This is a genomic window from Microbacterium sp. SS28, from assembly GCF_022761035.1.
Lineage (GTDB): Bacteria > Actinomycetota > Actinomycetes > Actinomycetales > Microbacteriaceae > Microbacterium.
Map to the genome: position 1 here is coordinate 115,344 of NZ_JAKWJP010000001.1, position 903,735 is coordinate 1,019,078.

The window sequence follows — 903,735 nt, forward strand, 5'->3', positions numbered from 1 at the left end:
GACGAACCTGCAGTCCGCGGGCGTCAACCTGGACCGGGCCCCCGGTCGCGAGAAGACGCCCGCCGACCGGACGCTCTTCCCCTCGCAGGGCGTCGAAGAGGGCACGGAGCCGCTCCTGTTCGCGACGGCGGATCCCGCCGCGGTGCAGGGCGGCTACTACGGCCCGCGCAACGGCCTGACGGGCCCGACTCGCCCTGCGTCGATCTACCGGAGCGCGCGCCGTGGCCCCGACACGGCGGCGTCGCTGTGGGCCGTCGCGCGCGACCTGACGGGCGCACCCGACGTGCGCCCGCTGTTCGGATCCGGCGGCGTCAGTACCAGAAGCTGAGGCGGGCCGTCTCGGGCCAGAGGAACAGTCGCGCCGCGGCGAGAGCGTCCGACGCCTCGACTCGTCCGGCGGCGACGAGCGTCGTGAGCGAGACCGAGCCCAGGTACGCCGCCGAGAGCTCCGCCACCCCGAGTCGCACCAGGGGCACACCGTCGCTCGCCGCGCCCTCCCACGGCTCGACCCGAGCAGTCCCGCTCTCGTCGACGCGCAGGATCCACCGCCCCTCGGCGAAGCCGAGCGGATCGACGACCTCGAGCGCGACGGTCCCGGCTGCCGCATAGCGACGCGCCGTCAGCGCAGCCGGCACGTCGAGGATGCGCACCCACTGGTGGTCGCCGACCGACAGCTTCGCTGCGCGACGGTCGGCGATCATCCACAGCACAGGCTCGTCGATCGAGAGCTCGCCCGCCTCGAGTTCGCCGACCAGGTCGAGCTCGAGCAGGAAGCGCCACAGCGCCGCGTAGGCGTCGGGGGTCTCGGCGACGAGCCGCTCGACGCGCACCTTCGAGCGCGCGAAGTCGGCGTGGTTCTCGCGGTACGAGTACAGCGCCACGCCGCGATCGAGGCCCGACGCATCGGCGTACCGCACGGCGCGCAGCCGCTCGGGGTGCTCGGCATCGGGCCGTGTCCCCGCGAAGCGGTCCCAGTGCCCCTCGGGCATCTCGATCTCGCCCGGCATGCCGATCCGCGCGCGGTCGTGGATGCCGGGTGCGAGCTCGCGGAACCGCTCGCGCGAGATGAAGTCGACGCGCCCGTCGGGGCGCGGTCCGATCCAGTGCGCGCGAGGCACGTCGACCTGCAGGTACCCGCTCATCGCGGCCGCCGCGAATCCGAAGCGGCCGTAGATCGTCGACTCGCTCACCGTGAGGATCGCGACGGGCACTCCGACGTCGGCGGCCCGCCTCAGCTCGCCCTCCATCATCGAGCGCAGGATGCCGCGCCGCCGGTGCGTCGGCGCGACGGTGACGGTGCTGATGGCGACCGACGGGATGCCGCGCCCACCCGGCACCGAGAGCTCGGCGACCCACGACGCGAAGGTCGCGACCGGCCGTTCCGGCTCTGGTGCCGCGTGGTCGTACACGCCGATCCGGCGGCGCTGCCCGCCGCGCTCGAACCACGCGCCGAGCTGCACCTCGGTCAGCTCGCCGTCGAGGAAGCCGCGCGCGACGGCCTGACTCCAGGGCGCGGCATCGGCGGGGTCCTCACTCGCGACGAGCCTCAGCTCGAGACCCGTCGCGTCGAGCGCGGCGCGCGCCGTCTCGTCGGTCGCGGCCGTGCGGTGGAGGGATGCGAGGTCGGTCATCTTCGGTCACTCCTCGGGTCGAACTGTCGTGCAGGTCAGAGGGTGCGCGCTCCGGGGACGGGACCGTGCACGTGCAGCGCGGTGAGGCCGGACGCGGCCAGCGTCACCTGCAGCTCGAGCGCCGGCTCGGGGCCGGCGGCGAGGAACGCGAGCGTCGGCCCCGAGCCCGACACGAGGCCCGCGAGGGCGCCGGACTGCTCGCCGAGCTCAAGCGCCGCGCGCAGGTCGCCCCGCAGCGAGAGCGCGGCGGCCTGGAGGTCGTTGCGGACGTGCTCGGCGAGCACCGACGGATCGCCCGCGCGCAGCGCCTGCAGCACGCCAGGGTCGACGGCGGGCACGCGCCGCGGCGGTGCGATGTCGGGCGCACGGTCCGCCCGGAGCCGATCCAGGTGGCGGTACACGTCGGGCGTCGAGAGGCCGTCGCCGTCGCTCGTGACGATGATCCAGTCGAACCGGCCCTTCGCGAGGGCGGGGCTCAGCTGATCGCCGCGACCCGTCCCGATCGCTGTCCCGCCGAGGAGCGAGAACGGCACGTCGGCGCCGAGCCTCGTCGCGATCCGGTGCAGCTCGGCTGTCCCGAGCTCGGTGCCCCACAGCGCGTCGCACGCGACCAGTGCGGCAGCGGCATCCGCAGATCCTCCGCCCATCCCGCCCGCGACGGGCACGTGCTTGACGATCTCGAGGTGCACGCCGCCCTTGTAGCCCGCGCGCTGCGCGACGAGGCGGGCTGCGCGCAGGGCGAGGTTGCGGTCGTCGGCGGGGACGCCCGAGACGTCGACCGTGCCCGAGATCGAGATCGAGAAGTCGTCCGCGGACTCGGCCCACACGTCCTCGTAGAGCGACACCGCCTGATACGCGGAGGCGACGTCGTGGTAGCCGTCCTCCTGCACGTCGCCGACCTCGAAGAAGAGGTTGATCTTCCCCGGGGCCCGGACGTGGACGCGATCGGCGACGGCGGCCCGCGTCACGACTCGGCCGACTCCGCCCAGGGGTTCGGGTCCATCGCGTCCGCGAGCGCGTCGATCTGCTCGAGCTCCTCCGTCGAGAAGGCGGGGCCCTGCGTCGCGGTGATGTTCTCGTCGATCTGAGCGGTCGACGAGGCGCCGATGAGCGCCGATGCGACGACGGGGTCGCGGAGCGTCCACTGGATCGCGAACTGCGCGAGCGACTGTCCGCGCTCCTTCGCGATGACGTCGAGTCCGCGGAGGGTCGTGAGCGCCTTGTCGGTCAGGCGACGGCCGCCGAGCGACCAGCGGTCCTGCGAGCGCTGGGCGCTGCCGTCGCCGAGGTACTTGCTCGTGAGCAGGCCCTGCGCGAGGGGCACGAACGCGATCGCGCCGAGGCCCTCCTTCTTCAGCACGCCCGTCAGGCCGTCCTCGATCCAGCGGTCGAGGATCGAGTACGACGGCTGGTGGATGACGAGGGGCGTGCCGAGGCTGCGGGCGACGGCCGCCGCGACGACGGTCTGCTCGGCGCTGTACGACGAGATCCCGACGTAGAGCGCCTTGCCCTGGCGGACGAGCGTGTCGAGCGCCGCGACGGTCTCCTCGACGGGCACGTCGGGGTCGTATCGGTGCGAGTAGAAGATGTCGACGTAGTCGACGCTCATGCGGGTGAGGGACTGCTCGGCGCTCGCGATGAGGTACTTCTTCGAGCCGCCGTTGGCGTACGGGCCGTCCCACATGTCGTAGCCGGCCTTCGACGAGATGATGAGCTCGTCGCGGTAGCGGCCGAAGTCCTCGCGCATCATCCGGCCGAAGTTGGTCTCGGCTGAGCCGTACGGCGGACCGTAGTTGTTCGCGAGGTCGAAGTGCGTGATGCCCTTGTCGAAGGCGTGACGCAGCACCTCGCGCTGACGGTCGAACGGGATGTTGTCGCCGAAGTTCCACCACAATCCGAGCGAGATCGGCGGGAGCGTCAGGCCGGACGCGCCGACCTTGCGGTATTCGAGAGCGTCGTAGCGGGTGTGGGCGGCGGAGTACGGGCGGTGCAGGTCGCCGCCGCGGGAGCGATAGCGCGATTCATCGGTCACCGTTCGAGGCTAGCGTGCCGGGCCCGGCGAGGTCAGCGCCGGCGTCGCGGGCCTCGCCGTGCCTGTTGTCAAGGGGCCCCGGGGGAAACGACCGCGAAACACGGTCTGCGTAGGGTGACGAGTCCCCCGTCCCTTCCTGCGTTCCGAGGAGGCTCCATGCCGGCACTTTCCGCGCTGCCCGTTGCGAGCGACACCTGGTCGTCGCTCCTGCGCCGACCCGACGTCGTCATCGACCGCGGGACCCTCCACCTCCGACACGAGTCGACGACCCCCGCCGACGCCGCGCGCGACGACCTCCTCCTCGTCGCCGACGCGCTCGAGGCCGCCGGTGTCGCGACCCTCCTCGTCCGCCACGACCGCCGGACCCTCGCGCTCGTCGTCGACGTCGCGGATCGGGATGCCGCCTTCCGCGCGCTGAGCGAGGTCGGCGCCGTCGAGCCGCTGTACCTCAAGCCGCGCCGCGGCGAGCCCGTGCTCGCGGCCGAGGCCGCCTCTCCCCGCGACAAGCCGTCGTCGTGGCGCGTCTACCGACCGCGCATCAGCCGGCGCGGCGACCTGCGCTACGGCGCGTCGAGCGGTGCGCGGCTCGAGTTCTGGAGGTTCGGCGAGATCGTCGAGGCTCCGACGGCGAATGCGCTCCTGCGCGCCAACACACCCGCCGCCGACATCGCCTTCTCGACCGTCGAGCGCCACGACCGCACGTGGCGGACGGTGGACGGCATGTTCGATCCCCAGCCGGATGAGTTCACCGAGCCGGTCGACATCGTCTTCTCGTGGGTGGACGGCTCGGCGACGGAGTTCCAGCGGCAGCGCGCCGCCCAGATGGCGGGCTACGTCGTCGGCGAGGGCGATGACGGCCCCGCCCGGTACCGTCAGGTCGACGAGCTGCGCTATGCCCTGCGGAGCGTCCACATGTACGCACCGTGGGTCCGCCGCATCTTCATCGCGACGGACTCCCCCGCGCCGTCGTGGCTCGTCGAGCACCCGAAGGTCACGATCGTGCGCAGCGACGAGTTCTTCGGCGACACCTCGGTGCTCCCGACCCACAACTCCCACGCCGTCGAGGCGCAGCTGCACCGGATCGACGGACTCGCGGAGCACTTCCTCTACTCCAACGACGACATGTTCTTCGCGCGCCCCGTGGAGCCCGAGCTGTTCTTCACCCCGGCGGGCGTCACGAAGTTCGTCGAGTGCGAAGTGCGCATCGGCGCAGGCTCGACGGCTGCGGGCCGCAGCGGACACGACAACGCCCTGCGCGTCAACCGCGAGCTCCTGCGCGAGCGCTTCGACCGGCGGATCGTGCGCGACCTCGAGCACTGCGCGACGCCGCTGCGCCGCAGCATCCTGGCCGAGCTCGAGGAGGCCTTCCCCGAGGAGATCGCGCGGACCGCGGCATCCCGATTCCGCTCGGCCACCGACGTCTCTGTCACGAACTGCCTCTACCACTACTACGCGCTCATGACGGGTCGCGCGGTCGTGACGCGTCGACCGCGCGTGCGCTACGTCCAGACGACGCTCGCGAAGTCGCTGCGCGGCATGGACGAGCTCGCGGCCCGACGCGACGTCGACATGTTCTGCCTCAACGACGGCGGCGAGCACGAGATCCCGGAAGACCTCCGCGTCTCGGTTCTGCGCGCGACGCTCGAGCGGATGTTCCCCGTGCGGGCGCCGTGGGAGCGACCCGCGGTCAGCGCAGGACGGGAAGAGGCTCGGTCGGCGCATCCCTCCGCGGCGCGCTGAGCGCTGCGGCGTTCCGCGGCGGCACGATTCCGGCGGAGGCGAGCCGGCGCTGCGCCTCCGCGGCGTCGATGTGCTCGAGCGTGCGGGGCGCGTCGACGGGGACCACGGAGTGCACGACGGTCTCGTCGTAGACATGAACGAGGTTGAACGACTGCGCGCCGTCCTGCGGCCGCGTGCCGCCCGTCGGCACCGTCAGGTCCTGCGTGTAGCAGGTCGCCGAGGCGACCGAGACGGGGATGCCGGCGAACGTCGCGAACGTCGAGTAGTGCAGGTGGCCCGCGATGATGGCGCGCACGTCGGACCCCCGAAGCACCCCGGCGAGGCGGGACTGGTCGCGCAGCTCGACGCTCGCCGCGAGCGGCAGGACGCTCGGGACGGGCGGGTGGTGCATCGCGAGGATCGTGCCGAGCGGCGCAGGGGTCGCGAGCACGTCGCGCAGCCACGCGAGCTGCCTGTCGCGCAACTCGCCGTGGTGCTCGCCCGGCACCGTCGAATCGAGCGTCACGATCCGCAGTCCGTCGAGCTCGTCGACGCGATCGACCGGCGCCACCCCCTCCTCGCCCAGGAGGTGCGTGCGGAATGCCGCACGGTCGTCGTGGTTGCCCATGACCCACAGGACCGGCGCCCCGAGGCGCGCCGCGAACGGCTCGACGAGATCGCGGATCGCGATGTACGCGTCGTGCTCGCCCCAGTCGGCGAGGTCGCCGGTGAAGACCAGGGCATGGGGACGGATGCCGGACCCCTCGATCGACCGCAGCGCGCGGGCCAGCCGCTCCTCCGCGTCGATGCGGTGGAACAGATGCGAGCCGGCGGCACGCAGATGCGTGTCGCTGAGGTGAAGCAGGATCCGCTCGGGCTCCGGGTATTCCGCAGTCCGCATCGTCATCGTCCCCCTGGGTGCGGGGCACGGGCCCCGCGGGCGCGCTCGAACGCCGCCGCAATGTTACAGGCATGTTTCGGGGTGCACCCTGAGACACAGCGTGAACATCCGGCCAACTCTCGCCGGCCGGAGCGGATCAGACCTGCGCGATGCGCTGGAAGTCGTCGATCGACAGCTCCTCGCCGCGCGCCGTCGGCGGGACGCCGGCGCTCTCCAGGACGGCGGATGCCGTCCCCGACGAGCCGCCGAACACCGCGGACAGCGCCTGCCTGAGCATCTTGCGACGCTGCTGGAAGGCGGCATCCACGATCCGGAACGTCTGCCGGCGCTCGTCCTCGGTGCCGCGCGGCGCGGCGTCGCGTTCGAACGCGACCAGGACGCTGTCGACGTTGGGGACGGGCCAGAACACCTGCCGCGACACGGTGCCCGCGAGCCGCCACGCGCCGTACCACGCGGCCTTCGCACTCGGCGCGCCGTACACCTTCGATCCGGGGGGAGCCGCGAGCCGCTCCCCGACCTCGGCCTGCACCATCACGACGCCGCGCTGCAGGTGCGGGAAGGTCTCGAGGAAGTGCAGCAGCACGGGCACGCTCACGTTGTACGGCAGGTTCGCGACCAGGACCGTGGGGTCGCCCGGCAGCTCGGTCACGCGCAGGGCGTCCGCGTCCACGACAGTCAGCGCGTCGCCTGGGACACCGTGCGCCGCCGCCGTCGCGGGGAGGCGCTCGGCGAGGCGGTGGTCGATCTCGACGGCCGTGACGGATGCCCCGGTCTCGAGGATCGCGAGCGTGAGCGAGCCGAGTCCCGGACCCACCTCGACGACGCGGTCGCCGGGCTGGACGCGCGCGACCTGCACGATCTTGCGGACGGTGTTCGCGTCGACGACGAAGTTCTGCCCGAGCTTCTTGGTCGGCGTGACATCGAGCTCGGCCGCGAGGGCGCGGATCTCGGAGGCACCGAGGAGGCTGACGGGCATGCGATCCACAGTAGCCGTGCCGCGCCTCCCCGCCGTGTTCGACGGGACCCGCGCCCTTCCGGGGACGCCCGGGCCCGGTCCGGGTGGCGCCGCGTGCGTGTCGCACCCCGCTCGTAGGATGGCGGGATGGCCACGCTCGGCGAGCTCGTCTCACCCCGCCGCCTCGGACGCGACTTCCCGTGGCTCATGGCCGCGTCATGGTCGAGCAATCTGGGCGACGGGATCGCGCTCTCGGCGGCGCCGCTGCTCATCGCATCGCTGACGTCGTCGCCCGTGCTCGTCGCGGCGGGCGCGATGATGCAGTTCCTGCCGTGGCTGCTGTTCGGGCTGCTCGCGGGCTCCGTCGCCGATCATCAGGACCGCCGACGTCTCGTGATGATCGCGAACGGCGTGCGGGCCGTCATCGTGCTCGGCCTCGTGGTCTTCCTCGTGACGGGCAACGCGACGGTGTGGGTCGTGCTCGCAACGGCGTTCCTCTACGGAACTGCCGAGGTCTTCGCGGATTCGGCGGGCAGCACGCTCCTCCCGATGCTCGTGCGGCCCGCCGACCTCGGGATCGGCAATGCCCGGCTGCAGGCGGGCTACCTCGTCGCGAATCAGCTCCTCGGCCCGCCGCTCGGCGCGTTCCTCTTCGCCGTAGGGTCCTTCCTGCCGTTCCTGCTGCAGGTCCTGTGCGTCTCGCTCGCGATCGTCCTCATCTCGCGCATCGCCCGCACGCCCGTGCCGCCGCGCGACGCGCCGCCGGACGGCGCGAAGCCGCATCCCATCCGCGACGGCCTGCTGTGGCTGCGGCACAACGCACCCGTGCGGACGCTCGTGCTCATCATCCTCGTGTTCAACATCACGTGGGCGGCACCGTGGGGCGTCCTCGTCCTGTATGCGACCGAGCACCTCGGGATCGGCGTCGTCGGCTACGGCGCGCTCACGACGGCGTCGGCACTCGGCGGCCTGATCGCCGTCGGATGCTTCGGATGGCTCGAGCGCCACGTGTCGTTCGCGACACTCATGCGCGTATGCCTCACGCTGGAGGTGTTCATGCACCTCACGTTCGCCCTCACGACGTCGGCCGTGATCGCCTTCGTGGTCATGTTCGTCTTCGGCCTCTATGCGTTCGTGTGGGGCACGATTTCGACGACGGTGCGCCAGCGCCTCGTGCCCCTCGAGCTGCAGGGCCGGATCGCATCGGTCAACATGGTCGGGGTGTTCGGCGGGATCGTCATCGGGCAGCTCATCGGCGGCCTGCTCGCGCAGACGTGGGGACTCACGGCGCCCTGGTGGTTCGCGTTCGCCGGCTCGGCGATCACGCTCCTGCTCGTCTGGCGGCCCATCTCGCACATCGCGGCGGCTCCCCCCGTCCTCGGCGGGGAGGAGGCGGAGCGCCTCGCCGATGAGGGGGAACCGGGCGCCGGTGGGATGCCTCTCGCCGACTGAGCGGCATCCGCCCCGGAATCCCCCCGCTCACCGGAGCGCGAGCGTCAGTCACCCGCCTCCCACGGCAGGCTCACTGTGGGGAGTATCAGGATGCGCCCCAGCACGGCCGTCGGGTGCTTCGCCATGTACGCCGCGGCATCGTCGATCGACTCGGCCTCGAGCAGGTCGTAGCCCGCGAACCACTCCTTGAACTCGGGAAAGGGACCGTCGGTCACGATGGCCCGGCCGTCGCGGACGACGACCGACTTCGCCCGATCGCGGCCCGCGACGGGGGCTCCGAGGCTCAGCGTGCCGGCGTCGGAGCCTTCCTGAGCCCAGGACTCCAGCATCCGCCGGTCTTCGTCCTGCGGAAGCGTCGCTCCCGTCGCATCGGTCAGATGGATGACGAGATACTGCTGCGTTGTCATGACTGTTCTCCATTCGTGGATGCCGCGAGCTGAGTGCGGCGGCGGGTGAGGTGGGCCACCTCTGCGGTGTTCGCCGCGAGTGCGATCGCCTGGTCGAACGCGGCGCGGGCGTCGTCGGATCGGCCGACGCGGTGCAGGAGCTCGCCCCGGGTCGCGTGGAACGCGTGGTGGCGATCGAGCGCGCAGGCGAGCTGATCCACCATGACCAGCGCCGTCTCCGGCGAGCCGGACTCCGAGACGGCGATCGATTTGTTGAGGGTCACGATCGGACTGGGGTCGACGCGCTCGAGTGCGCCGTACAGCGCCACGATGCGCGACCAGTCCGTGTCGCGCGCATCTGCAGTCGACACGTGCACGGCGTTGACCGCTGACAGCAGCTCATACCGGCCTGCACCGGCGCCGCCGCGTGCGACGGCGGCGAGGCGCTCACTTACCAGGGCGAGTCCCTCCTCGATGAGGGCACGGTCCCACGCGGTGCGATCCTGCTCCTCGAGGCGCACGAGCTCCCCGTCGGGTGAGAAGCGTGCGGGCGCGCGGGCCTCGGTCATGAGCATGAGGGCCAGCAGACCCGTCGCCTCGGCGCGCTCAGGCGAACCCGCCGACAGCAGGTCCCGCACGAGCCGCGTGAGCCGGATCGCCTCACCCGTGAGGTCGGGGCGGAGCGGATCCGATTCACTGCCCGAGGAGAGGTACCCCTCGTTGAAGATCAGGTACAGCACCGCGAGCACACCCGCGGCACGGTCCGCGAGATCATCTTCCTCGGGAACCCGGAACGGCACGCGCTCGGACTTGATCCTGCCTTTCGCGCGAGTCAGCCGCTGCGCCATCGTCGTCTCCGGCACCAGGAACGCCTTGGCGATCTCGGCGACAGTCAGGCCGCCGACGATGCGCAGGGTGAGCGCCACCCGCGCCTCCATGCTCAGCACCGGATGGCAGCACACGAACACGAGGCGCAGGCGGTCGTCCTCGACGACGCCGACGTCTGCGGGGACCGAATCATCCGCGAGCATGAGCGCCTCCTGATGCAGCTCGCTCCCGCGCGCTTCGCGCCGGAGCCGGTCGATCGCCTTCCGGTGCGCCGTCGTCGTGATCCACGCACCCGGATTCGGGGGCACACCCTCGGCAGGCCACCGCTCGACGGCGATCGCGAACGCCTCGGCGGCGACGTCCTCGGCGAGGCCCAGATCGTGGAACCGACGCGCCAGGCCCGCGACGACTCGCGCCCACTCCTCACGATGTGCACGCGCGATCGCGGCGGCGACATCAGAGGTCATGTCGGGCTCCTTCGCTTTCGGTTCGCCGATGACGGCTCTCATCAGGTCGACGAACGGGATCCCCTCGATTCGACATCTCAGCGGAGAAACAGATCAAGAGCCTGTCTTCCGATGCGTCGTGTCGAAGTCTGCGCGGACCGTTCGTAGCTCCTGTGAGGGGCGGATGCCCTTCGAGAGAGGACACCATGAACAATCGCATGAGTGACGACGACAGGCTCGAGTACGCGGGCCGGATCCACGAGGCTCGGGCACTCCTGCGTCGCGAGCGCAGGGCGCGACGCGGCCGCTTCTGGAACCACGTGAGCGAGGCGCTGCTGTCGATCCCCGCAGGCATCGCGGTGCGCCTCGGGGGCTGAGCCCGGGGCTCGCTCAGTCGGCGAACGAGCCGTAGACCGCGAGCGTGTTCGCGGCCAGCTGCACGCACAGCTCGTCGACCTCGACGCCGAGCTCGTCCGCCATGAAGCGGACGGTCACGGGGATGAGGTACGGCGCGTTGGGGCGCCCGCGATGCGGGGTCGGCGTGAGGAACGGGGCATCCGTCTCCACCAGGATCCGGTCGCGGGGAATCACCGCGAGGGCGTCGCGCAGGTTCTGCGCGTTCTTGAACGTGATGTTGCCCGCGAAGCTCAGGTAGTACCCGCGCTCCCCCGCGATGCGCGCCATGTCGGCGTCGCCCGAGAAGCAGTGGAAGACCGTGCGCTCGGGGGCGCCGACGCGCTCGAGGGTCTCGAGCACAGCGTCGTGCGCGTCGCGGTCGTGGATCTGCATCGCGATGCCGTGCCTCTTCGCGAGTGCGATGTGCGCCTCGAAGCTCTCGAACTGAGCAGGCAGGCCGTCCTCGTCGGTGCGGAAGAAGTCGAGCCCCGTCTCGCCGATCGCGCGCACGCGCGGCTGCGCCGCGAGCTCGTCGATGACCGCGATCGCCTCGGCGAGCCGGCCCGCGGCGGCGTAGGCGGGCGCTTCGTTGGGGTGGATCGCGACGGCGGCGAGGACGCGGGGATGGGATGCCGCCGCCCACGCCGACCAGCGGCTCGACTCGATGTCTCCGCCGGCCTGCACGACGCCGATGACGCCGACCGCGCCCGCGCGCTCGAGCTGCTCGTCGAGCGACAGCCCGACGCCGTCCTCGATCTCGAGGTGGGCGTGGTTGTCGTAGACGGGCACCGCGAGCGGCTCGGGCGCGACGGGGTACGAGACGTCGCGCGAGCCCTTCTCGCGCGTGCGGACGTAGTTGCTCGGGTCGGTCGTCATCATGCCGAACTTCGGATCGTTCCACGACAATCGGAGCATTCCGCGCGGAGTGTCCGAATGTCGCGCGCTCGTCCGAACTTCGTGACCGGGGAAAGGCTCATACGGTCTGCTCGACGCGCGGGAAGAGCGGGGCGAGGGCGCTCACCGACGAACCGGCCGGAAGGATGCCCCAGCCGCCCGCGTCGCGGATCGGCTGGTCCTGCAGGCGTCCGAGCGTCTCGGGCGCGCCGAGCGCGACCCACAGCTTCTCGGTAGAGACAGGCATGACGGGCGACAGCAGCACCGCGAGGGCGCGCAGGCCCTCGGCGCACGTGTAGAGCACCGTGCCGAGGCGCTCGCGCTGCGTCTCGTCCTTCGCGAGCGCCCACGGCTCGTTCTCGGTGATGTAGCCGTTGAGCGCCTCGACGATGGCCCAGATGTGGTCGATCGCCTCGTCGATGCGGAACCGCTCGATCGCGGAATCGGCCATCGTCGCGGCATCCCGGACGACCTTCTGGATGCCCAGATCGGCCTCGGAGTAGGCGCCGGCGGGCGGGACGACGCCCTCGAAGTAGCGGTCGACCATGGCGGTCGTCCGCGATGCGAGGTTGCCGAAGCCGTTGGCGAGCTCGGACTGGTAGCGGGCCGAGAGGTCCTCCCAGGAGAACGAGCCGTCCTGTCCGAACGCGATGGCCGAGAGGAAGTAGAACCGGTACGCGTCCGAGCCGAAGACTTCGGTGATCTCGGTCGGCGCGATGCCCGTGAGCTTCGACTTCGACATCTTCTCGCCGCCCACGAGCAGCCAGCCGTGAGCGAAGACTCCGCGTGGCACCTCGACGCCCGCCGCCATGAGCATGGCGGGCCAGATGACGGCGTGGAAGCGCAGGATGTCCTTGCCGACGACGTGGTAGGCGGGCCAGCGGCGCGCGAACTCCGCGGGGTCGCTGCTGTACCCGACGGCCGTGGCGTAGTTGAGCAGCGCGTCGACCCACACGTAGATGACGTGCGACTCGTCCCACGGCACCGTGATGCCCCAGTCGAACGTCGACCGCGAGATCGAGAGGTCCTTGAGGCCGTTCTTGACGAACGAGACGACCTCGTTGCGCGCCGACTCGGGGCGGATGAAGTCCGGCACCGTCGAGTAGAGCTCGAGCAGCTTGTCCTGGAACTCGCTGAGCTTGAAGAAGTAGTTCTTCTCCTGCAGCAGCTCGAGGGGCTTCGAGTGGATGGCGCAGACCTTGAGACCCTCGAACGGGCCCTCGCCGTCGACGATCTCGGACTCGGTCTTGAACTCCTCGCAGCCGACGCAGTACAGCGCCTCGAACTCGCCCGCGTAGATGTAGCCGCGGTCGTAGATCGCCTGCACGAACTGCTTGACGCGCTCCTCATGGCGCGGCTGCGTCGTGCGGATGAAGTCGTCGTTGGCGACGTCGAGCGTGTTCAGCAGCGGGAACCACTCCTGCGACACGAGCTTGTCGACCCACTCCTGCGGGGTCGAGCCGTTGGCCGAGGCGGCACGCATCATCTTCTGACCGTGCTCGTCGGTGCCGGTCAGCATCCAGGTGTCGTCCCCGGCCTGGCGGTGCCACCGCGCGAGGGTGTCGACCGCCACGGTCGTGTAGCCGTGGCCGATGTGGGGCACGTCGCTCGGATAGTAGATCGGCGTCGTGATGTAGAAGGATCGGCCGGAAGTCACCGGAAGAGTCTATTTGGCCCGGATGCCGCCTTCCGCCGCTGTGACGTGAGCCCCCCGTGCGCGCCCGTCTGCGGGCTGCTCCGTAACACGCGGCGCTTCGCGCCTGATCAGGAACCGCTGCGGCTCGCTCGCTCCGCGAGCGTTGCCTGATAGAGCTCACGCGAGGAGTGGCCGGTCTGGCCAGCGACTTCGGCCGCGGCATCCTTCAATCTCGTGCCCTGCGCGACGAGCGCACCGACCTGAGCGACGGCGTCGGGGAAGGCGACCTCGGCGCGCTCGGCGCCCGCGACCACGACGACGAGCTCGCCGCGGACGCCGTCGCCCGCCCACTCGACGAGCTCGGCGAGGCTCCCCCGCGCGACCTCTTCGTGCAGCTTCGTCAGCTCGCGGCAGACCGCCGCACGGCGGTCGGCGCCGAAGACGGCCGCCATGTCGGCGAGGGATGCCGCGACCCGCGCCGGCGAGTCGAAGAACACCATCGTCCGCGGCTCGCGGGCGAGCGCCGTGAAGACCGCGCGGCGCTCCCCCGATTTGCGCGGGAGGAATCCCTCGAACGAGAAGCGGTCGGTCGGGAGCCCCGACACCGCGAGAGCCGTGACGACGGCGCTCGGACCGGGGATCGCGGTCACGACGACCCCCGCTTCGGCCGCCGCGGCGACGACACCGTAGCCGGGGTCGCTCACGGTGGGCATGCCGGCATCGCTCAGGAGCAGGACATCACCGTCGCGCGCGAGCTCGACGAGCTCGCCCGCGCGCTGCTTCTCGTTGTGGTCGTGGAGGGCGATCAGGCGCGGCCGATTGGCGATGCCGAGCGCGGCGAGCAGCCGCTGCGTCGTGCGGGTGTCCTCTGCGGCGATGACCTTGGCCGTCTCGAGCGCTTCGACGAGACGGCGGGAGGCGTCGCCGAGGTTTCCGATCGGGGTCGCCGCGAGGATGATCACGGCGCCCAGCATAGGCTGGACGCCGTGACCGCCACCTCCGAGCCGCTCCTGCCGCAGCCGCTCGTCGCCGAGGTCCGGCCGACGTTCTACGAGCGCTGGCGGTCCCGTCTCGACACGGATCCGCGGGTCTATCGCGTGTGGAGCGTGCTGGCTCCCGTGCTCGTGACGCTGCTCGCCGGCATCCTCCGCTTCTGGAATCTCGCGCATCCGCACGCGATCGTCTTCGACGAGACGTACTACGTCAAGGATGCGTGGAGCCAGTGGCATCTCGGCTTCCCGTCGGAGTGGCCTGACGGCGCCGACGCGCGCTTCCTCGCTGGCGAGACCGACATCTTCACGGGCGACCCGAGCTACGTCGTGCATCCGCCGCTCGGCAAGTGGATCATCGGGGCGGGCATGGCCCTCTTCGGCGCCGACTCGACGTTCGGCTGGCGGTTCGCCGTCGCGCTCTTCGGTACAGCGACGGTGCTGGTGCTGTACTACGTGGCCCGCGCGCTCGGCGGCTCGATCGTCTTCGCCGCGATCACGGCGCTCTTCCTCGCCGTGGACGGCCTCGGCATCGTGCTGAGCCGCGTCGCGATCCTCGACGGCATCCTGACGTTCTTCGTCGTGCTGGGCTTCCTCTTCGTGCTGCTCGACCGGCGCAGACATCGCGAGCGGCTCGAGGCGGCGATCGAGTCGCGGAGGATCGACGGCATCGCGCCGCCGTGGGCTCCCGTGTTCTGGAACCGCCCGTGGATCCTCGCGGCGGGAGCGGCCCTGGGCGCCGCGACGGCCGTCAAGTGGTCGGGGCTGTACGTCATCGCGGCGGTCGGCGTGTACCTCGTGGTCGACGACGCCCTCCTGCGGCGCACGGCGGGCATCGGATACTGGCCGACGGATGCCGCCTTCCGCCAGGGCCTCGCGACGTTCGTGCTGTTCGTGCCCGTCTCGTTCGTCGTGTACCTCGCGTCGTGGACGGGCTGGCTCGTGACGGACGGAGGCTACGACCGGCACAAGGCCGACGCGTCTCCCGCGAGCGGGCTGTTCGCGTGGGTGCCGCTCACCCTGCAGAGCCTGTGGCTGTACCACCAGGCGATCTACGCCTCCAACCTCAACCTCGCGTCACCGCACAGCTACGCGAGCCCCGCGTGGCAGTGGCCGCTGCTCCTGCGGCCGACGTCGATGTACTACCTCGGTTCGGCGACGGGCGAGAACGGATGCCTCGCGGGCGGCAACGGCTGCGCCGAGGGCATCACGAGCATCCCGAACCCGCTGCTGTGGTGGGCGGCGATCATCGCGGTCGTCTACCTGGTGTGGCGGTGCATCGCCAAGCGCGTTGCGACCGACTGGCTCATCCTGACGGGCATCGTGGCGACCTACGCCCCATGGCTGCTGTACCCGAACCGGACGATCTTCCAGTTCTATACGATCGTCATCCTGCCGTTCATGCTGATCGCCCTCACGATCCTGCTGAGAGATCTCGCGCAGCTGCGGACGCAGCGCGGCTTCCCCCTCGGCCGCTGGGCCACGGGGATCTTCATCGTCGCTGTGCTCGCCGTCTCAGCGTGGTACTTCCCGGTGTGGACGGGCATCCCTGTGTCGTACGAGTTCTGGTTCTGGCACTTCAACCGGGACGGCTGGATCTAGCCGCGCGACGCGAGCTGCCAGAGAATCTCGCGACTCGAGGCCGAGCTGCGCGAGTTCTGCCGAGTCGGCGGTGACGCGAAGCCGGCCCGGGTCAGGCGGGCGGTGTGGCAGCCGCCGCCGCGCGCGCCGCGACCGGCAGCGCCGCGAGGATGCGGTCGAGCGCGGCGTCGTCGTGCGCGGCAGTGAGGAACCACGCCTCGAAGACGCTCGGAGGCAGCGAGACGCCCGCGTCGAGCATCGCGTGGAAGAACGCGGGGTAGCGCCAGGCTTCCTGGTCGCGCGCATCCGCGTAGTCGCGCACGGCGCCCTCGCGGAAGGCGACCGAGAACAGGCTCCCCGCGTGCGAGACGACGTGCGCGACGCCCGCGCCGGTCAGGGCGGCGTCGAGCGCGTTCGAGACGACGGATGCCGCGGCATCCACTCGCTCGTACACACCGGCGTCGGCGAGCCGCAGCGTCGCGAGGCCTGCTGCGACGGCGAGCGGATTGCCGCTGAGCGTGCCGGCCTGGTACACGGGGCCGAGCGGGGCGAGCAGGTCGAGCAGGTCGGCGCGACCGCCGATCGCGGCGAGCGGCATGCCTCCGCCGATGACCTTGCCGAACGTCACGAGGTCGGGCACCCAGGTCTCGCCCTCGGCCCGCTCGAGCCCCCACCAGCCGGCGGAGCCGACGCGGAAGCCCGTGAGCACCTCGTCGAGGATGAGCAGCGCGCCGTGCGCGTGCGCCGTCTCGCTCAGGAAGCGGTTGAAGCCCGCCTCGGGCGCCAGGATGCCGGCGTTGGCGCCGGCGGCCTCGGTGATGATCGCCGCGATGCGGCCGGGGTGCGCCTCGAACGCCGCGAGGACCGCCTCGCGATCGTTGTACGGCAGCACGAGGGTCAGCCCCGCGATGTCGGCGGGGACGCCCGCCGAGCCCGGCAGGCCGAGCGTCGCGACGCCCGACCCCGACTCGGCGAGGAGGCCGTCGGAGTGCCCGTGGTAGTGGCCGGCGAACTTCACGATGACGTCGCGGGATGTCGCGCCGCGCGCGATGCGGATCGCGGTCATCGTCGACTCGGTGCCCGTCGAGACGAGGCGGAGCTTCTCGATTCCGGGCGTCCCATCGACGCGGAGCCGGTCGATGACGAGTTCCGCGAGGTCGGTCTCGCCGGGGGTCGACGCTCCGAACGACAGACCTCGGGATGCCGCCTCCTGCACCGCCGCGACGACCTCCGGATGCGCGTGGCCGAGCAGCGCCGGTCCCCACGACGCGACGAGGTCGACGTACTCGCGGCCCGTGACGTCGGTGACGAGCCCGCCCTTGGCGGACACGATCGAGAGGGGCGTCCCACCGACCGACCCGAAGGCTCGGACCGGCGAATTGACGCCGCCGGGGATGACGGTGCGGGCGCGGGCTGCGGCATCCGCGTTCGTGATCGTGCTCATGCGTGGGTCCATCTCTCGGCGGCCTCGATGGCCCAGTACGTCAGGACGGCGTCGGCGCCCGCGCGCACGATGCTCGTGAGGGTCTCGTCGATCGCGCGCTCGCGGTCGATCCAGCCCTGAGCCGCGGCGGCCTCGACCATCGAGTACTCGCCGCTCACCTGATACGCCCACACGGGCACGGGCGAGACGGCAGCCGCGTCGGCGAGTACGTCGAGGTACGACATCGCGGGCTTGACCATGACGACGTCGGCGCTCTCCGCGACATCCAGTGCGATCTCGCGCGCGCCCTCGCGCCGATTGGCGGGGTCGAGCTGATACGTGCGGCGGTCGCCCTCGAGCGAGGACTGCACGGCCTCCCGGAAGGGGCCGTAGAACGCCGAGGCGTACTTCGCGGCGTAGCCGAGCAGCGCCACGTCCGACCGGCCTGCGCCGTCGAGGGCCGCACGCACGGCGGCGACCTGGCCGTCCATCATGCCGGAGAGGCCGAGCAGCGCCGATCCGGACTGCGCCTGCGCGAGGGCCATCTCGCGGTAGCGCTCGAGGGTCGCATCGTTGTCGACGCGCCCGCGGGCGTCGAGCACCCCGCAGTGGCCGTGGTCGGTGAACTCGTCGAGGCACAGGTCGGTCTGCACGACGAGCGCGTCGCCGACCTCGGCGGCGGCGATGCGGGTCGCGACGTTGAGGATGCCGGCGGGGTCGGTCGCCCCCGAGCCGATCGCGTCCTTGTGCTCGGGCACGCCGAACAGCATGACGCCGCCGATCCCGGCGGCCGCGGCGAGGGCGAGCTCGACGCGCAGCGAGTCGGCCGTGTGCTGCACGACGCCCGGCATCGACGAGATGGGCCGGGGCTCGGAAGCGCCCTCGGCGATGAACAGCGGGAGCACGAGCTGCGCGGGGTTCACGCGCGTCTCGGCGGCGAGGCGTCGCCAGGCGGGCGTCGAGCGCAGGCGCCGGGGCCGGGCTGCCGGGAAGGCTGCGTCGGAGAGGGACATGGATGCTCCGGTCAGTCGTGGAGGGGCGCGAGGCGGGCAGCGCCGAGGGCGAGCAGCTCGTCCGCGACGCGCGCGGCGAGCTCGGCGGGCGCGTCGTCGTCGGGGAACGCGGCGTGCGCGCTCGTGACGTACTCGCCGCCGTCGGGACGGTACACGCGGGCCGTGAGGAAGAGCAGGCCGTCCTCGAGGAACGCGTGCGCGCCGATGGGCGCTGCGCACCCCGCCTCGAGGCGCGCGAGCACGCCGCGCTCGGCCTCGGCGGCCTGGCGCGTCGGACGGTGGTCGAGTCGTGCCGCGTGACGCTCGTCGCCCGCACGGGTCTCCACCGCGAGGGCGCCCTGCGCGGGCGCGGTCGGCCACGACTCGAGTGGGAGCAGCTGCGACACGGCGTCGAGGCGGCCGATGCGCCCGAGCCCCGCCGCGGCGAGCAGGACGGCGTCGAGCGCGCGCTCGGGGTCGTCCGTCGTGAGGCGCTCGAGGCGCGAGTCGATGTTGCCGCGGATGTCGATGAGCTCGAGGTCGGGCCGGCGCGCAGCGAGCTGCGCGCGACGGCGCGGGGAGCCCGTGCCGACGCGCGCGCCGGCGGCCAGCGCATCGAGCTCGACCCCGTCGCGCGTGCACAGGGCGTCGCGCGCGTCGGCGCGCTTCGGGACGGCGGCGATCGACAGTCCCTCGGCGGGAGTCGTCGGAAGATCCTTGAACGAGTGCACGACGGCGTCGACCTCGCCCGCGAGGAGCGCTTCGCGCAGAGCTGTCGCGAAGACGCCGGTTCCGCCGAGCGAGGCGAGGGACTCCGCCGAGCGGTCGCCCTCCGAGACGATCAGGACGAGCTCGCCGCCGAGCGCCTCGGCGACTGTGCCGGCCTGGGCGCGGGCGAGGGTGCTCGCACGAGTGCCGATGCGGAGAGTCATGAGCGCGGCATCCCGATCGTCATGAGAGCACCTCGCCGAGTTCGGATGCCTCGATGAGCCGGCCCGTGAAGAACGGCACCTCTTCGCGTACGTGACGGCGCGCCTCGGTCGCACGCAGGTGGCGCATGAGGTCGACGAGCTCGATCGGGTCGTCCGCCTCGAGCGCGAGGATCCACTCGTAGTCGCCCAGCGCGAAGCTCGCGACGGTGTTGCTCTGCACCTGCGGGTACTCGCGCCCCTTGAGGCCGTGGTCGGAGAGCATCGCCCCGCGCTCGGCCGCCGGCAGGATGTACCACTCGTACGACCGGACGAACGGGTAGACCGTGACCCACTGCTTCGGCGAGAGGCCCCGCGCGAAGGCGGGCGCGTGGTCGCGGCTGAACTCCGCGTCACGGTGGACGCCCAGCGCGTTCCACGTCGGCAGCAGCGTGCTGAGCTCGCGCGTACGGCGCAGCGCGCGCAGAGCGGACTGCAGGCCTTCGGCCGAGTCGCCCGTGAGCCACACGAGCACGTCGGCGTCGGCACGGAGGCCAGAGACGTCGTAGAACCCGCGCACGGTCCCGCCGAGCTGGGCGACGACGTCGTTCGCCGCGGGCGCGCCGTCGGCGGCGCCTGCGGGATGCGGGTCGCGACGGAACACCGCCCAGAGCGTGTAGTGCGTCGGCGCATCGGCGCTTCGGATCGTGTCGGTCGTGTGCGCGTCGTTCCGGTCGGTCACTCTTCCATCCTCGCCCCTCAGGACGGGCCCCGGCCAATCCGTGACGACGCCGAGACATCCCGCGCGACGCGATCCGCGTGCGGCACGACCGACGCGAGCCCCGTTCCGGCGACTGTCTCCCCGACCGCGAGGATGTCGTCGAGGCCCGCCGCGATCCCGCGCGTCCAGGTGTGCACGGTCGCGTCGGCGAGGGAGCCGAGCAGAGTGCCCAGCAGGATGCCTGCATCCCGCGTCGCCGTCTCGACCACGTCGTGCGGAGTGCCGTCGTACGAGAGCCGCAGCGCGTGGCGGCCGGGGAGGGCCTCGGCGATCCAGTCCCATTTCGCCGTCAGGTGCGTGAGGGCCCGCGCCGTGACGCCCGGCGCCTCCGCCGACACGAGGACGCCCGTGCCGCGCGGCGCCGCGTCGAGCGCGGGCGCGTCGACGACGAGCGTCACGAGCGTCACGGTGCGCGGGGCCGCCGCATCGGGCGCCCCGGACGCGCGCACGACGAGCCCCGAGCGGTGCCGGCCCGCGACGACGACGCCGTCCGGCCGCACGTCCTCGACGCGGGCGCCGAGCTCGATCGTGACCCCGAGGCGCGCGCAATCCGCCGCGAGGGCGTCGACGAGGCGGAACATGCCGCCCCGGATCCCCGCGACCTGCGAGCCGGCCGGAGCCGCCGCGTGCAGGGCGCGCACGGCCGCCGCGAGCGAACCGCGCTCGCGCAGCTCTTCGCGCAGCCGCGGATGAGCCCGCTCGACGGGCAGGTCGTCGGGCGTGCTCGAGTGCACGCCGCGGACGATCGGCGCGACGAGGCCGTCGACCACCGCGGCGCCCATGCGCGCGCGGACGAGGGCGCCGAGGGATGCGGCATCCGCCCCCTCCTCGGCAGGGAGCACGGCGTCGAGGCTCGCGCGCTCCGCCGCCTCGCGACCGATCGCGCGCACGACGTCGGGGGCGAGCGGATCTCCCGGGATGCCGAGCAGCCCCGTCGCGGGCAGCGGCACGGCGCTGCCGTCGGCGCGGTGCAGCCAGGCGGGAGTCTGCCGCGGGGTCACGATGTCTTCCGCGAGCCCCAGTTCGGCGAGGAGGGCCGCGACGGCTCCGCCCCTGGTCGCGAACGACTCCGCCGCGGCGTCGAGGTCGACGCCGGCGACGCGCTGGCGGGCGACCTGGCCGCCCAGCGAGCCGGACTGCTCGAGAACCGTGACAGTCAGGCCCTCGAGGGCGAGGCGCCGCGCGGCCACGAGGCCGCCGACGCCGCCCCCGATGACGATCGCGTCAGAGGGCATGCACGAGGTCGACGATGCGCGTGAGGACCGCCGGGTCCGTCTCGGGCGGCACGCCGTGCCCGAGATTCACGATGTGCGCCGGGAGCGACCGACCCCGCTCGACGACGTCGCGCACGTGCGCGTCGAGGATCGGCCACGGCGCGGCCAGAAGGGCGGGATCGATGTTGCCCTGCAGCGGGAACCGCCCGCCGAGGCGTGCGTCGGCCTCGTCGAGGGGAAGGCGCCAGTCGATCCCGATGACGTCGGCGCCCAGCCCCGGGAGCAGGTCGAGCATGTCGCCCATGCCGAGGCCGAAGTGGATCTTGGGCACGTCGAAGCCGCGCAGGCCGTCGAACGCGCGGTGCGAATGCGGGGCGGCGCGCCGCTGATAGTCGTTGCGCGACAGCGACCCCGCCCACGAGTCGAACAGCTGCACGACGCTCGCGCCGGCCTCGACCTGCGCGCGCAGGAAGGCGCCCGTGACATCGGCGCACCAGTTGAGCAGAGCCGCCCACGTGTGCGGGTCGGTCCGCATGAGCGCGCGGGCGCGCAGCTGATCCTTCGACGGACCGCCCTCGATGAGGTAGCTCGCGAGCGTGTACGGCGCACCTCCGAAGCCGACGAGCGGCGTCGTGCCGAGCTCCGCCACGACCAGGCGCACCGCCTCGGAGATCGGCTCGAGCGCGTCGGCCTCGAGGGGACGCAGATTCAGCACGTCGGATGCCGTGCGGATCGGCGAATCCAGCACGGGGCCGCGCCCCGGGACGATGCGCACGTCCACCCCGGCGAGCAGCACGGGCACGACGATGTCGCTGAAGAACACCGCGGCGTCGACGCCGTGTCGGCGCACGGGCTGCAGCGTGATCTCGGCCGCGAGAGCGGGATCGAGGCACGCGTCGAGCATCTCGGTGCCGGCGCGACTCGCCCGGTATTCCGGGAGCGAGCGGCCCGCTTGCCGCATGAACCAGACGGGCAGTGACTCGGGCCGATCCCCGCGCGCAGCACGCACGAGAGGGGCGTCCGACGTGCGGCCGTCGAGAAGAGGATGGGTGGAGGGCAGGGCGCTCAGAGGCGATGGCACCCTTCCAGGCTAAACTCGACGCGTGCTGTTCTGCCTGACGGCGAACCACCGGAACACCGGGTTCGACGTCCTCGACCGGATCTCGAGGGCTGCTGACTCGACCGGCGCCGACGTCCTCGCTGCCCACGGATTCGTGCGCGGCGCCGTTGTGCTGGCCACGTGCAACCGCTTCGAGACGTACCTCGAGCTCGACGAACCCGTCACCGGCGGCGTCGTCCTGGCGCGCGAAGCCGTGCTCGAGGCGGTCGCCGCGACGACGGGGACGGATGCCGAGGCCCTGCGTGAGTCGGCGGTCGTGCTGAGCGGCGACGACGTCGTGCGCCATCTGTTCGCCGTGAGCTCGGGCCTCGAGTCGATGGTCGTCGGCGAAGAGGAGATCAGCGGCCAGGTGCAGCGCGCATTGCGCGCCGCCCGCGAGGCCGGGACGAGCAGCACGGAGCTCGAGCAGGCGTTCCAGCGCGCGGCGCGCGCGACGCGCGACGTGCGTGCGAAGGCCGACCTCGCCGCCGCGGGACGCTCACTCGCACGCCTGGCCCTCGACCTCGCCGACTCGCGTGTCACCGACTGGGCGACGGTGCCCGTGCTGCTCGTCGGCACGGGGCACTACGCCGCGACGACGATCGCCGCTCTTCAGGCGCGCGGTGCCGACGACGTCCGCGTGTACTCCGCCACGGGGCGCGCCGACAACTTCGCCGCCCGCTACGGCGTGCGCGCCGAGCACGACCTGCGCGAGGCGATCCGCGCAGCGCAGATCGTCCTGACGTGCACGGCGCGCTACACGGTGGGCCCGCAGGACATCCCCGACGAGCGTCCGCGGCTCATCTTCGACCTCGGGCTCCCCCGCAACGTCGAACCCGCCGTCGGAGCGATTCCCGGGGTCGAGCTGCTCGACCTCGAGCTGATCGGCCGGCACGCGGCCCTCGCCGAGCTCGGCGCCGGCGCGCACGAGGTCGTCGGCTCGGCCGTCGCGACCTTCCACGCCGAGCGCGCCGCCGCGCCCGCGATCGTCGCGTGGCGCACGCACGTCGCGTCGGTGCTCGACAGCGAGCTCGGGCGACTTCGCGAGGACGACGACCGCACGGCGGCCGCGCTGCGGCACCTCGCGGGCGTGCTCTCCCACGGCCCGACCGTCCGCGCGCGCGAGTTCGCCGCCGAAGGACGCCTCGACGAGTTCGAGCGCGCGCTCGAGACGGTGTTCGGCGTCGAGATCGCCGCGCGGCTCTCGGCCGTCGACGACGAGCGCGCCGCCGGCTGACCGCCGCCGGTGCCTCCCGCCCGGCGCGTCTCGCATGCGCGTCGGTGACAGCATCCGATTCTGGCGAGTCGCCGAAACGTGCGAGCCGCACCCGCCGATTCTGGCGAGTCGCCAGAATGTGCGAGCCGCACCCGCCGATTCTGGCGAGTCGCCAGAATGCGCGAGCCGCGCCCGCGTCAGGGCACGAGATCCGCGGGGTCGGTCACGGGCAGGCGGCACACGAAGTCGCGGCAGTCGTACGCCGTCGCGCGGCCGTTGCGGAGGCTCTTGCCGGCGAACAGTCCGAATCCCGCGTCAGCCCACGCCGCGGCCTGCTCCGGCGTGACGACGGCGACGACGTCGGCGGGCAGCGCGCGAGCGGCGGTCGCGAACGCGTCGACCCGGTCCTCCGCGATCACCACCACCTGACGGGGCGCGCTCGCGAGGAGCGCCGCGACGCGGAGGAGCGCCGAGTGCGCGAGCGGCTGCGCCAGCGCCGCCTCGGCGTGCTCCGCGACGAGCCGCTCCGCGAGCTCACGATCGCCGCCCTCGCCACCGAGCATCCAGATGGTCGCGGCGGCTCCCGCGATCGCCGCGACACCTGAGGGCTCGTCGCCGTCGGTCGCGGCATCCGGAGCCATGACACCGCTCGCCGCCAGCACAGGGTCGGTGCCGGCCGGCGCTCGCAGCGAGCCGTCGGGCGACACGGCTGCCTGTACGAGGTGCCGCGCCCGCTGGGCGTACGAGACCTCACCGGTCGCGACGGCGAGGGCGAGCAGTCCCTCGGCGAGCTGGCCGTGGTCGGCGACCGTCGCGGGCGCGGCGGAGGCAGCGCCGTCGAGCGAGGCGCGGCGCAGCACTCCGTCGGCCGAGACGTTCGTGGTGAGCACCGCGTCGGCGGCCCGCCGCGCCGCGTCGATCCAGGACGGCTCCTTGAGGCGAGCCCCACCGCGGGCGAGTGCGCCGATGGCGAGCCCGTTCCACCCCGTCACGACCTTGCCGTCGACGGCGGGCGGGGCGAGGTCGGACCGCGCCGCGGCATCCCGCAGGTAATACCCGCCCTCGCTCCGTGCGCCGTCGATCCACGACTCGGAGTCCTGCGCGGCGCCGAAGCCGCCGTCGGCCCGCTGCAGCACCTCCCGCAGGAACCGCACGACCCCGCGCGCCGTCGCCTCGTCGCCCGCCTCGAGGGCGACGTCGAGCAGCTGCGCGTTGTCGGTCAGCATGCGCTCGTAGTGCGGCACGCTCCAGTCGCGCCGGGTCGCGTAGCGGAAGAACCCGCCCTCCACCGCGTCCCTCAACTCGGACCCGGCCATCGCCGCGAGCGCGCGCTCAGCGACGGTGGATGTCTGGGGAGCGGCTTCGCGCACGAGCCGCGTCTGCAGCAGCCGCAGCGACGTCGCGACGGGGAACTTGGGCGCGCCCGGGTCGCCGCCCCAGAAACCGCCGTATTCGGGGTCCTCGCGCGCGGCCAGGGCGCGCGCGGCATCGACGAGGGCTGCGGCATCCGGAAGCGCACCCGCATCCGTGGCGGAGGTCCGCACATCCGCGAGCGCCTGCGCGATCGCTTCGGCCGTCCCCTCGGCGGCCTCGCGGCGCTCGGTCCACGCCTCGTGGACGGCGTCGAGGACCTGCCCGAACGACGGCATGCCGACGCGCGGGGCGGGCGGGAAGTAGGTTCCGGCGTAGAAGGGCCCGCCGTCGGGTGTCGTGAAGATGCTCAGCGGCCAGCCGAGGTTCTGCGTGAACGCGGCGGCCGCGGCCATGTACGCCGCGTCGACCTCGGGATGCTCCTCGCGGTCGACCTTGATCGCGACGAACCGGTCATTGAGGGTCGCGGCCAGCGCGGGATCCTCGAACGACTCCCGCGCCATCACGTGGCACCAGTGGCACGTCGAATAGCCGATCGAGACGAACACCGGCACGTCGCGCCGCCGCGCCTCAGCGAAGGCCTCTTCGCCCCACACGCGCCACTCCACGGGGTTGCCGGCGTGCGCGCGCAGATAGGGACTCGCGGATGCCGCAAGCCCCGCATTCTCGACGGGACCCGTCATCCGGCCAGCCTAGAACGTGGGGCATGCGCCGAGCGCGGAGTCCGCCGCCTGCGATCACCCGCTCGCGCCATACGATGGAGGGCTATGCCCGCGCCCGAACCCGTCATCGTCTACCCGCCCGAGCTGCCCGTCAGCGCCGCGCGGGACGAGATCGCGCGCGCCATCCGTGACAACCAGGTCGTCATCGTCGCGGGTGCGACAGGCTCGGGCAAGACGACGCAGCTCCCCAAGATCTGCCTCGAACTCGGCCGCACGAGCATCGCGCACACGCAGCCTCGCCGCATCGCGGCCCGGTCGATCGCCGAGCGCATCGCCGAGGAGCTCGAGGTCCCCCTCGGCTCGACCGTCGGCTACAGGGTCCGCTTCACCGACAAGGTCTCGGCCGACACACGCATCGCGCTCATGACCGACGGCATCCTGCTCAACGAGATCCATCGCGACCGCCTCCTCCGGCGGTACGACACGATCATCGTCGACGAGGCGCACGAGCGGTCGCTCAACGTCGACTTCCTGCTCGGCTACCTGACCCGCATCCTGCCGAAGCGTCCCGATCTCAAGGTCATCATCACTTCCGCGACGATCGATCCGCAGAGCTTCGCGAAGCACTTCGGCGCCTCGACGGGCTCGGCGACCGAGAAGACCCCCGCCCCGATCATCGAGGTCTCCGGCCGCACCTACCCCGTCGAGATCCGCTATCGGGGCGTGGAGGCGGCGGCCGGCGCCGAATCGGACGACGTCGACGGCATCACGGCCGCCCTGCGCGAACTCGATCGCGAGCCGGCGGGCGACGTGCTCGTGTTCCTTCCGGGCGAGGCCGAGATCCGGGATGCCATGGATGCCGTCCGCGGCATGTACGCGAAGGATGCCGCACCCACGGAGGTCCTCCCCCTCTACGGGCGGCTGAGCTCGGCCGAGCAGCACCGCGTCTTCGAGCGCTCGACGGTCGCGGGCGTGCGGCGGCGCGTCATCCTCGCGACGAACGTCGCCGAGACGAGCCTCACGGTTCCCGGCATCCGGTACGTCGTCGACACGGGGACGGCGCGCATCTCGCGCTACAGCAACCGCACGAAGATCCAGCAGCTGCCGATCGAGGCGATCTCGCAGGCATCGGCGCAGCAGCGCTCGGGACGCGCGGGTCGCACGGCGCCGGGCATCGCGATCCGGCTGTACTCCGAGGACGACTTCGAGCGGCGCGAGGAGTTCACCGAGCCCGAGATCCTCCGCACGAGCCTCGCCTCCGTCATCCTCCAGATGCTGTCGCTCGGGTTCGGCGACATCTCGGAGTTCCCCTTCCTCACGCCGCCCGACTCCCGCGGCGTCAGAGCCGCCTTCGACCTGCTCGTCGAGCTCGGCGCCGTCACAGAAACCCGACCGGGCGCCGATCGCGGCGAGCCGAGGCGCGGCCCGCGCCTCACCGACCTGGGGCGCGAGATCTCGCGCCTGCCGATCGACCCGCGCTTCGCGCGCATGCTCATCCAGGCTCGGGAGGCCGGCGTCGTTCGCGACATGCTTGCGATCGTCGCCGGCATGTCGATCCAGGACGTCCGCGAGCGTCCGGAGGAGCGCCGCGAGGAGGCCGACCGGTTCCACGCGCGGTTCGCCGACCCGACGAGCGACTTCCTGACGCTCCTGAATCTGTGGAATCACCTGCAGGAGAAGCAGGGTGAGCTCGGCTCGAGCGCCTTCCGCCGCCTGTGCCGCACCGAGCACCTCAACTACGTCCGCGTGCGCGAGTGGTTCGACGTGCATCGCCAGCTCGCCGCGATCATGGGGAGGCCCAAGACGGCCCGGTCCTCAGAATCTCGGTCATCGAGTAGCGGCGAAGCCGCGTATCGAGATGCTGAGGCGATCCACAAGGCGATCCTGTCCGGGCTGCTGTCGCACCTCGGGATCCTCGACGAGCGACGGTCCGGTCAGGCGCCTGCGAAGGGCGGACGGCCCGGCGCTGCCGCGAAGACCCGCCCGTCCGCGGAGTACCTCGGGGCCCGCGGCACGCGGTTCGCGATCTTCCCCGGCTCGGGGCTCCGCAAGAAGTCCCCGCCCGCCGTCATGGCGGCCGAACTCGTCGAGACCTCGCGCCTGTTCGCCCGCACCGTCGCCGCCGTCGACACGGCCTGGGCGGAAGAGCTCGCGGGCGACCTCGCCAAGCGCTCGCTGAGCGAGCCGCACTGGTCGAAGTCGGCAGGGGCGGCATCCGCTTACGAGAAGGTGACGCTCTTCGGAGTCGAGATCATTCCGCGGCGACGCGTCCAGCTCGCCCGCTTCGACCGGCCGTTCGCCCGTGAGCTGTTCGTTCGTCACGCGCTCGTCGAGGGCGATTGGGATGTCGCGACCCTCGACACCCGCCTCACGGCCTTCGAGCGCCGCAACCTCGAGCTGCGCCGCCGCCTCGAGAAGATCGAGGAGCGCGAGCGACGCCGCGACATCCTCGCGGGCGACGAGGCCGTCTACGCCTTCTACGATGCGCGCATCCCCCGGGATGTCTTCGACGCCCGCTCGTTCGAGTCGTGGTGGCGGGATGCTTCCTCCCGCACGCCGCGACTGCTCGACATGACCGAGGCCGACCTCGCGGGCGACGTGCGCCGCAGCGACGAGCGGGACTTCCCTGCGCGCTGGCGGCAGGGCGATCAGGTGCTCTCGCTCGCCTACCGGTTCGAGCCCGGCGCACCCGACGACGGCGTCACGGCGGTCGTGCCGCTCGCGCTGCTCGCGCAGCTGCGCCCCGACGGCTTCGACTGGCAGGTGCCGGGCATGCGCGACGAGCTCATCGCGGCGCTCATCCGCTCGCTGCCCAAGGCGATCCGCCGGCACGTCGTGCCCGCCGCGGATTGGGCCGCCAAGCTCGCGGAGGAGATCGGCGATCAGGGACCCGAGTCCCACGACGGCCTGCCGTCGATGGGTCTGCGGGAGGCCCTCGCTGCGCGCATCCAGCGCGTCGCGAACCAGCCGGTCACGGCGGCGGACTTCGAGCTCGAGCGCGTGCCGGGTCATCTTCAGGTGTCGTTCCGCGCCCTCGACGAACGCGGGCGCGCCGCCGGTGCGAGTCGCGATCTCGCGGAGCTGCAGGAGCGCCTGTCGGGCCGGGCCCGGAACGCCGTCTCGCGGTCGCTGTCCGCGGCAGAGCGCGCGCCTCGCGCGTCGAGTGAGCGTGGCGAGACGAAACGCCTCGGACCTGCGTCGAATCCCGGCTCGGGCCCCCGCCCGCCGGGCGCGCCCGGCGGTCCGACCCGCACGAGCGCCTTCGCCGAGCAGACCGGCCTGACGGAGTGGACTTTCGGCGACCTGCCGGACGTCGTCGACACGAAGGTCGCGGGCGGCGTCGTGCGCGGCTATCCCGCGATCATCGACGAGGGGGCGAGCGTCGCGCTCCGCATCGAGACGACTCCCGAGGCCGCCGCCGCGGCGACGCGGGCAGGAGTCCGCCGTCTCGTCCTGCTCGCCGTCGCCTCCCCTGCGACGTATGTGCTCGACCACCTGACATCGCCCGAGAAGCTCGCGCTCGCGGCATCCCCCTACCCCTCCGCGAAGGCGCTCATCGAGGACGCGCGCATCGCCGTGGCGGACGCCGTCATCGCGCGCACCGCCCCCGGCGGAGTCCGCACGCGCGCCGCCTTCGAGGCTGTGCGCGACGGGCTCTCGGCCGTCGTCGTCGACGAGGTCTTCGAGACCGTGTCGCTCGCGGCGCGGATCCTGACGGCCGCCCGCGACGTCGAGCGCGCGCTGCGAGACCAGAACTCGCTCACGCTGCTCGGCGCGCTCGGCGACGTCAAGACGCACGTCGCGGGCCTCGTGTTCCCCGGATTCGTCTCGCGCACGGGCACCGCCCGGCTCGCGCACCTTCCCCGCTATCTGCGCGGCGACCTCGACCGCGTGCGGGCCCTCGCCGACAATCCGGGCAGGGACAGGCAGCGGATGACGGAGTTCGAGCGGGCCGCGGCGGTGTACGCCGAAGCGGGAGGCGTCATCCCGTCGCCCGCCGACGCACCCGCTTCGCTGGCGCACGTGCGCTGGCTGCTCGAGGAGTACCGCGTGAGCCTTTTCGCGCAGTCGCTCGGAACCGCCGAGCCCGTGTCGATGCAGCGCATCCAGAAGACGCTGCGCGGCTCCTGACCCGGCGCGTAACAGCTCGTCACCCTCCGTAACGACGAAACGTCGCGGTCCTGCGCACCCCTAGCGTGAAGCACACGGATGAAGGGGGACGACGGATGACGAACATCACGGCGACAGCCGAACCGGGCACGGCGGCACGATACGGCGCAGGCGCGGAGGCGCCCGCGATCCTCGATGACGAGCGGGGCGTCATCCCGCTCCTGCTCGCGCACCGCTCGGTGCGCGCCTTCGCTGCGACGCCCCTCGATGAGGACGTCGTGCCGACGCTCGTCGCCGCCGCACAGTCGGCCTCGACGTCGTCGAACCTGCAGACCTGGAGCGTCGTCACGGTCTCCGACGCGGGGCACAAGGACCGCATCGCGACGCTCGCGGGCGACCAGGACTTCATCCGCGAGGCTCCGCTCTTCCTCGTCTTCGTCGCCGACTGGGCGCGCGGCCGATCGATCGCGGCCGATGCGGGAGCCGGCAGTGAAGGCATCGACTTCCTCGACAGCACGCTCGTCGCCGTCATCGACGCCGCGATCGCGGCGCAGAACGCCGTCGTGGCGGCCGAGGCGCTGGGCCTCGGCGCCGTGTACGTCGGCGCCGTCCGCAACAGCCCCGGAGAACTCTCCGACGTGCTCGGACTTCCGCGCGGGTCGTTCCCCGCCGTCGGTGTCGCGATCGGGCACCCGCGCGCCGACGTCCGAACCGCCGTCAAGCCGCGCCTGCCGCAGTCCGTCGTCCGTCACAGCGAGACGTATCGCGCCGCGGAGTCCGCCGAGATCGCCGCGTACGACGACACGCTCCGCGAGTACAACACGTCGCAGGGCCGCCCGCGCGCGTGGACGGATGCCGTCGTGGAGCGCGTGCGCAGCGCCGACGCGCTGCACGGCCGCGACCTCCTTCGCGGCATCCTGTACTCGCGCGGTCTCGCCTCGCGCTGACCAGCGACCCGGATCCCGCCGGAATAGTCCGCAGACCACAGGAGGTTGGGCCCGACATGACCCACGCGATCGTCTACTCGCAGTTCGGAGGGCCCGAGGTCCTCACCCTGGCCGAGGTTCCCGCGGCCGAGCCCGCCGCCGGCGAGCTCGGCGTCCGCGTCGAGGCGGCGGGCGTCAATCCGATCGACTGGAAGGTGCGCTCGGGACTGCGTCCGAGCGGCGCACTCACCGAGCCTCGACGCGTGGGCGGCGATCTGGGCGGCGTCGTGACAGCCGTCGGCCCCGGCGTGGACGGCTTCCGCGTGGGCGATCCGGTCGCCGTCTTCGGCGTGCAGGGCGGGTACGCGACGGACGTCGTCGTGCCGGCCGGGAAGGCGCACGTGCGGCCCGGAGGCGTCTCCGCGGCCGAGGCGGCAGGGCTCGGCATCCCGGGGGGCACGGCGTATCAGGCGGTCCGCTCGCTGAGCGTCGGCCCGGGCGACACGCTCCTCGTGCACGGCGGCTCGGGCGCCGTCGGCCAGGCCATCATCCAGTTCGCGATCCTGTGGGGCGCGACCGTCGTCGCGACGTCGTCCGAGCGGCGCTTCGACCGCCTGCGCGAGCTCGGGGCCATTCCCGTCGCCTACGGCGAAGGACTCGCGGACCGCGTGCGCGCCGCGGCCCCCGACGGCGTCACGGTCATCATCGACGCCGCCGGCACCGATGAGGCGCTCGAGACCTCGATCGAGCTGCTCGCCGACAAGAGCCGTATCGCGACGATCGTGCGGGGTCGGGATGCCGCGGCGCTCGGCATCCGCGCGTTCGGGGGCGGCAGTCCCGAGGCGCTCACGCCGCAGCAGCTCGCGTGGCGTGCCGAAGCGGTGCCCGTCGCTCTCAACCTCATCGCAGCCGGGGCGTTCTCGATCGAGCTCGGTCCGTCGTTCCCGCTCGCCGAGGCGGGTCAGGCCCACCAGGTCGTGCAGGACGGCGTCGACGGCAAGGTCGTGCTGCTCCCCTAGCGCGCAGGCCCCGTCGCCACGGGGCGGCCGGGCGTGTTCGACCACTGGCTCCACGAACCGGGATACACGGTGACGGCGATGCCGGCGACCGCCCCCGCGAGGGCCGTGTGCGCCGCCGTGAGGCCCGACCCGCAGTAGGCGGCGACAGGCGTGTCGTCGGTCGCGCCGACGGCGGCGAAGGCCTCGCGCAGGGCGCCCTGCTCGGCGAACCCGTCTCCGACGAGCAGCGCTCCCGCCGGCAGGTTGACTGCACCGGGGATGTGGCCGGCGACGGGGTCGTACGGCTCGGTCTCGCCGCGGTAGCGCTCGGGCGCCCGCGCGTCCAGCAGCACGCCGTGCTCGGGCCAGGCCGCAGCCTCGTCGATCGTCGCCACGTCGGCGCGCAGCTCGGTCAGCGTGATCGAGCCGCGCCGCGGCACCGTGTGGCCCGCCTCGAGCGGCAGGCCCGCGGCCGTCCACGCCGACAGCCCGCCGTCCAGCACGCGCACGTCGGCGACGCCCGAGCCGCGCAAGAGCCACCATGCCCGTGCTGCAGCGACGGAACGGTAGTCGTCGTACACGACGACGGCATCGCCGTCGTCGAGGCCCCAACCCCGCGCGGCATCCTGCAGCACGTCTCGGGACGGAAGCGGATGCCGTCCCTCGGACGGGGCGCCGTGCGTCGAGAGCTCGCTTTCCATGTCGACGAACACGGCGCCGGGCAGGTGTCCCGCGAGGTACTCGGCCCGCCCGTCCGGGCGCTCGAGGCGATACCGCACATCGAGGATCCGGATGCGGTCGCCCGCCTCGAGGCGGGCTCGCAGGTCGTCGACGGAAATGAGTGGGGTTGCGTGCATATCGGAATCCTCACACGCGCGGCTGCAACAGTTCGCAACACCGGAATACGCAATCGGGGCGCACCCGCGACAATTGACGAATGTCTTCCTCCCCCCGCCGCCAGGGCTTCGCCACGGCCCAGGTGCAGGCCGGGTACGACCCGGGTCTTGCGCAGAACACCGCCGTCGCGCCGATCTACCAGTCGTCCGCCTACCAGTTCGCCTCGCTCGCCGACGCCCGCGACCTCTTCGCGCTGCGCAAGCCCGGCAACATCTACAGCCGCAACGCCAACCCGACGCAGCTCGTCTTCGAAGAGCGCGTCGCCGCGCTCGAGGGCGGACGCGCGGCCGCCGCCGTCGCCTCGGGGCAGGCGGCCGTCGCCGTGACGCTCCTGGCCCTCGCGAAGTCCGGCGAGCACATCGTCGCGGGGCGGCAGATCTACGGCGGCACGGTCGACCTGCTGCAGGACACCTTCGCCGACTGGGGCATCGACGTCACGTTCGTCGATCAGGACGACATCGAGGCGTGGCGCGCCGCCGTCCGCCCCGAGACCCGCGCGCTGTTCGGCGAATCGATCACCAATCCGCTCGCGCAGGTGCTCGACATCCGCGCCGTCGCCGACGTCGCGCACGAGGCCGGCGTGCCGCTCGTGATCGACAACACCGTGGCGACGCCCGCGCTCATCCGGCCGGGCGAGTACGGCGCCGACTTCGTCGTCCACTCGGCCACGAAGTACCTCGGCGGCCACGGCACGTCGCTCGGCGGGGTCGTCGTCGACCTCGGCACGTTCGACTTCGGCGCCGAGCCCGAGCGCTGGCCCCAGCTGACGCAGCCCTACGCCCGCGTGCGCGATCTCGTGCTGTGGGACCACTTCGGCGCCGAGGGCTTCGCGTTCGTCGCGCTCGTCAAGTCGAAGTACGTGCACGACCTCGGCCCCTCGATCTCGCCCTTCAACGCCTTCCAGCTGCTGCAGGGCATCGAGACCCTCGAGCTGCGCATGGCGCGGCACAGCGCCTCCGCGCTCACGGTCGCGCAGTTCCTCGCCAGCCACCCCGCCGTCGCGAAGGTGCACCACCCGCTGCTGTCCACCTCGCCGTGGCACGACCTGGCCCTGCGCTACGCGCCCGACGGCGCGGCATCCGTCTTCGCCTTCGACCTCGTCTCGACGGGTGACCCCGAGGACGACTGGGAGAAGGTGCAGTCCTTCGTCGACTCGCTCGAGGTCGTGCGGCTCGTCGCCAACATCGGCGACGCGCGCAGCCTCGTCGCGCACCCCGCGTCGATGACCCACAGCCACCTCACCGAGGAGCAGTTCGCCGAGGCGGGCATCACGGGGACGACGATCCGGCTCTCGATCGGCCTCGAGGACCCGGCCGACATCGTGGCCGATCTCGCGCGCTCGCTCGACCTCGTGACGGACGTCGTCGCCGAAGCGGAGCAGGCACTCACCCAGGCGCACTGAGCGCGGCGCGAGCGCGCTCGCTACGCTCGGGGCATGACCTCTCCCGACCCCTCCGGCCTGCGCTGGGGCATTCTGGCAACCGGCGGCATCGCGCACGCCTTCACGAAAGACCTGCGCACCGCGGGGCTCGACATCGCCGCCGTCGGCTCGCGCCGTGCGGAGGCCGCGCGCGCCTTCGCCGACGAGTACGGGATCCCGCACGCGCACGGCTCGTACGAGGAGCTGGTCTCGGACCCCGACGTCGACATCGTCTACATCGCGACGCCGCACCCTTCCCACGCCGAGAACGCGATCCTCGCGCTCGAGCACGGCAAGCACGTGCTCGTCGAGAAGCCGTTCACGCTGACGGGCGCCGAAGCAGCCCGCGTGCGCGACGTCGCGGCCGAGCGCGGTCTGCTCGCGATGGAAGCCATGTGGACGCGGTACCTCCCCCACATGATCCGCATCCGCGAGCTCGTCGCCTCGGGCGCGCTCGGCGAGGTGCGCGGGCTCTTCGCCGACCACACGCAGAGGCTCCCCACCGACCCCGCGCATCGACTCAATGCGATCGAGCTCGGCGGCGGCGCACTCCTCGACCTGGGCATCTACCCGGTGTCGTTCGCGTGGGACATCCTCGGCGCCCCCGTCTCGATCACGGCATCCGCCCGACTCATCGAGACCGGCGTCGACAGCGAGGTCGCGACGATCTTCACCCACGCGAGCGGCGCCGTCTCGACGACGCTGTCGGCCGCGCGCTCCGCGGGACCGAACACGGCGCACATCATCGGCACGGAGGCCCGCATCGACATCGACCGCGTCTGGTACTCGCCGACGTCGTTCCGGCTCATCGCTCCGGACGGCACGGTGCTCGAGGACTACGTCTCGCATAACGAGGGCCGGGGCATGCAGTTCCAGGCGCTCGCGGCCGAGGGGTACATCGCGGCTGGACAGTCCGACAGCGACATCCTGCCGATCGAGGAGACTGTCGCGATCATGGAGTCCCTCGACGAGGTGCGCCGCCTCATCGGCGTGCGCTACCCGCAGGAGTCCTGACATGCCCGAATCGACACCGCGGGTCGCGGTCTACCTCGACTTCGACAACATCGTGATGTCCTGGTACGACCGCGTGCACGGACGCAACTCGTACTCGCGCGACCGCCAGCGCATCGCCGAGCAGACGACAGACCCCGAGATCGCGCAGCGGCTCACGGCCGCGACCGTCGACGTCGGCGCGATCATCGACTACGCAGCATCCTTCGGCACCCTCGTTCTGACGCGGGCGTACGCCGACTGGTCCTCGCCCGTCAACGCCGTGTACCGCAGCCAGCTCGTCGCGCGCGCTGTCGACCTCGTGCAGCTGTTCCCGGCCGCCGCGTACGCCAAGAACGGCGCCGACATCCGGCTCGCCGTCGACGCCGTCGAGGACATGTTCCGGCTGCCCGATCTCACGCACGTCGTGATCGTCGCGGGCGACAGCGACTACGTGCCGCTCGCGCAGCGCTGCAAGCGCCTGGGTCGTTTCGTCGTAGGCGTCGGCGTCGCGGGATCGACCGCGAAGTCGCTCGCCGCCGCGTGCGACCAGTTCGACTCGTACGACTCGCTTCCAGGCGTCACGGTCCCCACGAGACCCAAGGCAGCCGCGGCGGCGGTTTCGACCGTGACGGCGCCCGCGCCGCCGACCGGCACTCCGACGACGGAGGCCGCGCCGACGGGGCGACGCCGGAAGAAGCCGCCGGAGGAGCCGATCGCCGAACCTGCCGACGATCAGCCCGAAGAGCCGACCGAAGAGCAGCTCGAAGGCACCTCCGCCGTGCTGCTGGACCGGGCCCTGCGCCTCGAGAACGTCCGTACCGATGAGGAGTGGCTACACCTGTCGGCAGTCAAGAACCTGCTCAAGCGCATGGACCCGTCGTTCAGCGAGAAGGCGCTCGGCCACCGGTCGTTCTCGGACTTCGTGAAGGCGCATCCGGATGTCGCCGAGATCGACGAGTCGACGAACATCGTGCGTGTGCGGCTCGTCGGCCGCTGACGCCGACCGCCTACGTACGACCGCCTACGTACGACCGCTGACGATGCGACGCAGCCCCGAGGCGAGTGCCTCGGGGCTGCGTCGTGCCGGGTGAGCGGTCAGGCCGCGAACGGAATAGCCCCCACGAGCACGCCGACCGCGAGCATCACGAGCGACACGACCGTCGCGCGCCACAGGACCTTCTTGTGGTGGTCGCCGAGGTTGACGCTCGCGAGCGAGACGAGCAGCAGGATCGCCGGGACGAGCGGGCTCTGCAGGTGCACGGGCTGGCCCGTGATCGAGGCGCGCGCCATCTCGACGGGCTCGATGCCGTACGCCGATGCGCTCTCGGCGAGGATCGGGAGGATCCCGTAGTAGAACGCGTCGTTGGACATGAAGAACGTGAACGGGATCGACAGGATGCCCGTGATGACCGCGAGCGAGGGGCCGAGGGATGCCGGGATCACCGTCGTGATCCACGACGCCATGGCGTCGACCATGCCCGTGCCGTTCAGGACGCCGACGAGCACGCCGGCGGCGAGGACCATCGAGACGACGCCGACGATGCTCGGCGCGTGTGCGACGATCTCGTCCGCCTGGCCCTTGATCTTCGGGAAGTTGACGACGAGCGCGACGGCGGCACCGACCATGAAGACGTAGGGCAGCGGGAAGATGTCGAGGATGAGCAGCACCATGAGCCCGACGGTCAGCGCGAGGTTGAACCAGATGAGCTTGGGCCGCAGCGTGGGGCGACGGGGGTCGAGGACCGTGTCGGCCATCGCGGTGTCGGCGGCGTCGACGAGGTCGGCCGCGAGGACCGCGGTGCGCGCACCCGCGACCGTCACGAGGTTGCCCGTCCGCAGCGACGCGCGGGCGCCCGGCTTGGGGTCGGCGCCGCGGAAGATGCGGGGCGCCGAGAACCCGCGCCATCCGCCGGCCTCGGCGTCGATGCGCGTCGTGTCGACGAGCCCGAGCCGACGGCGCTCGGCAAGTCCCAGCATCCATGCGAACGTCAGCGACACGATGAGACCGGCTGCGAGCGAGGGCAGCATCGGCACGAAGATGTCGGTCGGCTCGAGGCCGAGCGCCGTCGCGGCGCGGACCGTGGGACCGCCCCACGGCACGATGTTGAGCGTGCCGTTCATGAGTCCCGCGACGCACGTCAGGACGACGGGGCTCATGCCGAGACGCAGGTAGATGGGCAGCATCGCGGACGTCGTGATGATGAACGTCGTCGACCCGTCGCCGTCGAGCGAGACGGCGCCGGCCAGCAGCGCCGTGCCGAGCACGACCTTGGCGGGGTCATTGCCGAGCAGCCGTGTGATGAAGCGGATGAGCGGATCGAAGAGCCCGACGTCGATCATGATGCCGAAGTACATGATCGCGAACATGAGCAGCGCTGCCGTCGGCGCCATGTTGCCGATCGCGTCGATGATCATGTCGCCGAGGCCGAGTCCGGCGCCCGCGAAGAGGCCGAAGATCGTCGGCACGAGGATGAGCGCGACCATGGGTGTGAGCCGCCGCGTCATGATGAGGGCCATGAACGTGAGGATCATCGTGAAGCCGAGGGCGACGAGGATCCCCTCGGAGGGCACGAAGGCGACGGAGTATGCCTCCTCCGCGGAGGCCGCCGCCTGAAGAGCTGTCACTTGCATCTCGACTCCTTCGTCTTCCACACCCACGTGGTGTGCGATTCGAGATGGTAGGCAGGGCCTGCCGCGCCGCGCGCGCTATCTCGCATTGCCGTGCGTTCTGCGCGTAGCGTTGGTTCAGCGCATTCTGCTCATGGACGGAGGTGGTGCCGTGCGATTCGCGACGCGGGTGCTCATACTCCAGCTCGCGACGGTGGCCGCCGTCGTCGCGGTGTGCACGGCGGTCTTCGTGGTCCTCGGCATCCAGCAGCTGCGCGAGGAATCCGAGGCGTCCGCGCTCAACATCGCGCGCACCGTGGCCGAGGACCCCGACGTGCGCCGCCTGGTCGCCGAATTCTCCGCGGACCCCGGGACACCGGATGCCGCCGACCTCCGCGGCGGCGACCTGCAGGTCATCGCGGCCGCCGTGAGCGCCCGTACCGACGCCCTGTTCGTCGTGATCGCCGATGACCACGGCATCCGGCTCGCGCATCCCAACCAGGACCTGCTCGGAGAGCAGGTGAGCACGCCGTTCGAGGACGTGCTGCGGGGCGAGGAGGTCGTCGACTGGGAGCGCGGCACGCTGGGCGAGTCCGCCCGCGCCAAGGTGCCGGTCTACGCCCCCGATGCCGCCGACGAGGCCCCCGTGGGCGAGGTCAGCGTCGGCTTCGAGCGGGCGAGCGTCTTCGACGACCTCCCCGCGCTCCTCGGAGGAATCGCGATCGCCGCCGCGGCGGCCCTCGGGATCGGCGCGCTCGCCGCGCTGCTCATCCGTCGCCGCTGGGAGCGCCTCACGCTCGGCCTGCAGCCCGAGGAGCTCGTGGGCCTCGTGCAGAACCAGGCCGCCGTCCTCGACGGCGTGGGCGACGGCGTCGTCGCGCTCGATGCGGCGGGCGTCGTCCGCGTCTGCAACGCGTCGGCGGCACGGATGCTGGGCCTCGACGATCCCGTCGGCCGACGCCTCGACGAGCTCGACGTGCCGCAGGACGTGCTCGCCGTCGTCTCGGAGCGGACGCCCCGCGACGGCATCCTGGTCGGAGACCGCGTGCTGTATCTCGATGCGCACCCCGTCCTCCGAGACGGGCAGTCGCTCGGCGACGTGCTCATCGTGCGAGACCGCACCGACCTCGTCGCGCTCGCGGAGCGGCTCGAGACCGTCCGCGCCATGACGAGCGCGCTGCGGGTGCAGCGCCACGAGTTCGCCAACCGGCTCCATGTCGCGACGGGCCTCATCGACGCGCAGCGGCCCGGCGAGGCGCGCGCGTTCCTCGCCGAGCAGCTCGGCCGCGGCCCGGTCGACTTCCCCGTCGAGGGACTCGAGCGCATCGCCGACCCGCTCCTGCAGTCCTTCGTGGGCGCCAAGGCGATCGAGGCGAGCGAGCGCGGCGTCGAGCTGCACATCGCCGACGACACGTTGCTGCACGGCACGCTCGCAGCGGCGGAGGACGTCGCGGCCGTCGTCGGGAACCTGCTCGACAACGCGATCACCGCCGCCGTGCGCGGAGAGCCGCCCCGCGTCGTCGAGCTCGCACTGCTCGACGACGGCGCCGAGCTCGTCGCGACGGTCGCCGACTCGGGTCCCGGCATCGCCGAGGGGGTCGAGGTCTTCGCGGCGCCCGGCGCCGTCGCGGACAGCGCGCCCGACCGCGTGCACGGGCACGGCATCGGGCTGCGGCTCGCGCGCGAGCTCGCGCGCCGGCGCGGCGGCGACGTGTGGATCATCGAGCGCACGCGTACCGAGGGCGGCGCGGTCTTCGGCGCGCGACTGCCCGGCGTCATGCGCGCGACGAAGGAGGACGTGACACCATGACCACCGGCATCCGTGTGCTCGTCGTCGACGACGACTTCCGCGTCGCGGGACTGCACCGCGACATCGTCGACGCGCGTCCGGGATTCACGGCGCTGGAGCCGGTCGGGACCGTCTCGCGGGCGCGGGTGGCCGTGCGCGACGAGCGCCCCGACCTCGTCCTCGTCGACGCGTACCTGCCCGACGGCGACGGGATCGAGCTCGTGCGCGCGCTCGACGTCGACGCTGTCGTCCTGTCGGCCGCGAGCGACGCCGCGACGCTGCGCCGCGCGTTGCGGGCGGGTGCGCTCGCCTACCTCATCAAGCCCTTCGAGTCGCGGGCACTCGCCGACCTGCTCGACCGCTACGCGCGCTACCGCAATCTCATGCAGGGCGGAGAGGTGCTCGTGCAGGAGGACCTCGATCGGGCGCTGTCGATCCTGCACGGCAGCGAAGCGCCGTCCCTCTCGCGGACGGCGACGGAGCAGCTCATCCTCGAGTCGCTCGACGGCGAGGGCGCGTCCGCATCCGAGGTGGCCGACCGCTCCGGCGTGTCGCGCGCGACGGCGCAGCGCCACCTCGCGGCGCTCGCGGCGCGGGGCGTCATCGAGGTGCGCCTGCGCTACGGGACGACGGGCCGTCCCGAGCACCGCTACCTCCGCCGCTGACGCGTCCCGCCGTCAGCCGCGCGGCGGGGCGACCTCGGCGAGGAAGCCGAGCAGCGCGGTGTTGAACGCCTTGGGCTGCTCGATGTTGGCGGCGTGCCCGTCGTTCGGGATGACGACGAACCGCCCGTGCGGTGCGAGCGCAGCGGATGTCGCGGCATGGGCGCTCGGCCAGAACTCGCTCTCGGCGCCTGCCACGAAGAGCACCGGCACGTCGGTGCCGGCGATCACGGGTCGCCAGTCTGCCTTCGCGTGGTCGGCGAGCAGCGTGAGCTCGCCGGGCGTGAGTTCGCGCTCGGCGCCCTTCATCGCGCGCAGGAGCCGCACGAGGCGCATGCCGCGCTTCGCGATGGGCGTGCCCTTGCCTGTGTCGGGGATGCTCTCGGCGAAGTAAGTGTCGACGTTGGACGCGTCGTAGCCGTAGAACCCGAGCGGCCACTCGGACGTGTTGAGCATCTTCGGCGTCTGGTCGACGATCGCGACGGCGCTGACCCGCGCCGCGCCGGTCTGCCCGAGGTACGACCAGATCGTGTTGCCGCCCATCGAGCCGCCCACGAGCACGACATCGTGCAGATCGAGGCCGTCGAGCACCTCGCGCACATCCGCCCCGCGCCGCGCCATGTCGACACCCGACGCGGGTCGCTCGGCGGCACCATGGCCGCGCAGGTCCACGACGAGCACGCGGTATCCCGCCTTCGCGAGGGGTTCGACCTGGTACAGCCAGCTCGTCCCCGCGGCCTTGAAGCCCGCGAGCAGCACGACGGGTCGCCCTGACGGATCGCCGTGCTCCGTGTACTCGAGGCGGACGCCGTCGTCCGTCGTCAGGGATGCCATCGTGCTCATGCTCCGTTCGGGAAGGCTTTGCCGGGGTTCAGGATGCCGCGCGGATCGAACGCGCGCTTGATCGCCGCGTGCAGGTCCAGCACGACGGGGCTCAGCTCCTCCGCCGCGCCGGGGAGCTTGAGGAGGCCGACGCCGTGCTCCCCCGTCACCGTGCCACCGAGGGCGCGGCAGTCCTCGACGATGCGGTCGAACGCGCGCTTGGCCCGCCGCTTCGCGTCGTCGTCGCCCTCCGGCGCGATGATGAGCGGATGCAGGTTGCCGTCGCCGGCGTGGGCGATGTTCGCGATCACGACGCCCTCGTCGGCCGCCGCGCGCTCGATGCGGGCGAGCATCTCCGGCACCGCCGCACGAGGGACGCACACGTCCTCCGTGAGCACGGGACCGAGTCTCTCGAGCGCCGGATACGCGAGCCGCCGGGCTGCGAACAGCCGCGCGATCTCGTCGGGATCCGTCGCACGCTCGACCTGCGCTCCCCCGGCCTCGAGGAAAATGTCCTCGATCCGCTGAGCGAGCTCCTCGCCCCGCGCCCCCGGCTCGTCGACCTTCGAGAGCAGGAGCGCCTGGGCCCCCTCCGGCAGCTGCCAGCCCTGCCACTGCGCGACGGCATCGAGGCACGTGCGGTCGATGAGCTCGAGCGCCGACGGGATGATGCCGGCCGCCGACACGGCGGCGACGGCCCGTCCGGCAGCCGGCAGCGAACCGAAGTAGCCGACGATCGCGCGCTCCTCGCGGCCGCCGAGAGGCAGCAGCCGGAGGGTCGCCTCGACGACGACGCCGAGGGTGCCTTCGGAACCGACGAGCAGGCCAGTGAGGTCGTAGCCGGTCACTCCCTTGGCGGTCGTGCGGCCGACCGTCGCGACGCGGCCGTCGGCGAGGACAGCCGTGAGCCCGAGCACGTAGTCGCGCGTCACGCCGTACTTGACGCAGCAGATGCCGCCCGCGTTGGTCGCGACGTTGCCGCCGATCGTCGAGATCGACTGGCTCGCGGGGTCGGGTGGGTACCACAGCCCGACCTCGGCGACGTGTCGCCGCAGGTCGTCGTTGAGCACGCCGGCCTGCACGACGGCGTAGCGCTCGTCCACGTCGACGCGGACGATGGCGTCCATGCGCTCGAGCGAGAGGACGAGGCATCCGCTCATCGCGTTCGCCCCGCCCGACAGACCCGTTCCCGCACCGCGCGGCACGACGGGCGCGCCGTGGGCCGCCGCGATGCGCATCGTCTGCACGACGTCCTGCGTCGAGGTGGCGAACACGACGGCCGCGGGCAGCGCGTAGTCGGCCCACTCGGCATCGTCGTGGCTGCAGCGTTCGAGGGTTTCGGGATCGGTGTCGACGCATCCTTCGGGAAGGGCGGCGATCAGTTCTTCGACAACGTCGTCCATGGCGCTGTCGATGCTAGCCGTCCCGGCGCGCCGCGATGACCTCGTCGACCCAGGCGGGCACGACCTCGCTCGCGCGCCCCGCGCGCACGTCGTCGAACGGCACGAGCGCGTCGGTCGGAGCCAGGTTGAGCTCGACCGTGCGCGCCGCGAACGCCGCCGCCAGCGCGACGTACCCGGCCGCGGGATACACGGCGCCCGACGTCCCGATCGAGACGAACACGTCGCATGCGACGATCGCCTGCTCGATGCGGTCCAGCTCGTACGGCAGCTCACCGAACCAGACGACGTCGGGGCGCAGCATCCGCTCTCCGCAGACCGGGCAGGGCGGGCGATCGATGAGGTCGCGCGTCCAGTCCGGCCGGGCGCCGCACGCAGTGCACAGGGCGCGGCGCAGCTCGCCGTGCATGTGCACGAGGTTGCGGCTGCCGGCGCGCTCGTGCAGATCGTCGACGTTCTGCGTCACGACGAGCAGGTCGTGGCCGATCGCCCCCTCGAGGCGAGCCAGCGCGCGATGCGCCGGATTGGGGCGGACGGATGCCACTCCCCTGCGCCGCTCGTCGTAGAAACGCAGGACGAGGTCGGGGTCGGCGTCGAAGCCCTCCGGCGTTGCGACGTCCTCGACGCGGTGACCCTCCCAGAGCCCGTCGGCATCGCGGAAGGTCGGCACGCCGCTCTCCGCCGAGATGCCCGCTCCCGTCAGCACGACGATCCGCATGGCACCATTGTGACGTGAGCGACGCCGCATCCGGGAAGACACCTCTGACCCGCCTCCCGGACGGGACGGTCAAGCAGGTGGGCCCCCTCACGGGCACCCGGGTGTGGACCGTGCCGGGACGCGCGAACCGGCCGCTCGCGGCGCCGCGCGACGCACCGCGAGACCTCGTGCCCGGCGACGAGACGCGCCTGTGCGCGTTCTGCGAGGATCGCTACCTCGAGACGACGCCCGAGAAGGCACGGCTCGTCGGCGACGACTTCACCGAGCTGCGCCGAGTGCCGGCGTCGGCGCTGCACGACACGAGGGCCGAGTTCCGTCGCTTCGGCAATCTCTTCGAGATCGTCTCGGCGGAGTACTGGCGCGAGAACCACGGGTTCCGCCAGCCCGGAACTGTCGTGGCGTGGGCGAACGACTACCTCGACGATCCCGCGGGACGCGCGCACATCGAGCGCCTCGCGGCGATACGGAACGCGGCCTCCGAAGTCCCGCAGTCGGTCGAGGAGGCCGCTCTCGACCTCGTCGGCGGTTCGCACGACGTCGTCGTCGCGCGGCGGCACGTCGTCGACGGCGCCGTGACCGACGACCAGCTCGTGTCGTCCGGTGTCCTCACGCCGCGCGAACACGCCGAGTACTTCGCGTTCACGGTGCGCTCGCTCGACGAGATCGCCAAGGCGCAGCCGCACGCCGCCTACGTCGCGGTCTTCCAGAACTGGCTGCGCCCCGCCGGTGCATCGTTCGAGCACCTGCACAAGCAGCTCGTCGCGATCGACGAGCACGGGCCCCAGGTCGACCACGAGCTGCGTCTGCTCGCCGGCGACCACCGGCTCTACCAGCACGCGATCGCCGATCTCGCCGTGGAGCAGGGGCTTGTCGTCGCGGCGAACGACCACGCCGTGGTCTTCGCGGGCGTCGGGCACCGCTATCCCGCCTTCGAGGTCTATTCCCGCGCGAGCGCCAATCTGCCTCAGGAGCACTCGCCCGAGGAGGTGCGCGCGATGTCCGACCTCGTGCACGCGCTGCACGCCGCGACGGGCGTGCACGTGCCCACGAACGAGGAGTGGCATTATCGCCCGCCCGGAGCACCGTGGGCGATGCCATGGCGCATCGTGCTGAAGTGGCGCATCTCGAACCCCGCGGGCTTCGAGGGCGGCACGAAGATCTACGTCAACACGATCGACCCGTGGGAGCTGCGGCGCCGCACCGTCGAAGAGCTCGAGAAGCTGCGCGCCGAGGGATCGCTCGCCGACGGCATCCGCATCGGCGACGAGTGCAGCGCCGAAGACGCGCGGCTCGGCTACGCGGATTGACCGTTCCGCCGCGAGGCGGCCCCTCGCGCACCGCGCTTCGCGAGCGCATGCTGGAGGCAGAGGCGCCGTGCACGGAATCGAGGTGCGGCATGAACGCGAAGCGCACGTTGTCGCTGGCTGTGGGAGTCGCAGCCGCAGTGCTCCTGACCGGCTGCACCGCGGCATCCGCTCCGGCGCTGCCGACCGGTGACGAAGCCGTCGAGCTCGACCCGGCGGACTTCACGACCGACATCGACAATCCGTACTGGCCCATGACGGTCGGCACGCGGTGGACGTATCGCGAGACCGATCCCGACGGCGATCTGACGGTGGACGTCACCGTCACCTCGGAGACGAAGCGCATCGCGAACGGCATCGAGGCGCGCGTCGTCCGCGACACCGTGTGGCGCGGCGGCGAGATCGTCGAGGACACCTACGACTGGTACGCGCAGGACTCCGACGGCAACATCTGGTACCTCGGCGAGGACACCGCCGAGTTCGAGGACGGCGCGGTCGCCTCCCGCGAGGGCAGCTTCGAGGCGGGCGTGGACGGCGCGCTCCCCGGCATCGCCCTGCCTGCCGAGCCGGAGCCTGGCATGAGCTACCGGCAGGAGTACAAGGCGGGCGAGGCCGAGGACGAAGGCGCCGTGCTCGGCATCGACGAACTCGTCGAGGTGCCGTTCGGGGCGTACCGCGACGCCCTGCTGACGCGCGACACGACTCCGCTCGAGCCCGATGTCGAAGAGCTCAAGTTCTACGTGCTGGATGTCGGACCCGTGCTGACGCTGACGTCGTCGGGCGGGAGTGCGCGCGAGGAGCTCGTCGCCATGACCACCGTGTCCGACGGCACCTCGACGGGGCCGCTCGGGTCACCGGATTGAACCGTACCGGGACCTGCTGCCGTCGCGTCAGCGCCTCGTCGACCAGAGCGCCCACGCGACCAGGAGCGGCTGGAAGAAGAGCCGCCCGAGGCGCTTCGCGTCGGTGTCGAGCCTGAACCCGTCGCGATGCTGGAGCCACTGGTCGACGTTCCCGGGGAAGACGGCGACGAAGAATCCGGCGAGGATCGCGCCGACCCGCCGGCGCTCCTTCGGCAGCGCGACGAGGGCCGCACCGAGCATGACCTCGACGACGCCCGAGGCGACGACGACTCCGTCCTTGTCGATCGGGACGATCTCGGTCGTCCAGTCGGGCACCTGGTTCTGGAACTCGCTGCGCGCCCAGAAGAGGTGACTCACGCCCGCGAAGACCATGGCCCCCGCGAGCATCCATCGAAGTGCCGTCCGCATGCGTCGATTCAACCGGATGCTGCCGTCCGGATCGACCCCTTGCGTCCGGCTCGCGACCCGAGTATCTCCCTGCGGTCGGGTGCCACGCGGGGCGCGCGCCAGACCCAGGTGCGCCTCACGGGAGGAGATGGCGCCACGGGAGGCGCCCTGACGCCGCGATGACCCTCCGCTCGCGTCATCTCCTCCCGTGACGCTCGCGCGAGACGATCAGTGGTACCGGCCGCTGTACGCGTTGATCGCGGGCTGGCCGCCGAGGTGCGCGTAGAGCACATTCGAGTCCTTGGGGATCTCGCCCGACGACACGAGTTCGATGAGCCCCGCCATCGACTTGCCCTCGTAGACCGGATCGAGGATGACGCCCTCGAGCCGCCCCGTGAGGTAGATCGCCTCGTCGGTCGAGGCCACCGGGATGCCGTACACATCGCCCGCCCAGCCCTCGAGCACCGTGATCTCGTCCTCGCGCAGGTCACGGCCGACGCCGATCGCCTCGGCCGTGCGCCGCGCGATGCGGGCGACCTGGTCGCGGGTCTTCTCGATCGTCGCCGAGGCGTCGATCCCGAGCACGCGCCGCGGGCGGTCGCCGAAGTTCTCGGCGAGATCGGCGAAGCCCGCGATCATGCCGGCGTGCGTCGAGCCGGTCACGGTGCAGACCACGATCGTGTCGAAGAAGATGCCGAGCTGCTCCTCCTGCGCCTTGACCTCGTGCGCCCAGTTGGCGAAGCCGAGGCCGCCCAGCGGGTGGTCCGAAGCGCCCGCGGGGATCGCATAGGGCGTGCCGCCGGCTGCCTCGACGTCGGCGATCGCCTCCTTCCACGAGTCGCGGAACCCGATGTCGAACCCGGCCGACGAGAGGCGCACGTCGGCCCCCATGACCCGCGAGAGCAGGATGTTGCCGACGCGGTCGTTGACGGAATCCGGCCAGTCGACCCAGTGCTCCTGCACCAGGACGGCCTTCATGCCGAGGTGCGCCGCGACGGCAGCGACCTGCCGCGTGTGGTTGGACTGCACGCCGCCGATCGAGACAAGCGTGTCGGCACCCTGCGCGAGCGCCTCGGGCACGAGGTACTCGAGCTTGCGCACCTTGTTGCCGCCGAAGGCGAGGCCGCTCGACACGTCCTCGCGCTTGGCCCAGATGCGCGCGCCGCCGAGGTGATCAGACAGGCGGTTGAGCGGGTGGACGGGGCTCGGACCGAACGTCAGCGAGTGACGCGGGAAATCGGCGAGAGTCATGAGGGCTCCTTCGGGAGGGTTTCGATGGTTCCGGATGCTGTCAGGAGGCGTTCGAGCGTGAGCCAGTTCTCGCGCACGGCCTGGGCTGCCGCGTCGGCCTCGCCCGCCGCGCACAGCGCGAGGATGCGGTCGTGGTCGGCGACACTCCCGCGGCCCGCGAGCGTCGCGAAGCGCGCCCGCTCGAGCCGGCGCAGGAGGGGCGTGACCTGCTCGAGCAGACCGGGCAGAAGCGGATTCGCGCTCGCGCGCACCGCGACGGCGTGGAAGTCGTCGTCGGCGGCGATCGCGGCATCCACATCGCCGCTCTTGAGCGCCGCGGCGAAGCGCCGGTTCGCGGCGCGCATGTCTGCGAGGTCGTCGTCCGTGAGAAGCGGCACGGCGTCGCGCACCGCGAGTTCGTGCAGGCTCGCGGCGATCCGCTGCGCCGCGAAGGCATCGCGCGCGTCGAGCGGCGCGACGACGGTCTCCTTCGCCCTGCGCGTGTGCACGAGGCCCGCCGCGTCGAGGCGCGCGATCGCTTCGCGGATCGGCGTGCGACTCACCCCGAGCCAGGCCTCGAGCTCGCTGTCGCGCAGCCGCTCACCGGGCGCGAGCTGCCCGCTCACGATCGCGTCGCGCAGCTGCGCGTACGCGTAGTCACGCAGCGAGCTCGGTCTTTCCGTTCGTGGAAGCGGCATGCAATATATTGCACACTGCCGAGGGATGCCGCGTCAAATCTCGCCTCGTCGCATCCTCTCGCCCAGCGAGCCGACCCGTTCGCATCATCCGGAACGTCGCGAGAGTTCACCTCTGTCCTCGCCAGGTCGCCGCAGACGTACATGATTGACGTCTCGCGGGGTGTGAAGACCGCGCCGGCACGGCTCAGCCCTTCAGCATCTCCCGCAGCGTCTGCACCGTGTCGGCGTCCCCGGGGAGCTTGTCGTCGCGGTAGCGCTTGACGCGCGCGAAGCGCAGCGCGATGCCACCCGGATACCTCGTCGAGCGCTGCACACCGTCGATCGCTATCTCGACCACGATCTCGTGCGGAAGCCATACGGTGCCGGGCGTCTCGCGCACCGCGAGCTCCTGGAAGCGCTCCGTCTGCCACTTCAGAAGCGCGTCGGTGAGGCCCTTGAACGTCTTGCCGACCATGACGAACCCGCCGCCGAACTCGCCCGTCTCGTCGAGCGCCCCGAGGTGCAGGTTCGAGAGCCAGCCCTGACGCCGGCCGTAGCCCCACTCGGCGGCGAGCACGACGAGGTCGAAGGTGTGGACAGGCTTGACCTTGATCCAGCTCGCCCCGCGACGCCCTGCCGCATACGGCGAGTCGATCGCCTTGACCACGACACCCTCGTGGCCCGCGGCGAGGGCCTCGGCCGCGATCCGCTCGGCGACTGCCGCATCGGCGGTGACCTCTCCCGGGATCCGGTGCGCAGGCGCGATCCGGCCCAGCTCGTCACGGCGCACGCGCAGCGGCTCGTCGAGCAGATCGCGCCCGTCGACGTGGAGCACGTCGAAGAACCACGGATGCAGCACCGTCTCGCGCGCGAGCTCGGCACCGAACCGCGACATCGTGTCCTGGAAGGGCCGCGGAGCGTCGTTCTCGTCGAGCGCGAGCGTCTCGCCGTCGAGGATCACGTCGGTCACCGGCATCCCCTTGACGACCTCGACGACTTCGGGCAGCCGATGCGTGATGTCGGCGAGCGTCCGCGTGAAGATGCGCACGTCGTCGGCGTGGCGATGAACCTGGATGCGTGCGCCGTCGAGCTTGTATTCGACGGATGCCTCGCCCACCGCCGCGAGCGCATCGCTCGGAGTCGCAGCCGTCGAAGCGAGCATCGGCAGCACGCCGCGCCCCACGACGAGGCCGACCGCCTCGAGCTCTGCCGGCGTGCCGGTGAGGGCGAGGAGGGCCGTCGCGCCGAGGTCGCCCGAGAGCATCGCGGCACGTCGCACGGCGTCGGGCTCCCGCTCCCCCGCACGGGCGATCGCGTCGAGCAGCACGCCCTCGAGCGCACCCGTGCGCAGCTCGCCCAGGATGACACGGGTCACGAAGTCCCACTCGGCCGTTGTCGCGCGAGAAGCGACGCCGCGCAGAGTGTCGGCGCGCACAGCGGCCGACCCCGCCCCCGAGGCGCCGGCGAGCGCGTCGAGAGCCGAGTCGACGTCCGTGATCGTGAGGGTCGACTCGCCGGCGTGCGGCACGTCGAGCGACGACAGGCTCCGCCATCCGACGCCGACGCGGCCCTGGCGGGGACTCGCGGTGAGGAACCCGACAGCGATCGGAATCTCGTCCGGGGCGAGCTGCCGCAGCAGCGTCGCGAGCGCGTCGATCTTGGCGAGGCGCGAGCGCGTGGCTGCAACCGCCTCTGCGGTGTCGACGACGGCCCTCAGCAGCATCCCCGCATCATCTCACCACCCGCCGACAGCGGGTGGGGGCTAATGATCGACGACGCCGACGTAGACGAGCGTCGGGGTCGCCGGATCGTCGTCCGACACCGAGCACACGGCAGGGAAGGTGACGTCGGTGTTCTGCGTCCAGGTCACGCCTTCGGGCACGTAGACCCACCACTCCAGCGTGGCCTCCGTGTCGCCGATCCACGGAGCCGAGTCCGACGGGCCGGTGACCGTCGCACCCGGGTACTCGCTCTCGAGCGCGGGGATGCACACCGCAGCGATCTGATCGTCGCGGTAGCCGAGGATGAGCCCGTCGTCCGCCGCGGCCGTCACGACCGGGGTCGGGGTCGGCGTCTGCTCGACGGGGGTCGGCTCGGCCGGCACGATCGGCGCGCGCGACGTCGTGGGTGTCGGCACGGACGGCTCGGGAGACGCGCAGCCCGCGACGGAGACCGTCGCGGCGAGCAGGGCGAGGACGGCGAGGCGGCGGAGCACCCTCCGACCCTACGCAGTCCCCGAGGGCGTTCCGCGCACGTGTGGAGGGTGTCGCCTCGAGCGCACGGGTGGCTCGTACGTGCCGACGTCACAGCGCGCGTTCGCCCCCGCGGCGATCGTCGTCAGCTGCGACCGCCGGGCGGTCCGACCAGCAGCAGCACGGCGTAGAGCGCAACGAGCGCGACGGCGATGAGGACCGCGAGCACCCAGGGGCGCCCGAGGAACCAGCGCAGGAGCCGGTCGTGCCAGAGGGCGTCGCGCGGATCCTCCGTGGCCTCGAGTCGCCACGCCCCCGCGAGGCGGCCCGTGCGGTGCAGCCAGATCTCGGTGGGGATCGTCGCGTACGGGATCACGGCGCTCACGAGCGCGACGAGCGTCGGCCAGGGGCGCCAGCGGTTGTTCTTCGCGACCAGGATCACTGTCGCGCCGTACGAGAGGAACACGAATCCGTGGATGCCGCCGCCCACCGTCACGCCGATCGCGATGTCCGTGAGGGCGCGGAGGACGAGGCCGAGGATGAGCAGGGTCCACGAGATCGCCTCGAGGATCGCGAGGGCGCGGAAGAGTTCGAGAGGAGTGCGGAACACACCTTCAGTTTACCTGAAGGTTTCAGCCGACCTTGACGTCGCTGCCGAACGGCTCCTCGTGGAGACCCTCGAGCGCCTGCGTGAGCAGGCTCGCTCCGTCGGCGAACGTCGCGTCGAGGCGGGCGAGTCGCGCGTCGGCCTCGGCGAGGGATGCTTCGCCCTTCGCGGTCGCGCGCAGGTCGGACGCGGCGCCCGCCTGGGCCGTGGCATCCTGCACCAGACCCTCTTCCTGCAGCGTGCGCACGGCGGTGTGCGCCGTCTGCACCGTGATCTGCGAGCGGCGCGCGAGCTCGGAGAACGAGATGCCCGGCGTCGCGTGGATGTGGGCGAGCAGCCCGTACTTGCGGGTCGTGAGGCCCAGATCCTTGAGCGCTGCGGAGAGCCGGGCATCCCACACGCTCGAAACGGTGAGCAGCGCGATGACCGGGCTGAAAGGCGGACGCTCAGGCATGACATTCCATCGTAGCGAGCGGGATCAGTGCGGGCCTCCTGTGGCGGGCTCGTAATGATCCGCGGCGATGGTCAGCTCGGCGCGACCCGCCGTGAGGGCGCGCAGATCGAGCACGTAGCGCTCGAGCTCGGCGTCCGGAACGCTCGCGACGACCTTGGCGCGGCCGTCGTCGGCGGATTCGCTCGCGTGCACGCGTCCGCGTCGGCCGCTGAGGTCGGTCAGGACGGGTCCCTGGAGGTCGACGGGCACCGTCACCGTGACGGTCGAGACGGGTTCGAGCAGCACCGTGCGGGCCTCCGCGAGCGCGGCCTTGACCCCGAGCGAGGCCGCCGTGCGGAACGCCATCTCGGACGAGTCGACCGAATGCGCCTTGCCGTCCAGCAGCTCGACCTGCACGTCGACGACGGGGTGCCCGAGCGGGCCGCCGGCAGCGAGTGCCTCGCGCGCGCCCCGCTCGACGGCCGGGATGTACGAGCGCGGCACGGCACCGCCCACGACCGAGTCGACGAACGCGAAGCCCGCACCGGGAGGGAGCGGCGAGACCGCGAGCTGCACGACGGCGAACTGACCGTGTCCGCCGGACTGCTTCTTGAGCTTGCCTTCGGCGCGCGCCGCGCGCGAGATCGTCTCGCGGTAGGCGACGGGCGCGATGCCCGTCGTCACGTGGACGCCCAGAACGCGGGCGAGGCGTTCGACGGCCACCGCGACGTGCGTATCACCGAGCCCGCGCAGGATCGTGACGCTCCCGGACCTGTCGACGACGAGCGTCGGGTCGTCCGCCGTCAGCCGCGCGAGCGCCGTCGTGAGCTTCGCGTCGTCCGTCTGCGAGACCGGCTCGAGCGTCGTCGCGTAGACGGGCGATCGCACCGGCAGCGGCGTGGGGCGGGCCCGTCCCTGCCCGCGGGTCCACAGGAGCGAGCCTGCGGGCGTCCCGGCGAGCTTCGCGACAGCGCCCACCTGGCCCGCGCGGAACGCCTCGGCCGGCACGTGCTCGGCGCCGCGCAGGCGGAACAGCGCCGGGATGCGCTCCTCGACCCCCGTCGTCGCGTTCCTCAGGCGATCCCCCGGCCGGAGTACGCCCGAGAGCACCTTGAGCATCGCGACCTGGCCCACGAAGGGGTCGGCGACCGTACGGAACACGTGCACGAGGGTCTCGCCGTCCGGATCCGTCGCAACGCGGTGTTCGGAGCCGCCGCGTCCCTCCTCGTCCGTCCCCAGCATGATGCGACCGTCGTGGGCTGCGGCGGCGGGCCCGAGTTCGCAGATGAGATCGATGACGTGGTCGACGCCCGTGCCGGCCAGACCCGAGCACACGACGATCGGCACGGCGTCGCCCGCCGCGACGGCACCCGCGAGCGTGCACTCGAGTTCGTCTGCCGACGGCTCGTCGCCCTCGAGGTAGGCCTCGAGCTGCGCGTCGTCGCGCGACACGATCTCCTCGGTCACCTGCTCGTGGAGGCGGTGCTCCTCGGCCTCGATCTCGGCGGGGAGCGCCTCCTCGTGATGATGCCCGTCCTCGTCGTACACGAGGGCGCGCTCCGTGAGGATGTCGGCGACCCCGTGGAAGGCGTGCTCCTCGCCGAGCGGCAATTCGAGCGGCCAGAGCCCCGCGCCGAACGCGTCGCGCAGCTGCTGCACCGTCGCGCGGAAGTCGGCACGCGCGCGGTCCTCGTGCGTCACGGCGACGATGCGCGCGACCCCCGCCGCACCGGCGCTCGCCCAGGCCGCGCGTGTCCCGCCCGTGACGCCGTCGACGGCGCTCACGACGATGACGGCGACCTCCGCGACCTGCAGCGCGGCATCCACTGCCCCGATGAAATCCGGATGCCCCGGGGTGTCGATGATCGTCACTCCGAGTTCGGCGCCGCGCCTCTTCCACGTGAACCACGCGAGGGCCGGGCCGAGGGAGCTTCCGCGCGCGATCTCCTCGGGCTCGTGGTCGCAGACGGTGGTCCCCTGCTCGACGCTGCCCATGCGCCCGATCACGCCGGCCTCGTGCAGCATCGCCTCGGCGAGCGTCGTCTTGCCGCTCCCCATGGCGCCCAGCAGCACGACGGTGCGATGGGTCGGGATGTCGGATGTCGCGGCCAAGGCGTCCTCCCGCGTCGTCGCGGACCAGTAGCGACCATCGTGCTCCTCCCGAGGAGCACGCGCCAGTGGGAGGCGCCGGTGGGGCGCGTCCGTGTCATGCCCCGTTGGGAGGACAGGGAGCGGCGCCGCGGGCCGGGTGTGCCGGCGCGCGGCGCCGCTCAGCGGGTCTCCGTGCGGATCAGGGGCTGGGGAGCTGCTCGGCGGACGCGCCGGACTGCGTCCACGTCCCCGCGGAGCACTCGTAGAAGGCGCTCACCGAGGTGTCGATGTAGACGTCGCCGTCGGCCACGCACGTCGCGTTGTCGGGCGCGCCCGTGCCGAGGAGCACCTGGGTGCCGGCAGCGCCCGCGGCGCCCTGCTCCCCCTGCTCACCCTGCTCGCCCGCCGGCCCCTGCGCGCCCGCCGCGCCGGCCGCGCCCGGCTCGCCGGAGAGGTTCTCGGCCGCCGACTCGCGGATGTTGCCCGCCCACACCCACTGGCCGTCCCGGAACACGTAGACGTCGGAGGTCTTGACGTTGATGTAGACGTCGCCCTCATAGCCCTTCCCCGCCGTCGGGACGCCCTGACCGGCACGCACTGCCGAGCCCGCCGGCAGGATCTCTTCGATGATCGCCTCGTACTCCTCCGTCGGGATCGGCGTCGGCTCGGGAGCGACGACGCTGCTCGTCGGCTCGGGCGCCGCGTCGGTCGATCCTGCGAGCCGGGCTCCGAGGAACGCCGCGACGAACGACAGCAGCACGACGCCGACGCCGACGCCGATGAGGGCGCCGAGGCCGATGCCGCCCTTCTGCGGAGCGGCGCCGCCCGGCGCACTGCGGGTCGTGGGGGTCTGCGAGGGATCGCTCATTCCGTGGCTCTCTTCTCGTCGGCGAGGGATGCCGGCTCTCCGCCGACACGTGACGCTCAGTGTAGGGAGGCGGGGTGCGGCCGGGAAGGGGACGGATGCCCGTTCGCGCCGCCCGTAGGCTCGTGCCGATGCGAGAGTTCTTCCGAGGTGCCGGCCTGCTGCTCGCCGGTTTCGCGTGGTGGCGACGCCGCCCGCGCGCGATGGCCCTCGGCCTCCTGCCCGCCGCGATCGTCGCCGTGCTGCTGGTCGCCGCCCTCACGGCGCTCGGCGCGTCGCTCACTCCTCTCACGACAGCAGTGACGCCGTTCGCGGAGGGCTGGGTGCCCTTCTGGCGCGATCTCCTGCGGTTCGGCGTCGGCGCCGCAGCGTTCGGCGGCGCGCTGGTCCTGGCCGTCGTGTCCTTCACGGCCCTGACGCTCGTCGTCGGCGAGCCGTTCTACGAGCGGATCTGGCGCACCGTCGAGCGCGATCTCGGCGGTGACGTCCCCGACGGCGACAATCCGTTCTGGCGCTCCGTCGTCGACGGCGCGTCGCTCGTGGGACGCGGCATCCTGGTCGCGATACTGGCGGCCCTCATGGGCCTCATCCCCGTCGTCGGAACCGTGCTCGGGTTCCTGACCGGCGTCCTGCTCACCGGCTGGCTGCTCGCCGACGAGCTGTCGTCGCGGTCGCTCGCGGCGCGTGGCCTGACACGCGACGAGCGGCGGGCGCTGCTCCGGGCGCATCGCGCCCGGGCGCTGGGCTTCGGCGTTGCGACGCAGCTCTTCTTCCTCGTCCCGCTCGGCGCCGTCGCGGTCATGCCCGTCGCGGTCGCGGGTTCGACGGCACTCGCGCGGTCGCTGCTCGGGGAAGACGCGGACGCCGCGCGCTGAGCACTGGGGCTCACAGCCTCATCGGCCCTGAGGCCTGGCGGGCCGAAGGGAAGCCACGGTCCCCTGCGGCGGGGTCGGCGCCCGCCGAACCTCGGTGCACCCGGAGGGTCACGTGCAGGTGGCCCTCTTGACAGCTCCGTGAGCGAGGGCTTGACTCCTGAATCGGAGCTCGTTCCATCATCACGGCGTGGTGTTCTCCCGCCACGCCGACGACTCCCACGGGTGTCGTCTCCTGAATTACGCACGGTCCTCGCACTGCGTCAGGACCGCTGATCGGTGCACCCTCTGGAGGCAGTCATGCCATCGCAACTCACCTATCCCGGCGTGTACATCGAGGAGGTGCCGAGTGGAGTCCGCACGATCGTCGGGGTCTCGACCTCCGTCACCGCCTTCGTCGGCAGAGCCCCGCGCGGACCCGTCGGCGAACCGACGGTCGTCACGAGCTATGGCGACTACGAACGCGCGTTCGGCGGCCTGTGGAAGGGCTCCGCGCTCGGGTTCGCCGTACGGGACTTCTTCTCGAACGGCGGGAGCATCGCGGTCGTCGTGCGGCTCTACCGCGCCAACGGCGTCGCCGGCAAGGCGACGGGCGCGCAGGGCGGCCTGACGCTCGAGACCGCCGACGAGGGCGAGTTCGGTGCGAAGATCCGGTTCCGCGTCGACCACGACACGCGACCACCCGACGCGTCCCTCGGCGAGGTCGCGACGACGCTCTTCAACCTCACGGTGTACGACGGGGGCACGGGTCTCATCGAGACGCACCGCAACGTGTCGGTAGGCGTCACGGGACATCCCCGGTTCGTGACCGACGTGCTGAAGAACGCGTCGACCCTCGTGCGCGTCTCGGGCGCGGCGCCGGGGACCCGTCCCGCGAAGCACGCGGCCCCGACAGCCGGTCAGGACATCTGGGCGCTCGCGAGCCTCAGCGAGCCGCTCGTAGGCGGGTCGGACGGCGACCCGCTCACAGACGCATCCTTCAACGGCGCGGGCCTCGAGGCCCAGGCCAAGGGGCTGTTCGCGCTCGAGCGCGCCGACATCTTCAACCTGCTCGTCATCCCGCCGTACGACAGCGCGAGCCTGACCGACGCGAAGGTGAGCGACCCCGTCCACAAGGATGCCGCCCGCTACGCCGCGAAGCGCCGCGCGCTCTACATCGTCGACGGCAAGCCCGACTGGACGAAGGTGAGCGACGCGATCACGGGCGTCGCTTCGACGTTCACGATCGCGAGCGAGTTCACGAAGAACGTCGCGCTGTACTTCCCGCGGCTGATGCAGCCGAATCCGCTCAAGGACGGCCAGCTCGAGCCGTTCGCGGCGGCGGGCGCCGTCGCGGGCGTCTTCGCGCGGACGGATGCCGGGCGAGGCGTGTGGAAAGCACCCGCGGGTCTCGACGCGGGGCTCAACGGAGTCCCCGCCCTCGAAGTGCCCCTCACGGACGGCGACATCGGGCAGCTCAATCCCCTCGGGGTCAACGCGCTTCGTGCGATCTCCGGCGCCGGGCGGGTCATCTGGGGCGCGCGGACGCTGCAGGGGTCCGACCGCCTCGCGAGCGAGTGGAAGTACGTCCCGGTGCGGCGCACGGCCCTCTACATCGAGGAGTCGCTCTTCCGCGGCACCCAGTGGGTCGTGTTCGAGCCCAACGACGAGCCGCTGTGGGCGCAGATCCGCCTGAGCGTCGGGACGTTCCTGGGCGACCTGTTCCGGCAGGGCGCGTTCCAGGGTCGGACGCCGCGGGAGGCCTACTTCGTCAAGTGCGACAGGGAGACGACGACCCAGTCCGACATCGACAAGGGCATCGTCAACATCCACGTCGGGTTCGCGCCGCTCAAACCGGCCGAGTTCGTCGTCATCAGGCTGCAGCAGATCGCCGGCGCGAGCGCCGTCTGAGCCGAGGGAATGGACACATGGCACAGTTCAGCGTCAACGCGACCCGCTTCGACCCGTACAAGAACTTCAAGTTCCGCGTGAAGTGGGACGGCAAGTACGTCGCGGGGGTCAGCAAGGTGAGCGGCCTCAAACGGACGACCGAAGTCGTCGAGCACCGGGAGGGCGGCGACCCGTCGTCGTCGCGCAAGTCGCCCGGCCGCGTCAAGTTCGAGGCGATCACGCTCGAGCGGGGCGTCACGCACGACGTCGAGTTCGAGCAGTGGGCGAACAAGGTCTGGAATTTCGGGTCGGGTCTCGGGGCGGAGGTCTCGCTCAAGGACTTCCGCAAGGACCTCATCGTCGAGCTCTACAACGAGGCCGGTCAGATCGTGCTCGCGTACCGCGTGTTCCGGGCGTGGGTCTCGGAGTACCAGGCGCTTCCCGACCTCGACGCCAACGCGAACGCCGTCGCGATCCAGACCCTCAAGCTCGAGAACGAGGGCTGGGAACGCGACTACGCCGTCGTCGAGCCCGCCGAACCGTCCTTCACCGAACCGTAGGAGCCGACCGTGGCCGCGATGGCCGCCGCGGCGGTGCGCGCACAGACGATCCTCGAACTCGCCGACGCGGCGCGGGACGAGGAGCCGATCGCGCGCGCCCTGCGGGTCGCGGGCGCGGCCGGAGCGGATGCCGCGAGCCTGCGCGACGCGCCGCTCGGCCGGCTGCACGCGGCCGCGCTCAGCTTCCACACGGCGCTCGCGGGTGCGCGCCTCGACGCCGTCGCGACGTGCGCCGCGTGCGGGTCGGTCGTCGAGTTCTCGCTCGACGCCGACGCCCTCGTGTCGCTCGCGACCCTCGATGGCCCGGAGGCCTCAGGAGAGCTGACTGTCGCGACGGAAGAGGGCGAGTGGCATGCCGCATGGCGGGCGCCGACGGCGGGCGACCTGGCCGCCGTCGCAGGACGCGGGGACGCGGCATCCGCGCTCCTCGCGCTCTGCTGCCGGCTGACGGATCCGCACGGACAGCGCACGACGGATGCCCCGTCCGACGTCGTCGACCGGGTCGAGGCGCAGCTCGCCGCCGCCGATCCCCTCGCCGAGGTCTCGGTCGCGATCGAGTGTCCGGAGTGCGGCACGGCATTCGTCGTCGACGTCGACCCGATCGCGTTCGTGTGGCGAGAGGTCGAGACGCGCGCACGGCGCGCGCTGTACGACATCGACGCCCTCGCCCGCGCCTACGGCTGGACGGAGTCCGAGGTGCTCGGCCTCTCGGAGGAGCGCCGCGCCGCCTACCTCGAGATCGTGCGGGAGGGCTCATGAGCGGCTACCTCGCCCGCCTCGCGGCCCGGGCCGCGGGTGCTCCCGCCCAGGCCGGTCCGCGGCTCCCGTCGCGTTTCGAGGCGGCCGACTCGGCCGCGTCGACGGATGCCGCATCCCCCGTGCCCACCGCGGAGACTCCCCTGCGCACCGAGCAGCGCCCCGCCCCTCGACAGGCGCGTGCGGCTCCGCGGGGCGAGCCGGCGGCCGCCGTTCCGCCTGCCGCGCACGAGCTCCCCACCCAGCGGCGGACGGACGCCGCGCCGCCCATCGCGGCGACCGAGACCGCCGCACCCGGCCGGCCCGCGGCGGCCCCGGAGCCGACTGCGGCGCCCCTGACTTCACGCAGCGAGGGGGTCCCGCGCGTCCAGGCCGCCCCTGCCCCGCGCGCAGCCGTCCACGCATCGACGCCCACGCGCGCCGAAGCATCCGTCGCCCCATCAGAAGCCGACGTCGTGCACGTCACGATCGACCGTGTCGAAGTGCGCGCGATGCTCGCCGCGCCCACCGCCGCGCGGCCGACGCGACCCGCGCGGGACGCCGAGCGGTCGCTGCACGACTACCTCGCAGGGAGAGGCCGATGAGCGGCCCGCTCGCGATCGGCGGCGTCAGCGGGGTCCTCCGCAACCTCCTCGACAACGGGATCGTCGAGGCGGGGCCTGCGGTCGGCACCGTCAAGGTCACGGCGATCGCACCGGACGCCATCAAACTCAACGAACCCGACTCCGAACCGGGCCTCAACCTGTTCCTGTACCGCGTGAGCCCCAATCCCGGCTGGCGCAACGTCGGGCTCCCCGAGTTCGATCCCGCCGGCGGGCGCACGTCGAACCCACCCCTCGCCCTCGACCTGCACTATCTCCTCACTGCCTACGGCACGGCGGACTTCGAGGCCGAGATCCTGCTCGGCTACGCGATGTCGATCCTGCACGCGCACCCCGTGCTCGACCGCGCCTCCATCACGACGGCGCTGCAAGCGGGGGTCGTGAGCGGGAGCATCCTTCCTCCTGCGTACGCGGCGCTCGCCGCAGCCGACCTCGCCGACCAGGCCGCCGCGATCACGGTCACGACCGAGCCGATCGACTCGGAGGAGATGTCGCGCCTCTGGTCGGCGATCCAGGCGAACTACCGCCCGAGTGTCGGCTATCTCGTGACGGTCGTCCTCATCGAGGCGACGAAGCCCGTGCGCAGCGGGCCGCCCGTCCTCACGCGGGGCGACCCCGCCCCGAACGGGGGTCGCGAGCCCGGCGTGTTCGTCCACGCCGATCTGCTGCCACCCGTGCCGACCGTGTTCCGCGTCGTGCCGGCGACGCCGCAGCCCGCGGCTGCCCTGGGCGAGACGGTGCGCATCGCCGGCGCGCACCTGAACGGCACGAGCGTCGAGGTGCGGTTCGCGCATCCGACGCTCGCCGCACCCGTCGTCGTGCCGATCGGCGCGAACGCCGAGCGCGACTTCATCGACGTGGCGCTCCCCGCGAGTCCCGGCGCCGACGCCGCGTGGCCGGCCGGCACGTGGACCGTCCGCGTCTCGCTCGTCGCGCCGACCGAGACCGTCGCGCGCGAGACGAACGCCGCCGCGATGCAGCTCGCCCCCGTCATCCGCTTCGGGGGCGCGACGGGCGCCGTGCGCGACGCCGTCTCAGGCTTCGTCACGGCGACTGTCGAGGTCTCTCCCGAGGTGCGACCCGGCCAGCGGGCGACCCTCGCACTCGGCGGCGACACGGCGCTCGCCGAACCGCACCCGGCCGTCACGGACACGCTGTCGTTCGAATACGGCGACATCCCGGGTGGACCGCAGTGGGTGCGCGTCACGATCGACGGTGCGGAGAGCCGGCTCATCCTGTTGAGCCCCAAGACGCCGCCCGACCCGCCGGCGTTCGACCCCGTCCAGACGATCACGGTGCCATGAGCACGCCGGCCGCGTTCGAGGGGGATCAGACCCCGCCCGAGGAGTCCAGCGCTCCTCTCGTCGCCGAGCTCGCGCGCATCGCGGCCCTCCTGCGCGGCGAGGCCGCGCCCCGGCAGGAGACCGGCGACACTCCCCTCGACGATCTCGCGGGACGACTCGGACTCTCGCCGTTCGAGCGCGACGTCCTCGTCCTCGCCGCCGCGGTCGAGCTCGACGCGCAGATCGCGGCGACCGTCGCGGCAGCTCAGGGCGGCACGGCTTCGCCGACCTTCGGGCTCGCGCTGGCGGCGCTCCCCCACGCGCACTGGGACGCCCTGTCGCCCGATCGCCCCCTGCGCCGTCGACGGCTCGTACGGCTCGGGCCGGGCGACATCCTCGCCCTGCGCCCGCTCCGCATCGATGAGGCCGTGCTGCACCGCCTGACGGGACTCGGAGCGGGGCGCCTCGACGGCCTCCTCGCGGATCAGCGCGCCGGCGGCCTCACCGCCGCGCAGGTCGAACTCGCCGCCGAGCTCGCGAGCGCGGTGCGCGCCGTCGACGGCCCCGTCCTCGTGCACCTCGCCGGAGCGGATGCCGACACGCGCGCGGGAGTCGTCGCGCGCCTCGCCGCGAGTCTCGGCGGAGGCGTGCTCGCGGTGAGCGACGCCGTCGCCGCCGAGCGCGACGCCGCCGACACGGCCGCGGTGCTCGACCGCGAGGCCCTGCTCGACGGGCGCCTCGTTGCGACCGACGACGTGCGGCTGCTCGCACTGCTCGAGACGGAGGTCGTCGTGACGGACGCCGCAGGAGAGGCCGCGGGGCGCGTGACGCTCGCCCGCACGGTGCCGCTTCCGACCGCATCGGAGGAGGCGGAGCTGTGGCGCGCGGCGCTCGAGCGCTCCGACGCCGAGATCATCCGCGTCGCCGAGCGCGAGCTCTCGCAGCACTTCCGTCTGCCCGCGGGTGTCGTGGCCGCTGTCGCCGCCGAGTGGCGGGCGCTCGCCGACCCCGACCTGGCGGCGCTTCGGCGCCTCGTGCGCGAGCGTTCGCGCACGGGCTTCGGCGCGCTCGCGCAGCGGATCGAGCCCCGTGCGACCTGGGACGACCTCGTGCTCCCCCCGGGTCAGCAAGAGCTGCTGCAGGAGATCGAGCGGCACGTCCGGCATCGTGCGATCGTCCTCGACGAGTGGGGGTTCGCGAGCCGCTCCGACCGCGGACTCGGAGTGACCGCTCTCTTCGCGGGCGAGAGCGGCACGGGCAAGACGATGGCCGCCGAGGTCCTCGCGGGATCGCTCGGCCTCGACCTCTACCGCATCGACCTCTCGGCACTCGTGAGCAAGTACATCGGCGAGACCGAGAAGCACCTGTCGATCGTCTTCGACGCGGCCGAGGCATCCGGTGCCGTCCTCCTCTTCGATGAGGCGGACGCGCTCTTCGGCAAGCGCAGCGACGTCAAGGACAGCCACGATCGCTACGCGAACCTCGAGGTCGCCTATCTGCTGCAGCGCATGGAGTCCTACCGCGGGCTCGCGATCCTGACGACGAATCTGCGGGGCAACGTCGACCGAGCGTTCCTGCGCCGCATCCGGTTCGTCGTGCAGTTCCCCTTCCCGGATCAGGCCTCGCGCACCGAGATCTGGCGCACCGTGTTCCCCGCGGCGACGCCGCTCGCCGACGTCGACTTCGCCGCCCTCGCACGCATGCAGCTGAGCGGAGGCGCGATCCGCCAGATCGCCCTCTCGGCGGCTTTCGCCGCGGCCGGCGAAGGGGTGGCCGTGGGGCCGGAGCATCTGCTGCGCGCCGCGACGCGCGAAGTCGCGAAGTCGGAGCGCACCCTCACCGCGGCCGAGACGGGCGCCCTGCGCGGGGGGTCGGCATGACGCGCATCGACGTGCACATCGACCGACTCGTCCTGCGCGGCGTGCCCCCCGAGCTCGCCGAGGGCCTCGGTCCCCTCGTCGAGGTGCGGCTGAGCGAACTCGCGACGGCCGACCGCCGCGGCGACGAGGCCCCCGCGTGGGCGGCGCCGCCACCCCGGCGCGCGGCCATCACCGACCGCGACGGACTCGCGGCCCACATCGCGCGCGACGTCTGGGCGTCGGCGGGCGGTCGCCTGTCCGGGGAGATGTCGCCATGACGCGCGCCCCCGCGACCACTGCGCACACGGATGCCGCGCCCCCGCGCCGCGTGTCGCACCGCCACGACGCGACCGAGCGTCAGGCCGACCGCGCCGCCGACATCGTCGCGCGCGGCGGGAGCGTCACAGGCTGGTCGTTCGCGAGCGTGCCGGCCGAGGCATCCGTCCACCGTGACGAGGAGGAGAAGAAGAAGCCGGTGCAGGATCCGACGATGGCGCCGCCGACGCCGAAATCGACGAGCGACTCTCTCGTCGAAGGCCTCGGCAAGGCCGGGGAGGCTGCGCTGAAGTCGAAGCCCGGCCGCGAGGTGCAGGACAAGGTCACCGAGATCAAGCCGCTCGCGGGCGCCGTCGCGGCAGGCATGCTCGTGGCCGGCAAGGAGGTGCCCATCCCCCTCGGCAAGGGCGTCACGCTGGGGGTCAAGGTCGACGGACTCACCGAAGGAAAGGTGAACTCGGTCGGCGCCACGCTCAGCTGGGGCGGCGGCTCGCCGAAGTCGGCGACCGGCAAGAAGGCGCCCGTCCTGGATCCGATGAGCGAGAAGCTCATGGCCTCGATCCGAGCCCAGACCGAGGCCCACGCCGAGCCGCCGGTCGCGAAGCCGGCGGGTGTCGGCATCCCGGGGCTGCCGACCCCGAAGACCCCCACGCCATCCGGACCGGGGTGGTCGTTCAGCCCCTTCGCGCCGGGAGCCGTGCCCATCGGCATCCGGCCGCTGCCCGGCTCGGCCAAGAAGGGCGACGCGAACGCCGACCAGGCCGCCCCGACCGAAGAGCCGAAGAAGGAGGACGAGATCAAGCGCGCCCCCGCAACGGCGACCGAGACTGCGTCGGACATCGACACGAGCGGTGTGGATGCCGCGACCCGCGGCGGCGGGCGCGCGCTCGACCCGGGTCTCCGTCACTCGATGGAGGCGCGCTTCGGCTACGACTTCTCGTCCGTGCGGCTGCACGACGACCCGCAGGCGGCGAGCGCCGCGGCAGGAGTGGATGCCGCGGCCTTCACCGTCGGCGAGCACATCGTGTTCGCATCCGGCCGCTTCGACCCGTCGAGTCCACAGGGCCGGCACCTCATCGCGCACGAACTCGCCCACGTCGTGCAGGAGCGCGGCAATGCGGCGCCGCGGACGACCGGTGCGCCCACGCGCATCCACCGGCTCGACGTGGGCAACTGGTTCGCGCTGCTGTTCGGCGGCGAGGGCACGTGGACCGAGAACGAGCTGCGGTCGTACCTCCGCAAGATCACGGCGGCGCGCGCGCACGAGGGCTGGTGGGAGTCCGACAACAAGGCGCGTGCGATCGTCCGCAAGTGGAAGGCGGGGACGCCGGGGTGGGAGCTGACCGGCACGCAGATGGCGCTGCTCACCGACGAGATGCTCGACGGGGCCGTGCTCGACGAAGACGAGAACGCGATCCTCGACCTGCTCGAGTCGGCGAGCGCCGATGAGCTGATCGTGCTCTTCCGGGATCCGCCCAAGCGCTACGCGGCGCTCAACGACGCGTTCGACGGCGCGGAGCAGACCCGCCTCGACCAGCTCGTGACGCAGCGGTTCGCGGGCGGCGGCAAGGCCCTCGAACAGGGGACCGTGAACGTCGTCGGCCCCGCGCTCCCGGTCGGCTCGCCGATCTTCCCCTTCGATCCGGCGCAGTTCGACGCGCGGTTCGAAGCCGAGTACTACGGGCTCGACCCGGCATCCGTCGTCGAGCACTTCTCCCCCGCGGATCGCGTCAAGGCGCGAGAACACGTCTTGCGCACGACACTTCCGCGGTGGAAGGGCGAGCTCGACGCGGCCACGCGCGCACGCGTCAAGGAGAAGGATCCGGCCCGGCTGCGGGAGCTCGAGAAGAAGGAGGGCAAGCTCGACCAGCGCGTGCGCGCCCTCGACATCTTCATCGCCGCCACACTGCAGGTCGTTCCGGCCTCGCCCGGCGAGGCGATCGCGAGCACCTCCGCGGTGACCGGCCCCCGGGCCAAGGCGGCGCGCGAAGCATTGACGCCTCCGCGCCCTCCCAAGCCGACGCCGGCCGCGCCTGCACCCCCGCCCGCGGCCCCCGCGAGCCCTCCGGTGTCGACGACGGCCCCGGGCGTCACGCAGACCAAGGCCGAGCGCCTCGCCGAGGCCGCGCGCAAGCAGGCCGAGGCCGCCCGTCGAGCGAAGGACGAAGCCGCCCGCAAGAAGGCCGAAGCAGAGCGGAAGGCCAAGGAAGCAGCTGAACGCAAGGCCATGTTCGCTCCGGGCGGCAAGTACCGCACGCTCGTCGCGGCGACGCTCGCGAAGATCATCACGGATGCATACGACGCCGCTCTGAAATCGGGCAAGGCGGCCGGCACAACCGAGATCGAGCGCATGGCGGAGCCCGCGAAGAATGCCACCGACGAGGTCTTCGCGTCGTTCTACGGCGCCGGGACGCGCCCTGAGCTGACGTTCGGCGGCGCGACGCCGACGCTGTTCTCGTGGCACGATCGGCAGACTCGCGCGGTGCGCTCGGCGAAGCCCGACGAGCGCGTCAACTGGGCGCTCGACCAGATCCGGTACTACTTCCGCTCCGACGAGGCGTTCGACGCGATCAACGCCGAGTGCGACGCGCACCCCCAGACCGTGAACAACCGGCCGAACGAAGAGGCTCAGGCGCTCGAAGCCGTCGCGCAGGCGACGGTCTCGGCGGGAGTGAGCGACAAGTGGGAGAACGACCCGCAGACCACGGCCGACAAGCTCATCTTCATCGACCGCAACTGGGGCGGCGCGCAGACGGGCGGGAAGATCTACGTCGACATGCTGCAGAGCGGGAAGGTCGACGAGGACCGCCGCGCCCGGTGGGACATGTTCCAGACCCTCATCCACGAGTACGGGCACACGCTCGCGCACGCCGACTACCGCACGTACGCCGGCAAGCTCAAGCGCACCTCGGACCGGGAGTGGAACACCCTCATGGAGGGTGTCGACAGCCTGCTCACCGACGTGGTGTGGGCGCGCAGCGGTCGCAAGCGGCTCGCCGACAAGCCGACCCGCGTGCTCGTCGAAGGTGCCGCATGGGCGGCGCTGCCCCCGATCGCTATGCGACCGCCGAGCGCGTACGCGTCGATCACGGAAGCGCAGCGGCTCGTCGACCTCGTCGGCGCGGACAACGTGTGGACCGCGTACTTCCTCGGGAAGGTCGACCGCATCGGTGCGAAGGCAGACGGGAGCCCGCCGTGACCGATACTCTCGCGCGCTTCGTCGATGACGCAGACGTCTCGGAGTGGACCGGCCTGCCCGCCCACTCCACGATGAAGCTGGGCATCGACCACGATGACGCCTTCCTGTTCGACGGGGCGCTGGGCGACCCCCCGACCTCGACTCCGTGGACGTCGCTGCCGACCCGCCGGTTCACCGACGGGCTTCGCGTGTGGCTCGACGACGATCGCGCGATCCTTCTCGAGGGCGCGATGCCCACCGCTGACGACGGGAGCTTCCTCGGCATTCCCGACCTCGGCCCGCCTGACGCCGCACTGGACTTCGAGTTCGGGCCGCTCCTGATCTCGCACGGCGAACTGGTCTACGGGTCGCGCGGCCTGGCGGTGTGCGTCAACCCGCGCAGCGGCGTGCTGCTCGCGCTCCGGGGGTTCGGGCCGACGACGGCCGACGACTACCTCCGCCGACTGCGTCCGGTCTCCGAACCCGAAATGCGACGTCCTGCGGGGAGGACGCCGTGAGCCTGGCGCACGCCCACCCCGCGACCCCCGCGCCCGAGCGCCCGAGCGGCATCCACGCCGTCGGGCGGGCCGATGCGCCCGCCGAGCGCGCGGCGGACCGGTTCGCCGAGGCAGCCGTCGCCCCCGCGGCAGCGGCCGGCTGGTCGTTCGCGGCGGTCCCCCCGCGTGCGCCGTCGGAAGCCGCGACGGTGGACGTGCGGCTGGACGGCGAGGGTCGCGCGCTCGACGCGCGGGAGCGCGCAGAGGCGCCGCAGGGCCTCGACCCCGACGCCGTGCGGGTGCACACCGACCCCGCCGCGCAGGACACCGCCGAGCGCGCGGGCGCCGCGGCGCTCACGGTCGGAACACGGATCGCGTTCGCCCGCGGACGGGAGCAGCGCGGCACCGAGCCGGGGCGGCGGCTGCTCGCACACGAGCTCGCCCACGCCGCGCAGCAGCGCGGCGGCGCGCACACCATCGTGCGGAGGCAGCCGGTGGCGCCCGTCACCCCCGTCACGACGCTCATGGGGCTCCCCGAGGCGGACCGCAAGCGCATCAAGGTCGTGACGGAATCGCAGGTCACGGTCCCCGGTATCGCGACGTCGTTCGACCCCAACGCCGTCCCGTACACGCCGCCGGCCGCGACGACGATCGCGATCGACCCCTCGGCGAGCGGCGTGCAGCCCAAGGGCCTGCAGAACATCGTCGGGCAGCTGCTGGACGCGACAGTCCTGCCCGGGAACACGACGATCACGCTGAGACTCGCGCTCGCCAAGTACGGCGGGATCGACGGACTGTACCGCTTCACACACCACGCGCCGCCGCCCGCCGCCAAGGCCACCGCGACGACGCGCGTGCTCGTCGAGCAGCTCGGGGCGGCGGTCGCGCCGCCCGACCAGGCGGTGCCGGGCCCGCCCGAGCCGGGGAAGGATCCGCCGGCCGATCCGGTCGCCGACAAGATCAAGGACGCGGGCCTCGTCCACTCCCTCACGGGCGATCAGCTCGACGCCCTGCGCGGAGCCGTCTCGCGGCTGCCCGGCTCGCACCTCGCACTCGTCAAAGGGCTCACGATCGTGGTCGGCAGCCCGCCCGCGGGCGAGGACGGGGAGTACGACGCCAAGACGCACACGGTGACGATTCGCAAGAGCGCGTTCGACAAGTCCGACGTGCGGTTCCTCGGGCGCGGCAACGTCCTGTCCTACGCGTCCGAGGTGATCCTCCACGAGATCGGGCATGCCGTCGACGATGCCGACCTCCGCAAGGCGATGGCGGCCTACTCCGCGGCGGGAAAGGCGCAGACCGACACCCTCGCGGCGAATGCCGACGCGAAGGGCAGCTACCCCAAGGGCGGGCCCGAGGAGAAGGCGATCAAGGCCGCCGAGCAGGCGACCAAGACCGCGCGCGACGCGCTCGCCGCCACGAAGAGCCGGTCCGGCTCGACCGTCACGTTCCAGGGAGGCACGGCCGACGTCGATGAGAAGGGCGGGGCGGCCGGCAAGGCGTTCCGCGAGGCGTCCAAGAAGGACGGCATCGCGGTGTCCGAGTACGGCACGACCGCGTGGAAGGAGAACTACGCCGAGGCGTACGCGCTCTACATCTCCTCTCCCGAGCTCCTGCAGGCACTGCGCCCTGCGACCTTCGCCCACCTTGCAGCCACCCTCCCGAAGTGAGGAGACGCACATGACTTCGCCCCGGCTCATCAAAGGCGGCCTCGTGCAGGTCGACGTCAAGAGCGGGCGGACGCTGCGGACGATCGCGCTGCAGTACAACCCCGACACGCTTAGCCGCACCGTCCAGGTGCAGGCCGCCGGCGAGACGGGGGGTGACAAGTCGCAGGCTCTGCGCCTCAAGGGCGCCGCGGCCGAGACCATCAAGGTCGAAGCCGAGATCGACGCGACCGACAGGCTCGAGCACCCCGACCATAACCGGAACGCGACCGAACTCGGCATCCATCCCGAGCTCGCAGCCCTCGAGCTGCTCGTGCAGCCCTCGAGCGAGGCCCTGCAGGGCAACGAATCGCTCGCGCGCGGCGGCACCCTCGAAGTGCTCGCCATCGAGGCGCCCCTCCTCCTGTTCGTGTGGGGCGCGAACCGCGTCGTCCCGGTCCGCATCACGGACCTGTCGATCACCGAAGACGCGTTCGACGCGAACCTCAACCCGATCAGGGCGACGGTGTCGCTCGGGATGCGGGTGCTCACGGTCGACGATGTCGGCTTCGACCACCGCGGCGGCCAGCTCTTCATGGCTCATCTGCGCTCGCGCGAGGCGCTCGCCAAGAAGGCCGCCTCGGCATCCCTGTCGACTCTCGGAGTGACGGAGCTGTGACATGACCGATCCCCTGCAGCAGCTGCTCTCGGCGGGCGTCGTCCCGCAGCTCTCGCTCCCGCCCACGAGCCGGTACGCGGGCGTCGGCATCGCGCACCACGTGCCCGACACCGAGCCGGGCGTCGAGCCCGTCCCCGTCGCGTTCCTGCGGCGCAGGCTCGTCCCGCGGCCGGAGCGGTTCAGCGCGCTCTACGAAGTGCGCTGCGTCGAGGGTGACCGTCGCGACCTCCTCGCCGCGCGGCACCTCGGCGACGCCGAGCTCTGGTGGCGCCTCGCCGACGCGAACGGCGTCATCGATCCCGTCGACATGGCGGAGCCGCCGGGGCGTCCGCTGCGCGTGACCCTTCCCGCCGATATGAGGGGCGCTGATGTCTGAGCTGCCTCCGCAGCCCGTCCGGCTGCATCTCTACGCGGGCCCTGCCGTCGCCCTCCCGGTGCCGCAGGCGCTCGTCGACGCGCTCCGCGAGGTCACGATCGAGACGGGCTCGGGCGACACGCAGAGCGGGTTCGAGCTCGTCTTCGACGTGCCGAAGAAATCGCCCCTGTCCACGCTCTTCCTCCTGACGGGCGGTGTGTCGATACCCCTCTTCCGCATCGTGCTCGCCGTCACCATCGGCGGCACGACCCAAGTGCTCGCCGACGGCGTCATGACCGAGCACGAGTTCGCGACGGACGGTGCGAGCTCGACGCTGCACGTCAAGGGCAAGGACCTCACGGCGGTCATGGACATCTTCGAGCTCGACGGCATCCCGTACCCGGCGATGCCCGCCGCCGTGCGCGTGCTGGCGATCCTCGCGAAGTACGCGGCCCTCGGGGTCGCCCCCCTCGTCATCCCGGCCCTCATCGAGGAGCCGCCCATCCCGACCGAGAAGATCCCGCGCCACCAGGGCAGCGACTACGCCTACGTCAAGAAGCTCGCCCACGAGGCCGGTTACGTCTTCTACATCGACCCGGGCCCGCTCCCCGGGATGAGCAAGGCCTACTGGGGCCCGGAGGTGCGGCTCGGCATCCCGCAGCCTGCTCTCAACGCCGGACTGGACGGACCGCACGACAACGTCACGTCGCTCACGTTCTCGCTCAACAAGGAGGCGAAGGAGCTGCCCGTCGTGACCGTGCACGAGCCGTGGAGCAAGGCCGCGATCCCCCTCCCGATCCCCGACATCAATCCGCTGCGCCCCATGCTCGGGGTCGTCCCGCCGCTTCCGCCCAAGATCACGATGCTCCCCGAGACGGCGAAGCTGAGCGCGCCCGCCGCGATCATGAAGGGCATCGCCTACGCGGGGCAGCACGACGACATGGTGACGGGCACGGGGACCCTCGACGTGACCCGCTACGGCCGCGTGCTCACGTCGCGCGGACTCGTCGGCGTCCGCGGCGCCGGCGAAGCCTTCAACGGCCTGTACTACGTCAGTCGCGTGACGCACAAGATCGCGCGCGGCAGCTACACGCAGTCCTTCACCCTCGCCCGCAACGCCCTGCTGTCCACCGTTCCGGAGGTGCCCGTATGAGCGACACCGAGACGCTCCTCACGACCAAGAAGCTCTTCGGCCTGTACCGGGGAACGTGCGTCAACAACGTCGACCCGATGCAGATGGGCCGCATCCAGCTGCTCGTGCCGTCCATCGGGCTGCCGCCGAGCTCGTGGGCGATGCCGTGCCTGCCTGTCACGGGCACGCAGACGGGCGTCTTCACGGTGCCCGCGGTAGGCGCGGGCGTGTGGGTCGAGTTCGAGGGCGGCGATCCCGACCACCCGGTGTGGGTCGGCGGCTTCTACTCCCCCGCCGACGTCCCTGCGGCGTCCCGCATCGTGCCGCCCGGCGTCTCGGGCTTCACATTCCAGACGCAGCTCGGCAACTCGATCACGATCAGCGACACCCCCGGGCCCACCGGCGGCATCCTCATCAAGACCACGACCGGCGCCATGATCTCGGTCAGCGACGTCGGCATCACGATCAGCAACGGCAAGGGCGCCGTGATCTCGATGGTCGGGCCGACCGTCAGCATCAACGCCGGCGCCCTCACGGTGACCTGAGGAGGGACGGATGCCTGGACCCATCGTGCACGCGGGGGCCGTCGTCCTGTGCGCCCATGGCGGGCAGGCGACGGCGACCTCGCCCTTCCCGCGCGTGCTCGTGTCGGGACAGCCGGTCGTGACGCTCGCGACGCAGTACGTCGTCGCGGGATGCCCCCTCTCCAGCTCGTCCGGGCCCTTCGACGTGAGCGGCCAGTGGATCGTCGGGGCCGTCCGCGTCCAGGCCGGCGGCGTGCCCGTCGCCATCTCGAGCGGATCGTCGATCACCGTCGCGACGGGCGGGCCCCTCGTGCCCGTCGTCGTGCAGCCGAGGGCGGTGGCGTCATGAGCGGCACGCTCGACTACCCGTGGTCCGTGGACGGCACGGGCCGCACCTCCACGACGGGGCGGGACGAACACGTGCGAGACCTCATCGAGCAGGTGCTGCTGACGTCGCCGGGCGAACGCGTCATGCGCCCCGACTTCGGTGCGGGACTCCTCGCGCAGGTCTTCGCGCCGGGCGGACCCGAGGTCGCCGCCGCGTCGCAGTTCCTCGTGCAGGCCGCGCTCGAGCGCGAACTCGCCGACGTCATCGCGCTCGAGTCGGTCGACGTCGAAGCGCGCGACGCCGCCGTCGTCGCGACCGTCGCCTACGTCGTGCGCGCGACGGGGGCGCACGAGGTGCAGACGTTCCGCACGCCGCCGGGGGTGTCATCATGACGTGCTACACGTGCGGCGACCGGCGCCGGCTGACGGCCGTCAAGCTCGCGGGACTGCTCAACGGCATCGAGTTCCTCGAGGTGCGCGACCACGACGAAGGGGTGCAGGCCCTCCGGCAGCGCACGCTCGTCGTGCGGCTCCTCCTCGCGGTGCCGGCGGGCCTTGACCGCACCTGGATCGAGATCGAGGGCGGCGAGCGCATCCGGCCCGTCGAGATCGAGTGGGCCAAGGCCGCGACCGCGCTGACTGCGGCCGAACTCCCCCTCGTCGAGGGCTACGACGACCCGTCGACGCTCATCGTCGTCCGCACGAAGCGGTGGGGCGACTTCTCGCTCTACCGGTTGCGCATTCGCACGCCCGGGACCGACGACCCGCCCACGGGGTTCGACCCCCTCCTCGCTTCGGTCCCGTTCTCATTCAAGGTGGAGTGCCCGAGCGACCTCGACTGCGAGCAGCCGTGCACCTGCCCGCCCGGGGTGCATCATCCGCCGCCCATCGACTACCTCGCGAAGGACTATCAGGGCTTCCGCCGCGTCATGCTCGAGCGCATGGCGCTCCTCGCGCCGGGATGGACCGAGCGGTCGTCCGCGGATGTCGGAGTCATGCTCGTCGAGCTGCTCGCGTACGCGGCGGACGAGCTGTCGTATCGACAGGATGCCGTCGCGACCGAGGCGTACCTCGGAACGGCCCGCAGCCGCGTCTCGCTGCGCAGGCATGCCCGTCTGGTCGACTACCGCGTGCACGACGGCGCGGCCGCGCGCGTGTGGGCGCGCATCAAGGTCGCGGATGGTGCCACCGACGTGCCCCTCGCGGCGCACACCCGTCTCCTCACGCGTGTGTCCGGCATCGCCGATGGGCGGCTGAAGGACGGCACACGCGATCATGAGCGGGTGCTCGACGCGCGTCCCGTCGAGTTCCAGACCGTCCACGCCGCACTCCTCGACCACGATCACGCCGAGATGCGGTTCTGGACGTGGGGGCGCCTCGACGCGACACTGCGCCCGGGCTCGACGTCGGCGACGCTCCGCGGCGACCACCCGGCCCTCCGCGCGGGCGAGGTGCTCATCCTCGCCGAGACGGTCTCGCCGTCGACGAGGATCGCGGCCGACGCCGATCCCGCACGCCGGTTCGCCGTGCGGCTCACGGAGGTCCGCTCGTCGAAGGACCCCTCAGGCATGCTCTTCGACGGCGGCGTCGAAGACGTCACCGAGATCCGCTGGCATGACGAGGACGCCCTGCCGGCCGCTCTGTGCCTCGCCGTCGACGGCACCGAGACGGCCGGCGCGTGGGGAAACGTCGTGCTCGCCGACCACGGCGCGACGGTCACGAGCGATGACGGCCTCGGCGAGCTGCTCGGCACGGTCCCGGCGTCGCGCCTCGTGCGGGCCGCGGCCGACTGCGACGACGAGGGCGAACGGGTTCCTCCGCGCTTCCGCCCGGGACTGCGGTACGCCCCGCTCACGCGCGTCCTCGCGCGCGAGCGGGCCGTCCTCGCGACGGCCCCGCTCACCCCGACGCTGCGCACCGAGCTCTCGGGGAGTGCGTCGAAGAACGAGCTGCAGGCGCTCTTCGCGGCGGCGGGCATCGCCCGCATAGGGGACGAGGCGATCGTCCGCGGTGCAGGACGGCTGCACTCCCTGAGCTTCGGGGGCGGCGCGTGGCTGCTCCGCGAAGAGCCGCTCGGCACTCTGCAGGTGCTCGAGGAGTGGGAATCGGCATCCCGCGCCCGAGAAGGCGACCCGCGCGACGCCGTCGCGTCGGTCGTGCTCACGGGCGTCGACCCCGCATCCGGACCGAACGACTGGGAGCCGAGCGCCGATCTCATCGCGAGCGACGGGGCGCACCGCGCGTTCGTGGTCGAGCAGGAGCATGACGGGACCGTCTTCCTGCGCTTCGGCGACGACGAGCACGGCGCCCGGCCGCCCGAGGGCACCGAGTTCCGCGCCCGGTACCGCGTCGGCAACGGCACCGCGGGCAACATCGGCCGCGAGAGCCTCGCCTATGTCGTGGACGACGAGACCGACATCGTCGGGGTCGTCAATCCGCTCGCGGCGTTCGGCGGGATCGAGCCCGAGACGGGGGACGAGATCCGCCGCGATGCGCCCGCGACGCTCTCGATCCAGGAGCGCGCCGTGACGGCATCCGACTACGCCGCGAAAGCGGGCCTCTATCCGGGCGTCGCGAAGGCCGAGGCGACGTTCCGGTGGACGGGATCGTGGCGCACGGTGTTCGTCACCGCTGACCGCCGCGCGGGGCGGCCCGTCGACGCCTCGTTCGAGACGGGCCTGCGCGTCCACCTCGAGCGGTTCCGCATGGCGGGTTACGACCTCGAGGTGACCAGCCCGGTCTTCGTGCCGCTCGAGGTCGCCCTCCGCATCTGCGTCTCGCGGCGCCATCACCGCTCGCCTGTCGCGCGAGACGTGCGCGACGTGCTCTCGGACGGGATGCTGTCGGACGGCCGCCTCGGACTCTTCCACCCCGACCGCTTCACGTTCGGCCAGAGCGTCTACCTCTCGTCGATCCTCGCGGCGGTCCACTCGGTGCCGGGTGTCGAGTCCGTCGACGTCGTGACCTTCCAACGGCAGCACGAGCCGTGGTCGAGCGGCATCGCGTCGGGCGTCATCCCGATGGGACGACTCGAGATCGCGCGCCTCGACGACGACCCGAGCTTCCCCGAGCGCGGTGTCCTCGAGCTCACCTATGGAGGCGGATCATGAGCACTCGACATTCCGCGTGCGGCTGCCCCGCGTGCCGCGCGGCCGCCGCGCCGCCGCTGCCCGTCGCGAACAGGCCGGGGCTGCGGTCGATCTCCTACCGGTCGGGCACGCACGGAGACTTCCTCGCAGCGATGATCGCCGGCTTGTCGCGAGACACGAGCCCGCGGCTCCATCCGATCCCGCCCGCGACGACGGCGCCGAAGCCGCACGAGGGGCGTCCAGCGCTGCGCGGGCTGCGCACGCGGGACTCCGACGATGCGACGATCGCGCTGCTCGACGCGTTCGCGGTGACGGCCGACATCCTGACGTTCTACACGGAGCGACTCGCCAACGAGGCATATCTCGGGACCGCGATCGAGCGCGCGTCGCTGCAGGAGCTCGGCGCGCTCGTCGCATACAGGCTCGCCCGCGGCGCGGCCGCCGAGACCGTGCTCGCCTTCTCGCTCGAGAAGCCGCCCGCTCCGCTCCCCCCGTCGATGAAGGATCCGGGGATCGCGCCGCCCGTCCTGCCGACGGCGCTCACCCTCCCGGTCGGGCTTCGCGTGCAGAGCATCCCCGGGCCCGGCGAGCAGCCGCAGACGTTCGAGACGGTCGAGCAGATCGAGGCCCGTCCGGCATGGAACGCGCTGCCGGTCGCGCAGACCGTGGGGTGGCCCGTCACCGCCGCGACGAAAGAGGCGTGGCTCAGCGGGATCGGCCTCGGCCTCGCGGCGGGCGACGTCGTGCTGCTGACATCGCATGACGCGACGGGCGAGTGGGACGCCCTGCAGCTCACGGACGTCGACCCCGAGCCCGCCGCGGGCCGCACGCGCATCGCATGGTCGCAGGCTCTCAAGGCCTCCGCCCTGCCGATGCTGCAGAGCGGCGCGTTCGAGGTCTTCGCGATGCGGCGACGGCTGTCGCTCTTCGGCCACAACGCGCCGAAGTTCGCACTCAAGGACCCGAATGCGAGCCCGCCGACCTACGACACCGTCGACGGGCTGTCCGACTTCCGCTCGGCCTACAGCGTCGCCGGCGTCACGTTCACGACGCTCGACGGCTCGCACCCCGAGGTCGCGGTCGATTCGTGGCTCCTGCTCGAGTGGGGAGGCCGGACGCGGTACCGCGTCGAGAAGAACACCGAGCTGAGCCAGCAGTCGTGGGGCCTCGCGGGCCCCGTCACGGCCCTCGAGCTGGCGGGTCCCGCGTGGACCAACACGATCGCCCCGCGCTACGTCACCGCCCTCGCGGTGTCGGAGCGCCTCATGCTCGCCGAGGCCCCCGACACGGCCGCACTCGCGGGCACGGCCCTCGTCGTCGACGGCGACGCGACGGGGATGTCGAAGGGCCGCGAGGTGATCCTTGCGGGGACGGATGCCGCGGGCGCGCCCGTGTCCGAGACGCTCCACGTCGAGAAGGTCGAGGCGATCGGCGGCGCAGCGGGCGTGCGCACGCGGATCACGGTCGCGACCGCGCCCGCGAACCCGCCGACGCACGCGAGCGCCGTCGTCTTCGGCAATGCCGCCCGCGCGACGCACGGCGAGACGGTGACGCAGCTGCTCGGCTCGGGCGATGCGCGTCAGGCGTTCGCCGCCTACCGGCTGCAGCAGTCGCCCCTCACCTTCGTGCGCGCCGAGACGCCGCGCGGCACGGCGTCGAGCCTCGAGGTGCGGGTCGACGACGTGCGCTGGACCGAGGTGCCGACGACGGCGACCGCGGGCCCGCGCGATCGCGTGTACGAGACGCGGGACGAGCCCGACGGCGGCATCAGCGTCGTCTTCGGCGACGGCAGCAACGGCGCACGGCCTTCGACGGGTGCCACGAACATCCGCGCTCGTCATCGCAAGGGCATCGGCGCAGCGGGCAACGTCCGCAAGGACCAGCTCGGAATCGCCCTCGACCGCCCCCTCGGGCTCAAGGGCGTGACCAACCCGGCGCCCGCTGTCGGCGGCGTCGACCCGGAGTCCGAGGCTGACGCGCGACGCGGCATCCCGATCCCCGTCCGCACGCTCGGACGCACCGTCTCGCTCCTCGACTACGCCGACTTCTCGCTCGCCTTCGCGGGCATCGGGAAGGCGCAGGTGACCGTGCTGCCCGCGACGGGTGGCAGAGCGCTCATCGTCGTGACGGTGGCGGATGCCGCGGGCGCGGCGCCACCCGTCGAGGTCGTCTCGCGGCTCGAGCGCGAGCTCATCCGCTGGGGCGACCCGCTCGTCGAGCTCGTCGCGGTGCCCGTCCGCCGGGTCGAGTTCCGCATCTCGATGAAGGTCGACACCGATTCCGACCGCGAGCGCGGGGTCGTCCTCGCGGCGCTCGAGAAGGCACTCCGCGATGGGTACGGTGCACGGGCACGCGAGCTCGGCGACCATGTCTCGGCATCGAAGCTCGTCGCGACCGCCGCGTCGGTGGTGGGCATCGTGGGGGTCGACCTCGACCTCCTCCACCGGGCGGCGACGCCGACGCTCGAGAAGCGCCTCATCGCGGCCCCTGCCACCTCCGCCGTACCCGTCCCGCTCGGGGCCGAGCTGCTCGTGCTCTCGCCCGATCCCTTCCCGCCGCTCCTGGAGATGCCATGACCGAGCCCGAGGCCGGAACCACCGCCGCCCGGCTGTGGCAGCTGCTCCCCGCCGTCTACCGCCTGCGGGACGGCGAGGCGGGCGGCGTGCTCGCCGAGCTGCTCGACGTCTTCGGCGACCAGCTCGACGTGCTCGGCGAAGAGCTCGCGCAGCTCTACGACGACCAGTTCGTCGAGACGGCGGCCCCGTGGGCGACGCCGTACATCGGCGGGGTCGTCGGGTACCGCCCCATCCACGGCGTCGTGCCCGAGGTCGTCTCGCCGCGCGCCGAGGTCGCGAATACCGTCGCGTACCGCCGACGCAAGGGCACCGCGGCCGTCATCGAGCAGCTCGCCGCCGACGTCACGGGGTGGCCCGCGCGCGTGTACGAGTCGTTCGAGCGCCTCGCGACGACGCAGTACATGAACCACACGCGTCCGCACGCGGTCGCGAGCGCGAGCATGCGCGATCACGAGGCCCTGCACCACGTCGCCCCGGAGGGCGCGGCGTTCGACGACCTCGCGCACACGGCGCACGCGCGGCCCCTCGCCTCGACCTGGCGCGAGCACCGCGGCCGCTACGGGATCGTGAAGATCCCGATCTTCCTGTGGCGGACACAGCCCGTGCGGCTCGAGCGCTCGCCCCTGACTCCCGACCCGTCGGTCGATGGTCGCCGATTCCGCTTCGACCCGCTCGGCGCCGATACGAGGCTCTTCGCGCAGCCCCGCATCGAGACCGAGATCTCGCACCTCGCCGAACCGCCCGACGTGCCGCAGCCGCTCACTGTGCGGTGGGCCGCCGACCACGCGCCCGCGGTCTACGGGCCCACGCTCTCGCGCGCGCGACGCTCGATCCTGCTCGAGAGGCAGACGGGCGCCGGCGAGCCTGTCGCGATCCCTCTCGCCGACGTCCGCTTCGCCGACCTCTCCGACGCGCCGGGCGGTGCGACATGGGCGCATGAGCCTCCCGCGGGCCAGGTGTACATCGACCCCGCGCGCGGGCGGGTGTGGCTCGGCGACGCGCCGCCCGCCGGCGAGCAGGTGCTCGCGACCTTCTCGATCGGCATGGCAGTGCCGGTCGGGGCGGGAAACCGGCGGCGCGGAGACGAGCCGCTCCCCGCGCCGGAGCAGACGGTCTCGGACGGCGACCTCCTGCAGCCGGCCCTCGACCTCGTGCAGGACGGCGGCACGGTCCTCGTCGCCGACTCACGGCGCTACGCGCAGAACCTCACGATCACGGCCCACACACCCGACCCGACCGCCGATCCGGGGTCGGCGGTGTGCCTCGCCGCAGCGCAGGGCGCCCGCCCCTCGCTCGAGCTCACGAAGCCTCTTCTGCTCGACATGGAGCCCAGGAGCACCGTCGTGCTCGACGGCGTGCTCCTCTCGGGCGCGCCCGTGGTCCTGGACGAGGTCGATCCACCGGATCGGGACCGCCGCACGATCGTCATCCGCGACGCGACCCTCGTGCCGGGCCTCACCCGCACGCCGGACGGTGCAGCTGGTTCGCCGACCCGCGCGAGTCTCATCGTGCTCGACCCGTTCGCATGCGTCCGCATCGAGCGCAGCGTCGTCGGCGCGATCGTCGCCGTCGAGGGCGTCACGGTCGAGGTGACCGACTCGATCATCGACGGCTCGGCCCGCACCGGCGTCGCGCTCACGGGACGCGACGGCGCCTCGCCCCGGACCGTGGCGTCCGACGCCGATTGGCAAACCGGCGACGGTACCGCGGCGGCAGGCGATCTCGACATCCGCGAATCCACGGTCGTCGGGTCGGCCCGCTGCGTGCGGCTCGATGCCTCGAACTCGCTCTTCCTCGCAACCCTCGAGCCCGGCGATCCGCGCCCGCGCCCCGTGCACGTCGAGCGCAAGCAGCAGGGATGCGTGCGCTATTCGTTCCTGCCCGAGGGATCCCAGACGGGCCGGCGGTTCCACTGCGCGCCGCGACCCGACGACCCCGTCGCCGTGCAGCGCGCCTCCCGGCCGCGCTTCGACTCGATGCGCTTCGGCGACCACGACTATCTCCGGCTGCACGAAGGCACGCCGGATCGCATCCGGCGCGGCGCCGACGATGAGAGCGAGATGGGTGTGACGCACCGTCTCTACGCTCCGCAGCGCGAGGCGAATCTGCGCATCCGCCTCGACGAGTACCTGCGGTTCGGCCTCGCCGCCGACCGCATCTTCGCGACATGAATCCGGGAAAGGGACGAACTGATGGGTGCTGACCTCAGCGGTGTGCGATTCGACGCACGCAAGGATCACTCGGGTGTCGTGCTTCAGCAGGGGCGTCTCCTGCTCGACGGCGACTGGAACGAGCTCGTCGCGATACTCGAGCGCCGTCTGCGCGCCAATGTCGCCGATCTCGACGGCCCCGGACCTCAGCCGGGGATCCAGGGCACGGCGGCGGTGTCGAAGGTCACGCCGGACGCCTTCGCACTGACCCTCGCGGCGGGCGACCTCGCGATCGGGCGTGGGCGCCTGTACGCCGACGGGCTGCTCGCCGAGAACCACGGCGGCGCGCCCGACGACACGTTCGACCCGATCCTGGCCGAGTCCTTCGGCTCGGGGGCCGTGACCTACTCGACGCAGCCGTATCTGCCTGCCCCGCCCGCACTCCCGAAGACCGGCACGCACCTCGTCTACCTCGACGTGTGGCAGCGCGAGGTCACGCACCTCGAGGATCCAGGGCTCATCGAGCGCGCCGTGGGCGTCGACACGACGGCGCGCTCGCAGACCGTCTGGCAGGTCAAGCACTTCGCCGTGCCTGCCGGCACGACCTGCGGAACGCCCGACGACGCCCTCAAGGGATGGGGCGAGTCCATCGCACCCTCGGGCGCGCGCCTCACCGTCGAGACGATCGCCGTCGTCGACGACGAACCGTGCGAACTCCCACCCACGGGCGGCTACCGGGGCCTCGAGCACCAGACCTACCGCGTCGAGATCCACGACCCCGGAACCCTCGGCACAGCGACCTTCAAGTGGTCGCGCGACAACGCGTCCGTCGCGAGTCCGATCCTCGAGGTGCTCGACGCGGGAGCCACGGTGCGTCCCGCCTCGCTCGGCAAGGACGACGTGCTCGGCTTCCACGACGGCGACTGGGTCGAGATCCTCGACGACGAGCGCGAACTCTGGGGCAAGCCGGGCGAGATCCGCCGCATCGAGATCGACGACGCCGAGGGCACGATCACCCTCGTGGGTTCCGCGCTGCCGGTCGACCTGCAGCTGACGATTCCGGATGCCGCGTCCCGCCATCTGCGGATCCGGCGCTGGGACCAGGTGGGCGTCGTCCAGAACACGGCGGGCGGCACGGTGGTCGACCTCGACCAGGCCGGTGCGACAGGGGTGATCCCCGTGCCCGCTGTCGCGACCGACAGGGTCGTGCTCGAGCACGGGCTCGTCGTGGGGTTCTCGTCGGCCGGCGGATCGTTCCGCACGGGCGACCACTGGATCGTCCCCGCGCGCGCCGCCGACGCGTCGGGCGGCGCGGTGGGGGCCGATCCGCTCCTCGAGGAAGCCCCGCCGCTCGGCATCCACCACCACTATGTGCGGCTCGGCATCCTCACCGCCGCAGGCGTCACGGACTGCCGTCCCCAGTGGCCGACTCCCGGCGAAGGGGGTGGGAAGGGCTGCGACGAGTGCGGCTGCGAGTGCACGGAGTGCGTGACCCCCGTCTCGCACGCGAGCGGCGAGCTCACGATCCAGGACGCGGTCGACCGCGTCATCGCGAGCGGAGGAGGGACCGTGTGCCTCGCGATCGGCCTGTATGCGATCCGCGAGCCCGTCCGCGTGGCCGACGCCGTCTCGGTGCGCATCCATGGTCAGGGCGCGGGCTCGATCGTCGTGGCGTCGGCGTCCGAGGGCTTCGTCGTGTCACGGAGTCGTTTCACGACGATCGACGACCTCGCGATCGTGGCCGCGAACGACTCCGCCATCGTTCTCGACACGACGGTCGCCGCGACGGTCGAGCGCGTGACGGCGCTCATCCTCGCGCAGGAGGGCCCTTCGCGGGCGGCGATCGCCCTCGCTGGCGCGGCGGTCCTCACGCGTCTCCGCGACAACATCGTCCTCGCGCCGACGGGCATCGGCGAGGCCTCGACGGGTGCGGAGGCGCGCCGCCGCACGCTCCTCGTCGCGGCGCTCGACGTGAGTGACAACTTCGTCGTCGCGCGCGACTTCGGGCTCCGGCTCGACGGCACGACGGCCTTCATGCTCGCGAACCGCGTCGCCGCCAACACGGTCCTCCGCGCCGCGCAGGGCGGGCTCGTCACGACAGGCATCGTGGCTCCGGCATCCCTCCTCCCCGGCAGCTCGGTGGCGCTCGACGACAACACGGTCATCGTCGGCGGCACGGGCATCGCCGTGTCGGAGGGCGGCTTCGCGATCACCGGCAACCACGTCGCCGCCCCTCGCTCCGATCAGCCGGCTCGCACCGACGGGATCGCGATCATGCCCACGCCGCGTGGCGAGCTCGTGCGCGACACGGTCCGCATCGACGGCAATCACATCAGAGGCGTCGGCGGGCACGGGATCGTCGACTACTCCCCCGTCCAGACGCTCGAGATCACGCGCAATCGCATCGAGGTCACCCAGCACGGCATCGTCGTCGACGAGAAGTCATCGGTCGACGTAGCGACGATCGCACACAACACGGTGCTGGATGTCGGCTCCCGGATCACCGACGAGGCGCCCGGGGTCTTCGGCATCCGGGTTGTCAACGCGACGCGTGCGGGCATCGAATCGAACACCGTGCGCGGCGTAGGGACCGCGCCCACGATGGGCGGGCGGTCCATCGGCATCGACGTCGTCGCGGCCGCGGAGTCCCGCATCGCGGGCAACACCGTCGACCGCGTGGGCGACGTCGACAACGGGCGCGCAGAGATCGGCATCGCGGTGCGCGGCTTCGCGCGCTCGCAGATCGAGGGCAACTCGTCGCGCCGCTATCCGCCCGATCCGGAGTTCGACCCGAACGGCGGCGGCTTCATCGGCCTGCTCGTCGGCAGCGCCGACGAGCGCGAGCACGAGGTGGGCTTCACGACAGCCGGGGGCATCACGACGGGGCTCTCGTCCTCCGTCTTCGGCATCGGCCCGGCGTCCGCAGTCGGCTTCGGGCGCATCAGCGCCCCCGTCGTGACGGTCGACGCGAACATCGTCGCGGGCGGCGCAGGCGACGCACCGCCCGCCATGATCGTCGGGCTCCGCGGCGACGTCATCATCACGTCGAATCACGTGCACGGGAATGTCGAGTTCGGCACGCTCGCCCTGTGGGTGCGCGCCGAGACGGGGGCGATCGCGCAGAACCGCCTGCGCGGCCGGCGGGAGCCCACCGCCGAGCTCTCGCTCACGGGTGCCACCGTGCTCGGCAACCTGTCGAGCGGCATCCTCCACCTCAACGGCTCGCCGCTGGGCGCGCCGTGGGACGCCCTCAACGTCGCCATCTGAGTGTCATCGCCATCTGAGAGAGGTCACATCGTGCACAAGCGCGTCACCCCGGAAGCCCGGGACCCCGAACACAACCGCGTCGCCGACGGCGCCGCCGTCAGCGCGATGCTCGAGCTGCTCACCGACGGCGTCGGCGGACTTCCCGCGGCCTTCGAACGGGCCGACGAGGAGCGCCGCCTCCGAGACGACGCGACACGCGAGGTCCTCGCGTCGCCCGAGCTCCGCAAGGCCGCTCGCCAGTCCCCCGAGCTCGCCGCGAACATCGCGTCGGTTCGCGACGTTCTCAAGAGGAAGGATGCCGCGGCCGAGCAATCCCTCACCGAGCTGCGCGACGCCACCGAGGAGTGGCTCGTCGCGCTCAAGCGCCTGCGCGAGCTCGGGTGAACCCGAACGGCCGACCGACTCTCGGAAGGCACGAAGGGGGTCCTCTGGAAGCCCAGTACTTCCCTGCTGAGCTGTATGGCCCGGAATCCCGCGGATTCTGCGGCACCTCGCCTGGCTCATGCCGCCTGCGTGCCGCTCGACGCAAGAGCGGCTTGTGTATGCCGTCCGCGGGTCGATCGACGCTGCAACCCGTCTGTTTGCCACGGTCACCGCGCCCAGGGCGGATCGAACGGCGTCCCCTAGGAGGAGCTCAGCGACGCGCGATAAGCGCGCGCTCATCGTGCACTTCACCGTGCGGGACAACCGGGCGCCGCCGCAAGGTGGCATCCTCCATGTCAGCGCCTCCCGATGCCAACGCTCACTTGTCTCCTCACCTTGCTCGCGCCCGGGTCGAACGCGCTGCCCTTCCCTGCGAGCGCGAGCGCGATCAGTATGGAGTTGTCGGCATCGAGCGAAGAGGGTCAAGATGAGCGTTTACCGAGTGATCGACGTCATCGGCACGAGTGCCTCGTCCTGGGAGGAGGCGGCCCGAGAAGCGATCAGCACCGCCGCGGGTTCGCTGCACGACCTCCGTGTCGGAGAGGTGACGAAGCTGGACGTCGTTGTCGGCGATGACGGGACGCTGTTGTTCCGGGCGCGGATCCAGCTCTCGTTCAAGTACGCGCCCGAGTAAGCCGACCGCCGGTTATACAGGAGGCGTGTCGACACCGCAGGCTCGCACCCGGGTCTGACGGCAGTGTGCAGAGTTGGCCGTGCCCATCGCCGGCTGCCTGGTTAGCGGTTCAGGCCCGTCGTCGGGAGATGAGCGTGTGGTCGAAGGTCCTCAAGGCATCTTGATGCACGCAAGGGGACCGGCGTGCGCACGCGGGCCGACCCCGTGCGGCATGCTGTGAGGGTGCCGCTGCTTCCTACCTCCCAGCGCTCCTTACTCGTGAGAACCACGGCCGTCGATGACGCCGCCTGGCACCGCCTGGTCGCGGTACTGGGCGAAGAGAACGAAGACGGCTTTCGCGCCTACGTCGACTTCGTTGACGACCCGATGTGGGTCGGGGCGCCGCGCGATCTACTGCGCAACTCGATCCCTCAGCATCCGCGAGAGACCGCGGTGCTTTTCATCGCAGACGACGAGACGCTCTCTGCGCCAGACTTCCCGATTGTTGTCGTGGATCTTCTCGAGCAGCGCCCCGCGTTCCGCTGCGTCGCATCAGAGCTCTGGGCCGTGGAGAACAACCTGAACATCGCAAACATGGACTGGGAGGAGTTCGCGGATTCGACAGACCAGAACGGCGTCTACCGCGGACCCAACGAACGCTGAGCAACCGGCTTCTCAGCGATCGAGCCGAAGCCCCTCCTTCCGCTCTGCGGAAATGGAGATTCACGCGACGAGCCACGCGGAAAAGGCCGACGAGGTCAGCACCCGATCTACCGGGTTCAGTTCTGGGAACAGTCCGCTTTGGCTATGGGTTCAATCTGGACGCGTTCATCATCGTCGGCGCCTCCAGCGTCGAGCAGGCACCGCACGGGTTACAGCTCGCCGAGCTGGCGGGGCCGGGGCGCCAGGTCCGGCAGCGCGGCCGCCAGCAGCCGCCCGCACAGGGTCCCCCGCACCGCCCACTGGATCCGCAACGCCACGATCACCGGCTCCCCATACAGAGGGCCTCGGGGCGGTCGGGACTTGACCGCCTTCAGCACCAGCGCCTGCTCAACGCCTTCCGCGCATGGCTGCGATGCCACCCGTTCAGCTCGCACACCTGATCCGGATCTAACCCGGGCGGGACTTGCTGCCGCGCCGATCCTCCAGCGCGAGCTTCTTCGTGACCGCCTTTGGTTCGCTTATGGTCAGCCCCATAGCAGGACCCACCGCCGCCGTCCCGCGGACACCGGCAGGCACACCGCTACGCGCAATCCCAAAGGATTCCTCGATACCCACGACGCGCGCACTCCTCATGAGTCAACGCGATGGCTTGACCACGTCTTGGGGTCCGAGGATAGTGAGCGCTGCAGGGGTACGAGCGCGGTGGCCATTCTCTTCCGTCGGCAGACGCCCTGCGGTGTCGATTCGTTCGGCACCCTTCGGAGGAGAATCAAATGGCCCGCAAGACTGCGTCAATTTCGCTGCTCGCGATCGCTCTCAGTCTGGCCGGCGGCGTGGCAGCTGAAGCCGCCAATGAGTCTTCCGATCGGGCCGACAAGCCGAGCAACGGACCGATCGCGTTCGGTGGCTGGGATCCCGCCATCGACAATTTCAGTCTGTGGGCGGCTGCGGCCGATGGCTCAGGTCAGGTGCGTCTCACGGACGGGCCAGCCAATTTCTCGGATTGGTCGCCTGATGGCACCCGCATTGCGTTCGACTATGCCGACGAGACCGGCGTGCACATCGCCACCATCGCTGCCGACGGCAGTGATCGCCGTGCTCTCACGGTCGCCCCGGGGATCCAAGAAGCACCAAAATGGGCGCCCGATGGGAACCTCATCGTGTACAACGGGTTCCCGTTTGGCGAGGACCCGTTCACTATCTCCATCTGGGTCATGAACGCTGATGGCTCGCAGCCTCGGCAACTCACCGAAGGCGCACTCGACGTCGAACCAGTGTTCTCGCCAGACGGGACCCAGATAGCGTTCGGTCGGATCGTCGGCGACAGCCCGGCCGGTCAACTCGAAGCGATCTACGTCATGAATGCCGATGGCACGGGGTTGCGCGAAGTCGTCGCGGCCCGCCCAGCCCTCGAACATCCCGACTGGTCCCCGGACGGCCACTCCATCACCTTCAACATCGGCCCGGAGCACCCAGATGCGCCGAACTCCGGAGCGATCCTCTCGGTGCGGACGAACGGCCACGGCCTGCGCGTGCTCCACGAGCCCACCGACCAACTTCGATTCTTCAAGGCAGTGTGGTCGCCCGATGGCCGCCAGATGCTCGCAGGGTGCCACGACACTGAAGCGGGAATCGACAGAATCTGCACCATCCCCACCAACGGCAAGGCGCGCGTGATCATCGCGGGAGACGAGTGGGTCAACTTCCCCTCGTGGGGACCGCGGACGAGTTCCGCGCTCGACTGACCTACGCCGTCGCGATCCGTGCGCGCACGCTCAAGGACCGACCTACGCACGGTGGACGTTCGGTGGAAACCTGAATGCATGGAGATCAACGCGTGGTGGCCCGCACTCGAGTCGACCACCAAGAAATGGCTCATTGCTCACAACGGCGAACCGCTCCCCGCGGACGTCGTGGCCGAGATTGTGGCTGTCAGCGGTTCAGAGCCCGCAGGTTCTCACCTTTCGGATCACGAGATCGATTGGATCGAGGCCGAGGCTAACGACGAATAGCCGTCTCACCCGCTCGTCCAGGGACCTCCAGCGCACTACGACTCGCCAGTGGGCAGGCGGGACATGCGCACAGCGGCTGCTTGCTCTGCTGAACTCGCGGTGTCTGATTGAGTGCGTCACCATGCCAGTTCCGCTCTGCACGCCTCGCACGGATGCGCACCGGCGTTCGGGCAGCGTCAAGGTTGCGGTCTGGGTGCGCCCCCACGACTGCTACTGGCCCAGCAGTCGCTTCATTCCCTGTCGGAGCCAGCCGATGACCGGGTGTTGGTGGTGGTAGTCGTTCCAGCCCTTGACGTAGTTGTGGCCGAGCTTCCCGGCCTGGAGCGGTAGTCCTCTCCTTGCATCGTCCTGACCCTCGCAATAGTGGTCGTAGCCTGCGAGATAGATCGGGTCCCAGTTGGCATTACGCGTGACACCGACGGAAGCGGCCATGCCCCCGAGACGACGTTGTGACATCTCGAATGTCCGCCCTTGCAGTGGTGTGAGCCTGGCCGCGCCCGGGGGTTGGTTCCCGCCTGTCGGCATCACGCTGCGGACGGCTTCATGCTTCCCCTTGAACAACGGCAGATGGGCCCATGGTCGCGTCTTGCCCTGCGGATACTCGCCGGCGCGACGATCGCTTCGAACGAACTCGGTGGGACTTGGAATCTTGAGATCAAGACTCCCCGCCTGGCCGTTCGTCAGAGCCGGCGGATTGTTGCGCAGCAGAAGCCGTTGACCGTGCCCCGGCGGGCGCAATTCTTCCCAGCGGGCCGTAAGGCGAGCGGCGTAACTGAAACCCGTCGCAAGGTTGTTCCAGGCCGCAAGGGCCGCAGCCCCCTGCCTTAGCCTGACGCGTCGGCCGAGTTTCGCGGCGTCGCCCGCCACGTAGTCGATCGCGACCTCATAGCGGAACCAGTGGTTCCTCGTCGCCGCCTTGATGAACTCCTCGATTCCATTGTTGTGGTCGGAGTTCGTGGGCTTCTGCGGAAAAGCCGTGAGGTTCTGAGCACCGACAGGTCCCGCACCGGGGCCGCCGAGCCTTTCGTTCAACAGGTGACCCTGACAATAGACCGCACCATCCGTGGCCATGTTGAACAGGTCGACGTGCTCGGACGGCGCGAAGCCAGGAGTGCGACGCGGACTCGAGCCCCCACCCACAGCACCGGGCCCGACGACCGCTGTCACGTGCGTTCCCTGAAGGGTTGCCGGATCGAGCGGACCCCATCGTGCATCAACCCGATGGCGTTGCACGAAGGCCGCGACCGCGCGGTTGCCGGCACTCCGCTGAAGCGCGAGGGCTTCGGCGACTATGCGAGATTGTTCAGACTGGCCATGAGCAGCATGAACCGCTCGCTGCGCGCACCCACGTTGTCGTGAGGAGTCGTCGCGCCCCGCCATCGACCGCATAGCTCGATCGTGCCAGCGGCCCCACTCATCTGCCCGCACGGCCGCGAACTCCGAAGTGCCCAATCCGTGGCCCCCGCCGCGGCCCGATCGGGCACGGCCCCATGCGCGATGAACGACCGGCCCGCGGTCGGCTGTGGACCGGCTCGGTTTTTCGTAATGCGATGTCGCCATGGGTGGTGAAGCGGCGAGGACGCGGACGACCCGGACGCGGAGCAGAGCCGGCCCAAGTCGTCGCGCTCCGACTCACCACGGACGAGCTCGCCGCGCTCGACGCCCGCGCCGCGCGCGAGCACAAGACCCGCTCGCAGCTCATTCGCGAAGCGATCGGTGCGTACGCGTCGTGAAGGTCCACGACTCTGTGTCAAGCACGGCATCGCACCGAAGACATCATCCAGGCTGCGTCGTGGCCGCTATGGATCGACGATCTCGACGACGACACGGGTGTACATCTCGACGGCGCAGCGACCTGGGCGCCCGGTCGGGCGGCTCGTGGCCGGATGCGTATCCTCCCCGGACGGCCGGATCTCGCCGGATCCCTACGGCCGCGTTCCGAATCAACTCTGCGCAATCCACGGGGATGTCGTTGACGGAAAGAGCAAGCCTCTGATCAGGGACTCTTGCTCTTCAATCCCGGGAGAGCCCTTGCGGGCGCATCAGAGCAGGGTGTAATCCAGAGTCTCGTCGGGGGTGTCCTGGGGGCACGCTCGAGACGTGCGGCCCGCGCACGTCGAACTGAAGCTGGGGAACGGACACGCATGATGCGCGATGACGCGCACCGACTGCGCATGAGCGCGGTTGGCATGCCTGGCATCTCCCCGAGTCGGACGCTGTATTCCTTCGCCGGTGGTCGCGCCTCGTGAGTCGGACGCGCTGGCATTCGAGAGGACGCCAGGAATGAATCGCAGATCATCGACCGCGATCGTCGCTTCCGTCGCGCTGACGGCACTGGTGTGGGGCGGCTTCGCTCCCCCTGCTGCAGGCGCCGAACCGGCGGCGATCGCGCCTGCCGCGACGGTGGAGACAGCGGTGACTCCCGCCGCCGTCGGCTCGAGCACCACCGAAGTCGTTCGCACCGATCAGTGGATGAAGCAGCTGTGGACCGAGGCCCCTACTGCGCTCGACGTCCCGCTGTGGAAGTTCATCTTCCCGGGCTCCCACGACGCCGGCACGTACGGGATCAAGCCGGTCCTGGCCTGCGAAGGGTGCGATACGCACCTGGCGCCGATGGACGCGAGCTGCAGGGACACGGTGCCCGACGCACTTCACTTCCTGTGTGATGAGTGGAGCGGAACGATCGCGTCTGTGTCTCTGCCGTGGGCGCGCACGCAATCGCGTGATCTGCAAGGGCAGCTCAACGCCGGGTCCCGGTTCTTCGACCTGCGATTCTTCCGAGCGACAGCAGATGATCAAGAGAGAACGAAGAACGATCCCGAGCTGCGCCTCACGGAGGGCAACTTCTACATCCATCACACGTTGGCGGGACCTCAAGTCGAAGAGATCATGAACAGCATCGTGGCGTTCTTGAGTGCGCCCGGCCACGAGCGCGAGCTCATCATCCTGAGGCTCGATCACCTCAAGGAGGGTGACGGGGCGATGGGGGTTGACTCGATCAACGCGCTGCTCACCTACATCGAGTCCCGCATCGGCGAGTATCTCGCACCACGCAGCCTGGGTGCGGATGCGACCCCGACCGAACTCCTCGACAAGGGGCACCAGGTCATCCTCGCGTACGACTACTCGCCGCCCGTGGATGCCGATGGCAATCCTGCGAAGGATGACGCCGGCAACCTGATCCCCACGGTTGATCAGGCGCACCTCGATAACCTCTGGACGATCAACAACAACTACATCGAACGCCTGGACGATCCCGCCACCACCGATGACGTGGAGGGAGGCTACCCGCTGCCTGACGACCCCGAGCGGCCGTGGCGCAATGTCTCGGAGATCGTGACGACGGCGTCGACGACCTTCGCCAAGCGTGCCGATCTGAACGGCCTCAGCAGCGCGGGGCTCGCAATCGGACTGGATGACGGCGTCTTCGCACTCATCCGACAGGCCATCTGCCCCGACTACGATCCGCTCAGCAAATACCCCGGCCCGGACGGCAGGCTCCTGTGCCCCGCGCTCGACGACGATTACGACGAGTTCGGTGGTCTGATGGACGTCTCGGCCTACACCAACCCGATGATCCTGCCCTCGCTGACGCAGATCCCGCGCAGGTACGTCAACATGGTGCACGTCGACTTCTACCCCGGGGCTTTCACCCAGGAGGCCTACACGCTCAACCGGGGAGCGATGCGCACCGCAGTGCGCATCTTCGACGTCTCCGAGCTCACGTCCCACGACAGCGGCCTCGAGGTCGACATCAACACTCACGATCCGGACTTCTACCCGGTGTTCACCTTCCCGGACGTACCGCCGACCGCGTGGGCGTCGCGTGACGAGCGCAACCAGCGGCGTACCGACGCCGCCGTCATCCACCCCTGGTGGCCCGGGTGGCGAGCGTATCCGAACGACTGGGGCACGGCGAACGTGAAGTTCGGCATTCGGGATGCCGACGTATTCAGCGATGACGACGACAGTCGAATCAACGGCTCATCGATCACCCAGACCGTCTCGATCGATGTTTCCGGGTGCTTCGCCGATGTGGACAAGTGCCCGCAGAACGCCGACCCCGGCTTGCATCAGATCAGCGGGACGGGCGACTCCGATACGTCTCGAGTGACCTACTCCGTGGACGCGTGCGTCTGGTCTTTCATCGCCGGACACGTGCCCGCCGAGCGATCCGTGTGCGACCTCTCGTCGGACAACCGTCCGAATGTCAGCATCGTCAACGCGCAAGGCGACGACATCCCGGACGTCGAGAAGCTCGAAGGCACCGGCGCCGGGTTCACCCCGTTCGAGTTCCGTGTGAAGCTCGACAAGATCGTCCCGCGCGACACATCGATCCGCTACGTCGTGGAAGGCGGCACGGCAGCCAGGGCGAGGATCATGCCCTGCACCGCTCCGGCCTGCGACTTCCCCGGCAGCGGATCTTCTTATGTGACCATTCCCGCTGGTCTCACCTCGGCCCTGATCACCGTCGACGTGCTCGCCGACTCCTGGGTCGAAGACACCGAGGACTTCACCGTCCAGATCTTCGACGGCTGGCCGGCCATGCAGCTGCTGAAAATCGTGGACGGCACGGCTACCGGTCGGATCGCGAACGACGACGCCTACAGCGTGAGCATCGATGACGCCGGCGAGATCGAAGGCAGCTTCGTGCTCGGCCAACTGTGCGAGGCCGGTCCATTTCCGATGGTCTTCACGGCCACGCTGAATCAGCCGCGCTCGCAGACGGTGACGGTGGACTGGGCGGCCGTCCAAGGGACCGCACAGCCGGACACCGACTTGATCGGCCCCGTGAGCGGCACCCTGACCTTCGCGCCGGGCGTCGTGACGCAGAAGATCAGCATCACCTCGCGATGCGACCTCACCTTCGAGCCCGACGAGACGTTCATCGTGCAGCTGTCCCACGCCACGGGCGACACCCTGATCACACCCGGCGGTGGAGAGGGCACGATCAAGAACGACGACGAGGGCACCTCCATCACCATCGCCCCGCGGGAGGTCGGATTCAGCGAGGGAGATAGCGGAACGCGGGGCTTCGAGTTCAAGATCGGGACGAGCACATTCGACCACAAGCCCGTGACGGTGTACTACGAGACCGTCAGCGGCACCGCAGGGGCTCCTGACGACTACACCGCGGTCACCTCGAGCGTGACTTTCCAGCATGGTGACACGGTCAAACCGGTCACGATCTACGCGAACGGAGATACCGCGGTCGAGCCCGATGAGACGTTCTTCATCCGTCTCCTCCGATTCGAGACCGAAGACGAAGCGGACGCGGGTGGGTTCGTCATCGATCCGAATCAGGACGAGAGTGTGGCGACCATCCGCAACGACGACGGCGGAAAGCTGAGCATCAGCGACGTGACAGCCGCCGAGGGCACCCAGTGCACGACGACCCCGTTCGTGTTCACCGTGTCGGCCAGCAAACCCAGCGCGAGCCCGGTGACGGTGCGCTACGACACGAAGAGTGGCGCCGCGATCGCCGGAAGCGATTACACCCCGGCCTCCGGTGAGGTGACGTTCGCACCGGGCGAGGTCTCCAAGACGATCACCGTGCCGGTCACCTGTGACAGCGACATCGAACCGGACGAGGTTTTCATCGTCGTGCTGTCGTCGCCGACCGAGGCGAGCCTCGGAGACAAGAGCACGGGCGTCGGCTGGATCACGAATGACGACGAGCCCCCGGCGCCGACAGTGACGCCCGTCGTCACAGGAACGAAGGGCCTGGCCGACTGGTACGTGACGGATGTCGGCATCCACTTCGATGTCCAGACGTTCGGTGCCGCCACCACCGCGTCCTCCGGGTGCAGCGATGCCTCGGTCGTGGCTGACACCGCCGGCGCAACGTTCACGTGCACCGTTACGACGGACGGCGGCACGGCCTCGGCGAGCGTCACCGTCAAGCGCGATGCGACGGCGCCCACCGGGGTGGGCGTGCTGTCGGGCCCGGTCGGCGACAACGACTGGTACACCGGCCCGGTCAAGGTCGATTGGACCCTCGACGACAACATGTCGGGCGTCGCCTCCGACTGTGCATCCGCGACGTCGGCCGTCGAGGGCACGAACCTGTCGTTCACCTGCACCGTGACGGATGCCGCCGGGAACGAGGCATCCCTCACCTCGCCCACGTACAAGCTCGATTCGACCCCGCCCACCGCCGTTGCAGCGCTTTCGGGACAACTGGGAGACAATGACTGGTACACCGGTCCGGTCACTGCGACCTGGACGCTCGACGACACCCTCTCGGGAGTTGCGACCGAGTGCCCCGCCGAGACCTCGGGGGCCGAAGGCGTGGATCTGGAGTTCGGCTGCACCGTGATGGACATGGCCGGGAACGAGACATCCGAGACCTCCGCGCTGTACAAGCTCGACTCCACACCGCCCACCGCGGTCGGCGTTCTCTCGGGACAAATGGGAGACAATGACTGGTACACCGGTCCGGTCACGGTGACCTGGACGCTCGGCGACACGCTCTCGGGCCTCGCGTCGGACTGCCCCGCCGGGACTTCGGGGGTCGAAGGCGTGGACCTGTCCTTCGACTGCACGGTGACGGATCTCGCCGGGAACGCGGCATCCGCGACGTCCCCGGTCTACAAGCTCGACTCGACCGTGCCGACGGTAACCTTCACCGGCAGCACCGGCCCGTTCAGTCTGCTCGACACCGTGGCGATCACGTGCACCACTGCGGACAGCCTGTCGGGCATCGCGAGCGACACGTGTAAAGGCTTCGCCGGCCCCGCGTACGCTTTCCTGGGCGGACGCAGCTACACCGCGACGGCGACCGATAACGCAGGCAACGTGGGAGCCGGGTCCGTGCGGTTCACCGTCAACGCCACTGCCGACGACCTGTGCGAACTCGTCAAGCGCTGGGTGGCAAGCGCGGGCATCGCCAACTCGCTGTGCGTGAAGTTGGCGGCCTCCGATCGCGCCTTCAACCGCGGCAGTCCCACCGCCGGCAACAACAACCTCGACGCGTTCATCCAGGAAGTGAAGGCACAGATGGCGAAGGAAATCGCCCCGGGCCACGCCCAGACGCTGGCGGAGATCGCCGCAGCGATGAAGCAGACCCCGCCGGCGAGGGGACTGTCTGAATAACGGTGGATCTGGTCTGGCCTAACCGAAAGGAAAGGCGATGACCGATGTCATCGAGATGATCGGTCCTGTGACGGGAGAGATCATCGATCAGCAGCAGATCGCAGCGCAGTTGCTCGCGCAGGCGAAGGAGCAGGGCGACCGAGCCCCGTCAAGCCTCCACCGGGCGCCGGAGCCGCGGCGGAAAGCCGCGGACTTCCGGGAATGTTTGGTGGACCTGAGGGGACTCGAACCCCTGACCCCCTGAGAGGAGTGCATGAGATCCGAATCCTTTCTGTTGTTGCGACTTGTTAGTCGTTAGAAGGGATTCTACGTCGCGAGCGCCTCAGGCTGGACGTCCGCCTTCACGGTTGATCCGGGTTCGTTGGGGTTGAAAAGAGCGAGTAAAAGGCGACCCGTCAGGCGACCAACAGCGACGTGGTCCACCGCGACTGCCGCATCTCGGCTCGCCCGAGCCGGCTCACGTCTCGAACGACGGTCTCCTGACTCGTAGACATCAGCTTTTCCCGCTGACTCCTCGCCAGAGCCTCGCCCACCAAATGGCGCGCGGGGGCTGTGGAGTCGGGGTCTGGGGGCTCGCCACCCGTTGAGATTCCACAGCGCGGCGATCGGATGCTTGCACGCGGGCAGCACGATCGGCATCTAGCTTTCCGTGCCAGTCGACCTCACCCCGAGTGATGAAGTAGTGGGAGTTGCACGGCAAGCCTGTCGCGGCGACCGATGGCTTCAGCGACACCTCGCCGTCGAAGATGACTCGATATCGTGCCGGCGACAGCTTGGTGACGACCTCTCGCCCGCAGCCGCAGGGGCAGATGTGTCCAGCGGTCGAGTAGGGCGCCGAGATGTAGAGAACGCCTGGCTCCATCGGTGTGGGGAACGATTCGACGAACTGCGCCACGTAGCGGTCTGTCGACCTCATGCAACGTCCCCGTTCCGGAGTTCGTTGAGGAAGAGCTTGAAAATCGTTTGGCTGGTCTCGGTGTGGGTCGCGTAGAAGCCGAGGTGGCGCTTCCAGCGAATCACGGCGAGGTTGGCGTTCAGCGCGTTCAGCTCCGCGATCTGGATGTTCGCGCTGTAGTCGTCCTCCCCGGGCGGGGTGGCGGCCTCGGTTGGTAGCGCGATTTCGTCGCCAGGAAGGTAGGTCGTCACCTTCGCCATCCCGGTCAGTCCACCGTCGCCCTCGCGGAAGCTCATGCCGACGTCGATGAATGGCACTCCCCGCTCCTTGAGCCACCGCATGATCTCCGGCCTCGCGTCAGCGTCGGCGGCGGCGAGGAATACGAAGGTTGCCCCTTCAAGGAGGTCCAGATTGTCGGTCGTCAGCGCAACCGGATGGGCTGTGATGCCCGTGTGCATCCGTGAGTACTCAGCTGCGAAGTACTCCGCCTTGTTGGGCTTCGCCCTGACCACGTCGTGCAGCGCAGCGCCAGGAGCGCGGAAGGCGTTGTGATGCTCGAAGTAGTCTCCGTCGATGAGGATGATGCGATCGACCCAGGTCTTCGCCACCTGGTCGAGGATGAAGCTGCCAGTGCCGCCGACGCCCACGATCGCGATGGTGTGGCCCCGAAAAAGGTTGCTGAACGTGGCCAGTCCGGCCCGGGTCGTGTTGGTGTCGGAGTAGACGAGGGGCAGGTCGTCGGGCACGACCTGGAACGAACCGCCAGGCGTATCCGTGACGGAATCATCGATCTGACGGGCCGCGCTCCGCAGGATGTGGGCGTACCGCTGAATCTTCTGGTGCAGGTCAGCGTAAGCTCCGCCTGGCGGCTTGAACGACAGCATGTAGTCGGCCACATCCTCGTTGCCGAAGCCGTGATTCTGGCCGGCACTCCCGAGGGGCTGTTCGCGTTCGTCACGAGGCTCCTCGCCCGCGAACCAGATTCGGTGATCGCCGCTCGCATCCGCGACTACGCCCTCGGAGTAGCTCACGGGGAGCACGAGCCGGCCGTCCTTGCGGAGCCCGGACGGCCCGACGTATGGCAAGCGGCGTACGAGAAGGTGCCCCGCTTCGAGCACCATGTCGTAGCCGTCCGCCAACAGCCGAGTGATCTGCTCGTCAGGAACGGTTGGCGGGTTCGACATCGAACACCATTCCGTCCTTTACGACGACGTCCTTACCCGGACGCAGCGCGTGATCCGGCCCATGTCCGCGGCTGACTTCGACGAGTGTCCCTGCAGGGTCATACGGCTGCCCAGGAAATGCGACCTCCACCACCTGCTCGAAGCTGATCTTCTTCTCGCCCCACTCGACGGGTCGCGTGTTGACCGTGATCGTCACAGTCTTGCTCGGCCCCTTCTCTACCTCAGATGCAGTCATTGCCTGCTCTCCTATCTCCGGCTCCGCGGGTCTGTAGTGAGTGTGTTTCAGATCTGAAACACTGTCTTGAGTATAGAACATAGCGCGTCGACTTCCAAGCAGTGCATCGAGAGTGCAACACTGGCATCTACCACCGACACCCGCAGAGATGAGAGGACCGTGCGCATGACCAAAACGAAGATCGACACCGCAGGGCTCTACGCCGCGCTCGACGCCGAGCGCACTGCTCGAGCATGGTCGTGGCGTCAGTTGGCAAAGGAGATCGGCACGAGCCCCTCACTGCTTTCGCGCCTCGGAAACGAGCAACGACCAGACGCTGACGGCTTCGCCACGCTCGTGCGCTGGCTCAATATGCCCGCCGAGACATTCATGATCGACACGGAAGCCACCGGCACGCAGCCGGAGCCCGACCTCGTCACCCAACTCGCGCCACTCCTACGCGCGCGTCAAGATCTGGACGACAGGGACGTCGCCTACCTTGAAGAGGTCATTCGAGCGACAGTGAAGCACATGCATGCCACTCGGGGGGAATCGGAGTGACGGTGAAGCGCATCAACAAGGCAGCCTGCAAACGGCTGGCCGGTGAGGTGCGCGCTGAACTGAGCCTCGGTCTCATGGACCCGCTCGATCCGTGGCAACTGGCGGAGGAGTACGGCGTCACGGTCATGGCTCTCGGCGACCTGCCGCTCGACCACCACATTCGCGAACACTTCCACAGCGTTCGCGCCGAGGTCTTTTCGGGTGCCTTGCTCCCCCATCGCACAGGCGCGGTCATCATCGAGAACGACGCCCATCCACTCGCACGTCGGCGCTCGACGATGGGCCATGAGATGGCTCACGTCGTCGGCGAGCACAAGTTCGGCACCAGCCTCGTCAACGAGCGCGGCTGCCGCACGGCCGACAAGTTCCAAGAGGACGAGGCGGCCGAGATATCCGGCGAACTCCTGATCCCCTCCGATGCCGCCAAGCGGCTCGCCCGTCAGAGGGCCACCGACGACGACGTCGCCCAGCTCTTCGGCGTGAGCACAGAATTTGCTCGCTGGCGCATGAACGCTACTGGTGCCCGCATCATTGCCCAGCGCGCAGCCGCCTATCGCTGACGACACGATCATGCAACCGGGGTTAGGCCTCGTCGATCCGAGAGCAGACGGACGTCCTTCTGATTTGTTCGGCGCTCAAGGTTCGCAATGATCGCATTCTGCGTTTCCGGGGTCCAGAAGATCTTGAGGTTCTCGCGCGCCCGAGTGATCGCGGTGTAGAAGATGCTGTGGGTGGTGTCCTCTTCGTTAGCGTCGGTGATGACGATCTTCACCGATTCGTACTCGAGGCCCTGCGCACGGTGGATCGACACAGCGTAGGCAACCTGGAAAGGCACCGTGGTGTTGGCGTCCTGGTTGTCATTGTCGCTACTGGCCATCTCGACGACGTCGAACGCCACAACCGAGTCGCGCACCCATTCGAGTTCACTGCCCAAGACCGAGAGCTCGGTGACATCACTATGCAGGTCGACCTCAAACCGGATCTTGCCCGGGACCTGATCGATCCCGGTAATCGTTCCCTTGAGGTTGTTGTAGATCAGCTTCCCGAAGCGATTCGTGTCGCCAAAGACAACCGGGTCGCCGACCTTGTAGGTCGAGACACCCCACTCGACCGTGGCACTCGGGTTCGAACTCTGTAGGAAGCGGTTGACGTTGTTGATCCCGTACAGGCCGTCGTAGTTGAGGCAGAGGATGATCTCGTCATCGCGGCGAGCTTGAAAGAGCTCCGAGCTGAGCCGCGCCGAGTAGCTTCCGCGCGTCATGGCCTCCGTGATGTCCTCGTCGATCTCGCGAACCTTCTTCCACAGTCCGAGCAGCCCTTCGTTCTTTGTGCGAAACGGCGTGTTGAGCTCGGTGACCGCTGAGGGAGGTACGAACGACCGCGCCAGACCAAACCAGTTCCCAAACTGGATCGAGTCGATCTGGTACACGTCACCAACGAGGACGAGCACCTTGAAGCGCGTTGCCTGCAGCACTTTGAGGAGATCGCTGTTGCTCACCGTGCTGCACTCGTCGATCACGACGAGGTCATACTCCGACCCACCCGCGCCGGACCAGATTTGGCTCGCGACCGTGCGGAACGTCGGATGCTGCGCCTGCACCCGGCGTTTGAGGTTATCGACGGCCGAGTGCGTGTTGGCGAGGAACAGCGTCCGGCCGTCGTTGAAGTAGTTGGCGATGTAATTCACCATCGTTGACTTGCCCGTCCCAGCCGCCCCATAGATCAGGGCCACGTGGGAGTCCGCAAAGAGCGAGACCAGCGCGTCCGACTTCGTCGTGTCATCGATTAGGCCGGGCCGCTCGTCGAGCCAGCGCCTGACGGCCTCTTCCCATCCGCCAACGCCGGACGAAGCTCGCTCCTGGATTTTGTTGATGATCTCGACGGTGTCGTCTTCGTACCCGCGGATGAAGACGTGGCCACGGTCGACCTCGAGTCGGCGAGCCTGATGTGTCCGGTAGAGGGCGCAATTGAACTGCTCGATGTGTGCGGCGACGTCGCCGAACTGCGCGAGATCGGCGAGCGGCGTGTACAGCAGGCCACGGTCGTCGACGTTGCTGCGCACCCGATGAGCCAGCAGTTCGTGCGTGCGCGCTGAGGGATCGAGTAGTTCGAGCAGATCTCGAAACCGGGGGTTGTGACCCGGCAGCGAGGTGCAGAAGGGCATCTCGTCAAACGGGATACAGCCCCATTGCAGCTTTAGCCCAGACAATCTCGCGCAGCCATCGGGATTGAACTGCTCGACGAGGACGGAGTTCTTTAGCCGGAGCAGAAGATAGCGAAGAACGATGTGGCCCGGCGCACTGCTCCGGAGCGTTTGCCGAGCTGCATCGAACGTTGGAAAGAGCCGGGGTGTGCGCGCCCTCGCCGTTGCCCACGCCTTGACACCGTCGTACTGACCGTCGGGCAGCTCCAGCATGTCGACAAGGCTCGAGTTCGTCCGCGTCAGGTACTCCATGAGCTGGCGGTACTCGGTGCTCGTGGAACTGACGTCGTACGAAGAGCCGTAGATTCGGCCGAGCTTCTCCAGCTCACACGGCCTGATCGAGACCTCCCATGAGCGAATAACCATGATCGGCATCGTCTGCTCGATGACCTCGATCGAGTCCGACAGCAGCATCAGCCGGGCCGCGTACTTGTCGTCGATGTCGATGTCGGTAAACGCGATCACCCGATCGAACTTGCTCACCCGATCAACCGGAGCCGTGAACGTTACCTCGTAGTAGATCCGACCATCGACAAAGAAGGGCCGACTCTTCAGGACGTAGTAACGGTCGCTGCGCCCTTGATCCGCCGGCAGCTCCGACACCGCTTGGATCCGCGCCGCGATCTTCTCGTGATACTCGCGAAGCGACGGGTCCTGGTCGATGGGAAACTTCTCAAGATTCGCGAGGACATCGATGCCGCATTGATCGCGCAGGAGCGCGCGTACGCGGAGCAAGTACTCGTAGTACTTGAGCATCAAACGCTCGGAGCCATCGCCATCGAACGTGTAGTGGGAGACGCTGGGCTCAAGCATCCGGTAGAAGCGGCTCAGGAAGGCCAGCTGGCCCTTGCCCTTCAGCCACGCGAGTCCCGCTGTGATCGCCGCATAGTCGTAATTGGTCGTCCCGTTGCCGCTCTGGAGCCGCACGGCGACGCCCTCGACCAGATGGCGCAACTGCTGCAGGACGTTTTGGGCCAGCAACGCGCGGTTGCCGCTCAGCCCGTCGATGTTTTCGCAGATTGCCGTATCGATGTCGCGGATGTGCGTGTCGACGTTGCTCAAGCCGACTCCTCGGTAGGAACTCCGAGCGCCGACAGCAGCCGCTGGTGGAGTGCCGAAAGGAGCTCGCGGCCAGCTTCGCTTGGGACCGCCGTGCCATGTGTCACCAGCCAGCTGGCCACGGCGACCTTCGAGGGGGCTTTCCAGCCCTTCTTCTCGATCCAGTTTGTGGCGGCCTTGGCGATCGATGCTCCGTCCTCCACGGTGATCTCCGCGAACGACACAAGGTCCTCATCGGTAAGCCCAGGGTTGGATTCAAGGACGAGCGCGGTGAGCGCCTTGCCGTAACACCCGGCGTCGATGACGTTCTCGATCCCAGGGGTTGAGAGTTCCGCAATGAGCCGCTCCGGAACCCCGACGTCGCTGAGCGCCTTGGCCAGCTTCTTGCCGCCATCGTCGCCGTCGACCAGGTACGCGACGCGGGCGGCTTCCAGGTCGAGTTTCGAGAGTAGGTCGTTGGGTGCCTCGGCGAGGCCGGCGGCAACTTGGTACGGCAATTCGCCGACTCCAAGCGCGGTGCGCATCAGTGTCGGCAACAAGATCATCTCGGTCGCGCCTTCGGCGAGGACAACGCGGCGGGCTGGCGTAAACGCGGCGGCGGCCGCACCCATTGCCATCATGAGAGGCGAATACCCCGCGGTACCTTGCCAGAAGCTGTTCTTGACATCGCTGATCTGGAGGTTGTCGGGCCGCGGCGCCACGACACGGATGCCCGTTCCGAGGTCTGGTGGCAGGCAGGCGGGGCTGTGGGTCGTGTAGATCACCTTTACGGCCTGCTGCTGTGTGACGAACATGTTCACGAGATCGGCCTGCGCGTCGATGTGAAGGTGATTCTCCGCCTCGTCGATGAGGAGGACGGGAAGCTCGTCGGTGCCGTGGACTTTGAGGAAGGCGATGAGCGCGATGAACATTCGGAGACCGGCGCTTCGCTCGGCGAACACCGTGACGTTGTCGCCGTCCTCCATCAGCTCGACTCGGAGTTCACCGCCATCCACCTCGAAGTGGACCGACAGACGAGACTGCTTCCAGGCTTCTTCAAAGAGCGCATCCATGCGCCTATTCGCCTTGACGATCGCGCTCCGGCGGCGCGCGGTGTCACCGGACTGAATGAACTGATGGAGTTCGGCGAGGTCGAGCGATGCCATCCTGGCTAGATTCGCGAGCGCGCGCGGCGGGCTGGCTACCTGGTCGAGGTTGTACGTCGACTGGATCGAACGATCCTCCTCGCCGAACAGCACGAATCTCGGCGTGCGCTTCCAGATTCGGTCGCGGGCTTCTGGCGCCGGGGCGTCGCGCTCCGCCCAGGTCAAGACGCCCGAGTAGGCGCCGATAAGGTCGGCGGCATCGAGGGCGTCCGTAGCGGTGACTCCAAGAAGCGATCGGGTGGTTGCAACGACTTCCTCGGGCAGCGCCGTTCCGGGTTCGTCAACGGCCGCACCGACCGCGTCGGCGACGAGCTGTAACTCGGCTCGGTAGTCGCGCGGGGCGTCCCCATTCGGATCCGCGTAAACGGTCTCGCGATCAATGAGATCGTCAAGATCCGCCCGCGACAACACGGCCGCAAGCACATCCCGCGCAACAGCGAGCGGCTTGACAGACTTACGTGCGATCGGCGTCAACGTGACTTGGACATGCTCGCCAGATGCCGTACGGGCAATACGCGCGCGAGTTGGCAACTCCTGAAGGTCAAGGTCTGCGAGCGCCTCCTGATCCTCACCATCAAGCACATAGTCAAGCGTGGTGACCAGCGTGTCATCTGTGGTCTCCGCAGCCCTCGACCGCTCCGGAAGCGGAATCGAGCCCCCGCGGTCGACGAAAGCCAAAGCGTTGAGGAGCGTCGTCTTGCCGGCTTCGTTAGGCCCGACGATGGCGATCACCTTCGCATCGAGATTGACTTTGGAATCAACTATGCGGCCGTACCCTCTGATGTGCGCGGAGATCAGCCTCATGACTCTCCTCCCGCGCCGAGGCCGAAGAACCGCTCGAAGAACGCGCCGAGCTTCTCCAGGACGCGCTGCTTCTTCTCACCGTGCCCGCCGTCGCCGGCGAATCGCGACACTGGTGGGAGCACGCGCGTGATGGCGGTGCCACCAGTCTGGAGGCTGCCGTCGCGAAACGCCCGCTGGACGAATTCGTGCGTCTCTTCGGGGCGGAGCTTCTCCTCGGCGATGATGCGATCCAGCTCAGCGGCGCGCTGAGCGGCGACAAAGGCCGCCCACTCCTCGTCGATCGATCCGGCCACCGATACCCGGTCAACGAAGGCCTCGATGAGGTCCTTCTTGTTGCGGAGGCTCGGGCTGGCGTCGATGGCGCGGGTGATCTCGGCACGGATCCCCTTGTCGTCGCCGTCGCCCCGCTCGTTCCGGTACTTGTCAACGAGCATCAGGATGTAGTCGACGTTGATCTCAACTTGTTTGATGAGCTCGATCTCGAAGACGATGTCGTCGTTGATCCGCTCCTTCTCTGCTGTCGTGACCTTGCGGAACTCGGCATACAGGTCCAGGTAGATCGAGCGGTAATCCTGCGTCTGGCGCTCGGTGAGGATCTCGTTGCCTTCGAAGTCATCGAACGAGGTCAGGATGTTTTCCAGCCGCAGGATCGCGCCGAGAAGCTGGATGAAGTCCTTCTGCGCCTGCTCCCCCACGATCTGAGTGCCCAGCGGGAAGCGGTCGAGGAGCTCGGTGACCTTCTCGGCATAGTCGGTGTAGTAGTCGCCGTATGGCTTGAGAAGCACCACCCCGCGGGCGTTCTTGTTGCCGAACAGAGCGATGGCGTCGTTAGTTTGCTGTTCGAGGTCACGGAAGCTGACGACGTTGCCGTACGTCTTGATGGAGTTGAGGATCCGATTGGTGCGCGAGTACGCCTGAATCAGGCCATGCGAGCGCAGGTTCTTGTCAACCCAGAGCGTGTTCAGCGTCGTAGCGTCGAAGCCCGTGAGGAACATGTTGACGACGATGACCAGATCAATCTCCCGCTGCTTCAGTCGCTTCGAGAGATCGGTGTAGTAGCCGGCGAAACCGTCCGAGCCAGTATCCCAACGCGTGCCGAACGTGCCGTTGTAGTTCTGGATGGCTTCGTCAAGGAAGTCCCGGGAAGACGCGTCGAGTGCCGCCGTGTCGAAGCCCTCTTCGTCGAGGTAGTCGTCGCCCTGCGCTTCGTTGGCCGCAAACGAGTAGATGATGCCGACTTTGAGGCGCTGCGCGATCGGAAGCGCCTCCTGCGCCTCGGCGAACGCGCTGTAGTAGCGTTTCGCCGCATCGATCGATGCGGTCGCAAACAAGGCGTTGAAGCCGTTCACGCGGCGCTCACCGAGCGCGTAATGCTCGCTGCGACGAGTCTTCTGGTCGAAGTGCTCGAGGATGTACGCGACAACTTGGCGGATGCGCTCGGGGTCGAGCAGCGCCTTCTCGGTGTCAATCGCCGGCACTTGCTTATCGGTGATGCCCTCGGGCAGCTTCACCGTGTTCACATAGTCGATACGGAACGGCAGGACGTTCTTGTCGCTGATGGCATCGACGATTGTGTAGGTGTGCGCGGCCGTCTGATGCGTCTCTGTCGGGCAGTTCCTCGGGTCGCCGTGGAGGAAGCACCCGAACGCCTGTGCGGTGGTCTTGAGCTGCGGGTTACCGCCTGATCCAGCGTTCTCGGCGAAGATCGGCGTCCCAGTGAACCCGAAGAGGTTGTAGCGCTTGAATGCCTTCGTGATGCGGCTATGCATGTCACCGAACTGCGAGCGGTGGCACTCATCGAAGATGATCACGACGTGCCCGTCGTAGATTGCATGGCCCTTGTCGGCCTGCACGAGCCGCGCGAGCTTCTGGATGGTCGTGATGACGATGCGGCGTTCAGGATCCGCCAGGTGCTTTGACAGCTGGTTCGTCGAGGTAGAGGCGTTCGCCGCCCCCTTCTCAAAGCGGTCGTACTCGCGCTGCGTCTGCCAGTCGAGATCCTTACGGTCGACGACGAACAGCACCTTGTCGACACTCGGCAACCGAGACGCGAGCTGCGCCGTCTTAAAAGACGTGAGCGTCTTACCGGAGCCCGTCGTGTGCCAGATATAGCCGCCCGCCGCGACGCTCCCGAGCCGCTTGTAGTTGGTTGAGATGTCGATCTTCTGCAGGATTCGCTCGGTGGCCACGATCTGATACGGCCGCATGACCAGCAGCAAGCGGTCCATGGTGAGGACGCAGTACCGGGTGAGGATTGCGAGCAGGGTGTGCTTGGCGAAGAAGGTCTTCGTGAAGCCCGTCAGGTCTTGGATCGGGCGGTTGGTGGAGTCCGCCCACCAGGAGGTGAACTCGAACGAGTTGCTCGTGCGGCGGACGCGCTTACGGCCCGCGGCGTCCTCGATGTGTTGGCGGCGAGTGGTGTTCGAGTAGTACTTGGTCAGTGTGCCGTTACTGATGACGAAGAGCTGGACGTAGTCGAAGAGCCCCGACCCAGCCCAAAAGCTGTCCCGCTGGTAGCGGTCGATCTGGTTGAACGCCTCGCGGATATCAACACCGCGGCGCTTGAGCTCGACGTGAACGAGAGGCAGACCGTTGACCAGCACGGTCACGTCGTAGCGGTTCGAGCGCGCCGCTCCCCCGTCTGGGCCGATCTCATACTGGTTGACGACCTGCAGCCGGTTGTTGTGGACGTTCTTCTTGTCGAGCAGCGCGATGTTCTTCGTTGAGCCGTCATCGCGCCGGAAGGCATGAATGTGGTTCTCCTGGATGCGTAGGGTCTTCTCGGCGGCGCCGTCGTTCGCACCGACGATGTACTCGGCCAGCAGCCGGCCCCACTCGTCATCCGAGAAGGTGACGCCGTTAAGCGCCTGGAGCTTGGCGCGAAGGTTAGTTAGCAGATCTGTCTCAGAACGGAGGGGCAGATACTCGTAGGCCTGGCCCTCCAGCAACTCGATGAAGTCGCGCTCGAGTTCGGCCTCGGATTGGTACGCGGCCGACGTGGCGGCGTCCGGGATGAACTCGGCAACGACCGTCGACTCCGACGAGACAGCGATCGGGTCGTACTTCCGAGGGAGGACGTCGCTCATCGCCCTGCCTCCGACGCGTCAAACATCCGGTTGCGATAGTGCTCGAACTGCTTCTGCCGCGCTTGCAACTCTGCGTTGAGCGCGGTAGACAAGTCGGCCAAAAGCGCGTCGTACTGGTCGAGCGTCGCGACGATGCTCCGCTGCTCGACGAGATCGGGGACTGGAATGAGTAGGCGACCGAGATTCTCGCCGGAGATCCGCTTCACCTTGGCGCGAGCGACATACTTGTCCTTCTCGCGGATCAAGCCCTCCGTGCGTAGGTAATATGCAACGAACTTCGGATCGAGCACACTCGAGCGGAACAGGAAGCAGTCGTCGTGGATCGCGACGTCAGTCGAGCCGAGCCAGGCGACGCCCCTACCGACGTCCTCGACCGTTTCACCGACTGCCGCGATCACGACGTCTCCCGGCCTCGCGAAGCGCAGCTGAGACTTTAGGTCTTCACGTACGTGCGAGACGGCCTCAGTGGCCGAGATCCCATAGGTCGTGTAGATCTCGCCGTAGTGGATGCTCGGGACACCTTCCTTCACCTGGTCGTTCTTGGTGAAGCGACGCCCGCGAATGAACTCGCCGACCGTCCCCATTGGAACGCGTGGAGCGTCAGACACGTCTGTTAGGTCTGTCATGCCGCCAGCTCCTCAAAAGTCAGCAGGCGGTCACGGTAGTACTCGTACTGTTTGCGCCGAGCTGCAATCTCAGCAGGAATGCCGCCACCGATGTCGTTGACCATTGCATCAAATCGATCGAGAACCTCGGTTATCCGTTCCTGTTCTCCGAGGCTCGGGAACGGGAAACGTATGTCCTCGAATGTCGCGAGGTTGATGTTCGCTTGCGCACTGCCTTTGCCCATCGCAACCAACGTCGATTTAAGTGATTGCAGTAGGTATTCCACATAGCCGGCCGAGGCCCGCTCGGGGTCCACCACCAGTCCAATCACGCTGTCCGGGAAGCACGCATCGAAGTCCAGAACCCCGGTCTCGGCGATGTTTGCAGCGATGGTTATGCAGATCGTGCCCCTGGGCCATAGCTTGCTCTGAGCCAGCCCCGCTTCACTGTAGGTCTGCGTAAATCCGACAATTCGATGCCCGCTGCTCCTGACATCCCCCGTCTGAATGAAGGGGTAGGGCCCGTCGTAGAGTCGAGGATCATTGCGCGGACGGTGTTTGGACTTGCCTCGACCGAAGTCCCCGGCTACCTCCCGAAGGGTCAACCACTGGCAGTCCGACTCTGGCCGCAGCAGCAAATCTCGGTAGTACTGGAACTGAGAGCGTCGGGCCTCCTGCTCTGCCTCGAGCTCCTCAATGAGCCCGGACCCCGCACCGGCGAAGTGGTCCAACACCGAGACGATCTCTCGCTGAACCACGATAGGTGGCACGGGAAGTCGAACCTTCGCCAGCTGCCGAGCGGAGACGTCGAAAACCTTTGTACCGGTTGCTAGACCGCGCTTCTGGACGGAAAACGACTCCGATTGAAACCAATACGAGAGATACTTGGGATCGAAGTCATGCTTGATAATCGTGGCGTGACCTCCGGTGACGATCGGCTCTGAACCGAGCCAGGCGACTGCCTTTCCGACGTCCTCCACGTTCTCGCTAGTGTTTGTGATGATGATGTCGCCAGGCTGTGCCTTCGCGAGCTTGAGCGCGGCCTCCGGAGTGACGAACGAGATCGTTTCGGCTGCAGAAACGCCGTACCTCGTATAAATCTGGCCGTAATGGATCGCTCCAACGCCCTCGTCGACGAGATCAGTTTTGGGCATGCCATTGCCACGAACTAGTCGGGCGATATCACCGAGCATCCTGAACTCCACACCACCGGGCGCATGTTCGGCGATCAGATCGTCTACACGACTCACCGCGCGCTCTCCAGGTTCGCGACGATCTCGTCGATGGCAGTCCTGAGCTCCGCCTGCCGAGCCACGATTCTCGCGATCTCAGCATTCAGCTCGGTGATGTCGACAACTTCGCGGGTATCCTCCTGCTCGACGTACGAGGAGACAGCGATGTTGTAGCCGTTCGCGGCTATGTCCTCGTTCCGCACCAGCTTGGCCAAGTGGGCGACGTTCTTGCGGGCAACGAAGGTGTCAAGGATGTGCTGCTGGCTATCCGGGGTGAGCTTGTTCTTGTTGCCTACGCGCTTGAACTCGCGCGAGGCGTCGATGAACAAGACATCGTTCTCAGTCTTGGACTTCTTGAGCACGATGATGCAAGTCGCGATCGTGGTACCGAAGAAGAGATCTGGCGGCAGCTGAATGACCGACTCGACGAAGTTGTTGTCGATGAGGTACTGGCGGATCTTCTGCTCCGCTCCCCCGCGATATAGCACGCCAGGAAACTCGACGATGGCGGCCGTGCCGTTCACCGCAAGTGCGCTCAGAATGTGCATCGTGAAGGCGAGATCAGCCTTTGACTGAGGCGCCAACACACCGGCCGGCGCGAACCGCGAGTCGTTGACCAGAAGCTGATTGCTGTTGCCCTCCCACTTGATCGAGTAGGGCGGGTTGGAGACGATCGCCTCGAACGGCTCATCGTCGAGATGCGCGGGATGCATGAGGGTGTCGCCATGAGCGAGGTTGAACTGCTCGTAGGGCACGTCGTGCAGGAACATGTTGATGCGCGCCAGGTTGTACGTCGTCAGGTTGATCTCCTGACCGTAGAAGCCCTGGCGCACCTTACCCGGGCCGAGGATCTTCTGGAACTTGAGCAGGAGCGAGCCACTCCCGACAGCCGGGTCGTAGACCTTGTTCACCTCGGTCTTGCCAACCACGGTGATCCGCGCCAGCATCTCGGAGACTTCCTGGGGCGTGTAGTACTCACCACCAGACTTGCCCGCGTCGGCCGCGTACATCTGCATCAGGTACTCGTAGGCATCACCGAACAGGTCGATCGTGTTGTCCTCGAAGCTGCCCAGGTTGAGGTCTCCGATGGCATCAAGAAGCTTGCGGAGCTTCTGGTTCCGGAGCGGCACCGAGTTGCCGAGTTTGGCACTGTTTACATCGACATCCGCGAAGAGACCCTTGATGTCGTCCTCGCTGTCCGCGCCGACTGCTGAACCCTCGATCGCCTTGAACACCGCGTCGAGCGTTTCATTCAGGTTCTCGTTGTCCTTCGACGCCTTTCGGACGTTGGCGAAGAGCTGGCTCGGGAGGATATAGAAGCCCTTCTCCTCCACTGTGTCCTTACGGCCAAACTCCGCCTCCTGGTCTGAGATCGCCGCGTAGTCGAAGGAGTGATTGCCCGCGCTCCGCTCGTGGCTGTTGAGGTAGGCGGTGAGGTTCTCGGAGATGAAGCGGTAGAACAGCATCCCGAGCACGTAGCTCTTGAAATCCCAGCCGTCGACGGACCCTCGCAGATCGTTCGCAATTCGCCAGATCGTCTTGTGCAGCTCGGCGCGCTGTCCTTCTTTGGTTGTCGGGGCCATCTCTTCGTCTCCTGCGCCGGGGCGCGCTTAGTTCTTGCCAGGGGCTCACTGGTACCGTATCGGGGCGAACCGACACGAATGATGTGCCTCGCGGCGCATGAGTTCCCGGGATGATGCAGTCGGGAGCATGATCTGCTGCGACCGAGACCTGCAGTTTCCCGTAATTGTGACATGACCAGGGGTTCTTTGAAAGCAATTCCCGAGTCGGTGCCAGCCGCGAGCAGCAGCGTGGCCCTCAATCTCGGTGCCCAGGAAGACGCTGCATCTAGTCGGTTCTGATCAACGGTCAGCCTTGTGTCGAGGATGACGCCCCAGTCCCCCCGTGTTACTGACACGATCAATGTCGACCCGGTGCCCTAGGTTGCTCATATGCAACTCAAGAAGGCAGCGCTCGAGCAGCACATCGCGGTGTTTGGGGAGAGCGGTAGCGGCAAGACGGTGTTGGTGTCGTCGTTCTACGGCGCGACGCAAGAGGCTCAGTTCCTCAGCCAAAGCCTGTTCCACGTCGTCGCCGACGACATTGGTCAGGGCGCGAAGCTGCACCGGAACTATCTCGGCATGCGGGATTCAGCCCGGGTGCCCGACCCGACACAGTTCGCGGCGACGTCGTACGCCTTCTCGGTCAAGCTGAAGGATACTGGCGAAGCGAAGGCGAAGTCTGCGCCCTTCGACGCCCTTCGTCTCGTCTGGCACGACTACCCCGGTGAGTGGTTCGAGCAGGACGTCACGGGCGAAGAATCAAAGCGCCGCGTTGACACCTTCCGGTCGCTCCTCGGATCCGACGTGGCAGTGCTACTTGTCGACGGCCAGAAGCTGCTGGACAACGCCGGAGAGGAGGATCGGTACCTCAAGTCGCTCTTCGGCAACTTCCGAAACGGGCTGCTGAATCTGAAGGATGAACTCCTGGAGGACGGCAGGCCACTCGTCGAGTTCCCGCGCATCTGGATCCTGGCGCTCTCGAAGGCAGACCTGCTGCCGGAGACGACAGTCTTCAACTTCCGCGACCTACTGATCGAGAAGGCCGCCGACGACCTCGACGAGCTGCGCAAGGTGCTCGCTGGGATCGTCGAAGACAGCGATGCTCTCTCCGTCGGCGAGGACTTCCTCCTGCTGTCGTCGGCCAAGTTCGAGCCCGGAAAGATTGAGGTCAAGAAACGAGTCGGACTAGATCTCGTCCTTCCCCTCGCCGCAATCCTGCCTTTCGAACGGCACGTCAAGTGGGCGCAGAGGAAGCAACTGCCTGCGAAGGTCGCCGAGAACCTGCTCAGTGGCGCCGGCCTCCTGGCCGCGGCGCTGATCGGGAAGAAGGCGAAGAAGCCGGGCGTCGCGGGGATGATCCTGGGTCTCATCAACGCTGACGTCGTCAACGAAGCTGCGAAGCTCGCTGGCGACAAGCTCAAGGCCGTCAACGCCGAGGCGTTCGCGAAGCAGAACTACGTCACCGCCACCTTGACAGGCTTCCAGATGGATCTCGACCAGGCAGGGAAGGAGCAGTTCCTCCTTCGGAGCCTGAAATGACGTCGAGATCCGACCCGTTTCTGTGGGCCACCCGCGGGAAGCGCTGGGGGTTCCGGTTTCTGCGGGACGGAGGGCTGCCTGATCCGCTTCCGATCTATGAGAACGCGTTCGCAGGCGTCGGGGGCAAGCGGGAAGTCTGCCTGCGCGTCGGCGGCGACGTCGTATTGCGCTTCCCCGATCCAGAGGGCCGCACGGACGCAGCAGGCCGAGTAATCCCGCACAGCTTTGTCATCTTCCCCCCGCTCGCGGACGAGGTGCACTCGCTCGACGACGGATTGCGCCTCGTCTGGGCGCAGGTCTCGGCTGAGTTCGCGCGCGACTGGGACGCCCCTTCGGCACAGACGGAACGCGGATGACGGCCGATCCGCTGAGCGACGTCCAGACGCCCCGGTGTCCGGAGTGTGGCACCGTGCTGAGAGACGCCGGAAGCGGCTACGCCTGCCACTCGTGCCGCATCGTTGTGATCGGCACTATCCAGTCGTAGCTCAATGAGCCGCGTCGTACGCCTCGACAACCTCAACCGGCACGCGCCGCGGTCGTCTACCGTGTGACCGCTGCTGGAAGCCCACCAACGGATCGCGGCCAGGCCAACGCTCGGCTCTACCCGCGTTCGCCTGGTCCTCGCGGTGGCTGGGACGGGGACTGCGACTCCGATAAACGGCGCGAGAACAACGTTGCACCCGTTGCTGGGTGTCAAAGCGACCTTTCCTTTGAAGGGTAAGCGCCTCCGTTAGGTTGTTGGGGAAGAAACGCCTGTGCGATGCCAGCGAGCCCCGGCTGAACCTTCCCAACGATCTGTCTGATCTGCCTGCGCTCCAGGGCAAGCTCGGGCTGCGCTTCGAGGACTTCGTCTAGAGCAGTGAGCGCGACGATGCGCTCCACCGGGACCGTTGCCTTCCCCGAACGAACTCGCATCGCGTTCTCAAGTCCTGCTTCCTCGAGTAGGCGCAGACGGTTCCTGTGCACGTGCGCTTCAATGTCCGCCCACAGTTGCTGCGCGCGACGCTCGCGCGCAGCAACCGCGACGTTCGACCTCGCGCTTCGAACAGCTGCTGCGACATCCCGGCTCGTCAGCAAGTCCACGCGCTTCATCCGCTCGGTCACGATCTCCACCGCACGAGCCCACACGACCTGCTCGACGTCGACTGGCGGCAAACCCATGCGCGAGCGGGTGGCCACGAAGGAGTGCGCGAAGGCGCGGAATCGACCGCCATGCGCCACCATGTGCTCAGTCAGGCTCTGCGTGAGCCGAGCGAACTGCCGCAGGCGCTCCGACAGCACCGGGTCGTTGAAGTAGGCAGCGGCCGCTCGATCGTTTGCGCGGCGCTCAGCTGCTGTGGTGCGATGCAGCTCCTTGGGCGGCAGGCCCGCTCGCTCGAGCCGGTGTGCGAGTCGCTTGGCAGCGTTGTTCTTGTCGAGGTCGGCACGGTACTTCTCGGGGTCGTTTCGTCGCTTGCGCTGAATCTCAGCGGTGCGCTCCTTGTTCCGATCGGCCCAGGCCTTTCGCGCCGCTTTCATCTTGTCGGGTTCCAAGTCGCGCCAGGCGGTCGCCCGCCTATTCAGTTCCTCCCGATGTGTCCGGCGGTAGCGCTCGAGGTACCCCGTCACTTTGTCGGGGTTGGCGGCCTGCCAGCGGCGGTGGTACTCCCGGACGTGATCAGGGTGGGCTTCCTTCCAGCGCTTCGATGCCTCGTTTGATCGGCGGCGTTTGTCGAGCAGCTGACGTTTGCGCGCGGCCGTTCGGCGCATCGACTCGCGGTTGAGCTCCCTCGACCGCTCGAGGTTCTCGGCCCTCCACAGGCGGTTCAGTTCGCGGACACGCTCGGGATGCGCCTCTTTCCATCGTCGCGCGGAAGCAGCGTGTCGATCTGGATGAGCCTGCCGGTATCGGCGGTTGCTCTCGCGAGCGCGTTCGTTCGCGGCATCCTGATCGTCGGGCTGCTCTTTCCGAGCGGCGGGACGCGAGGCGTCGTCCGACGCGTCGGCCATCTGTCTCGCCTACTCCCCCGTCGGCTCTGGCGCGAGCTCGATGACGAGTTCGATGAGTTCGGCGCGATGGGCCGAAGGATTGGTGATCACGCGACCGACGGCGGCTCGCAGCTCGTCGAGATCCTCGGAGTGCAGTGCTGTCACTGGCGCCAGGCAGTACTCGATGTCGTTCTGCAGGTTGTAGTCGCCGTCGTCCACGGCGATCTCGGGATAGTAAAACAAGGCCGCGAGCGCCGTCCTTTGCAGAAGTTCGTCGAACTGCTCCTGGGGCAACGCCATACGACACCTCCGAGAATCGGACACCAGTCTGCGTACAAGACTGGCCCGAGCAAGAGGTGCGCACGTCGCCCCACGCGGCGTGCTCGAGAATCAATGCAGAACGCGCGCCGGCGCCCGCGTCACGCGCTCAAGCTGAACTCCGTCGCTCATCACGGCGACGCGAGTGACGCGACGGACCTGAGCCTCGCGCATCTTCACGCGCAGCAGGCAGACGAGGCTCGCCGGCCCGACGGCGACAAACTTGAGCGCGTTCCACAGGAACAGAAGCACCAGCAGGTTGAGCCATCCTGCTGCGCCTTGCTCGACGAGTCCCGCGCAGAGCGCGGCTGCGAGGAAGTAGATCACCGCGATGAGCATCGCGGGCACTCCCCACTTCAGGCCGCGGCGCGTGAAGATCGCAGCGAGAAGAATGTTGCTCGGCATGAACCGACGAAGAAAGGTGCGGAGACGGATGCTCAGCATCCAGGTCGCTCCGAACATGCGGCTGCCCTCCATGCGTTCGGCAACAAGAACCTGGAAGGACTGGCCGACGGCCCGTCATACCGCCGCAACGAGCGGCGGCGCATTAGAGGTTGCCTGGTGAAAGCGTAGAACGGGCGGCCGACAATGGAAAGACCACGGACGACTACCGGCTGGGCGCCGCCATCCTGTGAGTACTCCCCCTCGCGCCGGAGGCCTGGTCAGATGCGGCACTGGCCAAACGTCGTGCAGCTTCCATCGCAGTACGGGCGCGCACAGCATCCCGCTCCTGAGCGCTGCTCGTCGGAACGCCGCCGATCGGACGGTGGCCGGTAATCGCGTACCTGTCGCGATACGCGGCAACGACGCGGGCTTGACGAATCCACGCTGCACGGGCGGATCCGTGTGGCTCGACGCCGAGTGCGGCGACCCACGAGTCGCGTCCCGCAAGTGCGCTCTCAGTGAGACGCTGGGCTCGATGCTCCATGAGCGACTTCCGTTCGTCCAGTGCGACACGCATCTCTGTGGTCATCGGCCCGAGAGCCTCGGGGATGAGACCCGCGATCAGTCGCGGCGCCCTGCGCCCGATGTCACGCTGGGCGGCCCCGCGCGCGATGGTCTTCTCGAGGCGAGACAGAATGACTGCCGCGACGTCGCCGGCTCCGTCGAAACCGCGTGACCGCACAACCGCGGGGAAGAGCAGGTCCACATCGTGGTGATCGGCCTCGGCGCGCCGGAGCGCAGCTGTGAGCGGACCGAAGGCTTCCGAGTCGAATACACCCGAGGCTTCGGCGCTCGTCAGCCCCGCCCTCTCGATCAGTGCGACCCAGCGGTCACGCTGTGCCGCAGCTGCGATGGTCTCGTACTCCGCACCCAGCTGCGCGATGGACTCCCAGCGGTCCTGCTCGGCCGCTATCGTCTCGTGGGCAGAGAGCTCTGCGCCGACGAGCTGAACCACACCGTAGAGGACCGTCCGAGCGGTCACATCGATCGGATCGCCGGGGTGCGGTCCCCCGTGCGCAGTTTCCGGCCGGTCGACGGCGACGTAGGCGGTATTCGCCTCGCGCCCACGCGTCATGGCGACGTAGAGGCTTTCGCGCGTCATTCCGGACCGCACGAGGACGTGAGCCGTGTCGGTTGTGATCCCCTGCGCTCGGTGGGCGGTGATCGCGTACCCCAGGTCGACGTGCTCGGCGGCATAGGCAGCGGGCAGTGCCACCGTTGCTCCCCAGGCCCGGCCGGTGCGGCGCACCAGTATCCCCCCGTCGCGGCGCAGCGCGACGACACTCCACCTGTCCCCATTGCGCACCCACGTCCGTCCCGCGCGCAGGGTGCGGTCGTTGCGCCGCGTGAGCACGATGTCACCGACCGCCGCCGCGGTGCCCGCGTGCAGTGTGACCTCGTCCGGTCCGGTGACCTCACCATCGAGGATCCGCTCGGCGCGAGCGCGTACGTTGAGCGCTGCAACGGCGTCGTTGGAATCCGCAACGAGGACGCTCGACTTGCCGCGGCGCACATCGTCGCGCCATTGCGCGTATGCCGCGTCGATCATCGCGTCCGAATCGCCCTCGACAAGTCGGCCGTGCTCCGCGTAGGCATCGATCACGTCGACATCGCCATCGCGCAACTGGACGGATGCCTCCTTCTCCCAGCTGTGGACGAACCGATGGACGTCGACCAGCTCAGGCACGTCATCCCGATCGTGGACCAGTAGAGCGAATGCGCCGCCTGCGTCGACTGCCTGGAGTTGCGCGTGGTCACCAACAAGCAGGACCTTTGCGCCTGCATCCGCCGCCAAGCGCGAAACGCGGTCCAGCGAGAGCGTGCCGGCAAGCGACGCCTCATCGACGATCACCAACTGCCCGGCAGAGAAGGAGTCACCATGGATCAGGTGGTTGGTCCACCACTTGGCGGTGTTCTCGGTCGGGATGCCGAGCTCCTCAGCGAGCACGTGCGCGGCGCCTGCCGAAGGTGCGAGTCCGACGACGGAGCCCCGACCGTAAAACGCTTCCCAGGCGTCGCGCAGTGCGCGCATCGCCGTGGTCTTGCCGGTGCCTGCGGCCCCGACGAGCAGATCGACGGTGCGGCCCGAGCTGACGATGCGGTCGAGCGCCTCCCTCTGGTCGGAGCCGAGCGCAATGCGGTCGCGTCCTGCCGATCGGGTCTGCACGGTCGGCATACGCGGTGCGAGAGTGTCGCGGGAGCGGTCGAGCAGCCGCGCCTCGGCCTCGAGAAGAAGCTCGGCCGTGAAAACGGCGCTGCGGCGCGCGCGGAAAACCGAAGACCCGTCGGCGCGCTGGAACTCGAGCGGAGTTGCCGCGATCTCAGGCGGCGACAGTCGCAGAGACGCACTCTCCGCCGCATCGGCGACGAGCTCGACCACCGCTTCGCGATCGGATGCTGTCGCGAATCGCATCGGCATGGTCTGACGTGCGGCCTCAGCGACGAGGTTCCAGCGGCGCCACGTCGTCCGCTTGTCGGCGACGGTGACCATCACGCTGTTGCCGAGGGTCGCTAGTTGCTGGGGCGAGAGGTCCGTTGCACGCATCAGCGTCGGTCCCGCGCTGTCCGCGACCAGCGCGTGCGCCCACGATGTTGCCTCACGCCCAAGCGCGTTCGACGCACGGTTGCGCCATCCGCCCGTCAACTCGGCCAGCGAGTGCAATTGCTTCTCGGGACGTGTCGAAAGCGTCGCCTGCGCGCGCAACTTCATGATCGTTGCAGCCGTTGGTCGGTGTCCGTGCGACGCGACATAGGCGGCGATGAGGCGATCGGTTTCGCCATCGATCGCGTGCGCTCGCGTGGAGAACTCGTGAACGAGCTCTTCCGGCACGCCGACGATCGCCCACGTCGTGTTGCGGTCACGGCCGAGGTCTCGCGCCTCCCAGTCGATCCCGAGCGAGCGCGTGAGCTCATCGCTGAAGATCGCCTCGTGCAACTCCGACAGTGCAACGACGGCCGCGTGCACGGGCCTGCCATCGAGTGAGCGCCACTTGCCGTCGAGTGCGGTCTGCACTTTGTTGCTCACGACGACGTGGGTGTGCAGGTGAGGATCGCCTGCGCGGCTGTCGAAGTGATCGAAAGCCGTCGCGATCAGTCCGTGCACTCGGACCTGTGCGACTGCCCCGTCGCCTGCCCTTGCACCTGTGCGAGTCATCGCAACCTCGCGGCCGATGTACGCAACGACGTGTGCAACGGCGCGATGGTGCGCACCAGCGATGAGCGCCTGCGTGTCTGCGTTGGCAACTGCCCACAGCACGCTCGCTGACTTCGGGATCGAGAACGTAAAGTCGTAACCGGCTACCGCGCGCTGACGGGGCCCGCCTGCCTGCCCTTCCCTGCCGTACTGCGGGTACGCGCGACCCAGGGGCTCGCCGGTGACCGGGTGCCGTCCCATCCCGATCAGCAGTTGCAGCTGTGCTTCGCTGACTGTGTCTCCCTCGCGGATGCTGGAAGCCAGCGACCCCAGACCGGCACCCATCCATCGGCCCGGCGGGGTGCCCTCCGCGCTGTAGTAGCGCGTGAGCGGAGTGGAAAGCGAGCGGTCTCCGTCGCCGGCGGCGACGGTGCGGAGCAGGTACTTGTAGCCGTCGCCGGCACTCATCACCCGCATCGAGACCGTCACCGCGCCACCTCCGCTCTTCACGGAGGAGGTGCGCTATCGGGGCCGACGCGATATTGATCGCGGGCTTTATCGCGTGCGTGCGGCGATGTAGTCCGACCAATCGCGGGCCGCGAGCATCGCCCATTTGGTGGCGGTCTTGTCGGCGATTCCGATGAGGTCGGCGAGCACAGGGGCGGGGAGCAGGCCGGCGAGGGAGAAAAGAGCGGCGTGGCGAGATCGGGCCGGGTGGATGCCGTGAGCGACGAGCTCTTTGCGGAAGTTCTCTCGTTCCAGGTGCCTGCCAGGATTGCGGCCAGGGAAGAGCCAGCCGTGGCTCGTGCTGGCGATGCTGGGAACCCGGCGGGTGGCGTGCTCCCGGATGAGGGTGTCGAGGATCGGGGGCATCCCCATGGGCGTGGTGTCGAAAGCCACCAACACTTTGCCGTCGTCTGTGACGGTGATCTGGTCGGTGGTCATGGCGCAGACGTCCATCAGGTTCTGCGCGAACAGCAGTGTGAACAGGCCTCCGATTCGGGCGTAGGGGCGGATCGTGTCGTCGTGGAGCAGGATGTCGACCTGTTGCCAGCGTTCCTCGTCAGACACGTCGACGATGGGGAGGCTGCTTGGTGGGGCTGTCAGCCTGAGGGCCCGGTTGGCGCCGGTGCGGCGGAGCCAGCTGATGAATCCGTATTGCCCGGCGCGTCCCCCGGGATGGTCGCTGAAGTAGAGGTCCAGCTGCGGTTGCGTGAGGGTGGCGATCGTGGTGCCGTGCTCGATGGCCCAGTTCGCGAGCCGGATCCCGAGGGTGACCTTGTAACGGGCGGCGTCGGCTTGCCCTTTGCTGATGTGAGCTCCGCCCCCTGATTGTTGTCTCAGCAGGTGCAGGACGTGCCAGCGCGCGTATCTGCTGATGAGTGCGGCGTGTTCGGCGTCTAGCGGTGCGAGCTTGTCGTCCAGCCAGCGCTCGATCCTTTCCAGGGAGGCGTCGTAGGCGGGCAGGATGCCGGTGCCGGCGAGCAGGTCTCGGAGATAGGTGTGGGACCGGTCTGACGGGAACCCGCGGAATGCGTCGTGGCTGATTGGCATCTCCCCGCGCGCCATCAGCCCGAGCAGGCGATTGCCGGTTGCCGGCGGTTTCAGAAGCCAGCTGATCACGCTCTGCGGCCGCTTCGCGCCCGCGAGCTCGTCGTAGAGCGGCTGTAGTCGATCGTGGATGCGACTGGTGGTCGGGTCGGTGAGCAGGGTGGTGAGGCGCTTGGCCAGGACGCAGCCGGCGCATCGCCTGTTGCTGTAGGGCTGGTCTTCGCGGCCGCAACTCGTGCAGGCGAACACGGATTCCTCGCCGGCGCAGGACGCGCAGACCGCCAAGCCGCTGCTCACGGTCGAGTGATATCCGAGCGGGCGGCGCTGCGCGCATTCCGGGCAGATGCCCGGGTGGTAGGCCATCGCGAAGCGGCACTTCGCGCAGATCGGCCCGATCGGCAGCGTCACGGTCACGCGCATCGCGCCGCAGCGAGCACACGCCCGCCGGGGCGCTGGACTCACTCGGTGACGCCGTCGGGCCGGCGAATCCGGGCGCGGACCGGGCGCAGGTCACCGATCTTCGGGCCGCCCTCCCCCGCCGTCCCGGTGCGGGCAGTCGCGGTGGCGACCACCACCGGGGTGATCAGGTCCGTCGGGGTGCATCCCAGTGCGTCGCAGAGCGCGACGAGCACCTCGGTGTTCAACCGCTGCGGGGTCTTCGTGACCAGCCGGTAGACGTGCTCACGGGTGAGGTGGATGCCGCGGTCCTCCAGCAGCGGGACCAGTTCGCTGGTCTGGAACATCCCCCGGTCGGCCATCACCTGTCGCAGGTTCCACTGCACCTGGATCGTCCTCATCGTCACTCCGTCTCGCTCGTCCCATAGACCCTTGCCAGGGCCGCTTGCAGCGCCTTGTTCTTGAAGTCGTTCGATACCGATGTGTAGATCGCGGTGGTCGAGGCGTGCGTGTGCCCGACCTGCTCCGTGACGAACCGCTCCGGATAGCCATGCTCGATCAGGTGCGTCACGTATGAGTGGCGCAGGCAATGCAAGGAGAGATGCTCATCCAGCCCGACCTCAGCGCGCGCTGTCGCGAAGAACTCGTCGACGTGGCGCACGCTCACCCGGGTGCGCCGCTCGGTGAGCCAGAGCGCCGGGTGCCCGCCGGCCTCGTAGAGCGGCAGCGCCTGCGCGACCCACTGCTGCAACCCGGCCACCGCCCAGTCGAACTCGGGCACCGCGAGAACCGTGCGCCGGCGCGGCAGCGATCCGCGCATCGCTTTCCCGAACCGGACGTGCACCGAGCCGTAGCTGCCCCAGATCCGCACGTGCGGATTGGGCCGCAAGTCCGCAACGTCCAGCCGCACCAGCTCGTTGCGGCGCAACCCGAACGCGTACGTGGTCTTGATCATGGTTGCATCGCGCAACGCCGCCAATGCACCCTTCCGACCGGAACGGGCGATCGTCTCCACGCGGTCGTCGAGCCAGTCGAACAGCGCCTCGAGTTCCCGATAGGTCAACGGGCGCCGCTGCGGCCGGCCCTCGTACTCGTTCAGATGCGCGACGGTGTTCCACTCGTTGCAGATCTGCGCAGGGACCGTCCCGAACCGGTCATGACATTGCGTCGGCCACTCATAGCGGGAGTCCGTGAGGTAGTCGAAAAACATCCGCAACGTCAAGTGATAGCCGCGCACCGTCGACACCGCGAACCGCGTCGGACCCGAAGTCAACGACACCGTGAAATCCTCCAGATCCGCAGGCGTCCACTCCCACGGATACGACTCCGTGAACTCCTGGAACCGGCGGATCAATCGCTCCCGATCCGCGATCGTGCCGCTCCCTAATTGACGCGACCTCTGCTGTCGCCCCCAGCCGCCGACCATCGCCTCGAACACCGCGGCGGGCTCGTTCAGGTGCACCACGCCGGGCACCAGCATCAACGGCGCCGCCCCTGGAAACTCCCCCGCCATGCGCCCTCATCCGTTGCATAGAACATCACGATGTAACTTCTAACGCAACAATAGGATCGGCAGCCAGGTAACTCAAGGCATCGACGGGATCCGTTCCCACAACGTCGTGCCCTTCACCCCCATCAGATGTGACATCTGCTGCGATAAAGCCGGTTTGCCCTCGATCTGCAAGAGGCGTGACAGCTGTTGAGCAGGGACTTCATGGTCAGGAATGGCGCCTGGAGGTCGACGAGCTCTCTCGGATGGGCCAGACAAGGAGCGGGCCTTTACCTGCGTCAGGCGGCGCGTTCGACTGGATAAACTCGCGCGCATGGGGAACGACGCGTGATCCCGGCCTTCGAAGACGGGGACTGGTGCCTCCCGGACGGCATTCACATCACTACGCTCGACGAGATCGAAGAACGCTTCGTCACCGGCGCGCCATTCAGCGATCAGCGACGCATCGTCTTCGACGCGTTCAAGGTCTGGTACTCGATCGTCTCGCCCCATCTTGGGGGCGCGCGGTTCTGGATCGACGGCGGCTTCGTCACGCACAAGCCATGGGCGGCACCGTCCGACGTCGACGTTACAGTCATGGCGAAGACGAGCGACGTGAACGCGCTGCCCGCCGACGTGCAGGACCGCATCATGAATCTGCTGACCGAGAGGACAGCGACCGGCAAGGTGCAACCGATGTCGGGCATGGTCGACGCGTTCCTGTTTGCGCGGGGCGACGTAGACAGCACTGTGGGATGGATCAACGATTGGAAGACGGTACTCGACGAGAACCGGGTGCCGGTTCCGAACAAGGTCAAGGGGTTCTTGGAGGTGCGACCGTGACCCTGAACGCAGCGGAGATCGCCTCCTTCCGTGACGCTTGGTACGAGGCCGAAGGCGACGACTTCGCGAGCCGCGCGACCCGCCGCTCCCTGCAAGCGTTCGCATTTGAGCACGACGAGTTGACGCCTCTGCTCTTCGAACTCACGAACCGTGCGCAGTCCGAACTCGATCTGCATCTCGACGGCGAGACGGTGCATCACCACGAAGCGAATGCAGAGTCGTTCGCCCAGTTGGTTCGCGGTATCGCTGATGCGACGAAGGAAGTTGCGAAGCACATGCTCGGGCGTCAGCGACGCTCCTCAACGCTGCGTATCCTCGCCCCCAGCCCCGGTTCGGTTCGCGTCGTCTTGAAGGCTGCGACGCCGGAAGAGGCGACCGGGCGCACCGCGCAGAACACGCGCACACCGTCAGTCGACTCGACGTCGCTCGACGCGATTGCCGTGCTGCTATCGCGGGCGCAGCAGGAGGGCGCGAAGGTGACCGATGACGTTCTGTCGGGCCTCGCTGCCGATCTGCCGCAGAAAGCACACGCTGGGCTGAAGCGTGCAGCCAAGGCGATCGACGCGCAGGACTGGGACATCGTGGGCGAGTTGAGATCGGTGCACGGCTTCCAGCCCGTGCATGTCGGCGCGCTGGGGGCCAAGGCACTTTTGCGCGTGCTCGACGAGCATCAGGAGAGCAGCACGTCGACGACGCTCTCGGGAGCGATCGACGGCACGCGGCGCTCGATCGGTGCACTGTGGTTCACCCCTGACGGCAGGGCTGCGATCGAAGCAGCGGTGCCCAGCCCGGAACTCATGGAGCAGGCGGTGCAGCACGATGCAGCGAATCAGCGAGTGCGAGCCGAGTTCGACGTGGTGACGATCGTCGGCAAGGGAGCGAACGCGCGTCGTCGCCAGGTGTACACGCTACGTTCAATCGAGCCACTGCCCGACGCCCCGACGCTGATCTAGCGCGACCACTCGCAACCTCGGCAGCGAGTGCGCGCGCCGCGGTCAAGGGTCGAGGGTCAACGCGTGGCGGGCGGGAGGTGGACAGCGCCGCACGGCTGGGAACAGTCGTACGTCGCGGTGTCGCGCCACGTCGCATCCTCCACGCGAGGCGTTCAGCTCATCTCGCTCTCAGCCAACTGGTGACCAGACTCTCCCACCGCGCGGGATCGGAATTCCACGTCATCGTGTGGCCAGCATCGAATTCCTCGAGCTCAACGATGTCTCCGCGGAGCCCTGCGAGTACCCGCGAAGGGCCGATCGGTGCCGAGTCGTCCCGTGTACCGTGAAGGATCAATGTCGGTGTCTCGAGTTCGTGCGCGCGAGTGTTCCAGTTGAGCGAACGCAACGAGATGGGTCTGGGGAGCCCGACCTGCCGGGCGAGCGGACCGAACGCGAGCCACGGCACTGCAAGCAATCCGAAAGCGGCGGGGATGCCGGCCCGAGCACAGTTCGCCTTGATTGTTTCGATCCAGTCGAGGACCGGAGACTCAAGGACGAGTGCGCTGATACGCGGCGAGTAGCGGGGGTCAGCGGCGAGCTGCAGCGCAATCGCCGCGCCCATCGACCATCCGAAGAGCACAATGCGTTGCGCGCCATTAGCGATGGCGAATTGCACGGCTGCGGCGACGTCGTCGACCTCGGTGGCTCCGAGGGTGGAGCGTCCCGTACCTGCCCAGGGTCCGTCGCCGTCATTCCGAAAGGTCACCACGAGTGAGGTGTAGCCGAGCGCAGCGGCGACTTGTGCTCCGCGCAACGGCCCGGAACGTGGACTGCCGAGTCCGTGGATGTGAATTGCCCAGGTCTCCGGATCGTCGCCCTTGATCAGCCAGGCAGGGGCGGTGCCTGCGGGAGTCGGAAACTGCACGTCTGCGGCGTCGAGACCAGCCTCAGCTGGCGTCGTGAAGTAGATGCCGCTCCACGAGACTCGATCACCGATCGCCGGTAGGAGACCGGCGGAGAGCTTCGTCGCTCGACGCGCAACCAGGCTGGGCCCTCGCTGCTCGACATCCTCAGAGAGTTGCGCCCATCCGCCTCCTTCGAACAGGAGGGTGTACGAGCCGCGGGCGATCGTCTGCCGCGTCTGGTCGAGCACGACCACGACTGCGCCTTCATCCCTCTCGACATCCCGGATCGAAAGATTGAAGGTTCGGGGCGCGGGTGGAGCCGTCAGCCGACGGGCTATGACCGCGCCGACGCCGAGCGCCGAGGCTGCGGCAGCACTGAGCATCCATCCCAGCGTTCTCGGTGTGCGCACTCCCATGCCCGTTCTGTTGTCGGCGACGAACCAGGCTCATCGCATATCTGAGCCAAGCAGATGGGCCTCAGCTCGTTCCAGCAGGTGACGGTCTTCGTTGGTCGGATCGAACTCGACGCGTGGGTCGATCATCGCGTCTCGAATCTCCACCACCTCGCGATGGAGCACTGTCTCGGGATCCTCAAGTCGAATGGCAGTGGCGTCGCGCTGGCTGAGTCCGGGTCGGACTCGAGTCGCGGCATCCCACAGCGGCGTGAGCTGCTCGACAAAGCTCTGCGTTCGCGTCAGCCTCCTTCGCTCGCCGATGTAGCGAAGGGCGGGCTGACCCGCGAGGCCGATACAGAGGAAGACGAAGGTGAGGAGGAAGAGCGGACCGTACAGGCTGCCTGCTGCAACCATCAGCTGCAGATTTCCGGTGAGATGCGCGATGTCCATGACGATCACAACCACGCTGAGCGAGACGCCGAGCACGGCGCCAATGATGAGCGATCCGGCCGGAATTCGCTGCACACCAGTGCGGAGCCGGAATTGACGGATCGCGACCGTCGCCATGGCCGCGACCACGACGCCGTAGTAGGTGAATTGAATGATGGAGTAGGCCGCCGCTGCCGGTTGTTCCCCGAGGTCCAGCATGAAGTTCGTCGTCGTAGAGCCCGTGTCGATCAGGAGGAAGGCGGTCACCAGGCCGGCGAGTGCAACGACAAGCGTGGCCGGTCCGAGGGCGATACGAACAGGTAGCGGACGGTACTCGGCCGCCTTCGTGATGCCACGACCGAGGAAGAAGACGCCGATCATCAGTGCGGCGTCAGCGATCAACGTCCCGAGGTTCGAGCCGCCCAGAAGCGCATCCACAGGCGCATACACTGCATCGACGCTGAGCGTCATGGCGATCGCGATCGTGATCGCAGCGTACGTGATGCTGCGCTCCGCCCTTCGGCGGCGCAGGATCAGCAGACTGATGACGAGTACCCACATCAGCGACGCGATGACGGCCTGAATCATCCGAAGATCTCCAGGTAGCGAGACTCTGCAAACGCCGAACCTCTGATCGCGGCGGCCAGATGGTCGGCGAGCGACTCCGCTGCGACTTCACTGTCGCAGTCCAGGTCCTGCCGGGCGAGGAGGCGGCGACGCGTGTGCGGCGGGATGTCGGGAAGCAGGAAGTCGTCGACCGAGCAATCGTCGTCGTCGCCGTGGCCGAGGATCATGTGCGCGAACTCGTGCAGCACGAACTGCTGCCGGTGAAGGATCGAGTCGCTATGTGCGTGGAGGACGAGATCCTCCGAATCCGTGATCAGCCACAGGGCGCAGATCCCGTCGTGTTCACCGAGGTCGGCGAGCTCGACGATTCGAAGTGTTCGCTGCCGGCGCTTCTGGAGGACGCTGACCAGTTCGTCGAAAGTGAAAGCGCTCCCGAGCGCGAGGTCTTCGACGGCCGTCGACACGGTCTGTTCGATGTTCACGTGTCTCACTCCCTTCCGGGAGCGTGCGCACGGGTGGTCGGCGAGGACCGGCGTGGGCACTGCTCAGGTTTGTGTCATTTCCTCATCCAGGAACTTGCTGATCGCTTGAAGTGCCTTCGGCGAGACGTCCCCCAGCGTTCGCGCGGCGTACGACTTGACCCGTGCCGCGCGCATCGAGCGGATCAGGTCCAATTGGGCATTCACCTTCTCGGGTGTTGGCGCGCCCTCCTCGCCGAGGAGGAATGGCGCGTCCACGTCGAAGAATGCGGCCAGCCCGTCGACGATGACGGGATCTCTGACGTACCGGTGGCCGTTGACCATATACGTCCATCGCGACCGCGACAGGCTTGCCCCTCGAGCTTCGAGGAATGCAGCGATCTGCGCGTAGGTCGGCTCCGCACCTGACTCGGCGATGGACACATCGAGCAAGAGCCTGAGGCGCTTCGCCAGATCCTCGGCGGCCGCCTTGTTGTCGTCTTCCGTCATTCCACTGGACCACCCTTCGCCCTCGGGTAAGGCAAGGCATCGTCGCTGATATCCGCATGGCATCCATCGATTTGGGCATGCTCAAGCTATCCGTTGCGCATGCTCAAAGCAAGGGTTGCGCATGCTCAAACTTGGTGCTAGACCAGAGTCAGTTCATGTTGAGCATGCTCAATGGAGGTGACGACAAGACAGAATCAAGGCACGACTCGACGGCAGGTTGACGCCCGTCGAGCTTCGCCCACCGCTCGGAGCGAAGACCTCCGAGCGCCTCGAGCTTGCACTCTCGCATTCAGATGACCCCGCGCACGCGGTGCGGTCTCGCGAAGTGCCTCATCTGCTCCCGATGGAGCACCTCAGTGTCATGGACGCGCACAGAAGCAGCGCGCCGCCACTCAGGAGAGGTGATCGTCGTGTCCGACCAGATGACAAGGCCCGACTCGGAATCGAAGTTGAACGAGCTGCACGATCGACTCGTCCGTTCTGTGGAGGCGTTGATCGAGAGCGACGATTGGAAGCGAGCGCTTGAGTTCGCAGCCCACTTCCGCTCGCGCTCCTTCAACAACACACTCCTCATCTGGGCTCAGCACACCGCGGCGTTCGAGGCCGGCACAGTCGCCGAACCGATGCCGACCTACGTCGCCGGCTTCAGGCAATGGGAGAAGTTGGGCCGTAGCGTTGTGGCCGGTCAGCACGGCTACATGATCTTCGCGCCCCGCACGGCGCGGTTCGCGACCACCACTCCCCTGGATGCCTCGTCGTGGCGCCGCCTCGCACCGCGGGAGCGTCCGCGGGCAGGCGAAGCCGTGCGCGCGGGCATCACTGGCGCCCGGACGGCGTATGTATGGGACATCGCGCAGACGACCGGCGCGGCCATCGCCGTGCTCCCGCATCCCCAACTTCTACGCGGCGACGCGCCACCCGGGCTTTGGGATGGGCTTGCCACGCTGATCGATGCAGAGGACTTCAGCCTGTCGTTGGTGGCCGATGCGACATCCATCGATGGTGCGAACGGGCGGACCGACTTCTCGAGGCGGAACGTGACGATTCGCGAGGACATGGATGCCGCTGCGCGCACGAAGACGCTGGCTCACGAACTCGCCCACATCCGGCTGCACGGGCCGGACCACGAAGCGCTCGCGCACCGCGGCATCGGGGAGGTCGAGGCCGAGTCCATAGCACTGATGGTCGCCTCGGCTCATGGCATGGACACGAGGGACTACACAATCCCCTATGTCGCCGGATGGGCAACTGCCGTTCCGGATTCGGATGCCGTTGCGGTGGTGCAGCAAACGGGTGAGCGTGTTCGGCGCACTGCCGTCGCGATCCTCGACGCGCTCCCCACAGACCAGGTCGGCGCAGGAGACCCGCCCGGCCTGGATCGTCCCGCGGCTGCGCGAGAACCGCTGCGAAAGCCGACTTCGTCCACGCCGCCGCGGATCGCCGAGCCCATCCCGGCGCGGAGCATTTCATGAGCATCGCCGATGTCCTGCTGCGAGTCGGCCGCCTGGACACGAGCGAAGCCGCACTCCAGTTCGCGGCGGCGGGGGTTCCGGTCTTCCCGTGCGAACCTCAAGGGAAACGGCCGTTGACGGGCGCTGGGTTCCTCGACGCCACACGCGACCTCGAACAGGTCAGCGCATGGTGGCGTCGCTCGCCGCACGCCAACATCGGGATGCCAACGGGTCGCACGTCCGGCATCGACGTCGTCGATGTGGATGTCAAAGCCGATGGAACGGGGTTCCCCATGCTCCACCTCGCCGTGGATCAGGGCCTCCTCGACGGCGAACTCGCACGTGTTCGAACGCCGTCGGGCGGTCTTCATATCTACTTTCCGGCGGCGGGTCCTCAGCGATGCTGGCAGGCAGCCCGCTCGCACATCGATTTTCGCGGCGAGGGCGGATACGTCGTCGTCCCTCCCTCCTCGGCCCTCACGTCTGGCGGCACGAAGTCATACAGTCCCTTCTCGTTGTCTTCTTCGGAGGCGAGGTCCATCGATGCTGCCGCTCTCCGCGACTTCCTGGACCCGCGACCCATCCGAGACGCGCGCGCGCAGACAGATTCGATGAACGGCGAAGTGCTTTCGCGTTGGGTGTCCCGTCTGCGTGAGGGCGAGCGCAACCACGGTCTGTTCTGGGCGGCCTGCCGGCTGAGCGAGGCCGGCGTAATCGCGGACGCGATCGTGGAGGTTCTCGGGCCGGCCGCCGCCCGCATCGGGCTGGAAGCGAATGAGATAGAGCGCACGATCTACTCCGCTTGCCGGCATACGCACGCAGGCCGGGCGACCACGGGTGGGACCACGGTCAACGGCGCCCCACCCGGGCGACAGCTGTCGAGTGCGACACGGAGCCTCCCGTGAACTCGGCGAGAGGCGGCATCCGGTTGGCAATGCTGACCGCTGTCGTCGGCACCGTCTTCATCGCGGCGGGAGCCTTCTGGCTGTCATTCACGTCGCTCGCAGACCTCGCACGCCGCTCGGGTCTGGGCGCCGACCAGGCGTGGGCGTGGCCTCTCATCGTTGACGGAATCATCGTCGTCGCGACGGTCGCGGTCGTCGTCCTCGCGGGGACACGAGCGGCGTGGTACCCCTGGATGCTGCTCTTCGCAGGCGCGCTCATCTCGGTCACCGGCAATGCGCTCCACGCTGTCGTGACGGCAACGTCCGATGGGCCGCTCGTCCTGGCTGCGGCCGTCGCGGCCGTCCCACCCCTTGTGCTTCTCGCCATCACCCATCTCACCTCGGTCCTGACTCGTCACGCCTCCAGATCGCCTTCGGCCGAGCAGATGCTCGAACCCGAGCTGCGATTGACGGTCGTCACCGACGCAGACCGCCCCCTACCCCTCATCGACGGACCGCCGAGCGCTGTCGGCAAGGCAGGGCCAGACGACGCGGCAGAACTCCGCGCCTCCGGATGGTCGAACCGTGCGATCGCTCAGCGCCTCGGGGTTCATCCGTCGACCGTCGGCAGATGGCTGCAGGACCGCGTGGCCGGACATCAGCACGAACTGACAGAGAGGAGTTGAGCGATGTACGAGACACCACAGAGCCGGGAGGAGGGGGCTCTCAGGCCCATGACGGAGGGCGAGGCCCCCGAGTTGGTAGATGAGGGCCACGCCGCGCACCGCGCGCACGTCCAGCGCGCCGCCTCCGAGCGCGTGCTCCGAGCGAACCTCGCTCCCGAGCATGGCGTGACGTGGGTCCGCGTCTCAGACCTCATCAGCTCGGGAACCGGGCGTATTGCGGGACGCGGGATCGACTTCGAGGCCGAGCTCGCTCGCCGCCTGCGGCATCCCGTCGACGCGACCCGCCAAGCCATCAGGGATCGCCGCTCCGCGTTGCCTCCGCTCGATGTATTCGGGCGGAGCCGAGCGCGGGCCAGTCACGACGCGCTCGGACGGAGTTGATCGGAGGTGCCTGCGAACCCGAGAATCGCGTCCGCCGCCACGGCCGAGGACGACCCGCGCACCTACCAACCAGGAGGTGTCACGATGTCCGAAGCGAGCCGCGCCAGAGGGATCACGTTCAAAGACTCGGAAGGTCTTCGCGATCTGCTCGACCGCATGAGCACTACCGAGTCCGCGGCATGGCAATCGGATCGGGAGGTCGCCGACCTGATGAGCTACGCGGCAAAGCGGTTCGCGGCACTCGCACGCAAGCACGGAATGGATCCGTGGGAGGCCGCGACGGCAACGTTCGAAGCGATGCGGGCAGCCTCGGTCCGCCGCGCCGACGACCCATGGGCGATCGTGACCCGCGCCGTGCAGGTCACATGCATCGCTGAGGAGCGAGCGCGCGGTCTCCTCTGTTCGGTCCATCAAGCGCGGAGGCCTCGCTACTCCGTCTTCCACGACGCCGAGCGATTCAGCGACCGCGAGAACGCACTGGTCGACTATCACCCCGCGTTCCGCGTCCAACCCCCGGACCCCGAAGCATCGGAACAATCCGCAGCCGTCGAATCCGCGGTGGAGGACTCGATCGCCCTGTTCGCACTAGTCGGTTGGCCGGCCGACACCGCTCGGTCAGGAGTCGAGTACGTGTGCTCCCGGCTTGCCGACGCGCCCTCCCGACCAGCCGCCTTCGAACAGCTTCGCCGCGATCACGCCGCTCGAGCCCTCCTCGACCTCCCCCAGACAGCGTGGCGGGCGATGCTCAGTGTCCTGCTGGGATGCCCCGACCCCGCCCAGGAGCACACGGCCGCGGGACGCGGCATCCTCCTCCGACTCCTCGTCGGCGAGTCGCTCGAGTCGTTGCTCCACGACGATCGTCTCCTAAGAGCCCTCCTTGAGAACGTGCCCTTCCAACGACCATGAAGCAGCAAGGCCACATCGAGCTCGAGCGGTCCGTCGACTCCATCCGCGTCGGATCCAGGCACCGCGCTGACCTTGGCGACATCGACGCGCTGGCTGCATCGATTGAGCACCAAGGCTTGCTGCAGCCCATCACGGTCACGCCCGAAGGCGTCCTCGTCTGCGGTGCGCGTCGACTCGCCGCGCTGCGGCAACTCGGGGTCCGGAAGGTCAGCGTGTGGGTGCGTGCCGGCATCTCAGACCGTCTCACGCAAGTGCTCGCCGAGCAGGACGAGAACGCGCTGCACAAGCCGCTCTCACCTACCGAGGCCGCCACGCTGTATCGCGAGTGCAAGACGCTTCTCGCGGAGGATGCTGCGCGCCGACAGCTCGCATCGCGCTTCGGTGCCGTAGCCACCGGGGGCGGCTCGGACGGCGCCGTTACAGTAACGGCACCGTCGAAGCGGAACGACGGAGACACCCGAACCCAGGCCGCGCTTCTCGTCACTGGGCGGCGGTCGTTTACGACACTCGAGCGCATCGGCCGACTGCAGGACATCGCCGCGGATGAGTCACTTTCGGCTGAAGTCCGCCACCATGCACGGGCCGAACTCGACGCGGTGGAAAAGGGTGCCCCGGTTCTCCCCGCCTTCCGCAGGGTGAGCGGCGACCAAGTGCTGACGGAACTCGACGCAGTTGCCGAGTCGGTCAACAAGTCTGCGGAGGATCGGAGCGCCGCCGTCGAGGCCGCGGCGAGGATCCGAGCAGGCGAGGAGCCGTCCTGGGGTGAGGACCCGAAGCAGGTCGCCGTCAGGGCTCTGGCCCGATCCAAGGCGGCGAATCCTTCGACGACTCCGCCTCAGAGGATGTCATCCGCTGAGCTCAAGCGCTTCGTTTACACATGGGACGACCTCGCGAACTGGTGGGAGCGGTTCGATCCGTCGGTCATCGCGAGCGGGCTCACGCAAGACGAGTGGAGCCGCTTCGAGGCAACACTCGAGGGCAGTCTGAGTTTCGCCGATCGAGTCCGCGAGCTGCGCGGCGACAGCTCGGCGACCTCGCAACGCGCCAGCTGAATCCGGCGCTGAGGCAGCCAGCGCGCACCTCTCCGTCGACTCCTCCGAACTCGACTCGACGGGATACCCCAATGCACGCTCAGCGCCGCCGTCGGATCCTCATCGCGACAGTGCTCGCGGGTGCCGGCATCCTCGTCCTGCTGATCGTCGTCGGCGTGTACGGGCTTCTTCGCGGCCCAGCATCCACTCAATCGCGACCGGCGCCCACGGTCAGCGCGACAGTCGCGCCTCCTACTTCACCCGTCGCCCACCCACGGCCACTGACAGCGTCGGCGGACTCAGAGGTGTTCGGGCGCGCAGCAGCGATCGCGTTGTTCCGATGGGACACGCGCGGTTCCGCCGGACCCTCGGAGTGGGCACAGCCGCTCATCGATGTCGGAGACCCGGAGGAGGCCGCGGGACTCGCATCGGACATCCGCGGCTACTCGCCGACGATCGAGCAATGGGAGCAGCTCAAGGCCTACGGGACGCGTCAATGGCTCGCGATCGACTCCGCAAACGTTCCCGCGACATGGGCGACGGCCGTGGCGCAGGCAGCACCCGGTCAGCTCCCACCCGGTGCGACTGCATACACGATCACCGGCGTGCGGCATCGCGACGGCATCTGGGACGGCGAGCCGATCGCCACCTCCAGCGACGTCGCTCTCACAGTCTTCATCGCCTGCCCGAGGGAACAGGATTGTCGGCTGCTCCGCCTTTCGCGACTGAACGAGCCACTCGAGTGACGCGATGGCGAAGCTGCTCGGCATTCTGCTTGTCCTCGTCCTGACAATCCCCTCGGTCGGGCTGATCACTGTCGCGACCCTGCTCAGCCCGGCCGTCGCATCGTGCTCCGTCAGCAGCCTTCTCGTCGGCCCGATCCCCGAATCATTGACCGCTCGAACGCGCGACGGCCACGCGATCACTCTCCACAGGCCGCAGCTCGCACACGCAGCCACTCTCATCACGGTGGGCGCCCAAACGGTCGGCGTCGGCCGACCGGGAGTGCTCATTGCCCTGATGGCGGCTCTGACTGAGTCGACACTTCGGATGCTGTCGAACACGACCGCCTACCCGGAGTCGGCAAGTTACCCCAATGACGGCGACGGTTCGGATCACGACTCCCTCGGCCTGTTTCAGATGCGACCGGAGGCGGGCTGGGGCTCCGTTGGGGAACTGATGGGCGCGTCCTACCAAGCACAAGCGTTCTACGGCGGTCCGACCGGGCCGAATGCCGGCTCACCCCGAGGACTCTTGGATGTCGCCGGCTGGCAGTCGCTCGACCCGGGTGTCGCCGCGCAATCGGTCGAAGTCAGCGCGTACCCCGACCGGTACCAGAGCTACCAGCCCGTCGCCGAGGCCATCCTCAACGCCCTCACCTCGTCGCCGCCGAGATCGAGCGGCAACGGTGACGTCCGAGTCCCCGAGACGACGCGAATCGTGTTCCCACTCCCGGCCGGCACCTACACGGACACCTCGAGCTTCGGCTGGCGCACCGATCCCTTCACGGGCAAGCAGAAGTTTCACGAGGGCAGCGACCTCGCAGCTGCGGGTGGGACCCCAATCCTTGCGGTCGCCGACGGCGTCGTCACCTTCGCGGGCCCTCGGGGCGGCTACGGCAACCTGATCATCATCGAGCACACGGTCGACGGCGAGCGTGTCGCTTCCTACTACGCGCATATGTGGGATGCCGGCATCCACGTCGCGGCGGGTAGCACCGTGACAGCCGGACAGCACATCGGCGACGTCGGATCCTCCGGTCGATCGTCCGGCACCCACCTGCACCTCGAGATCCATCCGGGCGGGCCCTCGCACCCACCTGTGAACGCCATCGAATGGCTGGCGGAGCACGAGGCAGCGGGACTCGAGGGCGGGGCACTCGTACCGGCCGACTGCATCGCGACCGCATCATGAGCACCAACGTTTTCCCTGACTTCGGCGCCGTCGGGGGCGCCGACCAGCTTCGTGACATCGTGGGCGCGCTGATGATGTTCGCGCTCATCACTTCCGTCCTCATGCTCATCGTCTGCGCCACCACCTGGGCCCTGGCCGCAGGCAACGGGCACTACCAGACCGCAGCGCGGGCGCGACTCGGCGTCTGGCTGGCCTGCGGTACAGCCGCACTCGCGGGTGCCGGCGTCGCTTTCGTGAACTTCCTCCTCGGCATCGGCGCAGACCTCTAGTCCGGTGGGCAGGGGGCCAGGGAGCCCTGGCGCTCCTTCCCTTCGAACCATTCCGGCGAACGAGGAGCATCCCGTGATCGACATCGACCCGAACGCCACAGGTCTTCCTGGCATCGAGCAGCTCCGCGTCATCGTCGGCGCGGTCATGACGATCGGACTAATTCTCAGCGTTCTTGCCTTGATCGTCTCCGCGATCGTCTGGGGCTTCGGCGCGAACTCTTCGAACCCGCACCTCGCGTCACGGGGCAAGCTCGGAGTTCTCGTCTCCTGCGGGGCTGCGATCATCTGCGGCGCCGCGGTCACGCTGATCAACTTCTTCTGGGGCGTCGGCCAGACCGTCTGACCGGCGACACGAAATCCCAGGCCACCCCATGAGCGTGTGCGAGGTGCCGGTCATCGCCACCGTGTGCGATGCCGTCGGGGAGGGCACGGCAACGCTCATCGCCGCACCGTTCGACTGGCTCGCCTACGCGATGGGCTCGGCCGCCGCCTGGCTGTTCGAGGCGGTGTGGAGCGCCTTCGACAGCACGACGCTGGTCGACGTCAGGGCGCCGGGGTACGTCGACGTGTTCAACGTGCTGTTCGGTGTCGCCGTCTTCGTCACGCTCGTCTTCTTCTGCTTCCAGCTCATCACGGGGCTCGTGCGACGCGACCCCGGCGCTCTCTCGCGAGCGGCACTGGGACTGGGCAAGTCGATCCTCGGATCCTTCGTCGTGATCTCACTCACCGCCCTGCTGCTCGAGATTACAGACCAGCTCGCGATCGGCATCGTTCAGGCGACCGGAAACACGATGGCCGGCATCGGGGACCGGATCGCGCTGCTCGTCGCGGGCCTTGCCACGATCAACATCACTACGCCCGGCGTGGGTGCGATCGTCACGATCTTTCTGGCCGGACTGGCGATCAGCGCCGCCGCGATCGTCTGGTTCTCACTCCTCATTCGCAAAGCGCTCCTGCTCGTCGCGATCGTGTTCGGCCCGATCGCGCTGGCCGGCTCGGCGTGGGATGCGACAAAGGGATGGCTCGGCAAGTGGACAGCATTCGTCGTCGCGCTGATCCTGTCCAAGCTTGTGCTCGTCGTCATCTTCCTGGTCGCGGTGGCCCAAGTCGCGGCGCCCATCGACGCCGACCTCGCCTCGATCAGCGACCCCATCGCCGGAATCGTGCTGATGTTCATCGCTGCTTTCGCGCCATACATCACCTACAAGTTCCTCAGCTTCGTCGGCTTCGACATGTACCACGCGATGTCGAGCGAGCAGGAGGCCAAGTCCTCGCTCAACCGACCAGTCCCGGTGCCCACAGGACCGATGGCCGGTAATGCGGCGAAGATCCTCGGTGCGACCGGACAGCGCGGGGCGGGCACCTCAACCGGTGCAGCGACTGGTGGTGGCGGTACTGCTGCGACAGGAGCTTCATCAGCAGGTGCAGTGGGAGCCGGGATTGCGGCCGGCGCCGCTGTGGTTCACGGCGCCGCGACAGCGGGACCGAAGGCCGGTGGCGCCATCGCCGGGGCAGCGGATGCTCAGACCCAGTCCACCGGCGGCTCTGCGTCGTCCAGCCCGCGCGCGGTCGGCCGCGTGCGTGAGGCATCTGTGGGCGTAGCGACTCCCGGACATCACAGCTCCGCACCGCGGCCGCCGTTGCGGGTCCCGCCACGACAGGGAGAGACACGACCATGACTCGACCGGAATCGAGCTCGGCCTTCCAGCCGGTGCCCGTGCAGTTCTCGCGACTCACGCGTCGCGGCATTCTGCTCGGCCTCTCTCTTCCGCAGCTCATCGCCGTTTCGATCGGGCTCCTGACGATCGTCGTCGCGCTCTATTCGTCCGGGGCTGAAGCCGTCGCGTGGACAGCGCCGATCTGGCTCTCGACGATCCTTGTCGCGAGCGTCGGCGTCGGTGGCCGGAAGATCGTCGAGTGGACGCCCGTGCTCCTCCAGTGGTCACGGCGCGTGTTGTCCGGACAGCTCACCTACCGCAAGCGGATCGAGCGTCCACGCCCCGCCGGTACTCTGGCACTCCCCGGAGATGCGGCACGCCTCCGCGAGTGGGTCGACGTCGAGTCGGGTGCCGTGATGATCCATGACCCTCATGCGCAGACACTGACGGCGGTTCTCGGGATCTCCCATCCCGCGTTCGTGCTGCTCGATCCCGCGGAGCAGCACCGCCGCGTCGCGGGATGGGGCCGCGTGCTCGCGGGAGCCTGTCGATCTGGCCGCATCTCACGAGTGCAGGTTTGCGAACGAACCCTCCTCGACTCAGGCACAGGACTCGACGAGTGGTGGGATCACCACGGCGTCGACGACGGCAGTTGGGCCGCCGCGACCTATCGGGAGCTGATCGCGCGCGCAGGTCCCGCCGGTGAGCGACACGCCACCACGGTCAGCATCGCCCTGGATCTGCATGCCGCCGGACGACAGATCCGAGCGGGCGGTGGAGGAATGCGCGGATCGGCGAGCGTGCTCCGACAGGAGATGGCCGCCATCGTGTCCGCGCTTCGAGCGGCTGACCTCGCCGTAGGCGACTGGCACGGTCCGGCCGAGCTCGCCACAGTTCTGAGGTCGGCGTATGACCCCGCGGCGAGTCTTGGTCTCGAGCGGCATCCTTCCATCGGAACGGCGCTTGCCGACGCCGGACCGGTCGCCGTTACGGAGACCTGGGATGGGTTGCGCAGCGACAGCGCGCATCATGTCGTGCTGTGGATCAGCGAATGGCCGCGATCGCAGGTCTTCCCCGGATTCCTTTCCCCACTCGTGCTCTCCAACGGTGTGCTGCGCACAATGTCACTGCACTACATTCCGGTGAGATCCGATCACGCCGCGCGAGACATACGCCGCAAGAAGACGGAGCTGATCAGCGACGCCCACCAGCGTCGTCGCATCGGGCAGATCGAGGATGCTGCTGCCACCGCCGAGTACGAAGACGCGCTACAGCAGGAGGCCGACCTCACGGCCGGCCACGGCGTCCTTCGCACGATCGGGCTGATCAGCATCTCCGCCCCCACACAAGCGGAACTCGACGTAGCTGTCGCGACCGTCGAACAGGCCGCGATCCAAGCCTCCTGCGAGACACGTCGGCTCGTCGGCCAGCAGGCGCAAGCATTCGGGGCTGCCGCACTCCCCCTCTGTCGGCCCACGTGAGTCGACATCCCTACGAGTGATTGGAGCAAGCCATGAGCGCTGACGAATCGCCTCGTCATGTTGCCGCCACGGCGTCGAATGAGATGAGGCATCTTGCCCAGGCGACCATCGCCCTCGACGACCCTGCCGACCTCTACCCTCTGATCGGGGAACTCCTCGGCTCCCTCCGATCGCTCGTGCAGGTCACCGATCAGCTCGCCCACGCGCATATGCAGCACCGAGGCCGCGCTCGCACGGACGACGGCGACGCCTCGATCGGCGCACAGGACGCGGACGGCGCGGCATGGGCGCTTGTGCGCGCTCGTGAGCTCCTCGACGCCGCCGAGAGCGCGACCGACCTCGCATCACAAAACTCGGGACACATCGCGTGGATGCCGACGGAAAGGACCGAGCGATGGCTGAACGTCGTCTTCTTGCAGGGCGCCGATGCAGTCCACACGCTCGACCTCCTCGAGCGGTCCGAAACGCAGGCAGCGATTCGCCACCTTGCACGCTGGGACTATGGCGACGAAACCACCGAGTCCGCTCTCGTCAACGGATACGTCTACGAAGGGATCCCCGCCAGCTCAACCGACCGCACGGCGCAGGACCCGACCTCAGGGTACGCACTCATCTACAACCAGACGCTCGGATACGTCTCTCTCCTGCGTCGCTTCGCTCGCGGCCCGGACGACGTCGACTCCCCGGCGATCGACATCTCGGCGACGCCTACACATTTGTCGGCGGTTCCCACGTGGATCTCCCCGAGACGGGACAGCAATCGCTCCGTTGTGAGGAGCGTCGCACTGTGAGAGACGAGGAGCAGCTTCACGCCAGCACGCTGATCAACCCCCATGGCGAACGTCGCCACCACCGCCGCGGCCGCGAACGCGCCGCGGCCCGGATCGAAGCCGACGCGCGCAAGACGCACGCCCGTGAGGCGAAGGAGCAATGGGTCGCGGAGCGCGCCGAAGCCCGCGCAGCGGCGTACCTGCCCGCCGCAGGTGAGGCGGGTCCGGCTGCTCTGCGCACACCGGGCCGACTCCGGCTTCCCAAGCATCAGGACACGTCCGCCACGCTGGCCGGCCACTACCCCTTCCTCGCCGAGGCAGGATTGGGTTCCGCCGGCGTCTTCGTCGGACAGGACCTCTACTCCGGCGGCTCGTTTGTCTACGACCCGTGGGTGCTCTATCAGCGCGGCCTCATCACGGCTCCCAACGTCGTACTGGCGGGCATCGTGGGATCCGGCAAGTCCTCCCTCGCCAAGTCCCTCTACACCCGCTCGCTCCCCTTCGGCCGCCGCGTCTACGTCCCCGGCGATCCAAAAGGCGAACACACCGCCGTCGCGGAGGCCGTCGGGGGCCGCGCCATCATCCTCGGCCACGGACTCCGCAACCGGCTGAACCCGCTCGACGAGGGCCATCGCGCGTCAGCCGTGTCGGACGCCGAATGGGCGGCTCAGGTCGCCGCCCGCCGTCGCGACCTGATCGGCGCGCTCGCCGAGACCGTGCTCGAGCGGTCACTCACCCCGCTGGAGCACACCGCGATCGACCTCGCCCTCACGGACGTCGTCCGAAGCGCAGAGGTACCGATACTGCCCATGGTCGTCGAAAGGATCCTGTCCCCCAGCGGACACGACGACCGCGAGCGACGACTCGCAGAAGACGGCCGCCTCGTCGGACACGCGCTCCGCCGGCTCGTCGCCGGCGACCTGGCGGGCCTGTTCGACGGCCCCTCCACCGTTCGTTTCGACCCCGCTCTGCCGATGGTGTCCCTCGACCTCTCACGCGTCGCTGAGAACTCGACGCTCGTCTCCGTCCTGATGACCTGTTCGTCGGCATGGATGGAATCGGCGCTGGCCGACCCCGCCGGTGGGCAGCGCTGGGTCATCTACGACGAAGCCTGGCGTCTGATGGCCTACCCCGCTCTGCTCCGCCGGATGGATGCCCAATGGCGCCTGGCACGCCACTTCGGAATCGCGAACATGCTCGTCTTCCACAAACTGTCAGACCTCGACAACGTCGGAGACTCCGGCTCCGCGATGCGTGCGCTCGCCTCATCACTCCTCGCCAACGCCGAGACCCGCATCGTCTACCGGCAGGAACCAGACCAGCTCGGCTCCACTGCAGCCGCGCTCGGCCTGACCCGCACCGAGATGAACCTCCTCCCGGCACTCGGCACCGGGCAAGGCCTGTGGCGGGTGAAGGACCGCAGCTTCGTCGTCCAGCACCAACTGCACCCCGACGAGCTCGCCATCTTCGACACCACCGCCCGAATGACGGCGGCATAACCGCAGGCGCACCCGACGCACCTGCCCGACACAAGGAGCCCCCCATGTCCCACTCGTTCTCCGAAGACCGCCTCGCCCGCATCAGCCTGGCCGCCGCATCCGAACCCGGCGACAACGTCACCGGAACCCTCATCGCCCGCGTCGGCGCCATCGAGACTCTCGCGCTCGTCACATCAGACTCCCCGCTGCCGGCGCCGATCGACCCCGCGGAAGGAAGCCTCTGGCGACGAAGGCTGGCGCCGCGCCTTGACCCTGGCCAGGTGGACCGCATCCGAGACGAGATGGAGCGCCGCGCGCTCACGATGTTGACCACCGAGGACCTCGCGTGGCCGGCCGAGCTGCAGCAGCTTGGTTCGGGGGCCCCGCTCGCTCTCTGGCTCAGCGGACAGCCGAGCCGACTCGAAGGTGCGACGGCGAGTCGGATCACGCTGGTCGGCGCCCGCGCCGCAACCAGCTACGGCGAGCACATCACGATGGAGCTCGCCGCCGACCTCGCCTCCCAAGGACGGATCATCTACTCGGGCGGCGCTTACGGCATCGACGGCGCGGCGCATCGAGCCGCGACGATGGCGCGCCCCGGCTCGACAGTGGCGGTCCTCGCAACCGGCCTGGACCGCGCCTACCCCGTCGGCAACCAGCAGCTGTTCGAACGGATCCAGGACTCCGGCGGCCTGCTCGTCAGCGAGCTGCCGCCCGGCTCGTCGCCAACACGCTGGCGCTTCCTACAACGCAATCGGATCCTCGCCGCGCTCACCGGCGCCACCGTCGTGGTTGAAGCAGGCTACCGCTCCGGATCGCTCAACGTCGCCGGCCAGGCCCACGCTTTGGGGAGACCGATCGGCGCAGTACCCGGTCCCATCACCAGCCCAGCCAGCGCCGGCTGCCACCGGCTACTCCAGGAGGGCATAGCCACGATCGTGACCGACACGAGAGACGCGATCGACCTGCTCGACTCGACCAACACCACCGGCCCAGACCGGCCGTTCAACGTCGCGACATCCGCGCGTCGCCCGCTGCGGCTCGAGCCAGACATCAGCCTCTGATGAACGCGCACACGACAATCGCTGGCGGCCCGTCATGAGCACACCCAAGCCGTCGAGCGCCTTCGGTGACGAACTGACGAACCTCGGCCTCGGAATCCTCATCGCCGGAGCTTCGCTCGCCGTGATTCTCCGCGCAGCCGGGTCAGCGGCGGCGTGGCTCACCGGCGTAACCCAACCCCCTGCGGGGATCGGCGCCGGGCTCGGAGTGCTGCTCAACCCCGCCGACCCCGCCTCCGCACTGCAAGCCCCAGGCCTGAACCCGGTCGCCTATTGGTTCTGTGCCGCCCTGGCGATGGGCGTCGTCGCCGGTCTCGCCCTCCTCGTGTGGCGGCTGGTTCGCGGCAACCATCGCCCGACCGCGACCAACCCGCATCGCATCGAGGGAATCGCCGGCCGCCACGACGTCGCTCACGCCGCGTCACGGAGCGCGCTCATGAAGCGGGCCGCACACCTGCGGCCGTCGCTCACCAATGCCAAGCCCACCGATGTGGGCTATCTGATCGGGCACGCGCGGGCATCTGCCGTCTGGGCAAGCGTCGAGGACTCGATCCTGGTCATCGGCCCACCCCGATCCGGGAAGGGCGCGCACATCGTCATCAACGCGATCCTTGATGCGCCCGGGGCCGTAGTCACCACCTCCACGCGCCCCGACAACCTCACCGCGACACTCCGGGCACGCGAGCGGCTCGGTCCGGTGGCCGTCTTCGACCCGCAACAACTGGCCGAAGGCGTACCGGCCGGCCTCCGATGGTCGCCGATCCGCGGCTGCGAGAACCCCCTCACCGCGATGATCCGCGCCGCAGGCCTCGCCGTCGGCACTGGTCTCGCCGCCGGCGGGGTCGAATCCGGCGGCTTCTGGGAGGCCAAGACCCGCACCGCGCTGCAGTCGCTGCTGCACGCGGCCGCACTCGCAGACCGGCCACCCGGCGAGCTCTTCCGCTGGACACTCGACCCGGCCGCAGCATCCGACGCCGTCGCGATCCTCATCAATGACCCCCGCGCAGCGAGCGGGTGGGCTGACTCACTGCAAGCGATGCTCGAATCCGACCCCAGAACCCGCGACTCCATCTGGCAAGGCGTCTCGCTCGCGCTCGCCGCACTCGCCGACCCGCGTGTCCTCGCCGCGGTCTCCCCCGCACCCGGCGAGTCGTTCGACCCCGAGTCGTTCCTCAGAAGCAACGGGACCCTGTACCTCCTCGCCACCGGCGCCGGCGCCAACAACTCCGCCGCGCTCGTCGCGGCATTCGTGGAAGACGTCGTCGAGTCAGCACGCCGAATCGCCGCACGCAATCCCGGCGCCCGACTCGACCCGCCCCTGCTGCTCGCCCTCGACGAAATCGGCAACCTCGCGCCCCTCCCCTCCCTGCCAACCCTGATGGCTGAGGGCGGAGGTACGGGGATCACCACAATGCCGGTGCTCCAGTCCCTCACCCAGGCGCGCTCCAAGTGGAGCGACAACGCCGCCGGCGCGATCTGGGATGCGTCGATCGTCAAAGTCATCCTCGGCGGCGCATCGAACTCCCGCGACCTCCAAGACCTGGCGACCCTCATTGGCGACCGTGACGAAGCCACCGATTCCGTGACCGTTGGCGACCGCGGGACACGATCGTCACAACGGTCGGTCCGTCGGGTGGCGATCATGCCGCCCGACGTCATCCGCACCCTCCCGTTCGGTACGGGCTTGGTGATGCTTCGCGCGGCCCCACCAATCGTCACCCAACTGCGTACCTGGACATCGCGACGCGACGCGAGAGCGCTGCTCGCCGATAGATCTGCGCTCGAGACGCTGCTGCGACAGCATCCGGAGCTCAATGAGAATCCAGAGCCCGCGGAGGACGATCCAGAGGAGTGACCGCGTTCGCCCACACCCAGCAGCGGTGCTCCTTGTTGCCGACCTGGAAGGATACGCCGCACGCCACGTCATTCCAGACGACGACCGTCCCCTCGACCCGCATCGAGTGCGGCCCGAATCTCACCCAGGCGTTGCACGGCTTCGGTTGAGGGTCGCGAGTGACGGGCAACGTGTCCGCCTGCCGTTCCTGGGGCGTCAACGACTGAAGCGGATGCTCAGCTGCGATGCGGGCGAGGATGCGGTCGTCCATCAGCCGATCGAAATGCTGTTCGTATCGTTTGGACGTACCGATGGTCGGACCCCTTCCCCGGCCGAGGACGAGGATATGGCCGACTACCGACGTCCTGCGGTCGTCGTGCAACGTCGTGAGCACCTCTTCGGTAGAGCGGATCACCCGGTCCGCCCCGATCGCAAGGAACAGTCCAATGGCTCTCCACACCCAGCAGTCCATCTCCGGCTTCATTGCCTCGGAGCCCCAGCTGTCGACCTTGGAGAATGGCGAACCCCGCCTCTACCTCCGCATCGGGCAGCCCCACTTCCGCCGCAACGAAGACGGCACGTTCACCGAGCTCGAGCCGACCTTCCACGACATGGTCTCCTACCGAGCTACCGCCGAACGCGCACTCACTCGCTTCGCCAAAGGCGACAGCTTCATCGCCGAGGGTTACACCCGCACCTTCCCGATCGAACGCGACGGCCAGGTGGTCGAAGCGGAGGAGTTCGTCGCCAAGAAGCTCGGACACGACCTCGCCCGCACGAACTACGTGGTCGACCGATCCCGACGGTCAGCCGTCGCGGCTGAGCGGGAGACCCCGACTCGCGGGGTATCTGCGTCCGAGCACAGGACCGCCGTCGCAAGCGCGCTCGGCATCTGACACGTAGCGATGACGTCCCCTTTCGCAAGTCACGGGCACGACGAACCCGAAGCGGGTTTTCGCGCCGCGTCGATGGACGACTCCGACGACGGACCCACGAAGTCGGAGCCTCCGCGGCCTGTGAACTGGAACCTCCTCACCGCGGAGGATGCCGAGACAGAGTGGATCGAGCTGAACAAGTGGGTGAACTGGCTGCGCCGCACCTACGGACTGCCGGCATCCGTGATCCCGCCGTTCTGGCACCGGCACCCCGAACTCGTCTGGGAACTGTCCGCGCTCCACCTGCACTGGCTCTGCGCCTACGACCCCGACCAACACGGATCCGCTCCGATCGGCTGGCACCACGATTTCGCTGACGCCCGCCAGCGCCTCCACGATTGGGTAGCGACGTGCGGGACACGACTCGACAAGGATCGTGCCACCCGCCAGACATCCTGGCCCGGAGAGCCCGCCGCGTCGAGTGTCGACGACAAGGTCATCTCGAATCGCGACGAGGACTTTGTGATGTTCGTTCTCGGTGACTTGGACCGCCGGCGTCAAGCAGAGCAAGATTTCTATGCGTCGGTCGCGGACGGTAACTGACCCCGGACTGCAGTTGAGTGAACGTTTGGCGAACACCTTCGTGCGGATCTGCTCGTGGCAGAACGATGGCGCTACGGTCAGCTCAACCAGCTGGAGCGTGAACGATGACGCAACACGCAGTGATCAATCGACTCGGTGTACTTTGGACGGTCAAGTCCGAGGTACGCCAAGTTGTGTCGGCGTATGAGACCCGGGATGCCGCGGTCGCCGCGGCTCGCAGCCTGCTCCGTGGAGCCGGCGGTGGGGAGATCGTCATCCCGGACGCAGACGGTCAAATCACCACCGAAACGGTCGCCGGCTCAGGGTAGCCGGTGGCCTAGGGTTTCACAACCGATCGAATGCTACGCCCCGCCTCCGCTGACGGGAGCGGTGTTCAAGCGCGTGGGAGTCCGCGACGGGCACGTCGGTGAACGGCCCACCAGATGATGGGTGCCCCGACGATGGTGGGCAGCACCCAGAATGCCCAGCCGGGCAGCAGGCTCCAGATCGGCAACTGTGGTCCATTGTCGCCGTAGAACGCGGTGAGCATCGCGATGTAGGACGTACCGATGGCGATGATGTGCCACGAGTCGGCCCATTTCCGGCGACGGTTCAGCACGCCAAGCGACGCGGCCGTCACCGACAGGGTCCCGAGCGCCAGCAGGTGAAGGTTGAGTGGCCAGCGGATGGCCACCATGACGACCATGGTGACGAAGATCACCGCGAGGGCGAGCAGATACGTCCATCCGACACGGCGATGCCGTCGGGTGCCTTTGCGCGTGAGCATCACGGTCGCGCCCGCGACGACCGCCGTCACTCCGGCGGCGATGTGCACCGCGACCATGCCGAGGAAGATGGCACCTGCATCGGGGATCTCAATCCCGAAGAAGTCACTCACAATACGTCAGCGACGTTCTTTGTGTCCTTGTTGGAACTGGCGAATCATCTCTGCGATCCGGATCGGGCGCTGCTCCGGTCGGCGCTTCGTTGAGTCGATCCATCGGAGCCAGGCCGTGCGGTAGAACTGCGCGAGCGAATCGAAGAAGTCGGCCGCATCCGGAGCAGCATCGAGCGCCGCCGCGACATCCGCGGCGAGGTCGGCGCGCTGCGGTCCCTCCGGCTCGAGCACGACGTCCACCTGCGCACCGTCACCCAGTGGGACACGGCACCAGGCTGGTCCGAGGGCGATGACCGGCCCCTCCTCCCGCTTCTCGATGACGCCGCGCATGGGTCTGCCCGCCACTGACCCGGCCACGGGATGGCGCGACTTGCGGCCCCATGCCTCGTCCGGATCGAACGGAATCGGCACGCGTGTTCGACCCTGCCGATCCACCGCAATCGTGGTGTGGAACCTCCGCTGCTCAGGCACGAGAATAAGCCTGCCACCATCCACTCGCCTCCGCGCTGGGCACAACGGCGGGCGCCGTAGAGATCCGACTCCCCTTGCAAGTGATCAGGGGAGAATTGATGTGTGAAAGTCGAAGTCCTCCACATCGGCGACTGCCCGAACTGGGTCGAGGCAGGCAACCGCATCCGTGAAGCCTTGGACGCGACCGGACTCGATGACGTTGAGGTCACTTTCCGACTGCTGACAGCCGTTGAGGATGCCGCGCGGGTTCCGTTTGCCGGATCGCCCACGATCCTGCTCGACGGCAAGGATCTCTTTCCCAGCGGTGACCAGAGTTCGGCCCTGGCATGCCGGGTTTATCCGACCCCAGTGGGACTGGCCGGGCTGCCCACAACGAGCCAAATCATCGAGGCACTCGCCCCTCATGTGCCTTGACACCGCGGTTGAACGGTCCCCCTGCGGCCGGTCGCTTTAGCAGCAAGGGCATGATGAGTCAGTGCTGAGGGGGGTGCGACGCCTGCTGCGGAGAACTCTGCTCGGCAGACCGCTCCGACGCACCGCCAGAGGCGGCGCCACCCGCGCGCCGGCGGATTGCAAACCAGATGAGCGGTGCCCCGACGGCGGTGGGCAGCACCCAGAACGCCCAGGCCGGCAGCAGCTCCCAGATGGGCAGCTGGGGTCCGTTGTCGACGTAGAACGCGGTGAGCATAGCGATGTACGACGAGCCCATCGCGACGATGTGCCACGCGTCCGACCATCGGCGACGGCGGTTCAGCACGCCAAGTGACGCAGCGGTCAGCGAGACCGTTCCCAGCGCCAGGAGGTGGAGGTTGAGCGGCCATCGGATGACAACCATGACGACCATCGTGACAAAGATCACGGAGAGGGCGGTGAGGTAGGTCCAGCCGACGCGTCGATGCCGTCGCGTGCCTTTCCGCATGAGCATCACCGCCGCGCCGGCGACGACGGCGGTCAAGCCTGCGGCGATGTGCAGCGCCAATGCCACGAAGAACAGAGCTCCGGCATCGGGAACCTCGATCCCGAGGATGTCGATCATCGCGCACGCCTCCGTGACCTCACTATGCGTAGCAATACTACGTATCGCCAAGACTAAGAACAAGCCTCAGGCGTAGTATTACTACCTATGAGTGCGGAAGCGCTGAAGGGCCATCTCGACGGACTATTGCTGGCGACGCTCGAGGACGGCCCGCTTCACGGCTACGCCGTCATCGAGGCCCTTCGCGAGGGCAGTTCGGGACATTTCGATCTGCCGACTGGGACGGTGTATCCGGCGCTGCGACGGCTCGAAGCGGCTGGGCTCGTGCGCTCCGGTTGGTCGGTCGTGTCCGGTCGCCGACGCCGGACATACGAGATCACCCCAGCCGGGCGGCGCGCATTGACGGACCAGCGGACGGTCTGGGATCGGTTCTCGGACGCCGTCAACACGCTCATGCGGCCGAGAGCGCAGGGTGCGACATGACCAGCCGCGCAGACCGGCGCCCGGAACCGGCGAAGGAATACCTCGCTGCGATCGAGGCCGGAATTCCGCGGTGGCTGCGCGGTCGCCGAGCCGCGGTGGCCGAACTGGGCGATGGCCTCGACGACGCGATCAGCGACTACCGCCTGCAGGGCCTCCCTCCCGATGAAGCCGCAATCCGAGCGGTCCGCGACAGCGGACCCGCTTCCGTGATCGCCGGCGCATTCACCACGACTCTCTCCGCGGTGCATGCCCGTCACACCGCTCTCGCGCTGCTCGCCTCGGGACCGTTCATCGGATTGGTCTGGCTCACCGCCCTCGCCCCCGGCAGACCGCCGACCGAGCTCCTCGTGAAGATCCCACCCCTTGGACTGTTCATCCTCGCGTCCATCACCATCTGCGTTGCGACGCTTCTGGCGACCGGACCCGGTCGACTGAGACCGCCGTGGGCCCAGCGGCATCCGTCACGTCTCGCGGCAGCTGCGTGCGCTTGCGCGGTGGCCGGCGATGCTCTTCTGCTCGGCTCCGCGCTCACCACCGTCGTTGCGGTTTCGGGCTGGTCTCCCAGCCTTGCATTGATCTGCGCGGTCCTACTCAGTCTGACGCGGCTGGCGATCACACAGCGAGTCGCTCGCAGAGACCTTGTATCCGCAGGGGCCTAAGGGGCGTACGTGTGACGGCTCCCCTCCAGGGTTCCCATCAGGTCGCGGAACTCGTCAGGGGTGATCTCGCCGCGGGCGAGGCGCTGTTCCAGCACCTGCCGGGCCGGGTCCACGGGGCCGTTGGGTTCGCCCACGCCTCGTTGCGGTCTTCCAGTCGGTCGCAGCAACAGCACTCACGACGACAAGCCCACCGACGATCAGCAGCGGAATCAGAAGCCCTGGGATCAGCATCCACCATCCGCCGAACCCGTAGTTCCCCATCATGACGCGCCTCCTCACTAGTCTTCGTTCTGCTTCTTAGTCAACGTCGCGCGCGGGTAGGAGCGTTGGGACCTTCGACCCCCCGCGTGGCGGACGTCTCGACCAGGCCAACTCATCCTGCGACGGGACCTTGGGCCTTTGTGACATTCGCGGCGCGTGCAACTGTGTGGATGAGGCCAGTCCGCGACGTTTCAGAGATGTCGCTTGCAACGACGCCTGACTACCGAGGAGGGACCATGAGCAGCGATACGAAGCGCCAGTACCGGTACTCCGAGGAGGCATCGGCACGCCTGACCGCGACCGCGGAAGAGGTGTTCACATTTCTCGACGATCACCGATCCATCGCCGTGCACATGGGGGCCGGCCGCTCCCCCATGATGGGCGGTGGTGAGATGGCCCTGGAGCTGGACGCGGGAGGTGGCCGTGAAGTCGGCTCGCACATTCGGATGACGGGCACGGCCTTCGGCCTGAAGCTCGCGCTCGACCAGGTTGTGGTGGAGCGGACCCCGCCGACATCCAAGGCCTGGCAGACCGTCAGCCAGCGGCTCATCGTGATCGGCGCCTATGCGATGGGGTTCCGGATCGAACCCGCCGCGAGCGGGACGCAGTTGACGGTATGGATCCGCTATGACGCGGCGCCGAACCGCGTGCTCGGCCTGCTCGGCGGGAGGATGTATGCGCGCTGGTGCGTCAGGCAGATGAGAGACGCTGCCGCGGCGCACTTCCGGCCCGAACTCGACGCCGCGGGTCGAGCCCGCTGATCCGTGTGGCGCCCGGAAGGTCCACTATTCGAGGTCGCTGTCGCGAAGTTCTGCGGGAAGGTCATCACCGTCGTCCACCATTCGCGCGTAGTGGTCGTCGGCGGAGAAGTAGATGCCGGCGACCATCCCGGTGATGAAGAACTCGTCGGCGGCGGCGCCATTCAGACCGGTCGGCGTGAGGAAGAGGAGGTAGCGGTCGCCGACCTGCAGTGTCGCTGACGGGACCGAGGATGTCATCCCGCCGAACGTGCGCACGTGGACGACAGTCCCCTCAGCCACCGGAACAGCGGGCTCGGGTGACGTCGATCCGAGGACTTCGGGTGTGAATGATCGCTCCACGTCGAGGGTGAAGACGGTGGCACCGTCTTCACCCATCTGCTCTGCGGTCACCACTCCCGACACGACGGCGCCGCTGTCGGCGATCAACTCCTGCAGCGACGTGTATAGCTTCACTCGTGATCCCATGCCGGTGGATGGACCGGTTACCGAATCTCCGGCGGGCTCGGTCGGTGTGGGAACGGCGTCCTGAGTGCCTCCGGGTGCGCTTTGGAGTGCGACGACGAGCACGACGGCGCCGACGCTGAGGGCGGCGACGGCGAGGGCAGCGCGCTTGCCGACGACAGAGTCATCGCGCCGTTGGGCCGGTGCTCTGGTGGCGGTCTCGACGAGCAGCGTGCGGAGTGCTGCGGTGCGCTCTGGGTCAGGCTGGTCGGTCATGGCGTTACTCCTCCTGCTGATGACTGCGACGCGAGTTCCTGATACTTGACGCGCAGTGCTCGGTTTGCTCTGGAGAGGCGGGACTTCACGGTTCCCGGAGGAACTCCGAGCGCTTGCGCGGCCTGTGCTTCGCTGAGCCCGTTGAGGACGCAGAGCGCGACCACCTCGCGGTGGGGGCGGGACAGCTGCGCGAGCGCCGCTTGTGCCGGGCCGGCGTCGAGGGCGTCGGCATGGTCGGGCTGAGGCGCTGGCGGGGGCAGTCGTCGCAGAAGCGCGCGGTGACGTCGCGCGCTGCGCGTGAGGTTCAGCGACGCGTTGGTTGCGACGACCAGCAGCCACGGCAGCATCGACCCGTCTACGAAGCGGATCCGGTCGCGGTGTCGCCACGCTTCCAGCCACACGACAGCGGCCACGTCCTCTGCGTCGACCGGGTTCGGGACCAGCCGGAGGCTGTGGCGGTACACGCGGGAGTGATGGAGGTCGAACAACTCGCCCAAAGCGTCGCCGTTCCCCTGCAGGGCGCTGCGCCAGCGCTCCGCATCGGTGACCTCCACAGTGGTCATACTCTGTAGTGTCCAGCAGAGGCCGTTCGGTTCCCTGTATTCCGTCAGCTGCTCGGCACGAGCGCCGGCGAGGGCTGAGCCGGCAGGCGGAGGCGCTTGAGCAGCAGCGCGTTGACGGCGACGATCACGCTGGATCCCGACATGCTGATCGCGGCGATCTCCGGCGAGAGCATGATTCCGAACGCCGGGTAGAACAGGCCGGCGGCGATGGGAAGCGCGATCGCGTTGTAGCCGATCGCCCAGCCGAGGTTCTGCCGCATCTTCCGCAACGTGCCCCGTCCGATCCGGATCGCGACGGCGACGTCCATCGGGTCCGATCGCATCAGCACCACGTCCGCCGTCTCGATGGCGACGTCGGTACCAGCGCCGATCGCGACTCCCAGGTCGGCCTGGGCGAGGGCGGGCGCGTCGTTGACGCCGTCTCCCACCATCGCGACCACCTTGCCGTCCTTTTGAAGTTCAGCGATCTTGGCGCTCTTGTCCTCCGGGAGCACCTCCGCGATGACAGTGTCGATACCCAGGAGCGCGGCGATGCGACGGGCGGTGGGTTCGTTGTCACCTGTGAGCATCGCGACCTCGACGTCCTGCTCGTGCAGGGCGTCGATGGCGGCTTTGGCGGTTTCCCGTGGCGCGTCGGCGAGGGCGATGGTGCCGGCGATGTTCCCGTCGACGGCGAACAGGATCGCCGTGCGGCCGCTCCCGGCGAGCTCTTGCTGCGCTGCCCGGACCGGGGTGATATCGATGCCTTCGGCGGCCATCAGTCGGGCGTTGCCGAGCACGATCTGGTGGCCGCCGACGGTGGCGGTGGCACCCTGCCCGGTGACGTTGCGGAACGCGGTTGCGGTCAGGCGGGGTATGTTGCGTTCGTCGGCGTAGGACACGATCGCGCGAGCGAGGGGATGCTCGGACTCGCGTTCGGCGGCAGTGATCAGTGACAGGAGCTGGATGTCGTCGCTGCCGAGCGGAAGGTAGTCGGTGACCTCCGGTTCGCCCTTGGTCAAGGTGCCGGTCTTGTCGAACACGACGGTGTTGACCTTCGCGGCGGCTTCAATGCTGCCGGCGTTCTTGAACAGCACGCCTCGCTTTGCGCCCAGACCCGTGCCGACCATGATGGCCGTGGGGGTCGCCAGGCCGAGGGCGTCGGGGCAGGTGATGACGACCACGGTGATCGCGAAAAGCATCGCGGTGGGAACGTCGGCGCCTGCGAGCAGCCAGCCGACGAACGTCAGCGTGCCGCCGACGAGCGCGACGAGCACGAGCCAGAACGCGGCCCGATCGGCCAGTCGCTGTCCGGGCGCCTTCGAGTTCTGGGCCTCTTGCACGAGCTGCACGATCTGCGCGAGGGCGGTGTCGGCGCCGACCCTCGTCGCGCGAACACGGAGGGTGCCCACGGTGTTCACGGTTGCTCCGATGACGTCGGATCCCGTGCTCTTGGTGACCGGCATCGATTCCCCGGTGACCATGGACTCGTCGACTTCGGATTCGCCGGACTCGACCACACCGTCGGTGGGGATCTTGGCACCGGGGCGGACGAGCATCACATCGCCCGGCACGATGTCGGCGGTGGGGACCTCGACCTCCTCGCCGTTCCGGATGACCACCGCCCGCGCCGGCGCCAGCTCGAGCAGCGTGCGGATCGCGTCGTTGGCGCCGCCGCGGGCGCGCATCTCGACCCAGTGGCCGAGCAGCACGAAGGTGGCGAGCACGCTGGCGGCCTCGTAGAAGACCTCGCCGCCACCGGTCAGGGTGACGTAGACGCTGTACAGCCAGCCCGTGCCGACACCAACGGCGACGAGCACCATCATGTCCAGCGTCCGGGCGCGCAGGGCCCGCCAGGCGCCGTCGAAGAAAATCCACGCCGAGTAGAAGATCACCGGCAGCGAGAGGATCAGCGAGAACATCGCGTCGCTCAGCCCGAACGGCGCCGGGACCGTGAAACCGAACACCTCGCGGCCGATCGGAGACCACAGGGTGATCGGCACCGACAGCACCGCGGCGACCAGGAAGCGGTTCCGCATGTCGCGGGTCATGTCGCGCATCGACATTCCGGCGTGGTGGCCACCGTGCCCCATCACGTCCTGGGCGGTGCGTGGCGCAGTCTCGTGAACGTGACTTCCAGCGGCAGGCGCGTGGGCCTCGTGCGTCCGGGCCCGGTGATCCAGGGAGGCATCCGCCGCCTGGTGGAGCGCATGTGGATCCGTGGCGGGCTGCTCGTCAACCGTGTGCGAGTGCGCGGCCGCGGCCGCGGCCGCGGCGTGCCCCATGTGCTCCGACTCCGATGTGTGACTGGTGGGCTGGTGGGAGGTGGGCGCCTGCGCGGGGCCATCGTGGACACCTGCCCCGTGTGACGCGTGAGCCTCAGGCTGAGACGCGGGGGTGGAAGGCGTGGTCGTTCCTGGCGTGTGGTGTGCAGGGTGACCGCCGACGCTGTCTTGAGCAGCCTGGTGACTCATGTGGTGATGACTGTGATCACTGGCGGCGACGGGGCGCGGTTCGGCGTCCGGGTCGCAGATGTGATCGGGAACGGATTGGCCGGCGCAGTGGTAGCCGCAGTCGATGATCCAGCGCCGCAGCTGGTCGACGGATGTGGTGGTCGGGTCGTAGGTGACGTTCGCCGTCTGCGATACGGGGTTCGCGTCGACGGCGAGCACGCCGGGCTGCCGGGACAGGCGCGTCTCGACGACGCTCTTCGAGGAGGCGCGGAGGATGCCTGATACCTCGAGGACGACGGTACTGGTGGGCGCTGTCATGGTGTTCCTTCCATCTCGATTTCGCGTTCTCGCCATCGATCTCAGGAGTGTCCGTCTTGTTCGCCGTCCTGTGTGATGATCGTCTCGCCCGTGTCGTCGATGCGTACGATGCCGCGGTCGTCCGCGAGGAGGACGGCTCCCGATTCACCTGCGGTGAGCGCGCTCAAGGGGCCGTGGGTCTCTGCGAGCTTCTCCCAGCCGCCGTCGGGCGACGAGCGCCACAGCACTCCTTCTGTGTCTGCGCCGACGAGGGTGCCGTCGGCGAAAGCGTCTAGCGTATAGAGCAGGGGTGCGTCGGGGAGGATGGAGAAGGTCACGCCTTCATCCCTGCTGACCTGAACTCCCCTCTCCGTCGCCGCGTACAGCACTCCGTCTGCCGCGGAGGCAAGGTCGACCATGGGGAGGTCGGCGCCGGTGGACCAACTGAGTCCCCCGTCCGTACTGACCCGCACTGCGGGGGATGCCGATCCGACGCCGAACAATCGGCCATTGGAGGTGCTGTCAAGGATGTGGAAGTCCTCCACGCCCGTGAACGCGACGGGCGCCCACGACTGTCCCGCATCGTCGCTTCGGATGATTCCGAGGTTCGGTGTACCGAGTTCGACCGGTGTATCCGTTCCGGGATGACCGGAGGCGAACAGCGTGCCGTCAGAGCTCGTGAGACCCATGAGGTCGGCTTGGTTACCGCTGATGGGGCCGGTTACGGTGCCGGCGCTGTCGATCTGATAGAGCCCCACATGGGTAGCGACAAGGAGCGCGTCGCCTGCCCCTTCTTCCAGTCCGTGGATATGCACGAAGGCGTCGGACTCCGCGCCGAGCGTGTTCGCCGGGCCGGGTCCAGCGATCTCTGAGCAGCCAGCCAGGCTGAGTCCGAGCACCGTGAGTGCGGAGACAAATGTTGGTTTGCGAGACATTTCTCGCGCCTCCTAGATGTTGAGGGTCGGGCTGCACGGTGCGGCGGCGAGGATGCAGCGCGCGTGTGCTGCAGGACCGCCTTCGCTGCCGTAGAGCAGAGTGCTCGACGGGGAGTCGGCGGCGGTGGGTGGGGTCGGGGGTCATCCGACCCCACCCACGAACTCAGAGTTGATCGAGCAGGTCCTGCATGGTGGCGATCTCGGCCGTCTGGTCCTCGACGATTTTGTTCGCGAGCGCCACCGCGTCCGGGTTCTGTCCGGCATCGATCTCGGCCTGTGCCATCTCGATGGCGCCCTCATGGTGCATGATCATCTGCTCTAGAAACACGCGGCTCGCTTCCGGTCCGGTGGTGGCATCCAGCGCCGCCATGTCGTCTTCCGACATCATCCCGTCGCCGTGGCCCATGCCATCCGAGGAGTCGCTGTCGTCGGCGACACCCCAGTCCTGGAGCCAGCCCTGCATCGTCTCGATCTCGGGGCCTTGCGCCTCCTTGATCTTGGTGGCGAGGTCTGTGACGCGAGCGTCGACGTCCTCTTTCGTGAGGACGGCGTCGGCCATCTCGATGGCCTGTTCATGGTGCGGGATCATCATGGTCGCGAACATCGCGTCGGCGTCGTTGAAGTCGGCCGACTCGGAGCTGCTCATCATGCCGGACTCGTGGTTGGTGCCGGGCATGGTGGACTGCTGCGGGGCGCACCCAGCGAGGACGAGGGCGGCGGCCAGAGCGGTGGAGGCCAGTGTGATAGTGCGGATTCTGTTCATCGGTATGTCCTTTTCATGTCAGTGCGAAACAAGGTGATTTGTGCGCGTGGCACGTCGCAGCAACTCCGGACGCCCGGAGTGCGCGCGAAAGATCACGTTCGACTGATGGAGAGGACGTACAACGAGGGCGGTCGTGCGCGCGCCAGTGCGCGCCGAGCGACTTCGGTCGTTAGTCCGAGAAGTGGTGCGCGCAGATCGACTCTGCCCAGATCTTTCGGAATTGCCAGAATCAGAACAGTGATGAGCAGCCCGAGAACACACGCCATCGCCAGCATCGAGTGGCCATCCACCGGTCCACTGGTCCCGCAATCGCACAACTCAGGGTCGGCCACCCCAGAGGGATCGTGCATCGACGGCGCATGCGAATCGGCTACCGCGGCGACGCCAGCTGGGGAGTGTCCGTGGCTGGCGTCGCCCCCGCTCAGCGTGTGCATCGCGAGCAGGCCGACGATGACCCCGAGGGTGAGGGCCACACCGATCAGTACGCGCGTGAGGGAGGAGCGTGACTGCAGGATGGCGCGGATCGTCCGCATCGGCTGTCCTCCTTCTCTGTCAGGATTGGCGCGAGCGCCAATGGCGCCCCAGTCGCCGATCAACTCGCGGTTGCGTACCGGGCCGGGTCTGCGTCCCAGAGCGGGGGGCAGTCGGCGCAGCAGAACCAGTACCTCGTCCCTCGGTAGTCGCGGTAGAGGCCCTTCGCCTCGGCGCGCTCCGGGTTCACCATGTTGTCCGGCATCACGGGGCATTCCACCAGCTGCGCCGCACCGGGCTCCGGGTCGTGGTGGTGGTGGTGCGCGACCGTGGCGGCGAAGCGGTCGTGTGGGTGCTCATGCCCGTGACCCTCGTCGTGCGCGGGCACATGGTCGTGCGCGGGCCCGTGGTCGTGCTCGCGGGGATGGTGATCGTGCTCGTGCTCGTGCTCGTGCTCGTGGGGATGGTGATCGTGCTCGTGGTGGTGGGTCATGTCTGTTCCTGTCTCAGGATTCGACGGTCTGCCGGATCATCGGTGCAACGGCGGGGATGCCGGGGAGCGGACGGAATCTCCTTAGGCGGAGACTGTTCGTCACGACGAACACTGAGGAGAACGCCATCGCCGCGGCCGCGACGATCGGGTTGAGGAGGGCGGCCATCGCGATCGGGACGGCGGCGACGTTGTAGGCGAAGGCCCAGAACAGGTTGCCCTTGATCGTGCCGAGGGTGCGGCGTGCGAGCCGGATCGCGTCGGGCACGACAAGAAGATCGCCCGAGACGATCGTCAGATCGCTGGCCGTGATCGCGGCGTCAGTGCCGGTGCCCATGGCGATGCCGAGGTCCGCGGCTGCGAGCGCGGCGGCGTCGTTGACGCCGTCCCCGACCATCGCGACGACTCGACCGCGCTGCTGGAGGTCACGGATCGCGTCGAGCTTGCCGGCCGGGGTCATGCCCGATCGGACATCGTCGATTCCGACAGCGGCCGCGACAGCGTGCGCGGCACCCGCGTTGTCGCCGGTCAGGAGAATGGGGGTCAGGCCGAGCCTGCGGAGGCGGGTGATCGCCTCAGCACTGTGCGGCTTCACGGTGTCCGCGACGCTGATCGCGCCCCGCGCCACACCGTCCCACGCCACCACGATGACACTCCCACCGGCAGCCTCGTCGGCGGCGATGCGTGCGGTGAGGGCGACGGGGACCTGGATCGCCCATTGCTCGTCAAGCCATGCGGCGCGTCCGGCGACGACCAGGCGTCCCTCGACGACGGCCTGAACACCCTGCCCGGCATGCGCGAGGAACTCTTCCGCCGTGGGCGGGGCGGGAATGGCGTCGACGATGGCACGGGCGATCGGATGCTCCGACCCGTGCTCAGCTGCGGCTGCGATACGGAGCAGTTCGTGCTCACTGACCGCTTCTGTGGGATGGACGGCGCTGATGCTCATGGCGCCTTCGGTCACGGTGCCGGTCTTGTCGAGCACGATGGTGTCGACGCGGCGGGTCTGCTCGAGCACCTGCGGGCCGCGAATGAGAATTCCCAGCTGAGAGCCCCGGCCGGTGCCGACCAGAAGAGCCGTAGGAGTGGCGAGCCCCAACGCGCACGGGCACGCGATGATCAGCGTTGTGACCGCCGCGGTGAACGCGATCTCCAGCGGAGCCCCGGTCAGCGCCCACCCCGTGAACGCGATGATTGCCAGACCGATCACGATTGGAACGAAGATGGCCGAGACCCGGTCCGCGAGCCGCTGCACCTCCGCTTTGCCGGTTTGCGCGTCTTCCACAAGCTTCGCGATGCGAGCGAGCTCGGTGTCAGCACCAGTTCGGGTGATCCGGACCAGCAGTCGGCCTCCGGCATTGACGGTGGCGCCGACGACCGGTGCGCCGGGTCCCACTTCCACCGGGACGGACTCGCCCGTCAGCATGCTCTCGTCGACGGCGGATGCGCCCTCGACCACGACGCCGTCGGAAGGGATCTTCTCCCCCGGCCGCACGACCACCGTGTCACCCACCGCGAGCTGGTCGACTGGGATTCGCCGTTCCAGACCGTCGCGGACCACCGCGGCATCCTTTGCTCCCAGTTCGAGGAGCGCGCGCAAGGCCTCGCCGGACTGTCGCTTGGCCCGTGTCTCCATGTATCGGCCGGCGAGGATGAACACCGTCACCAGCGCGGCAACCTCGAGATAGAGCTCGTGACCACCAGCCTGCGGAGGGCCGAAGAGTTGGAAGCTCATCGTCATCCCGGGCATGCCAGCACCACCGAAAAACAGCGCGTACAGCGACCACCCGAACGAGGCGAGCACGCCCACACTGATCAGCGTGTCCATCGTGGCGGCACCGTGCCGGGCGTTGATCGCCGCTGCGCGGTGGAACGGCCAGGCACCCCACACCACGATCGGGGCGGTCAGGGTCAGTGCCAGCCACTGCCAGTTCGTGAACTGGAGCGCGGGGATCATCGACATCAGCGCGACGGGCGCCGCAAGCACAGCCGAGATGATCAGCCGCTGTCGCCAGGAGGTCAGCTCCGGGTCCGCCGCAGCTCGCCGGTTCTCGTCCGCGGCGGCCGGCGGAGCGGGGACTGCGGCGGCATACCCGGCGGCCTCGACGGCGGCCACCAGCTGTTCGACTGGCACGCCGTCGGCGCGGACGTGTGCACGCTCGGTCGCGAAGTTGACCGTCGCCTCAACACCCGGGAGCTTGTTCAGCTTCCGTTCGATCCGGGTGGCGCACGAGGCGCATGTCATCCCGGTGATGTCGAGGTCGACGTCGGCGGTGCTCATGAGGTGGGCGCGAGCGCGTACCCGGCCTCTTCGACCGCGGCACGCACCTGGTCTTCGTCGAGAACGGCGTCGCTTGCGACGCGAACACGGGAGAGGCCGCCCGAGTTCAGGTCGACGTCCACCTCGGCGACCCCCGGAAGCTCGGAGAGCTCCTCGGTCACGCTGCGCACGCAGTGTCCGCACGTCATGCCCTCGACGAGGTAGTCGGTGACGATGGGGCGCGACCCCATCGGCTCGGGCGCGGTCTGCGCCGACGCCGTGGCAGTCGCGTGGCTGGTCGGGGAACAGCAGGCGCAGCCGGCGTTCTTGTCGGTCAGGCCGAGGTCGCGAGTCTCAAAAGCAGTCATAGTTCTTCCTTCTTGTGGCGTCTTGTCGTGGCTCAGGAGCGGACGAGGCGTGCGATCGCGTCGCTGGCTTCGCGCAGCTTTTCGTCTGCGACCGGTCCCCCGGCGGCTGTGGCTTCAGCGACGCAGTGCGTCAGGTGGTCTTCGAGCAAGGCGAGGGCGACAGATTCCAGCGCACTCTTCGCAGCGGAAACCTGGGTAAGCACATCGATGCAGTACTTGTCTTCTTCGATCATGCGGGCGATGCCGCGCACCTGCCCCTCCGCGCGGCGGAGACGCTTAAGCAGAGCTTCCTTGTCGTCGACATAACCGTGAACATGCATCGCCGTACCTCCTACTCCATTGTACCCCATGGGGGTATGGGGTAGTGCGGGACTTTGGGTATTCGGGGATGGTTCGTGCGACCGACCTGCTGGCAATGTCGCCGTCCTGTGTCGCGGCGTTCCTCCGAGGAATGGCCGAGATCGTCAAGACCGTGTCCTAGGTGACGTGGCGAGGCGCTCATAGCGTGAAGTCGTAGGGAAGACGCCGCGGCAATCGTCCGGCGCGAGGTGAGGACGGAGTCCATTGTGTCTAGTAAGTCGGCTCTCATTGAAGCCCCAACCCCAGAGGCGAAGGGATATCGCGAAGCGACTGTTTCGGGGCCGGCGCGGCGGGGACGCATCGGAGTCATCGTCTTCGGTTCCTTGACCCTCGGATTGGTGACTGCGGTTCTCCTCGTGCTGGTCCCGTTCGGACCAGCGACCCAGAGCGCAGTCATCGGATCCGTGCTGTGCGGATTCGCGGCGGGTTGGGCGATGCTGGCCCTGCTCGCAGCGCGGTTCACCGATCAGCCGCAGCGATGGGCGTTCGCCCCCGCCGCGCTGATGGGGCCGAGCGGACTTCTCCTAGTGGTGTTCGGACCGGCAGTGCAACCGGCGGTCAACTGGATTCTTCCTGCAGCAATGCTCGCCGTGTCGATTTACATGATCGTGCGCGTCCGGCAGAACCTCAGCGGGTCGCGCGCTCGGTGGGTGCTTTATCCCGTGATCGCGGCGCTGGGGCTGGCGTCGGTCGGAGCCGGCTATCAGGCGATCGGCGAGGCGGTGGATGCCCAGGCGACCCCGATGCCCGGACGGCTGATCGATGTCGGCGGTCACCGTCTGCACCTGTACTGCGCCGGCTCCGGCGGCCCCACCGTGGTGCTGGAAGCCGGCGGCGGTGCAGCGGCCGCCGAGCTCGAGCTGCTCCGCTCGGCGGTGGCACGCGACACCCGCGTGTGCGTCTACGACCGCGCCGGGCGCGGCTGGAGCGACTCCACCCCCACGCTCGCCCACGGCATCCAGATCGCGACCGACCTGCACACCCTGCTCGAGCGGGCACAGGTTCCTGGACCGTACGTCCTCGCGGGCCATTCCTTCGGCGGGCTGTACGTGCAGATGTTCGCCACGCAGTATCCGAGCGATGTCGCGGGGATGGTGCTGATCGACTCAACTGCGCCCGACGCGACCTCCTCCGGCTACCAGCCCCACCCGTTCGTCATGGACCGTGTCATCGCGTTGCTCTCCTCACCCGCACAGCTCGGGTTGGGCCACATGTTCGGAGGTACCGCACGCGACCTGCTCAGCAGCATCAACGAGTACGCCGACGCGGGAGACGCCGTGCAGCACGCGGCGTCCCTCACCGGCTTCGGCGACAAGCCCCTGTTCGTTCTGACCGCCGGCGTCGACAGCGATGCTGAGTGGTTCGAGGCGCAGGACCGGATGGCCGCATTGTCGACCGACAGCGTGCACCGCGTCGTCGAGAATGCCAGCCACCAGATGCTGGTCTCGGATGAAGAACCCGCCGCCGTCACGGCTCACGCGATTCTCGACGTGGTCGCCGCCGTCCGGAGTGGTCAGCCCCTCGCAAAGTGAGACGAGTGCCGGCGCGCGCAGGTCGCGCGCCGGCACTCCCGCGGTCCGGCTGTCAGGTCGGCCCGAAATGGTGCCGGTGGTCGCCGGGCGTCGTGTTGAGCCGCCGGCGGAAGGCGCGGTTCATGGTCTCGGGGGTTCCGAAGCCGCACTTTCGGGCGATCTCCTCCATCCCGAGGAGAGTGGTCTCGAGGAGGCGGCACGCCGCCTCCATCCGCACCGCCTCGACATGTTCCGCGGGTGTGATGCCGACCTCGCCTTTGAACACGCGACTGAACTGCCGTTCCGAAAGGTGGGTGCGCTGCGCCATCGCCGGGATAGAGAGGTCGGCGGTGAGGTTGTCGGGAATCCAGGCCAGCAGGTCGCGGATAGGTTCGTCGTTCGCGGACTGGGCCGCGAGTACTGCGGAGAACTGGGCCTGCCCGCCCGAGCGGCGAAGGTAGACAACCAGCCGGCGGGCGACGGTCGCTGCCGCTTTACGGCCGTGATCGTCGGCGACTAGGGCGAGCGCGAGGTCGATGCCCGCGGTGACGCCGGCAGAGGTCCAGACGTTGCCGTCCTGCACATAGATCGCATCTGGCTCGACCGCGACCTCCGGGTAGTCGCGCTCGAGGTCTGCGCATTCCGCCCAGTGCGTCGTCGCGCGGCGTCCGTCAAGCACCCCCGCTGCGGCGAGGAGGAACGCACCCGAGCAGACCGATGTCACCCGACGTGACCGAGCCGCGAGCCGCCGGACGTTGTCGACCAGCTTCGTGTCGGCGGCCGCGACATCCATGTCTCGGCCCCCGGAGACCACGAGCGTGTCGATGTCTCCGGTGACCTGCTCGATCGGGTCGGTCGCAAACGCGAGGCCGCTCGTCGAGACGACGGAACCGCCGTCGACGCTGACGAGCTGGGTCGCGTATCGGGGAATCGGCAGGAACCGCGACGCGGTGGAGAACACCTCCAGCGGTCCCGTGACGTCGAGGATCTGCGCGGAGGGGAACCCCACGATCACGATCCGCGGCTCGGTCTGGGCCGGTCCTCGGTGGCCGAGATCGTCAAGAGCGTGTCCTAGGTGGGTCGCGGGCTCAGTCATACCGTGAAATCACCCCCATAACAGGAATCGAGGCCTCGTGTATTCGCCATACTGCACCGGTTTCCGGTGGATGTCGCTTGTCACCGCGGTCGCGGTCACTGCCGCGCTCATCGCATTTCGCCGTTGCGCGAGCAATGAGCGAATCGCCTACGCCGTCGCGGCCGGAGCCGTGCGCCGACGGAGCGAGTCTGCAGCATCCACCCCGTCCCTCTTCGAATCGAGTCCGAAATGATCACCGTACGACTCTCGACCTACGCCCGCTACGGGTTCGCCTTGCTGCTCTCGATGGCGGCCATTGCGCTTCCCACCGTGCCCGCCTCGGCAGCACAGGATGAGGCGATCGACGTCGAGGCGGTCGACCAGTTCGTGATCGACAGCCTCGCCCAGGCGGGGATCCCGGGGGCGGCCATCGCGATCACCCGCGGGCGGGAAATCGTGCATGTGCGGGGCTATGGGCACGACTCCGAGGGCAGCGCGGTCACCGACGGGACTTCGTTCCGGATCGCGTCGTTGAGCAAGGCGTTCACGTCCCTTGCCGTGATGCAGCTCGTCGACGCCGGAAAGATCGCGCTTGACGACAGCGTTTACTCCCGCCTGCCGGAGTTCCATATCGCCGATCCGCGCGGGAAGGACATCACGATCCGCGAGCTCCTCGATCAGACGTCCGGGCTCGCGGACCGGGAGGTCCCCGATCTCAGCCGGCCGCAGCCGGCCACTCTCGCCGAAGCAGCCGCGAGCCTTCACGCCGCGCGCCTGGTCGCCGATCCGGGAGACGAGTTCAACTACCACAACCCCAACTATCAAGTCGCCGCGCGGCTGGTCGAGGTCGTCAGCGGGGAGAGCTTCGACGAGTATCTCCGCCACCATGTCTTCCGGCCCGCCGGCATGGATGCGAGCACCGACACCAAGAAGGACAACGATCCTGTAGCCGATCTCGCGGGCGGGCACCTGCTCGCCTACGGGCGGCCGGTCCCGGTGCCCGCCCCGGGCGACTTCGCGGACGGCGCGGGCGGCGTCGTGTCGACCGCCGCCGACATGGCGCAATGGCTCATCGTGCAAGCCGGCGGTGGCGTCACCGCCGACGGCGTCCGAATCGTGTCCGAGTCGGCCATGACGCAGATGCACACGAGCCGTGGAAGCTCCCGCTACGCGCTCGGCTGGAGCACCAGCGGACCTGAGGATGCCCCGACCCGGCTCACGCACACCGGCAACCTCCTCACCTTCAGCGCCGCGACCGCGATCCTGCCTGAGTCCCGGATCGGCCTCTCGCTGATGTTCAACGCCAGCTCCGGGGTGCTCATCGAGCAGATCGGGATCTTCCACGGAGTACTCGACATCATCGAGGGTGGAGACCCGCGCCCCACCGCGCCCTATCTATCCCGGCAGGTTCCTCGACACCGTGCTCGCGGTCCTCACTGTCGCCATGCTTCTCGCGGCGTGTCGTGGAGTGGTCTCCGCGGGTCGGTGGGCAGTCCGCCTCGGCCGGACACCTGTCCTCGCAATCGCGCGCCTCGCACCGCTCGTTGGACTGCTCGTGCTGGTCGCGTCTGTGCCCAAGCTCGCTGGATGGTTCCTCGATGGCCGCGACTTCACCTGGGTCACGATCCTGTACAGCTGGCCCGCGCTCGCGATCTTCGCTGCCACGACTGCGCTCGCAGGGACTGTGACGCTGGCCGCCAGGAGCTGGCAGCTTGGAGCGATCGCACCGCGGGATCGTCCGAGGTCCGCGGCTGCTCGCAGAGAGCGGGAGGCAGCGGCGCCGAATCTGTTGCGACTCGCGCCGGTGATGCGGACACCCGCGCGACCGTAGGGCTGTCCTAGCTCCAACGCGTCGCGTCTCCGGATGAATTTGGCGATGGGATGCCGGCGGGCTCGCCCCGCCGGCATCCGTAACCGAGTCGCATTCACCGCGGACTCGAGCGCGCGCCTTGACGCTGCAGCGCCACGCCCGCTGCCACGCCCGCCAGCAGGGTCACGGCGAGGCGGACCCAGTCATAGGACGGATCGATCAGCGACGGCGTGGCGTTGAACGACGCGTGCAGCAGACCGACGGTGAGAAGGCTCCCGCCCGTCCACCGGTCCACACCGGCAATCATCAGGCGCAGCCCGAAGCCGGCCACGACGAGGGAGACGATGTTGATCAGGACGTTTCCGCCTGCGAATGCCAACGGCAGGTGGATAGCCGCGAACATGAGTGCGGTGAGCGAGCTGCCCGCGATCGTCCCCCAGCGCAGCATGGCCCGCCGCTGGAAGTAGCCGGTCCAAGCCGTCTCCTCCCAGATGTTGATGATCAGCCAGCTGCTCAGGAGTTGAACCGCGAAACCGCCCAGCACAGTCAGAGTGAGAGGCTGCGCTGCGCCTAATGCGGCGGACAGAGCCCACACCACCGCGGGCAAGCCCAAGCCGGCCACGGGCAGCCACCACCAGTGCGCGGGGAGTCGAACAGCGTCGCGCAGCAGATGTCGCACCGCGGCTCCCCCACCCTCACGCCAGGTGAAGAGAAGTGCAGGCAGCAGCAGGCCGAGGAAGTTCACGGCCAGCAGGAACACCTCCATCGGAAGCTGCAGCGCGACCGCCATGCCGAGCAGGACCCACCCGGAGAGGACCGCGATGCCGGCGAAGAGGAAGAGGTTCCTTGTGCGGGGCGCGGCGACCGGCTTCCGCCGCGTGTGTGACCGCTGCCGCGGCGTGGACGTAGACATGATCTGCTCCTTCGAGTGCTCGGAACGGGCCACCTGCCCGTCCTACGAGGCACGTTAGAACCTCAACCGAAGTTGAGGTCAAGAGCGAATTCAGCCCGATTTGGTAGACCTCGCGTCGATCCAGCGGCGCGGGCCCGGCCCCGACCGGGATAGCTGGTCGCCGGGATTCTGCAACGCGCACGTGGTCAGGCTCAAACAGCCGCAACCGATGCAGTCGTTGAGATCATCGCGCAGGTGCTGGAGGTCGGCGATGCGCGCATCCAGCTGCTCTTTCCAGTGCGCCGAGAGCCGAGCCCAGTCGCGTCGCCGCGGCGTCCGCCCCTCCGGGAGCGAGTCAAGCGCCTCCTTGATCTCCGCGAGCGAAATCCCCACCCGCTGTGACACCCGAACAAAGGCAACCCTGCGCAAGGTGTCCCGCGCATACCGACGCTGATTGCCCGCACTGCGCTCGCTGCGGATCAGACCCGCCCGCTCATAGAAGTGCAGAGCCGAAACACTCACCCCACTCCGCGCCGAAACCTCCCCCACCGTCAACGGCTTGGTCTTATCGATCCACGGCTCGGCCATCTTCGCCCTCCGGGACCACGGTACTAAGAAGAGCGGTCACGACATGCCCTACGGGAAGTTGTGGTGTACGGACGGCCCACACCAGAGCACCTGCGGGTGGCGATGCGTCGAACCGTGTCCATCACCAGCCCGGTCACGCCCCAGGGTAACGAGGCATCATGCGAGGCCGACTCTGCAGTAGCGGGGCTTCCGTGACGCTGCGAGCTAGACGCCCTAGGCGTCCGATCCGGACCGAATGCTCTCCAGGACCAGAGCGGCGAGCCGCCGCGCAGCAGATGGAGTGGCTATTGATCCGGCGGCGCCAAGCGATCCTACAGCGTATGCGGCGAGCTCCTCCGGAGAGAGGTCGGCGCGCGCCCGGCCGTCCCTGACCTCGTCAGCGATGATGTCTCGCAACAATTCGCGTACTTCGTTCTCCGCCATAGCTAACTGCCCCGCCCCATGAAGCGACCCGTCATCGCCGTGACGGTGGCTCCGAATGCGCGCGTACGCGACGAGGACATTCTCCAAGCGAACTTCATCAGAGCTCTGGCTCGAGATGGCGTGCAGACGTTGCAGGTGCCGCGAGATCTCCCGCTGCTGCCAGGCAACCAACGCGGCCGCGACGTCTGGAACGTATCGATAGAGCGTTGCTCGCCCCACTCCGCTCTTTTCCGCCAGAGCCGTCATCGTCAGGCCCGTCACGCCGTCGCGGTGAACAAGCTCGGCGGTCGCGTCGAGGATCGCATCGAGAACGGCCGACCGATGATCGGCGATGGTGTCACTCCACAGCTTGGGCACGGGAGGATTCTAACATTCGAGACAGTTTGACTCAATACGAACACTGTGTATTAATAGCAGCATGTCCCGAAAGTCGGCGATCCCTCCCTGGGTCATCGTTCTTGGCGCCATCATCGTCGCCGTCGTCGTCACTGTTCTGATCGTGCATCTGACGGGGAACGGCATGGCGGGCATGCACGGATGAGTTCGACAAGGGGGCGCACCCGGTCGGTGATCCGTGCACTGCACGTGGTCACATCGATCAGCTGGGCGGCCGCAGTGGCGGTGTTCCTGGTGATTGCCATCCTCGGTTGGTCCGCCCCCGATACTCGGGTCCATGCCGGCGCGTACGCGGCCCTTGCAACCACACTTTGGGTCGTGATCGTTCCGCTTACCATCCTGTCGTTCCTCACCGGCGTACTGACCTCGGTCCTTTCGCGCTGGGGGTTGACGCGTCACTGGTGGGTTCTCTTCAAGCTCGTGCTCACCACTGGGGCGACAGCGTTGCTTTTGGTTCATACGAGAGTTGTGGATGCCGCGGCCGACGCCGCGCTGGGGATGGGCCATGACATGGAAGCACTTCAGCTTCAACTCGTTATCGACTCCGCTGCTGCGTTCGGCGTTCTCGCACTCATCGCTGGGCTGGGCTACATCAAGCCGCGCGGAATCACGCCCTGGTCGGATAGCTCGAGAGCGAACTGACTTCACCCACTCCCGGGTGCGAACTCGAACTGCCGAGTCAGTCGCGGCACGCCCTTTCGGCGCAGTCGCGGAGCGCGTCGAGGTCGAACCCCTGCTCGCGCCACCGCTCCCGGAGCTTGTCCGAGACTGCACCGTTCTCGAGCAGGCAACGCAACAGGTGGCACCAGTCGCCACCTTCATGCGAGTCGCCGCGACCGCCGGGCTCGGGGTCGGGCCGGTCGCCGCCGGGCCACACAGCGGCCGTCAGCAGCGCTTCTCGGGTGAACGGCACCCCGCGGACCGAGCCTCCTTCCGCGGTCACGGTGAACCGGTAGATACCGGACTGGTTCGCGGGCATCGAGAGGCTGAAGGTGCCACCGGGCTCCTCAGCCAGGGCGTGCGTTGTCGCCGAGCCGTCGGGGTAGGTGACGTGAGCGGCGACCCGCGCCCGACCCTCGACCGGGACGCCGTACTCACTCAGCACAGCGCGCACCATAAGGTCGGATCCAGGGGTGAATCCGCTCTGCGTCAGACCGGCGCGCATCCGGAGGTTGGTCAGCGAGTGCACGCTCAGGCAGTACGCCGCCCCCTGTGTCCGAAGGTCCCGGAGCTTGGGATCATTGTCGTCCCGAGCCAGCAGCTTCTTGTAGGCGCGCTTGTCGATTCTCAGCACGGCATGCCAGGTGCCGGCGTGCGCGGGACCCTGCGGCGCAGGCAAGGGGAGGGAGAGAGCGACAGTTGTGACCTCAGCGTTCCGCTCCACGTCGAGGCCCGGCACGCCACTTGATGCATCCAGCAGTTCCCCCATCGGCGTCTCGACTGCGACGTGCAGGACGGGCAGAGTCGTCAGCAGGATGACCCGCGCGTTGATGTCAGCTTCGGTGAGGGCAAAGGGGATCCGGACCTCTGCTCCGGGCAGCACATGTCCAACCGGGTCGACCACGATCTCGGTCTTGCTCACGCCCGCGAGGATCTGCAGGAAGAACTTCCTGACGCGGAACTGGTCATCAAGACTTGACGACAACGTTCCGGAGAGCAGGAGAGCCCCTCCCGTAGACCCGGCGATCTGGGTGAGGGCGAGCGTATTCACCTGGGTCTCGTTGCCCAGTCCGACCGCGTACGTTCGGTCGTCGATCGCCGACGCGACGTCCGCAATGGATTGGGGCCGGTTCTGGAGGCCGTCGGTGAAGACGACGATCGCCTTGTCGGTGTAGTCGCCTGCCGGCAAGGCGTTCAGCTCCGAACGCGCCATCGCGAGTCCGTCCCCGACGGAGGTGGCCCCGTGCGCGCCGTGCGCCGCGATCGCGTTGAGGGCCAGACCTCGCACCGGGTCACCGAAGCCGTCGCTGGTGATCTTGGAGATCGGCAGACCTCCGAATGTGGCGTGGTTGGACGGATACGCGTCATCGTCGAACCGGGTCAGGCCGATGCCGTTGTTCTTCTGGATGAGGTTGGCGAACAGCGCCGCCGCATCCTTGAGCACGTCGAGGCGTTGCGCGCCGCTGGTACCAGCAGGGTCCGCCATGCTGCCGGATTGATCGAGTGAGAGTGCGACAGCTACCGTCGGCCGGGGGATCGTGTTTCCGAGCAGCTCGAGGTCGAAGTCCTGTGTTCCGACAGTCACCGTCGTGTTCACTGGCCCGAGGGACTGCGGCGCAGTGCCGACCGCGCCGGCGGTGAACTCGAACCAGACGCGGATGTCGCGATATTGCGTCGGTCCCGCCTTGGAAAGGACGGAGGGTGTGGCGACGGAGAACGGCGCGGCGGGCGTCGTGCCCGGCTTGATCTGGGCCGTTACATCGCCGCAGGTGCGGACACGGAAGGTGGCCGAACGCCAGGTCGTCTCGAGCTCGGGTACGTCGTTGAAGACGACCTGGTACCTCGAGGTCGCACTGTTCAAGGGGTTTTCCGCCTCGACGATCCGGAAGTCGCTCCCGTTCGAGTCGTAGCACGGCGGCGAGACCACGGAGACGTCGAGATAGTTGATGACCGCCCGCTTTGTGGGATCCGAGGCCCACGGGTCCAGGCCCGTGCCGCCTGCCCAGGGTTCGACGTGCTCGCTGATGAGCGAGGTCAGTTGGCCGGGAGTGAGCCCGGCGTACGCGGTCGCCGATTGGATGCGCTCGGGGTGCGCGGGGTCGGTCTGCCACTTGGCCCAGAGCCGATCCAGGTTGGAGTGCAGCAGGAACACGAACGGGTCGTGGAACGAGTAGTGTGCGTCGCTGATCGTCCCGCCGATGTAACTGTGCGCGACGAAGTCATGAGCGGACTTCAGCGCCGCGGCGAACGATGAAAAGTCCGTGTTCAGCAGGATCGACGAGTCCGTCGCGATGTTCGGAGTGCCGTCCGGGTTCGCGTCGCTCACGCCGACCGCCCGCCAGATCTTCGCATGTCCGTTGCCGAGCTCGGCATCCTCCGACGACTCAAAATTCGCCAGGAGGTGGCTCACCTCGCCGGACGCGTTGTCCATGAATTGATCTGTGAAGAGCGCCGCACGTGGTCCCGATGCCACTCGAGGATCGGTCGTCCAGTCCCAATAATGCAACGACAGTGCGGGATCGACCTCGCGAAGGAGCGCTTCCAGCCGCTTGACGATGACGCGATGCCAAGGAATGAAGGCGGGGCCGCCATGAACATCGACACCGTTGAAGTGGGCGTTCTTGTGGATCTCCTCCTGCTTGTCCCAGTACGACACGCCATCAGGGAAGAACTTCGTGGTGTCCAGTTTGCGGATCGCTTCGATGAAGCGGTCGCGCTCGATGGGACTGACTTCAGCAATGTTGCGTCGGATCCCGTCTCCGATGGCCATGGCTCTCTCCTCACACGAACGGCACACGAATGGCGCCACGAAGTGAGGAGGGCCGGCCGGATCCGCGTGATACATCCGTGCCACGAGGAGGGAATTGCTTCGTGTGGTGGTGGTCCAGCCGGTGCGATCAGGCTCGGGGATGCGAGTTCGGCGTACTCAAGGAGGGTGTCGACGAGTTGGGGCATGGAGATATCGGGGGACATGAAGTTACTTTGCCTGGGTCGCACGGGGCAGGGATCGGCAGAAGTACTGCCTGGCAGACGGCCGCCCAACGAGTCTCGCGCAACCAAAATGGGAACGTTCCTACGCGGAGCCCTGATGGAGAGCGCCGCTTCCCGAAACCGGCTGGATGGGATCTCGGTGCTCTTCGATCCAACTCTGCAGGTCCGACACAGCGAAGGCGAGATGCTTCCCGAAACGATGCGCGGGCGGGCCGAGGCCCCTGGTGCGCCAGTCGTAGACGGTCGAGACAGGCACCCGCAGGTGCGCGGCGACTTCCCTGACGTTCATCAGATGCTCTAAGCCCCATTCGTTCTGGGCGGCTTCTTTCAGATCCATGAACAGTAGGTGCGCCAGTCGCTACGAATCCTAGAGAACCGCAATCAATGGGCAGATACCTCCGTTGACTCCTGTTCGGTTCGACCGCGAGATGCGCTCCCGATGCGAGCCATGCCAGTGCGCCACCTCGACCCTCGCAGGGGGTACGTCCCTTGTGGGTGCCGACCCTATCTACGCGCCTTCTCTTTCGCGGCGCCTCACCGCACCGATGGTGTCGTGGACGGCCTGCACGATATCGCGCACGTCCGGAGTCTCACGCGTTCGCTTTGCGTAGTACTGCTCTGTGACCCGTGAACGCTCGTGCCCGAGCAGCAGCGCCGTCTGCTCGAGTCCTATCCTGTTCGCGACGACCGTGCCCACAGACCTACGAAGGGCGTGTGGCACATAGTCCTTGGGGAGCCCCGCGTGCCGTCGGACGTTCCGCAGGGAGCGGTGCACATCCTGCTGGCCGTTGGGTCGGAGCGTCCGGGTGTGAAACACGAACTCGCTGCCGCCGTCGTTGTCGACCAGACGGCGCAACAGGATAGCGACGGCGTACTCAGGAAGGGCGATCTCGCGTCGTCCAGCTTCCGACTTCGGAAATGGCTCCCAGCGCTTGGCTCCTCCCTTCTCCTTGACGGCACCGTTAACGACCAAATACGGGGACCCCGTGTCGAGGTTCACGTCCTTCTCCCAGCGCAGCCCCAGCACCTCGCCGATACGGAGACCCGTGGCGAGGATCATGTCGACCGTGTCCAGCAGGAGCGGGCTGGGCATCGGGCCTGGGCGGTCCGGATCCTCGTTGTAAGCGACGACCGCCGCACGGAACATGCGCAATTCCTCGATCCCCGGCGCGAAGATTTCCTTCTTCTTCCGGCGCATCGCGGGCACCTCGCGTACGAGATTGCGTTCGACGACGCCCATCTGGGCCGCGTAGGTCATGATCAGGGAGAGCACCCCCTTCGCGTTGCGTGCCTGCGCCGGCCATTCCCGGACCATCTGGTGGTAGGCAATTGAGATCTCGCGAGTCGTAATCTGGTCGACGAGCTCGTCTCCGAGTCGCGGAATGAGGATGTTCCGGGCGATGCGCTCGTGTTCGTGACGTGTCGAGGGCGCGATTTCCCCCTGTTCCATCCGGAGTCGGTCGTGCTCGATCCACTCCAGCGCGAGATCGCGGAATGTGCGCGGCACTGCGGGGTCCGGCGCGCCCTTCCCGGGGCGGGCCTCCGCGACAAGCGCGGGGAGCTTGCCGAGCAGCTTGCGCGCGGCTTCCGACCTGCTCCTGCCCTGCGCCGTGGTCTTCGACTCGCTGCCGTCGAGACGGCGATAGCGGGCAGTGAGGACGACCTTGCCGTTTTCGAGCGTCGTCTGGGTGAACTCGCCCCAGGTGCCATCTTGAAGCTTCGGTCGCGGCATCTCAGCGCCCCACTTCGCACATCGAATCGGCGTCGACGGTCCTGCGATGAGATTCCGCACCGCGCAGGGAAGTACGTCGACTTGCCGGATAGGTGCGTTCGCGAGGCCGCCGCGGGTGCGCATCGCGTCCGAGAGCCGAGCCCCCACGTAGAGACCGCGGTGTCGGTCTTCCCGATCGGCACCGGTTGCTTCCGAATGCGAACGATTGAAAAAGGCGAGTAAAGGGCGACCGAGCCCCGTCAAGCCCCCACCGGGCGCCGGAGCCGCGGCGACGAGCCGCGGACTTCCGGGAGTATTTGGTGGACCTGAGGGGACTCGAACCCCTGACCCCCTGCATGCCATGCAGGTGCGGCGTCGATTACGTCCCGTCCCACTCATCCGTCACTAGGGACAGCTTCGCTTTTCTTTCCCTCAGCGCGCATGGGGTTGGCGGGCGCGATCCCATTCCTAACTGCGAAGTCCATAACCATGTCGAGGATCCCGCGCGAGAATCTGCCTCGATCCGCAGATACCTCGAGGGCGCGGACTAAGAACGGCTCGAGAATCTCCGCAGTGATCTCATCGATCGGAATCTGCTCGAAGGTCGTCAAAACCCAATGACGAAGCATGTACTCGAGGTTGGCCACGGCGTCCTCGGGCGTCCCCCCTGTTCGCAACTCAACGAGCCAAGCTTCCGCGACGTCGCCGAACGGTGAGTCAGCACTCACCAGTTCGAGGGCGCGCTCGACCTGAAGCAATTGCGAGATGCGCTCCGCCAGAAGTCGGCTCGCCGCTGCTTCGCTCCGGCCGGTCGCGGTTACCACACGCCGGCCCCCGTCCCAACGGCGATATCGCGCGACAGCTCGAAACTTGTCTGATTCCAGTCTGGTAGTCGAGATCGTGCCATAGGTTCCCGGCGCGATCGCTGGCCGGCTCACAGGATCCACCTCCAGTGCACGGTTGGGGGCGACGAGAATCTCATCGGTCCAGTCGCTTCCTCGTCGGAATCTCCACGACCATCCGCTCGCGGAGCTCATCGAGGTCGACTCGGATGAGTCGGCCGACGTGATAGCCGTGCACCGTCCCGTCCGAGATCCGGCGTCGGACCGTCTTGATCGAGACTCCGAACTCCCCCGCCGCAACGGCGAGCGAGACGAGCGACCGCAGGGGCGTTTCCGCACGAGGGCGAGTGGTCATGGCAGTACCTCCTGGTTTCCGATGCCTTCCTTACCTGATAGGTGTCCATCGCCGTCCAGCGGTGACTCATCACCCGCCCCCGCGGGCTCGATCCCGGCCTCGGCCCGACGCATCCTCGCTTCGATGCGATCGCTCATGCGATCGGCGAGCTCACGGTCTCGCGCCATCGTCGCGTGCTGGTATCGGAGGACAACGCGGATGTCCGAGTGTCCGCCGCGGCGCATGAGCTCGGCGAGCGTCGCACCCTCCTGGGCGAAGATCGTCAAACCCGCGTGGCGGAGGTCGTGGAATCGGAACCTCGGAGGCAAGCCTGCGACGGCATCCCGACTGTCCATCCAGACGTATCCCCATCGCGTGTTCGACAACGGCACGCTGCCACGGGCATTGGTGGGAACCAGCGGAGCCTTCGCGTCCGGCCCGACATGGTCACACAGATGAGACTTGAGCCGCTCCAGCATGACTTTCGGGACGGCGAGAGACCTCTTGCCGGCCTCGCTCTTGAGCTCGTTCGAGTAGTCCCCCGTGTTCGCGCTCAGCTGGCGCCGCACGTGCAGGATTGCACCACCATCGTCGAGCCACTGGATGTCACGCCGCTGCAGTCCGAGGCACTCGGCACGACGCAACTGACACCACGCGGCGAGCAGCACCATGATCGCCAGCTGCTTCGGCGTTGCGTCGTAGAGGGCCTCCACCTGCTGCGGCGTCGCGACGTCGTCATCGAGCCCGGCATTGTCATTCTTGATCACCGCCTCCTGCCGGGGCAGCGAGACAGCCGGCGCGGCCGGGATGAGCCCGTCGCGTGCCGCCTGTCGAAGGATCATCATGAGCACAGTCAGCACCGGGCGCGTCACCCCATTGAACTTGGACTTCGGATTCAACGGCGAAGGGATGCTGTCTAGGCGTGCAGTCAGGGTGCGGATGCGCTCGATGTCCACCTCCCGGACCGGCAGATCGCCGAACTCGGGAACCAGATAGCCGTCGATCTTGCCCTTATAGGAGCGGACCGTGCCGAGCGCGCGACGCTTGCCGTTCTTCTTCGGCTCGGTGCGAATCGTCGCGATCCACTGATTCGCGTACTCGGTGAATCTGATGGACCGAGCCTTCTCCGCGGCAGCTTCCGCTCGGCGCCGCGCCGCGCCCGCGGACGGCGGCTCCCACTCCCCTCGTGCGATCGTCGAATGCATGCTGGCGAGCCACGTGCGCGCATCGGTCTTGGTCAGGAACGTCAGCGGCTTGTCGTCCTCCGTACGAGCCGGATAGGTCTCGCCGTTGGGTGCGGGGTAGCGGGCCTGCCAGCGGCCGGAGGGCAGCTTACGAAGACTCCCCCAGCCCTCCCGCTTCACGCCCGCGCTTCCGGTCGTCCTGGTGGTGCTCATCGTGCCCTCCTGTGACCCTGAGTGGACTCAAGCGGGCGGTCGTGCCACTCCGTGCCATTCGGAGCACTTGATGGGTAAAATGTGCCTCTCGTCAGGCCCTTTACAACCCTGAGGACGCCTCCTATGGCACGCAGTGGCACGACTTCAGTGGCACGCCGATACCGAATTCCGGCCGGCGGACCACCCCGCTTCACCAAGAGAGGTGCGCGCGTGCCACCCGCGTGCCACACCGAATTGCCGTTCACGTCCATCTGAGTCCTCCTCTGTCTGTTGAGAGAAGGCACGAAAGAGGCCCGGAACCGCAGAATCCTGCGGGTCCGGGCCTCTCAGCCGCCCTTTACGGGCGGGGCACGTCCGGGGACTTCTAGAAGTCCCAGTCCTCGTCCTCGGTCGCCTCGGCCTTGCCGATGACGTACGACGAACCCGATCCGCTGAAGAAGTCGTGGTTCTCGTCCGCGTTGGGCGACAGCGCCGACAGGATCGCCGGGTTCACGTTCGTGACGGTCGAGGGGAACATGGCCTCGTAGCCCAGGTTCATGAGGGCCTTGTTGGCGTTGTAGTGCAGGAACTTCTTGACGTCCTCGGTGAGGCCGATGCCGTCGTAGAGGTCCTGCGTGTACTGCACCTCGTTGTCGTAGAGCTCGTAGAGCAGCGAGAACGTGTAGTCCTTGAGCTCGTCGCGCTTGGCCTGGTCGAGCTGCTCGAGTCCCTTCTGGAACTTGTAGCCGATGTAGTAGCCGTGCACGGCCTCGTCGCGGATGATGAGGCGGATGATGTCGGCCGTGTTCGTCAGCTTGGCCTTGCTCGACCAGTACAGCGGCAGGTAGAAGCCCGAGTAGAACAGGAACGACTCGAGCAGCGTCGAGGCGACCTTGCGCTTGAGGGGCTCGTCGCCGCGGTAGTACTCCATGACGATGTGCGCCTTGCGCTGCAGGTTCTCGTTCTCGACCGACCAGCGGAACGCGTCGTCGATCTCGGACGTCGAGCACAGCGTCGAGAAGATCGACGAGTAGCTCTTGGCGTGCACCGACTCCATGAACGCGATGTTCGTGTAAACGGCCTCTTCGTGCGGCGTGATCGCATCGGGTATGAGCGACACGGCGCCGACGGTGCCCTGGATCGTGTCGAGGAGCGTGAGCCCCGTGAACACGCGCATCGTCGTCTGCTGCTCTTCGGGGGTCAGCGTCGCCCACGACTGCACGTCGTTGGAGAGCGGCACCTTCTCGGGGAGCCAGAAGTTGTTGACGAGGCGGTTCCAGACCTCGAGGTCCTTGTCGTCCTGAATGCGGTTCCAGTTGATCGCCTGGACGGAATCCAGGAGCTGGAGCTTGGGTGCGGTCATATCGAGTCCTTGTTGCCGGTCGTCGGGCGAGCGAAAGAAGAAGCGCAGCGCATCAGAGCATGCAGCTGACGCATCCCTCCTGCTCGGTTCCCTCGAGCGCCATCTGGCGCAGGCGGATGTAGTAGATCGTCTTGATGCCCTTGCGCCACGCGTAGATCTGCGCGCGGTTGATGTCGCGCGTCGTCGCGGTGTCCTTGAAGAACAGCGTGAGCGACAGGCCCTGGTCGACGTGTTGCGTCGCGGCGGCGTAGGTGTCGATGACCTTCTCGTAGCCGACCTCGTACGCGTCCTGGTAGTACTCCAGGTTCTCGTTCGTCATGAACGGCGCCGGGTAGTAGACGCGGCCGATCTTGCCTTCCTTGCGGATCTCGATCTTCGACGCGATCGGGTGGATCGACGACGTCGAGTTGTTGATGTACGAGATCGAGCCCGTCGGCGGCACGGCCTGCAGGTTCTGGTTGTAGATGCCGTGCTGCTGGATCTGCGCCTTGAGCTCGCGCCAGTCATCCTGCGTCGGGATCGCGACGCCGGCGAAGAGCTCCTTGGCCTTCTCGGTCTGCGGCTCCCACACCTGGTCGATGTACTTGTCGAAGAACTGCCCCGACGCATAGGTCGAGTCGGCGAACCCGTCGAAGGCCTGACCGCGCTCCTTCGCGATGGCGTTCGACGCGCGCAGCGCGTGGAACAGCACCGTGTAGAAGTAGATGTTCGTGAAGTCGATGCCCTCTTCCGAGCCGTAGTACACGTGCTCACGGGCGAGGTAGCCGTGCAGGTTCATCTGGCCGAGGCCGATCGCGTGCGAGCGGTCGTTGCCGTCCTCGATCGAGCGCACAGAGGTGATGTGGCTCTGATCGCTCACCGCCGACAGCGCGCGGATCGATGTCTCGACCGTGCGACCGAGGTCGCCGCCGTCCATCGCGAGGGCGATGTTCATCGAGCCGAGGTTGCACGAGATGTCCTTGCCGATGTCGGCGTAGGAGAGGTCCTCGTTGTAGGTCGTCGGCGTGTTCACCTGCAGGATCTCGCTGCACAGGTTCGACATGTTGATCCGGCCCTTGATGGGGTTGGCCCGGTTCACCGTGTCTTCGAACATGATGTACGGGTAGCCCGACTCGAACTGGATCTCGGCGAGCGTCTGGAAGAACTCGCGCGCGTTGATCTTCGTCTTCTTGATCCGCGCGTCGTCGACCATCTCGCGGTACTTCTCGGTCACCGAGATGTCGCCGAACGGCACGCCGTACACGCGCTCGACGTCGTACGGCGAGAAGAGGTACATGTCCTCGTCGTTCTTGGCGAGCTCGAACGTGATGTCGGGGATGACGACGCCGAGCGACAGCGTCTTGATGCGGATCTTCTCGTCCGCGTTCTCGCGCTTCGTGTCGAGGAAGCGCAGGATGTCGGGGTGGTGCGCCGAGAGGTACACGGCGCCCGCGCCCTGGCGCGCGCCGAGCTGGTTGGCGTAGCTGAAGCTGTCTTCGAGCAGCTTCATGACAGGGATGATGCCGCTGGACTGGTTCTCGATCTGCTTGATCGGCGCACCCGCCTCGCGGATGTTCGAGAGCAGGAGCGCGACGCCGCCGCCGCGCTTGGAGAGCTGCAGCGCCGAGTTGATGCCGCGCGCGATCGACTCCATGTTGTCTTCGATGCGAAGGAGGAAGCACGACACGAGCTCGCCGCGCTGCGCCTTGCCCGTGTTGAGGAACGTCGGCGTCGCGGGCTGGAAGCGTCCCGCGATGATCTCGTCGACGAGCGCGTTCGCGAGAGCCTGGTCGCCGTCAGCGAGCCCGAGGGCCGTCATGACGACGCGATCCTCGAAGCGCTCGAGGTAGCGCTTGCCGTCGAAGGTCTTGAGCGTGTAGCTCGTGTAGTACTTGAAGGCGCCGAGGAACGTCTCGAAGCGGAACTTCTTGCCGTAGGCGCGGTCGTTGAGCTGCTGGATGAACTCGAACGGGTACTTCGCCAGCACCTCGGGCTCGTAGTACTCCTTCTCGACGAGGTAGTCGAGACGCTCCTTGAGCGAGTGGAAGAACACCGTGTTCTGGTTCACGTGCTGCAGGAAGTACTCCCGCGCAGCGCGCTTGTCGGCGTCGAACTGGATCTTCCCGTCCGGGCCGTACAGGTTGAGCATCGCGTTGAGGGCGTGGTAGTCCAGTCCCTCGAAGCGCGCGTCGGACGCGAAACCCGTCTCCGTCAGTGCAGCTTCCACCATCGTTCCAATCCGTCGCTCACGCGATCCACATCTTCTGGCGTGCCGAATAGCTCTAGCCGATACAAGTGCGGCACGTGGCACTTGCGGCTGATGATGTCGCCGGCGGCGCAGAACGCGTCGCCGAAATTCGTGTTCCCCGCGGAGATGACCCCGCGGAGGTGTTTCCGGTTCTCCTCGACGTTGAGGAATCGGATGACCTGCTTGGGCACCGCGCCCTTCTCTTCGCCTCGACCCTGGCCACCCCCATAGGTGGGAGTGACCAGGACGAACGGCTCGTCGATGACGAGCGGCGGTTCAGAGGAATGCAGCGGGATGCGCAGGGCCGGCAGGTGCAGCTTCTCGACGAAGCGCGCCGTGTTGCCGGAAGTGCTTGAGAAGTACACGAGCAGCGGGGCGCTCGTGGCCACCGCGCTCATGACTCAGGCCAGGCGCGCGGCGAGCTCGTCGATCTTGTCGGGACGGAAGCCCGACCAGTGGTCCTCGTCGGTGATGACGACGGGCGCCTGCAGGTAGCCGAGGGCCTTGACCTGCTCGAGCGCGGCGGCGTCCTGAGAGACATCGAGCACCTCGTACTCGATTCCCTTGGAGTCGAGTGCGCGGTACGTCGCGTTGCACTGAACGCACGAAGGCTTCGTGTAGACCGTGATCGCCATGTGGTTTCTCCCCTCACATCCGGTGTAGTGACCGGCGGTCCCCCCACCGGGAGTCCAATACTACATATGGGTACGGACATTGGATAGCACCACAAGGGCTAGTAGTTACATCCGTGTAGTTTTCCACCGTTCTCCCCATATACAACACAGCTTCTCCACCGTTTCATCCACAGGCGGCGGCATTCACAGCAACCGCGGGAAAACGCCTGGAACGAGCCGAATCCGGATGCCGCGACCGCGGTTGTCCACAGGTTCAGACGCTACGCGGGGGTCCCGACATCCGTTCCCTGTGGATGACCGCGGGCGGCGTGTCGATCCACCCCTCCCAGGGCGTCCGGGCGTGTCGAGCGGTGCCCGACAGGACGGATCCACCCGCGCGAGAGCCTCCGCGATACCCTGATCTGATGGCCGGGTACCGTGAACTGCTGCGCACCCCCGGCGTGGGCCGCATCATCGCGGCGCAGCTGACGGCCCGCTTCCCCAACGGGATGACGAGCCTCGCGATCCTCCTCCACATCGAGCAGGTCACCGGGTCGTACGGCCAGGCCGGACTCGTGCTGGCCGCGACCTCGGTCGGCCAGGCGATCGCCGGGCCCGTCACGAGCCGCTGGATGGGCGTGTGGGGCATGCGGCGCGTGCTGACCACGACGCTCGCGGTCTGTGCGGTCGCGATCACGGCGCTCGCCCTCGTGCAGGCGCCGCTGCCCGTCTACATGGCGCTCGGCCTCGTCGCGGGCCTGTCCACGCCGCCCGTGCAGTCGGCGGTGCGCACGATCTATCCCAAGATGGTCAACTCGCGGCAGCTCACGCCGCTCTTCTCGCTCGACGCGTCGCTGCAGGAGATCATCTGGATCATTGCGCCCGTGCTCATCACGTTCGTCGCGACGCAGGTCGGCACGGTGCAGGGGCTCCTGCTCGTCGTCGTGATCCTCATCGGCGGCGGCGCATGGTTCATCCTTTCGCCAGAGGTCGGACGCGTCCGCATCCCGCGGAGCCGGCGGAGCATCGGCAAGGTGCTCGCCAAGCCGCCCGTCCTGCTCGCGACAGTCACGGGCTTCCTCCTGATCGGCGCGTGCGCCGCCGTCGAGGCGGGCGTCGTCTCGACGTTCGGCCACGGCGGCCTCGAGGCGGGTATCGTCCTGGCGGTCTTCTCGATCGGCAGCCTCGCGGGCGGACTCACGTTCGGCCACATCCCGATCGGCCCGTGGGCCATGGCGCGACGGTTCGCCGTCGTCGCCGCGGGACTCGCACTGACGACGATCTCACTCGACGTCTGGTGGCTCGGCGGGTCGCTCGTCATCGCCGGAATCGGCATCGCACCGGCGCTCGCTGTCATGTTCGCGATGACCTCGGCGAGCGTCAAGTTCAGCGAGACCGCCGAGTCGTTCGGCTGGGTCGGCACGGGGCAGCTGATCGGCGCGGCGGCGGGCTCGGCGATCGCCGGCTTCCTCATCGATGGCGTCGGCCCGCAAGGCGCCTACTGGGCCGCGACCATCTTCGCGACGCTCGGGGTACTCGTGTCGGTGCTCTTCGTGCGATCCTTCCCCGATCTGCGCGGCCGCGATGCGAGTCCCATCCCCGACACGGAGCCCGTGCAGACGATCACGTGACGGCGGCATGCTCAGCCCATAGCGCTCGCATAGGTGAACGCGCTTGCCTGGTGTCATGAGCAACGACGACCGCTGGCTCGACGACGACGGCAACCCCATCGACGAGGACCACCGCGGCCTCGTGTACGACATCCGCACCCTGGTCGATCGTCGCCGCGCCCTCGGCATCTTCGGCGGCCTCACGCTCACGACGCTCCTCGCGGCGTGCGGCGTGAAGACCGACGATGCGGCCGCCACGTCACCGGCGGCGACGCCCACCGCAGCGGAGACGGCGGAGCCGTCCGCCTCGGCGACGGCCGAGGCATCCACTCCGCTCACTGAAGTGCCCGACGAGACGGGGGGTCCCTACCCGGGCGACGGATCCAACGGCGTCAACGTCCTCGACGACTCCGGGATCGTGCGCAGCGACATCCGCTCGAGCTTCGGGTCTTCCACGACGGTCGCCGAGGGCGTGCCGCTCACCGTGGCGCTGACGGTCCGGGATGCCGCGACGGGCACCGCCCTCGCGGGCCGCGGCGTCTACATCTGGCACTGCGATCGCGACGGCAACTACTCGCTCTACAGCAGCGGTGTCGAGAACGAGAACTACCTGCGCGGTGTGCAGGAGACCGACGCGACCGGCACAGTGACGTTCACCTCGATCTTTCCCGCGTGCTATCCGGGCCGCTGGCCGCACATCCACTTCGAGGTGTACGAAGACATCGCCACGGCCGTCGCCTCAGGACCCATCGTCAAGACGAGCCAGATCGCCCTGCCCGCCGAGGTGGATTCGGCCGTCTACGCGACCGCCGGCTACGAGCGCAGCGTGCAGACCCTCAGCCAGATCTCGCTGCAGTCCGACATGGTGTTCGGCGAGGACGGCGGCATCCATCAGCTCGCGACGATGTCAGGGTCGGTCTCGGAGGGCTACCGCGCGGCGCTGACGATCGGGGTCTGACTCACGCGAGGCGCTCGAGCAGTGCGAGCACGGCGAGCGCATACGCGTCGGCGGGTGCGGGATGCTCGAACACGAGCACGGCGTCCGGCCCCGCGGGCTGGTGCAGCGAGATCTCGACCTCGTACGTGTCGGGGAGGCGGCGGAGGGCCCGGAAGGCGCCCCGCAGCAGCTCGCGCAGCTGATCCTCGCTCGGAAGCCAGAGGGCGTCCTCGAGTGCGACGGAGTCCAGCGCCCATTCCGTCGTGCCGTTGAACGAGAGGATCCTGCCCGTCGGGTATTCGCGCGGCTCGATCGTCATCTCGCTCACGGTGAAGATGTCGGCCTCGAACTCCGGCTCGTCCAGCTGGAACCGGTCGCCCGAGCGCGGATGCCACACGAGGCCCGCGGCACGCAGCGCGACTGCCATCTCCGTCGAGATCATGCCGACCATCCTCTCGCGGAACCGGCACCCCGCGGGCCGACCGTATCCTGGGCGCATGCCTGCTCCCGTCACTCTCCCCCGTCTCGCGTGGGGCGATCCCTCGTCGTCGCGCCGCGCCCTGCTCGCCCACGGGCTCGGATCGAACGGCGCGCTCATGTGGCGGTACGGCCTCGCGCTCGCGGAGGCCGGGTGGTACGCCGTCGCGGTCGATCTGCGCGGCCATGGCACGGCGCCGCGGGCGCTCGACTACACGCTCGAGGCCTACGCCGCCGACCTCGCGCACACGCGCCCCGCCGACCAGGACCACTGGGAGCTCGTCGTCGCGCACTCGCTCGGCGGCGCCGCGGCGACCCTCGCGGCCGCCGATCACTTCGGGTGGACGCGGCGTCTCATCCTCATCGATCCCGCGATCCACCTGAACCCGCACGACCGCGACGTCGTCCGCGACTCGCAGGAACGCGCGTTCGAGAACCCGACGGTGGCGGCCGTCCGCGCCGAGCACCCGACGTGGCACGAGCACGATATCGAGCTCAAGGCGCTGTCGGCACAGCAGGCGAGCCGCTGGGCGGTCGAACAGACGAGTGCGCAGAACCCGGCCTGGGACGTGCGGGACGCGGCATCCCATCTGCTGATCCCCACGCACGTCATCGCGTCCGACCCGAAGGTCTACTCGATCTTCAAGGGCGAGCTCGTGGACGAGGTCCGCCGCAATGCGCGCATCACGGTCTCGGTCGTCACGGGTGCGGGCCACTCGCCGCACCGCGACCTGCCCGAGGACACGATGCGCCACCTCCACGACGCGCTCGCCGGCTGAGACCCCGCCCGCTCAGCGCTGCACGGGTATCTCGGCACCGAGCGTGAGATCGACCACGACGTCCACGAAGTCGGGGATCCGGCCAGCGAGGTCGTCCACGAAGGCGGAGGAGGGCGGCAGGTCGCCCGACCGGGACACGACTGCGACGGTGGCCGTGAGCCCGCTCCAGGTCACATCGTCGACGTAGGCGTCCGGCGTGTCCGCGAGCCAGTCCTGCGCCTCGGCCTCGACCGCGAGCCCCCAGCGCGCCAGTGCGAACGCGACGAGCGTGTTGGCCGCGAGCGGGACGGCGACGAGCACCGCGAGCACGGCGACGATCGCGTACGAGCGGCGGCGCTTCGCCGTGGGCGATGAGGAGGGCTCGCGCGCGTAGCCCGCGGCGGTGTACACGAACGCGCCCGCGATGACGAGGGCGAAGACGTTCGAGAGGAAGAGCATGAGGGCGCCGAAGGCCTGATCCCACTCCCCCACGCCGGCGCAGACGCCGACGACCGCGAGCGGCGGCACGAGCGAGATCGCGATCGCGACGCCGGGCAGCACGGCGCTGAGGTCGCGACGGCACATCGCGAACGCGCCCGCGAGGCCCGTCGCGAGCGCTGCGACGAGGTCCATGAGGTTGGGTGAGGTGCGGCCGGCGATCTGCGAGTTGCCCGACAGCCGGCCCGGGTCGGCGATCGCGGCGGCGAAGCCCATACCGAGCAGCACGACGATGACGGTGCCGAGAAGCACCCACAGGATCGACCGTCCGACGAGGCTGCGACTGCCGATCACGAGACCGAGCCCGATCCCCTGGATGGGTGTCGCGAGGGGCGCGATGATCATGGCGCCGATGACGGTCGCAGTCGAATCGGTCAGGACGCCCGCGATCGCGACGAGTCCCGCGAGCACGAGCATGATGAGAAAGCCCGTGCGCTTGCTGACCACCTCGCCATGGTCGAGGTCGACCGCGTCGGTGAGCTCCGCGACGGACTGGCGCTGCGAGCGAGGGATGAGCGTCTGCGTGATGCGGCCCATGGCGCCATGATCCAGCGGAAGGCGCACTCGGGCTGGTGCCACGCCGCAGGAGCCCGGGCCTGTGCACCCGCGCGGAGACGAGAATGAGGGGGTGACCTCGACGCCGTTCGACCCGACCACGCTGCTTCCCGACGACCTGCTCGAGCGCTTCCGCGAGCGCGCCGTCGTCCACGACCGCGAGAACACGTTCCCCGAGGCCGACCTCGCCGAGCTGAAGGCCGCGGGCTACCTCGCGATCCTCGTGCCGGCGGAGCTCGGCGGCGCGGGGCTCGGTCTCGCCGAAGCATCCGTCCTGCAGCAGCGCCTCGCGGGAGCGGCGCCGGCGACGGCCCTCGCGGTCAACATGCACCTCGTGTGGACGGGTGTCGCGAAGGTCATGGCGGATCGGGGCGTCGACGCGCTGCGGTTCGTGCAGGAGGGCGCCGTCCAGGGCGAGGTCTTCGCGTTCGGCATCAGCGAGGCGGGCAACGACCTCGTGCTGTTCGGTAGCGATACGGATGCCGCTCCTCAGCCCGACGGCGGGTACGCGTTCACCGGGACGAAGATCTTCACGTCCCTCGCGCCGGTCTGGACGCGGCTGGGCCTGCACGGGCTGGACACGACCTCGCCCGACGGGCCGAAACTCGTCTACGCGTTCGTGGAGCGCTCGGACGCCGTCGTGACGCGCGACGACTGGGACACGCTCGGCATGCGCGGCACGCAGAGCCGCACGACCGAGCTGCACGGCGCGACCGCCCCCGCTGACCGCGTCGTCCGGAGGATCGACCCGGGCCCGAATCCCGACCCCATCGTTTTCGGCATCTTCAGCGTCTTCGAGCTGCTGCTCGCGTCGGTCTACACGGGTATCGCGCGGCGCGCGCTCGACCTCGCTGTCGCGGCGGCCCAGACGCGGGTCTCGAAGAAGACCGGCGCGGCGTACAGCCAGGATCCCGACATCCGTTGGCGGATCGCCGGGATGGCCCTTGCGTACGACGCGCTCCCGCCGCAGATCGCCGCGCTGAGCCGCGACGTCGACGAGCGCGCCGACCACGGCGCGCGCTGGTTCTCTCTGCTCGCCGGCGTCAAGCACCGTGCCGTCACAGCGGCGAAGGCGATCGTCGACGACGCCGTGCTCGTCGCGGGCGGCTCGTCGTACTTCACACGCTCCGAGCTGTCGCGGCTCTACCGCGATGTGCTCGCTGGCATGTTCCACCCGTCCGACCCTGAGTCGGCGCACTCGACCGTCGCCTCGGCCTGGCTCGGTCCGCTCGAGATCTGAGCAGGATTCGAGAAGCGGAGCGGCGTCCGTCATCCGTATCGTTGCCGTCATGACCACCGAGAAGAGCACCAAGTCCGGATTCACCGCCGACGAGCGCGCCGCCATGCGCAACCGCGCGGCCGAGCTCAAGAAGCAGGAGCGCAAGGGCAAGACCGCCGAGGAGAAGGCCGCCATCGACCGGCAGGACCTGCTCGACGCCATCGAGGGCATGGGCCCCAGCGACCGCGCCATCGCCGAGGGCATCGATGCCATCGTGACCGCCGAGGCGCCGCAGCTCGCCTCGAAGACCTGGTACGGTTTCCCCGCCTACACGCGGGACGGCAAGGTCGTGCTGTTCTTCAAGCCCGCCGAGAAGTTCAAGGACCGCTACGCGACCCTCGGCTTCGACACCGCGGCGGCCCTCGACGACGGCCAGATGTGGCCGACGTCGTACGCGATCCTCTCGCTCACGAAGGCCGACGAGAAGCTCATCGCCGAGCTCGTGAAGCGCGCCGCGGGCTGACACCGCCGAGGCGCGGGGGTCGACCGGATCGACGCGAGCGACCGGAGCGACCCGCCGCGGCCGACACCGCAAGCCCTGCTACCGGCAGCCCGCACCCGTGCGAGGATGCCGTCATGGCGCCCACGCCCACGCATCTGCTCAGTCCCGCCGATCAGGAGCGACGGCGCGCGCTGCGCGTCATGAAGGGCGTCGCGCTCGGAGCCCTCCTCGGCATGGCCGCCGTGTTCCTCGTGTCGTTCGCGTTCGAGGAGCAGGTCCCGGCGCTCGCCTACGTGCGCGCCGCCGCGGAGGGCGGCATGGTGGGCGCGCTCGCGGACTGGTTCGCCGTGACGGCGCTTTTCCGGCATCCATTGGGCATCCCCATCCCGCACACCGCGATCATCCCCAACCGCAAGGACGAGATCGGCCGCACGCTGGGCGAGTTCGTCGAGACGGAGTTCCTGCGCGGCGACGTCGTCCGCGCGAAACTCGAGGCAACGGCGGTCGCGGTGCGCGCCGGGGAGTGGCTGCGCGTGCCCGCGCACGCCGAGCGGGTCACGGCCGAGGGCTCGGCGATGGCCTCCGGCATCCTGCGAGCCCTGAGCGACGACGACGTGCAGGACGTCATCGAAGAGCTCGCTCGTGAGCACCTCATCGCGCCCGAGTGGGGTCCGCCGCTCGGCGCCTGGCTCGGACGCATCGTCGATTCGGGCGCGCATCACGGCGCCGTCGACCTCGGCGTCGACAACATCGAGGCATGGCTCGCGGGCAACCAGACGGCGTTCACGGGGCTCGTCTCGCGGCGCCTGCCCGCGTGGGTTCCCTCGATCGCGCAGCGGCTCGTCGACGACACCGTCTACAACGAGGCTGTCAAGTTCGTCGCGGCGATCAAGGCCGACCCGCAGCATCCCGCCCGCAAAGCGATCGACGGCTACCTGCACCGCCTGTCCGACAGCCTGCAGCACGACCCCGCGACGATCGGCCGCCTCGAGGACGCGAAGATCGCGGTCTTCGACAGCCCGCGCGTGCGCGAGCTCGCCGCCGAGGTGTGGAACACGGCGAAGACGGGCCTGCTCGCCTCGCTCGCCGACCCCCAGAGCGGACTCCGCCGCCGCGCCGCGACCGCTGTCGCGGAGATCGGCGATCGATTGACGACGGATGCCGCACTCCAGCGTCGCGTCGACACGTGGGTCACCGACGCCGCCGTCTTCCTCGTCGACCGCTACCGCCACGACATCGCCTCGATCATCACCGACACCGTCGAGCGATGGGACCCCGCCGAGACCACCGAGAAGATCGAGCTCATGGTCGGGCGGGACCTGCAGTACATCCGTCTGAACGGCACGATCGTCGGCGCGCTCGCGGGGCTCATCATCTTCACTGTCGCGCAGGCCCTCCTGGGCTAGCCTGGGCGCATGACCGAGGCCGCCGACCAGCTCCTCTTCAGTTACGGGACCCTCCAGCAGCCCGAAGTCCAGCTCGACACCTTCGGGCGCCTGCTCGCGAGTGACGACGACGTGCTGCCCGGCTACACCGTCGACTACGCCGAGATCGAGGACCATCGCGTCGTCGAGGTCTCGGGACACGCCGTGCACCCCATCGTGCGAGCGACCGGCAATCCGCGCGACAAGGTCGTCGGCAAAGTGCTCCACGTGACCGAGGACGAGGTGGAGGCGGCCGACGAGTACGAGGTCACCCTCTATCGCCGCGTGTCGGCGACCCTCGCGAGCGGCCGTGCCGCGTGGGTGTACGTGTCGGTCTGATGGCGCTCGCGCACGATCCGCTCTGGCCCCGCGCGGGCGGCTGGCCGTCCTTCGACGACGTCGAGGGGCGGACGGATGCCGTCGTCCTCGGTGTTCCCGCATGGAAGACGTCGCTCTCGCCGACGGGCGCGCACGCGACCCCCGCCGCGGTGCGCGACGCGCTGCAGCGGTACAGCGCGACGCTCATGGGCCCGCCCGCCGTGGATCTCGGGGCCGCCCTGCGGATCGCGGATGCGGGCGATGTCGTCGACCCGGACGGGCCAGAGGGTGAAGTCGCCGTCCGTGCGCGCGTCGCAGAGCTGTCTGCCCGCGCGGGGCTCGTGATCGCGCTCGGCGGCGACAACTCCGCGACCTACGCCCTCGCGCAGGGCGCCGGTGCCACGGGGCTCATCACGCTCGACGCCCACCTCGACCTGCGAGACGGCGTCTCCAACGGCTCCCCCGTGCGCCGGCTCGTCGAGGACGGCCTGGACCCGCGCCGCGTCGTCCAGATCGGGATCGCCGACTTCGCGAACTCCGCCGTCTACGCGCGGCGCGCCGCCGACCTGGGCATCACGGTCGTGACGCTCGACGCCCTGCGCAGCCGAGGCATCCCCGACGTCGTGCGCGAAGCGCTCGAGGTCGCGGGTGCGGGAGACCGCGGCATCCATCTCGACATCGACGTCGACGTGTGCGACCGCTCGGTCGCGCCGGGATGCCCGGCCTCGGTCCCGGGCGGCCTGGCCGCGTGGGAGCTGCGCGCGCTCGTGCGGGCAGCCGCATCCGATTCTCGCGTCGCGAGCGCCGACATAGTCGAAGTCGACGCGACAGCCGATGCTCCAGACGGTCGTACGGTGCGGCTCGCGGCGCTGTGCGTGCTCGAGCTGCTCGCAGGAAGGATCACGCCATGACCTCTCACCTCTCCGGCATCCGGCTCGCTCTCGTCCGGCACGCGAAGTCGGACTGGGGCGACCCCTCTCTCGACGACCACGACCGGCCGCTCAACGAGCGCGGCCGGCGCGACGCGCCCGTCATGGCGCAGCGTCTCGCCGACGCCGGATTCCGCGCGGACGCGATCCTCTCGAGCACGGCGCTCCGGGCCGCGACGACGGCCGCGCACTTCGGCGACGCCCTCGGGGTGAGCGTCGAGCACCAGGAGCGTCTCTACGGCGCACCCGCGTCGCTCCTGCTCGAGGCTGCCGCCGAGCGCGGCGCCGCCTCGGTCGTCGTCGTGGCGCACGATCCCGGAATGAGCGTGCTCGCAGGCCGCCTCTCGGGCGAGATCGGCCACATGCCCACGTGCGCCGTCGCGACGTTCACGTGGGATGTCGACGACTGGGACGTCGCGACGGCGCTCGACCCGGCATCCTGGACCTTCGACACGCCCCGCTGAGGTCGGCGCCGTCACCACCTCGTCGGTTCCGGCGTTCTTGCGGAGTTCGGGCGGCTACAGTCGCACGCCGTCCTTCCAGACGCCCGCGACGAGCGGCACGCCCGGCCGATACGCGAGGTGCACGCGCGTCGGGGCGTCGAGCAGCACGAGATCGGCGCGCTTGCCTGGTGCGATGACGCCGACGTCCTCGCGGCGGAGCGCCTTCGCGCCGCCGGCTGTCGCGGAGTAGACGGCCTCCGCGGGCGTCATGCCCATCTCGCGCACTGCGAGGGCGATCATGAGCGGCATCGAGCTGGTGAAGCTCGAGCCCGGGTTGCAGTCGCTCGCGATCGCGACGGTCGCGCCCGCGTCGAGAAGGCGCCGCGCGTCGGGGTACGGCTGCCGCGTCGAGAACTCGACCCCCGGCAGCAGCGTCGCGACGGTGTCGCTCTCCGCGAGCGCCGCGACGTCGTCGTCGTCGAGATACGTGCAGTGGTCGACGGATGCCGCTCCCGCCGCGACCGCGAGCCGCACGCCCTCCCCGGGGCCGAGCTGGTTGCCGTGCACGCGAGGCAGGAGGCCGCGCGCGGCTCCCGCCGCGAGGACGCGCCGCGCCTCGTCGGGCGTGAAGGCGCCCCGCTCGCAGAAGACGTCGATCCACCGGGAGTGCGGCGCGCACGCGTCGAGCATCTCGCCGCACACGAGGTCGACGTACGCGTCGCGGTCGTCCGCGAACTCGGCGGGCACGACGTGCGCCCCGAGGAAAGTGACCTCGCGCGTGACCTCGGCAGCGAGCCGCGCGAGGCGCTCCTCGTCGGCGACCGTGAGTCCGTAGCCGGTCTTGACCTCGAACGTGGTCGTTCCCTGGCCGTGCAGCTCGTCGACGAATCGCGCGAGGCGAGCGCGCAGCTCGTCGTCGCTCGCGGCGCGCGTCGCCGCGACGGTCCGGCGTATGCCGCCCGCCGCATACGGCGTGCCGCTCATCCGCGCCTCGAACTCGTCGGCGCGATCACCGCCGAACACCAGGTGCGTGTGCGAGTCGACGAACCCCGGGATGACGGCCCGCGCGCCGGCGTCGACGACACGCGAAGCTCCCTCCGCCGGGATGGCGGCGGCGTCGGCAGCAGCGCCGACCCACGCGATGCGTCCGGACTCGATCAGCACCGCGGCATCCGTCATCGTCCCGCACGGATCGCTCGGCGTGCCGACGTTCGTCGTCAGCTCGCCGATGTTCGTGATGAGCGTCGCTGTCATCGAATCCCCCTCGCGAGACTTCACCTCTGTCACGTTTCGAGCCGCGCCCGATGACACAGGTGAAGTCTCGCGCGCTTCTCACCACCCGGCGCGACGGTCGCGGGGCGGGTCACAGCATCGGCACCTTCAGACCGCGCTCGGCGGCGACCTCGCGGGCGCGGTCGTAGCCGGCATCGACATGGCGCATGACGCCCGTCCCGGGATCGTTGACGAGCACGCGCGCGAGCTTCTCGGCCGCGAGCGGCGTCCCGTCCGCGACGGTGACCTGTCCCGCGTGGATCGAACGCCCGATCCCGACGCCGCCGCCGTGGTGTATCGACACCCACGAAGCACCCGACGCGGTATTGAGCAGCGCGTTGAGCAGCGGCCAGTCGGCGATCGCGTCAGAGCCGTCGGCCATCGCCTCGGTCTCGCGGTAGGGCGAGGCCACCGACCCCGCATCGAGATGGTCACGGCCGATCACGATGGGTCCCGACAGCTCGCCCGAGGCGACCATCTCGTTGAACGTGAGCCCCGCGAGGTGACGCTCCTGGTACCCGAGCCAGCAGATCCGGGCGGGCAGTCCCTCGAAGTGGACGGTGTCGCCCGCCTTCTGCAGCCACCGCACGAGTCCCGCGTTGTCGGGGAACAGCTCCATGACGGCGCGGTCGGTCTTGCGGATGTCCTCCGGATCGCCCGAGAGCGCGACCCAGCGGAAGGGCCCGCGCCCCTCCGCGAACTGCGGTCGGATGTACGCCGGCACGAAGCCCGGGAACTGGAAGGCGCGCTCGAATCCCCCGAGCTGCGCCTCGGCGCGGATCGAGTTGCCGTAGTCGAAGACCTCGGCTCCGGCATCCTGGAATCCGACCATCGCGGCGACCTGCTTGGCCATGCTGCCGCGAGCCCGCGCCGTGAAGCCTTCGGGATCGCGGGATGCCGCCTCCCGCCATTCCCCGAACGGAATGCCCACCGGAAGATACGCGAGGGGGTCGTGCGCACTCGTCTGGTCCGTCACGATGTCGATCGCGACCCCGCCCGTCTGATGGCGCAGGAGCAGATCGGGGAACACCTCGGCGGCGTTGCCGACGACCCCGACCGACAGCGCCTCCCCGGCCGCCTTCGCCGCGGACACCCGCGCGAGCGCGGCGGCGAGGTCGGTCGTGTACTCGTCGAGGTAGCCGTGCTCGACGCGGCGCGCGAGGCGCGACTCGTCGACGTCGACGATGAGGGCGACTCCCCCGTTGAGCGTCACGGCGAGCGGCTGCGCGCCGCCCATGCCGCCGCATCCGCCGGTGAGTGTCAGCGTGCCCGCGAGGCTGTCGCGGCCGAGCGACCGCGCCACGGCGGCGAAGGTCTCGTACGTGCCCTGCAGGATGCCCTGCGTGCCGATGTAGATCCACGAACCCGCGGTCATCTGCCCGTACATCGTGAGGCCCAACGCCTCCAGGCGGCGGAACTCGGGCCACGTCGCCCAGTCCCCCACGAGGTTGGAATTGGCGATGAGCACGCGCGGCGCCCACTCGTGCGTGCGGAACACCCCGACGGGCTTGCCGGACTGCACGAGCAGCGTCTCGTCGGGCTCGAGTTCGTCGAGCGTGCGCACGATCGCGTCGAAGGCCTCCCATGACCGGGCGGCCTTGCCCGTCCCGCCGTAGACGACGAGGTCTTCGGGGTGCTCGGCGACCTCGGGATCGAGGTTGTTCATGAGCATCCGCTTGGCGGCCTCGGCGCCCCAACTCTTCGCCGTGCGCTCGGGGCCGCGCGGGGCGCGGACGATGCGGGAACCGACCGGCTGCGGCTGCGCCACAGCGTCGGGGATCTGCAGTTCTTCGGACGTCTTCATCGTGATTCCTCCGACATCGTGGTGTTCTCCGACGGTGCGCCGGCGGCTCCGAGGGCGGCCGCGGCCACGGCACCCGAAAGAACGAGGTCCGTCACAGCCTCGATCTCGGGCGAGACGAATCGGTCGCGCCCCGGTCCGCCCGCGACGGTGCGCACGAGGTCGCGCGCAGCGCCGGTCGCCGGGCCGGGCTGCAGCGGCGCCCGCAGGTCGAGGGCCCGCGCCGCCGTGAGCACCTCGATCGCGAGCACGCGCGCGAGCCCGTCGACACCGCGGCGCAGCTTGCGAGCGGCGGCCCACCCCATCGAGACGTGGTCCTCCTGCATCGCGGACGACGGGATCGAGTCGACGGATGCCGGCACCGCGAGCCGCTTGAGTTCCGACACGATCCCGGCCGCGGCGTACTGCGCGATCATGAGGCCCGAGTCGACGCCGACCTCGTCGGCGAGGAAAGACGGCAGATCGCGGCTGCGCGCGGGGTCGAGGGCGCGGTCGGTGCGGCGCTCCGAGATCGAGGCGACGTCGGCGACCGCGATGGCGAGGAAGTCGAGCACGTACGCGACGGGCGCGCCGTGGAAGTTGCCGTTGGACTCGACGCGTCCGTCGTCGGTGACGACGGGATTGTCGACGGATGCCGCGAGCTCGCGTTCGGCGACCAGGCCGGCGTGGGCGAGCGTATCGCGCGCGGCGCCGTGCACCTGCGGGGAGCAGCGCAGCGAGTACGCGTCCTGCACCCTCGTGCACACCGCCGGGTCGCGGTGCGACGCCATGATCGCCGAACCCGCGAGCAGCGCCCGCAGATTCGCCGCGGACGCGCCCTGACCCACCTGAGGACGCATCGCCATGAGGTCCGCCGCGAAGACGGCGTCGGTGCCGAGCTGGCTCTCGACCGACATCGCGGCGGCGACGTCAGCGGTGTCGAACAGCACCTGCAGGTCGTGGAGCGCGAGGAGCAGCATCCCGAGCATGCCGTCTGTGCCGTTGATGAGGGCCAGGCCCTCCTTCTCGCGCAGTTCGAGCGGGACGATGGATGCCGCGGCCAGTGCCTCGGCGGCGGGCATCAGCATGCCGTCGACCCGTACGTCCCCCTCGCCCATCGCGGCGAGCGCGACGTGCGACAGCGGGGCGAGATCGCCCGAGCAGCCGAGCGAGCCGTACTCGCGGACGATCGGGGTGATCCCGGCGTTGACCATCGCGGCGTACGTCTCGACCACGATCGGCCGGACTCCCGTGCGTCCCGTCGCGAGCGTCCGCAGACGGAGGAGCTGCAGTGCACGCACGACCTCGGCCTCGACCTCGGCACCCGTGCCGGCCGCGTGCGAGCGGATGAGCGAGGCCTGCAGCTGCATCCGCCGTTCGAGCGGGATGAACGTCGTCGCGAGGGCTCCGAAGCCCGTCGAGATGCCGTAGTGCGGGTCGGGGTCGTCGGCGAGACGCTCGATCAGCGTGCGGGTCTCGGCGATCCGCGCGAGCGCGTCGGCATCGACCTCGACGCGGGCGCCGTGCCGCGCAACTGCGACGACGTCCTCGGGGCGCAGGGGCGCCGCGCCGATCGTGACGACCTCGAGGGCGGGAGTGACGGTGACCATGGCTCGATTCCACACCCGCGCCCTCGCGTGCGACAGACGGTCGTGGCATCCTGTGTCTGTCATGCCAGACAATCGCGCGAGCTCGTCCGCCATCGCCGCCGACCGACCCCAGGTGCCCGCCGCCGACCAGACGCTGCGCATCCTCACCTTCCTCGGCCGGCAGCGCGGCCCGGTCGCTGCGCGCACGATCGTGACGCACCTCGGCATCCCCCGCTCGAGCGTGTATCACCTGCTCGGCGCCCTCGAGGAGCACGGATACGTCGTGCACGTTCCCGCCGAGCGGCGGTGGGGCCTCGGCGTCGCCGCCTTCGAGCTCGCGGGCGGCTTCGCCCGCCAGGCTCCGCTCGCACGGCTCGGCCGGCCGCTGCTCGCCGATCTCGTGGACCGCGTCGGCGAGAGCGCGCACCTCGCGGTCATGAGCGGGCGCGACGTCGTCTACATCGTCGAGGAGCGCGCGCCCCGCCGCCCCGCCTTGGTGACCGACGTCGGCGTGCGGCTCCCCGCGCACCTCACCGCGACGGGGCGGGCGATGCTCGCGGCGCTTCCCCGCGAGCAGGTGCGGGCGCTGTTCCCGGATGCCGCCTCCTTCGCCGACCGCACGGGTCGCGGTCCCCACAGCCCCCGTGAGCTGCGTGACCTGCTGCGCGAGGCGCGCCAGAGCGGCCATGCGACGGAGGATGGCGAGGTCACGCTCGGGCTGCGCTCCGTCGGCATCGCGGTGCTCGACCACGTCGGCTGGCCGACCGCCGCCATCGCCGTGACCTGGCCGGACGAGGCGGCGCGCGATGCGGACGGGCCCACACACGCAGAGCCTCGGGGCGGCGCACCAGCCGAAGCGCGCGTGGCAGCTCTCGCTCCACTCGTCGCCCGCGCCGCCGCCGAGCTGTCGCACCGCCTCTACGGGCGCTGAGGCGAGAAGTACTCCCGCTCCCGCACCACCAGTACGGGCTCGATGAGCCGATGCCAAGGCCCGGCGCCGACGTCGCCGGCCGACGCATCGGCGACGAGCAGATCGAGCACAGCTTCTGCGACGCGCTCAGGCCGCTGCTCGACGCTCGCGATGCCCAGCGCCTCGGCGACGGGCGTGTTGTCGAAGCCGACGACGAGCAGCTCGGGGCGCCCCGCGTGCGACGCCGCGAGGTGCGCGCCGAGCGCGAGGGCGTCGCTCGCGCATACGACGGCGTCGACGCGCTCGCGCGCGAGCTCGCGCTCTACCGTCGCCCTCGCCTCGGCGACGCTGTCGAGCGTGCTCCAGCGCAGTCCTTCGCCGCCGAGCGCCTCGCGCCATCCCCGCTCGCGATCGTCACCCGTCCCGGAGCCGGCGGGCCATCCCAGGAAGGCGACGCGGTCCCCCTCGCCAAGCGCGTGGAATGTCGCGGCGCGCGTGCCGGCGGCCCCGTCGACGTCGACCCAAGGGCGCGCGGGATCGCCCATCTGCGCACCCGTGCCCGGCTCGCCCCACGGGCGGCCGAACGCGACGAACGGCACACCATGCTCGGCGAGCCACGCCTCGCGCGGGTCGCCCTCGAACGTGCCCGTCAGCACGACGCGGTCGATCTCGCCGCCCTCGCGCAGTCGCCGGATGCGTGCGATCTCGTCGTCGGCGTCGTCGGCGGCGTATACGAGCAGGCGCAGACCGCGCGGCGTCGCCTGGTCAGTCAGCGCATGCACGAAGCGGTCGAGGACGATCCCCGAGATGCCACCCGCATACGGATCGAGACGGATGCCGATCGTTTCGCTGCGCCGCGTGCGCAACCGGCGCGCAGCCATCGAGGGGGCGTAGCCCAGTTCCGCGATCGCCTCCTCGACGCGCGCGCGCGTCGGAGCGCGCACGATCTCAGGCGTGTTCAGGACGTTCGACACGGTCTGACGCGACACGCCTGCGCGGCGCGCGACATCTTCGACCGTGGGCTGGCGAGCAGTCATCACTATCACCTTCCGCGGCGAGCGCAACCCCCTCGACGCTTCGACGACGCCGTCGTTACGGTGCACACGCAGGCGAGATTTGAACGATCAAATCCCGTCGCACCAGAGTATCGAAGGAGATCTCATGAAGCGACACACAGCAGCGCGCGGTCTCATCGCCGGAGTGTTCACGGTCGGCGCTGCCCTCGTCCTCGCCGGCTGCGGGCAGGGATTCAGCGACGGCGGAGACGGCGGCGGGGGCGAGGCATCCGACGGCGCGCTCACGAGCTCCGACGACGGCCTCACGATCCAATTCGGGTCGAGCGGAGATGCAGAGACGGATGCCGTGAAGGAAGCGGCAGCGGCATGGTCGGCGAAGTCAGGCATCGATGTGGAGGTGAAGGTCGCCACCGACCAAGCGCAGGAGCTCGCGCAGGGATTCGCGGCGGGCGACCCGCCCGACCTCTTCTATCTGGCTCCCGAGTTCTTGGCGGGCTACGCCGACAACGGCTCACTGAAGGCGTACGGCGACCTTCTGGAGAACAAAGACGACTTCTACCCGTCGCTCGTCGAGAACTTCACCTATGACGGCGACTTCTATTGCGCGCCGAAAGACTTCTCGACGCTCGCCCTCATCATCAACAAGGGCCTGTGGGATGCCGCGGGCCTCACCGAGGCCGACATCCCGACGACGTGGGACGAGTTGTCGAGCGTCGCCCAGACGCTCACGAAAGACGGTGTCGTGGGCCTCGGGTTCGGGTGGGAGTGGCAGCGCATCGGAACGTTCATGGCGCAGGCAGGCGGCGGCCTGGTCCGTGACGGCGAGGTCATCGCGAACAGCCAGGAGAACGTCGACGCCCTCACTTACGTCAAAGACCAGATGGCGGCGGGCACGTTCGCGTACGCGCAGGATCTGGGCGCGGGCTGGGGTGGTGAGGCGTTCGGCAAGCAGCTGAGTGCCATGACGATCGAAGGCAACTGGATCACCGGTGCCATGACCAACGACTTCCCCGACGTGGAGTACATCGTGGCGGAGCTGCCCGAGGGGCCCGGGGGCAAGGGCACCCTGCAGTTCACGAACTGCTGGGGCATGGCCGCCGACAGTCCGAACCAGGCGGCCGCTCTCGACCTCGTCGAGTACATGACGAGCGCCGATCAGCTGCTCGCCTTCTCGAAGGCCTTCGGGCCCATGCCCTCGGCGAAGTCGGCCGCGGATCAGTGGACGAGCGACAACCCAACCCTCGCAGCCTTCCTCGCGGGCGCCGACTACGCGCAGGGATTCCCGACCTACGACGGAAGCTCGGACGCCATCACGGACTTCAACTCCCAGCTCCAGGGACTGAAGGACGGCGACCCGCAGCAGATCCTCGACACCGTCCAGTCCAACTTCGAGGCGATCGTCGGCTGAGGTGAGCGCGCGATGACTGCCACCGCCTCAGCGCCTCGCCGCGCACGGTCTACCCGATCGGGGATCCGTCGCGGCGAGACGCTGGCGGGCTGGGTTTTCATACTGCCCGTGATCGTCATCCTCGGTGTCTTCCTCCTCGTTCCGGTGATCATGGCGCTCTGGGTGAGCGTCTCGGACTGGAACGGGCGGGGAAGCCCGTTCTCGAGCAACGTGAACTTCGTCGGCCTGCAGAACTATGCCAGCGTCACGACTGGCGACGGACTGACAGCGCGTGACTTCGGAACGGCGATGCGCAACAACGCGTGGTACGTGCTCCTCGTCGTGCCGCTGCAGACGGCGCTTTCGCTCTTCCTCGCGCTCCTCGTCAACGGCGCGATGCTCCGCGGCCGCGGATTCTTCCGGACCGCCTTCTACTTCCCGTCGGTGACGGCGACCGTGGCGATCACGGTGCTGTGGCTGTTCCTGTTCAACCCGCGGGGAGTCGTGAACGCGTTCCTCGGCGTGGTCGGGATCGACGGGCCGAATTGGTTCGCCGACCCGCGGGGCATCTTCCACGTGGTCCTCTCGAGTGTCGGCGTCCGGGAAGGACCCGGATTCCTGACTGAGAATCGCTTCATCGCCGTCTCCTGGTGGAACTGGATGTCAGGCCCGTCGGTGGCGATGTCGGCGTTCATCCTCATGGCGATCTTCACGACGAGCGGCACGTTCATGCTGCTGTTCCTCGCTGCTCTGCAGAACATCGGCCCCGAGATCCAGGAAGCGGCAATGGTCGACGGGGCCGATGCATGGCAGCGGTTCTGGCGCGTGACGCTTCCGCAGCTGCGCCCGGCGCTGTTCACGGTGCTGACTCTGGGGCTCATCGGCTGCTGGCAGGTGTTCGATCAGATCTACACCGGCACCCGAGGATCGCCTGCCAAGACGACCTTGACTCCTGCCTACCTCTCATACGACGCGGGCTTCCTCGACCAGGACTGGGGTCAGGGCGCGGCCATCGCCTTCATCCTGTTCGCGATCATCGTGCTGTTCACGCTGTTCCAGCGCTGGGCGCTCCGCGAACGTCCGGTGTCCCGGCGTCGCGCCCGCGAGTACGAGGTGCCGGCCCGGCCGGCGACCGCGACGCCGGCGACCGTCGCAGCCAACCAGGTGCCGAGTCCTCCCGACCCCGCCCAGGCGCCTGGCGGCATTGACCGCGACCCGCAGAACGGAGCCCCGCGATGATCGACACGACCGTCGACAAGGCACGGATGAGCGCACCGCCGAGACGCGCGCCCGGGGCTGGATCCACGACGCGACGCCTCAGGTCGGGCACCGGATGGCAGATCGCGCTCTACGCCGTGCTCATCCTCATCTCGCTCGTCTACATCTATCCCTTCCTCGTCCAGCTCTCGACGTCCTTCAAGACGGACGCCGAAGCCGCCATCAACCCGGTGGCGCTCATTCCGCAGATATGGTCGACCGCGGCCTACGAGCGCCTGTTCCTGCGCAGCGACTTCCCGGTGTGGTTCCAGAACTCGGCGATCGTGACCGTCAGTGTCACGCTCCTCCGGGTGTTCTTCGTATCGCTCGCGGGCTACGCCCTGGCGCGGCTCAGCTTCCGCGGGCGCGGAATCGTGTTTGCGGCGGTCATCGGCGTCATGGCCGTACCGAGCGTCGTGCTCCTCATTCCGCGGTTCCTCGTCATCAACCAGCTGGGCATCTACGACTCGTACGCGGGCATGATCCTGCCACTCCTCGTCGACGCCGCAGGTGTGTTCATCATGAAGAACTTCTTCGAGTCGATCCCGGTGTCGGTCGAGGAGCAGGCCAGGATCGACGGCGCGGGCGCCTTCCGCATCTTCTGGTCCGTCGTGCTCCCGATGGCGCGGCCCGCGCTCATCACGATCATCATCCTGTCCTTCCAGGGATCGTGGAACGAGCTGTCGCACTTCATCGTCGCCACCCAGTCGCCCGAGCTGACGACCCTCACGAAGGGCGTCGCCGGGCTCGCATCCGGTCAGCTGAGCCAGGGAACGCAGTATCCGCTCAAGCTCGCGGCGGCGCTCATCATGACCATCCCGGTCGCTCTGCTGTTCTTCGTCTTCCAGAAGCGCATCATGAACGCCAGCCAAGGAGCCGTGAAGGAATGAACCCGGGGCTTCAGCCCTTCCTGTCCGACGCCGTCGTCGTGCTGCGGGCGCCGACTCAGGTCTGGTCGGGCCGCAGCGGCGACCTCGGCGCCGAGCCCATCGACGGGATCTATCACGGCGACACGCGCTTCGTCCGCGAAGAGGCGCTGACCTACACGGATGCCGCGGAAGACGTCCTGATCCCCGAGGCCGTATCGCTGGCCGAGGTTTCGGCGTCTCTCGTGGAGTTCGGCGCACTCCTGCGGGGCATCGACGACGACACCCCCGATCCGAAAGTGCGGCTGCTGCGGCGCAGGACTGTCGAGGCGGGCATCGTCCGCGAGCGGATCACCGTTCGCTCCCACCTGGAGTCTCCCGTCCGGACGATGCTGCGCGTGCGCATCGTGCCCGACTTCGCGACGATGCAGCAGGTCAAGGCGGGCATCCCCGGCACACGTCCGTGGACGGCGCACGACGCGCACGGCGGTGCCCGCGTCGAGGCCGGCGACGCCGCTCTCGTCATCTGGGCATCCGGCTCGCACACGACGATCGGCGAGTCCATCGAACTCGAATGGAACGTCGACTGCCCACCCCGCGGCGAGTGGACGAGCGAGTGGTCGATGCGTCTCTTCGACCCGACCCTCGTCGTGCACGCGGGCTCCGCGACGCTCTGGGGCACGGGGACGGTCCCCACTCCCCCACCCGGCGCCGCTGACGCGTCCTCCGGAGCCTCCAGGCGCGTGGGCCCGGCCTCTCCCGTCGTCGACCCGAGGCTCGACCGGTGGCTCACTCGGGCTGTCTCCGATCTCGACGCCCTGCGCCTCTCGCTGCCCGACCACCCCGAGGACGAGTTCTTCGCGGCGGGCGCACCGTGGTTCTTCACGCTCTTCGGTCGAGACTCGCTGTGGGCTGCGCGGCTCGCGCTGTCGGTCGACCCCGGCATCGCGGCATCCACTCTTCGCGTCCTCGCGCGGCTGCAGGGCGGCGCCACCGACCCTGCGACGGCGCAGCAGCCCGGCAAGATCCCGCACGAGCTGCGATCCGCGACACTCGAGATGCCCGGCGAGGGCATCTCGCTGGCGCCCTTGTACTACGGCACCGTCGACGCGACCCCGCTCTGGGTCGCGCTGCTCGGCGAGGCGTCCGAGGCCGGCATGCCCGCCGCCGATGTCGAGGCGCTCCTGCCGACCCTCGAGCGGGCGCTGGAGTGGACCATCGGCACGGCGGGCGACGACGGCTTCCTCGACTACATCGACGAGACGGGCCATGGCCTGTCGAATCAGGGCTGGAAGGACTCCGGCGACTCGATCCAGTGGCGCGACGGGACGATCGCCGAAGGGCCGATCGCGCTGAGCGAAGTCCAGGGCTACGCGTACGAGGCTGCCCTCGCGGGCGCGCGCCTGCTCGACACGTTCGGGCGCCCGGGGGCGGACCGCCTGCGCGAGTGGGCGGCGGGCCTGAAGGCGAGGTTCGCCAAGCGGTTCTGGGTCACGACGCCGGAGGGTCGATACCCTGCGATCGCGCTCGACCGCGACGGCCGCCCGGTCGACACCCTGACCTCCAACATCGGTCATCTGCTGAGCACCGGCATCCTCGACGCGGCAGACGAGGCCGCCGTCGCCGATCTGCTGACGGGCGCATCGATGTCGTCCGGCTTCGGCGTGAGGACGATGTCGACGGATGCCGCTGGCTACTGGCCCCTCAGCTACCACGGCGGCAGCGTGTGGGCGCACGACACCGCGATCATCGCGCGCGGCATGGCCCGCGCGGGGCTGCCTGATCACGCACGCACTGTCATGGAGGGCCTGCTCGCCGCCGCGGAGGCGTTCGACTTCCGGATGCCCGAGCTGCACGCGGGCGACGCACGCGCGGACTCGCCAGTCCCGGCGCCCTACCCCGCCGCGTGCCGGCCGCAGGCGTGGTCGGCGGCCGCCGCTGTCGCGTGCCTCGAGATCGTCGCGCGAGACCCCGAGCGCTGAGCGTCAGACGACGGTCGCGACGGTTCCGCCCGTGAGTCTCACGAGCTCGTCGTAAGTCAGAGGGAAGACGGTGTGCGGCGTGCCGCCCGCGGCCCAGATCTCGGGGAACGCCGCAAGGTCCTCGTCGACGATCGTCGTGAGGGGAGACGGGTGCCCCGTGGGGGCCACTCCCCCGATCGCCTGACCCGTCGCGTCCCGCACCTGCTCCGGCGTGGCGCGCGTGATCGTCGCGCGACCCAGCCGCGCAGCGAGCGCCCGCGTGTCGACGCGGTGCGCTCCGCTCGTCATGACGAGCAGCGGCTCGCCATCCGACCAGAAGACGAGGCTGTTGGCGATCGCGCCGACCTCGACACCGAGCGCCTCGGCGGCGAGGACGGCTGTGGACGCGGCATCCGGAAGCACGACGATCTCGCCCTGGATGCCGGTCGCGCGGAGCGAATCGTGGACGAGGCGGCTGCGGGCGGGGAGGTGCGCGGTCACCGGCCCAGCCTATGGTGAGCCGGCGACAGCGCGGGTCGTGTCAGCGCACGAAGCTCAGCCCGCTCGTCGAGGTGGAGTCCGACGGGAAGGACGTGTCCGTGTACGGCGCATAGACGGAGGACGTGGCAGTGCCCGCGGCGGTGTCGATCTCCACGATGCGGACGGGGTTGGTCAGGCTGTGGTATGCCGTCAGCAGGCTCACGATCTTGTTTCCGTTGACCCCGACGTCCGTGCGGACCGCGGACGTGCCGACGTGGCCGGAGAGGACGACCTTGACGTTCGGGTACACCTTGATGAGGTTGTCGTGAAGGTACTGCGGCGAGGTGGCGCCGTAGCCGCCGTTGCTCCCGCTGATCGTGCCGTCGGCGTTGAGGTAGGAGTGCGTCACGACGATGACGTTGGCGTCGGGATGCGACGCGACGACCGTCTTCGCCCAGGCCACCGCCTCGACGCGCGGCCACAGCTCGAGATTGAGGACGAGCCAGTCCACGCCGCCCGCGCGGAACAGCTGATAGGCGTTGTCGATCTTGCCCGCCTCGAAGGTCCCCTCGATGTCCGGGAACCTCGAGACTGGGAAGTACCGGTTGTACGCCGTCGTGTCGCGCACCGTTGCGTTCGTGTTGGCCCCGGGGCATGCCGACCCGCCCGCGCAGACGGCGGCGGTGTCGTGATTGCCGATCGCGCCCGACCACGGCATCGCCCGCTCGAGCGGCTGCAGCTCGGTGCTCGCCCGCTGGAACTGAGCCGGGTCGACGGCACCCCAGTTGGTCAAGTCTCCGATCTGCGTCGCGAAACGCAGGTCGAGACGCTGCTGGTTCGCCACGAGCCACGCCACACGATCGGCGAACCGCGCGTTGCTCGAGGTGATCTCGTTCTGGGTGTCGGGGATGACGGCGAAGCTGAACCGGGTGTCGCCGTCATCGCCCGGCGCGCCGCCCTCGGGCACCGCGTAGAACGCCACGCGCTCGACCACCCAGCCCGCGCCGACGAGGATGTCGCGGTCGGCTGCAGTCGCCAGCCGGTGCATGCCGTTCAGGGTGAGCTGATAGATGGGCTCGAGGCAGCCGGTCTCCGTCGTCGAGGCGTAGAAGGCGACGAACTGCTTCGCGTAGCCCGCCGCCAGCGCGGCATCGACGTCGGGGCCTTCCGCAGCCCAGACGAAGTCGCCCCAGCGGTACAGGCGCCAGATCGGCGTGAGGCCCGCGCCGTCGGAGTCCGCGACCTCGGTCAGCACCTTCCGGTCGCCCGTGAAGCCGTACAGCGCTGCCGCCGAATCCACCTCGACGGCCGAGAGCGTCGCAAGACTCGCCTCGGTGCTCGGCTTGACGACCTGGATCAGGTCCGCGTCGAAGGACGCGCACTCCGGGGCGACCGCCGCGGAGGCGGGCGGCACCGACCAGAAGGTCGCTCCGAAGAGGAGAAGCAGTGTGCTCACCAGGACGAGGAAGGCTCGCGTTCCCGGCTTCGTCAGTGTTCTGGACATCGTTGCTCATCCCTCGATCCGTGCGCCCAAGCCGCCTAGAGTCGATCCGGTCTCACGCAGCGCTGCGGACCGATATCGAGCCCAGGAACCATACCCCGGAGAGGGACGCCTGCATACCCCCGTTGCGGATTCCGGGGGAAACGTGCAAGGAAGCGACTCGGCGCGTCAGCCGCGCGCGAGGATCTCGCCGTGCGGCATGAAGAACCAGCCGTCCGGCGAGGCGGCCCACTCGCGCCATCCGGCCGAGATGCGCTCGAGACCCGCGCGATCGGTGATGCCATGGGCCACCGCGTGCTCGGCGAACGACGAGTGCAGCGCCCGGTCGGCCCACGAGCCGCCCCACCACTCGCGCGATTCGAGCGTTTCGAACAGCCACAGCGACGCGGACGACTCGACCTCGGTGAAACCGGCTTCCCGCGCCCATGCCTTGAGGCGGCGCCCTGCCGCGGGCTCCCCCGAGACGAGGCGGTGCACCTGGAGGTAGACCTGGTGCCACTCGTCCAACCCAGGCACGAGCGGATACCAGATGACCCCCGCATAGTCGACGTCGCGCACGGCGACGACGCCGTCCGGCGCCAGCACGCGCCGGAACTCACGCAGCGCGTCGACGGGACGACCCAGGTGCTGCAGCACCTGATGCGCATGCACGATGTCGTAGGTCCCGTCGGCGGCATCGAGCGCGTAGGCATCGCCCACGCCGAACGCGACGTTCGCGACTCCGCGCTCCGCTGCGAGGGCCGTGGCCTTCTCGACGACGTCGGCCGCGGCATCCAGCCCCGTCACCTCGCCGGGTGCGACGCGCTGCGCGAGGTCGATCGTGATGGTGCCGGGACCCGATCCCACGTCGAGCACGCGCAGGCCCGCGCGCAGGTGCGGCACGAGGTATGCAGCCGAGTTCTCGACCGTCCGCCGCTCGTGCGACCGCAGGACGCTCTCGTGATGACCGTGGGTGTAGTGCTCCGCCATCCCACGACAGTATCGCCGCGGGAGTGCTTTATACCCGCTCACTCCTGAACGAAGAATCGAAGCAGATTGCCCGAGAGCGACGCGTCCGGTTGAACAGTACGCCCGGTGATGGTGCAATGGAGAGTGGATGCCGCAACGCCGCGGTGTCCGCAGCGCACAGCCCACAAGGCCGGCCCGAAGGAAGATCGCGATGTCGCACACCCTGCCCCTCCCCGAGTTCACGCATGAACGCGTGGAGGTGATCACCGGCCGCCGCAGCGGCCTCTTCATCGCCGTCGCACTTCACTCCTCCGTGCTCGGCTCCGCCCTCGGCGGCGCGCGTCTGTGGACGTACGATCACTGGAACGACGCGCTGGGCGACGCGCTGCGCCTGTCGGCCGCCATGACCCTGAAGAACGCTGCGGCGGGCCTCGACGCGGGCGGCGGCAAGGCCGTCATCGGTCTCGCCCCCGGAGAGACGCTCGACGCGGAGCGCCGTCGCGCCGCGTTCCTCGATCTCGGCGACGCCGTCGAGTCCCTGCACGGCCTCTACCGCACGGCCGAGGACGTCGGCTCGACGACCGACGACATGCTCGTCGTGAGCGAGCGCACCGAGCACGTCGTGGGTCTGCCCGACGCCGTCGGCGGCTCGGGCGAGCCGGCGGGACCCACGAGCCTCGGCGTCTACGAGGCGCTCCGCGCGACGCTCGAACGCGTCACCGGCTCAGCCGACGTCGAGGGTCGACGCATCACGGTGTCGGGCCTCGGCCAGGTCGGCGGCCGGCTCGCCGTGCGGCTCGCCGCGGAGGGCGCCGTGCTGACCGTCACCGACGTGAATCCCGCCAAGCGCGACCTCGCCGGCGACCTCGGGGCAGCATGGAGCCAGCCGGGCATGGAGCACCTCGTGCCCGCCGATGTCTTCGTTCCCGCCGGGATCGGCGGTCTCCTGACCGCTGAGGTCATCGACGAACTCGACGCGAAGGCCGTGTGCGGACCCGCGAACAACCCGCTCGCGTCGCACGAGGGCGCCGCGCAGCTCGCGGGGCGCGGCATCCTGTACGCCCCCGACTTCGTCGTCAACGCGGGCGGCGTCATCTACCTTGATCTCGTCGCCAAGCAGCTCGGCACGCGCGTCGAGATCATGGACCGGGTAGCCGCGATCGGCGATACGGTCCGCCGTGTCTTCGACGACGCGGAGTCCCGCAGCGTGACGCCGCTCGAGGCGGCCGAGGGCATCGCCGCGGCGCGGCTCGCGGCCGGCGCGGGGCACGGCGCCCACGCGCTCGCCTAGCGGAGGGATGCGACGCAGTGCCAGGCACCACGGCACTGCGTCGCACTTTCAAGGGGGCTCGTGCGAGGATGGTCCCGCTCCGGCACCGCCGCCGGGACGCAGCACGATGAGTCAAGGGAGAAGCTCGTGTTCCCCAGTCCGTACCCCGACGTCGACATCCCCGATCTGAGCGTCTACGACTACCTCTTCGCATCCCTGACCGCCGACGAGGCCGCGCGCATCGCGCTCATCGACCCTGCGACGGGCGCCGAGACGACCTACGGCGCTCTGCGCGCCCAGGTCGACGCCTTCGCGGGGGCGCTCGCGGCGCGCGGCGTAGGCGTCGGCACCGTCGTGGCCCTCCTGTGCCCCAACGTGCCGGCCTTCGCGACGGTGTTCCACGGCATCCTCCGCGCGGGGGCGACGGTCACGACGATCAACTCGCTGTACACGGCGGGAGAGATCGAGAAGCAGTTGAAGGATGCCGGTGCCACGTGGTTCGTCACGGTGTCGCCGCTGCTGGCTCAGGCCTCCACGGCGGCCGAGGCTGTCGGCCTCCCGCACGATCGTGTCATCGTCATGGACGGCGCGCACGGACACGAGAACCTCCGCGGCCTGCTCATGGAGGGTCGAACCGCCCCCGAGGTCTCGTTCGACCCCGCGACGCACGTCGCGGTGCTGCCGTACTCGTCTGGCACGACGGGCATCCCGAAGGGTGTCATGCTGAGCCACCGCAACCTCGTCGCCAACGTCCAGCAGTCTCGCGTCAACATCGACCTCAAGGCCGACGACCGAGTGCTCGCGGTGCTGCCCTTCTTCCACATCTACGGCATGACGGTGCTGCTCAATCTCGCGCTGCGCCAGCGCGCGAGCCTCGTGACGATGCCGAAGTTCGACCTCGTCGAGTTCCTCACGAACATCCAGAAGCACACGTGCACGTACCTCTACATCGCGCCGCCCATCGCGGTCGCGCTGGCGAAGCATCCCATCGTCGATCAGTTCGACATCTCGAGCGTGCACACCGTCTTCTCGGGTGCGGCTCCCCTCGACGGCGAGACGGCCGAGCTCGCGGGCGCCCGCATCCACGCGCGCATGATGCAGGGCTACGGCATGAGCGAACTGAGCCCCGTGTCGCACGCGATGCCGTGGGACCGCGACGACATCCCCGTCAGCTCGGTCGGCACGCTGCTGCCCAACCAGGTCTGCAAGCTCATCGACCCCGCGACGGGCGACGAGATCACCGAGCTCGGCGAAGACGGCGTGACCGCGGCGGGCGAGCTGTGGATCAAGGGGCCGAACGTCATGCTCGGCTACCTTGACAATCCCGCGGCGACCGCCGAGACGCTCGACGCCGACGGGTTCCTGCACACGGGCGATGTCGCGATCTATCACGATGGCGGCTACTTCTCGATCGTCGATCGCGTCAAGGAGCTCATCAAGTACAAGGGCTACCAGATCGCGCCCGCCGAGCTCGAGGCACTCCTGCTCGGACACCCTCAGGTCATGGATGTCGCCGTCATCGGCGTGCTCGACGACGACAAGCAGGAGATCCCCAAGGCGTTCGTCGTGCGCGCCGGCGACTCGCCGCTCACGGAGCAGGAGGTCATGGACTTCGTCGCCGAGCACGTCGCTCCGCACAAGAAGGTCCGCCGCGTCGAGTTCATCGACGTCATCCCGAAGTCGACGTCCGGCAAGATCCTGCGGAAGGATCTGCGGGCCCGCGAGGCTGCGAACGCCTGAGTTCCGAATCAGAAGACGGATGCCCCGGCCGCTGCTGCGGCCGGGGCATCCGTCATTCCACCGGGCGCGCGTCCGCCCGGCGGGGTCCTCAGGTCGTGGCTTCGGCGGTTTCCTGCTCGGGCTTCGCAGCGATCGTCGCCGGCAGGTGACGCGATAGGAGGAGCGAGAGCACCATGAGCGCGAAGACGATGAAGATCGCCTGCTGCAGCGCCTCGACCTGCGAGTTGGCGTAGTCCTGCGCGATCGCCGTCGCGGACTCCTGCGAACCGCCGGCGTCGAGCACGAGGGTCTCGGCCTGATCCTGCGAGATGATCGGCACGCCCTGCTCGCTCAGCGCCGCGACGACGGAGTCGCGCTCGTCCGGTGTGATCGTCGCGTTCTGCGCGACCGCCGTCGTGAAGCCCGACGTGAGCAGCAGGATGAACACCGAGCCGACGATCGCCGTGCCGAACGACGAGCCGAGGTTCTGGAACGTTCCCTGCAGGCCGCCCACCTCGGACGTGTCGTCCTTTTCGACCGCCGACATGTTGACGTTGCCGAGCTGCGAGGCGAGGAGGCCGAAGCCGGCGCCGACGATGAACATGCCGATCGCGAACGGCGCGCCCGCGAGCTCGGGCTGGATCGAGAAGAGCACGAAGAGCAGGCCGACCGCCATCGTGATCTGGCCGAGCTGCGCGATGCGCCGCGCGGACCGGCGGGACGTGAGCCACGACCCGAGGATCGAGAAGAGGATGAGCCCCGCCGACAGCGGGAGGATCTTCAGGCCCGTCTCGAGCGCGTCGTAGCCCTGCATGGTCTGCAGGTAGACCGGGATGACGAAGAAGAGCGCCGCGATCGCGAAGTACTGCACGAGGAAGCCGGACAGGCCGCTGCGGAGCGCCGCGATGTTGAACAGGCTCACCTTGAGGAGCGGGACCTTGCCCGCCTCGACGAGTTTGCGCTGCCGCTGGACGAACCACCACAGCACGACGATGCCGAGCAGGATGAAGTACGTCACGAGCGAGACGCCCAGCGGCTCGACCGGCTGCCCGTTGAACTCGGGCGAGTACAGCGGCACGAACCAGCCCCACGTCTTGGACTGCAGCACGCCGAAGACGAGGAGCGCCATGCCGCCCGCCGACAGCACGACGCTCAGCAGGTCGATCTTGAGCTTCGGGTTGGCCTCGACGTCCTTGATCCTGCCCGAGACGATGAGCACGCCGATCATGACGACGGTCTCGGCGAAGAACACGTAGCGCCACGAGCCGTACGTCGTGACGAGGCCACCGATGAGCGGACCGGCAGCGGCCGCGAGTCCCGTCACCGCACCCAGGATCGAGAAGGCCGCGACGCGCGCCTTGCCCTGATAGTTGATGGCCGCGAGGGCCGCGATCGCCGGGATCACGAGCACGGCGCCGAGGCCCTCGATGAGCGACCAGCCGAACAGCAGCTGCGTGAGGTTCTGGCTCAGGCCCGTGATGAGCGAGCCGATGCCGTAGATGACCGAGCCGATCTTGAACGCGCGGCCGCGTCCCCACTTGTCGCCGAGCTTTCCACCCGTGAGCATGAACGCCGCCATCGTCAGCGTGTAGAACGTGATGGCCGCCTGCATGCCCGTGATCGACGTGTCGAGATCGGAGGCGACCTGGGAGATCGAAACGTTCATGACGGTGCTGTCGAGCACCATCACGAACTGCGCCACAGCGAGGATGACGATCACGAGCCAGTTCTTCATGGCCCGACCATAGCGCCGCCCGGCCCCGCGGCGTCGCAGCCGCTACCCGAAACGGGTGAACCCGGCCGACGCGCCTCGCACGGCAGAAGACGAAACCCCCGGTCAGAACGACGTCTGACCAGGGGTTTCGGATTCGGTGGACCTGAGGGGAATCGAACCCCTGACCTCCTCGATGCGAACGAGGCGCGCTACCAACTGCGCTACAGGCCCGTGAACCTCAGTTAGGTTAGCACGCTCCGGGAGAGGCTCCGAATCGAGCGGACGGGCCCTCTCACGCGCCCGACGCGCGGCGCTCGAGAAGGCGACGCACGTGCGCTTCGATCTCGGAATCGTCGACGTGTCCCGTGCGTGCGAACTCGCTCTCGGCCGCGCGCGCCCGTCGTACGACGGCGATCGAGGGGGGCTCCTGCTCCTGTGCGCGAGCGCGCAGCGCCTCCTCGAGAGCGGCTTCTCGCAGTGCCTCGCGGGCCTCCGCGGCATCCAGCAGGGCGGCGGCGCGCGACCCGGCCGATGCCGTGAGTGGCCGTGGCAGCTCACGCGGAGCCCACGCGCGCTCGTCGGGCGCGAGCGCGACATCCTGAACGGTCGCCGTCTCGCGGACCGCTTCAGCCTCTTCCGCCGCCCGGACCGCGACAGGGCGGCCGACGCGCGCACTCCGACGCAGGAGGGCGGCGCACACGCCGGTCAGAGCGAGTCCGACGGCGAGCAGCATCCATCCGCCGGTGCTGGCGACTTCCCACGCGCCCCATGCCACGAGCCCGAGCGCGATCAGCGCGGTCGTCGACGTGAGCAGCCGGGCGCGGCGGCGCGCGCGGGCACGGCGCGCGGCGGGCAGGTCGCGCGCGATCGCGAGCGCCTGACGCGCCTCTTCGAGGCCCGCCTGGTCGAGTTCGACCTGCGTGCGCTTGGCGAGGTCCTCACGCTCGGCGAGGGCGCGGCGAGCGGCCTTCTGCTGAGCCAGAGCCGTGCGGGCATTGAGCTCGAGGTGCACTTCGTCCGGTGTCTCGCTCGTCTCGGCGAGGACGCGCAACGCCTGGTTGAGTCGCACGGCGTTGCGCTCGGCCGCGTCGTACTGGCGGCGGCTCGCGAGAGTCGGCAGAAGGTAGACGAGCCACAGCAGGGCCGCGACGAGAACGATGACCCCGCCCCCCAGCACCTGCCCACCCATGACTCCAAGGTAAGCGAGATGGTGTCAGTCGATGGTGATATATCGGCGTGTCGTCCGGAGCCGCACGCGGCGGACTCCGGAGTCAGGCGTGCAGGCGATCCGCGGGCGGGATCGTCGCGGCGTCCTGCGGGGCGCGCCCCTGCACCCAGCGCTCGAGCACGCCCTCGGGCACCTCTTCGCGCACGAGGGCGAACGCGTAGTGGTCGCGCCAGTCGCCGTCGATGTGGATGAAGCGGCGCCGAAGCCCCTCGTACCGGAAGCCGAGCTTCTCGACGACGCGCAGACTCGCCTGGTTCTCGGGACGGATGCAGATCTCCATGCGGTGCAGCCGCAGCTCGCTGAAGCAGATGTCGGTCGCCATCGCGACGCAGGCGGGCGTGATGCCGCGCCCCGCGAAGCGCTCGCTCACCCAGTAGCCGATCGTCGCCGACGCGAGCGAGCCGCGCGCGACGCCCCAGACGTTGAGCTGGCCGGCGATCTCGCCGTCGTACTCCATGACGAAGGGAACGCCGGCGCCGTCGCGGTACTGCTGTAGAAGCCTGCGGATGCCGAGCCGCATGTCGAACGAGACGGGCCCGTCGGGACTCGTCGCCTCCCACGGTCGCAGCCACGAGCGATTGCTCAGCAACTCCTGCTGCAGCATCCGCGCGTCGCGCTGACGGACGAGGCGCAGCGACACGGGCCCGTGCCGACGGGGAGCGGTCAGTTCCATCGACCTCTCCCCTCAGCCGGGCGGCGTCACCCTGCGGTCACAGCGTTGCCGCGAAGTCCTTCAACCAGGGACGCAGCTCGGGACCGAGATCGTCTCGATCGGCGGCCAGCTGCACGATGGCCTTGATGTAGTCAACTCTATCTCCGGTGTCGTATCGACGACCCCGGAACACCACTCCGTACACGCCGGGACCTTCGGGATCCGCTGCGAGCTCCTGCAGGGCATCGGTCAGCTGGATCTCGCCGCCCTTGCCCGGCTCGGTGCGCTCGAGGACGTCGAAGACGGCGGGGCTCAGGACGTACCGGCCGATGACCGCGTAGTTCGACGGGGCATCTTCTGCCGAGGGCTTCTCCACGAGGCCCGTCACCTTGACGACGTCGACCGACTCGGTCGCCTCGACGGCGGCGGCGCCGTACAGGTGGATGTGGTCGGGGTCCACCTCCATGAGCGCGATGATCGCCGCGCCGGTGCGATCGTGCTCGGCGAGCATCGTCGTCAAGAGCGGGTCGCGCTCGTCGATGAGGTCGTCACCGAGCAGCACCGCGAACGGGTGGTCGCCGACATGCGAGCGCGCCCGCAGGACCGCGTGGCCGAGGCCCTTCGGCTCGCCCTGACGGACGAAGTGGATGTCGGCGAGGTCGCTCGACTGCTGCACCTTCGCGAGCTTGGCGTGATCGCCCTTGCGCTCGAGGTTCGTCTCGAGCTCGGGCACCGAGTCGAAGTGGTTCGAGAGCGCGTTCTTGTTGCGCCCGATGATGATGAGGATGTCGCCGATGCCCGCCTGCGTCGCCTCTTCGACGACGTACTGGATCGCCGGCTTGTCGACGACCGGCAGCATCTCCTTGGGCATGGCCTTGGTGGCGGGAAGGAATCGCGTGCCGAGTCCGGCGGCGGGAATGACGGCCTTGAAGGGCTTGTGAGGCATCCCACGATCCTATCCGGGACCCTCCGACAGCCTCGGGAAGGCCGGTCCCCCTTGCCACGCCTAGAATCGTGTGCATGTCCGATGCGATCGCCGACGCGAAGCGCGCCCTGCGCGCTGAGCTCCGTGAGCGTCGGCAGTGCCTCTCCGAGTCGGCGCGGGATGCCGCATCCCACGGTCTGACTCAGCAGCTGAACGCGCTCGTCGACCGTGTCGGCGCCCGATCGATCTCGTGCTTCCTCTCGACCACGACCGAGCCCGGCACGCGCGAATTCGTCGACGGCGCCGTGGCCCGCGGCATCCGGGTCCTGCTTCCCGTGACCCGCACGGACGGCCTGCTCGACTGGGCGGTGGCGACGAGCGACCTCGACATCGCGGAGGGCATGTACGGGCTTCCGGAACCTGTCGGCGAGCTGCTCGGCCCCATCGCGGTCAACGACGTCGACCTGCTCGTGATCCCCGCCGCCGCCGTCGACACGAGCGGCATGCGCCTGGGCTGGGGTCGCGGCTTCTTCGACAAGACGCTCGGCTCGATGGAGCGCTGCCCACCCGTGTACGCCGTCGTCTACGACTCCGAGATCCTCGACGAGGTCCCCCGCGACCTGCACGACCAGCCCGTCACGGGCGTCGTGACGCCCACCCAGACCCGCGTGCTCGCGCCCCCGCGCCGCTGACCGAAAGGGCCTCCATGCCCACCTACGCCTACGCCTGCAAGAAGTGCGGCCACCGTTTCGATGCCGTGCAGTCCTTCGCCGACCCGACCCTCACCGAGTGCCCCGAATGCGGCGGCGCGCTGCGCAAGGAGTACGGCTCGATCGGCGTGACGTTCAACGGATCCGGCTTCTACCGCACCGATTCGCGCGCCGCCGCGCCCGGGTCGACCTCCACCTCGAGCGGCACGTCGGGTGGTGACTCGTCGTCTTCTTCGACAGGATCGAAGTCCGAGGCGAAGGCCGCGCCCGCAGCGACGGGTTCCTGACCGGCGGAAGCCGGCGACAGTGAGAGGCAGTCACATGATCAAAGGCTTCAAGGAGTTCATCCTCCGCGGCAACGTCATCGATCTGGCCGTCGCGGTCGTCATCGGCGCCGCATTCACGGGCATCGTCAACGCGATCGTCGCAGGACTCATCAATCCGCTCATCGCGCTGATCTTCCAGGCCGACAGCCTCAGCAGCCTGACGTGGAAGGTGCAGACCCTCACGGGCTCGGTCACCGAGTTCAGCTGGGGACTCATCATCGGCGCGCTCATAAACTTCGTCGCGGTCGCAGTCGTCGTCTACTTCGTGTTCGTGTACCCCATGAACCGCCTCAAGGAGCGCCAAGAGGCCCGCAAGGGCATCGCGCAGCCCGAAGAGGAGCCGCTGCCCACCGAGACGGAGCTGCTCGTGCAGATCCGCGACCTGCTCGAGAAGCAGTCCCCCGCGCCCAAGGCCTGACCGCCTCGGCGCGCGGCTCGGCCGCGTCGCCGCGCCTCGCGAGCCCGCGAGCCCGCGAGCCCGCGGGGCCGCTGGCCGTACCGGCGAGCGCGCGAGCGAAGGAGCGAGGCGCGTCAGTAGTGCGGCGGGACGTCGCGCCGCAGGCGCTCGTCGTTCGGACCGTCGGCGGGGACGGATGCCGCATCCTGCACCTCGTCGTCCGCGGGGACGGGCTCCTCCGACGTGCCCGGTGCCGGCGTCAGCTTTGCGCGGCGCGAGCCGGGCACGCGCTCGACGCGCTGGCGATCACTCGAGGACATCGAACGGCTGCGTGTCGGTCTGCGCCGTCACGGCCTCGGGCGCGACCCCGAGCAGCGCGGCGATCCGCGCCGCGACGCCCGCGGGGTCGCTGTAGAGGTCGAACGCGTGCACGCGCACGTAGTGCCAGCCGAGGCGCCGCAGGATCTGCGGGCGCAGGCGCAGCGACTCGCGCAGCGATTCCCCCACCGTCTCGGGGTCGATCTCGGCGACGACGGCTTTGCCGTCGTGCTGCGCGACGAGCGGGAGCAGTCCCCGGTAGTGCACGTCGACCGAGACGCCCAGAGCGCGCAGCTCGTGCGCGAGCGCACGGGTCAGCGGATCGGCGAGGTCCTCGAGTCGGGCTTCGCGCGCGCGGGCAGCGATGCCCCCGAGGATCGACATGAGCGTCGCCGCGCCGTAGTCGAGACGACCGTCGTCGAAGGCCGAGGGCCGGATCGACGACACGATGACCATCGAGCGGCGTGCGCGCGTCATCCCGACCGTCAGCAGACGGTCTCCATCGGGCGTCGAGAGGTCTCCGAAGTCGCTCAGCACACGGCCATGGCGGGTCAGCCCGAAGCCGAGCGAGAAGATGACGCGATCGCGGCTCTCGGCGACGGACTCCTCGAGCGTCAGCACCGCGAAGGGCTCTGCGGTGTCGCGCGAGACGAAGTCCGCGACATCCGATCGTCCTGAGAAGGCGCTCTCGACAGCGGCTCGCACGCGCTCGGCGTGCTTGGCGCTCGCCGTCACGACCATGAGCGACTCGGACGAGCGGTTGATCGCGTGCTCGAGCACGAGCGTCACGACGCGGCTCACTTCGGCGTCGGGGCTCTCGACCGCTCCCGTCACGGGGTCGGGAGCGCCCATGCCGCCCTCGACGTAGTCGACGCCGAGGCTCCCGCGGCCGAGGTACGAGCCCGCCCACGGCAGCGACACGAGCTCGCCGCCGTAGAACGCGTCGTTCACGAGGCGCGCGAGGTCCTCGCCGCCGGCGCGATAGCTGCGGGTGAGGGTCTCGACGGGCAGCAGCTCGGCGAGGCGCTCGAAGACGCTCGTCTCGTCGAAGGGTTCGGTCTCATCGCCCTCGTCGGAGCGCGCGGGACCCGCCGCGACGCGGAACGGCGTCGGCTTCTGCGTCACGGGGTCGCCGAAGACGACGACCTGCCGCGCCCGGCGCAGCGCCGGGACGGCCTCGGCGAGGCACAGCGCCCCGGCATCGGCGATGACGACGACATCGAAGGACGGAGCATCCGGAATCGAGGGCACGTCGTAGGGCGACGCGAGCCACACGGGCGCCAGCGTCCGCAGGAGGGTCGGCGCGACGGCGGCGAGCAGCGCGGGATCCGAGACGCCGTCCTTGAGCGCGCGCTTGAGGGCCCTGGCCTCGTCCGGCTCGTCGACGATCGCGATACGCCACTGTGTCGCGAGCTGAGCCGCGAGAAGCGGACCGGATGCCGCGGCGTGCGCCTCGTCGACGAGACGGAAGTCGCGCTCGAGGCGGTCGACGACGGCGGTGTTCGCTCCCAGGAGCGCGCGGTCGCTGCGCAGCAGGTGCTCGAGTGCGGACTGCCACCATGCGAACTCGAGCTCGTCGCCGACCTGCTCTTCGGGGACGTGCCGCACGGACAGCTCGATGAGCAGCGGCTCGAGCCCGAGCGCCGCGAGCTGCGAGCGCAGCGACGCGCGCTCCATGAGGTTGTCGAAGACGTCCGACTTGGCTGCGAGGCCCGCGAGCGTGCGCACGAGCTCGGGGATCGGCAGCCCCGCGAAGCGCTGATCGGCGGGGCGGCCGAGGATCCCGTCGAGGGCGGAGAGATCCGCTTCTACGCGCTGCCACGCGACGTGGACGTCGGCGAGGCCGAGCGGCACCTCCGGCACGACGCCGACATCGACGTGCCGCTGCCACTCGGCGCGCTGCTGCTGCACGCGCAGCAGAGCCTCGTGCATGTCGGCGATGTGGACGCCGGGACGCACATACTCCCGGGAGAGCCGGCGCAGGTGCCGGCGCCGCGTGCCACTCAAGTCGGGCGCGTCGCGCCGCGGCCCGTGAGCCTGGATGAGTTCGCCGAGAGGCCGCTCGAAGACCGTCGGGCTGAACCGGTCGAGCGAATCGCGGATGCCCTGGAGCAGGCGCAGGTACACGCCGAGCTCGGTGATCGTGCGGAAGGGCCGCATGCGCGTCTGCGCGATGAGCTCGTACGCGCGCTCGAGCAGGCCAGGGACGTCACGGCGGTGCAGCGTCCCCGCGAGTCCGTGGGCGGCGCGCGCCTGCTCGGTCGTCGCGAAGCTCACGCCGTACCAGGGCGACTCCCCCGGACCGACCCGGAACTCGCCGAGCCGCGCGGCGGCCGCGAGGGTCGCCGCGGCATCGGCTCGTCCGCGTGCGAGGCGCTCGAGGGTCGCGAGGTCGAAGCGCGCCGCCGTCTCGAGCCGGGGCTCGCGCGACGCGAGGGTCGTGAGGGTGCGCAGGATGTCGAGCATCGACACCCCGAGGGACTCGTGGCGCCTGCCGACGGCGCCGCGATAGTCGCGCAGGACGCCGCGCAGACGCACGAGCGCGTCGTCGATGTCGGAGATCTTGGGCTGCTCGGCCTTCTCGTTGCGCGTGATGGCCCTGATGAGGTCGCGCTGCAGATCTCGGGGCGACACGGCGAGGCCCGCGAGCCCGATGCCGGCGAGCCTGTGGCGCACGCCCTCGAGCGTCGAGCGTCGCGCGCTCACGACGAGCACACGCTTGCCGTCCTTGACAAGCGATCCGACGGCGTTGATGACCGTCTGCGTGCCGCCGGTGCCGGGGAGCGTGTGGATCGCGAGGGAATGACCGGTGGCGATGCGGGCGAGGACGCGCTCCTGTTCCGCGTCCGCGTCGAGAAGGAGGAGATCGGATGCCGGGGCCCGCTCGTCCGGATTCGCGAGCTGCGGCACCTCGCGGAGCATCGTCAGCCGTTCGCGATCGTCGTGGTGCCCCGCGAGCGCGTTGAGGATCGGGTGATCGAGGTCGACGGCGTCGCGGGCCATGGGCTCGCCGACATCGCCGAAGCTCGAGACGACGAGGCGCGGCTTGACAGTGAAGGTCTCGATCGACGCCGTCAGCGCGCGCAGGCGATCGATGACGGGCTGCGGTTTGAAGACGCCGGCGTCCGAGGCGAGCGCCGCGAGGGCCGCCCCGTCGACCTCGATGCCGAAGTGCGCGCGGAGGGCGCGCACGAGTTCGGGGTTCACCGTGATGGTGCCGTGCAGCTTGAGCTCGAAGTCGGCGTGGTGGCGGCGGATCGCGAGCGGACGCAGCAGCACCGGCGCGGTGCACGCGATTCCGCCGATGCTCCAGGAGGCGAGTCCTACGCCGAGGCGCACGGCGTCGAGGCCCCGCGCCGTGCGCAGCTCGACGTTCTTGGCGGTGAGCCGCTCGGCGGCGATGCGCGCCGAGCGCAGCGCGACCTCGTCGCGGAAGAGGTTCGACAGCAGCGTCGAGCGGCCCGTGATGAACTGCGGCAGGCTTCCGGGATGAGCCTGCGTGATCTCGATCCCGGCATCCGCGTTGTCCGCGTAGTGCAGCAGGGTCGACCTGCCGCCCAGCGTCGCGAGCTCACTGCGAAGTCGATCGCGTTCGGGTTCTGCGATGTGCACGACGGTCACTCCCGGTTCGGACAGCCCGAGGTCACCAGGGGTCACGGGTGCCGCGGGCACATGGTCTTCCGCGCCCATCACGGCGCTTCCTTCTGCTCGCCACACACGAGCCAGCGTATGCGGCCCCCGCGCGGGAGGCCGGTTGCCGGTCCGAGTTTCGCGGTATTGGCGACACGCCGGGTGATCAGCGGTTCCTCCCCAGGCCCCCAGAGCGGCGCGTCATCCCCAGTCCGAAGGCTTCCCGCCGGCCGTGCGCGCCGCGGCACCAGGATGGTCGCATGACCGAGATCGCCTTCCGTGTGCATCCCTCCCCCGTCGGTGAGATCCTCATCGTCGCGGGCCCCGAGGGCATCGTGACCCTCCATCCCTTCGACGGCCCGCTCGACGCCGAGATCGCGCGCGTCGCGCTGCAGCTGCACTCCGTACCCGTCCCCGACGAGGAGGCCGGCGGCGACGTCGACCTGCAGCTCGACGAATACTTCGAGGGCGAGCGACGGGAGTTCGACGTGCCGCTCGATTGGCGACTGGCGAACGGCTTCCGTCGTGCCGCGCTCGAGGCGGTGTGCGACATCCCGTACGGCGAGACGGCCGGGTACGGCGAGGTCGCGATCGCGGCGGGGAGCCCCGGCGCGGCGCGGGCCGTCGGGACGGCGTGCGCGACGACGCCCTTCTCGATCGTGGTCCCGGTGCACCGCGTCGTCCGGGCCGACGGATCGCTCGGCGAATACGGCGGCAGGCCCGAGGTCAAGCAGTTCCTCCTCGACCTCGAGCGCGGCCCGGTGGATCCCCCCGTCGTGCCGAGCGGCAAGACCGCGGACGTGTAGGCCGTCCGTGCAGCGGCCCCGGTCGGATCCCCCACGGGTCCGGCCGGGGCCGCATCTTCAGGCAGAGGACGTCCGGCGCCTAGTGTTCCGTCGCCTTCTCGGCCCCGTAGCCCGTGAGTGACCGCACATCCATCTCGGCCGCCCGGCGCTTGTTCTCCGAGTCGCGGTGCGACACGACCGAGCCGAGCCAGCCGAGCACGAACCCGAGCGGGATCGACACGATGCCCGGGTTGTTGAGCGGCCAGATCGCGACGCCCGTGTTCTTGAAGACGCTCGTCTCGGTCCCCCAGAAGACCGGCGACAGCAGGATGAGGATGATCGCTGCCGCGAGGCCTCCGTACATGCTCCACACCGCGCCGCGCGTCGTGAACCGCCGCCAGAACAGCGAGTAGAGGATCGTCGGCAGGTTGGCGGATGCCGCGACCGCGAAGGCGAGCGCGACGAGGAACGCGATGTTCTGCCCCTGCACGGCGATGCCGCCGAGGATCGCCAGGATGCCGATCACGATGACCGTGCGACGCGCGACCTTGACCTCGCCGTCGGCGGGGACGTTGCCCTTCTTGACGACGTTCGCGTAGATGTCGTGCGCGAACGAAGCCGCCGCCGTGATCGTGAGACCCGCGACGACCGCGAGGATCGTCGCGAAGGCGACCGCCGAGATGAACCCGAGCAGCAGCGGTCCGCCGAGCGCGTTGGCCAGGAGCGGAGCTGCCGAGTTGACGCCGCCCGGCGCCGCCTTGATCACGTCCGGCCCGACGAGGTAGCCCGCGCCGTAGCCGAGCACGAGCGTCAGCAGGTAGAAGAGCCCGATGAGCCAGATCGCCCACACGACCGAACGACGAGCCTCTTTCGCGGTCGGCACGGTGTAGAAGCGCATGAGCACGTGCGGCAGGCCCGCCGTGCCGAGGACGAGCGCGATCGACAGTGAGATGAAGTCCCACGGATTGTGGCCGTACTGCAGGCCCGGCGCCAGGATCGCGTCCTTCGGGTCGGTCGATGACGCGTCGACGGCATTGGCGAGCAGTGCGTCGAGGCTGAAGCCGTTGATCGCGAGCACCCAGATCGTCATGACGACGGCCCCGCCGATGAGCAGGAAGGCCTTGACGATCTGAACCCACGTCGTGCCCTTCATCCCGCCGACAAGCACGTAGACGATCATGAGCAGGCCGACGACCGCGACGACGACCGACTGACCGACCTGGTCGTCGATCCCGAGCAGGAGCGACACGAGCCCGCCCGCCCCCGCCATCTGCGCGAGCAGATAGAAGAAGCACACGGCGAGGGTCGTGATGGCCGCCGCCATGCGCACGGGCCGCTCCTTGAGCCGGAACGACAGGACGTCGGCCATGGTGAACTTGCCCGTGTTGCGCATGAGCTCGGCGACGAGCAGCAGCGCGACGAGCCAAGCGACGAGGAAGCCGATCGAGTAGAGGAATCCGTCATAGCCGTTGATCGCGATGGCACCCGTGATGCCGAGGAAGGATGCCGCCGAGAGATAGTCGCCCGATATCGCGAAGCCGTTCTGCGGCCCCGTGAACGAACGGCCTGCGGCGTAATAGTCGGCGGCCGTCTTGTTGTTGCGGCTCGCGCGGATGACGATGAAGAGCGTCACCGCGACGAACGCCGCGAAGATCGAGATGTTGAGGACGGGGTTGTTCTCGACCGTCGTCACCGTGGCCTGCACCGTCTCCCACGGTCCCTCTGCCGCCCACGCTCCCTGAGCTTGTCGAAGGGCGCTCATGCCTGTGCCTCCTGCCGCTCGAGGTCCTCGCGGATCTCGGTGGAGATGGGGTCGAGCCGGTGGTTGGCGTACCAGACGTACCACATGGTGATCGCGAAGGTCGTGACGAATTGACCGAGGCCCAGCAGCAGGCCGACGGTGATGTAGCCCCACGCGCGCTGCGCCATGAATTCCGGCGCGAACGACGAGAGCAGCACGTACGCGAAGTACCAGACAAGGAATGCGATCGAGAGCGGGAAGACGAAGGAACGGTGCGTGCGCTTGAGTTCGACGAAGCGGGGCGAGCGCTCCTCTGCGATGTAATCGATGTCGCCGGGCGGCACCGTGTCGGTCGTGCTGTCGGTCATGTCGGCCTCCTTGCCTGTTTCTCGGGTGCACCGGTGCACCCCGTGGACGGCGCGCCTCAGCGCGCGCTGTGTGGGGCGGGCGCGGCGCCGCGGACGGCATCGGCCAGCCCATCGAGGACGGCGGGATCCTCGATGGTCGCGGGAATCTTGTACGGCTCGCCGTCGACGATCTGACGCATGGTCTTGCGCAGGATCTTGCCCGAGCGCGTCTTGGGCAGTCGGTCGAGCACCGTCACGTCGCGGAAGGCCGCCACGGGGCCCACGTGCTCTCGCACGAGGGCGACCAGCTCGCGCTCGAGGTCGTCGTGCGAGATCTCGACGTGCGCCTTGAGGGTCACGAAGCCGGCGGCCCGCTGGCCTTTGAGGTCGTCGTGCACGCCGATGACGGCGCACTCCGCGACGGCGTGGTGCATCGTGAGCACCTCTTCGAGCGATCCCGTGGACAGGCGGTGGCCGGCGACGTTGATGACATCGTCGGTGCGACCCATCACGAACACGTAGCCGTCCTCGTCGATGTGGCCCGCGTCGCCCGTCGCGTAGTGCCCGGGGAACGCCGTGAGGTACGAGTCGCGGAAGCGCTCAGGGCTCCCCCACACACCCGTGAGCGCGCCCGGCGGCAGCGGCGTCCGCAGGACGATGTTGCCTTCGGGGGTCGACCCGTCCGCGCCCGTGCCGGTCAGGTCGCGGCCCTTGCCGTCGACGATCCGGACGTCGTACCCCGGCATCGGCACGGCGGTCGAGCCCGCCTTCGGCGCGAGCGCCTCGATCCCGACGGGGATGGCGCAGATGGGCCATCCGGTCTCGGTCTGCCACCAGTGGTCGACGATCGGGACGCGCAGTCCGTCGTTCGCCCAGTGCCACGTCTCGGGGTCCAGGCGCTCGCCGGCGAGGAAGAGCGTTCGCAGCGAGTCGAGCGCGCCGTCCGGGAGTTCGTCGAGCTCGGGGTCCACTCGCCGGATCGCGCGGAGCGCGGTCGGCGCCGTGAACATCGCCTTGACGCGGTAGTCGCGCACGATGCGCCAGAACTCACCGGCATCGGGAGTCCCCACCGGCTTGCCCTCGAAGAGGACCGTCGTGGCGCCCGCGAGCAGGGGTCCGTAGACGATGAACGAGTGGCCGACGACCCAGCCGACGTCGGATGCCGTGAACATCGTGTCGCCGGGGCCGATGTCGTAGATGTTCCGCATCGCCCAGGACAGCGCGACGGCGTAGCCGCCCGTGTCGCGCACGACGCCCTTGGGGCTGCCCGTCGTGCCCGACGTATAGAGGACGTACAGAGGGTCGGATGCGACGACCGGGACGGGATCGGCGGGCTCCGCCGCGGCGACGAGGCGATCCCAGTCGCGCCACGCGACGCCGTCGACGCTCCCGGTCATCTCGTCGGCCGACCCAGGCACGGCGGCGCGGTCTCGCACGACGACCGTCGAGACGATTCCCGGGGTCGCCTCGAGCGCCTTCTGCACGATCGGCAGGTACTCGACGATGCGGCCGGGCTCGAGCCCGCCCGATGCCGTCACGATCACGCTGGGTCGCGCGTCGGCGATGCGCACGGCGAGCTCCGTCGCGGCGAACCCGCCGAACACGACGGAGTGGATCGCGCCGAGACGTGCGCACGCGAGCATCGCGATGACCGCCTCCGGTGTCATCGGCAGGTACAGCAGCACGCGGTCCCGGCGCGTGACGCCGAGCCCGCGCAGGGCGCCCGCGAACCCTGCGACGCGGTCGCGCAGCTCTGCGTAGGTGTAGTCCTTGCTCGTGCCCGTCATCGCAGAGTGGTACCGCAGCGCTATGGCGCCGCCTCGCCCCGCGTCCACGTGCCGGTCGAGGCAGTTGACGCTCATGTTCAGTGCCCCGTCCGGGAACCACGTCCACGCGTCTTCCCGTGTCGTCAGCGCACGGGCGGGGGCGCATGTCCAGTCGACGGCGCTCGCGGCTTCGAGCCAGAACGCCTCGGGCTCGTCGAGGCTTCTGCGCCACTCGTCTCGGTATGCCGTCATTCGCGTTTCTCCCTCGAAACCGGATGTCTCGCGGCGATCGTCGCCGATCCCCGCGATGGTAGGGTCGACGCTACGAACGGCGGCGACAGGGCCGTCACCCCCGAAAGTAGGTAGCGGGTGGTCACGCAGCCATGGAGCGCATCCGAGGCGCAGCTGCTCGCCGGGGCACTTCGGGACTTCGCGCAGCACACGAGCTTTCCCGTGGTCTTCGGCGGATTCGCGACCGAGGACGGCGTGCGGATCACCACGATCCACGGCAGCCGCACCCGCAGTCTCGAAGGTCTCGTCGTGCGCCGCGACCGCGGTCTGGGCGGCCGCGCCGTCACAGAGCTGCGGCCGCGGATGACCAACGACTACGGCACGTCGCGGCAGATCACCCACGACTACGACGGCCACGTGCTCGGCGAGGGGATCTCGGCGCTGCTCGCGGTCCCCGTCGTCGTCGACGGCGGTGCGCGCGGCGTGCTCTACGGCGGATCATGGGTCGACGGGAACGTCGGGGATGTCGTCGCGGCTCCCGGATTCCGCATCGCCGAGGCACTCGCGACCGAGCTGCGCATCCGCGACGAGGTCGAGAAGCGCGTCACGTCGTTCGGGCGGGTCCAGGCCGAAGCGCCCGCGCCCGCCATCGACCCCGCCCAGCTCGAGGAGCTGCGCGAGAGCTACGCGGAATTGCGGAGCATCTCGGCGAATGTGACCGACCCGGCACTGCGTGAACGGCTCGGCATGCTCGAGCGTCGGCTCGCTCATCTGTCCGGCGAGCCCGTCGCCGACGCCTCCGAGCCGGAATCCGCCATCCGGCTCTCACCGCGCGAGATCGATGTGCTCGCGTGCGCGGCGCTCGGCGCGACGAACGCCGAGATCGGTCGCACGCTGTCCTTGAAAGAGGCGACGGTCAAGTCGTATCTGCAGGCTGCGATGGCGAAACTTGATGCTTCGACCCGCCATGCGGCGGTGGCGAAGGCGCGTCGTCTGAGGCTGCTCCCCTAATCCCCGCTATTCATCGCGGAAATGCGCTGAGCGTTCTCCCAGAATTGTCGCGCCGGCATTTTCTTGGATAGTGCCGAGCGACATTCTGGCGTAAAGTCGCATTATGGCCCGAAGAATTGTGCATCAGCTCGTCGACGATCTCGACGGAAGCGTCCTCGAGGTGGGAGAGGGTGAAACCGTCCTCTTCTCGCTCGACGGCGTCGCCTACGAGATCGATCTCACCGACGCGAACGCCGCGGAATTCCGCGAATCGTTCACCTCCTACATCGCCGCTGCGCGGCGCGTCTCTGCAGGGCGCCCCTCGCGAGGCGGCGGCGGCTCCTCGTCCGCGGATGCGCGCAAGCGCCGCCGAACGGGACAGCAGGACTACGGCCCTGTGCGCGCATGGGCCAAGGACAACGGCTACACGCTCTCGGAGCGCGGCCGGATTCCGGCATCCGTCCTCGAAGCCTACGAAGCCGCCCACTGACCATTCCGGATCGCGACGGGCTCGCCCCCGCCGCGATCCCTCGGCCGCTCAGCCTCCCGTCTTGACGGTGAGGAATGTGCGGTTCGATGACGTCCCATTGTTGATGTAGGCGACGTAGCGCGAATTCGCCTGGAGACCCGACCACGATGCCGTGTACGAGGTCTTCACGCCAGGCGCGAGCGGAAGCGTCGTCGGCGTGATCGTGAGCGGCGAACCGCTCGTGCGGATATTGGTCGCCCACAGGTTGAAGGTCGTCCCGGGTGCGGCGCGATCTGCGATGACGTAGATCACCCACGTCCCGCTGGTGGGCGTCGCGATGTCGAGCGTCTCGCTCGGTCCGAAGCTCGACCGCGACACGGGGTCGCCGACCGGGATGATCCCGAGATACGTCCGTGTCGCGGCGACCCACAGCTCGGCATCCGCCGACGACTCGAGGGTCACCCTCGTGAGCTTCGTGCCGGACGGCACCGAGAAGGTGTAGGCGACCTGCTCACCCGTCTTGATGACGCCCGACGCACCCTTCGCGGTTCCGGCGGAGTTCTTGAGGTACGTGCTGCGGTTGAGCGTCGTGCCCGTGAGGCTCAGGTTGGTGGTCGCCCCTCCCGTGACCTCGACGATCTGCGAGCCCGTGCGCCCCGTGCCCGAGACGGCATTGGGCGCGTCGACGACGGTCGGGCGGACGGCGATCGGCGCACGGACGGTCTTTCCCGCACCCGTCCACGTCACGAAGCCCGTGGACCACTTGCCTGCAGCCGCCGATCCGCGGGTGAAGGTGACCGTGAAGGACTTCGTCTGACCCGCCGCGAGGGTGAGCGACGTCGGCGAGACGGTCGTCGCGACCCCCGACATCCCGCTGACCTTCGCGGTGTAGGTCCCCGCGGTGAGTGCTGTCACGGACCTCGTCACCGTCTGGGTGCCCGCAAGGCTGCCGATGGAGATGGATGCCTGGTTGAGGTTGCTCGGATCGATCGCCGCGGCGGGGCCGAGCGAGTACCCCGCGCCCGCGAGGAACGACATCCAGTCCGCCTGCGTGCTGCGGTAGACGAGCCCGGGGTTCAGGAACGTCCGGGCGGAGACCTGTCCCGCACCCTGCGCGAACGGATCGGTCGCGGCCGACCCGTCGGCCTTCACGGTGTTCGTGGCGGTCGTCATGAGCGCCGAGCGGATGTCGGAGGGCAGAGCCGTCGGACGCAGACTCAGATACAGCGCCCCGAGGCCCGCGACGTGCGGCGCCGCCATCGACGTGCCCGACATGAAGCCGTACTGAGCGCCGCCGCCGGACGCGTTCTGGATCGCCGCGAGCACCCCCGTGCCGGGGGCCGCGACATCCGGCTTGAGCACGTCGAGGTCGTCGGCGATGACGGGTCCGCGCGAACTGAAGCCCGCGATCTGCGGAGTCGGCGGGTTGTAGCCCGTCGGGTTGGTCGCCGTGAGGGTCGCGGTCGTCCCCGCGGCGCGCGAGGCGTCGATGAGCGGCGTCCGCAGGTCGGCCTGGACGTGGATCGTCGGCACGGAGTGCGCGTCGAGGTCGAGCGAATCGGTCTGCTTATTGACGAGGATCATGCCGATCCCGCCCGCCTGCGCGACGGCGGCGGACTTGTCGGCGCGGCCGATCTCGCCGCGGTCGCACACCACGATCCGCCCCGTCACCTGCGCCGTCTTGAGCGCCCCGGGCGCGCAGAGCGCGGACCCGGCATCGCCGCCGTAGACGAGCGGCCCCGTCACGGGATCCACGACGGTCGTGCTGGCGCCCGGCGCCTGCAGTCCCGTCGAGAGCGTCGCGGTCGCGACGTCGAACGGCAGCGTGCTCGCCGCGACTGTCGTGTACCAGGGGTACGGGTGGTCGAGCGTCGTCGCACCCGGACCCGAGTTGCCCGCCGAGGCCGCGACGAAGACACCCGCAGACGCCGCGCCGAGAAACGCGTGGTCCTCGGGCGAGAGCGTCGGCGAGGGACCCCCGCCGATCGAGAAGTTGATGACGTCGACGCCATCGGCGACGGCCTGGTCGATCGCCGCGACGAGGTCCGACGAGGCGCATCCGCCGGCACCGTCGGAGTTCGTCCAGCACGCCTTGTACATCGCGACCTTCGCGGCGGGGGCCACGCCCGTGATCGTCGCGGATGCGGCATCCGTCACCGCGACGGCGATGCCGCCGTTGCCGGCCGCCGTCGAGGCCGTGTGGCTGCCGTGGCCCTCGACGTCTCGCGGAGACTTGGGGTCGCTCGAGGCGACGGCGCCGAAGCCCGTGACGTAGAACCGGCCCGCGATGACCTTCGTCGAGTAGTCGCCACCGTCCCACTGCGGCCCCGTCACGCGCGCCGAGCGGAACGTGCCGCCGTCCTTCTTCGCGTAGACCACCTCGTTGCCCACGAGGTACGGCTCGGTTCCCGCGGTCGTCCCGAGCGCCGCTCCGGCGAACGACGGATTCTCGGGGGCGATGCCCGTGTCGATGACGCCGACCACGACGCCCTTGCCGGCTTCCGTCGCGCCGCCGACGGTCTGCCACGCGTCGGGCACCCCGAGGAAGTCGGTGCCCGTCGTGACCGTCCTGTGCCGCAGTTCGTCGCGGTCGAGCGCAGAAACCCCCGGCAACGCCGAGAGCGCGGCGGCCTGCGCGGCCGAGAGCTTCGCGCTGAACCCGTTGAAGGCGACGGTGTAGGAGTACGCGATCTTCGCCCCGACCGCGCCCGCGATGCGGCTCTGCGCCACCGTCAAGTATTCGCGGTACTTCTTGGCGGCGTCGGTCAGGACGTCGAGCTGCGCTCCCGCGACGGGCGCCGTCGCGGCAAGCCCTGCGATGCCGCCGAGATAGGCCGCGACCGCGGGCGCGTCGAGGCGCACGATGTAGGTTCCGGCCTCATAGGCGGCAAGGGGAGCGGATGCCGCGGCCTGCGGCGCGGGCTGCGCAGCGGCGGGCGCGGCCGCGGCAGAGATCGCGAGCGCTGCGGCGACGCCGAGGGAGAGGTAGGCGCGGCGGACGAACGGCGAGACGGACATCGCACTCCTGTCACATGTGGAACAGCACGAGGTGGAGCATGTGGTGCGGGATGGAGCCGTGGCGGTGGGGGCGTCTTGGGGACGTCTGCCGCTGGGGCGAGCATGGCACCGAGATGCTGGATCGCGCAAACTTCGCATCACCCACGTCAGTGACGGCCATGGGTGGAACTGCGCGGCGGCGAGGTGCGTAGTCGCGCCGGTCTGCGTCCGTCAAGCCCTTCGACAGGGGCGCGCCGACGGAGGCACAGTGTGTCGGCCCCTTCCCGCCTGAGGAGACCGATGCACCCACGCTCCACCGCCCTGCGACACCTCTCGGGCGAGCCCCGAACGTCGGCTCGCCGCCGAGAGCCGCTGCGCGTCGTGGATCGTCGTCGCGCATGGTGGATCGTCTCCGCGGCCGCCGCTCACGCCTGGGGCAACCTGTGGTCGGAGGATCGATGGGACGTTTCATCTATGAGGAGACGACGCGCGTCGAGTTCGACGACCGCGCGCTCGCGCACCTGCAGATCGTGGTGGGCACGAAGCTTCGGCGCAACGAGTCCTTCTACTTCTCGTGGCGTGGCGATCTCGCCACCGGCGGCGGGCGGACGAGTGTCTGGGTGCATGCGCACGCGCACCTCCTCTTCCGCTTCCACGGCAGCCGGACGCCGCGGCTCAACCGGGCTTGGCTCGACGCGCTCATGTACACGGCCAACTCGCCCAACGGCCTGCACCTCGTACCCGAGCCGCCCGACATCCCGGACGCCGACGGAGCTCTCGACCCCGCATGACTCGCCGCTCGGCGAACTGACCGCCGCACGAGGGGCCCGGCCGTGACGGATGCCGACGCGGTACGCCACAGGTCGGTCCGCACCGCGAGCGTCGACGACGCGCAGCGCTCGATGAGCGAGCTGTACGGCACGGAGATGGACCTCACGGTGCTCCCGCAGCGCGGTTTCGGCTACGCGATGTCGGCGGTCGAGGACGCCACGATGTCGATCGCGGCACTGCGATTCAGCGGACGATGCCGGTCGGGCACCGACTCCTTCCCCGACGTCATGATCGCGCACGCGGTGCGCGGGCGGCACCGCTGGAGAGTGGGCGACGAGCGCGGCTCGGGTGCTGTGCCGTTCATCGTTCCGCCCGGCGTCGAGATGCGCGTCGAATTCTCGGGTTCGCGGCTGCGGACCGCCGGATTCGACTGCGCGTACCTGCGCGAGGTCGTGCAGTCGATCACGGGAGCACCCGAGGTGACGTTCCGGTTCGACGGCATCAATGGGCAGCGCCGGCGACCCTTCCTCGCGGCCGAGGCTCTCGCGACGCTCGAAGCCGCTCTGATCGACGAGCCCGCGAGGGGAGCGACCTCGCTCGCCCGCGCGCAGATCGTGCGGCACGCGGCGATCTCCTTGCTCACGTCCTTCCCCATCGCGGAGCTCGACACGCGCGCGGATCGGGGACCCCAGCACCGCAGCATCCGTCTCGCCATCGCCTTCATGGAAGAGCACGCGCACGAGCCGATCACGGTGGGAGACATAGCGATCGCCGCGGGCACCACGACGCGGTCGCTTCAGGATGCCTTCCGGCGGCGCTTCGACATGACCCCCACGCAGTTCCTGCGCCGGCTGCGCCTGCGACTCGCGCACGATCAGCTCGTCACGGGGGCGGAGGCGGGCCTGACGGTGCGCGCCGCGGCGCAGCGCTGGGGGTTCGCGCACGCGGGTCGCTTCGCGCAGCAGTACCTCATGGAGTACGGCGAGCACCCGTCGCAGACCCTCCGACGCTGACCGGATGCCGCGCGCCGCGGCCGCCCGCGAGTCAGCGCGCAGGCAGTGCGCGCGCGAGCGACTGCGAGGCGGCGATGGGGTCCGGCCCGGCGGGGATCATGACGGATGACGTCACTCCGGCGGCGGCGAGGGCGTCGACCTTCGCGCGCACCTGGTCGGGCGTTCCCGCGAGCGTCAGGCGCGACAGCCAGGCATCCGGAATCCGCTCGACGAACTCGGCACGGTCGGCGCACTCGCTGCGCAGTGCGGCGAAGTCCTCGGCGATGTCGAGCGGCGCGAGATGCGGCGCCCAGTCGGGTTCGCCGATCCACTCGACCGCAGGACGGACGAGCCGCAGCGCCTCGGTCTCGTCGTCCGCGACGGCGGCGACGTTGTACGCGACGATGCGGTGGGGGCCGTCTGCGGCGATCTTCTCGATCGCGGCGCGCACGTATTCGGGCGTGGCCGGCTCTGCGAGCACCGTGCCATCGGCGACGCGCCCAGAGACGCGCAGCGACTTCGGCCCGCGCACGCCCAGCAGGATCTCGGGCGCGACGACCGGCACCGAGACGGGATCGAGCGCGACGAGGTCATCCGGATCCTCGGTGCGCACGGCCACGTGATCGCCGCGCAGCAGCGCCCGCAGCGTCTCGACGTGATGCGCGAGGAACGCGAGCGGCCGCTCGGGCCACACGCCGAGTGATCTCATCCACCCCGGCATGCCGTGCCCGATCCCCACGTCGAGGCGGCCAGGGAACATCTGCGCGAGGGTCGCGACCTCCATCGCCTCGAACGCGACGCTGCGCACAGCGGCAGGAAGGATGCCGATGCCGACGGTGAGGCGGTCGGTCGCGGCGAGCACGGCCGCGGCCTGCGCGATGCCGCCGCGGAAGCCGAGGTCCTCGACCACCCACACCTCGTCGAATCCGAGTCGCTCGACCTCCCGGGCGAACGCCAGGATGAGGTCGGGAGCGAGGTCGCGCGGAAGCATGATGCCGTGGCGGAGAGAGGTCATCGACGTCCTTCTGTTCGGGCCGCCGTCGAGACGGCTCGAGAGGACTCGTCAGCGGCGGGCTCGGTCCCATGATGGCTCACGCCGCCGACGCCGGCGGCGCGGCATCCACCCCCTCATGCGATGCGGACGAACCTCGGTCCCTCGTAGCCGTCGCGGCTGACGGCCTCCTGGAACATCGCGACCGGCCGCACCCAGAAGGCGTAGTCGCCGTAGAGCTGCCGGTAGAACACGAGCTCGTCGCCGGACTCGGTGTGGCGGCCCGTGCCCACGACCTCGTAGCGCTCGCCCTTGAAGTGCTGGTAGATCCCCGGCTCGATCGAGCCGGAAGTCGATGGCGTCATCCCGCGATGGTAGGGCATCGGGCATCCGCGACCGGCCCGGCCGCGGGCTGCCGGCGGGCTGGGTGGTGTCAGCGTTCCAGAGTCCGCCGCGGCAGCTCGCCGTAGGCCGCCCGGTACTCGCCGGCGAAGCGGCCGAGGTGCTGGAAACCCCACGAGTGCGCGATCGACGCGACATCCGCGACACTGCTGTCGGAACGCACGAGGTCCGCGCGCACAGCGGACAGCCGCGCTCTGCGCAGTTCGGCCGTCGGCGTCGAATCGAGGTACCGGCGGAACGCGGACTGCAGACCGCGGACGCTCAGGCGCGCGGCCGCCGCGATGTCCTCGAGCGCGATCGGCTCGGCGAGATGCTCGTCGATGTGGGCGAGGGCGCGACGGACGGCCGAGGGCAGGGCGTCGCCCTCCCACCGGGTCTCGGATCCCGTGACCTCCATCGGGAAGCAGCTCAGAGCCGCCGCGAACAGGAGCGAGACGGCGGGGCGGCGCAGCAGCTCGTTGTTCAGCAGTTCCGGGTTCTCGAAGGTCTCCCGGACGAATTCGACGGTCTTCGTCCAGGTGACGGCACGATCCGCGCTCACCGGCGCCGTCCCGTTCGTTCGCACACGGGCCCGCTCGATCCCGCGCGAGGCTCCGGCGAACTCCGCGAGCGCTCCCTGGCTCAGATTCACCATGTGGATGTCGAGACCCTCGGACTGCGACGCACCCAGACCCGGCCGGAAAAGGAAGGGCGATGCGACGTCGAGGGGCTCGTCGTTGCTCGTGGCGGAGTAGCGCCCCGAGATCAGCTGCCCGATCGCCACAGTCCCGGTGAACTCCACCTGGATGTCCGCCCAGGAGTCGATCGAGAAGCGCGCCAGCACGGCCCGCTCGTCTCCGCGGACGTGCTGGGCGAATGCGAACGGCGTCGCGGACTCACGGAACTCGGCGAGGGGATACACCCTGCGCAGCACTGTTTCGGCCTCGGCGAGATCCGTCGACGCCACGGATTCATCGATCAGCGTCATCGAGCCCCAAACCCTCCGCCCGTACCCCTCGTACGCAAGCATCGACGCCTCGGCCGCGCGCGTCAATGTGGTCGTGCGCCACGGCGGATCCCTTTCCCGCGCAGGGGCCCGACTCCGCCCGCCGATCGGATAGATCTTGCGCACTGCGGATATCGGCGTACTGTCGAAACAGGATCCTCTGAGGTCGCGTGAAGGAGCGCGCGCATGGGAAAGCTCACTTACGAGAACAGCGTCAAAATCGATCTGGACGACCGCGCTCTGGCCCACCTCGAGCTCGTCATCGGCTCCAAGCTGCGTCGCCGGGAGCCGTTCCACTTCTCGTGGAAAGACGACGCGAGCGTCGGCAGCGGCCGCACGACCATCTGGGTGCATCCCTCCGCGTCCCTCGTCTTCAAGTACCAGGGTTCGCGCCGCCCGAGCATCAACCACGCGTGGATCGAAGCCCTCGCCTATGCGGCCAACTCCCCCGCCGGGCTGACCCTCGTGCCGGAGCCTCCCGATCGTCCGACATCGACAGCCCCCGGGCACGAGAAGACGTCGGTCGCGTGAACCCGCGATCCAGGCATCGGGAGCTTCTCGCCGCGGCCCGCAGGCGCCGGACGGGGCGGCTCGTGACCGTCGAGCTCGGGCGGCATCCCACACGAAACCGTCGTCCCCGCCTGGGGCGGGCGGTCGCTTCGCGATCGCAGCGCTCATCTTGGGAGGGCGCTCCTCAGGCGGGGACTCTACGGGAGGAGGCGACCCGCTGGGGGAACGTGGTCGCCTCCTCCGCCTGACGCTTCGGGCTCCATCGCTTCGGCCGCGCCGGGCGCGGAGCGCGTGCTTCCCGCTCGGGATGCTTCTCGCCGCGTCGCGGGAAGCTCGGGCGCAGCCCGCGAATGCTGTCGGGTCGCGTGCGGGTCAGCGGGGTGGCACCGCCCGCACGCGATTGTTGCGCGCGTTGTGCTCCAGCTCGACGAGCCCGAGCGCCTCGAGCAGCGGCGGAAGGTACATCCCGAAGCGACCTAGATAGCCCTTCCGCTGGCCGTACCACCCGCCGACGGGGTTGTCGGCCGAGCGACCCCACGCCTCGACGGTGTCCGGCGCAGCATCCTTCTGCTCGTCGGCGGCGCCGAGGGCGACCCAGTCGCCGCGGCGGACGAGCTCTTCGTGCAGGTCCTCGATCGCGCGCGCGAGGTACGTCAGCTTCGTGCTCCCCACCTGACAGACGAGCAGCGGCGGATCGGATGCGTCATCCCGGTGCATCGTGTACTCCGACGACAGCGGCGCTGTGCGCAGCCGCCACGGATCCGCCGCGGTGCACTCCGGTCCATGTCTCGCTCATGATCGTCCCCTCTCGACGCCGTCGGACGGGTACAGTCTGGCCCGCACGCGGGAGCCGCGGCAGAGGGGCGCCTCGATCGACGCGCGCTGCGGCTGCACTGCTGCGCGCAGCAGTGCACAACCTCGCGAGCGCTTCAAGCCCCTCAAGAACCGCAGGCCGCCCGGATATCGTCGCCGGTGTGCAGGGCTGACCCGATGGCCCCGCCATCCTGAGGATCCACCATGCGTCAGCGATCGAACGCCGACCTCGATGCGGCTCTGCGGCATGTTCAAGGCGCGGCGCCGGCTGTGAGAAGCGCCTCATGATCTCACCGCTCATCGCCGCCGGCGTGCTCGTGATCGCGACGGTCATCCTGATGACCGTGCGCCCTCGGGCGGTGCGAGACATCGCGATCAGCGCTCGCGCGGCCACGATCACAGGTGCCATGCCGGTCACCCCGACGGACGAGCCCGACGCGGCCGCCGCTCTCGCGGCGTCGGAGGCGATGGGGAGCGCCATGATCCAGGCGGGCTACTCGGTCGAGACGGTGCAGGAGGTGCTCAGCGACATCGCTCGCGTCAACGGCCTCCCCGACAGCCAAGTGCTGGTCTTTCCGAACGCCGTGCTCGTCTCGGCGCGAGGCGGAGGACAGCATCAGACCGGTGCCGTCGCGGGCTCCGACGGCCAGCTGCTCTTCTCGCAGATCGACGAAGTGCAGAAGACGGTGGATGCCGCGCGCACGGGCGTCATGGACCCGCGCTCCACGGTCGAGCGGATCGATCGCATCCGGCAGATGGCCCCGCGCTATGGACCGGTCCTGCGCGTGCTCGGCTACGCGTGCCTGAGCGCGGCGCTGTGCGTGCTTCTCGGAGCGACCTGGGCGGGCGTGTCGCTCGCCGCCGCGCTCGGACTCGTGGTGGGGGCGGCACTGCTCGTGAGCGAGCGCGTCCCCCGGCGGTACGGCGCGCTGATCACGGTCGCGATCGCGTTCTTCGTCGCGGTCGTGGTGTTCCTGCTGCTGCGAGCGGGGTGGGGCAGCGGCATCCTGGCGGCACTGCTCGCTCCCTTGGTCGTCCTGCTCCCCGGCGCACTGCTCACCACCGCGGTGCTCGAACTGTCGATGGGCCACATGATCTCGGGCGCCGGAAGAGCGGCCGCGGGAGGCATGCAGCTCATCCTGCTGGGCGCCGGAATCGTGACCGCCGGCGCGGTGGTCGGCGTGCCTGATCTCGACTTCAGCGAGCGGCCGGGGCTGCTGGGGCCGGTCGCGCCCTGGATCGCTGTCGCGGTGTACGGTGTGGCCATCTCCGTGCACCGCTCTGCGCCACCCCGCTCGCTCGGCTGGATGCTGCTCGTCCTGTACGTCGCCTATGCCGCGCAGGTGCTCGGAGACCTCCTCGTCGGGGGCGTGCTCTCGGCCTTCATCGGGGCGCTCTGCGTGACTCCGGTCACCGCGCTGGTCGCGCGGCAGCCGTCCGGTCCGGCGGCACTCGTGAGCTTCACGCCCGCATTCTGGCTGCTCGTTCCGGGAGCCCTCGGACTGGTGAGCGTGGCCGATGCCCTCGGCGGCGACTCTGCGGCAGCGGCATCCCTCATTGCAACCGTGACGACGATGGTCGCCATCGCCCTCGGGGTGCTGGCCGGCTCGAGCCTCTCGAACCGGATGCGCCGACCGGCACTCTGAGCTCGCACCATCTCGCCGCTGTGGCCCGACCCTCTCGCGAGCGGGCTGTGGGAGCGCTATGCTCCGGCTCGTCAGGACATTTTCGGGGATGTCTCGGTACCCGAATACTTCTCGCCGCTTGGGGGCGAGAAGACCTACAGCGCTAGCGCAGGTGTGGCATGGACGCCACTACGAAAGCCAGGCCGCAGCCGCGGCGAACCGACGGCTGCGTCGCCGACCTGTGCGCGCTGAACCACACGCTTCGCGAGACGGGCACTCGCGATGGCCTCCCGAACGCGCTCCAGCACGCGTTCGCGGAGAGTGACGCCCTGGTGGGGATACCAGGGTTACCCGAAAGGAATGGCCATGAGAATGAAGTGGAAGGTGATCACCGGGGCGGCCTTGGCTGTGTCCCTCGTGATCGCACCGCTGGCGGCGCTTGGGGCCGCAGCCGACGAAGTTCCGCCCGACCCGACGACCACGGCGGTCGTCGACGACAGTGCGGCGGTCGAGGAGCCGGCGGCAGCAGCACCTGCCGAACCGGCGAGCGCGCCGGCGGAGGAGCCGGCCGCGGCACCGGCACCGGAGCCGGCCGCGGAGCCTGCCGCAGCGCCGGAGGAGTCGGTGGCGGCACCGGAGCCGACCGCCGAGCCTGTCGCAGCGCCGGAGGAGTCGGCGGCAGCGCCGGCGGAACAGCCGGAAGCTGATGTCGGGCAGGCGCAGGCCGATCCGTATCCGGCGCCGGCACCGTCGCCGACGTCGTACCCCGAGGTCGTGACGCTCGCCACACCCGTCGCCGATGACGCGTGCGGCACGCAGAACGACATGTACGTCCTCCCCGAGGACACCGCGGGCGTCACCTACATGAGTGACGGGCCCGACATCGTCGCGGTCATCGCGACGGGCTTTGTCGTCGAGAACGCGCCGGCCGGTTGGGTCATGGAGGACGACACGACGTGGCGCTACGCCTTCAACGAGTCGAACTTCACAGACGAGCCGTGTCTCATCCCTGTCACCCTCATGCCACCGGTGATCGTGGACGAGTGCGGCATGGACAACGACTCCGTGACGCCGCCGGCTGACACCGAGGGCGTGCACTACGACTGGGCCAGTCCTGATCCGAACAACCTCGACATCATGGCGACGGTGCAGGACGGGTACGTCGTCGAGCCGCTCCCCGAGGGCTGGGTAGACAACGGGGACGGGACGTTCACGTACGTGTTCACCTACGAGTTCACCGACGAAGCCTGCCCGCCGACGCCTGTCACCCTCATGCCACCGGTGATCGTGGACGAGTGCGGCATGGACAACGACTCCGTGACGCCGCCGGCTGACACCGAGGGCGTGCACTACGACTGGGCCAGTCCAGATCCGAACAACCTCGACATCATCGCGATGGTGCAGGAGGGCTACGTCGTCGAGACGGTCCCCGAGGGCTGGGTCGACAACGGGGACGGGACGTTCACGTACGTGTTCACCTACGAGTTCACCGACGTGCCGTGTGTGGTCGTCGTCACGCTCATGCCCCCTCAGATCGTGGACGAGTGCGGTACGGCGAACGACGACGCGGCGCTGCCGGACGACACCGAGGGCGTGCACTACGACTGGGTCGACTTCGACGACCCGGCCAACCTCGACGTCATGGCGTCAGTCCAGGAAGGGTACGTCGTCGAGACGCTCCCCGAGGGCTGGGTCGACAACGAGGACGGGACGTTCACGTACGTCTTCACTTACGAGTTCACGGACGAGGACTGCCCCCTGAGCCCGGGCAGCATCGGGTCGGTGTGCGTCAGCGACATTCCGTGGATGGACTACGAAGTGTTCCTGCCGGAAGGCTTCGTGCCGGATAGCGCCACGCCGCTGAGCATCACCTTCGTCAACCCCAGTGGGCCCAACTACGTGGTTTCGAACCTCGCTCTGAAGGGCAGGATCCTCTGGCCGGGCGCCAGCGTGAACCCGCCGGGGTGGCCCGGCTGGGTGCTCAACGCGGACGGCACGTACTCCGAGACGACCGGCAACTACGCCTGGACACGCAACGGCGTCACGGTGATCTTCGAGGTCAACCCGACGTATGAGACCGTGGTCGCGTATCCGGCGGCCACCTCGACGTGCGCCAACCCGCCCAAGCCGGCCGGGCTGGCCGTGACAGGCTCCGACCCGATGCCCTGGGGCGTCGGCGGGGCTGCCGCGCTCGCCCTCGGCATCGCCCTGGTCACGTTGAGGAGGTTCGCTCGGCGCTGATCGATCAACAGTGGAATGAGCCGGTCCCCGCCTGGATGGTCAGGCGGGGACCGACCCAGTTATTCGCAGTAGCCGGGCTGATCGCTTGGCGGGACAACCGGGCTCGGCTCGCCTGTGCACAGCGAAGAGGAACGAGCCCCCGACCGGGTCAGGTAGGGGGCTCGTTCGGTCAGCGTCCGCGGCTCAGAGAACCGGGACAGTCACGTTCGGCAGGAGCTTGCCGTTGACGAACAGCGAGACCGAGCCGCTGGGCACGACCGCACCAGTCGTCGTGGCACCATCGGTGACCGCGCCATCGGTGATCGCGCCATCGGTGACGGCGCCATCCGTCACCGCGCCCGCGACGATCGCGCCGTCGGTGACGGCGCCTTCCGTGATCGCGCCATTCGTGATGACGTTGCTCAGAGCGGTCACCTTGCCGGCGTTCTCGGCGCGAAGGCAGTCGTCCGGGTTCTCGCCCGGCTCGGCATCCCATTCGCCCCATGTCACGGTGCTCCCGAAGGAGTACTCGGCGAACGAGTAGGCGCCGAAGTCGTACCCACCGAAGTTGTAGCCGCCGAAGGCGTACGCGCCGAACTCGTAGGCGTCGAACGTCGGCGCGTTCCATTCCGCGCTCGCACCCGCGACGAAGCCGCTGCCGTTGGTCAGACCCTTGAGGAAGAACCCGGTGAACTGGTTGCTCTTGCGCGCGTCGTAGTCGACGGAGTAGCCGAGGGTGCCGTTCAGCACACCGACACGGGTGCCCGTGCGCTGGCCGTCGCGCTCGCCGTCGCGGACGCCCTCGCGTGTGCCGACCCGACTGCCGTCGCGCGTTCCGACACGCGAGCCGTCGCGCTCACCCTCACGGTGGAACGTCTTGTTCTTGTTCTCGATGGTGCAGGTGAGATCCTGCGACACGCTCTGAGTCGCCGACTGCACGCCGACCTGGCTGGCGCTCTGCGTGCCGGCCTGCGTGCCGGCCTGCGTGCCTGCCTGCGACACGTCCTGCGACAGCGACTGCGAAGCAGCCTGCGTCGTCGTGAACGAGAGGGCGGCGGCGTTCTGCTGCAGCTTCTGGTTGTTCCAGCCCATCACGGTCTGGACTTCACCCTTCCCCACGAAGCCCACACCGGAATCGGTCATGGTGTAGGCGCTTGCCCCCGTCGTGCTGCAGACGAGAGCCGTAGCCGCGAGCGCTGTGGCCGCGGCGATCTTTGTGATGCGACGCATCGATGATCCCCCTTGATCATTTTCGGGTTGCTCACCGGGTTGCTGAGTCCCGTGGTGAGCGATTCAAGGGACACTATCATAATTCTAATGAACCTCTAATGCGCCTCTGTTCCGCGACTAAACCGCTGTTCTTGGAGACCCACGCACCTTGTGCAGCCGCTCGCGGCCAGAGAGTCCCGGGCCTTCGCGGCGCGCTCGACACCCTGCCGCCGCCTGGTCTGGTCCGAGCCATGGGAAAGGGTATGGCAGCGACCCCGCCGCTCAGAGGTGGTGGTGGAGAAGTCGCTGGTCACCGGTGAAAACCGGAAAAGGTGCCCCTGGAGGGACTCGAACACGTTTTGAGCATTCTGCATAGCGTCATCGAACGACAACTTCCGCGGAATTACGGGGGTTTTGGAGAGCTCGACGACATCGAACGACGTCCGAAAACAGCCAACTGCGAATGGTATGCGGCCAAATTGCGGCCAAGAATCCCTGTCCCGGAGGGGCGTCGGAGGGCATGCCAGCAGAGGATGCGGCCAAATGGTTATTGGACACTAACTGAAGACCGCAGTTTTGAGCTTTTTGGACGCAGTGTCGCATCTTGTAGAGCATTGTGCTCAAACGCCGATTTTTGCGCCGAGTTGCTGTCAGCGCCCGATCGACGGGCCGCCGGGCCGGCTGGGGCCCGTCGGCCCACTCCGATGAAGGAAAGGGTCGACCGCTGGCGCCCTGCGAGGCTCCTGGATCCGCACCTCGGGCGCGAGGCCCGAGTCGCGCGCGCGACTCATGAGGCGAGTCGCGGTGCTCTGGCTGATATCGAGCGTGTCGGCGACGAGCTTGAGCGGAGGGTAGCTGAGCGCTGTCGCGACGCGGTAGACGGCGACCGCGTCGTAAAGGATGTCCGAGGGCTCGCGATCTTCGCGTGTCTGCTCGCGTGCGAGAAACTCTCCCACGGGGATGCGCTCGCTGTAACCATCGCCGGATTCGACGTCAACGGTGACGACGGCGAAGGCTGACTTCGTCATGATCCAGTGCGTGCGCACCTCGCGCAGCACCTGACTGGTGATGTCGACGCCGCCCCCCTCCCGCTCGAGTGCGGCAAGAGCGACGGCGGAGCGGCCGAGAGCTGCATCCCATTCGACGCGCACGGTGATCGTCGCAGGCACGTCCTGCTCGCCCGACACCCGCGCATGCCACGTCTTCGGCACGGTTACGCCGCTGCCGAGATCGATGCGTTCCTCGCTGATGTCGTATGTCTCGACTTCTGCCATGGAGCCCACTATTCCAGGTCGGCGAAGATTCGTGAACAAGACTGTCGATCTTGGCTCACATGTGTGATAGCTTGCAGCGAGGGAGAGTGTCACTCCTGGCTCTAGGAAAGGAAGGGCGATGAACCGATCTCAGGACTGCCTGGCTCTGACGATGAAGGATGCCGCGAAGCTCGTCGGCGTCGACTACCGCACGATCAAGCTCGGCATCGACAGCGGGACGATCCCCACGGTCCAGCTCGGCCCACGCCGCATGATCCCCCGGGTTCCGTTGCTTCGCGCCTTCGGGGTCGACGCCTGACCGCTGCTTGTCATGGCGGACAGTGAGGAGCGTGTGGCCATCCACTGCGACGCATTACGGTTGCGCCAACGCCGCTCGTCACGCAATGTGGACCTCACCTCGGTCGCTCCGCGCGCCGGGCTCTTCCCGCTCGAAGGGAACGCATCATGACCGACCAGGACAACCCGATCGACCTCGACTTCCTCCTGCGCGAAGACATCAGCGACGTCGACTTCGAGATCCCAGCCAGCGGACCGGTCGTCGACTGGCGGACACTGGAGGGCGCCGATGCTCGAGCCGCGTGGGACTCCCTGCGCGACTGGGTCGAATGGTTCACGGTCCGCTACAAGATCTCGGAGTCGATCGTGCCGGTGTGCTGGTACAAGCACGGCGACCTCGTCGAGCAACTCGCCGCGCTCCACGCATCCCACACCGTCGCATTCGATCCGTCGGACAACGGATTCGGGCCACTCGGATGGCACGAAGAACTCAGCCTGGCTCTGCCTCGCCTCCGTCAGGCGTACTACAGTCAGTGCTCGCACGGACACGGCCCCGTCAACCCCCGCTCCTGGACGAGCACCGACGACGAGCAAGAATGGGGCGGCTGGATCAACCAGACGCACGCCCGGTGAAGGGCCTCGGCGCCTCGCGGGTCCCGACAAGGGTGTCCAGATCAGATTCGCGTAGATGACGCCGGCCGCATGACGAGGATGCCCAAGCTTGACCACACGATGATGCGCGCCCAGTCGGTGTAGCGGGGTGAGCGGGCGCCCGCGCCGAACCCGGCAGTGTCTGCCCAGATCACGAACTCGTCGAATTGCATCGTCACCCGCGGCGGTGGAGTCGACGGGGCCGATGGTCGCGGAGTCTCGGCCCGGGTTGCTTGCGGGCGAGCCGTCTGTTCGGACGCGCCGGATGATGGATGCCCGGGGTAAGGCTTGCGGCGCGGATCACTGGTGTAGCGCACCAGGATGTCGCGGGCCTCACGCGCACTGTTGAAGTCCCGGCCGAGCCGCGCGCGATCGTTCGGGTTTCGCATCCGGGTGCAGGTCGGGGTGGAGTGCCCTCGCGCGCCGTCGGAATGCATCGCGGATCTCGTCGACCGTGGCGGCCGCGGGGACTCCGAGGTGGGCGCGCGCTTCGTCGAGCGTCATGCCATCGCCGTCAGGTAGCGCTGGTACTCCCGGGTGAGGCGCTCCTGCAGGCCGCGCTGTGCGACGACCGCAAACTGAGCGAACAGCCTCTCGGTGAGGCGCGCCTTGAGAACCTCGTGAACGATCAGCAGGGCGATCGAAGCGAGCCCCGCCGAGAACCCGACCAGGCGAAGCATCGGCGACGATCCGAGGAACGCGCTCGCGATCAACATGACGAGAAACAAGTACCCGAGCCAGTTCGAGAGGCGCCCCCAAATCGCGATCGACCGGTAGTAGGCGCCGGTGGTCTGCCACCAGAGCTTGTTGGGCCTCCAGAACTCCCACCCATCCGGCGCGGCAGCGCCGGCCTGCGTCGGCGACCAATCGGCCGGTGGCTGCCAGAACGCGTTGTCGCGCACCCACTTATCGGTCGGCGTCGGCCAGCCCCGGGGCAGGCGAAAGTCAGCGGGCACCACGGCTACACGGATGCGGGCCCCTCGTCGGGTCAACGTCGTCGTCCTCCCCAGGAAACGGGACATCGTCGACGCCCAGACTAGTGTCGACCCGGGCCCGTGCTTCGCAGCCGCGATCAGAACCCCTGCCATGCTGTGTCTGTGCCCCAGCAGAACGACCTCGTCGCCGTGCTCATCGATGCAGACAATGTCTCGCCCGCGCGGATCGGCGCGGTCATGACGGAGATCGCGCAGTACGGCACAGCATCCGTGAAGCGTGTCTACGGGGACTGGACGAAACCGCAACTAGGCAGCTGGAAGACCGCCGCTAGCGAGCACGTCATTCAGCCGATGCAGCAGTTCGCGAACACCGCCGGCAAGAACGCCACCGACAGTGCCCTCATCATCGACGCGATGGACCTGCTCTACACAGGGAGGTTCCAGGCGTTCTGCATCGTCTCCAGCGACAGCGACTTCACCCGCCTCGCATCCCGGATCCGAGAGGACGGTGTCACGGTCTACGGGTTCGGTGAGCGAAAGACCCCGGAGGCCTTCCGCAACGCGTGCGACCGATTCACGTACCTCGACGTGCTCACCGAGCCATCCACTGATGCTGCCGGAACTCCCGCGCTCAAGACCCGGGTCCCGGCCGCGAAACTGCGCACCGACGGCGCCCTCGTCAGCGCCTTGCGCGCCGCGATCGGCGGCGCATCCCTCGACGACGGATGGGCCGACCTGGCCGCCGTCGGATCGCTCGTGCGAAAGCAGCGACCCGACTTCGACTCACGCAACTGGGGATACGCGAAACTCTCCGAGCTCGTGCGCGAGATCGGACTCTTCGAGATCGGGCCCCGCCCCGCCGGCGGTGTGCGCGTCAGGCTCGCGCCACAACTGGTGAAGTAGCCGAGGCGCCCGGATTCGATCCCCAAACGGGCCGCGCGTCATAGTCATTCCACCTAGCGCGGGTTCGCACCTGCGGCCGTGTCCGGACGCATACAGCGCGGTGCGGATCGTGCGTCAGGCGGCTGGTTCGTCGGCTTCGGGGTCGGTATCCACCGTGTGCAAGACGACGACATCGTGAACCGTCGCGTCGCCCGGCTCGCTGGGCTTCGTCAGCTCAAGCGATGCAAGGTGCTTCTTCAGTCGCATCGACATCGGGAGGAAAGTCGCGAGGGTCAGAGCACCGGACGCGACACCGCCGAGCACAGGCAGTATCTTCGCGACGCCTCCCGCGAAGATCTGCTTCGTCATTCGAATCCCGAGATAGCCGGCGACCGTCTTCACGATCGGATAGATGGCACCCTTCGTTAGGGCCATCTGCGGCAGCTTCTTGAGCGCCTGCTTCGAGAGCAAGTCGGCGATCTTGGCGAGGCCAGCATTGGCGGCGCTCGCCCCAAACATCACCCCGATGAAGATCGTGAGGATGCCCATGGTGGCGTCGTCCGGCTCTTCGTTGTCATCGGAGAAGAGATCGGGCCAGCTGTACAGATACGCGAGCTTCTGAGCGATCCGGATGACGTGGGCGAAGTACTGCGTGATGTCGGCGGGGATTGTCGCCACAACAGCCCATCCGCCGGGCATGCCTGTAGCCGTCGAGAGCGTCGTGACTTTGCTCGTCTCCCACCGGATCGAATCGTCCGCGGCTTTGCCCAGCACCTCGAGCGAGATCCCTGCCGCTGCTGGAGACTGCTCGATCGCTACGCTGATCTGCTCCTCGGAACAGTATCTCGCCAGCGCCTTCGAGAGATATGCCGCTCGATTGATCCGCACGCCAGGCATCTTTGCTGCCGCGACCATGACCCCGGCAAAGCGCGATTCCGGGTCTCCAACTTCATTGCCACCTTTACCCATTCACGCAACCTATCTGATCGTGCTGACACGGCACGGTTCGTTCATAGCTTCTGTCGCGCATCCAGGCGCACGGACGCCAAGCCTTCGAGCAATGAGCGCCACGCCTCCCGCCCCGCCGTGCCTTATGGGCACGGTCGTCGGGGGACTGTTCTGTATTGAGAGATCCCTCTTCCGGCAATGCGCGCATGCGGGACGTCAGCGCGCGGGCGAACCCGTGTCGGGTCAAGCGATCCATGGCACCATGGCAGCGAACCGGCTCTTCGCCGGTGGAGGACCGCATCGGCGCGAGACGATCCTGCGACAGTGGAGGCCATTCCGGCGTTGAGGGTCGTGGGCTAGGTTGAGCGGCATGGTCGACGCTCAGATCGGTGGACCGAGCTGGATCGCGCCGGAGTCACGTCGCTACTTCGGCGAGAACCCCCTCGCGGTCAGTCGCCATGTAACCGCACAGAGCCGGAAGCTTGCTACCGCCGCGATCAGCACGACCACCCACGCTCGCTACTACGCCCTACACTCACTCGTCGCCGATGAGTGCGAGCGGCGCGGTTACGGCCTCGACGAGCAGATGCAGCTGATGCGCCGATGCGAGGTCGTGCTCGCAGCCGTGACGATCGCGCATCGGGACGAGCATCCGCGGTCGCTGAACCCGCACGGGGTCAGGGCGGTAGGCGGCGCGCTAGACCGCTATAGCATGCTCGACCTCGAGGAGCTAGCGGGGACGGGCGTTGGCTCCTATGCGAAGGCGCGATGGGGCTTTTTCTGGGATTACGGGACCGTCGAGCAAACACTCGGCCTCGTGACCTGGACAGCTGATGGTTTGAAGGCTGGCACCCACATCGATGCCAGTGCGGTGAGGGAAGGCCTCGGTGGCATTCTCGACTTCGCCGGACGCGACCGCATCGAGCTCGAGTCGTTGCGCGAGCGGTCGGACCTCTGCCTGTGCCAAATGCGATGGTCGGCCGATGGCGCCGCGTTGCGGGAGAGGTTGCTCCCGTCCAGAGCGGAACCGCACGCCAGTAGCGCATCGGCGCAGACGACCCACCTCCTGCTGATCCTCCTGGAACTGAACGCAGGCGGCGGTGGGACGCTGCAGGACGAACTCGGGAACTTCCTCTTGTTCAACCCCATCGCTAAAGACGACGCGCGTCTGCGAGGTTTGGAGGCTACTCCGGCATGGCAAGGGCTACTGCTCCGCGAGATCTCCGTCCGCGCCTGGCATCGCCTGTGGGGTTGGCTCGTTGACCAGATCGACGGTGACGCGACGATCGATGAGCTCGGACAGGCACTCGCGAGAGAGCTGCCGGACGTATCCGTCGGCGCGTATCTCGCGGATCTCCCGCCACGTACAGATCACGCCGGAACCGAACCTCGGATGCTGCCTGCCGAGGAGCAGGTCGAGCTGGACCAAACCCGCACGGCCGTGGACCGACAGTTGGGCAAGCTGTTGCTCGGAGCGATGCGAATGGACGAATTGCCATCGAGAGTCGCTGTCTACTTCGAACACGCGCCGACTGAACGACAGTCACGGCTGCGGCCCGGCTGGCTACGCGCCTTGATCCCCAACTGGGCCGATCAGTCGCTGCGCGATTTTGCGATTTTCCTGACTCAGCAAATGATCTTCCGCGCAAGCCAGGTCACCCTCTCAAAGGCAAGATTCGATCCAACAACGTGCATATACGAACTACCTCTCGGTATCTCGGTCCGTGATGGACTTGTCGTCAAGGACACAAACCAGGCCTCCATCGACACGTGGTTTCGTTGGAACGCACTCGCACGAATACTCGCGGGAGTAGGACTCACCGAGAACGTCGACGGACGCTGGCAGGTCACGGAGCAAGGTCGCCTGTCGTGACCATGATCGAGGCGACCGCCGATCCCATCGTTCCTCTGCGGCTTTTCGCTGAGGAGGCAGCGCACCGCGACATGCAGGCGACCGAAGCGCTCTTCCTTACGTACAACGTCGACCTGCCGTTTCTCGAAGCACGTCTTCTCGACCTGTGTCGACAAGCGGGAGCCCGCGTCACCGTGGTCGCCGACGCCACGGTATGGGCGCCAGACCTCCGCTCCGTCACCCGGGCTGGCCTGCGCTACCACCTCGGGCTGGTCTGCGCGAGGGCGGCGTTCCATCCCAAGCTCAGTGTCATCGTCGGTCCCGAGCGAGCGATCGCGATTGTGGGATCGGGGAATCTCGGGATGGCGGGCTGGCAATCGAACGCGGAGATCGCCACCGTGATCTCAGCGACCAAGGATGCCGCGCCTATCGCGATGGAAGACCTGCGTGGCGTTCTCGACACGCTCGCGAACCGCTCGGAACTGGACCCGTCGTCCGCGGACGCCATCCGCCGAACAAGTGCTGAACTGACCGCGCTTCTCGCGCAAGCCGAAATCATCGATACGGGGCATCGCGTCGCCGCGTCGTGGGACGGACCGCTCGCCGACCGGTTGCCGTCCAGCCCTGTAGACGAACTGTTGCTTTCGGCAGCATTTCACGACAAAGCGAGCGCTACCGTGGCCGATCTGCTGCGGCGCTTGCGGCCAAGTTCGGTGCGCGTCGCGCTGCAGCCGGGTCGAACGGTCATCGACCCAGCCGCGCTAGATCGAGTGCTCACCGAATACGCCTCAGAGTCGGACGCAGATTGCGCCGTGCTCATCGACCAAGAACCCCGGTATCGCCACGGCAAGCTGATCGAGTGGACGGTCGACGGGGCGCGGTCGGCATTGACGGGTAGCCCGAATCTGTCGAGCGGGGCGCTGTTGCTTGACGTCCCGAAAGGCAATTTCGAACTCGCGGTCCTTGGCCCCACGTCGACACTCTTCCCGCCAGGCAATCCAGCCTCCAACCCCGCCAGTCTCCCCGCGCGTTCGGGGTTCCTCCCCGGCGAAACACCAGGTGAAAGCGGTCCGCTCGTTGTTGCCGCCACTGTGCGGCGGGACGTTCTGAGCCTTCGAGTAGCCCGAGCGACAACCAACTTCGACGTCGAATCGTCAAACTACTCCGACCCCGACGCCTGGCTTACCCTGCGTTCGGAGACTGCGGCGGTATCAACCCTCGAACTGACCGGCGAATTCAACGGCGGTGACCGTGTTCGACTCGCGTGGAACGACTCCAGCGGCTCCCGCAGACGGTCCGCTCCGATGTACGTCACGGACCTCGAATTGGCGCTCAGTCGGCCGGTCGATCGTTCTCACGAACCCCGGATCAAACAGGCTGCACTGACCGACCTGTGGGGCGACGACCTCTCATTCCTAGAGTCTCTTCTCCACGAACTGCAAAGCCTCACAGGACCTCTCACGGAATCCATGCCTTCGTCGCCGGAACTGACACATGTGATTCGGCCCGACACCGGGAGAACCGCACCGAAGTCGGACACAGACGTCTGGCTCTGGCTCAGAGAGGACGTGGTCGCGACACTTGGACCAGGAATCGGCCCATTCGCACTAGGGTTCCCACCGCTCCCGTTCGCGTCAACGGCGCCATCGCCTGACTGGACGGACGTCGCGGACCTCACTGAGGAAGCCGACCTTGAGACGGAAGTCGACCCGGGCGACAGCGAGACGGAAGAGAACGACGATCCTCACGGGTCCGACGAGCCGAATGAGTTCTCCGTCGATCACAACAAGAGTCCCCTTGGCGTGCGCCGAAAGAAGCGGCGCTGGTGCCAAGACATAGCTGACATCGCTCCCCGCCTGGACGTCCCATACAGACTGCTGGCACTCCGCATCACACTTCGGTTCTGGCGCCGCGGCGACTGGGACGAAGACGATCCGAGCCCTCTACGCATTATCGACACGCTGGTGACTTCACTCGCTGCACCAAACCCGCGAGGCCGCCTGGACCCTCCGGCCGAACTGACGGCCCGGGTCGGCAGTCTCGTCACGGTTGCGCTGACGCTTCTGCAGCCGGACGACGGTGGAGCCGACGAGGTGAGGAGCGACATCTACCGGTCCCTTCGCGCCGTCCTGGCGAGCCTGAGTTCGACAGCATCCGATGAACAACTCGAGGCCGACTTCAAGAATCTCGTCAAGCAGGCCGACATGGAGTACTACATGTACACCGCCCACAGACTGAGAGAAGACGCGATAAGCGGTGACCGCCTCGGCGAGCTTGAACGTCGACTACGACTCGAGAACACCCCGTCATCAGTCACCCGACCGGCGATCAATCTGCTGCACCTGGTCGCAGACGTCCCTACAGTTCGCGTCGAACGACTCGCGCTGGAACTCATCTGCGAGGTCGAAGAGCACAGCGGAATCGGAATCTGGGTAAGCAATCGAGAAGGTGACTGGGCCCTCGCCGCGTGGAGCGCCCGTGACCTTATCCGGGTTACCCCCTATCCGAACGGTCGTCTCCGCTGGCGGTACCACCATCTCCGCCAGCTCACCACTCCATGCTCAATCGCCGGCGAGGAGTTCCGCGGACAGAATGTGAACCTCGGAAGGTCTCGACCGGAGCCGGAAGCGGCCGCGATCCTTCAAGCGATGGGAATCACAGACCCGTACCCGCCCACATCGACAGGCCGAACGGACGCGGCGGCCGCCGATTGAGGCGCTCCTCGAGGAGCACAACCTCGCCGGTGATACGGAGTGGAATTGCCCCGTTCCATTCCCGAATCGGGGCATCCTGCGGCCACGGGATCGTAATTCGGGCAGTAGCACCCAAGCGAGACCGTGATTCGGCGTCGTCGGCCGTAGGTTAGGCGCTCATTCTTCCGGTTTGCCGATGATGTAGAAGTCGATGTGGATCCCGGTGACTGTGCCGTCGGGGGCGAGGGTGCGGTCAAGTGCATAGAACCCGTCGTCGCCGTAGCCCGCGCGCGAGAGGATCAGGTTCTCCCCTCGTGTCGCCAGGGGCAAGACGATGTTCGCCGTGCCGGGCGGCAGCGGGTCGTCATCCATCTGCTGCGCCCACCAGGAGTCCGGCTTGCCTGAGCGGAAGATCTCGGAAAACCAGTCGCCTCTGTTGTAGGGCATGCACCGGGTCGCTGCCTCGGCGTCGAGGAAGGCGACGGTGCCGGCATCGACCTCGATACCCCAGTACCGGCCGGGGCCGGGTGGTCCGTCGCGATTCGGGGCCGCCTCTACGGATGCTGCTTCCGACTCGGAGAGCACGACGGACAGGTACCCCGGCCGCACGAGCGAGCGGTCTTGGGTTTCGGACAGATCGACCATGGTCGCTCGAACCGGGTAGTGGCCGGACGGTACCGGGATCAGGGTCGGAGCATCCAGGTTCACGTACGGGTCGCAGGCTCCGAGCAGCCCCGACTCCACGTACAGCTCACCAAGATCGACGACAGTGAGCTGCACCCAACGCCCATCGGGCAACGGAGCCCGGCCGGAACACAACGCGTAATAATCGCCGATCTCCATGGCTCGATCATGCCGGTCTGTCGACTACCAAGGCACCCACGACGCAACTGTCGGCATTCGGATCACTCAGTGGGCTTCGGCCTGGAAGTGGGCGCTCAGGAGGAGACGGAAACCACGCGACCTCCCTCAACGATCACAGTGCCGTAGAACCGCTGCGACTCGCCGCTGTAGATCCCATCGGGCAGCCCCTCTGCGTCATCCAGGTTGCCGCGATATACGAAGCCCCACGAGCCGGTGGTGGGAAGCCACTCCTGCACAAGGACGTCGTGGCCCACGAGGGCTGAAATGGTCCCGTCGTCCATGTCTGCCAATTCGGATGGACGAGGCGTCAGGCTCTCGTCGTAGTTGCCGAATACGGGCATCTGTCCTCCTGGGTCGCTCGGGACGGCTCAGCCTATCGCCCAACTCGCACGCGCCTGGCTGGGAACTTGGCAGTGGCATCTCCGGCGGATCCCCATGCGGGCAGTGCGCGGAAGGGGCGGGATGGCGTGCAGCCGGTCCCAAGGTCGGCGTGTGTGGAGAGCTACCCATCGTTCCGACCCGGAAGACACCTTGCCAGATCGGGTGCATCTGAGCTCAAGCACAGTGCCCCGTGCGCAAGCGTGTGGCCTCACCACTGAGCGATACCCGCGCAATCGAGTGCCCCCAGACAGAGCGCGGGCCAGGTTACGGCGAAACCCACGGTTGACTCTTCTTCCAGCTTGAAGGTGTTGATGCCTAGGACCTCTCCACGAGCGTTCACCAGCGGGCCGCCACTGTTGCCGTGGTTGATGGCTGCATCCGTCATCAACAGCCGCTCGTCAGTCAAGACATTTGAGGCGGTTCCGAACGTTACGGAGCCGGCGATCCCGTGGGGGCTACCGAAAGCCGCTACCCACATCCCGATGCTCGGCTCATCTGCACGGCGAAGTGGCGTCAGGGAGTGCTCGATGGTGAGGATCGCAAGGTCGTTCAGCGAGTCCGATTGCGTGATCTTTGCGTCGGACGTGAATCCGGATCCTCGGACCGAAACCGGCCCCCTACCGTCGAGGCAGTCTGCGATGACGTGATTGTTGGTGAAGATCGTGTGGGTGGGCTCAGTCGATGTGTCCGTTGACATAGCGAATCCGGATCCCGTCGACTGGGCGCTGCCCGTTGCGCAGACCACCGTGACAACGGACTCCTGCACTTGTCCGACGAACGAGTCGACGCTCCCTGGTCGATCGTAGAGATCATTTGCGCTGAAGTCTGGCTGAGCCCGCCCCAGACTTGTCGCAACAAGCATGGCGACAAGGCCGATCGATGCAGCCGCAGCCAATCCAAGAATCCAAATCAGTGGGCGAGACGGGAGTGTTTGAATCGCTCGCGCCGGCTTGACCTGCTCAGGAGTCGCGTCGTGAAGACGACCTGAGCGGTACTCATACATGCGGTCCGCGAAGTGAAGTTTGTCCCCGTCCGTTAGGGTTGCGCGATCGATTCGCTGGCCGTTCAGAAACGTCCCGTTCGCCGAAGCCAGATCCTGAACGAATGGATTGCTGGGATCGAGGTCGACGACCGCATGGCGGCGGGACACAAGTGACGAGGTCACGATGAGGTCGGCGGGCGCTTCCCGTCCCACGACGAGAAGAGTTCTGCTGGCGTCCATCTTCAGTTGCTTAGGAAGCACGCGGTAGCGGCGCCGTCATCGATCGCAGCGTTTAGCGCAGCGACGTCGTCCCACAGGAGGTCTTCCCCGGCCTTTATTCGTGCGCGTTCCCGCGGATACAGGTCATCGTGCGAGCCCTCCCTCGTTTCGACGGCGATCGACGCGGAGTAGTCGTCCCAGTAGCGGCCGAGATTGACGAGATCATCGACAACTTCGATTTGCGCGCTTGACACTTCGGCGCTGTAGTGGGAACCCTCGTTCGCGGAGGCGGCCGAGACGATTTCCGTTTGCAGGGCGAAGAGATCGTCGGCCATGCCGGTTGCTCGGGCGGACCAGATCGACCAATCCTCCCACTCGCCGGTGTTCCACCGATGCCGGGAGTGGGCATCGAGGTAGGCCTGAGTTGAGCCGAGTGCCTTCGCAAGTTCGGCGCGCCACTCCTCATTTGCCGTATCGATACATCCCTGGACATCCCCGCGGGAGAGCACTATTTCCCTGCCCTCTGTCCCCTTAGGGCCGTGGATAGTGAGCGTTACGTTCTCGCTCCGCGCTCTGACGGAAATCTGTAGCGGTTGGCCAATCGACAGCACGTTGAGCCCGAGTTCGCCGGCCGTCCACGTCTGTTGAAAGGCCTCGTCTCCGGTAAGCGTTGGCTCGTACGCGACGGTGATCTTCGAGTCGGGATGCCATTTCCCGACCTCCAGCTCGCCACCGCGTCCGCTGGGGAATGCGATCGTACTCCCCTCGCCGTTCTCGACCTTGATCCGGATTGTGGGGCGTTCGACGAACATATTGCCTGATAGCGCGTTGTCGTATTCGAGCTCGATCGCGCCGCCGAACGGGGCGATCGCGTTGGCAGTCGCAAGGCCGAGCGCGGCGACGACAAGTACCAGTGCTGCCGCCGCAGCAATGATTGGCCAACGTCGCGTGCGAATGCGCGAACTGGAATTATTGGAATCCGCGTCGACGGGCCCTGCGGCTTCCACGTGGGCGGCGCGAGCCAGCGCAGTCGCTGAACCGAGCACGGTTGAATTCGATGCTTCGTCGGTCTGGCCGGAGTTGCCCACGAAGGATGCGAGAACGCTACGAACGGTCTCGAGAGGAGGCCTGGATTCGGGGTCCTTCGCTAGACAGCCGGATGCGAGGCCGCGCAGCGGTTCCGGCACGTCTGTCAAGTCCGGCGCTTCGTTCACGACCCGGTACAGCATCGCGTCCGGCCGTCCTTCGCCGAACGGGTTCCTGCCCGTCGTAATGAACACGATCAGCATCCCGAAGTTGAACACATCGGAGGCCGCTGTAACCGGCTTTCCAACCGCCTGCTCGGGCGAGAGCCACGACGGGGTTCCTACCAACGCGCCCGTTCGCGTCGACCCGGCGACGTCCTCGATCGCGCTAATCCCGAAGTCGACGACGCGGATGCCATCGGGGCCATAAATGATGTTCGAAGGCTTCAGGTCGCGGTGGACAATGCCCGCCGCGTGGATAGTCTGCAAAGCCTCGGCAACGCCGTCCAGGGCGGCAGATGCCATAGCGCCGGCAAGCGGGGAGGTCGCGACCATCGCCGCAAGAGAGGCGCCAGGGACGTACTCGACCACGAGATACGGCAGTTCGGCCGTTGACTCAACGCCCAGGACCCTGGCAACTCGGCTCCCCTGCACCCGTTCAAGCGCGGTTGCCTCACGCGCGAGGAGCTCACGCAGCGGCTGCGACGTGGCAAGGTGTCTGTGGAGAACCTTCACCGCAACCGCCGTCCCGTCCGCGCGGTGCCCCAGAAACACCACTGCTGACCCACCCTCGCCGATGCGCGCGCTAAGTCGCACATCCCCAAGATTCTGCGGGTCGCCCTCGACTAGAGGCGTTGTCATGCCTTCACCTGTCCGTTCAGATTCCAGGTCCGCTCGCATCCCACTGCGAGCCGAGATTCGGCGCGGCCCGCTTGGCGGCTGGCGTCGAAGCAACCGAATTATATGAAGTGTCAGCTGACATCGCGCAGCGCGACCGGCAGGTCGAGCTTCCCCGCGCCGTAGCGTTCGTAGTATGGGCTATCTCGGCTGGTGAGTGCGTAGGCGACGAGATGAGGTCAGTGGACCCCAGGCCCTGCTCTAATGGATGTCTATCGCACTTCTATGTGAATTCTATGCATAGGGCGCTGTGTGGTGTGTGGATGGAGTGGGAACGCGTTCCAGAGCAATGCTCCGCCAAGGAGCCCGGCTTTGCTAAGCAGTCCGTGCACAGCGGTCGCGCTGGGTTCCTTGCTACCCACGAGGCCGACGTATGCCGGTGATGTGAATGCCACGCCGGACTGTCTAGCGCCCTGCCAGCCGGCAGCTTCGCCGACCAAGACAAGCTCGCCGCCCTCGACAGACCTGAGATGAGCGATTAGACGGTCCCGACGCTGTGAGACCGTTGTAGCGAATCCCCCCTCGAGATCGCTTGCGTCCAAGTAAAAGTTCGTCGCGAGCGCGCTGGACCGGATCGCCAGAACGGCATCAGCCAACGCATGGTTCAATAGCACCACTCCACTTCGAACAGCGACTGCGACTTGCCCTGATCCTAGGGGCGCCCTCCTCAGACATTCGTATCGGGCAGTGCGCGGTCGGGGGCACCGAAAGCGTGCAAGTGTCGCTCTCAACGGGCGTTCGCGCGTAGCCGATCATGCTGGCCGCGACGTCGAGTCGGCTCAGCCCGGGGGCCCTTACAACACTGAGTCCGCCCGCGTCGAGCTATACGCTTCCACGCATGGACGCGCAACAGCGAGAGATGCTCGTTCGCGCGCGCCGCGACGTTCCTGTCGATGTGGCGGCTCGCGAGGAGAAGGCTCAGGAGCTCCTCTCTCGCCTATTCGAGCACCTTGACGAGCTGGACATCGAGTCGCACGAGATCTTGATCCGTCGTCGGCGGGGCGCGCGAAACTCCGTCATCCTCTGGGGTGATGACGAATCCCTGGGCGAGTACCTGCTCGATGATCGACTGCTGCTCTGCGCCGAAAACACTCGCGCCGTCCTGACGGATGCCCTTGTCAGTGCGGGCTATGAGCCGCCGCGAGAGGCCCTGGTGGCCTGGACCCTCGGCGCCCCCACGCTTCGCGCACACATTGGCTTGTACGGATGGGGACCGGTCCTCGCCGTTCAGCTTCGCCCCGAAGGGTCAGTGCGACCTTTCCTCGCGGCGAGCTGCTTCTTCGACGTGGGGACATACATCAGTGTTGCTGAGGCGTTCAACCCCGCGATTGAGCGCGCCCTTCGCTTCCATGGTGTACAGGCGCGCCCGGTGTCGCCGAACGATGTGCCGGAGACGGCCAATGTCAACTCATCACTGAGTCTGGAATGGGACCCTCAGTGGTGGGGGACACTGGTGCCTCCCCACAGCCCGCACGAGCAACTGGTGCGCCGCGCTCTGACAGCGGAAGCAGCCGCCCGGGTGGCACCCGAGGTCGCGCGCGCGGTGAGCGAGATCATTGGCCGAGTGGTGGTTGACCAGTTCCACCCGAATTCCGCTGGCCATAGGGGTTGGCTTCGTCGCAGCGGAATCGTGTCGGCTGAACTCGCAAGGGAACTCTCAGATCACGCACCCGCCATCCGGTTGCCGGCCGGGTGGATGCAGGCGTGGGACGAATCTCGGCACATCTCGGAGGACCACGCGATCCTGCTCACAGCGTTGAAGCTTCGTAGTGACTTCCCCGATTGGTGGGTTGAATTGCCATGGCGGGACTTCGATCCAGTCGGGGGCGACACCCGCGGGCCCCACCCGCTACAACTGACCTCCGAGGACATCCAGAAGAGCACAGCTCCCGACCTGCTTCGAGTCATCATCGACCACGATCTGTTCGGTGCCACGTTTTTTGACATGACGACCAATGACATCTACCGCCTCTGGCTCGTAGCGGCAGTACTCTGCGCTCGGCTCGGCTCGAGCGCTGGATCCCACGAGTCGCCCACTCGCGAGCGCAGATGCGAGATCTGCGGCTTGACTTTCGAGGTCGGATCGCTCGCGGCGCGACACGTCGCCAGCACTCGGACGGCCAACATATGTGCGCTATGCATGGCTGATGCGGTCTACCCCGATCTGAGCCCGTCAAACAAACCCGAGATTCGAGAAGAGGGCACGATCGGAGTCGTGCGCCTGCTATGCGAGATGGCGGGCGCAGCGGTGCCCCGCGCCGTCGCGTTTCATATGCTGCAGAATCGGGTCGAAGACCGGATCGGGGCGGCCATGATGCGAATGCTGCTCCCTGACCGGAGAGACAACTGGTTCTCGTGGTTGAACGTCGCAGGCGTCGTGAACGACGGCTGGCGGGGCAGCTATGGCGTCACGAGCATCGCAAACGACGGCCACCCGTGCCGATCCCTCATCGAGCGATACATCGACGACTTCATGAGCGCCGCAGGAATCGACCATGATGTCGAACCGCAGTACCCGTACCACCCCGAGTTCAATCCGAACAGCCGGTTGAGAGCGGACTGGGAGCTAACCGACGGCACATTCGTCGAAGCCGCCGGGCTGATGACCTCAGAGAAGTATCGAGCACGCATGAGCACGAAGCGACAGCTCGCCGATGCCTGCGGGTTCAAGCTCATCGTGATCACGGAGTCCGACCTCACCGACCTGGATCGGCTACTTGAGTCGTAACGCCCAGATGCAGCGCGAGAGATGGCTCGCGCCTGCAGCGTCGACTTGTGCTCGCCGGGAAGTCGCCGTCGCGACACGTGTCGAATCTCATCCGTGGGAAATTGTTCGGCCGACGCGACGAGCGGAATCATCGTGAGCCGCTCGGAGCGATCCTTATCCGCGCGCTGCACCAAGGCGGCTCGTTCGCGTGCAATCGTTTTGGTCGCTGGGATCCTGAGCTGATGGCTACTCGAGCTCGGCGCAGATGTCCCTGGTGCGACCAGAGGAGCCGGTGATCGTGAACGTGTTCTGCGCGTCCACCTGATAGGTCACTCGACCGATGTAGAGCGTCGTTGATGGGCCTGCGGGAACGTCGGTCGGGAACATGAGGATCACGTTGTGTCCCGTGCTTCTCACCGTGGCGGGTCCAACGGGATTGATGGTCGCGCTTGTCACGGAGCCGTTCCCTTTCAGCGGGATGGTCGCGCCTGTGGACACGTTCTCGAAGGTGAGGTCGGAGCCTCGCCCCGCGGTGAGCGTTCGGACGATGTTCCCGTCGGCGTCGGTGAACTCCCTGGTGATCGCGGAGCCGCCTGTTCCCGTGACGTGGAGCTCGAAGGTGCAGGCCGCGCCCGCCGGGAGGACGAAATCGAAGTCAGCGGCGATTGCCGGGATCGGCGTCGCGATGGGTATGACTGCTGCCGCGATCGCCACGACTGCCAGCTTCCACCGATTCAGTGCCGCCATTGTCGGACCCCCTTGGTTCGGGCGCGCCGGTCCCGTTTCAAGAGAATGGACCGGCTGTCGCATCGATTTCCCAGATGAGAGGAGGATTGCAGTCGGATTGCGACGGCGCAACAGGGGGCGTCACCGACGCGGAATGCGCCGCTTGTACTAGCGGCACATCGGCGACGCTGATCCGTCCGGGCGACAGGAGACCACAACGTACCGAGCTGCTGCGGCCCGGCGAGGTCACAGCCCGATCAGGAACCAATCCCTGACACGCGCCGCAGAGGATCCCCGTGCGCGCAATGCGCGGAAGCGGAACCGTCTCGCGCATCGCGCCAGGATACTCACGCATTCGAGGGCTGCGCAGATCACACCGGCGACGTGACAAACACCTGACACCTGCCGTGGTCGCGGGTGTCAGGGGTTGCCCGGCAACGTCAGGTGACTTCAATCGATTGGGGGTCGTTGAGGGCGTTAAGCCGACGCCGCTTGACCTCGGAGTCGATGAACCTTGCGCGGATTCCGGTCATTTCGCCACCGTGGATGCGGTTGAGGAGGAAGTCGCCCAGGAAACCCCGTTCGAGCGCGTTCTCGACATGGAAATGGTCGGTTGTCTCGACCGCGAAAATCCGGTTGGTGTCTAGCGCCCGGAACGAGTCGATCGACATGACCGACTCCTCCTCGGTGCCCCACACGAGGCGGTCGAACTGTTTCGTACCGCGCCAGTGTTGCCGAATCCGTTCCCGCATGTTGAATGCCGTTCCGATGTAGGCCTGTCGGTACTGATCGAGCACCATTACATAGACACCTTGCGCTCCATCGAGACTCCACAGATCCTCGACCTCCTCTACGGAGGGGTTCTCGCTCAGCATCGCGGCAAGCGCGCGTTCGAACTCCTCATGCGAGATCTGGGCGAAGAACGCCATGTTCAAGTCGAAGTTGCGCAGGGCGCTGATCCGCATGTCTTCGACAACCTTGTCCGTGTATCGAGTGTGATCCGAGTCCTCGAAGACCGAATCCATCCGCGCCCACTGCCTGTCGGTGAAAAGATGCCGTCGTTGCCGTATCGAAGGGGTCCAATTCGGTATTGCGTACATCTCGCGAGTGAGTCGGAATCCGTACTTGCCGTGCTGGATACGTTCGCCGAAGTGATCGATCGGGCGCGGGTTGGGCTGTGCGGCGTGATGGCTCTTCTTGGGCGCCTCACCAGGCGCGGTGGCCCGAACTGGGCGTGTCCGCGTCGTCCAGGCGACGCCGTCGTAGTACCGCTGGATGCCGGCGATCTGGGTGTCGGTGTACCACCCGCGACCGTAGGGCCCCCTGCGCGGGTCCTCTGTACTCATGAACATCTCCGCAAACGGCCACGTCCAAATAACGACAGCAACTTCCCTCTAGTCCAGGAACCACGCCCAATGTACCGACCGAGACTCGCGGCGCCTGCCCCGCCGGCTCCCGTCAGAGCGAATCGTATGCCTGCCGTCGGATCCACGTTGCGCACTACGCCCTCGCGTTCAGATGGGGCGTGTCGCGAGCTCTTGCCTACCTTGAGAACTCGCCCCGTGAGCACGTCGCTGTCCATGCACACGCCGCAGCGTATCGGACTCGTGGTCCTAGCTGGGTTCCCGCACCTCAAGAACGAGGTCGCTGAATTGATCGCCGCCGAGGGTGCCGGGCGAATCCAGTGGTCGATGGGCCATCAACAGGTGAGGGCTGAGCCTGTCCCAACCTCGAACTGGGAGACATGTCTCCCATGCGGCGGTCTATGCCTCGGTTTACCCGAATGCATTACGACCCGAATTTCGCCTAAGTCGCCCCAAGTGGTATATCTCGATCCAACGCATAATCGGGGAGTCCATTTGAGAACATTCGTGCAACTCAACGTCGAAGTGCGACCCGATACATCTGGAAATAGCCAGTCCTCTCCGACCTCAGAACAGACGGTCGCGTTCGTCAGAGAACTGATTCTGCGGTCAGCCTGGTACCCCGAGCATCCGCTGGACGAAAGCGTGGTCGCGGCATTGATCGACGCTGCAAAAGAGATCTCCAATCAGAAAGAGGGGCTCCGTCACGAGGAAGCGCTGGCCATAGCGGAACGCATCCTCGGTCCCGGTGCGCGCGTTGGGAACACATTGTTTTTGGCGACGAACACCCTCGTACTGCTATCGCAAATGAAGGATGGCAATCCTCTGAGCAGTCTTTCGGCGAGCCGGGTGATGCCTCTCCATGACGGCATCGAGGAGTGTTGGGGGATGATCACGGTTCAGAGGAGCCGGGTTGACCTTCGCGTCAGGTCCGAGGATGTCGACCGTCTCGAGGAAGCAACCGAACGAGCGCTCGTCGCGCTGAACATCCACGCCTCGAATAGCCGTCAGAAGAAGGTGGCAGCAGATACTGGGTCGTTCTTGCTATGCACCATGGAGAATCATCCTGCCCGCGAAATCTCGAAGGACGGCACGGAGAGCAGATCAGGCAAGATCCACGTGCTCAGCAGGTGGGGACGAGGCGCCTATATAGTCAGCAGACCGCTTCAACTGTCTTTGACGATCGCTGTATTCGCACTGCTGCTTACGACGGTCGTTATGCAGAGCCTCGAGGTCGCACTCTCGCTGACCGGGTGGTTCGCCTGGTGGCACTCCCTCATCGACAAGCTCCTCACGACTGCGCTGTGGGCCGCCGTGCTCGCTTATGCAGCGGGCATAGGAGAGGTCCGGCGCCACCCCCACATCCGGACCGGCGGCAAACGAGTTCTCATCGGCTGGAAGAGATAGCAAGACCGAAAGCGCCGCAACGAGCCTCGACCGCACCGTGTAGCATCACGGAAGCGAGAGTTCGGAACTGTCAGTTCGATGCGATGCCGATCGCGTCGGTGACCTCGAAGCAACACGACGGCGTCGCGCCGGAGCTCAGTTAGCGCGACGCGCACGCCCGTCTCGAAAAGCGCCCGTCGGCGTTGCTGGATGAGCAAGAGTCATCAAAGCCGGATCGAACGTGCCCACTCGCAGCATCTGGCACGGCCTCGTGCGTCTGGCCGTAGCCGTGTCTCACACGCGCAGCGACAACGGGCCTGCGGAGGGCCCGCGCAAGTCCATTTACGATCCCTCAGCGGGCTGGTCCGTTCGACGGGCGCCTAGGTGTACTGAGCCATCAGGTTGGTGACACTCGGGCTGCGGGCGTGAGTTCGTGGCTGGAGTGGGTTCGTTCAGTGTTGTAGTGCTCGATCCAGGGTGCAAGGGCGTCGGCGCGGGCTTGGTTGTTGGCGAAGGCTTCGCGATAGGCCCATTCGGTGGCGAGAGTCCGGTTGAAGCGCTCGACCTTGCCGTTCTGCCAGGGGCAGTGTGGCTTGATGAACTTCTGTCGGGCGCCGAGTTCGGCGATCGCGGTATGGAACGCGGCTGAGTGTCGGTATGCGAACGCGTTGTCGGAGATGACTCGTTCGATCCGGGTGATGCCGTGGCTGGCAAAGTAGGCTGCGGCGCGGATCAGGAACTGCGCCGCGGTGTGGCCCTTCTCGTCGGGGTGGATCTCGGCGTAGGCGAGGCGAGTGTGGTCGTCAACGGCGGCGTGCACGTAGTCGAAGCCGATCGGCTTCTTGTCGATGCGGGATTGGTGATTCGCGGTCGTCCAGCCCTCTGCTCGCCAGCCACCACCGTCGGGGATCCGGCCGAGCTTCTTGACGTCCACGTGCACCAGGTCACCGGGGTGCTCGTGCTCGTATCGGTTCGCTGTCGCCCGCGTTGCGCGAATCACGGCCCCGGTGATCGGATCCAGCCAAGCGAGCGGCGGGACTCCGTGACGGACCAAGATGCGAGAGATCGTCCTGGCGGCAACACCGGTCTCGGCCGAGAGCCGTGCTGGCCCGAACCGCAGCCGTGTCCGCGCTTCCAGCACAGCGCGTTCCCGCTCCGCGCTCGTTCGCGTGGGCGACCGGTGCGGCCGGCTGGACCGCTCCGACAGGCCAGCGTCGCCCTGCTCCCGGAATCGTCGCACCCACCGATGGGCGCACTGGCGTGAGACACCGAGCTCTCTCGCGACGTGAGCGACAGGACGGTGATCCCGAACAACACGGGCGACGATCAATCGCCGCGCGTGCATCGTCAATCGGGCGTTAGCGTGGGACACAGAGGCCTCCTGGCAGTGGCAGAACTAGACAGCTCCACTAAGCCAGGGGGCCTCCCACGTTCACAAGACCGCTGTCACCAACGTCATGGCCAGGTACGCCTAGGCCGATGTGGATGCGGCAGGTGTGTCCTGACTGAATGTGTTCCACCAGCGACCTTCGCGCTGGACCCACAGCGAGCTGATGAACATCACCTCTGCGGTGCTCTTGCTCGGCTGTCTGTACTCGGCGCGATAGCACAGCAACGCGGCGTCCGCGGAAACGTCGATCAGTCTCGCGTCCGTGATGGCGTACGAAGCGATGCTGGGCCCATCAGCCAGGTCGTCGGTGTGGTCGGCCCGGTTGGCGAAGCCAGTCGGAAACACCCCGATGAAGTCCTCCGAAAGCAGGGCGCGATCAGCATCCGCGTCCCCGCGGACCAGCGCATCCCAGACCGCCGACTCCAGATCGATGAAGAATGTCGTGCCACGATCGTGCATCTAGTCACTATCGCAGGCTCTTCATTCGAGCAGTCGGCGCGGGCAAACCCGCGACCTGGCACCCACGCCATCCCCATCCGGTCCGCGACCGCCGGAGGGGCGTGGCCAGCGATGCCGATACCTGTCCACGCAATCGGGACGAAGTCGCCCGACGGTGCTCCCCCTTGGGAGTCGCGGCAATTTGACCGGTCGACTCGCCCGTAACTCATGGGGCTTCGCGCCGCGACGTCACCGTCGCGCGGAGAATGTCATCCGGGTCGGTCTCCCTCCAAGCCTCAGCGAATCTGAGCAGGACGGGCGAAACGGCCACCGTACCAACGCCCGCGATGATCGCGATGACTGTGAACGAACTCGCCCACGCCGAGATTGAAGTGCCGTACAGCAGCACCATCAGGCCGAGAAACTCGCCGAGCACCAGCATTAGAGCGACGATCAGCATCACGTATGCCGGCAGGAACCCGGTGAAGGCAACCTTGCCCATCATTGCGGTCGCGACTCGCACCCGGTCGCGCAGTCGTTTCGTACCGTGCCGGGCGCGCAACCGGCGGAAGTGGAGGCGCATCTCGCGGTGATCGAGCCGTTTCAGCCCACGAGCTTCAACGACAAGTGCGAGCAGAAGCACCGGGATGATTTGGACGACCGCACCCCAGAAGGCAGCCTGATTCTCTTCCACAAAGCGGAGGCTACTGGCAAGGAGCGACATGCCCGCGACCATCCCTGTTCGGGCAGTGCGCGTTTGAGGGACAGTCACGGGCTGTGGGGGCCGCAATGCCGACAACCTCGAGGTCGTCACGTGCCGGGTCGATTCTCGAAGTGGGTATGCGCGCAAAATCGTGCGCACGAGTTCAGATCACTGCCCCTGGAGGGCAGACCTGCGGGGCGCGGATTGATCCATTATCTGAAGAACTCGTCGCGTGACGATCGCAGCGGGCGAGTGTGGAAGGGTAACCCACGCAGAACCTGCGCGATCACGAGCTTGTTCGCCGGTTCGTCGAGTTCTCGCAACTCGGACCCGATCGCTCGGAGGTCCAACTGCGCCCGGCTGATAGCTATTGCCTCAGCGGCCGTCATGTCAGCAATGACTTCCGGGCGTTCGACCACCTATTCCCGATCGAGCATCGCCACCTCCTACGTTTGGCGCTACGTCTCCTTGACGAGTTGACGGGCACGCACCTCGTCGAGACGCGTGCGGCCTCAGCAGCGTCCGATTCGATCGCTCCGCGCCGGCTGTCCCGGACCGGCCGGGGACAACCTCGGCGCCTAGCGAGGTGGCGCAGTTCAGGTCCTGGCCGCCCGAGCTGGGATTGTCACAAGGCCAGGCTTTCAGACTCCGTCAATCACGAGCACGCCAGGTCTCGGCGATCTTCTCCAGCTCCGGGAGGCTAAGAAGGTAGTCATCGGAGCCGTGCCCACGTTCGCGGGCATCCACGATACGGCGGTACTCGTTCAGCATTCGCGCGTATATGTCGAGCATCTCCATGTGGGAATTGCCGTCGTCGTGCGACTCGACCTGCGGGCGAAGCCAGTCCACCTCTGTCTGTCCCGCATCAAGAACGCGACATGTTGCTGGCCTGACATAATTTCCGTCTAAGCTCTGCGAGATCCACACTACGGAGGCGCGTGTGATTCAGCGTGTCACCGATTGGCGCAGTGGCATCTGACCTGCACGCTACGAGTCGACCGTGCCGAGCGACGGCCCCGGCCTGTGTACCCAGCAATATCTGGTCTGCGTCATTGGCTGCTACCCAATAGGTACTCACTGATGGCCGTGACTAGATCCTGCACGGACTGCCAGTTCGTGAGGGCGAACAGGGCAAAGGTCAGCCCAACGCCCAGCAGGAACGTGGTGATCGTCCACCAGACCGAGACGACCGTACCCCTGTTCATGTTCCTAAGGATCGCTTGACGCTGTCCCTGTGAGAGATTCAGGAACTCGCGCGCGTCGTTCGCCTCCTGCTCGAGCACGCGGGCCCTGTCAAAGAGGTCGTCTACCTGCACAACTGCGATATGGATGTTGTTGGTTAGATTCGCGAGTGACTTCTGCGTCATGAGTAGCTGGGACTTCATCCGCGCAAGTTCGGGTAGTCCAGACCTCTCGAGGTCCTGGTCCCAGCGGTAGCGCCGCATTAGGACGACCGTAGAGATGAAGCGAATGAATAGGACGCCAAATAGGATCGCAGCCGCAGCGTAGACCGGCCTCAGCAACAGAGGCGTTCCCGATCTGACGGCCAGAATCGCGAAGGCAGCAGATGCGGCGAGTTCAAGGAGGGCGAGGATCGTCCAGAACGCGGTGTGCTCGCGTACGCGTTCACGCCTCTCCCGTCTGCGCTCCAATTGGGAACTGCGCGTCCGCCATTGGATCCAGCGGATGGCACAGATGAGCGCGAGCGCACTGCCGGCCACAGCTGCTGGAAGAGCGGGCCAGTACAGAGCTGGGTCTGCCGAGAAAACCAACCCGCCAACGGTGCCGAGCCCGGCTCCGAGCAGGATGAAGCAGATCGACCAGTGCTCGAAGAATGGCCCTGAGCTGTTCTCGCTGCGCCAGAGCCACCCGCCAACCGTTAAAGCGAGACAGCTGATCAACGTCGAGATGACGGCGACTACGACGTACCCAACTCCGTCAAACCCGAACCATGCGTTGAGGACGATCGGAATTGCACCAATCACGGTGGCTATCCCGAGTGGCCAAAAGATCGAGTTCAGCTCAGCGTATTCCGGCTCGAACGGCACTCTCTCGCTGGTGTTGCTGGCGGACTCCGCCGGGGACACCTGATTCACCACAAGCGGCACCATATCAGTGGACTCTACGGGCCCGAGGTAGCGCCCGGTCCTTGTTGTGTGGCGTGCGTCTTGGGTCCGTCCGACCGATCGGCGACCGCCGCTCGTGCGCCTGTAGTGGTCGCGTTCGAGCGGCACTACCCGGCGTTGGCGATGGACAGCTCGCAGACGATGCGGAACTACTCCGTCGCGATCCAGTTCTGCACAACTTCGGGCAGGGTCTTGAAATCCGAGATAGATTCCCAAATCGAATCGTGCGGTGATGACAGATCGATGATGGTCAGCGCCGTACCCGATAACGAAGCCACTGAGCCCCTCGTGTCGTCGTCGGCACCGATCCGGCAGACCTAATCGAGCGCCTGAAGCGCGATGTCGACGCTGCCGGCTTGCGTCCGGTGTCAGAGGTGCCATGGCTCTGACGCCCGGTCAGTAGCCGGTCCATGAGCGGGCACTGGATGCACTTCCGCGCTGCTACGTTCGTCGCCATGCAGAAGCTGTGGCCGTTCGTGATGCTCGCTGGCGGCGCGCTCGTCGTGGTCGCGTTCGTCGTCTGGTTCGACGATGCGGACTGTGGGTCTGACAGGGATTGCGGCTACTTGGTGGGGCTCGCTGTGTGGTTCTGGGTTCTCCTCATCCTGGGTATCGCGACCGTCATCGTCGGGTTCATCCTGCGCTCAAGGCACAACACCAAGTAGAGATGAACAGGCTCGGTGCGCCAATGCCGGTCCATCAGCGCGGGCGGCGGCGCGGGAGTTACGGTCAGCTCGGCGGCGGTATCAGATGCGTTGCGGCGGGCTCCTGTGTTGCGTCATCGATGTGGCCGCGCGCCAGCCGAACGAGTGAATAGCGCGTCGAACTACTCGCCGCCGTACTTGACCGAGTGAAGATACCCAATCCTGCGGCCGGTGCTCTTTGCGTCCCTCTCTAGTTGCGCGAACCCCATGGCGTAACTCTTCGCTTCGGTCGACCACTCGCTCCAGTTTCCCGACGCGTCAAAAAGACGAGCGTCGATCGCCACTGGATGCCATGGTGGGGGGTGTCCTCGTCTCCAGGCGGGGAATCGAGCCCTCTTCGCGACGTCGAGGAAGTAGCGATCGAGCTCGGCGTACGCGGAACTTCTCCAAAACTTGTACGACTCACGTAAGTCGGCCCCGCGTGACCGCCGCCATTCGCCTAGGTCGTGGGCCCCTTGATTCTCGGCCTCGAAGTAATAGCGCTCCGCAACCTCAAGCGCGTGCCGCTGCGCCTCCAGGACCCGGCGCGTGTATTCGGCCGCTGCCGATGTCGGTCCAAATACCACGCGAACGTCAGCCCTTGCCAGCCGAACCAGATCGATGGCCTTAATGCTCCGCTCAATACGGCGTTGACGGCGGGCTATGTCGTCGAGCAGCACTTCGTTGCGGTGAGGGATATCGGGCGTCCGCGGGGATGGTGGGGTTATGCCGCGCAGCGCCGCGAGCGCTGCCAGCGCGTCGCGCGCGAAGACCCTGGCTGGCCCTAGGAGGAGTTCACGAGCTTGCAGGTGTCGACTCGAAACTAGAGCCGCTACGGACGCGCCGAATACGCCGACAAGACTCAGGACCGCTACCAATATGGCGGTGCCCACCTCCACCTCATCCACGTGTGCAACCTAGTCGATTGATCACTGCTTTGAAGTCATGTCCATACACAATCCCCCGCAAGCCGGTCCCTGACGGGGCGCGGCTGCGAGCTCGTTGAGGGTCGTCTCGCTGAGCGTCCGGTCCAATGCGGCGAGTGCTACGGTGGGCGCATTCCAGCGGGGAGGTGAGAGACGGGATGATCGACGCTCTGTCTTCCTTCCTGCAGGTCCTGTTGTCCTCTTCGGCTGTGATCGGTGCCTCTGAGGCCGGCTCGGCATCGATGTGGGCTGTTGTGCTGGCGGCAGCTGTTGTCGTCGTTCTGTTGCAGGCCGGGGGTTCGCCCCGATCGATGCGGGCCTCCCTGGTCCGTCCGGACAGAGCCATCGATGTGTCGGTGGCGGTCGCGCAGAGTGATCCGGATGCTGCGGGGCATCCGCGTTCGCGCGCTCCGGGAATTGCGGCTTCGGCCGCGTAGCGCGTCGACGCTCCTCCACCTGTCCTTGAGGGTGATGTCTGTGTTCGTCGTTGTCTGGCGTGGCCGTTCTGCGACCACCTCTCACATCAACGGACGGACATCATGGACCTTTTCTCATTCCCACCCATCTCGGCCACCCTCGACGCGGCATATGCCCTGCTGATGGCGTTGGCGTCGCTGCTGGAACCGATCACGGGCGGCGCATCCGCGGCCGTCGCCGTCGTGATCCTCACTCTCCTGGTGCGGACGATCTTGATCCCCACCGGGGTTGCGCAGGCCAAAGCTGATCAGACTCGCGCGCGTCTGGCGCCGAAGCTGCAGTTGCTGCAGCGAAGACACAAGGATGCCCGCGAGCGTCTGCAACGCGAGACGATGAAGCTTTACGCCGACGAGAAAGCATACCCGTTCGCCGGATGCGCTCCCGTGCTCATCCAAGCCCCAGTTGTCGGCATCATCTACACGCTGTTCCTGCACACCGTCATCGCCGGCCACCCCAACGACTTGCTTACCGAACAGGTCTTCAGTGTGCCGCTCGGAGCCAGCCTCATTGGTTCTATCGGGAACGGATCCTTGACGTTGCCGGCCGTCGCCGTCTTCAGTGTCGTGATCCTCTTGATCGTGGCAGTCGCTGAGATCACCCGTCGCCTCCTGCGCCCCGCTCCGACAGCGTCAGCGTCAACGCCAGGCGGTGAGGGGATGCTCCGTCTGGTGGGCGTCCTGCAGTTCAGCACGGCGATCGCGGCGGCGTTCGTTCCACTCGCCGCTGGGCTCTACCTCCTCGTCACAGTCGCGTGGACCTTAGCCCAACGCCTCATTCTGCGACGAAGGTTCCCCATCGAGCCTTCAACCCGTCAGGCATAGGAACCAAAGGCTCGCAGACGCCTCGTAAGCCGGTCCGCAACGTGCACAGGCGCTCTTGAGTTCCCCATAGTTATGATGCGAATCATGGACGTGAACACTCTGTATAAGGACATGATGTTCTCCGTCCTACGACTCGTGACCTCCGACGAGTATGGAGATGGCGCCACAGGCACCGGACTTCTCGTCGACTTGGAATCGACGCCAGGAATGAGCTCGCCTGTTCTTCTCACGAATAGGCATGTCGTCGAGCGTGCTGCAGAGATCTCACTGCATTTGCCCACCAGTGATGGACCCGCCGCTGTTGCCCTTGGGGAAACCGTCCAGATCAGGATGGTGCTGGAAGAAGAGAGATTCTTTTCACCACGGGATCGCCATGTCGACCTCGCGGTCATGCCGTTTGGCGCAGTCTTGCAGGCCCTCAAGGATCTGCCGACGCCGCCTTTCGTTAGGTTTCTGCCGGTGTCAGAGTTCCCGTCGAGCAAGCAGTATGACGCGCTCGACGCACTAGAAGACGTCTTCTTCATAGGCTTCCCGGATGGTCGTTGGGACGACACCAACAAGACGCCGATCATGCGAAAGGGAACCACCGCGACCCCAGCTACGCTCTTCTTCGATGGTCGACCACAATTCTTGATCGACGCGAGCGTGTTCCCGGGCAACAGTGGCAGCCCTGTTTTTGTGATGCGGACGACAAACTACATATCGGGAACAAGGTTGATGTCCGAGCAGATCGCGATGTTCGTGGGAGTCATCACGGGGTCCCTGCATCAGCGTCACGACGTGACCGTATTCGACACGACGTCTGAGATTACGGAACAGCTTGATCTCGGCCTAGTTGTCAACGTCGGCGCCGTGAGAGCCACGCTGGATGAGTACTGCGAGTATGCGAACGTGCCGAAGCCGAGGTATCGCACGTCTGCTCTCGGTCTCGCGTGACTGTCGAAACTGCCTACGACGAACTCTGACTCCGCTCTATGCATGCGCGTCCGTCGACGGAGGCGTCGCGTCAGCGATTGCCGCGATAAGACAAGCCTTCGACGTCGACGTGATTCTGGCGGATGCGATCCTAAGTATGCAGGTGCGGCGTTCCACACCCGAGGCGATCCTGCGGCTGCAGGTGGAGTTATCCGACGTCGAAGCAATCCTCTCTTCGTAGCGAACGCGATCCACATACGCGCATTGCGCGAAAGAGGAGCGGTCCCGCGTGGCCGCTGCCATGCGCGCCATGCCCTTTCGCGCAACCGGAGGGTCCCGGCGCGCGACCCCTCTAGCCCTTGACTCCCAAGCAGCGAATGACACGCTGAGCGCATGTGGGACGCGAGTCTTCCCCGTCAGGAATTGTCTCCGCTGCGTCGGCCAGGCGGTGCCCAGAATGCTGCGGGAATCCGCTGTGGACCGACTTCCGGTGGCGATCAGCGCGGCTCTGCGGCGGCCCTGCTTCGTCTACAGCAGGTGGCCGGAAATCTGGCGGTCGCCGGGGCAATCACGGGCGGTTCGCGGGCGGTTGATGTTCCCCAGGTTCAGCGCGAGATGAAGTTCGAGATCCAAACCCCGAACAGGGTCTTTCGCGTCGGCGGCACGGACCATAGGAAACGAGGCGGTGTTTGTCGCCGTCCATCGGGCGGAGAACCTCGGAGGCGCAGGCTCCTTGATGCTCAGGGGACCCTGTCGTCGAGTATTGCGAAGGCGCATCGAACGGCCAGTCTGGATCGGTTGCTGATCCGGATAGTGTGGCGGAATGAGTCAAAAAGCTGCACCGCCTCGAGTCGTGCGCCTCGCCGCGACGGGGGTGCTCGGTGAGCACGAACATCAGGTGGACTTCAAAGAGCCTGACGACTTCGCTATTGTTTATGGTCCGAACGGTGTCGGTAAGACAAGATTCCTGGAGATCATCGAGGCCCTGGCGAATTTGCGTCTTGATGCTCTCGCTACATTACCGTTCGAAACCGCGTTGATCTCCTTCTCGGATGACTCGAGCTTGCAAGTCTCACACAGCTTGGCCGAGGTGCCAGTCGAGTCCGAGGGGACTCTCTTCGAGTTCATTGACGCCCCCAACTCTCGCGATGCACGCAACCGCCGCAAGAGGGCGAAGAATGACGTCGTGCCCTGCCTAGTCTTTGACCTGCAGAACGGTAGGAACGTTGTAAGGGCGCCCCCGATCCCCCTCGGCATAGCGACGGACCGTGATTCGGCGCCGATCGGAGTTCGTCGCGACCGACTCCCCATTCCTGTACGTCACGAGTTCGATCGGATTCTAGAGCGGACCGGAAGCATGGCGGAGGCTCGAGCCTTTCTCCGCCACTTCGACAGGATGCCTAGTTGGCGCTACGTGCTGCCGGAGTCCTTCACGACCTACGTGGACAAGCTGGATCTTCGTCTCATTGCCACTCAGCGGCTCCTCACTATGGATATTGAGTCGCGCTCGTCGAGCGGTCGAAAGGAGGGGAGTGCACCACGTCCGACGATCGAGCAATATTCGGACACCGTCCGCGAGCGCCTCGAAAGCGACTTGTCTGAAAACTCACGGCTATCGCAGCGACTGGACAGCATCTTCCCGCGGCTGATGTTGGCCCGGCGCGAACAGTCCACCATGAGCGCTGAATCCATCCGTGAACGACTCGACGATCAGAGCAAAAGGCGGGCGCGGATTCAGCAGATCACTCCTCTAGGCATCCAACATGAGCTTCCGTTGCCCGAAGGAGAGCTTACTGCCGGTCAGCGCTCCGTGCTCGAGCTCTATGCAGAGCACGCGGAGCAAAAGCTCGCGACCTTCGCCGACACCGTCGAGAAGATCGACCTGCTCGAAGAAATCGTTAACTCGCGCTTGTATGGGAAACGACTCCAGATCAACGCCGAGGACGGAATCACGATTGTTCGTGGAACGGATGGCGAAAGAATCCCGCTTGCGGCCCTTTCATCGGGAGAGCAACACGAGATTATCCTCATGTTCGATCTGCTCTTCAATGTGAAGGCGGGCGGTCTTGTGCTGATCGACGAGCCTGAGATCTCGCTGCACATCGCGTGGCAAAAGCGCTTCATCCCCGATGTTCTCCGGATCGCCAAGTTGGTGGGGTTTCAGTTCGTCATCGCCACGCATTCGCCTCAAATAATCGACGGGAACTGGCGCTTCGCCCAGCGACTTGGCCCTAAGGCGGCGGTCTTCGACGAGGCAGATGAGGATGCTTGAGGAGCTGACTCCTGACTCTGTCTACTCCGCGATCATGATGGAAGAGCCTCAGCCCGTGGCGGTTCTACTCGTCGAAGGACCCGACGACGACATGATTCTGGGTGACCATCTGCGGCGAGGGGTGATCGGAATCGTGTGCGGCAACAGAAGCGTGGCGATCTCGGCTACGGAGATCTCGCACCAAGAGGGGCGCGAGAACGTCTTTGCGCTCGTTGATCGTGATCTGGTACCTGAAGTCGTCGGAACCGAGCTAACTCATCCCGCCGTCGTGACGACCAGTGCGTACGACCTCACCGCCGACCTCGCAGCCGAATGCCCCGGCGCGATCAAGATGGCCCTAATGAGCCTGGCGCATCGAGAGGCGCGAGTCGTCAGTGAGCGACGAGGTGACGACATCGAGCACGTCATTATCGAGATCGCCACCGTGTTCGCCGGGATCCGTGTCGCAGTACTTCGCGAGGGATATCCCGTGCGGCTGGACGGTTTCAATTTCGCGAAAGTGCTCGGGGCGCAATTCGAAACCTTGGGAGTCGAGGTCTTTGCGGAGAATCTTGTGATTACCAAACCACAGAGCTTCTCCTGGAGTGCGGCTTCAGTAGAAAGTCTGCGGAACTCGGTGTTGAAGCACGGCGGCGCGCGCGAACTGTGTGGCGGTCACGATCTAGCGGGCGTCGCGCACGGCCTAGTGGTGGCGGCGGGCGGCCGACAATTTTCAAAGCGGTCATTTGAAGCGGCCATTCGAGTGCATGCTCGGTGCGAGGTTCTCACGAAGTTGGATTGCGTATTGGAACTACAGCGGCTTTCCCAAGCAGCCACGGGACTAAGCTTGTTCGATTGCGAGCCGGCGGCTTAGAAACATCGATTCTCGTGAGGTGTGTCGGCGACGCTTGAGAACTAGTCAGTTTCGACGCCGTCGTTTTGGCCGGTTCTTGAACCGTTGCCGACATCGTGACCGTCCAAGAGTTCGCCTCAGGAAGCCGAGGTGGGTTCGGCGCGCAGACCATGCGCGATACATCCGTCTCACCGAGCCGAGCCTCTTCGACATGAGCGGTCCCCATGCTCCCGCGAAGCGGGCGGGCGCGATCGGCTGGTTGATTCCCTCGGGCGCGGCATTCGAGGTGCTCGACGAACAGGACCCTGCGACGACGAGGTTATGATCTGGTTGCCTGCACCCTACAGCCGCGCACCTATGTCGATCACGTGGGGGAAGACGTCGTTGAGTGACCAGAGCACGCCTGTAGTTTGGAATCCGGCACCTCACGCGGACAATGCCGCGATACTGGGACGGTACCCGGTGGCTGGACTGAACAGCCGAGCAAGCCGCGGCCACACAGCCCAGGGGGCATGAGGGCGCGCCCGGCCTCGTTCCCGTCGCGCACACTTCGCCCCCGGCCCCGCAACCTATTCCGGCCCGCCGACCGTCATGACTGCCGGACTGCCCGGTGCCCATACGCGATCGACGGCGTTCGGGCGCGATCGACGGCGTTGGGAACTGTGGTCCTGTGCTTCGGCATTGGCGCCTTGCTCCTGAGCTGGGTGCCATGGCTAGGGATGCTGTTCGCGGTGGCGGCGGCCATCTTCGGCGTGATCGCCCTCATCCGCAAGCAGCCGTTCGGGTACGCGCTAACAGGTCTGATCCTCGGCGCGGTGGCGCTCATAGTGGCCGTACTGATCACCGTGGGCTTCACCGCCTTCGTCGGTGGAAGGTCAGCGCAGTCGGGGAGACGTTCCATTCCCCCAGTGACCACTACGCCGGAAGATCCGCCGCCGCAGGAGACAAAAGGGGGCATGCCTCACCGCCGCCTGCACCCGAGTCAGAGCTAGCCACCCCAGACCTCGCGGCCGTCGGCACGGTGGACGAGCGAACGTTGCTCCTCATTGCCAACGAGCCCGACGCGCACATCGGCACCCACGTCATCGTGTTCGGCGACATCACTCAACTTGACTCGGCAACTGGTCCCGCAACATGCTTCTATCCGCAGCCGAAGCCCAGAAGGACTACTCGTTCGACTACGGGCAAATACCTACGCCACGTCCGGCGACAGTGAAAGCGTGTGCCCCGTGTTCGACCCCCTTGTCGAGGGAGATCACGTCAAGATGTGGGTTTACAGTGCTCGGGAGCTTCAGCTACGACACACAGATCGGCGGCAACACCACAGTGCCCGCATTTCAGGTGTGGCAGGCCGAGCTGCTGCCGGCCGAAGAATACTGAACCGTCCCTTGCGCGACACGCATGTGACTCCCTCCACGATCGTGCGTAGGCCGGTCCTCCACCGGACGCGTCAACGGCATCCGGTTGTTCGGCTTCCTGACGGGCTGCGCTGTTGCACGAGACCCGCGCGCTCACAGCCACGATTAGGGTTGGCCAACTGCAACGCCGCCGCGCCCGCTGCTATTGCCTCCTGCCGACTCCCGGCCCGGGCGCGCCCGGGCCGGAATTGCTGAGACTGACATGACACTGAGTGTCACGCTATTCTCAGTAAAGAGGTGATCGTATGGTGCGAGACGTAGACGTGCTGCGCATGGATCGAACGCGCCCGGCTGCGCACAATACGGCCTCAGGACCTTGAGAAGCCTCTGACCCATCCGCGCCGCACCATCAACCGTCTGGTCGAGGCCGGTGCACTTCTGCGGCTTGCGCAAGGCGTTTATACGGCGCCACCGGACGGACGCGATGCTCACACATGGCGACCAACTATCGAGGCGGCCGGCCTCGCCGTGGCGACCGTCCGCTTCGGCAACCGCAATGCCATTCTCATGGGCCTCGGCGCGGCGCGACACTGGACGGCAATTCCACGAGCAATCGGCGTGACGACCATTGCCGTACCCGCTGCCGGCCGACCAGCCGTGGAACTGGACTATGGCGGAGAAGTTCACCTCATCCCCCGTGACCTAGACCGGCTCGACGCAGTACTCGAACGCACCGAGCTCGGACAGGCGCTGGTCACGACACCAGCACAGACGCTCTACGACCTGATGATGAAGCCTGCACAGGGTGGCATGCCCGACGAGGCAGCTGCCGCCGTGCAGAACCTCAGAGTCCGAGTGAACCCCGTGGATCTGCGCAATGTCGTGCAAGCGCATGGCCGCGCGAACGCCACGGTCCGGACCGTCCTGAACGGCATGGAAAGGGAACATCGTGGCGCGACGGAATGAGCATGAAGGCCGCGGCGCGGGCCCTGGAGAGTCCGACGCGCGGATGGACAGCATCCAGGACCCGACTGCGGCCGCGCCGATTCCGGGCGTCCTCGACGAGCAGGAACGCGTCGCTGTGGAACGACTGGCCCACGGAAATCGTCGAGATCGAGCAGCGCTACAGCGACGCACCTCCCGCGCGGCTACGCGTGCTGACTTCCGGAGCCTTCGTCGCGTCGAAGTTGTCCTCCTGGAGCGACCGTGGAGCATCCCGCGACCTTTACCATCTGTGGGCTCTCGCTGAGGCAGGCATGATCGACGCCGAGGCAGCGGCGCTTTTCGCCAAGCTCGGTCCTTACACGAGCGCGTCGAGGGTGCCCTTCACCCGCATCCCGACCGATGCGGAATGGAGGGCAGCCCTCGACCACCAGTGCATCCCCGCGGTCGGCCCGGAGACTGCCGCCAAGATCGTCCGTGAGGCGCTCGCGGCGACATCACGCTGACGGCGGACAAGGCGCTCGTCGCTACCGCCATCAGAGCGACATCCCTCCCCGCGAAGCGGGCTGCCTCGGCGTGGTCCAAGGCTCGGAAGCCTGGAGCTCCCGCTCTCGCGCAGCCCGTCGCAGCTCGGTGTGCGCCGCACGCATCGCGTCCTGGATTGTGAGCTCGGTCGTCCCGCGCATCATGGTCGCACCAACCTGCGCAATCGCCTCCTCGTCGGTCCGCGCGACAGTGATCGCGATGTTCTGGTGACGTCCTCGGGTCAGTCCGACGTACAACCCAGCGGCATCGACATCCGGACCCACCACAGCAGCATCCGTCGTCTCGCCCTGGATGCCGTGCACCGTTGACGCGTACGCCAGTTGCACGTGCTCGAGCGCGTACTCGCGACTAACGCCGTGCAGCTCGCCGCTGTCGCTCGCCGACGCGAGCGTGATGACGTCATCCCGGATCCCGCGCACCACCCACTGCGCACGGTTCTCGACTCCGGTGCGCGGGTCGTTGCGACGCGTCTGCACGGTGTCGCCGACGAGGATGCGCTGCTCCCCCATCCCGAGCGCAAGCACGGTGGCATCGAGCTCGCCCACGTCGACACGGCGCTGCTGGATCGCATCGTTGATCGCATCCGCCTCGCTGTTCGTGCCCGAGACCAGCGCGACCCGCTTCCCACGCGCGTGCCACTCGAAGTAGGCCGTGACCATCGCGTGGCGCGCTTCCTCCGTGCTTCGCACCCGTTGCACGTGCCCGCCCTCGAGCAACTCCCCTGCAACGGTAAGAGCGTGGTCCCGGTCGCGAGGTTTGCGCAGGCGAAGAGTGAGAGCGGCATACTCGGGATCACTGAAGCGGTGCACAGTGTCGAGTTCGACGGATGCTGTCGCGAAGCGCACCGCGGATGCCATCGCTCCGGCGTGGCCGACGGGAAGCGCCTGATACGGATCGCCCACCATCGCGACGCCGACCCGCTCTCGGAGCGCGAGATCGACGAGCGCGTCCGCCGTCTGCAGGTCGACCATGCCGGCCTCGTCCACGACGATCCGATCGCCGCGGCGAAGTTCGAACCGCGAAGGGCCTTTGTAGACGACCCCGGATTCCAGATCGGCCTCACCGAAGGACAGCCGCGTCCACACCTGGACTCCCGCCGCGTGGATGTTCCAGCGGTAGCCGTGGTCGGCGAGCAAGGCGTGCAGGCTCGACGCCTCGGCGCCGACCTCTCGTGACGCGACGGACGCTGCCTTGCGAGTCGGCGCAACCACCAGCATCCGTCGGTGTTGTTGTCTCAATCCCTCGTACGCCACGCGCAGCATCGAGGTCTTGCCTGCGCCGGCCGGCCCGGTGATCGCGACGAGTCCGGCCGTGCCCGCGATCGCGCCCGCTCCAGCGAGTTGCGACGTATCCAGCCGGTCGACGTCTTCTGGGGATGCCGCGGCCTGACGCAACTCCTGCGGCAGGATCGACCGGCCCGGGGTTGCTAGTGCATCGAGGCGGCCGGCTAGGCGAATCTTCAGGCGCACCGTCTCGGTCGCCATGAACGCCTTCACGTGGCCTGGGAGGTCAGCATCCTTCACAAGTCGCACGGCCTTATGGTGCGCTTGCTCGGCGATCGCATCGATTGTCGGGGTCAGTTCGTCCCGAGGCGCGATAACCCCACTGCGTGAGAGAGCGCGCGCGGCACCGGCGCGCAGATCGAACGAACTGAACCTGCCGCCAGAGCGGGTGGACCGCTCATCCGCATCCACCACCGCGGCGTCCGCCAGGAGGTCCAGGTCGAGCGTGTCGAGTGGAGTCGAGACGAGCGGAACCGGCGCACGGTCGAGGGCGAGTCGGGGGTCAAGACTCGCAAGCTCGTCACGGACGGTCGCCTCCCACGACTGCTCGTCGAGGTCGGCGGGCTTGTTCGGGCGCGACATCGCCCACGCGCGGCGGTCGATCTGCGTCAAGACTCGGATGCTGGGGCTCGCACCCCCGTGCTCGGCACTCCACTCCGCGATGAGCTTCGCCCGGTTCGCCTCGATCTGCGCCGAACGACGCGAGAAAGGTCGAACCACCCCCACCAGTTCTGCCACCTCGCCGTCGTCATCGAGGGTGAATCCGTGGCGAGCGAGCGCCGCAACCCACTGCGGGTCGGTACGAGCAGCGAGATCTCCTTCGGCGTTGATCAGGGTGTGCAGCTTCATCGCGACCCGCGAGTCGACGTTGGACCACTTGCCGTCGGCGCCGAGCACCTTCACGTTCAGCCAGAGGTGGCGGTGGGCGTGCGGGTCCAGCGCGCGCGAGCGACGGTGGTCGAGCTCGACGACCTCGATGCGGGTGATGTCTTCCCGGATGAGTCCGCCGTGGCCGCGACGTGCGTTGAGTTCGTCGAGCCAGGTGGTCAGGATCCGGTCACGCAGGCGGTCTTGCAGCGACTCGAACTCGGTCGCCAAGTCCGGATGCAGCAGCGCGGCGATGCTGTATGACTTGGGGTGGTTGAGCGTCGCATCAAGCAAGAGGTCGGCGTCCGCGCTGAGGCGCTGGATTCCTCGCTCCTCCCCTGTGACCGGGTCATGGCCGGTCAGCCACACTCGGAGCGCGCCCGCGGACAGCTCGTCGGCGTGGATCGCTCCGTCCGTGACGACGAATCGCGTGACGCTCGCGTCGGCCGCATTGCTGTACAACTCGAGTGCATCGGAGCCCGTCGAAAGGTGGAGATGAGCGTCGCAGGTTCCCTTGACGGCATAGTCGATCGCTCGCCTGACGCCGCCGGATCCGGCGCCTCTCTTCCACCGCTGGAGGCCTCCGCGCATGGCGCCAGAGTACGACTACTTTTGCAGCCTGGCCAGCACTTTTTACGGAACGCAGGTAGGTGTAGCGGGATGTTTCTGAACGGCGCCCGGATCACGGCCCCACCGAACGGTGCCTGCGTGCATCGCAGCTTCTTTTTGTCGTAGCTTCTTTGGCGAGAGCTGTGCCGTGGGGATTGCTAAGTGCTCGGGACGTCGAATCGCCGTCACCGATTTGAGATCGGGATCATGTGGGTGCAGCCGGCAAGTCGTTCGGGCTCGGCATCCTCGTGGAAGACTGCATGAGTGGCGGGTTGCTCTATCGGGCCGTCCATCGAGATCGAGAGGCGGCCATGGTCGACGGCAAGCAGATTCGCGTCTATCTGGTGGACGGTACACCGGGCGGCCTGTTGACGGCCGAGATTATGAACTGGACAGGTCACGTCATTGCGGCCCCACGATCGGACATCGCAAGTCTGCTTGCCCGCGAGGAGGTGCGCCGAACTGGCGTGTACCTCTTGCTCGGCGACGATCCGGAATCGCAAGCCCCATCGGGAAAGGCCGTCTACGTTGGTGAGGGCGACGATATTGCAGTTCGACTTCGCCAGCACGCACGTGCCGAGGAGGTTGGCGGGAAGGACTTCTGGGATCGAGTGGTCGTCCTGACATCCAAGGATGCAAACGTCACGAAGGCGCACGCGCGCTATCTCGAGGCGAGACTCATTGGCGCAGCCGCGACAGCCAAGCGAGCCACGGTGATGAATGTGACAGCGCCGAGCCCGATCCAGCTCCCCGAGGCTGATCGCTCGGACATGGAGTACTACCTCAGCCAGGTGCAAATAGTGCTTCCCGTCCTCGGAATAACGGAGTTCCGCCCGACGCGTGTCATCAACAACGCTGGGGCGGACTCGCCGTCAGCCGACCCGGTTGGCGCACGAACGTCCCCGACGTTCCGATTTGATATCCCCCGCCATGGCGTTTCAGCCGTGGCCCAAGAGATCGACGGCGAGTTCACCGTACTGCAGGGCTCAACCGCGAGGGCCGATTGGGTCGGGACCCATCGGCACCCTGGGTACCAGCGACAACACGTCGCCCTGCTTAGCGACGGGACGCTTCTGCGCGAAGCAGGCACGCTGGCACGATTCACCCAAGACGTGGTGTTCTCGTCGCCGTCAGCAGCAGCTGCTGTGGTCGCTGGTCGCTCTGCGAATGGACGTACATCTTGGATCGACACCGCAAACGGCGTGAATTTCGGCGACTGGCAGAGCCGAGGAATCAGCGATCAAACTTCCCTTGACAGTCCAAAGGTGACTCAAGTCGTCTTCTGAGTACGCGGCGGTCGTCCTGAGGCGAGCGACCGATCGGAGAACAGATCGCGGCAGTGAGCACTGGATTTGCCCCGGACTATCTTCGTCACTTTCGCCTTCGATGCAGGCGAGACATCACCGGCGACTGCGCACGTTATTGCAAGCTGTACTTCACCAGACACTTGGGTCACGGGCAGTTCGCCGGGCACTGAGTCGCGAGTGGGCTCCCGCGCTGATTCCCGCTGATGGGCGCTCTCATGTCGGGGACTCAGCCGCCCAGCACCACAGATGTCTGTCTGCGCGATCCAATACTGTCCGAGGGTCGATGGTGCACTTCCGGCACCGACCGGACGCGTTCATTGACGGAAGGATCACCTTATTCGTCCGGGCCTGCTTTGAACGTGACTCAGGCCGGTGGCGCAATCTCGAGCGCGCCATCGCGCCGAAACGCAACGGCGATCCGCGACGCGAGGCGCTCGAGGTACGAGCGCCAGGCCAGGTCTGTCATCACGTCGTCTCGGCTCGGGAAAGGCAGATCGACGAGATGAAGACGGAAGTCGGGCGAGGTCGCCCGCTCAAGAATCGATCGCGTGCCCCCCGCCGCAGCCTTGCGCGCCGGGTAGAAGACCGCGGCGCTCTCGGGTCTTCCGATCTGTGGGGCGTCCGCGGTGTAACTGTAAGCGAAGAGCTGGTATGCGTCGGCCGCGCCGATAGTCGACTCGTCTAGCTTGTACTTCCCGTCGGCGAGGATCGCGTGGCCGTCGAGTGCAAAGAAAAGATCGGCGCTTCCTTCGCCTCCGCCAGTCCACGGGGATGACACCGGAAGCTGCTCGGCGACACTCCCGCTGTCGGCGCAGATGCGGAGCGCATCGGCAAGCACCTGCTCCCACCACTTCTCCATGTAGAGGCTGATCGTGATTGTGCGCGAGGTCCAGGCTTCGTGTCCCTCAGGCACGATCGCGTGGCGGCTCAGGACCTCAGCGGCGAGGTCGAGCGCGACCCTCCATGGCTGGTCGAGTGGCGACATTGCGAGACGACGGTGGGCGAGGAGCGCGCGTTCGCGATCGAGGATGGTGACGGAGTCCAATCTCCGCGCGAACCCGATAGCACGGGACTGAAGCGAGCCGACAATCGTGGAGAGCCGACTCGGCGCCGGGTCGGTCGCAACAACCCGGAGCGCGGCTAGCACGATCCGCAGGACGTCTGTGTCGGTGGACAGCTCATCGAAGGTTGACTCCACGGTGGGTCGGCCGGTTGTCAGTGCCAATGCGAGGCTCTGCGCGGAGAGCTTCCCGCGCGGCGTTGCCAACGACTCGGTCCGAGTCCGGTATCGCGGCCTGACCCGGTCGATGACTCGACCTACTTCATCGAGCAACATCTGCTGGGAGACGATCCTGAGCAGGGATGCCTCGGGGGACCCCTGATACCCGGCACCACCTAAGACTGAGCGCTGTCGCTTCACCAGCAGCATCACCCGGACCACGTCCTCTAAACTCCGCCCGGCGGGCCTCGGCTCGGCTACCTCATCGACGCCAACAAGACGCACCCGCTCCAACAGATAGCCGTCATGCGTGCCCCCCTCTGCCTCTGCCCCTGCCTCTGCCTCACCGCCCGTCTCCAGGAGTCCCTGAGCGATCAGGTCGCGGACGCCTGGCTCCGTCACGATCTCCACCGTGTCGAGCTCGAATAGCGTGACGTGGGTCGACATGCCGCGGTGGTGATGGATCGCCGAAACGGCGCCACGGGCGTCAGCCCACGGCTTTGGCAGCACCGTGAAGGTCAGCGCGCCTCCAGCGCCATCTGAAATGGCGCAGAACCCCGCGCGCGTGCCGCGAGGACTCGCTTTGATGGCTATTCGGTCGCTAATCATTTGCGCGTTCGTCGGTGGTATCCTCATCTGCACCGCTTTGAGCATCTACCGTCGTCAGAGCCGCTGGAATGTACTCGTCAATCGAGAGACCGCTGGTCAGGCCGAAGCCTGTCTTCACGATCTGCAGGCCGAGCTGCCCGTTCAGGAAGCGTTCGAATTCGGCAAACCCCTCACGCACCTTCGCCTGTACTTCGTCAGGCAGGTTACTACTGAGGACCCACGCTTCGCGGTGTCCCGAATCGAGGAGCTCGGGAACGAACGCCTGGGTCACGGTATCGATTAGTTGGGGAAGAATCGAGTAACGCCATACGATGCGTTCGCCGCCATCACCGCGACCAGATTCAGTGGAGCGAAAGGCCCCGAAGCTGCGTCCCGAGGCATCAGCTGTCGATCGGCCGGTGTAGAAGGACCGGTCATCGAACGACTTGAGAACAGAATCCTTGGCGCCGGAGAACGGCGTGTACTCGAGACGAAGCCGTCTGACGCCGAGTGGGCTCAGTACCATGACGCCGTCATTCAGAGTCTGCACAGGCAACCTGCCGCCACCCTCGTCCAGGGTGTCGAGTCGGTAATTGCCCGGCCGACACAGCTTCACCTGCGTGTAGAGGTGCCCGAGATACTCAACCTCGACCGGGACGACGTTTACGCCGTTGTCGAGCTGATCGGCCGACACGGATGCCGCGATCGCGGTTAGTAGTAGGTCGACCCATTCCTTCTTCGGCAACTGAACCTGTGTAGCGCCGCCGCCCGCTCCGGTCGTGTTGCGAACCTCCATCCAGTAGCCGGTGAGTCCAGGCACACGAGGATCCAGCTCGAATAGGTAGCTGTGCCCGAGCGTGCTGTCTGGCCCGAGGGCGAAGCGCAGCGCGACGTTGAGCTGATCAAGCGCATCCACGGAACGCGAGATGACCTCCGCGCCGACTGCGGGCAGTGCGACACCAAGCCTGTCCTTGAGGTCCTCACCGACCAGGGGATCCACGTGAAGGAATGCGAATCGTCGGCGCAAGGCAGAATCGAGCGGCGCGATCGAACGATCAGAGGAGTTCATCGTCCCGAGGATGTACAGGTTATCCGGGACGCCGAGTATCTCGTTCGAGTATGCGAGTTGGGTCGCCGCACCTCCACTCCAGCAGTCTGCATGATCGGTATCAGACTTCGTGCAGCTCGAGTCATGAGTGAAGCGCTTGGATGCCTCGAGCCCAAGGAGAAGGTCGCCGAGAACGGCGGATACGTTCGCCCGGTTGATCTCGTCTATCAGCACGAGGAAATCGCGGTCGGGCTGCGATCGCGCCTCGCGCACCCACTCGCGGAAAACCCCGGGCAGAAGCTCGAATCCTTTCGGAGAGCCTTTCGGATTGTAGCGAATCCCCTCGACGAACTCCTCGTAGCCAGTGCTCGGATGGAATGTGATTGCCCAGTGTCCACTTCCGTCGGCGAGGCGCCCGTCGGCGTCAAGGCCGAGCATCCGCGGCCAGGCGTCTGCGATCGCCGCAACCGAGAAAGACTTACCGGTGCCTGGCGGACCTTCCAGGATGACGTTCCTGAACACTTGAAGGGCAGTGATCGCCTCGGTCGCTAGCCCGCTTGTCATCCCAATACGCTCTCTTCTCTACCGAGGACGTGATCAACCAGCCGAGACCGTGCCGACGAACGGATCGTGTCGGAGGGTTCCCGGTCGGTCACCCGTCGGCTTATAGACACAGGAATACGCGTGCTCAAGGGCCGGGAGGAGCTCGACGAATCCGAGCTCGTCCGCGATCACCTGGTCAATCTCATCCGTGATGTCGCGCATTTCGGAGAGCACATAATTCCCCATGTACTTCCCCGCGTACGGGGTAAAGAGCATGTGGTTTGGGAAATCGGCCACTAGGCGCTCCGCAGCGGCCGACAGGCGGGCTCTCCCGGCTTCGCTGAACCGGGTCGGATCGACCGGGATCTTACCCAGCACGGTGTTCGTCAGGTGGAAGTCGTCACCGGTCGAGTACCACCAGACGAATGCGAACTTCGACGCAGCCACGGCGAGGAATAACCGAGCGGCCACATCGTCGTCCACGGAGACTCGCGAACCGCCAGTCTGTTCGGCTGTACGGCCGTCTCGCTCATAGGCAGGAGGCTCTCGCAGGTAGATCGACAGCCAATAGAGGGGCACCTGCTTGAATCCGACCGACGCCGAACCCGACTTACTGCGAATCAAGCTTCCGAGCGCACCAGGTGCTTCGTCTGCCTTCTTCACAATCTCAAGGTAACCCTCGCTCGTCACGCGCAACCATCCGAACTTGAGCCTCACCTTCGCCGGAAGTTCAACGTACTTCAGCGTCTCGAAGAGCGCCGGGCGGTAGGCGTCGTACCAGCGGTGCGTCTTGGTGACATAGAGCTCCTTGTCACCGCCGCCACGGTGTCCGACGAGGATGGTGCTCCGCACACCGAGACCCGCGCTGAAGAGTGCCGCCGGGTTGCGCGAGAAGTTACTCACCCAGATCCGCCCGAAGCGGGCCTCCAGGAACTCGCGAAGCGTTGCAAAGTCGTCGCTGAATGTCGCCGAGATCGGGATGATGAGGGCCATACGACCGTCTGGACCCGTGATCTGCGATGCCCTCTCGGTACACGGCGCATAGATGTCGGGCAGCGCGTCGGTCTTGAATCCCTTGTAGGAGTACTCGGTGACGTTCTTCCTCTGGATGTAGGGAGGGTTGCCAATCACCACGTCAAAACCGTCTCGGTCGAAAACTTCCGGGAACTCGATGAACCAATGAAACGGCCGCGTTGCCGCAACCCAGTCATCGAAGCTGCTCTTTCGCTTCTCGATGGCGTAGTACTGCCGGTTCGTCTCCGCGCGAGCCTTCTGCAGCACGCTCTTCAGGTGCGCGCGGCGCATTTTGACAGCAGCCGCATCGTCGGCTTCCTGTGCCTGTCGGAAGGCGCTGTAGGCATCCTTGACTAGCTCCGACGACGCGCGGGCCTGCCAGGAGTTGTCGTCGGCGATGAGCAGCCCGTCACTAGCGATGTCAATCTCGTCGGGGATACGAGCGCCGACGAGCATGTTGCCAGTCTTTATGTTGAAATCGAGGTCCGGGAGCGGCTCGATCTTCTGCGGGTCAGCGATCGCCGAGGCTAGCTTGAGGAAGAGACGAAGGCGGGCCACCTCGACGGCCTCCGGCATGATGTCCACGCCGTACAAGTTCGCCAGGCAGGCATGCTTGAGCAGGTAGTAATCTCGCCCGCCCTTGTGACCGTCCACATCGTCCCGGAGCGCATCGAGCCCGGCGTCGACGCCGCGATCCACGAGATCCACTGTTTCGAGCAAGGCGGAATAGACCGGCACGAGCAGGTTCAGCGCAGCAAAGAGGAATGCGCCGGAGCCGCAGGTCGGGTCGATGATGTGAAGGTCCGTCAGCGCTGCCCAAATCGACCGCAGCTTTGACGGGTCAGTGACTCGCCTGATCGCGTCCACCGCGAGCGCCTCGATATTAATGTTCGCCGAGACCGCGGCATCCACGCTCGTGACCGTGCCGGCCGCCAGCAGATCACGAGTGACCTCCAGGTAGTCGCGCCGGGCGTCGATCTCCCACCAACTCTCGCCAGGCAGGGCGTGCTGGCCATCCACTTCGCCGAGCCACGAGGGGCGTCGGTGTGAGGTACGCTCGGCCTCGATCTCCGACGGGATCGGGTGCTCAGTCCCGTGGCGGAGCGAATCCCAGATGTACCGCGTGGGGTCGGCGGGCAGGAGGTCCCAAACAAGCACGCCGATCTTCTCCAGGTGCGAGACAATCACCGGGAGCAGGGTCGACCGGGTCATGAAGTGGGTCACGTCCTCCTTCGTGTAATACGCACCCATCTGCTTCGAGTTGACGAACTGCTCGAAGATGTAGCCGAGGACATCCGGGTTGATTTCATCGCCCGCGGACGGCGCAGTGTCGAGGTGCCAGGTGTAGTCGGAGAAGAAACCGAGGATTCGCTCGAATGCACTGTCGGGGATTGTGATCTGCCCTCCGAACTCCTCCTCGATCGGCGTCGGACCGAAGAGCCCGCCATTCACGTAGGGCACCTTGCCAAGAATGCGCTCGATGTCGCGATCCGCGATGGGGGTGTCCTTCTCATTTAGCTTTTCGAAGAAGAGCGGGAGCAGAGCATCGCGGTAGAAGCCGTAGTACTGGTCGCGCCCTCGGAGCTGCTGCACGCCTTGCAGGGTGTGCTCCAGGTACCAGAGGTCGCCGTTCAGGAACTCCTTCTTCTGCATGAAGTAGAGGAACATGAGCCGGTTGAGCAGGGTCGTCGAGTACGCCTTCGCAAAGCCCTCAGTAAGCCCGGCGATCTCTTTCGCGAGGTTCTCATGTTCCGACGCAAACCGGTCGTAGAACTTCTTCGTGACATTCGAAGCGTCGAAGTGCCCATGAATGCGGTCAAGGACATCGGTGAGATGGAAGCCCTTCCGGTGATCTTCCTGCGTGAACGTCAGCCCGGCTAGGCGTTGCGCCATGAACGTGGGGAGTACGCCTGGGGCAGTCGCCATCCGTTCGAAAGTGGTGGTGCCCGCAGCAGTGGTCCGGGGCCAGTGCCAGCACCAGGAGTCCGGAGCCTGGAAGAGCTCCATGCACTCCGCAGAGAGCGGGGCCAGCGCGTTGTGGACGGCCTTCATAGCCTTCGGCGTCGGCTTTGTCTCGCACTGAACTGTATAAACGCGGAAGCCCTTCAGCTGCGCCGCCATCTTTGGAAGGAAGGTCCCCTCCTCGGTCTCGACTGGCCCGAGCGTGCCGGTTGGCGAGTCCCAGAAGAGTCCCGAAACGAAGACCCCGGTCAGTCCATCAGTCTCGAAGCGCCTCTGCAACGCCGCCGTCTTCGTCATCCCTGCCGCCATGGGTCGACCTCCTCTGTGGGTCCGACGGGGTTGAACCCCATCGAGGTGACGACCTGAACGCGATCAGCGCCAAAGTCCCGGACGTCGAGCAGCACCTTGTCGTCGTTCATCATGAGGAGTCGATCGATGAGATCGTCCGGGTCGCCGAGGACGCGTGCGGCCCGGAGGATGCCGACGACATCCTTCTTTGCGGTCTCTCGGATCGGGCTGGCGTTGACCGCATCGATGAGCTCGCTGAGGCGCGCGCGAGTAATCGTGACGATGTCGATCCGATCCACCTGACGTTTGAGGAAGTCGTAGAGCTGTTTCCGCAGGCCATGGTTAAGCAGCACGGTGTTCTGCTTCACTTGCTCCGTCATCATGTCGGCGGCGCGCTGCATGAGGGTGAACTGATCGCTCAGCGCTTCGGCGGCTGCTTCGGCGTACACACTCTCTGTCGCCTTGAGTGCCTCCATCGGCGTGAGCAGCTTCGTCTCAGCACTCGTCGTCCGAATCAGCAGGTCGGTGCCGGCGTCGGTGCGTCCGTAGGTGATCGCACTCGGCAACCCTTCGAGGTCGATTGCCTTGGTCGAGTACACGAGGTCCTCGAGCGTCTTGGCGATCTCCCGGTCCTGCGGTGCGGCTTTGTCCCAAATGCCGAGCGCGTACGACGAGGCGTCGACTTCGCCCTCGTCTTCGCTGAGGTTCGCCTTGCCATTAAAGAGACCGGAGACATCGATTGTAAAGTCGTCATCCTCAAAAAACTGCTCACCGCCACCAAGGATCTGGTGGGCGTTCTTGAGCCGCTTCTGCAGCCGCTCGCGCAGCTTGATGATCGCCTCGACCCCTTCCTGCGGCAGGAAGGAGATGACACGGATCGTGTCAGCTCTCTGGCCGACGCGGTCGACGCGGCCGGCGCGCTGGATCACCTTGATGATCGTCCACGGCAGGTCCCAGTTCACGACGATTGCCGAGTCCTGGAGGTTCTGACCTTCACTCAGGACGTCGGTGGTGACGAGCACGTCCACCTCGGTCTCGCCGGTCGGCAGCCCCCCGAGGTGGTCGTTCGCTTTGGGCGCGAACCGTCGGGCCACCTTCACCGCGTCACCCGACTGGCCACTGGCCGAGGCGATCGACCGCTTCGTCCACAGGGGCAGGTGCTCCGCGATGTAGTCGACGGTGTCCTTGTACTCGCTGAATACGAGCACCTTCTCGCCAACGGGCAGACCGTTGATCAGTCCAGCGAGCGCCTTCAGCTTCGAGTCGTCCTCAGGCCTCCAGACGCCATTTGAATCGAGGAGATCCTGCAGGATGTCGCAGTCCTCCCGGATGTTACGGAGGAGCAGATCCTTCTTGAAGAGCTCCGGGCGAGCCCACCGAATCCCGGCGGGCTTCCTTGCCGAAAGCTCCTTGTAGGCGCCCTCGGCGTAGTCGAGCCACTGCTGCGCGGTCCACCGGATGCCCCATGCCGCAGATGCGGCATCCGCGAGCTCATCGTCTGTATCGACGTCGTAGTCGACGTCATCAAGGTCGAAATACTGATCAGCAAAGTTCCCAAGCGGGATCCTCAGGTTCTTCGACAGCGCGTGTTCGAGCACTGCATTGCGGGCGATCATGCGCTTTACGGTGAGGATGAATGCGTGGGCGCTTGATGTTAGGCGCTTGAGCGCCGTGGTACGGATGAAACCTGCCGCCGCCTGGATCGACTTTTCCAGGTCGGCGATGAGCTCCTTCTCGGCCCTGTCCTCGCCCACGATGTCTTCCTTCAGATACCTGCCGAGCTGGTAGCGGGCGTAGGTAAGGTTCTCGACCGCATTGAAGGTGTCCTCCGTCGCGAGCGCGTCGTTGGGGTCCTTGGCGCCGCCAGGGTACTTGAGTCCCTCCGCGACACGCTTGGGGAAGCGGAATGTGGTGCCGTCTGGGAACTGAAGGTTGACTTCGCCGGTCCGCTCGTCCTTCCGCCCGTAGGTCGCCTCCAAGAACTTGCGCGTGCGGCGGACGAGGAACTCGCTGAGGAGACGCTGCCAGTCCTCGTTGTGCTCTGACTGATCGAAGGCGGCAAGGCTGTCGAGGCGACCTCCGGTCTTCTTCGCAACTTCCTGCGCGCCCTTGCCGGGACCCTTAATCGCATCGAGCTCGGCAATGTGCTTGTCCGGACGGATACCAAGCGGCTCATCCCAGTCGAGCTTCAAACCAAGCTGACCGCCGATGTCCTTATGGCGAGCGTTGAACATGGTCGCCGTGAGGAGGACAACCTTGCTGTCATTCTCGGCAACGTAGGCGTGGATCGCGTCCCATGCCTTGCGAAGCCGGTTCCGCAGATTGTGCGACTCGTCGATGAGGACGATGCGGTAGCGCCGAAGGTCAGGCAGCTCGCGATGTACCATGCTGAGGCTGATGACCTTGCCCGGGATGTGGAAGCGGTACAGGTGCTCCTCCCACATCTTCACGAGGTTCTTCGGCGCAATGACGAGGACGCTCTCGCCAACCGTCGCCGCGATCGCCGTACCGGTGAGCGTCTTGCCGAGCCCCACGACGTCGCCAATTACGGCAATACCTTTGCGCTCCAGCAGGCGTGTGGCCACCTGGACGGCGCTGATCTGATGCGGGAGAAGGACCTTCTTCACCTCCGGCGGGATGTCGAGAGTGACACCTTCGCGAGCGTCGCGAGATAGTTCGAACGCAAGCCGCAGGTAGACGTAGTACGGACTCGGCTGCTCCAGTCGAATGAATGACTCTTCGAGCACGCGCTCCAGCTCGCGGGTGATGTCGACCGAGAAGTAGTCGTCCCAGCGAGCCTCGAACCATTCGGAGAGCTCCTCCGCGACCTGCTGGTCCGTCTCCTCGAGGCTGAGCTCGCCCTGCTTGACAAGCCCCGCGGCAGTGAAGTTCGACGAGCCGACGATCGCGCGCCGATTTTGCATGCCCGCGGCCTCGTGGGTGATGTAGAGCTTCGCGTGCAGCGGCTCACGAGCCACGAACTTCACCTGGAGTAGGCCGTCCGCCAGGTCAGTCTGCAACTGGCGAAGTCCGGCTACCTCGGCCTTGGACGGCACGCCCCATGTAAGTTGTCGAGCGAATCCAAGGACTGCCTGATCCGCCCGGTTAACGGCAGTGCTCATGTCCACAGCCTGCTGCCCGCCCTCAACGGCCTGCCGGACGGTGTCCTCGATCGGTACTGCCATGCCCACCAGAAGTCGCACCTGCTTCCGACCCTCGGGAGTAGGCCGTCGCATTGTGCCGATCGCTTCGCGCAGCAGCCGCCATCCACGAAGGTTGAAATAGCCGACGCAAGCGTCGAACGCGTTCGCGTGCGGCAATACCGCGCTGAGCGCGTCACGGAGGCTGAGGTCCTCGTTGTCGACAATCTTGCTCATTTGCTACTTTCCGCGAGTTGGTCTACGCGCTCAAGTGCCCGGTGAACCACTCGTCCGGACGGGCCACCGACATGCGCTCTATCTCGTGCGCGATCATGGATGGCGAGAACGTCCCCGTAGGTGTTTACCCTCAGGGACGCTGCGCTCCCTACGGTAGCGGCGACGGCCGACGTCGGGCGGTCATCCGTGTCCGCGTCGGCAATATCGCTGCCTTTCATGGCAAAAGAATGCGCGTGAAGATCCCGCGAACGATTTCGTTCCCGGGTCGGGACCAAGGTAGCCGAGCACGCACGGGGTGGCGCTAATGCACCGTCGACGGATCCGTCTGCGGCGATCCGCTGTTCCCGGCCACGCGGCTGGGCGGCATGCAGTTGGAGCGGGGAGCTCACGACGACTATCGCGATCGGTGAACGCTCGACGATTCCCCACACACGCTCCTGATCTTCGGTGTCAGCATCAAGCCAGGCGTTCGTCGCGGGCACAGCAAAATGCCACCCGAGGGCTCGAGCGCTCTCTGCAGCCTGCCCGCGTCTCCGCCGTTCACTCCGCGACACCCAGTTCTCTTCGGCCAGGATAAGAGTGCTCGCAACCAGTCGGTCGACCGGCGCCTATTCGAGGGAGTGCAGCAGTGCGAAAGCAGATCAACGTCGTCGGTGCCGTGATCGTGCGAGACGGCACCGTCCTGTGCGCGAAGCGCGGCCCGCTGGGGAGTCTCGCTGGGCGCTGGGAGTTTCCCGGCGGCAAGATCGAGCCCGGAGAGACCGCCAGGGCAGCTCTAGAGCGGGAGATCGCCGAGGAACTCGAGTGCGCTGTCGACGTGGGCGACGAGGTGACAAAAACAGCCTACGAGTATGACTTCGGCGTGGTCACGCTGACGACGTTCTGGTGCGAGCTGCTCGAGGGCAGCCCGAGGCTGACGGAGCACGCCGAAGTGCGCTGGTGTTTGCCCGGCGAGCTCGAGGAACTCGACTGGGCTCCGGCCGACATCCCCGCAGCCCGAATGGTGTTCGCTGCAGCGGGCAGCGGACAGCTAGGGCAGAGCTAGCTCGAATCCGTCCCCGTCGCGCGAAGCGACTGTGATGCCGAGGTCCGCCGTCAGCTCTTGCAGGTCAGCGTCCACCCGTCCTGGCAGGAGAATCATCGGCCTCGCCTCGGCGTCGAACGTGCGGGCGTTGTGGGTGTAGTCCAGCACCTGGCCAATGGCCATGCGGACGTACTCGCGTCCTGTGGACTTCTTCGCCTCAACCACCCACCCCTCGTCTTGGACATATAGGTCAGGCTCGATAATCGCTCCGGCGACTGGGAGCCGCAGCCTGCTAGGTGGCGTACCGCGCTCGATGAGCCACGATCCGAAGTCTGCCTGAAGTTGGAACTCCTGACGCGAGACGACACGATCACCTGGAGGGAGCTCTGTCGCGTCGACGATCACGTTGATGTCGGACGCATCGGGCGGGTCCCACCGCCCAATCTGAGGTTTGAGCAGCCGAAGCTGGCCAGGGTTGGGAGCGAGCAGCGTGGCGTTAGCGTCGAGCGGCACGAGGTTGAAGATGATGGCGCGTCTCTGATGACCGTCGGCGCCCGGTATCTCGTGGAAAGCGCAGACGGGATCGCCCGTCGTGAAGGCTCCGACGTACGTGGCGTACGGAGGTTGAGCATTGAAGACGCGAATCATGCGGCCCTCGTCAGCAGCATTCAGGAGTGACTTGTTCCCGCGGGTGAACGCTTGATTCCCCGACTGGCCCTCACCCGTATACGCGAAACTCCCGTCGGGCTGGAGTCCTTCGTGAAGGTCGTACCCGTAGCGCGATCCGCGCGCGGGGTTCGTGAAGATGAAGATGTCGGAGGTGCGGCTCGATGAGGAGATCCCTCCCTGTTGCCCACCGCCGTACTGACGGTGGAGCTGCTTGCGGCGCACCGTGTCGCCGACCTCGAGCGCCCACTCGCCGGGTGAACGATCGACCGCTGCGAGCCTCGATCGCACCTCTTCGGCCTGGAGATCGTCAAGCACCCAACGAGTCGTGTCCGCCGGCAGAGTGCCGTAGAGATCGCGAAGAATGTCCCGCACCCGCTTCTGGCTTACACCGGCCTCCAGCGCCAGCAGCGCCGGAGTTGTGGGGTCCATAGCCGCAGCGTATCGGTCTCGGGGCCCTGGTATGAAGCACTCACCATGCGGTCGACCGAACACACGACCCGCCGCTCCGACAATCAGCCTCCATAGCGCTCGGGCGCGATGCAGTGCGCGCCCGCGAAGGGTTGCTAAGCGGAGCGCGCCAGCGCGGAGTCTGCAAAGAGTGAGCGGGTGAGAACGGAGTCACGACCGATCGCTAAACTCTCGGCTTCGGAGGGAGACGCCCTCCACCACAACGCCAGTTGGCGACGTCTTCCGCCATCTATCCACATCTTCTGCCAGCTGCGTTGACGGCCCTCGACTCGTGTCCGACACTGGGCGGAGACTGAGCGTCAACCGTCACGAGCGGAGGTCGAGATGGGCACAATCTCCCCGTACGAAACGGTGAGCGGGCGTCGCTACCGCGTGCGCTACCGAAAGCCGGATCACACCGAGGCGCAGAAGCGCGGCTTCACGACGATGCGCGAGGCCAAGTTGTACCTCTCCATGGTCACAATGTCCAAGTCGAAGGGCGAGTACATCGACCCGTCCTCGTCGCGGGTGCCGGTCCAGATGTTCGCCGACAGTTGGCTGCGGTCCAAGCAACCGCCGATGTCGAAGCCCTCCTACTGCGTGACGCTCGAGCAGGCCTGGAGGAACCATGTCGCTCCGATCTGGGCTCATAGGGAGATCTCCTCGATCCGCCGTTCTGAAGTGCAGGATTGGGTGTCAGAACTCGCAACTCGGAAGTCGCGCACCGTCGTTCTTCGCGCCTTGGGAGTCCTCGCCGGCATCCTCGATGTCGCCATCGACGATCGTCGCCTCACGAACAACCCCGCCCGCCATATCCGCAATCTCCCTCGGAACGGTCCGGGCAAGCGTCGTGTCTACCTCTCGCACGACCAGGTCACGACACTGGCGGCGTGCTCGGCGCATCCAACCATGGTCCTGACGCTGGCGTACACCGGCCTGCGATGGGGCGAGGCCACGGGACTGCGAGTGCGCAGCGTCAACCGGCTGCGTCGACGCTTCGTCATCGAGGAGAACGCCGTCATGATCTCCTACGAGATTCACGTCGGCACGCCGAAAACTCACGAGAAGCGCTCGGTCCCTTACCCGGAACGTCTCGCTTCGATGATCGAGCAGGCTTGCGCCGGCAAGGGCCCGGAAGGATTGCTCTTCGGCGACGGCGTCAACCACATGCGTAACTCCGGCAGCCAGGGTTGGTTCGCCAACGCGGTGAAGCGCGCTCAGGCAGTCGACCCATCGATTCCCCGGCTTACGCCGCACGACCTCCGTCACACCGCCGCATCGCTCGCGATCAGCTCCGGCGCCAACGTGAAGGCGGTGCAGCGGATGCTGGGACACGCGTCAGCGGCGATGACACTCGACACCTACGCCGATCTTTTCGACGACGATCTGGATGCCGTCGCGGCGCGACTGAATGACGCGATGCGGCTGGTGGCGTTGCCGGCGGGTCCGCAGACTCGCTACGCCCGTCCGCACCAACCGTAGAGCACATTGCTCAGTTTTTCGTCCGGCCGCGAACCGCTCGGAGTGCTCGATTTCGGCGGTTTGAGACGCCAAACGAAGCCTCTCGAAGGCACTCGAATCAGCCTCGATTTGGGCTCATAGCATTCTCAAATGCGGCCAAAAAGCGGCCAAAAGCACAATTTGAGTGGTCTGACCACAGAAGGAATCCCTGGTCAGAAGCTAAAAAAGACTGTGCCCCTGGAGGGACTCGAACCCCCAACCGTTTCCTTAGGACGGAACTGCTCTTCCATTGAGCTACAGAGGCTGGCGGCATCCAGTCTACGGCGACAGCCTCGATCGCCCCGCCACGCGCAGGCCTACTCGTCGCGAACCGCGACGACCACCTTGCCGAGGCCGCGGCCCTCGCCGTGGTGGGTGAGGGCCTCGGCGGTCTTTTCGAGCGGGAATCGCCGGTCGATGTGGATACGCACGTCGCCGGCGACGCAGCGGTCGGCGACGGCCGCGAAGCGCGAGGGACCCTGTTGCACCATGAGGATGCCCATGCGCCGCCGCGTGGCCAGCCCGGCGAGGGCTCCCACGGTCGCGATGCGCAGCAGCGTTCGCACCGTGCCGCCGACCATGAGGTAGCGGCCGCCCACCGCGAGCGCGCGGCGGAGATCGGACACCGACCGCTGCGCGACGAGGTCGACGATGACGTCATAGGGCCCGGTGCGCGTGAAGTCCTGCGTGCGGTAGTCGATCACCTCGTCGGCGCCCAGTCCGCGCATGAAATCGAGCTTGCCCGCGTTGTCGACGGCGGTGATGTGGATTCCGGATGCCGCGGCCAGCTGGATCGCGAACATGCCGGTGCCTCCGCCGGCGCCGTTGACCAGCATCCGCTCCCCCGCCCTCGCGCGGGCAACCGCCTGTGTGGCGATCGTGCCGGACTGCGGGATCGTGGATGCCTCTGCGAAGGAGAGCGCGGACGGCTTACGGGCGAGCGCATGGACGGGTGCGACGGCATACTCCGCGAAGCCGCCCTGCCGGGCGAGATTGTCGCCGTAGACCTCGTCGCCGACGCGGAAGTCCGAGACGCCGGCGCCCACGGCGGCGATGCGCCCCGCGATGTCGGACCCGAGGATCCGCCGACGCGGGCGGCTGAGCCCGCCGATGCGCGCGTATGCGGGACTGCCGTGCAGCCCCTCCCAGTCGCTCAGGTTCACGCTGGTCGCGACGACCTCGACGAGCACCTCACCCGGGCCCGGGGTCGGAGTCGGGACGTCCTCCACCCGCAGGCCGGACGGCGGCCCGTATCGGTCGTAGACGACGGCTCTCACAGGAACAGTGTGGAGCAGGCCGCTTGGCGACGCATCCGTCGGCGGCGTGTCGATCAGACTACCCAGCGCTGTCGACCGCCACGATGAAGCATCGCTTCACGTGACCTGGGGGTTAGTGTGCATCCGACTCTGCTCGAGACGCTGTCCGCATGGGTGCTGATCGTCGGCTTCGCGATCTCGCTCGTCTACGAACTGTGGCGCGCGAGCGCGAAGGCCGGCACGTCGCGGCACGACTCGTGGCGCGCGTTCCTGATCTGGAATCTGTGGCTCTACGTCGTCGTGGCGGTCGTGATCGTGCTGCTGCTCGCGGGAGTGCCGGGCGCCGCGTGGGTCGGCCTCGTCTTCTCAGTCCTCATGGTCGTGATCTCGGTGGTCTACTACAACCCCGTGATCATGCTCGAGCGCAAACCCGCCCTGATCGACTGGATCGAAGACCTTGTCTACACGGGTCTGCTCTTCGTCGTCGCCGCCTTCCTCTGGCTCGAGGTCGCAGGTCTGACGCTCTCCTGACCGGCGGGGCCCGCGCCATCAGCGGAAGTCCCGCGATCGATGATCGACGCCCACGCGCAGGTCTTCGAAGCTGTCCGCGAGCAGGTTGGTGACGCCCTCGACCGAGCGCTCCAGCATCCCGCGCACGATGAGCGCCGGTGAATCACGCACGACCCTGCGATAGCGGTTCCAGACCCCTACCGAGCAGATCACGTTGACGAGTCCGTGCTCGTCCTCGAGATTCAAGAACGTGACACCGGATGCCGTCGCCGGCCGCTGCCGGTGCGTGACGAGTCCCGCGACCTCGACGCGTCGGCCGCTCTCGTGCGTGTGCAGCTCGTGGGACGTGAGAACCCCGCGGGCGTCGAGCCCTGAGCGGTAGTGGGTCAGGGGATGGTCGTCGGTCGAGACGCCCGTCGCCCACAGGTCGGCGGCGAGTCGCTCGTAGCTCGTCGGATCGGGGAAGAGCGGCGGCTGCACCGCGACGAGCGTGTCGGGGAGATATTCGGCGCGGTCCTGCGCGGCGGAACCCGCGAGCCAGATCGCCTCGCGGCGCGTGAGGCCGAAGCAGTCGAAGGCGCCCGCGGTCGCGAGCGACTCGACTTGTACTGCGGTCACCCCCGTGCGCCGCACGAGATCCCGCAGGTCGCGGAAGGCTCCCCCGCTCTCACGCTCGGCGACGATGCGCTCGGCGGCGGCCGAGCCGATGCCCTTGACCCCCGCGAGACCGAGCCGCACGGCGAAGGCGCCGTCGCGGCGGTGGGCGGCGGACTCGTCGGGGGCGGTGCGGTCGAAGTCGCCGACGGGCGGCTGGTGGCGGGCGAGGCAGGAGTCGAGGCCGGCCAGCGCCGGTGCGGGCGCTTCGGGAGGAGATGACCGTTTCGGAGGGCCGCCGGAGGACTCAGCATCCTCCGCAGGCGTCATCTCCTCCCGAACCGCCCGCTCGAGGGTCGCCTCGGCGTTGGAGAGCAGCAGGTCGGGGCGCAGCACCTCGACACCGTGCCGGCGCGCGTCGGCGGTGAGCGTCGCGGGCGAGTAGAAGCCCATCGGCTGCGCGCGCAGCAGCCCCGCGAGGAACGCGCCGGGATAGTGGAGCTTGATCCACGAGCTCGCGTAGACGAGCAGCGCGAACGACAGCGAGTGCGACTCGGCGAAGCCGAAGTTCGCGAACGCCTGGATCTTGGCGTAGATGTCGTCGGCCTCCTGGCCGACGAGCCCATTGCTCTCCATCCCCGCATAGAGCTTCTCGCGCAGCGAATCGATGCGCTCCACCCCGCGCTTCGAACCCATCGCACGGCGCAGCTGGTCGGCGTCCTCGCCGCTCACCTCGCCGACGGCGACGGCCATCTGCATGAGCTGCTCCTGGAAGACCGGGATGCCGAGCGTGCGCTCGAGCACGGGCTCGAGCTTCTCGTGGGCATACGTGATCGGCTCGCGCCCCAGCTTGCGCCGCACGAACGGGTGCACGGCGCCGCCCTGGATGGGCCCCGGACGGATGAGGGCGATCTGCACGACGAGGTCGTAGAAGCGCCGAGGCTGCAGCCTCGGCAGCAGTCCCATCTGCGCGCGCGACTCGACCTGGAACACGCCGATCGAATCGGCACGGCACAGCATGTCGTAGACGGCCTTCTCTTCCTTCGGGATCGTGGCGAGCTCCCAGTCCTCCCCCGTCGAGTCGCGGACCATGTCGAAGCAGTACTGCAGGGCCGCGAGCATCCCGAGTCCCAGCAGGTCGAACTTGACGAGCCCCATCCAGGCGGCGTCATCTTTGTCCCACTGGATGATCGTGCGGTTCTCCATGCGCGCGTGCTCGATCGGCACGACCTCGCCGACCGGGCGGTCGGTCAGCACCATGCCGCCGGAATGGATGCCGAGATGTCTCGGCGCCTTCAGCAGCTCGGTCGCGTACTCGATGACCTGATCCGGGATGTCGTGCTGCGGCCCGGTCGACAGGGAAGCGCCCCATTGCTCGACCTGCTTGGACCACGCGTCCTGCTGCCCCGGCGAATGGCCGAGGGCCTTCGCCATGTCGCGCACGGCGTTCTTCGGCCGGTACTGGATGACGTTCGCGACCTGCGCGGCCCGTTCGCGTCCGTAGGTGCCGTAGACCCACTGGATGATCTCTTCGCGGCGGTCCGAGTCGAAGTCGACGTCGATGTCGGGCTCTTCGTCGCGCAGGCTCGACAGGAAGCGCTCGAACGGCAGGTCATAGGCGATCGAGTCGACCGCCGTGATGTCGAGCAGGTAGCAGACGGCGCTGTTGGCCGCAGACCCGCGACCCTGGCACAGGATGCCGCGCCGCCGCGCCTCTTGCACGATGCCGTAGACGATCAGGAAGTAGCCCGGGAAGTCCTTCATCTCGATGACGCCGAGCTCTCGGTCGATGCGCTCGCCCTGCTCCTTCGTGAGGTCTGGGTACTTGCGCGGCACCGCCTCCCACACGAGATGCCGCAGCCACGTCATGGGCGTGTGGCCGTCGGGCACCTCCTGCTTGGGGAGCGCGGGCTTCGCCTTGCGCAGCGGGAAGGCGAGCTCGTCGGCGAGCGTCACGGTGCGTGCGACCGCCCCCGGGTACCGCGCGAAGCGCTCCGCCATCTCGGCCCCCGAACGCAGGTGCGCCCCCGCGTGCGCGGGAAGCCAGCCGTCGAGCTCGTCCATCCCGCGGTTCGCCCGCACGGCCGCGATCGCCGCCGCGAGATGCTCGCGCTCGGGAACGGCGTAGTGCACGTTGTTCGTCGCGAGCAGCGGCAGGCCGCGCTCGGCGGCGAGCCCCGCGAGCACGTCGTTGTGGCGCGTGTCGAGCGGATTGCCGTGGTCGATGAGCTCGACGTTGACGGTGTCCCGTCCGAACAGGGCGACGAGCCGGTCGAGCTCACGCGCCGCCGCCGCAGGACCGTCGGAGGCGAGCGCGTGCCGCACGGCGCCCTTGCGGCATCCCGTCAGCACCGCCCACTGCTCCCCCGCCTGCATCGCGAGCTCATCGAGGTCGTAGAGCGGCCTGCCCTTCTCAGCTCCCTGCAGCTGCGCGTGGGTGAGGGCTGCCGCGAGATGGTGGTAGCCCTCTTCTCCGCGCGCGAGGACGAGCAGATGCCGGCCGACGGGATCGGGCTCACCGTTCTGCGGCTCGGGCAGCTCGAGCGAGAGCTCTGCGCCGAACACCGTCTTGACCTGGAGCGATTCGGCGGCTTCGGCCAGGCGCACGATGCCGTAGAAGCCGTCATGATCAGTGATCGCGAGCGCGTGCAGGCCGAGCCGCTCGGCCTCTTCGGCGAGCTCTTCGGGCGAGGATGCGCCGTCGAGGAAGGAGTAGGTCGAATGCACGTGAAGCTCGGCGTAGGGCACGGCGTCGGTCGGACGCACGATCTCGGGTGCGACGTACTTGCCCCGCTTGCGCGACCACGCGGGGCTGTCGCCGCCGTCTGCTCCGGCGGGGACGTGGTCGGGACGGCGGCGGTCGCTGAGCAGCCGCTCCATCTCGGACCACGGCACGGAGGGATTGTCGAAGCCCATCAGGCGCCTCGCCTAGTCATAGCGGGCCTCCGCGCTCCAGCGGCCGGCCTCGCAGACGAGCAGCCACGCGACATCGTCGGCGTCGACGACCTGGAATCGGTGTGAGCGACGGGCGCGCGCGGCATCCCATCCCCTCTCGCTGATGGGCCACGGCCCCGCCCACTGCGCGATCGCGCGGCGACGACCGCCCTCGGTGAGGACGGCGGGGTGCGCTGTGACTCGCCCACGCTCGTCGACCGCGACGAGGCCGCCGACGCTCGAGGTCACCTCGACCCGCGGAGGCTCGGCGAACACCGACGCGGGCAGCGGGTCGGGCAGGCTCCCCGGCCACGGCCGCGCGCGTTCCTTCGCGAGCACGGCGCGATCGCCCCACGGCACGAGCACCTGCCGCTCGGCGAGCCATCGCCCTCCGCCGACGGCGGGCGTCAGGACGCCGCGATGCCCGAGCATCGCCTGCACACGCGAGAGGGCGTGGTGTACGCGCTCTTCGGGACCGGCGCCGAAGATCGCGGGCGCATGATGGGATGCCGCATCCACCGCCTCGGGAGAGATCCGCACGTGCGAGACCCCGCTGCGCAGGCCCTCGGCGTCTTCGCCCAGCTGCCACCGCACGCGGTCGACGACCGCCGCCGCGTCGAACGAGCCGGGATGCAGCCACACCCGCTCGCTGCGCTCACCGCGGTCACCCGTGAGCTCGACGCGCAGCTCGGTGCAGACGAGGTCGATCGCTCCGAGCCCCGCGATGAAGTCGTCGGCGGCCAGTCGCATGCCGAACGCGACCTGATCGGCGATTTCGAGCGGCGGCTCGAACGCGACCTCGCGCTGCAGCTCGGGCGGCGGCGTGCGCGGATCGACGGCGCGCGGGTCGCGCCCTGAGGCCAGCGCGTGCAGGCGCATGCCGCGCTCGGCGAATCGCTCGTGCACGCGCTCGGGATCGAGCGCGGCGAACTCCCCCAGCGTCTGCACGCCCAGTCGCGCGAGGAGCCCCGCGAATTCCGCCCCACCGCCGAGCGAGACGTCGTCGAGCAGGCCGATCGGCAGCGGCGCGAGGAAGCCCGCCGCCTCGCCCGTCGGCACGACGCACACCGGATCGTCGGGGCGCGTCCCCGCGCGCGCCGCCTGCTCGGCGGTGAACGGACCGTCGGCCACGCCGGCGCGCGCCGTCTCGATGCCGAACTCGCTGAGCGACTCGAGCAGCACACAGGCCGCCTCGACCTCGCCGCCGTAGTAGCGGGCGGGGCCTCGCGCCTTGATCGCGCACAGTCCCGCGCGCACGATCTGGATGCCCGGCGCGCGCTCCTCGATGCGCGCGACGACGGGCGAGAAGACGCGGTGATCGCGCATCGCATCGGCTGCGATCACCGCGAGCCCCGGGCACCGCGCCTGCGCATCGCGGCGGCGCTGCCCGCGGCGGACGCCGTTCGCGCGCGCCGCCGCGGAGCATGCGACGACCTCGTTCCGCTCGAACACGGCGACCGGCGCGGACGGGTCGACGGCGCCTTCGCGGGCGAGGGCCGTGACCGGCCAGTCCGGGAACCACAGGACGAGGCTGCGCACAGGCGCGTCGGCACGCATGTCAGCCCACCGCCTCGAGCACGCGCATCGCCCGGCGCAGACGCTCGTCGAACTCCTCCTGCGCCGCGGGAGCGGGCACGACGTCCCGGACCGGAGTGACAGAGCGCGGCTCCCGCGGCTGCGCGGAGGGCTCGGGCGTTTCGTCTCGTAGAACCGCGATTCCTGAGCTTGCCGGAGGGCGCTCAACGACCGGGGGTTGGGAATCGGCGGCAGGGAGAGCCACGACCGAGGGCAGGACGAGCGCCACCTCGCCATGCGGCCCGGGCAGCAGCATCCGCTCCCGTCGTTCTCTCGGCCATCGTCTGCTCGACGACGTGACCGTCACGGCACGGCTCTCGAGATAGCCGTGTCCGTTGCCGAGCCCGCTCCATTCGGGGTCGCTCACCTCGAGCATCGCCTCGGCCTGTGGCCACGGCCCCTGCACGAGCAGCACCGTCCCGCGGTCGCGCAGCCGCGCCGCGAGCCGTGAGACTTCGGCGTCGGCGGCTCGACCCGGCGGACGCACCGCCACGACGGGCGCAACCTCGGCGATCGTCGCCACGACCGCGAGCCATCGCGGCCCGGGATCGGGCACGAGCACGAGTCTGCTCAGATCGACGCCGAGCGACTCGGCGGCCTCGGCGCCGAGCTCGGGCATGCCGATCGCGGCGCACCACGACCCGTCCTGCGATGGACGAGACATCAGAGCGAGCAGGAGCGACGCCGACCGCTTGAGGGCGTAGGCAGACCCCGCGCGCAGCCCGCCGCCGGGCAGCAGCGACGCGAAAGCCGGGTGCGTGGGCAGCACAGGCGCATCGAGCCGCCGGCCCTGCACGCGCTCGAGCTGAGCGCGCAGGCGCGACACCTCGCCACCCTGCTCCTGCCGGAGCGCCTCGTTCCGCACGATCGCCCTCACCTCCACAGAATAGAACACATGTTCTATTCGTTCAATGATGGGATCGAACTTATCTCCACCCTCCGACATCGCAGGGTGGAGCGGAACTCAGCCGATGACCTCCGCCGTCGTCGCGATGCGCGCGAACCCGCCGCCCTGCAGGACGAGCGCCGCGCCCGCCATGAGCTCGGAGGCCGTGCGGGTCACGGTGCCGAGGCCCGCGACCTCCGCGACGAGATCGAACGTGCGCGTCGCATCGAGCACGACAGTCGTGTCGTAGCCGAGATTGCCCGCCATGCGCGCCGTCGTCTCGACGCACATGTTGGTCTGGATGCCGCAGATCACGAGCTCGCCGATCCCCTGTTCGCTCAGCCACGCGTGCAGATTGGGGTCGCCGTAGAACGCGGAGTTGACGTTCTTCGCGACGACGAGCGACGCCGAGGCTGCCGCGACCGCGTCGACGAGGGCGTTGCCGGGCGCATCGGGATGCAGCGGCGAGCCGGGCAACGCGGAGTCGTGCCGCACGACGACGATCGGCTCACCCGCCGCCGACCACTCCGCGATGAGCGCGGCGACGTTCGCCTCGCACTCGGGATTGGCGGTCTGACCCCAGAAGGCGAGGTCGTCGAAGCCGCGCTGCATGTCGATGACGATGAGGGCTCGGGTCATCCGTCCATCACATCACAGGGCGGAAGCGCGGAAGGTCCCCACGCCCCCTCCCGGCACCGCTGACGCGGTGCCGCGAGCCTCGGGGCGCGTGGGCCAGGCCTCGACCGCCGCGGATCGTCGCGCGACTGCCGTTCTGCCCGCCCGAGCGTGAACACCTCGCCGCTCGTGGGCACCGCGCGTCCCGACGGCACCCCGCCGCGCGACGGCACGCCGCCCGACGCCAGCGCGACGCGGTGCGACGGCGCCCGCGGCCACCCCGGCGAGCACGAGCGCGACGCCCACTGCCTGCACGACGCCGAAGGCCTCGCCCGCGATCGCGACGCCGAGCACGACTCCCGTGACGGGATTGAGCAGCCCCACGACTCCCACCGTCTCGGCGGGCAGCCGCCGCAGCCCCGTGAACCACGCGACGTACGCGACCGCCGTGCCCACGATCGCGACGTACGCGAAACCGGTAGTGCTCGACGGCGAGGGAGCGGGAGGCGCGCCCTCGACGAGCAGCGCGACGGGCAGCAGCACAAGCGATCCCGCAAGCAGCTGCCACGACGCCATCGGCAGGGCCGGCACGTCGGAGCCCCAGCGGGCGGTGAGCACGAATCCGATCGAGGACGACACCATGGCGCCGAGGGATGCCGCGACCCCCCAGCCGTCGACCCCGCCCGGATCGAAGCCGAGGAGGACCCCGACGCCGAGAAGTCCCACGGCAGCCCCGGCGACGGCCGCGAGTCGCGGACGCTGTCGCATCAGGAGCCATGCGAAGAGCATGATCGAGACCGCCGACGTCGACATGACGGTCGCCGCGAGGCTCGAGGGCAGGCGCTGCCCCGCGATGTACACGAGGACGAAGAATCCGCCGACGTTGAGCACGCCGAGCACGATCGATCGCCACCACCACGCGCCGTGCGGCAGGCGGCGCGCGATGAGCAGCACTAGCAGTCCCGCGGGAAGAGCGCGCAGCACTCCACCCCACAGCGGCGCGTCGGGCGGGAGCAGGTGCCGCGTCACGACGTAGGTGCTCCCCCACGCGATGGGCGCGATCACGGTGATGAGCACGGCACGCCATCGATTCTCTTCCACGGAAGATACTTTATCTTACTGGGAAGATATCTGCACCTATGATCGATCCATGACGCAGGACGAAGACCGCATCGCGCAGCTGCAGGCCGCGTGGCGCCGCGAGCGACCCGACCTCGATGTGTCGCCACAGGGCGTCATCGGCCGCCTCCATCGCGTCGCGCTCGAACTCACCTCGCGTCTCACCGATGTCTACGCCGCGCACGGACTCAGCGAGGGAGACTTCGACGTCCTCGCCACCCTGCGCCGCGCGGGCGAGCCCTACGAGCGACTCGCGGGCGAGCTCGCCGACCACACCCTCGTTACCACGGGCGGACTCACCAAGCGCGTCGACCGGCTGATCGCCCGCGGTCTCGTCGAACGGCGGGCCGAAGCATCCGATGCCCGCAGACGTCTCGTCCGCCTCACCCCCGCCGGCAAGACGCTCATCGACACCGCGTTCACGGCACACATCGCCAACGAGCATCGTCTGCTCGACTCGCTCGGCCCGGACGACGTCGCCGCCTTGGAGCCGATCCTCACACGCTGGCTCGCGATCCTCGACGAGCGCCCGCCGGCCCGCTGATGACACGCCGAGAACAGCGACGGATGCCGCGGATCCGCGTCACCGAAGGCGCGACGACATCGCAGCGAGCCGCGGATCCGCGTCAGTCCGAGCACCGGCCCGGCACCGCGAACTCGGCGCTACGCGGCGAGCTCGAGGTACGGCTCCCAGCGGGGGTCCGTGCGATCCGTGCCGCGCACCGTCCACTGCGCGCCGCGCGGCGGGCGCGGAGCGAACTGCAGCTCCCACCCCATCTCCTGCGGCGTGCGATCGCCCTTGACGTTGTTGCAGCGCAGGCAGCACGCCACGAGGTTCTCCCACGAGTCCCCTCCACCGCGCGAGCGGGGCTGGATGTGGTCGATCGTCGAGGCCGCCTTTCCGCAGTAGCCGCAGCGGTGGCTGTCGCGGCGCAGCACTCCGCGGCGCGTCACGGGGATGTGGCGCCCGCCCGGCACGCGCACGTAGCGCGTCAGGATGATGACCGCGGGTCTGTCGTACGCCTGTCTCGTGCCCCAGACGGGCTCACCGTCGATGTGTTCGATGACGGTGGCCTTCTCGTTCATGACGAGCACGATGGCCCGTTTGAACGACACGATCGCGAGCGGCTCATAGCCCGCGTTCAGCACCAGAGTGCGCATTCCTCATCCTCTCGAACGGCCGGGACGGCTTCTCGGTCATTCCGCCTTGCGCGACGGCTCGAGGACTCGGAGGGCATGAAAAAAGGCGCTGTCTTACAGACAGCGCCTTGGCGCCACGGTCAGGCCGTGGCATCCGCTCGTGTGATGCCGAAGGACGAGCAGGCCGAGCGCATCCATGGTTCGGATGCGTGGCATGGCGTCCATCGGTTCCCCTCCGCTTTCTCGAAGCGTCAGGTTCAGGCTAATGCACGCGAAGAACACGCGGCCGTTCGCAAGATGTGAACGTCCTGTGGCGTGTCGGCGAACGGCCGATACGCCTCACACCGCGAGGTGACGGGCGATCAGCCCGCGTTGGCCTGCAGCCACGCCAGCGGGTCGGCGAGCGCACCGTTGATGCGCACTTCGAAGTGCAGGTGGTTCGCGGTCGACGAGCCCGTGCTGCCGACGGCGCCGATGAGCTGGCCGGCCGAGACGCTCTGGCCCGAGACGACCTGGCGGCTGCCGTACGTCATGTGGCCGTAGAGCGTCGAGACCTGCTGGCCGCCGACGACCGAGTCGATCGTGACGGCGACGCCGTACCCGCTGTAGCTCTCCTGCGAGATGCGCACGACACCCGCGGCGGCCGCGAAGATGGGCGTGCCGGCAGGGGCGAGCATGTCGAACCCGTTGTGGTTCGGGCGGTTCGGCGGGCGGAACAGGTTGATCGAGCTGTACGTGAAGTTCGTGACGGGCCAGCGCACTTCGCCGGATCCGGGAGCCGTCATCGACAGATTCATGCTGTAGACGGAGCCGGATGACGCGGCCTTGGCCGAGGCGAGCTGGCGGGCGCGAGCGGCCGCGGCCTCTTCGGCCTTCTTCTTCGCGATCTCTTCGGGCGTCGTCGCGGCGTAGCCGCCGCGGTCGAGCTCTTCTGACGTCGCGTCTGAGGCCACGACGAGCGACTGCGCGTCGTCGGCGGCGACCTGCTGCAGGGTCACAGCGGCTTCGGCGGGCGCACGCCACGCGCCGTAGGCCGGAAGGGCGACGGTCGCGACGAGTCCGCCGACCATCGTGAGGATGACGAGACTGCGCAGCGGTCGAGACCCTCGACGCGGAGACGCCGAGGCGGAGGTCACCCGGGCGGGGCGCCGAGGCTTGGCCCGTCGTGCCGCGAGGCCGCGCACACGGGAGCGCGTCGCGACACCCGTCGGGTGCGCCTGCAACGAGTCGTCGTCCGGTGTCTCGATCTGTTCAGCCAAACTGTCCTCCGGCGCCTCTGCGCCGGTGGCGCCTGGCTCGTCAGCACTGGGTGTTCGGGGCACTTGATGCAGGCTTCACCGCGCAGACGACGAACCGGGGAGGCAATCTGTACGGGGTCCGTCGGCGGGCTTCTCGCCTGGTGGACTCTTCGAGGCTACCCGAAGATAACGAATAAGTCACATTGAGCAACTTATGGCGCCGCGTCAGACCCGTTCGTCGACGAGGAAGATGTGCGCCGCGACCTCGACCGGCAGCTCGAGCGCTTCGTCGGTGCCGTCCATCTCGACCAGGACGTAGCCCTCGCTGTAACGGAATCCGCCCTTCGCCCCCGGGACGACACCGGCGGCCTTGAGCTGCTGCAGCAGCTCGGGGTCGACCTGCACGGGCTCGGCGAGCCGTCGCACGGTGCCCGCGACCGGCGCGCCCGTCTCGTTCAGGTGGCGGACGAGGCCGACGACACCCTGATCGAAGGTCTTCGCCGGGATGTCGCCGAGCTGGTCGAGACCGGGGATCGGGTTGCCGTAGGGCGACTCGGTGGGATGCCCCAGCAGCTCCACGAGGCGACGCTCGACCTGCTCGCTCATGACGTGCTCCCAGCGGCACGCCTCTTCGTGCACGTAGGCCCAGTCGAGCCCGATGACGTCGGAGAGCAGGCGCTCGGCGAGCCGGTGCTTGCGCATGACGTCGACGGCCTTGCCGCGTCCCGCGTCGGTGAGCTCGAGCCGGCGGTCGTCGGACACGACGACGAGCCCGTCGCGCTCCATGCGGCCCACGGTCTGCGAGACCGTCGGTCCGGAGTGGCCGAGGCGTTCCGAGATGCGCGCGCGCAGAGGGATGATGCCCTCCTCCTCGAGCTCGAGGATCGTGCGCAGATACATCTCAGTGGTATCGATCAAGTCGGTCATTCGGCATCCTCGAAGCGCATGGGCAGGCTCCCCAGCCTACCAATCCGGCCCGGCACCGAGGCTGTCATACGGATCGGCGCCCTGGAGCGTGCGACCTAGAATCAGAGGCATGTCGCACGTCCTGCTGCCCCGTGAGATCCTGCCCGCCGACGGACGATTCGGGTGCGGCCCGTCGAAGGTCCGCCCGGCCCAGCTCGAGACGCTCGCGGGCCCCGCGTCGGCGCTCCTCGGCACGTCGCACCGTCAGGCGCCTGTGAAGGAGCTCGTCGGACGCGTCCGCGCGGGTCTCGCCGACCTCCTGCGCCTCCCGAACGGCTACGAGATCATCCTCGGCAACGGCGGGTCGACGGCGTTCTGGGATGCCGCGGCCTTCGGTCTCATCGAGAAGCGCAGCCAGAACCTCGTCTTCGGCGAGTTCGGCGGCAAGTTCGCGTCCGCCGCGAAGGCGCCGTGGCTCGAAGCCCCCGATGTCCGCCAGGTCGACGCCGGCACGAGCACGACGGCGGAGGCCGTCGAGGGCGTGGACGTCTACGCGTGGCCGCACAACGAGACGTCGACGGGCGTCGCCGCATCGATCGCGCGCGTCTCCGCGGATGCGGGCGCCCTCACCGTCATCGACGCGACGAGCGCCGCGGGCGGCATCGACTTCTCGGTCTCGCAGACCGATGTGTACTACTTCGCCCCGCAGAAGAACCTCGGATCGGACGGCGGACTGTGGTTCGCGGCCGTCTCGCCCGCCGCGATCGAGCGGATCGAGCGCATCGCCGCGTCCGGCCGGTACATCCCCGAGTTCCTCAGCCTCAAGAACGCGGTGGACAACTCGCGCCTCAACCAGACGCTCAACACCCCCGCGATCGCGACGCTCATCCTGCTCGACTCGCAGCTCGAGTGGATCAACGGCAACGGCGGACTGCAGTGGGCCGACGCCCGCACGCACGAGTCGTCGCAGGCGCTCTACGACTGGGCCGAGGCATCCGCTTTCGCGACGCCGTTCGTCGCGAACGCCGCCGACCGCTCTCCCGTCGTCGTGACGATCGACTTCGACGAGTCGATCGACGCCGCCGCCGTCGCGAAGAGCCTGCGCGCCAACGGGATCGTCGACACCGAGCCCTACCGCAAGCTCGGCCGCAACCAGCTGCGCGTCGCGACGTTCGTCTCGATCGACCCCGACGACGTGCGCCAGCTCATCCGGAGCATCGACTACACGGTCGAGCGACTGGGCTGAGCCTCGACGTCGGCCCCGTCCCGCAGCGGTGACGGGGTCGGCGTCAGCACCGCCGTCACGATCGCCTCGATCGCGAACTCCGTCGCCCGCGCGAGATCCACGGCGTCCGGCTCGAGCAGCCACTGCACCTGCAGGCCGTCCATGACGGCGAGGATGCTCGCCGACGCGAACGCGATGGTCTCGGGCGCCGTGACGCCGCGCTCGGCGCACACGACCGCGAATGCATGCGCGACCTCCGACCGGAGCGTCCGGTAGCGCTTCTCGAAGAACTCCCGGCCGGGGTGGTCGTGGGTCACGGATTCGGCCGACAGCACGACGAACGTCTGCACGATTCCGGCCCGGTGCGCGTTGACGAACGCCGTGCGCACGAGGTGGCGGAAGAGCGGCATCCCATCGGGGATGTGCTGCTCTTCGAGGTCGGCGACGTCGGTGTCGTCGCGGTGCTGGAGAACCTCGAGCAGCAGTTCGTGCTTCGACCCGAAGTGATGCAGGATCCCGGCGTGGGTCATCCCGACCTGGTCGGCGATCTCCTGGAGCGTGCCGCCCGTGAATCCCTTGCTGCCGAAGATCTCGACGGCGGCGTCCAGGATCTCGCGTCTGCGGGCGAGGGTCTCGGGCCGCGAGCGCGGTTGCCGACGCTGTGCGGTCATCGCTCGGCGCTCCTTCTTCTCGGCGTCTCGGGTGCGTTTCCGCAGCCGCCTGTGAGTCTACGCACGGCCTGTCCGGGCGTTCCCACAGAGTAGTTGCAAAAGTTACTTACTTGATTGTAAGTTGTTCCAGCAATCACCCCCCGACGCCGTCGTCACCTCCCCGGGCGACACGATGTCGTGCTCACATCAAGGAGAAGCAATGAGGCTCAGAACAACCCTTGCCGCCGTCGGCGTCGTCGCGGCGCTGGTGCTCACCGGCTGCGCGAGCGGCGGCGGCGACGACTCGGACTCCGCCGGAGCGGCGCTCACGATCGCGAAGCCCGACGGCGCCATCACCACCGAGTCGAACAACCCCTACCTGGGCGACTCCTCCGCCTCGAAGTACGCGTACGGCAAGGTCATCTTCGAGTCGCTCGCACTCGTGAACCCGACCGGCGACCTCGGTACCACGCCCTGGCTCGCAGAATCCGTGGAGTGGAACGACGACTACACGCAGCTCACCGCCGTCGCGCGCAGCGGCGTGAAGTGGAGCGACGGCGAGGACTTCACCGCGGACGACATCGCGTTCTCGTTCAACCAGGTGCTGGACGGCAAGCTCAACGACACCAACGCGCTCGACATCAAGAGCGTCACGGTCGACGGCGACACCGTCACGATCGACTTCAACAGCTCGAAGTACACCCAGCAGGCACGCGTGCTGCACTTCCAGATCGTGCCCGAGCACATCTGGAAGGACATCGACGACCCGAACACCGATCCGCTCACCGGCGAGGGTCAGGTCGTCGGCACCGGCCCGTACGTGCTCGACTCGTGGACGACCGAGTCGGTCACCCTCGCGGCGAACCCCGACTACTGGGGCGGCGAGCTGGCCGTGCCCGAGCTGCACTATGTCTCATACGGCGACAACGCGGCCCTCACGACCGCTCTCGCGACGGGCGAGGCAGACTGGGCGCAGGCGTTCATCCCGCAGATCCAGGACAGCTACCTGTCGGCCGATCCCGCCAACACCTTCCTCGCGTCGCCGACGGCGGGCGCGGGAACGCTGTTCATGAACCTGCAGACCAAGCCGTTCAACGACCCCGCGCTGCGTCAGGCGCTCGCCTGGACGATCGACCGTCAGGCCTATGTCGACATCGCCCGTGAAGGCGCGAGCGAGGCGATCTGGAGCGTGACCGGTCTCGGCACCCTGCTCGAGGACGAGGTCGTGCCCGAGTACGCGGGTCAGAACTACGAGGTCGACGTCGACAAGGCGCGCGCGATCCTGACCGACGCCGGCTACACGTGGGAGGGCGAGAGCCTCGTCGACCCCGACGGCGAGCCCGTCACGTTCTCGATCTCGGTCCCCGCGGGCTGGAGCGACTGGAACACCGAGCAGGCGCTGATCGCGGAGGAGCTCAAGGAGGGCCTCGGCATCGAGGTCAAGGTCGACCAGCCGGATTGGGGCGGTTGGGATGCCGCACGCCAGGAGGGCACGTTCCAGGCGATCATCCACTGGCTCGAGGACACCGGCAACGCGTACGGCCTCTACACGTCGGCGATGGACCCCAAGTGGATCGTCGACGACAAGGCGGCCTTCAACTTCGGACGCTTCGACGACCCCGCTGTCACCGACGCGCTGAACACGTACGCGAACGCGTCGTCCGATGCCGACCGATCCGCGGCCCTCGCGGTGATCGAGAAGGCGTTCGTCGAGAACGTCCCCGTCATCCCGCTCGGTGCGCACCCGCTCCTGGGTGAGTTCAACACCCGCAATTACATCGGATGGCCGGCGGAGGGCGACCTGTACGCCTCGGCCGACCCGACCCAGCCGGCGATCGTGCAGATCCTGACCAAGCTGCAGCCCGCCGGATGACGCAGCGCGGGCGGGGCGGATGCGCAGGCGTCCGCCCCGCCCGCATGTCACCCCTCACGAAAGCGAATCAGCACCGATGAGAGATCCGCTCCTCTCCGTCCACGACTTCTCGATCGTCTACGACGTCGATCCCCCCGTGCGCGCGGTCAAGAACGTCAGCCTCGAACTCCAGCGCGGTGAGATCCTCGGACTCGCCGGCGAGAGCGGCTGCGGCAAGACCACGCTCGCCTACGGCATCCAGCGCCTCCTCAAGCCGCCCGCGGTCATCACGAGCGGCTCCGTTCTCTTCCACGACGCGAACGGCGAGGACGTCGACATCAACGGCCTCGAAGCCGAGGAGATGCGCCGCTTCCGCTGGGACAAGATCTCGATGGTCTTCCAGGGGGCGATGAACTCGCTGAACCCGGTCGCGACCATCGGGTCCCAGCTCGAGGACGTCTTCGAGGTCCACCGCCCGAGCCTCTCGCGCCGACAGCGGCGCGAGGAGGCTATCGAGCTCCTCGACCTCGTCAAGATCGGTGCGCAGCGGTATCGCTCGTATCCGCACGAACTGTCCGGCGGCATGCGCCAGCGCGTCATGATCGCCATGGCCCTCGCCCTGCGCCCGCAGCTCATGGTCATGGACGAGCCGACGACGGCGCTCGATGTGCTCGTGCAGCGCGAGATCCTGCGTCAGATCTCGCAGCTGCGCCACGAGTTCGGATTCTCGGTCATCTTCATCACCCACGACCTGCCGCTGCTGCTCGAGATCAGCGACCGCCTCGCGATCATGCGCGACGGAGAGATCGTCGAGCTCGACACCGCCGAGCGCGTCTGGACCGATCCTCAGGACGAGTACACCCGGACGCTGCTGGCTTCCTTCCCCAGACTCACCGGAGCCAGAGGGGTGGTCAGGCGATGACCGTCCTCGAATTCGACGCCGTCACCAAGGCCTACGCCGTGCGCGGCGCGGGCCAGATCAAGGCGCTCGACGACGTGAGCTTCACCCTCCGCTCGGGCCAGACGATCGGCCTCGTCGGCCAGTCCGGCAGCGGCAAGTCGACGATCGCGAAGATCCTCACCCAGCTGGAGTGGCCGACGAGCGGCGAGGTCCGCTTCGACGGCCAGCCGATCCCCCGTCGCGGCAAGGGACTGCGCAGCTACCGGCAGCAGCTGCGGATGGTCTTCCAGGATCCGTTCGCATCGCTGAACCCGTACCACACCATCCGCTACGCCATCCAGCGGCCGCTCCAGCTGCACCAGGTGGTGCCGAAGGATCAGCTGGACGACGAAGTCCGCCGTCTCCTCGACCGAGTCAGGCTCGACGCCGACACCGTCATCGACCGCCGTCCGCACGAGCTCTCGGGCGGCCAGCGCCAGCGCGTCGCGATCGCCCGGGCGCTCGCATCCCGCCCGAAGCTGCTCGTGGCCGACGAGCCGGTCTCGATGCTGGACGTGTCGATCCGCCTCGGAGTGCTCAACCTTCTCGCCGACCTGCAGCGCGAGGAGGGCCTGGGTGTGCTGTACATCACGCACGACCTCGCGACCGCGCGCCATTTCAGCGACGAGATCCTCGTGCTCAACCAGGGGCGCGTCGTCGAGCGCGGTCCCGCCGACGACGTGATCCTGCGTCCCCAGAACCCGTACACACAAGAGCTGCGGGCGGCATCCCCCGATCCCGACACCTACTTCGCGCACGCAGCAGGCAACCCCGGAGGTGAGAAGTGAGCGCTGTCGCCCCCCAGCTGCCCGCGGACTTCGACGCGATCGAAGCGGGCACCACCGCGACGAGCGCCGTCAAGGGCCGCATCCGCGTCCCCTGGCGCTTCCTCGGCAACCGCGCCCTGTTCTACCTGTTCACGCTGTGGGCGGCCATCACGATCAACTTCTTCCTGCCGCGCCTCATGAAGGGCGACGCGGTGAGCGCGTACCTCGCGCGCAACCGCAACGTGTCGCCCGAGGCGGCCGAGGCGCTGCGCGCCCTGCTCGGGCTCGATGCCGACACGTCGCTCTGGCAGCAGTACATCGAGTACTGGAGCCACCTCCTGCAGGGCGATCTCGGCATCTCGCTCCTTCACGGCATGCGGCCGGTGACCGAGGTGGTCGGACAGTCCCTCATCTGGACCGTCGCCCTGGTCGGCTTCGCGACGCTCCTCGCATTCACGATCGGCACCGTCGGCGGCGCGATCGTCGGATGGCGTCGAGGCAGCCGGCTCGACCTCCTCATCCCGATCACGACCTTCTTCAGCACGATCCCCTACTTCTGGCTCGGCCTCCTGGCGATCGCGGTGTTCTCGGTCGCCCTCGGGTGGTTCCCGATCGGCAAGGCCTACGGCGTCGGAGTGGTGCCGGAGTGGTCGTGGGAGTTCATCGGCGACGTGATCCATCACGGCTTCCTCCCCGCGGCGACGATCATCCTGGCCTCGCTCGGCGGCTGGATGCTGGGCATGCGCAACATGATGCTCACCGTGCTCGACGAGGACTACGTCACCGTCGCGCAGGCCAAGGGCATGCCGAACGACCGCGTGCTGTGGCGCTACGCCGCGCGCAACGCCGTGCTGCCCCAGATCCAGAGCTTCGCGCTCGCGCTCGGCTTCATCGTCGGCGGCACGATCGTGATGGAGGTCGTGTTCAGCTACCCCGGCGTCGGCAAGCTCCTGCTCGACGCCACGAACGCGAAGGACTACGCCCTCATGCAGGGGGTGTTCCTCGTGATCACCCTCTCGGTGCTCCTGGCGAACCTCCTCGCCGACGTCGCCTACGCATTCCTCGACCCGCGCACGCGCCAGACGGAGGCCTGAGCATGAACACGATCGTCAACGACACAGAGCAGCCCTCGGCGAGCGCGCGCCGTCCGGCGAACGCGCCGGCGACCGCGAGCGTCCGAAGCACCGCCCCTGCCGGCGGGGCGCCCCGGAAGCCGACCTTCTGGTCGAAGCTGGGTGCGGCTTTCGCGATGTTCCGCAACGGGAAGTCGATCACAGGCCTGTCGATCCTGGGGTTCTTCGTGCTCGTCGCGATCCTCGCGGACGTGCTGGCCCCGTACTCCCCCACGAAGGTCGACAACACGGCGCGCTTCCAGCCGCCGTCGGCGGCGCACTGGCTGGGCACGACGCACATCGGCGAGGACGTGCTGAGCCAGGTCATCCACGGCACTCGCGGCGTCATCGTGGTGGGGTTCCTCGCGGCGATCATCGCCACGGTCATCGCGATCATCGTCGGGGTGCTGTCGGGCTACCTGCGCGGGTGGCGCGGCGAGGGCCTCTCGGCCCTCACGAACGTCTTCCTGGTGATCCCGGGCATCCCGCTCATCATCATCGTGGCGTCGATGTTCGAGGACCCGCCCCTCATCCTCATCGCGGGGGTGCTGGGCCTCATCGGCTGGGCGTGGGGCGCGCGCGTGCTGCGCGCCCAGACGATGTCGCTGCGCGGTCGGGACTTCATCCAGGCGGCCCGCGCCAACGGCGAGCCTCTGCGGCGGATCATCACGGTCGAGATGCTCCCGAACCTCATGGCGCTCATCGCCGCGAGCTTCGTGGGCACCGTCACGGCCGCGATCATCGGGCTCACGACCCTCTCGTACATCGGCATCATCCCGGTGACGACCTACAACTGGGGCACGATCCTCAACTGGGCCAGCGCACAGGGCGCGTTCCGCCAGGGCCAATGGTGGTGGTTCATGCCCCCGGGCCTGTGCATCGCGACCATCGGCGTCGCACTCTCGCTCATCAACTTCGGCATCGACGAGTACGTCAACCCGCGCCTGCGATCCGCCGGCGAGCGCGCCCGAGCCATGAAGAAGAAGGGCATGAACGTGAACGACACGGTCACCGCCGTGCGCACCGACGTGAACATCCAGGAGAACGTGTGACCACCGCGACCATTCCGAACTACCTCGACGACGCACTCCCCGTCGCCGACCGCATCGCCGATCTCCTGCACCGCATGACGGTCGAGGAGAAGATCGGCCAGATGCTGCAGCTCGACGCCCGCGAGGACCTCGACGACCAGGTCGCACGGATGCACGCGGGATCGATCCTTCACGCCTCCCCCGAGAAGGTCCTGCGCGCACGCGAGCTCACCCGCTCGACGCGCCTGCAGATCCCCCTGCTCGTCGCGGAGGACTGCATCCACGGCCACTCGTTCTGGGAGGGTGCGACGATCTACCCGACGCAGCTCGGCCTGGCGGCCGCGTGGGATCCCGACCTCGCAGAGCGCGTCGCACGCGCCACCGCCGTCGAGGTCTCGGCCACCGGCATCCACTGGACGTTCTCACCCGTGCTGTGCGTCGCGCGCGACCTGCGCTGGGGGCGTGTCGACGAGACGTTCGGCGAGGACCCGTTCCTCATCGGCGAGCTCGCCTCGGCGATGGTGCGCGGCTACCAGGGCGGCGGGCTCGATGACCCGACCGCGATCCTCGCGACGGCCAAGCACTTCGCGGGGTACTCCGAGACGCAGGGCGGTCGAGACGCGAGCGAGGCCGACATCTCGCGCCGCAAGCTGCGCTCGTGGTTCCTGCCCCCGTTCGAGCGCGTTGCGAGAGAGGGATGCCGCACCTTCATGCTCGGCTACCAGACGACCGACGGCGTGCCCATCACGGTCAACGACTGGCTGCTGAACGACGTGCTGCGCGGCGAGTGGGGGTACACCGGCACCCTCATCACCGACTGGGACAACGTCGGGCGCATGGTGTGGGAGCAGAAGGTGCAGCCCGACTACGCGCACGCCGCCGCCGCCGCGGTGCTCGCGGGCAACGACATGATCATGACGACGCCCGGGTTCTTCCAGGGCGCGCTCGACGCTCTCGCGCAGGGGCTCATGACGGAGGACGACCTGGATCGCGCCGTCACCCGCATCCTGCTGCTCAAGTTCGAGTTCGGCCTCTTCGAGGACCCGCGGCTGCCCGACCGCGAGCGCATCGCGACGGCGGTCGGCTCGGCCGAGCACACGGCCCTCAACCTCGAGGCCGCCCGCCGGTCGCTCGTGCTGCTGCGCAATGACGGCACCCTGCCGTTCGCGGGCGGGCTCACGGCGGACGCCTCCGGGCGGGCGCGGGACGCGGCATCCGGATCCCGCCGCATCGCCGTCGTCGGCCCCCTCGCCGACGATGCGCAGACGCAGCTGGGCGACTGGGCGGGATCGTCGGGGCAGGTCGACTGGATCCCCGACGGGCACCCGCGCGAGCTGATCTCGACGGTGCTCGACGGGCTGCGCGCGCACGCCCCGGCGGACTGGCAGATCGTCCACGCGCGCGGCGCCGACATCCTGACGCTCGAGCAGGACCCCGAGGGCGCCTTCTTCCCCGACGGACAGCCCCGCCCCCAGGTCGTCGTGCCGTGCGCCCCCGACGCGGACCTCATCGCCGAGGCAGTGGCCGCCGCCGAGGGTGCCGACTATGTCGTCGCGATCGTCGGCGATCGCATCGAGCTCGTCGGCGAGGGCCGCTCGACGGCGACGCTCGAACTCGTCGGCGGGCAGCTCGCGCTGCTCGAGGCGCTCGCGGCGACCGGCACGCCACTCGTCGTCGTGCTGCTCGCGTCGAAGCCGCACGTCCTCCCGTCGTCGGTGACGGATGCCGCGGCCCTCGTGTGGGCGGCCAATCCCGGCATGCGCGGGGGGCAGGCGATCGCCGAGCTGCTGCTGGGCCTCATCGAGCCGAGCGGCCGCCTGCCGATCTCGTTCGCGCGGCACGCGGGCCAGCTGCCGATCTACTACAACCAGATCCGCGGCCAGCACGGCGACCGCTACGCCGATCTGACGCAGAGCCCCGCCTTCGCCTTCGGCGAGGGGCTCACGTACACGAGCGTGGAGTACTCGCGGCTGAGGGTCGTCGACCCCGAGGTCGGCAGCGACGACTCGGTGCACGCCGTCGTCGAGCTGCACAACACGGGCACGCGTCCCGCGCACGAGATCGTCCAGGTCTACGTACGCGACAGCGTGACCTCGGTCAGCTGGGCCGACCGCGAGCTCAAGGCCTACCGGCACGTCGATCTGCTGCCCGGTGAACGGGCGACGGTCGAGTTGTCGCTGCCGGCGTCGGAATGCACGATCGTGGATGCCGCCGGCCGGCGTCTGGTCGAGGCGGGCGAGTTCGAGCTGCTCGTGGGCCCCTCATCCCGCACGGAGGCGCTGCTCAGTGCGCGCTTCCGCGTGGCCGACCCCGTCGGTGCCGCCGCCGGGTCGGATCGTCGCGCGGTCGAGCACCGCTGAGACGAAGCGAAGGGGTGGATCCCCCGCCGCAGTGCGGGCGGCGGGGATCCACCCCTTCGTCATGTCTTCGTGAGGCTCAGTCGGAGTCGCGCTCGTACCGGTCGAGGTCGTACGGACCGGAGTCGTCGTCCTCGTCGTCCTGGTCGTCCTCGTCGTCCTCGTCGTCATCGTCATCGGACTCGTCGTCGGAGTCTTCGTCGTCGGCGACATCCTCGTCCGCGAAGTCGGAATCGTCGATGTCGGAATCATCCTCGTCGTCGACGTCGAATCCTTCGTCGTCCGTCGCGGCCAGGCCGACGACGTCGGCCAGCTCGTCGATGTCGACGCCGTCGACGTCGCCCGCGTGCAGGATCGGCGAGCCGTCCCGATCGAAGTCCTCCGCGTCGAGGTCGTCGACGTCGTCGAGTTCGTCGTCGGCATCGAGTTCGTCGTCGTCGATCTCACCGGACTCTGCCTCTCCGGCCTCGGCGAGCGCTGCCTGGGCGGCGTGGTATTCGGCGAGGCGCACGGCCCAGGGCACCCAGTCGGGTGCGAGCAGCGCGCCGCCGCCCGGGAGCAGCTCGAGTTCGAGGACTGTGGGATCGGCATCCTCGACGCGCGCGACGCTGACGGTCCAGAACCAGCCCGGATACCCGGCGAGCAGGTTCTCGAAGCGCAGCGACACGACGCCGCCGTTCTCGATCGAGTAGCCCGCGGGCGCCCCGACCGTGTGGGCGGGAGTGACTTCATGCAGCGCCGCGAGCGCGAGGTCGTGCGCGGCGAGCAGACGCTCGTCAGGCTCGACCGGCTCAGGCGCGGCCTCGGGCTCGGGCTCGACAGCCTCGGCCTCCGTCTCAGCGGAAGCCGCGGGCGCCGAGGAGTCCGGCTGGTCTGCCGACTGCGAAGAGGCGTCCCGCTCGGCCGTGGGCTCGGCGGAAGCATCCGACTCCCCTGCCGACTCCGTGGCAGACGCGGCCTCTGCAGGAACGTCAGGCTCCGCAGACGCCTCGGTCGCCGCGCCGGCGGCAGGCTCGTTCGAGCCCTCCGTCGACGCCGACGCCGACACGTCGGCCTCGGGCGCGACGTCGTCGGCCTCGGGCCGGTGCTCGGCGCCGAGTGCCTCGACCGGATCAGGCGTCGAGGTCATCCGCGACCTTGCGCAGCATCGCCGCGACCTTCTTGGCGCTGGCCCCACTCGGGTAGTGGCCACGACGCAGGTCGCCGCCCATGACGTCGAGGAACTTCACGAGGTCCTCGACGATGATCGCCATGTCGTCCGCGGGCTTGCGCGAGCGCTTCGAGAGGCTCACGGGCGCCTCGAGGACGCGCACTGCGAGCGCCTGGAGGCCGCGCTTGCCGTCGGCGACGCCGAACTCGAGGCGGGCGCCCTGCTTCGGCGCGGGAGTGCCTGCGGGGAGGGCAGTGGCGTGCAGGAAGACGTCCTGGCCGTCATCTGTCGTGATGAAGCCGAACCCCTTCTCCTCGTCGTAGAACCTGACCTTGCCGGTGGGCATGGAATGACCTCGCTGTAGAAAAGCCCGCACTCGGCGGGCAGGGTGTGACGGACCAGTGGGCCCTGCCTCCAGCCTACGGCACGCCCGCCAACGGGTAGGCTGATGCGGATGAGCACGCGCAGTGGGGGTCCCGAAGTTCCGGTCAGGCGGATCGACCGCATCCTGGCCTACATGGCACTGGGGATCACGGTCATCTCGATCATCTGCTTCTTCGCTGTCATCCTCGCCCGCCCGCTCGGCGTCGACGACTTCACCACCGGCATCTGGCCGATGATCGTCGTCCTGCCGCTGATCGCCCTGCCGATCGCCTTCGTGCTGATCATCGCGCTGCTGATCATGAGCTTCGTCCGACGCGCGCGGGCCAATAAAGGGGCATAGGCCACCCCGATGACCACAGACGAGCGTTCGCTCGCGACGTGGCTGGCGGATCGCGATGACGCGGCCCTGGCCCGGACGTTCGGGTTGCGCTCCGTCTCGCCCAACGCGTCGTGGAGCGACTTCTTCGACGCCGCCGAGGCGCTGCTCGACCCGGCATCCGTCGATCGCGCCCTCGTCCGCCTGCCACGGCGTGCGCTCGCGGCACTCGCGAGCGGAGACTCCGACAGCGAGCGCGCGGGGCTCGAGCGCCTCGCACTGCTCGACGCGACGGGCACGCCCTTCACGACAGTCGCGGAGCGCGTCGCCGCGGCCCGCGCGGGGACGACCGAGGCGTTCGTCGCAGAAGCCGCGCCCTCCGAGCCCTCGCTCGCCGACCACTCCGCGTCGGCGGCTGCCGCCGAGCGCGCCTTCGCCTCGATCGGCGCTCTCGCCGACCTGCTGATCGCGACGCTGCACACGCCGCTCTCGCGCACGGGGGCGGGCCCCGTGAGCGCCGCCGACCGCAAGAGATTGACGGATGCCGGTGCCATCGCGTCACCCGAAGACCTCGACGACCTCGTGGCGGCCGCCGCGGCATCCGGCCTCCTCACCGAGACGGAACGCGAGTGGATCGCGGGCGACGGAGTGGACGCGTGGCTGCAGTCCTCGACGACGCGCCGCTGGGCGGTCGTCGTCGAAGGCCTGCGCGACACCCTGCGCCCGGGCCTGCGCACGCCCGGCGGGGGCTTCGTCACGCCCGCCGCGTGGCCCTCGCTGTACCCGCTGGATCCCGAGTGGCCCGCGATCTCGACGCGCACGCGCCGCCTCGCGGAGCGCTGGGGCCTCGTGACGCCTGAGGGCGCCGAACCGGCGTGGGCCCGCACTCTTCGCCTCGGCGAGCCCGCCGACGCGGCGTCGCTCGCCGAGCTCCTCCCGGCCGAGATCGACCGGATCTACCTCCAGGCCGACCTGTCCGCCATCGCGCCGGGGCCCCTCGCGCCCGCTCTCGACCTGCGGCTGCGGCGCATCGCGGTCCGGGAGTCGCGGGCGCAGGCATCCACGTATCGCTTCACGGCCGAATCCCTCGTGGCGGGCATGTCCGAGGGCGAGACGGCGGAGTCGGTGCGCGCCTTCCTCTCCGAGCTGTCGCTGACCGGCATCCCGCAGCCCCTCGAGTACCTCATCACGAGCACCGCGGGGCGTCACGGCCTCGTGCGCATCGGCCTCGACGCCCACGGCAACACCTCGATCGAGAGCGCCGACCGCGGACTGCTCAACGCGATCGAGGTCGATCAGGCGCTGCGACCGCTCGGACTCGTGCGCGACGGGTCCAGCCTTGTGACGCGTGCGGCGCGGGACGTCGTCTACTGGTCGCTCGCCGACGCCCGCTACCCCGTCGTCGCGGTCGACGAGCGCGGCGGGTCGACGCCGATCGTGCGACGGCGCCCCGCGCGCGGCGGAAAGCCCGCCGCCGAGCCCTCGTTCGCACCGCTCATCGCACGGCTCCGGCAGTCGCACGACACCGACTCGGATGCCGCGTGGCTCGGCCGCGAGCTCGACCAGGCCGTGCGGGCGCGCGCGATCATCGAGGTCGTCGTCCGCCTGCCCGGCGGCGAGGAGCGCACGTTCACGCTCGAGGCCACGGGTCTCGGCGGCGGTCGCCTGCGCGGACGCGACCGCAGCGCCGACATCGAGCGCACGCTCCCGGTCTCGTCGATCGTGACGGTGCGCCCCGCCTGACCTGGCGCAGCGATGCCCGGCATCACGCCGGCCGGTAGACTTGTCCGTTATGGCTGACGGCCCCCTCATCGTGCAGAGCGACCGGACTGTGCTGCTGGAAGTAGCCCATCCGGACGCCGAGAGCGCACGCCACGAGCTCGCGATCTTCGCGGAGCTCGAGCGCGCGCCCGAGCACATCCACACGTACCGCATCACCCGGCTCGGCCTGTGGAACGCCCGCGCGGCGGGCCACGACGCCGACGACATGCTCGAGACGCTCGACCGCTGGTCGCGCTTCCCCGTGCCACCGTCGGTGTCGATCGACATCCGCGAGACGGTCGGCCGCTACGGCCGGCTCGTCATCGAACGCGACGCCGAGGGCGCGCTCGTGCTGCGATCGACGGATGCCGCGGTGCTGGCCGAGGTCTCGAAGAACAAGCGCATCCAGCCGCTGCTGATCGGGCGCCCCTCCCCCGACTCCTTCCAGATCGACGCCTGGGCGCGCGGGCACATCAAGCAGGAGCTCCTGAAGATCGGCTGGCCCGCGGAGGATCTCGCCGGTTACACGCCGGGGACGCCGCATCCCATCGAACTCGCGGAAGACGGCTGGAACCTGCGCCCCTATCAGCGCCTCGCCGTCGACAAGTTCTCGGACGGCGGGTCGGGCGTCGTCGTGCTCCCCTGCGGCGCCGGCAAGACGCTCGTCGGCGCGGCCGCGATGGCTGACACCAAGACGACGACCCTCATCCTCGTGACCAACACCGTGAGCGCGCGGCAGTGGCGCGACGAGCTGCTCAAGCGCACGTCGCTCACGGCGGAGGAGATCGGCGAGTACTCCGGTCAGGTCAAAGAGGTCAAGCCGGTCACGATCGCGACCTACCAGATCCTCACGGCCAAGCGCGCGGGGCAGTACGCCCACCTCGCACTGCTCGACGCCCTGGACTGGGGTCTCATCGTGTACGACGAGGTGCATCTGCTGCCCGCGCCCGTCTTCAAGCTCACAGCCGACCTGCAGGCGCGCCGCCGCCTCGGCCTCACCGCGACGCTCGTGCGCGAAGACGGTCGCGAGGGCGACGTCTTCAGCCTCATCGGACCCAAGCGGTTCGACGCACCGTGGAAGGAGATCGAGGCCCAGGGCTTCATCTCGCCCGCCGCCTGCTACGAAGTGCGCGTCGACCTCCCGGAGGGCGAGCGGCTCGAGTACGCCGCCTCGGCCGATGAAGACCGATATCGCCTCGCCGCCACGGCGTACGCGAAGATCGGCGTCGTCCGCAGCCTCGTCGAGCGGCACAAGGGCGAGCGCATCCTCGTGATCGGGCAGTACCTCGACCAGATCGACGTGCTCTCGGAGGCGCTCGGCGCGCCCAAGATCACGGGCGCGACCCCCGTCGACGAGCGCGAGGAGCTCTACCAGGCGTTCCGCGTCGGCGAGATCGAAGTTCTCGTCGTGTCGAAGGTCGCGAACTTCTCGATCGACCTGCCCGAGGCATCCGTCGCCATCCAGGTCTCCGGATCGTTCGGCTCGCGCCAGGAGGAGGCCCAGCGCCTCGGACGCCTGCTGCGACCGAAGCAGTCGGCGCACACCGCGAGCTTCTACACGCTCATCGCGCGGGACACGGTCGACCAGGACTTCGCGCAGAACCGCCAGCGGTTCCTCGCCGAGCAGGGGTACAGCTACACCATCCTCGACGCCGATCAGGTCGCCGCGGCCTGATCGAAACCTGAGGTGAGACGACAGCTCCTCGACGCCGATCAGGTCGCCGCGGCCTGAACTCGACCCGAGGTGAGACGACAGCTCCTCGACGCCGACCAAGTCGCCGCGGCCTGAGCCGCACGGCCGGGGGTCAGTCGAGGAGGAAGGCGGCGATCCGCCGCGTGACCTCCTCGGGGTTGTCGTCGACGAGGTAGTGGGCGCCGCCCGGTACGAACTCGACAGTCGTGTTCGGCGCATCGTCCGCGCTGACATGGAGCGCGTCCTTCGGCAGCAGCGCGTCGTCCGCTCCGAAGAGCACGAGCGTCGGCGTCTGCAGAACGCGACCGATGTAGGCGCCGCTCAGGGCCCTCATGAAGCCCGGGAGGATGAGTCCGCGATACAGCTTCGACGCCGCGCGGGCGCGCGCCGGCTCGCGCAGGGCTCGCAGGTAGGCCGCGGCATCCTCGTCCCGCTTCGGGCGGATCTCGGACACGCGCAGGATGTGCCGCGTGAGCCTCTGACGCCCGCGTGAGAGCAGCCGGGGGCCGAGCCCCGGTGTCGCCGTGACCCACTGGAACCACAGATGCGGGAACGCCCTCAGGAGGCCGACGACGAGCGCCCGATTCATCCGGAAGTAGGGCGCCGGCACGGCGATCGCGACGAAGCGTCGAATCCGCTCCGGATGCTCGAGGCACAGGTCGAAGCCGACGAGGGCGCCCCAGTCGTGGCCGACGAGGTCGACGCGCGCGAGGCCGAGCTCGTCGAGAAGAGCGATCACGTCCCGCTGCACGGTCGGCGAGTCGTATCCGCCGGGAGGCGCTTCCGTGTCGCCTGCTCCCCGCAGGTCGGGAGCGACGAGGTGCGCACGGCCCGCGAGCGCCTGCATGACCGGCGCCCACTCGAGGGAGCTCTGCGGGAATCCGTGCAGGAACAGGATGGGCGCCCCCGCCCCCGCTTCGGTCACGTGCATGCGCAGGCCGTTCGCTGTGACCGTCCGCGAGCGGATGCCGGTGATCTCGGTCATTCTGAGAGAATACTACGTTCGTAGTAGCGTGTCACTACGTCTGCAGTGAATCCGAGCGGTAGGCTCCTCGGGATGAGCACGACGCGAGAACGCGCCCTCGAAGCGGCCGTCGACCTGGTCGGCACACAGGGGATCCGCGCACTCACCCACGCCCGCGTCGATGCGCAGGCAGGCCTCGCCCGCGGATCGACGTCGAACCACTTCCGCACGCGCGCCGCGCTGCTCGCGGGGGTCGCCGAGTGGATCGCCGAGCAGGAGACGCGCGACCTGGGAGCAGCGCTGGCCCAGCCGTTCGACGACCTCGACGGGTTCGTGGACATGTTCAGCGCGGGCGTCGAGCAGCTGACGGGGCCTTACGCGGTCCGCACGCGAGCGCGGTATGCACTCTTCCTCGAGGCGGCCTCGGACCCCGCGCTTTTCGCGCCGCTGCGCGCCCAGCGGGAGAGCCTCACGGCGTGGTCCCGCAGCCTCCTCGTCGCGCTCGGGGCGCAGCATCCGGATACCGCCGTGCGCGCTTTCATGGCGTTCGGCGACGGCATCGTCCTCCATCGTCTGAGCGTCGACCCGAACGCCCCCGTGCGCGAGAGCGTCGCCGTCGCGGTGCGCGGCTGCCTGGCCGCCTGACGACCGCCCTCCGCGCCTGCGCGGCCTGACGGCCGCGAACCTGCCTCAGTCGTTGCCCTCGGGGCGCACGTTGTGGCGCTGATACGCGGGGTCGCGCCAACCCTCGATCGCCTCGATCATGCGCGTCGCATCCACCGTCTCGCGGACGTTGTGCGCGCGGAAGATCCGCGCTCCGTGCGCGGCGCACCACGCGGCGGCGGCGAGCGATCCGGCGAGCCGGTCCCCGCGCTCGCGGTCGAGGCTCTCGCCGATGAAGTCCTTGTTCGACAGCGCGACCAGCAGCACTCCCCCGAGTTCGGTCAGTTCGCCGAAGCGCCGCGTGAGCTCGAGCGTCTGCGCGGTGCTCTTGTTGAGGTCGTGCCCAGGGTCGAGCACGATGCGCTCGGGCGGCACGCCGCGCGAGAGCGCGAGGTCCCGCCGCGCACGCAGGAAGTCCGCGACATCCCGCACGACGTCGTCATAGTGCGGGAGCGGATGCTGCGTCCGGGGCGCCGCGAGACTGTGCGCGATCACGACGGTCGCGTCGCTGTCGGCGACGACGTCGGCCATGCGCGGGTCGTGCAGCCCCGTCGTGTCGTTGACGATCGCCGCCCCCGCTTCGATCGCGGCGCGCGCGACTTCGGGATGGAAGGTGTCGACGCTCACCGCGACGAGCGGCGACAGCGCCTCCACGACCGGGACGATGCGGGCGATCTCATCTGCGACCGGCAGGGCGGGGCCGGGCGCGAACGGGACGCCGCCGACGTCGACGATCTCCGCGCCGGCGGCCGCGGCATCCATCCCCGCGGCGATCGCGGCGTCGAGCGCGAACGTCGCGCCCCGGTCGTAGAACGAATCCGGTGTGCGGTTGACGATCGCCATGACGACGAGGCGCCGCGAGAAGTCGATCTCGCGGCCGCCGATCCGCCGGACGGGATGGTCGATGCGCACCGGGCTCGTCACGAGGCAGCGAGGTGCTCGAGGCTGACGGACTCATCGCGCAGTGCGGCCGCCGTGACGGGCGTCGCGTCGCGGATGAGCTTCTTGAGCTGATCCTGCACGTCCCACACGTTGACGTTCATCGCACCGACGACCCGGACTCCGTCGAACCAGAACGCGATGAACTCGCGACCCGCGACGTCGCCGCGCGTCACGAGCTGCGCATCGCGCATGAGGGGTGCGTAACCCGAGAGCTCCATGCCGAGATCGAACTGGTCGGTGTAGAAGTACGGGATCGAATTGTGGGATGCCGCGATCCCGAGCATCGACCGGGCGGCGACCGAGCCCGCCTTGAGCGCGTTGTCCCAGTGCTCGCTGCGCAGATGCCGCTGCACGACGGGGTGGAACGCGTTCGCGACATCGCCCGCCGCGAAGACGTCGGGTGCGTCGGTGCGCAGGGCCGCGTCGGCGAGGATGCCGCCCTCGACGCGGATGCCCGCCTCCTCGGCGAGCGACGTGTTCGGCACGGCGCCCACACCGATCACGACGAGGTCTGCAGGCACGACTTCGCCGCCGACGCGGACGCCATCGACGTGCCCCGAACCCGTGATCCCCTCGACGTCGACGGACGCGCGCAGGTCGACCCCGTTCTCGAGGTGCAGATCGCGGAAGACGGCGCCCATCTCGGCTCCGATGGCCGCCGCGAGCGGAACGGGGTCGCGCTCGAGCACAGTGACCTCGTTGCCGAGGGTCCGCGCGGTCGCTGCGACCTCCATGCCGATCCATCCGGATCCGATGAGAACGAGGCGCTTTCCGCCGCCGCGCAGCTGCTCCGCGAGCGCGTTCGAGTCGTCGAGGGTGCGCAGTGTGCGGACGCCCTCGAGGTCGGCGCCTTCGAGCGGCAGACGCCGGGGCGAGGATCCCGTCGCCAGCAGCAGCGCGTCATACGAGAGGGTCGTGCCGTCGTCGAGCGAGACACGATGATCCGCGGGGTCGAGGGCCGCAGCAGACACGCCGGTCCGCAGGTCGACCCCGCCCTCCTCGTACCACTCCGAAGGATGCAGGATGACGGCATCCGTCCCCTCCTTGCCCTCGAGGTAGCCCTTCGAGAGCGGTGGACGCTGGTACGGCGGATGCGGCTCCGCGGCGAGCACCGTGACCTCGCCGGCGAATCCCTCCTTGCGCAGCCGTTCGACGGCCTTGCCTGCGGCGAGCCCGCCGCCGACGATCACGAAGTGCGCCATGTCTCCTCCTCATGGGATGCGCGGATGAACCGGGCGCGCAGGCCCGCGTCATCGTCGATCTCGCCCGTGAAGGCGCTCGTCACCGTCGTGGTGCCCTGCGCGCGGATGCCGCGCGCCGACATGCACAGATGCTCGGCCGAGAGCACGACGCCCACACCGCGCGGCGCGAGCTCGGCGTCGAGATGCTCCGCGATCTGCATCGTCAGCCGCTCCTGGACCTGCAGGTCGCGCGCGAACCAGTCGACGACGCGGGCGAGCTTCGAGAGTCCCACGATGCGCTCCCCCGGCAGGTAGCCGACGTGCGCGACGCCCCGGAAGGGCAGCAGGTGGTGGCGACAGAGCGACGCGAACGGGATGTCGCGCACGAGCACGAGCTCGCGATAGCCCTCATCGTTCGGGAAGGTCGTCATCGCGAACGGCTGCGGCTCCAGCAGCTCGAGCAGGCCCGCCACGACGCGGCGCGGCGTGTCGCCGAGGTGCTCGTCGTCCAGATCGCGGCCGAGGGCCCGCAGCAGCTCGGCGACAGCCGACCGCGCGCGATCGGCGTCGATCGCGCCGTCGACCGGGTGCAGTCGCGCTGCGCTGGACTGAGTCATCGGTGATCCCCTTCCGCCTGCTGATGCCGAGGCTAGGCCGGGTCGATTCTTTTGTCAATGGATCTTGATTTTAGAGATAGACTCGCCCCATGGTGAACGCCAATCGCATCGCCGCGATCGCAGCGCTCGGAGACCCCGTGCGGCGGCGGCTGTACCTGCTCACGGCGGAGCGCCCCGTGAGTCGCGACGAAGCGGCCGACGCGGTCGGCATCGCCCGCAGCACTGCCGCGTTCCACCTCGACCGCCTCGCCGACGAGGGCCTCGTGACGGTCTCGTACCGTCGGCTCTCCGGCCGCAGCGGCCCGGGTGCGGGCCGTCCGTCGAAGCTCTACGCCGCGGCATCCGTCGATGTCTCGGCCAGCATCCCCGAGCGCCACTACGACCTCGCGGGCGACCTGCTGGCCTCGGCGATCGAGCGCGCCGAGCGCGACGACGTCCCTGTGCGGGAGGCGCTGGCCACGCAGGCGCACGAGGTGGGTACGGCGATCGGCGCCGAGTCGGCCGACCTCGACACGGCGCTCGTGCGCTGCGGATTCGAGCCCACCGCCGACGAAGGCGGCGGTGTGATCCTGCAGAACTGCCCCTTCCATGCCCTCGCGACAACCCACACGGCGCTCGTCTGCGGAGCGAACGTGGCCCTCGTGCGGGGCATGGCGGAGGGCGCGGGCGACCCGCGCGAGAGCGTGCTCGAGCCTCGCGACGGGCACTGCTGCGTCCGCGTGCGGCCCGCGTCGGAATGACGCGCGAGGCCCCCTTCCGCCGGATATCCAGCGCCGCCATCGATTCCGCCGACATAATGAGGGCATGACCGCACCTCGTATCCTCGTCGTCGACGATGAGCCGAACATCCGCGACCTGCTCATCACGAGCCTGCGCTTCGCGGGCTACCAGGTCCGGGCCGTCTCCAACGGCGCCCAGACCATCTCGGCCGTCCTCGAGGAGGAGCCCGACCTGATCATCCTCGACGTCATGCTCCCCGACATGAACGGGTTCAGCGTCACGAAGCGTCTGCGGGGTGCCGGCTATACGGCGCCGATCCTCTTCCTCACTGCGAAGGACGAGACCGAGGACAAGATCACGGGCCTCAACGCGGGTGGCGACGACTACGTCACGAAGCCTTTCTCGCTCGACGAGATCGTCGCGCGCATCCAGGCGATCCTGCGCCGCACGATGCAGGCCGACGAGGAGTCGGTCATCCGCGCGGGCGAGCTCACGATGGACCAGGACACGCATGACGTCGTCGTCGGGGACGTCTCGATCGACCTCAGCCCGACCGAGTTCAAGCTGCTGCGCTACCTCATGCTCAATCCCAACCGCGTGCTGTCGAAGGCGCAGATCCTCGATCACGTGTGGGAGTACGACTTCAACGGCGACGCGGGGATCGTCGAGAGCTACATCTCCTACCTGCGCCGCAAGATCGATCCGCACGCGACGGAGCCCCTCATCCAGACCAAGCGCGGCTTCGGCTACATGCTGAAGGCCGGCAAGACCGCCTGACCGGCCGCGACGGGGAGGCGAACGCCCTGGCGAAGAAGTCCGACGCCCTCACGGGGTGGTGGCGCGGCATCAGCCTGCGCGCCAAGGTCACGGCTGTCACCGTGTCGCTCCTCGTCGTGGGTCTGGTCGCCGCCGGCATCGGCACGATGGCGTTCCTCCGCAACGCGCTCATCATCAGCCTCGACGACCAGCTCGTGCAGCTGACGACGTCGGACGTCGCCGTGAACAGTCTGCTCGAGACGACGACGACAGACGGCGTGACGACGTTCAAGAAGAAGCCGGATGCCGTGACGGACTACTCCGTCGCGATCTACGGTCCCGACGGGGCGCGTGTCATCACGGCCGGTGGCGACCGGGACGGTCCCCAGCCGCTCTTCCCCGAGACCCGGACGCTGCAGCACACGCAGGAGCGCGGGACGACTCCGTTCGAGATCCCGAGCGACGACGGCACGGGTGTGTTCCACGCGAGCGCCGACATCTACCCACCGGATGGCGCCGCCGTGCTCTATTCGCAGGTCGTCGCACTGCCCCTCGCGCCGATCAACCGCGTCGTGACGACCTACCTCGGCATCTACAGCATCCTGGCCCTCATCACGATCGTCGCAAGCGCCCTGCTGACCCGCTGGCTCGTGACCCTCACGTTCCGCAGCCTCGGGCAGGTCGAGTCGACGGCGATGACCATCGCCACGGGCGACTTCAGCCAGCGCATGACCGACATCGAGCCGATCAAGACCGAGGTCGGACGTCTGAAAACGGCGATCAATGCGATGCTCGACCGCGTCGACGCGGCGATCACCGAGCGCGATTCAACCGTGCGGCAGATGCGCCGCTTCATCGGCGACGCGAGCCATGAGCTGCGCACGCCGCTCGTGACGGTGCGCGGCTACGCCGAGCTGTACCGCATGGGCGCGATCGAGGGCGACGAGGACGTCACGCAGGCGATGGACCGCATCGAGAGCGAGGCCAAGCGCATGGGCTTCCTCGTCGAGGACCTCCTCGCCCTCGCCCGGCTCGACGAGCGCCGCGATGTCGTGATTGCGCCCGTCGACCTGCGGCCGATCGCGCGGGATGCCGCGATGGACGTCCGCGCGGCATCCCCCCTTCGTCCTGTCTCGGTGCTCGACACGACGCTCTTGGGTCCTCCGCCGATCGCCGAGGAGGCGTCCGAGCCCGAACCGCACAACCTGGAGGCCCCCAAGGGACGGCGCGGCGGTGCGAGCCCGTCGGCGAAGTCGCGCGCCGGCGCGACCCTCTCGCTGCTGCGCCGGCGACCCCGCCCCGTACCTGCGATCCAGGCGTCGGGTGTCGGCGAGGCCCCGCCCGTCGCTCCCGTCGACCTCGGCGTGGAAGAGTCGTCCGACACTCCGCCGATCGTGCTCGGGGATGAGAACCGCATCCGCCAGGTCGTCGCGAACCTGCTCGGCAACGCGCGGCGCTTCACGGGCGAGGACTCCCCGATCGAGCTGCGCATCGGCATCGACGTCACGACCGAGATGGGATGGATCGAGATCGTCGACCACGGCGAAGGTGTGCCCGACCAGATCAAGGAGAAGATCTTCCAGCGCTTCTGGCGCGCCGACACCTCGCGCGCCCGCGAAACGGGCGGGACGGGCCTGGGCCTGTCGATCGTCGCGTCGATCGTCGAGGCCCTGCACGGCAGTGTCGACGTCGTCGACACCCCTGGCGGAGGCGCGACCTTCCGGGTCGCCCTCCCGCTCGCGAGCGAGGCGATCACGGCGGCCCGCGCGAGCCTTCCGACGCAGCCGCTCACGCGCGTGCGCGACCAACGCTGACGGCGTCTCCTCCCCAGCGGCGGCCCCGCACTCACGCCTGCACAGCCGCTTCCGCGGCGCGGGATCCCGCATCCCGCCTCCCTAGCCTGGCCCGAGTCACTCCAACCCAGACTCCAGGAGGTTCCCATGGCCGTCTTCTCCGTCGACAGCGATGCCGTCTACGCCGCGACCGGATCGGTGCGCGGCACGATCGACCGCATCCAGGGCGAGACGCAGTCGATGCTCGCCCAGCTCACGCATCTGCAGTCCACGTGGTCGGGCGGTGCGGCAATCGCGTTCCAGGGCGTCGTCGATCAGTGGCGCGCGACCCAGCGCCAGGTCGAAGACGCCCTCGCAGGCATCAACGGCGCCCTCGGCGTCGCGGCGCGGCAGTACGCCGACGCCGAGCAGGCCTCGGTCGCGCTGTTCCGCTGACCCCGGCCTCCGGCCGCCCGGCGCCCGGCGCCCGGCGCCCGACTCGACCTCGACCCGACCTCGACCTCGACTTCGGCCGAGCGCACGCGGCAATGAGAAAGGCCCCCTCCCGAAGGAGGGGGCCTTTCTGCGATTCGCTATTCGCTACCGCGGGCGGGACTCAGAAGTCCATGCCACCCGTGGGGTCGCCCGCCGGAGCGCCGACCTTCTCGGGCTTGTCCGCCACGACGACCTCGGTCGTCAGGAACAGACCGGCGATCGACGCCGCGTTCTGCAGAGCGGAGCGCGTCACCTTGGCGGGGTCGATGATCCCCTGGGCGAACAGGTCGCCGTACTCGCCGGTCGCGGCGTTGAGGCCGTGGCCGACGGGCAGGCCCGCGACCGTGTTCGCGACGACGCCGGGCTCGAGGCCCGCGTTGAGGGCGATCTGCTTGAGCGGAGCCTCGATGGCGACCTTGACGATGTTCGCACCGGTGGCCTCGTCACCCGAGAGCTCGAGGTTCGCGAAGACGGTCTTGCCGGCCTGGATGAGCGCGACGCCACCACCGGCGACGATGCCCTCTTCGACGGCAGCCTTCGCGTTGCGGACGGCATCCTCGATGCGGTGCTTGCGCTCCTTCAGCTCGACCTCGGTGGCCGCACCCGCCTTGATGACGGCGACGCCGCCGGCGAGCTTGGCGAGGCGCTCCTGGAGCTTCTCGCGGTCGTAGTCGCTGTCGGTGTTCTCGATCTCGCGACGGATCTGGGTCACGCGACCCTCGATCTGGCTCGACTCGCCCGCACCCTCGACGATGGTCGTCTCGTCCTTGGTGATGATGACCTTGCGCGCACGGCCGAGCAGGTCCGTGGTGGCGTTCTCGAGCTTGAGACCGACCTCCTCGGTGATGACCTGGCCACCCGTGAGGATCGCGATGTCCTGGAGCTGCGCCTTGCGGCGGTCGCCGAAGCCGGGAGCCTTGACGGCAGCCGACTTGAAGATGCCGCGGATCTTGTTGAGCACGAGAGTCGCAAGCGCCTCGCCCTCGACATCCTCGGCGATGATGACGAGCTCCTTGCCCTCCTGGATCACCTTGTCGACGATCGGCAGAAGGTCCTTGATGTTCGAGATCTTCTGGTTCGCGATGAGGATGTAGGGGTCCTCGAAGACCGCTTCCTGACGCTCGGGGTCGGTGACGAAGTAGGGGTTGATGTAGCCCTTGTCGAACCGCATGCCCTCGGTGAGCTCGAGCTCGGTGCCGAACGTGTTCGACTCCTCGACGGTGACGACGCCTTCCTTGCCGACCTTGTCGATCGCCTCGGCGATCAGGTCGCCGATGGTGGTGTCGGCAGCCGAGATCGACGCGGTAGCGGCGATCTGCTCCTTGGACTCGACGGGGCGTGCCGAAGAGAGCAGCTCCTCCGAGATCGCGGCGACGGCCTTCTCGATGCCGCGCTTGAGCGAGATGGGGTCGGCGCCGGCGGCCACGTTGCGGAGGCCTTCCTTGACGAGCGCCTGGGCGAGGACGGTAGCCGTCGTCGTGCCGTCACCGGCGACGTCGTCGGTCTTCTTCGCGACCTCCTTGACGAGCTCGGCCCCGATCTTCTCGTACGGGTCGTCGAGCTCGATCTCCTTGGCGATCGAGACACCGTCGTTCGTGATCGTGGGGGCGCCCCACTTCTTCTCGAGAACGACGTTGCGACCGCGGGGGCCCAGGGTCACCTTGACGGCGTCGGCCAGGATGTTGAGGCCGCGCTCGAGGCCGCGACGGGCCTCCTCATCGAAAGCGATGATCTTTGCCATGTGTGTTCGTCCCTCCGGACGGGCTAGGTCTTAGCACTCGCAGATGTCGAGTGCTAACCCATTCTGGCACTCGCCCTTAGAGAGTGCAAGCCACGCGGAACGTCCCGACACACGGCGACACCCCGGCGGCACGAGGCCCTCCGGGGTGTCGAAGTCAGCGGCTGCCCGATTCGGGATGCCGCGGCATCCGTCGGTCAGGACACGACGCGCACCGACTCGGCCTGCGGGCCCTTCTGACCCGATCCGACCGTGAATTCGACCTTCTGCCCCTCTTCCAGGACACGGAAGCCCGACATGTCGATGTTCGAGTAGTGGACGAAGACGTCCTGGCCCTCCGTGACGGTGATGAAGCCGAAGCCCTTCTCGGCGTTGAACCACTTGACAGTGCCCTGCGTCATTCGAATCACTCCTGTAGCCGTGTTATTCCGCCCATCGTATGGGCGGCTTTCGGGCCGAAATCGCGAGGAGAGGAACTGTTGACACGCATGCCGCGAAGTGTTTACCGGGCCGAAACACCCGCCCGTTCGCAGGTCAGGGAGTAGCTGAGGGGCTCGGCGGATTGCTCGTGCGATCCAGGCCGATGACCACGACGAGCTGCTTCGTCGTGCTCTCGTCGATGTCAGCCGTCGCGGGGTCGTCGGCCGGCTGGTACACGTCGCTCTGCGCGACCTGGGCGCCGCCCAGCACCGTCTCGGCGAGGCCGCGGGCAGCCGCCTCATCTTCGGGGAAGGCGAAGTAGACGGTCGTCTCGGCGAAGTCGGTGACACCCGCGCCGCTCGCGGTGACGGAGTCGGCGGGCCAGCCCGCCGCGACGATCTGATCCTTCATCTGCGTCGCGAGGCCCTCTTCGGAGGTCGCGTTCAGCACGATGACGGCGTACGTCGTGTCCACGACCGGGGCGACCGTCTCGATGGGAGTCGGGGTCGGCGAGGGCGGCGGGTTGAGCACGATCCGCCCCGACGCGATGAGGGTGCCGAAGATGCCGACCGCGATGAGGACGATGGTCGCGAGGATCGCCCACAGGAAGACGACCCATCCCCGCATGTGGGGGTTCTCGGCGCGGTGCGCGCCCACTCGACCTGTTTCCGCGGGGAGTTCGTCGAAGCGATCTCTCGGGAAGGTCGATTTCGGCACCACAGAATGCTACCGGTAGGACCGATGACGGCCGATCAGCGCGGCTGTGCGACGGAGCGCGCGCCCTGCGCGTGGCGGGCGGCGTCGCGCAGGCGGCGCAGCCGCTTGACGAGCATCGGGTCGTGCTGCTGCGCGTCGGCGGTGTCGATCAGGCGCCCCAGCAGCTGGTAGTACCGCGCGGGCGAGAGGTCCAGGTCGGCCCGGATTGCCTCCTCCTTCGCACCGGCGTGGCGGCGCCATTCGGCCTCGAAGTCGAGGATGGCGCGTTCGCGGTCGGAGAGGGGCACACGCTCACGCTAGCCGCGCGGCGCCACGGCGGCCGTGCGCCACTCCACGAAACCGCCGAGCGGGTCGACGGCGGCGAGCGGCTCCCCGTCATGGGCGAGGACGAACCCCTCCCAGCCGGCGAGGTCTATCGGCGGGCGCCACGCTTCGTGGAGGGTGGGCGGGTCGATCGTCACCCATTCGACGGGGGCGGCCGTCAGCGTCGCGAGCAGCCGGTCGCGGCCCGCGCGCGGGATGTGCGGCAGGACGCCCGGGGTCGTGACGACGAGGGTCGCGTCGGCGGGCGCGCGATCCAGGATCGCCTGGAGCACGACAGGGTTGGTCGCATCGCCCCGCACGATGAGCGACGGATCGGCTGCGGCGATGTCGAGGGCGGCGGTGATGCGCTGGGCGCGGCCCTCCTCCCCCGGCCACACGAGCGTCGTGAGGAAGCGCCGGTCGGCCTCGTCTGTCGCGTCGAGCGGGTCCAGGTCGATCCCCGCGCGCCACACGATCTCGGGCATGCGCAGCGGCATCACGCCCGCGAGCTCGCCCCGCAGTTCGCACTCCAGGACGACGGACGAGACGCCGTCGTGCGGGTCGAGCGCGGCATTCCGAGCCCCTGAATAGCGGTACGAGTAGCGGTCAGGCTGGAGGCACAGCCCCGCGCTCGCACCGATCTCGACGAGGGCGATCGGCCCGTCGATCCTGCTCAGGGCGGGCAGCAGCGCGGCGCAGCGCAGCGGCTCATTCGTCTGCAGACCGCGGCGCGCGCTCTCGGCGACGACCGCGGCGGCGTTGCGGGCGAGCCACGCCGACCACTCCGCGTAGGGCTCGAGCGGAGCTCCGAGCAGACGCGTGATCGCGAAGACGAGGGGCGGCTGGCGACGCGTCGCGGGGATGCGCGCGAGGATCTCGGCCGTCGCCTCGTCGGCCGCCACGCCCGCCGCCCACTCGCTGTACAGGTCCGAGCGCCCCGGGGCCTCGTCGCGCGCGAAGCGGTCGTAGCGCTCCCGCAACGCGCGCACTTCACTCTCCGCGTCGTGCACCACGCCGCGAGACTTCGCCTCAGTCATCGGATCGCTCGGTTCTGCGGACACAGATGAAGTCTCGCGGATCGGGCGAACCGAGCGCACCGTGTCAGTGTCGGGTTGAATGGAGGGGCGAGAAGGAGATCTCATGAGCTACCCCGTCGAAAAGTCCGACGCCGAATGGCGCGATCAGCTCGGTCCCGAGCAGTACGCCGTCCTGCGCGAAGCCGCCACCGAGCGCGCGTGGACCGGTGAGCTGCTCGACGAGCACCGCGCGGGCCTCTACACGTGCGCCGCGTGCGGCTCGGAGCTGTTCAAGAGCGGCACGAAGTTCGACTCGCACTGCGGGTGGCCGAGCTTCTACGAGTCGATCCAGCCCGAGGCGGTCGAGCTCATCGAGGACCGCACGTATGGGATGGTGCGCACCGAGGTCCGCTGCGCGAATTGCGGCTCGCACCTCGGTCACGTCTTCCCCGACGGCTTCGGCACGCCCACAGGCGACCGCTACTGCATGAACTCGATCTCGCTCGCGTTCACGCCGGAATCATGAGCAGCGCATTCGAAGCGGCCCGTGCGCGCCGCTCCTGGTCGAAGGTGACGGATGCCGCGCCGAGCCACGGCGAGCTGCTGGAGCTGGTCTCGGCCGCGGGCCGCGTCGCCGATCACTCGTCGCTCAAGCCTTGGCGGCTCATCGAGCTGCGCGGCGACGACCGCAAGGCGCTCGGCCGCGCGATCAACAAGGCCGAGGGCCACAAGGGCGCCTCGACCAAGCCGCAGCGCGCGCCGCTGCTGATCGCGGTCGTCGCGAGCTACCGCAAGAGCAAGGTGCCGCGCTGGGAGCAGGAGGCCGTCGCCTCCGGCGTCGCCCACATGCTGAGCCTGCTGCTCGACGAAGCCGGGTGGGGCGTCTTCTGGCGCACCGGCGGGTACACGCGCGACAAGGCTGTGGCGAAGGCACACGGGCTCGAGAAGAACGAAGAGCTGCTCGGCTGGCTCTACGTCGGCGGCAAGCCGCACCGCTCGCGCGGAGGTCACCGCAAGCCGCTCGACGCCTCGCGGTTCGTGTCGCGCATGCCCGGCGGCAAGAAGCACTGACCCGCAGGGGCGAGTTGTTCTGCCCGAGCCCGGGACCGGCTCGGGTTCGGCTTCGTCGGCGCGAGAGGATCCGCGCCGTCAGCCGCGAGCCCGGCGCGCGATCCGCGCCCACGGGATGACCGCGACGACGACGCCCCCGAGTGCGACGCACACCGCCGCGAGCGCGAAGGGAAGCGCGGGACCCGAGAGCGGGGGCCAGACGGCGTCGAGGACGACGGATGTCGCGAGCAGGCCGACGACGGAGCCGAGCCCCAGCAGGAGCACGCCGGTGTGCCGCACGAGCGCCGCCGACAGGAAGATGTAGACGACGCCGATCCCGCCGCCGGTGTACAGCCACGGCGGCGTGGGAGCAGCCGCGGGGGGCCCGTCGAGTGCGACGTGGATCGCCGCGGCGAGGGCGAGCACGATCGTCCCGCCGACGAAGTTGACCAGGGTCGCGACGAGGGGGCTGCCCACGGCCTGCCGCAGTCGGCCGTTCGTCGCCTGCTGCCATGCGATGCCCGCGCCCGCGAGGAACGGCAGGAGCAGCATCCACCACGGCACATTCCCGGTCCCCTGCCCCGCCAGGCACAGCACGACCGAGAGCAGCACGAGCGCGCCGCCCGCGATGCGCCCCATCGTGACCGCGACGACGCCGGCCGGACCGTAGCCGACGCGGTCGAGCACGAGGCCGTTGAGCGTCTGCCCCGCAACGACGCCGACCGTGAACAGCGCGACGCCGATCGTCGCGACCGTGAGGCCCTGCGTCGCGACGGTGAGAGCTCCCGCAAGGCCGCCCAGCAGCATCCAGAACGGAATTCTCGCCGTGCCTCGCTCGTGCTCTGCGAAGCCGCGGGTGCGTCGTCTCGTTCCCACGCCGCGAATGAGGCGAGCGACGCCTGCGCGTCCGTCGGGCAGAGCCGCGGCGAGCACGAGCAGGATCACAAGCCCCGAGCCGAACGAGATGACCGCCGCGACGAGACCGTCGTCGAGTGCGACCCCGAGCGAGCCGTTGATGCGCGCCTGCGTCGCCGTGAGGACGCCGACCAGCACGGCGCCGCCGAGCGCGAGCCAGGCGGGAAGGCGGCGAGGAGGCACCCGACCATCCTGCCCGAGCCGGGGCGTGAGCCCCGACCGGGCAGGGCGGTGGTCAGCGGGCGACGCTCAGTGGGACATCTGGTCGAGAGCCACCGTGGCGGCGAGGATCAGCCCGATGTCCTGGCCCGCATCGATCTCGACGCCGTAGCTGTCGCGCACGCGCAGCCACCTCTTGGAGACCTCGGCGATCTTGGAGCCGTCGACCTCGAAGGTGTACTCGTGGTCGACGATGTTGCCCTGGATGTCGATATCGGCGAAGTCGTCGGCCGACAGCGTGAAGCGCTCCCGCAGCGGGGAGATGAGCGCCTTCTTGATCGTGGCGTCGGGCCGGCCGGGGCGTTCGATCGACATCGTGTCGCGGATCGCGATCTTGCGCTCCTGGACCTTGGCCACCTCGGCGCCGGCCATGTCGCGGATCACGAGCGTGTCGCGGATGCGGGCGACCTTCCCATCCACCTTGAACGCGCGGCGTCCGCCGGTGGTCTCGATCCAATAGTCATCCCCGAACGACACGAGCTTCTCGCGCATCTGGAAGACCTCCGCATCGCGGCCGCCACCGCGCCGCTCCTCACGCCGCTCTTGACGCTCTTCTCGACGGCCCAGTGCCATGCTTCACCCTTCTTCCGGTTGGCTCAGCAGAGGACATCGGCATCGGACCGGTGTGCTCGTGACAACGGGCGGACAGGGAGTCCGGCCGTCATTGCCTCGCACGTCCGGACCGTACTCGCGCACGGCGAACAGGTCAAGAACGGTGAGGAACGGGTGGGCGTCTCCTATCGAGGGATCGGCTCCTGCCTCGACGGGTAGGGTGTCGGGGTGACAGCGCCCGCTCCGTCGACCCCCAGTCCCCCACCGCGGCCCGGTGCCATCTACTTCGTCGGGCGCGTTGTGCTGCGGCCGTTGTTCTGGGTCATGTACCGTCCGCGCATCGTCGGTCGAGGGAACGTGCCCGAGCGTGGGCCGGTGCTGCTGGCGAGCAACCATCTCGCGTCGCTCGACACCGTCATCATCCCGACATCCGCGGCCCGTCCGGTGCAGTTCCTCATCAAGTCGTCGTACTTCACGGGCTCGGGCGTACTCGGCCGCGCCAAGCGCTGGTTCTTCACTTCGATCGGCGGCGTGCCGGTGTACCGGGCGACGGGTCGCGCTGCGCGAGCCGCGCTCGACGCCGGGAGCAGCATCCTGCGGGCTGGAAGCGTGTTCGCGGTGTTCCCCGAGGGAACCCGCTCACGCGACGGGAAGCTGCACGAGGGTCACGGCGGCGCGGCATGGATGGCGCGCGACACGGGCGCCGCGGTGGTGCCCGTCGGGCTGATCGGCACCGGCGCCGCCAAGCCGCTGAGCCATCTGCTCCCCGGGCGTCCGCGCCTCGAGGTGCACTTCGGCGAGCCGCTCGACCTCGCCGACCTCGAGGGGGTGCCGGACGGCAGGGCCCGTCGAGAGATCACCGAGCGCATGATGGCCGCCATCGCCCGCCTGAGCGGACAGGAACGCTCCGGCGGCGTGAACGCGACCTCGCGCGACTGAGCAGCTCCCTCAGCGGGAGACCGCCTGACTCAGTCGCCGGGTCCGACCTCGTGCGGTTGATGAGGCATCCCCTCACAGTTGGTGCAGGAAGTCCGTTCGCCGTGCGGGTGCCGGCGGCGCGAAGCTGACCTTGAGCGCGTATCCGTGCGCACCGGTCCGTCGGTCGCCGAGTTCGACGTGCAGTCCGTCCAGCTCTCTCCGCCAGACCAGCGGCTCCGCCTCTCCGAGCAGTCTCACCTCTGCGATCTCGCGCGGCTCCACCTGGTGGCGCCGCCCGAGAGTGGTCAGGACGACGCTCCCCGTCTCGGGCCACACCACCGTCGACGCGTACAGGTACGATCCGGTGACGTCGTGGCGGGTGGTGAAGCGGAAGTCGTCGGCGCTGAAGATCGACGACTCGCCGTCCACGAACGAACCGCCCTTGATCTGCAGCGGGCCCTCTCCAGGGACATGGTAGGGAACGGTGCCGTAGATCGCCTCACCGTTCACGGCGAGCCAATCCCCGATGGCCTCGAGGATCGCGATCTCCGGTTCGGCGATCGTGCCGTCGGGTTTGGGCCCGATGTTCAGCAGCAGGTTTCCGTTCTTCGCGACGACGTCCAGCAGTTCACCCAACAGCTCGGGGATGCTCTTGTAGTCGTGGCCCTCGATCCAGCACCACGAGTTGCGAGACACGGCCGAGTCGTTCTGCCAGACGAACGGCTGTACGGTGCTCATCGCGCCGCGTTCGATGTCGTAGACCGCAGCTCCATCGGCGAAGGCGTTCCACTTGTAGGCGATGACCACTTCCCGGCCCCACTCGTGGGCGCTGTTGTAGTAGTAGGCCGCGAGGGTGCGCAGGTACGGCTCGAAGGCCTCGGTCTCGATCCACCAGTCGAACCACAGGATCTCCGGCCGGTACCGGTCGATGATCTCGACGGTGCGCAGGAGCCAGTCATCCAGATGAGCGCGGGACGGTGAGGTCTCCTCCCGCTGTGCCGGACCGTAGAAGTCGCTGAACTCAGGATCGCGGACGTCGGAGTCGAACGCGGTGCCGCCATTCATGAAGAACCAGTGCTCGGCGCGGTGGGATGACGCACCGAACGTCATCGACTGGTCGCGCACCGCCGCCCCGAGCGCCCCGAACACGTCGGAGCTCGGCCCCATCTGCCTCGCGTTCCACCGCGTGCGGGCACTGTCGTACATGGCGAAGCCGTCGTGATGCTCGGCGACGGGCACCACGTACTGCGCGCCGGCGCGGCGGAAGAGCGCGGCCCACGCGTCCGGGTCGAAGTCGTGCATGTGGAACTGGGGGATGAAGTCCTTGTACCCGAAGTCGGACTGCGAGCCGTACGTCTCGACGTGATGCGCGAACTCGCGGGTGCCCTGCTGGTACATGCTCCGCGAGTACCACTCGCTGCCGAACGCCGGCACGGAGTACACACCCCAGTGCAGGAAGATCCCGAACTTCGCCTCACCGAACCATCGCGCCGGACGGTAGCCGCGCAGCGAGTCCCACGTGTCGGTGAACGGCCCCGCCGCCACGGTCTGCGCGATCCGCTCCAGTTGGACGGCATCGTCGGCGTGGGAAACGGGCGCGGGGATCCAGGATCGATCCATCATCCGAATGACTCCTTGGTTCGACTCGAGCGGCTTCGCCTCGCCCGGCCACCCTCTGCGCCGGCGCAGAGGTACGGAGCGCCCTCATCCGGCACGGCCCACACGAAGCAGTCCCCACAATGTCATGCGACCGGCCGCACAGATTCCGCGAAAGGCCGTGCTGCCTCGGGATTTCGGCGGATCGACCTCGTTCGCCGAACGAGCTCAGCTCGTCAGGACGACCTTCCCGACGTTCCTGCGCTCCTCGATATGCGTGTGGGCCGCCGCCACCTCCGCGAGCGGGAAGCTGCGGTCGACGTGGGCGCGCACCCACCCCGCTTCCACGCCGCCGAGGATGGTCCGCATCCACTCCGCCGTCATCTCGGCCTCGCCCCACATGTGACCGAGATTGACGCCGAAGACGGCTCTGTTCGCGTTCATGAGCGCCACGGGATGAAAGAACGGCATGCCCGCGGCGGCCCACCCGAGGCGAAGCGGTCCTGCGAGCCTCGACGTCGTCGCCGTCGAGACCCCGAACATGCCGAGCCGGCCGCCCGAGCGCAGCGCGCGGTAGCTCTTCTTCCAATGCGCGCCGCCGAGCGGATCGGTGACGAGCGCGACGCCCCGCCCGCCGGTGAGACGGTCGACCTCTTTCGTCCAATCCGCCGTGCGGTAGTCGATGAGCTCCGCAGCGCCGCGTTCCCGCAGGAACGGATGCTTCGCACTGCTGGCCGTGCCGTAGATGGTCGCACCGACATGCCGGGCGATGTCGATCGCGGCGAGCCCGACGCCTCCGCCGGCGTTGTGGATGAGCACCGTCTCTTCGGGCTTGAGAGAGCCCATCACCACGAGCAGCTGCCACGCCGTGAGGTAGGCCACGGGAAGGGACGCCGCCTCCTCGTGCGAAAGGCGAGACGGCTTCGCGAAGACCTGGCCGACGGGAACCGAGACCACGTCCGCGTAGCCCCCGAATCGGGTGAGGCCGATGACGTCGGTGCCGATCAGCGCGGGATCGACTCCGCTGCCGACGGCGTCGACAGCGCCCGACACCTCGTAGCCGACCACAACGGGCGGTTTCGGAGCATCGGGGTACAGGCCCTGCCGCGCGAGGATGTCGGCGAAGTTGATGCCGCTCGCCCTGACCCGAATGCGCGCCTCCCCAGGGGCCGGCTGAGGGTCAGGACCCTCGCGCAGCTGCAGCTTCTCCGGGCCGCCGTGACCGACGATGACCGCTTGGATCATGCGACTCCTCCCGTCGTGCGACAGACCGTGCGACCGCCGTGAACGCCCGCGAAGTCGAGGCCGAGCCTACGCCGGACGTGTCACCTCACACGGAGCGTGTGAAAGCAGCCCGAGTCCAGCGTCGCGAACTGCTGCGCCCGCGGGCAGCCAGTCTGCGGGAATCGGCTCGCGACGATCGATCGAACAAGCTGGTGGGTTCGATCAGCAGGGTGTCGGGAGTCGTCGCCCGCGACTAGTCTGTGGCGCGATCGCGCGTTCCGAGCCTCCCGCGATCAGGGGGTCATCATGCTCCGCCGCCGTGCCGTCTCAATTCTCCTCGCCGCTTCCGCGATCCTCGCGCTCGGGCTCTCCTCGGCTGCTCCGGCCGTGGCGGCTGACGCTGCCGCCCCCGATGCGGCTGCGACCGGAACACCCCAGTGGGAGACCATCGGACGGGCGACCGTCTCCGGCACGCCGAGCGGCGGGTCGACGATGACGGCGGACCCCGGTACGTGGGTGCCGACACCTGACTCGTTCGACTACCAATGGCAGGCGGGCGGCGCTCCTCTCAGCGGTGCCACAGGCCAGACGTTCACCCTCCCCGAAGGCCCGAGCGACGCGACCTACCGGGTCGCGGTGACGGCGCACAAAGCGGGCTATCCACAGCAGACGGCCTACAGCGCCCCCTTCGAGATCATCTCGTTCGACGGCTTCCTCGACGCGTTGGACGCCGACCCCGGCACAACGATCTCCGGACGATTCGCGAGCAGCGGCGCCACGATCGGAAGCGCGGCGATCGACGGATTCCCGGCGGCGGGTGCGGACTATCTCGTCCTCTCCACCGGCAATGCGCGCGAAGCGCTGCGCACCTTCCCGCCGGGAACACAGGTCGTCATCTCGACAGGTCTCGAGACGGCGCCCGCCGGCGTCGGAGGCTGGGACATGAGCACCATCACCATCACAGTCGATCCGCCGGATGCCGCGTCCCGCCTCGCCCTCGACTACGCCTTCGCGACGGAGGAGAGCCCCGGCACCCGCACGAAGGACGTGCTCACGATCGAGTCGCCCACGTCGCAGCTGTCGATCGCGGACGACCACGAGCGGGTGATCGCACCCAACAACCTGGCCTTCGACTCCGCCGGACGACAGCTGAATGCCGACAGCGAGGATCTCTCCCCCATCGCGGGGAACGGCATCAATCGGTGGTCCCCCCGACTGACGGCCCTCATCCCGCTGAGGTCGGGCGCGACCGACGTGATCGTCTCGATCCAGGACATCGGCGACGAGTCCGCCGACTCCGTCGTGCTGCTCGACAACCTGCGAACCGTCGTCGATCCGGTCTGCGCGTCCGGCGCGGTGTGGGAGGCCCCGAGCATCACCGGCACTCCGGCAGTGGATGCCGTGCTCACCGGGGATCCCGGACGCTTCCCGCCGAGCGGGCGACTCAACTATCGCTGGCTGCGCGACGGGCAGCCCATAGCGGGCGCCGTCGACACCACCTACCGCGTGGGGGTCGCGGATCTCGGCGCACGCCTCAGCTTCCGCGTGACGACCGTCGATACGACGCCGATCGAGAAGCGCACCTCAGCACCGACAGCCCGGGTCGGGCTCGCGGCATTCACCGTCGTTCCCGTGCCGACGGTGACCGGCAGCCGCACCGTCGGCCGAGTGCTGACCGCCCAGGTCGGGGAGTGGAGCCCTGAGCCTCAGACGGTCGCCTTCCAGTGGCGCCGCGACGGCGCCGCGATACCCGGAGCGCGGTCTGTCCGCTACACGCTCACCGCGGCCGACGAAGGCGCCCGGGTGGACGTGAAGATCGTCGGACTGCGACTCGGATATCGGCCGGGCGCGGCGGACAGCGCCGATGGACCGCGCATCGCGCCGAAACCCTGACGCGCGCGTCGAGAGCCCCGCTACGGGAGAACCGGGACGTCGAATCCCCGCCCTCCGGGAGGGCGAGGTCCGACGGATGTGGAGCCGACTACGGGACTTGAACCCGTAACCCCCTAATTACAAGTTAGGTGCGCTACCAATTGCGCCAAGTCGGCAGAGCGCCCAGTCTAGCCGGGCGGCCGGAGCGGGAACGCCGGGTCAGGGCGTGGGCGTCGGGGTGGGCGTGGGGCTCGCCGTGCGGTAGTAGCTGTCGCTCGCGATCGTGAGGACGAACTGCGAGAACTCGGCCGGGTCGTCGAGCGCTCCGACGTACTGGGTGCCGTTGACAAGGACCATCGGCGTGCCGGTGAGGGCCGTGCCGTCCGTGTCGGGGATGCTCACGAGCGCACGGTCGGTCGCCGACTTCGCCCACGAGGCGAAGTCCTCGTCTTCGATGCAGGCCCGCACGACCTTCGGCGAGGACGCTCCCGCGGCCTGGGCGATCGTGGCGAGTTCCTCGTCGGAGAAGCCGTCGGAGTCGACCGCGGGCTGCTGGTCCAGCAGCGTGTGGGTGAAGGCGAAGAAGGTGTCGGGCGAGTGGGTCGCGACGCACGCGGCTGCGCTCGCGGCGCGCAACGAGTACTTCGTGCCGTTCGACTTCGAGGTGAGCATCGCGACGGGGTAGTAGGAGAGCGTCGCGGCGCCCTGCGTGACCCACGCGGAGAGCTGCGGGGCGTTCGCGAGCTGGAAGTCGCGCGAACCCGGCGACAGGTAGTCGACGTAGACGCGGATGTCGACGGCCGGCTGAGCTGTCGCAGAGGGGTCGGGAGTCGGCGTCTCGGTAGGAGTCGCGGGCTCGGTCGGCGCCGCGGGGGCCGCGTTGCCCATCTCGCTCGAGCCGTCCTCGAGGGTGGTGCCGGTCACCGACGTCACGATGATCCCGTCACCGTTCACGTTCGCAGGATCCAGAAGAGGCTTGGATGCCGCAGACCCGACGGTCCACGTCACGACGACGGCCGTCACGGCGACGATGGCGACGATCGCGGCGGCGATCGCGGCCGTGCGGATGAGGCGCGCCCTCGACTGCTTCGCCTGAACCTGCAGCGCCTTCTCGCGGACAGCTTCACGGCGATCGCTCGTGGCGGGCACGCTGTCTGATTCGTCGCTCGACATGGAACCTTCTGAGTTCGGACGGCCGATTCGGCCCGGCCGCACCGGGGAGGCGACCGCAGACGATGCTAACGATCGTGGCTGGGAAATACCCAGACGATGCCCGCGACACGACCGCGAATCCGCGGCAGCGCCCACGGGGGTGCCTCGGTTTCAGGACCCGCCGGTCCTCGTGTCATAATGAGAGATACGCCCGATGATGGGCGCGCGGGGAGCCCCCGCTCATTCCATTCACTACGGATCGTCCGGCACGTACCTGCCGGTGAAGGAGAAGAAAACATGGCGTCCGTCACGTTCGACAACGCAACCCGCCTGTACCCCGGGGGCACGCGCCCCGCTGTGGACAAGCTCAACCTCGAAGTCGCCGATGGCGAGTTCCTGGTTCTCGTCGGCCCCTCCGGCTGTGGCAAGTCCACGTCGCTGCGCATGCTGGCCGGCCTCGAAGAGGTCAACTCGGGCCGCATCCTCATCGGCGACCGCGACGTCACCGACGTCCCGCCGAAGGACCGCGACATCGCGATGGTCTTCCAGAACTACGCGCTGTACCCGCACATGACGGTCGCCGAGAACATGGGCTTCGCCCTGAAGATCGCCGGCGTCGGCAAGGAAGAGCGCGCCGCCCGCGTCCTCGAGGCCGCCAAGCTCCTCGACCTCGAGCAGTACCTCACGCGCAAGCCGAAGGCCCTCTCGGGTGGTCAGCGTCAGCGCGTCGCGATGGGCCGCGCAATCGTCCGCCAGCCCCAGGTGTTCCTCATGGACGAGCCGCTGTCGAACCTCGACGCCAAGCTCCGCGTCCAGACGCGCACGCAGATCGCTTCGCTGCAGCGCCGCCTCGGCGTCACGACGGTCTACGTCACGCACGACCAGACCGAGGCCCTCACCATGGGCGACCGCATCGCGGTCCTCAAGGACGGCCTCCTGCAGCAGGTCGGCACGCCGCGTGACCTGTACGAGACGCCCAACAACGTCTTCGTCGCCGGCTTCATCGGCTCGCCCGCGATGAACCTCTTCCCGGCGCACCTCGCCGAGGGTGGCGTTCAGTTCGGCAACACCGTCGCTCCGATCGAGGCCGACACGCTCGGCAAGGCGCACGGCTCCGAGGTCACGATCGGCGTTCGCCCCGAAGACATCGTGGTGGCTCCGGCCGACGGCAAGGGCCTCACGGTCCAGGTCGACCTCGTCGAGGAGCTCGGCGCCGACGGCTACCTCTACGGTCACACCGACGTCAACGGCAAGCGCACCGACATCGTCGCGCGCGTCGACGGCCGCCGTCACCCGAACGCGGGCGACACCGTCGTCCTCGCCGCGGTCCCCGGCCACGTGCACGTCTTCGACCTCGAGTCGGGCGAGCGCCTGACCGACAAGGCGATCGCAGCCGCGTAACACGACACGGTCACAGCGCGGGCGGCTCTTTTCAGAACCGCCCGCGCTGTTCCATTTCCAAAGGAACCCATGCCCGCTGCCCTGAGCATCACCGCCAGCTCCGTGGATCCCGGACTGCTGACGCTCCCCTGGTCCACACCGCTGGCCGAATGGCCCAGCAGCACGATCGTCTTCCTCCCGAAGGGCATCTCGCGCCACCTGGTGCGCTTCGCGAACCTCTCCGGCCGCGTCGTCGCCGTCAAGGAGACGACGGAGGAGATGGCGCGTCGCGAGTACGACATGCTCGGCAACCTCGCACGTCTGGACGCTCCCTGCGTCGAGCGCGTCGCCGTCATCGCCGGGCGGAAGGATGCCGCGGGTGAGCCGCTCCCCGCGGTGCTCGTCACGGCGCACCTCAAGTTCTCACTCCCCTACCGCGCCCTCTTCACGCAGGTGCTGCGACCCGATACGGCGAACCGTCTCGTGGATGCCCTCGCGGTGCTGCTCGTCCGCCTGCACAACGTCGGGTTCTTCTGGGGCGACGTCTCACTCTCGAACACGCTCTTCCGCCGGGATGCGGGCGCCTTCGCGGCCTACCTCGTGGACGCCGAGACCGGCGAGCTGCACGAGACGGGGCTGACCCCCGGGCAGCGCGCGCACGACCTCGAGGTCGCACGCACGAACATCGCGGGCGAGATCATGGACCTCGAGGCGGGCGGCCGTCTCGAGGGTGGCATCGACGCCCTCGCGATCGCCGACGGCATCATGTCGTCGTACCACCGCCTGTGGGGCGCGCTCACCGACCGCGAGTCGTTCTCGGCGAACGAGACGTGGCGGCTCACGGAGCGCGTGCAGCGCCTCAACGACCTCGGCTTCGACATCGGCGAGATGTCGATCCAGGCGACCCCTGACGGCACGCGCGTGTCGATCCAGCCCAAGGTCGTCGACGCGGGGCACCACCAGCGCCGGCTCCTGCGCCTGACGGGCCTCGACGTCGAAGAGAACCAGGCCCGCCGCCTGCTCAACGACCTCGACGAGTTCCGCGCGCGAGTCTCGCGTCTCGGCGACGACGAGGAGATGGTCGCGCACGAGTGGCTCACGCGCGTCTTCGAGCCCGTCGTGAAGGCGATCCCGTTCGACCTGCGCTCCAAGCTCGAGCCTGCCGAGGTCTATCACCAGGTGCTCGAGCACCGCTGGTACGCCTCACAGGCGCGCGGGCGGTCGGTCCCCCTCGCCGAGGCGCTCACGAGCTACATGGACGAAGTCCTGCGCCACCGCCGCGACGAGGCGACGCTCATGGGACCGCCCACCGAGAGCATGACGCTCCCCCTCGACACCGACGCCCTCGAAATCGTCGACGAGGATGACGGCATCGACTGGCGCGACCTGGTCTGACGCGGCATCCGCTCCCCTTCCATGGCAAAGCGGCCCGCCCCCTAGGGAGCGAGCCGCTTTCGCTGACTGAGGGTCAGTACCCGACGGTGAACCGCTCGCGCGAGTGCTTCGGGTTCTCGATCTCGTCGATGAACGCGACACCGAGGTCTGCGCCGGAGATGTCCGACTTGCCCTCGTCATCGCGGACGACGACGTCGCCGCCGACGCGGTAGGCGCCCGTGCGCTCGCCCGCGTTCCACGCGCCGAAGATCTCGGCCGGGTGGATGAAGAACCAGTCGAGGTCCGCGGGCGTGGCCTGCAGCCCCTCGAGGATGTCGACGCCGGTCTGCGCCTCGGCCTTGTACTCCTCGGGGAAGTTCAGGTCGATCAGGCGCGGGCCGCCGGGGGCGGACAGCGAGCCGCCGGCGCCGCCGACGACGCCGAGACGGATGGACGTGCCGACGAGCGCCTGCGCGAGCTCGAGGACGGCGTCGACCGCGGCATCGGCCATGTCGCCGCGCGGGGCGATCGCCGAGACGATGACGTCGACGCCCTGCAGCTCCTCGAGCAGGCCGGGAACGTCGAGGATCGTGCCTTCGACGTACGTCACGCCGTCGATCCGCTCAGCGGGCACCTGGCGGGCCACCGAGACGACGGTGTGTCCGCGCGCCGCCCCTTCGGCGACGATGTGGCGTCCGGCGTAGCCAGTTCCTCCGATGACGGCGATACGTGCCATGGTCTTCCTTTCGTCAGGTTCCACGAGTGCAAGCGAGCACTCCCGGGATTCATTCCCGGGAATGCATTATTTCGCGGCGCCGGTGCGGAGGGTCGAGACCTGGTAGAGGGCGACGGATGCCGCGATGCCGGCGTTGAGCGACTCGGTCGCTGCCGAGATCGGGATCGACACGACCTGATCGCATGTCTCGGTCACGAGGCGCGAGAGGCCCTTGCCCTCGGAGCCCACGACGATGACGACGGGACGGTCGGCGAGCTCGAGCGCGGGCAGCGAGATGTCGCCCCCGCCGTCGAGGCCCAGGACGAACACACCCTGCTTCTTGAACTCCTTGAGCATCGCGGTGAGGTTGGCTGCGATCGCGACGGGGACCCGCGCCGCGGCGCCCGCGCTCGTCTTCCACGCGGCGGAGTTCACGCTCGCCGAGCGCCGCTGCGGGAGGATGACGGCGTGCCCGCCGAATGCGGCGGTGGAGCGGATGATGGCGCCGAGGTTGCGCGGATCGGTCACACCGTCGAGCGCGACGAAAAGCGGGGTCTCGCCGCGATCGATGACCTGCTCGAGGAGGTCCTGCGGGTGGCTGTACTCGTAGGGCGGCACCTTGAGCGCGACGCCCTGGTGCACGCCGTCGAACCCGGCCATGCGGTCGAGCTCGGGGCGCGTCACCTCGAGCACGGGGATCTCGCGGTGCGTCGCGATCGACAGCATCTCCTTGACGCGGTCGTCCATCTCGACGCGCTGCGCGATGTAGAGCGCGGTCGCGGGGATCTTGGCGCGCAGCGCCTCGAGGACGCTGTTGCGCCCCGTGACGGTCTCGGTGTCGTCGTCCTTCTTGGCCCGCGGCGCGCGCGAGCCACCCGTCGAGCCGCCCGGCCTGCCCTTGCCGCCCGCCGCGGCGTAGCGCTCAGCCGCGGCCTTGCGCTTGCCCGCGGGGTGCCACGCGCGATCCTCCGCCTTGGGGGTCGGACCGCGACCCTCGAGCGACCGCTTGTTCTTGCCGCCGGTGCCCTTCGTGGGACCCTTGCCGCCCTTGCTCGCGCCGGGGCGCCCTGGCTTAGCCATCGATACTCCAATGTGTTCCGTCTGCGCTGTCTTCCAGCGTGATTCCTGCGGCGGCGATCGCATCGCGGATGCGATCGGCCGCCGCCCAGTCCTTCGCGGCCCGCGCGTCGGCGCGCTGGGCCAGCATCGTCGTGAGAAGGGCGTCGAGAGCGGATGCCTCGGCCCCTCCGGCATCCCCGAGCCACTGTGGATCCTCGGGGTCGATGCCGAGGATCCCGGTCATGACGGCGACTTCGCCGAAGGCGCGCAGCACGCCGTCGCGATCGCCTGCGTCGAGGGCGGAGTTGCCGTCCCGCACCGTCTCGTGCACGACCGCGAGCGCCTGCGGCACCCCGAGGTCGTCGTCCATCGCAACGGCGAACCGCTCCGGCACGGCGACCTCGACACGCTGATCGCCGTCGCTCGCGAGAGCCCTCGCGGCGCGGTGCAGGAACGTGCGGATGCGGTCGAGCGCGGCCTCGGCCTCGTCGAACGTCGACGGCGTGATGTCGAGGCTCGAACGGTAGTGCGCGGCGGCGAGCGCGTAGCGGACGACGAGGGGGTCGCGCTCGCGCAGCACGTCCTCGGCGAGGATGAAGTTGAACAGCGACTTGGACATCTTCTGCGCGCCGACGGTCACGAGCCCGTTGTGCACCCAGTACCGGGCGAACCCATCGCCTGCCGCCGTCGACTGCGCGAGCTCGTTCTCGTGATGCGGGAAGCGCAGATCGAGGCCGCCGCCGTGGATGTCGAACTCGGATCCGAGGTACCGGCGCGACATCGCCGAGCACTCGATGTGCCAGCCGGGGCGCCCCGCGCCCCACGGTGAATCCCACGTCGCCGACGACGGCTCATCGGGCTTGGCGCCCTTCCAGAGCGCGAAGTCGCGGGGGTCACGCTTGCCGCGCGGATCGGCGTCGGCGGCCGGCTCCATCGCGTCGAGGGACTGGTTGGTGAGCGAGCCGTACGACGGCCATGACCGCACGTCGAAGTAGACGTCACCCGCGGCATCGGTACCGGCGGTCGCGGGGTACGCGTGCCCCGCGTCGATGAGGCGCCCGATGAGCTCCTGCATCTGCGGGATCGACGCGGTCGCGCGCGGTTCGTACGTGGGAGGGAGGATGCCGATCGCGGTGTACGCGCGGGTGAACTCGAGCTCGATGCGGTACGCGAGCGCCCACCACGGCTCGGTGTCGGTCGCATTGACGAGCACCTTGTCGTCGATGTCGGTCACGTTGCGGACGAATGTGACGCGCTCGTACCTGTGGGCGAGCCAGCGGCGCAGGATGTCGAAGCTCAGCGCGCCGCGGAGGTGGCCGATGTGGGGTCCCGACTGCACCGTCGGTCCACACACGTAGATCGTGATGTTCCGGGGGTCGAGGGGCACGAAGTCGCGCAGCTGCTGCGCCTTGGTGTCATAGAGCCGGACCGTCACTGCACCAGCCTACCGGCGCCCTCCTGTGCGAACCCGGCGCGTGTCGGGTCGCCACGACGGGATGAAGTAGGAATGAAGGATGCTCCATGTTCTCGCCGTCTTCGCGGCAGCCGTCCTCTTCGGCACGACGGGCACCTCGCAGGCGCTCGGGCCGGACGGCGCGACGCCTCTCGCGATCGGCGCCGTACGTCTCGCGATCGGCGGCACGGGGCTCGCGCTCATCGCCTTCACGCTCGCGCGCCGCCACCGCATTCGTGCGGAGCGCCGACCGGATGCCGCGCCCCGGCCGCGTCTCGGCATCCGTCCCCTCGCCCTCATGGTGCTCACGGGCGTGTGCCTCGCGACCTACCAGCCGCTCTTCTTCCTCGGGACCGAGCGCAACGGCGTCGCCGTCGGCACCGTCATCGCGCTGGGATCCGCCCCGATCATGGCGGGGCTGCTGGAGTGGCTCCTGACGCGGCGGGCGCCGAGCGCCGCGTGGATGGTCGCGACGGCGCTCGCGACGGTCGGCGTCGTGCTGCTCGGAGCCGGCGGCGCGTCGTCGGGCGCAGGCGCGGGCGGGACCGACCCGATCGGCCTGCTCGGGTCGCTGGGAGCCGCCGCCTCGTTCGCCGTCATCGCCAACGCCCAGCGCCGGCTGCTCGACGCGGGGTGGGACCCCTTCACCGTCGTCGGGGCGATGGGGGCGAGCTCGGCCGTCATCGCGATCGTCGCGCTGCCGTTCGTCGACCTGTCCTGGCTGTCGACGACCGCGGGGGTCGTGATGGGCCTGTGGCTCGGCATCGCAACGATCTCGATCGCCTACGTGCTTTTCACGTGGGGCCTGAGCGGGCTCACGGCGGCGACCGCCGCGACGCTCACGCTCGGCGAGCCGCTCACCGCGAGCATCCTGGGGATCTTCGTCCTCGACGAGCGGCTGAGCGCCCTCGCGATCGCGGGTCTCGTCGTGCTCGCCGCGGGCCTCGCCCTGCTCGCGTGGGGGTCGCGCTCCGCGCGGGATCCGCGTCCCTTCGCTGTGGAAGGGTGACCATGACCATCGAGATCCTCGTCGACGACGTGACGTCGGAGGCGACGCTGCGCCTCATCGCGAGCCACCTGGACGGGATGCGCGAATACTCTCCCCCCGAGAGCGTGCACGCCCTCGATGTGGGCGCGCTGCGGCATCCGTCGATCACGTTCTGGTCGGCCTGGATCGACGGGGAGCTCGCGGGGATCGGCGCCCTCAAGGCGATCGACGCGCAGCGCGGCGAGCTCAAGTCGATGCGCGTCGACGACCGGTTCCGCGGCTCGGGTGTGGGCCGCGCCCTGCTGCGGCACATCATGGCGGCCGCGCGGGAGCGCGGGATGACGAGCCTGTGGCTCGAGACGGGCACGACCGCCGACTTCGTCCCCGCGCAGCGGCTCTACGCGAGCGAGGGCTTCACGGAGTGCGCCCCCTTCGAGGGGTACGCGCACGACCCGTTCTCGCTGTTCATGACCCGCGAACTTTAGCGCGGGTCGCGACGCTCAGGCGGGGACGAGGAGCGCGACGGCGAAGGCCGCGACGCCCTCACCCGTGCCCGTGAAGCCGAGTCCGTCGGTCGTGGTCGCCGACAGGGAGACGGATGCTCCGCCGAGCGCCGCCGAGAGTGCGGCCTCGGCCTCGGCGCGGCGTGCCGCGAAGCGCGGACGATTCGCCTGCACCTGCACGGAGACGTTCCCGATGCGCCAGCCCGCCTCGCCGAGGAGGGCGAGTGTGCGGGCGAGGAAGGCGTCGGCGTGGGCCGCGGCGTACTCGGGCCGCGACGTGCCGAAGTGCGTGCCGATGTCGCCCAGGCCGGCCGCGGACAGCAGCGCGTCGACGATCGCGTGGGCGACGGCATCCCCGTCCGAGTGCCCTGAGAGGGCGGGCTCGCCGGGCCACTCGAGGCCTGCGAGCCACAGGTCGCCCGCGCCGCCGAAGGCGTGCACGTCGGTGCCGAGGCCTACGCGCGGGACGACGGCGGCGTGCCCGATGGTGGACGTCACGGCGGGAAGAGGCGTCACCAGGCCACGCGCACGGTCGAGGTCCGCGGGGGTCGTGATCTTGAAGCCGAGCGCATCGCCTGCGACGGCGGCGACGCTGTGGCCCGCCTGCGCGACGAGGGCCGCGTCGTCGGTGAAGTCCTCGGTCGCCGCGCCGTACGCGGCATCGAGCACGTCGCGTCGGAAGCCCTGCGGAGTCTGCGCGGCGGCGAGCTCTGCGCGGTCGACGGCCGCGACGATCTCGGAGCCGTCGACGCGCTTGAGCGTGTCGATGACGGGCAGCACCGGGATCGCCCCGTCCGCGCCCGCGTCGATCGCTGCGACGACCCGCGCGAAGACCTCGGGCGGTGTCAGGGCGCGCGCCGCATCGTGCACGAGCACGATGTCGACGTCGCCCCACACGGCGTGCAGGCCCGCACGGACAGACTCCTGGCGCGTCGCGCCGCCCGGGACGACCGAGACGAGGTCGCGCTTGTCGCCGGCAGCCTCGATGGCCTCGGTCAGCGCGTCGCCGACGCGGTCTTCGGGTGCGACGACGATGACCTGCGCGGCGGTCGCGGCGAAGACCCCGCGCAGTGCGTGACGCAGGATCGAGTGCTCGTCGAGCCCGACGAACGCTTTGGGCGTCGATCGGCCCAGCCGCGTGCCGGAGCCTGCGGCGACGACGATTACGGCGATGCGCGGCACAGGGATCACTCCTCGACCGGAGTCGAGTGGCGGATCCTGAGTGGTATCGAGGGGCACGCCCTCACGCTACCGGCCACACCGGGTTTCGAGGCGCGCGTCGCGGGCTGCTCACCCGTGACCCGCGCCGCGTCGAGGTCAGGAGGCCAGGACCTCGTCGAGGACGACGCCGGCCTGCTCTTCGTCCGTCTTCTCGGCGAGCGCGAGCTCGGAGATGAGGATCTGACGGGCCTTCGCGAGCATGCGCTTCTCGCCCGCCGAGAGTCCGCGGTCCTGATCGCGGCGCCACAGGTCGCGGACGACCTCGCTCACCTTGATGACATCACCGGAAGCGAGCTTCTCGAGGTTCGCCTTGTAGCGACGCGACCAGTTGGTCGGCTCCTCCGTGAAGGGCGCGCGAAGCACCTCGAAGACGCGCTCGAGCCCCTCTTTGCCGATCACATCGCGGACCCCCACGAGATCGACGTTGTCAGCCGGGACCTCGATGGTCAGATCGCCTTGAGTGACGCGGAGCTTGAGGTAGACCTTTTCTTCGCCCTTGATTACTCGAGTCTTCACTTCTGCGATCGTCGCCGCCCCATGGTGCGGGTAAACGACCGTCTCGCCAACCTCAAAAAGCATGCAGTTATGTCCTTTCGGCAACCTCCAGGATACCACAGGCGACATACGCTAAGGTTCGCCGCCCACCCTCGCGGCGACACACCCGCGACACGCTGACCCTCTAGACTGCAGGGGATGTCTGCATCCGTCCCAGGAGGATCCGTGATTTCGATACACCGCCCCGCCGGGTCGGCGCTCAATCCGAGGAAACCGCGCCTCATCGCGTCGCTCGCCCTCGGCGCCGTCGTCCTTCTCGGGACGACCGGCTGCGCCATGCTCTCGACGCAGGCGACGACGCTGCCGTACTCGCCCGCCGATGGGGTCAACGTGCCCGACTCGGGGCCGCTCGAGGTGCGCAACGCGCTGCTCGTCACGAACGAGGAGGGCGAGGACGCCAACTTCCTCGCCGCGATCATCAACTCGTCCGACGAGACGCAGACCCTGCACCTCGAGTTCGGCGAGGAGAACCCCATCGAAGAGACCGTGCGCGTGCCCGCGCACACGACGGTGAGCCTCGGCGTGACCGAGGACGCACTCCTCATCGAAGGGATCGACGCGCCCGCCGGCTCGGACGTCCTCGTGTACTTCCAGTCCGGTGACGCCGAAGGCGTCCAGGTCGCCGTGCCCGTCCTCGACGGCGCACTCGACTACCTCGCGCCGTTCGTGCCCTGAGCACCGGCGACGCCGCGAAGCGCCCCTCGACTCCACGAGTCGAGGGGCGCTTCGCGTTCGGGGGTCTCAGCCCTCGAAGCGGTAGCCGAGGCCGCGCACGGTCACGAGCATCTCGGGCTCGCCGGGATTCTCCTCGATGCGCGAGCGGATGCGCTTGATGTGCACATCGAGCGTCTTGGTGTCGCCGAAGTAGTCGGTGCCCCACACGCGGTCGATCAGCTGGCCGCGGGTGAGAACGCGACCGGCGTTGCGCATGAGCACCTCGAGCAGCTCGAATTCCTTGAGGGGCATGCTGATCTCGCCGCCCGCGACGGCCACGGTGTGGCGGTCGATGTCGAGCGTCACGCGGCCGCCGGTCAGGACCCGGTCGTCGAGGTCCGCCTCGACCGACGAGAGACGACGCAGCACGGCACGCATGCGGGCGAGCAGCTCGCGCGCGGAGTAGGGCTTGGTCACGTAGTCATCGGCGCCCAGCTCGAGCCCCACGACGATGTCGACCTCGGAGTCCTTGGCCGTCAGCATGATGATCGGCACGTTGGAGACGGTCCGCAGCTGCCGGCACACCTCGGTGCCCGGCATCCCCGGCAGCATGAGGTCGAGCAGCACGATGTCGGTGCCGCGCTCGCGGAACGCCGTGAGCGCGGACGGGCCGTCTTCGGCGATCTCGACCTCGTGGCCTTCGCGGCGCAGCAGGTAGGCGAGAGGGTCGGCGAGGTCGGGCTCGTCCTCGACGATCAAGACGCGGGTCATGGGGTGTCTCCGTTCACAGGGGCAGGGATCGTGGTCGCCGGACGCGGCGTCGCGGCCTTCGCACGACTCTTCTTACGCTTCTTGCGCGGCGGCTCGGGGACGGGGCCCTCGACCAGCGGTAACCGGATGGTGAAGGTCGAGCCGCGGCCGGGACGCGACCACAGGGTCACCTCGCCGCCGTGGCGCTGCACGGCGTGCTTGACGATCGACAGGCCGAGCCCCGTTCCGCCCGTGCGGCGCGAGCGCGCCTGATCCGCGCGGTAGAAGCGCTCGAACACGCGCGCCTGCTCGCCCTCGGGGATGCCGATCCCGCGGTCGGTCACGGCGATCTCGACGATGTCGCCGACCGCCTTGACGCCCACCCCGACGGTCGAGCCGCTCGGCGAGTAGGCGATCGCGTTGACGACGAGGTTGCCGACGGCCTCGCTGAGGATCTGCGCATCGCCGCGGACGTAGAGGCCGCGGGCGCCGCCGCGCGTGATCGAGACGCCCGCGGAGTCGGCGGGGATGACGTGCGCGTCGATCGCCGAGGCGACGACCTCGTCGACCGAGACCTCGCGCTCGTCGGAGAACTCGTCGGCCGCCTGCAGGCGCGACAGGCTCATGATGCGCGACGTGAGCTGGGCCAGGCGCGCCGCCTCGGCCAGGAGCCGCGCCGCGAACACCCGCACCTGGGCGGGGTCGTCGGCAGCCGACTCGATCGCTTCGGCGAGAAGGCTCACGGCGCCCACCGGGGTCTTGATCTCGTGGCTCGTGTTGGCCACGAAGTCGCGCCGCATCTGCTCGACGCGCTCCTTCTCGGTGATGTCGCGCAGCACGAGGAACGAGAAGCGCGTCGAGATGCGGGTCGCCCGCACGACGACGAGCCGCGGCTCGGCGGGCGGCGCGCCGCGGCGCAGCCGCAGGGTGGATGTCGCGGCGGACTCCCCCGCCCGCGCACGGCGGGCGACGGCCTTGAGCTCGTCGCCTGGAAGGACGTACCCCTCCACGAGGCCGAACGGCGCCGCGAGGTTCGACGCTGCGACGACCGTGAACGACGCGTCGACGACGGCGGCCGCGTCATCCATCCCGTGCAGAACCTGCGCGACGCCCTCGGGGACGATGGCCGTCGTCTCGGACTGCAGCCGGTCGCGGGCGCGCAGCGACGCCATGATGACCGCAGTGACGAGGCCCCCGATAATCGCCCCCAGGAGCAGGGCGAGCAGCGCGAGCTGCGTCGTTTCCATGCTCTCCAGAGTAGAGGGGCGGCTGCTGCCGCAATCGGCCGTCCGGGGCTGCCCGCGGGGAGGGACGGCTACTATTCACTCTCGCGGCACCGTTCGTTAACCTTCGCTGACGACAATCGCCGAGGCTGCCCGAGCCAGGGCCATGCATAGGAAAGAGGTGTCGGATGCGCGAGGTATTCCACCAGTCCCTCGAGGACGTCCAGGATCGGCTCGTCGAGATCTCCGAGCTCGTGACGACCGCGATCGAGAAGGCGACGCGCGCCTTCGGCACGAGCGACGTCGCGCTCGCCGAGGAGGTCATCGAGGCCGACGCCGTCATCGACGAGAAGGCGATCGCCCTCGACGAGATCGCGATCGAGATCCTCGCCCGTCAGCAGCCGGTCGCCCGCGACCTGCGGATCGTCGTGAGCGCTCTGCGCATCAGCGCGTCGCTCGAGCGAATGGGCGACATCGCCGAGCACATCGCTCAGCTGACGCGAATGCGCTTCCCTGAGCGGGCGATCCCGCGAGGACTCAAGAGCACGTTCACCCAGATGGGTCAGCTCGACGTCGAGGTGGCGCGCAAGCTCACCGAGCTGCTGCGCACGCAGGACCTCGAGATCGCCGAGCAGCTGCGCAACGACGACGACAAGATCGACGACCTGCACGTCTCGGTGTTCGAGAAGGTCCTCTCGGACAGCTGGCAGGGCGAGACCGCCGCGACCGTCGACGCGACCCTCGCGAGCCGCTACCACGAGCGCTTCGCCGACCACGCCGTGTCGATCTCGAAGAAGGTCACCTACCTCGCGACGGGCGACTGGACGACCGACAGCGACGACACGTTCGTCGCTCCCGCCCCGGGAGCAGCCACGACGCTGTAACCGGCTCCGCGCGGAGAGCGCGAAAGACCAGAAGAGCGGATGCCCCGGGGGGAGCATCCGCTCTTCTTCTCGTTCGGATCAGCGCACGATCGCGGCTCGCGTCATTTCTTGGCGCCCTGCGCCGCAACGGCGGCGGCACCCGCGGCGGCCGCCTCGGGGTCGAGGTACTCCCCCGGTCCGAGCGGCATGAAGTCCTCGCCGAGGCGATAGACGAGCGGGATGCCGGTGGGGATGTTGAGCTCCGAGATGTCGGCGTCGCTGATGCCGTCGAGGTGCTTCACAAGGCCCCGCAAGGAGTTTCCGTGCGCCGTCACGAGGACGGTCTTGCCCGCCGCGAGGTCGGGCTTGATGTCGCTCTCCCAGTAGGGCAGGAAGCGGTCGATGACGAGCGAAAGCGACTCGGTGCGCGGGATCTCGCCGTCGATGCCGACGTAGCGCGGATCGTTCACCTGGCTGAACTCGGAGTCGTCGTCGAGGACGGGCGGCGGCACGTCGAACGAACGACGCCAGAGCATGAACTGCTCCTGGCCGAACTCGGCGAGGGTCTGGGCCTTGTCCTTGCCCTGCAGCGCACCGTAGTGGCGCTCGTTGAGCCGCCACGTGCGCTTGACGGGGATCCACAGGCGGTCGGCGGCGTCGAGGGCGAGGTTCGCGGTCTGGATGGCGCGGCTGAGCACCGAGGTGTGCAGGACGTCCGGGAGCAGCCCCGACTCGGCGAGCAGCTCGCCGCCGCGCGTGGCTTCGGCCCGGCCCTTCTCCGAGAGCCGGACGTCGACCCATCCGGTGAAGAGGTTGAGTTCGTTCCATTCGCTCTGGCCGTGGCGAAGCAGGATCAGCGTGTAGGGCGCGGTCATGCTCGCCATGATACCGAGACCGGGATGTCGCGCACGGCCTGGCATCATGGGCTCATGGCGACCCGGCGATCCCCCGTCGGCCAGGTCACGCGGGGAACGACGGGAACGAACCGGCTGCGTCGCGTCGACCGCTGGATCGCGCGGCATCCGGCACTGCGCGGCGCCGCCGATCCGCTCGTCGTCGATCTCGGCTACGGAGCGAGCGGCGTGACGGCGCTCGAGCTGCACGCCCGCCTCGCGCGCGCCCGCCCCGATGTCGAGGTGCTGGGGCTCGAGATCGAACCGGCGCGCGTGGAGCGGGCGCGTGAGCAGCTCGCGGCGGTGCGGGCCGGCACGACGGGGTTCGATCCCGGCGCACGGGTCTCGTTCGGCCTCGGTGGCTTCGAAGTGCCGATCGCGGGCGGGCGGCGGCCCGCCGTCATCCGCGCGATGAACGTCCTGCGCCAGTACCAGGAGGCGGAGGTCGCCGACGCGTGGGGCCGCATGTGCGACCGGCTCGCGCCCGGTGGAATCCTCGTCGAGGGCACGTGCGACGAGCTCGGGCGCATCATGACGTGGATCGTCGTGGGCCCCGACGCCGCGCCCCGCACGCTCTCGGTCTCGCTGCGGCTCGCGGAGCTGGAGCGTCCCGCCATCGCGGCGGAGCGGCTCCCGAAGGCCCTCATCCACCGCAACGTCCCCGGCGAGGGCGTGCACGCCTTCCTCGCGGCGCTGGACGCCGAATGGGACCGCGCCGCAGCCGTCGCCCCGTTCGGCCCTGTGCACCGCTGGGAGACGGCTCTGGCCGCGCTCTCGGCGGCCGGCTGGCCGCTGCAGGCCCGAGCGCGATGGCGGCTCGGCGAGGTCACCCTGCCCTGGAGCGCCGTCGCCCCCGCGACGTGACGTTCAGATCCGCGGGATCGCGGCGCGCGCCTCGGCCGGCGTGAGCCCCGTCGCGGTGAGCAGATCGACCACGAGCGGGCGCAGCGCCGCCACGAGGTTCTGATCGCCGAGCGACGCGTCCGGCAGCACGTCGGCCGGGTCGAGGCGCCGTGCGACGGCGTAGAGCGCCTCGCGGGCGGCGGGCTGCAGCGCGATGTCCTCGAGCGAGTCGGAGACGACGGATGCCGCGCGCATGACCTCGGCGAGCAGCTCGGCGGGAACGGGCCGCGCGCGGCCGTCGTCGCACACGTAGACGACGCGCCGCGCGATGACCCGCAGGTTGCGGACGGCGAGGTCGAGCGAGGCGCGCACGCGCTCGTGCCGCTGCAGCTCGGCGCGCTGACGGCGCAGGAACGGCGAGATGCGCGCGATCGCGATCCCCGATTCGAGCGAGGATCGCCAGTGGTCGGCGAGTGGCGTGAGCGCACGGGCCTTCTCGAGTCCGCGCTCCGCGCGCAGGCGATCGCCGCGACGGAGCGCCTGCGCGAGGGTCGCGGCTGCGGCGTCGAGCGCCGCGAAGAGCGCCCTCGCGTCGCGCAGCTCGGTCTTCAGCGGATTGCGCGGGATGAACGCCGTGACGATGAGCGCGGCGATGCCGCCGATGATCCCGTCGTAGACACGCAGGAACGGCGCAGGCGACGGGATCGCCATGACGATGAGCGATTGGATCGCCGCCGCGATCGCGAATCCCGCCTGCGGCGAGAGGAAGCGCGCCACGACCAGTGTCACGCCGAGCGCGAGTCCGATCTGCCACCACCCCGTGCCCGCGACGAGCAGCAGCAGCTCGGCGACGACGATGCCCACGAGCATCCCGAGCACCGTCTCGAGCACGCCGCGCGGCCTCGCGTCGCGCACGAGTCCCAGACTGCCGACCGTGACGGTCGCCGCGAGCAGCGGGCTCGGGTGACCCAACACGCCATGCGCGAACGCATAGGCGGCCGTCGCCGCGACGACGATCTGCAGGATCGGGATGCCGGATGCCGACACCCTCGCGAACGCCGGACGGGGGTCGATCCGCCTTCGCCAGCCGGTCGGGACGGCCTGTGTCACGGGCCCGCTCGCCGGCCGCGAGATCATTTCGCCTGCGCGCGCCGCGACAGTCGCGGAAGACGAGGTACGCCGGCGGTGGCTCCGGCCTCTGGCGGGACGATGACCTCCTGCGCCGCGGCGACGGGGCCCTCTTCCGTGTCGACGACGAGGGGTGCGTCCACGGGGGTGGATCGCCGCACGATCGCGAGCGCGATCGGGCCCTCTTCGAAGTGCTGCGCGACCGAGGTGATCGTGCCGACGACATCCTCGCCGGCGCGGACCTGCTCGCCGGCCGCGGGCAGCAGACTCTCGGAGCCGTCGAGGGCGAGCGCGACGAGGCGACGCGGCGGATGACCGAGGTTGTGCACCTTGGCGACCGTCTCCTGGCCGCGGTAGCAGCCCTTGCTGAGGTGCACGGCGGTGCGCAGCCAGTCCAGCTCGTGCGGGATCGCGCGGTCGTCGACCTCGTTCGACCAGCGCGGGCGCCAGGCCGCGACGCGCAGCGCGTCGGTCGCGATGAGACCCGCGAGGGCGATGTCGCCGCGGGCGGCGGCATCCGCGATCCGCTGCTCTTCGGCGCGCGTGACGATAGCCTCGCTCCAGTCGCGATCGGCGCCCGGATGCGGGTCGGCGAACGCGTAGCCGTGGCCTCCCGCCGAGACGCCGGGCCAGGGGTCGCGCCACACGACCGGCACGCCGGCCGGGGCGGTCGCCTCGACCGCGTCGAGCGCCTGCGCGGTGCCGCCGATGACGGCGAACTCGTCGCTCGCATCGCGCGGGGCGACGCGGAGCCGGAACCGCATGCGCAGGAGCCAGGCGAGCAGAGCGTCGGCATCGCCTGCGTCGGCGATGAGCCACGTCGTCTCGCCGTCGTCGAGGACGGACGCCGCGTGCTCGATGCGACCGTGCGGATCGAGCACGAGCAGCTCGGTGCTCTCACCCGGGGCGAGGGCCGTGAGCGCCTGCGACGTCAGGGAGTCGAGCCACGAGAGCCGGTCCTCGCCCGATACGGCGAGGACGCGACGGTCGCCGAGCGGCGCGACGGCGGAGCCCACGGCGAGCGCGCGCTGCTCGGTGAAGGGGTTGCCCACGTGCAGGAGTCCCCGCCCGTCGATGACGGCGCCGGGCACGAGTGCGAAGCCGGCGGTCATCAGTCGGCCCTCGCGAGGCGTGCCGATGCGTGCGAGGCGAGCTCGCTGCCGAGGGCGGCGATGTCCCACGCCCACAGCAGGTGCTGGTCCACGAGGCCGTACAGCCGGGTGGCCGCCGCGTAGGGCTTGGCGCCGGCGGTGCGCACGACGGCATCCGTCGCGATGTCGATGCGCGGGCCGCGCACCTGCCCCAGGTACAGCTCGCTCACGCCGTCGGAATGGATGATCGACGCCTCGATGTCGAAGCCGCCCTCGGCGTTGCGCAGCAGCTCGACGTCGTCGGCGGTGCGCTCGAGGGGCGCTGCGGTCGCGGGAAGCAGCCCCGGCCCGACGTCGGCGGCGCCCGCGGGGCGCGAGAGGCGCCAGAAGCCGACCTCCGACACGAGCGGGGTGCGCTCCGACTCGCCGAGCAGCCACGCGCTCGCGGAGTAGTTCAGGTACGGGCCGCCGTCATGGCTGAAGCTCACGCGGTGCGCGAACTCGCCTTCGAAGCGGTGACCGGATGCCTCGTAGTCGATGACCCCGGTGCCTTCCCACACGCCCACGAGCCACGAGAGCGGCACGAGGTCGGCGGGCAGATCGGTCGGCAGCTCCAGCACGGCGCGCCGATCTTCAGCGCTGGCCGCGGTACAGGTTCTTGACGACGACGCCCGAGACGAAGACGATCGCGAGCGACGCGAGAGCGAGAAGCCCCACGAAGAAGAGTTCGAGCGCGAGCAGATCCATATCGTCAGTCTAGTCAGGAACCGGGACCCGAGCCCCGCGACGCTACCCCGGGACGATCGAGGCGAGACCGAACCCGAGGCTGATGACACCCAGGACGATGAGGGCGCCGAGGATGCTGATCGCCACGCGGCGGATGTAGCCCTGCGAGCGTCCGTACGCCAGCTGGACGGCGAACGCGAGGATCAGGGTGCCGCCCAGGGCGACGACGAGCCATGCCGCGCGCCAGTCGGCGGGCACGAAGAGGCCGATCGCGACGCCGATGACGGCCGCCACGACCCAGACGGTCACGATGCCGCCGGTGGTGCGGCGCGGCGCAAGCGCGGGTGCTGCCATGGCTCCATTGTGGCGCACGCGACGCGCCCTGCGCCGACTCGTTCGATACGCGGTGGCCGCGAGGCCCCTAAACTGGGTTCTCACGCCGCGTCCGGCCGCGTCGGGAGGTTCACTTTTGGCACAGCTCCTCGTCCTGAGTTCCGCTCAAGGAGGCGGCCCCGTCCTGCCCTCGCTCGAGCTCCTCAGCCATCGAGTGCGCCAGATCCCCGCCGAGCCGGCGCAGCTGGTCAACGCGCCGAGCGCCGACGTCATCTTCGTCGACGCGCGCATCGACCTCGTCGGCGCCAAGTCGCTGTGCAAGATCCTCAACACGACAGGCCTCGACGCGCCGCTCGTCCTGGTCGTGACCGAGGGCGGACTCACCGCCGTGTCCACCGACTGGGGCATCGACGACGTCATCCTCGTGACGGCCGGTCCCGCCGAGGTCGACGCCCGCGTGCGCCTCGCGATCGGACGCATGTCGAAGGAGCAGGTCTCGACGCGCATCCAGACGTCGGGGATCACGATCGACGAGTCCTCCTACTCCGCGAAGGTGCACGGCAAGCCCCTCGACCTCACCTACAAGGAGTTCCAGCTCCTGCACTTCTTCGCGACGCACCCCTCGCGCGTCTTCACCCGCGAGCAGCTGCTGAGCGAAGTGTGGGGCTACGACTACTTCGGCGGCACGCGAACGGTCGACGTGCACGTGCGGCGCCTGCGCGCCAAGCTCGGCGACCTCGAGCAGCTGATCGGCACTGTCCGCAACGTCGGCTACCGCTTCAACGTCTACGAAGACGATCAGCTGCCGGCACCGTCGTCGCACTCCCCCGCATAGCAGGACGAACGCGCAGCGCGAGGTTCCTGCGCAGGCGCCCGCGCGTGCCTGCGGGCCCGCGTTGACGGCTGGTTCACACACTCGTCACGTCCCCCTGCAATGATGAGGGGATGATCGAACACGAGGTGCTCGACGCCGGGCTCGGCGACGCGGATGACGATGACTTCGACCAGTCCGAGGCGTTCGACTCGCAGCTTCCCGACCACCGCTATCTCGACCGCGAGCTGAGCTGGCTCGCGTTCAACCAGCGGGTGCTCGAGCTGGCAGAGGATCCCCGCCTTCCGGCGCTCGAACGGGCCAACTTCCTCGCGATCTTCGCGAGCAACCTCGACGAGTTCTTCATGGTGCGCGTCGCGGGTCTCAAGCGCCGCATCCTCACGGGCCTCGCGGTGCCCACCAACATCGGCCGGTCTCCTCAGGACGTCCTGGCCGACATCTCGGCCGACGCCCACAGTCTGCAGGTGCGGCACGCGAGCGTGTGGACGCAGGACGTCAAGCCCGTGCTCGCGGAAGCCGGCATCGAGGTCATCGACTGGGACGCCCTCACCGATGACGAGCGATCGCGCCTCTACGAGTACTTCCAGGCGCAGGTCTTCCCCGTCCTGATGCCGCTCGCCGTCGACCCCGCGCACCCCTTCCCGTACATCTCGGGCCTCTCGCTCAACCTCGCGATCCGCATCCGCAACGCCCGGACGGGTCGTCAGGAGTTCGCGCGCCTCAAGGTGCCGCCCATGCTCCCGCGCTTCGTCCAGGTCTCGCGCGAGGGCGACTCGGTGCGGTATCTGCCGCTCGAGTACCTCATCTCGAACAACCTCGGCGATATGTTCCCGGGCATGGAGATCCTCGATCACCACACCTTCCGCCTCACGCGCAACGAAGACGTCGCGATCGAGGAGGACGAGACCGAGAATCTCATCCAGGCGCTCGAGGCCGAGCTGCTGCGGCGCAGGTTCGGACCGCCCATCCGCCTCGAGGTCACCGAGGACATGGACGACCTCACCCTCGACCTGCTCATCAAAGAGCTCACGATCACGGACCAGGAGGTCTATCGCCTCCCCGGGCCGCTCGATCTGCGCGGCCTCTTCGACCTCGCGCGGATCGACCGCCCCGAGCTGCGGTTCGCGCCGCACGTGCCGACGACCGCCGTGGCCTTCCAGCCGGGTGAGCAGAACGGCCGACCCGACCTGTTCGGCGCGATCCGCAAGGCCGATGTGCTCGTGCACCACCCGTACGAGTCGTTCGCGACGAGTGTTCAGGCCTTCCTCGAACAGGCTGCGAAGGACCCGCACGTCCTCGCCATCAAGCAGACGCTCTACCGCACGTCGGGCGACAGCCCCATCGTGCAGGCGCTGATCGACGCCGCCGAAGCGGGCAAGCAGGTGCTCGCGCTCGTCGAGGTGAAGGCGCGGTTCGACGAGGCGGCCAACATCGTGTGGGCGCGCAAGCTCGAGAAGGCCGGCGTCCACGTCGTCTACGGGCTCGTCGGGCTCAAGACGCACTGCAAGCTCGCCCTCGTCATCCGCGAGGAGGACGGCGTGCTCAAGCACTACAGCCACGTCGGCACGGGCAACTACAATCCCAAGACGAGCCGCATCTACGAGGACTTCGGCCTCTTCACGGTGGACGACCAGGTCGGCCGCGACCTCACGCGCCTTTTCAACGAGCTCAGCGGCTACGCGATCGAGAAGAAGTTCAAGCGGCTCCTCGTGGCGCCCCTGCACCTTCGCAAGGGCCTCCTGCGACTCATCGACCGCGAGCGGCGCAACGCGCTGGACGGCAAGCCGGCGCGCATCCGCATCAAGGTCAACTCGATGGTCGACGAGCAGATCATCGATGCGCTCTACCGGGCGAGCCAGGCGGGCGTGCCCGTCGAGGTGTGGGTGCGCGGGATCTGCTCGCTCAAGCCGGGCGTCGAGGGCATGAGCGAGAACATCACGGTGCGCAGCATCCTGGGCCGCTATCTGGAGCACTCGCGGATCTTCGCGTTCGAGAACGGCGGCAGCCCCGAGGTGTACATCGGAAGCGCAGACATGATGCACCGCAACCTCGACCGCCGCGTCGAAGCGCTCGTGCGGGTCGTCGCACCGCACCACGTGAAGGAGCTCGTCGAACTGTTCGCGCTGGCGATGGCCGACACCACGAGCTCGTGGTGGCTCGGCGCGGACGGCGAGTGGACGCGGCACAGCGTCGGCGACGACGGCAAGGCGCTCGTCGACATCCAGGACCGCACGATGAGCAGCGTGCAGAGGCGGCGGCGCGCACGGGCGGTCCGATGACCGAAACCGCTGTCTACGCGGCGGGCGGCGTCATCTGGCGCCTCGTCGAGAGCAAGATCAAGGTGCTGCTGATCCATCGGACGGCGTACCGCGACATCACCCTGCCCAAGGGCAAGGTCGACCCGGGCGAGACGCTCGCCGAGACCGCCGTGCGCGAGATCTTCGAAGAGACAGGAATCCGCGTGAGCCTCGGGGTGCCTGTCGGAGTCTCGCGCTACCACATGCCCAACAAGCGGCAGAAGATCGTGCACTACTGGTCGGCGCACGCGACGGATGCCGCGATCCGCTCGTCTGCGTTCGTGCCCAATCGCGAGATCGCCGCGATCGAATGGGTCTCGCCCAAGAAGGCGCTCAAGCGCCTGAGCTATCCCGTCGACGTCGAGATCCTCGAGAACTTCCTGCGCTTCGTCGAAGACGGCGTGCTCGAGACCTTCCCCCTCATCGTGCTGCGCCACGCCAAGGCGCTGACCCGCGAGGAGTGGAAGGGGAAGGATGCCGCGCGCCCGCTGTCTCCCCGAGGTCGCAAGCAGGCGGGCGCAGCCGTAGGGCAGCTCCTCGCGTTCGGACCGCACACGATCGTCTCGTCGCCCGCCGTGCGCTGCGTCAAGACCGTCGTCCCACTCTCGGCGGCGACGGGGCGGCGCATCGAGCGGACCACGCTCATCAGTCAGGACGCGTGGGAGGAGGGCGGCTCGGACGCCCGGCGGATCGTCGGCGAGCGCGTGCGCGCGCGTCGGCCCGCCGTGCTCTGCAGTCACGGCCCGGTGCTGCCCGACATCCTGAGCGAGATTGCGCTCGCGACAGGGACGCTGCGCGGCTCGTACCTCGGCAGCGCCTCGGCGCTCGACACCGGCGCGTTCTCTGTCGTGCACCTCTCGGCGACCAACCCCGGGTCGGGGATCGTGGCGATCGAGACGCACGAGCCGAAGGTTTAGCCGACTCGGGTCAATGCGAGCGAAGCCCGCGTTGACGCGAGGCGGCTGAAGGTTGAGTAGCCCGCGCGAAGCGCGAGCGTATCGAAACATACCGAGCCCGGCTCGCGCCGAGGTCGTACCAGAGCCACTTCTCCGAGGTCTCACATGTTGGACGGCATCAGGATCGCGTGGCGCGACATCCCCGAGGGCTCGCCGCGCCGCGACACCGCGTGGCGCCTCCTGCGCGAGCTGCTGCCGGACGGCGCCGAGCTCACGAACCCCTGCCCGCGCTGCGGCGGATCGCACGGGCCGGTCCGCGTCTCGGGCGCACCGGCCGTCGTCAGCGTCACCTACGCGGGCCCCCTCGCGATCGTCGCGGTCGCCGACACCGGCGCGGTGACGGCGATCGGCATCGACGCCGAGCCGGTCGAGGATGCACGGCGGGATGCCGCGGGCCTTGCCGGCGTGCTCGGGGCCGGCGCGGCATCCGTCCGCTCCTGGACGAGGGTCGAAGCGGCGCTCAAGGCGGACGGACGGGGGCTGCGCGTGGATCCCGCGTCGGTCCGGGTGCGCGAGCACGACACGCGGTGGACCGCCGTCGTGCCGGGCGCGGAGCATCTTCAGGGCTGGGACGCCGAGGGGCCGGAGGGCTTCGTCGTGAGCGTCGCGGTGCGTGTCAGTGCAGCGGCGGCACCGCAGCCCGATCGAGCCACGCGTCCAGCAGGGCCGTCTGCGGCGACCCCGTGACGTCCTCGATGCACTGGCGGAAGTCGACGGTCGAGACGAGGCCGTGCCTGTGCTGCAGGGCCCAGCGCCGCAGGACCGCGAAGAACTGGTCGTCGCCGAGCCGTCGGCGCAGCGCGTGCAGCGTCAGCGCACCCCGCTTGTAGACGCGGTCGTCGAACATGTCGTCGGGTCCGGGGTCGCCGAGAAGAAGGTCCTGCGGAAGGCGCTGGAGGCGCGCATGCTGCCCCGCGGCGAGGGTGTCGGCGCTCGGACCGCCCGCAGCCTCGGACCACAGCCACTCGGCGTAGCAGGCGAAGCCCTCGTTGAGCCAGATGTCGCGCCAGTGCGCGACGCCGACGCTGTTGCCGAACCACTGGTGCGCGAGCTCGTGGGCGACGAGCCGCTCGGAGTCGGGATCGAGGTGGTTCGAGCCGAAGACGGCCAGCCCCTGCGCCTCGAGCGGGATCTCGAGGGCATCGGAGGTGACGACGATCGTGCAGTGGTCCTGCGGATAGGGGCCGAAGGCCTCCTCGAAGACGGCCAGCATGCGCGGCACGTCGCGGAAGGCGTTGCGCACGCGGGGCGCGAGCGCCGGCGGATGCACGATCCGGGCAGGGCCGAGCGCGAACTCGGTGTAGCGGCCGATGTGCACGGCGGCGAGGTACGTAGCGACGGGGAGATCGGTTGCGAACTCCCAGCGGGTGCGCCCCCCGACGCGCTGCGGAGGCGCCGCGACACCCGTCGCCGCGACGCGGTAGCCCTCGTCGGTCGTGACGGCGATCCGGTAGCGCGCGCGGTCGTCGGGCCGGTCGTTGCACGGGAACCACGTCGGTGCGCCGGTGGGCTGCGAGGCGACGAGGGCGCCGTCGTCGAGCTCTTCCCACCCGATCGTCCCCCACCGCGAGCGCCGCGGACCGGGCGCGCCCGCGTACTGCACCTCGATCGAGAACGCCTCGCCCGCGACGAGCGGACGCGGCGGGATGATGCGGAGCTTGCGCGGGCCGAGCTGCATCGTCGTCCGAGGGTCGCCGTCGATGCGGGCACGCGTCGCGCGCAGGCCCACGAGGTCGAGGGAGATCGAGCGCGTGTCGACCGCGGCGACCGCGTTGATGATCGCGCGCCCCTGCAGCCGGTTGGTGCGCACGCGGTACTGCAGGTCGAGGTCGTACGACTCGACGTCGAACGTGAGATCGCCGCTCTGCGGGGCGTAGTGGTCGTGCTCCCTCACGATGTCGACTGGTAGGCGCGCACCTTGACCGCGCGCCAGGGTCCGATGGGGTTGCCGCTCCAGCGCGAGCCGACCGGGACGGTCTCGCCGCGCATCACGAGGGACGCGGGGCCGACCGTCGCGTGCGCGCCGATCGCGGCGGCGGGGAGGATGACGCTGTGCGGACCGAGGGTCGCCCCCTCTTCGAGTTCGACGGTGTCCATGCTCATGATCCGATCATGGAACAGGTGAGTCTGCACGACGCACCCGCGGTTGACGGTGGATCCGTCGCCCAGCTTCACGAGGTCGGGCTCGGGGAGCCAGTAGCTGTCGCACCAGACGCCCCTGCCGATCGTCGCGCCGAGGGCCCGCAGCCACACGGCGAGGGCGGGCGTGCCCGCCGCACCGCGGGCGAACCACGGCGCCGCGACCATCTCGGTGAAGGTGTCCGACACCTCGGTGCGCCACACGAAGCTCGACCACAGGGGCTGCTCGCCGGCGTGGATGGGACCCACGATGAGCCATTTCGCCGCGACCGAGACTCCCGCGGCGAGAGCGCCTGCTGCGAGCATCACGAGTCCGGAGAGCAGCAGCGTCCAGATCGGCCCGAGCCACGCGAGGAGGCCCGCGAACGCGAACAGGACGAGCAGCCCGATCGCGCACGTCACGAAGACGGGGAGGAGGCGGCACAGCTCCCACAGGGCGCGGGCGAGGCGGAGGCGCGCCGGCGGGTTGTAGGTGCGGCTGTCATCGCCCTCGGCCGAGATGCGGCGCAGCCGGACGGCCGGCGAGCCGAGCCACGATGACCCCGGCTTCGCCTTGGCGGGCGCAGAGGAGAGCACGGCGACGAGGCCGTCCCGCGGGACGCGGTGGCCGGGACCCGCCATGCCCGAGTTGCCCAGGAAGGCGCGCTTGCCGATGCGCACGGCGCCGATGCGGAGCCATCCGCCGTGCAGCTCGTAGGACGCGACCATCGTGTCGTCGGCGAGGAACGCGCCGTCTTCGATGCGGGTCAGCGACGGGATGAGCAGCACCGTCGACGCCTCGACGTCGCGGCCGACCTCCGCGCCGAGGAGGCGCAGCCAGACGGGCGTGAAGAGGCTCGAATAGAGCGGGAAGAGGATCGTCCGCGACGAGTCGAGCAGGCGCTCGATCGTCCAGGCCTGCCACCCGATGCGGCTGCGCACGGCATGCGTGCCCTCGTGCAGGTTGATCGACATCAGCCGCACGAGCACGAGCACGGCGACGGCGAACGTGAGCCCGACCGTGAGAGTCGCGGGGATGAGCCACACGAACGCCGCGCCGAGCGCCGAGGCGAGGTCACCAGCTCCCCGGATGCCCTGGACGATGACGAGGCCACCCATCGCGAAGGCCGCGATGGGGAGCAGCCCCAGCACAAGCGCAGACGCGGCGTACGCCCACAGCCACCGCGTGCGGACGGGCGGCCGTGTTTCGGGCCAGTCGCTCGCGACGCCGCCCACGCGCTCGGCGGGCGAGCCGGCCCACGACTGGTCGGCGCGCACGCGCCCGAAGACGGCCGAGCCGGGCGCGATGTGCGCGCGCTCGTCGATGCGGGTGCCCGGCGCGAGGGTGCTGCGCGTGCCCACCGTCGCATCGTCGCCGACGCGGACGGGCCCGACGCGCAGCAGGTCGCCGTCGATCCAGTAGCCCGCGAGGTCGACCTCGGGTTCGATCGATGCACCGTCGCCGACCTCGAGCATGCCGGTGATGGGCGGGAGCGTGTGCATGTCGACGTTGCGGCCGATCTTGGCGCCGAGCGCCCGCGCGTAGTACGTGATCCACGGAGCGCCGGCGAGGCCGACGGCGTCGATCTGGTCGGCGATCTGCTCGGCGAGCCACAGCCGCAGGTGCACCTGCCCGCCGCGCGGGTAGTCGCCCGGTCGCAGTCCCGCCAGGAGGAGGCGAGCGGATGCCGCGGCCACCGTCATGCGTCCGAACGGCGTCGCGAACACGAGGAGGCCGATGACGAGGAGCCACCACGGTGCGGTCGGCAGCGCCTCGAAGCCGGGGACGAAGCTCAGGATCGTGCCGGCCGTCACCATGTACAGGAGCCAGCGGACGCCCGACAGGATGAACAGCGGAACCGTCGCGAGCGTCTGGATCCACTGCGTCGTGCGCGGGGTCGGCGTCGGTCGGTGGAAGTCCGATACGTCCTCGTCGGGGAGGAAGGGACCGAGCGCCTTCGCCATGGCGCCGAGGCGCGGGACGTCGTAGATGTCCGCGACCGAGAACTCCGGCACGCGGGCGCGGATGCGGGACACGAGCTGCGCCGCCGAGAGCGAGCCGCCGCCGAGGTCGAAGAAGTCGGCCTTGCGGTCGGGGACGGGGATGCCGAGCACGGCGTGCCACTGCTCCGCGAGCCACGCCTCGGCGGGGCTCAGCCCCGCGATCGGCACCTCGACGCCGGGGAGTGGCCACGGGAGGGCGGCGCGGTCGACCTTGCCGGACGTGCGGACCGGCAGCTCGGGCATGACGGCGAGCAGCGGCACGACCGCCGCGGGGAGCACTTCGGCGAGCTGGGCGCGCGCCGCTGCGCGGTCGAACTCCCCCTCGACGACGAGATAGCCGACCAGCACGGGCACTCCGGCCTCGGTCGTGCGCACCGCCGCCGTCGCCGCCGTGACGCCGTCGAGGTCTCCGAGCGCGGACTCGACCTCGCCGAGCTCGATGCGCCGGCCGCCGACTTTGACCTGGTCGTCGGCGCGGCCCTGGAAGACGAGCCCCTCGCGCTCGAAGCGCACGAGGTCGCCCGAGCGGTACGCCCGGTCCCAGCCGAGCGTCGGCATCGGCGCGTACTTCTCGAGGTCCTTCGCGGGGTCGAGGTACCGCGCGAGCCCGACGCCGCCGATGATGAGCTCGCCGACGTCGCCCTCGGCGACCGGCTCGCCCTCGGCGTCGACGACGGCGAGCGACCACCCGTCGAGCGGAAGGCCGATCCGCACCGGGATCGTGCCGTCGAGCGGAGCTGCGCACGCGACGACCGTCGCCTCGGTCGGCCCGTACGTGTTCCACACTTCGCGACCGTCGGCTGCGAGGCGCGCGGCGAGCTCGGGCGGGCACGCCTCGCCGCCGAAGATGAGCAGGCGGACGTTCTCGATGGCGTCGCCCGGCCACATCGCCGCGAGCGTCGGAACCGTCGAGACGACGGTGATCGACTGGCGGATGAGCCACGGCGCGAGGTCCTCACCCGACCGCACAAGCGAGCGCGGCGCGGGGACGAGGCATCCGCCGTGCCGCCACGCGAGCCACATCTCTTCGCACGATGCGTCGAAGGCCACCGACAGCCCCGCGAGCACACGGTCGCCCGGCCCGACCGGAGCATCCTGCAGGAAGATCCGCGCCTCGGCGTCGACGAATGCGGCCGCCGACCGGTGCGAGACGGCGACCCCCTTGGGAACGCCGGTAGAGCCGGACGTGAAGATGATCCACGCGTCGTCGTCGACCGTCGGCGGCGGAACCGCCTGGATCGCGTGGGTGTCGGGGTGCGGAGCAGGACCGTCGAAGAGTGCGGTCCCCACGCCCACTCCAGGCGTCGCCGGCGCGCCGCCCGGAGCCTCCGGGCGCGTGGGCCCGTCCGGGGCGGGCGTCGTGTCGTCGCGGGGCGTGTACTCCCCCAACCCCGTGATGACGCCCTTCACCTTCGCTTCCCCGAACACGAGGCGCGCGCGCTCGTCGGGGTCGTCGGCGTCGACGGGGACGTACGCGGCGCCGGCGGCGAGAATGCCGAGGATCGAGAGGTAGAGCTCCTTCGAGCCCGAGACGACGCGCACGCCGACGCGATCGCCGCGCCGCACGCCCGCGTCGTGCAGGCGCGCGGCGGTCCGACCGACACGAGCCATGAGCTCGCGATAGCTCAGCGCGCCCGAGCCGTCGTCGATCGCGGATGCTTCGGGATGCCGCGCCGTCGTGTCGCGGAGGATGTCGATGAGTGTGCGAGGCGCCGGTGCCTGCGCTGTCCGGTCCAGAGCGCTCTGGGTGGCCGCGGCGCCCACGTCAGGAAAGGAGCTCGATGAGCTGCGCCTTCGAGAGACGCGAGTAGCCCGTCCGGCCGGCGTCGCGGGCGCGCTCGCGCAACGCCGCGACGGTGAGGGTGTCGAGCGCCGGGACGGGCACTGCCTGCGTACGGGGGCGCCGAGCGCGGGGACGCGCGGGAGCGGCAGGCTCGGCGGCGGATTCTGCCGCCGGCTCGGGCGCGGGGGCGACGGGCTCGAGCGAGATGACCGCCTCGAGGGTCGCGGGCTCCGGCTGCGCGGGCTCGGTCGGCGCGACGAGCCCGGCGAGCTCGGGCGCGGGGGTCAGCTGCGTACGACGGACGCTCACGGGCTTCGCGGCGCGCGGGGCGGCATCCCGCTTCCTGCCCTTCTTCTTCTGTGCAGCGGCCTTCGCGGCAGCCTTCTTGGCCGCCTTCTTCTCGGCAGCCTTCCGTTCGGCGGCCGCCTTCTTCGCCTTCTCGGCAGCCTTCCTCTGCTGGCGCGCGAGCGCGGACTCGGTCGCCGTCACGGCGCGTGCGGACGCCTTGTCGGCGGCCTTCGCGATCTTCTCGGGGCGCTTGCGGATCGCCTTCTTCGACACGTCGGCAGCATCCTTCGCGGCGTCGGCGAACGCTCGGAGCTTCTTGGCGGGCTTGGCGGGAAGCGTCTTCGCCACCTGCTTCGCGAACTTCGCCGCGGCAGCGGCATCCTGCACGGCGGCGATCGCCTTGCGCTCGGTCTTGGTGCTCTGGGACATAGGCAGAACCATATCGGGCCCATGTGAAACGACCCTCCGACCGGCCGTCCCACGCCTCCATTCGCGAGCATGGACGTCCCCGTCGCGTTAACCTTCCGTTCACCGCGGACGCCCAGACTGTTAGGAGTCGGTGTTTACCGTCAGGTCGAACCCTGCACCGGGTTCCACTCCCTGACACCCGAAGGATCCACACAGTGAAGATCTCCCGCATCGCCCAGCTGGGCGCTGTCGCCGCCATCGCGGCCCTCACGCTCGCCGGATGCGCCTCGAACGAGGGCGGCACCGCGAGCAGCCCCGCCGCCGACGCTCCCGCCGGTCTCTCGGGCACGCTCAACGGCTCGGGTGCGACCTCGCAGCAGGTCGCTGTCCAGGCCTGGACCGCCGAGTTCCAGACCGCCAACCCCGACGTCACCGTCAACTACGACCCGCAGGGCTCGGGCACGGGCCGCGAGTCCTTCCAGTCCGGCGCCGTCGGCTTCGCGGGCTCGGACCGCGCGTTCAAGCTCGATGAGATCGAGGCAGGGCCGTTCGACGCGTGCGTCGAGGGCACGGACATCGTCGAGATCCCCGCCTACGTCTCGCCCATCGCGATCGCGTTCAACCTCGAGGGCATCGACTCCCTCGACCTCGACCCCGCGACGATCGCCGGCATCTTCGCCGGCACGATCACCAACTGGAACGACCCGGCGATCGCCGCGACGAACGACGGCGTCGAGCTGCCCGACCTCGCGATCTCGCCCGTCCACCGCTCCGACAAGTCGGGCACGACGGCCAACTTCACCGACTACCTCGCGCAGACCGCTGACACGGTCTGGACCTACGGCTCGGTCGAGGAGTGGCCGATCCAGGGTGGCGAGGCCGCACAGGGCACGTCGGGCGTCGTCAACGCGATCAAGGGCGGCAACGGCACGATCGGCTACGCCGACCACTCGCAGACGACCGACCTGTCGACCGTCTCCGTCCAGGTCGGCGACGAGTGGGTCGAGCCGTCCGCCGAAGGCGCCGCCATCGCGCTCGACGCCTCGCCGCTCGAGGAGGGTCGCGCGTCGACCGACCTCGCGTACACGATCGACCGCACCACGACCGAGGCGGGCGCCTACCCCGTGCTCCTCGTGAGCTACCTCATCGGCTGCACCGAGTACGCCGACCCCGCCGCCGGCGCGCTCGTGAAGGGCTTCTTCTCGACCGCCATCAGCGACGCGGGACAGCAGACGGCCGCTGAGAACGCCGGCAGCGCGCCCATCTCGGCCGAGCTCGCCGCCCAGGCGCAGGCCGCGGTCGACGCGATCAAGTAAACACGGACCGTCTCGGCCCCGGATCACCGCACGGCGATCCGGGGCCGAATGCCGGACAAGACCCCTTTCACCCGAACAAGGACGGATGACATGACAGCCGCCCCCGCCGAGGCGAAGATCGAGGCCAAGAAGCGCCCCGGTGACATCTGGTTCTCGGGCACGGCTCTGGCTGCCGGCTCGATGATCCTGGCCACCCTCGCGGCCGTCGCGATCTTCCTCATCATCCAGTCGGTCCCCGCCATCGGAGCGACCGCCGAGGACGCCTCGCTGCTGACCACGAACTTCTGGGACTACGTGTGGCCCCTGCTGTTCGGCACGATCTGGGCGGCTCTTCTGGCCCTCCTCCTCGCGGTGCCGCTCTCGCTCGGCGTCGCGCTCTTCATCACCCACTACGCGCCCCGCCGCATCGCGCAGGGCCTCGGCTACGTCGTGGATCTGCTCGCGGCGGTGCCGTCGGTCGTCTTCGGCCTGTGGGGCATCCTCGTGCTCGCCCCGGCCGTCCAGCCCGTCTACACGTGGCTCAACGCCAACATGGGCTGGTTCCCCCTCTTCGCAGGCGACGTGTCGGCCACGGGCCGCACGATCTTCACGGCATCCATCGTCCTCGCCGTCATGGTCGTCCCGATCATCACCGCGATCTGCCGCGAGATCTTCCTGCAGACGCCCGTCCTCCACGAGGAGGCGGCACTCGCGCTCGGCGCGACGCGCTGGGAGATGATCCGCATGGCCGTGCTGCCGTTCGGCCGCAGCGGCATCGTCTCCGCCTCGATGCTGGGCCTCGGCCGCGCACTCGGCGAGACGATGGCCGTCGCCATGGTGCTCTCGGCGACCGGCACCGTGACCTTCCAGCTCTTCACCTCGACCAACCCGTCGACGATCGCGGCGAACATCGCGCTCACGTTCCCCGAGGCCTACGGCACCAACATCAACGTGCTGATCGCGACGGGCCTCATCCTGTTCGTCGTGACCTTCGCGGTCAACTTCATCGCCCGGTGGATCGTCAACCGCCGCAAGGAATTCTCGGGGGCCAACTGATGACCATCACCGCCACGCCTCCGCGCCCCGTGGTCGCCACGACCCGGTCCAAGCTCACGACGGGCCACCTTCCGACCTGGACCGTCTGGGGCATCCTCGCCGGCTCGCTCCTCGCGATGCTCGCCGTCTTCGGCATCATCGCCGTCGGCGGCGAGGAGCCGCTCAACATCGCGGGCTGGCTCGTCTCGGGCGCCGTCCTGTACCTCGTGCTGATCTTCACGATCTCGGCCATCGTCGAGAGCCGCCGCAAGGCCGTCGACCGTCTCGTGACGGGCGTCGTCGCGTCGGCCTTCGCGATCGCGATGGTGCCGCTCGTCTCGGTCGCCTGGACCGTCGTGGTCAACGGAATCGCCCGCTTCGACGCCGAGTTCTTCTCGTCGTCGATGCGCAACGTCGTCGGCGAGGGCGGCGGTGTGCTCCACGCCATCGTCGGCACCGTGCTCATCACGGGCATGGCGGCGCTCATCTCGATCCCGATCGGCCTCATGGCCGCGATCTACCTCGTGGAGTACGGCGAGGGCAAGCGTCTCGGGCGCGGCATCACGTTCCTCGTCGACGTCATGACCGGCATCCCGTCGATCGTCGCGGGTCTGTTCGCGTACGCGCTGTTCGCGCTGTTCTTCGGCCCCGGCATCCGGATGGGCTTCATGGGCTCCATCGCCCTGTCGGTCCTGATGATCCCCGTCGTCGTGCGCTCGACGGAGGAGATGCTGCGGCTCGTGCCGAACGAGCTCCGTGAGGCGTCGTACGCCCTCGGCGTGCCGAAGTGGCGCACGATCGTCAAGGTCGTGCTGCCCACCTCGATCGCCGGCATCACGACGGGCATCATGCTCTCGATCTCGCGCGTCATCGGCGAGACCGCGCCGCTGCTCATCACGGCGGGCTTCACGAACAGCATGAACTACGACCTCTTCAGCGGTCGCATGCAGACGCTCCCCGTCTTCACCTACACGGAGTACGCCAACCAGGGCATCCCGCCCGAGGCGTACACCGACCGCGCGTGGGCCGCCGCCCTGACGCTCATCCTCATCGTCATGGTCCTGAACCTCGTCGCCCGCCTCGTGGCGAAGGTGTTCTCGCCGAAGACCGGCCGCTGACCTCCTCACCCGAAAGAACTGAGCCTTGTCCAAGAGCATCGAAGTCAACGACCTCAACGTCTACTACGGCGATTTCATGGCCGTCGAGGGAGTCTCCCTCGCCATCGAGCCGCGCAGCGTGACGGCCTTCATCGGCCCCTCCGGCTGCGGCAAGTCGACCTTCCTGCGCACGCTCAACCGCATGCACGAGGTCATCCCCAACGCCCGCGTCGAGGGCGAGGTGCTCCTCGACGGAGACAACCTCTACGGCCCCGGCGTCGACCCCGTGCTCGTGCGCCGCCAAGTCGGCATGGTGTTCCAGCGGCCGAACCCCTTCCCGACGATGTCGATCAAGGAGAATGTGCTCGCGGGCGTCAAGCTCAACAACAAGCGCATCTCACGCTCGGACGCCGACGCGCTCGTCGAGAAGTCGCTGCGCGGCGCGAACCTCTGGAACGAGGTCAAGGACCGTCTCGAGAAGCCCGGGTCGGGCCTGTCGGGCGGCCAGCAGCAGCGTCTGTGCATCGCGCGCGCGATCGCCGTCTCGCCCGACGTGCTCCTGATGGACGAGCCCTGCTCGGCCCTCGACCCGATCTCGACCTACGCGATCGAGGAGCTGATCGAGGAGCTCAAGCAGGAGTACACGATCGTCATCGTGACCCACAACATGCAGCAGGCGTCGCGCGTCTCGGAGAAGACCGCGTTCTTCAACATCGCCGGCACGGGCAAGCCCGGCAAGCTCATCGAGTACAACGACACGCGTTCGATCTTCACGACGCCGACCGTCCAGGCCACCGAGGACTACGTGTCGGGTCGCTTCGGGTAACCCGAGCACGGGCGGAGGAGATGGCACCACCGGAGGATCGGATGCCGCGCCTCGATCCTCCCGTGGCGCCACCTCCTCCCTTATTGTCGCGGGGGCGGCGGGCGGCTTCAGTCGCGCGGGCTCAGCAGGTAGCGATTGACGGATGCCGTCAGCTCCGCGTCCATCGCGAGCTCGGCGCCGTCGACCGCCGTGATGGGGGCGGCGAGCCGCACGCTCGAGACGAGCCACGCGGCGTCCGCCCGCGCGAGGTCGGCGACCGGGATCGACTCGTAGGCGACCTCGTGCCCTTCCGCGGCGAGGTGCTCGAAGAGGCTCACCTGCGTCGTGCCGTGGAGGATCGCGCCGGACGGCTCGGGCGTCACGAACCGATCGCCGAAGCGCAGGATGACCGACGCCGTGGGCGCCTCGAGGACGAGTCCGTCCGACGAGACGAAGATCGCGTCATCCGCTCCCCTGCGCTTCGCCTCGCGCAGCGCCGCCATGTTGACGGCGTACGAGAGGGTCTTCGCGCCGAGCAGGAGCCACGGCGCCCGTGCGGGGGCCGCGCTGTCGTACCCGCGATCGAGGGTCACGACGCGGATGCCGCGGGTGCGCGCGGCGGTGTTGTCGGCCGCCTGGGCCGCCGTCACCCACGCGGTCGGCGCGGGGCCGTGCTCGACGCCGCGGCTCAGGATGAGCTTGATCACGCCCTCGCCCGACGCGGGGCTCTCGGCGGCGGCGCGTGCGACCGCCTGTCGCCACTGCGCGGCGTTCGGAGCCGGGAGGTCGCACAGCCGCGCCGACTGCGCGAGCCTCTCGAGGTGCGCCTGGACCTCCTGCGGGTGACCGGCGACAACGCCGATCGACTCGAAGATGCCGTCGCCGCGCTGCGTGCTGAGCTCTCCGATGCTGAGGGCGGGGCTCGTCGGGTCGACCACGGCGAACGTGTCGGCGAAGTCGGTGCGGGGATCATCGGATGCCGCGGGCTCGATCAAGAGGGCGAAGCGCCAGGTCATGCGACGAGCCTACGCGGCGGGAATACCCGCACGCGGGCGTCCGTTACACTGGATCAGCCGGGCCGCAGTAACCCCGGGCTCCATCTTCTGCCGCTCCGAGCGGCTCCGCGCCGAGAGGCGTTCTGCGGCCCGGCTTTCTCTTTGCCTGCGACACGTCCGCGCGTCGAAGCGCGACGCAGGGCTTCAGGTCAGGGCGTCTCGCCGCCACAGCGCCGCACACGCCGAGAGGTCGCCCGCGTAGTCGGAGAGGCGCAGCGCGCGCGTCGTGAACGTCGAGGCCCGCTCCGGCTCGGTCGCCTCGTAGTCGTCGGCGAGATGCGTCGCCCCCGAGGCCTGGACGCGGCAGAACGCTGCTGCGCGGTCGAGCGCGACGGCGAAGTCGCCCTGGAAGAGCCCGCGCAGGATCGTGTCGACGAGGGCGACGAGCTCGTCGGGACCCGCCGGCACGGGAGCTCCCGCGACGACGGGGTCGGCGGAGTCGAGGGCGAGCCTCCCCCGCTCGTAGAGGAGGGCCGCGGTCTGCGCGTCGTCGTGGATCGACAGCTGCAGCAGGTACAGCCGCCACAGCGCTCCCGGCAGCGTGCGCGCGGGCGAGCGCGACCACAGCTCGGCGAGATCGTCGATGCCGTGCACGTCGGTGAAGGCGACGAGACGGTCGACGATCTCTCCGCTCGGGTCCTGCCGCACGCGGGCGAGCAGCGCCTGCGCCGTCGAGTGCGCGACGCGCGACACCTCGGCAGGATCCTCGGCGGCGAAGACGCGGTCGAAGACCTCGGCGGGTCGCCGCACCGGCTTGTGGAACTCCCTGGAATCGTCGCTCATCCGTTCCAGGCTACCCGCGGCCACAAGGGTGCGGTCGCGGGCGGGCACCATCCAGGGGAGGCACATGGCTCAGCCGCCGAGGTGACCGATCACGCCTGGTTGATGCGGATGTGGTTGCCCGCGGGGTCGCGGAAGGCGGCATCCCGGGGTCCCCAGTCCTGCGCGATCGGCTCCTGCAGCACCTCGGCTCCCGAGGCGCGGAGGCGCTCGAAGGTCGCATCGAGGTCGTCCGTCGTGAAGACGTACGGGCCGGGGCCCGAGCCCTTCGCGACGAGGCGGTGCAGGGCGTCGCCGTCCTCGGGCGAGCGGCCCGCGGTCGGGTCGGAGACGACGAGCGAGAGTCCCGCCTGGCTGGGGAAGCCAAAGCTCACCCACCGGTGGCCGTCGTACGCGACATCGTTCACGACCTCGAGACCGAGGCCGTCGCGGTAGAACGGGATCGCGGCGTCGACGTCGTCGACGGTGATGGGGCTGTATGCGAGTGAGATCGTGGTCATGGGCTCCACGCTACGGATCCCGCAGCGGGCGCGCTTCTCCGATCCTGCTCGGATCACCGCCCGCACCGACCCCGGCAGGGTGCTGGTCACGCGTAGCGGGTCGGCCGCGTCAGGATCTTGGCGATGCACAGCGGCATCGCCTCGGCCGCCTCGTGCGGACGCGCGCGGTATGCGCTCGGCGTCTCGCCGACGATCTCGGTGAACGTCGAGCTGAACGAGCCGAGCGAGGTCGCTCCCACGGCGGTGCAGGCATCCGTCACCGACGTCCCCGCCCGAAGCAGCGCCATCGCCCGCTCGATGCGCCGCGTCATGAGGTACGCGTAGGGCGTCTCGCCGTAGGCGGTCTTGAACTCGCGCGAGAAGTGCGCGGGCGACATGAGCGCCTTGGCGGCCATCGTCGGGACGTCGAGCGGCTCGGCGTAGTCGCGGTCCATGAGGTCGCGCGCGCGCCGCAGATGCACGAGCGTCTGCGGGGACTGCTCGGAACGACCGGATGCCGAAGCCACGCCTCGCACACTACCCGCGCTGCGGGCTCACGCCGTCGGGATCGTGACGATCGGATCGGACGTCGGCTGCCCCGTCGGCGACCCGCCCTCGGGCTCGACCGAGACGGCGATGACATCCCCTGCCTGCACCGTGCCGTCGAGCAGCGCCGTCGCATTGCCGGTCTCGTCGGTGTCGAACTGCCCCGCCGAGACCGCCGTGCCCTCGCGCACGAACCACAGCTCGTAGGTCTGCTCCGACGTCGCGGATTCGACGCCGTTCGTCACGACGACGACCTTGCCGACCGACTCCGACCAGTGGGCCGTCGCGGTGCCGCCGCCTGCGACCTCGGCGGTCGCCGCCTGCGCGTCGGGCGCCGCCTCGATCTGCTCGAGGGCGACGACGGACGCGGGCGCCCGCAGCCGGTCGCCGATGACGACGGCCGTCGTGCCGAGGGCGATGAGCAGGACGAAGGATGCCGCGAGCGCGAGCAGCCCCCGTGTCCAGTTGCGGCGCGCGACAGTCTGGATGACCTCCGTCGACGGTGCGGGCTCGCGGGGCTCGGCGGGCGCGTCGTCAGCGGCCGCGGGACGCGCGATGCGGGCGAGGAGGGCGTCGCGCACGAAGGCGGGCGGCTCGACCTCGGCGACGCCGTCGGCGAGCTCTGAGGCGGTCGCGGCATCCGTCTCGACGATCGAGCTCCATTCCGGATGCTCCGCCAGCGCCTCCTCGAAGGCGCGCGCGTCGTCGGGTGACAGCGCGCCGAGCGCGTGGCCTGCCGAAAGCTCGGCGAATTCGTGCACGTTCATTGCGTCACCCCCATCTCGGTCCGCAGGCGGGACAGTCCGTCTCGCATCCTGGTCTTGATCGTTCCCAGCGGCGCCCCCACGAGCGCCGCGATCTCACTCTGGCTGTATCCCCCGAAGTACGCGAGCGTTAGCGCCTCGCGCTGCGGGTCGGGCAGGGCCGCGACGGCTCTCGCGACGCGGCGTCCCTCGATCCGCAGCTCGACCTGCTCGGCGACCCCGTCGTGCGGGACGTCGAGGTCTCGCGCGCCGATCCGACGGTCGCGGTCCGCACTGGACTGCGCCGACCGCACGCGGTCGACGGCCCGTCGATGTGCGATCGTGAGCACCCAGGCCCTCCCCTGCCCTTTGTTCGGAGCGAACCGGTCGGCGGATTGCCAGATCTCGAGGAAGACCTCCTGCAGCACCTCTTCGCTCTGCGCGCGATCGACGAGGACGCGGAGGATGAGTCCGAAGACACGCGGCGAGAGCAGGTCGTAGAGGCGCGCGAACGCGGACTCTTCGCCGTCCGCGACGAGGACGAGCAGTTCGCCGACATGATCGCGAGGGTCGGTGCCCTCCACGGGCACGTCCACTCCATCGATCACCACATCCACCAGCATGCCCTAGCCCCCTCTGCTCCCCCAGGGATTGACGTCGACACGATTCATCCGAATGTGAACGAGTAGGCCTCGACGCCGGGCGACACCGTGACCTCGAGCACGCCGCGCGCTCCGCCCGCTCCTGTGACGACGGCGTACGACTTCGGAGTGCCCGAGACCGCGATCCGCTCTGGCGCTCCGCCGTCGAGCCGCACGACCACGTCGCCCTCGCCGGCCAGCACCATGCGCACCTCATCGGCATGGAAATCGAGACGGATGTCGCCGCCCGCCGCGTCCGCGGGCGTGGCGTACTGCGTCTCCACTGTCCACTCGCCGTCGAGCGCGAACGAATCGGCAGGCTGCTCGGCGGGTGCGGTGAACGACGACGTCCCGGCTCCGTACGATCCGGATCCGCCGAAGTTCACCTCCTTCGACGAGCCGAGGAAGGTCTCGCGCGTCGTCGCCCCCGCGTCGGGCGTGTCGTCGGCGACCTCGGTCGCGGGCGGGAGCGCGGCATCCGGATCCGCGTTCTGCAGGAGTTCGCGGATGAGCTTCTCGGTCGCTTCGTAGTTGCCCTCTCCGAACGCGATGTGCCGCACGACGCCGTCCGCGTCGATGAGGTAGTGCGCGGGCCAGTACCGGTTGCGGTAGTTCGTCCACGTCGCGAGGTCGTTGTCGAGCGCGACGGGGTAGGTGATGCCGAAGTCGCGCGCACCGGCGGCGACGTTCGGGGCATCCTTCTCGAAGGCGTACTCGGGCGAGTGGATGCCGATCACGCGCAGTCCCGCGGAGCGGTATGCCTCGTCCCACGCGACGACGTGCGGGATGCTGCGCTGGCAGTTGATGCACGAGTACGCCCAGAAGTCGATGAGCACGACCTGACCGCGGAGGTCGGGGAGGTCGACGGGGGCGCCGTCGGGCGTGTTGAGCCACTGCTCGATGCCGCGGATGCTCGGCGCCGTGCCGCACGACTCGAGCTCGACGGCGCCGTTCGTGCACTGGTCGAGATCCTTGTTCTCGTCGGTGACGAGGCCGCCGAGGTCGAGCGCGCGGCGCGCGTCGGGATTGTCGGTGAGGTCGCGCTGGATGCCGGCGGTGTAGTCGGGCACGAGCCGCTGCAGCAGCTGCGGCACATTGAGGACGAGCCCAGCGGCGAGCGCGAGCATCGCGATGCCCGCCGCGATCCGCAGGCCGCGCTCGCGCGTGCGGAACGCGCGGATGCGCTCGATGACGGTGCGTCCGGCGAGCGCGAAGAACAGCAGCGGGATCGCGACGCCGACGGCGAAGGACACCGTGAGCAGGACTGTCTCGATGCCGATCCGGCCGGTGGAGCCCGCGACGATGATCGCGGCGAGGACGGGCCCCGCGCACGGCACGAAGACGGCGCCGAGCGCGAGGCCGACACCGAAGCCGTGCCCGCCGTTGGCGACCTCCCGGCGGGGAAGCCACTGGAACGGCTTCTCGAGCAGCTGCTCGAACCGCGGCACCATGAGCCCGATGCCGATCAGGACGAGCACGGCGATCCCGAACCACCGGATGACGTCCTGCGGCAGGTTCAGCGCGCCCAGCACGAGCGACCCCGCGAGCGTCACGGCCGTGAAGCTCGTGATGAGCCCCAGGATCACGAAGTACGGACGCCGGCGGGATGCCGCGATGGGCCCGTCGTCCTGCCCTTCGAAGCGGGCCGACTGGGCGCCGGCCGTGAGGAAGATGACGGGCAGCACCGGCAGGATGCACGGCGAGATGCCCGTGATGAGCCCGCCGAGCAGGCCGATGATGATGACGGACATGTGCGCTCCTCGGTGTCTGCCGGTTCTTCGACTCCGACGCCGGATCGGATTGGCACCCTCGCCTGGCGGGGCGGGAGCGGGAGCGGCATCCAATCCGATTCGCACGGCGTGCCGAAGAGCCTGTGTACGCCGCCTCTGCGGCGGACCACCCCCGGGCACCCGGGACGTGTCCATCGAGAGTCCGCACGCGGGCTCCGACATCGGAGGAACTCATGCTCAGCAGGAAGTCGCACCTCACAGCGGGCCTCACGCTCGCCTTCGCCGCCGCCCTCGCCCTCTCGGCCTGCACGTCCGCCACGCCGGCCTCGGACACGATGGAGTCGCAGGCTCCCGCCGCCGAGCCCAGCGAGTCGTCGATGGCCGACGACCAGACGATGGACCCGGCCGCGAACCTCGTGGGCCCGGGCTGCCAGGCGTACGCCGACGCCGTGCCGTCCGGCGACGGATCGATCCAGGGGATGTCGCAGGACCCCGTCGCGGTCGCGGCATCCAACAACCCGATGCTCACGACGCTCGTCGCCGCCGTCAGCGGTCAGCTCAACCCCGAGGTGAACCTCGTCGACACGCTCAACGGAAGCGAGTTCACGGTCTTCGCCCCCGTCGACGACGCCTTCGCGAAGATCGACCCCGCGACGATCGAGGCGCTCAAGACCGACACGGCGACGCTGTCGTCGATCCTCACCTACCACGTCGTCCCGGGTCAGATCGAGCCGGCCGACATCGTCGGAACGCACACGACCGTGCAGGGCGCGGACCTCGAGGTCACGGGCAGCGGCGACTCGCTCATGGTCAACGACGCGACGGTCATCTGCGGCGGCGTGCAGACCGCGAACGCCGTCGTCTACCTCATCGACACGGTGCTGATGCCGCCGATGCAGTAGCGAGAACGGTCCGATCACGCGCAGACACGATCGGGTGGGGGCGGCGAGACCGCCGGGGCCTGCGGGCCCCGGCGGTCTCGCCGTCCTCCGCATGCACGCTCGCCGGGGCGGAAGGCGCGCGCTCGGTAGGGTGAACAGCGACGGAGAGGCGGCCTCGTGATCGCTCGGTTCGAAGAACTCGACTGGCAGCCGACGCGGATGGGCGACCTGACGCTGCGGCGGCGCACCGAACCCACGACGGGCGACCTCGTCTACGAGGTCAAGCTCGGCGACGAATACCTGATGTCCAGCCTGTTCACCGTCGCCGAGGAGGAGCTCGCGACGCTCGGCCTGGCGGCGACGACTGGAGGCGACCTCGACGTCCTGGTGGGCGGGCTCGGCCTCGGGTACACAGCGGCGACGGCGCTCCGCGACGATCGGGTGCGCTCCCTCGCCGTGATCGATGCGCTGCCCGCCGTCATCGGCTGGCACGAGCGTGAACTGCTGCCCGTGTCGACCGCCCTCGTCCGCGACGCGCGCACGGCGCTCGTGCACGACGACTTCTTCGCCGTCATGCGCCGACCGCCTGCCGGGGATGAAGCCCCCTACGACGCGATCCTGCTCGATGTCGATCACTCGCCGCGTCATCAGCTCGACCCGACGCACGCCGACCTCTACACCGTCGCCGGCTTGACGGCCCTCGGTCGCCACCTCCGCAGCGACGGTGTCTTCGCGCTCTGGTCCGACGATCCGCCGGACGATGAGTTCATGGCCGTCCTGGCCGCGGTGTTCGATCGCGCCACCGCGCACGTCGTGGACTTCGCGAACCCCCTGACGGGCGGGATCTCGTCGAACACGATCTACGTCGGAGTCCGTCGCGGCTGACCGCCGGCGACGACCCCGCTCACCGGCCGGTGGGCATCGCCCGGCCGATTCGTCGCGCGCGACGTGCACCCTCATCCGCTCGAAGTAGGCTGGTAGCTCACGGGCCTGTAGCTCAGTCGGTAGAGCATCGGACTTTTAATCCGCGGGTCGAGGGTTCGAGCCCCTCCGGGCCCACAGAGAAGACGGCGAGCCTCCGGGGTCGCCGTCTTCGCCTGTTCGCGGCATCCCCCCTCTGCCACGGCAGGGTGGTCCGGGTCAATGGGGGGCCTCGCCGTGAGAGGCGCGGGATAGGTTCGATGAGGGCCACTGCGGCGGCGCCCGACCGCTGCGGGTGCCCGCGTAGGAGGGGAATGAACGTCGTGGAATCGCCCGCATCGGTCGGCGTCGGCTCGATTCTCGTGGGCCGCTACCGCCTCGACGAGCTGGTCGGCGAAGGCGGGATGTCGCGCGTGTTCCGCGCCGAGGACCTCGCCCTCGAGCGCACCGTCGCCGTCAAGATCATGCACGCCGCGACCGACGGATCGCCCGCTCGCGTGCGCACCGAGACGAAGCTGCTCGCGTCGCTCGGTCATCCGTCGCTCGTGACGCTATACGACGCGCACATCGCAAGTACAGGGCCCAGCTTCCTGGTCATGGAGTACGTCGAGGGCGCGACGCTCGCGGCGCGTCTCGCCGATGGTCCGCTGCCTGCCGCCGAAGTCGCGGCGCTCGCGATCGACCTCGCCGAGGCTCTGCACGCCGTGCACGCCAAGAACGTCGTGCATCGCGACATCAAGCCGTCGAACGTCCTGATCTGGCCGTCACCCCTGCCGGACCGCACCTTCCGCGCGAAGCTCACGGACTTCGGCATCGCGTACCTCATCGATTCGACGCGAGTCACTTCACCCGGCACCGTCATCGGCACGGCGGCATACCTCGCGCCCGAGCAGGTGCGCGGCGAGGCACCCTCGCCGGCCGCCGACATCTACTCGCTCGGACTCGTCCTGCTCGAATCGCTCACGGGTGTCCGCGCGTTCGGCAATGCGCTGGGCCACGAGGCGATCGTCGCGCGGCTCACGACCTCGCCCTCGATCCCCGACGACACACCGGAACCGTGGCGCGTCCTGTTCGCCGCGATGACGGCACCCGATCCCGCACGACGGCCGACGGCGCTGCAGGTCGCACTCGCCGCGACGGCGCTGCGCGGACAGGATGCCTCGACCGGCACGATCGTCTCGCTCATCACCGACCCCACGGTGGCGGCACCGGCCGTGGCCGAGCTCGAGCCGACGTCGCATCCCGACGTGCCGACCGAGGCCTCCCCGGCACCCGACGCGCGCCGTGGACCCGACCCCACACTCGTGCTCGCACAGGACGATGATCCCCCCGTGCCGGCTCCGGCGCCCGCGCGCCGCCGCCGGGGGTTCACCGCGGTGCTGCTCGTGTGCGTCGGCCTCGCCGTCGCGGCGGCCATCGCGATCGGCGTCGCCTTCAGCACACAGCAGCCCGAGCCTGCGCCCGCACTCCCGGGCAACGTCGAACCGCTCGGCACGCATCTGCAGCAGCTCCTCGATGAGGTGAGCCCGTGATCCGACGCCTTGCCGCCTCTGCTGCCGCTGCCGCGATCGTCGTCGCGGCGCTGACCGGCTGCGCGTCTCCCTCGCTCGACACATCGTTCGGCGACCAGCTGCAGACGTCGGTCGTCGAGGTGGCCTCGGCCGCCGCGGGCGGCGACCTTCCCGGTGCGATCGTGCAGCTCGACGAGGTGCAGGCCCAGCTGCAGGAGGCGATCGACGCCGAGGCCGTGACGGCAGCGCGGGCCGCGCGCATCCAGACCGCGATCGACGCCGTCCGCGCCGATCTCGAGGCGCTCGTGCCGCCTGCTCCCGCACCTGCTCCGGAACCCGCGCCCGTCGAGCCTGGGACCGACGGGGTCGACGACGGCGATCAGGGCAACGGCAACGACAACAGCGGACCCGGCAACAACAACGGCAACAGCGGCAAGGACAAGGACAAGGGCAAGGGCGACTGAGCTCAGAGCGCCGTCCGGGCGGTCCGCCGCGCGTGCGCGCTCAGCTCATCGCCCCGGCGCGCGAGGAAGTGCTCGAGCCGCTCCGGGTCGATGCGGCCGATCTCGCGCAGCGCGACGCCGACATTCGTCTGCACGAGGTGCTCGGGATCCGCGGCCAGCAGCTCGCACAGCGCGAGCGGGTCGTCGAGGTCGCCCGCGCGGATGATCCAGAACGCCGCGGTGATCGCCATGCGACGGTGCCAGCGGTCGTCGGACCGCGCGAGCGTGAAGAGCACATCGCGGGGCTTGTCGAGCAGGTACCACCCGACCACCCGCGGCGCGGCACGGTCGATGTAATCCCACGTGTCGACACGGTCCAGCCGCCGCATCCACAGCTCGTACAGCGCGTCCCGGTCGACCGCGCGCTGCCGCGCCTTGAAGTCCAGGACGCTGACGGCGACCATCCGCATCTCGTACGCGTCGGAGTCGAGCAGCAGGTCGACCTCGGGCAGCGGCATCCGGCTTCCGCGCTCGGCGATGTCGAAGACGGTGCCCATGCGCACTCCGATGACGGTGGTGGTCTCGTCGGTCATGCGCTTCTCGATCTTCGCGCGTTCGTCGACGGATGCCGCGGCCTCGAGTTCGGCGAGCACAGCGGCCGCCGTCAGCGGCTCAGTCATCGTCGAGGCTCCGCGACAGCTCGTGCTCGAGGCCGTTCGGACCCTCGATGGTCGCGCCGGTCGGGCGGAATCCCAGCCGGGCGTAGGCGGCACGGGCGCGGGTGTTCTCGTCGTGGACGTCGAGGAAGAGGCTGTCGGCTCCCTGCGTGCGCGCCCACGCCGCGCCCGCGGCGAAGAGCCTGTCGAGCAGGCCCGTCCCGCGATGCTCGGGGTTGACGTAGACGGCGACGGCGGTCGCCCCACCGGTGTCCCGCACGCGTCCGAAGTAGTCGGCGACCCCCGGCTCGGGGATGAGGATCGTGACCGTCCCCACCCACGTTCGACCCGTCTCGGCGATGAACTGCGCCGCGCTGCCGGAGAGCGCGGCGCCGACGGCGCGCTCGTCCCAGAACTCGCGCGGCCGGGCCATGGCGTCGTCGCGCGTCTCGAGGAATGCGATGCCCGCGGCGGGGTCGTCGAGAGCCTCGAGCCGCAGCCTGCGCACGCGCTCGCCATCGCTCGCGAAGACGCGGCGGACCTCGGGCTCAGACACCCGACTCGGCGAGCTCGGCGCCGGCGTGGGCAAGCTCGGCGAGCGCCGCTTCGCTCGTCTCGGGGGCGACCCCCGCGATGAGATCCGTCAGGATGCGCACGTGCCGGCCGTGCTCGATCGCATCGAGCGCGGAGGCGCGGACGCAGTAGTCGGTCGCGATCCCCGCGACGTCGATGTCGATGACGCCGTGCGCCTCGAGCAGATCCGACACCGTCTCGCCGTCGTCGGTCGTCCCCTCGAAGAGCGAGTAGGCCGGGCGTCCCTGCCCCTTCTTGACGTGGTGCGTGACGGCCGAGGTGTCGAGGCCCCCGTCATACTCCGCGCCCGCCGTGCCGCTCACGCAGTGGACGGGCCAGGTGTCGACGAAGTCCGGCTCGCCCGCCGCGAAGTGCCCGCCGTTGTCGTTGTCGCCGTCGTGCCAGTCGCGCGAGGCGACGATCACGGCGTACTCCGCGGCGTGCGCGGCGAGGTGGCGGGAGATGCGCTCCGCGACGGCGTGCCCGCCGTCGACGCCGAGCGCACCTCCCTCGGTGAAGTCGTTCTGGACGTCGACGATGAACAGTGCCTTGCTCATGGTCCGAGCGTACGCCGCACCGCCGCGGCAGGACTCCTCACGATCGGGTTGCCGGGTCGGCGTCAACCTCTTCCCGACGGTCGGGGGACGCGGACCTGCGGAGCTCCGGCGCGGCGTCGGCGGAGGTCTCGCCCCACGCATTCGCCCGGCCGAGCCGCGAGGGCCACCAGATCGCGCGCCCGATGTCGTACGTGACGGCGGGGACCAGCAGCGAGCGCACGACGAACGTGTCGAGCAGCACGCCGAAGGCCACGATGAACGCGAGCTGGGCGAGGAACAGGATCGGGATGACGCCGAGCGCCGCGAACGTCGCCGCGAGCACGAGACCGGCGGAGGTGATGACGCCGCCCGTCGCGACGAGGCCGCGCAGGATGCCGCGCCTCGTGCCGTGCACGAGCGACTCCTCCCGCACGCGCGACATGAGGAAGATGTTGTAGTCGACCCCCAGCGCGACGAGGAAGATGAACCCGTAGAGCGGCACGGCAGGGTCGGCGCCGGGGAACCCGAAGACGACGTTGAACACGATCGCGCTGACCCCGAGGGCCGCGGCGAACGACAGGATGACGCTCAGGATCAGCAGCACGGGCGCCACGATCGCGCGCAGCAGCAGCATGAGGATCACGAGGATCACGAGCAGCACGACGGGGATGATGACCGTGCGGTCACGGATCGAGGTCGCGTTCGAGTCGATGTCGGTCGCGGTCACTCCGCCGACGACGGCCGTGCCGGCGCCGAGCTCGTCGTCCAGCGCGACCCGGAGGTCTGCCACCGTCTGCTCCGCCTCGACGGAGTCCGCCGCGTCGGTCAGGGTGCCGACGAGCAGGACGTCGCCCTCGGACAGGGTCGGCTCGGGCGCCTCGGCGCTCGGGGGTCCCGGCACGGTCAGCACGGCATCGCCGCCCGTCACCTCGACCGTCGCCTGGCCGGTCGGTGAGTCCTCCGATGCCACGGCGACCGAGTCGATGCCGTCGCTTTCGGCCATGATGGTCGCGGCGTCGGCGAGCTGGTCCTGCGGGACGATGACGTAGACGGGGCTGCCCGATCCCGCCGGGAAATGCTCCGCGAGCACCTCCTGGCCGTCGCGGGCCTCGGAAGCGCCGAGCACGAGATCGCTCGACGGCACGCCGTCCGCCTTGAGCTGCAGCATGCCCGCCGACGCAATCAGCAGGATGAGGGTGCAGGCGACCCACACGGTGCGGGTGCGGCGAGCGACGAGGCGCGCCTGCCGCGGCCAGAAGCCCTTGACCGGCTGCGTGAGGTCGTCGGGAAGCGGCGCGGCGGGACCCTTCGGGATGAACGGCCAGAAGGCCGCGCGGCCGACGACGGCCAGGAGCGCCGGCAGGAACGTGAGCGCAGAGAGCACCGAGAACACGATGCCGATCGCCGCGATCGGGCCGAGGGCGCGGTTGGTCGCGAGATCGGACAGCAGCAGGCACAGGAGGCCCGCGATGACGGTGCCGCCCGAGGCGAGGATGGGCTCGAAGGCGCCTCGCCACGCGCGGTTCGTGGCATCCCACCGCGTCTCACCATCGGCGATCGCCTCTCGGAATCGAGCGACGTACAGCAGCGCGTAGTCGGTCGCGGCACCGATCACGAGGATGAACAGGATCCCCTGGACCTGCCCGTTGAGCACGAAGATCTCGGCTTTCGCGAGCCACCAGACGGTGAGCAGCGCGACGCACAGCGCGAAGAGCGACGTCATGAGCACGAGGATCGGCAGGAGCGGCGAGCGGTAGACGATCACGAGGATGATGAACACCGCGAGGAGCGCGACCCCCAGCAGCAGTCCGTCGATGCCGAGGAATCCTTCGACGAGATCCGCCGTGAAGCCCGCCGGCCCCGTGACCCAGCCCTCGAGCCCCGCGGGGAGGCTGTCTTCTATCGTCGTCCGCATCTCTCCGACGACTTCGCCGATCTCTCCCGACGCGTCGATGGGCACGAACAGCTGCGCCGCCTGACCGTCCTCCGAGAGGATCGGGGGCGAGACATCGCCCGTGACGCCGTCGAGCGCGGCGAACTCGTCGGCGAGGTCCTGCAGCGCGGCGAGGTCGTCCTCGGAGAGATCGCCCTCGCCCTCCACGACCACCACAGCGGGGATCGTGTCGTCGCCGAGGAAGTCCGGCAAACGCTCGCTCACCTCGGTCGCATCGGCGCTCTCGGGGAGGAACGACGACTGGTCGTTGGACGAGACCTCGTCGACCCTGCCGAAGTACGGGCCGCCGATCGAACCGCCCACGAGCCACACGAGGATCAGGACGACCGGGATGCCGATCCGCAGCCACCTCGATGGTCGGCGGTGTGCGGAGGGGGCTGAGCGGAGCTCGCGGCGAGTCGACATATCGCTAGCTTATCTAGCAATCGGCTCGACGTCGACATCGGCGATCTAGGGTGAGTCGCGATGTCCGCTGCACTCGTCTCGCTCTTCGGCGCGCTCGTCTACGGCTCCGCCGACTTCCTCGGGGGACTCGCTGCGCGACGCCTGCGCTCCATCGTCGTGACGGCGGTCGCGGCCGCGGCGGGCCTCGTCCTGCTCGTCGTCGCGTATCCCGTCATCGGCGGCGAGTGGCTGCCGGCCGACGTCGCATGGGGTGCGCTCTCGGGGGTGACGGGTGCCATCGCGATCGTGCTGCTCTACGCGTGCCTCGCGATCGGGCCCATGAGCATCCTCTCGCCGCTCACGGCTGTGGTCTCGGCGATCGCGCCCATCGCGTGGGCGCTCGTCGTCGAAGGCGAGACCCTCACCTGGACCGGCTACGCCGGGCTCGGCGTCGCGCTCGTCGCCGTCGTGCTCGTCGGATTCATCCCGGGCGAGAAGGTCGTGCGACCGAGCGCGCGGGGCCTGCTCTACGCCGTCGGGGCAGGACTCGCGATCGGCGCATTCCTCATCGTCATAGACCGGACGAGCGACGAGAGCGGCCTGGTGCCCCTCATCGTCAACCGCTCCGTGAGTGCCGTCATCACGGCGGCGACAGTCGGCGTCCTGACGATCGTGGCGGTGCGCGCGGGGCGTCGCGCCTCGAGCGTCCTCGCCGCGACGCCTGCGCGCCTGGGAGCGACCCCGACCGGGCACGCCGACCTCGAGCACGCCGGGATCGATGCGGGTGGGCGGGAGCCGGCCGCGGCGGCGCGTGACGCGGCATCCCGTGCCTCCGCCTGGTGGCTCGCGATCGGATGCGGCGCGCTCGACGCCCTCGCCAACCTGATGCTCGTCTTCGCGCTGCGCATCGGCGACCTCGCGATCGTCTCGGCGCTCACCGCGATGTATCCCGCCGGCACGATCCTGCTCGCGGCGGTGGTCCTGCGCGAGCGCATCGCGGGCGTGCAGTGGATCGGGCTCGTGCTCGCCCTCCTCGCGGGCGGACTGCTCGCGCTCGGCTGACCGGCGCGAGCGTCCGGCGCGGCCGCGTCAGCCGCGCGCGAAGAGCAGGATGCCCGAGAGGATGAGCGCGATGAGCCCGAGGGCGCCCAGGCCGGCGGCGAGGAGCGCGACGGCGCGGACGGCGGGCGAGCCGTGCGTCAGCCGCATGCGGTTGGGGGTGCCCCGGCGGTAGAAGATGTCGGCCATCTCCTTGCCCGCGAGGGCGTGCGCCTGCTCGTGGTTCAGCTGCGCCGCGTTGACTCCCCCGTCGGCGTCGAACCACCGCACGAGCGAGCGCCCGTCCTCGTGCTCGACGAACGCGCGGCCCGCGACCCACGTGCCGTCGGCGAGCTTGAGGATCAGCGCGACGATCGCGAGGAGGACGCCCGCGCCGAGACCCACCCACGTGAAGATCTCGATGATGGCGTCGATCGCGTGGTCCATCGGCTCCTCGTCAGGGTGCGGGTGAGGCGCGCAGCAGAGTGGGCCCCGGGATTCCGCGCAGGGCATGAGTCTACCGGGCCTGCTCGCGCGGCTTTCCCGTGAGCGAATGTCGGCATGTATCAGACGCGCACTTCCACTCTCTTCCCAGCGTGGACACAATGGGCCCTATGACGCATGCGGGCGCGGAGTCATCCGTCGATGCGGTCGAGCCCGCTCGCTGGGAGCGCGCGGCCGCACTCTTCGTGCGCTGGCGCGAGGGCGACGATCGGGCGATGGACGAGCTCGTCCGGCTCATGACGCCGGCCCTGTGGCACATCGTGCGGTCGTACGGACTCGAGGCCGCACTCGCCCAGGATGTCGTGCAGACGACGTGGCTCACCCTCGTGCGCCGGCACTCCTCGATCGTCGATCCGCTGGCCGTCTCGGGCTGGCTCACGATGTGCGCGCGCCGCGAGGCGTGGCGCGTCGGCAAGCAGCACCGCCTCGCGCGGCCGACCGACGTCGAGGTGCTCGAGCCGCAGCTCCCGGTCCACGAATCGGCGGAGCAGACGGCGACCGCCGACGACGAGAGGCGCCGCCTCTGGAGCGCCGTGGGCAGGCTCGACGAGCGCTGTCGCCACCTGCTGCGGATCGTCGCGTTCGACGACCGGCCGGACTACGCGCGCATCGCCGAGGACCTCGGGATGCCGGTCGGATCCATCGGGCCGACCCGTCAGCGCTGCCTCGCGAAACTCCGAGCCGAACTCGAGGGCGACGGATGGGGAGACCATGGACACTGACGACACCAGCGCCGACAGGGCGCTGTTCGCACGCCTCCGGGACATGTGGGAGGAGACGGACCCCGTGCCGGAGGACCTGGCCGACCGAATGGTCGCCGCCGTCGCCGTCGCCGATCTCTCGCGCGAGTACGCGCTGCTGACCCTCGTCGAGGGTTCCGTCCCCGCGGCGATCCGCGGCGAGACCGACACCGCGACCCTCCAGTTCAGCGACGGCGAGACGAATGTGCTGCTGCACGTGACGGCGACCGAGGACGGCTCCCGTCGGGTCGACGGGTGGGTGGATGCCGCTGCCCTCGCGATCCGCCTCATGCAGGACGACCACGACTGGCCTGCCCAGGCGGGCGAGCACGGGCGCTTCGCATTCGACTCGATCCCCCCCGGCGTCTCGCGACTGCACATCGTCGTGCGGGGGTCCGACGGAGATCTGCACGACTTCCGGACCCCGCGGTTCGAGGTTTAGGGAACAGGGGCCATTCGGCCCGCGCGATCACCATCCCGATGAGCACAGGGCTCGACGGGCAGAAGGGACAGCGACATGGCCGAAGAGCCGACCTGGCAGGAGCGAGAGGCGGCGTCCGAGCCGCGCGGAGTGGTCCTCGACCCCGGCCGGGAGCCCATCCCGGGCATCCCCGCGTTCGCGACCGCGTACGTGCCCGACCACCTCCTCATCACGGGCGACGCGTCGCACGCGCTCGAGGTGCTCGAGCGCGCCGCCGCCGTGTTCGGGTGGAGGCTCGTGCCCCAGACCCTCCGCGACAACCGCTACGCCGACAAGGACGGTGCGCGCAGCACGGCGCTGACCCGGGCCGTGATCGTGAAGGATCCGGGCGCCGAGCGGGACGAGCCCGTCGATGCGTGGCGGCTGCTGCAGCGGGCACGGCGTCTCACGCTGCGGATCCGCACTGTCACGAGGGGCCTCGAGCGGCCGGATCTCGTGGGGCCGTTCGGCCGCCGTCTCCCTTCGGCACAGCTCGTGGCGGTGCCGAAGGACGATCCGCTCCGCGGCGTCGGGCTCGACCACATCCTCTCGGTGGACGACATAGGCCTTAACCCGTTCGCGCGCACCAATCCCTTCGCCCGGACGAACCCTTTCGCACGGACCAATCCCTTCGCACGGACCAACCCCGCCGCGGACCTCGAGAACTACTCGTGGGCGGGCACAGGCGGGCTCGAGGTCGTGACCTACGTGGGCCCGCCTCCCCGGTGGAGCCACGAGACGAAGCAGGGCGGGCGGCGTCCGGTCGTCGCCGTGATCGACACGGGATGCGGTGAGCACTCGTGGCTGCCCACCGCGTCGAACGCGGCCGGGGGCCCGTGGCTCGAGGCGCGGCTTCCCGCGTTCACTCCCCCGCAGGTCGTCGGCGTCGAGAACGTCGACACCGACCCCGAGGTCCATCCCGATCAGACGGGCCCGCGCGACGGCCGGTTCGACGCGTCGTCGGGTCACGGCACCTTCGTGTGCGGCATCGTCCGGCAGGCGGGGCCGGATGTCGACATCATCGCGGCGCGCGTCGCGGACAGCGACGGGACCGTGCTCGAGAGCGAGCTGCTCGCGGCGCTCGAAGAGTTGCTCGAGCTGCTCGACAACCAGCCCGACGTCGCGCTCGACGTCGTGAACCTGTCGCTCGGCTACTACCACGAGACACCTCAGGACGGACTGTTCTCGACGGGCCTCTACGACATCCTCGTCGACTTCCGCAGCCGAGGGATCGTCGTGGTGTGCTCCGCAGGCAACGACTCGACCGAGCGGCCGACCTTCCCCGCGGCGCTGTGGGAGGGCAGCGATCCGGCACTGGGTCTCGGACCCGAGCCCGCCGGCATCGCGCCGCACGTCTCGGTCGGCGCGCTCAACCCGAACCGTCGATCGGTCGCGCTCTTCAGCAACATCGGTCCGTGGGTGCGCCTCTACGCCCCCGGCACGTCGGTGCTGAGCACGCTCCCCGCGACGTTCGAGGGCGGGCTCGACGCCGCGGCGCACGACGACCGGCTCGGGCTTCCGCGGCGCATGGTGGATCCGGACGACTTCCGGGGCGGCTTCGCGATCTGGAGCGGCACGTCGTTCGCGGCCCCCTATGTCGCGGGGCTCATCGCGCAGAGCATGGCGGAGCCGCTCACCGCGGCACAGGGCCGCCCCGCGCTGGGCTTCGACGACGTGCTCCAGCTGCTCTCCTCTCCGGAGCTGTCGGTATGGGATGCCTCGAAACCCACGATCGCCTGAGAGAAGGAGCCCTGTGACGACAGACACCGCTGCCGACAGCGTCGCGCGTCTGCGGAGGCGCCCGACGCCGGATGCCGCCGCGCTCTACCGGCGCGGAGTGGACCAGGTCAACGCCGGCCGCTACGTGCCGGCGCGACGCTCGCTCACCCGCGCGGCGGCCGCGGCGCGCGAACTGGGCGACGTCGATCTCGAGGCGCGCATCGCGGGGACGACGGGCTATCTGCTCGCCATCTCGAGCGACGCCGACGACGGCGAGCGACTGTGCCGAGAGGCGCTCGCGCTCCGCGGCATCTCCCCCGGCACCGTCGCGATCCTGCAAGGGCAGCTCGGGTCGATCGAGATGTCGCGCGGCCGGCTCGAGAGTGCGACGGAGTGGCTCGGGCGCAGCATCCGGGGCCTCTCCGACGACCCCGTGCGCGCCGCGAACATGCGCATGAACCGTGCTCTCGTGGCAATGGATCGCGGCGAGTTCGCGGCGGCGCGGGCCGACCTCGACGAGGCGGAGCGGGCCTATCTCGAGGCGGGCGACGTGCTCGTCGCGGCGCAGGCCGTGCACAACAGCGGCTACGTCTCGATGCTGGAGGGTGACGTCGTCCGCGCGCTGCAGACGATGGAGCGGGTCCGAGCTCCCATCGACGCGGAGTCGGAGCTGTGGGCCGCGACGAACGAGTCCGACCGGGCGCTCGCGCTGCGCGACGCGGGGCTGATCACCGAAGCCGAGACGAGCCTCGCGAACGTCGCCCGGGTGTTCGGGAGCCTCCGCGCCGTCCGCGAGCAGGCGGACGCCGAGTACGAGCTCGCACGGTCGCTGCTGCGTCACGCGCCCAGTCGCGCCGCGAAGGTCGCCGCCGCCGCGGCGCGGAGGTTCCGCCGCGTCGGCAGTGACGCGCGGGCGCTGCGGGCCGAGGCGGTCCGGCTTCGCGCACTGCTCGCCGCGGGCTCCGAGGACACCTCCGAGATGACGGACGGCCCCCGGCGCCTTCCCCCGGCCGATGAGGTCGCCACGACGGCTCACGCCCTCGATGCCCACGGACTGCGGGGGGATGCCGCGGCCCTGCGTCTCGCGGATCGGCTCGCGCGCCTCCGGCGCACGGGCGTCGATCCGCACGGGGAGACGGTCCGGGTCGCGAAGGGGCTGCCGCTCGAGGTCACACTCATGGCCTACGAGCTGCGTTCGCGGCACGCGCGCGGCGCGGGCCGCGAGGGACAGGCGCGACGCCAGGCGGCGCGCGGTGTCGAGCTGCTCGAGAGCTCGCGGCAGACGATGGGAAGCCTCGAGCTGCAGGGCGCCTCGGGCATGCTCGGCCGCGGCCTGCTCGCGGAAGGACTGTCGTCGGCCGTGCGCTCGGGGCGCCCCGACGTCGTCTTCGACTGGTCCGAGCGCGCGCGGCACATGAGCCTGCAGGTCGTGCCGCTGCGACCGCCGCCCGACGAGGAGTCGGCCGCCGAGCTCGCGGAGCTGCGCATGATCCGCGCGGCCCACCCCGACGGGGACTGGCTCGCCGACCCCCGCGCGGCGGCGCTGCGCGATCGCGCGCGCGAGCGGCAGTGGTCGCACACGGGGACCGCCGCGATCCACGAGCGCGTCGGGCTCGACGAAGCGCGCGCCGCGCTCGACGACGGCGACGCCGTCGTGTCGTTCGTCTACGACGGCAGAGAGCTCGTCGCGCTCGTCGCGACGCAGGATCGCACCGAGGTGAGCACGCTCGACTGGACGCGGGGGCACTCGGCGCTCGCGGGTCTGCGCTCGGACCTCGACATGGCCGCCGCCGTGCGGTCGGGGCCTCTCGCGTCCGTCGTCCAGGAGTCGCTCGACGACCGCCTGGCGGCACTGTCGAGCTTCCTGCTCGCCCCGATCGCGGCGGCGATCGGGGATGCGCGCCGTGTCGTCGTGGCGGTGCCCGGGGTGCTGTCCGGCGTGCCGTGGACGATGCTGCCGGGCGCCTGCGACCGAGCCGTCACGATGACGCCGTCGATCTCGCGGTGGGTCAGGGAGCGGGGAGCAGAGCCGTGGCGCACCCGGTCCGTCGGCTTCGCCGTGGGTCCCCACGTCAGGCGCGGCGACGAGGAGATCGCGCGCGCCGCCTCGGCATGGGCGTCGGATCGGGTGCTGTCGGGAGCACACGCGACGGTGGATGCCGTGGCCGAGCTCGCCGCCGAGGTCGACATCCTCCACGTCGCGGCGCACGGGCGCCACTCGCTCGACAATCCGCAGTTCTCGGCCCTCGAGCTGGCCGACGGCGCCCTGTTCGGCTACGACATCGACCGCATGCCGCACGTGCCGCAGACTGTCGTCCTGTCGGCGTGCGAGCTGGGCAGGTCGTCGGTGCGATGGGGTGAGGAGACCGTCGGGATGACGCGGGCGTGGCTGCATGCCGGCGCACGGTGCGTCGTGGCGTCGCCGGTCGTCGTGAGCGACGACGTCGCGTGCGACCTGCTCGGCGCCATGCACGAGCGGCTCGCGGCGGGCGAGGTGCCTTCATCGGCGCTCGCACGGGCCGTCGAGGAGACGGGCATCGTCGCGCCGTTCCTCGTGCACGGCACGGGGTTCTGAGCACCTCGGGGACAGACGGAGCGAACCGAGGAAGCGCGGCAGCAGGGCCGCGCACGCCTAACGGGAGAGCGCCGCGAGCCGGTCGACGTCGACCGAGAGCATGAGCCACTCGCGGAGCGTCTCGGAGTGCTCCGCATCCTCGTCCCAGTCGGGCTCGGTGAGCGCCCACCGGTGCATGAGGCGGGCAGCCGTGCCGGTGCGGTGCCCGGCATCCAGCACCTCGGCGAGCGCTTCGGCCTCGTCGAAGTCGAGGCTGCAGACGAACTCCTCGTGCCCCTGCAGAAGGCTCTCGACGACGTCGGCGAGATGGTCGACGGTCTGCGCGAGGTGATGCCACCCGGCAATCGCGCTGAGGGGCGAGCGAGCCGTCGTCGTCGTGTCCATTGAAGTTCTCCCGGTTCGGAGCGGAGGTGCCGCTCGTCATGGAAGAGGCGGCACCGGCCGCGGTGATACCCGCACCCGGCATCCGCGGCGATGTATCAGCGCGCCTCTGCCCCGCTCCTCCTCTCCGAGGGGATCCCAGAAGTCTGGGTCATTCGGCGCCCCGCAAGCGAAGGACGCTGTCATGTCTCACTCCCTCCTGCCCGACGACGCCCCGGACGACGTCGTCACGCACCTCGCCGCCGAACTCGGCATCGCGAAGCCGCGGCTCATCGCGGCATCCGAGACCCGTCTCCCCTCAGGCGAGATCGCCCGCCTGTTCACGGCGGCAGACCCCGACAAGCCGAATGCGTCGGCCGCGGTCACCGTCACCGAGTCGGGCGTCGTGCGGCCGCTCGCGGCGCTCGAGAAGCTGTTCCCGGGCGGCCGGCTGTTCGTGCCGGACTTCCCCGTGGGCCACCACGTGCCGGAAGGCCGCAAGGAGCCGATCCGGATCGATCCGACGACAAACGACTGGCGGCTCAACCGCTGCGAGCGCGTCACCGAGAAGATCACTGTCACGGTGCCCAAGTCGTCGGCGCCGCCGAAGGCCGACGTCTATCTGCTCGCCGACACGACGGGGAGCATGTCGGCCGTGCTCGCGTCCGTCAAGGCCGGCGCGAGCGTCATCCTGAACAACCCGGCGCTGGCCGGATTCGACGTCGCGTGGGGCGTCGGCAACTATCGCGACTTCCCGGTGGACGGCGTCCGCAACTCCTACGCGTTCGCGCACCAGGTGTCTCCGACGACGACGCTCGCGGTGGCGGATGCCGCGATCGCGACGTGGGACGCGAACGAGGGCTCCGACGGCTCGGAGGGGCAGCTGTACGCGCTCCACCAGATCGCGACCGACCCCGCAATCGGGTGGCGGCCGGACGCGAAGCGGATCCTGGTGTGGTTCGGCGACGCGCCGGGGCACGACCCCATCCCGACCGCCCTGAGCGGACTCGGCGCGGCGATCACCGAGGCGACCGCGACCGCCGACCTCGACGGCGCCGACATCACCGTCATCGCGGTGAGCACGACGACGGGGTTCGCGACGGCTCTCGACGACGATCCGAACGCGGATGCCGCCGACTACGCCCCCTCGGCACCGGCGGGTGTCGCAGGCCAGGCGACCCGGATCACGGCCGCGACGGGCGGCTCGCACACGACGGGCGTCAACCCCGGCGACATCGTCTCGACGCTCGCGACGGTCATCGCGGCCGCCGTGACGTCGATCGGGTCGATCTCTCTCGTGCCGACGGGCGGCACGGCGCAGTTCGTCGAGTCGATCTCTCCCGCGAGCTACGGCCCGCTGCCGGGAGACGTCGAGCACGTGCTCGTGTTCGAGGTCACATGGGTCGGCGTGACCGACTGCCGTGAGAAGGACCAGGTGTTCACGGGCACGCTCGACGTCATCGCAGACGGAGTCGTCGTCGCGCAGAAGACCGTGCGGGTGACGGTACCGGCCTGCCGGTACCACTACTCGGTCGAGTTCGTCGCCGGGTACGCCGAGGACGACCGCGAGCCCGGGCCGTTCCTGCCCGGCAGGTATGCGACCGCCGTCACGATCTACAACCCGGGCACGTGCCCCGTGGACATCGAGAAGCGGTTCGCGCCGCTCATCCTCGACGGCAAGGCCATCGGCCGGGAGCCGGAGGTCGTCCCCGCCAAGCGGTTCGCCGCGATCACACTGCAGGCGGGCGAGGCGACGTTCGACGACCGGATCGCCCTGCGGGAGGCCGTGGGCCTCGCGCCGGAGCTGCTGTTCGGCGTGCTCGACATCGTGTCGGACCGACCTCTGTCGGTGACCGCGACGCACACGGCGGGCGGCAAGGAGACCGGCGTGTCGATCACGTCGCGCACGATCGAGGCCGTCCGGGCCCCGTGACGCGCCCCTGACCCCGTCCCGGCCGGGCGCCGAATCCCGGCCGGGACGGCCCCTCCGGCACGGGCCGGAGAACCACGAAGGGCGGGCCCTCGTCATACGACGAGAGCCCGCCCTTGCGCGAGGCGTCGGGCGCCTCGCGCTGTGTCAGACCGTTCGCTCCTCGAGGACGTAGCCCTCTTCGCCGTGCTCGGCGAGGTCGACGCCGGCGATCTCGTCCTCGCTCTTGACGCGGAAGCCGAGCGTCTTGTCGATCAGGAAGCCGATCACGATCGTCAGGACGAAGGAGTACGCGAGCACCGAGAACGCGGCGATCGCCTGCACGATCAGCTGCGTGCCGTCGCCGCCCATGAACAGGCCGGTGCCGGTCGCGAAGAAGCCGAGGTAGAGGGTGCCGATGAGGCCGCCGACGAGGTGGATGCCCACGACGTCGAGCGAGTCGTCGAAGCCCCACTTGTACTTGAGCTCGATCGCGAGGGCGCACAGGGCGCCCGCGACGAGTCCGAGGACGATGGCCCACACGGGGGTGAGAGCAGCGCACGCGGGGGTGATGGCGACGAGACCCGCGATGGCACCGGATGCCGCGCCGATCGACGTCGGCTTGCCGTCCTTGATCTTCTCGACCATGAGCCACGCGAGCAGGGACGCCGCCGTCGCGGCGATCGTGTTGACGTAGACGAGGGCCGCGGTGTTGTCTGCCGCGAGCTCGGATCCGCCGTTGAAGCCGAACCAGCCGAACCACAGCAGGCCCGCGCCGAGGAGCACATAGGGCGGGTTGTGGGGCACGTGCGCGCCCTTCTGGAAGCCGACGCGCTTGCCGAGGACGAGCGCGAGTGCGAGCGCTGCGGCGCCGGCGTTGATGTGCACCGCCGTACCGCCGGCGAAGTCGATGACGCCGACGCCGAAGACCTCCTGCAGGCCGTAGGTGATCCATCCGCCGTACGCGAAGCTGCCGTCCTCGGCGAGGCCGAAGTTGAAGACCCAGCTCGCGACGGGGAAGTACACGACTGTCGCCCACAGGCCCGCGAACAGCATCCACGAACCGAACTTGGCGCGGTCCGCGATCGCTCCCGAGATGAGCGCGACGGTGATGATCGCGAAGGTCGCCTGGAAGGCGACGAACGCGAGCGGCGGGTACGCGGCGCCCTCGGGCGTCTCGAGCACGCTCTCGAGACCGATCGCCGACCAGTCGATCGACCAGGGCGCGACGAGCCCCGTCGACCCCGGGAAGGCGACGGCGTAGCCGTAGAGCACCCACAGGACGCCGATGAGACCCGCCGCGCCGAAGGTCATCATCATCATGCTGATGACGCTCTTCGCCTTGACGAGGCCTCCGTAGAAGAAGGCGAGTCCGGGGGCCATCAGCAGCACGAGCGCTGCCGACAGCAGGATGAACGCGGTATTTCCCTGATCCATGGCGCGAGCCTCTCTGCAGGCTCTGCGAGCGACCGCCGGGTTGCGGTGCGGCTCTGTTTTCCGCCTGCCAGCAGATCACTGCTGTGCAACCCATTTTCTTGGTGCGCAACTCAGGCACGATTTCTGCCGCATGAACCTTGCGTGACAAGGCCCCTTGAGGGTTTTACGTGCCCGAAACATCGGGGACACCCGTCGGATGCGCCCGAGTTGTTACTGTCAATCAACACACTTCACCAACAGTCAACCCGACCCGAGGAGAACCGCCATGACACTTCCCGCCTTCGCCGGGGGTGACCTCGTCACACTCCCCACCGCACCGCAGTCGCTGCGCGACCGCGCCCTCGCCGACGACGTCCGCTTCATCCTCGCCGTGTTCGTCGATCTCAACGGCAAGCCCTGCGCCAAGCTCGTCCCGATCTCGGCCGCCGACGAGCTCGAGGCGGGCGAGCTCGGCTTCGCCGGGTTCGCGGCCGGCCTGATCGGACAGCACCCGCACGACTCCGACCTCATCGCGGTCCCCGACCTCGACTCGTACGCACCGATCCCCTTCGTGCGCGAGGGCCTCGCGATCGTGCACTGCGACCCCTACGTCGACGGCGAGCCGTGGCCGTACGCGCCCCGCGTCATCCTCAAGCGCGCTCTGGCGCGGCTCGCCGAGCGCGGCCTGTCGGCGAAGGTCGGCGCCGAGGTCGAGTACTTCCTCGTCGACCGCGACGAGTCAGGCCGTCTCTCGGCGGCCGACGCGAAGGACGAAGGCCTGCGCTCCTGCTACGACGCACGCGGCGTGACGCGCATGTACGACCACCTCGCCGCCGTGAGCGACGCGATGAACGCGCTCGGCTGGGGCAACTACGCCAACGACCACGAGGACGCGCCGGGGCAGTTCGAGCAGAACTTCGCCTACGACGAGGCGCTCGTGACGGCCGACCGCGTCATCACTCTCCGCTACCTCATCGGCATGCTCGCCGAGCAGCGCGGCATGACGGCGACGTTCATGCCCAAGCCGTTCAGCGACCGCGCCGGCAACGGCCTGCACTTCCACCTCTCGCTGTGGGACGGCGGGACGCCGGTCTTCCCCGACGCCTCGGACGGGCGTGGCCTCGGCCTCTCCGACGTCGCCTACTCGTTCGTCGGCATGCTCGACCACGCCCCGGGCCTGCAGCTGTTCCTCGCGCCGAGCGTCAACTCGTACAAGCGCCGTGGTGCGACCACGAGCGCGTCGGGCGCGACCTGGTCTCCCAAGCATGCGACGTACGGCGGCAACGACCGCACGCACTTCATCCGCGTGCCCGACGGCAACCGCATCGAGCTGCGCGCCGCCGACGGTTCGGCGAACCCGTACCTCGCTCTCGCCGCCGTCGTCCACGCGGGCCTCGACGGCATCGAGCAGGGCTCGGATCCGGGCGACCCGTGCGGCCCCGGCGAGTTCCGTGAGAGCTCCGCCGTGCTCCCCCGCACACTGCTGCACGCCGTCCAGTCGCTCCGCGACGACGCCGTGCTGCGCGAGGCGATCGGCGCCGGCCGCGGCGTGGGCGAGTACTTCGCCGACGCCAAGGAGGACGAGTTCCTCGGCTGGCACAACACCGTCACCGAATGGGAGCTCGACCGCTACCTCACGGCGTACTGAGCTCCCCGGCATCCCGAACCTCACGAAAGGAAGAACCCATGTGCGGAATCGCTGCACTGCAGATTCGCAACCCCGCGCTGCGCGCCGACCTCGGCGATCTGATGCACGGCATGCTGTGCGAGATCGTCGAGCGCGGCCCCGACTCGGCGGGCCTCGCCCTCTACGGATCCGATCGGCTCACGCCCGAGGGATGGTCGGCTGTCACCGTGATCTCGGATGCCGATCCCGGCGTCCTCGCGGATGAGCTGCGGGCGCTCCTCCCCGAGGCCGACGGCCTCACCGTCGTCGCGTACGCCGAGTCGGTGCTCGTGGGCGCCACGGTCGAGGCGTCGGCGCTCGAGCGCGCCGTGCGCGTGGCACTGCCGGGCGCGAGCATCATCGGCCGCGGGTCCCACGTCGCGGTGCTGAAGGGCGTCGGGCACCCCGTCGAGCTCGCGGACACCTACCGGCTGACCGAGATCACCGGCACGCAGGCGCTCTCGCACACCCGCATGGCGACCGAGTCGGCTGTCACGGCAGTCGGAGCCCACCCCTTCACCGTCGCCGAGGATCTCTGCCTCGTGCACAACGGCTCGTTCAGCAACCACGCCTCGATCCGCCGGTGGCTCCGCGCCGAGGGCGTCGAGTTCGACAGCGAGAACGACTCCGAGGTGGCCGCGCGCTTCATCGCGTGGCGCATGGCGCAGGGCGACGACCTCAAGACGGCGCTCGAGGCGCTGCAGGGCGTCTTCGACGGCTTCTACACGCTCGTCGTCACGACGGCCGACAGCATGGCCGTGGTCCGCGACCCGATCGCGTGCAAGCCCGCGATCATCGCCGAGACCGACGACTGGATCGCGATGGCGTCCGAGTACCGCGCGCTCGCGGGGCTCCCCGGCATCGAGGACGCCCGCATCTTCGAGCCGTCCCCCGGCGTCGTCTACACCTGGTCGATCACCGATGGGGCGATCCAGACGCCCGTCCTGGAAGAAGCAGTCCGATGAGCCTCATCACCACGGCCCCGGCGGCCACGACAGTCGACCTCGCCCGCTCGAGCGTGCGCGAGCTGAACCAGCTGCTGCACGACGCCGCCGACGGCACCGCCTGGACGGTCGAGTCCCCCGTCGGCAGCCACAACATCGCGGTCGGCATCACCGCCGACATCGACGTGACGGTCGAAGGCAACGTCGGCTACTACTTCGCGGGGATGCATCAGACCGGCACCGCGACGGTGCACGGCAGCGCCGGCGTCGGCCTCGCCGAGAACATCATGTCGGGCGTCGTGCACGTCACGGGCGATGCCTCGCAGTCGACCGGAGCGACGGGCCACGGCGGTCTCGTCGTCGTCGACGGCAACACGGGCGCCCGCTGCGGCATCTCGATGAAGGGCGTCGACATCGTCGTGGGAGGCAGCATCGGCCACGCCTCGGCCTTCATGGCGCAGGCCGGACGCCTCGTCGTCTGCGGCGACGCGGGCGAGGCGCTCGGCGACTCGATCTACGAAGCGCGCATCTACGTGCGCGGCGAGGTCGCGTCGCTCGGCGCCGACTGCGTCGAGAAGGAGGTGCGCCCCGAGCACCTCGCCGAGCTCGCCGACCTGCTCGCGCGCGCCGGGCGCAGCGAGCGCCCCGAGGAGTTCCGCCGCTACGGCTCGGCGCGAAACCTCTACCACTTCAAGGTCGACAACACCGGCTCGTACTGACCCACCGCATCACCAGGAGCACACCATGACCCACGATCTCGCCGCGCTCGGCCTCCGCGAATCCGCGACCTTCGACCGAGCCACCATCCACGACATCCAGCGTGCCGCCGCGACCGGCATCTACGACATCCGCGGCTGGGGTGCCAAACGCCCGCTGCCGCACTTCGACGACCTGCTCTTCCTCGGGGCGAGCATGTCGCGCTACCCCCTCGAGGGCTACCGGGAGAAGTGCGCGACCGACGTGACGCTCGGCGCCCGCAATGCGCTCGAGCCGATCCATCTCGACATCCCGGTCACGATCGCCGGCATGAGCTTCGGCGCCCTCTCGGCCAACGCGAAGGAGGCGCTCGGACGCGGCGCGAGCGAGGCGGGCACGTCGACGACCACCGGCGACGGCGGCATGACGCCCGAGGAGCGCGGCCAGTCCAAGACGCTCGTCTACCAGTACCTCCCGTCGCGCTACGGCATGAACCCCGACGACCTGCGCAAGGCCGACGCGATCGAGATCGTGCTCGGCCAGGGTGCCAAGCCCGGCGGCGGCGGCATGCTGCTCGGCCAGAAGATCACCGAGCGCGTCGCCGGCATGCGCACCCTGCCGGTCGGCATCGACCAGCGCTCGGCGAGCCGCCACCCGGACTGGACGGGACCCGACGACCTCACGATCAAGATCGCCGAGATCCGCGAGATCACGGACTGGCGCAAGCCCATCTACGTCAAGATCGGGGCGTCCCGGCCGTACTACGACACGGCCCTCGCCGTGAAGGCCGGTGCAGACGTCGTCGTGCTCGACGGCATGCAGGGCGGGACCGCCGCGACGCAGCAGGTGTTCATCGAGCACGTCGGCATCCCGACCCTCGCCGCGATCGGCCCCGCCGTCGCGGCACTGCAGGAGCTCGGCGTGCACCGCACGGGGGTTCAGCTCATCGTCTCGGGCGGCATCCGCACGGGTGCCGACGTCGCGAAGGCCCTCGCGCTCGGGGCGGATGCCGTCGCGATCGGCACCGCAGCACTCATCGCGCTCGGCGACAACGACCCGCGCTACGCCGACGAGTACGCGAAGCTCGGTTCGGCCGCGGGGTTCTACGACGACTTCCAGGACGGTCGCGATCCCGCCGGCATCTCGACGCAGGACCCCGAGCTCTCGGCCCGCCTCGATCCGGTCGCGGCGGGACGCCGACTCGCCAACTACATCCGCGTGCTGACCCTCGAGGCGCAGACGATCGCGCGGGCCTGCGGGAAGTCGCACGTGCGCAACCTCGAGCCGGAGGACCTCGTGGCCCTCACCGTCGAGTCCGCAGCGATGGCCGGCGTGCCGCTGGCCGGCACGTCCTGGATCCCCGGACGCAGCTGAACCCGTGTCCATCGACCTGGGCGCGCGGCCCGATCTGAACGAGTCGGCGGGACTGGATGTCGTCACTCCCGCCGACGCCGCGCCCGAGTCGTGGGCGAACGGCCTGGGCGTCACGCGGGTGCTCGCGAAGCGCCTCGCGTGGCGGCTCAGCATCGCCGAGCTGCGGGGACGGATGCCGTTCTCCCGCCTCGAGGGTGTCGAGCGTGTGCTGATCCCGCTCAGCGCGTCCCCGCTGACCCTGACCGTGGATGGCGTCGAGCACCGCGTGGAGCGGGAGCGCGGCATCCGCTTCCCCGGTGAGGCCCGGGTCGTCGCGAGCGCCGATCGCGGCGGCGTCTCGGTCGTCAACGTCATGGTCAAGCGGGGGCTCGCCGTCCCCGCCTACCGCATCGACGTCCGGCGCGGCGCCGTGCCGATCGACCCGAACACGACCCTCACCGTGCTGCTGGCAGGGGCGGCGACCGTCGACGACCTGCCGCTCCCGCCGGGCAGCGCCCTGCTGCAGAGCACGCGGCCCCGCCGCATCCTGTGCGAGTCCGCGCTCATCGCGCGGTTCCGGATCGTCCCCTGCGGCCACTGAGCCGCCCACCTGAAAGGCCTCCATGTCCACTCACCCGATCGCGATCATCGGCGCGGGCCTCGCGGGCGCCGCGGCCGCGTGGAGCCTCGCCCGCCGCGGCCACGACGTCGTCCTCCTCGAGCGCACGACGCCGGCGAGCGCCTTCGGCAGCTCGCACGGCTCGGCGCGGATCCTGCGGTACACCTACCCCGACGCGTTCTACACGGGCCTCATGGTCGAGGCGCGGCGCGGCTGGGACGAGCTCGAGGCCCTCCACGGCGAGCGCCTCATCACCCCGACCGGGTCGCTCGACTACGGAGCGACGCGCGAGCCGGGCGCCCTCGCGGCGGTGCTGTCGGGCTACGGCATCCCGCACGAGCTGGTGAGCGCCGCCGAGGCGGCGTCCCGCTGGCCGGGGTTCGCCTTCGACGGCCCCGTGCTGTGGCACGAGAGCGCCGGCGTCATCGACGCGGAGGCGACGGTCGAGGCGATGGTGGGCCTCGCGATCGCCGCCGGCGCGCAGCTGCGACAGGACTGGACGGCGGCTCGCGTGATCGCGCACGGCGAGGACTTCCTCGTCGAGTCGGCGGCGGGCGACACGGTTCTCGCCTCGCACGTCGTCGTCGCGGCCGGCGGATGGCTGCCGGCGCTGCTCGGCGAGCTGGGGCTCCCCTCCGCGACCCTCGCCGCGTTCCCGCCGCTCGAAGTGCGTCAGGAGCAGGCGCTGCACTTCCCCTACCGCGACGTCGATGCCGCATGGCCGACCTTCATCAACAAGCGGTCCGACATCCAGGTCTACGGTCTGCCCGGCGGCCGCGACGCCGGGTTCCGGGGTCAGAAGGTCGCGGAGTACAACGGCGGCCGCGTCATCGGCTCGGCCCTCGAGCACGATCGCGTCGTCGATCCGGTCAAGCGCGAGCGGCTCGTCGCGTACGTCGAGCGCGCGCTTCCGGGGCTCGTCCCCGAGCCGTACGCAGAGACGACGTGCCTCTTCACGAACGCTCCCGCGGACGAGTTCATCATCGACCGCACGGGCGGCGTCACGATCCTCTCGCCGTGCTCCGGGCACGCGGCGAAGTTCGCGCCGCTGCTCGGCGAGATCACCGCTCGCCTCGTGACGGGCGAGGACTCCGGCATCTCGCGGTTCCGCCCGCTCGCGGCACTGGCGGGCGCATGAGCGGCGTCGCGGCGATGCTCCGCGAGATCGCGTCGATCGGCCGGGACGACGCGCGCGGCGGCTTCAGCAGAGCGGGATACTCGGATGCCGACCGCGAGCTGCGGGAGTGGTTCGCGTCGCACGCAGAGGCGCGGGGACTCGACCTCGAGCGCGATCGCAACGGCACGCTGTGGGCGTGGTGGAATCCGTCAGGCAGCACGGCGAAGGCGGTCGTCACGGGGAGCCACCTCGACTCGGTCCCGGGCGGCGGCGGCTACGACGGACCGCTCGGCGTGGCATCCGCCCTCGCCGCCGTCGACATCCTGCGCGGCCGCGGGGTCGCGCCGTCGCGGCCGATCGGCATCGCGGTCTTCCCCGAGGAGGAGGGCTCGCGCTTCGGCGTCGCGTGCCTCGGATCGCGCCTCATGAGCGGCGCGATCGATCCCGCGAGGGCCCTTGCGCTCACCGACCGCGAAGGCGACACGTTCGCCTCGGTCGCCGAGCGCGACGGACTCGACGCCGCGCACCTCGGTGCCGACCCCGACCGCCTCGCGGGCATCTCGGCGTTCGTCGAGCTGCACGTCGAGCAGGGGCGCGGCCTCATCGACCTCGGCGAGCCCGTCGCGATCGCGTCGTCGATCCTCGGCCACGGGCGGTGGCGCGTGACGGTCGACGGCGAGGGCAACCACGCCGGCACGACCCTCATGGGCGACCGACGCGACCCCGTCGTGGCCGCGGCGCGCATGATCGTCGAGATCCGCGACCTCGCGCGCCGCACGCCGGACGCGCGCGCGACCGTGGGCCGCCTCGAGCCGGTCCCCGGCGGGACGAACGTGATCGCCTCGCAGGTGCGGTTCTGGATCGACATCCGGCATCCCGACGACGTCGTGACGGCGGCCCTCGTGTCCGAGGCGCGCGACCGGATCCTGGCGGCGGCAGCAGAGGAGGGATGCCGCGCCGACGTGCGCGAGGAATCGCTGAGCCCGACCGTCGACTTCGACCTCGGCCTGCGCGAGACGCTGCGCACGTCGCTCCCCGGTGCGCCGGAGCTCGGTACGGGAGCCGGCCACGACGCCGGGGTGCTCGCCTCGGCGGTCCCGACGGCGATGCTCTTCGTGCGCAATCCGACGGGCATCTCGCATTCCCCCGACGAGCTCGTCGAGGACGCCGACGCCGAGGTCGGCGCCGCCGCTCTCGCTGACGTGCTGCGCGACCTCGCGGCGACGACGAGCGACGCCCCCGCGAGCGCGGCCAATATGATGGCGAGGTGAGTGCGGCGACCGCGGGGGCAGGCGAGGGCGCCGGTGGAGTGCTCGAGCCGGTCATCGCCCAGCAGGTGCGTCGCTATCGCGCCGAGCAGGGCATCTCGGCGGCCGACCTCGCGGCGCGCACGGGCCTGTCGAAGGCGATGATCTCGAAGATCGAGTCGGCCACGACGTCGTGCTCGCTCACGACGCTGCAGCGCCTCGCGGACGGCTTCGGCATCCCCGTGACGGCGCTGTTCCGCGGATCGGCGAGCGACCGCGAGGCCTCGTTCACGAAGGCAGGAGCCGGCAGCGTCAGCGTGCGCAGCGGCACGCAGCACGGGCATCTGTACCGCATGCTCGGCGTGCTCAAGGACACCCCGAACGCCCTCGAGCCCACGCTCGTGACGCTCACCGACGCATCCAATGTCTTCCCGCTCTTCCAGCACCCCGGCACCGAGTTCCTCTACATGCTCGAGGGGCGCATGAAGTACGGGCACGGCGGGTACGAGTACGAGATGGCACCGGGCGACGCGCTCCTGCTCGACGGCGAAGCGGCGCACGGCCCGGTCGAGCTGATCGAGGTCCCGATCCGGTTCCTCGCGATCCGGTCGCGCTAGCGGCCGAAGGAGGACGTCATGACGGATGCCGCTGCCCAGCCGCCCCGCCCGCTCGCAGGTCGCGCGGAGGACGACCCGGCCTCGAGGTTCTTCCGTGGCGGGGGGCGGCACCGCTTCACGGCGCGCGAGGCGTTCGTCACGGCGGTGTCGCAGCCGGTCGCGGAGTTCGTGCGCGTCACCCTCTCGGGGCCGGACTTCCACGACTTCGCGAGCACGGGCCCGAGCGACCACGTGCGCGTCTTCTTCCCCGACCCCGCGACGGGCGAGCTCGTCGCACCCCGCCCCGCGACTGAGGGCGAGGACGGCATCGTCCGCCCCGACGCGCCGATGCTCGCGCGCGACTTCACGCCCTTGAACCCGCGGGTCGACGAGGCGACGGGCTACGGCGCATTCGACCTGGACTTCCTGCTGCACGCCGATCCGGGCCCCGCCGCGGCGTTCGGCGCGCAGGCGAAGCTCGGCGACCGGCTCGTCGTCGTCGGTCCGCGCGGATCGAAGAACGCGACGCAGAACGCCCCGCGCATCCTGCTCGTCGTCGACCCGACGGCGTTCCCGGCGGCGTCGCGCTGGGCCGCCGAAGTGCCCGCCTCGACGCGCGTCGACGTGATCGTCGACGTCGCGGGCGACCTCGCGTGGGCCGAGACCTACCTCCGCGCGACCCGCGACGACGTCACCGTCACGGCTGGCGGCGCCGACCTCGCGGACGCCGTTCGCACGGCGGGAGTGGATGCCGGCACTTTCGTGTTCGGCGCGGGAGAGGCATCCCGCCTCATCCCCCTCCGCAGGCTGCTGCGCTACGAGCTGGAACTCCCCCGCGCCCAGTTCGCCCTGAGCGGCTACTGGAAGCGCGGCGCCGCCGCCTTCGACCACCACGCCCCGATCGACCCCGCCGACCCCGACTGAGCGTCCCGCGCCGTCGCGAATTCAGGCGATTCGGCGAGATCAGGAATTTCCATCGTTCGAAAGGCCTGAGCAGCCCGAATCACCTGGATTCGTCCCGCGCCGACGCACGCGGCGCCGTCGGGGAGCGGCATCCGTTCGACGGGAACGGATGCCGCGCCTGGCCGTCTCAGCGACGCACGAGACCCTCGGGCCGGCGCAGGAAGCACACCGCCACGAGTGCGATCAGCACGACCGCCGCGGGCAGCAGGATCGCCTGCGACATCGCGGTCGAGAATCCGTCGACGACGAAGTCCGGAAGCGTCCCGCCGCCGAAGCCGCCCTGCGCATCACTCGCGCCCGGCAGGTTAGCCTCGAGGCGCGCCTGCATGAACGCGGCGATCGAGGCCGACCCGATGACTGAGCCGATGGTGCGGGTCGTGTTGTAGATGCCGGCACCGGCACCCGCCTGGCGCGGCTCGAGGTTGCGCGTGGCGGTCGTCGCGAGCGGACCCCACATGCCGGCACTGCCGATCCCCATGAGGGCCGACGGCAGCAGGAACATCCAGATCGGGGTGTCGACGTTCATGAGGCTCGAGTACCAGAGGATCGACAGCGTGTAACACGCGAGGCCCGGCACGAGAAGGAAGCGCGGGTCGGTCCGGTCGAGCAGGCGCCCGGCGAACGGCGCGAGCACGCCGGTCAGCACGGCCATGGGGATGAGCAGCAGCGCCGACTCGGTCGGTGAGAGCCCGCGGGCGAGCTGGATGAAGAACATGAGGGGCAGCGACATGCTCGTCACGGCGAAGCCCACCGTCGAGATCGAGATGTTCGCGATCGAGAAGTTGCGCTCCCGGAACAGCTCGAGCGGAACGAGCGGCTCATTCTTCGTCCGAGCCTGCGTCCAGATGAAGATGCCCATCACCACCACGCCGCCCGCGATCATCGCCCACACCCACAGTGCCCAGTCGTAGTGCTGCCCCTCCTGCAGTCCGAACACGATGAGGAAGAGACCGATGGCGCTCAGGAAGACGCCCAGGATGTCGAAGCGGTGCGCGTGTGTCTCGAGCTTGGGCACCAGGATCCACGCCAGCACGAATGCGACGATGCCCACCGGGATGTTGATGAAGAAGATCCACTCCCAGCCGAGGCCATCCACGAGAAGGCCGCCCGCGATGGGCCCGACGAGAGTCGCGACACCGGCGGTCGCGCCCCACAGTCCCATGGCCGCACCGCGCCGGTTGGGCGGGAACGTGCGCGTGATGACGGCCATCGTCTGCGGCGTCATGAGCGCAGCGCCGAACCCCTGCGCGGCGCGCGCCGCGATCAGCAGGGTGAGCGTGGACGACAGACCGCAGCCGAGCGAGGCGAGCGTGAAGACGGCGAGCCCGATGAGGTAGATGTTGCGCGGCCCGAACCGGTCGCCGAGCCGCCCCGTGATGAGCAGCGGCACGGCGTACGCCAGCAGGTAGGCCGACGTGACCCACACGACGTTGTCGAGGTTGTTCGTGTCGGGGTCGAGGGCCGCCTTGATGGCGGGGTTCGCGACCGACACGATCGTCGTGTCGACGAGGATCATGAAGAACCCGATGACGAGAGCCCAGAGGGCTGGCCACGGGTTCTGGGGCGCCTTGGTCTTCAGGGCGCCGGTCGACGGATTGCTCGCGCGGGCGGTGACGGATGCCGCGGCATCCGTCTCATCGGTTCCCGAGCGTGTCGTGGGATCAGTCATCGGCGTGCAGCCTTTCGGTCTTCGAGATAGCGTGCGGAGGGCACGTCGGGTGCGCCCCACGGGAAGTCGTCCTGCGCGAGACGCACGTGCAGCGAGTCGAGCCACTCGAGGTCGCTGCCGAGCAGCGCGAGCTCGCGCTCGGCCTCGATGAGGTACTGCGCCGGCACGCCGCGGGAGTGCGCGGAGTGCAGCGCCGCCGCGAGATCCGATCGCCGTTCCGCGAGCGCCTCTGCGCGCCCCCGGAGCAGCGCGACCACCTCATGGCGCTCGAGATTGTGGGCCTCGGCGAGCGCGACCCTGAACTCGGCGGGCCGATCGATGCGCGCGAGCTCGCGCCGCACCCAGTCGACGACGGCCGCCCGTCCGTCGGCGGTCTGCGTGTAGGTCGTGCGCTCGGGCCGGTTGCCCTCGCGGTCGATGCCGACCTCGGCGAGCAGCCCCGCCCGTTCGAGGCGGCCGACCGTGTGGTAGACCGTGCCGTTCGTGATCGTGACGAGCCGTTCATCCCGTCGCTGGCGCATGAGGCGGATCATCTCGTACGGATGCATGTCGCCTTCACCCAGCAGGGCGAGGATCATGAGCCCCAGCGGGCTCAGCGCGCGCGCGACATCCTTCACGATGCTCGTCTCCCGCCCTGGTCGAATGGTCCACGCAATACTAGTCCATCTGAACTATTCAAGGGTGGTCCTTGCCCCCGGCAGAGGTTGGGGGCAGTCTGTGGGCGTACCCGCTCCCCGCCACGACGGCACGACGGTTCTCGAGCCCTCCGACCGCTGAGCAGGCACGGACTCGGGAGGAGATCGATGATGAGTTCCCCTGGACCGCTGAGCGGCGAGACGACGTCCGAGCCGCCGGCCGACTTCGGTCGCCACAACATGTTCGTCTTCGGGCGCGGCACCGTCTTCCTGTCGCACCTTCCGATGTTCATGGCGCCGCACGACGCGCAGCTGCTCCTCGAAGTGGCGGTGGAGAAGGACGGGAGCGAGCTCGGCGACGCGTGGTCGGCGGAGCGCGCAGAGCATCCGGACGAGCGGCTCTACACGGTCATGCCCGAGAAGTTCGCGCTGTCCAGTCTCTACGCGACGGATCCGCCCGAGCGGGAGTCGTTCCGGGCGACTTTCTTCCGCGGGCATCTGGAACGCGGCGGCGAGCCGATCCCTGACTTCTCCGACGTCGAGGTGCGCATCTCGGACATCGTCTATGCGCGCAGATTCGATCGTCAGGTCCCGCTCGACGAGCTCACGTATCGGCTGGTCGGACGCGGCGACGAGCTGTTTCTCGCGCACGTCATCACCGAGCCTCCCGACTTCGACCAGATCCTGTCCGTCGCGCTGACGGGTGAGCGCCCGGACGACGACGATCTTCGGGCCGGCATCGAGGTCGTGTTCGAGGGCCGCGCGAACACGGCCGAAGCCCGGGTCCGGAGCGCAGAGAAGGTGACCGGCCGCGGGCACGTCACCGGCGCGCACCGGTTCATGACCCTCGAGTTCGACCAGGTGAGCGAGCTGTACTTCGAGGAAGGCGAGCTCTCGACATCCCGCGGCGCTTTCGAACCGACCCCGCTCGAGACCGAGTCGGGGTTCGGCGACTAGAGGCCCTCGCGGCCGCCGAACGGCTCAGGCCTGCTCGGAACCGCTCGTGGCGGTGGTGGACGACGAGCGGCGGTGCTCCAATCCGCCGATGATGAGGTCGACGCCGAAGAGGAACTCGGCTGCCGCATCGCGGTCGTTCAGGGGCGAGAGGCTCGCATCGGCCACGACGACGCCGAGGCTGTCGTACTGCATGCGCTGCTGCTCGTGCGAGACGTGTCCGATCACGAAGTGCAGCAGCGTCGAGGCGGCTCGATCGGCGGTGGCCGAGTCGTAGCCGTCGGCCGTGATCGCGTCGGTGAGACGGTCGCGGGCCGCGGCGGACCCTAGGCCGAGCGCGAGCGTGCTCGAGACGACCTCCGCTCCGTCACGGTAGGCCAGCAGCGCGTCGCGCAGGGCGGATGCCTCGAACCGCGTGCGGGAGGCGGCATCCACTCCCCCTGGGCGCTGCGCGGCTTGCGCCACGATGCGGTCGGCGAGTTCCGCGAGAAGGGTCTGCTTGTTCGGGAAGTGCCAGTAGAGCGCGCTCGGCTGCACGTCGAGGGCGGCCGCGAGGCGACGCATCGTGAGGTCGGGCAGCCCGTCGTCGTCGAGGATCTTCAGCGCGGCACGTGCCACGGCGTCGCGAGTGTGACGTCGTCCGGTTTCTGCTGCGGCCATTCCCTCACTATAGTGAACGGCGTTCAGGTGAACGCCGTTCAGGTGACCGGGTTTTCCCCGAAGGAGACGACAATGGCCAATCCGCTCCGCCCCCGCCGGATCGACGCGACGGATGTCGCGCGCATCGCCGTGTTCGCGGCGATCATCGCCGTGCTCGGCCTGCCGGGGAGCTTCACGGTGCTCGGCGCCGTGCCGATCACGGCGCAGACGCTCGGCGTGATGCTCGCGGGTGCGATCCTCGGTCCGTGGCTCGGCGCTCTGTCGGTCACGGTGTTCCTGACGCTCGTCACGCTCGGGCTGCCGCTCCTCGCGGGCGGGCGCGGCGGCATCGGGGTCTTCCTCGGACCGTCTGCCGGGTACCTGCTCGGCTGGATCGTGGGCGCCTTCGTCATCGGCCTCATCGTGCACGCGGGGGGCCGCAAGCCCGTCACGTGGCGCACCTTCGTGGGCATCGTGACCGGCGGGATCCTCGTCGTCTACGCGATCGGCATCCCCGTGCAGGCACTCGTGACGCGCCTGCCGCTCGCCGAGACGGCGCTCACGAGCCTCGTGTTCATCCCCGGCGACCTCGTGAAGGCCGTCATCGCGACGGCGATCGTCATGACCCTCGTGCGCGCGTACCCGCGGGCGTTCCGGCGCACATGGCCGGCGAAGGTCGACGCATCCGTGCCGACGGAACCGGCGCGCGTGCCGTGATCGTCCCGGTCGGCGGCGAGTCGGCGGGGCTGCTCGAGGGGCTGCGCACGCTGCGCGCTGCCGGGCAGATCCCGCTGGTCGTCGACGAGCGCTGGTCGGATTCGCAGCGGGATGCCGTGGCCGCGGCATCGGCCGCCGCGCAGCCTCCCCCGGACACGGGGTGGGCGACGCTGACCTCGGGCAGCAGCGGCTCGCCGCGGATCGTGCTGCGCAGCGCCGCATCGTGGGCCTCGTCGTTCGCCGCAGTCGCACGACTGCTGGACGCGAGCGCGGATGACGCTGTGCTGCTGCCCGCTCCGGCATCGGCATCCCTCACGCTCTTCTCTCTCGCGCACGCGCTCGCGGACGGACCGCGTCCGGTGCTCGGCTCCGCGGATCCGCGCACCGTCGACCACTCCGCGATCACGTGCCTGCACGGCACGCCGCACGCGCTGCGGAGCGTGCTCGACGCAGGGCCTCCCCCTCACCTGCGTGCGGCCCTGGTCGGCGGCTCGCATCTCGACGGCGCCCTGCGCGAGCAGGCCGAGGCAGCCGGCATCCGGGTGGTCGCGTACTACGGCGCGGCGGAGCTGTCGTTCGTGGCCGTCGACGAGGGCGACGGACTGCGCGCGTTCCCCGGCGTCGAGCTCGAGATCCGCGACGGCGAGCTGTGGGTGCGGTCTCCGTTCGTCGCGCTCGGATACGCCGGCAGCGGCGGACCGCTGCGCAACGACGGAGACTGGGCGACCGTCGGCGACCGGGCAGAGCTGGTCGACGGCCGGCTGCGGCTGCTGGGGCGAGCGGATGACGCGATCCTCAGCGCCTCCGCCACGATCGTGCCCGAGGAGGTCGAGGCCGTGCTGCGGTCGCTGCCCGGTGTCCGCGATGCCGTCGTGTTCGGCGTCCCGCAGGCGCGGGTGGGCGCCCTCGTCGCCGCGTTCGTCGAACTCGACGATTCGCACGCGCCCGACCTGCGGGCGGCGAGCGCGGCGCAGCTGACGCCCGCGCACCGACCGCGGCAATGGTTCGCGGGCACGCTCCCCCGCACCGCATCGGGCAAGCCCGCGCGCGCCGAGGCCGTCCGCCGCGCGCTGGCCGGAGAGGTGGAGCGCCTTGCCGTCTGACCCCGTCATCATCGCCGCGCGACGCAGCCCGATCGGCACCCGCGGCCGCGCCCTCGCGCAGCTGCGCGTCGGCGAACTCGCCGCACCCGTCATCCGCGCGACCCTCGCCGACGCGGAGGCGTCGACGGGAGCGCCGATCGACGTGGCCGACGTGCTGCTGGGCAACTGCATGGGCCCGGGCGGCAATCCCGCGCGCATCGCGGCACTCGCCGCGGGCCTCGACCCGCGGATCCCAGGCGGCACGGTCGACCGGCAGTGCGGCAGCGGACTCGCGGCGATCCTCGACGCGGCTGCCGCGATCCGGGCCGGCGACGACCGGATGCGGGTCGCAGGCGGTGTCGAGAGCGCGTCGACCGCCCCGGTGCGGTCGATCGACGGCGTGCCGTACGACCGCGCCCCCTTCGCGCCGGACGGATTCGCCGACCCCGACATGACCCGCGCCGCCGAGGACCTCGCGGCCCACGACGGCATCGCCCGCGCCCGGCAGGACGCGCACGCGGCGCGCAGCCACGCCCGCGCCCGGGAGGCGCTCGCGGCCGGCCGGTTCGACGCCGAGCTCGTGCCCCTCGCCGGCCTCGACCACGACGACGCGATCGGCGGCGCCGAGCGCCTGCTGCCCCGGCTTCCCGCCCTGTTCCCGGGCGGCACCGTCACGGCGGGCACGGCGACGCGCATCGGCGACGGCGCGGCCACCGTCCTGGTCGCACCGGCCGGGAGCGGCCCCGGTCTCGCCATCCGCGCCGCCGCCGTGGTCGGCTGCGATCCCGCGCTCCCCGGGGTCGGCGCGGCGCCCGCCGTGCAGGCCGCGCTCTCCGCCGCCGGAATGTCGGTCGCCGACATCTCCGCGCTCGAGATCGTCGAGGCGTTCGCGGCGCAGAGCCTCGCCGTCCTCGACCGGCTCGGCATCGCCGACGACGACCCGCGGGTGTGCGCCGACGGCGGCGCCCTCGCGCTGGGGCACCCGTGGGGAGCCAGCGGCGCGGTCGCCGTCGTCCGCCTGTTCAGCCGCCTCGTCCGCGGGGGTGCTCCCGCGGGCACGCTCGGGGTGGCCGCGGCATCCGTCGGCGGCGGCCTGGGCGTCGCCGCACTCCTGCAGGTCGTGCGATGAGCGTCGTGCTCGATTCCGTGACGGTGCGCCTCGGCGACGCCGACGTGCTGCGCGACGTCTCGCTCGACGTCGACGCCCGCACGCTCGCGGTGATCGGCGAGAACGGCTCGGGCAAGTCCACCTTCGCGCGACTCGTCGGCGGGCTCGTCTCCCCCACGCGGGGCACGATGCGGCTTCTGGGACTCGACCCGGCAACGCAGGCCGACGCGCTGCGGCGGCGGACGGCGCTCATCTTCAGCAACCCGGACGCGCAGATCCTCATGCCGACCGTCGCCGAGGACGTCGCGTTCTCGCTCCGCGCCGACCGCCTGCCCGCGGCCGAGCTCCGCGAGCGCGTCGCGACCGCGCTGGGGCGGTTCGGGCTCACGAGCCTCTCCGAGCGCGCGTCGCACGACCTGTCGGGCGGGCAGAAGCAGCTGCTCGCCCTGTGCGGCGCATTCGTGCGCCGCCCCGACCTGGTCGTCGCCGACGAGCCCACCGCCTACCTCGACGCCCGCAACGCGCGACGCGTCGCCGACCACCTGTTCGCCGACGAGGGGCACCGGCTCGTGCTGGTCACGCACGATCTCGCGCTGGCGCAGCGCTGCGACGCGGCGGTGCGGTTCGCCGACGGCCGGGTCGCCGCGGTCGGCGAGCCCGCCGCACTCGTCGCCGAGTACGAGGCGCTCCTGCGATGCTGACTCTCTACCGGCCCGGTGACGGGCGCCTGCACCGCATGCCCGCGGGCCGCAAGACGCTGCTCGTGCTCGCCGTCGTGCTGGGCATCTCGTTCCTCCCCTCGACGTGGTGGGGCGCCGGGGTCGCGGCATCCGTCACGGTCCTCGCCTACGCCGCGGCAGGCCTCGGCGACGGGATGCTCGGTCTGCGCGATCTCGCGCACCAGGTGTTCGCGCTGCGCTGGATCCTCGCGTTCACGCTGGTCAGCCAGCTCATCTTCCTGGGTCCCGAGCCGGCCGTCGCCAACACCACCCGCATCGTCGCAGCGATCGTCGTCAGCGCGCTGCTCGTGCTCACGACCCGCGTCACCGAGCTGCTGGACGCGCTCGAGCGCGGGCTCCGCCCCCTCGAGCGTCTGCGCCTCGATTCGCAGCGCGCCGCGCTCATGCTCACCGTGACGCTCACCACGATCCCCGTGCTCGCGAGGCTCGCCCGAGAAGTGCGCGACGCGCAGCGCGCCCGCGGCGCCGGGCGCAGCCTGCGCACCTTCGCCGTGCCGTTCCTCGTCCTGGCCTCGAAGCACGCGTTCGAACTCGGCGACGCCCTCACCGCGCGGGGCGTGCGATGACCTCGCCTCATCCCGTCGTGCGCGGGCCCGTCGTGGACGACGAGACGCGCTGCATCCACTACCGCACGTCCCTCGACATCATCGCGATCCGGTTCGCGTGCTGCCGCGAGTTCTACCCCTGCCACCTCTGCCACGCCGAGACGGCGGACCACGCGGCCGAGCAGTGGCCGGTCGCCCATCGCGAGGAGCGCGCCGTGCTCTGCGGAGCCTGCGGGAACCTCCTCACGATCACCGAGTACCTCCAGACCGACGCCTGCCCTGCGTGCGCCGCATCCTTCAACCCCGGCTGCGCGCTCCACACCGAGCTGTACTTCCAGGTCTGACGCGAGGGTGCCGGCCCGCGCTTCCGTCATCTGCGGAGAAGTGGATGCCGCATCCCCTGCCGTGCCAGGTCACGACTCCTGCGCAGCGGCCGCTTCCGCCTCGGACGCTTCCGCCTCGGTTGCTTCCGCCTCGGTTGCTTCCGCCTCGGTCGCTTCCGCTTCGATCGCTTCGGCGGCCGCCGTGATCCGGTTCGCCATGCCGCGGAAGATGAAGCCGTGGAACGGCAGCACCGCGAACCAGTACAGGCGGCCCGCGAGCCCGAGCGGGAAGAAGACGGCGCGCTGGTCGTACCGCGATCCGGTCCCGTCGGCGCTCGCGCGCAGCTCGAGCCACGCCAGGCCGGGCACCTTCATCTCGGCCCGCAGTCGCAGCAGGCTGCCCGGCTCGATGGCCTCGACGCGCCAGAAGTCGAGCGCATCGCCCACCTCGAGCCGCGACCTGCTGCGGCGTCCGCGGGCGAGGCCGACGCCGCCGACGAGTTTGTCCATCCAGCCCCGCATCGCCCACAGGAGCGGCTGCGAGTACCAGCCGTTGACGCCCCCGATCCCCTCGATGACGCGCCACAGCTGCGCGGGACTCGCGGGCGTGCGCGCCGAGCGAACGTCGGTGAAGACGGTCTTCCCCGCCCAATCCGGATCACTCGGCAGCGGATCGCTCGGCACCCCCAGCACCTCGGAGTCGCGCCAGCTCGTCTCGACGCCGTCCTCCGCTTCGCGCCCGAGCGCGAGGTCGACGGCGCGCCGGTACGGCGTGAGCCCGTCGGCCGGCGGAGCGATGAGCGCGTCGACATCGTGATTCTTGACGATGCAGTCGTTCTGCAGCGACTCGACGAGCGGCCGCGCGATCGACCGCGGGATGGGCGTCACGAGATTGACCCAGTGCGACGCGAGCCGCGGTGTGAGCACGGGGAGCGCCGCGATGGGACGCTGCCGCAGCCCCGCCTCGACCGCGTAGCCGTTCATCATCTGGCCGTAGCGCAGCACGTCGGGGCCGCCGATGTCCACCGCCTGATTGATCTCCGCCGGCACGCGCGCGGCGCCGAGCAGGTAGTGCAGCACATCGCGCACCGCGATCGGCTGAATGCGATTGCGCACCCAGCGCGGCGCCGGCATGTACGGGAGCACCTCGGTCAGATGCCGCACCATCTCGAACGACGCCGAGCCCGACCCGATCACGACGCCCGCCTGCAGCACGAGCGTCGGCACGCCCGAGCCCAGCAGTATCCGGCCCACCTCGACGCGGGAGCGCAGGTGCGGCGAGAGCTCCGCATCGTCCGGGTGCAGCCCGCCGAGGTACACGATGCGCGAGACTCCGGCCGCAGCCGCCGCGTCGGCGATCGTCGTGGCGGCCCGCCGGTCGGCGTCTTCGAAGCCCCGCCCCGCCGCCATCGAGTGGACCAGGTAGTAGAGCACGTCGACGTCGCGCACGGCCTCGGCGACGGCCGCGGCATCCGTCACGTCTCCGACGTGCGTATCGACGCGCGCCGCCCAGTCGAACGTCCCGACCCGCCTCGCATCCCGCGCGAGAACCCGCACGCGGTAGCCCGCCGCAAGAAGGCGCGGCACGAGCCGTCCGCCGATGTACCCCGTCGCACCCAGCACGAGGGCGGTGGGCGGCGACCCGTCGGCTCGCGGGGCGGCGCTCAGTCCCGGCTCACTGCCGGTCGGCGAGGTCGATTCCGTCACCCTCCGACGCTAAGGGGCCCATGGATGCCGCTGCCAGGGCTTGCGCGGGACTCCGACACGTGCCATCCCGCGCCGACTGGCTGTCATGCAACCCGGGTGCGAGGGCCCCAGCTCGGCGTTCCTCACTCGCTGCCCTCGTCGAGTGGAGATTCCGTGTCAGCCGCATGGCACGGGCTGCGGAGGTGGTGGTCGATACCATCGGCACCGTGTTGCGCTTCGACGACCCGCTTCCAGTACGACCGAGACGTGTTCTGGTCGCTGGAGTATCGGGGGTCGGGAAGACGAGCCTCGCGCGACGGATCGCGGAGATCATCGACGCCCCGCACACCGAGATCGACGCGCTCTATCACGGCGCGGGCTGGGTTCCCCGTGACGACTTCCTCGACGACGTGCGCCGTCTCATCGCGCGAGAGTCGTGGACGACCGAATGGCAGTACTCGACCGCGCGGTCCCTCCTCGCGGCGCGCGCCGACACGGTCGTGTGGCTCGACCTGCCGTTCGCGACGGTGACTCTCCCCCGTGTCGTGCGGCGCACGCTGCGGCGACGGCTGGGACGGGAGATCCTGTGGAACGGCAACGTGGAGCCGCCGCTGCACACGATCTTCACCGATCGGGAGCACATCGTGCGCTGGGCGGTCTCCACACGGAACAAGTATCGGATGCGGATACCGGCACTCGAGCGTGAGAACCCGCACCTGACCGTGGTTCATCTCACGTCTCAGCGCCAGGTCGAACATTGGCTGAGCGGATCACTCGCACACGCAGTCCGATGAGGTGGCGGCGACCGAACAACGCGAGGGTCGCGCTATCCCTGTCCCGGCGCTCCGTATACCCCGCCGTCAGGCAGGGGCGGGCAGGTGGCAGATGCGGTGAGCGCGGCGATCTCGGCTCTCACGGCGACGCCATCGCCCGTTCTCGCGATCGTGTACACGATTCCTTCCTGCGAATCCGGCGCAGGGATGTAACCGACCATCGCGCTGGTGATCGCCGGGTCGTCCGACGTCGGCGCAGATGCCGTCGTAATGAGGTCGGCTGTCGGATGCTCCCTCAGCCAATTGGACGCGTCGCTGACGGTCGCACCCGGGATTCTCCAGAACGCCTCGAACTCTTCGACCGGGCCACACGGCCACCCGGTGTAAGAGTTGAAGCCCCCGATGGGTGCGTCGGAGGCAACGGCTCCCGGGGGAAGTGCTGCCGCCTCGAGCCAGGCCTGGACTCGCTCGCGCGCCGCGGCGACCTCACTGTCGACAGCGGCGGCGGGCTCGCTCGTCGCAGTGGGCTCGCTCGTCTCGGTGGGCTCACTGATGACCTCCGGCGTGACGACTCCCGCGCCCGCCGCAGGGGTGGCACACCCGGTCATCGCCAGGGCAAGAATCAACGAACCGGCGAGCGCGACGAGGCGACATTGCATGCGCCCACCGTAGCGGCCGGATCACACCCGACCTGACCGCGCTCGGCGCCGGCTCCCATCCCGTCGCCGCCGACGGCCACCAATACCTGAGCTGAATGTCCGGGGATCTTGTTAGCGTCACGTCCGTGGCAGTATCCGATGCGCTCGCCGGGCTGGATCCGGCACAGCTCGAGGCCGTCGAGCACGGCGATGGGCCACTCGTGGTCGCGGCGGGGGCCGGCACCGGGAAGACGCGTGTGCTCACCGCGCGGGTTGCGCGGCTGCTCGAGGCGGGGATCGCACCCGAACGGATCCTGCTGCTGACGTTCACCCGGCGCGCGGCGTCCGCGATGCTCTCTCGCGCCGCCGTGATGTGCGGCGACGCGCAGGCCGCGCAGCGCATCGCCGGTGGCACGTTCCATGCCGTCGCGCACCGGATCGTCGCCGAGCACGCGCAGCATCTGGGTCTGGCCGACGTGACGGTCATCGATCCCGACGACGTCATCGACCTGATCGACCTCCTGCGGGCGGAGCACGGGCTCGACGGCACCGAGGTGCGGCTGCCCACGACACGCACGATCGCCGACATCGGCTCCCGCGCGATCAACACCGCAACCCCGGCCCGCGCCGTCATCGAAGCGCAGTTTCCGTGGGCGCTCGAGCAGGCCGACGCGATCGCCGGCCTGCTGCGCCACTACCGCGAACGCAAGCGTGAACGCGGCCTGCTCGACCTCGATGATCTGCTCATCGCCTTGCGGGCGCTCGTCGCTGACCCCGATGTCGGAGCACGCCTGCGGGCGCGCTGGGACTGGGTGCTCGTCGACGAGTACCAGGACGTGAACCAGCTCCAGGTCGACATCGTGCGCGGGCTCAGTCCCGACGGCCGCGGGCTCACGGTCGTCGGCGACGATGCACAGGCGATCTACGCGTTCCGGGGGGCGAGCGCCGGGCACCTGCTCGAGCTCGTCGAGGCGTACCCCGACGCCACGCTCGTGCGCCTCGAACGCAATTTCCGTTCCACGCAGCCGATCCTCGACCTCGCGAACCAGGTGCGCCCGGGCGACCTGAGGCTGCGGCTCGTCGCCGACCGACCGCAGCCGGGCGCCCGCCCGACGCTGGTGACCTGCCGCAACGCCGACGACGAGGCCCGCACGATCGCGGACCGCATCCTCGCCGCGCACATCGAGGGCACGCCGCTGCGTGCGCAGGCTGTGCTGATGCGCACCGGATCCCACAGCGCACAGCTCGAGGTCGAGCTCAAGGTGCGGGCGATCCCGTTCCACAAGTTCGGCGGGATCGGGTACCTGGAGACCGCGCACGTGCGCGACCTGCTGGCCAGCTTCCGCGTGATTCTCAACCCGGCGGACGAGGTGTCCTGGTACCGCCTACTCACGCGGCACCGTGCGATCGGCAAAGCGAGTGCCCGCGGGCTGGCCCGGATCCTCGCAGACGGGGGCGTCGATCGCACCGCCGACGCGGTCGCGGAAGCACCCGCGAAGGCGCGCACCGGGCTCGCGTCGACCCTGTCGCTGCTCAGCGCCGTCGACTCCACGACCGCCGTGCCGGAGTTGGTCGAGGCATGCCGAGGCGCGGTGGATCCGCTGCTGCGCGCGCACTACCCGGATTGGCACCGTCGCGTGACCGAAGTCGACGGCATCGCGCAGGCCGCCGCCCGGCAGACCGATCTCCGTACGTTCGTGAGCGAGCAGGCGATCGACCCGGTGAACGTCGCCGGCGACTGGGCGAAGCAGCCACATCTCGATGAGGACTGGCTGACCCTGTCCACGATCCACTCCGCGAAGGGCCTGGAATGGGACACGGTGCACCTGCTGCGCGCGAACGACGGCGCGATGCCGTCCGATATGGCACTCACCTCGGCCGCCGGGCTCGCCGAGGAGGAGCGCCTCTTCTACGTCGCGGTCACCCGCGCGCGCGACGCCCTCGACGTGTACGTACCGTCGCAGCTGCCGACGCATCCCACCGCGTTCATGGCCAAGCACGTCACCGCCAAGCCCAGCCGATTCCTGACAGAACCCGCACGCGCTCTCATGGAGCCGGTCAGCACCGCCGCCGTCACGCCCGAGCCTGCGATCAAGCGGGCCGTCGTGGCGGCCCGCGTGCGCACTGACGCGTTCGACGATTTGTTCGCCTGATCTTCATCGGCTGGCCTCGCCCCTGGCGCGCCGACACGCGTGTCGCAGACTTCGTCGCTCACGGCGACGGACGCCCGCGGATCGGGTCCCCCTGGATCGCCTGTGACGGGCGGAGGAGTCCCGCGGATCAACATCCCGGGAACAAGCAGGCATCCGTAAGCTCGCCTCTGTGAGCACGCAGCCCGTCATTCGTAAAGTCCTCATCGACCAGCTTCTGCCGGCGCCGCTTCCGACGACCCACGTCGAGATCCGCCGGATCACGATGGAGCCCAACACCGCGGCCGGTGCACATGCCCACAACGGGCCGGTCTTCGGCTCGATCGAGCGCGGCGCTGTGATCTTCCGGATCGCCGACGAGCCCGCCGCCATACTCCGCGCCGGCGACATCTTCTACGAACCGGCCGGCGTCGTGGTCTCCCAGTTCGACGCCACCGAAGACGGCGCCGTCTTCCTCGGCTATTTCCTCCTCACCGAGGACCAAACCAGCGAGCTCCGCCAGATCGACGCTGACTGAACAGCCGACAGTCACCCTCGCACGGCACGCCGGACAGGCGCCGGACGCAGCGGTGTCGGCTCAAAGTGTGCGTCTCTCGACCCTCTTGCGCCTGGTGGCCGGGGCCTGGAGGGTTGGTGGGGACCGCCTCGGGTGACCGCTGGCGGGTGCGCGTCGCCGGCGCGGAGGGGTGGAACGGATGACGGATTCCGAAGAGCGGTCGGTCAGCGAGTTCATCGCCTCCCTGGCGGGTGAGCAGACCATCCAGGACGCCGAAACCCTGGTGCAGATCATGCAGCGGATCAGCGGGCTCGAGCCCACGCTGTGGAACGTCGGCACGATCGGATTCGGCACCTATCACTACCGATATGACAGCGGCCGTGAGGGCGAGGGACACACGATCGGGTTCTATCCGCGGCGAGGCAAGTTGACCATCTATCTGATGGACGGCACCACGCGCCACCGCGCGCTGCTCGCCGAACTGGGAAAGCACACCACGACGGGGTACTGCCTGTACATCCGGCGTCTGAGCGACATCGACCTCTCCGTGCTGGAGCGAATCGTTGACGCGTCGTACCGGTTCGTTGCGGCGAAGGCTCGCAGCGGTCCGATCCGGGAGATCCTGTGGAAGGCCGCTGACGGCGGAGAGTGACCTTCCCGCCGATCGCCTGTGGAGGCCCGCCCCTGCATCCCGACTCCGCGGGTCTGCGGCCGGCGAGGGACGCGCCTGGACAGCGGGCGGCCGCTCGAAACGGCGGGCGTGCGAACGGATGCACCGTTCCTGTCCTCCGCGCAGAGTACATCGACGCCCGTGGTTCGCCGCAGATATCCCCGCGCGGAGCCACGCACCCCGTCGGCCTAGCTCACCGCGCGGGAGTGTCGTCAGTGGCGCGGCTTGCGATAGGGGCGGTCGTCGTCGCGGCGCGCCCCGCGCCCCGGGCCACCCGTGTCGAGCCGCAGTTCGATGAGCCGTCCCGAGATGCGGGTGCCCTCGAGCCGGTCGAGCGTCGCGCGCGAAAGGTCGGCGGGCAGCTCGACGAGGGAGAAGTCCGGCCGGATCTGGATCGCCCCGAAGTCGTCGCGCTTGAGGCCGCCCTCGTTCGCGAGCGCGCCGACGATCTGGCGGGGCTCGACGCGATGGCGTTTGCCGACGGCGATCCGATAGGTCGCCATCCCCTCGCGGGGCGTACGGGGCCGTCGCTCGCCGCCGTCGCGATCGCGATCGAAGCCTCCCGGCCGCTCGCCCCGATCGCGCTCGAAGCGTTCGCGGTGCGACGGCTCCGAGTCGGGCTCGAGCAGGAGCGGCGACTCGCCCTGGGCGACCACGGCGAGGGCGGCGGCGACATCCACTTCGGGAACATCGTGGTTCCGCACGTAGTGGGCGACGATGTCGCGGAAGCGGTCGATGCGCTCCGCCTCGCCGAGGGCCGCGGTGATGCGGTCGTCGAAGCGCGCGAGGCGCGTGACGTTGACCTCGTCGACGCTCGGCAGCGGGATCTCGGTGAGCTCCTGACGCGTGGCGCGCTCGATCGCGCGCACGAGCCCGCGCTCGCGCGGTGTCACGAAGCTGATCGCGTCACCCGACCGTCCGGCGCGACCCGTGCGGCCGATGCGGTGCACGTAGGACTCGGTGTCGGTGGGGATGTCGAAGTTCACGACGTGCGAGATGCGCTCGACATCGAGGCCGCGCGCGGCGACGTCCGTCGCGACGAGGATGTCGAGCTTGCCCGACTTGAGCTGGTTGATGGTCTTCTCGCGCACGGGCTGCGCGACGTCGCCGTTGATCGCGGCCGCCGAGTATCCCCGCGCGCGCAGCTTCTCGGCGATCTCCTCCGTCACGCTCTTCGTGCGGCCGAAGACGATCATCCCGTCGAAGTTCTCGGTCTCGAGGATGCGCGTGAGGGCATCCATCTTCTGCTGGAACGACACGATGAGGTAGCGCTGCGTGATCGTCGACGACGTCGTCGTCTTGGTCTTGACGGTGATCTCTTCGGGATCGTGGAGGTACTGCTGCGAAATGCGCCGGATCGCCGGGGGCATCGTCGCCGAGAAGAGTGCGACCTGCTTCGTGTCGGGAGTGTCGGCGAGGATCGTCTCGACGTCTTCCGCGAAGCCCATCTTGAGCATCTCGTCGGCCTCGTCGAGCACGAGGTACTTCAGCTCAGTCAGGTCCAGGGTTCCCTTTTCGAGGTGGTCCATGATGCGTCCGGGCGTGCCGACGATGACGTGCACACCGCGGCGGAGGGCCGACAGCTGCACGCCGTAGCCCTGGCCGCCGTAGACGGGGAGCACGTGCACTCCCCGCAGGTGCGACGCGTACTTCTCGAACGCCTCGCACACCTGCAGCGCGAGCTCGCGCGTCGGGGCGAGCACGAGCGCCTGCGGCGTCTTCTGCGACAGGTCGAGTCGGTCGAGGATCGGCAGGGCGAATGCCGCGGTCTTGCCCGTGCCGGTCTGCGCGAGACCCACGACGTCGCGACCGGCCAGAAGGGTCGGGATCGTCGCCGCCTGGATCGCCGACGGCGTCTCATACCCGACGTCGCGCAGCGCCGCGAGCATCGAATCGCCCAATCCCAGGGCGGCGAATGTCATCGTGGCGGGCTCCTGCGGAGCCGCTTCCTCGATCGGGGCATCGGACGTGGTCACAATTCAGGGTAGTGGGCGCTTCCTGTGCGGCGACAGGATGACGCGTCCGCGCCGCACCTCGGGTGACGCGTCGGGCGCAGCGAGCCGAGACGAAGCGGACGGAGAGGGGTCATCATGGATTTCATGACCGAGGCGCCGAAGATCGTCGTTCGACCCGAGATCCCCTATGTGGCCATCACCGCCGAGGTCACGATGGACGACATCGGAGCCGTTGTGCCGCCGCTGACGAGTGAGGTCTTCGACTGGCTGGCGGCGAAGGGCATCGCGCCGGCCGGCGCGGCGTTCTGGAAGTACGACGTCATCGACATGGAGCGCCGCCTCGTGATCGAGACCGGTGTTCCCGTCGCTGAGCAGGTCGAGGGCGACTCGCGGGTCCGTCGGGGGCTGCTGCCCGCGGGCCGCTATGCGACCGTCATCCACGTCGGTCATCCGCAGACGCTCATGAGCGCGACCGCGCGGCTGCTCGAGTGGGGCAGGGAGCAGGGTCTGACGTGGGATGTTGCGCCGACGCCGAATGGCGATCGGTGGGGATGTCGTCTGGAGACCTACCTCGACGAGCCTGGCCAGGACATGAACGAGTGGGCGACGGAACTCGCCTTCAAGCTCGCGGACGACTGATCGCCTGCCGCGGGAAGCGAGGCACTCACGGGCGGCCGGCGGCGAGCCGGGTCTACGCCGCGGCAGAGAGTCCGGCCGCGACGGCGAAGCCCAGCACAGCGACGAGGCCAGCGGTGTTCCCGGCCTTCTCCTTCGCTTCTGGAATCATCGCGCTGACCAGCATGACGAGAAGCGCGCCGGCCGCGAAGCCGTCGATCGCGCCGGTGAGGCGAGGGTCGACCACCGAGGAGACCGCGTACCCGCCCAGGGTGGCCAGAGCACAGACGACCGCCACAGCGCTCCATCCGAGGATGATCGTGCGGGACTTCGTGCCGGCGGCGCGCATGTCGGTGGCTGAGCCGATCGCCTCCGGGAGGTTCGACACGAAGATCGCGACGAGCAGAGCGATGCTCACGCCCTCACCGGCACCCAGGCCGATACCCAGCACCGCCTGTTCGGGCACTCCGTCCAGCAGGGAGCCCAGGAGCAGGGGCAGGCCCGCAGCGCCCCCGCCGGAGCGCCCTCCGATCCGCTCGACGCCGCGATCACCGAGGAAGAAGGCCAGCGCGCCCGCGGCGAGCCCCAGCGCGACGGGCAGTCCGCCGGAGACGGCGAGCCCTTCCTCGACGAGCTCGAACGAGACGCTGGAGATGAGTGCTCCCGCACCGAAGCCCAGGACGGCCCCGACCAGGCGGTCATCCCATCGATGGATCACCCCCAGCACCGCGCCGATGAGCAGGGAGGATGCCGCTACCGCACCCCACAAGAGAGCCGCCAACACAGTGACGACGATATCGATGCGAGCGGCATCCGCCTATGGCGTCTGGGACGCGTCGTCAGCCCGGACGACGGTTCCAGCCCGGGGTGAGCGTGAGCGCTTCTGGGAGGGCCTCTCAGCGCGCGAGCGCCGCCGGGAGGATGACGTGGTCGATCGTCGTGATCATGAAGTCGCGGTCGACGGGCTCGCGCAGCATCAGTGTGCGGTAGGCGGCCATCGCCGGCCCGATCTGGCACAGCGCCTCGACGTCGACGTCCGAAGAGATCTCGCCGCGTTCGATGGCGCGGCGGAAGATGACGCGATTGGCAGCGGCCCGCGGCTCGACGATGGCTTCTCGGGCCGCGGCAGCCAGTTCGGGGTCGCGCGCGATCATAGAGACGATCCCGGCCATGACCTGCAGTTTGCGCTGACCCTCCTGGATGGTGGGCGAGCGCACCATCGCCACGAGGTCTCCGCGAAGCGTCCCCGTGTCGGGCAGCGACTCGAGATCGAGATCCTTCGCCTTCATGCAGGCGACCGCGTCGAGCACGAGCTCGGGCTTGGACGCCCAGCGCCGGTAGACCGTAGCCTTGCCGGCTTTGGCCCGGGCAGCCACCATGTCGATCGTCATGCCGTCGTAGCCGGTCTCGGCGAGCACGTCGAGGGTGGCATCCAGAATCTCGGCATCACGCGTGTGATCCCGCTTACGACCGAGGCGAGGCTTGGCCTCGAGGTCGACGTGCGTCATTGCGGCCTGCCTCCTTCTCGTTCGACGGGCCTCAACATTACCGCCGGGTAAATTCCTGAACTGTAACGATCCGGAACTCAACAGTACCGTATATGCTCCCCTCATGACTTCCACCCCGCTCGCCACGACCAACGGCCGTCGCTGGATCACCCTCGCAGTGGTCGGACTCGCCCAGCTCATGGTCGTGCTCGACGCCACCGTTGTGAACATCGCACTCCCCTCGGCGCAGGCCGACCTCGGCTTCACCGACGGTCAGCGCCAGTGGATCATCACGGCCTACTCGCTCGCCTTCGGCAGCCTGCTGCTGCTCGGCGGCCGACTCTCCGACCTCATGGGTCGCAAGCGCACGTTCATCATCGGGCTCATCGGCTTCGCGATCGCCTCCGCGCTCGGTGGAGCGGCGGGCACGTTCGAGCTGCTGGTGGCGGCGCGTGCCATGCAGGGCGCTTTTGCCGCACTGCTCGCCCCGACGGCACTCGCCGTGCTCACCACGACCTTCGTGATCCCCAAGGAGCGCGCCCGCGCATTCGGGGTCTTCGGCGCGATCGCCGGCGCGGGCGGTGCCATCGGGCTCCTGCTCGGCGGCATCCTCACGGAAGCCTTCGACTGGCGCTGGAACCTCTACATCAACGTCTTCATCGCCGCCGCAGCCCTCATCGGCGCCCTCATCTACATCCCGTTCATCGCGCGCACCGGCCCCCGGCCGAAGCTCGACGTTCCGGGAACCCTCCTGGTCTCGGGCGGCCTCTTCGGCCTGGTGTTCGGGTTCTCGAACGCCGAGACCGACGGCTGGGACTCGCCGCTGACGTGGGGCATGCTCGCAGCCGCCGTCGTCCTGCTCGGCACCTTCGTGCTGTGGCAGCGCCGGGCGAAGCATCCGCTCCTCCCCCTGGCGATCGTCCTCGACCGCAACCGCGGCGCGGCCTTCCTCTCGGTGATGGTCGCCGGCGCGGGGATGTTCGGCATCTTCCTCTTCGTCACCTACTACCTGCAGCTGACCCTGGGCTATTCGCCGATCCAGACCGGTCTCGCCTTCCTTCCGATGATCGGGATGCTGGTGCTCGCCGCGCAGCTGGGCACGAACATCTTCGTGCCGAGGTTCGGCCCCAAGGTGCTGGTGCCCTCCGGCATGATCCTCGGCGTGATCGGGATGATCTGGCTCACGTTCCTCGACGCCTCGAGCGTCTACGCGGCGAACGTGATGCCACCGCTCATGGTGATCGGCTTCGCGATGGGCACGATCATGCCGGCATCGATGCAGACCGCGACGCTCGGGGTGAACCGGGAGTTCGCCGGTGTCGCCTCAGCGACGGTCAACACGAGCCAGCAGGTCGGCGGGTCGATCGGCACTGCACTGCTCAACACCCTCGCGGCCACGGCTGCGGCGGACTACCTCGCCGCGCACACGCCCGTGACACCCGAGGTCGGCGTGGATGCCGCGCTCGCGAGCTACGCCACCGCGTACTGGTGGGGCGCGGCCTTCTTCGCCGCCGGAGCTGTCATGGCGGCCCTGTTGTTCCGTCGGCGCGGCGACGGGATCTCTCTGTCGCACGACGAGCAGCCTGCGGCCGGCGCGGACGTGGACCCCGTCGTCGTCCACTGATCCGAGCAGCCCTTCTGCTGCGCGGGCGACCGGGTTACGGTCGGTGTCATGGCCTCCCTGCTGGAACGCTTGCGGGACGCGACGAACGCCCATGACCCGCAGCGGATGGCTTCGCTGTTCGCGTACGACTATGAGAGCAGCCAGCCCGCGCATCCTGCCCGCGCCTTCAGAGGCCGTGAGCAGGTGCTGGCCAACTGGACGGCGGTGTTCCGGGGTGTCCCGGACTTCGCCGCCGAACTGATGGCCGCCGCGGTCGACGGTGACACTGAGTGGGGTGAATGGGACTGGCGCGGTCGCTACACCGATGGCGCCGCGTTCGCGATGCGCGGTGTCGTGATCCTTACTGCACGCGATGGACTGATCTCACGAATGCGCCTGTATGTGGAACCCGTCGACGGCGGTGACGACGACATCGACGCCGCCGTACGGGACCTCTATCGACCACCGACGGACGACTGACCGGTCGCCCCGCACACGCACCCACGGAGTGAACCGAGATGTGGATCGAGTGCTTCGAGAAGGACACGCGATACGACGGCGCCGACATCGACGCGCTGATCGAGCAGTTCATCGAACACGTGCGCGCCACGCACGACGTGCCGTACCCCGAGGCCGAGATGAGGCTGTGGGCACGCAATTTCGCTGAGGCGTCGGCGCGTGAAGACGGGCCCACTGAGCGACTGCCGTCGATCGGCTCGATCGAGATCCATCCCGTCACAGAGGAGCGCATCGACGATTGGCTGCGGTTCTTCGACCGCGACGCGTTCCCCGACAACCCGGACTGGGGATCCTGCTATTGCCTGCATCCTCACACCGGCGACGCTCCCGAGCGGCCCTGGCGCGACGTGCGGGCAGACATGATCGAGCGCCTCCGCGCGGGAGCGACGCTCGGCTACCTCGCATACGTCGACGGCCGAGCGGCTGGCTGGGTCAACGCCTCGCCCCGATCGACCTACGCGAAGTACGCCGGCATCGATCCTCACGGTCCCGCTCCTGACGCCATCGTGGGCGTCTCCTGCTTCGTCATCGCCCCGCCCTACCGGCGCCATGGCGTCTCATCGGCGCTCCTGGATCGCGTCGTGACCGACGCCGCGGCGCGCGGCGCGGAGCACATCGAGGGATATCCGCGCCGCGAGGCGGATGGCGAGGACTCAGCGGCCTTCTGCGGCCCCCGGTCGATGTTCGACGCGCGCAGCTTCGCGCCCGCCGAGGAGCACGAGCACTACACCGTGGTCCGCCGATCCCTCTGATCGATCGGCATCCAACCGAAGGAAGGGCCGGCGGCGATCAGTGCTGCCGGACGAGACGGTTGAGTCGCTCGGACATCACGAGGCCCAAGGCCGTCAGGACGGCCAGGAAGAGCGGCAGCATCCACATTCCCGACCAGGCCGAGAGTGCGCCGAACAGGGGCGGCGCGAGGGTGGAACCGGCGTAGGCGGCCGCCATCTGGATGCCGACGATCGCCTGCGAGTTGCGGCGACCGAAGTTGACGGGCGTGGAGTGGATGATCGCGGGATAGATCGGCGCACAGCCGAGACCCGCGATCACGAGCCCGACGAGCGCCAGCACATCGGTCTCGACCGGGAGCGCGAGCATCGCGACACCGATGCCGACCGTCACGAAGCCGCCGCGGATCATGCGCCGGTCGCCGACCCGGTCGGCGAAGAAGCCTGCGATGAAGCGTCCTGCGGTGATGCCGATGAGGAACAGCGAGGCGAACGCCGCCGCGGTCGCGGGGTCGACTCCGCGATCCGTCACGAGATACGTCGATGCCCAGAGGATCGCGGTGCTCTCGAGGCCGCAGTAGGCGAAGAAGGCCGTCAGGATCAGCAGGACGCCGGGGATTCGAAGAGCCTGCGCGAGGGGCACGTGCGCGCTGCGTCTTCCCGTGGGCTCGTCAGCGCCTTGGTGCGTCTCACCCGGTTCGGCCGCATGACCGGCCGGGACGAGCGGGTTGACCCTTCGCCACAGCGGGATGCTCACGAGCAGCACCGCCGTGAGGAGGACTTGGATCACGCCGACGATCTGGTAGGCGCTGGACCAGCCCAGACCCGCCGTGAGCGCGTAGCTCATGATGAAAGGGCTGATCGACGCGCCCAGCCCCCAACAGGCATGCAGCCAGTTCATGTGGCGCGCGGCGTAGTGCAGGGCCACGTAGTTGTTGAGGGCGGCGTCGACGGCGCCGGCCCCGAGGCCATACGGAATCGCCCAGAGGCACAGCATCCAGAACGAGTCGGAGACTGAGAAGCCGACGAGTGCCGCCGCGGTCATCCCGACGCTGACGGCCGTGACGAGTCCGACGCCGAATCGGCGAGTGACGCGCTCGGACGCGAGGCTCGAGAGGATCGTGCCGCTCGCGATGATCATCGTGATGATGCCGGCGAAGGCGATCGGCACGCCGAGGTCCTGGTGCATGACCGGCCATCCCGCACCCACGAGGGCGTCGGGCAGTCCGAGGCTGATGAAGGCGACATAGATGATCGCCAGGAGGAGCGAGTACACGGTTGTGCGAGGTGCCTTTCAGAAGGGCATCGGTGCGCCGATCACAGAGCCCGAAAAGAACGGGGCTCGGGTCGCAGCGAAGCGACCCGAGCCCAGGATGTCAGTCAGAGAGTCGACGCGAAGGGGTCGAACCCGGCGGGAAGCAGCGGAACGGGCGCGACGGTGCTCTGGATCTTGACAGTCTCACCCGTGGCGGCCGATTCGGCTGCCGACAGCAGGACGTCGAGCACGTGGAACCCGAGTTCCCCGGAAGCGACGTGCGGGCGGTCTTCGGCGATGGCACGGACCATGTCCAGCGCGCCGAGGCCACGGCCGACCTCGATCTGCTCGTGCTCGATCTCGATCCATTCCTGGTCGAACGACATCCCGTCACGCAGGACGCCGAGCGGCGCCACGACGGCGATGCGGCCGGCGAACTGGTTCGGATCGGGGATCACGATCGACCCCTCCGTCCCGTGGATCTCGACGACTCCGTGCCGCTCGAGCGCCGAGTCGAAGCTGAGCAGGCTCTGCGACTGCGCACCCGAATCGAACGCCGCGATGATCTGGATCGTGGAGGGCACCTCGACGGGGAAGGACTCCCCCGCCTTCGGACCGGTGTGGATCTGCCGCTCCTCATTCGCCTTCGTGCCGAAGGCGGAGATGCGATCGACGGCTCCGAACAGGCTCACCAGGGCGGAGAAGTAGTACGGGCCCATGTCGAGCAGCGGGCCGGCGCCCTCGGCGAAGAGGAACGCGGGATTGGGATGCCACAGGTCGGGCCCCTGCGTCTGGAAGACGGTCTGCGCGAACAGCGGACGACCGATCCGGCCTTCTTCGATCGCGCGACGCGCGGCCTGGAATCCGGGGCCGAGGAGAGTGTCGGGCGCCGACCCGATGCGGAGCCCGGCAGCCTCGGCCTCGCGCAGCAGCAGAGCCGCGCCCTCGCGGTCGAGGCCGAGCGGCTTCTCCGTCCAGACGTGCTTGCCCGCGGCGATCGCGGCGCGAGAGACCTCGATGTGCGCGGCGGGGATCGTCAGGTTGATGACGAGATCGACACCCGGGTGCGCGAAGACGTCGTCCGCGGTCCCGTATGCGGGAACCTCGTACTTCTCGGCCTGCTCGCGAGCCCGCTCGACGAACAGATCACCGAGGATGACGACCTCGACGTCGGGGAACGCGGAGAGGTTCTGCAGGTAGGTGTCGCTGATGACCCCGACGCCGATGATGCCGATGCCGACCGCGCTCATCGAACGAACCCGCCCTCGGTCAGGAACGCGTAGCTCGCGGCGATGTCCTCGAACACGTCACCGGGGGCGTTGTCGTACTCGATGACGGCGAACTTGACGGCCGTGCCGGCGCGCAGCGCGTCGGCGAGCGGCACGTCGCCCTCGCCCGGGCGGCGCTGGTCGAGGCTCGCGGAGCCGAACTCGCCGGCATCCGGTCCGAACGGATTGACCGCGGGAGCGATGCCGTCCTTGACGTGCACCGCCACGAGCCGATCGCCCAGTCGCGAGACGAGGCCGACGCCGTCCTGCCCGCCGACCAGCGCCCAGTAAAGGTCGAGCTCGATCGCGACGCGCTCATCCGTGAGCTCGACGAAGCGCTCGAACGCGGTCTGCCCGTCGAAGTCCGCGACGAACTCCTGCGCGTGGTTGTGGTAGCCGACGCTGAGCCCGAAGCCGGCCGCGACCTCGACGAGGCGGTTGAGACGGTCGGCGATGTCGGTGACACCCTCGATCGTCAGCCACCGGTCCGGCGCGACGAAGGGGTCGATGACCGTCGTGATGCCGATCGCCGCGGCGGCCTCGAAGACGACCTCCGGCGCGGGGGTGGGAATCGAGCCGTCCGGCGTCCACAGCTCGTCGGACAGCAGCGGCGCGTGGCCGGTCGGCGACGACAGGCCGGCCGCGTCCAGAGCGCTGCGGATCTCCTGCGGACGGCGGACGAAGTCGAACGCCTCCACATTCTTGAGCCCGATCGCGGCGAGCTTGTCGAGCGAGCCGCCCATGTCGGCCGAGAACGGCGCAGCGAGTGTGTAGAGCTGGACGGACGCCAGGGGCTTGGATGCTTCAGGCAGGGCCACGATGACCTTCTCCTCGTCAGAACGGGCAGCGATCGCGTACCCGGGGGCTCGATTTGAAAACCTCCACGTGGAAGTTTATCCGTAGACGGCCCGGGCGGTCAATGGTCAGCGGGCGGATTCGCGAGCATTCTGTCGAGTGTCGCGAGCGCCGCCTCGTGATCGAGATTCAGCAGGAGATTCAGCGCGGCGTGCTCGCGGCGGGGAGAGTCGACCGCGCGGCATCGGCGAGGGCGACGAGGTCTTCGCGCAGGTATCGGGCGTAGCCGTCGGGGGCACGGCCGACCTGGCGGCCGCTGGTGCGGACCCAGGCACCGTCCGTTGCGGCCAGTCGGCCTCCGCGCGCGCGGATCTCGTCGATCAGCCAGACATCCTCGTGAACGGTTGCATCCGTGAACCCGCCGGCGTCGAGAAGCACGTTCGCTCGGATGCCCAGGTTCGCGCCGTGCACGTGGCCGTTCGCCGCGCCCGGAGTGTGGGTTGCCAGCCATGCTTCGATCTGGGAGGCGTCGAGGTCGCGGAAGTCGGGGCGGACCGTGCCGACCACGACGTCGACGCCTCGGCGCGCGAGCGACAGCTGGTGGGTCAGCCAGTTCACCGGGACGACGGAGTCCGCGTCGGTGTGCGCCGTCCAGATGCGGTCCGGGCGGATGCCGACGAGGCGATCGAGAGCGGCACGGACGCCTGTTGCGCGGGCGGTGCCGACAGACCGCGCATCGACGGCGAGCAGTTCGACGCCTGCGTCTCTCGCGATGTCGGCCGACCTGTCGGTGCACGCGTCGAGGACGGCCCACACACTGAGGTGGTCCACGGCGTGGCGCGCGGCGCGCGCGGCGATGCCGATCGAGGCGAGGCAGGCGCCGATGAGCTGCTCCTCGTCGTGCGCGGGCACGATCACCGCGATCGCGTCGACGCGACGGTTCATGCGGGGCTCCCCTGGGCCGCCGCGGGTGTCGGCCGGCGTCGGTAGACGTCGAGAACGAAGTCCTCTTCGAGGTGGTGGAGGATGCTGGTCCACGCGGTATCTGCGCCGAGAGCGGCGTGCACCTCGTCACCGGTCAGCGGCGCATCGGGGCTCGCGTGCCGCCAGTGGCAGGCGACGAGGATGCCGTCCTCGGCGAGCGCGGATCCGATCCGTCGTCGGGCAGTGTCGAGGTCCGCCCTCGACCAGTAGTAGCCGATCTCGGACAGCACCACCAGGTCGAAGCGACCGGGCGGCCAGTCGTGCGGCAGGGTCCCCTGCACGAACCTCACCGTGTCCGCTCCGCGCAGGCGGTCCTGAGCCTTCTGCAGCGCGGTCGTCGAGAGATCGACGGCGAGCACGGCATCCGCCCGAGCGGCGAGCTGCGTGGTCAAGACCCCCGTCGCGCAGCCGAGCTCGAGGGCTCGGGTGAAGCGTCGTCTGGGAAGCGCGGCCAGCAGCACCGCGCGTTTGCGCTCCTCGTACCAGCTCGTCTCGAACCCCCACGGGTCGTTGCGCGAGCGGAAGAAGTCTTCGAACATCGACCGGTCAGCCGAGAGGGCAGCTCGCGGCGGGTCGGCGTCGATGAACATCTCGAACGGCCGACTGAAATGCGCCGCCATGCCCTCGTGCACGATCGCCTCCTCCCCCGCACGGTCCGAGAGGGGGTGCACCTGCGACGCGTGTTGGCCGATGGCGGAGGCTTTCGCCGCTCCGACGCGCGGGGTGAGCGGCAGGATCCGCCACGAGGCGGGGTCGACGACAACGTCGATCTCAGCGGGGTTCGCCCAGTGCCAAAGCCAGATCGGATAGCCGACGACCCGCACACCCGGCCCATGCACCGACAGGGCGACCTCGCCGGCGACGCGGTGATCGCGATGACCGTCGCCCCACCACGGCGCCGCGAGCAGCACGCCGTGCGGCAGCGGGCCGAGCTCGTCCTGCACCGCTTGGCGCAGCGCCGCCGCATGCTCGCGAAGGCCCCCGTCGGGAAGGCCGAGAAACCTCATCCGGGCACCGGGAGCCAACTCGCGCAGAGCGGAGACGACCTCGAGTCGGCGTCGCGCGCCGAGTCCGGCCGCGCCCGCAGAATCCGGATGCGAGGACTCCCCGTCGGTCGCGACGATCACCGAGACATCGATTCCGGATGCCGCGGCCGTCGCGATCAGGCCGCCGCTGCCGAGCGTCTCGTCGTCGGGATGCGCCGACAGGATCACGAGCCGCTCGACTGCCGCATCCAACCGGGGAGCATCGGCCCAGGGGCGGGCCGAGACCCACTCCTGTTCCGCGGTGCCCGGTGCGCGGTGATCGAAGACGACCCTCATGCGGTCACCCGCCTTCCCAGGCGAGCGACATCCCTCTCCGCGTGATGCTGACGGACGTAGACCCGCAGGTCGGCGACGCGTCGTGCATGCTCCTCATCCGTCGTCAGGGGGCCGGGGCCGAGGGCGCGGTCCGCCACGTGGAGCACGAGTTCCACGGCATCCGCGGTCACCGACCGCACCCGCGCAGCGACCGCGCCGATGTCGTCGACCGGCTTGGGCGCATCCACGAGATCCGCCGCCTCCGACAGCACGGCGCGCGCCGCCCACAGCGCGGCATCCGCCTTGCCCGCATGGAAGAACGCCAACTGATCCGCGTCCTCGCGCGCGGCGGCGCGCACGAGGGCGTCCTGCAACGGGATGGTGCCGCCCCACCAGGCCGCGGCGACACCCATCCCACCCCACGCGAAGCCCGGCCGCGTCAGATACCAGCCCGGATCTCCTATCGGAACGGCCCGCGCCGCGCTGAACTCGACCGGCGCACTCACGACCTGGCTGAGTCCCCGCGAGACCCAGGGGCCGGAGCGCGCCGTCACGCCCGGGGCGCGGAGGGGAACCGCGAAGAGCTGCCGCTGGTCGGGCGCGACCCACGCCGTCACGAGGGCGTGGGTGAGCCGGCCCGCGAGCGAGCACCATGGCTTGGTCCCGTCCAGCCGCCACCCGCGGGCGATGTCCTTCGATGCCACCAGCCTCGTACCGGGCCCCTCTGCCGCGAAGACACCCCATGTGGCGTCGTCCCCGGAGCCCAGCCCGTCGCGCACGCCATCGGTGTCGATTCCGGCCGCGCGCGCCTCGGCCAGGATGGCGAGCGCATCGAGGTGAGGCTCCAGGATGCGTGCGGCCGCGACATCCACTCGTGACGTCTCCGCGAGGAACTGCCACAGATCCACGGTCCGACCAGACCCCGGCAGCGGGATCTCCCGCCCTATGCGGGCGGCCCACTCGAGTGTCGCATCCACGTCCGAACCCAGACCGAGCACGGCATCCGGCGACGCCGCCGACTCGGCGCGCCAGGCTGCCCGCCCCGGCCTCAATCCCACTGCGCCCATGATCATCGTTCCCGTGCCCGTCTCCCGCTCGCCCGCGCGGAATCGCCGTCGCTCAGCGTCCGACGAGAGCACGCGTCGGCGTGCGGTCCCCCGTTGGTGTCGCCGTGAGCCCCGACGGTACGGGAACCTCGGCCGCCTCCCCTCGGCGTTGCGCGGTGGCGCCGTCCCGTGCTAGCCGGCGCTGAGTGACGGTAGCGTCGAGCCATGAGCTCAGTGGCTGATCCGATCGCCGGCTGGCGGTCGGCAGCGCGGTGGCTCCTCGTCGTGCTGCTCGCCGCTGCAGGCACGTCGCACCTGACATGGGGCAGGCGTGGATACCGCATCGTCGTGCCGGACTGGTCGACCCGCCTCACAGGTCTCGACAAGGATGCGATCGTCGTGGGATCGGGTGTCGCCGAGCTCATGCTCGCGGGCGCGGTCGCGACGATCCCCCGGCAGCGGAGCGTCGGCTGGCTCGTCGCGGCGTTCTTCGTCGCGGTCTTCCCCGGCAACGTCCACCAGTGGCGGACCGGCCGCGCGGCGCCGATGCTGCGCACAGACCGCGCCCGTTTCGTGCGCCTGCTGCTCCAGCCGGTCCTGATCGCCTGGACCCTGTGGGCCACGCGGTAGGGCTTCTGGCCTCAGCGAAGTGGCCCGCAGCCCGCCCAATGCGGGGATAGTCGCGCGCTCGGTGGCATGCTGATCTTCAACTGAAGGAGAACAACATGTTCAATGACAACGGGTCGTTCCTGCTCGCACTTTTCGAGTTCTTCCTGTTCCTCGCCTGGTTCATGTGCCTCTTCTGGGTCTTCGGCGACATCTTCCGCAGCAAGGACCTGGGCGGAGGCGGAAAGACGCTCTGGGTGATCTTCGTCATCCTCGTTCCCTGGCTGGGAATCCTGGTCTATCTGATCGCCCGCGGCGGGGGCATGCAGCAGCGCCAGCTGGAGCAGATGCAGGCGATGCGCTCGGCGCAGGCCGAGTACATCCAATCGGTCGCGGGGTCGTCAGCCACGTCGGCGACCGATCAGATCGCCTCGGCCAAGTCGCTGTTGGACTCGGGTGCCATCACACAGGCGGAGTTCGACTCTCTCAAGGCCAAGGCGCTCGCGTAGCGATCGCCCCGCTCGCGCAACGAGCGCAGCAGCGTCCGCGCGGTCGATAGCAGCAGCCGTCGGAGAGCAGGATGCGTCTCGCACACCGCTGCGAAGCGGTGTGCGAGACCGAAGCCGAGGTGATCCATGGCGGTCGTCCTGGTCGAGGGTGAAAGCGATCGGATCGCGCTCGAGGTCCTGGCCGCAAGGCTGGGTGCTCGCCTTCCCCGAATCGCGATAGTCAACGGCGCAAGCGGTGCGCGCCGTGCCGTGGCAGAGCTGCGCGGAGAGAGCACCTTCGGGTTGGTCGATGTCAACGAGCGTGCGCAGTTCGAGAGCGTGGTCGATGACGTGTTCGTGTGCGACCCGGATCTCGAAGGGGAGTTGATCCGCGCGCTGGGCACCGCCGCCGTGGAGGACGTCATTGCGGCGCAGGGCGAGCTCGAGTCCTTCAGATCGCTGCAGAATCAGCCGGCGCAGCGAGGGAGGCCGACGAGCGCGCAGCTGATGCGGTTCTTCGGCGGGCGGAGCGGGAACAAGCGTCGTTACGCCGGTCTGCTCGCCGCCGCGGTTCCACTGGATCAGGTGCCCGACCCCCTCGCCGCGCTCATCCGGGCCGCCGACGGGCGCTAGCCGAGACGTGAACCCCCTCCACTGTCTAACACCAGACTGTGCCCGCGAGCAGCAGATGGGACGCGGTTGCGAGGGCACACGTCGGCATCCTCATGCGAACGACTCCTCGAGCCAGCGCACGATGAACGCCGGTGCGGTGTCGGCTGCTTCCAAGGCGACGGCGACATGCGACCCATCCATCCAGTGGATCTCGGAATCCGGGATGCGCGCGTCGGCGTAGAAGACGTTCGCGGGCGGGACGATCTTGTCGTACCGGCCGTGGACGATGAGCGTCGGACAGGCGATGCGCTCCAGAGGCGCGGGTTCGAACAGCGTGAAGTCGTTGCGCATGCCGGGGCGCCGTCGGGCGGATCCGAGCGAAGCGCGGAGCACGGCCTCCAGTTGGGCGGTCCGCCCGGGAATCGCCGCGAGGGCTGCCGCGCGCTCCGCCGCTCCCGCCCTCGTGTACGTCGCGGCGCCGCGGAACAGGAGGGTGAGGGTCTGTCTCGTGCGGTGGCGGAGCAGCCACAGCTGCAGCTTCGCGGTGACGTCGCGTGCGGCGACGCTCGAAAGACGATTCGGTATCGGGCCGGGGATGCAGACGCTGTCGACCTGCACGAGCCGTGAGACACGGTCCGGATGACGGGCGGCGAGTTCGTAGCTCGCGGGTCCCCCACCCGAGGCTCCGAACACGATGATGTCGTCGATGTCGAGCGCGTCCAGCAGCGCGGCGAGGGCGTCACCCTGTTGAGCGAAGGTCCGTCCGACCGTCAACGGGGTTCCGAGGTATCCGGGTCTGCTCGGCGCGATGACCTTGTAGCCGCTCAGCCGCAGGAACTCGGCGCCGACCAGTCCCTGATCCCAGCCGCCGAGCGTGCCGTGGACGGCAAGTACCGGGACGCCGTCGCCGCGGGCGGCGTACTCGATCGGCCCCGCGGTGGTGGGGACGGTGCGGGGTGTCTCCGCCATGCACGCGAAGAAGTCTTCTGCGGTCGGTGCGGCGACCATGCCTCATCATCCCAGCGCGGTCCCGCACCGACCAGAGGGGTCTCCTGCGGTGGCGTGGCGTCCGGCGCCGGCCGCGCGACTGAAGCCGCCGGGGCTCAGTCGAGGTCGTGACTCGGACGGAGACGCTCGGCCTGGCGCAGGAGGTGCTGCTGCTCCAGGACGCTGGTGGCGCGGCGCGCGGCATCCGCGTACTCGGCGGCCGCGGCATGCACCTCCCCGGCCCTTTCATGCAGGTACGCGAGTGCGGCGTGATAGCGCGGGACGTCGTCGCCGACGAGTTCGAGGGCGGCGAGGCCCGCGTGCGGCCCATCGGCTTCTCCGATCGCGACGGCACGGCCCAGCCGGATGACGGGCGAATCCCCGAAGGCGAGAAGCTCGTCGTACCACTCGACGATCTGCACCCAGTCGGTCTCGGCGGCAGTGGCCGCATCCGCGTGCAGCGCGGCGATCGCGGCCTGCGCCTGATACTGCCCCAGCCTGTCGCGTGCGAGCGCCGACTGCAGGATGGCGACGCCCTCCGTGTTCGCATCGACGTCCCACAGGGCACGATCCTGCTCGGAGAGCGGGATGAGCCTGCCGCCCACCACACGGGCCGGCTGTCTCGCATGGTGGAGCAGCATGAGCGCGAGCAGCCCAGCGACCTCCGGCTCGTCGGTCAGCGCGGCGAGCTGCCGGGTGACGCGGACCGCCTCGGAGGCGATGTCGACCCCGCCCGAGTAGCCCTCGTTGAAGAGGAGATAGAGCACGCGCAGGACGCGAGACAGATCGCCCGGCTGATCGAGGGGGATGCCGGCGAGCCGCTGCTTCGCGCGACTGATGCGCTGCGCCATCGTCGCCTCCGGCACGAGGAAGGCGTCTGCGATCTGTCGCGTCGTCAGGCCTGCGACGGCACGCAGTGTGAGGGCGATAGCCGACGTCGAGGTGAGGATGGGATGCGTGCACAGGAAGTAGAGCCCGAGCGTGTCGTCCCGCTGGGGAACGGGGCCGACCTCGGGCTCCCGCGCGAGCCGCTCCTCGCGGGCGGTGCGCGCCGCCTCGCTGCGCATTTGGTCGAGAAACGCTCGCCACGCGACCGTGACGAGCCACGCACGGATGTCGCGCACCTCCTCGAGGAGGGGTCGCTCGAGCGTGCGAACGAGGGCCGTCTGCACGGCATCCTCGGCCGACGCGAAGTCCGCGCCGCGCCGGACGAGGATGCCGACGACCTCAGGGATCGCGCGACGCAGTGCCGTCGCATCCACCGGCGTCACGCCACGTCGGCCGGGGGCGCGCTCATCACCTCACGCAGCTCGAGCCACTCACCCAGCGGGGTGCCGCCCGCCCACGGTGCGGCCGAGAGCTCGGAGGCGAGCTCGAGCGCCCGGTCGTAGGAGTCGACCTCGATCAGCATCCATCCCGCGATGAGGTCTTTCGTCTCGGCGAACGGACCGTCGACGACCGGCGGGCGCCCCTCGCCGTCGAAGCGCACCCAGGAGCCTCCCATCGAGAGCCCCTCGGAGGACACCAGCTCCCCCGACGCGATGAGCCGCTGCTCCATGTCCTGCATGTACTGCACGTGCGCGACCCACTCGTCCGGCGTGAGCTGATCCATCGGGACCGTGTTCACCGCGGGACGCCCGCCCCGGTAATGCTTGAGCATCAGATACTTGGCCATGACAGCCTCTCGTTCGGTGCGGCCCATTCTGACCGCTTCAGATAGGAGACGGAACCGACCCGGCGATCTCTACATCGGCCGGCGAGAATCTCTGCGCAGGGCCGTGACCGGTTCGCGGAGCCGCCGGGGAGCTCGACCCGTCAGGTCCCCGTGTCGGCGGGCGGGCGCGCGATGAAGACCTCGACGACCGCATCGACCAGTGCGATGCGCACGGTCGAGCCCGGAGGGACAGCGGGATCGATGCTTCCCGGTGGGATCAGGTCCGGATCGGCGAGGACGTCGATCTGCGGCTCCAGCGGGCGACGACTGCAGGACTGCTTGTAGAACGAGCCGTCGGTCGACAGCAGCAGGCACGCCGCATCGCTGCCGTTGGTCATCGTCCAGACATCGAGGGCCCCGACCTGACCGTGGTAGCTGAGCGCTCCGGGTGGGATGCCCCACGTGTTGAGCGTCGTGGTGCTGATGCCCGGGACGATCGCATCCGAGGGCAGGAGCCTCGAGGTGAGCGTCAGCTCCGCCCGCGGGCGCGAGATCTCGGCTGCGACGAGCGCCGCCCCGGCCGCGAGTGCGAGGGTCACCGCCGCGATCGTGATCGCCCATGGAAGATTTCGGCGCCAGAACGGCCCTGTGGATGCCGGTGCTCGAGCTCCCTCTCCCGTCTCCTGCGGCGTCGGGGCGTCGTCCAATGGCGCGGGTGCGGACGAGGCATCCGTGGGGATCGCACCCTGCTCGGGCGGATCGGCGGGCGCTTCCCCCTCCCCTGCCTCGAGAGCGCGCAGGCGCCTCTGCGCCGCGGGATCGGCCGCGATGTCGGCACCCGGGCCGTACGCGCGCCGGAGCAGCTCGGCGAGCTCGACATCCACGGGGCGTGACTCCCCTGCCATGGTCCGATTATCCGCGCGTCGGCGGCCGCGGGCAGGGCTGTCCCGCGATCGAGCACCTGCTCAGCCGTGCGGATGGTGTCGGTGACCCACGCCGTGCGGTTTGTACCGCTCGTCCACAGGCATGCGAACGCATGGGCCCGAGATTCGGTCGGCGCTGCGCTCTGTTTGGCCCGCGGTCGGGTCGGTAGCGTGGAGCGTATGCCAATCAGGCTGGACAACGTCGCGATCGCCGTCCGCGACCTCGAGGCGACGATCTCGTTCTTCACCGACCTCGGCCTCACCGTCATCGGCCGCGACACCGTGAGCGGTGAATGGACCGACACTGCCGTGGGTCTCGACGGCAACCACGCCAAAATCGCGATGCTGCAAACCCCCGACGGCGACGGTCGCCTCGAGCTGTTCGAATACATCCATCCCGACGCGATCGAGACCGAACCCACCCGCCCCAACGAGATCGGCATGCACCGTGTCGCGTTCGCCGTCGACGACATCGACGACGCACTCGAGATCGCCGCGAGGCACGGATGCTTCCCACTCCGCGGCGTCGCCACCTACCAAGACGCCTACAAGCTCGCCTACGTCCGCGGACCCAGCGGCATCATCCTGATGCTCGCCGAAGAACTGAACAAGGACCGCAACGCCTAGCGCAGCCGGGACCAGGACTCGGCGCAACCGTTGGTACCGGAACCAACGCTCGTAGGACGGACCGACTATCGAACGGTGCGTTCGGTCATGGATGAGACTCGCATCGAGGCACGGACTACTCCTGGGGTTGGCTGTAGGGATTGCGTGCCGGCGGTTGGCAGCTCGTCGGATCGATCCCGTGGTCCAACACTTGCTGATAGACACCTTGAGCGTCGCTGGCCGGCGTGACCCCCATCTCAGTAAGGCACTTGCGCAGGGCGACATAGGTCGGAGAGTCGTACGTGTGGGCGACTTGCCATGCCATGTCGATCTGCTGGAAAGGCGGGTAGCAGATCGCGTGCGCGCTCTCGTCCACCGCGAGGTAGGAGTACTGGTGCACGCCACCTTCCATGTACTCGGCCGCCAGGCCAGATCCGTTGTCACGCATGCATTGTGCAAACGCGGCGTACGCCGCTTCGTACGTCTCCGCCGTGACCCCGAGCGGCTCCTCATCAAGCGGGGTCGAGGAAGGCACGCCGACTGCTGGTCGGCCGGATCCCCCGCCGCTCCAGATCACGAAAGGCACGGCGACAGAGACCACGACGGCCGTGAGGGCCACGGCGAGTGCGGCCGCAGCCCAGCGCGGACGGGTAGTTCGCTGAGGAGCCACCGATGTCTGTCCGCCATCACGCGGGGAGGGCGCTGCGTCGGCATCCACGACGGCGGAGGCCGCTCGACTGAGCAGGGCCGCACGCCCTTTGGCGAGCGCATCGTCGGTGGGGATCCGGCTCTCGTCACGGGTGTTGCGGAGCGGGGTCAGCTCGTCCATGTTCCACTTCCTCCGAATTGATGCTGATGCCCGCGGCCTGTCTCAGCACCCGGCGAACGCGGTTGAGCCGGGAACGGACGGTGCCGATCGGGACGTTGGTCGCCCCGGCTATCGCGGCATAATCGAGATCTGCCCACGCGTACAGCAGCAGCGTGTCGCGATCCTCCGCCCGAAGTCGTGTGAGCGCTCGGTCGAGACGGTGCACGAGCCGTTGCGCATCGATCCGGTCGTGTGCTTGGTCTACGAAGTCGGGAGCGATCCGGCCCGCCAGGTCCGCCGTCATTCCCTTCCAGGCCACCGCTTCCAGTCGAGTGTGTCTGCGGATCAGCCGCGTCGCGATACCGAGAAGCCAGGGCCGGGCGTCCGGTACGGCGGTGTCGTAGGTCCGGCGCTTCTCGAACGCGACCACAAAGGTGTCGGACATGATGTCTTCGGCCGCGTGGTCACCCACGCGTTGAGCCGCGTACCGGAACACTGAGCGAGCATGCCGGTCGTACAGGTCGGCGAATATCGCCGGCTCAGCTATCGACGTCTCGATGACCTCGTTGTCGGGGCTCACAACCGTATTGCTCGATTCCGCAGAATTGGTTCACGCCAATACGCATCCCACACCGAAAGAGCATCACCACGCCAGTCCAGGCACCCCAATTGAGCAGGCGATTGACCCGTCACTGATGTGCCCGCAACAGGACCGACCTTCGGGCGCACACTGGACCGTGAGTCGTAGGGGACTCCTGCCTGGATCGAGATCAGTTGCCGCGGGCGGGTGACGTCGGTTGTCACGACATCGCCTCGCCGGCGTCCCCCCTCGGGCCGGAGCTCGGCGACGTCGACGGCTGAGCCGTTGTGGGCTACCGATACGCGTCTCATACTGGCCCCGTGGACCGATGTGGGGTGCCGGGTCTTCGAGTTCAGCGCACGGCCAGCGAACGAGGCCTCATTCACCGACGCGTTCGGCGTCCTCCTCGTGCGCTCCATCGCGAAGTCCACCCGCTTCTACCCAACAAGCACCATCGTCGCGCCGGCCGCCGCACGATCGCCCGTGAGCAGACGAGTGTCAGGGCTGCGATGTTCGCCGTGGTCTTCATCGCCGCGATCGCTGTCGCAGGCTGCAGCCCGACAAGTGGCGAGCAGCCGAGATCGGCGGAATCGAAGTCGCCTGCGACCAGTTCGGCGGCCCCGCCGGATCTCGAGGCGGGTGGCCCGGTCGCGCTGCCGGACGGTCGAGAGTTGTATGTCCGCTGTTCCGGTACAGGCTCGCCGACGGTGATCCTCGAGGCCGGCGACCTCGACACCACCGGGTCGTACGCCTTCGCCGAACGGGACCTCGCAGCGGTGACGCGCACCTGCGTATACGACCGAGCGAACCTCGGCAGCAGCGACCCCGCTCCCGGCCCGCGCCAACTCACCGACCTTGTCGCGGACCTGGAGGGGTGGATCGACGCCTCCGGGGAGCCGGGTCCGTTCGTCCTCGTCGGCACCTCCGGAGGCGGGTATATCACCGCCGGCTACGCCGTGGAGCACCCCGACCGGATCGCGGGGATGGTGTTCGTCGACGTCGGAGCGCCATTCCTCGACCCACCGCCGGAGATCATCGACGAGACTCGGCCAGACCATCCGGGAAACACCGAGAAACGCGACTACCTGCAGGTCGAGAAGGATGCCTGGGGCGCCCGCCGGCTGGTCGGGGACATCCCGGTGACTGTCATCTCCAACCAATACACGGAGGACGAGATCGCCGACGCGGAGTTCCCATCCGAACGCCGCGGTATGGAGACGAACGTCGAGGAGCAGGAAGGATGGTTCGTCCTCAGCCCCCGCGCGGAGCAACTTGTCGTCACGACCGGTCATGCCGTCGAGGAGGTGGATCCCCAACTCGTGATCGACGCCATCCTGGACGTGGTGTCGGCCGCCCGCGCCGAGGACTGACGGGCCGCGGGAAGTCCGCCACGCGAACGACTTGACCATCGCTCAATCCGCCACAGCTCGAGGGATGACCCGCCCGCTTGCGGACCCGTGACCGAGCGCGGCCGACCGGCTACGTTGATCGCCATGCGTGCGGCTGCTCGGGAGTGCCGCGGGGACTGGTCAGACATGACCGCCTGATTGTCAGAGCCGCTCCGCCAGGTCGTCCCGCTCGCCCCAGAACCGACGTCGACCACACCCGATGCCCTCATCGATAGCTCGCCGCATGTCACCCGCGAAGGTGCGAGGGCGGGCACGTCGTCGCTGGCGTTTCGGGACGAGTCAGCGCCGTGGCAGTCGGACACGCCGGATTTCACGCTCTCTGCCGCGCCCCATGAGCGACCGCGTTGCCGGCGCCCCGGCGATAACCGGGCGATGCGCCCTATCGTTCACGGCGTACAGAAGACGCGCGGATAGGGTGTGGCGCGGTGCTGAGCCAGCGCCCTTGCGTCCGACAGGCCGGCGCTCCGCACATGCCGGATGGCTTCGTTGTGGGGAAGGTCTCGGTCAGGCTCGTGAACCTTTCGCCGGTTCGCGGACATTTCAGGGTATGGACGATGCTGACGGCTCCGACCGGGTGCGGGTCGGCGGCGCCGTAGGACTTCTAAAGTCGGAGCCGAAATGAGCGACGTCGCCGCGGTCGACACGACGCGCACTGCTCTGTTGCGCCGGTATCGCATGTTGTTCGCCGCATCCGCGCTGGCACTACTGGCCGCCATCGCCGGCTGCACCACTGTTCCGGAACCCTCGTCGATCGGCACCTCTGGTGGGATGGCGACCGGACCCGGAGAGCCGCCGAGTGCCGCCGAAGGCTGGATCGCGTTCGCAACTCCGTATGCGGCCATGGACCTTATGCTCGTCCGGCCTGGCGAGCTTGCGCATCGGATCGTCGGGTCCGACACCGACGACATCGCCCGGGGGTGTCCGGCGTTCGCTCCGGGGACCGCGCGGCTCGCCTTCGGTGAGGCGACTGGCGACCACGAAGCGGGATGGACCGGTGCGGCGCTCGTGCTCGCCGATGTGACGACCTCAGGTGAGGCGTCCATCGTCGGGCGCTTCGCGGTCGATCACGAGGCGTCGATGCCGTGCCCGATCTGGTCCGCAGATGGTCGCTGGGTGGCCTTCGGCACCGGGGCGGATCGTCCTGGCAACAGCTCCGTCTACCAATTCACCGAAGTCTGGCTGGTGGATACCGACACCAGTGAAATTCGGCGGCTGCCCGACGTGGCCGCCAATGACATCGAATGGGCACCCGACGGGTCTCAGCTGTACATCGCCGGTGAGGGCGGCATCTCGGTCTACTCCGTCGTCGATGACTCCCTCCGAACCATCGACGACACCGCGCTGACCCGGACGATCGCCCTGTCTCCCGATGGGCAGACACTGGCTGTCGAACGACGCCGGATCAACGCGGCCGAGCGGTTCGATCTCATCCTCATGAATGCCGACGGCTCCGCCCAGCGCGTCCTCGTCGAGGACTACACGCTGATGAACGGCATCGGGCCGGTTTGGTCGCCCGATGGGAGCAGCATCGTCTTCCAGCGCTCCTGCAAGACCTACGCAGACGCATCCGGCGACGTGCAGCGGTGCTATCCGCAGCACGAAGCGGTCATCGTCAACGCGCGCGACAACGACCCGAGCAACCCGGCCGGCACACAGACCGTGATCGCGGCCGTGCAGACCGGCGAGGGCGTCGACTCGCTCCTCTGGTTCCCGACTGCGGTCACCTGGTCGCCCGACGGCACGATGCTGCTCTCCCGGGCATGGGGACAGCCATACGGCTTTCCGGATGCCGGAACAGATGCGCTGGGTGTGATCGCCATCCCCGTCTCGGGCTCGTCACCGCCAGTTGTCTTGTACGAAACCACCGAGGGGGCCGACGGATACGACCTGCTTGAGATGAACGGCTTCCAGAGCTGGGTCGCACCGTAGCGCCCCGAACCCAACCTCGAGACCACCACCGCGGCCTTACATCCGATGGCGCCGGTTTCGCCGGTCCTCGCAATGCTCGCATTCCTCCTCGCAACACCAGTGAGTCAGCTCAGACCGCCATTTGAAGCCCGCAAGCAGTCCCTCCAAGACTGAGCAATCAAGGACCGACCCCCGGGCGCCCTCGTCTCCGGTTCAGGCCGCGGCCCGGGAGGACGCATGGCCCCTTCTCCTGTGGGGCGGGGAAGGGTAGGAAGGAGCACGAGGACGCCATGTCGCAGCTAGACCAGCCTGGAGCCACACCCGGGAGCTCCGCTCGCGAACGTCGCTACACGACGCTCAATCCTGCAACCGGCGAGCATATTCGGGACTACCCCTTCCTGCCGAGTGATCAGATCGACGCGATTGTGGGCGCAGCGCACGACGCATTCTTGGTGTGGCGCCGCTGGCCGGTGACCGAGCGAGCCAAGATTGTGGGGCGCGCCGCCGAGCTGATGGGTGCGCGAGCCGAAGAATTCGCGCAACTCATCACACTGGAGATGGGAAAGCTGATCACCGACAGCCGGGGCGAGGCGCCCTGGGCTGCGAGCATCCTGAGGTACTACGCAGAGAACGGACCGCGATTCCTTGAATCAGAAACCCTGCCGGTCGATGCCGGATGGGCCGTTCTGGTAAATGAGCCGCTCGGCGTAATTCTCGCTATCGAGCCCTGGAACTTTCCCCTGTACCAAGTTGTACGCGTGGCCGGACCCCAGCTCATTGCCGGAAACACGCTATTGCTCAAGCACTCCGAAATCTGTCCCCAAACCGCACTTGCCCTGGAGCAGGTCTTCACCGACGCCGGAGCGCCCAAAGGCGTCTTCACCAACGTCTTCCTGCGCATCGCCGACGTGGAGCGCGTCATCGAACACCCCGCGGTGCAGGGAGTAACTCTCACCGGCAGCGGCGAGGCCGGCTCGTCGGTCGCTCAGGTCGCGGGCCGCAACCTCAAGAAGTGCGTTCTGGAACTCGGCGGCAGCGACCCGTTCATCATCCTGGATCTGGAGGCCGGCGGGGGTCTCGACGGCACAGCAAACGCTGCAGCTGAGAGTCGACTGGGCAACGCCGGTCAGAGCTGCGCGGCAGCGAAACGAGTCATCGTCCTTGAGGAGTTCTACGACGATTTCGTCGCCGCCCTGGCCCGCCGCTTCGCCGCGATCCGTCTCGGTGATCCCAACGATCCGAACACAGAGCTCGGGCCGCTCTCCTCCGAGCCAGCTGCGGCCCGGTTGGCAGCCCAGGTTGCCGACGCCATCGACAAAGGAGCAACAGTCATCACGGGTGGCGGACGACCGCTCAGCCCCGGCGCATTCTTCGAACCAACCATCCTCACCGACGTCGAGCCCACTATGCGCGCCTACAGCGAAGAACTCTTCGGGCCTGTCTGCGTCGTCTACAAAGCCGCCGACGACGACTCAGCGGTCCGGCTGGCCAACGCCTCCCCGTTCGGTCTGAGCGGCGTCGTGTTCTGTACCGACCCGACACGTGCCCGCTCAGTAGCAGACGCGCTCGACAGCGGAATGGCCTGGATCAACCACCCAACCGGCACAGAACCCCAGACTCCCTTCGGCGGGGTGAAACGCTCCGGCTACGGGCGCGAACTGTCCCACCTCGGGATCCTGGAGTTCGTCAACCGAAAGCTGATCCGCACCTTCCCCCCTCAGAACATGTGAATTGCCAGACGATCCGCACCGTGACGGGAGGGATCATCGCTCAGAGGAACGTGCGGCGCCGTTGCTCGCGCAGACCCGGAAACCCGGTCGCTGTCGACCGGCTCACGGTCCGCAGTGGAATATCGCGTCGTCGCCGGAATGTTGGAGTTGCCAACCGAACTCGAACGTCGATTGGATGACGGATGCCCAGCGTCTCTGAACTGCTCTCAGCCAACCTGCACGAGGTGTTCGGCAACCGAGACGCCCTCGCCAGGCGCAAGGCAGTCGATTGGGTGTACTCGGAGGACGTCATGTTCACCGACCCCGAGGGCGCCGTTCAGGGACGATCAGCCGTAAACGACAAGGCAGCAGCGCTGCTCGCCGACGTTCCCAGCGACTTCGTGTTCGTCGAAGATGGAGAGCGTTACGTCGGCACGGACATCGGCGCGCTCGCCTGGGCATTCGGTCCGACCGGTGCTCCCGTCGCTCGCGGCATTGACGTCATCACGGTCGCCAACGAGACGATCACAAGCCTTCGCACCTTCCTTATCGACACCAGCATGTAGTCGCTCAGGGTGGAATATGCGACCGCTCATCGGCCGGCATCCGCGCACGAGGAGAAGCGATCGGGATTCGGCAGCGACTCTGGGTCGATCGCGCCGCCTGGTTTCCGCTGCGCGCCGGGCATCACGGGCCTGGAGATCCGCCACCCCCGGACGTGTGCTCACCTGAGCACCGTTCCGCCGGCCGATCGTCAACTGCGGGCCGGCCCAGACCACCCGGTGATGAATCCTTGATGGCGGTGGTGCATCCGTCCCGCGTCGATGGGGGCCGTCTCGTGGCCCGCCAGCTCCTGCACCCACAGCGGCTGCTGGTCGATCGTCACCGACCCCACGCCGGCCGTGAAATAAGCGACGATCGGAGGACTCGCAACGAACTCGGCCGCGAAGGGACCGACACCACTGACGCGCACCACGGCGTCGCGCGAACGCAGATCGCGCATGAGCACAGCGAACGCTTCGGGATCGTCAGATGCTGGTACCTGCGGTGCCACCGGCAACTGCGAGCGCAGCTCGCGGAGGATATCTTGGCGCTGCGTCGCCGAAAGTCGAGCGAAGGCGGCGGCGTAGGCCTTGTCGGCGACGTTCGCGGGAACGTTTCCCAGTAGATATGCATATCGCCCGATCTGCTCGTCTTCGCTGATCGCGTGATGCGCGTGTCGCCTCTTCACGGCTCCTCCTGACCTGGGGGTCAGAGTACGCCGACCGAATCGCTCAGTCGATGGGCGCGCTGATCGCAGACCCGGCTTTCGCCGGCACGGCGATCCTGCCGAGAGGACTCTGACGGGGATCCTGTGGCGGTTTCCAAACGGGAGGGACTGGGCAAATACCGTGGCGGTCGAGAACCGCGTCGTGTCCTGCTCCGCTGAGGGACCCTTTTGATGCACGAAGAACGCGTACTCCGGCACAGACCAGAAGCGGCGCTCTCGCTGGTCGGCGGTCCTCGTGCGGAGTGCGGTGACCGTGGAGCGCCGCAGGACCGGCGCGCAGCCCGCCGTCACGTCGAAGATCGAAGGCCCGGGGTCCACCCTTGCGTGATCGGGTGCAGCCATATCCATCGTCGGCCGACACCGATAACGTCGATGTGTTGGCATCCGTAAGGGAGCGGCGATGAGCACTTCTGCGCACGATCTGTCCTTGCTAGATGATCCGGTCGCGCAGCAGCTGCTCGCGTCACCGGTCCTGGCCAGGCTTGCGTACAACTGGTCCGATGGAACGCCCCGGGTGGTGCCCATCTGGTTCCACTGGGACGGTCGGAACGTCGTCGTGGCCAGTCCGCCGGGGGCGCCGAAGGTGAAGGTGCTGGGCAGCCGGCCCGAAGTCGCGGTCACCATCGACACCGAGACGTTCCCTTACCGAGTGCTGTCGATCCGAGGGCGGGCGGAGATGGACATGCTCAGTGATGTCGCACCCGAGTACGCCGCGGCGGCGGAACGGTACTTTGGCGAGGAACAGGGACGAGCGTGGGTGGTGCAACTCCGTGGCCGGCCGATGTGTCGAATTCGCATCGTGCCCGAGTGGGTCAACATCCTCGACTTCGAAACGCGTCTTCCGAGCGCCCTGAGCTTGTAGTCGGCGCTCTGTCCCCTCGTCTCACGTGGGCGAGGTCCACGTCGAACCCCGGTCTCGCCCCAGACAGGAGCTTGTGTCGCCAGCTGACGACGACGGTGCCACGGATGTGAACGGTCGGAGGGCCCCGCTGTCATGTCGACATCGCACTTCCTGAGCGCCAAGCCTCTAGTCAGCGGATGCAGGCGAGTTTCGTGCTGCCAGAGCCGCTGCTCGGCGAAGGCCGCGTTGCGACGTGGGAAAGCGGTCGATCATGGCTTGCAGCTCTGCGGCATCCACGTCGGCGCCGAACGGCTCCGTGCCGGGTTCCAATTTGGCCCCGTCGGCGAGCTGGCGCAGCCGGACCGGGTGGAAGCCGATGTCGTTGACGATGCTGGCGACGAGGTCGAGCGCCTCGGCGTCGTCTGCGGCGACGCCGATGGCCTTGCGGTCTGTTTGACCGGCGGGTCGCGCCTCGTCCTCGAGGTCGGTGTAACCCATGTGATTGAACGCCTTGACGACCCGCGACGCGGATAGGTGATTCTGCACGATTTCGCTGCTTGATGTGAGTGGATCGGTGAACTCGGCTTGGACGCCGTCCGCCGCCCACCAGTAGTTCATGGCGTCGATTACGAGTTTGCCCGCCAGCGCGTTCGCGGGAATCTCCCGGTACTTGTTGAGCGGGAGGGCGAGGATGACGATCTCGGCTTGCTGAGCCACAGCGGCCGCGGTCGTGGCCGTTGCCCCGTGGGCGAGGACGTCGTGCGGCAGTGCGATTCGCTTCGGGTCGCCGGATCCGGCGATCAGCACCCGATAGCCGGCGGCCGCGGCCAGTCGCGCGAGGACCACACCGAACTTGCCGGCACCGAGGATGCCGATCACAGGCTTATCTGCAGTCATGCAGGTCCGAGCCCTCCATCCATGATCCCCGCGACACATCCACTCCCAACATCATCTTCATGCAATCAGCACTCAGCTGCGTTCACGCCGGACGCGGCATTCGACCTACGACATCCCAGGTCAGAGAAGATGGGCTGGCTGCGGGGCTGCTCGGCGCCGGGGGTCCGCAGCCCTCGACCCGTCTCGTCTCGAGCCCACGAGCGCCTGCTCAACGCGGTTAGCGACCCTCGTCCGACAATGCGCTGCGGATTCGTCGACGACTCCGACACCTCCGCCGCCTCCCCGGGATTGCCTTTAGAGTCAGACGATTCTCAGGCGCGTCGATGCATTCGGCGCTCAGACGGAGTAGACACCGAGTAGAAGTCGAGTCCATGGCTCTTGAACCTTTTGTGAATGCAAGATTCGCTGGCCAGACCTGGGATGTGGAGCCACCTAAGGGAATCGAACCCTTGACCTATTCATTACGAGTGAATCGCTCTGCCGACTGAGCTAAGGTGGCGCACCTCGCTTGCGCGGGGCACGATGAACGATCTTACAGGGTCTTCGAGGTGCTCGCGAACCGAGGCCGGCTCCGACCGTACGGAGGCCGGAGTTTCACGATGTTACGCGCTGATTTCGAACCGCTGAGAACCGCGCCTAGCCTCGAATAGGCACCGCGAAGAGGCGAACGCGGTCCGAGACGGTCGCGCTCGCGGTCGACACCGCACTGCGGTGCCACCGACAGACCAGGAGCACGATCATGTCCAAGAAGATCTTCACCGCAGCAGCGCTCGCCCTTCCCCTCGCCCTCGTCCTCGGAGGCTGCGCAAGCGGCGCCGACACTGCCGGCGGCTCGTCCGCCGAGGCCGCGCCGGAGGTCGTCCGCATCGGCGTCGTCGGCGCCGGCGACCCGTACTGGGAGACGTACAAGGAGGCGGCTGCCGCGGAGGGCATCGAGATCGAGCTCGTCGACTTCACGGAGTACACGCAGCCCAACCCCGCGCTCTCGGCCGATGAGCTGGACCTGAACCAGTTCCAGCACGTCATCTACCTCGCGACGTACAACGTCAACAGCGACGACGACCTCGAGCCCGTCGGCGCGACGGCGATCTACCCGCTCGGCCTGTACTCGACGCAGTACGACGACGTCGCCGACATCCCCGAGGGATCGAAGGTCGCCGTGCCGAACGACGAGTCCAACCAGGCCCGTGGCCTGCTCGTGCTGCAGTCGGCCGGCCTCATCGAGCTCGAGGACGGCGGATCGATCTTCTCGACCGTCGCCGACGTCCTCCCGTCGTCCAAGGTCACGGTCGAGGCGCTCGACGCAGCCTTCACCGCCACGTCGCTGCCCGATGTCGCCGCCGCGATCATCAACAACGACTTCATCGAGGACGCGGGCCTCGAGCCCAGCGACGCGATCGCGCAGGACGACCCGAGCGACCCCACCGCGTTCCCCTACATCAACATCTTCGCGGCCCGCGCCGCGGACGCCGACAACCCGACCTACCTCAAGCTCGTCGAGATCTACCAGAACACGCAGGACGTGCTCGACGGCGTGCAGGAGGCTTCGGGCGGCTCGGCCGTGTTCGTCAAGACGCCGGCCGCCGACCTCGTCAGCTCGCTGCACGACGTCGAGGACGACATCCGCGCCAACCAGTAAGCAGTCCCCTCTCGCGTGTGCGGCCCGTTCTCGGAGCGGGCCGCACACGCGTGCGTCACTCCAGGAGCAGCGCATGACGCTCATCCGCCTGACCGGCGTCACCAAGTCCTTCCCCGCGGCATCGAAGGATGCCGCCCCGACCGTCGCCGTCGACGACGTGTCGCTCGAGATCGCCGCAGGCGAGATCTGCGGCATCATCGGCTACTCGGGTGCCGGCAAGAGCACCGTGCTCCGCCTCGTCAACGCGCTCGAGACGCCCACTTCGGGCTCGATCGAGATCGACGACCGCGAGATCAGGAAGCTCTCGGAGCGCGAACTGCGCACGCTCCGCGGCGACATCGGCATGATCTTCCAGCAGTTCAACCTCTTCGACTCGCGCACGGTCGCGGGCAACGTCGCCTATCCGCTCGAAGTCGCCCGCCGTCCGCGCGCCGAGATCGCGGCGCGCGTCGACGAGCTGCTGCGCTTCGTGGGCCTCGCCGACAAGGCGCGCAACTACCCCGAGCAGCTCTCCGGCGGCCAGAAGCAGCGCGTCGGCATCGCCCGCGCGCTCGCGACGAGTCCCCGCATTCTGCTCGCCGACGAGGCGACGAGCGCGCTGGACCCCGACACGACGCAAGAGGTGCTCGCGCTCCTGCGGCGTGTCAACCGCGAGCTCGGCATCACGATCCTCGTCATCACGCACGAGATGGACGTCATCCGCACGCTCGCCGACCGCGTCATCGTCATGGAGGGCGGGCGCATCATCGAGGCGGGCGAGGTCTTCGACGTGCTGTCGGCCCCTCGGCATCCCGCGACGCAGCGGTTCGTCGCGAGCATCATCGAGGACGTCCCCGTGGGCGAGCAGCTCGCGACGCTGCGCGGACGCCACCCCGGCAGGATCGTGACGTTCACGATCCGCGACGGCGACGTCACACAGGCCGACGTCTTCGCGGCGCTGTCGGCCCACGGCGTGCGCTTCGAGCTCATCCACGGCGGCATCAACGACATCCGCGGGCGCGTCTTCGGTCACCTGACCCTCGCACTGTCGGGCGACTCCGGCGCCGTGCAGCAGGCCATCGACGCGGCATCCGCCTTCGCCCCGCTCATCGAGGAGGACGCCCGTGGATAGGCTCATCGACCTGCTGCCCGAGCTCTGGGCGGCCACCGCCGAGACGCTCTACGTCGCCACCCTCGCCCTCGTCTTCGGCGGTCTCGCGGGGCTCATCCTGGGCCTCGGCCTGTACGCCGCGCGTCCCGGCAGCCTCTTTCCGAATCGCCCCTTCTACGGCGGGCTGAACTTCGTCGTCAACTTCTTCCGCCCGATCCCGTTCGTGATCTTCCTCGCCGCCGTGCAGCCCATCGCGCGCAGCCTCGGCATCCCCGGCATCGGCCCCGAGTTCGCCGTCTTCGCGATCTCGATCGCCTCGATGTTCGCGATCAGCCGCATCGTCGAGCAGAACCTCCTGACGGTGCGACCCGGCGTCGTCGAAGCCGCACGCGCGGCGGGTGCGAGCCGGTCGCGGATCCTGTTCCGGCTCATCCCCCGTGAATCGCTCGGACCCCTCGTGCTCGGCTACACGTTCATCGTCGTCGCGCTCGTCGACATGACCGCGATCGCGGGCGCCGTCGCCGCCGGCGGCCTCGGCGAGTTCGCGATCGTCTACGGCTTCAAGCAGTTCAACCCCGTCGTGACATGGGCCGCCGTGCTCGTCATCATCGTGATCGTCCAGGTCGTGCAGTTCCTCGGCAACGCGCTCGCGCGCCGCATCCTGCGTCGCTGAGGGAGATCGACAGGCGATGGACGGATGCCGACCCCCGGCATCCGTCTATTCGCAACGCAGTCCGTCCTCAGGCACCGTGCCCGAGAGCAGGTACGCCTCGACGGCCGCGTCGACGCAGGTGTTGCCCTTGTTGTAGCCCGTGTGGCCCTCGCCGACCCGCGTGACGAGCACTCCCGAGGCGAGCTGGTCGGCGAGCGACACCGACCATTCGTAGGGCGTCGCGGGGTCGTTCGTCGTTCCGACGACGACGATCGGCGCCGCACCGTCGGCCGTGATCTTCTCGCGCACCCCGGTCGGGGGGTAGGGCCAGACGTCGCACGGATCGGGACCCGACCAGTACGGCGCGACGGTCGGCGCCTTCTCTGCCAGCAGGGCGTCGGCCGCCGCCTTCGCCTCGGGCGTCGCGTCTGCGGGGTAGTCCATGCAGTTGTACGCGCGGAACGCCTCGGTCGAGTTGTCGGCGTAGACGCCGTTCTCGCGGGAGTAGTAGAAGTCCGCGAGAGCGAACGCGACATCGGCCTCGCCCTCGAGCACGTCGGTCAGCGCGGTCGTGAGATACGACCAGCTGGCCTGCGAATAGAGAGCCGCGACGATCGCCGTCATGAGCGAATCGGCGCCGAGCTCACGGCCGTCGGATGCCGGCAGCGGCGAGCGGTCGACGCTCGCGAGCAGCGTCCCGAGGTCGGCCATGGCGTCGTCGACCGAGCCGCGGAAGGGGCAGTCGTCCTGCTGGAGACAGTCGGCCATATACGCGCGCAGCGCGCTCTCGAAGCCGATGCCCTGCGTCGTGCTGACGTCGAGACCCGAGACGGACGGGTCGATCGCCCCGTCCAGCACGAGCCGGCCGACGCGCTCGGGGTAGAGCTTCGCGTACGTCGCGCCCAGGAACGTGCCGTAGGAGTAGCCGAGGTAGTTGAGACTCTCGTCGCCCAGGACGGCACGCAGGAGGTCCATGTCGCGCGCCGCGCTGTCGGTCGTGATGAAGGGCAGGAGTCCGCCGCTGCCCGCATCGCACGCCTGCGCGAAGTCGGCGTGCCGCGCGAGCAGCTCTTCGGTCCAGGCGTCCGACCCGCGGCGGCCTTCGGGGATGTCGAACAGGTACGCGTCCATGTCGGCGGCGTCGTAACAGCGCACGGCCGTGGACTCCCCCACGCCGCGCGGATCGAAGCCGATCACGTCGTACGCAGCCTGCAGCGGCTCGCCGACCGCGAAGTCGACCGAGTCGCGCACGAGATCGACGCCGCTCGCGCCCGGTCCGCCCGGGTTGGTGAGCAGCGAACCGAGGGCGTCGCCGCTCGTCGCGCGGTGCCGGATGACCGAGAGCTCGATCTCGCCCGCCGACGGGTTCGTCCAGTCCAGTGGGGCCTTCACCACGGTGCAGTCGAAGCCGTCGCCGCAGCCCTCCCACGAGAGCTGCTGTCCGTAGTACGGCAGCAGGTCGGCCGAGACGCCGGACGTGTCGGGCGCGAGGCTCTCTGTCGATACGGGCGCGCCGCCGGGGATCGCCTGGTACAGACAGCCCGAGAGGAGGACGGATGCTGCGGCGAGCGCCGCGACGAATGCTGCGACGCGGCGCGGGCCGCGCGTCGTGATCGGGTTCACGGAGTCCTTCCGCTCGCGACGGTCACGAGCATGCTTTCGAGCGCGAGCGCCGGCGCGGCGTTCTGCTCGACGTTGCGGCGGGTTTCGGTGATCCGGTCGAGCACCGTGAGCGTGCGAGCGGGCGTCCATGCCGCCGCGAGGGCGCGCAGTTCCGGCTCGAGCTCGAGATTGATGAGGTCGGTGTCGCGGCCGAACTGCAGCACGACGACGTCGCGGAACATCGACTGCAGATCGGTCAGCGCCCGATCGATGCCGTCGCGCAGGCTGCGCGTGGCGCGCCGCTTCTGCTCGTCCTCGAGCGCCGAGAGCTGACCGCGCACCGCGGGCGGGACGGCGGCGCCCTCGGCGATGCCCAGCATGCGGCGAAGGCTCGCGCGCTCGGCCTCGTCGCGCTCGAGCGTGAGGGCCTTCGCGTCCTCGGTCGCGGCCTGGACGATGGCGCCCGCGACCTCGACGGCGTCGCCGACGCCGCGCACGCGCAGCACGGCGCGCAGCGTCTCGTCGCGGCGCACGCGGGTCGCGGCATCCGTCGCGAGGCGCTGTGCCATGCCGATGTGCCGCTGGGCGTGCCGCGCGGACTGCTCGGCGATCGCGGGATCGACCCCCGTGCGCTGCACGATGAGGCGCGCGACGTCGGCGACCTCGGGGTCGCGCAGCCGCAGCGTGCGCACGCGGGATCGGATCGTCGGGAGCAGGTCGGCCTCGCTCGGGGCGCAGAGGACCCACACGGTGCGCTCGGGCGGCTCTTCGAGGGCCTTGAGCAGCACGTTGGACGTGCGCTCGGCCATGCGGTCGGCGTCCTCCATCACGATGACGCGGTAGCGACCGAGCGAGGGTGCGAAGTACGACCGCTCGACGAGCGCGCGGGCGTCCTTGATCGAGATGATGACGCCCTCGGTGCGCAGAGCCGTGAGGTCGGGATGCGTGCCGGCGAGCACCTGGTGCATGACGTGCTCGTCGCCGGGCTCGGCGATGAGCGCCGCAGCGAACGCGTATGCGAGCGTCGACCTGCCCGAGCCGGGCGGCCCTGTGATGAGCCACGCGTGCGTCATGGCCGCGGGATCGGATGCCGCGGCCTGCAGCGCCGCGACGGCGTCGTCCTGCCCCCACACGTCGCTCCAGGGCGCAGTGCCGACCTCCGCCGTGGCATCCATCCGTTCAGCCTAACCGGGGGCGCCGACGCCACCCCGGGAGTCGCCTGCGAGCACCGACTCGACGCGGGCGCGCACGTCGCCCGCGAGGTCGTCGGCCGGGCGGGCGGCGTCGAGGACGAGGAATCGGCCGGGCTCGTCGGCCGCGATCGCGAGGAACCGGTCTCGCACGCGCGCGTGGAAGTCCTCGCGCTCGGACTCGAGCCGGTCGAACGGCTTGTCGTCGGCGTCGAGCCGCCCGCGCGCCGTGGCGGGGTCGAGGTCCAGCAGGATCGTCAGGTCGGGGACGAGGCCCCGCGCCGCCCACATCGACAGGTCGCGGATCTCACCTGGCTCGAGCTGCCGTCCGTCGCCCTGGTAGGCGACCGACGAGTCGAAGTAGCGGTCCTGGATCACGACGTCGCCGCGCTCGAGGGCGGGCCGGACGACCGTCTCGATGTGGTGCGCGCGATCGGCGGCGTACAGCAGCGCCTCGGCCCGCGGCGCGATGTCGCCGCGGTGGTGCAGGACGATGTCGCGCACGAGCACGCCCACCTCGGTGCCGCCCGGCTCGCGCGTGCGCACGACGGTGCGCCCGAGGCTCGTGAGCCACTCGTCGAGCAGCGCCGCCTGCGTCGTCTTTCCGACGCCGTCGCCGCCTTCGAGCGTGACGAACAGGCCGGGGTGGCCGCGTCCGGGCGAGGCCGCCTCGGCCGTCACTTCTTGGCCGGGGCTTTGCGGGTCGTCGTGCGCTTGGGCGCGGGTCCCTTGGCGCGCTTGTCGGCGAGCATCTGCACGGCGATCTCGAACGTGATGTCGTCGGGCGTCTGGCCGCGCGGAATCGTGACGTTGGTCACTCCGTCGGTCACGTACGCGCCGAAGCGGCCGTCCTTGATCTTGATCGGCTTCTCGCTCACGGGGTCCGCCTCGAACTCCTTGAGCGCGCTCGACGCACCGCGGGCGCCGTACTTGGGCTGCGCGTACACCGCGAGCGCCTCCTCGAGCGTGATGTCGAAGATCTGCTGCTCGCTGGGCAGCGTCCGCGAGTCCGTGCCCTTCTTGAGGTACGGACCGTAGCGGCCGTTCTGCGCCGTGATCTCGTTGCCCGACTCGGGGTCGGCCCCGACGACGCGCGGCAGCGAGAGCAGCTTGAGCGCCGTCTCGAAGTCGATCGTGTCGACCGACATCGATTTGAAGAGCGACGCCGTGCGCGGCTTGGGCGCGGGCTCCTTCTTGGCGGCGCCCCGCTTCTTGGGAGCCTCCACGATCTCGCCGGTTCCCTCGTCCGCGGCGTCCGGATCCACGGGATCGGCCTCCTGGACGTACGGGCCGAAGCGGCCGTCCTTGACCAGGACCAGCTTGCCGTTCTCGGGGTTCTCTCCGAGCACGCGGTCGCCCGCGACGGGCGCGTCGATGAGCTCCTGCGCCTTGGCGGGGGTCAGCTCGTCGGGCGCGAGCTCTTCCGGGATGTTGACGCGGCGCGGCTCGGCCTCGGGGTTGGCGGTGTCGACGACCTCGAGGTACGGCCCGTACTTGCCGAACCGGAGGGTCGTGGCATCCGTGATCCTCGTCGCATTGAGCTCACGCGCGTCGATCTCGCCGAGGTTTTCGACGATGTTGCGCAGGCCCACCTGCGCCTCGGAGCCGAAGTAGAACTCGCGCAGCCACGCGACGCGCTGCTGCTCGCCGCGCGCGATGGCGTCGAGGTCGTCCTCGAGGCCCGCCGTGAAGTCGTAGTCGACGAGATCGGCGAAGTGCTGTTCGAGCAGACGCACGACGCTGAAGGCGAGCCAGCTCGGCACGAGCGCCTGACCGCGCTTGCTCACGTAGCCGCGATCGAGGATCACGTCGATGATGCTCGCGAACGTCGAGGGACGCCCGATGCCCTTCTCTTCGAGCGCCTTCACGAGGCTCGCCTCGGTGTAGCGGGGCTTGGGGGTCGTCGAGTGCCCCTTGGGCTCGACGTCCTTCATGCGCAGCGTGTCGCCGACCGCCATGGCCGGCAGCGACTGCTCCTCGGACTTGTCGGCGTCGCCGCGCTTCTCGTCGCGGCCCTCTTCGTACGCCTCGAGGAAGCCCTTGAAGGTGTAGACGGTTCCGGATGCCGTGAACTCGGCGGTCCGCCCGCCCGCGGCGACCGCGAGCGTGACGGTCGTGGTCTCGTACTTCGCGTCCGACATCTGGCTCGCGATCGTGCGCTTCCAGATGAGGTCGTACATGCGCTGCTCGTCGCGGTCCAGCTCGGACGAGACCGACGCGGGCGTGCGGAACTCTTCGCCCGAGGGACGGATCGCCTCGTGCGCCTCCTGCGCGTTCTTCGCGTTGTTGCGGTAGACGCGGGGCTGAAGCGGCACGGCCTTCTCGCCGTAGAGGCTCACCGCCTGCGAGCGCGCCGCTTCGACCGCCTGCTTCGAGAGCGCGGTCGAGTCGGTGCGCATATAGGTGATGAACCCCTTCTCGTAGAGGCGCTGCGCGACGCTCATGGCGTGCTTGGCGCTCATCGCGAGCTTGCGACCGGCCTCCTGCTGAAGGGTCGAGGTCGTGAAGGGGGCGCGCGGGCTGCGCGTGCCGGGCTTGGCCTCGATGTTCGTGACGGATGCTTCGCCTGCCGCTGTGACGGCGTCCGCGAGTGCGCGTGCCGCGGCCTCGTCGAGCACGACGACGGCCTTCTTGAGCTCACCGCGGTCGTCGAAGTCGGTGCCGCGGGCGAGGGCTGCGCCGTCGACACGGGCGAGTCTCGTCGTGAAGGCCGATTCGCCCTTCGCGGCGAGCGCCTCGACATCCCAGTACGAGGCCGAGACGAACGCCATGCGCTCGCGCTCGCGGTCGACGACCATGCGCGTCGCGGCGGACTGCACGCGGCCGGCGCTCAGCGCCGCGCCCTCGCGACCGCTGCCGACCTTGCGCCAGAGAACGGGAGAGACATCCCAGCCGTACAGGCGGTCGAGGACGCGGCGGGTCTCCTGCGCGTCGACCAGCGCGAGGTCGAGCTCGCGCGTGTTCTCGGCGGCCTCGCGGATCGCGTCCTTCGTGATCTCGTGGAAGACCATGCGCTTGACGGGGACCTTGGGCTTGAGCACCTCGAGCAGATGCCACGCGATGGCTTCGCCCTCGCGGTCCTCATCAGTCGCGAGCAGGACTTCGTCGGCGCCCTTGAGGGCGCGCTTGAGCTCGGCGACGGTCTTCGACTTGCGGTCGTTGACGACGTAATAGGGGTCGAAGCCGTTGTCGACGTCGATCGAGTACTTGCCGTACGCCTGCTTCTTGTCGTCCGGGATCTCTTTCTTGCTCGCGAGATCGCGGATGTGCCCGACCGAGCTCAGCACCTCGTATCCATCGCCGAGATACCCCTGGATCGACTTCATCTTCGTGGGGGACTCGACGATCACGAGCTTCTTGCCTTGTGCCAACGTGGGTCGTCCTTTCTTCGAAGCACACCATACACACCGCTTCCGGGGGTCGGCGCTGTGAGGACTCTCAGGGTGGGACCCGCCAAGGATCAGCGAGTGCCCGTTTCGGGCGGCGGCCCGGCGCGCGCGGAGGCGCTCGCGGTGAGGGCTCCGAAGGTCGCCGAGACCGTCACCGTGGCCACGAGACCGTCGACGTCGCAGGCCGCGAGCGATGCTCCCCCGGCTTGTGCGACGTCGGCGGCCCGCTCGCACGGAACGCCTCGAGAGGCTCCGGATGCCGCATCCGCCGCCGCGAGAGCCGCGGCATCCGCGGCCCCCGCCAGGCGCTGCCCCGTCACGGCCGCCGCGCTGACGGTGGTGAGACCCAGCACGAGCGCCGCGCAGCCCGCGACGATCCCCACGGCGAGCCCCGTGCCCGCCATCACAGGCCTCCCGCGAGCGCGCACGACCGGGCCGAGATCGTCACGGCGGCGATGCCGGCGGGCGCCGTCGCCGTGACGCATACGAGGTCGCCCGTCCGTTCGACGGCGGCGCTCGCCCCGGCGACAGCGGCGGAGACGACGCGGCCGGCGGCCTCGGTCGGCTCGCCGCGCGCGACGACCCGTGCGGCGTCGGCCGCGGCATCCTGAAGCCTGACGTTGCGTGCCCCCGCGGCGAGCGCGCCGACCCCGAAGAGGAGGACGAGCGCCACCGCGGGGAAGGCGACGGCGAACTCGGCGACGACGGATCCGCGGTCGCCGCCGAGCCGACGGACGATCATGCGACGGTGAGTGCCCGCCGGACGAGATCCGTGAGGATGCCGCGCACTTCGTCCGAGCGCATGATCACGACGAGCAGTCCCGCGAAGGCGACGGCCGCCATGGTCGCGATCGCGTACTCGGCGGTCGCGGCGCCCGTGTCGTCGGTGAACAGGTGCGACGCGCGACGGCGCGTGAGCCGGGGAATCGAGCGCGTGCGCCGGGGAATCGACATGAGGTACTCCTTCTATCTATGTGGGCACGGTCTGGGGTCGGTGCGATCTGCGGTCGGGTGCGTCACTCGGGTGCGCGGCGCGGCTCGCTCACAGCGAGATCGACATCGTGGACATGACGCTCAAGAGCATCGGGGCGACGCCGAGGAGCAGGAACGCGGGCAGTGTGCACACGCCGAGCGGCACGAGCAGGCGCGACGAGAGCCGCGCGGCTCGGAGACGCCCGTCGATCCGGGCGCGGTGCCGCGCGAGTGCCGCAGCAGCCTTGAGCAGCTCGATCGCGGGGATCCCGGCACGCTGCGAGAGGTGCAGCACCTCTTCGACCGCGGCGTCGGGCGCTGGGCCGCCGGAGCGGGCCACGACTTCTCTCGCGCGGTCGAGCGAGACGCCGCCCGCGACGGCGATCGCGAGCAGCTCGGCCGCCAGCCCGGGAGTGCCGGGCGCGGGAGCCGCGCGCCGCACAAGGGCCGCCGTCCACCGATGCGCGACGAGCACGAGCGCGATGCCCGCCGCGAGGCACGCGATCCCGAGCGGGTTGGTGACGAGGGTGACCGCCGTGTCGAACCCGAGCGCCGCACCGAGGGCGATCGCGACGAGGGGCAGCCAGGCCATGAGCCGCGCCGTCCCCGCCGGTTCCGCGAGTGCCAACCGCGCGTCATCGGCCGCCTCCTGCGCGTCGCGCAGCGCCCCCGCTATGGCGCGGAGCGAGTCGGACAGGGGCGCGCCGACGGTCGTCGCGATCGCCCAGGCGGCCGCGACATCGCGCCATGCCCCGCCTTGCACGGCGATCGCCTCGACGAGGCTCCGCTCCGCGGCATCCCGATGCACGCGCGCCGCGATCGGTTCGCCCGTCTCGGCCGCGATCTGCCACGCGCGGGCGGGCGCCATGCCGGACTGCAGCAGCACAGCGAGGCGCAGCACGGCGTCCGCCGCCTCGTCGGCGGACGGCGCTGAGGATCGTCGGCGCATCACACGTCCTGCTCGATCGTGAGCCGACCGGCTGCGTCGAGGGCGGGGTGGCCGATCGCCGCGAGCCGGCGCGCCCCGTCGGCATCGCGGGCGACGTGGAGCACTACGCCGATCGCACTCACGACCTGACGCGCGAGCGCGCGGTCGTCGAGCCCGGCGAGCGCGCCGAGGGACTCGAGTCGCGCGGCGACTTCGTGCAAGCCGTTCGCGTGCAGCGTCCCGGCACCGCCGTCGTGGCCCGTGTTGAGCGCCGACAGCAGCTCACGCACCTCCTCGCCGCGACACTCCCCCACGACGAGCCGATCCGGTCGCATCCGCAGCGCCTCGCGGACGAGCCGCGCGAGCCCGATGCCGCCGGCGCCCTCGAGATTGGGCTGTCGCGCCTCGAGGCGCACGTGGTGGGGATGCGCGATGCGCAGCTCGGCGACATCCTCGATCGTGACGATCCGGTCGGTGCGCGCCGCGTGCCCGAGCAGCGCCGCGAGCAGCGTCGTCTTGCCCGCGCCCGCCGCGCCCGTCACGAGGAGATTCTCGCGCCGCTCGACGGCGGACTCGAGCCGACTCCGGGTGTGCGCATCGAACATTCCGGAGGCCTCGAGCTCGTCGAGCGTCGGAACGCCGGGCTGCGGCACCCGGATGGAGATCGCGGTGCCCGAGGGCGCGACGGGCGGCAGGACGGCGTGCACCCGGATGCCGCCTTCGAGGCGCACATCGACGCAGGCGGAGGCGTCGTCGAGATGACGACCGCCGAGTCCGATGAGTGCGACGGCGAGCGCGCGGACGTCCTCTTCCGTCGCTCGCCACCCGGAGGCGCGCTCCGCTCCCCTGCCGCGGTCGACGAAGAGTCCGTCCGAGCCGTTGACGAAGAGGTCGGTCACGGCCGGGTCAGCGAGGAAGGGTGCGAGCGTGTCGAGCGCGGGATGGTCCGGCACGACCCGCGCGCGGGGCGAGGCGATCCGCTCCCCCGCCGCGACGGGAGCGGCATCCGCTGCCGACGCCGAAGGGACGAAGCGCGAACGGGTCTCCGCGCCCGAGGAGGAGAAGGAGGCAGACGTCGGCGTCGCGACGCGCGTCGCGCGCACCCCGTCACGGGGCTGGACGACGAACGGCTCGGGCATGCGTCGACGCTAGAAGCGCGCACCCATTCCGGCGACGGCATCCATCGACGCGGTGGAAGGCTCGTCGGCCTCGAAGGGGTGGGGAGGAGAGGCGCTTCGCCGGGGCTGCGGGAGCCGAAGTGAAAAAGGGCGGCATCCCATGGGGGGAATGGGATGCCGCCACAAGCGACACCGCACTTCGGGGGGTGATTCGGGTGCCGCAATGCCAGAACCAAGTTCGGCCGTGGATGAGCATACGCAACGAGGCGCAACGTTCCAAACAAAACGGGCGAGTTCGAGGTGATATATCGGGAGCGGTCCCACGGATGGCGGCCACCCACTATCGGAGCCACCCACTATCGGAGGTAGTGACCGCACGGCCCCGTGGGTAGATTGCTTGCGGCATCCCTCTCTCAGGAAATCCGTAAAGCCCGCAAAGGAGCGCGCCCCATGAGCAGCCAGATCGACCACCTCCTCGACGAGACCCGTCGATTCGCGCCGCCCGCCGAATTCGCGGAGGGCGCCGTCGGCACGGCGGAGCTGTACACGCAGGCCCGCGGCGATCTCGAGGGGTTCTGGGGCGACAGGGCGCGCGACCTGCTGCACTGGCACAAGCCCTTCACGCAGGTGCTCGACTGGACGAACCCGCCTTTCGCGAAGTGGTTCGCCGACGGCGAGCTCAACGTCTCGTACAACTGCCTCGACCGCCACGTCGAGGCAGGCAACGGCGACCGCGTCGCGCTGCTGTGGGAGGGCGAGCCCGGCGACGAGCGCCGGGTGACCTACGCCGAACTGACCGACGAGGTGAAGCGGCTCGCGAACGTCCTCGAGGGGCTCGGCATCGGCGTGGGCGACCGCGTCGCCATCTACCTTCCGATGATCCCCGAGGCGATCGCCGCGATGCTGGCCGTGGTGCGGATCGGCGCGATCCACTCCGTCGTCTTCGGCGGCTTCTCGGCCGACAGCCTGCGCTCGCGCATCGACGACGCCGGTGCCAAGCTCGTCATCACCGCAGACGGCGGCTACCGCAAGGGCAAGGTCTCGCCGCTCAAGCCCGCCGTCGACCTCGCGCTGGCCGACCGCAACGGATCGGGCCCGCAGGAGACCGTGGAGAACGTCCTCGTCGTCCGCCGCGGCGGCAACGACGTCGACTGGACGGAAGGCCGCGACCTGTGGTGGCACGACGTGGTCCCGCAGGCGTCCGGCGAGCACGAGGCGCAGTCGTTCCCGGCCGAGAACCCGCTGTTCATCCTCTATACGTCCGGCACGACGGGCAAGCCCAAGGGCATCCTGCACACCTCAGGGGGCTACCTGACGCAGGCGACCTTCACCAACAAGGTCGTCCACGACATCCACCCCGAGACCGACGTCTACTGGTGCACCGCCGACATCGGCTGGGTGACAGGGCACACCTACGTCACGTACGGGCCGCTCGCGAACGGCGCGACGCAGGTTCTCTACGAGGGCACCCCCGACACCCCGCACCCGGGGCGCTGGTGGGAGGTCGTCGAGAAGTACGGCGTGACGATCCTCTACACGGCGCCGACCGCGATCCGGTCGTTCATGAAGCTCGGCCGCGCGATCCCGAAGAAGTTCGACCTGTCGTCGCTGCGGCTGCTCGGCTCGGTGGGCGAGCCCATCAACCCCGAGGCGTGGATGTGGTATCGCAAGATCATCGGCGGCAAGGCGGCGCCGATCGTCGACACGTGGTGGCAGACCGAGACGGGCGCGATCATGATCTCCGCCCTGCCGGGCGTGACGGAGACCAAGCCCGGCAGCGCGCAGGTGCCGATCCCGGGCGTCGCTGTCGACGTCGTCGACGAGGACGGCACCCACGTCGGCAACGGCAACGGCGGCCTGCTCGTCGTGACCGAGCCGTGGCCGAGCATGCTGCGCGGCATCTGGGGCGACCCCGAGCGGTTCAAGGAGACCTACTGGGACAAGTTCCAGAAGCAGGGCTACTACTTCGCCGGTGACGGCGCGCGCCTCGACGACGACGGGGACGTGTGGCTGCTCGGCCGCGTCGACGACGTCATGAACGTGTCGGGCCACCGCCTCTCGACGACCGAGATCGAATCGGCACTCGTCGGCAACGAGGCGGTCGCCGAGGCCGCCGTGGTCGGAGCCTCGGACGAGACGACCGGCCAGGCCGTCGTCGCCTTCGTCATCGTCAAGCAGTCCTACCTCGCCGAGCACTCGGCGGAAGGCCTCGCGAACACCCTGCGGCTCTGGGTCGGCGAGCAGATCGGCCCGATCGCACGTCCTCGGGACGTCTATATCGTGGGCGAACTGCCCAAGACCCGCTCGGGCAAGATAATGCGCCGCCTGCTCCGCGACGTCGCGGAGGGCCGTGAGGTCGGCGACACGACGACCCTCGCCGACACCGCCGTCATGTCGGTGATCTCCGCGCAGGTCAAGTAGCCGGGAACGAGAAGGGGCGGATGCCGCGACACAGCTGTGTCGCGGCATCCGCCCCTCTTCATCAGGCGAAGACGTCACGCGAAGGTGAAGACGACCTCTACCTCGACGGGGCTGTCGAGCGGCAGGACGGGCACGCCGACGGCGGAGCGCGCGTGGCGGCCCTCCTCGCCGAAGATCTCGCCCAGGACGTCGCTCGCGCCGTTGATGACACCGGGCTGACCCGTGAACTCGGAGACGGATGCCACGAAGCCTGTGACCTTCAGGACGCCGGTGAGGCGGTCCACGCCGCCCACTGCCGCGGCCGCGGCCGCGACGGCGTTGAGCGCCGACTGGCGCGCGTATCCCTTCGCATCGGCCGCGGGGACGAGTCCGTCACCCTCGCCGACCTTGCCGGCCGCGGGCAGGGCGCCCTGCACCATGGGCAGCTGGCCCGCGGTGTAGACGAGGTCGCCGTGCGCCTTGGCGGGCACGTAGGCCGCGACGGGCGGGACGACGGCGGGCAGCTCGATGCCGAGCTCTGCGAGACGTTGCGAAACGGTCAAGGCTCAGGCCCCCTCGAACTGCTTGGCCGCGACGGCCGCGGCATCCAGTCCGGCATTCTGCGCCCCGTCGCCGACGGGGCGCTTGAAGTAGGCCACGAGCCCGCCTTCGGGTCCCGTCACGACCTGCACGAGCTCCCAGCCCTGCTTGCCCCAGTTGTTGAGGATCGCGGCGGTGTTGTGAATGAGAAGGGGCGTCGTGAGGTATTCCCACGTGGTCATCTGCGGCTCCGGCGGGGTCGAGGTGTGTGAACGGGGAAAGCCCTGATCGTGCGCAAAACACAGAACGACGCGCGCGGCGCCGTGAAGGGATCGCCCAGGTATCTCCCTTACGATCAACCCTATGCCTGATACGAAACGGACGGCTAGCGGTGTGCTCGGCGGACTCGCCGGCCTCGTTGGTCTGAGCGCTGTCGCCGGGGTCCTGGTCGCTGCGACAGTCACTCCCGCCATCGCATTGTCCGGAGCCGCGGCATCCAGCGCGATCACGATGTTCGACAATCTGCCGAGCGTGCTCGAGATCGACAAGCTCATGCTGCCGTCGACGCTGATCTACACCGACCCGAGCACGGGCCAGGAGACCGAGTGGACGCAGTTCTACGATCAGAACCGCTCCCCTGTCCAGTTCGAGGAGATCGCGCCCGTCATGTACGACGCGATCCTCTCGAGCGAGGATAAGAACTTCTACAAGCACGGCGGCATCGACCTCGTCGGCACCGCGAGTGCCGTCTATGACAACCTGCGTGGCACGGACAGCCGAGGCGGCTCGTCGATCAGCCAGCAGTACGTCAAGAACATCCTCGTACAGCGCTGCGAGTCCAACGCCAAGGCGGTGACCGAGGAGAAGGACGGCGAGACGGTCGTCGTCACGACCCTCGAGCAGGCGCTCGCCAACTGCTACACCGAGGCGACGACGGCTTCGGGTGACGAGGGCATCCAGCGCAAGCTGCAGGAGATGCGCTACGCGATCGCGCTCGAGCAGAAGTACTCGAAGCAGGAGATCCTGCTCGGCTACCTCAACATCGCGAGCTTCGGCGGCACGAACTACGGGGTCGACGCCGCTGCGCGCTACTACTTCGGTGTCGCCGCAAAGGATCTGTCTCTGGCACAATCGGCGGCTCTTGCCGGCATGGTGCAGAACCCGAACACGTACCGCATCGATATGAAGGGCGGCACGACGACCGACAAGGACGGCAACCCGCTCAATGGCGAGGCAGACGGCTATTCGCTGACGAAGGACCGTCAGGTCTACGTGCTCGACCGGCTTCTCGCTGACGGCAAGATCACGCAGGAGCAACACGACGCGGCCGTCGCGGAGCCGATCACCCCGGTGATCACGAAGCCGACGCGCGGCTGCGAGTCGACCGGCGGCGGTGCTTACTTCTGCCAGTACGTCGTCTCGATCATCAAGACAGACCCCGCCTTCGGCGCGACGCTCGACGAGCGGATGAAGGCGCTCCGTCAGGGCGGTCTGAAGATCTACACGACGATGGACCCTCGTGTGCAACAGGCCAGCGAAGCGGCCATGACGCAGTACACTCCGACCTCGATCGAGGGCATGGATTTCGGCTCGACCTCGGTGAGCCTTGAGGCGTCGACGGGCCGCATTCTCGGGATCGCGCAGAACACGAGGTTCAGCGAAGATGCGAGCGCCGCCGGCGACCCCAACATCTCGTCACTCGTGTACGCCGGCGACAGCAAGAACGGCGGCTCGATCGGGTTCCCTGCCGGCTCGACCTTCAAGCTGTTCACGCTGATCGACTGGCTCGAGAAGGGCAAGTCGCTCAACGAGACGCTGAACGGCGTCAACCACGTCTTCAAGCGCATGACCAACTCGTGCTACGGCGACTGGGTCAACACGTCGAACACCAAGATCGGGAACTACAACAACGTCGGCGGCTATGTCGGCACGCCGATGCGCTTCACGCGCGACTCCCTCAACTCGGGCTTCCTCGCGATGGCAGAGAAGCTCGACCTCTGCGACATCGCGAAGGTCGTCGAGAAGATGGGCGTCACCACCTTCGACATTGCTACCGGCGACGCTGTCCCGATCCAGATGCAGTACGCACCCAACGTCATCGGGTCCAGCAACGTCTCGCCCCTCGCGATGGCATCGGCGTACGCAACGGTCGCGAACAACGGCATCCGCTGCGAGCCGAAGGCGATTGACAAAGTTGTCGATCGCGACGGCCGCGAGTTCGCCCCGCAGAGGACGTGCACGCAGGTGCTCGATCCCGGGATCGCCGCCACGGCCGCCTATGCGCTGCAGGGCGTGATGGCGTCGGGCGGCACGGGCGCGCAGGGCAATCCCAACGACGGCACGCCGATGATCGGCAAGACGGGCACTCACGAGCAGTGGCAGACCTGGCTGGTCGAGTCGAGTTCGAAGGTCACGACGGCAGTTTGGGTCGGGAACGCGGAAGGCGAAGTGCCGCTGGCCAAGCAGTGGTACAAGGGCTTGACTCTCAACAATCTGCGCTATCCGATCAACAAGTCGATCATGAGCACTGTCAACGATCTGTACGGTGGCGACCGGTTTCCCGATGCCAAGCAGGAGCTGCTCCGTCAGGTGCTGACGGATCTGCCGAGCGTCGTCGGGCTTCCGGTCGATGAGGCTCAACGCCAGCTCGAGGCGGCCGGGTTCCAAGTCTCCGTCGGCGACGCTGTGGACTCTACTGAGGCTGCAGGCCTCGTCGCTTCCCAGAATCCGGGTGCTGGAAAAGTCGCGGGCGGCGCGGTGGTGACGATCAACCCCAGCAACGGGAACGGCGTGACCGTGCCCGCGGATGTCGCGGGGCGGTCTGTCAGCGAGGCGATCAGCTATCTGCGCTCCGCCGGCTTCGGCAACGTCCAACCCGGCAGCTGCACGCTGGAGGCTGGCGTCAAGGGCAACGGCCAGGCGACCGGCACCAACCCGCCGGGCGGCACGGTCGTCAACCGCAACGCGACGATCCTCGTCGACTACAAGAGCGAGCACTGCAACTAGTGGCGGCCTCCACCGCACGCACCGCCCTCACCGCGCTCGGCGCCGTGGGGGCGGTGGCCGCCGGGTCGGCGATCTGGGGCATCGGCATCGAGCGCTACCTCTTCACACTGCGCCGGCACACGCTGCGGGTCCTCCCCGAGGATGCCGCGCCCGTCAAGGTGCTGCACCTCTCGGACGCGCACATGGCGCCGTGGCAGCGCCGCAAGCAGGAGTGGATCGCGGCGCTCGCAGCGCTCGAGCCCGATCTCGTCGTCAACACGGGAGACAACCTCGGTCATGAGCAGGGACTGCGCGGCCTTCGACGCGCGTTCGACCCGCTGCGCGGCATCCCGGGCGTCTTCGTCCACGGATCCAACGACCACGCCGCTCCGTCGCCGCGCAACCCGCTCAAGTACTTCACGGGCCCGTCGAAGATCAAGGTCACGGCCGAGCCGCTCGACACGCAGGCGCTCGACGGGTATCTGACCGAGGACCTCGGCTGGACGCCGCTCAACAACGCCGTCGCCGCCCTCCAGGTCGCGGGGCTGCGCATCGACGCCTTCGGCGTGAGCGACGCGCACCGCCACTGGGACCGCCTCGACGCCCTGCCCGATCCTCTCGACGAGCTGCGCGACACGGGCGAGGCAGACCTCACGATCGGCGTCACGCATGCCCCCTACCGGCGAGTGCTGGACGGCTTCACATCGCTCGGCGCCGACGTCATCTTCGGCGGTCACACGCACGGCGGGCAGGTGCGCGTGCCGGGCTTCGGGGCGCTCGTGGCCAACTGCGACATCCCGCTCCGTCAGGCACGCGGACTCAGCGAGTGGTCGCACGGGCTGCGGACGGTTCCGCTGAACGTCAGCGCGGGGCTCGGGCATTCGATCTACGCGCCCGTGCGGTTCGCGTGCCGGCCGGAGGCGTCGCTCATCACCCTCCTTCCCGAGGCCTGATCCGGTGCCTCGGTTCGGAGCACGGCTCCCGATCGGGTAGACTCAGAGGGTTGTCGACGGGGTGTGGCGCAGCTTGGTAGCGCGCTTCGTTCGGGACGAAGAGGCCGCAGGTTCAAATCCTGTCACCCCGACAGCGAGGAGGCTCCACCGGTAGCGGTGGGGCCTTCTGCCGTATCAGGAACCGCCCCGGAGACAGGAGCACGCATGCCGCACCCCCGCCTCGTCGCGTTCGACCTCGACGACACCCTCGCGCCTTCCAAGAGCGCCATCGACCCGCGCATCGGCGATCTGCTCGTCGATCTCGCCGAGCGCGTCGATGTCGCGATCATCTCGGGCGGTCAGCTCGCCCAGTTCACGGCGCAGGTCGTCGACAGGCTTCCGGATGCCTCGGACGCGGCCCTCTCGCGCCTGCACCTGCTGCCCACATGCGGCACGCAGTACTACCGCATCACTCCCGACGGCGTCACGACGGTCTACGCGCGGGCGCTTACGGAGGACCAGAAGGCGCGCGCTCTCGCGGCCGTCGAGGGCGAGGCCCGCCGCCTCGGCCTGTGGGAGAGCGAGACGTGGGGCGACATCCTCGAGGACCGCGGATCGCAGATCACGTTCTCGGCCCTCGGCCAGCGCGCGCCCGTCGACGCGAAGTCGGCGTGGGACCCCACGGGTGAGAAGAAGAACGCGCTGCGCGCCGCCGTCGCCGACCTCCTCCCCGATCTCGAGGTGCGCTCGGGCGGGTCGACCTCGGTCGACATCACCGAGCGCGGCATCGACAAGGCCTTCGGCATGCGGCAGCTCGCCGAGCAGACCGGCATCCCGCTCGATGACATGCTCTTCGTCGGCGACCGGCTCGACCCGGACGGCAACGACTACCCCGTCCTCGCGATGGGCGTCGAGTGCCAGGCCGTCGACGGCTGGGAGGACACCGCCGAGTTCCTCGAGGGCCTCATCCCGACCCTTCCCGTCCCCGCTCAGGCGTGACGGAAGCACGACGGCCCCGCGGTTCTCCGCGGGGCCGTCGTCGTGCAGGGCGAGGGTCAGACCGTCCCGCGCATGCGGGGGCGGTGGCCCCGAACGCCGCCTGACGGGCACCTGTCGCGCCGCGCCGAGCGGGTGTAATCTCCATGCGAAACACGAACTCGATGATGGGGGTAATCACGGGGCATCGTCTTCGCGCCATTCGGTCGAGAGGAGAAATCACCATGCCACGGCGCGACGTCAGCAACATCATCCAGACGCAGGCACTCAAACGGGTTCAGAGCCTGAACCGCGACGACGTCCTCGCGTCTCTCAAAGAAGGCGGCATCACGTCGCTCGACGATCTCGTCGACAACGTGCTGGACTTCTATCGTGAGTCGGAGGGGTTCTCGGGCAATCCCGTCGCCTACGACACATTCATCTACACGCAGTTCGTCTACAAGGCCGCGCTGCAACTCGACTTCGACAAGAGCATCATCCTGGCGCAGCCCGACTGACGCCCCGTGACAGCTCTCACAGAACAGGAGATCGCCGACTCGGCATGGAGCTGGGTCGGCGATCGCCTTGCGCACTGGTCACCCTTTCACCTCGGTGACCAGTTCCACGTCTCGAAGGCGCAGCGCGTGCCGGAGCTCTCGATCGCCCTCCTCTCCCACCGCGAGAGCGGCCTGGGCGAGCATCCGATCTTTCCGCAGATCGTGGAGGCGCTCACCACGATCCGGGCCGACGCATCGCTCATGGACCGGCTGACGCGCTCCCCCCAGGAGTTCGCGATCTACCTCGACATCTATGCGCTGGGACGGATGCTGGGACCCGATGACCGCACCCTGCGGGCCGACCTGGAGCGCGCGCTGGCATGGGGCATCCCCGCGCAGTCGGAACGTCTTCCGCATCGCGAGATGGATGTGCGACTGTCGCTCGATTGGGCGGGCCTGGAGTGGAGCGAGGAGACCTGGGACCAGCTCATCGCGCGGTCGATCCTCGGCCGGCTGCCGGACATCGCTCACCTGGACGAACCCAACCTCTACGCCGTGACGCATGTCGTGCTCTTCGCGCACGCCTTCGGCCTGCCGGGCCCGTCGCCGTGGGGCATCGCACCGTCGCGACCGGTCGAGCGATTCCTGACCGGCGCCCTCGCGCGGACGATGCGGGAGCGCCACTGGGATCTGGTCGCCGAGTTCATCCTGTGCTGGGACCTGATCGGCCTGCCCTGGACACCGGCGTACGAGCTCGCCTGGCAGCATCTGCTCGAACAGCGCGACGACGCGGGGGCCTTTCCCGGTCCGCGAAGCGACACGCACGGCGTGCCGCCGCGCGAGGCCGACGACGAGGCGCTGTACGTCGCGCACCACTACCACACGACCCTCATGGTCGTCATGGTCTGCGCGCAGCGACGCAGGCGCCTGCTCGGGACCTCCCACACGCCGCCGCTCGCGTGGGAGCCCCGCGTCGTGCACGGCGACGGGACGTCGCTGCAGGCAGCGCTCGCCGCGGCAGACGCCGCCGGCAGCGCCACAGGAGAGCGCGACCCCTGGGGCGATGTCACAGCCACGGCAGAGGCCGGACCTTCGACCCAGCCGAATCGGGGGGCCGATCCTCCCGACCCCGATCCGCTCGTGGACGAGACGCTGGTGCTCGCGATCGAGGCGCTCGCCGACCCCGACCGTCGCTTCGCGCCCGCCCTCGCACAGCGCCTCGAAGCGGGCGGCGCAGCGGCGCTGCGGGACGAGGCATGGGTTCGGGACGCAGTCGAGGCGATCGCAGGATGCGAGTACCGCGAGGGGCGCCTCGGCATGGCCGCCCGTCTCTGGCGAGTGTGGCTCGAGTTCGACCCCGAGCCCGAGGCCCTCGAGCGCGTCACCGGCCTGCTCCTGCTGGCCCAGCGCCCTGACGGCCGCTTCGGCCGCTTCGGGCCGGAACGTCGCGAACTCGTCCGGCGCGGCATCCCGATCGATCCCGATCCGTTCGCGAGCCACTCCGCCGACGTGCTCCGCGCGCTGCGCGCGATCGCGCGCCGCGCGCAGCGCGTGAGCGGAGGCTAGGCCCGGGCGCGGGACGCGGCGGCCGCCGGCGCCTCGCTGAGCGCCGGTGAGACCGGCACGAGTCGCGTGAGCTGGGTCACGTGCCCCGGCTCGAGTTCCTCGAGCGATGCGACGCCGAGCAGCTGCATCGTGCGCTCGATCTCGCTGCGCAGGATCGCGATCGTGCGGTCGACGCCTTCGCGTCCGCCGGCCATGAGGCCGTAGAGGTAGGCGCGTCCGATCAGGGTGAATTTCGCGCCGAGCGCGATCGAGGCGACGATGTCGGCGCCGTTCATGATGCCCGTGTCGATCATGATCGTCGCGTCCTTGCCGACTTCGCGGACGACGTTCGGCAGCAGATGGAACGGGATCGGCGCGCGGTCGAGCTGACGGCCGCCGTGGTTGGACAGGATGATGCCGTCGACTCCGAGGTCGATGAGCCGCTTCGAATCCTCGACGTTCTGGACGCCCTTGATGACGATCTTGCCCGGCCAGATCTCGCGGATGACGGCGAGGTCCTCGTAGCTGATGGTCGGGTCCATCGCGGCGTTGAGCAGCTCACCGACCGTGCCGCCCGTCGTCGCGAGCGACGCGAACTCGAGCTTGGGCGTCGTGAGGAAGTCGTACCACCACCACGGCCGCGGGATCGCGTTGATGATCGTGCCGACCGTGAGCTGCGGCGGGATCGAGAAGCCGTTTCGCTTGTCGCGCAGACGGGCGCCCGCGACGGGCGTGTCGACGGTGAACATGAGGGTGTCGAAGCCGGCCTCGGCGGCGCGCTTGGCGAGCCCGTACGAAATCTCGCGATCGCGCATGACGTACAGCTGGAACCAATTGCGGCCGTGCGGGTTGGCCGCCTTGACGTCCTCGATCGAGGTCGTGCCGAGCGTCGAGAGCGTGAACGGGATGCCGGCGGCCGCCGCCGCGGACGCGCCCGCGATCTCGCCCTCGGTCTGCATGAGCCGCGTGAAGCCCGTCGGCGCGATGCCGAACGGCAGCGCCGAGAGGCCGCCGAGGATCGTCGTGGACATGTCTACGCGCTCGGCCGGTCGCAGGATCGACGGGTGGAACTCGACGTCCTCGAAGGCCTGGCGGGCACGGGTGAGCGACAGCTCGCCCTCCGCGGCGCCGTCCGTGTAGTCGAACGCGGCCTTGGGCGTGCGGCGCTTGGCGATCGAGCGCAGGTCGCCGATCGTGAGGGCGCCCTGCAGGCGCCGCTTCTTGCCGTTGAGCTCGGGCTTCTTGAACTTCATGAGCTCGAAGAGCTCGGAGGGGACGGGCAGCTGCCGGGTCACCATGGGAATGTATCCTTCCGTCAATCGCGGGTCAGGCCCGCAGCGGCGTAGAAGCCGGCGATGTGGTCGTGGACGAGGGAACGGGCGAGGTCGACCTCGCCCGCGTCGATGGCCGTCATGAGGTGGTTGTGCTCGCTGCGCAGGCGCGCGACCGCAGCATCCCAATCCGGAATCGTGCGCGCGCCCTTCTGCACATACGATTCGATCGCCGTGCGCAGGCCCCCCATCGAGGCGGAGACGACGGCGTTCCCGGATGCCTCGGCGAGGGCCAGGTGGAACTGGGCGTCGAGCGCGATGAACTCCTCGGCGTTGAGTGACGTGTCGTCCATCGCGGTGAGCGTCGCACGCGCGTCGGCGAGGTCGTGCGCGGACTCTACGGCGAGCCGGGCCACGACCCACTCCTCGAGCAGGAGACGCGTCGCGACGACGTCGGCGAGCGGGAAGCCCTGCGCCGCGACCTGGAGCCGCAGCAGCGCCGCGAGGCCGCCGCGCGGCGTGGAGACGATGATGGCGCCGGATGTCGGTCCCGAGCCCGTCCCCGTGCGGATGAGCCCCATGACTTCGAGCACGCGCAGCGCTTCGCGCACGCTGGAACGGCCGACGCCGAGGGTCGCGGCGAGCTCGCGCTCGGGGGGCAGCCGCTCGCCGGGGTTCAGCCGGCCTTCGAGCAGGTCGGATTCGATCTTCTCGAGCACGACCCGCCATGCTCGAGCCGGGGCGGGGGCGACGTCGTCGGCCACGGCAAACTCCTCAACGTTGTGGTCCGACCACAATACACGCGGTGGTCAGACCACGCAAACCGGAGGATTCCTCACACTGCTCTCAGCCGAGCCGACCGCCCGACGCGCGCAGGTAGTCCTCCGCGCACAGCGACTCGTACGTGACGCGCGCGGTCGAAAGCTCATCGATCGCGACCTGGTCGCCGTCGAAGACGAAGCGACCGCCGACGAGCCGCGCGTTGTAGATCGCCTTTCGGCCGCAGCGGCAGATGGTCTTGAGCTCCTCGAGCGAGTGCGCGAGCTCGAGGAGCCGCCGCGACCCGGGGAACGCCTGCGTCTGGAAGTCCGTCCGGATGCCGTAGGCGATCACCGGGATGCCCTCGAGCACGACGATCCGAAGGAGATCGTCGACCTGGTCGCGCGTGAGGAACTGAGCCTCGTCGATGAGCAGGCACGCGATGTCGACGGGATGCTCGTTCGACTCGGGCACGAGGGACGCGTCGGCGTCGCGTCGCACGCGGGCGCGGTGCTCCGCGAAGAGCGCTCGCACGTCGTCGTCCGGTGCGATGAGGAAGTCGACGGGACGGCTGACTCCGAGCCTCGACGAGATCTCGTCGGCGCCCTTCGTGTCGATCGCGGGCTTGGCCAGCAGGACGTGCTGTCCGCGCTCCTCGTAGTTGTAGGCGGCCTGCAGCATCGCCGTCGACTTGCCGGAGTTCATCGCCCCGTAGCGGAAGTAGAGCTTGGCCACCCAGCGAGTTTAGCCAGGTCGCTCAGGGTCGTTCGGGCGAGTCAGCGGCCGCCGAAGCCTCCGCCGCCTCCCCCGCCGCCCGAGAAGCCGCCACCGCTCGAGCCGCCGGAAGAGGACCAGCTGCTCGAGAACGACGAGCCGGACGAGCTCGACGAGCTGCCGCTCGAGACGGGAGTCGAGGCGAGGCGTCCGATCGACGACGACGCGTCCGAGAGCGAATCGGACGTGACGGAGTCGAAGAGCGCGAGACGCGGGCTCGACACCTCGACGGCCTGCGCGGAGCGGATGACCTCGACCCATTCGCGCTGCATGCCGAAGAGCACGGCGTAGGGCAGCAGCCGCTCGTACAGGTTGACGACGTCGGCGCCCGACGCGTTCGGAGCGTCGCCGAACGCGCGGACGCCCGACGAGACGAGGTCGGCGTTCTGCGGCGTCTGGGCGAAGCGCAGGCGGTCCTCCTCGGCGAGGCGGAGGTACTCGCGGATGCCCTCGAGATACGTCTTGTGCTTCCCGCCGGCGAGCGTGAGCGTCGTCTGCGGGAAGCCGAAGAACGGCAGGATGATGAACGCGCCGAAGGCGCTGAGGATCGCGAGCAGGTTGATCCAGCCGCCGAGCGCGCCGAGGTCGGTCAGCACCGACGGCACGGCGTCGAGGAAGAAGACGAGGAGCATCGCGACGACGAATCCGCCGAACTGCGCCGCGCCCCGCACCGCGCCGACCCACTTGGGCGTCTTGCTGCGGTAGCCGCGGTCGACTGTCGCGTCGTCGATGCGCCGCACGTAGGTCACGGCGCGGACGGGCGGCTTGCGGGCGAACTCGCCCAGGTCGACGCGGTCGCCGGGAGCGGCATCCTTCCCGAACAGGGTCGTCACGATGCGGCGGTCGTCGTGCTCGAGACCGGAATCGTCGCGCAGGACGACGCTGAAGTCCTCGGCGTCGTCGCGGTCACCCTTCGCCGTGATCTCGACCTTGTCGCGCACCGCGAGGTCGACGACATGGGCCGCAAGCGCCTTCGCCGGCACCCCGAGCACTCCGGCGGAGAGCGTCGGCGACTCGTCGACGGGCGGCGCGTACTGCACGATGACGGGATCGCCGTCGGGATTGCGACGCAGGAACGCCTTGACGACGATGACGAAGACGATGCCGCCGAAGCCCGCGAGAAGTCCGAGGACGGGGAGGATCCACTCCCACCACGGATAGGGCGGTGGAGGCGGCGGCGTCGGGGCGTTGAACGTGCCCTGCTCGAATCCGATCGCGACCGTGACGTTCTCGTCGGGGCCCAGGCCGTCGTCCGCCGCCGAGAACGACAGCTGCATGTCGGAGGCGCCCGTGATCGCGTTCTCGAAGGCCCACGCCGTGACGGCGTCGGTCGGTTCGGCACCCGACGACGGCTGGATGTCGCAGCGCTCGGTCGACTCCGCGGGGCCCGTGTAGCAGAAGACACGATCCGGCAGGATGCCGAGACCCGCGCTGCCCAGGACGTGCACGTTCGCGCGCACCGAGGCGAAGGGCTGCGCGTGATCGGTGCCGATGGTGTCCCAGTAGAACTCGTCAGCCTCCGTGTCGGCGTAGTGCAGCACGACGTCGCTCATCGTGTACGAGATGACGTAGGTCTGCGCGCCGTGCACGTACGAGTCGTCTCCCGTCAGGACATAGACGAAATCCTCGTCCTCCTCCGTCCACCAGGGGATCGCCGCTCCCCCGGCGCCCGTCACGCTCACGACCTGCGTGTCGTGCGCGATGCCCGAGTCGGCCTTCGGGAGCCACCGGATGATGCCCTTGTTCTGATCGGTCTCGGGGAAGTGCGCCACGAGCGTCTCGGTCGTGAAGAGCTCGCTCTGGCCGCCGGGATCGCGCCCCAGCCAGTAGTCGGCCTCGAACGAGTCGTAGACGAAGTCGTCGACGCCGGCGCGGACGGCGACAGGGGCCGCTGCGGGGATGGATGCCGCTGCCGCCGGCGCGACGGACAACCCCACGGCACCCGCGACGAAGACCGCGGCGGCAGCAGCACGGACGAGCGCTCTGAGCCCCATCGCGCCAGCGTAGCGGGCAGGTCGGTCAGGACGTGCGGGCTAGGCCGCCCACGCCGTGCGGGTGGCGCCGATCAGGCCGTGAGGGCGAGCGTCTCGGCCGTTTCGGCGAGGGTCTCCTCTGCGACCTCGGGTCGCGGGTTGAGCGTCTCGCCATAGCTCGGGATGAGCTGCTTGAGAGTCGGCTCCCAACGCGCGATGTCGTCCGGGAAGCACGTCTTCAGCAGCCCGAGCATGATCGAGACCGCCGTCGAGGCGCCCGGGGATGCGCCGAGCAGTCCCGCGATCGAGCCGTCCTTCGCCGTGACGACCTCGGTGCCGAACTGCAGCACACCGCCCTTCTTGGCGTCCTTCTTCATGACCTGCGCGCGCTGACCGGCCTGGATGAGCTCCCAGTCGCCGTCCTTCGCCGTGGGCACGAACGTGCGGAGGCTGTCGACCTTGCGGCTGTGGTTCTTCAGCAGCTCGCCGACGAGGTAGGTGATGAGGCTCGGGTTGTCCACGGCGACCTTGATCATGGGCCAGAGGTTGCCGGGACGCACCTGCGTCACGATGTCGAGCATCGAGCCGTTCTTGAGGAACTTCGGGCTGAACGTCGCGAACGGACCGAAGAGGAGGGATGCCTCGCCGTCGACGACGCGCGTGTCGAGGTGCGGCACCGACATGGGCGGCGCGCCGACGGAGGCCTGCGAGTAGACCTTCGCCTTGTGCTGCGCGACGAGCGACGGGTCGGTCGTCTTGAGGAACTGCCCGCCGATCGGGAAGACGCCGTAGCCCTTGATCTCGGGGATGCCGGAGCGCTGCAGGAGCTTGAGAGCCCAGCCGCCCGCACCGACGAAGACGAAGCGCGCCTTGATCTGGCCCGGCGTGCGGCCGACGGAGTTGCGCCACTTCAGCAGCCACGTGCCGTCGCTCTGCTTCTTGATGCGACGCACCTCGCGGTTGGTCACGACGTCGACGCCGCGCTCCTTCAGTCCGTCGAACAGCTGGTGCGTGAGCGCGCCGAAGTCGACGTCGGTGCCCGCCGGCACGCGCGTCGCGGCGAACGGCTCGCCCGCGCGGCGCTTCTGCATGAGCAGGGGCGCCCACGTGTTGATGACGCGCGAGTCGTCGCTGAACTGGATGCCCGAGAACAGGGGCTCGCTCTTGAGCGCCTCGTAGCGCTTGCGGAGGTACTCGACATCCTTCTCACCGCGCACGAACGTCATGTGCGGCGCCGTGTTGATGAACGTCTGGGGAGCGTCGAGCACGCCGCGGTCCACGAGCGACGACCAGAACTGCCGGCTCTGCTGGAACTGCTCGTTGATAGAGATCGCCTTTGCAGGGTCGACGGTGCCGTCGGACGCCTCCGGCATGTAGTTCAGCTCGCACAGGGCGGCATGGCCCGTGCCCGCGTTGTTCCACGCGTTGGAGCTCTCGAGCGCCACGTCGTGGAGTCGTTCGTAGACGACGATCTTCCAGTCGGGCTGCAGTTCGGAGAGGAGGGTACCCAGGGTGGCGCTCATAATGCCGCCACCGATGAGCACGACATCGACGGTCTCGGTCACCTGTCAATCCTAGGCGGCGCGCCGGGGCCTCCCGCCCGATGCGGGGGTCCGGCATCCGTCAAACTCTGCGGTTCTTACCGCTGCGGCAAACCGGGCACGGCTGCGGGAATCGCGCGTGACACGTCGAAGAGTGGGAACGGATGCCGGGGTGTCGGCGAGAATCCCCGCCGTGGTGCTCGCGCGCGGCGGGTGTGACGGCATGACGATGCCGGGTCGAGCGGTATCGGGCGAGCGACGGCCGGGCGGCCGCCGGCGGCGGGCGTCAGGCCGAGACGCCGAGGTTCGCCGCGACGACCTCGGCGATCTGCACGGCGTTCAGCGCCGCACCCTTGCGCAGGTTGTCGTTCGAGATGAAGAGCACGAGGCCCTTGCCCTCGGGAGCCGACTGGTCGGCGCGGATACGGCCGACATAGCTCGGGTCGGAGCCGGCGGCCTGCAGCGGCGTGGGCACCTCTTCGAGCGCGACGCCCGGCGCCACGGCGAGCAGCTCGCGCGCCCGCTCGGGCGTGATGTCGCGCGCGAACTCGACGTGGATCGAGAGCGAGTGGCCCGTGAAGACGGGGACGCGCACGCACGTGCCTGCGACGCGCAGGTCGGGCAGCTCGAGGATCTTGCGGCTCTCGTTGCGGAGCTTCTTCTCTTCGTCGGTCTCGTTGAGGCCGTCCTCGACGAGGCTGCCCGCGAACGGGATGACGTCGAACGCGATCGGCGCGACGTACTTCTCGGGCTTGGGGAACTTCACGGCCGAGCCGTCGCGCACGAGGTCGATCGCGTTGGGCTGGGCGACGACGGCCTCGATCTGGCCGAGCAGCTCCTGCGCACCCGCGAGACCCGAGCCCGAGACCGCCTGGTAGGTCGACACGATGAGGCGCTCGAGACCCGCCTCGGTGTCGAGCACCTTGAGCACCGGCATCGCGGCCATCGTGGTGCAGTTGGGGTTCGCGATGATGCCACGGTACGCCTGCGCAATCGCGTGCGGGTTGACCTCGCTCACGACGAGCGGGATCTCGGGGTCGTTGCGCCACGCGCTCGAGTTGTCGATGACGACGGCGCCGGCCTCGGCGAAGCGGGGGGCGTGCGCGCGGCTGCCCGTCGCACCCGCTGAGAAGAGCGCGATGTCGATGCCTGCGGGATCGGCGTCCGCGACATCCTCGATCACGATCGTCTCGCCCGCGAACTCGACCGACGTTCCCGCAGAGCGCGCCGTGCCGAACAGGCGCAGCTCCCGGATCGGGAACGAGCGCTCCGCGAGAATCTCGCGCATGACCGTGCCCACCTGGCCGGTGGCGCCCACGACGGCGACGGAGAGTCCGGAGTCTGAGATGCGAGTCATGCGGGAATCCTCGGGGTGATGCGGCGACGCGCGAAGGCAGGGGCCGAGCGCGGGGTTTGCCCGATTCTACCGGCCCGGCACGGGAGGGGACCTCCGTGTGACTGCGCGGACGGCCGGCGGCTACGTGAGCGGGAGCGCGTTCCAGCGTCCCGGCTCGTCGAACGCGCCGTAGGCGAGGTCGACGCCGGCGGGGCCGATCGACGCGATGCACACGAGCAGCGACAGCGTCGGATAGCCGAGCGGACGGTTGTCGCGGATGATCGCGTCGTCGTCCGTCGGCTCGAGCGACGACGACCGCTCGAGCAGCGCGAGCCAGGGCGAGAACCAGTCGAGGGATGCCGCGGCCTGCCCCGGCGTCTCGGCGAACGTCTCGAGCCACCGTGCGATACGCGGCGTCGTGTCGTCGTCGACGTCGTCGTGCGCGATCATGTGCGTGCCCGGCGCGAGGTCGACCGTGCGGGACTCGACCCCGTTCCACGTCGTGACGGCGACGCGCGGGCCCTCGACCTCGACGAGGTTGAATCCGTGGGTGTGCGGATGCTCGCCGGGGCGCCGTCCCGCGACCGACTCGAGCACGACTCCCCCGCGCGAGACGACCTCGCTCTCGGGCACATCGACCTCGTCGGCGCGGTTGAGGAGCACCGCGAGGCGTCGCCGGTCGGCGTCGGCGGCGAGCCACGCACCGCCCGCCCGCGCATCGCGGACGCCGACGACGCCCGGGTACGCCTGCGGCCACCAGTCGCCGAGGGGATCCCAGGCCCGTGCGGGGTCCTCATCGCGGACGGCGAGCAGCCGCGTGGGCTCGTCGGGACTCTCGGGCACGTGGACGATGACGGTGCACATGAGCGTGGCTTTCTCGCGGCGAACCGACCGCGCCGCGCCGCAACGGGGCGTGGGAGGATCGGGGAATGTTCATCGTAGTCGGCGTGACGGGCGGCATCGCCGCCTACAAGACGGCGCACCTCGTGCGGCTGCTCGTGCTCGAGGGCCACGACGTGCACGTCATCCCGACCGAGGACGCGCTGCGCTTCGTCGGCCTCACGACGTGGGAGGCGATCAGCCGGCACCCCGTCACGACATCGGTGCACGAGGACGTCTCCGAAGTGCGGCACGTCGCCCTGGGCCGCAAGGCGGACCTCGTGATCGTCGCGCCCGCGACCGCCAACACCCTCGCGTCGATGACCGCGGGTCTCGCGAATGACCTGCTGGGCACGACACTCCTCGCGACGAACGCCCCCGTCGTCGTCGCCCCCGCGATGCACACCGAGATGTGGCGGCACCCCGCGACGGTCGCGAACATCGAGACCCTCCGCAGTCGCGGCGTCGTCGTCGTCGGCCCCGCGGACGGTCCGCTCACGGGCGGCGACAGCGGACCGGGACGGATGTCGGAGCCGGAGCAGATCGCAGCATCCGCGCTCGCAGTCGTGACGTCGGGCGGCGATCTCGCGGGCCTCACCGTCACCATCTCGACGGGTGGCACGCGCGAGCCGATCGACCCCGTCCGGTATCTCGGCAACCGCTCGAGCGGACGCCAGGGGGCAGAGGTCGCTCTCGCGGCGGCGGCGCGCGGCGCGCATGTGCGGCTCGTCGCGGCGCACGTCGACGAGGGCGTGCTGGCGGCGGCATCCATCCATCCCCGCATCGAGATCTCACGCGCAGGCACCGCCGCCGAGCTCGGCACGGCCGTGCGGAACGCCTCCGCCGACGCCGACGTCGTCGTGATGGTCGCGGCGGTCGCCGACTACCGCGTCGCCGAGGTCGCCGACCACAAGCTCAGCAAGGAGGACGGGCAGCTGCAGACCCTCCAGCTCGTCGAGAACGACGACATCCTCGCGGGACTCGTCCAGGCGCGTCGCGACGGCCAGACGATCGTCGGATTCGGGGCCGAGACGGCGACGGATGCCGCGGAGCTGCTCGACCGCGCGCGCCGCAAGCGGCGCCGCAAGGGCGTCGATCTGCTCGCCGTCAACGAGGTCGGGTGGGGCAAGGGCTTCGAGGCGAGCGAGAACCGCATCCTCGTCGTGGATGCCCGCGACGAGGTAACGGCCGAGGCATCCGGAACCAAGCGCGACGTTGCCGACGCCCTGTGGGACTCGGTCCTCGCGGTGCGCGGCACGGCGAAGGCGTGAGCACGCGCGGCGGTCCCGATCAGATCGGCGACCTGCCGCGGATCGGACGCCCCGCCGCGAGCGCCTTCCTGCTCGCGGGCATCACGTCGCTCGACGGCGTCGCGGCGCGCACGCGCGGCGACCTGCTCGCGCTGCACGGTGTCGGGCCGAAGGCGATCGCGATCCTCGAGACGGCCCTCGCCGAGCGCGGGCTGGCGTTCTCAGGCTGACCTCGCCCGCCCATGTTGGGGCCATGTTCGGGGTGAGCTCCTGCCGTCTCCGAGCCGCTGAGCCGACCCCATGTCACCCCACCAGCCGGCGCCATCCGCTTTCAGGGTGAACCAGCGTCGCCACCGGCTCATGGAGCCGACCGCAAGTCACCCGACACAGCCGGGCCCCGCCGCGTTCAGGGTGAAGCAGTGGCGCTTCCTCCCCACGCAGCCGTCGACGAGTCACCCCGCGAAGCCTGCGTGAGGAGGTTCAGGGTGAATCGAAGCCGCAGCTCGGCCGCGGGGCGAACAGGCGCCGGGCACGCAGCGCGGCTCCGCGATACTCAGCGACCGGTGCCGGCGTGGACTACCGCGTCGGCGTCGCCGTCGAGACCGTAGGCGCGGTGGACGACGCGTGCGGCCTCGGCGAGGTCGTCGCCGCGCACGACGACCGAGATGCGGATCTCGGAGGTCGAGATCATCTCGATGTTGATGCCCGCGATCGACAGCGCCTCGAAAAGGGTCGCCGATACGCCCGAGTGCGTGCGCATGCCAGCACCGACGACCGAGAGCTTGCCGATCTGGTCGTCGTGGATGAGGCTCTCGAAGCCGATCTCGTCCTGGTCGCCCGAGAGGGCACGGAGTGCCGTCGCGGCATCCGTCTTCGGAAGCGTGAACGAGATGTCGGTGCGCGCGGTCGCGGCTGCCGAGACGTTCTGCACGATCATGTCGACGTTCGCACCGGACTTCGCGACGACCTTGAAGATCTCCGCGGCCTTGCCGGGGACATCGGGGACGCCGACGACGGTGATCTTCGCCTGACCGAGGTCGGTGGCGACTCCTGCGACGATGGGCTCTTCCATGACTTCTCCTTCGCCGTCGGGGCGGGTCATCCCCGGGCCGAGCACATAGGTTCCGACGTTCGGGCTGAACGTCGAGCGCGCGTGGATGAGCACGCCGTGGCGGCGTGCGTACTCGACGGCGCGGATGTACAGCACCTTCGCGCCGTTCGCGGCGAGCTCGAGCATCTCTTCGCTCGAGACGGTGCCGAGCTTGCGGGCCTTCGGGACGACGCGGGGGTCGGCCGTGAAGATGCCGTCGACGTCGCTGTAGATCTCGCACACGTCGGCTTCGAGCGCCGCTGCGAGGGCGACGGCGGTCGTGTCGGATCCGCCGCGGCCGAGGGTCGTGATGTCGCGCGTGTCGCGATTGAAGCCCTGGAAGCCCGCGACGATGACGATCGCGCCCTCGTCGAGCGCTTCGCGCAGGCGGATCGGCGTGACGTCGACGATGCGGGCCGAGCCGTGGTCGGCCGTCGTGATCATGCCGGCCTGGCTGCCCGTGAACGAGCGCGCCTCGAAGCCCATCGAGTGGATCGCCATCGCGAGCAGCGCCATCGAGATGCGCTCTCCGCTCGAGAGCAGCATGTCGAGCTCACGCGGTGCCGGGATGGGGGCCACCTGGCCCGCGAGGTCGAGCAGCTCGTCGGTCGTGTCGCCCATCGCGCTCACGGCGACGACGACGTCGTGGCCGGCGCGACGGGTGTCGACGATGCGCTTCGCGACCCGCTTGATGCTCTCCGCGTCGGCGACGGACGACCCGCCGTACTTCTGGACGATCAGCGCCACGTTGGAAACTCCCGGGTATGCGCCGCCGGTCGATACACGGCGGAGGACCGACGGATGCCGCGCCCCAACGGTCCATCTTACGGAGAGTCCATGCCGGACCGATCATGTGACGTGCTCTCCGGGCCAGTAGCCTGCGAGCATGGATCAGCTCGCATCGTGGAGCGAGTTCAACATCGCGATGGCCGGGGCCGCCGCGGCGCTCGCAGGGCTCGTCATCGTCGCGGCGAGCGTCAACATCACCCAGGTCGTGAAGGCCCGGTCCGTGACCGCGCGGCTCGCGGCCGGGATCGCGACCCTCGTGCTCGCCATCACGGCATCCGGGCTGGGGCTCGTGCCCGAGATCTCGATGGCCTGGTACGGGGCGGTCCTCACGGTCGCGACGCTCGTCGCCGCGGTCTTCCAGGTGCACGCCGCACGGGTCGTGTTCGGGGATCGCGACCACCGCAACCGCCAGCGGTTCCTCAAAGGATCCGTCGGAGGCCTGCCCCTGCTCGCCTATCTCGCCGCGGGCGTGCTCGTGCTCGTCGGTCATCCGGCGGGGCTCGTGTTCGCGGCCGTCGGGTGCCTCGCCGCGATCGCGACGGCGATCATCATCTCGTGGGTCGCGCTCGTCGAGGTGCTGCGCTGAACCTCAGCTGATCGTCGGCTCGGACAGCTCGGGCTGCGTCCTGCGCGATCGGACGATCCCGCCCGTCGCGGCGAGCCAGCAGCCGAGGATCACGAGCGGGAAGCCGATCAGCAGGCCGACGCTGATCTCCTCGCCGAGCAGGATCGTGCCGAGCACGATCGCGACGACGGGGTTGACGTAGGTGAAGAGCGGCGCCCGTACGGGGCCCACCTCGGCGATGAGCGCGAAGAACGCGACGAAGGCGACGGCCGTGCAGATCACCCCGAGGGCCACGAGCGAGATCGTGCTGCGCGCCGTCGGCGGCTCGTGCTGCGTGAGCAGGCCGATCGGCAGGTAGAACAGGCCGACGGCGAAGAGCGACAGGGTGATCGTGCCGAGCGCGGGGACGTCCTTGAGCTTCGTCGCGACGATGAACGGCGCGATCGCGTAGCAGAGCGCGACGAGCAGCAGCTCGCCGACCGCGAGCAGGCTCGTCGCGCCGCCGGCCGCGAGGCCCGGCCCCGCGACGATGACCGCAACTCCCGCGAAGCCGATGAGCAGTCCCCCGGCGCGCGCGGGGCGGAGTACGCCCTTGTCGCCGCGCGTGAACGCGATGACGGCGGCGAACAGCGGCACGGTCGCGACGAGCAGGCCCGTCAGGCCCGAGGGCAGCGTCTGCTCGGCGTGGCCGAGCAGCAGGAACGGGCCCGCCATCTCGATCGCGCCGAACGCGAGCACCCAGGGCCAGAACTTCAGGGCGGGCCGCAGCGCGCGCCGATGCAGCGCGATGGGGAGGAGGATCAGCGCCCCGATGAGTGTTCGCCCGGCGACGACGGCCGCGGGCGAGTACGAGTCGACGGCCTCCTTGATGAAGAGATATGGCAGGCCCCAGACGAGGGCCATGATCGCGAACAGCACCCATCCCTTGGTGCTGAACCGCGTCGACGCGGCGGGATTCACAGCGTGCGGCGCCCTTCGAAGGCTCGGCCGAGAGTGACCTCGTCGGCGTACTCGAGGTCGCCGCCGACGGGAAGCCCGGAGGCGAGCCGCGTCACGGTGATCTCGAGCGTGTGCAGCAGACGGCTGAGGTAGGTCGCCGTCGCCTCGCCCTCGAGGTTGGGGTTCGTCGCGAGGATCACCTCTTGCACGGTGCCGTCCTGGAGCCGTCGCATGAGCTGCGTGATGCGCAGGTCGTCGGGTCCGATGCCCGCGATGGGGCTGATCGCCCCGCCGAGCACGTGGTAGAGCCCGCGGAACTCGCGCGTGCGCTCGATGGCCGCGACATCCTTCGCGTCCTCGACGACGCAGATGAGCGTCTCGTTGCGGCGCGGATCGCGGCAGATCGAGCAGCGGTCCTGCTCGGAGACGTTGCCGCAGATCTCGCAGAAGCGCACCTTCTCACGCACTTCGGCGAGCAGCTGCGCGAGGTGCGAGACGTCGAAGTTCGGAGTCTGCAGAATGTGGAACGTGATGCGCTGGGCCGACTTCGGGCCGATGCCCGGAAGCCGACCGAACTCATCGATGAGGTCTTGGACGATGCCGTCGTACATGGGTCAGCTGAACCTCGTGGGCGGCTCGTAGGGCTCTTCGCGGACGAACGTCGCCCCGAGCACCTGGCGCACGACAGCCTCGCCGTAGCGCTGCGGCTGACCGGGACGGCTGCCCTGCTGCGCGCGCGGCGCGGTGCCCTGGACGGGGGCCGACAGCGGGGGCGCGATGACGGGTGGGACCGGGGCGTCGACGGATGCCGGCGGCTCGGGCTCGTCGTCGTCCTCGTCGAGCTCGATCGAAGGTGCGACATCCTCCGCCGGGAGCACGTCGCCCTCCCGGACGGGCGCGAGCGTCGCGGTGCGCAGGCGCGCGGCCTCGGTCGCGGCATCCTCGGGCTCGTCGTCGATGGCGAACTGCCCGACGGCTGGTGCGGGCACGGACGACTCGGGCGCGGTGCCGGCGGGGGGCGCGGCATCCGGAATCGGCGCCACCGCCCACTCGGTCACAGGCGCGGCGGACGCGCGGGCAGGCGCCGGGCGATCCGCGCCGCTCTCGCCGCGACCGGCGCGCGGCGCGGGTGAGCCGCCGCCGGAGCCGGATCCTGGGCCGGACCCACCTGAGCGGTCGTCGCCGCCGGACCGGCCAGAACCTCGAGCGGGCTCGAAGCGGGCGATGTACTTCACCCGCAGGCCGAGCGCCGCGAGGATCGCGCCGCGGAGGTCTTCGCTGGGCCCCGCGCCGGCAGAGAGCTGCTTGAACTTCGCGACGTCCTTCTCGCTCGTGAACGACAGCGTCAGCACGTCGCCTTCCAGTGCGACGACCGAGGCGGTGACCGCGAGCATCCACGACGAGCGGCTGATCGTCTCGAGTCGGGACAGGATGCCGGGCCACGCGTCGCGCAGGCGCTCGAGCGTGACGGGGCCGGACGGAACGGGAGGCTCGGGCGCCGGGGCCGCGGGAGCCGGTGCGACCGGGCGTGCGGGGGCCCACCCCTCGGTAGGCTCGGGAACCGTCCGGGCAGGCTCGGGGACCGCCGCAGCGGGCGCGGCAGGCCCCGCAGCGGGCGCGGCAGGCCCCGCGCCGGCCGCGGCAGGCGGCACCGACGCGGGCGCGGCCGCCTGGCTCGCGACAGGGGGAGGAGCAGGCGCCGGAGCAGCACTCGAGGCCGCGGCAGGCACAGCAGCGGGCGCGGCCGGCGCCGAGGTCCCTGTCGCGGCGAGCACGCGCGCGACCATGAGCTCGAGCTGCAGGCGCGGCGAGGTGGCCCCCGTCATGTCGTCGAGCGTCGCGATCACGAGGTCGGCGGTGTGCGAGAGGCGGCCGGCGCCGAACGCCGTCGCCTGACCCCCCATGCGCTCGAGCTCCTCGGCTGAGACGCCGCGCAGCACTGCCGCCGCCCCATCGCCGGTCGCGCTCACGATGATGAGGTCGCGCAGCCGCTCGAGAAGGTCGTCGACGAAGCGCCGCGGGTCCTGACCGGTCTGGACGACGCGGTCGACGGCGGCGAACGCGGCCGACGCGTCGGTCGCGGCGAACGCGTCGACGACCTCGTCGAGCAGTTCGGCATGCGTGTAGCCGAGCAGCGCGACGGCGCGCTCGTACGTCACGGTCGGCCCCTCGGACCCCGCGATCAGCTGGTCGAGCAGCGACAGGGTGTCGCGCGGCGAGCCGCCGCCGGCGCGCACGACGAGCGGCAGGACGCCGGGCGCGACGGTCACCCCCTCGGTGTCGCACAGGGACTGTACGTATTCGAGCATCGCGCCCGGCGGCACGAGCCGGAACGGGTAGTGGTGCGTGCGCGAGCGGATCGTGCCGATGACCTTCTCGGGCTCGGTCGTCGCGAAGATGAACTTGACGTGATCGGGCGGCTCTTCGACGAGCTTGAGCAGCGCATTGAAGCCCTGCGGCGTCACCATGTGCGCCTCGTCGAGGATGAAGATCTTGAAGCGGTCGCGGGCGGGCGCGAAGATCGCACGCTCGCGCAGGTCTCGCGCGTCGTCGACGCCGTTGTGCGAGGCCGCGTCGATCTCGACGACGTCGAGCGATCCGCCCCCGCCGCGGCCCAGCTCGACGCAGCTGTCGCACGTGCCGCACGGCGTGTCGGTCGGGCCCTGGGCGCAGTTGAGGCAGCGTGCCAGGATGCGCGCCGACGTCGTCTTGCCGCAGCCGCGCGGACCCGAGAACAGGTACGCATGGCCCACGCGGTCGCTGCGCAGTGCCGTCATGAGCGGATCGGTCACCTGCGACTGCCCGATCATCTCGCCGAACGCCTCAGGACGGTACCGGCGGTAGAGGGCTGTGGTCACCGGTCCAGCCTACGGTGAGCGGCCGACACCGCGCCGGGTCGATCGGAGTCGATCCGGGCGCATCGCCCCGCCCAGCCGGTTTGACACGCGCGACGGGCCTGCTGATACATTGCTCGGCAGTGACACGGGGTGCTCGCGACGCGAGCTGAGAACACACCCGTCGAACCTGATCTCGTTAGGACGAGCGAAGGGATGTCCCGATGACCGCGCGTATCTCCACGCATCTGCCCCCGGCGGAGGCGCTCGAAGCGCTCCGCGCCGCCGCACCGCTCACGCAGTGCATCACGAACGCCGTCGTGACGAACTTCACGGCGAACGCGCTCCTCGCGCTGGGCGCGTCACCTGCCATGTGCGACCTGCCCGGCGAGGCGTGGATGTTCGCGGGGATCGCCGGCGGCGTCCTCGTCAACCTCGGCACCCCCACCGCCGAGCAGCGGGAGGCGGCCCGCGAAGCGGTGTGCGCGGGAACGCCGTGGGTGCTCGACCCCGTCGCCGTCGGCGTGCTCCCCGTGCGGACGGCCCTCGCGGCGGAGCTCGTCGCGGCGGGCCCCGCGATCGTGCGCGCCAACGCGTCCGAGGTGCTCGCCGTCGCGGGGCGCGCGAACGGAGGGCGCGGCGTGGACGCGACCGACGACCCGGACTCGGCGGCGGACGCCGCCCTCGAGCTCGCGCGACGCACCGGCGGAGTCGTGGCGGTGTCGGGAGCCGTCGATCTCGTGACGGACGGCGTCGACGTCGTCCGCGTGCACGGCGGCAGCCCTCTGCTGACGCGGATCACGGGCGGCGGGTGCTCGCTCGGGGCCGTCATGGCGGCGTTCCTCGCCGTCACGAGCCCCCTGTCGGCGGCGGTCGCGGCATCCGTCGTCTTCGCCGTCGCCTCGGAGCGGGCCGCTGCGGTCGCGCAGGGTCCGGGGTCGTTCGGCGTCGCCTTCCTCGACGCTCTCGCGACGATCACCCCGGACGACCTGCGGTCGGACGAGCAGGCCGAACGGCTCGTGTGGGCGGCAGTCGAGCTCGCGGGATGACCGCGCACGATCTCTCACTGCATCTCGTCACCGACGAGCGCCTCGCCTTCCCGCGTCTCACGTCGGTCGTCGACGCCGCGGTCGACGCGGGGGTGTCGGTCGTCCAGCTCCGTTCGAAGGCCGCGGCCACCGGCGAGCTGCTCGTCCAAGCGATCGTGCTCTCGCGCGTCATCGCGGGACGCGCCGCGTTCGTCGTCGACGACCGCCTCGACATCGTCCTCGCGGCGCGCGACGCCGGCGCCCGCGTGGACGGCATCCATCTCGGGCAGCGGGATCTGCCGCCCCGCGCCGCCCGGCGGCTCCTCGGCCCCGAGTCGCTCATCGGCTGGACCGCGAACACGCCGGAGCACCTCGCGGCCGCCGCCGGCATGCCGGACGGCACGATCGACTACCTCGGCGTCGGCGTCATCCGCCCCACGGCGACGAAGCCCGACCACCCTGCGCCGCTCGGGATCGACGGCTTCGCGGCGCTCGCGCAGCGCACGGCGTTCCCGTGCGTCGCGATCGGCGGTGTCACGGCGGACGACGTGCTCGCCCTGCGACGCGTCGGCGCCGCAGGTGTCGCGGTCGTCTCGGCGATCTGCGGAGCGGACGACCCGCGTGCGGCGACCCGCGAGTTCGCGAGATCGCTCGCGGCGAGCCAGGTCCCGGCATGAGCGTGCCGAGAGTCCTCAGCATCGCCGGCACCGATCCGACGGGAGGCGCAGGCGTGCAGGCAGACCTCAAGTCGATCGGCGCGCTCGGCGGCTACGGGATGGCCGTCGTGACGGCGCTCGTCGCACAGAACACGCGCGGCGTGCGGTCGATCCACGTGCCGCCCGCGGCCTTCCTCAGTGAGCAGTTGCGCGCCGTGAGCGACGACGTCGCGCTTGACGCCGTCAAGATCGGGATGCTGCACTCCCGCGCGCTCGTCGAGACGGTCGACGACTGGCTGCACGACGTCGCGCCGCCGATCGTCGTGCTCGATCCCGTCATGGTCGCGACGAGCGGCGACCGGCTGCTCGACCGCGCGGCCGAGGAGGCCGTGCGGGCGCTGTGCTCGCGCGCCGACCTCGTGACCCCGAATCTCGCCGAGCTCGCCGTCCTCACAGGGCGCGCGCCCGCCGAGGACTGGCGGACGGCGCTCGACCAGGCGCATGCCCTGCACGAGTCGAGCGGAGCCGCGGTGCTCGTCAAGGGCGGTCATCTCGCCGGCGGGTCGTCCCCCGATGCGATCGTCGCGGACGGGGCCGTGCACGAGGTGACCGGGCCGAGGATCGCGACCCGCAGCACCCACGGCACGGGGTGCTCGCTCTCGTCGGCGATGGCGACGCTGCGCGCGTCGGGGCTCTCGTGGCCGGACGCGCTGACGAGGGCGAAGGCGTGGCTCACGGGCGCTCTCGCCGCCGCCGACGCGCTGCAGGTGGGACGCGGCAACGGGCCAGTGGACCACTTCCACGAGCTGCGTCGGGCCGCGTCGTGGACGGATGCCGCATGGCAGGTCACCGCCCGGGTGCGCGCCGACGTCGACCGCTGCGGATTCGTGCAGGCACTCGGCGACGGGACCCTCGCCGAGGCCCGCTTCCACCGTTATCTCGCGCAGGATGCCCTCTACCTGCACGGCTACTCCCGCGTGCTCGCGGTCGCCGCCGATCTCGCGCCGACCGACGCCGATCGCGCGTTCTGGGGCGCTTGCGCCGAGTCCGCGCTCGAAGAGGAGTCACGGCTGCATCGTGAGCGCATCGGCGTCGCGACGCAGGATGCGGCATCCGCGACCCTCGCGTATCTCGGCCATCTCGACTCCGTCGCCGCACGCGGACAGTACGCCGAGATCGTGGCGGCGGTGCTCCCCTGCTTCTGGCTGTACAGCGATGTGGGGCGTCGGCTGCGCGCGCTCAGCGCACCGGCTCACCCCTACCGCGACTGGCTCGAGACCTACGACGACCCCGCGTTCGCAGACGCGACGAAGCGCGCGATCGCGGCCGCCGAGGCTGCCGCGGGTGCGGCATCCGTCGACGAACGTGACAGCATGACGCAGGTGTTCGTCGCGTCGATGCGGCTCGAGCTCGCGTTCTTCGAGGCCTTCTGAGCGCCCCTCAGACGTCGAGGGGGCCGTCCGGGCCGTCCGCTCCGTCCCCGATGATCGGGATCGACATCGTGACGGTGGGGACGGATGCCGACAGCAGCGTGCCGTCTTCGCGCCGGACGTCCTCGAACTGACGGATCGTCGGACGCCCCGGCAGCACGGGCCCCTGGTCGGCGAGCGGCACCACGATCTCCTCGCCGGGGGCGACGATGAACGACGCGCCCCTGACCTGGAAGTCGATGGGCCTCGTGCCCTGCGACGCGACACGGATCTCTCTGCGCCGGACCGCGACATCCAGCTGCGCTCCGTGCCATTGCAGCGAGTACGCGAGCTCGTCCCATGACTCCGGGAGCCTCGGATCGAACGTCAGCGTGCCGAAGTGATCGCGCATTCCGCCGAAGCCCGCGATGAGCGCCGTCCACACACCGCCCGCCGACGCGACGTGCACGCCGTCGGACGCGTTGTGGTGCAGGTCGCCGAGATCGACGAACGCGGACTGCAGGAAGTACTCGAGTGCGAGGTCCTGGTAGCCGACCTCGGCGGCGAGGATCGACTGCACGACCGCCGACAGTGTCGAGTCGCCCGTCGTGAGCGGGTCGTAGTACTCGAAGTCGGCGAGCTTCTCGTCGGCGGTGAAGTGATTGCCTTGCAGGAACAGCGCGAGCACGACATCCGCCTGCTTGAGCACCTGGTACCGGTAGATCACGAGCGGGTGGAAGTGCAGCAGGAGCGGCCTCTTGTCGGGCGGCGTGTGCTCGAGGTCCCAGATCTCGCGCTCGAGGAACACGGCGTCCTGCGGGTGGATGCCGAGCGCCGCACTGTACGGGATGTGCATCGCCTCGCCGGCACGCTCCCATGCCTCGGGCTCTTCCGGGTCGAGCGCGAGGCGGTCGACCATCATGCGGTACGCCTCGGGGTCGTCGTCGGCCATGAGCCGCACGACGCGCGCCGCGAAGCGCAGGTTGAAGCGCGCCATGACGTTCGTGAAGAGATTGTCGTTGACGACCGTCGTGTACTCGTCGGGGCCCGTGACGCCATGGATGTGGAACGACTCGACGGAATCGTCGCTCGTACGCCAGAACCCGAGCGTCGTCCACAGGCGCGCTGTCTCCACCGCGATGTCGATGCCCTCGCGGTAGAGGAATTCGACGTCACCCGTGGCGCGCACGTACTTCGCGAGCGCGAAGCTGACGTCGGCATTGATGTGGTACTGCGCCGTGCCGGCGGCGTAGTAGGCCGAGGCCTCTTCGCCGTTGATCGTGCGCCACGGGAAGAGGGCGCCTGCCTCATTGAGCTGGAATGCCCGCTTGCGGCCGGCCGGGAGCATGAGGTAGCGCATGCGGAGTGCGTTGCGCGCCCACAGCGGCGTCGTGTACATGAGGAACGGGAGGACGTAGATCTCGGTGTCCCAGAAGTAGTGCCCGCTGTAACCCGACCCCGAGACGCCCTTCGCCGGGACGCCCTGGCCGTCCGCGCGCGCCGCCGCCTGAGCGAGCTGGAAGAGGCACCAGCGCGTCGCCTGCTGGAGGGCATCGTGTCCCGCGATGCGCACGTCGGAGCGCGCCCAGAACGCATCGAGCCATGCGCGCTGCTGCAGGAACACGGCGTCCGTGCCGACCGAGAGCGCGCGGTCGAGCGTGCGACGGCAGCGGTCGACGAGCTCGCGCGCCGGCACGCCGCGCGACGTGTGGTAGCTCACGAGCTTCGTCACGCGGATGGGCACACCGGCCTTCGCCTGCACCCGGAAGACGTTCTTCGCGATGTCCGCTTCGATGAGGCGGCGCGCCGAGAACTCGTTGTCGGTCTCGACGACGTGGTCGGCAACGACGGCGATCGTCATGCCCGACTCTGCGACGCGGTACGAGAGCGCGGAGCGCATGTCGTCCTGCCAGAAGTCCTGCGGCTGCAGCACCCGCTCGTGGAGCTTCTCGGTCTTGCGCGGGTCGAAGCCGCCCTTCTTGGTCCCCACGTTCGCACCGCCGTAGACGTCCTCGCCGTCCTGGCGGTTGATGAGCTGGCAGTTGACCGTGACGGGGGCGTCGGCGTCGAGCACCGTGACGTCGACCCGCATGACGGCGAGGTGCTTCTCTTCGAACGACACGAGACGCTCGAAGTCGACGCGCACGTGCTTTCCCGAGGGCGTCACCCACGTGAGACCGCGGCGCAGCACGCCGTCGCGCATGTCGAGCGAGCGCTCGTAGTCGCGCACGTCCGTGACGTCGAACGACAGCGGCTCGTCGTCGACGTAGATGCGCATGACCTTCGCGTCGGGCGCGTTGACGATCGTCTGCCCGACTTCGGCGAAGCCGTAGGCCTGCTCCGCGTGGCGGATCTGGAACGTCTCGTGGAAACCGTTGATGAACGTGCCGTGCTCGTGCGCGTGCCGGCCCTCGGGCATGTTGCCGCGCAGGCCGAGGTACCCGTTGCCGACGGCGAACAGCGTCTCGGTGACGCCGGCGTCCGCGAGGATGAAGTTCTTCTCGACGAGCCGCCAGGGGTCGACGGGGAAGCGGTCGCGGTCGATCATCAGACGAGTTCCTCCAGGTCCTGGACGACGATGTGTGCACCCGCATCGCGCAGGACCTCGGCCCCGACGCCGCGGTCGACGCCCACGACGAGGGCGAAGCCGCCCGCAACCGCGGACTTCACTCCGCTCAGCGCGTCCTCGACGGCTACGCTGCGGGCGGGCTCGACGCCCATCATGCGCGCGGCCTCGAGGAAGACATCCGGTGCAGGCTTCGAAGCCAGGTGGTCGCGCTCGGCGATGACGCCGTCCATCACGACCGGGAACCGCTCGCGGATCCCCGCGACCTGCAGCACCTCTTCGGCGTTCTTCGAGCTCGACACGACGGCGACGGGGGTGCCTGCCACGGCGAGCGCGTCGAGCAGTGCGATCGAGCCCGGGTAGGGCTCGATGCCGTCGGTGCGCAGGACGCGCGAGAAGACGGCGTTCTTGCGGTTGCCGATGCCGCACACGGTGTCGGCCTCGACGGCGTCGGACGGGTCGCCCCATGGCACCTCGACGTCGCGGCTGTGCAGAAGGCTCGCGACGCCGTCGTAGCGCTTCTTGCCGTCGAGGTACTCGAAGTAGTCGCGATCCGTGTACTCCGGATCGATGCCCCACGCCGCGAAGAGCTCCTCGAACATCGTCCGCCACGCGTGCATATGCACCTCCGCGGTCGGTGTCAGCACACCGTCGAGGTCGAAGAGCACGGCGTCGTAGCCGGTCAGGTCGGGCAGGGCGTCAGCGGGCACAGAACCTCCAGAAAGGAAGCGGGTGGTCGGACTGCCGGCTCTTCGTCGTGCCGTCATGCCAGCGTAGTCCGCCGCTCCCGACAGCAGGAGGATGCGCGCGTTACGGATGCGTGACGGATGCCGGGTCCGCCCTCGCACCGCACGTCCCTCGGAGCATTTCACCTCATTCGGACCGAATCGCAGGATTGGTCCGAATAAGCTGCAATCGTCCGACGAAGAGCGTCAGGCCTCTGCCGCGGCGAGCGCCTGCCGGGCGATCTCGAGCTCTTCGTTCGTCGGGACGACGAGCACCGTGACGCGCGAGGAATCGGTCGAGATGACCCGGATGCCGCGCCCGCGCGCCTCGTTGCGCTCGGGATCGATCTCGACCCCCGCGAATCCGAGCGTCTCGAGGGCACCCGCGCGGACGAGCGGCGAATTCTCACCGACGCCCGCCGTGAACGAGATGACGTCCGCGCCGCCGAGCTCGGCGAGGTACGCACCCGCGTAGGAGCGGAGGCGATGCAGGTACACCTCGAAGGCGAGTGTGGCCGCGGCATCCCCTCGCTGCACTCCGTCCTCGACATCGCGCATGTCGGAGACTCCGGCGAGGCCCAGGATGCCGCTGCGCTTGTTCAGCAGCGTGTCGAGGTCGTCGATCGAGAAGTTCGCGCGGCGCGCCAGATGGAACAGGACCGCGGGGTCGATGTCGCCCGAGCGCGTGCCCATGACGAGTCCCTCGAGCGGCGTGAGCCCCATCGACGTGTCGACCGAGCGGCCTCCGTCGACCGCCGTGACCGACGCGCCGTTGCCGAGGTGGAACACGATCTGCTTGAGCTCTTCGAGCGGGCGGCCGAGGAACGCCGCGGCGGCCTCCGAGACGAACTTGTGCGATGTGCCGTGGAAGCCGTAGCGGCGGATGCGATGCGCCTCGGCGAGCGTGCGGTCGATCGCATACGTGTAGGCCGCGGGCGGCAGGGTCTGGTGGAACGCCGTGTCGAACACCGCGACGTGCGGGAGATCGGGGAAGTCTGCCTTCGCGGCCCTGATGCCCTGCAGCGCGCCGGGATTGTGCAGCGGCGCGAGCACCGAGAGCTCGTCGATGTTGATCTCGACGAGCGGACTGATGAGGGTCGGCTCGAAGAACCGGGCGCCGCCGTGCACGACCCGGTGCCCGACGGCGGTCGGCGCGTGATCGTCGAGCGAGGGGCCGTGCTCGGCGAACGCGTCGAGCATGACGCGGAACCCCGCCGTGTGGTCGGGGATCGGCAGTTCGCGCGTGTACTTCGCGTCGCGCGCGGCGGGAGCGGGCTCCCCCTCGTCGGCCGAGAAGTAGACGGTGTGCCGCGACTCCCCCACCTCTTCGCCGATGCGCTCGACGAGCCCCGACGCGAGGACGACCTCGGCCTGCATGTCGATGAGCTGGTACTTGAAAGAGGACGAACCGCTGTTGACGACCAGCACGACGCTCATGCCGTGGCTCCCCCACCCTGGGCCTGGATCGCGGTGATCGCGATCGTGTTGATGATGTCGTCGACGAGCGCGCCGCGCGACAGGTCGTTGATGGGCTTGTTGAGCCCCTGCAGGACGGGCCCGATCGCGACGGCGCCCGCCGAGCGCTGCACCGCCTTGTAGGTGTTGTTGCCCGTGTTGAGATCCGGGAACACGAAGACCGTCGCGCGGCCCGCGACATCCGACTCCGGCATCTTCGCCTTCGCGACCGCCGCGTCCGCCGCGGCGTCGTACTGGATCGGCCCCTCGACGAGCAGCTCGGGGGCGCGCTCGCGTACGAGGGCCGTCGCCTCGCGCACCTTCTCGACCTCGGCGCCGGATCCGGACTCTCCCGTCGAGTACGACAGCATCGCGATCCTGGGATCGATGCCGAACTGCGCGGCCGTCGCGGCCGACGAGACGGCGATGTCGGCGAGCTGAGTCGCGGAGGGGTCGGGGATCACCGCACAGTCGCCGTAGACGAGCACGCGGTCGGCGAGCGCCATGAGGAACACCGACGAGACGACCGAGACGCCCGGCTTCGTCTTGATGATCTCGAACGCGGGCCGGATCGTGTGGGCTGTCGTGTGCACGGCGCCCGAGACCATCCCGTCCGCGAGGCCCAGATGCACCATGAGCGTCCCGAAGTACGAGACGTCGGTCACGGTGTCGGCGGCCTGCGCGTAGGTGACTCCCTTGTGGGCGCGCAGGCGCTCGTACTCGCGCGCGAACCTGTCGACGTGAACGGCGTCGAAGGGACTCAGGATCGTGGCCCCGGCGATGTCGAGGCCGAGCTCGAGGGCGCGGCTGCGCACCTCGATCTCCTCTCCGAGGATCGTGAGGTCGGCGATCCCGCGCGCGAGGACGCTCGCGGCGGCGCGCAGGATGCGGTCGTCGTCGCCCTCGGGCAGCACGATGTGCCGGCGATCCGCGCGGGCGCGCTCCATGAGGCCGTACTCGAACATGAGCGGCGTCAGGACGGTCGAGCGCGCGAGGCCCAGCGACCGGACGAGCGCCTCGGTGTCGACGTGGCTCTCGAACAGCGCGAGGGCCGTGTCGTAGCGGCGCTGCGAGTCGGCGGCGAGCCGTCCCCGCGCCGCCATGATCTTCACGATCGCGTCGTAGGTCGCCAGATCCGTCGTGACGATCGGGAGCGTCGCGCCGAGGCCGTCGATGAGGCGGTCGATGTCGTCGGGCAGCGGGAAGGGGCCGTTCAGGACGATCCCCGAGACGGAGGGGAAGGTGCCGGACCGCTGCGCGAGCAGCGTCGCGAGCAGCACCTCGACACGGTCGGCGGGGATGACGACGAGGGCGCCGTCGACGAGCCTCGGCAGCACGTTGACGAGCGACATCCCGGCGATGACGACCTCGAGCACTTCACGGGTGAACATCTGCGGCTCACCCTTGAGCACCTTCCCGTCGACGGAGCGCATGACATCGCGGACGGACGGCGCGACCAGGAGTCGGTCCTCCGGCAGGACCCACACGCCCACGGTGCCGACGGCCGTCGCGCGCTCGGGGGTCGCCGTCGCGTCGACGACCGTGCGCACCGCGGTGACCGTGTCAACGAGGCTCGCGGGGTCGGCGCGGTTGACGACGACGGCGAACAGGCCGGCGCGGCCGTGCGCGAGCTCGGCGAGCGAGAGGGCCGCGAGCTGTCCGATCTCCTCCGGCGTGCGGGGCGAGGACGTGCCGAGGTGCTCGCCCTCGCTGCCGCGTCCGTTGACGACGAGCAGGACCGGCGCGCCGAGGTTCGCGGCGATGCGCGCGTTGAAGCCGAGCTCGGTCGGGCTGCCGACATCGGTGTAGTCGCTGCCGACGATGACGACGGCGTCGCACTGGGATTCGACGGTCTTGTAGCGCTGGACGATCGTCGCGAGCGCGGCATCCGGATCCTGACGCACGTCGTCGTACGTGACGCCGACGCACAGGTCGTAGTCGAGGTCGACGCCGTCGTGGTCGAGCAGCATCTCGAGGACGTAGTCGCGCTCGCGCGTCGACCGCGCGATGGGGCGGAACACCCCGACCCGCGGCGTCGCGTGGCTCAGGGCGTCGAGCACCCCCAGCGCGATGGTGGACTTGCCCGAGTGACCTTCTGCCGAGGTGATGAAGATGCTCTGCGCCACGCGGCCCAGCCTATGGGCGGGCGGGTGCCGCGGCCAGGCGGTCACCCGGAGAAATCACGACGTCGAGAGAAGCCCCGGGAAAAAGTAAGACTCTCCGCGCACCCGGCAGAGCCTGGTTACCCTTGCTACGTTTCCGTCCTGGGGGAGTTGGCCTGGATGCCGTCACGCGGAGAGCTGAGAACAGTCTAGCCGTTCGCCGACGAGGCGAGTGCCGCGGCCTCGTCAAGCGGGATCGCCCGCACTCCCCCGCCCGTCTCGGCGAGGATCAGAACGCTCGGCGCCGACAACCCCTCGATCGCCGAGAGCACGGCGGGGAGGTCGACGTCGCCGAGCCCGGCGCCGCCGGGGGCCCCGCTCTCGTGCCACACCGACACGGACGCGCCGGTCGCCGAGCGGATGCCGCGCACGAGCTCGCCCGATTCCGCGGCCGCGACGAGGACGACCCGGCCCACCGTCGCGACGGCGGCTGCCGGCTTCGCGATCGCGCGATCGTGCCGCCAGACCGCGAAGTGGTAGGCGAAGACGACGGCCGTCGCGACGAGCAGGCCGAACGGGGCGCGGATGCGCTCGATGAGGCCTGCCGCGCCGCCCGCGCCGAGCGCGAACTCGAAGACGCGGAAGCCGATGATGAGGACCGCCGCGATCGCGACGACGGCGCTCGCCCCGAAGATCGTGACGAGGTAGACGCGGCGAGCGCGGTCGGCCGCATCGTCCGCCGAGGCGGCGCGCGTCGGCTGCCACGCGAACCACCATGCGGGCGCACCGACGACCAGCGCGCTCAGGCCGCCGAGCAGGAGTGTGCGCGGGTCGTCGTCGACGAGGTTGGGCGACAGCGTCGCGAGGAGCCCGTTGATCACGACGCCGAACCCGCTCGCGGCGCCGATGAGGGCGACGGCCGAGACGAGCAGTCGCGCACCCCGCCGCACACCCTCCGAGCGGCGGGCGACGACCTGCGCGTGATAGGCCCACACGATGCCGCCGATGAGCGCGGCGGCGATCGCGACGTCGAGCGACGCCATGACCTCTGCGACGGGATCGTCATCGAAGAGCACGCGCAGGAGCGTGAAGAGGGCGAAGCCCGTCGCGTAGAGGGTCGTGGCCGCCGCGGCGCCCACGACGATGACGAGCACGACCGGCGCGAACGAGCCCGGCGCATCGCGTCCGCCCTCGACGAACCAGTGCCACCACCATACGACGGCGCCTACGAGCGCCCACGCGAGTGCCTGCGCCGCCGCCGTCGACCACGACTGCGACGAGACGAGCACCTCGCCGCCCAGCGAGAGGGCCGCCTCGATGAGCGCGGCGAGCGCCGTGATCACACCGATTGCGGCGACCGCCAGTCCGTACAGCGCGCCGAGCGACACCGGGACGTACGGCAGCCGCGCGGGCGCCGTGGCGGCGCTGCGCCGCATATGCCGGTGCCAGAGCCAGACGGCGCTCCACACGACGGCGGAGGCTGCGGCACCGGCATCCCATCGTCCCTCGATGCCTTCCGCGGCCGCCGTCGACAGCCCGACGCTCGCGGTGATGAGCGCCGTCGTCGACATCGCAGCGAGGTAGAGCGCCCAGACGAGCGACCGTCGTTCGTCCGCTTCGGCGAACCGGCGCCGCTGCCACCACCACAGCAGGCCCGCGAGCGGGAGTCCGATGACGGTGAAGGCGAGCGAGCGCGCGAGCCCCGAATCGCCCGAGGTGAGCACCTGACCCGCGCCGACCGCGCGCTCGAGGAGTCCCGTGAGCCCGATCGCCGCGACGACGACGAGCGCGAACAGGATGACATAGACGATGATGCGGCGCACGGCCGTCTGCGCCCGCCCCGGCCCGGCCATCAGCGCGGCTCTGTCTGTGCGCACACGACGAACTCCCACGGCGTGGCAGAGATGAGCCAGTCGCCGCCCGTGCGCTCGAGTTCGAAGACGCCCTCGTTCTCGTACTCGCTCGTGCCGAGCGGCCCCGACCCGTAGACGGTCGCGATCAGCACCTCGACGCGAGCGGAGTCGTCGCGCACGGTGGTCTCGAGCAGCGTCACGCGCCGATCCTCGGTGCCGGCCGAGGTCTGCTCGCAGTCGTCCGCGATCTCGGGGACGAGATAGTCGATCGCCGTGTCGACGTCGCCGTCGACGACAGCCTGCGAATAGCGCTGCACGACCCCCTCGGGCGTGCCCTCGTCGTACTGCGCGGGGGCGCTGCGCGCGAAGACCGCGATCAGCGCGACGATGACGACCACCGCGACGACGGCGATCAGCACGATCATCGTGGTCCGCGACCCGCGCTTCGGCGAGTCTGATGCCGGTTCGCTCATACGCACATGATGCTGCCTGCATCGATCCGGGGCGAGGATCTGCGAGCGAGAATCGCCGGGCGGGCCCCGATCGGCGGACCCCCTGCCCAGCGATCTCTCAGGCCCACAGCACCGCCCACGCGATTAGGATCAGGACAAGGGCGATGGCGCCCCCAGAACGACGGTGGGACCGGGGAGGTCGCGGTGGCGGATACGGCGACGACGGAAGCCACGGCGGCGGACAGCGACGAGATCGACGCTGACGCATTCGCCCGCATGACCGGGCGCATCACGGATGCCGTCGGCAGTGTCATCGACGGCAAGCCCGACGCCGTGCGCTCGGCGCTCGTGTGCCTCCTCGCCGAGGGGCATCTTCTCATCGAGGACGTCCCGGGTGTCGGCAAGACGATGCTCGCGCGGGCGCTCGCGGCCTCCGTCGACGCGACGGTGCGCCGCATCCAATTCACTCCCGATCTGCTGCCCGGCGACGTCACGGGCGTCAGCGTCTTCAACCCGCTCGAGCGCGAGTTCGAGTTCAAGCCCGGCGCGATCTTCGCGAACATCGTGATCGCCGACGAGATCAACCGCTCATCCCCCAAGACGCAGTCGGCCCTGCTCGAGGCGATGGAGGAGCACCAGGTCACGGTCGACGGGCACTCGCATCCGCTCCCGGACCCGTTCCTCGTCGTCGCGACGCAGAACCCGCTCGAGATGGAGGGCACCTACGCGCTGCCCGAGGCGCAGCGCGACCGGTTCATGATGCGCATCTCGATGGGCTACCCCGACGCGCGGTCCGAAGCGCTCATGCTGCGCCAGCGCGACACCGTCAACCCTCTCGAGGCGCTGCGCGCCGTCGCCTCGGCCGCCGAGGTCTCGCGTCTCGTGGCCTGGGCCCGCGCCGTGCACGTCGCCCCGACGATCGAGGACTACGCCGTCGCGCTCGCGCACGCGACGCGCGCGCACTCCGACCTGCGCCTGGGCGCGAGCCCCCGCGCGACGCTCCAGCTCGTCCGCGCCGCGAAGGTGTGGGCGGCTCTCGACGGGCGGGAGTTCGTCATCCCCGACGACATCACCGCCCTTCTCGTGCAGGTGTTCGCGCACCGGCTCATCCCGACCCGCGCGGCGGGCGGCTCGCGGGTCCGCTCGGGCGCCGACGCCGTCACCCTGATCCTCGAGCGCATCGCACAGAGCGTGCGCGTGCCGATCGCCGCGCGTCCCTGAGCCAGGAGACCGCCGTGCATCCCCCCAGCGCCGCGAGGTCGTCATGAGACGCCTGTGGCCGTTCACGGTGCGCGGCTCGGGGGCCCTCGCACTCGGCATCGCGTGCTTCATCGTCGCGAACGAGCTCGGAGTCGTCGAGTTGATGTACTTCGGGATGCTGCTCCTCGGCGTCCTCGTCGCCGCATGGGTGTCGCTGCACCTCGTGCGCCGCACCGATCGCGTCACGCGGTCCCTCTCCCCCGATGTCGGCACGGTCGGCCGCACGTCGACGGTCGTCACGCGCGTCGGCGTGCGCTCGCCCTTCCCGACGGCTCCCGGAACGTGGCAGGACGCGCTGCCGCTCGGCGTGGGCGGGGTCGCGCGCGGCTCGTTCCCCGCGATCGGCTCGGGCTTCCGCGGAGCCGAGAAGTCGGTCGAGCTCGAGTACACCGTGACGGGCGTACGGCGCGGCATCCATTCCCTCGGGCCCCTCACCGTGACGTCGATGGATCCCTTCGGACTCGCGCGCCGCCGCATGACCTTCGCCGATCACGCCAAGGTGACGATCGCGCCGGCCTCGATCGAGCTCTCGCCCCTCATCAACCTGCTCGGCGACGCCGGCGGCACGCTGCACTCGCAGACCAACCACCTCGGGCAGGGCGCCGACAATCTCGTGGCACGGCCGTACGTCCCGGGCGACTCGATGCGCCGCATCCACTGGCGCGCGTCGGCGCACCGCGGCGACCTCATGGTGCGCCAGGAGGAGCAGGAGTCGACGCCCGATGCCGTCGTCGTGCTCGATCGCGGCGTGCTGCGGTACACGGCCGATGCGCTGGCCTCGACGGGCTCCGACCCGGGATTCGAGACCGCCGTCTCGATCGCGATCTCGGTCCTGACGCGCCTCGTGCAGGACGGCTACGCCGTCGACATCATCGACACCGACGGCACTCCGCTCGCGGAGCACATCGACGGCGGCGACATGACGGCCGTCGAGGACGTCCGCACGCACTTCGCGACGCTCACGGCCCGCAAGGACGACCATCTGCAGCGACTGTCGAAGGTCTTCCTCGGCGTCATGACGGGTCCCGTCGTCCTCGTGACCGGCCGGTTCGACCGCGCGGACGCGGACGCGATCGCGCCCATCGTCCACCACAGCTCGCTGCCGATCCTGCTCGCCGTCTCGCCCACGCAGGACGCGCTGGGGCGTGCGCTCGATGCCGGGTGGCATGCGGCATCCGTCCCGCCGTTCTCCGAAATGGCGAGCGCATGGACCGCCGTCGTCGAGCGGGGGGTGAGCCGTGCGTTCCGCTGAGCGGGTGCAGGCCGACGGCAGCGTCCACGTGGGCAGGCAGCGGCCCGCCGACGAGCGCGAGCTGCGACGCCCCCCGGATCTCGGCATGACGATCGGCGTCTTCGTCGCGATCTTCGCGGCGCTGCTCCCCGTCACGGGCGTCGTACGGCCGTGGCCATGGCTGCTCGGGGCGACGGTGCTGACCGCGATCATCCTCGCCGTGGGCTTCGTCGCACGGCGCTACCGTCTGCCCGCCGTCGCCGTGAGCCTGCTCGAGCTCGCCGCGTGGGCGCTCGCGCTGACGTTCCTCTTCTTCCGCGACACGGCGCTGCTGTTCTTCGTGCCGACCCCGAGCACGCTCCGCGCCGTCCCCGAGGCGCTGGCCGCCGCGTCGCAGGAGATCGCGCTCGGCGCCGCGCCGCTCGACGCGGGGCCCGAGCTCGCCTTCCTCATCGTGGGTGCCACGGCGGCGCTCGCGATCATCGTCGACCACGTCGTGCTGACGGCACGGATGCCGCTGCTCGCCGCCGTCGGACTCATCGCGGTCTCGCTCATTCCCTCGATCGCGGTGCCGCGGGGCGTCGACGTGCCCGCCTTCGTGCTGCTGGCGGGCGCCGTGCTCTTCCTCCTCCGCGCCGAGACCCGCGCGCGCGAGCCGAAGCCACCGCGCGATGCGTCGCGCGCGGGCGGTGCCACGGCAACGGCCCTCGGCATCGGCGCGATCGCCGTCGTGGTCGCGATCGTCGCCTCCCCGCTGCTCCCCCAGCCGGCCATCCAGGCCGGCAGCGGCGGGATCGGCGCAGGTCCCGGCATCGACGTGTCGCTGCAGCTCGGCGACGACCTTCGCCGGCCGCGGGAGACTGTTGCATTGACCGTCCGGTCGTCGATGGCGGGAGCACCGTATCTGCGCGCCGCGACGCTCTCGGAGTTCGACGGAGCGATCTGGGAGCCCGACCGCGTGCGGTCCGTGCCGCTCGGAAGCGAACTCGGCCTCGACGAGCCCGAGGTGACCGCCGACATCCGCGTGACGGAGTACACGACGATCGTCTCCGTGCAGGACCTCGTCTCGCCGTGGCTGCCGGTGCCGTTCCCTGCCGTCGGCGTCACGGGGCTCGAGGGCGACTGGGAGGCCGTCCCCTACAACCGCACCGTCGTGTCGCGCACGACGTCCACGGCGGGCCAGGAGTACGCGGTCGTCACGCACGTGCCGCGACCGTCGCTGGAGCAGATCCGGGCCGCATCGGCCGTCGGCGAGCAGCTGCGCGAGGAGACGAAGGCGCTGCCGGGCGGCATGCCCGAGATCATCGAGCAGACGGCCCGCGAGGTGACCGCGACAGCGCAGAACGACTACGACGCCCTCGCGATGCTGCAGCGGTGGTTCCGCAGCAGCGGCTTCCGGTATTCCCTCGACGCGCCCGTCGAGGACCGCTTCGACGGCAGCGGGGCGCAGGCTGTCGCGCGATTCCTGGAGGCGAAGGAAGGGTACTGCGTGCACTTCGCCTCGGCTTTCGCGCTCATGGCGAGGACGCTCGAAATGCCCTCGCGCATCGTCGTCGGGTTCCTCCCGGGCACCGCCACGACGGACGCCGTCGACCGGCAGACCGTGTACACGGTCATGAGCAGCCAGCTGCACGCGTGGCCCGAGGTCTACTTCGACGGCATCGGCTGGGTCCCGTTCGAGCCCACCGTCGGCCTCGGCGTGCCCACGACCTTCTCACCCGCCGCGACGCTCGCCGACAACCCGGGCGACGTCCGCGACCCGCTGGACGGGCCCACGCCGTCCGCGTCGGCGCTCCTCCCCGAGGCCGAGCGCTCGCTCGACGACCCCTCTGTCTCGCAGGCCGATTCCTCCAGCACGACCGTCAATCCGCTGCCGATGTTCGGTGCCCTCGTCGCAGCGCTCGTGGCCCTGTCGATTCCGGCGCTCATCCAGGGCGCTCGCACGCGCCGCATGCTCGCCGCGGCTGCCCGCGGCGACGCGGTCGCAGCGTGGACCGTCGTGCAGGACGCCGCGATCGACCTGGGCATCGCGGCCCCTGCGAGCGAGTCGCCCCGCGCCCTCGGAAGGCGCCTCATCGACGAGCACGGCGCGCCGCTGGCCGCGACGACGCGGCTCGTCGCCGCGATCGAGCGCACGAGCTACGCCGAGATCGCCTCCGATTCGGTGGACGGTTCGATGGCGGATGCCGCGGCCTCCGTCCGCGCCGCGCTCTTCGAGCACCTGCCCTCCATGCGCCGCCTCCGCGGCGTCATCCTGCCGAGATCGCTCGTCGTGCGGCCGGGGTCGGTCTACGCGAGCGCGGGCTCGAGAGGCGCGCGCACCTGAGCCGCGTTCGGCCCGCCGCCCGGCAGCAGGTAGGATGTCCTCTGGCCCTTGTGGCTTCCGGAGGATTCGCCTAGTGGCCTATGGCGCACGCTTGGAAAGCGTGTTGGGTGAAAGCCCTCGGGGGTTCGAATCCCCCATCCTCCGCACTGTGAAATGGCGCCGTCCCGAAGGGGCGGCGCCATTTCACATCTTGCGTTCAGGCCTGCGCCACCCGCTCCGGAAGCAGATCATCGATCAGCGCCTCGATTCGCCGGCGGATCTCGTCACGAATGGGACGCACCGCCTCGATTCCCTGACCGGCCGGGTCGTCGAGCTCCCAGTCTTCGTAGCGCTTGCCCGGGAAGATCGGGCACGCGTCGCCGCAGCCCATCGTGATGACGACATCCGATTCCTTGACGGCGTCGACCGTCAGCACCTTGGGGGTGTTGCCTGCGATGTCGATGCCTTCTTCCGCCATCGCTTCGACGGCCACGGGATTGATGACGTCCTTGGGCGCGGACCCCGCGGAGAGCACCTCGACCTCGTCGCCGCCGAGGGCGCGCAGATACCCGGCGGCCATCTGCGAACGGCCGGCGTTGTGGACGCACACGAACAGAACGGTGGGCTTTTCACTCATGGCGGTCTCTCTTTCTCTTCCTGAAAGCATAGACCGCTATCTATATGACTATCGAGCCGGATCAGATGAACGTTCGGGGAACAACTCCACGAGCAGACCGCGCACGCGGACCTCGATGTCGTCCCTGATCGCACGAATCCGCTCCGGCGATTTGCCGACCGGGTCGTCCAGGTCCCAATCCAGGTACCGTCGGCCGGCGTAGACCGGGCACGCATCGCCGCATCCCATCGTGACGACGACGTCGGCGGCGCGGACGACCTCGTCGGTGAGCGGCTTGGGAAACTCCCCGCCGAGCGATACGCCGATCTCTTCGAGCGCCGCCGCGATGCTGTGGCGCACGTCGCTCGCCGGCTCCGAACCCGCGGTCCTCACGGCGACTCGATCGCCCGCGAGCTGCCGGAGTATGCCCGCCGCGATCTGTGAGCGGCCGGCGTTCTGCACGCACACGAAGAGCACCGTGGGCACCGCGGGCGCGTGCGCGATCTCGTGGCTGAGCGCTTCCAAGCGCGTTGCGGCGAACGTCGCCGTGCGGCTGGCCAGCACCGGAGACCGCGAGCTGCCGACCAGCAGCCGGCAGCTCTCCAGCACCGTGGCGTGGACGGTCTCTGGGCTGAACACGCCGCGAAAGCGGAGCGAAAGATCGCGGGCGATTCGCTCGAGGTCCGGTTGCCGCGCGGGCTCCAAGCCGCCGCCGAGAAGCGCGTCGACACGATCTGCATGCTCGTCTGCGATCCAGTACCAGACGCGGCGCCCCTCAGGCTCGCGCACGACGATGCCGTCATCGTGCAACACCTTCACATGGTGGCTGACTGTCGGCTGTCGAAGCTCCAGCGCTTCCGCGAGCCTGCCGACCAGAGCCCGCCCATCCGCGGAGTCGCGGATCAACCGAAGAATGCGAATGCGGGTCGGATCTCCCAAGGAGGCGAAGCTCGTCGCGGGATCCATAGACGCGAGTCTATCGACCATGGGGGCACCGGTGAATGGCGGGCCGTCCCTGCTTCAGTCGCTCTGGACCGTGTCGCTGCGCCGCTCGATCAAGAGCGTGTCGCGCCACGCGCCGGCGTGCGGGCCGATGCCGGACCGCGCGATGCGCTCGCGCCGGCCCACCACCCGGAAGCCCGCCGCCTCATGCAGTCTGAGGCTCGCGGCGTTCTCCGGGAAGATGCTGGACTGGATCGTCCAGATCCCCGCATCCTCGGCAGCGTCGATGAACACGTCGAGGAGGCGGCGACCGACTCCTTGTCCACGAGCGCTGCGGTCGATGTAGACCGAGTGCTCGACGACGCCGCGGTACGCCGGGCGGGAGGACACCGGCGAGGCGGCGATCCAACCGAGAAGAGCGCCGCTCTCGTCGGCGGCGATGAACCGCAGTCCGGGCGGCTTCCCGGCGTCGAAGCTCTGCCAGGTCGGGGTGGCGACCTCGAAGGTCGCCTCCCCGTCCTCGATCCCCTGTGCGTAGATCTCCTCGACCGCCCGCCAGTCAGCGGCGGCCATCTCGCGCACTTCCGCCATCAACAGCATCCACCGCCGTTGCCGGCGTCCGTCGAGCAGACACCCGTTGCGGGAAGCACGAGTTCGACGTTCGACGCGGACGCGGTGTCGCCGCTCAGCCATGCCGTCACCGAACGCACCTGCTCGTAGCCCGTGGCGAGCAGGAACGTCGGCGCCCGCCCGTATGACTTCATCCCGACGATGAAGAACCCCTGCTCCGGGTGGGCCAGCTCGCGGAAGCCATGGGGCTCGACGCTGCCACAGGAGTGCACGTTCGGGTCGATGAGGGGTGCGAGCCGCTTGGGCGCCTCGACGATCTCATCGAGCTCGAGTCGGATCTCTCGGAGGATGTCGAGGTTCGGCCGGAACCCGGTGGCATTCACGACGATGTCGGCCTCGTGGGTCACGACGTCACCGCGGTGATGTCCGACCAGTTCGACGGCGTCGCCTGTGCGGCGGGCTCGGATGATCTCGAAGCCGTCGACGAGGGCGATGTCGCCCCGCTCGACGGCTCGGTCGACGCGGCTTCCGAGGTTGGCGCGACCGATGAGCTCATCGTCGGGCGAAGAGGATACGCGGACGGCTTTCGCGTTGCGGATCAGCCAGGTCACCGTGGTGCCGGCTTCCTCACTCGCGAGCTGCACCAGCGCCAGCAGCGTGTTGGCGGCGGAGTGCCCGGCGCCGACGACGGTTACCCGTCGGCCCGCGAACGCGGCGCGATCCTTGCCGAGCACATCGGGAAGCGCTGGAGTGACACGGTCGGCGATGTCTGCCATCCCCAGCAGTTCAAGCCCGCTCGAGGAGAGCGAATTCGGAGACGTGTACGTGCCGGATGCGTCGATCACCGCGCGCGCAGCAACGTCCTCCACGTCGCCGTTCGCCGTCCGGATGCGCACCGCGAAGGGGGTGACGGCGCGGCGGGCGGTCCGGGTGCGGTCCATCCCCTCGCGGGTTACGCCGATCACTTCGACGCCGGTGCGGATCCGCTGAGCGATCTCCTCGACGGCAGCGAGCGGGGAGACGTACTTCTCGACGAGTTCTGTCCCTGTCGGCGCGCGCTCAGGATCCGGCAGTTCCCACCCGCGCTCCTCGAGCAGGCGGCGCGACGCGGGATCCACGAGATGCTTCCATGGAGAGAACAGACGCGTGTGACCCCAGGCCCGCACGCTGGCCGCCACCTCATCGCCCGCCTCGAAGACGACGAAGTCGATGCCGCGCTCGACCAGATTCGCCGCGGCGGCCAAGCCGATCGGCCCCGCGCCGATGATCGCGACAGGCAGAGCCGAAAGCGGGCCGGCTGCACGAACGCGGGGTGTCAGGTCGAGTAGGGTCACAACGTCCTCCAACGGATATCGATGAACTTCGATACCTCGATACTGAACCTACGTATCGACATCTGTCAATATCGACTAGCCTCGATATATGACCACGATGCTCGACGTGACGGACATCACCACCGGCGTGTGCTGCGCTCCCCTCGTTCGCGAGCCCCTCACCGCCGAAGAAGCCGACCGGCTCGCCACGACCATGAAGGCGCTGGCGGATCCGACTCGCCTCCGGCTGCTGTCCATCGTCGCCGCCTCGGAGAACTCCGAGGCCTGCGTCTGCGACCTCATCGAGCCGGTCGGACTCAGCCAGCCGACGGTGTCGCACCACCTCAAGATTCTGACGACGGCAGGGTTCCTGACGCGCAGCAAGCGCGGCACGTGGGCGTACTTCACGCTCGTGCCCGGCGCACTGGACCGCGTCTCCCAGCTCCTCGTCGCGTCGTGACGCACACCGTTCGCGCCGCTGCCGGCGAGTTCCTCGGCAGCGCGGGACTCGCCGCCGTCGTCATCGGGTCCGGCATTGCCGCGCAGCGCCTCTCGCCCACCGACGTCGGCCTGCAGCTCTTCGAGAACGCGTTCGCCACCGCCCTCGGACTGGCGGTTCTGATCCTCGTCTTCGCGACGGTCTCGGGATCGCATTTCAACCCCGTGGTCACCCTCGTCGACATCGCGCTCCATCGCCGGACGTGGTCGACCGCAGCGGCGTATCTGCCCGTCCAGGTTCTCGGGTGCATCGTGGGCGCACTGCTCGCCAACGTGATGTTCGCCGCCCCGGCGATCGCCTGGAGCACAGCCGATCGCTCAGGGTGGCCCCTCCTGCTGTCCGAAGTCGTCGCGACCGCCGGACTCATCGTGCTGATCTTCGCGCTGGTACGGACCGAACGCTCGCACCTCGCTGCGCCGGCCGTCGGCGCATACATCGGCGCGGCATACTTCTTCACCTCGTCCACGAGCTTCGCGAACCCCGCCATCACCATCGGCCGCATGTTCAGCGACACCTTCGCGGGAATCGCTCCCTCCTCCGCGTTGCCGTTCATCGGGGCGCAGCTCGTCGGCGCAGTCATCGGCTACGCGGTCGTCCGGATGCTCTTCCCGGTCGCAGCGGCTGAGCCGGCTGTCCCACCGCGGGGCGGTGGACGGGCAGTTCGCCGGTGACGGGCCCTCCCGCCTAGCGCCAAGACCGCCACGCGCAGCCGCGCCCAGATCGATGCAGGAACGTGCTGGCGGCGTATCGCTGCCGAGTCGGAGCCTTTGTCACTCGGGGTGACGAGGCTTTCACCGTCGACGCTCGATCCATCGCGTGGGTTCGGACGTCCAGGATGCCGCCCGCTCGTCCCGCTCGGTGATGAGCATGGCGAGCCTCAGGCGGCCGAGAACCTCCGTGCGCACTCGTCGCAGGCGAACCCCGTCACGCCGCATCGCTTCCGGCCCGGCGGTCGCCCACCATCGATCGAGAGCTTCGTAGACCTCCGGCTCGTCGCGCGGATCGAGGAGGTCGCCCGTGAGCCGGGCGATCCCCGTCTGACGTCCTGAGCGGTCAGCTCGGAGCGCGTGGAACCACAGGATGACCGCCGCGACGCCGGCGCATGCGAGCAGCGTGAGGCCCGTCGTCTGTGGGAGTGCTCGATACGGATCGAGCTCTCCCCAGCGGAACGCCAGGACATATGCGGCGACCAGGAGCCACAGCATCCCGAATATCAGGTGGATGACCGCAGGGACGCGCGATCCCCAGAGCGATCCGTTCGCGCGGCGCGGTTCGAGCCACCAGAGGAGCGACACCGAGAGCACCGCGCAGAGTCCGGCGGGCAGCAGCCCCTGCAGTCCCAATGGGCCATTGCGCGGCGTGGCGACGAGCGCCACGGCGACCACGCCGAGCACGAATGCGACGCCCAGGAGGGCGCGATGCCGCGTGCTCGACGCCCGGACTTTCGCCGCGACAGGGTCGCGTCGTTCGTTCGCGTCGCGCACCGCCGCTGCCCGCGCGCGCTCATGGTCGGTGAGTGTGCGGGGGTCCGAGGCCAGGACGGCGACCCGCCACGTGTCCTCGAGGGCTGCCTTGGCGTCGCGGTAATCGGCGTCGAAGAGGATGAGGTCGATGCGCCCGAGCGTGCGGTCGTCCAACCCCGTCACCGAATCGTGTCCGGATCCGGCCATCGTGCCCCCTGTCCGTCAGGAGTCGGCCTGCTGTTCTGCGCCAAGGGTAGGCCGCATGGCTTATCGCCTGCCGCGAATCCGTCTCACGGAAGGCGGGCGGGAGCTAGCGGTAGAAGCCGCGCGCGGCGTTCGTCGAGCGGACGAGGGACGGGATCACGAACAGGTCGACCAGCAGCCAGATGCCGCCGGCGATGACGAGAGGGATGCCGATGAGCAGCGGCGACAGCAGCCAGCCGCCCCACCAGACGAGGTTGAAGATCACGGCGGACGCGGTGAGGCCGAGGTAGAACCGATGACCCGCCACACCGCCCAGGAGGAACCAGAACAGGTAGGCGATGCCGCTCTCCTTGGCCGGGCGCACCACGACGGTGTTCGGCGGCGCGAGCGGGCCCCACGCGCGTCCGTCCCACCACTGCATCGCACCGGATGGGCTCGGATACCAGCCCGGCGGCGTGACCGGCTGGGCGTATACCGGCTGGGCGTACGCCGGCTCCGCATACGCGGGCCGGTCGTAGGCCTGGTGAGCGTAGACCGGCTGGGTCGGCGCTGCGGACGGCACGACGAGCGTCTGCGGGGGTGCCAGGTCGGGCGCGAGGCCGGCGTACTCGGCCTCCTTGGACGGCGCGCCCAGGACGTCGGGCGTCCACTCGCGCCCGTCCCAGAACCGCTTGCCTCCCCCGGGTATCTCGTACCATCCGGCGGGCGTGCGAGCCATCTCGTCCTCCTCGAGTCGGGAATGACCGGCGCGTTCCACGCACGCAGCCTGCGGCCCCCAGGAATGACCGTGCGCTCAATGTAATGCCTGCGGGCGATGGATGCTGCGCTCGGTTGCGGGGCGACCCCTCGGCGAGCTCGGGGACCGGGATGGGCGAGGGGCGCCGAGGGCGGGGCGCGCCGGGCGACGGTGGGGACGGCGGGCGACGCGCGAGGCCGGGGCGCGAGAGGGGCGGAGCACTACGGGGCGGGCACGGACTCGGAGGCCGTCGCGGCGGGGGCCGCGCTGCCCGGGTCCTTGCGGCGGAGCCGGTCGAGCAGAAGCGATCCCGCGACGCCGACCACGAGCGCGACCACCAGTGATGGGAGCACGAGCTCGGGCAGCGTGAGCGCCATGAGGAACACCTGCACCGCGTAATCGGCCATCTCGCGCGGATAGGCGGCGAGCACGCGCGTCCCGGCCGCCGCCGACACGGCCGTGAAGAAGGCGGGTCCGATCCACAGCGCGGCGAGGCTCACGATGACGGCGGCGATGCGCCCGCCCGTGCGGAAGCCGCACCACGCGATCGCGCAACCCACGAGCAGGCCGGGCATCCAGCGCAGGACGAACGAGATGACCTGGACGAGCTCGTTCGGGCCGAGAAGGAGGACCTCGCGCAGGGCCGCGCCCGCCCACGACGCCGAGACGATCGCGGCGAGCGCCAGTCCGATCGTGGCGCCGGGGACGGGTGCGCGCGCGATGAGCAGCCCCACGAGCAGGCCCACCAGGATCGACACGATCATCACCGCGACGACCGCACCGGCGTAGACCGCGGTGCGCGTCGAACGCTCGAGCGACGCCACTGTCACGACGGACGACTGCACGATCGCGACGAGCTGCACCGCGAGCATCCCGAACACCAGCGCCGCCGTGCCGAAGCGCGGGCGGCGCTCGCCCAGGGCTCGACCCGCGATCCCCGCGGCGGCCGCACCGACGACCAGCAGCGCGACGATCGTCGCGAGGAAGTACTGGCTGAAGGGCAGGAGTGCGAACGGGGTAACGGTCGTCGACTGGTCGGCAGCGAGGTTCTGCAACGGCAGCCGCGCGCCCGTCACGAGCCACGGGAGCAGGCCGACGAGGGCTCCCCCGGCACCGATCGAGAACCAGACCCAGATCGGAAGGAGGCGGCGGTCGACGGAACTCATCCGCGCAGACTATCGAGGCATCGGGCCGCCGAGCCGCAAGACGAACGCCAGGATCAGGAAGACGACGGATGCCGCAAGCCCGACGGACCCCGACATCCGGCGCTTGCGGATCTCGGCGGGTCCGATGTCGCACACACCCGGCTGGTGGACGGCGGTCCGATGGCGTCATTCCGGCCCATTGCCGCGCCGCAACGGGCGGCATCGGGTCTTGTCCCCGCTCCGAAGAATTGGTTACTGTGCGGTAAGTAACCACGGTGTCCGCCGTGGGGACCTCAACGGAGAGGAACTCCCCCGCATGATCCCCCGCCCCGAATCCCTGCGCCACCGCCGGCGTCGCACGCGAACCATCGTGTCGATGTCGGCCGGTGCGGCCCTTCTGGCAGGAGCGCTCGTCGCGACGCCCGCCCAGGCCGCACCACCCCAGCAGATCGACCCGACGAATCCGGACTTCGGTCCGAACGTCACGGTCTTCAGCCCCGACACGCCACTCGACAGCATCCAGGCGGCCGTCGACGCCCTCGCCGACGAGCAGCGCGACGCCGAGATGTCGTCGGCCCGGCACGCCGTGTACTTCCTGCCCGGCGAGTACGGCACGCCGGCCCAGCCGCTGCGGTTCGAGGTCGGCTACTACACGGAGGTCGCGGGCCTCGGCGCCTCGCCCGAGGACGTCACGATCACGGGCGCGGTCGAGGTCTACAACCGGTGCCTGGACGGCGGCGGCACGTCGAACTGCATCGCGCTGACGAACTTCTGGCGCACGCTGTCGAACCTGAGCATCGACGTGCAGGCTGCCGAGCGCGCGTGCCGCACCGGCACGAACTTCTGGGCCGTGTCGCAGGCGGTCTCGCTGCGTCGCCTCGACATCTCGGGCGGCAACCTGTCGCTCATGGACTACTGCACGGCCGGGCCGCAGTATGCGAGCGGTGGGTTCATCGCCGACTCCCGCCTGCCCGTCACGATCAACGGCTCGCAGCAGCAGTGGCTCACGCGCAACAGCGAGGTCGCGAACTGGACCAACGGCGTCTGGAATCAGGTCTTCTCGGGCGTCGTAGGCGCCCCGGACGACGCCGGCTTCCCATCGCAGACCTACACGACGATCGACTCGACGCCCGTCTCGCGGGAGAAGCCGTACCTCTACGTCGGCGCCGACGGGCGCTACGCCGTGCGGGTGCCCTCGGCTCAGCACGGCACGAGCGGCGTCTCGTGGGCCGACGGAGAGACGGCGGGACGCAGCATCCCGATCAGCGACTTCTACATCGCGAAGCCGGGCGACTCGGCGCAGGTCATCAACACCAACCTCGCCCGCGGCAAGCACCTGCTGCTGACGCCCGGCGTCTACGACATCGCCAAGACGATCGACGTCAAGCGCCCCGACACCGTCGTGCTCGGCATGGGACACGCGACGCTCACGTCCGTGGGCGGTGCGGTTCCGATCGAGGTGGCGGATGCCGCGGGGGTCGTCATCGCCGGTGTCACGATCGACGCCGGCACGACGCTGTCGCCTGCGCTCATGCGCATCGGCAAGGCGAACGGCAACGGCCACGGCAACAAGGCAGTCGCCACGAACCCCATCACGCTGAGCGACGTGTACTTCCGCGTCGGCGGGCCGCACATCGGCAAGACGACGACGGCGCTCGAGGTCAACGCGGACGGCGTGCTCATCGACCACATCTGGGTGTGGCGCGCCGACCACGGCCTCGAGGGCTTCACGGGCGGGGTCAACGGCGACACGCAGCGCTGGGCGACCAACACCGGCACGAACGGCGTCATCGTGAACGGCGACGACGTCACCGCGACGGGGCTGTTCGTCGAGCACTTCCAGAAGTACAACACCCTCTGGAAGGGCGAGGACGGACACGTGATCCTGTATCAGAACGAGCTTCCGTACGACCCGCCGACGCAGGCGGACTGGACGCAGCCCGACGGGACGCTCGGCTACCCCGGGTACGTTGTCGCGGCGGGGGTGAAGAGCCACCTGCTCGAGGGCGCGGGCGTATACGTGTTCAACCAGAACAACCCGTCCATCGTGACCGCGAACGGCTTCTCGGCGCCCGAGACGCCGGGTGTGCGGCTGCACCACATCATGACGGTCAACCTCAGCGCCGGCAGGATCGACCACGTCGTGAACGACGTCGGCACGGCCGCGACGATGTCGAACGTCGGCACGCCGCAGTTCATCGTCGACTACCCCGCGGAGTAGTCGATTCGGGATGCCTCGGCCCGGCGTTCGCGTCGGGCCGAGGCATCCGTCGTCTTCAGTCCCCCGTCGGGAACACGACCTGCGGCCGGGTCAGCCGGCCGCGACCGACTCGGCGGCGACCGCCGCGACGGCCGCGCGGATCGCGTCGATCGTGACCTGCGGGTGCGAGACGAGCGACACGTGCGACGCGTCGACCTCGGTGACGGTCGCACCCGCGCGCTCCGCGAGGCGGCGCTTGGTGCCGATCGGGATGACGCGGTCCTCGGTCGCGAGCACGGCCCAGCTCGGGATCGACTTCCAGGCGGGCGGACCCGACGGCGTGACGTTGGCGACGAACGAGGCGGGCCGCTGCGTCGCGACGATCGTGTCCCGCTCGGCCTCGGACAGGTCCTGCGCGAACGCCGTGTGCACCGTCTCGGGCTTGAGGAACGCCTCGGCGGCGCCCTCCGGCGCCCCCGGGTAGCCCGCGATGTCGAGCACCGTCGTGGGATCGGCCACGGCGAGCGCCGACCCCGAGCCCTCGAGGATGCTGACGACGGTCTCGCCCTCGTCGGGGATGAACGCGTCGACGTAGACGAGTGCCCGCACGTCGCCCGCCTGGTGCGCCGCGTTCGTGATGACCGCGCCGCCGTACGAGTGGCCGACGAGCACGACGGGCCCCGAGGTGCGCTGCGCGAGGAACGACGCGATGTACGCCGAATCCTCCGTGAGGCCGCGGAGGAGGTTCGGCGGCGCGAGCACCGTGAGCCCCTCCGCCTGCAGCGGCGTGATCACCGCGTTCCAGCTCGAGGCGTCCGCCCAGGCGCCGTGGACGAGGACGATGGTGGGATTGCTTTCCGGCATGTCGAACTCCGATCTCGCCGCGTCAGCGCGGCCTCTGTGAGTGGATCGCGTCTCGAGTGCTGTGCCAGACGCACCGCCAGATTAGGAGCGCTCCCACCGAATCGGGGATCTGTTAACAGAGATTTCTTCTTGGGCCGATGCTCAGGCACCCCGCAGGACCCGGGCTGGTCGCGCCTGAGACCTCACGCACGGAGGATCTTCTCCATCTTGCGACCCTTCGCGAGCTCGTCGACGAGCTTGTCGAGGTAGCGGATCTTCTGCATGAGCGGGTCCTCGATCTGCTCGACGCGCATGCCGCAGATGACCCCCGTGATGAGCGATGCGTTCGGATTGAGGTCGGCGTCGGCGAAGAAGTCCTCGAACGTCGTGTGCTCCTCGAGGTGGCGATGCAGGTCGGCCTCGTCGAATCCCGTGAGCCACTCGATGACCTCGTCGAGCTCGTCGGTGGTGCGCCCCTTCTTCTCGACCTTCGTCACGTAGAGGGGGTAGACCGAGGCGAAGCTCAGCGTGAAGATCCTGTGCACACGACAAGCGTACGAAGGCTCGGAGGCCGTGTCATCGACCCTCGGGCGGGCCGAGCGGGATCTCACGGCTCTCGTCCCACGGCTCGGTCCACCCGAGCCGATCGAAGAGGCCGTCCAGCAGCAGCCCCGTGAACCCCCAGACGAGGTGCGTGCCGCCGGGCGTGTGCACCTCGAACCCCGGGCCCCGCCACTCCTGCCCTGCGCGGCGGATCACCGTGACCCCACGATGCGCGGGATCGAGCAGGTCGGCGACGGGGGCGCGGAACACGGCTGCCGACTCGGCGACGTCGACGACGTGGACGGGGGACGGATGCCGCCACCACGCCAGCACGGGCGTCACGAGGTGCTGCGAGTAGACGAGCGGCACCTCCTCGAGCGACCCGAGCACCTCGACGCCTGCGGGGTCGAGCCCCGTCTCCTCGCGCGCTTCGCGCAGTGCGGCCGCCACCGGTCCGTCGTCGCCCGGATCGACGCGCCCGCCGGGGAAGGCGACCTGGCCCGGGTGCGAGCGGAGCGTCGACGCCCGCGCGAGCAGCAGCACATCGAGATCGCGCGAGACGGCCTCGGCGTGCGCGCCGTGCCGGCTCGGGAGCGCGTCGAGCACGCCGAAGAGAATGAGGACGGCGGCGGGCCGTGCGTCGGCCGCGTCGATGCCCTCGATCAGCCGGCCGGCGCCACGCGGGGCGCCGTGGTCGCCGACGAGCCCGAGCAGCTGCGTCCGCGCACCGCGCGGCCCCTCGTCGACAGACACCCGCTCAGGCTACGCCGCCCCGCCGACCGCGAGGCCGCGCGGTAGCACCCGCGGATGCCCGCCACAACCCCGCCGACCGAATTCAGCGGCGGGTCATAGCGTGGCGGCATCCCCGATCGAAAGGCGAAGCGATGGCTGCCACCGCGACCAAGAACACGAGCGCGAAGGATGCCGCACCGACGGGTGCGGCGAAGAACCGCCGGCGTCCGGCCAAGTCCGGTGCGATGCTCACCGACACCCAGAACGCCGAAAGCGGTTTCCGCGCCTCCGAAGAGCTGAGCGACAACCTGCAGAAGGTGCTCGTCGACCTCATCGAGCTCGCGAGCCAGGGCAAGCAGGCGCACTGGAACGTCGTCGGAAAGAACTTCCGCGACACGCACCGTCAGCTCGACGAGATCATCGAGGCTGCGCGCACGTTCAGCGACACGATCGCCGAGCGCATGCGCGCGCTGCACGCACTGCCGGACGGCCGCAGCGACACCGTCGCCGAGACGACGACGCTGCCCGAGCTTCCGCAGGGCGAGATCGACACCTCGGATGTCATCGACCTCGTGACCGAGCGGCTGGAGGCGGCCATCGGGACGTGCCGCGACGTGCACGACGCCGTCGATGAGGAGGACCCGACGAGCGCCGACATCCTGCACGCGATCCTCGAGTCGCTCGAGCAGTTCGCGTGGATGGTGAGCGCCGAGAACCGCACTCCCCGCCGCTGAGCGGACGGAGAATCGCGTCTCATCGCTTCAGCGAGGCCCGCCGAAAGGGAACTCGTCGAGGGGCTCATGCCGACCTCCGCCGAGCCCGAAGGCATCATCCCCGTCGACGACGTGCTCGCGTAGTGGGGGCTGCCGAAGAGGGCTTCGGAGAGGGCTTCCGACAGGCGGATCGAGACGCCCCCAGCCCCCGGAAAACCGGGGCGCAGAGCGAGGCCACCCAGGTAACGTTCAGATAACGCCCAGAAAAGACGGGCAGGATCTGGGTTTTGTGTCCGCAGGAGCGGCCGCGATGCGTCGACTCGCCGGCGCGGACCACCCGACACGAAACCCGATTCCATGCACCCGAGCACTTCCTCCACGCCCGTCCGCCGTAACCTCAGATCGGCCGAGCGTCGCGCTCGCCGCCGCCCCGGAATCGTCGTCGGAGGCGTCGCAGCCGGAGTTCTGACGGTCGTCGGATTCGCGGGCGCCGTGCCCGTCTCGTTCGCCGAGGCCGGCGGAACGACTCCCACCTTCGCTTTCGCTTCGTACACGACCTCGCCCGCCCCGGCCGTGATCGAGCCGCAGCCCCAGGCCAATGCGACCACGACCGCGGCCCGCGAGGCGATCACCGCGGCCGAGACCGCCGTCGCGGCGGCCCAGACGGTCGCGGCCGACATCGCGGCATCCGGCCTCGACGTCGGCGTCGCCGACACCACCGTCGAGACGGCGGACCTCGAGGACGCCGCGGCGCGCCTCGAGCTCGGCATCGACGCGCTCCCCGAGCCCATGCTCCCCGATGTCACGGACGACGTCACCGCCCTCGTCTCGACGGTCGGCGAGCAGGTCGCGAGCCTGCGCGGGAGCCTCGACGCCGCGGTCGCGGCCGAGGCCCAGCGCCAGGCCGAGGAGAAGGCCCGCCAGGAGGCCGAGGCCCGCGCCGCCGCCGAGGCGGCTGCGGCAGCGGCAGCCCGCCCCTCGTCCTCCGGACGTTCGACGTCGTACCCCACAGCTCCGATCCCGTCCGGCAACGGAAACGGCGACAACAGCCCCGCCGGTGCACAGGCCTTCGCCTACTCGCAGTTCCCGTCGCGCGGCTGGGGCGACGATCAGTTCGGATGCCTCGTCGCGCTCTGGAACAAGGAGTCGGGCTGGAACTACCAGGCCTACAACCGGGGCAGCGGAGCCTTCGGCATCCCGCAGGCGCTCCCCGGCAGCAAGATGAGCAGCGCGGGCGCCGACTGGCAGAGCAACGCGGCGACGCAGGTCATGTGGGGCCTCGGCTACATCCAGGGCCGCTACGGCACGCCGTGCGGCGCGTGGGGCCACTCGCAGTCGACCGGCTGGTACTGACCCACTGATCCACTGATCCGCCGTGACGGAGCCGTCTCCCCCGCGGGGAGGCGGCTCCGTCGTATGACGGGCCGGGTTCGACGCGTCGGCTGGGCTCGGCGACCGGTCGAGCACCGAGGCGATTGACGCCGGCGACATCGGCTGGAAGGCTGACCGCGTCGCACCCGACGACGGGTGTCGAAGGTGGTGGATGCCATGGTCCTCTCGGCTCGCGCAACGCAGGCGAAGGCGTCGGTCGACATCGTCGCCAGGTTCTTCGACGAAGTCCACGCGCTGACGGACCGCCCCGATGCTCTGGATCTCACGTTCGGCGACCCGCACGAACTGGCGCTGCCCGGGCTGACCGCGGCGCTGCGGGCCCAGATCGAGCCGCAGTCCGTCGACTGGTTCGCCTACAAGACGAGCGAGCGTGCCGCGAAGGAGGCCGTCGCGACGGGCCTGCGGGCCGAGCTCGGGCTGCCTTTCGAGCCCGACGACATCGCGATGACGCAGGGTGCCTTCGGTGCCATCTCGCTGGCGTTCTCACTGCTGACGGACGCGGGCGACGAAGTTGTGATCCCGGTTCCCGGGTGGTTCTGCTACGAGCCCATGCTCTACGCGGCGAATCTGACTCCCGTCCGCGCAGCGCTCGCCGAAGGAAGCTTCGATCTCGATGTCGACGCGATCGCACGGGCGATCACGTCGCGCACACGCGTGGTGATCGTCAATTCCCCGGCGAACCCGACCGGGCGCGTCTATCCGAAGGCATCGTGGGACGCGCTCGCCGAAGTGCTCGAGGAGGCCTCCCGAAAGCACGGACACCGCATCTGGATCCTGTCCGACGAGCCGTATCGTCGCATCCGCTTCGACGGCATCGGGTTCGCGAGCCCCGCCGGCTCATACGCGTGGACGGCGATCGATTACAGCTACGCGAAGGTCATGCTGGCCCCGGGCCAGCGTCTCGGCTATCTCGCGCTGTCGCCGCTGCTTGCCGCCGACGAGCGGACCGAGCTGCGGGCGGCATTCATGCCCGTCGGGCTCGCGATCGGCTGGGGATTCCCGGACGCCATCATGCAATACGCCGCGCCGGCGCTCGAGACCGTGTCGCTCGACATGGTCGAGCTGAGCCGCAAGCGCGACCGCATGTACGGGGCGCTCACCGACGCGGCCATCGAGGTGACGCGACCCGAGGGCACATTCTACCTGTGGGGCAGGGCGCCGGGCGGCGACGCGCAGGCCTTCTGCGACGCCCTCGCGGCACGCGGCGTCTACCTGATGTCGGGCAGCCTCTTCGACCAGCCGCATCACTTCCGCATCTCGCTCACCGCGACGATGGAGACGATCGACCGGGCGCTCCCCCACATCGTCGAGGTCGCCGAGCCGCTCGGATGACGGCGGACCGACGACGGGATGCTCCGGCCCCCGTCGCCTCGCTCGTCCGCGGTCCCGGATGCCGCACCGTGCGATCCGGCAGGGCCCGGCCGGATCGGGGCCGATGTCGACGCGCGAGGGTACCCTCGTTCCATGGTCGCGGCGGAGCCCGGGTGGTACGACGACGGAACCGGCGCGATGCGCTGGTGGGACGGTTCGCGCTGGACCGAGCACTACGCCGACTTCGGTGTCGGCGGAGTCGAGCTGCGCGCGGACGCGGTCGCGCCGACGCAGACGCCGACCGCCGCGGGCTGGTACGACGACGGCCGCGGGCGGATGCGCTGGTGGGACGGTCGGCGGTGGACGACGCAATCGCGCTTCAGCGGCAGCGAGGAGTCCTTCGCGGGACTCACCGTCGACGTGCGGTGGATCCACTTCGGCGAGCTCAGCCAGCCGATCGCAGGCGTCGTCGCGATCGTCGACACCCTGGGCGAGATCGGCAGGCGGCCTGCGCTCGCGAGCGCGGCTCGCGGCAAGATGCTGTTCGACACGCGTGGACGGGTGACGGCGGGGCAATTCGGGCGGCTCGACCGACGCGCGACCGCGCTCGCGATCGAGAGCGCGAGCCAGATGTGGGTCACGTATCCCCCGCCCGCAGACGAAGCACGGGCGCGGCAGTTCGCCTCGTGGATCAACTCGAGCGCGGAGCACTACCGGTACGGCTGACGGATGCCGCGGGACGGCAAGCGCCGCCGACCCCGGAGGGCCGGCGGCGCCGGGGAGCGGCATCCGTCATCCCGCAGCGTTCGCGCGGACGCGACCGAAGACGCGCAGTCCGCACGCGACGAACACGGCGAGGAGCGGCGTCATGCCCAGTGCCGGGAGGATCGGCACGGCGTAGGGCAGGAACAGCAGGCCCGCCTGGCCGACGACGATCGCGGGGATCGCCCACCAGCCGATGACGCCGGCGCGCACGAGCCCGATCGCGGCGACGATGAGCCCGACCGCGATGAGCGGAGCGAGCCCGAACGAGAGCTGGAACGCGAGGTGGCTGTAGACGGCCTCCGAGATCGACGCGCCCGCCTCGAGGCTCAGGTTGCGTCCGAGTTCGAGGTGCATCCAGTCCGCGAAGAGCGAGCCGGAGTTGTCGAGCAGCGCGACCGATGCGATGAGTGCGCCGATGACGGCGGGGATGGCGCCCCGAGTCCCGCGCACGAGCCACGCGAACGCGATGACGCCGACGCCCATGAGCAGGTTGCCGTAGTGCAGCAGGACGGCCGAGAGCTGCGTGAGGCCCGGGTCACGGGCGAGCGACTCGATGTAGCTCGCCTTGTCCTCGCCGTTCTGCACGGGCGAGGTCGCGAGTCCCGCGAAGAACAGTGCGGGCCCCGCGAGCAGCGCGATGCCGGCGGCGACCGCGAGGGCGGTGTGGGCGCGATGGCGCACGACGGGTGACGCCGTGGGGAGCGGGTGGGCGGCGGTGGCGGTCATGAGGACTCCTCGATTCACGAAGCGGATGCCGCGGATCAGCGGCAGGGCTACGCTCCCAGCGGGGCGGGGTGGGCGTCTGCCTTCCCGCGGTCCGGTCCGCCGGCCGGGAGGACGACCCGCATCGCCCGGCATGTCATCCGTACGGACGACAGACGCGGCGCCGCGCTCCCCTAGCGTGGTGTCCATCGCGCGGCCCCCGCGCGTTCCCCCTGGCCGAGAGGACCGCCGTGCGCAGAGCGGAGTGGATCCCGCCCGTCGTGGGCGCCGCGGGCCTCACGCTCGTCGGGGTCGTCGAGATCCTCCTGGACCCCTCGTTCCGGACCGCGCCGCTCGCCCCCGCCGCCGTGCTTGTGCTCGTCATCCTGGGAACGCTCGTCGCCGTGCGCGCGCCCATCCTCGGCACGGCGATCGTCGCGCTGCAGTTCCCGCTCGCGGCGGCGCTCGGACTCGACGGACCGACCGGCGCCGGCGTGCTCGCCTTCTTCCTGCTCCCCGCCTGGGCGGGGTGGCGCCGGCCGCCGCGCGTCTCGTGGATCGCTCCGCTCGCGGCGCAGCTGCTCGCGACGGCGGGCGCCGCGCTCGGCGCGATGGCGGGCGCGGCATCCGGAACCGCCTCCGACCCGTCGTCCGTCGACCTCGCGGCCGTCGCGTGGGAGAACCTGTACTTCTCGGCGATCGCGTGGGTGTCGTGGATGGTGGGCGCGTTCGCGCGCGGCGCCGGCGACCGCGCTGCCCGCGCCGAACGGCTCGCGGAAGCGCTCGACGCCGAGCGCGAGGCACGCGAGCGCACGATCCTCGTGGAGGAGCGGCAGCGCATCGCCCGTGACCTGCACGACTCGGTCGCGCACTCGGTGAGCGTCATGACGCTGCAGATCGGGGCACTGCGCACGACGCTGCCCGCGGGGTCGTCCGAGGCGGAGATGCTCAAGGGCATCGAGCGACTCGGCCGGGAGTCGGTCGCCGAGCTGCGCAGCGCCGTCGGCATCCTGCGCGAGTCAGAACCCGCCGAGGCGGCGCCGCCCTCGCTCGCACGGGCGTCCGAGCTCGTCGACGATGCTCGCGCGACGGGTCTCGACGTGTCGTTCACGCAGGAGGGCGATTTCGCGGGGCTGAGTCGTGCGACGGATGTCTCGGCGTTCCGCGTGCTGCAGGAGTCGCTCACGAACGTCCTCCGGCACGCGCCCGGCAGCACGGCACGCGTCCGCCTCGCGCGCGACCCCCGCAGCCTCGTCGTGGAAGTCGAGAACACGGATGCCGCGGCCCCGCCATCACCCGCCCGCTCCGGCGGCGGTCACGGCCTCGTCGGCATGCACGAGCGCCTCGCGCTCGCGGGCGGCGGCTTCTCGGCGGGTCCGACCGCGCGCGGCGGGTGGCGGGTGCGCGCGGAATTCCCCGTGGAGGAGATCGCGTGAGCGAGCGTCAGATCCGGATCGCCCTCGCCGACGACGAGGCGATGATCCGCGCCGGCCTCCGGCTGCTGCTCGAGCATCAGAGCGACCTCGCGGTCGTCGGCGAGGCAGCAGACGGCGTCGACGCCGTCGCGATGGTGCGCCGCACGCGTCCCGACGTCGTCCTGCTCGACATCCGGATGCCGCACCAGGACGGTCTCGCGGCCGCCCGCGAGATCATCGCCGAGGGCACGGCCAAGGTCATCATGCTGACGACCTTCGACGACGACCGCTCGCTGTCGGAGGCGCTGCGGGCCGGGGTGAGCGGCTTCCTGCTGAAGGTCGCGCCGCCCGAGCAGCTGCTCGCGGCCGTGCGCAGCGTCGCCGAGGGCAACGCCCTGCTCGACCCCGCCGTCACGGTGCGGGTCATCGAGTCGTTCGCCCGCACGGCGGCACCCGACCCGCGGCTCGTCGCGCAGCTCGCCTCGCTCACCGATCGCGAGCGCGACGTGCTGAGCCAGGTCGCGCTCGGGCAGTCGAACGCCGAGATCGCGGCATCCCTCTTCCTCGGCGAGACGACAGTCAAGACCTACCTTTCGCGCGCGCTCGCGAAGCTCGCGCTGCGCGACCGCGTGCAGGTCGTCGTCTTCGCCTACGAGAGCGGGCTCGTGCAGCCCGGTCGCGGCGGCGTGTGACCGGGCCGCTCGCGGGGCCTCGGCCCGGACGCGCGCCACAACGCCCGAATAGCCAGCGGAGCGGCCCCGATCGTCAGGGCGGTTTCGGCGGCCTCCGAGCGGTCCGCGCCGACTCAGCGCCCGCGCGACCAGAGGCCCGCGAAGAGCGCGTGCGCGAGCGGGGCGAGCGAGAGCACCATGAGCGCCGTCCCCCAGGCGACGTCCTGCGAGCGCAGCAGGATGCCGCCGATCAGGAGGCCCGCGAAGAGCACCGCCGAGACGATCCGGCGTCCCGTGCGCTCGAGGCGCGCGAGCCGCTTCTCGAGGCGCGGTGTCTCGACCGACACCTTGCCCTCCTCGACGCGCGTCACGAGGCCGTCGAGCCGTCCAGGGAGGCGCGCGACGAGGGCCGCCGTCGACAGCGCCTCCTTCGCGACGGACTGCGCGATGTTCCCGCGCTCGTCGCGCAGCAGCTGCGCGGCGTAGGGCTCGACCGCGTCCCACACGTTAAAGCTCGGGTCGAGTCCGCTGCACATGCCCGACGTCAGCGACATGGCCCGCACGATCAGGAGGAAGTTCTCCGGCAGCTGGAACGGCAGCGAGCGCACGACGTCGCCGAACTCGCGCGCGAAGTCGCGGAACTCGCGCGGATCCACGTCGCGCAGCTCGGCGAAGCCCATCCCGCCGAAGCGCGCGAAGAGCTGCGTCATCGCGCGCTCGAGCTCGGCCGTGTCGGCGGAGGGCAGCAGGATTCCGACGCCCCGGATGCTGTCGACGAGGCGCTTCCCGTCACGCGCGGCGACCGCGAGCAGCAGCTGCCGCAGACCGCTGCGGAGTGTGTCGGGGACCTCGCCCATCATGCCGAAGTCGATGAACGTGAGCTTCCACGGGCGGGACGCGGCCGTGACCTCCGTCGCGGGCGTCACGAAGATGTTCCCGGGGTGCGGATCCGCGTGGAAGAACCCGTGCCCGAAGAGCTGGTCGAACATGACGGCAGCGAACTCGGCGGCGACCTCTGACGGGTCGATCCCGGCAGCCCGCAGCGCATCGACGTCGTTGATCTTGATCGCCGTGACGTCCTCGAGGGTCAGCACGCGGCGCGTCGTGCGCTCCCACACGACCTCGGGCACGCCGATGCGCTCGTCGCCCGCGAAGCTCGCCGCGAAGCGCTCGGCGCTCGCAGCCTCGTGGAGATAGTCGATCTCCTCGAAGCTCGTGTGCGCGAACTCCTCGACGAGCTCGGGCAGGTCGACGTGGTCCGAGACGACGCGCACGCGGTTGAGCCATCCAGCGACGCGCCGCAGTGCCTTGAGGTCGACGTCGACGATCTGCTCGATCCCGGGTCGCTGCACCTTGACGACGACGTCGCGCAGCCCCGTGTCGGCGGCCGTCACGTCGGTGAGCTGCGCGCGGTGCGCTTGACCGAGGGATGCCGCTGCCACCGGCACGGCCTCGAACGATGCGTACGCGTGCTCGAGCGGCATACCCAGCTCGACCTCGGCCGCGCCGCGGATCGCTTCGAACGGCACGGGCGGCACCTCGTCCTGGAGCCCCTCGAGCTCTTTCGTGATCTCGGGCGGCAGCACGTCGAGGCGCGACGACATGAACTGGCCGACCTTGATCATGAGGCCGCCGAGGTCGACCGCGAGCACGTGGAAGCGCTGCGCGATCCGCGTCAGGCGCGCCGCGCGCCCGCGCGCCGAGACGCGCGCGAGGCCGAACCGCGGCAGCACGAGCTCGAACCACCACACCTGCATGATGTAGCGGGCCGCGAACCGCAGGATGCGTCGGTATCGGGCGCGCGTGTTCCCGACGTCGGCCATCGCATCTCCTTGACGCCGACGTGCCGGGGCACTCGGTCGAGCTTCGGCAGCTCGGACCTCGGCCGCCGGATTCGGGCGGATTCAGTCCTGAGCGAGGATGGAGTAGAGCTTACGGCGTGCCTCGTCGAGGACGTCGACCGCCTGCTTCACCTGCTCGGGAGTCCCCGCCCGCGCGACCTGCGCCGCGACCTGCGCGAGCTCCATGCCGGCCTTGGGCAGCGCGGCGGCCGCGTGCGCGGCATCCCGCATTCCCGACGACTCCCACGGCGCGGGCCGTTCGCCCGCAGCGCCGGCCGCCTCGCGTCCCGCCTCGGTCAGCGAGTACGTCTTGCGGCCGCCCGACTCCTCGGCCGCGATGAGGCCCTCGTCGGCAAGGAGCTGCAGGGTCGGATAGACCGATCCCGCACTCGGCTTCCACGAGCCGCCGCTGCGCTCCTCGATCTGCTGGATGATCTGGTAGCCGTGCATGGGCTGCTCGGCGAGCAGAGCGAGGACGGCGGCGCGCACGTCGCCCTTGCCCATCCGCGTTCCGGTCGTGCCGACCTTCTGCTCGAAGGCACCGCGCAGCTGCTCCATGATGTCCCACAGACCCGAGCCCTGGCCGCCGAGACCACCCGGACCGCGCCCAGGGAAACCTCCGCCGAACCCTCCGCCGGTGTACGAACCGCTCATGTCATCCTCCTCGGATTCGAGGCGCTCAACGCGTCAACGATATATACCGATATATCGTTAACCCTCGTCTTCCGCAAGGGATCGGCACCTCAGGCGACAGGGCCGGCCGCGAGCGTCACGTCGGCGGACTGCGTCGCACCCGAGGCATCGACCCACGTGATCGTCACGGTGTCGCCCGGCTCGTAACCCGCGATGAGCGCGCTCAGCGTCGCGGAATCCGTCACCGCCGCACCGTCGATCGCCGTCACTGTGTCGCCGCCGGTGAGCCCCGCCTCGGCGGCCGGCGTTCCCGCGTAGACGCCGGCGATGAGCGCGCCCGCGCTGCTGCGCGCCCCGCCTGACGTGCCGTAACGGCCGTACGTCTGCGTCTGCGATGCGAGTCCCACGCCCAGGAAGGCGGGGTAGCCGAGAGTCACCCCGCCGCCCTCCTCGCCGTCGGCGATCTGCTGGGCGATCGCGAGCGCATCCTCGATCGGGATCGCCCACCCCGAGATCGCGCTCCTGCCGGACGACGCGGCCGTCGTCATGCCGATCACTTCGCCCTCCGCGTCCAGGAGCGCACCGCCCGAGTCGCCCGAGACGACGTCGGCGGCGACCTGGATCATTCCGTCGAGCGTCTCGCCCGCCGCGTTGCCCTCGGACGCCGTCGTGACGGTCGTCTCGAGCTCGCTGATCCGGCCGTCCGCGGCGAGCAGCTCGCCCCGGCCCATGGCATTGCCGACGGCGGTCACGGCGTCGCCGACGCTCTCCGCGTCCTGGTCGATCGTCACAGTGGCGAGGTCGCTCGCACCCTCGAGCTGCAGCAGCGCGACGTCGTCCTGCGCGTCCGTGCCGACGACGGTGGCCGCGTACGTCTCCCCGGTCGAGGCGATGGTCACCTGGATCCGCGTCGAGCCCGCGACGACATGGTTGTTCGTGAGGACGAGCCCGCCGCTCGTGAGCACCATGCCCGTGCCGGCGGCCTCGGCCTGCGCATAGCCCAGCACCGTGTCGATGAGCACGACGCCCGTCGACTCGTCGGCCGTCGCGGCTGTCGCATCGATCGCGAGCGACGCGCTGCGAGAGCCGTACGGGTTCGAGCCGTAGCCGGATGCGGCGCCGGCGGAAGAGAGCGTCGAGACCGCGGCGGGCGGGGCGGCGGCGGTCGCCGTCGTCGGGATGGCGAAGGTCAGCGCCACCGCGCAGGTGAGCGTCGCCGCCGTCGTCGCGAGGAGCCATCCTCGGGTCGTGCGCGCCGGCGGGGCGGGGTGGGGCGATGCGTCGGTACTGTCGAACATGGGCTTCTCCTTCTCGTTGCATCGATGACACCCTCCGAGCCTCGGAACTCACGAGCGAAGAGCTATGGCACACCTATGGATGAGGCGGCGCACCCGTCCGGCCGCCAGAACTCACACCCCGCTCCCAGCTTCGCGGGACCAAACCCGCGCACACCGGCGTTCTTCCTCTCTGACGGCGCAGCCAGCGGCGTCACCTGAGGAGGATCCGTGTCACACGACTACCGCAAGACCGCAGACGCTCTGAGCAGTCTCAGCGAGCTGCAGTACCGCGTCACGCAGGAGGACGGCACCGAGCCGGCGTTCCGCAACGCGTACTGGAACAACCACGAGGACGGCATCTACGTCGACGTCGTCTCGGGGCAGCCCCTGTTCTCGTCGGCCGACAAGTTCGACAGCGGAACCGGGTGGCCGAGCTTCACGCGGCCGATCGAGCCCGAGGCCGTCCGCACCAAGACCGACTGGAAGCTGTTCATGCCCCGCACCGAGGTGCGCTCCACGGGCGCCGACAGCCACCTGGGCCACGTGTTCGATGACGGCCCACGCACGGCCGGCGGCCTGAGATACTGCATGAACTCGGCGGCGCTGCGCTTCGTCCCCGCCGCCGAGCTCGACGAGCAGGGCTACAGCGCCTACCGTCCCCTCTTCGACAACGACACCCAGGAGAACGCATCATGACCAGCGGACCATTCGACAAGGGCGAGATCACCCGCACCCCCGGCACCGAGACCGCCGTCCTCGCGGGCGGCTGCTTCTGGGGCGTCGAGGACCTCATCCGCCGCCAGCCCGGCGTGCTCGACACGCGCGTCGGCTACACGGGCGGCGAGAACGCGCACGCGACCTACCGCAAGCACCCGGGGCACGCCGAGGCCGTCGAGATCGTCTTCGACCCCGCCAAGACGTCCTACCGCGACATCCTCGCGTTCTTCTTCCAGATCCACGACCCGTCGACCCTGAACCGCCAGGGCAACGACCTCGGCACGAGCTACCGCTCCGCGATCTTCCCGCTCTCGCCCGAGCAGGAGCGGGTCGCGCGCGACACGATCGCCGATGTGGACGCGTCGGGCCTGTGGCCCGCCAAGGCCGTCACGACCATCGAGCCCGAGGGGCCCTTCTGGGAGGCCGAGCCCGAGCACCAGGACTACCTCGTGCGCATCCCGCACGGCTACACGTGCCACTTCGTGCGTCCGGGATGGGTTCTCCCCCGGCGCGCGGACGCGACGGCGTAAAGAGGACGAACAGTGGACGCCGCGGCCCGACGGGTCGCGGCATCCACTGTTCTGCGTCGGTTCTCTAGACGGCGACCGGCGCCCCGAGCCGCGCGAGCAGGGCCTGCGCGACCGATGCGGCGGACTGCGGGTTCTGGCCGCTGATGAGCGCACCGTCCTCGACGACGAAGTCCGCCCACGGCTCGGCCGTCTCGACGACGACACCGCCCGTCCGCAGCGCCGACTCGAGCAGCCACGGCGTGTTCTCGCCCAGGCCGCCCTGCAGCTCTTCCGCGTCCGTGAAGGCCGTGACGGTGCGTCCGGCAGCGGCGAGCGAGCCATCGCGACGCGTCGCCGCGAGGAGTGCCGCGAGGCCGTGGCACACGAGCGCGAGCAGCACGCCGTCGTCGAGCGCGCGGACGATGAGGGCTCCGGATGCCGGATCCGCCGCGAGGTCGGCCATCGGGCCGTGCCCGCCCGGGTAGAACACGGCGTCGTAGACCGAGAGGTCGACGTCCTCGATGCGCTGGGGCGCGGCGAGACCGGGGATCGCGGCGAGCGCCTCCCCGGCGGCCTCCTGACCCTCGAGCGAACCGGCGTCGGCGACGGGGGCGACACCGCCGGGCGTCGCGAAAGCGACCTCGTGGCCCGCCGCGGTGAGCAGCTCGTAGGGGGTCAGCAGCTCTTCCGCCCAGAAGCCGGTGGCATGTGCGCTGCCGTCCGCGAGGGTCAGCTCGCGAGCGGCGGTCACGACGAACAGGACAGTGGACATGGGTCTCCTCGAGACGGTGAGTGGTGCCGGCGCGATCACGCCGACGACAAAGGGAACGGATGCCACTCCCCCGCCGTTCCGATATCTTGGCGATGTGAGCCATAACGATTCTGATGGGTTGAGCGATCTCGGCCTGTGGCGCGCGTTCCTCGCGGTGCACGCGACGGGGACGCTGTCCGCCGCCGCCCGCACCATGGGCATCACACAGCCGGCCGTCTCGGCCCAGCTGCAGAACCTCGAGCGGCTCCTCGGCGAGCGACTCTTCGAGCGCACGGCGAGGGGCGTCGTGCCGACGGCGCGCGCCGCCGAGCTCGCGGCGCGCCTCGCGGGCCCGTTCGACGCCGTCGCCGCCGCGCTCACGGGAGTGGGGCCGGATGCCTCCTCCTTCGAGTCGCCCGTCCGCGTCGGGGGCCCCGCCGAACTGCTGGCCGAAGTCGTCGCTCCGCTGCTCGCTCCCCTCGTCGCGGACGGCGTGCGCGTGCACCTCGTGCCCGGGCTGCCCGGCCCGCTCGTCGAACTGCTGCGCACCGGCGGACTCGACCTCGTGATCGCCTCGGAGCGCCCGCGCGGCCGCGCGGTCGTCGGAGGTCCGCTCGTGGACGAGACGTTCGTGCTGGTCGCAAGTCCCGGCTTCGCCGAGCAGCACGGGCTCGCGGCATCCACTTCTCCACCGGCCGGAGCGGAGGCCTTCGCCGGCCTGCCGCTGCTCGCGTACGCGCACGACGTGCCGATACTGCGCCGTTTCTGGCGGCACGTGTTCGGAGTCCGGCTCGAGCGGGACCCCGCCCTGACCCTGCCCGACCTGCGCGCCCTGCGCGACGCGGCAGTCGCGGGTGCCGGGGTCACGGTGCTGCCGAGCTACCTGTGCCGCGCAGCGCTCGACGGGGGTGCGCTCCTCGACGTGCACCCGACCGACGACCCGCCGATCAACACGCTCCACCTCGTGCGACGCCCCGGCAGTGCGACCAGGTCGCACGTCGAGCGCGTGCGCGGCATCCTGACCGATCCCGTCGTTGCGACGGTGGCCGACGACGGGCCGCGCCTCTCGCCGGTGTCGGCGCCTGCCGCCACACTGGGAGCATGAGCACGCCCTGGGTGCTGCACGTCGACCTCGACCAGTTCATCGCGGCGGTCGAGATCCTGCGGCGCCCCGAGCTCGCCGGCCTGCCCGTCATCGTGGGCGGGCGGGGTGACCCGACCGAGCGCGCCGTCGTGTCGACGGCGTCGTACGAGGCCCGGGCGTTCGGGGTCGGCTCGGGCATGCCGCTGCGCATCGCGGCGCGCAAGATTCCGGATGCCGTCATCCTGCCGGTCGACGCTCCCACCTACCTCGCCGCCTCCGAGGAGGTCATGGCCACGCTGCGCGAACAGCCGGGGGCCGTCGTGCAGGTGCTCGGCTGGGACGAGGCCTTCGTCGGCATCATCGCCGACGATCCCGAGGAGTACGCGCGCACGCTGCAGGCCGCCGTGCTCGAGCGGACGCGCCTGCACTGCAGCGTCGGCATCGGCGACACGCTCGTGCGGGCGAAGAACGCGACCGACTTCGGCAAGCCTCGGGGCACGTTCCGCCTGACGGCGGACAACTGGCTCGAGGTCATGGGCGAGCGACCGACGCAGGCGCTGTGGGGTGTCGGCGCCAAGATCTCGAAGCGGCTCGCGGCTCTGGGTGTGACGACAGTCGCCGAGCTCGCGTCGGCCGACCTCGAGCCCCTCGCCGCCGAGTTCGGTCCGCGCATGGGCCCCTGGTATCGCCAGCTCGGCCGCGGCGACGGCTCGAACGTCGTCGATGCGACCCCGTGGGTCGCACGCGGGCACAGCCGCGAGACGACGTATCAGGTCGACCTCGCAGACCCCGCCGAGATCGAGACGGCCGCGCGCGAACTGATCGCCCAGGTGATGGCCGACGTGGTCGCCGAGGGGCGGCCCGTCATCGGTGTCGCACTCAAGGTGCGCTACGCGCCGTTCCTCACGAAGACCTTCACACGCAAGATCTCCGAGACGTTCGACCGCGACACCGTCGCGGCCGAGATCATGGGCCTCGTCGCGAGGATCGAGCCCGACCGGGCGATCCGGCTGCTCGGCGTGCGCGCCGAGATGGCGATGCCCGACGACGCGCGTGACGGGCACACCCCGACCCCGAGCGGCTGGTGAGCACTCAGCCGTCCTGCGAAGGCCGGCTCACGCGATAGCGCACGTGGGTCACGAGTGAGGCTCCTCGCGAGGCGACCAGCTCGAGCGGCCACTGGCCGACGCCGTCGAACAGCCGGAGCCCGTCGCCCAGCACGACGGGCGAGATCTGCAGCATGAGCTCGTCCACCAGCCCCGCGGCGAGGTACTGGCGGATCGTGCTCACGCCGCCCGCGACGTGGACCGGCTCGTCGCCCGCGGCATCCTGCGCGCGCTCGAGCGCCGCCTCGATGCCGTCCGTGACGAAGTGGAAGGTCGTGCCTCCCTCCATCTCGATCGAGGCTCGCGCGTGATGCGTCAGGACGAAGACGGGTCGGTGGTACGGCGGGTTCGGACCCCACCAGCCCTGCCAGTCGTCGTCCCACTCGCCCCGCACGGGCCCGAACATGTTGCGCCCCATGATGAACGCGCCCGCGTCGACGATCGCATCGATCTCGGACCGGTTCTCCTCCGGTGTCTCGAACATCCAGCGATGCAGGATGCCCGGCGGGATGCCGCCGAACGGACGCTCCAGCGTCTGGTTCTCACCTGCGCCGATCCCGTCGAGCGAGATCGACATCGTTCCGATGACCTTCGACATCGGCACCTCCCGTGATCCGGCGTCAGTCCAGACGCGTGACGTCGACCTGCAGCTCGTGGGCGAGCCGCTCGAGTTCGCCGACCAAGGCGTCCAGATCGACGGATGCCGGCACGGCGGCCGAGATCGTCGCGTCGAACAGGCGACCGCCGGCCATCGCGGCATCCCGCGTCTCGCTCGTCATGCGCTCGATGCTCACGCCGTGGCGGCTCAGGGTCGAGGAGAGTTCCCGCACGATGCCGGGGTGGTCGTTGCCCAGCACCTCGAACGTCACGCGATGGGCGGGAGAGGCCTCCGTCGCCGTCTGCCTGGCCGGTATCGCGACAGTCACGAGACCCTCGATCCCGCCGAGGGCCGCGCGCAGGTCGTCGGCGCGCTCGGGCGCGACCGAGACCTCGATGATGCCGGCGAAGGCTCCCGCGAGCTCGGCGAGCTGGCTGTTCTCCCAGTTGCCGCCATGGGCGCCGATCACCTCGGCGACCGCGGCGACGAGTCCGGCGCGATCGTCTCCGACGACGGTGAGCACGAGCGTTGTCATGGGGTCAGCGTACCCACGCCGTCCTGCCGCCGAACCCTCTCTCGTCAGCGCGGAAGAAGTTCGGGGGTCAGCGCCTCGCGCTCGTCGAAGACGAAGCACTCCCCCGTCCAGTGGTCGGCGCCGACGTGCTCGAAGTATCCGAGGATGCCGCCTTCGAGCTGGAGCGCGGGCACACCGAGCTCGTCGAGGTAGAGCGCGGCCTTCTCGCACCGGATGCCGCCCGTGCAGAAGCTCACGACGGTCTTGCCCTCGAGGTCCGCGCGGCCGGCGGTCGCGGCATCCGGAAACTCGGTGAACCTGTCCAGACGCCAGTCGAGCGCTCCGTGGAACGTGCCGTAGTCGACCTCGAAGGCGTTGCGCGTGTCGAGCATGACGACCTCGCGGCCTGCGTCGTCGTGCCCCTGATCGAGCCAGCGGCGCAGCGTCACGGGGGCGACGGAGGGGGCGCGGCCCGCCTCGGGGCGGATCGTGGGGTGGTCCATGCGGATGATCTCGCGCTTGACCTTGACGAGCATCCTGCCGAAGGGCTGATCGGCCGACCAGCTCTCCTTCGTCGTGAGATCCGCGAACCGCGGCTCGGCGCGCAGCGCGTCGACGAAGCCCCGCACCGCGTCGGCGTCGCCCGCGAGGAAGAGGTTGATGCCCTCCTCGGCGAGCAGGATCGTGCCCTTCAGCTCCGCGTCGACGGCACGCGCGCGCAGGACGGGGCGCAGCGCAGCGGGGTCGTCGATGCGCGTGAAGAGATACGCCGAGATGTTGAGAACGGATGCCACGGCATCAAGCCTACGAAGTGCGCGAGCCGGGCTCAGCCGCGGGCGAGCGTCTCGAGGTCGTCTCCGACGAGTCGCTGCGTCGTCCAGTCGTCCATCGGGATCGCCCCGATCGAACGGTAGAACGCTATCGAGGGGGCGTTCCAGTCGAGCACCGTCCACTCGAGGCGCGAGTAGCCGCGCTCGACGCACACGGCGGCGAGCGATGCGATGAGCGCCTTGCCGTAGCCGCGGCCGCGCTCGCCGTCGTAGACGAAGAGGTCCTCGAGCCAGATGCCGTGCCGGCCCGTCCACGTCGAGTAGGTCACGAACCAGATCGCGATGCCGACGATCTCACCCTCCCGCTCGACGACGTGCGTGAAGGCGCGGGGTTCGGGGCCGAAGAGAGTGTGGGCGAGCGCCTCGACCGTGTTCTCGACGGCGTCCGGCTCGCGCTCGTAGTCCGCGAGACCCTGGATGCACGCGAGGATGCCCGGCTCGTCGCCGGGTCGCGCGGCGCGCAGGACCGCCCCGTCGGCGAGATCGCGGGCGATCATCGGGCAGCCGCCGCGGTGCGGGCCCGACGTCGGACGACGAGCGACGCGATGGCGCGCCAGCCGACGAGGAAGGCGAGCAGGACGATGCTCGCGACGATGATGAATGCGACGGCCGTGCCCTGTCCCGAGATGCCGCGCAGCAGCATCCCGCCCACGACCGTCAGCGCCCACAGGCCGAGTCCCGTGCGCACAGGTGCGAGCGGAGCCCGCCAGCCCCGCGTGAGCAGCCAGCCGAGCGCGAGTCCCACGAGGAAGGGCCACCCCGTCTGCCAGATGCCGGCGGCCGTGAGGTCCTCGGTGTGGCTCGCGCGCCCGATCGCCGCGAAGACGACGACGAGCACGACGTCCACCGCGAGGGCGGTCCCGACGGTCCGGGGGGCGACGGAGGCGGCCGGAGAGGGAGGAGGTGCTGCTGCCATGGAGTGTCCCTTCGACCCCTCCATCTTCGCGCAGGGGCGGCCCGCCTCCCGCACGGCGAGGGGCCGACGGCTGTGCGCCGCCGGCCCCTCGTGATACGCGTCTACTTCGAGGCCGCCTTGATGAGCGAGATGACCTTGCCCGGCTGGCTGAGCATCGGAACGTGCGAGCTCTTTATCTCGACGACGGTCGAGCCCGCGCGCGCCGCCATCGCGCGCTCGGCCTCCGGCGGGATGATCCGGTCCTGCGAGGCGACGAGGTACCAGCTCGGGATCGTCTTCCACGCGGGGACTCCCGACGGGGTGAGGAGCGAGGCGAACGATCCAGGCCGCTGCGACGCCGCCATGTTCTTCGCGACGATGAGAGGCAGATCTCCCGCGAAGAGCTCCGGGAAGACGGCGGGATCGATGTACGCGTCCGCGTCGTTCTCCGGCGCACCCGGGTACGGCCGCACGACGAGGTGCTCGATGACCGTGGAGTGGCCGCCACCGAGCTCGTTGGCCGCCGCGACAGACTCGCCCTCGTCGAGCGCGTACGCGGCGATGTAGACGAGCGACTTGACGTTGGGGTTGCCCGTCGCGGCGTTCGTGATGAGCGCGCCGCCGTAGGAGTGCCCGACGAGCACGACGGGTCCCGAGAGCGTCGAGAGGAACTGCCGCAGGTACTCGGCGTCGTACGTGAGGCCGCGCAGCGGGTTGGAGAAGGCGATGACGGGGTAGCCCTCGGCCTGGAGTGCCGTCCCGACGACGGCCCAGCCGCTCGAGTCGGCGAACGCGCCGTGCACGAGCACGACGGTCGGCTTCGGCGCGGAGGGGCGGGCGGCGGCGACGGGGTCCGCGCTCGCGGGGAGAGCCGCAGCGCCCACGAGCAGGGCGAGGGCGGTGGCGGCGACGGCGCCGAGCGCGAGTCGGCGCTTGCTTCGGAACATGGTGTTTCCTTTCGTTCAGGTGGTGCGGACCCCGCAGGTCGGGGACGGTTCACCGGCGCGGCGCGCGGCGAGCTCGGGGTGGGGCGTCAGGACTCGATGAAGGCGAGCAGGTCGGCGTGCAGCCGATCGCGAGCCGTGTCGGGCAGACCGTGCGCGCCGCCTTCGTAGACGAGGAGCTGCGCGTCAGGGACGATCTCGGCCGTGAGCCGGCCGCTGATCTCGAACGGCACGATCTGGTCGTCGTCGCCGTGCACGACGAGCGTCGGCACGTCGATGCCCGCGAGGTCCGCGCGGAAGTCGGTCGCCGAGAACGCCGCGATGCACTCGTAGGCGTTGCGGGTGCCGGAGGCGAGACCCTGGAGCCAGAAGGCGTCGCGTGTGCCCTGCGGCACGTCGCCGGCGCGGTTGTTGCCGAAGAACGGCCCGTCGGCGAGGTCGCGGTACAGCTGCGAGCGGTTCGCCGCCTCGCCCGCCCTGATGCCGTCGAAGACGTCGATCGGCAGGCCGCCCGGATTGTCTTCGGTGTGCACCATGAGCGGCGGCACGGCCGAGACGAGCACGAGCTTCGCGACGCGCGCCGAACCGTGCCGGGCGAGGTACCGCACGATCTCGCCGCCTCCCGTCGAGTGGCCGACGAGCGTGAGGTCGGTCAGGTCCAGCCGCTCGATGAGGCACGCGAGATCATCGGCGTAGGTGTCCATCTCGTTGCCGTTCCAGCTGCGTGTCGACCGGCCGTGACCGCGGCGGTCGTGCGCGACGGCCCGATGCCCCTCAGCCGAGAGGAAGCGCGCCGCGCCCTCCCAGGCGTCCGAGTTGAGCGGCCATCCGTGACTCAGCAGGACGGGACTTCCCCCGCCGTCCCAGTCGATATAGAAGATCTGCGTTCCGTCGTCCGTCGTGATGTGTGGCATGGTGTGTCCCTTCGACCCCGCCATGCTCGCGTCGCTGGGAGCGCTCCCGCATCACGCGCGGCACGTAGTGATCACGGACGCGTGGATGTCGCGCACCACGCGCTGCGGCATCCGGGCGCCTGGGAGGGTCGTGCGACGGCACCGCAGACCGTGTCGCCAGCGGTGTCTACAGGCGCGGGAAGTGCTCGGCGAGCTGCTTGCGGGACGAGACGCCGAGCTTCCGGAACACCTTGCGCAGGTGGTAGTCGACGGTGTTGGGGCTGATGAACAGCACCGACGCGATGTCGGCGTTCGTCGAGCCCGCGGCGGCGAGCCGCGCGACCTCGGTCTCCTGCGACGTCAGGTCGCCGACGTGCGTGTCCTGATCCTCGACGCGCTCCCCCGCCGCCGTGAGCTCGCGGCGAGCGCGCTCGGCGAAGGCCGTCGCGCCGACGTCGAGGAACGCATCGCGCGCGGCCTGCAGCTGCACGCGCGCGTCACTGCGTCGCCGCATCCGTCGCAGCCATTCGCCGTACACGAGACGACTGCGTGCCGCGTCGCCGCGGTGGCCCGGGGTGTCGAGGAGTTCGATCGAGTCGAGGTAGAGGCGCTCGGCGTCGGCGGGTTCGGCGAGCAGAGCCCGGCCGCGCGCCGCGAGCCCGCGCGCCCACGGCGCCCCCGTGGCGTCGGCGTAGGCGTCGAGTCGTGCCGCCGCCGCGCGCGCCGCGGTCGTCCGACCGCTGCGGACCGCCGCCTCGACGAGTTCGGGGATGTGGTGGAAGCTCGCCTGCAGGTAGGGATGTTCGACGAGATCCCACAGCCGGTCGTATGCGGCCGCGTACTCGCCGTCCGCGATCTCGGCGATCGCAAGCGCGCCGATCGCCATACGCGCGACGCCGCCGTAGCCCGCTTCGTCCATCGCGTGCGTGATCTGCTCGACGGTGGTGCGCGATGCACCCTGCCACGCGAGATAGGCGGCGTTGACGGTCTGCTCATCGACGTACCCGAGCGCGCGACGCAGCTCCGCAGCCTGCGCGAGGTACTCCCCGGCCAGGCGCGGATTGACGCGCGACAGCTCGACGGCGCTGAGCACCCATAGCGCCCCGTCCACTTCGCGCAGCGCGCCCCGCTCGCGTCCGATGCGGACCGTGCGCTGCAGCAGGCGGGACGCCGCCTCGCAGTCCCACGTCGCGATGCACGGCGAGACGATGTAGAAGCTGAAGTCCAGGACAGTGTCGTCGTCGAGCGCCTCGAGCATCGCGACGGCCTCACTCAGTCGGGGCAGCGCGATGTCATAGCTGTCGAGCGCGAGCGACGCGACAGCCCGCAGCTCGATGGCGTAGACGTTCTCGGCATCCGCAGCAGCGCTGCGCATGCGGGTCGCGAGCTGCGCGAGATCCGTTCCGGCCGCGCGCGTCTCCGCCGTGAGCGAGGAGTTGAGCGCGAGCAGCAGCGCCTTCTGCTCGAGGTCGGCCGAGACCGTGCCGAACGCGTCGGCAGCCGCGATCAGGACCGCGACGGTATCGCGCATCGTCGTGGGGTCGGCGAGGTACATCGTGCACATCGCTTCGACCACGAGCATCCGTCCCCGCCCGATCGGGTCGAGCAGCTCGCGGTCGGCGCGCGCCAGGAGCTGGCGCGAGAGTACTCCGGCCCCGGCTGCGATCGCCGCCTCGGCCGCGACGACGAACCACAGGCTGCGTGCGTGCGGATCGGGGCTCAGCTCGGCGGCCCGCGCGAGGAGGTGCGCGCGTGAGCGGAGACCGCCGCGCGCTCCCGCGAGGTCGGCGATGCTCGCGAGCTCCGCGGCGACGTCGGCGTCGGTGCCGGCGCAGGCGGCGGACGCGTGCCAGGCCGCGAGCTCCCGCAGTCCGCGTGCCGACGTCACGCGCTCGAGGGCCGCGTGCACGGTCCGCCGATCCGCGTCCGATGCGCTGCTGTAGACGGCGGCGCAGACCAGGGGATGCCGGAACCGCACCGAGTCGCGGATCTCGACGAGCCGGAGCGCCTCCGCTTCGGCCGACGCCGAGTCGGGCAGTCCGAGCACGCCGGCGGCGGAGCGGACGACCGAGGCATCGCCCGTGGACTCGGCCGCGGCGACGAGCAGCCACAGACCCGACTCCCGCGAGAGCTCGGCCGCGCGAGCGGCGTAGTGCTCCTCGAGGCGGTGGCCGAGCGGCACGGGCGAGGGTCCTGCCGCGGCGGCGGTGAGGTCGTGGACCGACAGCTCGGCACCGAGGTCGCGCAGGGCGAGGGGGTTGCCGCCCGTGTACGCGACGACGTCTGCGACGATCGCGGGCTCGAGATCGCCCGTGACAGCCTCGCGGAGGACGTCGGCGGCCGACTCGGGGTCGAGGCCGGCGAGTCGCAGCCGCGGGACGCCGGCGAGTGCTCGCGCGACGCCCTGGTCGTCGCGCGAGGCGAAGACGAGCGCGACGGCCTCGGCCGAGAGCCGCCGGGCGACGAGCCCGAGGACTTCGAGCGACTCGTCGTCGAGGTGGTGCGCATCGTCGATGACGCAGATCGTCGGGATGTCGTCGCCGGCGCGAGCGAGCACCGACAGCACGCCCAGCCCCACGAGTGCGCGCTGCGGAGGCGTCCCTTCGCTCAGCCCCGCCGCGATCCGCAGCGCATCCCGCTGCATCGCCGGCACTTCGTCGACGTAGCGCGCGAGCGGGCGGCCGAGCCGCTGCAGGGCTCCGAAGGCGAGGGCGCTTTCGATCTCGTATCCGGAGGCTCGCACGACGCGCATCTCGCCGATGTCTCCGAGAGCCGCTTCGAGCAGCGTGGTCTTCCCGACGCCCGGGTCGCCCTGGATGAGCAGCGCGGAGCCCCGTCCGTTGCGAGCGCCCCCGATGAGCGTGCGGAGGGCGTGCAGCTCCTCGGCACGCCCCAGGATCTGCGTGTAAGTCGTGATAGCGATCACGGTACCGCTCCCACGATCGCAGTCAAAGGAAGATTTCCTGTCGCCGGAAGCCCTTCTCCGCCGACCACCCGCGCCGCTCTCCGAATAGCCGCCCGACGTTCACCCCACGGGTCCTGTGAGTCCCGCACATGTGGTCAGACCACAGCTATCTTCGAGTGAGACAGATTCCGCGGCGTGCCGATCGCGGAGACGAGAGGATGCACGATGACCACGCCCGCAGGCTGGTATCCCGACGCCGGCAATGCCGGCACGCTCCGGTTCTGGGACGGACAGCGGTGGACCGAGGCGACCGCCGACGCAGAACCCGCTGTGGCTGCCGCCGCTGCGCTTCTCCCGCCACCGCCACCGCCCCCGCCTGCTGTGTTCCCCGCGGGCCCTCCCCCGCTCCCCGCATCGGGGACGGCTCCGCCGCCCCGACCGGGCCGCGACCCCAAGGTCAAGAAGTGGCTCGTCGGCGGTGCGATCGCCGCGGGTGTCGTCATCGTGGGGTCGACGGGGGCCGCGATCGGCGCTGCGAGCACCGACGGGTCGGACGCGCCTGCGGCTCGGCCCAGCGCGAGCGCTCCCGCCGAGGCGCCCGTCGAGACTCCGTCGGAGGAGCCTGCGGACGCCGTCTCCGAACAACCCGAGGTCGCCGATCCGGTTGCCTTCCGAGCGCAGGCGAACAGCCACCTCGACGACATGCAGAAGGACCTCGACGACATCGTGCTGACCGTCGCGGAGGACGGCTTCTGGAGACTCCTCAGCAACTCGGCGGAACTCGCGTTCAACCAGGGGCAGCTCGAGTCGCTCGATGTCCCCGCGAGCGTGGCGACGGCGTGGTCCGGTTCGCTCGCGGCACTCGATGCAGCCCAGACGGCACTCGACGATGCGATCGAAACGCAGGACGGCCCCTCGATCCTCGCGGCCGTGGAAGGCGTCCGCGCTCAGGTCGAGGCAGCGCGGACCGTCGCCGAGTCCGCGAGCTGAGCCGCAGGCGCGGCATCGAGCGGAACGACGACCGGCGGCAGCGCGTGCGCTGACCCGAACAGCGCCCGCGCAGGGAGCTCAGGCTCTTCGCCGGGCAGTCGTCCCCGCACCCTCCGACGCCGATGATGTCATCGGAGAGGATGCCGCGCCTGTGCTGTTCTGCCGATCAGACCGCGGCGGGGGTCCAGGTCGAGATGCGCGTCAGCTCGGAGATCTCGTCCGTGGTGAGTTCGACCCGGCCGCCGTCGAGCAGGTCCCCTACCTGCTCGACGCGCGAGGCGCTCGCGATGGGCGCGACGACAGCCGGCTGCGCGCGTAGCCACGCGAGAGCCGTCGCGGCGATCGACACGTCGTGCGCGCGACCGATCGTCTCGAGGGCCGCGATGATCTCGAGCCCGTGGTCGGTCGCGTAGGTCGCCGCCGCTCCCGCGCGCGGCGAGGGCTGGCCCGCGGCATTCGTCGACGAGTATTTGCCCGTCAGGAAGCCCTTCGCGAGCGCGAAATAGGGCACGAGGCCGAGGCCGAACTCCTCGGCGACGGGGACGATGTTCTCCTCGACGTCGTTGCGGTGCACGAGGTTGTAGTGCGGCTGGACCGCGACGGGCAGGGCGACGCCCTGCTCCTGGGCGTGACCGATCCACTCGCGGATGCGCTCGGCGCTGTAGTTCGAGACAGCGACGTGGCGAACGAGTCCGTCCGAGACTAGGGAGCCGAAGGCCGCGACCGTCTCGGCGAGGGGCACCTGCTCGTCGTCGAAGTGGGCGTAGTAGAGGTCGATCGCCTGGACGCCGAGCCTCTTGAGCGACGCTTCCGCCGCCGCCCGCACGTTCGCAGCGGCGAGCCCCGTGAACTCGGGATGCTGGCTGACCTTCGTCGCGACGACGACGCCCTCGGGGCGGCGCGACGCGAGCCACTCGCCGATGATGCGCTCGCTGTCGCCTCCCGAGTTGCCCGGCACCCACGCGCTGTACGAGTCCGCCGTGTCGATGAAGTCTCCGCCCCCCGCGACGAACTCATCGAGGATCGCGAAAGACGTGTCGCGGTCGGCGGTCCAGCCGAAGACGTTGCCGCCGAGGGAGAGGGGGAAGATGTCGAGGTCGCTCGATCCGATGCGGGTCATACCCAGGTCAACCCCGCGGCGCGGGGTCTATTCCGGCGTGACGAAGATCGTGCCTGACGGCGTCAGCGGAAGTCCTCGGGATCGACGTCGTCGATGAACCGCTTGAACTCGTCGAGGCTCTCCGCGACGTCCTCCGGGGCGACGTCGGACTGCGCGTCGCCCTCGTCGGGCGCCTCCTCGATGAGCGTGTCGGCGACACCCGCCTCGGCCATGACGGCGTCGGCGACCCAGATCGGAGCCCCCATCCGCGAGGCCAGCGCGATGGCGTCCGAGGGGCGCGCGTCGACGGCGCGATCCCCCGCGGGCGTCGCGAGGGTGATCTCGGCGTAGAACGTGCCGTCCTCCAGGCGTGTGACCTCGACGCGTCGGACTGCCGCTCCGACCGCCTCGATCATGCCGCGCATGAGGTCGTGCGCGAGCGGGCGGGGCACCGCGGCCCCTTCGATCGCGATCAGGATCGACGTCGCCTCCTGCTGGCCGATCCAGATCGGCAGCACCGACCCCGATCCCTCGAGATCGTCGACGGGCTTGAGCAGGATGACGTGCTGACCGGCCGCGTCCAGCGCGACACCGGCGACTCGGACCTCCACGCTGCCACCCCCCTCGAACCGCACTCTTGAGCCATGGTAGGCACGACGCGGCTCCGGCGGCATGGGGTCGCGCGACGCGGGACGCGGCATCCCGTCGCCGTATTCACCGGAATGGATGCCGCGGCCCCGCCGTTGCACTCGCCGTGAAGCGTTTCGGAACCCTCTCGTTCGGCCACTACGGTCCACTCGGCGGCGGTCATCAGCTGACGGCGGCGGACTCGATGCTCCAGGCGATGGATCTCGCGCAGGGCATGGATGACCTCGGCGTGAACGGCGTCTACTTCCGCGTGCACCACTTCGCGCGGCAGCAGGCCTCGCCCATGCCGCTGCTGGCTGCCATCGCGGCCCGCACGGAGCGCATCGAGATGGGCACGGGCGTGGTCGACATGCGCTACGAGAATCCGCTGCATCTCGCCGAAGAGGCGGCCGCGGTCGATCTGATCAGCGCTGGACGGCTCGCGCTCGGCGTGAGCCGCGGCTCACCCGAGACCGTCGTGCGCGGCTACGAGGCCTTCGGCTACACGGGGTCGACGGACGAGCGCGGCGCCGACATCGCCCGCGAGCACTTCGCGACCTTCCTGCGCGCGATCGAGGGCGAGGGCCTCGCCGAGCGCGACGCCTCGAGTCCATTCGGCGGCGGCTCCGGCCTGCAGCGCGTCGAGCCGCACTCCCCCGGCCTGCGCTCTCGTGTGTGGTGGGGCGCCGGCAATCGCGACTCCGCGGAGTGGGCCGGGCGCGCGGGCGTCAATCTCATGTCGTCGACGCTCCTGACGGAGGACCGCGGCCTGCCGTTCGACGTCCTCCAGGCCGAGCAGATCGATGCGTTCCGCGCCGCATGGCGCGACGCGGGGCACGCGGGCGAGCCGCGGGTCTCGGTGAGCCGGTCGATCTTCCCGCTGACGACCGCCGAGGACCACCTTTACTTCGGCGGACGCGGCGAGGGCGAAGGCGTCGGCTACATCGACGGAATGCGCTCGACGTTCGGCAATACGTACGCGGCCGAGCCCGACGTGCTCGTCGAGCAGCTCCTCGAGGACGCCGCGATCGCGAGCGCCGACACCCTCATGCTGACGATCCCCAGCCAGCTCGGCGTGGAGTTCAACCTGCGCATCGTGGAGTCGTTCGCGACCCACGTGGCGCCCGCGCTCGGCTGGCAGAGCACGCGGGCGTGACCATCGTGGCGCGCGACGGCGGCGCGGAGCAGGCCACCGCGGCACGCGACTCCGCCGCGGCGCCGACCTCTGCGGCCCGGGACTCGGCCGCGGGGCATGCCCGCGCGGCGCGCCTGCCCGAGCCGTCGCCACGGCTAGCGTGTGCGCATGGCAGGCACCACGCGTCGAGCTCGCGCCGCAGTGCGGCGGCGGCGTCGCGTCGCGGCCGCCGACAACGACCTCACCCCCGACCAGTGGTCGGCGATCCGAGCGGCGTGGTCGGCCTGCGCGTACTGCGGCGCGACCGACACGCCGCTGCAGCGCGACTGCGTCCTGCCGATCTCGCGGGGCGGCCGGTACACGCTCGAGAACGTCGTTCCGGCGTGCCGCTCGTGCAACGCGAGCAAGTGCAACGACGAGGTGACCAGCTGGATGCGGCGCCGACGGCTCGACGAGCCGCGCTTCCTGCTGCGCCACCGCGAGGTCGTCACGCTGCTCGTCAGCGCGTAGCCGGCCACGCCCACGGGGGCCGTCGCGTCAAGGGGACTGGCGCGCGCGGCATCCGTTGCCCTAGCGTCAGCATCAGCGGATGACCGGGAGGAGGGCCTCATGAGCCCCATCGCCCACATCGACGTCCGGCCCGCCCAGAGCGACGCGAGCCCGGCCGCGGTGCTCGACGAGCGCCGCCGGCGGCACTGGCTCGGACCCGGCGGACTGCTCGCCGCACTCGCGGTCGCGATGTTCGTCGCGACGCTCACCCTGAACCCGCCGATCGCCGTGACGGGGATCGTCCTCGTCGTCGCCTTCTACACGGCGATGCTCGGGTGCGCCGTCGCGGTGCGCGACATCCGCACGCGCACGCTCGCGTTCCGATGGCTCATCGGCGCCATCTCGGTCACCTCGCTGCTGCTGCTCGCGTTCACGCTCGCGATCGAGCAGTTCAGCTAGCGTCGACGGGTCGACGGGCGAGCCGCCGATCCGGGTGCTCGATCAGTCGATCGATCGGAAGACGACGCCGCTCAGGCGGTCCTGCGTCTCCCAGCTGTCCCCGTCGCCGCACAGCGCCGCTTCGAGCGGCGACGGATACTCGCGTCCGCACGTCGTGCACTCCACCATTCCCCGATTCCCCTCATGCAAGAGGTCGCCCCCCGCATCAGGGCGCGACCTTGGCACGACGATAGCGATTCGGGATGCCGCGCCGATAGTGCGCCGATCACAAGAGTTGAGCGGCGGAACGTGCGGAGTGCGACAAGAGCCGGGGCGGGCGGCTACCAGGTCGAGACGTAGTCGGAGACGCGCTGGCGCGTCGCCTGCTCGACGAGCGGCAGTCCGCGACTGACCGCCTGCTCGATCCGCTGCTGCACGCTGCCGTCGCGCAGCACGTAGCCGTCGAAGTCGGTCGCGCTCGCGTACACGCCGAGCGGCAGCGTGAGCGACTGGAAGAAGCCGAACAGGGGGCGCAGCTGGTGCTCGATGATCAGCGCGTGGCGCTCGCCCCCGCCCGTTGCCGCGAGGAGGACCGGCTGGCCGACGAGGGCGTACTGGTCGACGAAGTCGAAGAGGTGCTTGAAGAGGCCCGTGAACGAGGCCCGGTACACGGGGCTCGCGACGATCAGCAGGTCGGCGCCCTCGATGTCGAGCAGCGCCTGCTCGACCTCCGCCGGAAGCTCGTCGCGCTTCAGTGCGCCTGCGAGCGACGGACCGAGGTGGGTGAGCGTGATGACCTGCGCATCGATGGGCGTGCGGCGCCCGACGGCCGCGATGATGGACTCCACGAGCACCGTCGTCTTGCTCGGCTCGTGCAGCGAGCCGGAGACGCCCACGACCTTGAGCGGTCGACCGAGGGATTCCTCGAAGACGGAGGAGGCGTCGAAGCGGTCTGAGATGGTCGTCATGTTTCCGACGGTAGGCGCGTGCCGAGCGGCCCGCGCGGTCCTGCGACACCCGGCGTCACAGAGTCGTCATGCCGCGTAACGCGGCGGCCGACGGGGCGCCGCCCCGGGCTAGCGTGGCAATCCCGCGGCGGTCCGATCAGCGCGCGGGTGAGAGGCAGCACGATGAGCGATTTCTTCGACCGCGGGGGCGACCGCGCGTACACGCGGGTCTACAAGGCCGAGACGCCCGACATCCTCAAGGCATTCGTCGACTTCGACTCGGCCGTATTCGCGTCCGAAGGCCGCGAGATTCCGTTGAAGTACCGCGAGCTCATCGCGCTCGCCGTCGGCATCACGACGCAGTGCGTGTACTGCATCGACGCCCACTCGCAGAAGGCCGTCCAGGCCGGCGCCAACGAAGCCGAGCTCGCCGAGACGGCATGGGTCGCGACCGCGATCCGCGCCGGCGGCGGTTTCGCGTACGGACGCCTCGCCTTCAAGCTCGGCGAGGATGCCCGCGTCCCCGCCCACCAGCACTGACCGGACGGAGCACATCCCCGCGCCGCGCTAGAGTCATCGGCATGGCCACCAAGAGCACTCGCCCTGCCGTCGAGGAAGACGACTACGAACTCGGCAGCAAATCCGCCCTGTGGGGCTTCCTGTCAGGCATCATCGTCGCAGCGTTCATCGCCGTCCCGCTGTCGGCGTCGTTCTCGTTCGCGACGCACCCCAACACGCAGCAGCTGTTCAGCGGCTGGCTGTCGAACGCGGACCACTACCAGCTCTTCTGGTGGCTCGTCACGGCACTGCTCGTCGCGCTCCCGTTCCTCGTCGGCTTCGCGGTCGCCAAGCTCTCGGGCAGGACGCTCGCGATCGTCGGCGCGATCATCGCGCTCTTCGTCATCGCGATCCTGATCGTCGGCCAGCTCGCGGTCCTCTGACCCGTCCGCGGCTCTCAGCCCGCGTGTGGTCTGACCATGCGATAATGGGGTTATGACGGCACCGGCATACAGCGCGATCTCGAGCTATTCGAGGGTCCAGCTGCTCGGGTTGCTGCAGCTGCGGGCCAAGCGCACGATCGCGGAACTGTGCGCCGCGACGGGTCTGCACGCCAACACGGTGCGCGAGCACCTGCACCGCCTCAAAGAAGGCGGCTACATCGTGTCCGAGACCGAGCACCGCACGACGCGCGGGCGGCCGCGGGTGCTGTACAGCGCGGCCGGGACGGGTGCCGTGTCGAGCCCCGTCGCACGGCGCAAGGCGCGCGAGGCTGCTCATCGCGGCGACCTCATGCGGCGCGTCATGCCGTGGGCCGAGTCGGGCGAGCTGCCGGCGGATGCCCTGCACCAGCTCGACGCCCTGACCGACGACCTCGTCTCGGGCGGGTTCGATCCCATCGTCGACGAGGTCGAGCTCACGGTGGATCTCTCGCCGTGCAAGAACGCGGCGGCACAGGCTCCCCATCGCGAGGCGCTGTGCGCCGCGCACCTCGGGATCATGCAGAGCGTCCTGACCGAGGCCGGTGGGCCGCTCTCGATCGGCGGCATGCGCGCGTCGTGCGATCCGTCGCAGTGCGTCGTGCTGCTCTCGCGCCGCTGAGCCGTCTCAGCCGCCGATGGCGTTCATGCCGCGTGCCGGCTGCAGGAACCCGGGGTCGTTGATGGCGTGCCCCGGGAGCTTGCCCCGCACGCAGGAGCGCAGCATCCCGTCGATCTCGGCATCGCCGGCCTGACCCCGCAGCAGCGGGAGCAGGTCGTATTCAGTCGTCGAGAAGAGGCAGTTTCGCAGCTGACCGTCGGCGGTCAGGCGCAGCCGGTCGCAGTCGCCGCAGAAGGGCGCCGTCACCGAGGCGATGACCCCGACCGTGCGCGGGCCGCCGTCGATCATCCAGCGCTCCGCCGGCGCTCCCCCGCGTTCCGGCACGGGGGTCAGCATCCAGCGCTGCGCGAGCGCGTCGAGGATCTCGTCACGCGTCACCATGCGCGCACGGTCCCACGTGTGGCCGGCGTCGAGCGGCATCTGCTCGATGAAGCGCAGCTCGGCGTCGTGGTCGAGCGCGAACTGCGCGAGGTCCGTCAGCTCGTCGTCGTTGACGCCCCGCATCGCGACGGCATTGAGCTTGAGAGGACGCAGACCGGATGCCGCGGCCGCGGCGATGCCCGCGAGCACGTCGTCGAGCCGATCGCGGCGCGTCAGCACGTGGAACCGGTCGCGCCGGAGCGTGTCGATCGAGATGTTGAGGCGCCGCAGGCCCGCCTCGACGAGCCCCGGGAGCAGCTCGGGCAGCCGGATGCCGTTGGTCGTCATCGCGAGCTCGACGGGCCGCCCATCCGGACCGGGGATGCGGCTCAGGCGCCTGACGACCTCGACGATGTCGGCGCGCAGCAGCGGCTCGCCTCCCGTGAGGCGGAAGGTCGTGACGCCGGAGGCGGCCGCGACCGATGCGATGCGGACGATCTCGTCGAGCGTCAGGATGCTCGACCGCGCGAGCCACTCGTTGCCCTGCTCGGGCATGCAGTACGTGCAGCGGAGAGAGCACCGGTCGGTCAGCGAGATGCGCAGGTCGCGGTGCACGCGCCCGTACGTGTCGACGAGGGGATCGCCGGGGAGATCGGATGCCGCACCCTCGGCGTCGGAGGCGCGCGGGCGCGGCATCCCGATCATCACCGGAATCGCCGACATGCGCACCTCCTCGCCGCTTCCAGGCTAGTCTCACCATGACGTTCCGTATGGTCTGACCATATTGTCTCGACGTCGAGTTATTCACGGCCCACCACCTCGAAACCTGGGAACATCCTGTGTACCGTGGGCCGCAACCGCACGCGATGGTGGAGGACCGCATGGACTGGCTCGACCCCCTTCTGCTCGCCCGCTGGCAGTTCGGCCTCACGACGCTGTACCACTTCCTCTTCGTGCCGCTGACGCTCGGCATGGCCCTGACCGTCGCGATCTTCCAGACGGCGTGGTTCCGCACGGGCAGCCTCAAGTGGCTGCATCTGACCCGGTTCTTCGGGAAGATCTTCCTCATCAACTTTGCGATGGGCGTCGTCACGGGCATCGTGCAGGAGTTCCAGTTCGGCATGAACTGGTCGGCCTACAGCCGGTTCGTCGGGGACATCTTCGGGGCGCCGCTCGCCTTCGAGGGCCTCATGGCGTTCTTCTTCGAGGCGACCTTCATCGGCCTGTGGATCTTCGGGTGGGACAAGCTTCCGAAGGGCCTGCACCTCGCGAGCATCTGGATCGCGACGATCGGCGCGTGGTTCTCGGCGTACTTCATCCTCGCGGCGAACGCGTTCATGCAGAACCCGGTCGGCTACCAGATGGCCGCGGACGATTCGCGCGCCGAGATGGTCGACTTCCTCGCGGTGCTGACGAATCCCGTCGCCCTCGCGGCGCTCCCCCACACCCTCTTCGCGGCGTTCATGATGACGGCCGGCGTCATCATCTCGATCTCGGCCTGGCACCTCGTGCGGGGGCAGAACGTCGAGATGATGCGCTCGTCCCTGCGCTACGGACTGTGGGGGATGATCGTCGCCTTCGCGGGCGTCGCGATCTCGGGTGACCAGCTCGGCCTCGTGATGGTCTCGACGCAGCCCATGAAGATGGCCGCCGCCGAGGCGATGTTCGACAGCGCGTGCGGCGCGGACGCCTCGTTCTCGATCTTCACGCTCGGCACCCCGGACGGCACGAGCGAGCTGTTCTCGATCCGCATCCCGTATCTGCTCGCGCTGCTGTCGACGCATTCGCTCGACGGCTGCGTCGAGGGCATCAACGACCTCAACGCTCTCTACACGAACGAGATGTTCCCGCAGTTCGCCGATCAGGTGGACGGCAACTTCGCACCCGTCCTGTGGATCACGTACTGGTCGTTCCGCTGGATGATCGGCCTCGGCGGAGTCGCCGCCCTCACCGCGGTCGTCGGCCTGTGGCTCACTCGCAAGAAGGCCAAGCGCGACGTGCCCGTGTGGGCGTGGCGCCTCGCGATCTGGGCCTGGCCCGCGTCGCTCGTCGCGATCCTCGTCGGCTGGATCTTCACCGAGATGGGCCGTCAGCCCTGGATCGTGTTCGGACTCATGCTCACCGAGGACGGCGTCTCGCCGAGCGTCCCCGGGTGGAACGTGCTCATCTCACTCATCGCGTTCACCGGCATCTACGCCGCTCTCGCGGTCGTCGAGGTCGGGCTGATCATGAAGACGGCGCACAAGGGCCCCGATCCGCTGCCGGGTCCCGACGACCCCCACCCGGGCGAGGTCGCGCTCGAAGACACCCCGACGACGGTCTACTAGGAGCTGGTCATGGATCTCGCCTACCTCTGGTTCTTCATCGTCGGCTTCCTCTTCGTCGGCTACTTCGTGCTGGACGGCTTCGACTTCGGAGTCGGGATGTCGCTGCCGTTCCTCGGCAGGAACGACATCAGCCGCCGCCAGATCATCAACACGATCGGCCCCGTCTGGGACCTGAACGAGACGTGGATCATCGTCGCCGGCGCCTGCCTCTTCGCGGCATTCCCGCACTGGTATGCGACGCTCTTCAGCGGCTTCTACCTCGCACTGCTGCTGATCCTCCTCGCGCTGATCCTGCGCGGCGTCTCGTTCGAGTACCGCCACCAGCGCGATTCGCTGCAGTGGAAGAAGGGCTTCGACACGATGATCGTCGTCGGCTCCGCGGTGCCCGCGCTGCTGTGGGGCGTCGCTGTCGCCAACATCGTTCAGGGCGTGCCGATCGACGAGAACATGGAGTTCACGGGCTCGCTCCTGACGCTCCTCAACCCGTACGGCCTGCTCGGCGGGCTCACGACGCTCCTCCTCTTCTTCACGCACGGCGTGTACTTCGTCGCGCTCAAGACGGACGGCGAGGTGCACGACGACGCGCGTCGCCTCGCGCGGCGCAGCGGCATCCTGACCGTCGTCGTGGCCGCGGCGTTCCTCGTGTGGACGGTGCTCCTGGCCTTCGGCGAGGACCGCCCGCTCGCGTGGCTCGTCGTCGCCTGCTCGGCCGTGGCGGCGGTGCTGCTGATCGGCTCGGTCCTCGCGAACGCGCGGGACCGCGAAGGCTGGGCCTTCGGCCTGGGCGCCTTCACGATCGTCGCGGCGGTGCTCGGGCTGTGGTTCGCGCTGTTCCCGTTCGTCATGCCGTCCTCGACCGATCCGGCCAACAGCCTCACGATCGAGAACGCGTCGAGCACCGACTACACGCTCACGATCATGAGCTGGGCAGCGCTCGTGTTCCTTCCGCTCGTGCTCGCGTACCAGGCCTGGACGTACTGGATCTTCCGCAAGCGCGTCTCGCGGACCCGGATCGAGCGCGCGGCCGCGGTCGTGCACTGACCCGTCTGCCGCCGACGCGCGGCGGCGGTCGATAGGCTCGAATCCGGATGACTGACACGGACGATCTCGCTGCACGGCCTCCGGCGTCACCCGATCCAGGGCCCCCGGCACGCACGCGCACGCCCCCTGTCGACCCGCGACTGCTGAAGCACGCGAGCGCATCGCGCTGGTTCTTCGTCGCGATCGCGGCGATCGCGACGGGTCAGACGCTCGTCATCATCGCGTTCGCATGGCTGCTCACGCGGGCGATCGTCGGAGCGGTGGACGGGATGCCGGCGGCCGACCTGTCGGCGACGCTCGGCCTGCTCGCGATCGTCGTGGCCCTGCGCGCCGTGCTGATCTGGGCGCGCGAGACTGTGGCGTCCCGCGCCGCGGCGCGCGTCGAGGCGCAGCTGCGCGACCATGTCCTGGCGGCGGTCGGCGCACTCGGTCCGGAGTGGCTCGCGCAGCGCAATTCGGCCCAGCTCGCCGTCATCGCGGGGCGCGGCCTCGCAGCCCTCGAGGCGTACTTCGGCCGCTACTTGCCCCAGCTCGTCCAGACCGTCATCGCGACACCGGTCATCGTCGCCGTCATGTGGTGGCAGGACTGGCTCTCGGGGCTCACGGTCCTCCTCACACTCCCCCTCATCCCGATCTTCATGATCCTGATCGGCATGGCGACCCGCGCCGTGCAGGAGCGCCAGTGGCGCACGCTGCACCGCCTCGCGGCGCGCTTCGCCGACACCGTCCAGGGTCTCGCGACGCTCAAGGTGTTCGGGCGCCAGCACCGCGCCGCGGCATCCATCCAATCCGTCACCGAGACGTACCGCCGCGAGACGATGAAGGTGCTGCGGGTCTCGTTCCTGTCAGGCTTCGCGCTCGAGTTCCTCGCGTCGATCGCGGTCGCGATCGTGGCCGTTTCGATCGGCTTCCGGCTGCTCGACGGGTCGATCGCACTGACGGTGGGCCTGTTCGTCCTGCTGCTCGCACCCGAGGCGTACCTGCCTCTGCGTCAGGTCGGCGTGCAGTTCCACGCCGCCGCGGAGGGCGTCGCCGCGACGGGCGACGTCTTCGCCGTGCTCGAGGCTGCGGCTGCGCCTCGGACGGTCCCCGCGCCAAGTGCGGTCCCCCCACCGACCACGGTCCCCGAGCCTGCCGAGGGGTCGACCCATCGTGGCGACGCTGCGGCAGGCTCAGCGCCCACGGGGGCCTCCGGAGGGCACTCGGCCCTCGTCCTCGAGGGCGTGCGCGTCCGCCGCGGCGAGCGCTTGCTCCCCCCGGTCGACCTCGTGGCACGCGAAGGCGACGTCGTGCTCATCGAAGGTCCGAGCGGCTCCGGCAAATCGAGCCTGCTCGCGGCGCTGCGCGGCGCGGCCGGGTTCGAGGGCTCCGCGGCGTACGGAGGCCGCGACATCCGCTCCCTCGCTCCGTGGCAGTGGATCGCGTGGGCGGGTCAACAGCCCGGTCTCGTCGCGGGCCGCGTGCGGGACAACGTCGCGCTCGGCGACCCGCTGTCATCCGTCGAGATCGTGACGCGCGCGCTGAAGCTCGCCCGCGCAGAGGACATCGACCCCCGCGCCGAGCTCGGCGTGCAGGGTGCCGGTCTCTCGGGCGGCCAGGCTCAGCGCGTCGCCGTGGCCCGGGCGTTCCATCGGCACCTGCGCGGGCTCGCCCGGGTCATCGCGCTCGACGAGCCGAGCTCGGCGCTCGACCCGGCGACCGAGGCGCGGCTTTGGCGCTCCGTGCGCTCGCTCGCCGACGACGGCGCGACGGTCCTGCTCGTCTCGCACCGCACGTCGGCGCGGGAGATCGCCGACACCGTCATCCGCCTCGAGCCGAGCGAGGTGACGGTATGAGCGCCCCGCAGTCGGCGACGGTGCCCACGCCCTCTCCACTCGCCGCCGACGCGTCGGGTGGAGCCTCCGGGCGCGTGGGCCCGACCGCATCCCCCGCCGCCGTGCTGCGGGGCGCGATGCCTCCCCTGCGGCGGTTCTGGCCGGGTGCGGCATCCGCCTTCCTGTCCGAGGCGTCCGCCGTCGCGCTCCTGGCGGTGAGCGCGTGGCTCATCGTGCGTGCGAGCGAGCAGCCGCTCGTCATGTACCTCTCGGCGGCGGTCGTCGGCGTGCGGCTGTTCGCGATCACGCGGGCGGTGTTCCGCTACACCGATCGCCTCACGAGCCACGATGCGGCGCTCCGGCAGCTCGCATCGACGCGCACGGCGCTTGTGCGACGGCTCATCCCGCTCGCCCCGGACGGCCTCGCCCGCACGCGCCGCGGCTCGGTGCTGGGCGCACTCGTCGACGACGTCGACGATCTGCAGAACCTGCCGCTGCGGGTCGTGCAGCCGCTTCTCGCGTCGGCTACCGTCGCGCTCGGCGCCGTCGTGCTCGTCGCCCTGGTCTGGTGGCCCGCCGCGCTCACCCTCCTGGCGTGCCTCGGCGTCGCGGCCGCGACGGCCCTGCTGTGGGGCTGGGCGTCGGGCTCACGCGCCGAGCGCGCCGTCGCTCCCCTGCGCGCGCATCTCGCCGACGCGATCCTCGACCACTTCGCGAGCCTCGACGTGCTGCTCGCGTACGGCGCCGAGGCCGAGAGCCGGGCGCGGGTGCACGCCGCGGACGCGGCCCTGCGCCGCGCTGTGACGCGCCGTTCGATGTCGCAGGCGGGCACGACGGCGATCGTGTCGCTGCTCGCGGGCGGCGCGTCGATCGCGGCGATCGCCGTCTCGGCGCCCGGAATCGCGGACGGATCGCTCACCGGGCCCTGGCTCGCTGTCGCGGTCCTCGTGCCGATGGCGGTCTTCGAGGTGTTCGCCGCGGTGCCGATGGCGGCCTCGGCATGGCGCCAGGTACGCGCGTCGGCCGGACGCATCGCCGATGCACTGCCCGCCGATCTTCCCGACGGGCTCGTCGCCGAGACGATCGCCCCGACGGGCGAGGGCCCCGCACTGGGTGATGGCGTGCGGCTGCGCGGCGTCTCGGCGCACTGGCCCGCCGCTGCGGGCCCCGCGCTGCAAGCGGTGGACCTCGACATCCGACCCGGCGAGCGCGTCCTCGTGGTCGGCTCGAGCGGAGCGGGCAAGACGACGCTCGCGCACGTGCTGGTCCGCTTCCTCGAGTCGCACGGCGAGTTCACGATCGGAGGGCGACCCGTCGGCGACATCGCCGGCGACGACCTGCGCCTCACGGTCGGCCTGTGCGAGCAGCATCCCATGCTCTTCGATGAGGACATCCGCCAGAACCTCCTCTTCGCGCGCGACAGCGCGACCGACGCCGAACTGCTCGAGGTGCTCGACCGCGTCGGCCTCCACGGCTGGGTCACCGACCGCGGCGGCCTCGGCGCGCGGGTCGGCGAGCGCGGGGTGCTCGTCTCGGGCGGGCAGGCGCAGCGCATCGCGCTCGCACGCGCGCTGCTGCGGGGCTTCCCCGTGCTCGTGCTCGACGAGCCCACGGCGGGCGTCGACCCCGAGGCATCCGATGCTCTGCTCACCGATCTGCTGTCGGCGGTCGGCGACGATCAGTCCGTCGTGCTCATCTCGCACGTGGCGGTGCCGGACGGGCTCGTCGATCGCGTCGTGCGGCTCGATCGCGGCGGCCGCATCGTCTGACGGGGGCGAGCGACCCGCGCAACACGCGCGCCCTCGGGTCAGAGCATGCGGCCGAACGCCTGCACGCCGTCGTGCGACGGGAGCGGCGTGAAGCCGAGGCGCTCATAGAACGCGAGCGCCCCCGTGTTGTTCGCGTCCGCGACGAGGTGCAGCCCCGGCACGCCGTGCTCGCGCAACGCTGTGCAGAGCGTGTCGATGAGCCGGCGCCCCCACCCCTGCCCCTGCAGCTCGGGCAGCAGGTCGATGTGCAGGTGCGCCGGATAGTCGTCGCCATACGGCTCGGCACCGGGACCCCGGCCATAGGCATAGATCAGGATGCCGTCCTGCCGCGTCCGCTCGACGGCGGGTCGGGGCCAGCGGACGCCACGCTCCGGCCACCACTCGTCACGGAACCAGGTCTCGAAGGCGCGCGTGTCGGGCACCCCGGCGATGTAGCCGGCGACACCGCCGTCGTCGGTCTCGACGACGAAGACGAACTCGGGATGCCGCGCGGCATACGGCAGCACGAAGATCTCCGCCCACAGGGCGTCGTCGTCGAGCACGCCGGTCGCGTCGGAACCGGCATCCGCCGTCTTGAGGCAGATCTCGGCGAGCGCCGGCTCGTCACCGGCGCGGAAGGGGCGAATGCGGGTCACCGCCCGAGCCTAGGGCGTTCCGCCGAACCGATGCGCCGCGGCGACGGCCGCGATGAAACGCGTCGCGGGAGCGCCCAGCACGTCGTCGACAGCGCCCTCCTGCGCGATGCGCCCGCCTTCGACGACGACGAGCCGCGCGGCGAGCGCCGACGCATCGGTCGCGTCGTGCGAGACGACGACCGCCGTCGCGCGCGCGGCGTCGAGCTGAGCCCTCAGCAGCGCGCGGACATCGGCCGCCGTCTCGACATCGAGAGACGTGAGCGGCTCGTCGAGCAGGAGCACTCGGGGATCGGCTGCGAGAGCCCGCGCGAGGGCGACGCGCTGCTGCTGCCCGCCGGAGAGGCGATCGGGATGCCGCGTCCCCGCGCCGTCGAGCCCCACGCGTGCGAGCCACTCGTCGGCGTCCCGCCGAGCGATCGCCTTGTCGACGCCTTTCGCGCGTGGCCCGAACGCGACGTTCTCGCGGGCGCTCAGATGCGGGAAGAGCCGCGGGTCTTGGCCGAGAAGCACGACTCCGCGCCGATCGGGCGGCACGTGAACGCCCGTGGCGGCATCGGCGACAACGCTCTCGCCGAGTCGCACGGCTCCCCCGTCAAGCCGCGTGAGCCCTGCGATCGCCGTGAGCAGCGTCGACTTCCCCGCGCCGCTCGGCCCCATGACGGCGACGACCTCGCCGGGCACGGCGGCGATGCGCGCGTCCAGGTCGAACCCGTGCCGACGCACGACGATGTGCGCGTCGAGCGCTGCGCCGGTCATGCGCCGCCTCCTAGGTCGCGTGCGGCGCGGGACGCCGCATCCCTGACCCGCCGGCCCGTCGCAGCACCTCGACGGCTCATCGCGGCACCTCGGGCCGCCACGCGCGCACGAGCAGGAGCACGCCGATCGCCGTCACGAGCAGCAGCAGCGAGAGCGCGACGGCAGTGCCCGTCGAGACGCCAGCGCCGTTGAACGCCGTGTAGATCGCGAGCGGCATCGTCTGCGTGACGCCGGGGGCATTGCCGGCGAACAGCGCCGTCGCCCCGAACTCGCCGATCGCACGCGCGAAGCACAGCACGACGCCCGCCACGAGGCCCGGGCCCGCGAGCGGCAGCGTCACGCGACGCAGGATCGTCCAGCGTCCGGCGCCGAGCACGGCCGCGGTGTCTTCGAACCCCGTCCCGCGCGTGCGCAGAGCGCCCTCGACGGCGAGCACGAGGAACGGCAGCGCGACGAAGGTCTGGGCGATCACGACGGCGGGCGTCGTGAACGGCAACCGCAGTCCCCAGTCGGCGAGCACTCCCCCGAGCCATCCGCTGCGCCCGAACAGCAGGAGCAGGGCGACGCCACCGACCATGGGCGGCAGCACGAGCGGCACCGTCACGACGACGCGGAGGACGGCGGCGGTGCGCGCGGGTGCACGCGCGATCACGAGCGCGAGCGGCACCCCGAGCACGATGCACACGAGAGTCGCGGCGGCGCCGGTCCCGAGCGAGAGCAGCAGGGCCGCGACAGCTTCGGGCGTCGTGACGTCGGCCCACAGGGTCGTCCACTCGACCCGGGCGACGAGCGTCGCGAGCGGAAGCAGCAGGAGTGCGAGACCCGCGATGGCGGGCACCAGCAGGATCTGCGGGACGAAGCCCGCCCCCTCGCGCCTCATGGCCGTCCGAAGCCGAGCCCTTCGAGAACGGCCTGCCCTTCCTCGCTCAGCACGAACTCGACGAACGCCTGGGCGGCGTCGGGGTTCGCGGCATCCGTCAGCGCGGCGATCGGGTAGCGGTTGACGACGTCCGCCGCACCCTCGGGCACGATCGATTCGACGTCGGTGCGTCCGCGCACGTCCGTCGCGTAGACCAGTCCCGCGTCGGCTTCGTTCGCCGCGACCTTCGTCAGGACGGCCGTCACGTTCTGCTCCCAGCTCGCGGGCGTCACGGTCAGTCCGGCGTTCGCGAACAGCTTCTGCGACGCGGCGCCGCACGGCACCTCGACGGCGCACAGCACGACGGTCACGCTGTCTTCGGCGAAGTCGGAGAGGTCCTCGACCTCGCCGGGGTTGCCGACAGGAGTCGCGATGACGAGCGTGTTCGTCGCGAACAGCGGTGCGTCCGTGGCAAGACCCGCGTCGGCGATCTTCTGCATGTTCGCCTCGTCGGCGGAGGCGAACACGTCGGCGGGGGCGCCCTCGATGAGCTGCGTCGCGAGCGTCGACGACCCGTCGTAGACGATCGGAACGACTTCGAGCGACGGATGCCGCATCTCGAACTGCGTCGCGAGCTCGTCGAACGCAGTCTTGAGCGACGCTGCCGCGTAGACGGTGAGGTCGCCCGTCAGCTCGGGGCCGACCGACTCGACCGGCGCCACAGGCGCGTTCGGATCGGTGTCGCCCTCGGCAGGAGCGCAGCCGCTCGCGAGCAGGGCGATCAGGGCGAGAGCGACGGCCGGGACGAGTCGCCTCACTCGTGCTCCTTGGGGGTTTCGACGATGACGTTCGTGGCCTTCACGACCGCGACGGCGAGTGAGCCCGCCTCGAGGCCGAGATCGCGAACCGCCTCGGCGGACAGCAGCGACACGACCCGGTGCGGGCCGGCCTGGATGTCGACCTGCGCCATGATCCCTTCGACCTGCACGCGGGTCACGAGACCGACGAAGCGATTGCGGGCACTCGAGAGCACGTCCGTGGGATCGGATGCCGCACGCGCGAGTTCGACGGCGCGCTCGGCGAGCGCGTCGCCGGGGATCTCGGCCGGGACCGCCTCGGTCACGGGCAGCAGCCCCTGGTCGATCCACCGCCGGACGGTGTCGTCGCTCACGCCGAGCAGCCGCGCGGCTTCGGCGATCTTGTAGCTCGGCATAAGCCGACGCTATCACCGCATATGCGGATCAATGGGCTCTCATCTACCGCTGATGCGGAAGTGTGACGGCATCCGGATCCCGCCCCCACCCACGCGGATACCCTGGTGCCATGCCACTCCCTCCGCTGGTCGAGCCCGTTCCGGCCCTCGCGGACGCCGAGCGCGCGCGCACGGCTCGGCACACGCGGCTCGCGGGGTTCGGCGAGGTCGCGCAGCGTCGGCTCGCGGCATCCCGCATCGCGGTCGTGGGCGCGGGAGGACTTGGGTCGCCCGCTGTCCTCGCGCTCTCCGCCGCCGGGGTGGGCGAGCTCATCGTCATCGACGACGACGCGGTCGAGCATTCCAATCTGCAGCGCCAGGTGATCCATCGCCACGTCGACCTCGGCGCTCCGAAGGTCGACAGCGCCGTGCGCATCGCCGCGGAGCTCTCGCCGGAGACGATCGTGCGCCCGATTCGCGAGCGACTCACCGCCGACAACGCCGCCCGCCTGCTCGCGCGTGCGCACCTCGTGATCGACGGCACCGACACCTTCGAGACGCGCGAGACCGTCGCCGCAGCGACGGAGAGCCTCGGCATCCCCCTCGTGTGGGGCACGGTCCAGGGGTTCGACGCCCAGGTCACCGTGTTCTGGAGTCGACCGCCCGCCGGAACCGCGCCGGTCGTCCTCGCCGACCTCTACCCGCCCGGCAGCGTCGGCGACGTGCCGACCTGTGCCGACGTCGGGGTCCTCGGTGCGCTCTGCCTTCAGGTCGGCGCGCTCCTCGCGACCGAGGCGATCAAGCTCGTCACGGGCGTCGGCGAACCGCTCCTCGGACGCGTCCTCGTGATCGACGGGCTGCGCGCCCGCCAGCACGAGATCCCCCTGCGGTCCGCGGTGACGGATGCCGCGCCCCTGGCCGAGCCGCGTGAAGCGGTCCCGTCCACCGACGAGCCGACCCGGCAGGCCCCGGCGTCCCCGCGCGCTGTGCCGCTCGTCGGGCCCGAGGCGCTCGCGGGCGCGGTCATCCTCGATGTGCGCGAGCAGCACGAGGTCGAGGGCGGCATGATCCCCGGATCGCGCCACGTTCCACTTGCGGTCGTCCTCGCCGATCCCGAGTCGCTGCGGACGGACGAGCCCATCGTCGTCGTGTGCAAGGTCGGCGTCCGCGCGCGTCGCGCGGCCGAGGCGCTGCGCGCACTCGGCATCGGGGCGTCCGTCCTCGCAGGCGGGTTGGATGCGTGGCCCGACACCGTCGAGCACCCGCCCACGCGGGTCCCGGCATGACCGGCGAGCCGCGCGAAGTCGAGGAGCAGCTCACCCTCGTCCTCTCGCGCGTCCGGCCGCTCGAGACGACGACGGTCCCCGTGTGGGCGGCGCTCGGCCGGACGCTGCGCGAGCCGCTGCGGGCACGCGTCGACATCCCGGTCTTCGACAATTCCGCGATGGACGGCTTCGCCGTGCGGTTCGAGGACGTCGCGGATGCCGCATCCGATCGTCCCGTCCGTCTGCGCGTCGTCGCAGACCTGCCGGCGGGCACGTCGCTCGACCCGCCCCTCGGGCGCGGCGAGGCTGCGCGGATCATGACGGGATCGCCCGTTCCGGCCGACGCCGACGCGATCGTGCCTTTCGAAGACACCGCGGGGGGCCTCGCCGACTCACTCGGCGAGATCGTGGTGGAGCGCGCCCCGCGCGCGCCGGGTGCACACATCAGGCGGCGCGGCGAGGACGCCGTCGTCGGCAGCGAGCTGCTCGCGGCAGGGGTCGCGCTCGGCGCGCTGCAGCTCGGCGCCGCGGCCGCCGCCGGCATCGCGGACGTCGTGGTGTCGCGCGTGCCGCGCGTCGCCGTCGTCTCGACGGGCTCCGAGCTCGTTCCTCCCGGTCATCCGCTCGCGCACGGGCAGATCCCCGAGTCCAACAGCCAGCTGCTCGTGGGCCTTGTGACGCAGGCGGATGCCGAGGTCGTCCTGCGACTCACGGTGCCCGACGACGGCGACGGACCGGTGCGCGCCGTCGCCGAGGCGAAGGCGCTCGGCGCCGATGTCGTGATCTTCACGGGCGGCGTCAGCGCGGGCGCCTACGAACCCGTCAAGCGCACGCTCGCGGGCGCGATGGAATTCACCAAGGTGCGCATGCAGCCGGGCAAGCCGCAGGGGTTCGGAGCGACGGACGACGGGATGCTGCTCTTCGGCCTCCCTGGAAATCCCGTCAGCGCCGCCGTGTCGTTCGAGGTGTTCGTCCGCCCCGCCCTCCTCGCCCTGCAGGGCAGGGCCGACCTGCAGCGGTCCGTGCTGCGCCTGCCCGCCGCGACGGACTGGCGGACGCCCCCCGGACGTCGGCAGTACCTGCCCGCCGCGATCGATCGGTCCGACCCCGCGCGCTGGACCGTCCGCCCCGCCACGGCGGGCGGATCGGGCTCGCATCTCGCGGGCGGACTCGCTCGCGCGGAGGCCTACGCGGTCGTCGCCGCCGAGACCGACGCGGTCGCCGCCGGCGATCTCGTCGATGTCATGCTGGTGGCATGAGCTTCACGCACCTCGACGAGTCCGGCCGCGCACGCATGGTCGACGTCACCGCGAAGCAGCCGACGGTGCGGGCCGCGACGGCGCGTGGCTTCGTCCGCTGCGCGCCCGACGTCGTCGCGGCGCTCCGCGACGGCGCCGTGCCGAAGGGCGACGTCCTCGCGGTCGCCCGCATCGCCGGCATCCAGGCGGCCAAGCGCACCCCCGACCTGCTCCCCCTCGCGCACGTCATCGGCGTGCACGGCGCCGCCGTCGAGCTGCACATCGTCGACGAGGGCGTCGAGATCGAGGCGACCGTCCGCACGGCCGATCGCACCGGCGTCGAGATGGAGGCGCTCACGGCCGTCTCGGTCGCGGCTCTCGCGGTCGTCGATATGGTGAAGGGCCTCGACAAGGCGACCTCGATCGAGCACGTCCGCATCACGGCGAAGGAAGGCGGCCGCTCCGGCTCGTGGACGCGGCCCGGCGAGCAGTGAGCAGCAGCAGGTCCGGCCCGACCTTCGGCGCGATCCTCCTCGCGGGGGGCCGCGCCTCGCGCGTCGGGGGTGCGGTCAAGCCGCTCTTCGACGTCGGCGGACGCACGCTCCTCGCACGCGCCGTCGCCGCCGCCCGCGATGCCGGCGCGCAGCCGATCATCGTCGCCGCCCCGCAGCTCGACCCCGCGCTGGAGGTCGAATGGGTCCTCGAGGATCCGCCCTTCGGCGGTCCCGTCGCGGGCATCGTCGCCGCGCTCAGCCGCTCCGAGGGGTGGGTGCCCGAGCCCGACTGGACGTTCGTCCTGGCATGCGACCTCCCTCGGATCGACGCCGCCGTCGCGCGGCTGAGGAGTGACATCCTGCTCCTCCCCTCCGACACCGACGGCGTGTGCCTCGCCGACGCGTCGAGCCGGCCGCAGTGGCTGACGGCTGCGTATCGCACGCCGGTCCTGCGACGCGCCGCGTCAGGGCTTCCCGACGCGGGGCGCAACGCCTCCGTCCGCGACCTCGTCCACGACCTCGCCGTCGCGGCCCTCGCCGCCCCCGACGACCTCACCGCCGACGTCGACACGTGGGAGGATCTGCACAGAGCCCGCATCGCCGCGGGCGACGAACCCGCCGCTGAGGAGGACGCATGACCGAGGCATCCCGCACCCTGCCGCCCGAGGCTCTCGACGCCTGGGCCGCGGCGCTCGCCGAGCGCTTCGACCTCGACGCGGCCGACGTCCCGATCGGGCTCATCCTCGATCTCGCGCGCGACGTCGCGAACGGCGTCGCGCGGCCCGCCGCGCCCCTGAGCGCCTTCGTCGCGGGCCTCGTCGCGGGCCGCGCGGGCGGTTCCGCGGACGATGTCGCGGCCGCAGTCGCCGCCGTCACCGAGCTCGCCTCGACCTGGGAGGCCTGATGGCACGCGTCCGCTACTTCGCCGCCGCCGCCGAGGCGACCGGACTCGACCTCGAGCAGCGCCCCGAGGAGACGCTCGGCGCGCTCCGGGCCGCCGTCGCGTCCGATCATCCGGGGCTCGGCGGGATCCTTCCCCGCTGCGCCGTCCTCGTCGGCGGGGCGCGCGTGGCCGACGAGACCCCGCTCGGCGCCGACGACCTCGTCGACGTGCTGCCGCCGTTTGCGGGCGGCTGACCGGGCGTCCCGAGACTCGACCGCGGCAAACGGCGGGTTCACCCACCCCACACCCGCACAACGCCGCCGACGAGCCCACCCGGCGACGACGGAAGTTCAGCCGCCGACGAAACCCACCCGGCGACGACGGAAGTTCAGCCGCCGAGGCCCTTCCACGCCGTCGTGCCGTCGGCTTCGATCTGACGCTTCCAGACCGGCAGCTCGGTCTTGATCGTCTCGATGATCGACCGGCACACCTCGAACGCCTCCGCACGATGGGCCGCCGCGACGGCGATCACGACCGCGGCATCGCCGACCTCGAGCCGGCCGATCCGATGGCTCACCGCGACGGCCGCCCCCGTGCCCTCGAGCGCGCGCTCGGCGATGCCGAGGAGGGCGGCCTCGGCGTCCGGATGAGCGGAGTATTCGAGCGCGACGACGGAGGACCCGGCATCCGGATCGTGATCCCGCACGCGCCCCACGAACGTGACCTCGGCCCCCATCGTCGGGTCCGACACGGCCGCGAGGTGCGCGTCGAGGTCGAGCGCCTCGGCGCTGATCGCCGCGATTCGCACGCCGCTCATGCGTGGTCTCCGCCCGCGAGCTGATCGATCACGTGACGGGCGACCGAGAGCACGACGGGCATTCCGGATGCCACGGCCTTCGGCGACCCCGGAAGGTTGACGATGAGCGCTCCCTCGGTGATGCCCGCGACGGGCCCGACGATGCCCGCGCGGCCGCGCGAGAGCATTCCGCCGGGCGTCTCTGCCGTTCCGAGCCGGCGCAGCTCCTCGGCGATCCCCGGAACCTCGCGCGCGATGACGCGGGCAGTTCCCTCGGGCGTCTCGTCGCGGGGGCCGATCCCCGTGCCGCCCGTCGTCACGACGAGGCGCGCGCCGCCCGCGAGCACGGCCCACAGGGCTCGCTCGACGCTGTCGGCTCCGTCGGGCACGACGATCGCGTCGTCGCACGAGAATCCGCCGCCGACGAGCTCGGAGACCGCGACGGGTCCCGCCGCATCGGCGCGCTCCCCTGCGGCGGATCGGTCGGAGACCGTGATGACGGCGGCCGCGTAGGTCATCCGTTCAGCCTAGGAGCAGTCGCGGCATCCGTCCCCGTCTGCGACGCCGTGCGCTTGACGAGCCGCACGACGACCGACTTCGAGGTCGGTGTGCCGCTCACGTCCGCGACGGAGTCGAGCGGCACGAGCACGTTCGTCTCGGGGTAGTACGCGGCGGCGTTCCCGCGCGGCGTGCGGTACGGGACGATGCGGAACGCCTCGGCCCGCCGCTCCTGCAGGACGCCGTCGGGACCGGTCCACTCCGACACGAGGTCGACGATCTCGTCCTCCATGAACCCGAGGCGCTGGATGTCCTTCGTGTTCACGAGCACGACACGGCGCCCGCCCTTGATGCCGCGGTAGCGGTCGTCCTTGCCGTAGATCGTGGTGTTGTACTGGTCGTGCGAGCGCAGGGTTTGCAGCAGCAGCCGCCCCCGCGGGATGCGCGGATACTCGAGCTCGTTCACCGTGAACCGCGCCCTGCCGTCGGCCGTCGCGAACGTCCGCGCGTCGCGGGGGCCGTTCGGAAGGAACAGCGTCCCGCCCTTGTCGATCCGCTGCTCGTAATCGTCGAAGCCCGGCACGACGTTCTCGATGTGCGCCCGGATCAGCGCGTAATCGGCCTCGAGCGCGCGCCAGTCCGCGTGCGGCACGTTGCGCGGGTGGTCCACCACGGGGCCGTCGACACCGTTCGCCTCGTGGCCCGGCGCGCGCTCGACCTGTGCGTGGTCGATCGCTTCGGGGTTCCGGATGCCGGTTCCCACCGCGACCGGACGGCGCGTGCCATCCGCCCCGAACAGGAGCGCGCAGAGTCGCGCGACGATCGCGACCTCGCTCAGCAGGCCCTCGGACGGCGGGGCGAGCCGCCCGCGGGACGAGTGCACTGCACCCATCGAGTCCTCGACCGAGACGCGCTGCTCGCGTCCGCCGCGCTCGTCGCGGTCGGTGCGGCCGAGCGTCGGCAGGATGATGGCGCGCCTGCCCGTCACGACGTGGGAGCGGTTGAGCTTCGTCGAGACCTGCACCGAGAGGTCGACGTTGCGCATCGCGGCCTCGACGACCTCGGTGTCGGGCGCCGCCTGGACGAAGTTGCCGCCCATGCCCATGAAGAAGCGCACGCGATCGTCGCGCATCGCGCGGATCGCCTGCACCGTGTCGTAGCCGTGCTCGCGCGGCGCGGCGAACGAGAACTCGTCGTCGAGGGCCGCGAGGAATCGCTCCGACGGCTTCTCGTAGATGCCGACCGTCCGGTCGCCCTGCACGTTCGAGTGCCCGCGGACGGGACACACGCCCGCGCCGGGGCGACCCATGTTGCCTTGCAGGAGGAGGGCGTTGACGACGTCGCGGAGCATCGCCACCGAGTGCTTGTGCTGCGTGAGCCCCATCGCCCAGCACACGATCGTCGCCTTCGAGGTGCGCACGGCCTCGCCCACGCGTCGCAGCGCCGTGAGCGGAACACCCGTCGCCGCGACGAGGTCCTGCCACGAGGCATCCCTCATCGCCTGTTCGTACGCCTCGAAGCCGCTCGTGTGCTCCGCGATGAAGTCGTGGTCGAGCACCGGGGGGTCGCCGGCCGCCCGCGCCGCTTCCTCGGCCTCGAGCAGGTGCTTGCCGATCGCCTGGAACAGCGCCTGATCGCCGCCGAGGCGGATCTGCACGAACTGGTCGGCGAGCTTCGTTCCGCCGAACGCGACTCCGCGGACGGTCTGGGGATTCTCGAACCGCATGAGCCCCGCCTCGGGGAGCGGATTGACGGCGATGATCGTCGCGCCGTTGCGCTTGGCCTTTTCGAGCGCGCTCAGCATGCGCGGGTGGTTCGTGCCGGGGTTCTGCCCCGCGACGATGATGAGGTCGGCGGTGTGGACGTCTTCGATCGAGACGGTGCCCTTGCCGATGCCGATCGTCTCCGTGAGCGCCGAGCCCGACGACTCGTGGCACATGTTCGAGCAGTCGGGCAGATTGTTGGTGCCCAGGCCCCGTACGAGCAGCTGGTAGAGGAACGCGGCCTCGTTGGAGGTGCGGCCCGACGTGTAGAAGACCGCCTCGTCGGGATCGTCCAGGCTGCGCAGTGCCGTCGCGATCTCGAGGAGAGCGCCCTCCCACGTGATGGGACGGTAGTGCGAATCGCCGGGCTCGAGCAGCATCGGCTCGGTGAGCCTGCCCTGCTGGCCGAGCCACCAGTCGTCGTGCCGTGCGAGCTCTTCGAGCGAGTGCTCCGCGAAGAACGCGGGTCCGACGCGGCGCAGCGTCGCCTCCTCGGCGACGGCCTTCGCGCCGTTCTCGCAGAACTCCGCGATGTGCCGCTTGTCCTCCTCGGGCCACGCGCACCCGGGACAGTCGAACCCGTCCTTCTGGTTCACGCGCAGCAGCGCCTGCACGCTGCGCGCGACGCCCATCTGATCGTTCGAGATCTGCAGGGCGTGGAGCACGGCCGGCACGCCGACGGCGACCTTCTTGGTGCCCGAATGGCGGACCTGGGACTCGTCGATGTCGACGGACGGGGCGCGCTTCGCCATGGTGCCTCCTCGCGGAGAGGGACTACGGACCGGATGCCGCGGCCTCACTCCATGCTAGGACGGCGTGGCACGGCGGGACCCGCGACGCATCAGCAGGTCAACCACGCGTCTGCCGGACGGATTCGCACGAATCGGCCTCCCGATGCGTGGTTGACCTGTCGATCCGCGACGGCGCGTCACGCCACGCTTCCGACTCGCGACCGGCGACCGGCCGCCCGCCGGGCGGAACCGGCGGGCGACCTCAGCGCCGCCCCGTGCCGAAGACCCCGCGGATGACGCTCGAGAGGATCGTCTGCGTCGACTTCGAGTTGAGGATCGACTCGATCGGCGATTTCTGCGTGCTCCGGGTCGTGCGCGACGTGCCCGACGTCTTCTTGAGCAGCCGGTCGTACTCGGCCTGCGCCTTCTTCTCAGCCGCCGCCTGCGCCTTCTCGATGGCGGCCTGCTGCTTGGCGTACTCGGCATCGGCCTTCGCCTTCTCGAGCGCGGCCTCCTCGGCCGCCGCGGCCTCGGCGGCGGCGTTCATCTTGGCAGTCAGGATCTCGCGTGCCGACTCGGGATCGACCGCGGTCCCGTACTTGGGCAGGAGAGGGGATGCCGCGACCGCCGCGTCGATCTGCGCGTCGGGTGTCGGCGACATGAGCCCCTGCGGCGCGCGCAGCCGCGTCCAGGCGACGGGCGTCGGCGCGCCCTTCTCGCTCATGACCGTCACGATCGCCTCGCCCGTGCCGAGCTCCTGCAGGGTGCGCTCGAGGTCGTAGCCCGACTTCGGGTAGGTGCCGACGGTCGCGCGCAGGGCCTTCGCATCGTCGGGCGTGAACGCGCGCAGCGCGTGCTGCACGCGCGAACCGAGCTGCGCGAGGACGTCGCCCGGCACGTCCTTCGGGGTCTGCGTCACGAAGAAGACGCCGACACCCTTCGAGCGGATGAGCCGCACCGTCTGCACGATCGCCGACGTGAAGTCCTTCGAGGCGTCCTTGAAGAGCAGATGCGCCTCGTCGAAGAAGAAGACGAGCTTCGGCTTGTCGAGGTCGCCGACCTCGGGGAGGATCTCGAAGAGCTCCGCGAGCAGGTACATGAGGAACGTCGAGAAGAGCGCCGGCTTGTCGGCGACGCCCGGCACCTCGAGCAGGCTGATGACGCCGCGCCCGTCCGTCGCCGTCCGCAGGAACTCGCCGACCTCGAACTCTGGCTCGCCGAAGAACACGTCGGCGCCCTGATCGGCGAACGTGATGAGCTCGCGCAGGATGACGCCCGCCGTCGCTGCCGAGAGCCCGCCGAGCGTCTTGAGCTCGATCTTGCCCTCGTCGCTCGTGAGGTACGTCAGCACGGCCCGGAGGTCCGAGAGGTCCACAAGGGTGAGGCCGTGCTCGTCGGCGTAGTGGAAGACGAGCCCCAGGCTCGACTCCTGCGTCTCGTTGAGGCCGAGCACCTTGCTCAGCAGCAGCGGCCCGAAGCCGCTCACGGTGGCCCGGACGGGCACGCCCTTGCCGATGCCGCCGAGCGCGAAGTACTCCGTGACGGATGCCTCGGGCTTCCACGCCTGCCCGATCGCCTGCGTGCGCGCGAGGAGCTTCTCGCTGGAAGTGCCGGGCGTCGCGACGCCCGACAGGTCGCCCTTGATGTCGGCCGCGAAGACGGGCACGCCCTTCGCGGCGAGCTGCTCGGCGAGGCCCTGCAGCGTGCGCGTCTTGCCCGTGCCCGTCGCCCCCGCGACGAGCCCGTGCCGGTTCATCATGCCGAGCGGGATGCGGATCTGCGCCGTCGGCACGGGCTCGCCGTTCACGAGCGCACCGAGGTCGAGTGTCGACGTGCTGAACGTGTAGCCCGCGACGACCTTCGCGATCTCGGCGTCATCGAGCGGCCCTCCGACGGGCGGAGCGGCAGGGGCTGACGGGGATGCTGTGGTCTGCGGGGCGGCCGTGGGTTGGTGGGCGGGCGGGGTCCGAAGATCAGGGGCCTGCGTCGCGGGTGCCTCGGTGGGCGCTCCCGCAGGCCCTGACGTCGCGCCACCGGTCGCGGCCTCGGCCGCTGTCGGCGCCGCGCCGGCCGGCACGGCCGGCGCGGCAGCCCCCGCGGCGGCAGCCCCCGCCGCAGCAGAGACCCGCGCCTTCGCCGCCTCGGCCTCAGCGGCGGCGAGGGCGGCTTTCGCCTTGGCGAGTGCGAGCTGTGCCTCAGCTGCTTCGGCCTGCGCCCGCAGCCGTGCGAGTTCGGCCTCCGCGGCCGCGACGGAGGGATCGGAGGCAGCGGCGTCGCTCATGCGCACAGCCTAGCGACGGACCCCGCCGCGGCATCCGTCGCTCAGCCCAGCGGAGCGTCGACGGGCGGGCGACGCGCGAACGGCCTCCACTCGACCGGCTCGCGTGGCAGCACAGTCGCGAACGCGGCGGCCACGATGAGGGCCGACCCCGCGCCGGCCATCGCGCCGCCGAGCGTGTCGCTCAGCCAGTGCGCGTGCACATATGTGCGGCTGAGCGCCATGAGGAGCACCCACGCGGTGCCCGCGAGTGCGACCCAGACACGGGGGAAGATGACGGCGAGCGCGAGCGCGACAGTCGCGGCGTTGGCGACATGGCCCGACGGATACGAGCCGTGGTCCGAGATCACGAGGATCTCTTCGGGTCGCACGCGGCCGAACGTGTGCTTGAACAGCTGAACGACGATCGCAGACGTCGCCGAGGCCGCGATGAAGTAGAGCGCAGACCATGGTTTTCGCGCGATGACGAGCCACAGCGCCACGCCGATGGGGACGACGAACACCCCGAACCAGCCGCCTCCGAGGAAGTTCATCGTGAGCGAGAATGCGAGCATGAACGACGAGCCCCACGACAGCATGAGCTCGTTCCACCACACATCGACGACGAACGGCGGGTCGCCGCGGACGAAGATCCAGGCGCCGAGGGCGCAGGCCGCGCCGATCAGCCCGATCCCGACGATCAGCAGCCGCAGCCTCGGCAGGGGCCGCGCATCCTGCGCCTCGCTGTCCGTGCCCGCGCGCTCCATCGCTCCATTCTGACCCGCGGGCCCCGACGCGCTGCTATCCCGGCGCGCGCGTCGCCGGCCGGAGTGGGGGATGATGTCGGGATGCCCCGCGCCATCGATGTCGCCCGCGCCGCCCTCGCGCCCGCCACACGGACCTCGTGGTTCCGCTGGTTCGCGCGGAAGGGGCTCCCTCCCATCGAGCGGTTCCTCTCCCGTATTTCTCGCGGGCGCTTCCAGCTGACGGAGTTCCTCGTGCCTTCGCTCGTGCTGCACACGATCGGAGCCAAGTCGGGTGAGCCGCGCGACGCGCCGCTCATGTACACGGCCGACGGCAAGGGCCGCGCGATCGTCGCGGGCACCAATTGGGCGGGGGCGCGGCATCCCGCCTGGACTGTGAATCTGCTCGCGCACCCGGATGTCGAGATCACCGTGCGCGGCAAGCGCATGGCGGTGCACGCGTCGCTCGTCCCCGACGACGAGCGCGACGCGACGTGGGCGATCATGGAGGCCCAGTGGCCCGACTACCGCGAGTACGAACGCGACTCCGGCCGCACGGCGCGGATCTTCGTGCTGCAGCCAGTCCGTCGTCAGGCGGCGGCGCCTGAGTCGCTGACCTGACGGGCGGCCCTACGGCGTGAGCATCCCGACGGTGCGCGGCCGCACGATGAACCACAGCGCCAGCACCCCGACGATCGCGCACGCGACCATGACCGAGGCCATCGTCGTGGCCGTGATGCCGGCATCCCGCGCGATCCAGCCGACGAGCGGCGAGATGATGCCCGCGACGCCGAAGTTCGTCGCACCGATGATCGACTGCGCCGTGCCCGCCGCCTTGCCGTGGCGGTCGAGCGCGAGCACCTGTACGCAGGGGAACGTGAACCCGCACGCCGTCATGAAGACGAACAGCGGCACGACGGTGCCCCACAGGCCGAAGCCCAGCTGGTCGAAGACGATGATGGCGGATGCCGCGAGCACGAGCACGGCCGTCGACCACGCCATGACCCACTGCGGACCGAACCGCGCCGCGAGCCGCGAGGCTGCCTGGACGCCGACCACGACGCCGAACGAGTTCGCGGCGAAGAGCAGACCGTACTGCTGCGGGTCGAACCCGTAGTCGAGCTGGAAGAGGAACGACGACGACGACAGGTACGAGAAGAGGCCGCTGAAGGTCATGCCGCCGATGACGAGCACGCCGATGAAGACACGGTCGCTGAAGACGCTGCGGTACCGCTGCCACACCGTGGTCGAGCCTCGGTCGCTGCGCCGGGCGGGTGGCAGCGTCTCGGGCAGGAAGATCGTGGCCGAGACGAGCATGACGAAGCCGTACACCGCGAGGACGACGAAGACTCCGCGCCACGGCATGACGAGCAGGAGCGCCGAGCCGACGAGCGGCGCCATCACGGGAGCGACGCCCGACACGAGGGCCAGGCGCGAGAGCATGACGACGAGCCGCCGCCCGCCGAACAGGTCGCGCACGATCGCCGCTGCGACGACGCCACCGGCCGCGGCGCCGGCGCCCTGCAGCACACGCGCGACCGACAGGAGTTCGAGCGTCGGCGCGAGCGCCGCGGCGACGCTCGCGAGCACGTGCAGCGCCGTGACCGACAGAAGCGGGATGCGGCGCCCCACCTTGTCCGAGAGCGGTCCGACGATCAGCTGACCGAGTGCGAACCCGATCATCGTGCCGGTCAGCGTGAGCTGGATCATCGCGGCCGTCGTGTCGAAGTCCGCCTCGAGCACGGGGAACGCCGGCAGGTAGAGATCGATCGTGAAGGGGCCGAGCGCCGTCAGCGCGCCGAGCAGGATGATGTAGAGCACCCTGCGCCGCGTCGGTATCGAGTCGCCCGGGTGCAGCATGATGGGCGCCGTCGCCGGGTCGGGCCCGAGCGTGCGGATGGCGCCGGTCGAGGACGGCACGCGGACCGAGCCGGTCGACGGGGACGGGATGCGGACGGACCCCGTCGAGGGGTTCTGCGCAGGGAGCGAGTCTGTGTCGAGCACGGCGGGATTCACTTCGGTCGCGATGGGCTGAGCGCGATCGGTCCGGTCGCCGTGGCGGTTTCGAATCGATTCGAGAGAACCAGGATACCGGATGCCGCGGCCTGCCCCGGCATCCGCCCTGGCCCCCGCCCGACCCCGCTTGTCGGCTCGTTCCCAGGCCGGGTTCGCATGCACTCGAATAAGCTGGTCGCGTTCCTGCACCCCAGCCCGTCCCACGGGCGCCCGAGCCGAGATCACGAAAATGACCCCGACATCACAGCGGCCCGACGGGCAGCGCACGAGCGGCAACCCCGCCACGCAGTCCCAGATCAACCTGACGGTCAAGCAGCAGCGCGAGCAGAAGCGCCAGGACAAGCTCGCCGAGTATCAGCGGCAGCTCGCGAAGCGCAAGCGCGGCAAGATCGTCTGGTGGACGGTCGGCTCCGCCGCCGCGGTGCTCGTCATCGGCGCGATCGTCGCCTCGATCGTCTTCGCCCCCGCCGCGCCCGCGTCCTACGAGGCGGGCGGCACGGGCGCCGAGATCGAGGGCGTCGTGACGTACCAGAACCCGACGAAGCACGTCGAGGGCACCGTCGAGTACGAGCAGTCGCCGCCCGCCGGCGGCCCGCACAACCAGGTGTGGCTCAACTGCGGCGTCTACGACCAGGCCGTTCCGAACGAGAACGCCGTCCACTCGATGGAGCACGGCGCCGTGTGGGTCACCTACGACGCTGCGGCGCTGTCCGAGGAGGAGCTCGCGACGCTCAAGTCGCACCTGCCCTCCTCCTACGTCATCCTCTCGCCGTACGAGGGCCTTGACTCGCCCGTGGTCCTCTCCAACTGGAACCACCAGCTCAAGATCCAATCCGTCGATGACGAGCGCATCCCGGAGTTCTTCGAGGAGTACTGGCGCAGCCAGGACGTCCCCGAGCCCAATGCGCTGTGCTCCGGCGCGATCGACGCGCCGGGCAAGGTGTCCTGACCGGCATGAGCGACACCGACACCGTCGCGGCAGAGGATGAGGCATCCGTTCCGTCCTCCCGTCCGCGCTGGTGGGTGTACGTCCTCGTCGCCGTGGGCATCGCGGCGCTCGCCTTCGCGATCGGGCGCTTCTCGACCTTCGGGTCTGCGGGCGCGACGGCGGCGGGGCCGAACGCCGCCGACATCGGCTTCGCGCGTGACATGCAGGTGCACCACACGCAGGCGATCGAGATGGCGATGGAGATCTATCGCAAGACCGACGACGACGATGTGCGACGAATGGCGTACGACATCGCGACGAGCCAGGCCGGCCAGCGCGGCGAGATGTACGACTGGCTCGTGCAGTGGGGTCTGCCGCAGTCCGGCGATCCGCTCATGTCATGGATGACGGATGCCTCGGGCCACGGCGAGCACGGCGAGACCGGTGAGGCGCTGAGCGACGAGGAGCTGCGCACCCAGATGGGCATGGCCTCGGCCGCCGAGCTCACCGAGCTGCAGGCCGCGACGGGCACGGAGGCCGACTGCCTCTACCTGTCGCTCATGATCCGCCACCACGAGGGTGCGATCCCGATGGCGGATGCCGTCATCGAGCTCGGATCGGTTCCGCGCGTCCTCGCGGTCGCCGAATCGATGAAGGCCGGGCAGACTGCCGAGATCGACGCGATGGAATCCGCGCAGGCCCGGCTGGGCTGCACGCCGTAGCCCGCGCGAGGTCTGCGCGAAAGTTCCCGGGCACGAGAGAGGGCCGGCAGGCCCCCGCTGCCGGCCCTCGTTCCCCCGTTTCAGATCAGCCCTTCGTCGCGCCTGCCAGCAGGCCGCGCACGAAGAAGCGCTGGAGTGCGAAGAACACGATCAGCGGCGTGAGGATCGTCAGGAACGTGCCGGCCGCCTGCAGGTACCACTGGTTGCCCCACGTTCCCGACAGCCCCGCGAGGGACTGCGTCATCGGCAGCGACGAGGATGGCGCGAATATCGTCGCGACGAGCAGGTCGTTCCACACCCAGATGAACTCGAGCACCGCGAACGACGCGAGCGCGGGCGTCGCGAGCGGCAGCACGATGCGGAAGAACATCTGCCCGTGCCCCGCGCCGTCGACGCGTGCCGCCTCGATGACCTCCGAGGGGATCTCAGAGATGAAGTTGTGCAGCAGGAACACGGCGAGCGGCAGCGCGAAGATCGTGTGCGCGATCCACACCGTCGCGAAGCTGTGGTCGACATCGCGCATCTCCAGCCCTGGGAAGATCTCGACGCCGTTGATCGTGAGCCCTCGCGAGAAGAGGCTCAGCAGCGGGATGAGCGCCATCTGGATCGGGACGATCTGAAGGGCGAACACGGCGACGAACGCGATGTTCTTGCCCTTGAAGTCGATCCACGCGAAGGCGTACGCGATCAGGGCGGCGACGGCGAGCGCGAAGAAGACGACGGGGATCGTGATCGCCAGGGAGTTGATGAACGACTCACCCAGGGTGAGCGAGGTGCCGCCCGACGTGAGGGCGAGCTGGTAGTTCTCGAGCGTGAAGTCGGGGTTGGTGAAGACCGTCCACCACCCCGTCGTCTGCGTGTCTGCTGCGGGGCGGAACGACGTGACGAAGAGCCCGAAGGTCGGGATCGTCCAGAAGAACGCGATGACGACGGCCGCGATCGTCGCACCCCTCGACGAGAGGCGCTTCTGCGCCATCGCCTCGTGCTTGCGGGTGTCCCTCGCGACCTGGCGGGCGGAGCGCCGGTCGACAACCGGCTCGATCACTTCGATAGTCATCGGATCTGCCTCTGCTTCCTGATCTGGATCACGTTGAACACGATGAGCGGGATGACGAGGATGAACAGCAGCACCGCGAGCGCGGCCGCGTGGCCGTAGCTCTGGAATCTCTGCTGCTGGTTGACCATCTCGAACGCGAGGACTGTCGTGTCGGAACGGCCACCCGTCATGACGGCCACCACGTCGTAGATCTTGAGGGCCCCGATCGCGATCGTGGTCATGACGACGACGATCGAGGGACGGATGCCGGGCAGCGTGACGTTCGTGAATCGCTGCCACGCATTGGTCCCGTCGAGGGAGGCCGCTTCCATCTGCTCGGGCGGCACCGCCTTGATCGCCGCGGACAGGATGACCATCGCGAGGCCCGTCTGGCTCCAGATGAACACCGCCATGATGAAGAAGGTGTTCACGAGCGGCTGGATCGCGAGCCACGAGACCGGATCGCCGCCGAAGGCGACGACGATCGCGTTGAGGATGCCGATCTGCTCGCCCTGGCGGTAGTCGTACTGCAGCTCCCAGATGATGCCGGCGCCCACGAACGAGATCGCGAAGGTCATGAAGATCAGGATCTTGAGCGTCTTCTCGCCGCGCGCCCTGTCGATGAACACCGCGGCGGCCAAGCCGAGGACGGTGGAGACCACGGGGGCGAACAGCACCCAGAGGACTGTGTTGATGATCGACCAGAAGCCCTGCGGGTTGGTGAAGGCCCAGACGTAGTTGTCCCACCCGACGAACGTCTCGCCCGTCTTGTCGAAGAACGACTGGATGAAGGTGGCGATCGCGGGGTACACCAGGCCGACGAGCAGGAGGACCGTGGCGGGCGCCGTGAACAGAACGAGCTGGAACAGATATCCCGCACCCGCGCGGGCGCGGTAGTCGGCCCAGAAGAGGACGCCGCCCAGGATGACCGCGATCAGCAGCACGTAGAGCAGAGCACCCTGGTACGGCCGCAGCAGCATGAAGGCGACGATCGGGATGACGAAGCATGCCGCGAGCCTCAGCCAGAAGTAGCCACGACCCGAGCGGGGCGCGTACTCGATGAGCAGCAGGAGGAGTGCGACGAAGATCCCGAAGACGATCAGCACGATCGGGATCTGGACGAGGGGATTCTGGCTGCCGATCCACTGGAAGAAGCTGTTGAGCGAGAAGCCCAGCGAAGTCGGCTTCGCGCCCTCGGTCGGCGGCCTCGTGATCATGAAGAAGAAGAGGGCGACCACCAGGATGAGGGCGATCGCGACGACAAGGGTGGTCGTGCGCTGCCGTCGGTTGTAGAACGCCTCGCGCGCGGCCGCGTCCGGCTCTTCGGCCGCGGCCCCACCCGCGGCATCCTGGACTTTCGTCGTGTCAGTCATGGGAACCTTCCGAGTGCTTCTGCGGCCATTCGTGCGATCGTGCAGCTGTCCTCAGCTGCGGGCGGTGGATCAGCGGAGTCGCTCGTCTTCGTGAGCGACTCCGCTGATCTCCGTTGCCTGCCTCAGTCCTCGTAGCCGGCCTGGATGTCGCTCAGGACCTCTGTCGTGGCCTTGCCGTCGATCCAGTCGACCATTCCCCGCCAGAACGACCCCGAGCCGACGACTGCCGGCATGAGGTCCGACGCGTCGAAGCGCACCGTGGTGTTCTCGTCCTGCACGAGCTTCATGGCATCGGTCAGGAACTGGCTCGAGGCGAGCGATGCGTCGGCGTTCTTGTTGGCCGAGATCTTGCCTCCGAGCGCGATGCGCGCGTCCGCCCACTCCGGCGTCGCGAGGTACGCGGCCACGGCCTGCGTCGCCGCGTCGTCGGAGAAGGTGGCGACGAACTCGCCGCCGGCTTCGACCGTCGGGGCGGCACCAGCCTCGACACCCGGCATGACGAATGCGTAGACGTCACCGTCGGGTGCCACGACCGGCGCTGCGCCGTCTGCGGTCTGGACATCCTGGAAGTACGCCGCCAGGAAGTCAGCCTGATGCGTCAGTGCGCACGTGCCGTTCGCGACCGGAGCCGCGACGTTGCCGAACGCCGTGGAGTTGATGCTCGCGACGTCGCCGAACGCGGCGTTGACATAGTCCGGGTTCTGCAGGATCTCGCCGACCGCGTTGAACGCGTCCTCGATCTGGGGGTCCGTGAACTCCACTTCGTTCGCGACCCACTGGTCGTAGACCTCAGGGCCCGCCTGGCGCAGCACGAGGCTCTCGATCCAGTCGGTGCCCGGCCAGCCCGATGCGTCTCCCGATTCGAAGCCGGCGCACCACGGCGGCTCGCCCGTCTTCTCCTGAATGGTCTTGGTCAGGGTGAGAAGCTCGTCCCACGTCGTAGGGATCTCGACGCCCCACTCCGCGAAGGACGCCGGCGAGTACCAGACGTAGCCCTTGACGTTCGCCATGAGCGGCGCCGCGTAGAACACGTCGTCGAAGGTGCCGTACGCCTTCCAGTCGGCGGACCAGTTCGCATCGACGTTCGCCTCGGTCTCTTCGGACGCGGGCTGGACTTCACCCGTGTCGACGAGCGACTTGAGGAGACCGGGCTGGGGCACGATCGCGATGTCGGGGGCGTCGCCACCCGCGACCTTGGTCACGATGTTCTTCTCGAAGCTCTTGTCGCCCGAGTACTCGATCGTGATGCCCTCCTTCTCACCGAATTCGTCGAGGGTCTGCTGGAGCAGGTCCGCTTCGCTGCCCGTGATACCTCCGGAGATCCGAACCGTCTCACCCTCGACGGTGCCCTCGTCCGAGGAGTCGTCTCCGCCCTCCGCACAGCCGACCAGGGCGACGCCCATGATCGCGACCACACCGAGTCCTGCCGCCATTCGGCGACGCATTGCACGCCTGCTGTTCATAACTGCCTCCTTGTTGAGCTTTGCTCTCTCCGGGTGCCATCAGTCACACGAAAGTCATCGGGAACCGATTCCAGACTCACGGTAGTGATCGGCACCCGGGTGCACAACGGCACCCGATCACAAGTCGGTAACCGATGCGATCAGCACTGGCGAGCGGGCGCGCCCACGCGCAATGATGTGCCGGAACCGGTTCCAGTGCTGCGCTCGCTCGAGGGCACTCCAGAGGAGGAGGGCGACGATGGCGGGTATCGCCGATGTCGCTCGCGCCGCGAGCGTCTCGAAGGCGACCGCGAGCCGGGCGCTGACCGGATCGGGCTACGTGTCGGAGCAGACGCGCGCGCGCGTGGTCGAAGCAGCGGCATCCCTCGGCTACGTCGCCTCCACGGCGGCCGTGAGCCTCGCGACCGGCCGGACGCGCAACATCGGCGTCGTCATGCCCTACGTCAGCCGGTGGTTCTTCGCCGAGGTGCTCGAGGGCATCCAGGACGCTCTTCTGCGGCACGGCTACGACCTCACGCTCTACGACGCGCGGCCGGGCACTGAGGGGCGCACGAGGGTGTTCGACGACTTCCTCGCCCGCAAGAGGTTCGACGGCCTCATCGCCGTCGGACTCGAGCCGAGCGACAACGAGCTCGGGCGGCTCGTCTCGATCGGCCGCCCCGTCGTGAGCGTCGTCGGTCCGCCGAGCGAGGCGGGCGTCGTCGCGCTCGACGATCTGCACGCGGCGCGGCGCGCGACCGAGCATCTGCTGGGGCTGGGACACACCCGGATCGCGTTCCTCGGCGGCGGGGGCGAGCACCAGGCGTTCGTCGATGCGACGCGGCTGCGCGGGTATGCCGTCACCATGGAGGCCGCGGGCGTCGAGCCGCATCACGTGCCCTCGGCCGTCTCGCTGCCGGGCGGCTACGCTGCTGCCGTCGACCTGCTCGGCGACACGCGAGAACGCCCGACCGCGATCGTCGGCACGTGCGACGAAGTGGCGATCGGCGCGATCATCGCCGCGCGGCGGCTCGGCATCCCGGTTCCCAGCTCGCTCAGCGTCGTCGGCATCGACAACCACGAGTACGCAGAGATGTTCTCGCTCACGACACTCGAGCAGTCACCGCAGGCGCAGGGCGCGCGGGCTGCGGAGATGCTGCTGCAGCGGCTGCGCGAGCCGGACGTGCCGATGGCCGAGGTGCGACTGCAGGCGACGCTCATCCTGCGCAGCTCGACCGCTCCCCCACCCGGCGTGCCGTCGGTCGCCGTCGGCTCGGCGCCCGCCCCGCGCTGACCGTCGCTGCCGTCACGCGCGCTCGCCCACCCATGGCGGTCGGACCGCGGTGTGACCGCCGCCCCACGCAACCTGCTCGGCCCACTGCTCGACGCCCTCGACGACGCGGAACGTCTCGCGGTCCCGCGAGAGCGTTGTCACATGACCCCGCGGAACGGCGGCGGGCCGCGGCGCGGCGACGACATCCTCGAGAACCCGGGTGAACGCTCCCGTCCGGGCCAGCGGCACGGCGACGGGAGATCCCGATCTCGCGTGGGCAACGATGTCGTCGAGCAGCGGCGTCCGCGCGAATCCGTACGTGCGGGGCAGCGGCGAGGCATCCGTCGACACCGTGAGCAGGTCGAGCGTGTAGTGGTACACCGCGTGCCCGCGGGTGCCGCGCACCAGGACATAGGGCTCGCTGCGGCGGGGAGCCGTCACAGCGAGCGCCGCCGCGATCGTCGCGCCCGAGCGCAGACTGATCACGAGCGACGAGGTGTCGTCGACCTCGATGTCGTTCGCGGCGTGCAGGTCGAGGTCGACGGCGGCGACGTCTTCGGGTTCCGCGGCGCCCGCGACGGCGAGCGCGGTCGCGACGGCGTGCGCGAGGGGGTTGGTGATGACGCCGTCGGCGACGAGCCGGCCGTCGATGCTCTTGCGGCCCGCCCACGGAGTGCGGCGCCAGTACTCCTCCGAGCGGCACCACAGGCCCACCGCACCGTAATGCCGAACGTCGCCGATGATTCCGGATGCCGCGACATCGGCCGTCGCCTCGATACCGGCGCTGGCGAGGGACTGGAAGCCGACCTGGACGCCGCGCCGAGTGCGCGTCGCCGCCGCGAGGACTCGCTCGTGCGCCGCGATCGAGGGCACGGGAGGCTTCTCGAGGAGCACGTGGGCGCCGCGCTCGAGCGCGTGGAGGGTGAGCGGCTCGTGTGTCGGGATGGGCGTGCTCAGGATGACGATGTCGAGGGCCGCGGCATCCATCATCACCGCCGCGTCCGCGAAGCGGAGCGTCCCGGAGGGGAGCTCGCCGCCGGGCCTCGGGTCTGCCACGGCGGCGAGCTCGATCTCGCCGGACGCCGCGCGCCGCAGCGCGGCGTCGACGTGGGTGCGTCCGTGTCCGTGTATGCCTGCGACGCCGACGCGCAGCGCGCCGCTCACAGTCCCGTCTGCCGTCTGAGCGCAGGAAGAAGCCGCTCGACGGCGGAGGCGTCGAGGACCTCGTCGACGATGAACGCGGTCAGCTCGAGCGAGAGCTCGCCCCCTTCCGGGATGGCTCGCGGGCTGTCCCACGCGACGGACGGGCCTGCGCCGAGATACTCCGCGACGCGGACGAACCACGGCAGCTCTTCGGCGCCCTGGACGAGAACTGTCGTCGTTCCGCGATCGGGGAACGCGAACGCGAGCCACGGGGTCACGGCGCCGTGGATGTCGGACTCCGACTCGCCCGCGGGACTGAAGCCGCGCGCGAAATCGGGCGGAAAGCGCCAGAAGATGCCGCCATAGCCCGCGCCGACGCGCCCGTTCGTCGCGGGCGAGCCGAGCGTTATCGCGTCGAGCGTCGCCTTGAGCCGGCTGCGCCAGCGGATCGCCCAGCCGTTCTCGAATTCGGCGGAGGTCAGCTCGCGCTCCTCGATGAGCTGCGTGATGCCGCGCTCGTCGACCCAGCTGAGCCGCTCGCGAAGGGCGTGGCCGTCGATCTTCAGCTCATCGCGACGCTGGCGACCCTGATTGGGGACCATGATCGAGCCCTCGTCGCGGACGAAGGTGCGCCCGCCCCAGTACGAGGTCCCGTTGACATCGGCGATCGCGAGACTCACGCCGAGGTGGTGCGGGTGGTCTGTCGGCTGCGTGACTGACAGCGGCGTGCCCGTGCGCGAGATGACGTGGTTGAGGAACGGTCGCGGCGAGAGCACCGAGTCGATCGCCGCGCCGTCCTCGTACTGCGCGACCACGGTGGAGCCCAGTCGCAGGACGGGCCGTGCCGGACCCAGCCACCCGCTCGCGTGCGAGGCCGGTCCCGAGCTGTCGCGCGCGACGAGGGCCGGACGGTAGAAGAGGGTGTGGTCGCTCGTCTCGCCCTCGAGCTCGTGACGCAGCCGCTCCCATGCCTGACGGCCGATCTCGATGCGCGGCACCGACATCGTCGTGAGCGGCGGGGCCGCGAACCTCGCGAGCGGGATGTCGTCCAGGCCGACGATGGACAGCTGCGTCGGAACCTCGACCCCGACCTCGCGCAGCCGCGACAGCAGCCCGAGCGCCACGAGGTCGTTGAAGGCGATCGCGGCCGTCGCGCCCGTGTCGAGCACTTCGTCGGCGGCGATGTAGCCGTCCTGCATGCTCGACCCGGCCGCCACCGTGACGATCTCGAGGTCGCGGTGCTCCCGCGCGACATCGCTCAGTCCCTGGGCACGCTGCTCGTTGGCGTAGCTGAGGGGCGGCCCGGACACGTACGCGATGCGTGTGTGACCGAATCCGATCAGATGCGTCGCGAGCTCCTTGACGGCCGACTCGTAGTCGACGGCGAGCTGCGCCGCGGGCGAGCCGTCGACGCGTCGGTTGACCACGACGACCGGGGCCGTGCGCTGGATGAGCTCGCGCAGCTGCGCATCGGGCATGCGGGGCGAGACGAGCACGAGAGCGTCGCACTTCGTGCGCGCCTCGAGCGCGACCTCGGCTTCGATCCCGACCGTCTCTGCACTGTCCGCGACGAGCACTCGGTAGCCGTCGCGCATGGCCGCGAGCGTCAGTCCCTTGAGCACGCCCTGGAACATCGGGTTCTCGAGATCGGGCACGAGCAGCGCGATCGTGTGCGTGCGCCCGCGGACGAGGCTGCGGGCCGCTTCGCTCGGAGAGTAGTTCAGCGCCGCCACGGCTCGATTCACCCGGGCGACGATCGCAGGATCGACCGTCGAGACGCCGTTGAGCACGCGCGACACCGAGGCCGGCGAGACTCCGGCGTACTGGGCTACCTGCGCCATCGTGATGGCTCGCGGTACGGCGTCGACCACGCGATCTCCTCGTTCCTGGTGTCTCTATCGTCGGTCATCCGGGCGGGTGACGGCATGGCCGCCGTCGAGCGATCGCGCCGGCGCGGCTCGGGGGCCGCCGCACCGGCGCGGCGCAGGGGTGCCCGGGGGCCGGACCCCTCATCACTTCGATCCGGCCCCGTGCGGGTGGAGGTGCGCGGGGTGCACACGGACAGGCACCCCGCACACCGGTCTATACGGCTGCGTCGTCGAGGGCCTGCTGCAGCTCGGCGATGAAGCTCGCCGCGGCATCCTCGGGGGTCAGCTCTCCGAACAGCACACGCTGGGTGTGCTGATCGATGATCGTCTCGATCGCACCGCCGCCCGGAGGGGTTGCGGGCGGGGCGTCCCCCACGCGGGGCGCGATCGCGTCGAGGAAGTCGACGACCTCCTGGTTGGTCGCATCGAGCTTCGGTGTGATGTACTCGCGGATCTTCTCATTGGCGGGTACGCCGCGCTCTGCCAGCAGCAGATCTGCCGCGTCCTCGCTGTTGGCGAGGAAGTCGAGGAACAGGGCGACCTCGCCCGGGTGCTCCGTCTCGGCCGACGCCGACCAGAACATCGACGGCTTGTAGTACGCGGCCTTGCCCTCGCCCTCGTCGGGCGTCGGGACCATCAGGGGCTCGAGGTTCTCGCCGCTCGCGTCGCGGAGCGCCGCGACCTGGTTCGACCACCACGGACCGAATGCCGATTGGTTGGTCGCCGTGAACGACTCCGCCAGACCGGCCGACTCGCGCTCGATCGTCGCGGACGGGTCGGGCGTGCCGCCCGCCTCCGTGACATCGAGCAGCAGCTGCCACCATTCCGCGAGCGTGTCCTCGGAGGCCGCGACCTCGGGCGACCCGTCCTCGGCGTAGAGGGACTCGCCGTGCTGGCGGAGCCAGTTGTTCAGGCCGCCGTCCTCGAAGCCCCACGACTGGGAGCCGATGACGGCGCCGCCGCTGGCCGTCGTGATCTCCTCCGTCAGCTCGGCGAAGTCGTCCCACGACCACGTCTCATCGTCGGGCACGTCGATGCCGAGGGCCTCGAGCTGGTCGAGGTTGGCCATGTAGGTGTACGAGTTGATGCCGACCGGAATGCCGTACTGCGTCCCGTCCAGGGCGCCCGTGCCGAGCACCGCCTCGGGGAAGTCCTCCGTCGGCAGCGACTCGCCGAGCGTGCCGAGGTCGAGCAGCACGCCGTTCGCGGCATACGTCGAGAGCTGCTTCTCGTCCATCTGGATGATGTCGGGCGCGTCGCCCGCCGCCACCGTCGTGGCCAGCTTGTCCCAGTAACCGGCCCAGTCGGTGTACTGCGGCTCGATCGTGATGTTCTCGTGCTCGGCCTCGAAGGCCGCGATGAGCTCTTCCGTGATGCCGTGGCGGACGTCGTTGCCCCACCACGTGAAGCTCAGCGTCACGGGCTCATCGGAGAGGGTCGGGGCTGTCGCGGGCGTCTCAGCGGCTCCGCCGCACGCCGTCAGCGTCAGCATCGTCGCTGCGCCGGCGGATGTCAGCAGCAGCCAGCGCGGTGCGGTGGTGGTGCGTCGCATGTCTTGCATCCTTTCGACCGAAGTCGGGTGTGGGGGGTGGTGCGTGTGATGAGGGTGGACCGGGGGGCGGTCCGCGAAGCAGAGCGTGACGCGAGCGTCACTTGATCCCGGTCGTCGCGATCCCCTTGATGAGGAACTTCTGGCCGAACAGGAAGATCAGGAAGATCGGGAGGAGCGACACGACGCTCATCGCGAACATCTGGGCGTAGTTGGTGCTGCTCTGCGCGTCCTCGAAAGAACGCAGCGCGAGCGGCACGGTGTACAGCTCCGGCTTGGTGAGGAAGATGAGCTGCGAGAAGAAGTCGTTCCACGTCCAGATGAAGGTGAAGATCGCCGTCGTCGCGAGCGCCGGGACCATCAGCGGGAGGATGATCTGCAGGAAGATGCGCGGGTGACCGGCACCGTCGATGCGCGCCGCCTCGTCGAGCTCCTTCGGGATGCCCCGGATGAACTGCACCATCAGGAAGATGAAGAACGCGTCGGTCGCCAGCAGCTTCGGCACGATGAGCGGCAGGAAGGTGTTCACCCAGCCGAGCTCCGAGAACAGCACGTACTGCGGGACGATGATGACGTGGATCGGGAGCATGATGCTCAGGAGCATCACCGCGAACCAGGCTCTCTTCCCGCTGAAGTGCAGGCGTGCGAAGGCGTAGGCCGCCATCGAGCACGACGTGAGGTTGCCGACGATGCAGCCTGCGACGATCAGCGCCGAGTTCCACATGTAGACGTTGAACGGGTACGCGAGCGCGTTCCAGCCGTCGACGTAGTTGGCGACCTCGAAGCTGTCCGGGATGATGCTCGGGTCGCGGAAGATCTCGTCGTTGGGCCGCAGCGAACTGACGACCATCCAGATCACGGGGTAGAGCATCGCGAGTGCGAGCGCGATGAGCAGCGCATGACGCACGACGCTCGTGAGGGGCTTGCGGAACGGGCTGCGCCGTCGCACACGGGGAGGGCGGCCGGTGACGATCGTCTCGGTCGCGAGCGGTGCCGTCACGGCGGCGTCGTCAATCTTGGTCATCGTAGAAAACCCAGAATCTCGAGGTCCAGAACATCAGGACGGTCAGAATGCCGATGATCACGAGCAGGAGCCACGCCATCGCCGAGGCGTAGCCCATGTTGTAGTTCGTGAAGCCCTGCTGGTACAGGTACAGCGTGTAGAAGAGGGTCGAGTCCACCGGCCCACCGGTGCCGCCCGAGACGATGTACGCCTGCGTGAAGGACTGGAACGTCCCGATGAGCTGCAGCACGGCGTTGAAGAAGATGATCGGCGTCAGGAGGGGCACCGTGATGCGCAGCAGCTGCTGCCGGCGGCTCGCACCGTCGACGTCCGCGGCCTCGTAGTACATCGTCGGGATCTGCCGCAGGCCGGCGAGGAAGATGACCATCGGCGAGCCGAAGGTCCATACGTTGAGGATCATGAGCGTCCCGAGAGCCGTGTCGGGGTTGGAGATCCACCCCTGCCCCTCGATGCCGAATGTCGCGAGCACCTGGTTCACCAGGCCGTCGACGCCGAAGATCTGCCGCCAGAGGATCGCGATCGCGACGCTCGCGCCGAGGAGCGAGGGCAGGTAGAACGCCGACCGGTAGAAGGCAAGCCCGCGCAGTCCGCGATCCAGGACGATCGCGAGCAGCAGCGCCACCGCGAGCTGTGCAGGGAGCGAGACGAACACATAGGTGAACGTGACCTGCAGCGCGCTGTGCAGGCGCTCGTCCTCCCACATGCGGGCATAGTTCTGCAGGCCGATCCACTTCGGCGGGCTCAGCAGGTTGTATCGCGTGAAGGACAGCCCGAACGATGCGATCATCGGGCCGATCGTGATCAGGACCAGTCCCACGAACCAGGGGGCCAGGAAGAGATAGGCGGCCTTGTTCTGCTTCTTGCCGTCCGCCTTGGCGGACTTGAGCTTGCCGAGCTCGCCGATGGCGCTCATGCCAGTGCTCCGCTGGCACGGCGAAGGGGCCGTGTTCTCGGGCGGCGCGTCGTCGTCACCGTGTCCTCCGGTCTCGTCTTCGAGGTGAGATTGCGCTTTCTGGAATGCGCTTTCTCATTCTTGTCAAATCGACCGGTGAAGCGCAAGTACTTCGTGAAATCAGGGTTGAGTAAGTTGAGGATGCCGAGAAAGGGCATTCTCATTTGGCGGGGTTTGCCGCTCATCGCTCGCTTCCCCGAGAAACGACGAAGGCCCCGGATGCGAGCATCCGGGGCCTTCGGGGTACAGCGAGATTACTTGAGGGTAACCGTCGCGCCTGCCTCCTGGAGAGCAGCCTGAGCCTTCTCGGCGGCTTCCTTCGACGCGCCCTCGAGGACGGCCTTGGGGGCACCGTCGACGACGGCCTTGGCCTCGCCGAGGCCGAGCGAGGTGAGCTCGCGGACGACCTTGATGACCTGGATCTTCTTGTCGCCGGCGGCCTCGAGGATGACGTCGAACGCCGTCTGCTCCTCGACCTCTTCGGCGGCTGCGGCGGGGGCGCCGGCAGCGGCGACCGCGACGGGCGCGGCGGCGGTGACGTCGAAGGTCTCCTCGAACGCCTTGACGAACTCGCTGAGCTCGATGAGCGTGAGCTCCTTGAACGCCTCGAGCAGCTCCTCAGTGCTGAGCTTTGCCATGATGATTCTCCTTATTGGGGGTTCTTACGCCGAGACCTGAGATCAGGCCGCGGACTCCTGCTTCTCACGCAGCGCGTCGACCGTGCGAACGGCCTTCGACGGAAGCGCGTTGAAGACGTATGCCGCCTTGGTCAGCGAGGCCTTCATCGCACCGGCGAGCTTCGCCAGCAGGACTTCACGGCTCTCGAGATCGGCGAGCTTGTTGACCTCTTCCGCGGTCAGGGCGTTTCCGTCGAAGAAACCGCCCTTGATCACGAGAAGAGGGTGTGCCTTGGCGAAGGCGCGCAGACCCTTCGCGACGGCGACCGGGTCACCGTGCACGAAAGCGATGGCCGACGGACCCTTGAGGTCGTCGTCCAGAGCCGAGATACCCGCCTTGTTGGCGGCGATCTTGGTCAGCGTGTTCTTCACCACGGCGTATTCCGCGTCCTGACGGATGCTTGTGCGCAGCTCCTTGAGCTGGGCAACCGTCAGACCGCGGTACTCGGTCAGCAGAACGGCGGTCGAGTCCTCGAAATTCTTCGTGAGCTCGGCGACCGATGCATCCTTCTGCGCCATGGCCACTCCTTGATCGCCTCACGGGACGGATCCCGCGAGGTGTGTGAAAGAGACGTCCCGCGATGGCGGGGCGTCGGCCGAGGCATCCGGTCGCCTGAAAATGAAAGAAGCTCCGGCGCAAGCGCACGGAGCTCGTGATCCCGATTCGGGAGGAGGTTTCGCACACCTGCGCGGGCCCCTGCATTCGCAGAGCTTCGATCTCGGTGCGCAAGCGCACGTCGATGACCGGCGGTCTTCGGCTTACGTCGAGTCTACGCGACGTCGCGCCCTCCCCCAAATCGGCGAGGGGCCGGCCTGAGCGAGCCCGCCGGTTCGGGCGTGGCACAGCAGCCAGCGCCGGAAGGACGACGTACGGTGGAGGGCGTGACACCCGAACTCGCCGCCCGCATCGTCGCGGATTCCCGCGACCGGGTCGCCTGGGTGCGCGCGCGGTCGCGCGGGATCACGGCGACGGATGTCGCGACCCTCACCTCCACGAACGCGATCGCCCGCGCCGCCGACGCGAAGCTGCTGGGCTCGGGCTTCTCGGGCAACGCCTACACGGCGCACGGCCGGCTGCGCGAGCCCGAGATCGCGTCGTGGGTCGCCGCGACGCACGGCATCCAGCCTTCGTCGGCCCTCTTCCACGCCGTCGTCGAGAAGCGGCACCTCGCGACGCCGGACGGTGTCGTCGTGGATGCCGCGGGCCGCGTCGTGCTCGCCGAGATCAAGACGACGAACAAGGCGTGGCGCAGCATCCCGCGCTCCTACATGCGTCAGGTGTGGTGGCAGCAGCACGTCCTGGGCGCCGAGCGGACGCTCGTCGCGTGGGAGCAGCACCGCGACTTCATCCCCGTCGGCGACGAGCCCCGCTGCGCGTGGGTCGAGCGCGACGACGCCGAGATCGCGAAGCTCGTGCGCCTGGCGACGGCCCTCATCGACGAGCTGCACCGCCGGCATGTGGCCGGGCGGGCGAGGACGGGCGAACGGATGCCTCAGCCGGAGGCTCCGCGGCAGCCGTTCCGCGCCCTCGCACTCGCCGACTGAACCCGCCCACCGACCGAGCCCGCCCGCTCAGCCGAGCGTCGTGATCGTGCGCGCCTCGGCGTCCCAGACGCGCAGGCCCACCGCCTCCCCCACGACGTTCGCGGCACGGATGGTGCGCAGCGCCGTGGCGAGGCGCATGGCGGTGAGTCCCCTCGCGAGCGTGACGTGCGGCGTCCACCGGTCGGGTCCCGTGTTGGAGTATCGAGGTTCGGGGCGACCCGCCAGGTCGGCCACTGCGCGGTGGAGATCGAGCAGCGCGGCGCTGACGACGACGTGCCGCGCGAGGACGTAGCGCTCGCGATGGCCGAGCAGCAGCGCGCCGCCGAGCTCGAGCCGGATCGGCAGGAGAGCCGCGACGCGCGTGAACGCGACGGCGTCGAGGCGGTCGCGCACCGCGACGGTGATGTGGGGCCGATTGCTCGGCGAAGGGTTGCGCCCCGAGCTGGGGAGGTCCGCCGCGAGGAGGCGATCCCAGTCGTCGCGCACCGAGGCCTCGGTCTCGGCATCGAGCGTGAGCTCAACGCTGAACATGTCCCCATCCTCCCGCGGTCCCGGCCTATCTCGATCAAGCCGGACTCGCCGGCGTCGACGGCTGATTCCAGAGAATAGTTGACATCGGTCAACGATGCGCATATAGTTGACACTTCTCAACTGTTGATCTGAATCAACCATCTTTGCGCCATCGTCGCCGCGCCCCCGCAATCACTCGATCCGAAGGATCTGCATGTCTGCTGTCTCCTCCACCGCGCCGGTCGCGGTCGAAAGCGCTCCGCGCCCCGCGCGTGAAGTGCTGCCCGCTCTGTCGGGCCTCCTCCTCGGCATGTTCGTCTCGATGCTCGCCTCGACTGTCGTCTCGACGTCGCTGCCCGTCATCATCCACGACCTCGAAGGCAACCAGGCCGCCTTCACCTGGGTCGTCACCTCGACCCTCCTCACGACGGCGATCTCGACCCCGATCTGGGGCAAGCTCGCCGACCTCTTCAACCGCAAGCTGCTGATCCAGCTCGCGATCGCGATCTTCGTCCTCGCCACCGCGGCGGCCGGCTTCTCGCAGAGCCCCGAGATGCTCATCGCGTTCCGTGCCGTCCAGGGCATCGGCGCGGGCGGCCTCGCAGCGCTCAGCCAGGTCATCATGGCCGACATCATCAGCCCGCGTGAGCGCGGCCGCTACATGGGCCTGTTCGGCGCCGTCATGGCCGTCGCCACGATCGGCGGCCCGCTGCTCGGCGGCGTCATCACGGACTCGCTCGGCTGGCGCTGGAACTTCTTCGTCGCACTCCCCTTCGCCGTGCTCGCGCTCGTCATCCTGCAGCGCACGCTGCACCTGCCGGCGCGACCCAAGCAGAAGGCGCGCATCGACTACCTCGGCATCGTGCTGCTCTCGGTCGCCGTCTCGCTCCTCCTCATCTGGGTCACGCTCGCCGGCGACTCGTTCGACTGGTGGAGCACCGAAACGGCCCTCATGGTGGGCGGCGCGCTCCTCGCGACGGCGCTCTTCATCGTCGTCGAGCTGCGCTCGGACGAGCCCCTCATCCCGCTCTCGCTGTTCCGCAACCGCACCTTCACGCTCGCCGTCATCGCGTCGATCGCGACCGGCATCGCGATGTTCGGAGCATCCGTCTTCCTCAGCCAGTACATGCAGCTCGCACGCGGTGCCACCCCCACCGAGGCCGGCATCATGACGATCCCGATGATCGCGGGCCTGCTGCTCGCATCGATCGGCGTCGGCGCGATGATCACGCGATTCGGCCGCTGGAAGGCGTTCCTCGTCGTCGGCTCGGTTCTGCTCATCGCGGGCTCGTACCTGCTGTCGACGATCCACTACGACACGAACTTCGCCCTCGTCTCGCTCTACATGTTCCTGCTCGGCGCGGGCGTCGGCATGACCATGCAGAACCTCGTGCTCGTGGTGCAGAACACCTCCAAGCCGACCGAGATCGGCGTCGCGAGCTCGGGTGTCACCTTCTTCCGCAGCCTCGGCGGCACGATCGGCGTCTCGGTCATGGGCGCAGCCCTCGCCGCGAGCGTCACCGACCTCATGGCCGGTGCGAAGGACGACCTCACGGCCGCGATCATGAGCCTGGGAGACAAGGGCGCCGCTGTCGCGGAGCAGCTGCAGAGCGGCGTGCTCCCGCAGGTCTCGACGATGCCCGAGGCTGTCCGCGTGATCTTCGAGGACATCTACGCGCAGGGCATCTCGCATTCGTTCCTCATCGCGGTCCCCTTCGCGATCCTGAGCCTCATCGCGATCGTGTTCCTGCCGAACAAGCCGCTCACCAAGATGACCACGAGCGAGCGCATCAGCGCGAGCGAGGCCGACCTCGCGACAGTCTCGGTCCCCGAGGGCATGGACGTCCTGACAGCGACGGCTGACGCCGAGTCGACGGATGCCGCACCGGCCGATGCACAGCGCGTCGAGCCGACGGATGCCGCGGCCGAGCGACCCGCCCGCCGCTAATGTCGATCACGATGACCGGACTCGAGCCCTCGGAGGCCCGCACCCACGCGGTGCGGGCCCTCGAGGCCGAGTTCGGCGAACTCATCACGCAGTTCCGGCGCGTGCTCGCCGAGAACGCGGACCGCGTGAGCCCCGGCCTGCTGCCGGGCGCGTACAAGGTCTTCACGACGATCGTGCGCCTCGAGCGCACGACGATCTCGGGCCTCGCCGAGTCGCTCATGGCCGACAAGGGCCAGATCAGTCGCACGGTCCGCGAGCTCGAGACCCTCGGCCTCGTGAGCCGGGTGCCCGACCCCGCGGACGGGCGCTCCGTGCTGCTCTCCCCCACCCCCGAGGGCCTCGAGCGGCTGTCCGCCGCACGGCACCCGCGCGAGGACGGATTGATCGACGCGCTCGACCGATGGGAGATCGCCGACATCGAGCGCCTCACTGTCCTGCTGCACGCGCTCTCACATGGCACGGCCCCCTGACGAAGGAACACTTTTTCGACCCGGTAGCACCCGTGTAACACGGGCGAGACAATCGCGGGGTTGACTGTCAGCACGAGACGGCACCAGTGCTGCCAACGTCGACATGCACGGGGAAGGGGAGCGTCCGATGCGATTCCGGCCGCTGCGACAGACATCGCCCTACGGTGGCGAGCCCATCACGATGCCCGATCCGCCCGATCTGATGCGTGCGATCGTGGTCGACGGCGCGGGCCCGGCTTCGTCGCTGCGCGAAGCATCCGTCCCCGTTCCCCGTCCCGTGCTGAGCGAGCTGCTCGTGCGCGTCGTGGCCGCGGGGATCAACCCGATCGACGCCAAGACGCGCGGCGGAGCCGGCGTCTCGTCGTCGATCCCTGCCTACCCCGCCGTGCTCGGCTACGACTTCAGCGGCGTCGTCGTGAAGTCGCCGTACGAGGCGCACGCCTTCCCGCCCGGGACGGAGGTGTTCGGGATGCTGTCGTTCCCGCGGTCTCCGGGCTCCTACGCCGAATACGCCGTGGCGCCGACCCTCTCGGTCGCCCGCAAGCCCTCGTCGCTCTCGCACGTCGAGGCGGCAGGCGTTCCGCTCGCCGCCCTCACGGCGTGGGGGCTCGTCGTCGAGACGGCGCACGCGCATGAGGGGCAGCGCATCCTGATCCACGCCGCGAGCGGCGGAGTCGGGCACTTCGCCGTGCAGTTCGCCGCGTACTTCGGTGCACGCGTGACCGCGACGGGATCCGCGCGCAACGCCTCCTGGCTGCGCGAACTGGGCGCCTCGACCGTCATCGACTACACCTCGAGCCGATTCGAAGAGGTCGCGGGCGAGTTCGACGTCGTGATCGACCTCGTCGGCAACGTCCACGCCGAGACGGGCACGCGGTCGCTGCGCGCCCTGCGTCCGGGCGGCCTCTACGTGCTCGTGCCGACGGGCTCGTTCCCCGGGTACGCCGAGGCGGCCGCTGCCGCGGGTGTGCGGGCCACGAGCTACAAGGTGATCCCCGACGGCGGCGCGCTCGCGACTGTCGGCCGGCTGCTCGACTCGGGCGCCGTGCAGGTCTACATCGACCGCGTCTTCGATCTCGGAGAGGCGGCAGCCGCCCACACGGAGCTCGAAGAGGGCCACACACGCGGCAAGATCGTCCTGCGCGTGAGCGACGACTGATCACACAGCGAGCACGCGCCGGCCCTCCGAGACGATCTCGTCGGCTATCGCGTCGAGCAGGGGCGACCGCAGGTTCCACTGCTGCCAGTACAGCGGCACCTCGATCGGCGGACCGCCGAGCGCGATGAGCCGGCCGTCGGCGAGCTCTGCGTCGGATTGGAACCCCGGCAGCAGCCCCCAGCCCAGCCCGAGCTTGATCGCGGTCGCGAAGTCGTTCGAGGCGGGCACGTAGCTGCGCGGCGGCGCCGCGGGATCGACGCCCTGCGCGGCGAGCCACTGCGACTGCAGGTCGTCACGTCGGTCGAAGTCGACGAGCGGAGCCACGGCGAGCGCCTCGCGCGTCACACCGCCTGCGAGCAGGCGCGCGGCGTAGTCCGGCGTCGCGACGGCTGCGTACCGCATCGTGCCGAGCGGGCTCACGCGGCACCCGGCGACGGGTTCGGCGCGCGAGGTCACGGCACCCATCGCGGTGCCCGATTCGAGCAGGCCCGCCGTGAAGTCCTGGTCGTCGCGATGCAGTTCGAAGACGACGGGATGCCGCACAGCGAGCCGCGCGAGCGGCTCGAGGAACCACGTCGCGAGCGAGTCGGCGTTGACGGCGAGCGGAACCGAGACGACGGCATCCTCGCCCTCCCCCGCTCCGAGCGAGGCGAGGGCGTCGTGCTCGAGCAGCGCGAGCTGCCGCGCAAGGCGGACGATCGCGGCACCCGCCTCCGTCGCGCGTGCGGGCTTGGACCGCACCAGGACGACGCGGCCGAGCTGCTCCTCGAGCGCTTTGACGCGCTGGCTCACGGCGGACGGGGTGACGTGCAAGCGGCGGGCCGCGGCATCCAGAGTCCCCTCGTCGATGACGGCGGCGAGGGTTTCGGCGAGCTCGATCGGGATGCGCATCATGAATCAGGCTAATGCACCTGAAGAATCATGAGCTGGACTGATGCAGACAGGGCCCGTAGCGTCGTCCTCGTGCTCTCACCCGTTCTCGCCGGTCTCGGACTCGGCTTCTCGCTCATCGTCGCCATCGGCGCGCAGAACCTCTTCGTGCTGCGCCAGGGCATCCGCCGCGAGCACGTGCTCGTCGTGGCGGCGATCTGCGCCCTCTCGGACGCCCTCCTCATCGCCCTGGGCGTGTCGGGCGTCGGGTTCGTTCTCGCGGCTGTGCCGTGGCTCGTCGAGGTCGTGCGCTGGGCGGGTGCGGCGTTCCTCGTCGGCTACGGACTGCTCGCGGCGCGCCGCGCCTGGCGTCCGAGCGGAGAGACCCTGCGTGTCACGGGGACGGATGCCGCGGCATCCGCTTCGCCCGCACCGGCGGACGGCGGGGCCGACGGTGCGACCGTCGTCGCGACGCGCTCGCGCCTGCTCACCGTCGTGCTGACGTGCCTCGCACTCACCTGGCTCAATCCCCACGTCTATCTCGACACCGTCTTCCTGCTCGGCACCGTCGCGAACACACACGGCGAGGACCGCTGGCTCTTCGCCGCCGGCGCCATGGCCGCGAGCATCGCGTGGTTCTTCGGGCTCGCGTTCGGGGCCCGCTACCTCGGCCGGTGGCTCGCGACGCCGCGTGCGTGGCGCATCCTCGACGCGATCATCGCCGTCGTCATGATCGGGCTGGGTGTGGGACTCGTCCTCCCCCACTGAACGACGACCCGGAAGGGCGCCCGGGAACAGTTCCCGGGCGCCCTTCGGACCGATTCAGGAGACGGATGCCGGCAGTGCGAGCTCCGCGAGGACGCCCGTGTGCTCGGGCGTCCAGCCGAGCGCTCGGGCCTTCGCGCCCGACGCCCGCTGGTCGAGCAGCAGCGCGTCGCCGAACGCCGAGCCGAACCGGTCCCGCGCGGCATCCGCCGTCCCCGCGACGACGCCGTCCGCGCCGGCGGCAGACTCCGCGATCTCGCGCACGGTCGGCGACGAGCCGTCCGACGCGATGACGCGGCCGAGGCCCTGCGGGCTCTCCAGCGCGATCTCGTAGAGCCGGGCGAGGTCGTCGACGTGCACCCAGGTCCAACGCTGCTCACCGTCCCCGATGAGCTGCAGCGCACCGTCCTGGGTGCGCGGAGCGTCGACGATGAGATCGACGAGGCCCTGACCGCGTCCGTAGACGACGCCCGGGGCGATGACCGTGGCTTCGACGTCGGACGCGAGCAGCCGGTCCTCGATCGCGACGCGCCACGCGACGAGCGCGGGAGCGGCAGCAGGTGTGGATTCGTCGATGTCGGCGCCCGCACCCCAGAGCCAGATGCCGCTCGTCAGGACGAAGTGCTTGCCGGTCCCCGCGAAGGTGGCGATCGCGGAGTCGACGACGCTCGCGTTGAACGCCTCGGCACCCTCGGAGGGAGCCGCCGCGTGCACTGCCGCGTCGGCCTGCGACAGCTGCTCGCCGAACCAGACGGCATCCGTCACGTCGCCCTGCACGGCGCGGGCGCCCTGCGCCTCGACGGCCTCGGCGGCCCGCGCCGAGCGCACGGGAGCGATGACGTCGTGACCCGCGGCGACGAGACGTTCGAGTACGGCGGAGCCGATGTAGCCGGTGGAACCGGTCAGTAGAATCTTCATACTCCAACGGTATGGATCAGAAACCGGTTACTTCAACGGAACGACCCTCAAGGTAACCAAGCACGACGACGACCTTTGCGAGGAGACCATGAGCCCCGAAACCGCCCCCCGCGTCGCTCCGCCGATGGATGTCCTCGATCCCGACTGCCCCAGCCGCATCGTGTTCGCACGCATCGGCGAGCGCTGGACGATGTTCGTCATCCTCGCTCTCGCGGGCGACACGCCCCTGCGCTTCACCGAGCTCAAGGCGCGCGTCGGGGTCGTGACGGCGAAGGTGCTCACCGAGACCCTCCGCGCGCTCGAGACCGACGGGCTCATCTCGCGGGAGGCCTTCCGCGAGTCGCCGCCGCGCGTCGAGTACACCCTGACACCGCTCGGCCGATCGCTGCTCGAGGCGATCCAGACGATGCGCGACTGGGCGCAGCAGCACGTGCCCGAACTCGTGGCGGCTCGCCGGCGCGCGGCACTCGCCGACTGAGGCAGGTCGACGGCCGGATCCGGCTCAGCCTTCGATCTGCGCCTTGCGCGCGGCGACGAGGGCGCGCACCAGATCGTCCCGCAGCGGCGCCTCCGGCTGGAACCGGAGAGTCCCTTTCGCGACGTCTGCCGGCGGCAGCTCGTCCGCGACGACCGAGACGGCGTCGGGGCTGAACGGGTACAGGCCGATGTGCTTCTTGGCGCGCATGACCGAGAGCAGCGGCTTCCCGCGGTACACGAGGGCCGGCATCCCGTATCCCACGCCCTGCTCCGCCTCGGGCACGAGCTCGCGCGCGAGGTCGTAGACGTGCGAGATCGCGGCGCGGTCGGCGGGCTCGAGGCTTGCGAGGTAGTCGTCGACGGTTCCCATGACGGCATCCTGTCATCCCCTCGCCCGGCGGCGACAGCCCGCGTTCCGCGGTTCGTGCGGCACGATGGAGACATGCGCCGCGTGCGGGTGATCGTCTCGGGCGACGTCCAGGGCGTCGGCTACCGCTACACGATGCGCATTGTCGCGCGCGAGGCCGGTGTCGCGGGCTGGGTGCGCAATCGCCGCGACGGCACCGTCGAGGCCGAGGTCGAAGGCACTCCCGAGCAGGTCGACGAGGTGCTGGCGTGGATGGCCGAGGGGCCGCCGGGATCGCACGTCGGCAGCGCTTCGGTGACGGATGCCGCGCCCGCCGGTGAGACCGGCTTCGAGGTGCGACCGACCGTCTGAGGCGTGCGACGCCTTACGCCGGCAGTCCCGCCGCGAGCTCTGCGAAGACGTCGGCCGCGTCCTCGCGCACGGCGAGCGCCGCTGCCTGCCCCGCCCAGAGCGACAGCAGCTCGCCGTCGCCCGTCGCGGCCGCGGCGGCGCGGAACACGGCGGTCAGCCAGTTCTGCGCCGGGAACGGCGCGATGACGCCCGACGTCTCGATCGTGAGCATGGCGCGATTCGGGATGCCGCGGGCCAGCCGCCCGCTCATCGCTCGCGTCAGCACCGTGTCGGTGTCGGCGGCCGCCGCGATCGCACGCCGGTGCACGTCGGTCGCGGCCGACTGCCGCGTGCGCAGGAACGCCGTCCCGACCTGGACTCCCGAGGCTCCGAGGGCGAACGCGGCCGCGACGCCGCGGCGGTCCGCGACGCCGCCCGCAGCGATGACGGGCACGCCGACCGCGTCGACGACCTGCGGCACGAGGGCGAAGGTGCCGACGAGCGAGTCCTCCGCGGGACGGAGGAATGACACCCGGTGCCCCGCGGCTTCGGCCCCCGTCGCGACGATCGCGTCGACGCCTGCCGCTTCGAGCGCCCGGGCTTCCGCGACGCTCGTCGCAGTGCCGAGGATGCGGATGCCCCGCGCGTGCGCCGCGGCGACGAGCGCGGCATCCGGAACCCCGAAGACGACGCTGAGGACAGCGGGTGCTGCATCGAGGACCGCCTCGAGCTGTTCGTCGATGGCGGGGAGGAAAGCTGCGGGAGTGCTCGGCGGCGCGACGCCCGCCGCCTCGTACAGCGGGGCGAGCGCCGCGAGCGAGGGCGCGAGGTCGACGTCCGCGGGCACGACCTCGTCGCCCGTCGGCAGCCAGAGATTGACGGCGATCGGCTTCGCGGTCGCGGCGCGCAGCTGCGCGATCGTGTCGCGGATTCGCTCGGCGCTGTAGCCGTACAGCCCGTAGGAGCCGAGCCCGCCGAGCTCGCTGACAGCGAAGGTCAGGGCGATCGAGGAGAGGCCGCCGAAGGGCCCCAGCACGATCGGCGCGTCGATGCCGAGCAGGTCCGTCAGGTCGTGTGTCACCCCACCGACGCTACCCCGGGCCCTTCGCGCACGGCCCGATGTGTCCGCGCCGCGCGCATCGCCGGGGAACGAAGAAGGGGCCCCACCCGCAGGTGGAGCCCCTTCCGGATCTCGCTACGCGGCTGCGCCGCTAGCCGATCACCGAATGTCGTCAGAGAGCGTTGACGTCCAGCGGGATGCCGGGGCCGAACGTGGTCGACACAGCGCCCTTCTGGATGTAACGGCCCTTCGAGCTCGACGGCTTGAGGCGGACGATCTCCTCGAGCGCGGCGTGCAGGTTCTCGTCGAGCTGCTCGGCCGAGAACGACGCCTTGCCCACGACGAAGTGCACGTTGGCGTGCTTGTCGACGCGGAACTCGATCTTGCCGCCCTTGATCTCCTCGACGGCCTTGGCCGCGTTGGGGGTCACGGTGCCGGTCTTGGGGTTCGGCATGAGGCCGCGGGGGCCGAGCACCTTGCCCAGTCGACCGACCTGGCCCATGAGCTCGGGCGTCGAGACTGCCGCGTCGAACGCGGTCCAGCCGGCGGCGACCTTCTCGATGAGCTCGGCGCCGCCGACCTCGTCAGCACCCGCGGCGATCGCGGCCTCAGCCGCAGGACCGGTCGCGAACACGATGACGCGGGCGGTCTTGCCCGTGCCGTGCGGGAGGATGACGGTGCCGCGCACCATCTGGTCGGCCTTGCGGGGGTCGACCGAGAGCTTGAGCGCGACCTCGACGGTCGAGTCGAACTTCGCCGAACCGGTGACCTTCGCGAGCGCGACGGCCTCGGTGGGCGTGTAGAACTTGTCAGCCGCGATCTTCGCGGCGGCGGCCTGATAGGCCTTGGACTTCGTAGCCATTTCGGTTATCCCCCTCAGCCTTCGACCGTGATGCCCATGGAACGGGCGGTGCCGGCGATGATCAGCGAGGCAGCCTCGATGTCGTTCGCGTTCAGGTCGGGCATCTTCGTCTCGGCGATCTGTCGCACCTGCTCCTTGGTGAGCTTCGCGACCTTGACCGTGTGGGGGGTCTTCGAACCCTTGGCGACGCCTGCGGCCTTCTTGATGAGTTCAGCGGCCGGCGGGGTCTTCAGGATGAACGTGAAGCTGCGGTCCTCGTAGACGGTGATCTCCACGGGGATGACGTTGCCGCGCTGCGACTCGGTCGCGGCGTTGTACGCCTTGCAGAACTCCATGATGTTCACGCCGTGCTGACCGAGCGCGGGCCCGATCGGCGGCGCCGGGTTGGCGGCGCCGGCGTTGATCTGGAGCTTGATCAGGCCGGTCACCTTCTTCTTGGGTGCCATTGCTTTTCCTTTCGTTCGAACCGGATGCTGACCGCATCCTGTTCTCCCGCGCGCCCGGCATCTCCGGACCGCGGTTCTCCCGGGGTCATGCCCCGGGAAGTCTCTTATTGCTTCGTGACCTGGTCGAACGAGAGCTCGACCGGGGTCTCGCGCTCGAAGAGCGAGACGAGGACCGTGAGCTTGCCGCTCTCGGGCTTGATCTCGCTGATCGAGCCGGGAAGACCCGCGAACGAGCCTTCCTTGATCGTGATCGTCTCGCCGACCTCGAAGTCGACCTCCGTGATGATGCTGCGCGCCTGCGTGGCGGAGCCCTTCGCGGAGCCCGCCTTGGCGGGCGTCGTCTCCTTGACCTCGACGAGGCTCTTCAGCATGTTGAAGGCCTCTTCGAAGCGAAGGGGAGTCGGGTTGTGGGCGTTGCCGACGAAGCCCGTGACGCCCGGCGTGTGGCGGACGACGGACCAGGTGTCTTCGTTGAGCTCCATGCGCACGAGCACGTAGCCGGGGATCCGGACGCGCGTGACCATCTTGCGCTGACCGTTCTTGATCTCGACGACGTCCTCCATGGGGACCTCGATCTGGTAGATCTCTTCCTCGACCTCGAGCGTCGACTTGCGCTGCTCGATGTTGGCCTTCACCTTGCGCTCGAAGCCGGCGTAGGAGTGGATGACGTACCACTTGCCCTCGAGCGAGCGGAGCTCGGCGCGGAAGGCCTCGTAGGGGTCTTCGTCATCGTCGTCGCCGACGAGCGCCTCGTCGAGCACGGGCTCGTCGGGGTCGCCGTTCACATCGGGGCCGTCGTAGGGCGCGACATCGTCGGCCGCAGCGGCGGCGAGATCGGCGACCTCTTCGGCGATGGAGTCGTTGAGCACCTCGGCGGCGGCCTCGGACTCGGCAGCCTCATCAAGGTTGAGTGCGTCGTTCACGATCGCGTCGGCCTCCGGGTCGTCGATGTCGATGTCGTCCAGGTCTTCGAGATCCTGCTCTTCGGACTCGTCGACCACGTGCAGGGCCACGTGCTCAGCTGCTTCGACCGAGTGCTCCTCGGCTGCGAGCACGTTGCCCTCCTGGGCCTCGTCGTCCTCGGAGGACTGCTCAGCGGCCGTCGCCCAATCGGCGTCGTCGACATATCTTTCAGACACTTCGTTCACTTCCGTTTCGTGGGTCCGGCTCACGCCGGCGCCCGCGTCGCGACACAGGTGGGTGCTACGCGCCCGCCGGGACGCCGAAGACGAGGGTCGTCAGCCAGACGAACAGCAGGTCGAGTCCGTAGACGAGCGCCATCATCACGACGACGAAGCCGAGCACGACCCCCGTGAACTTCACGAGCTCCTGGCGCGTCGGGGTGACGACCTTGCGGAGTTCTGCGAAGACCTGACGGATGAAGAGCGCGATGCGCGCGAAGAAGCCGGGCTTCTTCTCACGGGGCGCCGTGACGCCGCTCTTGGCGACGACTTCGCCGCCCTTCGGCTCGTCTTGAACCATCGAACCCACCTGATTACCTTCCGTGTGTCAGCTTCCGCTGACGCGCAGGGCGGACAGGAATCGAACCTGCAACCTGCGGTTTTGGAGACCGCTGCTCTGCCAATTGAGCTACCGCCCTAGAGACCGTATGGCCCCGGGATCGCCCGCACACTCTCGCCGTGCCTGTCTTTCAGAGGCTTTGCCCGGGACCCGGGCACGGCGAAGGTTTGCAGACTTCAACTGCATCACCCAGTCTACGGCATGGCTCTGCGCGCCGCGAACCGAGACCGCATCGCGGGTCAGTAGTCGGCGATGCCATAGCGCTCGGGCTCGGCGCCCCGCCGGAATGCGCGTCCGCTGAGACTCGTGGGCTCGATGCGGACGTAGTTGTACTTGAGGGTCGGCAGCCATGGCCGGAGCTCGAGCTGATCGGCCTCCGCGACTTCCTCCGACGTGTCGAGCCGGTGCGCGTGCCCGCGGACGACGACGCTCCAGGCATCGGCATCCGTGTGCTCGTCGACCTCGAAGAGGACCTCGTCGTTCACCGTGAGCTCGAAGAGCTTGCTGCCCTCGCCCGTGCGGAAGACGATCGTCCCCCGATCGACGACGTAGTTGACGGGGAAGATGTCGAGCACATCGCCGACGTGCGTCACGAGGCGACCGAGATCGTCGCTCGTGATCCGGGTCCAGCACTCCTCGTCCGACAGCACTTTCAGGGGGGTCTCGTTCTCGTCCACATCTCCATCCTGTCTCGCGCCGCGGACATGCGACAGAGCCCCCGCGGGCCGACGCGAAGTCGGATCGAAGGGGCTCTGTCGGAACGGCGCGAGCCGCGCTCAGGCGATGCGGATGAGCTTCTTGTTGACGAACTCGTCGGCCGCGAGCAGGCCCATCTCGCGCGACGTGCCGGAGCGCTTGACGCCGCCGAAGGGAAGCCCGGGCTCGTCGGCCAGCACGACGTTGACGTAGACCATGCCGGCGTCGATGCGGTCGGCCACGCGCGCCGCCTGGGCCTCATCGGTCGTGAAGACGTAGGAGCCGAGGCCGAACGGCGTGTCGTTGGCGACCTTGATCGCCTCCTCCTCGTCCGCGACGCGGTAGACGACGCCGACAGGGCCGAAGAACTCCTCGCGATACGCGTCCATGTCGCTCGTGACGTCCGTCAGGACGGTCGGAGCGAAGAAGGCGCCGTCGCGGGTTCCTCCCGCGGCGAGCGTCGCACCCTGCGCGACGGCGTTGTCGACCTGCGCCTGCAGCCGCTCGGCGGCCGTGAGCGACGAGAGCGGGCCGATGACGGTGTCCTCGTCCGTCGGGTCCCCCGGCGTCGTCGCGGTCATGGCGGCCGTGAACTTCTCGACGAAGGCGTCGTAGAGGCCGTCCGCGACGATGAAGCGCTTGGCCGCGTTGCACGACTGCCCGGTGTTGTCGAGGCGCGCGTCGACGGCGGCCTGCACGGCACCGTCGAGGTCGTCGGTCGACAGCAGGATGAACGGGTCCGAGCCGCCGAGCTCAAGCGCGACCTTCTTGAGGTTGCGGCCCGCGAGCTCCGCGACGGCGGAGCCGGCGCGCTCGGAGCCGGTCACCGAGACGCCCTGGACGCGACGGTCGGCGATGAGGGTGGCCGCCTGGTCGTTCGTCGCGTAGACGTTCGTGTAGACGCCCTCCATGCCTGCCTCGCGGTAGATGTCCTCGATCGCGGCGGCCGACTCGGGGCACTGCGGTGCGTGCTTGAGGAGGATCGTGTTGCCCACGACGATGTTCGGCGCCGCGAAGCGCGCGACCTGGTAGTACGGGAAGTTCCACGGCATGATCCCGAGCAGCACGCCGAGCGGCGAACGGCGGATGACCGCGGTGCCCTCGCCCTGGATCTCGATCGGCGCATCGCCCGTGATCGCCTCGGCCTTGTCGGCGTAGTACTCCGTGATGTCGGCGGCGAAGTCGACCTCGCCGAGCGCCGCGGCGAGGGGCTTGCCCACTTCGCGGACGATGATCGCGGCGAGCTCGTCGCGCCGCTCGCGGTGCAGCTCGGCGGCCCGGCGGATGCGCGCCGCACGCTCGGCGACGGGGGTGTCCCGCCACGTGCGGTAGGCCGCGTCCGCTGCGGCTACGGCGCTCTCGAGCGCCTCGTCCGTGATCGCGTCGTACGTCGCGAGGGTCTCGCCGGTGGCCGGGTTGACGACGGTGTATTCACTCATGCTGGGGGTTCTCCGATCGTTAGTTCGAGACGTTCTGGCCTGCGGCGCGCGCCGCGCGGGCGCTCGGCGGAGCATCCATCGACAGCGTCTGACCACGGAAGAATGCGGGACGCTTGATCGCCTGCCACACCATGATGACGATGCCCAGGACGATGATCAGCATGCCCAGGATGAACACGATCCCGATGCCGCCGATCTGCGAGCCGCTGCCGTAGGCGGGGTCCATCGAGTCGATGAGCGTCGTGAAGAACAGCACAGCGAGGATGATGCCGCCCACGAGTGGGAAGAGGAACGTGAAGAAGACGTTCCTCGTCGAGTCGAACCACTGCTTGCGGAAGTACCAGACACACGCGAACGCCGTGATCCCGTAGTAGAAGCAGATCATCATGCCGAGCGTGAGGATCGTGTCCCACAGGGTGTCCTCGCTCACGACGCGCATGACCGCGTAGAAGACGGACGCGACGACGGCCGACACGATCGTGGCATAGCCGGGCGTGAAGAAGCGCGGGCTGACCTTCGCGTACGACGGCGGGAGCGCGCCGTAGTGGCCCATCGCGAGGAGCGTGCGCGCGGGGCCGACGAAGGTCGACTGCAGCGACGACGCCGAGCTCGTGAGCACGGCGAGCGACACCAGGAACGCGAGGGGTCCGAGGATGGGTCCGCTGAGGTGGAAGAAGACGTTCTCCTGGATGTCCTCGTTGCCGAGGCCCAGTCCCTCGGTGCCGACGCCCGCGTACATGATCATCGCGACGGCGAGCAGAAGGTACAGCGAGACGATCGTGAGGACCGTGATGGTCGCGGCGCGGCCCGGGGTCTTCTCGGGGTCCTTCGTCTCCTCGTTCATCGTGAGGGTGACGTCCCAGCCCCAGAAGATGAAGATCGACAGCGACAGGCCCGCTGCGAAGGCGCTGAACGAGCCGACCGCGAACGGGTTGAACCACGACAGGTCGAATGGCATGAAGTCGAAGCCGTTGCCGCTGACGGCCTGGATGATCGCGGCACCCGCGAAGAAGAGCAGCACCACGACCTGGAACGTGACGAGCACGTACTGCAGCTTCTGCGTCGTCTGCATGTCGCGGTACGACACGAACGTCGCGCCGAGCATGAACAGGAGACACACCGCGATGTTGATCCAGGTCACCGACGCGAGATCGGCGAGCGACTCGTTTCCGGTGATCTGCGCGAGCAGCAGGAAGAGGAAGTCGACGGCGACTCCCGCGAGATTGGAGAGCACGAGGATCGTCGCGGCGACGAGGCCCCAGCCGGCGAGCCAGCCCACCCATGGGCCGAAGGCGCGCGCGGCCCACGTGAACGAGGTGCCCGAGTCGGGCATGCTGCGGTTGAGCTCGCGATAGCCGAATGCGACCAGGAGCATCGGGATGAAGCCCACGAGGATGATCGCGGGGATCTGGGCGCCGACGACCGAAGCCGTCGGGCCGACGGCGGCCGTGAACGTGTAGGCGGGGGCGATGCACGAGATGCCGATGACGACGGCGCCGATGAGCCCCACCGTTCCGGCGCTCAGGCCCTTCTTCGAGATGCCGCCGGCTTCTTCGCCGGACGTGGGCGCGAGCGGCGTTGCGGCGCCTTCGGGAGCGTTCATCGCTGCTCTCCTTCCTGGTGCTGGGTGGTCCTCGGGACGACGACCATCGGGACGGGGAGTTCGTGCAGGATCTTGGCGGCCGTCGAGCCGAGGAAGAGCCGGCGCGGCTGCGCGAGGCGGCTCGAGCCGACGATCGCGAGCTCGCCGGGCTCCCAGCTGAGGGTCCGGACGGCGTCCTCGATGCTCTCACCGCGGGCGACGACGACGTCGGCGTCGGTCTCGGTGAGAGCGGCGCGCACCTGCGCGAGCACCGCGTCGGCGTGGGCGGCTCCCGCGACGCGGATGACGCCCGTGTCGACGGATGCCGGCAGGTCGACCGAGACGAGCGAGAGCAGCCTCAGCTCGGCGCCCGTCGTGGCGCTCAGGCTCGTGGCCTCCCGCAGCAGCGACTCTGTGCCGGGGCGCGTGCCGACGGCCGCCGTCACGCGCGTGATGCCCGTCGTGGGGTCGATCTTGCGGGAACCCTCGGGGGCGAGCACGACGGGGACGTCGGACGAGTGCAGCAGCTCGCTCGCGACCGTGCCGAGGCGGTGCCGTCCGCGCACGCCGCCGTTGGCGGCGCCCACGACGATGTGCGAGGCGTCGAACTCTCGCGCCGCCGCCACGAGGCCTTCCGCGAACGACTCCGCGAAGCGCACGTGTGCGACGTGGGTGACGGCATCCGGGATCTTCTCGGATGCCGCGGCGAGCCACGTCTCAGCCTGCTGCTGCAGGTACCGGTCGTACCCCGCGTCGGGCGGCGTGATGACGCTGCGGCCGTCGGAGGGGAGCACGACGACGATGTCGAGGTCGGAACCCGACGCAAGGGCGAGCCTCGAGCCGAGGACGACGGCGTCGTCGCCGGCCTCGGTCGCGGTGTAGCCCACGACGATGCGTCCGCTCATGCGCGGGTCTCCTCGAGGATGTTCGCCGCGACGAGGCGGCCCATGCGGATCGCGCCGTCGACGTGCTGGTAGCCGGCTCCCGCCATGTCGCTGCAGGCGAAGTGGATCGGGCCGACCGCCGTGCGCAGGTCCGCGCCGTAGCGGTGCAGACCGCCGAGGTCGAAGCTCGCGGCGTAGGCGCCGCGCGTCCACTCCTCGCTCCCCCAGTCGCTCTCGTAGTAGACGACGGGGTTCTTGGCCTCTTCGCCGTAGTAGTGAGACAGCGACTCGAGGATGCGCTCCTTGCGCTCCTCGGCGCTCAGCGTGAAGACGTCATCGGCGTGACGGTCCGACACGAAGCCCACGAGGGTTCCGCGCTCGTCGCCGTGGTTGGTGTTGTCGTACGCCTCGTGCGAGAGCTCGTACGGGCTGAAGGCCGTGCCCGACAGACCCTGCTCGCGCCAGAACGGGCGGTCGTAGACGGCGTGCACCTTGATGACGAAGCCCATCGAGAGGTGCTGGTGCAGCTGGTGCTGCCGGCGGGGCAGGGCGGGGACGAACTGGATGCGGCTGTAGAGCACGGGCGCGTGGGCGAGGATCGCGTAGCGGGCGCGCACCGTCTGGGTCTCGGTCGTCGCGGTGACGCCCTCGTCGGACCACTCCAGCGAACGGACCGGCTGGCCGAGGAAGACGTCGTCGCCGATGCGCTCCGCGAGCAGGATCGGGACCTGCTGAAGCCCGCCGACGACGCGCTTGTCGAGGATGAAGTCGGCGTCCACGAGGTGCGAGTAGCTGCCGGCCGAGGCGGCCATGAGCAGCGACTGCAGGAGCGAGAAGGCGTGGATCGGCTTCGTGAGCATCGCGGAGCCGGTCGGGAACGCGAGGTTGAGGACGGCTTCGTCGTCGTCGGTCTTCGCGCGCAGCCACGCCTCCCACGAGACGGAGTCCCACTCGGCGGCCTTGGGGTGCGCCCACGGACGATCCGGGTCGATCTCGGCGACCATCGCGTCGAGCTCGGCAGTGATCTCGGCGATGACCCGCTCGGTCTCGGCCGAGACGGGGAAGACGTCGCCCGTGAAGCGGCTGAGCGTGCCGTCGGGGCCGACGTACACCGAGTCGCCCTCGCGGTAGCGGTCGTACGTCTCGAGGCCGAGTTCGTCGATCGTCTCGATGAGCGCGTGCTGGTCGGGCGAGACCCACTGTCCGCCGATCTCGAGCATCGCGCCGTCGATGACGTCGGTCCACAGCCGGCCGCCGACGCGATCGCGCGCCTCGAGCACGGCGACCGACAGACCCGCCTTCCTCAGCTCGTTCGCGGCGGTGAGGCCCGCGGCCCCCGCGCCGATGATCACGACGTCTCGGGTCAGCTCCGACATTGTTGCTCCTTTGCTCGAGTGGGGGTGCAGTCATGGGGAACGGGCCCGGCTCCCCCAGCCGGACCCGCATTCCCCACGTTCAGGCTGCGGCCAGCGCAGCCGCGACGACGTCGATGCCCTCGTGGAGCAGTGCGTCGGGGATCGTGAGCGGCGGAAGGAAGCGGATGACGTTCCCATAGGTGCCGCAGGTGAGGACGATGACGCCCTGGGCGATGCACGCCTTCGCGACAGCGCTGGTGAGCGCGGCATCCGGCTCGCCGGTCGTGGAGTCGACGAACTCGGCCGCGATCATGGCGCCGTGCCCCCGGACGTCGCCGATCCGCGGGTCCTGCGCCTGCAGGTCGCGTAGGCGTCCGACGAGGATCTCGCCGACCTCGTTCGCGCGCTCGATGAGCCCTTCGGTCTCGAACGCCTCGATCGCCGCGAGAGCTGCGGCGCACGCGATGGGGTTGCCGCCGTAGGTGCCGCCGAGGCCGCCGGTGTGCGCGGCATCCATGATCTCGGCACGACCCGTCACGGCGGCGAGGGGCAGCCCGCCCGCGATGCCCTTGGCCGTCGTGATGAGGTCGGGCACGATGCCGAAGCGGTCGCTCGCGAACATCGCGCCGGTGCGGGCGAAGCCGGTCTGGATCTCGTCGGCGATGAAGACGACGTCGTTCGCGCGACACCAGTCGACGATCGCGTTCAGGAACCCGTCGGCCGGGACGATGAAGCCGCCCTCGCCCTGGATGGGTTCGATGATGACGGCGGCGAGGTTGTCGGCGCCGACCTGCTTCTCGATGATCGAGATGGCCTTCTTCGCCGCCTCGGGGCCCGTCAGGCCGTCGCGGTACGGGTACGACAGGGGCGCGCGGTAGATCTCGGAGGCGAACGGGCCGAAACCGCTCTTGTACGGCATCGCCTTGGCCGTGAGGGCCATCGTGAGGTTCGTGCGGCCGTGGTAGCCGTGGTCGAAGGCGACGACGGCCTGCTTCTTGGTGTGCTTGCGGGCGATCTTGATCGCGTTCTCGACGGCTTCGGCGCCCGAGTTGAACAGGGCGCTCTTCTTGACGTGGTCGCCTGGCGTGATGCGGTTGAGCGCCTCGGCGACGGCGACGTACGACTCGTACGGCGAGACCATGAAGCACGTGTGGGTGAACTGCGCGACCTGCGCCTGCACGGCCTCGACGACCTTGGGGTGCGCGTTGCCGAGGCTCGTCACGGCGATGCCGGAGCCGAGGTCGATGAGCGAGTTGCCGTCGGCGTCGACGATGACTCCCCCGCCCGCGGCGACGGCCTCGATGGGCGCCGTGTGACCGACGCCGGCCGCGACGGCCGCCGCCTTGCGTGCGAGCAGCTCGTGCGATCGCGGTCCGGGGATGGACGTGACGAGGCGGCGCTCCTGCGGCAGGGACGGTCCGCCGAGCGGCGTTGCGGTGACGGTTTCGATCGCGGTCATGCTGGGGAGCGTACGGAGACGGATGCCGCACCCGCACTCTCCGCGGTGTACATTCTGTTGCGCCCGATGTACGCCCGGTACATGCTGGGCCGACGGAGGTGGCATGGAGCCCGCGACGGAGGTGCCGACGCTGCGCGCCCTGCTGCGCCGCGGAGAGCTGAAGCTTCGCCTCGAAGGCGACGAGGACGACCTCGCGCCCGGCGCGCTCGACCAGCCGCTTCGGTGGGTGCACAACTCGGATCTCGCCGACCCGACGCCCTTCCTGTCGGAGGGCTTGGCCCTGCTGACGACGGGCACGCAGTTCCTCGGCGCGGGCGACGAGTCCGACGTCTTCCACGCGTACGTGCAGCGCCTGTCCGCGCGCGGGGTCGTGGGGCTCGGCTTCGGCACCGAGGTCGTGCGCGACGGCATCCCTCCCGCTCTCGCGGACGCCTGCCGGGCCGAGCGCATGCCGCTGTTCGAGGTGCCCTACCGCACGCCCTTCATCGCCGTCGCCCGCGCCAATGCCGAGGCGATCGCGGCGCAGGCATACGCGCGGCGCAGCTGGGCGCTCGCCGCGCAGCGGGCGATCGCCTTGGCCGCGCTGCGCCCCGACGGGCTCGGCGCGACCCTCGCCGAGCTCTCGCGACAGCTCGACACGTGGGTGGGGCTCTTCGACGCCGCGGGCGGCCTGAGCCGCGAGCATCCGTCCCGCGCGCTCTCCGACGACATGCTCGCCGAGCTGTCCGGCGAGGTCGGCGCGGTCCTGCGCCGGGGCGCCCGCGCAGGGTCTTCCCTGCGCATCGGCGACGCGCCCTTCACGATGCAGACCCTCGGCCGCGGCGGACACCTGCGCGGCGTCATCGCCATCGCGGCGAGCGAGCTCGACCAGGAGGGCCGCGCCGTCGTGACCTCGGTCGTCGCGATGGCGGGCCTCGCCCTCGAGCAGCAGCAGAGCCTCGCGCGCGCCCACGGACTGCTGCGCGGCGGCCTCGTGCAGTCTCTCCTGACGGGCGACCCCGCGCTCGCCCGGCGCATCGCGCGCGACCTGTGGAGCGGATTCCCCGCGGCTCCTGTCCTGATCGCGGTGACGGATGCAGCGACGGCGCGCTCCGACGCCGTCGCGGAATGGCTCGCGCTCCGCGCATCCGAGACGCGGGGCGGGGTGTTCCACGGCCGCGCCGAAGACGCCCTCGTCGTCGTGAGCCACGAGGACGAGGTGCTCGCGGAGCTCGTGGAGCGGTTCGGCGCGCACCTGGGCGTGTCGGAGCCCGTGCCGTACGCCGAGTTCCGCGACGGCCACGCGCAGGCCGTCACGGCCCTGCGCCGCGGCACGGAGCCCCTCACGCGGTTCCGCGAGGTCGCGGCATCCGGAGTCCTCTCGGCCCTCGACTCGGACGCCGCGCGCGCTCTCGCTGCGGCGCGTCTCGCCCCGCTGCGCGAGCACGACGGGCGCGAGGGCACGGCGCTCGTCGAGACGGTGCGCGCGTGGCTCGAGCAGGACGCCCGCATCGACGCGGCCGCCACGACTCTCGGGGTGCACCGGCACACTGTGCGCGCCCGCATCGGACTCGCCCAGCGGCTGCTCGGCACCGACCTCGCCTCGTTCGCGGCCCGCGCCGATCTGTGGGCCGCGCTCCAGGTCGCGGGCGCGGACTGAGGCCCCGTCACCGGATCAGGTGATGTCGCTGGCACAGGCCGATTCCGGGCCGATCGTCCTACCCCGATGAGATCACCTGATCCCGTCACCGCGGCAAGGGGTCGAGCCCGCGCCGGGGTCAGCGCGGGGCGTGCGCTTCGAGGAACTCGTACACGTCGGTCGTGTCGACGCCCGGGAACGAGCCCGTCGGGAGGGTCGCTAGCAGCGTGCGCGGCGTGCGGACATTGGGCCACGAGTTCTCGCGCCACGCGGCCTCGAGATCCGCGGGCGCCCGGCGGCAGCACACCTCGACGGAGTGCTTCGAGACCCCGCGGTTGGGGGTGTCCCGGCCGAGGAACCACCTCGTGTCGTCGAACCTGACCCCGACCGAGACCGAGTGCGCGCCCTCGCTCGAGGCCTCGACCCGCGCCGTGCACCAGTAGGTGCCGTTGCCCGTGTCGGTGTACTGGTAGTACGGGTTGAAGTGGTCGTCGACCTCGAAGACGGCACGGCTCGTCCACCGCCGGCAGCACAGCTGCCCCTCGATCGAGCCGAGACGATCGGTCGGGAAGTTGACGTCGTCGTTCTCATACGCCTTCGTGATGGTGCCGGACTCGTGCACCTTGAGGAAGTGCACGGGTATGCCGAGGTGCACTGTCGCGAGGTTCGTGAACCGGTGCGCCGCCGTCTCGTACGAGACCGAGTAGGCGTCGCGGAGGTCCTCGATCGAGATCGCGCGGTCGTTCTTGGCGTCCTGGAGGAACGGCACGGCGTGCGCCTCGGGGATCAGAAGCGCTCCCGTCAGGTAGTTCGTCTCGACGCGCTGGCGCAGGAATCCGGCGTAGCTCGTCGGCTCGCTGTGCCCCAGGATGCGGCTCGAAAGGGCCTGGAGCACCGCCGTGCGGGGATCGCCCTTCGCCGTCAGGCGGCTCGAGAGGTACAGGCGCCCGTTCTTGATGTCGGCGACCGACCGCGTCGTCTGCGGCAGGTCGGGCACGTAGTGCAGCGTGAAGCCCAGGTGCGCCGCGATGTCGGAGGCCGTCCGCTGCGTCAGCGGCCCGCCCGGGTGGTCGACGGCGTCGAGGATCCGTCGTGCCTGCTCCTCGAGGTCGGCGAAGTAGTTGTTCTGCGTGCGCATGAGCCGGCGCAGCGCGACATTCGCGCGCCGCGCCTCCTCGGGCGTCGCGGCCCGCTCGTCGCGCAGCCGCTCGATCTCGCCCTGCAGCGCGAGCATCGCCTTGAGCACCTCGTCGGGGATGGTCTTGCCGACGCGGAACGCCGGGATGCCGAGCGCTTGGAAGGTCTGGCCCTTCATCGCCCGCTCGAGCGCGATCTCGAGCGTCGCGCGCTCGTCGAGCGGCTCTGATTCGAGCAGCGCGTCGAGCGTCACCCCGAGCGCGCGGGCGATCGTGCGCAGGAGGGTGAGCTTGGGCTCGCGCCGGCCGTTCTCGATCATCGAGAGCTGGCTGGGCGCTCGGTCGACAGCGCTCGCGAGCGCATCGAGCGTCATTCCGCGCTCGGTCCGCAGCTGACGGATGCGGCGGCCGATGGTGAGTGAATCCACCTCTTCATCGTCGGCGAGTTCCTGCGCGATGCCCGTGGTCGGCGACGTCGTCATACCGGGATTCTCTCACGAAAGCAGAATTTCGATGAAAGTTCACACGCTGATCGGTCGTCCCGACTGCCGAATTTCTCTCAGAGTGGTCCCACGACCTCCCGCAGATCGGCGCAGAACGCGGATCACGGGATGCCGCGACCCGGTGCACACTCCGGGTCGCGGCATCCCGAACACCATCAGCACACTCGTTCACAGGAAGACAGGCACATGACTCCTGCAACCGCCACCCCGATGCGCACGCGCACCGGCCCCATCCCCACACAGACCCGCGAGCCGGCGATCGAGATCGCCGGGCGCCTCGGTCCCCGCTACGACGAGATCCTGACGCCGGAGGCTCTCGCATTCCTGACGGCACTCCACGATCGCTTCGGCGCACGCCGTCACGACCGGCTCGCCGACCGCATGCGGCGCCGCTTCGAGATCGGCAACGGGCACGATCCGCAGTTCCGCGACGACACCCGCCACATCCGCGAGGACGCGGAATGGAAGGTCGCCGGCGCCGGACCCGGCCTCGAAGACCGCCGCGTCGAGATCACGGGCCCGACCGACCCGAAGATGACGATCAACGCGTTGAACTCGGGCGCGAAGGTGTGGCTCGCCGACCAGGAGGACGCGACCAGCCCGACCTGGCGCAACGTCATCGAGGGCCAGCTCAGCCTGCGCGACGCCATACGCGGTGAGCTGGAGTTCACGAGCCCCGAGGGCAAGCGCTACGAAGTCACCGCGACGGAGACCCCGACGATCGTGATGCGCCCGCGCGGCTGGCACCTGCCCGAGCAGCACGTCCGCTTCACGGACCGCAGCGGCCGCACGATGGCCGCATCGGGCTCGTTCGTGGACTTCGGGCTGTACTTCTTCCACAACGCCGCGGCCCTCATCGACGCGGGTCGCGGCCCCTACTTCTACATCGCGAAGCTCGAGTCGAGCGAAGAGGCGAAGCTGTGGGACGACGTCTTCAGCTTCAGCGAGTCCTACATCGGCATCCCGCACGGCACGATCCGCGCGACGGTGCTCATCGAGACGCTGCCGGCGGCGTTCGAGATGGAGGAGATCCTCTTCGAGCTGCGCGACCACTGCGCGGGCCTGAATGCGGGCCGCTGGGACTACATCTTCTCGATCATCAAGAACTACCGCGGCCGCGGGGCGCGCTTCGTGCTGCCCGACCGCAGCGAGGTCACGATGACGGTCCCCTTCATGCGCTCCTACACGGAGCTGCTCGTGCAGACGTGCCACAAGCGCGGCGCCTTCGCAATCGGCGGCATGAGCGCCTTCATCCCCAACCGCCGCGACCCCGAAGTGACGCAGCGCGCGTTCGAGAAGGTCGCCGCCGACAAGAAGCGCGAGGCGGGCGACGGGTTCGACGGGACGTGGGTCGCGCACCCCGACCTCATCCCCGTGGCCCGCGCCGAGTTCGACGCGATCCTGGGCGACCGGCCCAACCAGCTCGACCGGCAGCGGCCCGAAGTGCAGGTGAAGGCGTCCGACCTGATCGACGTGCACATCGGGCGGCCCATCACGGCGGCGGGCGTGCACGCGAACGTGTCGGTCGCGATCCGCTACCTCGAGGCATGGCTCCGGGGCCTGGGCGCCGTCGCGATCGACAACCTGATGGAGGATGCCGCGACCGCCGAGATCTCGCGCTCGCAGGTGTGGCAGTGGATCCACCAGGACCGCGCCACCGACGACGGAACCCCGATCACGCGCGACTACGTCGGGGGTCTCATCGCTCAGGTGCTCGGCGAGGTGGAGCGCCGCGACGGCGACCGCTTCGACGACGCGGCCGAGATCTTCCGCGAGGTCGCCCTCGGCGCCGAGTTCCCCGCGTTCCTGACACTGCCGGCGTACTCGAAGTTCCTCGTCGAGACCGATTGACCACCGGGCGTTTCGTCTCGTCGCTTCGCTCCTCGCTCAACGACCGGATCTATGCCGGTCGTTGAGCGAGCGAAGCGAGACGAAACGCCCTGACCACCACCAGCATCCGCACGACATTCCGAAGGACATGACATGACCGACTACCAAGACGACATCGAAGCCATCCGGGCGCTCAAACAGCAGCACGGCTCGAGCTGGGATGCCATCGACCCCGAGTCCGCCGCCCGCCTGCGAGCGCAGAACCGGTTCAGGACAGGGCTCGAGATCGCCCAGTACACCGCCGACATCATGCGCCGTGACATGGCCGAGTACGACGCCGACTCGTCGGTCTACACCCAGTCGCTCGGCGTCTGGCACGGCTTCATCGGGCAGCAGAAGCTCATCTCGATCAAGAAGCACCTCAAGACCACGAACAAGCGCTACCTCTACCTGTCGGGGTGGATGATCGCCGCCCTGCGTTCGGAGTTCGGTCCGCTGCCCGACCAGTCGATGCACGAGAAGACCGCGGTGCCGGCGCTCATCGAGGAGCTCTACACGTTCCTCCGTCAGGCCGACGCCCGCGAGCTCGATCTGCTGTTCACGCAGCTCGACGAGGCACGCATCGCGGGCGACGAGACCGCGGTCGAGTTCATCCAGTCGCAGATCGACACCTACGAGACCCACGTCGTGCCGATCATCGCCGACATCGACGCGGGCTTCGGCAACCCCGAGGCCACCTACCTCCTCGCCAAGAAGATGATCGAAGCGGGCGCGTGCGCCATCCAGATCGAGAACCAGGTGTCGGACGAGAAGCAGTGCGGCCACCAGGACGGCAAGGTCACCGTTCCGCACGAGGACTTCATCGCGAAGCTCAACGCGGTGCGGTACGCGTTCCTCGAGCTCGGCATCGACAACGGCGTCATCGTGGCCCGCACCGACTCGCTCGGCGCTGGCCTCACGCAGAAGCTCGCCGTCACGCACGAGCCCGGCGACCTCGGCGACCAGTACAACGCCTTCCTCGACGCCGAGGAGATCTCGGACGCGGACCTCGGCAACGGCGATGTCGTCATCAAGCGCGACGGCAGGCTGCTGCGCCCGAAGCGCCTCGCCAGCAACCTGTACCAGTTCCGCGAGGGGACCGGTGAGGAGCGCTGCGTGCTCGACTGCATCACGGCGCTGCGCAACGGCGCCGACCTGCTGTGGATCGAGACGGAGAAGCCGCACGTCGAGCAGATCGCGGGAATGGTCGACGCGATCCGCGAGGTGATCCCGAATGCGAAGCTCGTCTACAACAACAGCCCGTCGTTCAACTGGACCCTCAACTTCCGTCGGCAGGCCTACGACCTGCTCGTGGAGCAGGGCGAGGATGTCACGGGCTACGACCGCGGCGACCTGATGAGCGCCGAGTACGACGACACCGAACTCGCGCAGCTCGCCGACGAGAAGATCCGCACGTTCCAACGCGACGGCTCTGCCCGCGCCGGGATCTTCCACCACCTCATCACCCTCCCGACCTACCACACGGCCGCTCTCTCGACCGACGATCTCGCCAAGGGCTACTTCGGCGACGAAGGCATGCTCGCCTACGTCAAGGGGGTCCAGCGCCGCGAGATCCGCGAGGGCATCGCGACCGTCAAGCACCAGAACATGGCGGGCAGCGACATCGGCGACAACCACAAGGAGTACTTCGCCGGCGATGCAGCTCTCAAGGCCGGTGGCCAGCACAACACGATGAACCAGTTCGGCTGACAACGCCTGAGAAGAGAGTCCGGATGCCGCGCCCACGGAGGCCGCGGCATCCGGAATCTCTTTTCTGTGCGCGTTTCGTCGACATGGTCGCTCGCCGTTCGACGCACGGGCGTAACGTCGCTCGAACGGAAAGGACAGTGCGATGAAATACCTCATGCTCGTCAAGGTCGACCCCTCCCTCGAGGAGGCCGAGAAGGACGACGAGATCATCTCGATCGAGGAATGGGTCGGCGAGACTTACGGCGGCGGCAAGGCGACCGACGGCGATCGCCTGCGCCCGCCCGAGGAGGCCAAGACTGTCCGTCGGCGGGGCGGCAAGGTCATCGTCACGGACGGGCCGTTCGCCGAGACGCACGAGTGGATCGCGGGCTACGACATCCTCGAGTGCGAGTCGCTCGAAGAGGCGATCGAGATCGCGTCGCGGCATCCGATGGCCTCGGGCGGGATCATCGAGCTGCGCGCAGCCTGGCCGCTCGACCTCTGACGCGGTCGCCGCGCCGTCCGGGTCACGGGCGGCGCGGCGCGCAGTGCGAGGGGCGGAGGATTCAGACGCGCGAGGCGACGCGGGCCGTGGTCGCGGCCTCAGCCGCGGCGGACGCATGTTCGCGCGCGAGCCGCTGCGCGCGGATGCCGCTTGCGAGCACCCAGCCCAGCAGCCACGCGGCAGTCACGAGCGTGAGCACGAAGGACATCCTCAGGGCGAGCTCTTGATCGGCCATCACGAGCAGCGGGACGAGCGAGATGATGCCGCCGACGACGGTGCCGACGGCACCTGTGAGCGAGAGGCTGCATCCGCCCCACAGCCACCAGACGAGCCCGCCGGCCGCGATGAGCACGACGGAAGACAGCACCGCTCCCCACATCAACCCGTCCACGGGCCTCAGGGTACTCCTCAATCCAGCAGACCGCGCTCCCTCGCGATCGTGACGGCGTGTGTGCGGTCGGCGACGCCGAGCTTGTCGAACGCCTTGAGCAGGTGCGTCTTGACGGTCGCCTCGCCGATCGCGAGCGCCGCCGCGACCTGCTTGTTGCTGTGTCCCGTCGCCACGAGGCGCAGGACGTCCCTCTCGCGCGCTGTGAGCACCGACTCGGGCTCGGGGCGTCGCATCCGCTCGACGAGCCGAACGGCGACCTGCGGCGAGAGCGCCGACTGGCCCGCCGCGACCGAGCGGATGCCCGCGACGATCTCGGCCTGCGGCGCGGCTTTGAGGAGGTAGCCGGCGGCGCCGGCCTCGATCGCGGCGAGGATCTGGTCGTCCGTCTCGTACGTCGTGAGGATGAGCACGCGGGGCGCGGGCTCCCCCGCCTCGCCCGCGACGATGCGCGCCGTCGCCGTGACACCGTCGGTGCGCGGCATGCGCAGGTCCATGAGCACGACATCGGGATGCGTCGCCGCGGCGAGGCGCACGGCGTCGTCGCCGTCGGCTGCCTCGCCGACGACCTCGAACCCAGGCTCGTCCGAGAGCAGCCCCACGAGCCCCGTGCGCACGACGGGGTGGTCGTCGGCGATCACGAGGCGGATCATCGGGCCTCCTCCGCGGTGACCGCCGCCTGCGGGAGGCGCACGCGCAGGCTCGTGCCGCCGCCTTCGCGGGAGATCACCTCGAACGTGCCGCCGGCGAGCGCCACGCGGTCGCGCATGCCGTCGAGCCCGAAGCCCGAGCGGGCGGCCTCCACGTCGAACCCCCGGCCGTCGTCGCGCACCTCCACGAGCGTCGCACCTTCGGTCGACTGCACGCGCACCGTGACGCGCTTCGCATCCGCGTGCCGGCGCACATTGGAGAGCGCCTCCTGGAGGCAGCGCAGCAGCACGACCTGCGCTTCGCGGTCGAGGGGCGCGGAGTCGTCGAGGTCGAGCTCGACCACGATCGCGAGCCCCGCCTCGGCGCGGAACCGCTCCGCCAGCCGGTCGAGCGCCGCCGCGAAGACGAGGTCGGAAGGCACTGCGGCCGTGCGGGCGACGAGCGCGCGCGATTCGGCGAGCGCTTCGCGCGCGACCGCCTCTACCGTCGCGATCGTCGCGGCCGCGGCATCCGTGCTCCCCTCTCGCGACTGCCGTCCGGCGCGCTCGGCGAGGATCACGAGTCCCGCGAGCGTCTGCGCGAGCGTGTCGTGGATGTCGCGGGCGAGGCGCTCGCGCTCCTGTGTCGCGCCCCGGTCGAGGCTCAGTGCCTCGACCTGCGCCTGCGCCTGCGTGAGCTCTGCGACCAGCAGCCCGCGCTCCTCGCCGTACTCCGCGATGCTCGTGATCCACAGCCCGAGCGCGATCGCGAACGCGACCGAGAACCCCGCCGTCGTGAGTGCCGAGATGAGCGACTCGACGGTGAGTCCCGTGCCGATGAGGTAGCCCACGAACACGGCGCAGGCGATCCCGACCGACGCGATGATCGCCTGGCGACGGTTCGCCGTGATGACCCACGCGAGCGGGTAGGCCACGACCTGGAGCATCGAGAGGAAGGGCCCCGCCGCCACCCCGATCACGATCGAGACGAACGCGATGGCGAGGAAGACGGGCACGCGCCACGTGGGCGGCGCGGGGCCGATCTCGGGGCGGGCGAAGACGGCGTAGCCGATGACGAACAGGCCGAGGGCCGCGAGGACGACGAGGCGCGCAGCCTGTTCGGCGGGGCCGAAGCCGAGGAACGAGAACACGGCGATCGCGAGGATCGCGCCGATGACCGCGACATCCCACCAGCGGCGGTTGAGCATCCCGCTTCCTCTTCCCTGCATGCCTCGAACGCTACGCGTCGCGGCGGATCCAGCGGAAGGTCAGCCGCGAGAGGACGAGTCCGACGACGAGCCACACGAGCAGCGCGATCGCGACGCCCGCGAGGTTCCACTCGCCGTTCTGCTCGAGCGCCGCGTAGTCGTCCGGGAGGAAGACGTACCGCATCCCCTGAGCCATCCACTTGAGCGGGAAGAGGCTCGCGAAGTCCTGGAGCCATTCCGGCAGCTGGTAGAAGAACAGGTAGACGCCCGAGATGAACTGCAGCACGAGGGCGATCGGCACGACGACGGCCGTGGCGCTCTTGGCGGTGCGCGGCACCGACGACAGCGCGACGCCGAGCAGCGCGGAGCCCGTGATGCCCAGCAGGAACACCCACGCGAACACCGCCCACTTGGCGGGGTCGGACGGCAGTTCCGCGCCGAGCGCGACGACGGCGAAGACGAGCAGCAGCGCCGCCTGCAGCGACCCCGTCACGGCGACCTGCCCGATCTTGCCGAGGAAGTACGAGACGGGCGACAGCGGCGTGCCGCCGAGCCGCTTGAGCGTGCCCTCCGACCGCTCGACGGCGATGTCCATCGCGAGGTTCTGGAAGCCCGAGAGCAGCAGGCCCGCGGCGAGCATCCCCGGCAGGTAGAGCTCGGCGACCGAGATGGGCGGGACGCCGGGCGTCGGCTGGAAGTCGCCGTCCGAGCCGAAGACGACGCTGAACAGGCCCAGCATCGCGATCGGGAAGAGGAACGTGAAGAACAGCGTGTCGCCCGAGCGCGCGTACTGCACGAGCTCGAAGCGCGTGCGCCACCAGCCGAGCGCGATGGGGTTCTTGACGGCGCGGCGGCCGCGCTCGATCGTGACGCTCATCGGGCCGGCTCCGGGGCGACGTCCTCGTCCGCTTCGAGCTGCGGTTCGGTGACGGATGCCGCGGAGTGGGCCTCCTCGACGAGCTCGAGGTACACGTCCTCGAGGCTGGGCCGCACGATCTCGAGGCCCGCGGGAGCGCCCCCGAGACGGGCGGCGAGCGCCGTCGCATAGTCGAACGGATCGCGCGAGCGCGCCTCCCGGACGACCCCGTCTTCGGTCCACCGCACGATCGGGATGCGGGCCTCGTCGCCGCCGATCTCATCGACGGCGCCGATCGCCTGCAGCCTGCCGTTCGCGATGACGGCGACCCGGTCGGCGAGCTGCGCCGCCTCGTCGAGATAGTGCGTCGTGAGCAGGATCGTCGTGCCCTCCTCCTGGAGGCGGCGGATGAGCTCCCAGAACTCGCGCCGCGCGTGCGGGTCGAAGCCCGTCGTCGGCTCGTCGAGGAAGAGCAGTTCGGGCCCGCCGATGATGCCGAGCGCGACATCCACTCGACGCTGCTGGCCGCCCGAGAGCCGTGAGATGCGCGTCTTCGCCTGCTGCTCGAGGCCGACGGCAGCGATGACCTCGTCGACGTCGCGGGGGCGCGGGTAGAAGCCGGCGAACTGGCGAAGCTGCTCGCGCACCGTCACGAGCCCGCCCTGTCCGGTCGACTGGAGCACGATGCCGATCCGCGCCTTCCAGTCCAGGCCCGCCGCGCCGGGGTCCTCACCGAGGACGACGACCTCGCCTCCCGTGCGGCGGCGATACCCCTCGAGGATCTCGACGGTCGTGGACTTCCCCGCGCCGTTCGGGCCGAGCAGCGCGAAGGTCTCGCCCCGCGCGATGTCGAACGAGACGCCGTCCACGACCGAGCGGGGGCCGTAGGTCTTGCGCAGGTTCCGCACCCGCACGGCATTGGTTTGCATGCTTCCACCCTGCCGTGGGCGGCGCGGGGGCACAGCATCCGTCCGTCGTACCGGCCATCCGCCATTCGGTGGACCCCGCAACGACCATGGAAGGCACAGCCCGCACCGGTACGCTCGAAACCGTGACCGAACGCGCTCCCCTGTCCCGCAAGCTGTCCGCCATCGCCGAGTCCGCGACCCTCAAGGTCGATGCCAAGGCCAAGGCGCTCCAGGCCGCAGGTCGTCCCGTCATCAGCTACGCCGCCGGCGAGCCCGACTTCTCGACTCCGCAGTTCATCGTGGATGCCGCGATCGAGGCCCTCCACGACCCCGCGAACTACCGCTACACGCCCGCCGTGGGCCTCCCCGTGCTGCGCGAGGCGATCGCCGCCAAGACGCTGCACGACTCGGGCCTCGAGGTCTCGCCGTCGCAGGTCGTCGTCACGAACGGCGGCAAGCAGGCCGTCTACCAGGCCTTCCAGGCGGTCGTGAACCCCGGTGACGAGGTTCTGCTGCCCGCCCCGTACTGGACGACGTACCCCGAAGCGATCGCGCTCGCCGACGGCATCCCGGTCGAGGTGTTCGCGGGCGCCGACCAGGACTACAAGGTGACCGTCGAGCAGCTCGAAGCCGCGCGCACCCCGCGCACGACGGCGCTCGTCTTCGTGTCGCCCTCCAACCCGACCGGCTCGGTGTACTCGCCCGAAGAGACGAAGGCGGTCGGCGAGTGGGCCGTCGAGCACGGCATCTGGATCATCTCGGACGAGATCTACCAGAACCTCGTCTACGAAGGCACGCGCGCCGTCTCGATCGTCGAGGCGGTCCCGGATGCCGCATCCCAGACGATCCTCGTCAACGGCGTCGCCAAGACCTACGCCATGACGGGTTGGCGCCTGGGCTGGATGGTCGGCCCCGCCGACGCCATCAAGCTCGCAGCCAACCTGCAGTCTCACCTCAGCTCGAACGTCAACAACGTCGCGCAGCGCGCAGCGCTCGCCGCGCTGACCGGCCCGCAGACGGAGGCCGAGGAGTTCCGCCTCGCGTTCGACCGGCGCCGCAAGCTCATCGTGTCGGAGCTCGGCAAGATCGAGGGCGTGACCGTGCCCAACCCGCTCGGGGCGTTCTACGCGTACCCCGACGTGCGCGGCCTGCTCGGTCGCGAGTGGCGCGGCAAGCGCATCGAGACGTCGCTCGAGCTCGCCGACCTCATCCTCGAAGAGGCCGAGGTCGCGGTCGTGCCGGGCGAGGCCTTCGGCCCCTCCGGCTATCTGCGTCTCTCGTACGCCCTCGGCGACGAGGCACTCCTCGAGGGCGTGCAGCGCATGCAGGAGCTCTTCGCGTCCTGACGCGGCCCGCGCCGATTCTGGCCACTCGCCATAAAGTGCGACCTCAACCCGCGCATTTCGGCGACTCGCCGGAACTCGCTGGGCTGCGCATTCTGGCGAGTCGCCACGAAGAGCTGCCTGCACCTGCGCATTTCGGCGACTCGCCGGAATGCGCCGGGCTTGGGAGCGGCATCCGGTCCTCCACAACAGGGCTGGCCGGAACGGTGTCCACGAGTCCCGTCGGCAGGCATATGCGCGCTCGGATCCGCATGAGACTCGACGGTCATGCGAGCCTCAGATATTCCGACGGAGCTTCTGCCCGCCTTCGTCGTCGCCCAGGCGCTCGAGGCCGGTGTTCCGGCCGCCCGGCTTCGTAATGCCGATCTCACTTCTCCTTTCCACGGCACTCGCGCGATGCAGCCGCTCACCCCTGTCGAGCGCCTGAACGTCCTGATGAGAAGGGTCCCCGATCACGCCTTCGTCTGCGGGCCCACTGCCGGGCGGCGATTCGGGATGCCGCTGCCTCGACAGATGGAACGTGACGCGTACATCACTCCCATGTTGGGCGTGCCGCTGCCGCACAATCGCATCCGTCGGGCGGGGACCCGCGGTCGCGCGCTCCGAATCGCGGACGGCGACGTGATCGAACGACAGGGCCTGCGGACGACCAGCGTCGAACGCACGTGGCGGGATCTCTCTGCCGAGCTGACGCTCAGCGCACTCGTCGCCGTCACGGACCATGTCATCTCACGACGCCGGAAGCTCACGACGATCGAGTCGCTGAGACGGCACCATGCGGACGCAGGGCACACCCCAGGACGGTCGCTTCGCGGGCAGGCACTCGAGTTGTGCACACCGCACTCCGAGTCCCCACGAGAGTCGGAGTTGCGCGTCCTGCTCGTCCTCGCCGGTCTGCCCACGCCCGCGTGCAACGTGAGAATCTACGACGGGAGTCGTTTCGTCGCGCGCGTGGACATGATCTACGCGAGCGCGAGGCTCGTGATCGAGTATTACGGCGACTATCACCGCGACGCGGACCAGTGGAGCAGAGACGAATCTCGACGAGCCGAGCTCGAATCGCTCGGCTACCGCGTGACAGTCGTCACGCGCCGCGACTTCGATGATCCCGCGGCGTTCGCGGCCCGCATCCGTCGCCTTCTCGAAGCCTCACGGCGCCCCGGGCGGCAGCCCGCCAGTGAGGCCGTTGCGAGTGCGCCGACTCTCACGGCAATCCTTGGCGCGCCGATTCTGGCGACTCGCCACGAACCGTCGCCCACACCCGCACTTCCTGGCGACTCGCCAGAATCCGCGACCCGAACCCGCATATCTTGGGGACTCGGCGCGAATGGGCCCGTCCTACCGTGCGCCGATTCTGGCGACTCGCCACGAACCGTCGCCCACACCCGCACTTCCTGGCGACTCGCCAGAATCCGCGACCCGAACCCGCATATCTTGGGGACTCGGCGCGAATGGGCCCGTCCTACCGTGCGCCGATTCTGGCGACTCGCCACGAACCGTCGCCCACACCCGCACTTCCTGGCGACTCGCCAGAATCGACAAAGGCCAACGCCAGACGAGAGCGAGCGCGATCCTGCGGCGAGAGGCGGCGACGCGACGAGACGAACGCCCGGACGCGGCGATCGCAGGGGTTCGAGCGGCTCGACTAGAGCTCGACGCCGACGAGCACGGGCTCGGGCTGCAGCAGCAGGCCGAACTCGGACTGCACGCGGCCCTGGATGAAGCGGGCGAGCTCGGCGAGCTCGGCGGCACGGGCTCCGCCGCGGTTCGTCAGCGCGAGCGCGTGCTTGCTCGACAGGGCGGCGCGCGAGCGCGGCAGCTTGAAGCCCTTGCGCACGCCCGCCTGCTCGATGAGCCACGCGGCGCTCACCTTGACGTCGGCGCGCTCCGAAGGCGCGGGCGGCACGTAGCCGTCGAACTGCGCGAGCGGGATGACCAGGACGGGATCGAGATCGGGCGCGACGGGCCAGCGCGGGCACTCATCCGGGAGAGTCAGAGCGAAGGATGCCGACACCACGGCGTTCTGGAAGAACGAGCCGGCGCTGTACGTGTCGGGGTCGGCGTCGTCGAGCACCATGCCCTTGCGGCGGCGCGTGTCGAGGACGTGATCGCGGATCCAGGCGACCGTCACGGCCTGATCCCCCGTGAGCCCGAGGGCCGAGCGCAGCTGGGCGCCCGCGATGGGGCGCTCGGCGTGCCCCACCTCCGCGAGCTCGAGCGTGACCGACAGGATGACGGCGGAGCGCAGCGGCACCGACCCGTAGTGGTGCTTGAGGACGGAGGTGCGGAAGCCGAGCCCCAGGTCGGCGGCCGCCACCGTGACGGGTGCGGAGGCGCCTTCGTCGAGCAGGTCGACCTCGACGAGGGTCTGCACGATCTCCTGGCCGTACGCGCCGATGTTCTGCACGGGCGCGGCGCCGATCGTCCCAGGGATCCCCGACATCGCCTCGATGCCCGCGAGGCCCTCGGCGACGGCGTAGGCGACGACCTCGTCCCAGTCATGGCCCGCCTGCACGCGCAGGCGTGCGAAGCCCGGCCGGGGTGACGGCATCCGTTCGATCCCGCGCGTGAGGATGCGCACGACCGTGCCGTCGAACGGCTCGTCGCCCGCGAAGAGATTGGACCCGCCGCCGAGCACGAGCCACTCGTCGCCGTCGCCCCATACATCGGTGAGGGCGTGGATGAGCTCGTCAGCGGTGTGCGCGTCGATCATGCGCGCGGGGATGCCGCCCGTGCGCAGCGTCGTGAGCTGTGCGAGCGGAAGGGGCTCGACGTCGGGCATCGGCTATGCGCGGCGGACGCGGACCTGCGCCTTGACGAGCACCGACGTGCCGTCGTGCGTCACAGTGAGGTCGATGCGGACCGTCTCGTCGTCGACGGCGCCGACCTTCGCGACGATCGTGAGATCGGCTCCGGCCTCGGGGTCGACGATGACGGGACGCGTGAACCGCACGCCGTAGTCGACGATGCGGCCGGAGTCGCCGACCCACGGCACGATCGTCTCGACCGCGAGGCCCATCGTGAGCATGCCGTGCGCGAGGACGCCCGGCAGGCCGACCGAAGCCGCGACGTCGTCGCGATAGTGGATCGGGTTGAAGTCGCCCGAGGCGCCCGCGTAGCGGACGAGCGACTCCCGGGTCAGGTGGACGGTGCGCTCGGCGACGACGTCGCCGACGGTCAGCTCGCTCATGCGGGTCCCTCCCCGACGACGAGGACGGATGTCGCGGTCACGACGTGCGCGCCTGCGGCATCCGTGATCGTCGCATCGCTCGTGACCATCGCGTTGCCGCCGAGCATGCGGATGCCGGTCACCGCGAGCGTCGCCGTGAGCTCGTCGCCCGCGACGATGGGCCGCGTGTAGGCGAAGCGCTGCTCGGCGTGCAGGACGTTCTGGAGCACGATGCCCGAGTCGGGCTCGGCGAGCAGCTGCTGCAGCGTGAGGTCCTGTACGACCATCGCAAAGGTCGGCGGCGCGACGACGTCGGCGTAGCCGAGCGCCTGCGCGGCGGCGGGGTCGGTGTGCTGGGCGTCGTCCGCGAAGACGGCGCGCGCGAACTCGCGCACCTTCTCGCGCCCGACGAGGTAGGGGGGCGTCGGAGGGAAGACGCGCCCGATGAGCTCGGGGTTCACTGGCACCGTGCCATCCTATCGAGCGGCCGCGACGGCCCCCGCCGGGAGAAAGGTCAGCGCTTCCGCTCGCGGATCGCCTTGTAGGCCATCTGGCCGGCGATGAAGGTCAGGAAGATCGCGAACAGGATGTTGGCGGTCAGCGGGTCGACGAGGGTCGCGATCCAGGCGCCGAGGGCCGTCGTCGTGCAGGCCGCGCCGCCGATGAACGCGGCGGCGACGAGGTCGACGTTGCCGCGGCGCAGGTTGCCGACGGTGCCCGAGATCGCCGTCGGGATCATCATGAGCAGCGACGTGCCCTTCGCGACGAGGTCGCTCGTGCCGAACAGCAGCATGAGCGCCGGAACGACGATGATGCCGCCGCCGACGCCGATGAGTCCCGCGATCGTGCCCGTCGCGACGCCGAGCACGAGCAGTCCGACGATCGTCAGCGGATTGAGCGGGAACTCCGCGTCACGCGACGGGATCACGACGAAGAGCATGACGATGACGAACGCGAGGAACGCGACGAAACCCCAGCGGAGCGCTGTGACCGAGACGCGGGGCAGGAGCCACGTGCCCAGCTGCGCTCCGCCGACGGCGCCCGCCGCGAGGATGAGCGCGGGGATCCACGCGACGGACCCGTGCACGGCATAGGAGATGACGCCGACCGTCGCGGTCGGCACGATCGCCGCGAGCGACGTGCCCGCCGCGAGGCGCTGGTCGTACTTCAGCGTGAGCACGAGCAGCGGCACGATCACGGTGCCGCCGCCGACGCCGAAGAGGCCCGACAGCAGTCCCGCGAGCAGGCCGATCGCGATGCACGCGATGAAGAACACGGGGCGGCGCGCGACGCGCGGTGCGGCATCCGTCATCTCACTCACCACCCACGTCGTCGATGACCCACGCATCGCCGGAGGAGATGAGGTAGTACTCCCAGCGGTCCTCGCCCGGTGCGGGCTCGTCGAGCGGCTCGCCGTCGTCGTCGACGCTGCTCATGAACGTCTCGGTCGTGAAGACGGTGATGACATCGCCGTCGGTCGAGGTTCCGGTGACCTCGACGACGTAGTCGGACGTCGAATCCACGAAGTACTGGGCGGAATCGACGAAGGCCGCGCAGTCGGGCAGCTCCAGCTCGTCGCGGAACTCCTCGGTCGTGACGGCCAGGAAGAGGTCGCAGTCGACCTGCTGCCAGGCCTGGTCGTATTGCCGCACCGTCTCGACCGCGGCGGCCTCGTCGGGCGTGCTCGGTTCGACTCCCCCGCCGTCGCCGCCGCTCGCGCCCATGAGCCCTGCGAGCGCCATGGGGATGAGCACGATCGCGGCGATGACGGCGCCGAGGGCGACGACACCGAGCACGGTCCACACGATCCACAGCCGCGACTTCTTCGCGGGCGTCACGGGCGGGTAGCCGGGGCCGGCCGGCGGTCCGGGGGTCGCGAGGGAGGCCGGCGCGGCGGACTCGACGTGCTCGGTCCACCCGACGCCGTTCCACCAGCGCCGGGCGCCGTGACCGTCGTCGTACCAGCCGGGAGGGGTCGAACTCATGCGGCAACCCTACCGGCGGGCCAGCCGCCTCCCGCGCCGCCCGTCACCCTCTGCGCAGGCCGCCGAGGAGGCTCGGATTCGGGTCGTGCCACTTCTGCATCGACTGCAGCAGCCAGAACGCGAGGAACAGGCCGAGCGCGATGAACTCGCACACGAAGATGGGCGGGACGGCGGCATCCGGAATCCCTCCCCCGACCACGATCGCGGTCAGCACGATGATGTCGAGGACGAGCCCCACCGCGATGGCGATGTTGGCGATCGCCATCGCCCGCGAGGGCTGCGCCCACGACGGATCGCCCGAGTGCGGGAAGGCGTTCCACACCGCGACGGCCGCGATCACGAGGAAGAACGCGCTCGTCGCGACGTAGTGCGCGGTGTCGAGGAACGCAGCGCGCGCGAACGTCCACGTCGACCACACGACAGCGAGCACGACGACGGCGAGGACGACGGATGCCGCGATCTGGCGCCACTCGAGCGACTGTCGGCGCCGGATGACGAGTGCGACGACGACCGCGACGAGCCCCACGACGAGATACGTCGCGATGTCGTTGTCGACGCCCGCGCGGTACTCGACGGGTACGCACGGCACGCCGCCGGCGCACGTCGCGACGACGCCGGGGATGCCACCGGGGAAGATCGGCGTCGGCACGAGGGCGATGAGCGGCCCGATGAGGGCCGCGGCATCGAGGAGGTTGCGCTCGACGCCGCGCCCCGAGAGCGCGAACAGGCCGAACGAGGCCGCGATCAGAGCGCCCACGAAGGCGTTGCGCGCGGGCGAGTAGTAGTAGGCGCTGATCGAGTCGAGCAGCCCCACCTCGGCGAACGCGAAGCCGACGGCGGCGGCGATCACGACGACGGTTCCCGCGATGCCGAGGCGCACGTACCGGTATGTGCGGAGGAGGGATGTCTCGTCCGCGACGATCGCCGTCGCCCGCGTCGCTGCGCTCACGCGGGCCACGGTATCCGAGTCTCCCGACGCCGGGCCGCGCGCCGCGGCGGAACGGGGATGTTACAGGTCTGCGAAGTCCTTTCGCATCGGCGGCCCGAAGCCCGCGGGCGCGCCTATCGTTGCGATCAGACCCGTCGTCGTGTCACCTCGGACCTCGTCCGATGTCCGTCGATCCGGCCGGGTCCGATCGTCGAGTGCGGCAGCGGGTCGAGGTCCTCCTCGGGAGCTGACGCCGGAACGCTTCTCCCGGGGAGGACCGCCCAGCCCGGCTCCGACCCGCTCGGAACACGGGACGGGCGCGATCACATCCGCGCGTAGCGGGCGCGGGCGATGCAGAAGAGACCGTAGATCCCGAGCCCCGCGCCGACGACCCACAGGATGACGGTGCCGAACGGCAGCTGAGCGAGCGAGTGCAGAGCCGTGTCGAGTCCTCCGGCGTTCTCGGGGTCGTGCGCGACCGCCGCGACGACGAAGAGGATCCCGACGATCGCGACGGCGATGCCCTTCGCGATGTAGCCGACGACTCCGAAGGTCACGATCCCCTTGCGCGCCACCTCGTTCGGGCGCCGCAGGTTCTTCTCGAACCTGCGCGTGACGCCGCGCACGACGAACGCGACGCCGATCGCCGCGATCCCGACTCCGACGAGGCCGATGACGAAGACGCCCGCGGGGGCCGCCATCAGCTGGGCGCTGAAGGTCTGAGCGGTCTCCGACGAATCGGAGCGCCCGCCGAGCGCATAGACGATCGCCGTCCCGGCGATCGCGAGGTAGACGATCGCCGTGCCGACGAGCTTGGCGCGCTTGCCCCACTTCTTCGCGGTCTCGGGATCGCGCTCCAGGATCGCCTCGATGATCTGCCACGCGGCGAGAGCGACGAGGCCGAGCGCCGTGACCCAGAGCAGGACGACGCCAGCGGGCACGGCGCGGATCTGCTCCATCGCACCGCTCTGATCGGCCACTCCCACACCTCCCGTCGCGATGGAGATCGCGATGCCCCCGATGACGAGGTGGATGATGCCGAGGACGATGTAGCCGATCCTCGCAGCGATGCGGAAACCGGTCGAATCCTCGGCCGCTCGGGCGGCGGCCTTGGGTGTTGTCATATGCGCAGATTACCCACCCGGCACCGCGCGGGGAGGCGGCTTGACGAACGGCCGTCGCGGAGGCAGGAGGCGGGCCGAGACCGATGCCGCGCGGCCGCACGCGCGCGGCCGGGACTGCCCGCGCATGCGAGAAGACCCCGCGCCGCAGCGCAGGGTCTTCTCGTGTGCGCCCGCGGGGCGCGCCGGGTGTGCGACCGGCGGCCGGCGGATCGTTGTCGGATTACCGCGTGACGCGACGACGCGTGACGGCGACGTAGATGCCCAGGACGATGATCGCGCCGATGATCGACCCGATGATGCCCGACGGCTGGAGGAATCCGCCCGCGGGGTCGGCGCCGAAGATCAGGAAGCCGAGGAAGCCTCCGACGAACGAGCCGACGATGCCGAGGACGATCGTCATCAGGATTCCGATGTTCTGCTTGCCGGGGATGATCAGGCGCGCGAGGAGACCGGCGATCAGGCCGATGACGATGAGTCCGAGGATGGTCCAGAGCATGATGAATTTCCTTCCTGATGGCACCAGGGGGGTGCTGTGCCCACGCTCGGGGACGTGGAGTGCATGCACGCTAGCAGGGGGGTCCTCGTGGCGATCGGAGGGCTGGACAGAAGGCGAACGGGGGCGTATTATCCCGGCGCGCGGGCGTCGAAATCGCGGATGCCGCACGGCGCGTCGCCTGCGCCGCACTCTGTAGCCTGAGCGGATGCGATTCGGAACCTTCATTCCCCAGGGCTGGCGATTCGATCTCGTGGGCATCGACCCCGCAGAGCACTGGGCGGTGATGAACGGCCTCGCGCAGCGCGCCGACGAGGGCGCGTGGGAGTCGCTGTGGGTGTACGACCACTTCCACACGACGCCTGTGCACAGCGACGAGGCGACGCACGAGGCGTGGACGCTCATGGCCGCCTTCGCCGCCTCGACGAGCCGGATCCGGCTCGGGCAGATGTGCACGTGCATGGGGTACCGCAACCCCGCCTATCTCGCGAAGGTCGCCGCGACTGTCGACATCGTCTCGGGCGGACGCATCGAGATGGGCATCGGCGGGGGCTGGTACGAGCACGAGTGGAAGGCGTACGGCTACGGGTTCCCGCCGGTTCCCGAGCGCCTCCGGATGCTGCGCGAGGGCGTCGACATCATGCGGCAGGCCTGGACGACCGGGCGTGCGACCCTCGACGGCAAGCACTATCAGGTCGACGGCGCGATCGTCCGGCCGCTGCCGCTGCAGGAGGGCGGCATCCCGTTCTGGATCGCCGGCGGCGGCGAGAAGGTGACGCTCAAGATCGCGGCGACCTATGCGTCGTACACGAACTTCGCGGGGTCGCTCGAGGAGATCGACCACAAGAGCGCCGTGCTTCGCGGGCACTGCGACGCGATCGGCCGCGACTTCGCCGAGATCACGCGCTCGTCGAACTTCAACACGATCGTGGGCGCGACCGAGGCCGAGGCGAAGGAGCGGCTGGCCGCCGTCAAGGCGCGCCTGCTGCCGCACGTGGGGCAGGAGCGCGCCGACCACATCGAGCACGACTACCTGACCTCGCCCGCCTTCGGATCGGTCGAGCAGGTCGCCGAGCGGCTCGCGGAGCGCGAGCGCCACGGCATCACCTACGCGATCCACTACTTCCCGGAGGCCGCCTACGACGTCTCGGGCGTCGAGCTGTTCGAGCGGGAGGTCATCCCCGCGCTCGCGTAGCGGCCGACGCTAGGGCGTCCACCACGGGCGCATCGGCACGTCGCCGATGTCGCCGCGCTCGTCGGGCTTGACGGCGAGCACGTGGTGCAGCTCGATCCCGCCGCTCTCGAACGCGAGGCGGGATCCGGCCATGTAGAGGCCCCACACCTTCGCGGCGGGCAGCCCGATCTCGGCGACCGCCTCGTCCCAGTGCTCCACGAGATTGGCGCACCAGTCGCGCAGCGTCAGCGCGTAGTGGCGGCGCAGATTCTCTTCGTGCAGCACCTCGAGGCCGGCGTCCTGGGCTTCCGTGATGATGCGGCCAGCACCCGTGAGCTCTCCGTCGGGGAAGACGTAGCGATCGATGAAGCCCGTCGCCGACGCCTTGCTGCGGTTGTCGGGCCGCGTGATGCAGTGGTTGAGGAGCATCCCGCCGGGGCGCAGCCGGGATCGCAGGAAGCGGAAGTACGACGCGTAGTTGTGCACGCCGATGTGCTCGAGCAGCCCGATCGACGACACCGCGTCGTAGCCGCTCTCGGCGATGTCGCGGTAGTCGCCGAAGCGCACTTCGGCGAGGTCGCCGAGCCCCTCGTCGGCGATCGCCTGCTGCGCCCAGGCGGTCTGCTCGCGCGAGAGCGTCACGCCCGTCGCCTTCACTCCGCGGCGGGCGGCGTAGCGCACCATGCCTCCCCAGCCGCACCCGACGTCGAGCAGCCGGTCGCCCGGCTTCAGTCGCAGCTTGTCGAAGACGAGGCGGTACTTGTTCTCCTGCGCCTCCTCGAGCGACGCATCGGGCCGCGGGTAGCACGCGCACGTGTAGGTCATGGAGGGGCCGAGCACCCACTCGTAGAAGGTGTTCGAGACGTCGTAGTGGTGGTGGATGGCCTCGGCGTCGCGGTTCTTGCTGTGCCGCAGTCCCCCAGCGACACGCCGCCACCGCGGGGGCACCTCCTGCGGCGGCGGCGCGATGGGCTTGAGCCGCTCGAACCCGATCGAGCGCACGACCTGCGCCATGACCCGCGGCGACGGCCGCGTGAAGACGAGGGAGTCGGCGAGCGCCTTGAGCAGCTCGTACGGATCGCCGGGGTGCAGACCCTGGATGTCGAGGTCGCCCGCGATGTAGGCGCGCGCGAGCCCCAGGTCGCCGAAGCCCGTCGCGAGGTACGTCGTGCCCCGCGGCGTCTTGAGATCGAGCCCGTACGGCGCGTCGGGCGGCCCCGCCGAGCTGCCGTCGTACGCCGAGAACCGCAGTGGCAGCCGGCCGCCCGCGAAGATCTCGAGCACCTGCGCCAGCGTGAGCTTCGGCTCGGGCGCGCGGGTGTCGTCGGGCGGCGGCGCGTCGGCGTCCGTGCGGGGCTCTTCGAAGGTCGTCATCGGCGTTGCACCGCTTTCGCGTAGAGGTCGAGCAGTCGGGAATCGGGGTCGTAGCGCTGTTTGAGTGCGCGGTACTCGTCGCCGCCGTAGAGCCTGTCGAACTCGTCGCGCGGGTAGAAGGCGTCCGAGTACAGCGACTTATGGCCGTCGAGTTCGCTCACCCTCTGCTCGATGAGCCGGTTCGTCGCCCCGTCGGTCGCGCCGACCGGCACGGTCGACCAGAAGCCGACGTTGACGTACGTCTCGCGGGGCGGGATCGGGTACAGCGGCCAGCCCGCATCGTCGCGCAGGCGCAGCGGGCACAGCCAGATCGGCTCGATCGGGACGGTCGCGAGGAACCACTCGAGAAACTCGGCGCTGCGGCCGATCGGCACCTCGATGTCCTGGATCACGCGCTCGCGCGGCGGCCGGCCGTGCAGCTTCTCGAGGCGGTCGCCGATGTCGAACCGGCGCTCGAGGCGCATGAGCGCCGCGTACGAGCTGCTGCGCCGGTGCCGGCGCGGCCAGAGACGACGGACGACCGGATGCTGCGCCCCGAACGCCTCGGAGCACCAGAACCAGTCGGCATCCCACCTCCACAGGTAGTCGTGGATCGTGAGCCGGTCGGTCTTCACGCCATCGTCATGCTGGATGGAGCGGTAGTAGATGCGCTGACGCGTGTAGTCGCTCACGGGGCCGGGCTCGGCCGTCTGCGCGCCGAGGCACAGGTAGCTCTCGTCGGCGCTGAACACGACGCCGTCGAGGTAGTCGACGCGAGCCCCGTCGAACCGGCCCGTCTCGACGATGCGCTCCATGGCCGTGACGAGGTCCGCGAGCGCATGGAAGCGCACATGCCTCAGCTCGACGAACGGCGGGGCCGTCTCGAGCTCGATCCGCAGGCGGACGGCGTAGCCGAGCGTCCCGTAAGAGTTGGGGAATCCCCGGTAGAAGCCGGGATGTCGCGTCGCCGACGCCGTGACGAGCTCTCCCCCGCCCGTGAGGATGTCGAGCTCGCGCACGGACTCGTGCGGCATCCCGCTGCGGAACGACGTCGACTCGATTCCGAGGCCCGTGACGGCTCCCCCGAGGGTGATCGTCTTGAGCTGCGGCACGACGAGGGGCGCGAGGCCGAAGGGCAGGGTCGCGGCGACGATGTCCTCGTAGGTGCACATCCCGGCGACATCCGCCGTGCGGGCGACGGGATCGACCTCGATGACGTCGGTCAGACCCGAAGTGTCCAGGCCAGGCGTGATCGTCTTCGCACGCGAGCGGAAGAGGTTCGAGGTCGGCTTGGCGAGCCGCACCGGCGCCCCCGCGGGGAGGGCCCGATAGCTCGCAAGAAGACGCTCGACGCCGTCGGCGTGGGCGGTCCGTGCATCGATCGCCGGAGCGGACACGCTTTCACGCTAGTCCGGACTGTTCTGCGCCGCATCCGTTCTCTCGTTCGAGAGTCGCACGAGGGTATTGGAACCTTTCAGGGGTGCGCGGACACTACAAGGTATGAGCGATGACGCCTCCGATTGGGAGCGTGTTCGCGCTGGGGATGCGGCCGCATTGGCCGCGCTGTTCGACCGGCACGAAGCACGCCTCTTTCGGCACGCGTGCCGTCTGCTCACGATGCGGGAGGACGCGAAGGATGCCGTCACGATCGCGTTCTTCGAACTGTGGCGAAAGCGCGCGACAGTTCGACTCGTGGACGGTTCGCCGCTGCCGTGGCTGCTGAACACCGTCTCGAACACGGCCCGCAACCTCGAGCGCTCGGGGCGCCGCTACCGCGCGCTCATCGCCCGCGCACCGCGTCCGGAGCCCGTGCCCGACCTGTCGGGGAGCGATGAGAGCGGAGTGCTCGCGGCATTGCGGCGGCTGCCCGCCCGCGAGCAGAGCGTCGTCATCCTGACCGTGCTGGAGGGGTATCCGGAGCGCGAGACTGCGCAGACGCTCGGGATCCCCGTCGGCACCGTGAAGTCCCGCCTCGCGCGAGCGCGGGCGAAGCTGCGCGACGAGATGACAGTCCTGGAGGCATCGTGAGCACGTACGAGGGGCTGTCCCCGCGCGAGCACGACGAGATGCGCGACCTCGTGCTCGCCGGCACGCAGCGGATCCGCCCCGCCGGTGCTCACCGCATGCAGTTCGTGGCGCTCGGCCTCTCGCTCGCGCTCGTGGGCGGAGTCGTCGCCGGCGTCGTCACCGCGACGCTCCGCGACGACAGCGCGCCGCTTCCCGTGGCGACCCCCGACCCCAGCCCCACAGAGCCGGCGATCCCGCGCGACGAGTGGATCGCCTACTCCTCCGGATTCTTCGAGGGCGACATCTACTTCGTGCGGCCCGGGTTGCCCCCGCAGCGCGTACTCGGAGCAGCCAGCGACGATCTCGACCAGGTATGCCCCGCATTCTCGCCGGACGGGACACGCCTGGCCTCGGGCCAGGCCCGGGGCGAGAGCCAGGCGGGATGGCAGGACGCCGGCCTCGTGATCACCGATCTCACCGCGGACGGGAAGGCGTCGACGTCGGTCGTGATCCCGCTGGACGGCTTGCCTCAGCCGCCGTGCCCCATCTGGTCGCCGGACGGCACGTGGGTCGCGTTCGGCAGCGGCCGCGGGATGACGCAGGAAGGGACGAACGTCGCCGCGGAGGTCTGGCTGGTCGAACCCGAGACGGGCGACATCCGTCGACTGACCGGAGTGGCAGCCACCGACATCGAGTGGGCGCGCACCGGCTCGGAGCTCTACATCGCCGAGGATGACGGGGTTCTCGTCTACTCGACGTCCGACGACGAGACTCGCAGGGTCCCGGATACCGCGGGTGCGGTCGCCCTCGCGGCCTCGCCCGACGGCAGCACGCTCGCCGTCGAGCTGCGAGGGGACCGCGGTCCCCTCGAACTGTGGCTCATGAGCGTCGACGGCTCGGAGCGGCGACTCCTGACGGAAGGCTACTCACGCGCACGCGGGATCGGCCCGTTGTGGTCACCAGACGGCGCGCGCATCGTCTTCCAGCGCGATCGCGGGACCCCCTCAGAAAGGACCGACGGCATCCCCATGCTCGGTGAGAACGAAGAGGTCGTCATCGTCTCGGTCGGCGACGACGATCCGCTGGGGCCCGTCGGGACCGTGACAGCGCTGCCCCCGACGCGGACCGGCGAGAGCTTCGAGCCGCGACTCTGGCTGCCCGTCACGGTGAGCTGGGCACCGGACAGCGAGACACTGCTCTTCCTCGGGTGGGAGCAGTCGCCCTCCGGTGAGCCGGGCGACGGCTGGGGGCTGCTCACCGTTCCCGTCGTGGGCGGCGAGCCTCCGACGATCCTGTGGGAGACCCCCGAAGGCATCGGCAACCTGTCGCTCTTCCCGCAGAACGACTTCCAGAGTTGGAGCAGGAAATGAACGGTCGTTCCCCTGCAGAGGCCACTCTCCGCCCCGGACGGCGTCGCACCCGGCTCGCCGCGCTGGCTGCCGTGCTGCTGATGACGACCGCGACGGGATGCGCTGCGGACGCGGCGCGAACCGACAGCATCCCGAGTCCGTCGGGCGATGACGCCGCAACACCCCCGCCGACGGGGACTCAGGGAGGCTGGATCGCCTTCTCCGCCGATTGGAACGAAGACGACGTCATGCTCGTCCGGCCTGGCGAAGAGGCGCACCGTGCCGTCGGGGCGGACGACGACGGGATGTCGCGCTCGTGTCCTGCCTTCGAGCCGCAGGGCGCGCGGCTCGCGTTCGGCACCGCGACGGGGAGCTGGGAGACCGGCTGGACGGATGTCGCGCTCTCGATCGCCGTCGTGACCGCCGCGGGAGAGGCAGCCGTCGTGAAGGAGATCCCTCTCGAGGGGTTCACCGAGCGGGCGTGTCCGATCTGGTCCGCGGACGGCCGCTGGATCGCCGTCGGCACGGCGCCCGCCGGGCCGACCCGGCGTGGAGTGATGACCGAGATCCTGATCATCGACCCCGAGTCCGGAGATATCGTCCGACTGCCCGAGACGACGGCCACCGACTTCGAATGGGCGCCCGACGGCGACGTGCTGTACATCGCGGATGAGCGCGGCGTCCTCGCCTATTCGCTCGCCGATGGCGGGACGCGGACGATCGACGACACCCCCGTCGCACAGGCGCTGAGCGTCTCACCGGACGGCCAGACCCTCGCGGTGGAGCGCCGGAAGTACAACGCCGCCGAACGCTACGACCTGGTCCTGATGGATTCCGACGGATCCGACCAGCGAGTGATCGCCGCCGACTATTCGCAGATGCACGGGCTCGGGCCGGTCTGGTCGCCGGACGGCGCGCACGTGGTCTTCCAGCGCAGTTGCGAGACGATCACAGACGACTCGGGTGAGACGAGGCCCTGCCGCGAGGAGCATGACGTCGTCATCGCCGACGTCTCCGGCGCGGACCCGACGCAGGCTGTGGTCGAGCGCCCGACGGCGAGGAACGACGGCGCAGCGGCGCCCTGGTTCCCGTACAGCGTTACCTGGTCTCCGGACAGCTCGACACTCCTCTACCTCGGGTGGTCGTGTGACGTGAACTGCGAATCGTATGTGGACGGCCTGATCGCGGTGCCGGTGGCCGATTCGACCCAGACCGTGGTCCTGTACGAGACGACCGATGCGATCGACGCGTATCCGGCGTCACCGATGAACAACTTCCAGAGCTGGGCGGGATGAGTCAGGGGATCACCGATGGAGGTGCACTGATGAGAGGACGCGCGAGCGCTGAGGATGTCGAGGGCGAGCTGCGCGAGCTGCGCCGACGCGCCTACGGACCGCATCCCGACATCGAGGACGACGCCATCGCGCTCGCACGGCTCATCGAACTCGAGTCTGCGCGCACGGACGGGCTGGATGAATACACGTCCCCGCCCATCGCCCCGGTCGAGCGGGCTGGTGCCGAGCCGCTCACCGCGCGCGAGCCGACTACCGTCGTCGCTTCCGTCGTCGCCTCTGCGGCCGACGCCCGGATGACCGACGCCGGCCCGGAGGCATCGTCGCGTGAGACGCCGGAATCCCCGACAGGCGACCCGAGACCGGCCGTGAAGTGGTGGTGGGCTCTCATCGCTCTGGCGGCCGGCGCGGTCGTCGGCGTCGCCGGGGTGGCCGCCTCGGCCATGCCGTCCTACGCGACGCCCGACGCCCGGCTGAACCCGACGGGAGCCGTTCCCGACGATGCGCTGCTCGCCCTGCTCCGTTCGGAGGGCGGCTCCACCACGCCCCGATACTCGTCCGAGATGGAGATCGATCTCTCCACGCTGCGCGGGTTCGGAACATACCTGGAATTCGACGTCTGGTCCGCCGACAACTCCGTCGGGTCCCAGTGCATGACCGTCGTCCACCGACAGTCGGACGACGTCGTGGCACGCAAATGCGTGCCTGCCGGGGTCGACCTCTTCGTGGACGTTCCCTGGCGGGTGCGCCACGGCTCCGGCTCGGTACGCCATCTGTCCACCCCCGGTGCAGTTCTGCGGCTCGTCCTGCGGGAGGACGCGGTCGATGCCTACCTGCTGATGCCGAAGGAGGCCGCCTGATGGACGCCGTGCCCGCACGGGAACTCGAGCGGAATTCTGCTCCCGATTCCGCTTCCGCTCAGCCCGCGACGCCACCGGCGTCGGATGAGACCGAGAGCACGCCGCCGCGGCGGCGCTGGGCCTGGACGCGGTCCCCCGTCCTCTGGGTCGCGGCGGGGGTCGGTCTCGTGGCGGCGTACGGAGTCGCCTCGCTGTGGGGGCCGCATCCGGATGCCTCGCTGCAGGCGACGGCAGGAGAGTCCGACCCCGGGCTCGTCGCCCTAGCCGGCTACTTGAATCAGGAGGTCGATCCGGCGACCCTCACGCCGTACGAGACCTTCCGCGGCGTCGAGCCCTGGTCAGGTGTCGACTACTACGGCAATCCGTGCCTCCTCGTCATCGAGCGGTCGTCGCAGTACCTCGTGGGCGGTGCGTGCGCGCCGGCCGGGGCGGACGTCCTCGTCGACGTCGGAGCGTGGCGGGGATCCGAAGTCCACTTCGACGACGACCTCCCGATCGGGACCGTCATCCGGTTCCACCTCCGCGCCGACTCCGTCGACGTCTTCGTCTACCCGATACCGGTGCGGGACTGACAGGCGATGACACGCCCCCGGCATCCACTCCTCTACGGCACGTCCACCCGGTAGTCGCGGACGCCGAGCGTGATCGGTGCGTTGTTCGCCGACCCGGACAGATAGCTGTAGACGCCGACGGCCCCGGGCGACTGCAGTGCGGCGGTCGAGTCCGTCGCGGTCGTCCAGGTCGAGGGCTCTGCCGTGCCCTCTCGCCACACCCGCGCCTGCAGCGTCGTGGGTGCGGCTCCCGTCACCCGGAAGCGGACGTTCCACACATCGCCCGGGACGAACACGAGCCCCGGCTGTCCTTCTGCGACGAGCCCGGTCTCGGCCCCGTTGACGGTGCGGGCGAGCGTCAGCGAGGTTCCCGTCGCCGTGATCTGGAGCTTGACGCGATAGTCGGACGTCCCGATCCGCCGGGCGACGAACGACGTGTAGATCCCGCCGCCGCTGCCGGGCTTGTCGTAGGCGAAGCTGACGAGCGTCTCGGAGTCGCGCGCACTCACCCCCGAGAGGTACGCCGAAGGCCCGGAGGCCGCCGCCATCCGGAGCGTTCCCGCGCCTGCCGTGACGGCGAAGTCGCTCGGGGCGCCGCTGAGCGCCCAGGCGCCGCCCGTGTCGGCCGAGCCCCAGCCGCCCGCGACGGTCCGCTCGAAGGCGTCTGCCGCGATGACGGATGCCGCGGCCACCGTGACCGGCTGGGTCTCGGTGTCGGTGGCTCCGGCGTTGTCGGTCACCGTGAGGCTCACCGAGTATGTGCCCGCGGCGGCATACGTGCGACTCGCCGTCTGGCCCGTGCCGGTCGTGCCGTCGCCGAAGGTCCACGCGTAGGAGGCGATCGTGCCGTCCGGGTCGATCGACGTCGCGGCGTTGAAGGACGCCGTGAGCCCCCCGGTCGTCGAGGTGAAGTTCGCCTGCGGCGGCTGGTTCGGAGGCGGGCCCCCGCCGCCGTTGCGGGCCGCGTAGAGCGCCTGCACGTTGGCCAGAGAGAGCGCCGTCGGGTAGATCGCGACCTCGTCGACGCTCCCGATGAAGTTCTGCGTGCTCGGCGCGCTCGGCCATCCGATGAGGACGCTGCCCGTCAGTGCGTCGCCGCCGAGCCGCCAGTAGCCGAGGTATCTCTCCCCCTGCGTCGTGTCGGCGCGCTGCGCGACGAGCGCGCCGTCGACGTAGAGCATCATGCCCTGTCCGCTCAGCGTGGCGGTGACGAGGTGCCACTGGTTGTCGCGGTAGGTCCCGGGAGAGGTGACGGTGCGCGCGGCCCCGGTCTCGCTGCGGACGCCGAAGATCAGGCGTCCGGAGTTGTCCATGTAGAGGTGGCGGTCGTGGTGGTCCGAGACGCCGTTCTGGAGGTCGCCGAACCCGAGGATCCGGCCGCCCCTCGTGGTGTTCGTCCTGATCCACACCTGTGCCGTGAACGTGTCGGGTGCGGTCTCGGTGCTGAGACTGCACGACGCCGTCGAGGGGCAGTTGCCGGTGAAGATCCTGCTGAAGTCGTTGTCGCCGAGGGATGCCGCGGAGTCTCCCGTGATCGCGCCGGGCTGGTTCCACGTCACGCCGTTGTCGGCGCGTCCGTCGGTCACGCCGAGGTTCGGCGGGCTCGTCGCGGTCGCCGCGCGGTCGGTCGCGACGAGACCCGAGGTCTCGTTGAGCGGCCAGTAGATCCGCGCGCCGAGACTGCGCACGAGCGCGGCGTAGGCGGTCGCGGTCGGGAACGAGGTCGGCATCGTCACCGACGTCGGGGCGCCCCAGACCATGTTGCCGTCGGCATCGTTCACGATGACCTGATAGCTGTAGCTCTGTCCGGGCGCGAGCCCCGTGTCGATGAAGCCCTGCGCCGGCAGCGTCCACCAGTTCGAGTTGGCGGTCGATGTCGCGACCGTGGCCCCATTGCGGGTGATCCGGTAGCTGAGGGCGAAGTCGTCCCGGTCGAAGCCCGCGGGCCAGCTGACACGCAGCGCCGTCGTGGAGACGGGCACGAGCGTCGGGATGAGCGTGCCGCCCACGAAGCGCGGACCCTCGCGGCCGGGTGCGATCGGCTTGCGTGCGAAGCGCACGAGACCCTGCTGACCGACACCGTTGACGGTCGGGAACTCGCCTGCATAGACCGTGTAGTCGGCGTTGCCCTCGACGCTCCACGCGGCCTGGTACTGGCCCGTGTACGTGCCGAGCGTCATGTCCGGGTTCCAGTCGATGAGCGCGGGACCCTGCCGGCCGCGCCAGTTCGTGTAGTTGAGCGGATCGTTGAGGATGTCGCCGGTCTGCGTGTCGTTCCAGGCTGTCGCGTACTGGAACCGCCACTGCTCGAATTGCGGTGCTCCGTCGCCCATGTTGCCGCAGTAGTGCTGGTGGCCCGCCAGGTAGACGATGCCGCCGTTCACGAAGCTCGAGTAGGTGTCGCCGTGGCAGTCGACGACCCACTCGAGCGTGCCCGGATTCGCCGTCGACGCCTTGAAGATCCCCTCGAGGTTGCCGCCGTTGCCGAAGACCCAGCCCGTGCCGTAGACGGAGCCGCCCACGACCTTGAGGCTCGTCCACCCCGCGTTGTTCCCCGCGTTGCGCGGCGACGGCGGCTGCGTCACGCGGGCCAGCTGCCAGCCGGTGTCCAGTGCACCCGTCGCAGCGTCGATCTTCGCGAGACCGTACGCGGACTGGCCCCCGACGTTCTGGAACGAGCCGGCCGCGAACACCGCGCCCTGGTCGGCGCTGTAGGCGAGCGCCCAGACGGTGTAGTCGGCGCCCGGGTTCCACGGCAGCAGCGCCCCGTCGCTCGCGCGGAACGCGGCGAGGTTGCCGCGCGGCGTGCCGCCCGCCCCCTGGAATCCGCCGCCGACGTAGACGGCGGTGTCGGTGGCCACGACGGCGCGTGCGGACGACGTCACCCCGACGGGAGCGAAGCTGGTGATCAGCGCACCCGTCGCGGTGCTGTAGGCCGCGATCCGCTGACGGGACTGGCCGTTCGCGACGCTGAAGTCGCCCACGACGTAGATGCGCGAGCCGTCCGGCGAAGCGGCGACTCCGCGCACCTGGCCGTTGAGGGTGGGGGTGAAGCTCGTGTTCAGGTTGCCGGTCGTGATGTCGTATGACAGCAGGTTGGCCCGCGGGGTCTGATTCGTGCCGGGCGCCGCGCCGGCGGGCCTGGCCTGGCTGAACGAGCCGCCCGCGTACACGGTGTTGCCGACGACGGCCTGCGACCAGACGACGCCGTTGATCTGCACCGTCGGCAGCCGGTCGGCGGTGACCGCCGCGACCGGGCGCGGCTGGATGGGCGCAGGCGCAGCCTGGGCCATCTGCGCCGGGCCCAGCAGGGTCACGATCAGCGCTGCGACCGACACCGCGACGAGTCCGCGCAGAGTTCGGGATCTGGACATACCGCACCACCTGTTCTCCGAACGGGCGGTGCTCCCCCAGGGTCGACGAGATGGACCTCGTCGGCAACATCGAACGTCGCGCCGAACGGCTCAGCTGGTCCCCGAGGTCGGGTCGACGGGGGGCCTGCACTCGCGGGACACGTTAGTCCAGGTCGTGTGCGGAAACCAGATGCCCGTCGGGCGGACCGGCCGAGCGATCGCGGCCGGTGGTCACGCCGCTCGCTCAGCCCGTCCGGGCGGCGGCCTGCTGCGCAAGCATGCACCCCTCGAAGAACGCGGCGAGCTCGCCCGTCGCGGTGAGCGGGACGACGGCCGAGACGTACTGATCGGGGCGGACCACGACGACCACGCCGTCGCGAGACACCTCGCGCTCGGTGAAGATGTCGACGCTCCTCCACCCGTCGGGGCCGGCCGCGTACACCTTCTCCCAGTCCGTCAGGCCGAGCGGCCCCGACTTCGGCAGGAAGGCCGCGGGCACGCGCGAGATGTCGACGCCCTCGAACGACTGCTGGTAGATCGCCTTGACGTCGAAGACGGCATCCACGTCGGCGCCATCGCGCGTGAAGCGCGCGAGCGGCGAGCCGGGCGAGGCGAGCCACTCCGCCCAGTCGGCGAGCGCCGAGGACTCGCCGGCGGCCGGCGCGTCGGCGAAGGCGTAGAGTCGCCAGCGCCCATCCGCCTTGGCGTGGTGGCCGAGGTGTATGACATTGCCGTCGCACACGCGCGTCACTTCGACGCTCTTGAACCGCTTGCCGAGCGGGAAGCCCGCGGCGAGCGCCTGGTGCGCGGCATCCGTCACGATCTCAGATGGCCCGTACTGCGTCATGAACCCGGACGGGAACTCGGCCGTGCCGAGGTAGAACGTCGCGAGCTCCTGCGGGTCGCTGATCTCTTCGGGCTTGCGCGCCATGAGCGACGACCACTCCCGGTCGAAGTCGATGAGCTGCTGGGCGACGGGCTGCCGCTCGGCCGAGTAGGTGTCGAGGAGGGATGCCGGGGCGAGCCCCGTCAGGACGTGCCCGAGCTTCCACCCGAGGTTGAAGCCGTCCTGCATCGAGACGTTCATGCCCTGGCCGGCCTTCGCGCTGTGCGTGTGGCACGCGTCGCCCGTCAGGAAGACGTGCGGCGAGCGGCCGTCGCCGGCGTCGTCGAAGCGGTCGGTCACGCGGTGCCCGACCTCGTAGACGCTGTGCCACGCGACCTGCTTCACGTCGAGCGTGTACGGATGCAGGATCGCGTTCGCGCGGCGGATGACCTCTTCGATCGGCGTCTGGCGCACCTTGTGGTGGTCGTCCTCGGCGACTTCTCCGAGGTCGATGTACATGCGGCAGAGGTAGCCGCCCTCGCGCGGGATGTGCAGGATGTTGCCCGCTTCGGAGTTGATGGCGCACTTGGTGCGCCAGTCCGGGAAGTCGGTGTTGACCAGGACGTCCATGACGCCCCACGCGTGCGCCGCGAACCGTCCGACATGCGCGCGGCCGATCGCCTCGCGCACGCCGCTGCGCGCGCCGTCGCTGCCCACGACGTAGGTGGCGCGCACCGTGCGCTCCTCCCCCGCGCGGGGGCCGGCGGTGTGGCGCACGCGCACCTCGACCGGATGGTCGCCATGCTCGTGCACCGTGAGGCCGAGGAACTCGATCGCGTAGTCCGGCACGATCCGCCCGGGGCCGTGCGCGGCTGCTTCGGCGAAGTAGTCGAGCACGCGGGCCTGGTTGACGATGAGGTGCGGGAACTCGCTGATCTTGAAGGCGTAGTCCTCGGTGCGGGCGGTGCGGATGATGTTGCCGGGGTTCTCGGGATCGGGTCCCCAGAAGTTCATGTAGGCGATGTTGTACGCCTCGGCGACGATCCGCTCGGCGAAGCCGAACGCCTGGAAGGTCTCGACGCTGCGCGGCTGGATGCCGTCGGCCTGGCCGAGCACGAGGCGTCCGTCGCGACGCTCGATGATCCGCGTCGTGATCCCGGGGAACTGGGACAGCTGCGCCGAGAGCAGCATGCCGGCGGGTCCCGAGCCGACGATGAGCACATCCATCTCGTCGGGCAGTTCGACGGGCCGGTCGACGCCCGTCCCCACGGCGTCCTGCACGCGCGGATCACCCGAGACGTACCCGTGGTGATGGAACTGCATCGGCATGCTCGCGACTCCTTCGTCCCCGGCATCCATCGTCCATGATGTCTTGCCTGGCCTGCTCAGATCATATACGATTTCACATACGACGCAAGAGCGAGGGAGCTCATGAGCACTGAAACGGACGCCCCGGACCCCCGATTCTCGGGCCTCCCCGGCCGCCCCGGCAAGATCGTGGCGGTGCATCTGAGCTACGCCTCGCGCGCCGACCAGCGCGGTCGCCGCCCCGCCGATCCGTCGTACTTCTTCAAGCCGTCGAGCTCCGTCGCGGCATCCGGCGCCTCGATCGAGCGCCCCGCCGGCACCGAGCTGCTCGCGTTCGAGGGCGAGATCGCGCTCGTCATCGGGACACCTGCGCGGCGCGTGGCCCTCGCCGACGCGTGGTCGCACGTCGCATGGGTGACCGCCGCGAACGACTTCGGCCTCTACGACCTGCGCGCGAACGACAAGGGCTCGAACGTGCGATCGAAGGGCGGCGACGGCTTCACGCCGATCGGTCCGACGCTCCTCGAGGCGCAGGCGATCGACCCGACCGCGCTGCGCCTGCGCACGTGGGTGAACGGTGCGCTCGTGCAGGACGACACGACGGGCGGGCTCATCTTCCCGCTCGCGCAGTTCGTCGCCGACCTGTCGCAGCACTTCACGCTCGAGCCCGGCGACGTCATCCTGACCGGAACTCCGGCCGGGTCGTCGGTCGTGGGCCCGGGGGATGTCGTCGAGGTCGAGGTCGACGTCCCGGGAGGGCCGGCCTCGGGCCGGCTCGTCACGACGGTCGTCGAAGGCCCGGATGCCGCCTTCGACGCGTCACTGGGGTCGCTGCCCGCCGTAGACGACGTGCAGCGCGCCGAGGCGTGGGGATCGCAGGCGGCCGTTCCCCCGCAGCCCGCGGGGCTCGATCCCGCTCTCCGCGCGAAGCTCGAGCGCACCCCCGTCGCGGGGCTGTCGCAGCAGCTGCGCAAGCGCGGCCTGAACAACGTCACGATCGACGGCGTCCGGGCGCTGACCCACGGGTCGAAGATCGTCGGCACCGCCAAGACGCTCCGCTTCGTACCCAACCGCGAAGACCTCTTCGCCTCGCACGGCGGCGGCTACAACGCGCAGAAGCGCGCGTTCGACGCGGTCGGCGAGGGCGAGGTCATCGTGATCGAGGCCCGCGGCGAGGCCGGGTCGGGAACGCTCGGCGATGTCCTCGCGATCCGCGCCCACGCGCGTCGCGCGGCCGGCATCGTGACGGACGGAGGGGTCCGGGATGCCGCGGCCGTGGCATCCGTCGGCATCCCTGTCTTCGCAGGCGGTGCGCACCCCGCCGTCCTCGGGCGCAAGCACGTCCCGTGGGACCTCGACGTGACGATCGGATGCGGCGGCACGACCGTGCAGCCGGGCGACATCATCGTCGGAGACGGCGACGGCGTCGTCGTCATTCCGCCCGGCTTCGCGGAGGAGGTCGCCGACGCAGCACTCGCGCAGGAGGACGAGGACGCCTGGATCGCGGCGCGGGTCGCGGAGGGGCATCCCGTCGATGGGCTCTTCCCCATGAACGCCGAGTGGCGCGCGAAGTACGAGGAGGCCCGGCGGTGACGGTTCGGCAGACGCAGGAACCTGACACGCTCAGCAAGTCGCAGCGCGCATACCAGTGGATCAAGGAGCGCATCGCGCGCCACGAGTACACGCCGGGGTACCGGCTCGTGCTCGGAACGATCGCGGGCGAGCTCGACATGAGCGTCGTGCCCGTGCGCGAGGCCGTGCGGCAGCTCGAGGCGGAAGGGCTCGTGACCTTCGAGCGCAACGTCGGTGCGCGCGTGACGCTCGTCGACGAGTCGGAGTACGTCCACACGATGCAGACCCTCGGCCTGGTCGAAGGGTGCGCGACCGCCCTCTCGGCGCCGCTCCTCACCTCCGCGGATCTGGATCGCGCGGCGGCGATCAACGACCGCATGCACGCTCAGCTCGACCACCTCGATCCGCGCGGGTTCACACAGCTCAACAAGCAGTTCCACTCGGTGCTGTACGAGCCCTGCCCGAACCCGCACATCCTCGAGCTCGTCGAGCGCGGCTGGTCCCGCCTGTCGGGCCTGCGCGACTCGACCTTCGCGTTCGTCCCCGGGCGAGCGCAGCACTCCGTCGAGGAGCACGCCGAGATCCTCGACCTCATCCGATCCGGCGCCGACCCGCTCGAGATCGAGCTCGCGGCCCGCGACCACCGCTGGCGCACCATGAACGCGTTCCTCGAGACGCGTCATCCCGACGCTCCCTGACGCCTTCCCGAAGATCCCACGGAGGAAACCCCATGTCTGACACCGCCACCATCGCGGCCCAGCGGCACCTGCCCGAGGGCCTGCCGTCGCGCATCCAGCACTACATCGACGGACAGCGCGTGGACTCCGTCGACGGCGACACGTTCGACGTGCTCGACCCGGTCTCGAACGAGGTCTACCTGCAGGCCGCGGCCGGCAAGAAGGCCGACGTCGACCTCGCGGTCGCGGCGGCGCGGCGCGCGTTCGCCGAGGGCCCCTGGCCCCGGATGCTGCCCCGCGAGCGATCCCGGGTCCTGCACAGCATCGCCGACATCGTGGAGTCCTGGGATGCCCGGCTCGCCGAGCTGGAGTCGTTCGACTCGGGGCTGCCGATCACGCAGGCGCTCGGACAGGCGCGGCGCGCGGCCGAGAACTTCCGGTTCTTCGCCGACCTGATCGTGGCGCAGTCCGACGACACCTATAAGGTCCCCGGACGGCAGATCAACTACGTCAACCGCAAGCCGATCGGCGTCGCAGGGCTCATCACGCCGTGGAACACGCCTTTCATGCTCGAATCGTGGAAGCTCGCCCCGGCCCTCGCGACGGGCAACACCGTCGTACTCAAGCCCGCCGAGTTCACTCCCCTGTCGGCGTCGCTGTGGGCCGAGATCTTCGAGGCCGCGGGACTGCCGAAGGGCGTCTTCAACCTCGTCAACGGGCTCGGTGAGGATGCCGGCGACGCGCTGGTGAAGCATCCCGACGTCCCCCTCATCTCCTTCACGGGCGAGAGCTCGACGGGGCAGCTGATCTTCGCCAACGCCGCGCCGTTCCTGAAGGGGCTCTCGATGGAGCTCGGCGGCAAGTCCCCCGCCGTCGTCTTCGCCGACGCGGATCTGGGCGCCGCCGTCGACGCGACGATCTTCGGCGTGTTCTCGCTCAACGGCGAGCGCTGCACCGCGGGATCGCGGATCCTCGTCGAGCGCCCCGTGTACGACGAGTTCGTGGCGCGCTACGCCGCGCAGGCCTCCCGCGTGAAGGTGGGATTCCCTCACGATCCCGCGACCGAAGTCGGGGCGCTCGTGCACCCCGAGCACTTCGCGAAGGTCATGAGCTACGTCGAGCTCGGCAGGACCGAGGGCCGCCTCGTCGCGGGCGGCGGCCGACCAGAGGGGTTCGAGACGGGCAACTTCGTCGAGCCGACCGTGTTCGCCGACGTGCCGCCGACCGCCCGGATCTTCCAGGAGGAGATCTTCGGCCCCGTCGTCGCGATCACCCCGTTCGACACCGACGAAGAAGCGCTCGCCCTCGCGAACGACACGAAGTACGGCCTCGCGGCCTACATCTGGACGAACGACCTGAAGCGGGCCCACAACTTCTCGCAGGCCGTCGAGGCCGGGATGGTGTGGCTCAACTCGAACAACGTCCGTGACCTGCGCACTCCGTTCGGCGGCGTCAAGGCATCGGGCCTCGGGCACGAGGGCGGCTACCGATCGATCGACTTCTACACCGACCAGCAGGCCGTGCACATCACGCTCGGCGAGGTCCACAACCCCACCTTCGGCAAGGGCGGCGGGTCCGGGCACTGAGCCGGACGCGCCGACTTCACCACCCCGCGAGACTTCACCTCTGTCACCGACTCGGCCCCTGTCCGCGACAGACGTGAAGATTCGCGGCGGACCGACCTCCACGCAAGGACGCGACATGACCCACGACAAGACCCTCACCTCCTCCGGCTTCTACGTCTCGCAAGAGGCGCCGATCCACTCCGACAACCCCGTCCCCGCTCCGGAGGCGTCGCCGCCCGACATCCTGCGGTGCGCGTACATGGAGCTCGTGGTCACCGACCTCGCGGCATCCCGCGTCTTCTACGTCGACGTGCTGGGTCTGTACGTCACCGAGGAGGACGGCGAGGCCATCTACCTGCGCTCGACGGAGGAGTTCATCCACCACAACCTCGTGCTGCGGCAGGGCCCCGTCGCGGCGGTCGCCGCCTTCTCGTACCGCGTGCGCACGCCGGAGGACCTGGGCAAGGCTGTCGCGTTCTACGAGGAACTCGGATGTCGCGTCGAGCGCCGCCCCGAGGGCTACGTGAAGGGCATCGGCGATTCGGTGCGGGTGACCGATCCGCTCGGGTTCCCGTACGAGTTCTTCCACCAGACCGAGCACGTCGAGCGCCTGTCGTGGCGCTACGACCTGCACACGCCCGGCGAACTCGTGCGGCTCGACCACTTCAACCAGGTCACCCCCGACGTGCCGCGCGCCGTCAACTTCATGCAGTCGCTGGGCTTCCGCGTGACGGAGGACATCCAGGACGACGAAGGCACGGTCTACGCCGCGTGGATGCGCCGCAAGCCCACCGTGCACGACACCGCCATGACGGGCGGCGACGGCCCCCGCATGCACCACGTCGCCTTCGCGACGCACGAGAAGCACAACATCCTCGCGATCTGCGACAAGCTCGGCGCGCTCCGCCGCTCCGACGCGATCGAGCGCGGCCCCGGCCGGCACGGAGTCTCGAACGCGTTCTACCTCTACCTGCGCGACCCCGACGGGCACCGCGTCGAGATCTACACGCAGGACTACTACACGGGCGACCCCGACAACCCCGTCGTCACGTGGGACGTCCACGACAATCAGCGCCGCGACTGGTGGGGCAACCCTGTCGTCCCGTCGTGGTACACCGAGGCATCGCTCGTCCTCGACCTCGACGGCAACCCGCAGCCCGTCGTCGCCCGCACCGACTCGTCCGAGATGGCGGTCACGATCGGCGCCGACGGCTTCTCGTACACCCGCCCCGCCGACACCCCCGACGAGCTGCCCAGCTGGAAGCAGGGCGAGTACAAGCTCGGCCACCAGCTCTAGAGATCGCCTCACCCCGAAGGAGAGACGGATGCTGCACCCCGACGACATCGCGAAGATCGCGGCGGAGCTCGCCGAGGCCGACCGCGCGCACGCCGTGATCCCGCGCATCACGGCGCGCTACCCCGATGCGACGGTCGAGGACTCGTACGCGATCCAGGGCGTATGGCGAGACCAGAATCTCGCCGCCGGCCGCACGCTCGTGGGGCGGAAGATCGGCCTCACGAGCAAGGCCATGCAGCAGGCGACCGGCATCAGCGAACCCGACTACGGCGTCATGTTCGACGACACCGTGTACGCCTCGGGTGCCGAGATCCCCGTCGATCTCTTCTCCAACGTGCGCATCGAGGTCGAGCTCGCGTTCGTCCTCAAGTCGCCGCTCGAGGGCCCGGACTGCACGCTCGAGGACGCCCTGGCCGCGATCGACTACGCCGTCCCCGCCCTCGAGATCCTCAACTCGCACATCGAGCTCGAGGGCCGCACGATCGTCGACACGATCGCCGACAACGCGGCATACGGCGGGATGGTGCTGGGCGAGACGCACAAGCGCCCCGAAGAGATCGACCTGCGCTGGGTGCCCGGCGTTCTGAGCCGCAACGGCGAGATCGAGGAGACCGGTGTCGCCGCAGGAGTTCTCGGCCATCCCGCGACGGGTGTCGCGTGGCTCGCCGACAAGTTCCACCAGCACGGTGCCAGGCTCGAGGCGGGCGAGATCATCCTCGCCGGATCGTTCACACGCCCCCTGTGGGTGAACCGCGGCGACACGGTGCACTGCGACTACGGACCGATGGGAGTCATCACATGCCGCTTCGTCTGAACCCGACCTTCCGCGACGCCCTCGCGACGAGCGACCGTCCCCTCGCCGGCATGTGGGTGTGCACCGGCAGCCCGCTCGTCGCCGAGATCTGCGCGGGGTCGGGGCTCGACTGGATCCTCATCGACATGGAGCACGCGCCCAACGGCCTCGAGTCCGTCGTCGCGCAGCTGCACGCCGTGTCGGCCTACCCCGTCACCCCCGTCGTGCGGGTGCCGATCGGCGACGTCGTGACGATCAAGCAGGTGCTCGACCTCGGCGCACAGAATCTTCTCGTGCCGATGATCTCGTCTGCCGCCGAGGCCGAAGCGGTCGTGCGGGCCGTGCGATATCCCCCGCGCGGCACCCGCGGCGTCGGGTCGGCGCTCGCCCGCAGCGGCCGCTGGAACCGCGTCGACGACTACCTCGCGAACGCCGACGCCCACGTCTCGCTGTTCGTGCAGATCGAGACGGCCGCGGGAGTCGACGCCGCCGCCGAGATCACCGCGGTCGACGGCGTCGACGGCGTGTTCGTCGGCCCCAGCGACCTCGCCGCGTCGATGGGGGTGCTCGGTGAGCAGACGCATCCGGATGTCGTCGCCGCCGTCCACCGCACCTTCGACGCCGTCCGCGCCGCCGGCAAGCCCGTCGGCGTCAACGCCTTCGACCCTGCCGTCGCCGACGCCCACCTCGCCGCGGGTGCGAGCTTCGTGCTCGTGGGAGCCGACGTGTCGCTGCTCGCACGGGGCTCAGAGGCGCTGGCTGGTCGATTCATCCCGCCCGCGGAGTCGGTCGAGCGCGCGTCGTACTGACGCGCTGCCGAGCGAGAGGGCGCGGGCTCACAGGGCAGTCTCCGGGCGGGTATGGCAGGAGTCAGGTCCACTCAGTACCGTGATCCTCAGCGGGGAGGCGGCATCCGCGGCTCCAGACGAGGCCCGGCGGACGTGCTTGCATTCCATCGTGTGGAGGCGCGCCCATGAACATCCGCATCACCCCCGAGGCGCTTGACGCCGCCATCGAAGCGCAGTCGTTCACCGGCGTGCTCACGATCGATATCGGCGACGAGCGGGAGCTCGAGCGCTGCGAGGGGTTCGCCAACCGCGCCCTCGGCGTTGTGAACACCCCGAGCACCCGCATCGCGGCCGGAAGCGGCAACAAGGGCCTCACCGCGCTCGTGATCATGCGGCTCGTCGAGACGGGCGAGCTCCGACTCACCGACCTGGTGCGTCCGCTCCTCGGCGACGACCTCCCCCTCATCGACGACGCCGTCACGATCGAGCACCTGCTCACGCACACCTCCGGCATCGGCGACTACCTCGACGAGGACGGGGACGGGGACATCGAGGACTACGTCTTCTCGCTGCCGCTCCATGAGCTCGCCGAGACCGAGGCGTTCCTTCCCGCCCTCGACGGGTTCCCGCAGAAGTTCCCGCCCGGCGAGCGCTTCTCCTACTGCAACGGCGGGTACGTGGTGCTCGCGCTCATCGCCGAGCGAAGAGGCGGCGGTCGCGGTTTTCACGAGCTCGTCCAGACCGAAGTCTGCGACCGGGCGGGGCTCACAGGCTCCGCGTTCCTGCGCTCCGATGACCTCCCGGCCGATGCCGCGCTGGGCTACTTGGACGAGGTCGGCGATCGCACCAATGTGCTGCACCTCCCGGTGCGCGGCAACGGGGACGGCGGAATGTACTTCACCGCCGAGGACCTGCACCGCTTCTGGAACGCGCTGCTCGACGGCCGGATCGTGTCGCCGGACACCCTGGCCGAAATGATCCGTCCCCGCTTCGATGTGCCGTCCGAGCACATGCGGTACGGGATGGGCTTGTGGTTGGGCCGGCGCAATTCTTCGCTGATCCTGGAGGGCTACGATGCGGGCGCATCGTTCCGGTCGACGCACGTCCCCGAGACACGGACCACGGTGACCGTACTCGGCAACAGCTCCGAGGGCGCCTGGCCGGTGATCCGCGCCCTCGCAGACGTCATCGACGGAACCGTCCGGGGGAGGTTTCCCGACGAGGACTAGAGCAATGGCCCGGTCGAGGATCGAGGCCGGCCGTGACCGCTCCGCACGCGGCAGACTGCCACGTTGCCACGCTTTCTCGGCCACCTTTCGCGAGCGCCGGCTTGATCGTCGTCGCCCCGCCGTCTCGTCGACGAGACTCCTCGATACGCCCGATCGCAAAGGAACTCCCATGATCACCGTTCATCTTCGCTACGAGATCGATCCCGACAAGCTCGACGACTTCACCGAGTACGGCCGCGAGTGGATCCGACTCGTCAACAGGCTCGGTGGCACTCACCACGGCTACTTCATGCCCAGCGAGGGCGACAGCGACGAGGCCTTCGCGATGTTCACCTTTCCGTCGCTGGCCGAGTACGAGGTGTACCGGAACGCCTCGAAGACGGATCCGGAGTGTCAGAAGGCGTTCGAGCTCGCGCGCATGACCGGTTGCATCCGTCGCTACGAGCGTCGGTTCCTCACTCCGGTGTTCTCCTAGCGGTTTCTCGGCGGCGGCAGCGATCCAGAGGCGATCCCGATGACGTTCCGCGCAAGAGGTGGAAGGCCATCCGCTGCGACCTCACCGCCCGCGGCCGGAGTGCTTCGCCGTACTGGTCCGGGTCGAGCCACAGTGACGTGGTCGACTCGCCCAGGCAGTCGGGCTCGTGAAGCAGCTTGCGTCTCCGCGATCGCCCATGCGCCTCACGTGGTCGCTTCGCGGCCGGTGGCTACGGAAACGGGAATCTCGCCGGGCACGTAGCGGGGAAGCCTGCTGGCGGGCACGATCGCGAGCGCGCTCACGCCGGAGAGGATCAGCAGCCCCAGCTTGAGGGCGTTCAGGCGGGCTTCCTCGTTGAGCGCGACGGCTGCGTCCACCTGAGCCGGCGAAGCATCCGTCTGCTCGAGCACGCTCTTCAGCTGGTCGTTGCTGACGAAGTTGACGCGGTCGAGATCGATCTGCGAGACGAGCTCGGGCGAGAGCTCCGGGTGCTCGGCGAGGGAGGAGATGACGTTGACGCTGAGGATGCCGACCAGGAGTGCGCCGGCCACGGCGGTGCCGACGGCCGAGGCGAGGTTCTGCGTCGTGCCCCGGACGGAGCCGACGTCTCCGGCGAGCTCTTTCGGTGACGCGGTGACGAGCACGTTGAAGACCAGGGTCACGAGCGCTCCTTGACCGACACCGAAGATGAACAGTCCCAGGATCGTGGGCAGCGTTTCCCAGTTGTTCGTCACGACGAACGCCAGCCACATCAGCGCGATGGTGGTCAGCCCGAAGGAGAACATCCCGATCGTGCGGGGTGGGAAGCGGCGGTAGAAGCGGACGACCAGCATCGCGGTGAAGAACACGGTGAGATTGAACGGGAGCATGGCCAGCGAGGTGTCGAACGGTGTGCGCCCCTGGACGATCTGGATGTAGAGCGGGATCGTGAAGTTGAGTGCCGCTTCCATCCCCACGACGACGAACATCGCGTAGACCGCGGCTCGCTCCCGGGATGATCCGAACACCGACAGGCTGACCAGCGGCACCTTGCCGGCCTTGGTCCGCCGGCGGGTCCAGAGGAAGAACAGCTGCACCAGCACGAGGCCGATCAGGATCAGCAGTGGTGCAGGCGAGAGTCCGAGGATGTCGAAGGGCGCATCGGGTCGCGCCATCACGAGGCCCCAGCGGTTGAGGTTGTTCACGCCGAGCGTGAGCGCCACGATGCCGAGGCCGATCAGCGCTGCGGCGACGAGGTCGATCTTGATCCCGGGGTTGCCGGGTTCGCCGTGCAGACGGAAGCTGAGCACGAACACGGCGACGGCGAGAATCAGCACGACGACGAACACCTGCCGCCATCCCACGAGGGTCGCCAGAGTGCCGCCGATCAGGAACGCGCTGACACCCGCGAGCGCGCGCGCCGATCCGAGCGATCCGATCGCGGTCTCCTGCTGTGCGCCGTGGTAGTTCTCGGCGATGAGGGCGACCAGTGAGGGGACGATGATGGCGGCGGATGCCCCGGCCAGCGCCTGCGCGAGGATCACGATCGCGACGGTGGGGGCGGTGATCATCAGCACCGCCGACACCGCGAACAGGGCGATCACGATCCGGAACATCAGTACCCAGCCGACACGCTGCCCGATCTTGGCGCCGACCATCACCAGCGCCGCGACGACAAGTCCATACGTGACGATCGCGGTGCTCACATCGGTGGGAGGCACGCCGAACGTGTCCACCATGCCACCCAGCGACACCGGCAGAGCCGAGACGTTGTACGACATGAGGATCTGCGCGAGGAACAGGCCGATCATCGGCACCCAGGAAGCGCGTCGGACGCCGGTGGCCTCGGTCGTGGGAGCGGTCATTCGGGGGTCCTTCCGGAGAAGTGCGACTCGGATGCGAAGATGTTCAGCCCGAGCGCGCGGGAGAGATAGGCGGTCGCGACCTGCCCTCGGACGCTGTTGCCCGCGGAGTCGAGTCGAGGAGCGTAGGTCCCGATCCCGACCTTCCCCGGGGCGACGGTGACGAGTCCGCCCGCTACGCCGGACTTGCCCGGCAGGCCGATCTCGAACAGCCACTCCCCCGAGCGCTCGTACAGGCCGCTCGCGGCCAGCACGGCCAGCGTGTCTCGGCAGACGTCCGCCGAGACCACCTGGTCTCCGGTGACCGGGTTCACGCCGCCGTCCGCCAGCGTGGCGGCCATGATCGCCAGGTCGTGCGCATCGACGAGCAGCGCGCACTGCCGGGTGTACACATCGACGACATCCATCGGGTCGGCCTGGATGCGGCCGTAGCTCTCCAGCAGCTGCGCGATCGCTCGATTTCGATGATTCGTCGCGGCCTCGGACCGGTAGACCTCCTCGTCCACGTGAAGCTCACGGCCCGCGAATCGCGAAAGGCCGGTGCGGACGGCATCCCATTTCTCCTCAGCGGTGCCTCCGGGCATGAGCGCGGTGGTGGCCAACGCGCCCGCGTTGACCATGGGGTTCATGGGATGCCCGTCGTTCAGCTCGATCGCGACCACCGAGTTGAACGCGAGACCGGTGTTGTTCACGCCCACCATCTCGAAGACGGCCTCATGGCCGACCGCGTCGCACAGCAGCGCGTAGACGAACGCTTTCGAGATGGACTGGATCGAGAACGCGTACCGGGTGTCGCCGACCTCATGGATCCCGCCGTCGACATCCGCGACGCAGATCCCGAAACCCTCCGGGTCAGCGTCCGCGAGGATCGGGATGTAATCCGCGACTGCGCCTTCGGCGTGCTCCAGCGCCCGCTGATAGGCCGCGTCCAGCAGTTCATCGATGCGGTCCCCGCGAGGCACCGCCCCGGTGTCCACGGCGGTCTCGATGTCATCGACGCCCAGCTCGCTCCCGCGCATGCTGTCAGAGTATGGCCACATCGTCGCCGACGGATGCCAACATGCACGTGCGGTCGATTCGGCCACGGAATGGGCTCCCCGCTGCACAGGATGAGACCCATGTCTCACACGGGGCCCGATGACCGGGGTCGATTTCTGCGCGGTCCTGGACGGCGCTTGCCGCGGATGGTGCAGGATGACCACATGGAACAGTACTTGTGGGTCCTCAAGGCCAAGGAGCTCGACCTCATCCGCGAACTGGAGCCGGATCGCATCTCACGACTGGATGAGGACGGCCTCCTCTCCCTTCACAAGCGGGTGCGTCGCGCGCGCAACAAGCACACCACCAACTACCGCCGTGGCGCCGCGGAGAAGGTCGCCGTGGCCGGCGGGCGCGGCACGGCCGCCACAGGTTCGGACAAGGCGAGGGCTCGCGCATACGTGTTCGAGGAGGCGCTCGCCATCGTGAGTGCCGAGTTGGCGCGTGTCGCGCACGAGGAGGCCGAGGCGCTCAGAGACGAGCGTCTCGAGCGCGCCCGGGCGGGAAAGTGGTCGGGCCCGGAGTCCACCGCCCCCACCCCGGACGGAGTGTCGTCAGGGCGGACGACGGAACACCAGAAGACCACGGGCGGCAAGAAGCGCGATGCGTCGAGTCAAGCCCAGGGAGCGCGGCGGCAGGCCAAACGCGACGCACGCTGACCGAACGCGCCGTGTGCGGCCCTACTCGTACAGGCTCGGGTCTGCCGTAAGCGACACGTACGCCCAGACATCCATCCCCAGGCCGCCGAGGGCTTTCTCGATCGCGCGCCGCACCTCGTCCTCGGCCGCGACATCCCACGCCGCGCCATCTACGGTGAAGTCGACCTCGACGTAGAGCTTGCGTCCCACCTTGCCGGCGCGGATCAGCGGATCGCCGAGCCCGAACTCGGCGCGGACAGTCCCGACGGCGTCGTGGATCCGCGCGGTCAGGGCGCGGGAGGGCGCGCCTTCGAGCAGTTCGTTCAGGCCTCTCGCGATGAGCTGCACAGGAATGTAGGCGAGCACGGCGCACGCGACGAGGACCAGGACCGGATCCACATAGTCGGCGACGGATTGCAGTCCGGCTCCGACCAGTGCTGCGGCGATCACCGCTCCTGCGAGCATCACGGCGCTCAGCACCGCTCCCGCGCGCCATTGGGCGCACTCGGCCGCCACCAGGTCAGATGCCGGCGCCCGGCGTTTGAGGACGATCGCCACCGCGAACCCCGCCAGGGCGGTCGCGGCGCCGTACACGGCGATCACGATGGGGTCGACCGGAGACCCGCCCGCACGGATCACGACGATCGCGTCTCCGACGGCGTAGATCAAGGTGCCCGCGATGGCGAGCCCCTGGACGGTGACCACGAGCGGTGTGAGGGCGTCCCTGCCGAAGGGGTACCGCCTGTCCGGACCGGCGCCCACCATGGCCGCAGCGCGCAGCGATGCGACGGACAGCACGAGCCCGATCGTCATGTACGCCCCGTCGAACACGATGATCCGCGTCCCCGTCACGACACCGAGCACGAGGGCGCCGACCGCGATCACGACCGTCGCCCAGACGCTGATCCACAGCGCGCCGCGTTCCGCCCGCTCGGCGGATCGCGCTGCGTCTCGGGGAGGGATCGCTCCCGTCACCGGAACCCCCTTCGTCAGCCGGCGGGCAGGACCGGTTGCCGTCACCATATCGTCACGCAGTACCGCCGGCGCGCGGCGACAGCATGTAGCTTTCTCGATGACGGGTCTAAATTCGCCTCCCCCGCCGCCCGACCGATCCGCGGGGCACGACCATCAGGACGTCACACCGGGCAACGGAAGCAGGAATTACATGGACACCTCGTCAAGCCTGACGGTGCGGCCCTGGAGACCCGAGGATGACGTCTCTCTGATCGAAGGCTTCGTCGCCACCTACAACGGCGAGCCTTGGAACGACTCATGGACTCTCGAGTCCGCCACACGGTACCTCGGGGAGTTCCGCGCGGCGCCGCGGTCGACCACCCTGGTCGCCGTCGCGTCGGAGGGCGTGGTCGGCGCCGCGTACTTTCACGCCCGCACGTGGCAGGACGAGTCCGAGATGTTCATCGATGAGTTCTTCGTCTTTCCCGCGTCACAGCGCCAGGGAATCGGCCGCGCGCTCATGGCCGGCGTCCGCGATCGCGCGACTGCGGAAGGTGTCGCGACTCTCACGCTGATCACCGACCGTGACATGCCTGCGTTCGAGTTCTACGCCGGGCTCGGATTCCGCGAGGGGTCGACTCAGGTCTTCATGATCGGCTGACCTCCAGGGGGCATACCTGTCGCGGAGGTCCGTGATGCAGTGCTCCACTCACCATCGGCTCCAGGCCCAGCCCGGAGGGCTGCTCGCTGTTCATGACAGCGAGGTGCTCGATGGCGATCCAGATGGATCGAGACCAGGCGAGCACCATCCCGCCGTGCAAGCGGAAACGCCGTCGCAAACGCGAAAGCGATGGATATTCGATGGACGCATCGATTCTCTGTCCCTTCATGAGGGACGAGAACTCCTGGTCAGTCGAGATTATGTTGTAGCAGGAGCGGGGCTTGGCCACTCCACCCCTCCACACGCCGCTTCGCGTCGCGCGGAGCCTCCGGCGGAGCGGGACCGCCCGAAGCGTGCTCAAGACAACCCTCCGGATACGAACGAAGGGCGCCCAAGAGGGCGCCCTTCGTTCGTAGCAGGAGCGGGGCTTGAACCCGCGACCTCACGATTATGAGTCGTGCGCTCTCACCAACTGAGCTACCCTGCCGCACGGCATTCGTCGGTCGTAGATCGAATGCTGCGAGCCCCGAGTCAGGATTGAACTGACGACCCCTTCCTTACCATGGAAGTGCTCTGCCACTGAGCTATCGGGGCGTGCTGCCCGCGCGCGGGCAACTAGGAGAGTTTATCAGAGCCGCGGCATCCTGCTGAATCGAAGGCGACTCATGCCCTGGCCCCGGCGGCTCACCAGTGCTCGAGGCTCGCACGACCCGTGTACTCGCGCAGCCACGCGATCGGGTCGACGGCGGTCGTGCCACCTTGGAGGATCTCGAAGTGCGTGTGGGCCCCGTACGAGCGACCCGTGTTGCCGGTGTTGCCGAGGATCGTGCCGACGCCGACCTGCTGGCCGACAGCGACCTTGAGCGATCCGTAGAGCATGTGCGCGTAACGGCTCGAGACGAGCTGACCGTCGATGACGTGGTCGATGACGACCGTCACGCCGTACGCGCCACCGCTGTTGGTCGCGATGCGCACCGTGCCGTCGGCGATCGCCTGAACGTCGGCACCCTGACCGGGGACGAAGTCTGCGCCCTCGTGCATCCGGCCGGAGCGCATGCCGAACCCGAACGTGATCGGCACGCCGACCGCGAACGGCCACTGGATCGCCGCGTTCGGGTCGTTGACGAAGAAGTTCGAGTAGTTGGAGATGCCCTGTTCGGAGGCGAGCTCGCCGAGCGAGACGCTCGCGTAGTTCTCGTCGCGGTCGAGGGCCGCGTTCTCGATGTCGACGGGCGCGACGTACGCCTGGATGTCTTCGGGATCGACCTCGGCCGCGACGTCGCCCGTCGCGAGCAGAGACGTGGACTCGGTGCCGTTGACGGCCGCGACGGCCTCGGCGGGCGTCGTCATGCCGACCGCGAGGAGTCCGACGATGCCCATGACGCCGATCGAGAACGACGCCGTGGTGATCTGGCGTCCGAGCATGCGGGCCCGGCGGCGCGTGGGCGCGACGTGCGGCGCTTCGGCGGAGTCGACGTCGTCGACGGATGCCGCGTCCTGCGCCGCATCGGACGCGGGCGACGTCTGAACCGGAGTCTCGCCCGTGAAGGAGAAGACGCGCGCCGCGAACTCGAACTCGTCGATGTCGGATGCCACGGGCTCCGGCTCGGCCGTGGGCTCGAACTCAGTGACCTCTTCTTCGACGACATCCGTGGACTCGAGCAGCACGAAAGGCTCGGCCGCGGCGAGCACCGGCTCGACGGGAACGACGGGCTTCGGGTCGACGGCGGCGGCGGCGGCAGCCGCCCACGCGATCGCGGCCGCGGGAACCAGGGGCTCGGCCGGCAGGTCGGTGTCAGCGGCGGGCTCGCTCTGCTCGGAACCGGCGGCGTCCGGCGCCGGTGCAGGCGCGTCGGTGATGATCTCGGCGGACTCTGCCGCGATCGGAGTCTGCGCCGTGCGGATGCGACGGCTCGCGCGCGTCGTCGCCGCGACCGGGGCGGCTGACGGTGCCGGCTCGACGACCGCGGGAACCCCGATGACGGGCGCGACGACCGCGTCAGCCCGGACGACCGCATCGGTCTCGATGGCCACCGGCGCGACGGCCTGCGGTGCAGCGGCGGAAGGTGCCGACCAGATCGTCTCCTGCGCCCCGGCGGGACGCTGTGCGCGCGAGCTGCGACGGCTCGCCGTGCCCTCCGTGCTCACTGCGGGCGCGGCGGCGGAGCGGCTGGCACGGCGCGTGGGCGCAGACTCAGCCATCGGGGCGTCAAACGGCAAAACGCAGGCTCTCGGTTCAGAGTCGCTCAGTCGAACAACGGGGCGGATGGGCGGGCTGTGATCACCTCGTCGTTCGGGCGACGATGGTAACGAATAGGTAAAGGCTATCCGAGCGGGCCTGAGAATGCCATGTGCGCACGCCGCTCATAGCGATATATCAGCTGGCCTCGCGCCCGGCGCCGGCGTCGGCGCGGGGCGCGGCATCCCGGATCTCAGTCCGTCGCAAGGGCGAGGATCTTCTCGAAAAGGCCCGGTGCGGCGGCGACGATCAGCACTCGGCCGTGCTGGTCGGCGGGCAGTCCCCCCAGCCGGCCGCCCGCTTCGGTGACGAGCAGTCCGCCGGCCGCGTGGTCCCACGGAGCGAGTCCGCGTTCGAAGTACGCGTCGAGGCGGCCCGCGGCGACGAACGCGAGATCGAGCGATGCGGCGCCGATGCGGCGGATGTCGCGTGCGATCGGCATGACGCGGGACAGGCGTGCGAGATCGCCCGCGTGCGTCTCGGGACGGTAGCCGAATCCGGTCGCGACGAGGGCACCGGCGGCCGAGGGCTCGGCGTTGACCGTGAGCCGCGCGTCGTGGAGCCAGGCGCCTCCGTCGCGCGTCGCGTGGAAGAGCTCCCCCGACGCCGGGTTGAACACGGCGCCCGCGAGTGCCTGCCAGCGCTGCGGGTCCGGTTCGCCCGCGACGGCGGCGATGCTGACGGCGTAGGACGGGATGCCGTAGGCGTAGTTGACCGTGCCGTCGATGGGGTCCACGACCCACGTGATGTCGCTCGTGCCGCGCTCGGCGCCCGACTCCTCGCCGAGGAAGCCGTCGTCGGGACGCTCGGCGGCCAGCCTGTCCCGGATGAGCTGCTCGACCTCCTGGTCGGCCTCCGTCACGATGTCGGCAAGTGCGGACTTCGTCCCCGCGACGGCGACGCCCTCCGCCCGGCGCCGCAGCGCGAGCTCTCCCGCCTCCTTGGCGATCTCCTGCGCGAGCGTGCCGAGTTCGTGTGTGAGCGACATGGCATCCACGCTACCGGGGCGGGCGCTCACGGCTCGGGCGCCGTCGCCGCGCGACACGGCGGGGCTAGCGTGGGCGGATGGGATCCGACATCCACGACGTCGTCATCATCGGCGGCGGACACAACGGCCTGGCCGCCGCGGGGTATCTCGCCCGCGCGGGCTGCCGGGTCGTCGTGCTCGAGAGTCTCGACCACGTGGGCGGCGCGGCGGTGTCGGAGCAGCCGTGGGCGGGCGTCGATGCGCGGCTTTCGCGGTACTCCTATCTCGTGAGCCTGCTGCCGCAGCGGGCCATCGACGACCTCGGCCTGCGCATCGCGCTGCGCCGGCGCCGGTTCTCGTCGTACACTCCCGATCCGGGCGACGCGCGGCGCGGCATCCTGATCGACACGGCGGATGCCGGCGCAACCGCCGCCTCCTTCGCGCGCACGACCGGCGACGAGCGTGAGGCGGCCCGGTTCGCAGCGTTCTCCGCGCGACTCGCTCCGCTTGCGCGGACGCTCTTCCCGACCGTGACCGAGCCGCTCCCCCGCGCTCACCACGTGCGCGCGGATCTCGGCGACGATGCGCTCTGGTCTGCCATCGTGGACGAGCCGCTCGGGGCGCTGTTGCGCGCGTCGCTGCGCACCGACCTCGCGCGGGGCATCGCGCTGACCGACGGCCTGATCGGGACGTTCTCGCACTCCGACGATGCGACCCTGCGCCAGAACCGGTGCTTCCTGTACCACGTGATCGGCGGCGGGACGGGCGACTGGGACGTCCCGGTGGGCGGCATGGGGCACGTCACGGCGGAGCTCGAGAGAGCGGCTCGGGATGCCGGAGCCGACGTCCGCACGAACGCCCGCGTCACCGCCGTCACACCCGACGGCGAGGTTTCGATCGACGGCGCGCGGCCGGTCGCCGGCCGGCTCGTGCTCAGCGCTGTCGGCGCCGCCGTGCTCGCCGAGCTTCTCGCGGCGGGCGGGGCCGGCGCTGCCGCTCCCGCCGACCGGCCCGAGGGCGCCCAGGTCAAGGTCAACATGCTGCTGAAGCGGCTCCCCCGTCTGCAGGATCGGGATGTCGCGCCCGAAGCGGCCTTCGCCGGCACGTTCCACATCAACGAGTCGATGTCGCAGCTCGACCGCGCCTTCGCGACGGCGCAGGGCGACGGCATCCCGGATCCCCTGCCCGCCGAGATCTACTGCCATTCGCTCACCGACCCGTCGATCCTCGGCGCGGAGCTGCGAGCGTCAGGTGCGCAGACGCTGACGCTGTTCGGACTGCAGGTGCCGCACCGGCTCGTCGAAGGACGGGATCGGGATGCCGCACGCGCCGACCTGCTGCGTGCCGCGCAGGCCACGCTCGACTCGGTGCTCGCCGAGCCCCTCGCGGACTGCGTGTATGAGATGCCTGACGGGACGCCGTGCATCGAGGCGCGGACGACGGCGGATCTCGAGGAGTCGCTCGGCATGGTGGGCGGCGACATCTTCCACGGGCCGCTGTCCTGGCCGTGGGCGGACTCAGACGAGACGCTCGCGACGCCCGCCGAGCGCTGGGGCGTCTCGACCGTTCACGAGCGCGTGCTCGTGAGCGGGGCGGGAGCGCGCCGCGGCGGCGCCGTCTCGGCGATCGGCGGCCACAACGCGGCGATGGCCGCGCTCGAGCTGCTCGCGGGCTGACTTTCAGCGGACTGACTTTCAGCGGGCGGGCAGCCCGTCGGTCAGGGACGCGGCGGCAGGGGCGGCGGAGGCGGATAGCCCTCGTAGCCCGGCGCGACAGGCGGCTCGGCCTGGTGCGGCGCCGTCGGGTGCGGCGCCGGCGGCGGCCACGCGTTCGGGTCGCCGAACCCGGGCGCGACGGGGGCGAGCGGCGCGACGGGGGCGATCGCCTGCGACACCGTCGACGGGTAGCCCGTGTAATAGGCGTTCCAGTCCGGGGAGCCGTCCGGCAGCACGGGAAGCGGCGTGACGCCGTCGACATATGTCGGCCAGGGCTGAAGCTGCGGCGCACGCGCACCCGCCGCGCGCGGGCCCTTCGGTGCGAAGAGCGCGTTGATGAGCGGTATGAGCGCTGTCCCGACCGCGGCGAGGATCGCGAGCGCGACGACGGCGCGCCAGTACGGGTCGCGGTAGTCGACGTACTCCCAGAACATGAGCGGAAGGATGAGCAGCACCGCGAGGATCACGACGATCGCGATCGTGATGATCGTGACGGCCCGAGTGAATCCCGTGACGTGCCGCAGATGCGCCTTGATGAGCAGCCGCGCGTGCAGGAGCGCCAACTGGAGGATGAGGACGATCGTGAGGAACGACGCGAAGCGGCCGAACCCTCCGCTCGAGTAGTACCAGTCGCGGGCCGGCATCCAGATGAGGATCGCTCCGACCAGCAGCGCCGCGACCCACGACACCATGCTCGCGAGCGCGAACCACGCGGGGCGACGCGCGGCCAGCCGCGCGTCGAGCAGGGCGACGCCCGCGAACGCCGCAAGCAGCAGGATCGTCAGGAACGCGCGGCCCACGATGTCGTTGTCGGACCCGATGAGCACCCACACGACGCACACGACCGCCGCCGCGATGAGCGCCCCGATCGCGACCCACAGCGCGATGCGGATGAGCCTGGACTCCGACGTCCCGGTGTGCGGACTCTCGGGCACGGTCATCGTGATCCCCACTCTCTGCGGGGCCACCCCCGCACGCCCATCCTGGCATGCGGGCCCCCCGCGCGAAGGGCCGATGGGGACGGATGCCGCGCCCGCGCATTCCGGCGAGTCGCCGGAATCGGCGGGAGGAGACCCCGCCGGACACGACCGTCCGAGCGCAAAGACCCGCAGTACCGCAGAAAGGACGAAGGGCCCCGCTTCGCGAGGCCCTTCAGTCATTCAGTGGCGAGTGAGGGTCCCCACCGCCACTCCACACGCCGCTTCGCGGCGCGCGGAGCCTCCGGCGGCGTGGGCCCGCCGAACACGCGTCGCTTCGCGCCGCTGTTCGAATCCCGCAGTAACCGATGAATGACTGAAGGGCCCCGCTTCGCGAGGCCCTTCGGTCATTCAGTGGCGAGTGAGGGATTCGAACCCCCGAAGTCGATGACAGCTGAGTTACAATCAGATCCCTTTGGCCGCTTGGGTAACTCGCCAGTGCGCACCCGCCCAGCTTGTACAGTCGACCGGAGGCGCGATCAGTAATCCTACCCGTGATCGGCGAAGGTCAGAAATCGAGTCCCGACCAATCCCCCATCCGGGCCCTCAGGTGCCGATCCGGTCGAGATCGATGTCGCCGACGGCGGTGGGCAGGCGCAGCAGCGCGCCCTCGAAGCGGCACGTCGCGGCCGCGACATCCATCGCCGTCTCGAGCAGTGCACCCCACGCGTCGGCGTCCTCGGGAACCTCCTCGACGAGGCCCGCGACGGCGGCGGCGAAGGCCGCGTCGCCCGCACCCATCGTGTCGACGATGCGGCCCGGGAGCGCCGAGATCGGCCGTGTGACGACATCCGGGCCCGCTTCGATCGTCGCGCCCGCAGCACCCTGCGTCGCGAGGACCGCCGCGACGCCGAGGTCGACGAGCCGTGCGCGCAGGGCGTCGAGCTCGTCGCCGTAGAGCAGCTGCGCATCGTCTTCGCCGACCTTGACGAGCGAGGCGCCGGCCGCGAGCCCCTCGAAGCCGCGCACGAACTCCGCCCGGTCCGACAGCATGCCGGAGCGCGGGTTCGGATCGATCGCGACGCGCACGCCCGCAGCGCGGACCGCTTCGGTGAACTCGAGGGTCTGCGCGACGTCGTCGAACGGGAAGCCGCTCACCGCCACGAGCGGAGCGTTCGCGATCGCCGCCCGTTCGGCCTCGCCGAAGCGGATGCGACGCGCCTTGGCGGCGTCGTTGAAGACGTACACGGGCTCACCGCCCGCATTGCGGGTGCTGACGGCGCGGGACGAGCCGTGCGGCGACGGCGTCGCGAGCAGCTCGACGTCGAAGTCGCGTAGGAACGACCGGATGTGGTCGCCCGCCTCGTCGTCACCGACCATCGCGATCAAGGTCACGGGCACTCCGAGTCGTCGGACTCCGACCGCGACGTTGAGCGCCGCACCGCCGACGAACTCGCGGACCCCCGAGTCATCGCGCAGCTCGTCGATGAGCGCATCGCCGACGACGACGACACGCGTCACGCGGCCGCTCCCTCGAGGACGCGCTCGACGAAGGCCTCGGTGCGGCGGCGCGTGCCGTCGATCTTGCGGTCGACGCTCGCCCGCAGCTCGCTCGGAGCGAGCGGGGCCGCGAGCCGGACGTTCTCGTGACACGACAGGTCGCTGCAGATGTAGGTGCCGACACTGTCGCCGTGCGTGCCGCCCGTGCCGGCCTTGCGCGCCGTGAAGAGCGCGACCTGGTCGGCCGGCTGCATCGTGTGGCACAGATTGCACATCGCCGAGCGGGCGCGCGACGTGCCGTCGGCCGCCCGCAGGACGACCGCGGTCGGCTCTCCCTCGACCTCGGCGATCAGATAGCCCCGCCCGCGGGTGCGTGGATCGCGCCACGCGAAGAAGTCGAGATGGTCCCAGTCCGTCAGGACGAAATCGAGAGGAAGGGCGACGAGTCTCAGCTCATCCGGGGCTGCGTTCACGAACGCATCGCGGATCTCGTTCTCGGTCAGTGGGCGCATGGATCCTCCTCGCGGTGGAGATCCCATTTTACGAAAGGCGCTCCGTTCGGGAAGAGAAGAGGCGGATGCCGCTCCCCCCGGCGCGGCTCAGGCCGGGGCCCACCCGAACCGTCGGGCGACGGCGTCCGCCGCGGCCGAGGGGAACTCCTCCCACCCCGGCTCGAGCTCGCGCGTCAGGCGGAAGAGGTCGCGCCCCGCCTCCTCGACGGGCTGCTCGAGTGCCGCCGCGATGCGCGTCGCCCACTCCGGGAAGTCCTTCTCGAAGCGCCGCATCGGGTCGATCGTGTCGCGCGTCGCGGTCGATCGGCGCGACTCGCGCCCGCGCACCGCCCGCACGAGCAGCCGCACGGCCCACCCGCGGACGAAGTCGCTCGCGTTGAGCACCTCTCCCCGCCTGGCACGGCCGACGCCGATGAGCAGCTTGACGAGCACGAGGCGCACGTCGTTCGCCGGGTCGAAGCGATCGCCCTGCGCCGCCCGCTCGCGCGAGGCCGCGACGAGCGCCGCCACAGTGCCCTCGTCGTCGTCGACCGCGACCGTCGCGTCTCCCGCGAGCGCGCCCTCGAGCTCCGACGCGTCCGCGAAGGCGAACTCGAAGACATGGCCGTCGTCGTACACGACGGCGAACCCGAGCTCGCCCTCGCGCGCCGCCAGCACGATGCGGTCGGCGTCCGGCAGCCACGAGAGGTCGGGGCGCAGCATCCGTCCCTCTCCTTCACGCGTGATCGCGAAGAAGTCATGATCCGACCACTCGTCGCGCCGCGCGGTGGCGTCGTCCGACGCCGACCCCAGCAGGACGATCCCCGCGAACTCGGGTCTCTCCCGCACGCCGCGCGCGAGGCCCGCACTGAGCTCTTCGAAGCGCTCAGGACTCACCATCGGCAGACTCCCTTCGGTGGACGGGATGCCGCTGCCGGCGGCATCCCGTCGATCACAGCGTGTCAGCCCTTCGTGGCGCCCGCGGTGAGGCCGCCGACGATGTAGCGCTGCAGCAGGAGGAACACCACGACGACGGGGATCGCCGCCATGACGGCGCCTGCCGAGAAGGCCGACCAGTCCGCATAGCGCGGGTTCGACACGAGCTTGGTGAGGCCGACGACGAGCGTCTGCTTCTCGGGGTCGATGAGCATGACGCTCGCGATGACGTACTCGTTGACGATGCCGATGAACGAGAGCAGGCCCACGACCGCGAGGATCGGCGCCACCAGGCGCAGGATGATCGTGAAGAAGATGCGCGCGTGGCCGGCGCCGTCGATCTTCGCCGCCTCGTCGATCTCCTTCGGGATCGTGTTGAAGAACCCGTACATGAGGTACGTGTTCACGCCGAGTGCGCCGCCGAGGTAGATGAGGATCAGGCCCGTGAGCGTGTTGAGGCCGATCGCGGGGAACCAGTCGCCGATCGCGCTCATCATGAGGAAGATCGCGACGACGGCGAGCAGCTGCGGGAACATCTGCACGACGACGATCGTGATGAGACCCACGCGGCGACCCGCGAAGCGCATGCGCGAGAACGCATAGGCGGCGAGCGCCCCGATCACGACCATCGTGAGGCCCGTCACCGACGCCACGATGAGCGTGTTGGCGAACCACATGGGGTACGGGATCTGCGGATCCGTGAGGATGCGGATGTAGCTGTCGAGGCCGATCGACGAGAACAGCTGGTTCGTTCCCGTGAGGGTGCCGTGCGGGTTGAGCGAGGCCGACACGACGTACAGGATCGGGAACACCGCGAAGATCGAGACGACGATCGCGATGAGGTGGCGCCAGCCGGTCGCGCCGAACCACTTGCCGAAGCCGCGGCGGCGCTCGGGCCGCGCGGGCTTCGTCCGGGCCGTGCCCGCGATCGCGGTGTCGACCTGCTCGTCTGTGCCGCCGGCGGAGACGACGAGCGTCGCGTTCTGCCCGACGGTCGTCTCAGCGTGAGGGATGCGGTCCTCGGTCATGTCAGTTCAACTCCTCGAGGGCCTTGGTCTTGCGGAAGCTGATGACCGCGATGACGGTCACGACGATGAAGATCAGGATCGTGAACGCCGACGCGAGGCCGTAGTCGCGGTTCTGCCCCGTGAACGCGACCTTGTAGACCATCGAGATCAGAATGTCGGTGTGCCCGACGGGGATCGACACGTCAGAGAAGCGCGGACCGCCGTTGGTGAGCATGTAGATGAGGTTGAAGTTGTTGAAGTTGAAAGCGAACGACGCGATCAGCAGCGGGGCGACGGTCACGAGCAGGAGCGGCAGCTTGATGCGCCGGAAGATCTGCCACGGGTTGGCGCCGTCGACGACGGCGGCTTCGTTGACGTCCTCGGGGATGCCCTGCAGCGCCCCCATGCAGACGAGGAACATGTAGGGGAAGCCGAGCCAAAGGTTGACGATCAGGACGGACACCTTGGCGAGCCACGGATCCGTGAGCCACGGGATCTCGGCCCCGCCGAGGAGCACCTGGTTGATGAAGCCGAAGCTCTCGTTCATCATGCCGGCCCAGATGAGCGCCGAGAGGAACGCGGGGAAAGCGTACGGCAGGATCAGCATCACGCGGTAGCCGTTGCGGAACCGCATGCGCTTGTCGTTGAAGACGATCGCGAGGAGGAGACCCAGGAAGAACGTCGTGGCGACCGAGATGATCGCGAAGACGAACGTCCATGCCGTCACAGCGACGAGGGGCCCCCGGATCGTGGTGTCGGTCAGCGCCCGCACGAAGTTGTCGAAGCCGACGAAGACCTGCCAGCCCGGCAGGAGCTGCTCGCCCGACTCGGAGGTGAACGCGCCCTCGCCGGTGTCGGCGTACACCGTGCCGGTCGTGGTGTCGGTCATGGTGCCGGCGTCGGCGTCGTACTCGAGGGTCGAGACGTACTGGTAGCCCTTCTGGCCGTCCTGCGTGCGGATCGCCCCTTCGTTGGGGTCGGTGCTGAAGGCGACCGCGAGCTTCTCGACGTCGTTGCTGCGGCTCAGCACCTCGGCGAACGTCAGGGTGTCCCAGCCGTCGGCGGCGACGGCGTTGCCGCCCTCCATCGTCACGCCGTCGGCGGGATGCAGCGGCTCGGTGTTGGTGCCGAGGCTCACGTCTCCGTCGGTCGGGTCGGTCACGAGGAGGCCCAGGACGCCTGCGCGCTCGATGACGGCGACGTCGAACGTCGGGGAGTCCTCGACGCGGACGAGCGATGAGCGCATGAGTGACGCGATCGCCTGGTCCTGCGAGCCGTTGTGGCCCGTGCCGTAGTTCGTGAAGCCGATGTAGGCGGTGTAGACGAGCGTGAAGATCTGGAACAGGACGAGCAGGATGATGCCCGGTGTGAGGTACTTCGCGGGAATCGTCCTGCGCGAGAAGTAGACCCAGTTGACGACGGCCGTCACGCCGACGATGAGCGCCAGCACGAGCCATTCGCTGTAGAGCGACAGGACGATCGCCGCATAGAGCGCGATGGCGTCGACGATCGCGATGAGCGCGATCTTGAGGATCAGCCAGCGGAGACGGCCGGATGCGGCATCCGCGATCCCGGCGGCCTGCCGCTGCCTCTTGGTGGGCGGCGCCGCCTCGTCGGTCGGCGCCTCGATGGTGTCGGTCATGCATCGTCCTCGTCGTCGGAAACAGGACCGGGGTGGATGCCAGCACCCACCCCGGTCGGATGTCGTGGCCCGAAGGCCCGCGACCTACTGGATGGCGGCCGTCACGTCGTCGACGAGCTTCTGCCACGTCGTCGTCGGGTCGGCACCGTTGATGATGGCGGCCTCAGCGACACCCCAGAACTGCCAGACCGAGCCCATCGCGGGGATCGCGGGCATCGGGACGGCCTCGGCGCCGACGGCCTGGAAGCCGGCGATGATCGGGTCGCTCGCGGCGGTGTCGGCTGCGACGGTGAGCGCGGGCAGGACGTGACCCGCCTCGAAGAGCTCGAGCTGGACCTCTTCGGTGCCGATGTAGTTGACGAGGAAGTCGTTCGCGGCGACCTTGTTGTCGGACTCCGAGCTGACGAAGAAGCCCTTGACGCCGGCGAACGGCTGAGCCGCGGCACCCGTCGGGCTGGGGACGGTGTCGATCGCGACGTTGAGGCCCGCGTCGATCGCCGAGCCGACGTTCCAGGGACCGGTCAGCCAGAAGGCCGCCTCGCCCGCGAGGAACTTGTCCTTCGCGATCTGGCCGTCGATGTCGGTGTTGAAGTTGCCGGCCGCACCCTGTGCGCCGAGCCACGTCGCGAACTCGAAGCCGCCCTCGCTGCCGAGCTGCAGGTCGGCCGGGTCGTAGTTGCCGTCGGCGTCCGTGCCGAACACGGGAGCGCCGAACGCCGTCTGGAACGGGTACAGGTGGTACGGGTTGCCCTCGGCGCCCTGCTCGACGACGAACGGGGTCGCGAGGCCTGCGGCCTGGCCCTTGGCGATCATGTCGTCGAAGCTCGTGGCGGGCTCGGCGATGATGTCGGCGTTGCGGAGGACCGCGATGTTCTCGACGGCGTACGGGAGCATGTAGGTCGTGCCCTCGTAGTTCGAGGCCTGCAGCGCGACCGGGAGGTAGTCGCCGGCGGTGTCGCCGAGCTCGATGGGGGCCACGACGCCGTTGGTCGACAGCTCGCCGAGCCAGTCGTGCGCACCCATGACGACGTCCGGGCCCTTGCCCGTGGGCGCCTGCTGGATGAAGTCGTCCTTGATCGTGTTGTTGTCCTTGCCGACGAGCTCGACCGTGACGCCGGTCTTCTCCTCGTAGGACTTGGCCGCGCCCTTGAGCGCGTCGACGCGCTCCGAGTCGACCCACACGGTCAGCGTCGTGGCGGCGGCGTCTTCGGTCGCGGCGGGCTCTTCGGCGTTGCTTGCGCAGCCGGCGAGGACGATCGACACGGCGGCGATGCCGCCGAGTGCCAGCCAGCTCTTCTTGTTCACCTTCATCGGTGCAGTGCCTCTCTGGGAGTTCTGAGTAGGTCGGCGGCGTTGCCGTTCGCAACACCGCGGACACTGGGACTCGATGCTTGCCGGATGCAAGCGCTTACATTCGTAACATAGCGTTCGAGATTTCACGTGGTCGAATCCCGCTTTCGATATGAGTTCGTGATCTGTGAGGGCATACGCAAGCGTTTCCAGATGCCCCGGGATGTAATCGCTTGCAGCATCCCGCCTCCCGCACCCCTCGCGACGAGCGCGGCTAGACTCCCCGCATGGCAGATTCCTCGTTCGACATCGTCAGCAAGGTCGACCACCAGGAGGCCGACAACGCGCTGAATCAGGCACGCAAAGAGATCGAGCAGCGCTACGACTTCAAGGGCACCGACGCCTCGATCGAGTGGAGCGGCGAAGCCGTCCTGATCAAGGCGAGCACTGAGGAGCGCGCCAAGGCCGTGCTGGACGTCTTCCAGACGAAGCTCATCAAGCGCGGCATCTCGCTGAAGAGCCTCGAGTCCGGCGATCCCGTGCCGGGCAGCAAGGAATTCCGGATCACGTCGACGATCAAGGACGGCATCTCGTCCGAGAACGCCAAGAAGATCAGCAAGCTCATCCGCGACGAGGGCCCCAAGTCGGTCAAGTCGCAGATCCAGGGCGACGAGCTGCGTGTGCAGTCCAAGTCCCGCGACGACCTCCAGGAGGTGCAGCGCCTGCTCAAGGCCGCCGACCTCGAGGTCGACCTGCAGTTCATCAACTACCGGTAGGGCCTCCACCGGCTCGAACGGGTGATTCCCGGTCTGCATCGAGGTGCGGCCCAGGAGTCGCTCAGCGCGCGTTGCTAGCGTCGGAAACCCGACGACCACTGGAGACGACGTGAGCGACGACCCCACCCTGGGCCTCACCCTTGGCGGCGGCGGCGCCTTCGGCGCGGCGCACGTCGGCGTGCTGCAGGTGCTCGCGGAGCGCGGCATCCGTCCCGGCATCGTGACGGGCACGAGTTCGGGCGCGCTCATCGCCGCCGCCTACGCCGCGGGGCTCGAGGCGCAGGAGATCGAGGATGCCGCGCGATCGTTCCGCTGGCGCCAGATCGCACGGTGGTCGCTGCGCCCGCGCTGGGGCCTGCTCGACACGCACGCCGTGACCGACGGCGTGCACCGCGTGCTGGGCGAGGATCCGCTCATCGAGCACCTCCCCCGCCGGTTCGGCGCGTTCGCGACCGATCTGCGCACGCGAGACGGGGTCATCCTCGACCGCGGACGCCTCAGTGTCGCGCTCCGCTCGACGATCGCGGTGCCGGGACTGCTCCCGCCCGTGCGCCGCGACGGCGTCCTGCTCGCCGACGGCGGCATGGTCGACAACGTGCCGGTCACGGCGACCCGCAGCCTCGGCGCCGAGCGCAACATCGTCGTGCGGCTGCACGCGAAGTGGGAGAACGTCCGCATGATGCGCACCGTTACCCGCACCGCCGACCTCGCGAGCGACCCGTCGGTCGTGCTCGTCCAGCCCGAGATGCAGCGCATGGCGCAGTGGACGATGTCGGACGTGCCGCGGCTCATCGCCGAGGGACGCCGGGCCGCGACGGCCGCGCTCGACGCGGCAGCGCTGCGCGATGCGCGCACGAGCGCCGCCTTCGCCTGACCCGACGCCCGCACACCAGCCCGAGTTCGCTGCGCCCGCCGTTCAGCACGCCGGGGCCCTTGCGGGCCATTCGCGCGGTCGCCAGGATGAGGGCGTCGACGACGACAGGAGGACCCCATGGCCGGCAAGTACGAGCTCTACACGGATGCGGGCGGCAAGTTCAGGTTCCGGCTGAAGGCGTCGAACGGCCAGGTCATCGCCTCGTCCGAGGCGTACGAGTCGAAGGCGTCGGCCGAGAACGGCATCGCCTCGGTCAAGGCGAACGCCGGCTCCGAGACGGTCGACCTCACCTGACGCGCGCGGCGCGGCATCCCGAATCCGGTGCCGCTGCGGAGCATTGCGCATCGTGACGCGCGACGTTGCGTCGCGAGCGCGGGGGTCGGACAGTGGACGGATGCCGGACGCCTCCCCCGCCACGATCCTCGAAGTGCCGCACGCCGACGCGAGCGTGCTCGACAACGCCGCGTGGCATTCGCTCGCGGGCCCGCACGCGTCGTTCGCGATCGGCGACGACCTCGTGCGGCGCTACCCCGAAGACGTGGCGCCTTTCGTCGCCGTGCGCGCGTGGGACGAGCCTGGCGTGTGGGACTCGCTCGCCGCGCTCGTCGGGCCGGGCGCCGAGGTCGGCCTGTCGGGCTTCGACGGCGAGTTCCCCGAGGGCTGGGAGGTCGTCGGCCGGGGCGAGGGCGTGCAGCTCGTGGAGACCGACGCGCTCCAGCCCCGCCCGGACGCCGAGGCGATCCTGCTCGGCGCCGACGACGCGGCCGAGATGCTCGCGATCGTCGAGCGGAACCAGCCCGGCCCGTTCCGCCCGCGCACCTACGAGCTCGGCCGGTACATCGGGATCCGCCGCGGCGGCCGGCTCGTCGCGATGGCCGGCGAGCGCCTGCATCCCGAGGGCTGGACCGAGATCAGCGCCGTCGCGACCGATGCCGACCACCGGCGTCAGGGACTGGCATCCCGTCTCGTCCTGGACGTCGCCTTCCACATCCAGCAGCGCGGCGACCGCGCTCTGCTGCACGCCGCCGCGACGAACGTCGGCGCCATCGCCGCGTATGAGCGCCTGGGCTTCGCGCTGCGTCGCCGCACGGTGTTCTCGGCGGTGCGCACGCCCGCGTAGGGCACGCTCCCGCCTGACCGCGGCGCGCCCGCGGACGGCACGGCGCGCGGGCGCCGCCTCAGCCGGGCAGGATGCGCGCGGTCCGTGGCGCGCGCAGCGCCCCCCACGCGACCCCGCCCCGCGGGCGTCACACCGGAACGGCCTCGGCCTCGAGCTCCGCGAGCGCGGGCACGCGATGGCCCACGGTCTCGGGCAGGCCGAGGTTCTCGCGCAGCGTCGTCCCGGGGTACTCGCGCGGGTAGGCGCCGCGCTCCTGCAGCTCGGGCACGAGCAGGTCGACGACGTCGCCGAGTCCGTCCGGGAAGGCGTCCGGCGTCACGTTGAGGCCGTCGAACGCGTCGGACCGCACGAAGTGCACGAGCTCGTCCGCGACCGCGCCGGGCGTGCCGACGAAGGCGCGCGCCCTGGTCAGGTGATCGACGAGCTGACGGATGCTGTAGCCCCGCGCCTCGGCGATCGCGCGCCATTCGCGGATCTTCGCCGACGGCTCGTGCCCCGTATGGACGATCCCGTGCGTGCGGCTCTGCCGGTCGGCGGCGGGCGCGTGCTCCGGGAGCGGGCCGTCGAGGTCGACGTGGCCGAGGTCCTCCTGCCAGACCTCCTCGACGATCTGGCGGATGCGCCGATCCGTGAGTAATCGCTCGCGCAGGTGGCGCGCCTTCTCCTGAGCCTCCGCGTCGGTCGCGCCCAGCACGATCGATGCTCCGGGGATCACCAGGATGTCGTCGCCCGGCCGCCCGTACGCGCGGGCGCGCCGGCGGATGTCGGCCGTGAACGCGACCGCGTCGTCGAACTCGATGCGGTGCGTGAAGATCCCCTCCGCGCGCCGGGCGGCGAAGTCGCGGCCCTCGTCCGAATCGCCCGCCTGGAAGTAGACGGCCTGACCCTGGGGACTCGGCGGCACCTGCGGCAGCACGCGCGCGCTCAGGTGCTCGCCCGCGCGGTCGACGAGCGTGAGCGCGTCCGGACGGAGCCAGGATGCGGCATCCCGATCCGCGGCGATCGCGTCCGCACCGAAGCCGTCCCAGATCGCCTGGACGGCCGCGACGTGCTCCTCGGCGTAGCGGTACCGGTTGTGGCGATCGAGGAAGCCGCCGCGGCGGAAGTTCTCGCCCGTCCAGCCGTTGTCGGTCGTGACGACGTTCCAGCCCGCGCGCCCACGGCTGAGCAGGTCGACCGTCGCGATGCGGCGGGCGAGGTCGACGGGGTCGGTGTACGTCGTGTTGAGCGTCGCGACGAGCCCGATCCGGCTCGTCCCGGCTGCGAGGTGCGCGAAGAGCGCGAGCGCGTCGGGCCGGCCCGTCACGGCGATGTCGTTGAGCGCGCCCAGATGCTCGCGCAGGCGCAGACTCTCGCCCAGGAAGACGGCGCTGAAGAGCCCGCGCTCGGCCTCCTGCACGAGCGCGAGGTACGCCGCGGGTTCGTAGTAGTCGCGCAGCCGGGGCGTGCGCGACCAGTCGTAGATCGGTCCGAACGGCTGGAAGACGTTGAGGTGGAGGCGGGCGTTCGGGCGCGGATAGTCCTGGCGACGGTCGTTCATCGTTCCTCCCTCGCGAGCGCGAAGACATTGGCGGGGCGCGCGAGCTCGAACTGGTCGCGCAGGGTCTCTCCCGAGGCGGGTGCCCGCAGGACGCCGGCGTCGTCGAGGCGGGGCAGCACGTCGGACGCGATGATCGGCAGGTCGACGTCGATCACGGCCGGGTGCAGACGGATGCCGTCGACGTGCACCGCGAGCGCCGTGAGCCGGCTCGCGACGTGAGCGGGCGACCCCGCGATCCGCAGCCGCTCCCCCGCCGGCCACGGCGTGGACGCGTCGAGCGCGTGGAGCCGCTCCGCCGCGGAGAGCCCCTCGGCCGCGAGCACGATCTCGACGGAGGCGACGGTGCGCGGGATGCCCGCCTCGGCCGCGGCACGGGCGCGCGCGATGACCCACCGGTCGCTGGGCCCCGTGACGACGGCGACGTCGACGAGCGGCGCGAGCGCCCCGTGGGCCTCCTCCGCCCACACGACGAGCTGACCCTGCGGCGGCCGGGGAAGGAGACCCGGACCCTTGATCGAGAACGACTCGCCGACGACATCCGCATAGTGCCAGCGGTCCAGATCGAGGAAGCGGTCGCCCGCGGCATCCGCGATGAGGACGTCGTCCTCCCACGTGTCCCACAGGCGCCGCACGGCGCCCACGACGTCTCTCGCCTCGCGCACCGCCGTCGCGCCGTCGGCGTGCGGCGCCCGCCCGTACCCGGATGCGACCTCGGCGGAATCGACGGCCCGCACGAGCCAGCCGCCGCGCCCCTGCGAGGCCCAGTCGAGCGTGCTGAGCTGATTGGCGAGGTGGTACGGCTCCGCGTGGATCGCGTTGGCGGTCGGCACGAGACCGATGCGGGTGCTCGAGGCCGCGGCGAAGGACGCCGTCTCGATCGGGTCGAGCGCCGCGAGGACGTCGGGCCCGGATGCCGCATCCTGCCGTTCCGGGAAAGTCGCGAAGCCCAGTCCCGCGGCGTCGACGGCGGCGATGCGCGCCGCGATCAGGCGGGGGTCGAACAGCTCCGCCGGCGAATGGTGCGACACCCGCCAGGCCGCCGGATGCGCGCCGTCGCCCTCGAGATCGATCCCGATCGGGATGCGGCTCATGGTGTCCTCCCCTGCCGGGGACGCCGTCCGCGCCCCGTCCGCCGCATCGTATGGCGAGCCCTGCACGCCGCGTCCGGGTCGTGCGTCATACGGCGTCAAGTCCCGTCATGCGCCGACGCTCGCCGCCCCGCCCGCCGGGGCCTGCGCACCCGGGAACCACCGGTCGGCGATCTCGCCGAGATCGTGCGCACGCAGCCAGTCCTCGTCGTACTCGGCCGAGACGTAGTCGCGTGCGTGGTCGGCGGAGAAGACCACGAAGACGTCGACCGCCGTCGCCTCCGCCGCGAGCTCGAGGGCGACCTTGACGCTCAGCACCGAGCTGGGTCCGAGCAGGAGACCCTCTGCGCGGGCCAGGTGGAACGCGAAATCGATGACCTCGGGCTTCGTGCGCGCCTCGAGCCGCGTCACGACGTCGAGGTCGATATTGGCGGGCCAGTCCTGCTCGAGCTGCTCGTAGCCGTCGTGCCGATGGAAGGTCTTGTTGAGGCCGCTCTCGGCCCAGGGCTTCTCAGGCAGGTCGAAGGTCGTGCCGATCACCTCGATCGCAGGATTCTGCTCGCGCAGATATCGGCCCGTGCCGCTCACGGTGCCGCCCGTCGCGATCGCGGCGACGAAGTGCGTGACTCCCTCACGCGTCTGGCCCCACACCTCCGGTCCCGTCGACAGGTAGTGGGCGGCGGGATTGCTCGCGACCTCCTGCTGCCTGCTCCACCACGTGCCCGGACGCTGCTCCTCGAGCCGCGTCGCGACCTCCCGCGTGCTCGGGGTCGTCGTGGTCGACGTCGAAGCGCCCGGGGATCACCTCGACCCCCAGCATCCGGAGCAGGTTGAGCTTCTGCGGAGAGAGGTCGGGCTTCGCGATGACGGTCGAGGCGAGCCCGGCGCGCGCACCCGCGAGCGCCAGCCCGAGCGAGGTGTTGCCCTGACCCGTCTCGACGATGCGGGTCACGCCGTCGAGCTCGCCCGCGGCGAGCGCCTCGCGCAGGATGTGCAGTCCGATGCGGTCCTTCGACGACCCGCCGACGTTGAAGTGGTCGAGTTTGACGTAGACGGCGGCGGGCACGTCCTGCGTGAGGACGTTGAGCCTCACGAGCGGAGTGCTGCCGATGAGATCCAGGATGCTGTCGTACACGGCGCTCTCGGACGGATCGCGGAAGCCCGGCGGGAGGAGAGACATCGGCACTCGCCTTCTGCGCGCGTGCGGCCCGCGCGGATCGCTCCCCGCGCAGGTGCGCCGGGGTGTCACGATCATGACCCCGCGCGCGGCAGCGGCATCCGTCCATAACGGCGCATGACGCCGCGGGTCGGTGTACGTCGCGATCTGCTGTCCGCCCCGGACGACGCCATGGCCCGCCGGATCGCTCCGACGGGCCACCACTGCGGTGCGGGAACCTCAGCTGCTGACGGTGCGGATCGCCCCCGTGCGCCGACGGAGCTCGTCGGCGACCGCGACGGCGTCGTCGGCGGGTGCGTCCGAGAGCTTGTCGGGGCGCGCGACCAGCAGGTAGACGAGGCCGATCACGACGACGACGGCGAGCCCGAACAGCACGATCCAGTCGGTGAAGAAGACACCCGACGACCCGGGCGTCGCGAGCAGCACCATCGCGAAGATGCCGTAGGCGAGCGCGAGGATGTTGACGACGAAGCCCCATGCGCCGAGCGAGAAGGGCCCCGCGGGGCGCCAGCCGCGGAGGCGCTGGCGGAGGGCGCCGAGCACGACCATCTGGAATGCGACGTAGATGCCGAGCACCGCGAACGACGTGACGGCGACGAGCAGGTCGGCGTTGAGCCACACGAGCACCGCGATGATCGCGGGGATCGTGCACGAGACGATGAGCGCGTTGGTCGGCACCTTGCTGCGCGGCGAGATGCGCGAGAGCCAGCGGTGGCCGGGCAGCATGCCGTCACGGCCGAACGAGAAGAGCAGCCGGCTCGCGGCGGCCTGCAGGCTCAGGACGCACGAGAGGAACGCGGTCACGGCGATGACGAGGAAGATCTTGGCTCCGACCTCGCCGAGGGTCGCCTCGAGGATCCCCGGGATCGGGTCGGCATCCTCGCCGTTGACGATCTCCTGCAGGTTGGGCGCGGCGAGCACATAGCCGCCGAACGAGAAGAGCGCCGAGACGCCGCCGACGAGGATCGTCAGGATCATCGCGCGAGGCACGCGGCGCGCCGGCTGCGACACCTCTTCGGCGACATCGCCGCACGCCTCGAAGCCGTAGAAGAGGAAGAGGCCCGCGAGCGCCGCGCCGAAGAACGCCGTCGCGTAGCTGCCGTCGCCCTCGACGCCCATCGTGTCGAAGAAGATGCCGAACTCCTGCTTGCGCTGGAAGATCAGCAGATACAGGCCGACGCCGATGACGCCGATGAGCTCCGCGGCGAGGCCGATGCGCGCGACGCGGGCGAGCCACTGCGTGCCCGAGAAGTTGATGACGAGAGCGATGACGAGCAGGGCGAGTGTCAGCAGGAGGGTCGTGGTGGGCGTCGCCTCGAGGCCGAAGAGGCTCGCGGCGAAGCCCGAGCCGTACTCCGAGACTGCCGTGATCGTCACGATCATGGCCCAGATGTAGACCCAGGCCGCCATCCACGCGTATCGCCGACCCCACAGGCGCCGCGCCCACGGGTAGATGCCTCCGTGGATCGGGTACTGCGAGACGACCTCGCCGAAGACGAGCGAGACGAGCAGCTGCCCCGCGCCGACGATGAGGATCCACCAGATCGACGGCGGACCGCCGACGCTCAGCGCGAGCGCGAAGAGCGAGTACACGCCGACGAGCGGCGAGAGGTAGGTGAAGCCGAGGGCGAAGTTCGCCCACAGGCTCATGGAGCGGTTGAAGGTGTCGTCGTAGCCCAGCACCTGCAGGTGCTCGCTGTCGTCGAGCGCCGCCGTCTTCACGGGGTCGGTCGTCATTTCTGCCTTTCGATCGTCATTGAACGAGAGAGGGATGGGATGCCGAGATTGGGCGCTCGGGCAACGCCGCAGTCACGCTACGGCGGTGGAGTCCGCGCTCCTATGGCGTGCGCGCACAGGAATCTCGCGGTGACGGTGCTCTCAGGACAGAGTCGATCCGCGATCGCGGAGGGCGATCCACAGCTCGGCGGCGAGGTCCGGATCGTCGAGATCGAGGCCGAGCGTCTCGCGCGCCGTGCGGACGCGCGCCCGCACCGTGTTGCGGTGCACGCCGAGGTCGCGCGCCGCGTGCTCCCAGCTGCCACGGTGGCGCAGATACCCGCGCACCGCGTCGACGAGCGGTGCTCGCGTGTACCCCTCGAGCAGGGCCGCGGCCGCCTCCCCGCGGGACGTGTCGCCGCTGTCCCCCGCGGGCAGGATGGTGCCGGCGGGAGCGCGCCGCGCCGTGCGCAGCGCGAGGGCTGTCGCGGAGCGCAGGCTCCCCGGCGGCACGGGTCCCGTGAGCGACCCCGCGAGCGCGTACGGCCCGTCATCGTGATCGGGATGCGGCGCCTCACCCTCTGCGCCGTCGTCGTGCCCGGCCTCGAGCAGCGCGACGAGGCATCCGTCGATCGTCGTCGCGAGCACGGGACGCGACCGCTCGGCGGTCTCGGCCGTCACGAGGTCGCGCCGCACGAGCTCGGCGAGCGCCGCCTCGGCGGGGACCGTGCGGGGTGTCTCGGCGTCGCCGCGTGCGGGCGCGACGACGAACACCCGCAGCGCAGCCGGGATGGGCCGCGCGCCGGCGGCGGCCGCGAGCGCCTGCGCCGCCGTCACCTCGTCGGCGATGAGCAGTCCCGCGAGCGCCGTCTGGATCGCCAGCTCGGCCGCGCGCGTGCCGCCCGCGAGGCTCGCGCGCAGGCTGAGCGCCGCCGTCGCCGTCAGGATGAGCTGGCGGTCGGTGCGCGAGAAGCGGCGGGTCGTGCCGACGACGAACGCCGCGACGGCGCGGTCGCCGTCGCCGATCGGGTACGCGCTGACGTCGAAGCCGTGCAGCGGGAAGGTCGCCGACCCGACGTCGCCGCGCTGCGAGAAGCGGCGCAGCTCGGTCGCGAGCGCGGGCAGCACCCCCGCCGCGCTCGCGGGCCAGATCGCGGGCTCGCCTCCGTCGAAGGGGAAGACGGCGGCCCAGCTTCCGAGCGCCTGCGCGACGAGACGCGCGACGCCCGCGCCTCCGTCGGCGCCGGCCGCCTCGCGGACGACCGAGGTCTGCGTCCCGATCTGCCGCACGAGCCCCGCCTGGCCCTCGGCCGCGACGAGGTCCCAATAGCCGGTCGTGACGGTGCGGAACGCGTGCTGCGCGGGGACGACGAGCAGCGGCATCCCGAACTCCTCGCACGCGTCGCGCAGTGCGGGCGGGGTCTCTGCGTGGATGGGACCGAGCCCCAGGACGAGTGCGCGCACGCCGCGGCCCGAGAGCCGTGCGACGTAGTCCCGGGTGCCCGCCGCCGCACTGCTGAGGGGCATGCCGGTCGTCAGGAAGAGCTCGCCCCCCTCGAGATACGGCGTGGGGTCGGGCAGCTCCGAGATGTGCACGCCCGCAAGCTCGACGGGGCCGCGCGCGGCAGAGCCCACGGGGAGCAGCGCGGGACCCACGGCGGAGACGAGCTGAACAAGCGAGACCATCGGCGGGCTCCAGGAAGCATGTGCGGAGACAACAGCACCATCTGTGCATTGTCGTGAGCGCACAGTCTAGCCGCGTGGACCCGCTCTACAGTGGGGTCAGCCGCCCGCCCGTTGCCGCATCCCGTGCCGCCTGCGAAAGGATCCGCTCTTGCAGCCCACCGACCTCATCTCGTTCGACACCCTCCTCACGGAGGCCGAGATCGCGTTCCGCGACCGCGTGCGCGCGTTCGTCGACGAGGTCATCCGTCCGAACATCGCCGACTGGTTCGAGCGCGCGGTGTTCCCGCGCGAGATCGTCGCGCCGATGGCCGCGCTGGGGCTGCTCGGCCTGGACCTGGACGGCTACGGCTGCGCAGGGCGCTCGGCCGTCGAGTACGGCCTCGCCGCCGCCGAGGTCGAGGCGGGCGACTCGGGCCTGCGCACCTTCATGTCGGTGCAGGGCTCGCTTGCGATGACCGCGATCCACAAGCACGGCTCCGAGGAGCAGAAGCAGGAGTGGCTGCCGCGGATGGCGGCGGGCGAGGCGATCGGATGCTTCGCCCTCACCGAGCCGGGCGCGGGGTCCGACCCCGCGAGCATGACGACCTTCGCGCGGCGCGACGGCGAGGACTGGATCATCACGGGGGCGAAGCGCTGGATCGGGCTCGCCTCGATCGCCGATGTCGCCGTCGTGTGGGCGCAGACCGACGACGGCGTGCGCGGCTTCGTCGTGCCGACCGCGACGCGCGGCTTCACGGCGACGCCGATCGAGCCCAAGCTCTCGATGCGCGCCTCGGTGCAGTGCGACATCGCGCTCGACGACGTGCGCCTCCCCGCGTCGGCGCTCATGCCCGGCGCGCGCGGTCTGAGCGGACCTTTCACGTGCCTCAACGAGGCCCGCTACGGCATCGCGTGGGGCGTGATGGGCGCCGCGCGCGACAGCTGGACCGCCGCCCGCGAGTACGCCCTCGAGCGCCTGCAGTTCGGCCGCCCCATCGCGGCGTACCAGCTCACGCAGCAGAAGCTCGTCGACATGGCGCTCGAGATCGACAAGGGCTTCCTGCTGGCGCTGCAGCTCGGCCGTCTCAAGGACGCCGGAATTCTCGCGCACGAGCAGATCTCGATGGGCAAGCTCAACAACACCCGCGTCGCGATCGAGGTCGCCCGCACCGCCCGGACGATCCTCGGCGGCAACGGTGTGACGCTCGAGCACTCGCCGCTGCGGCACGCGAACAACCTCGAGTCCGTGCGCACGTACGAGGGCACGGACGAGATGCACACGCTCATCCTCGGCGCGAAGATCACGGGCATCCCGGCTTTCGGTTGAGGTCGGGGCGGGATCGCCCCGGCGCGCCGGTCACGCTCCCGCGCGGGGGCGCTGCCCTCCCCAGTCCGCGATGGGGCCGCCGCCCGGACCGTGCGCGCGGACGTACGCGCCGTGCACGCGCTCGCACGCGAGCTTGAGGCTCGTCGACCAGCCGATGACCTCGCCGCGGTAGACGGCCTTGTAGCGGACATCGGCGCCGTTCATGATGCGCCGGATCTCGACGGAGCCGTACAGTCGGCCCTGCGCGTCGAGCATGCGCCACGTGCCGGTGGGGCCTTCGACGGCGCTGAGGATGGGGTGCCAGTCGGCCATCTGCGAGGGGATTCCTTCCTCCGGCCGACGGGATCAGGCTAGGCCGATCCGCCGACATCCGGAAGGGCGTCACGCGCCCGCGAGCGCTCCCCGCAGCAGCCATCTGTCGACCGCGCGGTACGCGGCGTCGCGCGCCTCGGGGCGCGAGAGGAAGACGTCGTGCAGCGCGCCGTCGATGCGCGTCACGGTGACGTCGCGGCCGAGCTTCGTCGCGGCGCGAGCGATCTCGTCGACGACGAGCACCGAATCGGACGACGCCATGTCGGGCGACCACGTCACCTGCAGCGACGACCGCGCCGAGAGCAGCACGAGGACGGGGCATCCCGTTTCGATCCCCGTCGCGATGCGGCGGTGGCCGTCCAGGATCGCGGCGAGCCATGCCGGGTTGGTCGCGAATCCGAACTCGGGACGCCACTCGGCGCGATACGCCTCGACCGGCAGCGCGCCGACCTCGCGCTGAGCCCGAGCGTAGAAGCCGAAGTCGAGCGTCGCCTGCGTGCCCCGCGGATCCCACCGCGCCCGCGCCTGCACGAGCGGCGCGAGCGCCTGCCGCCCGACCGCGCCCAGCTGCAGCTCGAGCCACGGGCTGTTGAGCACGAGCGCGTCGGCGCGCCCGCGGTGGCGGTTCGCCCAGAGCGCGAGCGTCAGCCCGCCCGTCGAGTGCCCGACGAGCACGAGCCGTCGGCCCCGGCGACGTCCGATCGCCCGCAGCGCCGCGGCGATGTCGGCGTCGTAGTCTCGCAGGCGCGTGATGAAGCCCGGCGTCTGCCCCTCGCGCAGGCTCCGACCGTACTTGCGCAGGTCGAGTGCGTGGAAGCGCGCGCCGAGCCGCGTCCAGAAATGCGCCTGCGCGGGCTGGAAGAAGTAATCCGACCATCCGTGCACCGAGAGCACGTCGACGTCGCGCAGCGGCCGAGCGAGCATGCGGACGGGATTAGGGATGCTGCGCACGAGCGTCGCGACCACGGGGCCCTCTTCATCGTCCCCCAGCGGCAGCGTGAGCTGCTCGAACCCCTCCCCGAGGATGTCGGGAACCCACTCGCCGGCCATGGCCTCAGCCTATTGAGGTGCGCGGGACGCGGCATCCGTCGCCTTCGGGGTGTGCGCACCGGGAGGAGATGACAGGTTCGGAGGACTCACGCGCCCGGTCGAATCCTCCCGTGGCGCCAAGTCCTCCGGCAGTGGCCGCGCGGTCAGCCGCGCGAGACCGCGACCATCTCGTCGCGCGGGACGACCTTGATTCGCGCCCGCGCGTGCGGAGCTCCGAGCGCGATCTCGTGCTCGTCGAGGCGGTGCCAGCCGGACAGGTCGGTCCAGGCGACGCCGCGCTCGGCGAGGAGGGCGGGGATCGCCTCCTCCGAGGTCTCGACGGGCTGCCACCACGAGCCCTGGTCGTTGATGAGGTGGCGGATGGTCTCCATCGCGTCGGACTTGGTGTGGCCGATGAGGCCGACGGGTCCGCGTTTGATCCAGCCCGTCGCGTAGACGCCCGGCACGCGCTCGTTCGAGTCGGGATGCAGCGCCTGGCCCTCGTGGTTCGGGATGACGCCGTGGCGCTCGTCGAAGGGGACGCCGGGAAGCGCCGAGCCGAAGTAGCCGACGGCGCGGTAGAGCGCCTGCACCGCGATCTCGCGGATCTCGCCCGTGCCGACGACTCCGCCTGCCCCGTCGGGACGCGTGCGCTCCCAGCGGAACGCCGCGACGCGGCCGTCGGCGTCCTTCACGACCTCGAGCGGCTTGGCGTAGAAGTGCAGATGCAGACGACGGGATGCCTCGCCGCCCGCGTTGTTCGCGGCCGGACGCTTGCGCCACGCCTGCAGGACGCGGTCGATGACCATGACCTGCTTGTTGCTCGCGATGGCCGCCTTGGAGGCCTCGTCGTAGTCGAAGTCCTCGTCGTAGATGACGGTGTCGACGTCCTTCAGCTCGCCGAGCTCGCGCAGCTCGAGCGGCGTGAACTTCACCTGCGCGGGGCCGCGGCGCCCGAAGACGTGCACGTCGGTGACGGGCGAGGCCTTCAGCCCCTCGTAGACGTTCGCGGGGATCTCGGTGGGCAGCAGGTCGTCCGCGTGCTTCGCGAGCATGCGCGAGACATCGAGCGCGACGTTGCCGTTGCCGATGACGGCGACCGACGACGCGTCGAGCGGCCACTCGCGCGGCACGTCGGGGTGGCCGTCGAACCAGCTCACGAAGTCGGCCGCGCCGTACGAGCCCTCGGCGTCGATGCCGGGGATGTCGAGATCCGCGTCGCGCGTCGCGCCGGTCGCGAAGATGACGGCGTTGTAGTGCTTCTTGAGGTCGTCGAGCGTGATGTCCTCGCCGAAGCGGACGTTGCCGAAGATGCGGATGTCGCCGCGGTCGAGCACTTCGCGCAGGGCCGTGATGATGCCCTTGATGCGCGGGTGGTCGGGTGCGACGCCGTAGCGGACGAGACCGTACGGCGCAGGGAGGTGCTCGAAGAGGTCGATCGACACGTCGAACTTGCGCTCCGCCTTGAGCAGGATGTCGGCGGCGTAGATGCCCGCCGGGCCTGCGCCGACGATCGCGAGTCGGAGCTTCGTCATGGAGGTCCTTTCAATGCTCGGCCAGGCGCCGCCCCGAGGGTGCGGGCGTGCGAGCAGGGTCAGCTGGAGCGGTCCGCCACGGCCTGCGCGAAGCGCGTGAGCGCCTCGCGGACGGGACCGTCGGGGATCGGGTCGAGCGCGTCGATCGCCTCGCGCGACCACGCGTGGGCGAGGTCGAGAGTGGCCCGCGTCGCATCGTGCTCGCGCAGCGCGGCGAGCGGCTCGTCGAGCAGCTCGGGGTCGGCTCCGTCGGCGATTCGCGCGACGCCCTCGTCGATCTGGACGCGCAGAGCGGTGGATGCCGCGTCCTCGCGCCGCGTCAGCAGCAGGTACGGCATCGTCGGCACGCCCGCGCGCAGGTCGGTGCCCGGAACCTTGCCGGTCTCGTCGGGGTCGGCCGAGAGGTCGATGACGTCGTCGAGCAGCTGGAAGGCGACGCCCGCCTTGTCGCCGAACGTGAAGATCGGATCCTCGAACTCGGCGGGAGCGCCGCTGAAGATGACACCCGCCTGCGCCGCCGCCGCGATGAGCGAGCCGGTCTTGTCGGAGAGCACCTGCAGGTAGAACTCGACGGGATCGTCGCCCTCCTGCGGGCCCACCGTCTCGTGCATCTGCCCGAGGACGAGTCGCTCGAAGGTGTCGGACTGCAGCCGGATGGCGCGATCGCCGTGCCGCGCCATGATCTGGCTCGCCCGCGAGAAGAGCAGGTCGCCCGTCAGGATCGCGATGCTGTTGCCCCACACCGCGTGAGCGCTCGGGATGCCGCGCCGCTTGTCGGCGGCATCCATCACGTCGTCGTGGTACAGCGAGCCGAGGTGCGTCATCTCGAGCGCCGTGGCGCCCTGGACGACCTCGTCCGTCGTACCCTCGCCGAGCTGCGCCGTGAGCAGCGCGAGCATCGGGCGCACGCGCTTGCCGCCCGCCTCGTAGAGGTAGCGGCTCGTCGCATCGGCAATCGGGTCGGCGACCCGCAGCTCTTCGCGGAGCCGGTCGTCGACCTGGTCGAGCCCGGCCTCGACCGTCGCGAGCAGGCGGCGCGAGCGCGGGCCCGCGAAGATTCGGTCGGTGAGGCCCAGCTTGCTCGCAAGGCGCGAACGCGGCGCTGACGGAGTCACGGATACAGCCTACCGGGCGGGCTTGCGGGCCCGGTGGAGGGCCACGATTCCGAACGAGAGGTTGCGGTAGGCGACATCCGTCCATCCCGCATCGCGGATCCACGACGACAGCGTCGCCTGGTCCGGCCAGTCCTTGATCGACTCGTTGAGGTAGTCGTAGGCCTCGGCGTTCGAGCTCACGGTCTTCGCGACGACAGGCAGGATGCGGTCGTTGTAGAAGCGGTAGAGGCCGTTGAAGCTGGGCGACGGCGGGTGCGAGAACTCGCACACGACGAGGCGTCCGCCCGGCTTCGTCACGCGCAGCAGCTCTCGCAGGGCCTTCTTGGGATCGTTGACGTTGCGCAGTCCGAACGACATCGTGACGGCATCGAACTCGGCGTCCGCGAAGGGCAGGGCCGTGGCATCCGCCTCTGTGAAGGACAGATTCGGGATGCCGGTGTGCCTGCGCCGCCCTTCGGCGATCATGCCCGGAGAGAAGTCCGCGGCCACGACCTCGGCCCCCGAGCGGGCGATACTCACGCTCGACGCACCGGTGCCGGCGGCGAGGTCGAGGATGCGCTGCCCCTTGCGCGGCGCGACCGCGCGGGTCGTGGCGACGCGCCACAGCTGGTCGTTGCCGAGGCTCAGCACCGTGTTGGTGCGGTCGTAGCCGCGCGCGACCTCGTCGAACATGCCGCTGACGCGCTTCGGGTCCTTGCCGAGATCGGCGCGGTTCGGGTCTTCGGCGGAGCTGGGCGTCACCCGTCGAGTCTAGGCGTCCGTCGCGGAGCCGCCGAGGGCGGCGAGCCGGTCGAGCCAGTGCCGCGGCGTCGCGAGGTCGTAGGGCGCGATGCGGTCCGTGACGCGGCGCTCGAGGTCGACGGCGAGCTGCTCGAGATGCTCGACGAGCTCGCGCGGGTAGCCGTACGCGACGCGGTGCTCGTCCCACTCGTCGCGGTCGTCGATCCAGATGCCCCGCCCGTCGCGCGTGTCCACGACGTCGAGGTCCATGTCGACGCCGGTCGGCTCGTCGCCGTCCCAGCGCAGGTCCCACGCGATGTCGATGTAGACGCGATAGGCGCCCGGCTCGGCGTTGAAGGTCGCCGCGAAGTCGCCGCTCGGCGGGAGCAGCGTGACGTTCGGCGTCTCGACGGCGAAGTCGCGGCCCGGGCGGCGGCTGCGCCAGCCCGTCGGCTGTCCGAACCACTCGCCCCACTCGTCGGCGCCGAGGTACACGCATTCGTGCTCCCAGTGCACCCCGCCGTCCCACTTGCGCCAGCGGAAGACCAGACGCGTGCCCGGCGCGGGCCGGGCGGGGCGGGAATCCTGGGCCATGTGGCGAGTCTAGGCTGGACATCGTGATCGACCCGTCCCGCCCGCCGCGCCTGGTGGCCCGGACCCGCGAGATCGATCCCGACAGCGACATCCTCGCTTTCGCCGATCCGCGGTCGCCGCTCGCGTGGCTGCGCCGCGGCGACGGCATCATCGGCGTCGGCGACATCGTCGCCGAGAGCGCCCACGGCTCCGACCCGGCCGCGGCCTGGCGCGCGATCGTGGCCGAGGCCGTCATCGACGACACGGTCGCCCTCCCCGGCACGGGACTCGTCGCCTTCGGCGCTCTCGCCTTCGATCCGCGGTCGCGGTCTTCGAGCCGGCTCGTCGTGCCGCAGACGATCATCGGGCGACGCGACGGCGTCGCATGGCTCACCAGCGTGCACGCCGAAGACTCCGAGTCCGCGGCATCCCCCGAGCCCCTCCCCTACGGGCCGTACTGGTCTGCGACCCTCGGCCCCGGCGCCCTCGACCCCGCCGGCTACCAGGCCGCCGTGCGCGCGGCGCTCGACGCGATCGAGGCCGGCGAAGTGCGCAAGGTCGTGCTCGCGCGCGACCTCGTGGGCACCGTCCCCGCGGACGCGGATCTGCGCCGCCTCGTGCGCGCCCTCGCGGGGGGCTACCCCGACACGTGGACCTTCGCCGTCGACGGCCTCATCGGCGCGAGCCCCGAGACGCTCGTCACGGTCTCGGGCGGCACGGTGACGGCGCGTGTGCTGGCCGGGACGTTCCCGCGCGGCGCAGACGCGGATGACGACGCCGAAGCATCCGTCGCCCTCGCCCACAGCGACAAGGACCTCGACGAGCACCGCTACGCCGTGCAGAGCGTGCTCGACTCGCTCGCTCCGCACACGCGTGAGCTGCGGGCCGACGCCGAGCCGTTCGCGCTCGAGCTTCCCAACCTGTGGCACCTCGCGACCGACGTCGCGGGCGATCTGCACGATCATGCGTCGGCGCTCGACCTCGTCGCGGCGCTGCACCCGACGGCCGCCGTGGCAGGAACGCCGACGGATGCCGCGATCGAGGTGATCCGCCGGATCGAGCCGTTCGACCGCGGGCGCTATGCCGGTCCTGTCGGGTGGATCGACGGCAACGGCGACGGGGAGTGGGCGATCGCGCTGCGCTGCGCGCAGGTGGGTGTGGGCTCGGTCGGCTCCCCGACGCTGCCGGTCGTCGCGCACGCAGGAGCGGGGATCGTGGCGGGGAGCGACCCCGAGACGGAGCTGCTCGAGACGCGCGTGAAGTTCCGCCCGATCGTCGACGCGCTGGCCTGAGCGCGGCCGCCGGGCGGGCAGGCCTCGGCGAGCGGTGACGATGTACGCCTCGTCGAGCTCCACGACCGCGGATCCATATTCGGCAAGAGTCATTGCACAACATCTCTTGTGGAACTATCCTCGAGCCATGTCCGAACAGTCCTCCCGCGAGATCCACGTCGAAGATCCGTCGGCGCTGCGCGCGATGGCTCACCCCCTGCGACTCAAGATCATCGGGATGCTGCGCTCCGACGGCCCCCTGAGCGTCGGGGCCCTCGGAGAACGGCTGGGCGCGGCATCCGGATCCATCAGCTACCACCTCGCGACGCTCGAGAAGCACGGATTCGTCGAGCATGCGCCCGAGCTCGCACGGGACGGCCGCGAGCGCTGGTGGCGCGCGTCGGCCGAGTACACGAGCTTCGATCCGGCGGAGCTGCAGGCCGATCCCGCCCGGCGCGAGGCGGGGGTCGCCTTCCGCCGCGCGATCGTGCAGGGGTATGCCGCGGAGCAGCTCGCCTACCTCGAGTCCGAGGCCGACCTGCCGGCCGAGTGGATCGCCGCAGCGACGCAGAGCGACGACCTGCTGTGGGTCACGGCCGGCGAGCTGCAGGAGCTGAGCGACGAACTCGAAGCGCTCGGGCGCCGCTGGCACGACCGGGCCGGCGACCGCACGCGAGCGGGAGCCGAGCCCGTGCGCCTCATCTACTCGGCGTTCCACCGGCCATGAGCTCGCCGACCACGACCCGCCGAACTCCGCTCGTCGCGCTGCTCGCCGCCGACGGCGTCTCGCGGGCGGGCAACGCGATCACGACTGTCGCGATCCCCCTCATCGCCCTCGACATCGGCGGCACTCCCCTCGCCGCGGCGGCAGCGGGCGTCGCCGCGACGCTGCCGCTCGTCGTGGGCGGGCTCATCGGCGGAGTCGTCGTCGATCGGCTCGGCTTCCGGCGCGCGAGCATCGCGGCCGACGCCGCGAGCGGGTTGACGGTGCTCGCGGTCCCCCTGCTCGCATCGCTCGACGCCCTGCCGCTGTGGGCGCTCCTCGTGCTCGTGTTCCTGTCGAACCTGCTCGACGCGCCCGGCTCGTCCGCACGGTTCAGCCAGCTGCCCGAACTCGCCGAACTCGCCGGGGTGGACCTCCCCCGGGCCGCCGCGGCGCAGGCGACCGTCTCACGGACGGCGATGATGCTCGGCGCGGCGCTCGCGGGACTGCTCATCGCGACGGTCGGCGCAGCGCCCGCGATGATCGTCAACGGCATCGCCTTCGCCGTCGCGATCGTGCTGACCATCGCGTTCGTCCCGCGGATGGCCCTCGCGACTCACGACCACGAGCGCGAGGAGACGGGCGGATGGCGCGGCATCACGGCCGGGATCCGCTTCGTGTGGCGGACGCCGCTCATCCGGGCCGTGGTTCTCCTGGTCGTCGTGACGAACGCTGTCGACATCGCGGGCATCACCGTTCTCAAGCCCGTCTACGCCGAGACCCTCGGACACGGCGGCGCCGAACTCGGCATCATGATCGCGTGCATGTCGGGCGGCGCGCTCGTCGGAGCGGCGCTGTACGGCATCATCGGCGACCGGCTGCCCCGCCACGGGCTGTTCGTCGTGCTCTTCCTGCTGTGCGGGGTCCCGCCGTACCTGACGATGGCGCTCGCTCCGCCGTTCCCCGTCGTCGCCGTCGTCCTCGTGCTGTCGGGACTCGCGGCCGGGCCCCTCAATCCGCTCATCGACTCGGCGCTCTTCACTCTCGTGCCGCCCGACATCCGCGCGCGCGTCATCGGCGCGATAACGGCAGGCGTGACGGCGGCGATGCCGCTCGGCAGCCTCCTCGCGGGCATCGGCATCGACGCGCTCGGGCTCACGACGACGCTCGTCCTGGCGAGCGCGACCTACCTCACGGCGATCCTGAGCCTCGGGTTCGGGCGGCGCTGGAAGGGGTTCTGACAGCACCCGGTCGTTGAGCGAGGAGCGAAGCGACGAGACGAAACGGCACAGGGGCGGGCGTCAGATCGAGCGCTGATAGGCGCGGATCGCGCGGACCGACCACACGAACGCGAGGACAGCGAGCACCGCGAGCCCGGCCGCCTGCAGCCATGCGGCATCCGGATACTGCCCGTCCAGTCCCCCGCGACCGAGCTCGACGGCCCACGTCATGGGGTTCCACTTCGAGACGTCCTGCACCCACTCGGGCATGAGGTCCTGGGGCATCATCGTCGTGGACAGGAACGTCGCGGGCAGCACGATGAGCTGCGACAGGCTGATGAGCGCGATCTGGTTGCGCGTCGTGAGCGCGACCGCCGTCGACATCGAGCAGAAGATCGTCGCGAGCAGCGTCGCGACGCCGAGGGCTGCGGCCATGCCGCCGATGCCGCCCGGGTAGCGCGCGCCCGCGAGCCACCCGATGCCCAGCACGACGAGCGACTGCAGGACATTGACGACGAGCTGCTGCACGAGCTGGCCCGTGATGATCGCCGTGCGCGAGATCGGCGAGGTCAGGTACTGGTCCATGACGCCGGAGTCGATGTCGTCGATGTACCCCGTGCCGGCCCACGCGCCCGAGTAGAGCACCGTCATCATGAGGATGCCCGGCACGAGGTAGTCGATGTACCCCTCGCCGCCGAACTGCGGCAGAGTGCCCAGCGACGAGAAGACGGCGCCGAACAGCAGGATCCAGATGACCGGCTGGATGAGCGACATGACGGGGCCCCACGCCTGCCGCCAGCTCGAGATCATCCAGCGGCGCAGCACCTGGCTCGTCTGCGTGAACCAGCCGGCACGGGCGGGGGCGTTGAGGGGAATCGATACAGCGGTCATGCTGCCGCTCCTGTCTGGATCTCGGCGGGGCCTGCCTCGCCGAACGTGCGGCCGACGAAGTGCAGGTACACGTCATCGAGGGTGGGGTGGGATGCCGCGACCTGCCCGAACCGGATGCCCGCGGCATCCAGTGCGGCGATCACGGCGCCGACGGCCGCCGAGGCGTCGTCGGTGCGGGCGGCGAGGACGCCGTCGGTTCCGGATGCCTCGACCACGATGTCGCGCAGGCCCGCGACCTGGGCGACCGCGGCGCGGACGGCGGCGGGATCGGGCTCGATGAGCGAGACGCGCAGCGAGTCTCCGTGCAGCGCCGCCTTGAGCGCGGCGGGCGTCCCCTGCACGACGGCCTGTCCACCGTTGACCAGCAGCAGCTCGTCGGCGAGGCGGTCCGCCTCTTCCATGTAGTGCGTCGTCAGGACGACAGTGAGGGCCTCCTCGCCGGACAGGCGCCGGATCTCGGCCCACATCGCGGCGCGCGCCTCGGGGTCGAGACCCGTCGTGGGCTCGTCGAGGAACAGGACCCGCGGGCGGTGGACGAGGGCCGCGGCGACATCGAGCCGGCGGCGCATGCCTCCCGAGAAGGTCGAGACAGGGCGACGGGATGCCTCGGCCAGCCCGAACTCGTCGAGCAGGCGCGCGGACCGCCTCTTCGCGTCGGCGGCACCGACCCCGCGCAGGCGGGCGGCGATCTCGAGGTTCTCCGTCGCGGTGAGCAGCGGATCCGTGCTCGACCCCTGCGACACGTAGCCGATCGCGGCGCGGACGGCGTCGGCACTGCGCAGGACGTCGTGCCCATCGACGCGGGCGGCGCCGCTCGTGGGTCGCGACAGCGTCGTGAGGATCTTGGTCGTGGTGGACTTGCCGGCGCCGTTCGGACCCAGGAGTCCGAATACCCGGCCGGCGGGGACCGTGAAGCTCAGGCCGTCGAGGGCGCGCACGGCGGGTCTGCGCGCACGGCCTGGGTAGACCTTCACGAGGTCTTCCGCGACGATCGCGGGGGTGTTTTCAGGCATGGCGGAGCATCCCTTCCTTCTTGATGGGTCGAACTGTGCGGCGCGACGCCGCGCCGGATCAGGCGGTCTTGCGGGGACCGAAGAGCATGCGTGCGAGCACGATCAGCATCGTCGCGAAGCCGCCGACGAAGGCGAGCGGCGCCCACCACCAGCCGACCGTGAAGACGAGCACGACGATGACGGCGAACGTGACGGTCCAGATGACTGCCGTGTAGATGCCGAACCGCGCGGCGGTCTCGGGCTCTTCCTCGAAGCGGTTGCTGACGTGGTCCTGCCACTGCGTGCGCGTCCAGGCCTTCTTGCGATTGGTCTGGCTCGCGCCGAGGAAGGCGAACAGGATGATCGAGGCGATCACCCCGAGCGCCGAGAACACGACGCACCACATCGGGAGGACGCCGAGCGCGACGAGCCCGCCGAAGCCGAGTCCGTAGAGCGCGAGGAAGCTCGCGAGGCCGTACCCGCCCGCGCGTGCGGAGGGCATCGGATGGTTCGTCGTGGTCTCCTGCGCGAGCGAGTCGCCGACGAGCATGCCGAGCGCCGTCGCGGCGAGTCCGAGCAGCCCGATCTGGGCGCCGCCCGGGATGGGGAGCACCTCGGTCGCGCCGAGGACGACGAGCACGAGTCCGATGACGAGCAGGAGCGACCACACGACGACCCGCACGACGAAGCCGGTCTTGGGACGCACGCGGTGCCGCAGGAAGGCCGCCTGCGCCGTCTCGCGCTCGGCCGCGGGGGACGCGGCATCCGTCTCCCCCAGAAGATCGCGCACATCGCCGAGCTCGGCGATCGCGCGCTGCGCGGCAGTCGCCGGGGCGACGCCCGCGGCCTCGAGCTCTTCGACGCGGGCGACGAGGTTGGCGCGCACCTCCTCTTTGAGGTCCTGTGCGTCGGGCGTCATGTCGACGCTGCGGAACGCGTCGTCGAGAAGGCGGTGGATGTCGGTGTTCATGGCTGTTCCTTCACGGCGGTGTCGTTGACATTCAGGAGGGTGTCGATGATGCGGCGGGTCGCGACCCAGGCCGCGACCTTCGAGCGGTAGACGGCTCGGCCTGCGTCGGTGATGCGGTAGTACTTGCGGCGGCCACCCTGCGTCTCGTCGCCCCAGTAGGACTCGACGAGGCCGTCCTTCTCGAGACGGCGGTAGGTCGCGTAGAGCGTGGCTTCTTTGATCTCGTGGTCGCCGCCGGTCGCCTCGCGGATCGCCTTGTAGATCTCGAAGCCGTAGCTGTCGGTCTGGCGGAGCACGCCGAGCACGATCGTGTCGGTGTGCCCGCGCAGCAGATCGGCTGCGAAAGCGTCGTCCTGTGTCATGGCAAGTACTGTATCACGTCAAGTACTTGTTGAGAAAGGCATCTTTGCTACGCCCCGAGTCATGAGATCGATTACCCGCCCGGACGCTCTTCACAGAGGAGCGCGCGACTCTGCTAGCTTCGGGAGCACTCGGCACCCGCGAGGCGCTGAGTGCTCCATCGGCTCCATCGGCCCATCCGTTCCGGGATGGGCTCACTCGACCTCGCTCTTCTGCACCACCTCACGTGCCGTGCGCTCCGCTGATCGTCGACCGATGTTCGCGTCAGTGGCAGTGACGGCACCTTCGACGGATGGGGGTTCGTCATGACCAGGCGATTCGCACGACTCAGCTCTCTGCTCGCTGCCATCGTGGCCGCGGTGCTCCTCGTGGCGGCGGTGCCCAGCGCCGCTCAGGCGGCGGCGGTGGCGCGCGTCCCCGCGTCGGCGACCGCGACGATCCCCGGCCCGGCGACGAGCGTCGCGGCCACGAAGGACGACGCGGCCCGCACCGCGACGGTGACGTGGAAGCCGCCCACGAGCGACGGGGGCTCCCCCATCACGGGGTACCGTCTCGTGCGGCTCAGCACCGGCGGGCCCAGCATCGGATCCACGACGGTGGGACCCGGCATCCGTTCCCGGACCTTCACGAACCTCGCCCCGGGAAGCGTCTTCATCGTCGCCGTCATCCCGCTCAACGCCGTGGGCAGCGGCCCCGCGAGGACGGCGTCGGTCACGATGGCCACGGGCACCCTCACAGCGGCGACGCCCACGATAATGGGCGACGTGCGCGTCGCGTCGACCCTCACGGCCGAGCCTGGGGCGTGGGGCCCGCAGCCCCTCACGTACGCCTACCAGTGGTTCCGCGGGAGTTCGGCGATCACGGGAGCGGATTCGCGGACCTACGTGCCGAAGCCCGAGGACCTCGGCAAGACCCTCAAGGTGCAGGTCACCGGGTCCAAGGCCGGATATGCCTCGACGTCGAGGACGAGCGCAGCCACGGCGCCGGTGGCGGCATCCGTCTACAGCGTTCCCGGCGCTCCGCGCAATCTGCAAGCGGTCCTCGATGATTCCGGGCGCGTCGCGAGGCTGTACTGGTCGGCGCCGGCCTCCGATGGAGGATCCCCCGTCACGGAGTATCGGATCACGCGCCCCGCCGACGGCATCGAGCCCGCCGTGACCTATGTCATCCCCGCCGGAGTCACGTGGTGGCGCGACATCACACTCTCGTACGGAAAGACCTACGACCTCAGCATCGTCGCGGTCAACGCGGTCGGCGTGGGTCCCGCTGCCACGGTGCAGGTCACAACCCCGCTGGGTCTGCTCCACGGCGAGACACCCGTCATCGTGGGAGAGCCCGCCGTCGGATCCACTCTGACGGCGACACCCGGCGCCTGGTGGCCTGCGCCGGTCACGCTGAGCTACCAGTGGAACCGCAACGGCGTGCCGATCGCGGGCGCCACCGGAAGCAGCTACACCGTCGTCGCGGACGATGCCGGCAGGGCCATCTCTGTGACGGCGACCGGCGAGAAGCCGGGCTATCCGACGAAGTCGGTCACGAGCGAGCCGCTGACGGTGCCCATGGGAGAAGGAACCGTCGTCGCGGTCGCCGCCGGCAGCGACCACTCGCTCGCGGTCACTGCGGACGGGCGTGTCTTCGCGTGGGGCAGCAACCGCGTCGGGCAGCTCGGCGACGGGACCACCGTTGAGCGACGCTCACCCGTCGTCGTCCCTGGGATCACCGGCGCCGTCGCGGTCGCGGCCGGCCAGTCCTACTCGCTCGCGCTCACAGAGGACGGGCGCATCTACGGGTGGGGCGCCAACCTGAAGGGCCAACTCGGTGACGGCACCACCACCGGCCGGCTCTCTCCCGTGCTCGTCGCCGGAATCACTGACGCGGTCGCGGTGACCGCCGGTCTCGAGCACTCGCTCGCGCTTTCGGCGGACGGGCGCATCTACGCGTGGGGTGACAACGTCGAGGGCGCGCTCGGCGACGGAACCGACACGAACCGCCCCACCCCCGTCGTGGTCCCCGGCATCACCGATGCGATCTCGGTGAGCACGAACTACAGCCACACCGTGGCGGTCACCGAGGATGGACGGCTGTACAACTGGGGATACTTCCCGGACGGAGGTCTCGGCGACGGCAACCCGGGGCGCTACTCGCCGGCGCAGGTCTCTGGACTCCCCTCGATCGTCTCGGCCACGGCGGGCGGCTCTCACACGCTGGCCATCGCCGCGGACGGGCGGGTCTATTCGTGGGGCGGCAACATGGACGGTCAGCTCGGCCTCGGCAACAGAACCGACCGCTCGACGCCCGCACTGATCCCCGGCATCACCGGTGGCGTCTCCAGCGCCGCCGCCTTCCACTCGCTCGTGGTGACGGCCGACGGGCGCGCGTACGGGTTCGGCCGCAACAGCCGGGGCCAGCTCGGCGACGGCACGACCCTCGGAAAGGGATCGCCGGTCCAGGTGCTCGGCGCCACGAACTTCGTGGCGGTGGCCGTCAGTGGGGAACACTCGCTGGGAGTGACAGCCGACGGGCGCGCGTACGCGTGGGGAGTCAACGAGGTGGGGCAGCTCGGCGACGGGACCACGGTCGATCGGCGATCGCCGGTCGTCGTCCCGGGACTCGACTGACACGGGCGCCGCTCCGGGGGACCTACCGGCGACGGCCGCCCAGGCCTACACTCGCGCGCATGACGTTCGAGGTGCCCGCCGCCGCGTACGACGCCTTCATGGGCCGCTACTCGATCCCCCTCGCGGAGGAGTTCGCCGCCTTCGCCGTGCTGCCCGAGGGCGGCCGCGCACTCGACGTCGGCTGTGGCCCCGGCGCCCTGACGGCTGTGCTCGTGCGGCGCTTCGGCGAGACAGAGGTCGCAGCAGTCGACCCGTCAGCGAGCTTCGCCGCCGCGGCGGCCGCGCGTTTCCCCTGGGCGGACGTGCGCCACGGGCACGCCGAGGAGCTGCCCTTCGACGACCATGTCTTCGCCGCGACGCTCGCCCAGCTCGTCGTGCATTTCATGACGGATGCCGCCGCCGGCGTCCGCGAGATGGTGCGGGTCACGCGTCCCGGCGGTGTCGTCGCGGCCTGCGTGTGGGACTTCGAAGGCGGTCGCGCGCCGCAGTCGCGCTTCTTCGCGGCGCTCCGCGAGGCGACGGGATCCGCCGACGACGAGAGCGACCGGGCCGGCGCGGGGCGAGGGCAGCTGGGTGCCTTTCTGCGCGAGGCCGGCTGCACCGACGTTGTCGAGGGTGAGGTCGGCATCGTTCAGTCGTTCGACGGGTTCGACGACTGGTGGCAGCCGTACACGCTCGGCGTCGCTCCCGCGGGGAAGCAGCTCGCCGCGCTCGATCAGGAAGCGCGCGAGCGCGTCCGCGAGGCAGCGCAGCGGCTCTTCCCGACCGGCCCGTTCACGGTGGGCGTCACGGCCTGGGCCGTGCGCGGCCGCGCCTGAGCTCGCGGGCGCGCGTCAGCTCGCGGCGAGCCGCGCCTTCTCGGCCTCGACGTCGAACGTCGCGAGCGGCCACTTCGGGTTGATCTCCTCGAGCGCGGCGAGCAGCAGCGCCTGCACCGCGACCCTCGCGAACCATTTGCGGTTCGCGGGGATGACGTGCCAGGGAGCGGCATCCGTCGACGTCCGCTCGATCGCGATCTGGTACGCCTCCATGTACTTCGGCCACAGCAGGCGCTCGTCGACGTCGCCCGGGTTGTACTTCCAGTGCTTGTCGGGACGCTCGAGCCGCCGCATGAGGCGGGACTTCTGCTCGTCGGACGAGATGTGCAGCATGACCTTCACGACGCGGGTGCCGGCATCCGTCGTCTTCTTCTCGAAGTCGTTGATCGCGTCGTACCGACGCTCGATCTCTTCGGGCGGCGCGAATCCGCGCACGCGCGCGATGAGGACGTCCTCGTAGTGGGAGCGGTCGAAGACGCCGATGAAGCCGGGCTCGGGGAGCCGCTTCCGGATGCGCCACAGGAAGTCGTGCGCGAGCTCCTCCTCGCTCGGCTTCTTGAAGGCCGCGAGCTCGACGCCCTGCGGGTCGACCGAGCCGACGACGTGGCGGATGATCCCGCCCTTGCCCGCCGAGTCCATCGCCTGCAGGACGAGCAGCACGGAGGCGTCCGTCACCTCGGTGCGGCTTCGGGCGAAGAGACGCTCCTGCAGCTCGTCGAGCTCGGCGGCGCCCGACGTGAGATCTTCGGCGCCCTTCGACTTGCCGCCCTCGTAGCCCGGGGTCGATTCCGGATCGAGCTCGTCGAGCCGGAATCCCTCGCCCACCCGCAGCAGCTCGGACGGATCGCCCGTCCAGTACTTCTGACTCTCTGCCGTCATCCCCTCATCCTGGCTCACGGCCATCCGCGCCGCCATGATGAACCGAGCGAGTCGGGGTCAGCGCGGGAGCGGGACCTCGATGATGCGACAGCCGGTCGTCGCCGACGTGAGCGCCTGGTCGAGCGCCGTGCGCGTCGTGACGCGCTCGTACTCCCACCCGTAGGCGAGCGCGAGCTGTTCGAGATCGGCCCGGTGCGGCGTGTACAGGACGCGGTCCATCGCGTCCTCCCCCGCGACACCCGCCACCTCGAGGCCGTCGAAGATCGTGCCGCCGCCGTCGTTGCCGACGATCACCTGGAGGCGCGGCGGGGTCTCGCCGGCCGCGAGCAGCAGTCCGCCGACGTCGTGCAGGAAGGCGAGATCGCCGAGGACGACTCGCGTGACGCCCGGGCGCCCGCCGTCCTGGCTCGCGACCGCGATGCCGAACGCCGTCGCGATGGTGCCGTCGATGCCCGCGAGGCCGCGGTTGGCGTGCACGGGGACCTTCTTGCCGCCGAGGACCGCGTCGGCGACCCGCACGAGCCGCGACGAGCCGAACACGAGCCGGTCGTGCGGCCACGTCGCGCGCCAGACGGCGTCGACGAGCGCCTCGCGGTCGACGGGCGCGCGGATCGCGCCGAGCTCTGCGGCGATCGCGCCCAGGCGCTCGCTCGGGACGGCCGACGAGAGGCCGTCCGCGTCGGGGGCGGCGGGAGACAGGTCGACGGATGCCGCGCGCGAAGCCCGCATCCACAGGCCGAGCCACTCGCTGTCGGGTTCGCCGGGCTCGACGCCCACCGTGTCGAGCGGCGTCGTGGCGCCGTTGAGGTTGAGGGGCTCGCCGGGTCCGCGGAGGGCGAGCACCTCGACCTCGGGATCCGACAGAAGCGCCGCCGTCTCGCGGCTCAGCGTGGGGTGCCCGAGGACGACGACGCGCTCGATGCGTCCGCCCAGCTCGGGATCGGCGACGAGCGCGCGGTACCCGTGCACGACCTGCCGGCCGAAGCGGGCTCCGCTGACGATCTCGGCGATGAGCGGCCAGCCACCCGCATGGGCGAGGGCCTCGGCATCCGGTCCCGCGCCGGATCCCGCGATGACGACGGTGCGCGGGCCGCGCGGAAGGAGGACGGGCCTGTCCTCGGGCTCGATCGGAAGGTCGGCCTCGCCGATGCCGCCGCCGCCCTGGTACAGGGCTCCCGAGGGATCCGCCTCGGGTTCGGGCTCGACGGGCGCAGCATCCGGATCGTCGGCGGGAAGCGCTGTGAGCTCGACGACGGGGGTCGAGAGCCAGTCCGGAAGGTCGCCCGCGAGCGGCTCGCGGAACGGCAGGTTGAGGTGCACGGGCCCCGGCGAGCGCGTGCCGGCGCCGAGCGCCGCGGCGACGGCCTGCGCCGCGACGTCGCGCAGCATGAGGCTCTGCTCGGCGCCGCCCTCGGGGTCGGTCTGTTCGGGCACGGGCAGATCCGCCTCGAGGCGCACGCTCGGCGAGAACATCCCGGGCTGGCGCGTCGTCTGGTTGGCCCCGACGCCGCGCAGCTCGGGCGGGCGGTCGGCCGTCAGCAGCAGCAGCGGGACGCCCGCGTGGTGCGCCTCGAGCGAGGCCGGCAGCAGGTTCGCGACGGCGGTGCCCGACGTGCAGACGACGGCCGCCGGCATCCCGGTCTCACGGCCGATGCCGAGCGCCGTGAAGCCCGCGACGCGCTCGTCCGTGCGGACGTGAAGAGACAGGATGCCGCGCCGTTCGAGCTCGGCGGCGACGAGTGCGAGCGCCTGCGAGCGGGAGCCGGGGCTGAGGACGATATGGCGGACGCCCTCGTCGACGAGAGCGCCCAGGAGCGCCGCGGCGGCGTCGGTCGCGGGTGACGGGGTGGGGCGCGGATCGGGCGACGGCTCGTCGGGCGTCGCGACGGCGCGCTCGCCGTCGGCTTCGGGATCCACGGTCAGCCGGCGGCGCCGCGCTGACCGCGGGTGTCGTCGTCGGCTTCGGGGGCTCCCCCGCGGGTCTTCGGCTCGGGCGGCGAGGCCGTTCCGGTCGCCGACTCGGCCGGCGCGGCGCCCGCTGCGGGCGGAGTCCAGCGCGGGTCGTCATCCTCGGCATCGAGAAGCGCGAGCTCTTCTTCGAGGCGGCGGATGCGCTCGTCCTGATCGCTCACGGCGCGGATGTTGCCCAGGAATTCGGGGTCGTCGTCGGGCGCGCGACGAACGCTCGCCGCGCTGACGCGCGAGCGCCCGATGACAAGCCACAGGATGCCGCCCAGGACGGGAAGCAGGACCACGATGAGGATCCAGACGGGCTTGGATACGCCGCGATGCCGGATGGCAGGCTGCACGGCGCAGTCGACGATGGTGAAGACCCAGAACGCGGTCAACACCAGGGCCAGAATCAGCAGCACCCTCGGCACAACCCCCATCCTAGGCGCGTGGGCTGGACATGGCCTGGGTCCGCCCGAACCGGGGCCCGCGGACTCGCCGATTTAGGATGAGGGTGTGAAAGCCCGCTCCGCCCTCTTCTACACGGTGATGCGGCTGCTCGCGTTCTTCGTGCCGTTCGCGATCCTCATGCTCTTCCCCGTCTTCCGCGAGCTGTACTGGCTCGCGGCGCTCTTCGCGGCGCTCATCGGGCTGAGCCTCTCGCTCCTGTTCCTGCGGCGCCCCCTCGACGAGGTGTCGGCGGGGCTCGCCGAGCGCCGGGCGCGGTCGCGTCGCGGTCCCCGCGATGAGGACGCGGAGGATGCCGCGGCCGACGCCGCGGACGGGACGGGCGACAAGGCCTGAGCCCCCGTCGCCGGGCGTGTGCGCCGGGCGCGGACGTCAGCCGATGAAGGCCCAGAGCAGCGCGCCGCCGTACGCGATCGACGTGAGCGACGTGAGCGCGAGCGCGACGAGGAGCTCCTTCGGCAGGCGGTAGGTCCACACGATGAGGATCGCGGGGAGCACCGCGAGCAGCGCCATGAGGGTCAGCCACGCGATCGGGTAGAACACCGCGAGGAACGCCGCGATCCCGAACGGCGCGAGCACGAAGACCGTGAAGAGGATGCGGGTCCAGCGGCGGCCGATGAGCACCGTGAGCGTGCGCTTGTGCGCCGCGCGGTCCTGATCGATGTCGCGGAGGTTGTTGGCCAGCAGCACGGCGCACGCGAGCAGACCCGCGCCGACTCCCCCGAACCACGCCTCCTGCGGCACCGAGAGCACCTGGACGTACGCCGTGCCCGCCGTCGCGACGAGCCCGAAGAACACGAAGACGAAGACCTCGCCGAGCCCGTAGTACCCGTAGGGGCGCTTGCCGCCGGTGTAGAACCAGGCCGCGACGATGCACACGGCACCGACGGCGAGGAGCCACCACTGCCCCGTGCGCACGACGATCGCGAGGCCCGCGACCGCCGCGATGCCGAAGAACGCGAGCGCGACCGTCAGCACCGTGCGCGGCTGGGCCTTGCGGGAGGCGGTCAGTCGCGCGGGACCGACGCGGAAGTCGTCGGTGCCGCGGATGCCGTCGCTGTAGTCGTTGGCGTAGTTGACGCCGATCTGCAGGCTCACCGACACGATGAGGCAGAACAGGGCGATGACCCAGTGGAAGAGCCCGTCGACGAGATGGGCGGCGCCCGTGCCGATGAGGATGGGCGTGACGGCGAGCGGCAGGGTCCGCAGTCGCGCGGCGCCGATCCAGTCGATCGGCTTCGCCTTCTCGATGCGACGGGGGTCGCGCGACTCGTGCACCTTCTGCGGGTTGCCCCGCGAGGGCTGCTTCTTCGGTCCCGCGCTCTTGCGGTTCTTGCTGGGGGTGCCTGCCACGAGCACACATCCTAGATGCCGCACCGATGCGCGCCGCGCAACCCCCGTGCGCGACATCCCGCCTCCGCGAGGATCGAGGCTCAGCGCAGCGTCGCGACGGCGCGGCGGATCGCCTCGCGATCGGGCTTTCCCGAGGGGAGCGTCGCGAGCTCGTCGACGAGCACAAGCCGGGACGGCCGCGCGTGCGCGCCGATCTCGGAGACCACGGCCGACCGGGCCTCGTCGAGCTGCACCGACTCGCTGCGCCGGAGGGCTTCGCCGCGGGGGGCGACGATGACGGATGCCTCACCCCAGCGCGCATCGGGCACCCCCACCACGACGGCCCCTGCAAGTCCCGGCACCGATCGCACGACCTTCTCGACGCGGTCGAGCGAGATGTTGACCCCGCCCGAGACGATGACGTTGTCGAGGCGGCCCCGCACGCGCAGCACGCCGTCCTCGAGGATGCCGGCGTCACCCGTGCGGTACCAGCGGCGTCCCGCGTCGTCGCGGCGGAAGACGGCATCCGTCCCATCCGGATCCCCGAGGTAGCCGTCGGCGAGCGTCGGGCCTGTGATCTGCACCTCGCCCTCGACGATGCGCACGCCGACGCGGTCTAGCGGCTCGCCGTCGTAGACGCACCCGCCGCTCGTCTCGGTCGAGCCGTAGGTCCGGACGATGCGGGCACCGGCCGACTGCGCGCGCTCGAGCACGACCGGAGGGAGCGCCTGGCCCCCGACGAGGATCCGCTCGAACGACCGCAGCGCGGCGCCGACCGCGGCATCCTGCTCGGCGGCGTCGAGGAGGCGCAGGAGCTGCGCCGGCACGAGCGACGTGTACGTCGGTACGCGGACGCCGCCTTCGCTCGAGGCCATCGTGAGCGCCGCGGCCGCGAACGCCTGCGGCGAGAAGGAGCCGCTCAGGATCGCCGGCTCGCGACCCGAGACGATCGCGCGCACGAGCACCTGCAGCCCCGCGACGTAGCTCGCGGGGAGCGCGAGCAGCCACGCGCCCTCGCCGATGCGGGCCGCCGTCGCGAGGGCGCTCGCCGTGAGGGCGCTGCGGCTCAGGACGACGCTCTTGGGCACGCCCGTCGAGCCGGAGGTCGTCACGACGACGGCGGCTCCCGCCCGGACGGTGCCCGGCATCGCGCGCACCATGCCGAGACCCAGCGCGGGACCGGCGCCGTGGATGGCCGCTTTCAGTCCGCGCAGGATGTCGCGGGGGTCGTCGCCGATGACGGGTTCGAGTCTCATGACCTCAGAATTGCCACGGGTACGGCGACCAGTCGGGGTCGCGCTTCTCGAGGAACGAGTCGCGCCCCTCGACGGCTTCGTCGGTGCCGTACGCGAGGCGCGTCGCCTCGCCCGCGAACACCTGCTGGCCGACGAGCCCGTCGTCGACCGCGTTGAAGGCGAACTTGAGCATGCGGATCGCGGTCGGCGACTTCGTGAGGATCGTGCGGGCCATCCCGATCGCCTCGCGTTCGAGGTCGGCGTGCGGCACGACGCGGTTGACGGCACCCATCTCGTGCGCGCGCTGCGCGGAGTACTCCTCCGCGAGGAAGAAGACCTCGCGCGCGAACTTCTGACCGATCTGGCGCGCGAAGTAGGCCGAGCCGTAGCCCGCGTCGAACGACCCCACGTCGGCGTCGGTCTGCTTGAACCGCCCGTGCTCGGCGCTCGCGATCGTGAGGTCGCACACGACGTGCAGCGAGTGGCCGCCGCCCGCCGCCCAGCCGGGGACGACCGCGATGACGACCTTGGGCATGAAGCGGATGAGCCGCTGCACCTCGAGGATGTGCAGGCGGCCGGCGCGGGCAGGTGTTTCGGCAAGCTCAGCGACCGAATCCGCAGACTCGGAGTACTTGTAGCCATCGCGTCCGCGGATGCGCTGGTCGCCGCCCGAGCAGAACGCCCAGCCGCCGTCCTTCGCGCTCGGGCCGTTGCCCGTCAGCAGGACGACGCCGACGCGCGGGTTCTGGCGAGCGAGGTCGAGGGCGCGGTACAGCTCGTCGACCGTGTGCGGACGGAACGCGTTGCGCACCTCGGGGCGATCGAACGCGATGCGGGCGATGCGCCCGTCACGCGAGAGGTGGGACGTGATGTCGGTGTAGGCGTCGGCGCCGGGTGCCGGCATCCATTCCGCCTCGTCGAAGAGCTCCGAGACTGGCACCCGGCCAGCCTACGGCGGGGCGGGCCCGGGCGGGCGTCACACGACCGGACGCGGAGGGCGCCGCACTCTAGCCTGGAAGCGTGACCTCGACTTTCCGCACCTTCGCCGCGGCCTCCGCTGCCGCTCTTCTGCTGACCCTCGCCGCCTGCTCGTCCACTCCGACCGCCTCGGACCCCACCGCCGACACGACCCCCTCGCCCGCCTCGGGCGACTGCGCGGGCGTCACGATCGTCGTCGACGCGAGCGTGCTCGAGCTCGACGACGACCCGTCGCAGAAGGCGTGCGTCGAAACCGACGAGGCGATCGTCGCCGCCGATGCCCTCGCGGAGCTCGGTGTCACGACCGAGGGGACTGACGAGTACGGCGACCAGGTCGTCTGCCGCGTCGACGGCGTGCCCGCCGAGGACTACGCGCTGACCGCCGAGGACGGCTCGGACTACTTCGAGAAGTGCGAGTCGATGCCCGCCGCCTTCGCGTACTGGTCGCTGTGGGTGCAGCCCGAGGGCGGCGAGTGGGAGTACGCCCAGGAGGGCCTCTCTACGCAGCAGCTGCAGCCCGGCGAGAGCCTCGCGCTGCTGTTCAGCCTGAACGGCGAGCCCGCAGCGCCCACCTCGTGACGCCATGACGTTCCGACCCGGACCCCTGCGAGCCGCGGCGGCTCTCGCCGCAGGCTTCGTCGCGGTCCGGGTCGTCTACCGCGTCCTCTTCCACGGCGCCGACGGCGCGGGCGCCGTCCTGCTGCCGCTGCCCGAAGTGCGGCTGCCCCCGCCCTTCGCGCACGTCGTGCTCTTCGGCCCCGTCACGACCGGCGGACTGTGGGATGCGGCGGCCAGCGCGATCCCGATCGCCCTCACGATCCTCGCCTTCGGGCTGATCAACGCCCTGCTCGACCTGCCGCGGCTGTTCGCGCGCGGGTCGCGACGCGGTCCCCTGCGGGGCATCGCGCGGACGCTCGCCGTCGCGTGGGGGACGCTCCCCGCGCTCACGGACGCTGTCCGCTCGGTGCGGTTCGCGCAGCGCCTACGCGGTGAGCGGGGCGGCGCACGCCTGCTCGCGCCCGTGCTCGAGCGCACCCTCGCGCGCGCGACAGCCGTCGCGGCGGCCCTCGAGCTCCGCGGCTTCGCGGGGACGTCGGTGCTGGGCGCCTGCGAGGCTCCCGTCGTCGCGCGCGGCGCCGTGCTCGCGCACGCGGGCGCCGCGAGCGCCGTCACGATCGACGACCTCGCGCTCGCCCCCGGGACGCTCACTGTCGTCTCGGGCCCGACCGGATCGGGCAAGTCCACGGTCCTCCGGGGACTCAGCGGCCTGCTGACGCACCTCGACGGCGGCTCGATCGCGGGCACGCTCGACGTCGTGGGGCACTCCCGCGTCGCCGTGCCCCCGCGCGACACGGCGCAGCGCGTCGGCGTCGTCCTGCAGCAGCCGCGCGAGGCGTTCGCGACAGAGAGCGTCCGCGACGAGCTGGGACTCGCGCTCGAGCTGCGCGGCGTCGCACCCGTCATCGTCGCAGCGCGCGTGGACGAGGCGGCCTCGGCCACCGGCATCCGTCCCCTGCTCACGCGGCGGCTCCGCGGACTCTCGGCGGGCGAGGCGACGCTCGTCGCGATCGCCGCCGCGATCGTCGAGCATCCGATCCTGCTGCTCGTCGACGAGCCGCTCGCCGATCTCGACGAGGAGTACCGCCGGCGGATCGTCGACCTCCTGGGCGCGCTCGCCCACGACGCGGGCGTGTGCGTCGTCGTCGCGGAGCATCGCGCGGCCGAGTTCGAGGGCGTCGCCGACCGCCGCCTCACGCTCATGGGGGGCACCCTGCGCGAGTCCTCCTCGCCTGACGTCGAGGGAGCGCCGCTCGCGCCGCGGGCTGCCCGCGAGCCGGGCACCGGCGCCGAAGTGCTGACGGTGCAGGACCTCACGGTGCGGCACCGCGCCGGCGTCGCCGTCCGCGACGCGAGCTTCGCGCTGCGTGCGGGTCGGATCACGGCGCTCGTCGGGCCGAACGGAGCGGGCAAGTCGAGTCTGCTCGCCGCGATCGCGATTCCGGATGCCGCCGCCCGCGTCACCGTCGACGGCGAGGCCGTCACCACGCGGCGCGCGACGGGCGGCGTCGCGCTCGTCCCCGACGCCTCGGACGACCTCTTCGTGCGCGACTCCGTCGCAGCCGAGTGCCGACGGGCGGATCGGCGTGTGCACGCCCCGGCCCAGGCGACGCAGCGGCGCTTCGCCGAGCTGCTGGGCCTCGACGCCCCCGCGCTCGAGGCACGGCTCGCGCGGCATCCGCTCGATCTGTCCTCCGGCGAGCGCCGCTGCCTCGCGCTCGCGGTGCAGCTCGCGTCCGACCCGCGAGTGCTCCTCATCGACGAGCCGACGCGGGGGCTCGATCCGCACTCGAGGGATGTCGTCGCGCGGGCGCTCGCGCGGCTCGCGGACGAGGGCGCGGCGGTGCTCGTCGCGACGCACGACGCGGACTTCGCGGCGGCGCTCGCGGACGGCATCCTGCCCCTCGTGGAAGGGCGGCTCGGCGACCTCGTGGTCGGCACGAGGCTCGCCCGGCCGGAGCCGTCCGCGCCCGTTCACAACTCCGGAGAAACGGATGACGCGCATCGGCTCCGGCGCGCCGTTCCGCAGGTTGAGAGCCCGACGCACGAGACGGATCCGGAGTTGCGGAGGCCAACCCGCCGGGACCGCGCCGGCGCGAACGGGTGGAGGGGGCGACCGTCCCGGGCGACGCTCGCGCTGCTCGCGGCGAATCTCGTCGCCCTCGCCGCCTTCTGCTGGCCTTTCGCTGCGATGGCGGTGCCCGCGCAGGCGCAGGCGGCCGTGCCGTTCGCCGCGATCGCGCTCGCACCGCTCGCCGTCATCGTCGTGCTGGCCTCGCTCGACGGCACCGTGCGCTCGGCGCACACGCTCGCGCTGCTCGGCATTCTCGCCGCGATCGGCGCCGCGATCCGCATCGTCGGGACGGGCGTCGGCGGGGTGGAAGCCGTCTTCATCCTGCTGATCCTCGCGGGGCGCGTGCTCGGCGCCCGCTTCGGCCTCCTGCTCGGCGTGCTGACGATCGCGCTCTCGTCGATCATGTGGGGCGGGATCGGCCCGTGGACGCCTTTCCAGATGTTCGCGTGCGCGTGGGTCGGCGCGGGCGCGGGGCTGCTGCCCCGGCGCGCTTCCCGCGGCTGCGAGATCGCGATGCTCATCGTCTACGGCGTCGTGGCGTCGTACGTGTTCGGTCTCATCATGAACCTGTGGTTCTGGCCCTTCGCCGTCGGAACGCAGACCGGAATCTCGTACGAAGCCGGAGCGCCGGTCGCGCAGAACCTCGCGAGCTTCCTCGTGTACTCGCTCGTGACCTCGACGCTCACATGGGACACGCTGCGCGCCGTCACGACGACGATCGGACTCCTCGTGGTGGGCCGCGCCGTGCTCGCATCCCTGCGCCGCGCCAAGCCCGTGACGCCGTTCATCGCTTCCATAGCACGGTCGACATCCAGCCACGATCAGGCAGACTTGATGAGGGCCTCCACTCGGAGCCCGAGGAAGGGAACGCCGTGAAGATCGTCGCGAGTGCCGATTGGCGGGACTCCCTCCCGTTCGAGACCCCCGTCCTGGTGGCGGATCTCGCGCCGGGCGACGACGCGCGCTGCGTCGGCTGCGGCGCGGACTCCGAGCCGCTCCCGCGCAGGGAGCTGTGGGCCGTCAAGCATCAGCATCCCAAGCACCACGGCGGCTTCGTGCGCTTCTACTGCGCGCAGCACAAGCCGGCCCCCGCGCCGCGCCCGGTCGCGGCATCCGTCTCCACAGCACCGGGTCGCGCGCCGCGGCGCACCGCCGCCGAGCGTCCTGCCCCCGTGCGCCGTCCGACGGCCCCCCAGGACCGCGTGCGGGCGATGTGCCCGAACTGCTTCGTAGAGGTCTCGGCGACGGGCGCCTGCGGCATCTGCGGCACCCAGATCTGACCCGGACCCGCGCTGCGGGGCACCCGCGGGCGGGCGGGGTTCACCGGCGGCATCCGGCTGGTCGACGCGAGGCACACCGGCCATCCGCCGCAGGCGAGACAGGTCGCGGTGCCCCCGCCGAGGCGCGGGCCTGCAGAGCGACGGGCGCGGGACGCTAGACCGAGAAGTACTTCGCCTCGGGGTGGTGGAAGACGAACGCGTCGGTCGACTGCTCGGGGTGCAGCTGCAGCTCGTCGCTGAGGATCACGCCCATGCGGTCGGGACGCAGCAGCTCGACGACCTTGCGGCGGTCCTCCATCTCGGGGCACGCGGGATAGCCGAGCGAGAAGCGCGCGCCACGGTACTCGAGCTTGAACAGCCCCGCCGTGTCAGCGGGATCCTCGGCGGCGAAGCCGAGCTCGGAGCGGATGCGGGCGTGCCAGAATTCGGCGAGCGCCTCGGTCAGCTGCATCACGAGCCCGTTGAGCTCGTAATAGTCGCGGTAGGCGTTCTCGGCGAACAGCTTGGCCGTGACGCGGTCGATGTGGGCGCCCGCCGTCACGAGCTGGATGGGCAGGACGTCGACCTGCCCCGAGTCCTTCGAGCGCACGAAGTCCGAGAGGCACAGGTGCCGGTCGCGCCGCTGACGCGGGAACGTGAAGCGCAGGCGCTCGGTGCCGGGCTCGCCGCCCGACCCGCCGTCGGGGGCGAGCAGGCCCGCGGGCCCGAGCGCGCCGGTCGGGTCGTCGCCGTGGTGCAGCACGACGAGGTCGTCGCCATCCGACACGACGGGGAAGAACCCGTACGCGATCGACGGGTCGATCATCTGCTCGGCGCGGATGCGGTCGAGCCAGTAGCGCAGGCGCGGGCGGCCCTCCTGCTCGACGAGCTCCTCGTACGAGAGCCCGCCCTCGCCGCGGCCCGGCTTGAGACCCCACTGCCCCATGAACGTCGCGCGCTCGTCGAGGAACGCGGCGTAGTCGGCGAGCGCGAGGCCGCGGACGATCCGCGTGCCCCAGAACGGAGGAGCGGGGACGGGATTGTCGGATGCCACGTCCGAGCGCGCCGGCATCGCCTCGGGTTCGGTCAGCGTGAGCTTCGACCCCGCCGCGTGACGGCGCTTCTTGAGCGCGGGCAGCCCGACCTCCTCGGGCGCCGCGCCGCGCGCGACCTTGACGAGCGGCTCCATGAGCGCGAGGCCCTCGAAGGCGTCGCGGGCATAGCGCACCTCGCCGTCGAAGAGGCTCGCGAGGTCGTCCTCGACGTACGCGCGCGTGAGGGCGGCGCCTCCGAGGATGACGGGCCACTTCTTCGCGAGACCGCGCGACTGCAGCTCGTCGAGGTTCTCCTTCATGACGACTGTCGACTTGACGAGCAGCCCCGACATGCCGATCACGTCGGCGTCGTGCTCCTCGGCGGCCGCGATGATGTCGGCGATCGGCTGCTTGATGCCGAGGTTGACGACGTCGTAGCCGTTGTTGGTGAGGATGATGTCGACGAGGTTCTTGCCGATGTCGTGCACGTCGCCGCGGACGGTCGCGAGCACGATGCGGCCTTTGCCGGCGGCATCCGATTTCTCCATGTGCGGTTCGAGGAGTGCGACGGCGTTCTTCATGACCTCGGCGGACTGCAGCACGAACGGCAGCTGCATCTCGCCCGATCCGAAGCGCTCGCCGACGACCTTCATGCCTTCCAGCAGGTGGTCGTTGATGATGCCGAGGGCGCTCAAGCCGCCTTCGCGTGCGAGGTCGAGGTCGGACTCGAGGCCCTTCGCCTCCCCGTCGATGATGCGCCGCTCGAGGCGCTCGCCGACCGGGAGCGCCGCGAGCTCGGCGGCGCGCTGGTCCTTGAGTGCCGCGGTGTCGACGCCCGCGAAGAGGTCGAGCATGCGCGCGAGCGGGTCGTACGTGACGGCGCCGTCGGCGTCGTACTCGCGGCGATCCCATACGAGATCGAGCGCGACCTGGCGCCGGTCGTCGGGAACCGAGGCGAGCGGCACGATCTTGGCCGCGTCGATGATGCCCGAGTCCAGGCCCGCTTCGACGGCCTCGTGCAGGAAGACGGAGTTGAGCACCATGCGCGCGGCCGGGTTGAGGCCGAACGAGACGTTCGAGACGCCGAGGGTCGTGTGGATGCCGGGATACTTCGCGTTGATCGCGCGGATCGCCTCGATCGTCTCGATCGCGTCGCGGCGCGTCTCCTCCTGACCCGTCGCGATAGGGAACGTGAGGCAGTCGACGATGATGTCCTCGACCTTGAGGCCCCACTCCCCCACGAGCGAGTCGATGAGCCGCGAGGCGATGCGCACCTTGCCCTCGGTCGTGCGCGCCTGGCCCTCTTCGTCGATCGTGAGCGCGATGACCGCGGCGCCGTGCTCCTTGACGAGCGGCATGATCCGCCCGAAGCGGCTGTTCAGCCCGTCGCCGTCCTCGTAGTTGACCGAGTTGACGACGGGGCGGCCGCCGATCAGTTCGAGCCCCGCGCTGATGACGGCGGGCTCGGTCGAGTCGATGACGAGCGGCAGCGTCGAGGCGCTCGCGAGACGCGAGACGATCTCGCGCATGTCGGCGGCGCCGTCGCGGCCGACGTAGTCGGTGCAGACGTCGAGCAGGTGGGCGCCGACGCGGATCTGGTTGCGCGCGATCTCGACGCAGTCGTCCCAGCGCCCCTCGAGCATCGCTTCACGGAACGCCTTCGAGCCGTTCGCGTTGGTCCGCTCGCCGATCGCGAGGTAGGAGGAATCCTGATCGAACGGCACGTGCTGGTAGAGCGACGCGACGCCGGCGTCCGCGATCGGCGCGGACACCCTGCGCGTGACGGGCGTGCCGGCCGGGCGCAGCCGGTCGACGACGGCCTGCAGGTGCTCGGGCGTCGTGCCGCAGCATCCGCCGACGAGTCCCAGGCCGAACTCGCGCACGAACTGCTCGTGCGCCGTCGCGAGCTCGTCGGGCGTGAGCGGATAGTGCGCGCCGTCCGACGTCAGGATCGGCAGGCCCGCATTCGGCATGCACGCGACGGGCACGGGCGAGTGCTTCGAGAGGTGCCGCAGGTGCTCGCTCATCTCGGCAGGACCCGTCGCGCAGTTCAGCCCGATCGCGTCGACGCCGAGCGGCTCGAGCGTCGTAAGAGCGGCGCCGATCTCGCTGCCCATGAGCATCGTGCCGGTCGTCTCGACGGTCACCTCGACGAAGATCGGCAGACGGATGCCGCGGCTCACGATCGCCTGCCGGCAGCCGTTGACGGCGGCCTTGGTCTGCAGCAGGTCCTGCGAGGTCTCGACGAGGAACGCGTCGGCGCCGCCGTCGATGAGCCCCTCGGCCTGCTCGGCGAAGGTCTGCTTGAGGTTCTCGTACGTCGTGTGACCGAGGCTCGGGAGCTTCGTGCCGGGGCCCATCGAACCGAGCACCCAGCGCATGCGGCCGTCGACGGCCTCCGCCGCCTCGACGCGCTCGCGCGCGATGCGGGCCCCCGCCTCGGCGAGCTCGGCGATGCGGTCCTCGATGCCGTAGTCGCCGAGGTTCGACCAGTTCGCGCCGAACGTGTTCGTCTCGACGGCGTCGATGCCGACCTCGAGATAGGCGTCGTGGATCGCCGCGATCATGTCGGGACGCGAGACGTTGAGGATCTCGTTGCAGCCCTCGAGCTGCAGGTAGTCCTCGAGCGTCGGGTCGTGGCGCTGCAGCATCGTGCCCATCGCGCCGTCCGCGATCACGACGCGCGACTGCACGGCGTCCAGGAGCGCCTGCGCCCGCGCGGGGCGCGGAACACCCTCGAGGTCGAGGGCGAAGCGGGGGGCAGAGGCGAGCGCGGTCACTCCGCGATTTTAGTCGCGGGGGCCTCGCCCGGATCGGTTCGTGACGCTCGCCGAACCTCGTGGCTCGAGAGGAGTCGGGTGGATGCCACGGCCGGCGTCATGCGCACGGCAGCGGCATCCGTCCCTCAGCCGTTCTTGGCGTCCCGCCAGCGCAGCCACGACTGGACGATGTCGTAGTCCCAGTCGGGTCCCTGGAAGCTCAGCGTGAACAGCCGCACGCCCGCGTCGTACAGAGCGTCCGCGGCATCCTGTCCCTTGTTGTGAAGCTCGTTCGAGATCACGAGGTTGGACGTGTCGCGCTGCTCCTTCTCGGCCCAGCGCTCGATGACATCGAGCTTGTGCGGCAGGTCGGCGGGCGAGACGAAGCTGTGCCAGATGTCGGCGTGCCGCGCGACGAGGCGCAGCGTCTTCTGCTCGCCCTTGCCGCCGATCATGACGGGGATGCGACGCGTCGGCAGCGGGTTGAGCTTCTGCCAGCGGCGCTCGATGCGCTGCAGGCCCTCGGCGAGGTCGTCGAGGCGCGACCCTGCCGTGCCGAACTCGTACCCGTACTCGTCGTAGTCGCGCCGGAACCAGCCCGAGCCCGTCGCGAAGATGAACCGGCCCTCGCCGCCCTTCGCCGAGATGTGGTCGATCGTCCGGGCCATGTCGGCCTGCAGGTCGGGGTTGCGGTAGCTGTTGCAGTTGACGAGCGAGCCGAACTCGACACGCTCGGTCTGTTCTGCCCATGCCGCGAGCATCGTCCACGACTCGAAGTGCAGACCAGCGGGGTCGCCCTCGAGGGGGAAGAAGTGGTCCCAGTTGAAGAGGATGTCGACGCCGAGGTCTTCGAGGCGGCGCACGGCGTCGCGGAAGGAGTCGTAGGGGGCGTGCTCCGGCCGCAGCTGCACGCCGAGGCGGACGGGAGTGTCGAGAAGAGGCATGCGGCTCAGCCTAGAGGCGGGTCGGGATACCGGGGCCGGGGGTTGCGCGGGGCCGGATCGCGCGCCCTTCGCCCAGGAGCGCCTGTCCTGACCCGTGAATCCGTCCGCGCCTTGACCTCAGCACGCCAGGCGCGCGCGGCGCGCCTTGAGGAAGGCGTCGATCGAGTCCCAGATCGCGATGCCGATGATGAGGAAGGCGAACACGATCGAGACGATCGTCGTGACGGTCTCGGCGGAGTCCGTGGGGTCCGGAGGGATGACGGCGGGGAAGAACTCGGGGTTCAGGAGCTGCTGCTGCGACAGCAGCCACAGCGCACCGCCGGCGACGACGATGTTGAGGATCAGGTTGATGGTGGCGGAGCCGACGTCCCACGCGCCTTTGGCGTAGACCGAGATCGCGAGCAGCGCCTCGAACAGCATGAGGACCAAGAGCGCGCCGATCCACCACGGCCACAGCTGCGGCGCGAGGAACGAGACCCATCCGCTCTCGGTCGTGTAGGCGAAGCCCACGAAGTGGTCCCAGAGGATCGCGCCCGCGGCGACGGCGAGGAACACGAGCGAGGCCACGAGGTCGCTGAGCTTCGCGCCGGTGTCCTTCGGCTCGGGCAGGTCGTCGATCTTCCACGCGCTCACGACGCCGCTGTCGGCGCCGCGCTCGGACCGCTCGATGATGAAGAACACGAGAGTCGTCCAGAACCCGATGTGCACGATGACGCCGATGAGGACGGCCCAGACGGTGCCCATGATCTCGCCGAAGCTCTCGCCGGCGATCGTCATGCCGAGCGTCACCCCGAACACGGCGCACGCGGGCACGATCGCCCACAGGAGCTTCGTCAGGCGCCACCACGTGAGGTAGTACCGCGGGCCGATGAGCCACAGCGGGCGGTCGGTGTAGCCCGCGGCGAGCTTGTCGGGGTCGCCGAGGTCGGTGAGCACGGCGCGCTCCGCGGCATCCTGCGGTTCGCCCTCGGCCGTGCGGGCGTCGATCTGGTCGTCGATCGAGGCTCGGAGTTCGGCGGCGAGGTCGGCGCGCTGCTTCTCGGGGACGGTGCGCATCGCGGCATCGATGTAGCGGTCGGTGAGGGTCGCGTTCATGTCAGTGCTCCTTGGGGAGTGCGTCGATCGAGGCGGCGACGCGGGCGAAGTCGGCGGTGAGGGTCGTGGCCAGGCGTGCGCCGGCCGCGCTCGTGCGGTAGAACTTGCGCGGCCGCGCCTCGTCGGTGTTCCACTCGCTCACGAGGTGGCCCTGCTTCTCGAGGCGGCGCAGCAGGGGGTAGAGCGTGTTGGCGTCGGTGTCGAAGCCGCGCGCACCGAGCTCTTCGAGCAGGCCGTAGCCGTAGCCGGGCGTCGTGAGCAGGCGCAGGCACGCCAGGACGACGGTGCCGCGACGCAGTTCCTGCAGGTGCGTCTCGAGGGCTTCGGTCTCGGTCATGTCTCACACCTTACTGTGTGTCACACACTATTGGCAAGGGCACATCAATGCGTAACGCCGGCGCGCGCGCCGATTGCCGGAAGATGTGGCGACTCGACATCAGGTAGCGCGAAGATCCGGCAAGTCGGGGGAGGATGGGGCGCGTGACCGAGCCCGTTCCCCCGCTGTCAGAGCTGCTCGCCTCGGCGCGGGTCGTCGCCCTCCCCCTCGCGACGCGCTTCCGCGGCGTCGACGTCCGCGAGGCCGTCGTCTTCGAGGGCCCCGAGGGGTGGACCGAGTTCTCACCCTTCGCCGAGTACGGCGACGAAGAGGCAGCGACGTGGCTCGCGGCCGCGATCGACTTCGGCTGGACGCCTCAGCCGGCGCCCGTGCGCACCGAGATCCCGGTCAACGCGACGGTGCCGGCGGTGGCAGCGGCATCCGTCCCCGCCGTCCTCGCGCGCTTCGACGGATGTCGCACGGCCAAGGTCAAGGTCGCGGAGCCCGGGCAGACCCTCGCCGACGACGTCGCCCGCGTGCGCGCCGTGCGCGAGGCGATGGGGCCCGAGGGCCGCATCCGCATCGACGCGAATGCGGCGTGGAACCTCGACGAGGCCGAGCACGCGATCCACGCCCTCGCCGAATTCGATCTCGAGTACGTCGAGCAGCCGTGCGCGAGCATCGACGAGCTCGCCGAGCTGCGCCGTCGCGTCACCTACATGGGCGTGCCGATCGCCGCCGACGAGAGCGTGCGCAAGGCGGAGGATCCCCTCGCTGTCGCCCGCGCAGGCGCGGCCGACCTGCTCGTCGTGAAGGCCCAGCCGCTCGGCGGCGTGCGCCGCGCGCTCGCGATCGTCGCCGAGTCGGGGCTCCCGGCCGTCGTCTCGAGCGCCCTCGACACGTCGATCGGGCTCGCGATGGGTGTCACTCTCGCCGCCGCCCTGCCCGAGCTCGAGTTCGACTGCGGGCTGGGCACGGCGTCGCTCTTCACGGCCGACATCGTGAACCCTCCACTCACGCCCCGCGGGGGCGTGCTGCCGGTGGGCCGCGCCACGCCCGACGCGGGCGCACTCGACTCGCTCGCCGCGGCCGACGACCGCCGCGACTGGTGGCTCGACCGACTCGCGCGGTGCCACGCGCTGCTCGGCGCACGGGAGTAGGCGCCCCGACGCTCGGGGCGGCGCGGCTCAGCGGGGTTCGATGATGAGCTCCGCGACGCGCGCGAGCTCTTCGTTGGTCCGGCGGCACATCTCCTCGTAGTCGAGCCCTGCCATCGTGGCGCGGACGGATGCCCCGTCCCAGACCGTCATCATGAGCCGGGCGGCCTCGACCGCCGAGACGCGGAACGTCAGCGCGTTGCTGCGCGAGATGTCGTCGATGATCTGCGCGACGCTGCGCACCATCTCTTCGTCCTGTGCGAGATAGGCCGCGCCGAGCTGCGGATTGCGCAGCGCGTGGATGCGGATCTCGTTCATGAGCAGGATCCCGAGCCGGTCCTCGACCGAGATGTCGAGGGCCTGCTGGATGATCGACAGCGCGTCGACCGCGACATCGGCGAAGGCGCCCTGCTGCTCGAGTTCGGTGACACGGTGCTGCACGACGGCGACGCGCTCGCGCGAGACGATGGCTGCCAGCTCGAGGAAGAGAGCGTCCTTCGTCTCGAAGTTGGAGTAGAACGCGCCGCGCGTGAATCCCGCGCGTTCGCAGACGGCTTCGACGGATGCCGCGTCCAGCCCGACCTCGGCGAACACCTCGGCCGCAGCGTCCAGGAGGCGCTGACGGGTCGCATCGCGTCGACGCGTCGTGGCGACATCCGTCATGATTCCTCCTCGTCCCGATTCTCACACCTGACGTTCAGCCTTGCGATCGGAACCGACTTTACGATACATCTATGTATCGGATACAGCGGCGTATCGAGACATCCTGACGGTTTTATCGGAGGCTCCGTGTCCACTCTCCTCTACGCGCTCGGCCGCTGGTCGTACCGTCATCCGTGGCGCGTGCTCGTCGCCTGGCTGCTGCTGCTCGGAATCGCCGGCGGAAGCGCCGCGGCGTTCACGCAGGGCACCGACAACACCTTCTCGATCCCGGGCACCGAGGCCCAGGCGGGCATCGAGCAGCTGAGCCGGTCGTTCCCGCAGGCGAGCGGCACGAGCGGTCAGCTCGTCGTCGTCGCCGCGGAGGGCGACAGCGTCGACGAGGAGCCCTACTCGTCGGCGATCGAGGACACGATCGCGCGTCTCGAGGACCTCGACGGCGTCCTCGCCGTGACCGACCCTTTCAACGAGTTCGTCTCGGGGCTCGTGTCGGACGACGCGTCTGCCGCGATCATCCGCCTGCAGTTCGACGGGCAGGCCACCGACGTGACGCCCGAGACGAAGGAGGAGCTCGCCGACATCAGCGCCGACTTCGAGGAGTCGCTCCCCGAGGGCTCGCAGGTCGCGATCGGCGGCGACCTCTACTCGCAGTCCGTGCCCGCGATCTCGCTCATCGAGGCCGTCGGCGTGCTGGTCGCACTCTTCGTCCTGATCGTCGCGTTCCGCTCGTTCGCGGTCGCGTGGTTCCCGCTCGTGACCGCCCTCATCGGCGTCGCGCTCGCGATCTCGCTCATCTTCGTCGCGACGGCGTTCGCGTCGATCTCTTCGACCACCCCGCTGCTCGCGATCATGCTGGGCCTCGCGGTCGGCATCGACTACGCGCTGTTCATCATCGCGCGACATCAGGACCAGGTCCGCGCGGGCGTCGAACCCGAGGAATCGGCGGCGCGCGCGACCGGCACAGCCGGATCCGCCGTCGTCTTCGCAGGCGTCACGGTGCTCATCGCGCTCATCGGCCTCTCGATCGCGAACATCCCGTTCCTCACGACGATGGGCATCGCGGCCTCGGTCGCCGTCGCGATCGCCGTCCTCGTCGCGCTCACGCTCTCGCCCGCACTGCTCGGCTTCGCGAAGGGTCGCGTCGTCGGCTGGAAGCGCCGTGGGGCTCGGACGGTCGCGCCGGTGGTCGAGGAGGCGACCGTTCCGGCGGAGACCGCAGCCCCCGCTCGCGCGAGCAAGCGCCACCGGCGCGGCTTCTCGGAGGTGTGGGTCGGCGGCGTGACGCGGCATCCCGTCATCACGACGATCGCCGTCGTCGTGGGCCTCGGGATCCTTGCGATCCCCGCCGCGAGCCTGCGTCTCGCGCTCCCCAACGCCGGCATGCAGCCCGAGACGAGCGAAGCGCGGCAGGCGTACGACCTGACGTCGGAGCACTTCGGGCCCGGCTTCAACGGCCCGCTCATCCTGACCGGCACGATCGTCACGTCGACGGATCCCCTCGGCCTCATGGAGGACCTCGGCGACGCCGTGCTCGAGATCCCGGGCGTCAAGGCCGTCGCGCTCGCCGTCCCGAACGAGACAGCCGACACGGGCATCGTGCAGCTCGTCCCCGAGACGGCGCCCGACGACCCCGCGACGGCCGACCTCGTGCGCGAGCTGCGCTCGCACCACGACGAGTGGCTCGAGGAGTTCGGTGTCGACCTCAAGGTGACGGGCTTCACGGCCGTCGCGATCGACATCTCCGACCGCCTCGGCGGAGCGCTGCTGCCCTTCGGCATCTTCGTCGTCGGCCTGTCGCTCGTGCTGCTGACCATCGTCTTCCGGTCGATCTGGGTGCCCATCAAGGCCGCCCTCGGCTACCTGCTCTCGGTGCTCGCGGCGTTCGGCGTCATCGCCCTCGTCTTCGAGTGGGGCTGGTTCGGCGAGGCGCTGCACGTCGCCAAGACGGGTCCGATCATCAGCTTCATGCCCATCATCCTCATGGGCGTCCTGTTCGGTCTCGCGATGGACTACGAGGTGTTCCTCGTCTCGCGCATGCGCGAGGACTATGTCCACAAGCGGCGCGACAACGGCGGGGTGGGCAGTCGCGAGATCGCCGTCGGCGCCGTCCGATCGGGCTTCACGGCCTCTGCGCGCGTCGTGACGGCGGCCGCCGTCATCATGTTCGCGGTCTTCGCGGCGTTCATCCCCGAGGGCGACACCGCCATCAAGCCGATCGCGCTGGGCCTCGCCGCGGGCATCGCGATCGACGCGTTCCTCGTGCGCATGACGCTCGTGCCCGCCGTCATGACGCTCCTGGGCGACAGGGCGTGGTGGATGCCGCGCTGGCTCGATCGCGTGCTCCCCCACTTCGACATCGAAGGCGAGGCCGTCGAGCGCGAACTCGCGCTCGCGAACTGGCCGGAGCCCGACACAACAGCCGTCGTCGCCGCGGAGCTGCTCGACGTCTCGGACGAGGGCCGCACCCTCGTGACGGACGTCACCTTCCGCGTCGAACCGCGCGAGTCGCTCGTCGTGACGAGCGACTCCCCCGCATCGGCGACGGGCTTGCTGCTCGCGGTCGCCGGGCGCCTCGCGCCGACCGACGGCAGGCTCCGGGTCGCGGGGCACCTGCTTCCCGAGCGGGCCGCGTGGGTGCGTGCGCACGTCGGCGTCGCGCTGCTCCACGGCGCGCAGGAGCCGCTCGACGATCTCCGCCGCGCGCTGCGCGGTCGCACGTCGCTGGTCGTCGTGGACGGCATCGACGCCCTGACACCCGCCGAGCGGACGCAGGCGGCCGGGATGCTGCGGGACGCGGCATCCGTCGCCCTCGTCGTCTCGGCGACCGACGCCGCCGTCGCGCGGGCGCTGCTGGCCGACGCCGGGCGCGCGCCGCTGCCGACGCTCGACGTCTCCCGAACTCCCGCCCTCTCTGCTGCCGAGGTGACCCTGTGAGCCTTCCCATCGAGCGCGCCCGCTCGCGCAAGCCCGTCACATGGCTCACGCTCACCGGCGTGCTGCTGCTGCCCGTCGTGATCGGCGGAGTCCTGGTCGCGTCGCTCTACAACCCCGCCGAGCGGCTCGACGAGATCAACGCCGCGATCGTGAACGAGGACGAGCCCGTCACGATCGACGACCAGCTCATCCCCCTCGGCCGCCAGCTGACGGCGGGCCTCGTCGAGGGCTCGGACGAGCTCGACAGCAACCTCACGTGGACCCTGTCCAACCCCGAGGACGCCGCCGCGGGCATCGCCGACGGCACGTACGACGCCGTCATCACGATCCCCGAGAACTTCTCTGCCGCCGCGACCTCGACGAGGCCCGGCGAGACGCCCGAGCAGGCCACGATCGAGGTGCAGACCGCCCCCGACGCGCTCATCGTCGACAACGCCATCACGGCGCAGGTCACGCAGGCCGCCGCCTCGCTCATGGGTGAGCAGCTGTCGCAGGTGTACCTCGAGAACGTGTTCCTCGGGTTCACGACCCTCGGGGACCAGCTCGGCACCGCCGCGACCGGCGCGCGCGAACTCGCCGACGGCGCGCAGAAGGCGTCCGACGGCGCGGCGCAGCTGCCCGGGGGCGTGACGCAGATCGCCGACGGCGCGGGCTCGCTCTCGTCCGGCGCGACTTCGCTCGCGGGCGGGCTCGACCAGATCGCGGCCGGCATCGGCGGCGCAGCGGGCGGTGCGCGCGACCTCGCCGCCGGCGTGAGTGCGGGCGCTGCAACTCTCGAGCAGAACGGGCTCGTGCCCGACCCCGTGCTCGGCTATGCCGCAACGGCCGCCGCCTCCTCGGTGACGACGGCGCAGAAGGCGGGTCAGACGTACGGGACGCTCGCGCAGCTCGCGGCGACATGCGATCCTGCCGTGTCGACGCAGGCGACGTGCGACGCCATCGCGGGCGCCCGCGACCAGGCGAAGGCCGCCTCGGACGCCGCGACGACATCTGCGACGGACGCCGGCTACGCCAATGGCGCGCTGCTCGCTTTCGACAGCGCCGCGACGACCGAGTTCGTCAATCAGTTCACCGAGATAGCGGGCGGCGCCACAGGCCTGGCCTCCGGCCTCGACCAGCTGCAGTCCGGCACGACGCAGTCCGCCGCCGGGGCGCGGCAGCTCGCCTCGGGTGCCGCCCAGCTGAGCGACGGCGGCGACCAGCTCGCGACGGGCACCCAGAGCCTCGCCGACGGCGTCGCGCAGCTCGCGTCGGGCACCGACCAGCTCGCGACGGGCCTGCAGACGGCGACCGACGCCATCCCGACCTACACCGACACCGAAGCGGCGAGTCTCGCCGACGTCGTCTCGAACCCCGTGACGGCGGAGGGCAACTCGACCGGACTGTTCGGCGAGTCCGCCATCCCGCTGCTCGCGACGATCGCGCTGTGGTTCGGCGGTCTCGCGACGTTCGTCGCCCTGCAGGCCGTCTCGCGCCGATCGCTCGCCTCGCGCGCCCCCTCGGCTGTGCTCGCGCTGCGCGCGTTCGGACCCGCCGCCGGGATCGGCGCGCTCCAGGGCCTCCTGGTCGCGGGCGTCGTGCAGCTCGCGGCATCGTACGACTGGTCGGAGTGGTCCCTTTTCGCGGGTCTGTGCATCGCTGCGGGTGTCGCGTTCGCCGCCGTCAACCAGGCGCTCGTCGCGGTGTTCGGCGGCGCAGGGCGATGGATCTCGGCGCTCATCGGGGCGTTCGCCCTCGCGACCGGGATCGTCTCGACGGTGCCCCCGCTGCTCGCGTCGATCTCGGCGCTCCTGCCGACGGCCCCCGCCTACAACGGCATGATGGGCGCCCTCACGCCCGCCGACGGCGTGGGCGCGGGCCTCGTGGGCCTCGCGATCTGGGGCGTGCTCGCGTTCGTCGCCACGATCCTCGCCGTGGCGCGGCGCCGCACGATCTCGGCGCGGACGCTGCTCGCGGCATCCGGAGCCCCCGCAACCTCGGCACCCGCGACGGCCTGACCCACGAAGCCCGCGGCGGCGGAGGGGCCGTCCATCCGCCCTCCGCGGGCGAGGTGCCGCGCCCCGGCTCAGCGGATGAAAGGGCGGGCGACTCCCTGACTGAGCGCGGGGGACCCGCGGCGTCGAGTACGAGCGGAGCCGACGCTATCGGTCGTCGTTGACGATCGTCACGACACCGCCCGACCGCTGCAGGTTGACCGCGGGGTTGGGCTGCAGGCGGACGACGAAGGACTCATCGGGTTCGAGCGTGCCGTCGCCCTTGACGATGAACGTGATGGTCGCGGTCGTCTGACCGGCTGCGAAAGTCACCGACGTCGTCGCGGGCGCCGTGTAGTCGGTGCCCGCGGTCGCCGTCGTGCCGCCGAATGCGGGCTCGAGCACCCAGTTGAGCGTGAGCGCGCCCTCGGCGGAGGACCGCGTCACCGTCATCGTCACGGTCTTGGTCGTTCCGGCGGCGCCCTCGGTCACCGAGACGTCGGCGATCGACACCGTCGGCAGGCCCGGCGGACTGCCGGAGTACGCCGCCTCGTCGGTGCGCAGCCGGTAGTCCGCGATCGACACGACGGCGCCCGTGCCGAGCCCGAAGACGCCGTGCTTGCCGTCGCCGAGGGGCGAGTTGAACGGGATCGAGGCGAGCACCTGCCCCGCAAGTGTGACGGTCACGACAGTCGCCTTGATCGTGATGTTGAGCAGGTAATCGGCGCCTGCGGTGAGCGTCCGGGCGATGGAGGCGTCGACGATGCGTGCCGTGCCCTCGACGTGGCCCACGATGATCCGCTGGCCAGCGACATCCAGAGCCACGAACTTGTAGTCCGTGCCCGAGTACCAGTCGAACATGAAGCCCGTCGTGCCCACGGCGCGGAAGGTCGCCTCGAGCTCGACGTAGCTCATGGGGTCGAACGGGGCGGGGACGCCGCCGGCGGGCTTCGCGAAGCCGATGAGGGCGGATGCGCCCGCTCCCCCGGTCGCCGTGCCCTGGTAGCGTCCCCCGGTCTGGGTCCAGGAGCCGGTCTGCGGCGAGGTCGTCGCGACGTTGCTGCCCTCGAAGTACTCGGTGCGGTCGATCGTGTTGGCGGGCGAGATGACGGTGAGGGCGATGTTGTCGAAGAGACCCTTCGCCTGATCGGAGCCGAAGCCGACCATTCCTCTGTTGAGGGCCACCTGCTGGCTGTCGAGGATGCGCGGCGGGAACGTGTACGACAGCGCGTTCTTGCCGTCGATCGTCACGGTCACGATGAGGCCGTTGATGACGACGTTGAGGTTGTAGTACGTGCCGGCCTTGACGCCGCCCGGCACGGATGCCTGAGCGAGGTAGGCCCAGCCCCAGCTGGCACGCTGGCCGATGACGACCTTGTTGGTCGACTGGTCGATGCCGGCGAACTTGAAGTCCATGGGGCCGAAGTAGTCGAAGATGACGAACGCGTTGGCCTTCCAGCCACCCGTCGGCTTCTCCATCGAGATCTTGGCGGAGAGCTCGTAGTAGACGGTCTGGTAGGTGTCGGAGTACCAGACGGCGACGGAGTCGCCCGTGTTGCTCGCGGCGGTGACGCGCAGCACGCCCTGCTGGATCGTGAAGGTGCCCGAGTCCGTCGCGAAGCCCGCCATCGTGCCGTCGTTGAAGTCCGCGCCGCGGAGCGTGTCGCGCTTGCCGCCCGGGATGTTGCCCGCCTGCGGGTCGGTCGGACCGCCCGTCTGCGTCTGCCACTGGCCGTGGTCCTTCGGCGTGATGAGGCCGAGCTCGCCGAAGGGCTCGCCGTTGCGCTCCTGATCGCTGCCCTCGTCGCTCCAGCGGGTCATGTCGACGCCCTGGCTGCGGCTCAGCGCGTAGAGGAACTCGGGCAGCTTCGGGTTGTTCTGGCGGCTCACCGTCGCGATGCCGAACGGTGCGAACGGCACGAGGTAGGTGTTGAACTCGCCGACCCAGTCGATGAGGCGGTCACCGCCCGTGTTGCCGATCAGGATGTCGAGGCCCGCGCCGCCGTACGCGCGGTCCTGGAAGCTCGAGTTGACGCCGTCGGGGGTGTCGTTGAGCCACGTGTCGCCGGTGAGAGTGCAGGTGCCGTTCGGCTGCATCGTGACGCATCCCGAGTGCAGGTCGTCGTCGGCGTTGTGCAGGTCGTTGCCCCAGCCGCCCCACAGGGTGTCCTGCCCCGTGCCGCCGACGAGCCAGTCGTTGCCGAGGTCGCCGAAGATGACGTCGTTGCCGTCGGAGGGCTGGTTGGTCTTGGTCTGCGTGCACACGCCCTGGTTGTCGACCGCGATGCAGGCCGTCACGAGGTTGCCCGTGAGGTCTTCGTTGTTGAGGAAGAAGTGGTTCGGGAACAGCGTCCGGCTCGGGCTGCCCGTGCACGTGTGGCCGCTCGGCGTGTACGAGGTGCAGCCCCACGTGTCGCCCGCCGCGTTGAAGAGGATCGCGCGGCGCGGGTCGTACTCGTCGTAGAGCAGGAACTCGCCGAGGCGCATCTCGTTGTGGTTGTTGGCGTGCCACGGGTTCGTGTCGGCACCGAAGTGCAGCACGTCGCCGGGGTTCCACGGGTGGGCGAAGTCGATGTACTCGAGGCCGAGGAGCGCACCCGTGATGGGGTCGAAGTGCTGTGCGAAGCCGCCCGCGTACCCAGGGGTGCCGGCGCCGATCGCCTCGGAGCCGCTGATCGCGTCGTCGCCCGCTCCGCCGTGGATCCAGTCGCCGCCCCAGCCGCCGAAGATGATGTCGTCGGAGTTGTTGGCGTCGTAGCTCGGCTGGTTGACGACCTTGTTGTGCTGGGCGCTCGCGTTCTCGTCGGGGCCGAGGTTGTAGACCGTGAGGTCGACGGCCTTCACCAGCTCGCCCGCGATGTTGATCGTCGCGGTCTGCACCTGGCCGGGCGTGTAGATGTACTCGTTCAGCACATCGCCCTGGCTCGTCTTGTCGTCGGGGTCGAGCAGGCGGAAGCTGCGGATGCCGAACAGCGGCTCGGCGAACTGCGTGCAGACGGCCGTCGACGCGGTGCCGGTGCAGCCGGTGTTGCGGCTCGTGAAGATGCGGCCGTCGTCGCCGAGGATGCCGTCGGATCCCGTGCCGCCCGAGATCCAGTCGTTGCCCCAACCGCCGATGAGGTCGTCGTTCTGCGCGTCGCCGAAGAGGATGTCGTGGTCGGCGCCGCCGTACACGGTGTCGTCGCCCGTCTCGCCGTGGACCTCGTCGCGCCCGCCGATCTGCGTCGTCTTCCAGGCGCCGGTCGCGGTGTTCAGCACGATCGAGCAGGTCGGCTGCGTCGGCGATCCGTTGCAGTCTGCGCCGATGCCGAGGCCGAAGTTCTGCGGCAGGTAGTCGGGCCCGCCGACCGTGTAGTCCAGCAGGTGCACGCCGCGGACGACGAGGCGCTGCGTGCCGGCCGCCGCCCCGCCGTAGAGGTCGTAGTTGAACGTCAGGTAGTTCGGGCCGGTCGCGGGCGGAACCCCGACGAGTCCCGTGGAGCCGACGTTGACGTCGCCGCCGTTCGTGCCGACGATCCGGATGATGCGGCCGTTGTCGCCCACGATCGTGTCGGCGTCGCGGGCGTCCATTTCGGCCGTCGCGGTGCCGTCGGCGAGCGAGCCGCCCGTCGTCGGCGTGCTCGCGAGCACTCCTGCACCCGTCGTCTGGTCGTTGATGCCGATGCGCGTGCCGGACCCGCCGAACAGGATGTCGGCGCCGCGGTCGTCGCCCGGCTGGTACCAGTCGGCGGGCGTCGGGAGGCCGTCCGGACGCTGGTTCGGCGCCGTGAGGCTGAAGAAGTCGCTCGAGCCGCCGAGGATGTCGTCCTGTCCGAGGCCGCCGAAGACGCGGTCGTTGCCGCCGCCGCCCTCGATGTAGTCCTGACCGTCGGTCGCTGCCTCGATCGAGGCCACGACAGTGAGCAGTCCCGTGTAGTCGCACACCATCGCGCCGGCTGCGCCGAGGCATCCCGTCGGCGTCCTGCTGGCTCCCGTGTGGACCGTGTTCTTCTGCAGTGCGCCGCGGTCCTGGTCGGTGGCGCGTGCGTAGGCGCGCTCGCCGTCGCCGTCGCCTTCGAGCACGTCGTTGCCGAGCTGGCCGAAGACGAGGTCGTGGGCCGCGCCGCCGAGCAGGTGGTCGTTGCCGAAGCTGCCGGCACCCTCGGTTCCCGCGTCGATCGCGAACGTGTGCCACAGCTGCGTGACGTCGTACTCGGCCCACCACGGAGCGCCGTCCGGGTCGCGGTACGGCTTCTGGACGCCGTCCGTCAGCAGCACGCCCGAGTCGTTCTCGGTCGGCGCCGGCATGCCCGGGCACACCTGGGTCGGCAGGTCGCTGCGGCTGTAGAGGAGCGTGCCGCAGAGGCTCTGGAAGCGCCCGTTCTGCCAGAGGCCCGGCGTGCGGACGTAGAGGACGTTGTCGCCGAAGACGATGTCGTCGGCCGCGTCGCCGTCGGCGAGGTCGTTCCCGGTGCCGCCGACGAGCACATCGCGTCCGAGGCCGCCGAAGATCGCGTCATCCGCTCCGCGCTGCAGGTTGCGGCTCTCGATCGACACGATCGTCGAGACGGCGGTCGTCTGGATCTTCTGGAGCCGCGTGTCGGGCTCGTTCGTGTCGCCCGTGTTCCAGCTGTTCGGGCCGTCCTGGATGACGAGGCCGTGGTCGCCGAAGATGATGTCGTCGAACGCGGACTCGGGGCCCGTCGGCACCGTGCCGGTGCGCGTCGGGTCGTCCTCGCCCCACAGCAGGTCGCGGCCGGCGACGAGCAGATCGTCGCGGACGAACGACGGGTACGGCTGGATCGTCGTGCCGTTGTTGAGGTAGCCGGCACCCGTGACGCTCGGCTTGGGCGAGCGGTCCGCGATCGCGATCTCGAGCGCGCGGCTGAAGATGTCGACGTTGACGCCCGAGTCGCCGTAGATGTGGTCGACGCCGCGCATGCCGCGGATCTCGTCGTCGCCCGTGCCGCCCGCGAGGTGGTCGCCCGCCTGGCTGCCGATGATGAGGTCGTCGCCGAGTCCGCCGTACGCCGTGATCCCGACCGACGGCAGGTTGCCGCACGTCGCGTCGCACACGAGGTTCGCGAAGAGCCCGCTCGCGTCGATGATGTCGTTGCCGGGGTTGTCGTACGGGTCGGCGAGCCCGAAGAGCCACTCGTCGTCCTCGTTCTGCGAATCGGGGATGTAGGTGAACGGGTCGAACGGCTTGGGGCCGAACTCCATCCCGAGCACGTCGCCAGGGCGGCCCGAGTACCAGACGCCGTCCTGCGACGTGTCGCCGTAGACGACGAGCGGCGAGCCGGGCCCTGCCGTGTTCGCCTGGTCGCAGGCGACGGTGCGCAGGCCGTTGGTCGCGTCCGCATCGGCCGGGTCGAGCGGCGCCGCGAGGTTGCAGACGGTGAGGATGTCGCCGCCCATCCGCAGGCCGCCGTTGCGGGCGCCGTCGGACGCGCTGATCGTGAGGAGCGTCGTGAACCACGTCGCGACGCCGTTCACGAGCTTGACGGTCGGCTGCAGCGCCGTGCCGGTGAGCTTCATCTCGGTCGCCGAGACGGTGTCGATCGTGTAGACGCCGGGCAGGCCCGTGATGCGAACCTGCATGCCGGCGCGGAAGCCGTCGGCGGTGAACGAGCCCGCCGCGCGGGTGATGCGGTCGTAGGCGATCGTGAACTGACCCGTGGAGGAGACCGCGAGCGGCTCGGCGACGTGCACCGCGGCATTCTGCGTTCCCGCGCCGATCGTCGTGCCGCCGGGCAGGAGCGGGGCGCTCAGGTACATGACAGCGCCGACGCCGCAGCCGGGGAAGGTGTCGACGTACGGGCAGGCGGCGTTGCCGAAGCCCAGGATCGTGCGCGTGAAGGTCTCACCGGCCAGCTGGATGTGCTGGTAAGCGGTGCCGTACGGGTTGCCGGCGATATAGCCGCTGCCCGGCAGCGCGCCCGTGTACGACCACGGCAGTCCGTCCTGGCGGGCGACGGCGAGCGCAGCGCCTGCGGGCACTCCGGGCCCGGCGACGGGCACCGTGACCTGCATCTGGAAGTCGTTGCGGATCGCCGAGTTGCCGCCGCCGTGGACGGTCGTGAGGCCGCCGTGCGGGCCGGGCACGTACACGGTGCGGCCGGCGCCGCCCATGCCGGCCGTCATGAGGTCGCCGCGGGCGAGGGTCAGCGTCGTCGCCGTGGCGCCGACGACGCGCCATTGTCCGACCTGGTTCTGGATGCGCACGAGCTGGCCGACGACGAAGCCGTCCGTGATCCAGCTGCCGGTCGACCGCGTGATGGTCCCGCCGTCGCCGGGGCCGTTGGGCGCGACCGTGACGGTGCCCGTGAAGGTGACGGGCACATCCGATGCCGTCACGGTCCGCAGCGTCGGCGCCGTCGTGCCTGCCGCGCCGGTCAGGAGCTGCAGGTACATGACGGTGTTGTCGGTCGTGTCTCCCGTGAAGTCGTCGCCGAAGCCCGTGACCTTGAACTGGCCCACGCCCGAGATCGTCACGGTCTGCCCGACCAGGAAGCCCTGGGCCTTCCAGTCGAACGGAGCGGGCCGAGAGAGGCGATGCGTCGTGCCCACCGGGATGCCGGCGCCTGCGCCCTGCGCCGTCAGGACGACGGTGCCCGTGAGCTTGACCGGGACATCCGGCTGCAGCGTGCCCTGGATGTCGAGGCGGTCGTTGCCCGAGCCGAGGAGCAGGTTCACGACCTCGATCGTCGACTTGGCCGAGTCGGTCACGTAGACGCCGTCGACGAACTGGACCGTCGCGTAGCTGATGCCGCCCGCGAACACGGGGGGCTCGCCGAAGGTCGCTCCGGCGGAGCCGAAGTCGAGGTCCTTCGCCATGCCGAACCCGGTGATGCCGGTCTTGGTCATGACGCCGACGCCGTGCGCGACGCTCGAGTCGTTGTAGACGGTCAGGACGTCGATCTGCTTCGACTCGGGCGCCTGCGCCGCGATGGCGAACAGCGGGCCGTCCTGCTCGCCGGGCAGCTTGAGTCCGAGCTCGAGCGATCGGTCGGCGCCCGTGACGCCGCCCTCGACGGCGAGCGGGCCGCGCAGCCGCGAGAGCAGGTGCGTGTTCGCGGGGAAGATCTTGACGCCCTGGCGCTGGAGCGGCTGGGTGAACCACGTGTCGGCCTTGAGCTCGATGTACTTCTCGGTCGCCCAGTCTCCCGCGAAGTTCACGACCGCCGCGATGCGGTTGACCGTGAAGGCGCCGCCGGACAGGAGCGCTGCGAGCGTGTCGCCCGAGCCCACGAGGCGCAGCTCGATGATGTTGTCCTTGCCGGCGTTGGTGCCGCGGATGATCGCGATCTTGGCCCGCACGCACGTCGCGCCCTGGCAGATCTGGATCCACTGGCCCTCGAGGAAGCCGTCGGCGAGCCACGAGCTGCCGGGCAGGCTCGGGTCGCGCACGAGCCGCCAGCCGGTCGTCGCGGTGTTGGCCTGCGTCGTCGCGGTGCCGTTCCACGTGCCGACCCTCGTCAGGACGTTGATGGTCGCGTTGGCGCCCGATCCGCAGCCGGCGAGCGGGGCCGACAGGGTGAGCGTCGAGGCTGCGACCGCCTGGATCGTGTAGACCGTCGCGCCGCACACCGAGATCGTGATGCGCTGCCCGACCGTGAACCCCTCGTCGATGAAGCTGCCGAGGTCGCTGCCGTTCGTGCGCGTGATGACGCTTCCCGCGAAGCTCAGGTTGCCGATGAAGCGGCGGCTCGGGATGTCGCCGCCGATGACGGTGTAGCCGGCCGGCGCGACGGCGACGCCGCCGACCGAGACGACATCGGCGAGGCCGTCCGTCACGAGGGCGATCTGCACCTGGCCGGTGGGAGCCTTCGTGAGGCGGATCGTGTAGCCGTCGTTGCAGTTGGCGGGCACGCCGCACGGGATCACGACGGTGTCGGTGCCGGTCGGGATCGAGACGACGTTGGGTGTCTCGTCGTCGTAGACGAGCACGTCGGTGCGCTGCGCTCCGCTGCGGAGGTTCGGGAACGGGTAGGCGGCCGCGACGGCGGGGAGCGTACGCGTGAGGTCGAGCGTGTAGTTGATGACGGCGGTCGTCGGGTCGCCCGGGTCGCTGTTGGTGCGCGCCTTCGCGATGATGCGGACGGCCTGGTTCCAGTTGGTCCCGTCGAACCAGATCGAGTACCAGGTTCCGGTCGCGTCGATCACCATGACCCAGCGCGGGTCCCCGACGGGGTTCGGGATGCCGGACAGGTCGAGCGTGAGGATCCGCTGGCTGTCGGCATCCATCCAGATCTTCACCCACACGCGATCCGTCCCGGTGGGCGCCTTCGCGAGCGACAGCAGGATGTCGTCGGTGCGCTGCGTCAGGGCCGAGCCCTCGATGACGAGCGTGCGGCCGTCGAAGTCGGTGCCGCCCGGCGTGACGGGCACGGCGTAGACGCCGGGGGTGTCGTTGTCGTAGACGAGCGCGTTCACCTGGCGGACCACTGCTCCGTGGAACCGGGCGTCACCCGAGACGACGGAGTGCTGGACGACGACGACGCGATCCCCCTCGGCGCGGGTGTCGTCGACGGCCCAGAGGTAGACGCGCTGCCACTGGCCGGCGGCCGATCCGGCGAGGTAGGTGAGGACGACGGCGCGGCCGTTCTCGTCGACGAACTGCCCGTTGACGACGTAGTGGCGCTGGAACTCCGACGCCTGGTCGCACTGGCTGTCGACGGTCCCGACGCACAGCCACACCGTGTCGCCGATGCCGTTCGGCAGCGGCGCGGGGTTCTGCAGCGAGCCGTTCGCCTCCTGCGACGGCGACCAGGCCGCCGAGACCGTCACGTAGACGTTCGCCGTCGGCGAGACCGCGAGCGAGACCTCGTAGTACGCGTAGCTCTTGATCGTCGTGCCGCCGCCCTCGCGCACGTTCGTGCCGCCCGTGCCCTCGCGGATCACGACATTGCCCTGCGTGCCGGTCGCGACGTTGTACGGCACGCCGTCGGTCGGCAGGCCGTTGTAGCCGGCGTCGGTCGGCGCGGTCACGATGTGGTCGACGGCGCCCGAGAGGCCCTCGAGTTCGCGCGTCACGATGTCGGCCGTCACGTCGCCCGAGACGTTGATGCGGTCGGACCCGAGACCGCCGATGACCCGGTAGGCGACCCCGAACGCGGTCGACAGGACGAAGAACTCGTCGTCGCCCTCGAGGCCGTCGATCTCGAGGACCTCGACCGTCGTGTACCTGACGTTGAGGCCGGCTCCGAAGATGCCCTTGTCGGTGATGGCGAAGTCGTCGGCGAACTCGGTGCCGAGCACGACGAGCTTGTCGAAGCCCGTGCCGCCGTCGACGTTGACCGGCGCGTTGATGTTGTACTGCACCTCGTCCTCGCCGCCGCCCGCGCGGATGTCGAGGGGGCGCGCGGTAGAGAAGCCGAGGCCGATGACGGGCACCGCGACGCCGTTCGCGTCGAGCGGGATGACGTCGTCCTCCCACTTCGTGTTGTCGAGGTCGACGTTCGAGCCCGCGTCGTGCGTGAAGGTCATGTGAGCGTCGGCGTTGTTGCACGTCTTGTCGCCGTTGTTGTCCTTCCAGAATCCGGTGAAGGAGTCGGCGTCGGCCGCGTTGCAGACGCCGTTGCCGTCGGAGTCGTACGGGAACTCCTCGGTGCCGGGCACGACCGTGAGCGAGACGTCGGCGAGCGTGCACAGGCCGTCGCCGGTCGTGTCGGTGTCGCAGACCGCCGCGAGCGCGAAGGCCCGGACGATGAACAGGTCGTTGTCGTCGTCGCCGTTGAGCTGGATCTCGGCCTGGTTGGAGTAGACCGTGAATCGGTCGTTGCCGGTGCCGCCCGTGGCGAGCAGCGGCGCGTGGGTGCCGGGGCTCAGCCAGCCGCGCGTCGTCGCGACGAGGGCCGGGAAGGTGTCGGCGGGAAGGAGCCCGCCGCCGTCGGCCGGCAGCACCTGGCTGTCGCGCTGGGTTCCGAAGATCTGGCCGATCTGGAACTGGTCGTTGCCGGCGCCGCCGTCGAGGGTCATCGTCGCCTGCGTGTCGTCGACGTAGAAGGCGTCGTTGCCGCCCTGGCCGTAGACCGTGATGCGTCCGTTGACGGAGCGGTCGTAGTTGATGCGCTGCACGAGCGCGCTGGGCTCGTTGCCCTGGATGCGGTCGCGGTACAGGCCGATGCCGCCGTCTCCGCCGTCGCCCGCGGTTCCGTTGCCGGCGAGCAGTGCGACGAAGGCCGGGTGGTCGGCCGGCTCGGTCGGCGTGCCGCACGTGCTCGGGACGCCCGCGATGAGCGCGAACGGCGACTCGTTGTCGATGCACTTGAGCGCCCGCAGGAGCCAGATGTCGTCGACCGGCTTGTTCGCACCGTTGTATCCGGCCGCCGTGTTGTCGTAGCCGTAGATGGCGAGCTCGTCGACGCCGTCATCGGCGGGACCCGAGTCGAGGACGTTGATGACGTAGTTGCGGATGCTGCCGTGGCTGCCGTTCGTGTACACGGCGTAGTAGTCGGTCTCGCCCTGCCCGTCGAGGTTGAGCGTGTGGCCGGCGCCCGTGCCGGACTGCAGGCCCAGGGGGCTCGTGACGACGTTCATCGACTGCAGGTACCAGACCGTGATGCGGTCTTCGCCGTCGGCGGTGTTCGAGGTCGCGTTCGCGTCGCCGTGGACCGTCGTCTTGGAGCCGAGGAAGATGTAGCCCGCACTCCCCCACGTCGTCTTCGCACCGGGCTGCGTCGCGTCGAGGCCCGACGGATCGCCGAGCTGGATGATGTCGACGTCGCTGTCGCCCCAGATGTTCGTCTGGCGGCCGGCGACGGGGTTGGCGGTCGAGGGTGCGCAGATGCCCATCGGCTCGTCACCGGGACCACCTGCAGTCACGTTGCAGTCGGCGGTGATCTTGCCACGCAGGATCATGCTCGTGCCGAACTCGCCGACGCCGCCGCCCGTGTCGGCGTTGCCGAAGTCGCCGCGGATGTCGATGCCGAGGTTCGCGAGGATCTGGCTGTTCTGGTGCGTCGTGATGTCGTCGCCGACGCGGAGCTCGACACTGCCCACCTCGGCGAAGATCGTGCCGTTGGGGATGGACCGCGGAGCGTCGGCGTCGCTGCTCGGGCCGCGCGTCGCGGATTCGGCGAAGCGAGCCGTACCGCCGTTCACGAGGTAGAGGTCCTCGTCGGTCTGCGAGGTCTCACGGACCGTCAGGCGGATGTTGCCGAGCAGGGAGTGGGCGAGCACGAGACGCAGGTAGGCGTCGGTCTCGGTGTAGAAGATGTGGCTCGTCGCTTCGAGTCCGACGTCGTCGCCGGGGGTCGCGAGAGCGGGATCGGATGCCCCGGTGACGGGGCTGTTGCCGCAGTTGAGGTACGTGCAGCCGAACGGGGGTGCGCGGCCGGAGTCGACCATGACGTCCTTGGACAGCAGGCCGATCGCGCCGCCGTTGGCGTCGAGGTCGACGGAGTCGCCGTGGATGTTGTCCTGGGTGGGATCGACCTTCGCGTTGAGGATCGAGCCGCCGACCGTTCGCGCCGAGACGTTGCCCGTCGCGAGGCTCGCGTCGCCCTCGGTGTAGAGCTCGTGGATGGGCATGTCGCCCTCGAGCTCGTCGAGGTAGATCCCCGCCGTCAGGCTGTTCGCCGCGGCGAGGTCGTGAGCCGTGAGCACCCCGTCCGATACGTCGTCCCACGAAGCGTCGAGCACCGACGTGTTGATCTCGAGGAAGTCGCCCGGGAGGCCGATACCGCCGATGCCGCCCGCCTCACCCGCGAACATCGTGATGTTGACACCCGTCACATCGATCGTGGGCCGGCCGTCGGCATCCAGGATCCTCATCGGCGAGTGCAGCTCGACGTCGTTCTCGGTCGAGTGGATGTGGCCGACGAGCATGTCGCCCGCGAGCTCGGTCGCCGTGATGTCGCCGTTGGTGCGGAGGAAGATCTGCGAGACGTTCGTGACCTTGCCCGGGTCGTCGACGGGTCCCGTGTGACCCGCGCCGCCGGTCCACGCGACATCCGTGTTGATGACGATGTCGATCCGCGTGTCGGAGGTGGGGTCGCTCGTCACGACGTGCGTCGCGGAGTCGATCGACGTCGTGAAGCACGTCTTGGGCTCTTCGCCGCCGGTCGTGACGTGGCAGATGTCGATGTCGTCGCCCGAGCGCACCTCGGTGAAGTCGTACGTCGAGTTGATCTCGCCGTCGTTGTCGGTGCCGAGGGCGCGCAGGATGTGCGCGAGGCTCAGGTTGGAGACATCCGGCCGGAAGTGCGTCTCGTACTGGCCCGAGCCCGTTCCGCAGTCGCCGGGGTACGGACCGGCGCAGCCGCCGCGCTGGATCGAGTTGCCGTCGTTGATGGCGGGCGTGAACGTCGACGGGAACGTGAAGTTGTAATCCTTCGAAGTGCCTGCCGGCTCGTACATGTCGACGACCACGAGCACGAGACCGGTCTGCCCGTCGCCGTTCTTGGAGTCGTTCAGCACGACGTCGACGTCGTCGCCCGCGCGGATCCGGTCGATGACGATCGTCGCCGCGGTCCCGAGCGCCGTGTCGGTGCGGCGGAAGTACGTGAGGTCGATCACGACGTCCTTGCCGGCGTCGATCGTGACGACGGGCTTCTTGTCGCAGGGAGCGCTGCCCGTGCAGAAGTCGGGATCGGGGTGGATGTAGTGGACGAGCTCGATCTCGATCGGGTTGCGCTCGGGGTCGGGGTTCGCGTGTGTCGGGCTCTGGTGGCCGACGTGTCCGTGCGGGGCGTCGATGTCGATGACGTTGGTGCGGATGAGCTCGTGCCCGCTGCCGGAGAGGATGTCGCCCGAGGCGTTGAAGATCTCGGTCTCACCCAGCGGGTTCTCGATGTAGTCGTCGAGGCGGATGAACGGGTTGCGCGTCGGGCACGTGAAGGCGCACGTGTTGTGGATCTGCACGTAGCTCGGCGGGAACGTGTACTCGATGTCGAAGTCGAAGGTCGTGTTCGGGTCGCCCTCGGACAGCGACGCGTTCGCGGCGGCGCCGTTGTCCCAGATCTCGTCGACGCGGATGTCGATGCGCGGCGGGTTCTGCGAGTTGACGACGTCGATGATGTTCGTGACGAGGTTGAGGTTCGATGCGTTCAGGATGCGGACGAAGTCCCACGTCTGCTGGAACTCGAACCGTCCGACGGCGCCCCAGATGTTGCCGTCGGGGCCGCCGACGCTCGACAGGTCGTTCGCGAGGAAGCGCGCCTGCGCGCCGTGGTCGTAGACGATGTCGTCGACCGTCATGGTCGTGCCCGACAGCATGCCCTGCGTGTGGGTGTCGGTGAACGGGTTGTCCTCGTAGCAGTGGCCGTTGTCGTCGCACACGCGCACGTTGACGATCGCCGTGATCGCGCCGTTCGCGTCGACCTCGAGGATGGGGTTGGGCTCGCCGAGCATGATGACCCGGACCTCCCAGAAGATCTCGCGCCGCAGCGACGAATTGTTGCCCTCTTCGTCTCCGCCATTGCCGAAGTCGAGGAGGCCTCCGTCGGTGTCGGCGTGCCGGCGGATGCGGTTGATCTGGTCGTTGACCTGCACGGTGAGGTCGGATGTCGTGATGACGGCGAGGTTGCGCCCGACGACCTTCGCCTCGAGCGTCGGGTAGATGCGGCCGTACGAGTCGGTCGCGCCGCCGCCGCAGTCGCACTCGGCGAACGCGTCGGAGTTGAAGTCGACGCCTCGCCACTCGGCGACGATCGCGGTGTCGACGTGGCCCGTGATCGCGACGTTCGCGAGCAGCGTCGTGCGGGTGTAGCCCTCGACGTTGATCTCGGAGTCAGCGTCGGAGTCGGCGCCCAGCGCGATCGCGTACGTGTAGGTGTGGGCGTAGGCCTTGGCCGAGTCGACGAATGCTCCGACCTTGACGTGACGTCCCGTGAGCGACCCGCCGACCTCGGTGAGCGTGTCGGCGTCGTCGGCGCCGACGCCGATGAGGACGTTCGCCTCGGTCTCGGCGGACGCGCCGAGACCGCCGACGTCGGCGAGCGACTCCGAGAAGCCGTCGAACGAGGTGTGCGACTCGACCTTGAGACGGTTGCCCGCCACCAGCGTGCCGTTCGACGCGGTCTTGGTCGAGTAGCTCGCCTTGGCGTCGGTGGAGCCGAAGGATCCGCCGACGAGTCCGCCCTGCTGCGTCGAGGCGACGACCTTGGGCCGCAGGTCGCTGAAGGCCGCGATCGTGAGGTCGTGGTCGGCGGTGATGTCGGCACCAGATGCGACCGCGATGTCGTTGTCGACGATCGTCGTGGCGCGGGCGTCGGAGTCGCCGATCGAGATCGCGCCGCCGCCGGCGTTGCCCGCGATGCCCTTCGCCTGGGCGGTGGCATGCGTCGTGATCGCGACGTCGCCGCCGTGGATGTCGGCGTCGGTCTGCACCGTGACGCCCGTCGTGACGGTCGTGGTCGCCGAGGCGCTCGCCGTCGACACGTTGATCGCGCCGCCGCCGCCGCCCGCCGCGGTCGCCGAGATGACGCCGTCGTTCGAGCTCGCCGCGCCCGACGGTCCGCCGATCCCGTTGAGCCGCTGCGTGCCGCTCGTCGCGCCGATCTGCAGGATGAGCCGCTGGACGCCCGTGCCGCTGCCCGTGAGGTCGACGCCCTCGACCCGGAAGATGTGCGGGAAGCCGCCGCCGTCCGAGATGTTGATCGCGCCTCCGCCCAGCGTGTTCGACAGCTGGAAGCTCGAGCCGTTCGCACCGACGACGTAGTACCCGTGGCCGTCGTCGAGGTTGCCGATCTCGAAGTCCGTGACCGCGTTGAGGACGTGGCGCACGGCGGCGAAGGAAGGCGTCGTGTTCGGCGTGAGGGTGATGGCGACGACGGACGCGCTCCCCACTGCGCCGTCGTCGCCCCCCACCCCACCCGAGAAGGTGCTGTCGCACGCTCCGTTGCCTCCGAGCGCGATGCCCCGCGCCCGGCAGTAGGTGGTCGCGAGCTGCAGGTGCTGTCCGTCGACGCGGATGACGTAGTACGTGGCGCCGCTCGAGAGCCCGCCGATCGGCTTGCCCGCGTCGCTGGCGATGTACTGCACGGGGGTCCCGCTCGAGGGCACCGTGTCGTCGATCGTCTGGTTGCCGTCCTGGTCGAGGCTCACGTTGATCGTGTTGCCGCTCACTGCGACCGACGAGAACGTGCCCGCGGGAGGAGCCGTGTGGTACGTGACGTACTGACCGTTGGTCAGGCCGCCTGAGATGCGGTCGTTCGCCTCGTCGATGTCGCCCGAGACGATCACCTGCGGCGGGTTCGTCACGTCGACGCTCGTGAGCTGCAGCTTCAGGCGCGACGCGTCGATCCGGTAGACCTTGTAGGTTCCCGCCGCGAGCCCGCCGATGGCGCTGCCGACCGGCTGGTAGAAGACGAGGTCGCCCGTCTGGAAGTGGTGCGACTGGCCGAAGTCGATGATGTCGGTCACGGGGTCGATCGTGAGGCCGCCCTCGACGATGCCGGGAGTGCCCGGGTCGTCGAACATGGCCTCGAGCCCGAGCTGGAGCGAGTTGGCACCCGTCACGATGACGTTGATGCTGCGGCCCTGGAGGTTCGAGGCGATCTGTGTGCCGCCCTGGGCGTCGTAGGCGACCAGCTGGCCCGTGAACGCGTTGTGCTGCAGCGTGAAGGTGATCGTGTTCCCCGCGACGCTGCCGGCGTTGAACGTGCCGTCCGCGCTGGGTGCAGGCGGCTGGTTGCTCGTCGCGTCGATCGTGATCAGGCCGTTGCTGTGAATCGAGGCGCCGCCCGTGACGAGCACCGAGACGGTGGGCGTCATGGTGGCCGTCGCGCCGAAGAGATTGATGTTGAGCAGGCCGCCGCTGCCGCTCGTGGTCGCGGCATCCGAGTCGTTGAGGCTCTCGGCCTTGGCCGTGATGGCGCCCGACGTGATGATGACGGAGGATGCTCCGCCGAGGGTCGTGGCGACCGTCGGCGTGCCCTTCGATGTCGAGGACGAGTCGCTGATCGAGAGGGCTCCGCCGCCCGCGTTCTCCATGCCGGCGAACGCGAGATCGTCGGCCTTCGCGAGGACCTCGAGGACCGCCGCGCCGCTCGCCGTCCCGACCCGCACATGGCCGAGCAGGTCGGCGCGCGTCGTGCCCTTGACGTCGGCGGTCGGGTTGGCGTCCGGCGCGATGCTCGCGAGCCCGCCCTGGACACGCTCGAAGACCGCCTTGGCCTCGTTGTGCGAGAGCGCCCGCAGAGCCGCTGTTCCGGACGGCGCTGCGAGCGTCGCAGCAGCCTCGACCGTCGCGGTCGTGGTGGCCTGGGCTTCCGCGAGCATGGACACGTCGCTGATCGCGAGCAGCAGCGAGATCGTCGTCGCACTGGCCGAGGCGAACACGCGGTTGCCGAGGAAGCCGCCGCTGTAGTTGTGGTGTGCGAGGACGGATGCCGACGACCCTGTGCTGTAGACGCGGCCCGTGCCCGAGATCGAAGCCGCGGTCGTCGAGCTGTCGCGCGCCGTGACGGCACCCGCGACGGCCGAGACGAAGCCCGAGATCTGCAGCGCCTTGTAGGTCGCGGTCACCTTGATGCGGGCATCCGCGAGCACCGTGATGGCGCCCGAGGCCTGCAGGTCGCCGCCGACCCGCGAGCGGGTCGTGACGGAGGCCGTCGCGTCGAGGTCCGCGACCGAGACGCCCGCTCCGATGCCGCCGCCCGCCGCGCGGCCCTGCACGCGCGGGTGCGCGTCGGTGCGGGCCGTGACGTTCGCCGCGGCGATCGTGCCCGAGGTGCCGTCGAAGTAGGCGTCGACCGTGCCGCCGGAGGTCACGGACCCCTCGACGACGCCGATGCCCGCGAGCAGGCCGACGGTCGGGAGCGCCAGCGCGTCGACCTGTGCGTCGCCGAAGGCGCGGCCCGTGATCGTGAGGAGCGTCGAGGCGCCGACCTGCGTGCCGCCGCCGACTCCCGCCGCCACGATCGGCGAGTTCTTCGCCTCCGAGAAGCCGCCTGCGACGCCGGCCGCGAGGCCGATCGAGCCGAGGCTCACGCGGGCGAAGGCGGGGGCGACGGTGGTCGAGACATCCGACGTCGTGTTCGTCGCGTCGTTGATGTTCGCGAAGGTGTAGCTCGGCGAGAGGTTGTTGCCGTTCTGGTCGACGTTCGCCCGCGCGATGAGCGAGACGTTCTGCCCGCTGAGCGAGCCGCCGCCGACGGTGTACGCCTTGACCGTCGGGGTGAGCACGGCATGCGTCGAGGTGAGGCCCGCGTCGAAGCCGAGCGAGGCGCCGAAGCCCTTCGCGTCGGCGATCGCGACGGCTGTCGTCGCGGCAGTGAAGGCGACGTCGCCGCCGTTCGCCGTGACCTGCGCGTCGTCGCCGAGGTAGGCCGCGATCGTCGGCGTGGAGGTCGTCGTGACCTTCACGATCGCGGCGGCGAAGCCGAGGCTGAACCCGAAGGCAGACGACGTCGCGAGCGGTGTCGAGGTGTACTGCGCCGTGACCGAGACGCCGCCGCCCGTCGTGACGACGGAGGTCGGGTCTGCCGCGTCCGCGGACGAGACGCCGTCGGCGGGTCCGATGCGCGAGATGACGCTCGTCGAGTCGGTCGCCCGCGCCTGCGAGCCCGAGACGCCGATGATCCGGATGCCGGCGGCCGCCGTCGAGGCCTGGGGCGAGCTGGTCCCGCCGGCCATGAGCGAGACGCTGCCGGCGGTGACGTCGGCGCGGTCGTCGATGTACGCCGAGATCGTGCCGCCGGTCGTCGCCTCGAGGTCGACGAACGAGATGTCTATCGGCGCGGCCGAGATGTTGGTGCCGAGGGCGCTCGCATGCGCCGTGCGGGTCGCGTTGAGGGTCGCGGCACCGGAACCGAGCGCGACCGTCTCGTCGTATCCGATGTAGGCCTCGGTCGTGCCGCCGACGGTGGCGCGCGGCCCGGTGACGAGGACGTTCGCGAGCGCCGAGATGCCGACCATCTTCGCCTCGGCGTAGGCGTCCGGCGTCGCCGTCGCCGTGATGGAGAGCGATCCGGCGTTGACCGTCTTGCTGTTGCCGACGAATGCGCGGGTGATGCCGGTCACCCGGGCGTCGGGCTGCAGTAGCGAGACAGTGAGACCGCCGCCCGAGCCTCCGCCCACGGTTGCCGTCGCGTTGTCGTCGGAGGTCGCAGAGACCGTGACGGCACCCGATCCGACGATCGCGCCGCCGATCGCCGCCTCGGTCGTGGCCGTGACCTCGGCGAGCGCGTACGCGACGGCGACCGCCACGATGCCCACGGCGATGATCTCGGAGGCGTCGGCCGTCGCCCCGTTGTGCGAGTTCGAGGTGGCCGATGCCGAGGTGCCGCCCGTGACCTGGCCGAGGTAGCTCGCCTTGGTGGCACCGCTGACGCGAGCCACGGGGAGCTTCACGTCGACCGTGAGGAGGCCTACGGTCGGGCCGTCCGACGAGGATGTGGCGGTGTAGGTCGAGTCGCTCGTCACGATGAACGCCCCGCTCGTCGAGGCCGTGCCGCTGTCGCCCCCGGCGACGGTGTCGGCCGAGACGAGGGCGACGGTCTCGGTCGCTGAGAGGGTCAGAGCGCCGATGCCGACGAAGGTGCTGTGCGCGTCGGCGAGCATCGTCGCATCGGCGTTGATCGTGATGGAGCCGGAGCCGGCGACAGCGCCGTTGAGCTTCGCGCGCACCGACCCGGTCACCGCCGCGTCCGACGTCACGAGACCGGCGCTGATCCCGCCCGCCGCGCCGCCGCGGACGAGGCTCCTCGCGTAGTTGTGGTGACCGTCGCCGAGGGTCGTCTGAGCGTCGATCGAGATGGCGCCGGAGACGGTGACGTTCGCGTTCGCGTCGATGACGGCGTCGGCATCTCCCCCGGCGCGCGCGTCGGAGAAGACGCCGGTGCCGGCGAGGCCGAGCGAGATCGTGAGGACGTTGACGTCCGAGATCGCCTGGTTGCGTGCGCGGACCTCGACGGTGAGGCCGGCGGTCTTGGTCGCGGTGCTCGGGATGTCGCCGTCGAACGATGCCTTCGTGGAGCCGTCCACGTACGCGATGCTCTTCTGGACGCTGAGGCTCAGCCCGATGCCGGCGCCGACCGCCGTCGTCGTCGCGTTCGCCTTGTTGGTCGAGGTCGCGTGGACGTAGACCGCGCCGCCGGGGGCCGAGACCGAGGAGTTCGACAGGACGAGCGCCTGCGTCGCGGCGGCCGACGTGATCCGCGCGTCGGCGACGTTGACGGCTGCGGCGCCGAGGCCTCCGATCGAGACGATGAGCACATCGGTCGTCGCGGTGTTGTGGCTCGTCGCGCCCACTTCGACGCCCGCGGCGCCCGCCGTGACGTTGCCCTGCACGCTCGCCGTCGTCGCACCGCCGACGAGTGCCGACGGCACCGAGACGCTGACGCCGAAGAGAGCGCCGCCGGCACCCATGCCGGTCGTGACCGTCGCGGTGTTCGTCGAGGTGGCGACGAAGCTCACCTTGCCGCTGCTCGAGATCTGCTGGTCGTTGTTCCCGTCGGACGACGAGGCCGCGACATCCGCTCCCGAGGCGATCTCCGCGATCGCGACGCTCACGGCGATGCCTCCGAGCCCGCCGGCGGCGACCACGACGAGGTCGGCCTTCGCCTTGCTTCCGCCGGTGGCGGTCACCGAGACGGATGTCGATGCCGTGACGTCGCCGTCGAGCGCTGCCGTGACTGCCGCGCGCTGGGTGGCGAGGGCGACGAAGATCGCGCCGCTGCCGAAGAGCGCCGCGGCGACGTTCTGGCCCTTCGCGATCGCCTCGATCTGCCCGCTCGCGCCGAGGACGAGCGCGAGGACCGAGACGGCGCCGCTGCTCGTGACGGACGCGCCGCTCGTGACCGTCGCGGTGATGTCGGCATCCGCCGTCACCTCGGCGTAGGCGACGGCGACGTTGAGCCCGAGACCCGAGATGCTGACCACGAGCACGTCGGCGGTCGCGCGGTTCTCCGCCGCGGCCCGCACCTGCGCGCTCGACGATCCGCCGACGGTGCCCGACAGCGTCGCCGTGGTGTGACCCGAGACCGTCGCGATCGGGATCATGGCGCTCACGGCGATGCCGCCGACCGCGACGCTCGGCGTGCTGGCGGTCACGACGTTGGTCGCCTCGGCGTTCACGACGACGGCCCCGGCCGCCGTGACCGATCCTCCGAGCTCCGCCTCGGTGTCGCGGTCCATCGTCGCGATCGAGACGGTGAAGCCGAGGGCCCCCGCCCCCGAGGTCACGTTGAGGGTCTGCCCCGTCATGGGCTGCCGCTGGCCGAAGGCCTGCACCGAGACTCCCCCGCCGATCGTCACGGATCCGTGCGCGAACGAGGCCGCACGCGTGACGCCGGAGTACTCGATGGTCGCGACGATGCCGCTGATCCCGACGCCGACGCCCGCGACGATGCCGATCGCCCACGCGGTGGGGTCGAAGACGTCCGTCGCCGTGACGGTGATGCTGCCGATCGAGCCTCCCGCCCCGATCGCGACATCCCCGATGAGCGCCTTCGTGTCGCCCGAGACGTCGATGACCGAAATCGCGGCTCCGATGCCGCCGAGGGCGATCGTGATGCCGACCGCGTAGCCTGCGACCGTCTTGTCGGAGTGCGCCGTGACGACGATGCCGCCCGAGGCCCGCAGGATCGTCGCGGAGTCGTCGATGTGGGCGTTCGTGGCGCTCGTGTCCGTGAGCACGAGGATCTGGCCCGCGACCGCGACGGCGCCGATGGCCCCTGTCACGGCGAAGATCTTGATGTCCTCTTCGAGATCGGCGACGACGCGCACGGCCCCACCCGCGGAGACGACGCCCGTGCCGTAGATCCCGGCGTTCACGTTTCCGCTCACGGTCAGGATCGCGATGCCGGCGCCGATCGCTCCCGCGCCGCCTGCCACGGCGCCCGCGAGGACGAAGACGTCGACCCGTTCGCGCGCCTCGACATCGACGTCCGAGAGCAGCGAGTGCACCGTGCCGTAGATGCCGGCCGAGACACCCGACGGAGGCGCGGGCTGCGTGAACTGGTCCTGCGTGAGGCTGGTGTCGGAGTACGAGCCGCCGACGGCCGAGTCGGATGCCGCGGCCCCGCCGAACACGCGGAAGCGGTAGTCGTTGTCGGCGTTCGCCCAGTGGGCCGTGTCGATCGTCGGGTTCGCGCCCGAGACGAAGTTCGACGTCGCGCGGTACTTGTGCCCGCCGAAGCTGACGTAGGAACCGGTCGTGTAGGCGTGCGCCGTCTGGAACGGCGCCGTGCCGTCGGCGGGCGCTCCGTCGAGGGACGACTTCCAGCCGTCCTTGACGGCGTACCACTTCGTGTTGTTCTCGGGGTCCGCCTCGTTGGCGGCGACGGCGGCGGTCGCCTGGTACTTCACGCCGTTGAACGTGACGTAGTCGCCCTTCGCGTACGCCGACGGACCGTTCCACGCCGGGGCCGGCGCGTTGCTGCCGTCGCCCGACGCGACCTGGTCGGCCTGCTGCTGGCCGTTGGTGCCCTCGCCGTTCGTCGCGTTCTTGGGCACGTCCTCCTGCCAGATCGTGCCGTCCGAGCCGGGCGTCACGCCGGTGCTGTTCTTCTTCGCGACCCACGTCTTCGAGGCGTGTGTCACGACGTCGCCCGAGGCGTAGGACTTCGTGATGTCCCACGCGCCGCGGTGGGGTCCGTGGGAGTCGGTCGAGTACGAGGCGGTCGGCGCTGTGCCGATGGACCAGACCGAGACGGCGCCGGCGACGCCGACGAAGCCGCCGCCGATCGAGACGGCGTAGGACTGCACGTTCTTGATCGCGAGCGCGTTGACGTGGACAGCGGCCTGGGCCCAGACATCCGTCCCCGTCGCGAGGTAGGCGTTGACGGTGATCGAGGCGACGCCGATGTCGATGCCGCCCGCGGCCCCGACGAAGCCGCCTGCGACGCCCCCCGCGAACGTGAGCGAGTCGAAGAGGTCGGTCGCTGTGACCGAGACGCCCTGCGCGGCGTTCACGCCCGCGACGATCGAGTCGTCGGCCGTCGTGAGCGTGCCCTTGCCGTCGCGGTTGACCGTCGTGCCGAGGTCGAGGTACGCCTGCGTCGTCACGGTGAAGACGTTGACGCCGATGTTGGCGGTCACTCCGACGAACCCGGCGCCGACACCGGCGACGAGCCCGAAGAGTTTCTCGCTCGAGGCCGACTGGACGACGAGCCCGCGGAAGGTGACGGTGGGGAATCCGCTGGCGCCGAGCGCGCCGTTCGAGACGCCCGTGAGTCCGCCGCCCTGCGCCTTGACGACCACGACGTTGTTCTGGCCGAGATAGGCCTTCGTCGTCTTCTCGATGACGGCCACTCCGACGCCGACGCCGACGCCGACGTACCCGGCGGCGATGGAGGCGGTGATGAGGATGAGCTTCGAGGAGCTCTTGGCGAAGACTCCGATGTTGTTGTCGGCGCGGAGCGTGACTCCGCTGCCCGTGAAGGCGTTCGTGAACTCGTCGATGACGGTGACGCCGACGGTCCCCGCGACGCCGACCGTTCCGCCGCCCGCCGCCGCGTTGACCGAGATGACCGAGGTCTGCGCGTCGGCGAGGATCTCGATGTTGTTGCGGGCGTTGACGACGGCGTTGCCGGCGATCGAGGCATCCGTGTGCAGTTCGACGATCCGCACGGCGACCGAGGCGCCGACTCCCGCCGATCCGCCGATCGCGATCGATGCGGCGATGCCGAGGGTGCGGAAGTTGCTGACGGCCGAGACGAGGACCGACTGGCTGACCGACGCCGAGGCGTCGTTGGCGGCGCACGCGACGTCGAGTGCGGCGCAGTTGATCTTGGCGCCGGTGCCGATCGTGGCCGTCGTGTGCACGGTGACGACGGCGATGGAGCCGGAGAGGCTCACGGCCGCGGTTCCCGCGCCGCCCGCCGCGATGCCGATGGAGCCGAGGTAGTCGCTGTTGGAGGCGGTGACGGCGACTCCGCCGAAGCCGCCGCGGACCGGTGCCGCGATGACCTGGGGGCCGACCTCCGAACCGGGTCCGGCGGGCAGCATGCCCGAGGGAACGAGGCTGTGCGAGCGTCCGCTGCCGGTCGACGTGAAGTCGATGGGGGTGCCGCGCGCGATGTCGGCCGGGGTGTTGCAGTCGTCCTTCTTGCCGGTCGCCTTGCACTTCGTGTCGACGAGCTGGACGTGGCTCAAGTCGACGTCGTCCGCCGGGTTCGCCGTGAAGAAGAAATAGGTCTTCCCGTCGACGAGTCCGCCGATCGGGGTGCCGCCGCCCGCGCTGTAGATGACGGGGTCGCCGTTGTGGAGCACCATCGGGGTGGTGCCGTCGTCCTCGAACAGGATGTACGGGAGGACGAGGTGGTTGCCGCCGACCGAGACGGCGCGCTCGGCCGTGAACCGCGGGCTGACATCGGAGGCGACGCCCGGTTCGGTCGTGGGGACGAAGCGGTGGTTCTCGCCCATGATCGCGCCGACGGGGAGCGACAGGCCGGTGACGTCGAAGCCCGCCTCGCACGAGAACTCGTCGGAGCCCGGCGTGACGGGAGGCCCGCGCTTGGTGCAGAGCGTGATGGCGGTCGAGGAGACCGGGATGACGTAGTACCGCTGGCCGCTCGTCAGGCCCGTGATCGGGACGCCGCCGCCGGCGTCGTACATGACCTCCTGGCCGCCCTTGAAGTTGTGGGTGTAGCCGAGGTTGATCGTCGTGCCGTTGACGAGGCCCTTGCCGTCGAAGGGGCTCTGCGGTCCCGGGAAGGGCACGGGCCAGCCGCCCTGGACGCCGCGGGGGTCGAAGCGCGTGTCGGTGCCCGTGGTGGCGTAGCTGCCTGCGTTCACCGTCGTGTGCGAGATGTGGCCCGCGATCGCGGCGCCCGTGACCCGCGCGTTCGCGCCGATCGTGGCGCTCGTCGTCTTGGTCACGACGGGAACGGCCACGCCGGCTCCGACGGCCGCGGTGCCGCCCACCGAGATGTTGCCGGCGATCGTGAAGAGCGTCATCGACTCGTCCGCCATGACGAGCACGTTCCCGCCGGCGCGCAGGTCGGCACCCGCTCCGACCGTCGCGGTGGTCGTGATGTTGATGACGGGGACGGTGACGTTGACGTTGACGGCCGCCGTGCCGCCGCCTCCGCCGCCCACCGAGATGGACTTGAGGTCTTCGCTCGAGGTCGACTGCACGACGATGTCGCCGTTGGCCCGGACTGTCGCTGCCGCCCCGATCGATGCCGCAGTGGTCTTGTTGATCGCCTCGACGTCGACTCCGACACCGACGCCCGCGGTGCCGCCGACCGCCAGGACGCCCGCCAGGGCGAGGACCGACGTGTGGTCGGAAGCCGTGACGACGACGTCCTGCGTGAGGACGGGCGAGGAGTTCGTGCACGAGACGCCGACGCAGTTGACCTTCGCCCCGCCGTCGATGGATGCCGTCGTGTGGTCGGTGAGCACGTTCACCGTCACGGATCCGCCGACACCTGCTGACTGGCCGCCTGCCCCCCCGACGGCCAGCAGCAGGTAGTCGCCGGTCTGCTCCGCGATGACCGAGAGGTCGTCGCGCGCGCGCACGTCGGCGCCGTCCGTGATGCGGGCGGTCACGTCGTTGTCGCGGACGAGGACGGCGACCGAGGCTCCGACGCCTGCTCCGCTCGTCGAGACCGAGAGGTTGCCGCTCGCGAGGTCGCTCGAGACCGTCTTCTTCGCGTGCACCGACACGTCGTCGAGCGCATCGATCACGGCATCGCCGATCTGAGCGAGGGTCTGCGGGGACGAGCCGCCCTGGTTCGCGACGACGACGAGCACGGACCCGGTCGCGGCGACCGACCCTGCGCTGCCGGCGCCCGCCACGGCGAGGACGAACCAGTCCTCGACCGAGAGCGCCTCGACCGTCACGGATCCGCCTGCGCGGACATGTGCCGAGTCATCGATGCGTGCCCGGACATCCGAGTTCGAGATCTCGACGACCACCGTGATGCCGACGCCCGCCGAGCTCTTGCTCAGGGCGAGCGTGCCGCCGACGTCGACGAGGGCGATGCTGTCCTGAGCCCGGACCGTGACATCCTGTCCTGCCCCGCCGACGAGGCCCTCCTGGTTGAGCTGCGCGCCCGCGGCGATCCACGAGCGCGTCGAGAAGTTGAGGATGTTCACGATGAACGCACCCGTCACGGCTGCGCCGCCCGAGCTCGCGGCACCCGCGATGGCGACGTTCGTGAGCAGCAGCCAGTCGATCTTGCCCTTGACGGGCTCGGGCACCTCAGGGACGAGCGCGACGAGGGTGCTCGACGAGGTGACGGCGATCTCGCCCGTCGCGTCGGCCTTCGTCTGCGTCCCGACGCTCGAGTCGATCCAGGCCCGCGTGTTCACCTCGAGGTAGTTCACGAGGAACGCGCCGCCGATCGCAGCGCCGGAGTTCGTCGAGAGCGCACCCGAGATGGCGAGGTTCTGCAGGCCGATCGCCTGCCCCGCCGTGACGGCGATTCCGCCCGCGGGGGCGTCGAGCTCGGCGCCCTGGCCGATGCTCGCCTCGGTCGTCAGCAGCAAGATCTGCACCGCGGCGCTGCCCGCGACCGAGGTGCTCTTGCCGCCTGCGGCCGCGAAGGCCCACACGATGAAGTCGTTGCGTCCGCCGTCGGGCAGCCCCGCCGCGACGGTGATCCCGGTCTGGCCCGTGAGGTGCGCGCCGCCGGCGACGGATGCCGTGTTGTGCGCGTCCTGGACGTTGAGGCCGATCGCCGCGCCGACGCGCGTGCCGTCCGAGTCGAGGTCGATCGCCGATCCCATCGAGAGCGCCCTGCCCGACAGCAGGAACGTCGACGAGACGGTCACAGCGCCCGTGGTCGCCGTCACCGCCACGGCGTTCGAGATCTTGGCTGCGGATGTCGCGACGATCCAGTTCACCGACACCGCGGCCGCGACAGCCGTCGTGCTGCTGCCGCCCGAGCCGGACTGGCCCGACTGGCCCGACTGGGCGCTGTTGGCGCCGTTCGCGCCGTTCGTGCCGTTCGTGCCGCCGTTGGAGGACGGCATGCTCGAGGTCGAGGACTGCGTGCCCTGCGTGTTCGGGTTGTCGCCGTTGGCCTGCCCGTTCGCCTTGCTGTCGCCGTCGGAGTCGCTCTCCTCCGCGCCCTTCGCGCTCGCGACGGCCTTCGCGAGGGTACGCGCCTCCGAGGCCGCCGTCACCGCGACGCTCGTCGCCGTCGCGGCCCGGGCGAGTTCGGCGAGGGTGTCCCAGCCCACGACGAGGTTGAGGGCGAGGTCGGCGCCGACCGCCGTGCTCTTGCCTGCGGCGTCGGCGTTGCCCTCGGTCTCGACGCCGAGGATGTGCCGTGCCGAAACGGTGAGAGCGCCCGTGCCGGTGTAGGCGGCGCCGGTGCCGAAGCGGGCCGTGACGTCGTCGTCGACGCTCACGACCATCGCGACGACCGGTGTGATCGCCGTGCCGCCGGTCGTTCCGCCTTCGGCCTTCGTGACGATGTCGCGCAGGCCGCGGGCGTCGATCGCGAGGGCGCCGGCTCCGCTGAATCCGGCTCCGTCGTTGATCTCGGCTGTGACGTCGCTGCCGTCGATGACCTGGAGGGCGAAGGATGCACCGACCCCGGTCGCGGACCCGACTTCTGCCTTCGCGGTCGCGGTCGCGGCATCCCGTTCATTGCTCTGCGCGAAGACCGTCGAGTCGGCCCCGGAGAGCGTGACGGATGCGGTCGCCGGAACGAAGGCCTCGGTCTGGTTGCCCAGGACGTTGATCGCCGCGGCCCCCGCGACGCCGACGCTCGTCGACTTGCTCGCTCCCGCGCGGGCCGTCGTGGTGACTTCGTGCTCCCACAGGCGGAAGAGCTGATCCGTTGTCGGGGTCGTGGGCAGGTCGGGCCCGTCCGTGATCGTCGCGGAGGCCTGGGCGATCCACTCGTGATCGTCGTTGCGCTTGTAGAAGCCGGGCGCCTTCGAGCCGTCCTGCTCCGTGAGACGGAACCACGTGTCCTCGTCGATGTCGTCCTTGGGAAGCTCGCTCTTCTCGTTCACGACGTCGGAGGTGACCCAGATCCACGTCGTGCCGTTGTACTTCCACACGCTGTTCGCGGGCTTGCCGTCCTTCGCGACGGTGAGCAGGAAGTAGTCGCCGTTCGCCGGGGAGCCGGGGAGCGTGTCGCCCTCGGTGATCGTCACGTCCTCGTCGAGCGACCACGGCGAGAGCAATCCGCCCGAGAACTTCCACAGGCCGTCGTTGCCGCCCGAGCCGTCGCTCGTCTTGACGTAGACGAGGTCGTCCTTCGAGGGGCCAGGCAGCTCCTTGCCCTCGTCGACGATCTCCCATTCGGAGCCGTTCCAGTGGCGGATGACGTCGTTCTCGTCGCCGCCGCGCATGCCGGCCGAGAGCACGAGGCCCGTCGCGGTGATCGTCGTGGCGCCCGTCGTTGCGCGGTTGAGGATCTCGATCGCCTGGACCGCGACGCCGGCGCCCACGCCGACGGAGCCGTCGGTGGCCGAGTCGCCCGCGGCGGAGGCTGCGGCATCCGTGTTCGCGAGGGTCTTGAGGGTGACGAGGCCGCCCGCCGTGATGACGAGGCCGTCGGCGAAGAACGCCCGGACCGTCGAGGCGACGATGTTGATCGCGATGGCGCCGGCGATCGAGATCGAGTTGCCGCCGTCTTCGCTCGTGGAGCCCTTCGGGGTCTCGCTCTTCTTGGTCTGCGATGCCGTGTTGTCGTCGCGTGTGTCGTTCGCGTTCGAGAGGTTGTCGTCGGCCTTCTCGTTGACGTCCTTGCCGCCGTCGTCCTTGCCCTCGGAGGGGTCGGCGCCCTTCGTGGCGGCCTCGGCGGTCGTCGTGACGTCGACCGACTGCGTGGCCTGGAACGAGACGGCTCCGGCGGCGGTGATGCTGCGAGCGCTGCTCGACTCGGCGACGATGTCGTCGAGGATGGCGAGCGCGAGCGATACGCCGATGCCGGCAGAGGAGCCGGCGACCGTCGAGCCCTTCGCGGTGGTCTCCGCGGTGGCGGTCTGGGTGGCCTGAGCGTCGATGCTCGTGGCCTGGAGTGCTGCTGCTGCGGCTCCGAGGGAGGCGCTGGTGTGGATTGTTGCGAGGGTGATCGCGACGGCGGGGACGATCGTGACGCTTCCGCCCGCTCCCCCGGCCTCCGCCTCGGTCGTGATCTCGACCTCGTGTGCTGCTTCGATGGTCAGGACTCCGGCGCCGCTGACGGGTGGTCCGCGGGTCGGGTCCGTGACCTGCGCGAGCCCGGCGTACACGTCGAGATTGAGCAGGTTGAGAGCGAACGACGCGCCGATGCCGACGGTGCCCTCGCCTTCCTGCTCGGCCTTGCCGGACGCCTTGTTCTTGCTCTTCGAGCCTGCCGTCATCGCCACCGCGCCGGTCCCCGAGAGGTACACGCCGGGCAGCGGAGCGGGGAGGACGGGGAGCGTCGGCGTCGTGTCCTCGACGGCGGCCCGCGTCGTCTCGTCGACGATGTTGAGCGCGAACGCACCGGCCACGCCGAGCGTCCCGCCGGTTCCGCTCGCTCCGGCTTCCGCCTCGGCGGTGAAGGTGTGCTCGTCGTCGCCGCCGCTGTCCTTCATGGTCGCGCCGAGGGTGAGCCCCGTCGCGTGCAGCTCGGCGCCCTCGCCGATGCCCGCGCGATTGATGAGCGTCACCTTGTTGACCGCGAGCGCCGCGCCGATGCCCACGCTGGACGAGTTCTCGGACGACCCCTTCGCCGTGGCGGAGGCATCCGTGTTGTTCTTCGAATCGAACGTCGCGGTTCCCGTCGTGGCGAGGCTCTGCCCGTCGCCGAGCATCGCGAGCGTCACCGACGTGACGATGTTGAACGCGATCGCCGCGGCGACCGAGACCTTCGTGCCGTCCTCGTTCTTGGCCTCGGGCGTCGTCGTGCCGCCGCCCGCGCCGCCGGTCGTGCGCCCGCCCGCGTTGCCCGCCTTGTCGTTCGCCTTGGTGTTGGCGTCCTTGCCCGTCGAGTCCTTGCCGGAGCCGTCTTCGCCCTCCGCGCCCGTCGCGCTCGCCTCGGCGCTCGTCGCGGTCGTCGACGTGCCCTCCGCCGTGAACGACACGTCGCCGCCTGCCGTCACTCCGCGGCCGATCGACGACTCGGCGACGTGCTCGGCGCTCGTGAGGGCGAACGCGATAGTGAGCCCGAGGCTCGCTCCTGCGCCCGCCGTCGTGGCGCCCACTGCCGTCGTCGTCGCCTTCGCGGTCTGGTCGGCCTTGGCCGTGATGCCGCCGGTCGTCGCGAACGCGGGTCCGCCGAGGATCGACGCCCGCGTGCGGACGTTGTGGATGGCGATGCTCGCGACGCCCGTGAGCGAGGCCGACGTGCCGCCCTCGGCTCCGCCCTCGGTCTCGGTCGTGGCCTCATCGGTACCCGTCGCCTCGATCGACAGCGCATCGATGCCGGAGGCCGTCGCGCTCTGATCGATGCCCGCGAACACGTCGTTGCGGATGAGGCTCAAGGCGACCGAGGCGCCGAGGCCGACCGATCCCGAGCCGTCCTGCTTGGACGTCGCCTTCGCGTGGCTCTTGTGGTTGCCGTTGGCCTTGAGCGCGACATCCGCTCCGCCGAACGTGCTGCCGGTGCCCGCGACCCGGGCGGACGTGGTCGAGGTGATCTTGTCGAGCGCGAGGGATCCGGCGCCGCTGAACGATCCGCCGCCGCCCGCTCCCGAGATCGACGTCGCACTGAACGACGAGTCGCCCGCGTCCGGTGCGTCAGCCTGGACCGTGACACCGCCGCCGGCCACGAGGTGCGCCGCCTGCACGAACGCCTCGGTGAGCAGCGTGATGATGTTGATCGCGACGCCGACCCCGACGCCGGTCGCACTGCCGGCCGTCGTGCCGCCGTCGCCCGTCGTGGCGATCGTGTTCTTCGACTTCGCCGTCGCCGTCTGCGCGCCGGTGGTCGTGACCGTGGCTCCCTGCAGGCGCGCGCGAGTGTCGTTGTCGAGGATCGTGAGCGCGAGGGCCCCGGCGATCGTCGTCGCGGTGCCGTCGTCGTTCGCCGCCTGCCCGTTCGCCCGGCTGGGGGCGTTGGGGCTCTTGTTGTTCTGGCCCGACGCTCCGTCGGAGCCGGCCTTCGACGACGCCGTGACTGTCGCGCTCTGGTCGGCGAGGATCGCGACGGATGCCGCGCTCGTGCCCGTCGCGTTGGTGGAGTCGATCGCGGCGTCGGTGGTCTGGTTGAGGTAGACGACGGCGATGCCCGCGCCGTTCGACTCGGCCGACGCATCGCCGGTGGCGGTGAGCGTCGCGGCGTTCGAGGCTGCGATGCCGAGTGCGCCGCCGACCGTCGCGCGGGCGTTGCCCGTGATCTTGCTGATGACGTCGGCGTCGACGGTCAGGACCGCGACCGCAGCGTCGAACTGCTTGGAGGCGGTCTGCGCGTTGCCCGTCTGCGGGATCGCGCTGGCTGTCACGGTCGAGGTCGCGCTGATCGTGGCGGCGCCGTCGACGTCCAGGACGGTGTCGCCGCCGATCGTCGCGGAGGCGTCCGAGAAGATGATCGCGGCGTCGCCGTAGCGCTTGTTGAGCGTGAACGGTCCGACGACCGAGGTCGCCGTCGCGGTCAGATCGCCGGTCGCGTTGATCTGCGAGGCCCCCCGCACATCGACTGTGGCCTTGGCGGTCGCGATGACGGCGTAGGCCGTCGCCGCCGTGGCGTCCGGGATGACGGTGGCCGTCGCCGTCAAGGCGACGTTCCCCGCATTGATCGTGCTCCCGTCGACGATGACCTCGGCTGTCGCGTCGTGGTCGAGGCAGTTGATGACGGTGAAGTCGTCGAAGTCGGTGCAGTCGGCGACGTTGAGCGGGATGCCGTCGGTGTTGGAGTCCGCCGCGTTGAGCGCGACCGAGCCGGCCGTCATCGTCGCGCCGTTCACGACGATGCGCTCGAACGCGGCGATGAACGCCGCGATGCCGAGGTTGATGACGCCCTGGATCGTGAGCTTGTCGTTGCCGCCGCCACCGCCGAGGGTGAGCGTGAGGCCGGCGCCGGTCGGCGGCGCGAAGCTCGTCTGCTCGAACATCGCGTTGAGGCTGCGCAGGATCAGGTTGCCGGGGATCCCGGCGTCCTGCTCGAGCACGGCGTCGTCGTCCCCGGAGCCGAGCGTGAAGGTCGCGTTGCCCGCCGCGCCGGTGTTGGTGACGATGGGCTCGATGCCCGTGTACTCGACCCGCGTGCTGCCGAGCAGCATCGTTCCGGACGAGCCGTCGATCGGGGTGGACGAGAAGTCGCCGACCGCGTTGCTCGTGACGAGCGTGTCGAATCCGGCCGCGCCGTCGAAGCCGATCGTGATGCCGGGGTCGGTCCCGGTGAAGTCGATCGTGAACGTGTCGTCGCCCGACGTGCCCGTGACGCGGATCTCCGAGATCTCGGCGAGCGACCGCGTGACGCCGTCGAAGGTCACCGTGCCGTCGCCGTTGAAGACGAGGGATGCCGTCGTGCCGGTCATGCTCAGGAACCACGGCGCCGGGACGACCGGCGCGGGCTCGGCCGGGGTCTCTTCGGCCGGAGAGGTTTCGGCGGGCGTGGATTCGGTCGCGGGAGCGGGCTCGCTCGGAGCGGGCTCGACGACCGCCGGCTCGACGGGAGCGGGTTCGGCGACGGGCTCCGCGGGCGCCGGCTCAGCGGGCGGCGGAACGTCTGCGACGGGCTCTGCGGGAGCCGGCGGCTCGACCGCGGCGGGCTCTTCGGCAGGCGGCTCGGCAGCGGGATCCGTCGTGACGTCGAAGGGGCGCACGTCCAGGAACGCCGCCTCGCCGACGACCTCCGACCCGTCCGACGGTGCCCCCGCACCCTCGACCGAGACGGGGATCGCCGCGCTCCCGCCCGACCCTGCCGGGAGGACGCCGGGCGCGGACGCGACGGCGCCATAGGCAGCCGGTGCGGTGAGCGTGAGACCGACGACGAGCGCGGTCGCGAACGCGATCGCACGGAACGGGGCGCTCCATGAGCGCCTCAGTTCATCGTCCCCAGTCATTGCGCGCCTGTCCTCGAAATGGACGGCAGCGCCCAGGGTCGTCTCACCGGACTGCAGTGGACTCCCGTAACCCCAGGCGTTCCCCGAAATACTGCAAGAGCCCGATTCCCCGAAGGTTTACGGACTTCCGCTCGGGAAGCTAGACCCGGCCGATTCGCCGCGTCAAGAGGGTACGTCGGAATCCATGGCGCGAAACTCGCATGCCGGACGAGGCATGCGATCGATCAGAGCCGCTTTACACCCAGGTCAGAAGCGGAATCGTGGATGCCGCGACTCAGCTCAGGCCGCTGTAGACGTGGAGGCCCTTGAAGAACATGTTGACGATCGTGAAGTTGAACATGACGGCCGTGAAGCCGATGATCGAGAGCCATGCCGAGCGGCTGCCGCGCCATCCGCGGGTCGCCCGCGCGTGGATGTAGCCGGCGTAGAGCACCCAGATGACGAACGTCCAGACTTCCTTCGTGTCGAAGCCCCAGTAGCGTCCCCACGCGTCGTTCGCCCAGATGGATCCCGCGATGAGCGTGAAGGTCCAGAAGATGAACCCGAGGATCGCGAAGCGGTAGGCGAGGGACTCGAGCTTCTCGGCCGTCGGCAGCGTCCGGAGGAACCGCGGACCGCTCCCCTTGACGACCTCGCCCGCCTCCGCCGCGAGCGTCTTGCGCTCGCGCCGCGCCTGCATGAGCTGCAGCACCGAGAGCGCGAATGCGAGGGCGAACAGCGCCGTCGCGAGCGACGCGACGAAGACGTGGATGACGAGCCAGATCGACTTGAGCGGGTCCGCGAGCGGCGTGATGCCGACATAGATCGCGGGGGTCGCCGCTCCGCCGAGCAGCAGCGTGACGAGGCCGATGATGAAGGCGCCCAGGAACCGCAGGTCGTAGCGCACGAGCACGACGAGGTAGACCGCGACGATGAGCAGCGTGCCCGTCAGCGCGAACTCGTACATGTTCGACCAGGGCACGCGGCTCGCCGCGATGCCGCGCGTGATCGCGCCGCCCAGGTGGAAGAGGAACGCGAGCACCGTGAGCGAGGTGCCGATGCGGGCCCACACGAGGCCCTTGCGGCGGCCCGGACGCGCGTCGACAGCGGCATCCTCGGCCGTCTCGCCGAACGCTCCGGCCGCACGGACCGACCCGCGACCGGATGCCGCGGCGCCCACTCCGACGAGCTCGCGCACGTCTGCGGCATCCTTCTCATCCGCGGCCAGCGCACCGCGGCGCGCGAGGTCGACGGCGTACGCGATGAAGGCGAGGGCGTAGATCGCGATCGCCGTCCACACCAGCAGCACGGACACCGAGTCGAGCGACAGCGTTTCGGGCATGATTCCAGTCTACGTGCGGGGTTCGGGCGCGCCGTGGGGCGCGGAGGGCCGATCGAGGGCTTCCGTGTGGCGGCGCACGAGGTCGTCGACGGATGCCGCGAGCGTCGGGTCTTCGCCGCGCGCGAGGCCGGCGTACTCGAGACGGACGCTGCCGCCGTCGGGCGTCGCCTTGACCCACATGCGGCGGCGCGGCACGAAGAGCGCCGCGAGCAGGCCGAGCAGCGAGAGGATCGCGAACACGAGCACGAACGGGGCGGCCGTGTCGCGGTGCAGCGACAGCGAGACGTACCGCTTGACGGAGTCGTCGTAGCCCGTCGCACCCGCGGGCGCGTCGTTCTGGAAGGTGATCGTGCCGAGGCCGTTCGGCAGGTCCTGCGTCTCGCCCGGGGCGAGTTCGATCGAGTCGACGCCGGTCTTCCCGCCCGTGAGCTGCTCCATGCCGGTCGGGTCGAGCGTGTAGACCGAGCGCGGCGTGCCGTCGTCGATGCCGAGGTCGCCCTCGTAGATGTTGAGGGTCAGGACGGGGTTGACCAGCGCCGGGTACGCCGAGGTGAAGGCGCCGCTCTCGAGGGGAGCCTGCGTCGGGTAGAAGAAGCCGATCATGCCGAGCTGCTCGGGCAGCCCGTCGGTCACCTTGACGACGCCGAGCGAGGTCATGTTGGTGTCCTGCGGCAGGAAGGGCACCGACTCGTCGAAGACGACGTCGCCGTCCGCGTTGCGGATCGTGATCGTCGGCGCGTACCCGTTGCCCATGAGGTAGACGCGGTCGCCCGCGATCTCGAGCGGGTGGTTGACGCGCACGTCGCCCGTCTGCGGCTCTTCGCCCGCGAACTGCGTCGTGAGGTGCGCGACGAAGTCGCCCGCCTGCCCCGCGCCCTGCTCGCCGCGGGGGACGTAGCTGACGGCGAAGTCGTCGAGCGTCAGCGAATAGGGCGTCAGGCGCTCCTCGTCGACGAAGCGGCCCGGGTTGAACGACGAGTAGTCGAGCATCGTGTTGACGAAGGTGCGCCCCTCGATGATGACGGTCTGCCCCGTGTACGTGAGGCCTCCGCCGATGCCGACCGCGAGCAGCACGCCGACCAGCGCACCGTGGAAGACGAGGTTGCCCGTCTCGCGCAGGTATCCGCGCTCCGCCGACACCGAGAAGGACTTCGCCAAGTCGTAGCGCTCGACGCGGTAGCCGGAGCGCTTGAGCTGATCGGCGGCCAGGTCGACGGCGCGGGATGCGGCATCCTGGGCGTCCTCGTCCGCGGACAGCTCGACGACGGTCTCGCGATGGTCGTCGAGTCGCGCGAGGCGCGCGGGCGTCCGCGGCGGGCGCGCCTTCAGCGCTTTCCAGTGGTGCTTCGTGCGCGGGATGACGCAGCCGATGAGCGACACGAACAGCAGGATGTAGATCGCCGAGAACCAGGCGGACGAGTAGACGTCGAACAGCTGCAGGTTTTCGAGGACCGGCGCGAGCTCGGGGTTGTCCGTGAAGTACTGCGTCACGCCGTTGGGGTCGGCCGTCCGCTGCGGGACGATCGACCCCGGCACCGCCGCGATCGCGAGCAGCAGCAGCAGGACGAGCGCCGTGCGCATGCTCGTGAGCTGGCGCCAGCCCCAGCGCAGCCACCCGATGGGGCCGAGCGCCGGCTGGACGACGTCGTCCCCACCCCCGCTGTCGGCGTGATCGGCAGGACGCAGCGGATCGGCGCCCGCCGTCGCGCCCGCCTCGCGCGGATCCGACGGGCCGGTGGGCGGGTCAGAGAGGAAGGGGGACACTCGTGAGCACCCCCTGCAGCTGCACCATGATGGCGCTCCAGACGCCCGTCACCATGAGCACGCCGAGGGCGATCAGGAGGATTCCTCCGATGATGTTGACGGCGCGGATGTGTCGGCGCAGGAACGAGACCGAGCGCGTCGCCCAGCCGAATCCGAGCGTCAGCAGGATGAACGGGATGCCGAGCCCGAGCGAGTATGCGAGACCCAGGAGCGCCGCCCGGCCGGGGTCGCCGAGGTTCCACGAGACCGAGAGGATCGCGGCGAGAGTCGGCCCGATGCAGGGCGTCCAGCCGATGCCGAGCGCGATGCCCAGCAGCGGCGCGCCGATGAGGCCCGCGTTGCCCTGCACGTGCGGGTGGATGGTCTTCTGCGCGAAGCCGAAGACGCCGATGAAGACGAGGCCGAGGATGATCACGACGACGCCGAGGACACGCGTGATGATCTCGTTGTACGCGAGGAAGAACTGCCCGAGCGTGCCGCCGAGGATCGTGACGGCCATGAAGACGACAGTGAACCCCGCGATGAAGAGGAGGACGCCGAGCAGCAGCCGCGACTTCGTCGGCGACTCCAGCGCCACGGTCGTCGGATCATTCCGCTTCGTTCGGATGGATTCGCCCGATTCGTCCGAATCCGGTCGAATGGTCCGATTCTGGGAGACGCTGCGCGGTGCGACCGCGCCGGCGATGAAGCCGAGATACCCCGGCACGAGCGGAAGCACGCACGGCGAGAGGAACGACAGCAGTCCCGCGAGCAGCGCGATCGGCAGAGCGACCCAGAGCGCCCCGCCCGCCATGACGGCGTCGATGCTCACGACTCCTCCAGTGTCTCGCGCACGAGCGTCTCGAGGATCGAGGCGTCCATCAGCTGCCCGATGATGCGGGCGGCGACGCGTCCCTCCTTGTCGAGCACGAGCGTCGTGGGCGTCGCGTTGATGGGGGTGCGCTGCGCGAACGAGAGCTTGATGGCTCCGTCGTCGGCGGCGATGAGGCTGGGGTAGGTCACGCCGTAGGTGTCGGCGAAGGCGGCTGCGGCATCCGGTGAATCGCTCGTGTTGACGCCGAGGAACGCGACGTCCTGCCCCTCGAAAGTCGCGAACGCCTCTTCGAGCTCGGGCGCCTCGGCGCGACACGGACCGCACGCGGCGTACCAGAAGTTCACGACGAGCACGCCGCCGGCGTAGTCGTCGCTGCCGACCGTCTCGCCCGTCTCGGTCGCTCCCGAGAACGCGACGGGCTCGCCGCGATCGTCCGGCGCGATCTCGACGACGCGGGAGTCGCCCGCGATGAAGCCCTTGCTGTCGCCCGCCCGGTACTGCTCGGCGAGGGGGTCGGCGCTGCACGCGGCGAGGCCGGCGGCGAGCGCCGCGATAGCGAGGACGGATGCCGCGCCCCGCCATGCGGGACGCCCGGCGCGCGCGGGAGAAAGGCGTTCGGCGGGCACCACGTCAGTCTACGTGCGCGGCATCTGTGGGCCGGCTGAGTGTCGGCTGTACACGACTCGCCATGCAGGCGAGTGGTCAGACGGCGCCGACGTCGACGGCTCCCGCCGTCGATGCGGGCTCGGCGTAGCTCACCTCGACCCAGCGGTCTTCGTGCAGATCGAAGCTCGTGACGCTCGACAGCGCGCAGCGACGGCGGCGCGGGTCGTGGCGCGAGGGCTGACCCATGACCCACAGGTGCGTGATCCAGATGGGCAGCTGGTGGGAGACGATCACCACGTCCCCCGACGGGGCGGAGGACCAGGCATCCCGCATCGCCGCGTCCATGCGCGCGATGACCTGCGCGTACGGCTCGCCCCAGCTCGGGACGGCGGGCTGCGCCAGGTGGCGCCAATTGGCGGGGTTGAGCAGCGCGCGGTTCATGCGCCGGCCCTCGAAGACGTTCGTCGGCTCGATGACCCGCTCGTCGATGACCGGCTCGAGCTCGAACTTCGCGGCGAACGGCTCGGCCGACTCGCGGGTGCGCTGCAGCGGCGAGCACACGAGTCCCGTCACGGGACGCGCGAGGCGCCCGATGTAGTCGGCGGCCTGCTGCGCCATGTGGCGCCCGTCGGCGCTCAGACCGTAGCCGGGCAGTCGGCCGTAGAGGATGCGACGGGGGTTGTCGACCTCTCCGTGACGCACGAGATGGAGGCGATCGGCAGGCACGCGCCCAGTCTACGGCGACGGGTGTCCGGTGCTCCGGATCACGCGGACGGGACGCCCGCCCCCGCGATGACGAAGCCCAGCACGAGCGCGCCGGCGACCCCGACGGCGCCGAGCAGCGGGATGTAGAAGGCGATCTTCCGCTTGACCATGAACACGATCGACACGATCGCGGCCGCGATCAGCACGACCCACGGCAGCAGCGTGCCGACGATCCAGCCGGTCGTGATGAGCTCGACGCTGCAGTCCCGGGCGCCGCACGAGTCGGACGCCATCACGAGGAACAGGCCCGCGAACGAGGCGAAGGCCGTCAGCACCACGAGTCCCACGAGGAACACGATCGTGAGCACGATGTCCCACACCTGCACGGGCTGGCGCGGCGGGCGCGACGGCGGCGCGCCGTACACGGGCGGCGGGTACGCGCCCGGCGCCTGCGCGGCGTACCCGCCCGGCGTGTTCGGCGCGGCATAGCCCGGGTACCCGGACTGCGGCGAGGGCGAGGGCTGGCCTGCGGGCGGAACGGGCGGAGGCGTGGTCACGGCGCCATCATAGGGATGCCGCACCGCCGCGCATCAGTCACTCGCGGGCGCGGCATCCGCTCTGCGCCGCAGAAGAGTGCGCGTGCGCGCGTAGAGGAACCACGCGACACCGAGCGCGGCAGCCCCCACGACGACGTACTGGAGGATGTCGGCGTACGCCTCGACGACGTGCCACGACTCGCCGAGGAGGTACCCGGCGAGCACGAAGACGGAGTTCCAGACGAGGCTTCCGGCGGCCGTCAGCAGCCCGAACCGCCACATCGGCATGCGCGTGACGCCCGCGGGAATGGAGATGAGACTCCGGAAGATCGGCAGCATCCGTCCGAAGAAGACGGCCTTGCCGCCGTGCCGCTCGAACCACGAGACGGTGCGGTCGATGTCTTCGGGATGCAGCAGCGGAACCTTCACGGCGAGGGCGCGCAGCCGGTCGGCGCCCAGCCAGCGGCCGAGCCCGTAGAGGAGGAAGGCGCCGACGATCGACCCCAGCGTCGTCCACAGCAGCGCCTCGAAGAGCGTGAAGGTGCCGCGGCTCGCGGTGAGCCCCGCCATCGGCAGGATGACCTCGCTCGGCAGCGGCGGGAAGAGGTTCTCGAGGGCGATCGCGATGCCCGCGCCCGCCGGGCCGATGACCTCCATGAGCGAGACCGCCCAGTCGACGAGCGCGGTGAGCCAGGAGCCATCGGATGTCGTCGCCATGCCTTCGACGCTAGGCGAGGCAGGTAACGCGCACCTGGGAACGCGTTACGGGCACGTGAAGAATCGCCGGGAGATCGCTCGAACTAGACTGGTCGATTGTGAGTGAACGCGTCCTGGTACAGCAGCTGCAGGGTCTCCCCGACGGTCCCGTCGTCGTCTCCGGATGGGTCGAGACCGTCCGGGATCAGAAGAAGGTGCAATTCGTCATCCTGCGCGACGAGTCCGGCGCCGTCCAGCTCGTCAACCCGGCCACCCGGCCCGTCGACCCCTCGGTCGCCGAGGGCGCCGAACCGCAGGACGAGGCGGCGCTCGCGTTGACGGATCTCATCTCGAACCTCTCGACGGGCACGTTCCTGACGGTGCGCGGCGAGCTCAAGCACGACGAGCGCGTCAAGCTCGGCGGCGTCGAGATCAAGATCGGCGCTCTCGACATCGCGGCGGCGGCGCTCCCCGAGACGCCTATCGCGGCCGACTCGGGCCTCGACAAGCGCATGGACTGGCGCTTCCTCGACCTGCGCCAGCGTCGAAACAACCTCGTCTTCCGCGTGCAGACGACGCTGGAGCACGCCTTCCGCACGTACTGGATCGAGCGCGACTACATCGAGGTGCACTCCCCCAAGCTCATGGCGTCGGCGTCCGAGTCGAACGCCGAGCTCTTCGAGGTGCCCTACTTCGAGGACAAGACCGCGTACCTCGCGCAGTCGCCGCAGTTCTTCAAGCAGATGGCGCAGGTCGCGGGCTTCGGCAAGATCTTCGAGATCGCCCCCGCCTTCCGCGCCGACCCGTCGTTCACGTCGCGCCACGCGACGGAGTTCACGTCGGTCGACGCCGAGATCAGCTGGATCGACTCGCACGAGGACGTCGCCTCGATGCAGGAGGAGCTCCTGCAGGCCGGCATCCAGGCGGTCAAGGACAAGCACGGCGCCGAGATCGAAGAGCTCTTCGGCCTCGAGGTGCAGGTGCCCGCGATCCCCTTCCCGCGCATCCCCCTCGCCGAGGCGCGTGACATCGTCAAGGCCCGCGGCTACGAGATCCCCCGCACCGACGGCGACCTCGACCCCGAGGGCGAGCGTCAGATCGCGGCGCACGCGCTCGAGACCTACGGGCACCAGTTCGTGTTCATCACGGAGTACCACCCCGAGATCCGCGCCTTCTACCACATGCGCGACGAGGAGACGGGGCTCACGAAGAGCTACGACCTGCTCTTCAACGGCGTCGAGATCACGACGGGCGCGCAGCGCGAACACCGCGTGGACGTGCTCATCGAGCAGGCGAAGGAGAAGGGGCTGCTCCCCGAGCACCTCGACTTCTACTTCGACTTCTTCCGCTACGGCGCCCCGCCGCACGGCGGCTTCGGCATGGGCCTCGCGCGCGTGCTCATGCTGCTGCTCGGTCAGGACTCGATCCGCGAGGTCACCTACCTCTTCCGCGGCCCGACCCGCCTGGCGCCCTGACGCGCGAGCGAATCCGAGGAGATGGGCGGAATCGAGGACCGGCACCGCCGGAAGCCCCTCGGTCCCGCCCATCTCCTCGTTTCGTGACACCACGTCGCCCGTAGGGTGGGCTCGTGGCGACGATCGAGGGACTGCACAACTTCCGCGACACGGGCGGCATCGCCCTCGACGGCGGCGGTGAGACGCGCTCCGGCGTGCTCTTCCGCTCTGACGCGCTCGGGGCGCTGACCCGCGCGGGGGTCGAGGCCTTCGCGGCGACGCCCATCGGCGTCGTCGTGGACTTCCGCACACCCGAAGAGCGCGCCATGGCGCCCGACCGGCTGCCGGCATCCCGCTCCGTGCAGCTCATCGAACTGCCGCTGCTCGAGGGTGCGATGGGCCAGCTCGCGGGCGAGGCGCTGCAGGCCGTGGGCGGCGGGACGGACTCCGCGGCTCTCACCGCCGCGATGAGCCGGCTGCCGACGCTGGGCGAGCTGTACGTCGGGATGCTGGCCCACGGCGCGGAATCCTTCGCCTCGGTCGCGCGTCTCGTCGCAGCGTCGCGGGACGACGCGCCCACGGCAGTCCTCGTGCACTGCACGGCGGGGAAGGACCGCACGGGCGTCGCGACGGCGGTGCTGCTCAGCGCCGCCGGGGCGCAGCGCGCGTCGATCGTCGCGGACTACGCGTCGTCGGCCGAGAACCTCGCGGGCCCCTGGGCCGAGGGCATGCTCGCGATGCTGGCCCAGTTCGGCATCCCGCTGACTCCCCCGCTCGAGACGCTCGTCACGGGCTCACCCGCGGAGGCGATCGAGCAGGCGCTCGACTGGATCGCCGCCGAGCACGGCGACGCGGCGGCCTACCTGCGCTCGGGCGGACTGACCGAGGCCGAGCTGGCGGCGCTGCGCGAGCGCCTCGCGGGCTGAGACCCCGCGACGGATCAGGCCAGCGCGGCGCGCAGGCGGTCGGGCGAGACGCGCCAGTGCGCGTGCAGCGTCCCGTCGATCAGCACGACGGGGATCTTCTCCCACCACAGCTCGTAGAGCGCGGGATCCTCGAGGATCGACCGCTCATGCACCTCTACGGAGTCATCGGGGAGTTCCGCGACGACGGTCTCGACGATCTCGCGCGCGACGTCGCACAGATGGCAGTCGGGCTTGCCGATGAGGGTGAGCGTCGTCATCCGTTCATCCTATGAGCGGGACGGGATGCCGGCTCAGCGCTCGATCGGATAGCCCGCCGCAGCCCACTCGCCCGTGCCGCCGTCGACGTTCGTCGCGTCGTAGCCGCGCGATTCGAGCGCCTGGACGACGCGGGCCGAGCGACCCCCGACCTGGCAGATGACGTCGAAGGCGCCCTCGGGCAGCTCTTCGAGTCGGTCGCCGATCGTCGACATCGGCAGGTTCACGGCACCGGGCACGTGGCCCGCCGCGAACTCGTCGACCTCGCGGACGTCGATGAGCGGCACGCCGGAGCGGCCGCGGAGCTCATGGACGGTGATGGACTGCATGGCACCCTCGGGGTCGGGGAAGAACGGTCGGGATAACACGAAGCGCCCGTCCGGAGACAGGCGCTTGGTGCATTGGCCGCTTACTTCTTGTTGCGGCGCTGGTGGCGAGTCTTGCGAAGCAGCTTGCGGTGCTTCTTCTTCGCCATGCGCTTGCGGCGCTTCTTGATGACTGAACCCACGGAAAACCTCACTACGTCAGGGTCTGGACGCGCTGTGCGCGCCCGGGTACGGGCAGATGAGAAAAAATGCCTCGGACTAGTCTAGCCGACGTCGGCGACCGGCCGTTGCAGGGCGTCTGTGACGGCCGACTCGGGCACGCGGTAGCTGCGTCCGAATCGCACGGCGGGCAGTTCGCCCGCGTGCACCAGGCGATACACCGTCATCTTCGACACGCGCATGATCTGGGCGACCTCGGCGACGGTCAGGAAGCGCACATCCGGCAGTTCGGCCATGGTCCTCTCCCTCGGTGACTCACGCGTGCTGGGGACACTCTAGAGCCGAGCCGGGACGCGTGTAAACCGGTGTGGCTGATGTGATTCCTGTGACCGCGCGGCTCACGAGTCCGGCGCGGCACGGCGCGCCCGCTCCGCGGCCTCTCTCGCGACCTGCCGCTCATGCCTGCGGGCGTCGCGCAGCGTGCGCTCCGCGTCGCGCACGCCCTTGCGCGCCTCCCGGAAGCGCTTGTCAGACGCCACCTCGGCATCCGGGTCGACGATCCAGGACTGCTTCTTCTCTAGCGGCCCTCCCGCGGCCCGCGTCTCCATGTACGCCTCGGCGCCGTCGAGCGTGCGTGCCACCCCGAACGAGAACGGGTCCGAGTCGTCCAGGAACACGCCGTCGTCGACGGCGGCGCGCAGATGCGGGAAGGCGTCGGCCGTGATGAGCTCGCGGTAGAGGGCGTCCTCGCGGCGCGCGATGTCGGCCTCACCCTCCCCCGTCGACCGCTGCACGCGGGCGTAGCCGGCGAGCACGCGCCCCGTCCAGTACGCGTGGCCCGTGATGACGAGCACGAGCGCGAGCCGCTCGTCGTGCGTCAGGGGCGTCTGCGCGAGGGTCGCGAGTCCGGCATCCATCCACGCCGCGCTGTTGGGAGTCGTCGGCGATCCGCTGATCGGCACGTCGAGCACCCACGGATGCCGCAGGTAGCCCTGCACGAGGGCGCCGTAGAACGCCTCCAGCCGCGCGCGCCAGCCGTCGAGCTCGCTGATCGCGTGCGGCGGAAGGCCCGTCGCCTCCTCCTGCATGAGGAGAACGAGATCGTCCTTCGCGCTCACGTACCGGTAGAGCGACATCGGCGTGTAGCCCAGCCGCGCCGCGACGGCCGCCATCGAGACGGCGCCGAGGCCCTCGGCATCCGCGATCTCGACCGCCGCCTCGACGATGCGCTCGACGCTCATCTCGCGCTTGGGACCGCGCTGCGGGTCTGCCGCGATGCCCCACGCGAGCGCGACGCCGCGCGGGAGGTCGAGCTCAGCCGGTTCGGGCGCCATGCCCCGAGTCTAGGACTGTATATCTCGTAAACAGTGTGTTACCTTCATAAACAGTTTCGCACGTACACAGTTGAGAGGACGAAGAATGGATGTCGCCATCGCTGTACGCGGTCTGCGCAAGGCCTACGCCGGCCGGACCGTCCTGGACGGGATCGACCTCGACGTCGCCCCGGGCGAGATCTTCGCGCTGCTCGGCCCGAACGGCGCCGGCAAGACGACGACGATCTCGATCCTGACGACACTCCTCCGCCCCGATGCGGGCTCGGCGGCCGTCGCGGGTTTCGAGGTCTCGGCCGACCCCGTCGAGGTCCAGCGCCGGATCGCGCTCACGGGGCAGTCGGCCGCCGTCGACGACATCCTGACGGGCACCGAGAACATCGTGATGCTGAGCCGGCTCTCGGGCCTGGACACCCGCGCGGCGCGGGCGCGCGCGAGCGAGCTTCTCGAGCGCTTCGATCTGACGGATGCCGCGTCCCGCCGGGTCGGCACCTACTCGGGCGGCATGCGGCGGCGCCTCGACCTCGCGCTGAGCTTCGTCGTGGCCCCCGAAGTGCTCTTCCTCGACGAGCCCACGACGGGGCTCGACACCCGCAGCCGACGCGAGCTGTGGAGCGTCATCCGCTCGCTCGCCGACTCGGGGACGACAGTCTTCCTCACGACGCAGTACCTCGAGGAGGCCGACCACCTCGCCGACCGGATCGCGGTGCTGCACGACGGCCGGATCGCCGCCGAGGGAACGCCCGCCGCGCTCAAGTCGCGCATCGGCGGCGACGTCGTCGAGCTGCGCGACGCCCACGACGCGGTCATCCGGGAGGTCGCGACCGACGGCTCGGTCTCGGGCCTGCGGCGAGCGCTCGACCTGCTCGACGAGTCCGGCGCCGAGGGCATCGTGTCGCTGCGCCGCCCGACCCTCGACGACGTGTTCCTCTCGCTCACCGACCAGACCCCGTCCTCGTCGCGGGGCGCCATCATCGAGGAGTCCGCATGACCGTCGCACTCGCGCCGCAGCGCGTCCGCCCCCGCATCACGGGCCTCACGGCCGAGAGCGTCTTCGTGCGCCGCAGCCTCACTCATTCGCTGCGCGACGTGGAGTCGCTGCTCATGGCGGTCATGCTGCCCGTGCTGCTCATGGTGCTGTTCACCTACGTCTTCGGCGGCGCGATCGATCCGTCGGGCGGCTACGTCGACTACGTCGTGCCCGGCATCATCCTGCTGTGCGCCGGGTTCGGCGCCGCCTCGACCGCCGTCTCGGTCGCGAACGACATGAAGCACGGAATCATCGACCGGTTCCGCACGATGCCGCTGCGCGCGAGCGCCGTGCTGACGGGGCACGTCGTGGCGAGCCTCGTACGCAACCTGCTCGCGACGGGCGTCGTCATCGGCGTCGCGCTGCTGCTCGGCTTCCGGCCGACGGCGGATCTCTGGGAATGGGTCGCGGCGATCGGGCTCATCGCGCTGTACATCCTCGCCATCACGTACCTCTTCGCGGCGATCGGCCTCGCGGCGGGGAGCCCCGAGGCGGCGAGCGGCTACGGCTTCATCATCCTGTTCGTGCCGTACCTCTCGAGCGCCTTCGTCCCGGTCTCGACCATGCCCGAGTGGCTGCAGTGGATCGCCGAGAACCAGCCCGTGACCCCCATCATCGAGACCCTCCGCGGACTGCTGCTCGGCACACCGCTCGACACCGAGCCGTGGTGGGCGCTGTTCTGGTGCCTCGCGATCCTCGCGATCGCGTTCGTGTGGGGCGCGTGGCTCTTCCGGCGGAAGGCGGTGTCCTGAGCAGCCGCGCTGCGCCGTACCGAAGGGCGAAGGCCTGAGCCGGCGCGCAGCGGCGGCTGCGGATCTTCCAGCGGATCCATAGCCCGCTCTGCGGTCGCCCATCATGCGGTCTGCTCCACTGACGGCATGACAGATCAGACTCCCCCGCCGGCATCGGCGCCGGCGGCTCCCGCACGCCGTTCCCACCTCGGCCTCATCATCGGCTCGATCGTCGGCGGCGTGCTGCTGCTCGGCGCGACATTCGCGGGCGGCGCGGCCGTCGGATGGGTGCTCGGGTCGCACCACGCGAGCGGCTGGGCGCACGTCGGCCCCGCCTTCCCCGGCGGTCCCGCAGCGCCCGACGACGACGATCGACAGCTTCCCGATCGTCGAAGCGACGAGACTCAGCCGAACTCGTGACGGTGGCCGCTCAGCGGCCGGGGCGGTCCCTGAACGGCTTGAAGGCGCTCGTGACGGCATGCTTCGCGGATGCCGCGGCCCGGCCGACGACCTCGGCGGCGTGCGCCGCGGAGTCGGTCAGCACGGGAGTCGTGAGCGGATACGCGAAGTCCTCGTCGTCGTCGCCGACGATGAACGGGACGAGCCAGTCGTCCACCTCGTCGAGCGGCGCCGGCGACAGGCTGTAGTAGCGATGCTGGCCTTCCTCGCGCACTGACACGAGCGAGGCCTCTCGCAGCACCTTGAGGTGCTTGGACACGGTCGGCTGGCTGACTCCGAGCTCGTGGACGATGTGCGAGACGCTCGTTCCGCGTTCACCATCCGCGGACCGAGACAACAGGAGCTGCAGAATCTCGCGCCGTGTGCCGTCTGCGATCACGTCGAAGATGTCCGCCATGTCGACAGACTAGCCGCGCACCTGGCGGGATACCATGACTGGGGTTTCGGCGAGTTAAAGGGGGCGAAGAATGGCGGCGGATCCCGTCAGCCCTTTCTCCCGCTTCGGCGTCGGTGGGTTCTTCAGGCGCTTCTTCGACGACATGCGCTCGCTCACGACGTCGTCGCCCGCGCGGTTCGCGGTGCTCATCTTCGCGTCGCTCATCCTGCTGTTCACCTTCCTGCTGTCGCTGCCGGTCGCGACGGCGACCGGCACGCAAGCGCCCTTCGCCGACGCGCTCTTCACGGCCGTCTCGACGATCTGCGTCACGGGCCTGTCGACCGTCGACATGGGCACGTACTGGTCGCCTTTCGGCCAGGTCATCATCTACATCGGCGTCAACGTGGGTGCCCTCGGCGTCCTGACGCTCGCCTCGATCCTCGGCCTCATCATCTCCAAGCGCCTCGGGCTGCGCGCCAAGCTCATCGCGGCGGGCGACACGAACCCCATGCGCGCGCACGGCGGCCCCGTCAACGAGGGGCAGACCGTGCGTCTCGGCGAGGTCGGCCTGCTGCTGCGCACCGTCGCGCTCTCGACGCTCATCATCGAGGCGGGGCTCGCGATCCTGATGTACCCGTCGCTGCTGATCGGCGGCGTGGACCCCCTGACGGCACTGTGGGAAGCCCCGTACTACGCGGCGATGTCGTTCACGAACACGGGCTTCACGCCGAACGCGGGGGGCCTCGAGCCGTTCGCGACCGACTACTTCTTCCTCACCGTCATGATGGCAGGCGTCTTCCTCGGATCGATCGGCTTCCCCGTGATCCTCGCGCTGTGGCGTCACCAGTGGCACGTGCGGCAGTGGTCGCTGCACGTCAAGCTCACCCTCATCACGACGGTGCTGCTCTTCTTCGCGGGCGCGATCGCGTTCCTCGCCCTCGAGTTCGACAACCCCAAGACGTTCGGCAGCATGAACGCGTGGGACACCGTCTTCCAGTCGTTCTTCATGTCGGCGATGACGCGCTCAGGCGGATTCTCGGTCGTCGACATCGGCGAGCTGAACGGGTCGTCGCTCGTCGTGGGTTCCATGCTCATGTTCGTCGGCGGCGGCTCGGCCTCCACGGCGGGCGGCATCAAGGTCACGACCCTCGCAGTGCTCGCCCTCGCCGTCTGGTCCGAGGCGAAGGGCCGCCAGTCCGTCCAGGCGTTCGGACGCCGCATCCCGAGCGATGTCCAGCGGGTCGCCCTCTCGGTCGTCGCGTGGGGCGCGACGATCGTCGCGCTGTCTACGATCGCGATCTCGCACGTCACGAAGGCGCACGTCGAGGATGTGCTCTTCGACGTCATCTCGGGCTTCGCGACCGTGGGCCTCTCGACGGGCCTCACCGCCGAGCTCCCCGACCTCGGCATCTACGTCATGGCCCTGACGATGTTCATGGGCCGCGTTGGTACAGTGACTCTGGCCGCGGCCGTGGCTGCGACATCCCGTTCCCAGCTGTACTCACTGCCCGTGGAAAGGCCGATCGTTGGTTGAGCAGATCCGCGGAGACGCACCCGTCCTCGTCATCGGCCTCGGGCGCTTCGGTGCCGCCTGCGCCGGCGAGCTGGACCGGCTCGACCGCGAAGTGCTCGCGATCGACGAGAGCCTCGAGCTCGTCCAGAAGTGGTCGGAGCGCGTGACGCACACTGTGCAGGCCGACGCGAAGAACATCGACGCCCTCAAGCAGATCGGCGCGCAGGACTTCCAGGTCGCGGTCGTCGCGGTCGGCTCGTCGATCGAGGCATCCGTCCTCATCACGGCGAACCTCGTCGACCTCAAGGTGCCGCAGATCTGGGCGAAGGCCGTGTCGCAGTCGCACGGCAAGATCCTCGCGCGCGTCGGCGCCAACCACGTCATCTACCCCGAGCGTGAGGCCGGCGAGCGCGTCGCGCACCTCGTGAGCGGACGGATGCTGGACTTCATCCGCTTCGACGACGACTTCGTGCTCGCCAAGATGTATCCGCCCAAGTTCATCCGGGGCGTCGGTCTCAACGAATCCGGCGTGCGCTCGAAGTACAACGTCACCGTCGTGGGGGTCAAGAGCCCCGGCAAGCCGTTCCGCTACGCCGAGGCAGCGACCGTCGTGACCAACCACGACCTCATCATCGTGTCGGGGACGAACTCTGACATCGAGCGCTTCGCGGGCCTCGACCGCTGAGTCGGCTCCCCCGGCACGCTTCGGGGTGAACACCTGCCGGCTCCGCCCGGCGCACGCGACACCACCTCACCCCACACGGCCGCACCCGGCGCCGATGGGGTGAGTCCCGGCCGCCTCCGCCCGGCGCACGCGACACCACCTCACCCCCCTCCTCGGCCCGCACCGAGGGGGTGAGCACCAGCCGCATCGCGCCCTCGCACGCGACACAACCTCACCCCACACGGCCGCGCCCTGCACCGAGGGGGTGAGTCCCGGCCGCTTCCCTCCCCGGCACGCGACACCATCTCACCCCCAGCAGGCACCGGCGGGGCCTTGAGCGACGCGCGTCGCGGCATCCCGAGAATTCTCAGTATTCAGTGTTGCTATGTACTGGTACTCGGCGTTACTATCTAGTGGTAGTCAGCAACACCGAGTAGTGGAAGGAGGGGTCCGATGGGCAAGCAGGAGACCGAGATGCTCAAGGGGGTCCTCGAGGGCATCGTGCTGGCGATCCTCGCCACCCGCGCCGCGTACGGCTACGAGATCACGTCGTGGTTGCGCGACCAGGGCTTCGCCGACATCGCCGAGGGCACCGTCTACGCACTCCTCGTGCGGGTCGAGCAGCGGGGCCTCGTCGACGTCGAGAAGGTCCCGTCCGAGAAGGGCCCGCCGCGCAAGGTCTACTCCCTCAACGCGCAGGGCACGGACTATCTCACCGAGTTCTGGAGGACGTGGAGCTTCCTCACCGAACGCCTCGAACAGCTCCGCCCCGCACACATCGACAACGAAGAAGGAAAGTGATCATGGCCGCCAAATGGATCGAAGCCCTCACCGGGTCGCTCGAGCAGAAGAAGCAGTACAAGCAGGACATGGCGCGCATCGAGGCGCTGCCCGCGTCGTACCGCACGGCGGCCAAGGCCGTGCACCGGTACCTCATGTACGCCGGCGGCGTCGTCGACGGCGACACCCTGACGACGATGTTCACGGACTTCGCCGACCTGTGGGAGCGCGCAGCGCTCGACGGGACCCCCGTCCGCGAGATCGTCGGCGACGACCCGGTCGCCTTCGCCGAGAACTTCGCGCAGGCGTACTCGGGCAAGCAGTGGATCGACAAGGAGCGCGCGCGCCTCAACAAGGCGATCGACGAGGCAGAGCAGGAGGAGCCGCGATGAGCGCGACCACCGCCGTCCGCGTGACGGGCGTCGAGAAGTCGTTCAAGGACGTGCAGGTGCTGCGCGGCGTCGACTTCGAGGTCGCCTCGGGAAGCATCTTCGCCCTGCTCGGCTCGAACGGCGCCGGCAAGACGACTCTCGTCCGCATCCTGTCGACGCTCCTCTCCGCCGACGCGGGTTCCGCCGCCGTCAACGGCTTCGACGTCACGACCCAGGCCGGCGACGTGCGGCAGTCGATCAGCCTCACGGGGCAGTTCGCCGCCGTCGACGAGGTGCTGAGCGGCCGGGAGAACCTCGTGCTCGTCGCGAAGCTGCGCCACCTCGCGAACCCCGGAAGGATCGCGGACGAGCTGCTGGCCCGCTTCGCGCTCACCGAGGCGGGCGGGCGCCGCGCGTCGACGTACTCGGGCGGCATGCGGCGCCGGCTCGACATCGCGATGAGCCTCATCGGCGACCCGCCGGTCGTCTTCCTCGACGAGCCGACGACGGGCCTCGATCCGCAGGCGCGGATCGAGGTGTGGGACACCGTTCGCGGGCTCGCGAAGAACGGCACCACGGTGCTGCTCACGACGCAGTACCTCGACGAGGCCGAGCAGCTCGCCGACCGCATCGCGATCCTGCACAAGGGCACGATCATCCAGAACGGCACGCTCGCCGAGCTCAAGCGGCTCCTGCCGCCGGCTCAGGTCGAGTACGTCGAGAAGCAGCCCTCGCTCGAGGACGTGTTCCTCGCGCTCGTGGGCGAGACGGTGGAGACGGATGCCGCTCCCGGCGCGGACGCCGGCGAGAACGTCCCCACAGGAAAGGAACTCCGATGACCACTCACGTGATCGGCGACACCGCCGTGCTCACGAGCCGGTCCCTCCGGCACATCCTGAGAAGCCCCGACACGATCATCACGACGGCGGTCACCCCGATCGCCCTGATGCTCCTCTTCGTGTACGTCTTCGGCGGGGCGATCGACACGGGATCGCAGGAGTCGTACATCGACTACATGCTGCCCGGCATCCTGCTCATCACGATCGCCTCGGGCATCGCCTACACGGCGTACCGGCTGTTCCTCGACATGCAGGGCGGCATCTTCGAGCGCTTCCAGTCGATGCCGATCGCCCGATCGAGCGTGCTGTGGGCGCATGTGTTCACGTCGCTCGTCGCGATCCTCGTGTCGATCGCGGTCGTGATCGGGGTCGCGCTCCTCATGGGCTTCCGCACGGGGGCGTCGGTGCTCGTGTGGCTCGCGGTGCTCGGCATCCTGACCCTGTTCACCCTCGCACTGACCTGGATCGCGGTCATCGCGGGCCTCTCGGCGAAGACGGTCGACGGGGCGAGCGCGTTCAGCTACCCGCTGATCTTCCTGCCGTTCATCAGCTCGGCGTTCGTCCCGACCGAGTCGATGCCCGCGCCGGTCGCGTGGTTCGCCGAGAACCAGCCCGTCACGGCGATCGTCGACACGCTGCGTGCTCTGTTCGCGGGCCAGCCGGTCGGCACCGACATCTGGGTCGCGCTCGCCTGGCTCGTCGGCATCCTGGTCGTCGCGTACGGCTTCGCGGTCGCGATCTACAAGCGCAAGTTCCGCTGACCCGCGCTCGAAGCGCCGCCTTCCCGATCGGAGGGCGGCGCTTCGCCGTTCACTGCAGCTGTGCGAACGCCTCGACGCGGTCGGTGGGTCCGACGATGAGGGCGAGATCCCCCTCGTTCAGGACCGTCTCGTTGTCGGCGTTGAGCCACTCGCCGTCGACCGGGCGATGCGCTGTCACCGTGATCCCGTGCTTCTGCCGGATCGTCGTCCTGCCGAGCGGGATGCCGCGGATCTCCGCGGGCGCGGCGATCTTGGCGATCGAGTAGCCCGGCTCGATCTCGAGGTAGTCGATCGCGGCGCCGCGCACGAGGTGCGCGACGCGGCGCCCCATGTCCTTCTCGGGGTACACGACATGGTGCACGCCGAGCTGCTCGAGGATGCGGCCGTGCTGCTCGGTCACGGCCTTGGCCCAGATGACGGGAATCTTCATCCCGAGCAGGATCGAGCACGTCAGGATCGAGGCCTGCACGTCGGCGCCGATCGCGACGACGACGCGGTCGAACTCTCCGATCGCGAGCTGGCGCAGCACCTCATCCTTCGTCGAGTCGGCACGGACGACCTGCGTGAGCTCGCCGTTGTGCGCCTGCACGAGTTCGTCATCGGTGTCGATGCCGAGCACTTCGGTGCCCGCCGCCATGAGCTCGAGGGCAAGGGCGCTGCCGAAGCGCCCGAGGCCGATCACGGCGACCGAGTCCGCCTCGGCGATGCGACGCGACGTGTCGCCGAACAGCGCGAATCTAGCCAATGGCGGGCCTTTCCGTGGGGAACTCGTACAGGGTACGGCGATCGCGCAGCGCGAAGGCCGACCCGATCGTCAGAGGGCCGAGACGGCCGATGAACATGAGCAGCACGAGGATCATCTCGGCCGCCGGCGGCAGGTCGTAGGTGATGCCCGTCGTAAGCCCCACCGTGCCGAACGCCGAGACCGCCTCGAAGAGCACCTTGCCGAGGCCTTGCCCCGTGATGAGCATGAGCGCGATCGTCGAGGCCATGATCCCCGCGATAGAGAGCAGGACGACCGAGATCGCCTGCCGGTGCACGGCGCGCGAGAGGCGCTTGCCGAAGATGTGGACGGATCCCTCGCCCCGCAGCTCCGTCAGGAGGATGAACCACAGCACCGCGAAGGTCGTGACCTTGATGCCGCCCGCCGTTCCCGCGGGGCCCGCGCCGATGTACATCAGGACGTCCATGCCGACCCACGTCTCGTCGTGCATGCGGCCGATGTCGACGGAGTTGAAGCCCGCCGTGCGCGTCTGGACGGAGTGGAAGAACGCGATCAGCACGCGCGCCCAAGGATCGTAGGCGCCGAGCGTGCGCGGATTGGTCCACTCCAGCGCGCCGATGTAGAGCGTCCCGATCGCGAGCAGGACGATCGTCGCCGACAGGACGATGCGCGTGTTCATCGTCCAGCGCAGCGGATGCGGGAACTCGCGCCGCAGCTGCATCAGGACGGGGAAGCCGAGACCGCCCAGGATGATGGCGGCGCAGAGCGGCAGGCAGATGAACGGGTCGGCGGCGAACCCGATGAGGTTGTCGCTGAACAGCGCGAACCCCGCGTTGTTGAACGCCGACACGGAGTGGAAGAGTCCGAGCCACGCGGCTTCGCCGAGGTCGTAGCCGTAGCCCCAGGCGAATCGCGGGGCGAGGAAGAGGAACGTCATGCCCTCGATCAGGAGCGAGATGAGCACGATGCGCCGCGCGAGCCCGCGCACGTCGTCGAAGCGGACGGTGCCTGCCTCCATCGCCGCCGTGAGCCGGCTAGCGACGCTCATCTTGCGGGCGAGGAACAGCCCGATCGTCGCCGCCGAGATCATGATGCCGAGGCCCCCGAGCTGGACGAGCAGCATGATGACGACCTGCCCGAACGGCGTCCAGTGCGTCGCGGTGTCCACGACCGTGAGCCCCGTCACGCAGACGGCGGATGTCGCGGTGAACAGCGCATGGAAGAACTCGGTGACCTCGCCGGAGCGCGCAGAGATCGGCAGCATGAGCAGGCCCGTGCCCACCGCGATGGCCATCGCGAAGGCTGCCACGATGCTGCGGGCGGGTCGGATGCGACGAGCGCGGCGGCGGGCCGGCGCCGTCTGCAGCATCCTCATGATCGCGACTCTATCCGCGGCGCGGGGCGACGTCCCTCAGCACTGCGCGATCGCCGCCCGTTTCGAGACCCGCTCGGCGGCTGCTCGACGACCGTCGCTTGCCGGGGTCGCCTACGCTCCCGCCGCCCGTTTCGAGACCCGCTCGGCGGCTGCTCGACGACCGTCGCTTGCCGGGGTCGCCTACGCTCCCGCCGCCCGTTTCGAGACCCGCTCGGCGGCTGCTCGACGACCGTCGCTTGCCGGGGTCGCCTACGCTCCCGCCGCCAGCTCCTTGGCACGGGCGAGCGCGGCATCGGTCGCCTCCGCGAACAGCCCCGCGAGGTGCGCGCCCTGCAGAACGGCGATCGCGCGCTCGGTCGTGCCCTTGGGGCTCGTCACGCGGCGACGCAGCTCGGCGGGGTCGTCTCCGGATGCCTCGAGCAGCGCCGTCGCGCCGATGAACGTCTGCTCGGCCATGAGCCGCGCCTGCTCTTCGCTGAAGCCCTTGCCGATCGCGGCCTCGGTGAGCTCCTCGATGAGGAGGTAGACGTAGGCGGGGCCGGATCCCGAGATCGTCGAGAGGGCGTCGATGCGGTCCTCCGACACCTCGACGACCGTGCCGACCGTCTCGAACAGCCGCCGCACGAGCGCGACGGCCTCGGGCGTCGCGGCGGATCCTGCGGCGAGTCCCGTGACGGCCTTGCCGACGAGCGCCGGCGTGTTGGGCATGGAGCGCAGCACGGGGATCTCCTCGCCGAGGATCCCCTCGAACGTGGCGATCGTGACACCCGCGGCGAGGCTCACGACGATCGTGCCGGGCCGCAGGTGCGGGGCGATCTCGCGCAGCAGATCGGGCACCATGGCGGGCTTCACGCCGACCAGGACGATGTCGGCGGATGCCGCGGCATCCGCATTGCCCGTCGGCTGCTGCTCGAGCGCGACCGACGTGACCCCCGCGAGTCCCTCGAGTTCGGCAGCTTTGGCGGCGCTGCGGTTGGTCGCCGCGATGCCGCCGCCGGCAAGACCGGAGCGGACGAGTCCGCGCAGGATCGCGCCTCCCATGGAGCCGGCACCGAGGAACGCGAGAGACGGAAGGGAATCAGGCATGGAGGTCATCCTACGAGGCGTGCGCGAATCGAAGGGAAACTCTTTGCGCCTTGACTTATATAAGTGGCGACGCAATGATGAGACCATGCACGCACTCGACATCCTCGGCGACCCGGTGCGGCGACGCATCGTCGAGCTGCTCGCGGACGGCGAACGCAGCGCCGGCGAGATCGGCGACGTGATCCAGCGTGAGTTCGCGATCTCGCAGCCTGCCGTCTCGCAGCATCTGCGGGTGCTGCGCGAGTCCGGCTTCGCCACGGTGCGCGCCGAGGGGACCCGACGCCTCTATATGGTCGACCCGGCTCCGCTCCAAGCCGCCGACGCCTGGTTCGACCCGTTCCGGCGTTCTGGCAGCCGCGCTTCGACGCGCTGGGCACAGAGCTCGCGCGCGGACGCCGCGCACGTCGCCTCGCCGACGAGGACGCGGACGAGCAGAAGACGGATGCCGCGGCATCCCGCGATCCCGAGGCCGACGCCCGCGCGGGCGAGGCCGCACACGCGGAACGGAAAGAAGAGGAGACCTGACATGGTCGATGTGAATGCACAGATCGACGCCGTCGAGCGCGGCGTCGAGACGACGGACCGCGACGGTGAGGCCGTCCGCGTGCAGCGGCTCGTTCAGGAGTACCGCGCGACGCTCGATGACGCGTGGGACGCCGTGACGTCGGCCGACCGCATCCCGCGGTGGTTCCTGCCCGTGAGCGGTGACCTGCGGGTGGGCGGGCGCTACCAGTTCGAGGGCAACGCGGGCGGCGAGATCCTGGAGTGCTCTCCCCCGGTCGACGGCGCGGCCGCCTATCGCGCGACGTGGGAGTTCGGCGGCGGCGTCACCTGGGTCACGGTGCGAGTGACCGAGACGGGCCCCGAGCGCACGCGGGTCGAGCTCGAGCATGTCGCGCGCGTCGCCGACGTCCCCGACGAGCTGTGGGCGCAGTTCGGTCCCGCGGGAACGGGCATCGGCTGGGACAGCGGATTCCTGGGCCTCGCCCTGTACCTCGGATCCGCCGTCGACGGGCCTACCCCCGAAGAGGGTCAGGCATGGATGCTGTCGGACGAGGGAAAGGCGTTCACGCGCCGCTCCTCCGAGGCCTGGGCCGCTGCTCACGCGGCCGACGGCGCCGATCCCGAAGTCGCGGCCCGCGCCGCGGCGGCGACCGCCGCGCTGTACATGGGCGTCGCGCCGCACGACATGGGCGAGGACGCGACGCCCACCCGCTGACGTCAGCCCCGGGCGGGTCGCGCGGCGGCGGGTCCTTGACGGGACGCCTTGGCGGCTGGTTCGATGACCCTGAACGGCGCGCGCTTCGGGGGAGGTCCGCGCCCATCCCTGGGGGGCAACCATGGGTCAGTCGACGTCGACGCGCGCGCACCGTTCGGCACGCGGCATCCGGACTCTCGTGACGGGAATCACGGTCGGGGCCCTCGCGGTCCTCGGCTGGGCGGTCCCCGCTCAGGCCGCCGTGAACCTCGTGGACGCCCCGACCCGGCTGTACATCTTGCCGAACGCGGACGGCCCCCTGCCCGCGGGCATCCCGTTCCCGCTCGTGCCGGACGGTGTGCTCGTCTTCGACGACTCGCAGGACCTCATCTCGCAGGATCTGCGCAAGATCGAGATCGTCTCGGAGGATCCGGACTGCGATTTCGGTCCGACCTTCGCGCTCACGGGCTGCACGGCGGTGCAGCTCGACGTCGGCAACGGGCTGCTCGACTTCACGACCGCGCCCACGCGGATCGAGTTCGACCCGAACCCCGACGACGGCGTCGACGAGACGGACGTCGTGTACCAGCTGCCCGGCGGGGCCCTCGTGCGCGACATGGACTCCGACGACGACCTTCCCGCATCCGCGACGGCCGTCATCGGCACGACGGCGCAGATCAACGACGGCCTGAACCTCCTGCGGTACACCCCGACCGAGGGCTACACGTATGAGGACGGGTCCGACCCCGAGGAGCTCAGCATCCTCGTCGCCCCGGGATCGGGAGCCGGCTCGGTGTCGCACGACGTGCAGATCCGCGTGCAGGATCTCAACGACTTCCCAGAGCTGACGGTGCCGCAGACCCTCTACACCGTGGACCCCGCGCAGGAGGTCGTGCTGGGACCCGACACGGCGTGGGAGGCGACCGACGAGGACAACGACGAGGTGATCGACGGCGAGGACCCGCCGGGCTCGGGCGACGATCCCATCGACGGGGCGGGGCGCGAGTTCATCCTCATCGCGTGGTCGTCGTGCGGCGTCTTCCACTTCCAGGGCGCGAGCGGCTTCGCATTGCGCGACGATCTGCAGGAGGTCCTCGACTACGCGCTGGATCTCGGCTCGATCGACCCCGCGTGGCGGACGACCATCTCGGACGCGTTCTTCGGCATCATCCCCGACGAGATCGAGGCGCTGCCCTTCGCGACGGGCAACCCGAACGACTACGCGAGCGCCTTCGCGGGCGTCGTCGACGACATCGACTGGCTGAACTACCACCTCGACGAGATCACCTTCAAGGCGGTCTCGGACCCGGTTCTCAACACGCCGCTCAGCGACTCGCTGTGCGACATCCGCTTCCTGCTCACCGACATCGGCAACAACGGCCTGCCGCTCCAGTACCTCGGCGACCCGCCCGAGGGTGTCGAGGTGCCGTTCTTCGGCTTCGACCTCGACACGAACGACGTCCCCGGCGTCGAGAAGGTGCAGGTGCAGGTCGGCGCGGGGCAGGAGATCGAGGTGTCGCTCGGCGACACGACGGTGCCCGAGGCCGACGCGTCGACGATCCCCGTCACGATCTCTCCGGCCGAGCACCCGGCGTTCGACCTCACGGTTTCGACCGCCGACGGCTCGGGCGCGGTCGGTGACGTCGACTACACCTCCAAGTCCGCCGTCACGGTGTCGATCCCGGCTGACGCCACGAGTGCCGCGATCCCGGTCGACGCGCTGCCCGACACCGAGTACGACCCGGACGAGACGTATCTCGTCACGGCGACGGGGCCCGCGACGCCTCCCCCGGGCTATTCCGTGACGTTGACGGATGCTTCGGGACTCGTGACGATCCAGGATGACGACCCCGAGCCCGACACGACGGAACCGACAGTCACGATCAACCAGGCTGTGGGGCAGTCCGACCCGACCTCCACCGAGCCGATCCTGTTCGACGTGATCTTCAGCGAAGACGTCACCGGGCTCACCAACACCGACGTCGTGCTCTCGGGGACGGCGCTGCCCACGACGGCTGCGATCACGCCGCTCACCGCATCGACGTACCGGGTCGCGGTCACCGGGATGAGCGTCGACGGCACCGTGACCGCACAGATCGCTCCGGGCGCCGCCGAAGACACCGCCGGCAACCTCAGCGAAGCATCCACCTCCACCGACAACACCGTCACGTTCGACTTCGACGAGGGCGACATCACCGGGCCGACCGTCACGATCAACCAGGCTGTGGGACAGTCCGACCCGACCTCGACCGAGCCGATCCTGTTCGACGTGATCTTCAGCGAAGACGTCACTGGGCTCACCAACACCGATGTCGTCCTGTCCGGGACGGCGCTGCCCACGACGGCTGCGATCACGCCGCTCACCGCATCGACATACCGGGTCGCGGTCACCGGAATGAGCGTCGACGGCACCGTCATCGCACAGATCGCCGCTTTCGCCGCGGAGGATGCGGCGGGCAACCTCAGCGACCCATCGAGCTCGACCGACAACACCGTCACCTACGACTTCGACGAGGGCGACATCACCGGGCCGACCGTCACGATCAACCAGGCTGTGGGACAGTCCGACCCGACCTCGACCGAGCCGATCCTGTTCGACGTGATCTTCAGCGAAGACGTCACTGGGCTCACCAACACCGACGTCGTGCTCTCGGGGACGGCGCTGCCCACCACCGCTGCGATCACGCCGCTCACCGCATCGACGTACCGGGTCGCGGTCACCGGGATGAGCGTCGACGGCACCGTGACCGCACAGATCGCTCCGGGCGCCGCCGAAGACACCGCCGGCAACCTCAGCGAAGCATCCACCTCCACCGACAACACCGTCACGTTCGACTTCGACGAGGGCGACATCACCGGGCCCACCGTCACGATCAACCAGGCTGTCGGACAGTCCGACCCCACCTCCACCGAGCCGATCCTGTTCACCGTCGTGTTCAGCGAAGACGTCACCGGACTCACCAACACCGACGTCGTCCTTTCCGGCACCGCGCTGCCCACCACCGCGCTCATCACACCCATCGACGCGAAGACCTACACCGTCGCGGTCACCGGGATGAGCGTCGACGGCACCGTGACCGCACAGATCGCTCCGGGCGCCGCCGAAGACACCGCCGGCAACCCCAGCGAAGCATCCACCTCCACCGACAACACCGTCACCTTCGACTTCGACGAAGGCGACCCCGAGCCCGATCCGCTCGCGATCCAGGTGCCCGCCGACATCGTCGTGACCGCGCCGCTCGGGCAGCCGGGGGTCGCGGTGACGTTCCCGGCGCCCACAACGACTGGAGGCGTCGAGCCCGTCGACGTCACGTGCGATCACACCTCGGGCGCCGTCTACCCGATCGGCGCGACGACAGTGGAGTGCACCGCCACCGACTCCGCGCCCATTCAGGTGTTCGCGCTCGTGAGTGACACCTTCACGATCACGGTGCTCGCGACTCCGGATCCGGGCGGCGACGATCCGGGCAACGGCGGATCGGGCGGCTCCGGCGGCAGCGGATCGGGTGGCTCAGGCGGCGCGGGAAGCCTGCCCGCGACGGGCGTCGACGCCGTTCCGTCGCTCGCGTTCGCGAGCGCGCTTCTGCTCGCAGGGGCGCTCGCGCTCTCGATCGCGCGACGGCGGCGCGGCATCCACTGACTGATCCTCATGCGCTCATGGGCGCCTCCGTCGATCTCTCGGACTCGAGGTCGGCGCACCGTCTCGCGCGCCCGGCGGGGGGTCCGAAGCGCGGACTATAGTCGAGGCACAGGGGGCGCTGGGGCCCCTTCGGCGACAGCGAAGGACTCGCAATGACCCTCTTCGACGGCATCACCGATCGCCTCATCGAGACGCCGCGACTGACCGTGAACGTCCTCGAGAGGGCAGGAGACGACCCCGCGACGCCCGAGGACCGCACGGTCGTCTTCGTCCACGGAAACGGTTCGTCGTCGCTGTTCTGGCAGGAGCTCATGCAGGATCTCCCCGGAGAGCTGCGTGTGATCGCGATCGACCTGCGCGGGTACGGCGGAACGGAGCACGCGCCGATCGATGCGACCCGGGGGGTCCGCGACTTCAGCGACGACGTCTTCGCGACGCTCGAACTGCTCGGCATCTCCTCGGCGCACCTGGTCGGCTGGTCCATGGGTGGCGCCGTCATCCTGCAGTACGCGCTCGACCACCCCGCGCGGAGCCTCACACTCGAATCCCCCGTCTCGCCTTTCGGATTCGGCGGAACCCGCCGCGACGGCAGTCGCCTCACAGAGGACGACGCCGGCGTCGGCGGCGGCGTCGCGAACCCCGACTACATCGAGCGAGTGATCGCCCACGACACCAGCGACGAGGCCCCGACCTCACCGCGCAGCGTCTTCCGCTCGGTCTACGTCGCGCCGGGCTACACGACCGAGCACGAGGACGTGTGGGTCGAGTCGATACTCTCGACCTCGACGGCGGCGGGGAACTACCCGGGCGATTCGGTCCCGAGCGAGAACTGGCCGGGATTCGCGGCGGGCACGATCGGCGTCCTCAACACGATGGCGCCGAAGTATTTCAACGTGTCGGGCATCGTCGACCTCGCCGCCAAGCCCCCGGTGCTGTGGGTCCACGGCTCGGTCGACGCGATCGTCTCGGACGCCTCCTTCTACGACTTCAACCACCTCGGTTCACTGGGCATCGTCCCGGGCTGGCCGGGGGCCGAGGTCGCGCCCGCACAGGAGATGGTGTCGCAGATGCGCGACGTGCTCGGCGAGTACTCCGCCCGCGGCGGCGAGGTCACTGAACTCGCACTCGAGGGGGTCGGCCACACGGCCCACCTCGAGCGGCCCGCAGAGTTCCGCCACGCGCTGCTCACCGTCATCGGCTACGTCGGACGGTCAGCCGACCCCGCTCCCCCGACCGAGACGATCATCCTCCGCTCGTCCGACTGATCCTCGCCGGATCGATCTCGCCGAATCGATCTCGTCGGGCCGATCTCGTCGAGCCGATCTCGTCGGACCGATCCGCTCCACGCTGATCCGCCGGGAGCCGCACGTCAACCGTCTGAGGGGCGCCCGCGGCATCCGTAGACTCTTGCGCATGAGTGCATCCGGCGGCAGCAGGGCGATCATCGCGGCCTTCCTCGCGAACATGGGCATCGCGGCCGCGAAGATCGTCGCGTGGCTCGTCTCGGGCTCGGCCTCGATGCTCGCCGAGGCGATCCACTCCCTCGCCGACTCCGGCAATCAGCTGCTCCTGCTGCTGGGCGGACGGATGTCGCGCCGCCGCGCCGACGCCGAGCACCCGTTCGGCTACGGCCGCGAGCGCTACGTGTACGCCTTCGTCGTCTCGATCATCCTGTTCTCGGTCGGCGGCCTCTTCTCGATCTACGAGGGTGTCGACAAGCTCACGCACCCGCACGAGCTCGAGAACTTCTGGGTGCCGCTCGTCGTGCTCGTCGTGGCGATCGTGCTCGAGTCGCTCTCGCTGCGTACGGCGGTCAAGGAGAGCAATCACGTGCGCGCGAAGGGCCAGTCCTGGGTCGGGTTCGTGCGGCACGCCAAGGCGCCGGAGCTCCCCGTCGTCCTGCTCGAAGACGTCGCAGCGCTCACGGGCCTCGTCTTCGCCCTCTTCGGCGTCGGCCTCACTGCCATCACAGGCAACAGCGTCTTCGACGCCATCGGCACGCTCATGATCGGCACGCTGCTGATCATCGTCGCGATCGTGCTCGGCATCGAGACCAAGAGCCTCCTCGTCGGCGAAGGCGCGACGATGAGCGATCACGACCGGATCGTCGCGGCGATCCAGGACGGCTCCGAGATCGAGAAGCTCATCCACATCAAGACCCTCTACCTCGGGCCCGACGAGCTCCTCGTCGCTGCGAAGCTGGGTTTCGAGTCGGACCGCTCGCTCGGCGAGGTCGCCGCCGACATCGACCGCATCGAGGAGCGCGTGCGCGCGGCGGTTCCGGCGGCACGGGTGATCTACCTGGAGCCCGACATCCTGCGCCATGACGGCCCCACGCCGCCCACCGAGGAGATCGTCCTGCGGTCAGCGGACTGACGCGGGCGTCAGACGGTACGACGGCAGCCCGCGCCGGCGGACGAGCCACTCCGCGACGACGAGGTTCGGCAGCCAGCACAGGAACGGCACTGCCGCGTAGGCATTCGCGAACGCCGCGTCGAACTCGAACGACCCGAACGGGATCTGCACGACCAGCAGCATCGGAAGCCACACGCGCAGCGTGACGGCGGCATACGTGAGGGCGTAGTTGCGGATCATCCACGCCTGGTGCGACGGGACATCACCGCGACGGATGCTGCGATACGCGCGCCACCCCGTGACGAGCCACAGCACTCCGAGTGCGCCGAAGCCGAAGAAGCCGACGAAGCCCGCGGAGCCGAACGGGGCTATGACGAGGCTCGCAGCACCGCCGATCGCAACGCCCGCGAGATACGTGCGACCCGTCCAGCGATGCACGCGCGGGGCGCGCTCGCGCAGCCCGCGCCAGAACTGCAGCGGGCCGAGCAGCAGCGCGATAGCCGCACCGGCGATGTGCGCGTAGAGCGCGACCTGGACGAACATCGGCTGGCCGGCGTAGTGACCGGCGAGCCCGCCCCCTTCTCCCGCGAGCTGCGGCAGGGATGCGAGGAAGTAGGGCACGGCGGCGTACGCGACGATCGCGAGCGCCGTGAGAGCCACGACGAGCCAGCCGATGCGGCCGGCGGCGCGCCGCGGCGCGAGGCGGGACGCCGCGGCGGGCGCGGGTGCGAGGAGTCGATCGGTCATGCCTCGACGCTAGGGACGGGGTGAGTGCCGGCGGCAGGGTGCTGTCCCCCCGACGCCCGTGGGGCGAGCCCCCGAGATCAGCGTCGCGCGTCGAAGAAGGCGCGCAGGAGAGTGGATGCCGCGTCCTCCGCGACGCCCCCGACGACCTCGGCACGGTAGGGCAGTCGCCGGTCGCGGACGACGTCGTAGACGGAGCCCGCGGCGCCGGCCTTGTCGTCCCACGCGCCGAACACGAGCCGCGAGATGCGCGACTGCAGGAGCGCCCCCGCGCACATGAGGCACGGCTCGAGCGTCACGACGAGCGTGCACCCTTCGAGGTTCCAATGGCCGGTCCGCTCCGCCGCCGCTCGGAGCGCGACGACCTCGGCGTGCGCCGTCGGGTCGCCCGTGACCTCGCGGAGATTGCGTCCTTCGCCGATGACCGTGCCCGCGGCATCCGTCACGACGGCCCCCACTGGAACGTCGCCCTCTTCACCGGCACGTGCGGCGAGCGCGAGCGCGCGGTCCATCGCGGCACGATCGGCGGGAGCGGCGAGCATGCCTGAAGACTACGCGGACGGGGACGACCCGCCCTGTGACACTCGGCGTCCGATACCCCTGCAGGCGGACGGGCACCGCGTGGCCGCCTATGGGGAACTCGCTCCCAGTCGCGCCGATCAGACGCACTAACCTGAGCGTATGCGCCTGCACGTCGCCGACCACCCGCTCATCACCCACAAGCTCACGGTCCTCCGCGATCAGGGAACGCCGTCGCCGATCTTCCGGCAGCTGACCGAAGAGCTCGTCACGCTGCTCGCCTACGAGGCGACGCGCAACGTGCGGGTCGCCCCGATCGAGATCCAGACGCCGGTCACCCGGACGACGGGCGTCAAGATCGACGAGCCGCGACCGCTCGTCGTGCCGATCCTGCGCGCGGGTCTCGGCATGCTCGAGGGCATGGTCAAGCTCATCCCGACCGCCGAGGTCGGCTTCCTCGGGATGGTCCGCAACGAAGAGACGCTCGAGCCCTCGACATACGCCGAGCGCCTCCCCGACGATCTCAGCGACCGCCAGTGCTTCGTGCTCGACCCCATGCTCGCGACGGGCGGGTCGCTCGGCGCCGCGATCGAATTCCTGTTCGCGCGCGGCGCGCAGGATGTCACGGCCATCTGCCTGCTCGGCGCGCCCGAGGGCGTCGCCGCCATCGAGAAGCAGGTCGCCGGACGCGACGTCACGCTCGTCCTCGGAGCCCTCGACGAGCGCCTCAACGAGAAGGGCTACATCGTGCCCGGACTCGGCGATGCGGGCGACCGCCTCTACGGCACGGTCTGACGCGGGACCCGATCGCCCGGATCTGCGCTGACCGCCCCGCCCGGCGGGAGTGGATCGCGCATCCTCGCGACGACCCGAGAGCGGATGCGCGGCCCCCCGGCACGCGCATCCTGTAAAGCCTGGTGGTGCGGCACCCGCCCCTCGCCGAACGAGTACCGCACCTGCGCCGTGAAGCGCTCAGCAAGGTTAACCGCCGCCGCTGATGTGTCCTCAGGGGGTTGACATCCGCGACATCGATCACCTAGGGAAAGTGACCCCGCCGCCCCCGGCGACGCGAGTGACGAGCCGCGCGAAGCCGCTCAGCCGGGCGACGCCTTCGGGCGTGTACGGCAGGTCATCCAGGAGTCCCGGCGCGTAGACGACGTAGGCCGTGTGCTTGGCCCGAGAGATCGCGACGTTGATCCGATTGCGCAGCAGGAGGAACTCGAGTCCCCGAGGCGCATCCCGGCCTGAGGACGCCGCGAGCGAGACGATCGCGACCACAGCCTCCTGGCCCTGGAAGCGATCGACCGTGCCGACGCGAACGTCGCCCAGGCCCGCCTCGGCGAGCACCTGTTCGACCTCGACCTGCTGCGCGTTGTACGGGGTCACGACGATGATGTCCGACTGCGCGAGCGGGCGCGCCGGCAGGACCGTCGCGGCCCCGGTGTCGTCGGTCGAGGTGTCGGTCCACGGTCGACCGAGCAGGTCTCGGACGAGCTCGAGGACCACCGCGGCCTCTTCGGGCGACTGGGTCGCGTTCCCGTGGTGCACGACCGGCACGGGGTGGACGCCGGGGGCGATCCCCTGGACGCTGCGCAGCGCTGCCGACGGATGCGACATGAGCTCGCCGCGATACGACAGCTGCGAGACGGTGGCCGCGACGGCGGGGTGCATGCGCCACGTGCGCCCCAGGAAGTAGCCGTACTCGGGTGGCACGACGTCGGCGCCGTCCATGACCCATCCGAGCGCCGAGGTGTCGACGGGTTCGGGATGCGTGCCCTGGCTGACCTGCGGGAGCTGCTGCGGGTCACCCAGCAGCAGCAGTCGCGGCGCCGCGAGCGAGACCGCGATGGTCGATGCGAGCGAGAACTGCCCGGCTTCGTCGATCACGAGCAGGTCGAGGCTCGAGCGCGGCACACGGCCCGCGTGGCTGAAGTCCCATGCGGTGCCGCCGAAAACGAAGCCGCCGGTCTGCTCGGACACGAACGATGCCACGCCGTTCTTGGGGATGACGGTGAACGTCGTGTCGCCCGTCGCGCCGCTCTTCGGCGCCTTCGCCACCTGCTGGGCGGGCACTCCTGCCGCCACGATGCGGTCGAGCATGTTCTCGACGACGGCGTGCGACTGCGCCACGACTCCGACACGGAAGCCGTGCTCGCGCACGAGACGCGCGACGACGTGCGAGCCGACGTAGGTCTTGCCCGTCCCCGGGGGTCCCTGGACGGCGAGGTAGCTGCGGTCGAGCCGGAGCACGCTGCGCACGATCGCGTCGACGTCGTCGCCGGTCGATGGGACGAGCGCACCCTCCCCCGACTCGGGAGCATGCCCGAGCATGCGCGGCGGACGACGGCGCAGGATGTCGGTAGCCGGGTCCTCGGGAAGTGCGGGCGCCGCCGCGATGACGGCGTCGGCCCATGCGTCGATCGCCGCCTGCTGGTTTCCTGCGCGGGGCGGAGCCTCGGGCGTCAGCGCGACGGGGAGGCCCGTCCACGTGACGCCGTCGACGGACGTCTCCTCGACGAGCACGCCGTCGTCGAGGACCTCGACGACCTTGATCGACCGCGCCGCGTGGATGAGGCGGGGCGTCGCGTCGTACGGGAACGGCGCAGGCAGTTCGTACAGGGCATACGGGCTCGAGCCCCCGCTCAGGCGCGTCCCCGGCGCCACTTCTCCGCGCAGCTCGACGAGCCGCCGCTCACCGCCGCGGCCGCTCTCGGCGAAGTGCCAGTCCTCGACCACTCGGCAGCGCGCGGCATCGATGACGACGACGTCTCTCACCTCGTCCCACACCGAGATGGGCTCGCGCAGGCGGAGGAAATGCCCCGCCCAGAAGGTCTTCGCTTCGCGCGGGTAGTAGTCGATCGCGGCCGCGCCGAGCCGCAGGGATCGGGCGTCGGGAGAGTCTTCAGGGTGGCCCTCGGCGAGGCGCGCGAGCGAGAGCGCGCGGGGCGACGGCTCGTACGCCTTCTCGTCGGGCTCGCGATCCGTCGCGGGCCGGAGCCCTGCCTCGCGGGCCCGGTCGACGAGCCAGTCGCGCAGGCGCCTCGTGGAGACGCAGTCGTAGCGGTTGTAGTCGGCCAGGTCGTCGAGGATCTCGCCCGCCGCGACCTCCGCTCCGTCGTCATGCAGCGCGCGTGCCTGCACGTAGCGGACGATCGAGTCGTCGCCCTTCTGGACGTCGCTCGTGCGGACGTCGGCGCCCATGTAGAGCGGCTCGAGCTTCTTGATCGAGTACGAGCGCGAGCCGACCCGCAGCGCGCGGCGCACGATCGGATACAGGTCGACGAAGACGCCGTCACGCAGGAGCCGATCGACCTCGGCTTCGCGCGTGCCGTAGCGAGCCGCCATCGACAGGAGGTGCGTCGGCTCGTACGGCGCGTAGTGGTAGATGTGCATCGCCGGATGCTGCGCGCGCCGCAGGTTCACGAGGTCGATGAACCGTTCGAGCGCCGCCCGCTCCTCGGCGAACGAGTGCGCCCACAGAGCCGAGTACTGCTCGCCGAGGTCGACGAAGCCGAACAGGTAGTCGATCCCCCATTGCACGGGCGCACCGGCCGCGGGCGTCTCGGTGTAGAGCGGATCGCCCTCGAAGTCGAAGAAGAGGTCGCCGAGGTCGGGCCGCGGGAGCGCGCCGAGCGCCTTGGGGTGGACCACCTCGAAGGTGGGGACGGGAACCGCCGCCGGCGCGACGAGGGTCGCCGTCGCACTCCCTCCGGAGACGGACGGCATCGCGAGGACGGCAGGACCGGCGGTGCCCGCGGCGGCAGGAGCGGGGACCCCCAGCCCGGCAGGGCTCGCGAGCTGCAGCCGGGCCTGCGTGCGCAGCGACGCGAACGTCTCGGGATTCATGCGAGGAGGAGGAGTGGATGCCGCGGCGAGCCCGTCGATCGTCTCGACGCCCGCGGAGCGCAGGCGGTCGCGCTGCACGGGTCGCATGCCCGCGACGAGCAGCAGATCCCGCTGCGCGACGACCTCGACCTCGCACGTCGCACAGCGTCCGCATGCGATGACGCCGAGCTCGCCCCGCGCGTCGCCCCACGCGATCGCAGGCGCGGACGCTCCGAGGTCGAGCCGGCGATCGTCGACGAGCGCCCGCAGGCGGTCACGGCGCAGCGCGAACACGGGAAGGAGGTCGTCGACGTCGTGCGTGCTCACCGATCCGTCGCCGAGCAGCAGCTCGACGCGATCCGAGCGTGGCACGCCCAGCCGATCGAGCTGCACGACGTACGCGGCCAGCTGCATGAGCGCCGTGACGCGCGCGCGGCGCGCGAGCTTCGTATCCTGCACGATCCACGCGCCCGGCCCGTCGGCGCCCGCTGAGCGGTCGCGCACGAGGAAGTCCGCGAATCCGACGAAGTCGTCGGTTGCGAACGTGGCCTGGTAGATCACCTCGACGTCGTCCGACAGAAGGGCGTCGTTCGTCAGGGCGACCGCGATCGCGAGGGCAGCGGCATCCGATGATCTCGTCTCGGGGATCTCGACCACCCGCTCGCCGTACGCGGCGCGATACCCCGCGAGCACGCGGCGCTCGTGCTCGCCGCCGAGCCTGCCCGCTCGTTCGAGCGTCGCGTCTTCGGGCTCTTCGACCGCCTCGACGCGGCCGAGGCGCGCATCGATGCCGCGCAGCCAGGCGAACTCGCACTCGGCGGCGGCTTTCAGGTCGCTCGCGCTCCAGACGATCCGGCCTTCGCCCTCGATGTAACGCATGTTCCCCTTCGTGTCGTCTCGACCCTAGCCGCGGCTCCCGACACCGCCGCCCCGCCCGTCGCGAGACTTCGCCTCCGGAGCGTCAAACGCGTCGCCCGACGGGACGCTCCTGCCAGACTGGGCACATGAGCCTCCCGTTCGAGAGCGCGTACCGGCACGGCTTCGCGCGCATCGCGGCCTGCACGATCCCCGTCGCGATCGCCGACCCCGTCGCGAACGCCGACGCCGTGCTCGCGACGGCGCGCGAATGCGATGCCGACGCCGTCGCGGTAGCGGTGTTCCCCGAGCTGTGCCTCACGGGCTACTCGATCGAAGACCTCGTGATGCAGGACGCCGTGCTCGACGCCGTCGAGGCCGCGATCGAGCGGCTGGTCGAGGCATCCGTCGATCTGCTGCCGGTCATCGTCGTCGGTGCGCCGCTGCGAAAGCGCAGCCGCCTCTACAACTGCGCCGTCGTCATCCACCGCGGCGAGCTGCTCGGCGTGGTGCCGAAGTCGTATCTGCCGACGTATCGCGAGTTCTACGAGCGCCGCTGGTACGCGACGGGCGACGACCAGTCCGGCGAAGACATCCGCGTCGGAGCGCTCGAGGCGCCCTTCGGGCCCGACCTGCTGTTCGAGGCGCTCGATGTGCCGGGCCTCGTCGTGCACGCCGAGGTCTGCGAGGACGTGTGGGTGCCGATCCCACCGTCGGCGTCGGCGGCGCTCGCGGGCGCGACGGTGCTGCTCAACCTGTCGGGCAGCCCCATCACGATCGCGCGCGCGGAGGACCGCAAGGACCTCTGCCAGTCGCAGTCCCTGCGCTGCCTCGCGGCGTACGCCTACGCGGCGGCGGGGGCGGGCGAGTCCACGAACGACGTCTCGTGGGACGGCCAGACGATGATCTACGAGGGCGGCTCGCTGCTCGCCGAGACCGAGCGCTTCCCCGACGGGCCGCGCCGCAGCGTCGCCGACGTCGACCTCGACCGCCTCCGCCAGGACCGCATCCGCCAGGGAACCTTCGACGACAACCGCCGCACGCATGACCCGTACTTCCGCGTCGTGCACTTCGAGCTCGACCCGCCCACCGGCGACATCGGCCTGCGCCGACAGCTCGACCGCTTCCCCTTCGTGCCCGACGACCCTGCCCGCCTCGCGCAGGACTGCTACGAGGCCTTCAACATCCAGGTCTCGGGTCTCGTGCAGCGCATGACCGCGATCGGCGACCCCAAACCCGTCCTCGGCGTGAGCGGAGGCCTCGACTCGACCCACGCCCTGCTCGTCGTCGCGCGCGCGATGGACCGCATGGGTCGGCCGCGCAGCGACATCCTCGCCTACACGATGCCGGGCTTCGCGACGAGCGAGCACACGAAGTCGAACGCCATCGCGCTCGCCGAGACGATCGGCGCGTCGATCGACACGATCGACATCAGGCCCGCCGCGACCGAGATGTTCGAGCGCATCGGGCATCCCTTCGCCGACGGCGAGCCCGTGCACGACATCACGTTCGAGAACGTACAGGCGGGCCTGCGCACCGACTATCTCTTCCGCCTCGCGAACCAGCACGGCGGGATGGTGATCGGCACGTCCGACCTCTCCGAGCTCGCCCTCGGCTGGTCCACCTACGGCGTCGGCGACCAGATGAGCCACTACGCCGTCAACGCCGGCATCCCCAAGACGCTCATCCAGCACGTCATCCGCTGGGTCATCTCGCAGCGCGGCGACGAAGGCGGCTCGACGGCGCTGAGCGATCGCGCGCACGACGTGCTGCAGTCGGTGCTCGATACCGAGATCAGCCCCGAGCTCGTGCCGGCGGGGCAGGACGGCAAGATGCAGTCCACCGAGGACCGCATCGGCCCGTACGCGCTGCACGACTTCGCGCTGTTCTGGATCCTCCGCTACGGCGCACGTCCGTCGAAGATCGCGTTCCTCGCCGAGCATGCCTGGCAGGATCCGGATGCCGGTGCCTGGCCGCCCGGCTTCCCCGACGAGGATCGCTACGCGTACGACCTGCCGACGGTCGCGAAGTGGCTGCGCGTCTTCCTCAAGCGCTACTTCGCGTTCGCGCAGTTCAAGCGGTCCGCCATCCCGAACGGCCCCAAGGTGTCGCCCGTGGGCTCGCTGTCGCCGCGCGGCGACTGGCGCGCGCCCTCGGACGGCAACGCGCGGGTGTGGCTCGCCGAGCTCGATGCGGCGCTCCCGGACGGCAGCTGACCTCTCGCCCGGCGTCTCTCAGGCGTCGCTCCGGCGTGGCGACTCGCGGGTTCGCAGCATCCGTCGCCGCGTGTCGGGCCCCACGAACGACCAGCGCGTCGCCGAGCACGTTCTGGGTGACTTCTCGCCGCATCGCCTCGCCGCACGCGGCAAATACTCACCCCACCGCACACGCCCGCAGCCGCGTGGGGTGAGGTCACGCCGCATCACCTCACCGCACGCGGCAACAACTCACCCCACCGCACACGCCCGCAGCCGCGTGGGGTGAGGTCACGCCGCATCACCTCACCGCACGCGGCAACAACTCACCCCACCGCACACGCCCGCAGCCGCGTGGGGTGAGGTCACGCCGCATCACCTCACCGCACGCGGCAACAACTCACCCCACCGCACACGCCCGCAGCCGCGTGGGGTGAGGTCACGCCGCATCACCTCACCGCACGCGGCAACAACTCACCCCACCGCAGCCGCCGCAGGCGACGCGACTCGCAGGATCGCAGCATCCGTCGCCGCGTGTCGCGCCCCACGAGCGACCGATGCGTGCCTGGCTGCCTTGGGTGAGGTCCCGCCGCATCGATCCCCCGCACCCGGCAAATACTCACCCCACCGCACACGCCCGCAGCGGCGTGGGGTGAGGACCCGCCGCATCGATCCAACGCACGCGGCAACAACTCACCCCACCGCACCGGCGCGGGTGACGTGACTCGCGGGTTCGCAGCATCCGTCGCCGTGGGTCGCGCGCCCCGAACGAGCCGAGCCGGCGCTCAGTTCTCGTTCGAGTAGGCGAGCGTGATGATCCAGCCGTCGCGTGAGAGGTCGAGCAGGGAGTAGTGGACGGGACGGTCCGGGATCCAGCCCTTGTGCTTCGCCAGATCGAGTCGCACGTATTCGGGCTTCATCCGCACGCCGCGGCCGTCAGCCTCGCGCACCGCCTGCACCTTCGTCCAGTGGGACAGGAGCGAGTCGAGGTTCTCGACGTCGAAGATCTTCGAGTGCCGCTTCATCTCCGACAGACTCGCGTCGTCGGGGTGCGCGTCGCGCAGGTCGATGCCGAGCCGCACACCGTCGTCGGCGATCGCCGCGACCGTCGCGGCGCGGAAGCTCGCGGTGCGGATCTCGAGGGGAAGCTCCTTGCCGTCGATCTCGGCGAAGAGCTGCGTGTGGAAGCCGAACTGCGCGGGCGCCTCGCGCTCGATGCGGACGGCCTTCTCATCGACCTTCATACGCGCCGCGACGAGCTGCCGCGCGAGGATGCGCTTGCGGTCGTGCTCGGTGACCTTGGGATCCCATCCCAGTCGCGCGCCGATTCCGGACGGGGTGTCGAGCAGTACCGATTCCATGTGCGAGACCTCTTCCTGCGGCGGCGGGCCGCGCTTTCATACTGGCCCATCCCACGGCCCAGTGCACCCAGACGCGACGGCGATGAAGGTCCGCGCGTCGCCGTCGCCGTGAAGTCCCCCATCGCTTCGCGCCGCGATGGAAGACTTATCGCATGGCGGAGCGCGCGACGATCGTCGGCAGCGGGCCCAACGGGCTCGCCGCGGCCGTCGCCCTCGCCCGGGCGGGCTACGAGGTGCGCGTGCTCGAGGCATCCGCGACGATCGGCGGCGGCGTGCGCACGGCCGAGCTCACGCTGCCGGGGTTCCGCCACGACATCGGGTCGGCCGTGCACCCCGCGGCGCTCTCCTCGCCGTTCTTCCGCGCCTTCCGCCTGCGCGAGCGCATCGAGTGGATCGTCCCCGAGGCCGGGTTCGCGCAGCCGCTCGATCCCCTGACCCCGGGCGGCGCGGCCCGCGCCGGCGTCGCCTGGCACGATCTCGATCGCACGGCTGAAGGACTGGGGAGGGATGCCGCGGCCTGGCGCGCCGTCGTGCGCCCGCTCGCCCGGCACCTCGACGGCGTCGTCGACTTCACGGGACATCAGCTCTTGCGCGTGCCACGGCATCCTGTCACGACCGTCCGTTTCGGGCTCCGCGCCCTCGAGTTGGGCTCGGCGCTCAGCCGCCGCACGTTCCGGACGGACGAGGCCGCGGCGCTCTTCGCGGGGGTCGCGGCGCACGCGAACTCCTCACTGCCGTCGCCGGGGGCTGCGGCATCCGCTCTCTTCCTGCTCGCGCATGCGCACGTCGGCGACGGCTGGGCGTATCCGCGCGGCGGTGCGCAGGCGATCGCCGACGTGCTCGTCGCCGACCTGCGCGCGCACGGCGGGATCGTCGAGCCGGACTCCCCCGTGACCGACCTCGCCTCGCTCGACTGGGGCGACCCCCTCGCGGGCGACGTCCTGCTGCTCGACACGTCGCCTCGGCTCGTGCTGACGCACCCCGACATCCCTGCGTCGTACGCGCGCGACATCCGCCGCTACCGCTACGGCCCCGCCGCGGCGAAGGTCGACTTCGCGCTCGACGGACCCGTCCCCTGGGCGCACCCCGACGTCGCCGTCGCCCCCACGGTGCACCTGGGCGGCACGAGAGACGAGGTCGAGGCGAGCGAGAACGCCGTCGCGCGAGGTCGGATGACCGAGCGGCCCTTCGTCCTGACGGTGCAGCCCTCCGTGCTCGACCCGACGCGCGCGCCCGCGGGCAGGCAGGTCCTGTGGGCGTACATCCACGTGCCGTCGGGTTCGACGCTCGATCCGACCGAGCTCGTGACGCAGCAGGTCGAGCGGTTCGCGCCGGGGTTCCGCGACCGCATCCTCTCCTCGACGTCGATGCCCGCGTCGCGCCGCGAGGCCTCCAACCGGTCCGACGTCGGCGGCGACATCCTGGGCGGTGCGTTCTCGTTCGTGCAGGCGGTGCGGCGCCCCGTCTTCTCGCGGACACCGTGGCGCACCCCGATGCGCGGCGTGTACCTCGCCTCGGCCTCGACACCGCCGGGGCCTGGCGTCACGGGCATGCCCGGGTGGTTCGCGGCGCATCAGGCGCTCGTCGACAGCGCCGGGGTCGGCGTCACGCTCGACGATCTCTTCGGGTGATGCGGTGGACGGATTCGCCGCGGTCGACTTCGAGTTCGCTCGACAGGTGCTGCAGCGCGGGATCGCCGTCCTCTACGCCATCGCGTTCCTGTCGACGCTCAACCAGTTCCGCCCGCTCCTGGGCGAGCGGGGGATGCTGCCGGCGCCCGAGCTGCTCGGATGGGCGCGCGCCCGCACGCGCTGGCCGCTGCGCCCGACGCTGTTCCGCTTCGTTCCCTACTCCGACCGGCGGCTCGTGGCGCTGTGCATCGCGGGCATCGTCGTGGCGGCGGCGCTCGCGGCGGGGCTGCCGCAGCTGACCCAGCCATGGGTGCCGATGCTGTGCTTCCTCGCACTGTGGCTCGCCTACATGTCGATCGTGTCGATCGGGCAGACCTTCTACGGCTTCGGCTGGGAGATGCTGCTGCTCGAGGCCGGGTTCCTCGCGGCCTTCCTCGGATCGGACGATCAGCCGCCCGCGACGGCGGTCATCGTTCTGTTCTGGTGGCTGCTGTTCCGGCTCGAGTTCGGTGCGGGCATGATCAAGATCCGCGGCGGACGTGAGTGGCGCGACCTCACGGCCCTCACGTACCACCACGAGACGCAGCCGATGCCCGGCCCGCTCAGCCGCCAGGCGCACCTGCTCCCCCGCTGGTTCCACAAGGGCGAAGTCATCGGCAACCACTTCGCGCAGCTCGTCGTGCCCTGGTTCCTCTTCGCACCGATCCTCGGCCTCTGGGTGCCCGGCCCCGTCCCCGCCCTCGTCGGGGCCATCGCGGCGACCCTCGTGATCGCGACGCAGCTGTGGCTCGTCCTGACGGGCAACTTCGCGTGGCTCAACTGGGCGACGATCGTCGTCGCCTTCTCGGCGATCGGGCTCCCCGGCATCGGAGGCGGGTCATCGCCGCCGCCGACCGACCTGCCCTGGCTCGTCGACGGCATCGCGCTGCCGTGGGTCATCGTGACGTCGGGCGTCGCGCTGCTCTACGTCGTGCTCAGCTGGCCCGCGGCCCGCAACCTCGCCGCGCACCGCCAGCTCATGAACGCGAGCTTCAACCGCTGGCAGCTCGCGAACGCGTACGGGGCGTTCGGCACGGTGACCAAGCGCCGCATCGAGTACGTCGTCGAGGGCAGCGCGGGAGGTCCGGACGACGACGAGTGGCGCGAATACGGCTTCAAGGGGAAACCGGGAGATGTGCACCGGATGCCGCGCCAATGGGCCCCGTACCACCTGCGCCTCGACTGGCTCATGTGGTTCCTGCCGCTCGGCCGTTCACTCGAGGACTGGTTCTCGGTCTTCCTCGCGCGGCTTCTCGAGGCGGACCCCGCGACCCTTCGACTGCTCGCGCACGACCCCTTCGACGGGCACCGTCCCGAGTGGCTGCGCGTCGTGTCGTACCGCTATCGCTTCGCGACGCGCGAAGAGTTCCGTGCGACGGGGCAGCGCTGGATGCGGGACGAGAAGCGCGTGCTCGTGCGGCCTGTGCATCGGCGGGGCTGACACTCGGCCGACCCGACTGCCGGCGCGGCGCGCGCGGCCGACCCGTCCGCCGGCGCGACGCGCGCGGAGCAGCGGAGGGGCTCCCGCCCGAACGCCGGGGCGGCTGACGCTCCCCCGCGACAGCCGCCCAGGCGACCGACGGCACCCGAGCCGAGGCCCGGGTGCCACCCCGGTCATACCGAAGGGGCTATGAGACCCACTGCGTGAGGGGCCACGTGGTGGCCGCGAACACGGCCTGCCCCGAGAGCGAGGGGTGGAAGTAGTCGCGCGTCGAGATGTGCGACTTCTCGAAGGGGAAGTTGTAGATCGCGTTTCCGTCGTAGCGGCACTTCGCCGTCTGGCTGCACACGAGCTGCAGCACAGCGTTGTAAGCCTTGACCTGCTGGTCGACCAGGGCGCGGCGCTGAACATCGGCCGCCCTCGTGCTGCTGGGGTTCGCGAGCAGCGACTGGCAGATCTGCAGCAGGCCCCACGTGAGCCGGGCACTCGCGCTGCCCTTGTTGATGTCGTACATGCGCAGCAGATTCGGGATGCTCGCGACGAAGATCTCGCGCTGGGCGCCGTTCGCCGTCAGCGCCGCGATGCCGGCGCGGATGTTCGCTTCGAACGCCGCGGTCGAGGTCATGCCGCCGACCGTCCTCGTGCACGCGTCGTTGGCGCCGATCTCGATCGTGACGTACGTCGCGCCCTGAGTGACAGCCTTGTTCGCCTGAGCGAGCAGATTGCTCGAGGTGACCCCCGTGACGGCGTTCGTGAAGGTCGTGAGCGGCTGCGCCGGATAAGCGGCACGCAGCCGCGCGGCGTGCGAGACGACGCTCGCGTTCGTCCCGGTCGACCAGCTGTTGGCGGCGCACGTCGACAGGCTCGAGCAGGTCATGAGCCCCTGCGTGATCGAGTCGCCGAGACCCGCCATGACGGCGGGGGGCGGTGACGTCGTGGGAGTCGCAGATGCTGCGGACCCTCCGAAGAGCGCCGTCGTCGCGATGACGGCCCCCGCGAGGATCGTGGCCAGGACGCGGCGCGTCCCCTGGTGTCCGTGCATGAGTCGTCTCCTCGACGTTGAGGCGGCACGGGCGTCAGGAAACCGGGTGGGCGGGAACGCGAGCGCTTCGTGCTCTTCGGGAGACCGGCGCCCCCAGCGCCGGTCTTGGCGCAAACCTTATACCGCGGCCGATGCCTCCACAACCGGCCGGGCGGCCACGGCATCCTGCCGGATCACGCTCGGTCCGCGCGGGGTCCGCTCGACGAGCAGCTGCGCGGCGAGCCTCTCCTTCATCGTGTCGACGTGGCTGATGACGCCGACCGTGCGACCGCCCTGCCGCAGCTCGTCGAGCGTGTGCATCGCGAGTTCGAGCGTGTCGGCGTCGAGCGAGCCGAACCCCTCGTCGATGAAGAGCGTGTCGAGACGGATGCCGCCGGCCTGCGCCGTCACGACTTCGGCGAGCCCCAGGGCGAGCGCGAGGGACGCGAGGAAGGTCTCGCCGCCTGACAGCGATCGGGGCTGGCGAGCCTGTCCTGTGTAGGCGTCGAGGACCTCGAGGCCCAGCCCCGAGGCCACGCGGCGCGCGCCGACGGCGTCGGTGTGCTGGAGCCGATAGCGTCCGGCCGACATCGTGTCGAGCCGAAGGTTCGCCGCCGCGACGATCTCTTCGAGCTCGGCCGCGAGCACGAACGTCTCGAGGTCCATGCGGCTGTCGGTGCGGCCGGCGACGGCGTTCGCGAGCCCGGCGATGACCTCGTACTCTGCGGCTCGCTCAGCGGTCGCCGCGTACGCCTCGGCAGCACGGGAGGCGGCATCCGTCAGCTGCGTCGTGATCTCGGCATCGCGGGTGGCCTTCGCGACTGCCGCCTTCCAGCGGTCGCGCGCCGCCGTGGCGTCGATCTCGGCGACGTCGAGATCGACGAGCTCTTCGGGGGCACCCGCAAGTTCGCTCTCGAGATCGAAGAGCCGCTTGCGCTCGCCCGCGAAGTCCGCGTCGAAGCGTCGGATCGCGTCGCCGAGCGCGGCCCGGGTCGCGGCGTCGCGGAGCGCAGCCGAGGCCTCGTCCGCCGTCGTGAACGAGGTCTCGCCGATGCGGGCATCGCGGTCGGCCCCGACCTCGCTCGCCGCGATGTCGACGCGTGCGCGCTCGTCGAGCGCGTCGGCGAGGGCACGCGCGAGGGTGCGGCGGCGCTGCGCGGCGGCGATGCGGTCGGAGACCGCCGGGAAGTCGGCACGCGCGGCTTCGACGAGGGCGCGGGCATCGGCGGCCTGCTGCATCGTCGTGGCGCGGGCCTCGCGGCCGGCGACGAGCCGTGTCGTGAGGTCGTCTCGCTCGGTCGTCGCACCCGCGTCGTCCGACCTCAGCTGCCGCAGCTCGGTCTTGAGGGTCGCGACGACGGCCGCGGCGGCGGCTGCCTCCGCGACGCGCGACTCGGCGGCGGCGTGACGCGCGTCCAGCACGGCGAGCGCTTCGCCGCCGGCGCGGGCGGAGGCGTCGTGATGGAGGGCGCGCGCGTCGCGGGCGCGCTCGGAGGCGTCGCGGGCCGCCAGGGAGGCCGCCTCGACGGCGGACTCCGCCGCCGCGACGATGTCGTCGGTGACGGGTTCGCCGGAGGGCTCTGCGGGATGCGGATGCTCCGCCGCACCGCAGACGGGACACGGGTCGCCGTCGACGAGGTTCGCCGCGAGTTCGCCCGCGTAGCCGTCGAGTCGTCGCTGCAGGAGCACGCGGACGGCGCCCGAAGCGTGCTCGAGAGCACCCGCCGCGACGTGGTGGGCCGCTTCGGCGTCGCGTGCGAGCAGCGCGAGGCGTTCTGCCTCGAAGCCCGCCTCCCGACGCTGCAGCGCCTCGGCGAGGGAAGCGCGCGCGGCGTCCTGGGGCGGCGCCGCCGCCTCAGCCGCAGCGAGCTCGGGCTCGAGCGCGGCGAGCCGCGCAATCCGCGCAGCGGCACTCTCGGCGAGCGCGAGCAGGGCCGCGTCGATCTCGGCGACGACGCCCTCTTCGCGAGCCTGCGCCGCGTCGAGCGCGGGAAGCGAGCGCTCGACTTCGGCGGCGTGCGCCCAGACGGCGAGCTCGCCCGACAACACGTCGACGATCTCGCGGAGCTCGGCTGACCCTGCCTCCGGCTCGCCCGTCGCGATCCAGGCGGCCTTGGCCGACTGCTCCGCCTCCTCCGCGTGCGTCGCCGCCATCCGCGCGCGCGCCGCAGATTCGATCGGCGCGCGGACCGCCTCGGCCGCCCGCGCACGATCGAGCGTCCTGCGATCGACCTCGACGGCCGGGACGCGCTCCTCGAGTGCCGCGAACGCCGCCCGCGACGCCTGCCGCTCTTCCTGCCTCCGGCGCAGCGTCGTGAGACGCCCGAACTCCGCGAGCGCGACGTCGTGCGCCGTCTGCGCGTCGACGAGCAGGCGGGCCGATTCGTCGGCGCGGTAGCCCGCGCGGGGAATGGCCCGCTCGACGGCGCCGATGCGCTCGGAGACGGGCTGGGCCGCGGCAGTGACCGCGAGAGCCTCGAGGGTGGTATCGGCCGAGGCGGACTGGCCCGTCAGGTCGTTGTCGGCGATGATCCGCTCGGCCTGGGCGAGCTGCGCGTCGAGGGCCGCTCCGCCTGCTTCGAGACCCTGCTGCGCGAGGCGCTTGCGCTGCTCGAAGGAGTTCTCGTACTCCTCGTACCGGCGCGTGCCGAAGAGCGTGCGCAGCAGCGTCTGACGGTCTTCGTTGCCCGCGAGGAGGAACTCCGCGAACCGGTTCTGCGCGAGCAGGATCACCTGCTGGAACTGGTCGCGGTTGAGCCCCAGGATCCCGTCGAGCAGCTCGGCGACCTCGCGGTACTTCGTGGCGCGACCGATCCACGCCTCCCCGACGAGCTGCTCGACGAGGACTGACGACTTCTGGACCGTCATTCCCTCGCCGCGCGCCTTCGGCCGCTCGTACTCCGGGCTGCGGGTCACCCGCCAGCGCGCGCCCGCCGCCGAGAACTCGAGCCGCACCTCGGTCGGCTCGTCGGGGTCGGCGTGGTCGCTCCGCAGGCCCCGGTCGCCGCCGTCGTACCGCGGCACCGTCCCGTAGAGCGCGTAGCAGACCCCGTCGAGGATGCTCGACTTGCCTGCGCCCGTGCGCCCCGAGATGAGGAACAGCCCGTCGGCGTCGAACGCGTCGAAGTCGACAGTCTGCCGATCGCGGAACGGCCCGAAGCACTGCAGGTCGAGACGATGGAGCTTCATGCGGACGCCTCGGCGACGGCCTTCTCGACGGTGCCTTCGGCGGAGCCGGGTGCGGCCGCCGCGTGCTCGGCCAGCACGTCGCGGATGATCTCGCTCTCGCGCTCGGATGCCCCGACACCATTGCGCACGTGCGCGAGGAACGCGTCGACGAGGTCGTGGTCATCGCCCTTCGCCGTCCGCACGCGCGCTCCGTAGGTGAGCCCGTCGGCGGCTGCCGTGATGCTCGGCACGTGCGCGACCGTCGCGCAGAAGGGGAAGCGCTGCTGCAGCCGCCGCATGGGGTCGCGCTGAGGCGCGGCATCCGTGTACCGAGCGCTGACCCAGGCGTCTTCATCGGCGGCGAACCGCGGATCGTTCAGCAGCTCGTCGAGCGTCGCCTCGAGCTTGACGAGGCGACGCGGGACGGGGAGCTCGAGCCACTCGGCCCCTGCGAAGCCGTCGGCGTCGAGGTCGACGAGCCACGAGCCGCGCTGCTTGCCCGCCTCGCCGAAGCTGTAGTGCAGCGGCGCCCCGACGTACCGCACCGTCTCGGAGAGCTGCTGTCGCCCGTGGATGTGCCCGAGCGCGACGTAGTCGGGTCGCGCGAAGGTCGACAGCTGCACGACGTCGAGACCGCCCTGCTGGATGTCGCGCTCGACGCCCGGCGTCGGCTCGACGTTCGCCGTGAAGCAGTGCGAGATCGCGACAGAGCGCCCGCCGCGCTCGTCGAGGTCGGCCTCGACGAGGCTTATGGCGTGCGCGACGGCCTGGCTCTGCGTGCGCAGCTCGACATCGTGCCACAGGTGGCGCACGAGCGCGGGCTCGAGATACGGGATGCCGTAGAAGTGCACGGGGCCGTGCGCGTCGTCGATCGTGATGGGCGTGCCGATCGACAGCGGGTCGGTCACGACGTGGATGCCCTCGCGCAGGAGCGCGGACTGGAACCCGAGCCGCGCGGCGGAGTCGTGGTTGCCGCTCGTGACGATGACGCGTGCGCCCGTGTCGGCGAGGCCGCGGAGCGCATCGGAGAGCAGCGTGTAGGACGCTGCCGCCGGCACCGCCGAGTCGAACACGTCACCCGCGACGAGCACGACGTCGACGCGATGCTCGCGCACCTGCGCGGTCAGCTCGTCGAGCACACCGCGCAGCGCACCGAGCGTCGAGTGCCCGTGGAAGGTGCGCCCGATGTGCCAGTCGGAGGTGTGCAGGATCCGCATGCCAACCACGGTATGCGCGCCCTCCGACATCGCCTCCGAGGCGTGCCGTGGGGCCGCGGGCCGGTGCCACGATGGACCCATGCCCGCCTCCGAGCCGCCCCTCGACGTCGTCGCCGCCGTGATCGAGCGCGACGGGCTGATCCTCGCCTGCCGCCGCCGGGCGGAGAAGTCGGCGGGCGGCAGGTGGGAGTTCCCCGGGGGCAAGGTCGAGCCCGGCGAGACGCCGACCGCGGCGCTCGTGCGCGAGATCCGCGAAGAGCTCGGCATCGGCATCCGCGTGACGGGCCTGCTCACCGACGACGTCACCGGGCCGATCCGCCTGATCTGTCTCCTCGCGGAACTCGAGGACGACGCGCCGACGGCGAGCACGGATCACGACGAGCTGCGGTGGGTCGAACCCGCACGACTGGGCAGCCTCGCGTGGGCGGACGCCGATCTGCCCGCCGTGCGGCTGCTCGCGACGTGACCGCGCCCCGCAGAGGGCCCAGCGGGCCGAGCACCAGCCACCCGCAGCCGGGTGTTTCCGGAAAGTATGCGGGGCGTCACCCCGGCGAAACACATCCGGGCGTACCGTGGAATATGGCGCCCTCGACCGAACGCTCCCCACGATCGACCGTCGTCGCTCTCGTCGGATCCGAGAGCGACGCCCTTCTCGCCGGACTGCACGGCCTGCCCGCCCTCGCCGCCCTCTCGCTGCACGGGGCCGAGCCGGCCGAGGCCACGCGCGCTCTCGCCACCGCCAGCACGCCGTACGTCGTGCACGACGCCGATCCGCTCGAGCACGTCGCCGCCGCGTGGGTCGAGCTGTTCGGCGAGCAGTCGACCCTCGGCACCCTCGAGGTCGAGGTCGACATGGTGCTCGCGCAGTTCGACGCCGGCGTCGTCGTCATGCCCGACTACTACATCGTCCTGGGCCCCGACGCGATCGACGGCACGTGGCGCCACTGGTGGCTCGGCGCGCTCGCGCACCGCGCGCCCTCCCGCGTGCTGCCGGTCGAGGCATCGGCATCCGCTCTGCGCGCCCGTCTGCGCGCGCTGCCGACCTCGCGCCCGTGGCCGGAGCCGGCCGAGTGGCTGCCGCGCGTGCATTTCGACATCCCGGATCGCGTCGGCCTGCGCGACGACCACCCCGGCGCCGCCTGACCCCCGCCCGCGCGTCCGGTTGCCACAGCAGACGGCAAGGCGATGCCGGCTCCCCACATCCTGCGGCAAGCCGGCATCGCGGAGACGTCAGGCAGGTCAGGCCGGGATCGCGCGCTCCCGGACGAGATCGGCGTACCAGTGCCCCGAGTCCTTCACGGTGCGCTCGAGCGTCTCGAAGTCGACGCGCACGATGCCGAACCGCTTGGCGTAGCCGTACCCCCACTCGAAGTTGTCGAGGAGCGACCACACGAAGTAGCCGCGAAGATCGACTCCCTGCGAGAGCGCGCGGTGCGCGGCGGTGAAGTGCCGGCGCAGATAGTCGAGGCGCTCGACATCCGGAACCGAGCCGTCCTCGGAGACCTCGTCCTCGAAGGCGGCGCCGTTCTCGGTGATCATGAGCGGCTGGTCGGGGAACTGCTCCGACAGCGACAGCAGCAGCTCTTCGAGCCCTTCCGGCGCGATGTTCCAGCCCATCGCGGTGTACGGGCCGGGCTGCTCGACGAACTCCACGGCCTGGTCGCTGCCGGGCCACGCCGTCCCGCCCGCGGCGCCCTTGTGGCCGTCGTTCATCTGCTTCTCGGAGACGCCGTCCCACAGCCGGACGGTCGCCGTCGAGTAGTAGTTGACGCCGAGGACGTCGATCGGCTGGTGGATCGCCGCGAGGTCGCCGTCCTGCACGAACGACCAGTCGGTGACGGATGCCGTGTCCTCGAGCAGATCGGCGGGATACTCGCCGCGCAGCATGGGGCCCGTGAAGGCCCGGTTCGCGAGGCCGTCGATCCGCCGTATCGCCTCGGGCGCACCCTCTCCCACGCCGCGGAGGACGTGGAAGTTGAGCGTCACGGAGTACTCCGGAGTGCCCGTCGAGGTCGCGCGCAGCGCCGTGAGGGCACGGCCGTGCGCGAGGTTCAGGTGGTGCACGGCGGCGAGCGCCGCCGCGGGCTCGTGACGGCCGGGCGCATGACCGCCCTGGCCGTAGCCGAGGTACGCCGAGCACCACGGCTCGTTGAGCGTCGTCCAGGTGTGCACGCGGTCGCCGAGCGCCGTGCCCACGATCGCCGCGTAGTCCTCGAAGGCGTCGGCGGTCGCACGCGAGGCCCATCCGCCGAGGTCCTCGAGCGGCTGCGGGAGGTCCCAGTGGTAGAGCGTCGCGACGGGCTTGATGCCGCGCTCGAGCAGGCCGTCGACGAGGCGCGAGTAGAAGTCGATCCCGGCCTGGTTCGCCGGGCCGCGGCCCGAGGCCTGGATGCGCGGCCACGCGATCGAGAACCGGTACGCGTCGAGGCCCAGCGAGGCCATGAGGTCGAGGTCCTCGTCGAGGCGGTGGTAATGATCGCACGCGACATCGCCCGTGTCGCCGTTCCACACCTTGCCGGGGGTCTTCGAGAACGTGTCCCAGATCGACGGCCCGCGGCCGTCCTCCGAGGCCGCACCCTCGACCTGGTACGACGCGGTCGCCGAGCCGAACGTGAAGCCCACAGGGAAGACGAGTCCCGAGTCGCGGTAGTCGGGTCGGCCCTGGGTCACTGCGACCCGGTTTGAGATCTGCGACGCGGGGGTGTCGAGATGATGCTGCACCTGGGTCATCGTGTCACCTTCGAGAGGTCGGCGTTCAGGGTCTGTGTGCGTCCGTCGGGCGTGGTGACTCGCACCGACTTCTCGCCCTCGCCGCCCGGGAACACGCGTAGCGTGAGCCCGTCGAGGTAGTCGTAGTCGGGGCGATCGTGCCGCGCGCCCCACGGGATGACGGCGCCCGGCCGCACGTAGATCGGCAGCGACGTGAACCCGTGGTTCTCGCGGCGCCAGCCGCCGCCCTGCACCTCTTCGCCCGTCAGCAGGTGCGTCCACGTTCCGGCCGGCAGGTAGAACTCCACGTCACCCGTCGGAGTGAAGACGGGGGCGACCAGGATGTCGGAGCCGAGCATGTACTGCCGGTCGAGGTACGCCACCGAGGGGTCGTCCGGGAACTCGACCTGCATCGGCCGCGCGAGCGCGATGCCCGTGGAAGCGGCATCCACTCCCGCCTGGAACAGGTACGGCATGAGCTGCATCTTGAGGTGCGTGAAGACGCGCGTGACCTCGACGGCCTCCTCGTCGAAGGCCCACGGCACACGGTACGAGCCCGAGCCGTGGAAGCGCGAGTGCGAGCCGAGCAGGCCGAACGCGGTCCAGCGCTTGTACACACCGGCATCCGGGGTGCCCTCGAAGCCGCCGATGTCGTGGCTCCAGAACGCGAACCCGCTGAAGGCCAGGGAGAGGCCGCCGCGGAGGGTCTCTGCCATCGACGCGAACGTCGAGGTGTTGTCGCCGCCCCAGTGCACGGGCATCGACTGCCCGCCCGTCGTCGCGGAGCGCGCGAACACGACGGCGTCCTCCGGCCCGCGCGCCTCGACGAGGACGTCGTGGACGGCCTTGTTGTAGAGCTGCGTGTAGAGGTTGTGCATGCGCGACGGGTCGGAGCCGTCGAAGTACTCGACCTCGAGCGGGATCCGCTCGCCGAAGTCGGTCTTGAAGCAGTCGACGCCCTGAGCGACGAGGCGCCGCAGGTGAGCCTGGAACCATGCCGTCGCGTCGGGGTTCGTGAAGTCCACGAGCCCCATGCCGGCCTGCCACAGGTCCCACTGCCACACTGAGCCGTCGGGACGCTTCACGAGGAAGCCCTGGGCGGCGGCCTCCGCGAACAGCGGCGAGCGCTGCGCGATGTACGGGTTGATCCAGACGCAGACGCGGAGGTCCTTGTCGTGCAGGCGCGCGAGCATGCCGTCCGGGTCGGGGAAGACCCGCGGATCCCACTCGAAGTCGCACCAGTTGAACTCGCGCATCCAGAAGCAGTCGAAGTGGAAGACCGAGACGGGCAGCTCGCGCCGCGTCATCTCGTCGATGAAGCCCGTGACGGTCGCCTCGTCGTAGTCGGTCGTGAACGAGGTCGAGAGCCACAGGCCGTACGACCACGCGGGCACGATCGGGGGGCGGCCCGTGAGCGCCGTGTAGCGCGAGAGCACGTCCTTGGGCGTGGGGCCCGCGATGACGAAGTACTCGAGCTCTTCGCCCGCGACGGCGAACTGCACGCGCTCGACGGCCTCCGAGCCGATCTCGAACGAGACGTGCCCCGGGTCGTTGACGAGGATGCCGTAGCCGCGGTTCGAGAGGTAGAACGGGACGTTCTTGTACGCCTGCTCGCTCGAGGTGCCGCCGTCGGCGTTCCAGATGTCGACGGTCTGGCCGTTCTTGACGAGCGGGCCGAACCGCTCGCCGAGGCCGTAGATGAGCTCCCCCACGCCGAGGTCGAGCTGCTCGTGCAGGTACGCCTTGGAATGCGGCGCGCCGAGGCCCGAGCGCGCGTTGCCCGCGACGCCGTGGCGCACATCGGCGTTCTCGGCGAGCTGCATGTAGCCCTGCGACTTGTGGCCGCTGCCCGTGACGCGCACGCCGTCGACCTCGAACGAGAGGTTCCACGGGTCTCCCGGCGCGATGCGCGCCGTGAGCGGCCCGCTCGTCACGAGACCTGCTCCGTCGTCGGCGATCGAGACCGCGCCGGCGCCCTCCACGGCACCCGGCAGGTCGAACCCGCCGTGGCGCGTGCCGCCCGTGTGGTGCGAGATCCGCACGCGCACGACGCCCTCGAGCGGCGAGGACAGCTCGACCGACAGTGTCGGACGGTTCAGGATGTCGCCGCGCTTGGCGATCACGACGGTGGGGGCCGTGATCTGCAGGCCCGCGCCGTCGGCCGCGGCATCCGTCTCCCATATGTCGAAGGCCTCCTGAGCGTAGAGCGCCGTGACGCCCGGGCGGAGCTGCCAGAATCCGTCGGTGAACTTCATTACTTGACCGCTCCTGCCGTGATGCCGCGAGTGAGTGTGCGCTGGAAGATGAGGAAGAAGATGATCGTCGGGATGATGCTCAGCAGAGCCGCCCCGGCGGTCGTCGTGACGTCCATGAGCCGATCGCCGGTCAGGACGCTGATGGCGACCGGGACCGTCTGGTTGGCGTTGGACGGCAGGAACGTCAGCGGAATGAGGAACTCGTTCCACGTCCAGATGAAGAAGAAGATGAGCAGCACCGAGAGCGTCGGGCGGCTGATCGGGATGACGACGCGCCACAGGATCTGCCAGCGCGTCGCCCCGTCGAGAGACGCCGCCTCGAGCACTTCCTTCGGGAACGTGCCGTACACCGAGGACAGCAGGTACGTGCCGAATGCGGCCTGCACGACGGTGAAGACGATGATGACCGACCACACGTTGTCGTAGAGGTGGACCGACTTGAACATGTAGTAGAGCGGGTAGAGCAGCGCCTCCTGCGGCAGCAGGTTGGCCATCAGGAACAGGAGGACGATCCAGGAGCGTCCGCGGACCCGCCCGATGCCGATCGCGAAGGCGTTGAGCACCGAGATCAGCACCGCGAGCAGCGCGACGACGCCCGAGATGAAGATCGAGTTCCACACCTTCTGGGGGAAGTTCACGCGGTTCCAGAAGGCCTGGATGCCGGTGAAGTCCAGCGCCTGCGGGAGCGCGAACGGACCCGAGGTCGCGTAGTCGACGGGCGACTTGAAGGCGTTCACGAGGATCAGGTAGAAGGGCACCATGACGACGAGGGCGACGAGGATGACGGCGACCAGGAGGATCCAGTCGATCGCGCGCTTCTTGGTCATGCCGCCGCGGGGCTTGCCGACGCGCTGCTTGTCGGCGCGCGTCTTGCCCGGCGTGAGGATGGCGGTCGTCGCGGTCATCACAGTCCCGCCCTTTCCTTGCGCTCCATCGAGTTCTGGACCCGGATGAAGATGATCGAGACGACCACGACGAGGATCGTGAGCACCGTCGCGATCGTGGCGCCGTAGCCGATGTTCCGCTTCGTGAAGAACTCGGTGTAGGCGTAGTAGGCGGGCACGAGCGTCGCGCCGGCGGGACCGCCCTGCGTGATGACGTACACGGGGCCGAAGACCTTGAGCGCCGCGATCGTGCACGTGAGCGTCACGACGAAGACCTCGGGGCGGATGATGCTGAGCGTGATGGCGCTGAACCGCTGGTACCAGTTGGCGCCGTCGAGCTCAGCCGCCTCGTACAGCTCGGGGTCCACACGCTGGAGAGCCGCCATGAACACGACGATCGGGTAGCCGAGCTGCACCCAGACGAGGACTCCCATGAGCACGAGGAGCGCCGAGGGCATCTGGCCGAGCCAGTCGTAGGCCGGGATGCCGAGGACCGCGAGCATCTGGTTGACCGACCCCGTCGCGCCGGGCCGGAACATCCACCCGATGACGATGCCGGCGACCGCGATGGGGAGGATCTGCGGGAGGTAGTAGGTGGCCCGCAGGAAGCTGCCGACCTTGCCGCCGAACTTGCGCCCGACGACGTCGAACAGGATGGCGGCGACGAGGAGTCCGATGGTCGTGGGGATCACGACCATCGCGAGGACCATCCACACGGAGTTCGTGAACGACGTCCAGAAGTCTTCGTCCGTGAAGATCTTGAACCAGTTCTCGAGGCCGATGAACTCGGGGGTCCGGACGCCTCGCCACTTCGTGAAGGTCAGGTAGATGTTGAAGATGAGGGGGATGACGACGATGACCAGGAGAAGGACGAACCCCGGCAGGAGGTAGAGCCAGTACCCCGCGGTCCCGCCCTTGCGCTGCGGGATCGATGGCTCTTCGGGAGGAAGCTTCGTGCGCGCGCTGCGTTCGGCGCGGGTGATGACTGACATGGGTGCGACTCCTCTTGAGGGCGGTGGGTGGCGTCGCCGCCACCCACCGCCGATCGGGTCAGCGGAAGTCCGCTGTTCCTTCTTCGTATTCGGCGCCGAGGTTGGCGTTCGTCGTCTTCGCGTCCTGCGTGCCGGTCACGAGACCCTGCAGCTCACGCACGATGACGTCGTAGAAGCCCGCGGCGGGCCAGTCGGGGTAGAACGACAGGCCGTCGTTGTCGAGCACTCCGTTGAACGCCGCGATGAGCTCCTGGCTCTTGGCGTCGGTGATGTCCTCGGGGTCGGCCGCGACGGGCAGTCCGCCGTTGTTGCCGATGATCGCCTGGATCTCGGGGCGCATCGTGATGTCGATGAACTCGTACGCGAGCTCCTTGTTGGCCGCGTTCTCGGGCACGACCCACAGGTTGCCGGACGAGCCGAGCGAGAGCTGCGAGTCGGGGAAGGCCTGGAGCGTCCAGTCGAAGCCGGCCTGCTCGACGAAGCGGCCGTACCACCACGAGCCCGACACGAAGATCGGAGCGGTGCCGTTGATGAACGAGACGCCCGCGTCCTCGGCCTTGACCGACGAGACGTCCGAGGCGATGTAGCCCTTGTCGACGTAGTCCTTGAGGGTCTCGGTCGCGTAGGTCAGCTCGTCGCCCTGCCAGTCGACGGGGTTCTCGTAGAGCTGGTAGTCGTTGACGAACTGGCGGTCCGCCTGCGTCAGCGCGAGCTGGTACCAGAGCTGTCCGAGCGGGTACTCGGCGCCGGCCTCGGCGAGCGGCGTGATGCCCTGAGCGACGAAGGCGTCGAGGACGGCCAGGAACTCGTCGTAGGTCGTGGGGATCTCGAGTCCCGCCGCCGCGAAGGCGTCCTTGTTGTAGTAGACGCCGACGAACTCGCCGTAGTTCGGGATGCCGTACCAGGTGTCGCCGCCCATGACGCCGTCTTCGGAGTACTTGGCGGTCGTCTGCAGCGAGGGGGCGAGCTTGTCGGCCCAGCCGTACTCGTCGACGGCGTCGGAGATGTCGGTGATGAGCCCCGTCGACGCGAGGAAGCCCGCCGTCGCGTTGCCCTTGTTGAACTCCATGAGGTCGGGAGCGGCATCCGAGTCGAGCACCTGGCTCGCGGTCTTCTGGATCTGCTCGAACGACTTCTGCTCGAACTCGACAGTCGCGCCGGTCTCCTCTTCGAAGACCTTGATGGCCTCGTTCCAGGCCTTGGCCATGGCGCTGTCTTCGCCCTCGTAGTGCCAGAGCTTGAGGGTGTCACCGCTCTCGCTGTCCGAGCCGCCCGCTGAGCAGCCGGCGAGGGCAAGGGCGGCGACGGTCAGGGCTCCGGCGGCCGCGAGGGTCCTCTTCTTGGTGATGCGTGCCATCCTCGGCACTCCTTTCTTGGTTCCCGGAACACCGGGCGGGTGGGTCAGGCGGGTCGCGATCCTGCGGGTGCTGCGACGGACCTGTTGTCGTAGTAGACGGGTGGGAGGAGATGAAGGCCGGGCTCGGGGCGCTCGGGCGTGAGGCTCAGCACCGCGAGGTCGACGGCGAGGTCGCACGACGACGCGGGGACGAGCGGGATGACGTCGATCTGCAGCGGCAGGGTGGTCGTGTCGAAGGATGCGGCGACCGAGACGATGGAGAGGTCGCGGGGGATGCTCAGACCGCGGTCGGCGATCTCGGCGAGCACGGCGTGGTGCACATCGTCCGTCGCGTGCACGAGGAGGGCCGTGGCACCGGCGTCGAGCAGGCTCGCGGTCGCGGCACGCGTGACCTCGACGCTCGCCATGCGGTCGCCCGAGACGCGGAAGTCGTGCAGCAGTCCGCGCTCTGCGGCGCGGCGCTCGAAGGCCGTGCGCACGCGCGGCGGGAAGTTCGACTTCTCGTAGGCGACCTGCGGCTGCCCGATGAGGCCGATGCTGCGGTGCCCCGCATCGGCGACGCGGTCGACCGCGAGCGTCGCGGCCGCGTGGAAGTCGAGGTCGACGCATACGAGACCCTCGTGGTCGTCGGGCACGCCGATGAAGATCGAGGGCGTCGAGATCGACCGGGCGAGGGCGACCCGCTCGTCGTCGGGCGCGACGTCGAGCACGAGGATCGCGTCGACGAGCCCGCTCGCCGCGACCCGCGCCATGCCCGCCGAGGCCTGCTCGTCGGTGAGCAGGAGGACGTCGTAGTCGTTGCGGCGCGCGGCCACGGCCGTCGCGAGGACGAACGACATGTGCGTCGGCGCGTGGGTGTCGCGACGCAGCGGCTCGGTGAGGGCGAAGATGTGCGTGCGGCTCCCCGCGAGCATCCGGGCGCCCGCATTGGGGCTGTACCCGAGCTCGTGGACGGCCGCCTCGATCCGCTTGCGCGTCTCGGGCGCGACGGGCCGCTTGCCGCTCAGCGCGTACGACACGGTGCTGATCGACACGCCGGCGGCCTCTGCCACCTCGTTGATCTTCGCCATCGCGTACTCCGTCGTGCAGGGCGGCTGCCTTCGCCGCCGTCGGCTCGTGCTCCTCGTGCGAGGAAGGGGTCGAAGCGCTTCGCGGAAACGCTTCGATAGGGATGTTACGCACACTCCGTCCCGGAGCGCAAGCATTCGTCGGAGAAAGCAACAAATAGATTCCACAACGGCCGGGTAGCGTCGACGACATGACCTCCGGTCCGCCCTCGACCCCCTTCTCGTGGCACGGTGCGACGCTCGTCGCCGAATCGGAAGGGTCGGGCGACCCCGCTTTCCTGCTCATCCACGGCATCGGCATGGGCCGCAGCGTCTTCACGGATCTGACGCGGCTGCTCCTCCCCCACGGTCGCGTCATCGCGATCGACCTGCCGGGATACGGCGAGGCTCCCGAGCCGCCCCGCGTCCTGACGATCGAGCGCACCGCCGACCTCGTGGGGGCCTTCGCGCGTCAGCGCGGCTGCCGCGACCTCACGGTCGTCGGCCATTCGATGGGCGCGCAGGTCGCATCCGAACTCGCGGCGCGGCATCCCGAGGTCGTCGGCCGCATCGTGCTCGCGGGCCCCACCGTGGATCCCCGCGCGCGCCGCGCCTCGACGCAGCTCGCCCGCCTCGCGAGGGACATCGCGGTCGAGAGTCCCGTCGTGTGGGCGCGGGGCGCGCGGGAGTACCTCCGCGCCGGCCCGAATCTGCGCCTCAAGCTGCGCGCGACGCTCGTGCACCGCCTCGAGCAGACGCTGCCGCGCGTCGCGGTCCCCACGCTCGTCCTGCGCGGAGAGGACGACGTCGTCGCGCCGCGCGACTGGTGCGAGGAGGTCGCGCTACTGGCTGCGCGCGGCTCGTACATCGAGATCCCGGGTCACGGTCACGAGACGATGATCCGGGATGCCGCACCCGCCGCCGCGGCGATCGCGCGGTTCGCCGCATCCCGCTGAATCACGCGAATGGGCCGGCGTCACCAGGTGGTCGGGCGCTCCTGGTCCCGGCGGCTGTCGTCGGGGAAGTGCGGAAGCTCATAGCCGCCCGCGCGGATGCAGAGCCAGCGCAGTTGCTCGGGGCTGTCGGGCACGCAGCGCCACGTGCGCCACACTCCCTGACCGACGCGGACGACCGTGCCGGCCCTCACGTCGACGATGTCGTCGTCGAGGCCCATCTGCCCGTTCCCGCCGAGGAAGACGTACAGCTCCTCGATGCGCTCGTGGACGTGCCAGTAGCCCGCCTCCTCGCCCGGTTCCAGCGCGTTGGCGGTGAGGCCGATGAACTGCAGCGCGATCTCGTGGTCGACGACGCGCCGGCCGTCGCGCGAGGACTCGGGGCGGAACCCGCCGTAGTGGTCGCGCCACTCGTCGAGGCCGCCGATCTCATGCACCTGGTAGTCGCCCACGGCGCCACTGTACTGTCCGTGCGACGGGGGCGGGGCCGCCGGGCGCAGGGCCGCGGCGGCCGATCGGCGCCCTACTCGTCGCCCGTCGTGATCTGCCGCGCCAGCTCCTCGATTTCGCTGTCGGGCAGATCGATCCCGGACTGCTCGAGCCGCTGTCGCAGGATGTGGATCACCTCGTCGGGTTCGCCCGCGCCGATGTCCTGACGCGTCTGGGCGAGGATCCCGGCGACCTTGTCGACCTGGCTCGCGTTGTTCTGCGCCATCGCGGGAAGTCGCTGCTCCTGCTCCGTGCCGAGTGCGCCCTCCTTCTGGGCGTCGCTCGCCGACAGCGTCTCGCGGCCGCCGTCCTGGCCGTAGTGCGATCCCGGCTGCGCCTGCGCGGGCGCCGGGTCATCGTCGATGACCCCGATGCCGACGGCGTGGTGGCTCGCGGTGTCGGGTGCCGGCGGCATGGCGCCGCCTTCGCCGTCCTCGGCCGCACCGGACTGCGCCTCCGCCGCCGTCGGCCGCGCCGCACCCTCCGTACCCGGCTGGCCGTCCCGCGTGGGCTCCCCCGTCTTCGGGGTGTTCTCCGCGCCATCGGCGTCGGCGCGGTCGGGGTAGTTGACGCCGGGGCGCTCGAACTCGTTTCCCGTCGTGGACATGTCAGGCCTCCTCATCGGCGTCGAGCGCCATATCGGGATCGGCGCCCTGGGATGGCGCGTCGCCCTCGATCTCGTCGGCGCTGCCCGCCGCGTCCGAGCGCTCCTCGGTCTCGCCGTCGGCCTTGCGGCCGTCCTCCCAGCCGCCCGCGGGATCGGCGTCGATGACGCCCTCCGGCAGATCGCGATCGTCCTCAGGCATCGTCTGCTCCTCTCGAGGCTTCCAGCCTCGTGCGGGAGCCCGGCGCGCGTCACGGGGTTGACGCGGGCAGATCGGGCGTCTACGCGGAGCGGCGGCTCTGCAGGATCGCGGCGCGCGAGGGGTTGGCCGTGAACCAGTCCGCGACGTACCAGCACACGGGTGAGACCGCGCGGTCGCCGCGGGCCTCGAGCTGAGCGACCGCGCGGTCGACGAGCTCGCCCGCGTACCCGCGTCCGCGGAAGGTCGGGATCGTGTAGGCCCGGGTCAGGGCGACCGTGCGTCCGTCGTCGCGGTAGTCGAGGACGCTGACGAGGTCCGCCCCCTTCGAGAGGGTGTACCGCGAGGCGTCTGGCTCGTGCGCGAAGGTCAGCTGGCTCACCCGGTCAGGCTACGCCGCTGGGGCGGCCCGGGGGCCGCGCGACGCCGCGAATCCGCTGTATGCGGGGGCGCGCCGGGGTCGCCTCCTTCGCAGTTGAGCAAAGTGCTGAGGTCCGGGGGTCGGCGGGTCGCGGCATCCGTGCGATTTGACACATTCCGACTCGCTCCGACATAATCAGGCGCATGACTGACAACGCGCGTTCCTTGTCCGCCTGGGAGGCGAACAGGAGTGCCGGCACGATGGTGGCCGGCCGCATTGTCATGTGTTGTCGAATGTGCCGCTGATTCGGTGACCCCCGCCGGACTGCGCCGCGGCGCCGGTTCTTGATCTGAGAACCCCGCGACCAGCCCCCCGAGCTCTCGATGCGCACCCACCGTTCGCGCATCCGGATGCCCCGCACACGGCCCCTCTTCCGGGCCCGGCCCACGGCCGAACACAACACGTCACCGGCTCTCCCGGACTCCCCAAGGACTTCATCATCATGTCGAACATCGCACTCCTCGACCGCACCTCTTCCGCCACCTCCGTCCGTCACCTCCGCGCCGTCACGGCGCCGATCCCGACGACCGAGGCTGCTCCCGCCGACGGCCCCGCCCAGCGCAACCTCCCGCCCGGAACCGCCCCGCGCGGCTTCGCCCTCTACGTCGGGCTCGATGAGGGCAAGGCCGCGGCCGCCGGCGTCTCGCTCGGCGTGCTCGTCGACGCGCTGCGCCGCACGATCGCCGAGCTCGCCCCCAACGCCGAGACCTACGCGACAGTCGCCCTCGCCCCCATCGGCTCGGGCGGCCGCGATGTCGACGTCGTGCGCCTCGCACTGCACGAGCCGTCCGCCATCGCCCGCACGAAGCAGGAGGACGTCGAAGAGGAGGACCGCGCGCCCGGCGGCGTCGTCGTCGACATCTCGCGCAAGCGCGTCCTCATCGAGGGCGAGTCTGCCGCCTTCACCTTCAAGGAGTTCGAGCTGCTCCAGTACCTCGTCCTGCGCGAGGGCCGCACGATCGAGCGCACCGAGCTCGTCTCGTCGCTGTGGAACGGCGCGACCGACGACGAGTCGCCCGGCGAGCGCACGATCGACGTGCACGTCCGTCGCCTGCGCGCCAAGCTCGGCCGCTACGAGGACATCGTGCGCACGGTCCGCGGCATCGGCTACCGCTTCGACCGTCACGCCGACGTCGTCATCCGCTACGGCCACGGCACGCCTTCGCCCGACCGGTTCTGAGCGGGCGGGCTCTCGGCCGCCCGCGGGTCAGTGCGTCTGCTGCACCGCGCGGGGACGCAGGTGCGTCATGCCGCCGTCGACGTCGAGCGCCGTCCCGGTGATCGAGCCCGACCGCGGCGACGCGAGGAACGCGATCGCATCGGCGACCTCGGCGGGCGTGACCATGCGCCCCGTCGCCTGGCGCGCGTCGAGCGCGGCGCGCTCCTTGGCGGGATCCGGGAACCCCTCCAGCATCCGCTCGACGAAGGCCGTCGCGACGGTCGCGGGCCGGACGCAGTTGACCCGGACGCCGTCCGCGATGTGGTCGGTCGCCATCGCGAAGGTGAGCGCCATGACGGCGCCCTTGCTCGCGCTGTAGACGGCACGCTGCGGCAGCCCGTTGAGCGCGGCGACCGATGAGAGATTGACGACGGATGCCGCATCCGACCGCCGCAGCCACGGCAGCGCCGCAGCCGTGACGCGCGCCATGCTCACGACGTTGAGGTCGAGCACCCGCGCCCACTCGTCGTCGTCGGCGTCCTCGACGGTGCCGACGGAGCTCACGCCGACGTTGTTGACGAGGATGTCGATGCCGCCGAGCTCGTCGGCGACGCGCGCGATCGCGGCATCCACCTGCGCGCGCACCGCGACGTCGCACTCGATGCCGGAGGTCCCCTCGGGGATCGTCGCGACGTTGCGGTCGAGCACCGCGACGCGTGCGCCGCGCGCGTGCAGCTCCTGCGCCGTCGCGTAGCCGATGCCGGAGGCGCCACCCGTCACGACGGCGACGAGGCCGTCCAGGTCGCCGGTCATGCCTGCCCCACCGTCTGCCGAGCAGTCCCGAGGCCGTCGATCGAGAGTTCGACGACGTCGCCGGCGCGCAGGTACGGGTTGCCCTCGATCCCGAGCGCGACACCCGCGGGCGTGCCGGTGTTGATGAGGTCGCCCGGCCGCAGCACCATGAACTGGCTCAGGTACCAGATGACGTGCGCGACGGAGAAGATCATGGTCCCGGTCGTGCCGTCCTGACGCGAGATGCCGTTGACGCTCAGCCGTAGGCCCAGCGCCTGCGGGTCGGCGACCTCGTCGGCCGTCACGAGCCAGGGCCCGAGCGGGTTGAAGGTCTCGCAGCTCTTGCCCTTGTCCCACTGGCCGCCGCGCTCGAGCTGGAACTCGCGCTCGCTCACGTCGTGCGACACCGCGTAGCCCGCGACGCACGCGAGCGCGTCGGCGGGCGAGGCGAGGTAGCGGGCCTCGGCGCCGATCACGACGCCGAGCTCGACTTCCCAGTCCGTCTTCTGCGACGCGCGCGGGATCAGGACCTCGTCGAAGGGACCGACGATCGTCGACGGGTCCTTCATGAACACGACAGGCTCGGCGGGGATCGCGGCGCCCGTCTCCTCCGCGTGGTCGCGGTAGTTCAGGCCGATGCAGACGATCTTGCCGGGCGCCGCGATCGGCGCGCCGACGCGCAGGTCGGTCGTGTCGAGGGCCGTGAGGCGACCTTCCGCGAGCGCCGCGCGCACGCGGTCGAGGCCGCCGCCCGCGAAGAACCCTGCGTCGATGTCGGCCGCGATCCCGTCGAGGGCGTAGGCGGTGTCGCCGTCGAGCACCGCGGGACGCTCGTGGCCGGGTCGTCCGTATCGGGCGAGCTTCATGGTTCTCTCCGTTCCGCCGGATCTCCGGCATATGTCCTGGGGGCGACGGCTGCGGCACAGGTCCGCCGCAGCGGCTCGTCGGGTCGCGGCGCGGCGCGGCATCCGTCGACCTTCATCGGCCGACGTCCTGCACGCGCGGGTCGAGGAGGCCGCGGGCGACGAGCTCGCTCCAGAACTCCTCGGGGATCGTCGTCTCGTACCGGGCGACGGCGTCGGTCACGTGCTGCGCCGTGCGGGTGCCGATCACGACGGATGCGACGGCGGGATGCCGCAGCGGGAACGCGACGGCGGCGTCGGGCACCGTGATGCCGAATTCGTCGCACACGTCGGCGATCGCGCGGGCGCGCGCGAGCAGCTCGGCGGGGACCGCGCCGTAGTTGTAGTGGGCGTCGGCGCTCATGCGCGGCGTGGCGAGGAGTCCCGAGTTGTAGATCGCCGCGGCCACGACAGCGACGTCGTGCTCGAGCGCCGCCGGCAGGAGGTCGTCGAGCGCGCCCTGCTCGAGCAGCGTGTAGCGGCCCGCGAGCATGACGACGTCGATGCCGGCCTCGCGCGCGAACCGCGCGAGCATCGCGGACTGGTTCATGCCGGCGCCGATCGCGCCGACGACGCCCTCGTCCCGCAGCTGCGCCATCGCAGGCAGCGCTTCGCGGAGCGCGGCATCCTCATGGGCGTCGGGATCGTGCAGATAGAGGATGTCGACGCGATCGAGTCCGAGACGCTCGAGGCTCTCGTCGAGCGAACGGCGGATGCCGTCGCGGCTCAGATCCCATTCGCGCCGCAGTGTCGCGGGCACGACGAAGCCCCCGTCGTCCATGCGACTTGCGCCCTCGGGATCGGGCACGAGCAGCCGCCCCGCCTTCGTCGAGACGACGTACGCGTCGCGGGGGCGGTCGCGCAGGGCGGCACCGAGGCGGCGTTCCGAGAGACCCAGTCCGTAGTGCGGCGCCGTGTCGAAATAGCGGATGCCGGCAGCCCACGCCGCTTCGATGGCCTGCGTCGAGGCCTCGTCGGTCGTCTCCCGGTACAGATTGCCGAACTGGGCGACGCCGACGCCGAGCTCGGTCGTGGCGAGGCCGTCGCCCCACGTGCGGTTCTGCATCGAACTGCCTCGCTCCATCACGTCAGTCATTGGATGAATTCACACCATCTTGCCATATTCTGCGAAGACACGACGTCTGATAGCGGCTATCATCGGATGACCGTCGCGATCGAGGAGGACCACGTGCGGGCAGCGGCCTACATTGGCGATAGGACGGTCTCGGTCGTCGACGCCGCAACGACATCGCCCCCGCCGGGGCACGTGCAGATCCGCGTGGCCTACGTCGGGCTGTGCGGCACCGACCTGCACATCGTGCACGGCAGCATGGACGCGCGGGTCTCCCGGCCGCTCGTGTTCGGGCATGAGATGAGCGGGACGATCGAGGCCGTCGGCGACGAGGTCGAGGGCTGGGCGCCGGGCGACCCCGTGACGGTCATGCCTCTTGCGTGGGACGGCACGTGCCCCGCGTGCCTCGCGGGCCACGAACACATCTGCCAGAACCTCGACTTCATCGGCATCGACTCCCCCGGTGCGCTGCAGCCGCTGTGGAACGTCCCCGCCGTGACGCTCGTACGGCTGCCCGAGTCGCTCGCGCTCGACGCGGCGGCGCTCGTCGAGCCCGTCGCGGTCGCCGTCCACGATGTCCGCCGCTCGGAGGTCCGCGTGGGAGAGAAGGCCGTCGTCATCGGCGGCGGCCCCATCGGCGTGCTCATCGCGACAGTCGCCCGCGACTTCGGCGCCGAGGTCGTCGTCGTAGAGCTCGACACGGCACGGCGCGCGCAGGTGGAGTCGCTCGGATTCGCGACGATCGATCCCCGCACGGCGGATCAGGTCGCCTGGGTCGAGGAGTGGACGGGCGGCGCGGGCGCGGACGTCGTCTTCGAGGTCTCCGGCGCCCCCGCGGCCGTCCTCGGCGCGACCGACCTCGCGAAGGTCCGCGGCACGATCGTCGTCGTCGCGATCCACTCGACCCCGCGCGAGATCAATCTGCAGCGCGTCTTCTGGCGCGAGCTGCGCATCCTCGGCGCCCGCGTCTACCAGCGCACCGACTTCGAGAAGGCCGTCGAGCTCGTCGCGGGCGGAGTCATCCCCACCGGAGCGCTCATCACGCTGATCGTGCCGCTCGATCGCACGCAGGAGGCCATCGGCGAGCTCGAAGCCGGTCGTGCCATGAAGGTGCTCATCGACGTGCAGGCGGGGCAGAGCGCATGAGCGCGCCCTCCTTCGACCTGACGGGTCGTCTCGCGGTCGTGACGGGGGCGAGCCGCGGCATCGGCGCGGCGATAGCCGAGGCACTCGCCGCGAGCGGCGCGGACATCATCGGGGTGAGCACGTCGCTCGCGCCCGGGAGCGCCGTCGAGCAGGCCGTGCTGGCCCACGGCCGCACGTTCACGCCGCGCGCCGTCGACTTCGCCGATCGCGAGGCCGTCCTGGCACTGGGGGCCGAGCTCGAGCATCTGCCCGTCGACATCCTCATCAACAACGCGGGCACGATCGAGCGGGCGCCGGCGGCGCAGCATCCACTCGAACTGTGGGATCGCGTCATCGACGTCAACCTCTCGAGCCAGTTCGCGCTGACCCAGGCCGTCGGCCGCGGCATGCTCGCCCGCGGTCACGGCAAGGTCGTCTTCACCGCGAGCCTCCTGAGCTTCCAGGGTGGGATCAACGTGCCGGGGTACGCCGCCGCGAAGTCCGGCGTCGCAGGTCTCGTCAAGGCGCTCGCGAACGAGTGGGCGCCGCAGGGCGTCAACGTCAACGCGATCGCGCCCGGCTACATCGCGACCGACAACACGCAGGCCCTGCGCGACGACCCCGAGCGCTCCCGATCGATCCTCGAGCGCATCCCAGCCGGGCGCTGGGGGCGCGGCGAAGACCTCGCGGGGGCAGCAGTCTTCCTCAGCTCCTCCGCGTCCGACTACGTGTCGGGCGTCGTGCTGCCCGTCGACGGCGGATGGCTCGGCCGGTGAGCGGCGTGAAGCGCGTGGCATCGGTCATCGGCCTCCCCGCCGAGCACCGCGAGGAGTACGAGAGGCACCACGCGGCGGTCTGGCCGGGAGTACTGGATCGGCTCGCGCAGAGCAACATCCGCAACTACTCGATCTACCGTCACGGCGAGCTGCTCTTCGCGTACTTCGAGTACACGGGTGAGGACTACGAGGCCGACATGGCGGCGATCGCGGCCGACCCCGAGACCCAGCGGTGGTGGGCGGTGCAGGAGCCTCTGCAGCGCCCGCTCGACGAGCGCGGCCCGGGCGAGTGGTGGGCCGAGCTCCCGGAGATCTTCCACACCGACTGAGTGTCAGGCCGGGCGCGTAGGGTGAGCGCATGACGACCTCGCTCTCGCGCATCCGGCCGCTCGCGGCCGGGGGCGAGGGCCCTCCGCGCGACCCCGGCGGCTCGATCGAAAGCCCGCTCGAGACGGAGTACCGGCCGCGGCATCCGCTCGACCTCGCACGCACCGTCATCTACCAGCGGCGCGGAGCGGGGGATCCCACGATGACGGTCGAGGGGGCCGTCATCTGGCGCGCGAGCCGCACCCCCGAGGGCATCGCGACGCTCGCACTGCGGGGTGCGCCGGGAGGCGCGGTCCGCGGAGCCGCCTGGGGACCGGGCGCCGCGTGGGCGATCGCGCAGCTGCCCGCCCTGTGCGGCGCGCGTGATGACGCGGACGGCTTCGATGCCGGCATCCACCCCGTCATCGCGGAGGCGCACCGCCGCAGTCCGGGGCTCCGGCTCGGCGGCACCGACCTCGTCTTCGACGCCCTCGCGAGCGCGATCTTCGAGCAGAAGGTCACGGGCATGCAGGCGTTCGGCGCGTGGCGGCGGATCGTGTCGCGGTTCGGCGAGCGCGCGCCGGGGCCGACGCCCCGACCGCTCTTCGCCCCGCCGTCGATCGAGGGCTGGCGGCGCATCCCGTCGTGGGCGTGGCACCGTGCGGGCCTCGAGCCGCCGCAGTCCCGCACCGTCGTCGCAGCGGCGCAGCGCGGTGAGACGATCGTGCGGGCGCTCGAGTCGGCGACCGGCGGCGACGAGCGCGAGCGCGTCCTGACCTCGCTGCCGGGCGTCGGAGCGTGGACGAGCGCCGAGACCCGCATCCGCGCCTTCGGCGACCCCGACGCCGTGAGCGTCGGCGACTATCACCTCGCCCACGAGGTCGGCTTCGCCCTGACGGGGCGACGCGTGGACGACGACGGGATGCTGCGCCTCCTGAGCGCCTGGCCGGGGCACCGGCAGCGCGTCATCCGGCTCATCGGCGTGAGCGGCGTGCGTGAACCGCGGCGTGGACCGCGCCTGCACCCAGAGGACCACCGCGCGCACTGAGCTCGGGTTCTGGCCTGCGCGGTCGGTCTTGCCGATGTCTGAGGCCCGGACGACACTGGGATGCGCCGCGGGCCCGGCGCGGCATCCGGTCATCCGACGAATCATCCGACGAAGGAGTCACCATGCCGAGCCTCAATCCCTATCTGTCGTTCCGCGACAACGCGCGTGACGCGATCGAGTTCTACCGGAGCGTGTTCGGCGGCGACGTCGTGATCTCGACGTTCGGCGAGTACGAGGGGATGGTGCAGGATCCCGCTGAGAAGGACCTCGTCATGCACTCCCAGCTCACGAGCCCCGACGGCTTCATCCTGATGGCCTCCGACACGCCCGCGAGCATGCCGTACCGCGAGCCCGGCGGCAGCTCGATCTCGGTGAGCGGCGATGACGACGCGCAGCTGCAGGGCTTCTGGGACGCCCTGTCCGCGGGCGGCAGCGTCACGATGCCCTACGACACCCCGCCGTGGGGCGGCCGGTTCGGCATGCTCCGCGACAAGTTCGGCATCGACTGGATGATCGCGTACAGTCCCGCGCAGGAATGATCCGGGATGCCGCCCGCCCGCGGCGCTCTAGGCTGACGGCATGACGCAATCGAGCGACGGCGGTCCGGGTCGCGGGTGGCCGCGCGGCCGCACGCAATGGGTCATCGGCACGATCGTGCTCCTCGGGGGAGGCGCGCTCGTCGGACTCGTCCTGGGCAGTCTCGTCCTGGGGCTCGCGATCGGCGCCGTCGTGTCGATCGGCTGGCTCATGGCCTACGAGTCGTGGCGCGGACGAGCGCCCGATCTGCACGACGATGACGACGACGGGGCGCGCCTCTAGGCAGCGGCTGCCCGTCGGCGGCGTGCGTCGGGGCATTTCCCTCGCGGCCGCGCCGTCGTAGCCTGACGGCAGGAGGTGCGCCATGAAAGCCACTGTCGGAGACCGCGTGCTGATCCACGGGCGTGCGGTCGGGATGGCCGAGCGGACGGGCGAAGTCGTCGAGCTGCGCGGACACGAGGACGACCCGCTGCTTGTCGTCCGCTTCGACGACGGTCACGAGGCGATCCTGTCGCCCGGCACGGACTGCGAGATTCTGCACGTCCAATAGCCTCGGTGTGGGCCTGCGACGCGCGGCCGCTGCGTAGAGCAGAACACCACGGGGCCGAGGAGCACGCAGATGAGGATCGCCGTCGCCGGAGGCACGGGTCAGGCCGGAGCCGCGGCGGTCGCCGCGGCGCGCGAACGCGGCCACGAGGTCGTCGTGCTCGCCCGCTCGGCGGGCGTCGACCTCGTGCGCGGCACGGGGGTGGCCGCGGCGCTCGAGGGTGTCGAGGTCGTCGTCGACGCGTCCGGCGTGCAGGGCAAGGACGACCCCACGGCGTTCCACGAAGCGGTCACGCGCTCGCTCACGACCGAGGGTCAGCGCGCCGGCGTGCGGCACGTCGTCGTCCTGTCGATCGTGGGATGCGACCGCGTGCACGGATTCGCGCTCTACGCCGGCAAGGTCGCCCAGGAGCGGGCGACGGCCCGGGGCGGCATCCCGTTCACGATCGCGCGCGCAACGCAGTTCCACGAGTTCTCGCGCCAGGTGTTCGGCTTCGCGAAGGCGGGGCCCGTCCACTTCGCGCCGAGCGGGCGCCTGCAGCCGGTCGCCGTCCGCGAAGTCGGCGCACGGCTCGTCGACCTCGCCGAAGCCGCACCCGTCGGCGGTCGCGCGGCGGATTTCGCGGGGCCGCGCGAAGAGTCGCTCCGCACCATGGTGCGCGCGTACGCGAAGGCCGCGGGCGAGCGCGGTGTCGTCCTGCCGCTGCGGGTGCCCGGCGGCCTCGGCCGCGCGCAGCGCGACGGCTCGCTCCTGCCGGGTCCGGATGCCGTGCGCGGCGCGCAGACGTTCTCGGAGTGGATCGCCGCGCTGCCCGCGAAGGCCTGACCGCTCGGCGGCTGCGGCTGTCGCGAAGGGCCGGCCGACGGCATCCCGGGTCCCGACCGGCCTCGAGAGCCACCGCGGCCCCCGCGCCGACGCCGAGTTGCCACCTCTACACGCAAGCCGACGCCGGGTTGCCGCATCTTCTGGCAACCCGGCGTCGTTCGAGCCTCGCGGAGGCTACATCTCCTCGTGGTGGTTCGGGTCGCCGTCCCACAGGCGTCCGCGCTCGAGGGCGGAGATCGCCTGGACCTCGTCATCGGTGAGCGCGAACTCGAAGACGTCGGCGTTCTCGACCTGACGGGCCGGGTCGGCCGACTTCGGGATGGGCGTCGAGCCGAGCTGGACGTGCCAGCGCAGCACCGCCTGCGTCGGGGTCACGTCGTGAGCCGCCGCGATCTCGCCGATGACGGCCTCGCTCAGCAGCTCCGAGCGGCGCGCGAGCGGGCTCCAGCTCTCGGTGCGGATGCTGTGCTCGCGGTGGAAGGCGCGCAGCTGTGCCTGCGGGAAGTACGGGTGCAGCTCGACCTGGTTGACGGCGGGCGTGACGCCCGTCTCGTCGATGAGGCGCGTGAGCATCTGCTCCGTGAAGTTCGAGACGCCGATCGAGCCGACGAGCCCGCCCTCCCGCAGCGCGATCATCGCCTGCCACGTCTCGAGGAACTTGCCGACGCTCGGATTCGGCCAGTGGATGAGGTACAGGTCGATCTTCTCGAGCCCGAGTGCGGCGAGCGACTGCTCGGCGCTGGCCATCGTCGAGTCGTAGCCGTGGTCGCGGCCGGGGAGCTTCGTCGTGACGATCAGCTCGTCGCGCGCGACGCCGAGCTCGTCGCCCGCGCGGCGCACGGCGGCGCCGACCTCGGGCTCGTTGTTGTAGTTGACGGCCGAGTCGAGCAGCCGGTAGCCGGACGAGATCGCCGCGACGATCGCGTCGATGCCTTCGGCGTCGCGCAGGTTGTAGGTGCCGAGACCGAGCTCGGGGAAGCTCGTGCCGTCGTTGAGGGTCACTGTCGAGATCGTGGGCATGCTTCCATCCTGCCCCTCCCCGGCGCGCCCGCGCCCTCTGCGCTCCGGAAATGGGGACACCGGCGCCCGAAAAATCGGGACAGGCCCGACCTCGGCCGGCTACGCCCCGAGCGGGTGCCCGTCGAGCAGCAGCCGGATCGTCGTGAGCACGCCGCGCTCGACGTTCGACGGAGCCTGGTGGCGAGCGCGGGCGAGCACATCGGGGTGCGCGTTGGCCATCGCGAACGAGTAGGCCGCGGCATCCAGCAGCTCGAGGTCGTTGAGATAGTCGCCGAATGCCGCCGTCTGCTCGCGTTCGATGCCGAGCGCGACCTGCAGCCGCTGGAGCGCGACGCCCTTGTTGACGCCGTGGTTCATGACGTCGATCCAGTGCTGTCCCGACACGACGACCTGGTGCGTCGCGCGCAGGTCGTCGAGCTCGGGCGCCGTCGAGTCCTCCGCGACGGCGAAGTCGAAGATCGCGAGCTTGAGCACCTGATCGTCGACGGCGAGCAGATCGTCGACGATCTCGAGCTTCGCGTAGTACTTCTCGCATTCGGCGAGGAACGCGGCATCCGCGCGCTCGATGTATGCGGACCGCTTGCCGCAGACGACCAGCCCCGCGTCGAAGCCGCGGTCCACGAGCGCGCGCACACGACGGACGACGGATGCCGCGAACTCGCCGTCCATCGCGTCCGAGCCGATCTCGGTCTCACCGCGGACGACGTACGCGCCGTTCTCGGCGATGTACACGACGTCGTCCCGCGCATGGTCGAAGGAGCGCTTGAGCGTCGCGAGCTGCCGCCCGCTCGCGGGTGCGAAGAGGATGCCGCGCGCGTCGAGCTCGTCGAGCAGCGGCCACAGCTCGTCGGGGATGTGCCCGTCGCCGTCGAGCAGGGTGCCGTCCATGTCGACGGCGATGAGACGGATGTCGTGCTCGGAGGTCGTCATGCCTCCACGCTACGGCGTGCGGCACCCGTCCACTCGGCTCGCACCCGTCGGCGGACGCGCGCAGGAAGAGTGCCTCGGCGGAATCAGGCGGAGTCGGCGGAAGCGAGGGCAGGTGCGAGGCGCGCGGCGGTGCGGGGGCCGACGCCGAGTTCCAGAGCGGCCTCGAGGTGCGCGGGGGTGTCGACGTCGCGGCGCAGCGACGAATCGGCGGGCACGGCGAGCACGGCGCAGCCGAGAGCGAGGTGCTGCGCGAAGGAGCCGGCGCCGAACGCCGACGCCCACGGCACGCCCGGGCGGGCGGTCACGAGCGTCGAGCCTTCCCCCTCGGCATCCGGAACCACTCCGCGCTCGCTGGCCGACGCATGGGTGAGGGCGCGCTCGAGGTCTTCGGGGCGGAGCGCCGCGAGATCGCCGAGCAGCGCGGCGCGAGGCTCGGTCACGGGGATCGTGGCCATGGCGGCCAGGACCGCGGCGTTCGGTCCCGCCGGCTCGCGGTCGTGCACGATCCGCACCCCGTGGGGCGGGGCGGATGCTTCGCCGCGCCCGGAGCCCGCGGCGGCGAGCTCGGCGTCGTCGGTCACCACGACGACCTGCGCGACCGCCGCGCACGCCGCGACGGCCTCGATCGTGTCGAGCGCGATGGCGCGCGCGAGGGCCGGGCCGGCATCCGGCAGCCCCGCGAGCCGCGTTTTCGCGCGGTTCGCGTCCTTGACGGGAAGCACGACGGTCCACCCGGCGGGCGCAGGACCGGCGGATGCAGGACCAGCGGGCGTCACGAGAACCGCTCCCGCAGACGCGGCAGCACCTCGTCGCCGTAGCGGCGCAGGAAGTCGGCCTGGTCGGCGCCCGGGTCGTGGAAGACGAGGTGGCGGAAGCCGAGGCCGATGTACCAGGCGATCCGCTCGATGTGCTCCTCGACGTCGTCCGAGACGATGAAGCGCGACGCGGCGCGCTCGATCGGCAGCTGCTCGCCGAGCCGCTGCATCTCGAGCGGGTCGTCGACGCCCATCTTCTCTTCGGGGCTCAGCGCGAGCGGAGCCCAGAAGCGCGTCTTCTCGAGGGCCGTGGCCCGGTCGGGGTGCAGCGAGACCTTGATCTCCATGAGCGTGTCGATCGCGTCGGCGGGCCGCCCGGCCTTCTCGAGCCCCTCCCGCAGCGCGGGCAGCAGCGTGTCGGTGTAGAGCTCGCGCTTCTTGCCGCTCGTCGTGATGAACCCGTCGGCGATGCGCCCCGCGAGGCGCGTCGCGGCGGGGCCCGCCGCGCCGATGTAGATCGGCACGGGGTCGTCCATCTTGTCGTAGATCGTGATGTTGCGGGTCGTGTAGAACTCGCCGTCGAAGTTGACGCGGTCCTCCGACCACAGCCGCCGGATGAGCCCGATCGCCTCTTTCAGCCGCCGGAACCGCTCGGGCGGCTCGGGCCACGGGATGCCGAGGTTCGCCTCGTTGAGCGCCTCACCCGTGCCCACACCCAGGATGACGCGGCCGGGATACATCACCCCGAGCGTCGCGAAGTCCTGCGCGACGACTGTCGGGTTGTAGCGGAACGTCGGCGTCAGCACCGAGGTGCCGATCAGCACGCGCGAGGTCTTCGCGCCGAGCGCGCCGAGCCACGGGACGGATGCCGGGGCATGGCCGCCTTCGTGCAGCCACGGCTGCAGGTGGTCCGACACGAAGACGGAGTCGAACCCGACCTCCTCCGCGAGCACCGCGTAGTCGAGCAGTTCGGTGGGCCCGAACTGCTCGGCCGAGGCCTTGTACCCGAACCGGAGCGGTACCGTCATGGTGTTCGTCCTCTCTCCGCCGGCACTGCCGGCGCTGTCGTCCTGTGGGTCGCGGGCTCGAACTCCGAGCCGTCCGCCGACGCGACCGTCGCACGATAGTCCGCGACGGTCCCCGGCCAGACGAGCGTGAGGCGGCGCGACCGCTCGTCGACGTACCAGCTGCGGCATCCGCCCGTGAGCCACGGCGTGCCCGCGGCGCGGGCGTCGACCATGCGCGTGTAGTCCTGCTCGGCCTCGGGCCGCACGCGCAGCACTCCCCCGGACCCGCGCCGCGCGAGCGCGCCCGCCGCGTACTCGGCCTGCGCCTCGAGCATGAGCACCGACGACGTATGCCCGAGCGACGCGTTGGGCCCGTTGAGCACGAACAGGTTCGGGAAGCCCGTGACGACGCTCGACCCGAACGAGGTCATCCCGCCCGCCCAGTGCTGCTCGAGCGTCACGCCGCCCTCGCCGCGCACGAAGCCCGCGTAGGGCTGCCGCGTCGTCTGGAACCCCGTCGCGAGTATGACGGCGTCGACATCCGAGTAGCGGGCTCCGGATGCCGCGACGAGCTCATCGCCGTCGACGGCGGCCAGGGCGCTCGGCTCGAGGACGACGCGTCCCGACGCGAGCGCGGGGTAGAACTCGTCCGAGAGCAGCACGCGCTTGCACCCGAAGGCGTAGTCGGGGGTGAGCAGCTCTCGCAGTCGCGGATCGGCGACCTGGGCTTCGAGATGCACGCGCGCCGCGGCGGATGCCGCGGCCGCGGCATCCGCTCCCCCCGAACGTGACGCGAACCGTGCCTCGCCCTCGGCGTCGAGGCGCGCGCGCAGCGCCGCGAGCTCGTCGGGGTGCGCGGCGAAGCGGGCGCGCTCGTCGGCCGTGAACAGGCGTCCGCCGCGCGGCACGATCCACGGGGCGCTGCGCTGGAAGAGCGTGACTCGGGATGCCGTGCGCGCGAGCTGCGGCACGAGCTGCACGGCGCTCGCCCCCGAGCCGACGACCGCGATGTGCCGGCCCTCGAGGTCGGCAGAGGCGTCCCAACGGGCCGTGTGGAAGATCGGCCCTGCGAAGCCCTCGAGCCCCGCGACGGATGGGATGCGCGGCTCGCTCAGCCGGCCGCACGCCAGCACGAGGACGTCGGCGTCGACCTCGGCGGGTGCGGCGCCGCCGAAGCGCAGGCGCCACGACGCGGCATCCGGATCCCATGCGGCGTCGAGGAGCGGTGCGCCGAACGTGATCGCCGTGTCGAGGCGCTCGCGCGCCACGACGCGCTCGAGGTACGCCTGGATCTCGGCGCCCGGCGCGAACTCGGCCGACCAGTCGGGTTCGGGATGCCGCGCGAAGCCGTACAGGTGCGAGGGCACGTCGCACGCGACGCCGGGGTAGGTGTTGTCGCGCCACGTGCCGCCGACGCGGTCGGCGCGTTCGAACAGCGCGACCTCGTGCCCCGCATCGCGCAGCGTCATCGCCGCCGCGAGACCCGCGAAGCCCGTGCCGACGATCGCGACCTCGACCGACCGGCGCGTCACGGCGTCGCCTCGCGGTAGTCGGTCGTGCGCTCGCGCAGCGGCCGGAAGATCCGGCCGACCCGGGCCGACGCCTCGGCGAACGGCAGCTCGAGGCCCTGCTCGATGCCCGTGTCGGGGCGCACCCGACCGTCCAGGAGCGTGCCGCCGAGGTCGTCGCCGCCCGCGCGCAGCAGGTCGACCGCGAGCTCGACGCCGTGCCGGGTCCACGGGATCTGGATATGACGGATGCTGCCCGCGAGCATGAGCCGCGAGACGGCGACCATCGCGCGATGCTCGTCGACGGGCGCGCGGCCTTCGACGAGCGGCACGCCGTAGCCGGGCAGCGGGATCGGGACGAACTCGGTGAAGCCCCCGGTGTCGTTCTGGATCGCTCGGAGGGATCGCAGGTGCGCGATGCGCTCGGCGGCCGTCTCGACGTGGCCGTAGAACAGCACCGAGGTCGAGCGCAGCCCGGCGCGATGCGCGGCCGTCACGATCTCGGTCCACCGGTCGATCTCGAGGTCGCCCGGGGCGACGAGGCTGCGCACGCGCTCGCTCAGAACCTTGACGCCCGTCCCCGGGACCGTGTTCACCCCGGCGGCCTTCATCGCGGCGAACGCCTCGCCGAGGCTCAGGCCCGTACGGTCGGAGAGGTCGGCGACGTCCTGCGGCCGGTACGCGTGGAGGTGCAGGTCGGGGGTCGCCGCGCGGATCGTGCGGGCGAGCTCGAGGTACAGACCGGGGTCTTCCGTGGCGGGAAGCATCCCCTGGACGCAGAGCTCGGTCGCGCCGAGGTCGGCGGCGTCGCGCGCGATCGCGGCGGCATCCCGCAGGTCGAACTCCGGCGGCGCCACGGGCGTCGCGCGCAGATGCGACGACGTGAGGTTGCGGTTGACGACGATGCTGACGGCCTCGCCGACCGTGTACCGCCGGAGGTCGTCGGCCGTCCGCACGACGGCCTCGAGGTCGTCGCCCGTTGCCCTGAGCAGGGCCTCCCACTCGGCGTCGTCGAGCGCCGTGGGGTCGTCTGCAGCACGCTCCGCGAGCCGCGGTGTGTCTCGCCCCGCCGTCGTCAGGACGATTCCACGAGATTCGGATCCTGCACGGCGTGTCGGTCCGAATTGCGTAGAACGGTCCGAACGAGGTGGAGTCGACGGCAGCGGCGCGGCACCCGCGGGCGGCGCCAGCGCGCCAGCATCCGTCCTCGCGAGCCCTGTCTCGGGATCCGCCAGCGAGCGCACCGCGTCGTGCAGCCCCGCGTCGATCCACCGGTCCGCGTCGCGGACGAACTCGGGGTGCGCCGTGAGCCGCTCCTGGAGGTCGAATCCGGATGCCGCCGTGAGCGCTGCGAGGTCGTCGAGGTGCGGCCACGGGCGCTCCGGGTTCACGTGGTCGGCCGTGAGCGGCGAGACCCCTCCCCAGTCGTCGACGCCCGCGCGCACCAGGAGGTCGAGCTCGCCGGGGTCGCTGAGGTTCGGCGGAGCCTGGATGCGCATGCGCGCCCCCAGCACGAGCCGCGCGACCGCGACCGTCGCGATGTACTCGAGGAACGCGGCATCCGGTGCCGACCGCATCGCCGTCCCCGGCTTCGCCCGGAAGTTCTGGACGATGACCTCCTGCACGTGCCCGTGCGCGGCCTGCAGATCGCGCAGGGCGACGAGCGACTCGGCCCGATCGCGGACGGACTCGCCGATGCCGACGAGGATGCCGGTCGTGAACGGGATGCCGGCGGCCCCCGCATCCGCGATGACCTGCAGCCGCACCGCGGGGTCCTTGTCGGGCGAGCCGTAGTGCGCGCCGCCGGGCTCGTCGAAGATCGCGCGCGAGGTCGTCTCGAGCATCATGCCCATCGAGGGTGCCGTCGGCCGCAGGTCGCGCAGCTCGTCCGCCGTCATGACGCCGGGGTTGAGGTGCGCGAGCAGGCCCGTCTCGGCCGTGATGAGCCGCGCCGCGTGCGCGACGTAGTCGAGCGTCGAGGCGTAGCCGTGCTCGTCGAGCCACTCCCGCGCCTCGGGCCACCGGTCCTCGGGACGGTCGCCGAGGGTCAGGAGCGCCTCTTTGCAGCCGAGCTCCTGGCCCGCGCGGACGACGCGCAGGATCTGCTCGTCGGACATGAACAGCGGTGCGCGCTTGAGCCTCAGCTGACCCGGGGTGTCGACGAAGACGCAGTAGTGGCAGCGGTCGCGGCACAGGGTCGTGAGCGGCACGAACACCTTGCGCGAATACGTGATGACGCCGGGGCGTCCCGCGGCCTCGAGGCCTTCGTCGCGCAGCGCGCCGGCGCGCGCGAGCAGGCGATCGAGATCATCGCCGCGGGAACCCAGCAGCAGCTCGATCTCGTCGATCGTGAGGGCGGGTGCGGGTGCGGAGACGACGGACATGGAAGACGACGGCATGACGACTGCCGCGGTCAGAGCGCCGCGGCGAACGCTTCGTCATAGATCGCGAGAGCCTGCCCGACCTCGTCGTCGGTGACGACGCACGGCGGGACGACGTGGATCCGGTTGTCGGCGACGAACGGCAGCAGGCCGCGCGAGACGAGCTCGGCCTTGAGCTTGCCGATGGACGCGGCGGCGAGCGGTTCGTGCGTGTCGCGGTCGGCGACGAGTTCGAGCGCCCAGAAGACGCCTTCGCCGCGCACTTCGCCGATCGCGGCGTGCTTCTCGGCGAGCGCGACCAGACCCGGCCCGATCGCCTCGGCGCCCACGCGCCGCGCGTTCTCGACGATGCCCTCGGACTCCATCGCGTCCAGAGCTCCGACGATCGAGGCGGCCGCGAGCGGGTGCCCGCTGTAGGTGAGCCCGCCCGGGAAGACGCGCTCGTCGAAGGTCGCCGCGATGGGGTCCGAGATGATGACTCCGCCGACCGGCACGTAGCCGGAGTTGACGCCCTTCGCGAACGTGATGAGGTCGGGCACGACGTCGTGGCCCTCGAAGGCGAACCAGCGACCTGTCCGTCCGAAGCCGGCCATGACCTCGTCGAGGATCAGGAGGATCCCGTACTTGTCGGCGAGCGCCCGCACGCCCGCGAGGTATCCGGGCGGCGGGATCAGGACGCCCGCCGTGCCCGGGATCGACTCGAGCAGGAGAGCCGCGATCGAGGCAGGCCCCTCCGACTGGATGACGCGCTCGAGGTGATGCAGGGCGCGGGCGCCCTCCTCCTCGGGGGTCGTCGCCCAGAACTCGGAGCGGTAGAGGTACGGGCCGAAGAAGTGCACGTGGCCGCGGGCGAACTCGTTCGGGATCCGGCGCCAGTCCCCCGTCGCGACGATCGCCGCGCCGGTGTTGCCGTGGTACGAGCGATAGGTCGAGAGCACCTTGTCGCGGCCCGTGTGCAGGCGCGCCATCCGGATCGCGTTCTCGATCGCGTCGGCGCCGCCGTTCGTGAAGAAGACCTTCGAGAAGCCCTCCGGCGCCCGCGAAACGATGCGCTTCGCGGCCTCGCCGCGCGCGAGGTTCGCCGTCGCGGGCCCGATCGTCGCGAGCAGGTCGGCCTGGCGGTGGATCGCGTCGATGACGGCGGGATGCTGGTGCCCGATGTTGACGTTGACGAGCTGGCTCGAGAAGTCGAGGTAGCGACGGCCGGCGTGGTCCCAGACGACCGACCCCGAGCCGCCCGCGATGACGACGGGCGACAGCGCCCCCTGCGCCGACCAGGAGTGGAACACGTGGTCGTGATCCAGCTGCCGGGTGAGGTCGTCGAGGTCGGTGGTCGTCTCGCTCAAGGTCATGCCTGCCATTCTCGCGCTTCAGAAGGTGCGCGGTCCCTCTTGCGACGGATTCGCCGCGAACCGGCCGAGCGGAGGGCTCGGCCGGCGCGCGGCATCCGCCCTACTGACCGCCCTCGGTGAGGGTCACCTCGATCGGGGTGTACGAGCCGGCGACGTCGACGCCCTCATCGGCGAGCTCGGCGAGCGCCTTCTCGATGTACTCGTTCGAGAACGCCGAGTCGGCGGGCTCCGCGGTGATGAGGTTGAGGCCGTCCTGGTTGACCGCGGCGAGCGCGCCCTTGACGGTCTTGTCCCACGCCGCCTGGTCGATGACGCCGAAGTCGGCGCCCGTCCAGATGAGCTTGTTGACCTCGTTCATCTGCCACTGCTGGTGCACGGGGCCGACCGGGAAGGCCGCCTCGGCGTTGGACGCGATGTCGTAGACGATGTCGGCCGCCTCTTCGGGGTTGTCCCGCGCGAACAGCCAGCCCTTCGTGATCGCCTTGAGGAAGCGCACGGCGGCGTCGGCGTAGGCCGGGTCATCCGCGAGACGCTGGGTGTCGGCCCAGATCGCGTCCTGCAGCATGGCGCCTTCCGTCTCCTCGTACGACACGACGTCGAAGTCCTCGGGCTGGTACAGCTCGCCCGTGTCGGGGTTGACGACCTCGAGGATCTGCGCCCACTCGTTGTAGGTCATCGCCTCGGCGGCGTCGACGTCGCCGTCGAGGAGCGCGTTCATGCTGAAGTCCTGCGTCGTGATCGACACGGTCGTCGAGTCGAGGCCCTCCGCAGCCATCGCCGCGAAGATCTCCCACTCGTTGCCGAAGCCCCACGAGCCGATGCGCTTGCCCTCGAAGTCGGCGACGCTCTCGACGCCGTCGCCCTTCCACGAGACCTGCAGCGTTCCGGACTTCTGGAACACCTGCGCGATGTCGGTCAGCTCGACGCCCGAGGCCTCGAGCGTGCCGAGCACCTTGGGCACCCACGCGATCGCGAAGTCGGCGTCGCCCGCGACGAGCGCGTCCTGCGGCACGATGTCGCCGCCCGACGGGATGATCTCGACATCGTCGAAGCCCTCCTCCTCGAAGTAGCCCTTCTCCTGCGCGATGTAATAGCCCGCGAACTGGGCCTGCGGCAGCCACTGCAGCTGCAGCTTGATCGAGCTGAGGGGCTCGAAGTCGCCGTCGGCCGAGCCGGTCTCCTCCGGCGACCCGGAACCCGAGCACGCCGCGAGCGCAAGCGATGCGATGGCGACGGTGGACGCGGCGATCAGGCCGCGACGAATGCTGTGTCTCATGCTGTTCCTTTCGGGATGGTGGTGCAGTGGCCTCCGACGCTCTCGGGGACCGGGTGCCGGGTCAGCCCGGCGTCCGCCTCGTGACGAGCCGCTCCAGGAGAGAGGTGACGAGGAAGAATGCGAGTCCGATGAGGATGCCGCCGAACACGTACGCCCACGCGAGAGCTGCCCGGCCGGACTTCGCGTAGGTCGCGATCGCGGTGCCCACGCCGTCGGCGGGACCTCCGAAGTACTCGGCGACGAGGGCCGAGATGACGGCGACGGATGCCGCGATCCGCAGCCCCGTCATGAGATACGGCAGCGCCGTGGGCAGGGTCAGCGACCGGAACGTCTGAGCGCCCGTCGCGGCGGACGCGCGAAACAGGTCGCGGTGCACGGGCCGTGACTGCCGGAGGCCGCGCAGCACGTTGACGAAGACCGGGATGAAGGCCGCGATGGCGGCGACGGCCACGCGCCCGAACTGGCTCGACGCGCCGAACATCGTGTTGAGGATGGGGGTGATCGCCACGATGGGGACGACCGCGATCGCCGCGACGAGAGGTGCCAGCATCCCGTCGATCGGCTTGACGGAGGCCGCGAGCCCCGCGAGGACGATCGCGAGGAGCGACCCCGCGATGAGGCCGATGAGCGCGTTGGTCGCGGTGATCGCCATGTCGGCCGAGATGATGTTCCACCGCAGCACGAACTCTTCGAGGATCGCGACGGGGCTCGGGAGCATGCGCGGCGCCGTGCCGGAGGCGACCCACGCCGTCCACGCGATGAGGCCGATGACGCCTACTCCGAGCGGCGCGACCCAGCGCAGCCATCCGGGCAGCGGGCGCTCGGACGAGCCGCCCGAAGCCCTCCCCCGCTGCCGAGCCTGTCCCGGTCCCCGAGCCTGACGAGGGGTCGCCTCCGCCGTCATCGCTCGTTCGCCCTCTCGACGGGCGTGCCGTGCAGCGCTTCGCGCACCGCCGTGACGCGCTCGAAGAACTCGGGCGACTCGCGCAGCGCGTCTCCGCGCACGGGGCCCAGCCCCGTCGTGAGGATGTCGGTGATGCGCCCCGGCCGGGGACTCATCACGACGACGCGGTCCGACAGGAAGACGGCCTCAGGAATCGAGTGCGTCACGAACACGACAGCGGCGCCCGTCTCGCCCGCGATGCGCGTGAGCTCACCCTGCAGGTACTCGCGGGTCATCTCGTCGAGGGCGCCGAAGGGCTCGTCCATGAGCAGCAGGCGGGGACGGGATGCCAGTGCCCGCGCGATAGCGACGCGCTGCTGCATTCCGCCGGAGAGCTGATCGGGGTAGCGGTCGGCGAACTCGGTGAGCCCGACGAGCTCGACGAGTTCGCGCACGCGCTCCGCGCGCTCGACCTTGCCCGAGCCTGCGAGCTCGAGCGGCAGCGCGATGTTGGCGGCGACGGTGCGCCAGGGCAGCAGTCCCGACTGCTGGAACGCGATGCCGTAGTCCTGGTCGAGCCGCGCCTTGCGGGCCGGCTTGCCGAAGATCTCGAGCGAGCCCGACGTCGACTCGTCGAGGTCGGCGATGAGCCGCAGGAGCGTCGACTTGCCGCAGCCGGACGGCCCGATGAGCGACACGAACTCGCCCGCCGCGACCTCGAGCGCGACGTCCGTCAGGGCGACGACATCGCCCTCCTTCGTCGAGAAGACCTTGCCGACGCCGGTCGCGCGGACCGCCTGCGCCGCGGGGGCGGAGCCGGGGGCCGACTCCTGAGATCGAGCCGGAACGGTCATGCGGTGTCCTCACCTCTGCGGTAGTTCTGAAAGACGAGGCCGAGGATCGCGATGGATCCGGCCGCGACGAGACCGAGCAGGATCGTGCCGAACGTCGGCCCCCAGGGCGCTGCGGGGTCGCTCGAGGCCTGTCCCGCGAGCTGGATGAGCATGCGGCCGATGCCGCCGCGCATGCCGATCGACACCTCGGCGACGACGGCGCCCACGACGGCGCTCGCGGCGGCGAGCCGGAGGGCCGGGAGCAGGTGCGGCACGGCCGCCGGCAGACGCAGCCGGAAGAGCGTCGGCCAGTAGCCCGCGGCGTACGTCCGCATGAGGTCGAGATGGATGCGGTCGGGGGCGGCGAGCCCGCGCAGCATCCCGATCGCGACCGGGAAGAAGGCGAGGTAGGACGCGATGATCGCGACCGAGAGCCACTGCGGCCAGGGCGCGACATCGCGGTCGATCTGATTGCCGATCGCGTTGACGACGGGCGCGAAGGCGATGAGGGGCACGGTCTGGCTCACGACGATCCACGGCAGCAGGCCCCATTCGGCGAGCTGCCAGCGCTGCATGACGACGCCGAGCACGGCCCCGACGGCGACGCCCATGACCCAGCCGACGGCCGCGATGCCGAGCGTCACGAGGCCCGCGCCGAGGACCGTGACCCACAGCGCGGGCGTGTCGCCGCCGCTCGTCGGCGCGAAGAGGCGCGCGCCCATGTCCCACACGTGGGGCATCGCGCGGTCGTGCGTGCGGGGCAGGATCATGACGCCCGACCCCGTCTCGCCCGTCGCGAACACGACGAACCCCTCGGCGGGGCCGAGCAGCTTGTACAGCTCCCACAGGGCGACGACGGCCGCGACGCCGATGATGCCCCACACGAGGCCCATCCGCGGCCGGCGGCCCGACCGGCGGGCACGCGCGGGCAGGATCGCCTCGGCGATGGGCGTCTCCGATGCGGACGCCTGGCCGGGCGGTGCCGTCACGACTTCGCCGTGACGTGCTCGGAGATCGCCGGGATGACGCGTTCGCCGTACACCCGGAGGGTCTCCTCCTTGTTGTCGTGCTGCAGGTAGCCCGCGAACTGCGTCACGCCGAGCGCGCGCAGCTGCTCGAGCTTCGCGATGTGCTCGTCGGCGGTCCCGAGGATGCAGAAGCGGTCCACGATCTCGTCCGGCACGAAGTCCACGTGGTCGTTCTCGGCCCGACCGTGCGAGTTGTAGTCGTACCCCGTGCGCCCGGCGATGTAGTCCGTCAGAGCATCTGGCACGGCGCCGTGGTGGCCGTACTTCGAGACGATGTCGGCGACGTGGTTGCCGACCATGCCCCCGAACCACCGGCACTGATCGCGCATGTGATCCCAGTCGGTGCCGATGTACATGGGCGCGGCGACGCAGAAGGCGAGCGAGTCGGGGTCGCGGCCGACGTTCGCCGCGGCATCCCGGACCGTCTTGATCATCCACGCCGCGATGTCGACGTCCGCGAGCTGAAGGATGAAGCCGTCGCCCACCTCGCCCGCGAGCTTCAGCGCGAGCGGACCGTAGGCGGCGACCCACACCTCGAGCGACGATCCGCGGCTCCACGGGAACTGCAGTGTCGCGCCGTTGTAGTCGACCGACCGCGAGTTGCCGAGTTCGCGGATGACGTGGATCGCCTCGCGCAGCTCGAGCAGCGACGCGGGTTTGCCGTTCGTGACGCGCACGGCCGAGTCTCCGCGGCCGATGCCGCAGATGGTGCGGTTGCCGTACATCTCGTTGAGCGTCGCGAAGACGGATGCCGTGACGGTCCAGTCGCGCGTCGAGGGGTTCGTCACGAACGGGCCGACCGTCACGCGGTTCGTCTCGGCGAGGATCGCGGAGTAGATGACGTACGGCTCCTGCCACAGCAGGTGCGAGTCGAACGTCCACACGTGGCTGAAGCCGTGCGCCTCGGCGAGCTTCGCGAGCTGCACGGTGCGCGCCGCGGGCGGATTGGTCTGCAGGACGACGCCGAAGTCCACTCTTAGCTCCTCCCCGGGATCATGTCCCGAAGTCTTCCTTGCATGTCCCGGACTCGGTCGCTTGCGACCGCCGGAGACGACGAACTCTGGGACATGAGCGGCTACACCAGGTACTGCGACAGGCCGCGCTTGAGGTAGCGACCGTCGCCCTTCGACCCGAGGTACTCGCCGCCGTCGACGATGACCTTGCCCCGTGACAGGACGGTGTCGACGTGACCGTCGATCTCATAGCCCTCCCACGCGGAGTGGTCCATGTTCATGTGGTGGGTCTTGCCTTCGCCGAACCCGATCGAGGTGTGCCCGTTCGGGTCGTAGACCACGACGTCGCCGTCGGCGCCGGGCTGGATGACGCCCTTGCGGCCGTAGAGCCCGAACATGCGCGCGGGCGTCGTGCTCGTGAGCTCGACCCACCGCTCGAGCGTGATCTTGCCCGTCACGACGCCCTGGTACATGAGGTCCATGCGGTGCTCGACCGAGCCGATGCCGTTCGGGATCGCGCGGAAGTCGGCGAGGCCGAGGTCCTTCTGGCCCTTCATGCAGAAGGGGCAGTGGTCGGTCGAGACCATCTGGATGTCGTTCGTCCGCAGCGCCTGCCACATGTGGTGCTGGTGGCCCTCGCCACGGCTGCGCAGCGGCGTCGAGCACACCCACTTGGCGCCCTCGAACTGCCCCCACTCGTCGCTGAACGCGCCGAGCTGCTCTTCGAGCGACAGGTACAGGTACTGCGGGCACGTCTCGCCGAAGACGTTCCAGCCCTGGTCGCGTGCCCACGCGAGCTGCTCGACGGCCTGCTTCGCCGACACGTGCACGACGTACAGCGGGGCGCCGGTGAGGTTGGCGAGCATGATCGCGCGATGCGTCGCCTCCTCCTCCATCTGCCACGCACGCGCGATGCCGTGGTAGTACGGCGCCTTCTTGCCGGCCTCGGCGAGCTGCGCCGCGAGCACGTCGATCGCGGGGCCGTTCTCGGCGTGCATCATCGTGAGCAGGCCCGTCTCGGCGGACTTCTGCATCGCCTTGAGGATCTGCGCGTCATCCGAGTAGAAGACGCCCGGATAGGCCATGAAGAGCTTGAAGCTCGTCACACCCTCGTCGATGAGCGAGTCCATCGCGAGCAGCGAGTCGTCGTCGACGCCGCCCACGATCTGGTGGAAGCCGTAGTCGATCGCGCAGTTGCCGCGCGCCTTCTCGTGCCACGCCGCGAGGCCGTCCTGCACGCGCTCGCCGTAGCGCTGCACCGCGAAGTCGATGATCGAGGTCGTGCCGCCCCACGCCGCGGCGCGGGTGCCGGTCTCGAACGTGTCGGAGGCGTTCGTGCCGCCGAACGGCAGCTCCATGTGCGTGTGCGCGTCGATGCCGCCCGGGATGACGTACTTGCCGGTGGCGTCGATGACGCGGTCGACGGATGCCGCGACATCCGTCCCCAGAAGCTGCGAGCCGGGCGCCAGGACGCCGACGATCGTCTCGCCGTCGATCAGGACGTCGGCTTCGCCGCGGCCCGTCGCCGAGACGACGGTCCCGCCCGTGATGAGTGTGGTTGCCATGTCGTCGCTCCCCTTACGGCTTCGCGATCCGCGTGTAGGAGTCGGGCCGGCGGTCGCGGTAGAACTGCCAGTCGTCGCGCATCTCGAGCACCATGTTCATGTCGAGGTCGCGCACGAGCAGCTCTTCGTGGTCACCCGAGCCCCGCTCGCCGACGAAGTTGCCGCGCGGGTCGATGACCTGGCTCGTGCCGTAGAAGTCGACGGCGAGGTCGCCGTACTCGTTGTCCTCGCGGCCGACGCGGTTGGGCTGCAGGACGAAGTAGCCGTTGGCGACGGCCGCGGCCGGACCTTCGACCTCCCACAGGCGATTCGAGAGGCCGGGCTTCGTGGCGTTCGGGTTGAAGACGATGTGCGCGTCGTTCAGGCCGAGCTCGCGCCACCCTTCGGGGAAGTGCCGGTCGTAGCAGATGTACATGCCGACGCGGCCGACGGCCGTCTCGAAGACGGGGTAGCCGAGGTTGCCCGGGCGGAAGTAGAACTTCTCCCAGAACCGGTCGAGGTGGGGAAGGTGGTGCTTGCGGTACTTGCCGAGGATCGTGCCGTCGGCGTCGACCAGGACGGCGGTGTTGTAATACACCCCGGTCTCGGCCTCCTCGTAGATCGGGAGCACCGTCACGAGCCCCAGCTCCTTCGCGAGCGCCGCGAACCGCTGCACGATGGGTCCCTCCGCCGACTCGGCGTAGCGGTAGTACTTCTTGTCCTGCGTGATGCCGAAGTAGGGGCCGTAGAACAGCTCCTGGAAGCTGATGACCTGCGCGCCCTGGGCTGCGGCATCCCGCGCGAACTGCTCGTGCCGATCGAGCATGGACTCCTTGTCACCGGTCCACGTCGTCTGCGAGATCGCCGCTCGAACAACAGCCATTGCCGCCTCCATATCGCGCGCCCGGCGGGTTCGGCGCTGCATCGATGCTCGCGCCGTCTCGGGCTCTCCGTGCCGGTTGTGTGTATTCCAGAGCATGAAGGTTTCACGCCTGTTTCCGGCTGTGTCCCCATGGTTAAGCCCATTCGGCCGCGCCGCAAGGGGCAATCCGCCCGGAGCGCTCGGGAAGGGTGAGCACGCCGCCGCGTTGATAGCGTGGCGGGGTGACCGACCTCGCCGAGCTGACGATCCGGCCGCTGCGCGGCATGCCCGAGATCACGGACGGCGACGATCTCGTAGCGCTCATCGCGGCAGCCGCGGGGGACGATCTGCGCGACGGCGACATCCTCGTCGTGACCTCGAAGATCGTCTCCAAGGCCGAGGGCCGGATGATCGCGGCCGAGGACCGCGCCGACGCGATCACGGCTGAGAGCGTGCGGGTCGTCGCGACATCGGCCGAGGGCGGCGTGCGAATCGTGCAGAGTCGTCTCGGCATCATCGCGGCGGCCGCAGGGGTCGACGCGAGCAACACTCCCGAAGGCACCGTCCTGCTGCTGCCGGTGGATCCGGATGCCTCGGCCCGCGCACTCGCCGCGGGCCTGCGCGCCGCGACCGGCGCGCACGTCGGCGTCATCGTCTCGGACACCCTCGGTCGCGCGTGGCGTGACGGCCAGACCGACAGCGCGATCGGCGCCGCGGGAGTCCACGTCTTCGAGGACTATCGAGGGCGGACGGATGCCGAGGGCCGGCCGCTCGTCGTGACGCTGCCGTGCGTCGCCGACGAACTCGCCGCGGCGGCCGATCTCGTCAAGCGCAAGACGACCGGCATGCCCGTCGCCGTCGTGCGCGGCCGCGCAGACCTCGTGGGCGACCTCGATCTGCCGGGAGCGCGCAGCATCGTGCGCGATCCCGAGCGCGACCTCTTCCACACCGGCTCACGCGAGTCGTGGGACGCCGGCTACGCCGCGGGACTCGCCGCCGCAGCGTCCGACCGGGACTGACGCCTCAGCTCAGGGCCGACGCGACGTCGTCCCACCACGCGGCGGCGCGCGCGCGATGCCCCGGTGACAGCTCCGCGGCCCGCTCGGCGATCGCGGGACTCGCGGCGTCGAGCCGTGCGGCGGCGGCCGGCGCGTCGACGAGATCGTCGAGGTCGAGCACGGCGTCCTGTCCCCAATGCGCGAGCGCACCGGTGAGTTTGATCCGCGTGTAGTCGTCAGCGGCGAGCCCGAGCACCGGGACCCCCGCGGGCGCCGCGAACACGGCCGGGTGGTAGCGGCTCGTCACGAGGAGTCGTGCGGTGCGCGCGAGCCGAGCCGCGGAGCGCGAGTCGCCGCTCGGCACGACCTCGCTCGGCCGCCGCATCCGTGCCCGGACCCGCTCGTGGAGCGCCGCGTCCCCGGACGGCGCGCCCGGCAGCACGGGGCCGAAGTGCGCGTGGAACACCACAGGGCCGACGCCGTCGGCGACCGCGTCGAGCGCCCGCGCCACGGCGCTCTCCACGGCGTCGGCCGGTCTGCCGGCGAACCACCCGGAGAGGCTCACCAGGACCGTGCCGCCCGACGGCTCGCCGGTCGGGCCTCCGCCGAGGAACGACGCGTCGTCCACCCCGACCCGCACGCGCGCGCCCCAGGAGCGCGCGAGGTCCGCCGACGGGTGCTCGCGCGTGCCCGTCCACACGGCGGCGCGGGTCATCTCGGCGACCCGCCTCGCGTCATCGGGATCGAGGTCGGGGCCGAAGGTCTGTCCCGACACCGCCACCGCGACGCCGCGCGCCGCCGCCATGGCGGCGAGGGTCGTGCGCTCGAACACATGGACGGGCCATCGCGAGGCGAGGTTCCCGCCGCCGGCGATGAGGACGCCCGTCGCGCCGTCCAGGGCATCGAGGACCTCGGCTGCGGGATCGTCGCGGGCGAGCGCCGCCTCTCCGCGCGCGCACTGCCGCAGCAGCGCTGCGCGTCGCTCGGCGTCCTCCCGGGCCAGGCCCGTGAAGCCGAGCCGGCGGATCGAGCGGATGCCGTACCGCCGCGCGGATTCCTCGGGAGCCGAGGAGATCCCGGTCACCGCGCTGCCGCGCGCGGCGAGCTCATCGACAGCGGCCTCGAACATCGCCTCATCGCCGATGTGGATGACCCCCGCCGTCACACCGATGTCGCCGATCGCCAGAATCGTCACGCGTCTCCCGCCCGTGGATAGAGCGCCGCGGGCGCCATGTCAACCGTAAGCCTGCGTAAAGCTGCGCCGAGTACGATCCGGGTGGCGTCGGGGAATCCGGCGACCGGAGCAGGCGGAGGTGGCCATGGGCATCCAGGCGGCGATGGATCGCATCCACGAATCCCCATCGATCGTCGCCGCGCTGCGGGCGGCGGACGACGTCGCGTTCGAGGCCGGACGCGACCCCGGCGTGCGCACGCTGCGCGTGCTGGGGGCGGCGCTCGGCGGCAGCGACGACATCGCCGCCATCGCGTCGGTCCACGCGCTCGCCGAGATGCACGACGAGGAAGCCGCTCGACGGCTCGTCTCGCTCCTGTCGGACCCCCGCCCCTGGATCGTCGAGCACGCCGCCTGGGCGCTGGGCCGCAGACCCGCCCGATTCGAGGCCGTGGCACGGCTCATCGGGATCGTGTGCGAGGGCGGCTTCGCCGGGATGCTGGCGCAGCACACCCTGGAGAAGTGGTCGGTCGCCGAGGGCGACCTGCTGGCGGTCGCGCTCGAGGCCGCCGACACCGGCGCCCTCGCCGATGACGCCCGCGCGCGCCTCGTGGAGACGCTCGGCCTGGTGGCGCGGCCGATGGCGCGCCCACTCCTCCGACGATTCGCCGCAGACGCGGACGCGCCGGGGTCGGTGCGGGCTGCCGCGATCTCCGCGCTCGGACAGCGCGCCGACGACCAGGATGTCGCTCTCCTGGAGGAGCTCGTCTCGCAGGGCGGCCACTTCGGCGCGCTCGCGCGGCTCGCCCTCATCGACGCCGAGCCGCCCACGCTGCGCCGCGGCGACGACCACGCGATCACTGTCGCTCAGCTGTTCCTCCACGCCGACGTCGATTCCCGCCTCTCGTCCGCGGGCGCGGGCGACAACGGCGGCATCGCGACTCTCCTCGTGCGACTCGGCGACGCACTGGTCGCCGAGCCCGGTGTCGTCGAGCGCGTCCTGACGCTTTCGCGGGGCACGGTCGAGCAGGCCGGTCCCGACCTCCTGCAGTTCGCCGGCACACCGCGCGGTCACGTCTACGGTCACATCCCGCTCGAGGGCGCCACCCCGACGTCGGCGTCCGCCTGGCCGCTGCGCGTGACGGTGCGCCGCGGCATCCGTCGCCTGCTTCGTTCCGCGGGTCGCGTCGACGTGATGCACCTGCGCATGGCCGACGTCGGAAGCCTCGCGGCGGCAGACGTCGCGCGCGAGCTCGGCATCCCGACCGTCTTCACCGTCGCGCCCGACCCGCACAGCGTCATCGCCTCGCTGGAACGCTCGGGGCGACTCACGCGCACGGGCTTCGGCGCGGCCGACCTGCACGAGCACTACTGGTTCCGAGCACGGCTCGTGCAGAGTCTGGCGGGCTCGGCGTCGCACTCCGTGCTGTTCCCCCGCCCCGATCTCGAGACCGAGATGCGGGATCTCGTCGGCATCGACCTCGCCTCGCGCCCCGAGCGGCACAGTGTCGTCGCCGAGGGGGTCGACCTCGGCATCATCGACAGCGCCGTCGCCACGGCACGCGCAGCGGCGGACGGCGAGGCGCTCAGCCCCGCGCTGGAAGAGCTCGCGACCCTCCTGCGCCGGCTTCCCGAGGAGCGGCGCGCGCTGCCCCTCCTCGTCTCGGTCGGGCGCCTGCACCGCGTCAAGGGCATGCCGACCCTCGTGCAGGCGTGGGCCGAGGGACCGCTGGCCGACACCACGAACCTGCTCGTGATCGGCGGGGACCTCGAGCATCCGTCCGCGGAAGAAGCCGAGCAGGTGCGGGCGATCGACGCCGTCGTCCCCGCCGACGAGCGCGACGCGCGCGGCCTCCTCGTTCCCGGCCACCGCCCGAACGACACCGCCGCCGAGTGGCTGGCCGCGGCGCGGTTCGGGATGCCGGGGCTCGCCGCCCCCGGCGGCGTGTACGTCTGCGCGAGCGTCAAGGAGGAGTTCGGCCTGGCGATCCTCGAGGCGATGGCGACGGGACTCATCGTCGTCGCGCCCGACGCCGGCGGGCCCGCCACGTACGTCGCCGACGGCGACACGGGGTTCCTCGTCGCGACGGGCGACCCCGCGCGGCTCGCTGAGGCGGTGCGCCGGGCGCTCGAGCGCGTGGCGGTCGCCGGCCACGACGTCGCGGGCCGGTCGCACGACCTCGTCGCGAAGCGGTTCACGATCCAGGGGATGGCCGATACGCTCGCGCCGGTCTATGAGTCCGTCGTCCGCACCGAGAGCGAACTGCTGCGATCGGCGGGTTCGATCGCGTGACGCTGCTCGTCATCAGCCCCGACTACGCGTCGCATCTGCTTCCCCTCGCGAGCCTCGCGACCGCCTGGCGGGACTCGGGGGACGAGGTCGTGGTGGCCACCGGTGAGGCGACGGCGTCGATCGTGTCCGGCTTCGGCTACCGGCGGGAGCACCTCCCCCTCGGCCGCGGAGCCAACGCCGGGGTGATCCGCTCCGCCGACCAGGAGGCCGCGGAAGCGGCATCCCTCGAGGGATTCTTCGCCGCGACCCGGAGAGGCATGGTGCCCACCCTCGCCTATCAGGCCCGCGAACGACTGACCGACCTGATGTGGCAGCCCGTGAGCCGCGCCCGCGCGACGCTCGAGGTCATCGAGCGGGTGAGGCCGGACGCGATCCTCGTCGATCACCTCGCCTTCAGCGCGCGGCTCGCCCTGCACACGCGCGGCATCCCGTACGGCGACGTCGTGCTGGGTCACCCCAGCGCCCTCCCCGTGCGCGACGAGGTCTACGGGTATCCGACGGCGTGGCCCGCCGCCTTCTCCCCCGGCGACGACGAGCTGAGAGAGCTCCGTGCGCTGTGCGAAGACGTCTCGGCCCGGTTCTCCAGCCAGTGGAACGACGCGGCGAAGGAGTTGGATGCCGCGGCGCCGCCCGTCTCGGACGCCTTCGCGCTGCACGGCGAGACCGTGCTGTTCAACTACCCGCGTGAGCTCGCCGACGGCGACGGCCGCACGCTCCCCCGCCACCGATTCCTCGGCTGGACGCCACGCGAGGAGACTGCGGAGATCGACGACTGGAACGCCGGGGGCGATCCGTTCGTGTACGTGAGCTTCGGGAGCTTCCTCTCGGTGCGCGGCGACGTGCTGGCGCGGGTCGCCGAGGCCCTGCGCCGCGAGGGCATCCGCGCCGCGATCGCGACGGGTGCGACGTCTCCCGACGAGCTCGGGCCCCTCCCGGCCGACTGGCTCGTCGCCCCCTACCTGCCCCAAGTGCGCCTGCTCGCGTCGGCGGCCGCGGTGGTGACCCACGGCGGCAACAACTCGATCACCGAGGCCGTGGGTCAGGCCGTGCCGCTCGTCGTCCTGCCGTTCTCGACCGACCAGTTCGCCGGCGCAGCCGCTATCGAGCGCACCGGCGCCGGGCGGGCGCTGGCCCCCGACGACGCGACGGTGGACGAGCTCGCCGAAGCCCTGCGCGCCGTGGTCGACCCGGGTTTCCCCGGGCGCGCCGTCCTGGCTCGAGCGTCCGCGGTCGAGAGCCGGGGCCCGGCCGTCGCCTACGCGACGCTGTCGAGTCCGGTGTCGGAGCCGCGCTGAGGCGCCACGAGCTGGGCCATCGCCTGAGCATCGCCGGCCGCCGCGCGGTACCGCTCCATCCGGGCCGCGTTCGCCTCGTACCCCTCGCCCTCACGCTTCTCGCCGACGTGATACAGGGCGTAGACGCGCCCGTGGTGGCGCTGCGGCGGAGCCCCCAGCAGCGTCGTGTGGGCGAGCAGCCACGCGGCATCCTCGAATCCCCACCCCCGGAATCCTTCGTCCTGACCGCCGTGGCTCTCCCACACGCGCGGCGTCGCGACGTAGACGCCGGAGCAGGCGCCGTGGACGACCTGCTCGACGGCGCAGTGCTCGAGCGGAGTGCCGGCCGCGTAATCGGCGGAGCCCGAGCGGCCGAGCCAGCGGTACTCGTCGTACGGCAGCTGCACGAGGTCGCTCGTCGCAGCCGAGCGGATCGCAGCGACGAGGGGCTCGCGCTCGGGGATCGTGTCTGCATCGCCGATGACGACGACCTCCTCGGGACCCGCCGAGCGCATCGCGGCGTTGCGGCACGCGGCGAGCACGAAGGGAGTGTCGCCGGTGTCGATGGTCTCCAGCGGCGCCTCGGGCAGGTTGTCGCGATACCAGCCCACGACGCGCTCGAACGCGTCGATCCGCGACGGGGCCGGTCTCCACGGGATGACGACCCTGGTCACGGGCAGCAGCACATCGGTGGCGGTCATTCACCCTCCTTCGCGGCGAGCCTAGCGAGTGCAGCCCAGGCGGGGACGGCCGAGCTCTCCCGCGGGGCTAGCCGTGAGCACCGGTGTACTCGGCGAGGCGCCGCAGACCCTCATCGATGCTGACGGACGGTCTCCAGTCGAGCGCCTCGCGCGTCTCGCGCTGGTCGAACCAATGCGCCGTCGACAGCTGCTCGGCGAGGAACCGGGTCATGGGCGGCTCGTCGGCGCCGGGACGCAATGCCCAGCCCCACTCGACGACGGATCCCGCCGTGCGGGCAAGGCCGGCGGGAACGCTCCAGCGCGGGGGGCGCACGCCGGACGCGAGGCAGATGCCCGCCAGCAGGTCGCCCACGGGCCGAGGCTCGCCGTTCGTGATCACGAAGGCGCGACCGTGTGCGGCGTCGGCTCGGTGGAGCGCCGCGACGATCGCCGACGCGGCGTTGTCGATGTAGGTCGAGTCGATGAGCGCCGTGCCCCCATCGAGCAGCGGCAGGCGACCGCGGCGGGCGCGGTCGACGACGCGTGCGACGAGCTGCGTGTCGCCCGGTCCCCAGACGATATGCGGACGAACAGCCACGACGGGCATCGCGGCGGAGTCCGCGTCGAGGGCGAGCAGCTCCCCCTCCGCCTTCGTGCGCGCGTACTCGCCGCGCGCGTGCGCGGGCGACGCCGGCTCAGCCCCGACCCCGGCGAGCGCGGCGCCGGCATGCGCGACGGACGGCGACGAGACCTGCACGAATCGGGATGTCCCGGCCCGGCGCGCCCCGTCGAGCAGGAGCCGCGTCCCCTCGACGTTCACCTCACGGAACTCGGCCGGATCTCCCGCGAGCGACACCTTGGCAGCGAGGTGCACGACGCCTTCCGCACCCGCGACCGCTCGCGTCACGGCATCCGGATCGGTGACCGTCCCGAGGATGTCGATGACACCCTCGACGCCGGAGGGGCGCCGCTGCAGCGTGCGCACCTCGTGCCCCGCAGCGACCAGAGCTGCCGCGACGGCGCCGCCGAGGAACCCCGAGGCTCCCGTCACCGTGACGATCACGGCTGGTCGATCCGTCCGCCGGCGAGGGTGCGCTCGGCCCACTTCGAAAGCCTCGTGCGGTCGATCTTGGAGTTGTGGCGGATGTCGGTCGGCAGGTGCGGCACGGCGAGCACGGCAGCGAGCGGCAGCGCCGACCGCCGGCGGATCTCGGCGGTCAGCTCGGGCGCGGCGAGCCCGGGCCGCGTCACCCCCGGGAGAGTCTCGACGACGGCGACGGCTTGGCGCAGCCGGTGCGGACCGATGCCGACGACCGCCGCACGCCGCACGCCCGCAGCGCCCTCGACCTCCTGCTCGGGGCCGACCGGGGCGACGGGACCCTCGGCGGTCACCAGCACGTGGGGCAGGCGGCCCTCGATCCAGAGCCGCCCCTCGGCGTCGAGATGACCGATGTCGCCCGTGCGGTGCCAGCGCCCCGCGGACGGCGTCTCGCGCACCGCCGCGCGATCGGTCAGCCAGAGCCGGTCGTACGCCGACTTGAGGTGCGGCGCCGAGACGACGACCTCTCCCAGCACACCCGGCTCTTCATTCGGGATGCCGGTCGCCCGTCCGTCGGAATCGAGCGCGCTGATGAGCACCCGGTTGCCGCCGATGGGCTTTCCGACGCAGACGCCGCGGTCCGCGGCATCCGTCGCCTCACGAATGCCCGCGAGCGTGACGTCGGTGAGCAGGAGGCACTCGGTCATGCCGTAGGGCGTGTGCGGCTCCGCGTTCGGCATCAGCTCGGCCGCGGCCGTCAGCAGCGGCGCGCCGATCGGGGCTCCCGTCGACAGGAACGTGCGCACTGTCGCGAGTGCGCGCCGATCGTCGTGCGAGAGCGCATCCGCCGTCGCCACGACGTTCAGGATCGCGGCGGGTGAGAGGAACACGATCTGCGCGTCCGAGGCGCGGACAGCCGCGGCGACGGCCGTCGCGGTGAGCGTGCGCGGCGCCGAGACGTCCATGTCGGGGGTGGCCGAGCGCGTCCCGAGGGCCGGCCCGAGCAGCGCGAACGGCGCGAAGCCCGTGACGAGGCCTGTTTCCCCTGTGACCGCGAAGTGCTCGGCCAGCACGTCGCGCAGCGCGGAGAGCTGGCGGTGCGTGTAGGCGACGCCCTTGGCCGGACCGGTCGAGCCCGAGGTGAAGAGGATCGCCGCAGGGTCGTCGGGCAGCGGTTCGGCCGGCAGCGCTCCGCCCCCCGCGTCCGCGATCTCGAGAAGATCGTGGTGGACGCCGAGGGCCAGCCTCGCCGCCTTCGGCAGTCGCGCCGTGGAGATGCGCGTGCCCGGCCATCCGAGGACTCGAGCCGCGGCGAGCCCGCGGACCTCGCCGATGACGACGTCGGGATACGCGCCGCGGACGGCGTGGGAGAGGCCGCGCACGCCGAGGCCGGCATCCGCGACGACGACGACGGCGCCGATCCGCAGACACGCGTAGATGACGGCGGTGAGCGTCGGGCCCGGCGGGATCAGCACCGACACCCGCTGGCCCGGGCGCACGCCGATGCGCGTCAGCCCCGCGGCGATGTCGCGGACGCGGCCATCGAGCTGCTTCCATGTGACGCGCCGCGTCACGCGCGAGGCCATGTCGAGGACGGCGACCTCGTCGTCGTCGCGACGGGCGTCGAGCGCGGCCCACAGCGGCCGGAAGGTCGAGTCCTCGGCGACCGATGCCGCCTCGACATCGGTCGCCTCCGCTGCACGGGATGCCGGGCCCGGCGCCCCGGTCAGCCGTGCGCCGTTCTCATCGAGCCACGTCAGCACGGCGTCGGCGTAGGGACGGTCCTCGGCGATGAGGTGGCCCGCACCTTCGAATCGGTGCACCTGCGCATGCGGCATCCGGTCGATGAGGTCGTCGAGGTAGCGGTCGCTGAAGATCGGGTCCTCGGGTCCCCACAGGAGCAGCGCCGGGACCTCGAGGCCCGCGACTCCGGCGGCGATGCGCTGCAGGTCCGGGGTGCTGGGGTCGGAGGCATCGGCGGGGATGTCGGCGACGAACCCGCCGATCCCCCGTCGGCGCGGGGCGGTTCGGTAGGGCGAGCGGTAGGCCTGCTTGACGTCCTCCGGCAGGGCCGGGCGTGCGAGCGAGAGCGTCGCTTCGAGGAACGCCGGTGTGCCCACCGTCGTCGCGGGGAGCACCCCGGGCGCTCGCGCGAGGCGCAGCGCCGCCGGGATGGGCACGCCGGCCGGGTGATGGATCGCCGTGTTGAGCGCGATGACGCCCGCGAGCAGGTCGGGATGATCGACCGCCCAGCCGAGCGAGATCACCCCTCCCCAGTCGTGCCCGATCGTGACGATCGGACCGTCGAGCCCGAGCGCGTCGCTGAAGTCGCCGAGGTCCGCCACTCGACGCGCGAGCGATCGTGCCGTGCCGGTGCGCTCCGAGAAGCCCATGTCGAGCTGGTCGACTGCGACGACGCGCCACGCGGGCGCCCCCGCCTCAGCCGACTGCACCGACGTCGACACGAGCTCGCGCCAGAGGTACGACCACGTGGGATTGCCGTGGACGGCCAGGATCGTGCCGACCGGAACCACGCCCAGCCGCTCCAGCTCGTCACCCGTATCCAGGTAGTGCCACTCGAAGGCCCCCTGCGCGCCCCGCGACGGGATCGATCGCGTCCGGCTGAACCGGAGGTCGAGACCCGGGAGCCCGTCGGGCACGCCGGAGACGGCATCCGTCACCAGGCGAGCTCCATCATCGCGGTGTTCAGTCCCGAGCCGACGCCCATGAGCAGCACACGATCGCCTCTGCGCAGATTCGCCTGCTCTTCCACCAGCGTGATGGGGACGGATGCCGGACCGATGTTGCCGAAGCGCGGGAACGTCGTCGGCACACGAAGCCGATCGAGGCTCACGGCTTTGACGATCGCGTCGGTGTGGATCGATGAGACCTGGTGCGTGATGTAGCGGTTCATCGACTTCCAGCTCCACTCGCCGCCGGCCTCCTTCCACGCCGAGACGACGAGATCGAGCCCGCCCTTGAGGAGCGCCTTCGCATCGGTGAACATGCCGTCGACGCTGCCGACGCAGAGCTTGTGGAATTCCGTCGCCGCGCGCGTCACGCCGCCGAGGATGCGATGGCCTTCGGGATGCTCGTCGGCGCGACCCAGCAGCACCGCGGCCGAGCCCGACCCGAGCGTGAGCGATGCGAATTCGCTCATGAAGCCCTCTCGGTCGACGTCATTGCGGAGCAGCCGATCGATCGTGTTGACCTGGATCTCGTCGGCGTCCTCGCCCGCGACGACCATCGCATAGCGGATCTGGCCCGACTCGATCATCGTCGCAGCGAGCGACATGCCGTTGATGAACCCGAGGCAGGCGTTGGCGATGTCGAAGTTGATGGCCGAGCTCGGCAAGCCGAGCCCGTGATGCAGGCCGACCGCGACGGACGGCTCGAGGTGCGCGCGGGTGACCGAGGTGTTGATCAGCAGGCCGACCTGCGACGGGTGCACGCCCGCCTGCTCGAGCGCGCTCTCTCCGGCCTTGATCGTCGCGGCGTCGGCGGACTCGTCCGGTCCCCAATTGCGGCGCTCCACGACGCCGGCGATCCGTCTGAGCAGGCCGCTGCGAAGTTTCAGGCGCGAGAGCGATGGCGCGAGCCGGCCCTCGATGTCGTCCGAGGTGGTGACGCGAGACGGCAGCACGCTCGCCACCGAGAGCAGCGCGACGTTGGCGAAGCGGACATTGGCATTACCGGGCAACGAGATCTCCGTAAGGGAGATTGACGTCCCTCCCCCTTACTTCTACCGCACCTTCATCGGAGACGGGTGAGGGTTGCGCTCAGGCGGTCTACCGGTTCCGTGCTCCGGGGATGCGCCGGCGCGTCAGTTGTAGCCGACCGCGATCGTCGTCGTGCCGACGCTGATCTCGGTCGTCGCGGCGCGTGCGGGCATCGGCGGGATGCCGGTCACAGCGCTGGGGATCGCAGCCACCGCCCGCTCGACCGCGACGCGGGGACTGCCCGCGACCGCCCAGTACCCGAGCCCCACGACGACGGCTCCGCCGACGAGATTGCCGAGTCCGACCCAGAGCACGTTGCCGCTGAAGAGCGCCCACGTCGCGTTGGGGTCGCCCAGCACGAGACCCATCGTGTAGGTCGTCATGTTCGCGACGACGTGCTCGAAGCCCGAGGAGATGAAAGCGAGGATCGCGCAGAAGATGACCATGATCTTCGCGACGTCGGAGGTCAGGCGCGCACACATCCAGATTCCGAGGCACACGAGCACATTGCACAGGATGCCGCGGGTGAACAGCTCGAGCGGATCCTCGCCCGCCTTCGCCTCGAGCATGCCCGCCAGCATCCGTCCCGCCGCGGGGTACGAATGCAGCACGCCCGTCATCGCGACGAGGACTCCGAAGATCACCGAGCCCACGAAATTGGCGGCGAGCGTGAAGCCCATCGCGCCGAGCGCGGGGACGGGCCGGACGGCCCGCATCGCCGCGCCCTGCGTCAGCGTCATCATCGACGACGTCACCAGCTCCGCCCCCGCGAACACGACGAACGTCAGCGCGACCCCGAACACGAGGCCGCTCACGAGCTTCGCGAAGCCCGAGCCCGCCTCGGCGAGCGGCCCAGCCGTGCTCAGCATGAGCACGACGGCGATGCCGACGTAGGCACCCGCGAGCATTCCCGAGATCGCGAACCGCGCGGGCTCGTGCAGTCCGTGCACCTTGTGGCGCGCGGCATCCACTTGAACCGTCCGCAGGGTGTCCTCGATCGTGCGCATTGCCGCACCTCCTCGCGTCCCCATTCTGCGCTGTGGTCTGACCATACGGGTTCCCCGTGCGCCGTGAATAAGGCGCCGCGCGGCGGCGGAGGAGCACACTGGGGTCATGAGCATGGAGGCGGTCCTCGCGCAGCTGCGCGCGTACGAAGGGATCCTCGAGCTCGCCCCCGAGGCGGGCGGGCCGTTCCCCGAGATCGCATGGGGCGACCACTTCTTCTATTACGCGCCCGACGGCGAGGTGCCCGCCCACGCGCAGCCGTTCGCGACGATCGTGACGAAGGACTACCCCGACGACGCGGCCGCGGGCCTCGGCGGCGACCGGTGGCGGCTCAACATCCACGTGGGGCATCGCGCCTTCGACGAGCTCGTCGGCGGCCTTCCGGAACCGGTCGACTTCACCGAGGCTGACGCGATACTCCCCCATCCCGTCTACGGATCGCTCGGCTGGGTCGCCGTCATCACCCCGGCCGAGCGCACCGGGGCCGCCGTCCGCACGCTGCTGGAGAGTGCGTATCGGGATGCCCGGGCTCGCGCCGAGCGCCGGGCGCAGCATCCGTCGACCTGATCGCCTGCCGCGCTGAAGGCTCCACGCACCGACCGCGCGGCATCGGCGCGCCCGTAGGGTGGCTGACATGCCCTGGAAGACGCTCGCCTCTCGCACCGTCTACGAGAACCGGTGGATCCGCGTGCACGAGGACGATGTCGTCGGACCGCACGGCGAAGGCATCTACGGAGTCGTCGAGATGCGGCATCCCGCTGTCTTCGTCGTCGCCCTCGACACCGAGGATCGCGTGTGCCTCGTCTCGCTCGACCGCTACGCGACAGGGCGGGTGTCGCTCGAGGTGCCCGCGGGCGGGTCGGACGGTGAGGATCCGCTCATCGCCGCACAGCGCGAACTGCTGGAGGAGACCGGCTTCTCGGCTGCCGAGTGGACGCACCTCGGCGACATGGACGCCCTGAACGGCATCGCGAACGCCCCCGAGCACATCTACCTCGCGCGCGATCTGCGCCTGGTGACGGACGCCGCGTCGTCGCAGCGCGAAGAGGGCATCGAGGGCGTCCGCTGGCTGCCGTTCGGCGAGGTCCTCGCGCTCATCGCATCGGGCGAGATCAGCGACGGCGAGTCGATCGCGGCGATCGCGCACGCGGGGATCCGGCTGGGCCGGTTCCGCTGAGCTTTTCGCGGCTTCACCGTGCGCGAGGCATCCGAGGCCCCCGTGCGGCCCGGGCCGCTCATTCGGCCGGCAGGATCCGCACTCCGCGTTCGGCGAGGGCGCCGAGGGTCGGTGACGCGTGGGCGGCGTCGACGATGATCCCCGCCACCTCGGCGAGCGGGAGCACCGGGTAGCGCGACACCGCGCCGATCTTCTCGGCGCTGCCCAGCACATAGGTCTCGCCCGCGCGACCCGCCAGCGCGCGCTTCATCGCGGCCTCGTCGGCGTCGCCGGTCGTGAGTCCCGCCGTCTCGTGGATGCCCGTCACGCCCAGCAGGAAGCGGTCGGCGCTCACCGCGAGCGCCGCCTCCATGGCCGCCGCGCCGCTCGCGACGGCGGAGTGCTTGAACAGGCGACCGCCCAGGATGATGACCTCGGCGGCGTGGTCGAGCAGTGCCGCGGCGATCGTCGGGCTGTGCGTGATGATCGTGCACTCGGTCGTGCGGCTCAGCGCGTGCACGGTCGCGAGCGCCGTCGTCCCTCCGTCGATCAGCACCGTGCTGCCGGGCTCGATGAGCCCGGCGGCGAACCGCGCGACGCGCTGCTTGCTGTCGGTCGCCACGCTCTGTCGCGCCGCGTAGTCGACGACGGCGGGCGACGCCGGGAGCGCCCCACCGTAGACGCGCACCGCAAGCCCCGCCGCGGCGAGTTCGCGCAGATCGCGGCGAATGCTGTCTTCGGACACCCCCAGCTCTGTTGCCAGGTCCTTCGCGACGATACGGCCCTCGCTGCGCAGACGGTCGAGCAGGAGATCTTTGCGGGATGCCGCGAGCATGCATGCTCCTTCACGTTCTTGCACGTTTGTGCACTATTGTGGCACGTATGACCAAGCCTCTGATGATTCTGATCGCTGGACCCTACGCTTCGGGCACGAACGGCGACCCCGCCCTCATGCGCCGCAACCTCGACCGACTCGAGGAAGCCGCCTGGCCGCTCTTCCAGGCGGGGCACATCCCGATGATCGGCGAATGGGTCGCACTCCCCGTCCTCTCGAGCGCGGGTGCGAGCGGTCCCGGCGATCCGCTGGCCGCCGACGTGATGTACCCGACCGCTCACCGGCTGCTTCAGCACTGCGACGGCGTGCTGCGGCTGCCCGGCGAATCGAAGGGCGCGGATCAGGATGTCGCGATCGCCCGCGAGCGCGGCATCCCGGTCTACACGGCCCTCGCCGACGTGCCCGGCGTGCGACAGTAGGCGGGGCGGCCACCCAGAGCCAGGAGGAGGACGATGACCAAAGTCGACTTCAAGACCGCGATCCCGACCTACTCCGCTCCGCGAGGCCGATTCGAGATCGTGACGGTGCCGGCGAGCAGCTTCCTCATGATCGACGGGCACGGCGATCCGAACACGTCGGAGCAGTACCGGGATGCCCTCACGACCCTCTATCCCGTCGCGTACGCCCTGAAGTTCCTCAGCAAGAAGGACCTCGACCGCGACTACGTCGTCATGCCGCTCGAGGCGCTGTGGTGGGCCGACGACATGGAGTCCTTCACCATCGCGCGCGACAAGTCGCAGTGGAGCTGGACCGCGATGATCCTCACGCCGGACTGGCTCACGATGGAGCATCTGGACGCGGCCCGCGCGGCCGTCGAGCGCAAGGGCGGCGCACCGGCGCTCGACGCGATCCGGCTCGAGACGCTCGACGAGGGCCTCGCGGTGCAGACGCTCCACATCGGCTCGTACGACGACGAGGGCCCCGTCCTGCATGAGATGCACGACGGCTTCATCCCCGCGCACGGGCTCCGCATGACGGGCCGACACCACGAGATCTACCTCGGCGACCCCCGCCGGACGGCCCCCGAGAAGCTCCGGACGATCCTGCGGCAGCCCGTCGTTCCTGTGAGCCGATGAGGCGTCGGCTGTGCGTTGAAAAAGAATCACGAAAAGATAACGCGGACCTCTTCCCTTCCGTTACCTCGTCGTTATAGAGTGCTCTCAGGTAGTTGTTTTGCTGTGGCAGCTACCGACATGTGATTGCAGGACACTCTTGGTGCAAGGGACAAGGGCCGGTCGGGAGCCTCTCCGACCGGCCCTTACTCTTGCGTCGCGTCGGGTCAATGCGAGCGCAGCCCGCGTTGACGCGACGCGACGCAAGGTTGAGTAGCCCCGCCGAAGGCGGAGCGTATCGAAACCTCCCCGCCGCCGCTCCAGCCATCCACGCACATGAGATCTTCGTGAGAATTCCAGCCCTCTGATCGGCCCTTTCTCGAAGAACCGCACACACGGCCTTCCCAGGAAGACCTGGGGGTTCGTCCAGAAGAGCCCTGCAGACTCGGGGTTTCGCGCCCGTCCCGAGGGCGCACATCGGCGCGCGCCGCCGGTTCCGCGACACCCCCAAGGACGTTCCACGCATGCTTCTGATGCGCCCGCCCCGATCTGCCCGCACAACCTCTCGCCGCCCCTTCGAATCCACCGGCATCGCCGTCGGCGTCGTTCTCGGCACCGCCGCGCTCGTGGGCCTGACGGCCGTCTCCGCTTCGGCGAGCATCCCGAGTACGACGGGCACCGGTCCGCTCGCCTCCTCGGGCGCCGGCCTCGCGATGCCGATCCAATCGCTCGCCGAGATCAAGGCGGACTCCGAAGACACCCTCGGCGACGCACGCCGCGCGCTCGCGGATGCCTTCTCCGTCACGGCCGCCGTCGAGGCGTCCGGTCTCGACGTCGGAGCCGTCACGAGCGTCGACACGTCCGACCTGCGCGACGCGATCACCCGCCTCGACGACATGGACCTTCTCCCGCTGCTCCTCCTCCCGGGCGTCGCGGATGACACCGCTGACGAGGCCGATCGCGTCGAGGCGCAGACCGCGACGCTCCAGGGACGTCTCGACGAGGCGTACGCCGCGAAGCAGGCCGCCGATGCCGCCGCCGCGGCGCAGCGTGAGGCGGAGGCGCAGGCCGCCGCCGCAGCGGCCGCTGCCGCAGCCCTCGCCGCCGCGAACACCCCGGAAGGGGCGAAGGCGACGGCCCAGCAGATGATCGGCGAGTACGGATGGGGCGGCGACCAGTTCTCGTGCCTCGAGAAGCTCTGGACCCGCGAGTCGGGCTGGAACTACCAGGCGTACAACGCGGGAAGCGGTGCCACCGGCATCCCGCAGTCCCTTCCCGGCAACAAGATGGCGAGCGTCGGGGCCGACTGGCAGACGAACGCGACGACCCAGATCCGCTGGGGCCTGAACTACATCAACGGCTCGTACGGCTCGCCGTGCGCCGCGTGGGCCCACTCGAACGCGACCAACTGGTACTGAGCGGCCTTTCGGTCTCCGAGCGGCCATTCGGTCCGCGAGCCTGCCGAGGGGTCGAGGTTCGATGCCTCGGCAGGCTCGGCGACCGCCCGGCTGCCGTGATGTCCCGCGTCACACCGGGGCGGCGGGAAGGGCGTCCGCGCTAGCGTGGACCCCGTGAGTGCCCCCATCGATGCCACCGAAACGTCCGCCTGGGCCGAACTCGACGCGCACCGCGCGAGCTTCACCCCCGATCTGCGGGGCTGGTTCGCCGCAGACCCCGATCGCGTCGCGAAGCTGAGCTTCACGCTCGCCGACCTGCACGTCGACCTGTCGAAGAACCTCGTGACCGACGAGCTGCTCGCGAGCCTCGTGCGCCTCGCCGAGCAGACGGGCGTCGCGGACCGCTACGCCGCGATGCTCTCGGGCGAGCACATCAACACGAGTGAGGACCGCGCCGTCCTGCACACGGCTCTGCGGCGCCCGCCGGGTGCGGCGCCCGGTCTCACCGTCGACGGGCAGGATGTCGACGCCGACGTGCACTCTGTGCTCGACGCCCTCGACGCCTTCGGCGAGCGCGTGCGCTCGGGCGACTGGCGCGGCGTGACGGGCAAGAAGGTCGAGACCGTCGTCAACATCGGCATCGGCGGCTCGGACCTCGGCCCGTACATGATCTTCGAGGCGCTCAAGCCGTACGCCGATGCCGGCATCACGGCGCGCTTCGTCTCGAACATCGACCCCGCCGACATCGCGCTCAAGACCGCGGGCCTCGACCCCGAGACGACGCTCTTCATCGTCGCGTCCAAGACCTTCACGACGCTCGAGACCCTCACCAACGCTCGCCTCGCGCGCGACTGGCTGTGGGCCGGGCTCGAGGCATCCGGAGCCATCGACGGCAGCGAGAAGGCCAAGACCGATGCCGTCGCGCACCACTTCGTCGCCGTCTCGACGGCGCTCGACAAGGTCGCGGCGTTCGGCATCGATCCCGCGAACGCGTTCGGCTTCTGGGACTGGGTCGGCGGCCGCTACTCCGTCGACTCGGCGATCGGCCTGTCGCTCGTCATCTCGCTCGGTCCCGACGTCTTCCGCGAGCTGCTCGCGGGCTTCCACGCCGTCGACGAGCATGTCGCGACGACGCCGCTCGCCGAGAACGTGCCCGTGCTGCTGGGCCTGCTCAACGTCTGGTACACGAACTTCCTCGGGTCGCAGACGCACGCCGTCCTGCCCTATGCGCAGCAGCTGCACCGCTTCGCGGCGTACCTGCAGCAGCTCACGATGGAGTCCAACGGCAAGTCGGTGCGCTGGGACGGCTCCCCCGTCACGAGCGACACGGGCGAGGTCTTCTGGGGCGAGCCGGGCACGAACGGCCAGCACGCGTTCTACCAGCTGATCCACCAGGGCACGCGCCTCATCCCCGCCGATTTCATCGCGTTCGCGAACCCCGCGTTCCCGCTCGAGTCCGAAGGTCGCGACGTGCACGGGCTGTTCCTCGCGAACTTCCTCGCGCAGACGAAGGCGCTCGCCTTCGGCAAGACCGCGGAAGAGGTCGAGGCGGAGGGCACGACCGGCGCCCTGGTCGCCGCGCGGACGTTCGCGGGCAACCGCCCGACGACGTCGATCTTCGCGCCCGCGCTGACCCCGCGCGTGCTCGGCGAGCTCATCGCGCTCTACGAGCACATCACCTTCACGCAGGGCGTCATCTGGGGCATCAACTCGTTCGACCAGTGGGGCGTCGAGCTGGGCAAGCAGCTCGCCCTGCAGATCGCCCCCGCGCTCGAGGGCGACGACGCGGCGCTGCAGGCTCAGGATGCCTCCACCAAGGCGCTCCTCGAGTACTACAAGGCGCACCGCTCCTAGACCCGTGTCCCTTGCGGGCCGGACTCGCACGGCGCACGTCCGGCCCGAGAGGGACACGAAGATCGGCTGACACAGGGAAAGGGCCCGCCTCCGTGAGGAGGCGGGCCCTTTGCTGTCCGAGGACTACTCGGGGTTGACGACGTCGACCCGGAGCGTTCCGCCGGTGTTCTGCTCGGTCACGGTCGCCGTCACGCCGGCTCCCGCGACGTAGACGCCCCCGAGCGGGTTCGTCGTGCTGAAGTACCGGTCGATCACCGAGTCGTCGAAGGTCGCGATGCCGGCGTTCGACGGCGCGGCGGCCTCCAGCGTCTGGACGGTGGCCTTGCTGCCCTTCCCGACGACGACCTCCTTGTGCAGGGCGATGGCGTCCGTCGCCTGCAGACCGAAGGTCGCATCGAACGGCTGACGCCGGTTGCTCGGCCCCGTTCCGTCGGAGTACGTGAACTTCACCGGCCGCGCGTCGACCGGGAGCGCGAGACCGTGCCCAGGGTGGTCGATCGTGTTGTTGTCGCTGTAGGTCTCGTCGACCGCCCACACGAGCAGGCCGTCCTGGAAGGGGAACCGCTCGACCCAGTCGGGCTTCGTGATGCCGTTGCTGAACTGGTACGGCCCGACCTCCAGCGTCGAGTCGTAGCCCACGTAGGTGCGGTTCTCGAGCAGGTAGTAGCGGTCGCCCACGGCCTCTTCGCTGCCCGTGCTGATCTTGAAGCCGCCCGCCGCGGTCCACCCGTTCGCGCCGGTCTCGACGTTGTCCGAGAGCAGCGTCTTGCCGTTCGCCTTCACGACGATGTCGTCGATGAACGCTCCGCCGAGGTGCACGCCCCCGTCGGACTGGTAACGGAACCGGAAGTCCACGTTCCCGCCGCCGGGCACCGTGAGCTTGAGCCCCGTCCACTTGTCCTTCGTCGTGCCGCTGATCGTCGCGAGCGTCGTCCAGTTGGCGGCTCCGGCCGGCTTGTACTCGGCGTAGAGGTAGTCGAAGCCGTCCTCGATGTCGTACCAGGCGCTCGCCGACACGGACGCCTTCGCGATGCCGGTCAGGTTGAGCGTCCGCGTGAGCGTCGTGTTCAGGTCGTCTGCGCTCGAGGTCCACCAGGCGTGCCCGCCGGCGGGCGTCGCGTAGTCCGTCGTGACGGCCTCGTCGGGGACATCCACGACGAGAGCCTGCGACTGATCGGACACCTGCAGCGCGGCGGGGCTCAGCGTGAAGCTCCCGCTCTCACCCGGATCCACGACGTCGTAGTCGAGCCAGCCGAGCTGCAGCTTCTCCCACGGGCCCATGTAGCCGGGCGTCGTGCCGATGTCCTCGCCGCCGTGGTTGAGCCACGAGCCGCTCGACATGAGCGTCCAGAAGGCCGTCGAGTTCTCGCCGCCGTTCGTGTCGTAGAAGTCGGGCAGTCCCAGATCGTGGCCGAACTCATGCGCGAAGACGCCGAGCCCGCCGTTCTCGGCCTCGACCGTGTAGTCGCCGATCCAGTAGTTGGAGTTGCCGATCTTCGCGCCGCCGAACTTGGCGGTCTCGCTCGGGCCGGTCAGGCCGTAGTCGGTCGAGTTGACGTACCAGCGGTGCGACCAGATCGCGTCCTCGCCCTGTGCACCGCCTCCCGCGTCCTCGCCCTCGCCCGCGTGCACGGCCTGGAAGTGATCCAGGTAGCCGTCGGGCTCGTCGAAGTCACCGTCGCCGTCCGCGTCGTAGCGGTCCCAGACATCGAAGGATGCGAGCTCCGCGTTGATCTGGGCGTCGGTCTTGCCGGCCGTCTTCTGCGCGGCGTACCACGCGTTGCCCGAGTCCTGGATGAACTTCCACGCGCCGCCGAAGTCCTCGACCGCGTTGTCGCCATACGTCGAAGCGTTGCCGGGAACCGTCACCCAGTCGCTCACCTCGCCCGCGACCGAGTACGCGCCGGACGACTGCTTGAGGTAGAAGTCCTTGAACGACTCGCCGTCGCCGAAGAACAGGTCCTCATACGAGCCCGTGTTGAAGTCCGGGAGCCAGTGGGTGCTGTTGTTCACCGACCGATCGGGCTGCGGGATCTCGTTGTGCAAGGGCCCGGGGACGGTGCCGAGCTTCTTGTCGCCCTGCGTGCCGAACTGGGCGAGGATCGTGAAGACCTGCGCCGTTCCCTCGAGGGTCGCCTCGAAGTACTTGTCCTGGGCGAGCGTCACGACGCCGTCTTCGTTCGGGGCCGCCTGCCCCGACAGGATCAGTCTCTGAGCGGCCTTTCGCCGCTCGTTCTGGCGGTCTGTCAGCGGTCCTGGCCGGTTGTCCAGTCGCTGCGCTGCGGTCGGCTGCGAATCGTCGGCAGGCGCAGCGACGGCTGCGGGCACGATGGCCACGCTCGCCAGCACTGTCGCGCCCGCCGCAACGACGGCCCCAAGGCCGCGGATGCGTCGTTTCACGCGTTACTCCTTCTTCAGTTTCGTACTCGGGATCACCGAGCACCCCGCCGGGGAATCTAACAGCGCGAGGAGTCGAAGAGAAGGGGTATGAGCCGGTTCTCACATTCGAAGGGCGGGGTTCGCGACGAGCGCACGAAGATGGGACGGGATGCCGGCGGCACCGGCATCCCGTCCCATCCTGTTGTTCGGCTACTCCTTGGGTTCGACCGTGATGAGCGAGGCTCCCGGCTCGACCGTGCCTTCGAGCACGGGGGCGACGTCCCCGAAGTCGTCCGCGTTCAGGATGATCACGGGCGTGACGAGCGGGTAGCCCGCCTTCTCGATGACGGCGCGGTCGAAGACCACGAGCGGCGTGCCGAGTTCGACGCGGTCGCCGTTCTTGACCTTCACGTCGAAGCCCTCACCGCCGAGGTTCACCGTGTCGATGCCGACGTGGATGAGCACCTCGAGTCCGCCGTCGAGCACGATCCCGAAGGCGTGCCCGGTCGGCTGGGCCGCCGCCACGACGCCCGGGCCGGGCGAGTAGACCGTGTCGCCCGTGGGCTCGATGGCTGCTCCCGGACCCATGACCCCACCCGCGAAGACGGGATCGGGCACCTCGGACAGCGCGATGACCCTGCCGGCGAGCGGGGCCGCGACCTCGATCGCGACCCTCTCGAGCACCGCCGTCGCGGTCGGCGCGGCCACTGCCGCGGCCGCGGGTGCGGCATCCGATGCGTCGATCGATCGTCCTGCGGAGGCCTCGACCGTCGCAGGGGCGAGGTGCTCGGCAGCGGCAGCCGCCTCGGCGGCGTCGCGTGCCGCCTCGAACTCCGCCTGCTGCTCGGGCGTGCGGAAGTTCGAGAAGATCACGAGGAACATCGCCGTGAAGAAGGCAGCCGCGATCGCGATCGCGTACAGCCCGATCGGGTTGAACGCGGGGATCGTGAGCAGCGACGTGAAGACGAACGCCGTCGTCGTGACGCCGTCCGGCAGGCCCAGGACGAGGCTGCCGACGCCGATCACGAGACCGCCCACGAAGCACCCGACGAGCATGCGCGGATAGATGCGCTTGAACCGCAGATGGATACCGTACAGAGACGGTTCGGAGATGCCGCCGAGCAGACCCGCCGCGAGCGCACCCGTCGAGGTCTGCCGCATCTGCGTGTCGCGGTGACGCAGCGACAGAACGAGGACGCCCGCCGTCGCGCCGAAGCACGCGAAGTTCCACGCGCCCATGGGGCCTTGGATGAAGTCGTACCCGAGCGTGTTGATGTTGAGCAGCATGACCGCGTTGATCGGCCAGTGCAGACCCAGCGGCACCATGAACGGATACGCGAGCGGAATGATGATCGCGAAGATGAACGGCGACCATTGGTTGATCGCGGCCAGGCCCTGAGCGAGCGCGGCGCCCGCGTAGACGCCGATCGGGCCGATGATGAAGGCCGTCAGCGGGATCATGATGAGCATCGCGAAGAACGGGACGAAAATGAGCTGCAGGTTCGGCGTGATGATCTTGCGCAGCAGCTTGTAGAGCGGGCCGAGGACGGCCGCCATGAGCAGCGGCGGGAAGACCTGCGAGCTGTAGTCGAAGATCGTCAGCGGGAAGCCGAAGATCGGGACGATGAACACCGTCGAGCCGAAGACGACCTGCTCGGTCGCCTCGCCCTTGAGCGCGGCGAATCCGGGCAGCATGAGCACGGCCATGATCGAGAAGCCGACCCACGGGTCGGCGCCGATCTTTGCCGAGGCGTTGTACGCGACCATGAGCGGCAGGAAGACGAAGACGCACTGCCACATGAGGTTGATGAATGCCCACGAGGGGTCGAGGGTCACGCCGGGCGCGTTCCAGGGCGGGATCACGCCGAGCGTCGCCATGAGCGCCATGAACGTGATGAAGAAGGATGCCCCGAGCAGAGCGCCGAGGATCGGCCGGAACGAGTCCGACAGGAACTCGAAGAACGAGTCGATCCACGCGACTTTGCCGCGGACGCCCTTCGCCCGCTCGCGCGCCTTGATGTCGTCGAGCGATTCCTCGGCGGGAGCGGCGCCCCCGCCGTCCTGCATCTCGGGCAGCGCCTGGATGTCGTTGTAGACGTTCTGCACTCCGCCGCCGATGACGACCTGGAACCGGTCGCCTGCCTGCGGCACCGCCCCCATGACGCCGGGCACGGCCTCGACCGCCGCCGTGTCGACCTTGCCGCCGTCGCGGAGCTGGAATCTGAGCCTCGTCGCACAGTGCGTGAGGCTCTGGATGTTCGCGGCACCTCCCACCGCCTTGACGATGTCTGCCGCTGAGTTGGAAGCCATGGGAATCTCCTTCGACCGTCCTGTTCGCATTGCCCGACGACGGGACCCGAGCTCCCCGCACCCGTCAATCCGGATGCTATCGGCGCGGGTGGCCGCGCGCGAGGGCCTGCGATGCGGGCGGCGACACCGTGTCGCCCGCATCGGGTGAGACGCGAGGGCGAGGCTAGACGCCGCCTCCGCCGCCGCCCCCGCCGCCCCCGCCGGCCGAGCCTCCGCCGCCCGACCCGCCGGAGGACGACGAGGCGGACGTGCTCGTCGAGAGCGTGCCGATCCCGGACGAGAAGGCCGATGCGCTGAACCCGCTGGAGCCCGCGTACCAGCCGGGCGATCCGCCGTCGCCGTACAGCACGGCGAGTTCCTTCGCCCACTGCTTCTCCTGGCCGAATACGACGGCGTAGGGCAGCAGGGTCTCGTAGAGCCGGAGCATCTCGCGGCGATCCGTCGTGTCGACGCGGACCCGCTCGGCGCCCTGCGGGGACTGCAGCATCCGGATGCGGTCTGCCTCCGCCCACTCGATGAAGACCTTGAGGCCCGCGAGGTGATCGCGCGTCTCGGCGCCGAGCGCCGTGAGCGGCTTGTGCGACACGAGCCCGATCACGAGCAGCTCGGCGAGCACAGCCAGGACTATGACGACGAGCGGCACCCACTCGACGACGGCGGCGTCGAGCGCGGTCACGCCGAAGAGGAACACGAGCCCGGCCGCAATGCCCGTCGCGACGATCGGAAGCGCACGCACGAGGACGGGCACCTTCCGGCGCAGGCCGCGTCGCTGCAGCTCGGTGTTCGCGGCCTTGAGGATCTTCTGCGCCGTCGACGACAGCCGGCGGTCGGTCTGCCCGAACTCGTACTCCTCCCCCGGCGCGAAGCCCGGGAAGAGGCCGTCGAGGAGCATGAGGCCGTCGCCGTCGGCGCGCGACGGGTCGACCAGCTGGGCCCGCAGCTTCACCTTCCCGAACCAGCCGGGGTCGCCTTCCAGGATCCGGATGCTGCCGACCACGGCCTGCTCGAGCACCTCGGCGGGGATCCCCTTGGACGTGCGCCCGAGCAGGACGGCGCTCTCCAGGGCGTCGATCGCGGCGGGCGGCGTGTACTCCGCGATGATCGTCGGACGGCCGGTCTCGTCGCGCAGCCGGCGAGACCGCGTCACGAACGCCCAGCCGACGCCGCCGAGGACGCCGACCGCGAAGACCGCCTGCAGCCAGCCCCACGTCGATGCGAAGTACGACGAGTCGAACGGCGTGAAGGTGCCGGGCTCGAACCCGACCGCCATCGTCATGGTCTGGTACGGCAGCAGCTCGCCGGTCTCGGCGAAGACCTCGGTCGAAGCCGGGTCCACCCGCCCCGAGGCTCCGGGCGCCGCGTCAGCGGCGTCTGGAGTGGGCGTGAGGGCCGATCTCGTCTCGATCGCGCACGTCTCGGTCGAGCCCTCGTATCCGCGGTAGCACGCGGTCGCACCGGTCAGCGCGGCGGCGAGCGTCTCGTCGAGATGCAGCGTCGCCGTCACACGGCCGAACGACTGCGGCCACTCGAGACCGTTGACGTTCCAGTAGAACTCGTCGGCACCCGCCTCGCCGTCGGGCAGCACGACGTTCTCGAGCGTGTACGTGAAGACGTACGTCTGCTCGCCGTGCACGTAGTCGTCGGCGCGGGAGGTCATCGAGAAGACGCCGTCCTCGTGCTCGACCTCGGCGGGCCGCTCACCGCCCTCGCCGTCTGTGATCGACACGAACTCCGGCCGCACGGGCACGCCGAGATACATGTCCGGCACGAGCCGGCGCATGCCGCGGTTCTGGTCGTACTCGGGGAAGACCGCGACGAACCGCTCGACGACCTCGAGCGTGCTCGCGCCGTCGTCGGCGCGACCCAGCGTGTAGTCGACGTCGAGGCTCGCGAACCGGAAGTCGTCGAGATCGGTGGAGACCGACGCCGTCGACTCGTCGGCGGGCACGAGGCTCGAGACGACGCCGAAACCGACGACGAGGACGGATGCCGCGACGATGAACACGGCGACACGCCGGACGAGCCTGCCCATGCGGTCAGCCTAAGGCCCCGCCCGCAGACACCGTGTTCGCCGTAAAGTTGTGCCTATGACCGACCGGCGACTCGCGATCGACGCGTGGGAGAGCCTCTTCCGCGCGCAGCACGAGGTGTTCGGCGACATCAGCGGCGACTTCGAGGGCACGACGCTCTCGCAGGCGGAGTACGACGTGCTGCTGACCGTGACGCGCGGCGAGGATCAGACCGCGCGGCTGCGCGACGTGACGGCGAACATGCTCATCAGCCAGCCGAGCGTCTCGCGCCTCGTCGACCGCATGGTGACGCGCGGCCTGCTGTCCAAGTGCGCCGACCCCGACGACGGGCGCGGCGCCCTCGTGCACGCGACGGACGAGGGGGCGGCGATGTTCCGGCGGCTCGCGTCGACGCACGGTCGCGCGATCGCCGAGCGGATGTCGGTCCTCAGCGAGGGCGAGCTCACGCAGCTGCGCGAGCTGACCGCCAAGCTGCGCCGCGTCGAACCCGGCTGCTGACCCGGCTGCCGGTCGCAAGGCCGGCCCCCGAACCTGCCGAGGGGTGGCATCCCAGCCATCGCTCGGTTGGACCCGGCTGCTGGCCCGGCGCCCGGCGACCTACGGCGTGCGACGCCGCAATGTCAGCGACGCGAGCACCAGCGCGGCGACGAGGAACCCGCCGACCACGAGCAGCGGGCCGTAGACGTCCCACCCCTCGTCGCCCGCCGTCACGGCGTTGATCGCGTCGATCGCGTAGCTCAGCGGCAGCACCTTGCTGATCGCGTACAGCGCGTCGGGCATCTGGTCGCGCGGCATGAAAAGTCCGCCGAGCAGGATCTGCGGGAAGACGATGAGCGGCATGAACTGCACAGCCTGGAACTCCGTGCGGGCGAACGCGCTCGCGAGCAGGCCGAGCGCCATGCCGAGCACGGCGTCGGACACGGCGACGAGTCCCAGCTGCCACGCCGGCCCCTCCGGGTCGAGGCCGCACACGAGGACGGCGAACGACACGGTGACGATGGCCTGGATCATCGCCATGAGACCGAATGCGAGGGCGTAGCCGAGGATGAAGTCGGCCTTGCCGAGCGGCGTCGTCATGAGCCGCTCGAGGGTGCCCGAGCGGCGCTCGCGCAGCGTCGTGATCGACGTGATGAGGAACATGATGATGAACGGGAAGAGCGCCAGGATCGGAGGCCCGTAGATGTCGAAGACACCCTCCTGATCGCTGAACAGCCACGCGAACAGGCCGACGAGAAGGCTCGGCGCGATGAGCATGAGAGCGATCGAGCGGTGGTCGTGGCTCAGCTGCCGAAGCACGCGGCCCGCCGTCGCAAAGGTGCGCGCGCCGTTCATTGCACGGGTCCCTCGGAGTCGGGCTCCTGAGCTTGTCGCAGGGAGCGGCGCGTCTGGGGATGCGATTCGGCGGATGCCGCGGCATCCCTCTCGATGAGTGCGAGGAATGCGGCATCCGGATCCGTCTGCCCTGTGTCGGCGAGCAGGCCGTCGGGAGTCGTGTCGGCGATGATGCGGCCGCCCCGCAGCAGCACGAGCCGGTCGCAGCGCAGGGCCTCGTCCATGACGTGGCTGCTCACGATGATCGTCGCGCCGTCGTCGGCGAGGCCGCGGAAGATCGCCCACAGCTCGGACCGCAGCAGGGGGTCGAGACCGACGGTCGGCTCGTCGAGGACGAGCAGCTCGGGGCTGCCGAGCATCGCGATGGCGAGCGAGACGCGGCTCTCCTGCCCACCGCTCAGGCTGTCGACGGTCTGCTTGGCCTGGTCGCTCAGTCCGACCTGCTCGATGACGCGGTCGACGTCCTGCGCGGGGGCGCCGATGATCCGCGCGAAGTAGCGCAGGTTCTGCTGGATCGTGATGTCGCCGTACACCGACGCGGCCTGCGTGTCGTACGCGACGCGGCGGCGCTGCGCGGTCGTGCCGGCGGGCTCGCCGAGCACCGTGACGGTGCCGCCCGCGACCTTCTGCACGCCGACGATCGAGCGGATGAGCGTCGTCTTGCCGCATCCGGAGGGGCCCATGAGGCCCGTGATCTGACCGCGCGGGATGTCGAGATCGAGGCTCGTGAAGACCTCGGTCGTTCCGCGGCGGACGTGCAGTCCGCGCACCTCGACGGCGCTGCCGGGCGAGTTATTCATCACGCGATGAATAATCCTCCCCGCGCCGTCGGGCGTCAAGGGGTGCCGACGAGGTACCTCTGCACCGTGGGCCCCGCCCAGGCGACGAGATCGTCGACGGATGCCGCAGTCATCGCGGGCAGCTTCAGCACGTGCCGCGCGAGGAGGAGTCCTGCGATCTGCGACGCGACGAGCGTCGCGCGCAGCTCGGCATCGGGCGTGCCGAGCTCGGCGGCGATCCTGCCCACGAGCTCTCGCGAGAGGAACCCCGCCATGAGCGGCGTCGCGAGCCGGTTGCCGAGCGCGTGCCTCATCAGCACGACGCCGCGCTTGCGCACTTCGGGCCGCTCCCACATCTCGAGGACGTACCTCACGATGTGCTCTCCGAGCTCGTCGCGCGGCCCCGCGAGCAGGGCGGGTACATCGACGTCGGGACGCATCGGCGCGCCGACCGCTTCGGCGAACAGGTCGGCCTTCGTGCCGAAGTAGTGGTGCACGAGGGCCGAGTCCACCCCCGCGCGCGTCGCGATGCCGCGGATCGTCGCGCCGTCGTATCCCTGCTCGCCGAACTCCTCGATCGCGGACGCGAGGATGCGCTCGCGGGCACCCGTCTCGCCGCCGCGCGGGCGCCCGCGCCTGCGGCTCTTGGGAGCGACGTGCTCGGGCATGGCGTCAGCCTAGAGCGCGAACCGCCCCCGAGCACGGGCTCGGGGGCGGTTCGCGAGGGGCTGCGCGATCAGCTCACTGCTCGATCGGCTGCGGCTCGTCGCGGTTCTCGTGCGCCTGGATCGTGGGGGCGCCGGAGTCGGACGAGACCTCGACCCTGCGCGGCTTCGCCTTCTCGCTCACGGGGATCGTGACGCTCAGGACCCCGTTCGAGTAGTTGGCTGTGATGCGCTCGGTGTCGATGCCCTGTCCGAGGTTGAGCTGGCGCAGGAAGCTCACCGCCTCGCGCTCGCGCGTGATCCACTTGACGCCTTCGCCGGTCGTGAGCGAGCGCTCGGCGCGGATCGTCAGCAGCTGGCCGTCGACGTCGATGTCCACCGAGCCCGGGTCGACGCCCGGCATGTCGGCGGTCAGCACGTAGTGGTCGCCGTCGCGGTAAAGGTCCATCGGCATGCGACGGGGTCCTCGCCGCGTCTCGAGAAGGCTCGACGCGAGGCGGTCGAGGTCGCGGAACGGGTCGTAGCTGGCCATTTCGTCTCCTTCTGATGAGGGGTTCGTTGAGGTTTCAAAGTTGAGCCGGGTCGACTCAACTGCGACCAGATTAGCACTCGACACGTGAGAGTGCCAGGAGTTCGCGGGCGGCGAACGGGCGCGTGCGCGACATCCGTCCGCTGGCGTTCGGTGGGGTGAGTGCGGGGCGCGGCGCCGGTCGTGGGGTGAGTACCTGCCGGGTCGTCGCGCGGGAACCGACGCCAACTCACCCCCTGCGGACATGCCCCTCCTCGGTGGGGTGAGTTTGTGCCGGGTCGTCGCCCGCGACGCGACGCGAACTCACCCCATGCGGATACGCCCCTCCGCGGTGGGTGAGTTTGTGCCGGGTCGACGCGCGCGACGCGACGCCAATTCACCCCATGCGGATACTCCCCTCCGAGGTGGGTGAGTTTGTGCCTGGTCCACCCGCGCGAACCGACGCGAACTCACCCCAGGCGAAGATGCCCTTCCGAGGCGGGGTGAGTATGTGCCGGGTCGCGGCCCCACGGGCGACGGAGAATCGCCCTCTCCCGATTGCGCGAACCCGGTGGGGTGAGTACGCGCCGGGTCGTTGCGCGCGACGCGACCCGAACTCACCCCATGCGAATGCGCCCGTCCTCGGTGGGGTGAGTTTGTGCCGGGTCGCGGCCCCAGGGACGACGGAGAATCACCCTCTCCCGATTGCGCGAACCCGGTGGGGTGAGTACCTGCCGGGTCGTGGCGCGCGACGCGACGCCAACTCACCCCATGCGCCCGTCCACGGCGGGGTGAGCAACTGCCGCATCGCGTCCACGGATCCGACGACAGATCACCCCTTCTCGCGGCTTCCTCCCCAGGGCATCGACTCCCGGGCCTGTCCCCGGATCGTCCGCCGCAGCCCGCGCCGACGTGGCCGAGGTTCGACAGTGTGGGATGCCTGCATCCCCCGCACCGCTGCCCGCAACGTTGACGCACACCTTCTCCTGCGGGGAGGCGCTCGGTGCCGGCGTGACACCCCGCCGCCTGCGAGCCAAGGATCTCGAGCGCCCATTCCGCGGCACTCGCATCGCGCCCACGCTCGAACCCGAAGAGCCCGATCTCGACGACTGGCTGTCCGTCGACGAGGTGAACAGGCGACTCGTGCTGCGCGAAGCGCGCGCCTTGGCCACCGTCATGGCGCCGTGGGCGTTCTTCGCAGGTCGGACCGCGCTCGCCCTCTACGGAGCGCCTATCGACCCTGGGCCCCGGCTCGAGGTGGCGGCCTGCCCGCCCCACTCCGCCCCGCAGCGCCGCGGCATCCGTCGTCGAAAGGTCGCGGAGCATCTCGTCCACGTGAGCACTCACGAAGGACTCCCCGTGGCAAGTCCCGCTTCGGCCTGGGCGATGCTCGGTCGGGAACTCACGGTGCGCGAACTCGTCACCGTCGGCGATGCACTCGTCCGGGTGACACGCGACGATCGCGGGCGGCCGCGGCCCGGCGCGCGCGTCTCGACGATCGGGCGGCTCCGAGTCGCGGCGGAGACCGGCCGACGGAGGGGCGCCATCAAGCTGCTCGATGCCCTCGAGCAGATTCGTGTCGGCAGCTCCTCGCCGCTCGAGTCCGAGTATCGGATGGATGCCGCAGCCGCCGGCCTGCCCGAACCCGAGCTCGACGTGGAGATCCGCGACGACGCCGGTCGTCTCTGCGGCATCAGCGAGATCGTCTATCGCGGCCAGCGCACGATCGTCGAGATCGAGGGCGACCATCACCGGACCAACCGCACCCAGTGGGACCGCGACATCGAGAAGTACCACGCATACGCCGCGTGTGGCTGGGAAGTCGTGCGCCTCACCGCCCGGCACGTCCGCGGGCACTCGCCCTTCGAGAACGCGCCATACGGGGTTCAGCTCGTGAAAGAGACGCTCCTGCGCCGCGGTTGGGATCCGGATGCCTGATCCCGACGTGCAAGCCGCGCCGCAGCATCTCGCGTCCTGACTCATCGGGGTGGATCGTCGCCGCCCCGACCCTGAGCCGCCCCGCTCGTTGATCGAGCGCGGGGCGCGGGAGTGAGACAACGTCGCCTCCCGGACGCGCACGCGGCACCAGCGCACCCGACGCGAACCCGCGCCGACATTCGGGGTGAGGCGTGGTCGCAACCGGCCCGCGCATGCGACGCCGACTCACCCCACACCGAAGCCGCACCCAGTTTCAGGGTGAGGCGCGGTCGAATCCGGGCCGCGCACGCGGCACCAACTCACCCCACGCGAACCCCGCACACCCACATCCGGGGTGAGGCGTGGTCGCAACCGGCCCGCGCATGCGACGCCGACTCACCCCACACCGAAGCCGCACCCATTTTCAGGGTGAGGCGCGGTCGCATCCGGGCCGCGCACGCGGCACCAACTCACCCCACCCGAGGCCCCCACGCGAGGCCCCCACCCGAGGACCCCCGCGTCAGCACTCGATGACGTTGACCGCGAGGCCGCCCTCGCTCGTCTCCTTGTACTTGTGCGACATGTCGATGCCCGTCTGGCGCATCGTCTCGACGACGGCGTCGAGCGAGACGTAGTGCGAGCCGTCGCCGCGCAGCGCGAGGCGCGCGGCGGTCACGGCGGTCGAGGCGGCGATCGCGTTGCGCTCGATGCACGGGATCTGCACGAGCCCGCCGACCGGATCGCACGTGAGGCCGAGGTGGTGCTCCATCGCGATCTCGGCGGCGTTCTCGATCTGGCGGTTCGTGCCGCCCATGACGGCCGTGAGGCCGCCGGCGGCCATCGCGCACGCCGATCCGACCTCGGCCTGGCACCCGCCCTCTGCGCCCGAGATCGAGGCGTTCGCCTTGAAGAGCGACCCGAGCGCGGTGGCGGTCAGCAGGAATCGACGGATGCCGCGCCGCCGGTTCGCCTCGGCCACGAGCCCCTCGTCGATGGGCGCCGTTTCGTCGCCTCGCCCCTCGGCCAGCGGCCGCCCCTGGTAGCCGAAGAGCGCGCTCCCGACCAGCTCGCCGTAGGGCGTCACGGCGTTGCCCGCGCCGAGGCCCGAGTCGGCCAGGTAGCGCCACCAGTACATCGCGACAGCGGGGAGGATGCCGGCCGCGCCGTTCGTCGGAGCCGTCACGACACGGCCACCCGACGCGTTCTCTTCGTTGACGGCGAGCGCGAAGGCGCCGAGCCACTCGCCCGGCAGCTCGCGGTGTCCGCTCGACTCGGCATCCTCGAGCTGGCGACGGATCGAGGCGGCGCGCCTCTTGACACGCAGGATGCCGGGGAGCTCACCATCGGCGCGCAGTCCCGCCTCGATGCATCCGGCCATCGCGTCCCAGATCGCGTCGAGACCAGCCGCGATCTCGACATCGGTGCGGAGGGCCTCCTCGTTGAGGCGCGCGACCTCGGCGATCGTCAGCCCGCGCTCGTCGCAGATCGCGAGCAGCTCTCCCGCGCTGTCGAAGCGGTGCGGGAAGGGAGCGGCGGTGACGGTCGGAGACTCGCCGTCGCGGCGGATGAACCCTCCCCCGATCGAGTAGTAGGTCGACTCGGCGAGCGCCGCACCATCGCCGGCGAACGCCTCGAGCGTCATCGCGTTGGGATGCCCCGGCAGGCGCGTGCGGGGCGCGAAGGCGATGTCGGTCTTCGCGAAGGCGATGCCGTGCGTGCCGTCCAGCATCAGGACGCGCCCGTCGGGCCAGTCCGTCCAGGCCTTGCGGACGGCATCCGGATCCACCGTGTCGGGGGCCTCGCCCTGCAGCCCCGCGACGACGGCATCGGGCGTGCCGTGGCCGATGCCCGTCGCGCCGAGCGATCCGTACAGCGTGCACGCGACGCGGGAGACGCGCTCGAGGTGGCCGGTGGCGCGCAGGCGCGCCGCGAAATCGAGGGCGGCCCGCATGGGACCGACCGTGTGGGAGCTCGAGGGTCCTACTCCGATGGAGAACAGCTCGAACGCCGAGACGTAGGCGCTCACCCCTCCAGGCTACGCGCCGACGCGGATCCCCCGGCGGCTACTCCTCGCGCGGGTGGAACGAGATGAGCCCGACGGTGTTGCCCTCGGAGTCGCGGATGAACGCCTGCCACTCCTCCTGCCCGGCGGGCCCGAGGGTGTCGTCCGCGTGGGCGAAGATCATGTGCGGGCGGGCGACCACCTCGACTCCGGTGAGGCGCTCGATCGTCTCGTGCACGTTGTCGACGCGCACGTACACGAGCGACGACGGCGCATTGCGGTCCAGCAGCAGTCGCACGCCGTCGAGGTTGAAGAAGAGCAGCCCCGGCGGGTCGAAGAGGCCGATCGGATCCGACTCGAGCAGCCGGCGATAGAAGGCGGACGCGCGCTCGAGGTCGTCGGCGTGCTGTGCGATCTGGACGAGCTGCATGGTCCCTCCCGGACGAGGATGACGAGGACGACGAGGACGACGACGGCTGAGGCGCGGACAGCGAGGACGACCGGATGCCGCGGCTCACGGTAGCACCGCGGGACGGCCGGGGCCACGACGCGTATGGCACATCCGCGGGTGCGCTTCAAGGGGGTCGACGGCGCGCGACGTCGCCGCCAGAGTCATGCTCATGACAGCACTAGCCGTGATCCTGCTCGTGGTCGGAATCGTCCTGCTGCTCCTGGGCATCTTCGTCCAGACGGCGCAGTTCCTCCTGTGGATCGGGATCATCATCCTCGTCGTCGCGATCATCCTCGGCCTCATGCGCTACATCCGGCGCGGGGCCTGACCGACGACACAGCGCTCCGCGAACCGGACGCCTCCTCCCGAGCGCCCTCACCCGGCGTGACGCGCACCCCGCGCGACGCCACCGCTCTTCGCTAGTGTGAAGCGACGCCTCGCCGTGCAGGTGCGGCGCGGCGAGCGCGCACTGAGGGAGTAGGGCGGATGCAGGCGATCGGCTATGTGCTGCCCCTCGCCGTCGCGCTCGCGCTCAGCACGCTGCCGATCATGGTGGCGCTGCTGATCCTGCTCTCGCCGAACCGCTCGCGCTCGGCCCTCCCGTTCCTCATCGGGTGGGTCGTGGGCATGGTGCTCGTCGTGACGCTCTGCACTCTGGCGGCGCAGTTCGTCCCGGCGTCGCGCCTGCCGCGCCGGCAGGACGAAGTGGTCGGCGTCCTCGAGATCATCATCGGCATCGCGCTCATCGGGCTCGGCATCTTCTCGCTGTGGCGCGCCCGCCGGCGCACCGACCACTCGCTCCCGGCGTGGCTGCGCACGACCGAGACCCTGGGCCCCTGGTCGTCGTTCGGGCTCGCACTGCTGCTGAACTTCCGCGCCAAGGCACTCCTCATCGCTGCAGCCGCGGGACTGAGCCTGCGCGCCGATGCCGAATCCCTCACCGACGCGGTCGTCGCGATCGCGCTGTACACGCTCATCGGCGCCTCGACGGTCGCGGTGCCGATCATCGCGTCGTTGGCGGCGCCCGCTCGCATGGAGCCGCGGCTCGTCGACACGCGCGAATGGCTCACCCGCAACGGCGAGGCGATCACGGCCGCGATCGTGATGCTCATCGGCGTCGTCATCGTCGCCATGGGGATCGGCCGGCTCTGACACGCGACCGCTGACCCCGCGAGCGCTGGTCAGCCCTCGTCGAGGAAGATCTGCTCGATGCTCAGGTCGAAGAGCCGCGCGATGCGGAAGGCGATCGGCAGGCTCGGGTCGAACTTCTCCTTCTCGATCGCGTTGACCGACTGCCGCGAGAGACCGAGCTGAACGGCGAGGTCGAGCTGCGTCCAGCCGCGCTCGGTGCGCAGCGCCCGCACGTGATTCCTCACCGGTACCGCAGACTTCCGACGAGGATCGCGATGAGATACGCGACCGCCATGAGCGCGATCAGGAACGCGATGTCGGAGTCGAACGACACGAGCCCGGCGCTGCTCGCGGCCGCGTAGGCGCATCCGCCCACGAGCCCTGCCCCCAGCGCCGCCGCCATGGCATCCATCTGGATCTTGCGCTGCAGGTCGTCGGCGCCGCGCAGGAACCGGGCGTATGACGCGATCCAGACGATGCCGACGGCGACGTTGAGCGCGATCGCGATCCAGCTCAGGACGGGCTGCGCGTCCCACAGCGCCTCGGGCGCGAACTGCGCGAGCGCGAGCGTGGCCAGCCACGCGATCGTCCAGATCGCGAGCCAGCCGATGCCGGCGAGGGGTTGATAGGCCGTCGTGCCCTGCTTCTGCTCCACGATCCGCTCCTCACGAGTCAAGTACGCTTGACACGCTAGGCGTGGGCCTCGTAGAAGTCAAGCGTGCTTGACACGCCGGGAGACGGATGCCGCGCCGTCAGTGCGGCGCGACCGGCGCCCATCCGTCGCCGCAGGCCCCGCCGTCGGCAGCTTCGGCGATCGTGACCTCGATCCCGTCGAGCGCGAGCAGCGGGTTGTAGAAGCGGGCGATCTCGACGCTGTCGACCGGGACGTAATGGAAGATGAGCGACCGGCGGAAGCGATCGGCGGAGCGGTTGGGACCCGAGCCGTGCACCATGCTTCCGTGGAAGAAGAGGACGTCGCCCGCGGCGAGCTCGGTCTGCACCGCCGAGAACCCCTCCGGGAGGGTGATCGCGGTGCTCGTGAACGACTCCTCGGGGTCGGCCTCGTCGGGGCAGACGATCTCGTAGCGATGCGAGCCGGGCACGATCTTGAGCCCGCCGTTCTCGCCGTCGCAGTCGTCGATCGCGATCCACGCCGCGATGCAGGTCTCGGGGTGCGACTGCAGGAAGATGTTGTCCTGGTGCAGCGCCTGACCGCGCGCGGTCGGCGGCTTGAAGTAGAACATCGACTGCGCCGCGTGCACGGGACCCACCATCTCGGCGACCCGCCCCGCGATGCGCGGGTCGAGCATCCACCGACGCGCGAGCCGGCCGACGGCGAGATCGGTGCGGCGGTGCGGGTGGACGAAGCGCGGATACTGCGCGAGAACGTCGTCGGCGGCGATGTTGTCGTCGCGCCCGATGGAGCGGTCGCGCTCGACCTGCTCCATGAAGACAGTGCGAATCTCGGCGACCTCGGCGGGGTCGAGAAGACCCCGAACGTGCACGACGCCGTGCTCCCGGTACTCGTCGGCGAGACCCGGGACAGTGCTGGCGGTGATGGACATGGCGGCAACTCTCTCCTGTTGCAGTGAGTCACGCCATGGGATGATCGGGCGATGGCATGGAAGATCCTGCTGTGAGCGCACCGACCGCTGCGCCACGGGAAGCGACGCATCCGCACGTCGTCCGCGTCGTCGCGGGCGAGTTCACGGAGGGCGCCGACTACACGACGTGGCGTGAGCGGGGCACCTCGGACTGGCTCCTCATCCACACCGTGGCCGGCGCCGGCCGCGTCGTCGGGCCCACCGGCACGATCGTGTCGGGTGTCGGCGACACGGTGCTGCTGCGGCCCCACGCGCCGCACGACTACGGCACCGCCGTCGATTCGTGGTCGCTCGTCTTCGCGCACTTCCATCCGCGCGCCGAGTGGCTGCCGCTCCTGGACTGGCCCGTCGAGGCGGGCGGCGTCGGCCGGGTGCACGCGGCGGGCGAGATGCGCCCGCGCGTCCTCGCGGCGCTGCGCACGTGCGCGCGATCGTCGACGGGATCACTCGCGCAGTCCGAGATGTTCGCGATGAACGCGCTCGAAGCCGCACTCCTGTGGCTCGACACGCAGAACCCCCTGCGCGGCCGCGTCGACGAGCGTCTGCTGCGGGTCATGGAGCACGTCGGCGCCGACCTCGCGGGGGACCTGGGCGTCGAGGCGCTCGCGCGCATCGCGACGCTCTCGCCGTCGCGGCTGACGCATCTGTTCACGGCGAGTCTCGGCATCCCTCCCCAGCGTTATGTCGAGCGTGAACGGCTCACGCGCGCGGCACAGCTGCTCTCGTCAACCGATCGGGCCGTGGGCGAGATCGCGCGCGATGTCGGCTGGGACGATCCGCTGTATTTCTCGCGGCGGTTCTCGCATCTTCACGGGATGAGCCCGAGCGCCTATCGTCGACGGTGGTCGACGGCGTCCGCGGCCGGCGGAGCACGCAGCGAGGAGCAGTCATGATGATCTGCTCGATGACCACCTCGCGCTACCGCGTCGCGCGCGAGACTCCCTGACGCCGTCCGGACCGCCGCTCAGCGCGCCGCGCCCGAGAGCCCCTCGCGCACCGACGGCCAGGCCCCCAGCACCTCGCGCACCGCGGGGTCGGACTCCGCAGCGAGCGCCGTCTCGAACGACGCGTCGAGGATCTCGTCGAGCGCGATGCGACGACCCGTGCGGGCGCTGAGCGCGGCGGCCTCGACCATCGCGAGGCTCAGGATGTTGGCATCCACCCGCCCCATCGGCTCGGCCCCCGTCCGCAGCGCCGCGACGAACTCGCGCAGCGATCCCGCGATCTCGCTTCCCGGCGCGGCCTCGGCCGGTGCCGGGTCGTCGGCCCCGTCGGTCTGCACGGTGGGCACGCCCTCGCCGTCCCACAGCAGCGTGCCCCGCTCGCCAGAAAGTCGCCAGGAGCCGTTCCACGACGTCTCGGATCCGGGGCTGCACCAGCTGCCGTTGTAGACGAAGCGCGTTCCGCCCTCGAACTCGAAGACGGCGTTCGCCGCGGCATCACCGGCATACCAGCTCCAGGCGGGGTTGTACTCGTCGCACACGACCGCCACGGGATCCGTTCCGAGCAGGAACCGGGCCATGTCGAACTGGTGGATCGCCATGTCGAGCAGGAGCGGGCTCGCCATCGCGTCGCGGAAGCCGCCGAACCGAGGCGCCTTGAAGAAGTCGACCGAGACGATCCCGATGCGGCCGAGCGCTCCGGCGTGCGCTCTCGCCGTGAACAGGTGATCGTTGTAGCGGCGGGACTGGCTCACCATGAAGAGCTGACCGCTCAGCTGTGCGGAGGCGGCGAGCGAGAGCCCTTCCGCGACGGTCGCCGCGACGGGCTTCTCACCCAGCACGGGAACCCCCGCGTGCAGCGCGGCCGCCGTCACGGGATGATGCGCGGCGGGGATCGTGACGTCGATGACGGCCTGGGCGCCCGTGCGGCGCACGAGCTCGACGGCATCGGCGCCCGTCGCGAGGCCTGGACGACCGACCTCTGCCGCCGCCTCGTCGGCCGTCGCGACCGTGAGATCGGCGATCCCGACGAGCTCGACGTCGTCGTTCTCGGCGATCGTCCGCAGCCACGCGCGACCCATGGGGCCCGCGCCGACGACGACGACGCGCAGCGGACCGCCGTCGGCCGGCACCACCCGGAATGAGCGGGCGGCGCTCATCCGCGCGGCTCGGTCACGCCGGCTTCGGCGGCCGCGCGCGCTGCGGCGATCTCCGGAGCGGCATCCGCGTACCCCTTGCCCGCGAAGAACTCGCCCGTCTCGTACCTCAGAAGCGTGGGCGCGGCGCGCTCGGGCCGATCGGTGCGGGCCCACTCGACGGCGTTCGCGATGACGCGGCGCACGTCGCGGTGGTGGTAGACGGGATAGTCCTGGTCGCCGGGGCTGAAGTAGAAGATCCGCCCGTGGCCGCGCCGGAACGTGCAGCCCGAGCGGAACACCTCTCCCCCGCTGAACGAGCTCACGAACACGAGCTCGTCGGGCGCGGGGATGTCGAAGAACTCGCCGTACATCTCCTGAGCGGGGATGTCGATGGGATGCGGGATCCCCTGCGCGATCGGATGCGTCGGGTCGACCGTCCACACGAGTTCGCGATCCTGCTCGGCGCGCCACCGGAGCGTGCACGACGTGCCCATGAGCTTCACGAAGATCTTGGACCAGTGCCCTGAGTGCAGGACGACCAGGCCCATGCCCGCGAGCACGTGCCGGTGGACGCGCTCGACGACGGCGTCGTCGACCTCGCCGTGCGCGATGTGCCCCCACCACGTCAAGACGTCGGTCTCGGCGAGCACTTCCTCGCTGAGCCCGTGCTCGGGTTCATCGAGGGTCGCGGTGCGGACGATCACCTGTTCGCCGAGGTTCTCGCGGATGCCCTCCGCAATCGCGGCGTGCATGCCGTCCGGATAGATCCGGATGACCTGCTCGTCGGTCTGCTCGTGGCGGTTCTCGCTCCAGACGGTGACCCTGATCGGTGCGGGCATGCTCCTCTTCCCCTGCTCGTGGACGTCCATCGATTCTCACGGGCTTCGCGGCCGAGCGCTATCGAGCGCGCAGCCCGACGCTCGCCCTCGGATGCGCCCACGCGACGATCGCCCCTGTCGCCGAGGCGACAGGGGCGATCCGGTCGGACTGCTACTTGAACGCGTCCTTGACGTCCTCGCCGGCCTTCTTCAGGTGGGCCTTGGTCTGATCGGCCTGACCCTCCGCCTGGAGCCGCTCGTTGTCCGTCGCGTCGCCGACGGCTTCCTTCGCCTTGCCACCGACATCCTGAGCCGCGTTCTTGATCTTGTCGTCGAGTCCCATGTCGCCTCCTTGATTCGATCGGGGTTCACCCGGTCGAATCACGCTAAGTGACCGTCCCTCGGACGACAGGGGGGTGGCGAGGGCGCGGGCAAAGTGCTACGCCGAGCCCGCGAGACCTTCGATCGCGGTGCCACGCGAGAATCAAACGGCGGCGAGCGCGCCCCCGTCGAGAGGGCCCGCTCGCCGCCGCGGACGATCCGCGTCAGACGCGCGCGTGCGCCCCGCGGATCCAGACCGTCGACTCGCCCGGCACGACGCCGGCGACGGCGGCTCCGCTCGCGAGCACCACCTCGCCCGCGGGGAGCGCGAAGGGCTCCGTGCCGAAGTTCGTCACGACCTCCCACCCGTTCGGCCGGCGGAACCGCAGCACGTCGTCGCGCCCCGTCTCGACCCACTCGAGGCGCTCGCCGGTCTGCAGCTCGGCGCGCAGGCGCAGCGCGGCGCGGTATAGCTCGAGGACGGAGTCGGGATGCCGCTCCTGCTCGTCGACCGCGTACTGGGCGAACCAGCCGGGCTGCGGCAGGTGCGACCCGTCGGCGCCGAAGCCGTGCGACCGGCCCTCGGCGGTCCAAGGCAGGGGCACGCGGCATCCGTCCCGCCCGATCTCCTCGCCCGCCGTGCGGTAGAAGGTCGGGTCCTGGCGCTCGGCGGCGGGGATCTCTGCGACCTCGTGGAGACCCAGCTCCTCGCCCTGGTACAGGTACGCCGAGCCCGGGAGCGCGAGCAGGAACATCGAGGCGGCCCGTGCGCGACGCAGGCCCGCCTCGCGATCGAGCTGCGGCTCGAGGCCGCCCGAGTGCAGCCACAGCGACCCCTGCTTGACGGCGTCGCGTCCGCGCTCGTCCGGCCCGAGTGCGGGCAGCCCGTACCGCGTCGCGTGGCGCACGACGTCGTGGTTCGAGAGCACCCACGTGCTCGACGAGCCCGAGGCCGCGGCCAGCACGAGGTTGTCGGTCACGACGCGACGGAACTCCCCCGCGTCGAAGTCGGCCTGCAGCAGGTCGAAGTTGAACGCCTGCCCGAGGCTCTCGGGACGCGCGTACAGCGGGATGCGCGAGGCGTCGACCCACGCCTCGGCGACGGCCGTGCGCGGAGGGTCGTACTCGTTGAAGACGCGGCGCCACTCGGCGTAGATCTCGTGCACGTCGTCGCGGTCGATGAGCGGGTGCTTGCCGTCGAACGGCAGCGCGTCCAGCTCGGCGCGCGACGGCAGCGGCTCGGTGAGGTCCTTCGTGAGCATGTGCGCGACGTCGATCCGGAACCCGTCCACGCCCCGGTCCGACCAGAAGCGCAGCGTGCGGACGAAGTCCGCCCGCACCTCGGGGTGGTCCCAGTTGAGGTCGGGCTGCTCCGTCGCGAAGTTGTGGAAATACCACTGTCCGTCGGCGACGCGCTCCCACGCCGGTCCCCCGAACACCGACTCCCAGTCGGCGGGCGGCTCGGAGCCCCCCGGCCCCGAGCCCTCGCGGAAGATGTACCGCTCGCGCGCCGCCGAGCCGCGGCCCGCGGCGAGCGCCTCCTGGAACCACGCGTGCTGATCGGACGTGTGGTTGGGGACGATGTCGACGACGACGCGGATGCCGCGCCCGTGGAGCGCCGCGACCATCGCGTCGAAGTCGTCGAGCGTGCCCAGCCGGGGGTCGACGTCACGGTAGTCCGCGACGTCGTAGCCGCCGTCCGCGAGCTCGGACGGGTAGAAGGGGCTCAGCCACACCGCGTCCACGCCCAGCTCGGCGAGATAGTCGGCGCGCGATGTCACCCCCGGGATGTCGCCCAGTCCGTCCCCGTTGCTGTCCGCGAAGCTGCGGGGGTAGATCTGGTAGACGGCGGCCTGGCGCCACCAGGGTGCCTGATCGGGGCCGGCGGCGGCATCCGTGCGGGTCTGAGCGGTCAGTGTCACGTGGGGTCCTTTCGGGGATCGTGCGGTTCGGAGATGGCTTCTCAGCCCTTGACGGCGCCTTGCGTGACGCCCTCCATGACCCAGCGCTGCGCGAACAGGTAGACGATGATCGCGGGCGCCATGGCCATGAGGTACGACGCGAACGACACGTTGTAGTTGTTGCTGAACTGAGTCTGGAAGATGCTCTGCACGACCGGAAGGGTCTGCAGCTGCGGGTCGGAGGTGATGAGCGACGGCATCATGAAGTCGTTCCACGAGGCGAGGAACGCGAAGATGCCGACGGTCGCGCTCATGGGGGCGAGCAGCGGGAAGATGAGCTTCCAGAAGACCTGCCACGTCGTCGCGCCGTCGATGCGGGCGCTCTCCTCGAGCTCGTGCGGGATCGACCGCAGGAACGCCGTGAAGAGCAGGATGCTGAAGCTCAGCTGGAACATGATGTGCAGCACCGTCACCCCGACGGGGTTGTCGAGCCCCGTGATGCCGGTCAGCTGGATCTGCGGCAGTGCCAGCACGGGGAACGGGATGAACATCGCGGCCAGCAGGTAGAAGAACGACCACTTGAAGAAGGGGCGGTCCCAGTTGCGGTGGATCGCGAAGGACGCGAACGCGCCGAGGAGGATCGTCCCCGCGACGGTGCCGGCCGTCACGAGCACCGAGATCGCGAACGCGACGGGGAAGTTCGTGAGCTCCCACGCGGTCGTGAAGCCTTCCAGGCTGAAGGGGGCCGGCAGCGAGAACGCGTTGCCGTCGACCGCCTGCGCCTGCGTCTTGAAGGCCATCGAGATCGTGACGTAGAGGGGCACGAGGACCGTGATCGCCGCGAGCACGAGGATGATCGTGAGCGGCCAGTCGGGGCGCTCGATCGCCGAGCTCTGGCGGCGGCCTCGCCTGCGGGGCGCACCGCCTTCGAGGACGCGGACCCCCTCGATCTCTTCGAGGGCCAATGCGGGCTGGACGTTCGACATCAGAGTGCGTTCCTTCCGCGCGTGAGCCGGAGCTGGAGGATCGAGATGAGGATGACGAACACGAAGAAGACCGTCGCGTTGGCCATCTGGTAGGCGTAGTCGCCGCCCGTGAAGCCCGTCACGATCGTCATCGCGATCGACCGGGTCGCGGTGCCGGGACCGCCGTTGGTGAGACCGACGATGATGTCGTAGGCGTTGAGGTAGTTCTTGAAGCCGAGGAGGACGTTGATCACGACGTAGCCCGCGACGAGCGGGAGCGTGATCCGCAGGAGCTGCTGCAGCTTGGTCGCGCCGTCGATCGAGGCAGCTTCGTAGACCTCCCCGGGGATCGCGAGCAGGCCCGCGATGTAGATGAGCAGGCTGCCGGGGATCGACTGCCACGCCGTGACGAGCACGATCGCGATCCACGCCAGGTCGGGGTTGGCGAGGATGCTCTCGCTGAGCCACGGAATCCCCGTCGCCTGTCCGAGCGCCGGCAGCGAATTGCTGAAGAGGAAGTTGAAGACGAAGGCGATGATGATGCCCGAGATCACCATCGGGATCACGAAGATCGTCCGCAGCCCCGTCTTCATGCGGATCCGCGAAGTCAGGCCCACCGCCAGGAGGAAGGCGATGACGTTGACGACGACGACCGTCACGAGCGCGAAGCCGAGGGTGAAGAGGTAGCTCTGCAGGATCGCGGGGTCGCTGAAGAGGGCGATGTAGTTGATGAAGCCCACGAAGTCCCACTCGCCGAAGCCGATCGAGTTCGTGAAGCTGAAGAAGATGCCCATGATCGCCGGCAGGGTGATCGTGAGGCTGAAGAGCACGAGGGTCGGAACGAGGAGCACGTAGTAGATGCCCTCGACCCGTCGGCGGGTGCGGGGAACCGCCGCCGCTTTCGCGGTGCGGCCTTTCGGGGCGACGAGTGTCGCCGTGGTGGTTGCCATGTGAGGTCTCCTTCGACTCTCGGTCACTGACGCATCGCGAGCCGAGCCCAGTCGGCGTCGATGGTTCGGAGGATGCCGTCCGGGTCGGCCCCGTAGACGATCGCCTGCAGATAGTTCTGCGTCGGGATCGTCAGCGGGATCGCGACGGACGCTCCCTGGTAGAACTTCGCGTCGTCGTAGTACTCCTTCATTCCGACGATGCGCGGATCGGTCACGGGAGCGGCATCCGTCGTCGTCCCGTACCCGAGTTGTGCGGCGTTGTAGTCGTCCATGACGTTCTTCTGGAACAGGTACGACAGGAACGTGCGGGCGGCCTCCTTGTGGCGGGACGCCTCGGGAATCCAGGCGGCCAGGTCGAGGTTCACCCGCACCTTCAGGTCGGACGGGTCGTCCGTGACGGGCAGCGGGAAGGTGCCGAGGTCGAGGTCCGGGTCGGTCTTGGCGATCTCGCCGAAGGCCCACGGGCCCTGCAGGTACATCGCGGCCTTCTGCTGGGCGAAGGCAAGGTTGCCGTCGCCGTAGCCTTTGCTCGCGGCATCCGGATTCGTGTACTCGTCGACCAGCTGCTGCATCTGATCGATCGGCTCGGCGAGTGTCTTCTGGAACGACACGTCCGAGTCGGGTCCGACCTGGGTGCCTTCCTCGGCGAGGCCGTCGAAGAAGCTCGCGACGTCGACGTCGCCGCCCACCGTGTAGTCGAACCAGCCCTGCGCGATCGTCCACGGGTCCTTGAAGGTCGCGTAGAACGGCGTGATCCCGGCGCCTTCGAGGGCGTCGCAGACCGTGACGAGCTCATCCCACGTCTGCGGGACCTCGAGCCCCTGCTCTTCGAAGATCTGCTTGTTGTAGATGACGGATGCCGCCATCACCGAATACGGAAGGACGCTCGTGCGACCCGGGTACGTCGCGTACTGGTCGACGAGCCCCTGCACCTCGGGAAGGATCCGGGATGCCTCGGGCATGTCCGACAGGTCGCTCAGGGCGCCGCGCTCCATGAAGCGCGCCATCTCCATGTTGTAGTTCAGGAGCCCGAGGTCGGGCGGGTTGCCGCGGAGGAAGCCCGCCTGCAGGTTCGAGGAGGTGTCCAGCACGACATGCACATCGTCCTGCGAGGCGTTGTACTGCTCGACCAGGTCGCGGAAGTACGCGATCGCCTCGGGCTTGCTCAGGTAGAACCGCACTGTCTCGGCCTGCGAGCCGGAGCACGCGGCGAGGGCGCCGGCGGAGGCGGCGAGGGTCAGGGCAGCCGCGGTGACCCGCAGCCACCGTCGTCTGGGTCGAGGCACGTCATTGTCCTTTCGTCACGGGATCAAATTGATTCGACGATTAGATTTGCTGAGCGAATCAATTGGATGCGTCCATAATGCAGTAGGAGCGCGAGGAGGTCAAGACCCGTGATCGAGTCCGACGGCGGGAGCCGCGACGACGCACCCGCGGCGCGCAGAGCGAGCGTCGACGCCGTGCTGCAGTGGGCATGGGATGCCGGCACCTTCACGAGCAACGACGCGATGCCCGCGACGGGCCTGACGCGGTCCACGACGATCGAGGCCGTCGACGAGCTCATCGCGCTGGGCCTCGTTCGCGAGCTCCCCAACGCCCGCGAGGCGGGCGCCTATCGCAAGGGGCGTCCCGCGCGGCGATTCGAGCTGCGCGCCGACGCGGCGGTCGTCGTCGGCGTCGATGCGGGACGGATGCGTCTCACGGGCATCGTCGCCGACCTGCGCGGCGGCATCCTGAGCGAGACGACGCAGCTCAGCGAAGAGACCCGGGACGCGGACCACGTGATCGAGGCCGATGCCCCCGAGCGACGTCGCACTCTCGTGCAGTCGGTCATCGACCGGACGCTGCTCGAGGCCGGCCGAACCCGCGACGACGTGCTCGCGGTGTGCATCGGGGTGCCCGCGCCCGTGGATGCCGATGGCCGCTCCCCCGTGCACCGCTCGGACTTCTGGCTGCGGATGAACCCCGGCCTCAAGGGCCTGCTCGACGAGTGGGCGCCCATCGTGCGGGTCGAGAACGACGCCTCGCTCGCGGCCGTCGCGGAGGGGGCGACGGGTGCCGCGCGCGACCACCGCGACTACGTCGCGATCCTCGCGGGCGAACGCCTCGGCGCGGGCGTCGTCGTCGACGGCAACCTCCTGCGCGGCGCCCATGGCGGCGCGGGCGAGCCCGTGGGCTTCGACCACGTCGACGGCGTGCAGGGCGCGTACGGCATCGGCTACCGGCTCGCCGAGTGGGCGCAGGCGTCGATCGCCGCGGGTGAGCTGCCGACGTCGCACCCGCTCGCGGTGACCTCCGCGCCGATCGACGCGAGGACCGTCCTGCAGCTCGCGTCCGCCGGCGACGCGTGGGCGCTCGCGCTCACGGAGCGCGCGGGAGCCCTCCTCGCCCGGATCGCGGGCATCTACGGGACCTTCTACGATCCCGCGCTCGTCGTCGTGTCGGGAGCGGTGGCAGGCTCGCTCGAGCCCGTCGTCGCGTCCGCACGTCGCCGGATCCCCGACGAACTGGACCTGCCCGCCCCCGAGATCATGGCCTCGTCGCTGGGCGCCGACGTCGTGGCGATCGGCGCGACGATGGCGGCCGTCGAGGCGGCGCGATCGGGCGTGCTGGGGCTGGCGCAGCTGCCGACGGGGCTGACCGAGGCTGAGCCGGACTGACCGGATCCGGCCGCTACACGAAGCTCAGCTGACCCCGCACGATCGAGTCGCCGGAGTGGGCGGGGTCGCCGTCGACCGGCTCGAACGAGATGTCGACGAGGTCGTACTGCGACAGGTCCACACCGGCGGGGATCGGGAACGATCCCGACGATCCCTCGAGCACGCCGAGGCTGATGAGACGCGCACCGTCGCTGCGGATGAGCCACACTTCGCGGTATTCGTCCGAGGCCGCATCGCCATCGAGCGACACGGTCAGGGTGCGCGCGCCGTCGCGCGCCTCTTCGACGACCGCCTCTCCGACGGCGTCCGGGTGCGAGGGGAAGGCGTCGAGGGCGGCCGTCGCGATCGACGTCGGTCCGAGGAGCCCGATGCCGGCCCACACGCCGCCGCCGATGACCAGGAGGAAGGCGACGGACGCCGCGAGTGCCCACACACCCCTGCGCGACCACCGACCGGAGCGGCCGCGCGCACGTGCGGCGGCCGCGGGCGCGGCGGGCGACCCGGGGCCTGCCGCGGCCGGCGAGGTGGACGGGGCGGGGGATGCGGCATCCGTCCCCGTCTCGTCCCGGCGCTGCGTCGAGATGCCCACCGGATCGAGATCGGGGGCGAGGCCGAGCTCGTCCGCGAGGCGCGCCCACACGCGCGCGGGCGGCGCCTCGAGCTGTGTCTCGTCCATCGTGGCGCGAGCCACGACGGCCGCGTGGGACATTTCGGACACCTCACCCGCGCAGAGGGGGCAGGATGCGAGATGCGCTCTCTCTTCGGCCGAGGCGACGGGCTCGCCCAGCGCGATCAGGGCGAGCTGGTCGGGATCAAGGTGTGACACGAGTCACCTCCAATCGGTTGCGCATGCGGGTGAGACTCCGCCGGATGTGACTCTTGACCGTGCCGAGCGGCATGCCGAGCCGCTGCGAGATCTGCTCGTGAGTGAGGTCGTCGAAGAACGCGAGGCGCATGACAGTCTGGGCGTCGGGTTCGAGCTGCTGCATCTCATTGGCGACGAGGATCGTCTCGGAGAGATCGGGTTGCTCCCGCACGAGGTCGTCGGGACGCGTCATCCGCTCCATCTCGGCCTGGATCGCGCGGATCTTCGCGCGCGACTCGTGCGTGTCGGCTATGCGGTGCCGCGCGATCGCGACGAGCCAGGTCGAGAGTCGGGCCTTGGATGCGTCGTACGTGGTCCGCGACGTCCATGCCGAGACGAAGGTGCGCTGCGTCACGTCCTCCGCGTCCGAGCGGTCGCCGAGCGAGCGCAGCGCGATCGTGAACACGACGGGCGACCAGCGCCGGTAGACCTCCGCGAGCGCGCGCTCGTCACCGGCGACGAAGCGCTCGCTGAGCAGCTCCTCGGCGTCGACGTCCGGCTCCACGGCATCCTCTGTTTCGTTCAGATCGCGGTCCTGCGATCGCGACCACGGTATCTCGGCGGGTCACGGGGAGGAATCCCCCAGTGCCCCCTTTGAAGTGCATTCCGCCGTCGGCCAGGTTTCGGATGCACCCTCCCGCCGCGAATTCTTTTCGAATCGGGTGCATCCGGCTGCGGCGTTCCGGCGGAAGAACCTGTCAGCGCACCGATTCGGCGCGTTCGCATCGAAGGAGATGAACGATGAAGAAGATCACCCGCATGTCGCTCGCGGCAGTCGCGGCCGCCGCACTCGTCCTGACCGCCGTCCCGGCGCAGGCCTCGGGCTGGGGCTCGGGCTCATCCCCGTCCGGAAACATCGTGGAGGTCGCCGTCGCGGCGTCGGGCGGAGGCACCCCCGACAACAACGCGTGGGACTACGACCTGCTCGTCCAGGCCGTCGTCGCGACGGGGCTGGCACCGGTCCTCTCCGACCCGAACTCGACATTCACGGTGTTCGCCCCGAACGATCGCGCGTTCCTCCGCCTCGTGCAGGACCTCACGGGCGTCGCACCGAGCTCGGAGGCTGAAGCCCTCGCGACGATCACGACGGCCTTCACTCTGGACCAGCTCAAGAACATCCTGCTGTACCACGTGGTCGCGGGGCAGAAGCTCGGGCCCGTCCGCGTGCTCACGGCCGGCTCGCTCACGATGGCCAACGGCGGAACGGTCTCCCCCCGCGGCATCACGCTGCGCGACGAGTCGCCCTCGCTCACCGATCCCCGCCTCATCCTGTGGAAGATCAACATCCAGGCCACCAACGGCGTCATCCACTCGATCGACCGGGTGCTCGTCCCCGCCTCCTGAGCCTCGCTGGGCACGCCCGCCGCAGACCCCTTCCCCCAGTGGGGTGCGGCGGGCGTGTCGCGTGCCGGGGCCTCCCTCGCCTGCCAGGTACCGGCAGGGCCTCCCGGAGCGAGGCACGGCCGCGTAGCGTCGAACGCATGGATCACCGCAGCGAAGTGCGCGAGTTCCTGGCCAGTCGCCGGGACCGGATCACTCCCGACCGCGCGGGCCTGCCCGCCTACGGGGGCAATCGCCGCGTGCCGGGGCTGCGGCGCGAAGAGGTCGCGCTGCTCGCGGGCGTCAGCGTCGACTACTACACGCGCCTCGAACGCGGCGACCTCGGAGGCGCCTCGGACGCCGTGCTCGACGCGCTCGCTCGCGCGCTGCAGCTCGACGACGCCGAGACGGCGCATCTGCACGACCTCGCGCAGACCGCGAACGCGTCGCCTGCCGCGAAGAAGCCGCGCCGCCGTGCCGAGGCGGTCCGGCCCAGCATCCAGCGCCTCCTCGACGCGATCACCGAGGCGCCCGCGGTCATCCGCAGCAACTACTTCGACTACGTGACGGCCAACACGCTCGGCCGGGCGCTCTACTCCCCGATCTTCGCCGACCCCGCGCCCAACAGCGCCCGCTTCGCCTTCCTCGATCCGCGGGCGCGCGAGTTCTATCCGGACTGGGAGAAGAACACGCAGGAGCTCGTCGCGACGATGCGCGGCGAAGCGGGCCGCAATCCCTACGACAAGCGCCTCACCGACCTCGTCGGCGAGCTGTCGACGCGGTCGGAGCGGTTCCGCACGCTGTGGGCCGCGCACAACGTCCGCTACCACCGCACAGGTGTCAAGCGCATCCACCACCCCGTCGTGGGCGACCTCGAGCTGACCTACGAGGCGTTCGAGCTGCCCGCCGATCCGGGCCTGATGCTCTCGACCTACACGGCCGAACCGGGCAGTCCGTCGGCGGATGCGCTGCGGATGCTGGCGAGCTGGGCCGCGACGACCGACCTGCCCTCTCCCCGGCATTCCAGCGCGCCGGCCGACTCCTGACGAGCGCGCCCTCGAGGTCGCGGCTCGCACCCGGTGCCCCTCAGGCGTGGTGGGTGCTGTGGTCCTCCACATCGGGCTCCGCGCGCAGGCGGTCGGCGATCTCCTCCTCGGGACGCGGCGGGATCGTCTCGTCCTCCTCGAGCTCGGGCACGCTGGGCTCGTCCGGACCGGGCACATGATCGTGGGCGGCGTGTCCGTGGGGAAGGGATGACATGGCTGCTCCTTCGCGGGTGTCCTCCACACGGTAGACCCGTTGCACGCTCGGCGCAGGCGAGGGCGCCGGGTCGCTACGCGCGCCGCCGGGTCGCGAAGCGCACGACCGGTGTCGGAGCCGGGGGGCGCGTCACGCCACGACGAGATGGCGGTGGTCCACCACGACGAGGGCGATCTCGCGCAGCCTCTCGAGGTACCGCGTGCCGTGGTGCCCGCAGTAGGCGACCGAGCGACCCGACGGCAGCTCGGCGAACACGAACGCTTCGACACGAGCGCCGGTCCCGGCGCACGTGTCGCAGTACTCGGGCGCTTCGCTGATGAAGGCGATGCGGTGTCGATCGATGATGTCGACCGGTGGCTCGTCCATGAGTCAGACCCCTTTCGCGGGAATGTCAGGTCCCCGCACTCCCGAGCTCAGTCACGCCCGGTCGGCTGACCCTGGACTTCGTGTGCTCTTGCCCTTGACGAGGGGGGACGGCGTCTTCCTGATACAGGGCCCGCGAGACCGGGGGGCGACCCTACTCGTCGCCCCGGTTCACGAGGGAGGCGATCCACCCCTGCCAGCGGACGAAGACCCGCGGCTCGCGGGCGTGGTGGCTCGTGGGCTGGGCGCGCCGCGGATGCCGGCCGACCCCCTGCGGGCGCCGTCGGGCCGTCGCACCGCGATCGTCGTGCGCGGGCACGCCAGGGATCCTGTGGGTCAGTTCGTGCAGGCGGTGGAGTGTCATGCTCGGGTCCTTCGACGTTCTCTAACACTGTTCGAGTGCTACTCTCACACTGTTAGAGACACGTGTCAAGGAGAGCCGTGGCCCTCACCAGGCAGGACGTCATCACCGGCGCGCTCGAGCTCGCCGACGCCGAGGGGCTCGACGCCCTCACCCTGCGCTCGCTCGCGGGCCGGCTCGGCGTCCAGGCCCCGACGCTGTACTGGCACGTGCGCAACAAGGCGGAGCTGCTCGACGCGCTCGCCGACCGGATCATGGACGACGTCCTCGCGGGCCTCGCCCCGCCCGACGCCGACTGGCGGGACTGGCTGCTGCGGGTGGCCATCGGCATGCGCGGCATCCTGCTCCGTCACCCGGACGGGGCGCGCATCATCGGGGGCGGTCGCGCCTCGCTGCGTCGCGCGGACTTCTCGGAACGCGCGATCACGGCTCTCATCGACGCGGGCGTGAGCCTGCGGGAGGCGCGGCTCACCGTCCTCGCCGTCGAACGGTTCACGGTCGGCTACGTCCTCGAGGAGCAGGCCCCGCCGCCCGATGACTCGGTCCGCCCGCCCGCGCCGGAGGAGCTCGCCCGGCGCCTGCCGAACGTGACGCGAGCGATCATCGACTACTTCCAGGACGGCCGGACCGCCGACGACCTCTTCCAGGACGAGATCCGCCTCATCCTCCGCATGTGATGCGCGGCGACCGCCGAACGCGCACTGCGGCTCAGCGCGCTGTCACGATGTGGGCCTCGACGGCGGCCGCCACGATGCTGATGAGGGACGGGGTGTCGGGTCCCAGCTGCGAATTCATGAGGAGCGAGAACGGCAGGCCGCCGGGGAGCATGCCCGCGACGGTCTGTTCGAGCTGATTTCCCCCGCTCTCCCACCGTCCGTCCTTGAGGAAGTAGCGGCCGGCCTTGGTCGCACGGCTGCGGTCGATCCCCCACCACGACTCGAGCATCGCCCACGCATCGGCGCGAGGCACGATCGTGCCTTTCCCGAATGCGTCCAGCAGGCGGACGAGCTCGTTGGCCGTGAGGTGCCAGCCCGTGGTGGCCGACGTCTCGGAAAGATCGCCCGAATCCCACCCCGCTCCCGGCATCGGCCATTGGTAGGCGAGGGCGTTGCCGGGGTCGCTCGTGGTCGCGGCGCCCGTGATCTGCACGGGCGCGAACACGTTCTGCTGGACGTAGTCGTGGTAGCCCTGCACGCTCAGCGCGCTCCACAGGCGGTCGTGGTCGTCCTCGAGCCCGCTCGGCGCCAGGAGAGAGACCTTGATGGCGCCGGTCACCACGGGGATGAGGATGCGGAACAGCCCGAAGTTGACGTTCTGGTACGTCGCGTCGCCCAAGGGGACGCCCAGCAGGGCACCGCGTGCGACCTGCCCTTTGAGGTCTCCCAGGAGGGCATAGTCGGTGACCGGGTTGTAGAAGCCCGAGCGATGCGTGAGCAGCATGTCGAACGTGATCTCGTCGATGTTCGGACCGCGACGCCAGTACAGCGGAAGGAAGGGGTAGATCGCCGTCCCGCCCGGGACCCCCGCATCCGCGAGGGCCTTGCGCGCCGCGATCGCGGTGACGAGCTTGCTGACGCTCGCGACGTTCATGCGCACGTCCTGGTTCCAGCCCGTATTGCCGTCGGCCGCATTTCGGGCGTTGCCGCTCTGCATCGTCAGGCCGGGGCCGTTCGGCTCGAGGAGTCGCAAGACGTATCCGTTGCACTGCCCGTTGAACCGACCGGCGAGGTCGGTTCCGAAGCCGCCGATGTCGAGCTGGTGGAGCCTTCGAGACGGCGGCACGGGCTCGTCGGAGATGTCGATCTCCGACGGCAGCTGCGGCGTGAGATCCTCGAAGATCTGTCGCTCGCCGTGCCGCCGTCCCAAGCTCGCCGCCAGGTCGTCGAAGTCGACCGATTCCTTGAGGGTTTCGCCGAGCTCTCCGCTCAGGCCTTCTCGCAGCTCGAATCCTTTGCCAGGCATGGCGATCGCCTTCTTCCACAGCGTCCCGACGCACTGCGAGAGGCGAGGCGCGTGCGATGCGCCGGGTGGGGTTTCTGCCGCCACGCGCTCACCGTCACACCGAGGACGCCCGATGCCCGGGGCGGACTCGACATGATGCGGCCAGGGTACGCGCCATTCGGACGCGGGTCGATGGCGTCGGCGCCGCGGCGCGGCAACTCGCTGCCTCCGGGTGTCGCCGGTCGTCGCTAGTGTCCTTGTGTGATCGAGATCGCGCGCGCCGAACTGACCTCCTCCGCCTCTCCCGAGCGATTCGTCGCACGCTCGCGCGACCTCGCGACGCATCCCGAATGGGCGGCCGGCATGGAGTACTTCCGCCTGGCGGACGCGTTCGCCGTAGGGGCCCGCGGCGTGCTCAAAGTGCGCGGCGGGAGCGAGGCGCCGTTCGTCGTGACCGAGTACGTCGAGGGACGGTCGTACGCCGACACCACGATCCTCGACGGCGCCGAGCTCACGGTGCACCACTCCGCCTCTCCGTCCGGCGCGGGCTCCGACCTCGTCCTGCGCGCGTGGGTCACGGGCCCGCGCGCTGCCGAGTACGCCGACCAGCTGCGGGCCGACGTCCAGCGCAGCCTCGACGCCGACCTCGCGGCGCTCGCACACCTGCTCGAATCCGAGGGTGCCGCATGAGGGAGACGACGGATGCCGCTGTCGGGCGGATCCACGAGATCACCCTCGCGCGCCCCGTGCCCGGCATCCGTCTCGTCGGAATCGACGGCCCGGCGGGCGCCGGCAAGTCCACGCTCGCGATGGCGCTCACCGAGCGCTTCGGGTGGCCCGTCGTCGAGATCGACGACTTCTTCTCGTGGGTCTCGTTCGACAGCTGGTGGCCCCGCTTCGAGGTCGAGGTCGTCGAGCCCCTCCTCGCCGGGCGCAGCATCAGGTACCGCACGCGGGACTGGGCCGGCGACGAACTCGGCGAAGGGCTCGCCGGGTGGAAGCAGTTGAAGTGGGCTCCCGTGGTCGTCCTCGAGGGCGTCGGATCGACTCGGCGGGCGATCGCCGGGTCACTCGCGTGCCGCGTCTGGGTCGACGCCCCCGAGGCCGAACGGCTCGAGCGCGGCGTCGCGCGCGACGGCGAGTCGCACCGCGCGCTGTGGGAGAGCTATCTGCCCCGCGAAGCGGCCTTCTTCGCCGCCGATCGCGCCGTCGAGCGCAGCGACGTGAGAGTCGACGCGGGCGGTCGCGTCGACCCCTCCGGCTGACGCGCGACGCACCCCGCCGAACCGCCGTTCCGGGGCCTTCCCGAGCCCGTAGACCCGCCATCGCTCCGGGTGTACGTTTCAGCCGTGGACGGCTCCACACGCTCTGGGGATGCCGACCGCGAGCTCAGTGAACGGCGCGAGACTGCGTACGGCCCGGATCCCGACGTCCGTGGCGATCCTGCGGCTCTCGCGCAACGGCGCGGACTCGAGGCCGCGCCCGACCCTGCCGTCGAGCCTCCTCTGGACGACCCCGCGGCTGCCGCTGCGACGGCCGCGCATGGCCCGCGGATGGCCATTGCCGACCCGCTCGTCGCGACGGATGGCGTGAGAGCCGAGTCGCCCGGCCCGACGCCGGTCCGCGAAGGCCGGATGCGCTCGCTCTGGCACCGCTCGACCTCGACGTGGTGGCGCCGCGTCGCATGGGCGGCGGGCGCGCTCGTCGTCGCTGCCGCGATCGTCGCGACGGTCGTGGTGCTCTCAGCCCCTCGTCCGGACGCGACGCTGCATGCGACCGCAGACCATGCGGGCGATGACCTCATCCGCATGGTGACCGGGGAGGTGATCGATCTCGAGATCGATTCCTCGACGCTCACGAGCTACGGCTCGTACCTCGGCCTTGAGATCTGGTCGGTCGTCAACGCGTTCGGCTCGCCGTGCCTCCTCGCCGTGTACCGGGGCAGCATCCTCTCCGAAGTCCGCTGCGCTCCCCCGGCGGCGGCGCTCATCATGGACGTCTCGTCGTCCGGCGACGGCTTCGAGGGATTCGACGGCGTTGCCGGCGTCGGCATCATCCGGTTCATCCACCGAGGCGAGACGGTCGACGCCTACGTCCACCTGCTGCCCGGGACCTCCTGATGAACGCGCCTGCGCCCTCTGATGACGAGCGCGAACTGGCCGAGCTGCGCGCGAGGGCCTACGGCCGGCATCCCGACATCGACGTCGACCCGGCCGCGCTGGATCGATTGAGAGAACTCGAAGCCGCCCACCTCGGAACCTCGCTCGATGTGGCCGATGCCGAGCGGGACGAACCGGACGACGGGCTCGCATCGCCCTCAGCCGAACCGCCAGCCGAGCCGCCCGTCGAGTCGGCACAGGTCGCACCGCCCGACACGGCCCCGCCACGAACGCGCTGGAGCACCGCAATAGGCGGGCGGCGGGGCAGGCTCGTGGCTGGCGCCTCGGTGACGGTCCTCGCGCTCGCGTACACCCTGTCGTGGCTCGTCGGACCGCATCCCGATGCCGACCTGCGTCCTGTCGCGGACGAGCCGGACGGGGTCGTGCTCTCCATGCTCGACTTCCTCGGGGCGGATGGCGATCCGGCCGAGGTCCGAGGCTACGAAGCGTACGGCGGCCTCGAGCCGTGGTTCGTCGTGGACGCGCAGGGGCTCCACTGCTTCATGATCATCCAGCGCCCGGGGAGCGTCGACGGCGCCAACTGCGTGCCGCCCGGCGTCGAACTCTTCGCGGACATCACCCCCTGGCCGACGTGGCGCGACGACGATGGCGAGGCGCTCCCCGACGGGAGCATGATCCGGTTCCACTACCGCGGAGACCGCGTGGAGGTCTTCGTCTATCCCTCCGCAGCGGAGGGCTGAGACTCCCCCGCGGCGGCCGGGCCGCCGAATCCGTAGCAGCGCATCGCGCTGATGAGATCATCCGCGATGTCGTACGCGACGCAGTACCGCGTGCGCACATCATGCTGTGCGTCGGCGGCCGCGCAGTCGCCTTCGAGGTACGCATGCCCGTCCGCCACGACGTACGTGTGCGTGTGCCAGTCCGCCCTCGACGCGTGCAGGGCGATGACGTAGTCCCTCACCGCGACGGCGCCCTGGACGACCTCGCCCGTGTCCGCGATGACCCAGGTCGCATCGGCTGAGTAGCACGCGGCGATGTCGTCGCCCCGGCCCATCAGCTGGAAGTAGCGGTCCATCGTGCGCTGCGCTGAAGCTGTCGACATGGGACGCCTCCGAAAGTCGGTGCGCGGCCCGATCCACTCGAGCACGCGGGTTCACAGGTACGGCCGGCAGTCGTCCGTCACGACGGCGGGCGGCCGCGGCATCCGTCTATCCGACGACCTCGTGATAGTCGGTGTAGGGCGCATCGAGTCCCGGCAGATGGACGACGTACTCGAGCCACTGCTGGAGGATCGGGCCCGCGACCGCGAGCCACCCACGGCCCTCGGCGGTGTCGTCGAAGCCTCCGTTCGGCGACACCCGATCACGCGCCTCCAGGCTTTCGACTTCGACGAGCGCGAGGTACTGCCCGACCTGGTCGCCGCGTTCGCCTTTCAGCAGCGCGACCCGCCAGCCGGGCAGAGGCGGCAGCTGCTCGAGGCTGCCGGCCAGGAAGCGCTCGAACTCCTCGCCGCTGACGCCGGGGCGCAGCTCCAAGGAGTGCAGTCCATAGATCGTTCCCATGACGATTCCCCTCGGATCCGGGTCGATCTCATCGTGGCACTGCTCCGCACGATGCGCACCACCCCGGCGTGCGAACCGTCCGATGCGGTCCAACCGCCCCACTCCGGGCGGAATGGATGGACAATCGTGCCATGGCACACGGTGCGTGGTCTGAGGCGATCCGCTTCGAGGCTGCCGCGGTGCGTGTCGAGAGACAGCTGCACCGCCGGGGAGTCGTCGATGCGCGACGCTTCGCGGCGCGCACCGAGGCCCGCGCGATCGTCGTCGCGACCCTGGCGTTCGCCGTGGGACTCGCGGCCGGGGCGATCGCGTTCTGGGGTCGTCCCGTGCCGGTGTGGGAGGGCGCGTCAGTGGGGGCTGCGGGCATCGCGGTCGCGGCATCCATCACCCTCGCCGCTGCGGCGGTGAGCTATCGGCTCGCCGCCCGCGATCCGCGGCAGGCGTGGCTCGGCGACATCACGCGCTCCCGGCGCGCGTGGATGACCGGGGCGCTGGCGCTCTCGCTCGCCGGCGTCTTCGGGATGCTCCAGTGGATGCTGTTCCACGCCGCCTCGCTGATCTGGCCGGGCGCCGTCGTCGACACCCTGACCGCGACCGTGATCGTCGCCCTCGTGGCGGGGACCTCGGGCTACATGGGGTTCGAGGTCGCCGCGCACGTCACTGCGACGAAGCTTGTGCTGCTGCTGTTCACCGTCGTCGCGGTCGGGTTCGCGGTGAGCGTCGCGACGACGCAGGACGACGGGTGGTACCAACTCAACTTCAGCGTGCTCGGCGGCAGCGGCGGGGTCACGGCGGCTGTCTTCAACGTGACGCTCATCCTGGCCGGGGGCGTCACGGCGCTGCTCGCGCTCTATCTGCTGACGGGGCTGGAGGCGTGGGCGCACACCGAGCCGAGGGTGACGCGCGCCCGCGGGCTCGTCGTCTACGGCGTGTTCCTCGTGCTCGCGGCGTGCTTCATCGGCGCGGCCCTCGTGCCGGTCACGCTCAGCCAGATCGGCCACAACATCTTCGCCATCGGAATGGCCGTCGTGTTCGGGGCCCTCCTGCTGGGTCTGCGGTGGGTGCTGCCCTGCCTGCCGTGGCCGATCGTCCTGCTCGGCCTCGCGGTCGCGGGCGGCATCCTGTTCTCCGCCACGCTGTTCTGGGTCGGCTATTACACCCTCGTGACGCACGAAATGGTCTGCGCGGGCCTCGTCGTGGGGTGGCTGCTGCTCTTCACGCGGACGCTCGCGGCGGCTGAGCGCACGGACCGGGCGGTCACCGTCCCGGATGCCGAGTCCTGAGCCGCCGCACGACGACGGCGAACGCCGCCTCCCGCGATACGAGCGGGCTTCGGGATGCCGCGACCGCGCCCCCCACGGCGGGTCGCCCTCCCCACTCGGTCCCCAAGCCCATGTCGCCGGTAGGTGCGACGATGCGCAGGACGAGCGATGCGCGGGAGGGCAGGATGCGGGGCGAGGCGACAGTGCTGCACGCCGACCTTGACGCGTTCTACGCCTCGGTCGAGCAGCGCGATGCGCCCGCCCTGCGCGGCCGGCCCGTCATCGTCGGGGGCGGGGTCGTTCTCGCGGCGAGCTACGAGGCGAAGGCCCGTGGCGTGCGCACCGCGATGGGCGGCCGTCAGGCGCGCGAGCTGTGCCCGGATGCCGTCGTCGTCCCGCCCCGGATGGAGGCCTACTCGGCGGCGAGCAAGGACGTGTTCGCGATCTTCCGCGACACGACGCCCCTCGTCGAGGGGCTCTCGATCGACGAGGCGTTCCTCGAGGTCGGTGGGCTGCGCCGCATCGCGGGCACCCCCGAGCAGGTCGCCGTGCAGTTGCGCGCCCGCGTCCGGGCCGAGGTGGGGCTCGCCATCTCGGTGGGGGTCGCCCGCACGAAGTTCCTCGCGAAGGTCGCGAGCGCCGTCAGCAAGCCTGACGGACTGCTCATCGTCGAGCCGGAGCGCGAGCAGGCGTTCCTCCTCCCGCTGCCGGTCGAACGACTGTGGGGAGTCGGGGCCGTGACGGCCGAGAAGCTGCATCGGCTCGGCATCCACACCGTGGGGCAGCTGGCCGAGCTCGAGGAAGCGACCGCCGAGCGGCTGCTCGGCCGGGCCGCCGGTGCGCACCTGCATGCGCTGGCCCGACTGCGGGATCCGCGGCCCGTCGACACGACGCGGCGGCGCGGGTCGATCGGGTCGCAGCGCGCGCTCGGCAACCGTCCGCGCTCGGCCGACGAGCTGGAGGTCATCCTCACGCAGATCGTCGATCGCCTCGCCCGCCGCATGCGCGACCACGACCGCGTGTGCCGCACGATCGTGCTGCGCCTCCGCTTCGGCGACTACGCGAAGGCGACGCGATCGCGCAGCCTCCGCACCCCGACCGAGCGCACCGCGGTGATCCTCGCCGTGGCCCAGGGACTGCTCGCCGCAGCACTGCCCGAGATCTCGGAGCGCGGCATCACGCTCATCGGCATCTCGTTCACGCAGCTGGCACGGGCCGACAGCGTCCCGCCCGAGCTCCCGATCGACTGGGATGACGGGGCGCGCCTCGACACGGTGCTCGATGCCGTGCGCGATCGGTTCGGCACGGCATCCGTCGCCCGCGCAGCGCAGCTCGGTCGCGATCCGGGGTGGTCGACGCCGCTGCTGCCCGAGCACGAGTGACGTCTCGCGCCTCTCCCCCACCCACCCTTTCGGGGAGGTACGGGTAGGCGATCCGGGTGGGTCAGACCTTCGCCAGCGCCACCAGCTCGGTCCGCGAACCGGCACCCGACTTGCGCAGCAGGTTCGAGACGTGGAACTTGACGGTGTTCTCGCTTACGCCGAGCGTCTGCGCGATCTCGCGGTTGCGTCGCCCCGCGGCGAGCAGCCGCAGCACGTCGCGCTCACGGGGGCTGGCGTCGACGGCGTCGGGCAGTTCGCCGGATGCCGCGGGAGGGTCGAGCGGGAGACGGATGCCGATCTCCGAGCCCCAGCCGCGCGTCGACGACACCGAGAGGTGCCCGGCGAGCACCGCGACCTGCTCGGCCACGGGGCGCAGGACATCGTCGTGCACCGTGAGCTCGCCGCGGCCGTCATCCCGGATCGCGATGAGCAGATGCAGGCCGTCGCAGTCCCACTGGATGCGCACGCGACTCGTCTCGCCGCGGTCGACGATTGCCAGCACGGCGCTGCGCACGATCGCGCGCGCCGCATGCGCGACATCCCCGGGCAGCGCACGTCCGTTCGCCGGCGGCTCGACGAACTGGACGTCGAGCTCGCTGTAGCGGACGAGCGGACGCAGATCGGTCTGCAGGCGCTGGAACGCGCCGCCCACTGCCTCGAGGGCCGCGCCCTGCTCGTCGCTCTGCTCGCGCAGGCTCACGAGCGCGCCCGCCGCGACGTCGACGGCCATCGCCCGCGCCGCACGGTCGTCCAGCCGCGGCGAGCGCAGCGTCGCGAGCAGGGACTCGAGCGTCAGTGCGTGCCGATCCCGCTGCTCGGCGAGCGCGCGGGTGTTGTCGGCGACGGCACGCCGAGACGGGGGTGGAGCGGGCACGGAGCCGACGGCGGTCACGGTCGCCTACTCTATCCCACCCATCCTTTCGGATGGGCACAACCGTTCCAGGGCAGGAGGGCACGACACCGCACCGCGGCGCGACACTCGTGTGATGCCCACCATCGTCACCGTCTCGCCGAGCGCCGCAGTGTCGCTCGTCGCCAACGAGACAATGCGCGCCGCCGAGCGAACCGCCGTCGCAGCGAGCGGATCCCTGGCCGCCCTCGCCGAGATGCTCTGGTCGGCCGAGCGCGTCTTCGTGCTGGGCGCCGGTCGCTCCGGTCTCGCGCTGCGCATGACCGCGATGCGGCTGATGCACCTGGGCATGGACGTCCACGTCGTCGGCGAGACCACGGCGCCCGCCATCCAAGCCGGTGACGTCCTGCTGACCGCGAGCGGATCGGGAACCACCGAGTCGATCGTGCGGGCCGCACGCACCGCCGCAGGCGTCGGCGCGCAGATCGGCGCGATCAGCACGGCGGCCGATTCGCCGCTCTCAGCGGTCGCCGACGTGACGGTGATCGTGCCCGCGGCCCAGAAGCTCGACCGCTCGGCGGTCTCGTCGGCGCAGTACGCGGGCAGCCTCTTCGAGCAGGTCGTCGTGCTGCTCGGCGACGGGCTGTTCCACGCACTGTGGCAGCGCCAGGGCAGCAGCGCCGACGAGTTGTGGCCCCGCCACGCCAACCTCGAATGACCCCGCGGGCCCGTCGCACGGCCCGAACACCCACCCCACCCCTGCTACAAGGAGCACGCATGAAGCTGCAGTTCGCGATCGACACCCTGACCACCGAGAAGGCCCTGGAGCTCGCCGCGGCGGCCGCCGCGCACGTCGACATCCTCGAACTCGGAACCCCCCTCATCAAGAGCGAGGGCCTGTCGGCCATCACCGCACTGAAGGCGGCGCACCCCGACAAGGTGGTCTTCGCCGACCTGAAGACGATGGATGCCGGTGAGCTCGAGGCCGACATCGCCTTCGACGCCGGCGCCGACCTCGTCACGGTCCTCGGCTCGGCCGACGACAGCACCATCGCAGGTGCGGTCAAGTCCGCCAAGGCGCGCGGAAAGGGCGTCGTCGTCGACCTCATCGGCGTGGCCGACAAGCCCGCGCGCGCGAAGCAGGTCATCGCGCTCGGCGCCGAGTTCGTCGAGATGCACGCGGGCCTCGACGAGCAGGCCCAGGCCGGATACTCGCTCGACAGCCTGCTGCGCGACGGCGAGGCATCGGGCGTTCCGTTCTCTGTCGCCGGCGGCGTCAACGCGGGTTCGATCGCCGCCGTGCGCGCATCCGGCGCCCGCGTCGCGGTGGCCGGCGGCGCGATCTACGGCGCGCCGGATGTGTCGGCCGCAGCCGCCGCGCTGCGCGCCGGGCTCGTCTGAGCCGTCCTCTTCGGACGAGCGGGCGAGCGGTGCCGATTCGGCACTGCCCGCCCGCTCGACTCGTCCTCCGCCGCTCCGTCAGTTCAGGGTCATCTCGAAGTGCTCGTTGGTCGCGGTGTCGCACGTCGTGATCCGCCACATCGCCGTCCCGCCCTCCATGACGCGGGCCATCTCGATGATGAGCGGGCTCGGCCACTGTTCGCCCGAGAGCTGGGCCGCGTCGTAGGCGCCGGTCCCGAGCGTCTGCTGTTCCGCTTCCGTGAGCTCGACCTCGTGGGTGGCGAGGGTCTCGAGCGTTCGCACGTCGACGAGGGACTCCCTGCCGGCACTCGGGTCGTCCACCCGATCTCCGAAGACGTCGCTCCTCGTATCGGCGCTGCGGAGTCGCCAGACCCACTCCGCGTCGACGTACTCCAGCCGCAGGCCGACGATGCTGCCGCCGACCGCAGACGACTCGCCGGGGAGGGACTCGAGGAAGTCGGTCGGCCACGAGAACTCCGACGGCATGCAGGTGCCGGGGTAGTCCTCGCCGACCGCAGCGGGCGGATCGGGGACCGTCGCACACGCGGCGCAGGACACGGCTGCGACGAGGACCAGGGCGCCGATGCCCAGACGCGGTCGCGCGCTCATCCGCACCCCGTCACGGGCAGACGCGCACCCGGCGTCCCTCGAAGGCGACGACGTCGCCGACCTGCAGCTGGCGTCCCCGGCGGCGATCGACCTCGTCGTTCACGGTGACGTAGCCGTCGATGATGGCTTCCTTCACCTCTCCCCCGGAGTCGAGGACCCCCGCGAACTTGAGGAACTGCCCGAGGCGAATGCCCTCGCCGCCGATCGGGACGTCTTCGATCGGAGCCGGGTTCGTCATCCCCGAATGCTAGCCGACGAGTACGGGCCCGGAAGCCGGTCGTCCCGCGGATCCTCGGCGATTCACACGTGGCGAGCCCAGCCGTCAAGTCCCGCGGCGATGTCGAAGCGTCCCGGTAGCGTCATCTGATGAGCTTCTTCGGCAATACGCGAGTTCGCCGGGTCCACCTGGACGTGGCGGGGGTGGAGCCGCGGGCCACCCGTCCGCCGTGGAGCCTGTGGGCGGACGGGTTCGGGATGCTGGCGATCAGAGCCATCCAGATCCTGCTGGTCGTCGCGCTCGCCGCTGGCGTCATCTTCGCGATCCAGTACCTGACCCTCGTCACGATCCCGCTCGCGATCGCGCTGATCCTGGCCTGCGCGTTCGAGCCGGTGATGGGCTGGCTGCGTCGCCATCGGGTCTCCGACCTCCTCGCCACGGTCCTCACCCTGCTCGCGATCGTGGTGGTGCTGGGCGGGCTCACCTGGCTGATCGTGTGGGCGGTCCGCAACCAGTGGGCAGCCCTGTACGAGCAGGCGGAGGAGGGCTTCCAGCATCTGCTCGCCTGGGTCCAGACGCTGCCGTTCGATGTGTTCACTCCCGAGCAGATCGAGGAGTGGACCGCGACGCTCACGGACTTCGTGACGAGCGCGCAATTCGGCTCGGGCGCGCTCGCGGGCGTCGGCGCCGTCGCCAACTTCGTCACGGGGTTCGTGCTGCTCGTGACGATCCTCTTCTTCTTCCTCAAGGACGGACCGCAGATGTGGCAGTTCATGCTGCGCCCGTTCCACGGCTCGCATGAGCTCCGCGCGCGCCGCGTCGGCGACAAGACCGTCACGGTCCTCGGCTCCTATGTGCGAGGAACAGCGACAGTCGCGCTTGTGGACGCCGTCGGCATCCTGATCGGCCTGCTCATCCTGCAGGTGCCGCTCGCGCTCCCGCTCGCCGTGCTCGTCTTCCTGCTCGCCTTCATCCCGATCGTCGGAGCCACGCTCGCGGGGATCCTCGCCGCGCTCGTCGCGCTCGTCGCCAACGGTTGGGTCAATGCGCTCCTGGTCGTGGGCGTCGTCGTGCTCGTCAATCAGCTCGAGGGCAACTTCCTCCAGCCGTTCCTGATGGGCCGCACGATGAAGCTGCACGCGTTCGTGATCCTCGTCGCACTCGCTGTCGGCACGGCGCTGGGCGGACTGATCGGCGCCGTGCTGGCGGTGCCGATCACGGCAGCGGCGTGGGGCATCGTGCAGGTGTGGGACGGCACGGATCTTCCCGCGAAGTGGGCCCGACGCAAGACACGCGAGACCGTCTCGGCTTCGACGGCGACGGCCGTGGAAGTCGCCTGACAGAGCGGCCCGACTGTCTGGAGGGCTATGGTGGCGCCCGTGAAGACGGTTCGCCTGTGACAACGCCCGGCGCCATTCGAGCGGCGGGCCCTGCGGACGCGTCGGCGATCGCGGCACTCATTCGCGAGGCGAAAGCCGAGGCGATGCCGTGGCTCGCGGTTCCCCACTCACTGGACGAAGACGAGGGGTGGGTCGCTGGAGTGCTGCTGCGCGACCACGATGTGCGCGTCGCGGTCGGACCCCACGAGACGCTCCTTGCCGTGATCGCGCTGAGCCCCGGTTGGGTCGACCAGCTCTACGTGGCAACCTCCGAACAGGGACGGGGCATCGGATCGAGGATGCTGCGCCTCGCGCAGGACAGCAGCGACCAGCCTCTGCAGCTCTGGGCTTTCCAGCGCAACACCCGCGCCCGCAGTTTCTACGAAGGACGCGGTTTCGTCGAGGTTCGTCGCACAGACGGCGACAACGAAGAGCGCGAGCCCGATGTCCTGTATCGCTGGGAGCGCGAGCGCGGCTGAGTACCTACATGCGGCCGGACCCGCACCGAACCTCCGCAGCCGTCACGCAGCTGCTTGCGTGGGGCGGTAGCGCATGGCAGTCGCCCCGGACCGGAACTCCTGCCGATCGACCAGCTCGAGGTGGATGCGCTCGCGCAGACCGGCGAGCAGCGTCGGCCCGTGCCCCGCAAGAACCGGCTGCACGACGAATGCATACTCGTCGATCAGGCCGAGGTCTGCCAACGCCAGCGGGAGCGTCACCCCGCCGACGAACAGGCCCTCGCCAGGCTCCTGCTTCAGCCGCTCAACCGCGAGCCCGACGTCGCCTCGCACGAGCTCCGCGTTCCAATCGACACTGGTCAGCGTGCTCGACACGACGTACTTCTTCGCCTTGTCGATGGCCTCGGCGAACGGGATCTGCCACTCAACCATCCAGTCGGGCCACCTGCCCGAGCCCGGTCGCCGCCAGGCGGACTGCATCATCTCGTAGGTCACCCGGCCGAACAGCAGAGCGTCCGCGCGGCCCATCTCATCAGTCCAGTAGCGCATCGACTCCTCGTCGGGCGGAAGCCCCGCCTCGTGATGGCAGCAGCCGTCGAGCGTGACGTTGATCGAGTATCGGAGTGGTCTCATCTCGCTGCTCTCCCTCGGCGGGCGTGCCGCGGCGCTCCTGTTCCCTGGTCTTCCGGGCGGCGTGCGGCAGTCAGTTGTTGAGCTCGTCGACCTCGGCGATCAGCTCGAAGCGGTCGAGCAAGGTGTCGCCCGCCGCGGCGATGGTGCCGAACGCCCACGTGGTGATCACCGCCGTGATGATCGCGAACGCCACGATCGCCGGCCACGCGTAGCGGCGTCTGACGGTGAGGACGAGCGCGGCGATGGCGCTGATGATCGCAACCGTCTGACCCGCGACCGTCGCGAAAGCCATCCGAAGTGCACTGTCGACCGTGAGGGGGCCGTAACTGTTGAACGCGATGCTCAGAGCCATAGGAATCAGGACGACTCCGACCAGCAGGACCGTGCCGCGACTGATCCGTCGACGCTGCCGCCTGGCGGGGGGAATCAGTTCCACGGAGGGCTGCGCTGTCATGGTGCGACCTTATCCGGGAGAAGTCGCCGGAGTCACGACCCGGGAGAAGTCGCCTGAGTCACGCCCCCACCGGACCGCCGGAGCACCCCGATCGCCCCGGATGCCAACGTCCATGCGAGAACCGTCAGCGACGAAGGACGGCTCGCACGGGTGAGCCGTCGGCGTCGTGAATGCGGAGCGGATACGCGACCAGCTCGTACTCGCCCGCCTCGATCTCGGCGAGGTCCAGTCCCTCGAGCACGATGACGCCCGAGGCGAGAAGAGTCTTGTGGGCGGGGTACTCGTCGTCGCCGAAGCGGTCCACCGAGAGGTAGTCGATGCCGACGATGTTCGCGCCGCGCGCGACCAGCTCTCGCGCAGCGCCGACGCCGACATACGGATGCTGCGGATGGAAGACCCTCGTGTCCCACGTCGACGCGGTCGTCTTGAAGAGAACCGCCAAGCCCGCCAGATCGGCATCGGGTACGTGGGTCGGCGTCACCACCAAGGCGTCGCCGACGTCGACGACGAGGGCGGAGGCTGCGAAGCGCTCGAGGGGAAGCTGATCCAGCGTCGCCCCGTCGTCGAAGAAGTGCCTCGGCGCATCCACATGGGTCAAGAAGTGGGTCGTCCAGTTCTCCAGACTGGTGATGCGACACGGATCCGCCTCGCCGACATCGCAGATCGTCCAGCTCTCGAGGGGGTCGTCGCCCTGACCGAGGGCCTCAGTGGGGGTGATCAACCGCGAGACATCGAACGTCAGCATGACTCGGCCAGCTTCGTTCCGACGCGAGCGCGCGGCCTCTCGAGCGCGCACGCTGCGTCGAATCCGGACTTGAAGTCGATCTCCGCGTTCTCGAGTTCCTGGCCGGTCACGTGCAGCAGATGCAGGCTCTCCGCGTACAGTCGCCACGCCGCTTCCCGCTCTTCCGTCAACTTCTCCCCCGCCCCGCTGCCGCCTGGTCCGGCGACTTCAGAATCTCAGATCCAGACCATCGATGCAAATCGATTTGTATCCCCTTTTTCTCGCGGTGACCGTAGTTGCCCGCGCGGGGTTCGACGTCCCGTCGGGTCAGCACCGCTTACGCGCGGTACGTTCGACGGTGAAGGGGACAGCAGGCTTCGTCAGGAGGCGATGCGATGTCGAGGACGCTCGCCTCAGAGCAGACCCCGGCGCCTGCGGGTGGGCACGCTGGTCGTTCGCGCCGGAAGATCGCGAAACGCGTCGGGCTTTCCGCGCTCGTGCTCGCGGTCGGCTTCATGATCGCTGCCTTGGTGATGTTGGCGTGGATGGTCAACGAGGAGCATTTCGACCGCCCCAGCCAGGAGTTCGAGGCGCTCGAGGCGCTGGTCGAGAATCTGCCCGGAGTGGACAGCGTCGAGAAGGAGCGTTGGGTCGAAGCTCCGACGTTCTCGGATCCGACGTCGTGGATGTCCGTCAGGGTGGACGAGGCGGGGCTTCCGCGGCTGATCGCAGCGGTGTGCGCGAGTGACTACCCCGACGCCGTCCTCTGGTCGATCCGGGTGCAGACGCCCGCGGGAGCCGAGCTGTCGCTGCACGCGGCTCCGGCCGCGAGCGGCAGCGAGGGGCGCGCTGCGGCGTGCCCTGACTTCGGGTTCGATGCCGTGGGTCTCGTCGACGAACTCGACCGTGTCGCCCCCGGCCTCGCGATTCAGCCGGCGATCTGGGAAGACGACCGGTTCGCGCTCGTCGGGATCGAGGAGGAGGGACCCACCGGGTTCACCCACCTCTTGCCACTCGTCGAGCACACCGATGATCTGCTCCTCGCAGCCGGTCGCGATGCGAGTGAGGTCGTCGAGATCAACACGGCGAATCTCGGCGTCGTCATCCATCCGGGTGAGCGTGCCGACTATCTTGCGGTGCTCACCGAACTCGCCGAGGAGCACTCAGTTAGCAGCTACTGGGCCGACAGTGGCACACCGATCGACGGAATCGAGAAGGTGCAGATCGCGGCCCCGAACGAGCAGCACGCGGCGATCGAGAAGATCATCCGGTCATCGAGGCTGCACATCGCCGGCCTCCCGGTGCACTTCATAGAGCAGTGACTCGCGAGTCGAGTCGGCTCCGTATCCACGAGGTCGGATGACGAGCCCCGCGGCGTCGCTGTCGAAGATCACCGCGACTGTCTCGAGCAGTCACCCAGGCGTGGACGCCGAGGCGAAGCTGACGGGCCGGCTCAGTCTGCGGGCTTGACCACCACTCCCGCGCCACCGCCGCGACGCACGGGCTCGGCGACGGCCGTCATGAGTCCGTCGTCACTCACCTCGATGGCTGCCACCGCGCCGATCTCGGCCGTCGAGGAGAAGACGTGCCCGAACGCCTGCAGCGGCGGCCCGTAGGCCGCGATGAAGGCGGGCTCGGCCGCGACGGCCGTGGTGTTCCGCTGCGAGGCGCGCGGCGCCGCGACGGCCTCCGGCAGCGTCATCCCGAGGTCGATGCGGTTGATCAGCACCTGGGTCACCGTCGTGATGATCATCGAGCCGCCGGGAGAGCCGACCACGTAGCGGACATCGCCGCCGTCGAGCACGATCGTGGGTGACATCGACGAGCGCGGGCGCTTGCCGGGGCCGGGCAGGTTGGGATCCTCCCACAGGTCGGTCGCGGGCACGAAGTTGAAGTCCGTGAGCTCGTTGTTCAGCAGGAAGCCGCGACCGGGCACCGTCATTCCGGATCCACCGGTCGACTCGATCGTGAGCGTGTACGCGACAGCATTGCCCCACCGGTCGACCACCGAGAGGTGAGTCGTCGAGAGGTTCTCGGCGTCAGGCGCGTCTGCGACGACGAGAGCATCGCAGCCGGCCGCGTTGAGAGGTGCGGGTGCGACCGGCTTCGTCGATGCGGTGTTCGGATCGATCAGGCAGGCCCGCGCGTCGGCGAACTCCTGGCTGAGGAGGATCTCGGTCGGCACGTCCACGGACGCCGGGTCGCCGACATAGCGGCCGCGGTCGGCGAACGCATGGGCCGTCGCCTCGAGGTAAAGGTGCAGGCTCTGCGCCATGCTGTCGGCCGAGAGGTCGAAGTTCTCGAGGATGTTGAGCGACTCCCCGACCGTCGTGCCACCCGACGACGACGGCGCCATGCCGTAGATGTCGAGGCCGCGGTAGTCGATGTGCGTCGGCGCCTGCTCGATCACGGCGTAGTCCGCGATGTCGGCGGCCGTCAGAAGGCCCGGGACGGCGGGCAGGACGTGGTCCGGCGTCGTGACGGGAGACATGACGACAGCCTCGATCTCATCGGCGATGGGACCCTCGTAGAACACGTCGGTGCCACGCAGCGAGATGTCTCGCAGCGTCCGTGCCAGGTCGGGGTTCTTGAACGTCGATCCGACGACCGGCAGCTCGCCGTTCGGAAGGAACAGTTCCGCGGTGTCGGGGAACTGCCGGAACCGCGCCTCGTTCCCGGCAGTCTGCTGCCGGAACGTCTCATCGACCTTGAAGCCGCGGGTCGCGAGCAGGATCGCGGGCTTGAGCGCATCCCGCAGCGACGTCGTGCCGAACCTGTCGAGCGCGGCCTCCCACGTGGCGAGGGTGCCCGGCGCGCCGACCGACAGCCCAGACGAGACGGCGTCGGCGAAAGGATACGGCTTCCCTGTGGCCGGGTCGATGAAAGAGGTCGCGGTCATCTCGGCGGGCGCCGTCTCGCGTCCGTCGATGGTCGTCACCTCACCCGTCGCGGCGTCGAAGTACACGAAGTACCCGCCGCCGCCGATTCCGGCGCTGTAGGGCTCGGTGACGCCGAGCGCTGCGGCGGTCGCGACAGCGGCATCGGCGGCGTTCCCGCCCTTGCGAAGCACCTCGAGGCCGACGGCGCTCGCTTCGGCGTCGACGGATGCCACGGCACCGCCGTATCCCGTCGACGTCGACGGCTTCGGCGGCGCTGGGCGCCCCGTCTGCACGGCCGTCTCGACTCCGAATGCGGGAGATCCGGCCGCGAGTGCCGCGACGAGTGCGCCGACAAAGGCGAGCGTGGCGCTCGTGCGTGCGGTACGGAACCTGAAGCTGACCATGACATACCCCCGAGCCGGGCTGCGAGGGCGGACCCCTTCACGGTAGCCCGAGTCACTGACGGCGGCAACGGCCCCAACCGCTGCTCCCACGATGTGCGACATGTCAGCGACCGCCGGCCCCGGCCACGGGAGCGCCCCACGCGTCCGAGATGTCGTGATCGAGGGCGAGCCCGAGTCGGTGGGGCTTGCGGAGTGAACGCACCGCGTGCCTAGATAAAGGGCATCGGATGCTGTGGCATCGTGGCGTCCCCTTTCTCCGGAGTCGGAGGATCGTTGATGGCGCCGCTCATGACCCGCAGATCATGGACCCCGGTCGCAATGCTCGTGGCGTGCGTGCTGGCCGCGGCATCCTTGGTCTATTCGTCCACTGTCGGCCCGCTTGCCTCGGCGAGCGCCGCGACGGTCAATCTCGGCACGGTCCAGGGCCAGATGGCCAATCACGTGGGTGTCGACAACGGCACCACGGGAAACTGCATCCGGTACTCGCCCGCCAATACAGCCTCGTCATCGGGTGTGGTCGCTTCGCCGAACGAGGCCATCACCGCCCACGGCCGCCCTGGACAGAACACGTCGACCTGCCCGGCCACCCTCAGCACCTCATCGCAGAGCTCGGTCGGATTCCGTCCGTCATCGCTGACGTCGGTGAACGATGGCGCTCCGTTCCTCATCGGACGGATGATCCACTACAACAATCCGGTCTACGCGGACGATCGCTACTTCACGGGCGAGCTGCGCTCCACCCTCACGGGCTTCGCGAGCCCGAACGTGCTCACGTTCAACTGGACGCTGGACGAGACGCCGAACAGCGGTGGCAACAACTGCTGCAACGACACCATCAGCTTCACGAATCAGATCTCGAACGTGACCCTTTCGCAGGGCGGATTGAATTTCAAGCTCGTCATCCTCGGCTTCATCGGAACCGGAACGGCGGCGACGTGCCCCGCGACACCCACCGGCACACCCCAGAACGTGTTCTCGACCGTGGAAGGCACGCAGACCCACGCGTGTCTGTATGCGTCCATCGTGCAGGAGCGATCGCTGACGATCGTGAAGAACGTCGTGGGCACGCCTCCGGGCTCTCCGTCCTTCGCGTTCACGTCGACATCCGCGTTGAACGGCTCCCCGTGGTCGAGCAGCTCGTTCAGCCTGGCCGGCGGAGGCAGCGTGACGCGCTCGGTGACGAGTGGAGACACTGTGACCGTCACCGAGACCGACCCGGGTGACGATCGCTGGTCGCTCTCGTCGCTCGTCTGCCGGCAGTTCAATGCCGCGGGCCAGCTCGTCACGATACCGGGGTCGACGAATGCGGCCGCGCGAAAAGTGACACTGGCGAACGTCCCACCGCCGGAGTTCCCCGCCGATCCATCGATCACCTGCACATTCACCAACACGTACACCCCGCGCTCGACGCTCACCCTCGTCAAACAGGTGCAGGGTGGCGTCGTCAGTCCCGCTCTCTGGACGCTCACCGCCACGGGGACGACGGGCGCGACCCAGGACACCGTCATCTCGGGACCTTCGGGATCGGATGCCGTCTCCAACAAGCGGATCGTCGCGGGCGCGTATCAGCTCTCCGAGCAGGGCACCGGCGCCGCCGAGACGGGGTTCGTGCAGGTCGGCAACTGGACGTGCACCGCAGGGGCGACATCCTTCCCGGTCACCGCCGAGGGAATCGTCACACTGCCCGACCTGCCTGCGGGGACGATCGTGACCTGCGCTGTGGTCAACCGGCAGTCGACGGGATCGCTGCGCATCTCCAAGGTCGTCGACGATCCGCTCGGCGGGTACACCGGCGGGACTTCGAAGACCTTCTCGGGGACTTACGACTGCGGGGCCGGCGCGAGTGGCACGTTCTCGACGCTCACGACGGCGGCACCCGTGACGATCGCCGGAATCCCGTCCGGCCGCGTCTGCTCGGTGAGCGAGAACCCGCCGACCGGCGGGCTGCTCAACGCGTCCTTCGCGTGGGGCGCACCCGACTACTCGACGCAGCCCGTGACGATCGCCGACCAGCAGACGGCGACCGTGACGGTGACCAACCGCGTCGAGCAGCTCTTCGGCGCCTTCTCGGTCATCAAGGCGGTCGACGGTCCGGGCGGCTACAGCGGGGGTTCCGACCGCGTCTTCCCGGTGAGCTACACGTGCACTCTGACCAACGGCCCGACATCGTCGGGAACGCTCAGCGTCACGACCGCGGCGGCGGTCTCGCCGGGCTCGCCGATTCCGGCGGGGTCGGTGTGCACCTTCTCAGAGTCACTGACGTCCCAATCCGGAGACTTCTCCGATCCGAGCTTCGCGTGGACGGGAAGCTCGATCGCACCCGCCTCGATCACGGTCGGCGTCGACGCGACCGCGGCTGTCACGGTGACGAACACCTACGCGCGCGAGACGGGTGAACTCATCATCGCGAAGGTCGTCGACGGCGAGGGCTTCATCGGAGCCGGGGAGCCGTTCGTCGTGCTCTACGACTGCGGCGTCGCGCAGGGACAGGTCACCCTCGCGGCCGGTGGCAGTGTGAGCGTGACGGTTCCCGCGCGCACCCCCTGCACGGTGCAGGAGCAGACGCCCGACCCCGCCCTCCTCTCGCCGGCGTTCGCATGGGGCACCCCGGTATGGTCGCCCGGCATCACCGCGATCGTTCCCGCGGGCGGCAGCGCGACCCTCACCGTCACCAACCCCACCATCGCGGTGTTCGGAGCGGTGCAGGTGACGAAGTCGATCTCGGGCGAGACAGCGGGTGTCACCGGGGAGGCGTCATTCGACGTGAGCTTCTCGTGCGACAACGGCTATACGGCGACGTTCCCCGTCGGCGTGGGCGGCACGGCGAGCACTGCCGACCTGCCCGTCGGGACGACGTGCGACGTGTCGGAAGCCGCACCCAGCGGCGGACTGATCGACGCGTCGTATGCATGGGGAACACCGGATGTCTCGCCCTCATCGGTCACCATCACGGCTGCCGGCCAGGTCGTGCCCGTGTCGATCGACAACCCGGTCGTCCGCATCACCGGTGCGCTCACCATCGCCAAGACCCTCGTCGACCCCGACGGGGTCGTCGATCCCGCCCGGACGTTCGACATCGACTACTCGTGCGTCTACGGCGCCGATGCGCCCGTCACCGGGACCGTGTCGCTCCCGCCGGGCGGCTCCCAGACCGTGAGCGGCCTGCTGCTGGGATCCAGCTGCGCCGTGACCGAAGGCGACGCGACCCTCGCGGCGCGCCCGAGCGCAGACGACGCCTCGTACGTCTGGCTGCCGGCGTCATACGACCCAGGCACGTCGGTCATCGTGGCATCCGCCGCGACACCGGCCGAAGTCACCGTCACGAACACCGTCGATCGACTGGAAGGCAGCGTCCGGCTGACGAAGTCGGTCGTCGGTGCGGGGAAGGACGACGGCTACGACGGAGGCTCGTTCACCTTCTCGGTCGTCTGCACACTCGGGGGCGTGACCCTCCTCGACGAGACGCCTGCGCTGGCAGACGGTGAGAGCTGGACGCCCCCCGATGCCGTCGACCTGCCGCTGGGCACGACGTGTGCGATCGCGGAGACGGCGAAGCCCGATCCGACCTCTGCCGCCTTCGGGTGGGATCCCGTGCAGTTCCGCATCGGCGGAGCGCTCGAGGCGGGCATCGGCGCGGAGTTCGTGCTCGACGACGCGACGATCCCGGTTCAGGTCAACGCGACGAACCCGATTACTCCCCGCACCGGATCGGTCACGCTCGCAAAGCAGGTCACGGGCCTGACGGACGGCCTCGTCAGCGACGCCGGCTTCGTGGTGAACCTGAACTGCGGCCCGGGCCTTGTCTACCAGGTGACAGTGCCCTCGAACGGGAGTGCGACGCAGGACGGAATCCCTGTCGGCTCGACCTGCCTCGCCGTCGAGGCGCCCCCCGATCCGTCCCAACTCGTGGACGCGTCGTTCTCGTGGGGGACGCCCGTGTACGTTCCCGCCGACGCGACGGTCGAGGTCCCGGTCGACGGCGCCGCAACGGTCCAGGTTCAGAATCCGATCGAGCGGGTGCTCGTCCCCCTTCGACTGATCAAGACGCTGTCGGGGGCGCAAGGCATCATCGACCCTTCACGTCAGTACCCCGTCACGTGGTCCTGCACCTATGGGGGCACTTCGTTCGGCGGCACCGTCAGCGTCGTCGCGGACGGGACAGGGATCGAACTGGCGAACGATGTTCCGGTCACCGCGGACTGCTCCGCGACCGAGGGGGATGCCGGCGATCCGTCGCCTGACCCCGCCTTCCGCTGGCTCGACCCCGTCATCACGGGCGCCACCGTGACCGCGACCGGCCCCAACGTCGTCACCGTCGCGAACACGCTCGTCCGCGACTCGGGCACCGTCCTCGTCCGCAAGCGAGTCACAGGAGCGATCGAGGGGTACGTGAACCTGGGTGGCGGAGACGAGGACTTCACCCTCCACGGCTCGTGCAGCGTGCCCGCCTCCCCCGACATCGCGACGCGGTACGCCGACGGCGTCATCGCCGACGGCGGCGAGGTGCCGATCACCGCGAGCATCGGCTGGACGTGCTCCGGACGCGAGGACACTCCGTCCAACGATCTCCTCGTCGACTCGTCCTACGCGTGGGGCGAGCCGGTCCTCACCTGGGGGCCCATCTCCGACTCGGAGCCGCCCGCACCGACCCCGGAGAACACGGGACCGTTCGTCCTGACCCGCGAACAACCCACGATCGCCTTCTGGGCGGTCAACCCCATCGAGCGCGTGAGCGGCGCCTTCCAGATATCGAAGGTGGTGTCCGACCCGTTCGGGGCCGTCGACCCCGACGCGACATTCACCGGCTCGTACTCGTGCGTCTACGGCACCGACGCACCCGTCACGGGTGTCTGGTCGCTCGAGGCCGGCGAAACGTTCACGGGACCCGATGTGCTGCTCGAGTCGGTGTGCACCGTGACCGAAGACGACCTGGATGCCGTCGGGCTTCCCGATCCGTCGTTCGAGTGGCTCCCACCGGTCGTCAGCGGCCCTGCCGTCGTCGTGGCGGGTGGCACCGCCACCGTCACGGTGACGAACACTGTCGGCCGCCTGTATGCCGGGCTCGATATCGCGAAGACGCTCCAAGATCCGGACGGCGGCGTCCTTCCCGGTGCCGAGTTCACAGGGATCTGGACGTGCACGCTCGGGGATCTCGTCCTGTCCGACCGGTTCGGGGTCGCGGCGAACGCGACAGTCGCCGCGTTCGCGCCGGCGGACGAGCGCGTGCCGGCCTCCTCCACCTGCACGCTCACGGAGGACACCCCGGACCCCGTTGACCTCGTCGACGGCTCGTTCCAGTGGAACGCCCCCGCCTACGATCCGGACGAAGTCCAGTTGACAGCCGGTGAGACTGGGCTGCTGACGGTCTCCAACTCGGTGAGCCGGGTGTACTCGAACGTCCGTGTCGCAAAGCTCTTGAGCGGCCCCGGCCGCGATCTCGTAGACCCCGATCGGACGTTCACGGGAACAGTGACGTGCGTCCACGGCACCGATGACCCCGTCGTCAGCACGTGGCAGGCGACTCCGGCCACGATCTGGGAGCAGGGCGGGATCCTCGTCGGCTCGGTCTGCACAGCGACCGAGGATCTGCCCGGCGCAGAAGGGCAGCCCGTGGAGGGAGACCCGTCGTACGCGTGGGAGGACCCCATCCTCGGCGGCCCCGTCATCGTGACACGCACGAATCGGGCGTTGCCGGTCGCCCAGCTCGCACCGCCGATCGAGGTGACCAACCCGATCCGTCGAGTCTTCGGCCGCTTCTTCCTGACCAAGCAGGTAGCCGGCGAGGTCGACGGAATCGTCGACCGCACGCAGTCCTACCCGATGACGTGGGAGTGCGTGCCGGGGACAGGCGATCCTCTCGGAGGCGACTTCGCTCTCGCCGAGGGCCAGCGGATCGTCGTCGGCCCCGAGAACGACCCTCCCGACGAGATCCCCATCGGGTCGATCTGCACCCTGACAGAGCCCCTGAACACGATGCCCGAACTCATCGACGACGCGTGGCACTGGAACTCCCCCCAGTTCACGGTCGAGGGTCTGTCGAGTGAGCCCGAACCGGTCACCGCACCGTGTGAGGGCACGACACTCCCTTGCCTCGGCGCACGCGCAGTCGTGATCGTCGTGCCGCACCCGCAGGAGAACGTCCCCGACCCGACGATCGGCATGGAGATCATCAACACGGTCGATCAGACCGCAGGGGCGTTCACCGTGCGCAAGACGAGTGATCCGCCTACCGGCAGCACGATCGAGCCCGGCGAGACCATCACGTACACGGTCACCGTCGACTCCACGGGAACCGTCCCGGTGCACGACGTCGTGATCACCGACGACCTGACGCAAGTGCTTCGCTACGGCGTCGTCGCCCCGATCACGGCGCCCGCAGGAACGACGGCGACGGTCGATGAGAGCGCATCGACACTCGTCTGGACGGTAGGGACCCTCGCTGTCGGTGAGAGCGTGACTCTGACGTACCGCCTCACGGTCGGCGAGACTGCATGGGATGCGACGATCCACAATGTCGTGACCGCCGTCGGCGACGTGCCTCCGTCCACGTGTGCAGACCCGTTCGACTCTGCATGCACAACGGAGCACGCCACACCGCCCGAGCCTGCCGTACCATCCGGTCCGCTGCCCCCGACGGGTGGAACAGTCCCGCTCGGGTCGCTGTGGGCAGGGGGTCTGCTGCTCGCCCTCGGCGCAGCCGCCGTGCTCTTCACTCGGCGCCGCGCCCGCTCGCGGCGCGACCCCTTGCCCTGAGGTCAGGGGGGTCTTGCCCTGAGGTGAGGTGGGTACTGCGTCGCCGTGCGCCTGAGCGCTCGACGCGCGTATCGCGCGATCCGCCCGATGCCTTCCCGCGGCACGCACAATGGGTGCCATGGTCGAGATCTCCGACGCCGACTTCGATGCGATGGTCGCGGAGGAGTACGACGCTCTGCCCGAAGACATGGTGAGGGGTCTCGAGAATGTGGCGATCATCATCGCGAACCAGCCCGTGGGCGAGCGGCCACGGCTGTTCGGCCTCTACAGCGGACGCCCCCTGAAGACACGGGGCGTGTACGGCTACGGGGAGCTCCCCGACCGGATCACCCTGTTCAAGAACAACATGCAGGAGCACAGCCCGGATCTCGACGCCCTGCGGATGCGCGTGCGAATCACCCTCGTGCACGAGATCGGACACTACTTCGGGCTCGACGACGCGCGTCTGCGCGAACTCGGGTGGGCCTAGCCGCGGACACGCTCCCAGCGGAGGTCGCGATCCGCCCCGTGTTCGCGCGGCTCGCTCGTCTCAGGACGCGACGATGTCCTGCTGAACCCCGTCGTCGCGCGCGGCCACCCGGGCCCGGCTCTCCTCGCGGCGGTCGACGAACTTGGTCGCCTGGTCGTCGAGCCCCTGGAGGAATGCCGCCAGCTGCTCGCGGGCCTGCTCGCCCTCCGGCCCGAAGTCGGTGCGGTCCAGGACGCGCCAGTGCCGCAGCACGGGCATGATCACGTCGTCGTGGTGGAGGCGCAGGTCGTAGATCCCGGCCTTCGCGATCATCATCGAGCTGCGCCGGAAGCCCGCCATCGTGGCTCCCGGCATCTCGAAGCCGATGACCTCCTTGGCGATCGCCTGCATCGTCGCGTCGGGCGCGATCTCCAACGCCGCGGAGACGATGTTGCGGTAGAAGATCATGTGGAGGTTCTCGTCCTTGGAGATCCGGGCGAGCATGCGGTCCGCGATCGGGTCTCCGGTGACCTTGCCGGTGTTGCGGTGCGAGACCCGGGTCGCGAGCTCTTGGAAGGACACGTACGCCACCGCCTCGAGCGCGGTCTTTTCGCCGGAGTCATAGCCCGAGGTCATGTACTCCATCCGTGCCCGCTCGAGCTCGACAGGGTCGACACCGCGGGTGACGACGAGGTAGTCGCGCATCGCGATGCCGTGCCGGTTCTCCTCCGCGGTCCAGCGACCCACCCATGTGCCCCACGCGCCGTCGCGGCCGAAGCGGGTCGCGATCTCGCGGTGGTAGGACGGCAGGTTGTCCTCGGTGAGCAGGTTGGTGAACATCGCGGCCTTGGCCGTCTCGGAGAGCTGCGACTGCTCGGGCGCCCAGTCCTCGCCGCCCAGGAACGCGAAGTCGCGGCCCTGGCTCCACGGGATGTAGTCGTGGGGATGCCACTCCTGCGCGATCGAGAGGTGGCGGTCGAGGTTCTCGGCCACCACCGGCTCGAGCTCCTCGAGGAGGTTGGCCGGCGTGCTGGTCATGGTTGCTCCCTTGGTCGCACTGGCCCCAAGACCGAGGCTACCCGCATCTGGGCCCGGTGCGCCGGTGGGCCGCGAGGCCCCCTACTTCTTGACCCCGAGGGTACTGCTCGCGGCCGGACCGGCGCCCGTGCCGTTCACCGCCCAGACGGTCGTCGGGATCCGGGGCACGGTTGATCGCTAGCCGTTGTAGTCCAAGTTCCCGAACACGGCGTCCGAGTAGAACCTCTGACAGACCTGATCGCAGGAATCGAAAGCGATAAGGGCCGTTCCGACGGAGTGCACGGCTGCGACCACGAACACCAGAACGACACACGTCAAGGAGATGGCCCACGCGACGTGGTAGTAGACGGTGCGACGCAGACGCGTCTTCTCGAGGTCGTCGACATCGATTCCGCGATCGGCCCACCTGAGAAAGATGATGACGAGCAGGAGTCCGCACGAAACCAGGATCAGGAGGAAGACGACGTCCAGAGAGAGATGCAGAAAGTTCAGTGGCACGTAGCCGAGCCAAACAGCGATCGCCGCGAGCCCAATCGCGTTGAACGTGAGCAGTGCTGACGCTTTCGAGTCGAGGATGTTCAGGAGGTCGTAGAGGCGGTGAACCTCATCCGAGTCGAAATCTGGTTCGACCGCGGACGTTCTTCGAGTCTCCCGATTCACGCGTCAAAACTAGCGACGTGCTGCTGAAGAGCACCAGCACGGTGTGTGACAGCCCGACACCCGCATGATGGCGACCACTTTGAGACACGCACCACCCGCTGATCTCGCCCACGAGTGCGGACCGGACAACCTGCCGATGCGCGGAGTATGGTGTGCGGCGTGGAGCAGTCACCCATCTCCAACGAGGACGAGACTACGCAGCGTTCGCCAGCCACGTTCACCGAATTCTGCAAGTTCCTGGAGTCGAAGCAGGAAGACGGCGAGTACACCGAAAGCGACAGCGGGCCGAGCTTCGGCAGCAGGCGTTTCCTGGCGCTGCGCGACGCCGCCCGCGATTTCGTCTCCAAGGCGGAGGTGAGCTCGTTCAGGGACCTCCTCCCGCCGTCCTACATCGAGGGCAAGCTCGCGGAAGCTGCTTCACAGTTCCCGACGATCGCACGCCCACTCGACGAGCAGTCTTCGCACTTGCCTGGTGTCGAACTGATCTGGAATTACTGGCTCGAGGAGGGAATGCTTGTCCAAACCCTGAATGTGATCCTGGCGCGCTTCCAGAATCGTCGGCTGCCCGGCCGCGACCCGCTCGCCCGCTTCGACGTCACACCCCTATTGCCGCTTCGCAACCGGCTGTGGGGCTACTCGGAGGATAAGCCGCACCGGCTCACCGTCCGCCGACGCGCAGCCGAGTATGAGTACGAGTACGGCTACTCGCTCATCGGACACAGCGTCCCACGGCCGCACTCGGTGGTTGAGCGGCGCGAGGGCTTCATTGCGACATTCCACCACGTGCTGTTTCTCGCGCACCGCTATTTCAAGGAGGTCGACGACCTCACCCGCCAGGCCGACGCGTTCCCGCTCTACTTGGCGCTCCGCGAGTGCCACATCGTGCTCTCGCAGGGGACGCAGAACCAATACGGCGAGATGACGGTCGCGGCTCGTGCCGAGTTTCTCGTGATGCAGTCCATCCTCGCCGAGCCACAGATGCGCGAATTCCTGGGCGGGCGGCCCATGTCGCCGTACAGCGAGGCATGGATGGACCGGGTTGACACCATGAAGTCGATCCAGGGCTGGACCGACACGAGCATCATCCACTTCAACGACCTCGCCCAGATCGGCGAGCGACTGGTATTGACGATCCGACTCGGGAATTGGGCAGACCCTGCCGTAGGCGGCGCCGAGGCAGCCACCTGGGCGCAGGCGTTCCGCCAGGACATCCAGAAGTATGTGGCGGCCTACCGCGCCGCGACCGGAGTCGACCTTTCCAAGAAGCCCGACTTCCAGATGCCCTCCACGCTTCTGGCCCGGCGGCTCGCAAGTGCGCGTGACGGTGCGTGAGTGCATCGTCAGTCAGCTTGCCTGCGCGGTCCCCCATCTTCATGCACGTCGGCGACAGCACTGCACGGATCCTTTCGAGCAGCCCGTCGCCGGCGGGTTGCGGGGTCGACGTTCACCCGAACTTCGCTCTCCGTGCGGCACCATTCGTGCGACACTCGCGTCATGCGCGTGCGCGATTTCGCCTGGGGCATTCCGGTGTGGGGTGCCGCTCCTGTGGTCATGGCCTTCGCGGTGAGCGGCCCGCTCGATCAGTGGGACATGTCCATCGGGGCATCGGTCGGCGTGCTGGTCGGCTTCGCTGCCGCGTTCGCCGGAGTGGGCGCGATCATCTGGATCCCCGCCGCCGTCTGGCTCGAACGGGTGACGAGAAGCACGCCCTGGGTTGTGCGCGCGCTCTGGTTCATGGTGATGGGCTTGGATGTCGCTAGAGCGCTCCGCGATCGGGATCGCCGGCCGGAAGAGCGGTCATCGTGATCACTCTGACGGGCTCCGCCAGGAACGGGGCGATCAGGTCACCCAAGTCAGCGACCGCGGAACCCGTGGAGTGCGCGTCGAGCGCGGTGCGGGTGGTCCACTTCTCGATCATGACGATGGTGCCGTCGTCGGCGTCGTGGATGGCGTACAGCTCGCACCCTGGCTCGGCATGGACAGCCGGGATGCCTCGCGTGAGCGCGTCGATGAGTTCGTTGCGCGCCCCGGGAAGAGGCACGAAGGTGGCCGTGACAATCACGTAGGTCATGAGGCGATCCTGTCACCATGCCGTGGAGCGTGACGCTCGAGTCCGAGCAGAAGCCGATCCGATGCGGTCGCTGAGCGGGCGCCATTGGCAACTGCTTGCCGGCACATGCTGTGCGGATGCCTGTCTCGTCGAGCCAGTCGGACAAGAGTGCTGCGAGGAGGCCGGGGCGCTCGAGCTAATCCCGGAGGTCGGGGATATCGATGTCCGCCTGGACGCGGCTCTCCTCCGGTGTGTGCCCGAGATCGGTGGGGCTCGCGGCCGGGGCGGCGCCGGCATCCGTCGACTGTCCCGCCTGCCCGCCTTCGGACTCACCCCGCACGTTCGGCAGTTCGTCGGCGTGACCTTCCTCTGCGGCCGCGATCGCATCGGCCGCGCGAACGAGAGCGAGGTGCGAGAGGGCCTGTGGGGTGTTGCCCATGTGTCGCGCGAGGACCGGGTCGTATTGCTCGCTCAGCAGTCCCACGTCGTTCACGAAGGAGACCAGGCGATCCATGAGTGCGCGGGCGGCCCGTACGTCGCCACAGGCGGCGTACTGCTCGACGAGCCAGAAAGAGCAGGCCAGGAACGGATGCTCCTCGCCTTCGAGTCCATCGACTCCGGCCGAGGTGCGATAGCGCAGCAGGAGTCCGTCTCGCATCAGGTCCTCCTTGATCGCCGCGACGGTGCCCAGCATGCGCGGGTCATCTGCCTCGACGAATCCGATCTGCGGGAGTTGGAGGAGTGCCGCGTCCAGTTCCTCGGAGCCGTAGTACTGCACGAAGGTGTTCCGGCCAGGGTCGTAGCCGCGTTCGAGGATCTCCTCGCGAACACGGTCCGCGAGTGACGCCCACCTCTGCGCATCTCCGGGCAGTCCGAACTCGCGGACGCCACGCGCACCGCGGTCGAAAGCCGCCCACACCATGGCCCGCGAATGCGTGAAGTGCCTTTCCTCGCCCCGGATCTCCCAGATGCCGCGATCGGGGCTCTGCCAGTTCTCCTCAAGAAAGTCCAACAGCGCGCACTGGAGCGGCCAGGACGCTTCTGTCTCCTCGAGCCCCGCGGCGCGCGCACCATGCAGTGCGACCATCACCTCGCCGAAGATGTCCCACTGGCGCTGTTCGTACGCGGCGTTACCTACGCGAACGGGCGCCGCGCCGCCGTATCCGGACAATTGGGGGATCTCGTACTCGTGCAGGCGTCGTTCTCCGCCGATGCCGTACATGATCTGCACATCGCGAGGGGAGCCGGCG

The 903,735-nt window shown here is 69.7% G+C and carries 814 protein-coding genes, 12 tRNA genes, 1 other RNA gene, 3 pseudogenes and 1 riboswitch (2 of these 831 running past the window's edge); of the genes and pseudogenes, 369 read left to right on the forward strand and 461 right to left on the reverse strand.

Going from position 1 to position 903,735, the window contains the following annotated elements; genetic code table 11:
• A protein-coding gene (locus tag MJ607_RS00530; RefSeq protein WP_243073595.1) for an SDR family NAD(P)-dependent oxidoreductase crosses the window boundary here: on the forward strand, positions 1–328 show its final stretch. The gene continues 620 nt to the left of window position 1, outside the view; only the last 328 of its 948 coding nucleotides appear in the window; its start codon lies beyond the left edge, outside the window; its stop codon occupies positions 326–328.
• Here the strand turns inward: MJ607_RS00530 and MJ607_RS00535 are convergent.
• Genes MJ607_RS00535 through MJ607_RS00545 form a run of 3 tightly spaced genes read right to left on the reverse strand, consistent with a single transcriptional unit; the run spans position 312 to position 3,663 of the window.
• Entirely contained in the window at positions 312–1,631 is a 1,320-nt protein-coding gene (locus tag MJ607_RS00535; protein WP_243073596.1) for a GNAT family N-acetyltransferase, read from the reverse strand. The two genes, MJ607_RS00530 and MJ607_RS00535, sit on opposite strands and share 17 nt — an antisense overlap.
• A 35-nt stretch (positions 1,632–1,666) precedes the next feature.
• On the reverse strand, positions 1,667–2,599 hold the full coding sequence (locus tag MJ607_RS00540; protein ID WP_243073597.1) for a 4-(cytidine 5'-diphospho)-2-C-methyl-D-erythritol kinase: 933 nt from the start codon (positions 2,597–2,599) through the stop codon (positions 1,667–1,669).
• Positions 2,596–3,663, reverse strand: coding sequence for an aldo/keto reductase (locus MJ607_RS00545; RefSeq protein WP_308193781.1), 1,068 nt, complete (start codon positions 3,661–3,663; stop codon positions 2,596–2,598). Before MJ607_RS00545 ends, MJ607_RS00540 begins: the two co-directional genes overlap by 4 nt.
• A gap of 156 nt (positions 3,664–3,819) precedes the next feature.
• On the opposite strand from MJ607_RS00545, the gene MJ607_RS00550 reads away from it, so the two are divergent.
• Positions 3,820–5,403: a stealth conserved region 3 domain-containing protein gene (locus tag MJ607_RS00550; RefSeq protein ID WP_243073598.1), complete on the forward strand. Its 1,584-nt coding sequence runs from the start codon at positions 3,820–3,822 to the stop codon at positions 5,401–5,403.
• On the opposite strand, the gene MJ607_RS00555 is transcribed toward MJ607_RS00550, so the two are convergent.
• Together MJ607_RS00555 and rsmA are read right to left on the reverse strand one after the other, a co-directional pair.
• Complete coding sequence (locus tag MJ607_RS00555; protein ID WP_243073599.1) at positions 5,351–6,283, reverse strand: phosphodiesterase; 933 nt, start codon at positions 6,281–6,283, stop codon at positions 5,351–5,353. The two genes, MJ607_RS00550 and MJ607_RS00555, sit on opposite strands and share 53 nt — an antisense overlap.
• Positions 6,284–6,419: 136 nt before the next feature.
• On the reverse strand, positions 6,420–7,259 hold the full coding sequence (gene rsmA, locus MJ607_RS00560; protein WP_243073600.1) for a 16S rRNA (adenine(1518)-N(6)/adenine(1519)-N(6))-dimethyltransferase RsmA: 840 nt from the start codon (positions 7,257–7,259) through the stop codon (positions 6,420–6,422).
• 126 nt (positions 7,260–7,385) lie between these two features.
• Here rsmA and MJ607_RS00565 point away from each other — a divergent pair, with 126 nt between their 5' ends.
• The gene (locus MJ607_RS00565) at positions 7,386–8,690 is read left to right on the forward strand and encodes an MFS transporter (RefSeq protein ID WP_243073601.1); all 1,305 of its coding nucleotides are present in this window, start codon (positions 7,386–7,388) and stop codon (positions 8,688–8,690) included.
• A gap of 44 nt (positions 8,691–8,734) precedes the next feature.
• Here MJ607_RS00565 and MJ607_RS00570 read toward each other — a convergent pair whose 3' ends face one another.
• Complete coding sequence (locus tag MJ607_RS00570; RefSeq protein WP_243073602.1) at positions 8,735–9,097, reverse strand: YciI family protein; 363 nt, start codon at positions 9,095–9,097, stop codon at positions 8,735–8,737.
• Positions 9,094–10,371: an RNA polymerase sigma factor gene (locus MJ607_RS00575; protein WP_243073603.1), complete on the reverse strand. Its 1,278-nt coding sequence runs from the start codon at positions 10,369–10,371 to the stop codon at positions 9,094–9,096. Before MJ607_RS00575 ends, MJ607_RS00570 begins: the two co-directional genes overlap by 4 nt.
• 197 nt (positions 10,372–10,568) lie before the next feature.
• On the opposite strand from MJ607_RS00575, the gene MJ607_RS00580 reads away from it, so the two are divergent.
• Entirely contained in the window at positions 10,569–10,727 is a 159-nt protein-coding gene (locus MJ607_RS00580) for a hypothetical protein (RefSeq protein WP_243073604.1), read from the forward strand.
• Positions 10,728–10,740: 13 nt separating this feature from the next.
• Here MJ607_RS00580 and MJ607_RS00585 read toward each other — a convergent pair whose 3' ends face one another.
• From MJ607_RS00585 to rsmI, 3 genes are all read right to left on the reverse strand, one after another.
• Positions 10,741–11,661 carry a TatD family hydrolase gene (locus MJ607_RS00585; protein WP_374238010.1) on the reverse strand — a complete coding sequence of 307 codons (921 nt, stop codon included), beginning with the start codon at positions 11,659–11,661 and terminating at the stop codon, positions 10,741–10,743.
• A gap of 58 nt (positions 11,662–11,719) precedes the next feature.
• A complete protein-coding gene (gene metG, locus MJ607_RS00590) occupies positions 11,720–13,297 on the reverse strand; it encodes a methionine--tRNA ligase (protein WP_243073605.1) in 1,578 nt (525 codons plus the stop codon).
• Between the two features lie 107 nt (positions 13,298–13,404).
• Entirely contained in the window at positions 13,405–14,238 is an 834-nt protein-coding gene (gene rsmI, locus MJ607_RS00595; RefSeq protein ID WP_243073606.1) for a 16S rRNA (cytidine(1402)-2'-O)-methyltransferase, read from the reverse strand.
• Between the two features lie 24 nt (positions 14,239–14,262).
• On the opposite strand from rsmI, the gene MJ607_RS00600 reads away from it, so the two are divergent.
• Entirely contained in the window at positions 14,263–15,867 is a 1,605-nt protein-coding gene (locus tag MJ607_RS00600; protein ID WP_243073607.1) for a dolichyl-phosphate-mannose--protein mannosyltransferase, read from the forward strand.
• Between the two features lie 91 nt (positions 15,868–15,958).
• Here MJ607_RS00600 and MJ607_RS00605 read toward each other — a convergent pair whose 3' ends face one another.
• From MJ607_RS00605 to hemE, 6 genes are read right to left on the reverse strand one after another with little or no spacing between them, the layout of a single operon-like run.
• Positions 15,959–17,290, reverse strand: coding sequence for a glutamate-1-semialdehyde 2,1-aminomutase (locus MJ607_RS00605; protein WP_243073608.1), 1,332 nt, complete (start codon positions 17,288–17,290; stop codon positions 15,959–15,961).
• Positions 17,287–18,282: a porphobilinogen synthase gene (gene hemB / locus MJ607_RS00610; RefSeq protein ID WP_243073609.1), complete on the reverse strand. Its 996-nt coding sequence runs from the start codon at positions 18,280–18,282 to the stop codon at positions 17,287–17,289. Before hemB ends, MJ607_RS00605 begins: the two co-directional genes overlap by 4 nt.
• A gap of 11 nt (positions 18,283–18,293) precedes the next feature.
• Positions 18,294–19,193, reverse strand: a complete 900-nt coding sequence (gene hemC / locus MJ607_RS00615) for a hydroxymethylbilane synthase (RefSeq protein WP_243073610.1) — start codon at positions 19,191–19,193, stop codon at positions 18,294–18,296.
• Between the two features lie 19 nt (positions 19,194–19,212).
• Positions 19,213–19,911, reverse strand: coding sequence for a hydrogen peroxide-dependent heme synthase (hemQ, locus tag MJ607_RS00620; RefSeq protein ID WP_374238011.1), 699 nt, complete (start codon positions 19,909–19,911; stop codon positions 19,213–19,215).
• A gap of 17 nt (positions 19,912–19,928) precedes the next feature.
• Entirely contained in the window at positions 19,929–21,185 is a 1,257-nt protein-coding gene (locus MJ607_RS00625) for an NAD(P)/FAD-dependent oxidoreductase (RefSeq protein ID WP_243073611.1), read from the reverse strand.
• Positions 21,175–22,245 (reverse strand): uroporphyrinogen decarboxylase, encoded by a 1,071-nt coding sequence (hemE, locus tag MJ607_RS00630; RefSeq protein ID WP_243073612.1) that lies wholly within the window; start codon positions 22,243–22,245, stop codon positions 21,175–21,177. Before hemE ends, MJ607_RS00625 begins: the two co-directional genes overlap by 11 nt.
• 22 nt (positions 22,246–22,267) lie before the next feature.
• On the opposite strand from hemE, the gene MJ607_RS00635 reads away from it, so the two are divergent.
• On the forward strand, positions 22,268–23,500 hold the full coding sequence (locus MJ607_RS00635) for a glutamyl-tRNA reductase (RefSeq protein ID WP_243073613.1): 1,233 nt from the start codon (positions 22,268–22,270) through the stop codon (positions 23,498–23,500).
• A gap of 176 nt (positions 23,501–23,676) precedes the next feature.
• On the opposite strand, the gene MJ607_RS00640 is transcribed toward MJ607_RS00635, so the two are convergent.
• Positions 23,677–25,533, reverse strand: coding sequence for a thioredoxin domain-containing protein (locus MJ607_RS00640; protein ID WP_243073614.1), 1,857 nt, complete (start codon positions 25,531–25,533; stop codon positions 23,677–23,679).
• A gap of 84 nt (positions 25,534–25,617) precedes the next feature.
• On the opposite strand from MJ607_RS00640, the gene hrpA reads away from it, so the two are divergent.
• From hrpA to MJ607_RS00655, 3 genes are all read left to right on the forward strand, one after another.
• Positions 25,618–29,643, forward strand: coding sequence for an ATP-dependent RNA helicase HrpA (hrpA, locus tag MJ607_RS00645; RefSeq protein WP_243073615.1), 4,026 nt, complete (start codon positions 25,618–25,620; stop codon positions 29,641–29,643).
• Positions 29,644–29,738: 95 nt separating this feature from the next.
• Positions 29,739–30,569: a nitroreductase family protein gene (locus MJ607_RS00650; protein ID WP_243073616.1), complete on the forward strand. Its 831-nt coding sequence runs from the start codon at positions 29,739–29,741 to the stop codon at positions 30,567–30,569.
• Between the two features lie 56 nt (positions 30,570–30,625).
• Complete coding sequence (locus MJ607_RS00655) at positions 30,626–31,567, forward strand: NADP-dependent oxidoreductase (RefSeq protein WP_243073617.1); 942 nt, start codon at positions 30,626–30,628, stop codon at positions 31,565–31,567.
• Here the strand turns inward: MJ607_RS00655 and MJ607_RS00660 are convergent.
• Positions 31,564–32,403, reverse strand: coding sequence for a sulfurtransferase (locus MJ607_RS00660; RefSeq protein ID WP_243073618.1), 840 nt, complete (start codon positions 32,401–32,403; stop codon positions 31,564–31,566). The genes MJ607_RS00655 and MJ607_RS00660 overlap by 4 nt on opposite strands.
• An 80-nt stretch (positions 32,404–32,483) precedes the next feature.
• Between MJ607_RS00660 and MJ607_RS00665 the strand changes: the two genes are divergently transcribed.
• Genes MJ607_RS00665 through MJ607_RS00675 form a run of 3 tightly spaced genes read left to right on the forward strand, consistent with a single transcriptional unit; the run spans position 32,484 to position 35,853 of the window.
• On the forward strand, positions 32,484–33,845 hold the full coding sequence (locus MJ607_RS00665; protein WP_243073619.1) for an O-acetylhomoserine aminocarboxypropyltransferase/cysteine synthase family protein: 1,362 nt from the start codon (positions 32,484–32,486) through the stop codon (positions 33,843–33,845).
• Between the two features lie 33 nt (positions 33,846–33,878).
• On the forward strand, positions 33,879–34,877 hold the full coding sequence (locus MJ607_RS00670; protein WP_243073620.1) for a Gfo/Idh/MocA family protein: 999 nt from the start codon (positions 33,879–33,881) through the stop codon (positions 34,875–34,877).
• A gap of 1 nt (position 34,878) precedes the next feature.
• Entirely contained in the window at positions 34,879–35,853 is a 975-nt protein-coding gene (locus MJ607_RS00675; RefSeq protein WP_243073621.1) for an NYN domain-containing protein, read from the forward strand.
• Between the two features lie 98 nt (positions 35,854–35,951).
• Here the strand turns inward: MJ607_RS00675 and MJ607_RS00680 are convergent, their stop codons facing one another.
• Positions 35,952–37,388: a CitMHS family transporter gene (locus MJ607_RS00680; RefSeq protein ID WP_243074493.1), complete on the reverse strand. Its 1,437-nt coding sequence runs from the start codon at positions 37,386–37,388 to the stop codon at positions 35,952–35,954.
• A 247-nt stretch (positions 37,389–37,635) separates the two neighbouring features.
• On the opposite strand from MJ607_RS00680, the gene MJ607_RS00685 reads away from it, so the two are divergent.
• A complete protein-coding gene (locus MJ607_RS00685) occupies positions 37,636–39,273 on the forward strand; it encodes a sensor histidine kinase (protein ID WP_243073622.1) in 1,638 nt (545 codons plus the stop codon).
• Positions 39,270–39,917 carry a response regulator gene (locus tag MJ607_RS00690; RefSeq protein ID WP_243073623.1) on the forward strand — a complete coding sequence of 216 codons (648 nt, stop codon included), beginning with the start codon at positions 39,270–39,272 and terminating at the stop codon, positions 39,915–39,917. The genes MJ607_RS00685 and MJ607_RS00690 overlap by 4 nt, the downstream gene beginning before the upstream one ends.
• A 12-nt stretch (positions 39,918–39,929) precedes the next feature.
• Here MJ607_RS00690 and MJ607_RS00695 read toward each other — a convergent pair whose 3' ends face one another.
• From MJ607_RS00695 to MJ607_RS00705, 3 genes are read right to left on the reverse strand one after another with little or no spacing between them, the layout of a single operon-like run.
• A complete protein-coding gene (locus tag MJ607_RS00695) occupies positions 39,930–40,748 on the reverse strand; it encodes an alpha/beta fold hydrolase (protein WP_243073624.1) in 819 nt (272 codons plus the stop codon).
• A 5-nt stretch (positions 40,749–40,753) separates the two neighbouring features.
• Complete coding sequence (locus MJ607_RS00700; RefSeq protein WP_243073625.1) at positions 40,754–42,139, reverse strand: FAD-binding oxidoreductase; 1,386 nt, start codon at positions 42,137–42,139, stop codon at positions 40,754–40,756.
• 13 nt (positions 42,140–42,152) lie between these two features.
• Positions 42,153–42,854, reverse strand: a complete 702-nt coding sequence (locus tag MJ607_RS00705; protein ID WP_243073626.1) for an NAD-dependent deacylase — start codon at positions 42,852–42,854, stop codon at positions 42,153–42,155.
• A 14-nt stretch (positions 42,855–42,868) separates the two neighbouring features.
• On the opposite strand from MJ607_RS00705, the gene MJ607_RS00710 reads away from it, so the two are divergent.
• Positions 42,869–44,161, forward strand: coding sequence for a DUF4921 family protein (locus MJ607_RS00710; protein ID WP_243073627.1), 1,293 nt, complete (start codon positions 42,869–42,871; stop codon positions 44,159–44,161).
• Between the two features lie 89 nt (positions 44,162–44,250).
• Positions 44,251–45,021 carry a hypothetical protein gene (locus tag MJ607_RS00715; RefSeq protein WP_243073628.1) on the forward strand — a complete coding sequence of 257 codons (771 nt, stop codon included), beginning with the start codon at positions 44,251–44,253 and terminating at the stop codon, positions 45,019–45,021.
• A 27-nt stretch (positions 45,022–45,048) separates the two neighbouring features.
• Here the strand turns inward: MJ607_RS00715 and MJ607_RS00720 are convergent, their stop codons facing one another.
• The 9 genes from MJ607_RS00720 to MJ607_RS00760 all read right to left on the reverse strand — a co-directional run bounded on the left by MJ607_RS00720 (position 45,049) and on the right by MJ607_RS00760 (position 53,506).
• On the reverse strand, positions 45,049–45,429 hold the full coding sequence (locus MJ607_RS00720) for a hypothetical protein (protein WP_243073629.1): 381 nt from the start codon (positions 45,427–45,429) through the stop codon (positions 45,049–45,051).
• A gap of 207 nt (positions 45,430–45,636) precedes the next feature.
• A complete protein-coding gene (locus tag MJ607_RS00725) occupies positions 45,637–46,659 on the reverse strand; it encodes a 1-aminocyclopropane-1-carboxylate deaminase (protein WP_243073630.1) in 1,023 nt (340 codons plus the stop codon).
• Positions 46,656–47,336 (reverse strand): GntR family transcriptional regulator, encoded by a 681-nt coding sequence (locus tag MJ607_RS00730; RefSeq protein ID WP_243073631.1) that lies wholly within the window; start codon positions 47,334–47,336, stop codon positions 46,656–46,658. The genes MJ607_RS00725 and MJ607_RS00730 overlap by 4 nt, the downstream gene beginning before the upstream one ends.
• Before the next feature lie 184 nt (positions 47,337–47,520).
• Entirely contained in the window at positions 47,521–49,038 is a 1,518-nt protein-coding gene (locus MJ607_RS00735; RefSeq protein WP_243073632.1) for an ATP-dependent DNA ligase, read from the reverse strand.
• A 39-nt stretch (positions 49,039–49,077) separates the two neighbouring features.
• Entirely contained in the window at positions 49,078–49,530 is a 453-nt protein-coding gene (locus MJ607_RS00740; RefSeq protein WP_243073633.1) for a hypothetical protein, read from the reverse strand.
• 122 nt (positions 49,531–49,652) lie between these two features.
• On the reverse strand, positions 49,653–50,117 hold the full coding sequence (locus MJ607_RS00745; protein ID WP_243073634.1) for a DUF3817 domain-containing protein: 465 nt from the start codon (positions 50,115–50,117) through the stop codon (positions 49,653–49,655).
• Positions 50,118–50,139: 22 nt separating this feature from the next.
• Positions 50,140–50,568, reverse strand: a complete 429-nt coding sequence (locus MJ607_RS00750; RefSeq protein ID WP_243073635.1) for a MarR family winged helix-turn-helix transcriptional regulator — start codon at positions 50,566–50,568, stop codon at positions 50,140–50,142.
• Between the two features lie 24 nt (positions 50,569–50,592).
• On the reverse strand, positions 50,593–52,659 hold the full coding sequence (locus MJ607_RS00755) for an elongation factor G (RefSeq protein WP_279234270.1): 2,067 nt from the start codon (positions 52,657–52,659) through the stop codon (positions 50,593–50,595).
• Positions 52,660–52,837: 178 nt separating this feature from the next.
• Positions 52,838–53,506, reverse strand: a complete 669-nt coding sequence (locus MJ607_RS00760) for a hypothetical protein (RefSeq protein ID WP_243073636.1) — start codon at positions 53,504–53,506, stop codon at positions 52,838–52,840.
• A 128-nt stretch (positions 53,507–53,634) separates the two neighbouring features.
• On the opposite strand from MJ607_RS00760, the gene MJ607_RS00765 reads away from it, so the two are divergent.
• From MJ607_RS00765 to MJ607_RS00890, 26 genes are all read left to right on the forward strand, one after another.
• Positions 53,635–54,378 carry an EI24 domain-containing protein gene (locus tag MJ607_RS00765; protein WP_243073637.1) on the forward strand — a complete coding sequence of 248 codons (744 nt, stop codon included), beginning with the start codon at positions 53,635–53,637 and terminating at the stop codon, positions 54,376–54,378.
• Positions 54,379–54,675: 297 nt separating this feature from the next.
• Positions 54,676–56,265: a phage tail sheath C-terminal domain-containing protein gene (locus tag MJ607_RS00770; RefSeq protein ID WP_243073638.1), complete on the forward strand. Its 1,590-nt coding sequence runs from the start codon at positions 54,676–54,678 to the stop codon at positions 56,263–56,265.
• A 17-nt stretch (positions 56,266–56,282) separates the two neighbouring features.
• Complete coding sequence (locus tag MJ607_RS00775) at positions 56,283–56,804, forward strand: phage tail protein (RefSeq protein ID WP_243073639.1); 522 nt, start codon at positions 56,283–56,285, stop codon at positions 56,802–56,804.
• 9 nt (positions 56,805–56,813) lie between these two features.
• Positions 56,814–57,563 carry a hypothetical protein gene (locus MJ607_RS00780; RefSeq protein WP_243073640.1) on the forward strand — a complete coding sequence of 250 codons (750 nt, stop codon included), beginning with the start codon at positions 56,814–56,816 and terminating at the stop codon, positions 57,561–57,563.
• Positions 57,560–58,144, forward strand: coding sequence for a hypothetical protein (locus tag MJ607_RS00785; RefSeq protein WP_243073641.1), 585 nt, complete (start codon positions 57,560–57,562; stop codon positions 58,142–58,144). The genes MJ607_RS00780 and MJ607_RS00785 overlap by 4 nt, the downstream gene beginning before the upstream one ends.
• Positions 58,141–59,466 (forward strand): DUF4255 domain-containing protein, encoded by a 1,326-nt coding sequence (locus MJ607_RS00790; RefSeq protein WP_243073642.1) that lies wholly within the window; start codon positions 58,141–58,143, stop codon positions 59,464–59,466. The genes MJ607_RS00785 and MJ607_RS00790 overlap by 4 nt, the downstream gene beginning before the upstream one ends.
• Positions 59,463–61,325 (forward strand): ATP-binding protein, encoded by a 1,863-nt coding sequence (locus MJ607_RS00795; protein WP_243073643.1) that lies wholly within the window; start codon positions 59,463–59,465, stop codon positions 61,323–61,325. The genes MJ607_RS00790 and MJ607_RS00795 overlap by 4 nt, the downstream gene beginning before the upstream one ends.
• Positions 61,322–61,582, forward strand: coding sequence for a hypothetical protein (locus MJ607_RS00800; protein WP_243073644.1), 261 nt, complete (start codon positions 61,322–61,324; stop codon positions 61,580–61,582). The genes MJ607_RS00795 and MJ607_RS00800 overlap by 4 nt, the downstream gene beginning before the upstream one ends.
• Positions 61,579–64,779: a DUF4157 domain-containing protein gene (locus tag MJ607_RS00805; protein ID WP_243073645.1), complete on the forward strand. Its 3,201-nt coding sequence runs from the start codon at positions 61,579–61,581 to the stop codon at positions 64,777–64,779. The genes MJ607_RS00800 and MJ607_RS00805 overlap by 4 nt, the downstream gene beginning before the upstream one ends.
• A complete protein-coding gene (locus tag MJ607_RS00810) occupies positions 64,776–65,276 on the forward strand; it encodes a hypothetical protein (protein ID WP_243073646.1) in 501 nt (166 codons plus the stop codon). Before MJ607_RS00805 ends, MJ607_RS00810 begins: the two co-directional genes overlap by 4 nt.
• Positions 65,273–66,925: a DUF4157 domain-containing protein gene (locus MJ607_RS00815; RefSeq protein WP_243073647.1), complete on the forward strand. Its 1,653-nt coding sequence runs from the start codon at positions 65,273–65,275 to the stop codon at positions 66,923–66,925. Before MJ607_RS00810 ends, MJ607_RS00815 begins: the two co-directional genes overlap by 4 nt.
• 10 nt (positions 66,926–66,935) lie before the next feature.
• On the forward strand, positions 66,936–67,580 hold the full coding sequence (locus MJ607_RS00820) for a hypothetical protein (RefSeq protein ID WP_243073648.1): 645 nt from the start codon (positions 66,936–66,938) through the stop codon (positions 67,578–67,580).
• A gap of 1 nt (position 67,581) precedes the next feature.
• On the forward strand, positions 67,582–67,956 hold the full coding sequence (locus MJ607_RS00825) for a hypothetical protein (protein WP_243073649.1): 375 nt from the start codon (positions 67,582–67,584) through the stop codon (positions 67,954–67,956).
• Entirely contained in the window at positions 67,949–69,088 is a 1,140-nt protein-coding gene (locus tag MJ607_RS00830) for a hypothetical protein (RefSeq protein ID WP_243073650.1), read from the forward strand. Before MJ607_RS00825 ends, MJ607_RS00830 begins: the two co-directional genes overlap by 8 nt.
• Positions 69,085–69,612, forward strand: coding sequence for a phage baseplate assembly protein V (locus MJ607_RS00835; RefSeq protein WP_243073651.1), 528 nt, complete (start codon positions 69,085–69,087; stop codon positions 69,610–69,612). Before MJ607_RS00830 ends, MJ607_RS00835 begins: the two co-directional genes overlap by 4 nt.
• Positions 69,613–69,622: 10 nt before the next feature.
• Positions 69,623–69,940: a hypothetical protein gene (locus tag MJ607_RS00840; RefSeq protein WP_243073652.1), complete on the forward strand. Its 318-nt coding sequence runs from the start codon at positions 69,623–69,625 to the stop codon at positions 69,938–69,940.
• Positions 69,937–70,311: a GPW/gp25 family protein gene (locus MJ607_RS00845; RefSeq protein ID WP_243073653.1), complete on the forward strand. Its 375-nt coding sequence runs from the start codon at positions 69,937–69,939 to the stop codon at positions 70,309–70,311. Before MJ607_RS00840 ends, MJ607_RS00845 begins: the two co-directional genes overlap by 4 nt.
• Complete coding sequence (locus MJ607_RS00850) at positions 70,308–73,028, forward strand: putative baseplate assembly protein (protein WP_243073654.1); 2,721 nt, start codon at positions 70,308–70,310, stop codon at positions 73,026–73,028. The genes MJ607_RS00845 and MJ607_RS00850 overlap by 4 nt, the downstream gene beginning before the upstream one ends.
• Positions 73,025–75,583 (forward strand): baseplate J/gp47 family protein, encoded by a 2,559-nt coding sequence (locus MJ607_RS00855; protein WP_243073655.1) that lies wholly within the window; start codon positions 73,025–73,027, stop codon positions 75,581–75,583. The genes MJ607_RS00850 and MJ607_RS00855 overlap by 4 nt, the downstream gene beginning before the upstream one ends.
• Positions 75,580–77,754 carry a hypothetical protein gene (locus tag MJ607_RS00860; protein WP_243073656.1) on the forward strand — a complete coding sequence of 725 codons (2,175 nt, stop codon included), beginning with the start codon at positions 75,580–75,582 and terminating at the stop codon, positions 77,752–77,754. Before MJ607_RS00855 ends, MJ607_RS00860 begins: the two co-directional genes overlap by 4 nt.
• 21 nt (positions 77,755–77,775) lie before the next feature.
• Positions 77,776–81,000 (forward strand): DUF6519 domain-containing protein, encoded by a 3,225-nt coding sequence (locus MJ607_RS00865; RefSeq protein ID WP_243073657.1) that lies wholly within the window; start codon positions 77,776–77,778, stop codon positions 80,998–81,000.
• 30 nt (positions 81,001–81,030) lie between these two features.
• Entirely contained in the window at positions 81,031–81,384 is a 354-nt protein-coding gene (locus MJ607_RS00870) for a hypothetical protein (protein ID WP_243073658.1), read from the forward strand.
• Positions 81,385–81,865: 481 nt separating this feature from the next.
• On the forward strand, positions 81,866–82,057 hold the full coding sequence (locus tag MJ607_RS00875) for a dodecin family protein (RefSeq protein ID WP_243073659.1): 192 nt from the start codon (positions 81,866–81,868) through the stop codon (positions 82,055–82,057).
• A 222-nt stretch (positions 82,058–82,279) separates the two neighbouring features.
• The gene (locus MJ607_RS00880) at positions 82,280–82,699 is read left to right on the forward strand and encodes a hypothetical protein (protein WP_243073660.1); all 420 of its coding nucleotides are present in this window, start codon (positions 82,280–82,282) and stop codon (positions 82,697–82,699) included.
• A gap of 773 nt (positions 82,700–83,472) precedes the next feature.
• The gene (locus MJ607_RS00885; protein ID WP_243073661.1) at positions 83,473–84,444 is read left to right on the forward strand and encodes a hypothetical protein; all 972 of its coding nucleotides are present in this window, start codon (positions 83,473–83,475) and stop codon (positions 84,442–84,444) included.
• Between the two features lie 78 nt (positions 84,445–84,522).
• The gene (locus tag MJ607_RS00890) at positions 84,523–84,711 is read left to right on the forward strand and encodes a hypothetical protein (RefSeq protein WP_243073662.1); all 189 of its coding nucleotides are present in this window, start codon (positions 84,523–84,525) and stop codon (positions 84,709–84,711) included.
• Between the two features lie 210 nt (positions 84,712–84,921).
• Here MJ607_RS00890 and MJ607_RS00895 read toward each other — a convergent pair whose 3' ends face one another.
• A complete protein-coding gene (locus MJ607_RS00895) occupies positions 84,922–85,878 on the reverse strand; it encodes a hypothetical protein (protein WP_243073663.1) in 957 nt (318 codons plus the stop codon).
• Between the two features lie 54 nt (positions 85,879–85,932).
• On the opposite strand from MJ607_RS00895, the gene MJ607_RS00900 reads away from it, so the two are divergent.
• From MJ607_RS00900 to MJ607_RS00915, 4 genes are all read left to right on the forward strand, one after another.
• Positions 85,933–86,070: a hypothetical protein gene (locus MJ607_RS00900; RefSeq protein ID WP_243073664.1), complete on the forward strand. Its 138-nt coding sequence runs from the start codon at positions 85,933–85,935 to the stop codon at positions 86,068–86,070.
• Positions 86,071–86,261: 191 nt separating this feature from the next.
• Positions 86,262–86,444 carry a ribbon-helix-helix protein, CopG family gene (locus tag MJ607_RS00905; RefSeq protein WP_308193801.1) on the forward strand — a complete coding sequence of 61 codons (183 nt, stop codon included), beginning with the start codon at positions 86,262–86,264 and terminating at the stop codon, positions 86,442–86,444.
• A 550-nt stretch (positions 86,445–86,994) separates the two neighbouring features.
• Positions 86,995–91,806 carry a Calx-beta domain-containing protein gene (locus MJ607_RS00910; protein WP_243073665.1) on the forward strand — a complete coding sequence of 1,604 codons (4,812 nt, stop codon included), beginning with the start codon at positions 86,995–86,997 and terminating at the stop codon, positions 91,804–91,806.
• A gap of 37 nt (positions 91,807–91,843) precedes the next feature.
• Positions 91,844–92,050 carry a hypothetical protein gene (locus tag MJ607_RS00915; protein WP_243073666.1) on the forward strand — a complete coding sequence of 69 codons (207 nt, stop codon included), beginning with the start codon at positions 91,844–91,846 and terminating at the stop codon, positions 92,048–92,050.
• A 249-nt stretch (positions 92,051–92,299) separates the two neighbouring features.
• Here MJ607_RS00915 and MJ607_RS20300 read toward each other — a convergent pair whose 3' ends face one another.
• From MJ607_RS20300 to MJ607_RS00925, 3 genes are read right to left on the reverse strand one after another with little or no spacing between them, the layout of a single operon-like run.
• Positions 92,300–92,722 carry a DUF6527 family protein gene (locus MJ607_RS20300; protein ID WP_374238012.1) on the reverse strand — a complete coding sequence of 141 codons (423 nt, stop codon included), beginning with the start codon at positions 92,720–92,722 and terminating at the stop codon, positions 92,300–92,302.
• Positions 92,719–93,885: a ThiF family adenylyltransferase gene (locus MJ607_RS00920; protein WP_243073667.1), complete on the reverse strand. Its 1,167-nt coding sequence runs from the start codon at positions 93,883–93,885 to the stop codon at positions 92,719–92,721. The genes MJ607_RS20300 and MJ607_RS00920 overlap by 4 nt, the downstream gene beginning before the upstream one ends.
• Entirely contained in the window at positions 93,860–94,120 is a 261-nt protein-coding gene (locus tag MJ607_RS00925) for a multiubiquitin domain-containing protein (protein ID WP_243073668.1), read from the reverse strand. Before MJ607_RS00925 ends, MJ607_RS00920 begins: the two co-directional genes overlap by 26 nt.
• A 165-nt stretch (positions 94,121–94,285) precedes the next feature.
• Here MJ607_RS00925 and MJ607_RS00930 point away from each other — a divergent pair, with 165 nt between their 5' ends.
• Entirely contained in the window at positions 94,286–94,660 is a 375-nt protein-coding gene (locus MJ607_RS00930; RefSeq protein WP_243073669.1) for a helix-turn-helix domain-containing protein, read from the forward strand.
• A 2-nt stretch (positions 94,661–94,662) separates the two neighbouring features.
• On the forward strand, positions 94,663–95,220 hold the full coding sequence (locus MJ607_RS00935; protein WP_243073670.1) for an ImmA/IrrE family metallo-endopeptidase: 558 nt from the start codon (positions 94,663–94,665) through the stop codon (positions 95,218–95,220).
• A gap of 8 nt (positions 95,221–95,228) precedes the next feature.
• Here the strand turns inward: MJ607_RS00935 and MJ607_RS00940 are convergent, their stop codons facing one another.
• Genes MJ607_RS00940 through MJ607_RS00965 form a run of 6 tightly spaced genes read right to left on the reverse strand, consistent with a single transcriptional unit; the run spans position 95,229 to position 106,377 of the window.
• Positions 95,229–97,925: an ATP-dependent RecD-like DNA helicase gene (locus MJ607_RS00940; protein ID WP_243073671.1), complete on the reverse strand. Its 2,697-nt coding sequence runs from the start codon at positions 97,923–97,925 to the stop codon at positions 95,229–95,231.
• Complete coding sequence (locus tag MJ607_RS00945; protein WP_243073672.1) at positions 97,922–99,871, reverse strand: AAA family ATPase; 1,950 nt, start codon at positions 99,869–99,871, stop codon at positions 97,922–97,924. Before MJ607_RS00945 ends, MJ607_RS00940 begins: the two co-directional genes overlap by 4 nt.
• Entirely contained in the window at positions 99,868–102,957 is a 3,090-nt protein-coding gene (locus MJ607_RS00950) for a type I restriction endonuclease subunit R (RefSeq protein WP_243073673.1), read from the reverse strand. The genes MJ607_RS00945 and MJ607_RS00950 overlap by 4 nt, the downstream gene beginning before the upstream one ends.
• Positions 102,954–103,583 (reverse strand): restriction endonuclease subunit S, encoded by a 630-nt coding sequence (locus MJ607_RS00955; RefSeq protein WP_243073674.1) that lies wholly within the window; start codon positions 103,581–103,583, stop codon positions 102,954–102,956. Before MJ607_RS00955 ends, MJ607_RS00950 begins: the two co-directional genes overlap by 4 nt.
• Entirely contained in the window at positions 103,580–104,812 is a 1,233-nt protein-coding gene (locus tag MJ607_RS00960) for a restriction endonuclease subunit S (protein ID WP_243073675.1), read from the reverse strand. The genes MJ607_RS00955 and MJ607_RS00960 overlap by 4 nt, the downstream gene beginning before the upstream one ends.
• Entirely contained in the window at positions 104,809–106,377 is a 1,569-nt protein-coding gene (locus tag MJ607_RS00965) for a type I restriction-modification system subunit M (RefSeq protein ID WP_243073676.1), read from the reverse strand. Before MJ607_RS00965 ends, MJ607_RS00960 begins: the two co-directional genes overlap by 4 nt.
• A 369-nt stretch (positions 106,378–106,746) precedes the next feature.
• Between MJ607_RS00965 and MJ607_RS00970 the strand changes: the two genes are divergently transcribed.
• Entirely contained in the window at positions 106,747–107,895 is a 1,149-nt protein-coding gene (locus MJ607_RS00970) for an ATP/GTP-binding protein (RefSeq protein WP_243073677.1), read from the forward strand.
• Positions 107,892–108,251 carry a hypothetical protein gene (locus tag MJ607_RS00975; RefSeq protein ID WP_243073678.1) on the forward strand — a complete coding sequence of 120 codons (360 nt, stop codon included), beginning with the start codon at positions 107,892–107,894 and terminating at the stop codon, positions 108,249–108,251. Before MJ607_RS00970 ends, MJ607_RS00975 begins: the two co-directional genes overlap by 4 nt.
• 337 nt (positions 108,252–108,588) lie before the next feature.
• Here MJ607_RS00975 and MJ607_RS00980 read toward each other — a convergent pair whose 3' ends face one another.
• The 7 genes from MJ607_RS00980 to MJ607_RS01010 form a co-directional block, all read right to left on the reverse strand.
• Positions 108,589–109,884 carry a hypothetical protein gene (locus MJ607_RS00980; RefSeq protein ID WP_243073679.1) on the reverse strand — a complete coding sequence of 432 codons (1,296 nt, stop codon included), beginning with the start codon at positions 109,882–109,884 and terminating at the stop codon, positions 108,589–108,591.
• 9 nt (positions 109,885–109,893) lie between these two features.
• Positions 109,894–110,163, reverse strand: coding sequence for a hypothetical protein (locus MJ607_RS00985; RefSeq protein WP_243073680.1), 270 nt, complete (start codon positions 110,161–110,163; stop codon positions 109,894–109,896).
• Between the two features lie 90 nt (positions 110,164–110,253).
• Positions 110,254–110,625, reverse strand: a complete 372-nt coding sequence (locus MJ607_RS00990) for a sulfate permease (RefSeq protein WP_308193782.1) — start codon at positions 110,623–110,625, stop codon at positions 110,254–110,256.
• Between the two features lie 163 nt (positions 110,626–110,788).
• Positions 110,789–114,226 carry a MobF family relaxase gene (mobF, locus tag MJ607_RS00995; RefSeq protein ID WP_243074496.1) on the reverse strand — a complete coding sequence of 1,146 codons (3,438 nt, stop codon included), beginning with the start codon at positions 114,224–114,226 and terminating at the stop codon, positions 110,789–110,791.
• Positions 114,227–114,313: 87 nt separating this feature from the next.
• Positions 114,314–115,723 (reverse strand): hypothetical protein, encoded by a 1,410-nt coding sequence (locus tag MJ607_RS01000; protein ID WP_243073681.1) that lies wholly within the window; start codon positions 115,721–115,723, stop codon positions 114,314–114,316.
• A gap of 44 nt (positions 115,724–115,767) precedes the next feature.
• On the reverse strand, positions 115,768–116,106 hold the full coding sequence (locus MJ607_RS01005) for a helix-turn-helix transcriptional regulator (protein ID WP_243073682.1): 339 nt from the start codon (positions 116,104–116,106) through the stop codon (positions 115,768–115,770).
• Between the two features lie 2 nt (positions 116,107–116,108).
• Positions 116,109–117,218 (reverse strand): tyrosine-type recombinase/integrase, encoded by a 1,110-nt coding sequence (locus MJ607_RS01010; protein WP_243073683.1) that lies wholly within the window; start codon positions 117,216–117,218, stop codon positions 116,109–116,111.
• Positions 117,219–117,542: 324 nt separating this feature from the next.
• Here MJ607_RS01010 and MJ607_RS01015 point away from each other — a divergent pair, with 324 nt between their 5' ends.
• Together MJ607_RS01015 and MJ607_RS01020 are read left to right on the forward strand one after the other, a co-directional pair.
• Positions 117,543–118,037, forward strand: a complete 495-nt coding sequence (locus tag MJ607_RS01015) for a hypothetical protein (protein WP_243073684.1) — start codon at positions 117,543–117,545, stop codon at positions 118,035–118,037.
• On the forward strand, positions 118,034–118,990 hold the full coding sequence (locus MJ607_RS01020; protein ID WP_243073685.1) for a hypothetical protein: 957 nt from the start codon (positions 118,034–118,036) through the stop codon (positions 118,988–118,990). Before MJ607_RS01015 ends, MJ607_RS01020 begins: the two co-directional genes overlap by 4 nt.
• Positions 118,991–119,147: 157 nt before the next feature.
• Here MJ607_RS01020 and MJ607_RS01025 read toward each other — a convergent pair whose 3' ends face one another.
• The 4 genes from MJ607_RS01025 to MJ607_RS01040 form a co-directional block, all read right to left on the reverse strand.
• Positions 119,148–120,257 (reverse strand): S9 family peptidase, encoded by a 1,110-nt coding sequence (locus tag MJ607_RS01025; protein WP_243073686.1) that lies wholly within the window; start codon positions 120,255–120,257, stop codon positions 119,148–119,150.
• Between the two features lie 63 nt (positions 120,258–120,320).
• Positions 120,321–121,286, reverse strand: a complete 966-nt coding sequence (locus MJ607_RS01030; RefSeq protein WP_243073687.1) for an MAB_1171c family putative transporter — start codon at positions 121,284–121,286, stop codon at positions 120,321–120,323.
• Positions 121,283–121,747: a hypothetical protein gene (locus MJ607_RS01035; protein WP_243073688.1), complete on the reverse strand. Its 465-nt coding sequence runs from the start codon at positions 121,745–121,747 to the stop codon at positions 121,283–121,285. Before MJ607_RS01035 ends, MJ607_RS01030 begins: the two co-directional genes overlap by 4 nt.
• Before the next feature lie 63 nt (positions 121,748–121,810).
• Positions 121,811–122,233 carry a hypothetical protein gene (locus tag MJ607_RS01040; RefSeq protein ID WP_243073689.1) on the reverse strand — a complete coding sequence of 141 codons (423 nt, stop codon included), beginning with the start codon at positions 122,231–122,233 and terminating at the stop codon, positions 121,811–121,813.
• A gap of 401 nt (positions 122,234–122,634) precedes the next feature.
• Between MJ607_RS01040 and MJ607_RS01045 the strand changes: the two genes are divergently transcribed.
• The 15 genes from MJ607_RS01045 (at position 122,635) to MJ607_RS01115 (ending at position 138,058) form a co-directional block, all read left to right on the forward strand.
• Complete coding sequence (locus MJ607_RS01045) at positions 122,635–123,705, forward strand: ArdC-like ssDNA-binding domain-containing protein (protein ID WP_243073690.1); 1,071 nt, start codon at positions 122,635–122,637, stop codon at positions 123,703–123,705.
• Positions 123,702–124,589, forward strand: a complete 888-nt coding sequence (locus tag MJ607_RS01050; protein ID WP_243073691.1) for a bifunctional DNA primase/polymerase — start codon at positions 123,702–123,704, stop codon at positions 124,587–124,589. Before MJ607_RS01045 ends, MJ607_RS01050 begins: the two co-directional genes overlap by 4 nt.
• Positions 124,590–124,618: 29 nt before the next feature.
• Positions 124,619–125,254: a DUF2637 domain-containing protein gene (locus MJ607_RS01055; protein WP_243074497.1), complete on the forward strand. Its 636-nt coding sequence runs from the start codon at positions 124,619–124,621 to the stop codon at positions 125,252–125,254.
• 465 nt (positions 125,255–125,719) lie between these two features.
• Entirely contained in the window at positions 125,720–126,541 is an 822-nt protein-coding gene (locus MJ607_RS01060; RefSeq protein ID WP_243073692.1) for a hypothetical protein, read from the forward strand.
• Entirely contained in the window at positions 126,538–127,593 is a 1,056-nt protein-coding gene (locus MJ607_RS01065) for a ParB N-terminal domain-containing protein (protein WP_243073693.1), read from the forward strand. The genes MJ607_RS01060 and MJ607_RS01065 overlap by 4 nt, the downstream gene beginning before the upstream one ends.
• Before the next feature lie 71 nt (positions 127,594–127,664).
• Positions 127,665–128,318, forward strand: a complete 654-nt coding sequence (locus MJ607_RS01070; RefSeq protein ID WP_243073694.1) for a hypothetical protein — start codon at positions 127,665–127,667, stop codon at positions 128,316–128,318.
• 4 nt (positions 128,319–128,322) lie between these two features.
• Positions 128,323–129,486: a M23 family metallopeptidase gene (locus MJ607_RS01075; protein WP_243073695.1), complete on the forward strand. Its 1,164-nt coding sequence runs from the start codon at positions 128,323–128,325 to the stop codon at positions 129,484–129,486.
• Complete coding sequence (locus MJ607_RS01080) at positions 129,483–129,755, forward strand: DUF6112 family protein (RefSeq protein WP_243073696.1); 273 nt, start codon at positions 129,483–129,485, stop codon at positions 129,753–129,755. Before MJ607_RS01075 ends, MJ607_RS01080 begins: the two co-directional genes overlap by 4 nt.
• A gap of 73 nt (positions 129,756–129,828) precedes the next feature.
• On the forward strand, positions 129,829–130,098 hold the full coding sequence (locus MJ607_RS01085; protein WP_243073697.1) for a DUF6112 family protein: 270 nt from the start codon (positions 129,829–129,831) through the stop codon (positions 130,096–130,098).
• 28 nt (positions 130,099–130,126) lie between these two features.
• Positions 130,127–131,434, forward strand: a complete 1,308-nt coding sequence (locus MJ607_RS01090; protein WP_243073698.1) for a type IV secretion system protein — start codon at positions 130,127–130,129, stop codon at positions 131,432–131,434.
• A complete protein-coding gene (locus tag MJ607_RS01095) occupies positions 131,431–132,894 on the forward strand; it encodes an SCO6880 family protein (RefSeq protein ID WP_243073699.1) in 1,464 nt (487 codons plus the stop codon). The genes MJ607_RS01090 and MJ607_RS01095 overlap by 4 nt, the downstream gene beginning before the upstream one ends.
• A gap of 83 nt (positions 132,895–132,977) precedes the next feature.
• Positions 132,978–133,685 carry a hypothetical protein gene (locus MJ607_RS01100; protein WP_243073700.1) on the forward strand — a complete coding sequence of 236 codons (708 nt, stop codon included), beginning with the start codon at positions 132,978–132,980 and terminating at the stop codon, positions 133,683–133,685.
• Positions 133,682–135,163 carry an ATP-binding protein gene (locus tag MJ607_RS01105; RefSeq protein WP_243073701.1) on the forward strand — a complete coding sequence of 494 codons (1,482 nt, stop codon included), beginning with the start codon at positions 133,682–133,684 and terminating at the stop codon, positions 135,161–135,163. The genes MJ607_RS01100 and MJ607_RS01105 overlap by 4 nt, the downstream gene beginning before the upstream one ends.
• 44 nt (positions 135,164–135,207) lie before the next feature.
• Positions 135,208–136,206: a DNA-processing protein DprA gene (gene dprA / locus MJ607_RS01110; protein WP_243073702.1), complete on the forward strand. Its 999-nt coding sequence runs from the start codon at positions 135,208–135,210 to the stop codon at positions 136,204–136,206.
• A 34-nt stretch (positions 136,207–136,240) separates the two neighbouring features.
• A complete protein-coding gene (locus MJ607_RS01115; RefSeq protein WP_243073703.1) occupies positions 136,241–138,058 on the forward strand; it encodes a TraM recognition domain-containing protein in 1,818 nt (605 codons plus the stop codon).
• Here the strand turns inward: MJ607_RS01115 and MJ607_RS01120 are convergent.
• Entirely contained in the window at positions 138,015–138,452 is a 438-nt protein-coding gene (locus tag MJ607_RS01120) for a hypothetical protein (protein WP_243073704.1), read from the reverse strand. The two genes, MJ607_RS01115 and MJ607_RS01120, sit on opposite strands and share 44 nt — an antisense overlap.
• Before the next feature lie 31 nt (positions 138,453–138,483).
• On the opposite strand from MJ607_RS01120, the gene MJ607_RS01125 reads away from it, so the two are divergent.
• The 3 genes from MJ607_RS01125 to MJ607_RS20305 all read left to right on the forward strand — a co-directional run bounded on the left by MJ607_RS01125 (position 138,484) and on the right by MJ607_RS20305 (position 139,823).
• A complete protein-coding gene (locus MJ607_RS01125; protein WP_243073705.1) occupies positions 138,484–138,933 on the forward strand; it encodes a single-stranded DNA-binding protein in 450 nt (149 codons plus the stop codon).
• A 72-nt stretch (positions 138,934–139,005) separates the two neighbouring features.
• On the forward strand, positions 139,006–139,515 hold the full coding sequence (locus MJ607_RS01130) for a hypothetical protein (protein ID WP_243073706.1): 510 nt from the start codon (positions 139,006–139,008) through the stop codon (positions 139,513–139,515).
• A gap of 104 nt (positions 139,516–139,619) precedes the next feature.
• Positions 139,620–139,823 (forward strand): DUF2188 domain-containing protein, encoded by a 204-nt coding sequence (locus MJ607_RS20305; RefSeq protein WP_374238013.1) that lies wholly within the window; start codon positions 139,620–139,622, stop codon positions 139,821–139,823.
• A 65-nt stretch (positions 139,824–139,888) separates the two neighbouring features.
• On the opposite strand, the gene MJ607_RS01135 is transcribed toward MJ607_RS20305, so the two are convergent.
• Together MJ607_RS01135 and MJ607_RS01140 are read right to left on the reverse strand one after the other, a co-directional pair.
• Positions 139,889–140,392: a hypothetical protein gene (locus tag MJ607_RS01135; RefSeq protein ID WP_243073707.1), complete on the reverse strand. Its 504-nt coding sequence runs from the start codon at positions 140,390–140,392 to the stop codon at positions 139,889–139,891.
• Between the two features lie 6 nt (positions 140,393–140,398).
• Complete coding sequence (locus tag MJ607_RS01140) at positions 140,399–140,863, reverse strand: YdeI/OmpD-associated family protein (protein WP_243073708.1); 465 nt, start codon at positions 140,861–140,863, stop codon at positions 140,399–140,401.
• Between the two features lie 102 nt (positions 140,864–140,965).
• On the opposite strand from MJ607_RS01140, the gene MJ607_RS01145 reads away from it, so the two are divergent.
• A complete protein-coding gene (locus MJ607_RS01145; protein ID WP_243073709.1) occupies positions 140,966–141,277 on the forward strand; it encodes a thioredoxin family protein in 312 nt (103 codons plus the stop codon).
• Between the two features lie 58 nt (positions 141,278–141,335).
• On the opposite strand, the gene MJ607_RS01150 is transcribed toward MJ607_RS01145, so the two are convergent.
• Positions 141,336–141,899, reverse strand: a complete 564-nt coding sequence (locus MJ607_RS01150) for a hypothetical protein (protein WP_243073710.1) — start codon at positions 141,897–141,899, stop codon at positions 141,336–141,338.
• An 87-nt stretch (positions 141,900–141,986) separates the two neighbouring features.
• Between MJ607_RS01150 and MJ607_RS01155 the strand changes: the two genes are divergently transcribed.
• The 3 genes from MJ607_RS01155 to MJ607_RS01165 all read left to right on the forward strand — a co-directional run bounded on the left by MJ607_RS01155 (position 141,987) and on the right by MJ607_RS01165 (position 144,003).
• On the forward strand, positions 141,987–142,322 hold the full coding sequence (locus MJ607_RS01155; protein WP_243073711.1) for a PadR family transcriptional regulator: 336 nt from the start codon (positions 141,987–141,989) through the stop codon (positions 142,320–142,322).
• Positions 142,319–142,981, forward strand: coding sequence for a hypothetical protein (locus MJ607_RS01160; protein ID WP_243073712.1), 663 nt, complete (start codon positions 142,319–142,321; stop codon positions 142,979–142,981). Before MJ607_RS01155 ends, MJ607_RS01160 begins: the two co-directional genes overlap by 4 nt.
• A gap of 497 nt (positions 142,982–143,478) precedes the next feature.
• The gene (locus MJ607_RS01165) at positions 143,479–144,003 is read left to right on the forward strand and encodes an SRPBCC family protein (RefSeq protein ID WP_243073713.1); all 525 of its coding nucleotides are present in this window, start codon (positions 143,479–143,481) and stop codon (positions 144,001–144,003) included.
• Positions 144,004–144,027: 24 nt separating this feature from the next.
• Here the strand turns inward: MJ607_RS01165 and MJ607_RS01170 are convergent, their stop codons facing one another.
• The 10 genes from MJ607_RS01170 to MJ607_RS01215 all read right to left on the reverse strand — a co-directional run bounded on the left by MJ607_RS01170 (position 144,028) and on the right by MJ607_RS01215 (position 153,619).
• Positions 144,028–144,720 carry a hypothetical protein gene (locus MJ607_RS01170; RefSeq protein ID WP_243073714.1) on the reverse strand — a complete coding sequence of 231 codons (693 nt, stop codon included), beginning with the start codon at positions 144,718–144,720 and terminating at the stop codon, positions 144,028–144,030.
• Positions 144,717–145,283: an RNA polymerase sigma factor gene (locus MJ607_RS01175; protein WP_243073715.1), complete on the reverse strand. Its 567-nt coding sequence runs from the start codon at positions 145,281–145,283 to the stop codon at positions 144,717–144,719. Before MJ607_RS01175 ends, MJ607_RS01170 begins: the two co-directional genes overlap by 4 nt.
• Before the next feature lie 44 nt (positions 145,284–145,327).
• Positions 145,328–148,033 carry a heavy metal translocating P-type ATPase gene (locus MJ607_RS01180; RefSeq protein ID WP_243073716.1) on the reverse strand — a complete coding sequence of 902 codons (2,706 nt, stop codon included), beginning with the start codon at positions 148,031–148,033 and terminating at the stop codon, positions 145,328–145,330.
• A 41-nt stretch (positions 148,034–148,074) separates the two neighbouring features.
• The gene (locus MJ607_RS01185; protein ID WP_243073717.1) at positions 148,075–148,947 is read right to left on the reverse strand and encodes a sialidase family protein; all 873 of its coding nucleotides are present in this window, start codon (positions 148,945–148,947) and stop codon (positions 148,075–148,077) included.
• A 163-nt stretch (positions 148,948–149,110) separates the two neighbouring features.
• Positions 149,111–149,710, reverse strand: a complete 600-nt coding sequence (locus tag MJ607_RS01190) for a DUF305 domain-containing protein (RefSeq protein ID WP_243073718.1) — start codon at positions 149,708–149,710, stop codon at positions 149,111–149,113.
• 92 nt (positions 149,711–149,802) lie between these two features.
• The gene (locus MJ607_RS01195; RefSeq protein ID WP_243073719.1) at positions 149,803–150,243 is read right to left on the reverse strand and encodes a DUF6153 family protein; all 441 of its coding nucleotides are present in this window, start codon (positions 150,241–150,243) and stop codon (positions 149,803–149,805) included.
• Positions 150,244–150,302: 59 nt separating this feature from the next.
• On the reverse strand, positions 150,303–150,674 hold the full coding sequence (locus tag MJ607_RS20130; RefSeq protein ID WP_308193784.1) for a hypothetical protein: 372 nt from the start codon (positions 150,672–150,674) through the stop codon (positions 150,303–150,305).
• Positions 150,675–150,687: 13 nt separating this feature from the next.
• The gene (locus tag MJ607_RS01205; protein WP_243073720.1) at positions 150,688–152,952 is read right to left on the reverse strand and encodes a cation-translocating P-type ATPase; all 2,265 of its coding nucleotides are present in this window, start codon (positions 152,950–152,952) and stop codon (positions 150,688–150,690) included.
• On the reverse strand, positions 152,949–153,299 hold the full coding sequence (locus MJ607_RS01210; protein WP_243073721.1) for a heavy-metal-associated domain-containing protein: 351 nt from the start codon (positions 153,297–153,299) through the stop codon (positions 152,949–152,951). Before MJ607_RS01210 ends, MJ607_RS01205 begins: the two co-directional genes overlap by 4 nt.
• Positions 153,300–153,331: 32 nt before the next feature.
• A complete protein-coding gene (locus tag MJ607_RS01215) occupies positions 153,332–153,619 on the reverse strand; it encodes a metal-sensitive transcriptional regulator (protein ID WP_243073722.1) in 288 nt (95 codons plus the stop codon).
• Positions 153,620–153,997: 378 nt separating this feature from the next.
• On the opposite strand from MJ607_RS01215, the gene MJ607_RS01220 reads away from it, so the two are divergent.
• The gene (locus tag MJ607_RS01220) at positions 153,998–155,191 is read left to right on the forward strand and encodes an alpha/beta fold hydrolase (protein WP_243073723.1); all 1,194 of its coding nucleotides are present in this window, start codon (positions 153,998–154,000) and stop codon (positions 155,189–155,191) included.
• Between the two features lie 52 nt (positions 155,192–155,243).
• Here the strand turns inward: MJ607_RS01220 and MJ607_RS01225 are convergent, their stop codons facing one another.
• Positions 155,244–156,266, reverse strand: coding sequence for a GlxA family transcriptional regulator (locus MJ607_RS01225; RefSeq protein WP_243073724.1), 1,023 nt, complete (start codon positions 156,264–156,266; stop codon positions 155,244–155,246).
• Between the two features lie 228 nt (positions 156,267–156,494).
• Here MJ607_RS01225 and MJ607_RS01230 point away from each other — a divergent pair, with 228 nt between their 5' ends.
• Positions 156,495–158,087, forward strand: a complete 1,593-nt coding sequence (locus tag MJ607_RS01230; RefSeq protein WP_243073725.1) for a serine hydrolase — start codon at positions 156,495–156,497, stop codon at positions 158,085–158,087.
• 83 nt (positions 158,088–158,170) lie between these two features.
• Here MJ607_RS01230 and MJ607_RS01235 read toward each other — a convergent pair whose 3' ends face one another.
• The 3 genes from MJ607_RS01235 to MJ607_RS01245 form a co-directional block, all read right to left on the reverse strand.
• On the reverse strand, positions 158,171–158,968 hold the full coding sequence (locus MJ607_RS01235; protein ID WP_243073726.1) for a CPBP family intramembrane glutamic endopeptidase: 798 nt from the start codon (positions 158,966–158,968) through the stop codon (positions 158,171–158,173).
• A gap of 90 nt (positions 158,969–159,058) precedes the next feature.
• Complete coding sequence (soxR, locus tag MJ607_RS01240) at positions 159,059–159,535, reverse strand: redox-sensitive transcriptional activator SoxR (protein WP_243073727.1); 477 nt, start codon at positions 159,533–159,535, stop codon at positions 159,059–159,061.
• Positions 159,536–159,748: 213 nt separating this feature from the next.
• A complete protein-coding gene (locus MJ607_RS01245) occupies positions 159,749–160,315 on the reverse strand; it encodes a TetR/AcrR family transcriptional regulator (RefSeq protein ID WP_243073728.1) in 567 nt (188 codons plus the stop codon).
• A 61-nt stretch (positions 160,316–160,376) separates the two neighbouring features.
• Here MJ607_RS01245 and MJ607_RS19810 point away from each other — a divergent pair, with 61 nt between their 5' ends.
• Both MJ607_RS19810 and MJ607_RS01250 read left to right on the forward strand, forming a co-directional pair.
• A complete protein-coding gene (locus MJ607_RS19810; protein WP_279234272.1) occupies positions 160,377–160,499 on the forward strand; it encodes a hypothetical protein in 123 nt (40 codons plus the stop codon).
• Positions 160,500–160,525: 26 nt separating this feature from the next.
• Positions 160,526–160,996 (forward strand): hypothetical protein, encoded by a 471-nt coding sequence (locus MJ607_RS01250; RefSeq protein ID WP_243073729.1) that lies wholly within the window; start codon positions 160,526–160,528, stop codon positions 160,994–160,996.
• A gap of 37 nt (positions 160,997–161,033) precedes the next feature.
• Here MJ607_RS01250 and MJ607_RS01255 read toward each other — a convergent pair whose 3' ends face one another.
• From MJ607_RS01255 to nrdH, 11 genes are all read right to left on the reverse strand, one after another.
• Positions 161,034–163,823 (reverse strand): tyrosinase family protein, encoded by a 2,790-nt coding sequence (locus MJ607_RS01255; RefSeq protein WP_243073730.1) that lies wholly within the window; start codon positions 163,821–163,823, stop codon positions 161,034–161,036.
• Positions 163,824–164,087: 264 nt separating this feature from the next.
• Complete coding sequence (locus tag MJ607_RS01260; RefSeq protein ID WP_243073731.1) at positions 164,088–164,342, reverse strand: helix-turn-helix domain-containing protein; 255 nt, start codon at positions 164,340–164,342, stop codon at positions 164,088–164,090.
• A 171-nt stretch (positions 164,343–164,513) separates the two neighbouring features.
• Positions 164,514–165,737 carry a site-specific integrase gene (locus MJ607_RS01265; RefSeq protein ID WP_243073732.1) on the reverse strand — a complete coding sequence of 408 codons (1,224 nt, stop codon included), beginning with the start codon at positions 165,735–165,737 and terminating at the stop codon, positions 164,514–164,516.
• A 297-nt stretch (positions 165,738–166,034) separates the two neighbouring features.
• Positions 166,035–166,117 (reverse strand) — tRNA-Ala (locus MJ607_RS01270).
• Positions 166,112–166,540: a hypothetical protein gene (locus tag MJ607_RS01275; RefSeq protein ID WP_243073733.1), complete on the reverse strand. Its 429-nt coding sequence runs from the start codon at positions 166,538–166,540 to the stop codon at positions 166,112–166,114. The genes MJ607_RS01270 and MJ607_RS01275 overlap by 6 nt, the downstream gene beginning before the upstream one ends.
• A 154-nt stretch (positions 166,541–166,694) precedes the next feature.
• Positions 166,695–166,913: a DNA-binding protein gene (locus MJ607_RS01280; protein ID WP_243073734.1), complete on the reverse strand. Its 219-nt coding sequence runs from the start codon at positions 166,911–166,913 to the stop codon at positions 166,695–166,697.
• Positions 166,910–168,289 (reverse strand): site-specific integrase, encoded by a 1,380-nt coding sequence (locus MJ607_RS01285; protein ID WP_243073735.1) that lies wholly within the window; start codon positions 168,287–168,289, stop codon positions 166,910–166,912. Before MJ607_RS01285 ends, MJ607_RS01280 begins: the two co-directional genes overlap by 4 nt.
• Positions 168,290–168,653: 364 nt before the next feature.
• Positions 168,654–169,631, reverse strand: coding sequence for a class 1b ribonucleoside-diphosphate reductase subunit beta (nrdF, locus tag MJ607_RS01290; protein WP_243073736.1), 978 nt, complete (start codon positions 169,629–169,631; stop codon positions 168,654–168,656).
• A gap of 52 nt (positions 169,632–169,683) precedes the next feature.
• On the reverse strand, positions 169,684–171,840 hold the full coding sequence (nrdE, locus tag MJ607_RS01295; RefSeq protein WP_243073737.1) for a class 1b ribonucleoside-diphosphate reductase subunit alpha: 2,157 nt from the start codon (positions 171,838–171,840) through the stop codon (positions 169,684–169,686).
• The gene (nrdI, locus tag MJ607_RS01300) at positions 171,822–172,256 is read right to left on the reverse strand and encodes a class Ib ribonucleoside-diphosphate reductase assembly flavoprotein NrdI (RefSeq protein WP_243073738.1); all 435 of its coding nucleotides are present in this window, start codon (positions 172,254–172,256) and stop codon (positions 171,822–171,824) included. The genes nrdE and nrdI overlap by 19 nt, the downstream gene beginning before the upstream one ends.
• Before the next feature lie 3 nt (positions 172,257–172,259).
• Entirely contained in the window at positions 172,260–172,493 is a 234-nt protein-coding gene (gene nrdH, locus MJ607_RS01305) for a glutaredoxin-like protein NrdH (protein WP_243073739.1), read from the reverse strand.
• A 404-nt stretch (positions 172,494–172,897) separates the two neighbouring features.
• On the opposite strand from nrdH, the gene MJ607_RS01310 reads away from it, so the two are divergent.
• Together MJ607_RS01310 and MJ607_RS01315 are read left to right on the forward strand one after the other, a co-directional pair.
• Positions 172,898–174,103: an MFS transporter gene (locus tag MJ607_RS01310; protein WP_243073740.1), complete on the forward strand. Its 1,206-nt coding sequence runs from the start codon at positions 172,898–172,900 to the stop codon at positions 174,101–174,103.
• A gap of 55 nt (positions 174,104–174,158) precedes the next feature.
• On the forward strand, positions 174,159–175,040 hold the full coding sequence (locus MJ607_RS01315; RefSeq protein ID WP_243073741.1) for an intradiol ring-cleavage dioxygenase: 882 nt from the start codon (positions 174,159–174,161) through the stop codon (positions 175,038–175,040).
• Between the two features lies 1 nt (position 175,041).
• Here MJ607_RS01315 and MJ607_RS01320 read toward each other — a convergent pair whose 3' ends face one another.
• Complete coding sequence (locus MJ607_RS01320; RefSeq protein WP_243073742.1) at positions 175,042–175,461, reverse strand: pilus assembly protein CpaE; 420 nt, start codon at positions 175,459–175,461, stop codon at positions 175,042–175,044.
• Positions 175,462–175,516: 55 nt separating this feature from the next.
• Here MJ607_RS01320 and MJ607_RS01325 point away from each other — a divergent pair, with 55 nt between their 5' ends.
• Positions 175,517–176,275, forward strand: a complete 759-nt coding sequence (locus MJ607_RS01325; protein ID WP_243073743.1) for an alpha/beta fold hydrolase — start codon at positions 175,517–175,519, stop codon at positions 176,273–176,275.
• A 12-nt stretch (positions 176,276–176,287) separates the two neighbouring features.
• Here the strand turns inward: MJ607_RS01325 and MJ607_RS01330 are convergent, their stop codons facing one another.
• A complete protein-coding gene (locus tag MJ607_RS01330; protein WP_243073744.1) occupies positions 176,288–177,289 on the reverse strand; it encodes a TIGR00341 family protein in 1,002 nt (333 codons plus the stop codon).
• 91 nt (positions 177,290–177,380) lie between these two features.
• Here MJ607_RS01330 and MJ607_RS01335 point away from each other — a divergent pair, with 91 nt between their 5' ends.
• From MJ607_RS01335 to MJ607_RS01360, 6 genes are all read left to right on the forward strand, one after another.
• On the forward strand, positions 177,381–178,547 hold the full coding sequence (locus tag MJ607_RS01335) for an acyl-CoA dehydrogenase family protein (RefSeq protein ID WP_243073745.1): 1,167 nt from the start codon (positions 177,381–177,383) through the stop codon (positions 178,545–178,547).
• A 49-nt stretch (positions 178,548–178,596) separates the two neighbouring features.
• A complete protein-coding gene (locus tag MJ607_RS01340; RefSeq protein ID WP_243073746.1) occupies positions 178,597–179,049 on the forward strand; it encodes a DUF1801 domain-containing protein in 453 nt (150 codons plus the stop codon).
• 113 nt (positions 179,050–179,162) lie between these two features.
• Positions 179,163–180,434, forward strand: coding sequence for a DUF445 domain-containing protein (locus MJ607_RS01345; RefSeq protein ID WP_243073747.1), 1,272 nt, complete (start codon positions 179,163–179,165; stop codon positions 180,432–180,434).
• Between the two features lie 9 nt (positions 180,435–180,443).
• Entirely contained in the window at positions 180,444–180,791 is a 348-nt protein-coding gene (locus MJ607_RS01350; protein ID WP_243073748.1) for a gamma-glutamylcyclotransferase family protein, read from the forward strand.
• Positions 180,791–181,681, forward strand: a complete 891-nt coding sequence (locus MJ607_RS01355; RefSeq protein ID WP_243073749.1) for an arginase family protein — start codon at positions 180,791–180,793, stop codon at positions 181,679–181,681. The genes MJ607_RS01350 and MJ607_RS01355 overlap by 1 nt, the downstream gene beginning before the upstream one ends.
• On the forward strand, positions 181,678–182,163 hold the full coding sequence (locus MJ607_RS01360; RefSeq protein ID WP_243073750.1) for a histidine phosphatase family protein: 486 nt from the start codon (positions 181,678–181,680) through the stop codon (positions 182,161–182,163). Before MJ607_RS01355 ends, MJ607_RS01360 begins: the two co-directional genes overlap by 4 nt.
• A gap of 54 nt (positions 182,164–182,217) precedes the next feature.
• On the opposite strand, the gene hutI is transcribed toward MJ607_RS01360, so the two are convergent.
• The 3 genes from hutI to hutH form a co-directional block, all read right to left on the reverse strand.
• Positions 182,218–183,396, reverse strand: coding sequence for an imidazolonepropionase (gene hutI / locus MJ607_RS01365; RefSeq protein ID WP_243073751.1), 1,179 nt, complete (start codon positions 183,394–183,396; stop codon positions 182,218–182,220).
• Between the two features lie 109 nt (positions 183,397–183,505).
• A complete protein-coding gene (gene hutU, locus MJ607_RS01370; RefSeq protein ID WP_243073752.1) occupies positions 183,506–185,218 on the reverse strand; it encodes a urocanate hydratase in 1,713 nt (570 codons plus the stop codon).
• Complete coding sequence (gene hutH, locus MJ607_RS01375; protein ID WP_243073753.1) at positions 185,215–186,804, reverse strand: histidine ammonia-lyase; 1,590 nt, start codon at positions 186,802–186,804, stop codon at positions 185,215–185,217. Before hutH ends, hutU begins: the two co-directional genes overlap by 4 nt.
• Positions 186,805–186,865: 61 nt before the next feature.
• Between hutH and MJ607_RS01380 the strand changes: the two genes are divergently transcribed.
• Positions 186,866–187,714 (forward strand): IclR family transcriptional regulator, encoded by an 849-nt coding sequence (locus tag MJ607_RS01380; RefSeq protein ID WP_243073754.1) that lies wholly within the window; start codon positions 186,866–186,868, stop codon positions 187,712–187,714.
• Here the strand turns inward: MJ607_RS01380 and MJ607_RS01385 are convergent.
• Positions 187,702–188,730: a LacI family DNA-binding transcriptional regulator gene (locus MJ607_RS01385; protein ID WP_243073755.1), complete on the reverse strand. Its 1,029-nt coding sequence runs from the start codon at positions 188,728–188,730 to the stop codon at positions 187,702–187,704. The genes MJ607_RS01380 and MJ607_RS01385 overlap by 13 nt on opposite strands.
• 124 nt (positions 188,731–188,854) lie before the next feature.
• Between MJ607_RS01385 and MJ607_RS01390 the strand changes: the two genes are divergently transcribed.
• Genes MJ607_RS01390 through MJ607_RS01405 form a run of 4 tightly spaced genes read left to right on the forward strand, consistent with a single transcriptional unit; the run spans position 188,855 to position 194,201 of the window.
• Positions 188,855–190,117: an extracellular solute-binding protein gene (locus tag MJ607_RS01390; protein WP_243073756.1), complete on the forward strand. Its 1,263-nt coding sequence runs from the start codon at positions 188,855–188,857 to the stop codon at positions 190,115–190,117.
• 12 nt (positions 190,118–190,129) lie between these two features.
• Complete coding sequence (locus MJ607_RS01395; protein ID WP_243073757.1) at positions 190,130–191,335, forward strand: carbohydrate ABC transporter permease; 1,206 nt, start codon at positions 190,130–190,132, stop codon at positions 191,333–191,335.
• Entirely contained in the window at positions 191,332–192,243 is a 912-nt protein-coding gene (locus MJ607_RS01400) for a carbohydrate ABC transporter permease (protein ID WP_243073758.1), read from the forward strand. Before MJ607_RS01395 ends, MJ607_RS01400 begins: the two co-directional genes overlap by 4 nt.
• Positions 192,240–194,201: a glycogen debranching N-terminal domain-containing protein gene (locus MJ607_RS01405; protein ID WP_243073759.1), complete on the forward strand. Its 1,962-nt coding sequence runs from the start codon at positions 192,240–192,242 to the stop codon at positions 194,199–194,201. Before MJ607_RS01400 ends, MJ607_RS01405 begins: the two co-directional genes overlap by 4 nt.
• Before the next feature lie 3 nt (positions 194,202–194,204).
• Here the strand turns inward: MJ607_RS01405 and MJ607_RS01410 are convergent, their stop codons facing one another.
• The 3 genes from MJ607_RS01410 to MJ607_RS01420 all read right to left on the reverse strand — a co-directional run bounded on the left by MJ607_RS01410 (position 194,205) and on the right by MJ607_RS01420 (position 197,130).
• Positions 194,205–194,681, reverse strand: a complete 477-nt coding sequence (locus MJ607_RS01410) for a YbaK/EbsC family protein (RefSeq protein ID WP_243073760.1) — start codon at positions 194,679–194,681, stop codon at positions 194,205–194,207.
• A gap of 40 nt (positions 194,682–194,721) precedes the next feature.
• Entirely contained in the window at positions 194,722–196,164 is a 1,443-nt protein-coding gene (locus tag MJ607_RS01415; protein ID WP_243073761.1) for a metallophosphoesterase, read from the reverse strand.
• 165 nt (positions 196,165–196,329) lie between these two features.
• Positions 196,330–197,130, reverse strand: coding sequence for a class I SAM-dependent methyltransferase (locus MJ607_RS01420; protein ID WP_243073762.1), 801 nt, complete (start codon positions 197,128–197,130; stop codon positions 196,330–196,332).
• A 190-nt stretch (positions 197,131–197,320) separates the two neighbouring features.
• Between MJ607_RS01420 and MJ607_RS01425 the strand changes: the two genes are divergently transcribed.
• Both MJ607_RS01425 and MJ607_RS01430 read left to right on the forward strand, forming a co-directional pair.
• Positions 197,321–198,400, forward strand: a complete 1,080-nt coding sequence (locus tag MJ607_RS01425; protein ID WP_243073763.1) for a Glu/Leu/Phe/Val dehydrogenase family protein — start codon at positions 197,321–197,323, stop codon at positions 198,398–198,400.
• A 126-nt stretch (positions 198,401–198,526) separates the two neighbouring features.
• Positions 198,527–200,119 carry an AMP-binding protein gene (locus MJ607_RS01430; protein WP_243073764.1) on the forward strand — a complete coding sequence of 531 codons (1,593 nt, stop codon included), beginning with the start codon at positions 198,527–198,529 and terminating at the stop codon, positions 200,117–200,119.
• 88 nt (positions 200,120–200,207) lie between these two features.
• Here the strand turns inward: MJ607_RS01430 and MJ607_RS01435 are convergent, their stop codons facing one another.
• The 5 genes from MJ607_RS01435 to galU all read right to left on the reverse strand — a co-directional run bounded on the left by MJ607_RS01435 (position 200,208) and on the right by galU (position 204,638).
• Positions 200,208–201,833, reverse strand: coding sequence for an MFS transporter (locus MJ607_RS01435; RefSeq protein WP_243073765.1), 1,626 nt, complete (start codon positions 201,831–201,833; stop codon positions 200,208–200,210).
• Positions 201,834–201,970: 137 nt separating this feature from the next.
• Positions 201,971–202,043 (reverse strand) — tRNA-Ala (locus MJ607_RS01440).
• A gap of 61 nt (positions 202,044–202,104) precedes the next feature.
• A complete protein-coding gene (locus tag MJ607_RS01445; RefSeq protein WP_243073766.1) occupies positions 202,105–203,001 on the reverse strand; it encodes a large exoprotein in 897 nt (298 codons plus the stop codon).
• Positions 203,002–203,083: 82 nt separating this feature from the next.
• Entirely contained in the window at positions 203,084–203,713 is a 630-nt protein-coding gene (locus MJ607_RS01450; protein ID WP_243073767.1) for a GNAT family N-acetyltransferase, read from the reverse strand.
• A gap of 37 nt (positions 203,714–203,750) precedes the next feature.
• The gene (gene galU, locus MJ607_RS01455) at positions 203,751–204,638 is read right to left on the reverse strand and encodes a UTP--glucose-1-phosphate uridylyltransferase GalU (RefSeq protein WP_243073768.1); all 888 of its coding nucleotides are present in this window, start codon (positions 204,636–204,638) and stop codon (positions 203,751–203,753) included.
• Between the two features lie 74 nt (positions 204,639–204,712).
• On the opposite strand from galU, the gene MJ607_RS01460 reads away from it, so the two are divergent.
• The 3 genes from MJ607_RS01460 to mscL are packed head-to-tail and all read left to right on the forward strand — an operon-like array spanning position 204,713 to position 206,071.
• Positions 204,713–205,309, forward strand: a complete 597-nt coding sequence (locus MJ607_RS01460; RefSeq protein WP_243073769.1) for a 5-formyltetrahydrofolate cyclo-ligase — start codon at positions 204,713–204,715, stop codon at positions 205,307–205,309.
• Positions 205,310–205,323: 14 nt separating this feature from the next.
• Positions 205,324–205,614 (forward strand): FmdB family zinc ribbon protein, encoded by a 291-nt coding sequence (locus tag MJ607_RS01465; protein WP_243073770.1) that lies wholly within the window; start codon positions 205,324–205,326, stop codon positions 205,612–205,614.
• Positions 205,615–205,648: 34 nt separating this feature from the next.
• The gene (gene mscL, locus MJ607_RS01470; protein ID WP_243073771.1) at positions 205,649–206,071 is read left to right on the forward strand and encodes a large conductance mechanosensitive channel protein MscL; all 423 of its coding nucleotides are present in this window, start codon (positions 205,649–205,651) and stop codon (positions 206,069–206,071) included.
• A 113-nt stretch (positions 206,072–206,184) separates the two neighbouring features.
• On the opposite strand, the gene MJ607_RS01475 is transcribed toward mscL, so the two are convergent.
• On the reverse strand, positions 206,185–206,370 hold the full coding sequence (locus MJ607_RS01475; RefSeq protein WP_243073772.1) for a hypothetical protein: 186 nt from the start codon (positions 206,368–206,370) through the stop codon (positions 206,185–206,187).
• Positions 206,357–210,058, reverse strand: a complete 3,702-nt coding sequence (locus tag MJ607_RS01480; RefSeq protein WP_243073773.1) for an AAA family ATPase — start codon at positions 210,056–210,058, stop codon at positions 206,357–206,359. The genes MJ607_RS01475 and MJ607_RS01480 overlap by 14 nt, the downstream gene beginning before the upstream one ends.
• 200 nt (positions 210,059–210,258) lie before the next feature.
• On the opposite strand from MJ607_RS01480, the gene MJ607_RS01485 reads away from it, so the two are divergent.
• Positions 210,259–210,804 carry a methylated-DNA--[protein]-cysteine S-methyltransferase gene (locus MJ607_RS01485; RefSeq protein ID WP_243073774.1) on the forward strand — a complete coding sequence of 182 codons (546 nt, stop codon included), beginning with the start codon at positions 210,259–210,261 and terminating at the stop codon, positions 210,802–210,804.
• Positions 210,805–210,883: 79 nt separating this feature from the next.
• Here MJ607_RS01485 and MJ607_RS01490 read toward each other — a convergent pair whose 3' ends face one another.
• The 3 genes from MJ607_RS01490 to MJ607_RS01500 are packed head-to-tail and all read right to left on the reverse strand — an operon-like array spanning position 210,884 to position 214,889.
• Positions 210,884–212,545, reverse strand: coding sequence for a cation acetate symporter (locus MJ607_RS01490; RefSeq protein WP_243073775.1), 1,662 nt, complete (start codon positions 212,543–212,545; stop codon positions 210,884–210,886).
• The gene (locus MJ607_RS01495) at positions 212,542–212,892 is read right to left on the reverse strand and encodes a DUF485 domain-containing protein (RefSeq protein ID WP_243073776.1); all 351 of its coding nucleotides are present in this window, start codon (positions 212,890–212,892) and stop codon (positions 212,542–212,544) included. Before MJ607_RS01495 ends, MJ607_RS01490 begins: the two co-directional genes overlap by 4 nt.
• A gap of 56 nt (positions 212,893–212,948) precedes the next feature.
• Positions 212,949–214,889 (reverse strand): AMP-binding protein, encoded by a 1,941-nt coding sequence (locus MJ607_RS01500; protein ID WP_243073777.1) that lies wholly within the window; start codon positions 214,887–214,889, stop codon positions 212,949–212,951.
• Positions 214,890–215,006: 117 nt separating this feature from the next.
• Between MJ607_RS01500 and MJ607_RS01505 the strand changes: the two genes are divergently transcribed.
• Complete coding sequence (locus tag MJ607_RS01505; RefSeq protein WP_243073778.1) at positions 215,007–215,879, forward strand: LuxR C-terminal-related transcriptional regulator; 873 nt, start codon at positions 215,007–215,009, stop codon at positions 215,877–215,879.
• 103 nt (positions 215,880–215,982) lie between these two features.
• The gene (locus MJ607_RS01510; protein WP_243073779.1) at positions 215,983–216,348 is read left to right on the forward strand and encodes an Lsr2 family protein; all 366 of its coding nucleotides are present in this window, start codon (positions 215,983–215,985) and stop codon (positions 216,346–216,348) included.
• Positions 216,349–216,396: 48 nt separating this feature from the next.
• Here the strand turns inward: MJ607_RS01510 and MJ607_RS01515 are convergent, their stop codons facing one another.
• A complete protein-coding gene (locus MJ607_RS01515; protein ID WP_243073780.1) occupies positions 216,397–219,345 on the reverse strand; it encodes a S8 family serine peptidase in 2,949 nt (982 codons plus the stop codon).
• Between the two features lie 437 nt (positions 219,346–219,782).
• Between MJ607_RS01515 and MJ607_RS01520 the strand changes: the two genes are divergently transcribed.
• Both MJ607_RS01520 and MJ607_RS20135 read left to right on the forward strand, forming a co-directional pair.
• Positions 219,783–220,115 (forward strand): ATP-dependent DNA ligase, encoded by a 333-nt coding sequence (locus MJ607_RS01520; protein ID WP_243073781.1) that lies wholly within the window; start codon positions 219,783–219,785, stop codon positions 220,113–220,115.
• A 42-nt stretch (positions 220,116–220,157) separates the two neighbouring features.
• Positions 220,158–221,108 (forward strand): helix-turn-helix domain-containing protein, encoded by a 951-nt coding sequence (locus tag MJ607_RS20135; protein WP_243073782.1) that lies wholly within the window; start codon positions 220,158–220,160, stop codon positions 221,106–221,108.
• 31 nt (positions 221,109–221,139) lie between these two features.
• Here the strand turns inward: MJ607_RS20135 and MJ607_RS01530 are convergent, their stop codons facing one another.
• From MJ607_RS01530 to MJ607_RS01540, 3 genes are all read right to left on the reverse strand, one after another.
• Positions 221,140–222,102, reverse strand: coding sequence for an LLM class flavin-dependent oxidoreductase (locus MJ607_RS01530; RefSeq protein WP_243073783.1), 963 nt, complete (start codon positions 222,100–222,102; stop codon positions 221,140–221,142).
• A gap of 113 nt (positions 222,103–222,215) precedes the next feature.
• Positions 222,216–222,443 carry a DUF1653 domain-containing protein gene (locus MJ607_RS01535; RefSeq protein WP_243073784.1) on the reverse strand — a complete coding sequence of 76 codons (228 nt, stop codon included), beginning with the start codon at positions 222,441–222,443 and terminating at the stop codon, positions 222,216–222,218.
• 68 nt (positions 222,444–222,511) lie between these two features.
• On the reverse strand, positions 222,512–223,447 hold the full coding sequence (locus MJ607_RS01540; RefSeq protein ID WP_243073785.1) for a helix-turn-helix transcriptional regulator: 936 nt from the start codon (positions 223,445–223,447) through the stop codon (positions 222,512–222,514).
• A gap of 204 nt (positions 223,448–223,651) precedes the next feature.
• Between MJ607_RS01540 and MJ607_RS01545 the strand changes: the two genes are divergently transcribed.
• Positions 223,652–223,996: an ATP-dependent DNA ligase gene (locus tag MJ607_RS01545; RefSeq protein WP_243073786.1), complete on the forward strand. Its 345-nt coding sequence runs from the start codon at positions 223,652–223,654 to the stop codon at positions 223,994–223,996.
• Positions 223,997–224,347: 351 nt separating this feature from the next.
• On the opposite strand, the pseudogene MJ607_RS01550 reads toward MJ607_RS01545, so the two are convergent.
• Positions 224,348–224,734 (reverse strand): annotated as a pseudogene (locus tag MJ607_RS01550) (DUF6855 family protein); the annotation flags it as partial.
• A gap of 338 nt (positions 224,735–225,072) precedes the next feature.
• Here MJ607_RS01550 and MJ607_RS01555 point away from each other — a divergent pair.
• Together MJ607_RS01555 and MJ607_RS01565 are read left to right on the forward strand one after the other, a co-directional pair.
• Positions 225,073–226,434: a threonine/serine exporter ThrE family protein gene (locus tag MJ607_RS01555; RefSeq protein WP_243073788.1), complete on the forward strand. Its 1,362-nt coding sequence runs from the start codon at positions 225,073–225,075 to the stop codon at positions 226,432–226,434.
• Between the two features lie 345 nt (positions 226,435–226,779).
• Positions 226,780–228,654 carry a hypothetical protein gene (locus MJ607_RS01565; protein WP_279234273.1) on the forward strand — a complete coding sequence of 625 codons (1,875 nt, stop codon included), beginning with the start codon at positions 226,780–226,782 and terminating at the stop codon, positions 228,652–228,654.
• Positions 228,655–228,837: 183 nt separating this feature from the next.
• On the opposite strand, the gene MJ607_RS01570 is transcribed toward MJ607_RS01565, so the two are convergent.
• Complete coding sequence (locus tag MJ607_RS01570) at positions 228,838–229,863, reverse strand: hypothetical protein (RefSeq protein ID WP_243073790.1); 1,026 nt, start codon at positions 229,861–229,863, stop codon at positions 228,838–228,840.
• A gap of 629 nt (positions 229,864–230,492) precedes the next feature.
• The gene (locus MJ607_RS01575) at positions 230,493–231,116 is read right to left on the reverse strand and encodes a hypothetical protein (protein WP_243073791.1); all 624 of its coding nucleotides are present in this window, start codon (positions 231,114–231,116) and stop codon (positions 230,493–230,495) included.
• Positions 231,117–231,234: 118 nt separating this feature from the next.
• On the opposite strand from MJ607_RS01575, the gene MJ607_RS01580 reads away from it, so the two are divergent.
• A complete protein-coding gene (locus MJ607_RS01580) occupies positions 231,235–231,414 on the forward strand; it encodes a helix-turn-helix domain-containing protein (protein ID WP_243073792.1) in 180 nt (59 codons plus the stop codon).
• 146 nt (positions 231,415–231,560) lie between these two features.
• Positions 231,561–232,025, forward strand: a complete 465-nt coding sequence (locus tag MJ607_RS01585) for a hypothetical protein (RefSeq protein WP_243073793.1) — start codon at positions 231,561–231,563, stop codon at positions 232,023–232,025.
• Positions 232,026–232,066: 41 nt separating this feature from the next.
• Here the strand turns inward: MJ607_RS01585 and MJ607_RS20310 are convergent, their stop codons facing one another.
• Positions 232,067–232,480: a hypothetical protein gene (locus tag MJ607_RS20310; RefSeq protein ID WP_374238014.1), complete on the reverse strand. Its 414-nt coding sequence runs from the start codon at positions 232,478–232,480 to the stop codon at positions 232,067–232,069.
• Positions 232,481–232,543: 63 nt separating this feature from the next.
• Positions 232,544–233,065 (reverse strand): hypothetical protein, encoded by a 522-nt coding sequence (locus MJ607_RS01595; protein ID WP_243073795.1) that lies wholly within the window; start codon positions 233,063–233,065, stop codon positions 232,544–232,546.
• Between the two features lie 75 nt (positions 233,066–233,140).
• Between MJ607_RS01595 and MJ607_RS20140 the strand changes: the two genes are divergently transcribed.
• Positions 233,141–233,881, forward strand: a complete 741-nt coding sequence (locus MJ607_RS20140; protein WP_243073796.1) for an NYN domain-containing protein — start codon at positions 233,141–233,143, stop codon at positions 233,879–233,881.
• Positions 233,882–233,995: 114 nt separating this feature from the next.
• Here the strand turns inward: MJ607_RS20140 and MJ607_RS01605 are convergent, their stop codons facing one another.
• Positions 233,996–234,829 carry a hypothetical protein gene (locus tag MJ607_RS01605; protein ID WP_243073797.1) on the reverse strand — a complete coding sequence of 278 codons (834 nt, stop codon included), beginning with the start codon at positions 234,827–234,829 and terminating at the stop codon, positions 233,996–233,998.
• Between the two features lie 349 nt (positions 234,830–235,178).
• Here MJ607_RS01605 and MJ607_RS01610 point away from each other — a divergent pair, with 349 nt between their 5' ends.
• Complete coding sequence (locus tag MJ607_RS01610; RefSeq protein WP_243073798.1) at positions 235,179–236,681, forward strand: hypothetical protein; 1,503 nt, start codon at positions 235,179–235,181, stop codon at positions 236,679–236,681.
• Positions 236,678–239,374 (forward strand): phospholipase D family protein, encoded by a 2,697-nt coding sequence (locus tag MJ607_RS01615; RefSeq protein WP_243073799.1) that lies wholly within the window; start codon positions 236,678–236,680, stop codon positions 239,372–239,374. The genes MJ607_RS01610 and MJ607_RS01615 overlap by 4 nt, the downstream gene beginning before the upstream one ends.
• A gap of 156 nt (positions 239,375–239,530) precedes the next feature.
• Here MJ607_RS01615 and MJ607_RS01620 read toward each other — a convergent pair whose 3' ends face one another.
• The 5 genes and pseudogenes from MJ607_RS01620 to MJ607_RS01635 form a co-directional block, all read right to left on the reverse strand.
• Positions 239,531–240,196 (reverse strand): DUF4241 domain-containing protein, encoded by a 666-nt coding sequence (locus tag MJ607_RS01620; protein ID WP_243073800.1) that lies wholly within the window; start codon positions 240,194–240,196, stop codon positions 239,531–239,533.
• A 95-nt stretch (positions 240,197–240,291) separates the two neighbouring features.
• Positions 240,292–240,558 (reverse strand): hypothetical protein, encoded by a 267-nt coding sequence (locus MJ607_RS01625; protein ID WP_243073801.1) that lies wholly within the window; start codon positions 240,556–240,558, stop codon positions 240,292–240,294.
• Positions 240,559–240,806: 248 nt separating this feature from the next.
• Positions 240,807–241,601 (reverse strand): S1C family serine protease, encoded by a 795-nt coding sequence (locus MJ607_RS01630; protein ID WP_374238029.1) that lies wholly within the window; start codon positions 241,599–241,601, stop codon positions 240,807–240,809.
• 21 nt (positions 241,602–241,622) lie between these two features.
• Positions 241,623–241,820: pseudogene (locus MJ607_RS20315) on the reverse strand (FHA domain-containing protein); the annotation flags it as partial.
• Positions 241,821–241,822: 2 nt separating this feature from the next.
• Positions 241,823–243,685: a serine/threonine-protein kinase gene (locus MJ607_RS01635; RefSeq protein WP_243073803.1), complete on the reverse strand. Its 1,863-nt coding sequence runs from the start codon at positions 243,683–243,685 to the stop codon at positions 241,823–241,825.
• Positions 243,686–244,559: 874 nt separating this feature from the next.
• Between MJ607_RS01635 and MJ607_RS01640 the strand changes: the two genes are divergently transcribed.
• Positions 244,560–246,449, forward strand: coding sequence for a hypothetical protein (locus MJ607_RS01640; RefSeq protein WP_243073804.1), 1,890 nt, complete (start codon positions 244,560–244,562; stop codon positions 246,447–246,449).
• A 225-nt stretch (positions 246,450–246,674) separates the two neighbouring features.
• On the opposite strand, the gene MJ607_RS01645 is transcribed toward MJ607_RS01640, so the two are convergent.
• Positions 246,675–247,142: a hypothetical protein gene (locus MJ607_RS01645; RefSeq protein ID WP_243073805.1), complete on the reverse strand. Its 468-nt coding sequence runs from the start codon at positions 247,140–247,142 to the stop codon at positions 246,675–246,677.
• 452 nt (positions 247,143–247,594) lie between these two features.
• Entirely contained in the window at positions 247,595–248,500 is a 906-nt protein-coding gene (locus MJ607_RS01650) for a DUF2510 domain-containing protein (RefSeq protein ID WP_243073806.1), read from the reverse strand.
• Between the two features lie 525 nt (positions 248,501–249,025).
• On the opposite strand from MJ607_RS01650, the gene MJ607_RS01655 reads away from it, so the two are divergent.
• A complete protein-coding gene (locus tag MJ607_RS01655) occupies positions 249,026–249,925 on the forward strand; it encodes a hypothetical protein (RefSeq protein WP_243073807.1) in 900 nt (299 codons plus the stop codon).
• 376 nt (positions 249,926–250,301) lie between these two features.
• On the opposite strand, the gene MJ607_RS01660 is transcribed toward MJ607_RS01655, so the two are convergent.
• The 5 genes from MJ607_RS01660 to MJ607_RS01680 form a co-directional block, all read right to left on the reverse strand.
• On the reverse strand, positions 250,302–251,276 hold the full coding sequence (locus tag MJ607_RS01660) for an IS481 family transposase (RefSeq protein ID WP_243073808.1): 975 nt from the start codon (positions 251,274–251,276) through the stop codon (positions 250,302–250,304).
• A gap of 99 nt (positions 251,277–251,375) precedes the next feature.
• Positions 251,376–251,753 (reverse strand): nuclear transport factor 2 family protein, encoded by a 378-nt coding sequence (locus MJ607_RS01665; RefSeq protein ID WP_243073809.1) that lies wholly within the window; start codon positions 251,751–251,753, stop codon positions 251,376–251,378.
• Positions 251,754–251,958: 205 nt separating this feature from the next.
• A complete protein-coding gene (locus MJ607_RS01670) occupies positions 251,959–252,456 on the reverse strand; it encodes a hypothetical protein (RefSeq protein ID WP_243073810.1) in 498 nt (165 codons plus the stop codon).
• Between the two features lie 630 nt (positions 252,457–253,086).
• Entirely contained in the window at positions 253,087–253,284 is a 198-nt protein-coding gene (locus tag MJ607_RS01675) for a YfbU family protein (RefSeq protein WP_243073811.1), read from the reverse strand.
• A gap of 200 nt (positions 253,285–253,484) precedes the next feature.
• Entirely contained in the window at positions 253,485–254,546 is a 1,062-nt protein-coding gene (locus MJ607_RS01680) for a hypothetical protein (protein WP_243073812.1), read from the reverse strand.
• A gap of 470 nt (positions 254,547–255,016) precedes the next feature.
• Between MJ607_RS01680 and MJ607_RS01685 the strand changes: the two genes are divergently transcribed.
• On the forward strand, positions 255,017–255,226 hold the full coding sequence (locus MJ607_RS01685) for a hypothetical protein (RefSeq protein ID WP_243073813.1): 210 nt from the start codon (positions 255,017–255,019) through the stop codon (positions 255,224–255,226).
• Between the two features lie 161 nt (positions 255,227–255,387).
• Here MJ607_RS01685 and MJ607_RS01690 read toward each other — a convergent pair whose 3' ends face one another.
• On the reverse strand, positions 255,388–256,152 hold the full coding sequence (locus tag MJ607_RS01690; protein ID WP_243073814.1) for a hypothetical protein: 765 nt from the start codon (positions 256,150–256,152) through the stop codon (positions 255,388–255,390).
• 176 nt (positions 256,153–256,328) lie between these two features.
• Here MJ607_RS01690 and MJ607_RS01695 point away from each other — a divergent pair, with 176 nt between their 5' ends.
• The 8 genes from MJ607_RS01695 to MJ607_RS01730 all read left to right on the forward strand — a co-directional run bounded on the left by MJ607_RS01695 (position 256,329) and on the right by MJ607_RS01730 (position 264,293).
• On the forward strand, positions 256,329–256,607 hold the full coding sequence (locus MJ607_RS01695; RefSeq protein WP_243073815.1) for a DUF6412 domain-containing protein: 279 nt from the start codon (positions 256,329–256,331) through the stop codon (positions 256,605–256,607).
• A gap of 102 nt (positions 256,608–256,709) precedes the next feature.
• On the forward strand, positions 256,710–257,468 hold the full coding sequence (locus MJ607_RS01700; protein ID WP_243073816.1) for a membrane protein insertase YidC: 759 nt from the start codon (positions 256,710–256,712) through the stop codon (positions 257,466–257,468).
• An 84-nt stretch (positions 257,469–257,552) separates the two neighbouring features.
• The gene (locus MJ607_RS01705; protein WP_243073817.1) at positions 257,553–258,404 is read left to right on the forward strand and encodes a serine protease; all 852 of its coding nucleotides are present in this window, start codon (positions 257,553–257,555) and stop codon (positions 258,402–258,404) included.
• An 802-nt stretch (positions 258,405–259,206) separates the two neighbouring features.
• Positions 259,207–260,655: an AAA family ATPase gene (locus MJ607_RS01710; RefSeq protein WP_243073818.1), complete on the forward strand. Its 1,449-nt coding sequence runs from the start codon at positions 259,207–259,209 to the stop codon at positions 260,653–260,655.
• Positions 260,648–261,508 carry a hypothetical protein gene (locus MJ607_RS01715; protein ID WP_243073819.1) on the forward strand — a complete coding sequence of 287 codons (861 nt, stop codon included), beginning with the start codon at positions 260,648–260,650 and terminating at the stop codon, positions 261,506–261,508. The genes MJ607_RS01710 and MJ607_RS01715 overlap by 8 nt, the downstream gene beginning before the upstream one ends.
• 698 nt (positions 261,509–262,206) lie before the next feature.
• Positions 262,207–262,479, forward strand: coding sequence for a hypothetical protein (locus tag MJ607_RS01720; RefSeq protein WP_243073820.1), 273 nt, complete (start codon positions 262,207–262,209; stop codon positions 262,477–262,479).
• Positions 262,480–263,373: 894 nt separating this feature from the next.
• On the forward strand, positions 263,374–263,811 hold the full coding sequence (locus MJ607_RS01725) for a hypothetical protein (protein WP_243073821.1): 438 nt from the start codon (positions 263,374–263,376) through the stop codon (positions 263,809–263,811).
• On the forward strand, positions 263,808–264,293 hold the full coding sequence (locus MJ607_RS01730) for a nucleotidyl transferase AbiEii/AbiGii toxin family protein (protein WP_243073822.1): 486 nt from the start codon (positions 263,808–263,810) through the stop codon (positions 264,291–264,293). The genes MJ607_RS01725 and MJ607_RS01730 overlap by 4 nt, the downstream gene beginning before the upstream one ends.
• Before the next feature lie 30 nt (positions 264,294–264,323).
• Here MJ607_RS01730 and MJ607_RS01735 read toward each other — a convergent pair whose 3' ends face one another.
• The gene (locus MJ607_RS01735) at positions 264,324–267,074 is read right to left on the reverse strand and encodes an AAA family ATPase (RefSeq protein WP_243073823.1); all 2,751 of its coding nucleotides are present in this window, start codon (positions 267,072–267,074) and stop codon (positions 264,324–264,326) included.
• A gap of 227 nt (positions 267,075–267,301) precedes the next feature.
• Between MJ607_RS01735 and MJ607_RS20145 the strand changes: the two genes are divergently transcribed.
• Positions 267,302–268,378, forward strand: coding sequence for a GIY-YIG nuclease family protein (locus tag MJ607_RS20145; RefSeq protein ID WP_243073824.1), 1,077 nt, complete (start codon positions 267,302–267,304; stop codon positions 268,376–268,378).
• A gap of 385 nt (positions 268,379–268,763) precedes the next feature.
• Here MJ607_RS20145 and MJ607_RS01745 read toward each other — a convergent pair whose 3' ends face one another.
• The 4 genes from MJ607_RS01745 to MJ607_RS01760 are packed head-to-tail and all read right to left on the reverse strand — an operon-like array spanning position 268,764 to position 278,438.
• Positions 268,764–270,272, reverse strand: a complete 1,509-nt coding sequence (locus MJ607_RS01745; RefSeq protein WP_243073825.1) for an McrC family protein — start codon at positions 270,270–270,272, stop codon at positions 268,764–268,766.
• On the reverse strand, positions 270,220–271,818 hold the full coding sequence (locus MJ607_RS01750; RefSeq protein WP_243073826.1) for an McrB family protein: 1,599 nt from the start codon (positions 271,816–271,818) through the stop codon (positions 270,220–270,222). The genes MJ607_RS01745 and MJ607_RS01750 overlap by 53 nt, the downstream gene beginning before the upstream one ends.
• Positions 271,819–271,851: 33 nt before the next feature.
• Positions 271,852–275,070, reverse strand: coding sequence for an Eco57I restriction-modification methylase domain-containing protein (locus MJ607_RS01755; protein ID WP_243073827.1), 3,219 nt, complete (start codon positions 275,068–275,070; stop codon positions 271,852–271,854).
• The gene (locus MJ607_RS01760; RefSeq protein WP_243073828.1) at positions 275,067–278,438 is read right to left on the reverse strand and encodes a helicase-related protein; all 3,372 of its coding nucleotides are present in this window, start codon (positions 278,436–278,438) and stop codon (positions 275,067–275,069) included. Before MJ607_RS01760 ends, MJ607_RS01755 begins: the two co-directional genes overlap by 4 nt.
• A 628-nt stretch (positions 278,439–279,066) precedes the next feature.
• Here MJ607_RS01760 and MJ607_RS01765 point away from each other — a divergent pair.
• Positions 279,067–279,483 carry a (deoxy)nucleoside triphosphate pyrophosphohydrolase gene (locus MJ607_RS01765; RefSeq protein ID WP_243073829.1) on the forward strand — a complete coding sequence of 139 codons (417 nt, stop codon included), beginning with the start codon at positions 279,067–279,069 and terminating at the stop codon, positions 279,481–279,483.
• Here MJ607_RS01765 and MJ607_RS01770 read toward each other — a convergent pair.
• Positions 279,469–280,560 (reverse strand): YDG/SRA domain-containing protein, encoded by a 1,092-nt coding sequence (locus MJ607_RS01770; protein ID WP_243073830.1) that lies wholly within the window; start codon positions 280,558–280,560, stop codon positions 279,469–279,471. The two genes, MJ607_RS01765 and MJ607_RS01770, sit on opposite strands and share 15 nt — an antisense overlap.
• Positions 280,561–280,923: 363 nt before the next feature.
• Here MJ607_RS01770 and MJ607_RS01775 point away from each other — a divergent pair, with 363 nt between their 5' ends.
• A complete protein-coding gene (locus MJ607_RS01775; RefSeq protein ID WP_243073831.1) occupies positions 280,924–282,060 on the forward strand; it encodes a site-specific integrase in 1,137 nt (378 codons plus the stop codon).
• A gap of 211 nt (positions 282,061–282,271) precedes the next feature.
• Here the strand turns inward: MJ607_RS01775 and MJ607_RS01780 are convergent.
• Positions 282,272–282,343: transfer RNA gene (locus tag MJ607_RS01780), tRNA-Arg, on the reverse strand.
• A gap of 52 nt (positions 282,344–282,395) precedes the next feature.
• On the reverse strand, positions 282,396–283,355 hold the full coding sequence (locus tag MJ607_RS01785) for an NAD(P)-dependent alcohol dehydrogenase (protein WP_243073832.1): 960 nt from the start codon (positions 283,353–283,355) through the stop codon (positions 282,396–282,398).
• Between the two features lie 117 nt (positions 283,356–283,472).
• On the opposite strand from MJ607_RS01785, the gene MJ607_RS01790 reads away from it, so the two are divergent.
• The gene (locus tag MJ607_RS01790) at positions 283,473–283,865 is read left to right on the forward strand and encodes a hypothetical protein (RefSeq protein WP_243073833.1); all 393 of its coding nucleotides are present in this window, start codon (positions 283,473–283,475) and stop codon (positions 283,863–283,865) included.
• Positions 283,866–283,883: 18 nt separating this feature from the next.
• On the opposite strand, the gene MJ607_RS01795 is transcribed toward MJ607_RS01790, so the two are convergent.
• The 5 genes from MJ607_RS01795 to MJ607_RS01815 all read right to left on the reverse strand — a co-directional run bounded on the left by MJ607_RS01795 (position 283,884) and on the right by MJ607_RS01815 (position 291,549).
• Positions 283,884–287,354 carry an error-prone DNA polymerase gene (locus tag MJ607_RS01795; RefSeq protein WP_243073834.1) on the reverse strand — a complete coding sequence of 1,157 codons (3,471 nt, stop codon included), beginning with the start codon at positions 287,352–287,354 and terminating at the stop codon, positions 283,884–283,886.
• A gap of 12 nt (positions 287,355–287,366) precedes the next feature.
• Positions 287,367–288,929 carry a DNA polymerase Y family protein gene (locus tag MJ607_RS01800; protein ID WP_243073835.1) on the reverse strand — a complete coding sequence of 521 codons (1,563 nt, stop codon included), beginning with the start codon at positions 288,927–288,929 and terminating at the stop codon, positions 287,367–287,369.
• A gap of 1 nt (position 288,930) precedes the next feature.
• The gene (locus MJ607_RS01805) at positions 288,931–289,824 is read right to left on the reverse strand and encodes a hypothetical protein (RefSeq protein WP_243073836.1); all 894 of its coding nucleotides are present in this window, start codon (positions 289,822–289,824) and stop codon (positions 288,931–288,933) included.
• Between the two features lie 87 nt (positions 289,825–289,911).
• A complete protein-coding gene (locus tag MJ607_RS01810) occupies positions 289,912–290,472 on the reverse strand; it encodes an isochorismatase family protein (protein WP_243073837.1) in 561 nt (186 codons plus the stop codon).
• A gap of 12 nt (positions 290,473–290,484) precedes the next feature.
• Entirely contained in the window at positions 290,485–291,549 is a 1,065-nt protein-coding gene (locus MJ607_RS01815) for an EamA family transporter (protein ID WP_243073838.1), read from the reverse strand.
• Positions 291,550–291,598: 49 nt separating this feature from the next.
• Between MJ607_RS01815 and MJ607_RS01820 the strand changes: the two genes are divergently transcribed.
• A complete protein-coding gene (locus MJ607_RS01820) occupies positions 291,599–292,111 on the forward strand; it encodes a MarR family winged helix-turn-helix transcriptional regulator (protein WP_243073839.1) in 513 nt (170 codons plus the stop codon).
• A gap of 119 nt (positions 292,112–292,230) precedes the next feature.
• Here the strand turns inward: MJ607_RS01820 and MJ607_RS01825 are convergent, their stop codons facing one another.
• Positions 292,231–292,728 carry an HNH endonuclease gene (locus tag MJ607_RS01825; protein WP_243073840.1) on the reverse strand — a complete coding sequence of 166 codons (498 nt, stop codon included), beginning with the start codon at positions 292,726–292,728 and terminating at the stop codon, positions 292,231–292,233.
• A gap of 144 nt (positions 292,729–292,872) precedes the next feature.
• Between MJ607_RS01825 and MJ607_RS01830 the strand changes: the two genes are divergently transcribed.
• Entirely contained in the window at positions 292,873–293,010 is a 138-nt protein-coding gene (locus tag MJ607_RS01830) for a hypothetical protein (RefSeq protein ID WP_243073841.1), read from the forward strand.
• Between the two features lie 59 nt (positions 293,011–293,069).
• Here the strand turns inward: MJ607_RS01830 and MJ607_RS01835 are convergent, their stop codons facing one another.
• Positions 293,070–293,966: a M23 family metallopeptidase gene (locus MJ607_RS01835; protein WP_243073842.1), complete on the reverse strand. Its 897-nt coding sequence runs from the start codon at positions 293,964–293,966 to the stop codon at positions 293,070–293,072.
• Between the two features lie 204 nt (positions 293,967–294,170).
• Positions 294,171–294,872, reverse strand: coding sequence for a metal-dependent transcriptional regulator (locus MJ607_RS01840; protein WP_243073843.1), 702 nt, complete (start codon positions 294,870–294,872; stop codon positions 294,171–294,173).
• A gap of 109 nt (positions 294,873–294,981) precedes the next feature.
• On the opposite strand from MJ607_RS01840, the gene serC reads away from it, so the two are divergent.
• Positions 294,982–296,097, forward strand: a complete 1,116-nt coding sequence (gene serC / locus MJ607_RS01845) for a phosphoserine transaminase (RefSeq protein ID WP_243073844.1) — start codon at positions 294,982–294,984, stop codon at positions 296,095–296,097.
• On the opposite strand, the gene MJ607_RS01850 is transcribed toward serC, so the two are convergent.
• Positions 296,073–296,747 (reverse strand): TetR/AcrR family transcriptional regulator, encoded by a 675-nt coding sequence (locus MJ607_RS01850; protein ID WP_243073845.1) that lies wholly within the window; start codon positions 296,745–296,747, stop codon positions 296,073–296,075. The two genes, serC and MJ607_RS01850, sit on opposite strands and share 25 nt — an antisense overlap.
• Positions 296,748–296,946: 199 nt before the next feature.
• Here MJ607_RS01850 and MJ607_RS01855 point away from each other — a divergent pair, with 199 nt between their 5' ends.
• The 6 genes from MJ607_RS01855 (at position 296,947) to MJ607_RS01880 (ending at position 304,788) form a co-directional block, all read left to right on the forward strand.
• The gene (locus tag MJ607_RS01855) at positions 296,947–298,599 is read left to right on the forward strand and encodes an ABC transporter substrate-binding protein (protein WP_243073846.1); all 1,653 of its coding nucleotides are present in this window, start codon (positions 296,947–296,949) and stop codon (positions 298,597–298,599) included.
• Positions 298,600–298,675: 76 nt separating this feature from the next.
• Positions 298,676–299,500, forward strand: a complete 825-nt coding sequence (locus MJ607_RS01860) for an ABC transporter ATP-binding protein (RefSeq protein ID WP_243073847.1) — start codon at positions 298,676–298,678, stop codon at positions 299,498–299,500.
• On the forward strand, positions 299,497–300,306 hold the full coding sequence (locus MJ607_RS01865; protein WP_243073848.1) for an ABC transporter ATP-binding protein: 810 nt from the start codon (positions 299,497–299,499) through the stop codon (positions 300,304–300,306). The genes MJ607_RS01860 and MJ607_RS01865 overlap by 4 nt, the downstream gene beginning before the upstream one ends.
• Positions 300,303–301,379: an ABC transporter permease gene (locus tag MJ607_RS01870; protein WP_243073849.1), complete on the forward strand. Its 1,077-nt coding sequence runs from the start codon at positions 300,303–300,305 to the stop codon at positions 301,377–301,379. Before MJ607_RS01865 ends, MJ607_RS01870 begins: the two co-directional genes overlap by 4 nt.
• A 2-nt stretch (positions 301,380–301,381) precedes the next feature.
• Positions 301,382–302,449 carry an ABC transporter permease gene (locus MJ607_RS01875; protein ID WP_374238015.1) on the forward strand — a complete coding sequence of 356 codons (1,068 nt, stop codon included), beginning with the start codon at positions 301,382–301,384 and terminating at the stop codon, positions 302,447–302,449.
• 74 nt (positions 302,450–302,523) lie between these two features.
• A complete protein-coding gene (locus tag MJ607_RS01880) occupies positions 302,524–304,788 on the forward strand; it encodes a glycoside hydrolase family 3 N-terminal domain-containing protein (protein ID WP_374238030.1) in 2,265 nt (754 codons plus the stop codon).
• 76 nt (positions 304,789–304,864) lie between these two features.
• On the opposite strand, the gene MJ607_RS01885 is transcribed toward MJ607_RS01880, so the two are convergent.
• Together MJ607_RS01885 and MJ607_RS01890 are read right to left on the reverse strand one after the other, a co-directional pair.
• Positions 304,865–305,914 (reverse strand): DUF3027 domain-containing protein, encoded by a 1,050-nt coding sequence (locus MJ607_RS01885; RefSeq protein WP_308193785.1) that lies wholly within the window; start codon positions 305,912–305,914, stop codon positions 304,865–304,867.
• Positions 305,898–306,281 (reverse strand): cold-shock protein, encoded by a 384-nt coding sequence (locus MJ607_RS01890; RefSeq protein WP_243073851.1) that lies wholly within the window; start codon positions 306,279–306,281, stop codon positions 305,898–305,900. The genes MJ607_RS01885 and MJ607_RS01890 overlap by 17 nt, the downstream gene beginning before the upstream one ends.
• A 108-nt stretch (positions 306,282–306,389) precedes the next feature.
• Here MJ607_RS01890 and MJ607_RS01895 point away from each other — a divergent pair, with 108 nt between their 5' ends.
• From MJ607_RS01895 to MJ607_RS01905, 3 genes are read left to right on the forward strand one after another with little or no spacing between them, the layout of a single operon-like run.
• The gene (locus MJ607_RS01895; protein WP_243073852.1) at positions 306,390–306,659 is read left to right on the forward strand and encodes a multidrug ABC transporter ATPase; all 270 of its coding nucleotides are present in this window, start codon (positions 306,390–306,392) and stop codon (positions 306,657–306,659) included.
• 9 nt (positions 306,660–306,668) lie between these two features.
• Positions 306,669–308,378, forward strand: a complete 1,710-nt coding sequence (locus tag MJ607_RS01900; RefSeq protein WP_243073853.1) for a helicase-associated domain-containing protein — start codon at positions 306,669–306,671, stop codon at positions 308,376–308,378.
• 49 nt (positions 308,379–308,427) lie between these two features.
• Positions 308,428–310,071 (forward strand): DNA repair helicase XPB, encoded by a 1,644-nt coding sequence (locus tag MJ607_RS01905; protein ID WP_243073854.1) that lies wholly within the window; start codon positions 308,428–308,430, stop codon positions 310,069–310,071.
• Between the two features lie 130 nt (positions 310,072–310,201).
• Here MJ607_RS01905 and MJ607_RS01910 read toward each other — a convergent pair whose 3' ends face one another.
• Positions 310,202–311,074 carry an alpha/beta fold hydrolase gene (locus MJ607_RS01910; RefSeq protein ID WP_243073855.1) on the reverse strand — a complete coding sequence of 291 codons (873 nt, stop codon included), beginning with the start codon at positions 311,072–311,074 and terminating at the stop codon, positions 310,202–310,204.
• A gap of 72 nt (positions 311,075–311,146) precedes the next feature.
• On the opposite strand from MJ607_RS01910, the gene MJ607_RS01915 reads away from it, so the two are divergent.
• Positions 311,147–311,698 (forward strand): TetR/AcrR family transcriptional regulator, encoded by a 552-nt coding sequence (locus tag MJ607_RS01915; protein WP_243073856.1) that lies wholly within the window; start codon positions 311,147–311,149, stop codon positions 311,696–311,698.
• A gap of 45 nt (positions 311,699–311,743) precedes the next feature.
• Here the strand turns inward: MJ607_RS01915 and folP are convergent, their stop codons facing one another.
• Genes folP through folE form a run of 3 tightly spaced genes read right to left on the reverse strand, consistent with a single transcriptional unit; the run spans position 311,744 to position 314,456 of the window.
• Positions 311,744–312,628: a dihydropteroate synthase gene (gene folP / locus MJ607_RS01920; protein WP_243073857.1), complete on the reverse strand. Its 885-nt coding sequence runs from the start codon at positions 312,626–312,628 to the stop codon at positions 311,744–311,746.
• An 8-nt stretch (positions 312,629–312,636) separates the two neighbouring features.
• Positions 312,637–313,860, reverse strand: coding sequence for an NAD(P)/FAD-dependent oxidoreductase (locus tag MJ607_RS01925; protein ID WP_243073858.1), 1,224 nt, complete (start codon positions 313,858–313,860; stop codon positions 312,637–312,639).
• Positions 313,845–314,456, reverse strand: a complete 612-nt coding sequence (folE, locus tag MJ607_RS01930; RefSeq protein WP_243073859.1) for a GTP cyclohydrolase I — start codon at positions 314,454–314,456, stop codon at positions 313,845–313,847. Before folE ends, MJ607_RS01925 begins: the two co-directional genes overlap by 16 nt.
• A gap of 89 nt (positions 314,457–314,545) precedes the next feature.
• Between folE and MJ607_RS01935 the strand changes: the two genes are divergently transcribed.
• The 4 genes from MJ607_RS01935 (at position 314,546) to MJ607_RS01950 (ending at position 318,160) form a co-directional block, all read left to right on the forward strand.
• The gene (locus MJ607_RS01935) at positions 314,546–315,196 is read left to right on the forward strand and encodes a metalloregulator ArsR/SmtB family transcription factor (protein ID WP_243073860.1); all 651 of its coding nucleotides are present in this window, start codon (positions 314,546–314,548) and stop codon (positions 315,194–315,196) included.
• Positions 315,197–315,260: 64 nt separating this feature from the next.
• Positions 315,261–315,953, forward strand: coding sequence for a response regulator transcription factor (locus tag MJ607_RS01940; protein ID WP_243073861.1), 693 nt, complete (start codon positions 315,261–315,263; stop codon positions 315,951–315,953).
• 146 nt (positions 315,954–316,099) lie between these two features.
• Positions 316,100–317,746 carry a cell wall metabolism sensor histidine kinase WalK gene (locus tag MJ607_RS01945; RefSeq protein ID WP_243074501.1) on the forward strand — a complete coding sequence of 549 codons (1,647 nt, stop codon included), beginning with the start codon at positions 316,100–316,102 and terminating at the stop codon, positions 317,744–317,746.
• Between the two features lie 126 nt (positions 317,747–317,872).
• Positions 317,873–318,160: a WXG100 family type VII secretion target gene (locus MJ607_RS01950; RefSeq protein WP_243073862.1), complete on the forward strand. Its 288-nt coding sequence runs from the start codon at positions 317,873–317,875 to the stop codon at positions 318,158–318,160.
• 160 nt (positions 318,161–318,320) lie between these two features.
• Here MJ607_RS01950 and groL read toward each other — a convergent pair whose 3' ends face one another.
• From groL to MJ607_RS01975, 5 genes are all read right to left on the reverse strand, one after another.
• Positions 318,321–319,940 (reverse strand): chaperonin GroEL, encoded by a 1,620-nt coding sequence (gene groL, locus MJ607_RS01955; protein WP_243073863.1) that lies wholly within the window; start codon positions 319,938–319,940, stop codon positions 318,321–318,323.
• Between the two features lie 194 nt (positions 319,941–320,134).
• Complete coding sequence (locus tag MJ607_RS01960; protein WP_243073864.1) at positions 320,135–320,338, reverse strand: cold-shock protein; 204 nt, start codon at positions 320,336–320,338, stop codon at positions 320,135–320,137.
• A gap of 133 nt (positions 320,339–320,471) precedes the next feature.
• Positions 320,472–321,074: a LytR C-terminal domain-containing protein gene (locus tag MJ607_RS01965; protein WP_243073865.1), complete on the reverse strand. Its 603-nt coding sequence runs from the start codon at positions 321,072–321,074 to the stop codon at positions 320,472–320,474.
• 35 nt (positions 321,075–321,109) lie between these two features.
• Positions 321,110–321,361 carry a DUF3263 domain-containing protein gene (locus tag MJ607_RS01970; protein ID WP_243073866.1) on the reverse strand — a complete coding sequence of 84 codons (252 nt, stop codon included), beginning with the start codon at positions 321,359–321,361 and terminating at the stop codon, positions 321,110–321,112.
• A 9-nt stretch (positions 321,362–321,370) separates the two neighbouring features.
• Positions 321,371–322,390 carry a DUF2332 domain-containing protein gene (locus MJ607_RS01975; RefSeq protein ID WP_243073867.1) on the reverse strand — a complete coding sequence of 340 codons (1,020 nt, stop codon included), beginning with the start codon at positions 322,388–322,390 and terminating at the stop codon, positions 321,371–321,373.
• A gap of 127 nt (positions 322,391–322,517) precedes the next feature.
• Between MJ607_RS01975 and msrB (MJ607_RS01980) the strand changes: the two genes are divergently transcribed.
• Both msrB (MJ607_RS01980) and MJ607_RS01985 read left to right on the forward strand, forming a co-directional pair.
• The gene (gene msrB / locus MJ607_RS01980) at positions 322,518–322,919 is read left to right on the forward strand and encodes a peptide-methionine (R)-S-oxide reductase MsrB (RefSeq protein WP_243073868.1); all 402 of its coding nucleotides are present in this window, start codon (positions 322,518–322,520) and stop codon (positions 322,917–322,919) included.
• Positions 322,916–323,464 (forward strand): nitroreductase family protein, encoded by a 549-nt coding sequence (locus tag MJ607_RS01985; protein WP_243073869.1) that lies wholly within the window; start codon positions 322,916–322,918, stop codon positions 323,462–323,464. The genes msrB (MJ607_RS01980) and MJ607_RS01985 overlap by 4 nt, the downstream gene beginning before the upstream one ends.
• A 78-nt stretch (positions 323,465–323,542) precedes the next feature.
• Here the strand turns inward: MJ607_RS01985 and MJ607_RS01990 are convergent, their stop codons facing one another.
• Both MJ607_RS01990 and MJ607_RS01995 read right to left on the reverse strand, forming a co-directional pair.
• Positions 323,543–324,541, reverse strand: a complete 999-nt coding sequence (locus MJ607_RS01990; protein ID WP_243073870.1) for a DMT family transporter — start codon at positions 324,539–324,541, stop codon at positions 323,543–323,545.
• A gap of 66 nt (positions 324,542–324,607) precedes the next feature.
• Positions 324,608–325,150 (reverse strand): LURP-one-related/scramblase family protein, encoded by a 543-nt coding sequence (locus MJ607_RS01995; protein ID WP_243073871.1) that lies wholly within the window; start codon positions 325,148–325,150, stop codon positions 324,608–324,610.
• A gap of 207 nt (positions 325,151–325,357) precedes the next feature.
• Here MJ607_RS01995 and MJ607_RS02000 point away from each other — a divergent pair, with 207 nt between their 5' ends.
• Positions 325,358–326,068 carry a 1-acyl-sn-glycerol-3-phosphate acyltransferase gene (locus MJ607_RS02000; RefSeq protein WP_243073872.1) on the forward strand — a complete coding sequence of 237 codons (711 nt, stop codon included), beginning with the start codon at positions 325,358–325,360 and terminating at the stop codon, positions 326,066–326,068.
• A gap of 72 nt (positions 326,069–326,140) precedes the next feature.
• Here the strand turns inward: MJ607_RS02000 and MJ607_RS02005 are convergent, their stop codons facing one another.
• The gene (locus tag MJ607_RS02005; RefSeq protein WP_243073873.1) at positions 326,141–327,670 is read right to left on the reverse strand and encodes an alpha-L-fucosidase; all 1,530 of its coding nucleotides are present in this window, start codon (positions 327,668–327,670) and stop codon (positions 326,141–326,143) included.
• Between the two features lie 201 nt (positions 327,671–327,871).
• Positions 327,872–328,888, reverse strand: a complete 1,017-nt coding sequence (locus tag MJ607_RS02010) for a medium chain dehydrogenase/reductase family protein (RefSeq protein WP_243073874.1) — start codon at positions 328,886–328,888, stop codon at positions 327,872–327,874.
• A gap of 285 nt (positions 328,889–329,173) precedes the next feature.
• Between MJ607_RS02010 and MJ607_RS02015 the strand changes: the two genes are divergently transcribed.
• Positions 329,174–330,760 carry a hypothetical protein gene (locus tag MJ607_RS02015; RefSeq protein WP_243073875.1) on the forward strand — a complete coding sequence of 529 codons (1,587 nt, stop codon included), beginning with the start codon at positions 329,174–329,176 and terminating at the stop codon, positions 330,758–330,760.
• Positions 330,761–330,839: 79 nt separating this feature from the next.
• On the opposite strand, the gene MJ607_RS02020 is transcribed toward MJ607_RS02015, so the two are convergent.
• Positions 330,840–330,915, reverse strand: a tRNA-Thr gene (locus tag MJ607_RS02020).
• Positions 330,916–330,958: 43 nt separating this feature from the next.
• Positions 330,959–331,912, reverse strand: coding sequence for a thioredoxin domain-containing protein (locus MJ607_RS02025; protein ID WP_243073876.1), 954 nt, complete (start codon positions 331,910–331,912; stop codon positions 330,959–330,961).
• A gap of 276 nt (positions 331,913–332,188) precedes the next feature.
• Here MJ607_RS02025 and MJ607_RS02030 point away from each other — a divergent pair, with 276 nt between their 5' ends.
• On the forward strand, positions 332,189–333,292 hold the full coding sequence (locus MJ607_RS02030) for an ABC transporter ATP-binding protein (RefSeq protein ID WP_243073877.1): 1,104 nt from the start codon (positions 332,189–332,191) through the stop codon (positions 333,290–333,292).
• 69 nt (positions 333,293–333,361) lie between these two features.
• Complete coding sequence (locus MJ607_RS02035; RefSeq protein ID WP_243073878.1) at positions 333,362–334,666, forward strand: DUF4032 domain-containing protein; 1,305 nt, start codon at positions 333,362–333,364, stop codon at positions 334,664–334,666.
• A gap of 73 nt (positions 334,667–334,739) precedes the next feature.
• Here MJ607_RS02035 and MJ607_RS02040 read toward each other — a convergent pair whose 3' ends face one another.
• The 3 genes from MJ607_RS02040 to cysS all read right to left on the reverse strand — a co-directional run bounded on the left by MJ607_RS02040 (position 334,740) and on the right by cysS (position 337,854).
• Positions 334,740–335,381, reverse strand: coding sequence for an NAD(P)-dependent oxidoreductase (locus MJ607_RS02040; protein WP_243073879.1), 642 nt, complete (start codon positions 335,379–335,381; stop codon positions 334,740–334,742).
• A 66-nt stretch (positions 335,382–335,447) separates the two neighbouring features.
• The gene (rlmB, locus tag MJ607_RS02045) at positions 335,448–336,440 is read right to left on the reverse strand and encodes a 23S rRNA (guanosine(2251)-2'-O)-methyltransferase RlmB (protein WP_243073880.1); all 993 of its coding nucleotides are present in this window, start codon (positions 336,438–336,440) and stop codon (positions 335,448–335,450) included.
• A complete protein-coding gene (gene cysS, locus MJ607_RS02050) occupies positions 336,433–337,854 on the reverse strand; it encodes a cysteine--tRNA ligase (protein WP_243073881.1) in 1,422 nt (473 codons plus the stop codon). The genes rlmB and cysS overlap by 8 nt, the downstream gene beginning before the upstream one ends.
• A gap of 79 nt (positions 337,855–337,933) precedes the next feature.
• Between cysS and MJ607_RS02055 the strand changes: the two genes are divergently transcribed.
• Together MJ607_RS02055 and MJ607_RS02060 are read left to right on the forward strand one after the other, a co-directional pair.
• Positions 337,934–338,881, forward strand: coding sequence for a DMT family transporter (locus MJ607_RS02055; RefSeq protein ID WP_243073882.1), 948 nt, complete (start codon positions 337,934–337,936; stop codon positions 338,879–338,881).
• 2 nt (positions 338,882–338,883) lie between these two features.
• Positions 338,884–339,345 (forward strand): GNAT family N-acetyltransferase, encoded by a 462-nt coding sequence (locus MJ607_RS02060; RefSeq protein WP_243073883.1) that lies wholly within the window; start codon positions 338,884–338,886, stop codon positions 339,343–339,345.
• Positions 339,346–339,360: 15 nt separating this feature from the next.
• Here the strand turns inward: MJ607_RS02060 and ispD are convergent, their stop codons facing one another.
• Both ispD and MJ607_RS02070 read right to left on the reverse strand, forming a co-directional pair.
• Positions 339,361–340,602, reverse strand: coding sequence for a 2-C-methyl-D-erythritol 4-phosphate cytidylyltransferase (gene ispD / locus MJ607_RS02065; RefSeq protein ID WP_374238016.1), 1,242 nt, complete (start codon positions 340,600–340,602; stop codon positions 339,361–339,363).
• A gap of 78 nt (positions 340,603–340,680) precedes the next feature.
• Positions 340,681–341,163 (reverse strand): CarD family transcriptional regulator, encoded by a 483-nt coding sequence (locus MJ607_RS02070; RefSeq protein ID WP_141883814.1) that lies wholly within the window; start codon positions 341,161–341,163, stop codon positions 340,681–340,683.
• A 141-nt stretch (positions 341,164–341,304) separates the two neighbouring features.
• Here MJ607_RS02070 and MJ607_RS02075 point away from each other — a divergent pair, with 141 nt between their 5' ends.
• Positions 341,305–341,814 carry a DNA modification methylase gene (locus tag MJ607_RS02075; protein WP_243073884.1) on the forward strand — a complete coding sequence of 170 codons (510 nt, stop codon included), beginning with the start codon at positions 341,305–341,307 and terminating at the stop codon, positions 341,812–341,814.
• 66 nt (positions 341,815–341,880) lie between these two features.
• On the opposite strand, the gene MJ607_RS02080 is transcribed toward MJ607_RS02075, so the two are convergent.
• On the reverse strand, positions 341,881–342,564 hold the full coding sequence (locus MJ607_RS02080; protein ID WP_243073885.1) for a response regulator transcription factor: 684 nt from the start codon (positions 342,562–342,564) through the stop codon (positions 341,881–341,883).
• Entirely contained in the window at positions 342,561–343,790 is a 1,230-nt protein-coding gene (locus tag MJ607_RS02085) for a cell wall metabolism sensor histidine kinase WalK (protein ID WP_243073886.1), read from the reverse strand. Before MJ607_RS02085 ends, MJ607_RS02080 begins: the two co-directional genes overlap by 4 nt.
• Positions 343,791–343,954: 164 nt before the next feature.
• Here MJ607_RS02085 and phoU point away from each other — a divergent pair, with 164 nt between their 5' ends.
• Complete coding sequence (gene phoU, locus MJ607_RS02090) at positions 343,955–344,650, forward strand: phosphate signaling complex protein PhoU (protein WP_243073887.1); 696 nt, start codon at positions 343,955–343,957, stop codon at positions 344,648–344,650.
• Between the two features lie 101 nt (positions 344,651–344,751).
• Here the strand turns inward: phoU and MJ607_RS02095 are convergent, their stop codons facing one another.
• Positions 344,752–345,504, reverse strand: a complete 753-nt coding sequence (locus MJ607_RS02095; protein ID WP_243073888.1) for a phosphoglyceromutase — start codon at positions 345,502–345,504, stop codon at positions 344,752–344,754.
• A 54-nt stretch (positions 345,505–345,558) separates the two neighbouring features.
• Here MJ607_RS02095 and MJ607_RS02100 point away from each other — a divergent pair, with 54 nt between their 5' ends.
• Positions 345,559–346,386: a class I SAM-dependent methyltransferase gene (locus MJ607_RS02100; RefSeq protein WP_243073889.1), complete on the forward strand. Its 828-nt coding sequence runs from the start codon at positions 345,559–345,561 to the stop codon at positions 346,384–346,386.
• 3 nt (positions 346,387–346,389) lie between these two features.
• Here the strand turns inward: MJ607_RS02100 and MJ607_RS02105 are convergent, their stop codons facing one another.
• The 4 genes from MJ607_RS02105 to MJ607_RS02120 form a co-directional block, all read right to left on the reverse strand.
• The gene (locus tag MJ607_RS02105; RefSeq protein WP_243073890.1) at positions 346,390–347,475 is read right to left on the reverse strand and encodes an aromatic acid exporter family protein; all 1,086 of its coding nucleotides are present in this window, start codon (positions 347,473–347,475) and stop codon (positions 346,390–346,392) included.
• Positions 347,476–347,498: 23 nt separating this feature from the next.
• Positions 347,499–348,605 (reverse strand): folate-binding protein YgfZ, encoded by a 1,107-nt coding sequence (locus MJ607_RS02110; RefSeq protein ID WP_243073891.1) that lies wholly within the window; start codon positions 348,603–348,605, stop codon positions 347,499–347,501.
• Positions 348,605–349,204 carry an FABP family protein gene (locus MJ607_RS02115; protein WP_243073892.1) on the reverse strand — a complete coding sequence of 200 codons (600 nt, stop codon included), beginning with the start codon at positions 349,202–349,204 and terminating at the stop codon, positions 348,605–348,607. The genes MJ607_RS02110 and MJ607_RS02115 overlap by 1 nt, the downstream gene beginning before the upstream one ends.
• Positions 349,205–349,373: 169 nt before the next feature.
• Positions 349,374–349,664 carry a hypothetical protein gene (locus MJ607_RS02120; protein ID WP_243073893.1) on the reverse strand — a complete coding sequence of 97 codons (291 nt, stop codon included), beginning with the start codon at positions 349,662–349,664 and terminating at the stop codon, positions 349,374–349,376.
• Between the two features lie 115 nt (positions 349,665–349,779).
• Between MJ607_RS02120 and MJ607_RS02125 the strand changes: the two genes are divergently transcribed.
• The 4 genes from MJ607_RS02125 (at position 349,780) to MJ607_RS02140 (ending at position 354,415) form a co-directional block, all read left to right on the forward strand.
• Complete coding sequence (locus MJ607_RS02125) at positions 349,780–350,478, forward strand: response regulator transcription factor (protein WP_243073894.1); 699 nt, start codon at positions 349,780–349,782, stop codon at positions 350,476–350,478.
• Between the two features lie 110 nt (positions 350,479–350,588).
• Entirely contained in the window at positions 350,589–352,754 is a 2,166-nt protein-coding gene (locus MJ607_RS02130; RefSeq protein ID WP_243073895.1) for an RNA degradosome polyphosphate kinase, read from the forward strand.
• Positions 352,751–353,689 (forward strand): NUDIX hydrolase, encoded by a 939-nt coding sequence (locus MJ607_RS02135; RefSeq protein ID WP_243073896.1) that lies wholly within the window; start codon positions 352,751–352,753, stop codon positions 353,687–353,689. The genes MJ607_RS02130 and MJ607_RS02135 overlap by 4 nt, the downstream gene beginning before the upstream one ends.
• 144 nt (positions 353,690–353,833) lie before the next feature.
• Positions 353,834–354,415: a chemotaxis protein CheY gene (locus tag MJ607_RS02140; protein ID WP_243073897.1), complete on the forward strand. Its 582-nt coding sequence runs from the start codon at positions 353,834–353,836 to the stop codon at positions 354,413–354,415.
• Here MJ607_RS02140 and MJ607_RS02145 read toward each other — a convergent pair.
• Genes MJ607_RS02145 through MJ607_RS19840 form a run of 3 tightly spaced genes read right to left on the reverse strand, consistent with a single transcriptional unit; the run spans position 354,345 to position 360,350 of the window.
• On the reverse strand, positions 354,345–355,622 hold the full coding sequence (locus tag MJ607_RS02145) for a M1 family metallopeptidase (protein ID WP_243073898.1): 1,278 nt from the start codon (positions 355,620–355,622) through the stop codon (positions 354,345–354,347). The two genes, MJ607_RS02140 and MJ607_RS02145, sit on opposite strands and share 71 nt — an antisense overlap.
• On the reverse strand, positions 355,619–359,614 hold the full coding sequence (locus tag MJ607_RS02150) for a Pls/PosA family non-ribosomal peptide synthetase (protein WP_243073899.1): 3,996 nt from the start codon (positions 359,612–359,614) through the stop codon (positions 355,619–355,621). Before MJ607_RS02150 ends, MJ607_RS02145 begins: the two co-directional genes overlap by 4 nt.
• 1 nt (position 359,615) lies before the next feature.
• Positions 359,616–360,350 (reverse strand): hypothetical protein, encoded by a 735-nt coding sequence (locus MJ607_RS19840; protein WP_279234275.1) that lies wholly within the window; start codon positions 360,348–360,350, stop codon positions 359,616–359,618.
• Between the two features lie 194 nt (positions 360,351–360,544).
• On the opposite strand from MJ607_RS19840, the gene pstS reads away from it, so the two are divergent.
• From pstS to pstB, 4 genes are all read left to right on the forward strand, one after another.
• Entirely contained in the window at positions 360,545–361,645 is a 1,101-nt protein-coding gene (pstS, locus tag MJ607_RS02160; protein WP_243073900.1) for a phosphate ABC transporter substrate-binding protein PstS, read from the forward strand.
• Positions 361,646–361,735: 90 nt separating this feature from the next.
• Complete coding sequence (gene pstC, locus MJ607_RS02165; RefSeq protein ID WP_243073901.1) at positions 361,736–362,680, forward strand: phosphate ABC transporter permease subunit PstC; 945 nt, start codon at positions 361,736–361,738, stop codon at positions 362,678–362,680.
• Entirely contained in the window at positions 362,680–363,777 is a 1,098-nt protein-coding gene (pstA, locus tag MJ607_RS02170; RefSeq protein ID WP_243073902.1) for a phosphate ABC transporter permease PstA, read from the forward strand. Before pstC ends, pstA begins: the two co-directional genes overlap by 1 nt.
• Before the next feature lie 25 nt (positions 363,778–363,802).
• On the forward strand, positions 363,803–364,582 hold the full coding sequence (pstB, locus tag MJ607_RS02175; protein ID WP_243073903.1) for a phosphate ABC transporter ATP-binding protein PstB: 780 nt from the start codon (positions 363,803–363,805) through the stop codon (positions 364,580–364,582).
• A 107-nt stretch (positions 364,583–364,689) separates the two neighbouring features.
• Here the strand turns inward: pstB and MJ607_RS02180 are convergent, their stop codons facing one another.
• The 7 genes from MJ607_RS02180 to MJ607_RS02210 form a co-directional block, all read right to left on the reverse strand.
• On the reverse strand, positions 364,690–365,577 hold the full coding sequence (locus tag MJ607_RS02180) for an aminodeoxychorismate lyase (protein WP_243073904.1): 888 nt from the start codon (positions 365,575–365,577) through the stop codon (positions 364,690–364,692).
• Between the two features lie 183 nt (positions 365,578–365,760).
• Positions 365,761–366,399 (reverse strand): DNA-directed RNA polymerase subunit beta, encoded by a 639-nt coding sequence (locus MJ607_RS02185; protein ID WP_243073905.1) that lies wholly within the window; start codon positions 366,397–366,399, stop codon positions 365,761–365,763.
• 89 nt (positions 366,400–366,488) lie between these two features.
• Entirely contained in the window at positions 366,489–366,896 is a 408-nt protein-coding gene (locus MJ607_RS02190; protein ID WP_243073906.1) for a VOC family protein, read from the reverse strand.
• Between the two features lie 86 nt (positions 366,897–366,982).
• Positions 366,983–367,330 carry a helix-turn-helix transcriptional regulator gene (locus tag MJ607_RS02195; RefSeq protein ID WP_243074503.1) on the reverse strand — a complete coding sequence of 116 codons (348 nt, stop codon included), beginning with the start codon at positions 367,328–367,330 and terminating at the stop codon, positions 366,983–366,985.
• 99 nt (positions 367,331–367,429) lie between these two features.
• Positions 367,430–368,188 (reverse strand): anti-sigma factor domain-containing protein, encoded by a 759-nt coding sequence (locus tag MJ607_RS02200; protein WP_243073907.1) that lies wholly within the window; start codon positions 368,186–368,188, stop codon positions 367,430–367,432.
• Positions 368,185–368,787, reverse strand: coding sequence for an ECF RNA polymerase sigma factor SigK (gene sigK / locus MJ607_RS02205; protein ID WP_243073908.1), 603 nt, complete (start codon positions 368,785–368,787; stop codon positions 368,185–368,187). Before sigK ends, MJ607_RS02200 begins: the two co-directional genes overlap by 4 nt.
• A 44-nt stretch (positions 368,788–368,831) precedes the next feature.
• Positions 368,832–370,556, reverse strand: a complete 1,725-nt coding sequence (locus MJ607_RS02210; protein ID WP_243073909.1) for a cytochrome c biogenesis protein DipZ — start codon at positions 370,554–370,556, stop codon at positions 368,832–368,834.
• Between the two features lie 212 nt (positions 370,557–370,768).
• Here MJ607_RS02210 and MJ607_RS02215 point away from each other — a divergent pair, with 212 nt between their 5' ends.
• The 5 genes from MJ607_RS02215 to MJ607_RS02235 all read left to right on the forward strand — a co-directional run bounded on the left by MJ607_RS02215 (position 370,769) and on the right by MJ607_RS02235 (position 374,312).
• Positions 370,769–371,437 carry a fasciclin domain-containing protein gene (locus tag MJ607_RS02215; protein ID WP_243073910.1) on the forward strand — a complete coding sequence of 223 codons (669 nt, stop codon included), beginning with the start codon at positions 370,769–370,771 and terminating at the stop codon, positions 371,435–371,437.
• A 156-nt stretch (positions 371,438–371,593) separates the two neighbouring features.
• Positions 371,594–372,301, forward strand: coding sequence for a spermidine synthase (locus MJ607_RS02220; RefSeq protein ID WP_243073911.1), 708 nt, complete (start codon positions 371,594–371,596; stop codon positions 372,299–372,301).
• A gap of 101 nt (positions 372,302–372,402) precedes the next feature.
• Positions 372,403–372,475 (forward strand) — tRNA-Lys (locus MJ607_RS02225).
• Between the two features lie 176 nt (positions 372,476–372,651).
• The gene (locus tag MJ607_RS02230; RefSeq protein WP_243073912.1) at positions 372,652–373,869 is read left to right on the forward strand and encodes a serine/threonine-protein kinase; all 1,218 of its coding nucleotides are present in this window, start codon (positions 372,652–372,654) and stop codon (positions 373,867–373,869) included.
• On the forward strand, positions 373,866–374,312 hold the full coding sequence (locus tag MJ607_RS02235; RefSeq protein ID WP_243073913.1) for a hypothetical protein: 447 nt from the start codon (positions 373,866–373,868) through the stop codon (positions 374,310–374,312). The genes MJ607_RS02230 and MJ607_RS02235 overlap by 4 nt, the downstream gene beginning before the upstream one ends.
• A 2-nt stretch (positions 374,313–374,314) precedes the next feature.
• Here MJ607_RS02235 and MJ607_RS02240 read toward each other — a convergent pair whose 3' ends face one another.
• From MJ607_RS02240 to MJ607_RS02255, 4 genes are read right to left on the reverse strand one after another with little or no spacing between them, the layout of a single operon-like run.
• The gene (locus tag MJ607_RS02240) at positions 374,315–374,971 is read right to left on the reverse strand and encodes a DNA alkylation repair protein (RefSeq protein ID WP_243073914.1); all 657 of its coding nucleotides are present in this window, start codon (positions 374,969–374,971) and stop codon (positions 374,315–374,317) included.
• On the reverse strand, positions 374,964–375,503 hold the full coding sequence (locus MJ607_RS02245; RefSeq protein WP_243073915.1) for a GNAT family N-acetyltransferase: 540 nt from the start codon (positions 375,501–375,503) through the stop codon (positions 374,964–374,966). The genes MJ607_RS02240 and MJ607_RS02245 overlap by 8 nt, the downstream gene beginning before the upstream one ends.
• Positions 375,496–376,077, reverse strand: a complete 582-nt coding sequence (locus MJ607_RS02250) for an isochorismatase family protein (RefSeq protein ID WP_243073916.1) — start codon at positions 376,075–376,077, stop codon at positions 375,496–375,498. The genes MJ607_RS02245 and MJ607_RS02250 overlap by 8 nt, the downstream gene beginning before the upstream one ends.
• Before the next feature lie 37 nt (positions 376,078–376,114).
• On the reverse strand, positions 376,115–378,415 hold the full coding sequence (locus MJ607_RS02255; RefSeq protein ID WP_243073917.1) for an efflux RND transporter permease subunit: 2,301 nt from the start codon (positions 378,413–378,415) through the stop codon (positions 376,115–376,117).
• 60 nt (positions 378,416–378,475) lie between these two features.
• On the opposite strand from MJ607_RS02255, the gene MJ607_RS02260 reads away from it, so the two are divergent.
• Positions 378,476–379,456, forward strand: coding sequence for an EamA family transporter (locus MJ607_RS02260; protein ID WP_243073918.1), 981 nt, complete (start codon positions 378,476–378,478; stop codon positions 379,454–379,456).
• Between the two features lie 27 nt (positions 379,457–379,483).
• Here the strand turns inward: MJ607_RS02260 and MJ607_RS02265 are convergent, their stop codons facing one another.
• Positions 379,484–379,879 (reverse strand): hypothetical protein, encoded by a 396-nt coding sequence (locus tag MJ607_RS02265; RefSeq protein WP_243073919.1) that lies wholly within the window; start codon positions 379,877–379,879, stop codon positions 379,484–379,486.
• Positions 379,880–380,046: 167 nt separating this feature from the next.
• Here MJ607_RS02265 and MJ607_RS02270 point away from each other — a divergent pair, with 167 nt between their 5' ends.
• The 4 genes from MJ607_RS02270 to MJ607_RS02285 all read left to right on the forward strand — a co-directional run bounded on the left by MJ607_RS02270 (position 380,047) and on the right by MJ607_RS02285 (position 385,430).
• Complete coding sequence (locus MJ607_RS02270) at positions 380,047–380,658, forward strand: RNA polymerase sigma factor (RefSeq protein ID WP_243073920.1); 612 nt, start codon at positions 380,047–380,049, stop codon at positions 380,656–380,658.
• Positions 380,648–381,118 (forward strand): hypothetical protein, encoded by a 471-nt coding sequence (locus MJ607_RS02275; protein WP_243073921.1) that lies wholly within the window; start codon positions 380,648–380,650, stop codon positions 381,116–381,118. Before MJ607_RS02270 ends, MJ607_RS02275 begins: the two co-directional genes overlap by 11 nt.
• Before the next feature lie 75 nt (positions 381,119–381,193).
• Positions 381,194–382,876, forward strand: coding sequence for a S8 family serine peptidase (locus MJ607_RS02280; RefSeq protein WP_243073922.1), 1,683 nt, complete (start codon positions 381,194–381,196; stop codon positions 382,874–382,876).
• Positions 382,877–382,889: 13 nt separating this feature from the next.
• Positions 382,890–385,430, forward strand: coding sequence for a CHAT domain-containing protein (locus MJ607_RS02285; protein ID WP_243073923.1), 2,541 nt, complete (start codon positions 382,890–382,892; stop codon positions 385,428–385,430).
• A 57-nt stretch (positions 385,431–385,487) separates the two neighbouring features.
• Here MJ607_RS02285 and MJ607_RS02290 read toward each other — a convergent pair whose 3' ends face one another.
• Positions 385,488–385,814, reverse strand: coding sequence for a hypothetical protein (locus MJ607_RS02290; RefSeq protein WP_243073924.1), 327 nt, complete (start codon positions 385,812–385,814; stop codon positions 385,488–385,490).
• 181 nt (positions 385,815–385,995) lie between these two features.
• Between MJ607_RS02290 and MJ607_RS02295 the strand changes: the two genes are divergently transcribed.
• The gene (locus MJ607_RS02295; RefSeq protein ID WP_243073925.1) at positions 385,996–387,723 is read left to right on the forward strand and encodes a hypothetical protein; all 1,728 of its coding nucleotides are present in this window, start codon (positions 385,996–385,998) and stop codon (positions 387,721–387,723) included.
• A 144-nt stretch (positions 387,724–387,867) separates the two neighbouring features.
• Here MJ607_RS02295 and MJ607_RS02300 read toward each other — a convergent pair whose 3' ends face one another.
• A complete protein-coding gene (locus tag MJ607_RS02300) occupies positions 387,868–389,136 on the reverse strand; it encodes an ammonium transporter (protein ID WP_243073926.1) in 1,269 nt (422 codons plus the stop codon).
• A 265-nt stretch (positions 389,137–389,401) separates the two neighbouring features.
• On the opposite strand from MJ607_RS02300, the gene glnT reads away from it, so the two are divergent.
• The 9 genes from glnT to MJ607_RS02345 are packed head-to-tail and all read left to right on the forward strand — an operon-like array spanning position 389,402 to position 398,277.
• Positions 389,402–390,763 carry a type III glutamate--ammonia ligase gene (gene glnT, locus MJ607_RS02305; protein ID WP_243073927.1) on the forward strand — a complete coding sequence of 454 codons (1,362 nt, stop codon included), beginning with the start codon at positions 389,402–389,404 and terminating at the stop codon, positions 390,761–390,763.
• A 38-nt stretch (positions 390,764–390,801) separates the two neighbouring features.
• The gene (locus tag MJ607_RS02310) at positions 390,802–391,746 is read left to right on the forward strand and encodes a glutamine amidotransferase (protein ID WP_243073928.1); all 945 of its coding nucleotides are present in this window, start codon (positions 390,802–390,804) and stop codon (positions 391,744–391,746) included.
• Positions 391,743–392,444 (forward strand): protein glxC, encoded by a 702-nt coding sequence (locus MJ607_RS02315; RefSeq protein ID WP_243073929.1) that lies wholly within the window; start codon positions 391,743–391,745, stop codon positions 392,442–392,444. The genes MJ607_RS02310 and MJ607_RS02315 overlap by 4 nt, the downstream gene beginning before the upstream one ends.
• 25 nt (positions 392,445–392,469) lie before the next feature.
• The gene (locus MJ607_RS02320) at positions 392,470–393,795 is read left to right on the forward strand and encodes an FMN-binding glutamate synthase family protein (RefSeq protein WP_243073930.1); all 1,326 of its coding nucleotides are present in this window, start codon (positions 392,470–392,472) and stop codon (positions 393,793–393,795) included.
• Positions 393,796–393,799: 4 nt separating this feature from the next.
• Entirely contained in the window at positions 393,800–394,375 is a 576-nt protein-coding gene (locus MJ607_RS02325; protein ID WP_243073931.1) for a HutD family protein, read from the forward strand.
• A 22-nt stretch (positions 394,376–394,397) separates the two neighbouring features.
• The gene (locus MJ607_RS02330) at positions 394,398–395,531 is read left to right on the forward strand and encodes an FAD-dependent oxidoreductase (protein ID WP_243073932.1); all 1,134 of its coding nucleotides are present in this window, start codon (positions 394,398–394,400) and stop codon (positions 395,529–395,531) included.
• On the forward strand, positions 395,528–396,781 hold the full coding sequence (locus MJ607_RS02335; RefSeq protein WP_243073933.1) for an allantoate amidohydrolase: 1,254 nt from the start codon (positions 395,528–395,530) through the stop codon (positions 396,779–396,781). Before MJ607_RS02330 ends, MJ607_RS02335 begins: the two co-directional genes overlap by 4 nt.
• On the forward strand, positions 396,778–397,374 hold the full coding sequence (locus MJ607_RS20150) for an XRE family transcriptional regulator (RefSeq protein ID WP_243073934.1): 597 nt from the start codon (positions 396,778–396,780) through the stop codon (positions 397,372–397,374). Before MJ607_RS02335 ends, MJ607_RS20150 begins: the two co-directional genes overlap by 4 nt.
• Positions 397,375–397,392: 18 nt before the next feature.
• The gene (locus tag MJ607_RS02345; protein ID WP_243073935.1) at positions 397,393–398,277 is read left to right on the forward strand and encodes a siderophore-interacting protein; all 885 of its coding nucleotides are present in this window, start codon (positions 397,393–397,395) and stop codon (positions 398,275–398,277) included.
• Positions 398,278–398,443: 166 nt separating this feature from the next.
• On the opposite strand, the gene MJ607_RS02350 is transcribed toward MJ607_RS02345, so the two are convergent.
• Entirely contained in the window at positions 398,444–399,985 is a 1,542-nt protein-coding gene (locus tag MJ607_RS02350; RefSeq protein WP_279234276.1) for an MFS transporter, read from the reverse strand.
• Positions 399,982–400,602: a PadR family transcriptional regulator gene (locus MJ607_RS02355; RefSeq protein WP_243073936.1), complete on the reverse strand. Its 621-nt coding sequence runs from the start codon at positions 400,600–400,602 to the stop codon at positions 399,982–399,984. The genes MJ607_RS02350 and MJ607_RS02355 overlap by 4 nt, the downstream gene beginning before the upstream one ends.
• A 189-nt stretch (positions 400,603–400,791) precedes the next feature.
• On the opposite strand from MJ607_RS02355, the gene MJ607_RS02360 reads away from it, so the two are divergent.
• Positions 400,792–401,577: a hypothetical protein gene (locus MJ607_RS02360; RefSeq protein ID WP_243073937.1), complete on the forward strand. Its 786-nt coding sequence runs from the start codon at positions 400,792–400,794 to the stop codon at positions 401,575–401,577.
• A gap of 24 nt (positions 401,578–401,601) precedes the next feature.
• On the opposite strand, the gene MJ607_RS02365 is transcribed toward MJ607_RS02360, so the two are convergent.
• Positions 401,602–402,234 (reverse strand): TetR family transcriptional regulator, encoded by a 633-nt coding sequence (locus tag MJ607_RS02365; RefSeq protein WP_243073938.1) that lies wholly within the window; start codon positions 402,232–402,234, stop codon positions 401,602–401,604.
• A gap of 72 nt (positions 402,235–402,306) precedes the next feature.
• Between MJ607_RS02365 and MJ607_RS02370 the strand changes: the two genes are divergently transcribed.
• From MJ607_RS02370 to MJ607_RS02395, 6 genes are read left to right on the forward strand one after another with little or no spacing between them, the layout of a single operon-like run.
• Positions 402,307–402,930: a biotin transporter BioY gene (locus MJ607_RS02370; protein WP_243073939.1), complete on the forward strand. Its 624-nt coding sequence runs from the start codon at positions 402,307–402,309 to the stop codon at positions 402,928–402,930.
• Complete coding sequence (locus MJ607_RS02375) at positions 402,927–404,033, forward strand: class I adenylate-forming enzyme family protein (RefSeq protein ID WP_243073940.1); 1,107 nt, start codon at positions 402,927–402,929, stop codon at positions 404,031–404,033. The genes MJ607_RS02370 and MJ607_RS02375 overlap by 4 nt, the downstream gene beginning before the upstream one ends.
• Positions 404,023–405,141, forward strand: a complete 1,119-nt coding sequence (locus MJ607_RS02380; protein ID WP_243073941.1) for a thiolase family protein — start codon at positions 404,023–404,025, stop codon at positions 405,139–405,141. The genes MJ607_RS02375 and MJ607_RS02380 overlap by 11 nt, the downstream gene beginning before the upstream one ends.
• Positions 405,138–405,821: an energy-coupling factor ABC transporter ATP-binding protein gene (locus MJ607_RS02385; RefSeq protein ID WP_243073942.1), complete on the forward strand. Its 684-nt coding sequence runs from the start codon at positions 405,138–405,140 to the stop codon at positions 405,819–405,821. The genes MJ607_RS02380 and MJ607_RS02385 overlap by 4 nt, the downstream gene beginning before the upstream one ends.
• A complete protein-coding gene (locus MJ607_RS02390; protein ID WP_243073943.1) occupies positions 405,815–406,426 on the forward strand; it encodes an energy-coupling factor transporter transmembrane protein EcfT in 612 nt (203 codons plus the stop codon). The genes MJ607_RS02385 and MJ607_RS02390 overlap by 7 nt, the downstream gene beginning before the upstream one ends.
• Positions 406,423–406,749 (forward strand): CHY zinc finger protein, encoded by a 327-nt coding sequence (locus MJ607_RS02395; RefSeq protein WP_243073944.1) that lies wholly within the window; start codon positions 406,423–406,425, stop codon positions 406,747–406,749. Before MJ607_RS02390 ends, MJ607_RS02395 begins: the two co-directional genes overlap by 4 nt.
• A 69-nt stretch (positions 406,750–406,818) precedes the next feature.
• Here MJ607_RS02395 and MJ607_RS02400 read toward each other — a convergent pair whose 3' ends face one another.
• Positions 406,819–408,435, reverse strand: coding sequence for an SDR family oxidoreductase (locus tag MJ607_RS02400; RefSeq protein ID WP_243073945.1), 1,617 nt, complete (start codon positions 408,433–408,435; stop codon positions 406,819–406,821).
• Positions 408,436–408,641: 206 nt separating this feature from the next.
• On the opposite strand from MJ607_RS02400, the gene MJ607_RS02405 reads away from it, so the two are divergent.
• Positions 408,642–409,208, forward strand: coding sequence for an AAA family ATPase (locus MJ607_RS02405; RefSeq protein WP_243073946.1), 567 nt, complete (start codon positions 408,642–408,644; stop codon positions 409,206–409,208).
• A gap of 32 nt (positions 409,209–409,240) precedes the next feature.
• On the opposite strand, the gene MJ607_RS02410 is transcribed toward MJ607_RS02405, so the two are convergent.
• Entirely contained in the window at positions 409,241–409,795 is a 555-nt protein-coding gene (locus MJ607_RS02410; protein WP_243073947.1) for a hypothetical protein, read from the reverse strand.
• Between the two features lie 176 nt (positions 409,796–409,971).
• On the opposite strand from MJ607_RS02410, the gene MJ607_RS02415 reads away from it, so the two are divergent.
• The 3 genes from MJ607_RS02415 to MJ607_RS02425 all read left to right on the forward strand — a co-directional run bounded on the left by MJ607_RS02415 (position 409,972) and on the right by MJ607_RS02425 (position 413,123).
• Positions 409,972–411,978, forward strand: coding sequence for an ATP-dependent helicase (locus tag MJ607_RS02415; RefSeq protein WP_243073948.1), 2,007 nt, complete (start codon positions 409,972–409,974; stop codon positions 411,976–411,978).
• Positions 411,979–412,147: 169 nt separating this feature from the next.
• A complete protein-coding gene (locus MJ607_RS02420; RefSeq protein ID WP_243073949.1) occupies positions 412,148–412,492 on the forward strand; it encodes a cupin domain-containing protein in 345 nt (114 codons plus the stop codon).
• A gap of 178 nt (positions 412,493–412,670) precedes the next feature.
• Complete coding sequence (locus MJ607_RS02425; protein ID WP_243073950.1) at positions 412,671–413,123, forward strand: DUF1801 domain-containing protein; 453 nt, start codon at positions 412,671–412,673, stop codon at positions 413,121–413,123.
• A 230-nt stretch (positions 413,124–413,353) separates the two neighbouring features.
• Here MJ607_RS02425 and MJ607_RS02430 read toward each other — a convergent pair whose 3' ends face one another.
• The gene (locus MJ607_RS02430) at positions 413,354–415,063 is read right to left on the reverse strand and encodes a DEAD/DEAH box helicase (RefSeq protein ID WP_243074505.1); all 1,710 of its coding nucleotides are present in this window, start codon (positions 415,061–415,063) and stop codon (positions 413,354–413,356) included.
• A 168-nt stretch (positions 415,064–415,231) separates the two neighbouring features.
• Here MJ607_RS02430 and MJ607_RS02435 point away from each other — a divergent pair, with 168 nt between their 5' ends.
• Complete coding sequence (locus tag MJ607_RS02435) at positions 415,232–415,735, forward strand: GyrI-like domain-containing protein (protein WP_243073951.1); 504 nt, start codon at positions 415,232–415,234, stop codon at positions 415,733–415,735.
• 52 nt (positions 415,736–415,787) lie between these two features.
• On the opposite strand, the gene MJ607_RS02440 is transcribed toward MJ607_RS02435, so the two are convergent.
• Positions 415,788–416,495 (reverse strand): ZIP family metal transporter, encoded by a 708-nt coding sequence (locus tag MJ607_RS02440; protein ID WP_243073952.1) that lies wholly within the window; start codon positions 416,493–416,495, stop codon positions 415,788–415,790.
• Positions 416,496–416,607: 112 nt separating this feature from the next.
• A complete protein-coding gene (locus MJ607_RS02445) occupies positions 416,608–417,219 on the reverse strand; it encodes a TetR/AcrR family transcriptional regulator (RefSeq protein WP_243073953.1) in 612 nt (203 codons plus the stop codon).
• 103 nt (positions 417,220–417,322) lie between these two features.
• On the opposite strand from MJ607_RS02445, the gene MJ607_RS02450 reads away from it, so the two are divergent.
• From MJ607_RS02450 to MJ607_RS02460, 3 genes are read left to right on the forward strand one after another with little or no spacing between them, the layout of a single operon-like run.
• Positions 417,323–418,822, forward strand: a complete 1,500-nt coding sequence (locus MJ607_RS02450; protein WP_243073954.1) for an MFS transporter — start codon at positions 417,323–417,325, stop codon at positions 418,820–418,822.
• A gap of 48 nt (positions 418,823–418,870) precedes the next feature.
• Positions 418,871–419,281 (forward strand): nuclear transport factor 2 family protein, encoded by a 411-nt coding sequence (locus tag MJ607_RS02455; RefSeq protein WP_243073955.1) that lies wholly within the window; start codon positions 418,871–418,873, stop codon positions 419,279–419,281.
• Between the two features lie 38 nt (positions 419,282–419,319).
• On the forward strand, positions 419,320–420,072 hold the full coding sequence (locus tag MJ607_RS02460) for a GNAT family N-acetyltransferase (RefSeq protein ID WP_243073956.1): 753 nt from the start codon (positions 419,320–419,322) through the stop codon (positions 420,070–420,072).
• A 37-nt stretch (positions 420,073–420,109) separates the two neighbouring features.
• Here the strand turns inward: MJ607_RS02460 and MJ607_RS02465 are convergent, their stop codons facing one another.
• The 6 genes from MJ607_RS02465 to MJ607_RS02490 all read right to left on the reverse strand — a co-directional run bounded on the left by MJ607_RS02465 (position 420,110) and on the right by MJ607_RS02490 (position 426,718).
• Positions 420,110–421,324, reverse strand: coding sequence for a sugar MFS transporter (locus MJ607_RS02465; RefSeq protein ID WP_243073957.1), 1,215 nt, complete (start codon positions 421,322–421,324; stop codon positions 420,110–420,112).
• Between the two features lie 104 nt (positions 421,325–421,428).
• Positions 421,429–422,553 carry a Gfo/Idh/MocA family protein gene (locus MJ607_RS02470; RefSeq protein ID WP_243073958.1) on the reverse strand — a complete coding sequence of 375 codons (1,125 nt, stop codon included), beginning with the start codon at positions 422,551–422,553 and terminating at the stop codon, positions 421,429–421,431.
• Positions 422,550–423,314, reverse strand: coding sequence for a sugar phosphate isomerase/epimerase (locus MJ607_RS02475; RefSeq protein ID WP_243074506.1), 765 nt, complete (start codon positions 423,312–423,314; stop codon positions 422,550–422,552). The genes MJ607_RS02470 and MJ607_RS02475 overlap by 4 nt, the downstream gene beginning before the upstream one ends.
• 253 nt (positions 423,315–423,567) lie before the next feature.
• The gene (locus MJ607_RS02480; RefSeq protein ID WP_243073959.1) at positions 423,568–424,311 is read right to left on the reverse strand and encodes a glycosyltransferase family 2 protein; all 744 of its coding nucleotides are present in this window, start codon (positions 424,309–424,311) and stop codon (positions 423,568–423,570) included.
• Positions 424,308–425,672, reverse strand: a complete 1,365-nt coding sequence (locus MJ607_RS02485; RefSeq protein ID WP_243073960.1) for a bifunctional PIG-L family deacetylase/class I SAM-dependent methyltransferase — start codon at positions 425,670–425,672, stop codon at positions 424,308–424,310. Before MJ607_RS02485 ends, MJ607_RS02480 begins: the two co-directional genes overlap by 4 nt.
• Positions 425,669–426,718 (reverse strand): acyl-CoA dehydrogenase, encoded by a 1,050-nt coding sequence (locus tag MJ607_RS02490; RefSeq protein ID WP_243073961.1) that lies wholly within the window; start codon positions 426,716–426,718, stop codon positions 425,669–425,671. The genes MJ607_RS02485 and MJ607_RS02490 overlap by 4 nt, the downstream gene beginning before the upstream one ends.
• Before the next feature lie 204 nt (positions 426,719–426,922).
• On the opposite strand from MJ607_RS02490, the gene MJ607_RS02495 reads away from it, so the two are divergent.
• The 3 genes from MJ607_RS02495 to MJ607_RS02505 all read left to right on the forward strand — a co-directional run bounded on the left by MJ607_RS02495 (position 426,923) and on the right by MJ607_RS02505 (position 428,424).
• Positions 426,923–427,327, forward strand: a complete 405-nt coding sequence (locus MJ607_RS02495; RefSeq protein ID WP_243073962.1) for a hypothetical protein — start codon at positions 426,923–426,925, stop codon at positions 427,325–427,327.
• Positions 427,328–427,422: 95 nt separating this feature from the next.
• A complete protein-coding gene (locus MJ607_RS02500) occupies positions 427,423–427,812 on the forward strand; it encodes an SHOCT domain-containing protein (RefSeq protein ID WP_243073963.1) in 390 nt (129 codons plus the stop codon).
• Positions 427,813–427,938: 126 nt separating this feature from the next.
• The gene (locus tag MJ607_RS02505; protein WP_243073964.1) at positions 427,939–428,424 is read left to right on the forward strand and encodes an ATP-dependent endonuclease; all 486 of its coding nucleotides are present in this window, start codon (positions 427,939–427,941) and stop codon (positions 428,422–428,424) included.
• 90 nt (positions 428,425–428,514) lie between these two features.
• Here the strand turns inward: MJ607_RS02505 and MJ607_RS02510 are convergent, their stop codons facing one another.
• The 4 genes from MJ607_RS02510 to MJ607_RS02525 form a co-directional block, all read right to left on the reverse strand.
• Positions 428,515–429,411 carry an alpha/beta fold hydrolase gene (locus MJ607_RS02510; RefSeq protein ID WP_243073965.1) on the reverse strand — a complete coding sequence of 299 codons (897 nt, stop codon included), beginning with the start codon at positions 429,409–429,411 and terminating at the stop codon, positions 428,515–428,517.
• A 95-nt stretch (positions 429,412–429,506) separates the two neighbouring features.
• Positions 429,507–430,652 (reverse strand): RNA polymerase sigma factor, encoded by a 1,146-nt coding sequence (locus MJ607_RS02515; RefSeq protein ID WP_243073966.1) that lies wholly within the window; start codon positions 430,650–430,652, stop codon positions 429,507–429,509.
• A gap of 5 nt (positions 430,653–430,657) precedes the next feature.
• Positions 430,658–431,065 (reverse strand): YciI family protein, encoded by a 408-nt coding sequence (locus MJ607_RS02520; RefSeq protein WP_243073967.1) that lies wholly within the window; start codon positions 431,063–431,065, stop codon positions 430,658–430,660.
• 140 nt (positions 431,066–431,205) lie between these two features.
• Positions 431,206–431,949 carry a hypothetical protein gene (locus tag MJ607_RS02525; RefSeq protein WP_243073968.1) on the reverse strand — a complete coding sequence of 248 codons (744 nt, stop codon included), beginning with the start codon at positions 431,947–431,949 and terminating at the stop codon, positions 431,206–431,208.
• Between the two features lie 198 nt (positions 431,950–432,147).
• Here MJ607_RS02525 and MJ607_RS02530 point away from each other — a divergent pair, with 198 nt between their 5' ends.
• The gene (locus tag MJ607_RS02530; protein ID WP_243073969.1) at positions 432,148–432,594 is read left to right on the forward strand and encodes a VOC family protein; all 447 of its coding nucleotides are present in this window, start codon (positions 432,148–432,150) and stop codon (positions 432,592–432,594) included.
• A 115-nt stretch (positions 432,595–432,709) separates the two neighbouring features.
• Here the strand turns inward: MJ607_RS02530 and MJ607_RS02535 are convergent, their stop codons facing one another.
• Positions 432,710–433,402 carry a hypothetical protein gene (locus tag MJ607_RS02535; protein ID WP_243073970.1) on the reverse strand — a complete coding sequence of 231 codons (693 nt, stop codon included), beginning with the start codon at positions 433,400–433,402 and terminating at the stop codon, positions 432,710–432,712.
• A complete protein-coding gene (locus tag MJ607_RS02540; protein WP_243073971.1) occupies positions 433,368–433,961 on the reverse strand; it encodes an RNA polymerase sigma factor in 594 nt (197 codons plus the stop codon). The genes MJ607_RS02535 and MJ607_RS02540 overlap by 35 nt, the downstream gene beginning before the upstream one ends.
• A 707-nt stretch (positions 433,962–434,668) precedes the next feature.
• Between MJ607_RS02540 and MJ607_RS02545 the strand changes: the two genes are divergently transcribed.
• From MJ607_RS02545 to MJ607_RS02560, 4 genes are all read left to right on the forward strand, one after another.
• Positions 434,669–435,331 (forward strand): alpha/beta fold hydrolase, encoded by a 663-nt coding sequence (locus MJ607_RS02545; protein WP_243073972.1) that lies wholly within the window; start codon positions 434,669–434,671, stop codon positions 435,329–435,331.
• A gap of 657 nt (positions 435,332–435,988) precedes the next feature.
• Positions 435,989–437,299 (forward strand): hypothetical protein, encoded by a 1,311-nt coding sequence (locus MJ607_RS02550; RefSeq protein ID WP_243073973.1) that lies wholly within the window; start codon positions 435,989–435,991, stop codon positions 437,297–437,299.
• A gap of 269 nt (positions 437,300–437,568) precedes the next feature.
• Positions 437,569–439,008 carry an NAD-dependent succinate-semialdehyde dehydrogenase gene (locus tag MJ607_RS02555; protein ID WP_243073974.1) on the forward strand — a complete coding sequence of 480 codons (1,440 nt, stop codon included), beginning with the start codon at positions 437,569–437,571 and terminating at the stop codon, positions 439,006–439,008.
• A 182-nt stretch (positions 439,009–439,190) separates the two neighbouring features.
• Entirely contained in the window at positions 439,191–439,553 is a 363-nt protein-coding gene (locus MJ607_RS02560) for a nuclear transport factor 2 family protein (RefSeq protein ID WP_243073975.1), read from the forward strand.
• 188 nt (positions 439,554–439,741) lie between these two features.
• Here the strand turns inward: MJ607_RS02560 and MJ607_RS02565 are convergent, their stop codons facing one another.
• Positions 439,742–440,218 (reverse strand): hypothetical protein, encoded by a 477-nt coding sequence (locus MJ607_RS02565; protein ID WP_243073976.1) that lies wholly within the window; start codon positions 440,216–440,218, stop codon positions 439,742–439,744.
• Between the two features lie 439 nt (positions 440,219–440,657).
• On the opposite strand from MJ607_RS02565, the gene MJ607_RS02570 reads away from it, so the two are divergent.
• Positions 440,658–441,119 carry a pyridoxamine 5'-phosphate oxidase family protein gene (locus tag MJ607_RS02570; protein WP_243073977.1) on the forward strand — a complete coding sequence of 154 codons (462 nt, stop codon included), beginning with the start codon at positions 440,658–440,660 and terminating at the stop codon, positions 441,117–441,119.
• A gap of 165 nt (positions 441,120–441,284) precedes the next feature.
• Here the strand turns inward: MJ607_RS02570 and MJ607_RS02575 are convergent, their stop codons facing one another.
• Entirely contained in the window at positions 441,285–441,977 is a 693-nt protein-coding gene (locus tag MJ607_RS02575) for an NAD(P)-binding domain-containing protein (protein ID WP_243073978.1), read from the reverse strand.
• Between the two features lie 441 nt (positions 441,978–442,418).
• Positions 442,419–442,494: transfer RNA gene (locus tag MJ607_RS02580), tRNA-Thr, on the reverse strand.
• A gap of 240 nt (positions 442,495–442,734) precedes the next feature.
• Between MJ607_RS02580 and MJ607_RS02585 the strand changes: the two genes are divergently transcribed.
• From MJ607_RS02585 to MJ607_RS02595, 3 genes are all read left to right on the forward strand, one after another.
• The gene (locus MJ607_RS02585; protein ID WP_243073979.1) at positions 442,735–443,634 is read left to right on the forward strand and encodes a MetQ/NlpA family ABC transporter substrate-binding protein; all 900 of its coding nucleotides are present in this window, start codon (positions 442,735–442,737) and stop codon (positions 443,632–443,634) included.
• A gap of 73 nt (positions 443,635–443,707) precedes the next feature.
• The gene (locus MJ607_RS02590) at positions 443,708–444,745 is read left to right on the forward strand and encodes a methionine ABC transporter ATP-binding protein (RefSeq protein WP_243073980.1); all 1,038 of its coding nucleotides are present in this window, start codon (positions 443,708–443,710) and stop codon (positions 444,743–444,745) included.
• Positions 444,738–445,397: an ABC transporter permease subunit gene (locus tag MJ607_RS02595; RefSeq protein WP_243073981.1), complete on the forward strand. Its 660-nt coding sequence runs from the start codon at positions 444,738–444,740 to the stop codon at positions 445,395–445,397. The genes MJ607_RS02590 and MJ607_RS02595 overlap by 8 nt, the downstream gene beginning before the upstream one ends.
• Positions 445,398–445,442: 45 nt before the next feature.
• On the opposite strand, the gene MJ607_RS02600 is transcribed toward MJ607_RS02595, so the two are convergent.
• From MJ607_RS02600 to MJ607_RS02640, 9 genes are all read right to left on the reverse strand, one after another.
• Positions 445,443–446,999 carry an alpha/beta hydrolase gene (locus tag MJ607_RS02600; RefSeq protein WP_243073982.1) on the reverse strand — a complete coding sequence of 519 codons (1,557 nt, stop codon included), beginning with the start codon at positions 446,997–446,999 and terminating at the stop codon, positions 445,443–445,445.
• Entirely contained in the window at positions 446,996–448,153 is a 1,158-nt protein-coding gene (locus MJ607_RS02605; RefSeq protein WP_243073983.1) for a DNA polymerase III subunit delta', read from the reverse strand. Before MJ607_RS02605 ends, MJ607_RS02600 begins: the two co-directional genes overlap by 4 nt.
• A 9-nt stretch (positions 448,154–448,162) precedes the next feature.
• The gene (gene tmk / locus MJ607_RS02610; RefSeq protein WP_243073984.1) at positions 448,163–448,849 is read right to left on the reverse strand and encodes a dTMP kinase; all 687 of its coding nucleotides are present in this window, start codon (positions 448,847–448,849) and stop codon (positions 448,163–448,165) included.
• Positions 448,846–451,539: a type I DNA topoisomerase gene (topA, locus tag MJ607_RS02615; RefSeq protein WP_308193787.1), complete on the reverse strand. Its 2,694-nt coding sequence runs from the start codon at positions 451,537–451,539 to the stop codon at positions 448,846–448,848. The genes tmk and topA overlap by 4 nt, the downstream gene beginning before the upstream one ends.
• An 89-nt stretch (positions 451,540–451,628) precedes the next feature.
• Positions 451,629–451,961, reverse strand: a complete 333-nt coding sequence (locus tag MJ607_RS02620) for an Rv3654c family TadE-like protein (RefSeq protein WP_243073985.1) — start codon at positions 451,959–451,961, stop codon at positions 451,629–451,631.
• Positions 451,961–452,299: a TadE family type IV pilus minor pilin gene (locus MJ607_RS02625; protein WP_243073986.1), complete on the reverse strand. Its 339-nt coding sequence runs from the start codon at positions 452,297–452,299 to the stop codon at positions 451,961–451,963. Before MJ607_RS02625 ends, MJ607_RS02620 begins: the two co-directional genes overlap by 1 nt.
• Entirely contained in the window at positions 452,296–452,511 is a 216-nt protein-coding gene (locus tag MJ607_RS02630) for a DUF4244 domain-containing protein (RefSeq protein WP_243073987.1), read from the reverse strand. Before MJ607_RS02630 ends, MJ607_RS02625 begins: the two co-directional genes overlap by 4 nt.
• An 88-nt stretch (positions 452,512–452,599) precedes the next feature.
• Positions 452,600–453,478, reverse strand: coding sequence for a type II secretion system F family protein (locus MJ607_RS02635; RefSeq protein ID WP_243073988.1), 879 nt, complete (start codon positions 453,476–453,478; stop codon positions 452,600–452,602).
• A complete protein-coding gene (locus MJ607_RS02640; protein WP_243073989.1) occupies positions 453,478–454,596 on the reverse strand; it encodes a TadA family conjugal transfer-associated ATPase in 1,119 nt (372 codons plus the stop codon). Before MJ607_RS02640 ends, MJ607_RS02635 begins: the two co-directional genes overlap by 1 nt.
• A 429-nt stretch (positions 454,597–455,025) precedes the next feature.
• On the opposite strand from MJ607_RS02640, the gene acs reads away from it, so the two are divergent.
• A complete protein-coding gene (gene acs / locus MJ607_RS02645) occupies positions 455,026–456,996 on the forward strand; it encodes an acetate--CoA ligase (RefSeq protein ID WP_243073990.1) in 1,971 nt (656 codons plus the stop codon).
• 74 nt (positions 456,997–457,070) lie between these two features.
• Here acs and MJ607_RS02650 read toward each other — a convergent pair whose 3' ends face one another.
• Both MJ607_RS02650 and MJ607_RS02655 read right to left on the reverse strand, forming a co-directional pair.
• Positions 457,071–457,538 (reverse strand): RidA family protein, encoded by a 468-nt coding sequence (locus MJ607_RS02650; protein WP_243073991.1) that lies wholly within the window; start codon positions 457,536–457,538, stop codon positions 457,071–457,073.
• 3 nt (positions 457,539–457,541) lie between these two features.
• A complete protein-coding gene (locus MJ607_RS02655; RefSeq protein ID WP_243073992.1) occupies positions 457,542–457,757 on the reverse strand; it encodes a DUF4177 domain-containing protein in 216 nt (71 codons plus the stop codon).
• Positions 457,758–457,878: 121 nt separating this feature from the next.
• Between MJ607_RS02655 and MJ607_RS02660 the strand changes: the two genes are divergently transcribed.
• The 6 genes from MJ607_RS02660 to MJ607_RS02685 all read left to right on the forward strand — a co-directional run bounded on the left by MJ607_RS02660 (position 457,879) and on the right by MJ607_RS02685 (position 464,470).
• Positions 457,879–460,521 carry a transglycosylase domain-containing protein gene (locus tag MJ607_RS02660; RefSeq protein ID WP_374238017.1) on the forward strand — a complete coding sequence of 881 codons (2,643 nt, stop codon included), beginning with the start codon at positions 457,879–457,881 and terminating at the stop codon, positions 460,519–460,521.
• Complete coding sequence (locus tag MJ607_RS02665) at positions 460,521–461,453, forward strand: metallophosphoesterase (protein WP_243073993.1); 933 nt, start codon at positions 460,521–460,523, stop codon at positions 461,451–461,453. The genes MJ607_RS02660 and MJ607_RS02665 overlap by 1 nt, the downstream gene beginning before the upstream one ends.
• A gap of 57 nt (positions 461,454–461,510) precedes the next feature.
• Positions 461,511–461,584, forward strand: a tRNA-Pro gene (locus tag MJ607_RS02670).
• 73 nt (positions 461,585–461,657) lie between these two features.
• Positions 461,658–462,431 (forward strand): HAD-IIB family hydrolase, encoded by a 774-nt coding sequence (locus MJ607_RS02675; RefSeq protein WP_243073994.1) that lies wholly within the window; start codon positions 461,658–461,660, stop codon positions 462,429–462,431.
• Positions 462,432–462,652: 221 nt separating this feature from the next.
• Entirely contained in the window at positions 462,653–462,925 is a 273-nt protein-coding gene (locus MJ607_RS02680; RefSeq protein WP_243073995.1) for a hypothetical protein, read from the forward strand.
• A 6-nt stretch (positions 462,926–462,931) separates the two neighbouring features.
• Entirely contained in the window at positions 462,932–464,470 is a 1,539-nt protein-coding gene (locus MJ607_RS02685) for a hypothetical protein (protein WP_243073996.1), read from the forward strand.
• Here MJ607_RS02685 and MJ607_RS02690 read toward each other — a convergent pair.
• The 7 genes from MJ607_RS02690 to MJ607_RS02720 all read right to left on the reverse strand — a co-directional run bounded on the left by MJ607_RS02690 (position 464,467) and on the right by MJ607_RS02720 (position 472,967).
• Entirely contained in the window at positions 464,467–465,747 is a 1,281-nt protein-coding gene (locus MJ607_RS02690) for an alpha-hydroxy acid oxidase (RefSeq protein ID WP_243073997.1), read from the reverse strand. The two genes, MJ607_RS02685 and MJ607_RS02690, sit on opposite strands and share 4 nt — an antisense overlap.
• Before the next feature lie 17 nt (positions 465,748–465,764).
• Complete coding sequence (locus MJ607_RS02695; RefSeq protein WP_243073998.1) at positions 465,765–466,484, reverse strand: FadR/GntR family transcriptional regulator; 720 nt, start codon at positions 466,482–466,484, stop codon at positions 465,765–465,767.
• A gap of 82 nt (positions 466,485–466,566) precedes the next feature.
• Positions 466,567–467,214 (reverse strand): thymidine kinase, encoded by a 648-nt coding sequence (locus tag MJ607_RS02700; RefSeq protein WP_243073999.1) that lies wholly within the window; start codon positions 467,212–467,214, stop codon positions 466,567–466,569.
• Between the two features lie 41 nt (positions 467,215–467,255).
• Positions 467,256–469,247 (reverse strand): DUF2207 domain-containing protein, encoded by a 1,992-nt coding sequence (locus tag MJ607_RS02705; protein ID WP_243074000.1) that lies wholly within the window; start codon positions 469,245–469,247, stop codon positions 467,256–467,258.
• Positions 469,248–469,318: 71 nt separating this feature from the next.
• Positions 469,319–470,791 (reverse strand): malate:quinone oxidoreductase, encoded by a 1,473-nt coding sequence (locus MJ607_RS02710; protein WP_308193788.1) that lies wholly within the window; start codon positions 470,789–470,791, stop codon positions 469,319–469,321.
• Positions 470,792–471,053: 262 nt separating this feature from the next.
• Positions 471,054–472,124, reverse strand: coding sequence for an aspartate-semialdehyde dehydrogenase (locus tag MJ607_RS02715; protein ID WP_243074001.1), 1,071 nt, complete (start codon positions 472,122–472,124; stop codon positions 471,054–471,056).
• Positions 472,125–472,244: 120 nt separating this feature from the next.
• Positions 472,245–472,967 carry an NRDE family protein gene (locus MJ607_RS02720; RefSeq protein WP_243074002.1) on the reverse strand — a complete coding sequence of 241 codons (723 nt, stop codon included), beginning with the start codon at positions 472,965–472,967 and terminating at the stop codon, positions 472,245–472,247.
• A gap of 65 nt (positions 472,968–473,032) precedes the next feature.
• Here MJ607_RS02720 and coaBC point away from each other — a divergent pair, with 65 nt between their 5' ends.
• Together coaBC and MJ607_RS02730 are read left to right on the forward strand one after the other, a co-directional pair.
• The gene (gene coaBC / locus MJ607_RS02725) at positions 473,033–474,253 is read left to right on the forward strand and encodes a bifunctional phosphopantothenoylcysteine decarboxylase/phosphopantothenate--cysteine ligase CoaBC (RefSeq protein ID WP_243074003.1); all 1,221 of its coding nucleotides are present in this window, start codon (positions 473,033–473,035) and stop codon (positions 474,251–474,253) included.
• On the forward strand, positions 474,250–474,462 hold the full coding sequence (locus MJ607_RS02730) for a hypothetical protein (RefSeq protein ID WP_243074004.1): 213 nt from the start codon (positions 474,250–474,252) through the stop codon (positions 474,460–474,462). The genes coaBC and MJ607_RS02730 overlap by 4 nt, the downstream gene beginning before the upstream one ends.
• Before the next feature lie 323 nt (positions 474,463–474,785).
• On the opposite strand, the gene MJ607_RS02735 is transcribed toward MJ607_RS02730, so the two are convergent.
• Positions 474,786–476,069: an aspartate kinase gene (locus MJ607_RS02735; protein ID WP_243074005.1), complete on the reverse strand. Its 1,284-nt coding sequence runs from the start codon at positions 476,067–476,069 to the stop codon at positions 474,786–474,788.
• 139 nt (positions 476,070–476,208) lie between these two features.
• Here MJ607_RS02735 and MJ607_RS02740 point away from each other — a divergent pair, with 139 nt between their 5' ends.
• Positions 476,209–476,697 carry a hypothetical protein gene (locus tag MJ607_RS02740; protein ID WP_243074006.1) on the forward strand — a complete coding sequence of 163 codons (489 nt, stop codon included), beginning with the start codon at positions 476,209–476,211 and terminating at the stop codon, positions 476,695–476,697.
• A 3-nt stretch (positions 476,698–476,700) separates the two neighbouring features.
• Here MJ607_RS02740 and MJ607_RS02745 read toward each other — a convergent pair whose 3' ends face one another.
• The 3 genes from MJ607_RS02745 to MJ607_RS02755 are packed head-to-tail and all read right to left on the reverse strand — an operon-like array spanning position 476,701 to position 480,473.
• Positions 476,701–477,636, reverse strand: a complete 936-nt coding sequence (locus MJ607_RS02745; protein ID WP_243074007.1) for a DMT family transporter — start codon at positions 477,634–477,636, stop codon at positions 476,701–476,703.
• On the reverse strand, positions 477,633–478,226 hold the full coding sequence (gene recR, locus MJ607_RS02750) for a recombination mediator RecR (RefSeq protein WP_243074008.1): 594 nt from the start codon (positions 478,224–478,226) through the stop codon (positions 477,633–477,635). Before recR ends, MJ607_RS02745 begins: the two co-directional genes overlap by 4 nt.
• 3 nt (positions 478,227–478,229) lie before the next feature.
• The gene (locus tag MJ607_RS02755; protein WP_243074009.1) at positions 478,230–480,473 is read right to left on the reverse strand and encodes a DNA polymerase III subunit gamma and tau; all 2,244 of its coding nucleotides are present in this window, start codon (positions 480,471–480,473) and stop codon (positions 478,230–478,232) included.
• Between the two features lie 115 nt (positions 480,474–480,588).
• Positions 480,589–480,683: riboswitch (TPP riboswitch) on the forward strand.
• Between MJ607_RS02755 and thiM the strand changes: the two genes are divergently transcribed.
• From thiM to thiD, 3 genes are all read left to right on the forward strand, one after another.
• Complete coding sequence (thiM, locus tag MJ607_RS02760) at positions 480,674–481,498, forward strand: hydroxyethylthiazole kinase (protein WP_243074010.1); 825 nt, start codon at positions 480,674–480,676, stop codon at positions 481,496–481,498. (Overlaps the previous riboswitch by 10 nt.)
• A complete protein-coding gene (gene thiE / locus MJ607_RS02765) occupies positions 481,495–482,154 on the forward strand; it encodes a thiamine phosphate synthase (RefSeq protein WP_243074011.1) in 660 nt (219 codons plus the stop codon). Before thiM ends, thiE begins: the two co-directional genes overlap by 4 nt.
• The gene (thiD, locus tag MJ607_RS02770; RefSeq protein ID WP_243074012.1) at positions 482,151–483,566 is read left to right on the forward strand and encodes a bifunctional hydroxymethylpyrimidine kinase/phosphomethylpyrimidine kinase; all 1,416 of its coding nucleotides are present in this window, start codon (positions 482,151–482,153) and stop codon (positions 483,564–483,566) included. Before thiE ends, thiD begins: the two co-directional genes overlap by 4 nt.
• Positions 483,567–483,573: 7 nt before the next feature.
• On the opposite strand, the gene MJ607_RS02775 is transcribed toward thiD, so the two are convergent.
• The 7 genes from MJ607_RS02775 to MJ607_RS02805 form a co-directional block, all read right to left on the reverse strand.
• On the reverse strand, positions 483,574–486,090 hold the full coding sequence (locus MJ607_RS02775) for a glycoside hydrolase family 65 protein (protein ID WP_243074013.1): 2,517 nt from the start codon (positions 486,088–486,090) through the stop codon (positions 483,574–483,576).
• The gene (locus tag MJ607_RS02780) at positions 486,090–486,818 is read right to left on the reverse strand and encodes an HAD family phosphatase (protein ID WP_243074014.1); all 729 of its coding nucleotides are present in this window, start codon (positions 486,816–486,818) and stop codon (positions 486,090–486,092) included. Before MJ607_RS02780 ends, MJ607_RS02775 begins: the two co-directional genes overlap by 1 nt.
• 222 nt (positions 486,819–487,040) lie before the next feature.
• Positions 487,041–488,270: an acetate/propionate family kinase gene (locus MJ607_RS02785; RefSeq protein ID WP_243074015.1), complete on the reverse strand. Its 1,230-nt coding sequence runs from the start codon at positions 488,268–488,270 to the stop codon at positions 487,041–487,043.
• Positions 488,267–490,414: a phosphate acetyltransferase gene (gene pta / locus MJ607_RS02790; RefSeq protein WP_243074016.1), complete on the reverse strand. Its 2,148-nt coding sequence runs from the start codon at positions 490,412–490,414 to the stop codon at positions 488,267–488,269. Before pta ends, MJ607_RS02785 begins: the two co-directional genes overlap by 4 nt.
• Positions 490,415–490,496: 82 nt before the next feature.
• Positions 490,497–490,593: signal recognition particle sRNA small type (gene ffs, locus MJ607_RS02795), an RNA gene on the reverse strand.
• Between the two features lie 6 nt (positions 490,594–490,599).
• Positions 490,600–492,267 carry a DUF5671 domain-containing protein gene (locus tag MJ607_RS02800; protein ID WP_243074017.1) on the reverse strand — a complete coding sequence of 556 codons (1,668 nt, stop codon included), beginning with the start codon at positions 492,265–492,267 and terminating at the stop codon, positions 490,600–490,602.
• Positions 492,243–492,716 carry a hypothetical protein gene (locus tag MJ607_RS02805; RefSeq protein ID WP_243074018.1) on the reverse strand — a complete coding sequence of 158 codons (474 nt, stop codon included), beginning with the start codon at positions 492,714–492,716 and terminating at the stop codon, positions 492,243–492,245. Before MJ607_RS02805 ends, MJ607_RS02800 begins: the two co-directional genes overlap by 25 nt.
• Positions 492,717–492,971: 255 nt before the next feature.
• Here MJ607_RS02805 and MJ607_RS02810 point away from each other — a divergent pair, with 255 nt between their 5' ends.
• The 4 genes from MJ607_RS02810 (at position 492,972) to MJ607_RS02825 (ending at position 497,656) form a co-directional block, all read left to right on the forward strand.
• Positions 492,972–493,916, forward strand: coding sequence for a MoxR family ATPase (locus MJ607_RS02810; RefSeq protein WP_243074509.1), 945 nt, complete (start codon positions 492,972–492,974; stop codon positions 493,914–493,916).
• 43 nt (positions 493,917–493,959) lie between these two features.
• Positions 493,960–495,207: a DUF58 domain-containing protein gene (locus tag MJ607_RS02815; protein WP_243074019.1), complete on the forward strand. Its 1,248-nt coding sequence runs from the start codon at positions 493,960–493,962 to the stop codon at positions 495,205–495,207.
• Positions 495,194–497,512 (forward strand): DUF3488 and transglutaminase-like domain-containing protein, encoded by a 2,319-nt coding sequence (locus MJ607_RS02820; RefSeq protein WP_243074020.1) that lies wholly within the window; start codon positions 495,194–495,196, stop codon positions 497,510–497,512. The genes MJ607_RS02815 and MJ607_RS02820 overlap by 14 nt, the downstream gene beginning before the upstream one ends.
• A 59-nt stretch (positions 497,513–497,571) precedes the next feature.
• Positions 497,572–497,656 (forward strand) — tRNA-Ser (locus MJ607_RS02825).
• Positions 497,657–497,708: 52 nt separating this feature from the next.
• On the opposite strand, the gene MJ607_RS02830 is transcribed toward MJ607_RS02825, so the two are convergent.
• The 4 genes from MJ607_RS02830 to MJ607_RS02845 are packed head-to-tail and all read right to left on the reverse strand — an operon-like array spanning position 497,709 to position 500,953.
• Positions 497,709–498,128 carry an arsenate reductase ArsC gene (locus MJ607_RS02830; RefSeq protein ID WP_243074021.1) on the reverse strand — a complete coding sequence of 140 codons (420 nt, stop codon included), beginning with the start codon at positions 498,126–498,128 and terminating at the stop codon, positions 497,709–497,711.
• 48 nt (positions 498,129–498,176) lie between these two features.
• Complete coding sequence (locus tag MJ607_RS02835; RefSeq protein WP_243074022.1) at positions 498,177–499,073, reverse strand: metalloregulator ArsR/SmtB family transcription factor; 897 nt, start codon at positions 499,071–499,073, stop codon at positions 498,177–498,179.
• Between the two features lie 54 nt (positions 499,074–499,127).
• On the reverse strand, positions 499,128–499,640 hold the full coding sequence (locus MJ607_RS02840; protein WP_243074023.1) for a GNAT family N-acetyltransferase: 513 nt from the start codon (positions 499,638–499,640) through the stop codon (positions 499,128–499,130).
• Positions 499,640–500,953 carry an FAD-dependent oxidoreductase gene (locus MJ607_RS02845; protein ID WP_243074024.1) on the reverse strand — a complete coding sequence of 438 codons (1,314 nt, stop codon included), beginning with the start codon at positions 500,951–500,953 and terminating at the stop codon, positions 499,640–499,642. The genes MJ607_RS02840 and MJ607_RS02845 overlap by 1 nt, the downstream gene beginning before the upstream one ends.
• Before the next feature lie 88 nt (positions 500,954–501,041).
• On the opposite strand from MJ607_RS02845, the gene MJ607_RS02850 reads away from it, so the two are divergent.
• Together MJ607_RS02850 and MJ607_RS02855 are read left to right on the forward strand one after the other, a co-directional pair.
• Positions 501,042–501,392, forward strand: a complete 351-nt coding sequence (locus MJ607_RS02850; protein ID WP_243074025.1) for a metalloregulator ArsR/SmtB family transcription factor — start codon at positions 501,042–501,044, stop codon at positions 501,390–501,392.
• On the forward strand, positions 501,389–502,102 hold the full coding sequence (locus MJ607_RS02855) for an MIP/aquaporin family protein (protein WP_243074026.1): 714 nt from the start codon (positions 501,389–501,391) through the stop codon (positions 502,100–502,102). The genes MJ607_RS02850 and MJ607_RS02855 overlap by 4 nt, the downstream gene beginning before the upstream one ends.
• A 120-nt stretch (positions 502,103–502,222) precedes the next feature.
• On the opposite strand, the gene MJ607_RS02860 is transcribed toward MJ607_RS02855, so the two are convergent.
• The 4 genes from MJ607_RS02860 to MJ607_RS19855 all read right to left on the reverse strand — a co-directional run bounded on the left by MJ607_RS02860 (position 502,223) and on the right by MJ607_RS19855 (position 505,135).
• Positions 502,223–503,101 carry a hypothetical protein gene (locus MJ607_RS02860; RefSeq protein WP_243074027.1) on the reverse strand — a complete coding sequence of 293 codons (879 nt, stop codon included), beginning with the start codon at positions 503,099–503,101 and terminating at the stop codon, positions 502,223–502,225.
• A gap of 103 nt (positions 503,102–503,204) precedes the next feature.
• Positions 503,205–503,816: a TM2 domain-containing protein gene (locus MJ607_RS02865; RefSeq protein ID WP_243074028.1), complete on the reverse strand. Its 612-nt coding sequence runs from the start codon at positions 503,814–503,816 to the stop codon at positions 503,205–503,207.
• Positions 503,817–504,055: 239 nt separating this feature from the next.
• Positions 504,056–505,000, reverse strand: coding sequence for a hypothetical protein (locus MJ607_RS02870; RefSeq protein ID WP_243074029.1), 945 nt, complete (start codon positions 504,998–505,000; stop codon positions 504,056–504,058).
• Positions 505,001–505,009: 9 nt separating this feature from the next.
• The gene (locus tag MJ607_RS19855) at positions 505,010–505,135 is read right to left on the reverse strand and encodes a hypothetical protein (protein WP_279234283.1); all 126 of its coding nucleotides are present in this window, start codon (positions 505,133–505,135) and stop codon (positions 505,010–505,012) included.
• Between the two features lie 160 nt (positions 505,136–505,295).
• Between MJ607_RS19855 and MJ607_RS02875 the strand changes: the two genes are divergently transcribed.
• Complete coding sequence (locus MJ607_RS02875; RefSeq protein WP_243074030.1) at positions 505,296–507,200, forward strand: glycosyl hydrolase family 28-related protein; 1,905 nt, start codon at positions 505,296–505,298, stop codon at positions 507,198–507,200.
• A 90-nt stretch (positions 507,201–507,290) separates the two neighbouring features.
• Here MJ607_RS02875 and MJ607_RS02880 read toward each other — a convergent pair whose 3' ends face one another.
• The 3 genes from MJ607_RS02880 to MJ607_RS02890 all read right to left on the reverse strand — a co-directional run bounded on the left by MJ607_RS02880 (position 507,291) and on the right by MJ607_RS02890 (position 509,318).
• Positions 507,291–508,043, reverse strand: a complete 753-nt coding sequence (locus MJ607_RS02880; RefSeq protein WP_243074031.1) for an alpha/beta fold hydrolase — start codon at positions 508,041–508,043, stop codon at positions 507,291–507,293.
• Positions 508,044–508,225: 182 nt separating this feature from the next.
• Positions 508,226–508,567 (reverse strand): DUF2200 domain-containing protein, encoded by a 342-nt coding sequence (locus tag MJ607_RS02885; protein WP_243074032.1) that lies wholly within the window; start codon positions 508,565–508,567, stop codon positions 508,226–508,228.
• A gap of 31 nt (positions 508,568–508,598) precedes the next feature.
• The gene (locus tag MJ607_RS02890; protein WP_374238018.1) at positions 508,599–509,318 is read right to left on the reverse strand and encodes a CoA pyrophosphatase; all 720 of its coding nucleotides are present in this window, start codon (positions 509,316–509,318) and stop codon (positions 508,599–508,601) included.
• Positions 509,319–509,449: 131 nt separating this feature from the next.
• Between MJ607_RS02890 and MJ607_RS02895 the strand changes: the two genes are divergently transcribed.
• The 4 genes from MJ607_RS02895 (at position 509,450) to MJ607_RS02910 (ending at position 513,439) form a co-directional block, all read left to right on the forward strand.
• Positions 509,450–510,031 carry a Dps family protein gene (locus MJ607_RS02895; RefSeq protein WP_243074033.1) on the forward strand — a complete coding sequence of 194 codons (582 nt, stop codon included), beginning with the start codon at positions 509,450–509,452 and terminating at the stop codon, positions 510,029–510,031.
• Between the two features lie 336 nt (positions 510,032–510,367).
• Complete coding sequence (locus tag MJ607_RS02900) at positions 510,368–511,363, forward strand: lytic transglycosylase domain-containing protein (RefSeq protein ID WP_243074034.1); 996 nt, start codon at positions 510,368–510,370, stop codon at positions 511,361–511,363.
• 195 nt (positions 511,364–511,558) lie between these two features.
• Positions 511,559–512,734 (forward strand): aminotransferase class I/II-fold pyridoxal phosphate-dependent enzyme, encoded by a 1,176-nt coding sequence (locus MJ607_RS02905; RefSeq protein WP_243074035.1) that lies wholly within the window; start codon positions 511,559–511,561, stop codon positions 512,732–512,734.
• Between the two features lie 132 nt (positions 512,735–512,866).
• Entirely contained in the window at positions 512,867–513,439 is a 573-nt protein-coding gene (locus MJ607_RS02910) for a DUF2510 domain-containing protein (RefSeq protein ID WP_243074036.1), read from the forward strand.
• A 66-nt stretch (positions 513,440–513,505) separates the two neighbouring features.
• On the opposite strand, the gene MJ607_RS02915 is transcribed toward MJ607_RS02910, so the two are convergent.
• Positions 513,506–514,204: a hypothetical protein gene (locus tag MJ607_RS02915; protein WP_243074037.1), complete on the reverse strand. Its 699-nt coding sequence runs from the start codon at positions 514,202–514,204 to the stop codon at positions 513,506–513,508.
• Positions 514,205–514,431: 227 nt separating this feature from the next.
• Between MJ607_RS02915 and MJ607_RS20155 the strand changes: the two genes are divergently transcribed.
• The gene (locus MJ607_RS20155) at positions 514,432–515,616 is read left to right on the forward strand and encodes a sensor histidine kinase (protein ID WP_243074038.1); all 1,185 of its coding nucleotides are present in this window, start codon (positions 514,432–514,434) and stop codon (positions 515,614–515,616) included.
• Positions 515,613–516,287, forward strand: a complete 675-nt coding sequence (locus tag MJ607_RS02925; protein WP_243074039.1) for a response regulator transcription factor — start codon at positions 515,613–515,615, stop codon at positions 516,285–516,287. The genes MJ607_RS20155 and MJ607_RS02925 overlap by 4 nt, the downstream gene beginning before the upstream one ends.
• 113 nt (positions 516,288–516,400) lie before the next feature.
• Here the strand turns inward: MJ607_RS02925 and MJ607_RS02930 are convergent, their stop codons facing one another.
• From MJ607_RS02930 to MJ607_RS02940, 3 genes are all read right to left on the reverse strand, one after another.
• Positions 516,401–518,089: an AarF/ABC1/UbiB kinase family protein gene (locus tag MJ607_RS02930; RefSeq protein ID WP_243074040.1), complete on the reverse strand. Its 1,689-nt coding sequence runs from the start codon at positions 518,087–518,089 to the stop codon at positions 516,401–516,403.
• A gap of 81 nt (positions 518,090–518,170) precedes the next feature.
• A complete protein-coding gene (locus MJ607_RS02935; protein WP_243074041.1) occupies positions 518,171–518,761 on the reverse strand; it encodes a PadR family transcriptional regulator in 591 nt (196 codons plus the stop codon).
• Positions 518,762–518,850: 89 nt separating this feature from the next.
• A complete protein-coding gene (locus MJ607_RS02940) occupies positions 518,851–520,038 on the reverse strand; it encodes a S1C family serine protease (RefSeq protein WP_243074042.1) in 1,188 nt (395 codons plus the stop codon).
• Between the two features lie 207 nt (positions 520,039–520,245).
• On the opposite strand from MJ607_RS02940, the gene msrB (MJ607_RS02945) reads away from it, so the two are divergent.
• Entirely contained in the window at positions 520,246–520,713 is a 468-nt protein-coding gene (gene msrB, locus MJ607_RS02945; protein WP_243074043.1) for a peptide-methionine (R)-S-oxide reductase MsrB, read from the forward strand.
• Positions 520,710–521,264 carry a peptide-methionine (S)-S-oxide reductase MsrA gene (gene msrA / locus MJ607_RS02950; RefSeq protein ID WP_243074044.1) on the forward strand — a complete coding sequence of 185 codons (555 nt, stop codon included), beginning with the start codon at positions 520,710–520,712 and terminating at the stop codon, positions 521,262–521,264. Before msrB (MJ607_RS02945) ends, msrA begins: the two co-directional genes overlap by 4 nt.
• Positions 521,265–521,328: 64 nt before the next feature.
• On the opposite strand, the gene MJ607_RS02955 is transcribed toward msrA, so the two are convergent.
• Positions 521,329–522,015 carry a type 1 glutamine amidotransferase domain-containing protein gene (locus MJ607_RS02955; RefSeq protein WP_243074045.1) on the reverse strand — a complete coding sequence of 229 codons (687 nt, stop codon included), beginning with the start codon at positions 522,013–522,015 and terminating at the stop codon, positions 521,329–521,331.
• A gap of 118 nt (positions 522,016–522,133) precedes the next feature.
• Here MJ607_RS02955 and MJ607_RS02960 point away from each other — a divergent pair, with 118 nt between their 5' ends.
• Both MJ607_RS02960 and MJ607_RS02965 read left to right on the forward strand, forming a co-directional pair.
• Positions 522,134–523,099 carry a LysR family transcriptional regulator gene (locus MJ607_RS02960; RefSeq protein WP_243074046.1) on the forward strand — a complete coding sequence of 322 codons (966 nt, stop codon included), beginning with the start codon at positions 522,134–522,136 and terminating at the stop codon, positions 523,097–523,099.
• Positions 523,096–524,166, forward strand: coding sequence for a DNA polymerase IV (locus tag MJ607_RS02965; RefSeq protein WP_243074047.1), 1,071 nt, complete (start codon positions 523,096–523,098; stop codon positions 524,164–524,166). The genes MJ607_RS02960 and MJ607_RS02965 overlap by 4 nt, the downstream gene beginning before the upstream one ends.
• Positions 524,167–524,170: 4 nt before the next feature.
• Here the strand turns inward: MJ607_RS02965 and MJ607_RS02970 are convergent, their stop codons facing one another.
• From MJ607_RS02970 to MJ607_RS03005, 8 genes are all read right to left on the reverse strand, one after another.
• Positions 524,171–524,782, reverse strand: a complete 612-nt coding sequence (locus MJ607_RS02970) for a dihydrofolate reductase family protein (protein WP_243074048.1) — start codon at positions 524,780–524,782, stop codon at positions 524,171–524,173.
• 22 nt (positions 524,783–524,804) lie between these two features.
• Positions 524,805–525,317: a glycine cleavage system protein R gene (locus tag MJ607_RS02975; RefSeq protein ID WP_243074049.1), complete on the reverse strand. Its 513-nt coding sequence runs from the start codon at positions 525,315–525,317 to the stop codon at positions 524,805–524,807.
• A 44-nt stretch (positions 525,318–525,361) separates the two neighbouring features.
• Positions 525,362–526,090, reverse strand: a complete 729-nt coding sequence (locus MJ607_RS02980; RefSeq protein WP_243074050.1) for a sulfurtransferase — start codon at positions 526,088–526,090, stop codon at positions 525,362–525,364.
• Positions 526,091–526,122: 32 nt separating this feature from the next.
• Entirely contained in the window at positions 526,123–526,623 is a 501-nt protein-coding gene (locus MJ607_RS02985; RefSeq protein ID WP_243074051.1) for a GNAT family N-acetyltransferase, read from the reverse strand.
• Positions 526,620–527,042: a DUF3054 domain-containing protein gene (locus MJ607_RS02990; protein WP_243074052.1), complete on the reverse strand. Its 423-nt coding sequence runs from the start codon at positions 527,040–527,042 to the stop codon at positions 526,620–526,622. Before MJ607_RS02990 ends, MJ607_RS02985 begins: the two co-directional genes overlap by 4 nt.
• 101 nt (positions 527,043–527,143) lie before the next feature.
• A complete protein-coding gene (locus MJ607_RS02995; RefSeq protein WP_243074053.1) occupies positions 527,144–527,968 on the reverse strand; it encodes an alpha/beta fold hydrolase in 825 nt (274 codons plus the stop codon).
• Positions 527,969–528,054: 86 nt separating this feature from the next.
• Complete coding sequence (locus tag MJ607_RS03000) at positions 528,055–528,879, reverse strand: alpha/beta fold hydrolase (protein WP_243074054.1); 825 nt, start codon at positions 528,877–528,879, stop codon at positions 528,055–528,057.
• Positions 528,880–529,045: 166 nt separating this feature from the next.
• Positions 529,046–531,784, reverse strand: a complete 2,739-nt coding sequence (locus tag MJ607_RS03005) for a LuxR family transcriptional regulator (RefSeq protein WP_243074055.1) — start codon at positions 531,782–531,784, stop codon at positions 529,046–529,048.
• Positions 531,785–531,988: 204 nt separating this feature from the next.
• Here MJ607_RS03005 and MJ607_RS03010 point away from each other — a divergent pair, with 204 nt between their 5' ends.
• Entirely contained in the window at positions 531,989–532,753 is a 765-nt protein-coding gene (locus MJ607_RS03010) for a DUF2510 domain-containing protein (RefSeq protein ID WP_243074056.1), read from the forward strand.
• 166 nt (positions 532,754–532,919) lie between these two features.
• Here the strand turns inward: MJ607_RS03010 and MJ607_RS03015 are convergent, their stop codons facing one another.
• Both MJ607_RS03015 and MJ607_RS03020 read right to left on the reverse strand, forming a co-directional pair.
• The gene (locus MJ607_RS03015) at positions 532,920–533,873 is read right to left on the reverse strand and encodes an aldo/keto reductase (protein WP_243074057.1); all 954 of its coding nucleotides are present in this window, start codon (positions 533,871–533,873) and stop codon (positions 532,920–532,922) included.
• 62 nt (positions 533,874–533,935) lie between these two features.
• A complete protein-coding gene (locus tag MJ607_RS03020) occupies positions 533,936–534,463 on the reverse strand; it encodes a bifunctional nuclease family protein (protein ID WP_243074058.1) in 528 nt (175 codons plus the stop codon).
• 143 nt (positions 534,464–534,606) lie between these two features.
• Here MJ607_RS03020 and MJ607_RS03025 point away from each other — a divergent pair, with 143 nt between their 5' ends.
• The 3 genes from MJ607_RS03025 to MJ607_RS03035 all read left to right on the forward strand — a co-directional run bounded on the left by MJ607_RS03025 (position 534,607) and on the right by MJ607_RS03035 (position 536,562).
• Positions 534,607–535,635 carry an LLM class flavin-dependent oxidoreductase gene (locus tag MJ607_RS03025; RefSeq protein WP_243074059.1) on the forward strand — a complete coding sequence of 343 codons (1,029 nt, stop codon included), beginning with the start codon at positions 534,607–534,609 and terminating at the stop codon, positions 535,633–535,635.
• Between the two features lie 147 nt (positions 535,636–535,782).
• Positions 535,783–536,124 (forward strand): HNH endonuclease, encoded by a 342-nt coding sequence (locus MJ607_RS03030; protein ID WP_243074060.1) that lies wholly within the window; start codon positions 535,783–535,785, stop codon positions 536,122–536,124.
• A 99-nt stretch (positions 536,125–536,223) separates the two neighbouring features.
• On the forward strand, positions 536,224–536,562 hold the full coding sequence (locus MJ607_RS03035) for a hypothetical protein (RefSeq protein WP_243074061.1): 339 nt from the start codon (positions 536,224–536,226) through the stop codon (positions 536,560–536,562).
• A 42-nt stretch (positions 536,563–536,604) separates the two neighbouring features.
• On the opposite strand, the gene MJ607_RS19865 is transcribed toward MJ607_RS03035, so the two are convergent.
• Positions 536,605–536,730 carry a hypothetical protein gene (locus MJ607_RS19865; protein WP_279234284.1) on the reverse strand — a complete coding sequence of 42 codons (126 nt, stop codon included), beginning with the start codon at positions 536,728–536,730 and terminating at the stop codon, positions 536,605–536,607.
• Positions 536,731–536,882: 152 nt separating this feature from the next.
• The gene (gene msuE / locus MJ607_RS03040) at positions 536,883–537,509 is read right to left on the reverse strand and encodes an FMN reductase (RefSeq protein WP_243074062.1); all 627 of its coding nucleotides are present in this window, start codon (positions 537,507–537,509) and stop codon (positions 536,883–536,885) included.
• Positions 537,510–537,671: 162 nt separating this feature from the next.
• Between msuE and MJ607_RS03045 the strand changes: the two genes are divergently transcribed.
• The 3 genes from MJ607_RS03045 to MJ607_RS03055 are packed head-to-tail and all read left to right on the forward strand — an operon-like array spanning position 537,672 to position 539,087.
• Positions 537,672–538,028, forward strand: coding sequence for a carboxymuconolactone decarboxylase family protein (locus MJ607_RS03045; RefSeq protein ID WP_243074063.1), 357 nt, complete (start codon positions 537,672–537,674; stop codon positions 538,026–538,028).
• Positions 538,029–538,069: 41 nt separating this feature from the next.
• Positions 538,070–538,429, forward strand: coding sequence for a hypothetical protein (locus MJ607_RS03050; RefSeq protein ID WP_243074064.1), 360 nt, complete (start codon positions 538,070–538,072; stop codon positions 538,427–538,429).
• A gap of 52 nt (positions 538,430–538,481) precedes the next feature.
• Positions 538,482–539,087: an ArsR family transcriptional regulator gene (locus MJ607_RS03055; protein ID WP_243074065.1), complete on the forward strand. Its 606-nt coding sequence runs from the start codon at positions 538,482–538,484 to the stop codon at positions 539,085–539,087.
• 6 nt (positions 539,088–539,093) lie between these two features.
• On the opposite strand, the gene moaA is transcribed toward MJ607_RS03055, so the two are convergent.
• Positions 539,094–540,170 carry a GTP 3',8-cyclase MoaA gene (gene moaA, locus MJ607_RS03060; RefSeq protein WP_374238019.1) on the reverse strand — a complete coding sequence of 359 codons (1,077 nt, stop codon included), beginning with the start codon at positions 540,168–540,170 and terminating at the stop codon, positions 539,094–539,096.
• A gap of 158 nt (positions 540,171–540,328) precedes the next feature.
• Here moaA and MJ607_RS03065 point away from each other — a divergent pair, with 158 nt between their 5' ends.
• The 4 genes from MJ607_RS03065 (at position 540,329) to cydC (ending at position 546,398) form a co-directional block, all read left to right on the forward strand.
• Entirely contained in the window at positions 540,329–541,774 is a 1,446-nt protein-coding gene (locus tag MJ607_RS03065; protein ID WP_243074066.1) for a cytochrome ubiquinol oxidase subunit I, read from the forward strand.
• A 9-nt stretch (positions 541,775–541,783) separates the two neighbouring features.
• Positions 541,784–542,815: a cytochrome d ubiquinol oxidase subunit II gene (gene cydB, locus MJ607_RS03070; protein WP_243074067.1), complete on the forward strand. Its 1,032-nt coding sequence runs from the start codon at positions 541,784–541,786 to the stop codon at positions 542,813–542,815.
• A gap of 47 nt (positions 542,816–542,862) precedes the next feature.
• Positions 542,863–544,650 (forward strand): thiol reductant ABC exporter subunit CydD, encoded by a 1,788-nt coding sequence (gene cydD / locus MJ607_RS03075; RefSeq protein ID WP_243074068.1) that lies wholly within the window; start codon positions 542,863–542,865, stop codon positions 544,648–544,650.
• Positions 544,651–544,766: 116 nt separating this feature from the next.
• Positions 544,767–546,398, forward strand: coding sequence for a thiol reductant ABC exporter subunit CydC (cydC, locus tag MJ607_RS03080; protein WP_243074512.1), 1,632 nt, complete (start codon positions 544,767–544,769; stop codon positions 546,396–546,398).
• 38 nt (positions 546,399–546,436) lie between these two features.
• Here cydC and MJ607_RS03085 read toward each other — a convergent pair whose 3' ends face one another.
• The 5 genes from MJ607_RS03085 to MJ607_RS03105 form a co-directional block, all read right to left on the reverse strand.
• Positions 546,437–547,033, reverse strand: a complete 597-nt coding sequence (locus tag MJ607_RS03085) for a GNAT family N-acetyltransferase (protein ID WP_243074069.1) — start codon at positions 547,031–547,033, stop codon at positions 546,437–546,439.
• Between the two features lie 9 nt (positions 547,034–547,042).
• Positions 547,043–547,789 (reverse strand): ABC transporter ATP-binding protein, encoded by a 747-nt coding sequence (locus MJ607_RS03090; RefSeq protein ID WP_243074070.1) that lies wholly within the window; start codon positions 547,787–547,789, stop codon positions 547,043–547,045.
• Positions 547,790–547,865: 76 nt separating this feature from the next.
• Entirely contained in the window at positions 547,866–548,669 is an 804-nt protein-coding gene (locus MJ607_RS03095; RefSeq protein WP_243074071.1) for an ABC transporter permease, read from the reverse strand.
• Positions 548,666–549,466 carry a molybdate ABC transporter substrate-binding protein gene (modA, locus tag MJ607_RS03100; RefSeq protein WP_243074072.1) on the reverse strand — a complete coding sequence of 267 codons (801 nt, stop codon included), beginning with the start codon at positions 549,464–549,466 and terminating at the stop codon, positions 548,666–548,668. The genes MJ607_RS03095 and modA overlap by 4 nt, the downstream gene beginning before the upstream one ends.
• Positions 549,463–549,861 (reverse strand): molybdopterin-binding protein, encoded by a 399-nt coding sequence (locus MJ607_RS03105; protein WP_243074073.1) that lies wholly within the window; start codon positions 549,859–549,861, stop codon positions 549,463–549,465. Before MJ607_RS03105 ends, modA begins: the two co-directional genes overlap by 4 nt.
• Before the next feature lie 110 nt (positions 549,862–549,971).
• On the opposite strand from MJ607_RS03105, the gene MJ607_RS03110 reads away from it, so the two are divergent.
• From MJ607_RS03110 to MJ607_RS03135, 6 genes are read left to right on the forward strand one after another with little or no spacing between them, the layout of a single operon-like run.
• Complete coding sequence (locus MJ607_RS03110; RefSeq protein ID WP_243074074.1) at positions 549,972–551,126, forward strand: ThiF family adenylyltransferase; 1,155 nt, start codon at positions 549,972–549,974, stop codon at positions 551,124–551,126.
• On the forward strand, positions 551,123–552,364 hold the full coding sequence (glp, locus tag MJ607_RS03115) for a gephyrin-like molybdotransferase Glp (protein WP_243074075.1): 1,242 nt from the start codon (positions 551,123–551,125) through the stop codon (positions 552,362–552,364). Before MJ607_RS03110 ends, glp begins: the two co-directional genes overlap by 4 nt.
• The gene (moaC, locus tag MJ607_RS03120) at positions 552,361–552,837 is read left to right on the forward strand and encodes a cyclic pyranopterin monophosphate synthase MoaC (protein ID WP_243074076.1); all 477 of its coding nucleotides are present in this window, start codon (positions 552,361–552,363) and stop codon (positions 552,835–552,837) included. Before glp ends, moaC begins: the two co-directional genes overlap by 4 nt.
• Complete coding sequence (locus tag MJ607_RS03125) at positions 552,834–553,475, forward strand: molybdenum cofactor guanylyltransferase (RefSeq protein ID WP_243074077.1); 642 nt, start codon at positions 552,834–552,836, stop codon at positions 553,473–553,475. Before moaC ends, MJ607_RS03125 begins: the two co-directional genes overlap by 4 nt.
• On the forward strand, positions 553,472–553,741 hold the full coding sequence (locus tag MJ607_RS03130; protein ID WP_243074078.1) for a DUF6457 domain-containing protein: 270 nt from the start codon (positions 553,472–553,474) through the stop codon (positions 553,739–553,741). Before MJ607_RS03125 ends, MJ607_RS03130 begins: the two co-directional genes overlap by 4 nt.
• The gene (locus MJ607_RS03135; protein ID WP_243074079.1) at positions 553,741–553,974 is read left to right on the forward strand and encodes a MoaD/ThiS family protein; all 234 of its coding nucleotides are present in this window, start codon (positions 553,741–553,743) and stop codon (positions 553,972–553,974) included. Before MJ607_RS03130 ends, MJ607_RS03135 begins: the two co-directional genes overlap by 1 nt.
• 134 nt (positions 553,975–554,108) lie before the next feature.
• On the opposite strand, the gene MJ607_RS03140 is transcribed toward MJ607_RS03135, so the two are convergent.
• From MJ607_RS03140 to MJ607_RS03160, 5 genes are all read right to left on the reverse strand, one after another.
• Positions 554,109–554,537 carry a molybdenum cofactor biosynthesis protein MoaE gene (locus MJ607_RS03140; RefSeq protein ID WP_243074080.1) on the reverse strand — a complete coding sequence of 143 codons (429 nt, stop codon included), beginning with the start codon at positions 554,535–554,537 and terminating at the stop codon, positions 554,109–554,111.
• The gene (locus MJ607_RS03145; RefSeq protein WP_243074081.1) at positions 554,534–555,034 is read right to left on the reverse strand and encodes a molybdenum cofactor biosynthesis protein B; all 501 of its coding nucleotides are present in this window, start codon (positions 555,032–555,034) and stop codon (positions 554,534–554,536) included. Before MJ607_RS03145 ends, MJ607_RS03140 begins: the two co-directional genes overlap by 4 nt.
• Positions 555,031–557,529, reverse strand: a complete 2,499-nt coding sequence (locus MJ607_RS03150; RefSeq protein ID WP_243074082.1) for an FdhF/YdeP family oxidoreductase — start codon at positions 557,527–557,529, stop codon at positions 555,031–555,033. The genes MJ607_RS03145 and MJ607_RS03150 overlap by 4 nt, the downstream gene beginning before the upstream one ends.
• A gap of 241 nt (positions 557,530–557,770) precedes the next feature.
• A complete protein-coding gene (locus MJ607_RS03155) occupies positions 557,771–559,789 on the reverse strand; it encodes a helicase HerA-like domain-containing protein (protein WP_243074083.1) in 2,019 nt (672 codons plus the stop codon).
• Positions 559,790–559,830: 41 nt separating this feature from the next.
• Entirely contained in the window at positions 559,831–560,532 is a 702-nt protein-coding gene (locus MJ607_RS03160; protein WP_243074084.1) for a phosphatase PAP2 family protein, read from the reverse strand.
• Between the two features lie 81 nt (positions 560,533–560,613).
• On the opposite strand from MJ607_RS03160, the gene MJ607_RS03165 reads away from it, so the two are divergent.
• On the forward strand, positions 560,614–561,129 hold the full coding sequence (locus MJ607_RS03165; protein WP_243074085.1) for a nitroreductase family deazaflavin-dependent oxidoreductase: 516 nt from the start codon (positions 560,614–560,616) through the stop codon (positions 561,127–561,129).
• 9 nt (positions 561,130–561,138) lie between these two features.
• On the opposite strand, the gene MJ607_RS03170 is transcribed toward MJ607_RS03165, so the two are convergent.
• The gene (locus tag MJ607_RS03170) at positions 561,139–562,512 is read right to left on the reverse strand and encodes a multidrug effflux MFS transporter (protein WP_374238020.1); all 1,374 of its coding nucleotides are present in this window, start codon (positions 562,510–562,512) and stop codon (positions 561,139–561,141) included.
• A 241-nt stretch (positions 562,513–562,753) separates the two neighbouring features.
• Here MJ607_RS03170 and MJ607_RS03175 point away from each other — a divergent pair, with 241 nt between their 5' ends.
• Positions 562,754–563,473 carry a DUF3105 domain-containing protein gene (locus MJ607_RS03175; RefSeq protein WP_243074086.1) on the forward strand — a complete coding sequence of 240 codons (720 nt, stop codon included), beginning with the start codon at positions 562,754–562,756 and terminating at the stop codon, positions 563,471–563,473.
• 5 nt (positions 563,474–563,478) lie between these two features.
• Positions 563,479–564,174 carry a DUF305 domain-containing protein gene (locus MJ607_RS03180; RefSeq protein WP_243074087.1) on the forward strand — a complete coding sequence of 232 codons (696 nt, stop codon included), beginning with the start codon at positions 563,479–563,481 and terminating at the stop codon, positions 564,172–564,174.
• Positions 564,175–564,259: 85 nt separating this feature from the next.
• Here the strand turns inward: MJ607_RS03180 and MJ607_RS03185 are convergent, their stop codons facing one another.
• The 3 genes from MJ607_RS03185 to MJ607_RS03195 all read right to left on the reverse strand — a co-directional run bounded on the left by MJ607_RS03185 (position 564,260) and on the right by MJ607_RS03195 (position 568,046).
• Complete coding sequence (locus MJ607_RS03185) at positions 564,260–565,231, reverse strand: carbohydrate ABC transporter permease (RefSeq protein WP_243074088.1); 972 nt, start codon at positions 565,229–565,231, stop codon at positions 564,260–564,262.
• Positions 565,228–566,583: a carbohydrate ABC transporter permease gene (locus MJ607_RS03190; protein WP_374238021.1), complete on the reverse strand. Its 1,356-nt coding sequence runs from the start codon at positions 566,581–566,583 to the stop codon at positions 565,228–565,230. Before MJ607_RS03190 ends, MJ607_RS03185 begins: the two co-directional genes overlap by 4 nt.
• A 122-nt stretch (positions 566,584–566,705) precedes the next feature.
• Positions 566,706–568,046 (reverse strand): ABC transporter substrate-binding protein, encoded by a 1,341-nt coding sequence (locus MJ607_RS03195; RefSeq protein ID WP_243074089.1) that lies wholly within the window; start codon positions 568,044–568,046, stop codon positions 566,706–566,708.
• A gap of 238 nt (positions 568,047–568,284) precedes the next feature.
• Here MJ607_RS03195 and MJ607_RS03200 point away from each other — a divergent pair, with 238 nt between their 5' ends.
• Positions 568,285–569,319 carry a LacI family DNA-binding transcriptional regulator gene (locus MJ607_RS03200; protein ID WP_243074090.1) on the forward strand — a complete coding sequence of 345 codons (1,035 nt, stop codon included), beginning with the start codon at positions 568,285–568,287 and terminating at the stop codon, positions 569,317–569,319.
• A 12-nt stretch (positions 569,320–569,331) separates the two neighbouring features.
• On the opposite strand, the gene MJ607_RS03205 is transcribed toward MJ607_RS03200, so the two are convergent.
• The 7 genes from MJ607_RS03205 to rplJ form a co-directional block, all read right to left on the reverse strand.
• Positions 569,332–570,462: a Gfo/Idh/MocA family protein gene (locus MJ607_RS03205; RefSeq protein ID WP_243074091.1), complete on the reverse strand. Its 1,131-nt coding sequence runs from the start codon at positions 570,460–570,462 to the stop codon at positions 569,332–569,334.
• Positions 570,459–572,312: a DUF6807 family protein gene (locus MJ607_RS03210; protein WP_243074092.1), complete on the reverse strand. Its 1,854-nt coding sequence runs from the start codon at positions 572,310–572,312 to the stop codon at positions 570,459–570,461. Before MJ607_RS03210 ends, MJ607_RS03205 begins: the two co-directional genes overlap by 4 nt.
• A 211-nt stretch (positions 572,313–572,523) precedes the next feature.
• Entirely contained in the window at positions 572,524–573,861 is a 1,338-nt protein-coding gene (locus tag MJ607_RS03215) for an ABC transporter substrate-binding protein (protein ID WP_243074093.1), read from the reverse strand.
• Between the two features lie 97 nt (positions 573,862–573,958).
• Positions 573,959–574,882: a carbohydrate ABC transporter permease gene (locus MJ607_RS03220; RefSeq protein WP_243074094.1), complete on the reverse strand. Its 924-nt coding sequence runs from the start codon at positions 574,880–574,882 to the stop codon at positions 573,959–573,961.
• Entirely contained in the window at positions 574,869–575,795 is a 927-nt protein-coding gene (locus MJ607_RS03225; protein WP_243074095.1) for a carbohydrate ABC transporter permease, read from the reverse strand. The genes MJ607_RS03220 and MJ607_RS03225 overlap by 14 nt, the downstream gene beginning before the upstream one ends.
• A gap of 293 nt (positions 575,796–576,088) precedes the next feature.
• Entirely contained in the window at positions 576,089–576,472 is a 384-nt protein-coding gene (gene rplL, locus MJ607_RS03230) for a 50S ribosomal protein L7/L12 (RefSeq protein WP_243074096.1), read from the reverse strand.
• Positions 576,473–576,514: 42 nt separating this feature from the next.
• Positions 576,515–577,030, reverse strand: coding sequence for a 50S ribosomal protein L10 (gene rplJ, locus MJ607_RS03235; protein ID WP_243074097.1), 516 nt, complete (start codon positions 577,028–577,030; stop codon positions 576,515–576,517).
• A 363-nt stretch (positions 577,031–577,393) separates the two neighbouring features.
• Here rplJ and MJ607_RS03240 point away from each other — a divergent pair, with 363 nt between their 5' ends.
• On the forward strand, positions 577,394–578,056 hold the full coding sequence (locus tag MJ607_RS03240; RefSeq protein WP_243074098.1) for a YqaJ viral recombinase family protein: 663 nt from the start codon (positions 577,394–577,396) through the stop codon (positions 578,054–578,056).
• Between the two features lie 27 nt (positions 578,057–578,083).
• Here MJ607_RS03240 and MJ607_RS03245 read toward each other — a convergent pair whose 3' ends face one another.
• Complete coding sequence (locus MJ607_RS03245; protein WP_243074099.1) at positions 578,084–578,587, reverse strand: 2'-5' RNA ligase family protein; 504 nt, start codon at positions 578,585–578,587, stop codon at positions 578,084–578,086.
• A 193-nt stretch (positions 578,588–578,780) separates the two neighbouring features.
• Between MJ607_RS03245 and MJ607_RS03250 the strand changes: the two genes are divergently transcribed.
• The 3 genes from MJ607_RS03250 to MJ607_RS03260 all read left to right on the forward strand — a co-directional run bounded on the left by MJ607_RS03250 (position 578,781) and on the right by MJ607_RS03260 (position 582,143).
• Entirely contained in the window at positions 578,781–580,514 is a 1,734-nt protein-coding gene (locus tag MJ607_RS03250) for an MDR family MFS transporter (RefSeq protein WP_279234285.1), read from the forward strand.
• A gap of 11 nt (positions 580,515–580,525) precedes the next feature.
• Positions 580,526–580,984, forward strand: a complete 459-nt coding sequence (locus MJ607_RS03255) for a MarR family winged helix-turn-helix transcriptional regulator (RefSeq protein WP_243074100.1) — start codon at positions 580,526–580,528, stop codon at positions 580,982–580,984.
• 127 nt (positions 580,985–581,111) lie between these two features.
• Positions 581,112–582,143 (forward strand): NADP-dependent oxidoreductase, encoded by a 1,032-nt coding sequence (locus MJ607_RS03260; protein WP_243074101.1) that lies wholly within the window; start codon positions 581,112–581,114, stop codon positions 582,141–582,143.
• Here MJ607_RS03260 and MJ607_RS03265 read toward each other — a convergent pair whose 3' ends face one another.
• Positions 582,144–583,034 carry a LysR family transcriptional regulator ArgP gene (locus tag MJ607_RS03265; RefSeq protein WP_374238022.1) on the reverse strand — a complete coding sequence of 297 codons (891 nt, stop codon included), beginning with the start codon at positions 583,032–583,034 and terminating at the stop codon, positions 582,144–582,146.
• A gap of 30 nt (positions 583,035–583,064) precedes the next feature.
• On the opposite strand from MJ607_RS03265, the gene lysE reads away from it, so the two are divergent.
• The gene (lysE, locus tag MJ607_RS03270) at positions 583,065–583,781 is read left to right on the forward strand and encodes an L-lysine exporter (protein ID WP_279234286.1); all 717 of its coding nucleotides are present in this window, start codon (positions 583,065–583,067) and stop codon (positions 583,779–583,781) included.
• A 54-nt stretch (positions 583,782–583,835) separates the two neighbouring features.
• Here lysE and MJ607_RS03275 read toward each other — a convergent pair whose 3' ends face one another.
• A complete protein-coding gene (locus tag MJ607_RS03275; RefSeq protein ID WP_243074104.1) occupies positions 583,836–584,696 on the reverse strand; it encodes an NAD-dependent epimerase/dehydratase family protein in 861 nt (286 codons plus the stop codon).
• 88 nt (positions 584,697–584,784) lie between these two features.
• Between MJ607_RS03275 and MJ607_RS03280 the strand changes: the two genes are divergently transcribed.
• A complete protein-coding gene (locus MJ607_RS03280; protein ID WP_243074105.1) occupies positions 584,785–585,174 on the forward strand; it encodes a helix-turn-helix domain-containing protein in 390 nt (129 codons plus the stop codon).
• Positions 585,175–585,198: 24 nt separating this feature from the next.
• Here MJ607_RS03280 and MJ607_RS03285 read toward each other — a convergent pair whose 3' ends face one another.
• On the reverse strand, positions 585,199–585,543 hold the full coding sequence (locus MJ607_RS03285) for an iron chaperone (RefSeq protein ID WP_243074106.1): 345 nt from the start codon (positions 585,541–585,543) through the stop codon (positions 585,199–585,201).
• 72 nt (positions 585,544–585,615) lie between these two features.
• Between MJ607_RS03285 and MJ607_RS03290 the strand changes: the two genes are divergently transcribed.
• Complete coding sequence (locus MJ607_RS03290; RefSeq protein ID WP_243074107.1) at positions 585,616–585,891, forward strand: acylphosphatase; 276 nt, start codon at positions 585,616–585,618, stop codon at positions 585,889–585,891.
• A 13-nt stretch (positions 585,892–585,904) separates the two neighbouring features.
• On the opposite strand, the gene MJ607_RS03295 is transcribed toward MJ607_RS03290, so the two are convergent.
• The 12 genes from MJ607_RS03295 to gabT all read right to left on the reverse strand — a co-directional run bounded on the left by MJ607_RS03295 (position 585,905) and on the right by gabT (position 597,174).
• Complete coding sequence (locus MJ607_RS03295) at positions 585,905–586,951, reverse strand: nitronate monooxygenase family protein (protein ID WP_243074108.1); 1,047 nt, start codon at positions 586,949–586,951, stop codon at positions 585,905–585,907.
• Positions 586,952–587,102: 151 nt separating this feature from the next.
• A complete protein-coding gene (gene rplA, locus MJ607_RS03300; protein ID WP_243074109.1) occupies positions 587,103–587,792 on the reverse strand; it encodes a 50S ribosomal protein L1 in 690 nt (229 codons plus the stop codon).
• A gap of 14 nt (positions 587,793–587,806) precedes the next feature.
• Positions 587,807–588,238, reverse strand: a complete 432-nt coding sequence (gene rplK / locus MJ607_RS03305; RefSeq protein WP_243074110.1) for a 50S ribosomal protein L11 — start codon at positions 588,236–588,238, stop codon at positions 587,807–587,809.
• A 104-nt stretch (positions 588,239–588,342) separates the two neighbouring features.
• On the reverse strand, positions 588,343–589,377 hold the full coding sequence (nusG, locus tag MJ607_RS03310) for a transcription termination/antitermination protein NusG (RefSeq protein WP_243074111.1): 1,035 nt from the start codon (positions 589,375–589,377) through the stop codon (positions 588,343–588,345).
• 64 nt (positions 589,378–589,441) lie between these two features.
• Complete coding sequence (gene secE / locus MJ607_RS03315) at positions 589,442–589,720, reverse strand: preprotein translocase subunit SecE (protein ID WP_243074112.1); 279 nt, start codon at positions 589,718–589,720, stop codon at positions 589,442–589,444.
• A gap of 45 nt (positions 589,721–589,765) precedes the next feature.
• Positions 589,766–589,838, reverse strand: a tRNA-Trp gene (locus MJ607_RS03320).
• A 160-nt stretch (positions 589,839–589,998) separates the two neighbouring features.
• Positions 589,999–590,436, reverse strand: coding sequence for a pyridoxamine 5'-phosphate oxidase family protein (locus MJ607_RS03325; protein WP_243074113.1), 438 nt, complete (start codon positions 590,434–590,436; stop codon positions 589,999–590,001).
• Between the two features lie 99 nt (positions 590,437–590,535).
• Positions 590,536–591,894, reverse strand: a complete 1,359-nt coding sequence (locus MJ607_RS03330) for an NAD-dependent succinate-semialdehyde dehydrogenase (RefSeq protein ID WP_243074114.1) — start codon at positions 591,892–591,894, stop codon at positions 590,536–590,538.
• Between the two features lie 19 nt (positions 591,895–591,913).
• Positions 591,914–593,497: an APC family permease gene (locus MJ607_RS03335; protein WP_243074115.1), complete on the reverse strand. Its 1,584-nt coding sequence runs from the start codon at positions 593,495–593,497 to the stop codon at positions 591,914–591,916.
• Positions 593,494–594,381: a universal stress protein gene (locus tag MJ607_RS03340; protein WP_243074116.1), complete on the reverse strand. Its 888-nt coding sequence runs from the start codon at positions 594,379–594,381 to the stop codon at positions 593,494–593,496. The genes MJ607_RS03335 and MJ607_RS03340 overlap by 4 nt, the downstream gene beginning before the upstream one ends.
• The gene (locus MJ607_RS03345) at positions 594,378–595,736 is read right to left on the reverse strand and encodes an NAD(P)/FAD-dependent oxidoreductase (RefSeq protein ID WP_243074117.1); all 1,359 of its coding nucleotides are present in this window, start codon (positions 595,734–595,736) and stop codon (positions 594,378–594,380) included. Before MJ607_RS03345 ends, MJ607_RS03340 begins: the two co-directional genes overlap by 4 nt.
• A 79-nt stretch (positions 595,737–595,815) precedes the next feature.
• Positions 595,816–597,174 (reverse strand): 4-aminobutyrate--2-oxoglutarate transaminase, encoded by a 1,359-nt coding sequence (gene gabT, locus MJ607_RS03350; protein ID WP_243074118.1) that lies wholly within the window; start codon positions 597,172–597,174, stop codon positions 595,816–595,818.
• Positions 597,175–597,277: 103 nt separating this feature from the next.
• Here gabT and MJ607_RS03355 point away from each other — a divergent pair, with 103 nt between their 5' ends.
• Positions 597,278–598,813: a PucR family transcriptional regulator gene (locus MJ607_RS03355; RefSeq protein WP_243074119.1), complete on the forward strand. Its 1,536-nt coding sequence runs from the start codon at positions 597,278–597,280 to the stop codon at positions 598,811–598,813.
• Positions 598,814–598,931: 118 nt separating this feature from the next.
• Here the strand turns inward: MJ607_RS03355 and MJ607_RS03360 are convergent, their stop codons facing one another.
• On the reverse strand, positions 598,932–600,410 hold the full coding sequence (locus MJ607_RS03360; protein WP_243074120.1) for a helix-turn-helix transcriptional regulator: 1,479 nt from the start codon (positions 600,408–600,410) through the stop codon (positions 598,932–598,934).
• A 231-nt stretch (positions 600,411–600,641) separates the two neighbouring features.
• Between MJ607_RS03360 and aceB the strand changes: the two genes are divergently transcribed.
• From aceB to MJ607_RS03375, 3 genes are all read left to right on the forward strand, one after another.
• Positions 600,642–602,282, forward strand: coding sequence for a malate synthase A (gene aceB / locus MJ607_RS03365; RefSeq protein ID WP_243074516.1), 1,641 nt, complete (start codon positions 600,642–600,644; stop codon positions 602,280–602,282).
• Between the two features lie 132 nt (positions 602,283–602,414).
• Positions 602,415–604,010: an isocitrate lyase gene (locus MJ607_RS03370; protein WP_243074121.1), complete on the forward strand. Its 1,596-nt coding sequence runs from the start codon at positions 602,415–602,417 to the stop codon at positions 604,008–604,010.
• 142 nt (positions 604,011–604,152) lie between these two features.
• Positions 604,153–604,494 (forward strand): YciI family protein, encoded by a 342-nt coding sequence (locus MJ607_RS03375; RefSeq protein WP_243074122.1) that lies wholly within the window; start codon positions 604,153–604,155, stop codon positions 604,492–604,494.
• Between the two features lie 61 nt (positions 604,495–604,555).
• On the opposite strand, the gene MJ607_RS03380 is transcribed toward MJ607_RS03375, so the two are convergent.
• From MJ607_RS03380 to MJ607_RS03400, 5 genes are read right to left on the reverse strand one after another with little or no spacing between them, the layout of a single operon-like run.
• On the reverse strand, positions 604,556–604,885 hold the full coding sequence (locus MJ607_RS03380; RefSeq protein ID WP_243074123.1) for a hypothetical protein: 330 nt from the start codon (positions 604,883–604,885) through the stop codon (positions 604,556–604,558).
• A gap of 17 nt (positions 604,886–604,902) precedes the next feature.
• Complete coding sequence (locus MJ607_RS03385) at positions 604,903–605,535, reverse strand: response regulator transcription factor (RefSeq protein ID WP_243074124.1); 633 nt, start codon at positions 605,533–605,535, stop codon at positions 604,903–604,905.
• A complete protein-coding gene (locus MJ607_RS03390) occupies positions 605,532–606,740 on the reverse strand; it encodes a sensor histidine kinase (RefSeq protein WP_243074125.1) in 1,209 nt (402 codons plus the stop codon). The genes MJ607_RS03385 and MJ607_RS03390 overlap by 4 nt, the downstream gene beginning before the upstream one ends.
• A 10-nt stretch (positions 606,741–606,750) precedes the next feature.
• A complete protein-coding gene (locus MJ607_RS03395) occupies positions 606,751–607,596 on the reverse strand; it encodes an ABC transporter permease (protein WP_243074126.1) in 846 nt (281 codons plus the stop codon).
• On the reverse strand, positions 607,593–608,504 hold the full coding sequence (locus MJ607_RS03400; RefSeq protein WP_243074127.1) for an ABC transporter ATP-binding protein: 912 nt from the start codon (positions 608,502–608,504) through the stop codon (positions 607,593–607,595). The genes MJ607_RS03395 and MJ607_RS03400 overlap by 4 nt, the downstream gene beginning before the upstream one ends.
• A 122-nt stretch (positions 608,505–608,626) precedes the next feature.
• On the opposite strand from MJ607_RS03400, the gene MJ607_RS03405 reads away from it, so the two are divergent.
• Complete coding sequence (locus tag MJ607_RS03405) at positions 608,627–609,829, forward strand: pyridoxal phosphate-dependent aminotransferase (protein ID WP_243074128.1); 1,203 nt, start codon at positions 608,627–608,629, stop codon at positions 609,827–609,829.
• Between the two features lie 273 nt (positions 609,830–610,102).
• Here the strand turns inward: MJ607_RS03405 and MJ607_RS03410 are convergent, their stop codons facing one another.
• From MJ607_RS03410 to MJ607_RS03450, 9 genes are all read right to left on the reverse strand, one after another.
• Positions 610,103–610,549: a hypothetical protein gene (locus MJ607_RS03410; protein WP_243074129.1), complete on the reverse strand. Its 447-nt coding sequence runs from the start codon at positions 610,547–610,549 to the stop codon at positions 610,103–610,105.
• 922 nt (positions 610,550–611,471) lie between these two features.
• Positions 611,472–612,608, reverse strand: coding sequence for a UDP-N-acetylmuramate dehydrogenase (locus tag MJ607_RS03415; protein ID WP_243074130.1), 1,137 nt, complete (start codon positions 612,606–612,608; stop codon positions 611,472–611,474).
• A gap of 3 nt (positions 612,609–612,611) precedes the next feature.
• Positions 612,612–613,016 (reverse strand): MaoC/PaaZ C-terminal domain-containing protein, encoded by a 405-nt coding sequence (locus MJ607_RS03420; RefSeq protein WP_243074131.1) that lies wholly within the window; start codon positions 613,014–613,016, stop codon positions 612,612–612,614.
• Positions 613,013–613,462, reverse strand: a complete 450-nt coding sequence (locus MJ607_RS03425) for a MaoC family dehydratase N-terminal domain-containing protein (protein ID WP_243074132.1) — start codon at positions 613,460–613,462, stop codon at positions 613,013–613,015. The genes MJ607_RS03420 and MJ607_RS03425 overlap by 4 nt, the downstream gene beginning before the upstream one ends.
• A 47-nt stretch (positions 613,463–613,509) precedes the next feature.
• The gene (locus MJ607_RS03430) at positions 613,510–614,307 is read right to left on the reverse strand and encodes a sulfite exporter TauE/SafE family protein (RefSeq protein ID WP_243074517.1); all 798 of its coding nucleotides are present in this window, start codon (positions 614,305–614,307) and stop codon (positions 613,510–613,512) included.
• Between the two features lies 1 nt (position 614,308).
• Positions 614,309–614,980: a DUF2510 domain-containing protein gene (locus MJ607_RS03435; protein ID WP_243074133.1), complete on the reverse strand. Its 672-nt coding sequence runs from the start codon at positions 614,978–614,980 to the stop codon at positions 614,309–614,311.
• 43 nt (positions 614,981–615,023) lie between these two features.
• Entirely contained in the window at positions 615,024–615,929 is a 906-nt protein-coding gene (locus MJ607_RS03440; RefSeq protein WP_243074134.1) for a hypothetical protein, read from the reverse strand.
• A gap of 302 nt (positions 615,930–616,231) precedes the next feature.
• Positions 616,232–617,032: a DUF1206 domain-containing protein gene (locus tag MJ607_RS03445; RefSeq protein WP_243074135.1), complete on the reverse strand. Its 801-nt coding sequence runs from the start codon at positions 617,030–617,032 to the stop codon at positions 616,232–616,234.
• Positions 617,033–617,252: 220 nt separating this feature from the next.
• The gene (locus MJ607_RS03450; RefSeq protein ID WP_243074136.1) at positions 617,253–617,528 is read right to left on the reverse strand and encodes a GlsB/YeaQ/YmgE family stress response membrane protein; all 276 of its coding nucleotides are present in this window, start codon (positions 617,526–617,528) and stop codon (positions 617,253–617,255) included.
• 205 nt (positions 617,529–617,733) lie between these two features.
• Between MJ607_RS03450 and MJ607_RS03455 the strand changes: the two genes are divergently transcribed.
• On the forward strand, positions 617,734–618,720 hold the full coding sequence (locus MJ607_RS03455; RefSeq protein WP_243074137.1) for an LLM class F420-dependent oxidoreductase: 987 nt from the start codon (positions 617,734–617,736) through the stop codon (positions 618,718–618,720).
• A gap of 9 nt (positions 618,721–618,729) precedes the next feature.
• On the opposite strand, the gene MJ607_RS03460 is transcribed toward MJ607_RS03455, so the two are convergent.
• Both MJ607_RS03460 and MJ607_RS03465 read right to left on the reverse strand, forming a co-directional pair.
• The gene (locus MJ607_RS03460; RefSeq protein WP_243074138.1) at positions 618,730–620,073 is read right to left on the reverse strand and encodes a class I SAM-dependent methyltransferase; all 1,344 of its coding nucleotides are present in this window, start codon (positions 620,071–620,073) and stop codon (positions 618,730–618,732) included.
• Entirely contained in the window at positions 620,070–621,449 is a 1,380-nt protein-coding gene (locus tag MJ607_RS03465; RefSeq protein ID WP_243074139.1) for an FAD-binding oxidoreductase, read from the reverse strand. The genes MJ607_RS03460 and MJ607_RS03465 overlap by 4 nt, the downstream gene beginning before the upstream one ends.
• A 103-nt stretch (positions 621,450–621,552) precedes the next feature.
• On the opposite strand from MJ607_RS03465, the gene MJ607_RS03470 reads away from it, so the two are divergent.
• The 5 genes from MJ607_RS03470 to MJ607_RS03490 are packed head-to-tail and all read left to right on the forward strand — an operon-like array spanning position 621,553 to position 626,132.
• Entirely contained in the window at positions 621,553–622,080 is a 528-nt protein-coding gene (locus tag MJ607_RS03470; protein ID WP_243074140.1) for an RNA polymerase sigma factor, read from the forward strand.
• Positions 622,077–623,429, forward strand: coding sequence for a hypothetical protein (locus MJ607_RS03475; RefSeq protein ID WP_243074141.1), 1,353 nt, complete (start codon positions 622,077–622,079; stop codon positions 623,427–623,429). The genes MJ607_RS03470 and MJ607_RS03475 overlap by 4 nt, the downstream gene beginning before the upstream one ends.
• Positions 623,426–624,703, forward strand: coding sequence for a hypothetical protein (locus tag MJ607_RS03480; RefSeq protein WP_243074142.1), 1,278 nt, complete (start codon positions 623,426–623,428; stop codon positions 624,701–624,703). Before MJ607_RS03475 ends, MJ607_RS03480 begins: the two co-directional genes overlap by 4 nt.
• 29 nt (positions 624,704–624,732) lie before the next feature.
• Positions 624,733–625,560: a hypothetical protein gene (locus MJ607_RS03485; RefSeq protein ID WP_243074143.1), complete on the forward strand. Its 828-nt coding sequence runs from the start codon at positions 624,733–624,735 to the stop codon at positions 625,558–625,560.
• The gene (locus tag MJ607_RS03490) at positions 625,560–626,132 is read left to right on the forward strand and encodes a hypothetical protein (RefSeq protein ID WP_243074144.1); all 573 of its coding nucleotides are present in this window, start codon (positions 625,560–625,562) and stop codon (positions 626,130–626,132) included. Before MJ607_RS03485 ends, MJ607_RS03490 begins: the two co-directional genes overlap by 1 nt.
• A 32-nt stretch (positions 626,133–626,164) precedes the next feature.
• Here the strand turns inward: MJ607_RS03490 and MJ607_RS03495 are convergent, their stop codons facing one another.
• Both MJ607_RS03495 and MJ607_RS03500 read right to left on the reverse strand, forming a co-directional pair.
• Entirely contained in the window at positions 626,165–629,485 is a 3,321-nt protein-coding gene (locus MJ607_RS03495) for a PKD domain-containing protein (protein WP_243074145.1), read from the reverse strand.
• Between the two features lie 223 nt (positions 629,486–629,708).
• Entirely contained in the window at positions 629,709–631,613 is a 1,905-nt protein-coding gene (locus MJ607_RS03500; protein ID WP_243074518.1) for an FAD-dependent monooxygenase, read from the reverse strand.
• Positions 631,614–631,721: 108 nt separating this feature from the next.
• Between MJ607_RS03500 and MJ607_RS03505 the strand changes: the two genes are divergently transcribed.
• The 8 genes from MJ607_RS03505 to MJ607_RS03540 all read left to right on the forward strand — a co-directional run bounded on the left by MJ607_RS03505 (position 631,722) and on the right by MJ607_RS03540 (position 639,994).
• Complete coding sequence (locus MJ607_RS03505) at positions 631,722–633,191, forward strand: fumarylacetoacetate hydrolase family protein (protein ID WP_243074146.1); 1,470 nt, start codon at positions 631,722–631,724, stop codon at positions 633,189–633,191.
• Positions 633,188–633,868: a GntR family transcriptional regulator gene (locus tag MJ607_RS03510; RefSeq protein ID WP_243074147.1), complete on the forward strand. Its 681-nt coding sequence runs from the start codon at positions 633,188–633,190 to the stop codon at positions 633,866–633,868. The genes MJ607_RS03505 and MJ607_RS03510 overlap by 4 nt, the downstream gene beginning before the upstream one ends.
• Positions 633,869–633,900: 32 nt before the next feature.
• Positions 633,901–635,433, forward strand: coding sequence for a 5-carboxymethyl-2-hydroxymuconate semialdehyde dehydrogenase (gene hpaE, locus MJ607_RS03515; protein WP_243074148.1), 1,533 nt, complete (start codon positions 633,901–633,903; stop codon positions 635,431–635,433).
• 115 nt (positions 635,434–635,548) lie between these two features.
• Positions 635,549–636,709: a 3,4-dihydroxyphenylacetate 2,3-dioxygenase gene (hpaD, locus tag MJ607_RS03520; protein ID WP_243074149.1), complete on the forward strand. Its 1,161-nt coding sequence runs from the start codon at positions 635,549–635,551 to the stop codon at positions 636,707–636,709.
• Positions 636,710–636,737: 28 nt separating this feature from the next.
• Positions 636,738–637,523, forward strand: a complete 786-nt coding sequence (locus MJ607_RS03525) for a 2-keto-4-pentenoate hydratase (protein WP_243074150.1) — start codon at positions 636,738–636,740, stop codon at positions 637,521–637,523.
• Entirely contained in the window at positions 637,508–638,311 is an 804-nt protein-coding gene (locus MJ607_RS03530) for an HpcH/HpaI aldolase/citrate lyase family protein (protein ID WP_243074151.1), read from the forward strand. Before MJ607_RS03525 ends, MJ607_RS03530 begins: the two co-directional genes overlap by 16 nt.
• A gap of 164 nt (positions 638,312–638,475) precedes the next feature.
• On the forward strand, positions 638,476–639,519 hold the full coding sequence (locus tag MJ607_RS03535; RefSeq protein WP_243074152.1) for a serine hydrolase: 1,044 nt from the start codon (positions 638,476–638,478) through the stop codon (positions 639,517–639,519).
• Between the two features lie 169 nt (positions 639,520–639,688).
• Positions 639,689–639,994, forward strand: coding sequence for an NIPSNAP family protein (locus tag MJ607_RS03540; RefSeq protein WP_243074153.1), 306 nt, complete (start codon positions 639,689–639,691; stop codon positions 639,992–639,994).
• Between the two features lie 203 nt (positions 639,995–640,197).
• On the opposite strand, the gene MJ607_RS03545 is transcribed toward MJ607_RS03540, so the two are convergent.
• Together MJ607_RS03545 and glsA are read right to left on the reverse strand one after the other, a co-directional pair.
• Positions 640,198–641,838 carry an MFS transporter gene (locus tag MJ607_RS03545; protein ID WP_243074154.1) on the reverse strand — a complete coding sequence of 547 codons (1,641 nt, stop codon included), beginning with the start codon at positions 641,836–641,838 and terminating at the stop codon, positions 640,198–640,200.
• The gene (glsA, locus tag MJ607_RS03550) at positions 641,835–642,854 is read right to left on the reverse strand and encodes a glutaminase A (protein WP_243074519.1); all 1,020 of its coding nucleotides are present in this window, start codon (positions 642,852–642,854) and stop codon (positions 641,835–641,837) included. The genes MJ607_RS03545 and glsA overlap by 4 nt, the downstream gene beginning before the upstream one ends.
• A 183-nt stretch (positions 642,855–643,037) precedes the next feature.
• Here glsA and MJ607_RS03555 point away from each other — a divergent pair, with 183 nt between their 5' ends.
• Positions 643,038–643,532 (forward strand): hypothetical protein, encoded by a 495-nt coding sequence (locus MJ607_RS03555; protein WP_243074155.1) that lies wholly within the window; start codon positions 643,038–643,040, stop codon positions 643,530–643,532.
• 21 nt (positions 643,533–643,553) lie between these two features.
• Here the strand turns inward: MJ607_RS03555 and MJ607_RS03560 are convergent, their stop codons facing one another.
• On the reverse strand, positions 643,554–644,486 hold the full coding sequence (locus MJ607_RS03560; protein ID WP_243074156.1) for a cation diffusion facilitator family transporter: 933 nt from the start codon (positions 644,484–644,486) through the stop codon (positions 643,554–643,556).
• A gap of 190 nt (positions 644,487–644,676) precedes the next feature.
• On the opposite strand from MJ607_RS03560, the gene MJ607_RS03565 reads away from it, so the two are divergent.
• Positions 644,677–645,126, forward strand: coding sequence for a GNAT family N-acetyltransferase (locus MJ607_RS03565; protein WP_243074157.1), 450 nt, complete (start codon positions 644,677–644,679; stop codon positions 645,124–645,126).
• A gap of 413 nt (positions 645,127–645,539) precedes the next feature.
• Here the strand turns inward: MJ607_RS03565 and MJ607_RS03570 are convergent.
• From MJ607_RS03570 to MJ607_RS03585, 4 genes are all read right to left on the reverse strand, one after another.
• A tRNA-Met gene (locus MJ607_RS03570) sits at positions 645,540–645,613 on the reverse strand.
• A 35-nt stretch (positions 645,614–645,648) separates the two neighbouring features.
• A tRNA-Thr gene (locus tag MJ607_RS03575) sits at positions 645,649–645,720 on the reverse strand.
• A gap of 90 nt (positions 645,721–645,810) precedes the next feature.
• Positions 645,811–647,328 carry a M23 family metallopeptidase gene (locus MJ607_RS03580; RefSeq protein WP_243074158.1) on the reverse strand — a complete coding sequence of 506 codons (1,518 nt, stop codon included), beginning with the start codon at positions 647,326–647,328 and terminating at the stop codon, positions 645,811–645,813.
• Positions 647,329–647,558: 230 nt separating this feature from the next.
• Positions 647,559–648,353: an inositol monophosphatase family protein gene (locus MJ607_RS03585; RefSeq protein WP_243074159.1), complete on the reverse strand. Its 795-nt coding sequence runs from the start codon at positions 648,351–648,353 to the stop codon at positions 647,559–647,561.
• Between the two features lie 77 nt (positions 648,354–648,430).
• Here MJ607_RS03585 and MJ607_RS03590 point away from each other — a divergent pair, with 77 nt between their 5' ends.
• Complete coding sequence (locus MJ607_RS03590; protein ID WP_243074160.1) at positions 648,431–650,008, forward strand: NAD(P)/FAD-dependent oxidoreductase; 1,578 nt, start codon at positions 648,431–648,433, stop codon at positions 650,006–650,008.
• A 41-nt stretch (positions 650,009–650,049) separates the two neighbouring features.
• On the opposite strand, the gene MJ607_RS03595 is transcribed toward MJ607_RS03590, so the two are convergent.
• The 8 genes from MJ607_RS03595 to MJ607_RS03630 form a co-directional block, all read right to left on the reverse strand.
• Positions 650,050–650,988, reverse strand: coding sequence for a hypothetical protein (locus tag MJ607_RS03595; protein ID WP_243074161.1), 939 nt, complete (start codon positions 650,986–650,988; stop codon positions 650,050–650,052).
• Between the two features lie 391 nt (positions 650,989–651,379).
• A tRNA-Tyr gene (locus tag MJ607_RS03600) sits at positions 651,380–651,461 on the reverse strand.
• Between the two features lie 109 nt (positions 651,462–651,570).
• Positions 651,571–652,485 (reverse strand): PfkB family carbohydrate kinase, encoded by a 915-nt coding sequence (locus MJ607_RS03605; protein ID WP_243074162.1) that lies wholly within the window; start codon positions 652,483–652,485, stop codon positions 651,571–651,573.
• Positions 652,482–652,976 carry an FBP domain-containing protein gene (locus MJ607_RS03610; protein WP_243074163.1) on the reverse strand — a complete coding sequence of 165 codons (495 nt, stop codon included), beginning with the start codon at positions 652,974–652,976 and terminating at the stop codon, positions 652,482–652,484. Before MJ607_RS03610 ends, MJ607_RS03605 begins: the two co-directional genes overlap by 4 nt.
• An 87-nt stretch (positions 652,977–653,063) precedes the next feature.
• Complete coding sequence (locus tag MJ607_RS03615; protein ID WP_243074164.1) at positions 653,064–653,855, reverse strand: hypothetical protein; 792 nt, start codon at positions 653,853–653,855, stop codon at positions 653,064–653,066.
• Positions 653,856–653,917: 62 nt separating this feature from the next.
• Positions 653,918–654,919 (reverse strand): sugar ABC transporter permease, encoded by a 1,002-nt coding sequence (locus MJ607_RS03620; protein WP_243074165.1) that lies wholly within the window; start codon positions 654,917–654,919, stop codon positions 653,918–653,920.
• A gap of 1 nt (position 654,920) precedes the next feature.
• Positions 654,921–656,540: an ABC transporter permease subunit gene (locus MJ607_RS03625; protein WP_243074166.1), complete on the reverse strand. Its 1,620-nt coding sequence runs from the start codon at positions 656,538–656,540 to the stop codon at positions 654,921–654,923.
• Positions 656,541–656,624: 84 nt separating this feature from the next.
• Complete coding sequence (locus MJ607_RS03630; RefSeq protein ID WP_243074167.1) at positions 656,625–657,851, reverse strand: maltose ABC transporter substrate-binding protein; 1,227 nt, start codon at positions 657,849–657,851, stop codon at positions 656,625–656,627.
• A gap of 266 nt (positions 657,852–658,117) precedes the next feature.
• Here MJ607_RS03630 and MJ607_RS03635 point away from each other — a divergent pair, with 266 nt between their 5' ends.
• The 4 genes from MJ607_RS03635 (at position 658,118) to MJ607_RS03650 (ending at position 660,600) form a co-directional block, all read left to right on the forward strand.
• Positions 658,118–658,606, forward strand: coding sequence for a YajQ family cyclic di-GMP-binding protein (locus MJ607_RS03635; protein ID WP_243074168.1), 489 nt, complete (start codon positions 658,118–658,120; stop codon positions 658,604–658,606).
• Between the two features lie 109 nt (positions 658,607–658,715).
• Positions 658,716–659,480: a patatin-like phospholipase family protein gene (locus tag MJ607_RS03640; RefSeq protein WP_243074169.1), complete on the forward strand. Its 765-nt coding sequence runs from the start codon at positions 658,716–658,718 to the stop codon at positions 659,478–659,480.
• Between the two features lie 117 nt (positions 659,481–659,597).
• On the forward strand, positions 659,598–659,774 hold the full coding sequence (locus tag MJ607_RS03645; RefSeq protein WP_243074170.1) for a DUF1508 domain-containing protein: 177 nt from the start codon (positions 659,598–659,600) through the stop codon (positions 659,772–659,774).
• A 100-nt stretch (positions 659,775–659,874) separates the two neighbouring features.
• Positions 659,875–660,600 (forward strand): GNAT family N-acetyltransferase, encoded by a 726-nt coding sequence (locus MJ607_RS03650; protein WP_243074171.1) that lies wholly within the window; start codon positions 659,875–659,877, stop codon positions 660,598–660,600.
• Between the two features lie 127 nt (positions 660,601–660,727).
• On the opposite strand, the gene MJ607_RS03655 is transcribed toward MJ607_RS03650, so the two are convergent.
• The 6 genes and pseudogenes from MJ607_RS03655 to MJ607_RS03680 form a co-directional block, all read right to left on the reverse strand.
• On the reverse strand, positions 660,728–662,140 hold the full coding sequence (locus MJ607_RS03655) for an NtaA/DmoA family FMN-dependent monooxygenase (protein ID WP_243074172.1): 1,413 nt from the start codon (positions 662,138–662,140) through the stop codon (positions 660,728–660,730).
• Positions 662,137–663,231 (reverse strand): nitrilotriacetate monooxygenase, encoded by a 1,095-nt coding sequence (locus MJ607_RS03660; protein ID WP_243074173.1) that lies wholly within the window; start codon positions 663,229–663,231, stop codon positions 662,137–662,139. Before MJ607_RS03660 ends, MJ607_RS03655 begins: the two co-directional genes overlap by 4 nt.
• Positions 663,232–663,336: 105 nt before the next feature.
• Positions 663,337–663,915: pseudogene (locus MJ607_RS03665) on the reverse strand (pyridoxal-phosphate dependent enzyme); the annotation flags it as partial.
• Entirely contained in the window at positions 663,860–664,483 is a 624-nt protein-coding gene (locus MJ607_RS03670; RefSeq protein WP_308193803.1) for a pyridoxal-phosphate dependent enzyme, read from the reverse strand. The pseudogene MJ607_RS03665 and the gene MJ607_RS03670, both read right to left, overlap by 56 nt.
• A gap of 141 nt (positions 664,484–664,624) precedes the next feature.
• Positions 664,625–666,142, reverse strand: coding sequence for an APC family permease (locus MJ607_RS03675; protein ID WP_243074175.1), 1,518 nt, complete (start codon positions 666,140–666,142; stop codon positions 664,625–664,627).
• Between the two features lie 141 nt (positions 666,143–666,283).
• Complete coding sequence (locus tag MJ607_RS03680; protein ID WP_243074176.1) at positions 666,284–667,807, reverse strand: PucR family transcriptional regulator; 1,524 nt, start codon at positions 667,805–667,807, stop codon at positions 666,284–666,286.
• A 148-nt stretch (positions 667,808–667,955) separates the two neighbouring features.
• Here MJ607_RS03680 and MJ607_RS03685 point away from each other — a divergent pair, with 148 nt between their 5' ends.
• Positions 667,956–669,113 (forward strand): acyl-CoA dehydrogenase family protein, encoded by a 1,158-nt coding sequence (locus tag MJ607_RS03685; protein ID WP_243074177.1) that lies wholly within the window; start codon positions 667,956–667,958, stop codon positions 669,111–669,113.
• 30 nt (positions 669,114–669,143) lie between these two features.
• On the opposite strand, the gene MJ607_RS03690 is transcribed toward MJ607_RS03685, so the two are convergent.
• The 6 genes from MJ607_RS03690 to MJ607_RS03715 form a co-directional block, all read right to left on the reverse strand.
• A complete protein-coding gene (locus MJ607_RS03690) occupies positions 669,144–669,425 on the reverse strand; it encodes a hypothetical protein (RefSeq protein ID WP_243074178.1) in 282 nt (93 codons plus the stop codon).
• A 69-nt stretch (positions 669,426–669,494) separates the two neighbouring features.
• Positions 669,495–670,475, reverse strand: a complete 981-nt coding sequence (locus tag MJ607_RS03695) for an alpha/beta hydrolase (RefSeq protein WP_243074179.1) — start codon at positions 670,473–670,475, stop codon at positions 669,495–669,497.
• Between the two features lie 143 nt (positions 670,476–670,618).
• Complete coding sequence (locus tag MJ607_RS03700) at positions 670,619–671,989, reverse strand: FAD-dependent oxidoreductase (protein ID WP_243074180.1); 1,371 nt, start codon at positions 671,987–671,989, stop codon at positions 670,619–670,621.
• A 59-nt stretch (positions 671,990–672,048) separates the two neighbouring features.
• Positions 672,049–673,104 (reverse strand): polyprenyl synthetase family protein, encoded by a 1,056-nt coding sequence (locus MJ607_RS03705; RefSeq protein WP_243074181.1) that lies wholly within the window; start codon positions 673,102–673,104, stop codon positions 672,049–672,051.
• 9 nt (positions 673,105–673,113) lie between these two features.
• Positions 673,114–673,845 (reverse strand): demethylmenaquinone methyltransferase, encoded by a 732-nt coding sequence (locus tag MJ607_RS03710; RefSeq protein ID WP_308193790.1) that lies wholly within the window; start codon positions 673,843–673,845, stop codon positions 673,114–673,116.
• Between the two features lie 9 nt (positions 673,846–673,854).
• The gene (locus tag MJ607_RS03715; protein WP_243074182.1) at positions 673,855–674,418 is read right to left on the reverse strand and encodes a DUF402 domain-containing protein; all 564 of its coding nucleotides are present in this window, start codon (positions 674,416–674,418) and stop codon (positions 673,855–673,857) included.
• 26 nt (positions 674,419–674,444) lie between these two features.
• Here MJ607_RS03715 and MJ607_RS03720 point away from each other — a divergent pair, with 26 nt between their 5' ends.
• From MJ607_RS03720 to MJ607_RS03730, 3 genes are all read left to right on the forward strand, one after another.
• On the forward strand, positions 674,445–675,689 hold the full coding sequence (locus MJ607_RS03720; RefSeq protein WP_374238031.1) for an isochorismate synthase MenF: 1,245 nt from the start codon (positions 674,445–674,447) through the stop codon (positions 675,687–675,689).
• 127 nt (positions 675,690–675,816) lie between these two features.
• Positions 675,817–676,395, forward strand: coding sequence for a transcriptional regulator (locus MJ607_RS03725; RefSeq protein ID WP_243074184.1), 579 nt, complete (start codon positions 675,817–675,819; stop codon positions 676,393–676,395).
• On the forward strand, positions 676,392–677,612 hold the full coding sequence (locus MJ607_RS03730) for an MFS transporter (protein WP_243074185.1): 1,221 nt from the start codon (positions 676,392–676,394) through the stop codon (positions 677,610–677,612). Before MJ607_RS03725 ends, MJ607_RS03730 begins: the two co-directional genes overlap by 4 nt.
• Before the next feature lie 60 nt (positions 677,613–677,672).
• Here MJ607_RS03730 and MJ607_RS03735 read toward each other — a convergent pair whose 3' ends face one another.
• From MJ607_RS03735 to MJ607_RS03750, 4 genes are read right to left on the reverse strand one after another with little or no spacing between them, the layout of a single operon-like run.
• Complete coding sequence (locus MJ607_RS03735; RefSeq protein WP_243074186.1) at positions 677,673–678,482, reverse strand: ABC transporter permease; 810 nt, start codon at positions 678,480–678,482, stop codon at positions 677,673–677,675.
• Positions 678,479–679,495: an ABC transporter ATP-binding protein gene (locus tag MJ607_RS03740; RefSeq protein WP_243074187.1), complete on the reverse strand. Its 1,017-nt coding sequence runs from the start codon at positions 679,493–679,495 to the stop codon at positions 678,479–678,481. The genes MJ607_RS03735 and MJ607_RS03740 overlap by 4 nt, the downstream gene beginning before the upstream one ends.
• A gap of 58 nt (positions 679,496–679,553) precedes the next feature.
• Positions 679,554–680,444, reverse strand: coding sequence for a permease prefix domain 1-containing protein (locus MJ607_RS03745; RefSeq protein WP_243074188.1), 891 nt, complete (start codon positions 680,442–680,444; stop codon positions 679,554–679,556).
• The gene (locus MJ607_RS03750; protein ID WP_243074189.1) at positions 680,441–680,806 is read right to left on the reverse strand and encodes a PadR family transcriptional regulator; all 366 of its coding nucleotides are present in this window, start codon (positions 680,804–680,806) and stop codon (positions 680,441–680,443) included. Before MJ607_RS03750 ends, MJ607_RS03745 begins: the two co-directional genes overlap by 4 nt.
• Before the next feature lie 303 nt (positions 680,807–681,109).
• On the opposite strand from MJ607_RS03750, the gene MJ607_RS03755 reads away from it, so the two are divergent.
• Complete coding sequence (locus tag MJ607_RS03755; RefSeq protein ID WP_243074190.1) at positions 681,110–683,422, forward strand: fibronectin type III domain-containing protein; 2,313 nt, start codon at positions 681,110–681,112, stop codon at positions 683,420–683,422.
• 59 nt (positions 683,423–683,481) lie between these two features.
• Positions 683,482–684,240 carry a class I SAM-dependent methyltransferase gene (locus tag MJ607_RS03760; RefSeq protein ID WP_243074191.1) on the forward strand — a complete coding sequence of 253 codons (759 nt, stop codon included), beginning with the start codon at positions 683,482–683,484 and terminating at the stop codon, positions 684,238–684,240.
• A gap of 15 nt (positions 684,241–684,255) precedes the next feature.
• Here the strand turns inward: MJ607_RS03760 and MJ607_RS03765 are convergent, their stop codons facing one another.
• The 3 genes from MJ607_RS03765 to MJ607_RS03775 form a co-directional block, all read right to left on the reverse strand.
• Positions 684,256–685,119, reverse strand: coding sequence for a PPK2 family polyphosphate kinase (locus tag MJ607_RS03765; protein WP_243074192.1), 864 nt, complete (start codon positions 685,117–685,119; stop codon positions 684,256–684,258).
• A 57-nt stretch (positions 685,120–685,176) separates the two neighbouring features.
• Positions 685,177–686,931, reverse strand: coding sequence for a 2-succinyl-5-enolpyruvyl-6-hydroxy-3-cyclohexene-1-carboxylic-acid synthase (gene menD, locus MJ607_RS03770; RefSeq protein ID WP_243074521.1), 1,755 nt, complete (start codon positions 686,929–686,931; stop codon positions 685,177–685,179).
• A gap of 107 nt (positions 686,932–687,038) precedes the next feature.
• Complete coding sequence (locus MJ607_RS03775; RefSeq protein WP_374238023.1) at positions 687,039–687,509, reverse strand: PLD nuclease N-terminal domain-containing protein; 471 nt, start codon at positions 687,507–687,509, stop codon at positions 687,039–687,041.
• Between the two features lie 76 nt (positions 687,510–687,585).
• On the opposite strand from MJ607_RS03775, the gene MJ607_RS03780 reads away from it, so the two are divergent.
• A complete protein-coding gene (locus MJ607_RS03780; RefSeq protein WP_243074194.1) occupies positions 687,586–687,873 on the forward strand; it encodes a DUF4229 domain-containing protein in 288 nt (95 codons plus the stop codon).
• 36 nt (positions 687,874–687,909) lie between these two features.
• On the opposite strand, the gene MJ607_RS03785 is transcribed toward MJ607_RS03780, so the two are convergent.
• The 3 genes from MJ607_RS03785 to MJ607_RS03795 form a co-directional block, all read right to left on the reverse strand.
• The gene (locus MJ607_RS03785) at positions 687,910–688,890 is read right to left on the reverse strand and encodes a 1,4-dihydroxy-2-naphthoate polyprenyltransferase (RefSeq protein ID WP_243074195.1); all 981 of its coding nucleotides are present in this window, start codon (positions 688,888–688,890) and stop codon (positions 687,910–687,912) included.
• A gap of 80 nt (positions 688,891–688,970) precedes the next feature.
• Positions 688,971–690,125 (reverse strand): AMP-binding protein, encoded by a 1,155-nt coding sequence (locus tag MJ607_RS03790; RefSeq protein ID WP_243074196.1) that lies wholly within the window; start codon positions 690,123–690,125, stop codon positions 688,971–688,973.
• Positions 690,126–690,129: 4 nt separating this feature from the next.
• Positions 690,130–691,044 (reverse strand): 1,4-dihydroxy-2-naphthoyl-CoA synthase, encoded by a 915-nt coding sequence (locus tag MJ607_RS03795; protein WP_308193792.1) that lies wholly within the window; start codon positions 691,042–691,044, stop codon positions 690,130–690,132.
• An 80-nt stretch (positions 691,045–691,124) separates the two neighbouring features.
• Here MJ607_RS03795 and MJ607_RS03800 point away from each other — a divergent pair, with 80 nt between their 5' ends.
• From MJ607_RS03800 to MJ607_RS03810, 3 genes are read left to right on the forward strand one after another with little or no spacing between them, the layout of a single operon-like run.
• Positions 691,125–691,661, forward strand: a complete 537-nt coding sequence (locus tag MJ607_RS03800; protein WP_243074197.1) for a hypothetical protein — start codon at positions 691,125–691,127, stop codon at positions 691,659–691,661.
• A gap of 4 nt (positions 691,662–691,665) precedes the next feature.
• Positions 691,666–694,590: an ATP-binding cassette domain-containing protein gene (locus MJ607_RS03805; RefSeq protein WP_243074198.1), complete on the forward strand. Its 2,925-nt coding sequence runs from the start codon at positions 691,666–691,668 to the stop codon at positions 694,588–694,590.
• Positions 694,587–694,994, forward strand: a complete 408-nt coding sequence (locus MJ607_RS03810; protein ID WP_243074199.1) for a glucose-6-phosphate dehydrogenase — start codon at positions 694,587–694,589, stop codon at positions 694,992–694,994. The genes MJ607_RS03805 and MJ607_RS03810 overlap by 4 nt, the downstream gene beginning before the upstream one ends.
• 154 nt (positions 694,995–695,148) lie before the next feature.
• Here MJ607_RS03810 and metH read toward each other — a convergent pair whose 3' ends face one another.
• The 4 genes from metH to MJ607_RS03830 form a co-directional block, all read right to left on the reverse strand.
• Positions 695,149–698,787, reverse strand: a complete 3,639-nt coding sequence (gene metH, locus MJ607_RS03815; RefSeq protein ID WP_243074200.1) for a methionine synthase — start codon at positions 698,785–698,787, stop codon at positions 695,149–695,151.
• Between the two features lie 125 nt (positions 698,788–698,912).
• Positions 698,913–699,710, reverse strand: a complete 798-nt coding sequence (locus MJ607_RS03820) for an LLM class F420-dependent oxidoreductase (RefSeq protein ID WP_243074201.1) — start codon at positions 699,708–699,710, stop codon at positions 698,913–698,915.
• Positions 699,711–699,827: 117 nt separating this feature from the next.
• Complete coding sequence (locus MJ607_RS03825; RefSeq protein WP_243074202.1) at positions 699,828–700,805, reverse strand: permease prefix domain 1-containing protein; 978 nt, start codon at positions 700,803–700,805, stop codon at positions 699,828–699,830.
• Position 700,806: 1 nt separating this feature from the next.
• Positions 700,807–701,142 (reverse strand): PadR family transcriptional regulator, encoded by a 336-nt coding sequence (locus MJ607_RS03830; protein WP_243074203.1) that lies wholly within the window; start codon positions 701,140–701,142, stop codon positions 700,807–700,809.
• A 143-nt stretch (positions 701,143–701,285) separates the two neighbouring features.
• Between MJ607_RS03830 and MJ607_RS03835 the strand changes: the two genes are divergently transcribed.
• The gene (locus MJ607_RS03835; RefSeq protein ID WP_243074204.1) at positions 701,286–702,281 is read left to right on the forward strand and encodes an o-succinylbenzoate synthase; all 996 of its coding nucleotides are present in this window, start codon (positions 701,286–701,288) and stop codon (positions 702,279–702,281) included.
• Between the two features lie 27 nt (positions 702,282–702,308).
• Here the strand turns inward: MJ607_RS03835 and MJ607_RS03840 are convergent, their stop codons facing one another.
• Complete coding sequence (locus MJ607_RS03840; RefSeq protein ID WP_243074205.1) at positions 702,309–702,941, reverse strand: TetR/AcrR family transcriptional regulator; 633 nt, start codon at positions 702,939–702,941, stop codon at positions 702,309–702,311.
• A gap of 126 nt (positions 702,942–703,067) precedes the next feature.
• On the opposite strand from MJ607_RS03840, the gene MJ607_RS03845 reads away from it, so the two are divergent.
• Together MJ607_RS03845 and MJ607_RS03850 are read left to right on the forward strand one after the other, a co-directional pair.
• Positions 703,068–705,872, forward strand: a complete 2,805-nt coding sequence (locus MJ607_RS03845) for an MMPL family transporter (RefSeq protein ID WP_243074206.1) — start codon at positions 703,068–703,070, stop codon at positions 705,870–705,872.
• The gene (locus MJ607_RS03850) at positions 705,869–707,869 is read left to right on the forward strand and encodes a YhgE/Pip family protein (protein WP_243074207.1); all 2,001 of its coding nucleotides are present in this window, start codon (positions 705,869–705,871) and stop codon (positions 707,867–707,869) included. Before MJ607_RS03845 ends, MJ607_RS03850 begins: the two co-directional genes overlap by 4 nt.
• 144 nt (positions 707,870–708,013) lie before the next feature.
• Here the strand turns inward: MJ607_RS03850 and MJ607_RS03860 are convergent, their stop codons facing one another.
• The 8 genes from MJ607_RS03860 to MJ607_RS03895 form a co-directional block, all read right to left on the reverse strand.
• Positions 708,014–739,654 (reverse strand): Calx-beta domain-containing protein, encoded by a 31,641-nt coding sequence (locus MJ607_RS03860; protein WP_279234289.1) that lies wholly within the window; start codon positions 739,652–739,654, stop codon positions 708,014–708,016.
• 274 nt (positions 739,655–739,928) lie between these two features.
• Positions 739,929–740,975: a c-type cytochrome biogenesis protein CcsB gene (ccsB, locus tag MJ607_RS03865; protein ID WP_243074208.1), complete on the reverse strand. Its 1,047-nt coding sequence runs from the start codon at positions 740,973–740,975 to the stop codon at positions 739,929–739,931.
• Positions 740,976–740,984: 9 nt separating this feature from the next.
• Positions 740,985–742,739 carry a cytochrome c biogenesis protein ResB gene (locus MJ607_RS03870; RefSeq protein ID WP_374238024.1) on the reverse strand — a complete coding sequence of 585 codons (1,755 nt, stop codon included), beginning with the start codon at positions 742,737–742,739 and terminating at the stop codon, positions 740,985–740,987.
• A complete protein-coding gene (locus MJ607_RS03875) occupies positions 742,720–743,532 on the reverse strand; it encodes a cytochrome c biogenesis protein CcdA (protein WP_243074525.1) in 813 nt (270 codons plus the stop codon). The genes MJ607_RS03870 and MJ607_RS03875 overlap by 20 nt, the downstream gene beginning before the upstream one ends.
• 14 nt (positions 743,533–743,546) lie before the next feature.
• The gene (locus MJ607_RS03880) at positions 743,547–744,179 is read right to left on the reverse strand and encodes a TlpA disulfide reductase family protein (RefSeq protein ID WP_243074209.1); all 633 of its coding nucleotides are present in this window, start codon (positions 744,177–744,179) and stop codon (positions 743,547–743,549) included.
• 76 nt (positions 744,180–744,255) lie between these two features.
• Positions 744,256–744,885 (reverse strand): histidine phosphatase family protein, encoded by a 630-nt coding sequence (locus MJ607_RS03885; protein ID WP_243074210.1) that lies wholly within the window; start codon positions 744,883–744,885, stop codon positions 744,256–744,258.
• A gap of 38 nt (positions 744,886–744,923) precedes the next feature.
• Positions 744,924–745,421 carry a DUF6264 family protein gene (locus MJ607_RS03890; protein WP_243074211.1) on the reverse strand — a complete coding sequence of 166 codons (498 nt, stop codon included), beginning with the start codon at positions 745,419–745,421 and terminating at the stop codon, positions 744,924–744,926.
• Positions 745,422–745,454: 33 nt separating this feature from the next.
• The gene (locus MJ607_RS03895; RefSeq protein ID WP_243074212.1) at positions 745,455–746,117 is read right to left on the reverse strand and encodes a DedA family protein; all 663 of its coding nucleotides are present in this window, start codon (positions 746,115–746,117) and stop codon (positions 745,455–745,457) included.
• Positions 746,118–746,215: 98 nt separating this feature from the next.
• Between MJ607_RS03895 and aspS the strand changes: the two genes are divergently transcribed.
• The gene (gene aspS / locus MJ607_RS03900; protein ID WP_243074213.1) at positions 746,216–747,571 is read left to right on the forward strand and encodes an aspartate--tRNA(Asn) ligase; all 1,356 of its coding nucleotides are present in this window, start codon (positions 746,216–746,218) and stop codon (positions 747,569–747,571) included.
• 113 nt (positions 747,572–747,684) lie between these two features.
• Positions 747,685–748,476, forward strand: a complete 792-nt coding sequence (locus MJ607_RS03905) for a tyrosine-protein phosphatase (RefSeq protein WP_243074214.1) — start codon at positions 747,685–747,687, stop codon at positions 748,474–748,476.
• 14 nt (positions 748,477–748,490) lie between these two features.
• Here MJ607_RS03905 and MJ607_RS03910 read toward each other — a convergent pair whose 3' ends face one another.
• From MJ607_RS03910 to MJ607_RS03930, 5 genes are all read right to left on the reverse strand, one after another.
• A complete protein-coding gene (locus MJ607_RS03910) occupies positions 748,491–748,733 on the reverse strand; it encodes a glutaredoxin family protein (protein ID WP_243074215.1) in 243 nt (80 codons plus the stop codon).
• Positions 748,734–748,766: 33 nt separating this feature from the next.
• Entirely contained in the window at positions 748,767–749,060 is a 294-nt protein-coding gene (locus MJ607_RS03915; protein ID WP_243074526.1) for a rhodanese-like domain-containing protein, read from the reverse strand.
• A gap of 80 nt (positions 749,061–749,140) precedes the next feature.
• Entirely contained in the window at positions 749,141–749,239 is a 99-nt protein-coding gene (locus tag MJ607_RS03920) for a 30S ribosomal protein bS22 (RefSeq protein WP_003792170.1), read from the reverse strand.
• Positions 749,240–749,320: 81 nt separating this feature from the next.
• Positions 749,321–749,512 (reverse strand): helix-turn-helix domain-containing protein, encoded by a 192-nt coding sequence (locus MJ607_RS03925; RefSeq protein WP_243074216.1) that lies wholly within the window; start codon positions 749,510–749,512, stop codon positions 749,321–749,323.
• A gap of 102 nt (positions 749,513–749,614) precedes the next feature.
• Entirely contained in the window at positions 749,615–750,550 is a 936-nt protein-coding gene (locus MJ607_RS03930; protein WP_243074217.1) for a TetR/AcrR family transcriptional regulator, read from the reverse strand.
• An 85-nt stretch (positions 750,551–750,635) separates the two neighbouring features.
• Here MJ607_RS03930 and MJ607_RS03935 point away from each other — a divergent pair, with 85 nt between their 5' ends.
• From MJ607_RS03935 to MJ607_RS03945, 3 genes are all read left to right on the forward strand, one after another.
• Positions 750,636–751,538 (forward strand): ATP-binding cassette domain-containing protein, encoded by a 903-nt coding sequence (locus MJ607_RS03935; protein ID WP_243074218.1) that lies wholly within the window; start codon positions 750,636–750,638, stop codon positions 751,536–751,538.
• Complete coding sequence (locus tag MJ607_RS03940; RefSeq protein WP_243074219.1) at positions 751,535–752,329, forward strand: ABC transporter permease; 795 nt, start codon at positions 751,535–751,537, stop codon at positions 752,327–752,329. The genes MJ607_RS03935 and MJ607_RS03940 overlap by 4 nt, the downstream gene beginning before the upstream one ends.
• Before the next feature lie 126 nt (positions 752,330–752,455).
• Positions 752,456–752,728 carry a hypothetical protein gene (locus tag MJ607_RS03945; protein ID WP_243074220.1) on the forward strand — a complete coding sequence of 91 codons (273 nt, stop codon included), beginning with the start codon at positions 752,456–752,458 and terminating at the stop codon, positions 752,726–752,728.
• A 10-nt stretch (positions 752,729–752,738) separates the two neighbouring features.
• On the opposite strand, the gene MJ607_RS03950 is transcribed toward MJ607_RS03945, so the two are convergent.
• Positions 752,739–753,164: a helix-turn-helix transcriptional regulator gene (locus tag MJ607_RS03950; protein ID WP_243074221.1), complete on the reverse strand. Its 426-nt coding sequence runs from the start codon at positions 753,162–753,164 to the stop codon at positions 752,739–752,741.
• A gap of 142 nt (positions 753,165–753,306) precedes the next feature.
• Between MJ607_RS03950 and MJ607_RS03955 the strand changes: the two genes are divergently transcribed.
• The 6 genes from MJ607_RS03955 (at position 753,307) to MJ607_RS03980 (ending at position 758,071) form a co-directional block, all read left to right on the forward strand.
• On the forward strand, positions 753,307–754,677 hold the full coding sequence (locus tag MJ607_RS03955) for a TrkH family potassium uptake protein (protein ID WP_243074527.1): 1,371 nt from the start codon (positions 753,307–753,309) through the stop codon (positions 754,675–754,677).
• Complete coding sequence (locus tag MJ607_RS03960; protein WP_243074222.1) at positions 754,670–755,341, forward strand: TrkA family potassium uptake protein; 672 nt, start codon at positions 754,670–754,672, stop codon at positions 755,339–755,341. The genes MJ607_RS03955 and MJ607_RS03960 overlap by 8 nt, the downstream gene beginning before the upstream one ends.
• Positions 755,342–755,773: 432 nt before the next feature.
• On the forward strand, positions 755,774–756,121 hold the full coding sequence (locus MJ607_RS03965; protein ID WP_243074223.1) for a PadR family transcriptional regulator: 348 nt from the start codon (positions 755,774–755,776) through the stop codon (positions 756,119–756,121).
• Between the two features lie 2 nt (positions 756,122–756,123).
• Positions 756,124–756,492, forward strand: coding sequence for a DUF1048 domain-containing protein (locus MJ607_RS03970; protein ID WP_243074224.1), 369 nt, complete (start codon positions 756,124–756,126; stop codon positions 756,490–756,492).
• Positions 756,489–757,310 carry an ABC transporter ATP-binding protein gene (locus MJ607_RS03975; RefSeq protein WP_243074225.1) on the forward strand — a complete coding sequence of 274 codons (822 nt, stop codon included), beginning with the start codon at positions 756,489–756,491 and terminating at the stop codon, positions 757,308–757,310. The genes MJ607_RS03970 and MJ607_RS03975 overlap by 4 nt, the downstream gene beginning before the upstream one ends.
• Positions 757,307–758,071, forward strand: a complete 765-nt coding sequence (locus MJ607_RS03980; RefSeq protein WP_243074226.1) for an ABC transporter permease — start codon at positions 757,307–757,309, stop codon at positions 758,069–758,071. The genes MJ607_RS03975 and MJ607_RS03980 overlap by 4 nt, the downstream gene beginning before the upstream one ends.
• Before the next feature lie 49 nt (positions 758,072–758,120).
• On the opposite strand, the gene MJ607_RS03985 is transcribed toward MJ607_RS03980, so the two are convergent.
• The 3 genes from MJ607_RS03985 to proC form a co-directional block, all read right to left on the reverse strand.
• Entirely contained in the window at positions 758,121–758,816 is a 696-nt protein-coding gene (locus tag MJ607_RS03985; protein WP_243074227.1) for a TrkA family potassium uptake protein, read from the reverse strand.
• Entirely contained in the window at positions 758,809–760,164 is a 1,356-nt protein-coding gene (locus MJ607_RS03990) for a TrkH family potassium uptake protein (RefSeq protein ID WP_374238032.1), read from the reverse strand. The genes MJ607_RS03985 and MJ607_RS03990 overlap by 8 nt, the downstream gene beginning before the upstream one ends.
• 255 nt (positions 760,165–760,419) lie before the next feature.
• Positions 760,420–761,256: a pyrroline-5-carboxylate reductase gene (gene proC / locus MJ607_RS03995; protein WP_243074229.1), complete on the reverse strand. Its 837-nt coding sequence runs from the start codon at positions 761,254–761,256 to the stop codon at positions 760,420–760,422.
• Between the two features lie 85 nt (positions 761,257–761,341).
• Between proC and MJ607_RS20160 the strand changes: the two genes are divergently transcribed.
• From MJ607_RS20160 to MJ607_RS04020, 4 genes are all read left to right on the forward strand, one after another.
• The gene (locus MJ607_RS20160; RefSeq protein WP_308193794.1) at positions 761,342–762,475 is read left to right on the forward strand and encodes a metalloregulator ArsR/SmtB family transcription factor; all 1,134 of its coding nucleotides are present in this window, start codon (positions 761,342–761,344) and stop codon (positions 762,473–762,475) included.
• Between the two features lie 121 nt (positions 762,476–762,596).
• On the forward strand, positions 762,597–766,094 hold the full coding sequence (locus MJ607_RS04010) for an LPXTG cell wall anchor domain-containing protein (protein ID WP_243074231.1): 3,498 nt from the start codon (positions 762,597–762,599) through the stop codon (positions 766,092–766,094).
• Positions 766,095–766,246: 152 nt separating this feature from the next.
• Complete coding sequence (locus tag MJ607_RS04015; protein WP_243074232.1) at positions 766,247–767,359, forward strand: alpha/beta fold hydrolase; 1,113 nt, start codon at positions 766,247–766,249, stop codon at positions 767,357–767,359.
• Positions 767,360–767,507: 148 nt separating this feature from the next.
• Positions 767,508–768,470 carry a cation diffusion facilitator family transporter gene (locus MJ607_RS04020; RefSeq protein ID WP_243074233.1) on the forward strand — a complete coding sequence of 321 codons (963 nt, stop codon included), beginning with the start codon at positions 767,508–767,510 and terminating at the stop codon, positions 768,468–768,470.
• Here the strand turns inward: MJ607_RS04020 and MJ607_RS04025 are convergent.
• Both MJ607_RS04025 and tadA read right to left on the reverse strand, forming a co-directional pair.
• On the reverse strand, positions 768,459–769,196 hold the full coding sequence (locus MJ607_RS04025; RefSeq protein ID WP_243074234.1) for a DUF2306 domain-containing protein: 738 nt from the start codon (positions 769,194–769,196) through the stop codon (positions 768,459–768,461). The two genes, MJ607_RS04020 and MJ607_RS04025, sit on opposite strands and share 12 nt — an antisense overlap.
• A 77-nt stretch (positions 769,197–769,273) precedes the next feature.
• Positions 769,274–769,735, reverse strand: coding sequence for a tRNA adenosine(34) deaminase TadA (gene tadA, locus MJ607_RS04030; RefSeq protein ID WP_243074235.1), 462 nt, complete (start codon positions 769,733–769,735; stop codon positions 769,274–769,276).
• A 139-nt stretch (positions 769,736–769,874) separates the two neighbouring features.
• On the opposite strand from tadA, the gene upp reads away from it, so the two are divergent.
• Entirely contained in the window at positions 769,875–770,507 is a 633-nt protein-coding gene (gene upp / locus MJ607_RS04035; RefSeq protein ID WP_243074236.1) for a uracil phosphoribosyltransferase, read from the forward strand.
• Positions 770,508–770,744: 237 nt separating this feature from the next.
• On the opposite strand, the gene MJ607_RS04040 is transcribed toward upp, so the two are convergent.
• Positions 770,745–774,416 (reverse strand): bifunctional RecB family nuclease/DEAD/DEAH box helicase, encoded by a 3,672-nt coding sequence (locus MJ607_RS04040; RefSeq protein WP_243074237.1) that lies wholly within the window; start codon positions 774,414–774,416, stop codon positions 770,745–770,747.
• Between the two features lie 125 nt (positions 774,417–774,541).
• Here MJ607_RS04040 and MJ607_RS04045 point away from each other — a divergent pair, with 125 nt between their 5' ends.
• Entirely contained in the window at positions 774,542–776,608 is a 2,067-nt protein-coding gene (locus MJ607_RS04045; RefSeq protein WP_243074238.1) for an NAD(+) synthase, read from the forward strand.
• A 764-nt stretch (positions 776,609–777,372) separates the two neighbouring features.
• Here MJ607_RS04045 and MJ607_RS04050 read toward each other — a convergent pair.
• Entirely contained in the window at positions 777,373–777,948 is a 576-nt protein-coding gene (locus MJ607_RS04050) for a hypothetical protein (protein WP_243074239.1), read from the reverse strand.
• A gap of 152 nt (positions 777,949–778,100) precedes the next feature.
• On the opposite strand from MJ607_RS04050, the gene MJ607_RS04055 reads away from it, so the two are divergent.
• On the forward strand, positions 778,101–779,579 hold the full coding sequence (locus MJ607_RS04055) for an NAD(P)/FAD-dependent oxidoreductase (protein ID WP_243074240.1): 1,479 nt from the start codon (positions 778,101–778,103) through the stop codon (positions 779,577–779,579).
• A gap of 4 nt (positions 779,580–779,583) precedes the next feature.
• On the forward strand, positions 779,584–781,059 hold the full coding sequence (locus tag MJ607_RS04060; protein ID WP_243074241.1) for a lipase maturation factor family protein: 1,476 nt from the start codon (positions 779,584–779,586) through the stop codon (positions 781,057–781,059).
• Positions 781,060–781,246: 187 nt separating this feature from the next.
• On the opposite strand, the gene MJ607_RS04065 is transcribed toward MJ607_RS04060, so the two are convergent.
• The 3 genes from MJ607_RS04065 to MJ607_RS04075 all read right to left on the reverse strand — a co-directional run bounded on the left by MJ607_RS04065 (position 781,247) and on the right by MJ607_RS04075 (position 786,465).
• Entirely contained in the window at positions 781,247–782,101 is an 855-nt protein-coding gene (locus MJ607_RS04065) for a GDSL-type esterase/lipase family protein (protein ID WP_243074242.1), read from the reverse strand.
• Positions 782,102–782,218: 117 nt separating this feature from the next.
• A complete protein-coding gene (locus MJ607_RS04070; RefSeq protein ID WP_243074243.1) occupies positions 782,219–785,269 on the reverse strand; it encodes an AAA family ATPase in 3,051 nt (1,016 codons plus the stop codon).
• Positions 785,266–786,465: an exonuclease SbcCD subunit D gene (locus MJ607_RS04075; protein WP_243074244.1), complete on the reverse strand. Its 1,200-nt coding sequence runs from the start codon at positions 786,463–786,465 to the stop codon at positions 785,266–785,268. Before MJ607_RS04075 ends, MJ607_RS04070 begins: the two co-directional genes overlap by 4 nt.
• 79 nt (positions 786,466–786,544) lie before the next feature.
• Here MJ607_RS04075 and MJ607_RS04080 point away from each other — a divergent pair, with 79 nt between their 5' ends.
• The gene (locus MJ607_RS04080; protein ID WP_243074245.1) at positions 786,545–786,931 is read left to right on the forward strand and encodes a (deoxy)nucleoside triphosphate pyrophosphohydrolase; all 387 of its coding nucleotides are present in this window, start codon (positions 786,545–786,547) and stop codon (positions 786,929–786,931) included.
• 113 nt (positions 786,932–787,044) lie between these two features.
• On the forward strand, positions 787,045–787,608 hold the full coding sequence (locus MJ607_RS04085) for a hypothetical protein (protein WP_243074246.1): 564 nt from the start codon (positions 787,045–787,047) through the stop codon (positions 787,606–787,608).
• Between the two features lie 96 nt (positions 787,609–787,704).
• On the opposite strand, the gene MJ607_RS04090 is transcribed toward MJ607_RS04085, so the two are convergent.
• Genes MJ607_RS04090 through MJ607_RS04115 form a run of 6 tightly spaced genes read right to left on the reverse strand, consistent with a single transcriptional unit; the run spans position 787,705 to position 795,732 of the window.
• A complete protein-coding gene (locus MJ607_RS04090) occupies positions 787,705–789,195 on the reverse strand; it encodes a GH1 family beta-glucosidase (protein ID WP_243074247.1) in 1,491 nt (496 codons plus the stop codon).
• Positions 789,192–791,429 (reverse strand): alpha-xylosidase, encoded by a 2,238-nt coding sequence (gene yicI / locus MJ607_RS04095; RefSeq protein ID WP_243074248.1) that lies wholly within the window; start codon positions 791,427–791,429, stop codon positions 789,192–789,194. Before yicI ends, MJ607_RS04090 begins: the two co-directional genes overlap by 4 nt.
• The gene (locus tag MJ607_RS04100) at positions 791,429–792,334 is read right to left on the reverse strand and encodes a carbohydrate ABC transporter permease (RefSeq protein ID WP_243074249.1); all 906 of its coding nucleotides are present in this window, start codon (positions 792,332–792,334) and stop codon (positions 791,429–791,431) included. The genes yicI and MJ607_RS04100 overlap by 1 nt, the downstream gene beginning before the upstream one ends.
• Complete coding sequence (locus MJ607_RS04105; protein WP_243074250.1) at positions 792,334–793,305, reverse strand: carbohydrate ABC transporter permease; 972 nt, start codon at positions 793,303–793,305, stop codon at positions 792,334–792,336. The genes MJ607_RS04100 and MJ607_RS04105 overlap by 1 nt, the downstream gene beginning before the upstream one ends.
• Before the next feature lie 58 nt (positions 793,306–793,363).
• Positions 793,364–794,662: an ABC transporter substrate-binding protein gene (locus MJ607_RS04110; protein WP_243074251.1), complete on the reverse strand. Its 1,299-nt coding sequence runs from the start codon at positions 794,660–794,662 to the stop codon at positions 793,364–793,366.
• A gap of 44 nt (positions 794,663–794,706) precedes the next feature.
• A complete protein-coding gene (locus MJ607_RS04115; protein WP_243074252.1) occupies positions 794,707–795,732 on the reverse strand; it encodes a LacI family DNA-binding transcriptional regulator in 1,026 nt (341 codons plus the stop codon).
• Positions 795,733–795,920: 188 nt separating this feature from the next.
• Here MJ607_RS04115 and MJ607_RS04120 point away from each other — a divergent pair, with 188 nt between their 5' ends.
• The gene (locus MJ607_RS04120; protein WP_243074253.1) at positions 795,921–796,664 is read left to right on the forward strand and encodes an alpha/beta fold hydrolase; all 744 of its coding nucleotides are present in this window, start codon (positions 795,921–795,923) and stop codon (positions 796,662–796,664) included.
• 20 nt (positions 796,665–796,684) lie between these two features.
• On the opposite strand, the gene MJ607_RS04125 is transcribed toward MJ607_RS04120, so the two are convergent.
• The 4 genes from MJ607_RS04125 to MJ607_RS04140 all read right to left on the reverse strand — a co-directional run bounded on the left by MJ607_RS04125 (position 796,685) and on the right by MJ607_RS04140 (position 798,335).
• Complete coding sequence (locus MJ607_RS04125) at positions 796,685–797,113, reverse strand: cupin domain-containing protein (RefSeq protein WP_243074254.1); 429 nt, start codon at positions 797,111–797,113, stop codon at positions 796,685–796,687.
• 71 nt (positions 797,114–797,184) lie between these two features.
• Positions 797,185–797,757 carry a hypothetical protein gene (locus tag MJ607_RS04130; protein WP_243074255.1) on the reverse strand — a complete coding sequence of 191 codons (573 nt, stop codon included), beginning with the start codon at positions 797,755–797,757 and terminating at the stop codon, positions 797,185–797,187.
• Between the two features lies 1 nt (position 797,758).
• Positions 797,759–797,956 (reverse strand): hypothetical protein, encoded by a 198-nt coding sequence (locus MJ607_RS04135; RefSeq protein WP_243074256.1) that lies wholly within the window; start codon positions 797,954–797,956, stop codon positions 797,759–797,761.
• A 79-nt stretch (positions 797,957–798,035) separates the two neighbouring features.
• Positions 798,036–798,335, reverse strand: coding sequence for a GNAT family N-acetyltransferase (locus tag MJ607_RS04140; RefSeq protein WP_243074257.1), 300 nt, complete (start codon positions 798,333–798,335; stop codon positions 798,036–798,038).
• 481 nt (positions 798,336–798,816) lie between these two features.
• Between MJ607_RS04140 and MJ607_RS04145 the strand changes: the two genes are divergently transcribed.
• The gene (locus MJ607_RS04145) at positions 798,817–799,554 is read left to right on the forward strand and encodes a winged helix-turn-helix domain-containing protein (protein ID WP_243074258.1); all 738 of its coding nucleotides are present in this window, start codon (positions 798,817–798,819) and stop codon (positions 799,552–799,554) included.
• A gap of 27 nt (positions 799,555–799,581) precedes the next feature.
• Here the strand turns inward: MJ607_RS04145 and MJ607_RS04150 are convergent, their stop codons facing one another.
• From MJ607_RS04150 to MJ607_RS04160, 3 genes are all read right to left on the reverse strand, one after another.
• The gene (locus MJ607_RS04150; protein WP_243074259.1) at positions 799,582–800,346 is read right to left on the reverse strand and encodes an SDR family NAD(P)-dependent oxidoreductase; all 765 of its coding nucleotides are present in this window, start codon (positions 800,344–800,346) and stop codon (positions 799,582–799,584) included.
• Positions 800,343–801,191 (reverse strand): fumarylacetoacetate hydrolase family protein, encoded by an 849-nt coding sequence (locus MJ607_RS04155; RefSeq protein WP_243074260.1) that lies wholly within the window; start codon positions 801,189–801,191, stop codon positions 800,343–800,345. Before MJ607_RS04155 ends, MJ607_RS04150 begins: the two co-directional genes overlap by 4 nt.
• Before the next feature lie 112 nt (positions 801,192–801,303).
• Positions 801,304–802,323 carry an aldo/keto reductase gene (locus MJ607_RS04160; protein WP_374238025.1) on the reverse strand — a complete coding sequence of 340 codons (1,020 nt, stop codon included), beginning with the start codon at positions 802,321–802,323 and terminating at the stop codon, positions 801,304–801,306.
• Positions 802,324–802,389: 66 nt separating this feature from the next.
• On the opposite strand from MJ607_RS04160, the gene MJ607_RS04165 reads away from it, so the two are divergent.
• The 8 genes from MJ607_RS04165 to MJ607_RS04200 all read left to right on the forward strand — a co-directional run bounded on the left by MJ607_RS04165 (position 802,390) and on the right by MJ607_RS04200 (position 807,463).
• Positions 802,390–803,445, forward strand: a complete 1,056-nt coding sequence (locus MJ607_RS04165; protein ID WP_243074261.1) for a zinc-binding dehydrogenase — start codon at positions 802,390–802,392, stop codon at positions 803,443–803,445.
• Positions 803,442–804,200 carry an SDR family oxidoreductase gene (locus tag MJ607_RS04170; protein ID WP_243074262.1) on the forward strand — a complete coding sequence of 253 codons (759 nt, stop codon included), beginning with the start codon at positions 803,442–803,444 and terminating at the stop codon, positions 804,198–804,200. Before MJ607_RS04165 ends, MJ607_RS04170 begins: the two co-directional genes overlap by 4 nt.
• Positions 804,197–804,529 carry an L-rhamnose mutarotase gene (locus tag MJ607_RS04175; RefSeq protein WP_243074263.1) on the forward strand — a complete coding sequence of 111 codons (333 nt, stop codon included), beginning with the start codon at positions 804,197–804,199 and terminating at the stop codon, positions 804,527–804,529. The genes MJ607_RS04170 and MJ607_RS04175 overlap by 4 nt, the downstream gene beginning before the upstream one ends.
• A gap of 29 nt (positions 804,530–804,558) precedes the next feature.
• Positions 804,559–805,554, forward strand: a complete 996-nt coding sequence (locus MJ607_RS04180; RefSeq protein WP_243074264.1) for a DNA-3-methyladenine glycosylase — start codon at positions 804,559–804,561, stop codon at positions 805,552–805,554.
• Between the two features lie 122 nt (positions 805,555–805,676).
• Positions 805,677–806,093 (forward strand): VOC family protein, encoded by a 417-nt coding sequence (locus MJ607_RS04185; RefSeq protein WP_243074265.1) that lies wholly within the window; start codon positions 805,677–805,679, stop codon positions 806,091–806,093.
• A 40-nt stretch (positions 806,094–806,133) separates the two neighbouring features.
• The gene (locus MJ607_RS04190; protein ID WP_243074266.1) at positions 806,134–806,373 is read left to right on the forward strand and encodes a hypothetical protein; all 240 of its coding nucleotides are present in this window, start codon (positions 806,134–806,136) and stop codon (positions 806,371–806,373) included.
• Between the two features lie 82 nt (positions 806,374–806,455).
• The gene (locus MJ607_RS04195; RefSeq protein WP_243074267.1) at positions 806,456–806,641 is read left to right on the forward strand and encodes a DUF1918 domain-containing protein; all 186 of its coding nucleotides are present in this window, start codon (positions 806,456–806,458) and stop codon (positions 806,639–806,641) included.
• A gap of 69 nt (positions 806,642–806,710) precedes the next feature.
• Positions 806,711–807,463, forward strand: a complete 753-nt coding sequence (locus MJ607_RS04200) for an SDR family oxidoreductase (protein WP_243074268.1) — start codon at positions 806,711–806,713, stop codon at positions 807,461–807,463.
• 174 nt (positions 807,464–807,637) lie between these two features.
• On the opposite strand, the gene MJ607_RS04205 is transcribed toward MJ607_RS04200, so the two are convergent.
• The 14 genes from MJ607_RS04205 to MJ607_RS04270 form a co-directional block, all read right to left on the reverse strand.
• Positions 807,638–808,483 (reverse strand): aldo/keto reductase, encoded by an 846-nt coding sequence (locus MJ607_RS04205; protein WP_243074269.1) that lies wholly within the window; start codon positions 808,481–808,483, stop codon positions 807,638–807,640.
• Positions 808,484–808,582: 99 nt separating this feature from the next.
• The gene (locus MJ607_RS04210; RefSeq protein WP_243074270.1) at positions 808,583–809,413 is read right to left on the reverse strand and encodes a Cof-type HAD-IIB family hydrolase; all 831 of its coding nucleotides are present in this window, start codon (positions 809,411–809,413) and stop codon (positions 808,583–808,585) included.
• An 83-nt stretch (positions 809,414–809,496) separates the two neighbouring features.
• Positions 809,497–810,189, reverse strand: a complete 693-nt coding sequence (gene cofC / locus MJ607_RS04215; protein WP_243074271.1) for a 2-phospho-L-lactate guanylyltransferase — start codon at positions 810,187–810,189, stop codon at positions 809,497–809,499.
• Positions 810,186–811,196 carry a glucose-6-phosphate dehydrogenase (coenzyme-F420) gene (gene fgd, locus MJ607_RS04220; RefSeq protein WP_243074272.1) on the reverse strand — a complete coding sequence of 337 codons (1,011 nt, stop codon included), beginning with the start codon at positions 811,194–811,196 and terminating at the stop codon, positions 810,186–810,188. The genes cofC and fgd overlap by 4 nt, the downstream gene beginning before the upstream one ends.
• Entirely contained in the window at positions 811,193–812,707 is a 1,515-nt protein-coding gene (locus MJ607_RS04225; protein ID WP_243074273.1) for an NAD(P)/FAD-dependent oxidoreductase, read from the reverse strand. The genes fgd and MJ607_RS04225 overlap by 4 nt, the downstream gene beginning before the upstream one ends.
• A complete protein-coding gene (cofG, locus tag MJ607_RS04230) occupies positions 812,704–815,067 on the reverse strand; it encodes a 7,8-didemethyl-8-hydroxy-5-deazariboflavin synthase CofG (protein WP_243074274.1) in 2,364 nt (787 codons plus the stop codon). The genes MJ607_RS04225 and cofG overlap by 4 nt, the downstream gene beginning before the upstream one ends.
• Positions 815,068–815,096: 29 nt before the next feature.
• Positions 815,097–816,416 carry an aspartate aminotransferase family protein gene (locus MJ607_RS04235; RefSeq protein ID WP_243074275.1) on the reverse strand — a complete coding sequence of 440 codons (1,320 nt, stop codon included), beginning with the start codon at positions 816,414–816,416 and terminating at the stop codon, positions 815,097–815,099.
• Positions 816,417–816,516: 100 nt separating this feature from the next.
• Entirely contained in the window at positions 816,517–817,692 is a 1,176-nt protein-coding gene (locus MJ607_RS04240; protein ID WP_243074276.1) for an ABC transporter substrate-binding protein, read from the reverse strand.
• Between the two features lie 61 nt (positions 817,693–817,753).
• Positions 817,754–818,596: an ABC transporter permease gene (locus tag MJ607_RS04245; protein WP_243074277.1), complete on the reverse strand. Its 843-nt coding sequence runs from the start codon at positions 818,594–818,596 to the stop codon at positions 817,754–817,756.
• Positions 818,593–819,429 carry an ABC transporter ATP-binding protein gene (locus MJ607_RS04250; protein ID WP_243074278.1) on the reverse strand — a complete coding sequence of 279 codons (837 nt, stop codon included), beginning with the start codon at positions 819,427–819,429 and terminating at the stop codon, positions 818,593–818,595. Before MJ607_RS04250 ends, MJ607_RS04245 begins: the two co-directional genes overlap by 4 nt.
• The gene (locus tag MJ607_RS04255; RefSeq protein ID WP_243074529.1) at positions 819,426–820,301 is read right to left on the reverse strand and encodes an ABC transporter permease subunit; all 876 of its coding nucleotides are present in this window, start codon (positions 820,299–820,301) and stop codon (positions 819,426–819,428) included. Before MJ607_RS04255 ends, MJ607_RS04250 begins: the two co-directional genes overlap by 4 nt.
• A gap of 92 nt (positions 820,302–820,393) precedes the next feature.
• Positions 820,394–821,410: a TIGR03842 family LLM class F420-dependent oxidoreductase gene (locus tag MJ607_RS04260; protein WP_243074279.1), complete on the reverse strand. Its 1,017-nt coding sequence runs from the start codon at positions 821,408–821,410 to the stop codon at positions 820,394–820,396.
• Between the two features lie 101 nt (positions 821,411–821,511).
• Positions 821,512–822,954 carry a dihydropyrimidinase gene (gene hydA / locus MJ607_RS04265; protein WP_243074280.1) on the reverse strand — a complete coding sequence of 481 codons (1,443 nt, stop codon included), beginning with the start codon at positions 822,952–822,954 and terminating at the stop codon, positions 821,512–821,514.
• 13 nt (positions 822,955–822,967) lie between these two features.
• Complete coding sequence (locus MJ607_RS04270; RefSeq protein WP_243074281.1) at positions 822,968–823,816, reverse strand: nitrilase-related carbon-nitrogen hydrolase; 849 nt, start codon at positions 823,814–823,816, stop codon at positions 822,968–822,970.
• A gap of 221 nt (positions 823,817–824,037) precedes the next feature.
• Between MJ607_RS04270 and cofE the strand changes: the two genes are divergently transcribed.
• A complete protein-coding gene (cofE, locus tag MJ607_RS04275) occupies positions 824,038–824,814 on the forward strand; it encodes a coenzyme F420-0:L-glutamate ligase (RefSeq protein ID WP_308193796.1) in 777 nt (258 codons plus the stop codon).
• A 4-nt stretch (positions 824,815–824,818) separates the two neighbouring features.
• Here cofE and MJ607_RS04280 read toward each other — a convergent pair whose 3' ends face one another.
• Positions 824,819–825,988, reverse strand: coding sequence for a polysaccharide pyruvyl transferase family protein (locus MJ607_RS04280; protein WP_243074282.1), 1,170 nt, complete (start codon positions 825,986–825,988; stop codon positions 824,819–824,821).
• A gap of 124 nt (positions 825,989–826,112) precedes the next feature.
• On the opposite strand from MJ607_RS04280, the gene MJ607_RS04285 reads away from it, so the two are divergent.
• Both MJ607_RS04285 and MJ607_RS04290 read left to right on the forward strand, forming a co-directional pair.
• On the forward strand, positions 826,113–828,257 hold the full coding sequence (locus tag MJ607_RS04285) for a glycosyltransferase (protein WP_243074283.1): 2,145 nt from the start codon (positions 826,113–826,115) through the stop codon (positions 828,255–828,257).
• A complete protein-coding gene (locus MJ607_RS04290; RefSeq protein ID WP_243074284.1) occupies positions 828,254–829,552 on the forward strand; it encodes a glycosyltransferase in 1,299 nt (432 codons plus the stop codon). Before MJ607_RS04285 ends, MJ607_RS04290 begins: the two co-directional genes overlap by 4 nt.
• Here MJ607_RS04290 and MJ607_RS04295 read toward each other — a convergent pair.
• The 5 genes from MJ607_RS04295 to MJ607_RS04315 form a co-directional block, all read right to left on the reverse strand.
• Positions 829,513–830,232: a hypothetical protein gene (locus tag MJ607_RS04295; protein WP_243074285.1), complete on the reverse strand. Its 720-nt coding sequence runs from the start codon at positions 830,230–830,232 to the stop codon at positions 829,513–829,515. The genes MJ607_RS04290 and MJ607_RS04295 overlap by 40 nt on opposite strands.
• Before the next feature lie 67 nt (positions 830,233–830,299).
• Positions 830,300–831,274 carry an NAD(P)-dependent oxidoreductase gene (locus MJ607_RS04300; protein WP_243074286.1) on the reverse strand — a complete coding sequence of 325 codons (975 nt, stop codon included), beginning with the start codon at positions 831,272–831,274 and terminating at the stop codon, positions 830,300–830,302.
• A complete protein-coding gene (locus MJ607_RS04305) occupies positions 831,271–833,934 on the reverse strand; it encodes an alpha/beta fold hydrolase (RefSeq protein ID WP_279234399.1) in 2,664 nt (887 codons plus the stop codon). The genes MJ607_RS04300 and MJ607_RS04305 overlap by 4 nt, the downstream gene beginning before the upstream one ends.
• A complete protein-coding gene (locus tag MJ607_RS04310; RefSeq protein ID WP_243074288.1) occupies positions 833,928–834,950 on the reverse strand; it encodes a 3-oxoacyl-ACP synthase III in 1,023 nt (340 codons plus the stop codon). Before MJ607_RS04310 ends, MJ607_RS04305 begins: the two co-directional genes overlap by 7 nt.
• Positions 834,951–835,073: 123 nt before the next feature.
• Positions 835,074–835,976, reverse strand: a complete 903-nt coding sequence (locus MJ607_RS04315; protein WP_243074289.1) for a formate/nitrite transporter family protein — start codon at positions 835,974–835,976, stop codon at positions 835,074–835,076.
• A 106-nt stretch (positions 835,977–836,082) separates the two neighbouring features.
• On the opposite strand from MJ607_RS04315, the gene MJ607_RS04320 reads away from it, so the two are divergent.
• Both MJ607_RS04320 and MJ607_RS04325 read left to right on the forward strand, forming a co-directional pair.
• Positions 836,083–836,541, forward strand: coding sequence for a DUF6194 family protein (locus MJ607_RS04320; protein WP_243074290.1), 459 nt, complete (start codon positions 836,083–836,085; stop codon positions 836,539–836,541).
• Positions 836,542–836,608: 67 nt separating this feature from the next.
• Positions 836,609–837,151: an NUDIX hydrolase gene (locus MJ607_RS04325; RefSeq protein ID WP_243074291.1), complete on the forward strand. Its 543-nt coding sequence runs from the start codon at positions 836,609–836,611 to the stop codon at positions 837,149–837,151.
• A gap of 58 nt (positions 837,152–837,209) precedes the next feature.
• Here the strand turns inward: MJ607_RS04325 and MJ607_RS04330 are convergent, their stop codons facing one another.
• Positions 837,210–837,965, reverse strand: a complete 756-nt coding sequence (locus tag MJ607_RS04330; protein ID WP_243074292.1) for a DeoR/GlpR family DNA-binding transcription regulator — start codon at positions 837,963–837,965, stop codon at positions 837,210–837,212.
• A 47-nt stretch (positions 837,966–838,012) separates the two neighbouring features.
• Here MJ607_RS04330 and MJ607_RS04335 point away from each other — a divergent pair, with 47 nt between their 5' ends.
• The 4 genes from MJ607_RS04335 (at position 838,013) to pgi (ending at position 842,268) form a co-directional block, all read left to right on the forward strand.
• Positions 838,013–838,384 (forward strand): DUF4406 domain-containing protein, encoded by a 372-nt coding sequence (locus tag MJ607_RS04335; RefSeq protein WP_243074293.1) that lies wholly within the window; start codon positions 838,013–838,015, stop codon positions 838,382–838,384.
• Between the two features lie 33 nt (positions 838,385–838,417).
• Positions 838,418–839,041: a GyrI-like domain-containing protein gene (locus MJ607_RS04340; RefSeq protein WP_243074294.1), complete on the forward strand. Its 624-nt coding sequence runs from the start codon at positions 838,418–838,420 to the stop codon at positions 839,039–839,041.
• A gap of 500 nt (positions 839,042–839,541) precedes the next feature.
• Complete coding sequence (locus tag MJ607_RS04345; RefSeq protein WP_243074295.1) at positions 839,542–840,435, forward strand: phospholipase; 894 nt, start codon at positions 839,542–839,544, stop codon at positions 840,433–840,435.
• Between the two features lie 153 nt (positions 840,436–840,588).
• A complete protein-coding gene (gene pgi, locus MJ607_RS04350) occupies positions 840,589–842,268 on the forward strand; it encodes a glucose-6-phosphate isomerase (protein WP_243074296.1) in 1,680 nt (559 codons plus the stop codon).
• A gap of 123 nt (positions 842,269–842,391) precedes the next feature.
• On the opposite strand, the gene MJ607_RS04355 is transcribed toward pgi, so the two are convergent.
• The 3 genes from MJ607_RS04355 to MJ607_RS04365 all read right to left on the reverse strand — a co-directional run bounded on the left by MJ607_RS04355 (position 842,392) and on the right by MJ607_RS04365 (position 848,989).
• Complete coding sequence (locus MJ607_RS04355) at positions 842,392–844,668, reverse strand: immune inhibitor A domain-containing protein (RefSeq protein WP_243074297.1); 2,277 nt, start codon at positions 844,666–844,668, stop codon at positions 842,392–842,394.
• Positions 844,669–844,857: 189 nt separating this feature from the next.
• Positions 844,858–846,957 (reverse strand): glucose PTS transporter subunit IIA, encoded by a 2,100-nt coding sequence (locus MJ607_RS04360; protein ID WP_243074298.1) that lies wholly within the window; start codon positions 846,955–846,957, stop codon positions 844,858–844,860.
• Positions 846,958–847,120: 163 nt separating this feature from the next.
• Positions 847,121–848,989: a DUF2207 domain-containing protein gene (locus MJ607_RS04365; protein WP_243074299.1), complete on the reverse strand. Its 1,869-nt coding sequence runs from the start codon at positions 848,987–848,989 to the stop codon at positions 847,121–847,123.
• Between the two features lie 55 nt (positions 848,990–849,044).
• On the opposite strand from MJ607_RS04365, the gene MJ607_RS04370 reads away from it, so the two are divergent.
• Positions 849,045–849,485, forward strand: a complete 441-nt coding sequence (locus MJ607_RS04370) for a MarR family winged helix-turn-helix transcriptional regulator (RefSeq protein ID WP_243074300.1) — start codon at positions 849,045–849,047, stop codon at positions 849,483–849,485.
• A 99-nt stretch (positions 849,486–849,584) separates the two neighbouring features.
• Here the strand turns inward: MJ607_RS04370 and MJ607_RS04375 are convergent, their stop codons facing one another.
• From MJ607_RS04375 to MJ607_RS04390, 4 genes are all read right to left on the reverse strand, one after another.
• Complete coding sequence (locus tag MJ607_RS04375) at positions 849,585–850,319, reverse strand: ABC transporter permease (RefSeq protein ID WP_243074301.1); 735 nt, start codon at positions 850,317–850,319, stop codon at positions 849,585–849,587.
• Complete coding sequence (locus MJ607_RS04380) at positions 850,316–851,119, reverse strand: ABC transporter ATP-binding protein (protein WP_243074302.1); 804 nt, start codon at positions 851,117–851,119, stop codon at positions 850,316–850,318. The genes MJ607_RS04375 and MJ607_RS04380 overlap by 4 nt, the downstream gene beginning before the upstream one ends.
• 35 nt (positions 851,120–851,154) lie before the next feature.
• Entirely contained in the window at positions 851,155–851,766 is a 612-nt protein-coding gene (locus MJ607_RS04385; RefSeq protein WP_243074303.1) for a TetR family transcriptional regulator, read from the reverse strand.
• A 73-nt stretch (positions 851,767–851,839) separates the two neighbouring features.
• Positions 851,840–852,295 (reverse strand): Hsp20/alpha crystallin family protein, encoded by a 456-nt coding sequence (locus MJ607_RS04390; RefSeq protein ID WP_243074304.1) that lies wholly within the window; start codon positions 852,293–852,295, stop codon positions 851,840–851,842.
• A gap of 987 nt (positions 852,296–853,282) precedes the next feature.
• On the opposite strand from MJ607_RS04390, the gene MJ607_RS04395 reads away from it, so the two are divergent.
• Entirely contained in the window at positions 853,283–854,209 is a 927-nt protein-coding gene (locus tag MJ607_RS04395; protein WP_243074305.1) for a hypothetical protein, read from the forward strand.
• Between the two features lie 499 nt (positions 854,210–854,708).
• On the opposite strand, the gene MJ607_RS04400 is transcribed toward MJ607_RS04395, so the two are convergent.
• Both MJ607_RS04400 and MJ607_RS04405 read right to left on the reverse strand, forming a co-directional pair.
• Positions 854,709–856,214: an L-serine ammonia-lyase, iron-sulfur-dependent, subunit alpha gene (locus MJ607_RS04400; RefSeq protein WP_243074306.1), complete on the reverse strand. Its 1,506-nt coding sequence runs from the start codon at positions 856,212–856,214 to the stop codon at positions 854,709–854,711.
• Positions 856,215–856,251: 37 nt separating this feature from the next.
• Positions 856,252–856,620 (reverse strand): VOC family protein, encoded by a 369-nt coding sequence (locus tag MJ607_RS04405; protein WP_243074307.1) that lies wholly within the window; start codon positions 856,618–856,620, stop codon positions 856,252–856,254.
• Between the two features lie 190 nt (positions 856,621–856,810).
• On the opposite strand from MJ607_RS04405, the gene MJ607_RS04410 reads away from it, so the two are divergent.
• Together MJ607_RS04410 and MJ607_RS04415 are read left to right on the forward strand one after the other, a co-directional pair.
• Positions 856,811–856,969, forward strand: coding sequence for a hypothetical protein (locus MJ607_RS04410; protein ID WP_243074308.1), 159 nt, complete (start codon positions 856,811–856,813; stop codon positions 856,967–856,969).
• Positions 856,970–857,127: 158 nt separating this feature from the next.
• Complete coding sequence (locus MJ607_RS04415; RefSeq protein WP_243074309.1) at positions 857,128–857,793, forward strand: GAP family protein; 666 nt, start codon at positions 857,128–857,130, stop codon at positions 857,791–857,793.
• A 29-nt stretch (positions 857,794–857,822) separates the two neighbouring features.
• Here the strand turns inward: MJ607_RS04415 and MJ607_RS04420 are convergent, their stop codons facing one another.
• From MJ607_RS04420 to MJ607_RS04430, 3 genes are all read right to left on the reverse strand, one after another.
• A complete protein-coding gene (locus MJ607_RS04420; protein ID WP_243074310.1) occupies positions 857,823–858,017 on the reverse strand; it encodes a helix-turn-helix transcriptional regulator in 195 nt (64 codons plus the stop codon).
• Positions 858,014–858,427 (reverse strand): hypothetical protein, encoded by a 414-nt coding sequence (locus MJ607_RS04425; protein WP_243074311.1) that lies wholly within the window; start codon positions 858,425–858,427, stop codon positions 858,014–858,016. Before MJ607_RS04425 ends, MJ607_RS04420 begins: the two co-directional genes overlap by 4 nt.
• A 97-nt stretch (positions 858,428–858,524) precedes the next feature.
• Positions 858,525–859,337 (reverse strand): phytanoyl-CoA dioxygenase family protein, encoded by an 813-nt coding sequence (locus MJ607_RS04430; protein ID WP_243074312.1) that lies wholly within the window; start codon positions 859,335–859,337, stop codon positions 858,525–858,527.
• 71 nt (positions 859,338–859,408) lie between these two features.
• Between MJ607_RS04430 and MJ607_RS04435 the strand changes: the two genes are divergently transcribed.
• Positions 859,409–860,269, forward strand: a complete 861-nt coding sequence (locus MJ607_RS04435; protein ID WP_243074313.1) for a helix-turn-helix domain-containing protein — start codon at positions 859,409–859,411, stop codon at positions 860,267–860,269.
• A gap of 71 nt (positions 860,270–860,340) precedes the next feature.
• Here the strand turns inward: MJ607_RS04435 and MJ607_RS04440 are convergent, their stop codons facing one another.
• From MJ607_RS04440 to MJ607_RS04470, 7 genes are all read right to left on the reverse strand, one after another.
• A complete protein-coding gene (locus MJ607_RS04440) occupies positions 860,341–861,477 on the reverse strand; it encodes a Gfo/Idh/MocA family protein (protein WP_243074314.1) in 1,137 nt (378 codons plus the stop codon).
• Positions 861,474–862,295 carry a ThuA domain-containing protein gene (locus MJ607_RS04445; RefSeq protein WP_243074315.1) on the reverse strand — a complete coding sequence of 274 codons (822 nt, stop codon included), beginning with the start codon at positions 862,293–862,295 and terminating at the stop codon, positions 861,474–861,476. Before MJ607_RS04445 ends, MJ607_RS04440 begins: the two co-directional genes overlap by 4 nt.
• Positions 862,296–862,446: 151 nt before the next feature.
• Positions 862,447–862,617 carry a CsbD family protein gene (locus MJ607_RS04450; RefSeq protein ID WP_243074316.1) on the reverse strand — a complete coding sequence of 57 codons (171 nt, stop codon included), beginning with the start codon at positions 862,615–862,617 and terminating at the stop codon, positions 862,447–862,449.
• Positions 862,618–862,819: 202 nt separating this feature from the next.
• Positions 862,820–864,517 (reverse strand): glycoside hydrolase family 13 protein, encoded by a 1,698-nt coding sequence (locus tag MJ607_RS04455; RefSeq protein WP_243074317.1) that lies wholly within the window; start codon positions 864,515–864,517, stop codon positions 862,820–862,822.
• A gap of 41 nt (positions 864,518–864,558) precedes the next feature.
• Positions 864,559–865,482 carry a carbohydrate ABC transporter permease gene (locus MJ607_RS04460; RefSeq protein WP_243074318.1) on the reverse strand — a complete coding sequence of 308 codons (924 nt, stop codon included), beginning with the start codon at positions 865,480–865,482 and terminating at the stop codon, positions 864,559–864,561.
• Positions 865,482–866,411 carry a sugar ABC transporter permease gene (locus MJ607_RS19870; protein ID WP_279234292.1) on the reverse strand — a complete coding sequence of 310 codons (930 nt, stop codon included), beginning with the start codon at positions 866,409–866,411 and terminating at the stop codon, positions 865,482–865,484. Before MJ607_RS19870 ends, MJ607_RS04460 begins: the two co-directional genes overlap by 1 nt.
• Before the next feature lie 23 nt (positions 866,412–866,434).
• Positions 866,435–867,697 (reverse strand): extracellular solute-binding protein, encoded by a 1,263-nt coding sequence (locus MJ607_RS04470; RefSeq protein ID WP_243074319.1) that lies wholly within the window; start codon positions 867,695–867,697, stop codon positions 866,435–866,437.
• A gap of 108 nt (positions 867,698–867,805) precedes the next feature.
• Between MJ607_RS04470 and MJ607_RS04475 the strand changes: the two genes are divergently transcribed.
• Complete coding sequence (locus tag MJ607_RS04475; protein ID WP_243074320.1) at positions 867,806–869,071, forward strand: ROK family protein; 1,266 nt, start codon at positions 867,806–867,808, stop codon at positions 869,069–869,071.
• Positions 869,072–869,084: 13 nt separating this feature from the next.
• Here MJ607_RS04475 and MJ607_RS04480 read toward each other — a convergent pair whose 3' ends face one another.
• Both MJ607_RS04480 and MJ607_RS04485 read right to left on the reverse strand, forming a co-directional pair.
• Complete coding sequence (locus MJ607_RS04480; RefSeq protein WP_243074321.1) at positions 869,085–869,780, reverse strand: anti-sigma factor; 696 nt, start codon at positions 869,778–869,780, stop codon at positions 869,085–869,087.
• Between the two features lie 103 nt (positions 869,781–869,883).
• Positions 869,884–870,441 (reverse strand): RNA polymerase sigma factor, encoded by a 558-nt coding sequence (locus MJ607_RS04485; RefSeq protein WP_243074322.1) that lies wholly within the window; start codon positions 870,439–870,441, stop codon positions 869,884–869,886.
• Positions 870,442–870,677: 236 nt separating this feature from the next.
• On the opposite strand from MJ607_RS04485, the gene MJ607_RS04490 reads away from it, so the two are divergent.
• Both MJ607_RS04490 and MJ607_RS04495 read left to right on the forward strand, forming a co-directional pair.
• Positions 870,678–871,280, forward strand: coding sequence for a fasciclin domain-containing protein (locus MJ607_RS04490; RefSeq protein WP_243074323.1), 603 nt, complete (start codon positions 870,678–870,680; stop codon positions 871,278–871,280).
• 137 nt (positions 871,281–871,417) lie between these two features.
• The gene (locus MJ607_RS04495) at positions 871,418–872,302 is read left to right on the forward strand and encodes a helix-turn-helix transcriptional regulator (RefSeq protein WP_243074324.1); all 885 of its coding nucleotides are present in this window, start codon (positions 871,418–871,420) and stop codon (positions 872,300–872,302) included.
• A gap of 40 nt (positions 872,303–872,342) precedes the next feature.
• Here MJ607_RS04495 and MJ607_RS04500 read toward each other — a convergent pair whose 3' ends face one another.
• From MJ607_RS04500 to MJ607_RS04510, 3 genes are all read right to left on the reverse strand, one after another.
• Positions 872,343–872,516 carry a hypothetical protein gene (locus tag MJ607_RS04500; RefSeq protein ID WP_243074325.1) on the reverse strand — a complete coding sequence of 58 codons (174 nt, stop codon included), beginning with the start codon at positions 872,514–872,516 and terminating at the stop codon, positions 872,343–872,345.
• A gap of 129 nt (positions 872,517–872,645) precedes the next feature.
• The gene (locus MJ607_RS04505) at positions 872,646–872,882 is read right to left on the reverse strand and encodes a hypothetical protein (RefSeq protein ID WP_243074326.1); all 237 of its coding nucleotides are present in this window, start codon (positions 872,880–872,882) and stop codon (positions 872,646–872,648) included.
• A 151-nt stretch (positions 872,883–873,033) separates the two neighbouring features.
• Positions 873,034–873,243 carry a hypothetical protein gene (locus MJ607_RS04510; RefSeq protein WP_243074327.1) on the reverse strand — a complete coding sequence of 70 codons (210 nt, stop codon included), beginning with the start codon at positions 873,241–873,243 and terminating at the stop codon, positions 873,034–873,036.
• A 77-nt stretch (positions 873,244–873,320) separates the two neighbouring features.
• On the opposite strand from MJ607_RS04510, the gene MJ607_RS04515 reads away from it, so the two are divergent.
• Positions 873,321–873,917: a TetR/AcrR family transcriptional regulator C-terminal domain-containing protein gene (locus tag MJ607_RS04515; protein ID WP_243074328.1), complete on the forward strand. Its 597-nt coding sequence runs from the start codon at positions 873,321–873,323 to the stop codon at positions 873,915–873,917.
• 31 nt (positions 873,918–873,948) lie between these two features.
• Here the strand turns inward: MJ607_RS04515 and MJ607_RS04520 are convergent, their stop codons facing one another.
• The gene (locus tag MJ607_RS04520) at positions 873,949–875,202 is read right to left on the reverse strand and encodes a serine hydrolase domain-containing protein (protein WP_243074329.1); all 1,254 of its coding nucleotides are present in this window, start codon (positions 875,200–875,202) and stop codon (positions 873,949–873,951) included.
• A gap of 240 nt (positions 875,203–875,442) precedes the next feature.
• Here MJ607_RS04520 and MJ607_RS04525 point away from each other — a divergent pair, with 240 nt between their 5' ends.
• From MJ607_RS04525 to MJ607_RS04540, 4 genes are all read left to right on the forward strand, one after another.
• Positions 875,443–875,871 carry a hypothetical protein gene (locus MJ607_RS04525; RefSeq protein WP_243074330.1) on the forward strand — a complete coding sequence of 143 codons (429 nt, stop codon included), beginning with the start codon at positions 875,443–875,445 and terminating at the stop codon, positions 875,869–875,871.
• Entirely contained in the window at positions 875,868–876,446 is a 579-nt protein-coding gene (locus MJ607_RS04530; RefSeq protein ID WP_243074331.1) for a uridine kinase, read from the forward strand. The genes MJ607_RS04525 and MJ607_RS04530 overlap by 4 nt, the downstream gene beginning before the upstream one ends.
• A gap of 84 nt (positions 876,447–876,530) precedes the next feature.
• A complete protein-coding gene (locus MJ607_RS04535; RefSeq protein WP_243074332.1) occupies positions 876,531–877,301 on the forward strand; it encodes a hypothetical protein in 771 nt (256 codons plus the stop codon).
• A complete protein-coding gene (locus MJ607_RS04540) occupies positions 877,301–878,041 on the forward strand; it encodes a hypothetical protein (RefSeq protein ID WP_243074333.1) in 741 nt (246 codons plus the stop codon). The genes MJ607_RS04535 and MJ607_RS04540 overlap by 1 nt, the downstream gene beginning before the upstream one ends.
• Here the strand turns inward: MJ607_RS04540 and MJ607_RS04545 are convergent.
• Complete coding sequence (locus MJ607_RS04545; RefSeq protein WP_243074334.1) at positions 878,017–878,403, reverse strand: nuclear transport factor 2 family protein; 387 nt, start codon at positions 878,401–878,403, stop codon at positions 878,017–878,019. The two genes, MJ607_RS04540 and MJ607_RS04545, sit on opposite strands and share 25 nt — an antisense overlap.
• 106 nt (positions 878,404–878,509) lie before the next feature.
• Complete coding sequence (locus MJ607_RS04550; RefSeq protein ID WP_243074335.1) at positions 878,510–878,863, reverse strand: hypothetical protein; 354 nt, start codon at positions 878,861–878,863, stop codon at positions 878,510–878,512.
• 131 nt (positions 878,864–878,994) lie between these two features.
• Between MJ607_RS04550 and MJ607_RS04555 the strand changes: the two genes are divergently transcribed.
• A complete protein-coding gene (locus MJ607_RS04555) occupies positions 878,995–880,146 on the forward strand; it encodes a hypothetical protein (protein WP_243074336.1) in 1,152 nt (383 codons plus the stop codon).
• Between the two features lie 164 nt (positions 880,147–880,310).
• Positions 880,311–881,507, forward strand: a complete 1,197-nt coding sequence (dinB, locus tag MJ607_RS04560; RefSeq protein WP_243074532.1) for a DNA polymerase IV — start codon at positions 880,311–880,313, stop codon at positions 881,505–881,507.
• Between the two features lie 61 nt (positions 881,508–881,568).
• Here dinB and MJ607_RS04565 read toward each other — a convergent pair whose 3' ends face one another.
• On the reverse strand, positions 881,569–882,399 hold the full coding sequence (locus MJ607_RS04565) for a LuxR C-terminal-related transcriptional regulator (RefSeq protein ID WP_243074337.1): 831 nt from the start codon (positions 882,397–882,399) through the stop codon (positions 881,569–881,571).
• A gap of 94 nt (positions 882,400–882,493) precedes the next feature.
• Between MJ607_RS04565 and hxlB the strand changes: the two genes are divergently transcribed.
• Together hxlB and hxlA are read left to right on the forward strand one after the other, a co-directional pair.
• Positions 882,494–883,075, forward strand: a complete 582-nt coding sequence (hxlB, locus tag MJ607_RS04570) for a 6-phospho-3-hexuloisomerase (RefSeq protein WP_243074338.1) — start codon at positions 882,494–882,496, stop codon at positions 883,073–883,075.
• A 59-nt stretch (positions 883,076–883,134) separates the two neighbouring features.
• Entirely contained in the window at positions 883,135–883,758 is a 624-nt protein-coding gene (gene hxlA, locus MJ607_RS04575; RefSeq protein ID WP_243074339.1) for a 3-hexulose-6-phosphate synthase, read from the forward strand.
• 78 nt (positions 883,759–883,836) lie between these two features.
• On the opposite strand, the gene MJ607_RS04580 is transcribed toward hxlA, so the two are convergent.
• Both MJ607_RS04580 and MJ607_RS04585 read right to left on the reverse strand, forming a co-directional pair.
• Positions 883,837–884,388, reverse strand: coding sequence for a hypothetical protein (locus tag MJ607_RS04580; RefSeq protein ID WP_243074340.1), 552 nt, complete (start codon positions 884,386–884,388; stop codon positions 883,837–883,839).
• 10 nt (positions 884,389–884,398) lie between these two features.
• Entirely contained in the window at positions 884,399–884,626 is a 228-nt protein-coding gene (locus MJ607_RS04585; RefSeq protein WP_243074341.1) for an RNA-binding S4 domain-containing protein, read from the reverse strand.
• A 128-nt stretch (positions 884,627–884,754) separates the two neighbouring features.
• Between MJ607_RS04585 and MJ607_RS04590 the strand changes: the two genes are divergently transcribed.
• Positions 884,755–885,945, forward strand: a complete 1,191-nt coding sequence (locus MJ607_RS04590) for an AI-2E family transporter (RefSeq protein WP_243074342.1) — start codon at positions 884,755–884,757, stop codon at positions 885,943–885,945.
• A 56-nt stretch (positions 885,946–886,001) separates the two neighbouring features.
• Positions 886,002–886,463 (forward strand): GNAT family N-acetyltransferase, encoded by a 462-nt coding sequence (locus tag MJ607_RS04595; protein ID WP_243074343.1) that lies wholly within the window; start codon positions 886,002–886,004, stop codon positions 886,461–886,463.
• Positions 886,464–886,505: 42 nt separating this feature from the next.
• Here the strand turns inward: MJ607_RS04595 and MJ607_RS04600 are convergent, their stop codons facing one another.
• The 3 genes from MJ607_RS04600 to MJ607_RS04610 all read right to left on the reverse strand — a co-directional run bounded on the left by MJ607_RS04600 (position 886,506) and on the right by MJ607_RS04610 (position 888,274).
• Positions 886,506–887,075 (reverse strand): dihydrofolate reductase family protein, encoded by a 570-nt coding sequence (locus tag MJ607_RS04600; protein ID WP_243074344.1) that lies wholly within the window; start codon positions 887,073–887,075, stop codon positions 886,506–886,508.
• A gap of 70 nt (positions 887,076–887,145) precedes the next feature.
• The gene (locus MJ607_RS04605; RefSeq protein ID WP_243074345.1) at positions 887,146–887,529 is read right to left on the reverse strand and encodes a hypothetical protein; all 384 of its coding nucleotides are present in this window, start codon (positions 887,527–887,529) and stop codon (positions 887,146–887,148) included.
• Between the two features lie 124 nt (positions 887,530–887,653).
• Positions 887,654–888,274 carry a cyclase family protein gene (locus tag MJ607_RS04610; RefSeq protein ID WP_243074346.1) on the reverse strand — a complete coding sequence of 207 codons (621 nt, stop codon included), beginning with the start codon at positions 888,272–888,274 and terminating at the stop codon, positions 887,654–887,656.
• A gap of 494 nt (positions 888,275–888,768) precedes the next feature.
• Here MJ607_RS04610 and MJ607_RS04615 point away from each other — a divergent pair, with 494 nt between their 5' ends.
• A complete protein-coding gene (locus MJ607_RS04615; RefSeq protein ID WP_243074347.1) occupies positions 888,769–889,575 on the forward strand; it encodes a hypothetical protein in 807 nt (268 codons plus the stop codon).
• A gap of 131 nt (positions 889,576–889,706) precedes the next feature.
• Here the strand turns inward: MJ607_RS04615 and ggt are convergent, their stop codons facing one another.
• A complete protein-coding gene (gene ggt, locus MJ607_RS04620) occupies positions 889,707–891,536 on the reverse strand; it encodes a gamma-glutamyltransferase (RefSeq protein ID WP_243074348.1) in 1,830 nt (609 codons plus the stop codon).
• Between the two features lie 288 nt (positions 891,537–891,824).
• On the opposite strand from ggt, the gene MJ607_RS04625 reads away from it, so the two are divergent.
• Both MJ607_RS04625 and MJ607_RS04630 read left to right on the forward strand, forming a co-directional pair.
• Positions 891,825–898,289 (forward strand): DUF5979 domain-containing protein, encoded by a 6,465-nt coding sequence (locus MJ607_RS04625; protein WP_243074349.1) that lies wholly within the window; start codon positions 891,825–891,827, stop codon positions 898,287–898,289.
• A 118-nt stretch (positions 898,290–898,407) separates the two neighbouring features.
• Positions 898,408–898,758: a metallopeptidase family protein gene (locus tag MJ607_RS04630; RefSeq protein ID WP_243074350.1), complete on the forward strand. Its 351-nt coding sequence runs from the start codon at positions 898,408–898,410 to the stop codon at positions 898,756–898,758.
• 60 nt (positions 898,759–898,818) lie between these two features.
• Here the strand turns inward: MJ607_RS04630 and MJ607_RS04635 are convergent, their stop codons facing one another.
• Both MJ607_RS04635 and MJ607_RS04640 read right to left on the reverse strand, forming a co-directional pair.
• Complete coding sequence (locus MJ607_RS04635) at positions 898,819–899,775, reverse strand: acyl-ACP desaturase (protein ID WP_279234293.1); 957 nt, start codon at positions 899,773–899,775, stop codon at positions 898,819–898,821.
• Positions 899,776–899,952: 177 nt separating this feature from the next.
• Positions 899,953–900,435, reverse strand: coding sequence for a hypothetical protein (locus tag MJ607_RS04640; RefSeq protein WP_243074351.1), 483 nt, complete (start codon positions 900,433–900,435; stop codon positions 899,953–899,955).
• A 159-nt stretch (positions 900,436–900,594) separates the two neighbouring features.
• Here MJ607_RS04640 and MJ607_RS04645 point away from each other — a divergent pair, with 159 nt between their 5' ends.
• A complete protein-coding gene (locus MJ607_RS04645; protein ID WP_243074352.1) occupies positions 900,595–901,767 on the forward strand; it encodes a hypothetical protein in 1,173 nt (390 codons plus the stop codon).
• A gap of 162 nt (positions 901,768–901,929) precedes the next feature.
• Complete coding sequence (locus MJ607_RS04650; RefSeq protein WP_243074353.1) at positions 901,930–902,241, forward strand: hypothetical protein; 312 nt, start codon at positions 901,930–901,932, stop codon at positions 902,239–902,241.
• Here the strand turns inward: MJ607_RS04650 and MJ607_RS04655 are convergent.
• Positions 902,192–902,506: a putative quinol monooxygenase gene (locus MJ607_RS04655; protein WP_243074354.1), complete on the reverse strand. Its 315-nt coding sequence runs from the start codon at positions 902,504–902,506 to the stop codon at positions 902,192–902,194. The genes MJ607_RS04650 and MJ607_RS04655 overlap by 50 nt on opposite strands.
• Positions 902,507–902,681: 175 nt before the next feature.
• On the reverse strand, positions 902,682–903,735 hold the 3' portion of the coding sequence (locus MJ607_RS04660) for a glycoside hydrolase family 15 protein (protein ID WP_243074355.1). It continues 860 nt past the right edge of the window; the window shows 1,054 of its 1,914 coding nt (coding positions 861–1,914); the start codon falls outside the window, past its right edge; its stop codon occupies positions 902,682–902,684.

What these genes read in the sequence shown, in the direction of transcription:
- MJ607_RS00535 (WP_243073596.1), bottom strand. Translation starts at nt 1,631, where the DNA reads ATGACCGACCTCGCATCCCTCCACCGCACGGCCGCGACCGACGAGACG.
- MJ607_RS00550 (WP_243073598.1), top strand. Translation starts at nt 3,820, where the DNA reads ATGCCGGCACTTTCCGCGCTGCCCGTTGCGAGCGACACCTGGTCGTCG.
- MJ607_RS00555 (WP_243073599.1), bottom strand. Translation starts at nt 6,283, where the DNA reads ATGCGGACTGCGGAATACCCGGAGCCCGAGCGGATCCTGCTTCACCTC.
- rsmA (WP_243073600.1), bottom strand. Translation starts at nt 7,259, where the DNA reads ATGCCCGTCAGCCTCCTCGGTGCCTCCGAGATCCGCGCCCTCGCGGCC.
- MJ607_RS00565 (WP_243073601.1), top strand. Translation starts at nt 7,386, where the DNA reads ATGGCCACGCTCGGCGAGCTCGTCTCACCCCGCCGCCTCGGACGCGAC.
- MJ607_RS00570 (WP_243073602.1), bottom strand. Translation starts at nt 9,097, where the DNA reads ATGACAACGCAGCAGTATCTCGTCATCCATCTGACCGATGCGACGGGA.
- MJ607_RS00575 (WP_243073603.1), bottom strand. Translation starts at nt 10,371, where the DNA reads ATGACCTCTGATGTCGCCGCCGCGATCGCGCGTGCACATCGTGAGGAG.
- MJ607_RS00580 (WP_243073604.1), top strand. Translation starts at nt 10,569, where the DNA reads ATGAGTGACGACGACAGGCTCGAGTACGCGGGCCGGATCCACGAGGCT.
- MJ607_RS00585 (WP_374238010.1), bottom strand. Translation starts at nt 11,661, where the DNA reads ATGCTCCGATTGTCGTGGAACGATCCGAAGTTCGGCATGATGACGACC.
- MJ607_RS00605 (WP_243073608.1), bottom strand. Translation starts at nt 17,290, where the DNA reads ATGAGCACGATCACGAACGCGGATGCCGCAGCCCGCGCCCGCACCGTC.
- hemB (WP_243073609.1), bottom strand. Translation starts at nt 18,282, where the DNA reads ATGTCCCTCTCCGACGCAGCCTTCCCGGCAGCCCGGCCCCGGCGCCTG.
- hemC (WP_243073610.1), bottom strand. Translation starts at nt 19,193, where the DNA reads ATGACTCTCCGCATCGGCACTCGTGCGAGCACCCTCGCCCGCGCCCAG.
- MJ607_RS00625 (WP_243073611.1), bottom strand. Translation starts at nt 21,185, where the DNA reads ATGCCCTCTGACGCGATCGTCATCGGGGGCGGCGTCGGCGGCCTCGTG.
- MJ607_RS00640 (WP_243073614.1), bottom strand. Translation starts at nt 25,533, where the DNA reads ATGACGGGTCCCGTCGAGAATGCGGGGCTTGCGGCATCCGCGAGTCCC.
- hrpA (WP_243073615.1), top strand. Translation starts at nt 25,618, where the DNA reads ATGCCCGCGCCCGAACCCGTCATCGTCTACCCGCCCGAGCTGCCCGTC.
- MJ607_RS00650 (WP_243073616.1), top strand. Translation starts at nt 29,739, where the DNA reads ATGACGAACATCACGGCGACAGCCGAACCGGGCACGGCGGCACGATAC.
- MJ607_RS00655 (WP_243073617.1), top strand. Translation starts at nt 30,626, where the DNA reads ATGACCCACGCGATCGTCTACTCGCAGTTCGGAGGGCCCGAGGTCCTC.
- MJ607_RS00660 (WP_243073618.1), bottom strand. Translation starts at nt 32,403, where the DNA reads ATGCACGCAACCCCACTCATTTCCGTCGACGACCTGCGAGCCCGCCTC.
- MJ607_RS00665 (WP_243073619.1), top strand. Translation starts at nt 32,484, where the DNA reads ATGTCTTCCTCCCCCCGCCGCCAGGGCTTCGCCACGGCCCAGGTGCAG.
- MJ607_RS00670 (WP_243073620.1), top strand. Translation starts at nt 33,879, where the DNA reads ATGACCTCTCCCGACCCCTCCGGCCTGCGCTGGGGCATTCTGGCAACC.
- MJ607_RS00675 (WP_243073621.1), top strand. Translation starts at nt 34,879, where the DNA reads ATGCCCGAATCGACACCGCGGGTCGCGGTCTACCTCGACTTCGACAAC.
- MJ607_RS00680 (WP_243074493.1), bottom strand. Translation starts at nt 37,388, where the DNA reads ATGATCCTCACGTTCATGGCCCTCATCATGACGCGGCGGCTCACACCC.
- MJ607_RS00690 (WP_243073623.1), top strand. Translation starts at nt 39,270, where the DNA reads ATGACCACCGGCATCCGTGTGCTCGTCGTCGACGACGACTTCCGCGTC.
- MJ607_RS00695 (WP_243073624.1), bottom strand. Translation starts at nt 40,748, where the DNA reads ATGGCATCCCTGACGACGGACGACGGCGTCCGCCTCGAGTACACGGAG.
- MJ607_RS00700 (WP_243073625.1), bottom strand. Translation starts at nt 42,139, where the DNA reads ATGGACGACGTTGTCGAAGAACTGATCGCCGCCCTTCCCGAAGGATGC.
- MJ607_RS00705 (WP_243073626.1), bottom strand. Translation starts at nt 42,854, where the DNA reads ATGCGGATCGTCGTGCTGACGGGAGCGGGCATCTCGGCGGAGAGCGGC.
- MJ607_RS00715 (WP_243073628.1), top strand. Translation starts at nt 44,251, where the DNA reads ATGAACGCGAAGCGCACGTTGTCGCTGGCTGTGGGAGTCGCAGCCGCA.
- MJ607_RS00720 (WP_243073629.1), bottom strand. Translation starts at nt 45,429, where the DNA reads ATGCGGACGGCACTTCGATGGATGCTCGCGGGGGCCATGGTCTTCGCG.
- MJ607_RS00725 (WP_243073630.1), bottom strand. Translation starts at nt 46,659, where the DNA reads ATGACTCTCGCCGATTTCCCGCGTCACTCGCTGACGTTCGGTCCGAGC.
- MJ607_RS00730 (WP_243073631.1), bottom strand. Translation starts at nt 47,336, where the DNA reads ATGCCGCTTCCACGAACGGAAAGACCGAGCTCGCTGCGTGACTACGCG.
- MJ607_RS00735 (WP_243073632.1), bottom strand. Translation starts at nt 49,038, where the DNA reads ATGCTGCTGAGGGCCGTCGTCGACACCGCAGAGGCGGTTGCAGCCACG.
- MJ607_RS00750 (WP_243073635.1), bottom strand. Translation starts at nt 50,568, where the DNA reads ATGCCTGAGCGTCCGCCTTTCAGCCCGGTCATCGCGCTGCTCACCGTT.
- MJ607_RS00760 (WP_243073636.1), bottom strand. Translation starts at nt 53,506, where the DNA reads ATGAGCGATCCCTCGCAGACCCCCACGACCCGCAGTGCGCCGGGCGGC.
- MJ607_RS00765 (WP_243073637.1), top strand. Translation starts at nt 53,635, where the DNA reads ATGCGAGAGTTCTTCCGAGGTGCCGGCCTGCTGCTCGCCGGTTTCGCG.
- MJ607_RS00770 (WP_243073638.1), top strand. Translation starts at nt 54,676, where the DNA reads ATGCCATCGCAACTCACCTATCCCGGCGTGTACATCGAGGAGGTGCCG.
- MJ607_RS00775 (WP_243073639.1), top strand. Translation starts at nt 56,283, where the DNA reads ATGGCACAGTTCAGCGTCAACGCGACCCGCTTCGACCCGTACAAGAAC.
- MJ607_RS00785 (WP_243073641.1), top strand. Translation starts at nt 57,560, where the DNA reads ATGAGCGGCTACCTCGCCCGCCTCGCGGCCCGGGCCGCGGGTGCTCCC.
- MJ607_RS00790 (WP_243073642.1), top strand. Translation starts at nt 58,141, where the DNA reads ATGAGCGGCCCGCTCGCGATCGGCGGCGTCAGCGGGGTCCTCCGCAAC.
- MJ607_RS00795 (WP_243073643.1), top strand. Translation starts at nt 59,463, where the DNA reads ATGAGCACGCCGGCCGCGTTCGAGGGGGATCAGACCCCGCCCGAGGAG.
- MJ607_RS00800 (WP_243073644.1), top strand. Translation starts at nt 61,322, where the DNA reads ATGACGCGCATCGACGTGCACATCGACCGACTCGTCCTGCGCGGCGTG.
- MJ607_RS00805 (WP_243073645.1), top strand. Translation starts at nt 61,579, where the DNA reads ATGACGCGCGCCCCCGCGACCACTGCGCACACGGATGCCGCGCCCCCG.
- MJ607_RS00820 (WP_243073648.1), top strand. Translation starts at nt 66,936, where the DNA reads ATGACTTCGCCCCGGCTCATCAAAGGCGGCCTCGTGCAGGTCGACGTC.
- MJ607_RS00825 (WP_243073649.1), top strand. Translation starts at nt 67,582, where the DNA reads ATGACCGATCCCCTGCAGCAGCTGCTCTCGGCGGGCGTCGTCCCGCAG.
- MJ607_RS00830 (WP_243073650.1), top strand. Translation starts at nt 67,949, where the DNA reads ATGTCTGAGCTGCCTCCGCAGCCCGTCCGGCTGCATCTCTACGCGGGC.
- MJ607_RS00835 (WP_243073651.1), top strand. Translation starts at nt 69,085, where the DNA reads ATGAGCGACACCGAGACGCTCCTCACGACCAAGAAGCTCTTCGGCCTG.
- MJ607_RS00840 (WP_243073652.1), top strand. Translation starts at nt 69,623, where the DNA reads ATGCCTGGACCCATCGTGCACGCGGGGGCCGTCGTCCTGTGCGCCCAT.
- MJ607_RS00845 (WP_243073653.1), top strand. Translation starts at nt 69,937, where the DNA reads ATGAGCGGCACGCTCGACTACCCGTGGTCCGTGGACGGCACGGGCCGC.
- MJ607_RS00850 (WP_243073654.1), top strand. Translation starts at nt 70,308, where the DNA reads ATGACGTGCTACACGTGCGGCGACCGGCGCCGGCTGACGGCCGTCAAG.
- MJ607_RS00855 (WP_243073655.1), top strand. Translation starts at nt 73,025, where the DNA reads ATGAGCACTCGACATTCCGCGTGCGGCTGCCCCGCGTGCCGCGCGGCC.
- MJ607_RS00860 (WP_243073656.1), top strand. Translation starts at nt 75,580, where the DNA reads ATGACCGAGCCCGAGGCCGGAACCACCGCCGCCCGGCTGTGGCAGCTG.
- MJ607_RS00865 (WP_243073657.1), top strand. Translation starts at nt 77,776, where the DNA reads ATGGGTGCTGACCTCAGCGGTGTGCGATTCGACGCACGCAAGGATCAC.
- MJ607_RS00885 (WP_243073661.1), top strand. Translation starts at nt 83,473, where the DNA reads ATGGCCCGCAAGACTGCGTCAATTTCGCTGCTCGCGATCGCTCTCAGT.
- MJ607_RS00890 (WP_243073662.1), top strand. Translation starts at nt 84,523, where the DNA reads ATGGAGATCAACGCGTGGTGGCCCGCACTCGAGTCGACCACCAAGAAA.
- MJ607_RS00900 (WP_243073664.1), top strand. Translation starts at nt 85,933, where the DNA reads ATGGCGTTGCACGAAGGCCGCGACCGCGCGGTTGCCGGCACTCCGCTG.
- MJ607_RS00905 (WP_308193801.1), top strand. Translation starts at nt 86,262, where the DNA reads ATGTCGCCATGGGTGGTGAAGCGGCGAGGACGCGGACGACCCGGACGC.
- MJ607_RS00910 (WP_243073665.1), top strand. Translation starts at nt 86,995, where the DNA reads ATGAATCGCAGATCATCGACCGCGATCGTCGCTTCCGTCGCGCTGACG.
- MJ607_RS00915 (WP_243073666.1), top strand. Translation starts at nt 91,844, where the DNA reads ATGACCGATGTCATCGAGATGATCGGTCCTGTGACGGGAGAGATCATC.
- MJ607_RS20300 (WP_374238012.1), bottom strand. Translation starts at nt 92,722, where the DNA reads ATGAGGTCGACAGACCGCTACGTGGCGCAGTTCGTCGAATCGTTCCCC.
- MJ607_RS00920 (WP_243073667.1), bottom strand. Translation starts at nt 93,885, where the DNA reads ATGTCGAACCCGCCAACCGTTCCTGACGAGCAGATCACTCGGCTGTTG.
- MJ607_RS00925 (WP_243073668.1), bottom strand. Translation starts at nt 94,120, where the DNA reads ATGACTGCATCTGAGGTAGAGAAGGGGCCGAGCAAGACTGTGACGATC.
- MJ607_RS00930 (WP_243073669.1), top strand. Translation starts at nt 94,286, where the DNA reads ATGACCAAAACGAAGATCGACACCGCAGGGCTCTACGCCGCGCTCGAC.
- MJ607_RS00945 (WP_243073672.1), bottom strand. Translation starts at nt 99,871, where the DNA reads ATGAGGCTGATCTCCGCGCACATCAGAGGGTACGGCCGCATAGTTGAT.
- MJ607_RS00950 (WP_243073673.1), bottom strand. Translation starts at nt 102,957, where the DNA reads ATGAGCGACGTCCTCCCTCGGAAGTACGACCCGATCGCTGTCTCGTCG.
- MJ607_RS00955 (WP_243073674.1), bottom strand. Translation starts at nt 103,583, where the DNA reads ATGACAGACCTAACAGACGTGTCTGACGCTCCACGCGTTCCAATGGGG.
- MJ607_RS00965 (WP_243073676.1), bottom strand. Translation starts at nt 106,377, where the DNA reads ATGGCCCCGACAACCAAAGAAGGACAGCGCGCCGAGCTGCACAAGACG.
- MJ607_RS00970 (WP_243073677.1), top strand. Translation starts at nt 106,747, where the DNA reads ATGCAACTCAAGAAGGCAGCGCTCGAGCAGCACATCGCGGTGTTTGGG.
- MJ607_RS00975 (WP_243073678.1), top strand. Translation starts at nt 107,892, where the DNA reads ATGACGTCGAGATCCGACCCGTTTCTGTGGGCCACCCGCGGGAAGCGC.
- MJ607_RS00980 (WP_243073679.1), bottom strand. Translation starts at nt 109,884, where the DNA reads ATGGCCGACGCGTCGGACGACGCCTCGCGTCCCGCCGCTCGGAAAGAG.
- MJ607_RS00985 (WP_243073680.1), bottom strand. Translation starts at nt 110,163, where the DNA reads ATGGCGTTGCCCCAGGAGCAGTTCGACGAACTTCTGCAAAGGACGGCG.
- MJ607_RS00990 (WP_308193782.1), bottom strand. Translation starts at nt 110,625, where the DNA reads ATGCTGAGCATCCGTCTCCGCACCTTTCTTCGTCGGTTCATGCCGAGC.
- mobF (WP_243074496.1), bottom strand. Translation starts at nt 114,226, where the DNA reads ATGAGTGCCGGCGACGGCTACAAGTACCTGCTCCGCACCGTCGCCGCC.
- MJ607_RS01005 (WP_243073682.1), bottom strand. Translation starts at nt 116,106, where the DNA reads ATGAGGACGATCCAGGTGCAGTGGAACCTGCGACAGGTGATGGCCGAC.
- MJ607_RS01010 (WP_243073683.1), bottom strand. Translation starts at nt 117,218, where the DNA reads ATGGCGGGGGAGTTTCCAGGGGCGGCGCCGTTGATGCTGGTGCCCGGC.
- MJ607_RS01025 (WP_243073686.1), bottom strand. Translation starts at nt 120,257, where the DNA reads ATGCTCAGTGCTGCCGCAGCCTCGGCGCTCGGCGTCGGCGCGGTCATA.
- MJ607_RS01030 (WP_243073687.1), bottom strand. Translation starts at nt 121,286, where the DNA reads ATGATTCAGGCCGTCATCGCGTCGCTGATGTGGGTACTCGTCATCAGT.
- MJ607_RS01040 (WP_243073689.1), bottom strand. Translation starts at nt 122,233, where the DNA reads ATGACGGAAGACGACAACAAGGCGGCCGCCGAGGATCTGGCGAAGCGC.
- MJ607_RS01050 (WP_243073691.1), top strand. Translation starts at nt 123,702, where the DNA reads ATGAGCATCGCCGATGTCCTGCTGCGAGTCGGCCGCCTGGACACGAGC.
- MJ607_RS01055 (WP_243074497.1), top strand. Translation starts at nt 124,619, where the DNA reads ATGCTGACCGCTGTCGTCGGCACCGTCTTCATCGCGGCGGGAGCCTTC.
- MJ607_RS01060 (WP_243073692.1), top strand. Translation starts at nt 125,720, where the DNA reads ATGTCCGAAGCGAGCCGCGCCAGAGGGATCACGTTCAAAGACTCGGAA.
- MJ607_RS01065 (WP_243073693.1), top strand. Translation starts at nt 126,538, where the DNA reads ATGAAGCAGCAAGGCCACATCGAGCTCGAGCGGTCCGTCGACTCCATC.
- MJ607_RS01070 (WP_243073694.1), top strand. Translation starts at nt 127,665, where the DNA reads ATGCACGCTCAGCGCCGCCGTCGGATCCTCATCGCGACAGTGCTCGCG.
- MJ607_RS01075 (WP_243073695.1), top strand. Translation starts at nt 128,323, where the DNA reads ATGGCGAAGCTGCTCGGCATTCTGCTTGTCCTCGTCCTGACAATCCCC.
- MJ607_RS01080 (WP_243073696.1), top strand. Translation starts at nt 129,483, where the DNA reads ATGAGCACCAACGTTTTCCCTGACTTCGGCGCCGTCGGGGGCGCCGAC.
- MJ607_RS01090 (WP_243073698.1), top strand. Translation starts at nt 130,127, where the DNA reads ATGAGCGTGTGCGAGGTGCCGGTCATCGCCACCGTGTGCGATGCCGTC.
- MJ607_RS01095 (WP_243073699.1), top strand. Translation starts at nt 131,431, where the DNA reads ATGACTCGACCGGAATCGAGCTCGGCCTTCCAGCCGGTGCCCGTGCAG.
- MJ607_RS01100 (WP_243073700.1), top strand. Translation starts at nt 132,978, where the DNA reads ATGAGGCATCTTGCCCAGGCGACCATCGCCCTCGACGACCCTGCCGAC.
- dprA (WP_243073702.1), top strand. Translation starts at nt 135,208, where the DNA reads ATGTCCCACTCGTTCTCCGAAGACCGCCTCGCCCGCATCAGCCTGGCC.
- MJ607_RS01115 (WP_243073703.1), top strand. Translation starts at nt 136,241, where the DNA reads ATGAGCACACCCAAGCCGTCGAGCGCCTTCGGTGACGAACTGACGAAC.
- MJ607_RS01125 (WP_243073705.1), top strand. Translation starts at nt 138,484, where the DNA reads ATGGCTCTCCACACCCAGCAGTCCATCTCCGGCTTCATTGCCTCGGAG.
- MJ607_RS01130 (WP_243073706.1), top strand. Translation starts at nt 139,006, where the DNA reads ATGGACGACTCCGACGACGGACCCACGAAGTCGGAGCCTCCGCGGCCT.
- MJ607_RS20305 (WP_374238013.1), top strand. Translation starts at nt 139,620, where the DNA reads ATGACGCAACACGCAGTGATCAATCGACTCGGTGTACTTTGGACGGTC.
- MJ607_RS01150 (WP_243073710.1), bottom strand. Translation starts at nt 141,899, where the DNA reads ATGATCGACATCCTCGGGATCGAGGTTCCCGATGCCGGAGCTCTGTTC.
- MJ607_RS01155 (WP_243073711.1), top strand. Translation starts at nt 141,987, where the DNA reads ATGAGTGCGGAAGCGCTGAAGGGCCATCTCGACGGACTATTGCTGGCG.
- MJ607_RS01160 (WP_243073712.1), top strand. Translation starts at nt 142,319, where the DNA reads ATGACCAGCCGCGCAGACCGGCGCCCGGAACCGGCGAAGGAATACCTC.
- MJ607_RS01165 (WP_243073713.1), top strand. Translation starts at nt 143,479, where the DNA reads ATGAGCAGCGATACGAAGCGCCAGTACCGGTACTCCGAGGAGGCATCG.
- MJ607_RS01170 (WP_243073714.1), bottom strand. Translation starts at nt 144,720, where the DNA reads ATGACCGACCAGCCTGACCCAGAGCGCACCGCAGCACTCCGCACGCTG.
- MJ607_RS01175 (WP_243073715.1), bottom strand. Translation starts at nt 145,283, where the DNA reads ATGACCACTGTGGAGGTCACCGATGCGGAGCGCTGGCGCAGCGCCCTG.
- MJ607_RS01180 (WP_243073716.1), bottom strand. Translation starts at nt 148,033, where the DNA reads ATGACAGCGCCCACCAGTACCGTCGTCCTCGAGGTATCAGGCATCCTC.
- MJ607_RS01185 (WP_243073717.1), bottom strand. Translation starts at nt 148,947, where the DNA reads ATGTCTCGCAAACCAACATTTGTCTCCGCACTCACGGTGCTCGGACTC.
- MJ607_RS01190 (WP_243073718.1), bottom strand. Translation starts at nt 149,710, where the DNA reads ATGAACAGAATCCGCACTATCACACTGGCCTCCACCGCTCTGGCCGCC.
- MJ607_RS01195 (WP_243073719.1), bottom strand. Translation starts at nt 150,243, where the DNA reads ATGCGGACGATCCGCGCCATCCTGCAGTCACGCTCCTCCCTCACGCGC.
- MJ607_RS20130 (WP_308193784.1), bottom strand. Translation starts at nt 150,674, where the DNA reads ATGACCCACCACCACGAGCACGATCACCATCCCCACGAGCACGAGCAC.
- MJ607_RS01205 (WP_243073720.1), bottom strand. Translation starts at nt 152,952, where the DNA reads ATGAGCACCGCCGACGTCGACCTCGACATCACCGGGATGACATGCGCC.
- MJ607_RS01210 (WP_243073721.1), bottom strand. Translation starts at nt 153,299, where the DNA reads ATGACTGCTTTTGAGACTCGCGACCTCGGCCTGACCGACAAGAACGCC.
- MJ607_RS01215 (WP_243073722.1), bottom strand. Translation starts at nt 153,619, where the DNA reads ATGCATGTTCACGGTTATGTCGACGACAAGGAAGCTCTGCTTAAGCGT.
- MJ607_RS01225 (WP_243073724.1), bottom strand. Translation starts at nt 156,266, where the DNA reads ATGACTGAGCCCGCGACCCACCTAGGACACGCTCTTGACGATCTCGGC.
- MJ607_RS01230 (WP_243073725.1), top strand. Translation starts at nt 156,495, where the DNA reads ATGATCACCGTACGACTCTCGACCTACGCCCGCTACGGGTTCGCCTTG.
- MJ607_RS01235 (WP_243073726.1), bottom strand. Translation starts at nt 158,968, where the DNA reads ATGTCTACGTCCACGCCGCGGCAGCGGTCACACACGCGGCGGAAGCCG.
- soxR (WP_243073727.1), bottom strand. Translation starts at nt 159,535, where the DNA reads ATGGCCGAGCCGTGGATCGATAAGACCAAGCCGTTGACGGTGGGGGAG.
- MJ607_RS19810 (WP_279234272.1), top strand. Translation starts at nt 160,377, where the DNA reads ATGTCCCGAAAGTCGGCGATCCCTCCCTGGGTCATCGTTCTTGGCGCC.
- MJ607_RS01260 (WP_243073731.1), bottom strand. Translation starts at nt 164,342, where the DNA reads ATGGATCTGAAAGAAGCCGCCCAGAACGAATGGGGCTTAGAGCATCTG.
- MJ607_RS01265 (WP_243073732.1), bottom strand. Translation starts at nt 165,737, where the DNA reads ATGCCGCGACCGAAGCTTCAAGATGGCACCTGGGGCGAGTTCACCCAG.
- MJ607_RS01280 (WP_243073734.1), bottom strand. Translation starts at nt 166,913, where the DNA reads ATGACCACTCGCCCTCGTGCGGAAACGCCCCTGCGGTCGCTCGTCTCG.
- MJ607_RS01285 (WP_243073735.1), bottom strand. Translation starts at nt 168,289, where the DNA reads ATGAGCACCACCAGGACGACCGGAAGCGCGGGCGTGAAGCGGGAGGGC.
- nrdF (WP_243073736.1), bottom strand. Translation starts at nt 169,631, where the DNA reads ATGACCGCACCCAAGCTCCAGCTCCTGGATTCCGTCCAGGCGATCAAC.
- nrdE (WP_243073737.1), bottom strand. Translation starts at nt 171,840, where the DNA reads ATGGTGGAAGCTGCACTGACGGAGACGGGTTTCGCGTCCGACGCGCGC.
- nrdI (WP_243073738.1), bottom strand. Translation starts at nt 172,256, where the DNA reads ATGAGCGCGGTGGCCACGAGCGCCCCGCTGCTCGTGTACTTCTCAAGC.
- nrdH (WP_243073739.1), bottom strand. Translation starts at nt 172,493, where the DNA reads ATGGCGATCACGGTCTACACGAAGCCTTCGTGCGTTCAGTGCAACGCG.
- MJ607_RS01310 (WP_243073740.1), top strand. Translation starts at nt 172,898, where the DNA reads ATGGCCGGGTACCGTGAACTGCTGCGCACCCCCGGCGTGGGCCGCATC.
- MJ607_RS01315 (WP_243073741.1), top strand. Translation starts at nt 174,159, where the DNA reads ATGAGCAACGACGACCGCTGGCTCGACGACGACGGCAACCCCATCGAC.
- MJ607_RS01320 (WP_243073742.1), bottom strand. Translation starts at nt 175,461, where the DNA reads ATGATCTCGACGGAGATGGCAGTCGCGCTGCGTGCCGCGGGCCTCGTG.
- MJ607_RS01325 (WP_243073743.1), top strand. Translation starts at nt 175,517, where the DNA reads ATGCCTGCTCCCGTCACTCTCCCCCGTCTCGCGTGGGGCGATCCCTCG.
- MJ607_RS01330 (WP_243073744.1), bottom strand. Translation starts at nt 177,289, where the DNA reads ATGGGCCGCATCACGCAGACGCTCATCCCTCGCTCGCAGCGCCAGTCC.
- MJ607_RS01340 (WP_243073746.1), top strand. Translation starts at nt 178,597, where the DNA reads ATGACCACCGAGAAGAGCACCAAGTCCGGATTCACCGCCGACGAGCGC.
- MJ607_RS01345 (WP_243073747.1), top strand. Translation starts at nt 179,163, where the DNA reads ATGGCGCCCACGCCCACGCATCTGCTCAGTCCCGCCGATCAGGAGCGA.
- MJ607_RS01350 (WP_243073748.1), top strand. Translation starts at nt 180,444, where the DNA reads ATGACCGAGGCCGCCGACCAGCTCCTCTTCAGTTACGGGACCCTCCAG.
- MJ607_RS01355 (WP_243073749.1), top strand. Translation starts at nt 180,791, where the DNA reads ATGGCGCTCGCGCACGATCCGCTCTGGCCCCGCGCGGGCGGCTGGCCG.
- MJ607_RS01360 (WP_243073750.1), top strand. Translation starts at nt 181,678, where the DNA reads ATGACCTCTCACCTCTCCGGCATCCGGCTCGCTCTCGTCCGGCACGCG.
- hutI (WP_243073751.1), bottom strand. Translation starts at nt 183,396, where the DNA reads ATGACAGCGACGCTCATCACGAACATCGGCGAGCTGACGACGAACGTC.
- hutU (WP_243073752.1), bottom strand. Translation starts at nt 185,218, where the DNA reads ATGAAGACGTCCGAAGAACTGCAGATCCCCGACGCTGTGGCGCAGCCG.
- hutH (WP_243073753.1), bottom strand. Translation starts at nt 186,804, where the DNA reads ATGGTCACCGTCACTCCCGCCCTCGAGGTCGTCACGATCGGCGCGGCG.
- MJ607_RS01380 (WP_243073754.1), top strand. Translation starts at nt 186,866, where the DNA reads ATGCCAGACAATCGCGCGAGCTCGTCCGCCATCGCCGCCGACCGACCC.
- MJ607_RS01385 (WP_243073755.1), bottom strand. Translation starts at nt 188,730, where the DNA reads ATGACTGCTCGCCAGCCCACGGTCGAAGATGTCGCGCGCCGCGCAGGC.
- MJ607_RS01390 (WP_243073756.1), top strand. Translation starts at nt 188,855, where the DNA reads ATGAAGCGACACACAGCAGCGCGCGGTCTCATCGCCGGAGTGTTCACG.
- MJ607_RS01395 (WP_243073757.1), top strand. Translation starts at nt 190,130, where the DNA reads ATGACTGCCACCGCCTCAGCGCCTCGCCGCGCACGGTCTACCCGATCG.
- MJ607_RS01400 (WP_243073758.1), top strand. Translation starts at nt 191,332, where the DNA reads ATGATCGACACGACCGTCGACAAGGCACGGATGAGCGCACCGCCGAGA.
- MJ607_RS01405 (WP_243073759.1), top strand. Translation starts at nt 192,240, where the DNA reads ATGAACCCGGGGCTTCAGCCCTTCCTGTCCGACGCCGTCGTCGTGCTG.
- MJ607_RS01415 (WP_243073761.1), bottom strand. Translation starts at nt 196,164, where the DNA reads ATGTCCAGAACACTGACGAAGCCGGGAACGCGAGCCTTCCTCGTCCTG.
- MJ607_RS01420 (WP_243073762.1), bottom strand. Translation starts at nt 197,130, where the DNA reads ATGGCGGAGCACTACACCCACGGTCATCACGAGAGCGTCCTGCGGTCG.
- MJ607_RS01425 (WP_243073763.1), top strand. Translation starts at nt 197,321, where the DNA reads ATGTCGCACACCCTGCCCCTCCCCGAGTTCACGCATGAACGCGTGGAG.
- MJ607_RS01435 (WP_243073765.1), bottom strand. Translation starts at nt 201,833, where the DNA reads ATGAAGAACTGGCTCGTGATCGTCATCCTCGCTGTGGCGCAGTTCGTG.
- MJ607_RS01445 (WP_243073766.1), bottom strand. Translation starts at nt 203,001, where the DNA reads ATGGGTGGGCAGGTGCTGGGGGGCGGGGTCATCGTTCTCGTCGCGGCC.
- MJ607_RS01450 (WP_243073767.1), bottom strand. Translation starts at nt 203,713, where the DNA reads ATGGAACTGACCGCTCCCCGTCGGCACGGGCCCGTGTCGCTGCGCCTC.
- galU (WP_243073768.1), bottom strand. Translation starts at nt 204,638, where the DNA reads ATGCCTCACAAGCCCTTCAAGGCCGTCATTCCCGCCGCCGGACTCGGC.
- MJ607_RS01460 (WP_243073769.1), top strand. Translation starts at nt 204,713, where the DNA reads ATGTCCGATGCGATCGCCGACGCGAAGCGCGCCCTGCGCGCTGAGCTC.
- MJ607_RS01465 (WP_243073770.1), top strand. Translation starts at nt 205,324, where the DNA reads ATGCCCACCTACGCCTACGCCTGCAAGAAGTGCGGCCACCGTTTCGAT.
- mscL (WP_243073771.1), top strand. Translation starts at nt 205,649, where the DNA reads ATGATCAAAGGCTTCAAGGAGTTCATCCTCCGCGGCAACGTCATCGAT.
- MJ607_RS01475 (WP_243073772.1), bottom strand. Translation starts at nt 206,370, where the DNA reads ATGTCCTCGAGTGATCGCCAGCGCGTCGAGCGCGTGCCCGGCTCGCGC.
- MJ607_RS01480 (WP_243073773.1), bottom strand. Translation starts at nt 210,058, where the DNA reads ATGGGCGCGGAAGACCATGTGCCCGCGGCACCCGTGACCCCTGGTGAC.
- MJ607_RS01485 (WP_243073774.1), top strand. Translation starts at nt 210,259, where the DNA reads ATGACCGAGATCGCCTTCCGTGTGCATCCCTCCCCCGTCGGTGAGATC.
- MJ607_RS01490 (WP_243073775.1), bottom strand. Translation starts at nt 212,545, where the DNA reads ATGAGCGCCCTTCGACAAGCTCAGGGAGCGTGGGCGGCAGAGGGACCG.
- MJ607_RS01495 (WP_243073776.1), bottom strand. Translation starts at nt 212,892, where the DNA reads ATGACCGACAGCACGACCGACACGGTGCCGCCCGGCGACATCGATTAC.
- MJ607_RS01500 (WP_243073777.1), bottom strand. Translation starts at nt 214,889, where the DNA reads ATGACGGCATACCGAGACGAGTGGCGCAGAAGCCTCGACGAGCCCGAG.
- MJ607_RS01510 (WP_243073779.1), top strand. Translation starts at nt 215,983, where the DNA reads ATGGCCCGAAGAATTGTGCATCAGCTCGTCGACGATCTCGACGGAAGC.
- MJ607_RS01515 (WP_243073780.1), bottom strand. Translation starts at nt 219,345, where the DNA reads ATGTCCGTCTCGCCGTTCGTCCGCCGCGCCTACCTCTCCCTCGGCGTC.
- MJ607_RS01520 (WP_243073781.1), top strand. Translation starts at nt 219,783, where the DNA reads ATGGGACGTTTCATCTATGAGGAGACGACGCGCGTCGAGTTCGACGAC.
- MJ607_RS01530 (WP_243073783.1), bottom strand. Translation starts at nt 222,102, where the DNA reads ATGACCTCTCTCCGCCACGGCATCATGCTTCCGCGCGACCTCGCTCCC.
- MJ607_RS01535 (WP_243073784.1), bottom strand. Translation starts at nt 222,443, where the DNA reads ATGACGCCATCGACTTCCGGCTCGATCGAGCCGGGGATCTACCAGCAC.
- MJ607_RS01540 (WP_243073785.1), bottom strand. Translation starts at nt 223,447, where the DNA reads ATGACGCTGATCGATGAATCCGTGGCGTCGACGGATCTCGCCGAGGCC.
- MJ607_RS01545 (WP_243073786.1), top strand. Translation starts at nt 223,652, where the DNA reads ATGGGAAAGCTCACTTACGAGAACAGCGTCAAAATCGATCTGGACGAC.
- MJ607_RS01555 (WP_243073788.1), top strand. Translation starts at nt 225,073, where the DNA reads ATGATCTCACCGCTCATCGCCGCCGGCGTGCTCGTGATCGCGACGGTC.
- MJ607_RS01565 (WP_279234273.1), top strand. Translation starts at nt 226,780, where the DNA reads ATGAGAATGAAGTGGAAGGTGATCACCGGGGCGGCCTTGGCTGTGTCC.
- MJ607_RS01570 (WP_243073790.1), bottom strand. Translation starts at nt 229,863, where the DNA reads ATGCGTCGCATCACAAAGATCGCCGCGGCCACAGCGCTCGCGGCTACG.
- MJ607_RS01575 (WP_243073791.1), bottom strand. Translation starts at nt 231,116, where the DNA reads ATGGCAGAAGTCGAGACATACGACATCAGCGAGGAACGCATCGATCTC.
- MJ607_RS01580 (WP_243073792.1), top strand. Translation starts at nt 231,235, where the DNA reads ATGAACCGATCTCAGGACTGCCTGGCTCTGACGATGAAGGATGCCGCG.
- MJ607_RS01585 (WP_243073793.1), top strand. Translation starts at nt 231,561, where the DNA reads ATGACCGACCAGGACAACCCGATCGACCTCGACTTCCTCCTGCGCGAA.
- MJ607_RS20310 (WP_374238014.1), bottom strand. Translation starts at nt 232,480, where the DNA reads ATGCATTCCGACGGCGCGCGAGGGCACTCCACCCCGACCTGCACCCGG.
- MJ607_RS01595 (WP_243073795.1), bottom strand. Translation starts at nt 233,065, where the DNA reads ATGTCCCGTTTCCTGGGGAGGACGACGACGTTGACCCGACGAGGGGCC.
- MJ607_RS01605 (WP_243073797.1), bottom strand. Translation starts at nt 234,829, where the DNA reads ATGGGTAAAGGTGGCAATGAAGTTGGAGACCCGGAATCGCGCTTTGCC.
- MJ607_RS01610 (WP_243073798.1), top strand. Translation starts at nt 235,179, where the DNA reads ATGGTCGACGCTCAGATCGGTGGACCGAGCTGGATCGCGCCGGAGTCA.
- MJ607_RS01620 (WP_243073800.1), bottom strand. Translation starts at nt 240,196, where the DNA reads ATGGAGATCGGCGATTATTACGCGTTGTGTTCCGGCCGGGCTCCGTTG.
- MJ607_RS01625 (WP_243073801.1), bottom strand. Translation starts at nt 240,558, where the DNA reads ATGCCCGTATTCGGCAACTACGACGAGAGCCTGACGCCTCGTCCATCC.
- MJ607_RS01630 (WP_374238029.1), bottom strand. Translation starts at nt 241,601, where the DNA reads ATGTATGAGTACCGCTCAGGTCGTCTTCACGACGCGACTCCTGAGCAG.
- MJ607_RS01635 (WP_243073803.1), bottom strand. Translation starts at nt 243,685, where the DNA reads ATGACAACGCCTCTAGTCGAGGGCGACCCGCAGAATCTTGGGGATGTG.
- MJ607_RS01640 (WP_243073804.1), top strand. Translation starts at nt 244,560, where the DNA reads ATGGACGCGCAACAGCGAGAGATGCTCGTTCGCGCGCGCCGCGACGTT.
- MJ607_RS01650 (WP_243073806.1), bottom strand. Translation starts at nt 248,500, where the DNA reads ATGAGTACAGAGGACCCGCGCAGGGGGCCCTACGGTCGCGGGTGGTAC.
- MJ607_RS01665 (WP_243073809.1), bottom strand. Translation starts at nt 251,753, where the DNA reads ATGCACGATCGTGGCACGACATTCTTCATCGATCTGGAGTCGGCGGTC.
- MJ607_RS01670 (WP_243073810.1), bottom strand. Translation starts at nt 252,456, where the DNA reads ATGTCGCTCCTTGCCAGTAGCCTCCGCTTTGTGGAAGAGAATCAGGCT.
- MJ607_RS01680 (WP_243073812.1), bottom strand. Translation starts at nt 254,546, where the DNA reads ATGGTGCCGCTTGTGGTGAATCAGGTGTCCCCGGCGGAGTCCGCCAGC.
- MJ607_RS01685 (WP_243073813.1), top strand. Translation starts at nt 255,017, where the DNA reads ATGCAGAAGCTGTGGCCGTTCGTGATGCTCGCTGGCGGCGCGCTCGTC.
- MJ607_RS01695 (WP_243073815.1), top strand. Translation starts at nt 256,329, where the DNA reads ATGATCGACGCTCTGTCTTCCTTCCTGCAGGTCCTGTTGTCCTCTTCG.
- MJ607_RS01700 (WP_243073816.1), top strand. Translation starts at nt 256,710, where the DNA reads ATGGACCTTTTCTCATTCCCACCCATCTCGGCCACCCTCGACGCGGCA.
- MJ607_RS01705 (WP_243073817.1), top strand. Translation starts at nt 257,553, where the DNA reads ATGGACGTGAACACTCTGTATAAGGACATGATGTTCTCCGTCCTACGA.
- MJ607_RS01710 (WP_243073818.1), top strand. Translation starts at nt 259,207, where the DNA reads ATGAGTCAAAAAGCTGCACCGCCTCGAGTCGTGCGCCTCGCCGCGACG.
- MJ607_RS01715 (WP_243073819.1), top strand. Translation starts at nt 260,648, where the DNA reads ATGCTTGAGGAGCTGACTCCTGACTCTGTCTACTCCGCGATCATGATG.
- MJ607_RS01720 (WP_243073820.1), top strand. Translation starts at nt 262,207, where the DNA reads ATGCTGTTCGCGGTGGCGGCGGCCATCTTCGGCGTGATCGCCCTCATC.
- MJ607_RS01730 (WP_243073822.1), top strand. Translation starts at nt 263,808, where the DNA reads ATGAGCATGAAGGCCGCGGCGCGGGCCCTGGAGAGTCCGACGCGCGGA.
- MJ607_RS01735 (WP_243073823.1), bottom strand. Translation starts at nt 267,074, where the DNA reads ATGCGCGGAGGCCTCCAGCGGTGGAAGAGAGGCGCCGGATCCGGCGGC.
- MJ607_RS01745 (WP_243073825.1), bottom strand. Translation starts at nt 270,272, where the DNA reads ATGCTCAAAGCGGTGCAGATGAGGATACCACCGACGAACGCGCAAATG.
- MJ607_RS01750 (WP_243073826.1), bottom strand. Translation starts at nt 271,818, where the DNA reads ATGACAAGCGGGCTAGCGACCGAGGCGATCACTGCCCTTCAAGTGTTC.
- MJ607_RS01755 (WP_243073827.1), bottom strand. Translation starts at nt 275,070, where the DNA reads ATGACGAAGACGGCGGCGTTGCAGAGGCGCTTCGAGACTGATGGACTG.
- MJ607_RS01760 (WP_243073828.1), bottom strand. Translation starts at nt 278,438, where the DNA reads ATGAGCAAGATTGTCGACAACGAGGACCTCAGCCTCCGTGACGCGCTC.
- MJ607_RS01770 (WP_243073830.1), bottom strand. Translation starts at nt 280,560, where the DNA reads ATGGACCCCACAACTCCGGCGCTGCTGGCGCTGGAGGCCGGTGTAAGC.
- MJ607_RS01775 (WP_243073831.1), top strand. Translation starts at nt 280,924, where the DNA reads ATGGGCACAATCTCCCCGTACGAAACGGTGAGCGGGCGTCGCTACCGC.
- MJ607_RS01795 (WP_243073834.1), bottom strand. Translation starts at nt 287,354, where the DNA reads ATGGGCTTCGACAATCCCTCCGTGCCGTGGTCCGAGATGGAGCGGCTG.
- MJ607_RS01800 (WP_243073835.1), bottom strand. Translation starts at nt 288,929, where the DNA reads ATGCGTGCCGACGCGCCTGTGCGCAGCCTCGTCCTGTGGTTCCCGGAC.
- MJ607_RS01810 (WP_243073837.1), bottom strand. Translation starts at nt 290,472, where the DNA reads ATGACCCGAGCCCTCATCGTCATCGACATGCAGCGCGGCTTCGACGAC.
- MJ607_RS01820 (WP_243073839.1), top strand. Translation starts at nt 291,599, where the DNA reads ATGACGCAGGACGAAGACCGCATCGCGCAGCTGCAGGCCGCGTGGCGC.
- MJ607_RS01825 (WP_243073840.1), bottom strand. Translation starts at nt 292,728, where the DNA reads ATGCGCACTCTGGTGCTGAACGCGGGCTATGAGCCGCTCGCGATCGTG.
- MJ607_RS01830 (WP_243073841.1), top strand. Translation starts at nt 292,873, where the DNA reads ATGCCGAAGGACGAGCAGGCCGAGCGCATCCATGGTTCGGATGCGTGG.
- MJ607_RS01840 (WP_243073843.1), bottom strand. Translation starts at nt 294,872, where the DNA reads ATGACCGACTTGATCGATACCACTGAGATGTATCTGCGCACGATCCTC.
- serC (WP_243073844.1), top strand. Translation starts at nt 294,982, where the DNA reads ATGTCGCACGTCCTGCTGCCCCGTGAGATCCTGCCCGCCGACGGACGA.
- MJ607_RS01850 (WP_243073845.1), bottom strand. Translation starts at nt 296,747, where the DNA reads ATGACCGCACAGCGTCGGCAACCGCGCTCGCGGCCCGAGACCCTCGCC.
- MJ607_RS01855 (WP_243073846.1), top strand. Translation starts at nt 296,947, where the DNA reads ATGAGGCTCAGAACAACCCTTGCCGCCGTCGGCGTCGTCGCGGCGCTG.
- MJ607_RS01860 (WP_243073847.1), top strand. Translation starts at nt 298,676, where the DNA reads ATGAGAGATCCGCTCCTCTCCGTCCACGACTTCTCGATCGTCTACGAC.
- MJ607_RS01865 (WP_243073848.1), top strand. Translation starts at nt 299,497, where the DNA reads ATGACCGTCCTCGAATTCGACGCCGTCACCAAGGCCTACGCCGTGCGC.
- MJ607_RS01875 (WP_374238015.1), top strand. Translation starts at nt 301,382, where the DNA reads ATGAACACGATCGTCAACGACACAGAGCAGCCCTCGGCGAGCGCGCGC.
- MJ607_RS01880 (WP_374238030.1), top strand. Translation starts at nt 302,524, where the DNA reads ATGACGGTCGAGGAGAAGATCGGCCAGATGCTGCAGCTCGACGCCCGC.
- MJ607_RS01885 (WP_308193785.1), bottom strand. Translation starts at nt 305,914, where the DNA reads ATGACCTCGACGCCTGATCCGGTCGAGGCACTCGGCGCCGAGCACCGG.
- MJ607_RS01890 (WP_243073851.1), bottom strand. Translation starts at nt 306,281, where the DNA reads ATGCCCACCGGCAAGGTCAGGTTCTACGACGAGGAGAAGGGGTTCGGC.
- MJ607_RS01895 (WP_243073852.1), top strand. Translation starts at nt 306,390, where the DNA reads ATGAGCACGCGCAGTGGGGGTCCCGAAGTTCCGGTCAGGCGGATCGAC.
- MJ607_RS01900 (WP_243073853.1), top strand. Translation starts at nt 306,669, where the DNA reads ATGACCACAGACGAGCGTTCGCTCGCGACGTGGCTGGCGGATCGCGAT.
- MJ607_RS01905 (WP_243073854.1), top strand. Translation starts at nt 308,428, where the DNA reads ATGGCTGACGGCCCCCTCATCGTGCAGAGCGACCGGACTGTGCTGCTG.
- MJ607_RS01910 (WP_243073855.1), bottom strand. Translation starts at nt 311,074, where the DNA reads ATGACCGAGATCACCGGCATCCGCTCGCGGACGGTCACAGCGAACGGC.
- MJ607_RS01915 (WP_243073856.1), top strand. Translation starts at nt 311,147, where the DNA reads ATGAGCACGACGCGAGAACGCGCCCTCGAAGCGGCCGTCGACCTGGTC.
- MJ607_RS01925 (WP_243073858.1), bottom strand. Translation starts at nt 313,860, where the DNA reads ATGGCGCACTTCGTGATCGTCGGCGGCGGGCTCGCCGCAGGCAAGGCC.
- folE (WP_243073859.1), bottom strand. Translation starts at nt 314,456, where the DNA reads ATGACTCAGTCCAGCGCAGCGCGACTGCACCCGGTCGACGGCGCGATC.
- MJ607_RS01935 (WP_243073860.1), top strand. Translation starts at nt 314,546, where the DNA reads ATGGTGAACGCCAATCGCATCGCCGCGATCGCAGCGCTCGGAGACCCC.
- MJ607_RS01940 (WP_243073861.1), top strand. Translation starts at nt 315,261, where the DNA reads ATGACCGCACCTCGTATCCTCGTCGTCGACGATGAGCCGAACATCCGC.
- MJ607_RS01945 (WP_243074501.1), top strand. Translation starts at nt 316,100, where the DNA reads ATGGCGTTCCTCCGCAACGCGCTCATCATCAGCCTCGACGACCAGCTC.
- MJ607_RS01950 (WP_243073862.1), top strand. Translation starts at nt 317,873, where the DNA reads ATGGCCGTCTTCTCCGTCGACAGCGATGCCGTCTACGCCGCGACCGGA.
- groL (WP_243073863.1), bottom strand. Translation starts at nt 319,940, where the DNA reads ATGGCAAAGATCATCGCTTTCGATGAGGAGGCCCGTCGCGGCCTCGAG.
- MJ607_RS01960 (WP_243073864.1), bottom strand. Translation starts at nt 320,338, where the DNA reads ATGACGCAGGGCACTGTCAAGTGGTTCAACGCCGAGAAGGGCTTCGGC.
- msrB (WP_243073868.1), top strand. Translation starts at nt 322,518, where the DNA reads ATGAGCTACCCCGTCGAAAAGTCCGACGCCGAATGGCGCGATCAGCTC.
- MJ607_RS01985 (WP_243073869.1), top strand. Translation starts at nt 322,916, where the DNA reads ATGAGCAGCGCATTCGAAGCGGCCCGTGCGCGCCGCTCCTGGTCGAAG.
- MJ607_RS01995 (WP_243073871.1), bottom strand. Translation starts at nt 325,150, where the DNA reads ATGGCACTGGGCCGTCGAGAAGAGCGTCAAGAGCGGCGTGAGGAGCGG.
- MJ607_RS02005 (WP_243073873.1), bottom strand. Translation starts at nt 327,670, where the DNA reads ATGATGGATCGATCCTGGATCCCCGCGCCCGTTTCCCACGCCGACGAT.
- MJ607_RS02010 (WP_243073874.1), bottom strand. Translation starts at nt 328,888, where the DNA reads ATGATCCAAGCGGTCATCGTCGGTCACGGCGGCCCGGAGAAGCTGCAG.
- MJ607_RS02015 (WP_243073875.1), top strand. Translation starts at nt 329,174, where the DNA reads ATGCTCCGCCGCCGTGCCGTCTCAATTCTCCTCGCCGCTTCCGCGATC.
- MJ607_RS02025 (WP_243073876.1), bottom strand. Translation starts at nt 331,912, where the DNA reads ATGTCGAGCGACGAATCAGACAGCGTGCCCGCCACGAGCGATCGCCGT.
- MJ607_RS02030 (WP_243073877.1), top strand. Translation starts at nt 332,189, where the DNA reads ATGGCGTCCGTCACGTTCGACAACGCAACCCGCCTGTACCCCGGGGGC.
- MJ607_RS02035 (WP_243073878.1), top strand. Translation starts at nt 333,362, where the DNA reads ATGCCCGCTGCCCTGAGCATCACCGCCAGCTCCGTGGATCCCGGACTG.
- MJ607_RS02040 (WP_243073879.1), bottom strand. Translation starts at nt 335,381, where the DNA reads ATGGCACGTATCGCCGTCATCGGAGGAACTGGCTACGCCGGACGCCAC.
- rlmB (WP_243073880.1), bottom strand. Translation starts at nt 336,440, where the DNA reads ATGGCTAAGCCAGGGCGCCCCGGCGCGAGCAAGGGCGGCAAGGGTCCC.
- MJ607_RS02055 (WP_243073882.1), top strand. Translation starts at nt 337,934, where the DNA reads ATGCTCCATGTTCTCGCCGTCTTCGCGGCAGCCGTCCTCTTCGGCACG.
- MJ607_RS02060 (WP_243073883.1), top strand. Translation starts at nt 338,884, where the DNA reads ATGACCATCGAGATCCTCGTCGACGACGTGACGTCGGAGGCGACGCTG.
- MJ607_RS02070 (WP_141883814.1), bottom strand. Translation starts at nt 341,163, where the DNA reads ATGCTTTTTGAGGTTGGCGAGACGGTCGTTTACCCGCACCATGGGGCG.
- MJ607_RS02080 (WP_243073885.1), bottom strand. Translation starts at nt 342,564, where the DNA reads ATGACCCGCGTCTTGATCGTCGAGGACGAGCCCGACCTCGCCGACCCT.
- MJ607_RS02085 (WP_243073886.1), bottom strand. Translation starts at nt 343,790, where the DNA reads ATGGAAACGACGCAGCTCGCGCTGCTCGCCCTGCTCCTGGGGGCGATT.
- phoU (WP_243073887.1), top strand. Translation starts at nt 343,955, where the DNA reads ATGCGCGAGGTATTCCACCAGTCCCTCGAGGACGTCCAGGATCGGCTC.
- MJ607_RS02095 (WP_243073888.1), bottom strand. Translation starts at nt 345,504, where the DNA reads ATGACCGCGCCCTACACGCTGATCCTGCTTCGCCACGGCCAGAGCGAA.
- MJ607_RS02100 (WP_243073889.1), top strand. Translation starts at nt 345,559, where the DNA reads ATGGCGACCCGGCGATCCCCCGTCGGCCAGGTCACGCGGGGAACGACG.
- MJ607_RS02110 (WP_243073891.1), bottom strand. Translation starts at nt 348,605, where the DNA reads ATGACCGCCGGCTTCGCACTCGTGCCCGGCGCCGTCATCGACGGGCGG.
- MJ607_RS02120 (WP_243073893.1), bottom strand. Translation starts at nt 349,664, where the DNA reads ATGGCAGCACCCGCGCTTGCGCCGCGCCGCACCACCGGCGGCATCGTG.
- MJ607_RS02130 (WP_243073895.1), top strand. Translation starts at nt 350,589, where the DNA reads ATGATCGAACACGAGGTGCTCGACGCCGGGCTCGGCGACGCGGATGAC.
- MJ607_RS02135 (WP_243073896.1), top strand. Translation starts at nt 352,751, where the DNA reads ATGACCGAAACCGCTGTCTACGCGGCGGGCGGCGTCATCTGGCGCCTC.
- MJ607_RS02140 (WP_243073897.1), top strand. Translation starts at nt 353,834, where the DNA reads ATGTTGGACGGCATCAGGATCGCGTGGCGCGACATCCCCGAGGGCTCG.
- MJ607_RS19840 (WP_279234275.1), bottom strand. Translation starts at nt 360,350, where the DNA reads ATGTCCCAGAGCACCAAGACCGAGCGCAAGGCGATCGCCGCCGTGCAG.
- pstC (WP_243073901.1), top strand. Translation starts at nt 361,736, where the DNA reads ATGACAGCCGCCCCCGCCGAGGCGAAGATCGAGGCCAAGAAGCGCCCC.
- pstA (WP_243073902.1), top strand. Translation starts at nt 362,680, where the DNA reads ATGACCATCACCGCCACGCCTCCGCGCCCCGTGGTCGCCACGACCCGG.
- MJ607_RS02180 (WP_243073904.1), bottom strand. Translation starts at nt 365,577, where the DNA reads ATGACCTGGCGCTTCGCCCTCTTGATCGAGCCCGCGGCATCCGATGAT.
- MJ607_RS02185 (WP_243073905.1), bottom strand. Translation starts at nt 366,399, where the DNA reads ATGAGCGACGATTCCAGGGAGTTCCACAAGCCGGTGCGGCGACCCGCC.
- MJ607_RS02190 (WP_243073906.1), bottom strand. Translation starts at nt 366,896, where the DNA reads ATGACCACGATCTCACTCGCATACAGCCCCATCACCGTCGACGACGTC.
- MJ607_RS02195 (WP_243074503.1), bottom strand. Translation starts at nt 367,330, where the DNA reads ATGGACCGCGACTACGCCGAGCCGCTCGACGTCCCGACGATGGCCGCC.
- MJ607_RS02200 (WP_243073907.1), bottom strand. Translation starts at nt 368,188, where the DNA reads ATGAACGTGCACGAATTCGCCGAGCTTTCGGCAGGCCACGCGCTCGGC.
- sigK (WP_243073908.1), bottom strand. Translation starts at nt 368,787, where the DNA reads ATGCTGGTGGATGTGGTGATCGATGGAGTGGACGTGCCCGTGGAGGGC.
- MJ607_RS02210 (WP_243073909.1), bottom strand. Translation starts at nt 370,556, where the DNA reads ATGTCCGTCATCATCATCGGCCTGCTCGGCGGGCTCATCACGGGCATC.
- MJ607_RS02215 (WP_243073910.1), top strand. Translation starts at nt 370,769, where the DNA reads ATGCTCAGCAGGAAGTCGCACCTCACAGCGGGCCTCACGCTCGCCTTC.
- MJ607_RS02230 (WP_243073912.1), top strand. Translation starts at nt 372,652, where the DNA reads ATGAACGTCGTGGAATCGCCCGCATCGGTCGGCGTCGGCTCGATTCTC.
- MJ607_RS02240 (WP_243073914.1), bottom strand. Translation starts at nt 374,971, where the DNA reads ATGACTGAGCCGCTGACGGCGGCCGCTGTGCTCGCCGAACTCGAGGCC.
- MJ607_RS02250 (WP_243073916.1), bottom strand. Translation starts at nt 376,077, where the DNA reads ATGAGCAAGGCACTGTTCATCGTCGACGTCCAGAACGACTTCACCGAG.
- MJ607_RS02255 (WP_243073917.1), bottom strand. Translation starts at nt 378,415, where the DNA reads ATGTCGACTCGCCGCGAGCTCCGCTCAGCCCCCTCCGCACACCGCCGA.
- MJ607_RS02260 (WP_243073918.1), top strand. Translation starts at nt 378,476, where the DNA reads ATGTCCGCTGCACTCGTCTCGCTCTTCGGCGCGCTCGTCTACGGCTCC.
- MJ607_RS02265 (WP_243073919.1), bottom strand. Translation starts at nt 379,879, where the DNA reads ATGGACCACGCGATCGACGCCATCATCGAGATCTTCACGTGGGTGGGT.
- MJ607_RS02270 (WP_243073920.1), top strand. Translation starts at nt 380,047, where the DNA reads ATGACGCATGCGGGCGCGGAGTCATCCGTCGATGCGGTCGAGCCCGCT.
- MJ607_RS02275 (WP_243073921.1), top strand. Translation starts at nt 380,648, where the DNA reads ATGGACACTGACGACACCAGCGCCGACAGGGCGCTGTTCGCACGCCTC.
- MJ607_RS02280 (WP_243073922.1), top strand. Translation starts at nt 381,194, where the DNA reads ATGGCCGAAGAGCCGACCTGGCAGGAGCGAGAGGCGGCGTCCGAGCCG.
- MJ607_RS02290 (WP_243073924.1), bottom strand. Translation starts at nt 385,814, where the DNA reads ATGGACACGACGACGACGGCTCGCTCGCCCCTCAGCGCGATTGCCGGG.
- MJ607_RS02295 (WP_243073925.1), top strand. Translation starts at nt 385,996, where the DNA reads ATGTCTCACTCCCTCCTGCCCGACGACGCCCCGGACGACGTCGTCACG.
- MJ607_RS02300 (WP_243073926.1), bottom strand. Translation starts at nt 389,136, where the DNA reads ATGGATCAGGGAAATACCGCGTTCATCCTGCTGTCGGCAGCGCTCGTG.
- glnT (WP_243073927.1), top strand. Translation starts at nt 389,402, where the DNA reads ATGACACTTCCCGCCTTCGCCGGGGGTGACCTCGTCACACTCCCCACC.
- MJ607_RS02310 (WP_243073928.1), top strand. Translation starts at nt 390,802, where the DNA reads ATGTGCGGAATCGCTGCACTGCAGATTCGCAACCCCGCGCTGCGCGCC.
- MJ607_RS02315 (WP_243073929.1), top strand. Translation starts at nt 391,743, where the DNA reads ATGAGCCTCATCACCACGGCCCCGGCGGCCACGACAGTCGACCTCGCC.
- MJ607_RS02320 (WP_243073930.1), top strand. Translation starts at nt 392,470, where the DNA reads ATGACCCACGATCTCGCCGCGCTCGGCCTCCGCGAATCCGCGACCTTC.
- MJ607_RS02330 (WP_243073932.1), top strand. Translation starts at nt 394,398, where the DNA reads ATGTCCACTCACCCGATCGCGATCATCGGCGCGGGCCTCGCGGGCGCC.
- MJ607_RS02335 (WP_243073933.1), top strand. Translation starts at nt 395,528, where the DNA reads ATGAGCGGCGTCGCGGCGATGCTCCGCGAGATCGCGTCGATCGGCCGG.
- MJ607_RS02345 (WP_243073935.1), top strand. Translation starts at nt 397,393, where the DNA reads ATGACGGATGCCGCTGCCCAGCCGCCCCGCCCGCTCGCAGGTCGCGCG.
- MJ607_RS02350 (WP_279234276.1), bottom strand. Translation starts at nt 399,985, where the DNA reads ATGACTGATCCCACGACACGCTCGGGAACCGATGAGACGGATGCCGCG.
- MJ607_RS02360 (WP_243073937.1), top strand. Translation starts at nt 400,792, where the DNA reads ATGAGTTCCCCTGGACCGCTGAGCGGCGAGACGACGTCCGAGCCGCCG.
- MJ607_RS02365 (WP_243073938.1), bottom strand. Translation starts at nt 402,234, where the DNA reads ATGGCCGCAGCAGAAACCGGACGACGTCACACTCGCGACGCCGTGGCA.
- MJ607_RS02370 (WP_243073939.1), top strand. Translation starts at nt 402,307, where the DNA reads ATGGCCAATCCGCTCCGCCCCCGCCGGATCGACGCGACGGATGTCGCG.
- MJ607_RS02385 (WP_243073942.1), top strand. Translation starts at nt 405,138, where the DNA reads ATGAGCGTCGTGCTCGATTCCGTGACGGTGCGCCTCGGCGACGCCGAC.
- MJ607_RS02390 (WP_243073943.1), top strand. Translation starts at nt 405,815, where the DNA reads ATGCTGACTCTCTACCGGCCCGGTGACGGGCGCCTGCACCGCATGCCC.
- MJ607_RS02395 (WP_243073944.1), top strand. Translation starts at nt 406,423, where the DNA reads ATGACCTCGCCTCATCCCGTCGTGCGCGGGCCCGTCGTGGACGACGAG.
- MJ607_RS02410 (WP_243073947.1), bottom strand. Translation starts at nt 409,795, where the DNA reads ATGACCGGGTGTGCCACCCCTGCGGCGGGCGCGGGAGTCGTCACGCCG.
- MJ607_RS02425 (WP_243073950.1), top strand. Translation starts at nt 412,671, where the DNA reads ATGACGGATTCCGAAGAGCGGTCGGTCAGCGAGTTCATCGCCTCCCTG.
- MJ607_RS02430 (WP_243074505.1), bottom strand. Translation starts at nt 415,063, where the DNA reads ATGACATTCGCCGCCCTGGGATTGGGCGATTCGATGCTCGCGGCGCTG.
- MJ607_RS02435 (WP_243073951.1), top strand. Translation starts at nt 415,232, where the DNA reads ATGGATTTCATGACCGAGGCGCCGAAGATCGTCGTTCGACCCGAGATC.
- MJ607_RS02445 (WP_243073953.1), bottom strand. Translation starts at nt 417,219, where the DNA reads ATGACGCACGTCGACCTCGAGGCCAAGCCTCGCCTCGGTCGTAAGCGG.
- MJ607_RS02450 (WP_243073954.1), top strand. Translation starts at nt 417,323, where the DNA reads ATGACTTCCACCCCGCTCGCCACGACCAACGGCCGTCGCTGGATCACC.
- MJ607_RS02455 (WP_243073955.1), top strand. Translation starts at nt 418,871, where the DNA reads ATGGCCTCCCTGCTGGAACGCTTGCGGGACGCGACGAACGCCCATGAC.
- MJ607_RS02460 (WP_243073956.1), top strand. Translation starts at nt 419,320, where the DNA reads ATGTGGATCGAGTGCTTCGAGAAGGACACGCGATACGACGGCGCCGAC.
- MJ607_RS02470 (WP_243073958.1), bottom strand. Translation starts at nt 422,553, where the DNA reads ATGAGCGCGGTCGGCATCGGCATCATCGGCGTCGGGGTCATCAGCGAC.
- MJ607_RS02475 (WP_243074506.1), bottom strand. Translation starts at nt 423,314, where the DNA reads ATGGGCGGCTCGCTCGACAAGCTCGCCGCGATCGGGCTCAAGAATGTG.
- MJ607_RS02480 (WP_243073959.1), bottom strand. Translation starts at nt 424,311, where the DNA reads ATGAACCGTCGCGTCGACGCGATCGCGGTGATCGTGCCCGCGCACGAC.
- MJ607_RS02485 (WP_243073960.1), bottom strand. Translation starts at nt 425,672, where the DNA reads ATGAGGGTCGTCTTCGATCACCGCGCACCGGGCACCGCGGAACAGGAG.
- MJ607_RS02490 (WP_243073961.1), bottom strand. Translation starts at nt 426,718, where the DNA reads ATGGGCGCAGTGGGATTGAGGCCGGGGCGGGCAGCCTGGCGCGCCGAG.
- MJ607_RS02495 (WP_243073962.1), top strand. Translation starts at nt 426,923, where the DNA reads ATGAGCTCAGTGGCTGATCCGATCGCCGGCTGGCGGTCGGCAGCGCGG.
- MJ607_RS02500 (WP_243073963.1), top strand. Translation starts at nt 427,423, where the DNA reads ATGTTCAATGACAACGGGTCGTTCCTGCTCGCACTTTTCGAGTTCTTC.
- MJ607_RS02505 (WP_243073964.1), top strand. Translation starts at nt 427,939, where the DNA reads ATGGCGGTCGTCCTGGTCGAGGGTGAAAGCGATCGGATCGCGCTCGAG.
- MJ607_RS02510 (WP_243073965.1), bottom strand. Translation starts at nt 429,411, where the DNA reads ATGGTCGCCGCACCGACCGCAGAAGACTTCTTCGCGTGCATGGCGGAG.
- MJ607_RS02520 (WP_243073967.1), bottom strand. Translation starts at nt 431,065, where the DNA reads ATGGCCAAGTATCTGATGCTCAAGCATTACCGGGGCGGGCGTCCCGCG.
- MJ607_RS02525 (WP_243073968.1), bottom strand. Translation starts at nt 431,949, where the DNA reads ATGGCAGGGGAGTCACGCCCCGTGGATGTCGAGCTCGCCGAGCTGCTC.
- MJ607_RS02530 (WP_243073969.1), top strand. Translation starts at nt 432,148, where the DNA reads ATGCCAATCAGGCTGGACAACGTCGCGATCGCCGTCCGCGACCTCGAG.
- MJ607_RS02535 (WP_243073970.1), bottom strand. Translation starts at nt 433,402, where the DNA reads ATGGACGAGCTGACCCCGCTCCGCAACACCCGTGACGAGAGCCGGATC.
- MJ607_RS02550 (WP_243073973.1), top strand. Translation starts at nt 435,989, where the DNA reads ATGAGCGACGTCGCCGCGGTCGACACGACGCGCACTGCTCTGTTGCGC.
- MJ607_RS02555 (WP_243073974.1), top strand. Translation starts at nt 437,569, where the DNA reads ATGTCGCAGCTAGACCAGCCTGGAGCCACACCCGGGAGCTCCGCTCGC.
- MJ607_RS02560 (WP_243073975.1), top strand. Translation starts at nt 439,191, where the DNA reads ATGCCCAGCGTCTCTGAACTGCTCTCAGCCAACCTGCACGAGGTGTTC.
- MJ607_RS02570 (WP_243073977.1), top strand. Translation starts at nt 440,658, where the DNA reads ATGAGCACTTCTGCGCACGATCTGTCCTTGCTAGATGATCCGGTCGCG.
- MJ607_RS02585 (WP_243073979.1), top strand. Translation starts at nt 442,735, where the DNA reads ATGTCCAAGAAGATCTTCACCGCAGCAGCGCTCGCCCTTCCCCTCGCC.
- MJ607_RS02590 (WP_243073980.1), top strand. Translation starts at nt 443,708, where the DNA reads ATGACGCTCATCCGCCTGACCGGCGTCACCAAGTCCTTCCCCGCGGCA.
- MJ607_RS02605 (WP_243073983.1), bottom strand. Translation starts at nt 448,153, where the DNA reads ATGGATGCCACGGCGGAGGTCGGCACTGCGCCCTGGAGCGACGTGTGG.
- MJ607_RS02620 (WP_243073985.1), bottom strand. Translation starts at nt 451,961, where the DNA reads ATGGCGGGCACGGGGCTCGCCGTGGGGATCGTCGCGGGCTGCGCGGCG.
- MJ607_RS02625 (WP_243073986.1), bottom strand. Translation starts at nt 452,299, where the DNA reads ATGATCGTCCGTCGGCTCGGCGGCGACCGCGGATCCGTCGTCGCCGAG.
- MJ607_RS02630 (WP_243073987.1), bottom strand. Translation starts at nt 452,511, where the DNA reads ATGTCGATTCCCCGGCGCACGCGCTCGATTCCCCGGCTCACGCGCCGT.
- MJ607_RS02635 (WP_243073988.1), bottom strand. Translation starts at nt 453,478, where the DNA reads ATGCGCCGACGATCCTCAGCGCCGTCCGCCGACGAGGCGGCGGACGCC.
- MJ607_RS02640 (WP_243073989.1), bottom strand. Translation starts at nt 454,596, where the DNA reads ATGCCCGAGCCGTTCGTCGTCCAGCCCCGTGACGGGGTGCGCGCGACG.
- acs (WP_243073990.1), top strand. Translation starts at nt 455,026, where the DNA reads ATGAGCAGCCAGATCGACCACCTCCTCGACGAGACCCGTCGATTCGCG.
- MJ607_RS02655 (WP_243073992.1), bottom strand. Translation starts at nt 457,757, where the DNA reads ATGACCACGTGGGAATACCTCACGACGCCCCTTCTCATTCACAACACC.
- MJ607_RS02660 (WP_374238017.1), top strand. Translation starts at nt 457,879, where the DNA reads ATGCCTGATACGAAACGGACGGCTAGCGGTGTGCTCGGCGGACTCGCC.
- MJ607_RS02675 (WP_243073994.1), top strand. Translation starts at nt 461,658, where the DNA reads ATGCCGCACCCCCGCCTCGTCGCGTTCGACCTCGACGACACCCTCGCG.
- MJ607_RS02680 (WP_243073995.1), top strand. Translation starts at nt 462,653, where the DNA reads ATGCCACGGCGCGACGTCAGCAACATCATCCAGACGCAGGCACTCAAA.
- MJ607_RS02690 (WP_243073997.1), bottom strand. Translation starts at nt 465,747, where the DNA reads ATGGTGACCCGGCAGCTGCCCGTCCCCTCCGAGCTCTTCGAGCTCATG.
- MJ607_RS02705 (WP_243074000.1), bottom strand. Translation starts at nt 469,247, where the DNA reads ATGGGGCTCAGAGCGCTCGTCCGTGCTGCTGCCGCCGCGGTCTTCGTC.
- MJ607_RS02715 (WP_243074001.1), bottom strand. Translation starts at nt 472,124, where the DNA reads ATGACTCGCATCTCAGACTCCGGACTCTCCGTCGCCGTCGTGGGCGCC.
- MJ607_RS02720 (WP_243074002.1), bottom strand. Translation starts at nt 472,967, where the DNA reads ATGTGCACCGTCATCGTCCACGTGCCCGAGAGTCCCGACGAGCCCACG.
- coaBC (WP_243074003.1), top strand. Translation starts at nt 473,033, where the DNA reads ATGTTCATCGTAGTCGGCGTGACGGGCGGCATCGCCGCCTACAAGACG.
- MJ607_RS02740 (WP_243074006.1), top strand. Translation starts at nt 476,209, where the DNA reads ATGGATCAGCTCGCATCGTGGAGCGAGTTCAACATCGCGATGGCCGGG.
- recR (WP_243074008.1), bottom strand. Translation starts at nt 478,226, where the DNA reads ATGTACGACGGCATCGTCCAAGACCTCATCGATGAGTTCGGTCGGCTT.
- thiM (WP_243074010.1), top strand. Translation starts at nt 480,674, where the DNA reads ATGACCGCGCGTATCTCCACGCATCTGCCCCCGGCGGAGGCGCTCGAA.
- thiE (WP_243074011.1), top strand. Translation starts at nt 481,495, where the DNA reads ATGACCGCGCACGATCTCTCACTGCATCTCGTCACCGACGAGCGCCTC.
- thiD (WP_243074012.1), top strand. Translation starts at nt 482,151, where the DNA reads ATGAGCGTGCCGAGAGTCCTCAGCATCGCCGGCACCGATCCGACGGGA.
- MJ607_RS02775 (WP_243074013.1), bottom strand. Translation starts at nt 486,090, where the DNA reads ATGATCGACCGCGACCGCTTCCCCGTCGACCCCTGGCGGCTCGTCGAG.
- MJ607_RS02785 (WP_243074015.1), bottom strand. Translation starts at nt 488,270, where the DNA reads ATGAGCGTCGTGCTGGTCGTCAACAGCGGTTCGTCCTCTTTCAAGTAC.
- MJ607_RS02805 (WP_243074018.1), bottom strand. Translation starts at nt 492,716, where the DNA reads ATGAGCGAACCGGCATCAGACTCGCCGAAGCGCGGGTCGCGGACCACG.
- MJ607_RS02810 (WP_243074509.1), top strand. Translation starts at nt 492,972, where the DNA reads ATGACCGGGCGCATCACGGATGCCGTCGGCAGTGTCATCGACGGCAAG.
- MJ607_RS02815 (WP_243074019.1), top strand. Translation starts at nt 493,960, where the DNA reads ATGAGACGCCTGTGGCCGTTCACGGTGCGCGGCTCGGGGGCCCTCGCA.
- MJ607_RS02830 (WP_243074021.1), bottom strand. Translation starts at nt 498,128, where the DNA reads ATGAGTGAAAAGCCCACCGTTCTGTTCGTGTGCGTCCACAACGCCGGC.
- MJ607_RS02835 (WP_243074022.1), bottom strand. Translation starts at nt 499,073, where the DNA reads ATGGATCCCGCGACGAGCTTCGCCTCCTTGGGAGATCCGACCCGCATT.
- MJ607_RS02840 (WP_243074023.1), bottom strand. Translation starts at nt 499,640, where the DNA reads ATGGCGGAAGTGCGCGAGATGGCCGCCGCTGACTGGCGGGCGGTCGAG.
- MJ607_RS02850 (WP_243074025.1), top strand. Translation starts at nt 501,042, where the DNA reads ATGACCACGATGCTCGACGTGACGGACATCACCACCGGCGTGTGCTGC.
- MJ607_RS02860 (WP_243074027.1), bottom strand. Translation starts at nt 503,101, where the DNA reads ATGGCCGGATCCGGACACGATTCGGTGACGGGGTTGGACGACCGCACG.
- MJ607_RS02865 (WP_243074028.1), bottom strand. Translation starts at nt 503,816, where the DNA reads ATGGCTCGCACGCCCGCCGGATGGTACGAGATACCCGGGGGAGGCAAG.
- MJ607_RS02870 (WP_243074029.1), bottom strand. Translation starts at nt 505,000, where the DNA reads ATGAGTTCCGTCGACCGCCGCCTCCTTCCGATCTGGGTCTGGTTCTCG.
- MJ607_RS02875 (WP_243074030.1), top strand. Translation starts at nt 505,296, where the DNA reads ATGATCCCCCGCCCCGAATCCCTGCGCCACCGCCGGCGTCGCACGCGA.
- MJ607_RS02880 (WP_243074031.1), bottom strand. Translation starts at nt 508,043, where the DNA reads ATGCCGGAAAGCAATCCCACCATCGTCCTCGTCCACGGCGCCTGGGCG.
- MJ607_RS02895 (WP_243074033.1), top strand. Translation starts at nt 509,450, where the DNA reads ATGGCTGCCACCGCGACCAAGAACACGAGCGCGAAGGATGCCGCACCG.
- MJ607_RS02900 (WP_243074034.1), top strand. Translation starts at nt 510,368, where the DNA reads ATGCACCCGAGCACTTCCTCCACGCCCGTCCGCCGTAACCTCAGATCG.
- MJ607_RS02905 (WP_243074035.1), top strand. Translation starts at nt 511,559, where the DNA reads ATGGTCCTCTCGGCTCGCGCAACGCAGGCGAAGGCGTCGGTCGACATC.
- MJ607_RS02910 (WP_243074036.1), top strand. Translation starts at nt 512,867, where the DNA reads ATGGTCGCGGCGGAGCCCGGGTGGTACGACGACGGAACCGGCGCGATG.
- MJ607_RS02915 (WP_243074037.1), bottom strand. Translation starts at nt 514,204, where the DNA reads ATGACCGCCACCGCCGCCCACCCGCTCCCCACGGCGTCACCCGTCGTG.
- MJ607_RS02930 (WP_243074040.1), bottom strand. Translation starts at nt 518,089, where the DNA reads ATGGCCGACGTCGGGAACACGCGCGCCCGATACCGACGCATCCTGCGG.
- MJ607_RS02935 (WP_243074041.1), bottom strand. Translation starts at nt 518,761, where the DNA reads ATGAGCGGTTCGTACACCGGCGGAGGGTTCGGCGGAGGTTTCCCTGGG.
- MJ607_RS02940 (WP_243074042.1), bottom strand. Translation starts at nt 520,038, where the DNA reads ATGTTCGACAGTACCGACGCATCGCCCCACCCCGCCCCGCCGGCGCGC.
- msrA (WP_243074044.1), top strand. Translation starts at nt 520,710, where the DNA reads ATGACCAGCGGACCATTCGACAAGGGCGAGATCACCCGCACCCCCGGC.
- MJ607_RS02955 (WP_243074045.1), bottom strand. Translation starts at nt 522,015, where the DNA reads ATGTCCACTGTCCTGTTCGTCGTGACCGCCGCTCGCGAGCTGACCCTC.
- MJ607_RS02965 (WP_243074047.1), top strand. Translation starts at nt 523,096, where the DNA reads ATGAGCACGCCCTGGGTGCTGCACGTCGACCTCGACCAGTTCATCGCG.
- MJ607_RS02970 (WP_243074048.1), bottom strand. Translation starts at nt 524,782, where the DNA reads ATGTCGAAGGTCATCGGAACGATGTCGATCTCGCTCGACGGGATCGGC.
- MJ607_RS02975 (WP_243074049.1), bottom strand. Translation starts at nt 525,317, where the DNA reads ATGACAACGCTCGTGCTCACCGTCGTCGGAGACGATCGCGCCGGACTC.
- MJ607_RS02985 (WP_243074051.1), bottom strand. Translation starts at nt 526,623, where the DNA reads ATGATCGCCCGCGATCTCGCCGACGGGGCGGTCCTGCGCGCCGCGCGA.
- MJ607_RS02990 (WP_243074052.1), bottom strand. Translation starts at nt 527,042, where the DNA reads ATGGCAGCAGCACCTCCTCCCTCTCCGGCCGCCTCCGTCGCCCCCCGG.
- MJ607_RS02995 (WP_243074053.1), bottom strand. Translation starts at nt 527,968, where the DNA reads ATGTTCCGAAGCAAGCGCCGACTCGCGCTCGGCGCCGTCGCCGCCACC.
- MJ607_RS03000 (WP_243074054.1), bottom strand. Translation starts at nt 528,879, where the DNA reads ATGCCACACATCACGACGGACGACGGAACGCAGATCTTCTATATCGAC.
- MJ607_RS03010 (WP_243074056.1), top strand. Translation starts at nt 531,989, where the DNA reads ATGACCACGCCCGCAGGCTGGTATCCCGACGCCGGCAATGCCGGCACG.
- MJ607_RS03015 (WP_243074057.1), bottom strand. Translation starts at nt 533,873, where the DNA reads ATGACCCGCATCGGATCGAGCGACCTCGACATCTTCCCCCTCTCCCTC.
- MJ607_RS03030 (WP_243074060.1), top strand. Translation starts at nt 535,783, where the DNA reads ATGGCAGGCACCACGCGTCGAGCTCGCGCCGCAGTGCGGCGGCGGCGT.
- MJ607_RS03035 (WP_243074061.1), top strand. Translation starts at nt 536,224, where the DNA reads ATGAGCCCCATCGCCCACATCGACGTCCGGCCCGCCCAGAGCGACGCG.
- MJ607_RS19865 (WP_279234284.1), bottom strand. Translation starts at nt 536,730, where the DNA reads ATGGTGGAGTGCACGACGTGCGGACGCGAGTATCCGTCGCCGCTCGAA.
- msuE (WP_243074062.1), bottom strand. Translation starts at nt 537,509, where the DNA reads ATGACGACCATCTCAGACCGCTTCGACGCCTCCTCCGTCTTCGAGGAA.
- MJ607_RS03045 (WP_243074063.1), top strand. Translation starts at nt 537,672, where the DNA reads ATGAGCGATTTCTTCGACCGCGGGGGCGACCGCGCGTACACGCGGGTC.
- MJ607_RS03050 (WP_243074064.1), top strand. Translation starts at nt 538,070, where the DNA reads ATGGCCACCAAGAGCACTCGCCCTGCCGTCGAGGAAGACGACTACGAA.
- MJ607_RS03055 (WP_243074065.1), top strand. Translation starts at nt 538,482, where the DNA reads ATGACGGCACCGGCATACAGCGCGATCTCGAGCTATTCGAGGGTCCAG.
- moaA (WP_374238019.1), bottom strand. Translation starts at nt 540,170, where the DNA reads ATGTCGGCGATTCCGGTGATGATCGGGATGCCGCGCCCGCGCGCCTCC.
- MJ607_RS03065 (WP_243074066.1), top strand. Translation starts at nt 540,329, where the DNA reads ATGGACTGGCTCGACCCCCTTCTGCTCGCCCGCTGGCAGTTCGGCCTC.
- cydB (WP_243074067.1), top strand. Translation starts at nt 541,784, where the DNA reads ATGGATCTCGCCTACCTCTGGTTCTTCATCGTCGGCTTCCTCTTCGTC.
- cydD (WP_243074068.1), top strand. Translation starts at nt 542,863, where the DNA reads ATGACTGACACGGACGATCTCGCTGCACGGCCTCCGGCGTCACCCGAT.
- cydC (WP_243074512.1), top strand. Translation starts at nt 544,767, where the DNA reads ATGCCTCCCCTGCGGCGGTTCTGGCCGGGTGCGGCATCCGCCTTCCTG.
- MJ607_RS03090 (WP_243074070.1), bottom strand. Translation starts at nt 547,789, where the DNA reads ATGACCGGCGCAGCGCTCGACGCGCACATCGTCGTGCGTCGGCACGGG.
- MJ607_RS03095 (WP_243074071.1), bottom strand. Translation starts at nt 548,669, where the DNA reads ATGAGGCGCGAGGGGGCGGGCTTCGTCCCGCAGATCCTGCTGGTGCCC.
- MJ607_RS03105 (WP_243074073.1), bottom strand. Translation starts at nt 549,861, where the DNA reads ATGCCGAGCTACAAGATCGCCGAAGCCGCGCGGCTGCTCGGCGTGAGC.
- MJ607_RS03110 (WP_243074074.1), top strand. Translation starts at nt 549,972, where the DNA reads ATGCCACTCCCTCCGCTGGTCGAGCCCGTTCCGGCCCTCGCGGACGCC.
- glp (WP_243074075.1), top strand. Translation starts at nt 551,123, where the DNA reads ATGACCGGCGAGCCGCGCGAAGTCGAGGAGCAGCTCACCCTCGTCCTC.
- moaC (WP_243074076.1), top strand. Translation starts at nt 552,361, where the DNA reads ATGAGCTTCACGCACCTCGACGAGTCCGGCCGCGCACGCATGGTCGAC.
- MJ607_RS03130 (WP_243074078.1), top strand. Translation starts at nt 553,472, where the DNA reads ATGACCGAGGCATCCCGCACCCTGCCGCCCGAGGCTCTCGACGCCTGG.
- MJ607_RS03135 (WP_243074079.1), top strand. Translation starts at nt 553,741, where the DNA reads ATGGCACGCGTCCGCTACTTCGCCGCCGCCGCCGAGGCGACCGGACTC.
- MJ607_RS03140 (WP_243074080.1), bottom strand. Translation starts at nt 554,537, where the DNA reads ATGAGCGGCGTGCGAATCGCGGCGATCAGCGCCGAGGCGCTCGACCTC.
- MJ607_RS03145 (WP_243074081.1), bottom strand. Translation starts at nt 555,034, where the DNA reads ATGACCTACGCGGCCGCCGTCATCACGGTCTCCGACCGATCCGCCGCA.
- MJ607_RS03150 (WP_243074082.1), bottom strand. Translation starts at nt 557,529, where the DNA reads ATGGCGAAGCGCGCCCCGTCCGTCGACATCGACGAGTCCCAGGTCCGC.
- MJ607_RS03155 (WP_243074083.1), bottom strand. Translation starts at nt 559,789, where the DNA reads ATGAGCGACGCCGCTGCCTCCGATCCCTCCGTCGCGGCCGCGGAGGCC.
- MJ607_RS03160 (WP_243074084.1), bottom strand. Translation starts at nt 560,532, where the DNA reads ATGGAGCGCGCGGGCACGGACAGCGAGGCGCAGGATGCGCGGCCCCTG.
- MJ607_RS03165 (WP_243074085.1), top strand. Translation starts at nt 560,614, where the DNA reads ATGCCCCGCGCCATCGATGTCGCCCGCGCCGCCCTCGCGCCCGCCACA.
- MJ607_RS03175 (WP_243074086.1), top strand. Translation starts at nt 562,754, where the DNA reads ATGACCCCGACATCACAGCGGCCCGACGGGCAGCGCACGAGCGGCAAC.
- MJ607_RS03180 (WP_243074087.1), top strand. Translation starts at nt 563,479, where the DNA reads ATGAGCGACACCGACACCGTCGCGGCAGAGGATGAGGCATCCGTTCCG.
- MJ607_RS03185 (WP_243074088.1), bottom strand. Translation starts at nt 565,231, where the DNA reads ATGACTATCGAAGTGATCGAGCCGGTTGTCGACCGGCGCTCCGCCCGC.
- MJ607_RS03190 (WP_374238021.1), bottom strand. Translation starts at nt 566,583, where the DNA reads ATGACTGACACGACGAAAGTCCAGGATGCCGCGGGTGGGGCCGCGGCC.
- MJ607_RS03195 (WP_243074089.1), bottom strand. Translation starts at nt 568,046, where the DNA reads ATGAACAGCAGGCGTGCAATGCGTCGCCGAATGGCGGCAGGACTCGGT.
- MJ607_RS03200 (WP_243074090.1), top strand. Translation starts at nt 568,285, where the DNA reads ATGGCGGGTATCGCCGATGTCGCTCGCGCCGCGAGCGTCTCGAAGGCG.
- MJ607_RS03215 (WP_243074093.1), bottom strand. Translation starts at nt 573,861, where the DNA reads ATGCGACGCACCACCACCGCACCGCGCTGGCTGCTGCTGACATCCGCC.
- MJ607_RS03220 (WP_243074094.1), bottom strand. Translation starts at nt 574,882, where the DNA reads ATGACCAAGATTGACGACGCCGCCGTGACGGCACCGCTCGCGACCGAG.
- MJ607_RS03225 (WP_243074095.1), bottom strand. Translation starts at nt 575,795, where the DNA reads ATGAGCGCCATCGGCGAGCTCGGCAAGCTCAAGTCCGCCAAGGCGGAC.
- rplL (WP_243074096.1), bottom strand. Translation starts at nt 576,472, where the DNA reads ATGGCAAAGCTCAGCACTGAGGAGCTGCTCGAGGCGTTCAAGGAGCTC.
- rplJ (WP_243074097.1), bottom strand. Translation starts at nt 577,030, where the DNA reads ATGGCGCAGAAGGATGCATCGGTCGCCGAGCTCACGAAGAATTTCGAG.
- MJ607_RS03245 (WP_243074099.1), bottom strand. Translation starts at nt 578,587, where the DNA reads ATGTTCAGCGTTGAGCTCACGCTCGATGCCGAGACCGAGGCCTCGGTG.
- MJ607_RS03250 (WP_279234285.1), top strand. Translation starts at nt 578,781, where the DNA reads ATGTCTGCTGTCTCCTCCACCGCGCCGGTCGCGGTCGAAAGCGCTCCG.
- MJ607_RS03255 (WP_243074100.1), top strand. Translation starts at nt 580,526, where the DNA reads ATGACCGGACTCGAGCCCTCGGAGGCCCGCACCCACGCGGTGCGGGCC.
- MJ607_RS03260 (WP_243074101.1), top strand. Translation starts at nt 581,112, where the DNA reads ATGCGATTCCGGCCGCTGCGACAGACATCGCCCTACGGTGGCGAGCCC.
- MJ607_RS03265 (WP_374238022.1), bottom strand. Translation starts at nt 583,034, where the DNA reads ATGCGCATCCCGATCGAGCTCGCCGAAACCCTCGCCGCCGTCATCGAC.
- lysE (WP_279234286.1), top strand. Translation starts at nt 583,065, where the DNA reads ATGAGCTGGACTGATGCAGACAGGGCCCGTAGCGTCGTCCTCGTGCTC.
- MJ607_RS03275 (WP_243074104.1), bottom strand. Translation starts at nt 584,696, where the DNA reads ATGAAGATTCTACTGACCGGTTCCACCGGCTACATCGGCTCCGCCGTA.
- MJ607_RS03280 (WP_243074105.1), top strand. Translation starts at nt 584,785, where the DNA reads ATGAGCCCCGAAACCGCCCCCCGCGTCGCTCCGCCGATGGATGTCCTC.
- MJ607_RS03285 (WP_243074106.1), bottom strand. Translation starts at nt 585,543, where the DNA reads ATGGGAACCGTCGACGACTACCTCGCAAGCCTCGAGCCCGCCGACCGC.
- MJ607_RS03290 (WP_243074107.1), top strand. Translation starts at nt 585,616, where the DNA reads ATGCGCCGCGTGCGGGTGATCGTCTCGGGCGACGTCCAGGGCGTCGGC.
- rplA (WP_243074109.1), bottom strand. Translation starts at nt 587,792, where the DNA reads ATGGCTACGAAGTCCAAGGCCTATCAGGCCGCCGCCGCGAAGATCGCG.
- rplK (WP_243074110.1), bottom strand. Translation starts at nt 588,238, where the DNA reads ATGGCACCCAAGAAGAAGGTGACCGGCCTGATCAAGCTCCAGATCAAC.
- secE (WP_243074112.1), bottom strand. Translation starts at nt 589,720, where the DNA reads ATGGTTCAAGACGAGCCGAAGGGCGGCGAAGTCGTCGCCAAGAGCGGC.
- MJ607_RS03330 (WP_243074114.1), bottom strand. Translation starts at nt 591,894, where the DNA reads ATGAGTGAATACACCGTCGTCAACCCGGCCACCGGCGAGACCCTCGCG.
- MJ607_RS03335 (WP_243074115.1), bottom strand. Translation starts at nt 593,497, where the DNA reads ATGAACGCTCCCGAAGGCGCCGCAACGCCGCTCGCGCCCACGTCCGGC.
- MJ607_RS03340 (WP_243074116.1), bottom strand. Translation starts at nt 594,381, where the DNA reads ATGAGCGGACGCATCGTCGTGGGCTACACCGCGACCGAGGCCGGCGAC.
- MJ607_RS03345 (WP_243074117.1), bottom strand. Translation starts at nt 595,736, where the DNA reads ATGTCGGAGCTGACCCGAGACGTCGTGATCATCGGCGCGGGGGCCGCG.
- gabT (WP_243074118.1), bottom strand. Translation starts at nt 597,174, where the DNA reads ATGACCGCGATCGAAACCGTCACCGCAACGCCGCTCGGCGGACCGTCC.
- MJ607_RS03355 (WP_243074119.1), top strand. Translation starts at nt 597,278, where the DNA reads ATGGAGCCCGCGACGGAGGTGCCGACGCTGCGCGCCCTGCTGCGCCGC.
- MJ607_RS03360 (WP_243074120.1), bottom strand. Translation starts at nt 600,410, where the DNA reads ATGACGACGTCGCCGACCACGGGCATCGCGCAGGAACTCGCCGACGAT.
- aceB (WP_243074516.1), top strand. Translation starts at nt 600,642, where the DNA reads ATGCGCACGCGCACCGGCCCCATCCCCACACAGACCCGCGAGCCGGCG.
- MJ607_RS03370 (WP_243074121.1), top strand. Translation starts at nt 602,415, where the DNA reads ATGACCGACTACCAAGACGACATCGAAGCCATCCGGGCGCTCAAACAG.
- MJ607_RS03375 (WP_243074122.1), top strand. Translation starts at nt 604,153, where the DNA reads ATGAAATACCTCATGCTCGTCAAGGTCGACCCCTCCCTCGAGGAGGCC.
- MJ607_RS03385 (WP_243074124.1), bottom strand. Translation starts at nt 605,535, where the DNA reads ATGATCCGCCTCGTGATCGCCGACGACCACCCCGTCGTGCGCACGGGG.
- MJ607_RS03390 (WP_243074125.1), bottom strand. Translation starts at nt 606,740, where the DNA reads ATGCAGGGAAGAGGAAGCGGGATGCTCAACCGCCGCTGGTGGGATGTC.
- MJ607_RS03395 (WP_243074126.1), bottom strand. Translation starts at nt 607,596, where the DNA reads ATGAGCGTCACGATCGAGCGCGGCCGCCGCGCCGTCAAGAACCCCATC.
- MJ607_RS03400 (WP_243074127.1), bottom strand. Translation starts at nt 608,504, where the DNA reads ATGCAAACCAATGCCGTGCGGGTGCGGAACCTGCGCAAGACCTACGGC.
- MJ607_RS03410 (WP_243074129.1), bottom strand. Translation starts at nt 610,549, where the DNA reads ATGGTCCGTGACGGCGACGAGTGCGCTGAGCGTCAGCTCGGCAGAGAG.
- MJ607_RS03415 (WP_243074130.1), bottom strand. Translation starts at nt 612,608, where the DNA reads ATGCCCGACGTCGAGCCCCTTCCGCTCGCACAGCTCACGACGCTGCGC.
- MJ607_RS03420 (WP_243074131.1), bottom strand. Translation starts at nt 613,016, where the DNA reads ATGAGCGAGCTGACCGTCGGCGACGTCGTCGCCGAGCGCACCGTCCAC.
- MJ607_RS03430 (WP_243074517.1), bottom strand. Translation starts at nt 614,307, where the DNA reads ATGACGGATGCCGCACCGCGCGTCGCGCGCCGCCCCGTGTTCTTCATC.
- MJ607_RS03435 (WP_243074133.1), bottom strand. Translation starts at nt 614,980, where the DNA reads ATGAGTTCGACCCCTCCCGGCTGGTACGACGACGGTCACGGCGCCCGG.
- MJ607_RS03445 (WP_243074135.1), bottom strand. Translation starts at nt 617,032, where the DNA reads ATGACAACACCCAAGGCCGCCGCCCGAGCGGCCGAGGATTCGACCGGT.
- MJ607_RS03450 (WP_243074136.1), bottom strand. Translation starts at nt 617,528, where the DNA reads ATGCTCTGGACCATCCTCGGACTCATCGTCATCGGCCTGATCGCCGGT.
- MJ607_RS03455 (WP_243074137.1), top strand. Translation starts at nt 617,734, where the DNA reads ATGCGATTCGGAACCTTCATTCCCCAGGGCTGGCGATTCGATCTCGTG.
- MJ607_RS03460 (WP_243074138.1), bottom strand. Translation starts at nt 620,073, where the DNA reads ATGACGACCTTCGAAGAGCCCCGCACGGACGCCGACGCGCCGCCGCCC.
- MJ607_RS03470 (WP_243074140.1), top strand. Translation starts at nt 621,553, where the DNA reads ATGAGCGATGACGCCTCCGATTGGGAGCGTGTTCGCGCTGGGGATGCG.
- MJ607_RS03480 (WP_243074142.1), top strand. Translation starts at nt 623,426, where the DNA reads ATGAACGGTCGTTCCCCTGCAGAGGCCACTCTCCGCCCCGGACGGCGT.
- MJ607_RS03485 (WP_243074143.1), top strand. Translation starts at nt 624,733, where the DNA reads ATGAGAGGACGCGCGAGCGCTGAGGATGTCGAGGGCGAGCTGCGCGAG.
- MJ607_RS03490 (WP_243074144.1), top strand. Translation starts at nt 625,560, where the DNA reads ATGGACGCCGTGCCCGCACGGGAACTCGAGCGGAATTCTGCTCCCGAT.
- MJ607_RS03495 (WP_243074145.1), bottom strand. Translation starts at nt 629,485, where the DNA reads ATGTCCAGATCCCGAACTCTGCGCGGACTCGTCGCGGTGTCGGTCGCA.
- MJ607_RS03500 (WP_243074518.1), bottom strand. Translation starts at nt 631,613, where the DNA reads ATGCAGTTCCATCACCACGGGTACGTCTCGGGTGATCCGCGCGTGCAG.
- MJ607_RS03505 (WP_243074146.1), top strand. Translation starts at nt 631,722, where the DNA reads ATGAGCACTGAAACGGACGCCCCGGACCCCCGATTCTCGGGCCTCCCC.
- hpaE (WP_243074148.1), top strand. Translation starts at nt 633,901, where the DNA reads ATGTCTGACACCGCCACCATCGCGGCCCAGCGGCACCTGCCCGAGGGC.
- hpaD (WP_243074149.1), top strand. Translation starts at nt 635,549, where the DNA reads ATGACCCACGACAAGACCCTCACCTCCTCCGGCTTCTACGTCTCGCAA.
- MJ607_RS03525 (WP_243074150.1), top strand. Translation starts at nt 636,738, where the DNA reads ATGCTGCACCCCGACGACATCGCGAAGATCGCGGCGGAGCTCGCCGAG.
- MJ607_RS03530 (WP_243074151.1), top strand. Translation starts at nt 637,508, where the DNA reads ATGCCGCTTCGTCTGAACCCGACCTTCCGCGACGCCCTCGCGACGAGC.
- MJ607_RS03535 (WP_243074152.1), top strand. Translation starts at nt 638,476, where the DNA reads ATGAACATCCGCATCACCCCCGAGGCGCTTGACGCCGCCATCGAAGCG.
- MJ607_RS03540 (WP_243074153.1), top strand. Translation starts at nt 639,689, where the DNA reads ATGATCACCGTTCATCTTCGCTACGAGATCGATCCCGACAAGCTCGAC.
- MJ607_RS03545 (WP_243074154.1), bottom strand. Translation starts at nt 641,838, where the DNA reads ATGACCGCTCCCACGACCGAGGCCACCGGCGTCCGACGCGCTTCCTGG.
- glsA (WP_243074519.1), bottom strand. Translation starts at nt 642,854, where the DNA reads ATGCGCGGGAGCGAGCTGGGCGTCGATGACATCGAGACCGCCGTGGAC.
- MJ607_RS03555 (WP_243074155.1), top strand. Translation starts at nt 643,038, where the DNA reads ATGGAACAGTACTTGTGGGTCCTCAAGGCCAAGGAGCTCGACCTCATC.
- MJ607_RS03565 (WP_243074157.1), top strand. Translation starts at nt 644,677, where the DNA reads ATGGACACCTCGTCAAGCCTGACGGTGCGGCCCTGGAGACCCGAGGAT.
- MJ607_RS03580 (WP_243074158.1), bottom strand. Translation starts at nt 647,328, where the DNA reads ATGGCTGAGTCTGCGCCCACGCGCCGTGCCAGCCGCTCCGCCGCCGCG.
- MJ607_RS03585 (WP_243074159.1), bottom strand. Translation starts at nt 648,353, where the DNA reads ATGTCGCTCACACACGAACTCGGCACGCTCGCGCAGGAGATCGCCAAG.
- MJ607_RS03590 (WP_243074160.1), top strand. Translation starts at nt 648,431, where the DNA reads ATGGGATCCGACATCCACGACGTCGTCATCATCGGCGGCGGACACAAC.
- MJ607_RS03595 (WP_243074161.1), bottom strand. Translation starts at nt 650,988, where the DNA reads ATGACCGTGCCCGAGAGTCCGCACACCGGGACGTCGGAGTCCAGGCTC.
- MJ607_RS03610 (WP_243074163.1), bottom strand. Translation starts at nt 652,976, where the DNA reads ATGCGCCCACTGACCGAGAACGAGATCCGCGATGCGTTCGTGAACGCA.
- MJ607_RS03615 (WP_243074164.1), bottom strand. Translation starts at nt 653,855, where the DNA reads ATGGTGAGTCCTGAGCGCTTCGAAGAGCTCAGTGCGGGCCTCGCGCGC.
- MJ607_RS03620 (WP_243074165.1), bottom strand. Translation starts at nt 654,919, where the DNA reads ATGACCGAGGACCGCATCCCTCACGCTGAGACGACCGTCGGGCAGAAC.
- MJ607_RS03625 (WP_243074166.1), bottom strand. Translation starts at nt 656,540, where the DNA reads ATGACCGACACCATCGAGGCGCCGACCGACGAGGCGGCGCCGCCCACC.
- MJ607_RS03630 (WP_243074167.1), bottom strand. Translation starts at nt 657,851, where the DNA reads ATGAAGGTGAACAAGAAGAGCTGGCTGGCACTCGGCGGCATCGCCGCC.
- MJ607_RS03635 (WP_243074168.1), top strand. Translation starts at nt 658,118, where the DNA reads ATGGCAGATTCCTCGTTCGACATCGTCAGCAAGGTCGACCACCAGGAG.
- MJ607_RS03645 (WP_243074170.1), top strand. Translation starts at nt 659,598, where the DNA reads ATGGCCGGCAAGTACGAGCTCTACACGGATGCGGGCGGCAAGTTCAGG.
- MJ607_RS03650 (WP_243074171.1), top strand. Translation starts at nt 659,875, where the DNA reads ATGCCGGACGCCTCCCCCGCCACGATCCTCGAAGTGCCGCACGCCGAC.
- MJ607_RS03655 (WP_243074172.1), bottom strand. Translation starts at nt 662,140, where the DNA reads ATGAACGACCGTCGCCAGGACTATCCGCGCCCGAACGCCCGCCTCCAC.
- MJ607_RS03660 (WP_243074173.1), bottom strand. Translation starts at nt 663,231, where the DNA reads ATGAGCCGCATCCCGATCGGGATCGATCTCGAGGGCGACGGCGCGCAT.
- MJ607_RS03670 (WP_308193803.1), bottom strand. Translation starts at nt 664,483, where the DNA reads ATGATCGTGACACCCCGGCGCACCTGCGCGGGGAGCGATCCGCGCGGG.
- MJ607_RS03675 (WP_243074175.1), bottom strand. Translation starts at nt 666,142, where the DNA reads ATGACGACCGACCCCGTGAAGACGGCGGCGCTCGACGACAGCGAGCAC.
- MJ607_RS03680 (WP_243074176.1), bottom strand. Translation starts at nt 667,807, where the DNA reads ATGGTCTCGCTTGTTCAGCTCGTCTCCGCCGTGGGTCCCGCGCTGCTC.
- MJ607_RS03690 (WP_243074178.1), bottom strand. Translation starts at nt 669,425, where the DNA reads ATGGCCGACTGGCACCCCATCCTCAGCGCCGTCGAAGGCCCCACCGGC.
- MJ607_RS03695 (WP_243074179.1), bottom strand. Translation starts at nt 670,475, where the DNA reads ATGGCCGGCGAGTGGGTTCCCGACATCCTCGGGGAGGGGTTCGAGCAG.
- MJ607_RS03700 (WP_243074180.1), bottom strand. Translation starts at nt 671,989, where the DNA reads ATGACGAAGCTCCGACTCGCGATCGTCGGCGCAGGCCCGGCGGGCATC.
- MJ607_RS03715 (WP_243074182.1), bottom strand. Translation starts at nt 674,418, where the DNA reads ATGGCCCAGGATTCCCGCCCCGCCCGGCCCGCGCCGGGCACGCGTCTG.
- MJ607_RS03725 (WP_243074184.1), top strand. Translation starts at nt 675,817, where the DNA reads ATGTCCGAACAGTCCTCCCGCGAGATCCACGTCGAAGATCCGTCGGCG.
- MJ607_RS03730 (WP_243074185.1), top strand. Translation starts at nt 676,392, where the DNA reads ATGAGCTCGCCGACCACGACCCGCCGAACTCCGCTCGTCGCGCTGCTC.
- MJ607_RS03735 (WP_243074186.1), bottom strand. Translation starts at nt 678,482, where the DNA reads ATGACCGCTGTATCGATTCCCCTCAACGCCCCCGCCCGTGCCGGCTGG.
- MJ607_RS03740 (WP_243074187.1), bottom strand. Translation starts at nt 679,495, where the DNA reads ATGCCTGAAAACACCCCCGCGATCGTCGCGGAAGACCTCGTGAAGGTC.
- MJ607_RS03745 (WP_243074188.1), bottom strand. Translation starts at nt 680,444, where the DNA reads ATGAACACCGACATCCACCGCCTTCTCGACGACGCGTTCCGCAGCGTC.
- MJ607_RS03750 (WP_243074189.1), bottom strand. Translation starts at nt 680,806, where the DNA reads ATGACACAGGACGACGCTTTCGCAGCCGATCTGCTGCGCGGGCACACC.
- MJ607_RS03755 (WP_243074190.1), top strand. Translation starts at nt 681,110, where the DNA reads ATGACCAGGCGATTCGCACGACTCAGCTCTCTGCTCGCTGCCATCGTG.
- MJ607_RS03760 (WP_243074191.1), top strand. Translation starts at nt 683,482, where the DNA reads ATGACGTTCGAGGTGCCCGCCGCCGCGTACGACGCCTTCATGGGCCGC.
- MJ607_RS03765 (WP_243074192.1), bottom strand. Translation starts at nt 685,119, where the DNA reads ATGACGGCAGAGAGTCAGAAGTACTGGACGGGCGATCCGTCCGAGCTG.
- MJ607_RS03775 (WP_374238023.1), bottom strand. Translation starts at nt 687,509, where the DNA reads ATGGGGGTTGTGCCGAGGGTGCTGCTGATTCTGGCCCTGGTGTTGACC.
- MJ607_RS03790 (WP_243074196.1), bottom strand. Translation starts at nt 690,125, where the DNA reads ATGAGACTCGAACCCGTCATCGGCGACGACCCCCGCGACATCCTGCGC.
- MJ607_RS03805 (WP_243074198.1), top strand. Translation starts at nt 691,666, where the DNA reads ATGACGTTCCGACCCGGACCCCTGCGAGCCGCGGCGGCTCTCGCCGCA.
- MJ607_RS03820 (WP_243074201.1), bottom strand. Translation starts at nt 699,710, where the DNA reads ATGCCTCTTCTCGACACTCCCGTCCGCCTCGGCGTGCAGCTGCGGCCG.
- MJ607_RS03825 (WP_243074202.1), bottom strand. Translation starts at nt 700,805, where the DNA reads ATGAACGCGACCCTCACCGACCGCTACATCGATGCCGCGATGCGCACC.
- MJ607_RS03830 (WP_243074203.1), bottom strand. Translation starts at nt 701,142, where the DNA reads ATGACCGAGACCGAAGCCCTCGAGACGCACCTGCAGGAACTGCGTCGC.
- MJ607_RS03840 (WP_243074205.1), bottom strand. Translation starts at nt 702,941, where the DNA reads ATGACGGATGTCGCCACGACGCGTCGACGCGATGCGACCCGTCAGCGC.
- MJ607_RS03860 (WP_279234289.1), bottom strand. Translation starts at nt 739,654, where the DNA reads ATGACTGGGGACGATGAACTGAGGCGCTCATGGAGCGCCCCGTTCCGT.
- ccsB (WP_243074208.1), bottom strand. Translation starts at nt 740,975, where the DNA reads ATGCCCGAAACGCTGTCGCTCGACTCGGTGTCCGTGCTGCTGGTGTGG.
- MJ607_RS03875 (WP_243074525.1), bottom strand. Translation starts at nt 743,532, where the DNA reads ATGGCGGGCGGGGCGCTCTGGGTCGCTCTGCCGATCGCGCTGCTCGCG.
- MJ607_RS03895 (WP_243074212.1), bottom strand. Translation starts at nt 746,117, where the DNA reads ATGGCGACGACATCCGATGGCTCCTGGCTCACCGCGCTCGTCGACTGG.
- MJ607_RS03910 (WP_243074215.1), bottom strand. Translation starts at nt 748,733, where the DNA reads ATGACGACGCTCACCCTCATCGGCAAGCCCGACTGCCATCTGTGCGAC.
- MJ607_RS03915 (WP_243074526.1), bottom strand. Translation starts at nt 749,060, where the DNA reads ATGCAGTCCATCACCGTCCATGAGCTCCGCGGCCGCTCCGGCGTGCCG.
- MJ607_RS03925 (WP_243074216.1), bottom strand. Translation starts at nt 749,512, where the DNA reads ATGGCCGAACTGCCGGATGTGCGCTTCCTGACCGTCGCCGAGGTCGCC.
- MJ607_RS03930 (WP_243074217.1), bottom strand. Translation starts at nt 750,550, where the DNA reads ATGGCGCCCGAACCGGCTGAGCTCGACCTCCCGCGCGGCGTCGCGCTC.
- MJ607_RS03935 (WP_243074218.1), top strand. Translation starts at nt 750,636, where the DNA reads ATGGATGTCGCCATCGCTGTACGCGGTCTGCGCAAGGCCTACGCCGGC.
- MJ607_RS03940 (WP_243074219.1), top strand. Translation starts at nt 751,535, where the DNA reads ATGACCGTCGCACTCGCGCCGCAGCGCGTCCGCCCCCGCATCACGGGC.
- MJ607_RS03945 (WP_243074220.1), top strand. Translation starts at nt 752,456, where the DNA reads ATGACAGATCAGACTCCCCCGCCGGCATCGGCGCCGGCGGCTCCCGCA.
- MJ607_RS03950 (WP_243074221.1), bottom strand. Translation starts at nt 753,164, where the DNA reads ATGGCGGACATCTTCGACGTGATCGCAGACGGCACACGGCGCGAGATT.
- MJ607_RS03955 (WP_243074527.1), top strand. Translation starts at nt 753,307, where the DNA reads ATGCGCTCGCTCACGACGTCGTCGCCCGCGCGGTTCGCGGTGCTCATC.
- MJ607_RS03965 (WP_243074223.1), top strand. Translation starts at nt 755,774, where the DNA reads ATGGGCAAGCAGGAGACCGAGATGCTCAAGGGGGTCCTCGAGGGCATC.
- MJ607_RS03970 (WP_243074224.1), top strand. Translation starts at nt 756,124, where the DNA reads ATGGCCGCCAAATGGATCGAAGCCCTCACCGGGTCGCTCGAGCAGAAG.
- MJ607_RS03975 (WP_243074225.1), top strand. Translation starts at nt 756,489, where the DNA reads ATGAGCGCGACCACCGCCGTCCGCGTGACGGGCGTCGAGAAGTCGTTC.
- MJ607_RS03980 (WP_243074226.1), top strand. Translation starts at nt 757,307, where the DNA reads ATGACCACTCACGTGATCGGCGACACCGCCGTGCTCACGAGCCGGTCC.
- MJ607_RS03990 (WP_374238032.1), bottom strand. Translation starts at nt 760,164, where the DNA reads ATGCTGCAGACGGCGCCGGCCCGCCGCCGCGCTCGTCGCATCCGACCC.
- proC (WP_243074229.1), bottom strand. Translation starts at nt 761,256, where the DNA reads ATGCCTGATTCCCTTCCGTCTCTCGCGTTCCTCGGTGCCGGCTCCATG.
- MJ607_RS20160 (WP_308193794.1), top strand. Translation starts at nt 761,342, where the DNA reads ATGCACGCACTCGACATCCTCGGCGACCCGGTGCGGCGACGCATCGTC.
- MJ607_RS04010 (WP_243074231.1), top strand. Translation starts at nt 762,597, where the DNA reads ATGGGTCAGTCGACGTCGACGCGCGCGCACCGTTCGGCACGCGGCATC.
- MJ607_RS04015 (WP_243074232.1), top strand. Translation starts at nt 766,247, where the DNA reads ATGACCCTCTTCGACGGCATCACCGATCGCCTCATCGAGACGCCGCGA.
- MJ607_RS04020 (WP_243074233.1), top strand. Translation starts at nt 767,508, where the DNA reads ATGAGTGCATCCGGCGGCAGCAGGGCGATCATCGCGGCCTTCCTCGCG.
- MJ607_RS04025 (WP_243074234.1), bottom strand. Translation starts at nt 769,196, where the DNA reads ATGACCGATCGACTCCTCGCACCCGCGCCCGCCGCGGCGTCCCGCCTC.
- tadA (WP_243074235.1), bottom strand. Translation starts at nt 769,735, where the DNA reads ATGCTCGCCGCTCCCGCCGATCGTGCCGCGATGGACCGCGCGCTCGCG.
- upp (WP_243074236.1), top strand. Translation starts at nt 769,875, where the DNA reads ATGCGCCTGCACGTCGCCGACCACCCGCTCATCACCCACAAGCTCACG.
- MJ607_RS04040 (WP_243074237.1), bottom strand. Translation starts at nt 774,416, where the DNA reads ATGCGTTACATCGAGGGCGAAGGCCGGATCGTCTGGAGCGCGAGCGAC.
- MJ607_RS04045 (WP_243074238.1), top strand. Translation starts at nt 774,542, where the DNA reads ATGAGCCTCCCGTTCGAGAGCGCGTACCGGCACGGCTTCGCGCGCATC.
- MJ607_RS04050 (WP_243074239.1), bottom strand. Translation starts at nt 777,948, where the DNA reads ATGGAATCGGTACTGCTCGACACCCCGTCCGGAATCGGCGCGCGACTG.
- MJ607_RS04055 (WP_243074240.1), top strand. Translation starts at nt 778,101, where the DNA reads ATGGCGGAGCGCGCGACGATCGTCGGCAGCGGGCCCAACGGGCTCGCC.
- MJ607_RS04065 (WP_243074242.1), bottom strand. Translation starts at nt 782,101, where the DNA reads ATGCACGGACACCAGGGGACGCGCCGCGTCCTGGCCACGATCCTCGCG.
- MJ607_RS04070 (WP_243074243.1), bottom strand. Translation starts at nt 785,269, where the DNA reads ATGAAGCTCCATCGTCTCGACCTGCAGTGCTTCGGGCCGTTCCGCGAT.
- MJ607_RS04075 (WP_243074244.1), bottom strand. Translation starts at nt 786,465, where the DNA reads ATGCGGATCCTGCACACCTCCGACTGGCACATCGGGCGCACCTTCCAC.
- MJ607_RS04080 (WP_243074245.1), top strand. Translation starts at nt 786,545, where the DNA reads ATGCCCGCCTCCGAGCCGCCCCTCGACGTCGTCGCCGCCGTGATCGAG.
- MJ607_RS04085 (WP_243074246.1), top strand. Translation starts at nt 787,045, where the DNA reads ATGGCGCCCTCGACCGAACGCTCCCCACGATCGACCGTCGTCGCTCTC.
- MJ607_RS04090 (WP_243074247.1), bottom strand. Translation starts at nt 789,195, where the DNA reads ATGACCCAGGTGCAGCATCATCTCGACACCCCCGCGTCGCAGATCTCA.
- yicI (WP_243074248.1), bottom strand. Translation starts at nt 791,429, where the DNA reads ATGAAGTTCACCGACGGATTCTGGCAGCTCCGCCCGGGCGTCACGGCG.
- MJ607_RS04100 (WP_243074249.1), bottom strand. Translation starts at nt 792,334, where the DNA reads ATGACCGCGACGACCGCCATCCTCACGCCGGGCAAGACGCGCGCCGAC.
- MJ607_RS04105 (WP_243074250.1), bottom strand. Translation starts at nt 793,305, where the DNA reads ATGTCAGTCATCACCCGCGCCGAACGCAGCGCGCGCACGAAGCTTCCT.
- MJ607_RS04110 (WP_243074251.1), bottom strand. Translation starts at nt 794,662, where the DNA reads ATGGCACGCATCACCAAGAAGAGGACCCTCGCGGCCGCCGGAGCCCTG.
- MJ607_RS04115 (WP_243074252.1), bottom strand. Translation starts at nt 795,732, where the DNA reads ATGGCGAAGATCAACGAGGTGGCAGAGGCCGCCGGCGTGTCGATCAGC.
- MJ607_RS04120 (WP_243074253.1), top strand. Translation starts at nt 795,921, where the DNA reads ATGACCTCCGGTCCGCCCTCGACCCCCTTCTCGTGGCACGGTGCGACG.
- MJ607_RS04130 (WP_243074255.1), bottom strand. Translation starts at nt 797,757, where the DNA reads ATGTCCACGACGGGAAACGAGTTCGAGCGCCCCGGCGTCAACTACCCC.
- MJ607_RS04135 (WP_243074256.1), bottom strand. Translation starts at nt 797,956, where the DNA reads ATGCCTGAGGACGATCGCGATCTGCCGGAGGGCGTCATCGACGCCGAT.
- MJ607_RS04145 (WP_243074258.1), top strand. Translation starts at nt 798,817, where the DNA reads ATGTCGAACATCGCACTCCTCGACCGCACCTCTTCCGCCACCTCCGTC.
- MJ607_RS04150 (WP_243074259.1), bottom strand. Translation starts at nt 800,346, where the DNA reads ATGACCGGCGACCTGGACGGCCTCGTCGCCGTCGTGACGGGTGGCGCC.
- MJ607_RS04155 (WP_243074260.1), bottom strand. Translation starts at nt 801,191, where the DNA reads ATGAAGCTCGCCCGATACGGACGACCCGGCCACGAGCGTCCCGCGGTG.
- MJ607_RS04160 (WP_374238025.1), bottom strand. Translation starts at nt 802,323, where the DNA reads ATGACTGACGTGATGGAGCGAGGCAGTTCGATGCAGAACCGCACGTGG.
- MJ607_RS04165 (WP_243074261.1), top strand. Translation starts at nt 802,390, where the DNA reads ATGACCGTCGCGATCGAGGAGGACCACGTGCGGGCAGCGGCCTACATT.
- MJ607_RS04170 (WP_243074262.1), top strand. Translation starts at nt 803,442, where the DNA reads ATGAGCGCGCCCTCCTTCGACCTGACGGGTCGTCTCGCGGTCGTGACG.
- MJ607_RS04180 (WP_243074264.1), top strand. Translation starts at nt 804,559, where the DNA reads ATGACGACCTCGCTCTCGCGCATCCGGCCGCTCGCGGCCGGGGGCGAG.
- MJ607_RS04185 (WP_243074265.1), top strand. Translation starts at nt 805,677, where the DNA reads ATGCCGAGCCTCAATCCCTATCTGTCGTTCCGCGACAACGCGCGTGAC.
- MJ607_RS04190 (WP_243074266.1), top strand. Translation starts at nt 806,134, where the DNA reads ATGACGCAATCGAGCGACGGCGGTCCGGGTCGCGGGTGGCCGCGCGGC.
- MJ607_RS04195 (WP_243074267.1), top strand. Translation starts at nt 806,456, where the DNA reads ATGAAAGCCACTGTCGGAGACCGCGTGCTGATCCACGGGCGTGCGGTC.
- MJ607_RS04200 (WP_243074268.1), top strand. Translation starts at nt 806,711, where the DNA reads ATGAGGATCGCCGTCGCCGGAGGCACGGGTCAGGCCGGAGCCGCGGCG.
- MJ607_RS04205 (WP_243074269.1), bottom strand. Translation starts at nt 808,483, where the DNA reads ATGCCCACGATCTCGACAGTGACCCTCAACGACGGCACGAGCTTCCCC.
- MJ607_RS04210 (WP_243074270.1), bottom strand. Translation starts at nt 809,413, where the DNA reads ATGACGACCTCCGAGCACGACATCCGTCTCATCGCCGTCGACATGGAC.
- fgd (WP_243074272.1), bottom strand. Translation starts at nt 811,196, where the DNA reads ATGACGGTACCGCTCCGGTTCGGGTACAAGGCCTCGGCCGAGCAGTTC.
- cofG (WP_243074274.1), bottom strand. Translation starts at nt 815,067, where the DNA reads ATGTCCGTCGTCTCCGCACCCGCACCCGCCCTCACGATCGACGAGATC.
- MJ607_RS04235 (WP_243074275.1), bottom strand. Translation starts at nt 816,416, where the DNA reads ATGACCTTGAGCGAGACGACCACCGACCTCGACGACCTCACCCGGCAG.
- MJ607_RS04240 (WP_243074276.1), bottom strand. Translation starts at nt 817,692, where the DNA reads ATGAGACACAGCATTCGTCGCGGCCTGATCGCCGCGTCCACCGTCGCC.
- MJ607_RS04245 (WP_243074277.1), bottom strand. Translation starts at nt 818,596, where the DNA reads ATGACGGCGGAGGCGACCCCTCGTCAGGCTCGGGGACCGGGACAGGCT.
- MJ607_RS04250 (WP_243074278.1), bottom strand. Translation starts at nt 819,429, where the DNA reads ATGACCGTTCCGGCTCGATCTCAGGAGTCGGCCCCCGGCTCCGCCCCC.
- MJ607_RS04255 (WP_243074529.1), bottom strand. Translation starts at nt 820,301, where the DNA reads ATGGGCCTCGTGTGGGGCATCATCGGCGTCGCGGCCGTCGTCGCCCTG.
- hydA (WP_243074280.1), bottom strand. Translation starts at nt 822,954, where the DNA reads ATGGCAACCACACTCATCACGGGCGGGACCGTCGTCTCGGCGACGGGC.
- MJ607_RS04270 (WP_243074281.1), bottom strand. Translation starts at nt 823,816, where the DNA reads ATGGCTGTTGTTCGAGCGGCGATCTCGCAGACGACGTGGACCGGTGAC.
- MJ607_RS04285 (WP_243074283.1), top strand. Translation starts at nt 826,113, where the DNA reads ATGGGCATCCAGGCGGCGATGGATCGCATCCACGAATCCCCATCGATC.
- MJ607_RS04295 (WP_243074285.1), bottom strand. Translation starts at nt 830,232, where the DNA reads ATGACCGCCACCGATGTGCTGCTGCCCGTGACCAGGGTCGTCATCCCG.
- MJ607_RS04315 (WP_243074289.1), bottom strand. Translation starts at nt 835,976, where the DNA reads ATGCGCACGATCGAGGACACCCTGCGGACGGTTCAAGTGGATGCCGCG.
- MJ607_RS04320 (WP_243074290.1), top strand. Translation starts at nt 836,083, where the DNA reads ATGAGCATGGAGGCGGTCCTCGCGCAGCTGCGCGCGTACGAAGGGATC.
- MJ607_RS04325 (WP_243074291.1), top strand. Translation starts at nt 836,609, where the DNA reads ATGCCCTGGAAGACGCTCGCCTCTCGCACCGTCTACGAGAACCGGTGG.
- MJ607_RS04330 (WP_243074292.1), bottom strand. Translation starts at nt 837,965, where the DNA reads ATGCTCGCGGCATCCCGCAAAGATCTCCTGCTCGACCGTCTGCGCAGC.
- MJ607_RS04335 (WP_243074293.1), top strand. Translation starts at nt 838,013, where the DNA reads ATGACCAAGCCTCTGATGATTCTGATCGCTGGACCCTACGCTTCGGGC.
- MJ607_RS04340 (WP_243074294.1), top strand. Translation starts at nt 838,418, where the DNA reads ATGACCAAAGTCGACTTCAAGACCGCGATCCCGACCTACTCCGCTCCG.
- MJ607_RS04345 (WP_243074295.1), top strand. Translation starts at nt 839,542, where the DNA reads ATGCTTCTGATGCGCCCGCCCCGATCTGCCCGCACAACCTCTCGCCGC.
- MJ607_RS04360 (WP_243074298.1), bottom strand. Translation starts at nt 846,957, where the DNA reads ATGGCTTCCAACTCAGCGGCAGACATCGTCAAGGCGGTGGGAGGTGCC.
- MJ607_RS04365 (WP_243074299.1), bottom strand. Translation starts at nt 848,989, where the DNA reads ATGGGCAGGCTCGTCCGGCGTGTCGCCGTGTTCATCGTCGCGGCATCC.
- MJ607_RS04370 (WP_243074300.1), top strand. Translation starts at nt 849,045, where the DNA reads ATGACCGACCGGCGACTCGCGATCGACGCGTGGGAGAGCCTCTTCCGC.
- MJ607_RS04375 (WP_243074301.1), bottom strand. Translation starts at nt 850,319, where the DNA reads ATGAACGGCGCGCGCACCTTTGCGACGGCGGGCCGCGTGCTTCGGCAG.
- MJ607_RS04380 (WP_243074302.1), bottom strand. Translation starts at nt 851,119, where the DNA reads ATGAATAACTCGCCCGGCAGCGCCGTCGAGGTGCGCGGACTGCACGTC.
- MJ607_RS04385 (WP_243074303.1), bottom strand. Translation starts at nt 851,766, where the DNA reads ATGCCCGAGCACGTCGCTCCCAAGAGCCGCAGGCGCGGGCGCCCGCGC.
- MJ607_RS04390 (WP_243074304.1), bottom strand. Translation starts at nt 852,295, where the DNA reads ATGGCCAGCTACGACCCGTTCCGCGACCTCGACCGCCTCGCGTCGAGC.
- MJ607_RS04405 (WP_243074307.1), bottom strand. Translation starts at nt 856,620, where the DNA reads ATGCAGCTCGTCCAGATCGCACAGCACGCCGACGACCTCGAGCGCGCG.
- MJ607_RS04410 (WP_243074308.1), top strand. Translation starts at nt 856,811, where the DNA reads ATGACAGCACTAGCCGTGATCCTGCTCGTGGTCGGAATCGTCCTGCTG.
- MJ607_RS04415 (WP_243074309.1), top strand. Translation starts at nt 857,128, where the DNA reads ATGCAGGCGATCGGCTATGTGCTGCCCCTCGCCGTCGCGCTCGCGCTC.
- MJ607_RS04430 (WP_243074312.1), bottom strand. Translation starts at nt 859,337, where the DNA reads ATGTCCATCACCGCCAGCACTGTCCCGGGTCTCGCCGACGAGTACCGG.
- MJ607_RS04440 (WP_243074314.1), bottom strand. Translation starts at nt 861,477, where the DNA reads ATGAGCGCCGCCCGCTCATTCCGGGTGGTGCCGGCCGACGGCGGTCCG.
- MJ607_RS04445 (WP_243074315.1), bottom strand. Translation starts at nt 862,295, where the DNA reads ATGCCCGCACCGATCAGGGTCACCGTCTGGAGCGAGAACCGCCACGAG.
- MJ607_RS04450 (WP_243074316.1), bottom strand. Translation starts at nt 862,617, where the DNA reads ATGGGACTCGACGACAAGATCAAGAACGCGGCTCAGGATGTCGGTGGC.
- MJ607_RS04460 (WP_243074318.1), bottom strand. Translation starts at nt 865,482, where the DNA reads ATGTCGAACGTCCAGCCCGCATTGGCCCTCGAAGAGATCGAGGGGGTC.
- MJ607_RS19870 (WP_279234292.1), bottom strand. Translation starts at nt 866,411, where the DNA reads ATGGCAACCACCACGGCGACACTCGTCGCCCCGAAAGGCCGCACCGCG.
- MJ607_RS04480 (WP_243074321.1), bottom strand. Translation starts at nt 869,780, where the DNA reads ATGTCCCACGCGGCCGTCGTGGCTCGCGCCACGATGGACGAGACACAG.
- MJ607_RS04490 (WP_243074323.1), top strand. Translation starts at nt 870,678, where the DNA reads ATGAAGAAGATCACCCGCATGTCGCTCGCGGCAGTCGCGGCCGCCGCA.
- MJ607_RS04495 (WP_243074324.1), top strand. Translation starts at nt 871,418, where the DNA reads ATGGATCACCGCAGCGAAGTGCGCGAGTTCCTGGCCAGTCGCCGGGAC.
- MJ607_RS04500 (WP_243074325.1), bottom strand. Translation starts at nt 872,516, where the DNA reads ATGTCATCCCTTCCCCACGGACACGCCGCCCACGATCATGTGCCCGGT.
- MJ607_RS04505 (WP_243074326.1), bottom strand. Translation starts at nt 872,882, where the DNA reads ATGGACGAGCCACCGGTCGACATCATCGATCGACACCGCATCGCCTTC.
- MJ607_RS04510 (WP_243074327.1), bottom strand. Translation starts at nt 873,243, where the DNA reads ATGACACTCCACCGCCTGCACGAACTGACCCACAGGATCCCTGGCGTG.
- MJ607_RS04520 (WP_243074329.1), bottom strand. Translation starts at nt 875,202, where the DNA reads ATGCCTGGCAAAGGATTCGAGCTGCGAGAAGGCCTGAGCGGAGAGCTC.
- MJ607_RS04530 (WP_243074331.1), top strand. Translation starts at nt 875,868, where the DNA reads ATGAGGGAGACGACGGATGCCGCTGTCGGGCGGATCCACGAGATCACC.
- MJ607_RS04540 (WP_243074333.1), top strand. Translation starts at nt 877,301, where the DNA reads ATGAACGCGCCTGCGCCCTCTGATGACGAGCGCGAACTGGCCGAGCTG.
- MJ607_RS04545 (WP_243074334.1), bottom strand. Translation starts at nt 878,403, where the DNA reads ATGTCGACAGCTTCAGCGCAGCGCACGATGGACCGCTACTTCCAGCTG.
- MJ607_RS04550 (WP_243074335.1), bottom strand. Translation starts at nt 878,863, where the DNA reads ATGGGAACGATCTATGGACTGCACTCCTTGGAGCTGCGCCCCGGCGTC.
- MJ607_RS04555 (WP_243074336.1), top strand. Translation starts at nt 878,995, where the DNA reads ATGGCACACGGTGCGTGGTCTGAGGCGATCCGCTTCGAGGCTGCCGCG.
- dinB (WP_243074532.1), top strand. Translation starts at nt 880,311, where the DNA reads ATGCGGGGCGAGGCGACAGTGCTGCACGCCGACCTTGACGCGTTCTAC.
- hxlB (WP_243074338.1), top strand. Translation starts at nt 882,494, where the DNA reads ATGCCCACCATCGTCACCGTCTCGCCGAGCGCCGCAGTGTCGCTCGTC.
- hxlA (WP_243074339.1), top strand. Translation starts at nt 883,135, where the DNA reads ATGAAGCTGCAGTTCGCGATCGACACCCTGACCACCGAGAAGGCCCTG.
- MJ607_RS04580 (WP_243074340.1), bottom strand. Translation starts at nt 884,388, where the DNA reads ATGAGCGCGCGACCGCGTCTGGGCATCGGCGCCCTGGTCCTCGTCGCA.
- MJ607_RS04585 (WP_243074341.1), bottom strand. Translation starts at nt 884,626, where the DNA reads ATGACGAACCCGGCTCCGATCGAAGACGTCCCGATCGGCGGCGAGGGC.
- MJ607_RS04590 (WP_243074342.1), top strand. Translation starts at nt 884,755, where the DNA reads ATGAGCTTCTTCGGCAATACGCGAGTTCGCCGGGTCCACCTGGACGTG.
- MJ607_RS04600 (WP_243074344.1), bottom strand. Translation starts at nt 887,075, where the DNA reads ATGAGACCACTCCGATACTCGATCAACGTCACGCTCGACGGCTGCTGC.
- MJ607_RS04605 (WP_243074345.1), bottom strand. Translation starts at nt 887,529, where the DNA reads ATGACAGCGCAGCCCTCCGTGGAACTGATTCCCCCCGCCAGGCGGCAG.
- MJ607_RS04610 (WP_243074346.1), bottom strand. Translation starts at nt 888,274, where the DNA reads ATGCTGACGTTCGATGTCTCGCGGTTGATCACCCCCACTGAGGCCCTC.
- MJ607_RS04615 (WP_243074347.1), top strand. Translation starts at nt 888,769, where the DNA reads ATGATCGCTGCCTTGGTGATGTTGGCGTGGATGGTCAACGAGGAGCAT.
- ggt (WP_243074348.1), bottom strand. Translation starts at nt 891,536, where the DNA reads ATGGTCAGCTTCAGGTTCCGTACCGCACGCACGAGCGCCACGCTCGCC.
- MJ607_RS04625 (WP_243074349.1), top strand. Translation starts at nt 891,825, where the DNA reads ATGACCCGCAGATCATGGACCCCGGTCGCAATGCTCGTGGCGTGCGTG.
- MJ607_RS04630 (WP_243074350.1), top strand. Translation starts at nt 898,408, where the DNA reads ATGGTCGAGATCTCCGACGCCGACTTCGATGCGATGGTCGCGGAGGAG.
- MJ607_RS04635 (WP_279234293.1), bottom strand. Translation starts at nt 899,775, where the DNA reads ATGACCAGCACGCCGGCCAACCTCCTCGAGGAGCTCGAGCCGGTGGTG.
- MJ607_RS04650 (WP_243074353.1), top strand. Translation starts at nt 901,930, where the DNA reads ATGCGCGTGCGCGATTTCGCCTGGGGCATTCCGGTGTGGGGTGCCGCT.
- MJ607_RS04655 (WP_243074354.1), bottom strand. Translation starts at nt 902,506, where the DNA reads ATGACCTACGTGATTGTCACGGCCACCTTCGTGCCTCTTCCCGGGGCG.